Source organism: Sorangiineae bacterium MSr12523, assembly GCA_037157775.1.
GTDB lineage: Bacteria > Myxococcota_A > Polyangia > Polyangiales > Polyangiaceae > Pendulispora > Pendulispora brunnea.
Genome location: CP089982.1, coordinates 3285884 through 4208629 on the forward strand (window position 1 = coordinate 3285884; position 922746 = coordinate 4208629).

The 922746-nt window shown below is 64.9% G+C and carries 689 protein-coding genes, 6 tRNA genes and 3 pseudogenes (2 of these 698 only partly in view); 352 read left to right on the forward strand and 346 right to left on the reverse strand.

The features are described from left to right. On the reverse strand, positions 1 to 212 hold the beginning of the coding sequence (locus tag LZC95_13395) for a LysR family transcriptional regulator (protein WXA97824.1). 745 nt of this gene lie to the left of the window's left edge; only the first 212 of its 957 coding nucleotides appear in the window; the start codon lies at positions 210 to 212; the stop codon falls past the left edge of the window. Between the two features lie 51 nt (positions 213 to 263). Here LZC95_13395 and LZC95_13400 point away from each other — a divergent pair, with 51 nt between their 5' ends. Further along, positions 264 to 965 carry an NAD(P)H-binding protein gene (locus LZC95_13400; GenBank protein ID WXA97825.1) on the forward strand — a complete coding sequence of 234 codons (702 nt, stop codon included), beginning with the start codon at positions 264 to 266 and terminating at the stop codon, positions 963 to 965. A gap of 122 nt (positions 966 to 1087) precedes the next feature. On the opposite strand, the gene LZC95_13405 is transcribed toward LZC95_13400, so the two are convergent. Then, positions 1088 to 1636 carry a hypothetical protein gene (locus tag LZC95_13405; protein WXA97826.1) on the reverse strand — a complete coding sequence of 183 codons (549 nt, stop codon included), beginning with the start codon at positions 1634 to 1636 and terminating at the stop codon, positions 1088 to 1090. Positions 1637 to 1774: 138 nt separating this feature from the next. Further along, positions 1775 to 2170, reverse strand: coding sequence for a nuclear transport factor 2 family protein (locus LZC95_13410; protein WXA97827.1), 396 nt, complete (start codon positions 2168 to 2170; stop codon positions 1775 to 1777). 56 nt (positions 2171 to 2226) lie between these two features. On the opposite strand from LZC95_13410, the gene LZC95_13415 reads away from it, so the two are divergent. Next, positions 2227 to 3297: a hypothetical protein gene (locus LZC95_13415; GenBank protein ID WXA97828.1), complete on the forward strand. Its 1071-nt coding sequence runs from the start codon at positions 2227 to 2229 to the stop codon at positions 3295 to 3297. Positions 3298 to 3412: 115 nt separating this feature from the next. Here LZC95_13415 and LZC95_13420 read toward each other — a convergent pair whose 3' ends face one another. From LZC95_13420 to LZC95_13435, 4 genes are read right to left on the reverse strand one after another with little or no spacing between them, the layout of a single operon-like run. Further along, positions 3413 to 3862: a nuclear transport factor 2 family protein gene (locus tag LZC95_13420; GenBank protein WXA97829.1), complete on the reverse strand. Its 450-nt coding sequence runs from the start codon at positions 3860 to 3862 to the stop codon at positions 3413 to 3415. Continuing rightward, a complete protein-coding gene (locus tag LZC95_13425) occupies positions 3859 to 4272 on the reverse strand; it encodes an MGMT family protein (GenBank protein WXA97830.1) in 414 nt (137 codons plus the stop codon). Before LZC95_13425 ends, LZC95_13420 begins: the two co-directional genes overlap by 4 nt. Positions 4273 to 4329: 57 nt before the next feature. Further along, positions 4330 to 5178, reverse strand: a complete 849-nt coding sequence (locus tag LZC95_13430; protein WXA97831.1) for an enoyl-CoA hydratase-related protein — start codon at positions 5176 to 5178, stop codon at positions 4330 to 4332. Continuing rightward, complete coding sequence (locus tag LZC95_13435; protein ID WXA97832.1) at positions 5175 to 5777, reverse strand: TetR/AcrR family transcriptional regulator; 603 nt, start codon at positions 5775 to 5777, stop codon at positions 5175 to 5177. Before LZC95_13435 ends, LZC95_13430 begins: the two co-directional genes overlap by 4 nt. Positions 5778 to 5849: 72 nt before the next feature. Between LZC95_13435 and LZC95_13440 the strand changes: the two genes are divergently transcribed. The 3 genes from LZC95_13440 (at position 5850) to LZC95_13450 (ending at position 8125) form a co-directional block, all read left to right on the forward strand. Beyond that, on the forward strand, positions 5850 to 6377 hold the full coding sequence (locus tag LZC95_13440; GenBank protein WXA97833.1) for a DUF2892 domain-containing protein: 528 nt from the start codon (positions 5850 to 5852) through the stop codon (positions 6375 to 6377). Between the two features lie 112 nt (positions 6378 to 6489). Then, on the forward strand, positions 6490 to 7305 hold the full coding sequence (gene cpaB, locus LZC95_13445; protein WXA97834.1) for a Flp pilus assembly protein CpaB: 816 nt from the start codon (positions 6490 to 6492) through the stop codon (positions 7303 to 7305). A gap of 4 nt (positions 7306 to 7309) precedes the next feature. Further along, positions 7310 to 8125: an alpha/beta hydrolase gene (locus tag LZC95_13450; protein ID WXA97835.1), complete on the forward strand. Its 816-nt coding sequence runs from the start codon at positions 7310 to 7312 to the stop codon at positions 8123 to 8125. Here the strand turns inward: LZC95_13450 and LZC95_13455 are convergent. Further along, on the reverse strand, positions 8107 to 8517 hold the full coding sequence (locus LZC95_13455) for a nuclear transport factor 2 family protein (protein ID WXA97836.1): 411 nt from the start codon (positions 8515 to 8517) through the stop codon (positions 8107 to 8109). The two genes, LZC95_13450 and LZC95_13455, sit on opposite strands and share 19 nt — an antisense overlap. A gap of 197 nt (positions 8518 to 8714) precedes the next feature. On the opposite strand from LZC95_13455, the gene LZC95_13460 reads away from it, so the two are divergent. The 3 genes from LZC95_13460 to LZC95_13470 all read left to right on the forward strand — a co-directional run bounded on the left by LZC95_13460 (position 8715) and on the right by LZC95_13470 (position 11330). Continuing rightward, positions 8715 to 9584 (forward strand): DUF4097 domain-containing protein, encoded by an 870-nt coding sequence (locus LZC95_13460; protein ID WXA97837.1) that lies wholly within the window; start codon positions 8715 to 8717, stop codon positions 9582 to 9584. 156 nt (positions 9585 to 9740) lie between these two features. Beyond that, complete coding sequence (locus tag LZC95_13465) at positions 9741 to 10172, forward strand: hypothetical protein (protein ID WXA97838.1); 432 nt, start codon at positions 9741 to 9743, stop codon at positions 10170 to 10172. Between the two features lie 60 nt (positions 10173 to 10232). Beyond that, entirely contained in the window at positions 10233 to 11330 is a 1098-nt protein-coding gene (locus LZC95_13470; GenBank protein WXA97839.1) for a DUF2855 family protein, read from the forward strand. Here LZC95_13470 and LZC95_13475 read toward each other — a convergent pair. Beyond that, positions 11320 to 12540 carry an MFS transporter gene (locus LZC95_13475; protein ID WXA97840.1) on the reverse strand — a complete coding sequence of 407 codons (1221 nt, stop codon included), beginning with the start codon at positions 12538 to 12540 and terminating at the stop codon, positions 11320 to 11322. The genes LZC95_13470 and LZC95_13475 overlap by 11 nt on opposite strands. 63 nt (positions 12541 to 12603) lie before the next feature. On the opposite strand from LZC95_13475, the gene LZC95_13480 reads away from it, so the two are divergent. After that, on the forward strand, positions 12604 to 13254 hold the full coding sequence (locus LZC95_13480) for a TetR/AcrR family transcriptional regulator (GenBank protein WXA97841.1): 651 nt from the start codon (positions 12604 to 12606) through the stop codon (positions 13252 to 13254). Between the two features lie 56 nt (positions 13255 to 13310). Further along, on the forward strand, positions 13311 to 14510 hold the full coding sequence (locus LZC95_13485) for a metallophosphoesterase (protein WXA97842.1): 1200 nt from the start codon (positions 13311 to 13313) through the stop codon (positions 14508 to 14510). A gap of 429 nt (positions 14511 to 14939) precedes the next feature. On the opposite strand, the pseudogene LZC95_13490 reads toward LZC95_13485, so the two are convergent. The 6 genes and pseudogenes from LZC95_13490 to LZC95_13515 form a co-directional block, all read right to left on the reverse strand. Beyond that, positions 14940 to 15020: pseudogene (locus LZC95_13490) on the reverse strand (hypothetical protein). Between the two features lie 128 nt (positions 15021 to 15148). After that, positions 15149 to 16189 carry a hypothetical protein gene (locus LZC95_13495; protein WXA97843.1) on the reverse strand — a complete coding sequence of 347 codons (1041 nt, stop codon included), beginning with the start codon at positions 16187 to 16189 and terminating at the stop codon, positions 15149 to 15151. A gap of 269 nt (positions 16190 to 16458) precedes the next feature. Beyond that, positions 16459 to 17685 carry an MFS transporter gene (locus tag LZC95_13500; protein ID WXA97844.1) on the reverse strand — a complete coding sequence of 409 codons (1227 nt, stop codon included), beginning with the start codon at positions 17683 to 17685 and terminating at the stop codon, positions 16459 to 16461. A gap of 92 nt (positions 17686 to 17777) precedes the next feature. After that, the gene (locus tag LZC95_13505) at positions 17778 to 19220 is read right to left on the reverse strand and encodes a M20/M25/M40 family metallo-hydrolase (GenBank protein ID WXA97845.1); all 1443 of its coding nucleotides are present in this window, start codon (positions 19218 to 19220) and stop codon (positions 17778 to 17780) included. A 12-nt stretch (positions 19221 to 19232) separates the two neighbouring features. Further along, positions 19233 to 20753: an aromatic amino acid ammonia-lyase gene (locus tag LZC95_13510; protein ID WXA97846.1), complete on the reverse strand. Its 1521-nt coding sequence runs from the start codon at positions 20751 to 20753 to the stop codon at positions 19233 to 19235. Next, entirely contained in the window at positions 20747 to 21568 is an 822-nt protein-coding gene (locus LZC95_13515) for a fatty acid desaturase (GenBank protein WXA97847.1), read from the reverse strand. The genes LZC95_13510 and LZC95_13515 overlap by 7 nt, the downstream gene beginning before the upstream one ends. Positions 21569 to 21911: 343 nt before the next feature. On the opposite strand from LZC95_13515, the gene LZC95_13520 reads away from it, so the two are divergent. Next, positions 21912 to 22679, forward strand: a complete 768-nt coding sequence (locus LZC95_13520; protein ID WXA97848.1) for a hypothetical protein — start codon at positions 21912 to 21914, stop codon at positions 22677 to 22679. Positions 22680 to 22866: 187 nt separating this feature from the next. On the opposite strand, the gene xylA is transcribed toward LZC95_13520, so the two are convergent. Further along, positions 22867 to 24033: a xylose isomerase gene (xylA, locus tag LZC95_13525; protein WXA97849.1), complete on the reverse strand. Its 1167-nt coding sequence runs from the start codon at positions 24031 to 24033 to the stop codon at positions 22867 to 22869. After that, on the reverse strand, positions 24030 to 25451 hold the full coding sequence (xylB, locus tag LZC95_13530; protein ID WXA97850.1) for a xylulokinase: 1422 nt from the start codon (positions 25449 to 25451) through the stop codon (positions 24030 to 24032). The genes xylA and xylB overlap by 4 nt, the downstream gene beginning before the upstream one ends. A gap of 46 nt (positions 25452 to 25497) precedes the next feature. Between xylB and LZC95_13535 the strand changes: the two genes are divergently transcribed. After that, the gene (locus LZC95_13535; GenBank protein WXA97851.1) at positions 25498 to 26751 is read left to right on the forward strand and encodes an ROK family transcriptional regulator; all 1254 of its coding nucleotides are present in this window, start codon (positions 25498 to 25500) and stop codon (positions 26749 to 26751) included. A gap of 3 nt (positions 26752 to 26754) precedes the next feature. On the opposite strand, the gene LZC95_13540 is transcribed toward LZC95_13535, so the two are convergent. Next, positions 26755 to 27867 carry a pectinacetylesterase family protein gene (locus LZC95_13540; GenBank protein WXA97852.1) on the reverse strand — a complete coding sequence of 371 codons (1113 nt, stop codon included), beginning with the start codon at positions 27865 to 27867 and terminating at the stop codon, positions 26755 to 26757. 120 nt (positions 27868 to 27987) lie between these two features. Here LZC95_13540 and LZC95_13545 point away from each other — a divergent pair, with 120 nt between their 5' ends. Continuing rightward, positions 27988 to 29403, forward strand: coding sequence for a right-handed parallel beta-helix repeat-containing protein (locus LZC95_13545; protein ID WXA97853.1), 1416 nt, complete (start codon positions 27988 to 27990; stop codon positions 29401 to 29403). Here the strand turns inward: LZC95_13545 and LZC95_13550 are convergent. Continuing rightward, positions 29387 to 31204, reverse strand: a complete 1818-nt coding sequence (locus LZC95_13550) for a glycoside hydrolase family 71/99-like protein (protein WXA97854.1) — start codon at positions 31202 to 31204, stop codon at positions 29387 to 29389. The genes LZC95_13545 and LZC95_13550 overlap by 17 nt on opposite strands. A gap of 197 nt (positions 31205 to 31401) precedes the next feature. Between LZC95_13550 and LZC95_13555 the strand changes: the two genes are divergently transcribed. Further along, a tRNA-Gly gene (locus LZC95_13555) sits at positions 31402 to 31473 on the forward strand. A gap of 398 nt (positions 31474 to 31871) precedes the next feature. On the opposite strand, the gene LZC95_13560 is transcribed toward LZC95_13555, so the two are convergent. Continuing rightward, complete coding sequence (locus LZC95_13560) at positions 31872 to 33488, reverse strand: hypothetical protein (protein WXA97855.1); 1617 nt, start codon at positions 33486 to 33488, stop codon at positions 31872 to 31874. 313 nt (positions 33489 to 33801) lie between these two features. Between LZC95_13560 and LZC95_13565 the strand changes: the two genes are divergently transcribed. Beyond that, positions 33802 to 34395: a hypothetical protein gene (locus tag LZC95_13565; GenBank protein ID WXA97856.1), complete on the forward strand. Its 594-nt coding sequence runs from the start codon at positions 33802 to 33804 to the stop codon at positions 34393 to 34395. Positions 34396 to 34521: 126 nt separating this feature from the next. Here the strand turns inward: LZC95_13565 and LZC95_13570 are convergent, their stop codons facing one another. After that, on the reverse strand, positions 34522 to 37191 hold the full coding sequence (locus tag LZC95_13570; protein ID WXA97857.1) for a serine/threonine-protein kinase: 2670 nt from the start codon (positions 37189 to 37191) through the stop codon (positions 34522 to 34524). 204 nt (positions 37192 to 37395) lie between these two features. Here LZC95_13570 and LZC95_13575 point away from each other — a divergent pair, with 204 nt between their 5' ends. After that, positions 37396 to 39030: an ATP-binding cassette domain-containing protein gene (locus LZC95_13575; GenBank protein ID WXA97858.1), complete on the forward strand. Its 1635-nt coding sequence runs from the start codon at positions 37396 to 37398 to the stop codon at positions 39028 to 39030. A gap of 117 nt (positions 39031 to 39147) precedes the next feature. Then, positions 39148 to 39792 (forward strand): hypothetical protein, encoded by a 645-nt coding sequence (locus LZC95_13580; protein WXA97859.1) that lies wholly within the window; start codon positions 39148 to 39150, stop codon positions 39790 to 39792. Here LZC95_13580 and LZC95_13585 read toward each other — a convergent pair. Together LZC95_13585 and LZC95_13590 are read right to left on the reverse strand one after the other, a co-directional pair. Next, positions 39789 to 41021: a cytochrome P450 gene (locus LZC95_13585; GenBank protein WXA97860.1), complete on the reverse strand. Its 1233-nt coding sequence runs from the start codon at positions 41019 to 41021 to the stop codon at positions 39789 to 39791. The genes LZC95_13580 and LZC95_13585 overlap by 4 nt on opposite strands. Positions 41022 to 41191: 170 nt before the next feature. Next, a complete protein-coding gene (locus tag LZC95_13590) occupies positions 41192 to 42727 on the reverse strand; it encodes a serine/threonine protein kinase (protein ID WXA97861.1) in 1536 nt (511 codons plus the stop codon). Between the two features lie 987 nt (positions 42728 to 43714). Here LZC95_13590 and LZC95_13595 point away from each other — a divergent pair. Then, on the forward strand, positions 43715 to 45094 hold the full coding sequence (locus LZC95_13595; protein WXA97862.1) for a serine/threonine protein kinase: 1380 nt from the start codon (positions 43715 to 43717) through the stop codon (positions 45092 to 45094). A gap of 31 nt (positions 45095 to 45125) precedes the next feature. Here LZC95_13595 and LZC95_13600 read toward each other — a convergent pair whose 3' ends face one another. Then, complete coding sequence (locus LZC95_13600) at positions 45126 to 47330, reverse strand: hypothetical protein (GenBank protein ID WXA97863.1); 2205 nt, start codon at positions 47328 to 47330, stop codon at positions 45126 to 45128. Between the two features lie 74 nt (positions 47331 to 47404). Beyond that, a complete protein-coding gene (locus LZC95_13605) occupies positions 47405 to 48580 on the reverse strand; it encodes a ChaN family lipoprotein (GenBank protein ID WXA97864.1) in 1176 nt (391 codons plus the stop codon). 401 nt (positions 48581 to 48981) lie between these two features. Between LZC95_13605 and LZC95_13610 the strand changes: the two genes are divergently transcribed. After that, positions 48982 to 49143: a hypothetical protein gene (locus tag LZC95_13610; GenBank protein ID WXA97865.1), complete on the forward strand. Its 162-nt coding sequence runs from the start codon at positions 48982 to 48984 to the stop codon at positions 49141 to 49143. Between the two features lie 38 nt (positions 49144 to 49181). Here LZC95_13610 and LZC95_13615 read toward each other — a convergent pair whose 3' ends face one another. From LZC95_13615 to LZC95_13625, 3 genes are all read right to left on the reverse strand, one after another. Continuing rightward, positions 49182 to 49691 (reverse strand): hypothetical protein, encoded by a 510-nt coding sequence (locus LZC95_13615; protein WXA97866.1) that lies wholly within the window; start codon positions 49689 to 49691, stop codon positions 49182 to 49184. A gap of 162 nt (positions 49692 to 49853) precedes the next feature. After that, positions 49854 to 50750 carry an MBL fold metallo-hydrolase gene (locus LZC95_13620; GenBank protein ID WXA97867.1) on the reverse strand — a complete coding sequence of 299 codons (897 nt, stop codon included), beginning with the start codon at positions 50748 to 50750 and terminating at the stop codon, positions 49854 to 49856. Positions 50751 to 50839: 89 nt separating this feature from the next. Continuing rightward, the gene (locus LZC95_13625; GenBank protein WXA97868.1) at positions 50840 to 51643 is read right to left on the reverse strand and encodes a 1-acyl-sn-glycerol-3-phosphate acyltransferase; all 804 of its coding nucleotides are present in this window, start codon (positions 51641 to 51643) and stop codon (positions 50840 to 50842) included. Positions 51644 to 51890: 247 nt separating this feature from the next. Between LZC95_13625 and LZC95_13630 the strand changes: the two genes are divergently transcribed. The 3 genes from LZC95_13630 to LZC95_13640 are packed head-to-tail and all read left to right on the forward strand — an operon-like array spanning position 51891 to position 54856. After that, positions 51891 to 52700, forward strand: coding sequence for a dioxygenase (locus tag LZC95_13630; GenBank protein WXA97869.1), 810 nt, complete (start codon positions 51891 to 51893; stop codon positions 52698 to 52700). Positions 52701 to 52734: 34 nt separating this feature from the next. Continuing rightward, complete coding sequence (locus tag LZC95_13635; protein ID WXA97870.1) at positions 52735 to 53562, forward strand: helix-turn-helix domain-containing protein; 828 nt, start codon at positions 52735 to 52737, stop codon at positions 53560 to 53562. A 58-nt stretch (positions 53563 to 53620) separates the two neighbouring features. Then, positions 53621 to 54856, forward strand: a complete 1236-nt coding sequence (locus LZC95_13640; protein ID WXA97871.1) for an MFS transporter — start codon at positions 53621 to 53623, stop codon at positions 54854 to 54856. A 32-nt stretch (positions 54857 to 54888) separates the two neighbouring features. Here LZC95_13640 and LZC95_13645 read toward each other — a convergent pair whose 3' ends face one another. From LZC95_13645 to LZC95_13670, 6 genes are all read right to left on the reverse strand, one after another. Further along, positions 54889 to 55251 carry a metalloregulator ArsR/SmtB family transcription factor gene (locus LZC95_13645; protein ID WXA97872.1) on the reverse strand — a complete coding sequence of 121 codons (363 nt, stop codon included), beginning with the start codon at positions 55249 to 55251 and terminating at the stop codon, positions 54889 to 54891. After that, on the reverse strand, positions 55235 to 55753 hold the full coding sequence (locus LZC95_13650; protein ID WXA97873.1) for an SRPBCC family protein: 519 nt from the start codon (positions 55751 to 55753) through the stop codon (positions 55235 to 55237). Before LZC95_13650 ends, LZC95_13645 begins: the two co-directional genes overlap by 17 nt. A gap of 346 nt (positions 55754 to 56099) precedes the next feature. Next, positions 56100 to 56816: a hypothetical protein gene (locus tag LZC95_13655; GenBank protein WXA97874.1), complete on the reverse strand. Its 717-nt coding sequence runs from the start codon at positions 56814 to 56816 to the stop codon at positions 56100 to 56102. Between the two features lie 20 nt (positions 56817 to 56836). After that, a complete protein-coding gene (locus LZC95_13660; GenBank protein ID WXA97875.1) occupies positions 56837 to 58648 on the reverse strand; it encodes an aromatic amino acid ammonia-lyase in 1812 nt (603 codons plus the stop codon). A 33-nt stretch (positions 58649 to 58681) separates the two neighbouring features. Next, complete coding sequence (locus LZC95_13665) at positions 58682 to 59467, reverse strand: hypothetical protein (GenBank protein ID WXA97876.1); 786 nt, start codon at positions 59465 to 59467, stop codon at positions 58682 to 58684. A 102-nt stretch (positions 59468 to 59569) separates the two neighbouring features. Continuing rightward, entirely contained in the window at positions 59570 to 60496 is a 927-nt protein-coding gene (locus tag LZC95_13670) for an alpha/beta fold hydrolase (protein WXA97877.1), read from the reverse strand. Between the two features lie 96 nt (positions 60497 to 60592). Between LZC95_13670 and LZC95_13675 the strand changes: the two genes are divergently transcribed. Continuing rightward, the gene (locus LZC95_13675; GenBank protein ID WXA97878.1) at positions 60593 to 61222 is read left to right on the forward strand and encodes a TetR/AcrR family transcriptional regulator; all 630 of its coding nucleotides are present in this window, start codon (positions 60593 to 60595) and stop codon (positions 61220 to 61222) included. 4 nt (positions 61223 to 61226) lie between these two features. Here LZC95_13675 and LZC95_13680 read toward each other — a convergent pair whose 3' ends face one another. The 5 genes from LZC95_13680 to LZC95_13700 form a co-directional block, all read right to left on the reverse strand. Continuing rightward, complete coding sequence (locus LZC95_13680) at positions 61227 to 62201, reverse strand: SurA N-terminal domain-containing protein (protein WXA97879.1); 975 nt, start codon at positions 62199 to 62201, stop codon at positions 61227 to 61229. A 77-nt stretch (positions 62202 to 62278) separates the two neighbouring features. Then, positions 62279 to 63505: a site-2 protease family protein gene (locus LZC95_13685; GenBank protein ID WXA97880.1), complete on the reverse strand. Its 1227-nt coding sequence runs from the start codon at positions 63503 to 63505 to the stop codon at positions 62279 to 62281. An 81-nt stretch (positions 63506 to 63586) separates the two neighbouring features. Next, positions 63587 to 64129, reverse strand: a complete 543-nt coding sequence (locus LZC95_13690) for an Hsp20/alpha crystallin family protein (protein ID WXA97881.1) — start codon at positions 64127 to 64129, stop codon at positions 63587 to 63589. A 69-nt stretch (positions 64130 to 64198) separates the two neighbouring features. Further along, the gene (locus tag LZC95_13695; protein WXA97882.1) at positions 64199 to 65101 is read right to left on the reverse strand and encodes a phosphatase PAP2 family protein; all 903 of its coding nucleotides are present in this window, start codon (positions 65099 to 65101) and stop codon (positions 64199 to 64201) included. 44 nt (positions 65102 to 65145) lie between these two features. After that, positions 65146 to 66318, reverse strand: coding sequence for an ROK family protein (locus tag LZC95_13700; protein WXA97883.1), 1173 nt, complete (start codon positions 66316 to 66318; stop codon positions 65146 to 65148). A gap of 34 nt (positions 66319 to 66352) precedes the next feature. Between LZC95_13700 and LZC95_13705 the strand changes: the two genes are divergently transcribed. Genes LZC95_13705 through lhgO form a run of 3 tightly spaced genes read left to right on the forward strand, consistent with a single transcriptional unit; the run spans position 66353 to position 69501 of the window. Then, the gene (locus LZC95_13705; protein ID WXA97884.1) at positions 66353 to 67534 is read left to right on the forward strand and encodes a hypothetical protein; all 1182 of its coding nucleotides are present in this window, start codon (positions 66353 to 66355) and stop codon (positions 67532 to 67534) included. Then, positions 67531 to 68268 carry an SDR family oxidoreductase gene (locus tag LZC95_13710; protein ID WXA97885.1) on the forward strand — a complete coding sequence of 246 codons (738 nt, stop codon included), beginning with the start codon at positions 67531 to 67533 and terminating at the stop codon, positions 68266 to 68268. Before LZC95_13705 ends, LZC95_13710 begins: the two co-directional genes overlap by 4 nt. Positions 68269 to 68289: 21 nt before the next feature. Continuing rightward, positions 68290 to 69501, forward strand: coding sequence for an L-2-hydroxyglutarate oxidase (gene lhgO, locus LZC95_13715; protein WXA97886.1), 1212 nt, complete (start codon positions 68290 to 68292; stop codon positions 69499 to 69501). 18 nt (positions 69502 to 69519) lie between these two features. Here lhgO and LZC95_13720 read toward each other — a convergent pair whose 3' ends face one another. Then, positions 69520 to 70623, reverse strand: coding sequence for an LLM class flavin-dependent oxidoreductase (locus LZC95_13720; GenBank protein ID WXA97887.1), 1104 nt, complete (start codon positions 70621 to 70623; stop codon positions 69520 to 69522). A gap of 366 nt (positions 70624 to 70989) precedes the next feature. On the opposite strand from LZC95_13720, the gene LZC95_13725 reads away from it, so the two are divergent. From LZC95_13725 to LZC95_13735, 3 genes are read left to right on the forward strand one after another with little or no spacing between them, the layout of a single operon-like run. Then, on the forward strand, positions 70990 to 83907 hold the full coding sequence (locus LZC95_13725; GenBank protein ID WXA97888.1) for an SDR family NAD(P)-dependent oxidoreductase: 12918 nt from the start codon (positions 70990 to 70992) through the stop codon (positions 83905 to 83907). Further along, complete coding sequence (locus LZC95_13730) at positions 83897 to 102451, forward strand: SDR family NAD(P)-dependent oxidoreductase (protein WXA97889.1); 18555 nt, start codon at positions 83897 to 83899, stop codon at positions 102449 to 102451. The genes LZC95_13725 and LZC95_13730 overlap by 11 nt, the downstream gene beginning before the upstream one ends. Continuing rightward, positions 102448 to 121545, forward strand: a complete 19098-nt coding sequence (locus tag LZC95_13735) for an amino acid adenylation domain-containing protein (protein WXA97890.1) — start codon at positions 102448 to 102450, stop codon at positions 121543 to 121545. Before LZC95_13730 ends, LZC95_13735 begins: the two co-directional genes overlap by 4 nt. Here LZC95_13735 and LZC95_13740 read toward each other — a convergent pair. Next, positions 121532 to 123760 carry an alpha-N-acetylglucosaminidase gene (locus LZC95_13740; GenBank protein ID WXA97891.1) on the reverse strand — a complete coding sequence of 743 codons (2229 nt, stop codon included), beginning with the start codon at positions 123758 to 123760 and terminating at the stop codon, positions 121532 to 121534. The two genes, LZC95_13735 and LZC95_13740, sit on opposite strands and share 14 nt — an antisense overlap. 42 nt (positions 123761 to 123802) lie before the next feature. After that, complete coding sequence (locus LZC95_13745; GenBank protein ID WXA97892.1) at positions 123803 to 126445, reverse strand: tetratricopeptide repeat protein; 2643 nt, start codon at positions 126443 to 126445, stop codon at positions 123803 to 123805. Positions 126446 to 126811: 366 nt separating this feature from the next. On the opposite strand from LZC95_13745, the gene LZC95_13750 reads away from it, so the two are divergent. Continuing rightward, on the forward strand, positions 126812 to 127084 hold the full coding sequence (locus tag LZC95_13750) for a hypothetical protein (GenBank protein ID WXA97893.1): 273 nt from the start codon (positions 126812 to 126814) through the stop codon (positions 127082 to 127084). Positions 127085 to 127138: 54 nt separating this feature from the next. Beyond that, positions 127139 to 127999 carry an AraC family transcriptional regulator gene (locus LZC95_13755; protein ID WXA97894.1) on the forward strand — a complete coding sequence of 287 codons (861 nt, stop codon included), beginning with the start codon at positions 127139 to 127141 and terminating at the stop codon, positions 127997 to 127999. Here LZC95_13755 and LZC95_13760 read toward each other — a convergent pair. From LZC95_13760 to LZC95_13770, 3 genes are all read right to left on the reverse strand, one after another. Next, positions 127985 to 128497: a DUF2938 domain-containing protein gene (locus LZC95_13760; protein WXA97895.1), complete on the reverse strand. Its 513-nt coding sequence runs from the start codon at positions 128495 to 128497 to the stop codon at positions 127985 to 127987. The two genes, LZC95_13755 and LZC95_13760, sit on opposite strands and share 15 nt — an antisense overlap. 79 nt (positions 128498 to 128576) lie before the next feature. Beyond that, the gene (locus LZC95_13765; protein WXA97896.1) at positions 128577 to 130160 is read right to left on the reverse strand and encodes a DHA2 family efflux MFS transporter permease subunit; all 1584 of its coding nucleotides are present in this window, start codon (positions 130158 to 130160) and stop codon (positions 128577 to 128579) included. Next, positions 130157 to 131392 carry an HlyD family secretion protein gene (locus tag LZC95_13770; GenBank protein ID WXA97897.1) on the reverse strand — a complete coding sequence of 412 codons (1236 nt, stop codon included), beginning with the start codon at positions 131390 to 131392 and terminating at the stop codon, positions 130157 to 130159. Before LZC95_13770 ends, LZC95_13765 begins: the two co-directional genes overlap by 4 nt. Before the next feature lie 95 nt (positions 131393 to 131487). Here LZC95_13770 and LZC95_13775 point away from each other — a divergent pair, with 95 nt between their 5' ends. From LZC95_13775 to LZC95_13785, 3 genes are read left to right on the forward strand one after another with little or no spacing between them, the layout of a single operon-like run. Then, positions 131488 to 132039 (forward strand): MarR family transcriptional regulator, encoded by a 552-nt coding sequence (locus LZC95_13775; GenBank protein ID WXA97898.1) that lies wholly within the window; start codon positions 131488 to 131490, stop codon positions 132037 to 132039. A 1-nt stretch (position 132040) separates the two neighbouring features. Then, positions 132041 to 132400, forward strand: coding sequence for a hypothetical protein (locus LZC95_13780; GenBank protein ID WXA97899.1), 360 nt, complete (start codon positions 132041 to 132043; stop codon positions 132398 to 132400). A 51-nt stretch (positions 132401 to 132451) separates the two neighbouring features. Further along, the gene (locus LZC95_13785) at positions 132452 to 132643 is read left to right on the forward strand and encodes a hypothetical protein (GenBank protein WXA97900.1); all 192 of its coding nucleotides are present in this window, start codon (positions 132452 to 132454) and stop codon (positions 132641 to 132643) included. An 11-nt stretch (positions 132644 to 132654) separates the two neighbouring features. On the opposite strand, the gene LZC95_13790 is transcribed toward LZC95_13785, so the two are convergent. Both LZC95_13790 and LZC95_13795 read right to left on the reverse strand, forming a co-directional pair. Next, positions 132655 to 133059: a GFA family protein gene (locus LZC95_13790; GenBank protein ID WXA97901.1), complete on the reverse strand. Its 405-nt coding sequence runs from the start codon at positions 133057 to 133059 to the stop codon at positions 132655 to 132657. Then, positions 133056 to 134027 carry a diguanylate cyclase gene (locus tag LZC95_13795; protein ID WXA97902.1) on the reverse strand — a complete coding sequence of 324 codons (972 nt, stop codon included), beginning with the start codon at positions 134025 to 134027 and terminating at the stop codon, positions 133056 to 133058. Before LZC95_13795 ends, LZC95_13790 begins: the two co-directional genes overlap by 4 nt. A 163-nt stretch (positions 134028 to 134190) precedes the next feature. On the opposite strand from LZC95_13795, the gene LZC95_13800 reads away from it, so the two are divergent. Further along, positions 134191 to 136908, forward strand: coding sequence for a M1 family metallopeptidase (locus tag LZC95_13800; protein WXA97903.1), 2718 nt, complete (start codon positions 134191 to 134193; stop codon positions 136906 to 136908). Here the strand turns inward: LZC95_13800 and LZC95_13805 are convergent. Together LZC95_13805 and LZC95_13810 are read right to left on the reverse strand one after the other, a co-directional pair. Continuing rightward, complete coding sequence (locus LZC95_13805) at positions 136841 to 137218, reverse strand: MerC domain-containing protein (protein ID WXA97904.1); 378 nt, start codon at positions 137216 to 137218, stop codon at positions 136841 to 136843. The genes LZC95_13800 and LZC95_13805 overlap by 68 nt on opposite strands. Before the next feature lie 109 nt (positions 137219 to 137327). Beyond that, positions 137328 to 137840 carry a nuclear transport factor 2 family protein gene (locus LZC95_13810; GenBank protein ID WXA97905.1) on the reverse strand — a complete coding sequence of 171 codons (513 nt, stop codon included), beginning with the start codon at positions 137838 to 137840 and terminating at the stop codon, positions 137328 to 137330. 897 nt (positions 137841 to 138737) lie between these two features. Between LZC95_13810 and LZC95_13815 the strand changes: the two are divergent. Then, a pseudogene (locus LZC95_13815) lies at positions 138738 to 139085 on the forward strand (transposase). 147 nt (positions 139086 to 139232) lie between these two features. Here LZC95_13815 and LZC95_13820 read toward each other — a convergent pair. From LZC95_13820 to LZC95_13830, 3 genes are all read right to left on the reverse strand, one after another. After that, positions 139233 to 139421: a hypothetical protein gene (locus LZC95_13820; protein WXB00371.1), complete on the reverse strand. Its 189-nt coding sequence runs from the start codon at positions 139419 to 139421 to the stop codon at positions 139233 to 139235. A gap of 1213 nt (positions 139422 to 140634) precedes the next feature. After that, entirely contained in the window at positions 140635 to 141138 is a 504-nt protein-coding gene (locus tag LZC95_13825) for an SMI1/KNR4 family protein (GenBank protein WXA97906.1), read from the reverse strand. A gap of 95 nt (positions 141139 to 141233) precedes the next feature. Then, complete coding sequence (locus LZC95_13830; protein WXA97907.1) at positions 141234 to 141584, reverse strand: MerR family transcriptional regulator; 351 nt, start codon at positions 141582 to 141584, stop codon at positions 141234 to 141236. A 41-nt stretch (positions 141585 to 141625) separates the two neighbouring features. Here LZC95_13830 and LZC95_13835 point away from each other — a divergent pair, with 41 nt between their 5' ends. Together LZC95_13835 and LZC95_13840 are read left to right on the forward strand one after the other, a co-directional pair. Continuing rightward, positions 141626 to 143101 carry a M20 family peptidase gene (locus tag LZC95_13835; GenBank protein ID WXA97908.1) on the forward strand — a complete coding sequence of 492 codons (1476 nt, stop codon included), beginning with the start codon at positions 141626 to 141628 and terminating at the stop codon, positions 143099 to 143101. Positions 143102 to 143226: 125 nt separating this feature from the next. Continuing rightward, positions 143227 to 144567, forward strand: coding sequence for a TPM domain-containing protein (locus LZC95_13840; protein ID WXA97909.1), 1341 nt, complete (start codon positions 143227 to 143229; stop codon positions 144565 to 144567). A gap of 1 nt (position 144568) precedes the next feature. Here LZC95_13840 and LZC95_13845 read toward each other — a convergent pair whose 3' ends face one another. The 8 genes from LZC95_13845 to amrB form a co-directional block, all read right to left on the reverse strand. Continuing rightward, entirely contained in the window at positions 144569 to 147652 is a 3084-nt protein-coding gene (locus LZC95_13845) for a discoidin domain-containing protein (protein WXA97910.1), read from the reverse strand. A gap of 93 nt (positions 147653 to 147745) precedes the next feature. Further along, positions 147746 to 148372: a hypothetical protein gene (locus LZC95_13850; GenBank protein ID WXA97911.1), complete on the reverse strand. Its 627-nt coding sequence runs from the start codon at positions 148370 to 148372 to the stop codon at positions 147746 to 147748. Between the two features lie 121 nt (positions 148373 to 148493). After that, entirely contained in the window at positions 148494 to 149135 is a 642-nt protein-coding gene (locus LZC95_13855; GenBank protein WXA97912.1) for a LysE family translocator, read from the reverse strand. Positions 149136 to 149246: 111 nt separating this feature from the next. After that, positions 149247 to 149945: a hypothetical protein gene (locus LZC95_13860; protein ID WXA97913.1), complete on the reverse strand. Its 699-nt coding sequence runs from the start codon at positions 149943 to 149945 to the stop codon at positions 149247 to 149249. Between the two features lie 352 nt (positions 149946 to 150297). Continuing rightward, the gene (locus LZC95_13865) at positions 150298 to 150948 is read right to left on the reverse strand and encodes a hypothetical protein (GenBank protein ID WXA97914.1); all 651 of its coding nucleotides are present in this window, start codon (positions 150946 to 150948) and stop codon (positions 150298 to 150300) included. Between the two features lie 13 nt (positions 150949 to 150961). After that, positions 150962 to 151660, reverse strand: coding sequence for a winged helix-turn-helix domain-containing protein (locus LZC95_13870; GenBank protein WXA97915.1), 699 nt, complete (start codon positions 151658 to 151660; stop codon positions 150962 to 150964). 53 nt (positions 151661 to 151713) lie between these two features. Continuing rightward, positions 151714 to 153708, reverse strand: coding sequence for a pyrroloquinoline quinone-dependent dehydrogenase (locus tag LZC95_13875; protein ID WXA97916.1), 1995 nt, complete (start codon positions 153706 to 153708; stop codon positions 151714 to 151716). Positions 153709 to 153732: 24 nt separating this feature from the next. Further along, positions 153733 to 155040, reverse strand: coding sequence for an AmmeMemoRadiSam system protein B (gene amrB, locus LZC95_13880; GenBank protein WXA97917.1), 1308 nt, complete (start codon positions 155038 to 155040; stop codon positions 153733 to 153735). 163 nt (positions 155041 to 155203) lie between these two features. On the opposite strand from amrB, the gene LZC95_13885 reads away from it, so the two are divergent. Genes LZC95_13885 through mgtE form a run of 3 tightly spaced genes read left to right on the forward strand, consistent with a single transcriptional unit; the run spans position 155204 to position 161473 of the window. Further along, on the forward strand, positions 155204 to 157357 hold the full coding sequence (locus LZC95_13885; GenBank protein WXA97918.1) for a sulfatase-like hydrolase/transferase: 2154 nt from the start codon (positions 155204 to 155206) through the stop codon (positions 157355 to 157357). After that, complete coding sequence (locus LZC95_13890) at positions 157354 to 160026, forward strand: sulfatase-like hydrolase/transferase (GenBank protein WXA97919.1); 2673 nt, start codon at positions 157354 to 157356, stop codon at positions 160024 to 160026. Before LZC95_13885 ends, LZC95_13890 begins: the two co-directional genes overlap by 4 nt. 43 nt (positions 160027 to 160069) lie before the next feature. Next, a complete protein-coding gene (gene mgtE / locus LZC95_13895; GenBank protein ID WXA97920.1) occupies positions 160070 to 161473 on the forward strand; it encodes a magnesium transporter in 1404 nt (467 codons plus the stop codon). 149 nt (positions 161474 to 161622) lie between these two features. Here mgtE and LZC95_13900 read toward each other — a convergent pair whose 3' ends face one another. Further along, positions 161623 to 162228, reverse strand: coding sequence for an N-acetyltransferase (locus LZC95_13900; protein WXA97921.1), 606 nt, complete (start codon positions 162226 to 162228; stop codon positions 161623 to 161625). A gap of 27 nt (positions 162229 to 162255) precedes the next feature. Between LZC95_13900 and LZC95_13905 the strand changes: the two genes are divergently transcribed. From LZC95_13905 to LZC95_13965, 13 genes are all read left to right on the forward strand, one after another. Then, positions 162256 to 163368 carry a hypothetical protein gene (locus LZC95_13905; GenBank protein WXA97922.1) on the forward strand — a complete coding sequence of 371 codons (1113 nt, stop codon included), beginning with the start codon at positions 162256 to 162258 and terminating at the stop codon, positions 163366 to 163368. A 48-nt stretch (positions 163369 to 163416) separates the two neighbouring features. Further along, on the forward strand, positions 163417 to 164517 hold the full coding sequence (purM, locus tag LZC95_13910; GenBank protein WXA97923.1) for a phosphoribosylformylglycinamidine cyclo-ligase: 1101 nt from the start codon (positions 163417 to 163419) through the stop codon (positions 164515 to 164517). Between the two features lie 3 nt (positions 164518 to 164520). Further along, positions 164521 to 165153, forward strand: a complete 633-nt coding sequence (gene purN / locus LZC95_13915; protein ID WXA97924.1) for a phosphoribosylglycinamide formyltransferase — start codon at positions 164521 to 164523, stop codon at positions 165151 to 165153. After that, the gene (locus tag LZC95_13920) at positions 165150 to 166196 is read left to right on the forward strand and encodes a mechanosensitive ion channel family protein (protein ID WXA97925.1); all 1047 of its coding nucleotides are present in this window, start codon (positions 165150 to 165152) and stop codon (positions 166194 to 166196) included. Before purN ends, LZC95_13920 begins: the two co-directional genes overlap by 4 nt. Positions 166197 to 166200: 4 nt before the next feature. Continuing rightward, positions 166201 to 167715 (forward strand): phytoene dehydrogenase, encoded by a 1515-nt coding sequence (locus LZC95_13925; GenBank protein WXA97926.1) that lies wholly within the window; start codon positions 166201 to 166203, stop codon positions 167713 to 167715. Between the two features lie 5 nt (positions 167716 to 167720). Continuing rightward, a complete protein-coding gene (locus LZC95_13930; protein WXA97927.1) occupies positions 167721 to 168413 on the forward strand; it encodes a hypothetical protein in 693 nt (230 codons plus the stop codon). A 160-nt stretch (positions 168414 to 168573) separates the two neighbouring features. Continuing rightward, positions 168574 to 168963, forward strand: coding sequence for a hypothetical protein (locus LZC95_13935; protein WXA97928.1), 390 nt, complete (start codon positions 168574 to 168576; stop codon positions 168961 to 168963). A gap of 58 nt (positions 168964 to 169021) precedes the next feature. Continuing rightward, positions 169022 to 170662, forward strand: a complete 1641-nt coding sequence (gene ffh, locus LZC95_13940; GenBank protein WXA97929.1) for a signal recognition particle protein — start codon at positions 169022 to 169024, stop codon at positions 170660 to 170662. Positions 170663 to 170767: 105 nt separating this feature from the next. Next, on the forward strand, positions 170768 to 172207 hold the full coding sequence (locus tag LZC95_13945; protein WXA97930.1) for a carbohydrate-binding family 9-like protein: 1440 nt from the start codon (positions 170768 to 170770) through the stop codon (positions 172205 to 172207). Between the two features lie 42 nt (positions 172208 to 172249). Further along, positions 172250 to 173518 carry a glycosyltransferase gene (locus LZC95_13950; GenBank protein ID WXA97931.1) on the forward strand — a complete coding sequence of 423 codons (1269 nt, stop codon included), beginning with the start codon at positions 172250 to 172252 and terminating at the stop codon, positions 173516 to 173518. 43 nt (positions 173519 to 173561) lie between these two features. Beyond that, positions 173562 to 176168, forward strand: a complete 2607-nt coding sequence (locus tag LZC95_13955) for an O-antigen ligase family protein (protein ID WXA97932.1) — start codon at positions 173562 to 173564, stop codon at positions 176166 to 176168. Further along, the gene (locus tag LZC95_13960; protein WXA97933.1) at positions 176165 to 177337 is read left to right on the forward strand and encodes a glycosyltransferase family 4 protein; all 1173 of its coding nucleotides are present in this window, start codon (positions 176165 to 176167) and stop codon (positions 177335 to 177337) included. Before LZC95_13955 ends, LZC95_13960 begins: the two co-directional genes overlap by 4 nt. Positions 177338 to 177353: 16 nt before the next feature. Continuing rightward, positions 177354 to 178808, forward strand: coding sequence for a hypothetical protein (locus tag LZC95_13965; protein ID WXA97934.1), 1455 nt, complete (start codon positions 177354 to 177356; stop codon positions 178806 to 178808). Here the strand turns inward: LZC95_13965 and LZC95_13970 are convergent. Next, the gene (locus LZC95_13970) at positions 178805 to 179941 is read right to left on the reverse strand and encodes a glycosyltransferase family 4 protein (GenBank protein ID WXA97935.1); all 1137 of its coding nucleotides are present in this window, start codon (positions 179939 to 179941) and stop codon (positions 178805 to 178807) included. The genes LZC95_13965 and LZC95_13970 overlap by 4 nt on opposite strands. 186 nt (positions 179942 to 180127) lie before the next feature. Between LZC95_13970 and LZC95_13975 the strand changes: the two genes are divergently transcribed. The 7 genes from LZC95_13975 (at position 180128) to LZC95_14005 (ending at position 187006) form a co-directional block, all read left to right on the forward strand. Further along, positions 180128 to 181114, forward strand: coding sequence for an SDR family oxidoreductase (locus LZC95_13975; protein ID WXA97936.1), 987 nt, complete (start codon positions 180128 to 180130; stop codon positions 181112 to 181114). Between the two features lie 201 nt (positions 181115 to 181315). Further along, positions 181316 to 182380, forward strand: coding sequence for a glycosyltransferase family 4 protein (locus LZC95_13980; GenBank protein WXA97937.1), 1065 nt, complete (start codon positions 181316 to 181318; stop codon positions 182378 to 182380). A gap of 3 nt (positions 182381 to 182383) precedes the next feature. Beyond that, positions 182384 to 183190, forward strand: coding sequence for an FkbM family methyltransferase (locus tag LZC95_13985; protein ID WXA97938.1), 807 nt, complete (start codon positions 182384 to 182386; stop codon positions 183188 to 183190). 24 nt (positions 183191 to 183214) lie between these two features. Continuing rightward, entirely contained in the window at positions 183215 to 184042 is an 828-nt protein-coding gene (locus tag LZC95_13990; GenBank protein ID WXA97939.1) for an FkbM family methyltransferase, read from the forward strand. Between the two features lie 4 nt (positions 184043 to 184046). Further along, entirely contained in the window at positions 184047 to 184907 is an 861-nt protein-coding gene (locus LZC95_13995) for a class I SAM-dependent methyltransferase (protein ID WXA97940.1), read from the forward strand. A 13-nt stretch (positions 184908 to 184920) separates the two neighbouring features. Next, on the forward strand, positions 184921 to 185901 hold the full coding sequence (gene galE, locus LZC95_14000) for a UDP-glucose 4-epimerase GalE (protein ID WXA97941.1): 981 nt from the start codon (positions 184921 to 184923) through the stop codon (positions 185899 to 185901). Continuing rightward, positions 185894 to 187006 (forward strand): glycosyltransferase, encoded by a 1113-nt coding sequence (locus tag LZC95_14005; GenBank protein WXA97942.1) that lies wholly within the window; start codon positions 185894 to 185896, stop codon positions 187004 to 187006. Before galE ends, LZC95_14005 begins: the two co-directional genes overlap by 8 nt. A gap of 69 nt (positions 187007 to 187075) precedes the next feature. Here the strand turns inward: LZC95_14005 and LZC95_14010 are convergent, their stop codons facing one another. Beyond that, on the reverse strand, positions 187076 to 189328 hold the full coding sequence (locus LZC95_14010) for a polysaccharide biosynthesis tyrosine autokinase (protein ID WXA97943.1): 2253 nt from the start codon (positions 189326 to 189328) through the stop codon (positions 187076 to 187078). Positions 189329 to 189570: 242 nt separating this feature from the next. On the opposite strand from LZC95_14010, the gene LZC95_14015 reads away from it, so the two are divergent. The 5 genes from LZC95_14015 (at position 189571) to neuB (ending at position 197456) form a co-directional block, all read left to right on the forward strand. Next, on the forward strand, positions 189571 to 191382 hold the full coding sequence (locus tag LZC95_14015) for an ABC transporter ATP-binding protein/permease (protein WXA97944.1): 1812 nt from the start codon (positions 189571 to 189573) through the stop codon (positions 191380 to 191382). Positions 191383 to 191385: 3 nt separating this feature from the next. Beyond that, positions 191386 to 193308, forward strand: a complete 1923-nt coding sequence (asnB, locus tag LZC95_14020) for an asparagine synthase (glutamine-hydrolyzing) (protein ID WXA97945.1) — start codon at positions 191386 to 191388, stop codon at positions 193306 to 193308. Continuing rightward, complete coding sequence (locus LZC95_14025) at positions 193305 to 194549, forward strand: glycosyltransferase family 4 protein (protein ID WXA97946.1); 1245 nt, start codon at positions 193305 to 193307, stop codon at positions 194547 to 194549. The genes asnB (LZC95_14020) and LZC95_14025 overlap by 4 nt, the downstream gene beginning before the upstream one ends. 224 nt (positions 194550 to 194773) lie before the next feature. Continuing rightward, the gene (locus tag LZC95_14030) at positions 194774 to 196255 is read left to right on the forward strand and encodes an undecaprenyl/decaprenyl-phosphate alpha-N-acetylglucosaminyl 1-phosphate transferase (protein WXA97947.1); all 1482 of its coding nucleotides are present in this window, start codon (positions 194774 to 194776) and stop codon (positions 196253 to 196255) included. A 154-nt stretch (positions 196256 to 196409) separates the two neighbouring features. Then, positions 196410 to 197456, forward strand: coding sequence for an N-acetylneuraminate synthase (gene neuB, locus LZC95_14035; protein WXA97948.1), 1047 nt, complete (start codon positions 196410 to 196412; stop codon positions 197454 to 197456). 7 nt (positions 197457 to 197463) lie between these two features. Here the strand turns inward: neuB and LZC95_14040 are convergent, their stop codons facing one another. Continuing rightward, the gene (locus LZC95_14040) at positions 197464 to 198270 is read right to left on the reverse strand and encodes an SDR family oxidoreductase (protein WXA97949.1); all 807 of its coding nucleotides are present in this window, start codon (positions 198268 to 198270) and stop codon (positions 197464 to 197466) included. 57 nt (positions 198271 to 198327) lie between these two features. Here LZC95_14040 and neuC point away from each other — a divergent pair, with 57 nt between their 5' ends. The 5 genes from neuC to LZC95_14065 are packed head-to-tail and all read left to right on the forward strand — an operon-like array spanning position 198328 to position 203327. Then, positions 198328 to 199515, forward strand: a complete 1188-nt coding sequence (gene neuC / locus LZC95_14045) for a UDP-N-acetylglucosamine 2-epimerase (GenBank protein WXA97950.1) — start codon at positions 198328 to 198330, stop codon at positions 199513 to 199515. Next, positions 199505 to 200134, forward strand: a complete 630-nt coding sequence (locus tag LZC95_14050; protein ID WXA97951.1) for a NeuD/PglB/VioB family sugar acetyltransferase — start codon at positions 199505 to 199507, stop codon at positions 200132 to 200134. Before neuC ends, LZC95_14050 begins: the two co-directional genes overlap by 11 nt. After that, entirely contained in the window at positions 200131 to 201189 is a 1059-nt protein-coding gene (locus LZC95_14055; protein WXA97952.1) for a nucleotidyltransferase family protein, read from the forward strand. The genes LZC95_14050 and LZC95_14055 overlap by 4 nt, the downstream gene beginning before the upstream one ends. Continuing rightward, positions 201182 to 202186, forward strand: coding sequence for a GDP-mannose 4,6-dehydratase (locus LZC95_14060; GenBank protein ID WXA97953.1), 1005 nt, complete (start codon positions 201182 to 201184; stop codon positions 202184 to 202186). The genes LZC95_14055 and LZC95_14060 overlap by 8 nt, the downstream gene beginning before the upstream one ends. Then, on the forward strand, positions 202170 to 203327 hold the full coding sequence (locus tag LZC95_14065) for an aminotransferase class I/II-fold pyridoxal phosphate-dependent enzyme (GenBank protein WXA97954.1): 1158 nt from the start codon (positions 202170 to 202172) through the stop codon (positions 203325 to 203327). The genes LZC95_14060 and LZC95_14065 overlap by 17 nt, the downstream gene beginning before the upstream one ends. On the opposite strand, the gene LZC95_14070 is transcribed toward LZC95_14065, so the two are convergent. Together LZC95_14070 and LZC95_14075 are read right to left on the reverse strand one after the other, a co-directional pair. Then, positions 203320 to 204063 carry an acylneuraminate cytidylyltransferase family protein gene (locus LZC95_14070; GenBank protein WXA97955.1) on the reverse strand — a complete coding sequence of 248 codons (744 nt, stop codon included), beginning with the start codon at positions 204061 to 204063 and terminating at the stop codon, positions 203320 to 203322. The genes LZC95_14065 and LZC95_14070 overlap by 8 nt on opposite strands. Beyond that, complete coding sequence (locus LZC95_14075; GenBank protein ID WXA97956.1) at positions 204060 to 205055, reverse strand: Gfo/Idh/MocA family oxidoreductase; 996 nt, start codon at positions 205053 to 205055, stop codon at positions 204060 to 204062. The genes LZC95_14070 and LZC95_14075 overlap by 4 nt, the downstream gene beginning before the upstream one ends. 98 nt (positions 205056 to 205153) lie before the next feature. On the opposite strand from LZC95_14075, the gene LZC95_14080 reads away from it, so the two are divergent. The 7 genes from LZC95_14080 to LZC95_14110 all read left to right on the forward strand — a co-directional run bounded on the left by LZC95_14080 (position 205154) and on the right by LZC95_14110 (position 211373). Then, a complete protein-coding gene (locus LZC95_14080) occupies positions 205154 to 205834 on the forward strand; it encodes a hypothetical protein (GenBank protein WXA97957.1) in 681 nt (226 codons plus the stop codon). A gap of 359 nt (positions 205835 to 206193) precedes the next feature. After that, a complete protein-coding gene (locus LZC95_14085) occupies positions 206194 to 206661 on the forward strand; it encodes a hypothetical protein (protein ID WXA97958.1) in 468 nt (155 codons plus the stop codon). Positions 206662 to 206699: 38 nt separating this feature from the next. Beyond that, positions 206700 to 207899 (forward strand): N-acetyl sugar amidotransferase, encoded by a 1200-nt coding sequence (locus tag LZC95_14090; GenBank protein ID WXA97959.1) that lies wholly within the window; start codon positions 206700 to 206702, stop codon positions 207897 to 207899. Then, a complete protein-coding gene (hisH, locus tag LZC95_14095; protein ID WXA97960.1) occupies positions 207896 to 208513 on the forward strand; it encodes an imidazole glycerol phosphate synthase subunit HisH in 618 nt (205 codons plus the stop codon). Before LZC95_14090 ends, hisH begins: the two co-directional genes overlap by 4 nt. Next, positions 208507 to 209262 (forward strand): imidazole glycerol phosphate synthase cyclase subunit, encoded by a 756-nt coding sequence (locus LZC95_14100; protein WXA97961.1) that lies wholly within the window; start codon positions 208507 to 208509, stop codon positions 209260 to 209262. The genes hisH and LZC95_14100 overlap by 7 nt, the downstream gene beginning before the upstream one ends. Before the next feature lie 25 nt (positions 209263 to 209287). Next, positions 209288 to 210064: an acylneuraminate cytidylyltransferase family protein gene (locus LZC95_14105; protein ID WXA97962.1), complete on the forward strand. Its 777-nt coding sequence runs from the start codon at positions 209288 to 209290 to the stop codon at positions 210062 to 210064. Continuing rightward, positions 210045 to 211373, forward strand: a complete 1329-nt coding sequence (locus LZC95_14110; GenBank protein WXA97963.1) for an aminotransferase class III-fold pyridoxal phosphate-dependent enzyme — start codon at positions 210045 to 210047, stop codon at positions 211371 to 211373. The genes LZC95_14105 and LZC95_14110 overlap by 20 nt, the downstream gene beginning before the upstream one ends. Positions 211374 to 211945: 572 nt before the next feature. On the opposite strand, the gene LZC95_14115 is transcribed toward LZC95_14110, so the two are convergent. After that, positions 211946 to 212197 carry a hypothetical protein gene (locus LZC95_14115; protein ID WXA97964.1) on the reverse strand — a complete coding sequence of 84 codons (252 nt, stop codon included), beginning with the start codon at positions 212195 to 212197 and terminating at the stop codon, positions 211946 to 211948. Between the two features lie 774 nt (positions 212198 to 212971). On the opposite strand from LZC95_14115, the gene LZC95_14120 reads away from it, so the two are divergent. Continuing rightward, entirely contained in the window at positions 212972 to 214450 is a 1479-nt protein-coding gene (locus tag LZC95_14120; protein ID WXA97965.1) for a hypothetical protein, read from the forward strand. Positions 214451 to 214653: 203 nt separating this feature from the next. Here LZC95_14120 and LZC95_14125 read toward each other — a convergent pair whose 3' ends face one another. From LZC95_14125 to LZC95_14150, 6 genes are all read right to left on the reverse strand, one after another. Beyond that, positions 214654 to 215637 (reverse strand): SPASM domain-containing protein, encoded by a 984-nt coding sequence (locus tag LZC95_14125; GenBank protein WXA97966.1) that lies wholly within the window; start codon positions 215635 to 215637, stop codon positions 214654 to 214656. Between the two features lie 657 nt (positions 215638 to 216294). Continuing rightward, complete coding sequence (locus LZC95_14130; GenBank protein WXA97967.1) at positions 216295 to 219084, reverse strand: DUF4982 domain-containing protein; 2790 nt, start codon at positions 219082 to 219084, stop codon at positions 216295 to 216297. A gap of 63 nt (positions 219085 to 219147) precedes the next feature. Further along, a complete protein-coding gene (locus LZC95_14135; protein WXA97968.1) occupies positions 219148 to 220377 on the reverse strand; it encodes a hypothetical protein in 1230 nt (409 codons plus the stop codon). Further along, positions 220374 to 221549 (reverse strand): glycoside hydrolase, encoded by a 1176-nt coding sequence (locus tag LZC95_14140; GenBank protein WXA97969.1) that lies wholly within the window; start codon positions 221547 to 221549, stop codon positions 220374 to 220376. Before LZC95_14140 ends, LZC95_14135 begins: the two co-directional genes overlap by 4 nt. Before the next feature lie 36 nt (positions 221550 to 221585). Beyond that, on the reverse strand, positions 221586 to 222995 hold the full coding sequence (locus LZC95_14145) for a hypothetical protein (protein WXA97970.1): 1410 nt from the start codon (positions 222993 to 222995) through the stop codon (positions 221586 to 221588). Then, positions 222995 to 223690, reverse strand: a complete 696-nt coding sequence (locus LZC95_14150; protein WXA97971.1) for a FadR family transcriptional regulator — start codon at positions 223688 to 223690, stop codon at positions 222995 to 222997. Before LZC95_14150 ends, LZC95_14145 begins: the two co-directional genes overlap by 1 nt. A 79-nt stretch (positions 223691 to 223769) precedes the next feature. Between LZC95_14150 and LZC95_14155 the strand changes: the two genes are divergently transcribed. Together LZC95_14155 and LZC95_14160 are read left to right on the forward strand one after the other, a co-directional pair. After that, complete coding sequence (locus LZC95_14155) at positions 223770 to 225215, forward strand: sialate:H+ symport family MFS transporter (protein ID WXA97972.1); 1446 nt, start codon at positions 223770 to 223772, stop codon at positions 225213 to 225215. Continuing rightward, the gene (locus LZC95_14160) at positions 225205 to 226173 is read left to right on the forward strand and encodes a dihydrodipicolinate synthase family protein (protein WXA97973.1); all 969 of its coding nucleotides are present in this window, start codon (positions 225205 to 225207) and stop codon (positions 226171 to 226173) included. Before LZC95_14155 ends, LZC95_14160 begins: the two co-directional genes overlap by 11 nt. A 9-nt stretch (positions 226174 to 226182) precedes the next feature. Here LZC95_14160 and LZC95_14165 read toward each other — a convergent pair whose 3' ends face one another. Beyond that, positions 226183 to 228123, reverse strand: a complete 1941-nt coding sequence (locus tag LZC95_14165) for a hypothetical protein (protein WXA97974.1) — start codon at positions 228121 to 228123, stop codon at positions 226183 to 226185. Between the two features lie 219 nt (positions 228124 to 228342). On the opposite strand from LZC95_14165, the gene LZC95_14170 reads away from it, so the two are divergent. After that, positions 228343 to 229278, forward strand: coding sequence for an AraC family transcriptional regulator (locus LZC95_14170; GenBank protein ID WXA97975.1), 936 nt, complete (start codon positions 228343 to 228345; stop codon positions 229276 to 229278). Between the two features lie 5 nt (positions 229279 to 229283). Here LZC95_14170 and LZC95_14175 read toward each other — a convergent pair whose 3' ends face one another. From LZC95_14175 to LZC95_14210, 8 genes are all read right to left on the reverse strand, one after another. Then, positions 229284 to 230165, reverse strand: a complete 882-nt coding sequence (locus LZC95_14175) for an FkbM family methyltransferase (GenBank protein WXA97976.1) — start codon at positions 230163 to 230165, stop codon at positions 229284 to 229286. Positions 230166 to 230181: 16 nt separating this feature from the next. Beyond that, the gene (locus LZC95_14180; GenBank protein WXA97977.1) at positions 230182 to 231831 is read right to left on the reverse strand and encodes a hypothetical protein; all 1650 of its coding nucleotides are present in this window, start codon (positions 231829 to 231831) and stop codon (positions 230182 to 230184) included. 28 nt (positions 231832 to 231859) lie between these two features. Beyond that, positions 231860 to 232090 carry a hypothetical protein gene (locus tag LZC95_14185; protein WXA97978.1) on the reverse strand — a complete coding sequence of 77 codons (231 nt, stop codon included), beginning with the start codon at positions 232088 to 232090 and terminating at the stop codon, positions 231860 to 231862. 76 nt (positions 232091 to 232166) lie between these two features. Continuing rightward, positions 232167 to 233075: a GDP-mannose 4,6-dehydratase gene (locus LZC95_14190; GenBank protein ID WXA97979.1), complete on the reverse strand. Its 909-nt coding sequence runs from the start codon at positions 233073 to 233075 to the stop codon at positions 232167 to 232169. A 3-nt stretch (positions 233076 to 233078) separates the two neighbouring features. Then, a complete protein-coding gene (gene gmd / locus LZC95_14195) occupies positions 233079 to 234047 on the reverse strand; it encodes a GDP-mannose 4,6-dehydratase (GenBank protein WXB00335.1) in 969 nt (322 codons plus the stop codon). Further along, positions 234041 to 234706 carry a class I SAM-dependent methyltransferase gene (locus LZC95_14200; protein ID WXA97980.1) on the reverse strand — a complete coding sequence of 222 codons (666 nt, stop codon included), beginning with the start codon at positions 234704 to 234706 and terminating at the stop codon, positions 234041 to 234043. Before LZC95_14200 ends, gmd begins: the two co-directional genes overlap by 7 nt. Positions 234707 to 234712: 6 nt before the next feature. Next, positions 234713 to 236023, reverse strand: a complete 1311-nt coding sequence (locus tag LZC95_14205) for a UDP-glucose/GDP-mannose dehydrogenase family protein (GenBank protein ID WXA97981.1) — start codon at positions 236021 to 236023, stop codon at positions 234713 to 234715. 230 nt (positions 236024 to 236253) lie between these two features. Next, positions 236254 to 237135, reverse strand: a complete 882-nt coding sequence (locus LZC95_14210; protein ID WXA97982.1) for a nucleotidyltransferase family protein — start codon at positions 237133 to 237135, stop codon at positions 236254 to 236256. A 153-nt stretch (positions 237136 to 237288) separates the two neighbouring features. Here LZC95_14210 and LZC95_14215 point away from each other — a divergent pair, with 153 nt between their 5' ends. The 3 genes from LZC95_14215 to LZC95_14225 are packed head-to-tail and all read left to right on the forward strand — an operon-like array spanning position 237289 to position 241172. Then, positions 237289 to 238494 (forward strand): hypothetical protein, encoded by a 1206-nt coding sequence (locus tag LZC95_14215; protein WXA97983.1) that lies wholly within the window; start codon positions 237289 to 237291, stop codon positions 238492 to 238494. A gap of 43 nt (positions 238495 to 238537) precedes the next feature. Next, positions 238538 to 239632: a PEGA domain-containing protein gene (locus LZC95_14220; GenBank protein ID WXA97984.1), complete on the forward strand. Its 1095-nt coding sequence runs from the start codon at positions 238538 to 238540 to the stop codon at positions 239630 to 239632. A 28-nt stretch (positions 239633 to 239660) separates the two neighbouring features. Next, on the forward strand, positions 239661 to 241172 hold the full coding sequence (locus LZC95_14225; GenBank protein WXB00372.1) for a hypothetical protein: 1512 nt from the start codon (positions 239661 to 239663) through the stop codon (positions 241170 to 241172). A 214-nt stretch (positions 241173 to 241386) separates the two neighbouring features. On the opposite strand, the gene LZC95_14230 is transcribed toward LZC95_14225, so the two are convergent. Continuing rightward, a complete protein-coding gene (locus LZC95_14230) occupies positions 241387 to 241710 on the reverse strand; it encodes a ribonuclease E inhibitor RraB (protein WXA97985.1) in 324 nt (107 codons plus the stop codon). A gap of 685 nt (positions 241711 to 242395) precedes the next feature. On the opposite strand from LZC95_14230, the gene LZC95_14235 reads away from it, so the two are divergent. After that, complete coding sequence (locus tag LZC95_14235) at positions 242396 to 242905, forward strand: DUF4360 domain-containing protein (protein ID WXA97986.1); 510 nt, start codon at positions 242396 to 242398, stop codon at positions 242903 to 242905. A 1601-nt stretch (positions 242906 to 244506) separates the two neighbouring features. Here LZC95_14235 and LZC95_14240 read toward each other — a convergent pair. Together LZC95_14240 and LZC95_14245 are read right to left on the reverse strand one after the other, a co-directional pair. Then, positions 244507 to 244773, reverse strand: a complete 267-nt coding sequence (locus tag LZC95_14240) for a hypothetical protein (protein ID WXA97987.1) — start codon at positions 244771 to 244773, stop codon at positions 244507 to 244509. After that, positions 244770 to 245087, reverse strand: a complete 318-nt coding sequence (locus LZC95_14245; GenBank protein WXA97988.1) for a hypothetical protein — start codon at positions 245085 to 245087, stop codon at positions 244770 to 244772. Before LZC95_14245 ends, LZC95_14240 begins: the two co-directional genes overlap by 4 nt. Before the next feature lie 500 nt (positions 245088 to 245587). Between LZC95_14245 and LZC95_14250 the strand changes: the two genes are divergently transcribed. The 3 genes from LZC95_14250 (at position 245588) to LZC95_14260 (ending at position 248808) form a co-directional block, all read left to right on the forward strand. After that, positions 245588 to 245821 carry a hypothetical protein gene (locus LZC95_14250; protein ID WXA97989.1) on the forward strand — a complete coding sequence of 78 codons (234 nt, stop codon included), beginning with the start codon at positions 245588 to 245590 and terminating at the stop codon, positions 245819 to 245821. Further along, positions 245818 to 246966 carry a hypothetical protein gene (locus LZC95_14255; GenBank protein ID WXA97990.1) on the forward strand — a complete coding sequence of 383 codons (1149 nt, stop codon included), beginning with the start codon at positions 245818 to 245820 and terminating at the stop codon, positions 246964 to 246966. The genes LZC95_14250 and LZC95_14255 overlap by 4 nt, the downstream gene beginning before the upstream one ends. Positions 246967 to 247296: 330 nt before the next feature. Continuing rightward, positions 247297 to 248808: a tetratricopeptide repeat protein gene (locus LZC95_14260; protein ID WXA97991.1), complete on the forward strand. Its 1512-nt coding sequence runs from the start codon at positions 247297 to 247299 to the stop codon at positions 248806 to 248808. Positions 248809 to 249161: 353 nt separating this feature from the next. Here LZC95_14260 and LZC95_14265 read toward each other — a convergent pair whose 3' ends face one another. The 14 genes from LZC95_14265 to LZC95_14330 form a co-directional block, all read right to left on the reverse strand. Beyond that, a complete protein-coding gene (locus LZC95_14265; GenBank protein WXA97992.1) occupies positions 249162 to 251330 on the reverse strand; it encodes a TonB-dependent receptor in 2169 nt (722 codons plus the stop codon). A gap of 3 nt (positions 251331 to 251333) precedes the next feature. Then, positions 251334 to 252716 carry an HTTM domain-containing protein gene (locus LZC95_14270; protein WXA97993.1) on the reverse strand — a complete coding sequence of 461 codons (1383 nt, stop codon included), beginning with the start codon at positions 252714 to 252716 and terminating at the stop codon, positions 251334 to 251336. Between the two features lie 3 nt (positions 252717 to 252719). Further along, positions 252720 to 253979, reverse strand: a complete 1260-nt coding sequence (locus tag LZC95_14275; protein WXA97994.1) for an imelysin family protein — start codon at positions 253977 to 253979, stop codon at positions 252720 to 252722. A 16-nt stretch (positions 253980 to 253995) separates the two neighbouring features. After that, a complete protein-coding gene (locus LZC95_14280; protein WXA97995.1) occupies positions 253996 to 255570 on the reverse strand; it encodes a hypothetical protein in 1575 nt (524 codons plus the stop codon). Positions 255571 to 256074: 504 nt separating this feature from the next. Beyond that, positions 256075 to 257226, reverse strand: a complete 1152-nt coding sequence (locus LZC95_14285; protein ID WXA97996.1) for a ferritin-like domain-containing protein — start codon at positions 257224 to 257226, stop codon at positions 256075 to 256077. A 370-nt stretch (positions 257227 to 257596) separates the two neighbouring features. Further along, entirely contained in the window at positions 257597 to 258043 is a 447-nt protein-coding gene (locus LZC95_14290) for a hypothetical protein (GenBank protein ID WXA97997.1), read from the reverse strand. 575 nt (positions 258044 to 258618) lie between these two features. After that, positions 258619 to 259386, reverse strand: coding sequence for a hypothetical protein (locus LZC95_14295; GenBank protein WXA97998.1), 768 nt, complete (start codon positions 259384 to 259386; stop codon positions 258619 to 258621). A 4-nt stretch (positions 259387 to 259390) separates the two neighbouring features. Continuing rightward, positions 259391 to 260116: a hypothetical protein gene (locus LZC95_14300; protein ID WXA97999.1), complete on the reverse strand. Its 726-nt coding sequence runs from the start codon at positions 260114 to 260116 to the stop codon at positions 259391 to 259393. 113 nt (positions 260117 to 260229) lie between these two features. After that, the gene (locus tag LZC95_14305) at positions 260230 to 265005 is read right to left on the reverse strand and encodes a phage baseplate assembly protein V (protein ID WXA98000.1); all 4776 of its coding nucleotides are present in this window, start codon (positions 265003 to 265005) and stop codon (positions 260230 to 260232) included. A gap of 146 nt (positions 265006 to 265151) precedes the next feature. After that, complete coding sequence (locus LZC95_14310) at positions 265152 to 265520, reverse strand: VCBS repeat-containing protein (GenBank protein ID WXA98001.1); 369 nt, start codon at positions 265518 to 265520, stop codon at positions 265152 to 265154. A 1205-nt stretch (positions 265521 to 266725) separates the two neighbouring features. Continuing rightward, positions 266726 to 268117: a hypothetical protein gene (locus LZC95_14315; GenBank protein ID WXA98002.1), complete on the reverse strand. Its 1392-nt coding sequence runs from the start codon at positions 268115 to 268117 to the stop codon at positions 266726 to 266728. 1022 nt (positions 268118 to 269139) lie between these two features. Further along, a complete protein-coding gene (locus LZC95_14320) occupies positions 269140 to 270603 on the reverse strand; it encodes a hypothetical protein (protein ID WXA98003.1) in 1464 nt (487 codons plus the stop codon). Then, positions 270600 to 271394: a hypothetical protein gene (locus LZC95_14325; GenBank protein ID WXA98004.1), complete on the reverse strand. Its 795-nt coding sequence runs from the start codon at positions 271392 to 271394 to the stop codon at positions 270600 to 270602. Before LZC95_14325 ends, LZC95_14320 begins: the two co-directional genes overlap by 4 nt. Before the next feature lie 49 nt (positions 271395 to 271443). Then, positions 271444 to 273963 carry an Hsp70 family protein gene (locus tag LZC95_14330; GenBank protein WXA98005.1) on the reverse strand — a complete coding sequence of 840 codons (2520 nt, stop codon included), beginning with the start codon at positions 273961 to 273963 and terminating at the stop codon, positions 271444 to 271446. A 96-nt stretch (positions 273964 to 274059) separates the two neighbouring features. On the opposite strand from LZC95_14330, the gene LZC95_14335 reads away from it, so the two are divergent. Genes LZC95_14335 through LZC95_14365 form a run of 7 tightly spaced genes read left to right on the forward strand, consistent with a single transcriptional unit; the run spans position 274060 to position 283492 of the window. Further along, entirely contained in the window at positions 274060 to 275754 is a 1695-nt protein-coding gene (locus tag LZC95_14335) for a type VI secretion system baseplate subunit TssF (protein WXA98006.1), read from the forward strand. 21 nt (positions 275755 to 275775) lie between these two features. Then, the gene (locus LZC95_14340) at positions 275776 to 276276 is read left to right on the forward strand and encodes a type VI secretion system tube protein Hcp (GenBank protein WXA98007.1); all 501 of its coding nucleotides are present in this window, start codon (positions 275776 to 275778) and stop codon (positions 276274 to 276276) included. Beyond that, positions 276273 to 276665 (forward strand): GPW/gp25 family protein, encoded by a 393-nt coding sequence (locus tag LZC95_14345; protein WXA98008.1) that lies wholly within the window; start codon positions 276273 to 276275, stop codon positions 276663 to 276665. Before LZC95_14340 ends, LZC95_14345 begins: the two co-directional genes overlap by 4 nt. Beyond that, entirely contained in the window at positions 276665 to 279430 is a 2766-nt protein-coding gene (gene tssG, locus LZC95_14350; GenBank protein WXA98009.1) for a type VI secretion system baseplate subunit TssG, read from the forward strand. The genes LZC95_14345 and tssG overlap by 1 nt, the downstream gene beginning before the upstream one ends. 11 nt (positions 279431 to 279441) lie before the next feature. Further along, positions 279442 to 280767 (forward strand): type VI secretion system baseplate subunit TssK, encoded by a 1326-nt coding sequence (locus tag LZC95_14355; GenBank protein WXA98010.1) that lies wholly within the window; start codon positions 279442 to 279444, stop codon positions 280765 to 280767. After that, positions 280764 to 282167 carry a type VI secretion system contractile sheath large subunit gene (gene tssC, locus LZC95_14360; protein WXA98011.1) on the forward strand — a complete coding sequence of 468 codons (1404 nt, stop codon included), beginning with the start codon at positions 280764 to 280766 and terminating at the stop codon, positions 282165 to 282167. The genes LZC95_14355 and tssC overlap by 4 nt, the downstream gene beginning before the upstream one ends. Further along, positions 282164 to 283492: a type VI secretion system baseplate subunit TssK gene (locus LZC95_14365; protein ID WXA98012.1), complete on the forward strand. Its 1329-nt coding sequence runs from the start codon at positions 282164 to 282166 to the stop codon at positions 283490 to 283492. Before tssC ends, LZC95_14365 begins: the two co-directional genes overlap by 4 nt. A gap of 2 nt (positions 283493 to 283494) precedes the next feature. On the opposite strand, the gene LZC95_14370 is transcribed toward LZC95_14365, so the two are convergent. Both LZC95_14370 and LZC95_14375 read right to left on the reverse strand, forming a co-directional pair. Then, on the reverse strand, positions 283495 to 284130 hold the full coding sequence (locus LZC95_14370; GenBank protein WXA98013.1) for a VOC family protein: 636 nt from the start codon (positions 284128 to 284130) through the stop codon (positions 283495 to 283497). Positions 284131 to 284344: 214 nt separating this feature from the next. Beyond that, on the reverse strand, positions 284345 to 286789 hold the full coding sequence (locus LZC95_14375; GenBank protein WXA98014.1) for a chitobiase/beta-hexosaminidase C-terminal domain-containing protein: 2445 nt from the start codon (positions 286787 to 286789) through the stop codon (positions 284345 to 284347). Between the two features lie 215 nt (positions 286790 to 287004). Between LZC95_14375 and LZC95_14380 the strand changes: the two genes are divergently transcribed. Beyond that, positions 287005 to 288396 (forward strand): hypothetical protein, encoded by a 1392-nt coding sequence (locus LZC95_14380; protein WXB00336.1) that lies wholly within the window; start codon positions 287005 to 287007, stop codon positions 288394 to 288396. A gap of 9 nt (positions 288397 to 288405) precedes the next feature. On the opposite strand, the gene LZC95_14385 is transcribed toward LZC95_14380, so the two are convergent. Together LZC95_14385 and LZC95_14390 are read right to left on the reverse strand one after the other, a co-directional pair. Beyond that, entirely contained in the window at positions 288406 to 289617 is a 1212-nt protein-coding gene (locus LZC95_14385) for a DinB family protein (protein WXA98015.1), read from the reverse strand. A 67-nt stretch (positions 289618 to 289684) separates the two neighbouring features. Further along, positions 289685 to 291856, reverse strand: coding sequence for a KAP family NTPase (locus LZC95_14390; protein WXA98016.1), 2172 nt, complete (start codon positions 291854 to 291856; stop codon positions 289685 to 289687). Between the two features lie 413 nt (positions 291857 to 292269). Between LZC95_14390 and LZC95_14395 the strand changes: the two genes are divergently transcribed. After that, positions 292270 to 292677 (forward strand): carboxymuconolactone decarboxylase family protein, encoded by a 408-nt coding sequence (locus LZC95_14395; GenBank protein ID WXA98017.1) that lies wholly within the window; start codon positions 292270 to 292272, stop codon positions 292675 to 292677. Here LZC95_14395 and LZC95_14400 read toward each other — a convergent pair. The 3 genes from LZC95_14400 to LZC95_14410 all read right to left on the reverse strand — a co-directional run bounded on the left by LZC95_14400 (position 292670) and on the right by LZC95_14410 (position 297832). Next, on the reverse strand, positions 292670 to 295189 hold the full coding sequence (locus LZC95_14400; GenBank protein WXA98018.1) for a serine/threonine-protein kinase: 2520 nt from the start codon (positions 295187 to 295189) through the stop codon (positions 292670 to 292672). The two genes, LZC95_14395 and LZC95_14400, sit on opposite strands and share 8 nt — an antisense overlap. Before the next feature lie 155 nt (positions 295190 to 295344). Beyond that, the gene (locus LZC95_14405; GenBank protein WXA98019.1) at positions 295345 to 296127 is read right to left on the reverse strand and encodes a cyclase family protein; all 783 of its coding nucleotides are present in this window, start codon (positions 296125 to 296127) and stop codon (positions 295345 to 295347) included. A gap of 61 nt (positions 296128 to 296188) precedes the next feature. Further along, a complete protein-coding gene (locus LZC95_14410) occupies positions 296189 to 297832 on the reverse strand; it encodes an MBL fold metallo-hydrolase (GenBank protein ID WXA98020.1) in 1644 nt (547 codons plus the stop codon). A 112-nt stretch (positions 297833 to 297944) separates the two neighbouring features. Here LZC95_14410 and LZC95_14415 point away from each other — a divergent pair, with 112 nt between their 5' ends. Continuing rightward, a complete protein-coding gene (locus LZC95_14415; protein WXA98021.1) occupies positions 297945 to 298859 on the forward strand; it encodes a LysR family transcriptional regulator in 915 nt (304 codons plus the stop codon). Positions 298860 to 298869: 10 nt separating this feature from the next. Here LZC95_14415 and LZC95_14420 read toward each other — a convergent pair whose 3' ends face one another. Then, the gene (locus LZC95_14420; GenBank protein ID WXA98022.1) at positions 298870 to 299859 is read right to left on the reverse strand and encodes a C45 family autoproteolytic acyltransferase/hydrolase; all 990 of its coding nucleotides are present in this window, start codon (positions 299857 to 299859) and stop codon (positions 298870 to 298872) included. A 186-nt stretch (positions 299860 to 300045) separates the two neighbouring features. Between LZC95_14420 and vgrG (LZC95_14425) the strand changes: the two genes are divergently transcribed. The 5 genes from vgrG (LZC95_14425) (at position 300046) to LZC95_14445 (ending at position 309530) form a co-directional block, all read left to right on the forward strand. After that, complete coding sequence (gene vgrG / locus LZC95_14425; GenBank protein WXA98023.1) at positions 300046 to 302325, forward strand: type VI secretion system tip protein VgrG; 2280 nt, start codon at positions 300046 to 300048, stop codon at positions 302323 to 302325. A gap of 12 nt (positions 302326 to 302337) precedes the next feature. Next, a complete protein-coding gene (locus LZC95_14430; protein WXA98024.1) occupies positions 302338 to 303603 on the forward strand; it encodes a hypothetical protein in 1266 nt (421 codons plus the stop codon). Beyond that, positions 303600 to 304664, forward strand: a complete 1065-nt coding sequence (locus tag LZC95_14435; protein ID WXA98025.1) for a PAAR domain-containing protein — start codon at positions 303600 to 303602, stop codon at positions 304662 to 304664. Before LZC95_14430 ends, LZC95_14435 begins: the two co-directional genes overlap by 4 nt. Before the next feature lie 70 nt (positions 304665 to 304734). Beyond that, positions 304735 to 305784: an aminotransferase class V-fold PLP-dependent enzyme gene (locus tag LZC95_14440; GenBank protein WXA98026.1), complete on the forward strand. Its 1050-nt coding sequence runs from the start codon at positions 304735 to 304737 to the stop codon at positions 305782 to 305784. Continuing rightward, a complete protein-coding gene (locus LZC95_14445) occupies positions 305781 to 309530 on the forward strand; it encodes a DUF6531 domain-containing protein (protein ID WXA98027.1) in 3750 nt (1249 codons plus the stop codon). The genes LZC95_14440 and LZC95_14445 overlap by 4 nt, the downstream gene beginning before the upstream one ends. A 2-nt stretch (positions 309531 to 309532) precedes the next feature. Here LZC95_14445 and LZC95_14450 read toward each other — a convergent pair whose 3' ends face one another. Beyond that, positions 309533 to 310819 (reverse strand): hypothetical protein, encoded by a 1287-nt coding sequence (locus LZC95_14450; GenBank protein ID WXA98028.1) that lies wholly within the window; start codon positions 310817 to 310819, stop codon positions 309533 to 309535. A gap of 43 nt (positions 310820 to 310862) precedes the next feature. Between LZC95_14450 and LZC95_14455 the strand changes: the two genes are divergently transcribed. After that, positions 310863 to 311711, forward strand: coding sequence for a hypothetical protein (locus tag LZC95_14455; protein ID WXA98029.1), 849 nt, complete (start codon positions 310863 to 310865; stop codon positions 311709 to 311711). A 272-nt stretch (positions 311712 to 311983) separates the two neighbouring features. Here LZC95_14455 and LZC95_14460 read toward each other — a convergent pair whose 3' ends face one another. Next, complete coding sequence (locus LZC95_14460; GenBank protein WXA98030.1) at positions 311984 to 312127, reverse strand: hypothetical protein; 144 nt, start codon at positions 312125 to 312127, stop codon at positions 311984 to 311986. Positions 312128 to 312167: 40 nt separating this feature from the next. Here LZC95_14460 and LZC95_14465 point away from each other — a divergent pair, with 40 nt between their 5' ends. Then, a complete protein-coding gene (locus LZC95_14465) occupies positions 312168 to 313727 on the forward strand; it encodes a serine protease (protein WXA98031.1) in 1560 nt (519 codons plus the stop codon). Between the two features lie 3 nt (positions 313728 to 313730). Here LZC95_14465 and LZC95_14470 read toward each other — a convergent pair whose 3' ends face one another. The 5 genes from LZC95_14470 to nikR form a co-directional block, all read right to left on the reverse strand. Continuing rightward, positions 313731 to 314465, reverse strand: a complete 735-nt coding sequence (locus LZC95_14470) for an SDR family NAD(P)-dependent oxidoreductase (protein ID WXA98032.1) — start codon at positions 314463 to 314465, stop codon at positions 313731 to 313733. Between the two features lie 2 nt (positions 314466 to 314467). Then, entirely contained in the window at positions 314468 to 315208 is a 741-nt protein-coding gene (locus LZC95_14475) for an SDR family NAD(P)-dependent oxidoreductase (protein ID WXA98033.1), read from the reverse strand. After that, positions 315205 to 316542 (reverse strand): FAD-binding oxidoreductase, encoded by a 1338-nt coding sequence (locus LZC95_14480; GenBank protein WXA98034.1) that lies wholly within the window; start codon positions 316540 to 316542, stop codon positions 315205 to 315207. The genes LZC95_14475 and LZC95_14480 overlap by 4 nt, the downstream gene beginning before the upstream one ends. A 2-nt stretch (positions 316543 to 316544) precedes the next feature. Then, positions 316545 to 317582: a deoxyhypusine synthase family protein gene (locus LZC95_14485; protein ID WXA98035.1), complete on the reverse strand. Its 1038-nt coding sequence runs from the start codon at positions 317580 to 317582 to the stop codon at positions 316545 to 316547. 142 nt (positions 317583 to 317724) lie between these two features. Continuing rightward, complete coding sequence (gene nikR / locus LZC95_14490) at positions 317725 to 318258, reverse strand: nickel-responsive transcriptional regulator NikR (protein ID WXA98036.1); 534 nt, start codon at positions 318256 to 318258, stop codon at positions 317725 to 317727. 80 nt (positions 318259 to 318338) lie between these two features. Between nikR and LZC95_14495 the strand changes: the two genes are divergently transcribed. The 4 genes from LZC95_14495 (at position 318339) to LZC95_14510 (ending at position 322862) form a co-directional block, all read left to right on the forward strand. Then, positions 318339 to 320726 carry a TonB-dependent receptor plug domain-containing protein gene (locus LZC95_14495; protein WXA98037.1) on the forward strand — a complete coding sequence of 796 codons (2388 nt, stop codon included), beginning with the start codon at positions 318339 to 318341 and terminating at the stop codon, positions 320724 to 320726. A gap of 7 nt (positions 320727 to 320733) precedes the next feature. Then, positions 320734 to 321540 carry a hypothetical protein gene (locus tag LZC95_14500; GenBank protein ID WXA98038.1) on the forward strand — a complete coding sequence of 269 codons (807 nt, stop codon included), beginning with the start codon at positions 320734 to 320736 and terminating at the stop codon, positions 321538 to 321540. Between the two features lie 3 nt (positions 321541 to 321543). Continuing rightward, entirely contained in the window at positions 321544 to 322407 is an 864-nt protein-coding gene (locus LZC95_14505) for a hypothetical protein (GenBank protein WXA98039.1), read from the forward strand. A 155-nt stretch (positions 322408 to 322562) separates the two neighbouring features. Beyond that, positions 322563 to 322862, forward strand: a complete 300-nt coding sequence (locus LZC95_14510; GenBank protein WXA98040.1) for a hypothetical protein — start codon at positions 322563 to 322565, stop codon at positions 322860 to 322862. A gap of 2 nt (positions 322863 to 322864) precedes the next feature. Here the strand turns inward: LZC95_14510 and LZC95_14515 are convergent, their stop codons facing one another. Further along, positions 322865 to 323323, reverse strand: coding sequence for a hypothetical protein (locus LZC95_14515; protein WXA98041.1), 459 nt, complete (start codon positions 323321 to 323323; stop codon positions 322865 to 322867). Positions 323324 to 323398: 75 nt separating this feature from the next. On the opposite strand from LZC95_14515, the gene LZC95_14520 reads away from it, so the two are divergent. Next, positions 323399 to 323680, forward strand: coding sequence for a cupin domain-containing protein (locus LZC95_14520; protein ID WXA98042.1), 282 nt, complete (start codon positions 323399 to 323401; stop codon positions 323678 to 323680). Continuing rightward, positions 323668 to 324099 (forward strand): hypothetical protein, encoded by a 432-nt coding sequence (locus LZC95_14525; GenBank protein WXA98043.1) that lies wholly within the window; start codon positions 323668 to 323670, stop codon positions 324097 to 324099. Before LZC95_14520 ends, LZC95_14525 begins: the two co-directional genes overlap by 13 nt. A gap of 8 nt (positions 324100 to 324107) precedes the next feature. Here the strand turns inward: LZC95_14525 and LZC95_14530 are convergent, their stop codons facing one another. From LZC95_14530 to LZC95_14540, 3 genes are read right to left on the reverse strand one after another with little or no spacing between them, the layout of a single operon-like run. Beyond that, positions 324108 to 324920: a hypothetical protein gene (locus tag LZC95_14530; protein WXA98044.1), complete on the reverse strand. Its 813-nt coding sequence runs from the start codon at positions 324918 to 324920 to the stop codon at positions 324108 to 324110. A 7-nt stretch (positions 324921 to 324927) separates the two neighbouring features. After that, positions 324928 to 325311, reverse strand: coding sequence for a gamma-glutamylcyclotransferase (locus LZC95_14535; GenBank protein ID WXA98045.1), 384 nt, complete (start codon positions 325309 to 325311; stop codon positions 324928 to 324930). A gap of 11 nt (positions 325312 to 325322) precedes the next feature. Further along, on the reverse strand, positions 325323 to 326039 hold the full coding sequence (locus LZC95_14540; protein WXA98046.1) for a DUF4336 domain-containing protein: 717 nt from the start codon (positions 326037 to 326039) through the stop codon (positions 325323 to 325325). 55 nt (positions 326040 to 326094) lie between these two features. On the opposite strand from LZC95_14540, the gene LZC95_14545 reads away from it, so the two are divergent. The 6 genes from LZC95_14545 (at position 326095) to LZC95_14570 (ending at position 331000) form a co-directional block, all read left to right on the forward strand. Further along, positions 326095 to 326595, forward strand: coding sequence for a MarR family transcriptional regulator (locus LZC95_14545; protein ID WXA98047.1), 501 nt, complete (start codon positions 326095 to 326097; stop codon positions 326593 to 326595). A gap of 58 nt (positions 326596 to 326653) precedes the next feature. Next, on the forward strand, positions 326654 to 327055 hold the full coding sequence (locus LZC95_14550; protein WXA98048.1) for a DUF6184 family natural product biosynthesis lipoprotein: 402 nt from the start codon (positions 326654 to 326656) through the stop codon (positions 327053 to 327055). A gap of 19 nt (positions 327056 to 327074) precedes the next feature. Then, positions 327075 to 327845, forward strand: a complete 771-nt coding sequence (locus tag LZC95_14555; protein WXA98049.1) for a hypothetical protein — start codon at positions 327075 to 327077, stop codon at positions 327843 to 327845. 157 nt (positions 327846 to 328002) lie between these two features. Beyond that, on the forward strand, positions 328003 to 328785 hold the full coding sequence (locus LZC95_14560) for a hypothetical protein (protein WXA98050.1): 783 nt from the start codon (positions 328003 to 328005) through the stop codon (positions 328783 to 328785). A gap of 83 nt (positions 328786 to 328868) precedes the next feature. After that, positions 328869 to 329492, forward strand: coding sequence for a TetR/AcrR family transcriptional regulator (locus LZC95_14565; GenBank protein WXA98051.1), 624 nt, complete (start codon positions 328869 to 328871; stop codon positions 329490 to 329492). Positions 329493 to 329557: 65 nt separating this feature from the next. Then, positions 329558 to 331000, forward strand: a complete 1443-nt coding sequence (locus LZC95_14570) for an alkaline phosphatase family protein (GenBank protein ID WXA98052.1) — start codon at positions 329558 to 329560, stop codon at positions 330998 to 331000. A 17-nt stretch (positions 331001 to 331017) separates the two neighbouring features. Here the strand turns inward: LZC95_14570 and LZC95_14575 are convergent, their stop codons facing one another. Next, positions 331018 to 331653, reverse strand: coding sequence for a hypothetical protein (locus LZC95_14575; GenBank protein WXA98053.1), 636 nt, complete (start codon positions 331651 to 331653; stop codon positions 331018 to 331020). Between the two features lie 69 nt (positions 331654 to 331722). Between LZC95_14575 and LZC95_14580 the strand changes: the two genes are divergently transcribed. Further along, positions 331723 to 332358 carry a thiopurine S-methyltransferase gene (locus LZC95_14580; protein ID WXA98054.1) on the forward strand — a complete coding sequence of 212 codons (636 nt, stop codon included), beginning with the start codon at positions 331723 to 331725 and terminating at the stop codon, positions 332356 to 332358. 191 nt (positions 332359 to 332549) lie between these two features. On the opposite strand, the gene LZC95_14585 is transcribed toward LZC95_14580, so the two are convergent. Beyond that, on the reverse strand, positions 332550 to 332711 hold the full coding sequence (locus LZC95_14585) for a Flp family type IVb pilin (protein WXA98055.1): 162 nt from the start codon (positions 332709 to 332711) through the stop codon (positions 332550 to 332552). Positions 332712 to 332868: 157 nt separating this feature from the next. Here LZC95_14585 and LZC95_14590 point away from each other — a divergent pair, with 157 nt between their 5' ends. Next, complete coding sequence (locus LZC95_14590; protein ID WXA98056.1) at positions 332869 to 335505, forward strand: insulinase family protein; 2637 nt, start codon at positions 332869 to 332871, stop codon at positions 335503 to 335505. Between the two features lie 66 nt (positions 335506 to 335571). On the opposite strand, the gene LZC95_14595 is transcribed toward LZC95_14590, so the two are convergent. From LZC95_14595 to LZC95_14610, 4 genes are all read right to left on the reverse strand, one after another. Next, positions 335572 to 335733 carry a Flp family type IVb pilin gene (locus LZC95_14595; protein ID WXA98057.1) on the reverse strand — a complete coding sequence of 54 codons (162 nt, stop codon included), beginning with the start codon at positions 335731 to 335733 and terminating at the stop codon, positions 335572 to 335574. 277 nt (positions 335734 to 336010) lie between these two features. Further along, on the reverse strand, positions 336011 to 336172 hold the full coding sequence (locus LZC95_14600) for a Flp family type IVb pilin (protein WXA98058.1): 162 nt from the start codon (positions 336170 to 336172) through the stop codon (positions 336011 to 336013). A gap of 172 nt (positions 336173 to 336344) precedes the next feature. Next, a complete protein-coding gene (gene hisN / locus LZC95_14605) occupies positions 336345 to 337148 on the reverse strand; it encodes a histidinol-phosphatase (protein ID WXA98059.1) in 804 nt (267 codons plus the stop codon). A gap of 101 nt (positions 337149 to 337249) precedes the next feature. Next, on the reverse strand, positions 337250 to 337411 hold the full coding sequence (locus LZC95_14610) for a Flp family type IVb pilin (protein ID WXA98060.1): 162 nt from the start codon (positions 337409 to 337411) through the stop codon (positions 337250 to 337252). A 218-nt stretch (positions 337412 to 337629) separates the two neighbouring features. Here LZC95_14610 and LZC95_14615 point away from each other — a divergent pair, with 218 nt between their 5' ends. Beyond that, on the forward strand, positions 337630 to 338307 hold the full coding sequence (locus tag LZC95_14615) for a DsbA family oxidoreductase (protein WXA98061.1): 678 nt from the start codon (positions 337630 to 337632) through the stop codon (positions 338305 to 338307). A 40-nt stretch (positions 338308 to 338347) separates the two neighbouring features. Here the strand turns inward: LZC95_14615 and LZC95_14620 are convergent, their stop codons facing one another. Further along, positions 338348 to 338509, reverse strand: a complete 162-nt coding sequence (locus tag LZC95_14620; GenBank protein ID WXA98062.1) for a Flp family type IVb pilin — start codon at positions 338507 to 338509, stop codon at positions 338348 to 338350. A 203-nt stretch (positions 338510 to 338712) separates the two neighbouring features. On the opposite strand from LZC95_14620, the gene LZC95_14625 reads away from it, so the two are divergent. Further along, positions 338713 to 340206 (forward strand): amidohydrolase family protein, encoded by a 1494-nt coding sequence (locus tag LZC95_14625; GenBank protein ID WXA98063.1) that lies wholly within the window; start codon positions 338713 to 338715, stop codon positions 340204 to 340206. Between the two features lie 55 nt (positions 340207 to 340261). After that, positions 340262 to 340714: a hypothetical protein gene (locus tag LZC95_14630; GenBank protein WXA98064.1), complete on the forward strand. Its 453-nt coding sequence runs from the start codon at positions 340262 to 340264 to the stop codon at positions 340712 to 340714. Positions 340715 to 340853: 139 nt separating this feature from the next. Here the strand turns inward: LZC95_14630 and LZC95_14635 are convergent, their stop codons facing one another. The 3 genes from LZC95_14635 to hrpB all read right to left on the reverse strand — a co-directional run bounded on the left by LZC95_14635 (position 340854) and on the right by hrpB (position 348195). Continuing rightward, on the reverse strand, positions 340854 to 343100 hold the full coding sequence (locus LZC95_14635) for a fused MFS/spermidine synthase (GenBank protein WXA98065.1): 2247 nt from the start codon (positions 343098 to 343100) through the stop codon (positions 340854 to 340856). Positions 343101 to 343369: 269 nt separating this feature from the next. Next, positions 343370 to 345496, reverse strand: a complete 2127-nt coding sequence (locus LZC95_14640) for a protein kinase (GenBank protein ID WXA98066.1) — start codon at positions 345494 to 345496, stop codon at positions 343370 to 343372. A gap of 146 nt (positions 345497 to 345642) precedes the next feature. Next, on the reverse strand, positions 345643 to 348195 hold the full coding sequence (gene hrpB, locus LZC95_14645) for an ATP-dependent helicase HrpB (protein WXA98067.1): 2553 nt from the start codon (positions 348193 to 348195) through the stop codon (positions 345643 to 345645). A gap of 31 nt (positions 348196 to 348226) precedes the next feature. Here hrpB and LZC95_14650 point away from each other — a divergent pair, with 31 nt between their 5' ends. Continuing rightward, positions 348227 to 349258 carry a UDP-N-acetylmuramate dehydrogenase gene (locus tag LZC95_14650; protein WXA98068.1) on the forward strand — a complete coding sequence of 344 codons (1032 nt, stop codon included), beginning with the start codon at positions 348227 to 348229 and terminating at the stop codon, positions 349256 to 349258. Positions 349259 to 349286: 28 nt separating this feature from the next. Beyond that, a complete protein-coding gene (locus LZC95_14655) occupies positions 349287 to 351152 on the forward strand; it encodes a hypothetical protein (GenBank protein ID WXA98069.1) in 1866 nt (621 codons plus the stop codon). Here the strand turns inward: LZC95_14655 and LZC95_14660 are convergent. Beyond that, positions 351149 to 351490, reverse strand: coding sequence for a hypothetical protein (locus LZC95_14660; protein WXA98070.1), 342 nt, complete (start codon positions 351488 to 351490; stop codon positions 351149 to 351151). The genes LZC95_14655 and LZC95_14660 overlap by 4 nt on opposite strands. A gap of 57 nt (positions 351491 to 351547) precedes the next feature. Next, positions 351548 to 352132, reverse strand: coding sequence for a VOC family protein (locus LZC95_14665; protein ID WXA98071.1), 585 nt, complete (start codon positions 352130 to 352132; stop codon positions 351548 to 351550). Positions 352133 to 352205: 73 nt separating this feature from the next. On the opposite strand from LZC95_14665, the gene LZC95_14670 reads away from it, so the two are divergent. Beyond that, positions 352206 to 353432: an MFS transporter gene (locus LZC95_14670; protein WXA98072.1), complete on the forward strand. Its 1227-nt coding sequence runs from the start codon at positions 352206 to 352208 to the stop codon at positions 353430 to 353432. On the opposite strand, the gene LZC95_14675 is transcribed toward LZC95_14670, so the two are convergent. The 3 genes from LZC95_14675 to LZC95_14685 are packed head-to-tail and all read right to left on the reverse strand — an operon-like array spanning position 353386 to position 355506. Further along, complete coding sequence (locus tag LZC95_14675) at positions 353386 to 354702, reverse strand: iron-containing alcohol dehydrogenase (GenBank protein ID WXA98073.1); 1317 nt, start codon at positions 354700 to 354702, stop codon at positions 353386 to 353388. The genes LZC95_14670 and LZC95_14675 overlap by 47 nt on opposite strands. A gap of 47 nt (positions 354703 to 354749) precedes the next feature. After that, entirely contained in the window at positions 354750 to 355043 is a 294-nt protein-coding gene (locus tag LZC95_14680; GenBank protein ID WXA98074.1) for a YciI family protein, read from the reverse strand. Positions 355044 to 355068: 25 nt separating this feature from the next. Continuing rightward, entirely contained in the window at positions 355069 to 355506 is a 438-nt protein-coding gene (locus LZC95_14685; GenBank protein ID WXA98075.1) for a plastocyanin/azurin family copper-binding protein, read from the reverse strand. Positions 355507 to 355616: 110 nt separating this feature from the next. On the opposite strand from LZC95_14685, the gene LZC95_14690 reads away from it, so the two are divergent. Then, entirely contained in the window at positions 355617 to 356207 is a 591-nt protein-coding gene (locus LZC95_14690; GenBank protein WXA98076.1) for a DnaJ domain-containing protein, read from the forward strand. 371 nt (positions 356208 to 356578) lie between these two features. Here LZC95_14690 and LZC95_14695 read toward each other — a convergent pair whose 3' ends face one another. The 4 genes from LZC95_14695 to LZC95_14710 are packed head-to-tail and all read right to left on the reverse strand — an operon-like array spanning position 356579 to position 360613. Beyond that, positions 356579 to 357337: an SDR family oxidoreductase gene (locus LZC95_14695; protein WXA98077.1), complete on the reverse strand. Its 759-nt coding sequence runs from the start codon at positions 357335 to 357337 to the stop codon at positions 356579 to 356581. Further along, positions 357334 to 358791, reverse strand: coding sequence for a glycerol kinase (locus LZC95_14700; GenBank protein WXA98078.1), 1458 nt, complete (start codon positions 358789 to 358791; stop codon positions 357334 to 357336). Before LZC95_14700 ends, LZC95_14695 begins: the two co-directional genes overlap by 4 nt. Then, positions 358788 to 359723, reverse strand: coding sequence for a transketolase family protein (locus tag LZC95_14705; GenBank protein WXA98079.1), 936 nt, complete (start codon positions 359721 to 359723; stop codon positions 358788 to 358790). Before LZC95_14705 ends, LZC95_14700 begins: the two co-directional genes overlap by 4 nt. Further along, positions 359720 to 360613, reverse strand: a complete 894-nt coding sequence (locus tag LZC95_14710; protein WXA98080.1) for a transketolase — start codon at positions 360611 to 360613, stop codon at positions 359720 to 359722. Before LZC95_14710 ends, LZC95_14705 begins: the two co-directional genes overlap by 4 nt. Before the next feature lie 192 nt (positions 360614 to 360805). Here LZC95_14710 and LZC95_14715 point away from each other — a divergent pair, with 192 nt between their 5' ends. From LZC95_14715 to LZC95_14735, 5 genes are read left to right on the forward strand one after another with little or no spacing between them, the layout of a single operon-like run. Next, positions 360806 to 361837 (forward strand): ABC transporter permease, encoded by a 1032-nt coding sequence (locus LZC95_14715; GenBank protein WXA98081.1) that lies wholly within the window; start codon positions 360806 to 360808, stop codon positions 361835 to 361837. 20 nt (positions 361838 to 361857) lie between these two features. Further along, the gene (locus tag LZC95_14720; protein WXA98082.1) at positions 361858 to 362808 is read left to right on the forward strand and encodes a sugar ABC transporter substrate-binding protein; all 951 of its coding nucleotides are present in this window, start codon (positions 361858 to 361860) and stop codon (positions 362806 to 362808) included. Next, complete coding sequence (locus tag LZC95_14725) at positions 362808 to 364271, forward strand: sugar ABC transporter ATP-binding protein (GenBank protein ID WXA98083.1); 1464 nt, start codon at positions 362808 to 362810, stop codon at positions 364269 to 364271. The genes LZC95_14720 and LZC95_14725 overlap by 1 nt, the downstream gene beginning before the upstream one ends. Before the next feature lie 8 nt (positions 364272 to 364279). Next, positions 364280 to 365314 carry a sugar-binding transcriptional regulator gene (locus LZC95_14730; GenBank protein ID WXA98084.1) on the forward strand — a complete coding sequence of 345 codons (1035 nt, stop codon included), beginning with the start codon at positions 364280 to 364282 and terminating at the stop codon, positions 365312 to 365314. Positions 365315 to 365360: 46 nt separating this feature from the next. After that, positions 365361 to 366131 carry an SDR family oxidoreductase gene (locus LZC95_14735; protein WXA98085.1) on the forward strand — a complete coding sequence of 257 codons (771 nt, stop codon included), beginning with the start codon at positions 365361 to 365363 and terminating at the stop codon, positions 366129 to 366131. A gap of 173 nt (positions 366132 to 366304) precedes the next feature. On the opposite strand, the gene LZC95_14740 is transcribed toward LZC95_14735, so the two are convergent. Beyond that, positions 366305 to 367165 carry a tetratricopeptide repeat protein gene (locus tag LZC95_14740; protein WXA98086.1) on the reverse strand — a complete coding sequence of 287 codons (861 nt, stop codon included), beginning with the start codon at positions 367163 to 367165 and terminating at the stop codon, positions 366305 to 366307. Positions 367166 to 367268: 103 nt separating this feature from the next. On the opposite strand from LZC95_14740, the gene efp reads away from it, so the two are divergent. From efp to LZC95_14765, 5 genes are read left to right on the forward strand one after another with little or no spacing between them, the layout of a single operon-like run. Next, positions 367269 to 367832 (forward strand): elongation factor P, encoded by a 564-nt coding sequence (gene efp / locus LZC95_14745; protein ID WXA98087.1) that lies wholly within the window; start codon positions 367269 to 367271, stop codon positions 367830 to 367832. A 46-nt stretch (positions 367833 to 367878) separates the two neighbouring features. Then, the gene (locus LZC95_14750) at positions 367879 to 369234 is read left to right on the forward strand and encodes a peptidylglycine alpha-amidating monooxygenase (protein WXA98088.1); all 1356 of its coding nucleotides are present in this window, start codon (positions 367879 to 367881) and stop codon (positions 369232 to 369234) included. A gap of 33 nt (positions 369235 to 369267) precedes the next feature. Next, positions 369268 to 371112, forward strand: coding sequence for a GTPase HflX (hflX, locus tag LZC95_14755; GenBank protein ID WXA98089.1), 1845 nt, complete (start codon positions 369268 to 369270; stop codon positions 371110 to 371112). 31 nt (positions 371113 to 371143) lie between these two features. After that, a complete protein-coding gene (gene hutU, locus LZC95_14760) occupies positions 371144 to 372805 on the forward strand; it encodes a urocanate hydratase (GenBank protein WXA98090.1) in 1662 nt (553 codons plus the stop codon). A gap of 24 nt (positions 372806 to 372829) precedes the next feature. Continuing rightward, positions 372830 to 373903 carry a hypothetical protein gene (locus LZC95_14765; protein WXA98091.1) on the forward strand — a complete coding sequence of 358 codons (1074 nt, stop codon included), beginning with the start codon at positions 372830 to 372832 and terminating at the stop codon, positions 373901 to 373903. Positions 373904 to 374193: 290 nt separating this feature from the next. Here LZC95_14765 and LZC95_14770 read toward each other — a convergent pair whose 3' ends face one another. Further along, on the reverse strand, positions 374194 to 375126 hold the full coding sequence (locus LZC95_14770) for a hypothetical protein (GenBank protein ID WXA98092.1): 933 nt from the start codon (positions 375124 to 375126) through the stop codon (positions 374194 to 374196). Positions 375127 to 375215: 89 nt separating this feature from the next. Between LZC95_14770 and LZC95_14775 the strand changes: the two genes are divergently transcribed. Genes LZC95_14775 through LZC95_14785 form a run of 3 tightly spaced genes read left to right on the forward strand, consistent with a single transcriptional unit; the run spans position 375216 to position 377685 of the window. Next, positions 375216 to 376394, forward strand: coding sequence for a small ribosomal subunit Rsm22 family protein (locus LZC95_14775; protein WXA98093.1), 1179 nt, complete (start codon positions 375216 to 375218; stop codon positions 376392 to 376394). After that, positions 376391 to 377050: a thiamine phosphate synthase gene (locus LZC95_14780; protein WXA98094.1), complete on the forward strand. Its 660-nt coding sequence runs from the start codon at positions 376391 to 376393 to the stop codon at positions 377048 to 377050. Before LZC95_14775 ends, LZC95_14780 begins: the two co-directional genes overlap by 4 nt. Next, positions 377050 to 377685 (forward strand): hypothetical protein, encoded by a 636-nt coding sequence (locus LZC95_14785; GenBank protein ID WXA98095.1) that lies wholly within the window; start codon positions 377050 to 377052, stop codon positions 377683 to 377685. Before LZC95_14780 ends, LZC95_14785 begins: the two co-directional genes overlap by 1 nt. Here the strand turns inward: LZC95_14785 and LZC95_14790 are convergent. Beyond that, positions 377665 to 378444: a lytic polysaccharide monooxygenase gene (locus LZC95_14790; protein WXA98096.1), complete on the reverse strand. Its 780-nt coding sequence runs from the start codon at positions 378442 to 378444 to the stop codon at positions 377665 to 377667. The two genes, LZC95_14785 and LZC95_14790, sit on opposite strands and share 21 nt — an antisense overlap. Next, complete coding sequence (locus LZC95_14795) at positions 378445 to 379446, reverse strand: DNA polymerase III subunit delta' (protein ID WXA98097.1); 1002 nt, start codon at positions 379444 to 379446, stop codon at positions 378445 to 378447. A 208-nt stretch (positions 379447 to 379654) separates the two neighbouring features. On the opposite strand from LZC95_14795, the gene LZC95_14800 reads away from it, so the two are divergent. Genes LZC95_14800 through LZC95_14815 form a run of 4 tightly spaced genes read left to right on the forward strand, consistent with a single transcriptional unit; the run spans position 379655 to position 383601 of the window. Beyond that, complete coding sequence (locus LZC95_14800) at positions 379655 to 380365, forward strand: hypothetical protein (GenBank protein WXA98098.1); 711 nt, start codon at positions 379655 to 379657, stop codon at positions 380363 to 380365. A gap of 10 nt (positions 380366 to 380375) precedes the next feature. Continuing rightward, positions 380376 to 381632, forward strand: coding sequence for an MBL fold metallo-hydrolase (locus LZC95_14805; GenBank protein WXA98099.1), 1257 nt, complete (start codon positions 380376 to 380378; stop codon positions 381630 to 381632). Positions 381633 to 381658: 26 nt separating this feature from the next. Beyond that, positions 381659 to 382312, forward strand: coding sequence for a DUF1579 domain-containing protein (locus tag LZC95_14810; GenBank protein WXA98100.1), 654 nt, complete (start codon positions 381659 to 381661; stop codon positions 382310 to 382312). 20 nt (positions 382313 to 382332) lie between these two features. Continuing rightward, positions 382333 to 383601 (forward strand): rhomboid family intramembrane serine protease, encoded by a 1269-nt coding sequence (locus tag LZC95_14815; GenBank protein ID WXA98101.1) that lies wholly within the window; start codon positions 382333 to 382335, stop codon positions 383599 to 383601. Here the strand turns inward: LZC95_14815 and LZC95_14820 are convergent. Both LZC95_14820 and LZC95_14825 read right to left on the reverse strand, forming a co-directional pair. After that, on the reverse strand, positions 383598 to 384374 hold the full coding sequence (locus LZC95_14820) for an enoyl-CoA hydratase-related protein (GenBank protein ID WXA98102.1): 777 nt from the start codon (positions 384372 to 384374) through the stop codon (positions 383598 to 383600). The two genes, LZC95_14815 and LZC95_14820, sit on opposite strands and share 4 nt — an antisense overlap. After that, positions 384371 to 385237, reverse strand: a complete 867-nt coding sequence (locus LZC95_14825; protein ID WXA98103.1) for a 3-hydroxyacyl-CoA dehydrogenase NAD-binding domain-containing protein — start codon at positions 385235 to 385237, stop codon at positions 384371 to 384373. Before LZC95_14825 ends, LZC95_14820 begins: the two co-directional genes overlap by 4 nt. A 37-nt stretch (positions 385238 to 385274) precedes the next feature. Here LZC95_14825 and LZC95_14830 point away from each other — a divergent pair, with 37 nt between their 5' ends. Further along, positions 385275 to 386093, forward strand: a complete 819-nt coding sequence (locus tag LZC95_14830) for a tetratricopeptide repeat protein (GenBank protein WXA98104.1) — start codon at positions 385275 to 385277, stop codon at positions 386091 to 386093. Between the two features lie 214 nt (positions 386094 to 386307). Here the strand turns inward: LZC95_14830 and LZC95_14835 are convergent, their stop codons facing one another. Then, positions 386308 to 387894: an FAD-dependent oxidoreductase gene (locus LZC95_14835; protein WXA98105.1), complete on the reverse strand. Its 1587-nt coding sequence runs from the start codon at positions 387892 to 387894 to the stop codon at positions 386308 to 386310. Positions 387895 to 387988: 94 nt separating this feature from the next. Next, positions 387989 to 389572, reverse strand: a complete 1584-nt coding sequence (locus tag LZC95_14840) for an ATP-binding protein (GenBank protein ID WXA98106.1) — start codon at positions 389570 to 389572, stop codon at positions 387989 to 387991. A 90-nt stretch (positions 389573 to 389662) separates the two neighbouring features. On the opposite strand from LZC95_14840, the gene mtnA reads away from it, so the two are divergent. Beyond that, positions 389663 to 390796, forward strand: coding sequence for an S-methyl-5-thioribose-1-phosphate isomerase (gene mtnA, locus LZC95_14845; protein ID WXA98107.1), 1134 nt, complete (start codon positions 389663 to 389665; stop codon positions 390794 to 390796). On the opposite strand, the gene LZC95_14850 is transcribed toward mtnA, so the two are convergent. Continuing rightward, entirely contained in the window at positions 390771 to 391253 is a 483-nt protein-coding gene (locus LZC95_14850) for a MarR family transcriptional regulator (GenBank protein ID WXA98108.1), read from the reverse strand. The genes mtnA and LZC95_14850 overlap by 26 nt on opposite strands. A gap of 187 nt (positions 391254 to 391440) precedes the next feature. Between LZC95_14850 and LZC95_14855 the strand changes: the two genes are divergently transcribed. The 17 genes from LZC95_14855 (at position 391441) to LZC95_14935 (ending at position 410368) form a co-directional block, all read left to right on the forward strand. Then, on the forward strand, positions 391441 to 394713 hold the full coding sequence (locus LZC95_14855) for an efflux RND transporter permease subunit (protein WXA98109.1): 3273 nt from the start codon (positions 391441 to 391443) through the stop codon (positions 394711 to 394713). Next, positions 394713 to 395882: an efflux RND transporter periplasmic adaptor subunit gene (locus tag LZC95_14860; GenBank protein ID WXA98110.1), complete on the forward strand. Its 1170-nt coding sequence runs from the start codon at positions 394713 to 394715 to the stop codon at positions 395880 to 395882. Before LZC95_14855 ends, LZC95_14860 begins: the two co-directional genes overlap by 1 nt. 110 nt (positions 395883 to 395992) lie before the next feature. Then, positions 395993 to 396223 (forward strand): hypothetical protein, encoded by a 231-nt coding sequence (locus LZC95_14865; GenBank protein WXA98111.1) that lies wholly within the window; start codon positions 395993 to 395995, stop codon positions 396221 to 396223. A gap of 9 nt (positions 396224 to 396232) precedes the next feature. Continuing rightward, positions 396233 to 396910 carry a phosphoribosyltransferase gene (locus LZC95_14870; GenBank protein WXA98112.1) on the forward strand — a complete coding sequence of 226 codons (678 nt, stop codon included), beginning with the start codon at positions 396233 to 396235 and terminating at the stop codon, positions 396908 to 396910. Next, entirely contained in the window at positions 396907 to 398160 is a 1254-nt protein-coding gene (locus LZC95_14875; GenBank protein WXA98113.1) for an erythromycin esterase family protein, read from the forward strand. Before LZC95_14870 ends, LZC95_14875 begins: the two co-directional genes overlap by 4 nt. A gap of 28 nt (positions 398161 to 398188) precedes the next feature. Continuing rightward, positions 398189 to 398881: a dienelactone hydrolase family protein gene (locus LZC95_14880; GenBank protein WXA98114.1), complete on the forward strand. Its 693-nt coding sequence runs from the start codon at positions 398189 to 398191 to the stop codon at positions 398879 to 398881. A 38-nt stretch (positions 398882 to 398919) separates the two neighbouring features. Beyond that, complete coding sequence (lipA, locus tag LZC95_14885) at positions 398920 to 400017, forward strand: lipoyl synthase (protein WXA98115.1); 1098 nt, start codon at positions 398920 to 398922, stop codon at positions 400015 to 400017. Between the two features lie 5 nt (positions 400018 to 400022). Beyond that, positions 400023 to 400844 carry an AraC family ligand binding domain-containing protein gene (locus LZC95_14890; GenBank protein ID WXA98116.1) on the forward strand — a complete coding sequence of 274 codons (822 nt, stop codon included), beginning with the start codon at positions 400023 to 400025 and terminating at the stop codon, positions 400842 to 400844. 88 nt (positions 400845 to 400932) lie between these two features. After that, positions 400933 to 402681, forward strand: a complete 1749-nt coding sequence (locus LZC95_14895) for a S8 family peptidase (protein ID WXA98117.1) — start codon at positions 400933 to 400935, stop codon at positions 402679 to 402681. Positions 402682 to 402852: 171 nt separating this feature from the next. Then, positions 402853 to 403968, forward strand: coding sequence for a DUF444 family protein (locus LZC95_14900; protein ID WXA98118.1), 1116 nt, complete (start codon positions 402853 to 402855; stop codon positions 403966 to 403968). Between the two features lie 21 nt (positions 403969 to 403989). After that, positions 403990 to 405552, forward strand: coding sequence for a SpoVR family protein (locus LZC95_14905; GenBank protein ID WXA98119.1), 1563 nt, complete (start codon positions 403990 to 403992; stop codon positions 405550 to 405552). A gap of 81 nt (positions 405553 to 405633) precedes the next feature. Beyond that, on the forward strand, positions 405634 to 406083 hold the full coding sequence (locus LZC95_14910; protein WXA98120.1) for a hypothetical protein: 450 nt from the start codon (positions 405634 to 405636) through the stop codon (positions 406081 to 406083). After that, positions 406080 to 407276 carry a tetratricopeptide repeat protein gene (locus tag LZC95_14915; protein WXA98121.1) on the forward strand — a complete coding sequence of 399 codons (1197 nt, stop codon included), beginning with the start codon at positions 406080 to 406082 and terminating at the stop codon, positions 407274 to 407276. Before LZC95_14910 ends, LZC95_14915 begins: the two co-directional genes overlap by 4 nt. Before the next feature lie 267 nt (positions 407277 to 407543). Continuing rightward, on the forward strand, positions 407544 to 407756 hold the full coding sequence (locus LZC95_14920) for a cold shock domain-containing protein (GenBank protein WXA98122.1): 213 nt from the start codon (positions 407544 to 407546) through the stop codon (positions 407754 to 407756). Between the two features lie 126 nt (positions 407757 to 407882). After that, complete coding sequence (locus LZC95_14925) at positions 407883 to 408776, forward strand: fumarylacetoacetate hydrolase family protein (GenBank protein ID WXA98123.1); 894 nt, start codon at positions 407883 to 407885, stop codon at positions 408774 to 408776. Further along, complete coding sequence (locus tag LZC95_14930) at positions 408773 to 409681, forward strand: VOC family protein (protein WXA98124.1); 909 nt, start codon at positions 408773 to 408775, stop codon at positions 409679 to 409681. The genes LZC95_14925 and LZC95_14930 overlap by 4 nt, the downstream gene beginning before the upstream one ends. A 3-nt stretch (positions 409682 to 409684) precedes the next feature. Continuing rightward, positions 409685 to 410368 carry a GntR family transcriptional regulator gene (locus tag LZC95_14935; GenBank protein ID WXA98125.1) on the forward strand — a complete coding sequence of 228 codons (684 nt, stop codon included), beginning with the start codon at positions 409685 to 409687 and terminating at the stop codon, positions 410366 to 410368. Positions 410369 to 410554: 186 nt separating this feature from the next. Here the strand turns inward: LZC95_14935 and LZC95_14940 are convergent, their stop codons facing one another. From LZC95_14940 to LZC95_14985, 10 genes are all read right to left on the reverse strand, one after another. Further along, positions 410555 to 410962 (reverse strand): VOC family protein, encoded by a 408-nt coding sequence (locus tag LZC95_14940; GenBank protein ID WXA98126.1) that lies wholly within the window; start codon positions 410960 to 410962, stop codon positions 410555 to 410557. Positions 410963 to 411082: 120 nt separating this feature from the next. Then, the gene (locus LZC95_14945) at positions 411083 to 412006 is read right to left on the reverse strand and encodes a metallophosphoesterase (protein ID WXA98127.1); all 924 of its coding nucleotides are present in this window, start codon (positions 412004 to 412006) and stop codon (positions 411083 to 411085) included. A 6-nt stretch (positions 412007 to 412012) separates the two neighbouring features. Beyond that, positions 412013 to 412960, reverse strand: a complete 948-nt coding sequence (locus LZC95_14950) for a formylglycine-generating enzyme family protein (GenBank protein ID WXA98128.1) — start codon at positions 412958 to 412960, stop codon at positions 412013 to 412015. A gap of 6 nt (positions 412961 to 412966) precedes the next feature. Continuing rightward, positions 412967 to 414406, reverse strand: coding sequence for a pyruvate dehydrogenase complex dihydrolipoamide acetyltransferase (locus LZC95_14955; GenBank protein ID WXA98129.1), 1440 nt, complete (start codon positions 414404 to 414406; stop codon positions 412967 to 412969). Between the two features lie 17 nt (positions 414407 to 414423). After that, positions 414424 to 415413 (reverse strand): pyruvate dehydrogenase complex E1 component subunit beta, encoded by a 990-nt coding sequence (locus LZC95_14960; protein WXA98130.1) that lies wholly within the window; start codon positions 415411 to 415413, stop codon positions 414424 to 414426. Between the two features lie 116 nt (positions 415414 to 415529). After that, the gene (gene pdhA / locus LZC95_14965; protein WXA98131.1) at positions 415530 to 416609 is read right to left on the reverse strand and encodes a pyruvate dehydrogenase (acetyl-transferring) E1 component subunit alpha; all 1080 of its coding nucleotides are present in this window, start codon (positions 416607 to 416609) and stop codon (positions 415530 to 415532) included. A 23-nt stretch (positions 416610 to 416632) separates the two neighbouring features. Continuing rightward, positions 416633 to 417202: a hypothetical protein gene (locus LZC95_14970; GenBank protein WXA98132.1), complete on the reverse strand. Its 570-nt coding sequence runs from the start codon at positions 417200 to 417202 to the stop codon at positions 416633 to 416635. Between the two features lie 262 nt (positions 417203 to 417464). Further along, positions 417465 to 418271: an enoyl-CoA hydratase-related protein gene (locus LZC95_14975; GenBank protein ID WXA98133.1), complete on the reverse strand. Its 807-nt coding sequence runs from the start codon at positions 418269 to 418271 to the stop codon at positions 417465 to 417467. Further along, positions 418268 to 419317, reverse strand: coding sequence for an ATP-binding cassette domain-containing protein (locus LZC95_14980; protein ID WXA98134.1), 1050 nt, complete (start codon positions 419315 to 419317; stop codon positions 418268 to 418270). Before LZC95_14980 ends, LZC95_14975 begins: the two co-directional genes overlap by 4 nt. Then, positions 419314 to 420333: an ABC transporter ATP-binding protein gene (locus tag LZC95_14985; protein WXA98135.1), complete on the reverse strand. Its 1020-nt coding sequence runs from the start codon at positions 420331 to 420333 to the stop codon at positions 419314 to 419316. Before LZC95_14985 ends, LZC95_14980 begins: the two co-directional genes overlap by 4 nt. A gap of 41 nt (positions 420334 to 420374) precedes the next feature. On the opposite strand from LZC95_14985, the gene LZC95_14990 reads away from it, so the two are divergent. Both LZC95_14990 and LZC95_14995 read left to right on the forward strand, forming a co-directional pair. Further along, the gene (locus LZC95_14990; protein WXA98136.1) at positions 420375 to 421172 is read left to right on the forward strand and encodes a DNRLRE domain-containing protein; all 798 of its coding nucleotides are present in this window, start codon (positions 420375 to 420377) and stop codon (positions 421170 to 421172) included. Between the two features lie 146 nt (positions 421173 to 421318). Continuing rightward, positions 421319 to 421855 (forward strand): hypothetical protein, encoded by a 537-nt coding sequence (locus LZC95_14995; protein WXA98137.1) that lies wholly within the window; start codon positions 421319 to 421321, stop codon positions 421853 to 421855. A 12-nt stretch (positions 421856 to 421867) separates the two neighbouring features. On the opposite strand, the gene LZC95_15000 is transcribed toward LZC95_14995, so the two are convergent. From LZC95_15000 to LZC95_15010, 3 genes are read right to left on the reverse strand one after another with little or no spacing between them, the layout of a single operon-like run. Then, complete coding sequence (locus LZC95_15000) at positions 421868 to 423049, reverse strand: aminotransferase class V-fold PLP-dependent enzyme (protein WXA98138.1); 1182 nt, start codon at positions 423047 to 423049, stop codon at positions 421868 to 421870. 39 nt (positions 423050 to 423088) lie between these two features. Continuing rightward, a complete protein-coding gene (locus LZC95_15005) occupies positions 423089 to 424066 on the reverse strand; it encodes an SUMF1/EgtB/PvdO family nonheme iron enzyme (protein ID WXA98139.1) in 978 nt (325 codons plus the stop codon). A 12-nt stretch (positions 424067 to 424078) separates the two neighbouring features. After that, positions 424079 to 424846, reverse strand: coding sequence for an SDR family oxidoreductase (locus LZC95_15010; GenBank protein ID WXA98140.1), 768 nt, complete (start codon positions 424844 to 424846; stop codon positions 424079 to 424081). Between the two features lie 139 nt (positions 424847 to 424985). Here LZC95_15010 and LZC95_15015 point away from each other — a divergent pair, with 139 nt between their 5' ends. Continuing rightward, on the forward strand, positions 424986 to 425420 hold the full coding sequence (locus LZC95_15015) for a MarR family transcriptional regulator (protein WXA98141.1): 435 nt from the start codon (positions 424986 to 424988) through the stop codon (positions 425418 to 425420). 9 nt (positions 425421 to 425429) lie between these two features. Here LZC95_15015 and LZC95_15020 read toward each other — a convergent pair whose 3' ends face one another. Further along, positions 425430 to 426215, reverse strand: coding sequence for a helix-turn-helix transcriptional regulator (locus tag LZC95_15020; GenBank protein WXA98142.1), 786 nt, complete (start codon positions 426213 to 426215; stop codon positions 425430 to 425432). Positions 426216 to 426331: 116 nt separating this feature from the next. Between LZC95_15020 and LZC95_15025 the strand changes: the two genes are divergently transcribed. From LZC95_15025 to LZC95_15035, 3 genes are read left to right on the forward strand one after another with little or no spacing between them, the layout of a single operon-like run. Beyond that, a complete protein-coding gene (locus LZC95_15025; GenBank protein WXA98143.1) occupies positions 426332 to 427579 on the forward strand; it encodes an MFS transporter in 1248 nt (415 codons plus the stop codon). 31 nt (positions 427580 to 427610) lie between these two features. Beyond that, entirely contained in the window at positions 427611 to 428720 is a 1110-nt protein-coding gene (locus LZC95_15030) for a hypothetical protein (GenBank protein WXA98144.1), read from the forward strand. Further along, complete coding sequence (locus LZC95_15035; protein ID WXA98145.1) at positions 428717 to 429274, forward strand: DUF1444 family protein; 558 nt, start codon at positions 428717 to 428719, stop codon at positions 429272 to 429274. The genes LZC95_15030 and LZC95_15035 overlap by 4 nt, the downstream gene beginning before the upstream one ends. Here LZC95_15035 and LZC95_15040 read toward each other — a convergent pair. From LZC95_15040 to LZC95_15050, 3 genes are all read right to left on the reverse strand, one after another. After that, on the reverse strand, positions 429271 to 430149 hold the full coding sequence (locus LZC95_15040) for a DUF2167 domain-containing protein (protein ID WXA98146.1): 879 nt from the start codon (positions 430147 to 430149) through the stop codon (positions 429271 to 429273). The two genes, LZC95_15035 and LZC95_15040, sit on opposite strands and share 4 nt — an antisense overlap. 96 nt (positions 430150 to 430245) lie before the next feature. Further along, a complete protein-coding gene (locus LZC95_15045; protein ID WXA98147.1) occupies positions 430246 to 430629 on the reverse strand; it encodes a VOC family protein in 384 nt (127 codons plus the stop codon). Between the two features lie 70 nt (positions 430630 to 430699). After that, positions 430700 to 431086 (reverse strand): VOC family protein, encoded by a 387-nt coding sequence (locus LZC95_15050; GenBank protein ID WXA98148.1) that lies wholly within the window; start codon positions 431084 to 431086, stop codon positions 430700 to 430702. A gap of 62 nt (positions 431087 to 431148) precedes the next feature. Between LZC95_15050 and LZC95_15055 the strand changes: the two genes are divergently transcribed. From LZC95_15055 to LZC95_15075, 5 genes are all read left to right on the forward strand, one after another. Then, positions 431149 to 431586 carry a hypothetical protein gene (locus LZC95_15055; protein ID WXA98149.1) on the forward strand — a complete coding sequence of 146 codons (438 nt, stop codon included), beginning with the start codon at positions 431149 to 431151 and terminating at the stop codon, positions 431584 to 431586. A gap of 201 nt (positions 431587 to 431787) precedes the next feature. Then, positions 431788 to 434073 (forward strand): serine protein kinase PrkA, encoded by a 2286-nt coding sequence (locus LZC95_15060; GenBank protein ID WXA98150.1) that lies wholly within the window; start codon positions 431788 to 431790, stop codon positions 434071 to 434073. A 22-nt stretch (positions 434074 to 434095) separates the two neighbouring features. Then, positions 434096 to 435481, forward strand: a complete 1386-nt coding sequence (locus tag LZC95_15065; GenBank protein WXA98151.1) for an MATE family efflux transporter — start codon at positions 434096 to 434098, stop codon at positions 435479 to 435481. A gap of 14 nt (positions 435482 to 435495) precedes the next feature. Continuing rightward, positions 435496 to 436287 (forward strand): TatD family hydrolase, encoded by a 792-nt coding sequence (locus LZC95_15070; protein WXA98152.1) that lies wholly within the window; start codon positions 435496 to 435498, stop codon positions 436285 to 436287. Between the two features lie 117 nt (positions 436288 to 436404). After that, positions 436405 to 437685 (forward strand): energy transducer TonB, encoded by a 1281-nt coding sequence (locus LZC95_15075; protein WXA98153.1) that lies wholly within the window; start codon positions 436405 to 436407, stop codon positions 437683 to 437685. Here the strand turns inward: LZC95_15075 and LZC95_15080 are convergent. Genes LZC95_15080 through LZC95_15095 form a run of 4 tightly spaced genes read right to left on the reverse strand, consistent with a single transcriptional unit; the run spans position 437678 to position 442250 of the window. Continuing rightward, positions 437678 to 438514, reverse strand: coding sequence for a class I SAM-dependent methyltransferase (locus LZC95_15080; GenBank protein ID WXA98154.1), 837 nt, complete (start codon positions 438512 to 438514; stop codon positions 437678 to 437680). The genes LZC95_15075 and LZC95_15080 overlap by 8 nt on opposite strands. Positions 438515 to 438566: 52 nt before the next feature. Then, complete coding sequence (locus LZC95_15085) at positions 438567 to 439211, reverse strand: class I SAM-dependent methyltransferase (GenBank protein WXA98155.1); 645 nt, start codon at positions 439209 to 439211, stop codon at positions 438567 to 438569. Positions 439212 to 439249: 38 nt separating this feature from the next. After that, entirely contained in the window at positions 439250 to 440254 is a 1005-nt protein-coding gene (locus tag LZC95_15090) for an App1 family protein (protein ID WXA98156.1), read from the reverse strand. A gap of 22 nt (positions 440255 to 440276) precedes the next feature. Then, positions 440277 to 442250 (reverse strand): YgiQ family radical SAM protein, encoded by a 1974-nt coding sequence (locus LZC95_15095; protein WXA98157.1) that lies wholly within the window; start codon positions 442248 to 442250, stop codon positions 440277 to 440279. A gap of 796 nt (positions 442251 to 443046) precedes the next feature. On the opposite strand from LZC95_15095, the gene LZC95_15100 reads away from it, so the two are divergent. Genes LZC95_15100 through LZC95_15135 form a run of 8 tightly spaced genes read left to right on the forward strand, consistent with a single transcriptional unit; the run spans position 443047 to position 451676 of the window. Beyond that, the gene (locus LZC95_15100; GenBank protein ID WXA98158.1) at positions 443047 to 443823 is read left to right on the forward strand and encodes a hypothetical protein; all 777 of its coding nucleotides are present in this window, start codon (positions 443047 to 443049) and stop codon (positions 443821 to 443823) included. Continuing rightward, positions 443820 to 444890 (forward strand): ketoacyl-ACP synthase III family protein, encoded by a 1071-nt coding sequence (locus LZC95_15105; GenBank protein ID WXA98159.1) that lies wholly within the window; start codon positions 443820 to 443822, stop codon positions 444888 to 444890. The genes LZC95_15100 and LZC95_15105 overlap by 4 nt, the downstream gene beginning before the upstream one ends. Further along, positions 444887 to 445282, forward strand: coding sequence for a nuclear transport factor 2 family protein (locus LZC95_15110; GenBank protein WXA98160.1), 396 nt, complete (start codon positions 444887 to 444889; stop codon positions 445280 to 445282). The genes LZC95_15105 and LZC95_15110 overlap by 4 nt, the downstream gene beginning before the upstream one ends. Next, complete coding sequence (locus LZC95_15115; protein WXA98161.1) at positions 445279 to 445923, forward strand: isoprenylcysteine carboxylmethyltransferase family protein; 645 nt, start codon at positions 445279 to 445281, stop codon at positions 445921 to 445923. Before LZC95_15110 ends, LZC95_15115 begins: the two co-directional genes overlap by 4 nt. A gap of 8 nt (positions 445924 to 445931) precedes the next feature. Then, the gene (locus LZC95_15120) at positions 445932 to 448616 is read left to right on the forward strand and encodes a hypothetical protein (protein ID WXA98162.1); all 2685 of its coding nucleotides are present in this window, start codon (positions 445932 to 445934) and stop codon (positions 448614 to 448616) included. Further along, positions 448613 to 449809: a cytochrome P450 gene (locus tag LZC95_15125; protein ID WXA98163.1), complete on the forward strand. Its 1197-nt coding sequence runs from the start codon at positions 448613 to 448615 to the stop codon at positions 449807 to 449809. Before LZC95_15120 ends, LZC95_15125 begins: the two co-directional genes overlap by 4 nt. Beyond that, positions 449806 to 450708 (forward strand): UbiA family prenyltransferase, encoded by a 903-nt coding sequence (locus LZC95_15130; GenBank protein ID WXA98164.1) that lies wholly within the window; start codon positions 449806 to 449808, stop codon positions 450706 to 450708. Before LZC95_15125 ends, LZC95_15130 begins: the two co-directional genes overlap by 4 nt. Beyond that, positions 450705 to 451676: an NAD(P)-dependent oxidoreductase gene (locus LZC95_15135; protein ID WXA98165.1), complete on the forward strand. Its 972-nt coding sequence runs from the start codon at positions 450705 to 450707 to the stop codon at positions 451674 to 451676. The genes LZC95_15130 and LZC95_15135 overlap by 4 nt, the downstream gene beginning before the upstream one ends. A 9-nt stretch (positions 451677 to 451685) precedes the next feature. Here LZC95_15135 and LZC95_15140 read toward each other — a convergent pair whose 3' ends face one another. From LZC95_15140 to LZC95_15225, 18 genes are all read right to left on the reverse strand, one after another. Then, positions 451686 to 452432, reverse strand: a complete 747-nt coding sequence (locus LZC95_15140) for an E3 ubiquitin ligase family protein (GenBank protein WXA98166.1) — start codon at positions 452430 to 452432, stop codon at positions 451686 to 451688. A gap of 713 nt (positions 452433 to 453145) precedes the next feature. After that, a complete protein-coding gene (fabD, locus tag LZC95_15145) occupies positions 453146 to 454411 on the reverse strand; it encodes an ACP S-malonyltransferase (protein ID WXA98167.1) in 1266 nt (421 codons plus the stop codon). Continuing rightward, positions 454411 to 455463, reverse strand: coding sequence for a ketoacyl-ACP synthase III family protein (locus LZC95_15150; GenBank protein WXA98168.1), 1053 nt, complete (start codon positions 455461 to 455463; stop codon positions 454411 to 454413). Before LZC95_15150 ends, fabD (LZC95_15145) begins: the two co-directional genes overlap by 1 nt. Before the next feature lie 30 nt (positions 455464 to 455493). Beyond that, positions 455494 to 463572, reverse strand: coding sequence for a type I polyketide synthase (locus LZC95_15155; protein WXA98169.1), 8079 nt, complete (start codon positions 463570 to 463572; stop codon positions 455494 to 455496). Continuing rightward, positions 463562 to 467848 (reverse strand): thioesterase domain-containing protein, encoded by a 4287-nt coding sequence (locus tag LZC95_15160; GenBank protein ID WXA98170.1) that lies wholly within the window; start codon positions 467846 to 467848, stop codon positions 463562 to 463564. Before LZC95_15160 ends, LZC95_15155 begins: the two co-directional genes overlap by 11 nt. A 36-nt stretch (positions 467849 to 467884) precedes the next feature. Next, positions 467885 to 478441: an amino acid adenylation domain-containing protein gene (locus LZC95_15165; protein ID WXA98171.1), complete on the reverse strand. Its 10557-nt coding sequence runs from the start codon at positions 478439 to 478441 to the stop codon at positions 467885 to 467887. A gap of 654 nt (positions 478442 to 479095) precedes the next feature. Then, on the reverse strand, positions 479096 to 479992 hold the full coding sequence (locus LZC95_15170) for an MBL fold metallo-hydrolase (protein ID WXA98172.1): 897 nt from the start codon (positions 479990 to 479992) through the stop codon (positions 479096 to 479098). 407 nt (positions 479993 to 480399) lie between these two features. After that, a tRNA-Met gene (locus LZC95_15175) sits at positions 480400 to 480473 on the reverse strand. 76 nt (positions 480474 to 480549) lie between these two features. Further along, a complete protein-coding gene (locus LZC95_15180) occupies positions 480550 to 481161 on the reverse strand; it encodes a response regulator (GenBank protein WXA98173.1) in 612 nt (203 codons plus the stop codon). A 112-nt stretch (positions 481162 to 481273) separates the two neighbouring features. Further along, the gene (gene ureG / locus LZC95_15185; GenBank protein WXA98174.1) at positions 481274 to 482053 is read right to left on the reverse strand and encodes an urease accessory protein UreG; all 780 of its coding nucleotides are present in this window, start codon (positions 482051 to 482053) and stop codon (positions 481274 to 481276) included. Between the two features lie 15 nt (positions 482054 to 482068). Next, positions 482069 to 482731: an urease accessory protein UreF gene (locus LZC95_15190; protein WXA98175.1), complete on the reverse strand. Its 663-nt coding sequence runs from the start codon at positions 482729 to 482731 to the stop codon at positions 482069 to 482071. Positions 482732 to 482734: 3 nt separating this feature from the next. Further along, positions 482735 to 484447, reverse strand: a complete 1713-nt coding sequence (ureC, locus tag LZC95_15195; GenBank protein WXA98176.1) for an urease subunit alpha — start codon at positions 484445 to 484447, stop codon at positions 482735 to 482737. A 15-nt stretch (positions 484448 to 484462) separates the two neighbouring features. After that, positions 484463 to 485269 (reverse strand): urease accessory protein UreD, encoded by an 807-nt coding sequence (locus LZC95_15200; protein ID WXA98177.1) that lies wholly within the window; start codon positions 485267 to 485269, stop codon positions 484463 to 484465. 15 nt (positions 485270 to 485284) lie between these two features. Next, entirely contained in the window at positions 485285 to 486085 is an 801-nt protein-coding gene (locus tag LZC95_15205) for an SDR family NAD(P)-dependent oxidoreductase (GenBank protein WXA98178.1), read from the reverse strand. Between the two features lie 18 nt (positions 486086 to 486103). Further along, positions 486104 to 486976 carry an SDR family oxidoreductase gene (locus tag LZC95_15210; GenBank protein WXA98179.1) on the reverse strand — a complete coding sequence of 291 codons (873 nt, stop codon included), beginning with the start codon at positions 486974 to 486976 and terminating at the stop codon, positions 486104 to 486106. Positions 486977 to 487111: 135 nt separating this feature from the next. Continuing rightward, positions 487112 to 487185 (reverse strand) — tRNA-Pro (locus tag LZC95_15215). A 124-nt stretch (positions 487186 to 487309) separates the two neighbouring features. Next, on the reverse strand, positions 487310 to 488806 hold the full coding sequence (locus LZC95_15220; protein WXA98180.1) for an MATE family efflux transporter: 1497 nt from the start codon (positions 488804 to 488806) through the stop codon (positions 487310 to 487312). Positions 488807 to 489049: 243 nt separating this feature from the next. Continuing rightward, entirely contained in the window at positions 489050 to 489727 is a 678-nt protein-coding gene (locus LZC95_15225; GenBank protein ID WXA98181.1) for a dienelactone hydrolase family protein, read from the reverse strand. A gap of 101 nt (positions 489728 to 489828) precedes the next feature. On the opposite strand from LZC95_15225, the gene LZC95_15230 reads away from it, so the two are divergent. After that, the gene (locus LZC95_15230) at positions 489829 to 490182 is read left to right on the forward strand and encodes a cupredoxin domain-containing protein (GenBank protein ID WXA98182.1); all 354 of its coding nucleotides are present in this window, start codon (positions 489829 to 489831) and stop codon (positions 490180 to 490182) included. On the opposite strand, the gene bioA is transcribed toward LZC95_15230, so the two are convergent. From bioA to LZC95_15245, 3 genes are all read right to left on the reverse strand, one after another. Beyond that, positions 490175 to 491461 (reverse strand): adenosylmethionine--8-amino-7-oxononanoate transaminase, encoded by a 1287-nt coding sequence (gene bioA / locus LZC95_15235; protein ID WXA98183.1) that lies wholly within the window; start codon positions 491459 to 491461, stop codon positions 490175 to 490177. The genes LZC95_15230 and bioA overlap by 8 nt on opposite strands. Before the next feature lie 27 nt (positions 491462 to 491488). Beyond that, positions 491489 to 493009: an ATP-binding protein gene (locus LZC95_15240; protein ID WXA98184.1), complete on the reverse strand. Its 1521-nt coding sequence runs from the start codon at positions 493007 to 493009 to the stop codon at positions 491489 to 491491. A 79-nt stretch (positions 493010 to 493088) separates the two neighbouring features. Further along, the gene (locus LZC95_15245; protein ID WXA98185.1) at positions 493089 to 494057 is read right to left on the reverse strand and encodes a hypothetical protein; all 969 of its coding nucleotides are present in this window, start codon (positions 494055 to 494057) and stop codon (positions 493089 to 493091) included. On the opposite strand from LZC95_15245, the gene LZC95_15250 reads away from it, so the two are divergent. The 18 genes from LZC95_15250 (at position 494056) to LZC95_15335 (ending at position 512957) form a co-directional block, all read left to right on the forward strand. Continuing rightward, positions 494056 to 494583: a hypothetical protein gene (locus LZC95_15250; GenBank protein ID WXA98186.1), complete on the forward strand. Its 528-nt coding sequence runs from the start codon at positions 494056 to 494058 to the stop codon at positions 494581 to 494583. The two genes, LZC95_15245 and LZC95_15250, sit on opposite strands and share 2 nt — an antisense overlap. An 11-nt stretch (positions 494584 to 494594) precedes the next feature. Next, on the forward strand, positions 494595 to 495152 hold the full coding sequence (locus LZC95_15255; GenBank protein ID WXA98187.1) for an isochorismatase family protein: 558 nt from the start codon (positions 494595 to 494597) through the stop codon (positions 495150 to 495152). 180 nt (positions 495153 to 495332) lie between these two features. After that, positions 495333 to 496739 (forward strand): sigma-54 dependent transcriptional regulator, encoded by a 1407-nt coding sequence (locus tag LZC95_15260; protein ID WXB00337.1) that lies wholly within the window; start codon positions 495333 to 495335, stop codon positions 496737 to 496739. A gap of 159 nt (positions 496740 to 496898) precedes the next feature. Continuing rightward, on the forward strand, positions 496899 to 497858 hold the full coding sequence (locus LZC95_15265) for a general secretion pathway protein GspC (GenBank protein ID WXA98188.1): 960 nt from the start codon (positions 496899 to 496901) through the stop codon (positions 497856 to 497858). A 155-nt stretch (positions 497859 to 498013) separates the two neighbouring features. Beyond that, positions 498014 to 498250 (forward strand): hypothetical protein, encoded by a 237-nt coding sequence (locus LZC95_15270; protein ID WXA98189.1) that lies wholly within the window; start codon positions 498014 to 498016, stop codon positions 498248 to 498250. Between the two features lie 12 nt (positions 498251 to 498262). Beyond that, on the forward strand, positions 498263 to 500896 hold the full coding sequence (gene gspD, locus LZC95_15275; GenBank protein WXA98190.1) for a type II secretion system secretin GspD: 2634 nt from the start codon (positions 498263 to 498265) through the stop codon (positions 500894 to 500896). Further along, positions 500896 to 502731: a type II secretion system ATPase GspE gene (gene gspE / locus LZC95_15280; GenBank protein WXA98191.1), complete on the forward strand. Its 1836-nt coding sequence runs from the start codon at positions 500896 to 500898 to the stop codon at positions 502729 to 502731. The genes gspD and gspE overlap by 1 nt, the downstream gene beginning before the upstream one ends. Positions 502732 to 502734: 3 nt before the next feature. Next, positions 502735 to 504168: a type II secretion system F family protein gene (locus tag LZC95_15285; protein WXA98192.1), complete on the forward strand. Its 1434-nt coding sequence runs from the start codon at positions 502735 to 502737 to the stop codon at positions 504166 to 504168. Positions 504169 to 504212: 44 nt separating this feature from the next. After that, positions 504213 to 504620: a type II secretion system protein GspG gene (locus LZC95_15290; GenBank protein WXA98193.1), complete on the forward strand. Its 408-nt coding sequence runs from the start codon at positions 504213 to 504215 to the stop codon at positions 504618 to 504620. A 114-nt stretch (positions 504621 to 504734) separates the two neighbouring features. Then, positions 504735 to 505124 (forward strand): type II secretion system GspH family protein, encoded by a 390-nt coding sequence (locus LZC95_15295; GenBank protein WXA98194.1) that lies wholly within the window; start codon positions 504735 to 504737, stop codon positions 505122 to 505124. Positions 505125 to 505130: 6 nt separating this feature from the next. Beyond that, positions 505131 to 505877, forward strand: a complete 747-nt coding sequence (locus tag LZC95_15300) for a prepilin-type N-terminal cleavage/methylation domain-containing protein (protein WXA98195.1) — start codon at positions 505131 to 505133, stop codon at positions 505875 to 505877. Positions 505878 to 505891: 14 nt separating this feature from the next. Further along, positions 505892 to 506629: a type II secretion system GspH family protein gene (locus LZC95_15305; GenBank protein WXA98196.1), complete on the forward strand. Its 738-nt coding sequence runs from the start codon at positions 505892 to 505894 to the stop codon at positions 506627 to 506629. Further along, on the forward strand, positions 506626 to 507318 hold the full coding sequence (locus LZC95_15310; GenBank protein ID WXA98197.1) for a prepilin-type N-terminal cleavage/methylation domain-containing protein: 693 nt from the start codon (positions 506626 to 506628) through the stop codon (positions 507316 to 507318). Before LZC95_15305 ends, LZC95_15310 begins: the two co-directional genes overlap by 4 nt. Then, positions 507315 to 508739 carry a type II secretion system protein GspK gene (locus tag LZC95_15315; protein ID WXA98198.1) on the forward strand — a complete coding sequence of 475 codons (1425 nt, stop codon included), beginning with the start codon at positions 507315 to 507317 and terminating at the stop codon, positions 508737 to 508739. The genes LZC95_15310 and LZC95_15315 overlap by 4 nt, the downstream gene beginning before the upstream one ends. Before the next feature lie 21 nt (positions 508740 to 508760). Further along, the gene (gene pilM / locus LZC95_15320; protein WXA98199.1) at positions 508761 to 510398 is read left to right on the forward strand and encodes a pilus assembly protein PilM; all 1638 of its coding nucleotides are present in this window, start codon (positions 508761 to 508763) and stop codon (positions 510396 to 510398) included. Beyond that, the gene (locus LZC95_15325) at positions 510398 to 510979 is read left to right on the forward strand and encodes a type II secretion system protein M (GenBank protein ID WXA98200.1); all 582 of its coding nucleotides are present in this window, start codon (positions 510398 to 510400) and stop codon (positions 510977 to 510979) included. Before pilM ends, LZC95_15325 begins: the two co-directional genes overlap by 1 nt. Then, positions 510976 to 512127 (forward strand): type II secretion system protein GspN, encoded by a 1152-nt coding sequence (gene gspN / locus LZC95_15330; GenBank protein WXA98201.1) that lies wholly within the window; start codon positions 510976 to 510978, stop codon positions 512125 to 512127. Before LZC95_15325 ends, gspN begins: the two co-directional genes overlap by 4 nt. Further along, positions 512124 to 512957, forward strand: coding sequence for a BtpA/SgcQ family protein (locus LZC95_15335; GenBank protein WXA98202.1), 834 nt, complete (start codon positions 512124 to 512126; stop codon positions 512955 to 512957). The genes gspN and LZC95_15335 overlap by 4 nt, the downstream gene beginning before the upstream one ends. A 144-nt stretch (positions 512958 to 513101) precedes the next feature. Here the strand turns inward: LZC95_15335 and LZC95_15340 are convergent, their stop codons facing one another. From LZC95_15340 to LZC95_15355, 4 genes are all read right to left on the reverse strand, one after another. Then, the gene (locus tag LZC95_15340) at positions 513102 to 514106 is read right to left on the reverse strand and encodes an alpha/beta fold hydrolase (GenBank protein WXA98203.1); all 1005 of its coding nucleotides are present in this window, start codon (positions 514104 to 514106) and stop codon (positions 513102 to 513104) included. Between the two features lie 232 nt (positions 514107 to 514338). Then, complete coding sequence (locus LZC95_15345; protein ID WXA98204.1) at positions 514339 to 515349, reverse strand: hypothetical protein; 1011 nt, start codon at positions 515347 to 515349, stop codon at positions 514339 to 514341. Further along, entirely contained in the window at positions 515339 to 517057 is a 1719-nt protein-coding gene (locus LZC95_15350) for a protein kinase (protein WXA98205.1), read from the reverse strand. Before LZC95_15350 ends, LZC95_15345 begins: the two co-directional genes overlap by 11 nt. 119 nt (positions 517058 to 517176) lie before the next feature. Then, on the reverse strand, positions 517177 to 517935 hold the full coding sequence (locus tag LZC95_15355) for a hypothetical protein (protein ID WXA98206.1): 759 nt from the start codon (positions 517933 to 517935) through the stop codon (positions 517177 to 517179). 34 nt (positions 517936 to 517969) lie between these two features. Here LZC95_15355 and purD point away from each other — a divergent pair, with 34 nt between their 5' ends. The 5 genes from purD (at position 517970) to LZC95_15380 (ending at position 525313) form a co-directional block, all read left to right on the forward strand. Beyond that, entirely contained in the window at positions 517970 to 519253 is a 1284-nt protein-coding gene (gene purD / locus LZC95_15360) for a phosphoribosylamine--glycine ligase (protein ID WXA98207.1), read from the forward strand. A 64-nt stretch (positions 519254 to 519317) separates the two neighbouring features. Continuing rightward, the gene (locus LZC95_15365; protein WXA98208.1) at positions 519318 to 520640 is read left to right on the forward strand and encodes a DUF1015 domain-containing protein; all 1323 of its coding nucleotides are present in this window, start codon (positions 519318 to 519320) and stop codon (positions 520638 to 520640) included. 142 nt (positions 520641 to 520782) lie between these two features. Continuing rightward, positions 520783 to 523209 carry an endopeptidase La gene (gene lon, locus LZC95_15370; GenBank protein WXA98209.1) on the forward strand — a complete coding sequence of 809 codons (2427 nt, stop codon included), beginning with the start codon at positions 520783 to 520785 and terminating at the stop codon, positions 523207 to 523209. A 145-nt stretch (positions 523210 to 523354) separates the two neighbouring features. Continuing rightward, positions 523355 to 524671 (forward strand): homoserine dehydrogenase, encoded by a 1317-nt coding sequence (locus LZC95_15375; protein ID WXA98210.1) that lies wholly within the window; start codon positions 523355 to 523357, stop codon positions 524669 to 524671. Between the two features lie 129 nt (positions 524672 to 524800). Further along, on the forward strand, positions 524801 to 525313 hold the full coding sequence (locus tag LZC95_15380) for a hypothetical protein (protein ID WXA98211.1): 513 nt from the start codon (positions 524801 to 524803) through the stop codon (positions 525311 to 525313). Here the strand turns inward: LZC95_15380 and murI are convergent. The 7 genes from murI to LZC95_15415 form a co-directional block, all read right to left on the reverse strand. Then, complete coding sequence (gene murI, locus LZC95_15385) at positions 525308 to 526132, reverse strand: glutamate racemase (GenBank protein ID WXA98212.1); 825 nt, start codon at positions 526130 to 526132, stop codon at positions 525308 to 525310. The two genes, LZC95_15380 and murI, sit on opposite strands and share 6 nt — an antisense overlap. Next, complete coding sequence (locus tag LZC95_15390) at positions 526129 to 527037, reverse strand: aspartate carbamoyltransferase catalytic subunit (protein ID WXA98213.1); 909 nt, start codon at positions 527035 to 527037, stop codon at positions 526129 to 526131. The genes murI and LZC95_15390 overlap by 4 nt, the downstream gene beginning before the upstream one ends. Before the next feature lie 44 nt (positions 527038 to 527081). Next, positions 527082 to 527930, reverse strand: a complete 849-nt coding sequence (locus LZC95_15395; protein ID WXA98214.1) for a rhomboid family intramembrane serine protease — start codon at positions 527928 to 527930, stop codon at positions 527082 to 527084. A gap of 115 nt (positions 527931 to 528045) precedes the next feature. Next, complete coding sequence (locus LZC95_15400) at positions 528046 to 528837, reverse strand: cysteine hydrolase (protein WXA98215.1); 792 nt, start codon at positions 528835 to 528837, stop codon at positions 528046 to 528048. Beyond that, a complete protein-coding gene (locus LZC95_15405; GenBank protein ID WXA98216.1) occupies positions 528834 to 529448 on the reverse strand; it encodes a sigma-70 family RNA polymerase sigma factor in 615 nt (204 codons plus the stop codon). Before LZC95_15405 ends, LZC95_15400 begins: the two co-directional genes overlap by 4 nt. Before the next feature lie 15 nt (positions 529449 to 529463). Beyond that, on the reverse strand, positions 529464 to 530402 hold the full coding sequence (locus LZC95_15410; GenBank protein WXA98217.1) for a hypothetical protein: 939 nt from the start codon (positions 530400 to 530402) through the stop codon (positions 529464 to 529466). 51 nt (positions 530403 to 530453) lie between these two features. Next, positions 530454 to 530807: a hypothetical protein gene (locus tag LZC95_15415; protein WXA98218.1), complete on the reverse strand. Its 354-nt coding sequence runs from the start codon at positions 530805 to 530807 to the stop codon at positions 530454 to 530456. Between the two features lie 184 nt (positions 530808 to 530991). Here LZC95_15415 and LZC95_15420 point away from each other — a divergent pair, with 184 nt between their 5' ends. Genes LZC95_15420 through LZC95_15435 form a run of 4 tightly spaced genes read left to right on the forward strand, consistent with a single transcriptional unit; the run spans position 530992 to position 534380 of the window. After that, positions 530992 to 531750 carry a MotA/TolQ/ExbB proton channel family protein gene (locus tag LZC95_15420; GenBank protein ID WXA98219.1) on the forward strand — a complete coding sequence of 253 codons (759 nt, stop codon included), beginning with the start codon at positions 530992 to 530994 and terminating at the stop codon, positions 531748 to 531750. 6 nt (positions 531751 to 531756) lie between these two features. Further along, on the forward strand, positions 531757 to 532191 hold the full coding sequence (locus LZC95_15425; GenBank protein WXA98220.1) for a biopolymer transporter ExbD: 435 nt from the start codon (positions 531757 to 531759) through the stop codon (positions 532189 to 532191). 54 nt (positions 532192 to 532245) lie between these two features. Next, complete coding sequence (locus LZC95_15430) at positions 532246 to 533040, forward strand: TonB C-terminal domain-containing protein (GenBank protein ID WXA98221.1); 795 nt, start codon at positions 532246 to 532248, stop codon at positions 533038 to 533040. Continuing rightward, the gene (locus LZC95_15435; protein WXA98222.1) at positions 533037 to 534380 is read left to right on the forward strand and encodes a hypothetical protein; all 1344 of its coding nucleotides are present in this window, start codon (positions 533037 to 533039) and stop codon (positions 534378 to 534380) included. The genes LZC95_15430 and LZC95_15435 overlap by 4 nt, the downstream gene beginning before the upstream one ends. A gap of 8 nt (positions 534381 to 534388) precedes the next feature. Here LZC95_15435 and LZC95_15440 read toward each other — a convergent pair whose 3' ends face one another. Both LZC95_15440 and LZC95_15445 read right to left on the reverse strand, forming a co-directional pair. Then, a complete protein-coding gene (locus tag LZC95_15440) occupies positions 534389 to 535708 on the reverse strand; it encodes a serpin family protein (protein WXA98223.1) in 1320 nt (439 codons plus the stop codon). After that, the gene (locus LZC95_15445) at positions 535705 to 536109 is read right to left on the reverse strand and encodes a hypothetical protein (GenBank protein ID WXA98224.1); all 405 of its coding nucleotides are present in this window, start codon (positions 536107 to 536109) and stop codon (positions 535705 to 535707) included. The genes LZC95_15440 and LZC95_15445 overlap by 4 nt, the downstream gene beginning before the upstream one ends. A gap of 111 nt (positions 536110 to 536220) precedes the next feature. On the opposite strand from LZC95_15445, the gene vgrG (LZC95_15450) reads away from it, so the two are divergent. The 5 genes from vgrG (LZC95_15450) (at position 536221) to LZC95_15470 (ending at position 545617) form a co-directional block, all read left to right on the forward strand. Then, on the forward strand, positions 536221 to 538473 hold the full coding sequence (gene vgrG, locus LZC95_15450; GenBank protein WXA98225.1) for a type VI secretion system tip protein VgrG: 2253 nt from the start codon (positions 536221 to 536223) through the stop codon (positions 538471 to 538473). Between the two features lies 1 nt (position 538474). Continuing rightward, positions 538475 to 539719: a hypothetical protein gene (locus LZC95_15455; protein WXA98226.1), complete on the forward strand. Its 1245-nt coding sequence runs from the start codon at positions 538475 to 538477 to the stop codon at positions 539717 to 539719. Then, positions 539716 to 541473 carry a PAAR domain-containing protein gene (locus LZC95_15460; GenBank protein WXA98227.1) on the forward strand — a complete coding sequence of 586 codons (1758 nt, stop codon included), beginning with the start codon at positions 539716 to 539718 and terminating at the stop codon, positions 541471 to 541473. The genes LZC95_15455 and LZC95_15460 overlap by 4 nt, the downstream gene beginning before the upstream one ends. Positions 541474 to 541554: 81 nt before the next feature. Continuing rightward, on the forward strand, positions 541555 to 544725 hold the full coding sequence (locus LZC95_15465) for a DUF6531 domain-containing protein (GenBank protein ID WXB00338.1): 3171 nt from the start codon (positions 541555 to 541557) through the stop codon (positions 544723 to 544725). A 31-nt stretch (positions 544726 to 544756) separates the two neighbouring features. Then, positions 544757 to 545617, forward strand: a complete 861-nt coding sequence (locus LZC95_15470) for a hypothetical protein (protein WXA98228.1) — start codon at positions 544757 to 544759, stop codon at positions 545615 to 545617. Positions 545618 to 546872: 1255 nt separating this feature from the next. Here LZC95_15470 and LZC95_15475 read toward each other — a convergent pair. Further along, on the reverse strand, positions 546873 to 548585 hold the full coding sequence (locus LZC95_15475) for a hypothetical protein (GenBank protein ID WXA98229.1): 1713 nt from the start codon (positions 548583 to 548585) through the stop codon (positions 546873 to 546875). A 485-nt stretch (positions 548586 to 549070) separates the two neighbouring features. On the opposite strand from LZC95_15475, the gene LZC95_15480 reads away from it, so the two are divergent. The 6 genes from LZC95_15480 to LZC95_15505 all read left to right on the forward strand — a co-directional run bounded on the left by LZC95_15480 (position 549071) and on the right by LZC95_15505 (position 559209). Then, positions 549071 to 549748, forward strand: coding sequence for a hypothetical protein (locus tag LZC95_15480; GenBank protein WXA98230.1), 678 nt, complete (start codon positions 549071 to 549073; stop codon positions 549746 to 549748). Positions 549749 to 549834: 86 nt separating this feature from the next. Beyond that, positions 549835 to 551697, forward strand: coding sequence for a hypothetical protein (locus LZC95_15485; GenBank protein ID WXA98231.1), 1863 nt, complete (start codon positions 549835 to 549837; stop codon positions 551695 to 551697). Positions 551698 to 552679: 982 nt separating this feature from the next. Continuing rightward, complete coding sequence (locus tag LZC95_15490) at positions 552680 to 554185, forward strand: hypothetical protein (protein ID WXA98232.1); 1506 nt, start codon at positions 552680 to 552682, stop codon at positions 554183 to 554185. A 434-nt stretch (positions 554186 to 554619) separates the two neighbouring features. Continuing rightward, on the forward strand, positions 554620 to 556425 hold the full coding sequence (locus LZC95_15495) for a hypothetical protein (protein ID WXA98233.1): 1806 nt from the start codon (positions 554620 to 554622) through the stop codon (positions 556423 to 556425). Continuing rightward, a complete protein-coding gene (locus LZC95_15500) occupies positions 556426 to 557454 on the forward strand; it encodes a flippase-like domain-containing protein (protein WXA98234.1) in 1029 nt (342 codons plus the stop codon). A gap of 63 nt (positions 557455 to 557517) precedes the next feature. Next, entirely contained in the window at positions 557518 to 559209 is a 1692-nt protein-coding gene (locus LZC95_15505; protein WXA98235.1) for a hypothetical protein, read from the forward strand. Here the strand turns inward: LZC95_15505 and LZC95_15510 are convergent. Continuing rightward, a complete protein-coding gene (locus LZC95_15510) occupies positions 559180 to 560514 on the reverse strand; it encodes a hypothetical protein (GenBank protein WXA98236.1) in 1335 nt (444 codons plus the stop codon). The two genes, LZC95_15505 and LZC95_15510, sit on opposite strands and share 30 nt — an antisense overlap. Then, positions 560511 to 561953, reverse strand: coding sequence for a hypothetical protein (locus LZC95_15515; protein WXA98237.1), 1443 nt, complete (start codon positions 561951 to 561953; stop codon positions 560511 to 560513). The genes LZC95_15510 and LZC95_15515 overlap by 4 nt, the downstream gene beginning before the upstream one ends. A 159-nt stretch (positions 561954 to 562112) precedes the next feature. Between LZC95_15515 and LZC95_15520 the strand changes: the two genes are divergently transcribed. Further along, positions 562113 to 565244, forward strand: coding sequence for a hypothetical protein (locus LZC95_15520; protein ID WXA98238.1), 3132 nt, complete (start codon positions 562113 to 562115; stop codon positions 565242 to 565244). Positions 565245 to 565247: 3 nt separating this feature from the next. On the opposite strand, the gene LZC95_15525 is transcribed toward LZC95_15520, so the two are convergent. The 5 genes from LZC95_15525 to LZC95_15545 all read right to left on the reverse strand — a co-directional run bounded on the left by LZC95_15525 (position 565248) and on the right by LZC95_15545 (position 569450). Further along, the gene (locus LZC95_15525; protein ID WXA98239.1) at positions 565248 to 566675 is read right to left on the reverse strand and encodes a TolC family protein; all 1428 of its coding nucleotides are present in this window, start codon (positions 566673 to 566675) and stop codon (positions 565248 to 565250) included. A gap of 88 nt (positions 566676 to 566763) precedes the next feature. Then, positions 566764 to 568107 carry an acetyl-CoA carboxylase biotin carboxylase subunit gene (gene accC, locus LZC95_15530; GenBank protein ID WXA98240.1) on the reverse strand — a complete coding sequence of 448 codons (1344 nt, stop codon included), beginning with the start codon at positions 568105 to 568107 and terminating at the stop codon, positions 566764 to 566766. Positions 568108 to 568114: 7 nt separating this feature from the next. Beyond that, on the reverse strand, positions 568115 to 568588 hold the full coding sequence (gene accB, locus LZC95_15535) for an acetyl-CoA carboxylase biotin carboxyl carrier protein (GenBank protein WXA98241.1): 474 nt from the start codon (positions 568586 to 568588) through the stop codon (positions 568115 to 568117). Further along, complete coding sequence (locus LZC95_15540) at positions 568585 to 569094, reverse strand: 3-dehydroquinate dehydratase (GenBank protein ID WXA98242.1); 510 nt, start codon at positions 569092 to 569094, stop codon at positions 568585 to 568587. Before LZC95_15540 ends, accB begins: the two co-directional genes overlap by 4 nt. Further along, positions 569094 to 569450: a hypothetical protein gene (locus LZC95_15545; protein WXA98243.1), complete on the reverse strand. Its 357-nt coding sequence runs from the start codon at positions 569448 to 569450 to the stop codon at positions 569094 to 569096. Before LZC95_15545 ends, LZC95_15540 begins: the two co-directional genes overlap by 1 nt. Before the next feature lie 184 nt (positions 569451 to 569634). Between LZC95_15545 and LZC95_15550 the strand changes: the two genes are divergently transcribed. Beyond that, on the forward strand, positions 569635 to 570924 hold the full coding sequence (locus LZC95_15550; GenBank protein WXA98244.1) for a hypothetical protein: 1290 nt from the start codon (positions 569635 to 569637) through the stop codon (positions 570922 to 570924). 38 nt (positions 570925 to 570962) lie between these two features. Here LZC95_15550 and LZC95_15555 read toward each other — a convergent pair whose 3' ends face one another. Next, complete coding sequence (locus LZC95_15555) at positions 570963 to 571268, reverse strand: hypothetical protein (protein ID WXA98245.1); 306 nt, start codon at positions 571266 to 571268, stop codon at positions 570963 to 570965. A 47-nt stretch (positions 571269 to 571315) separates the two neighbouring features. Between LZC95_15555 and LZC95_15560 the strand changes: the two genes are divergently transcribed. Beyond that, positions 571316 to 572881, forward strand: a complete 1566-nt coding sequence (locus LZC95_15560; protein ID WXA98246.1) for an ATP-binding protein — start codon at positions 571316 to 571318, stop codon at positions 572879 to 572881. Between the two features lie 32 nt (positions 572882 to 572913). Further along, positions 572914 to 573285: a response regulator gene (locus LZC95_15565; protein ID WXA98247.1), complete on the forward strand. Its 372-nt coding sequence runs from the start codon at positions 572914 to 572916 to the stop codon at positions 573283 to 573285. A gap of 19 nt (positions 573286 to 573304) precedes the next feature. Here LZC95_15565 and LZC95_15570 read toward each other — a convergent pair whose 3' ends face one another. The 3 genes from LZC95_15570 to LZC95_15580 all read right to left on the reverse strand — a co-directional run bounded on the left by LZC95_15570 (position 573305) and on the right by LZC95_15580 (position 576122). Next, positions 573305 to 573688: a TerB family tellurite resistance protein gene (locus tag LZC95_15570; protein WXA98248.1), complete on the reverse strand. Its 384-nt coding sequence runs from the start codon at positions 573686 to 573688 to the stop codon at positions 573305 to 573307. Between the two features lie 38 nt (positions 573689 to 573726). Beyond that, the gene (locus LZC95_15575; protein WXA98249.1) at positions 573727 to 575286 is read right to left on the reverse strand and encodes a hypothetical protein; all 1560 of its coding nucleotides are present in this window, start codon (positions 575284 to 575286) and stop codon (positions 573727 to 573729) included. Positions 575287 to 575366: 80 nt separating this feature from the next. Further along, positions 575367 to 576122, reverse strand: a complete 756-nt coding sequence (locus LZC95_15580) for a Fic family protein (protein ID WXA98250.1) — start codon at positions 576120 to 576122, stop codon at positions 575367 to 575369. Between the two features lie 158 nt (positions 576123 to 576280). Here LZC95_15580 and recN point away from each other — a divergent pair, with 158 nt between their 5' ends. After that, a complete protein-coding gene (gene recN, locus LZC95_15585; GenBank protein WXA98251.1) occupies positions 576281 to 578011 on the forward strand; it encodes a DNA repair protein RecN in 1731 nt (576 codons plus the stop codon). A gap of 2 nt (positions 578012 to 578013) precedes the next feature. Here the strand turns inward: recN and LZC95_15590 are convergent, their stop codons facing one another. The 4 genes from LZC95_15590 to LZC95_15605 all read right to left on the reverse strand — a co-directional run bounded on the left by LZC95_15590 (position 578014) and on the right by LZC95_15605 (position 580217). Continuing rightward, positions 578014 to 578430 carry a type II toxin-antitoxin system VapC family toxin gene (locus LZC95_15590; GenBank protein WXA98252.1) on the reverse strand — a complete coding sequence of 139 codons (417 nt, stop codon included), beginning with the start codon at positions 578428 to 578430 and terminating at the stop codon, positions 578014 to 578016. Beyond that, the gene (locus LZC95_15595) at positions 578427 to 578690 is read right to left on the reverse strand and encodes a type II toxin-antitoxin system Phd/YefM family antitoxin (GenBank protein ID WXA98253.1); all 264 of its coding nucleotides are present in this window, start codon (positions 578688 to 578690) and stop codon (positions 578427 to 578429) included. Before LZC95_15595 ends, LZC95_15590 begins: the two co-directional genes overlap by 4 nt. A gap of 52 nt (positions 578691 to 578742) precedes the next feature. Next, positions 578743 to 579486 carry a type I methionyl aminopeptidase gene (gene map, locus LZC95_15600; protein ID WXB00339.1) on the reverse strand — a complete coding sequence of 248 codons (744 nt, stop codon included), beginning with the start codon at positions 579484 to 579486 and terminating at the stop codon, positions 578743 to 578745. Between the two features lie 149 nt (positions 579487 to 579635). Then, positions 579636 to 580217, reverse strand: coding sequence for a hypothetical protein (locus LZC95_15605; GenBank protein ID WXA98254.1), 582 nt, complete (start codon positions 580215 to 580217; stop codon positions 579636 to 579638). Positions 580218 to 580387: 170 nt separating this feature from the next. Between LZC95_15605 and LZC95_15610 the strand changes: the two genes are divergently transcribed. The 4 genes from LZC95_15610 to LZC95_15625 all read left to right on the forward strand — a co-directional run bounded on the left by LZC95_15610 (position 580388) and on the right by LZC95_15625 (position 584068). Continuing rightward, complete coding sequence (locus tag LZC95_15610; GenBank protein ID WXA98255.1) at positions 580388 to 581272, forward strand: hypothetical protein; 885 nt, start codon at positions 580388 to 580390, stop codon at positions 581270 to 581272. A 37-nt stretch (positions 581273 to 581309) separates the two neighbouring features. Next, complete coding sequence (locus LZC95_15615; GenBank protein ID WXA98256.1) at positions 581310 to 581660, forward strand: NifU family protein; 351 nt, start codon at positions 581310 to 581312, stop codon at positions 581658 to 581660. A gap of 67 nt (positions 581661 to 581727) precedes the next feature. Then, positions 581728 to 582720, forward strand: a complete 993-nt coding sequence (locus tag LZC95_15620) for an FHA domain-containing protein (GenBank protein WXA98257.1) — start codon at positions 581728 to 581730, stop codon at positions 582718 to 582720. Between the two features lie 142 nt (positions 582721 to 582862). Next, a complete protein-coding gene (locus tag LZC95_15625; protein WXA98258.1) occupies positions 582863 to 584068 on the forward strand; it encodes an FHA domain-containing protein in 1206 nt (401 codons plus the stop codon). Here the strand turns inward: LZC95_15625 and LZC95_15630 are convergent. From LZC95_15630 to LZC95_15665, 8 genes are read right to left on the reverse strand one after another with little or no spacing between them, the layout of a single operon-like run. Beyond that, entirely contained in the window at positions 584026 to 584565 is a 540-nt protein-coding gene (locus LZC95_15630) for a DUF721 domain-containing protein (GenBank protein WXA98259.1), read from the reverse strand. The genes LZC95_15625 and LZC95_15630 overlap by 43 nt on opposite strands. A gap of 16 nt (positions 584566 to 584581) precedes the next feature. After that, positions 584582 to 587071 (reverse strand): HEAT repeat domain-containing protein, encoded by a 2490-nt coding sequence (locus tag LZC95_15635; GenBank protein WXA98260.1) that lies wholly within the window; start codon positions 587069 to 587071, stop codon positions 584582 to 584584. Continuing rightward, a complete protein-coding gene (locus LZC95_15640) occupies positions 587068 to 589284 on the reverse strand; it encodes a hypothetical protein (protein WXA98261.1) in 2217 nt (738 codons plus the stop codon). The genes LZC95_15635 and LZC95_15640 overlap by 4 nt, the downstream gene beginning before the upstream one ends. A gap of 3 nt (positions 589285 to 589287) precedes the next feature. Continuing rightward, entirely contained in the window at positions 589288 to 590076 is a 789-nt protein-coding gene (locus LZC95_15645; protein ID WXA98262.1) for a DUF4159 domain-containing protein, read from the reverse strand. Positions 590077 to 590108: 32 nt separating this feature from the next. Then, on the reverse strand, positions 590109 to 590732 hold the full coding sequence (locus LZC95_15650; GenBank protein ID WXA98263.1) for a hypothetical protein: 624 nt from the start codon (positions 590730 to 590732) through the stop codon (positions 590109 to 590111). A 9-nt stretch (positions 590733 to 590741) separates the two neighbouring features. After that, a complete protein-coding gene (locus LZC95_15655; GenBank protein ID WXA98264.1) occupies positions 590742 to 592340 on the reverse strand; it encodes a Ppx/GppA family phosphatase in 1599 nt (532 codons plus the stop codon). Positions 592341 to 592362: 22 nt separating this feature from the next. Beyond that, the gene (locus tag LZC95_15660) at positions 592363 to 592524 is read right to left on the reverse strand and encodes a hypothetical protein (GenBank protein ID WXA98265.1); all 162 of its coding nucleotides are present in this window, start codon (positions 592522 to 592524) and stop codon (positions 592363 to 592365) included. Positions 592525 to 592539: 15 nt separating this feature from the next. Beyond that, complete coding sequence (locus tag LZC95_15665) at positions 592540 to 593415, reverse strand: hypothetical protein (GenBank protein ID WXA98266.1); 876 nt, start codon at positions 593413 to 593415, stop codon at positions 592540 to 592542. Between the two features lie 85 nt (positions 593416 to 593500). Here LZC95_15665 and LZC95_15670 point away from each other — a divergent pair, with 85 nt between their 5' ends. The 7 genes from LZC95_15670 (at position 593501) to LZC95_15700 (ending at position 601086) form a co-directional block, all read left to right on the forward strand. After that, on the forward strand, positions 593501 to 595114 hold the full coding sequence (locus LZC95_15670; GenBank protein ID WXA98267.1) for a serine/threonine protein kinase: 1614 nt from the start codon (positions 593501 to 593503) through the stop codon (positions 595112 to 595114). Positions 595115 to 595349: 235 nt separating this feature from the next. Next, positions 595350 to 595433 (forward strand) — tRNA-Leu (locus tag LZC95_15675). Between the two features lie 932 nt (positions 595434 to 596365). Further along, positions 596366 to 596980, forward strand: a complete 615-nt coding sequence (locus LZC95_15680; GenBank protein WXA98268.1) for a hypothetical protein — start codon at positions 596366 to 596368, stop codon at positions 596978 to 596980. Positions 596981 to 597191: 211 nt separating this feature from the next. Further along, positions 597192 to 597422, forward strand: coding sequence for a 30S ribosomal protein S21 (rpsU, locus tag LZC95_15685; protein ID WXA98269.1), 231 nt, complete (start codon positions 597192 to 597194; stop codon positions 597420 to 597422). 138 nt (positions 597423 to 597560) lie between these two features. Continuing rightward, complete coding sequence (gene deoC / locus LZC95_15690; GenBank protein WXA98270.1) at positions 597561 to 598526, forward strand: deoxyribose-phosphate aldolase; 966 nt, start codon at positions 597561 to 597563, stop codon at positions 598524 to 598526. Positions 598527 to 598540: 14 nt separating this feature from the next. After that, complete coding sequence (locus LZC95_15695) at positions 598541 to 600088, forward strand: aldehyde dehydrogenase family protein (protein WXA98271.1); 1548 nt, start codon at positions 598541 to 598543, stop codon at positions 600086 to 600088. Continuing rightward, a complete protein-coding gene (locus LZC95_15700) occupies positions 600088 to 601086 on the forward strand; it encodes an aldehyde dehydrogenase family protein (GenBank protein WXA98272.1) in 999 nt (332 codons plus the stop codon). Before LZC95_15695 ends, LZC95_15700 begins: the two co-directional genes overlap by 1 nt. A 6-nt stretch (positions 601087 to 601092) precedes the next feature. Here the strand turns inward: LZC95_15700 and argB are convergent, their stop codons facing one another. The 4 genes from argB to LZC95_15720 all read right to left on the reverse strand — a co-directional run bounded on the left by argB (position 601093) and on the right by LZC95_15720 (position 606605). Further along, positions 601093 to 601908, reverse strand: a complete 816-nt coding sequence (argB, locus tag LZC95_15705; protein ID WXB00340.1) for an acetylglutamate kinase — start codon at positions 601906 to 601908, stop codon at positions 601093 to 601095. Positions 601909 to 601910: 2 nt separating this feature from the next. After that, positions 601911 to 602966, reverse strand: a complete 1056-nt coding sequence (gene argC / locus LZC95_15710; GenBank protein ID WXA98273.1) for an N-acetyl-gamma-glutamyl-phosphate reductase — start codon at positions 602964 to 602966, stop codon at positions 601911 to 601913. 275 nt (positions 602967 to 603241) lie between these two features. Beyond that, entirely contained in the window at positions 603242 to 605020 is a 1779-nt protein-coding gene (locus tag LZC95_15715) for a serine/threonine protein kinase (GenBank protein ID WXA98274.1), read from the reverse strand. A 31-nt stretch (positions 605021 to 605051) separates the two neighbouring features. Then, positions 605052 to 606605: a family 43 glycosylhydrolase gene (locus LZC95_15720; GenBank protein WXA98275.1), complete on the reverse strand. Its 1554-nt coding sequence runs from the start codon at positions 606603 to 606605 to the stop codon at positions 605052 to 605054. A gap of 23 nt (positions 606606 to 606628) precedes the next feature. On the opposite strand from LZC95_15720, the gene LZC95_15725 reads away from it, so the two are divergent. The 3 genes from LZC95_15725 (at position 606629) to LZC95_15735 (ending at position 608494) form a co-directional block, all read left to right on the forward strand. Then, positions 606629 to 607957, forward strand: a complete 1329-nt coding sequence (locus LZC95_15725) for a M20/M25/M40 family metallo-hydrolase (protein WXA98276.1) — start codon at positions 606629 to 606631, stop codon at positions 607955 to 607957. Positions 607958 to 607985: 28 nt separating this feature from the next. Beyond that, entirely contained in the window at positions 607986 to 608354 is a 369-nt protein-coding gene (locus LZC95_15730) for a Spx/MgsR family RNA polymerase-binding regulatory protein (protein WXA98277.1), read from the forward strand. A gap of 65 nt (positions 608355 to 608419) precedes the next feature. After that, positions 608420 to 608494, forward strand: a tRNA-Pro gene (locus tag LZC95_15735). Between the two features lie 48 nt (positions 608495 to 608542). Here the strand turns inward: LZC95_15735 and LZC95_15740 are convergent. From LZC95_15740 to LZC95_15755, 4 genes are all read right to left on the reverse strand, one after another. After that, complete coding sequence (locus LZC95_15740) at positions 608543 to 611074, reverse strand: bifunctional aminotransferase class I/II-fold pyridoxal phosphate-dependent enzyme/GNAT family N-acetyltransferase (GenBank protein WXA98278.1); 2532 nt, start codon at positions 611072 to 611074, stop codon at positions 608543 to 608545. A gap of 278 nt (positions 611075 to 611352) precedes the next feature. After that, positions 611353 to 612519 (reverse strand): hypothetical protein, encoded by a 1167-nt coding sequence (locus LZC95_15745; GenBank protein WXA98279.1) that lies wholly within the window; start codon positions 612517 to 612519, stop codon positions 611353 to 611355. 42 nt (positions 612520 to 612561) lie between these two features. After that, a complete protein-coding gene (locus LZC95_15750; GenBank protein WXA98280.1) occupies positions 612562 to 613023 on the reverse strand; it encodes a hypothetical protein in 462 nt (153 codons plus the stop codon). A gap of 137 nt (positions 613024 to 613160) precedes the next feature. Next, complete coding sequence (locus LZC95_15755) at positions 613161 to 614066, reverse strand: hypothetical protein (GenBank protein ID WXA98281.1); 906 nt, start codon at positions 614064 to 614066, stop codon at positions 613161 to 613163. A 238-nt stretch (positions 614067 to 614304) separates the two neighbouring features. Here LZC95_15755 and budA point away from each other — a divergent pair, with 238 nt between their 5' ends. Both budA and LZC95_15765 read left to right on the forward strand, forming a co-directional pair. Then, positions 614305 to 615156, forward strand: a complete 852-nt coding sequence (gene budA / locus LZC95_15760) for an acetolactate decarboxylase (GenBank protein ID WXA98282.1) — start codon at positions 614305 to 614307, stop codon at positions 615154 to 615156. Positions 615157 to 615437: 281 nt separating this feature from the next. Then, positions 615438 to 616424, forward strand: coding sequence for a PEGA domain-containing protein (locus LZC95_15765; GenBank protein WXA98283.1), 987 nt, complete (start codon positions 615438 to 615440; stop codon positions 616422 to 616424). A gap of 6 nt (positions 616425 to 616430) precedes the next feature. Here the strand turns inward: LZC95_15765 and LZC95_15770 are convergent, their stop codons facing one another. Next, positions 616431 to 618143: an ABC transporter substrate-binding protein gene (locus tag LZC95_15770; GenBank protein ID WXA98284.1), complete on the reverse strand. Its 1713-nt coding sequence runs from the start codon at positions 618141 to 618143 to the stop codon at positions 616431 to 616433. Between the two features lie 29 nt (positions 618144 to 618172). Further along, positions 618173 to 619846, reverse strand: coding sequence for a serine/threonine protein kinase (locus LZC95_15775; GenBank protein ID WXA98285.1), 1674 nt, complete (start codon positions 619844 to 619846; stop codon positions 618173 to 618175). Between the two features lie 282 nt (positions 619847 to 620128). Between LZC95_15775 and LZC95_15780 the strand changes: the two genes are divergently transcribed. After that, positions 620129 to 621835, forward strand: a complete 1707-nt coding sequence (locus LZC95_15780; protein ID WXA98286.1) for a protein kinase — start codon at positions 620129 to 620131, stop codon at positions 621833 to 621835. Here the strand turns inward: LZC95_15780 and LZC95_15785 are convergent, their stop codons facing one another. Further along, positions 621836 to 622579 (reverse strand): helix-turn-helix transcriptional regulator, encoded by a 744-nt coding sequence (locus LZC95_15785; protein WXA98287.1) that lies wholly within the window; start codon positions 622577 to 622579, stop codon positions 621836 to 621838. It abuts the gene before it with no gap. 561 nt (positions 622580 to 623140) lie between these two features. On the opposite strand from LZC95_15785, the gene LZC95_15790 reads away from it, so the two are divergent. Further along, on the forward strand, positions 623141 to 624625 hold the full coding sequence (locus LZC95_15790) for a hypothetical protein (protein ID WXA98288.1): 1485 nt from the start codon (positions 623141 to 623143) through the stop codon (positions 624623 to 624625). Between the two features lie 14 nt (positions 624626 to 624639). Here the strand turns inward: LZC95_15790 and LZC95_15795 are convergent, their stop codons facing one another. Together LZC95_15795 and LZC95_15800 are read right to left on the reverse strand one after the other, a co-directional pair. Then, complete coding sequence (locus LZC95_15795) at positions 624640 to 627816, reverse strand: serine/threonine protein kinase (protein ID WXA98289.1); 3177 nt, start codon at positions 627814 to 627816, stop codon at positions 624640 to 624642. A 139-nt stretch (positions 627817 to 627955) separates the two neighbouring features. Then, positions 627956 to 631111: a serine/threonine protein kinase gene (locus tag LZC95_15800; protein WXA98290.1), complete on the reverse strand. Its 3156-nt coding sequence runs from the start codon at positions 631109 to 631111 to the stop codon at positions 627956 to 627958. Between the two features lie 173 nt (positions 631112 to 631284). On the opposite strand from LZC95_15800, the gene LZC95_15805 reads away from it, so the two are divergent. The 3 genes from LZC95_15805 (at position 631285) to LZC95_15815 (ending at position 636368) form a co-directional block, all read left to right on the forward strand. Next, the gene (locus LZC95_15805; protein WXA98291.1) at positions 631285 to 633666 is read left to right on the forward strand and encodes a 3-hydroxyacyl-CoA dehydrogenase NAD-binding domain-containing protein; all 2382 of its coding nucleotides are present in this window, start codon (positions 631285 to 631287) and stop codon (positions 633664 to 633666) included. A 41-nt stretch (positions 633667 to 633707) separates the two neighbouring features. Next, entirely contained in the window at positions 633708 to 634874 is a 1167-nt protein-coding gene (locus tag LZC95_15810; GenBank protein WXA98292.1) for a thiolase family protein, read from the forward strand. A 186-nt stretch (positions 634875 to 635060) separates the two neighbouring features. After that, positions 635061 to 636368, forward strand: coding sequence for a hypothetical protein (locus tag LZC95_15815; protein WXA98293.1), 1308 nt, complete (start codon positions 635061 to 635063; stop codon positions 636366 to 636368). Between the two features lie 188 nt (positions 636369 to 636556). Here the strand turns inward: LZC95_15815 and LZC95_15820 are convergent, their stop codons facing one another. Genes LZC95_15820 through LZC95_15840 form a run of 5 tightly spaced genes read right to left on the reverse strand, consistent with a single transcriptional unit; the run spans position 636557 to position 640678 of the window. Then, positions 636557 to 637585: an inorganic phosphate transporter gene (locus LZC95_15820; GenBank protein WXA98294.1), complete on the reverse strand. Its 1029-nt coding sequence runs from the start codon at positions 637583 to 637585 to the stop codon at positions 636557 to 636559. A gap of 7 nt (positions 637586 to 637592) precedes the next feature. Continuing rightward, complete coding sequence (locus LZC95_15825; GenBank protein ID WXA98295.1) at positions 637593 to 638234, reverse strand: DUF47 family protein; 642 nt, start codon at positions 638232 to 638234, stop codon at positions 637593 to 637595. Between the two features lie 34 nt (positions 638235 to 638268). Further along, the gene (locus LZC95_15830; GenBank protein WXA98296.1) at positions 638269 to 639441 is read right to left on the reverse strand and encodes an ATP-grasp domain-containing protein; all 1173 of its coding nucleotides are present in this window, start codon (positions 639439 to 639441) and stop codon (positions 638269 to 638271) included. Further along, a complete protein-coding gene (purE, locus tag LZC95_15835; GenBank protein ID WXA98297.1) occupies positions 639438 to 639935 on the reverse strand; it encodes a 5-(carboxyamino)imidazole ribonucleotide mutase in 498 nt (165 codons plus the stop codon). Before purE ends, LZC95_15830 begins: the two co-directional genes overlap by 4 nt. A 20-nt stretch (positions 639936 to 639955) precedes the next feature. Next, positions 639956 to 640678 carry a M50 family metallopeptidase gene (locus LZC95_15840; protein ID WXA98298.1) on the reverse strand — a complete coding sequence of 241 codons (723 nt, stop codon included), beginning with the start codon at positions 640676 to 640678 and terminating at the stop codon, positions 639956 to 639958. Positions 640679 to 640774: 96 nt separating this feature from the next. Between LZC95_15840 and LZC95_15845 the strand changes: the two genes are divergently transcribed. Then, positions 640775 to 641908 (forward strand): hypothetical protein, encoded by a 1134-nt coding sequence (locus LZC95_15845; protein ID WXA98299.1) that lies wholly within the window; start codon positions 640775 to 640777, stop codon positions 641906 to 641908. Between the two features lie 49 nt (positions 641909 to 641957). After that, entirely contained in the window at positions 641958 to 642410 is a 453-nt protein-coding gene (locus tag LZC95_15850) for a hypothetical protein (protein WXA98300.1), read from the forward strand. On the opposite strand, the gene LZC95_15855 is transcribed toward LZC95_15850, so the two are convergent. The 8 genes from LZC95_15855 to LZC95_15890 all read right to left on the reverse strand — a co-directional run bounded on the left by LZC95_15855 (position 642407) and on the right by LZC95_15890 (position 650831). Continuing rightward, entirely contained in the window at positions 642407 to 643381 is a 975-nt protein-coding gene (locus LZC95_15855) for an ADP-ribosylglycohydrolase family protein (protein ID WXA98301.1), read from the reverse strand. The genes LZC95_15850 and LZC95_15855 overlap by 4 nt on opposite strands. 30 nt (positions 643382 to 643411) lie before the next feature. After that, entirely contained in the window at positions 643412 to 644500 is a 1089-nt protein-coding gene (locus LZC95_15860) for a hypothetical protein (protein ID WXA98302.1), read from the reverse strand. 233 nt (positions 644501 to 644733) lie between these two features. Continuing rightward, on the reverse strand, positions 644734 to 646359 hold the full coding sequence (locus LZC95_15865; GenBank protein WXA98303.1) for an FAD-dependent oxidoreductase: 1626 nt from the start codon (positions 646357 to 646359) through the stop codon (positions 644734 to 644736). Next, a complete protein-coding gene (locus LZC95_15870; protein ID WXA98304.1) occupies positions 646350 to 647918 on the reverse strand; it encodes a polyamine aminopropyltransferase in 1569 nt (522 codons plus the stop codon). The genes LZC95_15865 and LZC95_15870 overlap by 10 nt, the downstream gene beginning before the upstream one ends. A 3-nt stretch (positions 647919 to 647921) precedes the next feature. After that, positions 647922 to 648140 carry a DUF350 domain-containing protein gene (locus tag LZC95_15875; protein WXA98305.1) on the reverse strand — a complete coding sequence of 73 codons (219 nt, stop codon included), beginning with the start codon at positions 648138 to 648140 and terminating at the stop codon, positions 647922 to 647924. A 179-nt stretch (positions 648141 to 648319) separates the two neighbouring features. Then, positions 648320 to 650188 (reverse strand): DUF4178 domain-containing protein, encoded by a 1869-nt coding sequence (locus LZC95_15880; protein WXA98306.1) that lies wholly within the window; start codon positions 650186 to 650188, stop codon positions 648320 to 648322. Further along, positions 650185 to 650559: an S-adenosylmethionine decarboxylase gene (locus tag LZC95_15885; protein ID WXA98307.1), complete on the reverse strand. Its 375-nt coding sequence runs from the start codon at positions 650557 to 650559 to the stop codon at positions 650185 to 650187. Before LZC95_15885 ends, LZC95_15880 begins: the two co-directional genes overlap by 4 nt. Beyond that, positions 650559 to 650831 carry a hypothetical protein gene (locus tag LZC95_15890; GenBank protein ID WXA98308.1) on the reverse strand — a complete coding sequence of 91 codons (273 nt, stop codon included), beginning with the start codon at positions 650829 to 650831 and terminating at the stop codon, positions 650559 to 650561. The genes LZC95_15885 and LZC95_15890 overlap by 1 nt, the downstream gene beginning before the upstream one ends. Positions 650832 to 650891: 60 nt before the next feature. Between LZC95_15890 and LZC95_15895 the strand changes: the two genes are divergently transcribed. The 4 genes from LZC95_15895 to LZC95_15910 all read left to right on the forward strand — a co-directional run bounded on the left by LZC95_15895 (position 650892) and on the right by LZC95_15910 (position 656237). Further along, positions 650892 to 651602, forward strand: a complete 711-nt coding sequence (locus LZC95_15895; protein WXA98309.1) for an SDR family oxidoreductase — start codon at positions 650892 to 650894, stop codon at positions 651600 to 651602. A gap of 11 nt (positions 651603 to 651613) precedes the next feature. Further along, positions 651614 to 652378: a glycosyltransferase gene (locus LZC95_15900; protein ID WXA98310.1), complete on the forward strand. Its 765-nt coding sequence runs from the start codon at positions 651614 to 651616 to the stop codon at positions 652376 to 652378. 127 nt (positions 652379 to 652505) lie between these two features. Continuing rightward, complete coding sequence (locus tag LZC95_15905) at positions 652506 to 653765, forward strand: SPFH domain-containing protein (GenBank protein ID WXA98311.1); 1260 nt, start codon at positions 652506 to 652508, stop codon at positions 653763 to 653765. Between the two features lie 378 nt (positions 653766 to 654143). Next, positions 654144 to 656237 carry a response regulator gene (locus LZC95_15910; GenBank protein ID WXA98312.1) on the forward strand — a complete coding sequence of 698 codons (2094 nt, stop codon included), beginning with the start codon at positions 654144 to 654146 and terminating at the stop codon, positions 656235 to 656237. Here the strand turns inward: LZC95_15910 and LZC95_15915 are convergent. The 4 genes from LZC95_15915 to LZC95_15930 are packed head-to-tail and all read right to left on the reverse strand — an operon-like array spanning position 656234 to position 660903. Beyond that, positions 656234 to 657250 (reverse strand): ABC transporter permease, encoded by a 1017-nt coding sequence (locus LZC95_15915; protein WXA98313.1) that lies wholly within the window; start codon positions 657248 to 657250, stop codon positions 656234 to 656236. The genes LZC95_15910 and LZC95_15915 overlap by 4 nt on opposite strands. Further along, the gene (locus LZC95_15920) at positions 657247 to 658974 is read right to left on the reverse strand and encodes an ABC transporter substrate-binding protein (protein ID WXA98314.1); all 1728 of its coding nucleotides are present in this window, start codon (positions 658972 to 658974) and stop codon (positions 657247 to 657249) included. The genes LZC95_15915 and LZC95_15920 overlap by 4 nt, the downstream gene beginning before the upstream one ends. Next, entirely contained in the window at positions 658949 to 659989 is a 1041-nt protein-coding gene (locus tag LZC95_15925; protein ID WXA98315.1) for an ABC transporter permease, read from the reverse strand. The genes LZC95_15920 and LZC95_15925 overlap by 26 nt, the downstream gene beginning before the upstream one ends. 53 nt (positions 659990 to 660042) lie before the next feature. Next, positions 660043 to 660903, reverse strand: coding sequence for an alpha/beta hydrolase (locus LZC95_15930; GenBank protein ID WXA98316.1), 861 nt, complete (start codon positions 660901 to 660903; stop codon positions 660043 to 660045). Between the two features lie 596 nt (positions 660904 to 661499). Here LZC95_15930 and LZC95_15935 point away from each other — a divergent pair. Together LZC95_15935 and purH are read left to right on the forward strand one after the other, a co-directional pair. Continuing rightward, on the forward strand, positions 661500 to 662285 hold the full coding sequence (locus tag LZC95_15935; protein ID WXA98317.1) for a hypothetical protein: 786 nt from the start codon (positions 661500 to 661502) through the stop codon (positions 662283 to 662285). Positions 662286 to 662372: 87 nt separating this feature from the next. Next, a complete protein-coding gene (purH, locus tag LZC95_15940) occupies positions 662373 to 663929 on the forward strand; it encodes a bifunctional phosphoribosylaminoimidazolecarboxamide formyltransferase/IMP cyclohydrolase (GenBank protein ID WXA98318.1) in 1557 nt (518 codons plus the stop codon). Positions 663930 to 664200: 271 nt separating this feature from the next. Here the strand turns inward: purH and LZC95_15945 are convergent, their stop codons facing one another. Genes LZC95_15945 through LZC95_15955 form a run of 3 tightly spaced genes read right to left on the reverse strand, consistent with a single transcriptional unit; the run spans position 664201 to position 669501 of the window. Beyond that, complete coding sequence (locus LZC95_15945; GenBank protein WXA98319.1) at positions 664201 to 665049, reverse strand: SAM-dependent methyltransferase; 849 nt, start codon at positions 665047 to 665049, stop codon at positions 664201 to 664203. Positions 665050 to 665077: 28 nt separating this feature from the next. Then, complete coding sequence (locus tag LZC95_15950; protein WXA98320.1) at positions 665078 to 666340, reverse strand: efflux RND transporter periplasmic adaptor subunit; 1263 nt, start codon at positions 666338 to 666340, stop codon at positions 665078 to 665080. Then, positions 666337 to 669501 (reverse strand): efflux RND transporter permease subunit, encoded by a 3165-nt coding sequence (locus LZC95_15955; GenBank protein ID WXA98321.1) that lies wholly within the window; start codon positions 669499 to 669501, stop codon positions 666337 to 666339. The genes LZC95_15950 and LZC95_15955 overlap by 4 nt, the downstream gene beginning before the upstream one ends. A gap of 214 nt (positions 669502 to 669715) precedes the next feature. Between LZC95_15955 and LZC95_15960 the strand changes: the two genes are divergently transcribed. Continuing rightward, positions 669716 to 670696 (forward strand): NAD-dependent epimerase/dehydratase family protein, encoded by a 981-nt coding sequence (locus LZC95_15960; GenBank protein WXA98322.1) that lies wholly within the window; start codon positions 669716 to 669718, stop codon positions 670694 to 670696. A 74-nt stretch (positions 670697 to 670770) separates the two neighbouring features. Then, positions 670771 to 671190 (forward strand): hypothetical protein, encoded by a 420-nt coding sequence (locus LZC95_15965; GenBank protein WXA98323.1) that lies wholly within the window; start codon positions 670771 to 670773, stop codon positions 671188 to 671190. 10 nt (positions 671191 to 671200) lie between these two features. Here the strand turns inward: LZC95_15965 and LZC95_15970 are convergent, their stop codons facing one another. The 3 genes from LZC95_15970 to LZC95_15980 are packed head-to-tail and all read right to left on the reverse strand — an operon-like array spanning position 671201 to position 677216. Continuing rightward, entirely contained in the window at positions 671201 to 671314 is a 114-nt protein-coding gene (locus tag LZC95_15970) for a type II secretion system GspH family protein (protein WXA98324.1), read from the reverse strand. A gap of 5 nt (positions 671315 to 671319) precedes the next feature. After that, positions 671320 to 674451: a protein kinase gene (locus LZC95_15975; GenBank protein WXA98325.1), complete on the reverse strand. Its 3132-nt coding sequence runs from the start codon at positions 674449 to 674451 to the stop codon at positions 671320 to 671322. An 11-nt stretch (positions 674452 to 674462) separates the two neighbouring features. Then, positions 674463 to 677216: a hypothetical protein gene (locus LZC95_15980; GenBank protein ID WXA98326.1), complete on the reverse strand. Its 2754-nt coding sequence runs from the start codon at positions 677214 to 677216 to the stop codon at positions 674463 to 674465. 158 nt (positions 677217 to 677374) lie between these two features. Between LZC95_15980 and LZC95_15985 the strand changes: the two genes are divergently transcribed. Next, entirely contained in the window at positions 677375 to 677749 is a 375-nt protein-coding gene (locus LZC95_15985; protein ID WXA98327.1) for a hypothetical protein, read from the forward strand. Positions 677750 to 678220: 471 nt separating this feature from the next. Here LZC95_15985 and LZC95_15990 read toward each other — a convergent pair whose 3' ends face one another. The 5 genes and pseudogenes from LZC95_15990 to LZC95_16010 all read right to left on the reverse strand — a co-directional run bounded on the left by LZC95_15990 (position 678221) and on the right by LZC95_16010 (position 684703). Then, complete coding sequence (locus LZC95_15990; protein WXA98328.1) at positions 678221 to 678829, reverse strand: TetR/AcrR family transcriptional regulator; 609 nt, start codon at positions 678827 to 678829, stop codon at positions 678221 to 678223. Positions 678830 to 679036: 207 nt separating this feature from the next. Continuing rightward, positions 679037 to 680413 (reverse strand): annotated as a pseudogene (gene rimO, locus LZC95_15995) (30S ribosomal protein S12 methylthiotransferase RimO). 53 nt (positions 680414 to 680466) lie between these two features. Beyond that, on the reverse strand, positions 680467 to 681597 hold the full coding sequence (gene carA / locus LZC95_16000; protein ID WXA98329.1) for a glutamine-hydrolyzing carbamoyl-phosphate synthase small subunit: 1131 nt from the start codon (positions 681595 to 681597) through the stop codon (positions 680467 to 680469). Then, positions 681597 to 682898 (reverse strand): dihydroorotase, encoded by a 1302-nt coding sequence (locus LZC95_16005; protein ID WXA98330.1) that lies wholly within the window; start codon positions 682896 to 682898, stop codon positions 681597 to 681599. The genes carA and LZC95_16005 overlap by 1 nt, the downstream gene beginning before the upstream one ends. A gap of 38 nt (positions 682899 to 682936) precedes the next feature. Then, positions 682937 to 684703 carry a M14 family metallopeptidase gene (locus LZC95_16010; GenBank protein ID WXA98331.1) on the reverse strand — a complete coding sequence of 589 codons (1767 nt, stop codon included), beginning with the start codon at positions 684701 to 684703 and terminating at the stop codon, positions 682937 to 682939. A 141-nt stretch (positions 684704 to 684844) separates the two neighbouring features. Here LZC95_16010 and LZC95_16015 point away from each other — a divergent pair, with 141 nt between their 5' ends. Next, complete coding sequence (locus LZC95_16015) at positions 684845 to 685816, forward strand: endo alpha-1,4 polygalactosaminidase (GenBank protein WXA98332.1); 972 nt, start codon at positions 684845 to 684847, stop codon at positions 685814 to 685816. Between the two features lie 6 nt (positions 685817 to 685822). Here LZC95_16015 and LZC95_16020 read toward each other — a convergent pair whose 3' ends face one another. Genes LZC95_16020 through LZC95_16030 form a run of 3 tightly spaced genes read right to left on the reverse strand, consistent with a single transcriptional unit; the run spans position 685823 to position 689299 of the window. Then, positions 685823 to 687160, reverse strand: a complete 1338-nt coding sequence (locus tag LZC95_16020; GenBank protein WXA98333.1) for a sigma 54-interacting transcriptional regulator — start codon at positions 687158 to 687160, stop codon at positions 685823 to 685825. Next, positions 687157 to 687990, reverse strand: coding sequence for a hypothetical protein (locus LZC95_16025; GenBank protein ID WXA98334.1), 834 nt, complete (start codon positions 687988 to 687990; stop codon positions 687157 to 687159). The genes LZC95_16020 and LZC95_16025 overlap by 4 nt, the downstream gene beginning before the upstream one ends. Next, complete coding sequence (locus LZC95_16030; GenBank protein WXA98335.1) at positions 687980 to 689299, reverse strand: protein kinase; 1320 nt, start codon at positions 689297 to 689299, stop codon at positions 687980 to 687982. Before LZC95_16030 ends, LZC95_16025 begins: the two co-directional genes overlap by 11 nt. A gap of 27 nt (positions 689300 to 689326) precedes the next feature. On the opposite strand from LZC95_16030, the gene LZC95_16035 reads away from it, so the two are divergent. After that, positions 689327 to 689782 carry a hypothetical protein gene (locus LZC95_16035; protein WXA98336.1) on the forward strand — a complete coding sequence of 152 codons (456 nt, stop codon included), beginning with the start codon at positions 689327 to 689329 and terminating at the stop codon, positions 689780 to 689782. A 12-nt stretch (positions 689783 to 689794) separates the two neighbouring features. Here LZC95_16035 and LZC95_16040 read toward each other — a convergent pair whose 3' ends face one another. Together LZC95_16040 and LZC95_16045 are read right to left on the reverse strand one after the other, a co-directional pair. Continuing rightward, positions 689795 to 690178 (reverse strand): hypothetical protein, encoded by a 384-nt coding sequence (locus LZC95_16040; GenBank protein ID WXA98337.1) that lies wholly within the window; start codon positions 690176 to 690178, stop codon positions 689795 to 689797. Further along, positions 690175 to 690528 (reverse strand): RNA-binding protein, encoded by a 354-nt coding sequence (locus LZC95_16045; protein ID WXA98338.1) that lies wholly within the window; start codon positions 690526 to 690528, stop codon positions 690175 to 690177. Before LZC95_16045 ends, LZC95_16040 begins: the two co-directional genes overlap by 4 nt. A 397-nt stretch (positions 690529 to 690925) precedes the next feature. On the opposite strand from LZC95_16045, the gene LZC95_16050 reads away from it, so the two are divergent. Further along, on the forward strand, positions 690926 to 691537 hold the full coding sequence (locus tag LZC95_16050) for a hypothetical protein (protein ID WXA98339.1): 612 nt from the start codon (positions 690926 to 690928) through the stop codon (positions 691535 to 691537). A 9-nt stretch (positions 691538 to 691546) separates the two neighbouring features. Here the strand turns inward: LZC95_16050 and LZC95_16055 are convergent, their stop codons facing one another. Beyond that, positions 691547 to 693466: a thiamine pyrophosphate-binding protein gene (locus tag LZC95_16055; protein WXA98340.1), complete on the reverse strand. Its 1920-nt coding sequence runs from the start codon at positions 693464 to 693466 to the stop codon at positions 691547 to 691549. Positions 693467 to 693783: 317 nt separating this feature from the next. Between LZC95_16055 and LZC95_16060 the strand changes: the two genes are divergently transcribed. The 5 genes from LZC95_16060 (at position 693784) to LZC95_16080 (ending at position 700263) form a co-directional block, all read left to right on the forward strand. Then, positions 693784 to 693867: transfer RNA gene (locus LZC95_16060), tRNA-Leu, on the forward strand. Positions 693868 to 694098: 231 nt separating this feature from the next. Next, complete coding sequence (locus LZC95_16065; protein ID WXA98341.1) at positions 694099 to 694917, forward strand: methyltransferase domain-containing protein; 819 nt, start codon at positions 694099 to 694101, stop codon at positions 694915 to 694917. Between the two features lie 313 nt (positions 694918 to 695230). Beyond that, positions 695231 to 696961, forward strand: coding sequence for a HAMP domain-containing histidine kinase (locus LZC95_16070; protein ID WXA98342.1), 1731 nt, complete (start codon positions 695231 to 695233; stop codon positions 696959 to 696961). Between the two features lie 185 nt (positions 696962 to 697146). Continuing rightward, the gene (locus tag LZC95_16075; protein WXB00341.1) at positions 697147 to 698643 is read left to right on the forward strand and encodes a serine/threonine protein kinase; all 1497 of its coding nucleotides are present in this window, start codon (positions 697147 to 697149) and stop codon (positions 698641 to 698643) included. Between the two features lie 21 nt (positions 698644 to 698664). Next, entirely contained in the window at positions 698665 to 700263 is a 1599-nt protein-coding gene (locus LZC95_16080; GenBank protein ID WXB00342.1) for a serine/threonine protein kinase, read from the forward strand. 1306 nt (positions 700264 to 701569) lie between these two features. Here LZC95_16080 and LZC95_16085 read toward each other — a convergent pair. The 3 genes from LZC95_16085 to LZC95_16095 all read right to left on the reverse strand — a co-directional run bounded on the left by LZC95_16085 (position 701570) and on the right by LZC95_16095 (position 711694). After that, on the reverse strand, positions 701570 to 707995 hold the full coding sequence (locus tag LZC95_16085) for a hypothetical protein (GenBank protein ID WXA98343.1): 6426 nt from the start codon (positions 707993 to 707995) through the stop codon (positions 701570 to 701572). A gap of 975 nt (positions 707996 to 708970) precedes the next feature. Then, the gene (locus LZC95_16090) at positions 708971 to 709261 is read right to left on the reverse strand and encodes a hypothetical protein (protein ID WXA98344.1); all 291 of its coding nucleotides are present in this window, start codon (positions 709259 to 709261) and stop codon (positions 708971 to 708973) included. Between the two features lie 702 nt (positions 709262 to 709963). Beyond that, entirely contained in the window at positions 709964 to 711694 is a 1731-nt protein-coding gene (locus LZC95_16095) for a sigma 54-interacting transcriptional regulator (GenBank protein WXA98345.1), read from the reverse strand. Positions 711695 to 711829: 135 nt separating this feature from the next. Here LZC95_16095 and LZC95_16100 point away from each other — a divergent pair, with 135 nt between their 5' ends. Then, positions 711830 to 713440: a serine/threonine protein kinase gene (locus LZC95_16100; GenBank protein WXA98346.1), complete on the forward strand. Its 1611-nt coding sequence runs from the start codon at positions 711830 to 711832 to the stop codon at positions 713438 to 713440. A 289-nt stretch (positions 713441 to 713729) separates the two neighbouring features. Here the strand turns inward: LZC95_16100 and LZC95_16105 are convergent, their stop codons facing one another. Then, positions 713730 to 715058 (reverse strand): sigma 54-interacting transcriptional regulator, encoded by a 1329-nt coding sequence (locus LZC95_16105; GenBank protein ID WXA98347.1) that lies wholly within the window; start codon positions 715056 to 715058, stop codon positions 713730 to 713732. Positions 715059 to 715234: 176 nt separating this feature from the next. Between LZC95_16105 and LZC95_16110 the strand changes: the two genes are divergently transcribed. Beyond that, complete coding sequence (locus LZC95_16110) at positions 715235 to 716833, forward strand: serine/threonine protein kinase (protein ID WXA98348.1); 1599 nt, start codon at positions 715235 to 715237, stop codon at positions 716831 to 716833. Here LZC95_16110 and LZC95_16115 read toward each other — a convergent pair. Next, positions 716820 to 718280 (reverse strand): sigma 54-interacting transcriptional regulator, encoded by a 1461-nt coding sequence (locus LZC95_16115; protein ID WXA98349.1) that lies wholly within the window; start codon positions 718278 to 718280, stop codon positions 716820 to 716822. The genes LZC95_16110 and LZC95_16115 overlap by 14 nt on opposite strands. Positions 718281 to 718394: 114 nt before the next feature. Here LZC95_16115 and LZC95_16120 point away from each other — a divergent pair, with 114 nt between their 5' ends. Beyond that, positions 718395 to 719999, forward strand: a complete 1605-nt coding sequence (locus tag LZC95_16120) for a serine/threonine protein kinase (GenBank protein ID WXA98350.1) — start codon at positions 718395 to 718397, stop codon at positions 719997 to 719999. Positions 720000 to 720011: 12 nt separating this feature from the next. Here LZC95_16120 and LZC95_16125 read toward each other — a convergent pair whose 3' ends face one another. Next, a complete protein-coding gene (locus LZC95_16125; protein WXA98351.1) occupies positions 720012 to 720800 on the reverse strand; it encodes a hypothetical protein in 789 nt (262 codons plus the stop codon). A gap of 125 nt (positions 720801 to 720925) precedes the next feature. Here LZC95_16125 and glnD point away from each other — a divergent pair, with 125 nt between their 5' ends. From glnD to LZC95_16140, 3 genes are read left to right on the forward strand one after another with little or no spacing between them, the layout of a single operon-like run. Continuing rightward, on the forward strand, positions 720926 to 723751 hold the full coding sequence (gene glnD / locus LZC95_16130; GenBank protein ID WXA98352.1) for a [protein-PII] uridylyltransferase: 2826 nt from the start codon (positions 720926 to 720928) through the stop codon (positions 723749 to 723751). 1 nt (position 723752) lies between these two features. Next, positions 723753 to 724829 carry a tetratricopeptide repeat protein gene (locus tag LZC95_16135; GenBank protein ID WXA98353.1) on the forward strand — a complete coding sequence of 359 codons (1077 nt, stop codon included), beginning with the start codon at positions 723753 to 723755 and terminating at the stop codon, positions 724827 to 724829. 58 nt (positions 724830 to 724887) lie between these two features. After that, the gene (locus LZC95_16140) at positions 724888 to 726378 is read left to right on the forward strand and encodes a CoA-acylating methylmalonate-semialdehyde dehydrogenase (GenBank protein WXA98354.1); all 1491 of its coding nucleotides are present in this window, start codon (positions 724888 to 724890) and stop codon (positions 726376 to 726378) included. 7 nt (positions 726379 to 726385) lie between these two features. Here the strand turns inward: LZC95_16140 and truB are convergent, their stop codons facing one another. Genes truB through LZC95_16155 form a run of 3 tightly spaced genes read right to left on the reverse strand, consistent with a single transcriptional unit; the run spans position 726386 to position 729881 of the window. Further along, on the reverse strand, positions 726386 to 727252 hold the full coding sequence (gene truB / locus LZC95_16145) for a tRNA pseudouridine(55) synthase TruB (protein ID WXA98355.1): 867 nt from the start codon (positions 727250 to 727252) through the stop codon (positions 726386 to 726388). An 8-nt stretch (positions 727253 to 727260) separates the two neighbouring features. Continuing rightward, positions 727261 to 728811 carry a 1-acyl-sn-glycerol-3-phosphate acyltransferase gene (locus LZC95_16150; protein ID WXA98356.1) on the reverse strand — a complete coding sequence of 517 codons (1551 nt, stop codon included), beginning with the start codon at positions 728809 to 728811 and terminating at the stop codon, positions 727261 to 727263. Next, entirely contained in the window at positions 728808 to 729881 is a 1074-nt protein-coding gene (locus LZC95_16155; protein ID WXA98357.1) for an NAD-dependent epimerase/dehydratase family protein, read from the reverse strand. Before LZC95_16155 ends, LZC95_16150 begins: the two co-directional genes overlap by 4 nt. Positions 729882 to 730001: 120 nt before the next feature. Between LZC95_16155 and LZC95_16160 the strand changes: the two genes are divergently transcribed. Both LZC95_16160 and LZC95_16165 read left to right on the forward strand, forming a co-directional pair. Then, positions 730002 to 732065, forward strand: a complete 2064-nt coding sequence (locus LZC95_16160) for a serine/threonine protein kinase (GenBank protein WXA98358.1) — start codon at positions 730002 to 730004, stop codon at positions 732063 to 732065. 122 nt (positions 732066 to 732187) lie between these two features. Further along, positions 732188 to 732877, forward strand: coding sequence for a hypothetical protein (locus tag LZC95_16165; GenBank protein WXA98359.1), 690 nt, complete (start codon positions 732188 to 732190; stop codon positions 732875 to 732877). On the opposite strand, the gene LZC95_16170 is transcribed toward LZC95_16165, so the two are convergent. Genes LZC95_16170 through LZC95_16190 form a run of 5 tightly spaced genes read right to left on the reverse strand, consistent with a single transcriptional unit; the run spans position 732868 to position 736773 of the window. Continuing rightward, entirely contained in the window at positions 732868 to 733455 is a 588-nt protein-coding gene (locus LZC95_16170) for a GNAT family N-acetyltransferase (GenBank protein WXA98360.1), read from the reverse strand. The two genes, LZC95_16165 and LZC95_16170, sit on opposite strands and share 10 nt — an antisense overlap. A gap of 1 nt (position 733456) precedes the next feature. Further along, on the reverse strand, positions 733457 to 734926 hold the full coding sequence (gene gatA, locus LZC95_16175; protein ID WXA98361.1) for an Asp-tRNA(Asn)/Glu-tRNA(Gln) amidotransferase subunit GatA: 1470 nt from the start codon (positions 734924 to 734926) through the stop codon (positions 733457 to 733459). Positions 734927 to 734929: 3 nt separating this feature from the next. Next, on the reverse strand, positions 734930 to 735226 hold the full coding sequence (gene gatC, locus LZC95_16180; GenBank protein ID WXA98362.1) for an Asp-tRNA(Asn)/Glu-tRNA(Gln) amidotransferase subunit GatC: 297 nt from the start codon (positions 735224 to 735226) through the stop codon (positions 734930 to 734932). A 27-nt stretch (positions 735227 to 735253) separates the two neighbouring features. After that, positions 735254 to 735418 (reverse strand): hypothetical protein, encoded by a 165-nt coding sequence (locus tag LZC95_16185; protein WXA98363.1) that lies wholly within the window; start codon positions 735416 to 735418, stop codon positions 735254 to 735256. A 17-nt stretch (positions 735419 to 735435) separates the two neighbouring features. Continuing rightward, positions 735436 to 736773 (reverse strand): hypothetical protein, encoded by a 1338-nt coding sequence (locus LZC95_16190; protein ID WXA98364.1) that lies wholly within the window; start codon positions 736771 to 736773, stop codon positions 735436 to 735438. 231 nt (positions 736774 to 737004) lie between these two features. Between LZC95_16190 and rpsB the strand changes: the two genes are divergently transcribed. The 3 genes from rpsB (at position 737005) to LZC95_16205 (ending at position 739861) form a co-directional block, all read left to right on the forward strand. Then, positions 737005 to 737868 carry a 30S ribosomal protein S2 gene (gene rpsB, locus LZC95_16195; GenBank protein ID WXA98365.1) on the forward strand — a complete coding sequence of 288 codons (864 nt, stop codon included), beginning with the start codon at positions 737005 to 737007 and terminating at the stop codon, positions 737866 to 737868. 98 nt (positions 737869 to 737966) lie between these two features. Next, positions 737967 to 738923 (forward strand): translation elongation factor Ts, encoded by a 957-nt coding sequence (gene tsf / locus LZC95_16200; GenBank protein WXA98366.1) that lies wholly within the window; start codon positions 737967 to 737969, stop codon positions 738921 to 738923. Positions 738924 to 738943: 20 nt separating this feature from the next. After that, positions 738944 to 739861, forward strand: coding sequence for a polysaccharide deacetylase family protein (locus LZC95_16205; GenBank protein ID WXA98367.1), 918 nt, complete (start codon positions 738944 to 738946; stop codon positions 739859 to 739861). Positions 739862 to 739864: 3 nt separating this feature from the next. Here the strand turns inward: LZC95_16205 and LZC95_16210 are convergent, their stop codons facing one another. Beyond that, on the reverse strand, positions 739865 to 740314 hold the full coding sequence (locus LZC95_16210; GenBank protein ID WXA98368.1) for a DoxX family protein: 450 nt from the start codon (positions 740312 to 740314) through the stop codon (positions 739865 to 739867). Between the two features lie 87 nt (positions 740315 to 740401). Here LZC95_16210 and LZC95_16215 point away from each other — a divergent pair, with 87 nt between their 5' ends. Then, positions 740402 to 741310, forward strand: coding sequence for a LysR substrate-binding domain-containing protein (locus LZC95_16215; GenBank protein WXA98369.1), 909 nt, complete (start codon positions 740402 to 740404; stop codon positions 741308 to 741310). On the opposite strand, the gene LZC95_16220 is transcribed toward LZC95_16215, so the two are convergent. Genes LZC95_16220 through LZC95_16255 form a run of 8 tightly spaced genes read right to left on the reverse strand, consistent with a single transcriptional unit; the run spans position 741307 to position 750128 of the window. Beyond that, positions 741307 to 743427, reverse strand: a complete 2121-nt coding sequence (locus LZC95_16220) for an amidohydrolase family protein (protein ID WXA98370.1) — start codon at positions 743425 to 743427, stop codon at positions 741307 to 741309. The genes LZC95_16215 and LZC95_16220 overlap by 4 nt on opposite strands. Positions 743428 to 743452: 25 nt before the next feature. Then, positions 743453 to 744454 carry a DUF4190 domain-containing protein gene (locus tag LZC95_16225; GenBank protein ID WXA98371.1) on the reverse strand — a complete coding sequence of 334 codons (1002 nt, stop codon included), beginning with the start codon at positions 744452 to 744454 and terminating at the stop codon, positions 743453 to 743455. Positions 744455 to 744502: 48 nt separating this feature from the next. Next, positions 744503 to 745351 carry an amidohydrolase family protein gene (locus LZC95_16230; GenBank protein WXA98372.1) on the reverse strand — a complete coding sequence of 283 codons (849 nt, stop codon included), beginning with the start codon at positions 745349 to 745351 and terminating at the stop codon, positions 744503 to 744505. Beyond that, complete coding sequence (locus tag LZC95_16235) at positions 745348 to 746346, reverse strand: aldo/keto reductase (GenBank protein ID WXA98373.1); 999 nt, start codon at positions 746344 to 746346, stop codon at positions 745348 to 745350. Before LZC95_16235 ends, LZC95_16230 begins: the two co-directional genes overlap by 4 nt. 5 nt (positions 746347 to 746351) lie before the next feature. Next, a complete protein-coding gene (locus LZC95_16240; GenBank protein ID WXA98374.1) occupies positions 746352 to 747110 on the reverse strand; it encodes an SDR family oxidoreductase in 759 nt (252 codons plus the stop codon). Continuing rightward, positions 747107 to 748411, reverse strand: coding sequence for an L-fuconate dehydratase (locus tag LZC95_16245; GenBank protein WXA98375.1), 1305 nt, complete (start codon positions 748409 to 748411; stop codon positions 747107 to 747109). The genes LZC95_16240 and LZC95_16245 overlap by 4 nt, the downstream gene beginning before the upstream one ends. After that, entirely contained in the window at positions 748408 to 749277 is an 870-nt protein-coding gene (locus LZC95_16250; protein ID WXA98376.1) for a fumarylacetoacetate hydrolase family protein, read from the reverse strand. The genes LZC95_16245 and LZC95_16250 overlap by 4 nt, the downstream gene beginning before the upstream one ends. Positions 749278 to 749303: 26 nt before the next feature. After that, positions 749304 to 750128 (reverse strand): ATP-binding cassette domain-containing protein, encoded by an 825-nt coding sequence (locus LZC95_16255; protein ID WXA98377.1) that lies wholly within the window; start codon positions 750126 to 750128, stop codon positions 749304 to 749306. Between the two features lie 101 nt (positions 750129 to 750229). On the opposite strand from LZC95_16255, the gene LZC95_16260 reads away from it, so the two are divergent. The 11 genes from LZC95_16260 to LZC95_16310 all read left to right on the forward strand — a co-directional run bounded on the left by LZC95_16260 (position 750230) and on the right by LZC95_16310 (position 763137). After that, the gene (locus LZC95_16260; GenBank protein ID WXA98378.1) at positions 750230 to 750514 is read left to right on the forward strand and encodes a hypothetical protein; all 285 of its coding nucleotides are present in this window, start codon (positions 750230 to 750232) and stop codon (positions 750512 to 750514) included. 16 nt (positions 750515 to 750530) lie between these two features. Next, positions 750531 to 751415 (forward strand): lysophospholipid acyltransferase family protein, encoded by an 885-nt coding sequence (locus tag LZC95_16265; GenBank protein ID WXA98379.1) that lies wholly within the window; start codon positions 750531 to 750533, stop codon positions 751413 to 751415. Next, complete coding sequence (locus LZC95_16270; protein WXA98380.1) at positions 751412 to 752188, forward strand: thiazole synthase; 777 nt, start codon at positions 751412 to 751414, stop codon at positions 752186 to 752188. The genes LZC95_16265 and LZC95_16270 overlap by 4 nt, the downstream gene beginning before the upstream one ends. Continuing rightward, positions 752188 to 752487, forward strand: coding sequence for a hypothetical protein (locus tag LZC95_16275; GenBank protein WXA98381.1), 300 nt, complete (start codon positions 752188 to 752190; stop codon positions 752485 to 752487). Before LZC95_16270 ends, LZC95_16275 begins: the two co-directional genes overlap by 1 nt. Further along, a complete protein-coding gene (locus LZC95_16280) occupies positions 752471 to 753154 on the forward strand; it encodes a thiamine phosphate synthase (GenBank protein ID WXA98382.1) in 684 nt (227 codons plus the stop codon). The genes LZC95_16275 and LZC95_16280 overlap by 17 nt, the downstream gene beginning before the upstream one ends. Before the next feature lie 56 nt (positions 753155 to 753210). Continuing rightward, complete coding sequence (locus LZC95_16285) at positions 753211 to 753477, forward strand: phosphopantetheine-binding protein (GenBank protein ID WXA98383.1); 267 nt, start codon at positions 753211 to 753213, stop codon at positions 753475 to 753477. A gap of 51 nt (positions 753478 to 753528) precedes the next feature. Beyond that, positions 753529 to 754542: an Rpn family recombination-promoting nuclease/putative transposase gene (locus LZC95_16290; protein ID WXA98384.1), complete on the forward strand. Its 1014-nt coding sequence runs from the start codon at positions 753529 to 753531 to the stop codon at positions 754540 to 754542. Positions 754543 to 754616: 74 nt separating this feature from the next. After that, on the forward strand, positions 754617 to 757037 hold the full coding sequence (locus LZC95_16295) for a hypothetical protein (GenBank protein WXA98385.1): 2421 nt from the start codon (positions 754617 to 754619) through the stop codon (positions 757035 to 757037). Next, positions 757030 to 760254, forward strand: a complete 3225-nt coding sequence (locus LZC95_16300) for an error-prone DNA polymerase (protein WXA98386.1) — start codon at positions 757030 to 757032, stop codon at positions 760252 to 760254. Before LZC95_16295 ends, LZC95_16300 begins: the two co-directional genes overlap by 8 nt. Positions 760255 to 760264: 10 nt before the next feature. Then, positions 760265 to 761725 (forward strand): M28 family peptidase, encoded by a 1461-nt coding sequence (locus tag LZC95_16305; protein WXA98387.1) that lies wholly within the window; start codon positions 760265 to 760267, stop codon positions 761723 to 761725. 5 nt (positions 761726 to 761730) lie between these two features. Continuing rightward, complete coding sequence (locus LZC95_16310) at positions 761731 to 763137, forward strand: M28 family peptidase (protein ID WXA98388.1); 1407 nt, start codon at positions 761731 to 761733, stop codon at positions 763135 to 763137. Here LZC95_16310 and LZC95_16315 read toward each other — a convergent pair. After that, entirely contained in the window at positions 763134 to 763424 is a 291-nt protein-coding gene (locus tag LZC95_16315; GenBank protein ID WXB00343.1) for a helix-turn-helix transcriptional regulator, read from the reverse strand. The genes LZC95_16310 and LZC95_16315 overlap by 4 nt on opposite strands. Positions 763425 to 763552: 128 nt before the next feature. Here LZC95_16315 and LZC95_16320 point away from each other — a divergent pair, with 128 nt between their 5' ends. Both LZC95_16320 and LZC95_16325 read left to right on the forward strand, forming a co-directional pair. Continuing rightward, a complete protein-coding gene (locus LZC95_16320; protein ID WXA98389.1) occupies positions 763553 to 764566 on the forward strand; it encodes an NAD(P)-dependent alcohol dehydrogenase in 1014 nt (337 codons plus the stop codon). A gap of 48 nt (positions 764567 to 764614) precedes the next feature. Continuing rightward, entirely contained in the window at positions 764615 to 764953 is a 339-nt protein-coding gene (locus tag LZC95_16325; GenBank protein WXA98390.1) for a DUF4870 domain-containing protein, read from the forward strand. Here the strand turns inward: LZC95_16325 and LZC95_16330 are convergent. Together LZC95_16330 and LZC95_16335 are read right to left on the reverse strand one after the other, a co-directional pair. Next, positions 764941 to 765432: a UPF0262 family protein gene (locus LZC95_16330; GenBank protein ID WXA98391.1), complete on the reverse strand. Its 492-nt coding sequence runs from the start codon at positions 765430 to 765432 to the stop codon at positions 764941 to 764943. The genes LZC95_16325 and LZC95_16330 overlap by 13 nt on opposite strands. Before the next feature lie 23 nt (positions 765433 to 765455). Beyond that, positions 765456 to 766100 (reverse strand): LysE family translocator, encoded by a 645-nt coding sequence (locus tag LZC95_16335; GenBank protein ID WXA98392.1) that lies wholly within the window; start codon positions 766098 to 766100, stop codon positions 765456 to 765458. 83 nt (positions 766101 to 766183) lie between these two features. On the opposite strand from LZC95_16335, the gene LZC95_16340 reads away from it, so the two are divergent. Continuing rightward, positions 766184 to 766900, forward strand: a complete 717-nt coding sequence (locus LZC95_16340; GenBank protein ID WXA98393.1) for a hypothetical protein — start codon at positions 766184 to 766186, stop codon at positions 766898 to 766900. A 60-nt stretch (positions 766901 to 766960) separates the two neighbouring features. Then, a complete protein-coding gene (locus tag LZC95_16345; GenBank protein WXA98394.1) occupies positions 766961 to 767749 on the forward strand; it encodes a bifunctional DNA-formamidopyrimidine glycosylase/DNA-(apurinic or apyrimidinic site) lyase in 789 nt (262 codons plus the stop codon). Here the strand turns inward: LZC95_16345 and LZC95_16350 are convergent. From LZC95_16350 to LZC95_16365, 4 genes are all read right to left on the reverse strand, one after another. Then, a complete protein-coding gene (locus tag LZC95_16350; GenBank protein WXA98395.1) occupies positions 767746 to 769026 on the reverse strand; it encodes a serine/threonine protein kinase in 1281 nt (426 codons plus the stop codon). The two genes, LZC95_16345 and LZC95_16350, sit on opposite strands and share 4 nt — an antisense overlap. Positions 769027 to 769206: 180 nt before the next feature. After that, on the reverse strand, positions 769207 to 770445 hold the full coding sequence (locus LZC95_16355; GenBank protein WXA98396.1) for a pyridoxal phosphate-dependent aminotransferase family protein: 1239 nt from the start codon (positions 770443 to 770445) through the stop codon (positions 769207 to 769209). Positions 770446 to 770526: 81 nt separating this feature from the next. After that, on the reverse strand, positions 770527 to 771699 hold the full coding sequence (locus LZC95_16360; GenBank protein WXA98397.1) for a hypothetical protein: 1173 nt from the start codon (positions 771697 to 771699) through the stop codon (positions 770527 to 770529). A gap of 29 nt (positions 771700 to 771728) precedes the next feature. Further along, on the reverse strand, positions 771729 to 773060 hold the full coding sequence (locus LZC95_16365; protein WXA98398.1) for a beta-ketoacyl-[acyl-carrier-protein] synthase family protein: 1332 nt from the start codon (positions 773058 to 773060) through the stop codon (positions 771729 to 771731). A 302-nt stretch (positions 773061 to 773362) separates the two neighbouring features. Between LZC95_16365 and LZC95_16370 the strand changes: the two genes are divergently transcribed. From LZC95_16370 to LZC95_16415, 10 genes are all read left to right on the forward strand, one after another. Next, positions 773363 to 775057 (forward strand): fatty acyl-AMP ligase, encoded by a 1695-nt coding sequence (locus tag LZC95_16370; GenBank protein WXA98399.1) that lies wholly within the window; start codon positions 773363 to 773365, stop codon positions 775055 to 775057. Positions 775058 to 775240: 183 nt separating this feature from the next. Then, the gene (locus LZC95_16375; GenBank protein ID WXA98400.1) at positions 775241 to 775492 is read left to right on the forward strand and encodes an acyl carrier protein; all 252 of its coding nucleotides are present in this window, start codon (positions 775241 to 775243) and stop codon (positions 775490 to 775492) included. A gap of 151 nt (positions 775493 to 775643) precedes the next feature. After that, complete coding sequence (locus LZC95_16380; GenBank protein WXA98401.1) at positions 775644 to 776474, forward strand: acyl-ACP desaturase; 831 nt, start codon at positions 775644 to 775646, stop codon at positions 776472 to 776474. Positions 776475 to 776540: 66 nt separating this feature from the next. Beyond that, positions 776541 to 776780, forward strand: coding sequence for an acyl carrier protein (locus LZC95_16385; GenBank protein WXA98402.1), 240 nt, complete (start codon positions 776541 to 776543; stop codon positions 776778 to 776780). Between the two features lie 153 nt (positions 776781 to 776933). Continuing rightward, the gene (locus LZC95_16390; protein ID WXA98403.1) at positions 776934 to 779018 is read left to right on the forward strand and encodes a protein kinase; all 2085 of its coding nucleotides are present in this window, start codon (positions 776934 to 776936) and stop codon (positions 779016 to 779018) included. Positions 779019 to 779246: 228 nt separating this feature from the next. Then, a complete protein-coding gene (locus LZC95_16395) occupies positions 779247 to 780203 on the forward strand; it encodes a hypothetical protein (GenBank protein WXA98404.1) in 957 nt (318 codons plus the stop codon). Beyond that, entirely contained in the window at positions 780200 to 780673 is a 474-nt protein-coding gene (locus LZC95_16400; GenBank protein WXA98405.1) for a hypothetical protein, read from the forward strand. Before LZC95_16395 ends, LZC95_16400 begins: the two co-directional genes overlap by 4 nt. Before the next feature lie 286 nt (positions 780674 to 780959). Then, complete coding sequence (gene ileS / locus LZC95_16405) at positions 780960 to 784652, forward strand: isoleucine--tRNA ligase (protein ID WXA98406.1); 3693 nt, start codon at positions 780960 to 780962, stop codon at positions 784650 to 784652. A gap of 85 nt (positions 784653 to 784737) precedes the next feature. Then, entirely contained in the window at positions 784738 to 786048 is a 1311-nt protein-coding gene (locus tag LZC95_16410) for a hypothetical protein (GenBank protein ID WXA98407.1), read from the forward strand. 100 nt (positions 786049 to 786148) lie between these two features. Next, a complete protein-coding gene (locus LZC95_16415) occupies positions 786149 to 787690 on the forward strand; it encodes a hypothetical protein (GenBank protein ID WXA98408.1) in 1542 nt (513 codons plus the stop codon). Between the two features lie 139 nt (positions 787691 to 787829). On the opposite strand, the gene LZC95_16420 is transcribed toward LZC95_16415, so the two are convergent. Together LZC95_16420 and LZC95_16425 are read right to left on the reverse strand one after the other, a co-directional pair. After that, the gene (locus tag LZC95_16420) at positions 787830 to 790220 is read right to left on the reverse strand and encodes a DEAD/DEAH box helicase (protein WXA98409.1); all 2391 of its coding nucleotides are present in this window, start codon (positions 790218 to 790220) and stop codon (positions 787830 to 787832) included. Between the two features lie 36 nt (positions 790221 to 790256). Further along, on the reverse strand, positions 790257 to 791237 hold the full coding sequence (locus LZC95_16425) for a cyclase family protein (GenBank protein ID WXA98410.1): 981 nt from the start codon (positions 791235 to 791237) through the stop codon (positions 790257 to 790259). A gap of 59 nt (positions 791238 to 791296) precedes the next feature. Between LZC95_16425 and LZC95_16430 the strand changes: the two genes are divergently transcribed. Next, a complete protein-coding gene (locus tag LZC95_16430) occupies positions 791297 to 792214 on the forward strand; it encodes a LysR family transcriptional regulator (protein WXA98411.1) in 918 nt (305 codons plus the stop codon). Here the strand turns inward: LZC95_16430 and LZC95_16435 are convergent. Further along, positions 792183 to 792656 (reverse strand): transcriptional repressor, encoded by a 474-nt coding sequence (locus LZC95_16435; GenBank protein ID WXA98412.1) that lies wholly within the window; start codon positions 792654 to 792656, stop codon positions 792183 to 792185. The two genes, LZC95_16430 and LZC95_16435, sit on opposite strands and share 32 nt — an antisense overlap. A gap of 66 nt (positions 792657 to 792722) precedes the next feature. Between LZC95_16435 and lspA the strand changes: the two genes are divergently transcribed. From lspA to folD, 3 genes are read left to right on the forward strand one after another with little or no spacing between them, the layout of a single operon-like run. Continuing rightward, positions 792723 to 793547 carry a signal peptidase II gene (gene lspA, locus LZC95_16440; GenBank protein ID WXA98413.1) on the forward strand — a complete coding sequence of 275 codons (825 nt, stop codon included), beginning with the start codon at positions 792723 to 792725 and terminating at the stop codon, positions 793545 to 793547. Positions 793548 to 793557: 10 nt separating this feature from the next. Then, positions 793558 to 794496: a prolipoprotein diacylglyceryl transferase gene (locus tag LZC95_16445; GenBank protein ID WXA98414.1), complete on the forward strand. Its 939-nt coding sequence runs from the start codon at positions 793558 to 793560 to the stop codon at positions 794494 to 794496. Further along, entirely contained in the window at positions 794463 to 795332 is an 870-nt protein-coding gene (folD, locus tag LZC95_16450; GenBank protein WXA98415.1) for a bifunctional methylenetetrahydrofolate dehydrogenase/methenyltetrahydrofolate cyclohydrolase FolD, read from the forward strand. The genes LZC95_16445 and folD overlap by 34 nt, the downstream gene beginning before the upstream one ends. 157 nt (positions 795333 to 795489) lie before the next feature. On the opposite strand, the gene LZC95_16455 is transcribed toward folD, so the two are convergent. Both LZC95_16455 and LZC95_16460 read right to left on the reverse strand, forming a co-directional pair. Then, positions 795490 to 796422, reverse strand: coding sequence for a ParB/RepB/Spo0J family partition protein (locus LZC95_16455; protein ID WXA98416.1), 933 nt, complete (start codon positions 796420 to 796422; stop codon positions 795490 to 795492). Further along, positions 796419 to 797255 (reverse strand): AAA family ATPase, encoded by an 837-nt coding sequence (locus LZC95_16460; protein ID WXA98417.1) that lies wholly within the window; start codon positions 797253 to 797255, stop codon positions 796419 to 796421. Before LZC95_16460 ends, LZC95_16455 begins: the two co-directional genes overlap by 4 nt. 147 nt (positions 797256 to 797402) lie before the next feature. On the opposite strand from LZC95_16460, the gene LZC95_16465 reads away from it, so the two are divergent. The 6 genes from LZC95_16465 (at position 797403) to lon (LZC95_16490) (ending at position 804468) form a co-directional block, all read left to right on the forward strand. Then, positions 797403 to 797609: a hypothetical protein gene (locus LZC95_16465; protein WXA98418.1), complete on the forward strand. Its 207-nt coding sequence runs from the start codon at positions 797403 to 797405 to the stop codon at positions 797607 to 797609. Between the two features lie 77 nt (positions 797610 to 797686). Continuing rightward, positions 797687 to 797869 (forward strand): transcriptional regulator, encoded by a 183-nt coding sequence (locus LZC95_16470; protein WXA98419.1) that lies wholly within the window; start codon positions 797687 to 797689, stop codon positions 797867 to 797869. A gap of 295 nt (positions 797870 to 798164) precedes the next feature. Then, complete coding sequence (tig, locus tag LZC95_16475) at positions 798165 to 799529, forward strand: trigger factor (GenBank protein WXA98420.1); 1365 nt, start codon at positions 798165 to 798167, stop codon at positions 799527 to 799529. Further along, the gene (locus tag LZC95_16480) at positions 799526 to 800185 is read left to right on the forward strand and encodes an ATP-dependent Clp protease proteolytic subunit (protein WXA98421.1); all 660 of its coding nucleotides are present in this window, start codon (positions 799526 to 799528) and stop codon (positions 800183 to 800185) included. The genes tig and LZC95_16480 overlap by 4 nt, the downstream gene beginning before the upstream one ends. Before the next feature lie 314 nt (positions 800186 to 800499). Further along, the gene (gene clpX, locus LZC95_16485; protein WXA98422.1) at positions 800500 to 801756 is read left to right on the forward strand and encodes an ATP-dependent Clp protease ATP-binding subunit ClpX; all 1257 of its coding nucleotides are present in this window, start codon (positions 800500 to 800502) and stop codon (positions 801754 to 801756) included. A gap of 213 nt (positions 801757 to 801969) precedes the next feature. Further along, a complete protein-coding gene (gene lon / locus LZC95_16490; GenBank protein WXA98423.1) occupies positions 801970 to 804468 on the forward strand; it encodes an endopeptidase La in 2499 nt (832 codons plus the stop codon). An 81-nt stretch (positions 804469 to 804549) separates the two neighbouring features. Here lon (LZC95_16490) and LZC95_16495 read toward each other — a convergent pair whose 3' ends face one another. Genes LZC95_16495 through ychF form a run of 3 tightly spaced genes read right to left on the reverse strand, consistent with a single transcriptional unit; the run spans position 804550 to position 807229 of the window. Further along, complete coding sequence (locus LZC95_16495; GenBank protein WXA98424.1) at positions 804550 to 804987, reverse strand: GxxExxY protein; 438 nt, start codon at positions 804985 to 804987, stop codon at positions 804550 to 804552. A gap of 41 nt (positions 804988 to 805028) precedes the next feature. Then, the gene (locus LZC95_16500) at positions 805029 to 806066 is read right to left on the reverse strand and encodes a hypothetical protein (GenBank protein ID WXA98425.1); all 1038 of its coding nucleotides are present in this window, start codon (positions 806064 to 806066) and stop codon (positions 805029 to 805031) included. Positions 806067 to 806122: 56 nt separating this feature from the next. Next, complete coding sequence (gene ychF, locus LZC95_16505; GenBank protein WXA98426.1) at positions 806123 to 807229, reverse strand: redox-regulated ATPase YchF; 1107 nt, start codon at positions 807227 to 807229, stop codon at positions 806123 to 806125. Between the two features lie 51 nt (positions 807230 to 807280). Here ychF and coaBC point away from each other — a divergent pair, with 51 nt between their 5' ends. From coaBC to LZC95_16520, 3 genes are all read left to right on the forward strand, one after another. Continuing rightward, positions 807281 to 808516: a bifunctional phosphopantothenoylcysteine decarboxylase/phosphopantothenate--cysteine ligase CoaBC gene (gene coaBC / locus LZC95_16510; protein ID WXA98427.1), complete on the forward strand. Its 1236-nt coding sequence runs from the start codon at positions 807281 to 807283 to the stop codon at positions 808514 to 808516. A gap of 33 nt (positions 808517 to 808549) precedes the next feature. Then, positions 808550 to 809965, forward strand: coding sequence for a hypothetical protein (locus tag LZC95_16515; GenBank protein WXA98428.1), 1416 nt, complete (start codon positions 808550 to 808552; stop codon positions 809963 to 809965). 70 nt (positions 809966 to 810035) lie between these two features. After that, positions 810036 to 810584 (forward strand): OmpA family protein, encoded by a 549-nt coding sequence (locus LZC95_16520; GenBank protein ID WXA98429.1) that lies wholly within the window; start codon positions 810036 to 810038, stop codon positions 810582 to 810584. Here the strand turns inward: LZC95_16520 and LZC95_16525 are convergent. The 3 genes from LZC95_16525 to LZC95_16535 are packed head-to-tail and all read right to left on the reverse strand — an operon-like array spanning position 810577 to position 814581. Beyond that, complete coding sequence (locus tag LZC95_16525; GenBank protein WXA98430.1) at positions 810577 to 812778, reverse strand: N-6 DNA methylase; 2202 nt, start codon at positions 812776 to 812778, stop codon at positions 810577 to 810579. The genes LZC95_16520 and LZC95_16525 overlap by 8 nt on opposite strands. 11 nt (positions 812779 to 812789) lie before the next feature. Next, on the reverse strand, positions 812790 to 813839 hold the full coding sequence (locus tag LZC95_16530; protein ID WXA98431.1) for a diacylglycerol kinase: 1050 nt from the start codon (positions 813837 to 813839) through the stop codon (positions 812790 to 812792). Continuing rightward, on the reverse strand, positions 813829 to 814581 hold the full coding sequence (locus LZC95_16535; GenBank protein ID WXA98432.1) for a 1-acyl-sn-glycerol-3-phosphate acyltransferase: 753 nt from the start codon (positions 814579 to 814581) through the stop codon (positions 813829 to 813831). Before LZC95_16535 ends, LZC95_16530 begins: the two co-directional genes overlap by 11 nt. Positions 814582 to 814798: 217 nt before the next feature. Between LZC95_16535 and LZC95_16540 the strand changes: the two genes are divergently transcribed. After that, positions 814799 to 826369, forward strand: coding sequence for a tetratricopeptide repeat protein (locus tag LZC95_16540; GenBank protein ID WXA98433.1), 11571 nt, complete (start codon positions 814799 to 814801; stop codon positions 826367 to 826369). Between the two features lie 14 nt (positions 826370 to 826383). Then, complete coding sequence (locus tag LZC95_16545; GenBank protein ID WXA98434.1) at positions 826384 to 827106, forward strand: DUF374 domain-containing protein; 723 nt, start codon at positions 826384 to 826386, stop codon at positions 827104 to 827106. Here LZC95_16545 and recR read toward each other — a convergent pair. The 5 genes from recR to LZC95_16570 form a co-directional block, all read right to left on the reverse strand. After that, entirely contained in the window at positions 827011 to 827622 is a 612-nt protein-coding gene (recR, locus tag LZC95_16550; protein ID WXA98435.1) for a recombination mediator RecR, read from the reverse strand. The two genes, LZC95_16545 and recR, sit on opposite strands and share 96 nt — an antisense overlap. A gap of 24 nt (positions 827623 to 827646) precedes the next feature. Next, positions 827647 to 827967: a YbaB/EbfC family nucleoid-associated protein gene (locus tag LZC95_16555; GenBank protein WXA98436.1), complete on the reverse strand. Its 321-nt coding sequence runs from the start codon at positions 827965 to 827967 to the stop codon at positions 827647 to 827649. A gap of 42 nt (positions 827968 to 828009) precedes the next feature. Next, entirely contained in the window at positions 828010 to 829911 is a 1902-nt protein-coding gene (gene dnaX, locus LZC95_16560) for a DNA polymerase III subunit gamma/tau (GenBank protein WXA98437.1), read from the reverse strand. A 61-nt stretch (positions 829912 to 829972) separates the two neighbouring features. Beyond that, entirely contained in the window at positions 829973 to 830926 is a 954-nt protein-coding gene (locus tag LZC95_16565) for an electron transfer flavoprotein subunit alpha/FixB family protein (protein WXA98438.1), read from the reverse strand. A gap of 17 nt (positions 830927 to 830943) precedes the next feature. Further along, the gene (locus LZC95_16570; GenBank protein WXA98439.1) at positions 830944 to 831768 is read right to left on the reverse strand and encodes an electron transfer flavoprotein subunit beta/FixA family protein; all 825 of its coding nucleotides are present in this window, start codon (positions 831766 to 831768) and stop codon (positions 830944 to 830946) included. A gap of 160 nt (positions 831769 to 831928) precedes the next feature. Between LZC95_16570 and nadB the strand changes: the two genes are divergently transcribed. Continuing rightward, on the forward strand, positions 831929 to 833545 hold the full coding sequence (gene nadB, locus LZC95_16575) for an L-aspartate oxidase (GenBank protein WXA98440.1): 1617 nt from the start codon (positions 831929 to 831931) through the stop codon (positions 833543 to 833545). A gap of 131 nt (positions 833546 to 833676) precedes the next feature. Here the strand turns inward: nadB and LZC95_16580 are convergent, their stop codons facing one another. Next, positions 833677 to 833880: a hypothetical protein gene (locus LZC95_16580; GenBank protein WXA98441.1), complete on the reverse strand. Its 204-nt coding sequence runs from the start codon at positions 833878 to 833880 to the stop codon at positions 833677 to 833679. Positions 833881 to 833998: 118 nt separating this feature from the next. Between LZC95_16580 and LZC95_16585 the strand changes: the two genes are divergently transcribed. From LZC95_16585 to LZC95_16620, 8 genes are all read left to right on the forward strand, one after another. Beyond that, positions 833999 to 835075: a Re/Si-specific NAD(P)(+) transhydrogenase subunit alpha gene (locus LZC95_16585; protein WXA98442.1), complete on the forward strand. Its 1077-nt coding sequence runs from the start codon at positions 833999 to 834001 to the stop codon at positions 835073 to 835075. Then, positions 835075 to 835386 (forward strand): NAD(P) transhydrogenase subunit alpha, encoded by a 312-nt coding sequence (locus tag LZC95_16590; protein ID WXA98443.1) that lies wholly within the window; start codon positions 835075 to 835077, stop codon positions 835384 to 835386. The genes LZC95_16585 and LZC95_16590 overlap by 1 nt, the downstream gene beginning before the upstream one ends. Continuing rightward, positions 835383 to 836762 carry an NAD(P)(+) transhydrogenase (Re/Si-specific) subunit beta gene (locus LZC95_16595; GenBank protein WXA98444.1) on the forward strand — a complete coding sequence of 460 codons (1380 nt, stop codon included), beginning with the start codon at positions 835383 to 835385 and terminating at the stop codon, positions 836760 to 836762. The genes LZC95_16590 and LZC95_16595 overlap by 4 nt, the downstream gene beginning before the upstream one ends. 26 nt (positions 836763 to 836788) lie before the next feature. Further along, positions 836789 to 837343 (forward strand): Uma2 family endonuclease, encoded by a 555-nt coding sequence (locus LZC95_16600; GenBank protein WXA98445.1) that lies wholly within the window; start codon positions 836789 to 836791, stop codon positions 837341 to 837343. 95 nt (positions 837344 to 837438) lie between these two features. Next, the gene (locus tag LZC95_16605; protein WXA98446.1) at positions 837439 to 838233 is read left to right on the forward strand and encodes a hypothetical protein; all 795 of its coding nucleotides are present in this window, start codon (positions 837439 to 837441) and stop codon (positions 838231 to 838233) included. Between the two features lie 9 nt (positions 838234 to 838242). Next, positions 838243 to 839217 (forward strand): alpha-ketoacid dehydrogenase subunit beta, encoded by a 975-nt coding sequence (locus tag LZC95_16610; protein WXA98447.1) that lies wholly within the window; start codon positions 838243 to 838245, stop codon positions 839215 to 839217. A gap of 11 nt (positions 839218 to 839228) precedes the next feature. Next, entirely contained in the window at positions 839229 to 840617 is a 1389-nt protein-coding gene (locus tag LZC95_16615; protein ID WXA98448.1) for a 2-oxo acid dehydrogenase subunit E2, read from the forward strand. Between the two features lie 30 nt (positions 840618 to 840647). Further along, a complete protein-coding gene (locus tag LZC95_16620; protein ID WXA98449.1) occupies positions 840648 to 842669 on the forward strand; it encodes a hypothetical protein in 2022 nt (673 codons plus the stop codon). A 64-nt stretch (positions 842670 to 842733) separates the two neighbouring features. Here LZC95_16620 and LZC95_16625 read toward each other — a convergent pair whose 3' ends face one another. Then, a complete protein-coding gene (locus LZC95_16625; GenBank protein WXA98450.1) occupies positions 842734 to 842949 on the reverse strand; it encodes a hypothetical protein in 216 nt (71 codons plus the stop codon). Between LZC95_16625 and mutY the strand changes: the two genes are divergently transcribed. From mutY to LZC95_16640, 3 genes are all read left to right on the forward strand, one after another. Next, positions 842950 to 844122 (forward strand): A/G-specific adenine glycosylase, encoded by a 1173-nt coding sequence (gene mutY / locus LZC95_16630; protein ID WXA98451.1) that lies wholly within the window; start codon positions 842950 to 842952, stop codon positions 844120 to 844122. It begins immediately after the preceding gene. Beyond that, positions 844119 to 845603, forward strand: a complete 1485-nt coding sequence (locus tag LZC95_16635; protein ID WXA98452.1) for a sigma-54 dependent transcriptional regulator — start codon at positions 844119 to 844121, stop codon at positions 845601 to 845603. The genes mutY and LZC95_16635 overlap by 4 nt, the downstream gene beginning before the upstream one ends. Before the next feature lie 99 nt (positions 845604 to 845702). Then, complete coding sequence (locus tag LZC95_16640; GenBank protein ID WXA98453.1) at positions 845703 to 847124, forward strand: TolC family protein; 1422 nt, start codon at positions 845703 to 845705, stop codon at positions 847122 to 847124. A 16-nt stretch (positions 847125 to 847140) separates the two neighbouring features. Here LZC95_16640 and LZC95_16645 read toward each other — a convergent pair whose 3' ends face one another. The 7 genes from LZC95_16645 to LZC95_16675 form a co-directional block, all read right to left on the reverse strand. Continuing rightward, positions 847141 to 848613, reverse strand: a complete 1473-nt coding sequence (locus LZC95_16645) for a TolC family protein (protein WXA98454.1) — start codon at positions 848611 to 848613, stop codon at positions 847141 to 847143. 160 nt (positions 848614 to 848773) lie between these two features. Then, on the reverse strand, positions 848774 to 849820 hold the full coding sequence (locus tag LZC95_16650) for a hypothetical protein (protein WXA98455.1): 1047 nt from the start codon (positions 849818 to 849820) through the stop codon (positions 848774 to 848776). Positions 849821 to 849965: 145 nt separating this feature from the next. Continuing rightward, on the reverse strand, positions 849966 to 850604 hold the full coding sequence (locus LZC95_16655) for a hypothetical protein (GenBank protein ID WXA98456.1): 639 nt from the start codon (positions 850602 to 850604) through the stop codon (positions 849966 to 849968). Between the two features lie 30 nt (positions 850605 to 850634). Next, the gene (locus LZC95_16660; protein ID WXA98457.1) at positions 850635 to 851552 is read right to left on the reverse strand and encodes a lysophospholipid acyltransferase family protein; all 918 of its coding nucleotides are present in this window, start codon (positions 851550 to 851552) and stop codon (positions 850635 to 850637) included. Beyond that, a complete protein-coding gene (locus LZC95_16665; protein WXA98458.1) occupies positions 851549 to 852091 on the reverse strand; it encodes a hypothetical protein in 543 nt (180 codons plus the stop codon). The genes LZC95_16660 and LZC95_16665 overlap by 4 nt, the downstream gene beginning before the upstream one ends. Further along, positions 852088 to 852585 carry a hypothetical protein gene (locus LZC95_16670; protein ID WXA98459.1) on the reverse strand — a complete coding sequence of 166 codons (498 nt, stop codon included), beginning with the start codon at positions 852583 to 852585 and terminating at the stop codon, positions 852088 to 852090. Before LZC95_16670 ends, LZC95_16665 begins: the two co-directional genes overlap by 4 nt. Then, positions 852582 to 853277, reverse strand: a complete 696-nt coding sequence (locus tag LZC95_16675) for an RNA polymerase sigma factor (protein WXA98460.1) — start codon at positions 853275 to 853277, stop codon at positions 852582 to 852584. The genes LZC95_16670 and LZC95_16675 overlap by 4 nt, the downstream gene beginning before the upstream one ends. Positions 853278 to 853347: 70 nt before the next feature. Here LZC95_16675 and LZC95_16680 point away from each other — a divergent pair, with 70 nt between their 5' ends. From LZC95_16680 to LZC95_16705, 6 genes are all read left to right on the forward strand, one after another. Continuing rightward, complete coding sequence (locus tag LZC95_16680; protein ID WXA98461.1) at positions 853348 to 853794, forward strand: SCP2 sterol-binding domain-containing protein; 447 nt, start codon at positions 853348 to 853350, stop codon at positions 853792 to 853794. A gap of 204 nt (positions 853795 to 853998) precedes the next feature. Next, on the forward strand, positions 853999 to 854262 hold the full coding sequence (rpsP, locus tag LZC95_16685) for a 30S ribosomal protein S16 (GenBank protein WXA98462.1): 264 nt from the start codon (positions 853999 to 854001) through the stop codon (positions 854260 to 854262). Positions 854263 to 854361: 99 nt separating this feature from the next. Continuing rightward, positions 854362 to 854598, forward strand: coding sequence for a KH domain-containing protein (locus LZC95_16690; GenBank protein WXA98463.1), 237 nt, complete (start codon positions 854362 to 854364; stop codon positions 854596 to 854598). Positions 854599 to 854640: 42 nt separating this feature from the next. Beyond that, complete coding sequence (rimM, locus tag LZC95_16695; GenBank protein ID WXA98464.1) at positions 854641 to 855177, forward strand: ribosome maturation factor RimM; 537 nt, start codon at positions 854641 to 854643, stop codon at positions 855175 to 855177. A gap of 1 nt (position 855178) precedes the next feature. Further along, positions 855179 to 855910 carry a tRNA (guanosine(37)-N1)-methyltransferase TrmD gene (gene trmD / locus LZC95_16700; protein ID WXA98465.1) on the forward strand — a complete coding sequence of 244 codons (732 nt, stop codon included), beginning with the start codon at positions 855179 to 855181 and terminating at the stop codon, positions 855908 to 855910. A 2-nt stretch (positions 855911 to 855912) separates the two neighbouring features. Next, positions 855913 to 856467: an RNA methyltransferase gene (locus LZC95_16705; protein WXA98466.1), complete on the forward strand. Its 555-nt coding sequence runs from the start codon at positions 855913 to 855915 to the stop codon at positions 856465 to 856467. On the opposite strand, the gene LZC95_16710 is transcribed toward LZC95_16705, so the two are convergent. Then, positions 856464 to 857273 carry an isocitrate lyase/phosphoenolpyruvate mutase family protein gene (locus LZC95_16710; protein WXA98467.1) on the reverse strand — a complete coding sequence of 270 codons (810 nt, stop codon included), beginning with the start codon at positions 857271 to 857273 and terminating at the stop codon, positions 856464 to 856466. The two genes, LZC95_16705 and LZC95_16710, sit on opposite strands and share 4 nt — an antisense overlap. A 13-nt stretch (positions 857274 to 857286) precedes the next feature. Next, positions 857287 to 857961 carry a methyltransferase gene (locus tag LZC95_16715; protein ID WXA98468.1) on the reverse strand — a complete coding sequence of 225 codons (675 nt, stop codon included), beginning with the start codon at positions 857959 to 857961 and terminating at the stop codon, positions 857287 to 857289. A 14-nt stretch (positions 857962 to 857975) separates the two neighbouring features. Here LZC95_16715 and queG point away from each other — a divergent pair, with 14 nt between their 5' ends. From queG to LZC95_16730, 3 genes are all read left to right on the forward strand, one after another. After that, positions 857976 to 859091, forward strand: coding sequence for a tRNA epoxyqueuosine(34) reductase QueG (gene queG, locus LZC95_16720; GenBank protein WXA98469.1), 1116 nt, complete (start codon positions 857976 to 857978; stop codon positions 859089 to 859091). A gap of 106 nt (positions 859092 to 859197) precedes the next feature. Beyond that, entirely contained in the window at positions 859198 to 860955 is a 1758-nt protein-coding gene (locus LZC95_16725) for a hypothetical protein (GenBank protein ID WXA98470.1), read from the forward strand. 91 nt (positions 860956 to 861046) lie between these two features. Further along, positions 861047 to 863218: a S46 family peptidase gene (locus tag LZC95_16730; protein WXA98471.1), complete on the forward strand. Its 2172-nt coding sequence runs from the start codon at positions 861047 to 861049 to the stop codon at positions 863216 to 863218. Here LZC95_16730 and LZC95_16735 read toward each other — a convergent pair. Both LZC95_16735 and LZC95_16740 read right to left on the reverse strand, forming a co-directional pair. Beyond that, the gene (locus LZC95_16735) at positions 863208 to 864779 is read right to left on the reverse strand and encodes an MFS transporter (GenBank protein WXA98472.1); all 1572 of its coding nucleotides are present in this window, start codon (positions 864777 to 864779) and stop codon (positions 863208 to 863210) included. The two genes, LZC95_16730 and LZC95_16735, sit on opposite strands and share 11 nt — an antisense overlap. A gap of 61 nt (positions 864780 to 864840) precedes the next feature. Further along, positions 864841 to 865866: an RluA family pseudouridine synthase gene (locus LZC95_16740; GenBank protein ID WXA98473.1), complete on the reverse strand. Its 1026-nt coding sequence runs from the start codon at positions 865864 to 865866 to the stop codon at positions 864841 to 864843. A 51-nt stretch (positions 865867 to 865917) separates the two neighbouring features. On the opposite strand from LZC95_16740, the gene glgA reads away from it, so the two are divergent. After that, on the forward strand, positions 865918 to 867378 hold the full coding sequence (gene glgA / locus LZC95_16745; protein ID WXA98474.1) for a glycogen synthase GlgA: 1461 nt from the start codon (positions 865918 to 865920) through the stop codon (positions 867376 to 867378). Here the strand turns inward: glgA and LZC95_16750 are convergent. The 7 genes from LZC95_16750 to LZC95_16780 form a co-directional block, all read right to left on the reverse strand. Then, positions 867284 to 868300: a hypothetical protein gene (locus LZC95_16750; protein WXA98475.1), complete on the reverse strand. Its 1017-nt coding sequence runs from the start codon at positions 868298 to 868300 to the stop codon at positions 867284 to 867286. The two genes, glgA and LZC95_16750, sit on opposite strands and share 95 nt — an antisense overlap. Before the next feature lie 11 nt (positions 868301 to 868311). After that, positions 868312 to 870345, reverse strand: a complete 2034-nt coding sequence (locus LZC95_16755; GenBank protein WXA98476.1) for a M1 family metallopeptidase — start codon at positions 870343 to 870345, stop codon at positions 868312 to 868314. Between the two features lie 26 nt (positions 870346 to 870371). Beyond that, positions 870372 to 871406, reverse strand: coding sequence for a PA0069 family radical SAM protein (locus LZC95_16760; protein ID WXA98477.1), 1035 nt, complete (start codon positions 871404 to 871406; stop codon positions 870372 to 870374). A gap of 38 nt (positions 871407 to 871444) precedes the next feature. Continuing rightward, complete coding sequence (locus LZC95_16765; GenBank protein WXA98478.1) at positions 871445 to 871993, reverse strand: universal stress protein; 549 nt, start codon at positions 871991 to 871993, stop codon at positions 871445 to 871447. Between the two features lie 95 nt (positions 871994 to 872088). After that, complete coding sequence (locus LZC95_16770; GenBank protein WXA98479.1) at positions 872089 to 872574, reverse strand: universal stress protein; 486 nt, start codon at positions 872572 to 872574, stop codon at positions 872089 to 872091. Between the two features lie 46 nt (positions 872575 to 872620). Continuing rightward, a complete protein-coding gene (clpA, locus tag LZC95_16775) occupies positions 872621 to 875011 on the reverse strand; it encodes an ATP-dependent Clp protease ATP-binding subunit ClpA (protein WXA98480.1) in 2391 nt (796 codons plus the stop codon). A 2-nt stretch (positions 875012 to 875013) separates the two neighbouring features. Beyond that, a complete protein-coding gene (locus LZC95_16780) occupies positions 875014 to 875274 on the reverse strand; it encodes an ATP-dependent Clp protease adaptor ClpS (GenBank protein WXA98481.1) in 261 nt (86 codons plus the stop codon). Positions 875275 to 875560: 286 nt separating this feature from the next. On the opposite strand from LZC95_16780, the gene LZC95_16785 reads away from it, so the two are divergent. Then, positions 875561 to 877027: a protein kinase gene (locus LZC95_16785; protein WXA98482.1), complete on the forward strand. Its 1467-nt coding sequence runs from the start codon at positions 875561 to 875563 to the stop codon at positions 877025 to 877027. Positions 877028 to 877030: 3 nt separating this feature from the next. Here the strand turns inward: LZC95_16785 and LZC95_16790 are convergent, their stop codons facing one another. From LZC95_16790 to LZC95_16800, 3 genes are all read right to left on the reverse strand, one after another. Further along, positions 877031 to 877327, reverse strand: coding sequence for a hypothetical protein (locus tag LZC95_16790; GenBank protein WXA98483.1), 297 nt, complete (start codon positions 877325 to 877327; stop codon positions 877031 to 877033). A 62-nt stretch (positions 877328 to 877389) separates the two neighbouring features. Further along, a complete protein-coding gene (locus LZC95_16795; GenBank protein WXA98484.1) occupies positions 877390 to 878604 on the reverse strand; it encodes a Stp1/IreP family PP2C-type Ser/Thr phosphatase in 1215 nt (404 codons plus the stop codon). Then, on the reverse strand, positions 878601 to 879311 hold the full coding sequence (locus tag LZC95_16800; GenBank protein WXA98485.1) for an FHA domain-containing protein: 711 nt from the start codon (positions 879309 to 879311) through the stop codon (positions 878601 to 878603). Before LZC95_16800 ends, LZC95_16795 begins: the two co-directional genes overlap by 4 nt. On the opposite strand from LZC95_16800, the gene LZC95_16805 reads away from it, so the two are divergent. Continuing rightward, entirely contained in the window at positions 879301 to 879897 is a 597-nt protein-coding gene (locus LZC95_16805; protein WXA98486.1) for a hypothetical protein, read from the forward strand. The genes LZC95_16800 and LZC95_16805 overlap by 11 nt on opposite strands. 485 nt (positions 879898 to 880382) lie before the next feature. Here the strand turns inward: LZC95_16805 and LZC95_16810 are convergent, their stop codons facing one another. Next, positions 880383 to 881087: a hypothetical protein gene (locus LZC95_16810; protein WXA98487.1), complete on the reverse strand. Its 705-nt coding sequence runs from the start codon at positions 881085 to 881087 to the stop codon at positions 880383 to 880385. A 91-nt stretch (positions 881088 to 881178) separates the two neighbouring features. Between LZC95_16810 and LZC95_16815 the strand changes: the two genes are divergently transcribed. Further along, complete coding sequence (locus LZC95_16815) at positions 881179 to 881607, forward strand: hypothetical protein (GenBank protein ID WXA98488.1); 429 nt, start codon at positions 881179 to 881181, stop codon at positions 881605 to 881607. A gap of 15 nt (positions 881608 to 881622) precedes the next feature. Here LZC95_16815 and LZC95_16820 read toward each other — a convergent pair whose 3' ends face one another. Continuing rightward, positions 881623 to 882792 carry a tetratricopeptide repeat protein gene (locus LZC95_16820; GenBank protein ID WXA98489.1) on the reverse strand — a complete coding sequence of 390 codons (1170 nt, stop codon included), beginning with the start codon at positions 882790 to 882792 and terminating at the stop codon, positions 881623 to 881625. Beyond that, positions 882789 to 883835: a beta-eliminating lyase-related protein gene (locus LZC95_16825; protein WXA98490.1), complete on the reverse strand. Its 1047-nt coding sequence runs from the start codon at positions 883833 to 883835 to the stop codon at positions 882789 to 882791. Before LZC95_16825 ends, LZC95_16820 begins: the two co-directional genes overlap by 4 nt. Positions 883836 to 884011: 176 nt before the next feature. On the opposite strand from LZC95_16825, the gene LZC95_16830 reads away from it, so the two are divergent. The 4 genes from LZC95_16830 to LZC95_16845 all read left to right on the forward strand — a co-directional run bounded on the left by LZC95_16830 (position 884012) and on the right by LZC95_16845 (position 889432). Further along, the gene (locus tag LZC95_16830; GenBank protein WXA98491.1) at positions 884012 to 886351 is read left to right on the forward strand and encodes a hypothetical protein; all 2340 of its coding nucleotides are present in this window, start codon (positions 884012 to 884014) and stop codon (positions 886349 to 886351) included. Positions 886352 to 886426: 75 nt separating this feature from the next. Continuing rightward, positions 886427 to 887311: a GntR family transcriptional regulator gene (locus LZC95_16835; protein ID WXA98492.1), complete on the forward strand. Its 885-nt coding sequence runs from the start codon at positions 886427 to 886429 to the stop codon at positions 887309 to 887311. After that, entirely contained in the window at positions 887308 to 887820 is a 513-nt protein-coding gene (locus tag LZC95_16840) for a hypothetical protein (GenBank protein ID WXA98493.1), read from the forward strand. The genes LZC95_16835 and LZC95_16840 overlap by 4 nt, the downstream gene beginning before the upstream one ends. Continuing rightward, positions 887801 to 889432 (forward strand): GMC family oxidoreductase, encoded by a 1632-nt coding sequence (locus LZC95_16845; protein ID WXA98494.1) that lies wholly within the window; start codon positions 887801 to 887803, stop codon positions 889430 to 889432. Before LZC95_16840 ends, LZC95_16845 begins: the two co-directional genes overlap by 20 nt. On the opposite strand, the gene LZC95_16850 is transcribed toward LZC95_16845, so the two are convergent. Together LZC95_16850 and LZC95_16855 are read right to left on the reverse strand one after the other, a co-directional pair. Further along, a complete protein-coding gene (locus LZC95_16850; protein WXA98495.1) occupies positions 889429 to 890244 on the reverse strand; it encodes a methyltransferase domain-containing protein in 816 nt (271 codons plus the stop codon). The two genes, LZC95_16845 and LZC95_16850, sit on opposite strands and share 4 nt — an antisense overlap. 19 nt (positions 890245 to 890263) lie before the next feature. Beyond that, on the reverse strand, positions 890264 to 891634 hold the full coding sequence (locus LZC95_16855) for a PfaD family polyunsaturated fatty acid/polyketide biosynthesis protein (protein WXA98496.1): 1371 nt from the start codon (positions 891632 to 891634) through the stop codon (positions 890264 to 890266). Positions 891635 to 892397: 763 nt separating this feature from the next. On the opposite strand from LZC95_16855, the gene fabD (LZC95_16860) reads away from it, so the two are divergent. The 5 genes in view from fabD (LZC95_16860) to LZC95_16880 are tightly spaced (at most 47 nt apart) and all read left to right on the forward strand, a layout consistent with a single transcriptional unit that may run on beyond the window. Beyond that, on the forward strand, positions 892398 to 894326 hold the full coding sequence (fabD, locus tag LZC95_16860; protein WXA98497.1) for an ACP S-malonyltransferase: 1929 nt from the start codon (positions 892398 to 892400) through the stop codon (positions 894324 to 894326). 33 nt (positions 894327 to 894359) lie between these two features. Further along, the gene (locus LZC95_16865; protein ID WXA98498.1) at positions 894360 to 895811 is read left to right on the forward strand and encodes an amidase; all 1452 of its coding nucleotides are present in this window, start codon (positions 894360 to 894362) and stop codon (positions 895809 to 895811) included. A gap of 1 nt (position 895812) precedes the next feature. Beyond that, complete coding sequence (locus LZC95_16870) at positions 895813 to 896067, forward strand: phosphopantetheine-binding protein (protein WXA98499.1); 255 nt, start codon at positions 895813 to 895815, stop codon at positions 896065 to 896067. A 1-nt stretch (position 896068) separates the two neighbouring features. After that, positions 896069 to 898057 (forward strand): asparagine synthase (glutamine-hydrolyzing), encoded by a 1989-nt coding sequence (asnB, locus tag LZC95_16875; GenBank protein ID WXA98500.1) that lies wholly within the window; start codon positions 896069 to 896071, stop codon positions 898055 to 898057. Between the two features lie 47 nt (positions 898058 to 898104). Further along, a protein-coding gene (locus LZC95_16880; protein WXA98501.1) for an SDR family NAD(P)-dependent oxidoreductase crosses the window boundary here: on the forward strand, positions 898105 to 922746 show its 5' portion. 1602 nt of this gene lie beyond the right edge of the window; the window shows 24642 of its 26244 coding nt (coding positions 1–24642); it begins with the start codon at positions 898105 to 898107; its stop codon lies beyond the right edge, outside the window.

Genomic DNA, 922746 nt, shown 5'->3' on the forward strand with positions numbered 1-922746 from the left:
GTGGGCTCGACCCCGGTGGCCACCTTGACGAAAAGCGCATCGTCCAAGAGCTCACGAAGGCGCCCCAGGGCCATGCTCACCGCCGATTGGCCGACGAAGAGCCGTTTGGCGGCGCGCTTGACGCTTCGCTCGCGAAAGACGGCGGCGAACACCACGAGCAAATTGAGATCGACTTGCCGCAACTTCGCATAATCATGCTGGTTGAACATCATGATCAATATTATCAACTTCCGAGATGTCCTGCGCGTACCTAAGTACAGCGCATGAACATCGGAATCATCGGAGCAACGGGAAACATCGGGCAGCGCATCGCGGCCGAGGCTCTTCGCCGCGGGCATCGCATCACGGCCATCACGCGGGACGCATCGAATTTCCGCGATCAGCCGAAGACGACGTGGAAGGTGGCCGACGTGCTCGATGCCGCCAGCATCGGGCGGGTGCTGGAGGACCTCGATGTGCTGGTGAGCACCTTCCAGCCCGGCAACGGCGCACGCGATCTCGGGGACGTGATCCAGCGCTCCATCGCGAATCCGGGCATGTACGCCCAGGCGGCGACGGCCATGCTGGACGCCATTGCGGCGAGCCCGCGCCCATCGCTGCGCCTCATCGTGGTCGGCGGGGCCGGAAGCTTGGAGCGCCGACCGGGGTTGGCATCGGTCGACTCGCCCGACATCGGGGAGCGTCTGGACGAAATCGGAATTCCACGCGAATACGAAGTTGCCGTCCGCGGACATCGGGACGCACTGAACGTGCTGCGCCTGTCCAATCGCAATTGGACGTACTTCAGTCCAGCCGAGCAGATCGGCCCGGGAGAACGAACCGGGCGATTTCGCCTCGGAGAGAACCAGCCGGTGCTCGACGCCGACGGGAAAAGCCGCGTCTCCTACGAAGACTTCGCCGTAGCGTTGATCGACGAAGTGGAAATTCCCAAATACATCCAACGACGTTTCACGATTGGCTACTAAGTCGAGCACGACCTAACTCCGAGAAAGAGTCGAACCGCCAAGACGCCAAGAACGCCAATTTTTTATAACGAATCTTGGCGGCCTTGGCGTCTTGGCGGTTTCCACTTCGCTTCGAGGTCGATTCAGAACGAGACGGTGAAGCCGAGGCTGACCGGCGTGTCGTAGCGATTGGATACCGTATAGAAAGGAAGATCGAGGCGAGAGATGGCGGCGACGCGGAAACGGTCTTTTCGGAAGACTTCGATGCCCAGTTCCACGTAGGCGGAGGGGCCGGTTTCGGTGGCGACGTCGCGGCGGGCGAGCCATGACCAGCCGAGGCCGGCCCCGAGCAAAGGACTCATGCTGCCGGGAAAGGGGTAATAGCGGGGACCGAAATAGAGCGAGGTGAATTGCGCCTCGCTCGCATCGCTCGAGGGGAAGGCGGAGCGGCCGCCCCCACCGATGGCAAAGTGCCGCATGTGGTAGCGCAAGGACGCGTCGAACCCGAAGGCGAACCCCTTCATATTGGGCGAAACGCCGTAGGCACCGACGGCGAGGCGCACCGGACTCCAGCGCTTTTTCCCCGGCGCCGCCTCGTTCACGAGCTGCACGTCGTCACGCGCCACCGGCGCCGCACGTTCGCCGGGATCTTGCGCCAAGGCCACGAGAAGCGAAGAAAAGAGCCATGTCATGGCCACCATGCACCGCAACGCTCATGCCACGTATTGCGTACGGCATTTTGCGGCGGCGTGGCATCCGGACCTCAGTCAGTGTGCTCGTGGCGCACGCTCTCGAGGCCGCGCTGTGGTGCGTGGGAAACGCCGCGAGGCTCAGCGCGGGGTGGCGGGGGCCTGGCCCAATGGCACGTTGTAACAGAAGACCACTTGCCAGCGACCGTCGCGGCGAGCAAACACCTCGGTGACGCCCGTGGAGGTGACCACCTCCTGCGAGTCGACGCGCAGGCACGTATGGGTGACGCCCGTCACGATGCCGGTGTCGCCGAAGACACGCGCCTCGAAGCCGACGCCCTCGTTGGAGACGACGATGGCCGGCGGCGAGCGCACCCAGTCCAGAAAAGCCTCTCGATCGACATCGGCCTCCCCGACGGTGCGCACGATGAACTCCGGCGCCAAGAAAGCTTCCAGCAAAGCGGGTTCGGTGTTTCGAAAGGCGATGAGTCCGAGCTGCACGATTTCGAGCAGTTGGGCGACGTCGTCGTTCTTCATGGGTCTCCTCGGGAAGCCGCCATAACGTACAAGTTGGATGCTACCATCCCGCAGCCATGTCGTTTCGCTGTTTTGCCCTCTTGTCCGGAGCCTTGCTCGTCGCGTGCCATGCAAATCAGGAGTCGCCGCATGGTGCAGGTCAGGAAACGGCCCACGAGGTCCGAGACGCCGAGGCCACGTGCCCTCCCATCGCGCTGAGTGCATCGCTCGAGGATGTGATCCGCGCGGTCGTGTCGAACATGGCCTCGAAGGCCGGTGCCGATTCCGGCGCGTACGTCGTTCCGAGTCCCAGCGTTCGCGATGCCTTCGCGGCCGCCCTGGTTTCGACGTTGTCGGGCGACACGCATAAAGCGTGCAGTTTACCCGCATCGTACCGTTCCTTTTCGCTCCACGACGGGCCGGAGGACATTCTCCTCGTGGCCGAGCTCGACTCCTCCGGGCACCCCGCGCCGCAGTCGTTCTGGGGCACCTATGCCTCGAGGCGATCCGCGCCCGGAACGCGTGCCTTGATCGTCGAGGCGCCGCATCCCCTGTTCGACACGAACACACCGTACGAATCGCGCGCGGTCTTCTCCGAGGCGCGTGCCGAGTGGTTTCTCATGGCGGGTGCGCATCGATGCGCCAACGAGGGCAGTGCCGGCTGCGATGGCACGACCACGGCCTGCGGTGGCGGCTCGGCCCCGTACCGCGAATCGGACACGGCGCACGCGACCACGTCACCGTTTTTTGCCATTCACGCCGAGCTATCCAAGAGCACGGATGCGCCCTTCCTCCAATTGCATGGCAACGCACAGAGCTGCCCCGATGCCTTGATCAGCGATGCATCGGGCAGCTACTCCGATGCCGGCGTGACCGCGCGTCTTGCCGCAGCCATCGAGGCGAGGGGACCCTCGGTGGGCCGCTGCGGCCTGGATTTCCCGAAGAGCGGTTGCAGCCTTTGCGGGACGGACAATGTCGAAGCGCGGATGACCGCCGGTTCGAGCCAGGCCTGCACGGAGAAGGGCACCCAGTACGGCCGCCTCGTTCACCTCGAACAGCGCCCCAGCTTGCGGCAGATCCCCGATGGCGGGACGCGCGGCTACCAGCCCGTCGTCGATGCCGTCATTTCGACGTTTCCGCCCCGATAAAATCGGCGAGCCCCGATTCTCGAACCTGCGGAAGGCAGAGGCAACCGCCAAAACGCCAAGGACGCCAAGAGAAATTCCATGTGCTGAGCGTCCAGGAACGCTCTTCACAAGCTCTTCAGGTCTTGGCGCTCTTGGCGTCTTGGCGGTTCTCTTCTTTCTGTTCGAGAATCGCGCCCGGTGAGTTGGGCGGCGATTCGGTCCAGGGCACCGAATGCGAATACACGAGCTGCCACCGGCCGTCGCGGCGTACGAATACCTCCGTGAAGCCGTCGGCATCGATGACATCGCCGGCTTCGGTGCGCATGTGCGAGCGGCGGATGCCCGTCACCACGCCGGTGTCGCCGAAGACGCGCACGTCGAAGGACTCGCCCTCCATGGAAACGATGGTCCCTCGGGACGAACGCAACCAATCGATGAACTCCGCGCGCGTCATGTTGGGCATGCCCGGGACGCGAATGACGAATTCGGGGGCCAAGATCGCCTCGAGCAGCGCAGGCTCGGAGTTGCGCGCGGCGATGATGCCCAGACGCATCATCTCGAGGAGTCGTTCGTGGTCGTCGCTCATGCCTTCGCCCGTTTCTTCGCTGGTTTCTTCAAGGATTTCTTGGGCGCCTTTTTAGGCCCTTTTTTCGCACGCGGCGGTGGCGTTTCCTCCTCGGAGAGCCAGCCGTAGCGCTCGAGGTCGATGGTACCATCTCGGTTGAAGCGCACCCCTTCCTTTTCGAGAATGGTGCGCTGCAGACCCGGATGTTCCCCATCCGTCGAAATGCCGCCGCGTCCGTTCACCACGCGCTGCCACGGAATGGCCCCATCGGGCGCCGCCCGAATCGCCCATCCGACGCCCACCGGCGTGAGGCGCCGATCGATCATCTGCGAGACCTGACCATAGGTGATGACCTTGCCACGCGGAATGCGTTGAAGGATCTCCCAAACCCGTTCGAAGGGCGGCGTCTCTTTGGCTGGCTTCTTCGGCATCGACCTGGATGCTTACCACGAGGTGCCTTGACAATGTCAAGGCGCGCCCCGCGCCATTCAAAGACGGTTCTTCTCCAGCATCGCCGAGACCACTTCCCGGTGCGCGCGGGTGGTGAAGCAGTTCGGCTCCGCGAACTCCTCGGCGAGGATGGCGTGGGGCCAAGCCATGTCCGCCGAGCCGCGGAGCAATGGCTTCATCATGCGCACCACGTGCTCGGGCAGCGCGGCGATTTTGCGCACCCACGCGAAGGCGGCTTCCTCGAGCGCCTCGGGCGCATGCACCGCATTGGCCAGCCCGAGGCGCACGGCATCGTCGCCGCCCAGCGGTTCCCCCGAGACGAAAAGCTCGAACGCGCGCGCATGCCCGAGACGCCGTGTCACGAGCCAGCTCATTCCCACCTCCGGAACGAGCCCGATGCGTCCGAATGCCGGCACCAGCCGCGCACGCGACGAGACGAGAACGAGATCGCAGGCGAGTGCGAACGACAGCCCGACGCCGGCCGCGGCCCCATCGACTGCCGCGATGAACGGCTTGTCCGATTGCGCGATGAGCCGCACGATGCCACCGAACTGCGTGCGAATCCATCGCCAGAGCGCGGTCGCGCCATCGTTCGAATCGAGCAGCGGCCATGCGGTATCGCGCATCAAGCGAAGATCGCCCCCCGCGGAAAAGGCACCCCCCGCGCCCGTGAGCACGATGGTTCGAACCGCCGGGTTGCCCACGAGCCGTTCGAGCTCGTCGCGCAATCGCACCGTGAGAGGGCCCGACAGCGCATTGAGTCGGGATGGATCGCTCATGCGCACGACGGCACACCCTTCGAAGGGATATGCGACGTTCACGAGATCGGCCCCGGCCGCGCGAAAGTCCTCGATCATGGCATCGTAATGGCTCATCGCAGTGTTCATTTGGTCTCCTCCGTGGATCGTTTTCGCACCGACGCCCATGCGGCGTCGGCGAGCAGCACGCGGGCCCGTGCCATGTCCGTCTTCGATTGCCCCTCCAGCCATTGGCGCGCGTACGCCGCTGCGGGCCCGATGATCAGCGCCGTGAAGACGTCCATGGGAAACTTCTCCAACTCGCCCTTGGCCACGAAGCCGCGCGCGATCTCGCGAACCATGGCGAAGCTCTCGGCATTGGCCTGCGCGATCTCCGCTTCTACGGCGGCAATGGCCTCGGTGCGGCGTGCGTCGAAGAGAAAACGCGCCGACGGCGGATCGGTCTCCACCCATTCGAGGTAATGCTCGACGATGCCGCGGATGAACGCGCGCGCCGTGCGGTGCCGTTTCACGCGCCATGCGAGATCGCGCTGGTAGCGAAGGAGCCGATCGACGTAGAGCGCGCCGAGGATCGCGTCCTTGCTCGCGAAGAAGTGGTACACGCTGCCGGTGGTGGCGCCTGCGCGCTCGCGGATGTCCGCGATGGTGGTCGCTCCGATGCCGCGTTCGACGAAGCAGGCGAGGGCCGCGTCGAGAATCTCGGATCGCCTGTCACGGCCAGCGCCCATGACTAGAACAGTGTTCTAGAATATCGTTCTAGTCAAGGCACCCCAGTCCGTCTCGTTCGAGGTTGCGACGGCGTGGCACACGCGTCGTCGTGGCTGCTTGCGCGAATCGCGGGGGCTGGCCTTCGCCTTCGCCAGAGGCACCGCGAGCCTTCGGGGCACGCGCGTTGCTGCACCTTGGGCATGACGCAAGAGAACCAAGACACAAGGCAGTCTGATCTGGGCTTCGACCGCGTGCGCGCGCACACCGCCCCGATGGTGAACGTGCGCATCGATCGACAAACCGACGGCGCGCTTCGTCAGGCGCGCTCGAGCCGCGAGCACGCCACCGCGCGCCTCGCCGAGCTCGATCGCGAATGGGACATCGACCGCGCCCTCATGGCCTTCGCCGGCACCGTCGGAGGCGCCGCCTTCCTCGCGGGGCTCTTCAGGAATCGCAAATGGTTCCTCCTGGTCGGCCCCCAACTCGCGTTCCTGATCGCCCACGCCGCCATCGGCTGGTGCCCTCCCGTCGCCCTTTTCCGTCGGCTCGGCTTCCGCACCCGCCAAGAAATCGACTCCGAACGCCAGGCCCTCCACGCCGCCCCCTCATTGCCTGCGTAATGCCTGGGCCGGCCGGGCTCGTTACCTCGATTTCAGCGTCAAAACGGCCATCATGGATGGCTCTGGCCAGGGGAGGGTGAGGAAGGTAGACTGGTAAGCTGAGCCTGCCCTGATGAAAAGTCGCATCTTCTTCCTCGCCCTCGTTGCCACCATCATCGGAATCTTCCTATTGGCGTTGCACCAGAGGAGGTTCGAGGCTTCGTCGTCCGGTGGGGAGAAGGTGAAGCTGCTCATCGCGTCCAAGCAGCTCGAGCGCGGCACCGTCCTCGTCGATGACATGCTCGCGGTGAAAGAGGTGCCCATGGCCTATGTCGAGGACCGGGCCATCAAGGAGGCAGAGCGCGGCAAGATCATCGGTCTGCGCGTCATCAACTTGATGCGCGAGAACGAGGCCCTGATGTGGACCGATCTGACATCGGGTGAGGAGCAGCAGCCGCTCAGCAATGCGATCCAGCCGGGTAGCCGCGCGCTGACCATCCGCACCTCACGGGAGGATTCGAATGCGCCGCTGATTCGCCCCGGCGACTACGTCGACGTTCTCAGCGTCATGCCGGATGGCCGCCCCGAGAAGGGCGGGCAGGGCGAGAGCCGTTCGTCCGTCGTGCTTTTGCAGCGCGTCCTCGTGCTCGCGTCGGGGTTGAACATCTCGACCCAGGACGTGATGGACCCGGCGGGCACCAACGTGAACCTCGACAAGGCGGAGAGCACGTTGCTCACCTTGAGCGTCACCTTGCAGGAGGCGCAGATACTGACGCTGGCCGCGGAGCGCGGTCACCTGTCGGTCGTGGTACGGGCCAAAGGGGATTCGCGCACGGTTTCGAACATCAGCGAGGTTCCCTCCGACGAGCTTTGGGACGTGAAGCTTCGCACCGCGCGGGCGATGCGCCCCAGCGTTTTCCAAGGCCCGATCCCGCCGTCGCGGAATTAGCGGTATGCCCGAGTGCCTCGTCAACGGCGTGCGCCTCCATTACGAGGAGCACGGCCAGCGCCAGGAAGGGCGGGCGCCCATTCTGTGCATTCATGGCATGTCCTCCTCGGGCCTCGTGTGGGGACCTTCGGTGGCCAAGGTGGCTGCCCTGGGGCGGACCATCGTGTACGACCGACGTGGTTGCACGCGCAGTGAGCGCCCGGAGCCGTACACGACGAGCATCGCGCAGCAGGCCGACGATGCGGCGGCATTGCTTCGTGCGCTCGATGCGTCGCCGGCGGTGGTCATCGGGCGAAGCTACGGTGGCGAGGTGGCGCTGGCCTTGGCGCTGCGCCATCCGGAAACGGTGCGCGCGTTGGTCTTACTCGAGGCGGGGCTGGTCAACCTCGTTCCGGAGGCGAAGGCCTGGGCGGATGGTGTCCTGGCGCGCGTGCTCGCCGCCGCCGAACGCGAGCCCTCCGATGCCGCGAAGGCGCTCGTGCACGAGATCCTCGGCGAGGGCGGCTGGGAGAAGCTGCCCGCGCCGCTGCAAAGCATGTTCACGGGCAACAGCCCCGCGGTGGTGGCGGAGATGCGCGGTGGCTTCCTCGAGGCCGAGCCCGAGGAGCTGGCCAAGCTCGGCATCCCGGTGCTCCTGGTCGCATCGGCCGAATCGCCGCCGGCGTTCCGTCAAGTGGTGGCTGCGATGGGCGCCGCCATCCCCAACGCGCGCACGGCCTTGGTGCCAGGCGGGCACTTGATCGACTTGGCGGAGCCGGCCGTCCTCGAGCTCGTGGCAACCGCGATTCAGGGAACCTCGACTCAGGCACCGAATCGGTAGCCGAGGTAGCCCGCCCAGAGGCTCGGGTGGCGAAGCACGCCCGCGAGCATGTCGACCCGGTCGAAATAGACGATGCGCTCCTTGGCCAATCCGCCCTCGAGGTGGAATCGGTCGACCGCCGGAATGCAAATGGGGCGGCTCCCCACCGGCACCGTGAGCTCGTGCTCGATGAAGAGGAGCCGGTCGTCGCCGTGCGCGCTTTTCACGATGCTGTGCAAGCCGGGCACCCAGGCCAAGAGCTTCCGATTTTCGCGCAGCACGCTTTCGAGACCCCGCAGGGGCGGGCGGTGCGGCTGATAGAGGACCACGTCTTCATGGAGCAACCCGGCGAGGCCCTCGGGGGTGGGCTTGCTCCAAGCTGTGGCGAATCGTTCGACGAAATCGTGCGGCATCCTGCGCCTCCTCCGGCGTCTCGGTTTAGTTCTTTCGCGCAATTCGTGCACTTACCTCCGAGGTCATGGCTTTTTGGCCCATTTTGAAATTCGGCATCCCGCCGTGAAATTAAGCGGGGACCCCCGGCGAAAGGGGAATGCTCGAGCACGCGACCAACGTGCGCGCCTGCGCGGGCTGACCTCTCAAGGAGACCGAGATGAATAGATGGCTCTGGACCATGACGGTTGCCGGAACGATGAGTACTGCGCTCGCATGCGCAGGTGGGGAGACCGTGACGGCAGCGCCCGCGAAAGCGGGTGGATCGCCGGCGGGAGCCCCGGTGACCGTTTCGAGCGCGAGTGGCGACTTTCACTTCGAGAAAGCGATCATTCCGCCCAAGTCGCTCGAAATCAAAGGCATCAATGGCAATTTGAGAATCTTGGGAACGACGTCGGGCACCGCGGAGGTGCGCGGCACGAAGCGCGCAGGCCGTGGAGACGTGGCGAGCCAACGGGTGGTTGCCACGGAGCATTCGGGCGGCGTGGTGATTTGCACGCTGTTTGCCAATCAGCCCGATGACGATTGCAAACCAGGTGATGAAGGCCGCATCGGCCATAAAGGCGACGAGGGCAAAGACGATGGCGATTTGGCCATCGACTTCGAGGTGCGCGTTCCCGCCGGTGTCTCGTTGAATGCGCGCACGATGAATGGGAACATCGACGCGAAGGACATGCGCAGCTCGCTGCGTGTTCTCACCATGAACGGGAACCTCGACGTGGCCACCACGGGCCGTCTCGTGGCCAAAACGATGAACGGTCGCATCGTGGCACCGCTTTCCGGCTCGCTCACGGTCCCCGTCCAACTCGAAACGATGAACGGCTCGATCGAGCTCCGCGCCCCCGACGATGCCAGCTTCGAACTCGCGGCCTCCACGATGAGCGGCCATATCCGTTCGGACTTCCCCATCCCACCGCCCGCAGGACCGCCCGGCATCCCCGAGTCCATTTCCGCCAAAATCGGCCGCGGCGGCGCCCGGGTGGCCCTCAAAACGATGAACGGCGACATCAACGTCAAGCGCTCGAATTAGTATTGCGTTTTATTACGCAACATCGTCGTCGATGGGCCGACGCGGTTTGAAACCTTTTGAGAAAGCGATTGGCGCTTGAATTGCAGCCAATTGGATTGAAACGCACGATCGCAGCGTGCGTCTCCGCATCCTTACGCTTTCTCGAAAGGTGAAAATATGAAATCCATGGTGATGCTGTCCTGCCTGTGCCTTGCCCTTGGCACAGGTTGCGCCTCGAGCGAAGAAACGTCGGCCCCGTCTCACCAACCCGTCGAGGATGCGACGGTTTGGACGCCGACGAGCGCGAGCCTCGAGCTTCATTCCGTGCGCTTCTTGGAGCGCCCGAACCTCGAAAGCAAACTGAATCGAAGCGATCTCACATCGGTGCAGCTGGAGGCGCTCGCGAAGCTTCGCATCATCGAAACGCCAACGTCTGGGCCGGTTCCGGATGCGGGAAGTTACTTGCTTCGCGTCGTCGATGAAGATGGTTCCGTTCGCGACTACTTGGCCGCCGGAAGCAACGACGTACCAGAGGTGAAGTTCGGCGTGACGAACTATCGGACCATCGACATCGAGTCCTTGGCACCGTTCGTCGCGACCCTCGAGTAGCCACTGTCCCCACTGTCCCTTTCCCTTGCCGCAGCAAGGGAAAGGGACGAGGATCGGCGCATGCTGAGCAAACACTTCATCGTGCGCCGCGATGGTTGGACCGAACACAGGATCGTCACGGAGGAGCGTGTTCCGCTGGCATCGGGGACGGTCGAGCTCGAGATTGATCGGTTCGGGCTCACCACGAACAACGCGACCTATGCCGCATTGGGCGATTCGTTCTCGTATTGGAACTTCTTCCCGCGGCGTGAGGCGGGGTGGGGGTGCGTTCCGGTTTGGGGCTTCGCCTCGGTGTCCCGATCCGAGCATCCAGACATTGCGATCGGGCAGCGCTTCTACGGATACTTCCCGATGTCCACGCACCTGGTCGTGCAGCCGCGTCGGGTCGACGGCTCGGGTTTTCTCGATGGTGCCGAGCACCGGCGCCCGTTGAGCAATGTGTACAACCAGTATTTGCTGACGACGGCCGACCCAACGTACCGCGCCGACACGGAGCCGCAGCAGGTCATCTTGCGACCGCTCTTTGCGACTTCGTTCTTTCTCACCGACTTCCTCCAGGCCGAGAGCTTCTTCGGCGCCGAACAACTCGTCTTCTCCAGCGCATCGTCCAAGACCGCGTACGGTACGGCGTTTCTGCTGTCGCGCCAGCGCGCGTGCGAGCTCGTTGCCTTGACGGCGCGGCGGAACATCGACTTCGTCACACGACTCGGCATTTACGATCGCGTGATGGCCTACGAAGAGTTGGCCGCGCTTCCAGCGTCGCGCAAAGCCGTGTACATCGACTTTGCCGGGAGCCGAGCCACGCGCGCCGCCGTGCATCGGCACTTTGGCGATGCGCTCCGGCACAGCAGCGCCATTGGAGCCACGCATGCCACCGAGCTCCAAACGAAGGGCGAGCCCATTCCAGGCCCGCCGCCCACGTTGTTCTTCGCGCCGGCACGGGTCAAGCAGCGCGCGGAGGAATGGACGCCCGCCGTCATGCATCAACGGGTTGCCGAGGCGTGGAATGCCTTTTTGGTTCCCATTCTCGATCCGGCGAGCGGCTGGCTGCGCATCGAATCGGGGCGCGGCGAAGAAGCGGTGAAGCAGCACTACGACGCGATCGTGCGCGGCGAAAGTGCACCCGAGGAAGGCCGCGTCGTCTCGCTCATGCCGTAGCCAGGCGCTGCGCTCGGCCGATGCGAAGGACGAGACCGGAGGCGGCGAGGCAGATGACCCCGGCCACGACCCATGCGGGTGTGTACGTCGAGAGCGAGGTGCGGACGACGCCCGCGCCCAACGCACCCGCGCCCGCGCCGATTTGATGGGCCGCGACCACCCAGCCGAAGACGATGGGCCCATCGGCCGCACCCACCGTTTGCGTCGTGAGGCGAACGGTGGGCGGCACGGTCGCGATCCAATCGAGCCCGTAGAAGACCGCGAAAAGCGGGAGTCCGAAAAGTGACATTTCGAAGGCCGCCGGCAAATAAAGGAGCGCGAGCCCGCGCAATCCGTAATACCAAAAGAGCAACCAGCGGCTGTCGAAGCGATCCGTGAGCCAGCCGCTCATGGTGGTGCCCACCAAATCGAACACCGCCATGACCCCGAGCAGGCCGGCGGCGCGCACCTCGGGGATGCCGTGGTCCATGCATGCAGGCACGAGGTGCGTACCCACGAGGCCATTGGTGGTCGCGCCGCAGATGAAGAAACTGCCCGCGAGGAGCCAGAAATCGCGATGCTTCGAAGCGCGGCGCAGCGCGCCGATGGCGTTGGCCAGCGGATTCACGTGCGCGGCCTCGTGCTCCTCGGCATCGGGCGCAGCGCCGTAGGGACGTGCGCCCACGTCGGAAGGGCGATCGCGCACCAAAAGAGCAGCCAGCGGAATGACCAATGCGATGGCCGTCGCCACCGACAGCGAAACGGTTCGCCAGCCATGGCGCGCAACGAGAACGGCGAGCAGCGGTAAAAAGAGAAGCTGTCCCGTGGCCGTGCTCGCGGTGAGCATGCCCATCACGAGTCCGCGCCGTGCGACGAACCAGCGATGCACCACGGTGGCACCGAGCACCATCGCGGTGGTGCCCGTTCCGAGTCCCACGAGCACGCCCCAAAATGCCACGAGCTGCCACGGCGCATGCATTTGCGTGGTGAGCAGCACCCCGGCTGCAATGAAGACCAGCGAAACCAGCGTGGTCCGCCGGATGCCGAACGACTGCATGATCGCGGCGGCGAACGGCCCCACCAGCCCGTAAAGAACGAGGTTCACCGATACGGCCGACGATACGAGTGCCCGGCTCCAGCCGAACTCGCGCTCCAGCGGAACGATGAGAACACTCGGTGTGGCGCGTACCCCCGCCGCGCACAAAAGCACCACGAAAATGACGGCGGCCACGACCCACGCGTAGTGAATTCGCGGCGTTCTTGACGGCAAAAACGACATGGATAGAATTGTTGTATGACCAGTCGTTCAAAAAATGTCAAGGCACGCTCCCCGCGCGGTCGTCCGCCGAAGCTCGGCACGCGCGAGCGCCTTCTCTCCGCGGGCCTCGAAGCGATGCACGCGCGCGGCTACCACGCGACGGGCATCGCCGACGTGGTCGAGCGCATCGAGGTTCCGAAGGGCACGTTTTACAATCACTTCGAGAGCAAAGAGGCCTTTGGCGCGGCGGTCACCGACGCGTTTTTCTCCGGCGTACTCGGGGCGCTCGAGCCCTTCGTCGAGGACGAATCGCGCTCGCCGCTCGAGCGCCTGCGCGCCTACTTCGATGCGCGCATCGCCGTGCAACAGGGCCGCGGCTACGTGAAAGGCTGCCTGCTCGGCAACTTTGGTCTGGAATGCACCGATGAGAGCGAGCTCATTCGCGAACGCCTACGCGCACACTTCGACGTATGGGCCGCCCGCATCGCTGCCTGCCTGGCCGAGGCGCAAGAATGCGGGCAGCTCCGCCGCGATGTCTCTCCCGATCGCCTTGCCCGATTTCTCATTACAGGGTGGGAGGGCGCCCTTCTGGCGATGCGCGTAGAAAAGAACGCAGCACCGCTCGTCGAGTTCGTGGAGAACGCCTTTAACCTCGTTCTGCTGCCGCCATCGCGAGAAGCTCTGTGAAGAATTGTTGACCGACCCTCCGCAGGGACGGGGTTGGTGTTAAATCACCGGCATCGATGCTGGACTGGTTTTTCTGCTCGTCTGCCCTTGCCGCGCTCGCGGTCGTCATCCTGGCTGCGTGGTTGCGCGGGCGCTTCTACGCCATCTTCGTCGGGGTGCTTCTGACGATTCACACCTTGGTGTCGTCGGCACTCGCGCCATCGTTCGGTGAGCTGCTACCGCTGTATGCGTATTTCCAGCTTACCGTGTACGCGCACTTCGCGTTTCTCACGCGGCCGAACATGCGGCCGGTCTGGTACCGCGCCTTGGTGAGCCTGCCGGCGTCGTTCTTTGCCGCAGGGACGATGCTCGCGCTTCCATGGGCCGTTTTTGCCGCCTTCGGCGTGCGCCCCTATGGCTTTTTCATCCCGTATGCGGTTGCCGCGATTGGCCTCGTGCAGAGCCTCGTGCATCGCTTCGAGGAAGTCGACGTGGCGCTGGACGATGCCTCCGCGCCGGCGCTCGCGCGTTGGTCGCGTGGCGCGGCGCGTGAGCAGGGCTCTCGCCCGCTGCGCATCGTCCAGATCACCGATCCGCACCTGGGCCCCTTCATGTCCGAGGCGCGCCTTCACGATATTGCGAAGCGCGCCGTTGCCGCCGATCCGGATCTCGTGCTCCTCACGGGCGACTTTCTCACCATGGAATCGCACGAGGCGCGCACCGTTCTTGCGCGCGCGCTCGCTCCCCTCACGTCCCTTCCACCCGGCCGCGTGTTCGCGTGCCGGGGCAATCACGATCTCGAGGCGCCCGACACGGTGGAGGGCGCTTTGCAGGACATCGGTGCAAGGCTGCTCATCGATGAATCGGCGGTCGTCGATACGCCGGCGGGGCCGGTTCAAATCCTGGGCATCGATTTTCACTTCCGCGATCGCGCAGCACGCACGCGGGCCGCGTGCGAGAGTCACCCGCGCATCCCAGGGCATCTCCGTCTCGTGCTTTTGCACGATCCGGGGGCGTTCAAGCATCTACCCGACGGTGAGGCTGACCTCGTGCTCTCGGGTCATACCCACGGCGGCCAGCTCGGGCTGCTCACCTTCGGCCTGCCCCACACGTTCGTGAGCGCCTTCACCGATATCCCGGACCATGGGCTCTGGGCTCTCGGACGAAATCGCCTCTACGTGCACCGTGGCACCGGCCACTACGGCTTCCCGCTCCGGGTTGGTGTTCCCGGTGAAGAAAGCCTTCTGCGCATCCACCGCCCCGCGGCCACCGGCTAGCGGCGCGCGCAATCCGTCCGATACGACGGCGAGGAGATGCTGCCGTGCGTCGGCGTCACCGCCGCGCCGATCCATGGCGACGAAGACGCCGCTCACCAGCGCGAAGACGTCGGCAATGCAGACGTCCGTCCGGACATTGCCCGATTGCTGGGCCCGTTCCAGAAGGCCGCCCATGGCCTGCCTCAGCTCCTTCGTGGCCTCGGTCAGGTCGTGGCTCAGATCGACGCCCGAGCGTGCCAGCGCATCGACGAAGTCCTTCTTCGTCCCGTCCACGATTCTGGCAAGGAACGCGAAGAACGCGTCGCCCGGTTCCGCCGACGCCACCAGGGCACGCGCCGCTTCGACCATGCCCTCCATGCGGCGGCGCACGATGGCTTCGAACAGCGCCTCCTTCGTCGGGAAGTGCCGATAGAGCGTTCCCACGCCGAGCCCCGCCCGACGCGCAATCTCGTCGATGGGAACGGCGATCCCCTCTGCAGCGAACACGGTCTCTGCCACCTCCAGGACCATCTGTCGATTGCGCTGCGCATCCGCGCGAAGCGGTCTTTTCGTATTCATTGGATGAGTGGAACCTTCACTCCGTATGTTTAGGTTGAGGTTACCGGTGTCATTGTTCAGCTTGTAGGAATGGAGGTCTCTCATGACGACAATCCCCCAGTGGACGCCTCAGGAAACAAGACTTTCCCTATTGGCGAACCTGAATGAAATTGGTGTTCGCGCCGGAACCTCCCGGCGTCGTATTGCAATTTAAGCGTCGCGCCCGCTGGTATCGAAACAGTGGCGGTCTTCGTGGTGTTGGTGCCCACGTACGAACCGAATTCGTTCTTCGTGCAATAGCGAATGTCCAACGTATTGCCGGCGACTACGTTGGCGACCGGAAGCGACGAACGCTGTCGCAGATTGACCACTTGGGCCAAATTCGACGCGGCATCGTCCGACTCGGTATTGCCATTCACCAACGTCGCCTCTTCGCATTCGTGCTTCGCCGTGTCGGGCGGAGGCGAGCCCGGAATGCCCAGGTTGGACGAGGTGCCGGATAGGCATTGGATACTTTGATTGGCCGTTCCTGGAATGTTCGTATACGTCCGACTGCTCAGCGGCTTCGTCGTGCGCCCGAAGGCGTACACGGTATTGATCGTGGCGTTGTCCGACACGCATCGGATGCGCAATTCGTGGTTGCCCCAAGGAGTGACTACTCGTGCGCCATTCAATTCGGCCGCCGCGTGTTCGTTGTTGCGTGTTGGCGTGCCGTCGAAGGATTGGAACGGGGCGTTGCCGTGAGCTTCGGACGCGATCGGGTACACGAGCGCGGAGCCGAAGTGGTCGAGCGAGATGACGTCGATGCGGTTGATGTACGGATTGACGAGCCCGGCCGAAAAGGCGATCTGCCCGAAGCTGTCCGCGCCGGAAAGCTGCATGGTGCGGCCGTCGTTGCTCCACACCATCGCACCCATGCGTCCGTTGCCGACGGTGAGATCGTAATCCGGATTCGTGTTCGCCTTGGCGTAGACGTTCAGAGCGCCCGTGTCGAAGGCGTGTGTCGTAGCTGCTAGTGCGTGCTTGCTGTCACTTTGCGCGGCGGGGTCGGCGGCCGTGCCTTCATGGGCGCGGGCCTCGGCGGGACAGCCGAGGATCAATATGAATGCAGGCAGCAAACATCGGCGAAGCCTGGACTTCATGGGCGACTCCCCTACGCATTTTTAATGACACGCGTCATTGTATGCGGTTGCTAGGGCGCGAGCAACGGCTTTGCCATGTTTCATCCAAGCCGGAACTTACCAGCGTTTATCGCGTTTCCTCGTTACGAAATGACAAATTGATCACATTTGTCAAAACGTAATATTTGTTCCGCATGAAAATTGGTACGCCATCTACGATGCTGACGCGCAAACGCGCGGCCCTCGTCGCATTGCGAGGGTCGCGCGTGGCGATGCAAAGCGCTTTATTTTCAGTGCGGCGATCGTTGCGCGCTCCATTGGGGCGCTGCGTCGTCCTTTGCAGGGGAGCCCGACGCTCCGCGATCCTCGCGACCGAAAAGCCAGAGGGTGGCGGATGCCGCAAAAGTGAGGAGACCGCCGAGCACGAGAGCGCCCGATACGGAGAATCCGTCCACGATGCGGCCGCCGAGCAATGCACCCGATGCGATGGCAATTTGAAACGTAGAAACCAGCAGCGCCGAGCCGCTTTCGAAGTCCGCGGGAGCAGCCTTGTACATCCATGCTTGCACGACGATGGGCACGGCACCGAAGGCCAGCCCCCAGAGCGTGGCAAGGACCGTGGCCGCGGTGCGGTTGCCGCCGAGTGCGGGTGAAAGCACCAACACGATGCCCAGCAAGAGGGCCGTCACGGCGTAGGCGCCACGCACGCTTCGGCCCGAGGCGAACTCGCCGAAGAAGGTGCCGAAGAAGCCGGCCGCGCCGTAGGCGAAGAGGACAGCGGTGATCATCTTCTCGTCCATCACCGGGACCTGCTGCAGAAACGGCTTCAAGTACGTATAGGCGGCAAAGTGCCCGCCGGCCGTGAACAGCACCGCCACGAGACCCACGCGCGCATTGCGCACGCGCAGGAGCCCGAGCAATTGTCCGGCGCGGATGGCCTGCGTCGCCGGCAGCCGCGGCAAAAGGAGAATCTGCGCGAGGAGAACCAACGCCGCGAGGCCCGCGGTGGCGCCGAACACGACGCGCCACCCGGAGATGGAACCGAGCAACGTCGCGGCAGGGACGCCGCACACGGTGGCGAGCGAAACGCCCACCGCGATGATGGATGTGGCGCGTCCACCCGATTCTTCCGGGACCAAGCGCCGGCCCAAGGCCATGGCAAAGGTCCAGAAGCCGCCGATGCAAATACCCACCAGCACGCGGCCGGCGAGGAGAACGGGAAAGTTCGGCGCGAGCGCCGCGATGACATTGGAGGCGATGAGCAGAATCGTCAGCGCCCAGAGAATGAGCCGGCGATCGAGTTTGCCCGCAGCGAGGATCCAGGCGGGCGCGGCAAAGGTGGCGACGATGCCGGGGGTGGTGACCATCAGGCCTGCGGTGCCGTCGGAGATGTGCAGGCTTTTGGCGATGTCGGTGAGAAGGCCAATGGGAAGAAATTCGGTGGTGACCATCGCGAAGGTGCCAACCGCGATCGAGGCCACCGCCAACCATGACTGCAGAACGGAACGAGGCTCCATGTTCGGTAGGAGCCATGTAGTTCCGACCTACCGGTGGTCAAGGTCATTTTGTAACGATTGCTATGAAATGAAATTTCTGCGCGCTCGACGCGTTAGGGCCCGGTAGCGAGCTTGCGCACGAGGCGATCGAGGAATTCGCGGCCTTCGTAGAAGGAGCGCGCGAGCACGCGTTCGTCCTTGCCGTGGGCGCGCGTGTCGTCGATGTCGCTGAACTCGCCGGAGACTCCGTAGCAGGCGATGCCCGCGCGTCGCAGATGCGAGCCGTCGGTCGCGGCCGTAAGCATGACGGGAAGTGTAGGCACACCGGGCCACATGGAGTTGGTGATGCCCTCGACGGCCTTGAGCACCTCGGGCGACAGCGGCGAGGCCGGCGCTGCAGGCAAGTGGGGAATCATCCGGATCTCGATTTGCGCATCGTCGATCACGCGCCGGAGCGTCTCTTCGATGCGCGATTGTTCCGTGCCGGGCAAGATGCGGCAGTTGATGGTCGCGCGCGCCGACTGCGGAAGGGCGTTTTCGGCGTGACCTCCCTGCAGCATCGTGGCGACGCACGTCGTGCGCAAGGTTGCATTGTACAAAGGGTGCTCCGACAGACGTGCCGCCGCCGCGGTATCGCCGCTCTTCGCCACCGCGGCCATGTCCGCATTGTGCTCGATGACCGCAAGCCGCTCGAAATACGCGCGCGTCGTATCATTGAGCTCCACGGGGAATACGAATTTGGAGATGCGCGTCAGCGCCTCGGACAAGCGATAGATGGCGTTGTCGCGGCTGGGCAGGGAGCTATGTCCGCCCTTGTTTTTCGCCTCGATCTCCCAGGACGTGAAAAGCTTTTCGGACGTCTGAAGCTCGTTGGCAATGTACTTGCCCTTTTTGATTTGGCCGCTGCCTCCTTCGTTGATAGCCAGCTCCGCATCGATGAGATCGCGGTGCTTTTCGAGCAGCCAGCGCACGCCATCGTACGGACCGCTCTCTTCGCCCGAGGTCAGTGCCAAAATGATGTCGCGGTTGGGGACGATGCCCTCCTTCTTCATCTTCATCATCCCCACCAGGATGGTGACGAAGTTGGCGGCCATGTCTTTGTCGTCGCTGGTGCCCCGCCCGTAGAAGTACCCATCCTGTTCGCGAAAGACGAACGGGTCGAATGACCAATCTTCCTTTTTGGCCTCCACGACATCGAGGTGGGCCAAAAGCAGCAGCGGTCGCTTCTTTCCGCTGCCGCGCAGCCGCGCGACCAGGTTTCCATGCCGCGGCTCCTCGCCGAGGACCTTGAGATCCGCCTCGGGGAAGCCGGCGCTGCGGAGGCGCGTCGCCATGGCCTGGGCGGCCTTCGTCGTATCGCCCGACGACTCCGTGGTGTTGATCTCGATGAGCTCCTTCAACGTGTCACGCGCATACGCATCGTACGCATTGGGCGCGCGCGTGGCGCCCCGCTCGACCGCCTGACCGCTGCGCGGGGCGGCCTGCGACGTGGAGCCCGCACACGATGCAGCAAGCAAGGAAACGGCGACGGCGAAAAAGGGCAGGGTTGGGCGCATCTTGCGCCTACTCTACTGACTGCGGGCGAACTCGAGGGCAAATTCGATGTCGGCGGCGGCCAGGCGGTCTTCGATCAAAACGGGCACGCGGGCGCGGAGGCTGCGATGGATGGCATCGACGCGGGCTGGCACGTTGAGCGCTGGCTCCGCGAGCGCGCGAAGATCGATCGCTTGCGCGGCCGTGAGCAGCTCGATGGCGAGCACGGTTTCGGCGAGCGTCATCGCGCGGGCGGCACGCCGTGCGGCGAGGGCGCTCATCGAGCCATGATCCTCAGTCCCATTGCTCACCGGAATCGATTGCACGGTGGCCGGCATGCACGCGGTGCGAAGCTCGCCCACGAGGGCGGCCGCCGTATACTGATGGATCATGAAGGCCGAGTGAAGGCCCGCCTTGGCCCGCGGGTGAAGAAGGAACGCGGGCAGGCCATTGTTCAGGGCCGGGTCGAGAAGACGCGCCGTTCGGCGCTCGCTCATTTGCGCCACGTTGACCGCGGACGTGACCAGGGCATCGAGCACCTCGGCCACGGGGGCCGCATGCATTACGCCCGAGTTGTTCGTGAGGCTGCCGTCGGCGAGCAAGGTCGGGTTGTCCACCGGGCGATTCAATTCGATGGCCAGCACCTGCTCGGCCCGCGCGATGGCCGCACGGAAGGCGCCTGCCACCATCGGTGCACAACGGGTCGACAGCGGCTCGCGCACGCTGGTGGAAGCTTCCCGCGCGCCCGAGAGAAGCTCGCGCATGTGGCGCGCGCTCTCGGCGCAGGGATCGCGCTCCTCCTCGAAGAGCCGCGCATCGAGAAAGTCCGTGCGGCTGCGCGCGCCGACCATCGAAAGCACCGCGGCCATCTCCGCCACGCGCGCGAGGCGTGCGGCATCGTGCACGGCGAGCGCCCCCGTCCCCAAGGTTTGCGCCGGCCCATTGATCAGCGCGAATGCATCGCGCCCCGAGAGCTCCGGCAGCGCGATGCCGTGCGCGTTCATCGCTTCGGCACCCGGCACGCGTGTGCCCGAGACGAGGGCCCATCCTTCACCCGCGAGAAGAAGGCCCGCGTGCGCCAGTGCCGCGAGATCGCTCGCCCCGACGGAGCCGATTTCCGGCACGTACGGATAGACGCCGCGCTCCAGCATGGACACGAGCGCACGCACGACCTCGAGCCGCGCACCGCTGCGGCCTCGTGCGAGAACGTTGGCGCGGACCAGCAGCATCGCGCGCACGGATTCGAGCGACATGGGCGCTCCCGTGCCTGCCGCATGGGAAAGGAGCAAGTTGCGCTGGAACGCGCGATTGTCCTCGCTCGAAAGGGTCTCGCCATCGAGCGCGCCCACGCCGGTGGTCAGGCCATAAATCGTGGCACCGCGCGCCACGTGACCGATCAAAAGCGCGTGACCTCGCGCGATGGCCTTTTCGGCCGAGGGGGGCAGCTCCACGTGCGCACCGTGGCGAGCCACGCGAACCACGTCGTCGATGGTGAGGTGCATCCCGTCGAGCGCGACGGCTTCATGCGGATACGGCAGCGAGAAGGCGGTCACCATGGATGCACCGGCGAGTCCTTGGGTCGGAAGGCGAATCGCGCTGCCACCGCGAGGTATCCGGGAAAGACGAATCCGCCGTTGCTCTCGAGCACCGCGCGGCGCTGCGCGCGGTAGAGCGCGGGCAGCTCGTACCAGGGAACCCACGGTGCCTCGTGATGCACCACGTGGAGATTGTTGTTCAGAAAGAGCAAGCTCCAAAGGGTCCCGGCCTCCACGATGCCCACGCGATGCTCGGGAACCGCCGCCGGCCGATGCTCGATGAAGGAGCGAAGCAACGTGAGCCCGAGCCCCGGGTAAACGAAGAGCAGCACGTACTGCGCGAGCGACACGTGGCACACGAGCCCGAGCCACGCGAACACCACGCCGAGCCCGGCGAAGTGAAGCAACCACGCGCGCACCCGGCGGCGAGGAAAGGCGCCTTGGAGGAGGAGCCGCACTTCACCCAGCGCGAACTGCACGACGACCATGGGCGGGCCGAACACGAGACGCCCCACGAGCGTGGAATTTACATGCAAAAAAGCGCGCCGCAGCGCGCCCATCTCCGCCCAGGTTTCTTTGCTGACGTAGAACGATTCCGGATCGTCGAGGGGATCCGTCAGATGCGGCGTGCGGTGATGCGCCTCGTGCTGCTCACGGTAGATGCCGTAGGGAAGCCACAGACTGAGCGGCATCGATCCGAACCACGCGTTGACCTTTCGCCACGGGGTGGGGTGTCCGTGAATGGTCTCGTGCTGAAACGAGCCATGCCACGCGACGAGGAGGCCACCGACCGGCGCCACCAGCCACCACGGAAGAGTCGTGGCGTGGGCAGTCAAGGTGAACCATAGCGCGTGAATAGCGAACGCTACGGCAAAAGTTGGAAGCTCAACAAGAGAAGCAGAACGCGAAAGCGAAGATGGCGGGACCATGAATATAAAGGATATTCAACGAGATAGCGCTCCGTGCAATGCGCCAATGCGCACAATGAATCGCAGATCAGCACAACACCCCGCCTATAGTTTGGTTTCACATCACTTGGTTTGAAAGTGCCACAATTTGAGGTAAACGGATCATTGTCCGATGCGAAGGCAAGAGACCGTTGAGTTATTCCGCACACGTTTACTAGAGGTCATCGCGCGCACTGGCCTCACGCGCTCCGCCTTCGCCGAGAAGGTCGGCATGGACCGGTCGACGCTCTCGCAGCTGCTCGCGCCAGACAACGATCGCCTCCCGCGGGTGGAGACGTTGGCGAGCATCGCGACCGCCGAGCAAGTCAGCATCGATTGGCTCGTGGGGCTAACGCACGAGGGACCGCTGGGTGCAGGCATCCTCCGCCAATCGGTGCAGGTCGAGCCGGATGCGCCATCGCCCGCCGACGAGCGTCTCGCGCGATGGCAGGCGGAGGCCGCAGGTTACAAGATCCGCTACGTGCCGACGACGTTGCCGGATCTGTTGAAGACCGATCGCATCATTGCCTACGAATACCGGCAGTTTGCCACCGTCGATCCGGATCAGAGCCTCGAGCAGAGCCACGCGAAGCTCGAGCTCCAGCGCCGCTCGGAGTCGGAAATCGAAGTGTGCAACTCCGTGCAGGCCGTCGAAGGATTTGCGCGCGGGGAGGGGGTGTGGCGCGGGCTCGAGCTCGAGGCCCGCAAAGAGCAACTCGCCCGCATGATCGCGCTGGCCGACGAGCTCTACCCAGCCTTCCGCTGGTTCCTCTACGACTCGCGCAACCGCTACTCAGCCCCTCTCACCGTCTTCGGCGCCAAACGCGCAGTGGTCTACGTGGGCCAAATGTACTTCGTCTTCAACAGCCTCGAGCACATTCGCCACCTCACGAAGCACTTCGACGACCTGATTCGCGCCGCCATCGTCCAACCCCCCGCCGTCATCGGCCTCCTCGAGCGCCTCCTCCAAGAACTCAACGACACCGGCCGCATCCCTTAGTAACGGCCGGAGGATTGAACAGGGAGGGGGGGAGGCGGGGAGGGAAACCCGCGGAGCGCGCGCACCGACGCTTTTTTTTAGTTTTTCAATTGGCCCACGGCTCGCATTGAAAAACAAAAAAAGCTTCGGTGCGCGGTGGGATTCGCGCCGTTTCCCTCCCCGCCTCCCCCCCTCCCTGTAAAATCTCTTAGCCGCGCACGCCGTATAAATGTTCCAACGCGAGTTGGTCGAGGTGTTCGAAGGCGGCGCCGCGCTTGGCCAAGGTTTCGATGTCGGGGGTGAAGTCGCGGACGGTGCGCCAGGTTTCGCCTTGGGCCAAGGTTGGAGTGGCCAGTTGGTCCACGCGCGCCTCTTTCAGCGCCGCCTTTACCTCGGGATCGGCCCGAAACGCGCGCACTTTCTCGCGCAAAATGAGCCAGTTGCGCATGTTGGCGGCGGCCGAGACCCACACGCCATCGTCGTCCTCGGTGCGGGGTGGCTTGTAGTCGAAGTGAATCGGCCCGTCGTAGTCGCTCGAGTCGATGAGATCGACCACCCAGAATGCACCGCGCGAGTTGCCCGCGCCGAAGCGCAAGTCTTGGTCGAAGCGCGGACCGTGCTGCCCGTTCAAATCGATGTGATAGAGCTTCTTGTGCCAGAGCGCCTGCGCCAGGCCGTGCGTGTAATTCATGCCGGCCATTTCCTCGTGGCCCACCTCGGGGTTGAGGCCCACCAGCTCCGGATGCGCGAGCTCCTCGATGAAGGCGAGGGCATGCCCGATGGTCGGCAAAAGGATGTCACCGCGCGGCTCGTTGGGTTTCGGCTCGATGGCGAAGCGCAGCTTGTAGCCCTTGTCGAGCACGTACTGTCCGAGGATGTCGAACGCCTCCTTGTAGCGATCGAGTGCGACGCGCATGTCCTTCGCCGCGCCCGTCTCCGCGCCCTCGCGTCCGCCCCAGCACACGTAGACCGAGGCTCCGAGCTCCGCGGCGAGGTCCAGGTTGTCCATGACCTTGCGCAATGCGAAGCGGCGCACGTCGCGATCGTTCGAGGTAAAGGCACCGTCCTTGAAGATGGGGTGCGAGAACAGGTTCGTCGTGGCGGTGGTCACCACCACGCCCGTCTCGTCGAGCGCCTTGCGGAAGGCGCCGACGCGCCGATCCCGTTCCGCCGCGGACGCCTCGAAGGGAAAGACGTCGTTGTCGTGGAAATTGACGCCATAGGCACCCAGCTCGGCGAGCTTGCGCACGGCGCGATCGGCGGGCATCGGTGCGCGGGTGGCCGGGCCGAAGACATCCACGCCCTGCCATCCCACCGTCCAGATCCCGAAGGAGAATTTGTCTTCCCGGCGCGGCGTAAAGCGATCCTTGCTCATCGATTGTCTCCTCCGTCTTCGTGTGAAGCTTCTTTCCATCCCGCGGTGGCATCGCGAAGTTCCGCGTAGCGTGCGCGCACGTGCGGCGTGGGGGCGGCCTCGTACTCACGTGCCGGTGAGGCAGGCCACTCCGGCGGCTGCGGCGTGGCGGCCAGCGCCCATGCGGCTTGCCGTGCGGCACCCAGCGCGACGTACTCCGCGGGCTCCGGCACGTTGACCTTCATGCCGAAGATCTGCGGGGCCAACCGCCGCACGGCCTCCGAGCGCGCGCCGCCGCCGATCATCCGCACGCGCTGCGGTCGCACGCCTTGTTGCACGAGGTGATCGATGGCGTCGGCCAAAGATGCGAGGAGCGCTTCCACCGCCGCGCGGGCCAGGTTTTCCCGCGTGGCGTTGCGCGTGGTGAGCCCGCGCAGCACGCCCGTGGCATCGGGCCGATTCGGCGTGCGCTCGCCGTCCAAGTAGGGCAGGAGGGTCAGCCCACCCGCGCCGGGCTGCGCGGCCAGGGCCAGCGCGGAGAGCTCGTCCAAGGAGCAGCCGAGAAGCTTGGCCGTCGACGAAAGGATGCCCGTCGCATTCAAGGTGCACGCGAGCGGGAGGTAGCGACCCGTCGCATCGGCGAAACCAGCCACGAGACCGGAGGCATCGGCCGCGGGCACGTCGCTCACGGCGAAGGCGGTGCCGGAGGTGCCAATCGACACGACCACGTCCCCGGGGGCGAGCCCGAGGCCCAGTGCGGCGCCCATGTTGTCACCCGTGCCGGCGGCCACCAGCGCGCCCCATTCCGTTTCGCCGACGATCTCGTTTGGGCCAGCGACGCGCGGAAGTTCCACGCTGTGCCCGAGCGCCGCGGCGGCAATTTCCGGGCGATACTCGTTTTTCGCGGGGCACCAATAGCCGGTGCCCGACGCATCGCCGCGATCCGTGGTGGGGGACTTGCGGCCGGCGAGCAACCACGTCAGCCAATCGTGCGGCAGGAGCACGGTGGCCGTGCGTGCGGCGTTGGCCGGCTCGTGCTCCGCCAGCCAGCGCAACTTCGTCACCGTCATGGAGGCCACGAGGACGCTGCCCACGAGCGATGCGCAGGAGGCCGGGCCACCCAAATCGTTCACGATGGCTGCGGCCTGCGGCGCCGAGCGCGTGTCGTTCCACAGCAGCGCGGGTCGGATGACCGTGCCGCCCGCATCCAGCACGACCATGCCGTGTTGCTGCGCCGCCACCGCCACCGCGGACGCGCGCCGGAGCAAACCGTTGGCCTGCTCCAGGGCCAGCTGCCAATGCCGCGGATCGCACTCGGTCCCGTTGGGGTGCGGGGCGGAGGCTTGATCGACCACCGCACCGTCGCGGGCGCGGCAGAGCACCACCTTCGTCGATTGCGTGGACGAATCAATGCCTGCTACCAATGTATCGCTGCTCATAAGGCCTCTTTTGTAGCGAAACGGAATTCGTAAACTATATGGACAAATGATGGCGATCAAGGCCGGCGAGCAAGGATGGGGCGTTGGCCCCGTGCGTCATGGGACCATGCGGGACCGCAACCTTGCGCTCGTGCTGGACCAGGTCGTGCGTCATCAACGGATCACCCGCGCTCGGCTGGCCGAGGTGACCGGGTTCACCAAGACCACCGTCTCGAATCTGTTGGCGGTGCTGGTGGACGCGGGGCTCGTTCGTGAGGGCGGCATCGTTTACGACGCAGAGCGACGCGGGCGGCCAGGAACGGCCATCTCCGTTCACGGGGCGGGCGCGGCCGGGCTCGGCCTCGAGATCAACGTCGACTACCTCGCCGCATGCGTGGTCGATCTCGCGCGGCGTGTGCGCTACCGGCACGTGGTGGCGGCAGACCATCGCGGCCGCTCGCCCGAGGCGGTCGTGGAGGCGCTGGCGCGGCTCGCGGAGGAGGCCCTCGCATCGGCATCGCACCAAGGGCTCTCGGTGGCGGGGGCCACCGTGGCATTACCGGGGCTGCTCGATCGCGAACGCGGCGTCCTGCGGCGTGCGCCCAATTTGGGGTGGGCCGATGTGCCGTTGCAAAAGCTTCTTCACGAAGGCTTGCCCGGGCTGCGCCTGCCGGTGGAGTACGACAACGAGGCCAACCTGGCCGCGTTGGGGGAACTCTGGTTCGGTGCGGGCACGCAGCTCGGCGACTTCGTGCACGTGTCGGGCGAGATTGGCATCGGCGCCGGCATCGTCGTCGATGGAAAGGTCTTCCGCGGTGCGCACGGATTCGCCGGGGAGCTCGGTCACATCGTGGTGGAGCCCGGCGGTGCGCGGTGCGGGTGCGGCGCACGCGGATGCCTGGAGCAGACGGCGGGGCAGGAGGCCATCTTGCGCGCGGCGGGGCTCGATGCGGTGGCGGTGACGTCGGCGGCGAGCCCGGGCGGCTCCACTGCGGTCTTGCTCGATCGGCTCGCGAAGGGCGACGAGCGCGCACACACCGCGGTGCGCAGGGCAGGGAAGGCGCTGGGCACGACCCTCGCGGCGGTGGTCAATCTGTTCGATCCCGATGCCATCGTGCTCGGGGGCATCTTTTCGCCGCTGGCGCCCTGGGCCAAGGCATCCATCGAGAAGGCGCTCGCGAAGAACGCGGGCACCTTGCGCGACGCGCTGCCGCCGCTGGTCGTCTCCGAGCTCGCGGGGGGGGCGGCCGTCCTCGGCGCCGCGGGAAGCGTTGCCTCCCGCGTCACGGCCGATCCCGCGTTGTTGCTGGAGGAATCGTGAGGGTTACGGCCCGATGTCGCGGTACGTGCCGTTCAAGAGATCGCGCGTCCAATCCGTCATGCGCGTCCCGTTGACGGTGGTGGAGAAGAATTGTCCGTACACGATCCATCCGTGACTGGTGGAGGGCACGTAATACGTGCCGAAGCGGTTGCGGGCGCCGCCGCCGATCTGCCGTAGATCGCGGAGCGACGCTTCCCAGTCGGCGGTCGAGAAGCGCGGTGCCGGGGGCGAGCAGGCCTGGCCACCGTTGTTGTACCACTCGATGTCCACGGAGTCGTCGTACGCGTTGACGATGCCGGTGCGGTGATTCGCGCCGCGCGCGTAGTGCATCGTGAGATCGACGAAGTAGTCGTTCTTCTTGGGGCAGTCGGCGCCGCAGTCGGCGAGCACGGTCGCGTCCAGGTTCCAGAGCTGCCGCAAGAGATCCTGGAAGCATGCCGGGGCCGTTCGCGTGGGCGTGGGCGGTCCCGAATCCGGAATGGCCAGCATGGGCACGTTGCCGAAACGGCGCGCGACGTGCGACGCATTGTAGAACACGCCGAGACCGCCCGCGCTCGTCCCGGTGAGGGTGACCTGCGAGGCATCGGGGAAGGTCGCAATGATGCGATCGAGGAAGAGATCCAGGTTCTTGTACCCGACGAACTGCTGCGGGCCGACGCCGGGCACGTTGCCCTGAGGCTGGTTGCCTGCGTGCCAATCGCCGCTGCAGTACGGCACGAAGACCTGGTTGTAGTCGGCAAACGGATTGGCCGAGTTGCCGCGGTTGAAAATGCCATCGTTGCCCGAGCGAGGCCCGCCGTTGGCGCGGTTGTTGTTGCAGCTCCATTGGCTGAAACAAGCGCCGCCCGAGTCGAGGTAAATGAGCACCTTTTTCGAGCCTGGGACCCAATTGACGCTGATGCCCGTGCCCGACCCGTCGCGGCAGTGCGCGCCAGGGAAGTCGACCCATGTCCACGTGCGTGCGGGCGCTTGGATGGGGCTCGCGGCCAGTGCAACCGGTGCGGAGACCTCCTCCGTGGTGGTCGTCTCCTGCGCCGTGTCGTTGCTGCAGGCGGCGAGCGTCAAGCACGCGCCCAATCCGAGAACCGAGGTGAAAACCGAGGGGCGGTCGCTCATGGCAGCAAAGATGATGTGTGTCATTATTATGGTCAAGAAATCATTTCCGTTACCTCGGCAACGCTCTCTTGCTGGAGTCCGCTCTTCCGGTCGTGGTGAGCGCGGCGGTACGCTCGTCCGATGCGCAAATGTTTGGGGCTTGGCCTGGTGGTCGGTGGGATGTTCGTGGCCGGTGCGGCGCACGCGGCCTCGTTTTCGGTGACGTCGACGGCGGATTCGGGGGTGGGCTCGCTACGTGACGCGATCACGCAAGCGAATGCGACCGCGGGACCGCACACGATCACGTTTGCGGTGGCGGGCACCATCAATCTCGCAACGGCGTTGCCGAACATCGCTCAGCCTACGAAGATCGCGGGGCCGGGCGCGGCCGATCTCTCGGTGCGGGGAAAGACCGACGGACGCTTCCCGGTTTTCGTCGTTGGGGCGGCGGTCGAGATGAGCGGTTTGACGATTGCCGGTGGCAACGGAGGCTCCCTCGGCTCCGCGGGTGGGATCGAGGTCCGCAGCGGCTCGTTGAGCCTTTCGGAATGCGTTCTCACCGAGAACGCGGGCGATACGGGTTCCGCCATTTACGCGAATGCGCCGCTGACCATCACGCGGAGCCTCATCACGAAGAACGGCGGAAGGTATGCCGCCGTCTATGCGTCCAACACGACGACGATCACCGAGAGCGTCATCTCCGACAATGGAACGACGGCCATCGTCTTTCCGCCGGCGGCGCGTGTGCTCACCATCGAGCGCTCGACCGTATCGGGCAACAATAGCACGCAAGGCGTGGGTGGGCTGCAGCTCCAGGGCGGTACGGCGGTCATCACCAACTCGACGTTCTCGGGCAACATCGGCAGGCAGGGCGGCGATTTTTGGACCTACAGCGACGGGGTGACCTTCAATCTGCTCAATGTGACGGCGATCGGTGGCTCCGCGCCCTCGGTCTTGGCGGATCACGCCGCAACGTTTTCGCTGCGCAACACGATCCTCGCGGGCACGGGGGACCGTTGCCGGATTGCGCGGATGAACATCACCACGCAGGGGCACAATCTTTCCAGCGATGCCACGTGCCAGCTGACCGACGCCAGCGACAAGCCGAACACTGCGCCCATGGCAGGCGATCTTGCGGACAACGGCGGGCCGACCAAGACGCACGCGCTTCTCGCGGGCAGTCCCGCGATCAACGCAGGGAGCAATGATTCGCTGCCCGCCACGGATCAACGTGGAAAGGCGCGTGTCGCCGGCGGAACCGTGGACATCGGCGCGTACGAGGTGGAGGTCGACGCGGGCACCGATGCGGGAGCGGACGCCGGCAACGATGCCGGCACGGACGCGGGCTTCGACGCAGGACCGCGCGATGCCGGCGCCGATGCGGGCCCGCGCGATGCTGGCTCGGATGCCGGCGGTGGCGGTGGCGGCGGTGGCGATGACGGTTGCGACATGGCCCCTGGTCCGAGCGGAGGCGGCACCGGTGCAGCCGCCTCCGCCGTGGTGCTGGCGTTCCTCTTCGCGCGACGCCGGCGTGCCGCCTTTAGTTCGCGATCGTGATGTCGTCCACGTAGCCGCGGAAATCGCCGGTGAGCGGGCCGTAGTCGTACGCGATCAAGATGCGGTCGATCGTTTTGCCGGCGAGCCACTGTCCGATGCGCGAGCGCGTTTGCGTCCACGCATTGACGGTTCCACGCGCCGCACCCGGGTGCATGCTCACGCCGTTCAGGTCCGTCGCACCCGAATCGCGCAACGTTGAGCCGTCGGTCATGATCAGATCGACGGTGATGTGCTGCGAGAGGCTGTTCTGCGGATACGTCCAGAACGACAGCTGCGTTGCGGCTTGAACGGGGATATTCACGTCGAACGCCTTGAAGTACGCATACGACGCCGTCGTTTGGGTGTCGGTCCCCGCGATGCGGAAGGAGCGGCTCGCCGCGTGAACGGGCTCACCCGAGACCGCGCCGAACTCCGCACCGGTAACGCCTTGCGTGCCCTCGAGCGTGTTGTTCCAGGTGAGCGCGGCATCGGTCTCCTCGGCGCCGCTGCGGAAGAAAACGGGCCCGTTGGTGAGGGGAATGGGAACCTGCGCGGTGACGGGATCGAGCCGCTCGATCATGCGCGTGGCCTTGCCCGCCAGGCGTAGATAGAAATCGGACGAGACGTACGTGCCATCGGAGCTCAGGGTGAGGAAGTACTGATTCGTCGGCGCCATCGACGAATCCTCGGCAGCCTTGGCGATGGCCGTGCCCTCGTCGTACTCGTCGAACATGGCGATGTACGCCGCGGGGATGTTCGCTTCCCGAATGTTCACGGCCTGCTTCCAAAAGAGATTGCCCTGGCGCCGCGGAATCATATTGCGTGTGCCGCCATTCCAGTTGGACCAGGCGAAGCCCGGAAAGAACACGGCCTGGTAGGCAATGCCGCGTTGGTTGCAGTAGTCGCGATCCGGCACGAGGTAGTTGTTGCGATGATTGTCCACCTCGCCGTCGGTCTTGTAGCGCCCCACCGTCCACGGCGCGATCATGTCGAATTTGGCGTAGGTGCCTTCGAAACCGGGCTTCGAGTCGCCGGTGCTGGTGCGCCAGTTGGTGGGAACCCCGCCGATGACGTACACCCCTTGCGCACGGAACCAATCGATGAGCGCCGCAGCCTGTGACGGCGTTCCGGGATTGTGCGTGAAGCCGAGCCCCCAAATCGACACGACGGGCCTGCCGTCCTGCACCGCATAGCGCGACGACGACGTGAGTTTCAGCTGCCCGATGATGGTGTTCGTCCAATCGCTTTGCACGTTCTGGACGAAGGTCGCCTCGTCCATGCCCGTGATGTCGTACATGACGTAGAAGAGCCGCCCCGTGGCCTCCGCCGCGCTCTTCATCTTGAGGGCGATGCTGTCGCGATGCGCCTTGAAGACGGAATCGCGCAGCTCCCCCGCGAACCGCTGCAGCGCCGCACCATCGATGCCGTACTGCTGCATCCAAGCGAAGTGCTTGTTCACGACCTCCGTCGGGTACGACGAAAAGAGCTTCGCCGGCGATCCATTGCCGAGCGCCGCATACCCCGTTTGGAAAAGCGCCGCAGCCGAATACTCGGAGACATCCGGGTACAGCTCGAAGGTCTGATACCCCGGAGCGGGCGCCCCCGCATTCGACTGGTACGTCCCCCGCGACCAATGGCTCCACCGCTCTACGGGCGAGCCATCCCCGTATGCGGTGAACCATCCTTGGTACCCCGCGATGACCTTGTCCTTGATGCCTTGACTGACGACCGCCTGCGTCGTCTCGCCCGCAGCAGCCGTCACGGGCGCGGGATCTTCATCCGCCCCCACGCAGCCCGCCGCCGCCACAGCCACCGTTGCCATTGCTGCCAAAACCTTGCGAATAGGTTTAATGATGATGATCATCATTAAAACTGGCCGGTGGCGCAGTGATGTCAAGGCGAGCCTATCCGCTATCCCGAAGCGGAGCCGGCCATACCTTCGAAAAAACGACACGACTCCTCCACCTTCGCGTTGACAGAAGAGGTCCGATCGACGAAGTTAGGCGCCCTCAGAGCGACGCGGGAGTAACTCAGTGGTAGAGTGCCACCTTGCCAAGGTGGACGTCGAGGGTTCGAATCCCTTCTCCCGCTCTGCATTTTCAAGCAGTTAGAGTGTGTGTCCCCAACGTTGAAGCGTGGATCACACTCCCTTTCACACTCCTTCTACTTGGGTAGGATGGCGGTTGGTCAGAACACTCGGCGCAGCACTCTTGCGCGCCGTTGGGCTGTGAGTTCCTCGAGCCGTTCAAAGGCCACGCGCATCTCCTTGCCGGCGACCCGCCCGTAAAGCTTCAGCGTCCGATCCGCAGACCAGCCGCCAACGCTCTTCGCGACGATGGCGGGGATGGCGGCAAGCGCGTCAGGCTGTTGAAGGTTCGGCGCAGGCTCCGTGGCGTGAAGACGAAGGAAAGCCCGAGCGCCTTCGATCCTACCGAGCGCGCCCTCGACGAACCTTGGAGAGCTCGTCGAGCTTGCGTACTGAATCGGATTTAGTACTCGTGCGAGGGTGCCGCGAGGCCGGGTTGCGACGCTGGAATGATGGTTCGTCCCCTTTCTTCGGGAACCCCATTGCCTCCACTGCCGACCTTGATGACGGTGTCATGCAAAATTGGCGGTAATCCTCTGTAAAGGACGCCGATCGAAGGGCCACCACCGCCGCTGCCGCTCGCGCCGGCCAAGCCTCCGGCGCCGCCGGCGAATCCGCGGAGGGCATCTCCAGAAAGTGGAAGAGCCGGACCGGCCTGGCCTCCGGCCGTAGGCGCGCTTCCAAAGGTGCCTCGGCCTCCGGCGCCGCCCGAGGATGTCTCGATGGCGACGTTACGAAGCTGAAAGGGGCTGTTCAGCGACACGATGGCCAAACTTGCGCCGCCGCCCTGGCCGGGGGTACCTGCGACGCCGGGGCAGCCGCCGGCGCCCCCGCCGGAACCGGGTGGGCCCATGGCGATGATTCCCGGCTTCGGGGTCAAGCCGCTGCTCGTGGCATTGTGGCCGCCACCGCCGCCGCCCGCTTGGCCAGGATGCCCATCCATTCCAGGAGAGCCGTCGCTTGTGACGTACACGCTGTTTGGCATCAAAAGGATGCCGCCGAAGTCACGACCACTGAACCCGCTCAGTCCCGGATCGCCGGGGTGTCCGGCGCGCCCGTTTGCGTTCGTATTGGCCAGGCCACCGGAGGCACAGGCTTCCGTTCCTCCGCCGAATGGCCGTCCGTCTTCCACCCATCCGTCCGTCCGTCGCCAGCCGGATAGGGCGTCGAACACGAACCAGGCGCTTCCCCCTGAAATCCCGCCCGAAGGCGTACTGTAGGTACGTCCATTGTCGTCGACGCATCCGCCGACTCCCCCAGGCCGGCTCGAATGCGTGGTCTCACAACTCGTCTTACGACCCGTGCAGGTACCATTGACGTCGTAGAGGCAGCAGTCTTCCGTGCTCGGGGCACCGGTGCCGTCCATATTGGCCGCGGGCCGCAGGGTGGGACCTTCTTTGCCGTCGGCCCCGTTGCCCCCCACGCCTGCGTGAATCTTCGTGTTGACGATGGAGAGGCCCGTCGAATCCGTGACCAGGAGTCCGATGGAACTTCCCCCGGGCTCCCACGCGTCGGCCGCGACGATCTCGAAGCCATCGAGATAGACGTTTTCCGCCAACACGGCGCGCACGGCAGGGCTCGTGCGGGGCACAATTTTCGCTCGCTCTTGCGTGACCTTCCAGTGGCCGCCCGCGCAATCGAAGTAGCCAAACAGGGAGACCTTGCCCGTAAGTACGATCGGCTCGTCGTATTTGCCGGAGCACACGTAAACGCGCCGCCCCGTGTCCTGCGCGGCATAGATCGCCTTCTGCAGCGAGCCATACGGACGCGCCATGGTGCCATCCCCGGCGTTTGCGGCGGCGCCGGCCGAGACGAACAATCCGCATCGCTCGCTGATGCCCCTCGGATCGTCGGCCGGGAACGCTGCCGGGCAATTCTCGGTAACCGGCCCGGGGTTGCCATCCGGTGTGTCGATTCCCCCGTCGGGCGGGGCAGCGCCCCTCTCCGAATCGGAGTTCCCACAGCCGTAAGCGAGAAACCAAGCTACCGAAAACGACGTGAGAAAGGCGACCTGTCGCATAAGAATTTCTCCAGGGTTGCTTTGCAGCACCCTCGATATCGACCACCACCCCCGAGCCGTTGCCAAAAATCGACGCCGCTCTACGTGGTGTGCCGTTTGCGGCGCCGAAGCCCGCCGAACGTCAACTTGGTGAACTTTCGGCGAGCTTCTCCGCCGGGGGCGTTCGGACCGATACATGGGGCTACGCCGTCCATCACCAGAACGGCAAGTTCGGTAGTGTTGAAAGGGATACGCGCTATGGCATCCGTCCTTTGACGGTGTTGCCGGTACTCTCCAAACGGCGTTGCCGCAATATGACTTTCGGTATCATGGGATGATGCGGGAGGTCGTGCTGGATCGCTCGTTCCCTCCGATCTGCGAATTTGCCGGAGATGGAAGGCGGATAATCGGCGCTACATCGAAACTCTCTCTCGGAGACCTGAAGGTACTCAAGTTGCAGAAGCGATCTGCATCCGTAGTTCCTTCACATTCATTCGATCCGGAGATTGTCAAAATGAATACGTTTGCAACGATGTTGTCCGCCTTCTTCATCGCGGCATGCTCGCTTCCCGTGGTGGGATGTGCAGCCGACGGCAGCGATGGTACCGTCGACCCGGATACCGACCAGACGGAGAACAACATCATGGTCGCGGATGGGGCCGACGAGGTTTCCGAAGCGCGCGAGCCGTCCGAGGCTCCAACCGATCCGGGCGCCGTCCACACCTTGGGGGCAGCCCCAAGTTGCGTCGAAAGAGGCATGGAAGGCAATTACAGGCTGCACGTGCACAATGGTTGTCGTACCGAACAATGGCTCAAAGTGAAAATTAGTAAGATGCGTGATTCGGATTGTTTTCGACTAACACCTACGGACACCGCGCACGTGACCTGGAGGTGGCCTGGAGGGTTCGACGGGCTGGTGACGTGCTGACGGACAGCAGGGTGACGTACACGATTTTTGCCGTGCGCTCCCGCGAAGTGCGTTGTCGCCGCAAGCCATTGGCATGATGCCGATGAAGTATCTCGTGGCAGCTGCAGAAACCCTGCGCAAGCTCTGTCACGGACATCCGAGGGCGCGGCTTCGTCGTCGCGCCTCGTCGGCGGTGATCGAGCGAGGCTTGGCTGCGCCCCAGCGTTGGAGCACGACCCCGTACGCGGCACATGCGCCCGCCTTGTCGCCGGCGCGCTCTTTGGCTTCGCCGAGCCAGAGTTGCGCGCGCGTGTTGGTGAAGGGATCTTCGAGAAGTTGGCAATGGTCGATGACCGGATCCATGAGCGCGATGGCCGACTCGACTTCGCCCGCAGCGAGGGCCACACGGCCGGCCAATAAGGCGGAAATGCCCGCGTTGAAATCGCGGTACGTGAAGGCATGCCATTTGTCGCGTTCGCGCAGGGCAGGTCGATGCTGCCAGATCGCGGCGGCATCGTTCGATAGCCCCACGAGGGAGCCTTCGAGAATGGCCCAGGTCTCGAACGGTGTCGTTCGCTCCGGCGTCGATTGGTGCCAGAGATCGCTCAAGGCATCTTGGCGTTCCCTCGAAACGTGCCCTGCGCGCATCCATGCGCCGAGAAGGACGGGCTCGTCGTGCACGACGGATCTCGGCAAATGACCGACGGTCCATACGACCCGTTCATTGAAGTAGGCCTCCGCCACAGCGGCCGCGCGTGCCGGCTCGCCTTTTTCCGTGAGCGTCTGGGCCAGCACGGTGGCGGCCTTCAGGTGGGGCATCACGTTGGCCACGTTCCTGGCGAGGGCTGCCTGTTCGGCCGACAGTTTCTCGGCGGTTTCGAAATCGCCCCGCACGGCTGCCATACGCGCCAATGCGTTCAGCCGCTCTTGCGGGATATCCAAGTCGTCGATGGTTGCATTCTGCAGGTGCTGGGCGATGGCATCCTTGATGGCCGCTTCCGGTGCGCCGGTCGATGCCAGCTCGTTGGCCAGGTGACGGTAGGCCGCGGAGCTCTTGGGCACCCGCGCGAGCCAATGGTGCGTCTCCGCGATGGCTTGTTCGCAGCGACCTGCCCGCTCGAGGAAGATGACCCGGTCTTCGAGGCAGTCGCCCGAGCTGGGCGCGACCTTCAAGCATGTGGCCATCGCGGACAGCGCATCGTCGGTTTTTCCCATCCTCGCGAGGGCCCAACTCTGGAGTTGCCAGGCGTCGGCGTAGTTGGGATCGATGCGGATCGCACGCCGCGCGAGATCCAGTCCGTGCTCGAGGTCGGCGGCCGCCACGTGCGAGGCCATGATTGCCGTCGTGTACAGAAGCTCGGCGTCCTGCGGAAATTGCTGAATGCCTTCCTCGAGGATGCGCGCCCGCGCCTCGGGATCGGGCGGCTCGGTGACGAGGACCGGCACCAGCGCCTCGTAGAAGATGCGATCGCGCTCGCTCAATCGGTCGCGCAGCTCGGTGGCGCGTTGATAGTGCTCGCGCGCCTTGGTGATCGCGTCGAGCGACGCATCGACCATGGCCGCGCGAAGCTGCGCTTCTGCGCAAAGTGGATCCTTGGCCGCCGCCTTTTCGAAGGCGACGGCCGCATGCTCCCAGGTGGCATTCCGCAAAGCGGAAAGGCCTTCCTGGTAATAGGTCGCCGCATCCGGATGGCAGCTTTTGGATGGCTGCAGCGAGGTGATGATCGTCCCCGCCGGCGCGGTCGATGCCGTGGACATGGTTACCGGCGATTCTGTGCCGCGACGAGATGCGGCCGCGGCTGCAATCACGCTGACCAGCGCGAAGAGGCTGCACATCGCGAACAGCGCCCGTGAGGATAGACCCCGCCGCGCCGCCGCCGGCGGGGGCGAACTTCGAACCCGGGGCGACGGCGTTTCCGACGTCAACGTCGTGCCGAGAAGGGCCGCCCCGATCCGCGTGAGCGCCTCCTGCACCTCCGAAGCCGAACGCGGTCGCTGCGCGCGGTCCTTGGCAAGCAGCCGCGCCACGAGCTCGTCGAGTGCGTGTGGGGCGTCCGGCCGGAGCTCCGACACCCGCGCCGGCGTGTGCACGAGCACCATCGAGAGCACGGTCGCGGGATCGCCGCCGTCGAAGGCCTCGCGGTTGGTCAAGCTGCGAAAGAGCACGCACCCCAAGGAGAACAGGTCGGCGCGCCCGTCGAGATCGTCCGCACCGCGCGCCTGCTCCGGGGCCATGTAGCCGACGGTCCCGAGCACCGTTCCCGTGGTCGTCACGTGCTCCATGCCGCGGGTGCGCACGATCCCGAAATCGACGAGCTTGGGCCGCCCGAGCTCCCCATCCACGAGCAAAATGTTGCTCGGCTTCACATCGCGATGAACGATGCCCATGGTGTGCGCGTCCTCGAGCGCACCGGCGAGGCGCTGCCCCAGCTTCAACACGTCGTCGATGGCGAGGTGCTCGTTGCACTCCGCCGCGCGCGCAAGCCGCTCGCGCAGGCTTTCGCCCTCGATCCACTCCAGCGCGAGGTATGGCGCCCCATCGTCTGCAACGCCGTGCGCGAGGTAGCGCACGATGTTCGGATGCTCGAGTTTTCCGAGCGCATCGGCCTCGCGCGCGAAGCGGCGAACGGTGGCGGCGTCACTTCGATGCAGCACCTTCAGCGCGACCACTTGCCCGGTGAGCCGATCGACGGCGCGGTGGACGACGCCCATTCCGCCGCGACCGGCCTCTCGCTCGAGAACGAAACGGCCCGCGAACAACGGCCGCGCCTCCTCGACGAGCTGGTCGTCTTTGGCGTTGTTGGGCCTCTCCTCCACCTTGCCCCCGAGCGTAGCGCCTTTGCGTGGTGGAAGGCTGCGTGCTAAGAAGCGTGCAGGGTCGAGCTCCGACCTCCGTCATGACCTCCTCTTCCTGATCCCCCCGGAGTGTGGTTCGCGCCCCTCACACGCAGAGCATGCGGTGAGCGCGGTGCACGGGTGCCTTGCGTTCGAAAAACGCGGGGCTTGCACAGGAGGTTCTTCATGGCTCGCGAGAGAATCGCGGTTGCCGCGGCGCACGCATCGTTCGCGTATGCGGCACCCATTTTGACGGATGTCACCCTCGCCTTGGGGGCGGGTTGGCATGGATTGGTCGGCGCCAACGGTGCGGGAAAGACCACATTTTTGCGCATGATCCTGGGCGAAATCGCGCCTGAGACGGGCACGATCCGCGTCGAGCCGGATCGTGCGCGCATCGTCCTCTGTCCACAGCCGGTCGATGTGCGGACGGACGACGTGACTCGGTTCTGCGACGACGGCGGCGCGCGTGCGCGGCGCTTGCGCGATCGGCTGGCGCTCGATCCGACGTCGCTGGATCGATGGTCCACGCTTTCGCCGGGTGAGCGCAAGCGATGGCAGGTGGGGGCCGCCCTCGCGGAGGAGCCGGACATCTTGCTCCTGGACGAGCCGACGAATCACATCGATGCGTCCGCCCGTGCCTTGCTCGTCGAGGCTCTGCACGGCTTTCGTGGACTCGGCATCGTCGTGTCCCATGATCGTGCGCTGCTCGATGGGCTGACGCGCGTCACGTTGCGCGTTCATCGGTGCGCGGTGCGTGTTTACCCCGTGCCGTACACCATGGCCAAAGCCCAGTGGGAGCTCGAAGAGCGCCATGCGCAGGACGAGCGGGACAAGGCCGCGGAACGCGCGAACACCGCGCAGAAAGCGCTGGGGGATGCGCATCGCAACCACGATCCCGGCTACCGCGCCCGCTCGCTGCGTGGCCTCGATCCGCGCGACCACGACGCGCGCAGCTTCGTCACCAAGTTCCGGATGAACACGGCCGACCATCGGCTTGGGCAACGGGTCGGCGTCGCCCGGCACGCGGCAGAGCGCGCCGCCGAGGCGGTTCCGAAGATCGAGCGCGACAAGACCCTCGGGCGATCGCTCTTCGTCGGCTACGAGCGGGCACGCGCGCCGAAGATCGCCGCGCTTGCCGGTGAGACGCTGCGCGCGGGCGAGCACGAGATCCTTCGCGACGTGCGGGTCGAGGTTCGGCGCGACGACCGCATCGCCATCCGCGGCGACAATGGTGCGGGCAAGACCACGTTGATGCGCGCGCTTCTCGATGCGAGCACCGCTCCCGAAAACCGCCTTTTCTACCTCCCGCAGGACATCGATACGGAGGAGGGGGCGGCCCTCTTGGTGCATACGATGAACCTGGAGCCGGCTTCGCGCGGCCGCGTTCTCGCGCTCGTGGCGGCGCTCGGTGTCGATCCCGATCGGCTTCTGCGCTCCCGATCGCCGTCGCCCGGCGAGGCGCGCAAGATCGCCATCGCGTGGGGACTCGGCCGGCACGTGTGGGCGGCCTTTTTGGACGAGCCGACGAATCACCTCGACCTGCCCTCGATCGAGCGTCTCGAACGCGCCCTTGCGGCGTACCCCGGCGCGCTCGTTCTGGTCACGCACGACGACGATTTCGCGCGGGCGTGCACCCACACGACGTGGCACCTCGATCCGAACGCGGGCGGGGCGGTTCGGGCGCCATCGCGCCCATGGTCCTCGCTCCGGAAGATCGACGACGCAAATAGCTTTGGCCTACAATCGGCCGAGGTCGCTGGTGGATGCATCGCGCTCACGGCAAATTCGAGCAACATCGGGCATCGGCGAGCCGAGTAGGCGTGTATGAATCGCGGAAGTTCGTTTTTCGTGCTCCTTGCTTGCTCCCTCCTAGGCGGCTGCTCCTCTCAAATCAAACTCGACCCGGAATTCGCTGCGCGCGCTCAGGAGCTGCCGATGGATGGCGCGTCCAGTCCGCCGTCGCGCTTCACCATGGGAAGCTATCGGGTCAGCGTCGGGATGGATGCGGATTCGACGTATACCTTCCACATCCTCGGCCTCGAGGCGAACGTCGACGGAGATTGGGTCATTCACGGTACCCTCGAAGGTCCCGATGTTCGAGGTGGAGGCTTCGAGTGCGCCGGACCGAACGACGTTCCCCCGGAGCCGAACTCGAGCCGCCTTTCATTGGGAAGCAAGAAGCCAATTCAGTGCGACATCCACGACGGTACCCGAAAATGGTCCTGGCAGTTCGCTCGGGCAAGCGGCGAAGGGCCCGGTATTCCCAATCGACCGGAGTCTTTCTATAGCAATTCGAGCGAGCCGATGGAGTGGGATGCGTTCCTTCGAACCCGCGACGGCCAGTCCCTTCGCGTCGAATGGATACGGCGAACATCGATGGTGCGCATCAACAACCAGTGGGGCTATTACGTTATCGCCGACAATCGCATCGTCGGCGCGATCGACGTCGGCAGCATCGGCAGCCCGCATGCGTACATCGCTCGGGATGCACCACCGGAGCTGCGGCCAGCCATCGCCGGAGCCATGGCCACCACCTACGCCTTGGTGGCGGCCAACAAGCCTTCTCGTCGCATCGACTAGTTCACGAAAGTGATACGTGGCTCGAGATCGGGCATTAGCCGAATCGGCAGCGATTTGAGCGAGTTCATGAAGTTGGAGCGAATTCGCTTCGAAGGGGCCGCCGGGCGTACCTCGGCGAAACGGTCGAGGAAAAGCTCGAAAAAGATGTTTGCCTCGATGCGGGTGAGCGCGGCGCCGAAACAGAGGTGCGGGCCGTATCCGAAAGAGATGTGCGGATTCGGTTTTCGATGGATGTCGAACTCGTTCGGATTCTCGAAAACCGATTCGTCGCGATTGGCCGAGGCGAGCGCCAACACGACCATATCGCCATGATGCATCCGTTGCCCGCGAAACTCGAAATCACGGCTGGCCGTTCGCCGGAGATGGCAAATGGGCGTTACGTAGCGAAGCATTTCCTCGATGGCCCCGGGAAGAAGGGATCGATCGGCGCGGAGCTGGCGATAGAGATCGGGCCGTGAGGCGATGATCTCGATGCCGGAGGCAATCAGGCTTCGCGTGGTCTCGTTGCCGGCGATGAGGAGCGGGACGAAGAACATACCGAGTTCCTCGTCCGTGAGGCGCTCGCCGTCCACTTCCGATTGAGCCAGCAAGGTCATGACGTCGTCCTGCGGCCTCTGGCGCTTCTCTTGGGCGAGTTTCATGAAATAGCCAATGAGCTCCATGACGCCCATCTGGACGGCTTCGAGGCTGCCGCCCATTTCGGGATCGTCCACGTGCATGAGCGCATTGCTGATTTCGAACAATCGCCCGCGGTCGACATCGGGAACGCCGAGCACTTCGAGGATGACTTGCATGGGAAGTTCCGCGGCCAGCTCGCCCACGGCGTCGCACTCGTCACGGCCGGTCAACTTGTCGATCATCGTGGCGGTGAGCGCGCGAACGCGCGGCTTGAGCGGCTCCAGCGCTTTGGTGGCAAAGGGACGGGTCACCAGTTTTCGATGGCGCGTATGGTTGGGCGGGTCCATCACGTTGACCATCTGGCGCGCAACGCTGAGTTCGAACTCGCTGAGCGGGCGGGTTGCGGTCCCTCCGAGCGCCGATGAGAAATCGGCCGGGTTGACCAGAATCTCTTGGATGTCGGCGTGACGCGTGACGAGCCAGTAATCGTGCCCTCCCACGGGAGTGTGAAGCCGCGTGACGGGCGCCTCTGCGCGCAGCATGCGATACGCCTCGTAGGGCGCACCATCGACCAGGGTGTTCGGGTCGAGAAAGTCCAGCGTAGCATTCATGAGAAATTTCTCCCGGGTCGTGCCGCGTCACTTCGCATGCAGTCCTTTACGCAAGTCCACGCCCTCGCTATTTCGAGAGACAACCCACCGAGCTACCCCATTTTCCGCCAAAGCCATGTCGCGTGGCGCGATCCGTCCCCTCCGTTTCGCGACAGCGCCCGGCGGCGGATTCACCAGGTAATGGTGTACGTGCAACCTGGGGCGCCATGCTTTCGGCATGGGGCCGTGGCATCGTGTTGAACGAATGCGAGCGGCTCGACGCGTGCTGCGAAGCCCAGGAGAAGCCCGCGATCGAATTCGCAGGGATACGGATTGTCGCAAAACATCGTCATTCGCTTCTCGAACGGATGCGGGTGATGACCATAATGGCCAATTCCCTCCGTCATGCGAGCCGCGATCGGGTCGAACATGAGATGACCATTCTTGCGATGATATAAATGATAGAGGACATCGATTTGACCGAGCGCATGCCGGATATCGGCGGTGTCTTTCCGCAGCGGGGCGATATCCGGCACACGCCGCCCGATGTCCGACACTTTGGCCGGTCCCACGGTTTGGCCGATCTCCCAGAGTACCTCGAGGTAGGTGGCCAGCGGCCACCATGTTCGACCATCGGGAAGGAACTCGTCGCACCGCGCGCGCATGGTCCCCAATCCGTGATTTGCGAGAATGCGATATGCAATTCGCGGGACGAGCCGAAAGACGGTGAACACCATGGTCATGACGTTCTGCGCGTTGATTTCGACCTCGTTCAAGGCTGCATTCATCGCCAGGGACGGATCCACGAACGTGTCCCCGGACGGATTGTCGGCGGGCACGACGCACGGTCTCGGAGCCGGCGGTTGCGTGTCCACCGCATCCTCGTCCCGCGCGGACCAATGCGCGGAAATCTCCGTGCGCATGCGCGCGGTGGCATGTTCGATGGGCTCGCCCAAAGATTCCTGCAACGCCGCATGCAATGCATCGTGCATCTCGCGCCCCGTAGGCCATCGATCCGTCGGATCGAATGCCAACGCCTTGTCGACCAATCGTGCCATGGGGGAGGGAAGTTCGGGCATGAGCTCCCGCAGGGAGCGAGCCGGACGCACGGCTGCGGCGATGACCGAATGCGCCGTGTCGATTCGATGAACGAGTTCGCCCGAGAGCAGGGTGAAGATCGTCGCACCGGCGGACCAGCAATCCCCGTGGGGGCCGATGGCGCTGTGTTCACCAAGGGCTTGTTCGGGTGGCATGAACGCCGGCGTTCCCATCATGGGCCGCGTGAACGTGATGGTGCAGCTACTGCTCTCGGCGGCTCGTGCAATCCCGAAGTCGAGAACGCGTACATCCCCTTTCGTGGTGAGAAAGAGATTGTCCGGCTTGATGTCGCGATGAATGATGCCGTTCTCGTGTGCCGTGGCAAGGATATCGAGCACCTCCAGCATCAACGGGCCCACCCGCCCGAGGGGCAGACGCCGATTGGCGCGCTCCCAGTTGGCGTGCACCGTCTCTCCTTCGAGAAGTGGCATGATCAGGAATGGGCAGCCATCGTCGTCCACGTCGTCGTCCAATACGGGAACGGCGCCGGGGTGCCCCACTTGATTTGCAACGTAGGCCTCGCGGCTGAAAAGGTGATGAATGTCACCATCATGACGTAAATGATCGAGAAGGAACTTGATGGCCACACGGTGTCCGTTGCGATGTTCCGCTGCATAGACTGCGGCCATGCCACCAATGCCGATTAGCCGGGTGATTCGATACTTCCGCTGAACGATGCCTCCGACGCGTTCCCACGCTCTTTCGTAGTGCCGTTCAGGCGAAGCGGGTGACCATAACCGCACGATAGGATGCTCAGCCGCCGGACCCCTCGTGTCAATTGTGCGCCTGAAAAAGAGCGCTCTTTGGTGGGATGCTCGGGTGACATCTACGCAGTCCCGCTCGGACTCGGAATTCCGAGCTCCCGTGCCAGTGTCACCAGCGTTGAAAAAAGAGTGAGGCGCTCTTCGTCGTTCCGTATGCCAAGGTGATGAAAGGCGTCGACCCATTCCGTTTCCGAGAAAACCCGCCAATTGGCATATTGATTGGCTCGATACTGCGCCCGAATGTACGCGGAAGAAGTCACGACCGCTCCGGGAACCTCGAGGATCCACACTGGCAGGCGATTCAGACGTAGTCGTTGCAGCTGAGTTGCCGAACCGCCTTTCGTATATACGAGGACGCTCTTGATCGTGTGGACGTGCGTCATCCGATAATCGAGATACGTGTCCCACTCGTCGTCACTGGGAGACTCTACCCCGTACACGTTCACACTTGTCCGCGCGATCAGCGCGTAGGCCATCGTTCTCATCGCCCCCCGAGGGCCAATTGGATCACTCCCAAATCGCTTTGCGAATCGCCATGATTCTTCTCCTTTGGCGATTGGACCCCTCGGCAATTGCTTTTCTCCAAAAATGTCGTCAGAAAATGCCCTCGCCATTCCATTCGCCGGCGAGGGCTCCGGCTCGTAGGTCGAGGGTGACGTTTTTTCGGGAGGCCTTCTCCGGGCTATCTTGGATGACCGGTTGACATCGATCCCAGGGTATTTGGTTAGCGTGGAGGAGAGTGGCGGACTTGTAGGTTTTGCGCGCTTCGGGCGAGACTCAGCAGCGAATGGCCACTCCACTTCTTGCGGCCCATCGAAAGATCCTTCACCCTGATCGCCGGCTGGAATGGCCATGAAAACCAACGTGGGAGACTCAAACACCGGCGAGCGCAGTCCCACTCCGCCTGCGGCCGCCGCGGATCCGACGCTGGTTTCTGCGAGCGATGCGAGGGTATTCAACGTGTCGCCTGGGCAACGCATCGGTGGCCTCGATGGGTTGCGTTTCGAATTGCTGGAGCGCTTGGGGACTGGCGGGATGGCCGTCGTATTCCTCGCGCGGGACCGCATTCTCGATCGACGGGTGGCTATCAAATTTCTCACCAATGCGGCACTCAGCACGGCCGAAGCGCTGGAACGCGTCCAGGTGGAGGCCCAAGCTTGCGCGCGTTTGAGTCATGAGAACATTGTCCGGCTGTTCGACGTCGGCCAGGACAAGGGAATGCCCTTTCTGGTGATGGAGTACCTCGAGGGGCGTCCTCTCGACGAGGTCATTCGCGATGATGCCTGCGACCCTGGGCGTGCCGTTCAAATCATGATGGATGTTGCACGAGGACTCTCCCATGCGCACCGAGCCGGCATCGTCCATCGGGACCTGAAGCCAAGCAATGTCATCATCGACAAGCATGGGATTGCCAAGATTCTCGATTTTGGCATCGCCACCATGAGCACGGGGAACGCCACGCCGGACTGGGGGTTTTCGGGAACCCCGAGATACATGGCGCCGGAGCAATGGAAAGGCGAGCCCCAAGATCGGCGAACGGATATCTGGGCGGCCGGCGTCATGTTCTTCGAGCTTCTTACGGGAATTTCGCCATTCGGTAGCGGGGACGCTCTGGAAGTGCGCAATGCCGTGCTTTCCAAAGTTCTCTCACCGAGCGTGCGCGATGCTCGGCCCGAGTTGCCGTTCGAGGTAGACCGCATTGCCCAGCGAGCCATGAAGAAGCGCGCCGCCGACCGCTTCGGTACGGCCGACGAGCTGTTCGAGGCTCTGGTCGCATTCGGCGACACGATGGGGCGCGACCAAACGTCGAGAATTCCGAATCGGAAGCACTCCGTCGGTGGTTTGGTGGCGCGATCGTTGGCAGGGGCACTGGCGCTGTCGTTGGTCGTGATCGGCGTACGCGCGCTCGTGAGCCGAGATCGACAGGCGGATGAGAACCCAACGTCGGTGCTCGCAACGAGTCCCGTATTCGAGCTATCGCATTTGTGGTCGCCTTCGACGATCCCGGTGCCTTCCGTGAAGCGGGCCACGCCGCCTTCCTACAGCGCAAAGCCCGTGCCTTCGGCGCAACGAGCCGCTCCCGCCGAAGTCACATCGCTCGGCCAATATGCCAATGAGCTGGAGGGCGATATCATCGACAAGAAGTCCGTGGTTTCATCCGAGCTGGAGGAAGATATCGGTGAAAAGAAGCCCGTGGGCTCGTCGTCATCTGCTCTTTTGACCAGCTACTAGATTGGCGAGCGGCTCGGATTTCGAGAAAAGTCTATTCGAATAGGCGATCGAGGTCCCACACCGACGCCGAGAAATCTTCGGAAATGAGAACTGCGTGGCGCTGGTCCGTGGTCACGACGCCAAACGTAGGTGACGAAGGGAGTCCCAGAGGAATGGCTCGCACCGCGCAATCTCGTAGGCGCCAGACGTGGAGTTCCTTCGAAGCGACGCGGGACTTCGAACGGACGGCCACCAGCGCGTAATCGGCGCCGAGCGCGACGAAATCCGCCTCGTCTGCCTGTTCCGAACAGCTCCGCCGAGGCTCGAGAGATGGAAGTTCGTAGGGCTGAATCGAGTATTCGTGTTCCTCGACATTGAATACGGCGGCCCTTTTTGCATCCTCCGAAACCGAGGCTGGGCCCTGCCATGTGTTGGCCTTTGCCGTACCCGACACCGAATGCTCCTCCTCGTCTTCGGAGCGCACGGCAATCGTCCAGAGCTTCTCCCGTTCTCGGGAGGACTGACCCTCGCTGTCTGTCGTAAAATGCGATGTATGGGCGATGTGGGCAGCCGTTTCGGACACGCCTGCCGAATCCAGTCCATAAAAAAGGCTTTCCCACGGTTCGCTCGGGCGCCCCGCGCGCTTGACACCCACGAGAATCGCACGGCTTGCGCCCGTCCTTAGATCGACGAGGGTCCTTCGTGGGGGCGCAGTGCCATCGAGGGCGCGATTGTGTTCACGCAGTGCGAGCCAGGTCGTCCGCAATCCAGCATACATTTTCGCACGGAACTCCCCGACTGCCGAAAAGGCCTCCACCGCGGCGCCGCCTTCGAAGCGTCCAGCCCGTATTCGCCTGGTGGGACCATTACCGTTTTCGCACTGTTCGAGAAAGAAGAGGTTGTCGCGCGATACGAGGTTCACGCTAAAATCGCATTCCGATACCCATGGTGCAGGGACGGCAGCACCGTCGGTCGAAAAAATATGCTTCCCAGAATACGCGAGCCGTCCGTTGCTCGAAAACATCCCCGGCGCAAGCTTGCCGAGTGAAGGGTAGAATACGGGTGAATTCTCACCCAGCGCTTGCTCGACGGGGGCGCGATAAATCCATACATGGGAATGCCCGTCGGCCACCCAAATCGCGGATCCGTCGTCCAAAAACGCGATGGATGCCGCATGTTGCGCAAGGCCTTTCACGGGACGATCCACCCCGCTCTGAAGGTCGATGCTGTGAAGCGTATGCTCGCGCTCGTGCGGTCCTTTGGGGTGGGCCACGAATAGGGATCGTCCGTCGTTGGCAATGGTCGCACGATCGAAGGACGTCAGGTTCAGCGCGGGGAGGATCTTTGCTCCGCGCGCATCGACCATCGCCAAGGTCGCTTCCGGAGCGCCTCCCTCGCTCGCCTGTTTGGTGCCCAGGGACCAGAGCGTCCATTCTTTTCCCTTTCCACCTCCCGCCCGTAGAAGGTCGCGATGGTCATTCGTTGAATCCTTCGGGAAATCCCTATTCCACACGCGCGCGCCGGTCTTCGAATCGTGAATCGATGTACCGCTTCGCGTCCCGATGGCAAAGCGCTGGCCCCGGGGAAAGCTACGAAGCGCCGGCGCTTGTCCGAGAATGGGAATCTCGAGCAAGGCGCGACAACTCGTTCCTACTCCGTTGCAACGTTCGACGTGTGCCGTCGTAGAACCCTGGCTGACGCAGGCGCGCAGCAACGTGTCGGCCGTTTCTGCGAAATCGACAGCGCAGACGGAGTTTTCGGGGTTTGGGATGGCGCTGACCCGATTGGTTTTGACGTCGAAGAGCTCCGCATTGGCTCCGTCGATCCCAAGGAGCGTTTTGCCGTCGGGCGAAACACGGACATCGTGCCATATGCGTTGCGTCGTTGGATGACGCTGCTGCTTTTTGGCGAGATCGACGAACGTCGTCCCCCCGCCGTGCAGGTCGACGATCAACACTTGATCTCGATCGATGGCAACGATGCGCGCGTCCCCCGCGCTGTGCGGTCCAAAAACGTTCCCAATCGCTGGATGACCGAACGTGCCGACGCGTGCGGCGTTCGATGGCGCGGGAGGTTCCGGGGCGCGACACGGCTCCGCGGACACATCGCTGGGGGCCGAAGCCACCGGCGCAGCAGAAGCCTCGGCCGGCGCACCCTCGACGGGCTTCTTCGACGAGCGACAACCCGCCAAAAGGAGAACGAGAAGTGCCAAAGGCACCCCGCGCATTGCGGCATGAAGCATCCATCCGTGTCCCATGCAGCGGCCAGTACGCTTCAAGGCGAAAGCTTCTTCCCGAAATGCACGAGAACGCGATGTTGTCTTGTTGGGAATCACATCGGCCGCGTGATAGCGTGCTTCGTTTCCAAGACAAAGAGCTTTTCGCCGCGGTAGACCGGTGCAAGGAAGTCCTGCACGAAGAGCAGCGGGTGACCGAGAACGAGAGAATTCCCGTAGAAGTGCGCGGAGCCGCCGAAGAGAACGCCGCGGCCGGATGGGGGGAGGCTGGCGACCCAATAGAGGTTGCGAACCATGCTGCCGAACGGCGTCTCGCCGTGGCCCCAGAGGCTGTAGGCTGGCTCGATATCCATCCCATGGACGCGAATCTTTCGCTGGCGGCAGATATCGAGGAGTCGCAAGTAGTGATTGTCCTGCAACGGATTCGGCTCCGCGAAGGTTTTCCACGAAACGGCGAGAAGCCTCTCCTTGGCGTCCTCGAAGGCGGGTGATCCGTCGGGCTCCGACAGATACGCGTCGATGGCGGGCTGCTCGCGCCGTGGGTACATCTCGATCCCGAACCAGTCGATGGGCTCGTGCTGCAATACGTCGAATATCTCGCGGTAGCGCGCCTCGTCGCCGTGAACGGCATCGGGAACGACCAGCACGGCGTCGGCACCTGCATGGCGAAAGCGGCTGCGATCCGGGTCCTGCGTCATGGTGATGCGCTCGGTCACCTCCGCGGCGCGCGCGACCACCGCCTGTTCGAGGTCATAGTGGACATTCGGGAGCAAATAGGCGTCGGTGAGCTGGTGCTTCTGCAGAAGGGCATAAAACGCTTCCAGCGCGGCCAAGAGGCGGCCTTCGTCCGGTGCGTCGAACAGCGCGTAGTCGTGGCCGGAATCCACCGTCCCGCCTCCGCGGCGCGAAAGGGCTTTATTGAAATGAAGGACCATCGAATATCCGCCTTCGAGCAGGAGCGACACGCTGTTTCCACGATCTTCGACCAGCGACGCCATCGCGGGCACCAGTTGCCTGAGCACCGTCTCCTTGGGGAGCGGCTGCAACACGTGAAGCCCGTAATAATCGGTGAGGTACGGCGACGGCTTGCCCACCGCCTCCCAGTACGTCGTCCTGGCTTTCTCCGACGTGAACAGCTTGCCGACCAGATCCGAACTGAGTTCGAGCTCCGTCGATGTATCCGGTGCCGGCGATGAATCCTCCGAGTTGCACGCCAGCGCATTGCACACGAGTGCAGCCGACAGTGCGGCGGCCACTTGGAACCACTTCATGGTGTATCTGTAGCTGCGGCAGAACCGCGCGTCCGTCTCCGTGTGTACCGGCGTGTATCCGTTGGTATCGATTGACGCGAGGGCTGCCTGGTTCACGTGCCACTTTTCTGTCGGCGACATCGCTCGAAAGCGGAAACATCCATCGCGGCAGGACGACGGCGTAACGTTCGTGACAGCGCGGGAAAGGCAACGTCATTCTGCACTTCTTGGGGGCTCGGAATGGTGCTCCTGTCATCGAAAGAGGTGAAACGCAGAATTGGCCATGATGGCCGGCGTTTTTGGAAACCGAGCCGGATGGAGCCTCGGAGATGAATTTTTCCAATTACCGATTCAAAAGTGAAATATTCAAGCGCCAGCTTGCTGAGGCGCTCGAGGTCGCTGTTGGTGAGGAGGCTGCAAAAGTGAAAGCCCTCGCCGTTCTCACGGTGCTTTCCGCGCGCAACGTTCGAGTGAGCAATGCTTTGCGGGCACGCATCCTATCTTGCCTCGATCTTGCCGTGCTCGACTGCTGGATCCACCGTGCGGCGACGGCATCCGACGCCGACGACGTGGTGCACGACTAGCGCACGACTAGCGCTCTCGCAGGATCGGTCGATGGACGTCAATCGATCCAAAGATCGTCGTCGTGCCACGCGGACGTAAGGTCCGAGCGATGCGGCTCGAGGATCTCGTGGCGCGCCTTTTCGGCATAGCGCTCGATGGATCGAATGGCATATTCGCCGATGTCGTCCGATAGATTCTCGATGGCCTCGGCCAGCAGGTGAGCGCGGGCATCCTCGTCGAACTGCCGCAGGAGCCCTCGAAGCTCCGCCAGCACCGCTTGGGTTCGTCGGTTCGCCCCGACGGAGTGTGCGCGGGTGCTAGCAGGTCCGATAGGGTGCCCCTCGGGGCCGCGCACGGCCAGCGCGAAGGACTCTGCGGCGAGGACGATTTGTTCGATGGCGAAAGGGCTCGTCTCCGAGGAGAGGTCCCACAACTCCAACCCGATGAGCTCCGCGCGATCCTCCTCATCGAGGGTGCCAAGCAGTGCGTGCACCCGTGCGGACGGATCGCGCGGCCCGCGATGTCCGGCGTCCGTTTTCGGCAGAGCAGATCCGAACACGTTTCGCATGGTGAGCGATTTTTACTTCGTCCTGCGACGCGTGAACAGCCTCTTTGTGAACTTTGAGTTGAATCGTTACTCGATGATACGAGCTTAACCGGCGATGGAAGCAGATGCGTAATGCCTCGCCGCAAGAGCCGACCACCTACCGGCACTGCTTCCGCGCGCGGTTTAGCGCAGCAACACGGTATCTCCCTCGTTGGGTACCAGGATGTGATCGCCCAATTTCTCGTTCTCGATGTAGCTGCGCAATGCACGCTTCGTCAGTTGGCAATGGTTGATGGCGTCCATGTGAACGGCCACGATTTTCGAATGGGGCAACGTCCGCGACATCTCCTTCAGCTCCGCGGCCGTCAAGGTCATGGTGGCTCCTGGAGCCAACAGCGGGTTCTCTTTGGAAAATTGGCATTCGCCGGTGTTGGCCACGACCGTTTTCGGCTGCGCAGCGTGCAGGCTCTTCGTGAGTTGATCATCGAGAATGGCGTCGCCGGTGAAAAACACGCCATCGGTGTTGTTCTGCACGAAGAACGAAGATGACTCTCCGAACGGGGGAGCTCCGGTTGCACCGTGGTAATGGCTCGCCCGATATCTGGAAACCGTAAGCCCTTCCCAATGCACGACGTCGCGAACGACCCGCAGATTCACGAAGCCTTTCTTCCGGAGTTGCCCCTCGTCGTACGGTTGGCAGAAGATGAGAATGTCCTTCGGCAAGATCCTTTCTGCTTCACCGTCGAAGTGATCGGAATGGTAGTGCGTGAGCAGAATGGCATGCACGCTTTTCACTAATTGGTTCTTGTCGATGGGCAATGCGATTCTGGGGTTCGGAAGATCGTTCGAATACTCGATGGGTGGCTCCGTACCTTGGTCGGCCAGAATGGGATCGACGAGGATCCGAATATCGTCACGGCCGGCTTTCTTGGAGGTGAGCAGCACCGTGGCGCTTCGAATGTGCCGTATTTCGAGCGCGCCGCCATCGCCATCGCCTTTGGGGGCAGGTTCGGCGGACGCGCAGCCCGACACGGCCCATGCACCGAGAAGCATCGCCCAATGGGCTCGCGGATTCATCATGAGGGCAACGTATGGCGCGAGCCTCTCGGCAGACAGGACAATCAGCCCTCCTTTTCTGCCACCGGCCATCGTTGCCCGCGCGGGGGCCGCTACATGTGATCGCGCATCGACCCGTTCTCCGTCCGCGGCTGCGTCGGAGCGGGTCGCCCCGAGCGCTTCGCTTCGAGCTCGGTGCGTGCGGCCACGATGACGTCGCGCGTGCGATCGCGCAGCGTGCCGACGTCGTCGGGCGTCAGGTGGGCCGTGGGAATGGGCTCGAGGATCCGTGCGGTGCCGCGGCCTCGGCCGATCCAAAACGAGCGTCTCGGGAGCATGGCATCGGTGCCGGAGACAGCGACCGGCAGCACGGGCGCTCCGGTGCGAATGGCCAAATCGAAGGCTCCGTCGCGAAATGCGAGATGGTCTCGATTCTTGGTCAGCGTCCCTTCGGGAAAGATCATGACCGACATGCCAACGGCGATGGCGCGCTCGCATTCCGTGAGCATGGCGCGCACGCTGGGACCATCGCCACGGCGAAGCGGAATTTCACCGGCCAAGTTCATGGCCCAGCCCACCACGGGGATCTTGAAGAGTTCTTCTTTGACGACCCAGCGCATCTCCCACGGGAGGCACGCCAAGAGAAATGGGTCGGCCTCCGATTCGTGATTGGCCACGACCACGTATGCCTTGCTCGAAATATCCGGCGGAACGTCCCCTTCGATGGTGACGCGCCATAGCGGCGTCAGAAAGCTCGCGGCTCGCCCCACGCGCTGTGCCCAACGTGCCGGCATGCGCAGCGTCGGATCGGCGCGATGGCGAAGACGCGATGCCGCAATGACCGGCAGAAGCGCCGTCACGCAGGCTCCGAATTCCACGTACGTATAAACGCCCAGAGCTTTATCGGCGATCCGCATGGCAAACATGGGATTACCGCGGCGGGCTCCATTCGGGTGTCACGATCGCGCAGCTGAAGAGCTCTTTTTTCGTGCAGCGTAAGCGTGCGGTGTTCGGACCGCATCCAGGCACACCTGTACGGACCCATCCCGGCCCGCCTGACGCCATCACTCGGCAGCGTTAAGACTTTCGCAAGATCTGTCTTTGTACAGTCCCATGGTGAGGTCGCGAGCGCGGCCGTCTTGGACATCCAAAAGGAGATACCGCATGGGACACGATGAGCATGAACACCCCGGTCTGGCCCACGACTTGCGCCGCATGGCGCAGGTGATCGAGCGACGCCAGGCCCTGCGTTGGTTGGCGGCTGCGGGCCTCCTTCCGTTGCTCGGTTGCGGAAACGACGACGCATCGGGCGGCACCAGCGACGCCGGCTCCGGCAGTGGCGACGGCTCGTGCTCCGTGAGCCCCGAAGAAACCGCCGGACCGTACCCGGGCGATGGCTCGAACGGTCCCAATGTTCTCTCGACCAGCGGTGTCGTGCGCTCGGACATTCGTTCGAGCTTTGGCGATATGAGCGGCATCGCGGAGGGGCTTCTCACCACGGTCACGCTCACCCTGGTCGACACGAATGCGAATTGTGCCGCGCTTTCGGGATATGCGATTTACCTCTGGCATTGCGATCGCGATGGCCATTATTCGCTCTATTCCGAGGCCGAGCAGAATTACCTTCGCGGCGTCCAAGTCACGGACTCCAATGGCATCGTGTCGTTCACGACCATCTTTCCAGCGTGTTACTCGGGGCGTTGGCCGCACATGCACATCGAGGTCTATCCCAGTGTTGCCTCGGCAACGGGCTCGGGGAACAAGATCAAGACCACCCAGTTGGCCTTGCCCCAAGACGCGTGCAATGCCGTTTACGCCACCACGGGATACAGCCAGAGCGTCACGAACCTTTCCCGCGTGAGCCTTGCGAGCGACAACGTCTTCAGCGATGGATACTCGTCCGAGCTCGCCACGGCGACAGGCAACGCGACGGACGGCTACACCGTCGCCCTGACCGTCGGCATCGCCGTATAATTCGCCCCTCGACTTCGAGGCGGCCGCACCTAAAATGATCCACGTGGGCGTCGAGGCATTGGACCAGGGCGGGCGGGCTGCGCATCCGGATTTGCGCGCCGCGGTTCGGCGGTGTGGTCTGCATGTCGAGTTTCACTCGCCAAGCATGGAGCGGCATCTGATCCTGCCCGATGCGTACATCGAACTCCAGTTCTACTCGGGGGCGTGCTGGTTCGAGGGGCCGGATGGTCAGGCCCGCCCGCTGCCGCCCGTGTTCGTGATGGGAACGCGCTCGGCGCCGGGGTGCCTCGTGGCGCGCGGTCTGACCCGGGTCGCCGGTGTGTCGATGCATCGATGGCGCGCATCGCGCCTGCTGCGCCTCGAGAATCTGCACGGGATCTGCACGGACGTGGGGCCCGAACTGCAGCAGCTCGGACGGCGCGTGGTGCGTTTGCTCGAGGAGGGCGGTGGTCACGAAGCGCTCGAGCACATCGAGGCGTGGCTTCTCGCGCGCATGCCGAAGGAGGACGACACCCAGGAGGCCGTGGACGCGGCGGGCCTCGAGCTGCACGTGTCGCGCGGGGCTGCCCGCATCGCTCCCCTGGCCGCGGAACTCGGCCTCTCGGTGCGCCAACTCGAGCGGCGCTTCAAAGACGTGGCCGGGTTGTCGCCCAAGGCCTTGGCGCGGTTGATTCGTTTTTCCGATGCGCAGGAACGTATCGAGCTCGACCCCAACATGAGCCTCGCCGCGCTGGCATGCGAGCTCGGGTATGCCGATCAAGCGCATTTCAATCGCGATTTTCGGTCCTTTTCCGGCATTACGCCCGGGCAGTTCGCCGGCGTGATGCAAAAGGCCCGTCGCGCCGAGGCGACGCCGGGCTGAACGCCGTCGCATTTGTTCAATACGGCGATGGCGGCGCGACCTACGGTTTGCGCAGCACATGAGGGCTAGCACGTGGTTCGTTCTTCATTCGACAGCGTTTTTGAATGCGGCGGGCATGGGACTCGTGATTCCCGTGTTGCCGTTCCTCGCGGCTCGCTATGCCTACGGGCCCGCCCAAGTCGCCAGTGTCGTGGGATGGCTCGAGACGGTGTACGCGCTTTGTGCCTTTCTCGCGGCGCCGTTGCTCGGTGCGCTCAGCGATGCCGTGGGGCGCAGGCCCGTGCTCTTGATCAGCATCGTGGGATCCGCGGTGGGGTATGCGCTATTCGGATGTGCGTGGGCGCTTCCGCTGCTGTTCGTCAGCCGCATCGTCGATGGCCTGACGGCGGGAAACACGTCGGCACTGTTCGCGTACGTCGGTGACAGCACGTCGGAAGAAGAGCGCGGGCGGGCCTTCGGGCGCATGGGGGCGGTCTCCGGCGCGGGCTTCATCGTGGGGCCCGCACTCGGCGGACTCGCCGTGCGTTTCGGTGGCCTGAGCGCGCCATTTTACTTTGCGGCCGCGGTGACCGCCCTCAACGCCATTCTCGGCTTCTTCTTCCTGCCCGAGAGCCTTCCCCAAGAGCGCCGCACGCGCGCGATGCCAACCTGGAATCCCTTTGGCCAGCTCGCGACGCTCTTCGGGTGGGACCACGTTCGACCGCTCTTGATCGTGCGGGTGCTCTTCATGGCCGCATTCGCGTGCGTGATGACCTTTCCGCTGCTGGCCAAAGACGGTTTGGGCTGGGGCGCCGACAAGGTGAGCTTCGTTCTGATTTGCGTAGGATTGGCCGATATCCTGGTGCAGGGGCTGCTGCTCGGGGTTCTCGATCGCTTGCTCGGCTCGACGCGGGTGCTCGCCCTTGGCATCGGGCTGACCATGTTGGGCTTCGTCGGTTTCGTCGCCGTCGCTCGGTTCGCGAGCCCATCGAGCCCATCGAGCTCCACCGGCGCCGTCTTCTTCGGCGCCATCGTGGCCCTTGCCTGCGGGGAGGGCCTCTTCACGGCCACGTTGACCGCGTTCTTGTCCCGCGTGGCCGGCGCCGAGGCGCAAGGCCAGATCCAAGGTGGCAGCCACGCCCTGCAAGAATTGACCGGCGTCGCCATGCCCTTGGTCGCCACCCAGCTTTACGCCCACTGCGGCCCGAGCGCGCCCTATCTTGCAGCACTGCTCCTCACCGGCTTATCGGCCCTGCTCGTGTTTCGTTGCGGCCCGCGCGCTCCCGAGGCATCGTCCAGCGATGCCGTCGGATAAGGCAGCCTACGCGAAAAAAAGCGGCGCGCCCGTTAGGGCGAGCGCGGTTTGCGCGGGGGAGGGGTCTCGTCGTCTTCGACCATGATGCGCAAACGATCGATCGCGCGATCCCAGGCGGCGGAGACGCTGTCGAGGAATAGGCGCGCTTCGTCGAGGCGGCGGGTTTCGATGAGGTAAAGGACCTCGCGGCCGCGTTTTTCGTGGGTGACCAGGCCTGCGCCTTCGAGCACCTGCAGGTGCTTCACGATGGCTTGGCGCGTGACCTTTTCGCCGGTGGATAGCGTGGTCGCGGACGACGCGCCATCGGCGCAGAGCTTGCGTACCAGCGAGATGCGGGTTTCGTCGCCGAGGGCGAAGAAGACGTCGGCGACGGCACCTTCACGTGCTCTCGACATATTTTTTGACGTTCTCCGCTTGGCCGGCCCAACCCCCTTCGTTCATTCGGAATGCGCGCTCGCGCCGGTGGGCGGGGACGCGATCGAAGCCCGATTCCACGATGGTGAGCGACGTGCCCTCGGCCACCTTTTCGAGGCGGAACTCGACCAATGTCGTGGGTTCGTTCTTCGGATCGGCCTCCGCGTCGATGCCGTAGGGGACCCAGCGAAAACTGAAATAGTGCTCCGGCTCGATGCGTTCCACGGTGCAGAAGACCATATCCTCGTCCGGCATTTTCACCTTCGATGGCGGCAGGCCGACCTTCTTTTGATACTCGAGAATGGCTTCTTCCTTGAGATTCGCATCGAACTTGCCGCGGAGGCTCTTGCCCACCGCAAATGCGCCGTCCAGCTCGATGCCGAACCAACGCCCAAATTCTTCGGCATTGGATATTGCTCGCCAAACCCGGGATAGCGGTGCGCGCAACGTGACTCGTTTCTCGATCTTGTCCAATGACGACATGTGCAACCTCCTGGTTGCAGTATGTAACCGCCGTCGGGCCGACGTGCAACCCTTTGTTTGCAGGTCAGGCCGCTCCCTCTCAAATGCCTGAGGCGGGAAGGCGCTTTTTGAGCCTTGCGGGACTGCGGGCAGGCGTGCGCGTTTCGCATTGCACGAGGCCTGCCGCAGGGTTCGGCGGTTCCGGGGTCGTGAGGTACACCACGACCACGATGGGCGCGGTTCGCGGCGGTTCTGTCGGGACTTGCGCGCACCCTCCTACTGCAAGGGCGCCGACAGCGAGCAACCAGGGGGACATACGCACATCCGGAACATCGGCCGCGTTCGACCAAGCGTTGCGCGAAAATCGTCACACAATGACCACGGCCGGGCAGACGCGCACGCTGGAGATGCCGCGATCGGCGCGTCCGAGGCGGAATCGGACGCGCCCGTGCAGCACGGTGCCGGAGGCCACGTCGCCATCGACGGGTTTTTCGCCTGGAAACAACGTGAATGTCCACGTCGCGCGGGCGTTGCTGTCGGGCGGCTCGCGCCCCATCTGAAGGACGCGTGCACCCCAGACTTGACGGATCATCAGGGTGCGTGTGTCCACCCCCTCGACGGTGAAGTCGCGCGCGGGGCGGGCACGAATGGCGTCGTAGCTGCCGAGCGCAATCCCGGCCGCACCCGCAACGGTGACGACCATGGTCCAATCGCGACCCGACGAAATGCCCAATTGGCCGGCGGGCAGGCGAGGGTCGACGAAGTCATGGGCGTCTTCGACTTGATCGCGCCGAATGGCCGAATCCACGGCACCGCGCGTATCCAGCTTTTGCGGATCCGGCACCAAGACCACGCCCACCCGCGCTTCGTCGAGAAAGCGCGCCCCGCAAAATTTCTCCTTGAGCCCCGAAGCCGCGCGATGGGCGCGCGCCCAATGCTCCGGCGTGAATGCCTTGGCCAGGTACGCAGGTGTTGGCGCCGGCAAATGCACCTTTTTCAAGCCGTCTCGAATGGAGGCGCATTCATTCCAGCCGGATGCCTCGAGGAGCTGCACCTGCTCGCGGGTGAAAGCCTTGGCACTCACGCACGTCGTTTTAGCATGCGTCAATCGCGCTCGAGCGCGCGAAGTACGTGGCCGCCGGCGACGAACTCGAGCGAAGCGCGAATGTCGGGCGTGAGCGGCCGATCCTTGTCGAGAAATGCAACGTGCGTGCGGAAGGCCGCGTGAAGTCTCGCCGTGGAACGCCCGAGGGGCAGGGAAGGGTTCTTTCTCAGTCGCAAATCGACGGCTTGCGCGGCGTGAAGAAGCTCGAGCCCGAAGACGCCGGCCAGGCGTTCTCCAATGCGCCGCAAGCGATGCGCGATGAGCGGTGCGTTGGTCCCTTGATCTTCGATGTCGCCGGCCACGGGAAGGAAATCGAGCGAAACCGGATTGGCCAAGGTGCGAATGTCCGCATCGAGCGCACCGCACGGCTTTTGAATCGCGCCAAACGCAATTGCCGTGTCATCCGGCGCCAGAAAGCGCGTGAGGCCGGTGAAATGATTCATCGACAATTTGAGGGTGCGGTAGCAGCTCGCACGGGAAACGTGCGCGAAGGCCACGTTCACCGCCTGCAGCGGCAGGGCCCAAGCCACCGGCTCGAAATTCGCGGTGGGCACCACCGCCCCGCGCACGTCTCCTTCGGCGACGTACGTGGCACGCTGCGCCGGCGGCGCATCGGCGGGGGCCGTGACATCGAGGATCACCGCCGGATTGTCGTCCGATTGATTGATTTGCAACGTGAGCGACCGGCGGGCCACCTCGATGGCCGAACGCGCAGCGCCGTGCAAGTGGCTCATATCGCGAAAGCTGAGCGGATCCTGCAGCGGGCGCGCCGAATCGGGCTGCCAGAGGTAGCTGCCGGCGAGGTAACCACGCACCCGCGCCGCCGCGGCGCTTTGCTCGGGATAGCCTTGCAGATCCTGGGCGATGGGCAGCATGGGCGCGACATTGCCGTTCAGGCCCTCGAGGCTCAGTGCATAAATGGCCTCCGCCGAGTCGAGAAGCTGCTCGGCATCGTGCAGCGCCATCAAGGCGAGCGACGCCGAGTGCGCATTCGAGCTGGTGATGGTGAGCGCATCCTTCGCGTAAGGCTTGAGCGGCGAAAGGCCCTCCAGGGCCAGCGCGCGCGAGGCGGGCATGCGCTCGCCGCGGCGAATGACCTCGCCCTCGCCCATCATGGCCAGACCAATGTGCGGCAATACCGTGATATCCGCCTCACCGACGGAGCCAATCGATGGAACCAAGGGGTGAATGTGCCGATTGAGGAATTCGATGTACATCTGGGCGACGATTCGCTGGCAGCCGGTGTGGCCCGCGAGAATCGTATTCAGGCGAATGGCCATCAGCGCGCGAACGGTGGACTCGGGCAGATTGTCGCCCAAGCCCGCGGAATGGGCGCGCAGCAAGGCAGCATTGAATCGCTCCGAGGCCTGCTTCATTTCGGCCGAGAGCGCATCCCCTTGGAAGATGGTTTTGTCTTTGTTCTCGCCCACGCCGCGGTTCAATCCATAAATGGGAATATCCTTTCGGGCGGCGGCCAGCAGCAATCGATGTGCGCGGTCGAGCCGATCCATCGAGGCAGGTTCCGCCCGAACGGGCGCACCGCCACGGGCGATGTGCACGATCTGTTCGATGGTCACGTGCCCCATCCCCAGCCGAACCGGCGGAGCATCACGGTAAGGGAAATCACGCGGTTCGGGCCTTGCGAGCGCGGACTTCACCGGCGCCGCTTTCGGGCCGCGCGGAGCCTGCGCCGTCGTATCCGACGAAATCGACGATGCGCGCGCGCCATTGGGTGAGTTCGCGGCCTGCGGTGGCGTGCAGGCGACGGCGAAGGCCAGGCCCATGGCGAGCACGAAGATGGCTGCTTTCATATTGTCCCCCTTTTTCTGGAAACTACGTCGAACCTATTGCGGAAGCTCCGGCCAGAGTTCCCGGTACATGCAGAACGTGGACGACTCGGTGATCTTGCGCGTGGCGTCGGCACCGACCCGTCGGGCGAGATCGCTTTCGAACTCCTCGAGCTCTTTCGTTTTGGCGAGGTAATAGCGCTCGACCGGCGGCAACGATGTTTCGTTGCGGCGGCCCGCACGCGTTTCGGCGACCCGCCGAAAGACGCTCATGTCCTTTTGCGCGGCCATATCGAGCAGCGATTCGCAGGTGGCGGCACCGATTCGCTCGGCGACGGCGGTGTCGATCCCGAGCCACTCGGCGCACTGCGTTCGCGTCGACTCCCACGCGCGCGCGGCAGCGGCCTTGTAGGCTGCGGCAACGGGAGCAGCCGCGCTGGGCCCGAGCCCCACGGACTGCAATTCCTCCGGTGCAGGCATCCAATCTTCCGTCATCGCGCAGGGGCGGCTCAGTTTGACGCGCCCCTCATCGGCCAGTGTTTTCCATTCGTCCGGCGTGGGGTCGAATCGGTCCCCGGAGTAGGGCGGCGGGGCGGCGGCCGTGGCGGCGGTGATCTCGGTCGGTGGGCTCGACATGGGCGAGATTTCGCGCGCCGCCGAGCGCTCTTGGCAGCGCGCGAGCGAGTCGGCCACCCGCTGGTAGGCATCCTCGCTCACGGCGCAGGTGTCCGTCGCCACCGCGGGCTTGGCCGCGGGCGTGCGTGTCCACGCGCGATGTCCCTCGTACGATGCGACGGTGAGGAGTACGCCCAATACGCCCGCGACGAGATGTGATTGCGCCATCGCTCGCTCCGCAGAATCGGTGTTCGCTTCGGGAGCATATCCAGGTGACGCGGACGGCGCGAGTGCAACGAGAGGCGCGGCTGCGCTAAAGGCAGCCCATGCCTACGATGGGAGCAACGGTACGATGAGGCGATTCCAGAGGGCGTCCTTCATGCCGCGCCGGAAGAAGCCGAAGTGGCCGATGCGCGGCAGCCCCACGTCGCCCGGTGCGAGCCGCACCATCTGGCGGTGGGTGCCCGTGTAAAGAGCATGCAAGATCTCCGTATTCCGACCGGACATCATTTCGTCGTCGGTGAAGGAAATGGATGTCAGCGGTGCGGTGACGGACGCAAAGCATTGCCGCGCCGTGTCGCCCTCCACGCCGACGAGGTACTCGGGGTGCATACACCAACGGCGCCATTGCGCCATGACGCCATGGGGTAGGTCGCCCACCATGTTCAAGCGTTTGCCGGGGAAGTACCCGCACGTGGCAAGGACCGGCGGCACGATGGCATGCCAGAGAAGGCCCGCGCGCAGCCGCGTGGGCCGTGCATTGTGACGCCAGTATCCGGTACCCGTCGCAATGGTCACGATGTGCTGCACGTGTTCGTGACCGGGCGCGAATGGAACGAGTTGGCCGCCGAGGCTGTGCCCAATCCAGGTGACGGGAAGGCCTTTCGCGCGCTGGCGCAATGCCGCGAGTATGGAGCCGGTGTCTCGGGCCCAGGTGAAAAGATCGGCACGCACGTCGCGCAGCTTGCCGTGGAGCGATGCGCCGGTGCCTCGGTAATCGAAGGTCACGGTGAGAAAGCCGCGATCGGCCAGCCAGCGTGCAAAGGCATCGTAATAGAGCTGGGGAATGGCCATCCCCGAGGTGAGCAGCACCGCGCCGCGGGCGAGGCGCTCGGGGTAGTACCAGCTGGTGGCGAGCTCGTAGCCGTCCTCGGCTCGAACCATTTCGCGTTCGCACGTGGCCATGGCCCATGACGCGCCGCCTCCCGTGCGCGGGAGATGCGTCGAGCGGCTTTCGCTATTTTGGATACTCATCATCAATGTCCCCAGTGGTGACATTGCTCACGGTGGGGCCGCCTTCGCCGGCCGTCAAGGGCTCCCGGTCGGACGGAGGAGCTGCTATGCGTAGTGGCCGTGGCTCGAACGCGCGCTCCGAAGCGCAAAGAACCGGGGGAGTACCATCATGGCGACCTGCGCCGTGCGCTGCTCGAGGCGGCGCTCACGATGGTGGTCGAAAGCGGGCCGGAGTCGTTCAGCGTGCGGGAGGCCGCCCGGCGCGTGGGGGTGGATCACCGCGCGGCCTACCGGCACTTCGCCGACAAAGCCACCGTTCTGGCGGAGCTCGCTCAAGAGGGCTACGAGCGCATCGTACGCGGGTGGAACGCGGTGCTGGCGGAGCTTCCCGAGGAAGACGTGCATGCGCGGCTTCTGGCCCTCGGGCGCACGTACATCGAATTCGCGTACCGCGAGCCGGGACGCTACCGCGTGATGACGGGGCCGCGCCTCAACGAGGAGGGGCGCTTTCCCGAGTTGGAGATCCCCATCGACACCGGCATCAATCTGCTGAAAAACGAATTGCGCGTCGGCATGGCGCGCGGCGCCTTGCGCGAAGCCGACGTGGCCGAGTGCGCGATCACGCTATGGTCCGCGATGCACGGGCTCGCGAGCTCCATCGTCATGCGTCGCATTCGCGTGCGGAAAGAGCAACTCGCCGCCTTTGCCGAGCGCACCTTCGGATGCACCGTGCGCGGCTTGGAAAAATGATGGGCTATAGCCGTATATCGATGTAGAGGTTCCGGCGCTGTTCCTGGAGCCACGTTTTCCATTGGCGATCGACCACCTCGCGCATGGCCTCGTCGCGCATCAGGGGTTTGACCGCATCGTAATCGGGTATGGGCGGCGTCTTGGCCAATTGCACCACGAGGATCGCGTCCATGCCTTCGAAGATGGGGAGGGACGTTTCGCCTTCGTTCAGCGAGTTCACCGTATCTTGCAGAATGGGGAGAAGCGCAGAAAAAGGGTGCGGCCCGCTCGACCCGCAGGTGCTCTTGGTGGACACGTCATCGGAATGGCGTGCCACGAGTTGGCAAAAGTCTTCCCCGGCCCGGGCACGCCGTGAAATGTCGGCGGCGAGTCGTTCGCGTTCCCGCCGTTGCGGTTCGGTGGTCGACGTGTCCAATCGAAGCGCGATGATGCGCAGCTCGACGGGGCGGCCCTCCTCCATTTTCTTCCGCCAGCGCGCATAGGCCGCCCGCATGTCATTTTCTCCGACCCGCACGCGCTGCAAGACGCGCAATTGAACGAGTTTTCCTTGCAGCAACTGCCTCCGCAATTCCTCGCGGTAGTCGTTTTCGCTGAAGCCTTCACGTTCGGCGGCCTTCAAGAGATCCGCAGCGGAGAGCTTCTGACCTTCGGCCACCGTTCGGATGGCGCGATCGACCTCCGGCGCCGACACCACGAGATGGGCGCGGGTAGCGGCCTGTTCGGAAATCATGTCATCGATCATGCGATCGAGGACCTCGCGGTATACCTGCGTTTCCTGCCCCGCGCGCACCGCTGGCGTCGTTGGAGCCTTGTAAATCTGCATCAAGAACGGTTTCGCCCTTTTGCGAAGCTCGGTCAGGAGAATCGCGCGCTCGCCCACCACGGCGACGATGCGCTCCACGATGGTGGCGTAACTCGCGTGGGCCGCGATTGAAATGGCCAATAGCGCCACGAACCCAATGGGCTGTTTGATGTTCAATGGAACCCCGCCAAAGGAAGTCGTCCTCCTTTGACGGGCTCTATGGCGTGTTCATTCCCGACGACGGCAATCGGTGCTCAACCTTGCCAGAGCGGGCGCTGCCCACCGAACATCGAGCCGCGGCCTCGATGCAGTTCGATCCAGCGCGCAATGTCCTCGGAGAGCAGGAGCCCGACGAGGCGGGTCTCCTCGACGACCGGGAGCACCCCCACGTCGGACGCCACGAGCTTGCGCATGGCGTCGATCATGGGCTCGGTCGGCGTGGTGGTTTGCAACTGCTGCACCGGGGTTACGAGCTCACCGGCGGTGCGCCTCGTCCACTCCGCGGAAGGGATGGCCCGGACCTGATCCGAGCTCAGCATCCCGAGGAAGTGGCCTTCGTGCAAAACGGGAACGATGCTCTCCTCGCTGCGGAGAAAGACCTCGTTCACCAGCTGCGAGATGGGCGTCGTGGCATCGATGGCGGTTCCGCGTGTGCGCATCAAGCGAGCGACGTCGACGCCTTCGAGCAATTCCTCGATGTGGGTCTGCTCCAAGGTGCGGAGCGCGGCCGAGTGGAGAAACCAACCGATGAAGGCGAACCAAATGCCCGAGATGGGGCCGCGGGCCACGAAGGGAACGCGCAATCCAAAGATGGCGGCGATGCCCAGGCCCATCATCAGCCACGCCATGATTTGCCCCACGCCGGCGGCCGTCCGCGTGGCGTTGCGCGGGCGTTTGGTGACGGCCCAGATGAGGGAACGCAGCACGCGTCCGCCGTCCAATGGGAACGCCGGGATCAGATTGAACAAGCCCACCGTCACGTTGATGGGCCCCAACCATAAAAAGAGCGTTCCGAACGGGCCCAACCCGGACAATGCCCTTTCGGGGTCGATCGTGATGTCCGCCCCGCTGCCGAAGGTGAAATAGGTGAAATGAGTGAGCGTGAAGAGAAAGAAGAAGAACAGCCCGATGGCGATGCTGGCGAGGGGCCCCACGATGCTGATCAGGAAATCGGCACCGGCCGAGCGTGGTTCGTTTTCGAAATGAGACACCCCGCCGAAGAGAAACAACGTAATGTTGCGCACGGGAATGCCGAACGCTTTTCCCGTGAGCGAATGAGCAAACTCGTGCAGGAGCAGCGAGGCGAAAAAGAGCAGGGCCGCTGTGATGGCCACCGCCACGACGAGCAGGGCGGACCAATTCGGATGCCACCTGCCGAACAGCGACGCCAGATTCCAGGACATCAGTAGAAAGATGAATATCCAACTGCGGTCGATGGCGACGTCGACGCCAAAGAGCTTTCCCAACCTCAGCGTGCGCATGATATCTCCTTAATCACGCATCGGATGGGGCGCATCACACGATGGCATTGCACGGTGATGCGCCCTCGTCCTTCCAGGCGCTCAGCGCCGCGGTGGTGACTCCTGTTGCGCAGGCTTGTTCCGAGATCCATTCCCGGGCTCTTGCGTCGTTGGTACCCGTTGCTGGGTCTCGACCCCGCCCGTGCGGATCGGAATGCTCCGCGCGCGTGCGGCCTCGCCCTTGGGAACCGTTACCTTGAGGACGCCATTTTTGAAATGAGCCTCGATTTTCGAGGCGTCGGTTCCGCGTGGAAGCTGCAGCGAACGGGCGAATTGTCCGTAGCTTCGTTCGCTGTATTGATATCCACGCCGCTCGCCCGATTGCTCACGGCGCTTCTCTCCGCGGACGGTGAGCACGTCGCCATTGACGTCGATGTTGACGTCGTTTTCCTCGAGGCCCGGTAACTCTGCGTTGAGCACGTAGGCCCCATCCGTTTCGGTGATTTCGAGGTGCGGATTGAAATCGAGACCGCCAGGTCGCTGCATCGTCCCTCGACTGGGAGAGAAGAAGCTTTCGAACAGCTGATCGATTTCACGGCGCAGATCGAATACAGGGTTGTCTTCTCTTCGATTGATGTTGGCCATGGTTCATGCCTCCTCTGCTCCATGCCTTGCAACTTGCTTGCGAGGCACGAAGCGGGGGCATTGCCGGCCTCAGAAAATGCCGCTCAGCGAGAGCGTTCCACCGGTGCCGTTGGGGGCAGGAGCCGCGCCCACCCAGAAGGTGCGCGGTGCGGACGAATCCACGCGATGAAAATGGGGCACGAGGACGCCGATGCCGGCGCCGGCCATCGTGCCTGCGATGACGTCCGTCGGAAAGTGCGCGCCCGCGCGAACGCGTTCGAAGGCGACGAAGGTGGTGAGCGCCGTGCCCGCGGCCAAGGTGATCCATGGGCGCAACGATCCCGGTGAACGCACGAACGCGAGGTACGTGGCCGTGGCGGTGATCGCCGCCGAGACCGACGCGTGGCCCGAGAAAAACGAGAGCGAGCTGTCCGTGTTCGCGTTGGAATAATTGGGATCGCCCCGGTGCTCGTCCAAATCTTTGTAGGCCGCGGGACGCGGGCGGCGAACCGCAATTTTGGCAAGGTTGGTGACGCCGACGGTGAGGGTGACGGCTTCGGCGTAGAGAATGCCGTCCACGAGGGTGGTCTGCGAGCTCTTCTCCCGAAAGCCGCTCACGACGGGATCGATGAGCGCGAAAGCGATCAAAGTGCCGAGGCCGATATTGGAGTACATGGCCGCATCCGGATCGAATCGTTGGGAGACCGCCCCGCGATCGATCTTCAAGAGACTGCTCGTCTGGAACGTGGGGCTGATCTGTTGGGGGCGTATCTCCCCCGTTCCCATGACCAGATCGAGCAGGCCGGCGAAGCCTGCATTGACGGCCACGATGGCCCCGTCGGTGACCGGCTGCACGGAAAATTTGGGGGCTGCGGGGGGCTTTTCGGAGAGCGGGGTCGTCGAAGGAGGCAACGTCTGAGCGGCCGCGTCCTGCTCGAACAACGAGATTGCGGCCCATGTGCATGCAATGATCGCCGTACCCAGCTTCGCCATGTGGCGAACATACGCGATGCGCCGCCCTGCCGTGCGAACGGATGTTAACGAAGCTCTCCCGCAAGCCGAACGTCGGAGAGCACCTCGTCGAAAGCCACCTCGGCCGCGCCGAGCAAGACGCCGTCGGTGCCGAGCGCGGAGAGCGCAAAGGGCGGGGGAGCCTCGCGGCGAAAGCTCATGAGGGCATCGCGGTAAGCGCACTCGAGCGCGTCCGGGGCGGCGGTGGCGAGTTCGCGCGCGAGACCCGAAAGCGTGATGCGATCGGGATCGAGCGCGCTCACCAGGGCGCCTGCTCCGCGACCGAAAGCGGCCGTGACCGAGGCCACCGCCTTGCGGGCTCGCGAGGCGCCGCCCAGTGCATCGCGCAAGGTTCTCTCCGCGGCGCTGCGGGGATCGCGCGGGGGCGGCTGGCCAAGGTGACGGGCCATGGCGCGGCCGTCGACCTCGAGATCCCAGCAGCCATGGGCCCCGCATGGGCAGCGAAGGGTGCGATCGCCAAAGGGCATGTGCCCGAATTCGCCGGCAGCGCCGCTCGCGCCCAGCACCGGGCGGCCGTCGACGACGAGGACACCGCCGACGCCGACCTCGATGGTCAAATGCAACAAGACGGCAACGCCGCGGCCGGCCCCGCGCCGTGCCTCGGCGACGCCGCCGAGCGAGGCGTCGTTCCCCAGAAGCAAAGCCATACCGGGTCGGATGCGCAAGGCTTCGATTCCGACGTTGCTCCAGCCCAACGTGGATTGCACGATTCGGCCGCGTTGCACCGTGCCCGAGACGGCGACCGAAATGGCCCGCAAACGCGGCAAGCATTCCCGGCTTGCGCCCGCGATCTGCTTTCGTAGCGCGGCGAGCACGGATTCGGCGTCCCTCGCTCCGTGGCGGCCGGAGCGCTCTTCGACGATGCCCGCGCCCAATTCCACGATGGCCATGCGCCAGCGTTCGTGGCCGATCTCCACCGCACACACGAGGGGCCCCTTGGGGTGGGGGACCAGCGTCGGCGAAGGGCGGCCGCGGGTGCCCGTCTTGGGGCCGTCGATCTCGTCGATCCATTTCCGAGCGCGCAGGCGCGTCGTGATCTCGGTGGCCGAGCCCGTGCCCAACGCGAGGGCTTTGGCCATTTGCGCGCGCGTGGACCCCGGATTCGCGTGGACATAGCGCAGCACCGCGAGCTCCCCCTGGCGGCGAAGGGCATGGGCGTGGTGGTGGTCCGCGGTCACTTGTCCTCGAAGGCCCCGCTATTATACTCGCTCTATGAGTAAAATCGAGGGCGCGCTTTCCCGCGGCGAATCCACGCGGCGGATTTACGCGGCGCATGGCGTTCTCGGGTACTTGCTCTCGGGCTTCGGTGTGATCCTGCCGGAGCTGCGTCAGGACCTTGGGCTGGGGCGGGCCGAGGTGGCTTTGTACCCGTCGGCCTTCGCCCTCGGGTTGGTGCTCGTGGGCCTATGCGGCGACGGCTTGCTTCGCGCGCTGGGCGCGCAGGCGATGCGCTGTGCCATCGGGACGCAAATCGGCGGAGCGCTGCTTCTCGCGTCGGGCTGGGGGCGCATCGCCGGCGGTTTGGGCGCGCTGCTGTTCGGCCTGGGGTTGGCCATCATGGTCAACTTCGCGCCGGCGCGCCTTCGCGACGAACACGCGCACCTCGCACCGCTGGCCATCGCCGAGGCGACCGGCCTGGCGAGTGCCTCGTCGGTGCTTGCGCCGCTGGTGCTGGGCGCCTCCTTGTCGGCGGGAAAAGGCTGGCACATCGCCTTCGTTGCGCCGCCGCTGGTTGCGGCCTTGCCCCTCGTCGTTCGATCGATGCCCGCCGCGGGCCCGCAGCAACCGCCGGAAACACCGCCCGAGCGCACCACGCGTGCGCCATCGGGTTTTTTCCTTCTCTGGCTGGACATCGTGCTCGTCGTCTCCGTGGAGTTTTCCGTGCTCTTTTGGGCCGCGGATTTTCTGCAGGTTGGGCGCAAGCTTGCCGCCGGCACGGCCACGTCCATGGTGGCGCTGTTCGTATCGGGCATGGCCTCGGGGCGCCTGGCGAGCTCGTTCGTGCTCCGACACGTGCCGCGACCAGGCCATGTTCTCGCCGCCTCGGCGGCCCTGGCGATCTTTGGATATGCGATTTTCTGGCAAATCGATCACGCCGTGGCAGCCGCGCTGGCGCTCTTCGTGACGGGGCTCGGTGTGGCCTTGCTTTATCCGCTCACGTTGGGCGCCGTCATGGCCTCTTGGCCGGACAATCCCAATCGGGCGGCGGCCCGCGGAGCGTTGGCCTCCGGCTGTGCAATTGGCCTCGCCCCGCTTTGCCTCGGCGCCATTGCCGATGCGGTGGACCTTCGTTTCGGCATGCTTCTCACGCCGCTGATTCTCGTGGCATTCTTGATTCGATGCATCGTTCGCGAGGTGAAAACCCCCGCGTTGAACCGAGGAGCTCTCTCATGAAAGTCGCATTGGTCACGGGCGCATCGCGCGGTTTGGGCGCGGTCATGGCGACGACGCTCGCCAAGGATGGCTGGGCCGTCGCCGTGAATTACGCGAACGACAGCGCCAGCGCGAATCAGGTCGTCGCCCGGATCGAAGCGCACGGCGGGCGAGCCTTCGCGGCCCGATTCAGTGTGATCGACTCCGCGGCACTGCGCCCGGGACTCGAGGCGATTGCGCGCCAATTGGGCCCCGTGGACTTGATTGTCAACAATGCCACCGGGCCGCAGCCCGAAATGCCCATCATGGAGCAATCGTGGCAGACGTACCTCGACCAATTGGAGTTCTTCGTCAAGGCGCCGCTCGAGTTGTTGCAACTCGTGCTTCCCGATTGGCGTGCTCGCAAATCGGGGCGCATCGTCAATATTGGCTCCGAGGTGGCGGAATTGGGCAATCCCTACTTTGGCAATTATGCCTCGGCCAAAGGCGCCATGCTTTCGATGACGCGATCGTGGGCCAAAGAACTGGGCCCCGAGGGCATCACCGTGAACCTGGTGGCTCCCGGTTGGATTCCCGTCGAGCGCCACGTGGACGCCTCCCAAGCAAGCCGTGATCACTATTTGGAGCGGACGCCGCTGGGGCACTTCGGTAAGCCGGAGGACATTGCCGACATGGTGGCCTTCCTCGCGTCCGACAAGGCGGATTTCATCACCGGCCAACGCTTCGCCGTCAACGGTGGCCGCACGCTGACGTGATTCGTGCGAGTATGCCGCGCCATGGTCTTCGATCTGGCAATCGTGGGTGGTGGCATCGTGGGGCTGGCGACCGCCTTGCACGTGACCGAGCGCTATCCGGGTCTCTCCGTCGTGGTCATCGAGAAAGAATCGACCCTCGCGGCCCACCAAACGGGCCGCAACAGCGGGGTGATCCACGCCGGCGTGTACTACCAACCGGGTAGCCTCAAGGCGCGCTTCTGCAAAGAGGGCGCGCTGGCCACCATGCAATTCTGCAAGGACCATGGCCTTCCGTTCGAACAGTGCGGCAAGCTGCTCGTGGCCACCGATCCGGGCGAGCTCGAACGCATGGGGGCGCTGCACGAGCGCTGCATCGCCAACGGGCTCACGGTCGAGCGTCTCGATGCCGCGGAGCTCGTACGGCGCGAGCCACACATCGTTGGGGTAGGGGCGCTCTTCGTCCCGGCGACCGGCATCGTCGACTATGGCCTCGTCGCCCGCACCATGGGCAAACTCATCACCGAGCGCGGGGGCGAGATCCTCACCGGCACGCGGGTCGAGGCCATTCGCGAGGAGCCTTCGGGCATCACCATCGAGGCGGGAAGAAAGACGATCTCCGCGCGTCACCTCGTCGTGTGCGCGGGCGTGATGGCGGACCGTTTGGCCAAAATGTGCGGCCTCGATCTGGATTTCCAGATCGTGCCATTCCGCGGGGAATATTACCGACTCGGCGACGACAAGAACGATATCGTTCGCCACCTCATTTATCCCATTCCCGATCCCGCGCTGCCCTTCCTCGGTGTCCATCTCACCCGCATGATCGGCGGATACGTCACGGTGGGGCCCAATGCGGTATTGGCTTTCGCGCGAGAAGGGTATCGCTTCGGCGACGTGAACTATCGCGACCTTTCCGAGATGATTTCCTATCCAGGATTCCGCCGGGTGATCCGCGCCAACCTCCGCTCTGGAATCTCGGAAATGTGGAATTCACTCAGCAAGCAGGCCTACCTGGCCCTGTGCCGCCGCTACTGCCCCGAGCTGAAGCTCGATGATTTGACTCCATACCGCGCGGGCATCCGCGCGCAAGCCGTGCTCGCGGATGGATCGCTGGTGCACGATTTTCTCATTCGGGAGACGGCACGAAGCATCCACGTCTGCAACGCGCCCTCTCCGGCGGCGACGTCCGCGATTCCGATTGCACGCGAATTGGTGACGCGCGCCACATCGCAATTCGGCTGGCGGGATCGAATATGAAATGCCCCGAGGGCAACGTCAGGGGGTCGGCCGCGCGATGCGCTGCTGGGCGAGCGGGATGCGCTGCTTCAGACGGGGCATGACCTTCGCCGCGAAGAGCCGCATGCTCCTCTCGGCCGCGTCGTAGGGGATACCGGCGATGCTGAAGACGCCCATGAATCCTTCGGCGCCGGTGCGCGTTTGGATATCGAGGATCTTCTCGCAACACTGGTCCGGGGTGCCCCAGGGGTTCAGTCCGACGAAGAATTCGCTCATCGAGTCGACGCCGCGCGGAGCGCTCATCATGTTCTGCAGCTTGTCGTAGCTCTCGTAGCCTCGAATCTTCGACAGGTGATCTCCGACGAGCTCGTAGTGCTGAACCAACGAGCGCCAGTAACCGCCGATGTACTCGTAGGCATGCGTCTTGGCCCGCTCGACGTCGTCGTCGCAGACCACCCAGCCCACGACGAGCGGCGGCGGTGCTTCGGCGGCGTTCACCTCGCGGAAGATGCGCCGGTACTCTTCGAGCTCGCGGGCCACGGTGTCCCAAGGCTTCTGGGGCATGATGACCATTCCGATGCCTAGCTTGGCCAAAATTCCGGCCGACTCGGGCGATACGGCGGCCGCGTACGTGCGCCCGCGGAACGACTTGAACGGGCGCGGGCGGATGTCTCGCCTTGCCTGCTTGATGAACTTGCCATCGAACTCGCAGTAACCGCGCTCCAGGCCCGTGAGGATCATTTCTGCGGCTTCGTTGAAGGTTCCGCGGCTCTCTTCTTGGCGCACGCCGAGCCCTTCGAACTCGATGCGCCCGAGGCCGCGCCCGATGCCAAAGATGAACCTTCCGTTGCTCATGGTATCGAGCATGGTCACCTGCTCGGCGACACGCATGGGATGATGCCACGGCAACACCACCACCATGGACCCGAGACGGATCCTTCGGGTGCGACCCGCCATGTACGTCAGATACTGCAAGATGTCGGGGCATACGGCGTGACCGGTGAAATGATGTTCCACGCCCCAGAGGGACTCGTAACCCAGCGGTTCGGCCAAGTCGGCGAGCCGAAGCTCGTTTTGATAAACATCACGGTCGGTGCGACCCTCGAGCTCGGATTGAAAGATGACTCCCGTTCCTACGTGCATGCCGTTCTCCTCTTGAGCGCAGTCCGGTGATCGATCTAAATCAAAGATCGTCATAGAGATAGGTGCGGGATCGATGGCCGCACATCGTCAATTTCATATCGCGGTGCGTACTCCGGTTTCACAATGAACCAAATTATGTCCAGTCCGCGAGAAGATTAATCCAGCATTCTCGGCTGCGAATGGCACGTAAAAGTTTCTTTCGAATGATTGCCGTCGCAACGACGTAGATCTAAGGAAGGAATCCTCCACCATTGCGGCTCGAGTAGTCGCAATACTTGCAACCACGTCATTGGGTTCGACGTGGTGGCGGGGAAGTCGGAGGGCGTACGACTCACCGCGTGAGTTTGCTTCTGCATTCCGAGAGCGATGACGATCCCCAACGCTGCAAACAGCCCGCCCTTGACCGAGGCCGATTCTTCCCGACTGTCGCGCCTTACGGAATTGATAAGAGATCTACTCGCAAAGTATTGCGGAGTCGATGCGACATCGATTAGCCTCGAAGGTTCATTCGTCGATTATGGATTAGAGTCCAAAGCCGCAACCGGTTTCGTGACAGAGTTGGCGGGTATCGTCGATAGGCGCCTGTCGCCTGTCCTGATTTGGCGATATCCGACTGTTTCGGCGCTGGCACGTTATCTGTCGGGCAGCGATGGCGAGATGACGGCCGCGACGGCGTCGGTGACGGACGGACATCCGCACGATGAGTCGATCGCGATCATCGGTCTCTCGTGTCGCTTCCCGCAGGCGTCGAGTCCGGAAAAATTATGGTGTGCACTTCGTGACGGTGTCGATGCCGTCCGTGAAGTGCCCGCCGGGCGATGGGATTCGACCTCCGTATCTGCCGAATCCGTGGATGCGATTGCGCGCGGCGGTTTCTTGGACGAGGTCGACCAATTCGATGCCGCGTTCTTCGGAATTTCGCCGCGGGAAGCCGCGTCCATGGACCCGCAGCAGCGACTCGCGTTGGAGCTCGTCTGGGAGGCTCTGGAGCATGCGCGAATCGTGCCCGCGGGATTGGCCGGCACGCGAACGGGCATCTTCGTCGGGGCCGTGTGGAGCGACTACGCGCACCTTCTTCATCGGCATGGCGAGAGAATCACCCAGCATACGGTGACGGGCCATCATCGGAGCATCATCGCGAACCGGGTGTCGTACGCACTCGGCCTTGCGGGCCCGAGCATGGCCATCGATTCGGCGTGTTCGGCGTCGCTCGTTGCCGTGCACCTCGCGTGTGAAAGTTTGCGCCGTGGCGAGTCGACGTTGGCGCTGGCGGGTGGCGTGAATCTCAACCTCGTCCCCGAAAGCGCCATCGGTGTGGGCGAGTTCGGGGCGCTTTCGCCGGACGGGCGCTGTTTCACCTTCGATGCCCGCGCGAACGGGTACGTGCGGGGCGAAGGCGGGGGCATGGTCGTGTTGAAGCCGCTGTCGCGTGCCCTTGCCGACGGTGACACGATTCATTGTGTCGTTCGCGGCTCCGCGGTGAACAACGATGGCGCCAGCAATGGTTTAACCGCGCCAAATCCGCGAGCCCAGGAGGAGGTCCTGCGCCTCGCATACGACCGCGCCGGCATGGCCCCGGCCGAGGTGCAGTACGTGGAACTGCACGGCACGGGCACGCAGTTGGGGGATCCCATCGAAGCGGCCGCGCTGGGCGCCGTGCTCGGTACTGCGCCGGGGCGCGAGGGGGCGCTGCAGGTGGGGTCGATCAAGACCAACATCGGGCACCTGGAAGGCGCTGCGGGGATTGCGGGGCTGCTCAAGGCCGCGTTGTGCATCACGCATCGGCGGCTGGTGCCGAGCCTCCATTTCGAGACGCCCAACCCGCACATTGCGTTCGACGAGCTGAATCTGCGGGTTCAGCAGGCCCTCGGACCGTGGCCCTCCATGAATCGGCCGCTCGTTGCGGGGGTCAGTTCGTTCGGCTTCGGGGGAACGAATTGCCATATCGTGCTTTCGGAAGGGCCGGCGCCCCGCGCGCAGCTTTTCAGGCTTTCCGCGGAAACGCCGGACGCGCTGCACGCGCGTGTGCGGGCATGGATCGACGGCCGGTGTACCGGGCCGATGGCGCCGCTGGACGGCGAGCATCGGCTGGCCCTGACGGCGCATTCCCGCGAAGAGCTCGCAGGGCGATTGCGCGACTTCCTCGAGGGGCAGGGCGCGGGCGTGTCGGTCGGGCAGGCGAGTGACGAGCCCGGCCCCGTGTTCGTCTTCGGAGGATACGGTTCGCAATGGCTCGGTATGGGCCAATCGCTGCTGCGCCGTGAACCGTCGTTCCGCGCCACCCTCGAGCGATGCGGCGGCGTCATCCGCGAGCATCTCGGCTGGTCGCTGCTCGATGAGCTGGCCGCTGGCGTCGAGGCCTCGCAGCTCGATCGCATCGACGTGGGCGTGCCGGCCATCGTGGCCGTCGAAATCGCGACCGTCGCGCTTTGGCGCGCGTGGGGAATGAAGCCGGCCGCGGTGGTGGGGCATAGCATCGGCGAAATCGCCGCGGCGCATACAGCAGGTGTGTTGAGCCTCGAAGATGCCATGCGAATTGCATGCGTCTACGGGCGCGCCCTCCGGCGACTCCAGGGAACGGGCGCCATGGGCCTCGTGGGGTTGTCGTGGGAGGACGCATCCCGCGAGGTGCTCGCCTACGAGGGACGCCTTTTCTGTGCCATTCAACAGAGTGCGGATTCGACGGTGGTTGCCGGCGCCGCCGATGCCCTCGACGCGTTTTTCGAGGACCTCGAACGCCGAAATGTTTTCGGCCGCCGCGTGGCCATCGACGTGGCCGGCCATTCGCCCGCGTTCGACGTTCTGCGCGACGAACTCTTCGAGGCGCTCTCCAGTGTGAAGCCGATGCGGGGCGCGATTCCGATTGCCTCGGAGGTGACCGGCTCGTGGCTCGAGGGTGAATCCTTCGACGTCCGCCACTGGGTTCGGAACTTGTGCGATGCGGTCTGGTTCGGGAAGGCCGTCGACTGCCTTTCGCGCGATGGGCACCGCACCTTCGTCGAGGTGAGTCCGCACCCGTTGCTCTTGCCGGCCATCGAATCCAATTTGCGCTGTGCCGGTCTTGCCGGTGTCACGTTGCCGTCGTTGCGCCGCAACGAGGACGAGCGCCAGGTGATGCTCGATACCCTGGGCGCGCTCTACGTGCGGGGCGCGAACATCACGCGCGATAACGGACTCGTGCTGCTCCCGATTTCGGGCAAGAGCGAAGAGGCATTGCGCGCCCAGGCCGCGCAGCTGCGCACGCACATCGATGCGCACCCGGAGTTCGACCTGGCCGACCTCGCGCACTCGCTGGCCACGACGCGGACGCACTTCGAACACCGGGCCATGATCCTCGCGGAGCATCGCGACGAGCTGCGCGATGCGCTGCGCGCATTGGCCCAGGGCGAGCCGGCGACGAACGTCGTTTTGGGGCGGGCCAGGACGAAGGGCCGACGGGTCTTCGTCTTTCCGGGGCAGGGCTCCCAGTGGGCGGACATGGGGAAATCGCTGCTCGAGACGTCCGAGGTCTTTCGAGCGCAACTCGAAGCGTGTGCGCGCGCCTTGGCGCCGCACGTCGACTGGTCGCTGCTGGCGGTGCTTCGCGGCGAACCGGGGGCTCCGTCGCTCGAACGGGTCGACGTCGTGCAGCCCGTGCTCTTTGCCGTCATGGTCTCGTTGGCGGCGCTTTGGCAATCGGCGGGAGTCGTCCCCGATGCCGTGGTCGGTCACAGTCAGGGCGAGATCGCGGCGGCCTATGTTGCGGGCGCTCTGTCGCTCGAGGATGCGGCCAAGGTGGTCGCCTTGCGCAGTCGTGCGCTCGGCCGTCTCGCAGGCCAAGGCGCCATGGCCGCGGTCGAATTGGGGTCATCGGAGCTCGGGCCGCGGCTGGCGCGGTTCGGCGCGCGGCTCTCGATTGCGGCCATCAATGGGCCGCGGTCGTGCGTGGTATCGGGCGAGCCCGAGGCCATGGAGAGCCTTTTGCGCGAGCTCGAGGGCGCGCGGATCTTCGTGCGCCGCGTGCGTGTCGACTACGCATCGCACGGCGCCCAAGTGGAGGGCCTCGAGGGCGAGCTTTTGCAGCTCCTCGGGTCCGTGGCCCCGCGCGAGGGCACGATTCCGCTTTACTCGACGGTCACCGGCCAGCGGCTCGAGGGGGAGGCGCTCGGGGCGAGCTACTGGTATCGGAATCTTCGCCACACGGTCGCCTTCGAGGATGCGACCCGGGCATTGCTCGCCGACGGGCATCGCTTCTTCATCGAGGTGAGCCCGCACCCGGTGCTGACCTTTGCCTTGCAGCAGACCGTCGAGGCGGCGGAGCTCGAGGCTGCGGTGGTGGGGTCGATCGCGCGCGATCAAGGCGATTTGCGGCGGTTTCTTCGTTCGCTTTCCGAGCTTCATGCGAAGGGGCCGCCCCTCGATTGGACGAAGTGTCTTCCTAGCGGAGACCTCGTTCCGCTTCCCACGTATGCCTTCCAGCGCGAACGCCATTGGCTGGACGGCGCGTCGGAGAAGCATCCGCTGCTGGCTTCGGGCGTTCCGCTCGCCGGTGGCGGGTGGCTCTTCGAGGCGCACCTCGCGCATCGCGCGCAGCCGTGGCTCTCGGGGCACGTGGTCGAAGGCACCACGCTTTTGCCCGGTACGGCGTTTCTCGAGCTCGCGCAGACGGCGGCGCACCGCGCGGGGTTTTCGCGCGTCGAAGAGCTGACCATCCTGGCGCCTCTCGCGCTTCCCGTCGAAGGGGGCGTCGAGCTTCAGCTCTCGCTCGGCGCGCCCGACGAAGCGGGGTGCTGTTCGCTCTCCATGCATGCGCGCGAGGACGGCGATACCTGGACGCTCCACGCGACGGCCACGCTGACGCATGCCGCATCGCCGCCCTCGTTCGATCTGCGGGCCTGGCCACCCGCGCAGGCCGTCGCGTGCGATCTCGAGGGGCTCTACGAGCATCTCGCGGCATCGGGCCTTGCCTACGACGGCGTTTTTCGAGGCCTGCGCGCGGTGTGGACGCGCGGTCCGGAGGTGTTCGGCGAAGTCGCCCTTCCCGAGGGCACCGATGCCGTGCGTTTCGGGCTGCACCCGGCGTTGCTCGATGCCGCGCTTCAGAGCCTCGCCGCCTCGCGCGGTGGCGCCGGCGAGGTGGCGCTTCCATTCTCGTTCGCGGGCGCCACCCTGCACGGGGTCGGGGCTTCCGCTTTGCGTGTGCAGCTGTCGCCGGGTGAAGGAGAGTCCTTCTCCGTGCGCGTGGCCGATGCTTCGGGCGCTCCCGTGGCCTCGATCGAGTCGCTGACGTTGCGGCGCTCGACGGCCTCGCGCCGGAATGCCTCGTACCGCCTCGAGTGGACGGTGATCCCCAACACGGAGATCCCGGCGCGCCCGGTCGAGGCATGCGACGATCTCGCGTCGCTGAAGCGGCGGCTCGAGCTCGATGCGCCCGTACCGGAGATCGTCGTCACGTCGTGGACCTCGCAAGGTGCGCACGACGCGCAGGAGATGCATCGGGAGACGTGCCGGCTGCTCGAGTTTCTCCAAGCCTGGCTCTCGGACGAGCGCCTCGCTTCGAGCCGCTTGGTCGTGCTCACCCATCGCGCGATTGCCACCGGTCCCGGAGAAGACGTTCTCGATTTGGCGCACGCGCCTTTTTGGGGCCTCGTGCGGACGGCCCAAACGGAGCACCCCGATCGCGCGCTGATCTTGCTCGACATCGATGACCACGAGGCATCGCGTGCGGCGCTGCCCGCGGCGCTCGTTTCGGAGGAGCCACGGCTCGCGCTCCGCGAAGGCCAGCTTCGCGTTCCGCGCATCGTGCGAGCGGCCGCGCCCGCGACCCTCACGACTCCGCGGCCGCTGCGCACGGGGGGAACGGCCCTCATCACGGGCGGGACGGGGACCTTGGGCGCGCTCGTGGCAAAGCATCTCGTCACCGTGCATGGCCTGCGCCACGTGGTGCTCACCTCACGGCAGGGCCCTTCGGCCCCCGGTGCGGCGGAGTTGGTGCGCGAGCTCGAGGCTTACGGCGCCCGCGTGACCGTGGCCGCATGCGACGTGGCCGATCGCGCAGCCCTGGAGCGTCTACTCGCGTCGATTGGGCCCGCGTTGTCCTTCGTCGTTCACGCCGCAGGGGCACTCGACGACGGTGCCTTGCTGTCGCTGAATGCCGAGCGAACCGAGCGCGTTTGGCGCCCCAAGGCCTTGGCCGCGCTGCACCTTCACGAGCTCACGCGCGAGCTCGACCTCGACGCGTTCGTCCTTTTTTCCTCGGTGGCTGGTGTGCTCGGCACCGCCGGGCAGGCCAATTACGCGGCGGCCAACGCGTTTCTCGACGCCCTCGCCCATCACCGCAAAGCGCAGGGACTTGCCGCTTCTTCGCTGGCCTGGGGCTATTGGTCCGCGCGCAGCGGGATGACGTCGCATCTCGGCGAGGCGGATCTTCGCCGCATGGCCCGCAGCGGGATTGCCCCGCTTTCCACGGAGGACGCGTTGCGCGCGTTCGACGAGGCGCTGGGGCGCGATGATCCGTCGTTGGTGCTCGCGCACCTCGACCTCCGGCGCCTGGCCCCGACCGTGGCCCGTCGCAGCCATCGCGCCAGTCGCGAGAGCGTTGGCCTTGGCGCGCCGGAAAACTGGGCGCACCGGCTCGCCGGACTGACGGAAAAGGAGCGGGAGTCCGTCCTTCTCGAGAAGGTGCGCGCCGAGGTGGCCTCCGTTCTCGGGCTCGTGCGGGCGAGCACCATCGAGGGCCATCGTCCCTTGCAGGAGCTCGGGCTCGATTCGCTCATGGCCGTCGAGTTGCGAAATCGCCTGAGCGCGGCCACCGGATTGCGGCTGCCCGCGACACTTCTTTTCGATCACCCCACGCCCATCGCGCTCGCACGCCGGCTGCAGCATGGTCTCCTCGGGACGGAAACGTCGGCGCCCGCGCGCGCGGTGCTCCCGGAATTCGCGGCCGAGCCCATTGCGATCGTGTCCATGGCGTGCCGCTATCCGGGCCAGGTCCGCAGCGCCGACGATCTCTGGCAATTGCTGCTCGACGGTACCGACGCCATCTCGTCGTTCCCCGAGGGACGCGGATGGAACGCGGAGGCGCTCTACGATCCCGATCCGGACGCCAAAGGCAAAAGCTACGTGCGCGAGGGCGGGTTTCTCCACGACGCGGATCGATTCGATGCATCGTTCTTCGGAATCAGCCCGCGCGAAGCCCTCTGCATCGACCCGCAACAGCGCTTGCTGCTCGAGATCGCGTGGGAGACGCTCGAGTGCGCGGGCATCGACCCCACGTCACTCCACGGCAGCCGTGCGGGCGTCTTCGTCGGTGTGATGTACAGCGATTACGGCGCCCGTTTGCTCCAGGCGCCATCCGCCCTCGAGGGCTACGTCGGAATCGGTAGCGCGGCGAGCGTAGCGTCGGGCCGTGTCGCGTACGCGCTTGGACTCGAGGGGCCCGCCATCACGGTCGACACGGCCTGTAGTTCCTCGTTGGTGGCGATTCATCTCGCCTGCCGTGCGCTGCGCAACGGTGAATGCTCTCTTGCCTTGACGGGCGGTGTGGCGGTGATGGCGACCAGCGCGAACTTCATCGAGTTCAGCCGCCAGCGCGCGCTGGCGCGGGATGGTCGTGCGCGTGCCTTCTCGGCCGACGCCGACGGTACGAGTTGGGGCGAGGGCGTCGGTATGGTGCTGCTCGAGCGGCTCTCCGATGCGCGCGCGAACGCGCACCCCATTCTGGCGTTGATTCGCGGTTCGGCGATCAACCAAGATGGCCGAAGCCAGGGACTCACCGCACCCAACGGTCCTGCCCAGCAGCGGGTCATTCGCCTGGCCCTCGAAGATGCGCGCCTCTCGCCCGCCGATGTCGACGCCGTCGAGGCGCACGGTACGGGGACGCCGCTCGGGGATCCCGTCGAGGCGCAAGCCCTTCAAGCCACCTATGGCTCGGCGCGCACGCCCGAAAATCCCCTATGGCTGGGGACCCTCAAGTCGAATGTTGGCCATACGCAGGCCGCGGCGGGCGTCGGTGGCGTCATCAAGATGGTGCTCGCCCTGCAGAACGGCACATTGCCGAAAACGCTGCACGTCGAGACGCCATCGCCCCACGTCGATTGGTCGCCGGGAACCGTGCGCCTTCTCCACACCACGACCCCTTGGGCCCGTGCGGAACGTCCGCGCCGCGCCGGCGTCTCTTCGTTCGGAATCAGTGGCACCAACGCGCACCTCATTCTCGAAGAAGCGCCCACCGGCAGCGAAGATACAACTGCGACACAAGATGCAATTGCATCTCCGTTCCTTTTGTCTGCGAAGAGCGAAACGGCTCTGCGCGCTCAGGCCGAGAGGCTGCTGGGGCACCTTTCGACCCATCCGGAGCTGCCGCTCGCCGATGTTGCCCATGCATTGGCCACCGGGCGGGCGCACTTCGAGCATCGTGCCGCCGTCGCCGTGTCGGATCGCGGTGCGTTGCTCGATGCGCTTCGCGGCTTGGCCGAGGGGCAGATCTCGTCACGAAGTGTCGTCGCCCAGGCCCGTGCGGAGGGGAAGGTCGCCTTCGTGTTTCCCGGACAGGGATCGCAATGGGCCGGTATGGCGCGCGGCCTGCTCGCAGAGTCCCACGTGTTCCGCGAGCGAATCGACGCTTGCGCGCAAGCTCTGGCTCCGCATGTCGATTGGTCGCTGCTCTCGGTGCTCCAGGAAGAGGACTCCGCACCGTCGCTGGATCGCGTCGACGTCGTGCAGCCCGTTCTGTTCGCCGTCATGGTCTCGCTCGCGGCGCTGTGGGAATCGATGGGCGTACGGCCCGATGCCGTGGTGGGGCACAGTCAGGGCGAAATCGCCGCGGCGTGTGTAGCCGGTGCGCTTTCGTTGGACGATGCGGCCAAGATCGTCGCGTTGCGAAGCCAGGCTCTCGCCGTTCTGTCGGGAAAGGGGGCCATGGCGGCTGTCGATCTTCCGCGCGAGTCTCTCGCGGAGTGGCTCGCGCCATGGGGCGATCGCCTCTCGATCGCGGCCATCAATGGTGCGCGATCCGCCGTGATATCCGGGGAGACCGATGCCGTGGACGGGCTTCTGCACGGGCTCGAATCGGCCGGCGTCTTCGCGCGCAAGGTGCGGGTCGATTACGCGTCGCACGGCCCGCAGGTCGAAGCCATTCGGGACGAGCTTCTCTCGCGCCTCGCGGACGTGCGCCCGCGTCCTGGCAACGTCCCATTCTACTCGACGCTCACCGGTGAGCGGCTCGAGGGCTCCGAGCTCGACGCCCTGTATTGGTACCGCAACTTGCGGCACACGGTTCGCTTCGCGGACGCCGTCGCCACGCTCCTCGCGGATGGGTATCGCTTTTTCGTCGAGTCCAGTCCACACCCCGTCCTGACGTTGGCGCTGCAGCAAGGCTTCGACGCCTCCGAGCATGCGGGCGCCGTCGTGGGCTCCCTGCGCCGCGAGGAAGGGGATCTGCAGCGCTTCCTTCTTTCGCTCGGCGAACTTCATGTTTACGGACTGCCGCTCGACTGGCGAAAGGTGCTGCCTTTTTCGGGCAAGCACGTCCTGCTACCCACGTACGCCTTTCAGCGGGAGCGCTATTGGCTCGATGCACCCCGCGAGGCCGATGTCGCCTCCGCGGGCTTGGCCCCGGCCGAGCACCCGCTTCTGGGTACGGCCGTGGCGCTCGCCGATGGCGATCGATGGCTCTTCACGGGGCGCATCTCCCTGGCGACGCATCCCTGGCTTGCGGGGCATGCCGTTCGGGGCACCGTTCTCCTTCCGGGCACGGCGTTTCTCGAATTGGCCCACGCCGCAGCGCATCGCGTGGGGCTCGGGCGGATCGACGAACTGACCCTCGAAGCGCCGCTCGTGCTCTCCGCACGCGGGGCCGTGTGCCTTCAGCTCTCTCTCGGGCCGCTCGACGAGGGCGGACGTCGTTCTCTGGTGCTGCATTCCCGTTCCGAAGACGCACCGGACGATGCGCCCTTCCTCCGTCATGCCGCGGGCGTGCTGGCTCCCGCCGCTGCGGCGCCTCCGCCGCTCGAAGCGCTCGCGTGGCCTCCGGCGGGGGCCGTCGCCGTCGACGTCGCCGATGTTTACGCGGGCCTCGCCGAGGCAGGTTTCTCGTACGAGGGCGCGTTTCGAGGCCTTCGCGCGGCATGGACGCACGACGGCACATGGCTCGCGGACGTGTCGCTCCCCGAGGGGGACGCGCACAGTTTCGCGCTTCACCCGGCGTTGCTCGATGCGGCCCTCCACGCCTTCGCGCGGGATACCGTTCGGGACTCGGGGGAGCTCCGTCTGCCCTTCGCCTGGAACGGGGTTTCCCTTTACCAGACGGGCGCCTCTACGCTCCGGGTGCGCATCTCGGCGCGCGCCGAAGCGGGGAGCGTGTCGCTCGAGATCTTCGCGGCTTCGGGCGAACCCATTGCCTCGGTCGATGCCCTGGTGACGCGCCCGATGTCGCTCGATCGACTCGAGCGCGCAGCCCACGACGAGTCGCTTCATCGCGTCGACTGGACCGTGCTCGAGATGCCCGCCGGATCGCCGCGCGCTTGGGCGCAGCTCGGGCCCGATCCCCTCGGGATGGGCGCGTCCCAACGTTACGCTGACTTTGCGGCCGTCGAGGGCGCGCTCGAGCGGGGCGAGGCTGTTCCCGAGCTCCTCGTCACGTCGTGGATGGCCGAGGAGGCGCACGATCCGCCGACGGTGCACCAAGCCACCCAGCGCCTTCTGGGGCTCGTGAAGGCGTGGCTTGCGGATGCTCGTCTGGCCTCACACGGCCTCGTGGTGGTCACCCGTCGCGCGGTGGCCGTCCATCCCCACGAGGACGTGCTCGATCGGATCCACGCGCCCTGTTGGGGATTTGTTCGTGCCCTGCTCGCGGAGCATCCCGATCGTGCGATGGCCATCGTGGACATCGACGGCGACGAAGCTTCGCGTCGCGCCTTGCCCGATGTCCTCGGCCGCGGTGAGCCGCGCCTTGCCCTTCGTGCGGGGGTGCCCCACGTGCCGCGGCTCGCGCGGATCCGCCCGGGTGCGCGTCTCTCCGTGCCGAGCCACATGCCTGCGTGGCACCTCGATGCGCCGGTCAAAGGCACGTTCGAAGATCTCGCGTTCGTGGCGCACCCCGATGCCGATGTCCCTCTCGCGCCGGGGCAGGTCCGCATTGCCGTGCGTGCGACCGGTCTCAATTTTCGAGACGTCCTGACCACGCTCGGAATGTACCCCGGGGAGGCGGGACCGCTCGGGCTCGAGGGCGCCGGCATCGTCACGGAGGTCGGGCCCGACGTGCCATCGCTGGCCGTGGGCGATCGCGTGATGGGGCTATTCCGACGCGCGTTCGGCCCCATGGCCGTCGCCGACCATCGCTTGATGGCGCGCATGCCCGCCCAATGGACGTTCGCGCAAGCTGCGAGCGTTCCCGTGGTCTTTCTGACCGCCTATTACGGATTGGTCGATCTCGGTCGTCTCGAAGCGGGCGATCGCGTGCTCGTCCACGCGGCGGCGGGTGGGGTCGGGATGGCCGCCGTCCAACTCGCGCGGCACCTGGGCGCGGAGGTGTTCGGCACCGCGAGTCCGAGCAAGTGGGCCACCCTGCGCGCGCTCGGCCTGGACGATGCGCACATCGCGTCGTCGCGCACGCTCGACTTCGAGGGGCAGTTCCTGCAGGTCACCGGCGGCGCCGGCGTCGACGTCGTGCTGGATTGCCTCGCGCGCGAATTCGTCGATGCCTCGCTGCGGCTTCTGCCTCGCGGGGGACGCTTCGTCGAAATGGGCAAGACGGACATGCGCGATCCCGCGGCCGTTGCCGCGACCCATGCGGGCGTCGTCTACACCGCGTTCGAGCTGATGGACGCGGGGCCCGAGCGCATTCGTCGCATGCTGGCGGAGCTCTTGGCCCTTTTCGAAAGGGGCGTGCTGCAACCCTTGCCGATGACCGCGTGGGACGTGCGTCAGGCGCCCGAGGCGTTTCGCTTCGTCGCCCAGGCCCGCCACGTCGGCAAGATCGTGCTCACCGTGCCGCGTCCCCTGGATGCCGGCGGCACGGTGCTCGTCACGGGGGGCACGGGCACGTTGGGGATGGCCTTGGCGCAGCACCTGGTCGAGAGGCACGGTGTTCGCCATCTCGTGCTCGCCTCGCGTCAGGGCGCGGCGGCTCCGGGGGCCTTGGAGCGCGCGCGTGTCCTCGAGGCGGCCGGAGCCGAGGTGACCCTTTGCGCCTGCGACGTTGGCGATCGCGAGGCGCTGGCGGAGCTCCTCGCTGGCATCCCGGTCGAGCATCCCCTGACCGCGATCGTGCACGCGGCCGGTGTGCTCGACGATGGTGTTCTTCCGTCGATGACCGACGAACGCATCGCGCGGGTGTTTCGCGCCAAGGTCGACGCGGCGGTCCATTTGCACGAGCTGACGGAACACCTCGATCTATCGGCGTTCGTCCTCTTCTCGTCGCTCGCAGGGGTGTTGGGCAGCCCCGGTCAGAGCAACTATGCTGCGGCCAATTCGTTTCTCGACGCGCTGGCCCATCACCGCCGCGCGCGCGGGCTGCCTGCCACCTCGCTGGCGTGGGGGTTGTGGGCCACGCAAAGCGGCATGACCTCGCACCTGCTCGCCGCGGACCAACGGCGGCTCGACGCGCTGGGCCTCGTTGCCCTCTCGAACGAGGAAGGGCTGGCACTTTTCGACGCCGCCCTGGCCCAGCCTGACGCGCTTCTCGTGCCCGCGCGACTGCGGCCCCTGCGAAGCCTCCGTGCCGTGCCTCCGCGGCATGTGCCCTCGCCGGATGCGCGTGCGTCGTCGTTCAAAGAGCGTTTGGCCGTGCTGTCCGAGGCGGAGCGAGAGCACGCGTTGCTCGAACTGGTGCGGCAGCAAGCCGCGGCCGTGCTCGGCGTGGCGTCGCCCGTGGCCATCGAAACGGATCGCCCGCTCAAAGCGCTCGGCTTGGATTCGCTCATGGCCGTCGATCTGAAGAACCGCCTCGGTCTGGCGACGTCGCTTCGTCTGCCCACCACGTTGCTCTTCGACCACCCCACGCCCTCGGCGTTGGTGCAGTACCTGAAGACGGAGCTCGTTCCGCGCGATGCCGCGCCGGAGGTACCGATCTTCCACGAGCTCGACAAACTGGAAGGGCTGCTGTCCGTCTTGAAACCGCAGCACGCCGCCCGCTCCGAGGTGGCCGCGCGATTGAAGTCGCTGCTCGCGCAGTTCCATGTCGTCCATGCCGATCCGGGTCCGGCCGCGCCTGCGCCTGGGCTCGCGCAAGACGTTACGCACGACGAACTCTTCGCCTTCATCGACCAAACATTGGGAAAGCCTGGAACGAACCATGGGCAATGAGGACAAGCTCTTCGAGTACCTCAAACGGGTCACGCAGGAGCTGACGCAGACCCAAGAGCGCTTGCGCGAGCTCGAAGGAAAGAACGACGAGCCCATCGCCATCGTATCCATGAGCTGTCGATACCCCGGGGGGGTATCCACGCCGGAGGAGCTTTGGGAACTGCTGCGAGACGGCATCGATGCGGTCTCCGGGTTTCCCGAAGAGCGCGGATGGAACGTGGGCGCGCTCTACGATTCCGATCCGGACGCCAAGGGCAAGAGCTACGTGCGCGAGGGTGGCTTTCTCTACGACGCGGATCGATTCGATGCCTCGTTCTTCGGCATCAGCCCGAGCGAGGCGCTGACCATCGATCCGCAGCATCGCGTGCTGCTCGAAATGACCTGGGAGCTGTTCGAGCGCGCGGGGATCGATCCCGGGTCGCTCCAGGGCAGTCCGACGGGCGTCTTCGTCGGCACCGTGTACCAGGACTACGGTGCGCGGCTTCTCCAGACGCCGGAGGAGCTCGAGGGGCACGTTTCGCTCGGCAGCACGGCCAGTGTGGCGACGGGACGCATTGCGTACACGTTTGGGTTCGAGGGGCCGGCCGTGAGCATCGATACGGCGTGCAGCTCGTCGCTGGTGGCGATTCATTTGGCCAGTCAATCGTTGCGGCAAGGGGAATGCACGCTGGCGCTCGCGGGCGGCATCACCGTGATGGCCACGCCGGCCGCGTTCATCGAGTTCAGTCGCCAGCGTGCGCTCGCACCGGACGGGCGGTGCAAGGCGTTCTCGGCGCAGGCCGATGGCACCAGTTGGGGGGAAGGGGCCGGCGTGCTGCTGCTCGAGCGGCTTTCCGATGCGAGGCGAAATGGGCATCGCGTGCTCGCGTTGCTCCGCGGCTCGGCGGTGAATCAAGACGGCAAGAGCCAGGGGCTCACGGCGCCCAACGGCCCCGCCCAGCAGCGTGTCATCCATCGCGCGCTCGCGACTGCGCGGCTCGGGGCCGGCGAGGTCGACGTGGTGGAGGCCCACGGCACCGGCACGACCTTGGGCGATCCCATCGAGGCGCAGGCACTCATCGCGACGTATGGGCGGGCTCGCACGAAGGAGAGTCCCGTTTGGCTCGGGAGCATCAAGTCGAACCTTGGCCACACGCAAGGTGCCGCCGGTGTGGCGGGCGTCATCAAGATGGTGCTCGCCATGCAGCACGGGCTCTTGCCCAAGACGCTTCACGCGGCCACGCCGTCCCCCCATGTCGATTGGTCGGAGGGCACCGTTCGCCTGCTCACGGAGCCCCTCGCGTGGCCCGCGCACGAACGCCCGCGCCGTGCGGGTGTCTCGTCATTCGGCATCAGCGGGACGAATGCGCACGTCATCGTCGAAGAGCCGCCGGCCGCCGAGCCGAGCATCGTGCCCGAGGCGTCGTCCCTCGGCGCGTGGCCGCTGCTGCTGTCGGGTCGGGACGAAGACGCGCTTCGGGCACAGGCCCTTCGGTTGCGGGATCACGTGGCCGCTCGCCCGGATCTCGCGCTTCGGGACCTGGTGTTTTCGCTTGCCACGACGCGTTCGCACTTCGAACAGCGGGCCGTGCTGGTATCGGGCGACCGCGAAGGGCTGCTCACCGACCTCGACGGCCTCGCCCAAGGCCGACGTCCGCCGCGCGCACTGCTTGGGGACGCGAGGCAGCCGGGGAAGCTGGCGATTCTGTTCACGGGGCAGGGAAGCCAGCGCGCGGGGATGGGGCGGGAGCTGTACGAGGCATTTCCTGCGTACCGTGCGGCGCTGGACGAGGTCTGCGCGGGGCTGGACGCGCACCTGGAGCGGCCGCTGCGCGAGGTGATGTTCGAGGACGGGGAGAGCTTGCACCGGACGGGGTACACGCAGCCGGCGCTGTTTGCGCTGGAGGTGGCGCTGTATCGGCTGGTTCGGAGTTGGGGAGTGAAGCCAGACGCGTTGCTCGGTCACTCGGTGGGCGAGCTGGTGGCGGCGCACGTGGCCGGGGTTCTATTGCTGCCGGACGCGTGTTCCTTGGTGTGCGCACGGGCGCGGCTGATGGAAGGGCTCGCGCCGGGCGGGGCGATGGTGTCGTTGCAAGCGACGGAGGCGGAGGTACGGGCGCTTCTCGTTGGAAAAGAGACGCGGGCATCGATTGCGGCGGTCAATGGACCGCAAGCGACGGTGGTCTCTGGGGACGAGGACGCGGTGGTGGACGTGGCGCGAGCGCTGGAGGCGCAGGGAAGAAAGACGACGCGCCTGGTGGTGAGCCATGCGTTCCACTCGCCGCGAATGGAGGGAATGCTGGAGGCGTTCCGCCGGGTGGCAGAGACGGTGACGTATGGGCGATCGCAGGTGGCGATCGTGTCGAACGTGACGGGGCAGCGCGCGAGGGACGAGGAGCTCGGGAGCGCGGAGTACTGGGTGCGCCACGTGCGGGAGGCGGTTCGGTTCGGGGACGGTGTGCGGGCGCTGGAAGCAGTGGGGGTACGAGGGTACCTGGAGCTGGGACCGGACGGAGTTCTGACGGCGCTGGGGCCTCAAAGCGCGGAGTCGGGGGCGACGTTCGTGGCGGGCCTTCGGAAGGGTCGCTCGGAGGTGGAGTCGCTGGTTTCGGCAATGGGAGAGCTGCACACGCGCGGACACGCGGTGGATTGGGCGACGTTTTTCGCGCCGTTTGGAGCGCGTCGCGTGGATTTGCCGACGTACGCCTTTCAGAGGCAACGCTATTGGCTCGATGCGCCGGGCGCGGTGGCGAGCGCGGGTGAGCATGCGCTCTACCGGGTCGAGTGGGTCGCGCATGGAGCGCCGGCTTCCAGCCGGCAGGATGCCGGCGCTCCATCGGTGGTGCCGTCGGTTACGCACCTAAGCGGAATGGACTTGCGCGCGTTGCAGACGGCGCTCGACGCAGGGGAAGAGACTCCGCGCATCGTGGTGGCGGAGTGCAACTCGGAGGGTGACGCAATCGTCGACGCGGCACACGGCACAACGGGCGCGGTGCTGGCGTTGCTGCAGGCGTGGCTCGGAGACGCGCGGCTCTCGTCGTCGCGGCTCGTGATCGTCACCCATCGGGCCGTGGCCACGCAGCCCGAGGAGGACGTGCTCGGTCTCGCGGCCGCTCCGGTCTGGGGCCTCGTCCGCTCCGCGCAATCCGAGCACCCCGGACGAGCCTTCGGGCTTCTGGACACCGACGAGCACCCGGACTCGGTCCGCGCATTGCCCATGGCGCTCGCGGCCGACGAACCACAGCTCGCGTTGCGCGAAGGCCGTTTGCGTGCGCCGAAGCTCGTACGCGTGCCCATGCAGGCCGCCGCGCGCCATCGGCCATGGAATGCGCAAGGCACGATGCTCATCACCGGCGGCACGAGCCCGCTGAGCGCGCGCATTGCGAAGTACCTCGTCGAGCGGCGCGGGGTGCGGCATCTCGTGCTCGCATCGCGTCAGGGACCATCCGCTCCCGGCGCCGAGGACCTGATCCGCGAGCTTACCGCCTCCGGCGCCCACGTCGCGGTGGTCGCCTGCGACGTGGCCGATCGCGAAGCGTTGCGCACCTTGCTCGCGTCCATCGCGCCAGAGCACCCGCTCACGGGCATCGTCCATGCAGCCGCCGTGCTCGATGACGGCGTGTTGCTGTCGCTTTCGCCCGAGCGCATCGCGCGCGTCCTGCGGCCGAAAATCGATGCCGCCTTCCATTTGCACGAGCTCACGCAAGGACTCGACCTCGACGTCTTCGCCTTGTTCTCCTCGTTTGCCGGCGTGCTGGGGGCGCCCAGCCAAGCCAGCTACGCGGCGGCCAACACCTTCCTCGACGCCCTTGCGCACCATCGAAGGGCCCGAGGGCTCGAGGCGATCGCTCTGGCCTGGGGTCCTTGGGCGACGAACCGCGATCGAACGACCCACCTTGGCCCGGCCGATCTCACGCGTCTCGCACGCCTCGGCGTCTCCGCGCACGCGCCCGAGGAGGGGTTTGCCCTCTTCGAGGCAGGGCTCTCGAGCCGCGAGCCGCTGCTCGTGCCGGCCAACCTCGTCGTGGCATCGTCCCGCGATGACGACGATGTTCTCCCGTGGCTTCTCCGGCGCCTTGCTCGAGGTTCGGGCCAGAGCCCCGCGGCGGAGCGCCCCGCGGCCAGCCCACTCGCCGAGCGTCTTGCACCGCTCTCACCTGGCGAGCGCCGTCGCGCCCTGCTCGACATCGTGCACACCGAGATTGCCGCCGTTCTCGGGTTGACCTCCTCGGATGCCGTCGAGCACGAACGCCCGATTCGGGACCTCGGCCTCGACTCGCTCATGGCACTCCGCCTGAGCAACCGCCTCGGTGCCGCCATCGGATTGCAGTTGCCCGCCACGTTGCTTTTCGACCACCCGACCCCGGTGAGCCTCGTCGGCTGGCTCGAAGAGCAAGCCTTCGGCCGCGCGAACACCGAGGCAGCACCCGCGGCCATTCCGTCGGCGGAACACGACGAGCCCATCGCCATCGTGGCCATGTCGTGCCGGTACCCGGGTGGGGCGAATACGCCCGACGAACTCTGGCAATTGCTCCAGAACGGCACCGACGCCATCGGCGGATTTCCCGTCGGCCGCGGCTGGGACCACGACGCGCTGTTCGATCCGGATCCCGAGGTCAAAGGCAAAAGCTACGTGCGCGAGGGCGGCTTCCTCTACGACGCCGATCGATTCGACCCCGTGTTCTTCGGCATGAGCCCGCGGGAAACGCTGGCCGTCGATCCGCAGCAGCGATTGCTCTTGGAGACATCGTGGGAGGCGTTCGAGCGCGCAGGCATCGACCCCGCGTCGCTCCAGGGAAGCCCCACCGGTGTCATCGTCGGTGTCAGCCTCCAGGATTACGGCGGCCGCTTTCAGCGCGCACCGGAGGCCCACGAGGGGTACATCGGCATCGGCAGCACCGCCAGCGTGGCCTCGGGCCGCATCGCGTACACCTGGGGACTCGAAGGTCCGGCGTTCAGCCTCGACACGGCGTGCAGCTCGTCGTTGGTGGCGGTGCATCTGGCCTGTCAGTCACTGCGCAGGGGCGAAAGCTCGCTCATGCTGGCGGGTGGCGTCTTCGTGATGGCGACGCCCGCGGCGTTCATCGAGTTCAGCCGGCTGCGCGCGCTCGCGCCCGACGGCCGTTGCAAAGCTTTCTCCGATGCTGCAGACGGCACGAGCTTCGCGGAAGGCGTCGGCATGGTGCTCCTCGAGCGGCTCTCGGATGCACGGCGCAAGGGCCATCCCGTTCTCGCCCTGGTGCGCGGCTCGGCGGTGAATCAAGACGGCAAGAGCCAAGGCCTCACGGCGCCCAACGGCCCTGCCCAGCAGTGCGTGATTCGTCGTGCGCTCGAAGATGCCCAGCTCTCCGCCGATGAAATCGACGTGGTCGAAGCGCACGGCACCGGCACCGCCTTGGGCGATCCCATCGAGGCGCAAGCCCTGGCGGCCACCTACGGCGTGGCTCACTCACGGGAGTGGCCTCTTTGGCTGGGAAGCATCAAGTCCAACCTCGGTCATACGCAAGCGGCTGCGGGGGTGGCGGGCATCATCAAGATGGTGCTCTCGATGCACCACGGTCTCCTGCCCAAGACGCTTCACGCCGAAACACCATCGCCCCACGTCGATTGGTCCTCGGGCGCCGTTCGCCTTTTGACGGAATCGACTCCATGGCCCGAGACGGGGCGCCCGCGCCGCGCGGGTGTTTCTTCGTTCGGCATCAGCGGGACCAACGCCCACGTCATCTTGGAGGAAGCTCCGATGGCGGAGCCGGGGGCGTACGTCGAATGGCCACAGGTGCTGCCCTCCACATGGCCCATCCCCCTTTCGGCCCGCAGCAAAATGGGATTGCACGCGCAGGCGGAGCGACTCCGCGCCCATCTCGACGCCCATCCCGAGCTCGAGTTGCTCGACGTAGCCTTCTCCCTCGCGACGACCCGTTCGCATTTCGAACACCGCGCCGTGCTGCATGCGGGGGATCGGTTCGCGCTCGAAAGCGCACTCGAGGCTTTGTCGCGGTCCCCCTCCAATGCGATCCCTCGCGGGGAGGGGCGGAACGCGCTGGCGATTCTTTTCACGGGGCAGGGAAGCCAGCGCGCGGGGATGGGTCGAGAGCTGTACGAGACATTTCCTGCGTACCGTGCGGCGCTGGACGAGGTCTGCGCGGGGCTGGACGCGCATCTCGAGCGGCCGCTGCGCGAGGTGATGTTCGAGGATGGGGAGAGCTTGCACCGGACGGGGTACACGCAGCCGGCGCTGTTTGCGCTGGAGGTGGCGCTGTATCGGCTGGTTCGGAGTTGGGGAGTGAAGCCGGACGCGTTGCTCGGTCACTCGGTGGGCGAGCTGGTGGCGGCACACGTGGCCGGAGTTCTGTCGCTGGCGGATGCGTGTTCCTTGGTGTGTGCGCGGGCGCGGCTGATGGAGGGGCTTGCGCCGGGCGGGGCGATGGTGTCGTTGCAAGCGACGGAGGCGGAGGTACGGGCGCTTCTCGTTGGAAAAGAGACGCGGGTGTCGATTGCGGCGGTCAATGGGCCGCAAGCGACGGTGGTCTCTGGGGACGAGGACGCGGTGGTGGACGTGGCGCGTGCGCTGGAGGCGCAGGGAAGAAAGACGACGCGCCTGGTTGTGAGCCACGCGTTCCACTCGCCGCGGATGGAGGGAATGCTGGAGGCGTTCCGCCGGGTGGCAGAGACGGTGACGTACGGGCGATCGCAGGTGGCGATCGTGTCGAATGAGACGGGCGCGCGCGCGAGGGACGAGGAGCTCGGGAGCGCGGAGTACTGGGTGCGTCACGTGCGGGAGGCGGTTCGATTCGGGGACGGTGTGCGAGCCCTGGAGGCCGCAGGGATGCGAGGGTACCTGGAGCTGGGACCGGACGGAGTTCTGACGGCGCTCGGGCCCCAAAGCGCGACGGAGTCGGGGGCGACGTTCGTGGCGGGCCTTCGGAAGGGTCGCTCGGAGGTGGAGTCGCTGGTCTCGGCGATGGGAGAGCTGCACACGCGCGGCCACGCGGTGGATTGGGCGGCGTTTTTCGCGCCGTTTGGAGCGCGTCGCGTGGATTTGCCGACGTACGCCTTTCAGAGGCAACGCTATTGGCTCGATGCACCGGGCGCGGTGGCGAGCGCGGGTGAGCATGCGCTCTACCGGGTCGAGTGGGTCGCGCATGGAGCGCCGGCTTCCAGCCGGCGGTCCGCCGCCTTCCAGGCGGCTGTCGAATGGGATGCGGCCGGCCAGAGGCCGGCGGACCGCCGGCAGGATGCCGGCGCTCCATCGGTGGTGCCGTCGGTTACGCACCTACGCGGAATGGACTTGCGCGCGTTGCAGACGGCGCTCGACGGAGGGGAAGAGACTCCGCGCATCGTGGTGGCGGAGTGCAAAACGGAAACGGACGCGATCGTCGACGCGGCACACGGCACAACGGGCGCGGTGCTGGCGTTGCTGCAGGCGTGGCTCGGAGACGCGCGGCTCTCGTTGTCGCGGCTCGTGATCGTCACCCATCGGGCCGTGGCCACACAGCCCGAGGAGGATGTGCTCGATCTCGCGGCCGCTCCGCTCTGGGGCCTCGTCCGCTCCGTTCAACACGAGCGCCCCGATGCGTCCTTGACGCTCGTCGACACGGACGAGCACCCGGACTCGGTCCGCGCATTTCCCATGGCGCTCGCCGTCGACGAGCCGCAGCTCGCCTTGCGCGAAGGCCGTTTGAGCATCCCGCGGTTGGCGCGCATCGCCTTCCCGGCGGAAAAAAGTACGCGCCCGAGCGATCCCCAGGGGACCGTGCTCATCACCGGAGCCACGGGCGGCTTGGGGGCGCTCTTTGCCAAGCACCTCGTCGAAAAGCATGGAGCTCGCCACCTTCTTCTGATCTCACGGCAGGGCCCATCCGCACCGGGCGCCGGCGACCTGGTGAACGCGCTCACCGCATCCGGGGCCTCCGTGACGATGGTCGCATGCGACGCCTCCGATCGCGCATCGCTCGAGCGCGTCGTGGCGGCCATCCCCACGGAGCATCCCTTGAGGGCGATCGTCCACGCCGCGGGCGTGCTCGAGGATGGCGTCGTCGATGCGCTGACCGCCGAGGGTCTCTCCCGCGTGCTGCGACCCAAGGTGGACGCTGCATTCCATTTGCACGAGCTCACGCAAGGCCTCGACCTTCGGGCCTTCATCACCTTCTCGTCCTTGGCTGGCATGGTCGGCGCCGCGGGGCAGGCAAATTATGCAGCGGCCAACGCCTTTCTCGACGCGCTTGCGCATCATCGCGCCGCGCGCGGGCAGGCCGCCCTGTCGCTCGCCTTCGGTTCGTGGGGCGGATCCGCGGGCATGGCTTCCCAGCTGGACGATGCCGCCCGCGCGCGGCTGGCGCGCATGGGCATGCGTGCACTCGCCCCCGCCGAGGGACTCGCTCTGTTCGATGCCGCGCTGGGCCTCTCGCTTCCGGTCGTCGCCCCGGCGCATCTCGACATCGCCGCCATGCCCACGCCGCGCAAGGAAAGCGCGCCCGCCGCGCCCCATGCGACGCTTGCAACGCGCCTCGCGCCTCTTTCGGAGGGCGAGCGCGAACGCGTGCTGCTCGAACTCGTTGGCACCGAGGCGGCGTTCGTTCTGGGTATGGCCACGGCGGAGGCCCTCGAGCCGTCCCAGCCCCTTCAGGAGCTCGGCCTCGATTCGCTGATGGCCGTCGAGTTGCGAAATCGACTTGGCGCGGCCACCGGGTTGCGCCTTCCCACCACGTTGCTCTTCGACCATCCGAGCCCGGCGTCGCTCGCGCAGCGCCTGCGCGTGGAACTCTTCGGCGCGCGTGCGGAGGCGCCGGTCGTCGTGTCCGGCCCCAGCGACGAGCCCATTGCCATCGTTGCCATGAGCTGTCGCTATCCCGGCGGCGCCAACACCCCCGAGGACGTCTGGCGTCTGCTGCACGAGGAGGCCGATACCATTTCCGCCTTCCCGGCAGGGCGCGGATGGGACCTCGAGGGCCTCTACGATCCCGATCCCGCGGCGAAGGGCAAAAGCTACGTGCGCGAGGGCGGGTTCCTTCTCGAGGCCGATCGTTTCGACCCGACCTTCTTCGGCATCGGTCCGCGCGAAGCGGTGGCCATCGATCCGCAGCATCGTCTTTTGCTCGAGGTCGCGTGGGAGGCCGTGGAGCGCGCGGGCATGACACCGGCGCAGTTGCACGGAAGCCCCACGGGGGTCTTCGTCGGGATCATCGATCAGGGCTACAGCGCACGCTTGCTCGAGGCCGGGCTCGATCTCGAGGGGTACATCGGAACGGGCGGCACGGCCAGCATCGCGTCCGGGCGCATCGCCTATGCGCTGGGGCTCGAAGGCCCGGCCCTGAGCATCGACACCGCGTGCAGTTCGTCGCTCGTGGCCATTCATCTGGCCTGCCAGGCGTTGCGCCGCGGCGAGTGCTCGCTCGCGCTCGCCGGTGGGGTCACGATCATGACCACGCCGGTCACGTTCATCGAGTTCAGTCGCCAGCGCGCTCTCTCCCACGACGGCCACTGCCGCCCGTTCTCCTCCGCGGCCGATGGCACGGGTTGGAGCGAAGGCGTCGGTATATTGATGCTCGAGCGCGTTTCCGAGGCGAAGCGCCAAGGCCATCCCATTCTTGGTGTCATCCGAGGTTCGGCCGTCAATCAAGACGGCCGGAGCCAAGGGCTGACGGCACCGAATGGTCCATCGCAGCAGCGGGTCATTCGGCAGGCTTTGGCCGACGCGGGGCTTTCGGCCAGCGAGGTCGACGCCGTCGAGGCCCATGGCACCGGTACCACACTCGGGGATCCCATCGAGGCGCAGGCGCTGCTCGCGACCTACGGTGCGGCCCGTACGCCCGAGACGCCGCTTTGGCTGGGGAGCATCAAGTCCAACCTCGGGCATACGCAGGCCGCCGCGGGCGTCGCCGGCGTGATCAAGATGGTGCTGGCCATGCACCATGGGGTGTTGCCCAAGACGTTGCACGCCGGCGAGCCATCGCCGCACGTCGATTGGTCGCCGGGAACGGTGCGGCTTCTTTCCGAGCCGATGGCATGGCCGGCGAAGGGCCGGCCCCGTCGCGCGGGTGTCTCTTCATTTGGCCTGAGTGGCACCAATGCGCACCTCATTCTCGAGGAAGCGCCGGCGCTTCCCCAACCGCAGCGCGGCGATTCGTCCGGGCCAACGCTCGTCGTCGTTTCGGCCAAGAGCGAGGCGGCACTTCGGGCGCAGGCGGAACGGCTTCGCGCGCACGTGGACGCATTGCCGGAGCTTTCGCTCGCGGACATTGCGCATTCGCTGGCCACGGCGCGCACGCATTTCGACCATCGCGCCGCGTGCATCGCCGACGATCGCGCAGGCTTGCTCGATGCCCTGGGAGCGCTCGAACGAGGCGAGGGGGCCCGCCGCCTCGTGACCGGGGCTGGCAAGGTGCGCGGTGGGATCGTGTTCGTCTTCCCCGGGCAAGGCTCGCAGTGGGCGCACATGGCGCGCTCGCTCCTGGTCGAGTCCGACGTCTTTCGCACGAGCCTCGAGGCGTGCGCGCGTGCCTTGTCACCCCACGTCGATTGGTCGCTGCTCGATGTGCTTCGCGACGGAGGTGATCGGCTGGAGCGCGTCGACGTCGTGCAACCGGCTCTCTTCGCCGTCATGGTGTCGCTCGCCGCGCTTTGGCAATCGTTGGGTATTACCCCCGACGCCGTCGTTGGACAGAGCCAGGGGGAGATCGCTGCCGCGTACGTCGCCGGTGCACTGTCGCTCGACGACGCGGCCAAGGTCGTCGCGACGCGCAGCCGCGCGCTGATGAAGATCGCCGGGCGCGGTGGAATGCTCGCCGTCGAGCTCGAGGCCGAGGAGCTTCGACGGCGCCTCGAACCCTTCGGCGGGCGTCTCTCCATTGCCGCCATCAATGCACCGCGATCTGCCCACGTTTCGGGCGAGCCCGAGGCCCTCGATGCGTTGATGCGCGAGCTCGAGGCGGCGAATCTTTTCGCCCGCCGCGTGCGCGTCGACTACGCGGGCCACAGCGCCGACGTGGAAGCGCTGGAGGCCGAGCTCACGCGCGCACTCGCGGACATCGTACCGCAATCCGCCACAATTCCGCTTTACTCCACGGTGCGCCCCGGCCGGCTCGATGGCTCCGAGCTGGACTCCGTTTACTGGTATCAAAACCTCCGCCAGACGGTCCGCCTCGCCGATGCCGTCGGCGGGCTGCTCGAGGAGGGCCATCGCTTCTTCGTCGAGGTGAGCCCGCATCCGGTGCTCACGCTCGCCTTGCGCGACAACGTCGAGGCCGCGGACGTGCCCGCCGCCGTCGTCGGCTCGCTTCGTCGAGACGAAGGGGGGCTCTGGCGCCTGCTCCTCTCCCTCGCCGAGCTTCACACCCACGGCTTGCCCCTCGATTGGGGGCGCGTTCTGCCCGAAGGGCGCACGGTGCCCTTGCCGACGTACGCCTTCCAGCGCGAACGTTACTGGCCCGATGGTCCGGCCTTGCGCGGTGCGCGCGCTCCGGAGAGCACCGATGTGTGGCGCTATCGGATCGTCTGGAATCCAGCCCCGGAGTCTCCCGGGAGCGATTCGCCGGCCGACCTTTCGGGCACGTGGTTGCTGGTGATGGGCGCCGATGCCGCGGAGAGCGACTTCGCACGTGCGCTGACGCACGCGTTCAGCCAGCGCGGTGCGCGCGCGGTCCCATTCCCGTTGACCGAGGCGGACTTATCGCGTCCCCGCATGATCACGCGGCTCTGCAACGCGTTCCGCAACGCCGGTGGTGGCCTGCAGGGCATCGTCTCGCTGGTCGCCGATGGCCAAGGCATGGACGCGGCCCTGCTCGTCTTGGTGCAAGCGGCGGCCGACGCGGAGCTCGAGGCACCTCTTTGGATCGTGACCCGCGGCGCCGTTTCCGTGGACGCTTCCGATCCCGTCGTGGATCCATCGCAGGCCTTCGCGGCGGGCTTCGGGCGCGTCGTGTCCCTCGAAATGCCCAAGGACTGGGGCGGCCACATCGACCTTCCCGCGGTGCCCGACGACGCAGTGATGCAGCACCTGGTCTCCGTGTTGGCCGCGCCCGGCCGCGAGGATCAACTCGCGCTCCGTCGAGCCGAAACGGGCGTGCACCGGTACGTGCGCCGCCTCGTTCGTGCGCCGCTCGAGGGCCGTACCCCGGCTCGCGCATGGAAGCCGCGCGGCACCGTCCTCGTGACGGGAGGTACGGGCGCGTTGGGCGGCCGGGTGGCGCGCTGGCTGGCTCGAAATGGGGCCGAGCACCTCGTGCTGACCAGCCGCCGCGGGCCCCTCGCCGAAGGCGCCGGCGCGCTCCAACGTGAGCTCGAGGGGCTCGGCGTACGGGTCACGCTGGCCGCATGCGACACCGCCGATCGATCGGCACTCGCCGCGCTTCTCGCGGAACTGGAGGCCGCGGGCGATTCCTTGCGCGCCGTCGTGCACGCGGCAGGGATCACGCAGCAAACGTCGCTCGATGCCATGACGCTTCCCGAATTCGAACGGGTCGTGGCCGGCAAAGCGCGGGGGGCCGCGCACCTCGATGCGTTGCTCGGCGAAAAGCCGCTCGACGCGTTCGTCCTCTTTTCATCGATTGCCGCCACGTGGGGAAGCTCGGGGCAAGCTGCCTATTCGGCGGCCAATGCCTACCTCGATGCGTTGGCGCAGCACCGCCGGGCACGCGGCCTGACGGCGACGTCCATCGCGTGGGGTGCTTGGGCCGACGGCGGCATGCTCGAAGCCTCCGCACGCGAGCAGCTCGCGCGCCGCGGGATCACGGCCTTGGCGCCGGAGCTCGCGATCTCCGCGTTGCAACAGGCGCTCGACCATGACGAGACCACCCTCACGGTGGCCAGCGTGGATTGGTCGCGTTTCGCCCCCTCGTTTGCCGCCGCGCGCCCGCGTCCTCTTCTCGACGAGCTGATCGAGGCGCGGAAAGCACCGGGGCCCTCCGCGCACGACGGCGCACTGCTCGCGCAGCTGCGCGATCTCGAACCGCGCCACCGTCTGCGTCACCTCACGGGGTTCGTGCTCTCGGCGACGGCCTCGATTCTCGGGCACCACGATCCCTCGATGCTCGACGCCGATACGGGGTTCGTCGATCTCGGTCTCGATTCGCTGATGTCCGTGAATCTGTACGAGCGACTCGAAGCGGCGAGTGGAACGCCGCTTCCCTCGACCCTCGCCTTCGATCACCCGACGCCCCGTCGAGCTGCCGCCTTCGTTCTCGGGGCCATGGCCCCATCGCTCGGCGCGCAGCCGGCGAGCGCGCTGCCTTCGCCATCTCCGCGCGGCGGCGAGGATGCCATTGCCGTCATCGGCATGGGTCTGCGCCTGCCAGGCGGCGTCGGCGATCTCGATGGGCTGTGGTCTCTGTTGCAGGGGAGCATCGATGCGGTGGGACCCGCGCCCGCCGATCGCGGGCTCGAACTCGAGGAGGTATGCGAAGCGGCCTTTCTCGATCGCGTGGATGCGTTCGATGCGGACTTCTTCGGCATCAGCCCGCGCGAGGCGAGTCACATCGACCCGCAGCATCGGATTTTGCTCGAGACATCGTGGCAGGCGCTCGAGGATGCGGGACTCGTTCCTGCGTCGCTCGAGGATTCGCCGACCGGTGTCTTCGTCGGCATTGGGCCGGGCGAGTACGGTGCAGCACGGGCCGTGGACGCCGAGTCGGACATCTATTCGGTCACGGGTACGCAGCCGTCGTTCGCTGCAGGGCGCTTGGCCTTCACCCTCGGTTTGCAAGGCCCCGCGCTTTCCCTGGATACGGCCTGTTCCTCGTCGCTGGTCGCGCTCCACATGGCATGCCAAGCGCTGCGCCGCGGTGAGTGCCATCTGGCGTTGGCGGCCGGCGCGCAGATCATGTCGAGGGCGGAGGCCTTCGTGCTGCTCGCGCGAAGCCGCGCCATTTCGCCCGGCGGTCGGTCGCGCACGTTTTCCGCGGCGGCTGACGGGTATGGCCGCGGCGAAGGCGTCGTCGTCCTCACGCTGGAACGCCTTGGCGACGCCCGCGCCCATGGCCGAAAGATCTTGGCCATCGTGCGGGGCAGCGCCGTCAACCACGACGGTGCGAGCAGCGGCCTCACCACCCCCAACGGTACGTCGCAGCAGAAAGTGCTGCGGGCCGCACTCGATGACGCAAGGCTTGGCCCCGCCGATGTCGATGTCATCGAGTGCCACGGTACCGGCACGGTGCTCGGCGATCCGATCGAGGTGCACGCGCTGGCTGCCGTCTACGGAGAGGGGCGCACCGACGAACGGCCGCTTTGGTTGGGCGCCGTAAAGACGAACATCGGGCATCTCGAGGCGGCGTCCGGCCTCGCCGGCGTGGCGAAGGTCATTGCCTCGTTGAGGCACCGCGCGCTTCCGGCGACGCTCCACACGAAGCCGCGCAATCCGCACATCGATTGGGAGCGGATGCCGGTCCGCGTCGTCGACGAGCTGCAACCCTGGCCTGCGCCGAAGGGTCGGCCTCGTCGCGCGGCGGTTTCGTCCTTCGGTCTCTCGGGTACCAATGCCCACGTGATCCTCGAGGAGGCGCTCGCCGGCGATACCCCGGCAGAGAATCGCGAAAACGTCTCCTGCCCGCTGCCCATGCTGCTTTCGGCCAAAACCGACGCCGCGTTGCAGGCGCAGGCTGCGCAGCTTCGTGCGTACCTCGAGGCGCATCCTCGGCTCGAAGCTGCCGACGTGGCCTTCTCGCTGGCCATGTCGCGCTCGCAGTTCGAGCGGCGCGCGGTGCTCGTAGCGCGCGAGCGCTCCGAGCTGCTCGATGCGCTGGAGGGGCTGGCCCGCGGGGAGACCTCTCGAAACGTGGCGCTCGGCCACACCAAAGAAGGCGGCAAGCTCGCGCTGCTCTTCACCGGCCAGGGGAGTCAGCATCCCGGAATGGGCCGCGGGCTCTACGAGGCGTTTCCGGTGTTTCGCGAGGCACTCGATGCTGTGTGCGCGCGTTTCGATCGCGACCTGGACACGCCGCTGCGCGAGGTGCTTTTCGAGGCGGACGGAACGCGCATCCATCGAACGGGCTTCGCGCAGCCCGCCTTGTTCGCGCTGGAGGTCGCGTTGTTCCGTCTCGTCGCGTCGTGGGGGGTCGAGCCCGACGTTCTGCTCGGGCACTCCATCGGCGAGCTCGTGGCGGCCCACGTTTCGGGGCTGCTCTCGCTGGACGATGCATGCACGCTGGTGGCCGCCCGTGCATCGCTCATGGAGCGGCTTCCCTCGGAGGGGGCCATGGTCGCCCTTCAGGCCTCCGAGGCGGAAGTCGCACCGCTCCTCGCGGGGCACGAGAACGAGGTTTCCATCGCGGCGATCAACGGCCCGCGCTCCACGGTCGTGTCGGGGCGGGAGGCCGAGGTCCTGGCGATGGCACGGCAGATCGAGGCCCTCGGCCGGAAGACGGCGCGCTTGGCCGTAAGCCACGCGTTCCACTCGCCGTGCATGGACGGGATGCTCGAGTCCTTCGCGCGTGTGGTGCGCGGTCTGTCGTTTCACCCGCCCCGCATTCCCATCGTCTCGAACGTGACGGGAAAGATCGCGACGTTCGAGCAGCTGGCGTCGCCCGATTATTGGGTGGCGCACGTGCGTCAGGCGGTCCGCTTCTTCGACGGCATCCAGAGCCTCGAGGCCGAGGGCGTGCGGCACTTTCTCGAGCTGGGGCCGCACGGAACCCTCTGCGCGATGGGGCGAGAGGCGTCGGTGCCGGGGACGTTCTCGCCGGCCCTTCGCAAAGATCGCTCGAACGAGGAAACATTGCTCCTCGCCCTCGGCGAAGTGCATGCGCTCGGTCACGCCGTCGATTGGGCAGCCTTCTTCGCGCCGCTCGGCGCTCGCCGCGTCGACCTTCCGACGTACCCGTTCCAACGCGAGCGGTATTGGCGTGCCGGTGCTCGCGCCTTCGGTGGCGCCCCCACGGTGTCGGGTGGACGTTACCCCCTGGCCGGAGACCGCTACGATCTGCCCGACGGCTCCGTTCTTCACACGGTCGAGATCGGACCTCGGATCCAGTCCTACCTGGAGAGCCACGTCGTTTACGGGCGCATCGTGGTGCCGGGCGCGTTTTACGTGGCCGTCCTCCTGGCCGTCGGCGAATCGCACTGGCCATCGCAGGCCGTCGAAATCCGCGACGTGCAATTTCTCCGCGCCCGCAGCTTCGAGCGGGCCGAGGAGCGCGCCGTCTTGCACGTGCAGCTCACCGCTCTCCCCGAACAGGGTGCGGGCTGGGCGGCCACCGTTTCTACGCGCATCGATGGCGTGTGGACCGTTCATGCCTCGGCCGTTCTCGCGTGCGTGAGCCCCGGCGCCCCGCAGACGACGGCACCGCGGCCGCCGTTCGATGATGCCGCGCTCGAAGCGTCGGATGCGCGCGCGTCGCTCGACGAGGTTCTGCGCTCGGTGCACATCGAGTGGGGTCCCTCGTGGTGGTGGCTCCGCCGCGCGAGCCAGCCACGGGAGCGCACGGGCCTCGGGCACCTCGAGGCGCCTCCGGGGGTTCCGCCGAACGATGCGCCTCTGCCCCCCGGGTTGATCGACAACGCATTTGCCCTCGTGCGCTGGAGCAAAATGGAACCGGAGCGCGGGCCGTACCCCGAGATTCCGAAGTTGCCGTTCGCCATCGAACGGGTCGTTTGGTACGGACGCCATCACGATGCGCCGGCTTGGGCCGAGCATGTGGTGCGAGAAACGCGGGAAACGCGAGAAGCCGACCGTGACATCTCCGATCTGACCTTCTGGGACGAAGCCGGCACGCCGCTCGGGCACATCGAAGGGTACACGACCCAGAGTGCACCGGCGGACCGCTTCCTCGCCGGCGACGTGACCAAGAACCTGCACGGTGTCGTGTGGGAGCCGAGGCCCTTGGACGCCACCGAGGGCGATCCCGCGCTCCGGATCGAGACGTGCGCCGACTTGGCGGCACTGGGCCAAGACGTGCCCGACGTCGTCGTCGTGCGCTGCGAAAGCGGCGGTCTGCATCCTGCGCGCGCAGCCCACGATGCGACGCAACGTGCGCTTTCGCTCGTCCAAACGTGGCTCGCAAGCACGCGGTTCTCGCACACGAAGCTCGTCTTCGTGACCCACGGGGCCGTGGCCGCAAGGGCAGGGGACGAGATCGTCGATCTCGGCCACGCCGCCCTTTGGGGGCTCGTTCGCACGGCGCAGTCGGAGCACCCCGATCGGTCCATCGCGTTGATCGATCTCGACGCCAGCGAAACGTCGCTTCGCGCGCTTCCGGCGGCCATCGCCAGCGGATTCCCCCAGCTGGCTCTGCGCGACGGTATGGCATCGAGCCCCGAGCTCGGGCGGCCCTCGGGCGGGTCGCCCGGTTCGAGTGCGGCGCGACCCTTCGATCCCGAGGGGACGGTGTTGGTCACGGGCGGTACCGGCGGCCTCGGTGCATTGGTCGCGCGGCACCTCGTGGTCCAACACGGGGTTCGGCATCTTCTCCTTCTCTCGCGGCAGGGACCAAATGCTGCGGGGGCCGATGCCTCGACCCGCGAGCTCGGCGAACTCGGTGCTCACGTTCGCGTGTGCGCCTGCGACGTTTCCGACCTGGATGCCCTTCGCGCCGTCGTGGCGTCCATTGCGCCTGCACATCGCCTCACCGGCGTCGTTCATGCGGCGGGCGTGCTCGACGACGGCGTGCTCGGTTCGCTCTCGTCCGACCGAATCGCGCACGTGCTCCGCCCCAAGGTGGATGGCGCCATGAATCTGCACGAGCTCACACGGGAGCTCGACCTCGCCGCATTCGTGCTCTTCTCGTCGCTCTCGGGCGTCGTCGGCGCGCCGGGTCAGGGCAATTACGCGGCGGCCAACGCGTTCCTCGATGCCCTTGCGCACCATCGTCAATCGCTCGGGCTGCACGCCGTCTCGCTGGCCTTCGGCCCGTGGGCCGAAGGAAACGGCATGGCGGCGCGCCGGGGTGGCTCGGATCTGGCGCGGATGAACCGTGCCGGCGTCGCCGTACTTTCGCGCGAAGATGGACTGGCCCTTTTCGACGCGGCCCTCGCGCGATCCGAGGCGTTGCTCGTTCCCGCGCGCTTGCAGCGTGCTCCGGTGCGCCAGCCCGTCGGGCGTCACGTGGAGGCGCTTTCATTGCTCAAGCAACGACTCGCGCCGCTGTCCGAAGCCGAGCGAGGCCGAGTGCTGCTCGATCTCGTGCACCGCGAGGTGGCGACCGTCTTCGGTCTCACCACGCCCAAGAGCGTCGAGCCTCATCGGCCCCTCCAGGAGCTCGGGCTCGATTCGCTGTTGGCCATCGAGCTCACCAACCGCCTCGCCGCGGCGAGCGGCGTGCGCCTGCCTGCGACCTTGGTCTTCGATCATCCGACCCCCGCGGCGCTGGTGGCTCGGCTGAAGGAGGAGACGGCGCCCGATGCGAGCGAGCCCTCTGCGCCGGCGTTCACGGAGCTCGATAGGCTCGAGGCCGCACTCTCGACCGCGCCGCCCGATGAAGCGACGCGCGCGAGCCTCGCCGCACGCCTGCGTTCCCTGTTGTCCAAGTGGGGGGCGGCTGCGGGCACTGCGGATGTCGAACACGTTCGCACCGCCACCAACGAAGAGCTTTTCGATTTGATCGACCAAGAAGTCGCCGACATGGAGCTTGGCCAGTGACCGAAGAAGAGAAATTGCGCGCGTACCTAGAGAAGGCAACGTCCGCCCTGCGTCAGACGCGGGAGCGGCTGCGCGACATCGAGGAAAAAGCCCACGAGCCCATCGCCATCGTGTCCATGAGCTGTCGCTTTCCCGGCGGCGTACGCTCCCCCGAGGATCTCTGGCGCCTGCTTCAGGACGGCGTCGATGCGGTGTCGGCGTTTCCCGGCGAACGCGGTTGGGAAGATCTGTACGATCCCGATCCGGAGGCCAAGGGAAAGAGTTACGTGCGCGAGGGCGGCTTCCTCTACGATGCGCACCATTTCGATCCGAGCTTCTTCGGCATCAGTCATCGCGATGCCCTGACCATCGACCCGCAGCAGCGCATGCTCCTCGAGGCGTCGTGGGAAGCCTTCGAGCGCGCAGGCATCGATCCGGCGTCGAGCCATGGCCGCGACGCCAACGCGATCGGCGTGTTCGTTGGCATCATGTACAACGACTACGGCGCGCGCTTGCTCCACGCGCCCGAGGCCTTCGAGGGAAATGTGGCCATCGGCAGCGGCGCCAGCATCGCGTCGGGTCGCATCGCCTACACGTTCGGCCTCGACGGTCCCGCGGTCACCGTGGATACGGCCTGCAGCTCGTCGTTGGTGGCGATCCATCTCGCCTGCCAATCGCTGCGAAAGAACGAGTGCTCGCTGGTGTTGGCGGGCGGCGCCACCGTCATGGCCACACCGACGGCGTTCATCGAATTCAGCCGCCAGCGAGGGCTTTCCCCGGATGGACGCTGCAAGGCCTTTTCCGACAGCGCAGACGGTGTCGGTTGGGGGGAAGGCGTCGGCTTGCTGCTGCTCGAGCGCCTCTCGGATGCGCGACGCCACGGCCACCCGGTGCTGGCGGTGATCCGCGGCTCCGCGGTGAACCAGGACGGCCGAAGCCAAGGGCTCACCGCGCCCAACGGCCCCGCCCAACAGCGCGTCATTCGCCAGGCTCTCGCCCATGCCCAGCTCACCCCTGCGGACGTGGATGCCGTGGAGGCACACGGCACGGGCACCACCCTTGGGGATCCCATCGAGGCGCAGGCGCTTCTGGCCACGTACGGAAAGGGGCGCGCGCAGGAGCAGCCTCTCTGGCTGGGCACCATCAAGTCCAACCTGGGGCACACCCAGGCCGCGGCGGGCGTTGCGGGCATCATCAAGATGGTGCTGGCCATGCACCATGGCGTGCTACCCAAGACGCTGCACGCCGAGGTGCCATCGCGTCGTGTGGATTGGACCGCCGGTACGATCCGCCTTTTGACGGAGCCGACGCCATGGAACGAGCGAGGCCGTCCCCGTCGCGCGGCCGTCTCGTCGTTCGGCATCAGTGGGACCAATGCGCACGTCGTGCTCGAAGAGGCACCGCGCCGCGCCGAGGTCGCGCGGGCCGAGCTCACGGCGCGGGCATGGCCGATTCTGCTCTCGGCCAAATCGGAATCGGCGCTGCGCGCGCAAGCGGCGCGGCTGCGTGAGCATCTCGCCCCCCAGCCCGAATGGGCACTTGGGGACGTGGCCTTTTCCCTGGCGACCACGCGCACGCACTTCGAAGAGCGCGCCGCCGTCACCGCGCGAGAACGCACGGAGCTGCTCGAGGCACTCGGCGCCTGGGCCGAGGGGCGGTCGACCGCCGTGGTCGGTCATGCGAAGTCGCGGGGCAAGCTTGCCCTGCTTTTCACGGGGCAGGGCAGCCAGCGCGCGGGCATGGGGCGCGAGCTGTACGCGACGTATCCGGTCTTTCGCGAGGCCCTGGACGCCGTTTGTGCAGGCTTCGATCCGCACTTGGATCGGCCTCTGCGCACGGTGCTTTTCGCGCCCGAGGACTCGGACGATGCGGCGCGGCTCGATGAAACGTACTTCACGCAGCCGGCACTTTTCGCGCTGGAGGTGGCGCTGTTTCGGCTCGTCGTGTCGTGGGGGCTCGAGCCGGATTTCCTGATGGGGCATTCCATCGGCGAGTTGGTCTGTGCCCACGTTGCCGACGTGCTCTCCCTCGAGGATGCGTGCACCTTGGTGGCAGCGCGTGCGCGGCTGATGCAAGAGTTACCGCCGGGCGGCACCATGATGGCGATTCGCGCCTCGGAGGACGAAGTCCTGCCGCTGCTCGATGCGCATGGGAAGCGCGCCTCGATCGCGGCCATCAATGGTCCCGAGGCGATCGTCGTCTCCGGGGACGAGGATGCCGTTGCGGCCATCGCCGCGCACTTCGAAGCGCGCGGACGCAAGACCACGCGGCTGTCCGTTCACCACGCGTTTCATTCGCACCGCATGGACGCGATGCTCGAGGCCTTCGCCACCGTTGCACGGAATCTGTCGTACGGTCCGCCGCGCATTCCCATCGTGTCCAATGTGACGGGCGTGATCGCGTCGGCGCAGGAGCTGGGCTCGCCCGAATACTGGGTGCGGCACGTGCGCCAGGCGGTTCGATTCTCCGACGGGGTGCGAACCTTGGAATCGGAGGGCGTGGACGCTTATCTCGAGCTCGGGCCCCACGGTGTGCTGTGCGCCCTGGCGGAGCAGGCCCTTTCGAAGGCGACGAGCGCGGTCTTCGCGCCCGCCATGCGCAAGGACCGCTCCGAGGCGGAGGCCATTGCGGCCGCGGCCTCCGCGTTGCACGTTTGCGGGCACGCGCTCGACTGGAAGGGCTTCTTCGCACCGTTCGATGTCCGGAGTGTGCCGCTTCCCACGTACGCCTTCCAACGCGAAAGCTTTTGGCTCGAAGCGCCCTCGGTCGTCCGGGGCGTGCCTTCCAGTGATGCCGAACGCTGGTGCTACCGCACCGTGTGGAAGCCTCTTGCCCCGCCGCCTTCCACGACGCTCTCCGGGACCTGGTGGCTCGTCGCGCCCCCCGGCGACGCGACTGCGGATGCACTCGAAGGTGCGCTCACGGCGCACGGCGCCGGTGTCGTGCGCATCGCATGGATCGATGGGCCCGAGCTGGTCGTGCGGCTGCGCGAGGCCTCCGCGGAGGCCCCGAGCGGCATCGCATCGCTGCTCGGCGATGCGGCGTCGCTGGCGCTGGTGCAGGCATTGGGTGAGGCGCAGGTCGAACGGCCGCTGTGGCTTTTGACCCGCGGAGCGGTTTGCGTCGGCCCCACCGATGCGATGGAGCACCCGGAGCAGGCGCTCGCGTGGGGGCTGGGGCGGAGCGTTGCGCTGGAGCATCCGGAGCGCTGGGGCGGCCTCATCGATCTGCCGCCCGCGTTGGATGCGAGGACGATGGACTGGCTCGTTGCCGCGCTGGCGGGGCTGGGCCGCGAAACTCGGGAAGACCAGCTCGCCGTTCGTCCGTCGGGCCTCTTCGCGTGCCGATTCGTGCGGGCGCCGCTCGGAAAGCCCGCGCGCGCCTGGAAGCCGCGTGGCACGGCGCTCGTGACGGGCGGCACGGGGGCGCTGGGGGCACACGTCGCACGATGGCTCGTGAACGAAGGGGCGGAGCACATCGTGCTGACCAGCCGCCGCGGTCTGCTTGCACCGGGTGCATCCGAGCTCGAACGCGAGCTCCACGCCACGGGCGCGCGGATCACCATCGCCGCGTGCGACGCGTCCGATCGCCGCGCCCTTGCCGCGCTTCTTGCGTCGCTCGAGGCGCAGGGCGATGCCCCGAGCATCGTGGTGCATGCGGCCGGCGTGACGCAGCAAACGAAGCTCGAGGCCATGTCCCCCGCCGAGTTCGCCGAGGTGACCGCGGCCAAGGTGCAAGGGGCCCGCAACCTCGACGAGCTGCTCGGAAATCGCGCCCTCGACGCGTTCGTCCTTTTCGCCTCGCTCTCGGGCGTGCTGGGCGGCATGCACCAAGCCGCGTATGCGGCGGCCAATGCCTACTTGGACGCGCTGGCTGCGCAGCGCCGGGCGCGAGGGCATCGGGCAACCTCGATCGCGTGGGGAGCGTGGGGCGGCGGCGGAATGGCCGATGGCAACCTCGAGCCCGTGCTTCGCCGGCGCGGTCTGCTCCCGATGGATCCGGAGGCGGCCATCGCCGTCTTGCATCAGACCATCGCGCGCGATGAAACGGCGCTCACGGTGGCCGATGTCGATTGGGACCGCCTCGCACCTTTGTATGCATCGCCGCGTGCGCGCGCCATCCTGAGCGATCTTCCCGAAGCGCGTCGTGCCGTTGTAGCCCGGCCTCCGGCGCGCGCAGAGGGGCCGCTCCCGGATCCGTCGCAGCTCTTGGACCTCGTGCTCGCCGAGACGGCGGCCGTCCTGCATCACCCGGATCCTTCCCAGCTTCGCCCTGACACGGGCTTCCTCGATCTGGGGCTCGACTCGCTCACCGCCGTCGAGCTGCGCAAACGGCTCGCGCACCTGACCGGCGTGAACCTGCCGGCGACGCTTGCCTTCGACCATCCGACGCCCCGCCGCGTGGCCATCTTTCTGCGCGAGGCGCTCGCCCCGACTGCTGCGCCGCCCCTCGAAGCACCGATGCGGCGTGCCGGTGACGACGTCGAACCCATCGCCATCGTCGGAATGGGGCTGCGTCTTCCTGGAGGTGTCGTCGATTTGGGCGGGCTCTGGAGCCTGCTCGAGCAGGGCACCGATGCCGTGGTCCCCATGCCCGAGGATCGCTTTCGGCCTCACGAGTTCTACGATCCGGATCCCGACGCCAAGGGCAAAAGCTACGTCCGCGATGGCGCCTTCCTCGATGGGGTCGATGGGTTCGATGCCGCGTTCTTCAGCATCAGCCCGCGCGAGGCGACGTACATGGACCCGCAGCACCGTTTGCTGCTGGAGACCGCATGGCAGTCCCTCGAAGACGCGGGCATCGTTCCCGCTTCGCTACGGGACTCCACAACGGGGGTGTTCGTCGGGATTGGACCGAGCGACTACGAGTTGCTCCAAAGCGCCGCGCACGAAGACGCGGCTTACGCCGTTTTGGGCACGCACACGTCGTTTGCCGCGGGCCGGTTGGCCTTCACCTTGGGCCTGCAAGGGCCCGCCCTTTCGTTGGACACGGCGTGTTCGTCCTCGCTCGTGGCCCTTCATTTGGCCTGCCGCGCCTTGCAGCGCGGCGAGTGCGATCTCGCGCTCGCGGCCGGCGTGCAGATCATGAGCGCGCCCGAAGGCTTCGTGCTGTTGTCGCGCATCCGGGCCCTGGCTCCGGATGGTCGTTCCAAGACGTTCTCCGCGAAGGCCGACGGCTACGGCCGCGGGGAGGGCGTGGTCGTGGTCACCCTCGAGCGGCTTCGCGATGCGCACGCGCACGGGCGGAATGTCCTTGCCGTCGTCCGGGGAAGTGCCGTCAACCACGACGGCGAAAGCAGCAGCATCACGGCGCCCAACGGCACGGCCCAGCAGAAGGTGCTGCGCGCGGCCCTGGGCGATGCACGTCTCGACCCGGCCGACGTCGACTTCGTCGAATGCCACGGCACCGGCACGGAGTTGGGCGATCCCATCGAGGTGCAGGCCCTGGCTGCGGTGTACGGCCAAGCGCGCGATGGCGAGCGGCCGCTTTGGCTTGGAGCCATCAAGTCGAACATCGGCCACCTGGAATCGGCGGCGGGCCTCGCGGGCGTGGCCAAGGTCGTGGCGGCCCTGCAGCACCAGGCCCTCCCTGCATCGCTGCACGCGGGGGAGCGCAATCCGCACATCGATTGGGACGCGTTGCCGGTTCGGGTCACCGATGCCCTGCGTCCGTGGGAACGCCGGCAGGAGGGAGCGCTTCGGCGTGCGGGCGTCTCGTCGTTCGGCATCAGCGGGACGAATGCCCACGTGCTGATCGAGGAGGCGCCCGCGACGGCTCCGCATTCCGGCCCTTCGCAGGAGGGGAATCTCGCGTTCGTGGTGTCGGGGAGGACGGATGCGGCGCTGCGCGCTCAGCTCGAGCGATTGCGGGCGTACATCGCATCGTCTCCAGACCTGCGGCTCGCGGACGTGGCCTTTTCGCTCGCGACGGCGCGGACGCATTTCGAGCGGCGGGCGGTCGTGGTGGCTTCCGAGCGCGCGGCGTTGATGGATGGCCTGGGCGCACTTGCCGAAGGGCGGAGTTCGTCCCGGGCGGTGCTCGCTTCCGTCGATACGGTGCGCGGCAAGGTGGCCTTCGTCTTTCCGGGGCAAGGCTCGCAATGGATCGGCATGGCGCTTCCTCTTTGGGAAACGTCGCCGGTGTTTCGCGATCAGCTCGAGGCTTGCGAACGCGCCTTTGCGCCCTACGTCGATTGGTCCCTACGCGCCGTGCTTCGTGGCGAGGGCGGAGATGCTTCGCTGGATCGCGTCGACGTCGTGCAGCCGGTGCTCTTCGCCGTGATGGTCTCGTTGGCCGCGGTGTGGCGTTCGATGGGCATCGAACCGGACGCGGTGATCGGTCATAGCCAAGGAGAGATTGCCGCCGCGTACGTGGCCGGCGCGCTCTCGCTCGAGGACGCGGCCAAGGTGGTCACGTTGCGCAGCCGCGCTCTGATCCAGCTCGCGGGCCAAGGGGCCATGGCCGCCGTGGACCTCGGGGCGGATGCTCTCGGGCCGCACCTGGCTCGCTTCGGCGAACGGCTTTCCATCGCGGCGATCAACAGCCCGCACACGGCGGTCGTCTCCGGCGAGCCCGAGGCGGTCGACGCCTTGCTGGCCGAGTTGGAGGCTGCCGGTACCTTCGCGCGAAAGGTGCGGGTGGACTACGCCTCGCACAGTGCGCAGATTGCACCCCTCGAGGGCGCGCTCTTGCAGGCGCTTTCGGGGCTCGCACCCCGCACCCCATCGCTGCCGCTTTACTCGACCGTGACCGGAAAGCGGCTCGACGAAGGCGAGCTCGATGCCGCGTACTGGGTTCGCAACCTCCGTCGAACGGTTCGCTTCGGAGATGCTACGGCGAGCCTTCTCGGCGATGGATACCGCCTCTTCGTGGAAGTCAGCCCGCACCCGGTGCTCACGCCGGCGTTGCAGGACGCATTCGAAAGCGCGAACGTCTCGGCGGCGGCCGTCGGCACGCTCCGCCGCGACGACGGGGATCTTGGGCGCATTCTGGCATCGCTTGGCGAGCTTCACGTCCTCGGGCATCCGGTCGACTGGAGCGCCGTCTTCGCTCCGGACTCGGCCCAGCGTGTCGCCCTCCCGACCTACGCCTTTCAGCGTGAACGGTACTGGATCGACGTGCCCCGCGCCCTCGCGCCCTCTCAGGACCCCCTGCTGCGCGTCGACTGGACCGAGCTGCCCTCGACCGATCTGCCGCTCGCCGCCGCGTTCCAGGCGCCTGCCCTCCGGATCGAGCATCACGACGATCTCTCGGCTCTGCTCGCGAACCTCGACCAGGGTGCGCCGGTGCCCGAATTAGCATTGCTTCACTGTCCGGCGACGGGCGCGACGGTCGAGGCGGCCGACCTCATCTCGGCTGCGCATCGAGCCACCCAAGGCGCGCTTTCGCTATTGCAACGCTGGCTCGCCGACGAGCGCCTCGCTTCCTGCACGCTCGTTGTCCTCACCCAGCGGGCGATCGCTACCCGGGTCGAGGAAGACGTAACCGATCTTGCCCACGCTCCGCTCTGGGGCCTGGTGCGCTCGGCCCAGTTGGAGCATCCCGACCGCACCCTTCGGATCATCGACCTCGACGACACCGAGGCCTCCCAACGCGCTCTGCCCCGCGCGCTCGCCTCCGCCGAGTCCCAGCTCGCTCTGCGCGACGGACGGATCCGCGCCCCGAAGCTCGCGTACGTGGCGTCCCCCGCGCAGCTACCTCCGCTGGCGTTGCGCCCGGAAGGCACGGTGCTCATCACGGGCGGCACGGGCATGCTCGGCGCCCTGGTCGCGCGACATCTGGTGCAGAAGCACGGCGTCAGGCACCTCCTTCTCTCCTCACGACAAGGGGCCGCGGCGCCCGCAGCCGAAGCCCTGAAACAGGAGCTCGAGGCCTCCGGCGCACGCGTCACACTCGCCGCCTGCGACGCCGCCGACCGGAACGCAGTCGAAGCCCTGTTGGCCTCCGTCGCGCCCGAGCATCCGCTGACAGCCGTCCTCCACGCGGCGGGCACGCTCGATGATGGCTTGCTTGGCTCGCTCACCCCGGCGCGCCTGCAGGCCGTATTGCGCACCAAGGTCGACGCCGCCGTCCATTTGCACGAGCTGTCGCAGAATCTCGACCTCTCGGCCTTCGTGCTCTTCTCCTCGCTCACCGGCGTCCTCGGTAGCCCGGGCCAAGCCAACTACGCGGCGGCCAATGCCTTCCTCGATGCGATCGCGCACCATCGCCGCTCGCGAGGTCTGAGCGCGCTCGCGCTCGACTGGGGGTACTGGGCAGAGAAGTCGAGCATGACGGCCCACTTGACCGCGGCCGACCTGCGGCGCATGGCCCGTGGCGGCGTACGCCCCCTGTCCAACGAGGAGGGGCTCGCCCTCTTCGATGCGGCCCTGCAACGCAATGACACCCTGGTCGCGGCAGGCTTCGATGCGGCTGCCCTTCAGGCGCAGGCCGAGACGATTCCCCCTTTGCTCCAAGGACTCGTCCGTGCCCAAGCGCCGCGCGCCCTCGCAAGCAACGCGCAGAGTGGGGCCTCGCTCGAACAGCGCCTCCTCTTACTGCCCCCCGAAGATCGAGAGCGCACGCTGCTCGACCTCGTCCGTACCGAGGTCGCCGCCGTGCTGGGCCTCTCTTCCGATGTCCTCGAGCCCCATCGCCCTCTTCGAGAACTCGGGCTCGACTCCCTGATGGCCGTGGAGTTGCGCACCCGCCTTGGCAAGCTGACCGGCACACGCATCCCCGTCGGGACCTTTTTTGCGCAGACCAGCGTGCGTGCGCTGGCCGAGTTGCTCGGCGAATCGGTGCCCGGCGACCATGGCGAGGCCACGCAGCTGCCCACCTTGGTGCTGGAGCCGGGCGCGCGCCACGAGCCCTTCGCCCTCACCCCGATTCAGCGTGCCTATTGGCTCGGTCGTGGCTCGCTTTTCGCGCTGGGCGGCGTCGCCACCCATTTTTACATCGAGCTCGATTTCACCGGTCTGGACCTGGGGCGACTCGAGTCCGCGATGGATCGCTTGATCGCGCGCCACGATATGCTGCGCGCGATCGTTCATCGCGACGGCCTGCAGCAAGTCCTGACCGACGTGCCGCCGATGGCCATCGAGGTGCTCGACGTTCGCGAGCTCGCCCCGGCGGAGGCCGAAGCCCGCGCGATCGAGGTGCGGGCCGCGATGTCGCATCGCGTTCTGCCGACGGACACGTGGCCGCTCTTCGAGGTGCAGGCAACCCGATTGCCGGAAGGCGTGGTCCGCTTGCACGTGGGCGTCGATCTTTTGATCGCCGACGTGAAGAGCTTCATGATCATCGTGCGCGAGCTCGCACGGTACTATGCGGATCTCGATACCCAGCTGCCGGCCCTCGAACTGCGCTTTCGCGATTACGCGCGATGGCAAGAAAGCCTCGCAGGCACCCCGGCGCTCGAGCGCGATCTCGCGTACTGGCGCACGCGCGCCGAAAAGTTGCCGCCCGGCCCCGAATTGCCGCTCGCGGTCACGCCCGAGAGCATCGGCGTTCCTCGCTTCCAGCACTACGCGGCGGAGCTCGATGACGGGACGTGGGGCGCGCTCAAGGCGCGGGCGCAAGCGCGCGGGCTCACACCGTCGGGCGTGCTCATGGCGGCCTTCGCCGAGGTGCTCGGAACGTGGAGCCGCCGTCCGCACTTCACGCTCAATCTGACCCTGTTCAATCGCCTTCCGGTCCATCCCGACGTCGATCGCCTCGTCGGGGACTTCACCTCCGTCATTCTGGTCGAAATCGATCCGGCGGACGCTCCGAGTTTCGAAGCGCGCGCGCAGCGCTACCAGCGGCAACTGGGCGAGGATCTCGATCACCATCTCGTCGGTGGCCTCGATGTGACGCGGGAGATTGCCCGTGCTCGCGGCGGGTTTGCGAGCTTTCCCGTGGTGTTCACCAGCTCCATCGGCGTGGGCGATCTGACGGCGGACATTCCCCCGGGAGGCGCGCGCCTCCTCGGAACGCCGTACGGAATTTCGCAGACGCCGCAAGTGTGGCTCGATCACCAGGTTGTCGAGATTGCCGGCCGGCTCGCCTATTCGTGGGACGTCGTCGAGGGGTTGTTCCCTGCCGGGATGATCGAGGCCATGTTCGAGGCGTACGCCAGGCTTCTCGTCCGGCTCGCCGCCTCGGACGAGGAGTGGGCAAAGCCCGATGCGATCCTGACGCCGCCCGAGCACCTCGCGCGCCGTGCGGCGGTCAATGCCACGGCGGGGCCGCTTCCCACGCAGCTTCTGCACGAGCGCGTCGAACTCCAGGCCTCGCGCACGCCCGATGCCATCGCGGTGGTGGATGCTCGGCGGCGGCTTCGCTACGGTGAGCTCGTTCGCGAGGCGCGCCGGATTGCGCGGCGCTTGCGTGCGGACGGCATCGCGCCGGGCGAGTTGGTCGCCGTCTCGATGCCCAAGGGCTGGCCGCAGATCGTGGGCGTCCTGGCCGTGCTCATGGCCGGCGGGGCGTACGTGCCCATCGATCCCGAGCTCCCCGAGATGCGCCGGCAAGCGCTGCTCGCGCACTGCCACGTGCAGCACGTGCTGACGGAGGCGGACGTCCTGGGCGCATCGCTCGAGGAGGGCGACGAAGGTCCGCTCGAGCCGGTGCAGGCCTTGACCGATCTGGCCTACGTCATCTTTACCTCGGGCTCGACCGGGCAGCCAAAGGGCGTGGCCATCGAGCACGGGGCCGCCGTCAACACCTTGCTCGATCTCGAGGAGCGTTTTGCAATCGGGCCCGACGATCGGGTGCTCGGCATTTCCTCGTTGTCGTTCGATTTGTCGGTTTGGGACGTCTTCGGCGTGCTCGGTGCTGGCGGTACGTTGGTTCTTCCGGAGCCAGGCGCCGTGCGCAATCCCGCACGCGTGGCCGAGTGGCTGCGCAACGAGGGGATCACCATCTGGAACTCGGTTCCCGCGCTGCTGCAGATGCTCGTCGACTATGCGGGCGGCCGTCCCGATGTTTTGCCCAGTTCCCTGCGCTTGGCGCTGCTTTCGGGCGACTGGATCCCCGTCACCTTGCCGGATCGCGCGCGTGCGCTCGTTCCTGCGTGGCGCATCGTGAGCTTGGGCGGGGCGACCGAAGCGTCGATCTGGTCCATCCTGCATCCGATCGACCAAGTCGATCCGCGGTGGACGTCCATTCCTTACGGCCGCCCGATGCGCAACCAGTCGTTCCACGTGCTGGACACTCGGCTGCGGCCCTGTCCCGACGGCGTGGCGGGGGAGTTGTACATCGGCGGCATCGGGCTCGCGCGCGAGTATTTCGGTGACGCGGAACGAACCCGCGAGCGCTTCATCGTGCACCCTCACAGTGGGGAGCGGCTGTATCGAACCGGCGATCTCGGGCGCTTTCAGTCGAACGGGGACATCGAATTTCTCGGTCGCGAGGATCATCAAGTCAAGGTGGGCGGTCATCGCATCGAGCTCGGCGAGATCGAGTGGCACCTCGAGCAGCACCCGCTCGTGGGGCGCGCGGTGGTGAGCACGGTGGGGCAGGCGAGGGGGCCCAAGCAGCTCGCCGCCTACCTCGTTCCCGCGACCGCCGTGCCGGATCGCAAAGAGGATGCGCGCGCCCACCGTGCGGCCCTCAAACTGGGACCGGGCTGGCGGCCCTCGGGCGCTGTATCGATCGACCTCGCCGCGCGTGGTGATCGGCCGTCGGCGTGGTTGCGTAAGAGCTACCGCGTGTTCGATGGCCAAGGGCTCACCGCTGCGGCGCTCGCGCGCGTGGTGGCGACCCCGCCGCGGGCGGTCGCATCGCCGGGCCGCACGCCCTCGGCGGGCATCCTTGGGGCGTGGCTCGAGGTGCTTCGCCCCGTGCCTGCGCCGCGGCAGCCCTTGCCGAAATACCGCTACGCGTCGGCGGGAAGCCTGTACGCCGTGCACGTCCTCGTCGATGTGCCGGAGGGCATCGCCGATCTGCACCCCGGCCGCTACGGCTACGATCGGGAGGCCCATCGCCTGGTGCGGCTGGGCGATGCTCCGGTCACCGCGCTGGGCCTGCACCTCGTCGCCGACGTGGCACGCGTCCAGCCGATCTACGGCGATCTGGCCGAGCCTCTGTGCCACCTCGATGCTGGCTACCTGGCCGAGCTCTTGATCGACCGGGCCGCGGAGCTCGGGCTCGCGTTCGAAGCTACCCGCAGCAACGCCGCCGAGTCCGTGGCCCGTGAGGTCGGGCACGACGCGTTCTGGGCACTGAGCCTGCACGCATCGCCTGCCGCCGAGGAAATTTCGCTGGAGCCGTGGCTCGTGGTGCGCCACGCGCTCGCCGATCTATCGCCAGGGGTCTACCGCCACACGGAGACGGGCTGGACGCCGATCTCCGATGGCGGCATCGCCGATGGACAGTTCCCCAGCAACGAGGTCGTCGCCGCGGGTGCGCCGGCTGCGCTGCTGCTCGTCGGGAAACGGAATTCCGCGGAGATGCATCGCGCGGGTCGTTTGGGGCATCGCTGGATGGAGGCGGCCACCGCGCATGGCGTCGGCCTGTGCCCGATTGGCTGGATCGCACCCGACGCCCTTGCTGCCGAGCGTGCGGATTGTGCCATCGTCCATGCCTTCCTGGCCGGCGCCGTCGCCGAGGCGCAGCTCCGCGACGACGTGGGGAGTGAACTGCGACTGACCGCGGGCGATCTGCGCCGCTGGCTCGGTGCGCGTTTGCCCACGTACATGGTGCCGACGCACGTCACCGTGCTGGGTGCGCTTCCCATCACCTCCAACGGCAAGGTGGATCGCAGCGCGCTGCCCGATCCCACGCGTGCAGCGGAGCACGATCTCGCGCCGCAAGCGCCCGCGGCATCGCAGGGATCCATCGAGGATCGCATCGCGGCCGTGGTGGAGAAGCGGCTCGGGCGGGAACGCATCGATCGACAGCGTCCGTTCTTCGAGCTCGGCGCCGACTCGCTGGCGTTGGTTCAAATCCACGCGCTTCTCGTCGCGGAGCTGGGGCTCACGCTCGACGTCGTCGACCTTTTCTACCATCCGTCCGTCGCCGAGCTGAGTCGAAGGGTGCGAGAAACGGCGCCGGAGACCATCGCGCAACGTGAAGCGCCCCGCGCACCCATCGCGAACGAGCCCATGGCGATCGTGGGCGTGGGGTGCCGCTTTCCCGGAGGCGTTCGCGATCCCGAGGCTCTTTGGCAGCTGCTCGCCACGGGGACCGACGCCACCCGTGAGGTTCCACTCGATCGCTGGGACGCCGACGCGCTCTACGACGCCGATCCGGATGCCGCCGGCAAAATGGTTGCGCGTCGCGGTGGCTTTCTCGACGACGTGGGGCACTTCGATGCCGAGTTTTTCGGCATCTCCCCGCGCGAAGCGGAGGCGATGGACCCGCGGCACCGGCTCTTGCTCGAAACGGCCTGGGAGGCCCTCGAGCGCGCGGGCATCGTGCCCGAGCAACTGCGCGGTACGCAGACCGGCGTCTTCGTGGGTCTGATGTCTTCGCACGATTACCTGCCGGCGCAGATGGGCCTCGAAGAGCTCGATGGCTACATCGGAACGGGCAACACGGGCAGTGTCGCATCGGGTCGTCTGTCGTACGTACTCGGCACGCACGGCCCGAGCATGACGATCGATACCGCGTGCTCGTCGTCGCTCGTCGCATTGCATGTCGCATGTCAGAGCTTGCGCTCGGGGGAGTGCGACATGGCCCTCGTGGGCGGCGTGACCTTGGTGTTGACCCCCGGGGTCTACGTGGAATTCTCACGCCTGCGTGGCCTTGCACCCGACGGGCGTTGCAAGAGCTTCTCCGCCGCAGGCGACGGCGTCGGCTGGAGCGAGGGCGCCGGCGTGCTCGTGGTCAAGCGGCTCTCCGACGCCATGGACGCCGGCGATGCCATCGTCGCAGTGGTGCGCGGATCGGCCGTCAACCAGGATGGTCGCAGCGCCGGGCTCACCGCACCGAACGGGCGCGCCCAAGAAGCCGTCTTGCGACGCGCCCTCGACATGGCCGGCGTCGAGCCCCATGACGTCGGCTACGTGGAGGCGCACGGTACCGGCACCCGGCTCGGAGATCCGATCGAAGCTCGCGCCCTCGGAGCCGTCTACGGCCAAGGCCGCGCCGCGCCACTCGCCATCGGTTCGGTCAAATCGAACCTCGGTCATACGCAGGCCGCTGCGGGCATTGCGGCGGTGCTCAAGGCCGCGCTCGCGCTCGGACATCGTGCCATTCCGAAGAGCTTGCACGCTGCGGAGCTGCACCCGGACATCGCCTGGGACGCGCTCTCTCTGGAGCTTGCACGCACCCATCGCCCATGGCCCGAGGCACGCTTTGCCGGCGTGAGCGCATTCGGGGCCAGCGGCACCAATGCCCACGTCATCTTGGAGCGGCCACCCGTCCGCGAATACGCGGCATCGGCCGATGGATCGTGGCTGCCGTTCGTCCTCGCGGGACGCACCGAGCGGGCGCTCGCTGCGCGGGCAGGGCAGCTGCGCGCGCACCTCGAGGCCCATCCCGAGCTCGCCCTCGCCGACGTGGCCTACTCGCTTGCGACCACGCGCACGCACTTCGCGAAGCGGGGTGCGGTGGTGGCCCGCGATCGCGCAGGGCTCTTCCGAGCCCTCGAGGCGCTCGAGCGGGGAGACGCGTCCTCCGTCGATTCGGTGTCCGGTGCCGCGGACGTCGGCGGCAAGCTCGTTTTCGTCTTCCCGGGCCAGGGCTCGCAATGGGCACAGATGGGGCGGGCGCTGCTCGAGGAGTCCGACGTCTTTCGCGCACACATCGACGCGTGCGAGCGTGCCCTGTCGCCGCACGTCGATTGGTCACTGCGCGCGCTGCTCGAGAATGGCTACGACGAAGATCGCACCAGTGTGATCCAGCCCGTGCTCTTCGCCGTCATGGTTTCACTGGCGGCGGTCTGGCGCGCGATGGGCATCACGCCGGATGCCGTGGTGGGGCACAGCCAAGGTGAAATCGCAGCTGCGTACGTGGCCGGAGCTCTCTCCCTCGAAGATGCCGCCAAGGTGGTGGCGCTGCGAAGCCGTGCACTCGCTCGCCTCGAAGGCAAAGGCGCCATGGCGGCCGTGGAGTTGCCCGCGTCCGATCTCGAGGCGCGCCTCGCGCGCTGGGGTAACGCGCTATCCATTGCCGCCGTCAACGGTCCGCGCAGTGCCGTGGTGTCGGGCGATCCCGTTGCCATCGACGAACTGCTGCGCGAGCTCGAGTCCGCGCGGATCTTCGCCCGCAAAGTGCGCGTCGACTACGCCTCGCATGGCGCGCACGTGGAGGCGCTTCGCGAGGAGATCCTGTCGTCGCTCGCCGGGATCCAGGCGCGCTCCGCGGACATTCCATTTTTCTCCACGGTGAGGGTGGCCAAGCTCGAAGGTGCGGAGCTCGATGCGGCGTATTGGTACGAGAACCTGCGGCAAGCGGTTCGCTTCGGCGACGCGGTCGGGCAGCTCGCGGTCGAGCACCGGTTCTTCGTCGAGGTGAGCCCGCATCCCGTGCTGGCGATGGCCCTGCGCGAGACACTCGAGTCGCGGTCGATCCACGGCGCGGTCGTGGGCTCGCTGCGGCGTGACGAAGGCGATCTTCGTCGATTGTCTCTTTCGGTCGCCGAGCTTTACACGCAAGGCTTCGGGCTCGATTGGACGAAGGTCCTTCCGCAGGCTCGGCGGGTCGAGCTGCCCGTGTACCCCTTCCAGGGAGAGCACTACTGGCTCGGTTCATCGCCGAAGGACCACCCGTTGCTGGGGCAACCGCGCGTGAGCGCCGATACGGGCTCGTGGATCTTCGAGACGTCCATCTCGCAGCATTCACCGGCCTGGGTGGGCGATCACGCCGTTCGCGGGAGCACGTTGGTGCCCGGTGTCGCTTTCTTCGAGTGGGCACGCGCTGCGGCGGCGGCCATCGGTCGTGTGGATACATTCGTGCTCACGGATGCCTCGGTGCACACGCCGCTGCTCGTGCCCGAGCACGGCGACGTGCGACTGCAAGTGATTGTCGCCCCTTCCGAGGCGGGCGACCCGGCCGAGGTGCGGATCTACAGCGCGCCGCCGGCCTCGGACGCCGAGGCGCCGACGTGGACGTTGCACGCCGAAGCGCATTTGAAGCGCGCCGATGGGGAACACGAGACGCCTTCTGCCGTGCCCTCGTTGCCTCCCCAGTCGAGCGACCGCGAGGACATCGAAGGTTGTTACGATGCCTTGAAGGCCCACGGCGTGGACTACGGTCCTCGTTTTCGAACCTTGCGAGAATCCTGGCGCGAGAGCTCTCCATCCTCCCGCGTGCGCTGGGTGCGGGCAGCACTCGACGAGGCCTCGCGCGAAGAGGCCGTGGCCTATGGGATCCATCCTGCCTTGCTCGATGGTGTGCTCCATGCCGCGGCCCTTTGGCAGGACGACGCCCGAGGTATCTTTCTGCCGTTTTCCCTCACCGAACTGCGGCTATGGCAAAAGGGCGCGCAGTCGGTCTGGGCACGGGTCGAGCATACGCACGACGGGGATACGTTGCGGCGTCTCGATGCGATGCTCTACGACGAGCAAGGCCGCCCCGTTGGAGAGGTGCGCGGGCTGCATCTGAAACGCGCCCCCGACTCGGCGTGGCAACCGCGAGCCGATCGCGATCGCTACCACATCGTCTGGCAGGAATCGCCGGCGCGCTCCCGAAGCCGCCTTTCCGGCCGCTGGGCACTCGTGGGCGATGGCGGCCCGCGCGACGAAGCTCTCGCGCGTGCCCTCGAGGCCGCCGGCCTTCGCATTCAGCGGATGCCGCACGCAAGCCCCGCGGACGTCGATGGCTATTTATGCCTTCCTCCCGATGCGACCGAGCCGGGAGAGTCCCTGGTCGATCGCACGTTCGCCGAAGCCGCGCGTGCGCTCGCGGCGCTGCAAACACTGCTCTCGAACGCGGAGCGTGCGCCGCGCCTCGTCTGGATCACCCGCGGTGCCGTTGCCACCATGCCCGACGAAGCCGTGCCGGCGCTGGAGCAAGCGCCGCTCTGGGGCCTTCTGCGCAGCGCACGCCACGAGTACCCGGACGTCGACCTGCGTCTCGTCGATGTCGGGCCCGACGATCTGACCGCCGAGGCGCTGATTCGCGCCCTCTCTCTCGAGGAGGAGCCCGAAGTCGCGGTTCGCGGCCCGCACCTGCGCGTCCCCAGGTTGCTCCGTGCGAAAGCCGCGTCGCCGAGCCCCGAGTCCCCGCTTCGGTTCGAGGGGACCTTCCTCGTCACGGGAGGTCTCGGTGTGCTGGGGCGGCACACGGCACGCTGGCTCGTCGAGCGGGGCGCGTCGCACCTCGTCCTCACCTCGCGCCGTGGCCGCGACACCGAAGGTGCCGGCGCCTTCGAGGCGGAGCTCACCGCCCTGGGTGCGCAGGTCACCATCGTGGCATGCGACGTCTCGAACGCGGATGCCGTTCACGCGCTCGTTCGCACCGCGACCTCTCAGGCTCCGCTGCGAGGCGTCGTTCATTGCGCCGGCGCGCTCGATGACGGTGTGCTCCTCAACCAGAGCCCCGAGCGCTTCGTCGCGGTCATGGCACCCAAAGTCGCGGGAGCGTGGAACCTGCATCGCGCCACCGAAGGCCTGCAGCTCGACGCATTCGTGCTCTTCTCGTCCCTGGTCGGCGTCCTCGGTGGATCGGGTCAGGCCACGTACGGCGCGGCGAATACCTTCCTCGATGCGCTGGCGCAGCACCGGAGGGCTCTCGGCTTGCCGGCCACCTCGCTCGCCTGGGGGTACTGGGGCGAACGAAGCAACCTGACGGCGGGCCTCGGTGATGCCGAGCTCGCGCGCATGGCACGCGCGGGCTTGGGCGCACTTTCGGCGCCTGCCGGGATGCAGCTGCTCGAAAGCGCTCTCCATGCTGGAGACACCGTCGCGGTCACCGCCGCCCTGGAATTCGGCCCGATGCGTGCGGCCTTCGAGCGCTCGCATGGAGGCATCCCGCCGCTTCTCGCACGATTGCTCCGCCCGAGTTCACCGACCCGAGCCCCGTCGGTGCAACCCGACGCGCGCGCGCGTCTGAATCTTCTCTCCGAAACCGAGCGCCGCGCGGCCGTGTTGGACCTGGTGCGCGAGGAGGCCGCCAAAGGCCTCGGGCTCCGCTCGGGCGCGGACATCGCTCCTCATCGCCCGCTGCTCGAGTTGGGCTTGAATTCCGTCATGGCGCTCGAAATTCGACGTCAGCTCGGCGCCCGATTGGGCTTGTCGCTCCCGGCGACATTGCTTTTCGAATGCCCCACGCCGGAACAGATTGCCGATCGCGCAATCCGAGAAATGAATTTCGATATTCCAACGCCGAAACAACAAGTTGCCCAAGCAACGAATAACGAAGATGCCCTCGTTCCGAACGTGGAGCGATTGGGCGCGATTGGCGAGTTCGATTTGGCCTTCGAGCTGGTGGGCGTCTCGTCGCGCATTCGCCGCGTTCGTGAACGGAAATCCCAACAGCCAGCCTCCCGGACCCAGGCCGTCAAGCTCGCCGCGGGTCAATCCGGGCCGAGCGTGATGTGCTTTCCCACCACGACACCGCCCACGGGCTCGATTCAATACGCGCGATTCGCGAACGCATTTGCCGGTCAGCGCGACGTCTGGGCTCTCCCGAATCCAGGCTTCGCGCGCGGCGAACATTTGCCCGAGGATCGCGCCAGCATCGTTCGCATGCACGCCGAAAACGTCGTGCAATGCGCGAACGGCGCTCCGTTCCTTCTCGTGGGCTGTTCATCGGGAGGCTGGATTGCCCATGCAACCGCCGAGCATCTCGAGCGCATCGGCATTCTTCCGGCGGCGGTCTTCTTGCTCGATACCTACCGAATGCGCGACATCACCGAGGGCATTGGGGCGGCGTTCCGGCGCGCGTGGCTGAGCGAACTCCCGGGCATCCCGCGAACGGAGCACGAGTTCACCGCCATGCCGTGGTACACGAGCCTGTTTCAAGACTGGGAGCCCGCGCGCCTTGCCTGCCCGACGCTGTTCCTCCGCGTCACCGAGCCGGTGCCGGGGATGGAAGGGGAAATCGTGCCCGGCAGCGGATGTTGGCAGCCTCACTGGGCCGGAGCCAACTCCGTCGTCGACCTACCGGGCACGCACTTCACGATCCTCACCGAGCAAGCCGACACCGCCGCACGGCTCGTCGAAGAATGGTTGGCCAACCCCGAGCGAGCCATCACTCCTGCATGAGCGCCTCCAAGGCCGCCTGCGCGGCCTCGAAGGGCGAGCCACTCGGCGTCGTGGGCAGATCCTGGTGCGTGCGCGCCCACGACTCCTCCATGGCATACCAGTCGATCGCGCGGGGGGCGCGGTTCTCGGCGAGCGCACTGGACAGCTCTTCGAAGTAACGGCGCCACCGCGGCTGATACAGCCCCGCGATCAAGCCGGATAGCTCGCGGTTGGCATAATCGTGCAAGCCCGCCTCGGAGGCCGTCCGCGTGCCCCATACGGTATACAAACTACGAAGATCGTATTCGAGCTGCTCGCGCTCCGCATCTCCCAACGCCGCGTCCGTGGCATGGGCGACGAGGGGGCCGAGCAGGAATCGGCGATCGGTCCGCGTGACCGCTTCGAGCCGGTCCATCGCGCGAAGCCATGCCGCCGTGAGCTTCGCGAACGCCACGGCATCCTTCGCGCGGTACGCCGCATCGATTTTCGGCAGCAGCGTGCGGCTTCGATTGGACAGTGCCTGCCGTGCGATATCGACGAGGTCGTGCGCATACGTATCGGTGTCGCGCCATTCGGGGGCCACGAGGAGCATCTCCTTCAACGCCGTTTCGACCGCGGCCGGATCGTAGCGCAGCTCCTTGGGCGAATAGCGATCGGCCGAGCGCACCCGCAGATCGGGCCGCGCCGCGAAAAGGCCGTCGTGCGGCTCGCTCCAGCGATCTTCGCCCGACATGGCGAAGGCCGACGTCCGTAGCGCCTCCCACGCCGCCACCGCGTGCGGATCCGCACCGCCGTAGCGCAGGTGCGCCCATCGCGCGAACCACGCGGCCGTGTCCACGGGCCCCTCTTGCCAGGCGAGCTCGGTGAAGAAGTCGAAGGCGAGGGGATTGTTGTCCCCGGCCTCGGGCATGTACGCCGTTCCCACGAGCGCGTGATGGGGCTTGGCCTTCCATTGCCAATAACGCTGATTCCACGTCGCGAGATTGGCCCCGAGGGTCGTATGCCCGCCGAAGTTGGGAATCGACCCGAACGCGTAGGGTGCACCATGCCAGGTCGTCTCGCGATCGAGCCCCGCGTAACGGTCCGACAGGCCGTCCACGATGAGCAATTTGCTCTTGTCGAGCGCGTCGATGAGTTCCACCTTCGGATTCTTTTGCCAGCCGAGGATGGACCAAATGGCATTCGGGTGGGCCTTGCGCAGCGCGACCTCGACCAAGCGCGCCGCCTCGGGCACGGGAACGTCGCCGGGATTGCCACCTTCGTGCAAAAGATCCATTTTGAACATGTCGCTATCGCCGAAAAGCGCGCGCTGCGTGCGATAAAATGCTTCTGCGACCTTGTCGAAGTGCGCATTGCGCGGGTCGAGCCAATCGGGACGCGGAAAGCCGATCCAGTTTCCTTGCGGAATGACCCTCGCGCCGGGATTCTTGTCCACGAACGACGGCGGCACCGTACCGAAATAGCCGGGTAGCACGGGCGCCATGCCCAGCTCGCGCAGGCGATGGGCAATCTTTCGCCCTAGCTCGCCGTCTCGCACGATGAGCTGTCGGGAAATGGGACCGGCGAAGCAGCACATGTTCTGGAGCAGCCACCACGGTCGATGTGCTGGCAGAGGAATCCAATTGCGTAATTCTTCGTCCGAATATCCAAATTGCAAAAACGTCGCATAATACAACGCCGCCGCGCCCGGATAGACGATGACCTCGTTGACCCCATGAAGCGCGAGGACGTCGAGGGTGTGCTCCCAGCGTGACCAATCCGCATAAGGATCGGTGTACCCATCGTGGGTATCGTTCAGGGCGAACCGGTGCGCGACATTGGCTTTGCGCACGATCTCGCTCGGGGGCGCCGGCAGCACGCGCGGTAGGTCGAGTCGCTCCCCGACCCAGGAGACATGGGCTCCGACCACCTCGGTCAGGTAGGCATGAAATCCCGTGAGCAATACCGCCGGCGATGTTCCCTCGATGACGATATGCCCCGCTCGTCCGGACACACGCACATGGTCGCCGGCACCATCGCGCGGCAACGCCCGCAAGTGAACTTGGTGCGCATGCTCGGAGACGAGCCGCCGCAGGGCGCGCCGCGCGGGCCGCACATCGAAGGCATCCCCCGTTATTGCGAGCTCCGACGCCTCCTCGTGCGAGTCGGTCGCGCTACCATCGGTGGGCAACGCCGGCGAGCCGCAATCGAGGAGACCCAGCAGCAGCGGAAGGGCGAATAGGCGCAGGGGACGCATCGCCGTGAGAGAACGACTTATCTTATATTCCTGTCAACCAACTTATGGCGATGTCGCCTGATGCACTGTCCGCAGAAACGCAGCCACCTCGTCGCGATCACCCTCGCGGCCCGGAGCCGTCGCGTAGTACGACAGGGCCTCTTCGGCCAGCGCGCGTGCTCTCCGCACATCGCGATGGGCCGCCGCCAGTGCGCGGGCGAGCGTAAATCGGGTTTCGGCGCAATCGTCTTGGCGCCGATCCGGTGCACTTCGCAATGCAAGCGCGCGCTCCAGCGGACCGATGGCGTCGGCCGGGCGACCGGACGCGAGCCAATCCTCACCAAGGTATTGCAACGTATTGGCAAATCCCGTGCTCGTACCGCCCAATCGCTCCCAAACGGCCAGCGCACGTTTGTGCAGGAGCAGCGCTTCGCCAACCGCTCCAAGGCGATTCTCGATCCGCCCGACGGTGTTGCGTACTTCCGCCAAATCGGGATGCTCGGGGCCGAGTTCGGCCGTGAGAATTTCCGAGGCGCGCACGGCATGAGGAAGTGCGTCGGAATAACGGCCCTGTTCGAAGCGAATGGTTGCAATCGTATCTTCGATGGCCGCCACCTGCGGGTGGTCCGGCCGCAGCGCCTCGCTGACGATGTCCCGCGACTGCTCGGCCACGGCGACGGCCGCGTCGAACCGGCGCAGGTCGGCCAGGGATACGGCGACATTGCCTTGGACGATTCCCGTTTTCGGATGCCGCTCCCCCAGCGCGCGCTGCAGGATGCTCAACGCCTGTTCCCGTTTGGCCAGCGTTCCCGCGAGATCGCCGAGGCGCCGATCGGCCAGGGCGGCATTGTTCAGAGAAACGGCGACTTCGAAATAGTCGGGGCCCCGCGCCTTCGTCCAAAGTGCCACCGCCTCGTCGCCGAGGCGGCGTGCTTCTTCGTAATGGCCCTCGCCGAAGACGATGGATTGCCTCGCGGCCGCAAGCCGCGCACGAAGTTCCGAATCGCCCCCCGCGCGCTCGACGGCCGCCTGGGCCAACTGCGCAATGCGCCGGGCGTCCTCGAATCGCGCCTGGTGATCTCCGAGCACCCAGAGCAGCGCCACCAGCGCACGCGCCTTGGCGAGATCGTCGCGGCCGATCTCGGCGGCCTCGATGGCCGAATAGAAGCTGGAGACCGCCTGGGCGTCCTCCCCGCGCTCCATTTGGATATTCCCCTGGTATCCGAGGGCCTCGGCGAGCAGCGGTGGATAGCCCAAGGACCCCGCATCGTGCACGGCCGTGACCGCGACCTCGAGCGCCACGCCATAGTTGCCCGCTTTTTCCAAGGCCGAGGCTTGGGCAACCCGCTCGCCGACGTCGTCGAGGCGCGCCCGCGCGACCGGATCGGCCGGCGGAGCCTCCTTGCTCAAGAGCGCCCGCCCGTCGGCGCATGTATCCACACTGGGCAGCGTGAGCGCGGATTCGACGGCGCGGTGCATCGTCCTCGCATCGGCCGTGGCCAAGGTCGCGGTCCGTGCCTTCATTACGCGCAGCTCGTCGGCAAGGCAGTGCATGCGCAGATCCATCAATGCCGGCGACTGCTCGTGGCGCACGTGCGTGGCCTCGCAAACATCGGTATTCATGGCCACCCAGGCGGAGGTCCACGACGACAGGATGCGGTCCGTCTTGCCCCAGGTATCCTCCGCATAAGGCTTTTTCGTCGCCAGAAAGGCGGCGTGCACGCGCTCGCGGATGGGCTCGTCCCAAGCGCCGGCAAGCTTCGATTCGGCGCTCGCGCAGATGGCCGCACGCGCGGCCCGATGGTGCATCGCCATCGGGGCGCCAATTGCAAGTACCACGGCCAAAGAGCCCGCGAGCACGAGCCACCGGCCCGCGCGGGATGGCGGCGAGAGAACCGCGAGCAGCGCGCCCATGGTTGGGAAACGGTCCTCCTTGCGCAGGGACAACCCGCGCTGGACGGCGCGTGCGATGCGGCGGGGCACGCGCGGGATCGGTTCCGGCGCGCGTCCGTACCTCGGTTCTTCGAGGGCGAAGGGCCGAACCCCGCACAGCGCTTCGTAAAGCGCGACGCAAAAGCTGAATTGGTCCGTGCGCGCGTCGATCTGATCGGGGTGCGCATGCTCGGGCGCCATGTACGCCGGCGTGCCATGTCCTCCGGCCGTCAACACCGGATGGACGCCATCCGTGCCGTCGCCAGGCGGCGAGCCAGCGAGCCCGAAATCGCTCACCCGGGCGCGCCCGTCCTTTCCGATGAGCACATTGTCGGGTTTGAAATCGCGGTGCACCAAGCCTGCATCGTGCGCCGCCTCCAGGCCGCGCCCCGCCTCGATGAACACATTCAAAATGGCGCGCCAGGTGCGCGGTGCCGCATGCAGCCAATGGCCGAGGGTGGGGCCGTCGGCGCGCTCCATGGCGATGAAGATGCTCTCGCCGTGGGTGCCGACGTCGAAGACGGTGATGACGTTCGGGTGCCCCACGCGTGCCATGGCGCGTGCCTCGCCGAGGAACCGCTCGCCGCGATCGGAGCGGGTGCGGCAGACGCCCGGGCGCAAAAGCTTCAAGGCAACGGTTCGATCCAGTTCGGGATCGTGCGCCGCATAGACGACGCCCATGCCGCCGGCGCCGAGCCAATCGAGAATGACGTAACGCCCCACACGGGCCCCGATCCGGAGGGGTGCTTCCTTGTCCGCCTCCGCCGAGGGCATGACTTCGGACGAACGCGCCAGCGCTCCCAGAAGCGTGCGGCACGATGTGCACGTGTCGACATGCGCTTCGAAATCGGCCTGCTCCTCAGCCGAAAGCTCACCGTCCAGAAACGCTACAATTATATTCGAATCACAGAGTGTCATGCTTAGGTGCAGGACTCGCGTCGCGGCGCGAAGTTGCACCTTGGAGCTTACATAACTTTCCGCACGCCCACACCCGCTGCCCAGCTCGACCAGGCGTTCACGATTTATTGCTGCGTATGCAAGAGTTGCCTCTCGGCAACGACGGATTGTGATGTAATCCTGATTTTGGTTTGCCTCGGCGCGGGCCCAATGTGAATCTTAGCGAGGGGAGCGCGCGCGACAATGGATCTCGATCGAGTCATTCAGGTGCAAGGCCTTGGCGAACTCGATGCTGCCCTCGTGACCGTAAGCCTCACGGACGTATCGGCCCAGGGGCTCGCGCTGGTGGTCCAGTTGATTCGAGAAAAGGGCGACATTGGCCTCGTTGACTTGGTGGTCGAAGAGATTGCCGCCGAAGGCCGCGAGCAGCACCCCGACTACAGTTTCGAATTCGCCAATCGTTACTGCGCCAAGCACTTCGAGCAGTTTGGCGAGCCGTTCGATGCGTGGGGCTGAGAGGTGATAACAATTCCAACTACGGATTGCGCGTTGGCATAAGATGGGGGCCGCATGACCGAGCGCCCCATTCAACGCGATGACCTCCGTGGGGATGGCTCGCCCATCTTCGTCCTGAGGCGCCGTCCCGATGACGTTCCGCGCGTGCGCGCCGAGCATGTGACGCACCAGTTTGCGGCCTTGGAATACTGCACAGCGGGCCGGCTCCGCATGGAGCAGCCCGAGGCGTGGACCTTGGAGGCCGGGGAAGCCCTGCTCGTGCCCGCCGGTCAACCGCACCGCGCAATCGCCCGCGCGGGCTTCGAATCGTGGCACCTCGGCTTTTGCGTCTCATGTGTCGTCGCCGACGATGCAGGCCTCCTGCTCGAGCCCTTCGAACGGGTTCGCGCGGGGGCTTCCCCCGTCGTGCGCTTGCCGGCCGCGCGCCGCGCATTTCTCGAGACGCTGTTCGCGGAGCTTCAAGAGGCGACCGATCCCGCACGGTACGGCGAATCGCGCGCCGTGGCGCACAGCCTTTTGACCCTCGTCTTGAACGAGGTCGGGCGCGCCGCGCGCGCGGAGGGGAGCCCGCCAGCTCCGGCCGGCCTCGTGGCCGAGGCACTTCGTTTCATCGAGCGGCACTGCCGCGAGCGCATCACCCTCGGCGATGTGGCCGCGGCCGTCGGACGCAGCCCCGCCTACGTCACCACCGCGCTCTCGCAGGCCACGGGTCGCAGCGCCGTCGAGTGGATCGTGGCCGGCCGCATGGCCGAAGCCCGCCGCATGCTGCTCCACTCGGACGAGATGGTCGATATCATCGCCGAACGCGTGGGCTACGCCGACCCCACGCATTTCATTCGCATGTTCCGTCGGGCGCACGGTACGACGCCCGCAGCCTGGCGCGCCTCCAAACGGCGCGACTCATCGCGCCGGTAAAAGCGCGGCCACGAGCAGCGCCGCACCGTAAAGGCCAAATCCGTACACCGAGTGCGCGCCGAGGCTCTTCAACCGCGCCACGTTCGGCTTTGGCGTCTTCGACGCCGCCATGCCGGCGCCCATCCCAGGTTGAAGCACGAAAAAGGGCGCCACGATGGTGACGATTCCCACGAAAAGCGCCGGGGCCAACGACGGCGCGCGCGCCCATTCGAGTCCCCAAATCGACAAGAGCAGCGCGGCAAACGTCACCCCAATGAGGTAATGCGCACTCCAGCCGAGGATGCGCTCGCCACGGACCGGTGCGGCCCGCGCGATGCTCTCGTGGACGAGGCGGCCGCTGGGCAGGTGCCCCAGCCAGCGGCCGAGCATTCCGTAATCCAGGGAAAGGACGCCGAAGGCTCGCTTGAGAAAGATGGCCCAGAGGTCCATCGTCAAGGTGGCGCCGATTCCAATCAGGGCCGCCCGAGCGACCCATTCCATTTGCATCGCAAGGTTCATGCGATGGACGTAAAGCCCGAACGAGGCGCCAGGCAGGGCGGGGGTTTCGCCCCGATCGGCGTATCTTTCGATTGGCGTCTCAGTGCCCCATGGCGGCAGGGCCGCGGGCTCGCTTCATGAAATAAGTGAGCGGGACCATCAGCATCGTACCGCACGCGAGAATGAACATCACGTCGATATACGCCAAGGTTTGCGCCTGCCCGAGAACCATACTGTACATCGCCCGGTAGGCTTTGAGCGATGCATCCGCGGCGCTCGTCCCCGCGGCCTGCAGGGCGGCGGTGATGCCCGCAAGCCGATCGCGGAAGGGCGCGTCGAACAGCGTCGTGTGCGTGGTCAACTCGGACTGGTGCACCTGGGCGCGCCGCGCCAGCAGGGTGGTCACCAGCGCAATGCCCACGTCGCCGCCCATGTTGCGCGACAGATTGATGAGGCCTGCCGCTGCATTGCTTTTCTCGGGCGGAACGCTCGAAAAGCTCAATGTGTTGATGGGCACGAAGAGGAATGCGAGCCCGAAGGCCTGGTACACGCGAAAGAGTGTCGCATGCTTGAAATCGATGCCCAGGGAAAGCCGATGGGCCATGTAGAACATCGCCATGGATAGCGAGAAGAAGCCAAACGCGATCATCTTCCGCGCATCGGTCTTGGAAACGATGCGCCCGACGAAGGGCATCAAGAGAATCACCAGCACGGCGCCCGGGGACAACGCCATGCCCGCCTGCTGCGCCGAATAACCGAGCAGCAGCTGCGTGAACTGCGGCAGAACCAGCGTCGACGCGAACAGCGCAATGCCGAGGACGAACATCATCCCATTGGCCACGGCGAACGTGCGATCTTTGAAAAGCCGCACATCGATGATGGGATGCTTCGTTTTGAGCTCCCAGAACAGCAAGGCCACCAAAGCCACCGCCGACAGCACGGCAAAGCCCGAGATGAAGGGCGAATGGAACCAATCTTCTTCCTGCCCTTTGTCGAGCACGACCTCCAGGCTCCCCAGCCCCACGGCGATGAGCGTCAAGCCCGCGATGTCGATGGGCACGGCGTTGCTCTTTCGCTGGGCGAGCCACGGCGGATCGACCACCATGCGGTTGGTCAGAATCATCGACAGAATGCCCACTGGCACGTTGATGAAGAAGATCCACCGCCACGAGTAATTGTCGGTGATGTACCCGCCGAGGGTGGGGCCGATCGCCGGTGCGAGCACCACGGCCATACCGTAAATGGCAAAGGCCATACCGTGTTTGGCGCGCGGAAAGGTATCGGCCAGAATCGATTGTTCGCTCGGCCCCAGTCCTCCGCCGCCAATGCCCTGCAGCACGCGAAAGAAAATGAGCGACCCCAGGTTCGGGGCGATACCGCACAGGAACGAGCTAATCGTGAATAGCGCGACGCACGACATGTAGAAGCGCTTTCGGCCAATGCGGTTGGAAATCCATCCGCTGATCGGCAGAATCACCGCGTTCGACACCAGGTACGCCGTGAGCACCCAGGTGCTCTGCGATTGGCTCACCGAGAGGTTTCCGGCCATGTGGGGCAGGGAAACGTTGGCGATGCTCGTGTCGAGCACCTCCATGAACGTGGCCATGGTGACGGTGAGGGCGATCAAGATGGGATTGTGCCCCGGGTGCCATCCCTCGTCCGGCACCGCCCTCGCCTGGCTCATTTGACCCGAACCTCCGGCTCCACCGACATGCCGGGGCGCAGCCGCTCGAGCCCCGGCTGGCCCGGCAGCAAGCGAATGCGCACTGGAAGCCGTTGAACGACTTTGACGTAGTTGCCCGTGGCATTCTCGGGCGGCAAAACGCTGTAGCGCGAGCCCGTGGCGGCGGCGAGGCTCTCCACCTCGCCGTGGAAGTCTTGGCCGAGGGCATCGACGTACACCTTCACGGGCTGGCCGGGGCGCATGCGTGCGACCTGCGTTTCGCGGAAGTTGGCCGTGACCCACACCTTCTCCACCTGCGTGAGCGCGAGCAGCTGCTGGCCCACGTTCACGCGATCGCCGACGTTCACCGAGCGCTTTCCAATGACGCCGCCCGCGGGCGCGGGGATCTTCGCGTAGCTCAAATTGAGCTCCGCCTGCTCCAGCGCGGCCTTGTTGGCATCGACGTTCGCTTGCCGGAGCGCCACCGTCGCCCGCTTCGCCTCGAGTTGCGGCGACGCATTCGTCGAAGCTTCGCGCGCACGGCTGTGCGCCGCCCGCTCGCGCGCGGTTTGATCCTCGACCCGGCGGCGTGCCACATCCACCGTTTCGCGCAAAACCTTCATATTGGCCGCCGATGCATCCGCCGCGGCCCTGCGGCTGTCGTATTCGGCTTTGGCGATCGCCCCCGTTTGGTAAAGCCGCTCGGCGCGTTCCAAATCGAGTTGGGCGAGCTTGTCATTGGCCTGCCCCTGTTGCAGTTGCGCCTCGGCCTGCGCGACCGATCGCAGAGCCTCCGCCACGCTGGCGCGACCCGACGCCACGTCGCTCGTGGTGGTGGCCACCAAGGTGGCGTTCGACGTCTCCGTGATGGCCACCGACGGCTGCTCGGCGCGCAGCTGCGCCTCGGCCTGGGCCAGCGAGGCTTTCGCCTGATCGACCGCGATGCGCAGATCCTTCGGGTCCAGCTCCACGAGCGTCTGCCCCGCCGTCACCGTCTGGTTGTCGTCGACGTGAACGGCCATCACCGTGCCGGCCACGCGGGACGCGACATTGGAGATGTACGCGTCCACCTGCGCATTGTCGGTGTCCTCGTAAAACGTGCCGCGGTACCAGTACGCGAGCGACGATGCCACCACGAGGGCAGACACCCCGAGCGCAATGCGGCGTTTCTTGGGCGGGGAAGACGCGCTCACCTCGGCAGCGGGGGTGTGAACGGCGGGCGCCGGGGCGGGCATGGTAGAGTCGAGATCCATGGCAATGAGCTCGCGGAATTTTCGGGGTTGGGAGGCCGCGCACGATGGTGCGTTGGCACGATGCTTAGGCGCCTTATATTTAGGGACCTAAAGACATGCGTCAAGGTCAACGTCCGAGCCCGCGCCATGCCGTTTCGCCGCCGATCCCGCGCCGCGAGCTACCTCAGTACGAGGCAATCGAGGTGATTGCGACCCAGTACGGTGCAGCGCCACGTGCTGTGCTCGCTTTCATCACGTTGAGCGTCGTTCTTGACGAGCTCGCTGACGCCGAGGCCATTCATTTCCGGCGGCATGGCCTGTCCCAGTCGCGGTTCGTGCTGCTCATTCTTCTTTCGAAGGCCCCGGGCAACCGGTTAACTCCGCTGGAAATTGCGAGCGGGCTCGGCGTTCGCCCGGCCACCGTCACGGGTCTGGTCGCAGGCCTGGAGCGCGAAGGCCTGGTCGAGCGCCGCCCCGACACCGAGGATCGCCGCGTGGTGACCGTGCACCTTCAGCCCAAAGGGCGCCAGATCCTCGAGAATATGCTGCCCGACCACATGTCGCGCATCTCCAAGCTGGTCGCAGGCTTGAGCGACGCCGATCTGGAATCCCTGACCCGCACCTTGACCTTGGTGCGTGACCGGCTAGACGTTTTCCGTGATCCGTGACGTGAGACGATGGCTCGCGATGGTGCTCGGCCTGGTGGCCGTGCTCTTCGTGTTCCTTCGCGCGGGCACGGTGCACGCCTCCGCCGCGGTGTGGGCACTGTCCGGGCCCGATCGCATCGAACGCGCCCCCGAGCGTGATACGCCATATGCGCGCTCCCCGTCGCCCATTCGGCTCGAGAGGACGCGCTCGCCGCGCTCGGCGCATCCCGGCGCCGCGCCTTCGTTGGGGGCCTTCGTTCCACCGCGCACGGCGAGCGTGTCGTGCACGCGTCTCTTGGTGTCGGGCGAGCCACGCATGGCGCCGCCTTTCGCCCTTCCGCCTTCCCAGGCCCGCTCGCGTTTGATGGTCTTTCTGAATTGAGCCTCTCCGTTTTTCGACGAGCAAACGGCTTTTCAAAACGGAGAAAACACAATGAAGAAACTGTATCGCGACGTCGCGGGTTACGTGACGATGTTCCTTGGTTTGTCGTTGATCATCCTGGCTGGCTACAGCAGCTCCGAAGACCGGCTTTCGCCCGGCGCGAGGGTCGTGGCGGGGAGCGTGGCCGGATTGAGCGGCGGGGTGATCACCTTCGTCGTATCTCGGCGACTGCTCGCGGGCTAATCCGCTTTATTTCAACTGGGCACGTGCCCTTCGTACTGCGGAAGCGTGTCCCTGATGGTGAACCAGGGCGCCTTGGAACCGACGAAAATATGATGCGTCGGACGAATCGTGGGATCGTCGACCAAGGTGCCCATGGGAACGTGCACGAACGCGCCATCGCGCACGACGGAGTAAAGAAGCGCGCCGCACGACTTGCAGTGCGTATCGTTCGCGTCCACCTCGCCGAAAAGGGCGAGGTGGTCTGCACCCTTCGTGACCTGCAGTTTCTCGCGCTCGATGCCCGCGAAAGGCTTGAACGCCGACCCGGTCCTTCGCCGGCAATTCGAACAATGGCAGTTGGCCGCGTAGCGAAAGGCATCCGTCACCGTGTAATGCACGGCGCCGCAAAAGCACTGGCCCGTCAGCGTGCGGCTCATCGCGCGGCGACCTCGGTGCGGTTTCGCCCGAGCGCCTTTGCGCGATAGAGGGCCGCGTCGGCGCGTTCGATCCACGCCGCAGGGCTGGCGTCGACGGCGAGATCCAATTCGGCCACGCCGATGCTGACCGTCACCGCGCCTTGTCCCGAGGCATTCGGGATGGCCAGCTTCTCGACGACCTCGCGCACGCGATCCATCGCCACCTTCGCCGAGGCGAGCGATTGCTCCGGGAGCAGGAGCAAAAACTCTTCACCGCCGTAGCGATAGACGGTGTCGACTTCGCGAACCTCCTGGCGCAGGGCGCGGGCGATGCGACGGAGCGCCTCGTCGCCGGCCAGGTGACCGTAGTGATCGTTGTAATTCTTGAAGCCGTCGATGTCGGCGATGGCCAAGGAACAGCTGCGCCGGTAACGCTTGGTGTGCGACCAAACCGCGTTCAAATCCTCGTCCAAACGCAAACGATTCGCGATCTGGGTCAGCGCATCCGTCCGCGCAGCCGAGTACGCACGCCGGTGAAGCCCGACGAGGCGTCCGGCGGAAATCAGGTGGGCGCGCACCTCGTTGGGGTCGCAACCCTTCGCGTAGCATCCGTCCGCCCCCGCCTCCATCGCGCGCAGAAAACGCGCCTTGTCGGTCATTCCCGTCAAAACGATGAAATACGTGTAGCGGTCTTCGCCGTCCGCCATGCGAATACGGCGGCAAAGTTCCACCCCATTCATGCGCGGCATCTGCCAATCGCTCAATACGACATCCGCCGGCTCTTTCTGCAGCATTTCCCAGGCTTCTTGCCCATCGTGGGCCACCCGGCACCGGTGTCCGAAGCCCTCGATGAGTTCTTGCAGCGCGTCGCGAAACGCCGCGTGGTCGTCGACGACGAGAACCTTCAACGGAATATTCATCGCCGGTGCGGCGACCAACCGAATCTCGGACGTATCGGGAGATGCAATGCGACTGGAAGCGAGGGACATGTTTTGCCATCACCCAATGCAGGTGCCATGCCGGTCGGCATTCGGGGCACGGGCTTTTCCGCGGGATCCTTGACTCTCGGCGCCGCGTGATTAGCAAAATGGCGCGAAACCGCTTTGCGCTGGGGTCGAATGAGAGAGTGTGATGCGCACATTCTCTTGCCCAGTGGTTGTTGCCGCTCTGTTCGTTGGTTTGCCGAATTGCACGCCCGCGCGGGAGGCCGCGCCGGCTGCGACCTCCGCGGCGCGGCCTGCGCCATGGCCGGAGCCTCCGGGGTGGCGACTTCCCGATACGGTTCGCCCCACGCGCTACGACGCGTCATTGACGGTGCTCCCGACGGAGCCGCGTTTCGAGGGGCGCATGCGCATGGAGCTCGACCTGCGGGCGCCGGCGCACGCGGTGTGGCTCCATGCCGTCGACCTCACGATCCGCGCGGTCACGGTGAACGGGGAGAAGGCCGAGGTGACCCAGGGCAAGAACGACCTCGTGGGAATTCGATTGCCGCGGGCGTTGCCTGCGGGCGCGGCCACAGTGGTTCTCGATTATTCCGGACCGATTGCCGCCAACGGTGACCGAGGATTGATCGCGCTCGAGGAAGGGGGGCATCGATACGCATTTGCGGCCATGGAACCCATCGACGCGCGGCGCATCTTTCCGTGTTTCGACGAGCCGTCGTTCAAGGTCCCCTGGACGATCCGTCTCGAGGTGAAACGCGAGGATATGGCCTTGAGCAATGCGCCCGCGATTTCCGAGCAGATTGCCGGCGATCATAAAATCGTCCAATTCGCGGAAACGAAGCCGCTTCCCCCGCACTTGCTGGCATTGGCGGTGGGGCCGTTCGAGGCGGTGGACGCGGGCGTTGCCGGAAAGAATCGCGTTCCGATTCGCATTCTGGTTCCGCCGGGCCGGGGCGCGGAGGCACGCTTTGCAAAAGAGTCGACGGGCCCACTGCTGAACCGGATCGAAGCGTATCTCGATATGCCATATCCCTACGAGAAACTCGATTTCGTCAACGTGCCCCATTACGGAGGTGCCATGGAGAGCCCGGGGCTGGTTACGTTTGCTCAGAAATTCCTGCTGTCTCGTCCCGAGGAAGAAACGAGCGTCTTTCAGCGCAACTACGCGTCGATTGCCGCCCATGAACTCGGCCATCAATGGTTCGGCAATCTGGTGACGATGAAATGGTGGGACGATATGTGGCTCAGCGAGGCATTTGCCCCGTGGTTGGCTGATCGCGCTGTCGCTGGCTGGAAGCCCGAGTGGCACCTGGATGCGGAGAATGCGGCCCAAAGGGTGAGCGCCATGCTCGGCGACGACATTCCGGGCGTGCGACGGCTGCGCCAGCCGATCGACATCAAGGACGATATGGCCGAAGTTTGGACCGAGGCCATGTACAGCAAAGGCACGGGCGTGCTCGATATGTTCGAGCAAGGGATCGGCCGCGACGCGTTTCGTCAGGGGCTTCGGCGTTACCTTGCGACGTACGCGCATGGGAATGCGACGGCCGAGCAGTTCCTCCAAACGGCGTTGCATGACACGCCGCCGGCGACCGTGCGGGCCTTCGAGTCCTTTTTGAATCAGCCTGGCGTGCCGCAAGTGGATGCCTCGCTCCGCTGCGAGACGGGGCGCCCGCCCGCGCTGGAACTCTCGCAGTCGGGCAAATCCGACGCGACTTGGCAAATTCCGGTGTGCGCACGGTATCCGGGAAAGCGCAACGAGGCGGCGACGTCGTGCACGTTGTTGGGGGCGAGGCAAGGGGAGCTCGTACTCGACGGCGCGGAGTCGTGCCCCGTGTGGGTCGATGCCAATTCCGATGCCCACGGCTATTACCGCGTTCGTTACCTAGGCAATCTTTTGACGAAGTTGCTCGCGGCACCGCAGGCCCTCACGCGCGCCGAGAAGGTCGCGCTTCTGGGCGACCTCGGGGCGCAGGCGCGGAGCGGCGCGTCGTCGTACACCGAGGTGCTGGCGGCAGCCTCCAAGCTGGCCGGCGACACGGCGTTCTACGTGGCCGCTGCCACGCTCAATTTGGTCGTGCAGGTGCGGGATACCCAGCTTTTCCCGGAGCCGCTGCGTCCAAACTATGCCCGTTTCGTGCGCGACACCTACGGGGCGCGGGCGAAGCAGCTTGGGTTCGCGCCGCGCGCAGGCGAATCCGAGGACGATGCCTTGCTACGCCCGAAGCTGTTGCTCATCGTGGCCGATTACGGGGAGGATCCGGCATTGCGTGGCGAGGCAAAGGCGATGGGCGAGCGCTGGCTGAACGGGCAGGGAAATATTCCCCCGGCGTTGCTTCAAGTGGTTCTCAATGTTGCGGCACGCTTCGGCGATCGTTCGACGTTGGACCTGATGCGAAATGCGGCCCGTGCGCGCGCGGCGAATCGCAAGGAGCGAAATTCAATTTTGCGTGCGATGGGTCAATTTCGCGAACCGGACCTCTTGCGCGCGGCGCTCGCAACGATGTTGACGAACGACTTCGACGTGCGCGAGTCCATCGAGATGCTGCGAGAAACGTCCAAGACGGCGGCAACGCGCCAAGTCGCGTTCGATTTCGTCAAAGAGCACTTCGACGCGCTCGTGGCGCGACTTCCCAACGACGGCAGCACCTTCGCCCTCGCCGCGGAGCTTCCCGAGATGGTCGGTGCGTCGTTTTGTGACGCAGCCCATGCCGCCGACGTGGAGTCGTTCTTTCGCGGGCGCACCACGCAGCACGCCGGTGGAACGCGCTCGTTGGCCCGAGCGGTGGAAAGGGTGAAGGGGTGCGCTGCGTACCGGGCGGTTCAAGAACCGAACGTCACGGCGTTCTTGTCGGCCATCAAGGATGGGTCCGGTCGTAAAACAGCGGACGGCCGAGCAAATCGTTCAGCCAGCTCGACACGATGAGCACGGCCATTCCGACATAGGTCGTCGCCCGGCCATGAAAGACGAGCATGGACGACGCGAGCAAACCCGCGCCCACGGCGGCGACGAAGAGCGCGAGCACGTTGCGATGGTAACGCGCGCCGGCGACCAGCCCCGCGAACATGATGACGAAGCTCGCGAAGAGCATTTGGTCGATCACGGTTTCTTCCAGCAGCCACCCTAGCCCCAAGGCTGGAAATATGGCCACCAGGGGCGGCAGCTCCAGGGAGCACATCCCGGCGAAAACGGATCCCGAGACGCCGAACTTGTCGATGTGCCTGACAGGAATCATCGCGCGCGCCCTCCTGCACCCCCGGCGTGTAAAGCGATGCCACAAACCGGGGCGGGCGTCCAACGCGATGCCACCTCCCACGGTGGCATCGTCGGACGAGAGCGCCTGATCACTCGCCGGGGCGCCGCTCGGTCGCCCGAAACAGCGCATCGAGGCGACCGCCATCGAAGTACGCCGTGACCTCCACGATGCGCGCGCCTTCGAGATGCAAGACCCAGACATATTCATTGTCGTAAGGTTGGCCCTGGACACTGGTCGACGCCCCGCGCCACTGAACGACGGCATCGTTCCCCTCGACGACGATCCTCTGCACCGTCGGCCGCACCGGCCCCTTCAGCACGCGCGAAAGCCGACCATACGTTGCATCGAGAAACGCCTTCTTCGAATGATACTCGCCCGACAACATGTTGGTGCCCGCAATGGTCCAATGCACGTCGTCCGCGACATGGTCGAAAAAGGGACGCGAGTCCCCCTGCGCATACGCATCGAAAAGCTCCTGCACCAGCGCCCGCGTGGACTGCGCCTGCGCTTCATGCGCCGGCGCTCGCGAAGCGACGGAGCACCCCGCCAGCGTGAGCACGAGACCAATCGCCGCAGCGTTCATCGTCGAAGTCGTCTTCATCGAAGTCCTCCATTCACGGGAAAGAAGATGGGGCGGTGTGGTCCCGCGACTACGCCCGCCGCGCGGGATGGGCCTTGAACAAGGGCTTCACAATCCGCGACCCCTCGCACCGCGACGCGGAGAATACCGACTCGCGCCAACTCGCCCTTCCAACGGCAACGCCGAACGTCCATCTTGGCCGCATCGCTAGAGGATGAATCACGGGAGCGGCGGCAACCCAGGTGATGCGACGCAAGCGAGCGAACATCGACCGTGGGTAGGCATCGGTGACGGGCAACGGCTGGCGGCCTTTCCTGTCGACGAGAAAATCGTCTTTGAGATCAGTATGCCAGACCTATTCGGCGCGGTTACGTGACCCAGTGGCAGCCGCCTCGATGTCGAGATTCGACAACGCCGGGCGAACGTGCTGACCTACCGCAGTTCGGCTTCCCGATTGGCGCGCGCGAAGCCTTCGTGGCTCGAGCCTTCGAGCGCCCAATGCTCCACGGCAGACGTATCCTTCCAGGGCAAGGCCACACCTCCTCGCCCGGCGTGGGGGTTACCGACGTTGTCGGGCAAGCTTGTAATCGCGCTACCGCTCTCGCGGATGGAACCTGTCACCAGCTCTCTAATGCGCGCCGCCGAATAGCTGAAATGGCGTGATTTTGCCCAGCAATTATTATGGCCGTATTCAAGAGGAAGGATTCGATGAAGTCGATGCAGCTCGAGCTGCCGTCTGCACCTTCATGGGGTGGTCGGCGTAAGGGAGCGGGCAGGAAGCGTAATCCCAAGTCCGGGGTGCCTCATTGCGCGCGTCGAGTTTACAAGGCTGCGCAATCCATTTACGCCACACTGAAATGGGTGATTTTGCGCGGCAATTGTTATATCCTTATTCAGATGAAGGGATCCATGGAGTCGATGCAGCTCGAGCTGCCGTCTGCGCCTTCATGGGGTGGTCGGCGTAAGGGGGCGGGCAGGAAGCGTAATCCCAAGTCCGGGGTGCCGCATCGAGCGCGTCCAGTTCACAAGGCTGCGCATCCTGTTCACGTCACACTGCGAACCAGGGATGATGTGCGTGGGCTGCGAACGGCTCGCGTATTCTCGTTGCTCTTATCAAGTATCAAGGGTGCGTCCCATACGGATTTTCGGGTCGTGCATTTCTCGGTTCAGCACGATCATATCCACCTCATCGTGGAATCGCGTGACAAGGCGACCCTCTCACGCGGAATGCGAGGGCTCTCGATCCGGCTTGCCCGCGCGGTCAATCGTGCTCTCGAGCGTCGGGGGCCGGTCTGGAAAGAGCGGTATCACGCTCATGCACTTACGCGCCCACGCGAAGTCCGCAACGCGCTCCTTTATGTACTCATGAACCACCGAAAGCACGGATCCTCCTCCGCTTGGCTCGACCCACGCTCATCGGCAGCATGGTTCGATGGCTGGCGCCAAGACGCCCTTTTCGAGCACGCGCTTCGCGACCTCGATGGACTCGCCGGACTCGTCCCACCGGTTCAAGCGGCACGCACGTGGCTCGCTCGAGAAGGCTGGCGTCGCCACCGCTTGCTCGGCATCGATGAATCGCCCCTCGCTAGGCGAGTAAGTCATCCGAGCAGAGCTCCACAATAATCAATGAGGGTCCACACAGATGGAACGTGCCAAATGCCACGAGCAATGGTATGATGTCGAACGACACATAAAGGCCGACAGTTTCGCGGTCGATCCCAATCATCGTTAGTGCACTACCCTGGCCGCCTTTCCCGTGGACTGATCCCATGACCCTGGTCGTTGCCTTCCAGGGTTCCTCGAATTGCCCCCACTGAGTGGATTTCGTTGGCCCTTCGCTGCTGACATTTGGACGAGGCTCGCTGCGTCGTTTGAACGAGGGTCTTGAGAGTACGACCCATGTCGATGGATTCGATGCCAATCGGCGATGGCCGAAATAGTACGTAGGGAATGTACCGTAATCCGGGTCGGTCGAAGACCGGACGTTTGCCCCCCGGGTTGGCCGTAACGAGGTCGCACGAAAGCCAGCAGACGGTTTTCGTCGGGGCGGGCTCACGCCGTGCCGCTCGAACGGTGTCTCATCCGGGATGCTCTATTTTTAACCTAAATCACCTTCGTATCCGTACGGATCACCAACGTCGGTTCCCGGGCCGTCTTCGGGTTGCTACCAGTTGAGAGAGGACTCTCTTGGCGGGGCGGGATTCGCACCCACTGGCCGGCATTCTACATTTCGAGCTCGTACGATTGCATCGTACACCCCGCTGCGACACGGCGCGACGATGAATGTATTCTTCGGCTATTTCAATTCATTCACGAGCGTTGAGAGTTCGAACATTGCGAGCCATCGCCGGTTGATGTCGATTTTGCAAGTGTATGTCTCGACGTCGTAGTCGCCGAATGTTGCGTCGAGCAGTATGAGTCGTCGCGTCGGATGGGACGGGGGTGCCCTTTATAAAAAGGGTGACACGCAGTGTTGCTCCAGCGGAACGCTGCGCTGGAATGCCACGGAATCGGCGCGGAGGCGTATGCCTGAGGATACTTCGGCCGAGAGATTTTGCTTGCGTGGCGCTTGCCGGCGAGGCGCTTTACCCCCAGAAACGCATGCACGATGCCGTCCGCGGAAACGATGGATTCGCGTGGTGCCTTCGTCCCTATTTCGAAGGTGAGCGAGGGCGTGCTTGACCGTCGCAATCTCGTCTTTGTGCGCGACGAACCGGTGCCAAATGGCCGCATCCGCCATGGCCGCGTTGGTGCTCACCGACGACGAGGTGGTCGCCCGCAACGACAGTGCACACGATGACGACGGATCCGTCGTTCATGCCCAAGGTGCTCCTCTCGGCCGTCCTTGGCCCGTGGACGTCATCGGCTCGAACATCTCTGCCCAGAGGTCGACACCATCGAGCCATGCGAGGAGCCATCCGCGCACGTCTCGGCCCGTAACCGCCAATGGCGCATCGCCTGCGGAAGTGACGATTTGGCCCTCGGGTGACCGACAATCCAAGCAAGACCAAGTCGCGCGGCCCCAGTCGCAGATGGGCAAGAGGTGGCGCGGCCAGTCCGGCTCCACGGCGACCTCCTCGTAGACCTGGACCAAGCCTTCGCCCGCGCAGCCTTCGCGGTGACTGCGGTGACCGCGTTGAACGGAGAACAAGCCACCCCCAGGGCCGAATCCGCCATCGGCCACGTTCTGGTAGACGTATCGTAGAAAAGGAGGCAACGGAAAACCGAGCTGCTCTTCGGCCATGGCCACAGCCTCGGTGGAGCATGGGGGATGCGTCGCGCGCTCGCGAAGCTTTCGGAGAAAGTCACCGTCCGTCATGCGCGACGATCTATCTTCCCCTTCCACCCGAGTGCAAACTCGGGCACCGCCTCGCGACGTCGCGAAATTCTGTTTGCCTGCTTCGTCCTGCAAGCCTAAGGGCGAGACTCGAGGTGCGCGATCATGCGAACGACGCGCCGGCGCAGTGCACGCGTCTGCGCGATGTGTACATCGATTTCCTCGAGCTTGGCATTCAACCGGCGAACCATCTCGTGGCAGCGTAGCCGCTTGCGGCCGCCTGCCTCGACCAGGGCGCGCGATATCTCGTCCAGCGTGAAGCCCAAAGATTGCGCCTGGAGGACGAACTCCAGGTGCTCGAAGGCGCCCTCGTCGTATTCGCGGTATTTGCTGGGCCTGCGTGTCGAGCGAACCAGGCCTTTGGCCTCGAGAAACCTGATCTTCGACGTGGCCACGCCGAGGCGATTCGCAAGCTCTCCGATTCTCATCTTGACCTTGAAGTTAACTTGAAGGTGTACACTTCCGAAAGATGAGAGTTCGACGCATGTTGGTGCAAGGCTCGAAGTTCGTGGCGGCGATGCTGATGGGCCTGGTCATCGCATTGCTCGTCAATACCCTTCGGCAGGGCAGGCGAGGGCGCTCCGCACCCCGCGCGCAGACCGCAGGCACCGTCGATGCCGCACGCGTGGCGGAGCATCTTGCCCGCACGCTCCAGTTCAAGACGGTGTCGCACGCGGATTCGAGCGAGGACGACGGCGCTCCGTTCGAGGGCTTGCAGCGATATCTTGCGGAGACGTATCCGAAGGTTCATGCGAGCCTCGCACGCGAGGTCATCGGCGGGCGCGCGCTCGTTTACACGTGGCGCGGTAGCGATCCGTCGCTCCGCCCCGTTTTATTGGCCGCGCACCAGGACGTGGTTCCCGTGGAGCCCGGGACGGAGGGCACGTGGACGCACCCGCCGTTCGAGGGGGTGGTCGCAGACGGCTTCGTGTGGGGCCGCGGTGCGATCGACGACAAGGGCTCCGTGGTGGCGATCCTGGAAGCCGTCGAGGCGCTTCTTGCGGAGCATGTCGTGCCGAGGAGGTCGGTGGTCATTGCCCTCGGCTGCGATGAAGAAGTCGGCGGCATGGCAGGGGCCAAAGCCATCGCCGCGAGCTTCGAGGCGAAGGGGATGCGCTTCGAGTACGTGCTCGACGAGGGCAGCATGGTCACGCGAGGCATCGTGCCGGAGGCTCCCTTGCCGGTGGCCCTCATCGGTCTGACCGAAAAGGGAATGGCCACCATCGAGCTTGCCGTGGACACGGCCACGGGGCATTCGTCGATGCCTCCGCCGCAAACGTCGGTGGGCATCGTCGCGCGTGCGATCGACCAGCTCGAGGCTCACCCCATGCCGCCGCGCCTTACGCCGATGACGCGGCAGCTTCTCGAGGCGATTGCGCCCGATCTGCCGTTTGGCAAGCGGGTCGTCGCCTCGAATCTATGGCTCCTCAGCCCCCTCATCGTGTCGGCCATGACTGCACACGAAGCGAGCAATGCGGCGGTGCGCACGACCACGGCCCCCACCGTTTTCCACGCCGGTGTGCGCCCCAACGTGTTGCCGGCCAGCGCACGTGCCCTGGTGAATTTCCGCATCCTGCCCGGCGACACGGTCGAAGGCGTTCTCGCCCACGTGAAGCAAACGGTGGCCGATCCTCGAATCCAGGTGAAACTGCACGACGCCTTTGCGAACGATCCGCCGCCCGTATCGTCCGCGGATTCGCGCGCATTCCGCGCCATCGAAGCCACGGTGCGTGAGCTCTTTCCCGAGGCGGTGGTCGCTCCGACCCTCGTGCTGGGCGCGACCGATGCGCGCCACTACACATCGCTCGCCGACGGCGTCTATCACTTCAGCCCCTTCGTGGTGGGCCCGCAGGATCTCCCGAGGGTCCACGGCACGGACGAGCGCCTTCCCGTGGATGGCTTGGCCACCGCGGTTCTCTTTTACGAGCGGCTCCTCCGTGAGTGACGAGAGGAGCGCCTAGGCGCGATTCGTCGGATTCCGGTTTCGCTAGTCGGAAATCACGCATTGCTGCACCGCCGCCTCGTCGTTACGCTCATTGATTGATGAAAGCTTATCGATGGAGTCTTGTCTTGGCGTTGCTGGTTGCGGTGCTGGCATGGGCGTTCGCCGTACGCCCGGCGTACGCTTTCACGCCGCCGAAAATCGCGGGGCACGTGACCGATGCGGCGGGAAAGCTTTCCGATGGCGACCGCCGCGCATTGAATGAAAAGCTCGCAGCCTATCGGGCGAAGACCAAGAACGAGATTGCCGTTTTCATCGTGCGCTCGCTGGAAGGCGAAACCATCGACGATGTCGCGTACGCCACGTTCAATGCGTGGAAAATCGGAGTTGCCGGCAAGGACAATGGCGTGCTGCTGGTCATCGCTCCGAACGAGCGCCGTGTGCGCATCGAAACCGGAAAGGGAATCGGCGACAAGGTTACCGATTTGCAGGCGAACGACATCATTCGTTCACGCATCGGGCCTCGATTGAAGCAGGAGCAATTTCGCGAGGCGATTGACGATGGCACGTCGGCGCTCATGGCCTTGCTCGATGGCAAGTCCGCGCCTTCGGCCGCGCCCACGGCGTCGGCGACATCGACGTCGACGGCATCGACGGCGGCCGCGGAGACTCCGCCTGCGGCCGCCCCGACACCACCGCCGCTCAACGAGAAAGCGAAGTATCGATTGACGTCGTATTTCACCGATGAAAACTCGCTGCTCGAAGGGGCTCTGCGCGCGTCCTACGATGCGGAGACGGCGGCATCGGTAAAGGCGGGGAAAAAGGCCATCGGTGTGCTCGTTCTGCCCCGCACCGAGGAGGAGCCCATCGGACGGATTCACGTCGATGCTTCCACCCCCGACGGAGTCATTGCCGTTTTGCTGGTGCGGCCATCGACCAACGAGGTTTACGTTCGTGATATCGCGTTTCCGGCATACGACGAGTATCGAACCGCGATGGTTGGGGTGGAGGGTGCGATCGAAGAGCAGCTGCGTGCCGGGCGTGCGGAGGAAGGCATCCGCACGGGGGTACGCAGTCTTTTGGAGCTTTCCACCCGCGATGCAGAGAAGCGTGCGCGCCGCGCTGCGGCCGTGGCGGAGCGCGCCCACAAGGAGAATGTGAGCGATGGGATCTTCCTGGGGACCCTCGCGACGTTGTTTCTAGGCATCACGGTATTGGGCATCCGTGCGAGCCGTCGCAAGCCCCAAACGAACAGCCGCGAATCCACATCGTCCTCATCCTCGAGCGAATCGTCGTCCGGCTTTTCGACCTATACGCCGCCGACACCGCCCACCTTCACGAGCGCATTCGACAGCTTTCCGTCGTCCACTTCGCCGGCCCCCACCGTCGATACTTCGCCCCGCGTCGACACCAGCTACAGCGGTGGCGGCGGGACCTCCGGCGGCGGAGGCTCGAGCGACAGCTATTGAGCTACCAGCTTTGAAGGCCCGCGCCGTATGGAAAAAGCGGATTCCCATACGTGCTCGGCACCGTTTGCCCGGCGTTGATTCGCGTGCGAATGTCCGTCCGCTCGGCGGCGGTGGCGCCAAGATCGTAGGGTAGATCCCAGCCCTCGTTCGCGTCGGCCAGCACGTCCGTACCTCCGGGCTTCAGCACTTGATCGAGGCTGCGAGGAAGTTGCCAAGGCAGCTTTCCGCGAGGCGTGTAATCGCCGAAGAGAAGGCTGGCGGCGGCCGGCCCCATTTCTTCACCGCCGCGGTAGGTGACGACGATGGCACTGGCCAGACCTTGCCAGTCGGTAATGACGTAAGGGCGGGGGAGGACCAGAAGAACGATCACCGGGATCCCTTGATTTCGGAAATTCTGGATGATCGACAATTGATCTGCCGGCAGATACGGCTGCTCTTTCACCCAATTCGTGGCGTGCGTGTACGAGGCCTCCCCCACGGCCACCACGGCCAACTTTGGCGCTGGGCCGGTGTCCTGATACACATTCACACCGGCGCGTGTGGCGCGGGCCTTGATGGCGTCGAAAATCGTCAGCGACCCATATTCCTGGTGGAAATAGCTCGTCCAAATGCAGCAAGCACTCCCGTCCGTGGCACGCGGGCCGGCCACGACGATGTTGTCGCCTGCCGCTAGACGCAGCGGGAGCACCCCGTCGTTCTTGAGCAGCGTCATGGCCTCGCGCGAGGCCCGATTGGCCAATTCCGCGTACGCGGGGGTATGGATCCGGTAAGGGCCATTCACGGGATCGCCATACGGATTCTCGAATAGGCCCATTTTGAACTTCAGCCGCAGCACGCGTCGTACCGCATCGTCGATTCGGGTCATCGGCACCCCCGCGAGGAATGTCGCGATCGAATACCCCGGTGCCCCGGGATCGGCGCCGCCCATGACGTCGGAGCCTGCATTGGCCGCGCTCACCCATGCGCCGGACGGGAGCCAGTCCGTCGTGATGAGTCCCGTGTAGCCCAAGTTCTGCCGCAGGTACGCCAGAATGGGCGCGCTGTTGCCGGCACCCGGTCCACCGGGATCGAGGTACGAGCTGCCGGCGTATCCCGGCATGATGTTCACCGCGCCCGCCTCGATGGCGGCCCGGAATGGAATCATATGGTACTTGATCGTCACGGCGTCGTACGTGATCAGCGCCTCGCCGCCCGCGCCCTCGCCGGGCCAATGCTTCACCGTCGCGAGCACCGATCGCGGATTCAACTCCGGCCCGCCCTGAAGCCCCGCCACCAAGGCGCGGACTTGCGCCGCCGCCACATCGGCATTTTCGCCATTGCCCTCCTGGATGCGCGGGTAAATCACCTTCGTTCCCACCTCGGCGAGCGGCCCGAGGATTCCGCGCGTTCCCACCTCCAGCTCCTCGCGGCGCTGCATGTCGCCGAGCGCGTAATCCAAAGGATAATCGCGCGCCGCCGCCAATGCGCTCTGCGTCGGATACGTCGTTTGATATCCATGAATGGTATCGCCCGCCGAGATGAACGGAATACCGAGCCGCGTGCCCGAAGACGCCAGCAGATACCCGTGGAGATCCTGCGCTTGCGCCGGGCCAAAATGCCAGCCTGCCCGCGGAAACGCTTGCGCATTGTAAAACATTTGAAATGCCTTCTCCTCGGCGGTCATTCGGCCCAAGAGATCGCTCACCCGCGTTTCGACGGGCAGACGCCAGTCTTCGTAGGGCTGAATGGCGCCGTCTTTGTTGAGATCACGGCAGCCATTGACGATGGGCACACCGTCCGCCACCGTGCTCACGGTGGGGAGGTACACGCTGAACGTGCGAAGGTTCGATGCCTGCCTGGCGCCGCCCCCGTCCACCGAGACGATGAACCATTGGTACGTCCACCGGTCCGGCAAATCCCATGTTGGCGTGTAGCTCGTGCCCGTGGGTTCGGCCACCTTCGTGTACCAGTCGAGCAACCGCCCGGGGGCTGCAAAGTCGTAATCCGTTCGGCTGACATTGAGCCACACTTCGTAGCGCACGGCGCCGGGCACACTCGCCCACGAGAGTGCAGGCCGCCGCGTGGTCGTGATCATCGCACCATCCACAGGGGCCGAAAGTACAAATTGTCCGAGTGTGCCCGGAGCGCGCGTGGGGCCGGACAGCATGGGCGGTGTGCTGCTCGAGGTGTCGACGGTTCCGTACACCTCGAACTCCCAAAGTGAATACCCATAGCCGGAAGCGCGTGCGGTGCCGAGCATTCGAACGTAGCGACCGGTGCCGCTCACCGCGAGGTTTTCGATGCCGCCTTTTCCGGTGGTCGTCGTGTAAATGGGATTCCACGTCGACGCGTCGTTGGAGACCTCGATGCGGTAGCCCGTGGCGTACGCCGTCTCCCAGTTCAACGTGACACCGGTGATGGTCGCGTTGCCGCCGAGGTCCACGTAAATCCATTGCGGATCGCTGAATTGGCTGCTCCAGCGGGTGTTCGTCCGCCCATCGAGCGCGGCCCCCGGCGCGTTGCCGCCCTCCCACGACGAGGCCACCACGGGCCGGAACTGCGAAATCAGGGATCCCGTGCCACCGCCGCTGCCCGTGAACACTTGGAAATCCCAAAGGGAGTACCCATAGCCGGTGGCCCTCGCCGTGCCGTACATCCGCACATAACGGCCATTCCCGCTCACGGTCAAAACTTCCGTCCCCCCCGCACCGGTCGTCGTGCTGTAGATGGTATTCCAATTCGATCCATCCGATGAGGTTTGGATCTGGTAGGCGCGGGCATAAGCCGCTTCCCAATTCAATTGAATCCCGCAAATCGATTGATTCGAGCCCAAATCCACTTGCAGCCACTGTGGGTCGCTGAAGGCACTGGACCAGCGCGTTCCCGCATTTCCATCGGTGGCCGCGCCCGCGATGAATGCATCGTTCTCTTGCGACGACGCGGTCGTCGGCCGACTCAATGCCGCATTGGTCGTGCCGCAGGCCGCGAGCTCCTTGGTTTCCGTCGCGACCTCCGACGGCTCATCCTGCGCACATTGAAGAATGGTACCGATGCACAAAACCGTGACCAGCAGGGCAGCACCACGCGCGAAGAATCGCTTCCACATAAGACGCCTCCTTGAGCTTGGACGACGAATGGCGAGCAATCGATGACGCTCGTCATTGTTAAAGTCAAGGGGCGCCGTGTACTTACTCGAACGTCAACCGCGTAGATCCTCACCCACGACCGCGCGATCGGCGATGCCCAGATGTTCCTCGATGGCCTGCTCCATGAAACACGCTGCGTGGGCGTCGAGATCGGTGGCCAATGCGATGCGCTGGCCATCTTCGAGCAACGCGTAAAGGGTGTGCGCGTGCATCACATAGAGCTGCGCCACGACGTCCGCTCGAATCTGAAAAATCGTCGTACCCCGAAGGACGAGGGGACCTCGTTCCACGCGGATTTCGCTGCGGGAAACGCATAGGCGCGTCGTCCGGAAGGCTCGAACGAGCAGAGCGTAGGCGTTGAGCGCGAATGCGCCGGCCAGGCCGAGGGCGATCGGCCATAGCAAGGCGCTCACCGGACGCCAGATGCGCATGAGGCCCATGACGCATGCCAGAAGGCCGCCAAAAGATACCGAGCCAAGAGCGGGCCACCGTGCGCGCTCTCGGTAGAGCAATTCGAGCACGGGGCCGTCGGGGGATGTGTCGGTGCGGGTCGTCACACTCTGCGGGGAGGAAATCCAGAGGCGCGCCCGCTCTACTTTCCCGAGCGCCATGTTTCGCACGTGTTGTCCGAAATCGAAGGGCGCGTGGCACGTGGGGCAGGTCCCCGTGATTCGATCCACGAGCTTCCACGGAAGCGTCCCACCACAGGCCTCGCAGGGCGGGCCGGCGCTCGTGTCCCTATCTCGAAAGGGCGAATCCGTCACCCCTTAACGCGAACCATGAATCGTCCGTCGGGGCAAGTCACCGTTTCTCGACGGCAAGGCGGATCCCCAATCCAATGAAAATTCCTCCGGCGGCGACATCGAGCGCCCGTTGCACGGCACGCCGGCGGCGTAGCCAGGCACCGATGCGGCCCGCCAGAACGCCTACGGTGCCATCGACGAGAAACTCGAAGGCCACCAAGATGACGCCGAGAACGGCGAATTGCGCCCACACGTGCCCCAAGTTGGGATTCACGAATTGTGGCAGCAAGGCCACCGTGAAGGTGACCATCTTGGGATTGAGCAGGTTCGTCATGAGCCCGCGCACGAAATACGCCTGCGCTCGTACGGGGGCCAGCGCCGGCGCAGATAAGGCCTCGATATCGAAGTTGCTTCGGTTTCGGATGCTTTGAATGCCCAAATACACGAGGTAGGCGGCTCCAATGAGTCGCACCACGGTGAAGGCCGTCGGAACGGCGGCGAACAATGCCGAGAGGCCCGCGGCGGCCAACGCCACGTGGATCGCTTCGCTGGTGGCGACGCCGCACGTGGCCAGCAACCCGGCGCGCGGCCCGCCGCGGATGCCGCAACCCAGGACGAAGAACATATCGGGACCGGGGACGATCATGGCCACGGCGGTGGTCACGACGAAGGCTGCCAAGAGGTGCGGATCGAGAATCATGGCTCTGAACCGCAGGCCATAGGGAAGGGCGCCTGGTCCGTCAATCGGCCAATCCGTCGACGGCCATAGAGCCACGCTCGGCCATCGAGGCGCCGACGAATGGCACGCGAGCTATTTCTTGCAGCGCACTTCCTGCGGGGCATCCTCTTCCAGCACGGAGCCCGTATAGAGCGCCACGCTGCCGCCGGTCTCCGCGTCCGAGCGCCATGCCGGGCAGGTGTACTTCACCGTGACGGCCGTGCCCGAGAGGGTGCCCGCGGCCAGCGCGTCGCCGTAGACGCAGGGCATGGCGCCGAGGGCGCGGCTCGATTCGCAAACGCGATAGACCTGCGGGCGGGCGCCATCGGCGACGTCGCATTGGAGCTCGACGACGCTGCCGGGATCGCAGGCCATTGGTTCGCCTTGTCGCTTCAATCCGCAATTGCGCTTCGCCCCGAGCTGTCCGCGTGTGCACGGCGCGTCGACCAAGCCGCCAGCCTGCGGAATATCCATCTTCGTCCGCACGGCATTGTTGGCATTCGCATCGGCGAAGGCATCGCACGCGATGCGCTCCTCGGTTTCGCCCTTTTCGTTCTTGAACTCGGTGGGCTCGTAAAGGAACCTGCCTCGCGGATCCCGCCGCGGGACGCCCTCGCAAATGAACCGATCGGGATTGACGTCGAACGCGAGCTCCGCCTGGCTCCGGGGCCCCGCGACCGGCGTAATGTCGATCCATTGGCAGTCGAGCCCTGCGATGTAATCATCGCCCCATCCCGCCGCGATACCTTGGTATTGGCAATTGTACGGGTGGACCAACGAGATCGTGTCCATCGACGGTGCCCCGCGCCGGCGTGCCCAGCTCGATTTTCCATTGGGAAGCTGGCGGCAAAGGAAGCTGTCCGCGGCCCTCGTAATACGTATTTCGTAAGCCGATACAGGGTCGTCTCCACCTGACGGCGGGCCCGCTCCTGCCAAAACGCCGATGGCTTGCCCACGAATCCGCCGGCGGCGCGTTCGCGCTGATCGGCGGGCACCTCGTCCAGCAGCACACCGGCCCGTCCGGTCATGCGGACCGACACCAGCGCACCCGGCTCCGACGGCGACGGATCACTGCTGCAGGCGAGTGGAAAGAACGAAGCGAGCGCGAAGACCCCCATGCAACGACGCATGGGCCGATTTGTAATCAAATGCGCGTCAAAAGTCTCATGGCCATTTGGACGTCCGTCACGTCTTCCGCGACAGGGCGAGCCGACAGGAGCTCGGCAAAACGTGGCGCGTCCTTGGGCAGCGGGCGACCGTGATCCTCGTCGAAGGCCACCACGATGCGGTGGGAAAGCCCGAACGCCGCGAACCGGCTCGTCAAAGCAGCGGCACCGAAGCAGAGGGAATACTCCAGCAGTGGTCGCACGTCGCTCGGCGCCCGTCCTGCGGCCTTCACGATGGCATCGAGCGCATCACTTCGGAGGAAGTGACGTTCCGGTGTCCAGGGATCGCGCATGAAGTCGTTGGCCTCGCGCCCGTGGCTGTTGATGGCCGCCACGTGGTACCCGGCGTAGCCTCCGCTCCCGTCGTCGATGCCATCGAAGAGACCAAAGATCAGCGTGTCCAGCTGACGATCCGCCCGCCGTGCGACGTCACGTACGGCGCGCGAAAGCTTGGCCGCGTCTTCGTCCAAATCGAGCGTCGTCAGCGGCTCGATCCATTTGGCGCCGACCCGCCGCCGTTCCCGCACGCAGATGGCCCGCCATCCCAATGTGGCGGAGCGCGCGCTCTGCGCGACGGCCACCACGTCGATGAGGGCGGCACGGTAATCGATGGGGGGCGGGCGATCCATGAAGCGCCCTACGTTACAAGACGTCGTTCGGCAATGCGAGCTGGCGCGCGAGCTCGCGCCGGCCTTTCGCGGTGACGCGCACCGCGCGGCCTTCGCCCCGGCGTGCGATCCACTCCATGGTGAAAAGATGGCGCGTGAGAAGCGCACCGAGCGGCCCGCCGAGGTGATGACGGCGCTCCGTCCAATCGAGGCAAAATTTGCCGGGTGGCCAGCGCGAGGCCGAGAGCCCGCAGCCTTCGAACCATGCGATGCCTCGCTTGGTGAGGGAGAACGCACCGTCGCGCACGCGCAGAAAGCGCGCGTGCTCGATGGCGCCGAGCCACGCGACACCGAGGCGTCCCGCGAGGTGGTGGTAACACATGCGCGCTTGCGTGAGCTCGACCCGCGCGGGGCTCTGGGGAACGCGCGCAGGCTTCGGCGGATTCAGCAGCGCCACGGCCTCGAGGGCCTCGGCCACGTCTTCACCCGCCAAGCGAAAGTACCGGTGGCGCCCCAAGGGCTCCACGCGAAGAAGGCCGCCATCGACGAGCCGCTGCAGGTGAAAGCTCGCCGTCTGCGGCGTGATCCCCGCGAGCTGCGCCAGCTCGGTGGCCGGCCGCGCGCGATCGTCCATCAGCGAGAGGAGCATGGTCACCCGCGAGGGATCGCTGACGAGCTCACCGAAGTTCGCGATGTCGAAGCGCGAGGTCAGGAGGATCGGTTCGTGGGACACGCGATGCAGTATAGCGCCGCGTCCTCACGGACACTTCGATGGCCATCGAAACGTCAGGGGAGCGCGAACGCCACCAGATAGTCGCCCGGCGGGCGCGAGAGGTACGTGCTGCCGCCCGCCGCGATCACGACGAACTGCTTGCCGCTCGGCGCGCGGTACGTCATGGGCGTGGCCTGTCCACCGGCGGGAAGATCGGCGCGCCATAGCTCTTTGCCTGTCTCGATGTCGAAGATGCGAATGCGATCGTCCATCGTGCCCGCCACGATGACCAGGCCGCCGTCCGTGACGATGGGCCCGCCCAGCAGCATGGAGCCCCATCTTTCGGAGCCGGGAATCAACTTGGCCTCCGCGAATTGCCCAATGGGCACATCCCAGCGGATGCCGCCGGAGGCGAGATCCACCGCCACCAATTTGCCCCACGGCGGCGGGGTGCACGGAAATCCGATTTCGAGCCCCCTCGGAACGCGCCGCCCGACTTTGTACGGCGTTCCAACTTGCTCGTAGATCATTTCCCCGGGCAGCGGAATGTACAATTCGTTGCGTGGAATCACCCGCACGATGTCGGCCACGCGGTTGACGCTCGTAATCAGCAATCCGCGCGCTTCGTCGACGGCCATGCCGCCCCAATGGGCACCGCCGATGGGGCCGGGAAATTGAATCGAGCTGCCGCGGCTCGCCGGTGTGAACAGACCTTCGGAGCGCGCATTGGCCAAGAGCCCGCGGCAATATTGGCGGTCCAGCAAGGTGAGGCCGAACGCGTCGTCCGGTGAGATATGCGTATCGCCCACCAGGTTCGGTGTGACGCTCGGAAAGGGCTGCGTCGGCGATGCCGCCTCCCCGGGAACGTCGCTCGCGGGCACCGGTCGTTCTTCCACGGGAAAAATGGGAGTCCCGGTATCGCGATTCAGGAAGAATAGATGCCCCGGTTTCGTTGCCACGGCAACGGCCTGGATCGCGCCGCCATCATGCGGAATCGTGGTCAGCAAGGGCGGGGAGGCAATGTCGTAATCCCATATATCGTGGTGAACGACTTGGTACGCCCAGACGAGGGCCCCCGTCGAGGCACGCAGCGCGACCAGCGAATTGGCATGCGGGCCCGGGCCCTTGCGCAATCCACCGTAATAATCGGGGGCAGGGGAGCTCGTGGGCAAGAAGACCAAGTCGCGCTCCGCATCCACGGCCATGAGGCTCCACACGTTGCCTGCGCCCGCGCGCGCCACCTCCTCGGGTGACCACGCCTCGTAGCCCGGCTCGGACGGCGTGCGCGGAATGGGATCCCACCGCCACCTCTCCGCGCCCGTGCGTGCGTCGAAGGCACGCACGACGCCGCTCGGTACATCCACCCCGGTGCCATCGAGCACGATCGAGCCCACCACGACGACGCCGTTGACGATGGCCGGCGGCGAGGTCACCCCGTAACGACCCGGCGTAACGTTCGCGAGCCCCGTCGTGAGATCGGCACTGCCGTTCTGCCCGAATCCCGTGCACCGCGCCCCGGTCATCGCGTCGAGGGCGATGAGCCGCGCATCGAGGGTGCCCAGGAAAATGCGCCGTTTGCACGGGGACGAATCCGGCGCGGCCGCGTCCTCCCAGGCCGAAACGCCGCGCGACGTGAGCCCGGTGGGGCGCGGCACCGTGATGTCGACCCCCGGATCGAAGGTCCAACGCGGCTTTCCACTTTCCGGATCGAGGGCCAGCACGCGATTGAAGCCCGTGCTTACATAAAGCGTATTCCAGAGGTAAATCGGTGTTGCCTGGAAGGTGCTTTTGTTCGGCTGGAAGATCCCTTGCGCGAGATCTCCCGTGCGGTACGTCCATGCCGGCTGCAAACGCGCCGCGTTACTTCGATCAATCTGCGCCAGCGGCGAATGACGCGCCCCGCCGGGATCGCGCCCATAGCCGGGCCACTCGCCTTCCGCTACGAGCGATGCTTCATGCTTGGAAATCGCATCTTCCGGCGATTCCAGCGAAGCCTCCCTGCAGCTCGATCCCACCCCGAGCGCGACCGCGCCCATGCAAAGCGTGCACGCCATATTCCGAAAGGTCATAGGAATACGGCGTTACTACCTTTATTATTCGAAGAACGCTACGCCCGCGTGGCTGACAATCGAGCCATCTTCCTTGTCGACGGTTTGTTCGTAGTGCAAGAGCTGCCCGTACGCCGAGCCGTTGCCATGGCCATTGCCATTCCTGGTGGCCGCGCCGGCGGCGTGTTTGCCATTGGTGCGCGTCTTCGCGTGGCCATTCGTGCTTCGCACCTTGGCCTTGAGCGAGGCCGTCCTCGCGGGGAGAGACTTGAGCAGCGCGTAAATCGGTGCGAGTCCGCACACGCGGCGCGTATCGAGATCGCGCGCCACGTCTTGCCAAAAGGCGCCAGGATCGCGGTCGAGGGCCCGCGACAACGATTCGCGATCGACCTTTTCCAATTGGGCACGTTCGCGGTCGTTCATGGGCGATGCATCGCCGAACCTCGGCCCCACGTGCGCAAGGTCCGCCCCCGCAATGAGCACCACCCGGCCCGGCCGACTCTCGACGAGGTTGCGCACCCCATCGAGAAAAGCCTCCACGTGCGTGTCCTCGGAGGGATCGCCCCCATTGGCTTGATGTTCTCCCAACCCTGCGAGAATGGGCACGATGCGCATCGGCTTGTCGCCGAGCAGGTGCTTCAAAAAGACAACCTGGAACTCCAGCGAGTGTTCTCGCTTGTGGTTGAACTGATCGGCATAAGGATCGAATCGGGCGGCGCCGGCCAATTGATCGATGGCCTCGAAGTCCGCCGAAACGGTGCCCAGCGGCGTGTCGAACGACTTGCGACAGAGCGCGAACGGCTCGCGCATCGGCGCGTGCGATGTGCCAAAGACGATGAACGTGTCCGCTTCCGGCGGCAGCCGCGACGCCAATGCGGAGTAGGCATGCCCATACCCCACCGCGCCGCGCCACGGATCGATGTGCGGGGCCACCAAGCCGACGATGCTTCGACCGTGACCATCGAGATCGTTCAGCTTGGCGCGGCCCAAGCATTTCTCGTCGAGGTACTTGCGCAGATCCTCGGCCTCGCCCAAGTACGCACCGCCCGCATGGGCTGCCTTGCGCACCGGCGCCGTCGCGAAGTCACGCTCGATGTTCGCTCGAGCTCGGTGATAGGTTGGGCTATCCAGAAAAAGCGCTTCGTCGAGCTCATCCGCGAGCTTCCGAACGAGCTCGACGGGGATATGCACCCCGGCCTCGGCTGACGCATCGCGTGCAATGTGCTCGTACGCGTGTTCCCCGGTAAATCGCGCCACCACGGGCACCAGCGCGGGCGGAATGCACGCATGTCCGGTGGCAATTCCATGCGTGTCGCGGAGGACTAGAACCCGTCCATGACGCGGATCGGGCACAACGAGTGTTTCAACGGACCGTAGGCGCGGGTACTTGGGCAATGTTGGCCTTTTCGCTAAAGTCTAACGTTTCGTCGCAAGAGGTAGAATGCCATTAAGGTCCGTCCAGCGCCCCAGTCGTTCTAGCGTTTTGCGCGGACTGAAGGACCTCCTTCTTTCTCCGATGATCACCGGGGCCGCGTACGTTTCCGCGCTCGCCATGTGGGCGGGCCAGGCGGAGGAGAGCGGCCCTCGCGTGCGAGAGTTGCGCACCTTCATCATGGGGCACTTCGGGCCGGATCTTTACCGGTTCGCTGTTGCCATTCTCGCGGTCTCCGTGGTCATGGGCGCACTGCTCGGCCTCGTGGCCCGCTTCCTCGTGGCGTGCCGCGACCGCATGGCCCGGCGTCGCGTGCGCAGCCCGTACGGACTCGCCCTCGAGTCGTTCTGCGTCGTCGCCGCGTTGCACACGGCGTGGGTCGCATGGGCCATGGCACGGCGCCCTGCGTTGTACGCCAAGTCGTTTTACATCCAGGGCGGTCTGCGCCGCCTCGTCCAGATCGTGGTGTGCGACGTTCTGGGCCCCACAGGCGTGACGCTCATCGGGTTCGCGTTGCTGCTGGTGTACCTCGCGGGGCCACGCGCCCAGTGGTCGTTCTGGCCCGGCCGCCTGCGTCGCGCCATCGGCGTCCCCGGCGCCGCCTGCATCGCCGTCCTCGCGGGCTTTCTCTTTGGCCTAAGCCGTCCGCAGCCGCCCGAGCTCTCGTTTCCCGCCTCGCCTGCGCCCGCCTCGGGCCAGAAGCCCGTCAACATCCTGCTGCTCGCGGCGGATTCGCTGCGCGCTGATCGCTTCAACGCGCGGACGATGCCGTACATGACGCAGCTCGCCGAGCATGCGACGGTGTTCGAGAAGGCCTACGTCTCCGTGCCGAGGACCTTCCCGTCGTGGACCTCGTGGCTCACCGGGCGCAGCCCGCACCACCACGGCATCGTCACCATGTTTCCGCGCTGGGAAGATCGCGCGAAGGACTTCGACGCGGCGCCGAGCCGTTTTCGCCGCGCCGGCTACCGCACCATGGTCGTGACCGACTTCGTCGGCGACATCTTTTCCCGCATCGACCTGGGCTTCTCGGAGGTGGATGCGCCCGCCTTCGACGTGGTCGAGCTGCTCCGCGAGAGCATGACCCAGCGCGAAACGCCGCTCTTGCCGCTGCTGCACACGCGCATCGGCCGCCGGCTCCTGCCCATCATGCACGAGGTCAACCCGGCCGCCGATCCCGAGCTGCTCGTCGACGAGGTGCTCGAGACCATCGATCGCGGGCCGCGCGATCAGCCCTTTTTCATGACGGTGTTCTTCGGCACGTCGCACTTCCCGTACCCGGCGCCCGCACCGTTCCACAAGCGCTTCACGTCGCCCGACTACCGCGGTCCGTACAAATACAGCAAGCCCGTGGAGCTGGATCTCGGCGCCAAAGAGAACGACGAGGACATCGCGCAGATTCGCAACCTCTACGACGGTGCCGTGGCCAGCGTCGATCAGGCCTTTGCGCGCATCCTCGAGGAGCTGCGCAAACGCAACCTCGCCGAGCGCACCATCGTCGTTCTGCTCGGCGATCATGGCGAGCAGCTTTTCGAGTTCGGCCGCAACCACGGCCATGGCGATCACCTGTTCGGCGACAAGCAGACGCACGTGCCGCTGGTCATCTACGATCCGCGTGTCAATGTCGGCCGTCGCGTCTCGCGCATCGTGCGCGACGTCGACCTGGTCCCCACGCTCTACGAGCTCGCGAACCTGGCGCAGCCGCCCGTCTCCGAGCCCCTCGATGGACGTTCGCTCGCGCCCGCGCTCACCGGCGGCGACCTCGCCCCGACCTTGGCGTATTCGGAAACGGAAATATGGTTCTCGGAGGAGGTCTCCCCGCTCAGCGCGGACGGTCTGCGCATCCCGTACCCCGACGTCGAGCAAATCACCGAGGTCGACGACCTGCACCACAGCGAAATGGTGATGCGCAAGGAAATGATGCCCACCATCGTGGCCTCGAAACACCGCATGGCCCGTGACGAGCGCTTCAAGCTCGTGTACATGCCCACCCGCAAGGGTGCAAGGTACATGCTTTTCGACACGCTGGCGGATCCGGAGGAGCTCCACGACGTCTCTGCGGAGCATCCCGAGGAGACGGCCCGCCTCGGGGCCGAGCTGCGTGCGTACATCTTGCGCGATCCGAACCTGACGATGCGCAACGGCGTGGCGGTTCCCCGCGATGCCGTCAGCTCGGCGCGACCGGAGGTTTCCGGCTTGGCGGGAACGACGTTCCACGCGGCGGTGCTGCCGCCGTGAGCTCGCACCTCGCGTCGACCTGGCTGGGCGTGTTGCTCGTCGCCTCGGGCGTCGCCGTGGTGCACCGCTATGGTGGCCGTGCCGAGACGGTTCGTGTTCCACAGGCCGATGCCGTCGCCCCCTCCAAGGCGCCGCCCAAGCCGGTGACCGCGGCCGAGGCTTACCAGGCGCGCACCCGCTTCGTGTCCGCCCTCGGCGATGCCCGCCTCGACGTGCCCAACGCCAAGACCGGTCTCTCCATGCTGAAGCCGCACTGGCGCAAGATGGGGGTGCCCTTCGTGTCGCTGTCGGACGACGCGCGCAAGCTCGGCATGAGCATCGTGCTTCGCACCAGCGCGCGCGAGGAGGCCTGGAGCACGAAGACGCAAGGCGGCAGCACCTGGATGCCCAATGCGCGCGTCTGGAACATGAACGAGGGAAGCTTCGACCAGCGCGAGGGCATCTTTGCGCCGCCGCCGGCCACGCTCGGCTACCGCGTTCGCATCCCGCCGCACGCGGCCCTCTCGTTTTCCGCGGCCATGGTCAACCGTGCCATCGACGACGGCGTCTTCACCGTGACCCTCGTCGATGCCGGCGGCACCGAGCACGAGCTCTGTTCCAAGCGCGTCTCCGCGGCCGAGTCTTCCGTGTGGCACGACGTCACGTGTCCATTGGAGCCTTGGGTCGGCCACGACGTGGAGCTGCGGTTCAAAACGTCGTCGGCCCCCGCCGAAAAGCACACGAGGCTCGAAAAAACCGAGAACAACAACGACGACCTCGGTCCCGTGCTCGCGGCGAATCTCCCGCTCCTCGTTTGGGGCAATCCCACCTTGCTGGCCAAGGAGCTCACCAACGTCCCGTACAACGTCGTCTGGATCGTGGTCGATGCCCTGCGCCCCGACGTCATTCCAAGCTTCCACGACGATGCCGACGATGCGAAAAAACGAGCGGCGCCGTACCCGCCGCTCGATGCGCTGCTGCCGAAAATCGAAGGCCTCACCCCATCGCTCGATGCGCTTGCGCGCGCGGGCACGCGCTTCACGAATGCCCATTCCGCGGCCACATGGACCCGGCCGGGCACGCTGGCCATGCTCGTCGGCGCACGCGCCTCGGAGATCGGCGTCGAATCGCTGCACTTCGTGCTGCATGACAGCGACATCGAGCGCTACTACAGCAGCGAGCCGCCCCTCATCTCGCGCATCCTCGCCAAGAACGGTGTGCTCCCGCGCGCCTTCGTGAACAACTTTTTCATGGCCGGCTACGCCACCGCGGGCCTCGACATGGGCTTCGAGCGCGTGGCCGATCATCGCTACCATACGCGCGATACCGCCGAAATCACGCGCGATACGGTTTCGTTCATTCGCGATCATGCGAGCGAGCGCTTCTTCCTCTTTTGCAATTACAACTCGCCCCACTCGCCTTGGGAGCCTCCGCAGAAGTTTCTCGATCGCGTTCCGCCGCCGCCCGCAGGTCCCACCGACAAGCACGTGCGGCGCTACATGGCCGAGGCGGCGAAGGACGACGAGGCCATCGGCGATGTCGTGCGCGCCCTCGACGAGGCCCACCTGCGCGAGCGCACCCTCATCGTCGTAACCGCGGATCACGGTGAGACGCTTTCCACGGCGCACGATGGGGTGACCTCGCTCGACGAGCTTCCGGTGCGCTTCCACCATGCGGCCGGCAACTACGAGGAAACGGGCCGCATCCCCATCCTGGCTGTTCTCCCGGGGGTCATCCCTGCCAACAAAGCCGTCACCGAGCGCGTTCGCAGCATCGACATCGCCCCCACCGTCCTCGAGGTGCAAGGCCTCACGCCGCCCACGCGCATGTCCGGCCGGTCCCTCGTGCCCCTCATGGCGGGCACCAAAGAGGACGAGCGCGTCGTTCTCACGGAGGGACGTGCCACGCGCGGTCTCATGGTGGGTCGCTACCGACTCCTCGTGCGCGAGGGCAAGGCGCAGACGACACGCCTAGGTGACAAATCGGTGACCGTGAGCGACGAGCTGTTCGACCTGGAGGACGATCCGGGCGAGCGCCATGACATCGCACCTGCGCGCCCCGACATGGTGGCCGAAATGCGGGCCCGCCTCGCCGCCGCCGAGAAAAACGTCGCGGTGGCCGGCTCCGAGCCGGTATCGCGAAAAGAAGGCAAGGAGAGCCTCGTTCCCCTGCATTTGCGCTTCGTCGGCGGCGGCGGTGTGCATCGCGTGAATGGCACGCTGCAAGCGGCGGGGGGCGCGGCTGCATTCCGCGCGGAGCCCGTGGGGATTGCGCACGAGGTCATCAAGGTCGAAGGCCCTCGCGTCGAATTCGCCTTTTCCACGGTTCCCGACGGTGTCGTCGGTTTCGATTTACGCGTCGAACCGGCCGATGCGAAGGTCGCCTGGGATCTTTACCTCGACGATAGACCGTGGCCCGCCGATCGCTTCTTTGCAGGCCCGCTGGGCCTCTGGGAAGGCAGCCTGGAGCACGGAATCACCACCGACGAAGCGCGTTCGGCCATTGTGTCGAGTGCCTTGCCGGTCATCAACTTCACCAAAGATCTCGGCTTGTTCGTCACCTACTCCGGCGCGCGCAACGAAGGCGGTGGCGTCGGCGTGGCAGGCGCCAGCGCCGAGGAGATGAGCCGGGTACTTCGAGCGTGGGGATATGCGGCCCGCGCCGGTGGATCGGGGGCCCGCGCGAAGTAAGGGTTCTCGATTGGCTTCCATTCCGCTATAAGCGCGCCGCGTTATGCGGCTTGCGACCCTGCTCAGTCCTGACCTGAAGCAGCTCCTCAGGGAGGATCCGGACCAGGTGCGCGAATTGCTCGACGAGATCCACGCCGAGGACCTCGCCGACATCGTTTCGGAGCTGGAACCGGACGAGGCCGCGCAGCTTCTCGCGCGCCTGCCCGCCGACGAGGCCGCGCCCATCTTCGAGCGCCTCGACGAGACGGAGCAGGAGGAGCTCGCGGAGCTGATGGCGCCCGAGTCGGTCGCCCACATCGCCAGCGAGATGGAGCCCGACGATCGGGCCGACTTGTTCAGCGTCCTGCCCGACGCCATCGGCGACAAGATCCTCGAGACCCTCGAACGGGTCGACCCCGAGGCCGCCGAGGCTGTCCGCGAAATCGAGAAGTGGCCCGACACGAGCGCCGGCCACTTGATGACGACGAATTACGTCTACGTCCAGCCTTCGGTTCGCGTGGAGGAAGCCCTCCAGGCCGTGCGGGCGTACTCGATCGAGAACGAGAACATCCCGATTTACAACGTGTACGCGCTCACGCCGGACGACAAAGTCGTGGGCATCGCCTCGCTGCGCGATCTCATCGTGAACCCGGGCAAGGAGCTGTTGGAGAACGTGCTCCGCACGAACATCATCAGCGTGCCGCCGGACATGGACCAAGAGGAGGTCGCGCGCCGCATGGCGAAGTACGACCTCAACGCGATGCCGGTCATCGCGACGGATGGAACGCTCCTCGGGGTCATCACCATCGACGACGTCATCGACGTTCTCACCCAAGAGCAGACCGAAGACGTGCAAAAGCTCGGCGGTATCGAGCCTCTCGACGTGCCGTACTTCCAGACGCGCTTCGGCGAGTTCATTCGCAAGCGCGGCGGCTGGCTGGTCATTCTCTTCGTCGGCGAGTTTTTCACGCAGACGGCGCTGCGCTTTTACGATCCCGTTTTCCAGGTGCTGCAGGGCGCGAGCTACTACATCCCGCTGCTCATCTCCGCGGGTGGCAACTCCGGGTCGCAGTCGTCGACCCTCATCATCCGCGGTCTGGCCGTCGGCGAGATACGCGGGCGCGACTGGTGGCGGGTCCTGCTTCGCGAGCTCGCGATGGGCCTCGTGCTGGGCGCCATCCTCGGCGTCATCGGTTTCGCACGCGTCCTGATGTACCGCGATCAGTCGATGGCCTTCGCCTTCACCATTGCCGTGACCTTGGTCGGCATCGTCGTCACCGGCTGCACCATCGGCTCGATGCTTCCCTTGGTCCTGAAAAAGATCGGCCTCGACCCCGCCACGAGCTCCACGCCCTTCATCGCGAGCCTCGTCGACGTCGCCGGCATCGTCGTCTTCGTCCACGTCGCCCGCATCGTCATGGCCAACGTCCTCGCCGCCGGCATCCCCCACGGCTCCCCGGTGCCCTAGGGAAACCGCAGAAGCAGGAACCGCCAAGACGCCAAGGCCGCCAGGATCGCCAGCTGAACCAACACTGGGCCTTTTTTTTTGTTTTTTGGCCGGGTTCTCGAGCGGAAACGAATCAACAACAAAACAAAAACCCAGACACCAGATTCGGTTCAATCTGGCGATCCTGGCGACCTTTCTGGCGTCCTGGCGGTTTCCTTCTTCTGCGGGTTTGCGCACCGGGGGCACGAGAGGCGTTTGGGTCGGCGTTGGGCGCGAGACACCGTTTCGCCGCAGATGCAGGCCCAGCCGATGATGCGTGCGGGGACGCCGGCCATGATGGCGTGGGGGGGGACGTCGCGGGTGACGACGGCGCCGGCGGCGATGAGTGCGTGGTCGCCGATGCGCACGGGCGCGACCAAGGTCGCGTTGGCGCCGATGGTGGCGCCGCGGCCGACGTGGGTCTCGTCCCAGGTTTCGGCGGGGCCGGGGGCACGCGAAAAGGCCGCGCGCGGGTGGCGCACGTTGGTAAACGTCGCGGCCGGACCGACGAAGACGTCTTCCGCCAACGTCACCCCGGCCCACACGCTCGTGTGGCTCTGGATCCGGCAGCCCGCACCGATGCGTGCGCCGGCGGCCACGAAGCAAAAGGCCCCGACGACGGCGTCTTTGCCGATGAACGCGCCCGCTTGCACCACGGCGGTCGGGTACACTTTGGCGGGCTCACCGGAGCGGCGACGGGGCCTGGACGCAAGGGAGCTCCTTTTCCGTGTGGCCATCGACCGTTCCGCATATAAGCACGGGCGATGCTGTCCGCCGTCAAGAGCGTTACGTTCCTCGCGTCCATCGCGTTGCTGGCGTGCGCTGTGTCCGGCTGCAAAAAGCGGCAAAACGGCCCTGCCTACCAAGTCGAGGACCTTGCCGTGGGCGGGGCGCACGCCTGCGCCCTCATGCGCGACGGCTCCATGCGCTGCTGGGGCAAGAACGACCGCGGTCAACTCGCCGACGGCACCCACGACGACCGTCTCCGCCCCGTGCACGTCGAGTCCCCGGGCCACGTCTCGCAAATTTTCGCCGGCGCCAACACCACGTGCGTCCTGCTCGACGAGGGCGCGAGGGTCCGCTGCTGGGGCGGTCGCGAAGGACTTGCCGCCGCGGCCGAACACCTCCACGACGTCACCCAGCTTGCTCTCGGCCCCACCTTCGCGTGCGCGCTGCTCAAGTCCGCCGACGTCACCTGCTGGAAATCGGAGCACGGCGGCCCCAGGCCCGAACGCCAGGAAAATCTCCCGCCCATCTTCGCCATTGCGGCCGGCGCCAATCACCTTTGCGCCATCGTTCGCGAAGACGGCTCCGTACGCTGCTGGGGGAAAAATGAATCGGGGCAGCTCGGCGACGGCACCACCACCGACCGCGCCCAGCCCACGCCCGTTCCCAACCTCCGAGGTGTGATTCACATCGCCGCCGGCGACGCGCACACCTGCGCCACCCTCATCGATCGCACGGTCTCGTGTTGGGGCAAGAACGACCGTGGCCAGGTCGGCGACGGCACCCAAATCGATCGGCACGAGCCCACGCGCGTTGCGGGCCTCGAATCGGTGCGCGCCACCGCCTTGGGCGACGCCCACACGTGCGCGCGCCTCTACGATGGCTCCGTGCGTTGCTGGGGAAGCAACGACGCGGGACAGCAGAACAACGGCACGCACGAGCAACGCAACACGCCGGGCATGATTTCCGGCTTGTTCGACGTCCAGCAGATCGGGCTTGGTGCGGGCACGGTGTGCGTCCGCCTCGCGGGTGCAGGCGCCTTGGTGGGCCCTGCCAAGCCTGCGGTGCGGTGTTGGGGACGGAACGATTCCGGTCAGGCTGGCGACGGAAGCCGCTCAGAACGACCGGTCCCAGTTACGGTTCGCTGGTGAGGCTGATGAGATATGTTCAACTCGTTCAATGGTAAAGTGAGGTAACCCATGGCGATCACCTATCGAAAGGCGGGGGTCGACATCGATGCGGGCGACGAACTCGTCGAACGAATCAAGCCCCTTGCGCGCGCCACCCGCATCGCCGAAGTCCTCGAGGACGTCGGTGGCTTCGCGGGCATGTGCCGCCTTCCGTCGGGCCTGGAAGATCCAGTCCTGGTCAGCGGCACCGACGGCGTGGGGACCAAGTTGAAGGTCGCCTTCATGACCGGCGTGCACGACACCATCGGGTTCGACTTGGTCGGCATGTGCGTGAACGACGTCATCACCTGCGGCGCGCGCCCGCTCTTCTTCCTCGACTACTTCGGCACGGGAAAGCTCGACGTCGGGGTGGGGGAGGCCGTCGTGCGCGGCATCGCCAATGCCTGCAAAGAGGTGGGCTGCGCCCTTCTCGGCGGTGAGACCGCGGAGCTGCCGGGCATGTACGCCCACGGCGAGTACGATCTCGCGGGCTTCGCCGTGGGCGTCGTCTCGCGCAAGAACATCATCGACGGCAAACGCGTCGCCGCGGGCGACGTGGCCCTGGGCATCGCCTCCAGCGGCCTGCACTCCAACGGCTACTCCCTCGCGCGTCACGTGCTCCTCGAGACGATGCACCTCGGGCCCGACGACGCACCCGTCGGCCTCGCCGGCGCCACCGTTGCCGAGGCGCTGCTTCGCCCCACGCGACTGTACGCGCGCCATGTCGCCGCCCTCACGCAGGACGGCACCATCGATGTCCGCGCGATGAGCCACATCACCGGGGGCGGCCTCCCGGGCAACCTTCCGCGCGTCCTTCCCGATGGACTCGGCGTCAAAATCGAGGGTACCTGGCCGCGCCCGCCCATCTTCCAGCTGATCGCCGAGGGCGGGCCGGTGGAAGAAAAAGAAATGCGCCGCACCTTCAACCTGGGCATCGGCTTCGTGGTCATCGTTCCGCCGGAACATGCATCCCGCGCGATCGAGGTGCTCCGCGGTCAGGGCGAGGAGCCCTATACCCTCGGTCATGTCGTGCCCGTCGACCCCGAGACGCCGTTCGAAGACCGCGTTCTCTGGTCCCCCCACCCCCCGCCCTCCCCCCGGGGGGAGGGAGCTTCAGGGGCCGGAGCCTGAACCATGTTGAACCTGGGCGTTCTCATCTCCGGCACCGGTTCAAACCTGAAGGCGGTCCTCGACGCCGTGGCCGAGAAGCGGCTCGACGCGCGCGTCAACGTGGTCATCTCCAACGTGGCCACCGCGCCGGGGCTCGAGCATGCGCGCGCCCACGGCGTTCCCACCTTGGTCATCGACCACAAGGCCTTCCCCAACCGCGCCGCCTTCGACGGCGCCTTGGTCGAAAGCCTGCGCGCGCACGAAGTCGATTGGGTCGTCCTCGCCGGCTTCATGCGGGTCATCACCCCGGTGCTGCTCGAGGCATTTCCCTTGCGCATCGTGAACATCCATCCGTCCCTGTTGCCGGCGTTTCCCGGCATGCACGCCCAGAAGCAGGCCTTCGACTACGGCGTGCGCATCGCCGGCTGCACCGTGCACCTCGTGGATGCGGGCACCGACACGGGGCCCATCCTGGCCCAAGCCGCCGTGCCCGTCCTCGACACGGACGACGAGCCGGCCTTGCGCACGCGCATTCTCGCGGAGGAGCACACGCTCCTTCCGCGCGTCCTCCAGTGGATCGCCGAAGGCCGCGTCACCGTGGTCCCGGCGGAGCAGGGAGGGCGCGCCCGTGTATCCGTGACACGAGGTGAAGTATGAGTGTAGGGCCGGACTACGTCGCCATTTGGATCGGTCGCATCCTCCTAGCGCTGGTGGTTTCGGCCTTTTGGATTTGGATCCTGCGCAGCCTCGGGCGCATGCTTCGCGGACTCGTCGAGTTCATCGACCGCCGCCTGCGCCGGCGCGGAAAAGGCTTCCATTTTCGTTCGGTGGAGGTCCTGGGCGTCGACACGATCATCGCCTTTTTCAAGTCGCTGATCGGCATGACGCGGGCGCTGCTGTCGCTCACGGCCACGTACCTCTGGCTCCTCATCGTCGCCTGGGCGCTCGATCCGAACCATCGCGTGTTCGGCGTCGTCGTGCAGCCCTTGGTGACCGTGCTGACGAACGCCTTCGAGGCCGCGCTGGCGTTCATCCCGAACCTGGTGATGCTCCTCATCATCTTTACCCTGGCTCGCTTTTCCACACGCTCGCTGGCGGTGGTGACCGATGCGGTGCGCCTGCGCAAACTGGAGCTCGAGTGGCTCGAGCCCGAGCTCGCGGTGCCCACGCGCCGCATCGTCACGATCCTCATTTGGATGTGCGCCCTGGTCATGGGGGCGCCGTACCTGCCGGGCAGCGAATCCAAGGCTTTTCTCGGCGTGGCGGTGATGGTCGGCCTTCTCTTGGCGCTGGGCGCGCGCAGTGTGACCTCGAACCTGCTCGCCGGCTTGGTGCTGACGTATTCGCGCGCCTACCGCGCCGGCGACCGCGTGCGTATCGGCGAGACGCAAGGGGAGGTGCTCACCTTGGGCGCGCTCACCACGCGCATCCGCACGGAGGACAACCGCGAGGTCGTCATCCCCAATGCCGTGGCGCAGTCGGGCCTCATCACGCATATGGTGTCGCGCCCGCGGTCCTTGAGCACGGTCAACCAGTTCGAGTTCGTGCGCAAAGCCGTATCTGACGTCCCGCTTCCTGCCCCGCTTCCGCAGGTGCAGCCGTCCGCGGCGCCGCCTCCGGTCGTGGAAGATTTCGTCTCACCACTCGCACCCGTTCCGCCGTCCGTGAGGAGCGAGCCGCAGCAAGAGGACGCTCCGTAAGACCATGGCCAAACACTACGACGTGGTCGTCCTCGGGGCGGGGATCGGCGCGCTTTCCGCAGCAGCTCTTCTCGCCCGGCGCTCGTGGCGCGTGCTCGTACTCGGTCAGGGCTTCCGGCCCGCGTCGTACGCCTACGACGGCCTGCCGCTCGCCCGCCGCGCTTTCAATTTTCATGCATCGCAGTCGCCGGCCTGGGGCAGGGTCATCGTCGAGCTCGCGCAATCGCAGACCTTTCGCCGCCGCCTCTCGCCGCACGATCCCGTCCTCGGTGTCCTGAGCCCCGGGCGCCGCCTGGAGATCCCCACCGACACGGCCCTCTTCGGCCGCGAGATCGACCGCGAATTTCCGGGTATCCGCCGCGTCGTGGACGAATTTTACGCCGAGCTCGCGCGCACCTGTTCTCTCGCCGATTCGGCCTTCGAGCGCGACGTCGTCCTGCCGCCGGGCGGCTTCTGGGAGCGTCGCGAAACCGACCGCGCCCTGGCATCGCTTCCGCACCTGCAGGAAAACTCGGGCGATCTCCTCGCCGAATTCTCCCGCGACCATCCCTACCGCGGCGTCGTCGAAATCGCCGCCCGTTTTGCCTCGGATCTCGCCGATCCCATTCCGCCGTTCGCGCTCGCACGCCTGCACGGTGCGTGGACCCGCCCCGTGCGCCTCGCGCGCGGCGAAGAGGAGCTCACCGAGTTCCTCGTCGAGCGGGTGCGCGCCCATGGCGGCGACGTCAACCTCGGCGAGCGCGCCAGCTCCATCGCTCACCGCGGCGGCAAGGTCACCGGCGTACTCGTCGACGGTGATGATGCCCCCACGGGCGCGCCGTTCGTCGTCTCGGATCTTCCCACGGCGGCGCTGCTCGACCTCGCGCCGGGCTTCGCGCCCTCCCGTCGGGCCATGAGCCAGCTCCCCGCGGTGCACCCGCGCACCTGGCGCTTCGTGGTCTCCATGCTGGTGCACGACCGCGGCATTCCGCAGCCGCTCGCCGCCGAGTCCTTCCTCGTGCCCGATCCGCCGGCGTACACGGTGCATCTGCAGCGCACCAAGGGCCCGGGCGACACCACGCTTCTCGTGGCCGAGGCTCTCCTGGAGAGCGACTCGCGGGGCAAAGTCGCGGCGGCGCGCGAGCGCGTCCTCGCCACCGTCGAGCAGTTCTTGCCCTTCGTCGAGCGGCACTACCTCCTCGTCGACTCGCCGCACGACGGCCGCCCCCTCTGGGACTTCCGCGAGGGCGAGCGCAAATCCGTCGACCGCACGCGCGTGCGGGCCTCGGGGGGCTCGCTCGAGGCCGAACCGATGCCCGTCCAGTGGGACGCCGACCCGCTGCAGCTTCATGGCCTGGGCGCCGAGCCGCTGCGCACACCACTTTCCGGCGCCTTCGTCCTGGGGCGCACCACGCTTCCGGCGCTTGGCCAGGAGGGCGAGTTGCTCGCCGCGTGGGGGGTGGCACGAATTATTACCCGAACCGACCGCCGCAAAGAGAGAATGCGGCGCGACATGTGGAGCAAAGTGGAGCTCGGGTGACGGACGTGCCGACTTTTCCTCTCTTCGACGGAAACGCAATCTGGGTCCTCGCAGGACTGAGCATTCTCCTCACCGCGCTCATCGCCGCCGGGCGCGCCATCCAACAGGGCGCACGGCAGCGCCGCATTCTGCGCGCCCGGGAAACCACCATCGCCGAGGCGAGGGAAGGGGAGCTCGTCATCGTGCGCGGCCGCGCGCGCGGCGGAAATCTGGTGCCGACGGCCATCACGAAAAAAGATGCACTCTGGACGCGCCTCATCGTGCGCGGTGAAGTCGCCCGCCCGGGGTTGCTCCGCGTCCACACGCTGCATCGCGAGGTTCAATCGGCGAACTTCGTCGTGGAAGCCTCCGCGGGCCGCTTCGAGGTGGAGGGCAAAACCGCGACCGTCGTCGTCGGCCCCGAGCGCATCGACCGCAGCTACACCGCCGAGGGCGCACAATTCGAGGCGCGTATCCTCCCGCTCTTTCAAAAGCACACCGACTTCGGCGTCCTGGAAGGCGACAAGGCCATCGTCGCCGTGCGCACCTTCGAAGAGTCGCTCCTGCCCGGCGACGAGGTAGCCGTCATCGGCATCGCCCAACGCACCGGCAACGACGTGCGCATCACCCCCAGCCGCGACGGCCTCTTCATCGTCCAAGGCGACGTCAGATCCCTGGCCCAGTCGGGGGCCTTGTGGCGCGAGATCCCCGATGCGTAGCCCGCAGAAGAAGGAAACCGCCAGGACGCCAGGGTCGCCAGGGGCACCAGCGGAAACGCCCCTGACCTCTGATTTTTTGATTGGATTCTCCCCCCCAAAAATCAGGGGCCAGATTCGTTTCAATCTGGCGATCCTGGCGTCCTGGCGATTCCTTCTTCTGTTGGTCCTCGCATCCTGCGCCAACGCGGGGAAGAGCGAGGCGGGGTCGCTTTCGCAGGCGATTGAGCGCTACCGGATGGCGGACAATTCGCTCAAGGGATCCATGGCGGAGGCGCTCGATCATACGCCGTGCTCGGTGGTCGACGTCTGCGAGACGAAGCGGGCGTGCCTGGCGGTGAGCGGGCCGACCTCCAGGGCACTGGCCTTGAAGCACGAGGTCGAACTCGGCCTGGCCGAGGTCCGCGCCGGAAAAATGGCCCACGATTCCCCGGAGGCGCGCGCCCTCCCCGACAAACTGGACGAGGCCGCCCGCCTCCTCGAGGAGGGCCACGCCGCCCTTCCCACCTGCGACGAAAAGCTCCAGGCCCTCAAGCGAAAGTACGGAATCTAAAGCGGACTTTGGCGGAGGGGACGGACAAATTGCGCGGTCCGTGGTAAGCCCATGCCCCATGTTCGACGCATTGGCCAATGGCTTTCGGCAGGCAAAAAACCGCCTCGCCGGTCTTACGGAGCTCAACGAGCAGAATATCGATACCGCACTTCGCGAGGTGCGCCTGTCCCTCCTGGAGGCGGACGTCGAGCTCGGCGTCGTCAAAGCATTCCTGGCCCGCGTCAAAGAGAAGGCGCTCGGCGAAGTCGTCAAGCTGAAGACCAAGACCGCCGAAGGCGGCACCATGAAGGTCACCGCCGGCGACCAATTCACCAAGATCTGTCACGACGAACTCGTCGCCTTCATGACCGCCGAAGGCCCCGCACTCGCCTTCGCGGAAAAGGGCGCCACGGGCATCATGATGGTCGGTCTGCAGGGCTCCGGTAAGACCACCACCACCGCCAAGCTCGCGCGTTACCTGCAGAAGGAAGAAAAGAAAAAGCCGCTCCTCGTCGCCGCCGACATGCAGCGCCCCGCCGCCGTCGAACAGCTGCAGGTCCTCGGCAAGAGCCTCGGCATCCCCGTGTTCAACATCCCGGGCGAGACGCCGCTCAACATCTGCATCAAAGCCCGCGAAGAGGCCCGCGCCAAGGGCCACGACGTCATCATCTACGACACCGCCGGCCGTCTCGCCATCGACGAAAAGCTCATGGAGGAGTTGGGCTCCATCAAAGAGTCCGTCCATCCCGAGAACATCCTTCTCGTCGTCGACTCGATGATCGGCCAAGACGCCGTCAAAGTTTCCAAAGGCTTCCACGACAAACTGGAACTCACCGGCGTCGTCCTCACGAAGCTCGACGGCGACGCCCGCGGCGGCGCCGCTTTGAGCGTGAAAGAAGTCACGGGCGCGCCCGTTCGCTTCATCGGCGTGGGCGAGGGCACGGACAAGTTCGAAGAGTTCCGCGCCGAGGGCATGGCCAGCCGCGTGCTCGGCATGGGCGACGTCGTCGGCCTGATGAAGGACTTCCAATCCGTCGTCGACGAGCAAAAGGCCGCCGAAGACGCGATGAAGATGCTCCAAGGCCAATTCACCTTGGACGACTTCCTGAATCAGATTCGCATGATTCAGAAAATGGGCTCGCTCAAGGACATCGTCGGCAAAATGCCGGGCATGGACGGGATGATCCCGCCCGACGCCAACCTGGACGATCGCGAACTCGTGAAGATCGAGGCCATCATCCAGAGCTTCACCGCCTTCGAGAAGAAGGACCCCTACGCGCTGGTGCGCGAGCCGGGGCGCGTGAAGCGCGTCGCCAAAGGCTCGGGCAGCACCGAACAAGCGGTGAGTGAGCTCGTGCAGAAATTCCTCTTCATGCGGCAGATGATGGAGGGCCTCGGCCAGAACATGGGCCTCCTCGGCAACATCCCGGGCGTGAAGCAGCTGCAGATGGCCAAAAACCTGAAGAAAATGGCCGCCGGCGGCGGCGGGATGCCGGGTTTCCCGGGCATGCCCGGCATGGGCGGATTCCCCGGCATGCCCGGCCTCGGTGGCTTCCCCGGAATGGGCGGCTTCCCGGGCATGGGTGGCTTTCCGGGTATGGGCGGCGGCGCCCCGCAGGAGAGCCTCACCAAGATGAAGGCCCTCTCCGCCTCCGAGCGCAATGCGAAAAAGGCCCAGCGCAAGCGCGAAAAAGACGCCCGTCGCAAGGGCCGCAAGTAGTTCCTCCCGCTCCTGCTCCCGCTCCCCCTCCCGATCTTCTTCTTTCGGGATCGGGATCGGGATCGGGAGGGGGTAAAGACGAAGCAGAGAACGGAGGAGGATCCAGTGCGCGCGAAGGGGAAGACCTGGGTATTGCTGTCAGTGGTAGCGGGGGCTCTGGCCATGCAGGCCGCGTGTGTCGGCGGCTCGAAGAGCGTCTCGGCGGAGGACAAGGAACGCCTCAAGTCGTACATCCTCGAATCCGAGCCGGCGAATATCCCGCACAAGGTCGATATCAACTTCGAAAACCGAGTTCACATCATCGGTTACGACATCGAACCTGCGCAGGCCAAACCCGGCCAGGACGTGAAGCTCACGTATTACTGGCGCTGCGACGACACGGTCGACGAGGGCTGGATGCTCTTCACGCACATCCTCGATCCTGCGACGGACCATCGCGATAATTTGGATAACGACGGACCCTTGCGGGAGCTCAAGAACAACAAACAAATCTTGAGCCCCGACAAATGGGAAAAAGGCAAAGTCTACGTCGACGAGCAGACATTCCACGTCCCCGACGACACCAAGGCGCCGGAGCTTTCCGTCCTCACGGGCGTATGGAAGGGCAATGCGCGCCTGCGCATCATCAGCGGCCCGAACGACGGCGACAATGCGGCCTTGATTGGCAAAATCAAAACGGGTGTGGCCCCCAAGCCGGAAGAGCACACGCGCAGCACGGACATTCCGTCGGTCATCGTGAACAAGCTCGCGGCGGGCGACAAAATCGTCATCGACGGCAAGGGCGACGACAAGGGCTGGCAAGGAGCGACGGATCTCGGCCCTTTCGTTGACGTGGGAACGGGAAAAAAGAACACCACGTTTCCCGTGAACGGCTCGGCGAAACTCGCGTGGGACGATGCCAACCTGTATGTCCTCTTCACGGTGAGCGATCCCGACGTGGTCGGTTATTTCACCGACAAGGAAAAGCAGAAAGACGATTTCACGGCCACCGGCCAGCCCAAATTGTGGACGCGCGACACCGTCGAAATCATGACCGATCCCGACGGGGACGGTGACAACAAGGATTATTACGAATTGCAGATCAACCCGCAAAATCGGGTGTTCCACTCGCAATTCGATTCGTACAACGCCCCCAAGCAGGAGCCCAACGGGCCATTCGGCCACGAGGATTGGGATCCCAAGTTGAAGAGTGCCGTCACCATCCAGGGCACCCTCGACAAGGCCGACGACAAGGACGAAGGCTACACGGTGGAGATCGCGATCCCGTGGGCGGCCTTCTCCAAGGCGGCGCACCACCCGCCCCAGCTGGGGGATGCGTGGCGCATGAACTTCTACACCATGCAGCAAAACGGCGGCGTGGCCTGGTCGCCCATCCTGGGGCAGGGCAACTTCCACAAATCCTCGCGCTTCGGGCGGGTGCAGTGGGGCACGGCCAACACCCCGCCCGGCGACGCCGGGACAGGCGCAGCTGCCGCCGCCAGTCGTGATGCGGGTGATGCGGGCGCGGCCGCGAAGAAGAAGCCCGCGGGCACGCCGCGGCCGTGATTTGAAACTTCCGCGCTGTCCGCGCAACAGACCCCAAACTTGATGCCGCTTCGTATCTGCCACCTCGGAAAATTCTACCCGCCCGCCCGCGGCGGCATTGAATCGCACACGCAGACCCTTGCGCGTGCCCAGGTGGCGCTCGGGGCAGATGTGCGCGTTGTCTGCGTCAACCACGACATGGGCGGAATCGACGCCACGTGGCGCGTCATCGCTTCCACGCCCACGGTCGAAGAGGTCGACCAAGGCGTGCGCGTCACCCGCGTGGGGCGCCATGCTTCGTTCTCGCGCTTCGACGTGTGCCCGTCGCTCTTCTCGGCCTTGTGGCGCGTTCGCCGCGAGGGCGTCGATATCCTGCACCTGCACGCGCCGAACCCCACGATGTTCAGCGCGCTCTCGCTCCTCGGTTCCCTTCGCCCGTTCGGCACCCTGGTGGTGACCCACCATGCCGACGTGGTCAAACAGCGCGTGCTCCTCAAGGCCTACCGCCCCGTCGAGAGCTTTTTCTACGGGCGCGCGGCGCTCGTGCTCAGCACCAGCGAAGACTACATCGGAGGCTCCGAAGCGCTGCTTCGCGTGGGCGCGAAGGCCAAAGCGCTCCCCCTGGGCATCGATCGCACGCCGTTCGTCGAGCCCACGCCCAAGGCCCGCGCCTTTGCGGAGAAGCTGCGCTCGGAACACGGCGCACCCTTGTGGCTCTCCGTGGGGCGCGTCATCTACTACAAGGGCCTGAACGTGGCCGTCGACGCGCTGTCGGATGCACCGGGCAAGCTCCTCATCGTGGGCAGCGGCCCCATGGAAAACGAGCTTCGCCAGCGCGCTGAGCGGCGCGGCGTCGCCGATCGCATCGTGTGGGCGGGGCGCCTCGACGACGAAGAATTGGTGGGCGCCTACCTCGCGGCCACCGCCCTCTGGTTCCCCAGCAACGGCCGCGGCGAAGGCTTCGGCCTCACCCAGGTCGAGGCCATGGCCAGCGGCCTTCCGGTCATCAACACGCACGTGCCCCACTCGGGCGTGGCCTATGTCTCGCGCGACGGCGTGAGTGGCATCACCATCCCGATGAACGATCCCGCCGCCTTGGCGGCAGCCTCGCGCCGTCTTGCCGGCGATGCGGACCTCCGCCGTCAACTCGGCGAGCGCGCCCGCGAGCGCGCAGCCGCGGAGTTCGACGAGCGCGTGATGGCCTCACGCAGCCTCGCGTATTACCGCGAGGCACTCGGCCGGCCTGTCGAGCCTAGCACCAAAACCACCCCGCGCGGTCGCTCCAGCGACACACGCGAAGAAGCGCTGGGCTCGCCCAAGCTCAGCGCATAGAGGCTTTTGACAATTGGGGCGCTTTCAGGCAACTGAACGCAGTGTGGAGCACGCCTGGCAGGAGCATGCCCCGAGCTCCGGCTCGAGGAGCCATCGCGTCAAAAAAAGGGAAGAGTGGACGCTGCGGGTAGGTCGCTGGCTCCTCGCCGGTGCCGTGCTGTTTCCTGCGCTCGCCCTCGGTGCGATTCACACCTCGATGCTCCTCATCACATCCGCGATGGTGGGGCTCGCCGGAGTGCTCGTCTGGATGCACGCCCCGGTGGCGCGCCCGCGCCTCGCCGCGAGCGTGCTCGTCGCCACCTGCGTCGGCCTCACGCTCTTCACCGCGTTTCAGCTTCTGCCGCTCCCGGCCGGTTTGCTCCACCTCGTGGCGCCGCGCAATGCGGACGTCTGGTCGCGCGCGTTCTGGCCCTTGCACCTGCCGGGGCCTCGGTTCGCGTCCATCACTTTGGATCCCGTGGCCAGCGGTGTGGAGGTGCTCCGTGGCCTCACGTACCTCGTCGCGTTCCTCAGCGTGGTGCGCATCTCGGCCAGCCGGCACGGCGCGCTCTTTTGCTCCGCGATCCTCGTGCTCTCCGCCACCGTCGTTGGTGCTGCGGCGCTCGCGCACCCGGCGCTCGGGGCCGAGCGCGTCTTCGGCATCTACCGGCCCACCACGCTCATTGGCGCGCGCCACGTCGCCACCATCCTCAACGCGAACGCGCTGGCCGCGTACATCAACATTGGCTTCTTCGTCGCGCTCGGTGAAGGCCTCTCGTCACGGCCCGCCGTTCCGCGACCCGTCTCCTTGGCCTTCGCCGCCGTGCTCATGGCCTTCGAGTTCTGGCTCGCCTCGCGCGGCGGTGTCCTCGCATGCGTCGCGGGCGCCGCTCTTCTCGTCTGGATGACGCGCGTCTCCTCGCGCAGCCATCGCCATAGCGTGAAACGCGTTACCTACGCGGTGCTCGTGGCGGTGATCGTTGCCTGCGTGGGCATGTGGGTCTTCGCCTCGTCCGACGATGCGTGGAACGAGGTCTCCGATCGCGATCTCTCCAAGCTGCGCGTCTTCGAATACGCCGCACGCATGGTCTGGCACCACTTCTTCTGGGGCGCCGGCCGTGGCTCCTTCGAGAGCACGTTCCCCGCTTTCCGCGACGGCACCAACTACGTCACGTACACGCACCCCGAGAACGTGCTTCTCCAATGGGCCAGCGAGTGGGGCGTGCCCGTCACCCTGGCCGCGCTGGGCGCCATCGCGTGGGCACTGCGGCCGTCCGTGCTCTTCTCGCGCTCGCGTCCCGCGGTCGGGGCGTGGGTCGCCATCGTCACCAGCTTTTTGCACAACCTGGTCGACTTCAACTCCGAGTTCCCTGCCGTCGTCCTCGCCCTTTCCGTGTGCGCGGGATTGATCGTCGGCGGCACGGGCGTCGGCACCTTCCGCCGCGTCGATATTTGGGCCAAGCGCCCGCGTCTTCTCGGGTACGCGGTGGCAGGCGCCATCGTGGTCGCGGGCATCCCCGTCCTCGTGCACGTGAACGACGACCTGTACTCGGACCGCACCAAGCTCCACGATGCGTCCTTGAAGCCCGCCCCGCCCGACGAATTTCGCGTGCTCGCCGAGGGTGCCATCTCGAGGCATCCCTCGGAGCCGTACCTCCCGTTCTCGGGCGGCATGCGCGCCTGGGTGGCCGGCGACGAATCCGTGCTCCCCTGGGTGAGCCGCGCCCTCGAGGTCTCGCCCGTCTATGGCCCGGCGCATTTGATCCTCGCGCGCACCTTCTTCCGCGCGTATCCGTCGCAGGCGCGCCTCGAGTACCGCTACGCGATCCAACAGGCCGCCGAATGGCAGCGCGAGCTCGCCACCGAAGCGGGCCACTTGGTGACGGGCCCCGAAGAAGCGTTGGAGCTCGTTCCGGACGGTGCCCTGGGCCTCTCCGTGCTGCAGACATTGGCCTCTCGCCTTGGCGATCGCCTGCCGGCCACGCAAGCGGTCCTCGACGAAGAGATCCTGCGCCGCAAGTCCGACGCGGCCGACGCCATCGGGCGAAGGGCCCACGCGCTGCTGGCCGATCTCGCCAATGCGGACGTTTCGCCCTGGTGCGCCGAGTCCAATCGCACCGACTGCATCGAGCGGGCCATCGAGGGGGCCCGGCGCCTGCAGCAGTTGAAACCCACGCTCTGCGAGGGATACGAGGTCGAGGCCCGCGCCCGCGCCGAATCCGGCGACGTCGACAATGCGCTGCGCCAGCTGGAAGCGCGCTCGGAATTGGTCGACAACAAGTCGCAATGCCTCGACGCCACGCTGCGGCTGGCCAAGCAGTTCGATCGCTCCGCGGACATGACCGGCGTCATCGACAAGCTGGCAAAGTCGGGCTGTGCCAACGACGACCGCTGCGCCGATCTCCTGCTGTACGTCGGGCGCATCGAGGAGGGGCGCGGAAACCTGCGCCGCGCGCTCATGTTCTTCCGCCGCGCGCGCGAACGTTATTCGAGCCGCGACGACGTCGTATCCGCCCGCGCCCACGTGGCGGCGCGCCTCGGGCTTCACGCGGAGGCACTCGACGAATTCAACGAGCTCGCCAAGCGCCACCCCGACAACCCGGACTGGGCCCAAAAGGTGACCCACGAACGACAGGCCATGCTCGAGCCTGCGCGAGGCAGCCACCCGTGAGCCTCGAGTCGTGGCACATCGTGACGGGCGAGTACCCCCCGGCCCACGGCGGGGTTGCAGATTACACGCAATCGATCGCACGTGCCCTCGCCGGCGCCGGCGACGACGTCCACGTGTGGGCGCCGCCGGCCCCCGCTCCCTTTGCGCACGAGCCGGGCATCACCCTGCATACCCTGCCGGATCACTTCGGCCCGCGCAGCTTGGTGACCCTGTCCAAGGGACTTTCCGAGGCGCGCCGCGGTGCGGGACCTTCCCGAAGCACCCGCATCTTGCTGCAGTACGTGCCGCAAGCGTTCGGCTACCGCGGCATGAACCTCGCGTTCTGCGCGGCGCTTGCCTCGCAGCGCCAGGACCTGTGGGTCATGTTCCACGAAGTCCTGTTCCGGCGCGAACGAGGCCAGAAATTGCGCCTCGGGATCCTCGCCGCCGTGACCCAATTGATGGCCGCCGCGCTCGTCTATCGTGCGGATCGGACGTTCGTCTCCGTCCCGGCATGGAACGACCTGCTGAAGGCGCACGTCCCCGGTGCGAAGCCTGCGACGTGGCTGCCCATCCCATCGAACATCGCATTCGCACCCGCGCCCGATCGGGTTGCCGCGCTTCGCGCGTCGCTGTCGCAGCAAGGCACGTGGGAACTCGTCGGCCACTTCGGCACTTACGGCGGGCTGATCGCGCCGCTCGTGGAACGGGTGTTCGCGGAGCTTTTCGCGCGCCATGCCACGTGCAAGGCCGTCTTGATGGGCCGCAACGGCCCCTCCTTCGCGGCGAATTGGATCGCGAAGAACCCCAGCGTGAAAGACCGGCTCATCGTCACCGGCGAATTGTCCGAGGAAGACATGGCCACGCACCTGGCCGCGTGCGACATGACCGTGCAACCGTACCCCGATGGCGTCAGCAGCCGCCGCACCAGCGTCATGGCCAGCCTCGCCCTGGGCATTCCGGTCGTCTCCAACGAGGGGGAGCTTTCCGAATCGATCTGGCGCACCGAACAGAGCGTAGGGCTCGGCGCACTCGATGGCGACGCGCAGTTCCCGCCCATGGCCGAGTTGGTTTGCTCCCTTTTGAACGATCGGGCACGCGCGAGTGCCCTGGGAGAGCGGGGGCGCGGCCTCTACGATCGACTTTTCTCCATCGAGAGCACCGTCCGAACGTTGCGAGGAGCATCATGAAGCAGAGGAAGACCCGATGACCACGGCTGCGAATTTCCCGCGTCGCTTGCCCGCGCATCGTGCAGGACAGGCGCAAGGGCGACAGCGTGGCCGGATGGCCAAGGCGGCGGAGGCGGTGCGCGCGTGGACCGAGCCGCGGGCCTCGAGCAACTGGCTGCTCGCCGTCATCATCGTCCAATTCCTCTGCCAGGTCGCCCTGATGGGAAGCCTCGGCAGTTACCGAGCCATCGTCCGCAGCGTCGCCTTCATGGCGAGCCTGCTCTGCATCTTCGCGATTCCCAAGGCCGGCCTTCGCCATCCCGCCCGTTCGTGGTCCTTCGTCTCGCTCGGGCTCGTCGGCGTGCAAATGCTGAATCCCAATACGGCGGGCGCACTCGGTGGACTCGCGCACTGGGCGATGTACCTTGCCGTGCTCTCTCCCATTTTCTGGGTGCCGCGCTTGAAGATCGACATGGACGATTTCAAGCGCATCATCCTCGTCTTCTGGGCGTTCTATGCCTTGAGCTCCGCCGTGGGCGTGCTCCAGGTTTATTTCCCGGCCCAGTTCCAGGTCGATTCGCACGACGCGACCCAGAACGCCATGCGCGAAGGTCTGAAGATCACGCTCGCCAGCGGCGAACGCATCTTGCGGCCGATGGGGTTGAGCGACACGGCCGGCGGAGCGGCCATGGCCGGATTTTACACGTGCGTCGTCGGCAGCGGCCTGCTCCTCGGAAAAACGCGCTGGTGGGGTCGATCCATCGTGCTGACCGGCATGACCATGGGCGTGTTCTCGATTTACTTGAGCCACGTCCGCTCGCTGTTGGTCATGAGCCTCATTTGCATGCTCGCCAGCGCCGCGGCACTGGGCTTGCGGGGCAAGCCCGGCAAATTCGTGCTCTTTGCGGGCATGATCGTCGCGATCTTCGGCATCGCCTGGATCTTCGCCGTCGACGTCGGCGGCGACAGCGTGCGCGATCGCGTCTCGACGCTCACCGAGAGAAGCGCGGGCGACGTCTACTATGCGAACCGCGGGCACTTTCTGGAGCACACGCTCGAAGATCTCCTTCCGGAGTATCCGTTCGGGGCAGGCCTCGCGCGCTGGGGAATGATGGGTGTTTACTTCGGTGATTTTTCCAGGGAAGCCCCACCGATCTGGGTCGAGATTCAGTGGACAGGCTGGCTTCTCGACGGCGGCATTGCCCTGCTCATCGCCTATCCGGCCGCCCTGGTCGTGAGCCTTTGGACGGCCTTCAAAGTGGCCATCGGCCGTCTCGGCGGAGGCGTGAGCGACATGTGGATATGGGGCGGCGTCATGCTGGGCTACAACATCGGGGCCCTGGCCGTGACGTTCAACGCCCCGCTGTTCATGGGAACACCGGGCCTCGAATTCTGGATGCTCAATTGCATGCTCTTCGTGGCCGCAACACGCGCCGATCGCGCGGCCGCCGAAGCCGCTACTGCCGAACTGGCACCCGCCGCGACGACTTAGGCTTCGTCCATGAACGCGACCATGTCGCGTGCCATGTCGTCCCACGTTCGACCGCGCAGCACTGGTGCGAGCTCGCTTCGAACGCGCGCCCGCAGGTTCGGCATGTCGTCACGCCACCTGCGCAGTGCACGCGCGAGCTCGTCGGCGCTGTCCGGATCCTCCAGGAGCAGCGACGACAGCGACTCCGGATACCGCTCCGCAACGCCGCTGGCACGTGTGACGATGGCCGGCAGCTCGCAGCAGAGCGCCTCGTGAACCGCGAGGCCGTACGGCTCGTAACGCGTGGGCGCCACCAGCGCGTCGCACGCCGAGAGGACGCGCGGCACGTCGTTCCGAAAGCCCAAAAAGAGGAGCTGATCGCCCAGGCCCTGCGCCTGCGCGCGGGCTTTCCACGCGGGTAGCTCGGAGCCGGCGCCGATGACCACGAGCCGCGCGTCCCAGCTCGAGCGTGCGAGCGCGCGCCACGCATCGAAGACCACGTCGAAGCCTTTGCGTCGGTCGTGGAGGGCGCCAATGAAGGCGACGTACGGGAGGTCCGGGTGCCATCCGAGCTCCTCGCGCACCTTGCGCCGCTCTTCGTCGTTCGCCGAACGAAACTGCGCGGGATCGGTGCCCAGGTAAATCACGCGCACGCGCTCCTCGCGGACACCGACGAGCTCGACCAAATCGCGCTTCGTTCGCTCGGAGTTCGCGATCACGTGCGTGGCCATGCGAAGCGCCACCCGCTCGGTGGTGCGGCTCGTTGCTGCGTCAATCCCGGCGAAGGCGCGGCGAAATGTACCGACCGCCAAACGCGGTGTGAATGCCGCGTGGACGTAGTGCACCCAATTCACCGCCGGGAGGCTGCAGTTTCCACCATTGACCACGAACGTCGTTCGATGTCGCGCGCGTTTTGCAAACTCGAGAATTCCCGACGAAGCAAGAAAAGGCCCTGCCAACGTGTAGGAGTTTTTCGGCTTTACGACGGCGCGAAACTCCACATTTCGATTCGACGTCAATTCCGAATCAGCGCGAAAACCAATGAGCGTTACGCTTCGGCCTTGCCGTGCGAGATAGCTCGCGAGCGCGTAATTCGCTCGATCCATCCCTCCCGTCTTTACGAAGTCACCGGCGACGATTGCGTAGGTGCGCATGAGCAAGCTCGAGGAGCGATCGTGACTCGCGGTGCTTACCAGAGAAGCTCTCATTTGCGAACCGGTCGTGATCCGAAAATGGGTGGCACACCGTTGCGACGCCTTCGCGAACCGCCATTTTTTCGTGCGATGGCGTAGGATCTGTGTTTCAAAGAATTGGCTGCTTGCGTTCGAAGGAGGTCTTCCGTGGGTCTTGGTTCTGTTCGTCAAACCGTGTTGGTAACCGGAGCTGCGGGTTTCATTGGATCGCACCTCGTCGATCGATTGCTCGCCGAAGGATACGAAGTCGTGGGGCTCGACAATCTCATGACCGGCGACCTGACGAATTTGGACAACGCTCGGCGCGAGCCGCACTTCCATTTGCAGATTGGTGACGTGCGCGAGCCGCTCCCCGTCTACGCCGAGATCATCTTCAACATGGCCTGCCCCGCATCGCCGGTGCACTACCAGGCCGACCCGTACGCCACGGTCACCACCAGTGCGCTCGGTGCCATTCGCCTCGTCGAACATGCGCGGCGCCGTCGCTGCCGCGTCGTTCACGCGAGCACGTCCGAAGTGTACGGCGATCCGTTGATGCACCCGCAGCGCGAAGAGTATTGGGGCAACGTCAACTGCGCCGGCGAGCGCGCCTGCTACGACGAAGGAAAGCGCGTCGCCGAGACCATTTTGATGGACGAGCGCCGCACGCAAGGGGCCGATGTTCGCATCGTGCGCATCTTCAACACGTACGGGCCGCGCATGGCCTTCAACGACGGCCGCGTCGTTTCGAATTTTCTGACGCAGGTCCTCGAGAACAAGCCCATCACGCTCTACGGCGATGGTCAGCAAACGCGCTCGTTTTGCTTCGTCTCCGACTTGGTCGAAGGCCTTTTCCGCGCGGCCACCGTCGACGAATTCGACCCGCCCATCAACCTGGGCAACCCCACCGAATGCACGGTGGCGGACCTCGCACAGGTCGTCATGCGCGTCTCCGGGCAGAAGGTCGATCTCATCCGTCAGCCGCTTCCCGCCGACGATCCGAAGAAACGCTGCCCGGACATCTCCAAGGCGAAGAAGTACCTCGGCTTCGAGCCCAAGGTGCGCCTCGAGGATGGCATTCGGAAGACCTTCGATGACTTCAAAGCGCGATTGGCTCGCCGCAAGCCATCGGCGCCGACGCAAGGAAAGCCGTAAAACGGACGGGGGAGCCCGTGTTGACGGCGGGCGCATGTCTCTGCCATGGTTCGCCGCGTCAACATGCAGGTGGCGCCTCCCCCCACACAAGAAGAGGCACGCAGCTCGCTTCGTGTCCTGCATCTTTACGCCGGAAATTTATACGGCGGAGTTGAAACGCTGCTTCGAACGCTTGCGGAGGAGCGCGCAACCAACCCCGGGATGGATCCTGCCTTCGCTCTAACCGCGGAAGGTCGCCTTTCGCGTGAGTTGAGGGCGTCCGGTGTGACGCTGCACATGCTTCCAGCGGTGCGTGTTCGCTACCCGTGGACCCTGCTGCGCGCGCGCCGGGCTCTGCGTAAGGTCCTGAAAACCGAGCACTACGATGTTGCGGTGTGCCACTCGCCCTGGCCCCTCGGTGTTTTCGGGTCCACGCTTCGCTCCGCCTCGATGCCATTCGTGTTCTTCCAGCACGACATCGCCAAGGGAACGCACTGGGTCGAACGCTGGGCCAAGCGCAAGGTCCCCGATGCCATCGTCTCGAACAGTTATTTCACCGCGAAGTCGGCGGCCCATTTGTTTCCCGGCCAATCACCCGCGGTGGTGCACTGCCCCGTGCGATCTCCCGCGCCACCGGTCTCGTTGGCCGAGCGCGATGCCGTGCGGCGCGCTCTTCGAAAAGAGCTCGCCACGGACGAGGACTCCGTCGTCGTCCTGCAGGTGAGTCGTCTGGAGCGCTGGAAGGGGCACTCGCTCTTGGTGCAGGCCCTCGGAAAAATGCGCCCCAAGGCGCCGTGGACCGCGTGGATCGTGGGCGGCGTCCAGCGCGAGCACGAGCAGGCATATTTCGACGAACTGCGTGCACTGGGCGAACGCTTGGGGGTTGCCCCGCGCATTCGGTGGCTCGGACAACGCTCCGACGTTCCGGCCCTCATGAACGCCGCCGACATTTTCTGCCAGCCGAATCTAGGCCCAGAGCCCTTCGGCATCGTGTTCATCGAAGCCTTGGGCCATGGCCTGCCCGTCGTCACGACCTCGATGGGCGCGGCCACCGAAATCGTCGATTCGGAGTGCGGCGTATTGGTTCCACCGCGCGACGAGGAGCTTGCCTCGGCGCTGTCGAAATTGATCGATGATCCCGAGGCGCGGCGTGCGCTGGGTGCGCGCGGGCCGGCGCGAGCCCGTGATGTCTCGGACGTCAAGCAGCAGATGTCGCGCCTTGGCAACGTGCTCGCGGCGATTGCTCGGCGTGATCATAGCGTTTCCACCTGGAAGGAAGGAACTTAGGTCATGGTTGCTTGGTCTCGTCTTCGGGACATCCCGCGGAACTTGTCGCGCGCCCCCGAGGTGGCTCGCTGTGTGGCAGGCAGTTCGTCCTGGGCGTCGCTGATCCCCGGCTACCTCGGCCTGCGTGCCCCTCGCTATCCCTTCGTATTTCGGACCCGCAACGGAGACTCGCTCATCATTCACGATGGGGGCGATCTCGTGACCGCGTGGATCATCTTCTTTCGCGGTGAGTACCGCGTGAAAGCTTCCGACCGCGTGATCGTCGACGCAGGCGCCAACATTGGAGCTTTCTCGCTCTACGCGGCCCGCCTCGCCCCCGACGCACGCATCGTCGCCCTCGAGCCGTTCCCCGAGACGCGAACGAGGCTCGATTACCACATCCAGGTCAACGGCCTCGGGTCGCGGGTGGCCAGCCGATCCTGGGCTCTTTCCGGCCGCGATGAATCGCGCCAGATGGATACGGAATCGCACCTGAGCCAATCGCGCGGTCTATTCGGACGCGAGGTCGCGAATGGTGGACTGAAGGTCGAAGCCATCTCCCTTCGTACATTCTTCGAGCGGGAGTCTCTGACCAGCGTCGATTTGTTCAAGATGGACATCGAGGGCGGCGAGCACGACGTATTGCACTCGGCATCCGACGAGGATCTGCGGCGCATCCGGCGGCTTGCCCTCGAGTACCACCCGTGCGCTTCCCGCGACGTCCTGTTCGACCGCCTCCGAAAGGCAGGCTTCGTTCTCGAGTTCGACCTCGTCGACTCCCGCGATTCGGGGGTGGCCGAGTTCACGAACACGCGGACTTTTTCCAGTTGATATGTTGATACGAGGGTTATGGTCATGAATCTCGAACGGCGCGTCATCTCGGCAGCGCGTAGCGTCCTACCGACGCCCGTGTGGGGCAGACTTCGTAGCCTGCGGCGGCAGCTTCATGTGCTGCTCTTTCGCCCCCGCGTGGTGCGCCATCGCTATGGCCGCGTCGACCTGCGCGTGCAGCTCGCGGACGGCATGGGCACCGGCTGGTACGACCACGATTGGGAACTGCTGCCCGAAATCGAGCTCCTTTCACGGCACAAACTCCGCCCCGGCGCGCGCGTCTTCGACCTCGGAGCGCACCAGGCCGTCGTGGCGATGATGCTCGCGCACGAGGTCGGCGAGAAGGGCTCCGTCATCGCGGTGGAGGCGACGAAGCACAACGTGGCGGTGGCCAACAAGAACCGCGAGTTGAACGGCGTCCGCCAGCTCACCGTGGTGTACGCCGCGGTCTCGGACAAACCGGGCAAGCTCGTCATGGGCCCCGGCCTCAATGGCCAAGTCGACGACGGCAGCGGCCAGTGGGGGCGTGAGGAGGTCGAGGCCGTCCCGGTCGACGAGCTCGCGCGCCGCTACGGCAACCCCGATGTTCTCTTCATCGACATCGAGGGCTTCGAGTGCCAAGCCTTGCGCGGCGCGAAGGAAGCGCTCGCCCGCAAGCCGGACTGCTTCATCGAAGTGCACGTTGGCGCGGGCCTGGAGAAATTCGGATCGCTCGACGAGCTTCTCTCGTTCTTCCCCACGTCCGACTACGAGTTGCTCATGCGCCAGGAAGAGGACAAAGCCTTCCGTCCCTTCGATCGGACCAGCTCCGTCGTCGAGGATCGGTTCTTCCTCGTGGCGCTCGCACGGTGATTCCATGACATCCGAAGCATCCGTCCAGGAAACATCCCCCCAAGAAACATCTCCCCAGGAAACATCTCTCCAAGATTTGTACCGCACCGGCGATGCCGTGCGCCCGCAGCTGGCGGACGCGAAGCAGGCGGCTGATCGGCATGGCCCGCTCCTCGATTTCGTGAAGCGAACCTGCGGCAATGCACGGGGCTCGTTGCTCGAGGTGGGGTGCGGCGACGGATGGGTTTCCTGGCTCCTGTCCGAGGCCGGCTTCGACGTGACGGGGATCGATCTGCACGCCGAGGGGCACGTGCCCACGCCGCACGAGCGCCTCGTGTTCCGTCAGGGATCGGCGCTCGATTTGCCGTTCCCCGACGCGAGCTTCGATGTCGTCGTCACGAACCAGACCGTCGAGCACCTGCCCGATCCCGAGCGCGGCTTGCGGGAGATGGTGCGCGTGCTGCGTCCGCGCGGCCAACTCATCGTCGTCGGGCCCAATCTGCTCAGCCCTCTGGCCTCCGTCTACGCGGCGACCCGTTGGGTGTGGCAGAACCGGCCGCGTTCCACCATTTTCGTGCGCAAGCCGGGGATGCCGCGCCATCCCCTCGGCAACACCTTGCCCGAGGTGCTCGGTTTGATGGTGCGGAACTGGGCACTCATCGGTCGCAAACTGATCGAGCCGCATCCCTCTTTCACGATGCGCGAGCCCGACGTCGTCCCGCCATTTCATGGCGACAACGACGCGACTTACTTGTGCAACCCCATCGATTTGAAGCGGCGTTTGCCGGATTTCGGCTGCAAGGTCACGCAGGTCGGCGCCTACGACCGGCCGCCGGGATCGTGGATCCTCGTGGGTGGTACGTGGATCGCCGGCGAAAAGCTCTAACCGGGAGCGAAGGATGACGTTACGCGTTTTGGTAGCGGGTGGAGCCGGCTACATCGGCAGCCACACCGCAAAGGCACTCAAGGCGGCAGGGCATCTGCCGGTGGTGCTCGACGATCTCAGCACGGGGCACGAAGAGGCGGTGCGGTTCGGTCCCTTCGTTCGCGGCAGCATCCAAGATGCCGCCTGCGTGACGCGCGCCGTGCGCGAACACCGCATCGATGCGGTCCTGCATTTTGCGGCGAATGCTTACGTGCGCGAGTCGCTCGAAAATCCGCGCAAGTACTTCCGCAACAACGTGGCCAACACGGTTCATTTCCTCGATGCGCTGCTCGAGGAAGGGGTGAAGACCATCGTCTTTTCGTCGACGTGCGCGGTGTACGGCATTCCGCCGTCGCTGCCCATCGTGGAGACGACGCCCACGAAGCCGATCAATCCGTACGGCCAGTCCAAGCTGATGATCGAAGACGTGCTGCGCTGGTACGGAAAGCTCGAAAAGCTGTCCTGGATGGCCCTTCGCTATTTCAATGCCGCCGGCGCCGATCCCGATGGAGAGCTCGGCGAGAACCACGAGCCGGAAACGCACCTGATTCCGCTGCTGGTGGCCGCCGCCCTTGGGCAGCGGGAGCCCGTTCGTGTCTTCGGCACGACGTTCCCCACGCCGGACGGAACGGCCGTGCGTGACTACATCCACGTGGCCGATCTGGCCACGGCGCACGTGCGCGCGGTCACGCATTTGGCTGCGGGCGGGGCGAGTGAGTCGGTGAACTTGGGAACGGGCAAGGGGACCAGCATTCGCGAGGTCATCGCCTCGGTCGAGCGAGCCACGGGAAAGCCGGTCCCGGTGATCTATGGCGAGCCGTCGCCCGGCGATCCTCCGATCCTCGTGGCCGATCCGGCGCGTGCTCACGCGCTCGGGCATCGCTTCGAGCACGATCTCGACAGCATCGTGGCGACCGCCGTGGCCTGGGCAAAAAAGGGGACGCACCGTGCGTGATCTCGTCTCCGCGGTCTTGATCAATGGGCAGCACAACTCGGTGCAGGGGCCGCGTGCCCGTGCGCTCTTCGGGGACGACGTTTCGGTCGTCTACAAAGAGCGGGGGCGCTTCGGTTCGATTGCCCCCACGTGGTCCGCCCTGCGCGCGAGCACGTCCAGTGTCGCGCCCTGGGTCTACTGCATCGATTTGGGCTTTCCCTCGGCGCTGCTCGCGGGCGTGCGCCGCCGGCTCGATCGGAAGATGCGACTCGTCTACGAGATTGGCGATCCGATGAAGCCGCTCTTGGAGCCGCAAGCGCGCAACCGGTTCGAGGTCGAGTTCGCGCACCAGGTCGATCGCCTCCTGCCCTCGGAGGCGGACGCGCTCGTCTTCCGTGGCACGTACCTGATCGACCACTTTCGCGAGATCACCGCGAGGAAGCTGCCGCGCGTGATGTGGTTGCCCGACGGCGCGGATACCGCGCATTTTCGCCCGATGCGCGACGATCCGCGCATCGCGGAGTTGCGGCGCACGCACGGCCTCGAGGGCAAGTTCGTCGTGGGCATCGTGGGAAACATCCACCACAACCCGCGGCTGGACCTCTACTACGGCTGGGAACTCGCCGAGGCGCTCTCGCACATCGCGCGCGAGCGGCCCGAGGCTCCCATCGTTGGGGTCGTGGTGGGGGACGGTGCCGGCAAGCCCGTGCTCGAGGAGGCCTGCCGCAAGTGGGGCGTCCTGGATCGGGTCAAGCTCGTGGGGCGCGTTCCGCACGAGCAGGTGCCTCTCTGGATGAACGTGTTCGACCTGGGGCTCAGCACGCAGACCGACGATCCCGTTGGCTGGGGCCGAACCACGGCGAAGCTGCCCGAGTACCTCGCGTGCGGCCTACCGCTCCTCTGCTCGGACGTGGGCGAGGCCCATCGCTTGCTCCGCGAGACCGGGCAAACCTTGCCCTACTCGGGCAAACGCGACGCGAGCTACCCCGCGCGCCTCGCCACGAAGATCCTCGAGTTCTCCACGCGCGATCTCGACGGCATCCGCCGTCACAACCGCGATCTCGCGCTCGCCCAATTCGATTACGGCGTCCTTCGCCAGCGGCTGCGCACGTTTCTCGAGCAGTAGTCGCAACCCTTCAAATGAAAAAAGCCCGGCTCTTTGGCCGGGCTTTTTTTCGTCGTTCGCGGCGCTCGTCTACACCGACGCTGCGTCGCGGTTGTCGTCGCCGGGCGGCACGGCGTTCTCGTTGGTCGAGCCGTAGCCTTCGCGCTTGTAATAGTAATAGTGGTAGTACGAGTACTCGTGCCGCGTCAGGTCGACGTCGTTGAGCACCGCTCCGATGACCGGCGCGTCGACGTCCGCCAAGGTGCGCAGACCCTGACGGCCCAGCGCGCGCGTGGTGTAGAAGGCGCGAAGCACGAACACCGTGCCATCGACCAAGGTCGAAATGATGGCCGAGTCGGTGACCGCGACGAGCGGCGGGCTGTCGATGACGATGCGGTCGAAGGTCTCCCCGAGCTCCTCCAGGAACTTACGGAAACGCTCCGAGTGGAACAGATCCGCCGGGTTCGGCGGGATGGGACCCGCAGGAATGCACCAGAGGTTGTTCACGCGGGTGGGGCGCGCCACCTCGTCGATCGTCGCCTCGCCCACGAGCACGTTGGTGACACCATGGTCGCCCGCGCGATCGAAGATGCGATGGAGACGGGGACGGCGCAGGTCGCAGTCGATGATGCACACGCGCTGCCCCGTCTGAGCGAGCGAGATGGCGATGCTGCAGGCGACCGTGGTCTTTCCTTCCGCCGGGGCGGCGCTCGTCACCAGGATCTTGCGATGCGGCTTGTCCGGGTTGGTGAACATGAGGTTCGTGCGGATGCTGCGTGCCGCCTCGGCGATGCCGCTGCGCGGATTGTCGTGCACGACCAACTCGGCGACTTTGTTGGGGCCTCCCAGGCCTGGCCGCACCACCTTGCGCTTCTTCCCACCCTCGGCGTGCGGACCTTCCACGGCGGGAAGCATGCCCACGAAGGTGATGCCCAGATCCTGCTCCAGCTGCTCCGGCGTCTTGATGCTGTTGTCCAGATTGCTGCGCAGCCATCCGAGTCCGAGCCCGATCAGCAGACCCACCACGCCACCGACGGCGACGTTCACCAGCATGCGCGGCCGGATGGGCGACGTCGGCTCGACGGCGGCCTCCACCAGGTGGATGTTGTTGGCCTTCATCATGCGGGCCAAGTCCGCATCCTTCATGTGCTCGAGAAGCATGTTGTAAAGCTTCTCGTTCTGATCGCGCGACCGATCGAGCCGGTGGTACTCGATCTCCTTCATGTTGAGATCCACCGCGCGCTTGTGCGCGGCATCGTAGAGCGCGGCCTCGCCGGCTTCCTCACGCGTAATGACCGCGAGATCTCGCTCCACGGCGCCCTGGATGTTCTTGATCTCCGCGAGCAGGGCCGTTTTGCTCTCCGCGATCTTCTGGTCGATCGACTTCACCAGTGGGTGATTTTCACCCTTGCCCTCCGCGAGCAGCGTCTTGCGCGTGCGCGCCGCATCGACGTACGTGCGGCGAAGATCGGTCAAGTACCCGTTGGAGAGAAGTTCGGAGGCGGGAAGGCTGTCCGGATTGTCCGTGCCGATTTTCGCGAGCTCCCCGTAGCGCGCCATGAGCTCTTGCTTGCGCGTCCGCGTGCGAATCAGCGCCGTCGCGAGATCCTGCATCTCGAGACGAATCATGTTCGACGACTCGTTGATCGACGTGCTCGGCAGATCGTTGCTGCGCTTGAACTCGTGGAGTGAATTCTCGTTCGTCTCCAGGTCCTTCTTCACCTGATCGACTTGACCGCCCAACCACGTGATCGAGTCGCTGGTCGCACTGACCGCCTTCTCGAGGTTCTGATCGATGTAGGCGTTGGCGACGGCGTCGCAGAGACGCTTCGCGCGTTTCGGATCGACGTCCTCGACCTTGATGAAGACCAATCGGCTATTTTTGACGGGATCGACCGAGATCTTGCCGCGGAGCACCGCCGCCGTCTCCTCCACTGTCATGGGGCGCGCCGGCGGAGACTTCAGGCCAAAGAACGCGTAATCGTTCTGTAGAGCGATGTCCCGCACGGTCCGCTCGAGCACGCGCGACGACGTGACGATGCGGTATTGCGTCTCGTAATATTCTTGGTTGTTCCAGAAATCGGTCGTGCCGAGCGGCATCGCCGAATCCATCTTTTCGCCCAAGGGCCGAAACGCGTTCGGATCGAGCTCCAGCATCGTCTGGGCTTGATAAATGCGCGGCAGCGTTTTCGAATAGACGAGGCTAAGGCCGGTTCCCAGGAGCAAACACGCGACGATGATCGCCCATTGCTTCCGGACGGTCTTGAGGAAACTCAAGAGTGTAGCGACGGCGTCCTCGGTGTTGGCCTCGTGAGCGCTGGACTTGTTCAGGGGGCTGGTCATTGCTGTCTATTCAAGCCTCAAGCGGGGGCATGGGCCCCCGACGGGCCTCTGGTTACCACATGACGGGGGGCTAGGCGAGAAGTGCTGTCGGAGGCGGGGACCATGCTTCGTTTGCGCTTGCCTGGTGTGAGGTGCAGCGCGGGGCCCTTTCGTTCGAGCGATTGCAAACAGGGGTTTCTCTGATAGAGATCACGCGCTTTCCACTAGTTACGCGTGCATTTCGGCATGAGGAATAATCAATAATGAGCTCCACGAGCTCGTTGGGTCGGTTCTCGTCGCTGTTCACCGTTCTGTCGCTGCTGGTGCGGCGCGGGGACCGGCGGGTGCTCACGAATTCCGAGCTCTTGGGGCTCGCTGGCGTCGTGTTTCTCGGCGCGCTGGGCCTGTTCATCGAGGGTATCGGTGTCTTTGCGCTCATGTCGGCCCTCGTGGGCCTGCGCCACGCGCCGATGACCCTGGGCGCGCTTCTTGGCATGCCCGAGGTGGGCCCGTTTCGCTACGTGCCATCGCTGGCCCTCGTCGTGGGTGCCGTGGGCGTGCAGCGCGCCCTGAATCCGCCGCTCATGTTTTTGACGAACCGCTACGGCGAGCTCGTCTCGTACCGTCTTCGCACGCGCATCATCTCCTTGGCGACGGCGCTGCCCGCGGTGCATGCGGGCACCATCCCCTCGGGCGAGCTCGCGGGCGTGCTCAACGAAGAAATCAGCCGCTCGGGTCGCGCCATCACGGCCATTGCCACCGTCGCGCAGCTGCTCTTGGGCATTCTCATCACGGCCACCGTCACCTTCGCGCAGGACGCGAAGACCATGGCCGCTGCCGTTCTGGGCGCGCTTCCCGCGTTGGGGCTGTACGTCAGCCTCGCGCGCCGCACGTCGACCGATACGGGCAACGCCGTGAAAGCGCGCATCCGCGCGCAGGCCGAGGCCACGGAAGGACTGCGCACGCTCGCCGCGATCCAAGCCGTCGGCGCCGGCGAATCGCTGCGCGCCCAGCTCTCGAAGAACGCCGCCTCCGTGCGCGATTGCGAGACGAAGATCTACGCGAACATGATGCGGCTGCAGTACCTGATGCTGTTCGTCCCGCTGATGGCGGCGGCGGGCGCGCTCGGCTACGCGGCGTATTCCAGGCCGGGCGCCACGTTCGCCGAGATCCTCTTCGCGCTCATGCCGCTCGCAGGCCTCGGCTTGCGCCTCGCCATCGCCGTCCAGGTGGTCATCACGAACGCGTACGGCGTGAGCGTCATGTCCACCAGCGTCTTCCCCACGCTCCGACTCGAGCAGCGCCTCATGCAGCTGACCGATCGCGTGCGGGTCGAGGCCACGAAGATCGATCCCGAGGTGGAGGGGAAGATCCCGGCCTCCGTCGTCCTGCGCAAGGTGGGCTACCAGCTTCCCTCCGGACCGTGGCTCTTTCGCGGGCTCGATCGCACCATTTTTCGCGGGGAGCCGCTGGTCATCCGCGGTCCTTCGGGCACGGGCAAGAGCACGCTGGCCTCGCTCATCGCGGGCGTCAACGATCCGTCCGAGGGCGGCATCGAGTACGTCTTCGAATCGAAGCACACGCCGCCGAGCCCCATGCTGGTGAACTATCTGTCGCAAGATCCCGCGGTCATCGCCGGCACCTTCCGCGACAACCTCGTGCTCGGCGCACGCACGCGCCCCGACGATGCCACGCTGATCGAAGCTTTGCGCGGCGCGCGACTCTGGGACGAGGTCGAGGCGAAGGGCGGGCTCGATGCTCCGATCTTCGAAGGCGGCCGCAATCTCTCGGGCGGGCAGCTTCGTCGTCTGGGCATCGCGCGTCTGCTCACGCGAAACCGCGGCATCTGGATCTTCGACGAACCCACGGCCTCCCTCGATCCGCAGAACAGCAAGCTGATGAGGGACATCATCGACGAGTTGAGCAAAGAGATCGTGGCCATCGTCGTCACGCACGATCTCGACTTCGACCTGGGCCAGGAGCCCATGGAGCTTTTGCCCGCAGCACCGGAAGAGGCGCCGCTCCTCATGCAGTCTCAGCCTAGGGAGTCGCAGCCGATCGCCGAAGGAGCTTGAACCATGTGTGGCATTGCCGGAATTCTGGGGGTACGCCGCGAGATCGCCGAGCCTGCACTCGCGGCCATGCTCGCCGCGATCCCGCACCGCGGACCCGACGGTCATGCGATGGCCTTCTTTTCGCCCGAGGGAAACGGATCGAGCGCGACGCGGACCACGGCTGCCGGCCTCGCGCACGCGCGCCTCGCCATCATCGAGCCCACGCCCTCGGGCCTTCAGCCCATGGTCGACGACAGCGGTGCGATCATCACCTTCAACGGTGAGATCTACAATTACCGCCAGCTTCAGCGCGAGCTCGAGGCGGCCGGCCGGCCGTGCAAGACCAAGACGGATACCGAAGTTATTCTCAAGGGTTACGTGACGAAGGGCATCGAGGCGGCGCTGGGCTTGCGCGGCATGTTCGCCTTCGCGCTGCTCGATCCGAAGAAGCGCCTCGCGTGGCTTTGCCGTGACCGATTGGGCATCAAACCGCTCTACCTGTACTACCCGAAGGGCGGCGGCTTGCTCTTCGCGTCGGAGGTGCGCCAGCTGCTCGCGGCCGGCGAAGAACTGGTCCCGCGCCGCGTGTCGCCTGCGGCCATCGAAAGCTTCCTTGCGCAGGGCATGGTGTGCGGCTTCGATGCGCTCATCGACGGCGTCACCTTGCTCGGCCCCGGCGAATCCCTCGTGGTCGACTGGGAGGGGCGACCGCAGAAGCAGGTGAAATACTGGCAGCTTCCGTTCGGCGACGGCATGCACTGCACGCGCGAGCGCGCCGTGTCCGACCTGACGACGACCCTGCGCGAGGCGGTCGACTGCCACATGATCTCCGACGTCCCACTGGGCGTCTTTCTATCGAGCGGCGTCGACTCCAATGCCGTCGCGGCCGTGGCCTCGGGCGTGAGCCGCGATCCGGTGCACACCATTGCCATCGGCTTCGATCAGCCGCGTTTCGACGAGTCCGCGGAGGCCGAGGAAAGCGCGCACCTGCTGGGCACCACGCACACCACGCAGTCGCTGCACGTGGGCGAGATGCTCGGCGACATCGAGCGCGTGTTCGCGGCGATGGACCAGCCCACCGTGGACGGGTTCAACACCTATTTCGTCTCGCGCGCGGCACGCAATGCGGGCCTCACCGTGGCCCTGAGCGGTGTGGGCGGCGACGAGCTTTTCGGCGGGTATGCGAGCTTCCGCGATGTTCCGCGGGCGCGGCTTCTGCGCAAGGTCACCGACCGGCTTCGCATGAACCGCGCGCTGGCCCTGGCCGGGCGTGTCGCTTCCTCGCGACGCGGGGGCGTGAAGCTCGAGGAGCTCGCGCACCGGCCGGCGGATTTGCTTGCATTGTACATGCTACGGCGCGAGCTCGTGCTTCCGGCCGAGCGGCGCGCGCTGATGGATCTTCCGCAGGAGGCCGACCCTTCGTCCGGCCTGGAGCAGAGCGTGTTGCGCGCGTTGCGTGACGGCATGCCCTCCGATCCGCGGAATGCGATTTCCTCGTTCGAATTGCGCTCTTACATGCGCGACATGCTCTTGCGCGATGCGGACGTCTTCAGCATGGCCAACAGCCTGGAGCTGCGCGTGCCGCTGCTCGATCATCGGATGGTGGAGATCGCCTGTTCGCTGCCGGGTCGGTGGAAACGGCCCGATCCGCGGCCCAAGCCGCTCTTGATCGACGCTGTCGGTCCGCGCTTGCCCGAACGGGTGCCGCATCGGAAAAAGCGCGGGTTCACTTTCCCCTGGGAGGCCTGGATCCGCGGTGCGCTCAAGGAAAAGGCGCGTGCGAGCATCCACGCCGAGGACGTGTGGAAGCGTCTTGGCGTGAACGCGGGTGCGGCCTCCAAGCTGTGGGACCGTTTCGAGGCGCAGGATCCGCGGTGCGGTGCGCCGCAGATGCTCGCGCTCTGGGTCATGTCGGACTTCGCCGCACGGCACGGGTTGTACGCATGAGCGGCAAAAATGGCGCCCCCAACGTGCTCTTTCTGAACCCCGTCGGTGAGCTCGGGGGAGGGGAAATGAGCCTTCTGGACCTCATGTCGTCGCTGCGTGCGCTCGCTCCGCAGGCATCGCTCTCGCTGGTCACCGGCAGCGATGGGCCTCTGGTCGATGCGGCGAAAGCGCTCGACGTCGACGTGCGCGTGCTGCCGCTTCCTGCGGCCGCGGCGTCGGTGGGTGATGCGGCGCTCGCCGCCGTCTCGCCGTGGGAGCGTGCCCGCCTCGCGGTGCGCGGCTCGGAGATGGTCGCCTACGTGGCGCGCCTGGCGGGCGTCGTTCGTGCCGCATCGCCGGGGGTGATCCACTCGAACGGCATCAAGATGCACCTGCTCGGTGCCGCCGTCCGTCCGCGCGCGACGCCGCTGGTCTGGCACGTGCGCGACTTCCTCGGCGCGCGCTCGTTCTCGGCGCGCATGATTCGCATGGCGCGCCATCGCGCCGATCTCGCCATCGCCAATTCGCACGCGGTGGCCGATGATCTGCGCACCCTCGCACCGGATCTCCACGTGCGGGTCATGCACAACGGCGTGGACACGAGCCGCTTCACCCCCGAGGGGCGCAGGGCGCCGCTCGATGCGATGGCCAGCCTTCCGCCGCTCCCCGAGGGCGGTCTGCGGGTGGGGCTCATCGCCACCTACGCGCGCTGGAAGGGGCACGATGTCTTCTTCGAGTGCGCCAAGCGGCTCTTCAACCGACCCGGCCTGCCGCCGATGCGTTTCTACATCATCGGCTCGCCCATCTACACCACGGGTCGCGCGGGGCAGTACTCGTTCGAAGAGCTACGCGCCCTCGCCGAGTCCCACGGCATTGCTTCGCACGTGGGTTTCGTCCCGTTCCAGCTCCGACCCGACGACGTGTACCGCGCGCTCGATGTCGTCGTGCACGCCAGCACGCGCCCGGAGCCGTTCGGTCGCACCATCGTCGAGGCAATGGCCACCGGACGCGCCGTGGTCGTCAGCCGCGCAGGCGGCGCCGCCGAGCTTTACGACGAAGGCGTGGATGCACTCGGAGTGCCCCCCGGCGATGCCGATGCCATGGCCGAAAGCGTGGCGCGGTTGGCCACGGATGCCGTGCTGCGGAGCTCCCTCGGTTCTGCTGCCCGAAAAACGGCAGAACGCCGCTTCGCCCGCGACCGACTCGGAGCCGAGCTTCTGGCTATCTACGCGGATTTGAAGGGTTTAGGGGTTAGGGTTTAGGGTTTAGGGGAGAGAAGAGCGGGACTCGTCTTACCGGTCGAGTTTGCGTTCTTCCCTAACCCCTAACCCCTAAACCCTCTGAAGCTCGACGCAGTTCTTTCGCGGAGCCGTCACCAAAAAGCCGCACCGCCCGCGTGAATTTCTACGCGGTGTTGCGCCACGAACTCCCCGCGGTGTGTTAGGGTCCCCCGACCCTAACCGCTGTCTCCCGCGAGAAAAAACGGATGTTCAGCGCAATCATCGCTTTCTTCCTCGCGACCGTGGTCGCGGCCCTGCTCACGCCCATCGTGAGGCGCCTGGCGCTTGCCGTTGGTGCTGTGGACGATCCCACCGCACGCCGCGTGCACACGCGACGCGTGCCAAGGCTCGGTGGCATGGCCATCGTGCTGGGCTTCTTCGTTCCGCTGGTGGTGCTCTATGCGCTCGACACCCAGAGCGCACGCATTCTGTTTTCGCAACCGCGTGTGGTCGGCGGCTTGGTGGTTGGCTCGCTCATCATGGCCGGGCTCGGTCTATGCGACGACGTGATCGGCGTCGGCGCGAAAATGAAGCTCGCCCTGCAGGTCACCGCGGCCGTGCTCGCCTACGCGAGCGGCCTTCGCATCGACGGAGTCACGCTTCCGTTCATCGGGGCCATCAGCTTTGGCTGGATCGCGCTGCCCGTCACGGTGCTCTGGTTCTGCGGCATCGTGAACGCGCTCAATTTGATCGACGGCCTCGATGGCCTGGCGGGCGGCGTGGCGTTTTTCGCGTGCCTGACCAACACGGTGGTCGCCTTCATGGGCCACAACGTGTCGATCGCGCTGCTCTCGGTCACCTTGGGCGGCGCCATCGTGGGCTTCCTGTTTTACAACTTCAACCCCGCGAAGATCTTCATGGGCGACTCGGGAAGTATGTTCCTGGGATTCGCCTTGGCCGCGAGTGCCTTGTTGGGAGGCGCGGGCACGCAGAAGACGCCCACGCTCATTGCCATCATCGCGCCGCTGGTCGCGCTGGGGTTGCCCATCATGGACATGCTCTTCGCCATCGCGCGAAGGTTCATGATGCGCCGCTCGATCTTCGCGGCCGATCGCGGGCACATTCACCATCGCCTGCTCGACTTGGGGCTGACCCACCGGCGCGCGGTGCTGGTGCTCTACGCGATCAGCCTGGCCTTCACCATCATCGCGCTCGGCCTGCACTTCGGGCGCTCCTGGCAGGTGGGTGTCGCGCTGGTGGTGCTCACCACGCTCATCTTCGGCGTGGTCCGGTTCGTGGGCGCGTTCAGTGTGACGTTCGCCTCGCGCCGGGGCATGGATCCGATGGTCGACAAGCTGCGGCGCGCGGTCCCCGACGTAATTTCGCGCATCTCGGCCGCCAACCTCGACGATCTGCCGAAGACGCTCGAGCGCTTCTGCGAGGAGCACGGTCTTCTCGCCGTGGAGGCAAAGGCTCCCTCTGGCGCGCGCATGGGCAGCTTCCGCTGGGAAACCCCGACGGCCGCCGCTCGGGGCCTGCGCGAGGCGGTGTCGGCCAAGTTTGCTCTCCTCGATGCCACGTCGAATCCGCTCGAGCTCGAGTTCCAGTTCGACAGCCCCGATGGGGCCGTCGGTCCGCAGGCGGAGATCCTCTTGCAACTGGTGGCCGACGCCGTAGAAACCCGACTGCAGCGCGTGGTGCGTGCCCGCGCCGCAAGCGCCTCCGGACGGCTGCGACCGGTTTCGTGATCTGCTGACCCGGCGGAACGCGATCTCGAATAGGAGAGAGGAACCGCCAAGACGCCAAGGACGCCAAGTTTGTTTTGATATGCTGAAAATCCTTGGCGTTCTTGGCGTCTTGGCGGTTCACTTCTCTTGTTTCTTTTGAACAAAGGATGAATTCGTGACTGTTTTCGTGATCGCGGAAGCTGGGGTCAATCACAACGGACGCCTCGATTTGGCCCTCGAGCTGGTGGACACGGCGGCCCGCGCCGGGGCGGATGCCATCAAGTTTCAAACCTTCCGCGCGGAGTCGCTGGCCACGCGCAGTGCGGCCAAGGCCGAGTACCAAGAGAAGGCCACGGGCAAGGCTGGCTCGCAGCTCGACATGCTGCGCGCACTGGAGCTCGACGAGGACGCGCACCGCAAGGTCGTCGAGCGCTGTCGGGAACGCCGCATCGAATTCATGTCGACACCGTTCGACGTCGACAGCGTCGCGCTTCTGAGTCGCCTCGGCGTGAAGCGCTTCAAGGTGCCGTCGGGCGAGATCGACAACCCGCTCTTGCTTCGGGCCATCGCGCAGCAGAATACGCCGGTGATCCTGTCCACGGGCATGGGCACCTTGTCGGAGGTCGAGGGCGCGCTGGGCATTCTGACCGCCGCATGGCTGGGGCAGGGGCCTGAGTCGCTCTGGTCGGATCGAGGCGCGGCGCTCGTGGCCGAGCGTGTGACCTTGCTTCACTGCACGAGCCTGTATCCCGCGCCCGCCGAGGCGGTGAACCTGCGCGCGATGCAGACGATGCGCGACGCGTTCCAGACGGGGGTCGGCTACTCGGACCACACGCTGGGGGTTGGCGTTTCCGCGGCCGCGGTGGCCTTGGGGGCGACCGTCATCGAGAAGCATTTCACCTTGGATCGCACCCTGGAGGGGCCCGATCACAAGGCCTCGCTGGAGCCCGAGGAGCTCGTGTCGTTCGTCGCCATGTTGCGCGACGTCGCGCTCTCGTTGGGCAGCCCGCGCAAAATGCCCACCGCCGCGGAAGTGGCCATGCGCGCCGCCGCACGGCGCTCGCTGGTGGCCGCGGCGCCCATTCGCAAGGGGGAAGCCTTCACCGCGGCCAACGTTGCCTTGAAGCGACCCGGCACCGGCATGAGCGGACGCTTCTACGACGCGCTGCTCGGGCGAACCGCCTCGCGCGACTACGCCGAAGACGACTTGATCAACGAGTAACCGCGCGTCACACGGCCGTCCAGCCGCCGTCGACGAGGAGGTGCTGGCCGGTGACGTAGGCCGCCGCGTCGCTCGCGAGGTAGGCGAACGCGCCCTTCAGATCTTCCTCCATGCTCATACGCCCGAGGAGCGCGTGTCCGACGTAGCGCTCCACGAAGCGCGGATCCTGTCCGCGCGCGACGCCGCCGGGGCTGACGCAGTTCACGCGCACGCGCGGCGCCATCACGGAGGCCAAGTAGCGCGTGAGCTGCAAAATACCGCCCTTGCTCGCGTTGTAGGCGGCGGGGTTCGCCATCTTCGTCCCCTCGTAGAGGCTCCACTGCGGTGCAACGACCCCGTAGATCGAGCCCACGTTGATGATTGCGCCCGTGTGCGCGTGCGCCGACAGCGCGGCTTGCGCGCGCTGCGCCAGCTGAAACGGCGCCGTCAAATTCACGCGCATGGCGGCATCCCACGCCTCGATGCTCTGCTCTTGGAACGGTGCCGCGAAACCGGGGATGGTGCTCGTGCCCACGAAGGCCGCATTGTTCACCAGAATATCGAGCCGGCCGAAACGCTCGACCACGCGATCGACCAGCGCGGCGGTTTGCTCGCTGCGCGACAGATCCACGGCAAAGCCGGCCGCATCCACCCCGAAATCGCGCGCGAGCTGCGATGCGCGGTCGGCGGTATGCTCCTCGTTCAGGTCGCTCAAAGCGATGCGTGCGCCCGCTTCGGCAAGCGCTTCCGCGCAGGCAAGACCAATGTGACCTGCTCCCCCCGTGATCAAGGCGACGCGCCCGTCCAGGCGCAACATGTCGGCAACGCGTTTCACGCCGCGCAGCGTAAATCAAAGATGCACGAATGTGCACCATGCGATAGAAGGAGCCCCATGATCGAGCGGCGGCGCATTGCCGTTCTGACGACGGGACGACAGGACTGGGGCATCCTCCGCACCGTTTGTTCAGCGTTGAAGGAGCACCCCGCGTTGGACCTGGTGCTCGTGGCAGGAGGCATGGCCTGCTCGCCACGATTCGGCCGCGTGGTCGATCTCATCGGCGAGGACGGCTTCGACGTTGCCGCCGAATTGCCATGGACCGAGGACGCTCACGGTGCATCGCGCACCGCGCTCGAGCAAGCCGGTGATGCGACGGCCCGCGTGGGCGAGGCGCTCGTGCGGCTGCAGGTCGATGCCCTCGTCCTCGTGGGCGATCGCTTCGAAACCTTGTCCGCGGCGCTTGCGGCCACCTTGGTCGGCATCCCCGTCGTGCATCTGCATGGCGGTGAGCAAACCGAGGGCGCGATGGACGATGCCATTCGCCACGCGGTGACGAAGCTTGCGCATCTGCACCTGGTGAGCCATCCCGAGCATCGCGATCGCGTGCTCGCCTTGGGCGAAGATGCCGCGTCGGTGCACGTCGTCGGCGCGCCGGGGCTCGACAACTTGGGCCGGGCGGATCTCCCATCCCGCGCGGAGTTGGAGGCGAAGCTGGGCATCGCCCTCGAGCCCCCGCTGGTGCTCGTGACGGTGCACCCGACGACCCTCGCCCTGCAAAAAGACGAAGACGCCCGCGCCGTCGCGGCGGCGATGGAGCGCGTGCCCGCGACCTACGTGGTGACCTTGCCCAACGCCGACCCGGGCAATGAGCAAGTGCGTGCGCACATGCAGGGCGTGATCGCCAAGGTTCGCGGCGTGGCCGCCGAGGCGCTGGGCGAGCGCAATTACTGGGGCCTTCTGCGCCTGGCCGACGCGCTCCTGGGCAACAGCTCGAGTGCGCTCATCGAGGCGCCTGCGCTCTTTCTTCCCGCCGTCAACGTCGGCGATCGCCAAAAGGGACGCCGCCGCGAAGCCAACGTGATCGACGTGCCCACGGATCCCGACGCCATCGTCGCCGCGCTCGAACGCGCCCTGGGCTCGAGCTTCCGCGACGGCCTGCGCGCCGCCGGGGCCGAGGTCATCGCGCCGGGCAGCATCGGCAAGAAGGCGGTGGAGATCCTCGCCGCCACGTCGTTCGGGCGGCCGCCGCGCAAGAAGCCCGTGACGCTCTGGAAAGAAGGGGCGAAAAAGAATGCCCCGTGACCTGATCGTTCTCGGGGGCGGGGAGCACGCGCGGGTCGTCATCGACGCGGCGCGATCGCGGACGGGCGAGTGGACGGAGGTGGGGTACTCGGATCGGCAGCCGGTGCCTGCCACCGAGGAACGGCTGGGCTTGCGTTGGCTCGGTCAAGACGATGAAGTTCTTACGAAATATGCCGAGCAAGCCCTCTTCGTGCTCGGCGTCGGCGATCCCCGGCGCCGCCGCCTCATCGCCGAGCGCCACCCAGGGGTAAGGTGGGCCAATGTAGTCCACTTGAACGCCAGGGTGTCCCCGAGCGTCCAAGTAGGCCATGGAATCGTGGTCATGGCGGGAGCCGTCATCAACACGGGGGCGTCCATTGGCGATCACGCCATCGTCAACAGCGGCGCCATCGTGGAGCACGACGTGAAGGTCGGCACCTTGGTGCATGTTGGGCCCGCCGTGGCCATTGGCGGAGGCGCACTCATCGGTGACCGGGCCACCCTCGGCCTGGGCGCCCGCATCCGCGACCACGTGACCGTCGGCTCGGACGCCGTCGTGGGCATGGGCGCCGTCGTCGTGGGAAATGTCGAAACCGGAGACACCGTCGTGGGGGTTCCCGCGCGGCCTTGGAGGAAGTGAACGTACCGATGGATCTCGATGCATGCTTGCTGAACGAAGGGGTGAAGCTGCGCGACGCGCTCGTGTGCCTCAATCGGACCTCGGCGCAAATTGCCTTCGTCACCGATGCGAGCCTGCGGGTCGTCGGCCTCGTCACCGACGGTGACGTTCGCCGCGCGCTGCTCGGCGGAGCCTCGCTCGACAGCCCCGTGCGGCCTTTCGTGAATCGCAACTTCGTCTCCGTCGATGCCAACGCGAGCCGCGTGCAGGTGCTCGAATTGATGGAGGCCCGCCGCATCCACGGCGTGCCCATTTTGGACGACAAGCAGCGCCTCATCGGCCTGCATCGCTTGCATGACATCGTCCGCCACGAGCGCCGCCCCAATTGGGCCGTGGTCATGGCCGGAGGTCGCGGCACCCGCCTCGCACCGCTCACGCACTCGGTGCCCAAGCCGATGATCCGCGTGGCCGGCCGCCCCATTCTCGAGCGCATCGTCCTGCATCTCGTGGGCGTGGGCATCGAGCGCATCTTCCTGGCGATCAACTACCTCGGCGAGCAAGTCGAGGCGCACTTCGGCGATGGCCGCGCGTTCGGATGCCGCATCGACTATTTGAAGGAAGAGCAGCCCCTGGGCACCGGCGGCGCGCTCGCACTTTTGCCCGAAGCACCGAAGCATCCCGTGCTGGTCATGAACGGCGACTTGATCACCGAGGCCGATCTCGGTGGCATCATCGACTTCCATGCACTGCACGCGGGCACCGGTACGCGCGCCACCATTGGCGTGCGTCAGTATTTCCACCGCGTGCCCTTTGGCTGCGTCGAGGTCGACGGCGATCGGGTGATGGCGCTGGAGGAGAAGCCCACCTTGTCGCGCATCGTCAATGCCGGCATTTACGTGTTTTCGCCCGAGCTCATCGCTCGCATCCCCAAAGAGTACTACCCGCTGACGCAAGCCATCGAGCAGCTCATCACCCAAGGAGAAACGGTGCGCGCATACGAAGTCAAAGAGGATTGGATCGACGTGGGGCAGCGCGATCAACTGCGCCAGGCGCTGGGGGACGTGCCCCATGAGTGAGCTGGCGTCTTTGCGCGGCGCCACGGTGGTCGTCACCGGCTCCGCAGGGTTCATTGGCAGCCATTTGACCGAGCGACTCGTGGCCGAGGGTGCGAAGGTTCGCGCGGTGGTGCATTACAACTCGCAGGGCACGTGGGGCTGGCTCGATTCCGTTCCCGCCGAGACGCGTGCTGCGCTCGACGTGCGCCTGGGCGACGTGCGCGATGCCGAGTGGGTTTCGGAGACGTGCCGCGATGCGCGGGCGGTCTTCCATTTGGCCGCGCTCATTGCCATTCCCCATTCGTACGTAGCGCCGCGCTCGGTCGTGGAGACCAACGTCGTGGGCACCTTGAACGTGCTCGAGGCGGCGCGCCGCTGGGGTATCTCGCGCGTGGTGCACACGTCCACCAGCGAGGTCTATGGCACGCCCGCGGAGCTTCCCATTCGGGAGACGCATCCGCTCAATGCGCAATCGCCGTATGCGGCATCCAAAGTCGCCGCCGACCAACTGGCGCTCTCGTACCAAAAGAGCTTCGGCGTGCCCGTGGTGGTGCTGCGCCCCTTCAACACCTATGGCCCGCGCCAATCGGCCCGTGCGGTGCTTCCGGCCATGCTGACGCAGCTGCTCGCCGGCAAAAAGGAGATCAAGCTGGGGCGCCTCGACACCCGGCGCGATCTCACCTTCGTATCGGACACGGTCGATGGCTTCGTGCGCGCGGCCGTAACGCCGGGCATCGAGGGCGAGACCATCCAGCTGGGCACCGGCACGCCGTACTCCATCGAGGAGCTGTTCACGATGTCGTGCCGCGTAACCGGCGTGGACGCCAAGGTCATCACCGACGAGCGCCGCCTGCGGCCCGACGCGAGCGAGGTCCTCGTTCTGCAGTCCGATCCGGCCGTGGCCGGTGCGCGGCTGGGATGGAGCGCACGCACCTCCTTGGAAGAGGGCCTGCGCCGCACATGCGACTTTTTGAGGCAAAATCTCGGATCGTACAAACCCAATGAGCTCCACCTCTAATAAACGAATCGCCCTTTCGGAGCCGTCGCTGGTCGGCAACGTTCGCAGCTACCTCGAGGAGTGCGTCGCGACGAACTTCGTTTCGTCGGTGGGGCCCTTCGTGGAGCGCTTCGAGCGTGCCTTTGCCGACTTCGTGGGATCGCGCTATGCGGTGGCGTGTGCCACGGGGACGGCGGCCATCCATGTGGCGCTGCGCCTTCTGGATGTGACGCCCGAGGACGAGATCTTCGTGCCGACGCTGACGTTCATCGCATCGGCGAACCCCATTGCCTACGAGCGCGCGCAGCCGGTGTTCGTCGACTCCGAGCGACAGACCTTCAATTTGAACCCCGTGTCGGTCGTCGCCGAAATCGAGCGCCGGGCGAGCGCGGGCGAGCGCATGCCGCGCGCGGTCGAGGTGGTGCACCTGCTGGGACACCCTGCCAACATCGAGCCCATCGTCGACGTGTGCGCGCGGCACGGCATCCCCGTGATCGAAGATGCGGCGGAGGCGTTGGGCGCGACGTACACCGAAGGGCGCTTCGCGGGCAAGCAGGTGGGAAGCATCGGCCTGCTGGGGTGCTTCTCGTTCAACGGCAACAAGATCCTCACGTGCGGTGGCGGCGGCATGATCACCACCGACGACGAGAAGCTCGCACGGCGCGCAAAGCATTTGACCACGCAGGCGCGCCTTCCCGGGGCGGAATATCGCCACGACGAAGTTGGATACAATTATCGAATGACCAATGTGGCCGCCGCCATTGGTCTCGCGCAGCTCGAATGCATGCCGGATTTCCTCGCGCGCAAACGCGCCATTGCCGCGCGCTACGATGCGGCGTTGGCCAATCATCCGGTGCTCATGCCGGCGGTGCATGCCAGTTGGGCCCATCCGTCGTTCTGGCTTTATTCGGTGATGGCGCGAACCGGTGGCAAGGCCACGCGCGATAGGATCCTCGCGAACCTGGCCGAGGTGGGCATCGAAGCGCGCCCCATTTGGAGCCCGCTGCACACCATGCCGATGTACGAGAAGGCTGCCCGCCTGAGCGATGGCTCGGTGGCCGAATCGCTCGCCGCCTCGAGCTTCAGCCTACCGTGCTCGGTGGGGCTGTCGGACGAGGATCAAGAGCGCGTGATCGCGGTGCTGAAGAAGGAGCTTACGTAGGCCCTGTCCGCCAGGGCAGGTTCAAGAGTCCGTGCTCGATTTGTAGCTCGAGCAACCGGAACTCCCGCTCGTCATCCAGCGAGAAGGCGCGCGCCTCGGGGATCTCGAGCAACAGGTGCTTGCCCGACGTGAGCCACGAGGCGTCCGCGCCAAGGACGAAGTCCCGTCGCCAAAGATAGAGTGCCCCGTTCACACGGTAGAACGTGGGTACGTCCTGGCGGCGGCCGTACACCTGGGTCGCATCGAAGGCGCGCTCGAGCAAGCCGTCCTTCGCGGTGACGCCGACCCAGAATGGATTGAACGAGGGGCGGGAGCACGCCACGATGCCATCGACATGGGGCGGTGCCGCCGCGAGCATTTCGACCGCCCGCGCAATGTCCTCGGGCAAACGTGCGGGGCTCGTGGGGTCGAGCAACAACACACTGCCGTATTGTCGACCATCCTGCGCCTCCGCCTCACGGAGTGCGTGGGCGAGCACCGGCATCATCGGCGAGTCGTCCCGCGCGAGCTCGGCGGGACGCATGAAGGGCACGTCGCCGCCGTGGGCGCGTGCAATGTCGGCCACCTCGGCATCGTCCGTCGAGACAATCACGCGATCCACGACCGGCGCCATCTCCGCGCACCGCAGCGTATGGGCGAGCAGCGGGAGCCCGGCCAGCGGACGAATGTTCTTTCGCGGCAGTCCCTTCGAGCCTCCGCGGGCGGGGACGATGCCCAGCACCGGATGAACGCTCATCCTTTTCTCCAGTCTCGGACGGGTTGCACTTGGCCCGACGCCGACGATGCACGGGCCGCGTCGCAGAGGGCGATCGCGAAGGCGCCGTCATCGAACGACGTCAGCCGCGCGTCGAAGGGCTCTTTGCGCGCACAGGCGAGCAGGGCCAGGATTTGCTCGCGCATCATCGTATTCCGTTCGCAGCCGACGTGGTTGACGCGATCCTCGGCGCCGTTGGTCCGCACCGTCACCGTGTTGGCAACCGCGTCCCAAGCGATCTCGCCCTTTCGCCCGAAGGCCTCGATGCAACGCCGTCGAACGCGCGTCAGGTAGTCCAGCCGCGTTGCCACGGTCGCACCGCCGGCCGTTCGCCACAGCAGATCGGCGGCGGCATCGCTGGCGATGCCCAAGGAGTCACCTGCGGTGAGCATGGCCGAGACCTCCAACGGCCTTCCAAAGAGCCACGTGGCGTAGTCGATCTCGTGCACCAGATCGCGCAGAACACCGCCTTCTTCCGCGCGCGCCGCGTATGTGCGGCGATGATCCACGTTCGCCCGCCACTCCGGGAGGTACGACTGGCAGGCAACGCTCACATGGTGAACGTCCCCAATCTCGCCCAGGAGCTCCTTGAACAGGGCAAGCGCCGGATGAAAGCGCAGGTAGCAGCCGACGGCCACCGTCCGCTTTTCCGCCTCGGCGATCTCGGCAAGGCGTGCAATGCCATGGGCGGTCGGCGCGAGCGGCTTTTCGATGAGAACGTGGCATCCGTGCCGCAGCAGCAGGGCGGCGTCCTTCACATGACGGCCAGTGTCCGTCGCCACGATGGCCGCCGTTGGCCCGAGGGCCAGAGCGTCCTCGAGCGCCAAGGCCGCATGCCCCTGGGTCGCCAGCTCGTCCACCCGTTCTGCACGAGCGGGCACGGCCACGGCACGGATCCCTTCGATCTCCGACAGCACCTGGAGGTGCCGCATTCCGATCGATCCGGTGCCGAGAACGAGCACGACCAGCGACATCGCTGCGGACCGTAGCACGGTGTCGTCACGGCCAACAACACGGTGTTAAGGCTAGCGCGGCTTGCACCCAAAGCGAGCACATGCAACTTTGGAGGGCCATGAAATTGTCCCTCGAGCGCGAGGTCCTTGCGCAGTACGTGGCCCGTCAGATCTCCACCACCTTCCCGGATGGCACCGTGACGGCCGAAGCTCTGCACCGATACCACGAACGCGCCCTCGAGCGGCTCGAGCACTGCTTTCTCCACACGAGGGTCAAGTACTTCCACGCGGGCGGAGAGCCGAGCTTCAACCATCTCAATACCGACCAGTACGCGATGTACCTCTACTTCCTTTCGAACTCCATTCATCGCATGGAGGGCGATCCGGCGCTCGCGTCCAAGGTCTACGGGTTGAACAAAGCGCTTCACGCGCTCGATGTCTATTACGAGGTCGCACTCCCGGACATCTTCGCGTGGCAGCATCCCGTGGGGACGGTCTTGGGGCGTGCGAAGTACGCGGATTACTTCTTCGTGTACCAGCGATGCACGGTGGGCGGGAACCTGTCGGGCGTTTATCCCACTTTCGACGAAGGCGTCATTCTCTATGGGGATACGGCCGTCGTCGGCAAAACGCATATCGGTAGGAATACTTGGATATCGCTTGGGACGAAGATTCTCGATCAAGACATCGAGGGCAATGCCATCGTCTTTGGACGATCCCCGGACATCGTCATCAAGCGCGCAAAGCGAGACGTGGTTCAGTCCCTGTTCGGGCAGCAAGGCGAGCCGTCGCCGACCTGACCGCGCTTGCGCGTTTCGATGTCCGACTTGACGCGGCGCATGCGTGCGGCGTGCCGCCTTGCGGCCGACATCTTCCGCCAAGCTTGAGGCGTGTTCGAGAGTACCTCAAGCGGTGAGGTCGAGCCCCCGTGCGGACCAGATGCGCGAACCCGTGCAGGCACACGCTCGCGTTCCAGCCGATGTCGAACCGGCGGACCCCTCTACTGGAGTTTACGTCGCGAGTGAGCGCTCACCGGTCCAATTTTCTTAACTTTGTGTGCGCCACTCGTCTGCCCGGAGCGTCCTTCCATCGGGAGTTGACTGTTTCCTTAACCGGCCGCTACGCTCCCTGACGTTACGGTCGGGAAGGGGGGCTTAACTTGTTGAAAGAGATCACGCATTACGTTGCGTTTCGTGGGGCGAATGGTGAGCTGAGGGGAGCGGCCGGACACGACGGAACCGTTCGGCACGTCTTCACGCATCACGATGGCACCTCCCGAAATCCAAACATCTTCTTCCCGCATCATCCAAGAGCCCCTCACGGCCGACCCACCGGCCACCACGATGCTCATCGCGATATTGCAACCCAACTATGGGTAATGTTCGCCGCGATTGACCTCAAGGGAACAGCGCGGATAGCCGAAGAGGTAATTGGAAAAGCGCCCTCGGCGGAGCAGCGGGCACGGATCGCTATGCGCCTGATCAAATGGCGGGTCACTCGCATCGAAGCATTCACGGCGGGCCTCGCCAAAAGGTCGCGCGAGCTCTTCGACGACGTGCGGCTCGATTGCATCGGCGTCGATCCAGTAGCGGAAAAAAACGTCGTGTACCGTTCAACGTACCAGTAACCAACACACTACTTCTTGGCGTGGGACCCATGTTCAAAATGAGGCGTTGTAGACGATGTCATCTTCCGGAGACGTACGAGACCATCGAGTTCGATGAGGACGGAGTCTGCAATATCTGCAGGTCGACGGAGCACAAGAAGGTCATCGACTGGGGAGCCCGCAAGGAGCTTCTCGACGCCCTCGTGGCCAAATATCGGGACAAATCGGACTACGACTGCATCGTTCCCTTCAGCGGGGGCAAGGACAGCACCTTCCAGCTCTATTACCTGATGAAGGAATACAAGTTGAAGCCGCTGGTCGTGCGCTTCAACCATGGCTTCATGCGCCCCACCGTGCGACAGAATGCCGAGCGCACCCTCAAGGCATTGGGGGCCGACTTCCTCGAGTTCACGCCGAATTGGAAGCTGGTCAAGCGCGTCATGCTCGAGGCCTTCAAGCGCAAGACGGACTTCTGCTGGCATTGCCACTCGGGCATTTACACCTATCCCTTGCAGGTGGCGATTCGTTACAACGTGCCGCTCATTTTCTGGGGTGAGCCCCTCGCCGAGATCTCGCACTATTACGATTACCTGAACGACGAGATCGAGTACGAGGACGAGGCCAAGTTCAATATGTGCCGCAACCTTGGCATCACCGCCGAGGACATGCATGGCATGATCAATTCGCCGGAAGATCCGGTCGACCGGCGCGATTTCATCCCGTACACGTACCCTGCGCTGAAGGAGCTGAAACGCATTCAGTACTGCAGCGTGTGCCTGGGCAGCTTCATCCCTTGGGACTACACGAAGAACTCCGAGATCATCAAGCGCGAGCTCGGCTGGGAGACCGACGAGCTCGAAGGCGTGCCGTCCGAGATCAACGGCCACGGCGAAAAGATCGAGTGCTTCATGCAAGGCCCGCGCGACTACATCAAGTACATGAAGCGCGGCTATTCGCGTTCTACGCAGATCACCGCCTTCCACGTGCGCAACGGCCGCATGACCCCGGAGCAGGCGCTGCCCTACGTCATGAACGAAGGAAAGCGCCCGCCCTCGCTGGACGTCTTGCTCGGCTACCTCGGGATCTCCGAGGACGAGTTCAACACCATCGTCCGCGCGACCGAGGTGTCACCGTACCATCACGACTACAGCCGCACGGATGAAGCGCCGCGGCTGTGGGATCAGGACCTCTGGCACAAAGAAGGTGGTGCGGGCGACGACGAAGCCAGCCGTCCGCGCGTCTTCTTGAAGGTCGTATGATAGGCATCATCGACTATGGCGTGGGAAATCTGCGCTCGCTGCGCAATGCCGTCGACCACGTCGGTCTCGACGTGGACGTTCTCACCGATCCCGAGGCGCTGGCCAGTTGTGACAGATTGATCCTGCCCGGGGTCGGTGCGTTCGGCTCTGCGGCGGACAGCCTGCGCGCGCGCGGTTTCGAGCCGGCCTTGCGCGCGCACGCCGCCGCGGGCAAACCGCTCTTGGGCATCTGCGTCGGCATGCAGCTTCTCGCCGACGTGGGGCTCGAGTTCGGCGAACATCGGGGCCTGGGGCTCATCCCCGGCAAGGTGCGCCCGCTCGAGTCGTCACGCGAGCATCCGATTCCCCACGTGGGATGGAACGACGTGAAAAGCCAGCGCAAGCACCCGGTGTTCGACGTACCGAAGAAGAACGTCGACTACTACTTCGTGCACTCGTTCTATTTCGATCCCGAGTCCCCGGACGACGTGGTGGCCGTCTCGGAATATGGACGCATTTTTGCCACGGTGGTGGCGCGCGGAAATATCGTCGGGTGCCAATTCCATCCGGAGAAGAGCCAGGCGGGCGGCCTTGCGTTCCTCGAGCGCTTCGCCGCATGGGATGGCACATGCTGAAGCGGCGGATCATTCCCGTGCTGCTCTTGCGCGGCGATCGCGTGGTGAAGGGCAAGCAATTCACCGACTATCGTGACACCGGCAACCCGGTCATGGCCACGCGCGTGTACAACGCCCAGGCGGCCGACGAGCTGCTCTTTCTGGACATCGAGGCCACCGTTACCGGCCGCTCTCGCCTCGCAGAGATCCTCTCGCGCGTCTCGGAGGAGGCCTTCATGCCCTTCGCCGTGGGCGGCGGTATCCGCACCAAGGCCGAAGTGCGCGCGCTCATTGCGGCCGGTGCCGACAAGGTCGTCATCACCACCGGCGCGGTGGAAAGGCCCGAGGTCGTCTCCGAGGTGGCCGAAACCTTCGGCAGCCAATGCGTGATTGCCGGCATCGACGTCCGCCGCGAGGGGAATCGCTATGCCGTGTACGTGCGCTCCGGCCGCGTTCGCACCGAGTTGGAATTGCAAGACCACGTGCGCAAACTCGATGAGCTGGGGGCGGGCGAGATCCTGGTCAATTCCATCGACCAGGACGGCATGATGGGCGGCTACGACCTCGACATGCTCGCTCGCGCGGTCGAGGCCACGAACAAGCCCGTCATCGTCTGCGGCGGCGCGGGCAATTTTCGCCACCTCGAAGAAGGCCTGCGCGCGGGTGCGCACGCCGTGGCCTGCGCAAGCTTATTTCACTTCGGAGACAACAACCCACCACGGGCCCGTGCCTATCTCAAGAACGTGGGGTTTCCAGTCAAGACGGTTTAACGATGACCAATTGTCAGGAGTTGCCATGAACGTACTTTTCCTGATGACTGCGCGCGGTGGCTCCAAAGGAGTACCGCGTAAGAATCTCCGCAAACTTTCCGGTCTCTCGCTGATTGGATTCAAAGCCGGCGCCGCACTCCGCTCGAGGTATTGCCAGCGCATCGTCATGTCGACGGACAGCGAGGAGATCCAAGCCGAGGCGCGCCGGTTCGGGGTGGAAATCCCCTTTACGCGTCCCGCCGAGTTGGCAAGCGACACGGCCTCCAGTGCAGACGTGATCTGGCACGCCATGGACTTCTTCGACGAAACGGAGGGGAAGGGGCGCTTCGACGCGATCATGCTGCTCGAGCCGTCCACGCCCTTCGGGCGGACCGAAGACTACGATCGCGCGATCGAGCTCATGATGCGAACGGGGGCGAATGCCGTCGTCGGCATGCGAAAGGTCGAAACGAGCTCGGTGTTCGTGGGACCGCTGGATGCCGAAGGGCACATTCCCACGATTGTCCGAAAAATGCGCGAGTTTCGCTCCTCGCCCGGGCGCCAGGAAGTACCGACCGAGTACACGATGAACGGCGCGCTTTACCTGTTTCGCTGGGACTACTTCCGCGCGCACAAGAACATTTATCACGACGAAAATACCTACGGCCTCGTGATGCCGCAGCACGTGTCGCTCGAAATCGACGAGATGCACGATCTGGCCTATGCCGAGTTTCTCGTCGAACGCGGCTACATCGATAAGCGCGATTACATGCTTGATATACCCTTGAGTAAGGAGAATCCTCGTGAGCTCGAATACCGGTGACACGGGCCGCGGACAGCGGCTCTACAAGAAGGCACGCACGCTCATTCCGGGCGGGACGCAGCTGCTCTCCAAGCGCCCCGAGATGTTCCTTCCCGAGCAATGGCCCGCCTATTACTCACGCGCCAAGGGCGCGGAGGTGTGGGATCTCGATGGGCGCCGTTACCTCGACACCACGCACTTTGGCGTCGGTGCATGTGTCCTCGGTTTTGCCGATGAAGACGTCGATCAGGCGGTGCTCGGGGCCATCCAGTCCGGGACCATGAGCACGCTGAATGCGCCCGAGGAAGTCGAGCTCGCGGAGCTGCTCATCGAGCTGCACCCCTGGGCCGACATGGCTCGTTTCGCGCGCTGCGGCGGCGAGGTAATGGCCATTGCGGTACGCATCGCGCGTGCGGCGACGGGGCGCGACAAGGTGGCCTTCTGCGGATACCACGGCTGGCAGGATTGGTACCTGGCGGCGAACCTCGCCACCGACGCTCTGGGCAATCATTTGTTGAGCGGACTCGAGCCGGCGGGCGTGCCGCGCGGCCTCGCGAACACGATGTTCCCGTTCATGTACAACGACATCGAGCAGTTCCGCCGCGTGGTGGAGACCCACGGCAAGGAGCTCGCGGCCATCGTCATGGAGCCATGCCGCGCCGAGGGACCGGCTCCCGGCTTCCTGGAGGAGATCCGCGAGACGGCGAGTCGCCTCGGTGCGGTGCTCATTTTCGACGAGGTCACCACGGGTTTCCGGGTGCTCACCGGCGGCATTCATCGCAAATTCGGAGTCGATCCCGATCTGGCAGCCTTCGCCAAAGGCATGGGCAACGGCTATCCGATGGCCGCGGTCATCGGAAAGCGCGCGGTCATGGAGGCGGCGCAGTCCACGTTCATCAGCAGCACCTATTGGACGGAGCGTGTGGGCCCGGTGGCGGCGCTTGCCACGATTCGCAAGCATCGGGACAAGAACGTGGCGGAGCACCTCATTCAAGTGGGCCGCACCGTGAAGGCCGGTTGGAAACGCGCGGCCGAGCAAACGGGCCTGACCTTGCACATCGACGGCATCGACCCCTTGGCGCACTTCGATATTCAGTGTGAGCACAAGGCTGCGGTGGTCACCTTGTTCATTCAGTCGATGCTCGATCGCGGGTTCCTCGCGTCCGCGCAGCTCTACGCGTCGTACGCGCATCAGCCGGCGCACTTGGAGCAGTACCTCGGCGCGGTGACGGAATCGTTCGACGTGGTGGCGCGCGCCCTCGAAGAGGGCACCGTGGAGAAGCTCCTGCGCGGTCCCGTGAAGCACTCCGGGTTCCAGCGTTTGGCCTGATGCACCTTGGGAAAGCGCCAAGACGCCCTCCCCTCCTAAACCTTGGCGTCTTGGCGTTCTCTCTCCCTTTCGCAACATGCGCTACCTCGTAAAGGACCCGGGCGCGATTCGCTTTGATGAATTCGTCCCGTACGAGGGCACCGTCATTGCGGCGGCGCACACGTCGCGATAGCGCGTTCTCGCGAAATACATGTCCATCGTGGCGCACGAATCGATGTTCGCGCTCGAATACCGAATACGAATGCGCGAGGCGTTCTGCTGCGCGCAGTTCCCCAATCATGAGTGGACTGTGCATCGCGAGCCAATGAATCATACTCGCCCGGGCGCACGAGGATGCCGTCGAGGCGTGGGATGGCCACACCCAGATTCGTCACCTTGTTCTTCTGGAGCCATCGCGGGCAGTCGGCATGCGGCCGAATCAACCGCGAGGTGTGCTTCTTTACGCGGTACGGCAAGGAATCGGATGCGTACGTCTGGGCGTACGTTCGGCCATCGACGCGCCATCGGTGCATCGTTCTGACGAACGCGCCAAAGACCCTCTCGATTCCGTCACGGTTCGACCGGGCGGAAAATCAGTTGCTGGGCGGACGCGTCCGTCGCAGGGCCTTTTCCCATTCGATTTCCACCTGTTCGAGCTCGTAGAGCCGTAGTTGCAGTGCACGCGCCTGGGCTTCGAGCGCGAGCCACGCCGGATCGAGATAGTCGTGAAACTCGTCGAGGCGCTGATTCGCCTGTTCGAGTTGAAAGGCCGTCTTCTCGAGCTCTTCATCCAGCAGGACTTCGATGTCCATCGTGCTGCCCTCCGTGGCAGGCTTTTTCGCCATGCGGGGAATTGCCCCCGAACATTAAGATTTACGCGCGACGTTCGGTTGACATCAGGATTTTTCGTCCTGTGCGTAGTGTCCTCCGCTTGGGCCCTTGATGCAACAGATCTCGGAACGATTGCCATTGATCTCGTCCTCGGGGGGAAATTGGTACTCTTCGTCGTCGAGCGCCGCGTTCGTTGAACATCGGGGCCAAAAGCCGAATACGCGTCGATGCCGTCCGAGCGAATTTCGAAATACGAAGGTTCATCGTGTCCTATCGCGATATCGTCGATGCCATAGTTGGGTAATTCGCGAATTTGAATGAGGCTCGGAAGATTCACTCTGCACGGCCACCGCGCCGGTGGACATCGTCGGCAGACGGCGCTCGTGCGCGTTGGCGCACCCGTGCACATTGCGTTATGGTGACATGCTTCCGCTTCTGCTGGCCTATGGCTGAGCTGATTCTCGCCACCGAGCCAAGAGCACCCGCGCGTGTCGGCCGCGGTGGAGCGAACGTTTCTTCATGACGCACGAGACATGAAGATCGAAACCGGCTGACGGAAACGAGGCGCTCGTACCAATTCCCTCTGACGAAAGGGCGTCTGGCTCGACCTCGTGAATTCCATCGTTGCCTCGCTCTCCATGGCCACCCGGGATACTCGTGCGCCATTCGCACGGGTTCTTTCGGCGGCCGCCGTGCGCGAACGTCTCATTTCGCGCCTTCGTCGCGGTGTGCGCTGGCTCCGCCAGTCCATAATGCCTCGCATATTCTGCGCCTTCTACGTGATCTTCATGATCACGTCGTCGGGAAGCTTCGAGGTTTCGGAAGGACTCCAGCGGTATCAAACCACCGTCTCGTGGATTCGAGGTTCGGGCGGTGACTTGCGCGAGGTCGGCGGTCCCACCGCGGGTGTAATCGGTTCCGACGGACGTCGCTTCTCATTTTACGGCCCCCTGCAGTCCGTCGTGATGCTTCCCGTGGTCATCGTGCCCCAAGCGATCGCACCACCTGCAGGTGACAAGATCGCGAAGCTCACCATGGCACTCGTCGTGACGCCCGCCCTGTCGGCCTTCACCTTGGTGCTCCTCTTCGCGCTGCTTCGCCGGCTGCAGTTTTCTCCAAAGATTGCTCTGCTCACCACGGCCGTACTCGCGCTTTGCACGCCGCTTTGGCACTACTCGCGCACGGGGCAGGAGGAGAACCTGATTGCGCTGGCGTGGGTCGTCATCATGCACGGCCTGTTGCGAATTCACTCGAACGATCCGCGGGGCCTCTTGTGGGCGGCTGCAGGCGCCACCATCGCCGTGGCGACACGCTGGTCCGTGGCACCGGTTCTGGCCGCGCTGGGCGTAGCGGTCCTCGCCGAATGGGTGTACGCCGCTCGAATCACCACCCTCGCAGACTGGATGCAGGTCGGGCGCCGCATGCGGCGTTGGAGGCGCTACCTCGGGCCGTCCGTTCTCTTGTTGGGAATCGTGGCGTCGCTTTTGCTGACCTACAACTGGTATCGATTCGAAGATCCACTGGAGACCGGATATGGCATCTTCTTCCGGGAAAGCCATATTCCGTTCTTCGTCCCCGACGATGCTCCGCGCAACGCCGCCGCACTTCTCGTGAGCCCGCACCGTGGCCTCCTTTGGTTTTGCCCGGCCATTCTCATGCTTGGCTGGCTCGTCAAAGCTCCTCTCGATGGGTTCGTGCGCCGCCTAACGTGGTACGCGCTGGCTGCCTGGTGCACGAGCCTCCTCTTCTTCGCGAGCTACTCCAGTTGGGATGGCGGCTTCGCTTGGGGGCCGCGTTTTCTCGTATCGGATCTAGTGCTTCTTGCTCCGGCGTTCGCGTCGTTGTTCGCGCGCGGTGTGAGGTTCTATCCGCTGCTCGCCGTCTCCGGTTTCGTGCAGCTGCTCTCGGTCATGGAGTCCTCGAGCGCTGAAAATTATCGCTTCTCCGTGATGAATGCGGCCCAGCCCGGCGCATGCACGCCGTGGGTCTGCGGATGCACGCCCGTTTGCCTGCGCCTTCCCTGGGTGCTTCGTTCGCTCGCATCCGTTTGGAACGGAACGACCTTTCCCATGTTGGACGAGGGACGCCCGGCGACCAATGTCGAGGTGCTCGCGTCCTCCGACTACAACACCGTGTACTGGTGGCTCGTCCGCATCGGTGCACGCACCCACGTGGTGTCGCCGCGGTTGGCGCTCTTCGTCAGCGTGCTCGTACTCTGCGGCGCGCTCGTTTACCTCGTTCGAATCTACCGCCAAGCCGAGGAGTGACATGAGTCTTACGTCGCATCCACGACTGCTTCGAAGCGGACTTCGGCCACGCGTTCTCGAAGTCGGCGATCTCGTGGGGCCGCGCGGTCGCATTTGCATTTACGTGCCCGCCTCGGGAAATACGGGCTACTCCGATTCGGAGGCTGATGGACGAGAACGGAGAACTTGAAAGAGGGAGTTCTCCGTGCCCCTGCTTCGTTATTTCAGGCCCAGAGCCTCGCCGTGCGCATGGGCGCCCGCCACATGTTGCACGAGCGGCAGATGTCCAGATCGGCGCCGCGTCCGGCCATGTGAAGCTCCCGCGCCTTCTTCAAGGCGGGGCCGTGCCATATTTGCTCGAGCGACTCCTCGTTGAGATTGCCCACGACATAGCTTTCGTTCCAATCGTCGCAGCAGAGAACGGCTTTTCCATCGGCCCAGATGTTGAGGTCCCGGAACGGCAGCACGCAGGCTCCCGTTACGGGGATGTGCTCTCCGACTTCGAACGAGGCGTCGAGGCTTCCGGCGCGGTTGGTGAAGCCACCGATGCCCACGAAGTCGACCTTACCGTTCCACTTTTCCATGAAGGCCGGGCGCTCGTGTTCATTCTCGGAGATGCGAATGAGTCCGATCCGCACCCGCGGATAAGCCAGGCCGAGCTCACGGCGAAGTTCCATGAGCCTGTGAACATTGGCTTCGCACTGATCGAGTTTCAGATTGACGCGTATCTTCTCGAAGGTCTCGGCCGTCGCGCCATCCAGCGTGATGTTGATGAAGTCTACCTCGTGCTTGAAGAACAAGCGGATCTTCGACTCGGTGAGTCGAAACCCATTGGAATTGAGGCCGATCTCGAAGCGATGTTTCTTGGAGCGGATGTAACCAAGGTACTTGTCCACGAGCTGGTCGCGCATGGTCAGTATCTCGCCGAAGCCATTGGGATAAAGGGAGGGGACGCCCAGCTCCGCGGCTTGGTCGATCAAGCGCGTGAACAGCTCGAAATCCATGGGCCGCTGCGACCGGTCCATCTCGTGCCGAGGGCAATGGATGCACCTCGCATCGCATTGCGCCGTAATCTCGAAATTGACGGCTTGCGGCCGGCGGGGCCAGGCAAGCGACTCGATTCCCGAACGCGCCAGATCCATCGCCTGAATGGCGGGGCCGCGGATCCATGCTGGAACGTCTTGCCCATGCATTACCTTCGTCGCCATGTGCACGCCTCGCCGCAGCGTATTTTTAAGAATGGGTAAATGTCTCACGGAGAACCCTCCGTTGCGATTTGGGAGCACGGGGGCGAAACCGTCAGTCGGGAATGCTAAAATTCACTTCGCAGATGGGCGCGGCATCGCTATTGGGGCACCCAAGGGCAATCCGTCACACGAATCGAGGCGGCATGCGACGATTTCTTCTGCGCATGGAGGCTGGACCCGGCGTGCGAATATGTCTCATTAGCGGACGAATGTCCGAGGACTCGTCGCAGGCGGCCTGCGCGCGTTATCGCAGGTGCATGCCTCTTTGCGGCGGCCACGCTCGTATTCGTGTGCCTCGATGGTGATGGCGTTTTGTTATCGAGAGAGCCCATTGCAACGTGGCGCGCGGTCGCGCACGCCTTCGTCTATTCCTTTCTGGCCGTGGGCTTCCGCGCCCTCCTCCACTGGACGCGTACCGAAGGCGGCTCCCGCTTGCGATGGCTCCTTTCCAAACGGCCTGCCGTCTTTCTTGGAACCATCAGCTACGGGCTTTACATCATCCACGGCCTTTCCATTCCCATTTTGCAATTTTATCTACGACCGGCGCTCGGGGGGCTCGGACGCGGTGCGACGGTTTTTACCTGCTCGAGCGGCCCATTCTCTTCCTGCGACGCCACTTCACGGGGAAGGCGCGGTCGGTGATGTCGCCGATACCGGCGGGACGAGAAGTGCCGCGTTCCCCGTGACGACCATGGCGCGATCGATGGCCACGGGTCCATCGCCCTGGACGCGTACCCGCAGCACGTGATTACCCTCGGGCAACGTGGGGCTGCTCCAGATGGCCACATTTCCGCGCCGCGTGCCCTTCAAGCTCACGGTGGTCTCGGGGCCGCCGTCGATCGAGATGCCCGCGGTGCCGTGGGTCGCGTCGTATACGCCATAAAGGACCACGCGGTTGCCGATGAACGAGAGGCTCACCGCGTCGCCCGCGCCATTGCTCCACGAGTTGTCACCGCTGAAACAGCCGCCCTCGCACGGTCCGTGCTTCCAGCCGGTGCCCAGGTAATTGAATTGATTGACGCCGCCTCCTCGGATGGAGCTGTTGACGTCGTTCACGAATCCAAATCGGTATTCCGCATCGGATGGAACCGTACCGCCGTGGAAGGGCAGGGAGGTCACGCTGATGCGCTTGCTCGGTAATCCCGGCGCGCTGGCCGTCAAGGTGATGATGCCCGCACGCCCCAGCGCGGATTTGAGGTACACAGCCCCGCGACCTGCTTCCAATGCAAGAGGGCTCTCGCCCACCAGTGCCCCAGGACCGGCCACCGAGAAGCTGACATTCGCCGCGTTGTCTGGCACCGCTTGGTCATGGCCATCGAGCGCCTTCACCGTGACCCGGGTCATGTCCGCGCCATCGGCGGCGATGGTGCGATCGTCGATGTTCAATTCGAGCTTCGTCGCCACGCCCGGCGTGTATTGCGTCGCGGTTTCCGCCACCCGGCCGCCAATCCAGCAATCCGCGCGCAGGCTCCCGGGCGCGAATGCCACATCGTCGAACTGGAAGAAGGGGTGGGGCAATCCCGTGTACGCGTTCGGCGTGATCTTTCCCTTCGATGCCCCGTTGGCGAAAAGCTCCACCTGTTCGCAATTGCCCGCCACGTAAACCTTGCTCGCCGACGTGGGCGCCCAATAATGGTCGATGGCCACGTATGGCTGGTAGCGCGCCGGATCGCGCTGCGACGAGAACACCGAGGCCGAGAACTTGGGCATTCGGAAGATGTCCGACACGCCGTGGTAGCAAGTCTGGTCGTGGCAAGATTTGCTATCGAACGTCGTATTGTAGTCGAACGCGCACCAACCCAGCGCGCCCGAGATATTCGTTTTCTCGCCGGCCTTGCTCTGAACCTCGAGGTGCGTCTCCATCGTGCGAATCAGCGTGGCCTCGGGATCCCACGACCGATGCGGCCGGGTGTGGCCGACGGATTCGGTGATGAGCCACGGAAGCACCACGGGATCCAGCGCGGTGCTGGAGAAGTCATTGTAGGTGAAGAGATCCTCGAGAAACTCGCTATGGCTGTTGTTCTGCGCGCGAATGCCCGACGTGGGACGCGTGGGATCGAGCTGCCGCGCCCGCGCATTGGTGGCCGTGTAGAAATCGTGATCGTCTTTGGACTCGTTGATGCGCACTCCCCAGCTGATGATCGCAGGATGGTGCCGATCGCGCAGGATCATCTCCTCCACGTTGTGGACCGAGACGTCCTTCCAGGCTTGATCGCCAATGTGCTCCCAACCGGGGATCTCTTCCAGAACGAGCAGGCCGATCTCGTCCGCCCGATCGAGGAACTCGGGATCTTGCGGATAGTGCGACGTGCGCATGATGTTCAGGCCGAATTCGTACTTGAGAATGTCGGCATCCTTGACTTGCAGCCGATTGGGCGCGGCGCGGCCGATGTACGGATACTGCTCGTGCCGATTCAGGCCGCGCAACTTGAGCCATTGGCCATTGATGTAAAACTTGCCATCCGTCTTGTCGAAGCGCGCGGACCGAATGCCCACCCGAACGCTGCGCTCGTCGGTGGTGCCGCCGCCGCTCTCGATTCGCGTGCGTGCAGTATACAAATAAGGCGAGTCCGGGTGCCACAGCTGGGGCGACGGCACCACGAGATCGTAGCTGATCTCCGCGGCGGAATGGGCCTCCACGGTTTGGGTCGCCGAGCCGGTGGCCACGACCTTTCCGCGCGCATCGACGAGGGACGTGTTTACCGTGGCCGGCTTGGCTGCGTCGCCGTCGTTGCGAACCGTGGTCCTCGCCCGGAGGGTCGCTTTGTCCGGCTCGACGGATGTGGTGCTCACGAAAGGCGTGTCCGCGTGGAGTGGATCGGTGACGATCAGATTGACGTCGCGAACGATGCCGCCCCATACGTAATAATCGATCTTGCCGCCCTCGGGCGGTAGGTCCCGGCGCTCGGTCGAATCCACTTTGACGGCAATGACGTTGTCGGTGCCATCGAGCCGCACGAAGTCCGTGATGTCGAAGGTGAACGAGGTATACGCGCCCCGATGTTGCCCCACCCACGTTCCGTTGACGTACACGTCGGCAATTTTGGCCACGCCTTGAAACTCGACGCTGATTCTCTTGCCGGCGTAGTCGTTCGGGAGCACGAAGTGGCGGCGGTACCAGGAGACGGGCACCTCGTAATCGATCTTCTTGAACCCTTTGTGCGGGTGAATCCGAAAATAGGGCAGCGTAACCGGTACGAAGAAGGCTTCGCTGGATTCCTCCGCCGAAACGGCTTGACCATTTCCACTCGGGACGTCGCCGGCAAAGAGCCATTCCGTGTTGAAATTCAATGACTGCCGCGGCGAACGCACGAGCAACGATTCCGTTTCGCCGTAGTTGGATACTTCGTCATGGCCCGCGCACGCGGCCAACACGGCAGCGCTCGCCACCGTTACGAGTCGTTTCATGGGGGAGCCCTCCTTCAGAAATGGACCGGCCTTCTCGCCGAGGGATAGGTTGAAATCGTCTTATCAGGGATTGGCGACTCGTGCCATCCACACGCGTGGAGTGCGTACGCCGGGGCGGACTTCGCCGCTCACGATCACCAGATTATCGTCCCAACGCACCGCGGGTGTCGTCACCGGTGGCGGCCCTGGGAAATGGCCGATCTCTCGCCACGTGTGCGACGATAGGTCGTAACGAAGGATTTCGACGTTGTCGCCGGTATGATGATCATGAATCCACGTGATGACATCATTGTGCGCGGCGCGTTCCGGAGAGCCTGGCGGATATTGATTCATGAGCGCCGTTTGGTGCTGAATCTGATTCCATCGATCGATGTCTTTGTCGCCCCCGACCACCAGGATGTGCCCTTCGCCGAGCGCGAACGCGAGGCCCGCCGTGATGCACCAGGGTAAATCCGTTTCACGCGTCCATGTGCCTTGGCGCGGGTCGTATGCATAGACATCTCGGTAGAATTGCCACGCACCACTCGACGTTCCGCGACCGCTCAGTAGAAAGAAGCGTCCGGCCTGCGCGATGCCGACGGCCACGCTGCGCGGATCGCCAGGCCAGCGGGGCAAGATTTGCCAGCCGGACGATGGACTCATCAGATCGAGCGACCAGAAATCGCCGCCTTCGGCCACGTACACCGTGCCGGCGACGATCCCGGCGACGCCGTAGGATATGCCCCGCGGAAGATCGGGGAGCGGCTCGGTGACCAGCTCTCCGCGCATTGGGTCGAACCGCATGAAGAAGGCATGCGAAAAGAGCTCGATGCTCGCCTTTTTGGTTCCATTCGGGCCTCCGCGAAACCCTTCGCCACCGAGGACCAGCACACCGCGCGGTGTGCTTACCGTGGCTGCGTAGGCAATGCTCATGGGCAACCGCCACGTCCGATCGAGCCACGCATGGCCGCCGTCGCGGGTGCGCTGCAGAACGAAGACCTCGTCCCAATAGACCTTGCCGAGAATCGTGTCGCGGTTGCTCGTTTTGCCCGGCTCGGGAAAGTTCGCGCCGCCGGCGGCGATTAGGTAATCGCCGTGCGTGCCGGCGACCAATCCGGCCAACCCGAGCTGCCGCCAATACGGCTGTGTGACAGGAACGTGCGGCGACCAATCGACGCGATTCGGCGGCAGCGAGGGAAGCTCACGCCATGTGATCCCGTCCTCGTCGGCGTCGTCGTCGCAACCGGTTGCGCCAGCCATGGCCGATGCTGCCGAAAGGCCGAGCAACCCGAGCGCACCGCGTCGGCCGATCACGGCAGCACCTCCCGCAGCGGGATGCGCTGAAAGGCAATCGTCTCGTAAGGCCCTGCGGTGCCCGTTTCGTACAAGAGCCCGATGGTCGCGGGATCGAGCTGCACCAAATCGGAATACGCCGCGGGCAGGGCCGAGACGGAATAGACGTCCACCCACGTTGCTCCGCGGTTGCGGCTCACACGAATGCGCATCGCAGCGCGCGCATTGGGCTGCGACGGGCCCGAATAGAGGAGCGCCCCGCGAACCGGAAGCACGCTGCCCTCCACCTTGGGCGTGACCAATGTGGTCTGAACGACGTACGGCGCATCCAGCGATTCGCCGCCGTCGGAACTGTACGCGTCGACCCGGTGCGGAGCCGCGCTGCCTTGGTTGCGCGCGTTGAAATACAAAACGCCGTTGGGCAACTCCGCGACGGTGCTCTCGTTGGGGGCAATGATGCCGTCGAGCGGGCCATCCGTGAAACCGATACGCCACGTGCGTCCGCCATCATCGCTGATGATGGCATGCCCGCCGTAGTACTTGGCCTCGGTGCCCACGTCGGGTGAGCCTTCGGGTGGTGCGCTCGAATGGTTCGCCGGCACCACGATGCGTCCCGCGTGCAGGCCGCGCTGAAGTACGATGGCATGCCCGGGCCCGGTGGCGTACCAACGCCAATTCGCGGCTTTGGTGTCGGCGGTGATGTCGCGGGCAACCGACCACGTGCGGCCATCGTCCGTGCTGCGCTGCACGAACACGCGGCGGGTGTCGGCCTCCGACGCAGCACCGGACATGATTTGTTTCTCGGTGACGCGGCCGTTGCGCGTGGTCAAAAGCACGATGTCGCCATTCCAAGTGACCACCGGGCTAGGGTTGCCCGCCGTCGCCTCCCCATTGCTGGATACGACGCTCAGCGGTCCCCACGTGCACCCGCCGTTGTGCGAGGCTTTCGAAACCACGGCAATCGCGCCGGTGTCTCCCGCAGAATCGCGCCGCGCCTCGGCAAAGGCCAGCACGGTGCCAAATCGCGTCCGCATCACGGCGGGAATGCGAAAGGTGTGATACCCCTCCGTGCCCGCGGTGAACGGTACGGAGGAAACGCAGCTTCCCGCGTCGCCGGGCGAGGCTGCCGTCGCGATCGTGACCGGCGAAACGGCGCACGCGAGTGCCAACAGAATTGCGCACGGACGGGACATGCTTTCCGCCTTTCAGGAAAATTATGAATTGAAGAATTAGAAAAAATAATAGACGCCGAGCATCCACCGATGATTGCGCGCCGTCGCGTCGTCCACGAACTTCTGCGTCGTCAATTGATACGAGAGGCCCGTGCGAATCGCCGGGGTAATATCGAAAAAGACATTCGCATCGAAATAACGAGACTGCTTGTACACTTGCTTGGCCGCGTTTGCCGCGATCAGGCGCGGCATGTTCACGGAGATCCCGTGGCTATAGTTGGTCGCGAACGAAATGCGCCCGGCGGGCGGCAGGTAGTACTGCAGCCCCACCACGAAGGTGCGCCAGTGGATCGTGCGAAGCTCCCCGTTGGGATCGTAGATGACCAAGCCATTGTCGATGTCCGGCGTGTACACCGGGGCGGGGCTCTGGCCGCCTGGATTGGGAAGCTGCGGAAAGGTCACGCCGGCCGATGTCTGCAGCTGATCGCCAATGCCCGTACCAATGGTGAACGCCCCGGTCAGCGTGAGCCCATTGCCCTTTTGGTCGTCGCCCTTGGCCGGGATGAGCGGAATCATCGCATTGAAGGTGAGACCCCAGCTCGTGGTCGTGTTCACGTGCTGCGGCTTCGCCGAAAATTCGTCCACGCGCAGCGACCGCACGAGACCGGAGATCCCAATGGCCATGGGATCGACCACCGGCCCGCCCGAGCCGGGGGCATGCACGGCCTTCGCATAATTGAAGTTCAGACGAACCGCGGCTTGCCCCTCGGGCACCGCCGAATCACGCTGCGGGCGCACGGCGGCCACGCCCACGTCGATGTCGAGCGGATCGGTTCGAAACCGATGCGAGAGGCGCACCTGCATGGTGCGGAATAGCACCAGATTGGGGAAGGGCAGGTACTGCACCGACGCGGGAAAGAAGTACGGATTCTGCCCGAAGAGCGCATAGCTTTCGCCCGCGATGACGTCGACGTAGTCCGTCTCGAGCCGCAAGTACGCATGGCGGAGACGGAAGCTGCCGCTGATGAGGAGAGATGCCTCGCTGACGTTCGACGGCTGGTTGCCGAAAAAGTCGCCCTCCAGAACGGCACCCGGCTTGATGTCCATGTAGCGCGGGGCCTCCATCTTGAAACCGAGGCGGCTGTTGCGCGCGGTGAAGTGCGTGCGCCCGTGGCTGCCGCCTATGGCGTCGTCGCGCTGCAAGACCGCGGAGCCGGCGGAATCGGCATAGCTCCGCGTCGAGTCGTTCATGACGTTGAACTCGATGAAGCCGTAAATACCAATCTTCCATGCGGCATCTTTTTCGCCGATGGTGATGGTGTACGGCGAGCGCGCAAACTCGGGGCTCGCTGCGAAGCCACGCCGTTTGCCATTGCCGTTGGGGGCGGGGGACTGCGCTGCCGCATCCGGCGCGAAGAACATCGCGGCTGCCGCGGCTGCCGTGCGCGCGAACAGCCCTGCGCGCATCAACCCACCCGCGCGCGGATGCCGCGAAAATGCTCGTCGATGGCCGCGCGCAGACCCTGCTCGTCCCGATTGCGCAACGCCGTGAGAATGGTGCGGTGCCAGCGCGCCACCATCTCCGGTGTCCAATCGGCGGCGGGCAGCTCCTCGTCCAGCGAATGGAAGACGCGCCAGAAGACCCGCAGCAGATCCAAAATGAGCTCGTTGCCCAAAGGCCGATACAGTGTCTCGTGAAAGCGCCAATCGGCATCGGGTGCATATTCGCCGTGGCGGGCCCGCGCCTCCATGGCGGCCACGCATTCCTCGAGCCCTTCGAAATCGACCCGATCGTACGCGGCGAGCACGCGCTGAACGAGCCCGGTTTCCAGCACCTCGCGCAATTCCAGGAGATCGCGAATGTCCGACAGGTCGCCCTTGAGCGAGCGCGCGGTTCGGAAGGCGAGTCCCGTTTCCAATCCGGAAAGCGACACCGATCCGACGTACGTGCCATAGCCATGCCGAATATCGACGATGCCCAGTGCTTCCAGCGCCTTCATCGCTTCGCGCAATGGATGGCGGCTCACCCCCAGCTCGGCCATCAACTCGAACTCCGTCGGCAACGGAGAGCCGGGCTTGAGCTTTCGCTCGACGATGAGGTGCTTGATGGATTCCTGCAGCGCTTGCTGGTTGGCGCGGGCGCCAGGCCGTGTTTGTTGCATTTTAATGACGTTTCCGTATTATTCGTGTGACATATCACATAGGACGTCCTATGTCATGGCGAACCGGGAAGAAAAAAGCGTGAGCAAGTCGGTACCCCATGCACCCACATCCTTTCGTGAGCTCGAGGCTCCGCAGCGCAAAGCCTTCTTTGCCGCGTGGCTCGGCTATCTGCTCGACGGGTTCGACTTCATCCTCATCACGTTGGTGCTGACAGAAATTGCGAATGACTTCGGACTGAGCAAAACGCGCGCAGCAACTTTGGTATCGGCGGCGTTCGTTTCGCGGTGGCTCGGCGGGCTAGTGCTCGGCGCGATCGGCGATCGATTCGGGCGAAAGCCCGCCATGATCTTATCCATTTTCGCGTTCTCGATTGGAAGTGCCTTGTGCGGTTTTGCATGGGGCTATTGGTCGCTATTTGCATTTCGCGCCATCGTCGGTTTGGGCATGGCCGGCGAATATGGTTCCAGCACCACCTACGTGATGGAGTCGTGGCCCGTGCACATGCGCAATCGCGCCACCGGCTTTCTGCTCTCGGCGTTTCCCATCGGCACCGTGATCGCGGCGCTCGCGTACGGCGTTATCGTTCCCAACTTGGGCTGGCGGTGCCTCTTCTACATCGGCCTCGTCCCCATCGCGCTCACCTTGTATTTGCGTCGCTCGCTGCCGGAGGCCGAGGAGTGGCAGGCCGATGTGGGCAATCGCCGCAATGTCAGCACGTCGTCCATGCTATTTGCATCATCGCGGCGCCTGCCGAATGCCGTGTTGGCCATCGGGCTCGCCACAGCGCTGGTGCTGATCTTCAGTCAGCATACGGCAGGATACGGCTGGTTGCTCGCGGCGGCGGCGATTGCGGGGTTCATCGTCTTCGCCGTGCAAGTGGCCGGTCGGCTCGTGCCGGTGATGCTTGCGGTCATGGCTACGGTGTTTTGCGCATTTCTGTATTCGTGGCCCATTCAGTCGCTGCTCCCGACGTACCTCAAAAGCGAACTTGGATATAGCGCCGTGCAGGTCTCTACGGCGCTGACGTGGGCGGGGTTGGGCTACGCCGTGGGATCCTGCGTCGCGGGCATCGCAGGCGATGCGCTGGGTACGCGGCGGGCGTACGTGGTGGGGTTATTTCTTTCGCTGCTCTTCGTATTTCCCGCCTTTGCGCTGCCCGCGGGAAATGTCGTTCTGCTCTGGGCTCTTCTCTTTGCCATGCAGTTTACCAGCCAGGGTATTTCGGGCCTTTTGCCCAAATACATTGCCGATCACTTCCCAACGCGATTGCGCGCGGCGGGGCTGGGCTTTACCTACAACGTTGGCGCGTTGGGCGGCGCCATGGCGCCGTTGGCGGGAACGACGATCGCGGGCCGGGTGGGCAATCTCGGTACCGCCTTGATGATTTTGGCAGGCACGCTGACCGTGGTCGTTGCCGCGATCATTGGATTCGACCTTCCGGCCCGCATTGGCCGGGCCTTCAAAGCCGATGACGAGAAAGCGTCATCCGCGATGACCGAAAGGAATACCACTCGTGCAATGTGATTCTCGTTCTCTGCGCGGTGTCATCCCCGCGCTGGTGACACCCATCGACGGTCAGGGCGACGTGGACGAGCGCTCGCTCGAGCACTTGATCCGTTTCCAATTGGATGCGGGCGTGCACGGCATCTTCGTCGGCGGCTCCAGCGGCGAGGTCGCGCTGCTCGATGGCGCGCAGCGCGCCACGTTGGTGAAGGTGGCCGTCGGCATGGTCGCAGGCGCCGTGCCCGTGCTGGTGGGGGCCGTCGATACGGGCACACGCCGCGTGATCGAGCAGGCGCGCAAAGCGGTGGCTCTGGGCGCGGACGCGGTGGTGGTGACTGCACCGTTCTACGTGCGCCCGAACCCGCGCGAGATCGTGGAGCACTTTCGTCTGGTGCAGGCGGCGCTGGGCCATCCCGTGGTCGCGTACGACATTCCCAGTGCGGTCGGCAGCCGGCTCACACCGGACATCGTGGAGGAGCTCGCGGCCTCGAAGCTCGTGGTCGGCCTCAAGGACTCCAGCGGCGATCTGGTGACCTTCCGCGAGATCGTGCGCCGCACCCGTCGCATGGATCGCCAGGGCAGCTTTCCCGTGCTCTCCGGCTCGGAGCTCCTCGCCGACGTCGCCATCGAGCTCGGAGCCCACGGCCTCGTCCCGGGCCTGGCCAACGTCGACCCGCACGGGTACGTGCGCCTCTTTCACGCCGCGAGCACGGCGGACCGCGCGAAGGCGCGCGCCGAGCAAGATCGCCTGGCGAAGCTTTTCGAGATCATCTCCGTGGCCGATCTCGGCCGCATCGGCTTCACCGCCGGGGCGCTCGGTGCCTTCAAGGCGGCGCTGGCCCTGCGTGGCATCATCACGAACGGCGCCACCAATGTGCCGCTTTCCGCGCTGAACGAGCGCGAGCTCGAGGCCATCGCCCGCATCCTGCACGAGACCGGCCTCGCCCCCGACGTGCCGCTCCACGTCGAGGTCGCGTAATTCGGGTCGTCAGAAATAGGTTAGGCCGTTCACGATCACCAGCTGCTCGAACCCACTGTCGACGTCGAACTCCTGCACGTATGGGTTCGACGTGTTCAACGTCACGCGGCCATAGGCGTCGGTGGAGCCAGCGACGATGTTGATGGCGCCCCCGTTGTCGCTGACCACCGCCTCGACGATGTTCCCGTTGCTTCCGAAGTACGTCCATGCCTGTGTTTCGTTGCCCGCGCCGATCTCGTTGGTGCTCATCAGCCACGAGTACAAGCTCGATTTCGGAACGGTGCCCGTGTATCCGGTGGTGTTTCCGAATCCGTCGCTCGAGAAGAGCGCGTAGCAGAGGGCGGCCGGGGGATAGCCCGGAATGATACTGTTCCCCACCGCCTGCAGCCAATACTCCGTGGCGGTCACGTACTCACCACGCGCGTGACCGGGGTAGGACGCGAAGTCGGTGAACCACACCGAGAGCTCGTCGCTTCCCGAAGCGATGTACTGGGCGATTTTGCCGTTCGGCGCCGTGACCTCAGCGATCGAGCCAAACCACCACTGCTTCAGGGCCGGTGCATTTTGGTAAGTCCTGCGTTCGATGACGTATAGTTGCGACGTCATGGCCACCTCGAGGTTCAGGGTGAGCGTGGCGATGATCTGGGTCTCGAGCTGGGTCCAGTAGGTCATGCCGTTAGCCACGTCGTTCGGCGCGAGCGCGAGCATCCCGAGCTGCATCGTCTGTCCCGTCACCGGGCTCGCGTAGGGCGCGGCCCAGACTTGTTCGAGCGTGTCGTGATTCTTGCGCGCATTGAGGAGGTTGTCGTGCACCTGCGAGACGTAGAGTTTCGTCGCCTGCGACGCCGCCAGGATCATCGACTCATATTGCAATAGCGTTGGCGTATTCCCGTTGCCGCTGCTGGCGGCGGCCTGCTGCGCCACCGTGACCGCCGTGCCGATGAGCGAGGCAATGGCCCCGCCGACGACGGGGATCATATTGACCGCGGCCACGAACGCGCCGAAAAGGCAATCCGTCAGGATCTCCAGACCAGGGTCCGAAATGGGCTGTTGGGAGAACGTCGACCAAACGCCACCAAAAATGGAGAGCGCCGTGCTGGTCGCATTGTCGATCGTCGTGCCCGTTTCTTTCAGAATACGAAGCACCTTGTCGACGCTGGCCGCGTTTGCCTGCGGCAGCGTGCTGTAGCCCCGGACCGAGAATCCGATCAGTCCGCGCGACGTGGTCCACTGCCACGTCGGCCAGCCGGCACCGTAGCCCTGGTTCATGGCGACACGCATCGCTGCGTTGGCCCACACGGCAGGATCCGTCAGATCGCACAGCATGCGCGGTTGGCCGAGGGAGGCGAAGAGCTCCGCGTTGGGCGCATCGTAGAAGGAGATCCCCGGGTAGGCCTTCCCGAATACCAGGGCGGTGACGATCATCTGCGTGCTGTCGAATTCGAAGGTGGGAATACCCGCTTGGTAGCCTTGCTCTTGCGCCCACGTCATGACCAACTGCGCCCATCCTGCGATGTCCGCCGAGTTGAAGGAGGGGAGAGCCGAGATGGGGATGGTCACCGCGGTGAGATCCACGTTGTTCTCGAAAACGATGACACCCCACGCCCCGTCGCCGAGCTCCCAGGTGGGAATGGCGCCGGGGTAGCCCTGCCCGCGTGCCCACCGCATCACGGTCAACATGACGTATTGGGAAATAGGAATGGCCGTGTCGCCGGGGGCGAAGGCTTGGAGTGTGCTCGTCGGCACGTCCTGCCACTGCAGCAGCGGAACGCCGGTCGGCAGCATGGGGGGCACGGCGGTGGGGGGTCGATAGGTACGCGTGAGGGCCGCGGTCATGGCTGACACGCGCTTGGAGGGGATCGGAAGGGAGGGCGCGGCCGTGGGCTTCGGCTTCGGTGCGGTCGGCGATGTTTCGACCAGCGCGGATGATCCAACGTGTGCATTCGTCATGGTGACTTTCTCCTTGAAAGGCAGTGGGGGCGCGTGCGCGCTTGCTTCCGATCGTCGCCATGCGAGTCGCCGCCGTCATTGACACCCGTCGCCATTCGATTCGTAATGCCTGCCAATCTCGAAAGGCCGTGCATGGAACCAGAGGCGGGGCGTGTCGCGATGACGATCATCGCGGGATTTGTGTCGTTCGGCGCTTCTCGCGGTATCCCGCGGGATGAAATGCTCTCGGTCCTCGAGCTCTCACCGGGCGATCTCGCCGAGCCCGATCTCATCGTGCCCGGTGAACTGATGATTCGGCTGTGGGCGCTCTTTACGAAGCGACTCCCGAACTGCGTAGTGCCACTCGATCTGGCGGGGGCGTTCAGTCCCCGCGAGCTGGGCCTGGTCGGCCACCTCATGTGGCACAGCGGTACGTTGCGCGAGGCACTCCGGCGTTTCGTCCGCTATCAGACCATTGCGGCTCCGCACCTCGCGCTCACGGTGGAACATGGCCCGCATGTGACCGCGATCGTGTACCGACACCACATCACGTTCGTCCACCAGCTCGGGCTTCCGGTCGAATTCGGGCTGGCCATGCTCCAGCGTCAGTTCGAGCGGTTATGCGGCACCCCCCTCGCGCCGCGCGAGGTGACCTTCTCCCATGCGGCGCGCTACCCCGTCTCGCCTTACGAAGCATTCTTCCGTACCGGGGTGCGCTTCGAACAACCGCGCGATGCGTTGCTCTTCGACAACGACGTGCTCGATGGCTCCATTCGCGAGAGCGATCCGGGGCTGCTCCGCTACCTCGAGGCCCATGCGACGCGCCTGCTCGCCGCGCTGCCGCCCGTCGAGGCGCCGATCGTCAACCAAGTCCGTCGGCTTCTCTCGGTGCAGCTCGATGGGGAGCCGCCCACGCTGGCCACGGTGGCGCGCCGGCTCGCGATGAGTACGCGCACGCTCCATCGCCGCCTCGCGGCAGCCGGCACATCGTTCCAGTCGGTCCTCACGGAGGTGCGGTACACGTCCGCACTGCGCTTGTTGCGCGAAGAAACGGGCAACCCTACCGACGTCGCCTTCATGCTCGGTTACGCAGATCTGCCGAGCTTCTACCGCGCCTTCAAGCGTTGGACGGGGCAGACGCCGCAGCAGTGGCGTACGGCGAACCGCGCGCTCTAGCCCGCCTAGAGCCGGTGGATGCCGTGCGCCTCGATGCGCGGCACGTTGCACGTGGCGAAGACGTTGGGGTGCGCGTGGGGGCCTTCCGCGTAGCGCCGCAGCGCGAGGCGGTCGCCGTGATCCCATACGACGCGGAACAGCTCGTAGCCGTGGCTGCGCAAGAGTCCCGTGACGGCGGCGGCGTTGGTTCCCTGGCGCGCCAGGTGCTCGGGCTCGAGCTCGAGCACCAGATCGGGCCGTGCCTTGCTCAGCGTCTCGTGGGCCCCGCGCAAGGCCGCGTGCTCGGCGCCTTCCAGATCCAGCTTGATCGCGCGCAGCCGCGTGGGATCGATGTCGGCCAGGGCGCTGTCCAACGTCACGATGCGCACCGTTTCGCGGCGTCCTCCACCGGTGTTGGCCGGTGAAAATGAGCTCAGGCCGGCGCCGTCGCCGTCGAAGACCACGAGCTCCAGTTCGCCCTCCGCATCGGAAAGCGCGGTGCTTCGAATATCGATCCAGGAGAAGCCGCTCAACGTCGCATTGTTGGCCAAGCGGCTGCGCGTGGTCGACGCCGGCTCGAACGCCACCACCTTTCCGTGCGGCCCGACCCGCGAGGCCGCCACCAAGGTGAAGAGCCCGATGTTGGCGCCGCCGTCGATGAAGGTGTCGCCCGGCGCGAGCAGGCGCGCGAGCAGCTCGATCTCCGGCTCGCGGTACGGATACCGGTACAGCGTGAGACCGAGCGCGGTCGACAGATCGACGGCGACGCGAGACCGCCCGCCATCGTACGCAACGACGGTGCGGCGCAGGAAGGGGACGCGTTTGCGCACCAAGCTAGCGGCCACGCGCAGCGAGGTGCGTACCGGTGCCTTTCGCCAGGCGGGGTTCTGAAAGCTCGGAAGGTGCATGCGTCGATTCTCCTCGTCAGTCCGAGCTGCCCGCAATACGGGAATACAGCGTTCGCGCCCGCTCGCCACCGGCGAACAGGGTCAGCGAATCGCGCATCTCTTCGGAGAGCGTGTTGCGCATGGCCGCGTCCAGCACGGGCGCCGCATCCACCCAGAAATTCTCCGTCAGGGTGAAGGGGAAGGGGCGGGGCAGGCGGTTCATGTACATATCCGCATACGCCCAGGCGAGATCGACCTCCGATGGATCCATGCGCCCCGTGGACTTCAGCAACTCGCCAATGCGGCGCTCGAGATCCGCCTCGTCTTCCACGGTGGTGGTAAATCCTTTTTTGGCATAGTGCACTTGCGTTGCCACCAAGGCCGGCACACCGCGCATGGCCAACTCCAGGCCCGTGGTGGAGCTATAGACGACGCCCACCGAGGTCATTTTCATCAAGGCGTAGGTGTTGATCTTTTGATCGCTGTCGATGAATCGGAAATGAGCCGGCGGCTGGGGAACCGTGCGATCGTAGATCTCCCGCGCCGTTTCATTGGCCCCGAGGACGATCTCCGCCGGGTGCGACCGAATCACCACTTGGCAGTCGTTTCGCCGTGCGAGAATGCGAAGCGTCGCCTCGAACCACGCGCGCAAGGTGGAGAACGCGCCCGGTGTTCCGATGACCGCCGTGTCGAAGGGCACGTTGGGCAGCACCAGGACGACGGGCTTGCCTTCTTCGAGCGACAGCGAACGACGCAGCTCCTCGCTCGAGACCAGCGGCGAGGTTTGGTACTTCAATGCAAAGTCCTTCCACTCGGTACCCTCGCGCGTGGCCATCGACTTGGCCACCCGCTCCCGTGCGCGCTCGCTCGGTTGCTTCGGGGAAAGCTCCCACATTCTCTCTTCGAACCGATCGAACACCGGGCGGTCCAAATTGAGCATGCAGCTGAAACGCTTTTCCCAATATTCGAAGGTGACGTAATCCAACTTGGCGGCCTTGCAGGCACGAACGAAGGCGCCGAATTCGAAGATCATCCCATTGGGAATGATGGCCGAGTCGAAGCGCTCGCGCGCGAGCAGCGAACTTGCCAATCGATACGCACGCGCATTTCGCTTGAGGCGAAAGTCGTAAAGGCCTTTTTGAGGTCCGCCCGGCCCAATGTCGATCTGTTCGCGCTTGGCCAAATAATGCACATCGACCCGCGACGCCTCTTCGACGTCGGCCGCAGGCTCGCTCGCGCCGTCCTTCTCTGGCACGCTTGCCAGGTCGATGCCGCGGATGGGGCCCGACGAGGGCAGGGCGCGCCGGTAGGCTGCCGAGACGAGACGTTCGACGACGCCCTCTGCCCGCGGCTCCGCGAGCGGGACGGCCAAAAGATGCGACAGCCATGCAATGGAGACTTCCGCACCGCGGGCAGCAAGGGCGAGCCCGAGGGCGGTGCACGTGTCGAGCCACTGCACTTTGTAGGCGAAGATGACGATTTTGCGTCCGGCGAGATCTCCCGTTTTCGCAGCTGCCTGCAGGTGCGGGCCATAATTCGCGATGGCCTTGCGCACGGCGAGCGCTTGCTTCACGTACGCTTTGGCAACACTCAGCGACTCCACGACATCGCGTGCTTTGCCCTTCGTGGGAAGGAGTTGTCGAAACGTGGGGCTGCGCAGAAAGAATGAATCGCTCGGTTGGGTCATGATCGTGCCGTGTTTCCCCCTCGCTTCCTTAGCCTCGACGTCTTCGTTGGAGCAAGGAGAGTGTGAAGAGTCCGGTCAGTGCCACCGCACCAATGGTCGCACTCTGGACGGGCGTTACCGACAGATCCCACCCGCCGGAAGGTTCGGTGGCATCGTCGTCCGCGGAGGCGACGTTCCCGAAGGAGACGCCAACCGCGACGAGTGCGGCGGTGAGGAGGAGCGATCGCCACGCGTGGCGGTGGAAAATACGAAGTTTCACGAACGTGTCCCTTTCAAGCCCCCCTCGACTGCCGTGACCATGCAGAATTGGGCCAGCGGGTGCAAATCCGTCTCGGTTACAACGCGGTAACCTCTTCGATCACGTCGCGCAACGCCTCGGTGACCGTGCGCTTTGGTTGCCAGCCCAGCGCGCGCAGCTTGGCTGCGTCGCCGACCAGATATGGAATCTCCGCGGGGCGGAATCGCTCGGGCGAGACGGTGGGCTCGACATCGACGCCCACCAAGGTCCGCAGTTCACCCAGCACGGAAAGGATGGTCCTCCCCGTGCCGCTCGCGACGTTGTATGCCTCGCCGGCTGCCCCGCGCAAAAGCAAAAGCCGGTAGGCCTCGACTACGTCGCCGACATGGGAAAAATCGCGCACCGGCTCGAGATTCCCCACTTCGAGCCGCGGCTCGCTTTTTCCCGCGCGGATGGCCAGAAGCTGCCGCGCGAACGACGGCACCACGAAGTGCGCCGCTTGCCCTGCGCCCAAATGATTGAAGGGGCGCGCCACAACCACGGGTAATCCGTAGCCTCGGAAAAACTGAATCGCCGCCGTTTCCGCCGCCGCCTTGGAGGCGGCATAGGGATTCGACGGCTCCAGCGGCGAGGTCTCCGTCGCCCGCTGCCCTTCGGGAATCTTCCCGTACACCTCGCCCGAGGAGACCACGAGGGTGCGGGCTGCTGGTGCGGATTTTCGCAGCGCCGCGAGGATATTCACCGTGCCGAGCACATTCACGGCGAAAGCGCGAGCAGGATCCGCATGGCTTTGCGCCACCGAGCTGAATCCCGCCAAATGCACCACGCCTTCGGGCCGGACCTCGTGCACCGCCCGCGCGACGGCCTCGCCATCGGTGAGCTCGATGTTCATCGGGCCGGGGATTTCCGGCCCGCGAAACTCGAAAACATCGGCGCCGTCGTCACGTAGATGACGGCACAGATGCTTCCCGACGAAGCCGTCGGCACCGGTGACGAGGATACGCACGGTTCAATCTCGCTTGAGCCGTTCGATATCTGCGTCGACCATCATCTCGACGAGTTCTTTGAACCGCACCTTGGGCTCCCAGCCGAGTTGCTTTTTGGCCTTCGCATAATCGCCAATGAGCAAATCGACCTCCGCGGGGCGGATGAACGCCGGGTCGATCTTCACGTGTTTCTTCCAATCGAGATCGGCCCGGGCGAAGGCGATTTCCACCAACTCTTGCACGGTGTGCGTTTCGCCAGTGGCCACGACGTAATCGTCGGGTTTGTCCTGCTGGAGCATGAGCCACATGGCTTCTACGTAATCGCCGGCAAAGCCCCAATCGCGTTGTGCATCCAGATTGCCCAGACGCAACGTGGTGTCCAGCCCGAGGCGGATGCGTGCCACGCCGTGGGTCACCTTGCGGGTGACGAATTCCAATCCACGGCGCGGCGACTCGTGGTTGAACAGGATCCCGCTGGCCGCGAACAGATTGAACGATTCGCGGTAATTGACCGTGATGAAGTGGCCATACGCTTTGGCCACTCCATACGGCGAACGCGGATAGAATGGAGTCATCTCGCTCTGCGGCGTCTCGCGCACGCGGCCGAACATCTCCGACGACGAAGCTTGGTAAAAGCGCGTCTCCGGTGCCGTGTGCCGAATGGCCTCGAGCATCTTCGTCACGCCCAAGGCGGTGAACTCACCGGTGAGCACCGGCTGGTTCCAGCTCGTGGGGACGAACGACTGCGCCGCGAGGTTGTACACTTCTTGCGGTTTGATCTGCGAGAGCAGCGCCGCGAGTGAAAATTGATCGAGCAAGTCGCCTTGATGCAAAACGACTTTCTCGCGAATGTGCGCAATGCGCTCGAACTTCTCCTCGGACGAGCGGCGCACCATTCCGTGCACTTCGTAGCCCTTTCCAAGGAGGAATTCGGCGAGATAACTCCCGTCTTGCCCGGTGATGCCCGTGATGAGTGCGCGTCGTGTCATGATTTCACGCCGGTGAGAAGAACGTTGTCGCTGAATGCGCGGCCGCGAAAGCCGTGCGGCCAATGGCGCCCCGTGAATGGGATTCGCCCTCGATCGGTGTAGCGTACTTCGACGTCCGTAAGACGGTTTTCCTGGGCAATGTGTCGAAGATCGATTTCGACGAGCGCAGTGATGTGCGTCGGATAAAGCCCCGGAGCTTCCTGGAATGCGTGGAATTGATTGCGCATGACCAGAGAGACTTTGCTGAGAACACTCAATTGATTCGGGGTGGTGACGACCAAGCGCCCGCCCGGCTTCAACATGCGAACCAGCTCGCGGACGAAGGCCCGCGGATTCTCGAGATGTTCGATGACCTCGATGGCGAGCACCAAGTCTGCGGTGCCGTCGGCGATGGGGTAGGGGGGCTTGTCCAGATCCGCTTGCACGAAGCTGGCCCATGACTCGTGGGGAAAGCTCTCGTAGCGAACGCCGTCGCACCCGACGTATTGGCGGAAGCTGCCAAGGAGGGTGCGCGCGATGCTTCCCGTTCCACAGCCCACGTCGACGACGGTATCGTGAACGGTGTCGTGGACGTGCGAGCCATTGCGGACGACGCGATCCACGAGCCCGTGGATCGCCTCGTTGCTCGAACCGCTGGACAGTACGGCGTGTTCGACGGCCATGGTGCGTTACTGTTTCGCGACGCCCACGCCTTCGTAGACGAAGCCCTGCTTGCGAAGTCCGTAGGTCGACCAGATGTTGCGGCCATCGAGGATGAGCGGGCGGCGCAGAAGGGTCTTCAGGCGCTCGAAATCCGGGTTCTGGTACTGCCGCCACTCGGTGACCAGGACGAGGGCGTCGGCGTCCTTGGCCGCGTCGTACTGGTCTTCCACCAGCTGAATGCGGTCGCCATAGAGCGCGCGGGTGTTCTGCATGCCCTCGGGATCGTGCGCGACGATTTCGGCGCCCTCGGTGAGGAGCACGTCGATGAGCATCAGCGCGGCGGATTCGCGCACGTCGTCCGTGCGCGGCTTGAAGGTGAGACCCCAGAGAGCGATGCGCTTGCCGCGAAGATCGCCATCCATGTGCGACTTCAGCTTGCGCGACAAGAGGCCCTTCTGCCGGTCGTTCACGCGGTGCGTGGAGACGGCGAGGTCCAGCTCGACGCCGTGCTCGCGGCCCGTTTGCACGAGCGCCTGCACGTCCTTCGGGAAGCACGAGCCGCCGTAGCCCGGGCCCGCGTAGAGGAACTTGGGGCCGATGCGGACATCGCTCCCCACGCCATGGCGCACCTCGTGGATGTCCGCGCCGACCTTTTCGCAAAGGCTGGCGATTTCGTTCACGAAGGAGATGCGCATCGCGAGCATCGTGTTGGAGACGTACTTGGTGAGCTCCGCGCTGGCCGGCGCCATCCAGATGAGGCGATTCCGGTCGAGGCACACGGGGTGGTAGATGCGCTCCATGATGTCGCGCGCGAAGCTGTCGTCGGCGTCGCAGCCGAGCACCACGCGATCGGGGCGGAGGAAGTCGTTCACCGCCTCGCCCTCTTTGAGGAACTCCGGGTTCGAAACGACGTGCACCTTGTGCTTCGCGTTCGCGACGATGCGACGGGCTCGGGCGTTGGTGCCGACGGGAACCGTGCTCTTGAGAACGAGGACCGTTTCCTGTTGCACGTTGGCTGCAACGGTTTCGGCCACTTTGTCGACCGCACTCAGATCGGCGCCGCCGTCGCTGCGGGGCGGGGTGCCGACGCCGACGAAGACGACTTGCGCACCGGCAACGGCAGCCGCGGTGTCGTCCGTGAACGTGAGGCGGCGCGCTTTGATGTTGCGGGCGAGAAGCTCCTCGAGGCCCGGCTCGAAGATGGGGCATTCACCTTCCCGCAGGCGTTGAACCTTGGCCTTGTCGATGTCGACGCAAACGACATCGTTACCCATCTCGGCGAATCCTGCGCCGCTCACCAGGCCGACGTATCCGGTTCCCACCATGCAAATGCGCATCGAAAAGCGTCCTTTCGAAAAGAATCAGAAGACGTCCTACAATGGGCTCGCGCACGCCGCAAGCGGCGAGCAAATGAAGCAGACTTGAGCGTTCAAGAGCGGTCCGGACCTGAGTGCGCGGGGTGTATATCCAGGACAACACCGCAACCGTAATCGAGTACGCGCTTACCAAAGGCCCGCGTCGCGGCTTTACCGCGGCGACCCTAAGTCGCTACGGATCGCTTGTCAATCTAGCTAGTCTGGTCCTGCATGAACGCGCGGATTCGCTTTTCGAGTGACCACGCAACGGTGAATCCGAGCGCCTCGAGCTGCTTTTTCCGCTGATCCGATGCGGCCCGGGCCAGTATGCGAAGCAGCAAATGGGGGGCAGGTTTGAATAAGACGCCATGGTCGTGCATCAAAGCCCGAACCGCTCGTCTGTATCCATGTCGCGGTGCGTTCGCGAGGCGAGTGCGCACCTCCTCCCAGCGTGGCGCGCCCCGTTCGGCGAGCCAATCTGCGACGAGCCAGGTGAGGGCGGCCACCCCATGTTCGGTGGCCAGCGCAGCGAGGCGCGCGGGGTCGAAGCCCGCGCTCAGGGGCAGTAGCTCCAGATCGCGAAGGGCCCATTCGGCGGCGCCTACGATTTTGTCCTTGTAGACATTCACGACCAAGAGCAACGCGTGGTCGTGCATGTCGGGTTGCAAATGCGAAAAGCCGAAGGGCGCTTCGTGCACACTGGCCCGAGACAACATGGTTTCGATTGGCAAATTGCATAAGCCGCGCGGTCCAATATGCGCTTCGAATTCGACCATCATGCCGTCGACGTCGAAGACGATATTGCGCGAAGCGCGCGATACTTCGAGAATGGGGAAGCCTTCGCGGTGGCCGAGCGCCTCGAGGCGGGCGAAGTCGCGCGGGGTGACACGCAGGTCGATGTCCTGGATCCGGCGCTCGCTTGGGTCGTCGTAAAGCCAGCGCGCCGTGAGGATGCCCTTCACCGGTAGGGCTCGGATGCCGTCGGCTTCGCACGCACGCAACACGCGTTCGAGCACGCGGCGGGCGTGTTCGTGCTGCGACCAGATGGCCGCGCGCTCGGCGACGTCACGGTGCATACGGTGCATACGGTGCATGGTGTGCATGGTGTGCATGGGAGCTGGTCATGGGTCGTACCACGGCACGTGTGTGCGGTGCTTGTGGGTATCATTCAGCGTGGCGCAACTTTTGTTGGCGTTCGACAGAAGAGCGAAACGATTGAAAATAAGGTAGGCCATTAAGAGTAAGCGATGAAACACGACGAGGATGGCTGGCAGCTCGAGTCGGTTCCCTTCGAGGACGAGACGGATCCCAGTTTTCCTGCGCGGTTGGGGGAGCGTGCGGCGGCGCAAGGCTCGTTGAATGTTTCGGGCTCGCCGCGCATCGACCGAACTAACCCTCATTTTTTGTGGCCAGCGAAGCCGACCCAGGAGCCCGAGTCGAAGATCGTGACGAAGCCGGTGTCGAAAGAGCCCACCCAGCTAGGTTTGGGGGAGGCGGGTGAGAAAAGTCCCAAGGAGGCCGTCACGCAAGATGCGCCGGCAAGTCGTGAAGCTCCGGTGTCGAGCGATAAGCCTCCGGTAAGCTCGGCGCAGCGGGAATTGGACAAGAACCTTCTCCTTGCGGGCATCGCTCCCGCGTTGGCGCCGGACGAATCGGGGTTGCGTGAGCGGGTGAAGGAGGACGACGAGGCCCGCGCCCGGCGTGAGCGCAACGAGTCCATCGACGAGCTGATCGACGGCCTTCCGTTCGAGGCTGCGCTCCCGCGGAAAAAATCCGCGCGCCGCATACGCGAGGAAGAGGAGTCGCGTCCGCGTCGACCGCCGCTCCCTTCGCTGACGGCGCAGGGCCCCTTGCACACGGGGACGGGTGACATCGCCGCGGCACTTCGAGAACGGGCCGAGCGCGCGAAGATTTCGCGCACCGGGTCGTTGGTGCCCGCGGGCTTGACGCAAGGGCGCACGCCGATCATCGGCGGCGTCGCGCTTCTCGCAGGGTTGATCGTGGCCGCGTTCTTCGTCGCGCGCTCGACGAATCCGGCGCCCGCGGCTGCCCCTGCGGCGGCGGCAAGCGCGCCGGCTGCGGTTACCGCCGCGACCGCCGCTATCGAGAACATTCCACCGCCAGCGACATCGGCGGCCGCACCTTCGGAGGCCGAGGGTGCGGCGGTGCCCGTGGTGGTGACCTCGCCGAGTGCATCGGACAGCGCGCACGCAAACGCGAGCAACGCGGCAAACGTGACGGGTGCTGGGCGACCGCGCAATGCGAACGGCGCTCCGCATGCGAAGCGCCCGTCGCAGGGCGGCGAAGAAGGCACGGGGCTCGACACGAGCTCGCTGGATGGCCCGGGAGCCGGCGCAGGGAAGCGGCCACGCAGTGTTGCAACGCAGGAGCCCGCGGAGCCGCCCGCCTCACCCGCACCTTCTTCGGACGATAAGCTCCTGACCGGCCATTAGGTCTCCACGACGTCCCGAGTCAGATTTCGATCGATCCGGGACGGTGAGATCGCTCAAGATGGCGGCCGTGCTTCGTTTCTTATCGAGTCCTCGTCTCATTCTGGCCGGTGCCGTGGCGGCACTTCTTCTGGTCCCTGCAGCCGCATCCGCGCAGGGCAGCGGCGCGAGCCCAACGGCCATCCGTGAGGCCGAACAGCGCTTCGAAGAGGGCAAGACCCTTTTCTCGCAGCGCAAGTACGCCGATGCGCGTCTCAAGTTCGAGCAAGCGTGCGCCGTTCACCGCACGGTGAATTGCCCGAAGAATCTCGGCTTGGCCGAGTTCGAGCTGGGGCAGTACGTGGAGGCTACGACGCACTTGCGCGAGTTTTTGCAGGGCATTCGCGTCTCGGGTCCAGCCGCCGCCGGTCTCGATGCCGATGGCGTGGCTCTGATTCAGAAGAAGTACAACGAGGCGTTCTTGCGTTGCGGGCACCTCGAGGTGACTGCCCCTGCGGGCGCGAGCATCGTCGTCGAAGGCCGCAATCTCGGCACCGCCCCCCTGCGTGACACGGTCGACGTTCCGGCCGGCGAACACACCGTCGAAGCGCACACCGATGCCGGTATTTTGAGGCAAAAGGTAACGGTGGCCCAGGGCGAGGTCGCCCCCGTTCGCCTGACCGATCCCAACGCGGGGGCGCGCGTCAAAGTCGATGGGGACTCGCAGCGTCCCGATCGACCGGGGCATTCGAGCGCGAGGACGGTGACATTGGTTTCGCTGTACGGCGTTGCGGTGCTTGCCGCGGGCGCCGGCATTGGCCTGACGTTGCACGCCGAAGCCCGCAAGGGCGATGCCGACGACCGCCGCGGCGATCTGCCGAGCAACGGCTGCACGGGCGTGAGCTCCGCTCGATGCGACGACCTGCGGTCCCTGAGGGACACATACGACACGGACAAGCGATGGGCGACGGTGGCGTTCATCGGCGCCGGCGTCTTCGCCGCGGCGGCAACGGCCACGTTCTTCCTCTGGCCCAACACCGTGAGCAACGAGCGCCCCGCCGGTAAAACAACGGGTCGCACCGCCGAGGGCGGCGTGAAGGGCCGCGTGGTGCCGATGTTGGCCCCCGGCCTCGGCGGTGTGGGTTACGCCGGCACTTTTTGAGAGATTTCGAGGAACGGAGAGAGAGCGGATGCGAGTCTCGGAGAGGCGCACGGTTTCCGGCTTGAGCGAAGTCGCAGGTGCAAGGTGGTTCCGCACCGCGATCATGCTGACGGGGGTAGTAGGGGCGGGGGTGGTCCTGGGCGGAGCCGGCTGCGGCTCGGCCGATTGCAGTTTCGACGCGACGTGCCTGGACCCCAGCGACGCAAGCGCCGACGCCAGCGTGGAGTTTCCTCCCGGGTGCAATCCAACGGGAGACCTGAACGGAAACTTGGCCTGCGTTTCGGGGCTAATCGGTATTTTCGTTTCGTCCACCCAAGGCAACGACGTCCAGAACGACGGCTCCCGCGGCGCCCCCTTCCGCAGCCTCGAAAGGGCATTACCTCTTTATTCGAGACAGCGCCACCGCATTTATATTTGCGCAGGCAACTATCCGAGCAACTTGGTTATCGACGCCGCACGCAGCGGAGTCGAAATCTGGGGCGGCCTCTCCTGCGATTGGACGACCTTCACCGGGGAGCGCGCAAAGATCACCGCGGCCGATCCGAGTCGACCCGCCGTGACATGGAAGGGCGCAACCTCCGGCAAGGTGCGCGATGTGGAGTTGTCCGCGGGTGATGCGACGCAGGACGGCGGGTCCAGCATTGCCGCGTTTGCGTCGGGTAGCACGTTGGATTTCGTGCGGGTGAAGTTGCTAGCGGGCAATGGGAAGAAGGCCGCAAACGCTATATTGCAGCCGTTTACGTTTTTCACTGCGGACGAGCTAAAAGGAAACAAGGCGTCGGATTCCGGTGGCGGAGGCCAGAACAGTCGACAGTGCCAGACTCCGGCGCAGACCACGATTGGCGGAAAAGGCGGAAATTCCGGCGCTCCCGGAGACCGGGGGCTTCCCGAGGCTCCCGGTACCGGCACCCCTGGAAGCGTTACCTCCTGCGGGAGCGGTGGCACGGGAGGCGACGGCAAGAAGGGCGACAACGGGAAGGATGCGCTCTCGATCGACGTCGTCGGCACACTGACCTCCGATAACTGGACGGGGAGAGCGGGTACGGACGGTGAACACGGCCATCCCGGGCAAGGCGGAGGAGGCGGCGGGGGCAATGGCGGCAATGGCGGCGGGGGAGGTGCAGGCGGATGCGGTGGGACCGGAGGCCCCGGTGGTTCCGCTGGGGGCTCGAGCATCGCGCTGGTGTCCGTCAGTTCGCGTCTGAATCTCGTCGACAGCGAACTTGAATCCGGCGTCGCGGGCGACGGAGGCAACGGTGCGCGCGGACAGCCGGGCCAACCCATCGGCGGTGGTGGCGGCGATCGAACTGGGAATGCCTGCAATGGCGGTAACGGCGGTGCTGGCGGCGATGGTGGTGCCGGCGGCGGCGGTGCCGGCGGCATCTCCGTCGGAGTCGTGTTCTCGGGTGAGGCGCCCAAGCTGGATACGGCAACGCAGACCCGGATCAAGACGGCCTCTCAGGGGGGCGCGGCCGGCGCTGGCGGCGCATCAGGCAATCCAGGGATTCAAGGCGTCGCCCGCCCCACGCTCGCATTGTAGGGCAGGTCGTCGCCCCGCTGTTGGGGGCGAGGTCACGTTGGCAGAATCCGACATTGGCAGTCACTTGCGTCTTCGAAGTTGCATCGCGAAGCGACCCCGCCATGACGGATTCTCGACGGCCTCGCGGATTGCCGTGTGGGATGGATCTGCGCGTGTATCGGTACAACGCGTACCGATACACCGCTCTTCTTCCCGAGCCCTCGGAATCCGCCGCTCACCCGCTGTTTCCAAATGTGCCCCACCCGTCGGAGCACCCGCCGAATTCGTCGCTTAGGATGCCCAATTCCGTTTGGGCCGCGACAATGGCGTCGTACGTGGCAAGCATGGATTTCGTGCAGTAACACGTCCATCGTTCGCTCTCTTCGTCGTACTCGACACGCGTGCTGTACCCTCGTGCGCTTGCACAACGCGCGACATCATGGCCCGCTCGTTCGCTGGGCACGTCGATCATGAAGTCGATGGTCATCGGGTTCGAAAGGTCAGAGTGCTCCGCAATCCTGCGAAGTGCGTTGCCGTCGGCGTCATCCGGGAAGTTCATGCGAGGTGCCACGAGCGAAGAGTCGTTGTGAAAGCTTGTGCCAATGCTTCGGGTACGCACATCACGAACGACGATACCACCCAGAGAGGCTACCCTTCGCGCCATGTCCCAGACTCCCCCAGCGTCTCTCTCGTTCACGGAGGACCTTGCTGCGGCCCGACGTGCACGTGATGTGTGCATTGGGGGGCGAGCTTCACTCGACCGATCCTCCGCGGTACACCTTTGGCCTGTTGACCTTCACGCTCGTTTCGACGTCGGCGCACGTAGCCATAAGCTCCTACCAGCACCGCTCCGTGACGTGCCGCGGTGCCTCAACGTAGCGGCGGAGGTCCTGGGCGACTGAATGCGAATACTTGGGCGGTAGTGTACGACCGCACTGCGGAGGCCGATGGCCACAAGGTCATCGACCACGAGCCCTCGGACGCTTCGGCAGCAGACATCTTTACCCGCCTCAGCGAAATCGTCAGTAACGCGACGTCGCCTCCTGCCCTTACCGCGTTTATCGTATCGCAGCACTACTCCGATGTCTCTCGTTCCAGCTGACCGGCGCTCCCCGCGCGGTGGGCGACCGCGTTGAAAGTGGATAAGGCAGCTCTACATCGACCGCGAGCGCGCGAGCGATGATGTCGCATGGGCGCTCGACGAGCTGGCGTTCTCGGTGCAGATAGGCGGAAGGCTCCATGTCGTGAACGGGCATCTGGTCGGCTGCTCAATGTCATCAACGCCGCAAGACGGTACATCGCCCTCGCAACAACCGTCCTCGCGATTCCTGCACTATCTCGAGCTTTACGTGCCGGACCAAGTTACCGGCGAAGGAAAGAAGTATTGTGCCATTCGTCTTCGCGTCCATGTGCCCCAGGGAATGACAACGGCCACCGTGGAAGTGAAATACGGCATCCTCGACCGCTTTCCCCGTGACACGGATCAAGGAGACCTTGATACGGGGTACTTATTTCAGGGAAATCGCCTCGAGAGGGACTGGCATACGTTCAAGGGGAGAGGTCAAGGGCAATATACGAGCAGAATAGATGTGAGATCGTTCGCCCTCCAGCCATGCGGCGCGTATCGTTATTTGAATATGTGCATGTGGCTATCCATTGACTCGGCCAGGGACAGCTATGTCATGGTGCGCACTACTGAAGTCACCATCACCACGACGGACCATTTCGGCTGGCTTCCGTGTCCCACGAAATAGCTCGAAGGGGCGTGAACACTTGCAGGAAAGTTGCAAAAACGGGGTACAAGCTGCCGGCCACGCATTGGCTCCGGTAGGTGTCACGCACATTCGGTTCCATCTTGGGGTCTCAAAACTGCTCAACCGCGCGATTTGCTTCAAACGAGCAAACCGCGCGGCCATTCAAGTCAGAACCAATTCTTTCTTGCAGGGATTGTCGCCGTCTACCACCCCGACGCCGCGCAGGTGGTCCCCGCTTCCCTATGAGTGTACCTGCAGCTCGTGATCGCATTCCAACGGCAACCATCGCACCGAAATCGCATTTCGTACCAACTTACGAGGAACGGGGCGGCTTCGTCTACGCAGTCGCACTTATTCTCGCGTTCTGCCCCGCCCTGCCCGACACAGTCGCATGGTTCAAAAGCGCTCGCCTTTTCGGCACTAGCAGGAGCAGCTTGGAGCTCCGAAGCAACTACTCCATCTGGGCTGCTTGCGACCGTGCCGTCATCCGGCGAGACACTGCATCCTGCCACCATGAACACTGCAAGTAGCATCGTAAGCATCGCGCCAAGAATCGTCGAATGGACGGATTTGTTCTTCATGTATGTCTCCCAATTGAGGAAGGCCAGCTCACTACGACTGTCCTATACGTCACGTGTACTCTCAATTAATTCAACTTTCTATCCGTCCAATTACGCCTTTTTTTGGCAGCTATGTGGCGGGTGCTAGGACTAGCGGATAAACCGACCGGCCGAGTGTAAACTCTGTGTTTACTTTGAGACGAATTCAAATTGCGTCGATCGGATAACAAAATGCATCCAGATCCGGCCGACACTGATTGAGGCTTGGGACCAGCCGAGGGCCTCGCATCACGTGGGCGGGTGCGCCCGTCCGCGCGTGCCACACCTGCTGCACGACGTGCGACCACGAGGTTGGCTCCCCCTTCATCTGAAGGACGTGGGCGGGGCTGGTAACCGCGAACTTCTCCTGAACGTAAATGCCGTTTCCGCATTTCGGGCACGCCTGTTCGTCGACGAATGGACGCACTTCCGGGCCTAGCACAATGAATCCTGCCAAAGCCAGGCACCCTTCGAACCTGGGTATCCAACGATTGGCGGTCAACGCTCCGGCTTCGGTATCGTGGCGCTGGCCAAAGTAGTTTACGGGACCGCTTGGATATACGACGTGGAAGGATGCCAAGTGGCATTTTACGGGACGTCACAAGCTGCATCGTGTGCAACGACGGAAAGCAGACGACGTTCGAGTTCGATCAGGTGAAGGCGATGTTCGAGGTCGTCGGGATGTGGTCCGACAGGGAAGGCCGTGATGTCCGTTAGCGGGCGCCCGAAGTGCGACTTTTGCCCCTAGGGCTTGAGCGTCCCTGTCTCCCTGCACGGCGGGCACTTCTTGCTAAGCCACTGACAGGCCCGAGGCATCTACCGCTATTGATTCCCTCTGACCGGTAGTGGCGTAGGTAACTCGCCTCTGGGTCGTCCGCTCGCTTCTGGGCTGCGTCGAGCTTGGCCTCGAGCTCCACGACCCGGGCTTTGAGGGCTTCACTTCCGCAGTATGGCTCATCACCGCATCGTTCGGCCGGCGCGTGGTATCGGTTTGCGTGCGATTCACTCCGCGGGCTTGTAGAGCGATCTTCGAAGCCATCCGATGCGTTTCCTTCCGAGCACCGTTGCCACCACGGGAGCGAAGAGCAGGACGAAAAACAAGACGTCCTCGGGACCCGCCTTCTCGGATCCATCTTGGGTCGAATTGGGGTTCATGAAGATCTCACCGAACACGAAGATCAAAACGAGACCGATGAATAGGCTCGCCACGATGGCAAAGAACCACCCCATCAAATCGGGACGCACTTCTTGCTCGTTCTCGGCGGTCATCGTTCCTTCTTTTGGCGTAGCTCCGAGGGATCGGCGACCCATTCGGGTGCTACGTTCTCGATGGCGCCCCATTCCCCATACGTGACGAACTCGGGCACACGGCCGACCAAACGCGCCCGGGTTTCCTTCCAGTGCTCCCAAATGTACGGCGTCGCGAATCCCACGATCTCACCCATGCGGCACGACATCTCCCACGCGTCTTGGTAGGAAGGTTCGCCGCTGGCGCGGAGGGTGATGCGATAGTTGCCGGAGGGCACGCCCACGACGTCCCGTGAGTTGTCTGGACCGAAGTCGCGTCGCCACAAGGACACCACGGCGCGCAATCCTACGGCATCCGCTCAACCGCACGCGGTTTGTTGTTTCGACTATGCGGCGCGCCGTTTCGATATCTCCCAGCACGCAACGATCGCGCGGTCGACCGCGTCGCGCATACGCACGTTGCTGGCTCGCGGCATCTTGCCCTACATTCCTGAGGTTTTTCGCGCCCGTCGACACCCGCCAAAGTCGAAGGGCACACCAGCAAGGGCAAGCATAATACGACGGTGCAGGTTGATCAGGAAGAGAATGCGCCGCACGCCGAAAGGAGGCCAAGGGCAGTTCCTCCACCGCCCGTGGCTTCCTGAGCACGTCGCATGGGAAGTCGTTGGATCATGCCCCGACGATCAGCATCGAGAAGACGAGTCCGGGAAAATGGTAAAATCAGTCATATCTTGAGAGAGAGGTTCTCTTCCCGCCCGACGTAAAGTTTCAAAGTCATCACGTGCCACGAGTACATCCCGGGGCGTTTCTTGATCATGTTGAGGGAGATCTAGCCATGAAAGGACCCAAGGTCCCCACATTCAAAGAGATGCTGAAAAACTTCGAGCTCTCCGAAGAGGATAGGAAAAAGCTCAGCCCGGAAGATTTGGCCGTATTGGAAGAGGCCATCGCGAGAATGAAGAACGACGAAACGGAGCCGGTCGAAGTGCAAAATCTCGACCGCTACGACGCAAAGGGAATGCGTCGCGTCGGTGATGAGTATCCTCCCAACTGGGGAAAGAAGAAGTGACCGACTCTGCAGAAAACGTCGATTTCTGGTACGCCAACGCACGCGCTTCGCGGCGTTTGTTGCCGCACGAGTCGGCCTCCCTCACGCCTGGCTTGCCCGCTCCCGCCGTGCGCGAGCTCGTTACTCGGGTCGAAGAAATGGTCGCGGCGTCGCCAGAACGCGCGTTCTCCTTCGACGCCGATGGTACCGCCACTCTTTCCGCGCCCGGCCGTGGCTATGCTGCGGGCCGTTTCGCGATCCCTACGATCGCCGAGCTGCGTGCGCGCCTCGAATCGCGTCCGCGCGGCGTGCAGGGCAAATTGCGTCTGTCCGCGCTTGTCGGGACGCACCCGCTGACGGACATCGGTACCCTGCAAGCAAGTGCGCCGGAAGGCGTCCTCTTTCAGGCCGCATCGCAGTTCAACTGCCTCGAGGCGCCGGGCCCGCGCATCGTCCCCGTGCGGCACTACCTCAGCGATCCGACGCAGGGTCCGCGCGCTTCGATTTCGGCGTTCCCGGGCACGCTGCTTCGGCACTACCGCGCGCCCTCCAAGGACGGATCTCTGTTCGTACAGACTGACGACCGAGGCATCAACCTTCTCGAGGACGTCTTCGACAACACCGTTGCCGAGATCTGGAGCGGATACCTTCAAGTCGCAAACGTCCACCAGCCCTCCGAGTTTGCGGCATCCCTCGAGGCGCACTTCGAACGCATCCGTGTCGGCGTTCACGATGGTGTCGAGGTTGTCTATGGCGGAAGCTGGGGTGGTCCCGTTCCGCGTGCGCCCGAGCACCGCATTGCACAGGTTTTTACGTCGACCGTAGCCCTCGGTGGGTACGGCCCCGATCGAGGCTGGGCCGAAATTGCGGTGGCCCGTCGCCAGCTTCTTCGCGCCGCGTACCTCGGAACGATTCTCGCCGCGCTCGATCTCGGTAAGCACACGATCGTGCTAACGCTCATTGGAGGCGGCGTGTTTGCCAACCCGCTGCGCGACATCTGGAGCGCCATCCACTGGGCCCTTTCAGAGGCGGATCAATATGCGGACGGCGTCGTCGATATCATCGTCAATACGCGGGGGAAGCTCGAAGCGCAGGACCGTGATGCCATTCGACAGCGTGAAGGGGCCGTCCTTTCCTTGGGCAGCGACGGCGTTTCCGTGACGTAGAAAGTCAATTCACCCGATGATGGACTGTGGCTCGATTCGTGTCGCTCGATCCCGGGTCGCAGGAATAGGCAGACACTGTCTGCCGAATCTGGGCCGTCACAGTGTCGTTCTCGCTGCCTTGGTCCCACTGCGCGCGCCAAGTGCAAAAAACCGCTCGCGAGGAAGTTCTACGAGGCCGAAGCGCTCGTGCGAAGTGCGTTGCCGTCGGCGTCATTCGGGAAGTTCATGCGAGGTGCCTCGAGCGAAGAGTCGTTGTGAAAGCTTGTGTCAATGCTTCGGGTACGCACATCACGAACGACGATACCACGCAGAGAGGCTACCCTTCGCGCCATGTCCCAGACTCCCCCAACGTCTCTCTCGTTCACGGAGGACCTTGCAGCGGCCCGACGTGCACGTGATGAAGGCGATGCCATCCATGCCGCATTCCATACGGCATGGGCTCTTTCGGTTCGGCCCAACGACCCTGAGGCGCTGGCCATGGCCGAGTCCTTATTCGGCGATGCCGATGATCCCAGGGATCTCGTTCCGCTTGGCCCTGAGACGGCATTTGCCTTGGTGGCGCTTCGCGCCCGTGCGCTGGCCAGGATGGAGGATTACACGCAGGCGATCGAGTCCCTCCTTCAAGTCGTTGCTGCGCGACCGGACATATCCTACGTACCGTGGGCCATCGAGTGGGCACGAAAGCATGGCGAACGGGTCGATCCACGCGCTGGGGCCGAGGCCGTTCGGATGCTTCTCTCGCGTCTGGACGACTATGCCGCCGTCCTGCTTCCGTCGTTGATCGAGTTCGTGGAGGCACTGCGTACCCATCATCGAGAGCACTCCGCGCTCGCGCTCATCCACGTTCGTCTCTTGCGACAGCATGGTGAGATGGATGCGGCGCTGAACGTTGCGCAGTACACCTACACGCACAACCGGACCCCGGAGATGGCCGCCGTTCTCGCCGCGACCCACCGCGCCCGAGGCGAACGCGAACGAGCGATTGCGATGTTGCACGAGTCGCTGACGTTGGACCCCCGGTTCGCAGCCGCTTGGCTCGATTTGGGCGACATGTCGCTGGACACCGGCGACTTTTCTCGCGCGGCGAATGCCTATGAATCGGCACTCGCGATCGACGAGGATATGGGCTGGGCGAAAGCCTCGCTTCTTTACGCGCGGTATCAGCAGACCGGGGAGCGCGAGTATATCCACGAGCTCGAAGATTATGCGCACGCACACGGCGAAAACGAGCGTGCACGCGTTCTCCTGGACGCGAGCACTCCTTATGTCGGCTACGTGCCGGATCCTCAAGAATCGAGCATCCAAGCCATCTTTCAAATCTTGCGCGACATCGAATCTGGCTCGCCATTGCCCGATGCTCCGCACTGGACGTTGCGTGTAAGCGCGCTCGAAGCCCCGAGCGTGCGGCTGGTGCTCGATCAGGTGCTCCGGCTCAAGATCCCTCAGGCCAGTATTGCCTACGAGGTCGACCATGTCCCGCACCCGACCCGAGGCTGCCCCGCGACGAGGTCGAATGGGTGCTTTGGCACTACGATGGAACCGAGGCGCACCCCGGGCTTCCCCCGCCGACTTCCGATCAGGTTGCGCCGGTCGTTGCTTTGGCGTCGAAACGGTTTGCCGCATCGACATGGCGGGACGCCGCCCGCACCATCGCCAAGGACTTCCGCCCCCACGATGCTGCAGTTCTGCTGGCGCCAATGGTTCATCCGCCACTACCGGAAAGTGGTTTGCCGCCGTGGAGGTGGATCCCGCGCGTGCAGCTTGCGTGTGCGTACATTCTCGCTTGCATCGACGATGGCTGGGAGGGGTCGTGGCGTCGGCGTGCGCTCCTTTCACTGGTAAACGGCCCCGCCGATTGGGTCTCCGCTGCGGGAATCGCAGTCCTCGCGGAAATTGCTCGGGACGAAGCCGAACAGCGTGAGTCGATACGGGAGTTGCTGCACGAGTTATTGGCCACCGGGCGCCCTTCGGCGGGCTATTGGTGCCTGGAGGCCCCGTTGGTGTTTTCCCTATTGCGGATTCCTGGCGAAACGAAAGAGACTCGGATGCGACTGCGCGAGCGGACGCTCGAATTGTAGAAGTCGGCCCTTCCAAGAAGCGAAAGTTCTGGCAGTGTGCCTCGATAGCGATGGGCGTACCCTCGTCGGCTTTGGGAGCGAGCTCGGGCCGGGTGGTCGCCCACATGAGGGCCTGCCTCAAAAAGTCGCCTTGATGCCCACTTGAATCCACCGCGGTGCATTGGGGCGTGCGCCGAAGGGGCGTCGCGAGACGATGGCGTGTTCGTCGAAGATGTTGCGGACATTGGCATAAATCGAAATGCTCTCGAACAAGCGGAACGTGGCGCTGGCGTCGAACACGAGCAGCGAGTCGGTGTGGAGCACGTTGTCCAAGGCCGCGCGGCCGGCTTGCTCGCGCATTTTCGCGACGTAGTTCATCGAGACGGCGCCGGAAACGCGTTTGGTGTCCAGGCCGATGGATGCATTGAGCTGGTGGCGCGGTACGTAGGGCATTTCGTCGCCGCGCACGACATTGCCGAAGATGGGATCTTCGGAGCGGAAGGTGCGTAGAAATTCCGATCGCGTGAGCGTGTACGAGGCCCGCACCGGCAGCTTGATGTCCGCGACCACCGGCACGTCGTGCTCGGCATAGGCTTCCAGCCCATAGATGCGCGCGCGCCCCGCGTCGAATTGCCGATCGAGATTCTGCTCGACGCAGCCACTGGAGAGTGTGCAGACGTCGGTCAAGTTGGAATAGTCGTTGTAGAAGCCGATGACCTCTGCGCGCGCGGCCCCTTTGACGAATCGCGCACCGGCTTCGTAATTGACACTCGATTCAGCGTGAACGTCGGAAGGGCTGCCGGGAGGCGGCGGGCTGAATCCGCGATGAACACCTGCGAGCACGCCCAAGGGCGGTAAAATCGAATAGAACACACCCGCACCGGGCAAGAGAACCTGCGTAAGTCCGCGCGTCGTTTGGTGGGTGGCGCGGTCGGTGAAGCTTCCTCGAATGGCTTCGACGCGCAGCCCCGGCGTGACGGTGAGTTTCTTCCACGTGATGGCATCCGTGGCATGAATGGCCAGCGCCTCCGAGGACGCCTCGTTGAAGGCCGTCACCACCGTGGGCTGGGGAACCGGCACCAACGTGCCTCCGCTCATGGCGAAGGCATCCTCGCTGTGCCGGCGCTCCACCCGATCCTGGTGAAGCCGAATTCCATATTCGATTCTGTGCGAGACAGGCCCCGTTCTGGGATCGTATTTCACGCGCATCTCCACGCCCTGGGAGACGAAATCGCGCTGATTGGGGCCAATCAAGATATTCTCGCTCGAGCTCGCGCCATCGGCCCCATTGAGCACGGCGTCGTAGACGGCGTTGCGTGGGTTCGTTGGATCGGTCAACACCCCGAACAGATCGGCGCCGCGAAACCCGTTGACCTTGCGCCAGGTGCGCGCCAAATCGTAGCGATAGAGGGTCGTGGTTACCGCAATCTCGCGCGCGGGGGTGAACACGTGGGAGACGGCGATGCCGGTTCGATGCCACTGCATGCGGTCGAGCGAGCTTGCGGCATAGCGTCGGAATGGGTTCTCGCGAAAATCGCGGTCGCTCAATCCGAGGTACGTCTCGTTGGAGACCTCGTCGGAATAGGTGAGCTTCAATCGAATCTCGTTGCGGATGGCGGCGGTCGGGTCGACGACGTAGTAGCCTTTGAACATCCACTCATTGCGTGCGAATCCGGTATCGGCGCCGTTCGGGAGCTCTTTGAACCCGCTGTTTCGAAGGTGCACGCCTTCGACGAGAAACCCCACCTTCTCGTTCCCGCTGCCGACGTATCCGTGCAGCTTCCCGTAGCCGTATTCGCCGGTCGCTGCATCGATGGCCCCCGATGTGGTTTGCGGTATCGAGCGCGTGATGAAATCGATCGCGCCGCCCACCGTCTGTGGTCCGTAGCTGATGGCCGCGGGGCCTTTGATGACGCGTACCGCCACCATGCGGGACATGATGGGAAAGTAGTAGGCCGCCGAGGCCGAATAGGGCGCCGGCGCAAACGGAATACCATCTTCCATCAGCGCCACCTTTTTGCTCCGGTCGGGATTGACGCCCCGCAGTCCGATGTTGGGCCGCAACCCGAATCCATCTTCTCCGCGTGCGTAGACACCGGGAACCTGTGTGACGATGGCGGTGGGGTCGTCGTAGCGAAACACCTCCAGCCGCTTTTCCTTGATGACGTGGGCCGATCCTGCCGTGCGCGCCACCCGTGTTCCCGCGACGGTGATCTCTTGGGGTTGCGCCGGCTTTGGCACGTCTTGCGCGCGTGCCGTGCCGGCGGCGAGCAACGGAGCGAGGAGAAAAAAGGAGCGATGGAGCATTCGCTAAATGGGCCGGATGTGCGGTGGGGGTTCGGTCGGACCAGGGAGAATGAATGCGCGCCGTCCGATGCCATCCGGTATCGACGCGAGATCGACGTCGGGATCAATCATGCGCCGCAGCCTGCGCCCATTGAGCGAAACGAGGGCGTCGACACGCACCTCGACGGGGCCCTCACCGCGCGCTTCGGCCTCCTGCCGCACGCGGTGGGCCAGCTGCAAAATGAGATCGGGCTGCCCGGCCATCTCGCGCTCCTGGAGTGGCGTCAGGATCGCGCGCGGGCTCACGTGCCAAACGCGCCCCGTATTCTTGTTGCGCACGACGAACGTGACGCTCCCATTTTTCTCGCGCACCATCACGCGCCACGAGAACCGCATTCCTTGCTCGTGCCAGCGTACCCCATCGCCGTAGGCCAAATACCGCAGCGGCATGACGAGTTGAACGAGGCAATGAAGAGCGGCCAACGATAGGGCGATTTTGCGACCGCGCGCCCACGGTGCCGGAGTAGGGATGGCGGTGGGGGCGGCCGGCGGTTCGGTGCTGCGACCCAGCCACCGCCGTGGCCAATCCGGCGGAAAATACACGAGCGCGGAAAGCACCATGATGACCGGAAACATCCCAATTGGGAAAAGCAGGCGGGTCATCGCATGAAACACGATGACCAAGCCGAATGCCGCGAGACGCGTCCGCCGCCAGGCGAGAAACCAAACGATGAACGTATCGAACAGAAATCCCGCCCAGCTCATGGCGAGTGGCACCCCAGGCCACGCAAATACCGGCCCAATCCAGGGCAGCCCCGTTTTCGAACCGAGCCAAATTCGCAGGGGTTGCGCATGGATCAACCAATCGGCATTCGCCTTGGCGAGTCCTGCAAAGGTGTAAACGACACCTATCTGGAATCGAAGCAGATACAGCCACCCAGCGGGCACCTCGGCGAGCGGTGCTTTCCAGAGCCATGCATCGACGGAAAACGCGCGATGGGCCGGCGACACCGCCAACAGCACCCCGAGCAGCGCCGCCAAATAGTAATGATTCAAATAGGTCGCGACATCGACCAATTGTAGATAGGAAAACCCAAGTGCGAAGAGAATGGCCGTAATTCGAAACGCCAGGCCCACGGCCACGGAGGCCGCGAGCGCCGCGAGCACCCAGAACAGGGCGTGCATCGCGCCGGGGGCGAGCGGCTTCACCCAGGCGAAGCCCCAGTATTTGAAGTGGAACGCGGGCGAGACGAAGAAGTCGTCAATCCAGCCGTACGCGATGAAGCGCAGCATGCTGACGCACATCGTGATGCCGAACAAGAAGCGAAACGCGGCCAGAAATGCGATGTCGACGGGCCGAAACAGCCGCGAGCCGAGTTCGTCGAATGTGCGCGCGCCTCGGTTCATGGCTCAATCGTTGTCTCCCTCGCTGCCCTTGGGGAGCTCGAGGTTCAGGACGGTGACGAACTCCGTTTTCAGCAAATCGGTGAGCGTCTTCACCGCGCGGTGGAGCGCCTCCACCTTGGCGGGCGACGATTCCAAGGCCTGCTCCAGCGACCCATCCAGCGCGTCCGCCGCGGCTTGCGTGCTCGCCAGCATCGCAATCATGCGATCGGCGAGATCGGAAGCGCCGACCGCGCGCAGCCAATCGTCGAATCCTAGCCCCGCACCGTTGTCGCCGCATCCTTGGAAGAGCCGGCGAAACCCGATCAAATTGGCCGTGATGTTCTCTTTGGAAATGCGCGCATAGCGCGACTCGACGGCCTCCGGACAGCGGCCCTGCGTGCAGTCGTTCAAGCCGAGGGGCTTTCCCAGCTTGTCGTCCTTTACCTCCTGCTCTACGTAGAACAAGGCGTCGCTCAGCGCATTGAAGGCGTCTTGAGGAGTCGCAAACGTGGCGCTTCCCGCGCCGGCGGCGGTGAGCTCGTGGAGAAAGTTGCCGCCGGCGGGATCCCATGCCGCGAGCAAGGCCGCGACGTGCCCGCCGATGTTGTCGGCAATGGCCGCAGCATACCGCGCTTTGCGGCGGCCGATTTCCTCGGGTCCCAATCGATTCCACGACCCGAGCGCATTGATGGGCGAGCCGGACGGACACGCGTTGTCCGTCCCACCGTAGAACGCGAGGAACTCGAAGCCGCCGAGCCCTCGCGTGCTGATGAGGGAGGTCGCGAACTCCGGACGCGCGTACGTTTCGTCGACCAGCTGCTCCTCGATGGTGCAGCGATGAAAGAGCGGCCAACTGTAAATCTGGTCGCGCAGATTCTTTCCGCCAGGATCGCCGGAGCGCGCCGCCGGTCCTACGCGAAACACCTCCGCTTGCTCCCACGTGGCCATGGCGGCGCGCCAGACTTGTTGAACGGCGGCTCGACGTGCGTCGCTCGGATCGTCGCGCCATTCGGCGGCAGCATCGCGCAATGCGCGTGCGGAGCCTTCGAAATCGCGGTATCGGCCGATGGCGCATTCTCCCGCCGCCTGGAGCAAGGCTCGCTTGTCGAAGTCGCCCGAATCGGGGGTCGTCCCGGCGGGAGGCGGCTTGCTGCCGCCGGATCCCGTATAGACATTTTCGTCCGGCGGCGCCTTGCGGCACCCGGCGTTTGCACCGAGCACCGCAAGCCCCACCGATGCCGCGCACGCGGCCACGGCCCACGCGATCCGCAGGAAACAGCGCACGGCCATCTCCTTGCGATCAGGGAACGGGAACCAGGAGCAGGAAGGAGTCCTCGTTGCTGCCCGTCGGCACGGCGCTCGAATAGCCGACGATGGCGAGCTTCTTTTTGTCCGGCGAAAGCGCAACACCCCAGAAGACATCGCCGGTGCCACCCAGATCGTAGAGCTTGCGACCCTTCGGCGCGAAGTTCGTATCGGGCTGCCCATTCGCGGTGAACACCGCCGTCAGCGCCTCGCCGACGTCTTTCGTCTGCTGGCCATTGCCGACGACGAAAATGCGATTGTCCGGCAGCACGACCAGATTGCGTCCTTGGTCGACTTGGTTGTTCCCATCGAGCGTAGCCTTGCCCCCCGTGCCGTAGGTGCCATCGAGCTGCCCATTGGCCGTGAGCCGCAGCGAAACGATGTCGTTGGGATTGGTGCTGACCTCGCGCCCGTACCCGACGGTGACGAAGTTCGTGCCTTGTTGCACGATCGCATACGCCTCGGTCACCGATCCGAGCACGCGGCTGAAGACGCCATTGGTCCCAAAGCCGTTATCGAGCGCACCCGCCGGTGTGAGCTTGAACACGGTCGGTACGACGGTTTTGCCATCCGTATCGGGCTGATAGCCCGTCGCGACCATCGAGCCATTCTCGAGTAGGGTGACGGCCCGAGGGCTGGCCGAACGCCAGCCGCCGTCGACATCGCGGTCCGGATCGTAGGTGAAGACGCCGGAGCCGCCTTGCCCGAAGGTGTCGTCCAACTTCTTGCCCTGCGGATCGACCTTCACGACGGCAAAGTCGCTATCGGTGCGTGCCGCATTGGGATCCGCCGTCCTTTGCGAACCGGTGACAATCAGGCTGCCATTCGGAAGCGCCGCGAGCCCCCATTGCGAGTCGGCGGTGTAACCTGTGCTCGAGCCACCGTCCGGCAGGGTCGTGGGGAATTCGACACCGTTCTTCAGGTTGAACGTTGCGACGCCGCCGCTGCCAAAGGCATCGTCCAGCGTTCCGTTCATTTTGAATCGAACCAGTGCGATATCTCGGTCACGCGGGTCCACACCGGCATCGGCGGGCAACTCGACCGTTGCTGCAACCACGAGGCGATCTTCCACTCCGCCATCGGCCATGGGTGCGCGCTGAATCACGAGTCCGCGCGCCACCTCCCCATTTTTGCCGACCACGATGTTCTTGCGCGCCACACCATTGGCCCCAGGCCCACCAAAGGACGTATCGGGATCGCCACTCGGAAGAATCTTGACGACCGCCGTCTCGAAATCGGCATTCGGCCCCGTCGCCGCGGACACGACGCCCACTGCATAGATATTGCCCGCACCGTCGAATGTGACGTTGAGCAACCGATCGGTGCCATCTTTGGAGAGCTGCAGCTTCTTCGGCTGCGGCCCCGGATCCGCATCGCCCTTCGCGTCGGCCCCCGCGTCCGTCCCCGTATCGGGCGTTCCCGTATCCGGCCCGCTGTCCTGCTTCGCCGCGACGGGATCGTCATCGCCGCAGCCTTGAACGAGCCCCACCGCGAACAGCGCCGCCAGAACCGCTCCCACCGAACCGCGCGCCAGCCACTGCCCCACCTTCGTCCCACGTTCCGTGCGCATCGAAGCTTCTCCCCCCGCAGGCACCCCACCCGAAGCGCAGCAGTGCCGCAAGCAAAAGTGAAAACCACTATCGCTATCGAGAAGGGGAATCTCATGGGAACCACGACGCTGTCAAGGATCGATCGAGCTGCCGATTGAACCGAAATCGGCGCCCTCGAACATGGCGTTCGTGGCGATGATGTAGTGAGATATGCAGGACCCCGGTAACAAGTCGGATTGAAGGATCGATGTCTGAAACGACTCAACGCAGTTCGAGACTTGAACCGGACCGCGCGGATGTTTGGCGATAGACCTCGAATGTCATGCCTCAGGCGGAGTGCGCGCGATCGCGATCCGCGAGCGTGGAGGCGCCGTGATGCCGAACGGAGGACCATGCGCGGTGCGGGTTCTCAGTCACCGGCGATAATCGCATTACGGAGCCCTGCTTGGGGAGGGCGACATCGAGATATTGATCTCGACAGCGCGCACGGGTGAACGCTCCACAAGTGCAGCACCAAAGTGCTCCTACGTGCTAGCTGGTCCTAACGTATTTGCTGAACAACTATCTTGACGCTCACCGGTGAGCGAGGCCCCATTGTGGCGCGTGCCTAGCAAGCCTTCGAGCCGTCCGAGTATCGCCTTTCGGCATCCGGCGTAGATAGGTGCCCATTTTTCCAGACCCACCCGGCCATGGGCGCACAGTGCCCGAGGGTCGGCGAGCGCCACCAACCCGAGTTGCTCACGACGATATGGCGCCGGGGGGAGCTCTCCAATGGCCATTGCGGTCTCATGCAAAGCACGCGCGACTGGCGCTCCGCCGGCATCGATGCAAAACACCAGGATGTCCCATGCGAGTTCCGCATGTTCGGACTCGTCTTGTGCGATTCGCGCGAGCACCTCACGGACAGCGGGATCGGTCGCATCCTCCAATCCGGCGCGTGCCAGCTCCGCGCTGTAGGACTCCAAGAATGCACCGTCGAGCAGCGTCTCCCTCGCCACCGCGATAAGGGCACGTTCTCGGTTTCGCGGACGCTTTCTCATTCCAGTGTTGAGGTCTGCCATTGCCGCTGGACCAAGCGGATGTCCCGCATATTCGCTCGCCAGAGCAAAGCAGCGCTGCGCATGATCGATCTCGTCGAGCGCGCTCTTGTGCGCGCGGGCGAGAAGGTTTGGCGGTGCACCCAATGCGGCGAGATCCCAAGCCACCTGGGAAAACGCCGGCACGCTCGCATGCTCGCCCTTGGCATCGTGCAGCCAGAGCTCCGTGAGCGCATCCCGCGTTGCAGCATCGAGCGCCGCGGCATTCGGCCGCGACCCCTTCGCCCATTCCATGGAGCGGTGAACGTCCGCCGTCACCGGTCGACCTCGAACCCGAAGACTTCTCCCATGCGCCATTCCTGCTGCCAAGAAGGCCACGAACGCCACGAGCGCCGAGATCCCAAGCGTAGTGACCGATCCAATTCCGCCGACGATGAAGAAGAGCAGAGCCGCGCCATCCCCGCCACGTGGTACGCCCAGCAACCGCGCCCGGGTTCGAAGCATTTTGACCGTGATCCCCGCTGCGGCGGTAATCAATAGCTGGAGTCCCGCGAGAAGCAATATCGCATTGAATCCAACGACGGCGCGGTCGGTGAACCAATAATAAAGTAGGCCCGTTTGGAGGACCCAAACCGTCACGGATGCCACCCCCAGGACAAAGCTCCAGTTCCTCAACCGGATGAGGCGTAGGCAAGCAGCAACGGCATGCACATAGGGATCGAGATCCGGCCGCACCGCCAACGCGCGTTCGGTGCAAAATGCACATAGCGGCCGTTGAGTGCCCTGATCCGAGACATATTTCCTGCAAACGACGCATGCACTCATTACGGTTCTCCCGTTGCCAATATAAGACTATACCTCGCTCGTTCCTCCAAACCTGACGAAGCCGGGCGTACTCATGCAGCGCGGCTGCGGCGTCTCGACTTGGCGGCCCATCGAAAATTCTCGACGTCACGAGGAAGCGCGTGCAGATATGCAGCTTAGGGAGAGTGGCCGTGCGTCGTGAGCGTCACGGTGGATTCGGGCTGCAAGCGGGCGGTGACGGATCCAGCGGGCAGGTTTGCTTGACCTTCCGCTTACTGAACGAGACGTATGTTTTACCATCGAAACGCCACGTCCACTCGTCGATGGGCGAACAACAGCCCGCCGGCATCACGTTGAGCGCCCGTAGATCGTGTAGCCCGCGCGAGCGGGTGCGGAGCGCTTTCGGAGTCCCGAAGGGGCCGAGGAGATCGCCAACATTCAAATCGCAACGCACGAACTTGTCGATGCTGTTCGCGCGGGCTGGGTTCGCATCAAACCGGTCGTAACCTGCGGCCGTGAGCGCAGCCTTGATCGGGCTCGCAGGTTTGCGCATGCGCAGAAGGTTGGCATAAACGCGAAAGAGTTTGTTGCGAACTGAGATAGGCCAATTGTAATTGCGAAAGATCATCCAGCGGCCGACTGTGTTGATCATGCCATGGATGCTGTTTCCTGGCATCACATCCACACCGGAATCGGTGAAAAGTCGAGACCAGACGACACCATCGGTAAAGCAGATCGCTGGCGGCTTCGTCCTCGCGCGCACGACGATCGTCGAAGGCCTGCGGCAGCAAGTGGAACAACGGTTCGCGGTGCATATCCCAGCGGGAGACACGTTTTGCGACGGGCCCTTCGGGCGGGGCGAGCCAGAAACGCCATTCGCGGAGGAAAGCGTCCCGGATGATCCACTGATTCGCGCCCCAGCGCATGGTCCGACGCTACTGGTCCGAAGGGGCCCGAGCAAGAGCATTCGCGGTCCCCTTATTGCGCGCGTCCACTCGGTGTCGACTTCGATGTCGCCTTGAGCTCCTCCTTCCTGGGCAACGCGCGCCTCTCGATGCGTTTCAACGACGGCCGTATGGGCCCACGCTCCACATCCGCCCTTGCGAGGTTTGTCTGTCCGCAGAGAGCGTCCGCACGCCGGCAGACACGGACGGTCAGCAGGCGCCCATTCTGCGTGCGCAAAGGGCGACGTTGTCGTGCGTACCGTTCGCGAAAGTCCCCGTCACGTTAATCACGCTCTGCGTCTTTCGTCGAACCAACTCCGGCGTCCCGTATCGAGAATGTATCTCGCGCGTCCGGCGCTCCGCTTTCCGGTAGTCCGGCATCCGACGTGCGCGGGCCGAGGCACTCGATGTCATCGAGCCAAATTGGGTCTATGTGCCCGCCTCCCGTCTCCTTGAGCTCCATAGTTACACACGTTCCAGTGACGCCGATGATCTCCGGCTTATTCTTTTCATCCAGCTGAAATCCTACTCGGTGCACGAATTTCCAGTTGCTGCTCATATGGCGGATATCGTACGTCGTGCTTTCACGACGAGGATCTTTGCGCTTCCAATCGTCGGGGGGAGGAATCGGTTCCCAGGCGCGTCGCACCTCGGAGTCACTGCTCTCGCGATGCAGTTGGAAGCCATTGACTACGAGTTTTCCGCGGAAGGATTTTCGCGGGCGAATATCTATCGCACGCGTATTGAGCACCAATGCCAACGAGCGGACACGCCGCTGCTCCGTCGGACCGGAGCCAAGGACCGCGAAGATGCCGAGCTCGTCCCAAACTTCGGTGCCGCCCGCACGCTCGACATGACGGGATGGGCCCAAGAGCCGCGTCCAGTCGGTAAGCGGTGTGTCCAGTACGATCTGCGTGCCATTGATGGTGATTTTTCCCGCGTCGATGATCACGCTCGGCTGCGCACTGTCGATCGGCGGGGGTTTGTTGCAGAAGATACCACCGGTCACCAAGCCAAGAGCGAGTGCTTGAACGAGGACGCGATGCTTCATGGCGCTAGTACAAGTAGCCGTGAAATTGAACTTCACGAAACTCCATGTGGTCGCGTACGAAATTGATTTGCAGCGCTACGGCGTCGGGCGAATATACGAAATAGTCCGGATAGACAGCGGCCATGCCACGGCTCGGATCTCCGTGCGGTAGAAAGAGATAGACCGGTAACAGAAGTATGTATGAGATCCACGACTGATGTTTGAAGTACTCGACGTGAGCAGGGACGTCTTTCATTTCGTCGACGGTCTTCTCCAGTTCGTTCCAGCCTTTCTTGAGCACCGCGCCTTCGACGACGACCCGTCCGGGGAAACCGTGGTGCGGTTGTCCGTCCGAGAGGTATCGATCTTTGTACCGGGCGACGAACTCCGCGCGCTCCCCGGTTGTAGGAAAATTAGGCGAACTACGCAGCATCTCCTCCCGTATGTCGGCGTATCTATCCGGCCGATCGGACCCGTCATTCCAGATGGCGTCCCAGCGATCGAGGTCACTCATGCCTGCATCATCGAAGCCCAGAACTGTCACATCCACGCGACGGACAACCCCGCCGGACGCGCTCTTGCTTACCCAGAGACGCAGCCCCTGATCGTCCCATGTGAGCACGTCGCCACTTTGCAACGTGCGCGACGGGGGCCCAAGAGCGCCGAGCCAGCTATCCACCGAGTCGAACATGCGCAGCTCGTGACCATGGTACCGAAAGACGTTTCCGTCGACGACGAGCGCATCCTGCACGTTGCTCCGTTGCCCCCCTGAGGAGTGACAGCCCGCGAGGGCGAGGGTCGCCACGGCGATGCGGGCCAACCTCCGCGGGCGCCGGAACCAGGGTGTGCACCGTATGCGATCCATTACGAAGCCTCGGATTTGGGGTAGGGGTCAAGCTCGGGCAGCAGTGCGAGCATCCCTTGCATGAGCTTCTCGTCCTCGCCCAAGGCATCGTTGGCAAGTTGAGCGAGCTTCCTTCGTTCATCGGCGTCATGCTTCTTGAACGTCGCGAACGAGCCCTCCAAGTTCAATCTTTCTCGGATCACCCCCGGATTCTTCTGCGCAAATTCTTTGATGATTTGCATCAATTCCGCGGGTAACCGAGCCATCCCCGTGCCGTTCATAGATATATCGTTGGGGTGCACGATGTACGCAAGCGCCGTGTCCACGGCTCGTTCAACGGATTCCCCATCTTGCCAAACTCGCCGCATCGCACGCCCCACTTCGCAGACGGCTCTGATCGCACACTTGGCAGCGACCTCGTGAACAGGATTTTCTCCGTGGTCCTTGCTCAGCATACTATGCGTGGGGTCGGTGTTGGTCGAAGCGTCGGGATTGCGGACATCTTTCTCGAAGTCGTCTTCCTGGATCGCCATTGCTTTGAGGAGCTGCGTACAGGCGAATGCAAGCCTGCGCTTCACTTGTGTGGCAGGCGCCATCGCGGCTCCCACGAGCAATCGTTTGAACGCACCGCCAAGATCATCCGGCATTTCTCCGTCTTGCCGCTTTCCTTTCGGCGCCAGCATCTGATTGACGATCCAGTGTTCCCTCGGATAAATCATCGAGAGAAGGTCTATCCAAGAGGGATCCTGGTTGCCGGGAGGTAGATCGAGTTTTTCGAGTATCATTTCGGAAAGGCTAACCACCGTATCCGCTAACCCAAACATGCCGGTGACCAGTGGGAAGCGCGTGTCGGGATTGGGGCCGCCCGGCCGCACTCGAACCTCGCTCTTGAGTCCGACCCACGGAAACACGGGGGGATCGTTCGGGATTACGCCTTCCCTCTGGAGACGAATGAGTGCGAGCTCGATGAAGTTGGAGTGCGCGAAGAGATCCTCGAGCGGGTGGAGTGCTTGGCCCAGCAAACGATACCGCTCCGGATCACTTGCCCTGGCTGCTTGGCGAAGCGAATCTGCAATGAAATTCTTGGTTTTGGCTATATATGCCTTAATCCCGAATTCATCGATAGCAGTCTGGTCGTCCCCGACGCCAGGAAGCCCCTTCGGGTTATCGATATGCTCGTGTGCCACATACCAGCCGAGATTCTTTTCGGTCACTTTCGCATAGGGACGCAGGCCCGGAAAGTCGTGCCGTGCCAGGAGATCGACGAGCTCCGTCAACATTGCTCGCCCAGTCCCCGGCACGACGACGCTCTCACCCGCCCATAGTACGTCAAATGCCTTTATCGTGACAGGCGTTAGGAACTGCGAATTGTCGCGAAGCCAATTACCAAAATAGACCTTGTCCCGGACGCGCCGGTCAGATGCGTTTGAATAGAAGACCGGGTCTGCCTGGTCTAGCCCCTGGTCCTCGATGCTTCCATGGGTAAACAGCGAGTTGTGACGCGGCTTGGCCGGTTTCCCCAGCCCACCCGCACCGAAGCCTTCGACAGTCTTTGCCTTGCCCCCTTCTTTGCGCCCCGGCTCTTCCTTGTATTCCTTCAGGGCGCGGTGAAACGCGGGGTAGTCCACGCGCAGAGGTGCGCCCGCGCCGTCTCGCGTATGCATTCCGAACACGACATGGTCCTTCTTTGCGTGATCGATTCCGGCAATTGCATACGCAAACGTCGCGCCCTCTTCGCCAGGCGCGTCATCCTCGTTGGGTGGCTGTGTATAGTCACGCCGCAGTACGTTGTCGACGTGATGGCCAAACTCATGCAAGAGCACCAGAAATAGCTCGGCAGCGTCGCGAGGATTCGTCTCGGCGGACGTGGCGAGATCGTGTGATACGTGAATTTCTCGCGACTTGTTGTTGTACGAGCCGAACTCCCCGCCCAGACTCCCCGCCGTGGAGAGGACGATTTTCGCATTCGGGAGAGCCTTTGCGCGGAGATTCCGATGAAGCGTCAGATACGATTCGGGGGGAACGTCGCTGCCAAAAATTGCCATGGCCCAGGCCGCGAAGTCGTGGGCTTCCACGAGCTCCGCGGCGCGTTCGAACAATTCGATGGCGTATCGGCTTTCGAGACGGGGCGGAGGTTTGTGCACTCCCGCCGTGTCGTTCAGCGCCGATGATGCTCCAATCTGCACCTTGTCGGCGACACGGACGAGCGAGTCGCTCCCATACAAGCCGATCTCCTTGGCGTAGATCCGAGCCGTTTCGTCGAGGCGCAGGGTAGGGCCATCGCCACGGAGTTTCAGCTCCTTCGAGATTCCCTGAATCGCGTGCGAAAGCAACGCAATGGTGTCCGGTGTGAGGCGAAGTTCGGTTTTGCCCGAACGCAGGATCAACGTCTCATCCGCCTCGAGAACCATCGTCTTGGCGCGGCGGCGGTAGATTCCATCTACCACTGTCATGTAGCTTCGGCCTGGCTCGTCGGGCTCTCCGACCGACATGACGTGTTGACGACCAATGTTGACGACCTCTTGATCTGCAATCACGGTGCGGCGTTCACCTGCGACTTCGACTTGGCTGTCGCCAAGCACGGTGTGCTCTTGGGAGCCGCGGATCGTCTCCGTCGAATTGCCGGTCACGTCCATCTCGGTCGAGCCGCCTACTTTGGTCTTTAGGGCACCGCCCACACCGTCGATGCGATCGCGCGCCACGGCACGTCGCTCCGTGCCGAGCACGCTCGTACCGAGGTCCTTGTCCACATGGATATTCCTATGACCTTCGACGTGCTCCGCCGAGTTACCCTCGACATGCGTGTTCGAATTGTTGAGTACGTGCACATCGAGATCGCGCGCTGCGCGAACGCGCATTAGTTCAGCGTCTCTTTGATCGCTGATCGAGATCTCGCTCCAGTTGCCATTTTCCGGGATCGTCCTCGAGAAGAGGCCGATCTTCTGCTGATCCGTGTCATGCGCGAACGGAAGCTCGTTTTCCTTGTCGTAGAAGCATCCCTTCACGAAAGGGCGTTCTCCTTGCCCCTCGATGAAACCGATCCAAACCCGCATCCCTTCGCGCGGAAGGCATTGCATTCCATAGCCGTCGCCCGCCCAAGGCTGGCTGACCGGAACCCAGACGGCAGTGTCGTGCTCTTCATAGGCGAGGTCGCGGAAGTTGCCGCCTCCGTCGTCGACGACCTCCCAATCGAACCGAATGTGCACATATCCGTACGCATTCGTATCGAGATGGGCCGTCATGCGCTCGCCGCGAAGGGCCACGACGCGTGCGAGCTCGTCCGAGAGCTTGGGCCGTGGCATTCGCGGAGGTATGGGGCGAATCCGAACGGGAGCACATTGAAAGGAGTTTCGGTAGACATGCTCGTCGGCGGATGCCGGGTCGGCCACGCCTTTACTGACCATGGCGGTGACGGTGTATTCGGTGTTCAATGTGCCGACGGGATGGCCTGCAAGCCGGAATCGATAACCAGCTGCGAGCCGCCGGCACGTGCTCTGCCCGGAACCTTCGATGCGCTGTACGCGGAGGCGATCGAGTTCGATATCGATGCGCCGTTGCTTGTCGCCATACCCACGCAGATTCGGATCGAGCTGGTACAGCTGCTGAAGCAGCATCGAAGGAGCGATCGTGGGCGAGTCGATGTCGAGATCGAAGCCAGCGTGGGCGACGAGCGATGGCCCCTCGCGGACCATGGAGGTGATGGACCCAATCGAGAGTCCAGCGCCCAAGTCATAGGATGGCGTAGCGAGGTCCTTCTTGGCGACGCCTGCCCAATTCTTCGACGCACCCACTTCGCGGTCGAGCATGCGGATCTGTTTGGGGCGGAGGCGCTTCTTGAGCCCGAATTCCAAGATTCGTTCTTGATCGTTCGCGCCGCCGGCCTCGTCGTCGAATACGATCTCGCCGGCCGGATTCGCATCGACCATGTCTCCGAGGGTGTCGCCGCCGATCTTGGTGGCGAGGTCTTTCAGGGCATCGCCCACCAGCTCGTTGGCGAGAGCCATGTCCTGTACGGCGGGGAGATGGCTCGACTCGTCGGTGAAGACGAGCGTCGTGAGCATCTTGGCCATTGCACCAGCCTCCTCGACCGCCGCGCCCACCGGGCCGCCGACGACATCCGCCACCGTGCCGAGGGCGCCTGCGATGGCGCCAGCACCGGGCACAAGGCTGTCGAGCGTCCCCGATGCATGCTCGAAGCAGAAAAAAATGCCCGCGTCCGAGAGCACACGGCGGAAAAATTCGTAGTCGGACTCCTCGCGCTGGTAGGCGAATAGGATCACCGGATACTCATCTTCTTTGATGTGCCAGTGGCATTCGCTTGGCGCTATTTTGATGTCCGCCAGGACCTTCTCGATGATCTGTTTCGGCGTTTGGAACTGGAAGTAGCGAATCGACCTGCGTTGCGTGAGAAGCCACAACTTGGGCACGATGGTGATGCGGTAACGCTTGCGCGTCGTGGCCCGATCGCCCGGCGGCGGGCCGAGCGCCTCGATGCTCTCCACGATTCCCTGAATGAGGCGAGGCTCGTGCTCGCCCGTGCCTTTGATGGTGAGGCATGCCGGTTCGCCGTCGGCTGCGGCGTTGAGCATCTCCATGGGAAGGCGGCTCGTGCAGGTGACCGTGTACACGTAGAGATCGTTGATGTACTCGGCGCCCTCGAATTCGAGCACGCGCAACTGCCCCGTCAAAAGCGGCCCCGCCGTAAGCTCGAACGGGTCGTCCGCCGGACTCCCCTCGGTGAGGCCACCGAGAACGTCGTCGATGAGGGCTTCCGGGTCGAAAGGCAGAGGCAGCATCGGTTACCTAACTGTGGTCAATTTTCGCGTCGTTGCGAGAAAGAAGGGGCGGGCGGGAAGAGGCGCGGGAGAGGCAAATCTACCGCAATTCGTGGACCGGCAGCACACAATGCTCATCGGCCGATCTGACCTTGGCACTTGCATGGTCATCTTTTCGAGATCTTTGGCACGCGATCGAAACGCGATTGCGTAAACAGAACTGGCGAGATGCGCAGACCAGTTTGACTGCCGAGAAAAAGGTACGCATCGGTTGCATCGGGGGCCGCAACCGACTTGCCTACGACGAGTACGTCGTCGCACCCATTGCCATCGACGTCGCCAACTGTCGAAACGCTGACCACACTGCCGTCCTCCTCGACCGTGGGGCCGCGGAATGGATCGAGGCGAAGTGAATCTGCGCTACCCCGAATCAGTCGAAAGTCGCTCCTCGAAGATTCGAGTCCGACGATGATGTCGTCATAGCCATTGCCGTCTACATCGGCGGTCACCAGCCCATGGTACGAAGGCTTGGTCATGGCAGTCTCCGTCCACGTCACTCGCCGTGTCACGGCCTGCGAAAGGAGTATTCCCGGACCCCCGAAATAGATGGTCACGACGACCTCCTTTCGGCCTCCCTTCGTCGCTACCGATAACGATACGGCGTCGGATGCACCATCGCCATTTGCGTCAGCCGAGGCGATGTGGGAGTCAGTGGACTGATCGTGCGCGCTGCCAGGTATTTCCAATGTTCCGCCCGATACGAAACCGTGGGAGGCGCCTCTCAGCAGCGTGAGGGAGCGTGTTGCGCGGTCCAGAATGAGGAGGTCGTCATAGCCATCGCGGTCCATGTCACCGACGGGTTGAATTTCGTCCGCGGAGGCGAGAATGGGTGAATCTACGTGCTTCTCGAACCCGCGACGTGAGCCCAATCGAATGGATCCATTCAGCAGAACGTCCGGATATCCATCTCCGTTGGTGTCCCCAACGGCCGTAGCCTTGCAAAGGCCGTCCACCGAGCAGGGGCGCGCCTCCGATTCGGGTCGGAACCCATTGGGACCGCCCCGCAGAACCATCTCGTTGAGCGCCGCGTCTCCGAAGCCGTCCCGATCGATGTCGCCCAATGGTCGGAGTGTCTTCCAGTCGTGACATCCTCCGGATTGCCCTTGAAAGACGGTAGGTGCATCACAAAGGGTCGCATTGATCGGCTCGAATGCCGACGGCAAGACTCGGTTACCGCGGAGAAGCGCTCCACCCAGTACCAGGTCAGCAAATGTGTCACCGTTGACGTCGAGCCCACGGGCAGATGGGGCGGCATGGCCTGGCCCTCTGCCAACAATGAAATACCATATCGGGGTGTCGCTTGCCGCCTTGCTGGAAGTGATCCTCCAATACCAGGGCCCGGGCACGAGGTCTTTCGTGAGTGCTACCTGACCGTTTGCTCCAACTGGCACACGTTCTGGTGCATCGCATGCGCGTGAGCGGCACAGCTCGACGGCCACCCCTGTTTGCTCGTTCGCATCGATTCGAAGCGTGGGCCGCGTCGTTCGGAGTACGGTTCCAGAGACCGGAGATAACGGACGCGGAACCGAGGCCGCATTCTCCGATGGTGAGTTGGGCGCTGGCATTGCTGACATCGACGGCGTCGGCCTGGAACCGGGAGGGGTCGCTCGAGATCGACACGCCGTCAGAGCGAGCGTGATAAGTAGAATGCTCCTTGTTCGCCGTGTCACGAAGCATTCCCTCAGTCGGTGAACGTGGATAGTTTTAGCGCGTGCGACATGAAGAGCGTGGGGACCATCTGATGTACTTGGTCGTACGCTGGAGGAACGTTGTCGAAGTCGCCGAGTTCCGGCCGCACGACAACCTCCTTCACCATGTCGGCCCAGAATCGGTCGGCGGGACAATACAGCAGCGTCGATGAGGCCGTGTCCTCCTCGACGGCGTTCGAAGGTCCACTGGTAATGCCTGGATTTGGAAGCAGAGCGCGGAGGTTGACGAACCAATCCCTGCTTTGCGTGTAGATTCGAAGTTTTCGACCGTCCGCCCCATTTCGGAACCAGTGGCGCAATGTGCCTGCAAGCTCTTGAATTCCACCATGCTGGAAAAGATCGAGCCCATAGACTTCACGCAGATGTTGTCGATCGAAGGGACCGTAAGAGCTCTCGAGCACATGTCGAACCGCTGCGCAGCCAGCGCTGAATCCAGAGACGGCACAGTGGCCGACGGGATTGATTGGAAACGAAATTCCATCCATCCGCTGGAGCCAGTAGTTGACCTCTTGCAATAACCTCAGAAGCTCGGTTTGATTCGGAAGCGATCCGAAGGACTCGGAAGCGCTTCCGACTGGGAAGACGAAGACACATCGCTTGCCAGACACGAAATGCTGATTCGCCATGGCTTTGCCTACGTTGTGCACTTGCCGGTAAAGAACGTAGCGGGCGACCAGATCGATGTATTGCGCACTGAAAGGATATGCGCCAGTGAACTTCGAAGTCGATGGGTGAAAGAAGATGTGATACGGAATCGAATTGCCGAAGGGGTCTTTTCCATCGCGTTGAAATTGGACGAACATGCGCGGAGGACGATAGATCGCGATGAGCTTTGGCACCGTTGCTCGGTGTGCGAAGAACAGTTTCCCATCGGCAAGTTGCTGATTCCTTACCGTGTGGCGTAGGCGGCCCCATCCCGTGCCTCGCGGGTTTAGAATCGAGGCGTCGAGGTCGCGGATGTGGCCCCGCTCCGGCGATAGGTGGTCGGCTGGAAAGACTTGCTCGACTTGGGCACGGGCATCTTTGAGCTGACCGAGCACGATATTCAGAACGACATTGGCGTCCGCACCTCTTGTGTGAGCCTCCAGGTTGCGGGAATTGATTTCCTGAGGGCCGTCCCAGTTCAGCACGGGAAGAGGCCCCTGTTGGACACGAAGCCTCTGTCTTGCGGGCCAGAATCCGGGATGTTCGACGTTCACCTCGAGTGTCGAGGTACCCTCGGGAAGCTCGATCTCGAAGACACCGGGTTGGCGAGTCGGTGTCATTGGCCGCGCAGCTCCGCCATCGACCGAAATGGCCGCATTCTTTGCAGCAAAGGCGGCATAGTTGACATCCAGAACACGGACGATGAAGAAGGTTTTCATCGGTTGCCGTCTCCTCGCTTCCCGTCGCCCGGCGCCGAGTGATACTCGGGTAGTTGCTCTAGAAGGTTCTCCGGCGAGGTCTCGGATGCGACTCCGTGTAGTGGCGTAAATCCGAATAGCGGGATCCTCATACCGCCTTCTGAGAGCTCTCCACGGTATCGAATGCCCGGCTTGACGGCCGCGAACTCGATGATTCGCATACTGCCGACCGAAGTGCCTGCACTCACGGAAGAACGTAACGTATCGCTCTCGTCCTCGCTGAAAAGCGTAATCGTTGCCCGCTCGGTCCATTGGTGTCCGGGCCCCACTTCGATCGCATAGCGAAATACGAGTGGCGTCTCTTCCGACGAGGTGCTCTCCTTACGATCGGGCTTTCGCCGTTTGTCGGATTTCCCCTGTCCAGGCTCGTCCCCAGTAACGGATGTGCGCTCCCGAGTATCTGGGATGCCCGACGGGAGGATCTCGAGGCGGTCCTGTCCCGCGGTGACCGCGCGAATCGTTCCGCCTGCCGTGCATACGCAGAAGGATTGCTCGGTCAAAGCAGGAACACCGTTGATCTCGAACAGCGAAGTCGCCCCGGACCACCGCGAGGTTGCGGGCACGCACCCTTGCCCGGTGGCGCTGCACGTGCCGAAGGAGGGAATGTTGGTCACTGGAGCGAAATCGGCGACTGTTGCGATGGTTGCTTTGGAGACGAGACCGATATTCGTGGGCGGGACGGAGAGGGCAGATGTCTTGGAGCCGTGTGTGCACTGGAGCTGTGCGCCGTCGACCAAGAGTTTCACCTGTACACTCCGATAGCGTCGTTCATGGTCCGTCCTCTACGAGTTACTCCCGTGCCCGAATTTGAGCCGAACTACTGCGAAGAGTCGAACCGGAAGGGAGTGCCTTTTTTTTGAGCACGGTCCAGCCGCTGGACCTGCAGCTGCAGAGTTTGATTGCCTCCTGCAAGATCTTAGGCGTCGGGACGAGGCGACGCCATGGGGCCATCGAGAAATTCTCGACGTCGCGACGAACGGCCTTCAGGCGCCGTCACCGCAGGCGACGTTCTTCGTGAGCAGGGCAATGGCCTCCGCGTCGGCCACGTCGCGTCCCAAATTCAACAACCAGCGGAAGACCCGATTCGCGAGAAGCTTTTCGCCGCGCTCGGTGAATAGCCAGACCGCGTGATCGCAGGCGCGAGAGTACACGGCCACGAACGCTGCACGACGGGTGCTTTCGCTGGCATCGTGAACGTGGCGCTCACATAGCTTGCGAAGCGTCAGCCAGGCCATCCACTCCTCGGCAATGTGGAGGCGTACGTTGTCCGTTTTACGGCGCGCGAGCTCCTTGATCGCGGTGTCGATTTCATCGAGTTCGCGCCGCCTTGCAGTCTGCGCTGCCATCTCGAGCACGTAGCTCGAGGCGAGCATTGGCGTGGGGACGCACCGGACGTGGGCCGCGAGGTCCTGCCCCACGGTTTCGAAGACCTGTTGCAAGATCGCGTCGCAGGCGGCTCCCGTCTCCATGGCGAGCGCACGTTTGGCCACGAGTGCGTGCGTGGTCGGCGCCTCGCGCGCGCGGTTCCAGGCATGCGCCGCTGTCAGCAATCGCGTGCGCGAAGGAGCGCGTAGATAGGCAGCGTGAGCGTCGAGGGCGATGTCGAGCGGCTCGATGTCGAGTGCCTCCGCGGCATATTCCTGGACCCCGTCGCGCACTGGCCACAGTGCACGTCGCAGCAGGGGCCAGGTGGCCCGTCGATGCGGCGCAACGAGCCACGCGAGCAAAGTGCGCACGCCCGATGGCGCCTTGGCATGACCTTCGAATCGTGCCGCGATGGCTCCCATCAACCATGGCCAGCGAAGGTACCGGCCGCGCTCGAGCCCAAGCGAAACGACAGTGCGCCAGTCACCCCGTCGTGCTGCATCCGCGACGAGCCACGTGCGTGCCGCGCGGAGGGCAACGCGTGGGGTCTCACGCCCGTTCAGATCGTCGACCCCCGCAAGAAGCAGACGCGCCGACTCGGCCTTTCCGCGTGCGGCGGCAAGCAATCCGGCGGCGGCCAGTGATGTGCCCTGCCAATTAACTTCCTCGCTGAGGCGAGCCTCGAGTTGCGTCAGCGTTTCGTCTGGCAAAGTGCGCGCGCGAAGGCCCGCCAAAATGCCGAAGAGCGCGGCTGTACCGCGGATCTCCTGGGTTGCGTACACGGGAGGCAACGCACGCGCGACGGCGCAGGCAACCCGCGGAAGTCCGAGCGGGATGATGACGCGCGTGAGGACGAGCGTCGGAAAGCACGCCGCCAGCGCGAGCAGCACCACCGGCCCGAGCGCGATGGCGTTCCTCGGGTCGCGGGTGCGCAGAACCATCACCGTCGCAACCGAGAGCACCAACACGAGCACGGACAAGCGAAGCAAGACGAGGGGCGCGAGGTCGTTTGCCTTACCATGACCTCGACCGCGCAGGGCCGCGGCCGCGGCCGCTCCCGCGATGGCACCGACGGGGATCATCCGCGCCTCCAGCCGATGGCCGCCATGGCACTCTCCCACCGAAAGGCGGCGGGATCCGCCGCCGCTGATTCGGCCGGTCGCGAGAGCGGCATGCGTGCCCAAATCTCGTGTGCGATGCGCCGTTCCGGATTGCGGAGCTCGGCCATGGCGGCACGAACGCGGTGCTCGGTGCGTTCTACGTCGCTCTCGAACGGCGTCCGGTAGGTGCGCGCCGCTGCATGACCGAGCGCCAGAAGGCCCAACAACTTTTGACCCGCACGTTCGACGTCTGCGCGCGAGCAGTCCGGCGCGAGGCCGAGCACGGCGAAGGGATTGTCTCGCCAGCGCAAGGCGATCTCGCGAACGGGGTCGGGCGGTTCCGGAGCGAAGGCGTGGGGCAGGATGCGGCGGCGACGCCGCGCGAAGTAGGTGAGGCGGCGAAGGGTGACGTCGCTCGGAATGCACGTTGGTGGCACCCGCGTGAGAACGAAATCGGCGAATACGTCGAGACCTCGGCGTGCCAATGGGATGACGGTAGCTCGCCCGCTTCGCCAGCTGATGACGAACATCCAGGCATTGGAGTGGATGCGCATGACCTCGTTCCAAGCGTGGCGTGTGGGCTTTCGCAGAACGAGCACCTCTTCGAGCCCATCCTCGTCCACGCGAGCGTGGGGCCGAAATGAGAAGATCATCAGATGTACCGCATGCAGCCCGAGAAAAAGCGCGACCACGATGGGCAAAACCTCGGTTCGCGGGCGCTTGTACATGGCCCAAGTCATGCCGAGGAACATGGCGAGGACTGTCAGCGCCATGACGCGCGCTCCCCAGCCGCAACGAAGTGTGCCGGCCCGGCCCATTGGCTCAGCGGACACCGGACGAGAACCCCAGGCGGCGGCTCGTAGCATCCGCAGGCAAAAGCGTGCGCAACTGGCGCACGATGCGCTCGAGTGCAGTGCGATCGTTCTCGGCGAGCGCACGCCGTCCTTCTCGCACGAGGGTGGATGCCCGTGGAAGATCGGTCGAATCCGCGATGCGTGATGCGACGCTCTCGAATTGCCACTCCCATGCTGCCGGGTGCCTGTAAAACGCCGCGGACCCAAGGTGTAGGGCCGTCGCGAGGTGGCGCTCCGTCTCGCGTACATCGCGAGCGGCCGCGGCCTTTTCGATCGCCGAGAGGGTCGTCTGCAGCGCTTTGCGCTCGTCCGGTGTGGCATACCGCGCGCTCCAACCGAGGGCCCACGCAACGCTCTCGCGTACCGATTCTTCGAGCATCGGCCACGAAAGCTCGACATCGAGGTCGGCCAGGGACGCATCGATTTCGAGGAGCATACGGCGCGCCTTTTCCGCGGCATCTGCATCGCCGCCGCGCGCACGTTCGATGTCGCTTGCGAGTTCGGCGAACACTGCATCGAGCTCACCGAGCGTGGCGATGGCCTTCGCCCCCATCCCGCGCTTCATCGCATCGGACGTGACCTCGCGACCGCGTGTGCGAAGCGCCGTGGCACGCTCCGCGAGCTCTTCGACCGAGACGTGCGGCGCAATGAGATGCGCGACATGGTCGAACGTCTGCTCCAGCGCGGGTACCCGCGCGGTCGCCGACAGGCGCCCGCCCCGATCGAGGTCCAAGGTGAGCTCGACGAGCGACCCCGCAGGCAGAGTCGCTTTGATGTCCGCGCTGGGAATTTCCAGCGTCCCGACGAGGCGGCACAGATGCGCGAACGGAAACTCGCCCTGGACGATGGGGACGTTCAGGGCAAACCCCTCCAGGCCACGGGAGACGACTTCGACGGTGTGCAACGCGAAGGTACGGCGCATCGGAAGGGGCGAGCCACGCTCGAAGTACAGCTGCACGCGATCACTGGCCAATGCCACGCCGATCGACCGCGAAAGGGGCGGATCGCTGATGGTCACGCCGTGCACGATGGCGAACGACGATGGCTGCAGCGCAACGAGCTCTCCCGACGCCGTCATGGCTTCGACGCGAAAAACGTTGGGCCGGCGCGAGGCCAGCTGCGTCTGAATGGCGAACACGCCCTCGACATCCACCGGCTCGGGAGCGCTGGTCCACTTGCCGTCGGCGCGGCGGAGTATGACGCGCCACGCGGTGGACTCGACTTCCTCCAGCAGCTTCCCCACGACGAACGGCGCCAGATCCGGTGTCATGGCCGGAAATTGCAGCCACACGCGCGGCCGGTCTCCGGCCGCCGGAGCATCGGGTGCTTTCGCTTCGAGCTGGGCGGTGCGTGCAAAGAGGGCTGCTCCTTGTGCAACGAGGGTCATCGGATCGAGCCCGTCGCGAAAGGGAGCGCCGAGGCTCTCGGCCACCCGAGCGCGTAAAAGTGGCATGACGGTCGGACCGCCCACGAGAACGATTCGGCCTAGGCGCGGCGCACCATGGGCGGCAAGAAGCCGCCGGCAAACGGCAATGGATCGATCGACGAGCGGGGCTGTCCGCTCCTCCAGAATGTCACGTGGCAGCTGGACGTCGATGTCGATGGTGTCCCCGTTCACGACGAAGAGCGCAGGCAGCACGATGTCGGCGATGGACGTCCGAGCCAGCTCGATTTTGGCCTCTTCGGCCGCGTGACGAAGTTTTCTCAATGCAGTGCCATGCGCGGCATCTGCCAGGTCGATGGTGATACCCCGAGAGCGCTTCAGTTCGGCGAGCACCCAATCGACGATGCGTGTGTCGAAGTCGCGGCCGCCGAGGAAGTTGTCGCCGTCGTGGCCGACGACGCGCAATAGGCCATCTTTCGTCGCCAGAAGGGTCACGTCGAACGTACCGCCGCCGAGGTCGTAAACGAGCCAGTTCTCGTCGCCTTCCTCGGCTGACCAGCCGGCGGCGATGGCCGACGCAACCGGCTCTTGGATCATTTCGACGCGGCGGAATCCGGCGAGGCGGGCGGCTTCCGATGTGGCCTGGGTCTGCGCCAGCTCGAAGAGCGCGGGCACGGAAATGACCGCGGTATCCGGTGCGAAGCCAAATTGGTCGCGCACGTCGGCGCGGATCGATTGGAGCACTTCCGCGGCCAGCTCCTCGGGGCGCTTGGTGACACCCGCAGCCGCGAACGTCAGCCGGTGCTGCGTTCCCATCAGCCGTTTGAACTCGGCACGCGTGTTTTCGGGATCACTCTCCAGGAATCGTCGGGCCCGCGCACCCACGGTCACGGTGCCGCGCCCGTCGATCCGCACGACGCTCGGCGTGAGAACGCCGCCTTGGGCATTGCGGACCGGCGTCACCTGCACGCCGTCGAAAACCGCGGCCGTTGAGTTGGTGGTTCCCAGATCGATGCCGAGATACAGAGATGAATTCGCGGTCATGAGGATATGCCGGAGAAAGAGCTCGGGCCAGAGCTTGCACGAGCGCGAAAGGCTCGGCAACAGTGTCTCACTGTGGGGTTCCCGCGCAACGGGATGCTATCGTCCTCACCGACTCGCGTGCACTGCACAGCCGTAGTACCCAAGAAAGAAAGGACGATGTTTCGCCACCTCATCGAAGCAGCGCTGAACGAGACGGAACGGGGCTTCCAGGGGCTTGCACGCCGGTACCCGCGGCTCGAGCCGCTCCTGGCGAGCGACGAGCTTCGAGCGTTCGCGCAGTGGGTGGCGTTTGCCCTGGCGTCCATCGATGAGCAGCGGCATGACGACCATCAGGGCATGCTGCGCGCTCTCGTTGCGCAAGCGTTTCCCCAGTGCCTGCGCCCGCGGCCGTCTTCGACCATCCTCCAGTTGGCGGCGGACCGTTCGCATGCGGGGGATCTCCTGGGGACCGTGTTCCGAGGGCGTGCGGGGGCGCTCGAAATGCCTTTTCGCGTGATGTGGAGCATCACGCCCACGCCCTTCGAAATGGCCGACGCGCGCGTGGAGCGCATTCACGCGAAGCTGCAGGTGCTGCGCATCACCCTCGTGGGGCGCGAGGGCATCGTGCTCGGGGGCGTGCTGCCCGAGCGCGTGCGCTTTTTCGTGCATCCAGGTGACGAGGCCGATGGGCGTGGCGTGCGCACGGCGCTCGACCTGATTCATGCATTGCGCACCGCCGACAACCTCGAGGTCGACGCCTTCGATGGGGAGGGGAACGTCTCCCATATCCGTCTTCCGGCGGGCTCATTGCGTTGGGTGCGCATCGATACCGAAGAACCATCGCTTCTTTCGGCGCCACGAGGTCGATTCCGTTCGAGCACTCTGTTGACGGATCTGTGCGCCTTTCCGGAAAGCTTTTCCTTCTTCGAAATCGACCTCGGTCCGGTACGCTCCCCAAAGACGACGCGCATCGAGCTCACCTTGCCCCTTGCGCGGGTCGTCGACGCCGCATCGAGCTTCCATCGCGAGAATCTGCGTCTTTTCTGTGTGCCCGCGACGAACGAATACGTCGCGCCCATCGAGCCCCTTCGCGCGGAGCGGGGGCCGGAGTGGGAGCTGCTCGTTGCGCAGCGACCGCACGCCGAAATTCTCCATGTGCGGTCCATTCATACCGAATCCGCGCGAGGGCGATTCGACGTCGTCTCGCTCGAAGCGCCGGATAGGCCGCTGACATTTGCCGCAGGTCATCATTATTACCTCCTCAAGCAGACGATTGCGCGCGACGAGTCGCGTACCGAAATGCGGCTCACATTTGCCGCTCGGCAGGGCTTTCGCGCGCCGGCACCCGCGGCCCTCACGCTGGGAGAGGTCCTTGCGAGTGATGGTCTCCGGACGGAGTCGCTCGGGCTTCGCGACATTGGTGGGCGCAACATCACGCGGGTAACACCTTCGCACCGTGCGATTTTGCAAGGGCTCGCGATGCGCATGAACGCCTTCGCGCGCATGTCGCCGCACCGATTTGCGGAGCCGGCCCATTTGCGCGAGTTCGTGCGCCTTCACGAACCGCCGAACCCGAGAGAACGACGCATTCGCCTGCCCGAGATCCTCGAAATGCACCACGAGCGAGAGTCGCGCATGCAGCCCGGTGCGGAGTGGGAACAGGGGGATCACTTTCAGCTGACGGTCGACGGCTCGGCGAGTGTCGGCGAGATGTGGCTTCTTCGGGAGATCCTCTCGCGTGCGCTCACCGAAAGGCAGAATCGATTGCGATTTTCGCGGCTCACGCTCGAGCGGAGCGGCACCCATCCCACCAAGGACTTTACGAACTACGATGCCCGAGAGGGCGAGCGCCATGCGGCGCCTCTCGGCTGATCGGCGCAAACGGGTTTCGATATGACGGCAACCGAACAATCGCTCATCTATTTGGAAATCAAAGGCTCGAAGCAGGGAGAATTCAAAACGGACGACTCCCAGGCTCGTGCAGGAAAGACCGTTTGCCTCGCCTTTGGTCATGGCATCGACGTTCCACACGACACGCAGGGCAAAGGGCGCGCGGTGGTTCGGAACAAGCCCGTTTGGGTGATCTGCGAATGGAATCCCGTGGTGGTTCAGTGCCAGCAAGCGGCATGGGACAACGAGGAGCTGAAAGAAGTCGTCATCAAGCGCGCCCGCCGCGACTCCAATGGCAACGAAATCGTGTATGCGACGACCACCCTCACCAAGGCCACCGTCGCCAAATTCCGTACGCTCTCGGGGCCAACTTCGAAATGGCTCCCCGGCAACCATCCCGATCTTGCGCGCATTTCCTTTTTGGCCAGCAAGATCGACGTGACCTTGCACACGCCGGACGGCGACACGAGGGCCCATTACGATCGCAAAGAGAACAAATCGTGACCGTGCTCGGGCTCATCGCCGGAAGGGAGCCTCCGCCCGAGCCGTCCTCGATTCGCCGGGCGGTGGCCGAGCTCGTGGCCGATATCGAATTATTGCTGGGGACCCTGCGTGGTTCGATGCCCGGTGACGTGGACTTCGGCGTAGGGGACGTCACGGGAACGTATGCCTCGGGCGCCGAAGCCGTTCGCGCGTGGTGCTTGGAGACCCAGGAGGCGCTTCGGCGGTATGTTCCGCGTCTGCGGCATCCGCGTGTGATCCCTGTTTCAGGCGACGCGCTCGACCTCGTCTTCCGAGCGAAGATCCACGGCTCGCTGATCGTCGAGGGACGCGCGGCGCCGTTGGAGCTCGAGCTCACCGTCGACCCGCAGCGTTCGTGGAGGGTTCGCTAGTGGCGCGGTTTCCGCAAGGGGCGGTGGCGGCGCTCACACGAGCGGCGGAGCACTTTGCGCGCACGCACCCTGCGCTCTTGGGCAACCTGGGGCGTGCTCCCTCGAGTTTGGCGCTCGATCGCGTGCGTCGTGGCGTCTATTCGCTCGCCGCATCCGTCATCGAGCGGATCCATCATTTTCAAGCGGATAGCCATCGGGCCCTGGCGGAGGTCGTCGCTGCATCTTCCACGCGCCCATTTCCGGCGGCCACGATCGTGGAGCTCTCTCTTTCGGGGGCAGAAGCGAAACAGAGCGTGCCTGCGCATTCCGAAATCACGTCACCGGACGACCCTGCATGCCGCTTTCGACTGGTGAGCCGTGTCGACTTGGGGGCGTGCCGCGTGGAGAATGCCCGAGCCGGCGGGCGCCTCGTCCAGTTCGACCTTGCCGCGACGTCGCACGCGCCCCTGCAAGACGTCGTCGGCGATGAGCTCCGCCTTTTCGTGGACGGGCCGCGCGAAAAGGCGCTCTTGCTCCTCATGCACGTCCTTGGCGCCACCGACCGCGTCGAGGTGCAGGCATCGCAGGGTCCTTCGAAGCAGGCCGAGGGCGTCGAACCGTATGGGTTCGACGAAGGCGACGTGCTCGCGCCCGAGCCCGACGGGCCTATCGTGACCGACGCACTCGTGCAGGAGTATTTCGTCTTTCCGGAGAAGTTCATGTTCTTCGTGGTGCGTGGCCTCGCATCGGCGATGCGCAGCACGGCAGCGCCCGTGCGCAAGGCGACGGTCACCATCCGCCTGAATGCACCGTTGCCCGGGGACCTGGAGCTCGGGCCCGATGCGCTTCGTCCGCACTGCGTGCCCGCCGTGAACTTGTTCGAGGCCACGTCCGAACCGCAAACGTTCGGCCCGGGCAAGAGCACGTTTCCGGTGCGGGTGGCCGGCCTTCCCAGGCGGCGCGGCGACGTTTTCTCCGTGCTCTCGGTGACGGCAATGCCCTGCAAAGGGGCGGGAGAGATTCCACTGCCGTCGCTTCGCCGATTTCGTGCCGGTGATTTTCACGATGCCTTTCCGTACGCGTATTCGACGCAGCGGAAGTCCTCGAGGCCGGACCTTTCGCCCGAGCTCTTCATGACGCTCACGAGCTCCCGAGGGACGGAGCCTCTCCTGGAGCCGCACGTCGTCTCGACCCGGCTGCTGGCGACGAATGGTGCGTGCAGCCTCTCCGTCGGCGAGCTCACGGAACCCGGCCACGGTTTTCCGCGCGGGGTGCGTGTGCGAAACATCGTACCGACATCGCCGCACGTGCCGGCGCTCACCGGATTCGATCTCGCGCTTCGAGCATTCGCCCGAGGAGCGATTCCAAAGGGAGATCCGTGGTTTGCGCTGCGGACCTTTCTCGCGTCGCTCCTGCCTCCGGAGGGCGTCGATCCGCAAACCGTGCGTGCCAATCTTCAGCGCATCGAGGCCATCGAGGCCTTCGATGTCCGACCTTGCCCCAAGCCGCCCACCCCGGGGCGAGGGTACCTCGCGTCGCTCATCCTGGACGAGATGCCGTTTCGCGGGCTTGGAGACGTCGCGCTCTTTCTGCGCGTGCTGCATCGCACCCTCGACGCCCAGGTTGGGCTCAATGGCCTCTATCGCTGCGAGGCCCTCTGCCGAAAGTCCGGGACGCGGCTCGAATGGCCCACGCGCGAGCCCGCACCGCGCGCGCATCGGCATCCGTGCCCCGAATACGAGCGAAAGGCCAACCGAGAGGCCGTCGCCCGCATATCCTCGCGCGGCAAGACCTCGCACCTGGCCGTGGAAACGATTGCGCGCACGGCGGCACGGTATGGATTCTTCGAGCTGGCGCGCCTTCTCGAGCACACGACGGCGACGGAACTCGAGCGCACCGAGCGGATCCAATTCACGCAGCGACCGAGTTTGGCCTTTCCGGCAGGCGAGGTCGCATCCGTTGCCCAGGCAGCGAATGACTCGCTCCAGGTCGAGCTCAATTTTCTGGGGCTCATTGGAACCAGCGGGCCGCTTGCCGCGCAATTCTCCGAGGAGGTTCGCTACGGCGACGACGAAGGCGCCCTGCGCGCATTTTATGACGTGATCCATCACGCGCTCGCCGTCCGTCTTTACGGCGCCTGGAAGGCGAGCACGATCGAAGGCGGTTTCGATCTCGAGGGCGGCGATTTGCAAAGCCAAGTACTGCGGTCGGTGGCCGGCATCGATGCACCATCGGCACTGGACGAAGAGCCTCTGGCGCCGATGTTGGCCTTGGGCCTTGCCGACTACCAGCGCGGCCAACCGCACGATATCAACCTGCGTGCGGCGGAGGCGTTGCTCCAGCACCTATTGCCATGGCCCATTTCGCTGGAGGCCAACGTGCACCGCCTCCTGCCGCTCGGCGACAACGAGACCGCGCACCTTGGTGGCCAATGCTCCCGGCTCGGCGTCGACTTCGTCTATGGCGAAACGCGCTCGGATCGTGAAGGGGCCGTCCGGCTGCACATTGGGCCCGTCGACCGCGCGACCCACGAGAGCATGATGCCTGGTGGCGACGAGTATGCGAAGCTCGAGCGCCTCACCAACCGTATCTTTGGGGCGAAGGTGCTGGTCGAACTCGAGGTCCACCTCGGCGCCGACGACACCCCGCGCTGGACGCTCGGCGGCGGAAGCGCGCTGGGCATCGATACCCGATACACGATTGCCGATGAAACCGTTCACGTTCGTGCTCCTCTTCTTCCCGAGCCGCACCAAGCGCGGTGCGAGTTCGTCCCGATGATTGCGTAAGGTCCACCGTCATGGCAATGAAACCCGCTTGGCCTCTTGGATTGTCGATTTGGCCCCATCACTTTTCCAATGCGGACGCCTACCACGAGGAGTGCGTGCGGCGGGCGGTCGCTCGGGTGGATGGGGATGCTTGGGGCGTCGACGAAATCGATTGGGACGTGCCTGCGTTGTCCCGCGGCCAGCTCGTGTTGCAGCACCTCGAGGCCACCTTGGAAGATGGAACGGAAATTCGCGTCGGGGTAGGGGAGGGCGCGAAGGCGCTGAGCATTCCCCTTTCGGATCTCGGGTCGAGAACATCGCTTCGCGTGTACGTGGGGCTTCCCATCGCGCAACCCGGCGCGCCGAATGTCGATGCCGAGGGGGCAACGCGTGCGCTTCATCGCTACGCGCTCTCGACGCACACGCTGTCCGATATCGCCAACGGCGGCAAGACGATCGATGCGCAGTGGCTCCGGCCCAACGTCTTTCTCCTCACGGAAAACGACCGTCTGCACAGCTACGACGTCGTGCAGTGCGCGCGTCTCATTTTGGATGAGGCGGGCAACCCGATGCTGGATCGCTCGTTCATTCCCCCTGTATGGCGAATTCGCGCCTCGACCTGCTTGACCGAGCGGCTCGATGCCCTGCTTTCGGATCTGGTCGCGCGCAAGACGTGGGCCGACAGCTGGAAGACCAGCGAGGCCTTTGCGGACAGGCGCATCCTTCTGCGCTCGCTTTTGGGCGGCTTCATCGCCGACGTCGCGGATCTTCGCAGCCGGCGTCACACGGCGCCCCACGATGCCTACGCGTGCCTCGTGGAAATTCTGTTTGCGCTTGCGCCGTTCACTGCGACGGGCGAGTGCCCAGAGCCACCGCCGTTCAACCACCGAGAGCTGGATACGACGTTCTTGCCGCTCTTCGAGGCCATTGCCGAGGTGCTGCAGAGCATCGGGCAGGCGCGCTATCGAACCATTGCGCTGGTTCCGACGGAAAACGACGCATGGCTGCTGCGCGCCGATCTGCACGAGCCGGGGATCTTCGACCACGAGTTCTTCTTGGCGATCACGGGAAGCGATCCAGGCCACCTTGTCGAGGAAGCCCCGAAGCTTCTCAAAATTGGCGCGCTGCACGACCTCATGGAAATGCGGTATGCCGCCGTTTCCGGTGTTCCGTTGGAACGGCGGGCGCGCCCCTCCGGTCTGCCCGAATCGAATGACACGGTGTATTTCTGGCTCGACAAGCGATCCGATGCCTTCGTGGCTGCCATGCGCACGGCTTGGATGGGCATTTATTGCCGTCAGCTTCCCGGGGTCACCCGCATTCACCTCTACGCGGTGCAGCCGGGTGACGCGACATGATCGAGCTCGATTCTCCCGAGACCGTTCGTGGCGGCATCCACGGCGAGGAATCGAGCGACGGATGGCTCGCCCCGCTCTTGGCGTCCCAGGTTCGCATCGACCGATGGATCGCGAAGATCGACGCCATGCTCGGGGAGCAGTTGGACGCCATTTTGCACCATCCCGAGTTTCAATCGTTGGAGGCGGCATGGCGCGGTCTCGAATTCGTCGTCAACCGCATCGAAGCGGGACGGGGCATCCAGGTCGCGATGTGGAATTGCTCGAAACAGGAGCTCTCGGACGATCTCGCGGATGCTGCAGAGCGCACGAAATCGCGATTCTTTCGCACCGTGTACGAATCGCATTACGGCCAGCACGGTGGAGTGCCTTTCGCTGCGATTTTTGCGAACTTCTCCGTGACGGCGGCCTTCGACGACGTAGCCTTGCTTCGCGGGATGGCCTCGGTGGCCGCCATGTCGCATGCGCCCGTATTCGTCGATGCCCATCCGAGCCTGTTCGCTCCGTCGAAGCGTGGCAATGGGTCGCCGGAAAATGCCAGCTTCGAAGAGCTCTCGGCGGCCACGGATCTGGGCGCCATTTTCGAGGGGCCCTCGTTCATCAAATGGCACGATCTGCGCACGAGCGAGGATAGTCGCTATTTGGGTATTCTCCTCCCGCGCATGCGGCTTCGTTCGGCCTACCGCGACGCCACCGAGTCGGCGGAAACCTTCGTGTACGACGAGACCATCGCCGCGCATGGCGATCATCTTTGGGGCAGCGCCACGTATGCATTCAGCCTCCGGCTGGCCGAGAGCTATGCGCGCGATCGGACGGCGATGAGGCTGCTCGACACGTTCCTCGCGGCACCTCCGGTGTTCGAGGCCCACGAGGTGATGGGCGATGACGCGTGCAAGCCGCCCGTGGAGGTGCTCTTCTCGCGGCGTATCGAGGAAGCGCTGGCGGAGCTCGGATTCATTCCTCTGACGTGCGATCCGGTCGACGGCTCCCTGCGGTTCGCGAGCGCGAGCAGCTTGCAAATGCCGAAGACGTTCGGACGCTCCGATGGAGGCGAGCAAGCGACATTGAATTATCTGCTCGGTACGCGAATTCCGTATTTGCTGTTCGTGTGCCGTTTTGCCCACCAGCTCAAGGTGTTCCAACGTGAGAAACTCGGCGGTCACCACACGCGCGAGCAGCTTCAAACGCAATTGACCGCGCAATTGAGACGTTATGTCGATACCAAGGACAATCCGTCGGCCGCCACCCGGTTTCAATATCCGCTGCGCGGCGCGAAGGTCGAATTGGTCGACATTCCGGGACAGCCGGGCTGGTACGGCATGAACGTGGTCATCCGGCCGCACATGCGTTATCGCGACGCGGAGTTCGAGCTCGACGTGACCGGGAGGATCGACCGGCGATGACACCGCGCAAGCCCTTCTGGCCGCCCACGCTGAGCGTCAAGCCCGCGCATCTGCAGGCCTCCGACACCTACGCGGAAGCTCTTTGCGCACGCGGCTTTCGCCGCCTCGCGCCCGACGCATATGGCGTCGTTCACATGGACTACGACGAGGGGGCGCTCGCCCGCGGCGATCTCGTGATCCGTCGCCTGGACGTGGTGTTTCCGAGCGGGCTCGAAGCCTGGTTGGACGAAGATTCGTCTCCGCTCGAGGCCAATGTCGCAACGCGCCTGCACGAGCTGTCCTCGTCCGTGCTCGTCTATTTGGCGGTGCCGCGGCCCATCTTGGATGGGCCCAACATGAGCAAGGACGACGCAAGCGCGCGGTCGACGCGGTACGTGGGCGATCTGGACGCGAAGATCCCCTGGATGCGGCCAAAGCTCGAGGTGCTCTTCCAGGGGGATGCGCTGGATCGGTATGAAGTGCTGCCAATCGGCCGCATCGAGCAGGTCGGCTACTCGTATCGATTCTCGGATGGCGTGTGGCCCATCGTGTTTCACGCTCGGGCATGCGCGCCCCTCGTGGCGGAGCTCGGTCGTGTGCTCGCCGCCCTCGAGCAGCGACGGCGCGAGCTCGTCGAGGCGCGCCACGAGCAGCCGTTTCATCTCACCACCTCGATTTCGGCTCCCGGGTTGAACCTATTCGTTCTGTTGAACCGGCACCTGGGCGCGTTGCAGGTTCTCTCGAAGCAGCGCACGGCGCGTCCGTATGCCGTTTACCGGTGTTTGCGAAGCTTGTACCTCGCGCTCGTTGCCTTCGGACACGAATGGGAGCGCCCTCCCGCGTACGAGCACGACAAGCTCGCCGAGGCGATCCCATGGCTCTCCACGCGCATCGTGCGTTTGCTCGACGCCGTGGGACGCGATCCGTTGACGCGGCTCTCGTTCGAGCGAGGCGACTACGCCGATATGTTTTCGCTCTCCTTCCAGCGCGAAGACCTCGTTGGAAAGCGCCCGGTGCTGGTTGCCACCTGCGACGACGAAGCCTTTCTCGAGCGGATGCCCCGCATCATGAAAATGGCCGCTCCGTTTGCGCTGCAGGAATGCATGCGGCTTTCGCTTCGCGGCGTGCGGCTCGAGCTCGACGTCGATCCACCGCCGCAGCTCCCGCAGGGGCCACACATTGCCAGCTACCGCATCTGGGAGCGCGAACGCTTGACCGGGCGCGAGCCGGATCTCCGCCCATATTGGCAAGATATTTTAGCCTGCCGGACCGTGAGCGTTTACGTGCCGGGCGCCCCGCCGAGCTTGAAGCTCTTTCTGTATGGGATCGATCGGGAAATTTTCTGAATCTACGATAGTGCGATGAGCTTTCCTGCGGCGCGCACGTGAGCGACCAGGTGCGGGTCGCCTTCGCTGGCCGTGACGGGGGCGTCGGACGGAAGGCCGAGATGGCGCAAGGCTGCGAGAAGGGCGCCCCCGCGCGGGTGGAATAGCTGCAGCGATTCGAGTTGGCAATTCGACTCGGGCATTGCCGCAGCGGGATGCCCGCCCTGCCACTGGATGAAGGTCGGAAAGATGCCGTCCCGCAAAAGCGTGCCCTCGCGCGGCACGGTGATGCGCCACCGCAGATCTCCGCGCGACGCCTCGACAATGGCGCCCATGTGCACCGGTGCCGTGCGCGCATCGCGCTCGATGTCGTCCGTCCGCGCGACCCAATGAACGAGCGCCGGGCCTTGCTCGAGGCGCGCTTGCATTTCCGGCGAATCGAGCCCGAACCAGCGCGGCCGCCCAGGAGCCGGTGCCTCGGGATCGATCGCGAGCACCTCGAGGTAGCTCTCGTCACCGAGGCGGAGTACGCGGTTGTGCGTGCCCATGAGCGGATGCTTGCCCCCGCCAGCCGGCGTCGCGCCCAGCCGAGCGAAGACCCAATCTGCACCTTCCTCGAGGGTGCGCGCAGCAAGGATGAGATGATCGAGTGCGATCATGGCCCCAGCATGGACGCACGCGCGTGTGCGTTTCAAGGGGGTATCGCGATCCCCATGCGAGAAGCTCATTCCACGGGTCGTCCGGGAGCGGGAAGCGCACTGCAGTGTATCCGCGACACATGGCGCAACGGGGGGACAGGGTATTCGCGATTCGCGAATCGCGAATCCATGGTGCCCCCTCCTCGACCTCGGTTGCCGATGCTGACGGCCCTGGTTAGTCGCAGGTGGTCGTGCCACCGTTGTTGCGGATATCGGGAAGGCCCCCATAGCCATGTGCGCGCAGCCGCTCGAAAACGCGGTCGGCCTGGCACATGGGCAAGCTCGCGTTGAACGCGATGGTCAGATGGCCGCCGAGCGAGACGAATTGGCCGAGGGCATCGAGCTGGGTCAGCGAACCGTTCCCACTGATGTCGAGGTTGCCGGCAATCTTCCCGAGCGCCTCGAGGCCCGTCAGATTTTGGAGCGCCGAACATCCTTTGATTTCGAGCACTCCGACCTCGGTGAGCGCCTCGAATCCCTCGAGCTTCTCTAGCGCGATGTCGTCGAGGATGCTCAGGTGCGACATCGACCGAAGACGATGCAGCCCATCGAGCCTGACCAACTTGGGATTCGAGGCGATGAGAACCGAGTTCACAGACCATTCGAGCGCGTTCAAACTGCCGATCTCGATCAGGGCGGGGTTCTCGGTCAGCGTGATGCCGTCGGACAGTTCTCCAAGTTTGTCGAGGCCGCGGAGGCTCTTCAGGTCCGCATTGCCCCACACGGAGAGAAAGCTCTTCACGGACGTGAGATTCGTGAGGCCCGTCAGATCGGTGAGCCCCTGCGAGGAGTTGATGGAGAGAGTCCCTTTGATGGAGGTGAGTTGCTCGAGGCCAGCCAGGTTCGAGAAGCCGAGCGTCCCCGTGATGGTCGCGAGACCTTCGACCTTCGTCAAACCGCCAAGGGCCTGGAGCGATGTCAGCGCGGGTAGGTTGCCGAGATAAATGGTTCCAATCGAGCTCACGTTCTTCAAATCGAGTTCCGCGAGCTTCGGATTGTCCGCTATAGCGAGCTCGCCGCCGATCGCGGGTGCCTGTGAGAACGCAAGGAACTGCGTCAGCACGGGGTTGGAACGAATGGACAGATTGCCCAACGTGTGGACCGCGGCGAAGCCCGAAAGCCGTTCGAGCACCGCGTTCGACGAGAACGATACCGTGCCCGTGACCGTGGTCAATGCAGGCATGTCATCGAAGGCCGTCAGTGCATCGTTGCCCCCGACGAGTAGTTCGCCATTGATTTTCGCCAGCCGGGAGAACCCACCGACGTGCTTCAGGCTCTTCTCACTGCCGATGCGGAGACCCCCGACCAGGGTGAGCGAGCTTGGGCCGATCCATTCGGTGATCGCATTGCCTGCGACGAGAAGCGAGTCACCGACCGTCTCGATTGCCGCGAGCGAATCGATCCGATCGAGCGAAGCATTGTCCTTCACCCACAGCTGCCCTCCGACGGCCGTCAAGGCCTCCAAGCCGTGCAGTGACGTCAATCCAGGGTTGAACGAAATATGTAGATAGCCGCCCACGCGCCGCAGATGGGCGAGGGGAGCCAGGTCCGTGAGGTCCGTGGCACCCGCGATCTGGAGGCGGCCGGTGATCTCTTCGCAACGTGCGAGTGCTTCGAGCTGTGCGCGTGACGTAACATCGAAGTCGCTCGCACACAGGGTGCCCAGATACTGCGCCGTTTCCACCTCGCTGGTGGCATAACCCTCTTTGCAGGTGAGCGCCTGAACGATGGCGTCCCCCGTGATGATCGGGATGGTGCCATTCGCGGAAACCGTATCCGGGCTGTCGCAGGTCGGCGGTGCCGTGCCATTCACGCTATAATGAATGACGGCGCCCCGCGTTTCGCTGGTGATGGCGATCGGAACGGGGTTGTGCGGATCGTACGATCCGGGGGGCGGATTGAATGTCGGCTTGATGGCGCTGAAATTGTAAGTCGCCTCCATTTCCGAGGAAGTGACCATGTCCTTCTTGCATGCGATGGCGCGAATCTTCTGCCCCGACTTCGAGATCGGCACCGGCGCCGTATAGGTGACGACGCCCCGTGCGCAGCGGGCTTGGGCGTCGCAGGAAGGGGCCGAGCCATCGAGCGTGTAGCAGAACGCGGCGTCGGCCGTGGCGCTCGTAAACTGCACCTCGACGTCATTGGAATAGTCGCCGGCCTTGGGCTCGAATTGAACCGGTTCGACGACGCCCGGCGGAATGTCGATGAAATACGCTCCCGAGCGAACGGCGGAATCGCCGAAACCGGTTTTGCGGGCAATGGCCTTGATGGTCGTGGTTTTCGCGACGCCAATGGGCGACGTGTAAATGGGCGACTTCGAATCGGGCGTGCTGCCGTCCAGCGTATAGTGAATCGCGGCGCCGGCCGTTTCCGTGCGCAGCGTAATGCTTGGAGGCGCATTGAAGATTCCGGGCGGCGGATTGAACTCGGGAGTGGCCGCCGCCGGCATCGCATCCGGAAGATCGGCGTCAGCGCGGGCGTCCTGCTGGGGTCCGGCATCGGTCAGGGGTGGCGGCGGAATGATGACCCCCGCGTCGCCGCTGCATCCCAGGAGATTGGCGACCATCATCAACGTGGCGGTCAGGCCAAAAAGGGCCTTCGCCAGAGCAAGCCTCGTCATGTTCTTCTTTTTCCGTTTCGCAGGAGGACCAAAGACGGGAACCGCGTTCCCGATTTCAATTTGTGGACGACGGATTTTTCCGTCACCAAAAATCGACGTGACAATATGCGATAGTGGGAGGCGTTGTCGGTTCAACCCTCGCGCTCGTAACCGGAGTCGCCGTTGACACCTTTGCCCTGCGCGCCACAGACTCCCGGGCCATGGATCTCTGCGATATGGAAGCGGTCGAGCTGCGGCGACGCATCGCCTCGGGCGAGGTTTCGCCGGTCGCCCTCGTGGAGAGCTGCATCGCCCGCATCGAGGCGGCCAATGCCTCGGTCAATGCAGTTACCGTGACGGCGTTCGAGCGGGCGCTGACGGAAGCGCGCGAGGCCGAAGCCGCCGTGCAACGTGGAGATGCCCTGGGGCCGCTGCATGGGCTGCCCATCGGGATCAAGGACCTGAGCGAAACCGAAGGCCTGCGGACCACCTATGGTTCGCCCCTCTTTGCGACCCATGTGCCGGCCGCCGACGAGCGGGTGGTCGCGGTGTTGCGACAGGCTGGCGCCATCGTGCTGGCAAAGACCAACACGCCGGAATTTGGCGCGGGCGCCAATACGCGCAACGAGGTATTCGGCGCCACGCGCAATCCATTCGACCCGCGTTTGACGTGCGGTGGCTCCTCCGGTGGTTCGGCGGCGGCGCTGGCCTGCGGGATGTTTCCCCTCGCCACCGGCTCGGATCTCGCGGGTAGCCTGCGGACGCCCTCGGCGTTTTGCGGTGTGGTCGGCTTTCGCCCGACACCCGGCCTGGTTCCGACGGAGACGCGTGGCCACGCGTGGTCGCCGCTTTCGGTCGACGGGCCCATGGCGCGGACGGTGGCCGATGCCGCGCTGCTGCTCTCGGCCATGGTGGGCGACGACCCTCGCGATCCGCTGTCGCTCGCGGTGGATGGCGCGCGATTCCGGCAGCTCGACGCCGTGAACCTGGGCGGGCTGACGGTGGCGTTCACGGAAGATCTCGGCTTTGCGCCCGTCGACGATCGCGTGCGTGCTGCGTTTCGCGCCGCGCGGAAGGCGCTGGAGCCGCTCTTTGGCGGCCGCACGGATTTTGCCGTGGACCTAGGCGGTGTCGACCAAGCCTTTGCGGTGCTCCGGGCCGTGACCTTCGTCGGTGCCCATCGCGAGAAGGTGGAGTCCACTCCGGACAAGGTCGGTCCCAACGTTGCCGCCAATGTCGCGGCGGGGCTCGGGCTCGGTTTGCGCGATGTGGCCGAGGCGGCGAACGTGCAAACACGTGTGCTGCGCGACGCCGACGCTTTTCTCGCCAAAGTGGACGCGGTCATCTGCCCCGCGGCCGCGCATCCTCCCTTCCCATTCGAAGATTGGTATCCCGCGACCATCAACGGCGCCCAAATGGCGAGCTACTTTCACTGGTTGGCACTTGCCTATGGCCCGACCCTCGCAGGTCTCCCCTCGGTGGCATTGCCCTTTGGCCGCGACCCCACGGGCTTGCCCTTTGGCCTACAAATCATTGGCCGCCGCCGCCACGACCACGCCATCCTCTCCGTGGCGCACGCCATCGAATCATGGGCCGCCCAAAACGGCTTCGGCCGCCCCGTCCCTTGAGCACGGCTCTTATGCCGCGCAGGGCGTTGGGGGCGCGGCTCCGGCCATTTCGATGAGGGCGGGAGTGGGCGTTCGGCCGAGTGATGCCAATCGTTCCAGCAATTCGGCGGCGTGCGAGCGATCGTGGTCCAGCATGCGGCAAACGAGATCGGCCAACGTGAGCGAGCCGACGCCGTCTTGCACGGCGGCGCGCGCCCACTCGTCGGGTCGCACCCGTTCGAGGCGACGCAGATTCGCCGAGCGTGCGGCGGCGAAACGCGTGAGGGCGGTGTCGAGATCGCGCTCGCGGTAGCGGCGGACTTTGGCCTCGTGATCGCCGTCGAAGTCGGGCAGGTGGGGAAAGTCCTCCTCGAGCATGCGCGCCATGCGAACGGCGAATGCTTCCTCCTCGAGATCGGCCAGATGCCACGCATGTTCGACGACGGACAATCCGTGGTTCGGTGCCGCGAGGCGCGCCTCCTCGGCGGAAATACCTTCCACCGATGCACGCAATTGCGCAGGCCATGCTTCGAGCTGGGCAGCAAGCTCCCGTGAGAGTCCAATCATCGCGTTTTCCTTTCCGTTCCCTCCTTTCTTGTTCGCGACCTCGCGAAACCTGACGGCGTGCACGAAATTCGTTTCCAGGCGTTGCCCGATTCGCCGAGCACGCTTCACGATGCGGGTTCGCCACGCATATACGACGTCCGCCGACACACCAAATTGCGACGTGGCATCGTTGACCGGCTTCTCCTCGAGGAAGAGCACGCGCAAAAAGGTTTGGCCACGCGGCGACAGCTCACGGGCGACGCGCTCGAGCACGGCTCGCGCCAATTGTCCCTGGGCATGATGCGCCTCCGGTGCGGGCCCCGGCTCGAGCCATGCTTCGAGCTCCGCCGGATCGGCCGCATCGTCCGTCCAAGGGCTTCGCCGCCCGCTGCGAAGAATCGCCCCCACGTGACGTTCCGCCACGAGCCCGACGAAGCTCGCGAACGACGAACCGCGCGCGGGCGACCACGTGCGAAGGCACTTGCCATCCTCGGCAAAAAGGACGGCAAAAACCTCCTGGACCATGTCCTCGACGTCCTGCCGAACATCCCTCCGATGGGCGCGCGCGCGCCGTCGAAAGAGCGCTCGTCGAACATGGCCGTGAACGATCGGCGTAAGCTCCTGGACGAACGCCCGCCGCGCACGCGGGTCTCCCGTCAAAATGGGCTGGAGATCGCTCGGATGAACGATGTTCATGCCCACCGAGATAGCACATTATCGCGTGGATGCGTGGATGCGTGGATGCGTGGATGCGTGGGGGCGGCTATTCCATCGGGGCGCTCGGCGGTTCCTGAGCAGCGTTCATTCGAGCGAAACCCAGTGTGGACCACGCGAAGGACATCCGCGATACGTCGTAATCCGGCGCCATGCTGGTGCGCGGCGTGGGTTCACAGGCATCGGCCCCGAGTCGCAGCAGTTGGAGCAGCCGCGCGTCGTCGAACCACTTGCGGTATGTGCTCGACGCTTCATCGGGCTTTCCGATGCCGAGCGCGAAGGCCTGCAGGCGCCCGAGCAGCAAAGGATCGACCTCGAGATCGGAAATGAAAAGCGGCCAGCGGAGCGCGATGGCGGTAAGCTTTCCAATTTGCGGCAACGTCATGGTATTGCCATTGCGACCGAGATTGTCCAGCGCGAGACTCCCAGTTTGCCACGCGAGGAATGCGCGCAAGCGAAACAAATTGAGAAACTGTTTGACCCGGCGTGGATTGAAATCCAAGGCCGGGGCGAGCGCCAACGTAATATCGTGAATGAGGGGTGAGTCCGTCGAAACCGCTGACGCGAAGCGCTCCGACTCGGCCGCGGTGTGCACCGGAGACCGTGGTGTTGGTGGACTCGAATCCGGGATCATCGTCGTACCGGTTACCGGGACGTGATGACCATTTGGGCGGGGGCGCCTCGTCGTCGATAGATGCCAAAGCATGGACCGGGTGTCGGCTTCGGTCGGACGCGGCAGCGCAAACGGCAATTGAATGAACTTCTCGATGAAATCGAGCCCGAATGCGACGCCCCGCGGATTCATGTACGACAGTAGCGGCGCATATTTCGCAGCAATGCCGGCCGCCACCTTTTCGCGGTCCATACCAATGATGAAGATGAGTTTCGGCGCACACGCGGTCATCAGATTGAGCGCTTGCATCAGATCCACCGCGGTGGGCACCTCGCACCGGTCGACGTCGTCGATGAAGACGTACACGCGCCGATCGCCGATGTACGCGTCGACGATTTTTCCAAAGTCCTCGTGGAATTGGTCCAGAAAGGTCGAGCGGCCTTCGTAATCGGGTGAGAAAATATGCTTCTTCAGATCGATGGGCAACGAGCCTCCCACGAGGCCTTTGATGCGGGTCATGGTCAGGATGGCCACGGCCAGCGCACCGGTCCATCCGCCGGCCACGATGAATTTGCCCGCGAATCGCTGGAACGGCGCACCGTCTGCCTTGGCCATGGCTTCGACGCCGAGATCGTGGGCGAAGGCCCAGTGCTGGTAAAAGAACGCCACCAGGGCGAACAACATGAGCACCGCGGCCACGCCGAAGAGAAGTGCACGCAGCACCTCGAGCCGCACGTCGCGCCATTTCACGCGGCGCACGAAGAGCATCACGTGCCCGAGAAAGCGCTTGAACCAAGTTTGCTGGCGCGAGACCTGGTGCAGAAACTCGACGGCAAAGGTCGCCCACATCTCTTCGTGCTTGGCGTGTTTCCAGGCATCGAACCACACCACGAACGGCAAGGGTTCCGTCGAGCCATTTGGTCGCCGCAAGAGCTCCTCCTCGAGCTGCATCATGAACGACGACTTGCCGCAGCCCCACTCACCCTCGATGCTCATGGTCAGCGGAGGCTTCGTCTCGAGGTGCCGCAGAAAATCCGCAATGGCACGTACGCTCGGGCGAAAGCCCATGGAGTCCTCCACCGTGGCACGATCGCTCAGGGCGGAGCGTTGGATGGAGTGCCCGTCGGGGCGCCCGTCCGGCGGCAAGATGCCATACCAAGGGGCGAGCAGACTGGGATCGTCCAGGGAATCGGCCATCCATTGGAGAAAAGGCGCTTTGAGTGACGAAGGGGGCAGCCCGAACTGAAGGAACAATTCCGAGCTGGACTCTCCCGAAGTCAGCAACGCTGCGACGAGATGGCGCAAATGCACGCGGTAAAGGCCGGAGGTTCGCCGCGCAATATCGCGGGCACGCTGGAGCAGCAGGTCGGCTTGCTGTGGATTGCCTCGGCCTCGGGCATCACGAAGTGCGACGTAGGTGGATTCGCTCGTGGTCGCGGACACCTGGAGCCAAAGGAACCGTGCTGCCGTGGCTTCCTCTTGCGTGCGTCCGAGCTCCGTGAGTGCGAAAAAGAGATCGCTCACGGAGGGGGCTTCGTCGGATCCGGCCAACCCCCGTGCAAGCATGAGCACCCGCTCCACTCCTGCGCTGACAGTCACCTCGGCCATCGGAGCAATATACGATGTTCATCGATGTAGGTACGACCTCACGAAGGCTCGACCCGCCAGCTTCAACCGCCGTTCACTTGCCCGGCGCTTCACATCTTCTTTGGCGGAGGCTCGAGTGTGGATCTCTGGCTTACCGCCGGCGCTCCGCCACCTTCCAGGTGGCATTCGCGATTCGCGAATCGCGAATCCATGGACCCCCTCCGACCTTGCCGTCGGAGACGCGGGGAAGCATGGCATGAGCACCCGCTTTGGGGCGGGCAGCAGCTAGCCCTAGCTCAACGCCAGCGAACCGTGGCGTGTCGCTTCCGAGCACCACCGAGTGCACGATTGGAGAGCTCGCTCAAGGGTTCATTGAAGGGCTCATGATCGACGAATGGGTCGACTTTCACTTTGGTGCCTCTATCGTAGCCTCCATGGCCACCGTAAAGCTTTGGACCGATGAAGAGGTTGCGGCCGATCCGCGCGTCAAGGCCGTGTTCGACGACATCCGCACCACACGCAAATCCGACTTCGTGAACAACTTTTGGCGCGCGCTCGCCAACCAGCCCGCCGTTCTCGAGCGGATATGGGCCAACCTCAAGGAGATCATGGTCGCGCCCGGCGCCCTCGATCCTCTCACCAAGGAGATGATCTACATCGCCGTCTCCGCAGCCAATTCGTGCGCCTACTGCGCACACTCCCACACGGCCGCAGCCCGCGCCAAAGGCATGACCGAGGCGCAGTACGGCGAGCTCCTCGCCATCGTGGGCATGGCCTGTCAGACGAACGCCCTAGCCAACGGCATGCAGATCCCCGTGGACCCGGAGTTCCAGATTACCTAGGGCAGGCGAGGGGGCGGCGCAGTTCGGTGGCGCGGCGGGCGGTGACGGAGAAGGGCTTTGCCGCGCCCCATTGATCGATCACGCTCTGGTAGGCGTCGCACGCACCGGCGATGTCGCCGCTTCGCTGTTTGGCCATTCCTTCCCACAAATGGGCACGCACATTGAGGTAGGGAAAATCCAAACTGATGCACGCGGCTGCGCCTTTTTCGAGGAGGGGCGCAGCGCGTGTGGCGTCGTCCGCCTCCAAATACAGTTTGCCCTCGTACGAGTTGAGAACACCTTGCAAGTTGATATTCGGCGAGCGCACGGCCTGGCGATGCTCGATGGTCGGCGCCTGGCGCACCGCCTCGGCGGCATCGATGCCCGAGCCGGCGGCTGGCCCCCAGCGAAACACCCAGCGCTCGACGGCATCCAGCCGCGTCTCGTTGGCGTGCTCCCAGGCGTCCGACAGAGCGCGCCATTGATCCAAGCCGATGCGGCCCGCCCGAAGCTCCGTCGCGAACAATTGCGGCTCGTAATACGCCGTTCGGATGACGTTCAAATCCGTTTTGACCCACGCATCTTTTCGCCGCAGCGTCTTTTCGGCGAGGCTCGCGGCCCGGCTCTCCTGGCCCGTCTCGAGGAGCGCATCGATGGCCGTCAGCGCGGCGCGCCAATGGGACTCTTCGGCGCCGGATTTTGCGGCCACCCGCTCCAGTTCGTCGGACAACGTCAGCGCCTCGTCGAAGCGACCCCTCCACGCGGCCCATCGCGAACGCTCGAAGAGGCTCACCTCGGGCCGCTTCTTCGGCGGAAGTCGTTCCCAGCGCAATTGCATCGCCTCTTCCACGGTTTCCGCCGGGCTTCGCTGCGACGCAAGGCTGATGGCGAGTTGCCGATAACCCAATGTCTCCTCGCGGTCCCACGAGATCCATCGCCGCGCTTCGGCGACGGCATCCGCACAGCGACCGCGCCGCCGCAGCGCATACACGCGGTACTCCATGCAATCGACCGCCGCCGGCTCGAGGGCGAGGCACTGATCGAGCGCGATCAATTCCTCGTCGAGGCGTCCGAGTCGCGCGAGAAACCGGCCGCGCATCGCCCACGCGTCGGCGTAGCCTGGGTCGATTTTCAAGGCCTCGTCCACCCGTGCCAGCACGTTCTCGAGCGCCTTTCCGCTCGGTGCCAGGTTGAACATGCGCGCCGCATGAAGGTTGCGAAGCTCGGCATCGCCCGGGAAGAGGCGCATGGCCTCCTCGAAGACGCGCACCGCGTCCTCCTCTTGCGCGGTGTCGCGCCCGACGACGAAGGTCCACGCCTCGAGCACCTTGCGATCCCGCTCCGTCAGCCGATCGCGCACCCCGAAGGCGCGGTGCAGTTGTTCCTGTTGCTTCGGCAACGGCCAGAAAGGTTCGCTGGTGACGAGCAGACGAAATTGAAGCTCGGGGCAGGCGGGATCGGCCTTCGCAGCCTCCTCGAAGAGCTCCAGCGCGTGGCTCCATCGCGCGCTCCGAAGCGCTTGCAGCCCTTCGCGGTAGCCATCGACCGCGGGTGTCGTGCACGCCGGCGACACGGGCAGCTCGGTGATGGCGGTGTCCGCCGGCGGCGGCAAGGCGGCGATGGGCTGCACGGGCGCGGAAGCCGAGCGGCGATGATGCACCACGAGCCCTCCCGCCACGAGCAACGCGAGCGCGATCAAGGACCAGCGTGCGCCGCTTCGTCTCTTCTTCGCGCGCGGTTGCGTCTCCGGCACGCGGCCCAGATCCTCGAGGATGCGCTCGAGCTCCTCCCCGACCTCCGCGGCGGACGTGGGCCGGCTCTCGCGGTCTTTGGCGAGCAGCCGCGCGACCATGTCATCGAGCGCACGCGGCACATCGGCGCGGTACTCCGAGACGCGGGGTGCATCGTGCAGCAGCAGCTTCGCCAGCACGGTCACGGTGGCCGTTCCCTGGAAGACCTCGACGCCCGTGAGGCACCGAAAGAGCACGCACCCGAGCGAAAATAGGTCGGCCCGCCCATCGAGATCGCCATCGCCGCGTGCCTGCTCCGGGGCCATGTAGCCGACGGTGCCCATGACCACGCCGGAGGTGGTCAGGTCCGTTCCCGAGTCGGGCTGCACGATCCCGAAGTCGGCGAGCTTGGCCTGCTTCGGATCGCCCCCCACGAGCAGCACATTGCTCGGCTTCACGTCGCGGTGGATGATGCCGCGCGCGTGGGCCGCCTCGAGCGCCCCGGCGAGCCGGTGTCCAAGCTCGACGACCTCGCGCGTGCCGAGCATCCCGCCATCGGCGTGCGCGCGCTCCAGCCGCATGCGAAGGCTTTCGCCCTCGATCCACTCCATGGCGAGGTAGGGCCGGCCGCCTTCCGTCACCCCATGGTCGAAGTAGGCGACGATGGCCGGGTGCTGCAAACGCTGCAGCGCTTCGGCCTCGCGTGCGAAGCGCCGCAGCGCCGTGTCGTCCGTGCCGTGCAGCACCTTGAGGGCGATCCGGCGCTGCGTCGTGCGGTCGATGGCCCGAACGACGATGCCCATGCCCCCGCGCCCTGCCTCCCGCTCGAGGAGGTAACGACCTGCGAACAGGTCATCGGTACGTAGCGTCGCTGGCTCATTCCCCATATTTCGGCTCGCCGTCGCGACACGCCAGGGTACCAATGGGTGCAGTCGATCTGCACCTGCGACGGTGCCGTCTATTCCGCCAGTTCGTCAAAGATCGCGACAGCGCGCGTCCAGCCGGCCGATGCTCCGCGGATCTTCACGGGGAAGCACGAAATGGAAAAGCCGTGACCGGGCAAGCTCTCGAGATTGTGCAGCTTCTCGAGGTGGCAATAGCCGATGTCCCGGCCTGCCTTGTGGCCCTCCCAAATCAGCGACGCATCGTGCGTCTCGCCGTATTTCACGGCGGTGTGCACGAAGGGCGCATCCCAGCTCCACGCGTCCGTGCCGGTGAGGCGCACACCCCGCTCGAGCAAGTACAACGTGGCCTCGCGCCCCATGCCGCATCCCGCGCTCACATAGTCGTTGTGACCGTAGCGGCTGCCCGCCCGTGTGTTGACCACCACGATCTCCAACGGCGAAAGAGTGTGTCCAATGCGTGACAACTCCGCCTCGACATCGCGCGCCGTCACCACGTACCCATCGGGGAAGTGCCGAAAATCGAGCTTCACCCCCGGCTGGAGGCACCAATCGAGCGGAACCTCGTCGATGGTGATGGCCCGAGCACCGCCATCCATCGTCGAATGGAAGTGATACGGCGCATCGAGGTGCGTGCCATTGTGGGTGATGAGCTCGACTTTTTCGACCGCCCACGCCTCACCATCGGGCAAATCCGCCTGGGTGAGGCCGGGAAAAAATCCCAGCAACTGCGGTGCCGATTGCTGATGCGTAAAGTACGTAATTTTCGGCACGAACGGGGGCGGGTCGGAGATGACGTCGTTTTCGAGAAAGATGGATAAATCGACGATGCGCCGCATTCGACGGAGCATAGGGACGTCAAATGCGGTTCGTCGAGGTAGGTGCAATCGATACTTCCGTTTATTGCGCTCGAGTCAGTTGAGCTTGGAACTGCGCATAAGTGACATTGAAGTGTCGGGTTCCGGCCATGTTGCCGTGCCCACCCACGAAGATCCGATCCGGCGTGTTCAATCCGAGCCGCACGAGGGCATCGTTGAAGCCAACCGCCCGCTCCACGCGCGCGGGAATGAGCTCTCCCTCGGTGGGATTGTAAAGGTCGCTATTGAAGAGGATTCCAGGCGATCCCGGTGCGGTCACATGAACGATGAGCATGTCGGCCGCATGCGATGACCGAACATGGTACGCGGTCACGTTTCCGATGGTGAGCGAGCCCTCCGATTCCACCGGGCGCAAGGTTGGAACGATGTCCCTTCGCGCACTGAGATCGTCGGGCTCGATGGTGTGTGCACTCGTCAAGATGTCGCGCATGAAGGCTTCGCTTTCCCGTGCCACGACCACCGCAGCGCCCCGTGCCACGAAGGTGCGGAGCCCTGCCGAGTGATCGGCGTGGTGGTGCGTCATGATCACGTTCGAGATGGGGTGGGCCGCCAGGCCACCGGGAAGGTTCGCATCGATCCAAGCGAGCAGCGCTTTGCTGCGCGCCTCATCGAGCGGTGCCTCCACGAGGACACTGCTCGTCCCCTGGTCGACGAGCATCGAATGATGGCCGGTCCCGACGAGGTGGTACACGCCCGGGCTTAGTTGGACGCCCACCACGGTCTCGTGCAGCGGGTCCACGAAGGAGTTGAGCCCCAGGCCCGCGAACCGCTGGAACGATTGCGCATTCCGCAGGCCGAAGTCCGCGTGGTCCTCGAGAAATTCGGTGCCCGGCGCATCCGGAAATGCAAAGAGGCCCTCGTCCAATGGCGCGTTCACCTGGATGTTCGCGCGGTCTTCGACCCGCACCGTTCGATGGTCCACGGCGACGGAGACCCGTCGCGGGAAGAAGAGCCCACCGCTCGGCTCCCACCGCTCGTACCTGACGTCGACGTCGATGTCGCCGCGCAAATGGTCGCTCTCGACGGTGGAAAGCTCCGCGATGCGCCCGGCTTCGTCGAGCCGCAGCGTAAAATCACGGACGCCTTCGGGATCGCTCACGACGATGCGCCGGAACGAGCGTCCGTCCCGCGTCTCCACCCCCTCGTCGCGCACGTCCTGCGCGGAGCGTTCGCGCAAGAGGAGATGCGGATTGGTGATCAGCTGGTGCCGGCGCGTGGCCGACCACCGTGCCGAGGACATGGGCGCTCCGACGGTGCCGGCCGGGCCTCCGAAGACGGACTCGATGCCGCGGACGTATCCACGTTGGCCGGACACGATTTCGCTGTAGTCGCTGGTCGCCCCGGGCACGATGGCGCGATAGCTCCGCGTGTACGAAAGGCGCATTCGGCCGCCAGCCACGTCGATGCGGCCGGCGAACGTGAAGTCGCTGGCGGGGGTCGGATCGGCGCCGGGCTCGAACCCTTCGTCGTACGCCGAGTGCAGTCCTGCAGCATCGATGGACAATGTCCGGAGGGATGCCAACGCCGTCGCACCGCCGAGGCTCTCGGTGAGGCGCGCCAGGGGCGCGTCGGGAGTGTCATTGGACGATGTGGAATCGCCACAATGGAGAAACGGGGTTGCAAGTGCCAAAAACAACATGCGCCGAAGCGATGACGTATTCATCATGTCGAGGAGATGGTTCCGCCGGGCGATCGCGACCATGACCGAAAAGTTGGAATGACTGTCCAACGGTGTGGACGGTGGGGGGCCGAGCGGCCATGTTAAGGTCCGTGCCCCCATGACGATTGCGGATCTCAATGCCGTATCCATTTTCGTGCAGGTCGTCGATTCGAAGAACTTTCGCGCGGCGGCGCGCACGTTGGCCATGCCCAAATCCACGGTGAGCCTCCGGGTGGCCCAACTCGAGGAGCGATTGGGCACGCGTCTTTTGGACCGCACCACGCGCACCGTGCGTCTGACCGAAGAGGGCCGCGCGTATTACCTGCAGGTGGCCCCGGCCCTGGCGACGCTCGATTATGCAGAGCGCAGCATGGCCGATCTTCGATCCGCGCCGGCGGGGCGATTGCGCCTGACGGCGCCTTTCGAAATGGGCCAATACGTATTATGCCCCATCATCATCGATTACATGCGCCGCTATCCCGCGGTGGAGTTGAGCGTGGATCTGACCGATCGCCGGGTCAATCTGGTCGAGGATGGCATCGATCTGGCCGTGCGCCGCGGTCATCTTTCCCACTCGTCCTTGATTTCGCGCAAGCTGGGGAGTCCCGACGATCTGCGTCTGTATGCGAGTCCGCATTATCTGGATCTGCGCGGTGAGCCGAAATCGCCCGAGGAGCTCGGTGACCACGATTGCTTGGTCATGAGCGGCCGCCAGGAGCCTGCGCGATGGAAATTCCGGCGCGGCTCACAATCCGTTGCCGTCGATGTCCGCGCCCGCGCCACCGTGAACAGTTTCATCGTGCTGCGCGATCTCGCGTCCGCCGGATACGGCATCACCGAGCTCCCCGATTACGCGGCAGCCTCCGCCGTGTCGTCGGGCACCCTCCGCTCCGTACTCGACGATTTCCGCCTTCCGCCGCTTCCTTGGTATGCCCTTTATCCCAGCTCGCGCAACGTTCCGCCGAAGCTGCAAGCCTTTCTCAATTTGCTCACCGCCCACTTCGCCGCCGTGGAAGCGGCCAAATCGAAATAGAATAAAGCCCTTACATCGGCAGCACCACGTCCACGGAACCGCGTGCAGCAGAAAAGACCATTTGCTGCACCGTAATTCCCATTTTGACATTGCCGTCACAAAGCACCGCCAGGCACGATTCCGGGTCCATGGGCACCATGGCACGAACGAGTCGCTCCGCGTGCGCGTAGCGCCCGGTCGACGTGGCCGCCAATTCCGTCGTCGCCGCCGCCGAAGAGGAAGAGGAGGAAGAGGAGGGAAGAGCACGGTAGTCGTTGGCGACGAAAATGGCTCCGTCCTCGGGCCCTCGAACCGCAGCCCGCGTCGGCGCCCGCTCGATGACCGCCATTTCGCCCGCACGGGTGCCCGTCACCAAGAGCAGGCTATCGGAAGCAACCGCGGTATCACGAAGCGTGGCCACTGCTGCATCGAAGGTCTCGGCTTTCTCGAGCACGCGACGCAGGAGCAGGGAAATAGGAGGCGCCAACTCCGGAGGATCGTCGCTGAGGACCGCGTTGAGCGTCACGGCGAAGCGTCCCGGCGCCACGCCGCTCAAGCAGCCCACGAAGCCGGGCCAGCCCACAGTGCGGTAAAGCGGCGCGCCGTTGCCGCGGCGAAAGTTCACGATGAGCGTGCTCTTCGCAAGACGCCCATCGGCATGCGTCCAATCGAGGTTTCGCGCATGGAGAGGCGTGCCATCGGCATCGATTCCAAAGGCCGTGCACCCCATGGGGCCCGCAAGAAGGACCTTGAGCGCATCGTAGTAGAGGTTCACCAAGAGCACCTCGTCCTCGCGCACATCGAGGGCGCGGGCCACTCCGCGCATTTCGGCCACGTACTCCGGGTCGACGAAGTCGTCGCGGTAGCTGGCAAGAAAGGACGAGAAGGCATCGAGCCCGCCGAGATCGCGCAGGTAGAACCTCAGCAGCTCGCGTGCCTCCCGGCGCCACGTCGAGAGCCCGTCCCATCGCTGATCCGGCGGCCGATCGAGGTCGACATTCAATTCGGGGATATGCGTCATGGCATCTCGCTTGCTACGTGCCCATGCAGGCGACCAGAAAGCACCGGTCGTGACGGAACGTGTCGCGGATGATCCATTTGGTTCACGCTCCGCGCACCCGGAGGGAACGTATCCGCTTGCCGGGAGCGCCGGCAAGACCCTCACTTATTTTTTGCAACCCGACTTCAGGGTGGTCATTCTGCGACAATGGACAGCCCGGCCGATGTCTTCGGTGCGATTCACGAAGACCTTTCGTTCCAGCTTACGATCACCGACCTGGATACCAACCTTCTGCGGGTTGCATCCTTTCGTGCGGTCGAGGAGCTCTCGGTCCTGTTCCAATACACCATCGTGGTGGGAATCGATCCGGAGGACATCGCGAAGCTCGAGGAGGCTTTGGGGCGCGATGCCACCTTCGTCATCGAGCGCGACGACAAGCCGGTGCGTCGCGTGCGCGGAATCATCACCGACGTGAGCCCCGATGGGGCCTTCGTCCGAAAGAGTCAATCGCGCGTGGTTCTCACCCTCGAGCCGCGCCTTGCGAACCTTCGTTACAGCGGAGGATTTCGCATTTTCCAGGAGAAAGCCGTTCACGAGATCGTCACCGAGCTCTGTCAAGCCGAGCAAATCGAGTGCCTTTGGTACGTGCGCCCGGTGCCGCAAAAGCGCACCTATTGCACGCAACTCGACGAGAGCGATTTGGAGTTCATTACGCGGCTGGCCAGCGAAGAGGGAATGCATTTTTATTTCAAACACGACGAGGACAAAACCTCGGTCGTATTTTCCAACGAGCCGCGAGGGTACGAGCCCGTGGCGCCCGACCTTTCGCTTTCCTTCAACGAGACCCAGGGCGCCGTCAGCGACGAGCACGTGCGGAGCATCCAGCGCACGCAGCGGGTCCGCGTCGGTGCCTTCGAGCACCGCGATTACAACTTTCTCGAGCCGGGAAAGTCGCTGATGTCGCGCGTCGAGACACCCGGCAAGGAGACGGCCGGGAATTCGCACAAGCGCGAATGGCGCGACTACCCCGGCCGCTTCATCGACAAAGATGGCCCGGGAAAGGCGCTCGCCCAGCAACGGCTCGACGAGATGCGCTCGGATGCCTTCGTCCTCGTGGGGAGCGCGTATTCTCCGCGGTTGGTGGCGGGTGCCACCTTTTCCGTGACGGGTCATCGGGACGAAGGGTTCAATCGGTCCCTGCTCCTCACGCGCGTCGAGCTCGAAGGCAGCGTCGAGGGAGCGCTTCAAGACGTGGGCGGTTTTCGGGGATCGCTGGGCCTCACCTCGTTCGTGGCCGTTCCGGCGGAAGTCCCGATTCGTCCGACGCGATGGCGCAAACCGCCCAGCCGCATTCAAAGCGCACGGGTCGTTGGCCCGAAGGACGGCGACCCGTTCGTGGACGATCGCGGCCGGGTCAAGGTCCAGTTTTTCTGGGACCGCGACGGCAAATTCAACGAGAACAGCTCGTGTTGGATCCGAATGATGACCCCCGTCGCGCACGTCGACGAGGGATTCTGGCAAGCCCACAAAGTCGGCTCGGAGGTCATCGTCGGGTTCATCGACGACGATATCGACCGCCCGCTCATCATGGGCGCCGTGTACAACGCAATCCAATCGCAGCCGCATCCACTGCCGTCGCAGGTGGCAAAAAGCACCTGGAAGACCAAGAGCATCCCGGGCAATGCGGGGTTCAACGAAATTACCCAGGACAACACGGCAGGTAACGAAAACCTGTTCATGCATGCGCAGAAGAACAGGAGCACCGTGGTGCTCGCCAACCACACGGAGACCGTCGGCGCGAACCAAACGTCGACGATTGGTGCGAATCAGACGGTGACGGTGGGCGCGAGCCAGACCGTGACCGTGGGGGCCGCGCGCTCGGTGACGGTGGGCGCTGCGCACACGGTCAGCGTGGGGGCGGACGAGACGAACAGCGTCAAAGGCAAACGAACCGAGACCGTCGACACCGGCGAATCGGTGACGGTGAAGGCCGGGCGCTCCCACACGATTTCGGGCGGCGATACCCTCGGGGTGACCGGAGACCGGGCGGTGACCGTCAGCGCGAAGGATTCGCTGAAAGCGCTATCCAAAGAGGACGTCGTCGATACCACCTTCGACCTCAATGCCGGAACCTCCATTACGATTCACCATGGAGGCGATTCCACGCTCACCCTGAAGGCGGGGGAAGCGACCTTGAACACGACGAGCAAAATCGTCCTTTCCAATCCGTCTGGGACGATCACACTCGGAGGCGGCAAGGTCGAGATCGTTGCGGCGAGTGAAGTATCGCTCGGGGCGGGGGCCGCAAAGCTGTCGCTCAAATCCGACGGTACGGTCGCCGTGAGTGGTGCGAAAGAGGTAGGCGTTGCGTGCAACTCCTCGTCGGTGAAGTTGGAGCCCGCGCAGGCGACATTCAACGGGGCGAAGGTCAACGTCACCGCGACGGGCATGATGGAGATATCCGGCGCCCTCATCAAGATCAATTGAAGGAGCGTGAATATGACTCATCCCGTCGAAGAGTTGAATCACGTTCTCGGTTCCTTTCTGGAGCAAAATGACTACTTCGTTCTGCTGCTGACCACACGCGACGAAGAGATCCCGCTCGTCGTTCGAGGGATCGACGCGCTCGATGGGGAGTCGCCGGCGGACGTGTTCTTCATCGATACCACCCCGCTGCGGAGCGCAAAGCAATATGCCGACGATGTCGTGCGCAATGCGTGGACGCAACTCGCCGAGGTCAACGAGGAGCGCCTTTCCAAGGGGCTGCCGCCGCTCGCGGAAATTCCTCCGGGGTGCTGGGCAGCCGAGTGGACTCCAACGCAGCGGCTCGCGATGCTGATTCATCACATGTCGTCATGGCTGCCTCCGGAAGGCGATCATCGGCTGGTGGTCGCCTTGCTCCCGTCGGATATCGAGGATCGTGACGCCCACGCGCAAATCCTGGGTGGGCTGGTGCCCTTCAACGGGTACGAGGATTGGATGCGCGGCATTCGCATCGTCGTTCGCGACGATGGCGCGGCGCCCTTCGCCGAAGCTGCCCTGCGAAAGGCGGGCGTGAGGAGCGTGCTTCTCTACACGACACAGGTCACCGTTGGCGCCATCGCCGACGCCACGGCGCGTGAGGCGGAGAACCGGGAGCTCCCGCCGGCCCGCCGGATCAATGCGCTCTTGCAATGCGCGACGTTCGACGTGGCACTCGGTCGATACGAGGCCGCATTGGAAAAGTATGGCACGTTGTATACGTTTTACGACAAATACCAAGTTCACGAAATGCGGGCACTCACCGTCCAAGGTGTGGGCGACGTCATGAGTCGAATGGGGAGGCTTCCTGCGGCGCGCGACAAGTATTTGCAAGCGTTGGATATTGCCAGCGACGCAAAGTCCGTTACGCAGATTCTCAACTTGTGTGCGGCCATCGGCGATATCGACGTGCGTATGGGATGGCATGCCGAGGCCGTGAAGAGTTACGGCATTGGGGCAAGCGCCGCCGAGAAGACCGGCAACGGATTCGCGCGTGCCGACTTGCTGGAGAAATGCGGGGTGGCGCAGGCTACCAGCGGCGATCTGCGCGGTGCCGCCGAGGCGTGGACGGCGGCGGCCAACGTGGCCCGTGACTTTTCCTACGATCCGCGTCTGCAATCGGTGCTCGAGCGGCTACTGGAGCTGTCGCAGCGTGCCGGGTACCACGAGCTGGCGGCCGGCTACGCCCGTGAATTGCAAGAGGTGCGGCAGCGTCTCTCCAATGGAACGAGAGGTCAGGCATGAGTCAAGGTGGTGAGGGGCAAGCGTGGCAGGCACCGCCGCCACTCATGCAGCAGGAATCGGGAAACGCGATCACCAACGCCGTAGCCGACGTGGTCGATCAGACGGCCGCGCCTTTTCAAAATTTGTCGAACCCCAACGTAGGGGCATTCGAGAAGGCTCAAGGCGTGGTGGGGGCAGTGGCCGGCCTCGCGCAAGCGCCCACCGCCTTTCTCGACGATGCCTTTGCGCGCGCGACCAATTCCATTGCCAAAGCATTGCCGTCGTTTCCGGCGGCCACCATGGGGATGCCCGTTTTGGGCATACCGCATACGCACACGCATCCGCCCGCCATGCCGCTTCCGTTGCCGGCCATCGGCGTGGTGATGACGTCGTGCCCGACGGTGCTCATCAATGGATTGCCGGCCGCGCGTTCCGGTGACTACGGACTCGGGCCCACGTGCGGTTCGGTGGCTCCCGTGTTCGAGATTTTCACCGGCTCGAGCAAAGTCTTCATCGGAGGCTCGCGCGCCGCCCGCATGCTCGATCTGACGCGCCAGTGCATGCCGGGACTTCCGCCGGCTGGCCGCGCCGCAGCGGCCATGTCCAAGATGCAAAAGGCGGCCAGCATTGCCGGCAAGGTGGCGGGTGGCGTCGGCGTTCTTGCGCAAGCCATGGGAATTGCGGGGGCCATCAAGGGCGCCGTCGACGCCGACGGAACCGCGGAGGATGCCGCACGCGATGCGCAGGAAGCCAGCGCGGAGCAGGCCGCCGAGGCCGCGGGGGCCGCCGCATCCGCAGCGGCGGATGCGGCAGGTGCAGCCTTGGCCGCCGCGATGATGGGGGCCGACATCGCCATGGGCGCACTGCAAATGGCCATGGGGGCGCTGATGGGCAAGGACCCGGGCGCGCCACCGTGCATCGGTGCCATCTTGATGGGAATGCCCAATGTCTTGATTGGCGGCTTTCCGATGCCTAGTTGGAGTGACATTGCCAAGGGCCTGAAGAAGCTCGGGGCAGCGTTGAAACGCGGGCGGCGTGGTGGAGCGAAGAAGGGCAAATTGTTTTGCTTCAAGTGCATGTGATGCAATGAGAAATCTCATTTACCTCGATTACGCTTCACTGTTCCCTCCCGTCAGGGAAGGGTTGGATGCCATGCGCATGGCCGCAGAATCATCATGGGGCCAACCGCTGTCGCTTCACGCTGCGGGGGCCCGCGCACGCTACGCTCTCGACCATGCGCGCCAGGAGGTTTCGACCTACGTGGGGGCGATGCCACACGAGATCGCATTCGTTGGAAGCGGTCGGGAAGCACTCGCTCGTGCCTTTGACCTGGCCATTGGCCAGATCGGGGACGGCGGAACCATCGTCTCGAGCCATCTCGAGCACCCGTCCGTTTTGGCCATGGTGGAGGAAGCCTCGAGAGCGGGGCACCCCGTCCACTGGTTGGCACTGCCGGGAGGAGTTCCAAATGGGGACGACGTGTTGGCTCTGGAAAAGGCGTCGTTGGTTGCGCTCTCCATGTGCAATCACGAATTGGGAACCTTCCTCGACGTTGCCGCCCTCGCTCCCAATGCGGTCCGCCTCGTCGATGCCGTGCAGTCTGCCCCATGGATTTCACTCGACTCGTTGAACGACGACAAGACGTTCTACGCCTTATCCGGTTCGAAGCTCGGCGCCCCCATGAGCGTTGGCGTACTGCGCGTACCGACGAAGATCTATTACGCAGAACGTGAAAGAGGCTCGAGCATCGAGGGCGACAGCCCTCCCTGGCTTACCGCTGTCGGCCTCGGAGCGGTATGCGCAGTACGCGGCCCGCGCCGCGCCGACGCGTTGCGCCGAGCCCGCGAAGCATGCGACAGGCTTCGCGCTGGATTGCTCGAAGTGGATGCCAACCTCCTCGTCAATGGCGACGAAAAGGCGCGTCTGGGTACGATCCTGAACGTCTCGTTTCCTGGGGTATTCGGAAAATCTCTCGTATCCGCGCTCAGCCTCGAAGGTATCTGCATCAGCCACACGGCGGCCTGCCAATCACGTCGCAGCGACGTCTCGCCGGTGGTTCGCGTGGCGTATCCTGACGTTCCGGAGCGTGCCCAGGGGGCTACCCGTTGGAGCGTCTCGGAAGACGTCACCGAGGACGATATCGCATGCGCGATTCGTACGACGCGAGAGATCTTGCGCACCGAACGAAGGGACGCGCCATGACGGGGATTGGAAGACGTCATGGGCGCGTCGCCGTGGGCCACCCCGTCGACGTCGCGAGCGGCACCTTTTTCGACACCCAGATCGATCACGTTTCTGCCGGCATCGTGCCCTTGTCGTTGGCTCGTACGTACAGCACCGACTTCATCAAGCAGGAAAATTTCGGTGCCGCCGCCGCCCACGGGCCGACTCTTCCTTTTGGCCCGGGGTGGCGCGCGGATTGGCAAGCAGAGCTCCGGAAAACCCTCGATGGCTTTACGTATACGACGCCCGATGGGGCGACGTTCGCCCTCGTCAACCCTCGAGCTGGAGGCTTCAACGTCACGGGTCGGCTCGTGGATCCGGCATTGGGAATCGAGCTTCGACGGATCGATGATCGACGGGTCATGCTCATTGGCTTCGATTTGACCCGGAGTCGCCTCTCGCTCATTTTCGACCTTTCGTCCGACGGCATCCAATACAATTTGGTTTCGGTCATGGCGACGAAAGACGCTCGTCTCGACGTCTATCGCGACACGTCGGGGCGTGTGGTGACGCTCCATCAAACCCGCGAACGTCGCCAATACGAGATCGCCTACGATGGCGACCGCGTGATCGGCGTGCAGCTCCGATTGGCGGATCAAAGCAGCCGACTTGCGGCCAGTTACGGTTACGACGCACAAGGGAGGCTCGTCGAAGTTCGTGATGAACGCGGCGTCGTTCGAACGTACGCCTACGACGACCTTCATCGCATCGTGCATGAAGCGCAACGGGGGGGCACCACGTATACCGTGCGCTATCGGTCCGATGGTCGGTGCATCTACGTAAGCGGCGGGAATCGTTATCAAGAACGCACCCTCCGATACGACGTGGAGAGCCGTCAAACCTGGGTCTTCGATAGCCACGGTCAAGCCACGCATTATCAATGGAACGAGCATGGTCAGGTGATGCAGACGACGTCACCCATGGGAGTCCAAACGCGTGCGGAGTTCGATGACGACGGCCGGATCGTTCGTCAGACGCTGCCGTCGGGCTCTCTCGTCGAGTACGAATATGACGAGACGGGAAAGCGCGTGGCAACGCGCTTTCCCGGCGGACGTGAAACGCGAATGTACCATGACGATCAACATCGTCTCGTTCGCATCGAGGAGTCGACCGGTGCCCGCCTGCGCTACACCTACGACGAAGACAACAATCCCATTGCTGTCTACGTGAATGATCTGCCGCCCTGGCAATACCAATACAACACGTTCGGCGAAACGACGGAAATTCGTGCTCCGTCCGGCGCTGCCGCCTACGTGACATATGACGCATATGGCGGCGTGAGCGCGGAGACCGACTATGACGGCAACACGTGGCAATGGGGCCGCGACGTGTTGGGGCGCGCGTTATGGGAAACGGACGCGCTCGGGAGTGTCCGCCGCATCGAGTATCTCGATGACTTCGGGTCCATGCGACTGATCGAACCCGATGGCCGTGTTCTCGAGCGCCACGTCTCCGCAGACGAACGCACCGTCGTGATGCGCCTTCCTGGCGGGGCAACGACGTCTCTTCAGTTCAGTTCGTGCGGACAGCCCATCGAGCTTCGGGATGCCGAGGGGGCCATCACCACACTGACCTGGGGCTCGGAGCCCGGCGAGCTTCTCACGATCGAGAACGCCAATCGCCAGCAATATACCGTCACGTACGATGCGGACATGCGGATGGTCGAGCGTCGGACGTTCGACGGTCGCCACATTCGAACCGAGTGGGATCGCGATCGCGTTGCGGCGACCGTGGACACCATGGGAAACCGTTTCGAGTACGAGTACGATGAACGCGGGTATTTGATACGCCGTCTCGGTCCCGAGGGCCTCACCGAATACGCGTACGACAAGTACGGAAACATGGCGAGTATCGAGACACCCGAATCGAGGCTCCGCTTGGAATGGGACGATCAAGGGCACATCATCGCCGAGGAGCAAGATGGGGTGCGCGTAGAGCGCAAACTCGATGTCATGGGACAACCCATCGCCCACGTGACACCGTTCGGCGAGATTTCGCGATTCACATGGACTCCTGGTGGACAATGCGTCGACCTTCGATATCGCGACACGACGATCCATTTTGGATGGAATGCGCTGGGGCAAGAAACGAGTCGCTCGCTCCCGGGCGCGGGAGTCTTCGAGCACGTCTACGACTCGTGCGGCCGGCTCGCGGGCCAAGCTTTTCGTCGTGAGGGGCAGCCGGATGGTGCTCCGTCGTTCATGCGGCAGTTCGCGTACGACCAGCGAGGCTATCTGGCAAGCATCGAGGATTCGCTTCGCGGTCGCAGGCGACTGCTTCACGACAATCGTGGTGATCTGGTCGGGGTGGTTCGCGACCAGGGGGCGAGCGAGTTTTACGAGTACGACCTCGCGAGAAATCGCACGCTCCAAGCGAACACCGATCGCGGGGCGGAATTCGCACGAGCGCTCGAGACGGCTGGCTACCACGCGCTACTTCAGGTTCTCGGCGGTATTCCTGCCGAGTCGTTTCGCTCCAGTTATGCACCCGGCAACCGTCTCGTGACCGTCGAAGGGGTACGGAAGAAAATCGAGCTGACGTACGATGCAAACGGGCAAGTTGTATCGAAGTCCGTCATTCGCGAAGACGGCAAGCAGGACCTTTGGCAATACGAGTGGAACTCTCGAGGCCAACTCGTCGGGCTCGAGGACCCGAAGGGAGGCCGCTGGGCATATCGCTACGACGGGTGCGGACGCCGTATCTCGAAAAAGAGCCCAACCGGCTTCGTCTGGACCTACGTCTGGATCGGCGATCTGCTCGTCCATGTGCTTCGCGACGGCGAGCTCGGTGAGACCTATGTGCACGAACCCTATGGCACCTGCCCGATTTTGCGCGATGACGGGGCCGTCCACTACATTCTGCCCGATCAAGCACAGGCGCCCAGTGAAGAAGTGGACGCTGCCGGGACATTGACGTGGGCGGCTCGAAAGGACACGTGGGGTGACGACTTCTCCGATTGCGGAACGAGCGGCGGCGAGCCGTTTTTCGGTCAATGGTACGACAGGGAGAGCGGCCTTCATTACAATACCCAGCGCTACTACGATCCCGAAATCGGGCGATTCTTGTCTCCCGATCCCATGGATATCCAGACCGGATTGCATGCGTACCTTGGAACCTGGGATCCGTTTACCCAGTACGATCGCAATGGCCTGGTCATTACGCCGCAATCGTCTACGCGATACGGCGGTCCTTACACGAATGACCAAATCGACACGAGTACGGTCAATCGGGCGCCGATAGGCAACCAAAGCCGCGTAAAAGATACGGGCAAGGCGACGATCAACAGCGGACCGGATGCGGGATCGGAGGTAAATCTCCAAGGCAACACGCTGTGCTCCGTGAGCCAGGGACAAGGCGAGCCCAAATTTCATACGTTGAACGGCACCAACAATACGCACAACAAGCAGACCGGCCAAACGAACAAAGACGCGAGAACGAGACCGACGGGGATGGATCCAGCCATTTCACCGGTAACGTGGAATCACGCGGAGATGCATGCATTCAATGCATTGTTGCAGGGAAATGCTCCCGGTATCGAACGAGGCGGTGAGCCGATCAGGCTCGACATCAGTCGCGCGCCGTGCACACAGAAGAACGGGTGCGATGCCTACATAAAAAGGCTGGCAGCCCAAGTTGCAGAAATGTACCAGACTGACGTCATCATCGACTGGCCACCCCGAACGAAGAACAAGCCCCGAATGAAGGTGTCGTGCCCAGCCACGTGAAATCAGCTCGGCGAATGCTTTGCCGGATGCGACGCCAGGAATTCGAGGAGTGCGGCCTGGCTGTTGGGAAACCCCCATTCCGATAGGATCGTTCCCATGTAGTTGTTGCTTCCCTCGAGCCACGCTTCGTCGAATGACGCGAGCGTGGTCAGAGCACGCCGTTGAAGCGGAGTGAGACCGCCCGTCCATCCTCCATTTCGCTGGAGTTCGTAGCGAAACTTGCTATCGATGGCGGCGGGCGAGATTAGGTCGTCCATGGCCGCTCGAATCGCCAATGCGTGGCCCGGCTGGGCAAGAAACGCCAACGCAAGCATGTACCTGGGATACTTTGCACGTAGTCTTTTCTGGTATCGTGGCTTCAACCTCTCGAATTCGGCGTTGAGCAACGCTTCATCGTGCGAGATGAGCAGTGGCCTCCAAAATGAATTGAGCATGGCCCACGGATACCAATCATGGGCTTCCACGACGGTCCGATGTTCGTCCGTGGGGATGGCGTCTTCCTGCTTTGCGAAGTCCCGCAAGACATCGAGTCCCTCCTGAAGGGCAGACGATCTGGTGCGCACGAGGGAAAAAGCCGCTGCCATACGGAGATTGGCATCGCCGGACGACAGATAGGGTTTCAGCTCTCGTTCGGACAAGGGTGCAACGTAACTAAGGCTGAGAATCTGTGCTGCTTTGATATCGGCGACGGGTTCTTTGGACCATTGCTTGCGCATGGCCGCCGTGAAAGGCTCGTGCTCGTCGAGAAACCACGGCGCCACGAACGATGCCCACCGTCGTTCGTTTTCGTCCGTGCTTCGGACCAACGAAGCCAGCGATGGAATGCGCTGGGCGATCGCATCGTAGGTCGCGATGCCCGATTCCATGTCTGCAGGCGTTTGCTCGCCCGCGCGCACGCGCGCTTCGAAGGCCAAACGCAAGAGCGCGCGCGAGCAGCCGGTATCGATCCATTCGTCAGGGGACGAGTAATCCACGCTGTTGCTCATTCCAGCCGCCAATGAGATGAGCACCCTCAAAATCGCACCGCGTGCCGCCGTCCCGGGATCTTCAACGAGCTCGAAGATGAACGGAATTGCCGCAACGGTTCCGGGAAAGCGGCGGCCATAGTACAAGAGTACGCGATAGAGTTCGTCGATCGCATTGTCTTGCTCTTCACCGGTTTCATCCCGAATCGTTCGCAAAAGCTTGGGGACCTGAGGGCGTGCCCGATCGTGCTCGTACCGAAACTCCTTCCAGTTGACCTTCAGAAGGTCTTTCAGCAAAACTTTGCCGGTGCGACGGGTGGCCATGGGCCAAGGATGAACGCAACGGCAGCGGGACGGAAAGGCAAAAATGCTCGACGACTTGGACAAGGTGGACTGGAACGCCGTGGAGCACGCCTACGGCCCGGCGGGAAACATCCCGGCCCTGATCCGCTCCGCTGCGGGCAACGATGCCGTCGCGTCGAAGAAGGCATGGGACGAGCTGTGGTACTACCTCTTTCATCAAGGCACGCGATTCACGGCCTCCGTGGCGGCCATTCCCTTTCTCCTCGAGATCGTCGGCCACCCGCGCACCCTGCGTCGCCGTGATGGGATCATGCTTCTCGTGCACCTCGCAATCGGCTATCCGGAGTCCGCACTCGGAAGCGAAGGGTACACCGAGGCTTTCATCGCGCAGCAGACGTCGGAGTGGATCGCGTCGACCCCCGAAGCGACGGAGGTCGCCCAGTGCGAGCTTCATTGCTACCGCGCCGTTTCACGTGGGGTTCCGATCTTCGTCTCACGGCTGAATGCGCGCTCGTCTCCGATTCGAACGCGCGCAGCGTTCGCGTGTGCATGGTTTTTCGATCACGCGTCGATGAGCGTCCCGGCCATTCGTAAGCAGGTTGCGCGCGAAACCAACGATGCGTCGCGCGCGAGCATGCTTCTCGCGTTGAGCTATTTGAACGCCATCACCGAGGCCGACGTGGGGGATGCTCTCGCCGCGCAGCATCCACCGCTCCTCCGGCGCGCGGCCGCCGTTGCGCTCGCACGACACGACGAAACGACGACGGATGCAGCGGCTGCGGTTCTCGCGGAAGATTACCGCGCGCGGTCGAGGCCAACGCCGGGATGGTTTCCCTGGCAGGGGCTCGACCGCTACGCGGACGATTGCGCCGTGGCTCGCAATCCCTCGTTGCCGCCCAGGAGTGGAGCATGATTCGTCATGCGTGTGGCTTGCGCGCTTCCACGAGAAACCGCGTCGTCTGCGCCACGAACGAAGCCGGGGACCATCCATATCACTCTGCGAAGAAACGCGCGCAATCTCGCCCCACCACGTGGTCACCGGATGGCGGCTCACCACGAGGTCGAACGCGCCGTCGGCGAAGGGAAGGGGCGGTACATCGTCATCGGCCACCACCGCGATGCCGCGCGGGTGAAGCAATGCCGTCGCACGTGCCACGTTGGGGGGCCATGCTTCTGTTGCGATGGTCAGCCGCGGAAGCTTCGGCACACCTGCGAGGACTTCGCCGCCGCCGGTTTGGATATCGAGCGCGGCCGATGCCCGTAAAAGTCCCACCCCTCCACCGAGACACGCTCCGCCTCCGCGACGAGATCCTCGAATGAGCGCGTCATTTCGCGAGTATGGCCCAAAGATTGCTCAGTCGCTACGCTCGTGAAACACTTGGCCTTCGCCGCCGTGTGCTGCATCTTCGCTTGTGGCGGTGGCTCGTCGGGTGAGCCGGGACCTCAGGATGCGTCGCCCGACGCGGCGAACGACGCTGGCACGCCCGCGTGGGACACGGGCGATGGCGCGACGTCGGGTGGCTCGCAGCTTCTCGATGGACTCGATCCGACGAATGCCAATTACAAGGCCATCGGGCGGTTTCACGGCAGTTTGACCTGTACGGCGGTGTTCGTCCAAACCTCGGCCAACAATCCGGCGGCACCGGCCTATGCCCTGACCAGTGGCCACTGCCCGTCCATCCTGGGGGCCAATGACGTGACCCTCGATGCCGAACCGGGGTCGGATTTCGAGGTCGTGTTCAACTATTTCGCCAATACCGAGCAAGCTCGAGTGCGCGTTCCCGTCACACGGATCGAGCATGCCACGATGAAAGGGCATGACCTGGCGATCCTGAAATTGGCCCGTACCGTGGGCGAACTTGGCACACTCGGGATCGCACCGCTCGCGATCGCACCTTCGTTGCCCGCGGCGGGCGCGCCCATCGACGTCGTCGGGGCACCGCTCGACACGTCGCAGTCGGACGACTTCTTGCGTCGTGAGCGCTGCATCGGGCGCGCTTCGTCCGTGAACCTCGTCGAGTTTCACTGGCACTTTTTCGATGCGCAGCCCAACGACTGCATCGACATTCGCAGCGGCAGCTCCGGCTCTCCGGTGTTCGCGCGCGACCGTGTCCAAATTCACGCCTTGATGAACACCACGGCACGCGGCTCCGAGGGGACCACCGATTGCTACGCCAACCGCCCCTGCGAGCTCACCGCCACGGGCTACGCCGTTCGTCCGGACGCGAGCTACGCGACGCCCATCGTGGGGCTCGGCGGCTGCTTCGACGAGCGCGGCTCGTTCAACCTACGCCGCGCGCAGTGCCCTCTCGACGATGGCCGGCAGCTCGAGGTCCAGGGCGGCCCCCTCGGAGCGAACCAGCCTTACGTCATGGATAACGGCGTTCGCCGCCGTCTGCGGTGGGACCGCTCCGTCAAGCACACGGAGTTTACGCACTATCGATACAAGACAGGCCCCGCCCACGCGACGAATTGCCGCGATCTCGCCGGCTATGGTGCGCCCATCGCGCTCAATGCAAATAGCGTCATCCGCGACGACGTGCCCGAGGCCGAAGGCTTTTACTATTTGTGCCTTTTGGGCGGACGAAGCCCAACGCCGGATTCGACGTGGCAAAATCCGCGCTTTGCGCGCATCGAGCAGGTGCAAATCGATACCACGCCGCCCCAGCGCCTACCGGGAACGCTCGTGCACGACTTCGATGGGGGCGGGCTGCGCGTCGAATTGCTCTTCTACCCGCCGGAATTATCGCAATACCGATACAAGGTTGGTCCGCCCGCGAGCACCGATTGCGCGCAGCCGGATGGCTACGACGATTACTTGCGTATCGCGATTCCGATCCTCCGCGAGGAGTTTCCCGCGAAACTCTGCATCGTTGGCTACGACGAGGCCGGAAACGTGGCCCCGCCGTTCGCCCGCACCTTCGAATAGCGTTTATCGCCCGGACAAAAACGGCAATCGCTGAAACACCGGCTCCGGCGTGTTCTTCACGATGGGCATGATCGCCCGCCAGAAGAACGGAACGTACGCTTCCGCGGTGCCTGCATCCATGGCGGACACGATGGAACGGGCCACCCGCACCGGCTTGCCGAAGAGCGAGTGCTTCGCATGGTCGCGCGTCATGGGCGTGTCCACGGGCCCGAGCTTCAAGGTCGTCACCGGCACCCCCGCGGCGTACAGCCGCGTGCGAAGCCCTTGCAGGTACACGTTGAGCGCGCCCTTGGCCGCGCCGTACGTGTAATTCCGAGGCCGCCCGCGGTCGCCTGCCACCGACGTGATCACGCCGATGCGCCCGTGCCGCGTGGCCTCCATGTGGTTTGCCAGCGGAATGAGCAGCGAGACCACGCTGGTGAAATTCACGCGCAAAATCGCCTCGGCGTCCTTGAACGAGCGCTCGCTGGCCAGCTGATCCCCGAGATCGCCGTGGGCAATCAACGCCGCGTCCACACCGCCCAACGCGGTAATGCATTCCTCCACCAGCGCGGCATTCGCGTCCAGGTCCCCGAAATCCGCCACCCGCGTGGTGACCTTCTCACCCAAATGCGTGGCCACCTCGGCGAGCTTTTCCGCATTGCGCGCGACCAAATGAAGCTGATCGCCGCGCTCGGCGTGGATCTTCGCCACCTCGGTGGCAATGTTGGACGTGGCCCCGAAAATGAGTACGCGCATGGTCAAAACCCGATTTTGCGCATCACGAAGCGTGGCAGCCAGCGAATCACCAGCATGACCAGCGCCCAGATGCCCGGTGTGTAAATCATCGGTTTGCGTGCATCCATCGCACGGATGACGTCGTTCGCGACCTGATCGGGCTCGCCGGCGAACGGCGGCGGTTTCAGCCCCGCGGTCATGGCCGTTTTCACGAACCCAGGTTTCACGCAAAGCACGGAGAGCCCGGCCGCGTGGAACTTGTGATCGAGCGCCTCCAGGTACACCGAAAGCCCTGCCTTGGCCGATCCGTAAATCGCCACTGGCTTGCGCCCGCGATCGCCCGCCACCGAGGAGAACACCGTGAGGTGCCCGCCGCCGCGCTCCAGAAGGCGCTTTCGTGCGTGCTCGCAGAAGACCACCGTGTTCGCGTAATTCACCGTGACCAGCCGGCGCGTGAACTCGATGTCCGCCTCCAGCTTTTCCTGCGTGGCGAACAACCCCGCGGTGACGATGACCGCGTCGAAGCCTGACAGCGCGGCATCCGCGGCGTCGAGCGCGCCGGCGAACGTCTCCGGCTTCTCCAGATCGCAAACGGCATACCCCACGTCGACCCGCGAAGGGTGACGCGATTTCAAATCGGCCGCGCTTCGCTCGAGCTCCGTGTCGCCGATGCCCAAGAGAAATACGCCGTCGCCGCGCTCTGCCAGACGCTGTGCGATGGCGCGGCCCATGCCCGAGGTGCCGCCCAGAACGATGGCCTTCATGCGGGGTCTCCAAAGAGGCGATGCGATTGTGCGCTGCGGAGCCGTCGCTTGGGATCCCACTTTTCGCGTGCGGCCAGGAACTTCGGCAAGCGTGGCTCCATCGCAGCGAAATGCTCGGCGCGCGTAAAGCCATCCTTGGTCAAGTAGATGCGGCCACCGGCCGCGATGACGAATTCGTTCAAGCGATCCACGATTCGTTGTGTGTCGGCCGAGATGGCCATGTCAATGGCGATGGACGTCCCCTCGAGCGGAAACGACAAGAGGCCTTTGCCTTCGGGGCCGCAGTCCTTGATGACGCACAAGGGCGATGCGCCGCCCAACTTGGTCATGAGCTCCATGAACTCCCGAACCGCGCGGGGACCTGCCGCTCGCGGAAGCACGCATTGGTATTGCGTGAAGCCGCGCGCGCCATAAACGCGATTCCAATGCAGCACGGCGTCGAGCGGATAAAAGAATGGCTCCGTGCCCACCACGCCCGAACCGCGATGGTCCATGTGCTTCCAATAATAGGCAAAGTTGAAAGCCTGCACGGTCAGCGAATTGATCGCCCAATTGGGAAACTCGAAGGGCAGCGTCTTGTTCCGCGGCAACGGGGGAGGCTCGGCCTTGGCTTCCTCGGGCGTGGCCCATCGACCGGCCATCAAAATGCCCCGGCCCAGCGAGGCACCGCGGATCAGACAATCGATCCAGCCCACGGTCATCGGCCAGCGGGGCGCGGCATGGCCCAGGGCGGCGATGAATTCGTCGATGTCGCCCACGCGCTCGCTCTCCATCCAAATCCATGGGGAGGAGATGCGGTGCATTTTGAATTCCACCTCCAGAATGTGCCCCAAGAGGCCCATTCCACCGATGGTGGCGTAAAACAAATCAGGATTCTCGGTTTCGCTGCAGGTGACGATGTCGTCGCTCGCCAGGCGCATGCGCAGGGAGCGCACGTGCGCACCGAAACACCCCTCGATGTGGTGATTCTTCCCGTGCACGTCGCTCGCCACCATGCCACCCACGGTGACGAACTTCGTCCCTGGGGTCACGGGGGTGAAATACCCCCGCGGAATGAAGAGGCGATTCAAATCGGCCAAACACAGCCCCGCCTCCGCCCGCAGAATGCCGGTCTCCGGATCGAACGCGAGAATGCGATTGGCCAATCGCGTGGCCACGACCTTGTCGCTGGCATTGGCCGGCAGCGAGGAGTCCCCGTACGAGCGACCCAACCCGCGGCAAAGCACGGCACCGCGGGTGGCCGCCTCCAGATTCTCCGAGAGCTGCTCGTGACCCGGAACGGGCACCCGGCCCCAACCCGATAGCGTGGATTGTCCGTTTGCCGGCGAACCCATGGCTATCCTTTGAAATTCGTGAGCAGCCGCTTGGCCTCGGCGGGGTGTTGCTTGCACTCCAGCAGCGCGCGCAGGATGAGCGGCACCACGATGGTGGCGTCCGATTCGATGACGAACATCGGAGTCTCCTTCGTGAGCTTGTCCCACGTGATCTTCTCGTTCGGCGTCGCGCCCGAATACGAGCCATACGACGTCGTCGAGTCGGAGATTTGGCAGAAGTACGCCCACGGCTTCACCGGCTGATCCAGGTCGTACTTGATGGAGGGCACCACACAGATGGGGAAGTCGCCCGCGATGCCACCGCCGATCTGGAAGAAGCCGATGCCCGGGCCGGTGGAGAGCTCCTGGTACTGGTCGTAGAAGTGCGCCATGTACTCGATGCCCGACTTGGCAATGCTGGCGCTGCACTCCCCCGTCTTCACGTGCGAGGCGAAGATGTTGCCGAAGGTCGAGTCCTCGTAACCCGGGACGACGATGGGGAGCTTGGCCTTCGCGGCGGCGAGGAGCCAACACTCGTCGGCATTGCCCTGGTGAAGCTCGGTGCCAATGGTCTGAACCAACTCGTAAAAGTACTCGTGCCAGAAACGCCGCTCGCCGCGCTGGCTGGCGTTGGTCCACATGGGGACGAGGTACTTTTCCACCGCGCGAAACGCTTCGTCCTCGGGAATGCTCGTGTCCGTCACCCGGCGCATCCGCGCCTCGAGGATCTTCGTGTCATCCTCTTTGGTGAAGTAGCGGTAGTCGGGGAAATCTTTGTAGCTGTCGTGCGCGACCAGACGGAAGAGCGACTCTTCCAAGTTGGCGCCGGTGACCGAGAGGCCGTGGATGAGACCGGCCCGAATGGCGGGGGCCAACGTGATGCCGAGCTGCGCCGAGGACATGGCCCCGGCGACGGCCCAGAACATCTTTCCACCTGCTTCGATGTGCCGTAAGTACCCGAGCAGCGCATCACGCGTGGAGCGAGCGTTGAAGTTCTTGTAATTCGTGAGAACGAATTCGAGGATCGGCAGGGAGGGCGTCGAGGAAGCGGGCGTCGTCATGATGGTCGTTCGTGAACGCTCTGCGGCGCGAAATTGTGCCGCGAATCACGGGCTTGGTAGCACGGCGCGTCGTACCGCGGTAGGAGATTGATCCGAGCCCGCCCAGGAAAGCCCTGGTCGCATGGAGAGCATGATCGCCCGATCAGGCTTTGCGTCGCGGCGCTGCCTTTTTGGGCTCGGCCTTGTGGCCATGGCCGTGCGTGTGCTCGTGATCGTGCGTGTGCTCGGCCGGTGCGGCGGCCTTCGACTGGCGCTGCCACGCGGGCTTGTGCGGCACGTCCGTGAAGAGCTGCAGTCCGCCATGGATCACGCCGCGGATGGCGATGATGCGATCGGCCACCGCCTGCAGCTGGTCGGCGTGCCCCCGCACCATGATGACCTCGAGGCAGCGATGATGATCGAGGTGCACGTGCGTGGTGGCGAAGATCTGCGTGCCCAGCTCGTGTTGGATCTCGGTGAGCCGATCGTTGAGCTCGCGAACGTGGTGGTCGTAAATGATGGTGAGCGTTCCCACGGCCTCGGCGCCCTTGCGAAGCTGCGTGCGGGTGACCTCCGCCCGCGCCAGATCGCGGAACGCTTCCGAGCGCGAACCACCGCGGGCCTCGACGACTTTGTCGAAGGCCGTCAAAAGCGACCCCTCCATTGCGATTCCGAACCGTACGAGATCGTCTTTCATGTCGCGGGCGAGTGTACCTCGTCGGCGGGCGCGTGAATCGGGTAGCACACTCGTTCAAAAATGTGCTACTCGCGCCTTCCGTGGGCTCGAAGGCGATGAAGCTGCTCGGGGTGGCCGCGTGGGCGTTCGCGTCCGTGGCCCACGCGCACGACATCGATCCGCCCAAGCCCAAGACGCAAACGCCGGGCGCGTGGCCGGGCGGTCACGCCGAATCACACGACGTTCTCGTGCCCGTCACATTGACGGTGTCCGTCGCCGGCACCGTGCAGGGCGTCATCGTGGAGGAGGGCATTTCGCCCGAGTTCGATCGCGCAGCCATCGCCGCCGCGAGCACGTGGACGTACGAGCCCGCCCGGCGGAATGGCCTGCCGGTCTCTGCGCGGGTGCGTGGGGCCGTGCGCTTCGTGAGCACGCCGCCGCCGGTGGAAAAGCCGGTGCCTCCGCCACCGCCGGCGCCCACGGAGGAGGGCGCGAGCGTGCAAGTGCGTGGTACGCCACCGCCGCGCAGCGCCTCGGCCACCGTGCGCGGGCGCGATGTCATCGAGCTTGCGCCCCACCGCACGGCGAGCGATCTCCTGCAGCTCGCGCCCGGTATTTTCGTGACGCAGCACAGCGGGGAAGGGAAGGCGCACCAGATCTTCCTGCGCGGCTTCGACGCCGTTCACGGGCAAGATTTGGAAATTTGGGTCGGTGGAATTCCCATCAACGAGGTGTCGAACATCCACGGCCAGGGCTATGCGGATCTGCATTTCGCGATGCCCGAGGTGATCAAGGAGATCCAAGCGACGCCGGGCACCTACGATCCGCGGCAGGGCGATTTCGCGGTCGCGGGCTCGATTCGCATGCGCCTCGGCTACGACGAACCGGGCATCACCGCCACCGGCACCTTGGGCTCCTTTGGAACCAAGCGGCTCTTTCTGGCGTACCATCCGCGGGGCACCTCCGACGAGACGTTTGCGGCGTTCGAGGAGTACTCCACCGACGGCTTCGGCCCCAACCGCGCCGCGCGCCGCGGTTCGTTCATTGCGCAGGCAACACACGATTTCGGCAAAGGCTTCGAAGGCCGCGTGCTCGCCACGACGTACACCGGCCGATTCGATTCGGCCGGGGTCGTTCGCCTGGACGATATTCAGAACGGCACGATCGACAAATACGGATTGTACGATCCGAAGCAGGGCGGCTATTCGAGCCGCACGCAGGTGCTCGCCGAGCTGCGTCAGGATGGCGAGAGCTCGCACTTCAGCGTGGCGCCTTTCGTGGCCTTTCGCTCGCTCACCTTGCGCCAGAATTTCACCGGCTACCTGGTGGATAGCCAGCGGGGCGGTGCGTCTCGGAACGATAGCGACAATACGCAGCAGATTCACGAAGACATCATGGTGGGCGCGACCGCTTCGTATCGGAAGACGGTGAAGCTCCTGTCCTCGCGCGATGCCTTGGAGGCCGGCTTTTACGGCCGCACGGACTTCATCGAGCAATCCCAGCGGCGCCTTTCCGACGTGAACGATCTTCCCACGGAGACGATGGTCGATGCCAAGGTGCGCGGGACCAACGTTGCGGGCTACCTCGATGCGTCGCTGTTTCCGATTCGGCGGCTGGCCCTTCGCGGAGGGATCCGCGCCGATGTGCTGTCGTATTCCACGCAAGATCGCGTGCCGCCCGCCTCGGATCCGACGGCCACGGCGTCGCAGGCCCGCGCCGCGCAGGGCGCGCACCTCGGAAAAAAGGCCACGGCCGATTTTCTGCTTTTGCCGGGGCTGCACGCCTTGGCGAGCTACGGCGAGGGCTTTCGCTCGCCGCAAGCGCGCAGCCTTTCGGAGGGAGAGCGCACCCCATTCGCCGAAGTGACCAGCTACGAACTGGGGATTCGCTACGCCGACGGAAATCGATTCCAGGGCTCGCTGGCGGCATTTCATACGCGCCTATCGGAAGATCTCGCCTTCGATCAAACGACCGCGCGCAACGAGCGCGTTCCCGGTACGCAGCGCACCGGCATCGCGGCGGAGCTCACCGCGCGCGTCGATTGGCTGACCACGAGCGCCAGCGTGACGTACACGCGCGCCGCGTTCACGGGATCGGATGCACAATACAAGGAGGGCGATCTGCTGCCCTACGTGCCGCAGATCGTCAGCCGCGTGGACATCGGTGCCAAACGGCGCCTCGCACGCGTACTGGGGCGCGATCTGGAGGGGCGCATCGGAATGAGTTTGGAATCGCTCATCCGGCGTCCGCTGCCGTATTCCGAATTGGGCCACGACATTTTTCTCGTGGATGCGCGAGCCGGGTTGCGTCTGAAGGAGGTAGAGCTCGGGCTCGACGCGTTCAATCTGCTGGATGCATTTTGGTACGACGGTGAATTCGTCTATGCCTCGAATTTCGATCGAGGTAAACCCGCCCAACTGGTGCCCTTTCGTCACGTGACGGTGGGGGCGCCGCGCTCCGTGTTTCTGTCCCTGACTCTGCATATTTGAGGATGCCATGAAAGCTCTCTATTTCGCACTCGTGATTGGCAGCACGGCGTTGGCCGGGTGCTCGAGCTCCTCGGACACGACCACGGGCAAGCGCATCGTGCTCGACACGAAAATCGCCACCGATCCGCCGGCGACCCAAGCCTTCGCCAATTCGCAGGGGTGGAGCATTTCCTTGCGCAAGGTCGCCCTTTCGGTGGGATCGCTGTATTACTTCGATGGCGCGACCATCTTTTCGTATGCCGCGCCCAAGCGCAAAACTCCGCTGGATCGCATCGAGGAGTTCCTTGGTATCGGCATCGCGTATGCGCACCCGGGGCATTACATTCCGGGCAATGCCAAAGGCCAGATGTTGAACCCCTCGTCGGTCGATCTGGTGGGGGGCGCCGTGTCGCTTCCCGTAGGAGACGGCGTTTCGGGCATCGTGCGGTCCGCCACCTTTGCGTACAATGCCCCGCCGACGGGCCCCCAGGCGAGTGCCCTCGGCTCGCACGTGGTCGTGCTCGAGGGAACGGCGACCAAAGGAAGCGACGCGCGCATCTTCCGCGCGGAGATCGACGAGGCGGACGTGGTGAATACGAAAAATGCCGCGGCCATCGAGGGATGCCCTTTCACGGAAACGGATATGGAAGGCGATGGCGTGGTCACCGTGACCATCAAATTGCCACTTTGGTTCGATCAGGTGGAGTTCGACAGCATCCCGGCCAGCGCGGACGGTAACCCCGTGTTGATGCCCGCGGAGGCCATCGGACGAAAAGAGCTCGTTCGCGGAATGAAGGCGGGCGATGGATATGTGTTTTCGTACTCGGAGAAATGAACCATGAATACCATGTTGAGAGGTACCGCGCTGGGGCTCGGTCTCGCGCTGGCAGCGTGCAGTAGCTCGGACTCGAACGACAACGATGGCTCGGGCAGCGTCGCGTTCAGCACGTGGGGTGAGGATTACATCGAGAAACGAATCCCGTCGGAGTCGGTCGCGGATGGCTGGACCATTCATTACAACAAGTTCCTCGTGGTCATTCGGAACATCAAAGTTGCCGACGGTGGCGGTGCCGTGGGCGCCGAAATGAAGGAATCGAAGTTGTTCGATATGACGACCAGCGGCCCAAAGCCCATCGTGACCTTCGCCAATGTCGCCGCCAAACCGTGGACCCACGTCAGCTACGAGATTGCGCCGGCCGCCGCCGACACCGTCATTGGCGCGGGGACCGATGCGGACAAGCAGCTCATGGTCCAAAGTGGCTACAGCGTTTACGTCGACGCCGTGGCCACCAAGGACCAGGTTACCAAGAAGTACACGTGGGGCTTCAAAACCGTGACGCTCTACGATCGCTGCAAGGGCGAGCTCGCGGGCAAGGACACCGACGGCGTGGTGGTCACCAATGGCGGCACCGACACGCCGCAACTGACCATTCACGGCGACCACCTCTATTACGACGACCTTCAGTCCAAGGACGCCAAGGTGCGCTTCGGTTTCATGGCCGATGCCGACAAGGACAATGACGGTATCATCACATTGGACGAATTGTCGAAAGTGAAGCTGGCAAGTATTTCCACCAAAGACATCCCCTACGGCACGGGAAGCGCGACCGGCATCAACGACCTTGGCGCGTTCGTGACGGCTTTGTCGCGCACGATTGGCCACTTCCGTGGTGAAGGGGAGTGCTTCGCCTCGGCCAAGTGATCCTTAACCGGACGAAATCAACATGGAGTTGACACTTCCCCCAATGATCATCGCGATTTGACGATGTGCGTTCGCGGCACGTCGCGTGCTTCGTCCTTCGCTGCTTTTTCTTCTCCGTTGGCGGGAGAGGGAATCCCTTCGAAAGGACAAGTCCAATGCGTACTTTGCTCGCGACATGTATGGTGATGTTTGGTCTTCTCGTCGCAGGTTGTGCAGCGGAGACGTCCGGCGATTCCAATCCGGGCTCGCAAGGCGTCGGTCAAGATTCGCAGGCATTGCAGTCGGAATCGGGCGAGGCCGAATCGGTGAATGCTCTTGGATGTACGCCGGGGCAACGGCGCAAGCGCGTAGATGGTTGCTGCGGCAATTCCACGCGCTTTCAGCACGAGTTCTGCACCGGTGCGGGGATTTGGGAGTCGACGGGCGTGACCTGCGAAGGCTCCTGCAGGCAGTAACGCTATAGGGATGACCGGGCGAGCGCCGCGACGAATGCGCTCAGACTTCGCGGCCGCTCGCCGGTGATCGCTTCGACGGCCGGTAGCTCGGCGGCCTCGCCCCACGCGAAGCGTGTGATGCCGGGGCCGCCGCGCGTGCCCGTGCGCCGGACCGACACGCCTTTGCCCTGGGGCCATCGGAGATAGCGCGGCCGGTCCGCCCGGTGCCGCCGATGTATTCGCGATAGCGGACGGTGCGTCCGGCACGCGCTTTCACCACGAGAACACCGGGCCGCCTGCTCGTAATGCCCCACAATGGCAGATTTGCCATTGAGGCGTGGCGGAAATGTCGTCCCTGCCGCATAGGGAAACGCGACGACGGCGTCATCGGCAAAAAGCGAATACCATATTTCGGGCTGCGTGGTGAGGGTGGCGAGGTGTCGCTCGAGCAATTGCAGCGCTGTAGGATGCGGTTCGTTCATGCCGTAAGGCGTACAGCGGGCGAGCATGCCGCACGTCCGCACGAGCGATCCGCGCGTCCGTGCTATCCATGGAGCATGCAGCTCCGTCACTTCGAGGCCGCCCAGATCACCCTGGGGGACCGATGGGGAAAGCGCCGAGCGCGTGAACCGTCGAGCACGCGGCCGTACTGGCAGGTGCGCGGGCATGCCCTTCTCGAGGTCGGCGGCCGCCGCGTTCAGCTCGAATCGGGCGATTTGGCACGGGTGGCCGTGTTGGGCACGCCGCTCGGGCACATAGGCCGCGCCACGGGCGAGAGTCCCGCGCGCTTCCGAGCCCGCGCCGCCATTTGCAAGGAGCAGCGCACGTGGCGTACGTAGCCGGCGCCAACGGACGACTCTACGTGGTCCGATGGACCACCGCGGTGACCTTGCCCGACGTCGATCAACTCATTCACGAGCTTCCCAAGACCCGCCGCCAAGCGGGGGAGCCGCTCGTTGCACTGTCGATCATCACCGCGGGCATCGGAATTCCCGACGGCCAAACGCGCCGCGTGATGCTGAAACATCAGCACATATGGTCGGACAATTGCGAAATGATCTTCGTCGTTCTCGAGGATACCGGTTTTGCAGCCACGCTGGTCCGCACCGTGCTGGCCGAGCTTCTCCTGGTCACGAAGCGGGGCATCGTCAAAGTCTTCTCCAGCGTGGACGCCGCCATCGTCGCCATGGCCATGCGCCTCCGGGAACAACCCGGCACGCTTCGTCGCCGCATCGAACAAACGGGCGCCCTCGAGTAAGGCCCTCGTCAATCCGCGCAACGTAGATTGCGAAGTGTGAAATACAGGTACAACCAATCACTGGGCGCGCGGTAGCAGCCTTCGGCATTGGTCAGCCGCGCGACGATGGCCGACATTTCCCAGCCATCCACCTCGTCGGCGGCGTAATCGGCTAGCCACAATGGAAGCCAGTCCCGCTCACGCCCGAAATCGCGCGCACGCTGGGCACCCAGCGTGAGCCGCGGCTCGGTGCTCTCGTTCGCCCACGACCAGAGCCACGTGTTGCTGCGCGTCGACACACTGCCGACTTTCTCGAAATCGGCGAGTACGGGGGGGCGGTCGGCGAAGGTAAAGGTAAAAAGGCCCGTATCTTGGTCGTAGTGCCAAGTCTTGGCATCGCGAATACCGAATTGGGCATGCATCGCATCCTGGCGGCGCCCGAGCCACGCGCTGCTTTCCGTCACATAGGTCACATAGTTCTCGGAATCGCCCTCCGCGCGGCCCAGTGCCTCTTCGCCCCCATCCTGCCAAACGAACCAAGGTTCGCCTCGGCCCTTTCGTACCGCATGGTGGCCGCGCGGCATCTTCGAAATGGCGTTGAGCGTCGGGTCGCGGGCGACCGTGCACTCCAGACACGCGATGTGGATCCGGTCTTCCACATCGCCGTCCTCGCCATGGTCGCCCCCGCAGAGGAATTGCCAATCACCGTCATCTTGGTGAAAGACGTTGCGAGCATCGATTCGCCCCTGCACCACGTTGTCGCACGTGAAAATGCGGAGATTGCGTTCCTCCGGAAAGAGGAAAATATCCGCCTTCAAATGCCCTTGGTCGCCCGCGCCCATCGGAGATTCAGCGCTCCAGACTCTTCATGTAATTTCGCCACCCGCCGAAAGAGGTAATCTCGCGGTGTCCGCCCGATTCGAGTTCGCTCCGGCGCAGGATCATCGAAAAGGAAGAAGAGCCGTCGGCAAGTTTGATGATGCCGAATTCCAATTCGGGGGGCTCGTTCGGCAAAAGGTCGTCGCGCAACGTTTCCTCGGGAACGTCGTACACCTCGCCCTCGATGCTCGTATCGACGGAGGCGTCGGGGTAAAGTCCGGGAAAGGTGTCGCGTACCGAGAAAAAGCGATAGCCGGGGGCGGTGCGGGTCTTCATGACCAGCGGGGCGCCTTTGAGGTGGTGATGGAAGGGGCCACCTTCCATGGCTTGACCATTGAGGAACATGCGTGCCATTTGCGGCAAGCTTATCGCGTGCTCGCCCGCGGCAAAAGGGGAGGCACCGGCGACCCGCCCATCCACGCCAGGGCGCTTTCCAGCTTCGCGTGGGCGCCCGCCTCGACGATGTCGCCATGTGCCATCACCAGGCGGTCGAAGTCCCAAAGCAGCAAATCCCGAGCGCTCTGCGCAGCAGCGGCCCGGTCCTTGATCAAAAATTTCCACACCCGGCTCTGCCCGAGTTTCTTCCATACGCCGACGAGGCGCAGAAAGAACTGCAGCGACAAGCCCGGCGATGCGTGGACGTTGAAGACCAAGTCGGACACGACCAACGTCCGCGAGCGCGGATGGAAGAAGACGTGCTCCGCCAACGAAGGTGCTCCATCGATGCGACGCACCGCCACCGTTCCATCGAGGATCGGCCCCTCCGATGGCAATGCATCGAACAAGATGCCTTTGCTCTTACGCTCGAGCCCGGCCGGGCCGAACACGCGTGCGTTGGGCCAGCGCGCGATCGCATCCCGCAAGAAAAGGTGGTGCATGCAGTTCGGCGCCACGATGCTCGTCACCTTGCCCAGGCGCGAAATCGCGCGCGCCGTCTCGTCGTCCATGGCCAGCGGCGAGTGCACGAGCAGCTCGTCCCCCGTGAGGCGCAAGATCGTCGCCCGCGCCGGCATGCGCATGCCTCCGCTCAATCGAATGTCGCGCTCGAGGGTCCATAGATCGTCCGTGATGGTCCGCAGCATGTCGCGCCTCCGTGTCCAGATAGTCAAGCACGCCTGACTATATTGTCAAGGTTCCTTGACCATTGCCGCGAGCCCGTCGTATCCCCATGAGGAGATGCCCACGGATGCGTACCGCAAACAGCTCGAGGCGGAGAAGGCTCGTTCCACGGTGCAGCTTCTTTTCAAGGCGGCTCGCCTGCTCAACGAGCGCGCCATCGAACGCGTGCGCACGCGCTCGGGTCAACCGGTCCGCGTCGCGCACACGGCGCTCTTCCCGCACATCGATCTCGAGGGCACCCGTCTTACCGATATTGCAAAACGCCTCGGTGTGACGAAGCAGGCGGCCGGGCAACTCGTCGACGAGCTCGAGGCGATGGGCATGCTCGAGCGCGTTCCCGATCCGGCCGACGCCCGCGCCAAGCTCGTTCGCTACAGCAAACGCGGGCAAAAAGCCCTGCTCGATGGCCTCGCCGTTCTTGCCGAAATTGGCGATGAGATGCAGTCCATCATCGGAGCTTCACGCATGACCGCGCTCCACGAAGCCCTCACGGCCATCGTCGCCAGCTCGAAAGAGTAGGGAACACGACCGCGCTTCGGGTACCCGCTTTGCATCGGCCTCCCGACCGGAGGAGACCATGCTCTACCAACTTCGATTCGCGGTCTCGACGATGGCCGTTGCGATGGTGGCTTGCAGCAGCACCCCACAGCCCGTGGGCACCACCGAGACCACTGGGGCCGCATGGATGGACATCGACGGTGCGGTGCACGCGCTTGCTGCCGCGCGTTGCGATCGCCAATCTGCTTGCAACCGCGTCCCGGATCGCAATGCGTGCGTCCTCGAGGGCCACCGAGCGACGCAGACCGAGCTGGAGACCCGCGGCTGCTCAGGCGCCATCGAGCACCGCGCCTACGAGGAATGCCGTCAGGCCCTTGCGCAGGAGCCGTGCGGCGACTCCCGCGCGAGCATTCCTCAGGTAAAAGAATGCCGCGCCGAAAAGCTCTGCGTCCGGCTGCAACGGGGCTCGCTCGGAGGGTGAGCTGGCCTATGATGCGCGGATGGGAATCGACGCCGTAGCCGTTCTTCGAATCGCCCCCTCGCGCCTTCACGCGGAGCTCGCACCAGCGCCGAACGCGCCCACGGCGTTGCCCGATCTTCTCTTTGCCGGGAAGAACGGGATACCCGTGCGCGTGCGCCCGCTCGCGGACGCCGTGAGCATCGTCACCGGTGCGCCCTTCGCGACGCCGGGCGACGAGCTCGCGCTCCTCGTGCGGCAGCTTCTCGGGCCGCTCGTCGACGAGCACCGCGATCCGCGCGGCATCTTCGTCGTTCCCGACGTGGCCGCGCGCGGTCCGAGCACCGAGACGTACGAGGCATTGGTCGAGCGCGTGGGCGATGCCGGCGAGTGGACCCGAGTCGTGCCGGACGGCTACGTGCCCGAGCGGCTGCGCAACGCGCCCGCGGGAAGCTTGGACGCGGCCCTCGGTGAGATCATGGGCGCGCTGGATCCCGCCCTCGTGCAGCAGATGACCCGCGCCGTCTTCTCCGGCGATCCCCAAGCCTTTGCCGATGCGCAGTCGAACCTCGAAAAGGCGCTCCCGCAAATAGGTGGAGTAGGTGGAATGGGTGGCCTCGAGGACGCGGTGAAGAAACTGATGGGCAACGTTCCCAATGCTCCGCTGCCCGGGCAGGTCCCGGTCATGCCGGCGATGCCCGATCTCTCCTCGGACGAGTTCCAGGCCGCCCTCAAGAAGGCGCAGGAAATGATGGCCGAGAATCCGGATCTGGAAGCGCTTCTTGGCGAGCTCCAGGGCAAGCTGCCGAAGTGACGGGATCGCCCGGCTAAAGCGGGCTCATACATAAATCGCGCGGTTTTTGCGCGCAGAAAAACGTCCGACGGGACCTTGTAATACTAAACGTCCAGTTTATGTTCTCCGTGTGTGAAACTGAACGATCAGTTTCCAAACAGAAAGTCGGAGAACCGTCATGAAATCGTTCCGCGTTGCCTCGTTGGTCGCCACCGTTGCCGTTGGTCTGGTTGGTTATTCGACGCAGGCCTTTGCCGAGTCGCCGTCGTCGACGAACTACGATCCTTCCAGCTATTACCAACCTTCCCCGAACTCGCGCCCGCTCGCCGTGCAGCCTCCCGTCAATGTCACGGGGCAAGTGGGGCAGGTGGGCGATGGCGTGCGCGTCCCCGCGAAATCCGTCTCCGTGGCCCGCGTGGCGAGCTTCGACCCGTCGAGCACGTACCAGCCTTCGCCGAACTCGCGGCCGCTCGCCGTGCAGCCTCCCGTGAATGTGACCGGCGTCATCGTCGACGGCGTCCGCTCCGAGAAGCCCGCCGCCTACGTGGCGAGCTTCGACCCGTCGAGCACGTACCAGCCTTCACCGAATTCGCGGCCGCTTGCCGTGGCACCCCCGGTCACCGTGACCGGCGCCATCGTGACCGGCACCAAGGCCGCGGCCGCCCCGAAAACCGTGGCGAAGCCCGTGGCTCCTTCGCGCCCCGTCGTCTTGACCGCGCCGACCAGCGCCATCACGCCGGCCAAGATCGAGAACACCTCCACCGTGAGCCTCTATCAGCCTTCGCCCAACGCCCGCCCCTTCGCGTTGACGTTCCCGACGGTGGTGGCCATGCACAACGAGAAGCCGGTGGCGGGCACCTATGTTGCGTCCACCGCGAGCTTCTACGAGCCTTCGCCGAACGCCCGCCCTGCGGTGACGCGGAGCGCCAGCATCCAGCTCGCGAAGACCTCGGTCCACTGAAGGAAAAAAGCCCGAAAAAAATTTCCGAAGCAAAAAACTGTACGTATAGTTTCTATAATCGCCAACCCTCAACCCGTGTCGTGATGATGGCCAAGAACGCATCCAGCATTGCCCCGCCCGAGTCCAAGCCTCGAGGACGTCAACGCAGCAGCGAGTGCGAAGCCGCCATCCTGTCCGCAACAACGGAACTGCTGAAGAAAAAGTCGCTGCGTGAAGTGACGGCCGATGCCATCGTGCAGCGCGCCGGTGTGAGCAAGGCCACGCTTTACAAGTGGTGGCCCAACAAGAACCTGGTCGCGTTGGACGCGTTCCTCGCGAACATGCGGATCAACGTGGGCATCCCCGACACCGGCTCCGCCGTGGAGGATTTCAAGCAGGTGCTCGAAGCGGTCATCCACTTCTACACGAGCCCCGCAGGCAAGACCTTCCGCCAATTCGTGGCCGAGGGCCAAAGCGATCCCGAGTTTCTCGAAGTCTTTCGCCAACGGTTTCTCCGCACGCGGCGCCAGGAGACGAGCATCGTCTGGCAACGCGGTGTCGAGCGCGGCGAGATCCGTGACGACGTGGATATGGACATCGGCATGGACCTCATCTTCGGCCCCATGATTTATCGCCTGCTTTCAGGCCACGCGTCGCTGGATGACGCGCACGCGGAGGCCATGATCGAAGTCGCCTTCCACGGCCTCCAAAAGAAGAAGACAGGATAGAATTTTACAGGTTCACACCAGCGGGTATTCGGCTGTGGTCGAGCTGGTTTATGCTCGCGCTTCCTATGAGGAAGCTACCGTTTTCGATTCTCGCGTTGGGTGCGTGTGTAGCTGCGGCCGCTCTGGGGGCGTGTGCCTCGGACGATACGCTCGTCCATGTCCCACCGACGACCGATGCAGGCACCGACGCCACGGTGACGGCCGATGCGGGGACCGATGCGGGTCCGGCAACGCTTTCCTCGATCAAGCACGTGGTCGTGATCTTTCTGGAGAACCACAGCTTCGACAACTTGTACGGCAGCTATCCCGGCGCCGAGGGCCTTGCCGCGGCCGGGACGAAAGGCGTGCAAGTCGATGCGACGAACACGCCGTATGCGAAGTTGCCGCAGAACGATCCCAACATTCCGGATAACCGGATCGACAACGGGCCGTTCGACTTGACCAAGTACGTGCCCAACGACAAGCAGACCACGAACGACGTGACGCATCGCTTTTACCACGAGCAGATGCAGATCAACGCCGGCAAGATGGACTCGTTCGCCGCGTACAACGACGACAGCAAGGGTCTGGCCATGGGCTTTTATCCGACGGCCAGTCTGCCCTTCGTGCAATTCCTGAATACGATTTCGTCGCAGGTCACGGTTTGCGACCATTTCTTCCACGCGGCGTTCGGTGGCTCCTTCTTGAACCACATTTGGCTCATCGCCGGCGCGACGCCTTATTTCGAGGGCGCGCCTGACTTCATGAAGGCGCAAGTCGACAGCAACGGGCGCATGACCAAGGATGGCATCCTGACGCCGGATGGCTATGCCGTGAACACGGTCTTTTCGGTGAATCTACCGCACCCGACGATCGACGAGACGAAGACGCGGTATCTGCCGAACCAGAAGGCGAAGGACATTCCCACGATTGGCGATCAACTGAGCGCCGCGGGCGTGGATTGGGCGTGGTACTCGGGCGGATGGAACGATGCGATCGCCGGCAACGCCGATCCGTTGTTTCAATATCACCATCAGCCGTTCATCTATTTCGAGAACTACGCCGATGGCACCGCGGCCAAGACGCAGCACCTGAAGGACGAGGCGGATTTCATCGCCGCGGCCAAGGCCGGGAAGTTGCCGGCGGTGTCCTTCGTGAAGCCGGTGGGCGTGGACAATGAGCACCCGAAGTACGCCAACATGGTGCGTGGACAAACCCACACCGTCGATTTGATCAAAGACGTGATGGGCAGCGCGACCTGGAACGACACGGCGATCATCGTCACCTACGACGAGAACGGCGGCTTCTGGGATCACGTGGCGCCGCCCACGACCGACAAGTGGGGCCCCGGCTCGCGCATTCCCGCGGTCATCATTTCGCCCTACGCGAAGGGCGGCATCGACTCCACGGTCTACGACACGACGGCGATTCTCAAGCTGATCGAGAAGCGCTGGGCTCTGCCGGACCTCAACGCGCGCGTCGGGGGCCAAGCCGATCTGTCCGCCCACGCCTTCAAGTTCGCGAATTAGAGGGGACCGCGTCTCTCTTAACGAGCGTACACCTCTTCGTCATCCTCGTTGCCCACGCCCACGAGGGCATCACCCTCGAAGCGGGCCAAGAAGCCTGGCGGCAAAGCGAGGACACGAAGGGCCGCGGGCCGCAGCCGAAATAGGGCAGCCAGAGGCACGATGGCGTAGTTCGCGGGGGCGTGGTCCTGGGGACCATTTTCCGCCGAGCCGAGGTACCAGCCCGAGTCGTTCGGCGAAGAAGGCTCCTGTCGCACCATGCAAAAGCGCTCTTGGTCGAGAGCCTCCTTGAGCACGGTGATGGTTTGGTCGATGCGGTAATCGCAAGGCTCGACCCCGATGATGCTGGTCACGCGGAGTTGTGCGGTGAGCAGGACCAGAGCCCCACTCACGTCTGCCATCCACGCTGTCCAAATGTCCTCCGCCCCGGGGGCCGCTCCCAACAGATAATCGGGCTGACGAACCTCCAGCCCACTTGGGGTCGGGCTGATGCGGAAGGGCAATCCACCGAAGAAAATGGTGGCGTCTGGCTTGGCATCGAGCTCGGCCAAAGTGTCGAGGAACGCGCGCGCTTTGTCCTCGAAGTCCGACCGGCACGTCAACGAGACGAGGTGATTTCCCAGCCTTGCGCGGTATGTTCCCAGTTCGTCATCCACGTTCGAGCCACCTCCTCCCGGTGATCTGTCGACCCACGCGCGCGTCGAGTTGTGCGAAAATCGGCCACCATGGACGCGACGTTTTGGATCGACCGATGGGCAGTGGGGAAAATCGCCTTTCACGAGGGCAACGCGAACACCTACCTGTCGCGCCACGTCGAGCGGCTTGGTGAGGCACGGCGCATCCTGGTCCCGCTTTGTGGCAAAGCGGAAGATCTCGCGTACCTCGCCGGACGCGGCCACCACGTCGTCGGCGTGGAGCTCGTCGAGGATGCAGCACGCGCCTTCTTCGCCGAGCACGGCGCCACGCCCGATGTCCGCCCGCGCGGTGCTTTCACCGCGTATTCGGCGGGCACCATCACCATCCTGGTGGGCGACATGTTCGCCACGACCCCCGAGGTGCTCGGTCCTGTCGACGCACTCTACGATCGAGCGGCTCTGGTAGCGTTACCGCCCGACATGCGCGCCCGCTACGCGCGCCATCTCCGCACCCTCTTGCCGTCCGGTGCACCGGGCCTGGTGGTCACCCTCGAGTACGACCAATCGCGCATCGATGGCCCCCCCTTCGCGGTCCTCGAAGCGGAACTGCGCGAGCATTACCGCGGCCTCACCGTCGAATTCCTGAGCCACGGCCCGAGCGTCGTGACGAAGTTCCGCGACGCCGGCATCGAGGGCAAGGACCGCTGCTTCTTCGTTCGCTATTGAGGCACACAACGATGAGTCGGTAGATCTCATCTGCCGATTCTCACGCAACGTCGAGCGAGCCCCGGACGACTTGGTTGCGGATGCAACGAGCCGAACGGCCACAGACCGCCTTTAAAGGCAAACGGCGACGAAGACCGAGTCTTCGTCGCCGCATGCATAAGTCTTCTTTCGAAAAGCGGAAATCTAGGCGATCAGAACTCGCCCTTCGCGTCGTTCGCCGCACCCTTGACGGCCTTGCCGAGCTTCTTGTAGGCGCCAGCGACGATCAGGAGAATGGCAACGAGGAGGAGGCCGTACTCGATGGCGGTCGCACCCTTCTCGTCCTTGACCAGCTGCATGATGTCTTTGTTCATAGGAATTCTCCTGGTTATCGTCGTTTTTTAGGGGGGGTACTGCGTCGTTGCGTGCTTCAGGAGATAGCTATTACACGCTCCGTGCCAGGCATCCGGACGCGAAATTCTCGAGAGATTTGCACGCAAAGCCCGAAAAGGCTGGACCGGGAGGGGTTCATTGAACGGCAAACGTGGAGGAATTGGGCGCGCGCTCGCGCGTCTGGTCATCGGCATACTCTTCGTCGTCGCCACCGGTCTCGCGGGCTGCAAAGCCTCGCTCGAGCCCGCGCGCGAGCTGCCGGCCGCCGCTCCGACGCTGGTGCGCCAGATCGTATTTCCATCAGGGCTGCGGGTTGTCGCCGAGCGAGATGCGACGTCGCCAGTGGTGGGGATCTTCCTGGTCGTCGGCGCAGGCTCGTCGAAGGATCCGGTGGGCAAAGAAGGCCTGGCCCACCTGGTCGAGCATCTCGCGTTTCGTTCCCGCCCCTTCGGGCGCTCGAGCCTTCGTCGCTTGCTAGAACGCGCCTACGCCGCCGACTGGAACGCGCAAACCACGATGGACGCAACGCTTTATAGCGAGCTTGGTCCGGCATCGGCCTTGGAGGAGCTGCTCCGGCTCGAGGGCGCTCGGATGCTCGCGCCAGTCGCGAACGTGACACCGGACGCATTCGCCCTCGAACTTCACGCCGTGCGCGGCGAATTGGCGGCACGCAACGAAACGGGTTTTTCTGGCGACGTGCTCGCATCCTTGCAACGAGCCGTATTCCCCGCGGGGCATCCGTACGCGCGGCCGAGCCTCGGAACGGAGGCGAGCCTGGGATCGATTCAGGAAAGCGATATTGCCTCGTTCATTCGCGCGCATTACCAGCCCGGGAACATGACATTGGCCATCCTCGGCGACATCGATCTCGCAACGATCGATCGCACGCTGGAGGGCGCGCTTCCTGCCGAGCTGCTCCATGCACCGAGTTCCGTGCATCGCATGCCGATTCCGGCGCAAGCCTCCGAGCCGCCCGCACCGCCCGCACCGCGTCTTTCGCATGCCATCGCACCGGCCGCCCATCCCGAGCTGTGGGTCGCTTGGTCACTGCCCCGTGCTGTCGATGCAAACGTCCATCTGGCACGGATGGTGGCCGATGGAGCCGGCATGCATTTCTACGCGAACGAGGATGACATCGCATCCATGAGCTCTCGGCTCGTTCCCGGCGCGGAAGCGTCCATGCTGGTCCTTCGCGTGGAGCTTCGCCGAGGGGAGAACCTCGACAAGACCCTCGATCGGGTACTCGAGATGGCGAAGGACGGCGGCGGCGAGGACGACGACGTATTTCGCCGTCGCAAGGAATTGGCGCTTGGCCAATTGTTCGAAGGAGAGGACCTGGTTCGCCGCGGGAAGGAGCGTGCCCTCACCACGCACTTTACCCAGAGTCCCACGACATATGGCAATGGCATCGACACATTGGTCCGGCTCGAGCAAGGCGCCTTCCTCGGATACGTGCGAAAGTACCTGGCGCCCGAGCGCGCCCGCGCCGTCTATGTTCCCGCAGCGCCCGATGGCGGCATCGCCGCGGCGAGACCCATTGGCAAGTACGCGGTGGGCGACGAAGATTTCGGTCCGTTGCCGATCGACGAGGCCCGATTGCGCGAGCTCGCGCCCGGTCTCGGGGCGAGCGCCTACCGGCGCATGTCGCTTCCGAACGGCCTCGATGTCATCATCGGCCGCCACGGCGGGTTGCCTCGTGTGGCCGTGCACTTCTTGCTCCGCGGCGGATATGCCACCGCGGCGCAACCGGCTACCGCCTACTCGGCGTTGGTGCTGGCATTCTTCGCCCACCCTCCGTCGGACGAGTCGGAGGTTCGACCGCGCGGCCAAGTTGCATTGGACAAGACGTACTTCGCGTTCGAAGGTCCGGCAGGACGGGTCGGCCCCATGCTCGCAGGGATGGGGCACCAAGTCCGAGACGCGAAGATCGACCCGCGCGTTCGAATGGCTTTGGACGGCCGGCGAGAGAGAGAGAGTTCCGAACTGATCGAACATCGTCGATTCATGAGGTCCCTCCTGGCCGCGACGAACGCCCACGGCCTCTGGCCAACCGACGACGAGCTTGCAACGTCGACCCACAAGGCCGCACAGGACTGGCTCGACGCCGTGCAGGTGCCGAACAATGGCACGCTGATCGTCATCGGCGACATGGACCCTACCGAAGTCGAACGACTCGTGCGAACGGAATTCGGGGGTTGGGCATCCGGCTCGAAGACCGCCTCCGTGGTTCCGCCGGGCTCACGCCGAGGAGGGCTCCAGGTGGTTGCATCGGAGGAAACGAGCGCACGGCAGTCGCAAGTGCGACTTGGTTGCATTCTTCCTCTCGCCACCAAGGCGTCGGATCTGCCCCGGCGCGATGTCGTGGCCCGGCTCGTGGAAGCTCGGCTCGCCGAAGTCGTCGCCGCCAAGTCGAATGCGCTCACCGACGTCGTTGCAACCGCCCACGTGCTTCGCGGCGGCACGTCGTACCTGGACGTCTCGACCGCGGTCGAACGAGACAAACTCGCGACCACGCTTGCGGCGATGAAGGAGGCATTGCGCAACCTCGCCGAAGGACCCCTCGACGTAAATGCACTCGCATGGGCCAAACTGCGTGCCGCACGCGCGCGCACCTTGGCGTACGGGACCAACGGCCAGGTCGCTTCCGCCGTGATGGAGGTGGCGAATCTCGGTTTTCCCCTGGAGAGCCTCGACCTTGCGGCACGCTACATTGCCGAGACGACGGCGAAGGACGTCCAGGATGACGTTCGCGCCTGCATGACGGAAGGCTTTTGAACAAAAGCAAAACGGCGACGAAGGAGCCTTCGTCGCCGCGTGCAAGTGAAGCGAAAACCTAGATGATCAGAACTCGCCCTTGGCGTCGTTCGCAGCGCCTTTGACGGCCTTGCCGAGCTTCTTGTAGGCGCCAGCGACGATCAGGAGAATGGCAACGAGGAGCAGGCCGTATTCGATGGCCGTCGCACCCTTCTCGTCCTTGACCAGCTGCATGATGTCTTTGTTCATAGGAATTCTCCTGGTTGTCGTCGTTTTTTAGGGGGTAGGTACTGCGGGTGCTGCGTGCTTCGGAGATTGGCTATTTTTAGGTATTACACGGTCCGTGCCAGCTGCCCGCGTGCGAATTTCTCGAGAAATTCGCATGCAAAAGCTCGAAAAGGCTGGACGAACATCGGTTCATTGAACGGCAAATGGCCGAGCAACACGGATTCGAGACGACAAAAAGCAAAACGGCGACGAAGAAGCCTTCGTCGCCGTGCGCATGTGAAGCGAAAAGCCTAGATGATCAGAACTCGCCCTTCGCGTCGTTCGCCGCACCCTTGACGGCCTTGCCGAGCTTCTTGTAGGCGCCAGCGACGATCAGGAGAATGGCAACGAGGAGGAGGCCGTATTCGATGGCGGTTGCACCCTTCTCGTCCTTGACCAGCTGCATGATGTCTTTGTTCATAGGAATTCTCCTGGTTATCGTCGTTTTTTAGGGGGGGGTAGGTACTGCGGGGTGCTGCGTGCTTCGGCGGCCCTTAGTACACGCTCCGTGCCAGCCCATCGGAGGCCGTCCCGCGCGCGATCTTCGAGGAAAATCGCCTATCCCACCCCACCCGCCGTGAACCGCGCCCCGTTCATTGGGGGGTCGGCGAGGATCCAAGAATCGCGAGCGCGGCGTCGTGAAGGCGGCCGTTCGACGTCAACACCGAGCCGCCCAGGCGGTTGGCACCCGATAGATCCGAGAACGCTCCCCCGGCTTCCTCGACGATGACCTTGAGCGGCGCCACGTCCCACGGATTCACGATGGCCTCCGCGGCAAGATCGATGGCCCCTTCGGCGACCAGGCAGTGCTGCCAGAAGTCCCCGAAGGCGCGCGTCTCCCAGACGGCATCGACCAGGGCCAGGTACTTCTCGCGCGAGTGGAACTCCACCCACGAATTGAGGTGCGTCGTCGACAGGTACGCATCCGACAGCGCCCCCACCGCCGAGACGGAGAGCTTGCGCGGCTCGCGCTTCTCGTCGGTCTGCTTGCGCGTCCAGGCGCCGTCGCCCAACGAAGCCCACCAGCGCTGGCCGAGGGCAGGGGCGCTCACCACGCCCACCACGGCGCGCCCGCCGTCGAGCAGCGCGATCAACGTGGCCCACGCGGGCACGCCGCGCAGAAAGTTCTTCGTCCCATCGATGGGGTCGAGCACCCAGGTTCGACCTTCGCCAATGCTGCCGCCGCGCTCCTCGCCCGCAACCGCATCATCGGGCCGCTCCTTGCCGATCAGGGCCCGAACGGCGTCTTCCACCGCCAGATCGGCATCGGTGACCGGCGTCCGATCGGGCTTGCGCTCCACGCGCAAATCGGATGCGCGAAAACGGGTACGGGTCACCGCGTCGGCCGCATCGGCCAAGCGCAATGCGAGATCGAGATCGCTTGCATAGGAAGTCATGCGCGCGATGGTACAAAACGAAACGGCGGCGAAGGGAAATCCTTCGCCGCCGCTAAGCTTCAAACGAGCCCTGCTCTAGCCGGCCAGAGGCCAGCGGTCCATCAGAACTCGCCCTTCGCGTCGTTCGCAGCGCCCTTGACGGCCTTGCCGAGCTTCTTGTAGGCGCCGGCGACGATCAGGAGAATTGCAACGAGGAGGAGGCCGTATTCGATGGCGGTTGCACCCTTCTCGTCCTTGACCAGCTGCATGATGTCTTTGTTCATAGGAATTCTCCTGGTTGTCGTCGTTTTTTAGGGGGGGTAGGTGCTGCGGGTGCTGCGTGCTTCGGAGAATAGCTATTACACGCTCCGTGCCAGGCATCCGCGCGCGAAATCCCCGGGAAATGTGCATGCGAAAGCCCGAAAAGGCTGGACGGACATCCGTTCATTGAACGGCAAATCAACGAGCGCGGTTACTTCGGTGTGCCTTGCGCGGATCGCGCATGGGACGCAGATCCGCGGACATCATGGCCCAACTCGAGATCGACCTATTCTCCGACATCGTCTGCCCCTGGTGCTTCATCGGCTCGCATCGGCTCGACCAAGTGCTCGCCTCGGAGGAGGACGTGGTGGTGAATTACCGCACGTTCATGCTCGACCCCACCATTCCGCCGGAAGGGGAGAGCATCCGCGACCGTCTGCGCCGCAAGTACGGTGTCGAGCCCGAGCGCGCCTTCGCGACCGTCGAGGCGGCGGCCCGCGAGAGTGGCCTCGTCCTCGATCTGTCGAAGCAGACGAAGATCTACCGCACGGAGGGCGCCCACACCTTGCTCCGCCACGCCGCGCCCAAGGGAACGCAACGCGCTTTTGCGCGAGCGCTCTTCGAGGCGCACTTCGTCGAGGCGCGGAACATCAGCGACATCGACACCTTGGCCAGCATCGCCACCCGCCACGGATTCGACGCCGACGAAGCCGTGCGCCTCGTCCGCGATCCGGAGGAGCGAACGCTCACGCACCAAGAGGCCCGCAACGCCAGCGACGGCGGCATCAACGGCGTCCCGTTCTTCGTCTTCGACGGAAGGCTCGCCGTCTCGGGCGCGCAAGCCGTCGAGGTTCTGCGCGCGGCCATCGACCGCGCGCGTGCACCCGCACAAAAGGCAAACGGCGCCGAAGGCCCATGAGCCTTCGCCGCCGTTTGGCAAAGTCTTTCTTAGGAAGCGATCAGAACTCGCCCTTGGCGTCGTTCGCAGCGCCTTTGACGGCCTTGCCGAGCTTCTTGTAGGCGCCGGCGACGATCAGGAGAATGGCAACGAGGAGCAGGCCGTACTCGATGGCGGTTGCACCCTTCTCGTCCTTGACCAGCTGCATGATGTCTTTGTTCATAGGAATTCTCCTGGTTATCGTCGTTTTTTAGGGGGGTACTGCGGGTGCTGCGTGCTTCGGAGGGCACCTAGTACACACTCCGTGCCAAGCCCTTCTGCGCGGGATTCTCGAGAAAAATGCCCCCGCAGGCCCTCCAGACGTGGACCCACCTCCGTTCATTGGGGGGTAATCGACGATCCAAAATGGGCCTATCGTCGCACCCGATGCGCCCTTTCACCGTCTTGTCCTCTCGTTCACGTGCGGCCCTCCTCGGCGTCCTCTCGTCCGCACCGTTCGCGTTTGCCGCGTTTGCCGCGTTTGCCGCGTTTTTCGCGTCCGGTTGCGGAGGCGCTTCCCCGGCGCCCTCCACACCGTCCGCGCACGGCCCGTCCACCACGGGCACGGGCGCCCAGGACACCGTGGCGCAAGCCCCGCCGGTGGCCGCCGCCGCACCGGTCGATCTCTCGACCTTGCCCAAGCAGCGCGCCATCGTGCTCCGCGCCGCGCGCCTCTTCGATGGAAAGGCCGACCGCGTCGTCGAAGGGGGCGTGGCCCTGCTCGTGGAAAATGGGCTCATCACGCAAGTGGGAAAGACGGTGACCGCGCCGGGTGACGCCGAGCAGATCGATCTCGGGGACAGCACCTTGCTGCCCGGTTTCATCGATGCGCACACGCACGTCACCGCCGAGGCGAGCGACAACTTTTACCGCGACAGCTACCAGTTCCTGCACCGCTTCCCGGCCGAGCAAGCGTTTTACGCGGGGGCCTCGGCGAAGAAGCTTCTCGATGCAGGCTTCACCACCATCCGCGATCTCGGCGCCGAGGAACTTCTCGACGTGGGCGTTCGCAACGCCATCGAAGCGGGCCTCACCCCGGGCCCGCGCATGCTCGTCGCCGTGCACCCCATCGGCGCGACGGGCGGTCACGCGGATCAAGATCCGTATCCGCCGGCGCGCATCAAGGAGCTCGGTGTTTACGAAGGCATCTGCAACGGCCCCGAATCATGCCGCGCGGCCGTTCGCGAGCAGGTGAAGTACGGGGCCGATCTCATCAAAGTCATGGCCTCGGGCGGCGTCTTGTCACTCGCGGACGCCGTCGATACACCGCAGCTCACGCTGGAGGAGCTGCGCGCGATCGTCGAGGAAGCGCATCGCCTCGGCAAGAAGGTCGCAGCGCACTGCCACGGCGACAGCGCCGCCAAGCTCGCGGTCACCGCGGGCGTCGACTCCATCGAGCACGCCTCGTTCTTGAAGCCGCCCACCCTGGCGTTGATGAAATCCAAGGGCACCGTGCTCGTGCCCACGTTCCTCGCCGGCGCGTACACCGGCGGCAAGTTGGACAAGTTCCCTCCGCCGATTCAGGCCAAGGCGAAGGCCGCGTTTGCAGCCCATGCGCAGATGTTCAAAGATGCCATGCGCGCCGGCGTCATCGTGGGCTTCGGCACCGACTCGGGCGTGTCGCCGCACGGCATCAACGCGCAGGAGTTCGCCCTGATGACCGAAGGCGGCATGAGCCCCGCCGCAGCACTTCGCGCCGCGACATCGGTCAACGCGACCTTGCTCGGCATTTCCGCGCAAACGGGATCCCTCGAAAAGGGCAAGCTCGCCGACGTGGTCGCGGTGCCGGGCAATCCGCTCAAGGACATCAAGCAGACCGAGCACGTTGCGTTCGTGATGCGTGCCGGCAAAATCTACAAGCGACCGGAACGAGGAATGTAAGCCGTGCGCGGCTACTTAACTCGACACCGGGGGCTCACCCACAATACTTGAACGCATGTTAACTTTGCAGAACGGCCGTCGCGCGCGGAGTGTGCTCGCGCTGGGCGCTGCCATCTTCATCTTGGGCATCACCGCGGCCGCGTGCGACGAGTTCATGAAACCGCGTCGCTACAATGGGCCGACGGGCAATCCTTTTCCCGATGGCGGCTACAGCGATGCTGGCGATGCAGGGCCTTACGATCCGTTCGCTTGCCAGGCCTGCGTTCAGCCCATGTGCAATGTGCAACAGACGTACTGCAATCAGAGCACGACCTGCCTGAACCTTCAGCAAACGATCCTTGCGTACTGCTACGACTACGATCTGGTGTGCGCGCAGAATTACATCAACCAGGCTGCGGGTGATCCGCAGGGTCAGCAGCTGTATGTCAATTTGCTGAATTGCGAGCGCAACTACACGTGCTCGTCGTGCCGTGACGAGTGCCAGCCGCCCGCCTCGTACTGCCGCTGAACGTGATACGTTGTAATGATGTCGATCGACATCAATCTTCTGACTCGCGCACGTAGTGCAGCGAAGGCCGTTTCGGAGCTGTCCCCACGCCGGACGTATCCTTCTCGGCGTGGAGACGGATACGTCGATGCTGTAAAGCCTAAAGCCGGTACGCGCCGATGATGTCCGAGTAATCGTCGGTCCAGACGCGCATGCCCTCCTTCGCGTGGACCTCCTGGTACCCGCGCTGGACGAGCGGCTCGAGCGTCGCGGCGTTCTCGGACATCACGAGCCAGGTGGAGGGCTGGAGCCCGTCGTCGAGCAGCTCTTTGCTCGGCGACAGAAGGCTCTTGCCCACCAGGTGCAGCGCGCGATCGCCCGCGACATTGGCCATTACGGGGCCGAGTCGCAAAAAACGATTCGAAATGTGGAACGCGAGAAGCCCATCGGGCTCGAGTTTGCGCTTGTACAAATCGATGGCCTCGCGCGTGAGCAAGTGAACCGGGACGGCATCGGAGCTGAAGGCATCGAGCACGATGAGCGAGAACGACGCATCCGCCGCCTCCTCGATGCGCAGGCGTGCATCGCCCACCTCGACGCGCAGCCCGCGATTGTTGGGGAACGCGTCGGACAGATACGTGAAGAGGCTCGGCGTCTGGGCGACGCGCACGACGGCGGGGTTGATCTCGTAGAAGGTCCAGGTTTGCTCGGGCTTGGCGTACGCCGCCATGGTTCCCGCGCCGAGGCCGACGACGCCGACGGAATGGAGCCGATCGCCGTAAGCCTGGAACACGTCACCCAGCGGTCCGCGGCGATGGTAGTAGGCGAGGGGATCGCGCCGTCGCTCGGGGGCGGTGAACTGGATGCCGTGGATGATGTTGCCGCTCGAAAAGACGTGGAAGCCTTTGTTTTCGGCGACGCGGATGACGCCGAAGAAGTTGCGGTCGATGTACAGAAGCCCAGACATAGCCCCGGTGTGCAGGCCGGTCGCGAGCAGGATGGCCCCGATGCCCAACGCAAAGCGCGGGACGTGAATGCGCGAGGCGTAATTGAGGACGAACGGAATGGCCACGGCGAGCACGTAGAGGGGTGAATCGGTGAGGTCGCGCTTCTCGCCGAAGTAGAGGACGGCGAAGAGGAGCGCCCCGATGCCGATGGGGATGACCGCATCGAGCAGCCGTGCGCGCGCCGACGGTTCCTTCTTTTTGGCGACGACGCGGCAGAGCGCGGCGAGCACCAAGGCGATGGGGAACTCCATGGCGCGCGAGAAGAACGTCGGTGCGACGACCCCATTGAGAAGCCCGCCGAGGGCACCGCCGATGGAGAGCCAGAGGAAGAAGTCCGTCAGCTCGCTCGCATCCGGGCGCAGTCGGACGAGCCGCACATGGCAAAAGAGCGCGACGAAGAAGAAGGTTGCAAGATGCACCAAAATGGTCGACCACGCCCCGCCGAGAACGCTGGCCGCCACCGACAGCGTGAGCCCGATGACGATGGCGCGGTCGAGAACCGCATCGCTGAAGAGCTGCCGGTTGGCGAAGACGAGGATGAACGTCACCAAATAGAGCAAGAGCGGCAGCACCCAAAAGAGCGGAATTGGTGCCACGTCGGTGGTGATGAACGTGGTGACCCCCATCATGTACGTGGACGGCACGAACGCGAGGGCAGCCCACGTGAGCCGCGAGCGCCAGCGGACGCGCTGCCTCCGCTCCGACGGCGTCTCATCGGGCCGCGGGGTCGATGGCGCAGGCTCCGGATCACCCGGCCGGCGCGGCATGAGCAGCGGCAGGGCCGACATGGCCACCAACACGACGAAGGCGAAATACCCATTGTGCCAAACGGCGAATTGGCGCCTCAATCCGACGAATGGCTCGATGACGAAGGGATAGGCCGCCAGTGCCACCACGCTTCCCGCGTTGCTGGCGGCGTAGAGCACATAGGGATCGCGCCCGGCGCGTTTGGTGGGATGCGAGGGATCCGACGGCGGCAGCGCGGCGAACCAGCCTTGAAGCAGCGGGCCGCTCATCGAAAGAATGGCGAACGCCGGCCCCACCGTGCGCGCGAGCAAGATGAGAACGGAGAAGGTCGGGTTCGTGTCGTGGTTCCAGCTGCGCACCTGCTCCGAGTCGACCACCGCCGGCAATGCGAGCAGGGGCAGTCCTATCAAAACGAGCTGGACGAGCGCCTGCTTCCGGGCACCGAGCCAGCCCAGGGATGCATGTACATACATGTATCCAGCGAGCAGCAGCGCCTGGAAGAAGAGCATGCAGGAGATCCACACGGCCGGCGTCCCGCCGAGCAACGGCGTGATGGACTTGGCGACCATGGGCTCGATGGAGAAGAGCAGAAACGCGCTGGCAAACAGAGCAAGGGCGAAGCGGAGCCCGCGCTTCGAGTGCCGAGGGTCCATGCACGCGCCTTAGCCAGGGGCATGCCGTCACCGTGGGCGCGCGCAATTCTCAGTGTCAAAATCCGTTGCTCTGGCATCCATCCGCCGCGTCCGATTCGCGCTTCGTGATTTCTCGGACGCGTGATCGACAACCGGGCGTTCGGCGTGTTGGCCATTCGCGCGCGCCGCATGAACGGCGCGTGCGCCATGGTGGATCGACATGGTCTCTGCGGCTATGTGCGCGGAACCATTCGACCATCCAGCCGGACACCCGGCGTGGGTTTCGGTGACTACAGCCCCGAGCCCGGAAGCTTTTTCGTCGGGGTGGCCGAGCCGCCGCCACCCGAAGGACGCGGCGTATCGCGATGGCGATGCGACCGTTCTTCGGCCGGAGGCGCAGAGGTGGCGGAGCTGGCGGAGCTGGCGGAGACCGATGGTGCCGCCGGCGCACCCGCATCGACGGTGCCGACGTTCTCGATGGCGCCCGTGGTCTTCGCGGGCTCCGGAGCCGTCGTGGCCGATGCCGCAAGCGCGGAGGGCGCCGGTGCCGTCGCGGTCACCGTCGTCTCCGGCGGCGGCTTCGGGTTGCGGGCAGTGAGCTGGTAGATGCCGCCGATGGCGAGGACCGCACCAATCGCCGAGCCGGCGACGACGATCCAAATCACGGGCCCGAGCCCTCGCTTGGCCCCCTGCGTCGCCAGGCGACCGGCATCGTGAGGCCCCGTTGCATACGACGGATTCGCCGGCATGCCCGAATGGGCGAGGCTTCCCTGGCCGGCCTGGCCTGGGTGGTTTGGCTGCGGCAACGTGAGCGTCCTCGGGTGCCCCGGATCGGACGGCGCATCGACGGAGCTCATGATGGCCGTGCCACTTCGCTGCACGTCGGGCACGCCCGGCGGTGCGTACGTCCCCGTGGGCGCGTTGCGATCGACGGAAGCACCGCTTGCGGGATGCGGCGACGGCGGGCCGCGGAAGCTTGCCGCAGGCACGGGGGTGGGCCCACCGATGGTCATCGGCGAGGCCGCGGCATTCTCGTGCGTCTCCCCCGCGGCGGGCGGAAACGCACCCCCGCCGGAGCCATTGCCCTCGTCGAACTGGGTCGCCGCATCCGCCAGGCCGGCGGAGGGAGGGCGCACCGGTCCCGCGCCCGAGGATCCGGCCCCGGGAATCGAACCGCCAGCCCCGCCAGATGCCGAGTAGGCTTGCGGCTGCGGATAATCGCCCGTGCCGTGCCCGGACGCGCGCACACCGCTGCCGCCCTCCGAGCTGCGAAGCGGCTGCGGAGAAGGCTGCATCGCGGGGGCCGCACCTGCCCCAGGCCCCGCTTTGGGGGCCGCACCTGCAAGCGCAGAAGGATACGGCGGCGCGCCGCCCACGATGAGGGGCGCACCCGCCGGCGGCGGACTCGCTCCTCCACTCGCAGGCCGCGAGAACGACGCTCCGCTGATGCCCGGGCCACGCTGTTGTGCGCCCGGATCCGTGGAGAGATGGAACGGATCGTTCACCGTCTCGACCTGCGAGAGCGGCGCCATCTCCAGCGCGCCTTGCTGCGACTTGCGGAACCGATTCAACTCGGCGGCGAAGGTGAAGGCGTCATGCTGCCGATCCGCCGGATCCTTCGCCAGCGCACGGCGCACGATGTCTTCCAGCTGCCGCGGCACGCGGACGTGCCTCGCGATGGGCGGCGCGACCGTGTTGAGGTGCGCATGCGCAATTTCCGCGGTGGACGACAGATCGTCGAAGGGCCCGTAGCCGGTGATGATCTCGTAGAGGCAAAGCCCCGCCGCATAAATGTCCGTCTGCGCCGTGATGGGGCGCCCCGAGAGCTGCTCCGGCGCGGCGTAACGCAGGGTGCCGATGAAGCGATTGTGCCCGGTCTGCGTGTGCGTCTCGGGATCGGCCTCGGTCATGATGCCGAAGTCGAGCAGCTTGGTGACCGTGGTGCCGTCCGCGTCGCGGTGGAGGAAGATGTTCTCCGGCTTCACGTCGCGGTGGATGATGCGGTTTTCGTGCGCATGGTACAGCGCGTTGAGAAGGTCGATGCAGAGACGGCACGCCGTGTCGACGTTGAGTCGCGTCTTGTTGTCGAGCACCGTGCGGAGCGTGTGCCCGTTGAGCTTTTCCATCACCAGGTAGGTGAGACGCAGCGAGTCAGCGGTGACGTCCGCCGTGATGACCTGGACGATGTTGCGGTGCTCGAGCCGCGCGAGGGCCCGTGCCTCACGGCGCATGCGCTCGGCCAAATCCGCCCGAGAGGACAGCGATGCGTGCAGGGTCTTGAGCACGTACCGCTTCTCGATGTTGGTGTCCTCGACCTCGTAAACGGTGCCCATTCCGCCCGCGCCGAGGCGGCGAATGACCTTGTACTTGGTTCCAGGAATGAGAATCCCGCTGGGGTATTCGAAGTTATCGGTCATCCGTGCGCCTGCTCTGCTCCACCACCGTCCCCCTGACTCTTATTCGGCCGCTGCTTCGTTTTCTTTCGCTTCGTTCGCCTACTTGACGGAGTGCTGTGGGCAAAAAGCTGAAATCGAGTCGGTTCTCCTTGAGTCTTCCTTTTCTATCAGCTCTCGGGCCGTTCCGGCCACGCGTGCTTCGGATATTTCCGAGAAAGCTCCTTGCGGATCGAGGGGTAATGCCGCTCCCAAAAGCCCTTGAGGTCGCTTGTCACCTGTACGGCGCGCTGGTTGGGCGCGAGGAGATGAACGACGAGGGGGACCTTCCCGCCACCCACGCGCGGCGTTTCGTTCATGCCGAAGAAGTCTTGGAGGCGCGAGGCGATGTGCGGGGGTTTTTCCGGCTCGTAGTGAATTTTGACGCTTCTTCCTGCCGCCAACGTGATGCGCTCGGGGGCGAGTGCGAAGATGCGCGCCGTGGGACCCGGGCCCAGGTGTGTCTGGATGGCATCCACGAACGATGTCGCACGCAGCTCAGCAAAACTGCGTCGCCCCGCGCACTGCGCGAGCAAGACCTGGCGCAGGAACGCATCGTCCACCCGCGGGATGGAGGCATCGACGGTCTGGGCGAAACGGGCGCGCGCCACCCACGCATCGAGCGCCCCCTCGGGAGCGAATCGCGCCAGGCTGGCCATGCCATCGGCGAGCACGGCTTCGGCAAGTAGCTCAGCCGCCTTTGTGTCGTCCGGCCGATTGGCCGGCGATTCATCGAGAACAAGGCCTTCATAGCTCATCGAGCTCACCGACTCGACGCGCTCCGAGGCGCGCACGAAGGTCGTGCGGGTGCTCTCGACGATGCGATCGGCGAAGAACTCGATGAGCCAATCCGGCTCGATGGCGCTGGCGATGCGCACGGACTTGTCGTCCGCATCGACGGCGACGAGCCACGGGGCATCGCGCACGACGCTCGCCTCGGAGAGCTCCGCGCGGCCTCCGCCGGACATGGCCAGCGTCCTTCCGCGCACGCGCCGGGCAACGCGATCGGGGTAGCCGGCGAGCACGCACTTCAGCAAATCGGTGTCAGTTCTGCGTTGAAAGTCGGGCGTCGCGAGCGACGCACCTCCGGGCTCGCTCTTCTTCGGCCGGCCGATGCGCCGCAGCTGTTTGTGCGCGCGATCCACGGCGAACGTGGCGCCCGGATCGAGCCCGATGGCGCGCACGATGTTCGGCGCGAAGCGCGTCTCTTGGGCCTCGCGAAAGAGGTCGCGCATCTGCAAAAGATCCGAATCCTCGGTCGCAACGTCGTGGGCCGGATCGCGACCGAACCCGCGATCGAAACGGGCGCGCCCGGCCGTGCGCACATCGCGCTCGCCCAAGAGCGCGGCGAGCACCGTGGCGTCGTCGAAAACGCCGCGCTCCTCGGCCTCCACGAGGAGACGTGCGGTTCGCGGATGAAGGGGAAAGCGCAGCATGCGATGGCCAATGGGCGTCACATCGCCCTTTGCATCGAAGGCACCCAGGCGCGTGAGCAGCTCCTCCGCCGAGGCCAGCGCCGCCGGCGGCGGTGCATCGAGCCACGTCAGATCGCGGTCGACCTTTCGCGCGCGCAACTCGAGCAAAAGCTCCGCCAGATCGAGCCGCGCAATCTCGGGCGGTTGATGCTCGGGGCGGCGTTCGAAGTCGATCTTCGTGTAAAGCCGCACGCACACGCCGGGGCGCGTTCGTCCGGCACGCCCCGCGCGCTGCGTGGCGGATGCGCGGCTTACTTTTTCGATGCGCAGCCGCGGCAGCCCCGACCAGGGATCGTGGCCCATCACGCGCGCGAGGCCACTGTCGATGACCGCCACCACGCCGTCGATGGTCACCGAGGACTCGGCCACGTTGGTCGCGAGGATCACCTTGGGCCGATCCGCCGGACGAATCGCCCGATCTTGCTCCGCCGGCGAGAGATCGCCGTGGAGCGGCAGCACGAGCAACCCGCGCTCCGCCGCCAGCTTTTCCAGCGCTTCTTGCGCCCGCCGGATCTCGCGCGCGCCGGGGAGGAACACCAGCGCGTCGCCGTCCATCGGGAGGGCCCGGATGGCGGAGGCAACCTGCAGCTCCAGTGGCCGATCGTCGGCGCCGGTGGCGTGCTCGATGCGCACATCGAACCGCTTTCCCTCCGAGCGAAGCGATTTGCAGCCGAGGAACCGCGCCGCGGGCTCCGCATCCAACGTGGCGGACATGAGCACCAGGCGCAGATCCGGCCGCGAGGTCCGCTGCAGGTGCCGCAGGTAAGCGAGCGCCACGTCGCCGTGGAGATGGCGCTCGTGAAATTCGTCGAGCACCACCGCGCCCACGCCGGCGAGCTCGGGATCGCGCACGAAGCGCCGCGTGAGGATGGCCTCGGTGACGAAGCGAAGGCGCGTTTTCGGGCCCGTCACGTCCTCGAACCGCACCTGGTAGCCTACGGTTTCGCCCGCCGTCTCACCGAGCTCCTCGGCCACGCGCCGCGCCGCGAGCCTTGCCGCCAGCCGGCGCGGTTCCAGCACGATGATCTCCCCGCCCGACGCGAGAGAGGTGGGCGAGCGAGGCGACGGGTGTTCGAGAAGCGCCCGTGGAACGCGCGTCGTCTTACCGGCGCCGGGTGGCGCCTCGAGAACGAGGCTCGACTCCTCGTCGAGGGTCCGCACGATCTCGGGCAAAAGTGGGTCGATTGGAAGCGTGGGAAGCGAATGCACGGGCAAGCGTTTGTGTATAGTGTGCTCGAGGATGCGACAAAAGCAGAATGTCCCGCTCGCGGGGCATACCACCCTGCGCCTGGGAGGACCGGCGGCGCGTCTGTTGGAAATCGAAAGCGTGGACGAGCTCGCGACCGCCGTGCGCGATCTCGATGCGCGCGGCGAGCCGGTGCTCGTGCTCGGCGGCGGCAGCAACCTGGTGGTCGCCGATGAGGGATTCGCCGGCACCGTACTCAAGTTGGCCTTCGACGCCGTCGAGGTTTCTCCCGACGAGGTAACCGTCGACGCGGGCGCCAATTGGGATGGTTTGGTCGCACGCGCCGTCGACGAGGGATGGCGCGGGGTCGAGTGCCTCTCGGGCATCCCGGGCTCGGTGGGCGCGACCCCGATGCAGAACGTGGGCGCCTACGGGCAGGAGGTGAGCGAGACCATCTCCCGCGTGCGCGTGCTCGATCGCACCAAGGGCACGGTGTCGTGGATCGCGAACGAAGACTGCGCCTTCGCATACCGCAGCAGCCGTTTTCGCGGGCAATCGCGCTACATTGTCGTGCAGGTCGCTTTTGCCTTCCCGCGCGATACGCAGAGCATGCCCATTCGCTATGCCGAGCTTTCGCGCGCCTTGGGCATCGCCGAAGGAGAGCGCGCCCCGCTTCGCCAGGTGCGCGACGTCGTGCTTCGCCTGCGCGGTGCCAAGGGCATGATCCTCGATGCGAGCGATCCGGAAAGCGTGAGCGCCGGTTCCTTTTTCGTGAACCCCATCGTCGATCCCGCCGCCGTCGCGCACATCGAAAGCACCGCGGGCGCAACCGTCCCGCGCTTTCCCATGCCCGACGGCACGGTGAAGGTGCCCGCCGCATGGCTCATCGAGCGCGCCGGCTTCACCAAAGGGTACGGCCGCGGTGGTGTGAGCATCTCCCGTAAGCACGCCCTTGCACTCGTTCACCGCGGAAATGGCAGCACACGCGAGCTTTTGGCCCTCGCCCGCGAGGTCCGCGACACCGTCCAATCGCGCTTTGGCGTCGAACTGTCGGCCGAGCCAATCATGGTCGGCTGCGCGCTATGACGTGTCAGATGTGTTAGACAGCCACACCATGCGTCGTTGGGCACTTTCTTTGGCCTTTTGCTGCGCGGTTGGTGGCTGCAAGTGCGGCCGTGACCGGCCTTATACGCCGTATGCGATCGACGAGGCGGGCACCGCGGCTGCGCCGGCGGAGGATGCCGGCGGTGCGGCCAGTGCGGCGGAAACGGCGGATGCCGGCGTGACGTTCGCCGAGCAGCCCGGGATCGTGGCGCCGCCGAACACATCGCAGTGGGAGCTCGAGGGTCTCGTGCTCACGGCGCCGCCCGAGATGATCTTCGTCACGGCCCTCACGCGCGACTTCGACGGCGACGGCAACAAGGATGCAGTGGCCGTGGTGCGTGGGGCGACGGCGCCCGAAAAGGCCCAGGTGGTGCTCTACCAGGGGACGCCGGGTAAGCCTCCCACGGCGGCGCCCGTGGGTGGGCCGCTGGCCTTGGGCAATGCACCGTGCGAGGGCGCGCCCAAACCGGATCCCAAGGCCGACAAGGACAAGGACAAAGACAAGAGCGAGGGCGCGAAGCGGCTTGCGCTCATCGGACCGCACTCCGTGGTCATCGAGCTGTCGAACCGGTGTTCGCCGCGGTGGTTCGGCATCGTGTCACTGGCGGCGCCGGCGCGCGTGCTCTTCTCCACGACGATTGCCGATCCGCCGAGCGCGCCCACGTTGAGCGTCGAGGCGGATGGCTCGGATCGCGATCACGATGGCGTCGACGACGTGACCTTGCGCGTGACCCTCGAGGGTGGCGCGCCCCCCTTCGAGCCTGGGCCGAAGGTGAGCGCCGTGCTCCGCTGGTTCGATCGGCCCGCGGGCATGAGCCGCGATCCCGCCGAGCCCGACGCGTCGCTTCGCGTGCTCGCGAGCAACGCGGCCACGCGTGCGGCGCGCGCGAAGGATGCGCCCGGCGTCCCCATTTTCGTGCGGCAACTGCGCGCGCTCTACGGTTCCATCTGCAGCGAGGGCGGTTCGCCGCGCATGAGCGGCGTCTCCTGCGGAACGAGCCGCGCCCTCGAGGAGGGCGGCCTGGCCGAGGTGCGCGCGTACTCCGTCATGGGCGATGCGCTGCGGGCCATCTCGGCGCTGGATCGCGCCCAACGCGCGCCGGCGGCGCACACGCCTGCGCGCACCAACGACGCGCAAGCGTGGATCACGCAAGCCGCGACTCCGGCGACCAATGCGAACCTTCGCGTCGTGGCCGCCGTCCCGCAGATCGAGCGCTCGAAGAGCCCGGGCTGGGGCGCCTTGGCCTTCGAACCGAGCGGAAAGCTCCTGGTCCGCACCCTCGCGGGCGTGGTTCGCGTCGACCCGGTGCAGGGCGACGAGGCCGAAGCCGGCGACGTGCGCACCTGGAGCTCGCGCGTGGTCTCGCCCGACGGCACCTACCGCTTCATCGAGGCGTACAGCGCGTGCGATGGCGTCGCCCTTCACGCGACGCTCGCGCCCACGGGCGATGCCGATCCGCACGATATTGCCCTTCCGGTGGTGCCCCCGCTCAGCGCGCGTTGCGCCGCAGGGAAGGGGGAGCCCGCACCGGTGATCCCCATCGCGTGGGGCGCGGCGGGGCTCGAGGCCGTCGTAGCCGGCGAGCCGATCCTCATCGCCGCCGACTACGCGCGCGCCAGCGCCCTCTCGGTGCCGCTCGATCAACAGGGCCCGCCCGGTTCACCGCGTTCCCCGAACGGGAAAACGCTGGCCGTTCCCACCGTGCAAGGCATCGTCGTGCGCGGCGCCGGCAAGCCGCGATTGTTCCGCGCCAAAGAGCTCGATGGTGGCTACGGCGAGCTTCGCGACTGCACCGTCAGCGACGATGGTGCCCGCGTCGCCTGCGTGCGCGGCGGTCGCGCCTTCGTCGGCGTGTGGGACACGGCGTCGCCCTAACGTTGCGCCTTCTTGTAGCGCGGTTCGTAAAGTTGCGCTTTCACGTTGCCCGGCATCACGAAGTGCGTGACCAGCCCGTAGCCGCGATCTTCGATGGCCCCGAGAAAGTCGACCCCTCGACCCTGCAGCTCGCGGACCGTTTTGGCGATGTCGTCGCAATAGAACGAGACATCGTGCGTTCCCGACGGCGGGCTTCCCGGTTCGTCCGTTGGATGACAGGCAACTTCGGCCTCCGGCACATCGAAAATGAGCCATCCGTCCCCCACGTCGGTGTGCCCGAGCGCCAGCTTGTCACGCAGAAACGCGCGCAACTCGTCGGCCTTCGATGAATAGAACATGGCATGTACTCCGCGAATCATCGGTATCGTTCCTCTCTGGGTTGGTAGCCGTGGTGCTCAGATCGAAATGGGCGAGGCGAACATCCAGCGGTGGCCTTCGGGGTCTTCCGCGACATAGCGGCGGTGGCCATGGGCCTCCCGAGGCTCGGAGACGATCTTCGCGCCGGCGCCGCGGGCGCGTTCGCAGTGCGCGTCGGCGTCGTCGACCATGAGGTAAAGCCCCTGCGTACGGCAGCCGGCTTGCTCCGGCGTCTTGGCATCGTCGCTTTCCGACGGCAAGCCCACCATGACCAGGCCATTGCCCAGCGTCAGTTCGCCGTGGACCACCGTATCATTGGGTCCGGGTATCTTCATGCGCACCGAAAAGCCGAAAACCCGCACGAGCCAATCGAACGATCCGGGCTTCGCGTAATACAGAAACGGGCAGACGCTCGGGTACGAAGGCTCCGTCCGCGTGAGCTCCGTCACTTCGACGTCGAACGCACCCGCCACCGCGGCGAGTGTTTCCGCGGACATCGTTCCTTCCTCGGCCCGTTGCACGGTGCGCAGCGAAATGCTCGCGGCTTGGGCCAAATGCTCCTGCGTCCACGCTTTCTTCTCACGAAGGCGGCGGATTTTCTTTCCCACTTCGAGCTGGTTCATTCATCGTCCTCGTCCATGGTTCTACTTACGGGCTGCCGTGTTGGCTACGTCAGGAGCACGACAGATTCCCGCCATGCGTAACGCTTCGGCCGTAAAAGCATGGTTCCCCGCCATCGCGATGATGCTGGTGTCCCTCATCAGCTACATCGACCGAAACACGCTGGCGATCCTCTCGCCGACGATCCTGCGTGAGACGCATCTCAGCGTGGAGCAGTACGGGCAGATCATCTCCGCGTTCTCGTTCGCGTACATGATCGGCAACCCATTTTGGGGCCGCGTCCTCGATCGCGTCGGCGTGCGCCTCGGCATGGCCGCGGCGGTCGCGGTTTGGACCGCGGCCTCCACGTCGCATGCCATTGCCGGCGGGCTGTTCGCCTTCGCGGCGGCGCGCGCGGTGCTCGGATTCGGCGAGGGCGCCACGTTTCCCGGCGGATTGCGCACCGTCGCGCAAACCTTGCCCGAGCGCTCGCGCGGGCGCGGCATCGCCGTCGCGTACAGCGGCGGCTCGCTCGGTGCCGTGCTCACGCCCATTCTCATCACGCCCGTGGCGTTGGCCCTCGGCTGGCGCGCCGCGTTTCTCTGCACCGGCGCCATCGGCGTGGCGTGGCTCGTTCTCTGGGGCTTCGTGAGCCGCGCGGAAAGCGTGCGCACCCGTCCCGAGCCCGCCCCCGTGGAGCGTCCGCGCTTGCGCGATCCGCGGCTCTGGGGCTTCGTCGCGTCGTACGGCTTCGGCGGCGTTCCGCTCGGATTCGTCACCTACGCGGCGCCCATCTATTTGAACCGCGCCCTCGGGCACGACCAAGCCGCGTTGGGCAGCGTTCTCTGGATCCCGCCGCTCGGCTGGGAGATCGGTTACTTCTTCTGGGGCCACTACATCGACCGCGGTGGCGCCCGTACGCGCGAACGCCTCGTGCCGCTCATGGCGCTGCTCGGGGTATTGAGCCTGCCGCTCGCGGTCATGCCGCTGTTCAAGAGCGCGGCCATCGTCCTTGCGGGGCTCTTTTTCGCCATGTTCATCGCGGCCGGCTTCGTCGTGGGCTCGCTTGCGTACGGCACGGGGACCTTCACCACGGGCCACGCCGGCTACATCGCCGGCCTCGGCGCGGGCGGATGGTCCGCGCTCATCGCGGTGATCATGCCGCAGCTCGGCCGGCTTTTCGACCGCGGCGCCTACGGTACGGCCTTCGCCGTTGCAGCCGTGGCGCCGCCCATCGGTGCCGCGCTCTGGTGGGCCCTCACGCGCGCTACCGCTGCTACCAGTAGCGGAGCGCGTCGCGGTACATCCCTTCCAAATCCGTGAGCGAGATCTCGCGCGGCGCATTCTTCAGCAGCCGATGCTGCGGAAACGCACCCTTGGCCAGCGCGGCGATGTCCGCCTCCGCGTAGCCGATGGCGGAGAGCCCGTTGGGAATGCCCGTCGCTTTCATGAGCCCGAGGATCGTGTCCGCGAGCAGCCGGCCCGCCTCTTCTTCCGACGCGGCATTCGCATCGTTTGAGTGCGCGGCCCCGAGCATCGACGCGGCCTCGTGGTGCCGCTCCGGACAGGCGCGCGCGGTGAAACGGAACACGGCCGGCGAGTTCAACACCACCGACATGCCGTGCGGCACCAGCGGCTTTTCCGGGTAACCCTCGGAGCGAAAGCTCTTCACCAGCCCCGACACCGAGTACGACATGCCGTGCGGCGCGTGACAGCCGGCATTGCCAAAGCCGATGCCCGCCAAGGTCGCCGCAAACATCATGCGTTCGCGCGCCTCGTGGTCGTTCGGGTCGTTCACCGCCCGCACGATGTACTTGCCCGTGAGGCGCATCGCCTCCGCGCACGCCACGTCGCTGTACGGATTGGCGCCTTGCGACGCGGGCCGCTGGCGCGGCTTTTCGGGCTTTGCGCGGCGGGTGTAAGGCAGGGCCGTGTACGACTCCACCGCGTGCGAGAGCACGTCGAAACCGCTGCACGCGACCACCATCGCCGGCAACGTCGACGCGACGTCGGGATCCACCAAGCCCAATGTCGGCCGAATCCGCCGCGAGACGATGCCCGTCTTTGCGTGCATGGCCGAATAGTCGAATATGGCAATCGGCGTGCACTCCGAGCCGGTGCCCGATGTGGTGGGGCACGCGATGAGCGGCTTCAATGGGCCGGGCACCGGCTTTCCGCGCCCGATGGGCGGATTCACGTACTCGAGGAGATCGGCAGGGTAGGTCGCATACAGGTTCGCGGCCTTGGCGGTGTCGATGACCGAGCCCCCGCCCACCGCGACATAGCCGTCGAATTGGCCATCCGTTGCGGCCTTGGCTGCGGCCAGGAACGAGGTATCCGTCGGCTCGATGGCCACCTCGTCGTAAACGACCACGTCGATGCCCGCCTGCTGCAGGGCCTCGCGCACCACGGCCACGTGCTTCGTTTTGGCGACGCCGCGGTCGGTCAGCAGCATGACCCGCGTCATGCCGAGCACCTGCGCGTCGTCGCCGATTTCGCGCAGAACACCCGGCCCGTACTTCACCGCGTTGGCATCCACGGCAAAGGCCGTGTCACCCGTGACCGTCGGCTCGTAATAGTGACCGCATCCCATGCTGGCCTCCTCGTTCGAAGTGCGATGTTCGAAGCTCGAGCGAGACTCTACAACGAATCGAGCTTGTCTTTGCCGAGGGCCGGTGCCCAGGGCAAAAGCTCATACTGCGCAATGCCCTCGAGGACGTACGGATCGCCATCGCGGACTTGGTCCAACGTGGCCTGCACGGCATCGTCCGGCACCCGCAGAAGAAGGGCACCGCCCGATCGCGGATCGAAGGGACCCGACGCGAGCAAAATGCCCTTGTCCTGCAGAACCTTGCAATAGGCGCGGTGCCGGTCGACGACTTGTTGAACGCGTTCGAGGGGTTGGCGATAGCGAATGAGGGCGATGGCGTACATGCGATCGCTTATAGGGCGTTTGCTCTCAATTGGTGACCTGCATGGTGCCTTTCATCGTCTGATAATGGCCCGGGTACGTACAGATGTACGGGTACATGCCGGGGGCCGGCGCGGTGAAGGTCACTTCCACGGTGCTTCCGGGGGCGGAAAGGGGCGTGTGCGCGATGATGTTTCCGTCGTTCGCCCGGACGTAGCCCGCGGCCTGGCCTGCTTCCATACCGGCGGTGGCGACCGCGGCTTCCGTTCCCGGCTTCACCAGAACCCAGTTGTGCGTCATCGCCGGCGTGGTGCCGTTGTTCTTCAGCACGAGGTGCACTTGGGTGCCGGTCTTCACAGTGAAGCCCTGAAGGTCGTACGCCATCGTGTCACCGACCGAGGCGATGTTTTGTTCGTGCGTGCTCTTGCCACAGGCGCTGGCCGTCAAAGCGAGCACGATGCCTGCGAGAGGAAGGATAGCTTTCATGCTTCATCATGGAGACCCCGCAGAGGCCAGGGTCAAGGTCTTTTCTACTTGTGCTTTCGCGGCTGCAGAGAATTTGCCCAAGCACGCCCGCAACTGATATGCGGCAGCGAATGCTCCTGCCCGGCCGATTGCGCACGACGACGTTGGGCGATCTTCTGGGCACGATCTACCGCGCCCATGCGAGCGGCACGCTCGAGCTCACGGAAGATCGCGGGCGGAGCCATCGGATTCACTTCACCGAGGGCCGCGTGATCGCCGTCGAGATCGACGGCGCGTCCGTTCCCGGCATCGGGCTGCGGCAAAAGCTGGTGCAGCGCTTGAACGTGCTCGAGGCTATCGCCGATGCCCAAGTTCGCTTTCGTGTGGCGCTGCGTGCACCCGCGACCAAGCTAAACGATCCTCTGGATCCGGCCGACTTTCTGCGCGGCCGCCGCCGTGCACGCGATGCCTCGAAGACGCCGCCGCCTGCCTCGACCCGCCAGGTTCAACCTGCGCGGCAGGTCTCGACCGAGCGCCACGCCGCGCTGCACTTGCTCGGTCTGTCGCAATACGCCGATGCGACGAGCATCAAGCAGGCGTATCGCCGTCTGGTGCGCACATACCATCCAGATTTGCACCCGCAAGCCACCGACTCGGAACGCCGCTCACTCGCCCAGCGCTTCGCCGCCATCACACAGGCATACCAGCGCCTCGTCGCCTAAGCGCCGAGCGCACCGCCTCGTCGCCCGAGCGCACCGCCTCGTCGCCCGAGCGCCGAGAGCATCTTCTTCAGCGATTTTAGCTTAGCGATTCTACCTTTAGCGACTTTAGCTTTAGGATTTTTAGCGACGGCTCGGGCATGGAGCGCCGGCTTCCAGCCGGCGGTCCGCCACCTTCCAGGTGGCTCGCCGTTCGCGCCGCCATGAATATGCCGTCATCCCACGTTGAGGTCTGTCCGGGATGCATGAGGCATGTTGAGGCGAGAAAGCCCCGTAGGTTGGCCACATCGTCGGCCGTGCCGGAGCGGTCCCGCGGACGCGAGGAAGCATGGCATGAGCAGCCGCTTTGGGGCGGGCAGTGGGGCGGCCTAGCGCTAGCTCATGAACATGCCGCCGTCGACGTTGATGGTCTGGCCGGTGATGTACGAGGCGGCGTCGGAGGCGAGAAAGAGGAGCAGGTTGGCTACGTCGTCGGTCGTGCCGGCGCGGCCCAGTGGGATGCGCGAGACCCATTCGGCCATGAGCTCCCCGGGGGCGTAGTTGCCGAGCAGCTTGCCCCAGGCGCGGTCGTTGTAGTCCCACATTTCCGTGCTGACGATGCCCGGGCAGTAGGCGTTGACCGTAATGCCGTCCTTGGCCAGCTCCTTCGCGAGGCTCTGCGTGAGGCCCACCACGCCGAATTTGCTGGCGGCGTAGTGCGGTGTGTAGATGAACCCTTGGCGCGCTTGGCCCGAGGCGGCGTTGAGGATGCGCCCGCCCTCGCCTCGAGCGCGCATGCACTTCGCCGCGGCCTGGCAGCAGAGAAAGGTGCCCGTGGTGTTGACGGCGAGCACGCGCTCCCAATCGGCGAGCGTGAGATCCTCGAGGCGGTGGATCGTGATGATGCCCGCATTGTTGACGAGTACGTCCACACCACCCAAGTCGGTGCGCGCCTTCTCGAAAAGGGCATTCACGTCGTCGGGCGAGGTGACGTCGGCCACCGCACTGGCTGCGCCCAGCTCGTGCGCTGTCTCGCGCACGGCCGGATCGCGATCGGCGAGCAGTACTTGCGCGCCCTCGGCCGCGAAGCGTGCGGCGATCCCGCGGCCGAGTCCTCGTGCCGCACCCGTGACCACGACGACTTTGTCTTTCATGTCTCCTCCATGCGGTAGCGCGAACGCGCGAGTGCCCGATGCCACGCGGCGAGGCGCGCACGGCGGCTCGTTTCGGCTTCGCGCGGGGTGTAGACCCGGCGGGCGCGCGGCATCTCTTCCAGATCGGACCAGGACCAAATTCCGGCCGTGAGCCCGGCCAGGTGCGCCGCGCCCAAGGCCGAGAGATCGACGCTCTCGGCGCATTGCACGATGCGGCCGCTCGTGTCGGCCTGAAGCTGCATCAACACGGGATTCGCGGCCGGCCCGCCATCCGCGAGCAAGGTCGTGACGTCGTTCATCGTGGCGACGACGTCCTCGACTTGGAACGCGATGGACTCGAACGCGGCGCGTGCGGCCTGCGCCACGCCGGTGCCCAAGGTGAGGCCACTGAGCAGGCCCGTTGCGGAGCCGTCCCACCAAGGTGCTCCGAGTCCCGTGAAGCCCGGCACGATGTGCACGCCGTCGCTCTGTGCCGTGGCGGCAAGCTCGGCGAGCTTCGCGGGCGTGGTGCCGGCAAAGTTGGCAAGCCACATCAATGTCGCGCCCGTGGCGCGGATGTTTCCCTCGAGCGCATACGCCGGCGTGCCCGCGTCCCACGCGATGGTGAGGCACATGCCCCCGGGGACCTCCGCGTGACCCTCGGGCAAGAGCCCCATCACCGACGAGCCCGTGCCGTACGTGGCCTTCACCTGCCCGGGGCGCCATCCCGCATGTCCAAAGAGGGCCGCGTGCGAGTCGCCCATCACCGCCGCAATCGGCACCTCGTTCAGGGCCGGGTGAAGACCGCCGGCGGAAGGGAAGGGGCCTTGCGACGGCGCAATCGCGGGCAGCACCTCGATGGGAACGCCGAACACGTCGAGCAATGTCGGATCCCACCGGCGCGCGCGCACATCGAGGAGCTGCGTGCGCGCGGCATTGCCCACCTCGATGAGGTGCTGCGCGCCGCAGCGCCCGAGAAGCCACGAGTCCACGGTGCCGAGTCGCAACTCGCCGCGGGCGCTTCGCGTTCGCGCGGGATCGTAATGGTCGAGCAGCCAGCGCGCCTTCAGGGCCGAAAACATCGGGTCGAGCGGCAACCCGCTCACCGCGCGCACCTGCTCGGCCACGCCCTCCGAGCGAAGCCGCGTGCACTCGGCCTCCGTGCGTTGGTCCTGCCAGCTCAACATCGGCCCCAGCGGCGTGCCGCTCGCGCGCTCCCAGAGCACCAACGACTCGCGCTGCGTGCTCAGCCCCACGGCGGCGACGCGCTCCACGTCGTGCCCGTTCAAGCACGCCTCGATGGCATCTTTCACGGAGCGATGGATCTCCTCGGCCGACTGCTCGACCCAGCCCGGGGCGGGATGCGCTTCGCCAATCTTCACCGACGCGCGTGCCACCACGTTTCCATCGCGCCCCACGAGCAGCGCTTTGGTGGCGCTGGTGCCTTGATCGACGGCGAGGACCAAGTCGCTCATGCGGCCAACAACTCGCGTACGGCCCGCACGATGCCCTCGGCGGTAAGTCCGAAGTGCTCCAGCAGAAAGCCGGGGCTTCCCGTGGGGGCGAAGACGTGCGGCACGCCGAGGATGCGCATGCGCACCGGGCAGTGCTGCACCACCGTGCTGGCGACGGCGGCGCCGAGGCCCCCGCTTACCGTGCCCTCCTCCGCGGTGACGATGCCGCGCGTGGTGCGCGCCGCTTCCAAAACAGCGCCTTCATCGAGGGGATCGATGAACGGCATATCGATGACCCGCGCGTGCACCCCTTCTTTGCGCAGGTGCTCGGCGGCGGACAGCGCGCGCGACACCATGGTGCCGGCAGCGATGACCGCGGCGTCGTCGCCATCGGTGAGACGGATGGCGCGCCCCGGTTCGAACGGCGCATGGGCCGGCGTGGTGACGGGAACCTTGAAGCGCCCGATGCGCAGGTACGCCGGGCCCGTATGACCCGCGGCCCAGCGCACCGCCGCACGCGTTTGAATCGGGTCGGCGGGCACCACCACCGGCAGATTTGCAATGGCCCGCAGCCAGGAGAGATCTTCGATGGAGTGGTGCGTCGGGCCGAGCTCGCCGTAGGCCATACCGGGGCTCATCCCGCATAGGATGACCGGTGCTTGGCTGTAGGCAACGTCGGCCTTGATCTGCTCGAGCGCGCGTCCCGTGAGAAACGGGGCGGCCGCGCACACGAAGGGGATGAAGCCGCCGTTGGCCAGTCCGGCGCCGACGCCCACCATGTCCTGCTCGGCGATGCCCACGTTGATGAGTCGATCGGGAAATTCCTCGCGGAAGCCGCCCAGGTTGCTCGAGCCGACGGAGTCGTTGCACACGGCCACGATGCGCGCATCGCGCCGCGCCAGGGCGAGGAGCTCCTCGGCGAAGGCTTGCCGGCAGTCGTACGTCTCGCTCATGAGCCGGTCTCCTGCAGCTCTTCGAGCGCGGCGATCACTTGCGGGGCCGTCGGCACCTTGTGGTGCCACTCCACGCGGTTCTCCATGAAGGAGACGCCTTTGCCTTTCACCGTATGCGCAATCACGGTGAGCGGCTTGCCTCGGCGTGGAAGGTGCCGAAAGGCGTGCAGCAGGTCCACGTGATCGTGCCCATCGACCTCGCGCACCTCCCAGCCGAAGCTGCGCCACTTGTCGGACAGCGGATCGAGCCGGTTCGTCTCCTCCGTGCTCGCGCCTTGCTGCAGCCGGTTCCGATCGACGATGGCCGTGAGGTTCGCCAGCTCGTAATGGCCCGCCGCCATGGCCGCCTCCCAGTTGCTGCCCTCTTGCAGCTCTCCGTCGCCGAGCACCACGAACGTCCGCCGCGCCGAGCCCTGCATCCGCGCCGCCAGCGCGCATCCGACGGCCACGGGGAGCCCATGCCCGAGCGGCCCGGTGTTGGTCTCCACGCCCGGCACCTTCGTGCGATTCGGGTGCCCATTCAGTGCCGACAGCGGTGCCATGAACGTCTCGAGCTGCGCCGGCGCGAAGTAGCCACACGCGGCCAACGTCGCGTAGAGCGCCGCGGCCGAGTGCCCCTTGCTCAGAATGAACCGATCGCGCTCGGGCCAGTGCGCGTCGTTCGGATCGAGGCGCAGCACGGCCCCGAACAAGGTCGCCAGAATGTCGATGACCGACAGATCACCCCCGAGATGCCCCATCCCGGCGCGCTCCACCATGCGGATCACGGTTCGTCGCAGCTCGGTCGAGGATTGCCGCAGCAACATTTCCTGGTCGGCAGCGTTGGCCGCCAGCAGGGCCGCACGCCGCGCTCGCCATGCTTCGATGGCGACCGGATCGGGTTTCAACATGGGAACCTTTGTTGTTTGAATATATATTCAATATCGAATGAATTATCACTCCAACCTTTCCGCACGCGCGGCTTGCTGTCAAGAGCACATGAAATCGACGGCAAACCGTTGACGTCAGGACATCCGGCCGGTACATTCTGGAAATCGATTCACTAACGAATAAATATTCAAGTGAATCCAGAGAGGCGAAGCATGAGCAACGCGGGACAGTCCGACGCCTTCGCAAAGCCACGGCCAGGCACAAGCACGTCGAGCGCGTCCTCGACCTGGGCGTGGAGCTCCCTGCTCGGCGGCTCGCGCGGGCCCGCCATCGGACTCTTTTTGCTCTGCGTCGTGCTGTCGTTCGCGACGCCCTACTTCCTCACGTTTCGCAACCTGCTCAACGTGTTGGACCAGGTGACCATCCTCGGGATCCTGGCCGTGGGCGGCACCGCGGTCATCGTCATCGGCGGCATCGACCTCTCCGTGGGCGCCGTCCTCGCGCTCGCGATGATGGTGCTCGGCTGGCTCTCGCACGACGCGGGCCTCTCGCTCGGTCTCAGCGCGGTGGCCGCGGTGCTCGTGGCGGCGCTCTGCGGCCTGGCCAATGGCCTGAGCATCACCTTGACCCGGCTGCCGCCGTTCATCGCGACCTTGGCCATGATGTCCATCGCGCGCGGCGTGGCCAACGTCATCACCGACGGCAAGCAAATCGTGGGCTACCCGTCGTGGTTCTTCAATTTGTCCTCGCACCGCTACCTCGGGTTTCTCTCGGTAACGGGCGCGTTTCTCGTGCTGCTCTACATCGCGGCCTGGGCCTTCATGCGCTACCGCGTCGAGGGCCGCGCGCTCTATGCCCTCGGCGGGAGTGCCGAGGTGGCGCGCCTCTCCGGCATTCGCGTGAAGCTTCTCACGGTCGGCGTGTACGTCGTCGCGGGCACCTTGGCCGGGGTTGCCGGCGTCGTGCTGGCGATGCGCCTCGACTCGTCGCAGCCCAGCGCCGGCAACGGCTACGAGCTCGATACCATCGCCGCCATCGTCATCGGCGGGGCGAGTTTGCGCGGTGGCGTGGGGCAGGTGGGCGGCACCATCGTCGGGGTGCTCATCATCGGTGTGTTGCGCAATGGTTTGAACCTGCTCGGCGTCTCGCCCTTCGTGCAGCAGGTGGTCATCGGCTTCGTCATCGCGCTTGCCGTCATGTTCGATGCGCTCCGGCAGAAGTCACCGGGGCGGCAGACTCATTGACCAGAGAGGAAACCGAAACCATGTGGGTACTTCGACGGCGGCACGTGGCCGCAAGCTTCCTTGTTCTCGCAGCTTCCCTCGTGAGCGCCTGCAAACACGGCGAGAGCGGCGGCGACAAAAAGGTCACCCTCGGCCTTGCGGTGGCCAATCTGCAGGCGGACTTCTTCAACCAGATCAAGACCTCCGTCGAGGCGGAGGCTGCGGCCAAAGGCGTGGCCGTCGTCGTGGCCGATGCCAAGGGCGATGCCACGACGCAGGTGAATCAGATTCAAGACTTCATCACCCGGCAGGTCGACGCGATCATCTACATCCCCGCAGGCGCCACCGCCGCGGGCGTGCCGGTGAAGGCCGCGCGCGATGCGAAGATCCCCGTGGTGACGGTGGATCGCAATCCGCCGGACCAGCCGGGCGACTCGTTCATCGCCACCGACAGCGTCGCGGCTGCGAAGGCGCTCGGCGAGTACGTCGTCCGCGTGACCGGTGCCAAAGGCAACGTGGCCATCTTGCAAGGCCAGATTGGCACCACCCCCGAGATTGCCCGCGACACCGGCTTTTCCTCGGCGCTGGGCCAAGCGCCGGGACTTCGCGTGATCGCGCAGCAGTCGGCCGATTGGGACCAGGACAAGGCGTTCTCCGTCGCGCAGAACATGTTGCAAGCGAACCCGCAGATCGATGTCTTCTTCGGCCGCGCCGATGCCATGGCCCTCGGCGCGGCGCAGGCCGTGCGGGCGGCGGGGACGAACCGCACGGTGAAGATCGTCGGCTTCGACGGCGACGTGGCCGGCCTCAAAGGCGTTCGCGACGGTGTGATCGATGCCACCATGTGCCAGCAGACGCAAAAAATGGGGCGCATGTCCGTCGACACGGCCTTGGCGCTTCTGCGCAAGGAGTCGGTGCCCAAAGAGCAACTGCAGGACGCGTTCTTGGTCACCAAGGACAACGCCGCGCAATACCTCGAGAAGCACCCCTGATGTTGCGCGTACGCGGCGTCTCCAAGCGGTTCGGGGCGACGCAAGCGCTCGCCGAGGTGGACTTCGACGTCGCGCCGGGCGAGGTCGTGGCGCTCCTCGGCGAGAACGGAGCGGGCAAGTCGACCCTGGCGAGCATCGTGGCCGGCGTCCTCCCGCCCGATCGCGGCACGATGACGTGGCAGGGCCGCGCCTACGCACCCTCGTCGCCGCGCGAGGCGCAGCGCGCGGGCATCGGGCTCATTCACCAGGAGATCCGTTTGCTCCCGGATCTGACCGTGGCCGAAAACGTCTTCCTCGGGCGCCTTCCCGCACGCCGCGGCTGGCTGGATCGCGCCACGATGAACCGCACTGCGCGCGAGCAGTTGCAGCGATTGGGGCTCGACCTCGCACCGGACCGGCTCGTGCGCGGCCTGTCGGTGGCCGTGCAGCAGCAGATCGAGATCGCCAAGGCGCTCACCTTGGATGCCAAGTTGCTCATTTTGGACGAGCCCACCGCCGCGTTGGGCGGCGAGGAGACGGAGCATCTCTTCGAGCGCATCGAGGCGCTGCGCAAGGGCGGCATGTCGTTCATCTACGTGAGCCATCGTCTCGAGGAGATCGCCCGCATCGCCGACCGCATCGTGGTGCTGCGCGATGGGCATTGGGTCGCGTCGCACGAGACGGGCAAGGTGCCCATTCGGCGGCTCGTGGAAGAGATGGTCGGCCGCAGCCTCGAGCGCATTTTCCCTGACTTTGCGGCACCTGGCGAGCGTGAGGTGCTGCGCGTCGCGGGGCTTTCCGGTGCGGGCTTCCGCGATGTGTCGTTTCACGTGCGGGAAGGGGAGGTGCTCGGCATCGCGGGCATCGTCGGGGCCGGGCGAACGGAGCTGGTTCGCACCTTGGCGGGCGCGGATGCCGCGGTCTCGGGCGAGATCCACCTCGAAGGCCGCCCCTTGCGTTTGCGCGGTCCGCACGACGCCATCGAGGCCGGCATCGTGCTCGTTCCCGAGGACCGCAAGACCGAGGGCCTGCTGCTCGACCGGCCCGTCGCCGACAATGTCGCTTTGGGCAACCTGGATCGTATCGCCGCCCGCGGATGGCTTGGCCCGCGCCGGGTTCGTGGCTTCGCGGGCGAGGCGACCGGTCCGTTTCGCATCAAGGGAAACGACGCTCAGCCGGTGGGAACCTTGTCCGGCGGCAACCAGCAAAAGGTCGTCATGGCCAAATGGCTCGCCCGGCGCCCGCGCGTGGTGCTCCTCGACGAACCCACCCGCGGCATCGACATCGGCGCCCGCGCGGCCATTTACGACGTGATGGCCGAGCTTACTCGCGCGGGCGTGGCCGTGATCGTGGTCAGCTCCGAGCTCGACGAGGTGCTCGGCCTATCGCACCGCGTGCTCGTCTTGAGCCGCGGGCGGCAGGTCGGTCTTCTCGATCGCGCCGAGGCATCCAGTGTCACCGTGATGGGACTCGCCACGGTATGATTCGACGTATGAAGCGAGACGAACCGACGGCGGTCGCCGCCGTCGCGCCCCGCCGGCCCAACCCGCGCGCCCCCGCGTCCGATCTGTTGCGCCTGCTGACCAAGGTGGCGCGCCTTTACCACGAGCGCGGCATGCGTCAGCCGCAGATCGCGCAGCAGCTGCACATCTCGCAGCCGCGCGTGTCCCGTTTGCTGAAGCAGGCGGCGGACATCGGCATCGTGCGCACGGTGGTGGTGCCGCCGGGCGGCGTCTACACCGATCTCGAGGACGCCATCGAGCATCGTTACGCCATCGACGACGTGGTCGTGGTCGAGACCGACGGCGACGACGATGAAGACGTGATTGCCGCGTTGGGCGGCGCCGCGGCCGTGTACCTGGAAACGACGCTGACGGGCGGCGATCGCGTGGGCCTTTCGTCGTGGAGTGCGACCTTGCTCGCGACGGTGGAGGCCATGCGCCCGCGACCGCTGCAGGTGGCCGAGTCGGTGGTGCAGATCATCGGCGGTGTGGGCAATGCCAAGGCGCAGGTGCAGGCCACGAGGCTCACCGGTCGCCTTGCGGAGCTCACCTCGGCGGTCCCCGCGTTTCTCCCCGCGCCGGGCCTGGTGTCCTCCAACGCCGCACGCGCCGCCCTCGCCTCCGACGAGATGGTGGCCGAGGTGATGAGCGCATGGCAGCGGCTCACCATGGTGCTGGTGGGCGTGGGAAGCCTCGAGCCTTCGCCGCTGCTCCGTGACAGCGGCAACGCCATCGCCGCCCCCGAGCAGGAGGCCCTGCGCAGCCTTCACGCGGTGGGCGACATCTGCCTTCGCTTTTTCGACGAGAACGGCGCCTTGGTGAAATCGCCGCTCGACGAGCGAATTCTGGGCATCTCGGCCGAGCAATTGCGGCGCATTCCGCGCCGGGTGGGGGTGGCCGGCGGGCGCCGAAAATACGCAGCCATCCGCGCGGCGCTGCGCGGGGGCTGGCTCAGCGTTCTCATTACGGACATCGGCGTGGCGCGCCGCCTCGTCGAAGAGCCCGTGCAGGGGGTGCGGGCCTAACCCGTAGCCCGAAGATTGGAGTCTTTCTCGTGGAGGAACCCCGACCATGACCGCACCGTCCTTTCGCCTCGATCAACGTGTCGCCTTCGTCACCGGTGCCGCCAGCGGCATCGGCCAGCGCCTCGCCCTTGCGCTCGCGGAGGTGGGCGCGGACGTGGGCTGTTTCGACCGCCCCGGCACGGACATCGAGGCCACGGTGCAGGCCATCACCGCCGTGGGCCGCCGCGCGATCGCGCTGGAAGGGGACGTGACCCAAGCGCGTGACCTCGAACGCGCCGTTTCGGTGCTGGAAGAGCGCCTTGGGCCGCTGCGCCTCGCCATCAACAACGCGGGCATCGCCAATGCGGCGCCGGCCGAGAATATGCCGCTCGAGCAATGGCAAAAGGTCATGGACGTCAACGTCACGGGTGTCTTCCTCTCGTGCCAGGCCGAGGCTCGCGCGATGTTTCGCCACGGGCAGGGCGGGGCGCTGGTCAACATCGCCTCGATGTCCGGCACCATCGTGAACCGCGGCCTTCTGCAAGCGCACTACAACGCCTCCAAGGCCGCCGTGATGCACCTGACGAAGAGCCTCGCCATGGAGTGGGCTTCGCGCCGCATCCGCGTAAACAGCATCAGCCCCGGCTACACGGCGACCCCCATGAACCGCCGCCCCGAGGTCGCCGACCAGATGAAGCAATTCGAAGCCGACACGCCCCTAGGCCGCATGGCCAGCGTCGACGAAATGGCCGGCCCCGCGATCTTCCTCCTCAGCGACGCCTCGAGCTTCTGCACCGGCATCGACCTCCTCGTCGACGGCGGCTTCGTCTGCTGGTAACGGCGCTAGGCGTCGCGGCGCCGAGAGAGAAGATTCACAGGGAGACGGGGAGGCGGGGAGTTTTTTTGGTTTTCAGTTGGCTCCGTTGGCCAATTGAAAACCAAAAAAAGCCTCGGTGCGCGGTGGGATTCGCGCCGTATCCCTCCCCGCCTCCCCCCCTCCCTGTGAATCTTCTAGTGCATCAAATTGAGTTGCGCGAGTTGCAACCGGCCTTCCGGGGCGAAGTGCGAATCCGGGAATCGCCGCAATAGCGCGCGCCACGTGTTTTTGGCGTCGTTCCAGGCCTGAATGTCCATTTGGCAGAAGGCCAGTTGGTGAAGGGCGTCGTCCTGGATTTCCTTGTCGGGGGCGTTTTCCGAGAGGTGCGTCAGCATCGGAATCGCATCGCGCTGCCGGCCCAAATGACGGTAGGCGTCGGCGAGGCCCAGCTGCACGCTCGACGAGATGGATGAGTCCTCCTTGTACTTCAGCGACTCCTCGTAGAGCGTCGCCGCCTCCTGCCAGCGCTGCACACGGGCCTTGTCCACCGCCTGCTGGAACTGCAGCAGCGCCAGCTCGTTTTTCGCCTTTTCCACCGCATCGGTGAAGGCAGCCGTCTCGGCCTTGGACAGAGGCTCTTTCTTGATGGCCTCCCACTGCTCGACCACCTCGGCGCGCTTGCCTTGGCGAATCAGCTCGAAAAACTGCGCCGCCTTCACCTCGGCGCGGGCGCGGTCCTCGTCGCGCTTCAAAATCTCGCGCGCTTCCTTGCGCAGCCGCTCGTTGTCGGCAGCTTTCTGCTCGATTTCCACCTTGATGGCGTCCACCCGCGCATCCCAGGCGAATTTCAGCGCCCCAAGCACCACCACCACGAACACCACGTACGCCGTCGCGCTGTTCAAGGTCAGGCGCCGTTCGTAGGTCTGTTGCCGTTTGGCGATGGACTTGATGTCCGCGCTGAGCGCGTTCGTCAGGTTGTTCGTCTTGATGACGAGCCCGCGCGATTCGATGATCTCGCGCTTAATCTCCCGCAGCTCCTCGTCGACCTCATGCATCGTCTGGTACCAGCCGGCGCATTTAGCACGCTTTTCTATGAAATTTGAGCGCCAGGCGCCTTGCAGTGTGGCGTGTTCGCGTGCTACCCCTCGCCCGTCTCCCATGAGCTCGACCACAGACATCCGCAAAGGTCTTCGCATCCAAATCGACGGCGTCCCGTACCACATCGTCGAGCACCAGTTCGTCAAGCCCGGCAAAGGGCAGGCGTTCACGCGCTGTCGCGTGAAAAACCTGGTCAACGGCAACGTCATCGAGCGCACGTGGAAATCGGGCGAGTCGGTGGAATTGGCCGACGTCGAAGAGCGGAAGATGACCTACTCCTGGGAGGAGGCCGACACCTTCGTCTTCATGGACACCGCCACCGGCGACCAGATCCACGTGGAAAAAGACAAGGTTGGCGATGCCGCCCGCTTCCTCGGCGAAGGCCTGGACGTGGAGGTCACCCTCTTCAACGGCAGCGCCATCGGCGTGGATCTCCCCGCCAACGTCATCATGCAGGTCGTCGAAAGCGAGCCTGGCATCAAGGGTGACACCGCCAGCGGCGCCACCAAGCCCGCCAAGCTCGTCACCGGCGCCACGGTCAACGTTCCGCTCTTCATCAAAGAAGGCGAGTGGATCAAGGTCGACACGTCGACCGGGCAGTACCTCGAGCGCGTCAACAAGTAGCCCGGTCTGCTGGCCAAACGTCGCCTGGCGACGAACAATGTGAGGAATGCGGCATCCGGGGGGTGTGCGTTTCCTCGCATTTTTGGCGGCCTTTGCAGCATCCATTTCGACCAGCGCGCTGGTCGCATCGTGCAGCGATTCCTCATCGCCTCCACCCGTGGTGGACGCGGCGTTGGATGCCGCGGTCGATGCGAACGAGGACGGGGCCGTAGCCTTGGGGCTGCCGTGCGCCGTCGACAACGTTCTCGCGCGAAATTGCCGCAGTTGCCACTCGAACCCGCCGCAGTTCGGCGCGCCCATGCCGCTGGTCACGTGGGAGGACCTGCAGGCGACGTCGCCGGCGGATTCGAGCGCGAAGATTTACCAGCGCATCGGCGTGCGCATCCACAGCAACGACGATCCCATGCCCAAGCCGCCCAACCCGCGGCTGGGCATCGCGGACCTCGCCATTCTGGACGATTACATCGCCACGAGCGCCCCGCGTTCGGGCAATTCGTGCACGACCGTGGGCGCGGACGGCGGGCCGGTGCCGCTGGGGTGCACGCCCGACGTGCACATGGTGCCAAAGGGCCGGTGGACCATGCCCAAGGATCGGCCGGACGAATACGTTTGCTACGGCTTCGACATCACGCAATCGACCAAGCGCCACGGCATCGCCTTCGCGCCGAAAATCGACAACACGCGGCTGGTGCACCACGTGGTGCTCTTTCAATCGGACGATCCGGTGGACACCACACCGCACCCTTGCAGCCCGGTGGGATCGCTGGCGTGGCGGCTCGTGTTCGGGTGGGCGCCGGGCGGCCAGAACCTGCTCTTGCCACCCGAGGCGGGCTTCCCGCTGGAGGGCACGAGCCATTACGTGGCGCAGATTCACTACAACAATGCGACGGGCGCAGAGGGCCAGAGCGATGGCTCCGGTTTCGACCTGTGCACGACCTCCGAGCTGCGCCGCTACGACGCCGACGTCATGGCGTTTGGCTCGCAGAACTTCGAAATCCCTCCGCAAAGCCGGCACGACATCGGGTGCACCTTCACGGTTCCGTCCTCGTTCCAAGAGGTGCACACGTTTTCCGTGATGCCGCACATGCACAAGCTCGGCAGGGCGCTGGTCAACACGCTTTATCCAGCGAACGATCCGGCAAATCCGGTCGATATGGGGGCGCAATCCGCATTCGACTTCAACAACCAGGTCTGGATGCGCATCGACGCCACCCTACGGCCTGGTGACCTCGTCAAAACCCGTTGCGCTTGGACGAATACGACACAATATGACGTTTCCTTCGGACAAAACACCGAGGATGAGATGTGCTACGCCTTCACCATGTACTATCCGCGCATCGACAGTTCGGGGTGGACCTGGGCACTCCCCGCCGCCGCCGCGCGGTGCAGCAAATCGGAATGACGCCATCAACGTGACTGGAGAGCAAAGAAATACGTGACGGAGATCTACGGTAACAAAACAGGTCTCTCGCCCGCGGCGGTGCGCACGTTGGAGCGCATCTACCGGCGGCGGGTTCCCATCGAACATTTGACCACGCCGGAGCTGGTTCGCTCCCTGGTCGACGCTTCCGTCGAAACCGGGCGCCAAGTTGGCGCGCTGGTGCATCGCTCGGGGCAGGTCGACTACGTCGTCGTGGGCGATGCCGGCAAGTTGATGCTGCCTGACATCGGGCGTCTGCGCGCCGCCGAGGGTCGCTTCCGCGGCCTGCGGTTGATCCACACGCACGTCCGCGGGGAAGCCCTTTCGCGCGACGACTTGGTGGACCTCGTGCGTATGCGGCTCGACTTGGTGGCGGCCATTCAAATGGCGCCGAGCGGGGATCCGCGTTCGATCATGTACGCGCACAACGTGCCCGGCAATCCGCCGTACCGCGAAATCGGCCCGATGCCGCTGTCCAAGGTGGACGTGCACGTCGGCCAATTGATGGCCGATCTGGAGCGCGAGTTTTCGACCTTGTCCGGCACGCGCGCCGTCCGCGCCAAGGACGGGCGGGCCATTCTGGTGCACGTCTTCGACAAGAGCCGCTCGCCGGGCGGCGCCGGTATGGCCGAAGTGTCCATGCGCGAGCTGCGCGAGCTGGCCTACACCGCGGGCGTCGAGGTGGTGGACTCCATCGTGCAAGGCCGCGAGCACATCGATCCGAAGTTCGTCGTGGGGCGCGGGAAGCTCGACGACATCATTTTGCGGGCCGTGGAGCTGGACGCCGACGTCCTCGTGTTCGACCGCAATTTGACGCCGGCACAGGCCTCGGCCATCGCCAAGACGAGCGATCTCAAGGTCATCGATCGCACGCAGCTCATTTTGGACATCTTCGCGCAGCGCGCGGAGGGCCGCGACGGCAAGCTGCAAGTGGAGCTCGCGCAGCTCAAATACAGCCTGCAGCGCCTGGGGCAAAAGGACGACTCGCTGTCGCGCCTCACCGGCGGCATCGGCGGACGCGGTCCCGGCGAAACGAAGCTCGAGATCGGGCGCCGCCGCGCCAAAGAGCGGGTCACGCACCTGGAGCACCAGCTCAAACAATTGGCCAAACAGCGCGAGCAGCGCCGCCGAAAGCGCACGCGCGAGGGCATCCCCATCGTGGCCATCGTTGGGTACACCAACGCGGGCAAGAGCACCTTGCTCAACACGATGACCGGGGCCGACGTTCTGGCCGAGGACAAGTTGTTCGCGACCTTGGACACGCGTTCGCGCATCCTCAAGGTCGGCTGGGCCGGTTACGGCGACCGTGAGGTCGTGCTGACGGACACCGTGGGGTTCATTCGCGATCTGCCGAAGGATCTCTTCGCCGCCTTCCGCGCGACGTTCGAGGAAGCGGCCGATGCGGACGTGCTCCTTCACGTGGTGGACGCGTCGGATCCGGACAAGGAAGGTCACATCCAGACCACGGAGAACCTTCTCGCCGAGCTCGACCTCGATGGGATCCCGCGCATCCTCGTCTACAACAAGGCGGACTTGCTGGAGCCCATCAATGCCAAGGCCATGCTTCGTGCGGCGCGTTCGCACGAGGAGGCGGAGGTCGTGATGGTGAGCGCGACGCAGCGCGAAACGACCCTGCCGTTGATCGAGTCCATCGCGCGCAAGCTCGAGGGTCGATGGGATGCCAGCGCCAAAGGTGGGTGGGCCAATGCGGCGGCTCCGGTGTCGGAAGAACTCGAGGTTTCCCCTGCAGAGGACGGCACGGAGCTCTTCGAGTCATCGCATCTGTCCCATCAAGGGAGCCTGCACGAGATGCTGGCGGCCGCCGGAAAGCGTACGCGCCGCGTCAGCGTAAGCTCATGATTTCTGGCGGAGGATGCGGTACGAACGCTCCATGAGTGAGCCGCGCATCGTGCGTGCCCCGCGGGGCACCGAGCTTTCGTGCAAAGGGTGGATTCAAGAGGCCGCGTACCGGATGCTCCAGAACAACCTCGACCCCGAGGTGGCGGAGCGTCCGGGCGATTTGGTGGTCTACGGCGGCACCGGCAAGGCGGCGCGCACGTGGGAGGCGTTCGACGTCATCCTGCGCGAGCTGCGCGATCTCGGCAACGACGAGACCTTGCTCGTGCAATCCGGCAAGGCCGTAGGCCGCTTCCGCACGCACCCGGACGCCCCGCGCGTGCTCATCGCGAACTCGAACCTCGTGCCCAAATGGGCCACGTGGGACGAGTTCCGCCGGCTCGAGGGCCTCGGTCTGACGATGTACGGGCAGATGACCGCGGGCTCGTGGATCTACATCGGCTCGCAAGGCATCCTGCAGGGGACCTACGAGACGTTCGTCGCGGCGCGCAAGGTCTACGCGAAGCGCCATCCGGGCAAGACGCCCTGGGTGCTCACCGCGGGCCTCGGCGGCATGGGCGGCGCGCAGCCGCTGGCCGCGACCATGGCCGGTATGTCCTGTCTCGCCGTCGAGGTGGACCCGTCGCGCATCTCGAAGCGGCTCGAGACACGCTACGTGGACGTTCGCATCGACGATCTGGACGCGGCACTCGCGCGCATCGAGGAGGCGGACAAGAGCGGCACGCCGGTGAGCATCGGGCTCTGTGGCAACGCCGCCGAGGTCTTCCCCGAGCTCGTGCGTCGCGGCATCGTTCCGCCGCTGGTGACGGAGCAGACGAGCGCGCACGATCCGCTCAACGGCTACGTGCCCGCGGGCTTCTCGTTGGAGGAGGCGGCCAACCTGCGCAAGGAAGACCCCGAGGGCTACGTCGAGCGCGCCAAGGCCGGCATGCACGACACGGTGGAGGCCATGCTCGCGTTCCAAAAGGCGGGCGCGGAGGTCTTCGACTACGGGAACAACATCCGCGCCGGCGCGACCGATGCGGGCCTCGCGAACGCGTACGACATCAAGGGCTTCGTCCCGCTGTACGTGCGCCCGCTCTTCTGCGAGGGCAAAGGTCCCTTCCGTTGGGCTGCGCTCTCGGGCGATCCGGCGGACATTGCTGCCACGGACGAAGCGGTGCTGTCGGTGGTTCCCGGTGACGAGGACCTGCGCCGCTGGATCACCCTGGCGCGTGAGCGCATCCAGTTTCAAGGGCTGCCGTCACGTATCTGCTGGCTCGGATACGGCGCACGCGCCAAGGCCGGGCTGCTCTTCAACGAATTGGTTCGCACGGGCAAGGTGAAGGCGCCCATCGTCATCGGGCGCGACCATCTCGATTGCGGTTCGGTTGCATCGCCGAACCGCGAGACGGAAGGGATGAAGGACGGCTCGGATGCCATTGCGGATTGGGCCATCTTGAACGCGCTGGTCAACACGGCCGCGGGCGCGAGCTGGGTGAGCTTCCACCACGGTGGCGGCGTGGGCATCGGCAATTCGCTGCACGCCGGCATGGTGGTCGTCGCCGATGGCACGAAGGAGGCGGCCGCCCGCCTCGAGCGCGTTCTCACGAGCGATCCGGGCATGGGCGTCATTCGCCACGTCGACTCGGGCTACGAAGAGGCGGCTCGCTGCGCCGAGGCACATGGCGTGCACGTACCCCATCGCACGCGGTAGCTGCGTCGTGTTATGGCATCTAACGTGTCGAACGGATCCAACGTGGCAAACCTGAACAACTCGAATGGCGTGACGGGTGCGACGGGCGTGGCGAAGTCCATCGTGGTGGCCACACATGGCCACTGCTTCGATGGGCTTTGCTCCGCGGTGCTCTTCACCCGGCTGATGCGGCATTTGCATCCGGGGCAAGAGCTCCGCTTCGAGTACCACTCGTCCGGGTACGGCCCCGGTCAAAACGGGGTGGACCCGAAGCTCCTCGTGGGCAACGAAAACGCGATCCTCGACTTTCGCTTCAGCGCGCACCCGTCGCTCACGTGGTACTTCGACCACCACGTGAGCGCGTTCCCGAACGAGGGCGACCGCGAGACGTACGAGGCCCACGTGGCGCGGGTGAAGGGTTTGCCGCCGACGGCACGCCGGATGTTCCACGACGGCGGCTACACGTCGTGCACCAAGTTGATTGCGGACGTGGGCGCGAGCGTCTTCGGGCTCGATCCCGAGCCGACGCGCACCTTGGTTTCGTGGGCCGACATGATCGACTCCGCGGCGTTCCCCAATGCGGAGATGGCCGTCTCACGGCACGAGCCGGTGCTTCAGCTGATGACGGTCGTGGAAAACAAGGGCAACGATGCCTTCCTGGAGATGATGGTCCCGCGGCTGCTCGAGCAGCCGCTCGAGGACGTGGCGCGCGCGCCGGACGTGGCCACGGCCTACGAGCCCCTCCGCGCGGCGCACGAGTCGTTCATCGAGCTGGTGCGCAACCACGCGCAGCCGATGGACGGCGTCGTTCTGGTGGATCTGACGGACCAAGTCATCGACGTCGCTGGCAAATTCGTCACCTACGCGCTGTACCCCGAGAGCCAGTATTCCGTGCTGGTGACGCGCGGCAAGACGAAGTGCAAGCTCTCCATCGGCTACAACCCATGGTCTCCCGTCGCACGCGACCACAACATCGCTTCCATCTGCGAACGCCACGGCGGCGGCGGCCACCCCGTCGTCGGGGCCATCTCGCTCACCGCCGACCAAGTCGACCGCGCCCGCTCCCTGGCCCGCGAAATCGTCGCCGAGTTGCAAACGCCGGAAGCAGATCTCGCCTAGAGGCTCAGGGCCTCAAACTCAAACTCAAACTCAAACTCAACCTCTGCCTCGCACTCGCACTCGCACTCGCACTCGCACTTAACCTCTGCCTAGCGTTTCGCGCTGGAACGTTCGCTCACCGTGAACGTGGCCCCGCACTCACTTGAACAGCGCTCCGTCCGATGGAGATCGAGGCAGAGGTTAAGTGCGAGTGCGAGTGCGAGTGCGAGTGCGAGTGCGAGGCAGAGTTAGAGGCGGAGGCAGAGTTAGAGGCGGAGGCAGAGTCAGAGTCAGAGGCTGGAGCGCAGTGGCTAGTCGCAGTCCACCGGGAATGGTTGCAACCCCGGGGGTTGCGGCTGTTGGAAGATGTCGCGCGGCAGGGGCGGGTTCCAGGTGACCTCGTCGTAGCGAAATAGGACGTCTTCCTCGAGGCCAGGGACCTCCACGTGCACGCGGCGCGGGAGCTCGGCGGTGCAGACGGCGCCGCTCGGTGGGATGGGGGCGTCGATGCCCTCGGGGTCGACGCGCGGCTTGGCCATCGCCGTCGAGGTGTGGCCTTCGAGCTCGGCGCGGTAGAGAACCAGGCCCTGTTGCCGCACGATGACCTCGAGCACGCGCATCCGCTGCTCGCTCCACGGCTTGCCCAGATCCTCGGGGCGGGGCGTCATGTGAATCTCCTCCGTCGTCGAGTTCTTCCCCTCGAACGTCACGACGTAATAGCCCTTGCTGCTCCACGCGATGCGGCTCGTATCCGCGAGGCCCGCCCGCGCGCCGTGCACCAGCACCGGCGCTTCCCCGCGCAGCAAATCCACGAGCACGGGCCCGGGGACCGGCACCGACGTAAGCCGGGCGATGTTGCACGCCTTCGCGGGGCCCGAGTAAAAGCGCTTGTCGCGCAGATCAGCCAGCGCGAAGCGGCTGCCGTCGCTCGTCAACGTGGCGACGTTCACGCCGAATGGGCTCACGATATCCATGCGCAGCCGAGCGGGCACGGCGACCATCATCAGAAGGTCCGCGCGGATCCGTTTCACCGGCCCCTGCTTGCCGAAGTGATCGATCTTCGCCTTGGCCTGCACCGCCACGCACGAATCGGTCGTGGCGTGCATCCGCGCCACGGCGGCGTCCGCGTTGGGCAACTGCGAAGCGGGCGGCGGGGCGCTCGCACAACCGAACGAGGCCAGCGCGAGCGAAGCCAACGAAGCCAGCGGAAATGACGCGGGAACCAAGGGGAGGCGCGGGGTCATGAGCTGCCGGCACCGTACCACGCCGGAGGTCCGTCGCTCGCGACGGCCGACTTTCGACGCAGCGGGAGTGCTAAGAAGAGCGGGAACCGATGATCTCGCCGCTCGATGAAACATGGCGTTCTCTGCTCGATGACGTGGCCCGCGAACGAAAATGGCCCACCTCGTCCGACGTAAAGCGGCTTGCCTCCAATGTCCGCGCCCTCTCGTCGGCGTACAACGATGGCGCCCAGGCCCCCGCCGCCCGCGCCCGCAGCGCAGATGCCCTTGGTGCGAGGCTCCTCTTTTCCTTCCCGCGGGACGTCCCCAAAGGCGCGGCCGCCGTGCGCGAGCTCCTCTCCGCCGGGCTTCTCCGCATTCCCGCCGACCGGCCGCTGCGCATCCTCGACGTGGGCGCAGGCCTCGGCGCCATGACGTGGGGCATCGTGCGGGCGCTGGCCGGCGCCGGCCAAAGCGGCGCCGTCGAAGCCTTCCTCGTCGACGAAGACCCTACGGCCATCGAACTCGCCGCGCGCATTTTCAAGCGGCGCGCCGGGGAAGGGAACGTGCGCATCACCGCGCGCTGTACCTCCGGAACCGTGGACGATGCCGCCGCCCGCACCGACGCCACCTTCGACCTCGTCATCGCCGGGCAGCTCTTGAGCGAGCTGCATCGCGATCGCCCCGATCCGGAGCGCGTCACCCGCCACGTCGAGCTCGTCCTCTCGCTTCTGAAGCGTGTGCGTGAGCACGGCGCCCTGGTCATCGTGGAGCCCGCCCTTCGCCCGCGCACGCGGCATCTGCACGCCGTGCGCGATGCCCTGATCACGCCGCCCCGCCCGGGGGTCACTTTGTTTGCGCCGTGCCTGCACGCCTCGGCGTGCCCCATGCTCACCAACCCCGGCGACTGGTGCCACGAGGACCTTCCCGTGAACCTCCCGGCATGGCTCGTCGACGTCGCCCGCGGGGCCGGCCTGCGCTGGGAGGGGCTTACCTACAGCTACCTCATCTTGCGCCGCGATGAGGCCCAGCTCGCTGGAAGCCTCGTCCCCGCCCAACCCGACGGAATGCGCCTCCGCGTCGTGTCCGACCTCATCGTCACCAAGGGCAAATGCGAGGTCTTTTTGTGCAGTGAAGCGGGGTCTCTCGTCCGTCCAGCCCGCCTCGATCGCGCCCACTCGGAGACGAACGCGAGCTTTCGTTCACTGGTTCGTGGCGATCTCGTCACCATTCAACCCTTCAGTGAGCGGCGCATCGAACGCGAAACCTCTGTAAAGAGATGCTCATCATGATGCGCGGCCTCTACGGGATGTTGGATCTGGGAACCTTGGATGCGCAGCGAGTCGCCCCCGTCGACTTCGCGAAGCAAATCCTCGCCGTGCGGCCCGCGGCGTTGCAGCTTCGCGCCAAGGACTTCCCGCCCCGGGAGATGCTCGCGCTCCTGCGCCTTCTCTTGCCGCTCTGTCGCCGCGCCGGCGTGCCGCTCGTTTGCAATGACCGCGCGGACCTCGCGGTCCTTGCCGGTTGCGACATGGTGCACCTCGGGCAAGACGACGCGCCCATCGACTTCGTCCGCCGCATCTCGCCCGGTCTGCGCGTCGGGCTGTCGACGCACAACCTCGAGCAGCTCGCACGCGCCCTCGAATCGCGTCCCGCGTACGTCGCCTACGGGCCCGTCTTCCCCACGAGCACCAAGCGCAACCCGGACGACGTCGTGGGCATCGAGGGCCTGCGCGCGGCCTCTGCGCTCGCGCGCAGCCATGGCACGCCGCTCGTGGCCATCGGTGGGATCACCCTCGAGCGTGCGCCCCTCATCGCGCCCTGGGCCGATTCGGCGGCTGTCATTGCGGGCCTCTTCGACGACGTGCGAACGCCGCGCGAGATGGCCGTCGCCTTCCACGCCGCGCTCGGCGGCTGCGCGGCGGAGCCGGCAACGGCCGGAGTGTAATGAGCCTCATCGCCGCGGCGCTTCTCGTTGCAGGTGGCGCGTTCGTCGGCGGATGGCTCGCGCGGGCCACGCGAAAGGTGCCCGAGCTTCCGAGCCCCGAAGGTGAGGGCGATTCGGACGAAGCGAACGACGGCCTGGGGGCACCCAAAGTCGACCCCTTCGCAGCCTTCGGGTGCCGGCTCGGGGACGTCGTGCTCGCGAGCGACGGCGAAGAAGCATGGCTCGAGAGCGCCATCGTCTTCTCCGAAGAGGTGCCCGTGCTCGTCCTCTTCCTCGCGCCCAACGCCGGTGCCGATCGCGCGGTGCTCGTCCGGCCGAAGCCGCACGAAGATCTCGTCTGGCTCACGGCGGCACCGCACATGGCCGAAGCCTCGAACTGGGGCCCGAGCGAGGAGCCGCCCTCCTCCTTGGTGCACCACGGTGAGCGCTTCGAGCGCCTCCGCCGCCTCCCGCTTTCGGCCGAGCGGCACGGACCCTCCGCGCCGGATCTCGGTGACGTCGTATTATTTGCAGAATACAAGTCGGCAACGGATCGCCGCCTGGTCGCCATCCTCGCCGGCACGCGCGTTCTCGTGTGGGAAGGGCGCATGCTCGGCCCCGGCCTTTACGAGGTGCTACCGAGTCAGTCTTCGTAGGCGGCGCCGGCGCACCACGCCGAGCCACGTGAGCGCGAACAGCCCCGCGAACCCGCCCGTCGCCGTCGAGCCACCGCTCGACGAGCAGCCACCCGACGAGCCGCTGTCGATCTCTTCGTTTTCGCCGTTCCCGCCATTGCCGCCGCCCGCATCCGCATCGCCGCCCGGCGTCCCGCCCGCGTCGGTGCCCGGGCCCGCATCCACGGCCTCGCCCTGAATGGAAATGTTGGCGCAGTGGTAATAGAAGCAATTCGGGTCGTGCTCGCCCATGAACTCGAGCACCTGCAAGGTGCACTTGGTGCACGTCACGTTGGACGGCAGCACCACGCGCATCGTCTGCGGTCCGCGAAACGGAGCGTCGTGCACGAGCAGCCCATCGCCCAACACGGGAAACTTGGGCTGTTTCTCGATGTCGGCGCTCCCGCACGGCGACGAGCCCTCCGTCACCTTCGGATCCTTCGGAAGCTCACTGGGAGCGTTCACCGCGAGGGCCACCCGGTAGTGCCCGGGGTGAAAAACCGTCTCGTTGATGGAGATGTCGACCGCCTGCCCCGGCCGATACGTCGTCACTTGCCCCGACGGCGTTCCGGTGTTGCTTCCGCAGGGCCCAACCTTTTGCGGATTGCCCTGATCGTCCTGCACCAGCGACGCCGCGGGTGCATTCAGGTGAAAGTGGGCCTGCGCCGCGGGCGCCACCACCGTCATTCCCGTGCCCGCGACCACCGCGAGCGCACGCGCCCGAAACGTCCCGAAATTCATTCACACACTCCTCATGCGCACCATCATGGATTCCACCGCCAGCTGCGCAGAGGCGTTGGCATCCACATCCCGTGCCGCCTGCAGGGCGAGGGCATAACGTGCTGCGGCGACATCGGCCTGACGGTCCCCGTTGGCCGCCGTGGTGCGCGCCCGTTCCGCGAGCCGAACGGCTAGGGCAAATAGCGCTACCTCTAGGGAATCTTTGTTCTTTTTCGCCTCCTCGGCCAGCTCCAAGGCGATGCCCATGTCGGGCGAATCCAGTGCGGCGAGCGCCTTCTCCACGAACCGCTGGCGCTTCCCGTTCTCGTCGGGATCGGCCAGGGCCAGTGCCGTGGCCATGCTGCCATTGGCCAGGCTGGCCATGGTGCGCGCTTCCTCCGCATCCACGTTCCGCGCGGCGAGAAGCTCGGCCACCACCCCATCGGGCAGCGGCGCAAAGCGCACGCGCAGGGTGCGCGACCGGATCGTGGGCAGCAGCGTGTCCGGCTTCGAGCACAACAGAATGAAGTGCGTCCCCCTGCCGGGTTCCTCCAGCGTCTTCAAAAGCGCATTCGCCGCGGCGATGCTCAACTCGTCGGCGCGCCGGATGATGAACACCTTCGCCCGGCCTTCGTGCGGCGGAAACGCGGCCCGCGCCAGCACCAAGGTGCGCACTTGGTCGATGGAAAGCTCCGTTGCCTCCGGCGTGCGCCGCCCGATCTGCGCTGGCTCGTACAGGCCGCGCTCGAGCACCATCACGTCGGGATGCACCGGTTTGCCCGATTTCGGAATCACCCGCTTGCACGCGGAGCATTCGCCGCACGCATGCGGCCCGCCCTCACGCCGCTCGCAGACCAAAGCTTGCGCAAGCCCGAAGGCCGCAAGCTCTTTTCCCACGCCGTCGGGTCCGTCGAACAGGTACGCATGGTGGACGCGTCCGTTGGCGAGCGCCCGCTCCAAGGTGGCGATGGCGGTGGGCTGGGCTTTTACCTGCAAAAGAAGGGAAGGCGACGACGACGTCATGGATCGGATGGACCGTAGCCCACCGGATCCATTCAGATCCACACGCATCCGCCACGGCGCAGCGTGAGTGCATACTGCACTTGGAATTCCGGGCATCGGCCTGAGGAACGCGCGTTGCTAGGCACGCAAAGCGATGGTGAAACGCCCGCTCCCGCCGCGACCCTCGGTCAAGTTCCCCCCGCGTCCGAAAAAGAGGCTGCCAAACGACGTGGAGTCGGCGCCTACGATCGAGCTCGATCCGGACATCGACATGAGCGCCGAAGATTGGGCGACCTATGTCGACAAAGAGCCGTTCGCGCTGGCGCACCAACGCCCGCCACGCGCCGCCGAAGGGTGGGCCACCGGCAGGACGGCCATTTTCTTCGAGGCCATCGACGATCTTTTTGCCACGATGCATGCCCTGCCGCATTGCGAGACCACTGCGGAGGCGGCGAGCTTTTGCCTCACCGCGGTGCTGCGGGCGCTTCCATCGCGCATTGGGCTCGTGCAGATCTACGATCCCGAGGTGCAGCAGTTCGTCGTGGTGTACGCGCAAGGGGAAGGCAGCGAGGACCTTCTGATGATGCGCACCGAAGAGGCCGACCCGCTCATCACGCAGGCCATGACCCAAGGCGCACCACGCTCGTTCCACTACGAGGAAGGCGGCACCACCGAGGAGCGGCCGGCCAATCGCCACGCGTTCTTCGGCCCCGTGCGCAGTGTTCTCGTGGCACCGGTGAGCGACAAGGGCCGCTACCTCGGCGTCATCGAGCTTCTCGACCCGGCCGACGGCTCCTACTTCGACGCCCGCGCGGAGAACACGCTGTCCTATGTGGCGGGGCGCTTTGGCGAGTTCCTCGTCCGAAAAGGGGCGACCATCGGAAACATCGTGGGCCCGAGCGCACTGGCGCGCTCGGCAATGGATGCCGCGATGAGCTAACCTCGAGGGTATGCCGTCGTCGGTTCCGTCGAAGATTCGAAAGAAGATCGAGTGGTTCTTTCATCGCGCGGAAGGGGCCTTTCTCTCCGACGCGGTGCTCGCGGCGGAGGGCGCGCACCTCGAGCCGAAGGAGGCGCGCGCGCGTCTGGCCGATAGCGGCGAGCATCTTCAGGCGATGGACCTCGTGGGGCGCTTCGAGCAGCTCGAGCGCGCGCTCGACGGGGATGCCGAAAAACGCCGCGCGTACGTGGGCCAATACGGGGCCGCCGGCGTTCAGTGCTTTCGGGCGGGCACCGAGACGCGCATCTATTGCCTCGCCGTCGAGACGTTTCCAAGGCACGTCAACAACGTGTACGTCGTGTTGGAGCCGGGCTCCGCGCTGATGCTCGACTGCGGCTCGGATCTGCCGAGTTCACGTCGCGACCTCGCCCTGGGCTTTGCCGTCATGCGCGATCTGTTTCGCGAGGACGTGCGCCAGGAGGCCCTCGATTGGTGCGTCATCTCGCACGCGCACTACGACCATTTCGGCGGATCGAACGCGGTGAAGCGCGAGACGCGGGCGCACTTGGCGGTGCACGAACTCGATGCGCGCGTGCTCTCGTGCTTCGACGAGCGGCTCGTCGTCGTTTCCAAGGACATCGACGTGTACCTGCGCCGTGCCGGCATTGCCGACGACGCACGGGCCGTGATGCTCGGGCTGTATACGGCGCACAAGACCCTCTTCAAACCGGTCCAGGTCGACCGCGTGCTGCGCGATGGCGACCAGATTGGTCCTGGCTACCGCGTGCACCATGTCCCCGGGCACTGCCCCGGGCTCATTTGCTTGCAGGTGCACGATGTCCTTTTGACCAGTGACCATGTGCTGGCCCGGATCACACCACACCAATTCCCACAAGCGATTACGCCCTTCGCGGGGCTCGAGCACTACTTTCACAGTTTGGCGAAAATTCGCAAATTGGAAGGCATCAACTACGCGCTGGGCGGCCACGAAGAGCCCATTTGGGATCTGCGCGCGCGCATCGATGCGATGGCCAATTTCCATCGGCAGCGTCTCGCGCGCGTGCTCGAAGTGTGCGACGCACCGCGCACGGTGCTCGGCGTGGCCGAGGCGCTTTTTGGGCACCAGGAGGGGTATGGCTTTCTTCTCGCCATCGAAGAAGCAGGTGCCCACGTGGAGTACCTGCACGATCTCGGAAAGCTCCGCATTGCCAACTTGGACGAGGTGGCCACCTCGCGCGATCCGGTCATCGAATACGTCGCGCGCTGATCTTCGATTGGGGTAAAGCTGATGAAATGCCCATCCCCAGATCTCCGCTTTGGTTGCTCCTCGCGTTCACCGCCCTCCACGCGGGTTGTTCGCCCGCGCAGGCTGCACCGCCACCGGCGAGCCCTCCGACCACGAAGTCCGCACCCGTTTCCAAATCGCCCTCGGCCATCGAGCGCATGCTCGTTCCCGGCCCCGAGACCGAGCAGCTCGCCCGCCGCGTGGGCACCTGGGACGTGGTGATGACGTTGCGCACGTCCCCGGAGGCCACGCCGATCGTCATCTCCGGCATGATCGCCGAGCGCACCATGACGGGGCTGTATCTGCAGGAGACCATGAAGCCAGCGCCCGGCTCGAAGGTGCCGGACTTCCGCCGCATCGATTACCTCACGTACAACAAGCTGGAGGCGCGCTGGCAGTACATCTCGATGGACACGCGTGCGCCCATCGGCATCATGGCCGCGCGAAGCTACGGGGCCACGAACTTCCCCGAGGTGACCGTACACTTCGACAATTTCGCCATCCCGGGCTGGGGCCAGGAGCTCGAGGGCAAGTTCATGCGCGCCCGCCACGTGACCACGCGCGAATCCGACGACCGCGACGTTACGCGCCAATACTGGACCCCCGTCGCCGGCGCCCCCGAATGGCTCGCCGTACAATACGAGTACACCCGCCACCGCTGACGTCGTAGAACGTGACGCGCATGGCTGTTCTTGCGCGTGTGCTGGAGGCGCGGCTCTCGTTGGTGCTCCTCTTCCTCAGCGTCCTCGTCTTTGGTTACGAGGTATCGCTGGGTAACGCGAACGCAGTGCCCGTGCTGCTCGGCGCGGGGGCCTTGGACCGGTCGCATGTCTTGGCGGGCGAGTGGTGGCGCCTTGGCTCCGCCATGTTCGTGCACGTCGGGCTCCTGCACCTTCTGGTTTACGTGTCGGGCTGCTTCGGATGCTGCGTCGTGGTCGAGCACGATTTGGGCAAGGCGAGGTTCGTTCTCGTGTACCTCGCGTCGGGCATCGCCGGGGCAGCGGCCAGCGTCATCGTGGACGAGAGGGTCTCGGCGGGCGCCTCCGGCGTGTGTTGCGGCATGATCGCGGCGATGTTGATCCTGCGGCAGCGCGAGCTCGGATCGTGGGGGGCACTGTTCCGGGACACCTTTGCGCGGCTCGTGCTCGCAACTGTGGCCTTGGGGTTCGGCATCACATCGCCGTTCATCGTCATGGATCATGGGGCGCATGCCGGTGGGTTCGTCGCGGGGGCGATGCTCACCTGGGCGCTCACGGCGTCGGCGTTTCGTGTGCGCGGCACGATCCTCGCGCTCGCGGCCATCGCGATGCTCGTTTTCGCGGCCGTGCGACCTTGGTGGAAGCCTCGCGAAGCCCCGGAGTTCTTCGCGTACGCCTATCTAAGTGGCGAAGTGTCGGACGATACGGGCACGACGTACCCGATCCACTATGCCCGCGCGCGTCGCTTTGCGCAGCGGGCGTGCGATCAAGGCGGCGCCCTCGGCTGCGAGTACCTGGTGCGCATCTACCAGGAGGGACTGGGCACCCCGAAAGACGATGCGACTGTACTTCACATCCTGGATCGGAGCTGCGAACGAGGCGACAGCCAGGCTTGCTACGAGCAGGGCGCGATGCTGGCGAAAGATCCCGCCGCCACCCAAGCGATCGACCTTTTCGAGAAAGCCTGCACGTCCCCGCGGCAGCGCGTGTGGGCCGCCTGCGTGAGCCTTGCGGAGTACTACCGCGTTGGCCGCGGCCGCCCGAAGGATCTCACGCACGCCCGCGCCCTGGTGCAGGAGGCGTGCGACGTTGGCTACGAAGATGGATGCGCGGGAACCATCTTCATCGATGCCTGGATCGCTCCGCCGGGACCGGGGCGCGATGCAGGCATCGAGAAACTGCGGGCCATGTGCAAGGAAGAAGGCTCGTGGTCCTGCCGATGCTTGCACACGGCCGAAAAATGGCCTGGCTAGCGACCCTTGAACGAGGCGGGGCGTTTTTCGAGGAAGGCGGCCATGCCTTCTTTCTGATCGGTGGTGCCGAACAACCAGGAGAAGCCCTGGGCCTCCAGCTCGTTTGCCACCGGGAGCGGCACATCGGCGCCGCGTTGCATCACGCGTTTGCACTGGGCGATGGCCAGCGGGCCCTTGGAGGCGATCTTCTCGGCCACCGAGCGCGCTTGCGTGAGCAGCTCGCCCGCCGGAAAGACCGCGTTCACCAGGCCCATGGTCAAGGCGCGGTCGGCGGTGATCATGTCGCCCGTCATGCACAGCTCGCGCGCGCGGGCGATGCCCACGCGGCGGGCCAGACGCTGCGTGCCGCCGAAACCGGGGATGACGCCGAGGTTCACCTCGGGCTGCCCGAATTTCGCGGCCTCGCTCGCGTAGAGAAAATCGCACGCCAGCGCTACCTCGCACCCGCCGCCGAGCGCAAAGCCATTCACCGCGCCAAGGATGGGGAAGTGCGCGCTCTCCATGCGCGCCAGCACCGTGTGCCCCAGATCGGAGAAAATCTTCGCCTCCGACGTGCCCATGGTGGACATGGCCGCAATGTCGGCGCCGGCGGCAAAGGCCTTGCCCGCACCCGTGAGCACGGCGCAGAGCACCGTTGGATCGTGATCCAGATCGCTCCACGTCCCGTACAACGCCGCGAGCAGCTCTTGATTGAGCGCATTCAGCTTGTCCGGGCGATTCAGCGTGACGATGGCAACCCCACCGACCCGCTCGACGAGAACGACGGAGCTCACTTCTTCGCCTCGCTGTAGTCGTGAAAGCCGCGGCCCGATTTGCGACCGAGCCAGCCTGCGTTGACCAGATTGCGCAACAACGTCGGCGGGCGGTACTTGTCGTCGCCCAAATCGCGGTGGAGCACCTCGGCGATGAAGAGCACCGTGTCGAGGCCAATGAGGTCCGCCAACTCGAGCGGGCCCATGGGATGGTTCAACCCGAGTTTGGCCCCCGTATCGATGTCCGCCGCCGTACCGATGCCTTCCTGAAGCGTAAAACAGGCCTCGTTCAGCATCGGGATGAGCATGCGGTTCACCAGGAAGCCGGGGGCGTCTTTGCTGGTGATGACCGTTTTGCCCATCTTTTCCGCCAGGGCGAAAATGACGCTGTACGTCTCTTCCGACGTCTGCACCGCGCGGACGATTTCCACGAGCTTCATCAGGGGAGGGGGATTCATGAAATGCATGCCGATGACCTTGTCCGGCCGCGAGGTGAGCCCGGCGAGCTTGGTCAGCGAAATGGACGATGTGTTGCTGGCGAGGTAGGCGCCCGGGGCGAGGGCCTCGTCGCAGCGGCGAAAGAGCTGGCTCTTCAGATCGAGGTTCTCGGTGGCTGCCTCGATGACGAGATCGCAGCCTTTGAAGCCCTCGGGGCCGCCGATCGGCGTGATGCGCCCGACCAGCGCATTCTTGTCCTCCGCCGACATTTTCCCTTTTTCCACCTGCTTGGAGAGGATCTTCTCGATCTTGCCCTTGCCCTTTTCGGCGACATCGAGCGAAACGTCGGCGAGCTTAACGTCGAACCCCGCGGCCGCAGCCACTTGGGCGATGCCGCTTCCCATCTGTCCTGCGCCGAGGACACCGATGAGCCGAATCTCTGACATGGGTCATGCTCCTTTTGGTCGAAGTGGTCTCCGCCGGGTGTACCACACCCTCTTCAGCGTGTGCTTCCTGGCGTGCTTCGTCGCATCCTGCGCACGTCCCTCCGCCGTGGACCGTGCCCGGGCCCTCTCGCGGCAACACAATGATGACGAGGCCGTCCGCGTTCTGGTGGCGCGGCTCAACGAGAAGCCCGACGACCGCGCCGCGCGTCGCCTGCTCATTCGTGTGTACGCGTCCCAGGGCGATCTCGGACGCGCGCGTGCCGAGATCGACGAGTTGCAACGCCGCTCCCCGGCGGGCGATCCGGCGCCGCTCATCGAGCTCGGCCACGCCTACGAGCTCGCGCACCGTTTCGAAGAGGCCCTCGGCGCGTACGACGAGGCCGCGAAGATCGCGCCGGCTTCCCCCGACGGTCCGCGCGAAGGCGGCATGCGCGCTGCACGTTGGGGCGAGGTGGAGGAGGCGCGCCCGCGGCTCGAGGAAGCCATCGCGCGCGGGGCACGCGATGCCGAGACATGGCACGCGCTCGGTCTCGTCTGCGTGCACCTTCGCGATCTCCCCGCCGCCGAAAGCGCGTACCAAAAGGGACTCGCCGCCGATCGCACCGGCTCCGCGAACGCCCTCGGCCTCGCGACGGTCGCCGTGATGCGCGGCGAAGCGGCGGCCGCCCTGGCGGCGTACGACATCGTGCTCGCACGCAGCCCGCGTTATGCCCCAGCGCAACTCGGCCGCGCCTGGGCGCTCATCCAATTGAAGCGCCGCGACGACGCCGAGCGCGCCCTCGACCGCGCCGCCGAACTCGGTGCCTCGGCGGCGCAAATCGAGAAGCTTCGATCCCTCAACGTTGGAGGGAAATGATGGCTTCAGTCGTGCGCGGGCGCTGAAGTCGAGCCGCGGCAGCGGGAAAGACCCGGCGAGGCCGGCGCGCTAGTCCGGTTTGCCCGCGACAATCGCCAGACCTCATGGCGTCCTTTGGTCGAGGCACCGGGCATTGCGCCGGTCCCGCCGGTTTCGTCCCGCTGCCGCGTTCAGGCATGACCGAGTTTGCAGCCTGGTTCGTCGAGTCATTCCGTTAGCTCAGCGCCCTGAGCACCTCCTGCGCCGCGCGCTGGCCGGATTCGACGGCGCCGTCCATGAAGCCCGTCCAGCGCGTGGCGGTCTCCGTGCCGGACCAGTGAATCAGCCCGATGGGATCGCTCACCGCGGAGCGGTATTGAATCAGCCCGCCGGGTGCCTGATTGCACGTGGGCCCGCCGCCGGCCCACTCGTCCAAGTTCCAGAGGCCCTCGTAATAGCCCTGCAGGCCGCCCAACGGTGCACGCGCCCGCGCGCCGAAAAGGCGGCCCATGTCGTCGAGCACCTTCGCGTACCGCTCCTCGCGCGTGCGCGCCGACCAGATGCGCGCCTCGTCGCCCTCGATGAATCCCATGAGCACACCGGGTGAACCCGATTCGGGGTACGGCGTATTGTCGAAGGTGACCCGCACCGCGCCCGAATCGCTGGTGGCCTGCCCCGCGAGCCCGTCGTCGCGCCAGAACGGTCGCTCGTAGACGAGATTCACCTTGATGACGCTGGCCATGGGAAACCGCTGCGTGAGCTGATCGCGCAAAAAGCCGCGCGGATGCAGCGCCGCCAGCGGCGGATCGTATGCAATGCGCCCCGCGAGCGACGGCGGAATGGCCACGATCACGCGCTTCGCGGTGACGGTGTATCCATCGCCCGCGACCTTCACCTTGCCATCGGCGTGCTGGATCCGGCGCACGGGCGCATTCAAGTGCAGCCGATCCCCGAGTGCCTCCGCCATCGCGATGGAAATCCTCTGGGAGCCGCCCACGAAGCGACTATCCTGCCCGCCGCCCGCCGTGGTGAGCAGGTTGTCCAACCCGCCCGCCGAGGCTACGTAAAAGAGCCATCGCAACAGCGACACCTCGCGCGGCTCCGTCGAAAGCACCGACTGCACGGCCAATTGCACCGCGTGGTTCGTCGGCACGTCCGGCCCGAGCCCCGGCGGCAGCAGCGATTGGCGCATCCACGATTCGACCGTCATCGAGTCCCACTCGGCGGCCTTCGGCGCATTCCACGGTGCATCGAGCGGCACCTGTTTGGCCAGCTCATTGAAGGCGGTGAGCGCAATGATCAAATTCGGTGTTCCCAAATCGAGCGGGACGCGCGCCGCACTGCTGTACGTGGTGCGCAAACCCTGCCCGTAATTGACGTAGTTCCCCTCGTTGTACGTCTTGAAGGTCCCAATCCCGAGTTCCGCGGCCAAGTTGTAAATCTTGTCTTGCGGCCACGCGCCCTGGCCGGGCAATGGCCCGACGAATTGCCCGCCCAATTCGATCACGCGATCCGCATGACCATTTCGCGCGAGGCTCTGATTGAGCGTGCGTCCGCCGACCCGCCCGCGCGCTTCGAGCACCAACACCGAAAGCCCCTGCGCCACGAGAGCGCGTGCGGCCACGAGCCCCGCGATGCCCGCGCCCACCACGACGACGTCACACTGAAGGTCCCCGCTTGCGAGGCGCGATGCCTGCGCGAGGGCAGCATCGTCCGAGTCCGATGATGAATTGTCATCACTGCAACCAAAACCGAATGCACCCGCCGCTGCCGCCATCCCTCCGAGGATTGCGCGCCGGCTCACGTCCCTCTTCGTGCCCATGCTGCCTCCCGTTCAAGAAGCTCGCCGCAAAATAAGCGACTAGATGACCACGGCTCCGTTACGAGCGTCGACTTATCTTTGTGTGCACGTGCAACTATCCAATTCGCGACCGGACGAGCTCACGAACGCGCTGCACGTCGAAGGGCTTCTCCAGCATCCGTTGTGCGATGGTTTCCGTGGCCGCGAAGTCCGTGCTGCGTCGCGTGAAGCTCCCGCCGGTGACGAAGATCATGCGGTCGGCAAGTTCCTGCCGTTGCTCGCGCAGGCGCTCGTAGACGTCCATCCCGGTCACGTCGGGCATCATCAGATCGCACAGAATCAAATCGAAGCGGTCGTCCTGCGCGAGCAAATCCAGGGCTTCGCGGCCGCTGCGCGCGGAGACGACGTCGTGTTCGTCCGAGAGCGCGATGGCCAGCGAAGGCCCCAAGGCCGGTTCGTCGTCGACCACCAAGATCCGACCGCGGCGCGTACTGGCCGGTGGTTCGGTCTTGTGGACCGTCCGATGGCTCGGTGCGTATCGCTGTGGGATGGTGCACGTCACGGTGGTCCCGCGACCCGGTTCGCTGTCGACGGCAATCTCACCGCCCAGCGCCGTCACGATGCCTTGGCAGATCCAAAGCCCCAACCCCGTGCCCACACCGACGGGCTTCGTGGTGAAGAACGGATCGAAAATGCGCCCGAGCGCGCTCTCTGGGATACCCGTGCCGGTATCCGAGACCGCGACCACCACGCGCTCGTCGGCATCGAGGTACGTCCGCACGCGAATCACATTTTCGTTCGCACGCCCCTCGGGAATCGCCTGCGCGGCGTTCACCAGCAGATTGAGAAACACCTGCCCCAGGCGCGACTCGTTGGCCTCCACCGGCGGTACGTCGCCGTACTCTTTCACGAGCTGCGCGCGATGGCGGATCTCGTTCCACGCCATGTTGACGGAGGCATCGAGCACGCGTGCCACGTCGATGGGCGTCATCGACTCCTCGTCGGCGCGCGAGAACGTTTTCAGATCGCGCACGATGGTGCGCACGCGCTCCGAGCCTTCGCGCGCGAGGTCCACCATGGCGCCAATCTGCGCGAGCCTCTCGGACAGCTCGTAGGCATTTTCGTCCGGCGGATCGCCGTACATCTCGAGCCGCTCTTCCTCCGCCGCGCGCAAGAGCACCGCGAGCTGCGGAATGCGCCGCGACGCGAGCACATCGAGGTTGGCCTTCACGTAGGCGAGGGGATTGTTGATCTCGTGCGCCACGCCCGCGGCCAAGGTCCCCACCGAGGCCATGCGGTCCGATTGCAGAAGCCGCGCTTGGATCAATTTGCGCTCCGCCAGATCGCGCTGGAGGCGCTGCTTTTCCGTCATGTCCTCGAAGAACGCGAGACCGAGCTCCACGGCGCCGTGCTCGTCGCGCACGGGCGACGTCCTCAGGACGACGTTCATGAGCTCCCCTGTCATGGTCGTGCGGTATGGGCCTTCGTAGCGCCCGTCTTCACCGTCCCACACCTTGCGAAGCGCTGGCAGCAGCACGGGATCGCGCATCGTCGACAGCTCGAACCCCACGACGGGTAGGTCGTTGTTTTTTTCGCGCCACAGGCGGAGCAGATAGGGATTCGCCTCCGTGATGCGGAGCTGCCTGTCGTAGAAAAAGGCCCCCAGTGGTACCTGCTCGAACAGGCTCCGATACCGCATGCTTTCCTCGAATTTGTCACCTCGCGATGACGCGGTCCAGATGCATCGGATTCGCATTCGAAAAGTGCGAAAGGTGCTAGAAAGGTACGGGTGAGCGCTTTCATTCCGACGTTGAAAACAGGTCGTGCCCACCCCCATCCCGAGCCGCTCAGCGGGAGCGCATTTTCTGCGGTGGAGCTGATGCCGGGCGACCGCACGGTGGTGATGCTCGATCAGCGTCTGCTTCCGCGCCAAGAGCGCTACGAGAATTTCCAGCGTCCCGAGCAGGTGGCCGACGCGATTTCGACGATGAAGGTTCGCGGTGCACCGGCCATCGGCATCTCCGCGGCATACGGCCTCGTGCTCGCCGCCGTGGTCTGCGACGGCCCGCGCGATGCGTTTCTGGAGGTCATGGCCACAACCGACGGCATGTTGCGGCGCACGCGCCCCACCGCGGTGAACTTGGCGTGGGCGCTCGATCGCATGCACCGCACCGTGGTGCGCATCGCCGCCGAGGCGCCGAGGGATCGCGTCACCGCCTTGGCGGCCGAGGCCCGCGCCATCCATGTGGAGGACAAGCTCGCGTGCAAGAAGATGGGCGAGCTCGGCGCCGCCTCGGTGCGCGACGGCTCGACGATCCTCACGCACTGCAACGCCGGTGCGCTGGCCACCGGCGGCTACGGCACCGCGCTGGGCGTCATTCGCGCGGCACGTGACGCCGGCAAGAAGATCCGCGTGCTCTCTGCGGAAACGCGTCCGCTGCTGCAGGGCGCCCGCCTCACCGCGTGGGAGCTCCACAAAGACGGCATCGACGTGCAGACCATCACCGACTCCATGGTGGGCTCCTTCATGGCACGCGGCCTCATCGACCAAGTCATCGTCGGCGCCGATCGCGTGGCCCGCAATGGTGACGTGGCGAACAAAATTGGCACCTACGGCGTGGCCTGCCTCGCGCAGGTGCACGGCATCCCCTTCGACGTGGCCGCCCCCTGGAGCACGGTCGATCTCGCATGCCCCGACGGCGCGAGCATCCCCATCGAGGAGCGCGGCGAGCGCGAAGTTTCCCACGTGACCATCGGCGAGTTCGAGGTGCAGGTGATGCCCGACGCCGTGCGCGCGCACAATCCCGCGTTCGACGTCACCCCAGCGCGCCTCATTCGTGCACTTTACACGGAGTTGGGCACGGCCTCGCCGCTCGACGCGGCCTCTCTCTCCAGACTTACTCCGCCCCCGCGAGCAACTTGAGCAACAGCGCGCGCAACGTGCGCCGCTCTTCGTCATCGAGCCCGCTCATCACTTGATCCACGGCGGCGTACACGGCCGGCGTGTGCTCCTCCACCCAGGTTCGTCCCTTCGGCGTCACCTCGACGAGCTGCCGGCGGCGATCGTTCCGATCGACCTTGCGGCGGATGAGCTTTTTCTGCTCGAGCTCCTCGATCAACCGTGAGAGCCCGGCAGGGTGCTGTCCCGTGCTCTCGGCGATATCTTTCTGCGCGCTGGGCCCGTTGCGCACGAGGCAATTCAGAATTGGCCACGTGAAGACCGACTCGCCCCTAGATTCGAGCGTACGTGATGCCGTGCGCCAAAGAACCTTCTTCGTTCGCACCACGAGACGGTGCAATTCCTCGGCGAGAAGAACCGACGGCGGTTGTTGTGTCTGCACGGATTGCGCGGTTTGCACGATTCGACTGGGGTCTGTCATGGCTGGGGCCGGGACTCGTGGATGGTTTGGCCTGTCGGAACGACGGCCGATTCTAACCGAGAAGTAAGCCCTCCACTTACGATGGATCCAAATAATTGCTTTCGCAACCGTTGCGGAAACAACTACCCGACTCTATGCATCGTGCAACCCGATTTTATCGGGGTTTTTGCCCCTTGCGGACCCTACCATGTGGATAGTTCGACTCGCGCTTCGGCGCCCCTACACGATCGCGGTTTTCTCCTTCGTGATCCTCCTGCTTGGCTCGCTGTCCATCACACGGATGCGCGCCGACATCTTCCCGACGATCGACATCCCGGTCGTCCTCGTCGTGTGGAACTACCCGGGCATGTCGGCCGACGACATGGAGAAGCGGGTCACGTTCCTCAGCGAGCGCGCCTATTCCGCCACCGTCGACGGCATTTCACGCGTCGAGTCGCAGACCATCAGCGGTACCTCGCTCATCAAGCTCTACTTCGAACCTGGTGCGGACATCGGCGGCGCCATCGCGCAGGTGAACGCGGTGTCATCCACCGCCACCCGCTTGATGCCACCAGGCATGCAGCCACCTGCCATCATCCGGTACAACGCGTCCAACGTACCGGTCGCGCAGATGACCGTGTCGAGCCCGACGCTCAACGAGCAACAGCTCTTCGACTACGGTCTAAACTTCATCCGCCTGCGCCTCTTCACGGTGCCCGGATTGGCCACGCCCGCCCCGTACGGCGGTAAGCAGCGCCAGATCATGGTCGACGTCGACCCCAGCCTCACCGCGGCGCACGGTCTGTCGCCGCAGGACGTCGTCAACACGGTCCTTCAGTCGAACATCATTCAGCCGGCCGGCTCGGCGCGCATGGGCGAGACCGAGTTCGACGTGGCGATGAACAACAGCCCCGATGCGATCGCCGACTTCAACAAGATGCCCATCAAGACGGTGGGCGGTGCACCCGTGTTTCTCGGCGACGTGGCCAAGGTGCACGACGGCTTCGCCGTGCAGAACAACATCGTGCGCGTGAATGGTCAGCGTGCGACGTACTTGGCCGTCCTGAAGAAATCGAGCGCGTCCACCATCGCGGTCGTCGATGCCGCGAAAGACCTCATCCCCGTCATCAAAGCCTCCGCGCCCGAGGGCATGGAGATCAAGCTCGACTTCGACCAGTCGACCTTCGTGCGCGCCGCCATCAAAGGCGTGCTCCACGAAGCAGTCGTCTCGTCGGCGCTGGTCTCGCTGATGATTCTCTTCTTCCTCGGCAGCTGGCGCAGCGTGATCATCGTCTCGACCTCCATCCCGCTGGCCATCTTCGTGGCACTGCTCGGCCTGTACCTGACCGGTCAGACCTTGAACATCATGACCCTCGGCGGTCTGGCGCTGGCCATCGGTATGCTCGTCGACGACGCGACCGTGGAGGTGGAGAACATCCACCGAAACCGCCACCTCGGTAAGCCCCTCACCGTGGCCATCCTCGATGGCGCCTCGCAGATTGCGACGCCGGCCCTCGCGGCCACGCTCACCATCTGCATCGTCTTCTTCCCGGTCGTGCTCCTGACCGGTCCGGCGAAGTTCCTCTTCGTGCCCCTGGCGCTCTCCGTCGTCTTCTCCATGTTGGCGTCGTACCTGCTCTCGCGAACCTTGGTTCCGACGTTGGCGCGGATGCTCATGGACAAAGAGCCACTGCACGCGGACGGCAATGGCGCGTGGGATCGCTTCAACCGATGGCGCGATCGCGGTTTCGATCGCTTCCAGGCGGCGTACACGCGGTTGCTCCAGGTGGTGCTGAACCATCGCAAATTCACCCTTGGTATCGGTGTCGCGGTGGTGCTGGCCACGTTCCCGCTCGCGCGCATCGTCGGCACCGACTTCTTCCCGCAGGTCGACGCCGGTCAGATGCAACTGCACGTGCGCGGTCCCTCGGGCATGCGCATCGAGGAAACCGAGCAGCTCGTCTCGCAGGTGGAGCAGACGATCCGTGAGGTGGTCCCGCCGAAGGATCTGGCGAACATCAACGACAACATCGGCATGCCCACGTTCTACAACCTGGCCTTCGTCCAGACCGACAGCGTCGGTGGTCAGGATGCCGACGTGCTCGTGTCTCTCAAAGAGGGGCACGCACCGACGCCGATGTACCAGAACAAGCTGCGCTCGGAGTTCGCCAAACGCTTCCCCGGCGTGCACCTCTACTTCCAGCCGGCCGACATCATCAGCAAGGTGCTGAACTTCGGCTTGTCGGCGCCGCTCGACATCGAGGTCGAGGGCCGCGACATGGACAAGTCGATGGAGATCGCCAAGAAGATCCAGCAACGGATCAAGGAGATCCCCGGCGTGGTCGACGTGCGTATCCCGCAGGTGTTCGACCACCCCGCACTGCAGATCGACGTCGACCGCGAGCGTGCGGCGCAGATGGGCCTGCAGCAGCGCGACATCGCGAGCAACATGCTCACGTCGCTCAGCTCGAGCTCCCTCGTGTCGCCCTCGTTCTGGGTTAGCCCGCAGAACGGCGTCAACTACTCCGTCGTGGTGCAGACGCCCATCGATCGCGTGAGCTCGGTCTCCGAGTTGCGCGGGATGCCGCTCACCACGGGCAACCACACCATCCAGGATCCGGGCGCGGCGCCGGGGGCCGACGATTCGCAGCCGGGTGTGGCACCGTACCTGGGCGCGCTCTCGCAGGTGCGGCCGACGCAGACCAAGTCCTTGGTCACGCACGATGCCGTTCAGCGTGAGGTGGAAGTCCAGGCTGGCGTCGAAGGTCGCGACCTCGGTAGCGTCGCCGCCGACATTCAGGCCGTGCTCAAAGACGTGGGCAAGGACTTGCCGAAGGACATGAAACTGAACCTGCGCGGTCAGAGCGAGAGCATGAACTCTTCGTTCTTCAGCCTGGGCACGGGTCTGATTCTCGCCGCGGTGCTCGTCTACGTGCTCATGGTGGTGCTCTACCAGTCATGGGTGGACCCGTTCATCATCATGTTCGCGGTGCCGGGCGCGCTCTCGGGCGTGCTCTGGATGCTGGCCATCACGCACACCACGCTGAACGTCGAGTCGCTCATGGGCGCCATCATGTCCGTCGGTGTGGCGGTGTCCAACAGCATCCTCTTGGTGAACTTCGCCAACGAGGTGCGCGAGGGACATGACATCGGGCCGCTCGCTGCGGCGCTCGAAGCGGGCAAAACGCGCTTGCGTCCGGTCCTCATGACCGCGCTGGCGATGATCCTGGGTATGATCCCGATGGCCCTCGGTACGGGCGAAGGCGGTGAGCAGAATGCACCGCTCGGCCGCGCGGTCATCGGTGGTCTGCTCGTGGCGACGTGCACGACGCTGTTCATCGTGCCTCTTATCTATTCGCTGTTGCGCCGCAAGGCGCCGACCAAGCACAAGCTCGACGAGAAGTTCGAGGCCGAGGCCCACGAGAAATACGAGCCCGCCCTGGTCGGTCATTCCGTGAGTGTGGAAGGGAGTCCTTCGTGATGTCTGCCGAATCTGCTGCTCAAGCCAATCAACCGAATAAACCCAAACGCAATACCGCTTTTCATATCGGGGGAATCGTCCTGGTGGCGTTGGCGGTGCTCGGCGTCATCACCTTCGCCGTGCGCAAGCGCTCCGCCGAAGCCAACGAGCGCAATGCACGGCAGGCCGAAGCTGCCGAGGGCGTGCTCGTGCAGGCCGCCCCCGTGGCGAAAACGCAAGCCGGTCGGAGCATCACGCTCACCGGCGAGGTGTATCCGATGCGCCGGGCCACGCTCTACGCCAAGGTGAGCGGGTACGTGCGCGAGGTCCGGACCGACAAGGGCCAGAAGGTCCACGCCGGTGAGGTGCTCGGTGTTCTGCAGTCGCCCGAAACGCAGCAGGACCTGTTGCGCGCCCAGGCCGACTTGAACAACCGCCAGCTCGTCGAGAAGCGTTACCAGTCGATGGTCAAACAGGGCCTGGTCACGCAGCAGGCGCTCGAGCAGGCCACGGCGGATCGGGGCATTGCCCAGGCCGAGCAGCAGCGGATCGAGGTGCTCCAGGGCTACCAAGTGATCCGCGCGCCGTTCGACGGGGTCGTGACCGCGCGTTACGCCGATCCGGGATCGCTCTTGCAGGCCGCGACGGCCTCGCAGGCGGCACTACCGCTGGTCGAGATTGCCGACATGGCCAAGGTGCGCGTGCGCGTCTTCTTGGCGCAGAACGAAGCGCTGTTCGTGCACGAGAACGATCCGGTCACGCTGTGGACGGACCAGTTCCCCGACAAGAAGATCTCCGCCACCGTCACCCGTTTCGCCCGCGATCTCGATCCGAAGACGCGCACGATGCTCACCGAGATCGAGGTGGACAACACGAAACAAGCCGACGGCGGCCTCTACCCCGGTGTCTTCGTGCGGGTGAAGCTGGATCTGAAGACGCCGCCGGCGGTGACCATGCCGGCCGATTCGCTGGTGATTCGCGGCGGCAAGTCGTTCGCCTTCGTGGTGCGCGACAGCAAGGCCGTGCTGGTTCCCGTCAGCGCCGGCGACACCGACGGCATCAACGTCTACCTCCGCGAGGGCCTGAACCCTGGGGATCAAGTCATCCTGCATCCCGGCGACGAGGTCATCGAAGGCGCCAAGGTTCGCGTCGCGCAGAAGGAAAAGATGACCGCGCTGAACAAGCCTTGAGATCGTAGCCATTTGCTACGGCGTGGCTTCCATCGCCGTTTTCAACGACCACGCGGGCTGCCTGCGTGGTCGTTGTCGTATGGGGCATGCGCTATGCAGCACGTCGGAGGATGGAAAATCCGAAACACGTCAAAAGCGATTTGAAGGACGTGCGGCCCGACGAAATGGCCAATACTGGCGGGAAAAACCGGTGGGGCGAGCAAGGCCGGCAGGGCGAGCGGTCCGATCACGTCACGAAATCGGTGCCCGAGGGCGACAACGAACAGCGCGGTGGTCGCGAACGAAGTGAGCGGCGCGGTGGCGACGCGGTGGGGCCCGCACGCGGGAGCCCGCGGCACTAGGGGCCCGTCATGGTTGCGCGATTTAAGAATCGCGCCGAGGGGGGGCGGCGCTTGGCCGCCAAGCTCGAGCACCTTGGCCCGATGAATCCGATGGTGCTTGCGCTTCCGCGGGGCGGGGTACCCGTCGGCTACGAGGTGGCGCGGGCACTTGGGCTTCCCCTCGACGTGTTCATCGTGCGCAAGCTGGGCGTGCCAGGGCACGAAGAGCTCGCGATGGGCGCGGTGGCGTCGGGCGGGATCCGCGTCCTCAATTCGGCGCTGATCGCGGAGCTCGGCATTCCGAAGGAGCTCGTCGAACGTGTCGCGGAAAGGGAGATGCGCGAGATTGCCCGCCGGGAGACGCGCTACCGCGATGGCCGCCCGCCGGCCGACGTGCACGACCATCTTGCGATCCTGGTGGACGACGGACTCGCCACCGGGGCGACCATGTTCGCCGCCGTATCCGCCGTGCGCGCGAGCGGCGCGAAGCACATCGTCGTGGCGGTGCCCATCTCATCGCCGGACACGTGCTCGCAGATGCGTCAGCACGCCGACGAGGTGATCTGCGCGATGACGCCGGAGCCGCTCTACGCGGTGGGCCTCTGGTACGAGGATTTCACCCAGACCACCGACGAGGAAGTGTGCGCGCTTCTCGCGCAAACCGCCGGCGCGGCCGATACGGCCCATACGAGGAGAGCGGCATCATGAACGACGAGGACGTGCTGCTCGCGCGCATCGGCGATGCGCGCTTCGTCTTGCTCGGCGAAGCTTCGCACGGCACGCACGAGTTCTACAGCGAGCGGGCCCGCATCACGCAGCGCTTGATCCGCGAGAAGGGCTTCGACGCCGTGGCGGTGGAGGCCGACTGGCCCGATGCCTACCGCATCCATCGCTACGTGAACGCCGCCGGCTCGGACCAAGATGCCGAGGAGGCACTGCGGGGCTTCGCCCGCTTTCCCACGTGGATGTGGCGCAACGCGGACGTGCTCGACTTCGTCGGCTGGCTGCGCGATGAAAACGAAGGCCGCGCCCACAAGGTCGGCTTCTACGGCCTCGATTTGTACAGCCTCTTCGGATCCATTGCCGAGGTGCTCCGCTACCTCGACAAGGCCGATCCCCCGGCCGCGGCGCGCGCCCGGGCACGATATGCATGCTTCGATCACTACGGAGGCGATCCGCAGGTGTACGCCTACGCGGCGGGGCGCGACGTGAGCGCCTCGTGCGAACGCGAGGCGTTGCTGCAGCTGCTCGAGCTGCAGGCGCGCGCGCTGGAGTGGACCCGCAGCGACACGGAGCTCTTCGACGCGGAGCAGAATGCCCGTCTCGTGAAGAACGCGGAGGAGTACTACCGCCACATGATGCGCGGCCGCGTCTCCACCTGGAACCTCCGCGATCGGCACATGATGGATACACTGCGGGAGCTCGATCGCCATCTCGCCAAGTCGATGCATGGCAAAAAGCCGCGCATCGTCGTTTGGGCACACAATTCGCACTTGGGCGATGCGCGGGCCACGGAGATGGGCCGCCGCGGTGAGTGGAACGTGGGGCAGCTCGCGCGCGAGGCTTACCCCGGCGAGACGTTCCACCTGGGCTTCACCACGTACGAAGGCACCGTCACCGCGGCCTCCGATTGGGATGCGCCCGCCGAGCGCAAACACGTGCGCCCCGCACTGAGCGGAAGCTACGAGGAGGTCTTCCACCTCACGGGCATGCCGCGTTTTCTCTTGGTTCGCGGGGGCGGGCACGATGCGCTCTGGCATGGGCCGCGGCTGCAACGCGCCATCGGTGTCGTGTACCGCCCGGACACGGAGCGATGGAGCCACTACTTCCACGCCGCGCTGGCCTCGCAGTTCGACGCTGTCCTCCACATCGATCGCACACGCGCCGTCGAGCCGCTGGAACGCACCGCGACATGGCACAGCGGGGAAGTGCCCGAGACGTATCCATTCGCTGTCTGAAGCTGTCCAACCACGAAAGGAGAAGCACATGCAACCGACGGTTCGAACGCCGGGCGACAAGCGTCCCGAAACGAAGCAGCTCGTCACCATCCGTGCCGGCATGGCGCTCCTCGAGGGGGAACTCGCCGTGCCGCAAGCCCCGCACGGCCTCGTTTTCTTCGCGCACGGCAGTGGAAGCAGCCGCCATAGTCCGCGCAACCGCATCGTGGCGCAGGCCCTTCGCAACGATGCCCAGGTGGCGACGTTGCTCTTCGACCTGCTGTCGCCCGACGAAGAGCAGATCGACGTCCGCACCGGGAGGATGCGCTTCGACATCGACCTGCTCGCGCGCCGCCTCATCGTGGCGACCGACTGGGCGCGCGGCCGACGCGAGGGCGAGCGCATCGGCTACTTTGGAGCGAGCACGGGCGCAGCCGCAGCCTTGCTCGCCGCCGCCGTGCGCCCCAACGACGTGGCCGCGGTCGTTTCACGCGGCGGGCGGCCCGACTTGGCGGGTTTCGCCCTGGACAGGGTGCGCGCCCCGACCTTGCTCATCGTCGGAGGCGAGGATTACCCGGTCATCGACATGAATCGAGAGGCCATGGCGCACCTGCAACACGTGGAAACACGCCTCGACGTCATTCCGCGCGCCACGCACCTCTTCGAGGAGCCGGGCGCCCTCGGGGAGGTCGCACGCCGCGCGGCCGAGTGGTTCCGACGCCACATGATGCCGAAGCAGTAGCATTTGACGGTGTGGCACCCGGATACTACCTTCGCAGCGTGTCCGCCTCTTCTTCCGAGCCCGCAGGTAAGCCTCCGCGTTTCGCCCCCAAGCCTCCGTGGCTCAAAGTTCGAGCCCCCGGCGGTGAATCGTACGGGCGCCTGAAGGAAACCTTCCGCGAGCTCGACCTTCACACGGTGTGCGAAGAGGCGCGCTGCCCCAACGTAGGCGAATGTTGGTCCGAGGGCACGGCGACCGTCATGCTGCTCGGGGACGTGTGCACCCGAGGCTGCCGCTTCTGCGCGGTCACCACGGGCGATCCCCGCGGCGCCGTCGACGTGCGCGAGCCCGAGCACGTGGCCCGCGCCATCGCGCGCCTGGGCCTGCAATACGTCGTCATGACCATGGTCGACCGCGACGACCTGCTCGACGGCGGAGCCTCCCACGTGGCCCGCACGGTCACGCGACTCCGCGAGCTGCGGCCGGACATCCTCATCGAGACCTTGCTCGGCGACTTCGGCGGCCACCTTTCCTACGTGGACATCACCGTCGATGCGAAGCCCCACGTGTGGGCGCACAACATCGAGGTCGTCCGCCGCCTCCAGCGCCGCATCCGCGACGTGCGTTGCAGCTACGAGCAATCCCTCGCCGTGCTCCGCCGCGTCAAAGAGCGGGATCCGGAGCGCATCACCAAGTCGAGCATCATGGTCGGCATCGGCGAAACCGACGACGAGGTCGAGGAAACCTTGGCGGATCTTCGCACCGCCGGGGTCGACCTGGTGACCATCGGGCAGTACCTGCGTCCGACGCCGAAGCACGTTGCCGTCGACCGCTACGTCACACCGGAAACGTTCCTCCGCTTCGAAAACAAGGCGAAGGAGCTCGGCTTTGCCTTCTGCGCGAGCGCGCCGCTGGTTCGAAGCTCGTACAAGGCCGCCGAAGTCTTCGTCAAAAGCGTGCTCCGCCCCGGCGATCCCGAGGCGGCGAAGAAGCTTCTCTCCGAGCGCCTCGCGGAAGCGCAAGCCGCCGCGGCCATCATCGATGGGCAGAGCGCGACAGGGGAAGCACCGCGCACCGTGAGCGAGCTTGCGGCCCGCGCTGCGGTCTCCTTGATCCCGGCAACGAGCTTGGTTCGAAGGGCGCCCTCGGAGGTCTAACGACGATGCTCGCCCCCAAGATTGCGGCCGCGTCCCTTGCGTGGGTGGTCGCGTCTTGCTCCTCGTGCGGACACAAAGAGGAGAAGGTGGGCGTCGTCGTCGGTCCACCGCTGACCATCGACCGGGATGCAGGAGCCTCCACTCCGTTTCCCGATCTCGATGCGGAGGCGCCCCACGGTGCGCCGGTGACCGCGACGTTCATCGATTTGACCGCGTCCGGTGCGCCCATCTCGGTGCGCACGTGCGAACAGGTCGTCGTCAGCGCGGTGCAGGGCGAAGCCAACGCCGACAACGAGCGCCTCGCCGAGGGCGATTTCCTCATTACGCAAGGCGAGGGGACCCTCACCGTGAAGGGCGCGAAAGGTCTCGCATTGGTGGCGGCCGTGCGCACCGATCCCTGCACCCCGCGTAACCCGAAGGAGGCGCCGCCGCCGCTTACGCACCGCATCGTACGCGCCAACGCTGCCCCCGAATTGACATGGGGCGGCGGAAAGATGCACGCGCACCTCGACGTGGAAAGCGAGCTGACGGGCGCGTACGTCGGCCGCATCGCAGGCGCGGCACCCATCGCAGAGCATGCGCACGACAGCTCCTGGGAAATCGTCTGCACCGTGCAAGCTCGCGGCACCTTCACCCTCGATGGCCAAACGAAGCCGGTGGGCCCGCGTCAGGTGCTCATGATCCCGCCAGGCGCGAAGCACTCGTTTGCGCCCGAGGCGGGATCCACGCTCTCCGCGATACAATTTTACTGGCCCCGCGGGCCCGAGCAGCGCTTCCGCGAACTCGACAAGAGAGATCGCCAATCTGGCAAATCCGGCAAACGCTGAGCCGTCGCGTGAGCCGCACATGAAAAAGTGTGAGGGTCCCTACCGTGAGGCCCAGATCCGGCGCACACTTGCCACGTAGGGAGATTCCATGAGCAAGACTTGGCAGATTCCGGCGTTGGCACTCCTTTCGGGCGGCTTGTTCATCGCGGCAACGCCTGGCCTGGCGCGCGCCGAAAGCTACGAGGTGAACAACGGAGCCGACCTCGATCCCGCCACGCAGGACGTCTCCGGCGAAATCGCGGTCGACCTGCGTGACGATGCCACCGAGACCGACATCTCGGATCTGGCGCGCCAGTACGGCCTGGCCTTGCGCCCGAACAGCATCTTCAGCGGGCCTGAAAAGCTCGAAATCGCCAAAGTCTCTCCCGCCGACGAGGCGCGCCTCCTCGAGCAGCTCTCCCGCGATCCGAGGGTCGAGCACGTCGAGCCGATGGCCATCTACCGCACCTCCTTCGTCCCGAACGATCCGCTCTACGCCGAGAAGCAGTGGCACCTCAAGCGTGTCGGCGCCGAAAAAGCCTGGGAGTACGGCTGCGGTGAAGGCGTCACGGTCGCGGTCATCGACACCGGCGTCGCCTGCTACGACAAAGGGCCCTTCTCGCGCGGGTCCGATCTCGCGGGCACCCGCTGCGGCGATGGGTACAACTTCGTCAACGACACGCCCGAGGCCTACGACGACCAGGGCCACGGCACCCATGTTGCCGGCACCATCGCGCAGACCACCAACAACGAAAAGGGCGTCGCCGGGCTTGCGTACTGCTCGCGCCTCATGCCCGTCAAAGTCCTGAACCGCTATGGCTGGGGAACCTTGGCCGACGTGGCGGAGGGCATCCGTTACGCGGCCGATCATGGCGCGCAGGTCATCAACATGAGCCTGGGTGGCCCCTCCTCGGTGGGCATCCTCAAGGACGCCGTCGAGCACGCGCTCTCCAAGGGCGTCATCGTCGTTGCCGCCGCGGGAAATAGCGGCAAAGCCGTCGGTTACCCCGCCGCGTACCCCGGCGTCATCGCCGTGAGCGCGACCGATCAAAACGACAAGATCGCCTGGTTCTCCTCGCGCGGTCCGCAGGTGGCCATCGGCGCCCCCGGCGTGGCCGTCACCCAGCAGACCATCTGTGAGGGCGGCCGAAACAAGTGCGAAATCTTCGGCACGTTCAACGGCACCAGCATGGCCTCGCCCCATGTCGCGGGATCCGCGGCCATGCTCGTCGGCCTCGGCGTGACCGAGCCCGGCGCCGTCCGCCGCGCGCTCGAGCGCGGTGCCACACCGAAGGACGAACCCCAGCTTTACGGCGCCGGTGTGCTCGACACGGGCAAGTCCATCGTGAATGCCTATTGGACGCACGTGGCAGCCCGCCTGGCGGCCTTGTTCGCGGTCTTCCTCCTCGTGTCCCGCCGCATCAAGAAGGTCGGTGGCGAGGTGGCCTCGGGCCCGGGCGTGCTCTTTGGCGCGCTGCTGGCAGGCGTCGGTCTCCTTCCGTTCGCGCCGCTGCTTGGCCTTGCATCCCATGCGGGCCCGATGCGCTGGTTGGTCGAGCTAGCCATGCGCCCCCTCGGTGAATGGGACCTCGTCCTCGGCACCAGCATGCACCGCTGGCTTCCGCTGGCCTCGGCCCTGCCCACCATGGCACTCACGGCGTTTTTCTTCGGCGCCAAGCGCCTCCGTCCCACCATTGGCGGCTTTGCCGTAGGCTCGGCGGCGCTGCTGACCACCGTGGCCATCTTCGCCGACGTGGCCTTCCCGCTTGGGGGCATTCTCCTCCGCGTGTGGACGGTGCTGAATGCGCTGGTGTGCGTGTGGGTTGCACGCATCACGCTGGACAAGAAGGCCGCCTGAGCGAGGCTTTCTCCCCGTACACGTTCCCGTTCCCGTTCCCGTCCACGAAAAATCCGGGCTCGGGAATGGGCCGAAAGAGCGGGAACGAGAACGGGAACGTGTACATGTACGGGAAGAGTGAGCCGCTTCGGTTTGATCGAACCCCCGCCATGTGAAAAGCTCTACTCATACATGTCGCTCAAAATCGACCAGGATCACTCGCGTTTTCGCAACATCGTGCGCGGGCGGATCCGGCAAAATCTACGGAAGTATATTTCGCAGGGTGAGCTGATTGGTCGAAAGGGAAAGGATCTCGTCTCGATCCCCATCCCCCAGATCGAAATCCCACGCTTTCGCTACAGCGATCGGCAACAGGGAGGCGCCGGGCAGGGCGACGGCAACCCTGGTGATCCCGTCGGCGGCGATCAGGGGGACGAGCAGGGCGAGGGCGGGCGCAAAGCGGGAGAAGGCGCCGGCGAACACGTCCTCGAGGTCGACGTCACCCTCGACGAGCTGGCCGCCATCCTGGGCGAGGAGCTCGAGCTCCCGGACATCCGGGACAAGGGCAAGTCGAAGATCATCAACGAGAAGGAGCGCTACACCGGCATCCGCCGCGTTGGCCCCGAGTCGCTGCGCCACTTCCGGCGCACGTACCGCGAGGCGCTTAAACGGCAGATCTCGATGGGCGCCTATTCACCGGAGCGCCCCATCGTCGTGCCCATCCCGGACGACAAGCGATTCCGCAGCTGGAAAACCGAGGCCGAACCCGTCGCCAACGCGGTCATCATCTACATGATGGACGTTTCCGGCTCGATGGGTGACGAGCAAAAGGAAATCGTCCGCATCGAGAGCTTCTGGATCGATACGTGGCTCCAGCGCCAATACAAAGGCCTGGAGAGCCGCTACATCATCCACGACGCCGTCGCGCGCGAGGTCGATCGCGAGACCTTCTTCCACACGCGCGAATCGGGCGGCACCATGATCTCGAGTGCCTACAAGCTTTGCGCGCAGCTCATCGACGACCACTATCCGCCCGAAGAATGGAACATCTACCCGTTCCATTTCTCCGACGGCGACAATTGGTCGATGGATGACACGCTCCACTGCGTCGAATTGCTCAAGCAGAAAGTGCTGCCCAGGGTGAACATGTTCGCCTACGGCCAGGTGGAGAGCCCCTATGGATCGGGGCAATTCATCAAAGATCTGCGGGATCACTTCTCCAAGGACGAGCGGGTCATCACCAGCGAAATTCGCGACAAGGATGCCATCGTAGGAAGCATCAAAGAATTTTTGGGCAAGGGAGCCTAAGGAAAGGCGCACGAGACATTCATGAGCGAATTTGCCCTCAAGACGGCCCTGCCTCAGTACCTGCGCGTCGAACAAGAGAAGATTCAGAACCTCGCCGCTGCGCAGGGGCTCGACTTCTTCCCCATCGTTTTCGAAATCCTCACGTACGACCAGATGAACGAAATCGCGGCGTACATGGGATTCCCCAATCGCTTTCCCCATTGGCGATTTGGAATGGAATACGAGCGACTGGCGAAAAGCTACGAATATGGCCTTTCGAAGATTTACGAAATGGTCATCAACAACAACCCCTCGTATGCCTATTTGCTGGAGGGTAATTCGCTCGTCGACCAAAAGCTGGTCATGGCCCACGTGTGCGGCCACGTCGACTTCTTCAAGAACAACTACGCCTTCCGCTCCACCGATCTGGATACCGGCGGAAAAACCACCGATCCGGCGAGCCGGCCCAAGGATTACGATCCCAATCGCCGCTGGATCGACAAGATGGCCAACCACGGCGCGCGCATTCGCCGGCACGTGGCGCGGCAGGGCATCAACAAGATCGAGGAGTACATCGATCATTGCCTCTCTTTGGAGAATTTGATCGACCCGCACGCGCCGTTCAAAGGCTCGGGCCCTTCGCGCGATCCCGATGCGGAGGACAAAGCGACGGAAATTCCGAGGCTGCGCGCCAAGGAATACATGGAGTCGTTCATCAACCCCGAGGAATACCTCGAGCAACAGCGCATCAAGATCGAGGCCGAGAAGGAAAAGGAGAAGAAATTCCCCGTCCGGCCCGAGCGCGATATTTTGAAGTTCCTATTGGACCACGCGCCCCTGGATCGGTGGGAGCACGACGTGCTCGAGGTGGTGCGCGAGGAAGCGTATTACTTCCAGCCGCAGATGCAGACGAAGATCATGAACGAGGGGTGGGCCAGCTATTGGCACTCCAAGTTGATGACCGAGAAGATCCTCGATGCCTCGGAGATCATCGATTACGCGGACCATGCGGCGGGCGTTTTGGCCACCAGCAAGGGCCAGCTCAATCCGTACAAATTGGGTATCGAGCTGTTCCGCAACATCGAAGAGCGCTGGGATCGCGGGCAATTCGGCAAAGAGTGGGAAGAGTGCGACGACCTCGCGGCGAAGAAGAATTGGAACCTTCGTCTGGGGCTGGGCAAAAAGAAGATCTTCGAAGTGCGTGCGCTCTACAACGACGTCACGTTCATCGACGAGTTTCTCACGCCGGACTTCGTGCGCGACGCCAAGATGTTCTCGTACGCCTGGTCCAACCGCAACGAGCGGTACGAGATCGAGACGCGCGAATTCAAGGCCGTCAAAGAGAAGCTTTTGTTCCAGCTCACCAATGCCGGCAATCCGTTCATCTACGTGGACGATGCCAACTTCGAGAACCGTGGCGAGTTGCTCCTGCGCCACGACCACCAAGGGCTCGATCTTCGGGCGGACTGGGCGCGTGAGGTGTTGCGCAGCCTGGTGCGCATTTGGAAGCGGCCGGTGAACTTGACCACGCAGGTCGAGGCCAAGCCGGTGATGATGCGCTACGACGGCCGAGAGCACACGACCCGTCATCTTAGGCGTGAGTGAGGGGGGGCGCGAATGAAGGGCGCGAATGAAGGGTTCGCGGGCGTGTTCTATCCGACCGATGGTTGCTCTATAACTTCGCACGTGGGCTCCTTCGTCCGCGACCCTGCGCATTGGCTGTACAAGTTCTCGCCGGACCAGTGGATCGCGGCGTCCTTGCACGAGGTGCGTGCGGCGGAGGCGGCTTTCAAGATGCACAACAGCCGTGCGGGCCTGGCGGGAGCCAAACGCGCGGCTGGCATGGCCCTGAACGCGGCGCTCATCCTCGAGCCGAACGCGAGCTGGGGCCGCACCTACTTGGACCATCTGATGGCCCTGTCGCGCGATGCGACCGTGCCGGAGGCGGTGCGCGCGGCATGCTTGGTGCTGCTCGAAACTCCGCTGCCGGGCGGCCACGTCGTCGCGCTGCGAACGGCGCGTTCGAACGAGCGCGCGCTCGAGGCCGCACGGGATGTGATGGCGCATGCCTACGCGGTGGTCAAACGGCATGCCGCGCGGGCTGCGAACGAGCCAGGCGAACCAGAGAAAGAATGAATCGAAATCGTTTGCATTGGGAGGTGGCGGCGGTGGCGGCTACCGCGATGGCCTTGGCAGCCGCATGCGGAGGGGAATCGAAGCCGGCGGAATCACCGGCGCCGGTGGCGGCCCCCGTGGAGCCGCTGCCAGTGCGCGATGCGCGGGAAGCGATGTCCGAGGCCGACGCCGGCAATGGCGCCAGCGCTCCCGCAGAGCCGCCTGCGCCAGCGTACCCGCCGGCACGTGCCACCACGATTCCGTTGGCCGCCGCGAACAGCGACGACCCCGTGAGCCGCCTGCTGCTCGACGGAGACGCCGCCTTCGAGCGCGGCGACGTGGCGGCCGCGGCCAAGCAATACGAGGCGGCGCGTGCGGCCGCGCCCAAGCGGGGCGCGCCCCAAGTTGGCATGGCACGTGTGCGCATTGCGCGCGCCAACGTGCCCATGGATTTTGCAGCAGGGAAGGGCAACAAGGAGCTCGCCGCCGCGGTCAAAGAGTTGCGGAGTGCGGTGCGGCTCGAACCGTCGCTCGGTGTGGCGCAGGTGGAGCTCGGACGTGCGCTCTTGATGATGGGCGATGCCCCCGCCTCACTCGAGTCACTGCGCCGTGGCATCGTCCTGTCGCCGAACGAGCCCGAGGCGCACGCCGCCTTGGGTGTCGCTCTGTTGGCTACAGGACGTCAGAGTGAATCGCTGCCCGAGCTCGCGCGCGCGGTGGAGCTCGATCCGGGAAGCGCGCCCCGCCGCGGCAATTACGGCACGGTTCTCTTGATGGCGGGCCGCGTGAAGGAAGCCATCGTCCAGTACGAAGCGCAGGTAAAGCTCGCCGACGGTGATCCACGCGCGCACTCGGACCTCGGTTCGGCACTTCTCTTCGAAAATGATTTCACGCGTGGCGTGGCCGAGCTGAAGAGAGCCATTGCGCTCGATCCAAAACGCGCCACGTTTCACACGAATCTTGGCTACGCGTACCAGCAGCAAGGGCAACTGGCCGAGGCAATTGCCGAGTATCGGCAGGCCATCCAGTTGGACGATAAGCTTGCAAGCGCGTGGATCAACCTGGCAACCGCGCTCGCAAAAGATCCGAAGACACGCGCCGAAGCCCGCGCTGCGCTGGAAAAAGCGCGTGCCATCGATTCGACGGATCCACGGGTGAAAGCGAATCTCGAAGAGCTCGATGCATTGGAGAAGAAGGAGAGAGGAAAGCGGTAAGGCGACTATCGCGGTGTCGGATCGAGACCGCCAAGTCAAATGGCGTCGCTTGGTTTGCATGTGAGCCGAAACGTCTTTCGGCTGCGTTTGACAGCATGAATCTTCGCAGCAACGTGGCTTGACGTGCGCCTCGCACCCCTCTTACCGTGCATCGTCAGTAGTGACGGGAGTTGAAAGAACGTCACCCTCCTCTCGCAGCACGGCAGGCACGAGAAGCGTGAGAAGCGCGAGAAGCAGGGGAGAGGAAGACGCAGAGGGAGGGATACCATGGCGCTCGGCAAGGTGAAGTGGTTCAACGACGAGAAGGGCTGGGGCTTCATCAAGCAAATCGACGGTCCCGATGTGTTCGTCCACTACTCCCAAATTGCGGGGGATGGGAGGCGCGTCCTTCTCGAAAACGAGATCGTCGAGTTCGAGGTTCGTGAAAGCCCGAGAGGCCCGCAGGCGCTCAACGTGGTGAAGCCACCCGGGTTGTCCTAACTGTCGTTTTGCATACAAAAATCGTTTCAAAGGCCGAGCTCGCATGGCGACTCGGCCTTTTCTTTTGGTTTGTGCGATCTATACCTGTCGTCACAAGGCAATTTTGCCGACAAAATGAGGTGAGCCGTGAGGATAGCTTCTCTGGTGACGAATGGTCGACCCTTTCTCGGCGTGCGTGCTCCCACGGGTGATGCGTTCGTCGACGTGAGTTCCCTGCTGGAGAGTGCGCCGCGCGATCTCGGCGCATTTCTTCGCACGTCAAAGGCCGAACGCGAGATGCTCGAGCGCGTCGTGCGCGATGCGCGCGAACTCGAGACGCGTGCGCGTGTGGCCGTCAAAGACGTGACGTACCGCCCGCTGCTGGGCGGCGGAAAAGTGCTCTGCCTCGGCCTCAATTATGTCGATCACGCGAACGAGAGCCCGTACGAGCCGCCGAAGTATCCGGTTCTCTTCGCGCGTTTTGCGACCAGCTTCGTCGGTCACGAACAACCCATCGTTCGCCCCTCGCTCTCGACCCACTTCGACTACGAGGCCGAGCTGGTCGTCTTCATCGGTCGCACCGGACGCAACATCCCGCGCGATCGCGCGCTCGAGCACGTCGCGGGCTACAGCTTGATGAACGACGGATCCATTCGCGATTACCAAATGCGTACTCCGCAATGGACCATCGGCAAAAACTTCGACCGCACCGGCTCGCTCGGCCCTGAGCTGGTGACGCCCGACGAGTTGCCCGAGGGGGCCCGCGGCCTCCGCCTGCGCGGCCTACTCAATGGCAAGGTGATGCAGGAGGCCACCACCGCGCACATGATCTTCGACGTCGCGCACACCATTGCGCTTCTCTCGGAGGCGTTGACGCTCGAGGTCGGCGATGCCATCGCGATGGGCACGCCCGGTGGCGTGGGCTTCGTGCGCAAGCCGCCCGTCTTCCTGACGCCCGGCGACGTGTTCGAGGTGGACGTGGAGCGGCTGGGCACGTTGCGCAACCGGGTCGTGGACCAATCGGAGCTCGAGAAATCATGAACCCCGCCGCCGTGCACTCGCTCCGCCGGTTCGCACTCTCCGTTCCGGATCTCGGGCAAGCCGAACATTTCTACCGATGTTTCGGGCTCGACGTTGTCCCGCTCGAGCGCGGCGGTCTATCCGTTCGGACTGCGGCGCACGGGCGCGAGGTGGCGCGGATGCACCACGGCCCGCGCAAGACGCTGCACCATCTGAGCTTCGGCGCCTTTGCCGGCGACGTCGACCGCATCGCGGCGCAGGCGCTGGAGGCGGGGGCGCGCGAGCTCGAATCTCCGGCGGAAGGCGAGCCTGGCCGCTGGTTCGTCGACCCCGATGGTCGCTTGTTTCATGTCACGGAGGACGAGAATCGCTCCCCCAAGGGGCGAAGCACCGAGGAGCTCATCGTCCACGTTGGACCCAACGCCGCGCCCGAGCGCAACCTCGAGGTCCGGCCTCGGCGGCTCGGGCACGTGATGCTCCTCACGGCGGATGCGGGGCGCACGGCGAATTTCTACGTGCGAGCGCTCGGCCTGCGTCTTTCCGATGCGACCGAGGGCATCGTCTCCTTTTTGCACCATCCGCATGGGAGCGATCATCACGTGCTCGCCTTCGTGCAGTCGTCCGGGCCCGCGGCGTTTCATCACGCGAGCTTCGAGGTGCCCACCGTCGATGCCGTGGGCATCGGTGCGAACCGCATGGCGGAACACGGCTACAAACAAGGTTGGGGACTCGGACGGCACTACGCGGGCTCGAACTTTTTTCACTACGTGCGCGATCCGTGGGGAAGCTTCGTCGAGTACTTTTGCGACATGGATTACATCCCCGCTGGCACGCCGTGGGAACCGAGAAAGGTGGCCCCCGAGAATTCGCTGAGCTCCTGGGGTCCCGACGTACCGGACTACTTTCTCGTCAATTCGGAAGCCTAATCCATGGTTGCTAGTTTCTCCGAGCCGACATTGGCCACGACCTTGGTCGACCGCGTGCGCGCGGACATTTTGGCCGGCGCCCTTCGCCCCGGGGAAAAGCTACGTCTCGAGCATCTGGCGGCACGTTACGACGTGGGAAGGAGTCCCCTTCGCGAAGCGTGCGGCCGTCTTGCTGCCGAGGGCCTCGTGGTCATCGAAGACCAACGCGGCTTTCGTGTGGCGCCCATCTCGCGGAAAGATTTGTTCGATCTGACGCGCACCCGGCAGCAAATCGAGGCGCTGGCCCTGCGCGATAGCCTCGCGCATGGCGATCTCGATTGGGAGGCGCAGGTGACCGGGGCGCTTCACAAGCTCGAGCGCACCTCGTTCACGACGCCGGAGGAGCCGGGCGCGCTTTCGCCCGCATGGGAAAGCGCGCACCGTGCCCTTCACGATGCCCTCGTCGCTGCGTGCAGGTCGGCGTGGCTTCATCGCTTTCGGACCGTCTTGTACGATCAGAGCGAGAGGTACCGGCGCCTTGCCGTCGAATACAAATGCGACGGACATCGCGATGTGCTGGGCGAGCACGCGGCCTTGGCGCGTGCCGCCCTCGCGCGCGACGTCGAGCGCACCTGCGCGCTCATGACCGAGCACGTGGCGCGCACGACGGATCTCGTTCTCGAGGCGTATCCCTCGCTGAATCCCTAGAACCCATCAGCGAGCACGATCCTCGAACGGAAGAGGGAAAACCGCCAAAACGCCAAGAGCGCCAAGACCTGAAGGGGTTGTGAACAGCATTACTGGATGCTCAGCACATAGAATCTCTCTTGGCGTTCTTGGCGCCTTGGCGGTTCCCTCTCCCTTCCGCAGGTTCGCGAATCGCGCTCGCCTATTTTAGTGCGGGGGCAAGGCGCTGGGGTCCATCCAGAAGTGCTCCCAGATGTGCCCGTCGGGATCCTCGAAGCCCCACCCGTACATGAAGCCCTTGTCGTCGGGCTCCTTGTAGCGGCGCCCGCCCGCGGCAAGCGCCTTCTCGACGAGGGCGTTCACACTTTCGCGCGAGTCATGGGAGAGGGCCACCAGCGCTTCGCTGCCCTTCTTCGCATCCGCGATGGGCTTGTCGATGAAGGTCTGAAAGAACTTCTCGACGAGCAGCATGACGTAGATGTTGTCGCCGATGAGCATGCAGGTGGCATTCTCATCGGTGAACTGCGGATTGAAGGAGTATCCGAGCTTCGTAAAGAATTCGACGGAGCGCTTCAGATCCTTGACGGGCAGATTGACGAAAATCTGGGTGGCCATGACGGTGGTTCCTTTCCTGACTTCACCTGTACGTCGAACGGGCGGGCACCTCTTCGACACGGCGGTGAATTTTCTTCGAGAAAGGCTCCACCCGGCCCAAATTGGCCAAATTGGACCGCGTTACGCCCAGGCGGCGTGCGGCACGTCCGCGACGCGGAAGGTTTCACTCTCGGGTTCGAGGATGTGGGACTCCACCTCGCCGAGCATGCCCTTTTCGTCGAATTGGTAGACGTTGAAGCTGGCCATGCGCTCGTGCGCCTCGTGGTGCAACGACGCGCTGGTGGCGCCGACGACGTGGAGCTGTCCCGCGCGGGTGGCGAGCGGCCTTTGGATCCGCCGGTGCAGGTGGCCATGCAGAATGAGGCCGTGAGCGAAGCCCTGGACGTGGGCCGTGAGGTCGTCGGCGTCTTCGAGTCCTTCCATCAATGTCTTGAGGCGCGACGGTGGGTTCTGCACCGGGTGATGCAGCAGCACCACGGGCGTGCGCTCCTTGACCTGCGGGTGCGCGAGAATGCGCGCGAACGCGTCGAGCTGGGCGCTGCCGATGCGGCCGGCGGCGACGAAGGGCAGGCGAGGGACCGCGCTGGAAAGGCCAATGATGGCGAGCGGCCCGCGCAGTCGCACGAACGGAAAGCGCCCCAGGCCGATGTCCACCGCGAGCTCGGGGAGATCGCTCTCGACGAAGGGCCCGAAGTAGCGCATGAACCGGCGCGTGCGCAGCGCACCGCGCGTGTACAAATCGTGATTGCCCGGGACGACGCTCACGTTCTTCGGGTCGAGCCCGAGTGCCTCCTGCAACAGCGCACGCGCCGCCTCGAACTCGGGCTCGAGCGCCAGGTTCGTGATGTCGCCCGTCACCGCCACGTGATCGATCGACGTGCGGGCGATCTCGCGCGCGATGGCGCGAACGTAATTGGGGCGGTGGATGTGCCCGCGCTTGAGCCGCAGGTTCGCGTAGCCGGAGAGGCGCTTGTTCAGGAAGCGATACGGCGAAATGCCGGAGAGCGACAAAATGTGGAGGTCGGAGAAATGGGCAATTCGCATGGCGTGTTAACGAGGATCCTTAGCGCATCGAAAGCCGATGTGCGGCCCGCGGCCCAAAAAGCTGTACGTGCGGTACGTGGCGCGCATCCATGCGGCCCCATGCTGGTACGATCCGCCGCGCACGACGTGGTAGGTGCCGTTTTTCGAGCCCTTGGGGTTGGTCTGCGGCATCGGCGAGTAACCAAAGCCGTTCTCGTCGTCCTCGAAGAGATCTTGCACCCACTCGGATGCGTTGCCGCTCATGTTCAGCACGCCCTCGGGGGTGGCGCCGTCGGGCAGTGCATCGACCGGGGCAAGGCCGGTGTAGCCATCGGTCGCGTCGGTTTCGTCCGGGGCGAAGGCGCCGTGGTTGCAGAGGTGGGCGTTGTAGAACGAGCCCCAGGGAAAGGCGCGGCCCATGGTGCCTCGCGCGGCGAATTCCCACTCGGCCTCGGTGGGGAGCCTTCCGCCGGCCCATTCGCAGTAGGCCGTGGCGTCTTCCCAGCGCACGAACGTGACCGGCAAGTCTGGGCGATCGAAGCGCGGATCGCCGGGCGGAAAGCCCGCAGGGGTGCAGGCGCCCGCGGAGACGCAGCGTTGGTAGGCGCCCACGGAGACTTCCGTGCGATCGATTTCGAACGCGGAGAGCGTCACCTGGTGCGCGGGTAGCTCCGCGCGGAAGGTTCGCTGCAACTGGATGCTGTCGCACTCGGCGCGCCAGATTTCCTTGCGGCACATTTGCAGGGCGCGCGTCAGGTCGAACCAGAGCGAGCCCATGACGAAGACGCCGCCGGGGAGGCGCACGCGATCGGGCGGCGGCGTGCGAAGGGCGTGCACGCCGACGGCAGGGGCGGAGCGGGCTGCCGTATCGAGCCCGCCCCACCATGTCTCGGGACGCACCGGCGTGTCCGGCCGGCGGGGCGCCAGCACCCCGATGAAAATGGGAAACGCGAGTGCGGCGCCGAGCTTGAACACCGGGATTTACCCCGTAACGATGCGCATCGGGTGCTCGAGCAAGCTGCGCAGCTCGGCCAGGAAGGCCGCGCCCACGGCGCCGTCGACCACACGGTGATCGCAGGAGAGCGTCATCGCGAGCTTCTTGCCCGGGACGACTTGCCCTTCGCGAACCACGGGCTCCTCGCGAACCTTGCCCACGGCGAGGATGGCACCCTCGGGCGGGTTGATGACGGCGGAGAAGGCATCGATGCCGAACATGCCCAGGTTCGAGATGGAGAAGGTGCCGTCCTGCATCTCCTCGGCCTTGAGCTTCTTGGCCTTGGCGCGCCCGGCGAGCTCGCGCACCTCGCTGCTGATGGCCACGACGCTCTTCTGGTCGGCGTTGCGCACGACGGGGGTGACGAGTCCTTCCGGCACCGCCACGGCGACGGAGATGTCGATGCGCTTGTGCACGAGGATGGCCTCGGGGGTGAACTGCGCATTGCACTCGGGCACGCGTCCGAGGGCGACGGCGCAGGCCTTGACGAGAAGGTCGTTCACGCTGACCTTCGCCGGCTTTTCCTCGGTCTTTGCCTTCTTGGCCGCCGCCTCGAGCTCCGCGTTGATCTGCTCGCGGAACGCGACGAGCTTTTCGACGTCGACGTCGATGGTCAAGTAGAAGTGCGGGACGTTCTTCTTCGACTCGGTGAGACGGCGCGCAATGGTCTTGCGCATCATCGACAGCGGTCGCACCTCCGGCTCGGCATATCCCGGAGCGGCCGGTGCCGCGGGGGCATGCACCGCGTGGCCGTTGGCGCTGGCAGGTGCAGCCGCCGGACGCGAAGCCATGGTGTCGAGATCCTTCGCGACCACGCGGCCGCCGGGGCCGGAGCCCTGCGCACCTTGCAGATCGATCCCGCGCTCACGCGCCGCACGCCGCACGTACGGTGAGGCGAAGATGCGCCCCGCCGAGGCGTGCGCCCGGCTGCGGCCATTGCCTTCGCGCTCGGTGCGATCCAGTGCGGAGCCTTTCTCGCGCGGAACCGAAACCGGCGGCGGGACGGGCCCCTGCGCCTGCGCTTGCTGCGGGACTTCGACGCTCGCCCCTGCGGCCGCTGCAGCTTTGTCGGCTGCTGCGGGCGCCGGTGCTGCGGCAGGCTTCTCGGCGGCAGGCTTCTCCGCCGCTTTGTCGGCTGCGGCCGGCGCGCTCGAGCCAACTTGCGAGAGCAGCGCCGAGACGTCTTCGCCGGCCTTGCCGAGGATCGCCACCGGCTGGCCCAACTTCACTTCGGCGCCGTCGGCAACGAGAAGCTTCAACAGCACGCCCTTGTCGAAGGCGCGAAACTCCATCGTGGCCTTGTCGGTTTCCACCTCGGCGAGCAAGTCGTCGACGTTGACCTCGTCGCCTTCTTTCTTGTGCCACGCGGTGAGGACCCCTTCCTCCATGGTCGGGGAGAGCTTCGGCATATCGAGAATTTTGGCCATGATCTCCTCGTGTCTCCTCAGGCCTGCCCGCGATAGAGCACGCGCTTCGCCGCCGCGATGACGCGGTCCGGCTGCGGAATGCAAAGTTGTTCCAGTTTGGCGTTGTACGGCATGCCCACGTCGAGCGTGGTTACGCGCAACACCGGAGCATCGAGCGCATCGAACGCCAGACGCTGAATGCGATCGGCCACTTCCGCACCGACGCCGCCGTAGGGGAATCCCTCGTGCACGACCACGCAGCGGTGGGTCTTCTCCACCGAGTCGACGATGGTGTCCTCGTCGAGCGGACGGAGCGAACGCAAATCGACGACCTCGACCGAGATGCCTTCCTTCTCGAGCGCCGCCGCCGCTTCCATCGCCACCAGCGTCATGCGCGAGTAGGCGACCAAGGTCAGATCCGTGCCCTGGCGCACCACGTTTGCCTTGCCGAACGGAATCGCGTCTTGATCGTCGGGCACGTCGCCCTTGACCGAGTAGAGCGTCTCCGACTCCATCACCAGCACCGGGTTGTCGTCGCGGATGGCGGCCTTCATCAGCCCCTTCGCATCCGCCGGGTACGCCGGCGCCACCACCTTGATGCCCGGGATGGTCGCGTAGAAGTGCTCCATCGCGTGGCTATGTTGGCTGCCCACCTGCTTCGCGCTGGCGTTCGGCCCGCGGAAGACGATGGGGCAATTGAATTGCCCGCCGGACATCTGCCGCAGCTTGGCCGCGTTGTTCAAAATCTGGTCGAACGCGACGGCGGAGAAGTTCCACGTCATGAATTCCACGATGGGGCGCAGGCCCACCATCGCGGCGCCGATGCCGATGCCGGCGAAGCCGCCCTCGGCGATCGGTGTGTCGATGACGCGCTTGTCGCCGAACTTGTCGAGCATTCCCTCGGAGACCTTGTAGGCGCCTTGGTAGTGCCCCACTTCTTCTCCCATGAGAAAGACGCGATCGTCGCGCTCCATCTCCTCGATCATTGCTTCACGAAGCGCTTCTCGAAATCGAATGTTCCGGGCCATGCTTTTTCTCGTCTCGTCCTACGTTTCGTAACGAATCTTTCTCGGGGGTGTGGGGCGGCGGAGCCCCCCACGACCTGAGCAGTCTCGGTGTGGGGCGGCGGAGCCCCACCACCGGACTAACTCGCGAAAGGACCGTCGTACGTCGTTGCTTCGAGCAGCGACGGGTCCGGCTCCGGGCTCTCCTCCGCGAACTTCACCGCGGCCATCACCTCGGCTTCCACCTCGGCCTCCAAGGCCTCGATGCGCTTTTCCTCGTAGCCCTCGCTCAGCAGCTTGGCGCGGGTGCGGATGACGGGATCCTTCTTCTTGCGGTCTTCGAGCTCCGCAGCGGTGCGGTACTTGGCCGGATCGCTCATCGAGTGACCGCGGAAGCGGTACGTGCGGACTTCCACCAACGTCGGCATCGACGTTTCGCGCGCGCGGTCGACGGCTTGGCGAATGCGCTCCTCGACTTCGAGCACGTCGTCGGCGAAGAAGCGGTCGCTCGGAATGCCATAGCCGACGGCCTTCGAGGTCACGTCCTCGACGCTCATCGTGCGCGACATGGGCGTGCCCATCGAGTACTCGTTGTTCTCACAGATGAAGACGATGGGCAGCTTCCAGAGTGCCGCCAGCGAGACGCCCTCGTGGAAGCCGGCAATCGACACCGCGCCCTCGCCGAAGAAGCAGAGGGTGACGCGTTTGTCGTTGCGGTACTTCGAGGCGAAGGCCACGCCCGCAGCCAGCGGGATGTGACCACCGACGATGCCGTAGCCGCCGAGCATGTTCGTCGCTTTGTCGAACATGTGCATCGAACCACCGAGCCCCTTCGAGCACCCGGTCCCCTTGCCCCAGAGCTCCGCCATCAGCGCATTCGGGCTCATGCCCTTCGCCAGCGCGATGCCGTGATCGCGGTACGTCGTGATGACGTAATCGTCGGGTTGGAGAGCCGCCATGGCCCCGACGCCGACCGCCTCTTGTCCGATGTACAGGTGGAGGAAGCCACCGATTTTGCCCTGCGCGTACGCGCGCGCAGCCTCTTCCTCGATGCGGCGGATGAGGAACATCTGCCGATACAAGGCGACCAGGTGTTCGATGCCCGCCCCGGCCTTCGGGGCCTGTGTGCCACCGGTGCCACCCTTGGCTCCGGGCACATCGCGAGGCGATGCAGATTCGACGGATTGAATGGGATGGGTGTGGGAGTTTGTTTGGGCCATGTGTCGGAGGTGTTAGGGGGCGGCTAGAATTGCCGACCGATGGTGAGTAGTCCGCCCCCGTCTTTCGTGGGGCCAAAACCGACGTACAAAGGTGGTTTAGTAGAAGACGGAAGATTCCAGAAGGCGTTCGCGGCCGCGGCGTCGTGCCGCAAGTACTTCTTTGGCGAAAGTAGTCCGACGAGCAAAAGTGGCAAGCCAGGACCGAAGAACAATAATCCCCATACCACGTCGAACGCCGTCTTAGTGTCTCGGTGCGTATCGCTCGATTCCATTGCCACGATGCCGAAGAGCCCGATGCCCGAGAGGATCGAGCCCGAAATCAGGGGTCCTAGTCGAGGTTTTGTTTCGAGGTGGTATCCGGCTGGGATCGGCTTATCCGAATCGTAAGGCATGGTTTCTGGCGCCAAAGCTGGCGTTTGCGGCGCGTTTTGCGGGGACTTCCAAGCATTCCAGGATTGAGCGTCAAGTGGAATCGGTTGTCCGTTTCGCTCGATGCGCGCGATACCATCCCATCGAATGGTCGCGTTCTGTCCTTGCGGGAGTTGAATGACTGCGGAATCCCCGATTCGAAGTTCCGTTAACGTGCCGCGCACCTGCTGACCGTCTTTCAGGTAGACGACGTCGGCGCCAGCTGCCGGGCCGGACCATGTGACACCAGGAGACCCAGACTGCGGCGGCGCTGCGGGAGGCTGCGCGCCAGGTCCCGCTTGCGGGGCCGTACTTGCCTGTGCATACGCGCTCGAGACCGAGAGAAAGACCATGTGCAGGGCGAGAAATCCGGAAGCCCACGCTCGTTTCGCAGACCCATCTCGATTCGCCCTCCCATGCCCTTGCATTCCGTATTTCTCCCTCGTCCTAATCATCTTGCGTGAAGTTCGGTTTCCGCTTTTGCGCGAACGACAGAGCACCTTCGATGATGTCGCGACTGCGAATGGCATACTGCCCCAGCTCGGCCTCGATGCGCAGCCCCTCTTCGAGCGGCCGCCCCCATCCCATGAGCGCGGCCTGCTTGTCGGACCGCATCGCTCCCTGTGGAAGCTCGCAGAGTCGTTGCGCCAATTCAATGGTCCGCACACGTGACGCGCCGCGTGGTACAATCTCGTTGGCGAGCCCTATACGGAGCGCTTCGTCGGACTTGATGAATCGCCCCGTTAAAATGAGCTCCATCGCGCGGCCCATGCCCACGATGCGTGGCAGCCGCTGGGTTCCGCCATCGACAAGCGGAACGTTGAATCGGCGGCAGGCGACTCCCATTTCGGCGTGCTCCTCGACGATGCGGATGTCGCCGAGGCACGCGAGCTCGAGTCCTCCGGCGAGTGCGTGGCCGTTGATGGCGCAGAGGATCGGCTTGTAAATGTCGGTCTGCCGCGTGTAGCCGAGGTAGCCCTCGCCGTGCGCGATGAACTGCCGCATCTTCGACGGCGATGCATCGAGGCCGGGCCCGAGCTCCGCGATCGCCGTGAGATCCGCGCCCGCGCAAAACGCTTCTTCGCCGGCGCCGGTGAGGATGGCGACCCACAGCGCTTCGTCATCGCGAAAACGCTTCCACGCCGCCGTGAGCAATGCGGCCGTTTCGCCGTCGACGCAGTTGCGCTTCTCGGGGCGCGAAATGGTGATGACGAAAATATGATCGATCACCTCGGTGAGGACTTTGCTGCTCATGGCTTCTTTCCCCCATGTGGATTCCAGCACGCCACGCGGTGCCCGCTGCCCGGCGTGAGCTCGTCGAGCGGCGGGATCTCTTTGTCGCACGTGCCCTTCACGATGCGCGGGCATCGCGGATGGAACGAGCAGCCCTCGGGCGGTGCAATGGGGGAGGGCACGTCGCCTTCGAGCACCAGGCGCAGTCGCTTCTTCGCCGGATCGGGATCGGGCACCGCCGCGAGCAGCGCGTTGGTGTACGGGTGCAGGGCGTTCTCGTAAACCTGGTCGGCCGGTCCCTGTTCGACGATCTTTCCGAGGTACATGACCGACACGCGGTGGCTCACGTGCTCGACCACGCGGAGATCGTGCGAGATGAACAGGTACGAGAGGCCGAGCTCCTCCTGCAGCTCCATGAGCAGGTTGATGATCTGCGCCTGAATCGACACGTCGAGCGCGCTGATTGGCTCGTCGCACACGATGAACTCGGGCTGCACGGCGAGCGCGCGCGCGATGCCGATGCGTTGCCGTTGCCCGCCGGAAAACTCGTGCGGGTAGCGCCGGAGCACGTCGGGGCGCAGTCCCACCTTTTTGAGCAGGTCCACGACCATGTGCGTCTCGTCGGAGCGCGAGGCCGCCAATTTGTGAATGCGGATCGCCTCCGCCACGATGTCGTGCACCGTCATGCGCGGATTCAGGCTCGAGTACGGATCCTGGAAGATGATCTGCATCTTGCGCCGGAGCGGACGCATCTCCGCGGCCGTGTAGTTCCCGATGTCGCGCCCGTCGTAGACGACGCGTCCGTAGGTCGGTTCGATGAGCCGCAGAATGAGGCGCCCGAGCGTGCTTTTGCCGCATCCGCTCTCGCCGACGAGCCCCATCGTCTCGCCGCGCCGCACGCGAAGGGAGACGCCGTCCACCGCGCGCAGGAGCTCGGTCTTGCGGGCGAGCAGGCCGCTGCGCACGGGGAAGTACTTGGTGAGCTTTTCCGTCGCTACCAAGGTGCGCGGCGTCTTTTCTTGCCCCGAATGCTCGTCATCGAGGCGTTCCGGCGTGGCGGTGGTCATGCACCCACCTCTTGCCAGCGGATGCACCGCGCAAATTGTTCCTCACTACCGACGGGGAGAAGCTCCGGTTCTTTCTCGCGGCAGGCGTCGATGACCAGCTTGCAGCGGTCGGCGAAACGGCACCCGCTGGGCAGGTGGCGCAGATCGGGCACCATGCCCTCGATGGTCGGCAGGCGCGCGAGGCGGGCTTGCTTGTCGCGCGGGCCCTTGCGTGCGGCCAGCCGCGGGACGCTCGCCATCAGGCCGTGCGTGTACGGATGCCTCGGCCTGCCCAGCACCTGGCGCACGGGCCCGCTCTCCACGATGCGCCCGGCGTACATGACGATGACGTGTTCCGTGTATTCTGCAATGACGCCCAGGTCGTGCGTGATCAGCAGGATGCTCATTCCGAGCTCGCCCTGCAGCTGGTGAATCAGCTCGAGGATCTGCGCCTGAATGGTGACGTCCAGCGCCGTCGTCGGTTCGTCCGCGATGAGAAGGGCAGGGCGGCAGGCGAGCGCCATGGCGATCATCACGCGCTGGCGCATCCCGCCCGAGAGCTGGTGCGGGTACGCATCGACGTTGGTGTCCGGCGACGAGATGCCCACGTGGCGCAGAAGCTCGCGCGTGCGATCGTAGGCTTCCCGGCGTGACACCTTTTGATGCAGCAGGATGGCCTCGACGATCTGCGCGCCCACCGTGTAGACGGGGTTCAGGCTGGTCATCGGCTCCTGGAAAACCATGGAGATCTCGTTGCCGCGCACATCGCGCATTTCGCGCTCGGTCAGGCGCAAAAGGTCCATGCCGCGCAGCTCGATGGAGCCGGACTCGATGGTTCCGGGCGGCGATGGGATGAGCCGCAGCAGGGAAAGGGCCGTCACGCTCTTGCCGCATCCGCTCTCGCCGACGACCCCCACGGTTTGCCCGGGGCCGATGTCGAAGGAGACGCCGTCCACCGCCCGCACGGCCCCGTGCTCGGTTCGAAAGCTCGTCACGAGGTCGCGCACGCGAAGCAATGGGGGCGTGGAAAGCGCCATGATCCGGGCGACTCTACCTCGTGATACGTCTTGGCCCAACGATGAAGCTTCGAGCTTGCCTGCTTTGCCTGGCGTCTCTCGCGTTCGGGGTCCTGGCCGGGTGTGTTGCCCGCCCGCGCATGTGCGTAGCCTCGAGCGAGTGCGGCGCGCGGCAATCGTGCGTGGTGGGGCGCTGCCAGGATTCCACCGGCGTGCCGCTGATTCAGAAGAAGGAGGTGCGGCGCCTGGTTCTCGAGCCGGTGGCGATTGGCTACGTCCAGCGCGGTCGGGCTGCCAGCGAAGGCGCGCTTCCTCCGATTTTCACCCTGGGGCGCTCGGCGGGCGGTGATTCGCGCCTCTACTTGCGCTTTGCCGTTCCGCCCGCGGTCGCCAAGGATACGGCCATTTTGGAGGCGTACGTGCTCTTGGATCGGTCCCTGGCGGTGCAGCCCGATCCGACGCCCATCGTTCTTCACGCGGCCCGGGTGGTGACGCCGTGGGATCCGCGCTCCATCTCGTGGTCGTACCAACCGCGCATCGAGGATGCGTCGGCCGGAGGCTCGCCGGCCACGCGCGTGGTGCCTGCCGCCCGCCATGTGGTGCGGGTCGACGTTCGTGACATCGTGCAGCGCTGGCGTTCGCGCGACGCCCGCGACCAGGGCATCGTCATCGTGGCGGACAACTCGACCGAGGTCGGAATGGCGTTTGCACTGGCTTCAGGTGGGAGCTCGGGTGGGAGCTCCGCTGGGAGCTCGGGAGCGGGGAATGCGGGGGGAGGCTCAGGTGCTGAGGCAGCGGACTCCGCACCATCGATGTCTCCGAGGCTCGAGCTTTACTTGGCGCCAGAGCCGGCCCGCTAAGCCCGGTTGAATGGGACTTGACGCGCCACCGTCGAATCGCCGAGCCCGATCGGACCGGTCGACGCCGCGACCAAGCCGATGCACTCTTAGCCGTTTAGAAAGGTATGCCGATGCGACGAGAAGTGACAAAACTAAGCGCAAGAACCATGAAACACGCTCCCTCCCTTAGGATGGCGCTCGGCGGCGTGGCCGTCGGTGCCGCGGCGACGTTGGCCATTGCAACCGGCTGCAGCAAGGACAGCGAGGCTGCCCCCGCCAACAAGACCGTCGAGAAAGCGCCCGTCGAACAAGTTGCCGCCGGCAACCACATCGAGGGCAAGAACTTCAAGCTCGACGCGACCCCGGAAGGCGACTGCAAAGCCGGGGCGACCTGTGTCCTGGTTCTTCGCCTCGAGGCGGCAGGCGGCTACCACGTCAACAAGGAATACCCGTACAAGTTCAAGGCGGCGGATCTCGCGGGCATCGAGTTTCAAGGCACCGACGCCGCCGGCAAGAACGTGTTCTCGAAGAACGCCGGCGACTTCAAGATCGATGGCGAGAAGACCGCCACCTTGCGCGTCAAGTTCAAGCCCAGCGCCAAGGGCAATGTGACCATCTCGGGCAACTACAAGATGAGCGTGTGCTCCGAGAAGGACTGCCAGATCGAGGCGCAGGACATTTCGGCTTCGGTGCCCGTCAAGTAGGGCACGTCGCGCTTAGGTCAGCACGGCTTCCGCTGCGCGCTCCGCGGTCCTTGCATCGTCCGCGGAGCGACCGATCCCTAGCGCAACGGCGCGGATCGTTCGAAGGAGATGCGCGGGCTGCGTGGCGGAGTAACCCATGTGGCCCACGCGGAAGTACTTGGCTTTGTTCTCGGGATCGAGCCCGCCCGCAACGATGGCGCCGTTCGCAAGGATGCGCGGAATCGCCGAGACGTCGACCCCGTCGGGGTAGCGGATCGCGCTGAGCGTGTTCGCGGTGATGTCCTCCCGCGCGGGCACCAAGGTGAGACCCAGCGAAGCCCAGGCTGCGCGCATCGCCCGCGCGGCACGCTCGTGCAAGGCAAAGCGTGCGGCCATGCCCTTGCCGTCGGCGAGGATCTCCCCGAGGCCCACGGACAGCGCCATGATGAGCGGCGTGGCCGGCGTGGCGAAGTAGCTCGGCTGGCCCGCCTCGTAGGCGCGCATGATGGGAAGCCACGCATCGAGGTCCATCGACAACGGCGGCGCGTGCGTGAGGCGAGCGCGCGCTTCGAGGGCGCGCTCACTGAAGACGAGCAATGCGAGGCCCGGCGGCAGGCCGATGGCCTTCTGCGAGGCGGTAAGGTAAATGTCCGCGCCCCACCCGGCCATGTCGAAGCGCTCTGCCGCGGTCGCGCAAACGCCGTCGACGATGGAGAGCGCGCCATGGTTGCGCGCAAGCCCGACGAGCGTCTCCGCATCCGCGCGCACGCCCGTGGACGTGTCCACGTGGGTGACGAAGACGGCCTTGAAGGGGAGCTTGGCCTCCGCCGCACGCGCAAGCGCCGCCGCGACCTCGGCGGATGCGGGCACTTCGCCGAAGGGCGCCGAGACCACCGTGACCTCGACGGACCTTCGCCGGAGCATCTCCGCCATGCGCGCCGAGAAGTACCCCGTGTGCACGACCAGGGCGCGATCGCCCGGCTCGAGCGCGTTGAAGACGGCGATATCCATGGCCAGCGTGCCGCTTCCCGACACGATGAGCGGCTGGCTCGAAGGGCCCGAAAGCCAAACATCGCGCATGCGGCGAAGCGCTTGGCCGAAGGCTGCGATGACGGGCGGCGCGAGGTGGCCGGGCGGCGGACCGCTGGCGGCTTCGCGCACCGCGTCGGAGATCTCGATGGGCCCGGGGATCATCAACAGCGGTCGTTCGGACATGCGCCGAGTATAGAGGGGATAGGGTGTAGGGGTTAGGGGTTAGGGAGTGGAGGTCTTCACTCCGGATCCCTGACTGCTGACCCCGACCAATTCCGCCCCTCCGTCGGAGCAGCAGCGAAAGCCCGTCGAGTAGTCGTGGTACGTGAATCCGTGGGCGATGGTGCGGTAAGCGCAGCCCGTGCCGTGCTGGTCGATGTCGAGCCAGTAGCCGCCTTGAAAGGTGCCATTTGGGTCGGCAGTCCACTCGTGCAGGTTGCCGACCATATCGTAGATGCCGTAGTCGTTCACGCACGCCGGGAAGTCGCCGGTCTTTCCCACCGTGTTGTCGAGCTGGTTCAACCGCGGGTCGTTGAGCTCCGTGAGGAACCAGCCGCGCTTCATTTCTTCCGCGTGAAAGACGAGCATGGGCGCGGCGCCGCGATCGTGGCATGCCCCCGGCTTGCGCGTGGGACCATACGGAAAAGCGTAACCTTGGCTGCCCCCGCAGGCCGCGCGCCACTCGACGGGGTGGCACAATCGCTTGCCGGCGGCCTCGCACGCCGCGGCCGCTTGTGCCCCGCTGATGTACGCCTGCGGAATCACGCCGGGAAGGCTGCGTGCAGTGTACATGTGTCCGGCTTCCGGGATCTCGTAGTGCGGGTGCTGCTGCATCGAGCCATCGATGGCGCGCTCGAAGAGAGAACCCTCGTAGCGGTCGACGCAAAAGCGACCCGCGACGGGCGCCATGTCGCTGGGGCACGTCAGCGAGGCGCGCGGTGGCGGGAGCCGGCCATCGTCGACGGGGTGAAACTTCCCCGGTGCGAAGCGCGCGATGACGTTCTCGATGGTGCCCGGCGCGCCCGCCCGCGTGCGACGCGTCTTCGCGGAAAAGGCCGGGGCGAGGTCGGCGAGCGCCGTGCGCACTTGCTCACGCGAGGCCGGTGGTGCCTCCTCCGGCGTGGCCGCGTGCAGTTCGGAGATGGCGGCGCCGAGAAAGACCACGAATGCGGCCGCGATCCCGATGCGCCGTGGGAACATTCGCTTAAGCTGCTACATGTGCCCGCCGCTGGCGAGGACGATTTCGCCGTTGATCATCGTATTGGCCGCCGACCCGATGAAGACGATGGCTTTCGCGACCTCCTCGGGCTCCGCCAGACGCCCGATGGGCGAATTTTTGGCAATGTGCTCCATGACCGCGGCCGGAATGACGCTCTGCATGTGGTCCGTTCGGGTGGCGCCGGCCATGACGACGTTGGTGAGGATGCCGTCGGGGGCGAGCTCCCGATAAAGCGCCCGCGTGAGGCCATGCAGCGAGGACTTGGCCGCCGAGTAGAAACCGGAACCGGGAATGCCATGAATGGCCAGGCCGGACGAGACGTTGACGATGCGCCCCCAATGCCGTTTGCGCATCGACGGCAGCACGGCCTGGATGGCCGCGAAGTGACCCTCGGAGTTGGAGCGAAAGACGTCGTGCCAATACGCAGCCGGCACTTCCTCGAAGGGCGGAAGCTCGCTCGGTCTGCGCGAGCCCCACTCGACGGCATTGTTGACGAGGACATCGAGCCGGCCCCATTTCGCGAGCACCGCATCGACGGCGCTCCGCACCGAATCCCCCGATGCGAGGTCGAGCGGAACGATCAGAGCTTCCCCTCCAATGGCGCGAATGGCCCGCGCGACCGCCTCGGCCTTGTCTTCGTAGCGGCGGTAGGTCACCGCCACGCGCGCCCCCTCGCGCGCAAAGAGCTCGGCCGTCGCGCGGCCAATGCCCTGCGAACTTCCCGTGACGAGCGCAACGCGCTCGCTGAGTCCTAGGTCCATGCGGACGCTCCTTTCCCGCAGCGTGCAGACCGCCCGGCTGCACACCTGATATGTAGCCGGCTAAGTAGTTCCGCGGTCGGGGATCGTCAAGGCGTCGACTTGACCGAAGTGGGAACCCATCCTGAAAATGAGCCGCGACATGACTCCGCTGGAAGAGCAAGTGACCTTCGCAATGATCCGCGCCATGAAAGCGCACTTCCGGCGCACGGCACCGCGTCTTGCCGAGCTCGGTCTGCAGCTCGGGCAGGACATGCTTTTGCGGCTGCTCTGGGAGAAGGACGGGCTTTCGCAATCGGAGCTCATCGCGCGGCTCGGGGTGGAGCCGCCCACGGTGACGAAGGCCATCGGCCGGCTGGAGAAGGAGGGCCTGGTCACGCGCCGGCGCGATCCGGACGACGCGCGCGTGTCGCGGGTCCATTTGACGCCGCGTGCAAAGCGGCTGCGCGATCCGGTGATGCAGGTTTGGGCCGACATGGAGGCGCGCGCCCTGGCCGGCCTTTCGGAGGAGGAGCGCCATACGCTGCGCGCGCTATCGCTTCGTGTGCGCGCCAATCTGGAGGCGCCGGACGAGTGAAGCCCGGCGCTAGCCGTCGCTTTTGCCGAAGTAGCGACTGGGCGGCACGCCCAGGGTGCGCCGGAACATGCTGGTGAACGCCGCGGGGCTGTCGTAGCCCAGTTCGAGTGCGACCGTGGTGACGGCTTCGCCGCGCGCCAGGCGCGGGAGTGCGGCAAAGAGGCAGGCCTGCTGCTTCCATGCGGCGAAGCTCATTCCGGTTTCCGCGCGAAAGAGGCGCGTGAAGGCACGGCGGCTCATTCCGAGCTCGGTGCGCACGCCGTCGATCGTATCGTGCGGTGTGGGCTGCTCCAGCAAGCGGCTGCAGGTGCGCGCGAGCCGCACATCGCGCGGGAAGGGGAGCTGCGGCGGCAGCACGGCGGGGAGGCGCCGGATCTCGTGGAGCATCAGCGCCATGAGCAGACCATCGCGCCCATCGGGATCGTGGGTGAGCGGCACGTCGACGGCCTCGAGCAGCAGGCTGCGCATCAGTGGCAGCATGCCCAGGACTTGGCACGTGCTGGGAAGGCCCGCGCTGGCCTCCGGCGAGAGAAAAATGCTGCTCGTGCGCAGCGGGCCGAGACTCATTTGCACACTGTGAACTTCCCCCGCGGGCAGCCACACCGCGCGCTCCGGCGGAACGACCCAGGCGCCATGCTCGGTGGTGACCATCATGGCGCCCGACGCGCTATAGAGGAGTTGCGAGCGCCGGTGCGAGTGCGGCTTCACCACGTGATGGGCGGGGTAGTCGTTGCCAATGGCAATGATGGCCTGGGGAAGCGTATCGAAGGCCTCGACATAGGTCGCATTCCTCATGGCCCACTCGCGATATCAGTTGACCCAAGCTCGCCGGCAAACCCCATGGAACGCGGTATGTTGGTGCTCGGGGAGAATTTGCCAAGCAGGCCAAGATCGCTTGCACGAGTGAGCCAATGACCGAAATCGCCGAGACGGCGCTGCCCGAGCCAGCAAGTTCCATCGAAGTTGGACCGGGGGCCGCTTCGAAAACGTCCACCGAAAGAACCGTTTTCACCGTTCTGTCCGCCATTAGCTTCTGCCATCTGCTCAACGACATGATGCAGTCGCTGCTGCCGGCGATCTATCCGATGTTGAAGGAGTCCTACGATCTCAGCTTCGGCCAGATCGGTTTCCTTACGTTCACGTACCAGTTGACGGCGTCGCTTCTTCAACCGGTGGTCGGATTGTATACGGACCGACATCCCAAACCGTATTCGCTCGTCATCGGTATGGGCTTTAGCCTTTCGGGCCTTTTGCTTCTGGCCGTGGCCAATCAGTACGGTTTCTTGCTGCTGGCGGCTTCGCTGCTGGGCACGGGCTCTTCGGTGTTTCACCCGGAATCCTCGCGCGTGGCGCGTATGGCGTCGGGCGGGCGGTATGGCCTTGCGCAATCGGTGTTTCAAGTCGGTGGAAACGTGGGTTCTGCCATTGGTCCGCTCCTGGCCGCGGTGATCATCTTTCCGCGCGGGCGCTCGGCGGTGGCCTGGTTTTCGGTTTGCGCGCTGCTGGGCATGTTCCTTTTGACCCAAGTGGGCCATTGGTACAAGGGCCGGGGCGTGGCCCCGCGAAAGGTCGCCACTGTGGCGCGTGCGACGCTGCCGCCGCGCAAAGTGACGTACGCCATTTTGGTATTGCTCGCCCTCATCTTTTCCAAGTTCTTCTATATGGCGAGCATCACCAGCTATTACACTTTTTATCTCATTAGCCAATTCCACGTATCGGTGCGCGCGGCGCAGATGCACTTGTTCTTCTTCGCCGGCGCCGTGGCCGTGGGCACCATCGTGGGCGGGCCCTTGGGCGATCGCTTCGGGCGCAAGTACATCATTTGGGCATCCATTCTGGGCGTGCTGCCCTTTACCCTGATTTTGCCTTACGCCAATCTGTTTTGGGTGGGCATCCTCACCGTGCCCATTGGCATTATCCTCGCTTCGGCATTCCCAGCCATTGTCGTATACGCCCAAGAGTTGATGCCCGGCAAAACGGGCACCGTGGCGGGCCTTTTCTTCGGTTTCGCCTTCGGCATGGGCGGCGTCGGCGCCGCGGTTCTAGGCCAATTGGCCGACATGACGAGCATCACCTTCGTCTACCGGGTTTGCTCGTTCCTGCCTCTCATCGGCCTCCTCACGGGATTGTTGCCCAACTTGGAAACGAAAAAGCGGTAGTTGCATTCGTGGGTATGCCTTCCTGCCGCGGGTGAACACGCGTAGGCTGGCGCCCATCCCGATGGCGAAGGTGCCCCTCTGGTCGAAATGGAATGTAGGCGCTGGGCTCGTTCTGGCGTGTGCCGTGGCTTATGGGGTGTGCTCGAAGCCACGCGCAGCCGTCGAGGTCGCGACAACGACCGCTTTGGCGCTCCCCAGCTCGACGTCTTCGCAGGACGCGGCAGCGGCGCCACTCGTTCCCCTCGACGGGCCGCTTCGCCCTGCACTCGATGCCATTTCGGACGGCCGAGGTGGTGCGCTCATTCGTGTACACTTCGATTGGTCGCCGCCCTGCCAAGTTCCGGTCGTTTATGACGTGACGAAGCAAGGGCATGCTGCGCGGCTGCGTATGAATGTCGCGCTGGAGAAACGAGGCAGCGATCTCGTCATGAGCATGAAAAACATGTCGATGATCCGTTACGACGATCAGGACATGACGCGGCCAGAGGTTGCCCGTGCACTCGCGCCTGTGACCGCGCTGATGGCCGTGATGCCGGAGGCGATCATCAGTGCGAAAGGGGAATTCGTCCGCGTGCACGAATTGGATGCGTACGTGGAACGCCTGGCCGATACGTTCGAACGAGCCAACGATCCGAATCTCGTCAAGTTGGCGCGCGTGGCACGAATCCCGACGTTCAAAAGCATCCTCGAAGGGGAGTCCCGCATGCTTTGGGGAAACTGGGTCGAATCTTGGCTCGATGTTTCCCTTCGTCCCGGCACGGAGGTGAAGGGGATGACGAAGAACGTCGTGTATGGCCGCTCGCTCGAATGGCCTTTCTCCGTGCAACATCGGGGAGCCGTTCGCGAGGCTCCTCAGCTGTCACTGCTATCGACGAACGAGAAGATCAAGGGGAAAGCCGCGGAGGCGCTGCTCGGAAGCGTCACGGCGAACCTGATCGCCCAGCTGGACGCGGCCGCGCTCCCGGCCGATTTCGCGGCGGGCATTGCCATGGATCGATCGAACACGGTTGCACTCGACGTTGCTCGAGCTCGTCCCCATCATGCACGGTACGAGGTGAAATTCATGGCAGGCAATGTCTCGGGCACCGAGATTCGTGATACGGCGTTCGACTGGTCCCATGCCACGGGCTGCGGAACATGAACAGCTCGAACCTTAGTCGTGTACTTCCGTATCTGAAGGCGGTCGTCCCGGAGGACGATCCTGCCCCAGTGATGACCCTCTCCTCCGAGGACTCCTTCGTGGTGCGCCCGCTCGTCGGTGGTCTTCTGACGACTTACGTCATCGATGAGGGAGATCGGTTCGTCTATGTGCAGGAACGGCATCTCGCCGCGGAGGGGCTTACCCGAGACGATTTGCACGAGCGGGCGCTCGCGAATCTGGGCTCGCTGCTATCGCAGCATGGAGTGCGCGTGCACCCGCACGGCAAGATCTTTGCGCTCATCGTCGACGGTAACTTGGAAGCGACGCTGATGCTGTTGGACAAGTTCTGGGGAGCCATGGAACGCCACGTCGATGCGGAGGAGCTCCTGGCGGTGGCGCCGGCCCGTGATGTCCTTGCGGTAGGTCCGCTGGGGGTGGATGTGGCAGCCGAGCTTCGAGAGGTGGTCACGCGCGTTCGGGGCGGCGACCACCTATTGAACGAAGATCTCTATCGGCGCTCGGCGGGGGTATGGCACGTCGAGACGAAGTTCTAACCGTTTGCCGGTTCGTTCTTTCGGCTGAAGAGCTTTTTCACGAAGGCGGCGATGCCGGCGAGGACCAGCACGATGGCCTTTTTGCCCGCGATGAGGGCGGCGATGATGACCTTCCAGAACTTCGCCAGAAGGCCGATCTTCACCAGCTTTGCGGCGCCCAGGCCGGCGCCGCCGAGGACCAGGCCCGCGAGGCCGTATTCGGCGACTTTGTCGGTCTTTGCGTCGAAGGCCTCGTAGCGCGCGGCCGATGAAAAGGTGGTCGCTTTGAGAAGCGCCGCGGCCTCGGGCTTGTAGCCGGCGAGAAGCTCGGGGGCGGTGACCAAATTGATGGCCACGTAGCCGCGACGGCCCAAGATGCGCGTGTTGAAGTTGACCGATTTGCCCTCGTCGTCGCTCACCGACAGGGCCCACACCAAGTGGTGCAGCGATTTGTCGTACTGGGGAGGCTCGCTCCAGCCATCGACGTGCCATGCCTTGAAGCCCTTTTCGAGGCGCTCCTTGTTGCCTTCTTCGGTTCCTTCGCGGATGGCCGAGAGCAGCTCGTCGGCGTCGATCTTTTCGTCGTCCTTGATGTAGCCCTCCGCCTCGTAGCGGATCGTGACGAACCACTGGGCCTCTTCATCTTTGCTCGCGACGATGCCGAGCAGGTTCTCGTTGTGAAAGCTTCCGTTCTTCTCGAGCATCTTCGCCGCGGGGCCGGGCGGCAGGTACACGTCGGCCTCGGGGAGTGCCAGCTTCAAATCATGCCCAAGGTCGATGTCCCTCGGGCCGGCCTGCCACTGGACCGGAGGTTTTTCCCCCGATTCCTCGGCAAAGGCGGCCCGCGGCCACGCCGCGACCAGGGCTAGCAACGCGACGAAAATCATCTGCACCATGGGAAATGTCCCTCCACGAGGAGCCTTATCGGCCGCCGATCCGTCCAAGTTGCGATCTACGGATGGCGCTTGCGCCACCTTCCTCGGTATTCGCGTCTATTTCGCGTACGAGATGAACTCGAGCAGTGAGCCATCAGGATCGCGGAAATAGACGCTGGTTCCGTGACCGCGGGACCCAAAGCGGGCCACGGGCCCCACCTCGACGGCAACTCCGTGTCGCGCCAGGTGCTCCTGGGCCTCTTCGATGGGACCGGCCCACTCGAAGCAAATGTCGCTCCCGCCCGGCGGCACCGGAATGCGCGCGACCGGGGCGCCATGCAGGCCGGCACCCCGCACATTCAATTGCTGTTCGCCAATGCGGTACATCCACCCGACGGGGCGCTCGATGAGCTCTGCATCGAGCACGTCACGGTAGAACGCGTTCGAACGCTCCCAGTCGGAGACATGGATAACCACATGGTCGAGCCGGATGCGTCCCATGCTCCGAGCATAGGGGCTGCGGCCATCGGAGGCCCATAGCCAATTTCAGGTCGTACCTTGGAGGCGTGCTCTACTTCGTGTCGTACGAGATGAACTCCAGAAGCGAGCCGTCGGGATCCCGGAAATAGACGCTCGTCCCGTGGCCGCGCGCCCCAAACCGCGCGACCGGCCCCAACTCGACGGCAACCCCGTACCGTGCCAGGTGCTCTTGGGCGCCCTCGATGGGGCCTGACCATTCGAAGCAGATGTCGCTCCCACCGGGTGGCACCGGAATGTGCGCCACCGGTGCGGCGTCCACGCCTGGACCATGCACATTGAGCTGCTTGTCCCCGATGCGGTACGCCCAGCCAACCTTGCCGGCGATCAGCTCTGCATCGAGGACATCGCGGTAAAACGCGTTCGAGCGCTCCCAGTTGGAGACGTGGATCACCACATGATCGAGCCGTATGCGTCCCATGGGTTCGACATTAGGGTCTCCTGCCGCGGGAAGCCCATGCCCCATTTCGCGTACCACCTTGCATGGCTTTTCATCCGCGTCTCGTTTCCTCGCTCGCCGTTGTCGCCACGGCGGTTGCCATCGCCTCATCCGGTTTCGCCGAGGCTCCCCCGGCGGGCGTGCTCGATGTGCATATCCGTGTCAGCAACACTTGCCGCACGCAGGCTACGCCTCCGTCGTACAGCGTCTCGGCCGGGTCCACGTTCACCGTCGATTGGATCAACGACGCCGACAGCGAATACCCCGTGAACATCGACAAGATCGATCGCTTCAACACCGTTCCAATCGTCCTCGGGCTCGAGCCGGGGCAGAGCTACCACGATGACATTCGCGCATGGTGCGGCCAGTACACCGGCACGTTCTCGTTCCGAATCACGAGCCCGTGCGATCGGATCTACATCCCGGTCGATTGCAACGCGCAACGCGCTGCTGCATCCGGAGGCGGAGCACCTGCTCCATGACGAGCTCGTTGCCCGAGATGAAACGCGCAGCGTACCTGATCAACACCGCCCGCGGAAAGAGTGCGACCGCGATGCCGTCGTGCGCCGGGCCATTCCTACACCCGGGCGACGCGACGAAAGGCTCGGAGGACGCGCCCCGTTTCAAGAAAAATTGAAGCACTCCTCCGTCGGCATCATTGGGGCTAGTATTTTGAAGCACCCATGACTGACGAAAAGAACGAGCTTCAACCCGGATCGATCGCGAACGGGGACTTGAGCGCCGAGATCCGCCTCGTGGCGGAAAACGTAGAACGCCGCTTCCAGACGGGCCGGCGCGTTCTTTCGTTCGCCGAGTACCTCGACCTGTTCGCGACCGATCCGGTGCGCTATGCGCGCGACGCGAGTCGCTACCTGCGTGACGTGTTCGACCACTACGGCACCACGAAAATCGAGCATCCGTGGGGCAAGTTCACCCGCTACAACCTGTTCGACATGCCGTGGGACGGCGGCGGCCCGGGCAAGCCCCTTCCGCGCGGCGCCCTCATCGGGCAGGAGCCGGTTCAGGAAGAGATTTACCGCTCGCTGTCGAACTTCGCGCGCGAAGGGCGACCGAGCCGGCTCGTCCTTTTGCACGGCCCCAATGGCTCGGCCAAGAGCACCATCGTCGGCTGCTTGATGCGGGCGCTGGAGCATTATTCGACGCTCGACGTCGGTGCGCTCTACCGCTTCAACTGGGTCTTTCCCTCAAACAAGACCGTGCGCGGTTCGCTCGGCTTCGGGAAAAAAGCGGAGAGCGGCACGACCGACACCTTCGCCCACCTCGCCGACGACGAGATCGACGCGAAGCTCCTCGTCGAGGTGCGCGACCATCCGCTGTTCCTGTTCCCGCTGGAGGAGCGCAAGGTCCTCTTGGAGCGGCTTTTCTCCGCCGCGGGCGAGCCGCCGAGCGACTGGATCCTGCGCGGGCAGCTCTCGCACAAGAGCCAGCAGGTCTTCGAGGCGCTTCTCTCGAGCTACGGCGGCTCGTACACCGAGGTGCTCAAGCACGTGCAGGTCGAGCGCTACTTCATCTCGCAGCGTTACCGCACCGGCGCCGTCACCATTGGCCCGCAGATGAGCGTGGACGCGGGCGAGCGGCAGATCACGGCGGATCGCTCGCTGGCGGCGCTTCCGGCGTCGCTGCAGGCCGTCACCTTGTACGAGGCCAAGGGCGAGTTGATCGAGGCGGCCGGCGGCCTTCTCGAGTTCAGCGATCTCTTGAAGCGGCCGCTCGATGCCTTCAAGTACCTGCAGCTCTCCGTGGAGACGGGCGAGGTGGCGCTGACGCAGCAGAACGTACAACTCAATTGCGTCATGATGGGCAGCGCGAACGAGCTCCACCTCGACGCGTTCCGCGAGCACCCGGAATTTGCCAGCTTCCGCGGCCGCCTCGAGCTGATTCGCACGCCGTACCTGCGAAGCTATATCCAGGAGCAGACCATCTACGACGCGCACGTCGCGCCCCAGGTGCAGTGCCATGTCGCGCCGCACGCGACCATGATGGCGGCCATGTTCGCGGTGCTGACGCGCATGCGCAAACCGAACCCCGATCGCTACGGCCGGCAGCTCGGCGCGGCGCTTTCCAGCCTTTCCGCCGTGGAAAAGCTGGATTTGTACGCCACGGGGCGCATTCCGGAGCGGCTCGACACCGACGCCCAGAAGACACTGCGCGCGAACGTGCCCGACGTCTTCGACGAGAGCGATCCGTACCCCATCTACGAGGGCCGCATCGGCGCGAGCCCGCGCGAGATGCGCGTGGTGCTGCTCGATGCCGCGCAGTCGCCCAAGTACAAATGCCTTTCGCCCATCGCGGTGCTCGAGGAAATCGAGAACCTTTGCCAGCGGCGCGGCGAGTTCGAATGGCTGCAGCAAGAGGCCATCGCCGGCGGCTACCACGACGTGCGCGCGTTCCAGGAGGCGCTGCACGGCCGGCTTCTCGATAGCTGGGAGCACGAGCTCTACTCGACCAGCGGCCTGGTCGACGACGAGCGCTACGCCGAGCTTTTCGAGCGCTACATCCAGCACGTCAGCATGTGGGTCAAGAAGGAGCGCGTCCGCAACCGCGTGACGGGTGACTACGAGGAGCCCGACGAGAAGGTGATGCGCGAGGTGGAGCGCCTGCTCGACGTGAAGGGCGAGCCGCAGGAGATGCGCAAGCAGATGATCAGCGCCATCGCGGCGTGGGCCATCGACCACCCCGGACAGAAGGTGGAGCCCTCCATCGTTTTCCCGCACCACTTGAAGCGCATGCGCGACAGCATCTTCGGCGAGCGGCGTCCGGCGGTCGCGCAGCGGGCCCGGGATATCGAGCGGCTCGTGCGCGACGAAGGTGCCGGGCTGGACGATACGCGCAAGCGCAACTCGGAGACGACCATCGAGCGCCTCATCGCGCGATTTGGCTATTGCCGAGAGTGCGCTGCGGATGCGATGAGCGTTCTGGTACGGCGCCGCTTCGGCGACGTTTCCTAGACTCTCTCGCAGTTTCTCCTACATGAGTACGGTGATCACCCCGCTGGCGGCTGCGGCTGCGCCGAAGTTCGTCTTGACGCGCGAGGTTCGCGCGCTGGCCGTTCCAGCCATTTTGCATTCGCTCCTGCAGACGATGGTCTTCGTCGTCGACCGGATCATGCTGGGGCACCACTCGTCGACATCGCTGTCGGCGATGCAAATTGCCGGCACCCTGGAGTGGTCCGTGTGGAGCGTCTTCGCCGCCTTCGAGGTGGGGACCATCGCGCGCGTTGGCTTTCATGTCGGGGCAGGGGATACCGAGCGCTCCCGGCGCGCGGCCGTCTCCTCGCTCCTGACGGCCTTCGGCATGGGCGCGCTGCTCGCGGTTCTATCGCCGCTCTTTCTATCGCGGCTCGCGATCCTTGCGCCCAAGTCGTCGCCCGAGGTGGTGCTCGCCGCGCGCGACTACCTCGAGGTGGCCATGGGCGCTTCGCCCGTGGTCTTCGTGGCCACGGCCGCCATCGCGATTCTGCAGGCGGGCGGCGACACGCGAACGCCGCTGGCCATCGGCATCTTTTCCAATTTGGTGCACATTGCACTCAATCGCGTGCTCATTCTGGGCGGCCTGGGGCTCCCCGCGATGGGTACGCGCGGCTGCGCCATCAGCACCGCGCTCACCTTTGGGCTCGAGTCCGTGCTGACGATCGGCGCCCTGCTGCAGCTGCGCACGAAACGTCGAATTTCCCTGCGCGGGCCCCTCGCTCGCGCCGCGGACTATGTGTTCGAGGCAAAGGACATGGCGCACGTGGCCGTGCCCTCGCTGTTGGAGCGCATCCTCTACCAGACGGGGTTCATGTGCTTCGTCGCCATCACCACGCGCCTGGGCGATCCCTCGATGGCCGCGTACCAAGCCTTGATGGCCATCGAGTCCATCTGCTGGCTCTCGGCCGATGGTTTCGGCATTGCCGCCGCGTCCTTGGCCGCGCAGAAGCTGGGCGCGCGAAGGCCCGCCGAGGCGGAGACCAGCACGAAAATCGCCGCGCGCGATGCCATGTTGCTCCTGAGCACCTACGGCGCGGCATTCGCGCTGTTTCGCGTGCCCATTTTGCGTGCGTTTACATCGGATCCGCTGGTCATTGCCATCGGGGCGGGGGCGCTGCCCGTGTTGGCGCTGGCGCAGCCGTTCATGGCTTGCACCATCGTTGCCGGCCAGGCGCTGCGCGGGGCAGGCTTCACACGCGATGTATTGTTCATCAGCGCCTTTGGCTCGCTGGTGGCGCGCCTCGCTTGCACGTGGCTCTTCGCCATCACGTTGGACCTCGGCATGGTCGGCGTGATCATCGGCTCCACCTCGGACTGGCTCGCGCGCTCCGTGCTGCTGGCCCTCGTGGGGCGCAAGCGCGCCAAAACGGTGCTCGCTGCAGTATGAGGTAAAATACGACCGTGACTGCACTCGTCGATACACATTGCCATCTCGATCCAGGCTATTTCCCCGACGGAGGCGATCTCGCCATCGCGCGGGCGCAAGAGTCGGGCGTCTCCGGTTTCGTCGTGGTGGGCGTGGGGCAAGATCTCGCGCCGGCACGGCATGCCGTGGCACTGGCGCATGCGCGCGGCGACCATGTGGCCGCCGTGGTGGGCATCCACCCGCACGATGCGATCACCTTGAATGATGCCTCCCTGGCCGAATTGCAAGGGCTCGCGCGCGATCCCGCCGTGGTCGCGGTGGGCGAAATTGGACTCGACTACCATTACGACCACTCACCGCGTGAGGTACAACGCGCCGCGTTCGCGCGCCTCGTCGGGCTTGCGCGCGAGGTGAACAAGCCCATCGTGATCCACACACGCGAGGCAGCCAAAGACACGCTTGCCATCCTGGAGGCCGAGGGCGCTCGCGACGTGGGCGGCGTGATCCATTGCTTCAGCGAGGACCGCGCCTTCGCCGAGCGCGCGCTGGCGCTTGGGTTCTACTTGTCGTTCTCGGGCATTGTCACCTTCAAGGGCGCCAAGAGCGTGCACGACGTGGCGGCGTGGGCGCCGGAAGATCGCATCTTGGTCGAGACCGATAGCCCCTACCTCGCCCCCGTTCCACTCCGCGGAAAATCATGTGAGCCTGCGTACGTGATCCACACCGCGCAACGCATTGCCGAGCTGCGCAACGTTGATCTCACGCGCATCGCCGAGGTCACCAGTGCCAATGCCGCGCGTATCTTCCGCCGGCCTTTTCCCACATAACGGATCGTTTTGCGCGATCGTTGGCGCGCCGCTGGCATCCTTTTCAGAGCACGCGCATAATTTACCTGCGCGCCCGCTTCGATGCCTCGATCGCCGCTCCCCCCAAAAAACTCCAAAATGGTTCAGCCCCTTAGTTGGGGTGCCTCCATCGTCGTCCATGTCGGGATCGCCTTTGGCGTCGCATGGCTCGCGTATCGCACGCTTCACGCGCAGAATGTGAACGCAGCTGAGATTCCACCCGCCGACAACACGGTGGCGGTGGAATTGCCCGTCGTGTCCGAGGGCACGCTGGTCGAGGAGGAAGTCGTCATCGAGCAAGAGGGGACGCTGCCGCACCCCGCGGGCGGCGCCTCCGTGCCGCGCATCGACGATGGCCACGCAGGCCACGGCGGTACGGGGCGCGTTGCCGCGCCGGCGACCCACCTGAGCGATCGCGATGAGAAGCTCGCGCTCACGCCGGATCTCGTGAGCCACTTGGATCGCGATCAGCAGCAGCGCCTGCGCACCGCGCCCGATCGCGCGTCTTGGGAAGATCGCCGTTCGACGACGCACCCGATGGAGCTCACGTTCCTGGCGTCGGGCACGGGCGATCGCCCCGAGCGCAGGGTTCCCGCCCCGAGCGATCCCAGCTCGGGCGCGCGCTGGGCGCACACGCCCGAGGTCGCGGGGGCACACCTCGGCGCGGAAGAGCAGCCCGTCGGGCCGGAAGCGCAGCGCACCGAGGTGGGCTCCGCACTACGCGGCTCGCGGGAAAGCTCGCCCGGCATTGGGGTCGACGACGGCCGCATCGGCCCCGATCACCGGATCTCCGCGCATGTCGCCTTGGGCCGCCCTTCGGTGACCCTGGGCCCCGTGACCATTCCTGCCACCGAGCACTCGCGCGAGCGCGACGACGTGGACAGCGACCAATCCGTCGCGCGCGCCGTGCAATCCATCGTGCACGCGAGCACGGCGGGCGGCCTGACCGGCGAGGGCAATGGCGGCACATCGGGCGGCGGTGCACCGGGGGCGGGCGCGCCCACGGGCATCGGCTCCCACGCGCGCCCGCTGGGTATCGGCGAGGGCGACTACTTCGACCTGGAGACGAGCGATCCGCGCCTGATGCCGTACTTCCGTCGTCTGCGCGCGAAGCTGGATCCGCTCTGGGCCAACGCCTTCCCGCGCAGCGCGCTGCTCGAGCTCAAACAGGGCATGGTGATCTTCGAGTTCGTCATCGAGCGCGATGGCACCGCCCGCGTCACCTGGCCGCCCATCCGCCCCAGCGGGATCGACGAGTTCGATCGCAACGTGGCCGCGGCCATCCGCAAGGCCTCGCCCTTCGAACCGCTGCCCCGCGAACTGGGCACGCGGCTCCGCGTCCGCGCGCCCTTCAGCGCGAACAACCCGATCGTCAAATAGTAGCGCCTACCTCGTACAGGTTGACCTTGTACGTCTCGACGATGCGTCGATTGAAAAGGCGAACCAAGGGTAGCATCAGCCGGCGAAAGACGAAGGGCAGCTTCGGCTTGATGGGCTCCTGCGGATTGGCGAACGTGCGCGAATCGAGCAGCCGCAATCCACCGCCGAAGCGCTCGACCTCGCGCGGATCGTCACAGGCCCAGGCGAACCTCGCCTCCATGTTCTTCATGACGGCGTGCTTGCGCTGATTGTTCACCATGTACGCACCGGCGGTGTCCAAGGCGATGCGCGAGCTCGGAAACGCCTGCGCGATGCGCGTCACCGCGCGCTTCACGTCGGCGGGGTTCAGGTACATGAACACGGCCTCGATGACGAAGAAATACGGGCCGGGGGCCGCTTTGACGGCGTCGAACCACGTCTCTTCGAGCACCGAGGCGGAGAGCTGCTTGCGCCGCTCCGAGTCGTCGAAGAACTTCTTCCGCAGCTCCATCGAGTCGGGCAAATCCATGTCGAACCAATGGACCTTGCCGTTGTCGAGCCGCTCGAAGCGCGTATTGAGCCCCGCGCCGATCTCGATGACCGTGCCGGAGGGATGCTCGACGAGGAATTGCTTGATCCACTCGTCGAACATCGCCGTGCGCAGGACGGAGCCGAAGAGCGTCATGTAATTATCGAATTTGCGAAAGTCGTAATCGATGGATTCCACCATCTCCACGGCCTTGCGATCGACCAAGAGGCCGCGCTTTTTCTTCGACTCCACCGCGCGCCCGTAGAGCGGGATGAGCAACGTTTCCTGAACGGACCCAAGCGACACCGCGTGCGTTTTCATGGATGTATTCGTCACCATAGGCCGGTCAGATGAAAATGCAAGTCAATTGCGTCTACGTGAGTGCGCGCTTCGATGGGGCGGTGCGCCGGCGTGCCACGTCGATGCCGCTGCCGATCGGCAACGCAACGGCATCCATGTCGTTCTTGCTGCGGACGAGCTTTTGATACTTCACCGCATCGGGGCGTGATTCGGACGGAAAAAGCATGTTGTCGGCAACGACGATGCCCTCTTCGGCGAGCTTCGGATGCACCATCTCGAAGCAACGCTCGTAGAGGTCTTTCCAACAATCGATCAACACGAGGTCGAGTGGCCCGGCGAGGGAGGGGAGGTTGTCGAAGACATCGCCCACGTGGAACTCCACGTAACCGTCCAACCCGACGCTGCGCAGCTTTTCCTGCGCATGTTCGACTTTGGCGCTGGAGAGCTCGAAGCTATGGACCTTACCGCCCGTGAGCCGCACGGCGTCTGCCAACCACAGGCTCGAGTAGCCATAGGATGCGCCGATCTCGACGACGCATTGCGCCTTCGACGACTTGACCAGGGTGTGCAGAAGCTGCCCCGTGTCGGGCCCGACGGGAATGAGAAACTCGTCGATGCGCTCTTCCAGTTCCTGGCTCGACAACCCCCGCAAGACGTGGGACTCGGCGGCCGCACGCTCCTCGTACGACGCGAGAAGCTTCTGAAGCTTCGGATCCATTCGACACCTCCGCGTTGGTCTTGTGCGATCGCTTTCCCTTAAGTCAACGCGCCGCGCTTGAACGCAACGGCGGCCACGTCGCGTTCGAGCTCCGCTTGGCGGCCCTCGCGCTGGGCGTCGGTTTCGAAGCGGATCGCGGCCATGTCCTGTACGGTGGCCTGCGCCACGGCCTTTGCGGCGTCCGAATCGAGCAGGCCGCATCGTTGAGCAGCCACGGCGGCGCCAACGTAGGTGTCGAACAGGTGAATTTGCTTTCCCGCGAGCTCCTGACGCCGTGCTTCGGGTGTCGCTACGACGTCGTGGATGAACACGGCCTGCACCCCGGAGCTTGCCGCATCGGCCAGGAGCATTTCCCCGAACGCGATGTCGCCCTGTCCACTGTCACCGACGAAGACGAAGCGATGGTGCGGATACAGTGCCCGAAACTCGATGAAGTTCTCGTACTTCTTCGCGGCGATACGGTCGTTGCCAATGAGGTGCGAGAACGAACCACAGAGCACTGTGCACTTCGCGATGCCGCGCGCGCGCAGGGTGGCAATGGCCGCATTTTCCACGAACCCGGCGCGATCGCCCGGGCGGGCCGAGACGAACACGAGTCCACCGCCGAGCGCCTCGTAGAAGGCGATCACCCCCGGGTAGACGGTCTTCTTCGGGTACCGCGCGTCTTTCCAATTGGCGTAGAACGTGTCGTCGATGTCGCTCAACACCTTGAAACGCCGTGCCGTGGGGGTGGCCGTGGTCGTGCGAAAGTGCGCCAGAATTTCTGCGCGCACAGCCGCATCGTCGATGTCGCGGTACACGAGCTGGTGCAGATCGCGGTAATTGGCGCCATCATCGATGGCGTCCTTCAGGGCGGAAAGCGCATCGCCCGTGGTGGCGACGAAGATGTCGCGGACGAACGACTCCTCGGCGCGGCCGGTGCGTCCGCGTTGCAGTGCATCGATGAGCTGCGCGCGCGCCGGGACATCGAGCGCCGCGAGCGCGTCATTTCGTTCGACCGCCGACGCCGCGGTGAGCATCGCGAGGATCTTCGCCACGTCCATTGGACGATAAGGCTAGCTCAGTTTAGCGCCGGTCGCGCCGGTCACTCTTGGCGTAGCCGCGGCCTTGCCGGCGCTCCGGCGGGCGGGCGTTGGGCCGCTGCGGCTTGGGAGGCGGGTACGTCCGCCCATCGTCCGGTGGCACGAGCGCCCGCGGCCCGTGCCCAATGAGATCCGCGCGCCCCGCCTTGCGCAGCGCCTCGCGCGCCATGGGCCAATGGGTGGGATCCCAATAGAAGAGCAGCGCCTTCATCATCTTTTTCTCGCGCAGATCCGTGGCCGTGTACACGGGCTGCATGGTGAGCGGGTCGATGCCCGTCCAGAACATGGTCGTCGCCACCGCCATCGGGGTGGGGATGAAGTCCTGCACCTGGCGCGGGCGCATGCCCCGCTTCTTGAGGTAGAGCCCCAGCTCGACGGCGTCCTCGAGGGTGGAGCCCGGGTGCCCGCTGATGAAGTAGGGAACGAGGTACTGTTCTTTGCCGGCTTCTTCGCTGGCTCGGCAGAACGTCTCGGCGAAGCGCTCGTAGCTCCGGATGGGGGGCTTCTTCATCTTGTCGAGCACGTTGTCGTCGTGGTGCTCGGGCGCGACCGAGAGCTGCCCGCCGGTGTGATGCTGGGCAAGCTCGCGCACGAACTCCGGGCTGCGTTCGGCGAGATCGTAGCGAACGCCGCTCGCGATGAAGACCTTCTTGATGCCCTCCTGCGTGCGCACCTTCTTCATCAAATCGATGAGCGGCTCATGATCGGTGCGCAGGTTTTCGCAGATGCCCGGGTGCACGCACGAGAGGCGGCGGCATGCGCTCTCCGTCTCGTCGTCCTTGCAGGTCATCTTGTACATGTTGGCGGTGGGGCCGCCCAAGTCGGTGATGGTGCCGCGGAAGCCATCCATGCGTGAGAGCGCGCGCACTTCGCGCAGGACGCTCTCCTGCGAGCGGCTCTGGATGATGCGCCCCTCGTGCTCGGTGATGCTGCAGAAGGTGCACCCGCCGAAGCACCCGCGCATGGTGACGATGGAGTGCTTCACCGTTTCGTAAGCCGGTACGGGATCCGTGTAGCTCGGATGCGGCACGCGGGTGAACGGCAGGTCGTACAGGCCGTCCATCTCGGCCTCGGAGAGCGGCTCTGCGGGCGAATTGAAATACACCGCCTGATCGCCGTGCGGCTGCAGCAGCGGGCGGCCGTTGTGCGGGTTCGTCTCGTATTGAAATTGCCGCGACATCTTGGCGAAGGCCTGCTTGTCCTCGCGCACCTCTTCGTACGAGGGCAGGACGACCAACTTGCCGTCGGTGACGAAGCGGCTCTTGTTCTCGAGGAGTGGCTCCCACGCGCGCCGATTGGTCAGCACGTGCGCCGTTCCGCGGACGTCGCGCAGGTTGGAAACCGGTTCGCCGGCGGCGAGGCGGCGGGAAATTTCCCAAGCGGGCCGTTCGCCCATGCCAAAAACGAGAAGATCCGCCTTGGCGTCGAGCAAGATGGAGCGACGGACTTGGTTCGACCAATAGTCGTAGTGCGCGATGCGGCGGAGCGAGGCTTCGATGCCGCCGAGCACGATGGGCAGGCCCGGGAAAGCCTGTCGGCACAAGTTCGAATAGACGATGGTCGCCCGATTGGGCCGCATGTCGGCGCGCCCGCCCGGCGAATATTGGTCCACCGAGCGGACCTTCTTCTGCGCCGTGAGCTTGTTGAGCATCGAATCGAGGTTGCCCGCGCTGATGCCGACGAAGAGCCGCGGTCTGCCCATCCGTGCGATGTCTTCCGGCGAGCTCCACTTCGGCTGGGCGACGACCCCAACGCGGTACCCACGCCCCTCCAGAAAGCGCGCCACCAGCACCGGCCCGAACGCGGGATGGTCGACGTAGGCGTCCCCGGTGACGATGAGGATATCGAGCTCATCCCAGCCGCGCGCCTGCATCTCCTCCCGATTCGTGGGAAGAAACCCCGCCGTACGGGGAGTGCGGGGCGAACGCGACGGCACGCGAAGAGGAACCAGTGTCATGGGCGCGCGAAGTGTAGCCGCTTGGGGCGCCGGGCGCACGGAGCGTATGCCGCACGCCCTCGCACGGTAGAGATCGCCTCGATCCATCGAACCCGAGGAGCCCTCCCATTCAATCGAGCATGGGGGCGCGGAATGATTCGATAACGATGCAATACCTCATTCCCAGATGTCTGACGCGGAATGCGCTGCGCTGGCGCGATAGCCCCATAACGCCGACTTGCGACGTCGGCAGGTCGAGCGCCGTCACTCCGAGAGGTGCGTTGGCGCGCGCGGGCGAGTATTCGGCGTCGATGGTCGTATTGACTAATCGATGTTCGTGTCGACGATTCAAAATGAGCTTGCGAAATGCGGTGTGGAACTCCGTGTTCTCCTGAACGGGTTTTTGTCCACGTTGACGCGATCGAACTCTCGCATACATTCGAACGCTTATCGCAAGAAGGGCTAAAGGATCGCGCCCACTTTGCGTAATGAAACTATGAGATGGAAGAAAAGTGCTTGAACGATGTGCATGAGCCGCAGTATTGATGTATAGCTAAGAAGACGGCATATCCAATGAGTGCCGTCGGGCGCCGCAGCGATGCGGCCCTGATACCCGTGACGTACGATGGTCGAGCAGTCCTTCTTGGGCATGCGCCGGCACGCGCGAATTTCGCAGCGCCGGCGAATTTTGCCGTGAAGTCGTGACCGCCGAGGCGAACGTTGCGAGGTGCGTTCGTCACGTATCGATGTTGCAGCACGTGTAGCTGCGCGTTGGGGGGATATTTCATCAACCCGGAGTGGAGCTATCGGTATCATCATGAAATCTACTTTGCTCGTCGTGGGCGATCGCTTCGTCGCTCCGCGAATGCCGGAAAATGTCATTGGTTTTTCGGCCTTCGTTGCCAATTTGCGAGAAGATCGTTCCAATGAAATCGTAGGCGAGCGACACATTTACATCGGGCAGGGGATCAACCCGGCGGAGGAGCGAGCCCTGCGCAGCGAAGTGCTGAATTCCGCATTTTCGCAGCAGATCGTCCTTCACGATGGTGACTCGGAAAAGGTGGCGCGGTCGCAGGTGCACAAGCACCAGGAAGAGAACATTCTCATTGCCGGCCTCGAACCGATTGGCGAGCACGAGTTCAGCGCCAAATTGAAAGTGGATGGTGACAACGAATTGGTCCTGGATCACACCAGCGGATGGCATATTTCCGGGATGGTGATCCTGGAAGCCATGCGCCAGATGGCCATGGCGGTCACCGAGCGATATTATGCGGACTACGCCAACGAGGGCGGCGGGCGCGGATTTGCCATTCAAAGTTGGGATACGAAGTTCGAGAGTTTTTTGTTCCCACTCGATTCCACGCTGACGTGCAAGACCGAAGTGACAGGCACTTACGGGAAGCGCGTGTCGTTTCGTGCCGAGCTGTCCGTTCTGCAGTGTGGGCGCGTTTCGGCCCGCGCCGCCATCGAATACACCGTCATGGATGGCGAGGTCATGTCCTCCATCGAGGCCCGGCGCGCGCGCGAGGTCGTTCGTCAGCTTGCGAAAGGCTCGTCGCTGGTCGAAACGGAGCAGCTCGCGACGGCCGTATGAGACCCGAGTCTCTCTTCGTCTCCGGCATCGCCGCCTACCTTCCACCCATCTTCTCCGCCGCCGAGGCCGCGGAGAGGGGCTGGTACGACGCGGATAGCTTTCGTGCGGACGGCTGGACGGGAATTGCCGTCGAGAGCGAACTTTCGCCGGCCGAAATGGGACTTCGGGCCTCCCAAGGTGCCTTGGCCCGATGGGGAGGTACGCCGGAGGAGATCGACGTTCATTTCCACGCCACCCTCCTCCCGCAGGGGCCGCACCTCTGGCACGCCCACAATTACATCGAGCGGAACGCCGTCAAGCGCGGCGTACCGGGCATCGAGCTGCGCCAGGGATGTACGGGCATGCTCGCCGCCTTCGATCTGGCCGCCTGCTACCTCGCCATGCCGGGTCGGCGCGCTGCGCTTCTGAGTGGAGCGGATAACTTTTCCGCGGATCCCTGCTTTGGAATCGATCCGACCTTTCGATGGCGCTACGCCGAGGGCGGACGCACCAACCGTGGGTCGGTTTTCGGCGATTCGGGCGCGGCCCTGGTGTTGTCGAACCGCGCAGGCTTCGCCCGCGTGCTGAGCATCGTCTCGGGTGCCCTGTCGGAGCTCGAGGAGCTCTATCGGGGCGACGACCCGCTGTTCCCGCCAAGCTACAGCGCGGAGCATCCGCTGCGTTTGGGGGAACGCTTCGCCGAGTACGAACGCAAGCATCCGGGCGGCGTCGCCGCAGCGCTGCACCGGCTCAAAGAAATGCGAACGACGATGGGCCGGGCTGCGCTGGCCGAGGCTCGGATCGCGCCCGAGCAGATCACACGCGTGGTGCACATTTTCTCGGGAACGGAGCGATACGTCCAGCAACTGCTCGAGCCATTGGGGATCGACCCGGCCCGCGGCGTGCTCGAATTGGGTCGCGGTCTCGGGCATCTGGGGGTCAACGATACGGTCGTCGCGTTGGAGCATCTCGTGACGACCGAACAGGTCGGACCCGGCGACCACGTGATGATGATGGCCAACGGGACCGCCGGGGCAGTCTCCTGCGTGGTGCTTCGCATCGAGGAGAGGCCGAGGTGGGTGGCATGAGCGCTCAGGAATGGATCGCACGGCTCGAAGCAGGGTGGAAAGCCCTGGATCCGGAACGCATTGCGGCGCTCTTCACGCCCGACGCCGTCTACCATCAAGGTCCATTTGGAACGCCGCACGTCGGCTGCGAGGCGATCCGCAACCATTGGATCGGAAGCCTCTCGCGACAGGTCGATCCCAAAGTTTGGTTCGGCAAGCCGATTGAATCCGAGGACTGCGCCTCCGTCGAGTGGTGGTGCATCCTGCACGATCCGGTGACCCTCACGCCACGAACGGCCTCCGGGGTCGTCACCCTGCGGTTCGCACCGGACGGCCGCTGCACACGATTTCACGAGTATTGGCACGCGGTTCAAGACACGTCCTTGGAACCGCCCGAAGGTTGGTTTTCATGAGCGCATCCGATTCCACCAAGCGGCTCCTGCAAGCGCCGCGTCTGTTGTTCTTCGTTGCCATCGCCCTGCTTCTCGCCGGCCTCGCCGTGCAGTGGAGCGAAGGGGCCGGTCTCCACACACTGCCGCTGGCCGCCATTGCCGTGTACCTCGGATGGCTTCTGTTCGAAGTGCCGGTCACGTTCCAGGGCGCCACGCCCATGAAGGATTCGCGGACGCTTCTCCCCTACGCATTCTCGCGACTCGCGACGGTGGGCGCGTGCGTCCTCGTGCCGTCGAGCCGGGAATGGACGCCGGCGGGCGTTGCAGGACTGACGCTGTTCGTCGGTGGCATCGTCATGCGCGAGATTGCCATCAAGACATTGGGGCGATTCTATTCGCATCACGTGACCCGAAAGGGGGACCAGGTGGCGGTCACCACGGGGCTTTACCGCTTCATCCGGCATCCGGCCTATTGTGGAATGCTCCTGGCGCACGGCGGCTTTCTCGCCATCTTTTTCAATCCGATCGGCGCCGCGTGCGCGGCCCTGCTCCTCGTGGCGGTGCTCTACCGCATTCGCGTCGAGGAGCGCGCTCTCTGGGATATGCCCGGATATGCGCAATATGCCGTTCGCAAAGCACGATTGTGTCCGGGGGTATGGTGAGCTCCACGTTGACCCTTCTGGTCGGAGACGGGCCGGAGACGCTGGATCCGATCCTCGTTGGAAACAAATTCGCCCGTCTCGAGCGCATGCGCCGCGCGGGAATGCGCGTTCCCGATTTGTTCTGCATTCCGGCGGCCGTCTTCGATGCGGCGCTCGCCCTCGTGCGCGTGTCGCAACCGCCGCTTTCGGCGGATCCGGGCGAACGGCAGGCCTGGTGCCTCGCCATGGCCAAAGGATTGCGCGAGTTGACCATTCCTGCGGACTGGGCCGAGCCGCTGCTGGCCGCGTTCGATACCCGATTCGGCAAGGGCGCACGGGTGGCCGTGCGCGCGTGTGTGGTGCCCGATCCTGTCGCCGAACGTGATGGACATGCCGCCGCCGAAGACAGCGAAAGCGATCCGTTCGCCGGAATGAGCGACAGCTTTCTCTACGTCACGCGTGACCAGTTGCTCCGTCGCATCGCGGAGTGTTGGGCGTCGGCGTTCACCGAGCGCGCCGTCCAATACCGCGTATGGCGCGGCCTCGATCCGACGCGTGCGCGCGTGGCCGTGGGCGTTCAGCACATGGTCGAGGGCACCCGCTCGTTCGTCGCCTTCACGCGGGACCCTCGCAATGGAGACCGGTGCGTCGTCATTGCAGCGGCGCACGGCATCGGCGAAGGCGTAGTGCAGGAGAAGGCCGACGTCGACCACTTCTTCGTCAGCGAAAACGGCGTCGAGTCGGAGCTCGTCATCAAGCGGCGCATGGTCGGTCGTCCGCGCGACGGGGGTGGGGGAGAGCTCTCGATCCTCCCCGTGCCAAGGGAGCTCGCGGAGGCGCCGGTTCTCACGGAGGCCGAGGCCGGGCACGTCGCCGTTCTGTCGCGTCAGGTCGAGTCGTTCTTCCAAGGCCCGCAAGACATCGAGGGCACGATCACCCCGGACGGCGTCATCCACCTCGTGCAATCGCGTCCGATGGTGGTGGCCAAGCGCGGGGCGTCGAAGCGACTCTATTGGTGCAATCACAACATCACCGAGAGCTATCCCGGCATCTCTGGGGCACTGACGTATTCCCAGGCCCAGGAGTTCTACCGCCGTGCCTTTGGAGATCTGTACGGTCGCATGGGCGTCCCCCAGCGCACGATCGATGCCAACAAGCACCGTCTGGAGCAGATGGTGGCCTTCTTGAATGGCCGCATCTACTACCGCCTGGATGCATGGCAGGCCCTTCACGGGCAAATGCCCATTTTCGAATTGGTTCGCCCCTTGTGGGAGGAGGCCATGGGCATCGTCGGCCCCGCGCGGGAAGAGCCGCGTTGGTCCAAGGCGCGCGCGCTCGCGGCCCTTCCGGGTGCGATGGCCCGCATGCTCCGCCATCCATACCAGGTTCGCGCATTCCTTCGCTGGTGGGACGAGCTCATGGACGGAGCGGGCGATCTCTCCGGGCGGACCCCGGAGGAACTGATCGCGTTCTACCGAAGCGTGTGGGCACAAGTTTCGGTGCGGTGGGGCGTCACGCTCACCAATTCCGTTTATCTCTTGCTCGAGCTTTTGGCCCTTCGCTACCTGTTGGGAAAATGGACCAAGGCCGATCGCCGCCTGCTCGTGGGGCTTCTGATCGGAGGCCCCCCGAATCGCTCGCTTCGGGCCGTACGAGGAGCCATCGCCCTGGCGGAGCAATTTGCCCAGGAGCCTCGCCTGAAAGCGGCCATTCTCGATCGATCCGTCGCGTCGAATCGTCTTTGGGACGATTTGATGACCGAGCGTTACGGCGCATCGGTCAAGCAAGCCCTCGAAGAGTACCTCGCGAAGTTCGGTGACCGTGCCCTGCACGATTTGAAATTGGAAGAGCCCACCCCGCGGCAGCAGCCGTGGATGCTGCTCGAGACGATTCGACCTTACGTCGAGCAAAAGCTGACGGTCGCGCAGGTGGAGGCCGACGAACGGCGCAGTGCGGCCCAGGCGCGTGAAGAGCTGGCGCAACTTTGCCCGGGTCCGGTGCGGCGGATGGTGTTGCGCGGGGTGGCCGCCGGCGCACGCAAATTCATTCGCATGCGCGAAGATACGCGCTTCTGTCGGACCCAGCTCTATGGGCTTTCCCGCGAAATTCTCTGGTCCCTTGGCGATGCGTTGGCGAAGGCAGGACGACTCGACAGCCGCACCGACGTGCACGACTTGACCATTTCGGAAGTGCTCGGGGCCTTCGACGGCACTTTGGCGGGCTCCGATCTCCGCGGGCTCGTGGCGCTGCGCCGATCCGAGCGCGAGAAATACGCAAACCGCGCACCGAGCGACGTCCTCTTGGAGACCGAGGCCGACGTCCCGCTCGCGAGCGCCCTCGAGCGCGCGAGTGCGGTTGGAACTCCCGCCATCGGCGGCGCATTGCATGGCCTGGGCTCCTCGGCCGGCGTCGTGCGGGCGCGCGCCAAGCTGGTTCTCGAGCCCAACGTCACGGCCGATGCGTGCCAAGGATCCATCCTGGTCGCACGTGAAACCGATCCGGGGTGGCTGTTTCTCATGATGGCCGCAAAGGGCCTGGTCGTCGAGCGCGGCACGCTCCTGTCCCATACGGCCATCACGGGGCGTTTGCTCGGAATACCCACCATCGTTGCGGTGCCCGATGCGACCAAGCGCATCCCCGACGGTGCCATGATTGAAATCGACGGCGGGACGGGCACCGTCCGCGTCATCGAAAGCCCTCCTTCCGCACCATGACTGCCTGCCCTCATTTCCCATTCGCCGACCGACCCGGGATGGCGCTGGACTCGGAGTACCTCCAGTGCTTTCGCGAGCAGCCGCTCGTGCCCGTTCAATTGAGCAATGGCCGGCAAGCCCTGTTGGTCACCCGGCACGCCGACGTGAAGCGCGTCCTTTCCGATCCGCGATTCAGTCGCGAGGCATGGGCGGGGGGAACCCTGATGGCCAGGGACTCCAAGTCGCTGGCCTTGGCCACCAGCGACGCGCCCGTTCACACGCGGCGCCGCCGCGCCGTGCAGGCCGCCTTTGCTCCGCGGCAAGCAGAGATGGACCGCTCGCGCATCGAGGCACTGACCGAGGAGCTTCTCGACGCCGTGGAGGCGGCCGGCTCCCCCGTGGACCTGATTGCCACGTTCACGTTGCCGCTGCCCTACTCGTTCACCTGCGAAATGCTCGGCATACCCAAAAGCGATATCCCGCTACTGCACCCGTGGGTGGACGTGATGATGTCGGCCGGTCTCTTCTCGCGGGAGGAAATCGCCGAAGCGCAGCGCAAGATGTTCGGCTACTTCAATGAACATCTGCGTATCAAGCGAGAGCTCCTTGCGGCTGGTGCGCCGGCCGACGATCTCCTGACCAAGCTCCTCGCCATGAGCGGCGAGGATCGGCTCACCGATGAAGAGCTCGTGGTGATGGGATTCGGGCTGATGATTGCCGGTGGCGAGACCACCATGAATCATCTCGCCCTGGCCATTTACCACTTGCTCCGCCACCCGGAGTTGGCCGCTCGTCTGCGCCAAGATCCGGCGCGCATCCCCTCCACCGTAGAAGAACTGCTGCGCTGGGTTTGGTTCAACGCCACCGGTGGGCAGCCACACGTCGCATTGGAAGCCGTCGACTTGCCGGGAGGCCGCATCGAAGCCGGCCAAGTCGTGATTCCGCTCATGGATTCCGCAAACCGCGATCCCGCCGTGTTTGGCCACGATGCATTCGATCCCGACCGTGCGCCGAATCCGCATTTGGGCTTCGGACACGGCAGGCACATGTGCCTCGGCGCGTCCCATGCTCGCGCGGAGCTTCAAATTGCGCTTGCCGCGCTCCTGCGTCGCTTTCCTAACTTGGAGCTCGCGGTTCCAGAGGAAAAGCTCGAATGGCGCTCCGGTATGTTCATTCGGGGCTTGTGGAAGCTTCCCGTGAGGTGGAGCAAATGATCGCGCGGATTGGACGTTACGTGGCGGGGAGTTACCCGCCCATCATGTCGGTGCTCTTCGCCATGGCGTGGACGTACGGCGTGAGTGGCCTTTTCGCGGTCGTCGACCATCAAGGCCCGTCCCATTGGCGTCCGAACATGGGCACTGCCCTCTCGGCCATCACGCTCATGTTGGACCTTTTGTTGATGCGTGTGATCGACGACATCCGTGATCTGGAATACGACCGGGTGCACGATCCAAAGCGGCCGCTCGTGCGAGGTGTCGTCCGGATTTCCGATTTGGCCGTTCTGTATGCGGTCTTGTCCGCGATCATCGTCGTACTCAATTGGAAGCACGCGGGCCTGGGAATCATCGCCGGCCAGCTCGTTTATGCGCTGATCGTGTTGTTCGTGTACCAGCGTTTCCGTTGGCCCAACGGCGACAACTTGCTGCTCACGCTGCTCGTGAGTTGCCCTGCGCAACTCCTGGTCCACGGCTATCTCTATGCGGGCTACCTGCAGGCGGCAGGGCATTCGGCGGACGCGTACGGATTCTTGGCCATCGCCATTGTATTCATCGCCACCATTCATCTCGAGGCTGCGAAGAAGATCGTCCGCATTCCTCGTCCCGGTGAGCGCACGTACGTGAACATCTTCGGTCTCGACGGCACCGTGCGCATTGCCATGTTGTGTCCATTCGTGTCGGTGGCGCTGCTCTTGGTCGGCGCAGCGTCGCCGTGGTCCGTGGCCCGGCTGCTGCTGGTGCTGGCGCCGCTGGCCCTTCCCCTCGTGGCGTTTCGCGAATTCCGCCGGCCCAACGAGCGCTGGCCCGCCAAGTACGCTGCGCTCTACGTTCTGTCGGCCTTCGGTGCTTTCGCGTGCACGGGCGCGTTTGCGGGCGGTCTCGGGGGGGGCCGATGACGTTGCCTGCGATTCTATTGCTCGGCGGCAGCGGCTTCGTGGGCCGCGCGCTTTTGCGGGAGTTCGCCCGCGTCCCGGAGGGCGCGGTGCGTGTCCGCGCGCTCTTGCGCCGTATGGATGCCGTGCCCGATCATCCCTTTTTGGAAAAGGTCAGCGGCGACATCGAGCATCCCCCGGCGGATCTCGAACCGACGCAGCCGTACGTGCTGGTGCACTTCGCGGTCAAGCAGATGGACAAGGACGGCAGCGGATATCTCGGCACCAACGTGCACGCGACCGCGGCACTGCTCGAGCGATTGGGCCCGAGGCTTCGCGGAATCATCTATGCGAGCTCCATGTCCGTCTATGGCCAAGGCGAGCAAGATGGCATCGACGAGTCGGCCCCGCCGAGCCCCGACACAGCGCTCGCACGAAGCCGTCGCCTCGCCGAGGAGCACATCGAGGCGTACGCACGGCGCGCCCGCGTACCGTCCGTGCTGCTTCGTCCGCGATTCGTCATCGGCGAGGGCGACCGATTCGTCATGCCGGCGTTCGCGCAACTCGCGGCCAAGAACATCCAGGTGGGCTCGGGCTCCCAGCGCTATTCGGTCATCGACGTCGACGATTATGCGCGCATCATCGTGCGCTTGACCGAGCATCTCGCCCAAGCGCACCAGGAAGGGAACCCATTCCACGTCCCGCTCCACGTGGGTTACGCGCGTCCGGTGACCTTTGCCCAGATCACCGATGCATTGCGAGACCAGGCCGTGCGACGCGGGCTCCGCTGGCGTATCCCCGTTTCACCGCGCGCCTTGCGCTTGTTGCGGCGCGTGCCGTCGCCACGCGCAACGCAGATGGCCACTCGCCTGGAGCTGCTCGGTCTCTCCCACTGGGGCAATACGACCGCGCTCGAAACCCGGGTCGGTAATGACATCGTCGGAAAAGATCCATCGAGCGTCCTTCTCCGCGCCGCGTGTTTCGTGCGCTGAGTCTCTTGATTACAAGTGAAGGTGCGAGGCGCGGGTCAGCAGGCCGGCCTGAAATGCGCCGGCCAGTGCCACGGCGGCGCCCACGGCGAGGGCGGCGATTCCCCCAATGAGGCATACCTTGGCGGTCTGCGTCGCCGAACCGAGCAGCTCGTCACGCGACTTCGTCGAGAGGATCAAGCTGCGCCATTCGGGCGCTGCGATCGAATGCGTCGCCGTCACCCCGCACGCGTAAAGCTGCGGCACGAGCGGTAGCACCGTCTCGCGAACCTCGAACCTGGCTCCGCTGGGGACCGAGGACGTCGATATGCGGTAGTCGCCAAATACGAGCTCCGACGTAAACATCCCCGGTTCTTTGATCTCGCTATAGGAAGTCGTTTCGAAATCGCCGCCTCGGGTTGCATCGATCCACACGGGGCCGCTGCCATCATCGACGGCGAAGTGCGCGGTCTGCTGGATTCCGGCGAGCGTCTGACTCCGCTCTTGGTCTCCCTCCTTCCACCGCGCCTCCGCGCTGATGCTGTAGTGGAGGCAACCTGTACGCGTGACCGGTGAAGACAGCGGCTGCTGACAGAAGACGCTCCCTTGTACGCTAATGGCACCGTTCGATGCCGCCACCTGCGCGCCGCGCTGGGCGGCATCGCCGGTGCGCACGAGGGGGGCGCCGGAAACTCGCCCTGCCTTCATCTTTTCGAACAGGCCAATTCCGAGCGCCACGATTCCAAGGAGCAGCACGCCAACACCGACGATGAGCAACATGAGCTTTCACCTCCCGCATTTCGCATCTGCTCGTGACGTATCACGACCAAAAGGCGGAATGCGAACGGCAGGTCGGCGCCTACGGGGCGGTACTCCAAAATTCGCGACGTCGCGACGATGAGCTATCTCGACAGCGTGTACCGCCGGGGCGCAGCGAAACGGTTCACTGTACCGCTAGATCCGGTACACGATGTACCCGTGATGTCGCTCTTATCGGGAAATCGCGATATCCGAGGGGGCGTGGTGTCTGGCACGCGCATTGTTAGGAGATGACAATATGAATAACACCACGGGATGTACCCTGTTTTTAGGAATGCTCGGACTCGTCATGACCCTCGGTGGATGCACCGCAGAGTCGACGGACGGGAACGAGGCACAGTTGAGTGACGCACAGCAGGGGGAAAGTGCTCATTCAGTGAAATGGGTAATCGAAGGCTCCAACGAAGTGCTGGACGTTGCCCCAGCCGCCGTCGACATGGTTTCATGTACCGAGTCATTTCGAAATAGCTGCAACGGAACCATATTGTACGTGACCCCCAATGGTAACTGCGTAAAGGCTACCGCGGATAGTTGCCAACGTCGAAACCACACTTGGACGGGGTTCGTACAATGGGGACCGGGCGAATGTGGAGGCGATATTTCGAACAACGACGGTAACCTTATCTGCATCAATTAGCGCATTTCGCCGCGGCGCGAGCTGTTTTTCCGGTGGGTCAGTACAGGCCGGCGCGGATCATCGCGGCCGTGCTCTCGAGGCTCCGCACCCCGCGCACGCACTCGCGCAGAAGGCGCAGCACCTCGCTGTCACGGTGCTCGCTCCAACGATGACGTGTCTCGTCGACCTTCGGCGGCGGCGCCTCCTGCGGTCCTGCGCCCTGCTCGATGACGTAGTCCGCCATGGCCGCCGAGGTGGTGATGGAGTAGAAGGTCGCCGGCTTGAATGGGATGCCGAACACGGTTTCGGCCCTGCGTGCGAGACGGATGTACTTGAGCGAGTCGAGGCCGAGCTGCCGAAACGGCCGATCGGCCTCGAGCTCGCGAGCGGCCTCGCCGAGCTCGGGCACGAGTACTTGCTCTTTGAGCATGGCCACCACCTGCTCCTGCGGGGACATTGCAGCGGTGGTGGGGGGAGGTTCGGCGAGGATCTTCCCGATGAGCCCTGAGAGAACCTTGCCCTCGCCGAGCTCCGTGAAACGCGAGACGCCGGCTTCACGCAAGTACCGAATGCTCTCCGACCATCGTACCGGCGCGGTGATCTGTTCGGCCAAGAGGGATCGGAGCGTATCCTTCGTGTAAGGCCGCGCGGTGACGTTGGAGATAACCGGCCTCGACAGCTCGCTGAAGTCGACCGATGCGAGGTGCGACTGGAACGCATCGCGCGCAGCCTTCATGTGTGCCGAGTGAAAGGCGCCGCTGGTTCGTAGCGCCACGAAGGCCTTCACGCCGTCCACCTTTTCGAAGATGGGCCTGAGGCGCGCTAGCCCGTCGCGCGGCCCCGAAAGCACGAACTCGTAGGGCGCGTTGTAGTTCGCAATGGTGACTCCCTCGGCGGCATGCTGATCGAGGACGTCGGTGATGGCCTTTTCGACGGCTCCGACGACGGCGGCCATTCCACCGCCATCCAACTTGGCCATGAGCGCGGCCCGCCGTTGGACGAGCTTCAAACCCGTTTCGAAGTCGAAGGCACCGGCGGCAAGGAGCGCATTGTACTCGCCCAAACTATGGCCCGCGAAGTAGTCCGGAGGCTCGGGGTTTCGTTCCAGTTCTTGGAGATGATGGAGCGCATTGACGACGTAGATGGCTGGCTGGGCAAACTCGGTTTGCAGGAGGCGACGATCGGGATCCTCCACGCACAGCGTTTCAATCGAGTGCCCCAGGATGGCGTCGGCTCGCTCGACCAGCGGTCGAAATCGGTCGAATAGGCCCTTGCCCATCCCTTTTTTCTGGCTGCCCTGGCTCGGAAAAACGCAAGCGCGCATCAGGGAGCTCCGTTCGTCGAACCGCGCGCCCATGAAGGCTGCTCGATGAGTTGCACCACGGCGCACGTCCAGGTAAAGCCGGCGCCCACGCCCATCAGGAGGCAATGGTCGCCGGGCTTCAATGCATTCGTTTCCACGAGGTGGCCGAAGCCAGCAACCTGATCGCCGGCCCCGATGTGGCCGAGTTTGCGTCCCCATGCCCAGGTCGTCGCGGACTCCGCGATGTCGAGGGCCATGAAGTATTCGCGCTGCAGCACGAGCCGGCCGGCGTGGGGAATGACGAAGCGGGCCACGTCGCGGAACGTGATTCCTGCATCGCGCAGAGCTTGATCCACCGAGTTTCTCAGCCCGGTCCGGAACTTTCGGGTGAACTCGTCGAGCTCCACGTCTCCGAGGTATTGCAGCTTGCGCAGGCGGAGATCGACGGGGACCTTGGGATCGTTGAAGGTCGTAAACGGGGCATTGCCGCGATGCAGACGCTCGAGGCTAGGGTCCGACACGGTGACGGTGCTGAGGACTCGCGCAAACCCGCCGCGCTGGCTGAGGATCATCGCCGTGGCACCATCGGAGGGGACCGTGCCGATATCGCACTTCCAGCGGTCGATGACCGGCAGGCAGCATTTGTCGGCGGTGGTCACCAGCGCCGCACTCCGCTCCGGCGAGCTTTGGAGGTAGCACGCGGCGAGCTCCATCGACGTCATGGATCCGTTGCATTGATTCTTCACCTCCAGAGCGAGCGCCGAGTGCGTGCCCAGCGCTTCGCGATGGATGTACGACGCCGTGGTGTAGAGCTCCAGCCCCTGGAAATAGAGGCTCGCGTGCAGAATCAGCGAAACGTCCTCGGGCCGGATGCCCGAGCGAGCGAGCGCGCTTCGGGCTGCGGTGACCGCCATGTCCGGTGGCGTCTCGGTCGTGGCCTCGCAGACCGACTCCAACCCCGTATCCTCCGCCTCCTGCGGATCGTAGCGGCCGTCCGCCACCGCATCTTCGACGCGGGTCAACGGCGGGAGGTACGTGCCAATGCCGGCGATGAATAGGCGCTCGATCTTCACGGGATGCTCCTTCGGTACGTGGGCAGGAAATTACAGAGTGGTAAGTAAAAGGCCGGCGACGGCATTCGGTGTGGGGTAGTCGAAGGCCAAGGTGGCCGGTAAGGTGATCTCCGCTCGGCGGGAAAGGCGATTGCGCAACTCGACCATGGTCAGCGAGTCGAGACCCTGCGCTCGCAGCGCCTTGTCGGGTGGCACGGCGTCGGGACCGGAGAGGCCGAGCACCGCGGCAACCTCGTGCCGAACCATCTCGAGGAGCTGTGGCAAACGCTCGGACTCGGGCAGAGTCGCCATGGCGTCGCGCAGCGAGGCTGCTTTCGGGGCACTCTTCGCAGGCGCTCGCCGTCGCGGTTGCACGAGCGTGCGCAGCATCGAGGGTGCCTCGGCATCGCCGAGGGCGTGCTCGAGCGCGCCGAGCTCGAGCCGCACGGGGACCAGATTGGCCTCGGGGCGCGCGAGTGCCGCGTCGAGGAGGCGCAGTCCTTCCTCGAGCGAGAGCGCACCGATGCCCTGGCGGCGCAGCCGGCCCAGATCGGCCTTGCCGAGGTGCGCGGTCATACCGACCCCCGCCTGCTCCCACAGTCCCCACGCGAGGCTTTGGCCTACGAGGCCGCGTCGCTGCCGTTGTGCGGCCATCGCGTCGAGGAAGGCGTTGGCCGCGGCGTAACTGCCCTGGCCTGCGGTACCAAGAACCCCGGCCACCGAGGAAAAGAGCACGAACGCCGAAAGATTCATGCCCTCGGTCAGCTCGTCGAGGTGCAGCGCGCCCGCGACCTTGGGCGACATCACGCGGGCGAGTCTCCCGACATCGATGCCTTGGACGAGCCCGTCGTCGAGGACACCGGCCAAGTGGAAGATGCCTGTCCAGGGATGGGAAGAATCGACGCCCGCGAGCAGCGCGGCCACCTCCGCTCGTTGCGCCACGTCGCAGGTCGCGATGCGGACGCCGAGGGCGCCCGCCGCTTCGAGATCGCGCGCGAGAGCTTCGGCGTGAGGGGCATTGGCTCCCCGGCGCGAGGTGAGCACCACGTGACGCACGCCGTGTACGCGCACCAAGTGCAAGGCGAGTGCGCGTCCCAACTCGCCCGTACCGCCGGTGATGAGCACCGTTCCGTCGGGGTCGAGGGGGCGCGGCGCGGACACGTCCGCTTTGACCGGGATCAGGCGGGGGATCCGCGCGCTGCCAGCCCGCAGCACGACTTCCACTTCGCGGGTGGCGAGGGCTCGCTCGAGGAGCGCGGGATCCGATGGCGCTTCGGGATCGAGATCGATCGCGCGAATCACGCGCTCGGGTTGCTCGGCGCGCGCGGTGCGGAGCAGGCCCCAGAGAGCACTCGTACGGAGCCCGCCACGCGTCACCCATACGAGCTCGGTGTCTCGGAGCTGCGGATCCGCGAGTACGCGCTGGAGCGAGGTCAGGGCATCGACCGTGATGCGTTGGGTCGCCTCGAGGGTGTCGGCCTCGTCGAACGAGGAGGTTACGTCCATCACGAGTCGCTTGGGCGATGCAGCGCCCGACTCGAGCGCCGCCGGATCGGCGAGCTGCAGCGGCTGGAAATCGATGGCATAAAGGTGTTTCGAATCGAGCGCCTTGGTCTCGACGCGAGCCCGCTGCAGCGTAATGCCGCCCACGCGCGCCACCGGCACACCGGCGCCGTCGGCCAGCCACATCGTTGCGCGTGCGGTGTCCTCGCCGTGTTCGAGCTCGGCGCGGACACGCAACTCGGCGGCGCCCGTCGCATACACGGCGACGTCGCTCCAGACGAAGGGGAGGAGAGGGGCCGTCGCGGTCGCGTCCCCATCGAGCAGTCCTGCGACGAGCACGTGCAGCGCCGCATCGAGGAGGGCCGGATGAAGGTGGTATTCGCCCGCGGCACCGCGGACCGACTCGGGCAGGCGCACGTACCCGTAAAGCACGTCGCCGCGCCGTCCCAACTCGGTGAGCCCTTGAAAGGCGGGGCCGTAATCCAGGCCACGGGCACGCGCGCTCGGGTAAAAGTCGTCGAGATTGCGGGCCTCCACGCCCGAGATGGGCCAGGTGCGAAGCTCCTCGAAGCCTGCATCGGTGGCCGCGTCCGTGCGTTCCTCGAGCTGGCCGCTGGCGTGATGCCGCCACGCCTTGGGATCCGGCGTACCTTCGAGCTGGCTGTAGAGCGCAAACGGACGCCGCCCCCGAGCATCGGGTGCGCCCGCCGTGGCCTGCAGACGGACCGCGGCCTCGGACAGGGCGAGAGGTTCGAGCAGGGTCAATTCGGCGATGCGCTTCGCCCCAACGGTCTGCGCCGCCGACAGCGCGAGGTCGAGGAGCCCAGCGCCGGGCACGAGCACGTCGTCCAAGGCGACATGGTCCCGCAGCCAGGGTTGTTCGCGGAGCGAGAGGCGGCCGGTGAACAGGTGCTCGTCGCGGCCGGCGAGGGCGGTGGCCGCGCCCAGCCATGGATGGCGTGTTGGAACCAATCCGGCAGCTTGCATGCTCTCGCGCGGCCGGGGAGCCTCGAGCCAGAGGTGCTGGCGCTGGAAGGCGTAGGTGGGCAGGTCGATGGAGCGCGCGGCGAGGGGCTCGAAGGCGCGGGGCCAATCGACGCCGTAGCCTTGTACGTGCAGTTCCGCGAGGGCACGCCAGAGTCGTTCGAGCCCACCCTGCTCGCGGTGCAGGCTACCCACCACCACGGCTCCGCGTTCCGAGCCGGCATCGGTCAGGGCCATCGACAGCACGGGGTGCGGGCTCACCTCGACGAAGACATCGTGCCCATCGTCGAGCAGACGGCCGAGGGCCCGGTCCATGCGCACCGGCTCGCGCAGGTTCTTGCACCAGTAGCTGCCATCGAGCTCGCGGCCCGAAACCGCTTCGCCCGTGACGCTGGAATAAAACGGCATACGAGCGCCAAGCGGGGCGATGCCGGCGAGCTCCTCCCGCAACCGCGGCATCAGCGCGTCCATGTGGGCGCTGTGCGAGGCGTAATCGACGTTGATCCTGCGGGAGAAGACGTCGGTATCCGCAAGCGTCCGTAAAAGCTGCTCGACGGCCTCCACGTCGCCCGCGACGACGGTGGAGCTCTTGGTGTTGACCACCGCGATTGAGAGAGCTTCGCCATAAGGAGCAATCAGGTCGCGGACGTGCTCGACGGGGCGCTCGACGAGGGCCATGGCCCCAGGGCGGGCGGATTCGCGGACGGCATGGCTGCGTGCCGCGACGATGCGGGCGCCTTGTTCGACGGAGAGCGCGCCGCAGACGACGGCCGCGGCGACCTCGCCTTGGCTGTGGCCCACGACGGCGTCTGGGCGCAATCCGAGCGCCTCCCAGGCGGCGGCAAGGCCGACATACATGGCGAAGAGCGCGGGCTGGACCCGATCGACGCGTTCGAGATCGTCGTCGTCGCGCAAAAGGTCGAGGACGGACCAACCGGTGAGAGGCCGAAGAGCGCGGTCGCAAGCGTCGATGGCAAGGCGAAAGGCGGTGGACTGCTCGAGCAAGGCCTTACCCATGCCGCGCCACTGAGCGCCTTGACCCGGGAAGACGAAGACGACCTTGTGGCGAGGAGAGGCCGTGCCTTCGACGACCGCGGGGTGTGCGCGCCCTTCGGCGAGCGCATGAAGCGCTTCCACCGCCTCCGCCACCGAGCGAACCGTCACCGCCGCGCGCGCCTCGAAATGCGTGCGGTACTTGGCGGCCGTGTGCACGACGTCGAGCCAGCGGGCGTCGGTGTGCTGGGCCGCCCACCCCATCCAGCGACGTGCTTGCGCCCGAAGCGCACGGAGATCCGTGCCCGAGAGCAGCAACGGGTAGGCTGCTTGGTTTGCCGTCTCGCCGAGAGGTTCGACATTCCGCGATGGCGCCTCCTCCAGGATCGCGTGTGCGTTGGTGCCACTGATGCCGAACGCGCTCACACCCGCTCGCCGCGGGCGCTCGCCGCGGGGCCATGGCCGCGCGTCGTGCAGCAGGGCGAGTCCGCTGCCGGCCCACGGCACGTGCGGGCTCGGCTCCTCCGCGTGCAACGTCTTGGGCAACCGGCCGCGCTCCAGCGCCAGCACCATCTTGATAACGCCAAGGATGCCGGCGGCCGCCTGCGCATGGCCAAGGTTGGACTTGGCCGACCCGAGGTAGAGCGGACGGGCGGCATCGCGTCCGGGGCCAAAAACCTCGGCGAGGGCGCCTGCCTCGATGGGATCGCCGAGCACAGTCCCGGTGCCGTGGGCCTCGACGGCGTCGACGTCCGCCGGGGCGAGCCGTGCGTCGGCGAGGGCATCGCGCAGCACGCGCTGCTGCGCCAAGCCGTTGGGAGCGGTCAAGCCCTGGCTCCTGCCGTCTTGGTTGATGGCCGTGCCGCGCACCAGGGCCAGGATCCGATGGCCATCGCGCTCTGCGCACGAGAGTCGTTCGAGTACCAGCACGCCGCAACCCTCGGCCCAGCTCGTACCGTCGGCCTTCGCGGAGAAGCTCTTGCAGCGACCGTCGGAGGCGAGCCCTTTGAGTCGGCTGAACTCGATGAACATCTGCGGGGTGCTCATGACGGTGACGCCACCCACGAGCGCGCGATCGCACTCACCGCGGCGCAGCGCGGCGGCGGCGACGTGCAACGCCACGAGCGACGCGCTGCACGCCGTATCGATCGTGAGCGCCGGGCCCTCCAACCCCAGGGTGTAGGCGATTCGACCCGAGATCACGCTCGAGGCATTGCCGGTGAGTTGGTAGCCGTCGATGGCGTCGGCGTTCCACCGGCGCCCGGTATCGTAGTCCGAGCTCATCGCGCCGACGTAGACGCCGGTCTTGCTGCCGCGCAGTGCCTCGGGCACGAGGTTGGCGCGCTCGAGCGCCTCCCACGTCAGCTCCAGCAAAAGACGCTGCTGTGGGTCCATCGACTGGGCCTCGCGCGGGCTGATGCCGAAAAACGCCGCGTCGAATCCTTCGACTTCGCGCACGAAGCCACCTTCGCGCGTGACGTGGGCGTCCCACGCCAATCCGTCGAGATCGCCCCAGCGCGCCGGGAAGGGGCCAATGACGTCGCGACCTGCGTCGAGTACGTCCCAGAAGCCCTCGGCATCCTCGATCCCTCCCGGCAGGCGGCAGGCCATCGCCACGATGGCCACGGGATCGTCCCCGTTCGTGCTCGGGACGCGCCGCTTGCGCAGCGGACGGGCGACGTTGGGGACCGCCGCATTGCCTGCGCGTTCGAGCAAGAGTCCGGCGATGGCGCGCGGGGTCGGGTAATCGAACGCCATGGCCGCCGGTAGCGTGACGCCACTGCGTGCCACGAGCCGATTGCGCAGCTCCACGACGGTCAGCGAATCGAAACCCTGCGCGCGCAAGACCCTGTCCGCCGCCATCCGGCTTGGGTCCGGCAGGCCGAGCACGGCGGCCGCTTCGGCCTGCACGAGGCCAACCAGCCAGGGGAGACGTTCGGATTCGGGCAGCGCTAAGAGTTGCTCCCGCAGAGCGGGACCGCCCGCGGACGCGGTGTCTTCTTCGACGTCGGTGTCGAGCCAGAGGTGCTGGCGCTGGAAGGCGTAGGTGGGCAGGTCGATGGAGCGCGCGGCGAGGGGCTCGAAGGCGCGGGGCCAATCGACGGAGTAGCCTTGCACGTGCAGTTCCGCGAGGGCACGCCAGAGTCGTTCGAGCCCACCCTGCTCGCGGTGCAGGCTGCCCACCACCACGGCTCCGCGTTCCGAGCCGGCATCGGTCAGGGCCATCGACAGCACGGGGTGCGGGCTCACCTCGACGAAGACATCGTGCCCATCGTCGAGCAGACGGCCGAGGGCCCGGTCCATGCGCACCGGCTCGCGCAGGTTCTTGCACCAGTAGCTGCCATCGAGCTCGCGGCCCGAAACCGCTTCGCCCGTGACGCTGGAATAAAACGGGATCCGAGCGCCGAGCGGGGCGATGCCGGCGAGCTCGTCCCGCAATCGCGGCATCAGCGCGTCCATGTGGGCGCTGTGCGAGGCGTAATCGACGTTGATCCTGCGGGAGAAGACGTCGGTATCCGCAAGCGTCCGTAAAAGCTGCTCGACGGCGTCCACGTCGCCCGCGACGACGGTGGAGCTCTTGGTGTTGACCACCGCGATCGAGAGAGCGTCCCCATAAGGAGCAATCAGGTCGCGGACGTGCTCGACGGGTCGCTCGACGAGGGCCATGGCCCCGGGGCGGCCGGATTCGCGGACGGCATGGCTGCGTGCCGCGACGATGCGGGCGCCTTGTTCGATGGAGAGCGCGCCGCAGACGACGGCCGCGGCGACCTCGCCTTGGCTATGCCCCACGACGGCGTCTGGGCGCAATCCGAACGCCTCCCAGGCGGCGGCCAGGCCGACATACATGGCGAAGAGCGCGGGCTGGACCCGATCGACGCGTTCGAGATCGTCGTCGTCGTCGCGCAAAAGGTCGAGGACGGACCAACCGGTGAGAGGCCGAAGAGCGCGATCGCACGCGTCGATGGCAAGGCGAAAGGCGGTGGACTGCTCGAGCAAGGCCTTACCCATGCCGCGCCACTGAGCGCCTTGACCCGGGAAGACGAAGACGACCTTGTGGCGAGGAGAGGCCGTGCCTTCGACGACCGCGGGGTGTGCGCGCCCTTCGGCGAGCGCATGAAGCGCTTCCACCGCCTCCGCCGCCGAGCGCACCGTCACCGCCGCGCGCGCCTCGAAGTGCGCCCGCGCCGTTGCGAGCGAGTAGGCGACATCGGCGAGTCCCACGTCAGGCTTGCACCGCAGGTGTTCGGCGAGCCGCGCAGCATTTCGTGCGCGCGCCTCGCGGCTCGTTCCCGAGATGACCAGGGAGACCGGCCGCGAATCGCTTGCCGGTCGCATCGGCACCTGGGCGGGCGGCGGCGCCTCCGCCAGGGCAACGTGCGCATTGGTCCCCGCAAAGCCGAAGCTGCTGACGCCCGCGAACCGACGTCCGTCCGATGGCCATGCCCGGCGCTCCGTCACGACCTCGAGCTTGTGGGCCACGAAATCGATACCCGGACGAGGCGTTTGGAAATGAAGACTCGGTGGAAGCTCACCATGATGCAGCGACAGCGCCACCTTGAGCAGGCCCACGATGCCCGACGCCGGTTCGAGGTGTCCGAAGTTCGTCTTGGCCGATCCGATGCAGAGCGGCGTGGAGCGCCCTTCCGCGAAAACCGCACCCAGCGCGGAGGCTTCGATCGGATCGCCGACCGGCGTGCCCGTGCCGTGCGCTTCGACATAGGCCACGTCACGCGGCGAGATCCCTGCATCGTGCCATGCGGCCCTCACCACCTCGGCCTGGGCGTCGGCACTCGGCGCGGTCAGTCCGTTCGACGCGCCATCGTTGTTGACCGCACTGCCGCGCACCACCGCGTAAATGCGATCGCCCGCGGCCAGTGCATCGGACAGCCTGCGCAACACCACGATTCCGCAGCCTTCGCCGCGCACGTAGCCTTGCCCGTCGGCATCGAAGGCGCGGCAGCGCCCGTCCGGGCTCTGCGTGCCGAGCTTGCTCATCGCCACCGACGCGTGCGGGTGCAACATGAGGTTGACCCCACCGGCCAGCGCGAGATCCGACTCACCTTGGCGCAGGGACTGCACCGCGAGGTGCACCGCCACCAGGGACGAGCTCGAGGAGGTCGCGACCGTCATCGAAGGGCCACGCAATCCCAGCGCATAGGCGATGCGCCCGGGGATGACCGAATTGTCCCAGCCCGTCGCGGAATGCACGCGTATCGCGGTCGCATCTCCGCCGGTCAATAGATGGTACTCCTGCCACATCGCCCCGACGAAGACGCCGGTGCGCGAGCCCGCGAGGCTCGTCAGCGGGATCCTTGCATCTTCCAGCGCGGCGCACGCGACCTCCAGCGCGATGCGCTGCTGAGGGTCCATCTGCTTGGCCTCGGTCTTCGAAATGCGAAAGAAATCCGCATCGAATCCGGCGACGTCATCGAGAAATGCGCCCCATCGGGTCGACATTTTTCCGGGTGCTTGCGCGTCGGCATCGACCCATTCCGAAGCATTCCACCGGCCAGGCGGCACTTCCCGGACCGCGTCGATGCGCTCGCATAGCGCGCGCCACAGTGCATCGGGTGTATCGAGCCAGGGCGGCAGCCGGCAGCCAATGCCCACGATGGCGATGGGAATGCTGGATTCGTCTCTAGCGTGCATCGAATTCTTTCGCGGAATAGAGCTCTTCACAGACTTGGGTAATCGCCCGGAGTGGCCCGTCTTCGTACAAAATCGTCATATGATTGGTCGCGTCGATATCGAGCATTCGAAGCTTGGGCATCTCCCGCTGCCAATCTTGCCAATAATTCACCCGATCGAGCGAAAACGTCTCGCCCCGTACCGTGAAGTACGAAGCCAGCGCGCCGAAAAACGAACCGCGCGCATTACGGAAGTACGTGCACTCGACATCGTTCGGACGGACGAGTGGTGCAATGACGTAATGGCCGACGCCATAGGCGACTTGGACGTCGACATTTCGCTGGATGAATTCGACGATCGCAGCGTGAGGCATGGACAGCCCCCGCTGGACGCCGAGGCGGGCAAGTGCCTGGACGAATTCGTCTTGGTCCAGCGAATCGTCGATTTCGTTTTGGTGAATCAGCCGACGAGACACCTTCGCGAGGTCTTTCCCATCGGCAGGCCAGAGCAGAATATTGGCAACTTGCAGCGCTGCGTTCTTCGACAAGGCGTGCCCGCGGGCATTCGATTTCGCGCCGCCGGTCGGATCGGGCGAATCCACCATGACCAATGTGCTCACATCGTGTCCACGAAGCTGCAGCTGCCTCGTGATCTCGTAGGAAATGATTCCCCCCAAGCAGAAGCCCCCAACGTCATAGGGACCATCTTTTTGGACGGATTGAATGATATCGATGTAATACGATGCCATCTCCGGGATACCCTCGATGGGAGCATCCTTGGTCATGAAGCCTCGGGCCTGGATGGCATAGAAAGGTCGCCCGCTCCTCTCGGCGATCGTTCGAAACGTCTCCACGCCGCCCAGCCCTCCGTGGATCCAGAACACGGGGCGTCCGGAGGTGACGCGGTTCAAATGCACCAGCTCCGGGTAGGAGCTCAGGGTTCCCGTCCAGCGCGCTCCGTCTCGGGCGACGCTCGCCATGCGCGAGATGACGTCGTCCAGGCTGTGGTGCGCCTGCAGCCACGCCGGCTGAAAGCTCGGAAATGCGCTCCGGACATGGCCCAGCATGGCCACGAGCAGCAGCGAATTCATCCCGTAATGCTCGAGGGGCTTCGTTCGATCGATGGCACCGGCATCGAGCCCGAGCACCGATGCCGTGAGGCTCACGATGAACCATTCCGGGCTCGCCGCGACATCGCCCTTCGAGGCGGCCGGTGTGGGCACCGCGCGCGGGGGTATGCTCCGCATCGAGGCGCCTTGCCAGCAATTCACGCGCTTGAAGGGATACGTCGGCAAGGGCACCCGTGTCCTGCGGGCCCCCGCATGGAGGACGCTCCAGTCGACCTCCGCCCCCGCGACCCAATCTTTGGCCATCGCGCCTTCCGCCCCCGCGCCGTACGACACGGGCTCGCCGGCCAAACGCGCCGAGAGCCGCTCGATCACCTCCGCCGGCGTGGATCCGACCACCGCCGCGCGAACGTCCATGGCTTCGCGCCCCCGCTGCAGCGTGTAGGCGACATCGGCCAAGTCCACGTCCCGACCGTCGTTCAGCCATGCCAGCAGCAGCTGGATGCGCTCCTGGAGCCCGGATTCGTCCTTGGCGGAGAGCGGAAGGATCTGCAGGGTCGGCGAGGTGACGCCGGCCCTCGGCGGGGCATGCTCTTCGAGCACCACGTGGGCGTTGACGCCGCCGATGCCGAAGCTGTTGATGCTGGCCCGGCGCGGCTGCGCGCGGCCATCCGCGGTGATGGGAGCCGGCCATGGCATCGTCTCCGTGGCCATGCGAAGGCGACTACCGGCAAGCGAGATGTTGGGATGGAGACGCCCGAAGCAGGGAATCGCGGGGATCGTGCCATGTCGAAGCGCGAGCACCACTTTCATCAGCGCAGCGAGACCGGAAAACACCTCGGTGTGCCCGATGCACGGCTTGAGCGTGCCCACGTAGATGGGGGACGATCCGTTTGCCGAATAGCTCGCGTGGAGCGCAGCGATCTCCGTGCTGTCGGCGATGGGCGCGCTCATCCCGTGCGCTTCGATGTACGAGACCGTGCCGGGGTCGACTCCCGCCTCGCGGTACGCTTGCGCGATGGCCGCCTTCATGCCGCGAACGTTGGGCGCCGTGAACGACACCCCTTTGCCGCCGTGGCCGACGCCGGTTCCGCGGACGATGGCGTAGATGAAATCGCCGTCGTCGATGGCCCGTCGCACGGGCTTGATCAGGATGGCGCCGGCGCCCTCGCCCCGAACGGTGCCTTCGGCGTCTTCCTGAAACGGGCGCACCTTGCCGCGCTTGCTCAGCATACCGGCCGATTGAAGCTCGGCGAACCCCGAGGGAGACGCGATCAGATTGATGCCGCCCACGATGGCTTGGGCGCATTCCCCGAGCCGGATCGATTGGATGGCCCGATGCAGCGCCACGAGCGAAGAAGAGCACGTCGTCTCGCAATGCTCGCTGGGCCCGTGCAAATTCAACGCATACGAGATGCGGTTGGGGATCATCGACGGTGACGGGGCGCTGAGGACATTCGGCGCGCCGCCGAGCGCCGGGCCCTCGTGCTGGTACTCGCTCGAGCCCGCGGCGATGAAGACACCCGTCGAGCTCTGGCCGAGTTCCCTCGGTGTGTAGCCGGCGTCCTCGAGGACGTTCCACGCGGCCATCAGCATCAGGCGCTGCTCCGGCGTCATCTGCCGGGCCTCGGTCATCGAAATACCGAAGAACAGAGGATCGAACTCGTGGACCCCCGTCAGAAACCCGCCCCACATCGTGTCGGTGCTTTCACCTTCGCGGCATCCGGCGGCCCAGTCCTCGCGATCCATCGGCGGCGTGGTGAGGGTGCTCTGGCCCCGTGCGACGACGTGCCAGAAGGCCTCGATGTCCGAGGCCTGGGGAAACCGGCCGCTCATTCCGATGATGGCATATCCCTCGGAGGCCAGAGGGAGCTCTCGTTCGGGGACGCTCGAGACCACGGTGGCGGACGCGATGTGCTCCCGAAGCGCGTCGACGGTGTTGTGTTCGAACATCACCGTAATATCGAGATCGGTGCCCAATACCTCGTTGATGCTTCGCGTGAGTTGGACCGCCAGAATCGAATCGAGACCGTACGTCGAAAACGGCTCATCGAAGCGAATGCGCTCCCGATCGATGCGCAGCGCCTTGGCCAACTCCGATGCAATCGTCTGCTCGATACCGTCTTTCAACGTACTCCGCGAAGCAACGCCATTCGCGATCGTGGCCGCCGTCGTCGGCGGGACCGCTCGGGAATTCTCGGGCCGCTCCACCCGGCCGTCGCCTTCGGCCAGGATGATTTGCTGCCCCAATTCCGCCGCATCGAGGCAGGGGAAGACCACCCCCGTGTATCCCTCGGCCTCGAGTGCCCGGCGCCAGTTTTCGATCGAAAGCCCGGGGCATCCGGTGAGCCGCAGCTCCGCATCCTCGTAGAGCCACCATCCTTCGAGCAAACCGAACGTCAGATGGTTGACCAGGTTGTTGGCCGTAAGCTCGTTCAGCAGCAAGAGGCCGCGCTTCGCGAGGAGCGATTGCGTATTTCGCAGCGTACGCCGGATGTTCCTGGTGGCGTGCAGCACGTTGGCCGCGATGACGATGTCGTAAGCCCCGGCATCGATTCCCTGCTCGCGCACCGAGTTTTCGATATTCAGAATGCGAAATGTCAAAAAGCGATTCGCCGGCCCGTAAGACTGCTCCGCATGATTCAAAAAGGCTTTGGAGATATCCGTATAACAATACTCGCCGACCGGCAGCCCGCTTTCGCGGAGCGCCCGCAGAACGACGGTACTCGTGGCGCCGGTGCCGGCACCGATCTCGAGAATCCGCGGTGCCCGCTTATCCAGTTGCCGCAGGTGCTCGACGACCTTCGCCGCGAGGACGTCATTGAAGAACGCCGAGAGCGGAATGGTGTTGTATGCATTCTGCACCAACGTGAGGGACGAGTTCGGAAAGATGACCTCCGTGGCCGCCTTCTTTCCCGTGAGGATATCCGGCAACGCGCGGAGTGTGGCCTCGAGCAGGGTATGGGTCGCGGCCAAATCGGGGTTACGAAGCCAGCGGACCTTTTCCGTCTCCCAGCGGCGCCATAGCTCGCTCGCGGTCTCTTTGGGGGCACCGATCCGGGTGAAGTTCTCGCCGCGCCGAACGAGATAACCTTCGAGCTCGAACAGACGAGCGCACTCGCGAAACCAGCCGCTGTACATGGGAAGGACGGCGCTGGTCGAGGTGCGCGGCTCGAAGGCTCCCAGTGAATCCAGGTGCCACCAGGTGAGATCGATCAGCAGTCGCTTCATGATGGGTCTTTCGTCGACATTTCGTTGGTGGCGCACTCAAATGGCCAGTGCGGCAAACTCCTTCATTCGCTCTTTGACCTGAGGCAGCCGGCTCATGGCGGTTTGGCTCGCCCCGGTCTCCGCGTGGCTCGACGCGGGGGCCAGATCCATTCCGCGGGTGTTCAACGCCGGAGAGAACTTCATCAGCGTCGTTTGGTTCATGTCGCTGGCGAGCAGGGTCTCCAGGCCGGCCATGAGTTCGTCGCGCTCGATGAGGGCAATGCCTTTGGCACCGACGTTGTTGAAGCAGTAACCCAGGTTGATGACCTTGGACGAGCAGCCGTAACGGCGCCCGGCAAAGGCCGCAAAGGCGTCCACGAAGGTGCTGGCCGCGGCGTAGCTCCCCTGTGCCATGGCCTTCAGGTAGGAGTTGATGGACGAAAGGAACAACGCGAAATCGAGCGATGGTCCTTGGAATTCCTCCGTCGCCCGGACGGCCGCATCCATCTTGGCGCGCAGAACTTCGTGGAGCTGCGCCTCGCTGGATTTGGCAAGACTCCCGCTGGAAAGCGAAAGACTCGCGTGAATCAGCCCGTTCACGGCCCCGAAGCGCCGCGTGATCTCCTGGTGTGCGCGCCGCAGGGAGGCGGCATCGGAGGCATCGGCCTGCACGTAGCAGGGCGCCGCCCCCAAGGCTGCGAGCGCACGCGAGGATGCCTCGATGCGCGCGTCCTTCTCCCTTCGACCGAGCCAGACGATCCGAGCACCGTACCGGCGCATCATGTGCTCGCTGATGGCAACGCCCAGGCCACCGGCGCCGCCCGTGATGACGATGACGGCTCCCTTGCGCACGGCGGCCTTCGACGTGGCCGGCGATGTCACCGTCGCAAAACGCTGCGCATACCACTGGTTGTTTCGATGAAGTCGCGTATTCCCATTCGGCTCTGGGCCAAGCGTCAGCACGGCGCGCAGCGACGCATCGTCATAGTCGCCGAGATCCGCAATACGCAATTGCCAATTGGGATATTCCTTGGCCAGCGACCCTGCGAGGCCGGCAATCCCCGCGTGGGTCGGGTCGGTTCGCTCGCCGTCGCGCAGTGCGTGGGCGCGGTGGGTGAGCACGGTCCAGCCGAGCGTGCGCGCGCCATGACCCGCGCCGAGGAGCGCTTTCAGAATGCGAAAGACCTGCAGCACACCGCGGGATTGGCCACCGAGCAAGGCTTCCGCAGTGGGAGCCTCCGCGGCTTCCGGTGCCAGCCAAATGAGATGATCGAGCACCGGCATCGCTCGGAGGGTCCGTTCGACGGCGTCCACGCTGTCATCGTCTCCGAGCGGAAGAACGCGGGCGTTGGGAAGCATCTGGGCCAGAGCATCCCGCGCCGCGCGCGTCCCGCCGAGGATCGCAATGGATTGGGAGGGCTCGGGCCAGCTGGCAACGATCGGCTCCGGTGAGGCCTCCCACACGGGCAACAACGTCACGGCCGGCGATGCGCTGGGTTTCGCCTCGGCGGCAACGGGCCGGCCGACCGCACCGCGGATCATCACGCACACCACGCCTTGCTCGTCGGCGATGTCGATGTCGATGGACTCGCCGGCGCCGTGCCGGATCCAGGCCCACATGGTCGACGCGCAGGGCCGCACGATGGTCACCTTCTTGAAGGCGAAGAGCATCTTGCCCGGAATCGGTTCCCCATCCACGCTCGTCAGCAGACGCACACATTGCATGGCCGAGTCGACGAGGACCGGATGCACGGTGAAGGTTCGCAGCGTGCTCGTTGCCGCATCGGGCAGGCGCAGTCGCGCGAGAACGGCACCCTTCGTCGTGTAGAGCTCCGCGCATCCGTGGAAGCTGGGCCCGTAGTCGATGCCCAGCGCGCGGTAATCTTCGTAGAATCGGTCGATGCTTGGTGCGGCGGGCCGGAAGGCTTTCCGCATCTCGGGGATATCGAGCCGGATGGAGTCGACCTTTTCCGCGGCGGCAATGGTGCCTTGGCAATGGGGCGTGTCCGCGCGGCCCGCCTCGCGGCTCAACACCTCGAACCGGGTTGCCCCCGAGGTGCTCCGAAGCTCGGTGCGCACCTCCACCTCGTTCATCGAGACTCCAAGGGGACGCATGAAAACGACGTCCTCCAAGGAGACAGCGCCCTCGCGGGTGCCACCGCCCCATGCGGTGCAGGCCAGCTCGAGGTACATCGCGCCGGGCAGAATGGCGGAGCCTTGCACGCGATGATCCCGCAGGAAGAACTCGTTGCCCGTGAGGGTCATCGTTGCTGGCTCGCTCGGAAGCGGGGAGGCCTTCACGGCAACGTGGCCTTCGGGCAACCAATACGAGGTCCTCTCGAAGGGATACGTAGGCAGCGACACCCGGTGATGGTTCTCACCCGAAAACAGGTCCGCAAAGCGCGGCGTCTGGCCCTCGAGGTAGCGAGCGGCGTATGCCTGGAGCTCCGACGGCGCATTCGACGTATCGCCCATGGCCTCGCCCGTGAGGCGTTCGCCGAGCTCGCGCAGATCCATGACGATGGCCGCCCAACGATGCTCGAAGTGCGCTCGTCCGAGCAGGAGCGTGTAGCTCACGTCTGCGAGCTCGGCGTCGGGATTTCGACGGCAGTACTCGGCGAGACGAACCCTTTGGTCGCGGAGCGCGGCGCTCGTTCGCGCCGAAAGCGCGATCAAGTAAGGCCGTGGCGCGCGGGGAGCGCGGCGCCGTGCGGGGGCTTCTTCGATCACCGCGTGAGCGTTGGTTCCGCTCGCACCGAGGGATGTGATGGCCGCGCGGCGCTTGCCTCCGCCGTCGGCCGGCCAATCCCTCACGTCCGTGTGCACGAAGAAGGGGCTGCCCTCGAGCAGGATGCTCTTGTTGGTCGCCTGGTGGTGAAGCAGCGGCGGCATCTTCGCGTGCTTCATGGCCAGCAGAATCTTGATGATTCCGAGGACCCCCGCCGCCGTCTGCGCGTGGCCGATGTTGGCTTTGCTCGATCCCAACGAGCAGAATCCGCGCTTGTCGGTAAAGTGGCGAAACGCACGCGTGAGCGCTTTGAACTCGACCGGATCACCCAGCTTCGTTCCCGTGCCGTGCGCCTCGATCATCTGAATGCCCTCGCAGTCGATGGCGAACTCCTCGTAGATTTCGCGAATCAGCTGCTCCTGCGCGCCGGCGTTCGGGGCGGTGATGCCGTTGCTCGTTCCATCCTGGTTGATCCCGATCCCGCGGACGACACCATGGACGTTGTCACCGTCGGCTTCTGCCTCGCCGAGCCGTTTCAGAATCAGCGAGCCCACGCCCTCTGCCGGTACGAAGCCATCGGCAGCGTCATCGAACGAGCGGCATCGTCCCGATGGCGAGAGCATGCCCGCACGCGAGCCGGAGACGTAGCCCTTCGGCGTGCATTGAACGAAAACCCCGCCGGCAATTGCCATATCGATATCGCCATTCCATAGCGCCTGGCAGGCCAGATGAATGGCAACCAGAGAGCTCGAGCACGCGGTATCCACGGTCAATGCGGGACCGTGCAAATCCAAATAGTAGGCAATGCGCGAGGGCACCAGGGAGCCCATGTTGCCCCACAGGGCCTGCGCGGGATAATCGGTACGCGAGCCCACATCGAAGTAATCGCCGGTGGTGCACCCTGCATAAACCCCGCAGCGCGGGCCCTTGATGGCCTCTCCCGCGTATCCGGCGTCCTCGAGAGCTTTCCACGTTTCTTCGAGGAAGAGCCGCTGCTGAGGCTCCATGTACTCCGCTTCGAGGCCGGAAATATTGAAGAACAAGGGATCGAAGGATGCAATGTCCTTCATGAAGCCGCCGTGAACGCACCGGCTCCCGAGCGCGGTGAGATCCCATCGCTCGGCCTCGGTCACGAGATCCGTGCCCGCCTCCAGGTGTTGCCAAAAGGCTTCCGCGTCATCCGCGCCGGGAAAGCGCCCGCTCATGCCGATGATGGCAATCGGCTCCTTGCTCCGCGGGCGCTCCTGCACCGGCTCGACCGCGATGGCGGGCGCGCTTTCCTGCGCCGTGCCGGTCGAAATCGAAGGCCGGTGCTCGGCGAGGATGAACGCCGTCAAGCGATCCACCGTCGGGTGATCGAACAGCACGGTCGTATCCAAGTCGATGCCGAGCGCCCGATTGAGCTCCTCCACCAGATTGACGCCGGTGAGCGAGTCCAGCCCATAATCGGCAAATGGCCCATCGTTCTGCAGCTCGTCTCTGCCAAGCTTGAGTGCGGCGATCAGCGCTTCGACCACCGTCCTTCGAACGACGCCGTCGACGCCGTCCCCCGTTTCGAGCACGGAGCGGCTCTTCGCCGGCGCACGATGCTCTCGTTGCGGTGCTTCGCGAAGTGAACCGTCGGCCCGGCCTACGATGATTTGCCATCCCAAGGCGTGGGCGCGCTCGGCGGGAAACTCTGCGTGCTGGAATCCCGCATCACGCAGCACCTTCGACCACGAGGCGGGGGAAAGCGCCGGACCGCCGGCGAGGCGCTCGCCATCGGTGAATCGCCACCAGCCTTCGAGGAGCCCGAACGTCAGATGCGCGAACAGCCCATTTTGCGCGAGCTCGTTGAGCACGATCACGCCGCCGGGCGAGAGCAGCGCCCGGGCATGCTCGACCGTCTCGACGATGTTCGTCGTGGCATGCAACACGTTGTTGGCGAGAACGATGTCGTAGCATCCCGTCGCAATGCCTTGCGCCGAAGGGGCCTTCTCCGCATCGAAGCGCTGGAATGTGAGGTACGGCAGGCGCGCGCCGAAGCGTTTTTCGGCGGCGATCAGGAATGCTTTGCCCAAATCGGTATAGCAGTATTCGGCAATGTCCGCCTCGTAGGGCTTCAATCGCTCGAACACGTGCTCGCTGCTGCTGCCGGTGCCGGCGCCGATCTCCAGGATGCGGATCCGCGGGCGCGGTCCGCGCTGGCGGAGGCTCTCCACGGCCTTTTGCACGGCGGTGGCCGTGGTGGCGTGGAAGTAATCGAAGACCGCATTCTTCTTGTAGATGGTCTCGACGAGCTCGAGCGACGAGCCGGGAAACATGATTTGCGTGGCCGGCGTCATTCCGGTGACGATCTCCGGAATGGCTTCGAGCATGCGCTCGGCCAAGAGCACGCGAGGGCCCATTTCGGGATCGGTGCGGTAGGTCCGTGCCCACTCCCGCCATGCGCGCCAGGCCTGGTTGGCATGGAGCGCAGCGGGGCCTTTGGTGAGATAGTCCCCATTGCGAACGAGGTAGCCGCCGTCCACGAGCACGTCGACGCAGTGGTCGAGCCACTTGGCGAAGACTTCGGCAATGCCATGCCTCACGCGGAGCCCCGCACATGGCTCTCGCGCCTCGAACATTCCCAGCGCGGAGAGCTGCGCGAACAGCACCCCGCGAAGATGCGCGTCCATGTCACGCGTCGCTTGCTCTTGGCGCGCAAGGAATCCGTCGATGTCGCCGCCCGCGGTTACCTCGAGAAGGGCTTGCGCTTCGTCCCTCAGCGTCGTCCCGAGCGGCACCAGCTCGCTGGAGCTCGTCGTGCCGCCGAGCCAATAGCGCTTCGTATCGAAGGGATACGTGGGGAGGCTCACGCGCCGCGGTGTCTCGCTTCCGTACGCCGCCCGCCAATCGAGCTCGACCCCATGGATCCAGAGCGAGGCCACCTTCTTCCACTCGTGCCGCTCGAGCCACGCGGTCTTCAGCGCCGCGAGCTCGTGATCGTCGCCGAACAGCGCCGCGAGCTCGCTGCCGCTCTGTCCCACCGTGCCCGTGAACGCGCCATCCGGCAGCTCGCCGGCGACGTACGCCGTGACCTTCTGCTCGAGATCGTTGCAGTCGTGTGCGAGGAAGGCCACGCGACTGGCCATGGCTCGCCGGCCGACCTGCAGCGTGTACGCGAGCGCCGTCAGATCGTCGCTGCTGCGGCGATATTCGGGCATGTGCTCCAGCAGACGCCGCGCAACCATGCGGAGACGATCGGCGTCCCGTGCGGAGAGCACCACGAGGTGCGATCCCGAGTCCAGCGGCTCCATCGGGGCGGCCCATCGAGCCTGTTCCAGCAGCGCGTGCGCGTTGCTGCCGCCGATCCCGAACGAGCTCAATCCTACCCGGTGCGGCTCTGCGCTCTTTGGGTCGAGCGCGAGGTTCTCGTCGGCCACGAAAAACGGCGATGCGTCCCAATCGATCGCGGCGTTGTCCTTGCGGTGGTGCAGCGTCCTGGGGATCTCGCCATGGCGCAGGCTCAGCGCCATCTTGATCAAGCCGGCCATGCCCGCGGCGCTGTCGACGTGGCCAATGTTGCTCTTGACCGATCCGATCCCGCAGAAGCGCGTACGGTTCGTGCGGTCGCGGAAAGCCTCCGTCAGCGCGGCAATCTCGATGGGATCACCGATCTTCGTGCCCGTGCCGTGAGCTTCGACGTACGCGATGGTCTCGGGATCCACCCCCGTTTTCTCGAGCACCTTGCGAATGACACGAGCTTGTCCCTTGGCGCTGGGGGCGTGAAAGCCAGCCTTGTCGCCGCCGTCGTTGTTCACCGCAATGCCGCGGATCACGCAATACACATTGTCGCCGTCGGCCAGGGCTTCGCGTGCGCGCTTGAGCAGCACCACGCCCACACCTTCGCCACCGGCCATGCCGTCGGCGTCTTCGTCGAACGTCTTGCACCGGCCATCGCTGGAGAGGTTCAGGCCCGGCTGGTGGACGTAGCCCAAGGTCATGGCCGAGAAGATGGTCGCCGCGCCGACCAGCGCCCGATCGGCTTCGCCGGCGAGCAGGCTTTGGCAGGCGAGATACAATCCACTCAAGGCCGACGAGCAGTTCGTGCTCACGTGCATGCTGGGGCCCGTCAAACCCAGCTTGGTGGAGATCATCGTGGGGATGCTTCCACCCTGCGCGAACGTCCACGCCACGTAATGCTCGGCGCTCTCCAGGACGCGGGGGCCGGTGACGCTCTTGACGAGGCTCGGCAGCAGCATCTGGTAAAAATTGGTGCTGGTCGACATGAAGACGCTCGTGTTTGGCGCGTCCTCCGGACGATGCCCGGCGTCCTCCAGGGCCTTCCAGGCATGGAGCAACAAAAGCCGCCCCTGCGGATCCATGAACTCGGCATCACGCGGCGAGATGCCGAAAAACGCGGGGTCGAATTCCGCCTTGCCGTCGATCTCGGACCGCTGGGGAACGAAGTTGGAGCGACCGACGAGTGCCTCCGGGACGCCCATCGCGCGGAGCTCTTCGGGCGACCACGAGCGGACGCTGTCCTTGCCCTGCCGCAGATTTTCCCAATACTCGCCATGATCCTTCGCACTGGGGAATTGGCACGACAAGCCAATGACCGCGATCGCACCGTCGAGCAGCGGCGCGTCTTCGCGGGCGTCGAAAGAAGGATAGGCGGAAGGGGGGGACTTGCGCGCCGGTGCGTCGTTCCGCACCGTGGTCGTGGCGCTCCATTTCGACGCGAGGTGGCGGCACATCGCATCGAGCGAAGGATGCGCAAACAGATCGGTGACCGGGAGCTGGCAACCGAATGCCTCGTTGATGCGTTCGATGGTGACGACCGCCGTGAACGAATCGCCGCCAAGGTCGAAGAAGCCTTCGTGGCGATCGAAATCCTCACCCCCGAGTGCCTGCCCGAAGATGGCCCGAACCCGGCGCTCGATCGATCCCGTATGCCACCTTGGCCGTGGCGCCGTCCGCGCGGGTCCGCCTTTCTCGCGCAGCGCGTTCTTATCGACCTTCCCATTGGAGGTCAGAGGCAGCGACGCCAATGGGAGCAGCTCGGCGGGAACCATGTAGGCCGGGAGGGCCTGCTTCAGATGGGCGCGCAAAAGCTTGGCGTCGATGGGCTGGCGGCTGGTGAAATACGCTGCGAGCCGCTGTTCATCGCCCGCACCTTGGAGCACGATCGCACTGGCCGTAATGCCCGGAAAGGACTCGATGGCGAGCTCGATCTCTGCGGGCTCGATGCGAAACCCGCGGAACTTGATTTGCTCGTCGCGTCGTCCCAGAAGCTTGATCTCGCCGTTGGGGAGCCGGCGCGCGCGATCGCCGGTCTTGTACATCCCGCGACCGGGACGAAAAGGGTTCTCCACGAAGCGCTGGCTGGTCAGCTCGGGGTTCTTGGGATAGCCCAACGCGATCCCGTAACCGGAGATGCATAGCTCGCCCTCCACGCCGACCGGGACGGGCTGCAGGTGCGTATCGAGAATGTAAATCTGCGTATTGGAAACAGGTTTGCCAATGGTCACCGACTCATCGTGACGAAGGCGTTTCCCCGCCGAATACTGTGTGGCTTCCGTCGGCCCATAGAGATTCCACGCCACCGCGCCAGTGGCGAGCATCTGGTCCTTGAGGCCGTCGGACAGCGCTTCGCCGCCCGAGACCATGGTGACCTTCTCGTCGTTCCTCCATCCGGTCCGGAACAATCGGTTCCACGTGGAGGGCGTGGCCCACATGAACGTCGGGCGCACCTGCTCGATGGCCCGCGAAAGCAGCGCCGGATCGCGCACCGTGCTGGAATCCGCGATATGCACATGGGCACCGGCCGCGAGCGGCAGGAGCAGCTCCGTTGCGGCCATGTCGAAGCTGAACGCCGCAATGGCCAACAGCCGATCGTGCGCCGACACCCCGAGCTTTCGCATGGTGTGGACGAGAATGTTGGTCAGTGCGCGATGCGGTATGGCGACGCCCTTGGGCCGCCCCGTGCTGCCCGAGGTGTAAATGACGTAGGCGGCGGCCTCCTTCGCATGGATCGGCGGCGCGGCGTCCTCGCGCAAATCCACCCGCAAATCCGCCGGCGAATCCATGAGATGAATGCTCACCCTCGATTCGAACGCGGACAATCTGTCTTTCGTTGTGCGCTGGGCAACGACCCATTTGCACCCGCTGTCCTGAATCATGAACGACAGGCGCGAGGGTGGCGATTCGGGATCCAATGGCAGGTATGCCGCGCCACATTTCAGGATGGCAAGAACGGCGGTCACCATATCGATGGATCGCTCGACGCAGATCCCGACGCACTCGCCCGCACTCACCCCATGTTGGCGGAGCGCCAAGGCCAGGCCGGCGCTTCTCTCGTCCAGCTCGCGGTAGGTCACCGTTTCCTCGCCGAACGTGACCGCCGGCCGCTCGGGGCTCGACGCGGTGTGCTCGGCAAAAAGCTCGACGCAGCTTCTTTCGACGGGGTAGTCCTCTTCGGTCTGGTTCCAATCGACGGTGAGTCGCCGATATTCCTCCGGCCCGAGCATGTTCAATCGACCGGGGACCTCTTTTCCGGCCGACGCCACGATGGCATCGATCAATTGGTCGAAATGCTCGGACATCCGTTCCACGGTGTCGCCGGAGAAGGCCGCCGGGTTGTACTTCCAGTGAAAGACGAAGCCTTCGTTCGGAATGACTTCGAGTGCAAGATCGTACTCGCCGCTTTGGTGCAAGCCGGACACCATCTCGAGGCTCAACGCGTCTCGGATATCTTCCCGCAGCGCGCTCACCCTCTTCTCGAGGGAGAAGTTTTGATAATTGTAACCGACTTGAAATATGGGTGATCGCGCATCGAGATCGCGCGCACCCAAATCGCGCACCATTCGCGCAAAGGGGTAATAGCCGTACTCGATGGCCGTCAATACGGTCTTCTGTACGCGGCGCGCATAGCTCGAAAAGTCGTTCTCGGGCGATAACGTGCTCCGGATCGGGATGGCGTTGACGAAATATCCAACGACCGAGTCGAAACGGGCCTGCGGGCGGGCTGCCGCAGCCATTCCTACGACGATGTCCTCCTGCTCGGTGTAGCGGAGCAGCAAGGTTTTGAACACGGCCAAGAAGAAGATGCCGTGGCTGATATCGTTTTCTCGGATGAAGGCATCCACCGCGCTGATTTGCGCCGGGGAAAGCCGGCTGCGATGCACCTCGCCCTGGTGGGGGGCATCGATCGGCAATGCCTTTTCGAATGGCAATCCCTTCAGCGGAACGATTCCAGCCAGCTCCTTCTTCCAGAATTCGCGCGCCGCCTGACACTTGGGGCCGTCGAGGGTCTCCCGCTCCCATTCGACGAATTCGCTGAAGGATGCGGATTCAACATCGATGACGGGCACCTGGCCCGTGACGAGATCTCGGTATGTCCTGAACAAAGTGTCCAGGACGGTGCCCAAGGACGTTCCATCGATCACGATGTGATGGACCACGAGAAGGATGTGCACGGGGCCATCATTTCGTGACAGCACCGACAAGCGCACGAGCGGCCCGCGCGCCAGATCGAAAGGCGCTCGTGCCCTGTTCCTCAGATATTCCAGCAGTCCGTCCTCATTCACGTCAGAAACATCGACGCGTTCGACGCGGAAAGTTCTGGGATCACCATGGGATAGGCACGGGTTGCCTTCGCTTTCGCGGACCGTTGCCGTCAGAATCGGGTGTCGTGCAAGCGTGCGATGGAAGGCAGCCTCGAGTACGGCAACGTCGACGCGGGGGCACGAAAAGCAGACCGGCACGTTGTACGCGTACATGTCCGGCTCCATTCGCTGGAGAGTCCAGAGGCCGCGCTGCCCCTCCGAAAGCGGCCTCTCGACGTTGGCCTCCAGCGCAATGAGCACGTCCGTTGTCGACAACACACCCGATTCGTACCGTTGCAGAATTTCTTCGAGGGTCATCCTCATCCTAGTCATGAATAGGGCGGTTCGCCGACGCCACGGTTCGATGCGCGCATCGTCTCGAGATGAATGCGCGGCAATGCACGGCGCGCCGCACGCCGTGAAACCGCGCCATGCATATGGAGTGAGCTGCCGCAGAACTCGAAAAAGCCCACAGCATGGTCCGTGCACGCGCACGATCCGAGAGACCGCAAGCGTGTCCTGAGATTGTGATGCAAATAGTGGACAGGGTCGGTGTCGTCAACTGCGCGACCGTCGATTTCCTATTGGCGAGACCGTCATAAGCTCATGTCGTTTCTCTTGGTCTATTCGAGAATTGCGTTTCTCTCTATTTGTACTTTCGCGCCACGAGCATGAACTATTTCTTCCAGCCGATCCGGTTGCGTTCAAGTGTTGCAGCCGTGGCGTGCGTCGTTCGCCGGCGTCGTCATTTGCCTGTCGCAAGTGGCGAATTGCGCCAAACTGAAGGTCCACCCCTGGAACGACGCACGTCCACTGCTCCGTCACGGCGAGCGCGCGTGGCCGCGCTTGGTCACGACGATAGTGTGAATTCGCACTTCACTAATGCGTTTCGATGAATTCGAATATCGCGCCCAATACGAATCGTGACTTGGACCGATCTTCGCCGTAATTCGACCTTACCCCAGCAAGCGGTCAGTACGCCCAGATGGCCGGTACATAACGAAAAGCGTCGCCGGCAACCGCCACGCGGCCGAGGGATGGGAACGATAGGTGACTGGCCATGAACAGCTCACCGGTCGCCGCAGCCTCCCGCAAGAGACGAACCCGGACGCGGGTAGCGTCCTCGGGTTCATGGTCGAAGGCGTTCTGCCACTCGGGGCACTCGATCCCGACCGGGACCAGGGCATCGGCGGCGAACGTCAGCCGCTCGCCGCCAGACGCCACACGGACGATGCTGTGCCCGGGGGTGTGGCCACCGGTTCGAGTTACGACGACCCCCGGCGCCACCTCGTGCTCCTTGTCGAACGTCCGCAGCTCGCTTCGGTACGCGTCCAAGAATTTCCGGGCGCTCGACCGAATTACGTCCTGAATCCCGCCAAACGTGTTGTGGGAGAAATCGGGCGCCGCAAAGAATTCCACGTCGGTGCCCGACACGTGGACCCGCAGGTCCGGACGAAGCCGACTCCTCAGTCGCTGGTCGATCAGCCCGCCAATATGGTCCATGTGGATGTGGGTAGCCACCACGTCGGTCACCGACGCGGGATCGATGCCGGCGCCCTCCAGCCGCAGGGCCAACCGCCCGGCCCGCGTGGCGTCCGGCATCTCCGACCCGACCCCAGAGTCGACGAGTATGGTTCGGCCGGCGCTACGCACGACGATGATGTTCAGCCCCCAATCGATGGGGTCCGGCAAGAATTTGTCGCGCAGCACGGCGTCCCGAGCGTCCGGCTCGACGTTGGTGCCCAAGATGTTGGCGGCTATCGGCATCGCCCCATCGCTGATCACCATCACGTCGATCTCACCGATCCGCAGCGCATAGCGCGACGGGACCAACTCGTTACCGGGGTGTGATTCGTGGCCCAAGCACATGTTCGACTCCTTTTTCAGGCGCCGAACGTAAAGCCCGACCATCGCGCGTGTAGGCCCACTTCGCGCAAAGCCCATGTGCCACGAGCACCCCCGCGAAATAATTGCATACTGCAACCATCACGCCCCCGACGACCGCGAGACATGCGCCGACTCTTCGACGACGAAGTCGTTCAAGCGCCGAGAGGCGCCGCGAGCAATCGATGCGGAGCGACAAAGGGGTCGACCGTCACTGTACGGAGCGAAGCGGAGTACAGTTACGGCGACGAATGGCGAAGCAGTGAGGCCCTAACCTGTGCGTACGCCATTACTTCTGGGGTGCCGGGGAGTCGACCGTCTGCTGTACGGAGCGAAGCGGAGTACAGCAACGGCGACGACCTGAAAATGGCTCACACATCGTGTGGGCAGGGTGCCGGAGAAGGGAGTCGAACCCCTGACCTAGCGCGTATGAAACGCCCGCTCTAACCAACTGAGCTACTCCGGCGGAGACGGCGGCGAAGTATCGTCGCCGCCACGGCGCATGTAAAGCAGATTTCTTCAGGCGAGGCGAGAGAAACGTCTCAGAATTCGCCGAAGAGATCTTGGATGCGCGATTCGAGCGCGATGGCGATCTTGTAGAGGGACGAGATCGATGCGGAGGATTCGGCGCGCTCGATTTGGGACAGGAGGGAGACGCTGAGGCCGGTGCGGCGGGACATCTGCTTCAAGGTCAGATCTTTTTCCTTGCGCAGATTGCGGATCGTGTCGCCGATGACCCGGTGCAGTTGCTCCTCGGGGGTGCGGGCAAGACCCTTCTTGCGCATCACGCGGCCGAGGACCTCGCGGAACTCGTCCACGTTGAACGGCTTCTTCAAGTAGTCGACGGCGTCGAGCTTCATCGAGGCCACGGCGGTCTCGAGGTTCGGGAAGCCAGTGAAGATCACGACGGCGATGTCGCTATCCAGTTTGCGAATGCGGCGGAGTACCTCGATGCCATCGAGTTTCGGCATCATCAGGTCGAGCACGATCAGGTGGTAGCCACCTTGACGAACCTCCTCCTCGACACTGGAGGGGTCACTTAGGGTTTTGACTTGGAAGCCATCTCGCTCAAGGAGCGTCTGCATGTATTCGCAGATGGCCTTGTCGTCGTCGACGATGAGAATGCGTACGGCGGGAAGCTCGGGGGGTGCCATGGCATTACAGTATGGCTAAACACACGGCGAATGGAAGGCCGTAAATTTGGCCGTTCGAACGAAACCGTTCTTCCTACAGCGTAAACGTTTGCCCTATCTCGACGCACATGGCTCAAGGCTCGGGTTTGGCGCCATCGGCGAGAGCTTCGGCGCGGGCGCGGAGGAGGTGAGCGATAACCTCGTCGATGCCTTCACCTTGGTTGCAGCGCGTGAAGACCACCGGTCCGCCCTGGCGCATCCGATTGGCATCGCGAGCCATTACCTCCAGGCTCGCGCCCACGTGCGGCGCCAGATCAATCTTGTTGATGATGAGCAAATCGCTCTGCGTGATGCCTGGGCCGCCTTTGCGGGGCACCTTGTCGCCTCCGGCCACGTCGATGACGTAGATCGTGTAGTCGACCAGCTCGCGGCTGTACTGGGCGGCCAGATTGTCGCCGCCACTTTCCACGATGAGCAGCTCGGGTGTGATGTCCTGCATCAACTGCGTCAGCGCATCCAGGTTCGGACTGATGTCCTCGCGGATGGCCGCGTGCGGGCAGCCGCCGGTTTCCACCGCCCGGATTTGCCGGCTGGGTAGCGCGCGGTGGCGCTCGAGGAACTCGGCGTCCTCACGCGTGAAAATATCGTTCGTCACCACACCGAGCCGCATCTGGTCGCGCAGACGCAAACAAAGTTGCAGCACGAGCGCCGTCTTGCCGCTTCCGACAGGGCCGCCGATGCCCACGGTGAAGGCGCGCTCGGCGAACGAGCGCGTTCGCTTGCGCGGGCCCTCGTTTGCCGTGCGGTCGCGGAAGAGACCCGGGCCGTCCCAATGCTCGTGCGTGTGCCCGTGCTCGCCGTGTTCGTGGCTATGGGTATGGCTGCCGTGCGAGTGCTCATGGGGATCGTGCATTCTTCTGCTCCTCGCTCACGATTGGAAAAGGCGGGCGTAAAGCCCGTCGTGCAAGGCCGAGCATGCGTCGGCTAGGGGGAAGGTTTGCGCCGCGTCCTCGGGCTGGAGGTCCGCGCACGATGCGAGGACGCGCTCGAGCAGATCCGCCCGCGCAGCCTGAAGGCGCTGTGCCTCCAGCGGCCCGACGATGCCCAGGCGCACCGCCGCGGACAGAATACCGCGCAACGCGGTGTGCAGGTACACGGAGCACGCCTCCCGTGCGTCGAGCCCCAATGCACCCAGGGTCACGCCGAACACGGGGGCGTAGTGCATGGAAAGACGCATCGAGTGGCCCCGCAGCCGTTCCGCGAGTGCCCGCACCGCGTCGTTCTCGTCGAAGACGTCGCGCGCGGTGGCCCAGAACGCGCGCCCTTGCGCCCGACTCGCGCGGTTGGCCACGTGGTTGCTCAATGTCGCGTCGGACAGTGCGTCCAGCTCCACCAGGTCCCGCCCCGCGCACGCCGCCCGCACGAAGGGCAGGGCGAGGCTTCCCGTTTGCCACAGGCTCGGGTCGAGGTACGCCTCGAAATCGCGCACGGCGCCGAGCTGCCATGTGGCCTCGAGCCCGCCGGAGTGCGCGAAGCCGCCCGCGGGAAATGCGCTATCGGCGAGCTGCCATACGAGCCATGGCGACGTCATGGTTCAAAAGAGCGAGTACAACCGCCCCAGCGGAACGACCTTCGCGGGTTTCGCCGTGAGGAGAACACCGTCGGCGAAGACCTCGTACGTCTCGGGATCGACCCGCATCGCCGGCAGCGCATCGTTGAGCACCATGTCGCGCTTGCCGAGACCGCGGCACCGCTCCACGGCCACGGCGCGCTTGCGCAGCCCTAGTTTGCCGAGCCCGCCCTCCGCGAGCGCGCGCTGCGACACGAAGGTCAACGACGAGGCGCCCACCGCGCGGCCCATCGCCCCGAACATCGGCCGCATGTACGAAGGCTGCGGCGTCGGGATGGACGCATTGGGATCGCCCATCTGCGACCACGCCACGAAGCCACCCTTGAGCACCAGCTCGGGCTTCACGCCGAAAAAAGCCGGCCGCCACAGCACCAGGTCGGCCCATTTGCCGATTTCGACGGAGCCAATCTCGCGGGCCATTCCGTGCGCGATGGCCGGGTTGATCGTGTACTTCGCGATGTAACGCCGTGCGCGCAGATTGTCGTTCGCGCCGCTTTCCCCGGACAGCCGACCCCGCTCGCCCTTCATCTTTGCGGCGGTCTGCCACGTGCGGCAAATGACCTCGCCCACCCGCCCCATGGCCTGGCTGTCGCTGGCCATCATGCTGAGTGCGCCCAAGTCGTGCAGCACGTCCTCGGCGGCAATGGTCTCGCCTCGGATGCGGCTCTCGGCAAAGGCGACGTCCTCCGGGATGCGCCGGTCCAGGTGATGGCAGACCATGAGCATGTCGAGGTGCTCGTCGAGCGTGTTCACCGTGAATGGGCGCGTCGGGTTCGTCGAGCTGGGGAGCACGTTCGGCTCCCCGGCGACGCGCAGGATGTCGGGCGCGTGCCCGCCGCCGGCGCCCTCGGTGTGGTACGTGTGGATCGTGCGGCCCCGGAAGGCGGCGATGGAATCGTCCACGTAGCCCGACTCATTCAACGTGTCGGTGTGGATGGTCACCTGCACGTCTTCGGCTTCGGCCACACCGAGGCAGCAATCGATGGCCGGCGGCGTGGTGCCCCAGTCCTCGTGCAGCTTGAGCCCGATGGCGCCGGCGCGAATCTGATCCACCAAGCCTTCCGGCTGGGACGTGTTGCCTTTGCCCGTGAGCCCGATGTTCACGGGAAGCGCATCGCACGCGCGCAGCATCATCTCGATGTTGCGCACGCCGGGCGAGCACGTGGTCGCGTTCGTGCCCGTGGTGGGGCCGGTGCCGCCGCCCACCATCGTGGTCACGCCGCTGGCGATGGCCTCGTCGGCCTGCTGCGGGCAGATGAAATGGATGTGCGTGTCGATGCCGCCGGCCGTGAGAATGAGCCCTTCGCCGGCGATGGCGTCGGTCGTCACGCCGACCAGCATGTTGTCGCTCACGCCGGCCATCACGCGCGGGTTGCCCGCTTTGCCAATGCCGACGATGCGGCCATGCTTGATGCCGATGTCCGCTTTGAAGATGCCCGTGTAGTCCACCACGAGCGCGTTCGTGATGACCACGTCCAGCGCCTCGGAGTCACCGATGCCGGCCATCTGGCCCATCTCGTCGCGCAAGACCTTGCCGCCGCCGAACTTGCACTCGTCGCCGTAGACGGCGAAGTCGCGCTCGACTTCGATGACGAGACCCGTGTCGCCGAGCGCCACGCGATCTCCGGTGGTTGGACCATACATCGCGGCGTAGGCACGTCGATCGAGGCGGCTCATGATTTTTCCCCCAGGCTAGTGCCTGGAAGCATAGGGATCCACACCGCACATTTCGGCAATGTTTCCGAGGCGGACACGGATTTCACGCAGCACATCCTCCGTGCGCTCCGCGGCCACGCGGGCCACGACGCCGTCGCCGCGCGCCAGCTTCGACGGTGCGTAGAGCACGTTGGTCCGCTCCCGCGGTGCGAGCATGGCGGCCATCACATCCGCGGCTCGCGCGCCGATGGCGACCACGGTGGCGTACGCATCGACCCGGCCGAAGCGTGCGGCAATCGGGCCATGCCGCGCATCGAGCACGGTTGCATCGCGTAGCAGGGGCTCGCCGCGGTCTACGTGGATGCGACTTGCCAACCGCTCGAATGCCCACCGCTCACCGTAGGCTGCCCGGCCCGAGGTGAAGGCATCCACCAGCACCAAAGTACCGGCCGCGCCCAAGGTGACCACCACCTCCGACTCGTACGTGGAGCCTGCGAAGCACGCGACGGGATCGGGCAGCGCCACCAAGGTTCCCTCCACACGAGCGTGCAGCACCTGCCGCGTGCTTCCGCGGTACGCCTTGGTGGAGGCCTGCGTCGTCAGGAGCAAGGTGGAGCCCTCTTCGACGTCGATGGCGAGCCGCAGCGCATCGCCGCGCACCAGGCCTCCGCCGAGGCTCGTCACGCAAACCCAGGCCGCCGTAGGGCCCTTCGCGTTGGACGCGTACGGCGTCTTGGGCAACAAAAGCCGCAGGGGACTCTCCGCGTACGCGCGCTCGAGCACATTTTTTCCGCCGCGGAATGCCGCGACCACCCGACCTCGACCCGCGCGATCTTCATCCATGCCCGGGGCGGCACTTTACCTCCTGGCGGATCCTGGCTCCGACATTTTGCGATGCTGCTCGGCCTTGATGGCCTCCGGAACGAAGCGTTGCGCGACGGCTTGAAGCTTGGTGCCCCGGCTGGTCGCCGCGAACACGCGGTCCTTGCCATCCATGAGCGCTTCGAAGCCTTGCTTGGCGACGTCCGCGGGGTGGTTCTTCTTGCTCTCTTCTGCCACCTTCGTGTCATCGAGCCCCGCCCGATGGGCGAAGTTCGTGTCCGTCGGTCCCGGTACCATGGCGGTGACGCTCACGCCGGTGTCCTTCAATTCGTGACGGAGCGAGGCTGCGAAGGAGAGATCGAACGCTTTCGTGGCACCGTACACCGCTTCGAGCGGCGTGGGCATCGAGCCCGCGATGGATGCCGTGATGAGGATGCGCCCTTTGCCGCGCGCGACCATGTCCCTCACGATGCGCTTCGTGAGGTGGACGGTCGAGACCACGTTGAGCTGAATCATGCGCAATTCGTCGCGCAAAGCGGTCTCGCGTGCGAAGTCGCCCGCGACGCCGAAGCCGGCGTTGACCGCGAGGGCATCCACCGGCCCGAACTTCTGCGCCGAGGCATAGAGGGTCTCGACCCCGTCGTACTCCGCCAAGTCCGCCTGCACGGCGTGCACCCGATGCGTGAGCTGGGCGAATTCCATCGCAGCGGTGTGGATGTCCTCGTGATCCGCGCACACGACGAGGTCGAATCCGTTCGTAGCAAATTGCTTCGCGAGCTCGTACCCGATGCCCTTCGAGGCACCGGTCACGATCGCAAGCGGCCTGCGTTGCGCCATGGTTCCCATGCCGCGTCGCTATGCGAGAGGCTTGCCACCCGTGACGCCGAGGACCTCGCCATTGACGTAACGCGACTCATCGCACGCCAAAAAGACGAACGCCGGCGCAAGCTCCGCAGGCTGGGCCGGTCGCTCCATGGGCGAGTTTCCGCCGAACTTGGCGATCTTTTCCCCTTCGAACGACTGCACGATGAGGGGCGTCCACACCGGCCCCGGCGCGACGGCGTTCGCGCGGATGCCCTTCTTGATGACCTCCTGCGCGAGGCCCTTGGTGAAGGTGATGATCGCGCCCTTCGTCGAGGCGTAGTCCAAAATGGGCCCGCTCGGCAGGTATGCCTGGATCGAGGCGGTGTTGATGATCGTGGCGCCCGCCTTCATGTGCGGCAGGGCGTGCTTCACGATGTGGAACATCGCCAGGATGTTCGTGCGGAAGGTCCGTTCGATTCGCTCGGTGTCGAGGTCCTCGAAGGACTCCACCGTTTCGCCTTGGAAGGCCGCATTGTTGACGAGCACGTCGATGCGCCCGAAGGCTTTCACCGTCTCGTCGACGACCCGCCGGCATTCGTCCGCGCTGGCAAGGTCACCGGGCAGCAGCACTGCCCGCTTGCCCGCGGCCTCGACGACCCGCGCGGTCTCGCGTGCATCGTCGTGCTCCTTCCAATAGCTCACCGCGACGTCGGCGCCTTCGCGCGCAAACGCCAGCGCGACGGCTCGGCCGATGCCGCTGTCTGCGCCCGTAACGAGCGCCACGCGTCCTTCGAGCCGGCCATGGCCCTTGTAGCTTTCCTCGCCGAAGTCCGGCTTGGTCCGCATCACCGACTCTCTCGCCGGCGCGTCCTGCTCCTCTTCCCGAAAGGGCGGCTTCTTCCCCGCCGTCTTCGGATCCCGCATCGTAGAAGGCTGTCCCATAGCCTCCCGACGCTTCAAGAACGATGCCGGGCCGGCCAGAGGCCGGCGGACCGCCGGCAGGATGCCGGCGCTCCATGCGGCGAGCGAACTACGTATGCTCGCTCAAAAAGACAGTAGTCGGGGCGAGAGGATTTGAACCTCCGACTCCTCGGTCCCGAACCGAGTGCGCTACCAGGCTGCGCTACGCCCCGTGTGAAAGCGACTTGCCTTATGCAGGGCAGCCGCGATTTCGTCAATGGGATAATTTGATCAGATCGTTCCTCCCGCCCCCGAGCCTGGATTTCTCGAGGATCGGGGGCGGAGAGAAACGTCGGCCTAGGCGGCGTGCAGCCTGGCGTTCTCGGCCTGGGCCAGGCTCGCTCCGCCGGTGTTGGCGCTCGGCGGCACGTAACCTTGGCGCCAGGGGCCCCGCCAGTAGCGAAGCCAGAACAGGGTCGCCGAGAACGTGGTCTCGCCGATGAACCCGAGCCACCCGCCCAAGGCGCCGAGCCCGGCAAGCTTCCCGAGCACGTAGGCCGCGGTCGGAACGCAGGTCCACACCACCGTGACGCCGATGATCGCGGTCACCCGCACGTCCTTGGCACCGCGCAAGGCGCCGCGAAGGACGATGTTGACCGCATCGAGCACCTGGAAGACGGCGGCCACCAGGAGCAGGTTGCGTGTGATGCGGATCACCTCGGGGTCCGTCGAGAACCCGTGGGCCAGTGCCCCACCGAAGACCGCGAAGAGCACCCCGCAAACGGCCATGAAGCCGATGGCGAGCTGCAAAGCCGCCCAGGTGGCGCGGTCCGCCTCGTCGAGGCGCTTCTCACCCAGAGAGCGCCCCACCAAGATGCTCGCCGCCTCGGCGATGGCCACGCCCGGAAGAAACGAGGTCCGGATCGTTGCCATGGCAACCTGGTGGGAGGCGATCTCGGCGCTGGCCAAGGTCCCCAACACCGCCGTGAACGTCGTGAAGGCGAGCGTCTCGGCGCCGAAGTGGATGGCCGTGGGCATTCCCAGATCCCACACCCCGCGACAGGCTTCGCGCAGGCGCAGGGTGCTCGGGGGACAGCGCTTCATGTCCCGCAGGAGCAGAGCGCCCAGCATGGCGCACTCCAGGTACTCCGACGTGGCCGTGGCGAAACCCGCTCCGCGCACGCCCAGGGCCGGAAGGCCCCAGTGCCCGTAAATGAGCCCGTACGCGAAGAAGCCGTTGAAGATGTTGGCCACGATGCCCACGATCATCGGCGTACGCGTGTCGCCTGTCGCTTGGCGGTGCTGGTACAGGGCCACCAACACCGTGACGCCCACGGAGCCGTAGGTCACGGCCGAGAAGAAATCCCGTGCCGGGGCAATGAGCTCGTGGTCGACGCCGAGCGCCCGCAGAAGCCATGAAATGTCGCGCCCCAAGATGAACAGCGCCACGCCGATGCCGACGGCCATCAAGATGCCGGCCTGCGCGTAGCGTATTCCGTCTTGTGGACGGCCTTCTCCCACGGCGTGCGCGGTCTGCACTTTGACCGCGCGCATCGCTCCGAAAACGAGCGAGTAGCCAACGTACATCATCATCGTGGCCAGGCCGACGCCGCCCAGTGCTGCAGGCCCGAGCCCGCCGACGAGCTTCGTGTCGACGAGTCCGAGCATGGTCTCGGCGCTCATCGCGATGACGATGGGCCAGGCAAGCTTGAACAGTTCCGCACGCGTGCGTGCTCTGGCGCTTACCTGGGCGGCTGCGGTCGTGGAAGAAGGTCGCCCCGCGCGCGCCAGGAGCCGGCGCACGTGAGCGACCCATCGTTTCAATCGATAGCGTTTGAAAAGCGAAGTAAACATGAATACGTTCCTCTGGAGCCCGCTAGCTTGATTCGCCTAAGCGCGGGCTCCGAAGAACGCTCTCGGCGACGGTTTCTCCGTCGCCTCTCTCACGAAGCGACGGGGCTAATCTTTACGGCAGGCGCTAACGCATGGCTGATATACAGCCGCGTCGCGCACAGTGGTAAAGGCCGTCACCTGAGACATAGTGAATGAACGATGTCCGATATATGCGATTTCGTCAAGGCGATAATCGCGAATAGTTTACGCGAGATGCTTTTTCAAAAACGCAATCGTGCGATCCCACGCAAGCTTTGCGTTTTCCGCCGAGTAAACATTGGCGCGGGTGTCATTGAAGAACGCATGATCGGCGTCATACACGTGAAGCTCGATCGATTTGCCGTGTGACTCGAGCTCGCGCTTCACCGCCTCGGCCTTCTCCGGCGTGACCCATTGATCGTGTTTGGCCACGTGCGTGAGGATCGGAGCCGTGACCTTGGCGTAATCGGCCTTGGGCGGGATGCCATAAAAGGGCACCACGGCGGAGAGTCCCTCGATCTGCGTCGACGAAACGAAAGAGAGTGCGCCGCCCATGCAGAATCCCGTCACGCCCACCTTGCCCGTCGAACGCGGGTGCGCCTTCGCGTAGGCGACGGCGGCGGCGATCTGCGTGACCGCGCGTCCCCAATCGAGCTTGGTCATTCTCTCCGACGCGCGCGCTTCGTTGGTGAGCGGCACCTCTTCGCCGTCGTACAAATCCGGCGCGATGGCAAGGAATCCCGCTTGAGCGAGGCGCGTGGCAATCGAGCGGATGTGATCGTTCACGCCCCACCACTCCTGCAGAACGACCACCGCCGGAGCTTTTGCGCTTCCCTCGGGTAGGGCGAGGTCGCCCTTTACGGTTTCGCCATTCTTCGCTGCAAATTCAACGCGTGTGGTCATGGCCCTGCCTCCTAAGGTTTTGCTGCCGACTTGCCTGGTACTGCCGACTTTCCCGGGTACTGCCGGGCCAAGATAGAGGTGCGCATGCTAAGACGGAAGCCATGAGGATGCTTCTCGTCGGTGCGTGCGTGTCGAGCATGATCTGGTGCAGCATCGGATGCAGCAAGTCGGATGAGGCGCAGGTGCCCGCCGGCGGCGAGCTGAAGGTGGAGGCCAACGAAAAGGGCTTCACGCCCAGCGCGATCTCCGTCAAGAAAGGCGCCCCCTCGCACCTGGTATTCACCCGCACGAGCGAACACACGTGCGCCACCGAGGTGGTGTTCCCCGATTTGGGCATCAACAAAGAGCTGCCCTTGAACAAGCCGGTGTCGATCGACATCCCCGCCGATCAGGACAAAACGCTGACGTTTGCCTGCGGCATGAACATGTACAAGGGCCAGGTCGTCGTTAAGTAAGAACGGCGCGCACGCTTTCTTCGACGATGCCGAGCAGCTGCGTGAGCTCGTCGTTCGAAATGGTGAGCGGCGGCGCTACGTACACGGTGTCGCCCAACGGCCTCAAGTAGGCGCCGCGGCGCCGGGCCTCGTCGTACACGCGCCAGCCGATCTTGCCGAGGTAGCCCTCGCCGAGATCCGCTGCGCCGATCATGCCGAGGCTGCGCACGCGTGCCACGCCCGGGATCTCGGCGATGCGCGCGAAGGCGCGCTCGATGAGGAGGCTCTTTTCCTTGGAGCGCTCGATGAGCTTTTCCTCGCGGTAGATGGCCAGCACCTCGCGCGCGAGCGCCGCGCCCAGCGGGTGCCCGCAGAACGTGTGCCCGTAATAGAGTGCGCGGTCCTTCGACCCGCGGAAGCCGTCGAAAACGCGCTCGCTCGCGAGCGTCGCGCCCATGGGAAGGATCGACGAGAAGGCCTTGCCGAGGCACATGATGTCCGGCGCGATGCCCGCGTGGTTCACGGCCCACATCGGGCCGGTGCGACCATAGCCGGTGAACACTTCGTCGTCGATGAGCATCACGTCGTGCCGATCGGCCAGCGCGCGCAGCTCGCGCAAGAACGCGGCATCGTAGATGCGCATGCCGGCGGCAGCCTGCACCATCGGCTCGATGATGATGGCCGCCGTCTCGTCGGCCTTGTCGCGGAGCAGGCGTGCGATCATGTCGAACGCGCGCGCGTGCGCGTTGGGGGCCGGCACGGGCACGCGCACGCACGTGAGGCCGATGTCGCCGACCACGCGACGAAAGACATCGAGCCCGCCGAGGCTCGCCGCGCCCAAGGTGTCGCCATGGAAGGCGCCCTCCAGGGCCAGTGCCCCGCGCTTCTTCGGCGCGCCGTTCTGCACGTACATCTGCAGCGCCATGCGAAGCGCCACCTCGACGGAGCCGGATCCGTTGTCCGTGTAGAATACACGCGTTAATCCCGGCGGGGCGATGGCCACGAGCTCCTCGGCCAAGCGCGCCGCCGGCTCGTGCGTCGTGCCCGCGAGCGAACAATGGAGAAGCCCTTGCTCGGCCTGCCGCTGCATCGTCGCCACGAGGCGCGGGTGCGCATGCCCGAGCGTCGCCACCCACCACGAGCTATTGCCGTCGAGGTAGCGCCGGCCGTCCACATCTTCGAGCCACGAGCCCTGGGCACGCGCAATCACCAGAGGATCGCTGGCCGTGTACTCGTCCATCGCGGTGTAGGGGTGCCAGACGTGCGCCTTGTCTCGGGCAACGATTTCGTCGCGGATCATGCCCCGCTTAGTAGCACGATCACACGATCAGGAGAGCGAACCGCCACGCAGCTTGGCCGCGCGCTCCAGGTCGGCCTGGTTCACGTCGTCGGCCCCGGCGGGCAGGCACACGGTGACCGTGGTGCCCTCGCCGGCGCGGCTTTCGATGAGCAAAAACCCGCCGTGCGCCTCCACGATGCGGTCGACGATGGCCAGGCCGAGCCCGGTGCCGCTGGGGCGCGTCGTGAAGAAAGGATCGCGCGCGCGCAGCCGCACGATGGTGTCCATGCCTTCGCCGGTGTCGCGGATGTGAACGGCGAATCCATCGAAGCCGTCGTCCTGGCGCCGATCGACATGCAACGACAGCGTGCCGCCATGCGACATGGCCTGCACCGCGTTCTCCACCAGGTTGTCGAACACTTGGCGCAGGAGGCTCGAGTCGCCCCACACGTGCGGGTTCTCCACGTCGTACTTCGTCGAGACCTCGATGCCCTTGGCCTTGATCTTCGCGAGCTGCAGCGCCCGATCGAGAAGATCCGAGATGCGAATCTTCGACTTCTGCACATTGACCGGCCGCGCATACCGCAACAAATCCGACACCAGGCGATTGAGGCGCGTCGTCTCTTCTTCCAAAATGCCCAGCAAGGTCGTTTGATCGTCGCGGGGCAGGGTGGGCCTGCGCAAGCCGGCGACGGCGTTGGTGATCACGGCCAGCGGATTGCGAACCTCGTGCGCCACGACCGCCGCCAATTCGCCGACCACCGCGAGCTGCTCTTTGCGACCGAGCTCCTCCTGCGCGGAGTGGAGATCGCGGTACGACTTTCGAAGCTCGCGCGTCGTGTGCTCGAGCTCCTCGGTCCGTGCCTCGAGCTCCCGGCTCACCGCCGAATAGCGGAACGCGTAGGATCCGGAGCCGCCAATCAAGAAGGCGAGAAATCCAAGGCGCCCGATGCCCGAACCACCGAGCGCGCCGGTCGACACGAGGGCCTCGTGCACCATGGTGAGAAACAGCAGGAACATGCCGGCGGTGACCGGCAGCGCGTCCTTCATGCCTTCGAGGTAAAGACGCGCCATGCGGTAGGTGGCCACGCCCACCCCGCAGGCGAGGAGCAGCACGATGGTGATCCCGGGCGCGGTTAGCCGGCTTTGGAAGAGCGCCGACCACGCGGAGATGTCATCTTGATGCTCCACGACGTTCGCCACATCGAGAATGCACGCGACGAGCGCGGCGCCGTAGGCGAACCACAGCCATCGCCGGGTCTGCGCCACACTGGCCCGACGCTCCGCGTGATGCATGACCGCGAGCAGCCCGATGACGACGCAGGCGAAGCCGAATCGGCCATCGTGCGGACCGGCGTGGGAGAGATGAAACAGCTGCGTGAGCGAATAGCCAAACTGCGAAAACGCGACCAGCGAGAAGAACGCAAGGTCACTGGTCCACGTTTCACGCGACCAGACGAAGACCGAGTACAGGCCTACGAAGGCGTATATCGCGAGACTGCCGCACAGGGCGCCGAAGGTCCAATCCAACTTGGCGGTACGATAGCCGGATTGTCTCTTCCCGTACACGTTCCCGTTCCCGTGCCCGTCCACGAAATGCCATCGGGAAGGGGAACGGGAACGTGGACGTGTATGGGGCGCTGCCGCCCTACTTCTTCGGCGCCGGCTTGGTCGAATCGGGCTTCGACATATCGTGGCCGGGCATCGGCTCTGCTTGGCCTTCGTGATCGATCTTGATCTCGCGCGACACGCTGTTCCATGCACCGGGCACGGGCTTGTCGTTCTTGTCGACCAGATCGAGCTTCACCGTGTAGGTGCCGTTCTGGAGATTATCCAGGTAGTACGGCGTCCCGAACTTGATGACTTTGGCCGTCAGATTGCCTTCGATTCCAGGCCCGCTCACCGCGATGTTGACGTGATCCTTGTCCTCGGAGAGCACGTCGTTCAGCAATTGGAAATCGATGAGGACATGGTTCGCCATGTCGCCTTTGTATTCGCCCTTCGGACGGCTGTAGATGAGGAAGGGCTTCTTCACGTCGACGGCCGGTGCGCCTTTCTTGCCGACGTAGAACTCGACGACGTTGAGCGCGTCCTTCGTCTTCACCGACTCGTGATTCGCGCGGCTCGGGAACGTCGCGAGCACGTGCTGGCCTTCGGTGAGAGGCTCTCCCGCGGTCAGCTCGGACAATTTGACCGGCGCCTTCGGGTCGTAGATCGCCTTGTACGGCTTGTGATCGAGGATCAAGTGCACGTGCGAGCTGCCCGTGGCCGTTTGCCAATTCTTCACGTCGAGCTTCACCGCGAAGTCGTTCGCCTTGTCGGCGGCGATGACTTGGCCCTTGGTCGGCGCCGTCACCTTGGCCGTCGGCAGGGGCGCGGCCGGATCGGGGCTGGCCGCACCCGCGGTGAGCGTCACCGGCGGCGCGGGCGGCTTCTCCGGTGCCGCCTCTTGCGTGGCAGCGGGCGGTGGCGTGGTGGCGGCCGCAGCGGCCGGGGGCGGCGGCGGAGGTGGAGGCGGTGGAGGGAGATTGTCGCTTTCTCCGCCGCATGCGGCCAGCGCGAGCGCGAGCGCCAGCGGGACTGCGGAAAGCGCTGCAAGATTGAGGGAGGATTTCATGGTCGGCTCCTTGGTCGGGGCCACGATCGCTTTGCACGCGTCCTTTCGCAATTGGAATTTGGATGGCACAGTACGGCCGATGCTCGGCTTCCGCTTTCGCGAAACGATGCGCGGTACGTACCACTTGCTCGACGCGCCACTCGACGAGCGCGCCATGGAGTTCACGCTGACCGCGCGCACCAAAGGCTTCCGTCGCTTCTTGCGCGAGCAGGTGGCGGAGATCGAGGGCGAGGTGACCCTCGAGGGCCTGGCCACCAACCAGCCGCTCTCGGGCACGCTTTCGTTCAAGCTTCAAGAGAAGCGCCTGCCGTACGGCTTCTCCTTCAAGGACGACAAGGGCAAGGTCCGCCGCGTGCGCGGTCAGAAAGACTTCTCCCTCATCTACCTTGCCGACTCCATCTCCACGTTGCCGCTGACGCTTTACGACGATGCGGATCGCGAAGTGGGTCGCGGCCTGGTTCGCTTCGATCTGCGCGGCGACACGGGCAAACTCTTGCGCTCGTTTCGACTCAGGCTCGCGCTATGATGCGCCGGACGATGGATCGACTCACCGCAGATAGCAGCGTGCTCGTGGTGGTGGACGTTCAAGAGCGTCTGGCCGCGGCCATGCCGACGGACACGATGGCGCAGCTGGTTCAGAACGCCGAGATCCTCTTGGAGGCGGCTGCGCGTCTGCGCATCCCCGTGCTCGTGAGCGAGCAATACAAGAAGGGGCTCGGCCCCACCGTGAGCCCCCTGAGGGAACGGCTCGCGGGCATGGGCGTCGAGCCCATCGAAAAGATCGACTTCGACGCCTGTGCGGAGCCCGCATTCGCACGCGCCCTCACCGGGACGCATGCCCGTCAGGCGGTGGTGCTCGGGATGGAAGCACACATCTGCGTGTTCCAGACCGCGCGCGAGCTTTCGCGCCGGGGCTACACGACCTACGTCGTCGAGGATGCCGTCGCCTCACGCCGCGAAGAGAACCGCGCCGCGGGTCTGTCACTCGTCGCCCGTGCGGGCGCCATCCCCACCGTCACCGAGGCGGTGGCCTTCGACTGGCTCGGCCGCGCCGGCAGCGAAGACTTCAAGGCCATTTCACGCCTGGTGAAATAGCGGTGAAATAAGGAAGAAATTCACAGGGAGACGGGGAGGCGGGGAGTTTTTAGGGTTTGCAATGCCCTCACTAGGCCATTGGAAACCAAAAATCTCCCCGCCTCCCCGTCTCCCTGTGATCCCTCTTCTCTGCCGGAACAATTTGTCCCAGGGCCCTGTCATGGTGGCAATATGGCAGAAATGCAGGGGCCGGAAGCGAGCGAACCGCCGAGCTCGGTAGCGACCAACGACGGTGACATCACGGTGCTGGTCGTCGACGACGAGCGCTCCAACGTGGAGTCGTTGCAGAAGATCTTCGTGCGCGAAAACATGCGCGTCCTCTCGGCCTTCGACGCCAAGCAGGCGCTCGAGCAGGTCCGGTCCCACCGCATCAACGTCGTGCTCACCGACTTGATGATGCCGGGCACGACCGGCCTGGAGCTTCTTCGCGCGGTCAAGCAGGTCACCCCCGAAGTCGAGGTGGTGCTCATGACGGCGTACGGCTCGGTGGAGGCCGCCGTCAGCGCCATGCGGGAGGGCGCGTACGACTTCGTCGAGAAGCCGTTGAAGCGGCTCACCATCGTCAAGAGCGTGCGCAAAGCGGCCGAGAAGCAAAAGCTCGTCCTGGAAAACCGCTCGCTCAAGAACGAGATCAAACGCCTCACCACGCGCGAAATCGTCGGAAGCTCCCCCACGTTGCGCCGCGTGATCGACGTGGCCACGCAAGCCGCACCGAGCATGGCCACGGTGCTCGTCCTGGGCGAGAGCGGCACGGGCAAAGAATTGCTCGCGCGCTACATCCACGACCGCAGCGCCCGTGCCAAGCGGCCCTTTGTCGCGGTCAACTGCGCGGCCATCCCCGAGACCATCCTGGAGAGCGAGCTTTTCGGCCACGAGCGCGGTGCCTTCACCGGCGCGACCGGCAAGAAGGAAGGGCGTTTCGCCAAAGCGGCAGGGGGCACGCTTTTTCTCGACGAAATCGGCGAGCTGTCGCCCCAAGTGCAGGTGAAGCTGCTGCGCGTGCTTCAAGAAGGGGAGTTCGAGCCCCTCGGTGGGGATACGGAAAAGGCCGACGTGCGCATCGTCGCCGCCACCAACCGCGACCTGCTCGCGGAGGTGCAGGCGGGGCGATTTCGCGAAGACCTGTACTACCGCCTCAATGTCATCGCCATCACGGCGCCCCCGCTGCGGGCGCGGCGGGAGGACATTGCGCTGCTCGTGGATCACTTCCTCGGGCTGTACGCGGCCAAGAATGGCAAGGCGCGGCTCACTGTGTCGCGGATCGCGCTGGACAAGTTGCTCGACTACCACTGGCCCGGCAACGTGCGCGAGCTGGAGAACGTCATCGAGCGAGCGGTCGTCCTTTCGCGCAGCGACACGTTGACGGAGCACGATCTCCCCGACGCCATCGCGCATGCCGCGCCACCCACGCCCACCGCGCTGACGTTTCCCATCGGCACCCCGCTCGAAGAAATCGAGCTGCGCGTCATCAAAGAGACGTTGCGTCATACGAAGGGCGACAAGTCCGTCGCCGCCCAATTGCTGGGGATTTCGACCCGCACCATCTACCGCAAACTCGACGGCGTCCCGGAAGCAGCCGAGGGGTAGCGTTCTCATTGACACTTTGTCGCGCGCCCGGCGCTCAACCCGCTGCCGGCGCCAAGGTGTCGAACGGCCGCGATGCCGGCCAGGGAAATATTGCGTGAAACCCCGCGTTCGTGGGATGGCATGGCACTCGCTAGGCGTCTCTTTGGCGGAGTCTCACGAATGGCGGTCGACCAGGTTCTCAAGCGCAATTTTTGGGCGGTGATTCTCGTACTCACTGCCGTTGCGGCGTTTTTTGGCGCGAGCGGGGTTACGCAGATCATCGGCATCGGCCTCGCGGCGGACGAGAAGCAGCTTTCCACCCCGCCGCTGGCGGCCAAGAGCCCGGCCCTCGTTGCCAGTGCGACAGGCGGGCATTCCACCAGCGCGGATCCCATCCTCTCGCGCAACCCGTTCGATTCGGTGACCGGCCCGCTCAACAAGGTCGTCTCCGAGGAAGGGCCGACCCCGGGGCCGGATCTCAGCGATCCCTATTCGGCGCCGGCGTGCGACGGTGTGAAGGTTCTGATCATCGCGGCGTCGTCGGACGAAAAATGGTCCTTCGCGGCGCTTAGCTCCGGTGGCGACAACGCGCCCTCGCAACTGCGCCGGAGCGGCAACGACTTCAACGGCAAGACCGTGGAATTCGTCGGTTGGGACCGCGTTTGGCTCACCAGCGGCGGCACGCGCTGCCAAGCGCAGCTCTTCAAAGGTGACGAGCCGGCCAAGCCCCCGCCGCCGCCCCCCGTGCCATCGGCCCCCGTGCGCGGTGGCGCACCGTCCGTCAGTCCGGACATCGCGAAGGGCATCCAAAAACTCAGCGCGACGGAGTTCAACATCGATCGCGGAGTGGTCGATAAGATCCTCGAGAATCAGGCGGAATTGATGCGCCAAGCGCGCATCGTGCCCGTGCAGGAAAACGGCAAGGTCGTGGGTATCAACCTCTTTGGCGTGCGGCCCGACACGCTCCTTGGCCAGCTTGGAATGGAGAATGGAGACCGCCTCCAAAAGATCAACGGCTTCGACATGGCCAGCCCCGAAAAGGCTCTCGAAGCGTACGCGCGCCTCCGCATGGCCGACCACTTGACCGTGAGCATCAACCGCCGCGGGCAGGATGTGAATCTCGATTACAACATCAAATAGTCCGCGAATATTTTCCTCGTTTTTTGCAGTGCGCTCGTGGGAATTGACTGGAGTCCGAGAATGAACCGTGCGTCGAATGGGAACCTTTTGCAGATGAGGCCTACGACGGCCGGGAGGCCGGAGTGAATGTCACTGAAACCGAAACCGATGGCCTGATGCGAAAAACGGTCGTGACCGTGGTCACGATGTTGGGAGGTGCCGTCGTAATTCTCGGAACGGCGAGCCTCATCGCGCTCTTCGCCACCAAGTTGGCGGTGGGCAGTAGCCCCACGGCGCAAGCCACGCCCGCGGCGCAAGCCGCTGCAGGCGATGGGAAAGTTGGTTCCGCAGGGGCAGCCGGTGTACTTCGGAACAAGCCCCAAAAAGCCCCGAGTGCGGGTAACGAGATCTGAAATTCCATCGAGATGAGAAAAAGACTTTCCCTCCTTGCGGCGGTATCCCTAGGTACGCTCATTTCGGGCGCGGTTCGTGACGTTCGCGGTCAAACTCCGCCTACTCCTCCGCCGCCAACCAGAGCGCAGCCTCCTGCTGCCACCGCGGCTCCTGCGGCGCCTCCTGCAGCCGCTGCGCCTCCAGGTGCAGGCCGTGCGGCGCTCCCCACGGCTCCTGCGGCTGGCGCGAAGGGAAAGCCGACCGAGTCGCCGGCTGGTAAAGCGCAGGGCGACACGGACAAGCTTCCGCAGTTCGATTCGGCGATGGAGTTCGAGCCGCGGAGCCCCAACTACCGCGTGTCCTTCTCACTGGAAGATGCGGACCTGCCGGAGCTCGTGCGCGTCATCGGGCAGCTCACGGGCAAGCGGTTCATCTTTGGCGGCAAGGTGCGCAACATCAAGGCGAGCGTCTACTCGCCGCAAAAAGTCACCGTGGCCGAGGCCTACCAGGCGTTCCTGTCCATCCTGGAGACCAATGGCCTCACCGTCATTCCGCACGGCCGCTTTCTGAAGATCGTCGAGACGGCGGGCATCGCGTCGCAGTCCACACCCACGGTCGGCCCGCAGCAGGGCGCCCCGGTGGAGGATCGCTACGTCACGCGCATGCACCGTCTGCGCAACGTCAACGCCGACGAGGTGGCGAACCTGCTCGGCAAATTCAAGAGCAAGGACGCGGACGTCTCCTCGTACAGCGCCGGCAACATGCTCATCCTCACGGACACGGGGACGAACATCCGCCGCATGATGTCCATCGTGGAGGAGATCGACGTCGGGGGCGCGGGCGATCAAATCTGGATGGAGACCATCAATTACGCGTCCGCGGCGGACATCGCCCAGCGCGTGAACGAGCTGTTCGACATCAAGAGCGGCTCGAGTTCTCCGCCACCTCCGGGCCCGCGCGGCGCACCACCCCCGGCGGCAGCCAGCAGCGGTGGCGGCGGTGCGGGAGGGGGGGATCTCCACATTTCGAAGATCCTCCCGGACGAGCGCACCAACAAGATCATCATCGTCGCGACCGAGAAGGCGTACCTGCGCATCCTCGAGATCATCAAGAAGATGGACGTGCCGCAAACGACGGAGGGCGAAATCCACGTCCTTCCATTGCAGCACGCCGACGCCGTCGAGCTCACCAAGACCTTGAACGAGATCATCACCGGCACCGGCGGCAGCTCCGGTGGTGGCGGCGGCGGTCAGCAGGGGCGGCGGGGCCAGGAGCAAAGTGGTGCGCAGCAACAGGGCATCTTCGAAGGTGGTGTCAAAGTCAGCGCCGACAAGGCCACCAACTCGATTGTCGTCACATCGTCGATGCGTGACTACGCGTCACTGCGCGCGGTGGTCGACAGGCTCGACCTTCCGCGTCGCTCCGTGTTCATCGAGGCCGTCATCCTCGACCTTTCGATCACGCGTTCGAACCAACTCGGGTTCAACTTCCACGGTGGCGACACCTTCGGCGAGAACAGCGACGGTCTCGTTTACGGCGGTTTGAATCCCATCAAATCGATCGGCCTGCCCACCGCCAGCCCCGAGCTGCTCCAAGGCCTCGCACTCGGCGTTCGCGGACCGGCGATTCCGGGCTCGGAAAACCTGCTCGGTACCGGCATCACCATTCCGTCGTTCGGCCTCGTCGTTCAAGCGCTCGCCACGGCGACGGACACCGACGTTCTCTCGACGCCGCACATCCTGGCCACGGACAACCAGAAGGCGATCATCAACATCGGCGAGAACATCCCGCTGCAGCAAAACCTGAGCCTCCCGTCGTTCCCTGGCCTCGGCGGCACCAATCCGCAGCAGCAGGCCGGCGCGCTCGGTGCCTTGGGTGGTTTGGGCGGATTCGGTGGCTTCGGTGGTACCGGCGCCCGTCAGGACGTCGGCACCAAGCTGACCATCACGCCGCACTTGAACGACTCGAACGAGGTGCGCCTCGAGCTGAACGAGGAAATCAGCGAGGCGAAGTCCGCCGTCGGTACCGCCGGCGTGGTTCCCATCACCAAGCGCAATGCCGAGACCATGCTGGTCGTGCAGGATCAGCAGACGGTGGTCATCGGTGGTTTGATGCGAAATCGCCTGACCCACTCGGAGGAAAAAATCCCGGTGTTGGGCGACATACCCGTACTGGGTGCGCTGTTTCGCTCCACGAAGAACGGGATGGAAAAGACGAACCTCATCCTCATTTTGACGCCGTACATCATCCGCGAGCAGGCGGATTTGCGTACGATTTACGAGCGCAAGATGGAAGAGCGTCAACAATTCCTGGATCGCTATTTCGTATTCAGCGACGACTCGGATTACCAGCCGCCCAAGGACTATTCGCGCACCAACGGGCTCGTCGAATTCATTCGTCAAAGCTACCGCGGTGTCGAAGAGCGCAAGAAGCTCGACGATCTGTTGAAGCCGAAGGAGCTCATCACGCACGAGCCGAGTGAGCCGCTGGAGATGCCCGCCTCGCCGCGCACGCCCTCCACCAACCCGGCGCCCGCCACGGCTCCGGCGCCCTCCGGTCCGATTCACCCGGGCCCCGTTCGCAGTGTGCCGCCGGCCACGCCCACACCTTCGCCGGGTGTGACGGTCACGCCGCCGACCCGGCAGATCAACCAGGTGGAGCGCTAATGGCCGAAGAGCGCTTCATGGGCGAGCTCCTCGCACGGCGCGGTGTGGTTCCGCCCGAGCGCCTCGAGGGCATTTTCGCCATTCAAAAGGAAAAGGGCGGCTCGCTCATCGACTTGCTCGTCGATGCGCAGATCACCGACGAAGCCACGGTGGCGCGCACCTTGGCCGACGAGGCGGAGCTCCCGTACGTCGACCGCATCGAGTCGGAGAAGATCCCGACGCAGCTCGCCACGCGCGTGCCCATCACCTTCGCCAAGCAGCACAAGATCGTGGTCATCCACGAGGACGAGCGCGTGATGCACGCCATCTGCGCCGATCCGTTCGACACCGCGGCTCTGGACGATCTGCGCTTGCTCTTCGGCAAGCCCGTGGAGGCGCAGGTCGCGCCCGGTGAGCAGGTCGTCGATGCCATCAACCGCGTCTACGAGCGCGTCGCCGGCGGCGGCGAGCTCGAGACGGACGAAGCCGACGTGTCCGAGGACGACGCGGCGAGCGACATTCTCGACAGCGACGACGAGGCGCCGGTCATTCGTTGGGTCAACTCCCTCTTTCTCCACGCGATGAAGGAGAGGGCCAGCGATATTCATATCGAGCCGGAAGAAAAAGAAGTCTTGGTCCGCTATCGCATCGACGGCGACCTTTACATCAAGCGCCGCGCCCCGCGTGCCTTCATGAACGCCATCGTCTCGCGCATCAAAATCGAGAGTGCGCTCAACATCGCGGAAAAGCGCCTTCCGCAAGACGGCCGCATCGCCAAAAAGATCGCCGGAAAGAGCTTCGACATCCGCGTCAGCACCATCCCCACGAGCCGCTCCTACGAGCGCATCGTCATGCGTCTATTGAACAAATCGAGCGTGCTCCTCGATTTGCCGGACCTGGGATTCTCCCCGCGCGATTACGCGCTGATGGACGGGCTCATTCGACGTCCGGACGGCATCATTCTCGTTACGGGACCCACGGGTTCCGGAAAGACGACCACGCTCTACGCGTGCATCAACCGCATCAACCGGCCCGACTTGAACATCCTCACCGCGGAGGATCCGGTCGAGTACGAGATTGGCGGCATCCACCAGGTGCACGTGAACCCGAAAATCGGGCTCACCTTCGCCAGCGCGCTGCGCGCCTTTCTCCGCCAGGATCCGGACGTGGTCATGGTCGGTGAGATCCGTGACAAGGAAACGGTGGAAATTGCGATCAACGCATCGCTCACCGGTCACTTGGTGCTCTCGACGATCCACACCAACGACGCGGCCGGCGCCGTCACGCGTATGGTCGACATGGGCGTCGAGCCGTTCCTCATTCGCTCCAGCGTCATCGGCATTCTCGCGCAACGCCTCGTGCGCGTGCTCTGCCCGCACTGCAAGGAAGCGTACCCCGCAGAGGACTTCGAGCTGGAGGAGCTGGGCATCGACCAAGGGCGCATCCGCCTGCGCAAGTCGCGTCGAAACAATACGCAATCGCGTTATTTCCCGCGCACGGCGACCGAGCCGGACATTCTCGACATTCCTGCGGGCACGCGCCCCACGTTCTTTCGCCCCAAGGGCTGCTCGCGTTGTGCGAACACCGGCTTTTCCGGCCGGCGCGGTATCTACGAGCTTCTCATGATGGATGATGCGGTGGGCCCGCTCATCTTGAAGAACGCCGACGCGCAGACGTTGAAGCGCACGGCCATCGAGCAAGGCATGGACAGCTTGCGCGACGACGGCGCACGCAAAGTCTTGAACGGCCTCACCAGCGTCGAGGAAGTGCTCGCGGCCACGCAAGAAGACGTCGGCGTGGGCGACGATGGATCCACGGTGTCGGCGGGGGCAATGCCCGTCGCTGCGGCGAGGTAGCGCATGGCGGTTTTCGAGTACCGGGGACTGCTCGTCGCATCCGGCAAACAAGTGCACGGCGTGCGCGACGCCGACAATGCCAAGGTGCTACGCGGGTTGCTCAAGCGCGAAGGCATCCTCCTCACCAGCGCGCACGAGGAGACGGCCGCGCACGCGGAGGGTCGCAAGAACAAGCTTGACCTCTTCGCCTTCTTCCGCCGCGTCAGCATCACCGACGTGGCCATGATGACCCGCCAGCTGGCCACGTTGGTCATGGCCGGCATTCCGCTGGTGGAGGCCGTCGCCGCGCTCACCGATCAAGTGGAAAAGCTGGAGTTGAAGCGCGTCCTCACCCAGGTGCGCGACCGCTTGAACGAAGGTATTTCGCTGGCGAAGGCGCTGGAGCCGCACCCCAAGATTTTCCCGCCGCTCTACGTGAACATGGTCGCCGCCGGCGAGGCCTCGGGCACCCTCGAGACCGTGCTCGAGCGCCTGTCCGACTTCATGGAAGGCCAGGCCAGGCTGCGCTCCAAGGTGAGCTCCGCGCTCGCGTACCCGATCCTGATGCTCATCATCGGCACGGTGCTCATCGCGGTCATGATGGTGGCCGTCGTGCCGAAGATCACGAGCATCTTCGCCAGCCTCGACCGCGCGCTGCCTTGGTACACCTCGCTGCTCATCATGGTGTCGAACGCCCTCAAATCGAACGAGATGGTGGGCTTCGTCCTGATGCTCTTCACCATGATCGCCATCCGCAAGGCGTCGACCGCCCCGCAGACGGACGAGAAGGACAAGCCGGCGGGGCCCGCCGTGAAGAAATCGCTCGGGCCGGCGGCCTTCGTGGCCATGGGCCTCGGCATCTTCATTCTGCTGCTCTTCTTCTACGTCGAGTCGGTGGTGTCCTTCATCATCGGCCTCGGGTTGGGCTTCCTCGTGGGCCTCGCGGTCTCGCGCCTGCTCAAGTACATCGCCACGCCGACCGGCAAAGTGTGGAAGGACTCGTTCCTCCTGAAGCTGCCCATCTTCGGCGCGCTCTTCCGCATGCTCGCGGTCGCGCGTTTCTCACGCACGCTCGCCACCTTGCTTCAGAGCGGCGTGCCGCTGCTCAAGGCCATGAACATCGTGCGCAACGTGCTCGGCAATGCGCGCCTCGAAAAAGTCGTGGAAGAGGCCACGGGATCCATTCGCGAGGGCGAGTCGATCGCCGCGCCCCTGCGGCGCAGCCGCGAGTTTCCTCCCATCGTGACCCACATGATCGCGGTCGGCGAAAAGAGCGGCCAGCTCGAGCAAATGCTGGAAAACGTAGCCCGCGCTTACGATACGCAGGTGGACACGCGCGTGCAGGCAATGACCAGCCTGCTCGAGCCGCTCATCATCGTGTTCATGGGCGGCGGCGTCGGGTTCATCGCCTTCTCGATTTTGATGCCGCTGATTCAGATGAACGACTTCGTGCAATAGAAGGGCAGTAAAGGAGAGGGAGTCAAGGACGGGTGAGTGTTGCAATGGCGCGGCGTAGAGAATCGACGGTCTTCTTCCCCTGGGAGAAAAAGCGGGGTCTGCTCGGTGTGGTCGGGCGGGCCCGCGGCCGTTTGTTGCTCTCCATCGTGGCGCTCATCGCCTTCGTCGTTCTGGTGTGGGGCAGGGAGGAGCACGCTGCAGCACTGCGTGCCACACGTGCCACGCTGACGACGACCACGCGCGCGGTCACCGCGTATCGGGCCGATCACGGGGGGAAATGTCCGGCGTCACTGTCGGATTTGGTGGCCGGCGGCTACACGCGCGACGTGCCCATCGACGCCTGGGGTCGGCCCTTGCGGCTGACGTGCCCCGGTCGTCGCGATGCAGCAAGCTTCGAAGTGTCGAGTGACGGTCCCGACGGGTTGCCAGGAGGGCTCGATCGGGTGGAGTAATCGAGGGGAACCGAGGAGTACTTTCTCGGCTTCACGGGTTTTTCAATCCAAGGAGTGCGTTCGATGAAATTGTCATGGTCCGAGATTATCCGTCACAGCCGTCGCGTGAGCCGCATGAGCCGAGCATCGCGCGAGCGCGGTGTGACCCTCATCGAGATCCTGATCGTGCTCGCGATCATCGGGCTCATTGCGGGCGGTGTCGCCATGACCGCGATCCCCAAGTTCCAGGACGCGCAGAAGCAGACGACCCGGCAGAGCGCGCAGGTTCTGCGTCAGGCCGCCCAATTGTGGCGCACCACCGGCGGCGGCGACTGCCCCACGGTCGAAGTGTTGAAGCGCGACAAGCAGCTCGAGTCGTCGTCCAAGTTGAGCGACGCGTGGGATCAGCCGTTTAAGATCCTCTGCGACGATGACGAGACCACGGTGGTGAGCAACGGCCCGGACAAAAAAGAGGGAACGGCGGACGACATTCGCGTGCCGGCGCCGGAAGCCCCCGCGAAGTAATGCAACATGAGCTGCCCAATCTCCACCAGCCAACCGCGGAAGTTTTCGCTTCTTCGTGCCGCGCGTCGCGGCATGACGTTGGTGGAGATCCTCATCGTGATGGTCATCATCGCGCTGATCATGGGCGGCATCATCATGGGCTCGGGCCAGGTGTCGAGCGCGCGCCTTCGCGCATCGAGCAGCTTGATCACCAGCGCCATCAAGACCGCGTACACGCGCTCCAATGCGGTCTCCAAGAGCGTGCGCTTGGTGTTCGACTTCGAGGAGAACACCTTGTGGCTCGAGGAGGCGAGCCGCCCGATGGTGGTCCAATCGAAGGACCTCACCGCCACGGGCGGCGCCGAGCCGGCAACGGTCGCGGAGCAGGCGGCGGTGGCCGAGGGCGAACGCATCGTCAAAGGCCCCATGGCGCCACGTGCTTCCTTTCGCGCGGTGCCCGCCGCGGATTTGACCTCGCACGAGCCGGGCGGCAAACGCTCGCTCCCGCGCGGCATCACGTTCCGCGAGATCCAGACCTTTCACGATGACCAACCGCGCACGGAGGGGCGTGCATATCTGTATTTCTGGTCGGGCGGACAGACCGAGCGCGCATCGATTCAAGTGCGCGTGGGCAAGTCGGACGAGGATGCGCAGACGCTGACGCTTCTCGTCTCGCCGCTCACCGGCAAGGTCACCATCGAAAAGGGCCCCGTCGCGCTGAAGCTGCCGACGGACGACAAAGAGGCTTCCGAACGCGAGGAGAGCTCGTTTTGAGGCGGGCTGTCGCGATGAAGCGAGGCTTCTCGCTGCTCGAGGTCATGGTGGCGATTGCCATCTTGGGTCTCGCGCTCAGCGTCATCCTGTCGGCGCAGGCTGGACTGACCACGAGCACCCGCCGCGCAGCCAACATGGCCAATGCCGTGGAATACGGCCGCTGCAAGATGACCGAGATGGAGGAAAAGCTCCTCAAAATGGGCTACCCCGAGCTCGACGATCTGCAGTCGCTGGTGCCGTGCTGCAACGACGAGACGGACACGATGTACACGTGCGATACGCGCGTGGAGAAAGTCGTTTTGCCCAACCCGCCGTCGAACACCCTGGGCGGCGGTGATGGCGGCTCGGGCGGTGGCGGTGATGGCGGCTTGGGCGGCCTTTCGAACTTGGCGAGCGCTGCCCAAGGCGGTTCGTCGTCCTTGCCCTTCGTGCTCAATCCGGCCGGTGGCGCGGGGTTGAACCTCAATATGGACGCCGGCATGCAGGGCCTCGGCAGCGCGCTCAATTCCGTGGGCGGCGCCGATGGCTTGATCAGCATGGCCATGGGCATCGTGTACCCGTCCATCAAGCCGCTGATGGAAGCGTCCATTCGGCGGCTGACGGTGACCGTTCGTTGGAAGGAGGGCTCGACCGACAAAGAGATCACCATGGTCCAGTACGTGACTAATCCGCAGCGCGGCAACTTGGGCGGGGCGCTCGGCTTCGACGCCGGCACCGGGCTCGTTGGCGATGGGGGAGTGCCCATCCAATGAAGCGCGGACGTTCTCGCGGCATGACCTTGCTCGAGATCCTCGTCTCGCTGGCGATCTTGGCGATGATTTCGCTGCTCGTCTATGGCGCCGTCGACTCGCTGAGTCGCGGAAAAAAGGCGGAGGCGCTGCGCAACGAGCGCTCGCGCCAAGGTCGCTCGGCCATATTGCGCATGGTCCGCGAGCTATCGAGCGCGTACATCTCGCAGCACACGCCGACCAACTTGGCGATGCAGACGCGGCAAACGATCTTCTCCGGCAAGAGCAGCAGCCAATACGACCGCCTGGATTTTACCGCCTTTGCGCACCGCCGCACGGAGGCCGATTCCAAAGAATCGGATCAATCCGAAATAGGATATTTCGTCGTTCGCGATCCCAATCAAGACGGGAAAATGGATCTCGTGCGGCGTGAGCAGTTTCCCATCGATTTGGATGCCACCAAGGGCGGTATCGTCAATGTCCTTGCGGAGGACGTCGAGTCCTTCGAACTTCGCTACCTCGATCCGGTGACCAGCCAATGGGTCGAAACATGGGATACGACCCAGGCGCAGACGGGGCAGGGTGGACGGCTGCCGTTCGAAGTGCACATCAAATTGGTATTGGCCAATCCTCCGCCCGGGGTCGAAAAAACGTACACCACCAAGGTGGTGATCCCGATGCAGCAACCCCTTTCGTTCGGGATACCGCGATGAGCGCGCATCTGGCAGCCCTGGCACCTGCTCGCCGCCGCCGCGCCAAGCAACGCGCCCGCGAGCGAGGGATTGCCCTCATCATGGTGCTCGGCGCGATTGCCGTGCTCACGGTCATGCTGGCCGAGTTCCAGGACGAGACGAGCACCGAGCTCGCCGCGGCGCTCGCGGATCGCGATGGCGTTCAAGCAGAGTACATGGCCCGCAGCGCCGTGAACCTTTCGCGGTTGCTCCTCGCGGCGGAGCCGACGATGCGCACGGCGGTGGCACCGCTCTTCATGATGATGAAGAAAACGCCGCCGCAGCTTCCGGTATGGGAATTCTCCGATCGCATCCTGGGCGCGTTCAACGACCAGGAGGGCGCGGCCAGCTTCGCGGGATCGGTGGGCGTCGATCTTTCGGCGGGCAAGAACCTGGGCATGCCGGGCGGCCGATTCGAAATCTCGATTGTCGACGAAGACTCGAAGATCAACGTCAACCTGGGCGCGGCCAACGACATGGCCCACCTGCGCCTCGCGCGCGAAATCATGGGCCTCATCGCGCCGCTGCAGTATTCGCCCATGTTCGAAAAGAAGGACACCACGGGCGCCGTGCACGATCGCCTTTCGGTCTGCGCGGCGATCATCGACTGGGCGGATCTCGACGAGGGAATGTTCGACTGCAACGTCCAGCAGACGGCCCAAGCGCGCAGTGCGGGCGTCGAAGATGCGTACTATCAGCTTTTGCCCACCAAACCGTACCGGCGCAAAAATGCCCCCTACGACTCGCTCGACGAATTGCGCATGATCCGCGGCGTCAACGAGGACTTCTGGGCCACGTTCATCGACCCCGAGCCGGACAATCCGAAAAAGCGCATCATGACGGTGTGGGGGCAGGGCGCGGTGAACGTGAACACCGCCAATGCGCAGACCTTGCTCGCCATCGTGTGCTCGGGTGCTCAGGCCGACACGGCCATCTGCAACGACCCGATGCAAGCGGCCACGTTCCTCACGGGCGTGACCATGGCCCGCGGCCTCACGATGGGTGCGCCGATGTTCGGCAACGCCAATGACTTCATCAACACGATGAAGGGGCAAGGCCAAATGGGGCCGCTTCTGACCACGATGGGCATGAAGCCGGTCAAGTTCCAATCCGATGCGGAGTTCGGAAAGAGCATTTCCACCGAGAGCAAAGTGTTCTCGATTTACACCGTCGGCGTCATCAAAGGGTACAAGCGGGAAACGCGGACTTCGATCCACGCCGTGGTCGATTTTCGCAGTGCGCCGCAGCTGACGGGGACTGGGCAGCAGCCTGGCGGCACGGCTGGTAACCCCCCGCCGACCAACCCACCCAACCCGGGCACCGGATCGCAGACCCCGAACACCAACAATCCCGCGACGCAGCCGAGCACCGGTGGACAAGTCGTTTACTTTCGAATCGAATAATCAACGAGGAGCTCTACGTTCATGCCCATTTGGCTCGGAATCGACATCGGAAAAAGCGCCGTCAAGGTGGCGGCGATCCGATCGAGCTACCGCAAGACCGCCGTCGTCGGATTGGGAAGCGCCGACATCGTGGCGGAGGTGCGCGATAGTCAGTTCCTCCAGGCCCCGCCGGTCCCTGGCAGCGCGGAGCCGTCCGCCGTGGCGGAAACTCCCTCCCAGGACCAGATTGCCCAAGAGGCGGTCTCCCGCGCCATTCGCGATGCGGTGACCGTTGCGCTCTCGGGCAAGCCGGGCACGGGGGATGGCGTGGCGGTGGCCATCGACGGGGTGAAGGCCATGTCCCGCGTGTTGCCCATCCCGTCCAGCGCGCAAAAGCAGCTCGCGGAGGTGCTCCCGTTCGAGCTCGAGGCGCAAGTTCCCTTCGAGCTCGAGGGCTCCGTCTTCGATTACCGCATCCTTTCCGCGCTGCGCTCCCTGCCCGGGGCGGACCCGACGACGCTCCCGGTTCTCGCCTCGGTCGCGCGCATCTCGGACGTGCAGGCCCGCATCGACATCGTCAAGCAATCCCTCGGCGTCGAGCCGGAGCGGGTCGGCGTGGGTCTGCTTCCGTTGGCCAACTGGGTCGCGGTTTCGCCGGCGCTCGCGGAGCCAGGCCCCATCGTCGCCATCGATCTGGGCACCGACTCGAGCGACATCCTCATCTTCCGCAACGGCGAACCCGTCTTCACCCGCACCGTGTCGCAAGGTACCTCGGGCCTTCCCGAAACGGCGCCCAAGCTTGCCCGCGAGATCCGCATCACCTTGGCCGCGTACCGCGCCATCGGCGGCGATCCCGCCACGCGCGTGTTTCTCTGCGGCGGCGGCGCCTTCGTCTCGGGCGCCGAGTCGTTCCTCTCGAACGAGCTCGAGATCGAGGTCACCGCACTTCCTCCGCCGCCCATGGAATACGAGGTGCCGCAGCCCGATCAACTGCGCCAGCTCGCGCGCTACGCCAAGGCGCTGGGCCTGGCGCTCGGCCTGGGTTCGCGCCCGCTCGGGCTCGACCTGCGCAAAGGTCCGCTCGCCTACGAGCGCGGCTTTGGCTGGCTGCGCGAGCGTGTGCCCGTGCTGGCCGGCCTCGCGGCGGTCATCGTGGTGAGCTTCTTCTTCTCCGCGACCATGCAGCTCTACGCGCTCGGAAAAGAGAAGGACACGGTGGAGGCGGCCCTCTCGTCCGTGACCAAGGAAGTCCTGGGCGAGGAGACCAGCAGCGCCGAGCGCGCGAACGAGCTGCTCTCGCAGCAGACCGGCGGTGAAGACGATCCCATGCCCCACGCCGACGCCTTCGACGTCATGGTGCGTCTGTCCGAGGCCATCCCCACCTCGATGACCCACGACATCGAGGACCTCGATCTCACCAAGGGGCACGTGAGCATCCACGGGCTCGTCGGCTCCAGCAACGACGCGCAATCGATTGCCACCTCGCTTCGCAGCGACCCATGCTTTTCCGATGTGCAAATCAAGCGCATCGACCAAGCCATCGGCAAAGACGACCGGAAGAAATACGTCCTCGAATTCGATTTGAAATGCCCCGAAGATCAAAAAGGCGGCGGCAAAAAACCGGGGGCCCAGGCCTCTGCCAGCGCATCGGCCGCCAGCTCGGCGAGTGGAGGTAAGTGATGGCCCGCCCGCTTCTCGACCGACTCAATTTGAATCCGCGCGAGCGCAGGCTCGTCGGCATCCTGGGCATCATCCTGGTGGTGCTCGTGGTGATCGGCATTCCGGTGTTCGTGCAGACCACCATCATGAGTCGCCGCTCCGAAGTGGCCGACACGCGCGCCGCCCTCGATGCCGTGCAGGCCGCACGCGGTCAGCTGCGCGATCGGCAGGCGAAGAAAGACGCCGTCACCAGCCGCTACGCCAACAAGGCCCCGCCGCTCGCGGGCTTCCTCGAGCAGCAGGCCAAGGCGCAGAAGATCGACCTTTCCGACTCGGTCGACCGCCCCGAGGTCCCCATTGGGACGGCGAAGAAGTACACCGAACGCAATACGGTCGTTCACATCAAGAAGGCCGGCATGCTCGCCATTGCCAAGTTCCTCGAGAGCATCGAACGAAGCGGCCACCCCATTCTGATTTCGCGCCTCCAACTCCGTAAGCGCGTCTCCGAGCCCGATTCGTACGACATGGAATTGGGCGTTTCGGCCTTCGACCGAAATGCGCCGCCGCCGAAGAAGGAAAAGGAGAAGGAGGAAAAACCGTGAGCCCTTCCACCTCCGGCACGTCCGGCGAGACGAGCCCCACCAAATCCGCGGGAAAGGCCTCGCTCCGGCAGCGCATTTCCACGTTCATTCCTCCGGCCCTCCTCAAGGACGAGTGGAAAGAGCGATTCCAAAAGTGGACACCGCGCATTGGAATTCCGCTTTTCTACCTCACGTGCCTTTTGATCTTCGCGTCGGTGACCTTTCCGTACGACAAGCTGAAAGACAAACTCGTCGCCTCCTTCAATGCCAGCCAAAAGCCCGGCGCAGGCCAGCAGGAGCTGCACATCGACGAGATGACCTCGAGCTTCGTCACCGGCGTAAAAATGAAGGGCGTTCGCCTCCTCAGCCTGGCGACCGAACCGGGAAAGCCTCCCGTCGAATTGAAGATCGACCAGGCCAAGGCTCGCATTTCCGTTTTGCCTCTGATCATTGGCCATCGAAACGTCTCGTTCCATTTGGACGCGTTCGGCGGTGAGGTGGACGGCGTCTTCGAAGAGGCCGGCAAAGACCGCCACGTCAACGTGGAGATTTCGGCCGTCGACCTCAAAGCCATCGAGCCCTTGGCGGCCGCATTGGGCCTTCCCGTCGAAGGAAAGCTCACCGGCACCGTCGATTTGTTCATGCCCGAGGGCAAGGCGGTCAAGGGCAGCGGAACCGTGAACCTGGCCGCCTCCGAGGTGGCCGTGGGCGATGGTGTGGCCAAGATCAAAGCGGGCATGCTGCCCATCACCCCGCCGAAGGTGGCGGTGGGCGATCTCTCGTTCGTGGCCGAGGCGAAGGAAGGCATCCTCCGGGTCACGAAATTGGCTGCGTCGGGCAAAGATGTCGACCTTAGCGGCGACGGACGTGTTCAAATGCGGGAGATGGCCACCGAGAGCGTCTGCGACCTCAATGTGAAGTTCAAAATATCGGACGGCTTCCGCGGCAAAAACGATATGGCCAAGAGCCTCTTCGGCCCTCCGGGGTCGAGCTCGGGGGCCCTCATCGAGATGGACCCCAAGGTCAAACAGGCCAAGACCTCGGACGGGTTCTATGCGTTCCACGTGCGCGGGCAGCTCGGACGTCCGGACTTCGAACCCCGTGGCGGCGGGGGAGGGGGCTCGACGCCGCCGTCGGGTCTCTCGGGCAGCAAGGGGGTGACACCGTGAGCGTCTCCAACATGCCGCCCGCGATGGCCGTGTTTGCGCGCCTCGTGGGCGTGATTCACCTGCCGCCGTTGCCCGGCAGTCCGCTGGCGTCGCTGCCGATGCGGGCCATCGTGGAGCGCACGGTGGAGGATGCGCGCGTGCTCGAGGGCGCGGGCTTTCACCTGGCCATCCTGGAGAACTTCGGCGATACGCCGTTCTACCGCGAAAAGGTGCCCGCGGTGACGGTTGCCGCGATGACCGCATGCGCAGCCGCCGTTCGCGCGGCGCTTCCCAATTTGCCGCTGGGCATCAACGTTCTGCGCAACGACGCCGACGCGGCCCTGGCGATTGCCTCGGTGGTGGGGGCGATGTGCATCCGCGTGAACGTTCACACGGGCGCCCGCGTCACCGATCAAGGCGTCGTTCAGGGCGACGCCGCGGCCACCTTGCGCACGCGCCGGGCGATCTCCGCCGAGGCGGTGAACATCTGGGCCGACGTGCACGTGAAGCACTCGGCGCCGCTCGCCGCGCGCCCCATCGCGGAGGAAGCCTCCGACTTGGTGACCCGCGCGATGGCCGACGCCATCCTCGTTACGGGCTCCGGCACCGGCAAGGCGATCGACCCGACGCAAATCGCCTTGGTCCGCGCCGCCATCCGCAACGTGCCGCTCTACGTGGCCAGCGGCACGCGCCCCGAAGATCTGCCGGCCTTGGTCGAACACTGCGACGGCGTCATCGTCGGCAGCGCCCTCCGCGCAAACGGCATCGCCGGCGGCCCCGTCGACATCGCCTCGGCGACGACCTTCGCCAAATCATTCCGCGCCTTGTTCCCGCGCGACTCCACGACATGATCCGTCGCGTGAACGGCTAGAAGATTTTTTACATGAAGGCGGGAAGGCGGGAAGGTTTTAGGGTTTGCAATTCCAGCAATGGGATCATTGCAAATCAATGAATCCTTCCTGCCTTCCCGCCTTCATGTGAATTTCTCTCTCTCTTTAGAGTCCAGCGTCGCGGATGCGGGAGACGACGGTGCGGAAGAAGGCCAAGTGATCGAACTTGGATAGCTTGTCCGGGCCGTTGACGGCGAATTGGCCGACCTCGCGGAGATGGTCGGCGGGCACGCATTGGAGGAATTCGCCCCAGCGCGAGCTGTCCACCGTGACCAGGCCGTCGTTGGACTTTATGCTCCATCCTTGTAGGTACACGGTGCTGGGGAACAGAACGATGGGCACCGCGTCCACGTGCCACACGTCGTTCGCGTAGGTCGAATTGTCGCAATCCGACAGGCCCACTTGCAGATTCGTGCGGCCGCCGTAGCTCGAATAGCGCACGCGCGAATCGTTCTTGTACTTCGGATTGAAGACATTGTTCATGTAGTCTTCACTCAGCTCGGTGAGCTGCGCGCGAATGTGCGGATCGGTTTGAAGCTCGTACACCGAGATTTGCAAGAGCTTCAGAATGGCGCCGCTCACCGCGTCGAACACGTCGTCCGGCACATTGTCGGCGAGGCCCAGCACCAAATCGGCGACTTTGCTTCCGCGGTGCGGCGTGGCAATCGTCGTCACCGAGGCCACCTTGTTTCCGTAGCCGAGGCCCTGCGGGCTCACGAGCACCCGCGCATCGAGCCCGCCTTGGCTATGGCCGATGATGTTGACCTTCTTGGCGCCCGTCTTGGCCAGAATCTTGTCGATTTGATCGGCCACGTACTGCGCGCGCACCTCGCTCGTGTCGTACGGCGGCGCAATCGTGGCGAAGACCTGCGTCTCACCATGCTTCGCCAGATCGTCCTTCACGCCGTTGAAGTAGACGACGTCGAGCGGCAAATTCTTGAGCCGATCGAAACCGCCCATTCCGTGAACGAGCACGATGGGATAGTGCGGACTCGATACGGCATCTTCGGTGGTGGTGCCGTCGTCTCCACGGCCATCGGCCGCACAGGCGAGCATCGTCGTCGTCAAACCGAGGACCGAAAGCGCACGGACGAACGAAAGAACGGACATAGCGGCTCACCTCCGATTAAGGGGCAGCGTGTGCAGCAATGGGCGAGGTCGCGGATGCTGAATGAGGACTCATTCTTTATCAACGACACCGTCGCGCCGAGCTCGACGATTTGTGGGAGGAAAAACCACTTCCCACCGCCGTCGAATGGCAAATTGCACTATCGAAGGACAATGACGCGACAATGACCTATCGCGTTATGTCCCAATGACGCGATAATGACTTATCGCGTTATCAAAATTGGCCGCTTACGCCTGCGCTGGCAATGCCAAACCACGGCTCGACGCGAGGTGCCGCGGCGCGGGTCGGCGTCGAGGGCGACTTCCCCAGAACGAGGGCCAACGTTCCGACCGCGAGCCCGGCGCCGCCGACGATGAACGAGACCGTCGAAACCGTGGCCCACGTTTTCGTCGACGACAGCTTGTCCGCGTCATCGCCCGTGCACGTGTTGCCCGGCGGCTTGTTGCACGAGTCACGCAGATCGCCCGCATTGGCCAAAACCACGATGCCCGTGATCGCACCGAGGGCCACCCCGGCAGCACCCACGCCAAATCCCGCATACGCCAGGTAGTTCGGCTTGCGCGGCTCATTGTCGGGCGGCAGCACGATCGCCGGCGCGGTGGCCACGGGCGAGGGCGCCTGCTCGGGCGAGCCGAGCTTCAACGTCACATTGCGCGTCTCGCGCTCGAGGATGTCGATCTCCATGCGTGCCGATGCATCCCCGGCCTGAGCGGCAATCACGTGGTGCCCAGGATTGACTTTGCGCCCCGTGCCCGGCGCCGGCTCCGGAATCGTCGTGCCGTCGAGGGTCAACGTTGCCGGCAAATCGGCATGCCGCCCGAACTGCGCGACATGAATGAGAATCGTCGGCGTGCGTCGCTCCAGATCTTCCTGCAGCGCCTTGGCATTGTCGCGGGCCACGGTGAAAGGACGCGGCTCGTTGCGCTTCACCGGATAGTGCAGCACCGCGGCAACCATTTCCTGCGCCTCCAGGAACCTTCCCAGCGCGGCCTGCGTCTTGGCCACCTCGAGGCTGGTCGTGGGCACGTGCATGATCGCATCGGCTGCCTGAAAGCTCTTGAGCGCCGCCTCGAGATCGCCGCGATCGCGCTGCTCTTCGCCCTCGCCCATGAGGGTGCGCGCCATGTCCTTTTCCGCGGGCGTCGGCTGCGCGTGAACGAAGCCGGCCGTCACCATCGAAAGCGCAAACGCCAAGAGCCCCGGTACGCGTGTTCTAAAAGCCATAATCCTTCTGACCTGGACGGGTCGCCGTTTTGGCGCTGGCCGACGGCTTGGTACTCGGAGTCGGGCGAGGGGCGCTCGCCGCAGGCGCCTCCTTCGATTCTTTCGTCTCCTTTGTAGCCTCTTTCAGCGGCGGCGCCGCGTCGGTGACGAACGACGTCGGCTCGGGCGCGGGCACCAAGGACGGTGCCCGCTCGGCGATGGTGAGGGCCGGCTCCGGCGCCACCGCCCGTGGCTCGGGCGCCTTGGTTGCCTCGTCCTGCGACCCACGTCCGCGAAACAGCGACGATGCCAGCGCGACCACGATGATGAACGACGCCGCGCCGAGCACACCGAGCCCCACCGCCCAAAGCTGCTGCTTGCGCCCCAGCCCTCCGAGGCTCTCGGGCCCCGTGGGGGTCGACGACGGCGGAACGCTCCCAGAGAAGGGGATCACGGCCGAACGCAGGGTGCCCGAGCTGACCTGCGAAATCGGCTCCTCTTCGTCCGTCTCTTCGGGAGCTTCCGCGCTTTGTGCGTCTTCCTCGACCCCTTCGGGCGGCTGGCTCGGTATTGCCGGTGCCGTTGCCGAGATCGGACCGCTCGAGGCTCCTCGCACACTCGGCGGAACGCTCGTGGGCTGCGACGCGCGCTGCGGCGACGAGGACCGCGCGCTGTCGCTCGAGTCACCCTCCACGGTTTCGGGCGTGAGCAACGCCTGCACGCGCTTGCGCTCCGCGCTGGCGGCCAAGGCTAGCTCCACGGCCTTGCGCCGTGCCTCCGCGCGCTCGCCGAGGTGCTCGTGCACGAACGCCGCGACATCGCCCGCCGTCGTGTGACAGCCCGCCGTGATCATCAGCGACTCGATCGCGCGTTGCAGCTCGGCGGCCGTCTGGATCCGCTCCTCGGGATCGTGGGCCATGGCCTTGCGACAGAGCGCGTCCATCTCGGGTGGAAACGTGTCGGGCAATGGCGGCGGCGGATCGCCGCTCGTGAGCAGATGCAACGTCGCCAGCTGGTTGGCGGCGTCATAAGGGGGGACGCCCGCCAGCAGGTAATACATCACCGCCCCGAGCGCCCACACGTCCGAGCGCCGGTCGACCGATTTGCCGACGGCTTGCTCCGGCGGCATGTACTGAATCTTTCCCTTGAGAAGCCCGGCGCTCGTATCCGCTGACACGCGATCGCGTGCCTTGGCGATTCCGAAGTCGATGAGCTTCGCCGCGCCGCTGACGCTGACCAAGATGTTCTGCGGCGACACATCGCGGTGCACCACGCCGAGGTTCTCGCCCGACGGGTCGCGCAGCTCGTGCGCAGCATGGAGACCGGCCGCGATGTCCGCGACGATGCGCAGCACCACGCCCATGGGGATGGCGACGTCTCTTTTGCGTACGGCGCGGTGAAGTTTCGACAGCGAATCGCCATCGATCCACTCCATCACCAGGTAGAGCACCTCGTGCTGCTCCCCGAGATCGAGGATCTGCGCCACGTTGGCGTGCTCGATCCCGGCGGCGATGCGCGCCTCGTCGAGGAACATACGCTCGAATCGGGGGTCGCTTGCGTATTGCGGCAGAATCGTTTTGACGGCGACCAACTTTTCGAAGCCGTGCTTGCCGTGAAGACGCGCAAGCCACACCGATGCCATGCCACCATGTGCAATGGGACAGAGAAGCTCGTAGCGATCCAGACGATAGCCGGGCTCGAGGTGTGACCGCTCCCCGCTCAGGCTCACGTTCTACGTATCGCGTGAAAGCCACGATCGAGCAAGCTTCGTACGACCTCGTCCGCAGCCAAATTGGAGGCGCCCCCTTCACCTTGTGCGGGCAGGCGTGCGGGCGCCTCACCCCTGGTCTATTCCTGCGTAGATGTGTGCGTTGACGTGTGTGAACGCAGAATCGCCGCGACGGTTTCTGGGGCTAGTGCCCGCGCGCGCTCGCGCAGTCGAAGCAGCAGCGAATCCCGATCACGCGCGTGCGCGATGGGCGCGGGCTGACCATTCGATGCCGGCGGCTCCTCTTCTACTGCAGGCGCAGGCGGTGTCGGCTCCGGCTCTCGCTGCGCAACCTCGAGCCCCGATAGCGAGTGCACGGAGTCGGCCTGCGTGACGTCAGGGTTCGAGGCGGCCGGCTCCACCGCCTCAGGAGCTTCGGCTGGCGGCGGAGGGAGCTCGCTTTCGGACATGTCCGACATGGAGGCCCGCAGGGCGGCGCGGGCTCGCTCTTCACGGATCAGCGCGGCGCGGTCGACGAGCGCCTTCGTCTTCTTGTCGAGGCGCGTGAACCGCAAGGTCAACCCCGACAGATGCTTCAGCGGCACCCCCGCTTCGGGATCCGTGGGGCCCTTGTACGCAATCACGCGGCCCTCGCCGCGCATCAGCGGCGTACCGTTCGCAAGCGTGACCTCGAAGCGCAGAATCACCCCTTGCGGGCGCGATTGCGCACCGATCAGCGTGACGCTCGTCCGGGTCAGCGTGTCGATCTCGTGATCGAGGAACTCGTCCTCGTTCGCGTAGGGACGCGTGACACGGATGGCGACCGGCTGTCGAACCTCGGCGGCCACGAGGTCAGAATAGAGAGAAACGGTGGCGGCGCCAAGGACGCGAGGGCCCATTAAGGAATTTTTTCCTGTAACCTCCCGCGCCGTCATGGCTAAGCGCGTGTTGGTCGTCGGGTCCGGTGCGAGGGAACACGCACTGGCACGGGTTCTTTCCTCGCCCGAGTGCGAGATTCTCTGTGCGCCGGGCAACGCCGGCACGGGGCTGTCGTTTCGCAATGTCCCTGTAGCGGTGGACGACATTCCGGGCATCGTGGCCGCCGCCGAGCGCGAAGGCGTCTCGCTGGTGGTCGTCGGACCGGAGCTTCCGCTCACCCTCGGCCTGGTCGACGCCCTCGCCGAGAAGGGCATTCCCGCCTTTGGTCCTTCGAAGGCGGCCGCGCAGTTGGAGGGCTCGAAGTCCTTCATGAAGCGCTTCTTGAAGCGCCACTCCATCCCGACCGCCGACTTCGCGATCTTCGACGACGTCGACGCCGCCGAGGCTTATGTGCGTGCGGCGGCGCGGCCACTGGTGGTCAAGGCCGACGGCCTCGCCGCGGGCAAGGGGGTCACTGTAGCGACCACCCCCGAGCAGGCACTCCTGGCGGTCCGGCAAATGATGCGCGACAACGCCTTCGGCGACGCCGGCAAGACCGTGGTCATCGAGGAGCTGTTGCCCGGTGAGGAAGCAAGCTTCCATGTCATCTGCGACGGCGAGCGCGCGGTGCCGCTTCCCGCGGCGCAGGATCACAAACGCGTCGGCGACGGCGACACGGGGCCGAACACGGGAGGCATGGGTGCCTACGCACCCGCACCCGTCGTCACGCCCGAGGTCCACGGGCGTGTCATGCGCACCATCGTGGAGCCCACGTTGGCGGGCCTCAAAGCGGAGGGGACGCCATTCCGTGGCGTACTCTTCGTCGGCCTCATGATCGAGGCCGGCGTGCCGCGCGTTCTCGAATTCAACGTCCGCTTCGGCGACCCCGAGACCGGTGTCTTAACGTCGCTCTGCAGCTTTACTGGAGGAGGATGGCTCGGCCTGCTCAACGGTGCGGCGCACGGCCAATTTCCCCCGACGCAACTGGAGTGCGAGGGCGCCGCGCTCTCCGTCGTCATGGCCGCCGAGGGCTACCCTGCCAAGGTGCGCAACGGCGACGTCATCACGGGCCTCGAGAAAACGCCGGAAAATGAGCACGTTCACGTGCTTCACGCCGGAACGACGCGCCGCGAAGACGGCGCCATCGTCACGGCTGGCGGAAGAGTCCTCAACGTCGTCGGGCGCGGCGCCACCTTGGAGGAAGCGGCCTCCCGAGCGTATGCCCAGGTGGACGCCATAAGCTGGCCCGGCGAGCACCACAGGCGCGATATCGGAAGCCGCGCTCTGGAAAAGACGTAAGCCTCTTTGGAAAAGAGAGGGACCCCCCTCGAGATCGGGCGTGGCGTTGTGTTAGAGCCAAATTATGGCCGATATCGCACCGCTCACACCGCTCCGCTACGACCCCTCGAAACTCGTATCGGTCGCGAACGTCGTGGCCCCGCCGTACGACGTCATTAGCCCCGAGCAACGCGAGGAGCTCGCGAAGCGCGATCCGCACAACGTCGTCCAACTCATTCTGCCCAAGGATGCCGCCGGCGGCGACACCGAGGGCAAATACGAGCACGCTGCTTCGCTCCTCCGCCGCTGGCGCGAAGAGAAGGTGCTCGTGCGCGACGACGTCCCCGGTTTCTACCGCTACGACCAGTCGTTCACCGCACCCGGCACCGGCAAGAGAATGAGCCGCAGCGGCTTCCTCGGCCTGGTGCGCCTGGTGCCGTTTTCGGACCGCATCGTGCTGCCCCACGAGCGCACCCTGAGCGGCCCGAAGGAAGATCGCCTCAAGCTGTTTCGCGCGACGCGCACCAACTTGAGCCCCGGCTTCATGCTGTACCGCGACCCGCAAAAGGAGCTCGATTCGGCTCTGTCGTCCGGCAAGGAGCTCTTTCGCTTCGCCACCCCCGACGGCGTCGAGCATGCGCTGACCAAGGTCGACGATCGCGAGGCGCTTTTCACCATCGTGCGGAAGATCGCTCAGTCGTCGCTCCTCATCGCCGACGGCCACCACCGCTACGAGACCGCGGTGCGTTATGCGCAGGAGACCGGCGCGCAGGGCGCCAGTGAAAACGGCTGGCACATGGTCTTCTTCGCCAACGGCGACGACCCGAATCTCGTGGTCTTTCCGACGCATCGCCACGTGCACTCGCTGCCGTCGTTCGACTTCGCGGAGCTGCTGCGAAAAGCCGCCGACACGTTCCAAGCGACGGTGTTGCCCAAGGGCACTGCAGCAAACGTCATCACGGACACCCTCGCGGACTCCGGCAAACGTGCGCCATCCGTTGCGGTCGCCTCGGCCGAAGGAGACGTGGCCGTCCTCGCATTGCGCGCGGATGTCGACCTGGAGAAGCATCCAACATTGGGCAAGCTTCCGGAGGTCTTGCGCCGCACAGATGTGGCCTTACTTCATTCAGGTATCCTCGAGCATGCGCTCGGCATCACGCGCGAGGCGCAAGCCGCCAAGACCAACCTTTGGTACCCGCAAGATGCAGCCGCGACGCTCGCCGATTTGCGCAACGGAAAAGGCCAAGCCCTCTTCCTGATGAACGCCACCCCGGTCGAGGCCGTCCGCCGCGTGGCCGAATACGGCGAGGTCATGCCGCAGAAATCGACGTTCTTCTATCCCAAAGTCCTCACGGGGTTGACCATCCATACGTTGGAGCCGGACCGCACGGTCCACGTTCTGCGCTAGTTAATCCGTGGGCCCGTGGCACGAGCCGCAAGCCGTGTTTAGCTTCGCGAATATTGGAACCCAGTTTGCAATACCCCGAGGTCAACGCATCGGATGTTATCCTTGACCATGAATGAAATGAGCACCACCACGAGAGGTCAATATGACTGAAAAGAAAGCCCCGCCGCCGCGTGCCCCGCAGGATGAGGACGTGGTCCAGTTTGGTGACGTGCTCCCGGTTCTCCCCATCCGGAACGCGGTACTTTTTCCGGGTGCGGTGGCCCCCTTCGACGTTGGCCGCGAAAAGTCCGTGGCGCTCGTCGAAGATGTCGACAACCTACCGAGCCCCGTCATTGCCATCTTTGCGCAGCGCGATCCTTCGACGGACGACCCAGGCCAGGACGACCTACACACGGTCGGATGCGCGGCCCGCGTCCTCAAGGCGCTGAAACATAGCTCGGGCAACTATTCGCTGATTTTGCAGGGCCTTTCGCGCATCCGGCTCGAGGATGTGGCGCAGAGTTCGCCCTATCTCAAGGCGAAGGTGCGTCGCCTCGACGAGACGGGTCTGGACGACGACGAGGCCGAAGCGCTTTCGATGAGCCTGCGCGACATCGCCAAGCAGGTGATTCAGCTCATGCCGGAGCTTCCGCGCGAGGCGGGTTCGCTCATCGATTCGATCCAGGCGCCGGGCGCCTTGGCCGACTTGGTGGCCGCCAACCTGGACGCGCCGGTGGAAGAAAAGGCGCAGCTGCTCGAGACGGTCGACGTCAAGGATCGCATTCGCAAGGTCCTGCGCCTGCTGACGCGCCAGCTCGAAATCTTGAAAATGCGCGAGCGCATCAACTCCCAAATCAAGGAGGAGATGGGTAAAAACCAGCGCGAATACGTGCTTCGGCAACAGCTCAAAGCCATCAAAGAGGAGCTGGGCGAGGACGATGGGGATCAGGGAGATCTCGACGGTCTCGAAGACCGCATCGCCAAGGCCAACCTGCCGAGCGAGGCCGAGCAGGTCGCCAAGAAGCAGATCAAGCGTTTGCGCAACATGCAGGTCGGCTCGGCGGAGTACACCGTCGTGCGCACGTACCTGGACTGGATCCTCGACTTGCCATGGCACAATCAGACGCCCGACAACATGGATATCGGGGCCGTCCGCAAGGTGCTGGACGAAGACCACTACGGTCTCGAGAAGGTCAAGAAGCGCATCCTCGAGTACCTGGCCGTCCGCAAGCTGAAGAAGGACAAGAAGGGCCCGATCCTCTGCCTCATCGGACCGCCCGGCGTCGGTAAGACGTCGCTCGGCCGCAGCATTGCGCGGTCGCTCGGCCGCAAGTTCCACCGCATTTCACTCGGCGGTGTGCACGACGAAGCGGCCATCCGCGGTCACCGCCGTACGTACGTCGGCGCGCTGCCCGGGCAGATCATCCAGGGCATGAAGAAGGCGGGAACGATCAACCCGATCTTCATGATGGACGAGGTCGACAAGATCGGTCACGACTTCCGCGGCGATCCCGCGGCGGCCTTGCTCGAGGTTCTCGATCCCGAGCAGAACAACACGTTCGCGGACCACTACCTGGAGATCCCGTACGACTTGTCGAACGTCATGTTCGTCGCCACGGCGAACATTGCCGATCCGATTCCCGCGCCGCTGCGCGATCGTATGGAGATCCTCGAAATCCCGGGTTACACGCGGCGCGAGAAGCTGGCCATTGCGCGCCAGCACTTGATCCCGAAGCAGATCGAGGAGCACGGCATCACGCCGCAGCAGCTCGAGATCACGGATCCGGCGGTCGAGATCATCATCGACAACTACACGCGTGAAGCCGGCGTGCGTACGCTCGAGCGGCAGATCGCGAGCGTCATTCGCGGTGTTGCCGTGAAGATCGCCGAGGGGGACAACACCCCGCGGAAGATCGAAACGGAAGACCACCTCCGCGAGTTCCTGGGTCCGCAGCGCTACACCAGTGAAGTTGCGGAGCGCACGGAAGAAGCGGGCGTGGCCACGGGCCTTGCTTGGACGAGCGTGGGCGGCGAGATCCTCTTCATCGAGGCGACGCGCATGTTCGGCTCGGCGAAGCTGCAGCTCACCGGCCAACTGGGCGACGTCATGAAGGAGAGCGCCCAGGCCGCCCTGAGCTACGTGCGCTCCAACTCGGAGAGGTTCGGCATCAGCAAGGACTTCCTCGAGAAGAGCGACATCCACATCCACATCCCCGCCGGCGCCATGCCGAAAGACGGGCCGAGCGCGGGTGTGACGATGTTTACCGCGTTGGTGTCGATGCTCACCGGCGTCCGCGTCCGCCACGACGTCGCGATGACCGGCGAAATCACGCTGCGCGGACGGGTGCTGCCCATCGGCGGCCTCAAGGAGAAGGTGCTGGCGGCCCACCGCGCCGGCATCAAGCGGGTCATCGTTCCCGAGCGCAACAAGGCCGACCTCGACGAGGTCCCGGCCGAGGTCAAAGACTCCCTCGAGTTCGTCTTCGTGAAGAAGATGGAGGAAGTCCTCGACGCCGCCCTGGAAGAGAAGCTGGTGCCCAAGGTCGAGGAAAAAAAGGAAGCCCCAGCGGCCCCGACCCCGAGCAACTGAGGGTTTAGGGTTTAGGGTTTAGGGAGAGAGGAAGCGGGTTGCTTCCCCTGGCTCTGGACCCTTTCCTTTTTGTGCTTCCCCTAAACCCTTCACCCTTCACCCTAACCCCTTTTCTTTTCGCGTTGCGTCGGGTGAAGTAGCGCGCATGAAAACGGTGCGGCTCGGGCTACTCGGTTGTGGGACCGTGGGCGGGGGCGTTGTTCGGCTGATTCGGGAAAATGCCTCGGTTCTGGCGACCCGCGTCGGGGCTCCGCTGGAAATTGCCAAGGTGCTCGTTCGCGATCCGAACAAGGACCGCGTGCCTGGCCTCGAGCGCGACCGCATCACGACGGATGCGGCGGCGGTGCTGGACGATCCGTCGATTGACGTCGTCGTGGAGGTGCTCGGCGGGGTGGAACCGGCCAAGGGCTACGTCGAGCGGGCCATCGATTCGGGTCGCAGCGTGGTGACCGCGAACAAGATGCTGCTCGCGGTGCATGGGCCCGAGCTGGTGGAGCGCGCCGAAAAGGCCGGCGTCGACCTGGCCTTCGAAGCCTCCGTGGGCGGCGGCATCCCGGTCATCCGCACCTTGCGCGAGGCGCTCACCAGCGATTCGGTGACCCGGCTTTGCGGCATCGTCAATGGCACGTCGAACTACATTCTCACGCGCATGCGCCAGGACGGGATGCCCTTCGCGACGGCGTTGAGGGAGGCGCAGGACAAAGGCTACGCCGAGGCCGATCCGGGGCTCGACGTGGACGGGGGCGATGCCGCGCACAAGCTGGTCGTGCTGGCCATGCTGGCCTTTGGCGCCCGCGTGCCGCACGAGGCCGTGTACACGGAGGGCATCCGCGACATCGAGCCGATCGATCACGAGTTCGCCGCGCGCTTTGGCTACACGGTGAAGCACTTGGCCATCGGCCAGGTGCGCGAGGTGCACGGCAAAAAGAGCGTCGAGCTTCGCGTGCACCCGGCGCTCTTGCCGGCGCACACCACGCTCGCCAACGTGAACGGCGTGCTCAATGCGATTTTGCTCGAAGGGCGCGCCCTCGGACCGTGCCTGCTCTCCGGGCGCGGGGCAGGGGATCTGCCCACCGCCGTGAGCGTCGTGGCCGACGTGGTGGATGTCGCGGGTGCGCGTCTCAGTGGTGCGGGCGGCAGGATGACGCGCAGCGTGCGGCTTGCGGAGACGCACCTCGCGCCCATCGACGACGTCGAGTGCGCGTACTACCTGCGCTTCCAGGTCTTCGATCGACCCGGCGTCCTCGCGCACATCGCGGGCGCGCTGGCCGAGGAGAACGTGTCCATCCTGGAGATGGTCCAGCGTGGCGGTGGCGATGCGCGCGGAGAGCCGGTGCAAGTCGTCATGATGACCCACGTCGCGCGCGAAGGAGCCCTGCGTCGTGCGCTCGCAGCTGCCGCGAAGGGCGGCGATTACATCGCCAAGCCGACGCACGTCCTTCGGGTCGCGCCTCTCGCGTAAGTCGCGTAAGTCGCGTAATTCACGTTGTTCGCGTCGCCGCGCGGAACGTTGCCCAAGGGTGTGACGTTTCCACACCGACGCGGCATCGCGAGGTGGATTTTTCTATCTCGGGCCGCTACCCTTGAAAGCATGGGTAGTAGCTCAGGCACCATCCAACCGGGGAACGAGGACGGGCTTTCCTTGCCCCCGCCTCCCGTGGAAGGCCCTGGGCGTGCGGTCATCGAAGCGCACATCCTGGCCGTTTTGCGCCAGCATCGTGAGCGCATCATGTCCGAGGTGGTGGACATCCTTTCGCGCAGCCGCCTGGCGCGGGTCGTACGCGAGGCCGGCTCGGGCGCGCAGGCCACCACCGGCCTTCTGCGCGCGCTCGAGGAGCAACTCGAGGGGCGCAAGACGCCCACCCGCGTCTTCTGGTTGGAAACGCTCTTTCCCAGTTTGATGGAGCGCGGTGTCACGTTGGTCGACATCGCGCGCGTCTCCACGCGCATTCACATCGCGCTGGTGCTGCTGCTCGTCTTGGAGCTTCCACCCGAGCTGCGGCGGGCCGGCGGGGAATGGCTCGGCACCTTCTTCAGCGGGCTGCAGGCGGACATCACGCGCGAGTGCCGGCGCTCTTCTGAACCGCCCGCAAGCGGCTCATAAATCGATCTGCTCGGCCTCGGGGATGTTCTCGTCGCCCAGAAAGCGGCGCGCCATCTCGCTGAAGGAGCGCGGCACGTCGGTGGCGAAAAGGCGCATCGAGCCTGCGCGTTCGCGCGGCGGCGCCAAGAGGCTGCGGCTCGCCAGAAAAGACCGCGTTTCCGCGGCCACCGTGGTGGCGCTGTCGATGACACGCACTTCGGGCCCCATCATCGCGTGCGCCTCCTCCTCGATGATGGAGAAGAACAGCGGGTAGTGCGTGCACCCAAGGACGATGGCATCGACACCGGCGCGCGCCAGAGGCTCCAAATAGCGGCGCACCGCGAGGCGCGGCACCTCGCCCTCGACCCAGCCTTCCTCGGCGAGGGGAACGAGAAGGGGAGCCGCCTGGCCGAACACCTCCGTGCGCGTCGACAGCGTGGTCACCGCGCGCGTGTACGCCTGCGAAAAGATCGTTCCCGGCGTGGCCAGAATGCCCACGCGCCCGGTTTTCGTCGCCGCCACCGCGGCGCGTGCCCCCGGCTCGATCACACCGAGCACCGGCAGATCCAAATCGATGCGCAACTGCTCCGGCGCCACCGCGCTCACCGTATTGCAGGCGATGACGATGGTCTTCACCTTGTGGGAGACGAGCTGGCGCGCGCACGCGCCGGCGTACTTCACCACGGTGGCGGCGCCGCGGGTGCCGTACGGAACGCGCGCGGTGTCGCCCAGGTACACGATGTCCTCGTGCGGGAGCACGGCCCGCAGTGCACGCACCACGGTGAGGCCGCCCAGGCCGGAATCGAAAACCCCGAGCGGTGCCTCGTTCCCGGCTCTCACTGCAGCATGACCCTCGCGAGCACGGCGCAGCGCACGGCGACGCCGGCCGCCACCTGCTCGAGAATCACGCTATGCGCGCCATCGGCCACGGCGTTGTTGAGCTCCACACCGCGGTTGATTGGCCCGGGGTGCATCACCAGCGCCTCCGGCTTGGCCAGGCGAAGGCGACGCTCGTTCAGGCCGAAGGTGCGCGCATACTCGCGCGTCGTCGCCATCACCGCGCCGGCGAGGCGCTCGTTCTGGATGCGCAGCATCATCACCACGTCGGCGCCCTCGATGGCATCGTCGAAGCGGTCGAACACGCGCACGGTGGGCCCGAGCACGGTGGGATCGCGCGGCATCATGGTGCGCGGTCCGCAGAGGCGCACCTCGCTGCCGAGGGCACCGAGCAGCAGCGAATTGGAGCGGGCGACGCGCGAGTGCAAGATGTCACCGCAGATAACGACGACCAAGCCATCGAGCTTCCCCAGCCGCTGACGAATCGTGAACGCGTCGAGCAGCGCCTGCGTCGGGTGCTCGTGCGAGCCGTCGCCCGCGTTGACGATGCTCGCACGCGTGTGCCGCGCCACGAAGTGCGGTGCGCCCGAGGAGGCGTGCCGGAGCACGATGGCATCGCTGCCCATCGCCTCCAGGTTTTTCACCGTGTCGAGCAGGGTCTCGCCCTTGGTGACGCTCGAGGACGACGCGGCAATGTTCACCACGTCGGCCCCGAGCCGCTTTCCAGCGAGCTCGAACGACGTGCGCGTGCGCGTCGACGACTCGTAGAACACGTTGAGAATCGTCTTCCCGCGCAGAACGCCACGCGTCACGAGCGGATCGTGAGGATGCGCGTACCGTGTCGCTTCATCGAGAAGGGACGTAATGTCGTTCGCGGAGAGCCCATCGATACCGAGCAGATGGCGCATGATCGGGGGGCCTTTTAGCAGAGCCTCTCCCCCTCCGCCGCTCCTCAATTGAGGTAGCGCTTATCCTTCGGCGGGCGCCGCTTGCGAAGCTCGTCGTCCGCGCCGCCCTGAACCACGCGCAAAAGCGGCGCACCTGCACGCCGGGTGGACGCGGTCGTGGTCTTGCTCTTACCCGAGGCCGGCGGGCTCAACGGAACGGGAGGCGCCCCGGCCTGGCGCCGCAGCAGCGCCAGCTTGATGCGCAGGTAGGTCGCGCGAATCACCGAGGGCGTGCCGCCCAGCAGCATGCCCACGAGGACCCCGCCAAATGGCGAGAGCATCCCCTCGGGCACGCCCCCGGGATAGACGAGGCCCAGCGAGCACATGGCAATCGTGAACCAGAAGAACTGCCGCCCGCTCACCGGGATGAGGAAAAACAGCCGTACCGTCTGGTGCGCATTCAACTTGGACCAGGCGATGGCAATCGCGGAAATGGCGGCGCTGCTGCCGAACATCATCCGCGGGTGAAGCATGGCGGGGCCGCCTGGAATCGCTCGGTCGACCGCAATCGACAAGAGGAAGCCCGAGACCATCGCGATGAGGACGAAGCGAATGAACCGCCACGTTCCCCAACGCCGCTCCAGATCCGGCGAGAGGAAGTAGAAGGCCATCAGCGTGAAGAGCAGGTGCCCCAACGCCGCCGGCGATGTCAGAAGCCCCGCGGTGAACAGCCGCCACACCTGACCGTCGAGCACGCTGTCGCTCGAAGCGGTGAGGGCCAGAAACAGGCTCTGCCCGCCGGGCAGATAGCTGTACGCGATGGCCAGAGAGATCCCGAGAATCGCTACCACCAGGAGCAGGACCTTCAAGCCCGGGCCGGGGCGAGGTAGTGCCAGAGTAACCCTCTCGTCCATTGATCTTCACTCTAATGTCGCCATTGTCGATCGCAAAGTCAGCATGAAAATACGTAGCAAGTTGCTACGCCGCCGCGGCGTTCTTGGCAGGTGGTGGTCGGCATGTGGGGCCCACTCAGGCGGTTTTGCCCGCGAGGCGGGCGAGGAGCTCTTTGCGGGCGGCCCCGTAGGGCGGCATGACCTGAAGTAGGCCCAGCGTGACCTGCTCGGTCATGGCGCTGATCCCCGCCTGCGTCGCGGGTGGCACGTTCACCGCGTAGCCGCGCTGCAGGGCATCGGTGGCGGTGGCCTTGATGCCGACTTCGGTCAGGCAGCCGGAAAGAACCAGCGTATCGCAGCGCAGCTCGTCGAGGACCTCCTGCAAATTGGACGCGGAGAATGCACTGTACGTGCGCTTTTTCACGACGCGATCGCCCGGCTGCGGTGCGACCTCGGGCCAGATGTCGTTCCCGCCCGAGCCGCCGACCGCGTGGACGCCCCACAGGTCCAGGTCCGGATCGTCCGGCTCGTGCTCGTCGACGATGTAGACGACGGGCACCCCTTGGCTGCGGCATTCGCGCAGTTTTTCCGCCAGCGCCGGCACGATCTCCCGCGCCCGGGGCACTTCCAGAATGCTGCCCTCGGCCAGATGATCATGAATCATATCCAGCACCAGGAAAGCCGATCTCGACCGGGCTGCCAGCTTGGCGCGAAAGCTCGACAGGACCCGGTTGCGGAGATCGGGACTGGGGGCGCGGGGGGCGGGGCTACTCGCGACGGTGCCGAGAGCGAACGAGGCCAGGGTGCGTTCCACCTCGAGGTAGGCGGTGCGCTCTTCCTCCGTGAGCGTGCCCAAGTATGCGGCCGTGAGCGGTTCGGGACGTCCCGCGAGGACGAGTTGTAGCAGGCGGGCATACCGATCACTCACGAGGCACCTCGAACACTCCCAGCGTTCTTTACCACTACGCTCGACGGCTCATTTTGGACCGACGCGAGGAGCGCTTCCCGCAACGTGGCGATGGCCCGGGCCGCCCGTGATTTGACGGTCCCCAACGGCACGCCGTGAAGTTCTGCGATCTCGCTGTAGGAGAGCCCTTGGAAAAAGGCCGCTTCGAGCGTGAGCCGCTGGTCTTCCGGCAGGGCCCCGAAGGCCTCTCGAAACTTTTCGTTCAATGGCAGAAAATCGAGAGGCGGCGCCTCCGCCGTCTCCGTTCGCGCCTCCGCGCGGACCGCCTCCCGCACCCGTTTGAGGCGATTCTGCCGGCGCAGGCGGTCGATGGCGAGGTTGCGCGTGATGGTCACGAGCCACGTACGCAGACGTCCGCGCGCCGGATCGTAGCGGCGTGCCTGTTCGCAGAGCCCCATGAAGGCGTCGTGAACCAGGTCTTCGGCCTCGGCGCGGTCGTGAACGATGCGCAGCGCGATGGCCAGAAGCGCATCGACATGGCGATCGTACAGCGACGCAAGCGCGTCGACGTCGCCCTCGGCGACACGAAGGATGAGCGCTGCGTCGAGCGATTCGGACGGATCCGCGTCCACCACGCGACGGTTATATCACTGCACGGGATCGCACGTGGCCGTCGTCGACACGAACGGCGCAACCGAACCGCGGCAGGTCGTGCGACCCAGCGACGGCGGCGGCGCTCCGGCGTCCGCCGGTACTCCGAGCAGTTCCACGTCGATCGTGTGATCCGCAGGGGCCTTCACCCGCGTGAAGCGCACCTCGTTGGGGCAGGGGAAAAGCGTGCCTTGGGCTGGCGTCGTGCCGCCATCGCCTGCGTTGCCGGCGTCTCCTGCATCGGACGGTGCGGCATCGCCTGCGTCTTTGGAAGCGTCCGCGCCGGCATCCATGGGCGGCGGTTGGGCTGTAGGAATCCCGCGAACCGATGCACGAACCGACGCCGCACCGGCGTTGCAACCGGCGGGCGTGCCATCTTGCCGGGTGAACGAGGCCGGCAGCACGATGATGCCGTCGCTTCCTGCGTCCCGGAGCGGCTCGCAGACGGCGACGACTTCCACGTCCGACTGCTGCGTGGTCTGGCAGTTCGTGTCCCAGGTGAAGGTCAGCGTGCGTCCGGCCCAGAATCGATCGAGCTGGTGATCGGTGTTGGTGACTTGGTTCACCACCGCAGCTACGGCGCTGCCATCGCCGAACGTCTTCGCGTTGAAGGCGTAGACGTCGACATTGAAATCCAAAAAGCCGCTGTCCGACTGGGTGAGCGCTTGGAACACGCCGTCGGCGAAGCAATCGTACGTCGCGGCGGCGCGAACGAGCCCGTCGGTGTCCGTCACGACGGCGGTGTATTTGTAGACCTGCGTGTCGCCGGTGCCGCATCCCTTGCCGGCGGTGATGACGTCCGACCGGATTTGAATCCCGGTGATGGGGTCGATCCCGGGAAGGGTGGTCGTGTCCGTGCAGGCGACCGCCAACACGGAGAACGCGAGGTACATGGAAAGCGAACCAATAAGAAGGAGCAAAAAGCGCAGCCGCACGAGCAGAGCTCTTACCACGCCTCTCCCGCGGACCAAGCGCCGAAAACTACCTTAGAGGCCGCAGTACGACTGAATTTGCGCCGAACAGTCCGCATAGGTTCGCCCGTAGGATCGCGCGCGGACCGTGCACGTGCCCCGCCAGCAGACGTCCTGGCCCAGGTAGCCCGTGATGTCGAAGGTGTAGGTATAACCGCCGTTCAGATTCTCGAAGCGAATGGGCTGCTGACAGCCTGCCGTGGCTTGCTCGCCGGTCTCCCAGGCGCGCACCGTCCAGGAAAAACCTGGGCCTTGGCTGCAGCGGTAGCCGATGTTCGTCGTTTCCTCGAACTGAATCTCGGGCTCGTCCTGCCAGGGGTCGACCGTGCAACCGAGGCCAGCGAGTGGCGCCAGAAAGAGCCCCAGCAAGACCGAAAACCGCGGAAAAGCGTCGACGGGCCATCTTGCGACGTATCTTCCCGCGGCGTTGGGGCTGCGCCAGCGCAAACGCGAGCGGAGGCGAGCCAACGCGCCTGGTTGCCGTCGAATTCTCCCCGGAATTGACATCTACGGAAGGGGCGGGGCATGGTGCGGCCATGCTCGGAGAAAAACTATGCAATCGGTAGCCGGCGGCGCGATCCATGCCGTTCACGCGTTCGCCGCGGCGGTACAGGCTGGCGGTGCCGGCGGTGGCGGGAAGCCCGACGCGCCCAAGCTCGATCCCGTGCAGCTCGTCTTGCACGCCTCGGCGCCCGTCAAAGCGGTGCTCATCGTGCTGGTCGTCTTCTCGCTGTGCTGCTGGGTGGTCATCGGTGCCAAGTTTCTCCATCTGCGCCGCGCCCGCGCCGAATCGCATCGCTTTTTGAAGACGTTCGACGCGGCCCAGAACTTCGATGCGATGGCCAATGGGCTGGCGGCCTTCCGCGGCTCTCCGTTCGCGCGAATTTTCGCCACGGGCTACGACGAGATGATGCGCATGACCGGCGGCCAGCGTCAGCGCCTGGGCGACGCCGAGGGCACGCACGTCGAAACGGCCACACGCCGCGCCGCTGCGCGCGAGGTCACGCACCTCGAATCGTGGATGACGCTCTTGGGCACCATCGGATCGACGGCGCCCTTCATCGGCCTTTTCGGCACGGTCTACGGCATCATGGACGCGTTCTTGAGCATCGGGAACCAGCAGAACGCGAACCTCCCCGTCGTTGCACCGAAGATCGCCGAGGCGCTCATCGCGACGGCCATCGGCCTCGTCGCCGCCATCCCGAGCGTCATGGCATACAACTACTTCGCGCGTCGCGTGCAGGAGCTTGCCGACAGCCTCGAAGGCTTTGCCGCCGACGTGGCCGCGCGCGCCAAGCTCGGAGGCATTTAGACCGCCATGGCCATGGGTGCATCGGCAGGCGGCGTTGCTGGCCGCAGCCGCCGCATGGGCGGTATGAACGAGATCAACGTGACGCCGCTCATCGACGTCATGCTGGTGCTCTTGGTCATCTTCATGGTGACCGCACCATTGCTCACGACCGGCGTCGAGGTCGATCTTCCGAAGGCCAAGAGCGGCCCGATGGTGGCAGACGACACGAAGCTGCTGATCATCGTCACCGCCGACGAGCACGTCTATTTGGGCAAGGACGAGATCACCGGCGCGGTCGAAGATCGATTGACGAACAATGCGCGTCTGAAGGAGGAGAAAGAGGTCTACATCCAAGCGGACGAGGGCGTAAAATACGGTGCCGTTCTGCGCGTCATGGCGGCTGCGCGCACCGCAGGCGTCGAAAAGCTTGGAATGATCACCGATCCACTGGAAGTTAAGTAACCGAAGCGAAAGGTGTTTGTGCGAAGCGTATTACGCACGCGCAATTGAATTCTCATGGCAACGCGGTTGGCTTGGAGGACGGCGTACGAGTCGGACGAGGTGGCGCTAGGCATTGCGCTGGCCATCGCGCTGCATGCGATTCCCATTGCGGCCATCATCCTCAAGGCCATGTACCCATCGCTCGGCGAGGAGGAGAAGCCCCTCGTCGAGAAGCCCGTGGTCGCGGCCAGCTTGCTGAAATTGGGCAAGCCAATGGATCCATTGAAGCTGCCCGATCGCATCGTGCCCCGCGCCCGCACCGCGCCGAAGCACGAGATCGTGGCCTCGCGTGAAGAAAAGAAAAAGGACATCCCCGACGCGGGGCCGCCGCCTCCGCTCGCGCAGGAGTCGGACATCACGCGCCTCGTGAACAAGAGCGATCCCTTCGCGGAGGACGCGGGCAAAGATCGCCCCGAAGAGGGTCACGCGGCGGGTGTGAAAGAGGGCCAGGAGACGGACCCGAACAAGGTGCGCGCGGGCGACATGTACGGCGCGCTGCTGGGCAATTTCTTTCACGAGCGCTGGGCCATTCCCACTGTGATTTCACAGGGAGAGGCCAACAAGCTTTGTGTCACCTTCCAAATCAGCATCGATCGGCGGATGAGCATTTGGCACATGAGGAGTGAACCCGTTCGAAAGAGCGGCAACGATTTGTTTGATGACTCGGCGCGATCGATGCTTCAAAAACTGCTCGACGATCGAACGCCGTTGCCGGAGCCACCCCCCGAGGTGGCCGAACAGTATCGTGGCCGTGCACTAAATGTTGGACTGACCGGGAACCCTCATGGAGACTCGTCCAAATGCCGATGACTGACCTTGTCTTTTTGAACCTGCCGAAGAAGAGGACATTGTCCTTCATGGCAGCAGCCGTCGCAGGTAGCTCCTTCCTGTTCGTCGCCGTGGCCGATCTTCCCGCGCACGCGCAGCAGCCCGCCGGCGCCTCCAGCTCACTGCCCACCGTGTCACAGCCCACGGGCGGTACCGTCACCACGATCACGGTGTCAGGAGGTAACCGCTCACTGTTCAAGATTGCCGTTCCGCCTCTCGTGGGTGAACGCGACACCTCGAACACCGTGGTGGACGTGGCGAGCAAGGATTTCACCCTGTCGAGCATTTTCCAAGTGCTCGACCCAAAGAGCTTCACCGCGAACTTGGGCGCCGAGGGCACGGGCATCGACCCCGCGAGCTGGCGCAACATCGGCGCCGAGGGTGTCGTGAAGGGCACGAGCGCCATGCGCGGCAGCACCGTGCACCTCGAGCTGCGCCTCTTCGTCGTCTCGCGCGGCGCCGAAGCCGTGTTGAAGAAGGAATACGACGTACCGGCCAGCGGCGTGCGCGGAGCCGTGCATCAATTCTGCAACGAAGTCGTGAAGTGGTTCACCGGCACCGCCGGCAGCTTCGGCACGCGCCTCGTCTTCAGCGCCACCACCGGCCGCGGACAGAAGGGCATCTTCTCCGTCGACAGCGATGGCAACGGCCTCTCGCGCCTGCAGACCGTGTCGAACGTGGCCCTCGCCCCCGCGGTGGGGCCGGGCGGCGTGTACTACTCCGCCGGCATGCCCGACGGCACGTACCAACTCTTCAAGGTGGGCAGCTCCACCCCGGTGGTGAAGAACCCGGGCCTCATCTTCGGCGTTGGCTTCGGCGCCGGCAAAATGGCCTTGGTCGTCTCCAACAGCGGCCAGAGCGACATCTTCCTGGGCGGCCCCGACGGCAGCGGTCTGTCCAAGGCCACGCAGGGCGGATTGAACACGCACCCCGCCATTGGCCCCGGCGGCCAACTGGCCTACGTCTCGAACCAAGGCGGCAACCCGCAGATCTACGTCGACGGCAAGCGCGTGAGCTGGCGAGGCACCTACAACATGGCCCCCGTCTGGTGCAACGACCCCGAGGGCGTGCGCATCCTGTTCATGGGCCGCGACGGCGCCACCTGGGACATCTTCAGCGTCGACCCCAGCGGCAGCCCGTCCAGCATGAAGCGCCTCACACAGGATCAGGGCTCCAACATGTACCCGGCCTGTTCCCCCGACGGCCGCCAGGTCGCCTTCTTCTCGACCCGCGGCGGTCTGTACTTGAGCAACAACCAGGGCATGAACCAACAGAGGATCTCGACCGCAAACGGCGAGAGCCTCCGTTGGGAAGGGAACTAGCTTCCGATTCAGTGCGAAGGATCGACGACGCGCCCGGCAAAGAGCAGGGCGCCCGTCGGAACGTCGCGCACGAAGAAGAAGAAGGGCCGATTGGCCTTGAAGGTCTTCACGTTGGTGGGCGGCGGGGGAGCGGAGGCATCGACCATGACGACCGCCGTCGCCGCGGCCGCCTCCGTGCCCTTCTCGTCGACCTTGACGAAGGCTTTGTGCACGACTTCGGACATCACCAAGGGGTCGCGATCCGTCATGCCCGAGAAATCGGCGGCGCCCTCGTTGAAGGCTATGTCCAATCCCATACCGGAGAGCTCCTCTTTTAGCTTCGTGCTGGCTCCCTGGATCTCGAACTTCGGAAGCGACAGATCGACGGTGGCGATCGACAAGTTCGAGGTGATCTTCCGATACGCCGCCGCGTCGAACTTGAGCTCGAACGTCGCCCAGGTTCCCTCCTTCGGCAGCACGACGACCATCGACGTATCTTTGCCGCCGTAGGGCAGCTCCACCGCCTGGTATCCGTCCTCCTCGAAGTAGGGAAAATCCGTCCGTTGCTTCATGGTATCGACGCGCGTCGATGAACCATCTGCGCGGACGAAGGCCTCTTGCGACGTGGCACTCGCGGGGAACGGAGTATTCCACGCTGCATTGAAATAAATGGCATTGACGAGTACCAGACGGGTCTCCTGCTTGATGACGCCCTCGGGCAATAGCTCGTTGATTCGCCCCTCGGTCTCGTCATTCGTCCATTGGTTGATGATCCGCCGAGACTCTTCGGTCGCTGAGATGAAGTCCGTGAGGCGAATTCCTGCGCCATAGTCGCGGGCCAATACATCGAGGAAAGGTTGTCGGAAGGTCGTGGTGCGATTTCCCCATATCGAATTGGTTGCGCGAAGCCGAAACAACTTCCCGTCGGCGCCCTTCGCATCACGGCCGCGGGTGGCCAGGGCAAGGTCGAGCGCGTTCATCGCATCGTGGAACTTCGCCGGCGTCGCAATGTGGAGCACACGTTCGAAAGCCTCCGCGGTGCTTCCCCGTGCGCCCGCATAGGTCATGGCGAGCGCGGCGGAAATGCTGTGTGGCGAGAAAAAGAGGCTTTCGTTCGGGTTCTTCGATGAGAGCTTGCGGTAAAGCTCGAAGGCGAACGCTGCGTTGCCTTGGGCAGCGCTTTCGATGTCTCGAGCGTTTGCTTGTGGTTCCAAGTTTCGAGGCAACTCGGATCGAGCGACGTCGCCGTTCGAGCCGTCGCTATCGCTGCTGCTGCCGCAGTGGATCGAAGTGACGCCCGCAGTAAGCGCGAGCGCCGTGAAAGAGAGATATGGCAGAAGGCCTCTCATGGAATCGCCACCTCGAGCAACGCGCGCGCCATGCTGATTTGTATCGAGAGAACGCGATGGGTGTGCCGTGCGAGGCGTGCCACCTTCGTCGTATGCGCCAGCGATCGTGGCACATCGTAAATTCGCACAACTGATCGGCGATTCGGTCGACGTGTCTCGCGATGGCTGGCACCCGGCGGTTCTCGTCGCCAGACGATAAGTGGGAATCCGATGATATCGATATCCATCGGATCACGGTGCCCCAGGCCAATTGGCAAGTTGCCTTTGGCAGCGAACCCTAGCGGCCGCACGGGTGTTGCGGGGTGGAAAAATTTGAACGTAGCGGACGGAACGCCGTTCTTCGAGCATCGTACCACCGTTGCCTGAAGCAGGGTTTTCACGTCGAACAACTGGTCGAACATCGCTGCCCAGCGAAAATCCGCGCAACTCGCCGCGGTGGTGGCCGAAGTTATGAACAACACCCGTCAGTCCGAGTCCCCAAGATTCACGCAGTGGAGGAACTCTGCATGGTCATGTCGGTGTTCGAAAACGCGGTTGATGAGCTTACGTACACCCTCCGCGCGGGAGAACTCGACGAACGAGACCTGGTAGTTGCACGGTTCAAAGGCTGCGAGCGGCTCTCGGAGCTTTTCGTCTGGCAGATCGATGTGGTGGTCAAAGACGAGAAGATTCACACCATCGAGGAGCTTCTCGGACGAGCCGGCGAGTTTCGAATTTTGCGACACGATGAGCCGGTTCGCATCGTGCGCGGCATCGTGGCCCAGATTACGCCCCAAGGCACGACGAGCAAAGGCCGGCAGCATCAGGTCACGGTGACCCTCGTTCCCGCGCTGGCCGAACTCGATTACATCACCAACTCGCGCATCTTTCAGGACCAGAGCGTCCGGAAGATCGCCGAGGACCTCGTCCAGCGTTACGGCATCGAGCTGGTGTGGCGCCTCGAACGGCATCCGCAAGCGCGCACCTACTGCGTGCAGAAGAACGAGACCGACTTCGAGTTCCTCGCCCGCATCTTGGCGGAGGAAGGAATTCACTTCTTCTTTTCGGACGACGACAAGAAGAGCACCGTGATCTTCATCGATGCCCCGCGCGGATACGCGGCCATCGATGGGGACGCGAATCTGCCCTACAGCGCCACGGGCGGCGCCGTAAGCGTCGACCACGTCGCCAATATGGTGCGACGGCAGATGATCCGTCCCGGATCGGTCGCCCTTCGCGACTACAAGTTCGAGCGCCCCAGGACGGATCTCACCACACGCGCCGAGGTGCGCGAGCCGCATCACCACGGCAACCGCCCTGCGCGCGAGACGTATCTTTACGCGGGCGACTACGACAAGGTCGACCCCGACGGTGCCGGCATCGTCCAGCGGCGCCTCGAAGAAGTGCGCAGCGACGCGTCCGTCTTTTCGGGCAAAAGCTCCTGCGTGCGCATCCAAGTCGGCCGCACCTTCTCGCTTTCGGGCCACGACGACGACGCGTTCAATCGCTCCCTGCTCGTCACCGACATGAACGTCGGCGGTCATCGCGCCGGCATCGCTGAATCGGGTGCCGGCGGTGGTCCCGCATTCGTAGCCCACTTCAGCGCCGTCCCCAGCGACGTCCGATTGCGCCCCCCGCGAAAGCCCAAACCCGCCGCCGCCCCCGAGTCGGCCCTCGTCGTCGGCGGCGAGCCGGGCAAACCCTTCATGGACGAATTCGGTCGTGTGAAGGTCCACTTCTTCTGGGACCGCTTCGACAAGCAGGACAAGAATAGCTCCTGCTGGCTGCGCGTCATGACCCCCGCCGCCGGCGGCGACCGCGGCATCTGGTTCCCACCCCGCGTCGGCGACGAAGTCGTCGTCAACTTCTTCAACGGCGACATCGACCGCCCCTTCGTCGCCGGCGCCATGTACAACGGCGACAACGACCACCTGTATCCGCCCGGCCAAACCGTCACCAAGAGCACCATCCGCACCCTGACGATCCCCGGCGGCAAAGGCTTCAACGAGCTCACGTTCGAGGACAGTGCGGGTGGCGAAGAGATATATCTGCACGCGCAGAGGGACCGGAAGACGGTCGTTCTACACAACCACAATGAGACGGTTGGCGCGGTACAGTCGACGACGGTCGGCGGATTGCAATTCATCACCGTGGGGGGCATGCGCAAGAAGACCGTAGGGGGCGAGGAGCGGACCTCGGTCGAGTTGAATCGCACGGAAGAAGTCGGGCAAAAAGAACAGATCACCATCGGGATGGGGCGAGAGCGCATCGTCACGAAAGGCGAGGATTCTCTAAAGGTATCTCTCGGCAATCGAGTGGTCACCGTCAGCAACGGAAATTACGTCACAACGGTCTCCGACCTAACCTATTTGGATACGAAGAACGCCGAAACGGAATGTTCGGAAGATTATCAGACGAGGGCCGCGCGCACCGTCATGTTATCCGAGACCACCGGCGGCGCTGGTTTCAAGATGAACGGTGGTGCCATGGATGCTGTCGGTCCCACAGGTGTTACCGTGACGAATGAATCTCAGAATATCCAACTGAAGGACAAGAAGATTACCTTGCTTGCGACAGACGAGCTCCTCTTGCAATGCGGAACGTCGTCCATTTCTTTGAAGAAGGATGGAAGCATTGCGATCAGTGGTGCAACGTCGATTTCCATGACTTGCTCGTCGTCGAACGTCACTCTGGACAAGACATCGGGAAAGCTCGAGGCAAACAGCGCGACCCTCTCGGCAAAAGGAACGTGCGTCGTGTCGGGCGGTTTCGTGAAGATCAATTGAAATGCGGCTCATCGAGAAAGTGCAACGCGCCCTCGCGGACTTCGCGGAGCAGAGCGAGGCGACGGTCATGATCGTGCGCTCGCACGATGAGGAGCTATTGCCCGTCGTGCGCTGCCTGGAGGGCATCGATGGGGCACCACATTTCGTTTACCTCGACCTGAACCCCGTGTCCGGAACCCTCGTCGACTATGTCGATATCCTCATTGCCATGGTCCTCGAGCGGATGGACACCTTGCGCGCGGAGGAGGCCCCCGACGACCCCACACTGCCGGAACCCTCGGACGCGTGTTGGTCGCATCGTGTCGATCCTCTCGTTCGGCTCCGAATGACGTTCGCGCACTTCGCGTCATGGTTGCCCGAGGACGATGAGACTCATTTGGTTATCGCGATCTTGCCGAGCGAGATCAAGGATCCGCATGTGCACGCCCGAGTCGTGCAAGCTCTGCTTCCTCAATCGGGCTTCGAACCATGGATGGCGCGTGTCCGCTTCGTGCTGCGCGATGACAAAGCGAACTCGTTTCTGACTCAGTCCGCCCTGAATGCACGGTCGCCTGGCGTCGTCCTCTTCGAGACATCGCTCACGCAAGGCGACATCATTGGAGAGCTCATCGAGGATGCTTCGAATCCCGAGTTGTTGCCCGGTCAGCGTGTTCAGGCGCTCATGCAATGTGCCATGGTGGAGGTGAGCCTCGGGATGCTGACCGAGGCGATGGCGAAGTTGCGTAGTCTGTATGCGTACTACACGCAATACAATGTCCCCGAGATGCGCGGGGTCGTGCTGCTTCAAGTTGCGGAGGCGTTCCGCCGCGCGAATGCGCCGGAGCGTGCGCACCATGCGATCATGGCGGCGCTCGACATCGCGACTTCGCACTCGGATCTCACATTGATGACCAACTCGTCGCATGCATTGGCATTGCACTCGGCGGGACAAGCAAACTACTTGGAGGCCGAGATGGCATGTGCCGTTGGCTGCGTCTCCGCGAGGGCGCTGCACCAGGACGATCTTCATGCCGAGTTTCTGCTCCGGCGGGGCGACGCCCGCGCAGCGCAGGGAAACTGGGCTGGTGCCCTGGAGATGTGGACTACATGTGCCAACGAGACGCGGGATAAAGGAAACTACAATATGCTTTCCGATGCCCTTGGACGACTTCACGACTACGCGTCACGAACCGGGCATCGCGACATCGCGGCAGGGTACGCCGCCGAAATTCAAGAATGTAGAGTCATCACCGGAGGTGCGGGATGATCATCTCCGCCGAGGGTAAGACCGGGCAGACCGTCAAGGTTTGGAAGGATAAACTCGCCGCCGCGAAAGCAGAGAATCCGAGTTGGGGCATCATTGACGATATTGATCCGGGCTTCTCCAAAGCACTCGATGTCATCATCGATCCGCCCGTGAGTCCTACGGATACGCCGCTCGATAAAACGAAGAAGACAGTCGACCGCCTCAAGAGCGCCTACGATCTTGGTATGAAGATTGCGGATATCGCGACCCAGACAGGCAAGTGGTGGGAGGGGTATGTCGACGGTATTGCCGGCAATGCGATCGACCGTTTGCTCATGCTCAACCCCGTCGCGCAGTTCGTGGGAGGCCTGTTCCAACTGCCGGCAGCCAATGTGGGGGCGGTGTTCATTGGTATGCCGCACACGCATCAGCACCCGCCGAGCTGGGTGCCGCCAGCAGCACCCGTGCCGCTGTTCAGCATTGGTCAAATTGCGACGGGCTGTCCGACCGTGCGCATTTATGGGATGCCTGCTGCCACGACCGACGATATTGGGTATGCCATCGGCTGCGGGAGCCTGTCGCCGTTCTTCAAGATCTTCACTGGTTCGAGCAGCGTGAAGATCGGTGGAAAACGAGCCGCACGCGCTGGAGATCTCGTCAAGTACTGCCAACCATCGTCGCCTCCGAAACCTGGCGATCCGCCCGTGCCCAAGAACGGTAAAGAGGCATTCATTTCGGTGGTCAAAGACAAGTTCCTCGTCAAATCGAGCAAAGGTGACGACCCGAAACTCGTCAAGTGGAGAAATAAATGGACGACGGGGCCGACCGCTGCACTGGGAGCGGCGTCGGCGGCCTATGAATACGACAAATCGAAGAAGGCCGTGCAGAAAGCGCGTGATGAGGCCAAGGCCAAGCATGAAGCCGCCGCCAAAGGAGATCTAGGAGCGCAATCCGAGGCGGTCGCCGCCGACGAAGCGGTGGAAAGCCAGGAGGCTGCCATTGCTGCGCAGAACGAGGCGCGTGTCGGGGCGGCGGAGACTCTCGTGATGGACATTCTTCGTGGATCGCTGGACAAGCTTCTTGGAAAGGATCCCGGCACGCCGCCTCCGTGGGGACAAATCGCCGTTCCGACGCAATTGAGCGTCACGATCGGAGGTTTTCCCATGCCTGAAACCGCCGTTCTCGTCGGTATGGGACGCGGATTCCTCACCAAACGAGGCGCGCGGTGGGCGAAGGCTGCCAGGTTCAAGACGGCGAAGGCCAAGATTGTCGCCGCACGGGGAGGGCGAGAGGCACGGACGCCCGCCGAGAAGCGCGCGGATGCGCGGGCCGCACTTGCTCTCATGAAAAGAGAGAAGGAAGCCGAAGCGTTTGCGAAGAAGCGTGAGGAACTAAAGACTACGAGCATTTATGCCAATGAGTCAGACCAGAGGAAGCAGGCCTTCGACGATATCAAAGCGAAGCGTACCAAAGAACAAGCCGACAAGAAGGAGGCGCGGGACAAGAAAGCGGCGGCTCGCCAGACAGACATCGACAATACGAAGCTGCTGATCGCACAAGACAAGGGAACGACGCCCGACAAGGTGAGTGACAAGCAGGCGGTCGAGGCGATTCGCGTTCGCAACGAGACGAACGATCCCACGCTGAAGCCAGCCTACGATAGGGAGCGAGCGCGCGAGGCCGTCGAGAGTCAGGCTCGAGAAGCAGCCGAGAAGGAGGCCAAGGAGACGGCCTCGAAGCGTGCGGGCGAAGCGGTCACCAAAACGAAGGCTTGACATGTGAGGGCCCATACGTTGTTCAGACGTGGTCATTCCGCGACGAAGCTCACGCCGACCGCTGCACGGCCTGCAGTGGACGTGGCATCCGGCGAGGTCACGGATTCAGCCACTGACTTTTGCCGGAACGCGCTCCTTCCGCTCTCATTGATACGGCATTATTCCTCGTTCTTCGGGCGCCGAGAGCTCTACGTAGCGGCATGGGGACGCGATGATTCTGCGCCGTTCGGAGCGGGATGGCGCGCGGATTGGGACCACCGGCTGCAGCAGACCGTGCACGGGTTCATCTACGTGCGGCCGGACGGCCAAGAGATCGATCTTCGAGCTCGCGTCGATGGTCGGATGGTGCATACGGGGTACGGCGTCGAGATCGAACGCGCCGATGCGAACGGCGTGCGCATCGTCGACTTCAAACGTGGGCGTGCGCGTGTCACCCACGTGTTCGCGTTGATGGGTAACCAATGGCGCCTGCATTCCATCGAGTACCGCGGTCCGAACCGGATTGAAGTCGTTCACGATGCTCACGGTCGAGTCATTCGGCTCGAGCATGCACGTTCTCGAAGTGCATTGACTCTGACCTATGTCGACGATCGTATTGCCCTCGTCGAGTTGATGACCCCCGATGGCGGGCGGCACTTCGCGGCTGGGTATCGGTACGATGAGCAAGGTCTGCTCGTCGAGGTCCAGGACCGAGGCGGGCGCGCGGTCACGTATGCGTACCACACGAATCGTCTCCTCGCCCTGGTGACGAAACGGGAGGGTGCTGTCTTTTACGTCGAGTATGATCGCGAGGGCCGATGCACGCGCGTCAGCGGAATGGACGGGTACCATCTGCGAGATTTCCGCTACGATGCCGTCGCCCGCCGCACCATGGTTGGCAATGCGTATGGCGAGGTCTGGACGCATGAACTCGATGCGGTGGGGCGCATCATTGCGACGACGTCTCCCTTGGGACGTCGGTCATCGTTCGAGTTCGATGCCATGGGCCGCCTCGAGCGCGCGGCGGATGCCGCCCAACGGATCACCACGTGTGAATATGACGAGTTGGGGCGTCTCGTCGCTTATCGCCGTCCGGCTGAATCGCGGTTTTGGGTCTACGACGACTATCACCGCATTATCGCGCACAGTGATGCTGTCCAGGACATTTGTGCGGACTACGACGGGACTCACTCTCTCGTTTCGATTGAGCTAGACAGTGGGAGCTGGGAGCTAACGTACAATGTTCACGGAGAGCGCACCTCTCTCAGAACGCCGTTGGGTGCTACGCAGACGAACCTTTACGACTCGTTCGGCAATTTGGTCGGCGAAAGTGACTTCAATGGCAACTTCGTCCGCTACGAGTACGATGCTTTTGGTCGATGCACGAGGGTCATCGACCCTCTCGGTGGGATCGAGGAGCATGTTACTGACGAGCTGGATCGGCCCGTCGCATCCATTCACCGGAGCGGAACGACGTCTCGGGTCGAGCATACGCTGAATGGGCGTATCACGCAGGGAATGACGGGGATGCATGAAGCCCTCCGCCACGATCTATACGGTCGCGCGCTCGAGCACGTCGACGGGGAAGGTTTGATCGGGCGGTTGCAATGGGGAAAGGAGCCTGGTCAGATCGTGGAGGTGCACGATGCGGCAGGGCATCGTGAGCACTACTATTACGATGCCGATGACCGGATCGTCGCATTGCACACGCTCGATGGGCGACATGTGCGCGTAGAACATTCGGACTTGGGCATGGTCTCCGTCGAGGTGCGGAGCGATGCACCCATCAGCGGCGAGCGGCCGGGCATTCGGACGGATTTCGAGCTCGATGATACGGGTCGCGTGATCCGCGTATCGAGCGGCGGTCTAGAAAGGCGCTTCGAGTATGACGAGGACGCTTTTCTCACGTGGGCCGAAACGAAGGACACACTCGTCGAGCTCACCTACGACTCGTCTGGCCGATGCGAGCGAGAGATGGTGGCTACGCGGGCCAATGAGCCTTTGCACCCCATGGTCGTCCAGCGCGGATTCGATGCGCTAGGAAGCAAGGTTCGGATCGGGTGCACGGATGCACCAGATGTCAGCATGGGCCGGGACCAGAATGCGCGTGTTTGCAGCGTTCGAGTGGGCGACGTTGCCGTGCAATATGTATGTGACGCAAACGGTGCGGAAGTCGAGAGGGCGTCGCTCGGTGCGCGCCTTTCCATGAAGCGCGACCTCGGAGGTCATGTTACCTCGTACATTTACGAGGTCGCAGGCGTGGAGCCCGTCCGCCTCCAGATTTCGTATGATACGCGAGGCCACCCGTCATTCTTGAGTGTCGCCTCGAAGGGCACGGAAAGCGACATGATCCTCCGCTATGACAGCCGGAGGCGTCTTCGCGCTATCGTCCGACGCGGTTCGGACCTTCCGAGTGAATTCTTTGCGTACGATGGAGAAGGCCATTGGGTGTTTCATGCCCGTACTGGTCGAGGTGATGAACTTCTTCAAGTGCTGGAGACCAATGGATGGGAGCGCACGATGGTCATTGCTGCGTATTATGCAGAAGAGAGCGCGACCGCCACAGTGTTGGCGGGTGGTCGTCTCGAGACGATGCGTGTTGGTGGCGTTTCCGTGCACTATGCATGGGACGAGCGAGGACGCGTCTACGAGAAGCGAGTTCTCTGCGGTGATCGAGAGGACGTGTGGGGCTTCGAGTACGACGCCTGGGACGCACCCGTGCGCGTCCGAAGCCCGCAAGGAGGAATTTTCGAATATCGATACGATGCATTCGGTCGTTGCATCGAGCGAACATCATCGACGGGTGCAGCCGTTCGGCTTGTCTGGGACGGGCAATACATCCTTCACGTTTTTACGGGCGGAGTGCTCACGGAAACGCGTTTATCTTCCGATGATTCGGGCGAGTTGCTTCTACGGTGCCTCGGTGATGGTAGAGTCGATATCCGATCCGACGCGTTTCGCGAGCTCGAAGAACTGCTTGCCGGTGATGGTTCCGTAGGTCCACCATCGACGAAGCCGACGATGGCGCAATCATTTTATGATCGCGAGTCGTTGACAATCATTGGGCTAGGTAGGTACGTTGACGTCGAAACTGGGTATCATCTCACCTGGCAACGCGGTGAACCTCTCGCGGGTTTGCCTGCGTTTCCGAGGGCGCGCCCAGACCCGATCGTTCGCGTCGTTTCGGACGGAATGATGCTGCCTGTAGAGACGTCGTCCTCAGGACGAGATGCGTTCATGTCTTCTGCCGTACGCTCAATCGTGTCGCGGTAACCACATTCACGACTTGACCGAGGAATTTATCATGGAAGCAACGACCTACGGTGGTGCGGCGGCTGCTGCGCAGGGGACCCCTGCAGAGGGGGTCCCGATTCCGTGCGAGCGGTGTGCAGCTCCCATGCGAGAGGAGACCTCCGACGCCGCGCAGGGCAAGATCACCGTCAAGTGCGGCTATTGCAATTCGCGAGAAGAAATGCCAGCCGACGCTGCCGAACGAGTGATGGCCTTACGGGCTCGCCTCAAGGAGATCAAAGCAAAAGACGATTACCTCAACGCGCCTGCTCTTGCCATGGGACGGCTCTACGTGGTGTACCGCAAGTACATCCTCATGGCGATGGCCGCAATCGTGGTGTTTTCGGCGTTGGATGCGCCCGAATACATCAGAAGATTTCGTATAATCTTGGATCCAGCTACTGGGACTCCGATCGACGTGCAGCAGGAGATCGTGAACCAGCAGATCGTTTTTTTCGTGATGACTTCTGGAGCGTTGTTTGGCGTCGGTTTTGGCTATATTCGTCTACTGCGCGCGTATCATAGGGCCATGCTGCCTCGACTTCGGGCGCGTGCACCGCTTCAAGTGGGATCGAGTGCCCGATGCCGATGCTGCGGAGCAGACCTTCCAGCGAGCATGGAGGCGTTCGTCGCGTGCACGCATTGCACGGCGCAGAATCTTCTCACAAAAGAGCTCGTGAGGAACCGGATGGCTCTTCTGCAGAAAGAGATTGAAGATTACAAGGCGCGAACCCACGAGATGGTCGAACGGACGAGTAGGTCGGTAGCTAACTACCGTACGTACTTGTATCCATCGATCTATGCTGCCGTGGGCATATCGGCGACGATCGGCATCGCCATCCGCATCGCCATTTGGAGTAAGTACGGTATCTGAGGGCATGCCCAGATCGCCTCCGTCGAGGCCGAGCTGCCGGTACTTCGGCTATGAGGCCGTACGACTTGACTTGGCAATGTGGTGACCAGCCGTTCATCCCTACCGCACTAGGACGAGCAAGGGGGCACGGTGTCGACGCGATCCTCGAGCGCGGAGTGGGCGCTATCCTGGATGAAGAGTCGCTGGCACACAGTTCCTTTCAGTCGACGTCCGCCGCTGCGATCTTTTTGCGCTAATGACGATTATCGTGTGAGCGCGGCTTTCAGAATGGTCTTTACGAGCAATCCGAGAAGTTGGAAGAGAACGGCACCGGCCACGAGCCCGATGCCGTAATACCATCCTACATTATCCGCGACGGTGTCGACCCGTTTCTCCGTTTCCGCCTTGGCACGGGCTTGATACTCGCGAATCTCCTCCTCGAGAAATTTTACTCTATCGCGGATGAGATCGTCCGAGACGAGATTCTGCGCAGAACAATGTCGGCATGGGGCAAGTACACCGACGGGGGAGTCGAGCTCTCCACCACAGCATCGGCAACGTGCCCGGAATCCTGGTTGCATCGGCGCACGGGCTTTCATGCTTGGTAGCTCGGACATGATATAAAGCCGGCGAAGATAGAATATGTGCGCGATCGCGAAGCCAAAGAGCGCGCCGACCTCCGGGCGAAATATCGTCGCGCGAACGGCATCCGAAATGAGCTCGACGCGGGTCGCGTGCGAGTGCTCCGGATTCGCTGCGAGCTCTCGTATCTGCGAGAGTGCCGAGGGTAAGAAAACCAGCGGCGGAGCGACTGCCGCGGCGAGATATAGCCAGCCGACACGGTTCCCGATCCAGGTAGCCCGTCGCGGTGAGATCTCTTGATCCCGCTGTGCGTCCCTGATCTGCTGTAAGCGTGCACGGAGCTTTTGCACGCGCGGTCTCATTCTGCGGGGCAATCCCTCCCGTAATCCACAATACGGACAGATGACCATGACAGCACCGCGCTTTTCTCCCGGCGCCTCCTCCCGCATCGCTCCCCCACAACGACGACACGGTATCGGAATTCCTTCTGCGGATTCCGCGGCCGGCGAGCGTTCGGACGAGGCAGCGTCAGTAGGTTCCATTTCCACGTCGACCATCGTTACCATGAATGCGACGCACTTTCCCAAGAGGTCGAAAATTCGCGACGTGACGACGGGTGTCTGCCGGGAGAAGACTCCGTACGGCGCCGATGCTAGTTTGATAGGGAAGCTGGCTTGGGGCTAGCAAACCCCCTTCACGGTCCGCCATCGGGCCCCGTGGGAGGAACGCCGGCGTCATTGTTCGGATGACCCTGTGCCTCGGTCCAACCGGGGCACCAGTCGATGGTCCCTCTTTCGAATCGACTGATCGCGCCTCCTTCGCATGTGCTCGAGGATTCTTGATCGGCGGTGGGCATACCCAGATCGCCTCCGTCGAGGCCGAGTTGCCTATACTTGTCGGCAATGAGGCCGTGCACTTCGTGTGCGCCGTGCTCGAGGTTCCACAATATGATGCCGTATTGGAACTCACTGATACGAGAGCCGTCGGAATGGCTATCCGCTTCGCTTGCCCGCGGGGAGCCGAGTACGCCTCGGGTTCCGGAATAGGCGACCCACTTTTCGCAGATTTCGCCGTAGACGCGATGGCTCGGTTGCCCGTTTACGAAGTGGACGTAGTTGCACCTTCGTGCATCGCCGGAGAGCATCGCCTTGAGCCATCGATTCCAGGTGTCGCCGGGGGTTCCGTCGCGACCTGACTCCTGCGTGGGCATGCCGGCCCAGGATTCCGTGTAGCCGTTCCAGGCCGTGAACGAGAGCCCCGATTGACCCAGACCTCGGATCGCGCCCTGATCGTTGCGCCAGATATCGTCATTGCCGTAGACGTACGGCTCCCCGAAGATGGTGGCGTTGTATCCTGCGGTAATGTCGAGAATGTAGGGAATGCCCGTTGCGATCCATGCTTTCGCCTCGTCGTGCTTGGCCCAGAAGCGGTCCTCGTCGGGGCCATCCATATGCAGAATTTCACTCAAGAAGGGGCGTATGGCGAGAACTTCGCGTGTATCTTTCAGAATGGCCCCGGCTCTCTTCGGCACGAGGTAGTAGGTATTCGCGCTCGCGCCATCTGCCGGGGTCGCATCGAGTGTGAACCCTACGTCGACGCCCGTGTCGCCTTTGACGTCTTCGGCAAGCTGATGAATCCACGATGCGAACGTCGAATCGGCATCGGGGTCGGACGCGGCGATGGCCTTCGAGCAAACGTGCATCAGGAGAACGGCGTACCGCGGCTGAAGTTTGGAGTCATAAATCTGTGCCCATTTCGATGGCCACTTGGGATTCGCCGGCGAGACGATGTATCGATTCACCAGATCGTCGATCGCTTTCCGAAGGTGATCGTTTCGGCCGAAGTCTTCCGGAAAGCGTACCTGCGGAGAATTTGGCGTGGCCGCGACGTCTTCGATGACCGGAATGATCAAGATGTCGCGTTTCAGCGCAGCATCGAAGAGTTCGTCCTGGGCGTACGTGGACGTTTGCATGGGCGCGTAGGGAGCCCAGTTGTCGCTCCCGCGTGGGCCCCACGTGGACATGTCGATCACGTTGAATCCAGCCGAGACCAATTCGTCGAGCGCGAAGTCTTGATACGATCGACGCTCCGACCAATTCAAATGCCGCGAATCGGCCGGATGTACGGTGTAGTAGTGCCTGTTGTCCACCGGGCTGTATTCGTAATATTTGATTCCATTTTGCCAACTACCCGCGAAGAAGAACGCGCTCTTCATCGCGGTGCACGAGAATGGGGCGCTTGCGAGAAGCCCATGTTCGGTACAATCTTCGACCCGCGCCGAGAGGTTGGCGGCGTTCTCTCGGCCCAATGCGTCAGGTAGCTCCTGGCTGCAAGCATAGGTGAACGCGATGAAGACACCGAACGTCGCGCAGCGTGAGCGTGCGGAGAAACATGGCTTCCACGTCATGAAGGATCCCCCGCTCGTTGATACAAAGGAACGAGCTGGTCCACCAGGCCATCGCTAGGGCTTGGCGGCTATTGCAACCTTTTTGTCCCGTGCCGTGTGGTGGGGAGTGGTGTGATGTTGCCTGGTGTGCGGCCACTTTCAGGTTGACGACGAGGCTTTCGTTCACCTGCGCTGCCCTTCCTCTTTCGAATTGGGTGAGAGTCACAAAAATAGGAGTGCAGCTCTCAAGAACTCGCGCAACGTTTGGCGTGGCTGGTCGATGAGCACGTTCGAAATATGAAACGCTGCGGGACGGCCCTGATTTCCATGTCCCGCTTGGCTATCATCTGGCACGATGATCGGCACGTGCTAGTCGTTATTCGCCGCTACGGCGGTATGGTCTTGGAATTGCGTTGCTGTCGCCTATGCGAACCATTGCAACGAGTACTTGCCTTATTTTGACCTGGATGATGTCTGCCTGCTCCTCTTCGGTCGACGACCCTCCCGTGATCTGGAAAGCCACGAGCGAACGCATCGAGATACGGAGCTTCGGTTTCTGGCAGGGATCATCAGGGTACGATCAAACACGGGCCAAGCTTTCCCCGGCGCAGCTCACTGCGCTGGAAGGGCTCCGCGTGATTCCCCACCCAACGGGAGAATCCGTGGACGCGACGAGCTACCGGGTGCGCGTCACCGACCAGGATGGATCCGTGGTCGAGTATCGAGCTGCCCTCGACAACAAAGTGGACTCGGACGAAGGCCCGGGCGCATTGCCTGCGATCGATATCGAAACGCTCGCTCCCTTTCTAAACACATTCCAATGCATGAGCGCGACGGAAACGCGCGGCGACGCGGTGCCGACCATCCACGACGACTCGGGATGCCTTCATGGCATTTTCGTGCCCGATGCCTGCAAAGACATTACGCTGAAATGGCAGAGCGCCTCGGCGGGGGATCATCGGCTGGAACTCGCTCGGTGCTTCGATACAACGCGCATTCGCGTGCTGTCCGAGGACGGCACCATCGAGCTGGGCGCTGGCGCCACGGCTGTTGCGCCAACGTGCGCCAGTCTCGACGTTCACCTCCAACAGCCGGGCACGTACCGTGTCGTGCTCGAGAAGCGCAACGGGGCAGGGTGCAATGCAGGCGGCGGCGCAGGTGACATGATGTTGCGCGTCCGATGACGTTCGTCTCTTCTCGAGTACAATGCACGAGCTGAGGATCCATGCGATTGACGTCTTTGCTTCCATTGGCTTTCATTCTCGTCCCCATGTTCCCTCTGGCGGCGTGCCAGGAGGATCCGGTCTCGCCGCCCCCTCCACCCGACGGAGGACCGCCTCCGCCTGACGGGGGACAACCTCCGCCCGATTGGGAAGATCCGCCGGACCTCACCGGATGCGTCGACCTGACGAAGCTTCCAACGTGTTCCGAGGATGGGTGGTGCTGGGTCGACCCGCTGCCGCAGGGATTTCGAATCCAATCCATGCACGGTATAGCGCCCAATGACATGTGGGCCGCCGCGAGAGCCGTCCTTCATTGGGATGGCAAGTACCTCCGACGCACATACTTCGACCCCGCGATGGATTTTCAGGGCGTCTTTGAGACAGGGCCCCACGAGGTCTGGGCAACGGGCAAGTCGACGCGGGAGAGTGGGGTAGGGGCCATCGTGCGTCTACGAGACGGCGTTCCCGAAACGATGCGGGCGACGCCGTGGTATGTCATCTCGGGAACGGGTCAAAATGATCTCTGGTTTGGCGGTGCATCGAAGACCAGTCATTGGGATGGCAGCAAGTTCACGGATTTCGCCATCCCCGACGATGGAACCGCCCTGTCGCTCGACGCGACCGGAGAGCAACCCTGGCTCGTAGCGGCCCATGCAATCGTGCCACGCGGTACGTATACCAGACTTTACTCCTTTTCGAACGAGAGATGGGTCCCTCGGAGCGAAGTGCCCTTCAATCCGAGTGCGGTGCACGTCTTTCCTCCGAACGAGGTGTGGGTCAGCACCCAAGATGGCGTAGGAAAGCTCGGATCGCCACTCATCCATGCCAACGTGCCATTTTATGGATATGGCGCGATTCAAGGCGCATCTTCAAAGGACTTCTGGGTGACCGGGCGCGATGACTCGAGCGCGCGCACCATGCTTCATTTCGATGGTACGTCGTTGCAGCCTTACGCGTATCCAGGCGCTTCGTCGCCGACGTCCATGTTCTTCGGCGGACCGGGCTGGGGTTACGTTGGTGATGGTCGCGGCGAGCTGCTAAGGCTTCGCAGAGAATCCTTCGTACCGGTCACGCGCCCACCCATGCCATCTATTTTTGGAGAAATATGGGGAACTGGCCCAAATGATATATATATCGTCGGCGAGATCTCGGCACTTTCGCGGCGCGGTGTGGCCATTCATTGGGATGGTTGCCAATGGAAGGAGGTCGACTTTGGCCTGGGTCCGCTGGGAGAGTTCTCGGATGTATGGGGCAAAGGGGATGAAATCTGGATCGTAGGTCACGACGCCCAGAAAGGCTTCCTGCTGCACAAAGACGCATCGGGTAAATGGACTCGCCTGGCAACACCGCAAGACGCCCCATACGAGTCCGTTTGGGGGGCCGCCTCGAACGACGTGTGGTTCGGCGGGCCGACGTTCATGCATTGGAATGGTTCCACGTTCGAGACAGTGCCCAAGCCATCTGGCTCTTCCTCGTTCGGCGAACTGACGGGTTCCGGAAGCGACGATATCTGGGCGATCGCGCGCAGCCAGGATGCACCGCTCTACCACTACGACGGGCACGCGTGGACGCAGCAAGTCGAGAAGTACATCGAGCTGGTTGCCCCGGTTGCAAAGAACGACGTCTGGGGCTGGAGCGGTTTTCGTCGCACGCTGCAGCACTTCGATGGCCGCAAATGGACCCCCGTCGAGCTGCCCAACGACGATCCCAAGCGCGACGTGTTCGGGATCTGGGCAAACGGACCGAACGATGTTTGGATTGGCGAACAGCTGCATTGGGACGGGACCGCGGTTCGCGCCGTAAACAGCGACACCGACGCCCATCGGATGTGGGGTGATGGGAAGAACACGTGGTCGCTGTTGAGTGGTGGGATCCGGGTGCGTCGAGGACCGGGCAACACGTCTCGCTAGTGCGGATTGGGGCGACGGAGAGGTTCATCTTGGCCACGGGGCCTCGATGTCCTCTCCTTGCCCATTTGCGGCCGGACATCGCGATCAGGGGCGCGACGAGAGCATCCGCGCCGCAAATGGCATGAATTCGAGCGCGGCTATCGGCCACCGCGTGTGAGAAGTTTCTCGAAATAATTCGCTGCATCGTATGACCGTACGATCACGAGTGAATCGAAACTCCGTTCCTTCTCGCGTATATCCCTGCGAAAATTTAGCTTGGCCCGTCGCTTGCTAGACGTTCTTGACGTAAGGATCAAATGACTGCGCTTATATCTCTATCTTCCTTAATCGCTGTTTGACGCGACGACGCGCGCTTGCCGTTCGATGAACACAGGTTGAGGTTTCCCTGCGATTGACACCGAAATGCTGAATCGCTCGAGCTCAATGCTTCGATACGATCCGCATTCGCAGGCTCGAGGAAACGCAATCGCGCTGGACGCGATGCAGATTGCCTCGTGGCCGATCTGTTTTGCGAGTCCAATAAAGTTCGGCTTTTTCTTGATTCCACCGCAAGAGCTCAGGAGCCATGCGACTAACGTCTTTGCTTCCATTGGCTTTCATTCTCGTCCCTATGCTTCCGTTGGCGGCGTGCCAGGGCAACTCGGTCTTGCCGCCCGCTCCGCCCGACGGAGGACCGCCTTCGCCGGATGGGGGAGAGCCTCCCCTCACGGGGTGCGTCGATCTGACGAATCTTCCGACGTGTTCCGAGGACGGCTGGTGCTGGGTTGACCCGTTGCCTCAAGGTTTTCCGATCACATCCATTCACGGGCTAGCACCCAATGACGTATGGGCAGCCGCGGAGGCCGTTCTGCATTGGGATGGCCAACAACTCCGACGCACTCACGTCGACCCCACGATAAACTTCCAGGCCGTCTTTCAAACGGGGCCCCGCGAGGTTTGGGCAACGGGCTGGTCGACGCGGGAGCCTGGGGCAGGGGCGATCGTGCGTCTGCGAGACGGCGTTCCCGAAACGATGCGGACGACGCCGGAGGATGTCGTCTCGGGAACCGGTTCGAATGATCTCTGGTTTGGCTACGGATCGAAAACCACCCATTGGGATGGCAGCAAGTTCACGGATTTCGCCATCCCCGACGATGGAAGTGCCGTGTCCCTCGATGCCACCGGAGAACGACCCTGGCTCGTCGCGAGCCATTCAGGGCAAACGCCACGCGACCCTGGGCATCGCGTACTTTACTCCTTTTCGAACGAGAGATGGGTCTCGGGCCAAGGGTTCTTCGATCCGAGATCGGTGCGCGTCTTTCCTTCGAATGAAGTGTGGATCAGCGCCTTTGGTGGCGTAGGAAAACTCGGCTCGCAACTCATGCAAACCGACGTACCGTTTTTTTCGTATGGCGCACTTCACGGCGCGTCTTCAACGGACTTCTGGGTGCTTGGGCACGACGATTCGAGCAAGACCACGATGCTGCACTCCGATGGCGTGTCGTTGCGGCCTTACGCGTATCCAGGTGCCTCGCTGCCAGCCTCCATTTTCATCGGCGGTCCTGGTTGGGGGTTCATCGGTGATGAACGCGGAGAGCTTCTTGGTCTCCGCGGAGAGTCCTTCGTACCCGTTACGCGCCCTCCCGTGCCGCATGTGGTACGGTATGCAGTTGGAGGGGCGTGGGGGACCGGCCCAAATGATATTTATGCCGTCGGCCAGTTGACGGCGCCTTCGTGGCACGGTGCCGCTATCCATTGGGACGGTTGCCGGTGGAAGGAAGTCGACTTTGGGTTTGGCCCACTCGGAAAGCTCTCGGACGTATGGGGCATCGGGAATGAAATTTGGGTCTTGGGAGAAGACCCTTGGATCTTGGGGCAAGAGCAGAAAGGGTTCTTGTTGCACAAAGACGCAGCGGGCAAATGGAATCGCCTGGCAACACCGCAAGACGCCGGATACGAGTCCGTCTGGGGGACCGCTCCGAACGACGTGTGGTTTGGCGGGCCGACGTTCATGCATTGGGATGGCTCCACGTTCACGACTGTCCCCCAACCACCTGGCTTACCGCCGTATCCCGCGCTTGACGACATGACTGGCTCGGCGCCTGATGATATTTGGGCGCTCTACCACGGAGATATCGCGCCGCTGTTTCACTACGACGGCCGCGTGTGGACCCGCCAACTCGAGCAGTTCATCGACGTCATTGTCTCCGTTGCAAAAGACGATGCGTGGGCTTGGAGTAATCATCGTCATACGCTGCTACACTTCGACGGCCGCAAATGGACCCCCGTCGACTTGCCCAATGGTGCTCCCAACATTTACGCGATGTGGGCAAATGCGGCGAACGATGTGTGGTTTGGTGAACACTTGCATTGGGACGGGACCGCTGTTCGCGCCGTAAGAGGCGACGCCGACGCCTCGCAGATGTGGGGCGATGGCAAGAACACGTGGGCCCTGACCGGCAGGGGTGGAATCCTGGTGCATCGAGCACCGAGCAGCACGTCGCGCTAGCGCGGGTGGGACGAGGAGAGGTCGATCTTGGCCGTCCGGCCTTCGATGACCTCTCCTTGAACCGAAACTCCGCTCGTTCTCGCGCGGATCCATTGCGGAAATTGGCTTATTTCATCGTTTGCTCATTGTGAGAATCAAATGATCGTGTGTGCGTGCTTGACTTTATTGTCCGCCATTCCGTGCGGCACTGCGTGCTTGCTAGTTCGATGAGAATATGCTCGAGCTTTAGAGCGTTGACCGCATACGCAAGCGCGCTCGCCTTTGCCACGGCGAGCACGATTGCCGTCAGTCTCCTGGAGACGCCATTAACGCAACCAATCGCCATATTTGCGATATTGTCGAGTGTCGCGGCGGGGGCACTCTCGTGGCGCGCTTGTCCGCCCGAAAACGAACCGCCTCGAACGAGACCTCCTGGACTCGCCTTATCGACCGGCATGGCGATCTTTGCTGCCTTTGGGGTCGGGCTCTATGCGTTGTCGTGGGTCGCTGCATGGAGCAAGCCCGATCTGTCGTGGGATGGCAATGCCTATCATATCCCGACCATCAACCTCTGGTATGGGCGTGGATACATTCATTGGATTCAGCCCGTCTACGATGAGGGGGCTTCCTGGCGATATGTCATCAACGATCTGTTCAATGGCTATCCGAAAGGATTCGAGGCGCTGGCCTTTCTCTTGTGCCGGGCGTTCGGCTGCTCCAATCCAGTCAATACGTGCAACCTGATTTTTCTTCCCCTGGGCGTCCTGAGTATCACCGCCATGGCCGAATGCCTGCGTGTTTCGAGACCCATCGCCTGGGTGTGCGGACTCGCATTCTTGCTCGTCCCCGTAAATGTGAGTCAAGGACCGACGACCTATGTCGATTCGGCACTGGGGTCGTGCATCGCCACGGCATGCGCCGCCACGCTGCACGCCTGCTCGCATTATTTGCGGATGCGTGGTCGTGCCACGGCTCCTTGGAAGACGCTCGTTCCGTTGGGGGCCAGCTTGGGCCTCGCCATCGGGATCAAGGCGACGGGGCTTCCGCTGTCGCTTCTATGCATCACCGCGGTCGTTTTCGGCAGCGTCGTTGCAACCTTGAGATCCGGTGACACGCTACGACTTTCGACGGCTCACCGTGTCCTGCCCTATCTGATCGGCGTCGTTGCAATGACGCTGGTCGTCGGCGGGTATTGGTACGTACGAGATTACATCTACATGAAGAATCCGCTTTATCCGGTGGAGCTTCGCGTGGCGGGTCACGTCGTGTTTCCCGGGAGACCATTGAACGAGGTCATCGCGGAGGAGAACAACACGCCCGCTCTCATGGCTCATTGGCCTGATTGGAAGCGGGTTGGGTATACGTGGCTTCAGGGAATCCACGCCGATGGTTGGCCCCGATCCATCAGGTACTACGATGAGCGTGAGGGAGGACTCGGGTTTCTCTGGCTCCTCGCCGGCGTTCCGGCGGTCGTGTTGTGTGTCCTCGATAGCGGTCGAAGTCTCGTAAGGCGCGGACTGCGCGGTACGGACGATGCGAATCTCCTTTTCTTGTTGCTCCTTTGCGTCGTCGGGCCGCTGTTCGTTTCCGCGCCCATGCATTGGTGGGCGCGATATACGGTGTGGCTCCACGCTGCAGGGTTGGTCGCATTGTCACTGACGCTCGAGGCTTTCCGTTCGAGCGCGAGGCTCTGGCCGCGACTCTCTGCAGCGGTATGGGCCATCGTGATCGGGGCGGTCGCGATGGGGGAGGCCAGCTACACCTTTGCGTGGGCCGCAATGACTCCGCACTTCGTCGGGCCGCTGCGCAATCCTACGAGCTTGCGCGAATTCTTCGCCGCGCTCACGGATTACGACAGAATGTACATGTTTCCGTTCATCCAGCCGATCGGGCAGGCGGCACTGAGCCATCCCGGTGCCGTGGCGATCAACATGCCGGGTCCCAGATTGGGTGGGCTCATGGGCATGATTTCCATGCCCCTCGGCGCAAGGAAGATCGTTTTCTTGTCCGAGGAAGTTGCGGCGGACCCCGTGCGGTTTCGCCAATTGCGTGAAGAGCAAAAGATTCGTTACGTCTTTTGGTGCGACAAACCCATCCTTCCGGGGTTGGCCGAGTTCACGAGCAACGAGCGCGGACCTCGTTGGGAGTATCAACCCGACTATTGGTACGTGCTCGACGTAGGCCCGATGCCGTCCGCGGCGGATGCGAACGAGCTACCAGCAGATGATGATGCGCCGCGCGCTTCGAGCCAGGGTAATTGAATGCACACCGACACCCATGTGAAATCGGCCGGCATATCCCGGAAATGGCTGCGCCCCGTTGTGGCCATCGTGGGCTATGCGGTCATTGCGTATTTGGCATTCCGTGCCATGGATCGCACTCGCATGGCCGAGGGCTTCGCGCTCTTGCGCCCGCAGCATCTGGTGCTCCTTCTCGGCATAGCCCTTCTGCACATTGCGGGACGAGCGTTTCGTTACCATCGTCTATTGCTGCGAGCCCGACCCCATGCGACGTACCGGTGGGCCGACGGATTTTTGATTTTTCTCATTGGACTGAGCACATCAGCGGTTACACCGGCTCGCGTGGGCGATCTCGTCAAAGCCAAGTTGGTGCGGCCCTTCGGCATCGGAACCAGCTCCGGAGTCGGCTTGGTGATGATCGAGCGCGTGCTCGACCTGCTCGTCATGTGCCTCACCATCGTCGGCATGGGCATGGTTCTTTCGGATCGACCGGCAAGCGGAGCCTGGTCGCGGACGGCCGCGTTGCTGCTCGTGGTGTTGATCCTCGGGCCAGTGGCCATCGGTCACCACCCGATCCGAGGGTGGGGGATCCGCGTCGCGGCACGGGCGCTTCGCGCGGTGCGGCCATCGCTCGCCTCGAAGGTCGAAACGACGTCCGGCGAGCTCTTTGGCGTTTGGGATACGGTATTTGCGTCGCCGGCGACGTTTGCGGTGTATGTCGCCTCGTCCTGCGCGGTATGGGCCCTGGATTTTTGCAAGCTCTGGCTCGTCGTGCGAATGCTGGGTGGGCAAGCCTCGCTCGCGGTTTGCTTCTTCATCTACCCGGTGTCGCTCCTCGCCGGCGTCCTGACGCTCCTTCCGTTTTCAGAAGGCGTCGTGGGGGTCACCGGTGTGGCGCTTCTTTCTTCGATCGGGCAAGTGGACAGCTCCACGGCGATCCTCGCCGTCGCCTTTGATCGGAGCGTGTCGAGCATTCCTCCATTGGTGCTCGCAGGCGCATTTGCCTTGGCGTCCCGCCGGCGGGCCCAACACGGGAGCCTGCGCGAATGATTCGGCACGGCCGGACGTTCCCTACTTGACGGAAGCTCTCTTGTCGAGCGTGCTGTGCCACGCATGAGCAATGCGAACACGCCGCAGTGGGTCCGAGTGTCCCGCGCTTTGGCGCTCCTCGTTGGCGTCGTCCATCTCATCCTCTTGCTCTGGGTCATCGCCGAGCGGCGACGCTACGGCATCGAGCTCGAGTGGATGAGCGGCGGGGTCTCGGATCACATCGAGCGCATTCTCATGGGTAAGCCGCTCTACGTCGCCCCGAGCGCGGAGTTCATTCCATATATCTATCCGCCACTCCACCTCTGGCTCAGCGCAAAACTCGCGGCTTTCACGTCCATCGCAAGCGCGTCCGTGTTGGTCTCGATTCTGGCCACTTGCGCCACTGGGGCGTTCGTCCACCGCGCATCGCGAAAGCTGGGGGCTGGATCGTACTGGGCCCTGATTGCGGTTGCACTTTTCGTTGGTGCCTATTCCATCACGGGATACTGGTACGATTTGGATCGCAGCGACTCCCTCGCGGTGGCGATGCTGACGGGGGCGCTCGTCGTGGCGCTCGGGTCGGAGACCTCCATGCGTATGGCCGCGACGGGCGCGCTTCTCGCGGCCGCCTTCTTCGCCAAGCAACCTGCACTCGTTTTCTTCGTGATCGTCGTCTGCGTACTCGCGCTCGTGCGACGCATTCGCGCAGCGATCGCGATCAGCGTGGGCTGGCTTGTCGTTTGGTGTCCCGTCGTCGCGATCTTGACGCTCTCCACGGATGGCTGGTTCTGGTTCTATTGCCTGAAAATGCCGGCGGCGCACGGCATCAGTGCCAAACTCATCACGCTCTTTTTCGTGATCGATGCCACGGATGCTTTTGCAATCAGTGCCGCGGTCGTCGCCGTTTTGGTGAGATTCGGGCAGTCCATCTTCGAAACATGGCGGAAGAAAACGGCCCTTCCGGACAAGGACGATGCCCTCTCGTTTGCCTTCGTATTGGCTGCATTCGTGGCCTCTGCGACGAGTCGGCTGCACGTCGGAGGTCATCGAAACGTTTTGATGTTTTTCACCACGTTCGGATCCATCGCGTTTGCCGTCACCGGTAGCCGGCTCACCGCTCGAGAAGATTCGTCGCCCCTCGTTCGCGGATTGTTGGCAGGCGCTGCGCTCCTGCAGCTCGGGCATTTTTTGTATGATCCCGGTGAGGCAAGCCCGTCGAGCCGAAACGCGAGCGATGCGGCGAGCGTGGAGGCTCGAATTCGCGAGCTGGAAAAAAAGGGTGATGTGATCATGCCGGGGCGGGGGCACGTCACCGCGCGACGGCACTTCCACTTGATGGCGCTCGTGGACGTTTTGCGCGCGGGGCTTCCCATTCCCGACGACCTGGCCAAGGCATTGCGTGAACGGCAATACGTTGCCTACGTCATCGACGACTTCGACGAGTTGACGCTCGAACTCTGGTTGGGCCATCGAAGCGACGAACTGTACGACCTGGTCACGAGCAACTATTTCGTCGCGCAAAGGCTCGATGATCGGGCATCATTTCCCGTCATCGGGTGGAAAGCGCGTCCCTCGTGGATCCTTCGTCCGCGCCGTGTGCCGTTGACGGGATTGCCCATCGCGGCACTCGAGCGCCGTCAACGCATCGAAATCGGCTTGGCCGAAATGCGGATGCGCACCGTGCAAGCCGGGGCAGGTAAAGCCGATGACGGAGACGACATCGAAGACTTGGCGTCCAAGATCGATTCAGAGCGGGGGGGCGTGACGTCGGAATGAAACCCGCACGATGCGCCCTTCCGCGACGGCATCGGGCGCATGCAACGCCGTTCCGATGCGGAAGATCACGTCCTCCAAGGGTCGCAGGGCCAATTCTTCCTCGGCCTCTGCGCCGTTGACGCGGACACGCCCGCGGTGCGTGGGGGCGTCGTAGGACATCTCGATGTGAACCAGTGCAGGTGTCGCCACGTCTCCGATATCGCGGTAGCGGCCTTGCCCATCCGCGGCGAGATGGCCATTGATGAACGCCTTGGCTCCTTCCGCGCCCCCGGATATGCCGGCATCGAACACGCGGAAGCTCGGCTCGTGGCCCAGATTGGCGACGCCCAAGAAGATCGACGCATGACGGAGGTGCGTGACCTCGACGTCTGCGGCGATGGAGAACGATTCCAACGTATGCGTCGGCCCCGTGAGCGTGAAGCCACTGGCGCCCTGATCGATCGCGGCCACCCGAAAGGCGAGGCCATGGCCCGTCTCCATGGTCATCCGGGTGCGTCGCTCGTCCGCGCGCGTGACCCGCCACGATGCGGGATCGATGACTTTGCCGTTGAACGTATCGTCGACGTCGACGAAGCGCGTGTCGGGGTCGATGGGCTCGAACGCGATCTCGGACACCTCTGCGTCGATGGGGGTGGTGCGCTCCCGTGCGTACACGCCAAAATAGGGCCGAACGCGTGTGCCATCTTCCCAGAACACCAGGTGCGAGGCCACGGGGACGCCATCGACGCGCAGGAGCGCTTGACGGATGTCCGGGCTGATGCGGACGTCGATGTCGTGCCAAGCATCCGCGGCGTACGACGGCACGCGGGCCTCGGCGAGGACCTGATCGCCCTGCGCTTGCTTGCCAAAGGCGCCGAGATCTCCGACGAGCCGGAACACGCCGGGCGCGTCGCCGTTGGCCAAGCCGAATCGAAGCGTGCGCGCGCTGGGGCCTTCGGTCTGGAGCCCCAGCGCGACGTCGAAGCCGCCTTGGCCGGTCGTTCGAAGGCGCATCCGCAAACGGAGATCACCCATGCGAATCGGCGCGCCGATGAATTCGATGTACGACGCCGGCCCATTGGCGTCGGATTGCCCCGTCAGATGGAGCGCGCCTGCTTCGATGCGCTGCGAAATGCCTCCCTGGGAACGAACCTCGAACGAGCGCGCGAACTCCACCGGGGACGAAAATCGCTCGACCACCGGGGCACGAAGCGCCCGCGAGAATACCAACCACGACGTGGCGTGCGCGTAGAGCACGTACACCGCAAGGCCGGCGGAGATCGCGAGGAGCAGTCGCGCGAGTATCGTCCGAAGGTTCGGCATCATCTGGCCATGGCCCGACGCAGGCTCACGCCCCAGCACCCGAGGCATGCCATCAGTGGGACGACCAACGAAAGATACGCGGGCAAGCCGACCAACTGCCCCAGGTTGTAGCTGACGTCACGATGGGCGCCGGTTGCATAGGCATCGATCCAGTTGCTCGCAAGTTCGCCGCGCACGAGGGCGGGCAGGACGTAAGAATACAAAGGGTTCGTGCGGCCCGGATCCCCGAACGGGAGCATGGGAGTGACCGCGACGATGGGCAACATGATGAGCATGCTCACCAGAATGGCGAGCCCCGCGACCAAGGCCTGCCACCGTCCACGATCCGCGAAGTACGCGATGGGGAGGATCATGAATGGCAAAAGCGGCACGAGATGGCGCGGGCCCACGGCCAGGCCACCATCCCACGCGTAGTAGGACGCTGCGAAGGTGACGTGCAGGGCGATCAGCGCAAGCATGGACTTGCCCGCAGCTCCTGCAGTCCCCGAAGTGCCCCTTCGAATCCAGTCGCCGAAGCCGGCGAACATCAGAACCAACCAAGGGCAATAAAAGAATAGGCCTCGATAGGCGCTGACGGAGATGCCCCAGAGCCCCTCGCGCGTGGGGATTCCGATGCCGAACAGCCCCGAGCTCGTATGCGAGCGAAAAACAGGCTCCACGACGAACTGGTACGGCAACGCCAGCGGAGAGCCGTAACAGAGAAACGCATACGTCGCGTGCAGGGCAAGCGCAGGAACTGCCCCGGCGAAGACCCACCCGACGGTGGTGAGCCATCGGCGCGGAGGCGTATTCGCCAGCAGCGAGCAGCCGAGCACGATGGACAGAAAGGCCGTCGGATACTCCACGATCCACGCCCAAGAAATCAGTGCCCCAAAAAGCGCGAGGGCCCCGCGCGATCTCTCCGTTCCGGTCCCCTTCAAGAGAACGCAGAACGCGCCAAGCACCAGCGCAGCGGAGAGCTGATGCCCGAAGAGCATGGTCGAATAGGCAAACGCGGATGTTCCCCACGCATAACCCACGACCAGCAATGTCGCGGTTGGCGTGCTGATCGAAAGGCGCTCCGCAGCCCATCGGAGCAAGGCCGCCGCGAGCACACCCGGCACGACCGCGAACAAGATGACCAACACGTGAAGCCGCACCGCTCGCACGGCGGGCCGATCCGGATCGAGGTGCGCAATCTTCTCGGCCCCACGCATGAGACCGTAGGGCACGACGGCCAGCAGCGAGATGCCCGGCGCCTTGTCCGAGTAGTACTTCCCTTGGAAATATCCGTTGTCAATCGAGAGGGTATGATAGGGTGTGATATCCAAGGCGTGCCGCTCGACAATGGAGCGTGTGAGCGCGAGACGAACGTTCGTGTTCATGTCCCCGCCTTGATAAAAATATGCGTACGTCAGGGCGATGACGACGAAGACCCAGTTGCGGAGCGCCCAAGCACGCATCGGGCGTAGCTATAGCGAACCGAGCGAAGATTCTCCAAGCTTTCAGGTCTGCGCGCATCTGCGGTGTCCTCCGGCAGATGGCGTTGGAGCGCCAGGGATCCCCCATGACCCGACGATCGTGTTTCCCTCGATGCTCATGTGATGTAAAGACCTCCCGACGTGGTTACCGGAGAGGTCGTTGCCAAGCTGGCTGAGGAGCGTATTCGCATCGTACTCGGCGTTCTTCGAACGTACGCGTTGCGCGTCTGGAACAGCGATCGCCTTTTTCTTCTCGCGCTGACGGGGATGAATCTTTTCCTCGCGCGTCGAACCTTCGGGCGAGGCATTTGGGTCGATAACGACTCCATCTGTCACTACGCCTATCTCCGGCACCTGATTGAAGACTTCTACCCCGCAACGGGCACGTACATGGGATGGAGTCCCAAATTCAATTTGGGAATTCCATATCTCCTCTACAACACCCCGCCTCTGCTTTACGTCGTGACGGGGGCGACGGCGAAGATACTCGGCATCAGCGCCCTGGCTTCGTTGAAAACGTGGATCGTCGCCGCCTTCCTCTCCGTACCGCTGCTCGGGTATGGATTGGCCTGCACGTTCGAGGACGAGCCGGGCGATCTACCGAAGTTCACGGCCCTCACGCTTAGTCTCTTTTCCTCGGAGCTCTTCGGCCTCGAATTCTATTTCAAGAATGGGATGCTGAATCCCGCCTTCGCGGTCCCGCTGATGATGGGAACGCTCATCGCGTTTCGTCGCGCGCAGCGGGCGCCCATGCCGCGTGCCTTCATGCACCTCGCGTGGGGATCGGTGGTCTTTTGCGCCTGCGTGATGACGCATTTGCTCACCACGTACATGATGTGCCTGGCCCTCGCGGCATTCGTGGTGGGCGCAGGGCCGCGCAAAATGGGGAGCAGTGCCCTCATGATGGGCGTGCTGGTCGCCACCGGCATCGCGATCAGCGGCGAATGGCTGTATCCAAGTTTGAAGTTCGCCGCCAAGACGGATGCGGCCTATACCTGGACCCGTCCGGCCTTCGACACCGTTTCGGATTGGTTCGAGGGCAGCCTCATCTCGTCCTACCGGGTTGGCTTCTTCTCGTCGTTCTTCACGTACAGCACGTGCGGCATGGTGGCCATCGTCGCGGGCCTGGTGGGCATCGTCGAGCTGGTTCGCCGGCGGAATGGCGCCGTAGCGTCGTGCCTGATCACCTTCATTTTGGCCTTCTGGGTGGCGCTCGGTCCCGAGATTCACTGGCTGATCGATCTGCTGCCCATGTACCAGAATCTGCTCTGGTACCGCTTCATCACCCTGGCCATCCTCGCGTGGCTCTTCGTGGCGGCCTATGGCGCTTGGCGCTTTGCGAATCGCAAATTCCGCTACTACCCGCTGAACATGGCCATCCTCGCCGCGGGGGCGTTCTGGGCGTTCTTCGTGATGACCCAGCGCGCGGTCAAAGTGTACACGGCGGAGGAGTTTTCGCGCTTCGAGCAGAGCGTCGAAGAGGTGGCCGGCTGGCTCAAGGAACACGGCGACAAGCGCGGGCGCGTCTTCGGCGAGTTCTTGGGACAAGGGGCGGTGCAACCCCCGAGCGTCAACTACGTCCGGCACATGATTCCCGTGCTGTCGGGCTTCCGCGAGATCTCGGGCTGGATTTACGAGAACAATCCCGCCAGCCAGGTTTTGCAGAAAAAGGGGCCCTTCTGGCACGTTCCCTTTCCGGTCATCGATGAAGCGGAGACCTATGACGTCAAATACATCGTCGCGGGCACGCCTCACTTCATCCACGCGCTGAGCGAGGATCCGCGATGGCGGAGCGTGATGGAGACGCCGGACATCGTCTTGTTCGAGCGCGTTGGCTACGAGCCGCGCATGCTCACCGGCGAGGGGTACGACTCCAGCGTGACCGTGGACAAGTACTTGCCGGGCGGCGGGTACGAGTACGAGTTTGCCGTCACGCCCGTTACGTCAGCGGGGGGCCAGCACGGACGGCAGCTCGTGGTGAAAACCAACTTTTCACCGACGTGGCGCGCGTGGCTCGGAGACCGGCCGCTCGAAGTGCGCGAGAATCCCGATGGCCTCATCATCCTGGATTTGCCCGAGGCCATCTCCACCCCCGCGAAGATCAAGTTGGTCTGGGACATCAGCGATCTGCGCGCCAAGGGCCGCAAGGTGACCTTGGCCGGTCTCTCGCTGTTTCTGCTTTTGCTGGGTATCGGCTCGCTGAAGCGAACGAAGATCTTCGAACGCATTCCGCAGGCCATCCCGCAGACCCTCGGCACCGCGGGGCTCGTGCTCGCCACGGCAGGTTTTGCCTGGCATGCGCGCCATCTCGATCTCTCGAGGATCGGGCTCGGGATAGCCGATGGTCTTTCGGCGACGAGCGATCCGAAGAAGCTCGACGTGGGCTCGTACCACGATGAGCAGGAGTCGTATCCCGTTCACGTGTTGGACGAGGCTTGGGGGAAGCGTGAGCTTGCGGCCGACGGGCAACCGTTCCGTACCTTGAGTACCCAGAGCAAGGTGGCCATCTACGCGTTGTTCGACGAGGACGGCGGGCAGGATGGGCTGCTCGTGGCCGGGCAGCCGGCCGGCGCCCCCATTCAGGTCGAGTTCGTGGAACCTGCCGGGGGAACCACCGTCTGCAAGCTTTCGGGCAGCGTGGGGACCGAGATCGCCGTGCCGCCATCGTGCCTCGTGCGCGATCCGCATTCCGATGCGCCGGGCGTCGAACGCTTTTTGCGCCTCCAGGCCGATGCTGGAACGGCACTCAAAGTGGAGCGTGTCGAGGTCAAGAATCGCTTCGTCTTCGTTCAAGCCGAGAGCTTTCGCAATGTCGCCCTCTCGAAGGGGCGGCCCGCTTTCTATTCTCTGGGGCCGGTCGATCACTTCGCGTCCAACGGCTCCCTCATGGTCGGCGACGCCAAGCTGGAAGAGCCGATTTTGCTTCGTCGTGAGGTCGATCTGCCGCCAGGGGATTACACGATGTGGGCGTGCATCTTCGCGGTGCACGAGCGTTTCCGCGCGACCCGCGGAACGGTGAATTTCGATTTTGGTAGCCAGCACGTGGGCGCGGTCAATGGCGTTGGCATCCTGCCGATTCCGTTCTGGAGCCATGATGTGCAGTTTGGCTGGGCCAAGGTCGGAGACCTCGTGTCACATGGCGGGACGGAACGGATCTCGTTGAAGGTGACCAAGAAGAAGAGCGACCTTGCGGGTCTGTTCGATCTCGATGTCGTGGCCTTCGTGCCCCGGGCGCAACGCGAGCAACACGCGCAGCTCGAGCCGCGCAACTAGCGACTAACGGACGGCGCCGGGCGTCGCTGCGGCGTCCCAACCCGTCACGCGTGCCAGCTCGGCCAGCGCAATGTCGTAGTCCACGAGCGCGTACAGGTGATTGACGCGGGCCTCGAGGTAAAGCTGCAGCGGCTCGGTGAGGGCCGCGGTGTCCTTCGCTCCGCGTTCCACCTCGCCCTGTACCTTCTCGAGCCACCTCTTGGTGACGCCCTCGGCATGTCCGAACCGGTCTTCGCGCTGCCGCGTCTCGAGCACGACGCCGTAGGCGTTCTCCACCTCGACGGCCACGCCTCCGAGCGCGAGCCGCTGCAGCGCGCGCACCTCTTCGAGCTGCGCGGCTGCGAACTCGATGCGGGCCAGTCCCGGTAGGATGTCCGGCGTCCACTGCACCCTCAGCAGGGGACCGCCGAAATAAAAGCCGTTGCTGTTGAAGGGGTTGAAGACCCAGCCGTTCTGAATCTCGGCATTGCGGGCGATGTTGATCCCGGCGCCGAAGCCCAGCGCGATATCCGGAAACAAGCGCGCCTGCGCGAACTCGAGCTGCGCGCGGCGCGCCGCGATGCCGGCCCGTGCCTGGTTCGTATCCGGCCGATACAGCCGCGCCGCCGTGAGGTACGTCACGACGGGGGCGACGTCTCCTTCGGGGCGGCCGAGCGGCGCGTGTACGACGTCGAAATCGGTTTGCACACCGGTCATGAAGCGCAGCGTGCTCATGGAGACGGTCTCGCGCTTTCGGGGATCGCCTGCGCGCCACTCCAGGGTGTCGCGGTAGATGTCGAGTCGCGCGCGCGATCCTTCGTCGACACCGGGGTCGCCGCGTTCGAGCTTCTCGGTGATCGACGCGAGCACCTTGTCGATCTTGCTCGTCATCTCGACGTACGTGGCGCTCATGTCGCGTCCGAGCATCACGCCGTAGTACGCCCGTCGCACGTCGGCCCGCGTTTGCTGGCGGAATTTCTCGCTCTCCCACTCGCCGGCGCGAACTTGCGCCTCGGCGGCGCGGCCGATCCAGTCGATCTTCCCGAAGGTGTAGAGCGGAATGCCGCCGCTCAGGTTCATGCGGAACCAAGGATTGAAGCCGTCGGCAAAGCTCGTATTGAGCGCGTTGGAGGTGGCCGTCGTGTAAGGCGCCGCTCCACGCGCATCGGCGATGCTGGTCAGGCTCGCGCCGCCGCTCCACTGCCAAAAAGGCGTCCAATGCGCCTCGTCGAGTTGCGCGCGGAAGCCATCGATGCGCGCGCGCGCCGCCCACAGATTCGGGTGGTTGCGCTCCGCGAGCGCGAGGCACTCCGCCAGGGTGTACTGGCGCGGCTTGGAGGCGCCCGGTGCAGCGGTCGCGGTGGCGGCCGGCGCAGACTGCGCTGCGAGCAGGGAACCGCCTGCGACGAAAGCAGCAAGAACGAGAGAAAGAGCGCCACGCATCCGAGCCATCCGAGCGCGCGGAATCCTAGTACGGTGCGCGGGCACCGTACCAGAGGGCTCTTCCTCGTCTTCCTGGTCTTCGCGTCTTTCGCCGATCTCAGCCTTCGGCCAGGAGGCGCTCGATCGTCCGCGTCGTCATCGTCCCGTCGATCATCTCGCGGTCGTTCAGGAGACGCTTGTGAAGCTCGATGTTGGTGCGGATGCCACCGACGATGAACTCGTCGAGCGCGTGGCGCATGCGCTCGATCGCCTCCGCGCGGGTGGGCGCGTGGACGATCAACTTGGCCAGCAGCGAGTCGTAGTGTGCCGGGACGCGCCAGCCGCCGTAGACGCCCGAGTCGACCCGCACGCCGGTGCCGCCCGGCGGGTAGTACTCGGTGATGAGCCCCGGCCAGGGCGCGAAGGTACGCGGATCCTCGGCGTTGACGCGGCACTCGATGGCGTGCCCGCGCAGCGGCCAGTCGCGCGTGTCCGGCAGATCCAGCTTTTCGCCGGCGGCGGCGCGGATCTGCAGCTGCACCAGGTCCAAGCCCGTGATGGCCTCGGTGACCGGGTGCTCGACTTGAACGCGTGTGTTCATCTCGAGGAACGAGAGGTTGCCCTGCTCATCCATGATGAACTCCAGGGTGCCCAGCGAGCGGTACCCGGTTTCGAGGATGGCCTTGCGGATGACCTCCGCCACCTCGGTGCGCTTCTCCGGTGTCATCGCGGGGGAGGGGGCCTCCTCGATGACCTTCTGGTGGCGGCGCTGCATGGAGCATTCGCGCTCGCCCAGGACCCAGACGCCGCCGTGTTGGTCGGCCAGCACCTGGAACTCGATGTGGCGCGGCCGCTCCATGAACTTCTCGAGGTACACGTCGGGGTTCTTGAACCCCGTCTCCGCCTCGTGGCGCGCGCTGGCGAAGGCCGCTTCGACCTCGGACTCGCTGCGGACGATGCGCATGCCGCGCCCGCCGCCGCCGCCCGATGCCTTGAGGATGACCGGGAAGCCGACCCGCTTGGCCTCCTCAATCGCGTGCTTCGCGTCGCGCAGCACCTCGCTGCCCTGGAGGAGCGGCAGGCCGAAACGCACCGCATTGGAGCGGGCGGTGACCTTGTCGCCCCAGGCGCGCATGGCCTCCGGGGAGGGGCCGATGAAGGTCACGCCGCACTTCTTGCAGAGGCGCGCGAACTCGGCATTCTCCGACAGGAAGCCATAACCTGGGTGGATGGCTTCGGCCGCCGTGATCTCCGCGGCGCTGATGATCGCAGGGACGTGCAGGTAGCTTTTCGTCGCCGGGCCGGGGCCGATGCACACCGCGCGATCGGCGAAGCGCACGTGCAGCGCGCGCTCGTCGGCCTCGGAGTACACGGCCACCGTTTCGATCCCCAGCTCGCGGCAAGCGCGCATGATGCGGATCGCGATTTCGCCGCGGTTGGCGATGAGAATGCGCTTGAACATGCGCCCCTCAGGCCTTCTGAATGCGGAAAAGCTTCTGCCCGAACTCGACGGCCTTGCCGCTCTGCACGAAGATCTCGACGACGGTGCCGGAGCAGTCGGCTTCGATCTCGTTCATGAGCTTCATCGCTTCGACGATGCAGAGCGTCTGTCCGGGGCGGACGACGGAGCCTTTTTCGACGAAGGCAGGCGCCTCCGGGCTTGGGGCGCGGTAGAACGTGCCGACGAAGGGGCTCGTGATGTCGACGGTGTCGCCCGTGGCCTCGGACGATGCGGCGTCCCCGGCCTTGGCAGGCACAGGAGAGGCCGATGCGAGCGTCGCGGGCGAGGCAACCGGCGCGGCCACGGCGTAGGCCGTCGGCGACACCACGTGACCACGCACGATGCGCAGGCGGACCTTTTCGTCCTCGTGCTCGAACTCGGCGATGTCTTTTTCGTTCAGTACGTCGAGCAGCTCGCGCAGCTTATCGATATCCACAGTCACTTGGACCTCCCGCCGTCGTTGGACCATATTTTCAACGAAGTGACCAGGCCCGCGAGCGCCAGCAGGTAGCTTTCCCCTCCAAACCCGGCCACTCGGCCGAGACAAGCCGGCGCGACGCGCGAACGCCTGCGAAAGCTTTCACGCGCGTCGGGGTTGGAGAGATGGACCTCGACGCACGGGATGCCCGTGGCGCGCAGTGCGTCGTAAATGGCAATCGACGTGTGCGTGTAGGCTCCGGGGTTGAGCAGGATGCCGTCAAAATGACCGGGGGACTCGCCAATCCACGTCACGATGTCGCCTTCGTGGTTGGTTTGGCGCCCGACGAAGCTGCACCCGAGCTCGCGTGCGCGGGCATCGAGGCGCGTATGGATGTCGGCGAGGGTCTCCGTCCCATAGATCTCCGGCTCCCGCGTGCCGAGCAATTGGAGATTCGGGCCCGAGATGGACAGAATGCGCAAGGTGCTCGAGCCGCTCTTGCCTGGCTTGCCTGGTTTGCCTCGTGGCATCAGAGTTCGGCCAGGAGCTTGGGCGCGGCGGCACGCATCAAATAGCGCCCCTTGCCGAAGTTGCCGTTGGGGGCGATGGCCAGGGCCAGGAAGTACGTATCGCCGAGCAGGCGGATGACCGTGATCATCTTCTCCGTGCCCACCGAGATCTCGTGCGTCGATCCGGCCTCCACCATTTCTGCGGCGCGCTTGATTTGGCTGAGCACCACGCCGAACTCGATGCCGACGGTGTTGATGTCGAACGGGGCGCCGTCCTTCGTGTAGCTCTCGACCGCGATGCCGCTCGAGTCCATCAAGATGCCCGCGATTCCCCCATCCGTCTGCTCCACGATGTCACGCAGCGCTTCTTTGAACATGCGCCCAAGGTAAAAGGGAGGGAGGTTGCGGGTCAATCACGGTGAATGTCGTAACCTTGACCAGCGCGAGAGTGGCGGTCTAACGTCGCGTGGCACGCGGGCCAATTTCGGCCGAGCTTCCTCCCTGTTTTGACGTTGGCGTTTAGCTCTCATGCGTTCCAAAGCTGGGGATCCTCCCCGCACCATGGCCGAAAAAATCTTGGCCGGTCGCGCCGCGGGACCGGCTCGGGCCAAGCACGAGGTCGACGTCAAAGTGGACCAGGTCGTGCTGGTGCGCGACCCCAGGCGTGCTCTGGCCGAGGGCGTTGCCGCCGGGCTGAAAAAAGCCAGCCCTGAGGTTTCGATCGCTTACGACACGGTCTGTGTGCGCGACCCGTCGTCGCCGGCGCCGCTGGCGACCGAGGCGCTCTCGCACGGCCTTTCGGTCGCGCGGGCCGGAGCGGGGTTTCCGGCGCCGGTGCACCTCGAACGATTCGGCTCGCCTGCGCGCTTGGCCGTGACCGACGAGCCGCGTCTCGCCGCACTCGGCGGCGTGGGCATGCTGACCTGGGCCGTGCCGCCCGCCGCGTTGGGGCATGCGCTCGCGCGCGGTCGTGTGAAGCTTCGTCCGCCGCGCAGCATTCAGGTGCAGCTCACCGGCAAGCTGCGTCCCTTCGTCGGGGCGCGCGACGTCGCGTTCGAGTGGATCCGCCGCGATCTGGCCGGAATCGTGCAGCGCGTGGTGGCCTCGAGCGAATCGCCCGTGGTGCTCGAATTCGGCGGACCCGGCGCGCGGTTTCTCTCCGTTGCGGAGCGGGCCATCCTCTGCGCGGTGGCGCCGCAGGTGGGCGCTGTCGGTGCGCTGTTCGGAAGCGACGAGCGCACGGAGGTCTTTCTTCGCGACGAGCGCCGCTCGAAGGCGCACCGTTCCCTCGCGCCCGATGCGGGGGCGCCCTTCGAGGAGGTCGTCTCGCTGGATCTCGGCGCGGTCGATCCGCTGGTGCGGAACGTTGGTTCCGCAAGCTCCACGGGTTCCATTGTTCCGGTGCGCGAGCTCGCAGGAAAACCCGTGTCACAAGTCCTCCTCGGCGGCGACACCGGTTCGACCCTGCGGGAGCTCTTCGTGGTGGCCACGTTGCTCAAGTCGAAGCGTGTGCCCAAGGGCCTCGATTTTCTGCTGGCCGCGCCCTCACGGCAGATGCTCGAGGTGCTCGCGGAATCGGGGGCGCTGGCGGATCTCATCGCCACCGGCGCACGCCTGGTCGAGCCGGATCCGCGCATTGCCACGGGCCTCCTCTATCCGCCGCCCGGCCCGGGACTCAGCCTCACCACGTGCGAGCCCGAAGGTCCGGCCAACGTCGTCGTGGCCTCGGCCGAGACCCTCGCGTACGCGGTTGCTACGGGAAAAATAGGCGATCCGCGCGCTTTCAAGCGCCCCGTGCGCGTCACCGTTCCGCGGGTGCTGCCGACGGACGACGTCTTCGTCAGCCGGTAGCCACCCACACCTGTCGAGGAATGTCCAGTGATGTCTAGCTAGACGTAGGGATTCTTCTCGTGCCCTCGCGCTGCCGTGCGCGCGTTGGAGAACGCCACGTAGAGAACCTGCCCATCCCTACCGCGCACGATCTCTGCGGGGGAACGGCGCTGCGAAACCACGTTTTCATGGGCTCCCAGCATGATGACCAGGCGCTGAAAACCTTCGCCTCCCAGGTCGATTCCGACCAAGTGACCGCTCGAGTCGAGCAACAAATCGACGTTGCCCTGGAAGCGTTGATGAATCTCTCCGGTTTGGCAGACAACCCGATACGTATCGGAAGCGCCATCGTACGAGGTGGCCACTGCGCGCTCTTCACGAACCATATGCCAATGCTACGATGAGGGGCGGAATGTCGAAAGCGCGGCTTACACGTCAGGAGCTAGGCTGGCTGCTCACCCAAGAAGCCGCCGGCGCCGCAGAGCGGTTGCGCATGGGGGTGCAGGTCCTCAACGCATCGGGTGCCGCGGCCGCCGCCGAGCCGGCATCGCTCGATGCCACCTTGAACGCGCTCGATGACGCGATGAAGATGCTTTCATCGCTGCACTCGCGGCCTTCCGCGGTGCGTGGGCGTCGCGGACGCATCGATCTCGCCGCGCTCATCTGGGAGGTGGCCCCCGAGGCCCGCGTCTCCATCGAGCCAGGCAGCGGGACCGAGGTGTTCGGCGACGAGGCCGAAATTCGCCGCATGCTGCACGTGTTGGCGGGGCAGGGGACGGGCGGCGGCGCCGCCATCACCATCCGGCGCGAAGAGGACGAGGTGCGGGTCGCCGTCGTTCTGGGCCCGGACAGCTCGGTCACCGCCGACACGGAGCGCGCATGGATGAGCCGCATGGCCGTCCGTTACGGCGGCCGTTACGAGCTCGAGGGCGGGGCCGAAGTGTTGAGCCTTCCCGCCGACGGCGTGTCCGAGCGCAACGAGCGCGAGGCGCTGCGGAAAGAATTGGACGAGGCGCGCAAGCAGGGCGAAGCCTACGCGCGCGAGCTCGCGCAGGTCTACACGCAGGAAGCGGTGGCCGGCGGCGTGCCTTCCACCGTTCCCCCTCCGCACCCCTCGGAGCCGGCCGCCGAGCGGCTGGCCGCCCTGAGCCGCTTTTCCGCCGGCGTCGCGGCCGAGCTTCGATCCATCTTGTCGCCGGCCGCGCGCCAGCTCCCGGTGCGTCCCGCGCGCTCGTCGCAGCCGCAGCTGGGGCAAGTCGTCGGGCAGAGCTCTTCCTCCATTGCGCTCGCAGAGAACCCCGAGGAGCGCTGGGAGGTCGTGCGGCGTGCGTTGGTGCGGGCGCAGGACTTCGTCGGAGGCCTCGCGCACCTCGGTGAGTTGGACAGCGAAGAGCCGCACACGGATGTCGATCTGGTGGAGACCGCGCGCTCCGTCGTGTCGGCGCTTTCCGGTCGCGCAGATCGATCGGGCGTGCTTCTCCACGTGAGCACGCGCCTCGAGGGCATCGCGGCCCCGGTTTCGCACGAGCGCGGTCGCGTGCTGGCAACGGATCCGCAAGCGGGTCTCGTGGATGCGAAAGACAGCGAGCGCGCGCCCGTTTCCGAGCGCAGTCGTGGCGAAGAGCTTCCGGTGCGCTCCGCACCCCGCGCCCTGTCGGTGCTGCTCCGCGAGCTCGTGGGCCAGGCCATCGCCTCGTCGCCCCGCGGTGCAAGTGTGACCATTACCATCACGAACGCCGAAGCCGACGGACCGCGCATCTGCGTCGAAGATGCAGGTGCCCCGCTCCCCGCCTCCGCGCGTCGCTCGTTCGTTGGGCTCGACATCGAACCGGGCACGCACGGCCGTGCGACCAGCGTGCCCCTTTACGTGGCGAACGAGATAGCCGGTTGGTTGGGCGTCTCCCTGGAGCTTGCCGATGCCGAAGCCGGCGGATTGCGCATCATCGTCACTTTTCCGAGGGGAACGCTAGCGCGCTGATACCTGAGTCGGCGATAATCCCCGAAATTTCGATGCGTATCCTCATCGTGGAAGATTCGGATTCCGTCAGCAAAATGATCGAAGCCCTCGTCAAAGGGCGCGGCCACGAGGTGCAAACGGCGGCCTCGGGCCCGCGTGCGCTCGAATTGGCCATTACCACCGAGCCAGATCTCGTCCTGCTCGATCTGCATCTTTCCGGCTCGTACGACGGCTTCGAAGTGTGCCGCCGCCTCCGCGCCGATGCGCGTACGGAGGCGGTTCCCATCGTCATCATCAGCGCCTTGGACGACAGCGAATCGAAACAGCGCGCCCTGGAAACCGGCGCAAACGCATATTACACGAAGCCTTTCAGCCCCATGGCGCTGCTCAAAGAGATTGAAGGCTTCCAGTCTCGAATTGGTTAGTAACCGCTAACAGCGATTGCTAAAGCTGGCCCAATAGCTTTTTGGCGCGCTCGGAAGCGAAATCCATCAAGCCTTGCGCCTCGTCCGACGGGATTTTCAATTTCTCCACCAATTTGACGAGAAATTGGCGTTCGGCTTCGCCCTGTTCGCCGTCGACGTAGGACAGCAAAACCGCATGTTGGAGGAGGATTCGTCGATCGTCGGCCGATAGCTCTTGAAGCTCGATATCGTCGAGGGTCTTCTTTTCTTTGGCGTATTCGAGAACCTGTGTTCGTTCTTCGTCCGTCGCGTTGAAGGCGACCAGCAGTGCTTCCAGTGTGGCTTCTTCTTTCTCGGCAAATACGTCGTCCGCCCACGCCACCGGGACCAGTGCTTTGATGATGGCCAGATCTTCCTCGTGCATCCCCTTACTCCTTCGAGAGCTATCCCTGCCTATAGCACTTACTTCGCACTGACCCGGGCCTTTCGTGCAACTTCGCCGCCCGGCGGCGATACCTCGACGAATTCGTTCTGCCCGATGTGCAAGCGTTTCCGATAGGTGGACGGTCCGGCTACCAAGATATCGACGTCCGAATCACACGCGAGTTGGTCAATGATGGCCTCGGGCCCGAGGCCCGCAAGAAGCCAAATTTCCGCGCTGCGAGGCGTTGAAACGATATGTACCGTGCCCGGCGCGCCATGGCCACCAACCTCGCTGCCCGGCTCCCCCGGCGGCCACGGGTCCACGCCGGATTTGGCACGCGCCTTTTCCAGTTCAATGGTCATTTCATACCGTGGCTTGCCGCTTCCCGCGTCCCACGGCGCATTTTTCGGGATTACGGCGCGTTTCGGCGCAAAGCCATCGCCCGTCGCCACGAACTCCAGGCGCGCACCGACCGGCATACGTGGCACCTCGAGCGGTGTCTGCCCTGCGCGAACCAGGAGTTCCGCACGGGGAAGAGCGTCGGTGATGATCACCGTGGCTTTGCACGGCCTTGGAGGGCGCGCGGAGGGCGCCGGCTCGAGGGCGGCTTTTTCCGCCGGCAATGCGGGCGGCGTGCGTGAGCCGGAGCGCAGGATCCAAGCGAGAATGGCGGCCCCCACGGCCAATACCGCCACGGCCGCCACCACGAGTCCAATCCGTCGTGCAAAGGGCGCTTGCCGCTTTTGCCCTTGTCCGGGCGGGGTCAGCGCCTGCCCGCGACTGGAAAGGGGCGCCGGTGCCGGCGCGGGCACACGCGCCGAGGAGACGGGCTCGCGCGTGCTCGTTGGAAACGCGCCCGCGGGCGTGCGCGCCGAGGCCGGGCCCGCAGCCGACACGGGAAGGGGCACGGAGGCCGGCTGCAGCGGGGGAGGCGTGGGGGTGAGGCCCGCAATTTCCTTGAGGTCGCGCGAGACGACGGCGTCCGAGCGCGGGCCCTCCACCTCGAAGGCCGACAACAGGCTATCCACCTCGTCCCGTGGCCTCGACCTGCGCCCATCTTGGCTGCGCGGTCCCGTGTGTCCCGGATACGACGGCTGCGAGCCCCGGATGCTGCGCCGCTGTTGCGCATCGGGCGGAATGGAAGCATTGCGGCCGACGCCCAAGGTGACCCGCTTCACTTCGCGCGCGAGCCGGGCCAATGCGCGCCGCCCGGCGGCCCGGTTCACCGGAACCAGCGCGGCCTCGAGCTCTTGGGCCAGCGAGGCGATGCCCGCGCCCGCCTCTTTTTTGGCCGCTGCGTCGAGCGCGGGCGTTTGCGAGCCACTCGCCTCGAGCAGCCGCTGCAGGAGGCTGCGGATCGACTCCTCGGCTTTGTCGTTCGTGGCATCACTTCGCTTTTGGCGAAACACGAGGGCCACGGTGCCTTCGTCGCCGATATAGACCTGGCGCGGATCGACTTCCCCGGGGGCGCCCCCGGCGCCTTCGGCGATCTCGAGCGCGAGGTAACCCGCGAGCTCGGGGGCCAGAGGCACACGCTTGGCGCTCACGACCGCGAACACCTCCTCTAGGGTGATCGAGGATTCGAGCGGACCGCTCATGTGCACATCCCTTACTGTCTTCAGTCTTCAGGCTTCGGTAGCTGACGGCTGAAGAGCGACCCGGGGCCGTTCTTGACCGTTCAGCCTGTCGGACGAACGTTCCGACTCTCGTAACCGTCGAGCAGTTTCTCGACCGAAGCGAGGTTGTTCTCGATGGCTTCTTGGACGATGGAGGTCATCGTCTGGCTCGAGCCTTTGAGCGCCTCGTAATACCGCTGGCGTTCGGTCGAGTGGACGATGGAAGGCGGATAACCGCTCCGGAGAAGGAGCAAGTTCATGAACAGACGCGCCACCTTTCCGCTGTCGAGCTGGAAGGGAAAGACGCGCAAAAGATCGTAATGCGCGCGAGCTGCCACGCGCACGCCGGTTCGGGTGCGCCGCGTTTCCGGGTCGTTCACCCAATCGATCACTTGCCGCACTTTGTAATTGATCTTATCGGGCGGCGCATACTCATGGAAATAGAGACGGTGCTGCGGAATGTCCTTCCGGTAACGCACCGTTTTTACGTCCCCTTCCTCAGGATGGAGGGTGACGTAGATTTTCTTTACGACGTCGACCGTGATGGGCAGACGGCGGCGAACCGCATAATCGCGAATGAAATGCAGCGCCTCGCGATGCCGGCGAATCTCCTCGCAGACCGGCTGCATCCCCGAGTCGGCCGTGATGGCCGCATTCGGGTCGATGGCCGTCTTCAGCTCTTGGAAGGTGTAGACCACCCCCTCGAGCGCACTGTCGTGGTAGATCCACGACATGTCGAGGTTTTCCCGATAAGCCAGTTGGAAGTCCGCATCCGCCTTCTGCAGCCGTTCTTCTAGCAGTTGGGTGCGTTCTTCCACCGAAAGCGCTTTCGGCGGCGGTTCCGGGGGGGGCGCGACAGGTTTTTTCTTGGCTGTATTTTTCGTAGGCATAGGCCGGCCGGCGCCAGCGGCTGAGGCAGGTTTGGAAGCGAATACAGGCTAGTCGGACGGTACAAGAGAGGTCAAGGATTGCCCCAATGTTGGTTCAACTCCAGGTTCGAAACCTCGTTCTTATCGAAAATCTCGTGCTAGAGCTTCGCGGCGGTTTCAACGTCCTGACCGGTGAGACGGGCGCCGGTAAGTCGATGATCATCGACGCTTTGTCCCTGGTTTTGGGCGGTCGGGCTCGTGCCGACCTCATCCGTGCAGGCGCCCGAGAGGCCGAAGTCGAGGCGCTCTTCGAGATTCCTGCAGGATCCCGAGTGCTTGCCAAGCTGGAAGCGGCCGGGATCCCATTCGATGGTACCACGGGTGGGGGCGTCGCCTTGGTGGTGAGGCGGCTTCTGCAGTCGGAAGGGGGCGAGAGCCTTCGGACCCGGGCCTATGTGAACGGGCGCCTCTGCACCGCGGCCCAGCTCGCGGAATTGGCACCGGACCTTTGCGATATCGCCTCGCAGCACGAGAGCGTGAGCCTGACGGATCCGGCCACCCATGTGGAGTACCTGGACGCGTTTGGCAAGCTGGACGCCGCTCGGGATGCGCTTGCCGAGGAGGTGGATGCCCTTGCCGCCGTGGTGAAGGAGCTCGAGGCGGTCCGCGAGTCCGAGCGGGGGCGGGCGGAGCGGGAGGACTTCCTCGCGTTCCAGTTGCGCGAGCTCGACGAGCTTTCGCCCGAGGCGGGGGAGGAGACTTCGCTCGACCAAGAGCGTGCGCGCCTTCGCCATGCCGAGCGCCTCACACAGGCGACGGCCAAAACCGCCGAGCGGCTCTACGAAGGGGAGGGCGCCATCTGCGACGAGCTCGGGCGGCTCGCGGCGGACGTCGACGGTGCGGCGTCGCTCGATGGGTCGCTTGCACCGCTGGCCCGCCAGATCGAGTCGGCGCGCTCGGAGCTGGCCGATGCGGCCCGCGCGCTGGCACGCTACGCCGAGGGCGTCGAGGTCAATCCGCAGCGCTTGGCCGAGGTCGAGGAGCGGCTCTTTCGCTTGCAAAAGCTTTTGCGCAAACATGGGCCCACGACGACGGAGCTTCTGGCCCATCGCGATACGTTGCGCCGTGAGCTCGATGGGCTCGAAGGCTCCAGCGCCCGCGCCACGGAGCTGGAGTCGGCCCGGGATGCGCGCCTCGGCAAGGCTTCGTCGCGGGCGCGCACGCTCTCGCAGAAACGGCGTCAGGCCGCGGAAAAGCTGGCCGATGCCGTGGGGCGTGAGCTTGCGCAACTCGGCATGGGGCGCGCGCGCGTGGTCGTCGAGGTGGCGCCCATCGCCACCGGCTCCGCCGAGGCGGCGCTGCAAATCGACGGCGCGCGTCTCACGCGCAGCGGAATCGATCGCGTCGAGTTCCTCATTGCGCCCAACAAGGGCGAGGAACCGCGCCCGATGCGCCGCATCGCCAGCGGCGGTGAACTCTCCCGCGCGCTCCTCGCATTGAAGCGGGTCCTCGCCGAGAAAGGCCCCGCGGGCCTCTACGTCTTCGACGAAGTGGACGCGGGCGTTGGCGGTGCGATCGCGGAGGTCATCGGCCGATCCATCGCCGACGTGGCGCGCCACCGCCAGGTGCTCTGCATCACGCACCTGCCGCAAATCGCGGCCCTCGCCGATGGACACCACGTCGTCGGCAAGAGCGAAGTCAAAGGCCGCACCCTCACCACGGTGCGCCCCTTGAGCGAGAAGGAGCGCATCGAGGAGGTGGCCCGCATGATCGGCGGCGTCAAAGTCGGCGAGGCCGCCCGCCGCGCCGCCGAGGAAATGCTCGCCGCGCGCAAATAGGATTACGTCCAGGGATCGATGACGGTGACCCCGACGCTGCGGAAATCGCGCGTGTTGCGGGTCACCACGCTCAGCGCGCTGCGAACGGCGGTGGCGGCGAGCAGGCCGTCCACCGCGTGCAGCGCGTTGCCCGATTCTTTCGCACGCGCGCTGTAAATGCCCCAGAGAGCCGCCACCGCTTCGTCCACGGGCAAAAGCCGGTCGCGGTACGACGTGCGAAGCTCTGCGAGCCATCGTTCCAAGTTTCGTCGCTTCGGCCCTGGGCCAAGAAGCTCCACGCCCCGAATCAACTCGCCCACTGTGAGCACGCTGAGAAACAACGCCTCGTCGGGCTGATCGTCCAGCCAAGCCACGAACCCCGGATTGGGCTTCGGCGCCGCCAGCTCCGAGATGGCGCACGTGTCGAGCAGGTAGCTCATAGATCGACGTCGCGATCGCCGCCGGGATCTCTACGGAGATCCAACTCGCCCAGCTCCGAAGGGGCGGAGCGAAGGAACGCCTTGAAGGACCTTTTCTTCTGCCGAAGCGCTTCGTAATCGCGCACGCTCAGAATGACGGCTGCGGCGACGCCGTGCTTCGTCACGATCTGAGGGCCTTCGGTCTGGCTGCGCTCCAAGACCTTGCTGAACTCGGCCTTGGCCTGCTGCAGCTGCCATTCTTGTCGCGCGAGCAATGCCATGCTGACTAGTCTGACTAGTCTGCGGCGTCCCGTCCATCCAGATTTTGCCGGTTCAGACCGCCAAGACGGCCGAGAGGTTCTCCGAGAAGCGCAGCGGCTTCTGTCGCTGCGTGAGGACTTCGCAGCCGTCGCGGGTGACCACGACGGTGTGCTCGAACTGGGCCGAGAGCTCGCCGTCCACGGTGCGGACGGTCCACTTGTCGTCCGCGTCGATCTCGACCTCGTAGCGGCCCAGATTCACCATCGGCTCGACGGTGAAGATCATGCCGGCCTTGAGCCGCTGGCCGTCGCCACGCTTGCCGAAGTGTTTCACCTGCGGAGGCTCGTGGAAGCGCCGGCCGATGCCGTGACCCACGAAGTCGCGCACGACGCTGCAGCCTTGCGCTTCCACGTAGCTCTGAATGGCGTAGCCGATGTCGCCGAGGCGTGCGCCCTCGCGCACTTCGGCGATCCCAAGCTCCAGGCCGCGGCGCGCGGTCTCGACGACCAAGCGCGCTTCGGGGCTCGGCGTGCCGATGTAAAACGTGGCCGACGTGTCGCCGTGGAAGCCGTTGTAGAGGGTCGTGACGTCGACGTTGATGATGTCGCCGTTCTTCAGGACCTCGTTGCCCGGGATGCCGTGGCACACGACGTCGTTGAGCGAGGTGCAGACGCTCTTGGGAAAGCCCTTGTAGTTGAGCGGCGCGGGGTAGGCACCGCGGCGGATCGTGTCCTCGTGAACGATGGAGTTGATCTCTTCCGTGGTCATTCCAGCGCGAAGCTTCTCGCCCACGAGAACCAGTGTCTCTGCCGCCATCTGTGAGGCGATGCGCACGCCTTCGATTTCTTTTGCGCTTTTGATTTCTACACCCACGGTAACCCTCGGTCTTTCCTATAAGGATCGGCTACGCGTCGAGGTCAAGACGCGCGCTCCAAATTTCCAGGCCCAACCAGCCCATCGGATCGCTATTTCGATGCGGTTCCTTCACCGAACGCGGCGGCGGCACGAACGGCATCCACGACGTCTTTGTTGTCGGGTGCGGCGTGAAAGTGCAGCTCGGTATCTCCGTCGGGCCGGACGAACTCGCGCACGAAGACGACGAAGATGCGGCCGTGCAGGCGGTTCTGGAAGTTCTTGACGATGTTGGCCGCAGGGCTCGTGCGCTCGATGCGCAGGTTGAAGTTTTCACCCGACGGCGGATGCTCACCTGCAATCTTCTCGACGGGGCGAAGCCCCAAGTCGTAGCGAGCGTCGACTCCATCGTTCTTCGCGGTGACGGTGTCGACGCGAGCACGTACGACAGCATCCCCCACTTGCGTACGTTCACGTAGCACCGAATCACTGCGCGGATTCGCCTGCGCCTGACTCAGGCTCAAATCGATGCCTACCGCACGCGGCTCGATATCATCATCAAAGAGCTCCGTGGCGTGGCCGGAATACGCGGGCAGCGGGCGGGTGCCTTTGCTCGCACCAGAAGCAGCACCGCCACAGCCGAACATTCCGACGGAGGCGATGCCCAAAGTCAAGAGGATCGGCAAGAAGCGCATGGGAGGGCTTTTTACATCATTTTTCGGCGCCGGCCGTCGAAGTCTTCGAGAGCGGCCATTGCATCCAAAGAACAGCGCGTTGTTTGGTCCCAAACCAGCGCAATGCTAGTCTTGGTGGGGCAGGCGCCGCAGGCGGCCGACCCACTAGATACAAGAGGGCAGGGTTTTTCATGAAGCATCGTCTCCTTTTCGCCGCCGTCGTTTGCGGGGGTGTGGCTCTTTCGCTAAGCAGCTTGGCTGCTGACCACAAGGCGAGTGCCGCTGCTGCTGCCGCCGTGGAAGCTCCGACGGTGTCGTCGCTGGCGCCGCAGCTCGAAGGCTTCCGCTGGGGCATGACCCGCGCGGACGTCATCAAGGCGCACAACCAACTCAACGGCGTCTTCGATCGTGAGTACAACCCGCTGCTCATCAAGATGCAGCCGGGCGTGCGCATGCAGGCGCTCGAGTCGGAGCGTGAGACGAGAAAGTTGCAGTTTGCAAAGAGCCTGCACGAGTTCAAGGACGTGCCGAGCGGGTTCGATGCGACGGGCCTCAAGGGCGAGTACAGCTACCGCAACAATGAGTCCGCGCTGGTGCTCGAAGGGGCAACGAAGCGTCGGTTCTTCTTCTTCGTGGGCAGCGCGCCGGGCGAGCGCCTCTGGAAGATCTACGACGAGGTGAAGCTGATCGACGGCGGCTCCCTGGGCAAGACGTACCAGGAAGCCGTTTCAAAGATGAGCGCCAACGTGTCCGTGCAGGGCAAGGCCCGCAACGCCGATCCGTCGCGCTGGTTGATCCTTCCGTACACGGAGTGGCAAGACGGCTCGACGCACCTGCGCGTCGTGGACCGTTCCAGCGAGCGGCTCGTCGGGGTTGCCATGGAGGAGCGCAACACCTTCCGGAACATCTCGGCCATGCGCCCGAACAAGCTGGACGATCCGATGGCGCTCGATCCGAGTATCCAATTGGTGACCAAGGGCGGCATCAGCGATCCGAACGCCAAGCCGGCGCCGGGCGCCGGGGCTGAAGCCAGCGTGAAAGCCGGGGCCGGAAAGGCCGCCGCCAAGAAGAAGTAAGCTGGCCTCTCTTTCAGAAGCCCCTGCGGTAGGTGCCGTGGTATGCTCGCTGGCAAACAGCGTGCGCGCATCGGTGAATGCCAAGACTCCCCCAGCACCCGCCATCCCGGCAAACAAGTCGGCTCTCCGCGAGCCGGTCGAGAAGTTGTGTCGCGATGTACTTGCGCCACTCGTTCACGCCGACGGGGGCATTCTCTTCCTCGTCAGCGTGACGGCCGAGGACGTCCACATCCACCTCGGGGGAGCGTGTGCCGGTTGTCCCGGTGCGGCCATCACGCGCGACCGCATGCTGGAGCCCGCGATCAAGACGCTGCTCCCCAAGGCGCGCCTCACGGTCACCACCGGCTTTCGCGTGCCCGAGGGTGCGCAAAAGTTCGACGTACCCTGAGCGGCGGTCCTTCATTTCGCACGATCGTTCGAACGAGCTCGCAAAGTGAGGTCGGTACGCGGTATCTTTGCGCCGCACCGACCGCTTCGGCGGCGTGTGCGAGGTAGGCGTGGCGACCCGGTATCGGCTGCGATTTCTTCTACAGGAGTTCGACCTGGCCAGGGGCGCGACCCTCATCGGTCGCAGCGCGGAGTGCCACGTGACGATCGAGGATCCGCTCGTCTCGCGCCAGCACGCCAAAATCGTCATCACGGGTGACGAGGCCATCTTCGAGGACCTGGGAAGCCGCAATGGCGTGAAGGTCAACGGCACCGCGCTGAAGGGATCCGTTCGTCTCAAGGATGGCGACCGCCTCCGCATCGGCACGCAGGAGCTCGTATTTTGCGAGGTGGAGACGGGCATCGCACCGCCCGCCAAAACGACGGGGTTTCTCCGCTACTGCGCAGCGTGTCGGCTGCCGTACCCGCAGGAGCTCGCGGCATGCCCCGCGTGCGGCGCCACGGAGCAGACGGACGAAGATACGTTGAGCGGGCAGTTCGGCGCCTCGTCGAAGCAGGCCGCGTGGAGCGTGCAGCTCTTGGTCGAGGTGACGGAGAAGGCGCTGACGTTGGGGCGCACGTCGGACGCGGTTCGCATGCTTCAGCGGGCGAAGGTGCAGCTCGAGGAGCGCGTGGCCTCCGGTGGCGCGGCACCTGCGGATCAGATCGAGGGGCTCGTGCGGTCCGCGATGCGCGTCGCCTTGGCGGCCGAGGATCCGGGTTGGGCCTCGTGGGCCCTGCATCTGTATGACGAGCTGCGCCTTTTCCCTTCCAGTGCGGTCATCGAGGCCTTCGCCGAAGTAGGCCGAAAATACCCGAGGAAATTGGCCAAACCCGCCGAAGCTCTTTTGACCGCGCTGCGCGGACGAAGCGGGGCGGCGCCGCAAGCCGGGGCAAGCGTGCTTGCGGAATTGGAGCGCCTGGTTGCCTCGCTGGGTGAGCTAGCGGACGAGCAGGGAGGCGCGGAGGACGCAGATCCGGAGAGCGATACCCCGAAACCGGCCAATCCTAACCTATCCTGAGGACACCCGTTCGTGGCGTTCGCTCGCGGTGGAGTGTAAAAGTAACATGCAAGTCGGCAGGATGGGCGGAGCCTAATGCAATCGTCGGTTGGGTGGCAGAGAGCGACGAGGCCGAGGCGGGAGCGAGGAGCGCACTAGCGCGATGCGTTTTCGTTTGCGCTACCTGCAGCACGACTTCGAGCTCACCGAGGGAGAGTTCGCCGTCGGCCGCAATGCGAGCTGTCAGCTTTCGCTGGACGATCCGCTCGTTTCGCGGCGCCATGCCCTGCTTCGGGTATCGCCCACCGGCGTCTCGGTGGAGGATCTGCAGAGCCGCAATGGCGTGTTGGTAAACGGGCAGCGCATCGAGGGCACGGTGGCGCTGGCCGCGGGGGATCGCATCCTCATCGGTTCGCAGGAGATGACCTTGCTGGCGCTGGATGATCAGCCGGCCCGCGGCCGGTTGAACATGACGTTGCCGAAGATCACGCCGGCAACCCCTGTGGCGCCCGCTCCCTCGTCGCCCAATCTACCTGGGGTAGCAGCCGGAGCGGCCGGGCGAACACCGCTTCCGGGGCCGAGTCCCTCGGGCGAGTTCGAAGGGACGCGGCCCACGCCGGCGGCCGCGAACCTCATTGCGAAGATTCACTCGTCGACGACGGAGCCGGGAGGAAGGCCGCTGCCGGAGGATCGCGCCTCCTCGCCAGGGTTGCCGCTCCCGGTGCCGGGGCGCATCGGATCGTCGCCGGGTACGCCGATGCGCGCGGTGACGACGCCGGGGAGCGGACGCGTGCTGGAGGCGAATCCGCTCTCGGCGCCGCGTACGCCCGTGTCGGGTCCGACGATCACGGGGGCGCAATCACGGCATCCGCCGCCGTTGCCGCTCGGGGGAGGCTCGGGCGCGACGCCGGAGCCCGAGTACGAGCTGACGATGATCCGCCGCGCGGACGCGTTCACGTTGCTGACCGGCGTGGCCGAGAAAGCGCTTGCCATGGGGCGCGCCGTCGAGGCGGAGCGCATTCTGGCGTCCCCGTTGGGCGATGTCATCGAGGCGAGTCGCGCGGGGAAAAAGATCATCCCGTCGCTGGTCGATCAAGCGGCGCGCTTTTCGGCGAAGCTGGCCACGGCCACGGGCAAAGGGGCGTGGGCGGACTACGTCATCGAGCTGTACTCGGCGCAGAAGCGGCCATGCCCCGCGCCGGTCATCGACGAGCTGTACAACGCGCTGCGGCGGGTGACCGCGATCGATCTGCAGCGGCTGCGCGAGTACATCGAGGAGTTGCGCTCGCGGCTTTCGACCTTCGGCCCGGCGGAGCGCTTCCTGTTTCAGCGCCTCGAGGGCTTGGAGCGGCTTGCGGCGTTACGCTGATTGAGCTGACCGGCACTGCGTTCGTGGTAATCCTGCCAGGCGAGGCTGTGGCTCGCCGAATATCGAAGTGCTTCGCGAAGCTCGGGATCTTCGACGAGGGCCAGCGAGGCTTCCAGATCGCGGGGCACGGGCAACGGCGGCGGAACAGCGCGGGAGATGCGGCGCTCGGGCGGACGCTGGGGCGGCTCGAGGGGGGCCACGCGAAAGCGAAGCTCGGCGACCTCGACCCCGGCATCGCGCAGGCGTGAGATGACCGAGGCGGCGAGCATGGACAGCTCGCTGGCCCAGACGCTGGAAGGGACGCGCACCGTGAGGACGCCGCGTTCGAGCGACCACGGCTTGGCGCGATCGGCGATGCGAAGGCCCACCGCGCGGGTCCACGTTTGCAGCGGGATGGGGGCCTGGCGGCGGGCGAACCGGCTGTCGCCTGCGCGTTCGAGCACGGTCTCGATGCCCTCGGGCTCGCGCAGCTTGGGCCTTTTCCGGCGACGGTTCATGGGGGGAGTCTAGCCTTTAACGTGCTTGGGCGCTCGGGCGCTCCAGGGAAAGCTCCCCGTCGGGCGCGAGCGGCTCGAAGCAGGCGCCGCGGCGGTCGGCGATGCCCACGCGCAGGTAGCTGCCCTCGAAATGAAGGGCGTAAGGGGCCCGCGGGCGGGGTGTGGGGCTCGTGTCGGGGACGACGTAAACGTCCACCGCGTGGGGCGAGCCGCTGGCCGAGGCCACGCTGGCTGCGCGGCACTGTTGCGCCACGGTGCCGGAGCGATCGGCCTGCGTGCAGCGTTCGAGCGCGGCGGTGTCTGGCCCGCTGGGCTTGCGCCAGAGGACCGCGGCCGCGGTGGCGCGCACCAAGTCGTTGCTGTCGTCGGCCAAGAGCGTGCGCTCGAGGGCGCCGTCGCCGCAACGCACGCCGGAGGCTGCGAGGCCGGCGAGGGCGTTCACGCGCACGTAGGTGCGGGCGTCGCGAAGCAGCGGGCAAAGCATTCGGACCGCGAGTTGGGGGGCGCGCGTGCGCGCGGCAATGCGGCCTACGGCGGCGGTCGCGTTGATGGCGGTATCGAGATCGGCCGATGCGATGGCCGCACCGAGGGCGTCGGTTCCCGCCTTGTCGGCGCCGTCGCCCAGCGCTCCCATGGCCCACGCGGCTTGCGCGCGCACGCTGGCATCGGCATCGCGCAAGAGGCCTCGCGCGAGCGGCTCCGCGGACGCGCGTGCGTGCACGGGAAGCACGGTGGCGATGGTGCGCCGGTCGTCGGCATCATCGGCGCGGAGCAAGCTGCCGAGGGCCCGCACGCCTGCGGGGAAATTCGAGCGGCCGATGGCCAGAAGCAAGGCATCTCGCTCGGGGCCGGCGGCGAGCTCCAACGCACGCGAAAGCCGCCCGATGGCGTTCTCCGAGGGCACGCGCGAAAGGATTCCGCCGAGGGCGGTGAGCACGGCGGCGCGGTCGAGCTCCTCGCCGGCGTCCATTTTGGCGAGCAAGGCTTCGCGTGCCTTCTCTTTGCCCGCGTCGCCCAGGGCCACGGCCGCGTGAAGCCGCACGGTGGCATCGGTGTCGTTGAGCTTCTCGAGCAGGGCCTCGTCGGCATCGGCCGGACCGAGGGTGCCCAGCGCGTCGATGGCGGCCAAGCGCAGCGCAGGGAACTTCGCGTTGGCCAAGCTGACCAGGATGGGCGCTGCACGTGGAGCGCCGGTGCGACCGAGGAGGCTCGCCAGCGCGGCGCGCTCGTCCAACGTGAGGTTCACATTGCGAAGCGCGGCAGCCAACGGCTCGACGGCGCGCCCATCGGGCTTGGAGGGATCGAGCAGCGCCTTGGCCGCGCGAGCGGCCTCGCTGCGAACGAGCGGGCTCGCCGCGCCCACGAACTCGAGTACGACGGGCACGGAGTCGCGCGTTCCTGCACCGGCGAGGGCGTGAAGGGCGGCGGCGCTGGGAAGGACACCGCGCCGCATGGCCGAGACGAGGGTGGGCGCCTCGCCCGTGGCGCGCAGCTCGCCGAGCACCCATGCGGCGCTCGTGGCCACGTGCGCGCTCGGGTTTCCTTTGAGCAACGCCGAGAGCTCCGGGATGGCAGGCTGCCCCGCGGCGACCAGCGCTTGCCGCGCCGGCGTGCGTTCCAGCCCGCCGCCAGCATCGTCGGCGACGCCCAGGGTCGCAATCAGCGCGCGCATCGCGTCGCGGGTGCCGATGCGCCCGAGTGCGGCCAGCGCCGCTTGCCGCAGGGCCGGATTTCGATCCGTCGCGAAAGGCGCAATGGTCTCCACGGCCTCGGGCGCGCGCAGGCGCCCGAGCGCGTGCAGCGCCTCGATGCGCACCTCGTTCGTGTTGTCGCGCAAGGTGAGGATCAATGCCTGCGAGGCGCGCGCATCGCCCAGCTCGCCGAGGGCTCGCACCACGGCCTGCCGCACTTCGACGACCGAATCTTGCACCTTGCCCACGAGCGGCACGACGGCGCGCTTGTCGCCGAGACGCGCCAGGGCGCGGGCAATCTGGACGCGCACCTGCGGGCTGGCATCGTCGAGGCGCCCGAGCAGCGGTGCCACGGCATCGGGCGAGGCTTGCGCCCCGAGCGCGTCGGCCGCCGCCGCGCGCACCGCGGCGTCGGCATCGCCCAGGCCGCGCGCGAGCTGCAAAATCGTGCGCGCGTCGGGCAGGGCGCGCGCCACCTCGCACGCGGCGATGCGCAGGCGCGCCTCGCGATCGCCGAGCCACGGCAGCACCGCGAGCGTCGCTGGAACCACGCGCAAGCGCACCGCGGACTGCGCGGCCGCGAGTTTCACCTCCACATCGGGATCGCCCAGGGCCTGCAGCACCAGCGGCGTCCCACGCGCGCGCCCCAAGGTCGAAAGCTCCTGCGCCGCCATGCGCCGCGTGGCCGCATCTTGCGCCGTGAGCGCACGGGCCACGCGCTCGGGCACGTCGGGCCAGACCACCGCCGATGCCGGCGCGGCATGTCCCATCAGGGCCAGTACGAGCGAAGCAGTGACGACCGAAGCGAATCTCACGATAGCCCTCCACGGCGGCGCATGAACCAATGGGCTCCGAGAAGTGTGGCGGCAAGAAGCGTCCACGTCCACGGCGGTGCGACGGGCACCACATGCCGCTCGGCGCTGACCACCGTGGGCTTGGGCAAGCGGATCGCGCGCACGTCGTCCGCAAAGGCGAAGGTGCCGCCGGTGGCGGCGGCGAGCGCGCGCAGCCGCTCGGGATCCGGCCGCGAATCGGCCCATTCATCGCCGCCCGCCTCGCACGCGAAATCGCGGCGCGTGGTAGGCCCCGAGCCGAGGCGTAGTCGCGCGGAGTACCCTCCCGTCGGAAGCGCCGGAAGCGCGATCTCGAGCGGAGCATCGCCCTCGCCGAGCGGTTTCTCCACGTGCACCGGTGCCGTTCCCGACTTGTCGAGGCGCGTGACATCGAGCACCACCGTCTCGCCCTTGCCGGCGCGCCCCGCCGTGCGGATGCGCAAGGTGGGGGGCACGTCCGCGATGCACCCCTCGGGAAGATCGACCTGCGCGGGCTCGAAGCGCGGATCGCGCATGAGCCAACCGAGAAGCCCATCCCAGAGCGCGCCATGGCCGCGCCCTGCCGTGCGCGCACCCAGCTCGGAGAACTCGAAGAGCCAGCCCCCGTCGATGCCCAAGGCAATGGACCTGCCGTCGCCTTCGTCGCCGATGGCCAACACCGGCATGGGCGCGCCCGATTTGGTCGCGCGCGTCGGGTGCGTCCAGAGCACCACGCCCCCGGGGCGCACGTCCCCGAGCACGTTGGCGCCGGGCATGCTGGGCAGCTCATCGCCAAGAATGGCGCGCAGAGGCCCCAAGACGGGCGCGGAGCGACCGGGCTCCGTCCACGCGGGCACGAACGGCGCGGTGTCGGCAGCCGTGGCCCCCGGGGCACCATCGAGGGATACGGGCAGCACCTCGCCGAGCGGCGTGCCGGCGTAGCCTCCGGCCACGAACGAGTTGGGCCCTCCCACCATGATGAGCCCACCGCCCGCGCGCACGTAGCGCGCAAGCGCGGGAAGGTGCCGCTCGAGGCCGTAGGGCTGCGCGTCGAAATCTTGCAGCACGACCGCGTCGAACGAGGGCAGGTGCACGCTGAAAAGCTCGTCGACGGGGAAGGGGATGAGCGCGAGATCCTCCTGCGAAGCGCCCGGTGTATCCGCCGGGGTGCGCAAGATGAAGAACGCCACCACGTCGACCGACGCATCGCTCTTGAGCCACTGCCGAAGCGCGCGCACGTCGTTCGTGGGCTGCCCTGCCACGTGAAGCACGCGCACGCGCTCACGGGCCACGTTGAGCGTGATGAGCCGCCTGTCGTTCTCGGGGATCGCATCGCCCGTCGGCGACTCGATGCCCACCTCGAGGATGCGCACGCCGGCGCGGTCCAAGGTCACCGTGAGATCCACGCTGGCCTTGCCATCCTTCACGTCGGCAATGCCCGAGGCCAGCAGCGCCGGCGGCCCATCTTCGCGCAGCTCCTTCGCCGTGACGGTGAGCTTCTCGCATGCGAGCCCGCCGCTGCATCCGATGTCCACGCGCAGCGGGAGCGGCACGTGCGCGACGGCGGCGGTGGCATTGGCCACGCGGCGCACGCTGGCGTCGGGCAGCTCGTTGCGCGTGGTCGCGATGGTGTGAATCGGGGCATGGATGGCGTTGCCCAGCTCCGCGAGCACCGGCTTGGGCGCGTCCTCCTGCGGCTCGTCGAGGCGCCCATCGGAGACGACCACCACGGCCGACGGCCGCTCCTCCGGCATGGCCGCGAGGGCCCGAATGGCCGAACCGAGATCGCTGCGCAGTCCACGCGCCGTTTCGCCCGTCGCGTTGGCGAGCGGCTTCGGTGGTCCATCGGCGAACCCCAGCTCGAGCACGCGCGCATCCGGCGCGGCCTTGCTCAGGGCCGCCACCACCTCATCGCGCGTCTTTTGCCGCGTGCGGCCACCCTCCGACGCGAGCGCCATCGATCGCGACGTATCCGCCAGCACGACCACGCGCGCCCCCACCACGCTTTCGCGCGCGGCAATCCGCACGGGGCGCATCACGGCGAGGGCCAGCGCGCCCAGCGCCAGCACGCCGGTGACGAGGATGCCGATGCCACCCCGTTCGCGCCGCCGCATCTCGATGACGAGGAGCACGAGGCTCGCCGCCGCCAAAATGCACGCGACGACAATGGCCCACGCCGGTAGATCGTTGCTCGTAGCGAGACGCGTGGTCGGCATCGATCAGGGCTCGCTGTGCGGCGAGAGGGCGCGCCGGCGCATCAAGAAGGGCGCGTGCACTTGGTCGTCTTTGTAGTTCGAGCAAAGCACGTACATGGCCACGTTCACCGCGAGGCGGATCGCCCGTTCGCGCTGCACGTCACCGCCGGGAATGACGGGTTGCTCCCACATGCCCGTGGGCCCGCGCGCCAAGGCGCCGCCCAGATCGTGCGAGGAGAAGATGACCTGCGCCGAGCCGCCGCGCACGATGGCCTCCAGCGTTTTCGGCCCGGCAATGCGCCCTTCGGCGCGGCGAAGCAGGTAGAAGGTGCGAAACACCACGTGATCGGCGCCGATGGTGATGGGCGCCGAATCCGGCAGCACCCGGGCGATCTCGCGCCGCGCGGAGGTCCCGAATGCCCCGGGCGCGCCCTCGTTCGAGACGCCCGCATCGTCCACCAGCATGACCCCGCCCAGTGCGAAGAAGCGTCGCAGCCCCGCGATTTCCGCCGATGTCAGCGCCGGGACGGCCGCATCGCCGCTCCAATAGAGGAAGGGCCCGTCGGTGATGGTTGCATCGCTGGCATGCACCAGGCTCGGACGAAGCCGCGCCGGTGCACTCGTACGCTGCACGAGCTCCCACGACCAGCGGCCCGGCGCCGAAGGCCGCGCGGCGTTGGTCTGCGATCCCGTGAGAAGGATGCGCGGGTCGAAGCCGCCGGCGTCGCCAAAGGCGCGTGCAGGCTGCGGGATGAGCAACGCCAAGCCCACCACGGTCAGCATGAACACGACGACAAGGTACGAACGCCTCACTGCCTTCTTATTTCCAGAGCGCGGGGCGGGAATCAATCGAAGTCGTCCACGCGCCAAACTCCCCCTTCGCGCTTAAGTCGGACATGGTGGCCGCCGACGACGTTGACGTTGGCGGAATCCCCCGAGACCTGCACGGGGAGCGTCTCCGGATGCTCGAGCCCGCCGACGAGGGAGCGTAAATCCTGCTCGATGGCCGCGCGGGTTGCCGGTGTGAGCACCCGCATCAATCCCGCGTAGCTGCGACGCGCCACCACCCGTCGCAGCTGGTCCAGCGCCTCCTCCGGCGTCCGGGCCCCGCCGGGGACTGCGCCGGCGCTGGTGATCCAGAATTTTCCGTCTTTCAGCTCCAGCGCCGTTTCTTCCCCGTCGCGGAAGCGCAGACGTGCCGTGGCCTCTGCGCGCGTGTCCTTGGCCCCGAGGGCCTTGGCCTGCTCGGTGAGCTCCGTCCGTTCGCTGGCCACGAGGCGCTTCACCTCATCGCGCGAGCGCGCCTTTTGGGCCGATTCGGTCATCATCTCGTAGATCGCGTCGCCGTTTCCCTTGGCCGCGGCCTCGGCGTAGGCTTTGGCGGCGTCCTTCGGATCGGGCACGCTCCGGCCGAGGCATCCGCAGGGCAAGGAGATGAAGACGAGGAGGACCGCGGGCGAAATCTTCATCGGCGCGCTCTAGCCAATCACGATCTCGAGGCCGAAGACATCGCGAAAGAGACCGGCCTTGGCCCGCACCGTCCACTCTTCGAGCTCCCGCTCGTGATCGCCGTCGATCTTGAGGACCACCCGGCCCTTGCCGCTGTCGATGGTGGCCCAGACGTTGCGCACCTTCCCGAGGTGCTCGCGATCGAGTGCGTCGGCGATGCGCAACATGGCCGCGAGCGCCCGCACCTTGCCCCGCGACTCCTTGTCGAGGTCACGGAAGTTGGGGTGGGACGGATCGGGCCCGCTCTTGCGATGGTAGCGCGCCACGTTGGCGATGATGGACCGCTCGTCGGGCGTCAGGCCCATGATGTCCGAGTTCTGGATCAAATAGTAACTGTGCTTATGGTGCCCGTCGTAACGCACGAAGTCGCCGATGTCGTGCAGCAGCGCGGCGGCGCGCATCAAGAGCCGGTCCCGATCGCTCAGCTGGTGCTCGCCGCGCAAGTCGTCGAAGAGCCGCGCCGCGAGTCGAGACACGTGCGCGCCATGGGCTTCGTCGAACTGGAAGCGCTGGCCGAGCCGCACGCACGCGCCGAGCACATTTTCCGCCTCGCGCAGCACGTCCCAGACTTGGAAATGCTTGTCGACGAGCTCCTCGAGGATGCCTTCCTTGAGGCCCACCTGGGGCGTCACGATGTAGCTTGCACCCAGCGACTCGGCGATGCGCAGAAAGATCGCCGCCGCCGGTACGATGGTGTCCGCGCGATCGGGCCGCAGCCCGTACGTGCGCGCCCGCTCCGCCGGGGACATGGCGCAAAGCTTGGGAAACAGCGCGCGCATCTCCGCGACGTCGGCCGCGATCTCGCCGGGGGGGCGCTCTTTGGCGGGGCACAACGTCGCGAGCGTCTCGATGTTGCCGCCCGTTCCGACCAGGGTGAGCGCATCCGGCCCGCCCGCCGGGGACGCTGCGGCCGCGAGCCGTGAAAGTTGCGGGCGCGCCTCCACCAGCGCGCGATCGACCGCCTCCTGCACGATACGGGTCATCTCTTTGCTGACCGTGGTCGCGTCCTTCATGAACGCCTCGAGCAGCCGCACGCTGCCGAGCGGGAGCGAGATGGAGAAGCTCGATTGCCCCTTGTCGAGCACGGTGAGCTCGGTGGAGCCGCCGCCCACGTCGATGAGGAGCACCCGCCGGTCCTCCAGGGCGAGCCGGCGCGTCACGGCGAGTTGGATGAGCCGCGCCTCTTCGACACCGTAAATGATCTCCAGCTCGATGCCGGCTTCACGCCGCGCCCGCTCCACCAATGTCGTCCCATTGGCAGCCTCGCGCACCGCGCTGGTGGCCGTGGCGCGGTAGGCGACGACCTTGGCCGCATCCATTTCGCGGCGAAATTCCTTGAAGGCGGCGCACGCCCGCCCGATCGATGTAGGCGCAAGTTTCCCGCTCAGGAATACTTCGCCGCCCAGACGCACGGGCGCGCGCACGCTCGCCACCTCGCGCCAGGCGCTATCCGTCGGCAGGAGAGGCAACTGCACCCGTCCGCCCGCCCCCCGCGAAGGCCCCTCCGCTTCGACGATGCGAAGTCGGATGGCGTTGGAACCTACATCGATGGCAGCAAAGGAGGGCATCGTCGTCGGAGCTTATCAGCCTTCACCCGAGGCGGCCTAGGCGATGGACCGCGTACCCGAGCATGGCCCACCCCAGAAGAAGGATCGCGCCGCCCGCCGCCCGCGCGAAGGTGGACGCGATGGCGAGGCCAGCGAATGTGCAACCAAGTCCCAAGGCCATGAGTAGGCGCGCCCGCGATTCCAAGTCCGTATCTCTCCGCTAAAGCTCACTCCGTAACACGACTATGCCGGTATCCGGACCGAGTTTCGGTGTGCGGGCCGCGGCATATCCAAAGTCGCGATCGGTGATGGAGACCACGCCTTGGTGCGGTCCGGACGCCGTTTTCGTCACCAAATCGGCATCTTGGAGGGCTTTCTCGTCGACCGCGGGCGTTTTGGGCGCGCCGTAAACGCCGGTGCGATCGAAGAGCGCCACGTAGAAGACGGGGAGCTTTCCTGTTTCGTTTTCCTTACGAAGTTTCTCCGATAGGTCGTGGCGAAGTGTTTCCTGGAGATGAAATGCGAATCGGCGGTACGCCCAGCCGGTCACGTACACACCGAGGAGCTTTCGCTCGTCCGATTGAATCGGGACAGCAAGAATCCAATCCCGATCGGGCGGGTTTTGCGCCGCCGTTTCCGGGAATGCCCCGGTCGTGGACACCGGACCATCTTTGGACTTCGCCAGATCGGGAAAGATGCCAAAAAGGTTCTTCTCGGCCATCGCGTCCTGCTCCAGGTTGTTACGAATGGCCACCCCGCGTTCATCGGTGATGGCGAAGAAGGTCGACTTGGCCAGATTCAGCGCCGGCACCTCACGGCGGACCTTGGTCAGCGCCGTCCGCACCCCGGCGAGGTCATCGCGAGGCGTCTTCCCCGGCGACCAAAGCGTTGCGAGCTTCTTGGCGCCATCCGGCATTCCACGCTCCACCTCGTCGACGTCCTTGTTGGTGAGTTGAACCAAAGACGCCACATCCTCCGAGGCCTTCTGAGCGCTGTACTTTCCCTGATCTTTGCAGCCCGAGAGTACGAGCGGCGCGGACGCGAGGGTTGCCGGTAGAAAAATGCCGAGCGGAAGCGCGAAACGAAGCATTTGCATGGTCTCAACCTAACAAGAATTTCAGTTCTGCTACTCGGATGACAACGTAGGACCCCCCCCTGCCATCCGAATCACTGGAGAGGTCATGTCGGTGCATCTCGGCAGATACGAGGTACGGGCCAAGATCGCCGAGGGTGGCATGGCTACGATCTACCTCGGCAAGCTCGTTGGCGAGGCTGGATTCGAACGGCCGGTCGCGCTCAAAGTGATCAAGGACGAGTTTTGTCTCAATCGAGAATTCGTGAACATGTTCCTCGACGAGGCGAAGATTGTATCTCGCCTGTCGCATTCGAATATCGTTCAGCTCATTGAGCTCGGCAAAGAGGGCCACCGCCTCTTCATTGCGATGGAGCTCCTGATGGGGCAATCGCTCTGGAGCGTTTGGGACGCCTGCCGGGAGCGGAATATTCGGTTGCGCTACGACGTCGTATCCTGGATTGGCGCTCGGGTGGCGGAAGGCCTTCATCACGCGCACGAGCTGCGTGATGCCAAAGGCGAATTCGTCAACCTCGTTCATCGCGACGTGAATGCGAGCAACATCTTCATTACGTACGACGGCCAAGTGAAAGTCGTCGATTTCGGACTGGCGAAAGCGGCCGGGAGGATTTCCCGCACCGCCGCCGGAATCGTCAAAGGCAAACTCGCGTACATGTCACCCGAGCAGACAGTAGGCCGTTCGCTCGATCGGCGTACGGATGTTTTTGCGCTCGGTGCGACGTTATGGGAACTGACGGTGGACCGGCGCCTGTTCAAAGGCAAAGACGATGTGTCCACCCTTACTGCGGTAAACGAGGCACGCGTTCCGGATCCGACGAAGCTGGTTGCCGAATACCCGCCCGAACTTTGGAAAGTGCTGCGCACGGCGCTGGAGCGCGACAAGGAGAAGCGTTTTCCCACTGCGCTGGAAATGGGAAAGGCGCTGGACGAGTGCTCCTATCTGGAAGGCCGCCGCGTGACGGCGGAAACCATCGCCGAAGTGATGGAGGCGTTGTTCGAAAATGAGCGGCGCCGCATGGCGGCGTGGGTAGCCGCAAGTGTTCCAGGCGAGAGCGCTTCTCATTCTCATCCCGTGCGCGCCAGCCATGCCAACCATGCGAATGCGCGTCCGGCACATGACGATAAGCCGCGCTCGTCCCAGCGCCATCCCACGGCAAATGGCGTCTCTGCGACAGCGGAGCCAAATGCCGCAAATGCCACCAGCGCAACGAATGCGGGAAATGTGGCAAACGTAGCCAACGTGGCAAACATGGCAAACGTGACGGGTGCGACGCCGCCCGCCGCCAAAGACGTTCCTCCTGCTTCGAATCTGAAAGAGGTTCCGGCGACAGCAAGAGCGAATACCAAAGCGGAAAGGTCACTTCCACGAACGATTGCTCCACGTCGCATCACGACGTCGGCGCCACCGCCGGGTGCGTTTGCTCCGCCCGCTTTGCGCAAGTCGATGGCCTCTACTCCCGATACGGGGCACGAACGCAGCGAGCGACACGATCGCCACGAGGACGAGTCCTCCTCTTCCATGATGAGTTCCCAGGTGGGGCCGTCTACGGTGCAGCGAGCCATGGGAGGCGACGCCTCTTGCGCAACCTTTTCGCTCAAGTTCTCCTATTTCGATCTCGACGAGCTGGCGGCGGTGCTGGTGGGCCTGGGAGCCGTGGCGTTGGCGATTGCAACGGCCGCTGCGATACTCTGGGATCCGTAAAAAGGAACTTCCGATAGCCAGGTTGACCGTGCTAGACGGGTCTCCCCATCAGGGCAGGGGCTCGTGGCTTGGCCGCATACGGGCAAATTCATCCCGGACGCCAAAAAAGTCGCGAGGCGGTCGTGAAGAAGTCCTGGAAGTAGTTGGCGTAGTTCTGGTAGTCATGTATGTAGCTGGTTGAGGCAGGTTACGCACTGGACCATTGGACCTGGAATCTTCTGACGAGTCGTTTCGAGCCGAAGTGGCGGAATTGGTAGACGCAGCGGATTCAAAATCCGCCGTTCGCAAGGACGTGAGGGTTCGAGTCCCTCCTTCGGTACCGAAAGCTAGTGCGAAAGAGAACGAAAGCAGTTGCCGCGAGGTGACTGCTTTTTTTATGCCCGGCGTTCTGGTTTTGGAGGGCTCCGCCGCGCCAAGCCCCCGAGAATCGCGTTGATGAAAGTGCGAATGCGGTTCGCGACCGTGGCCGTCGAGTCTCCCCGGTAGCTCGTGTTGCCATGGCCTGGTGTTGACACCGTGTGGACCAGACGGCGCGTTGACCAGTCTCGTGTCACCCGGTGTTGGCTGGCCAGCGCGGTGTTTCCTGACCCGGTGTTTCTCGACGCACATTCATGACGCTGAGCGGATATCGCATAACCGGGCCCATAAAACTGACTCGCGCCGCCAAGGTATGTATTCACTGGCGTCCCAAAAGCACCTGGGCGAACTACCTGTCAGCTCCCTAACGCCAGTTCGGAGACAGACGAGATCACGAGACTAGAGTCATTTGAAAGGACTCAATCCGAGGAAATCGGGCTCGTGCCGAGAGTGGATGCATCTGTAAAGCCTTGTAACGATTACGCGTCCCGTCAGTCGAAACCGGACAAAGCACCAAATACCCGACACGGCCGGCAAAACCAGACGAGGCCGGACGAGCCGGAGCGCGAAATCCGGCAATTGCCCGACATAAGGGTGCTGGCTGGGTGAGTGCGGCATCAACGTGGTGCGCAATCGGCCGCGACGACACCAAAGTTCATGAAAAGTTTTGGTAGTCCGTCAAATTAGCTAATGACAATTGGGAATCCCCGAAGCTATCCTGCCGGAGATCGCCTGTTCTAGGTCCGCCGTCGAAACAACTTCGCCGGAAACGTACTAAGCCCAGCGCTCGCTCCCAGGTTTCTTTGGCCAATCAGGTCTATCGATGTCATCGCGGGATCGCCGGGAGCTTCCAAATTTCCAATCACGCGCCAACACCGCTCGAAGGGGAGTCGCATGAGCAATCTACGAAACACCATTTCAAGCCTCGCGAATGATTTTGCCCAAGGGGTTCTCGGTGCCATCCGCCGCGCCTCGCTCGAAGAGATTCTCGACGAGCCTGGACGCGGGGGTGCACGTCGCGGACGCCTTCCTGAATTGGCCGTCTCGGACGAAGCGGAAGCGTCGGACGATGGCCGCGCGGTCCGCCGCGGTCCGGGTCGCCCAGCAGGTAATGGCGGTCGCGGTCGCGGTGGGCGTCTTCGCCGTCGTTCGATGGACGATTTGGCGGAGCTCTCGGATCGCATCGTCGAGTTGCTCGAATCGCATCCGGAGGGGTTGCGCGCAGAGCAGATTCGCGAAGCGCTCAACGTCCAGGCCAAAGAGCTTCCGCGTCCGCTCAACGACGCACTCTCCGCCCGTCGCATTGGCAAGAAGGGCCAGAAGCGCGCCACCACGTACTTTGCCCGCGGCGCCGGTGGCGGTGGTGCGGGGGGCCGTCGTGGCGCCCCCAAGGCGTCGGCCAGCCCGGGTCGTCCTGCGAAGAAGGCACGTGGCGCCAAGCGCGGTCGCACGCCCAAGGCCGTCGCGGTTTCGCCCGCCAACGGAGCAGCAGCCACCGCCGCGGCCTAGTTCGCGGCCTCGTAAGGAGCGGCCCTGGCGGCCGACGGGTCCGCTGGCCGCTGGTCGGATTCAGGCGCAAAGTTCGGGTCGCCTAAAGGCGGCCCTTGGCGCAGGAGGGGCGGCGTGGTAAAGCCCCGCCCCGTTTCCTTTTTTGTAGCGCCGGCACGTTGCCGGCTCCCCACCGGCAGTTCCGCCGGTACCATTGGAGAGAGAATTTCTCATGCCGAGTGATGCGATTCAGTGCAAGCCGCTCGAAGTGGTCGTGAGTGACCGCGGTATCGAGCGCGCCATCAAGATGCTCAAGCGAAAGCTCGCTTCCGAAGGTGTGCTGCGCGAGCTCAAGATGCGCCGCCACTACATGAAGCCCAGCGTGAAGCGCCGCAAGAAGCAGGCAGAAGCTGCCCGCCGCCGTCGCAAGCGCGCCAAGATGGACGCCGCTCCGCCGAAGTAGAGAGAAGTCTTCTCGCTAGATTGCTCGAAACCTGTCTTTTCCAGGAACGGCCCGCAAGCGGGCCTGGCTACGGCAGGTTCGAGAGGCTTTTAAAGAGTCGGAGTTTGTGGGATGGGGCGTCTAACATCGTCGTCGTCAGTGGCGAGCCTTGCTACCAAGGCGGGTAGGGAGGCGGCGTCGCTGGCCCGTCCGCCCTTGCAGGATTTCTTTCCTTTGTATGTGCCCGGGCCGCCGCCGGTCGATCAGGTGGCGGTCGAGGAGCGCGCCAGCTCCCTGGCGAAGCGGTCCATCAAGAAAGGCGCGAAGGTCGCCGGGCTCAAGCTCGCCATCGCCATGATGGATCTGACGACGCTCGAGGGCAAAGACAGCGCCGGCAAGGTGCGTGCTCTCTGCAACAAAGCGTTGCGTCCATTGGAGACCGACGCGAGCGTTGGCCCTTGTGCTGCGATATGCGTCTATCCCAACCTGGTCCCGGTCGCGAAGCGCGCACTCGAGGGCTCCACGGTGAAGGTGGCCAGTGTCGCCACGGCATTTCCGAGTGGCCAGTCCCCGCTCGACATCAAGCTTCAAGACGTGCGCCGCGCCGTGGAATTCGGCGCCGACGAAATCGATATGGTGATCGACCGCGGGGCGATGCTCTCCGGCCAATACGCCAAGGTTTACGACGAAATCGCCGCCACCAAAGAGGCGTGCGGCGCTGCGCATTTGAAAGTGATTCTCGAAACCGGCGAGTTGGGCTCGTACGACGTGGTTCGACGCGCCAGCGAAATCGGGATTGCCGCCGGTGGGGATTTCATCAAGACATCGACCGGAAAAGTTCAGCCTGCGGCGACACCCCCCGTCACCTTGGTGATGCTGGAGACGATTCGCGATCACTATTACGCCACCGGTCGCAAAATCGGGATGAAGCCCGCGGGCGGCGTGCGCACCGCCAAACAGGCGCTCCACTACTTGGTGCTGGTCAAGGAGACGCTGGGCGACGAGTGGCTCACGCCGGATCTTTTCCGTTTCGGCGCCAGCGCACTTCTCAACGACGTGTTGATGCAGCTCGAGAAAGAGCGCACTGGGAACTACCAGGCCGCGGAAGACTTCTCGAAAGATTAGATCCGGAGAAATACATGAAGTCCGAGCTGACGAAGCGAGAGGGAGCGGGCAAGCTCGCCAAAGCGCAGACGCGCGATATGTCGTCATCGCGCCCGACCAACGCCGAGCCGGCGCTGGTTTTCGGTCGCGCGTGGGATTATGCGCCGGCGCCAGAATCCGCCGATCACGTGAAGATCGCGCCACGGTACGGGCTTTTCATCGGCGGCAAATGGAAGGCGCCGCAGAGTGGGAAATACTTCGCCACGATTAGCCCCAGCACCGAGCAAAAGCTCGCCGAGGTCGCGGATGCCAACGGGCGCGACGTCGACGACGCGGTGCGTGCCGCCCGAACCGCCTACGACAAATACTGGTCGAAAATGGGCGGGGCCGAACGCGCGAAATACATCTTTCGCATCGCGCGCGCCATTCAGGAGAAGGCGCGCGAGCTCGCGATTGTAGAATCGATGGACGGCGGAAAGCCGATCAAGGAATCGCGCGACGTCGACATTCCCCTCGCGGCAGCGCACTTTTTCTATCACGCGGGTTGGGCCGACAAGCTTGCATATGCATTCCAAGGCCGGCGTGTGCGGCCACTTGGCGTAGCGGGGCAGATCATTCCTTGGAACTTCCCGCTGCTCATGGCCGCGTGGAAGATCGCGCCGGCGCTGGCGTGCGGCAACACCGTGGTGCTCAAGCCCGCCGAAACGACGCCACTCACCGCGCTGCTCTTGGCGAAGATCATCGAAGAAGCCGAGCTCCCGCCGGGCGTCGTCAATGTCGTAACGGGGGCAGGAGAGACCGGAGCGGCGCTGGCATCGCACGCCGACGTGAACAAAGTCGCGTTCACCGGCAGCACCGACGTCGGGCGCAAAATTCAGCGAGCCCTCGCCGGCACGTCCAAGCGACTCACCTTGGAGCTCGGCGGAAAGGCCGCGAACATCGTATTTGCCGACGCGCCCATCGATCAAACGATCGAAGGGATCGTGAATGGCATCTATTTCAATCAAGGGCACGTGTGCTGCGCGGGATCTCGCCTCCTGGTCGAGGAGAGCGTGCACGATTTGATCGTAAAAAAGCTGCGCGACCGGATTTCCACGTTGCGGCTCGGTGATCCGCTCGACAAGAACACCGACGTTGGCGCCATCAACTCGAAGATGCAGCTCGAACGCATCAAGGAATTGGTGGACGCGGGCAGCAAAGAAGGCGCCGAGCGCTATTCGTCGGCCTGTGCGTTGCCGTCGAAGGGCTATTGGTTCCCGCCGACGTTCTTCACCGGCGCGAGCCAATCGAGCCGCATCGCCCGCGAAGAGATCTTCGGACCGGTGCTGACAGTGCTGACGTTCCGCACGCCCGAAGAGGCGCTGGAGAAGGCGAACAACTCGATGTACGGCCTGTCGGCGGGCATCTGGACCGACAAGGGCGCGAAGATCTTCTGGATGGCGCAGCGCCTCAAGGCCGGCGTCGTTTGGGGAAACACGTACAACAAGTTCGATCCTTCGTCGCCGTTCGGCGGATACAAGGAAAGCGGGTTTGGTCGCGAGGGAGGCCGCCAAGGGCTCTCCGCTTACGTGGAGGTCGGGTGATGGCCGCGCGCAAGTCCGCCGCTACGAAGGTGAAGTCGAAGGGAAATCGCATTTCCCAAGTGAAGGCGACCAACGGCACGAGTTTGGTCCAGGTTGACGAGGTGGTGCTTCCGGTGCGTCTGCGCATTGCGAAGGCGTACAAAATGTACGTGGGCGGCGCCTTCGTTCGCTCCGAGTCGGGGAGGTACTTCCAAGTGAAGAGCCACGAAACGAGCATCGACGCGGATCCGTCGGTCATCAACATTCCGCGCGGCTCGCGCAAGGACGTCCGCGACGCCGTGCTCACGGCGAAGAATGCCCAAGAGAAATGGGCGGCCCGCACGGCCTTCAATCGCGGGCAGATCCTTTATCGCCTCGCCGAGGTGATGGAATCGCGCCGCGATGAATTGATTTCCTCGCTGGTGCGCGGCGGCGCGACTGCGGAAAAGGCGGCGGCAGAGACGGATGCGGCCATCGATCGCTCGATCTATTACGCGGGCTTTTGCGACAAGTTCCAATCGCTGGTGGCCTCGTCCAATCCCGTGAGCGGGCCGCACTTTGGATTCAGCGTGCCCGAGCCGATGGGCGTCGTGGGGGTTGCGGCCCCGGAGGCACCGGCGCTGTTGGGGCTCGTCTCCACGGTGCTTCCCGTGATCACCGGTGGCAATACCGTGGTGGCCATTGCGTCGGATCGCGATCCACGGACCGCGATCGTCTTCTGCGAGTGCCTCGCGACCAGCGATTTGCCGGGCGGCGTGATCAACGTGCTCACCGGGCAGGCCGCGGAGATGGCGCCGGTGTTGGCAAAGCACCGCGAGGTCATCGCCATCGATGCGTGGACGCGTGATGCGGAGCTGCGTGCGACGCTCGAGCGCGAGGGCGCGGGCAGCATCAAGCGCGTGAAGACCCATGCCTCGCCGTCCGAGCGATTCTGGCTCGAGGACGGCGAAGGGCAGGGGCTAGGATGGATCGAGCGGTTCCTCGAGACGAAGACCGTCTGGCATCCGGTCGGCGTCTAGGCGCCGTCAAGGCACGAGTACGGTGCCGACGCTGCCGGGATCGGCAGCTTCGCGGGCGAGATCGCCCGGCTGGAGGCGTCCGACGATGTGAACGGCGCGCACGCCGGCCGCAATCGCGGCGAAGGACTCGTCCAGCTTGGGGATCATGCCCTTGGTGACGACGCCGTCGGCAATGGCCTTCTTGCCGTCGGCCAGCGAAAGACGCGGAATGCGCGAGGTGGGATCGGCCACGTCGCGCAGCACCGCCGGAACGTCGGTCACGAGGAACAGCGACCGTGCGCCCAGCGCAATGGCGGACTGATTGGCCACGACGTCGGCGTTGATGTTGTACACGTTGCCGCCTTCGTCGGCGCCGAGACAGGCGAGCACCGGAACGTAGCCCGCGTCGAGAAGCAGCGAGAGCAGCTCGTGGCGCAGTCCGGTGACATCGCCCACGAAGCCGAAGTCGATCGGATCGGGCCCGCCGCCGCTGACGACACGCGGCGGGCGCTTCACCGCGCGAATGACGCAGGAGCTCGCGCCATGAAGGCCCACGGGGCGCGCGCCCGCCGCAACGAGCGCGGCGCAGAGGTCGACGTTTACCTTGCCGGCGAGGGTCATCTTCATCACGTCGAGCGTGGCCTCGTCGGTGATGCGCCGGCCGCCGACGATGTTTGGCGTCTGGCCGAGTTGCTTCTGCAGCGCCGTGGCTTGTGGCCCGCCGCCGTGCACGAGCACCACCGGGGTGCCCGCCCGCGCGAGCGCGGCGACATCCGATGCAATCGCGCCGAGGTAAGGCCCCGCGATGACGTCGCCGCCAAGCTTCAAAACGATGGGCGCCACGCTCACGGCCAGCCGCCCGGATCTTCCAGGGTGAGCCGCTCGTCGAGGCCGAGGATCAGGTTCATCGACTGAATGGCCTGGCCGGCGCCTCCTTTAATGAGGTTGTCCGTCGCGGCAAAGCAGGCGACCACGCGCTTGCCATCGCGAACCTCGCCTGGAACCACGGCCACCTCGGCGTAGTTGGTGCCTTTGACGGCGGCGACCTCGGGCAGGCGCTTCGACGGCACGCGGACGAACGGCTCGTTGGCGAACGTCTCCGCGAAGGCGGCGCGGATCTCGTCCGGGGAGACGCTCTCCTTCACGTGTGCAAACGACGTCGCGAAGATGCCGCGCGAAAGCGGCGCGCTGACCGGCACGAAGCGCAACGCCACGTCCTTCGCGCCCGCATCGCCGAGCGTCTGCACGATTTCCGGGATGTGCTGGTGATCGAGCGGCTTGTACGTCTTCAGGTTGTTCGCCCGCACGGGGTGGTGCGTTCCCGCGCTGGGCACGACGCCGCTGCCCGAAGAGCCGGTGATGCCCACGACCTCGACCTCGCCCTCGAGCCATCCCCGCCTGGCCAGCGGCAACAGCGCCAACTCGATGGTCGTGGCAAAACATCCCGGCGACGCCACGTAACGCGCCGCACGAATCGCGTCGCGATGGAGCTCGGGCAGGCCGTACACGAAGGTGCCCGCGAGCAACTTGGGGCACGGGTGCTCGGCGCCGTAGTAACGCTTGTAAACGTCTTTGTCGCGAAGGCGGAAATCACCCGATAAGTCCACCACGCGCGCACCCGACTCCATGAGCTCGGGCATCTTCTGCGCGCTGACCTTGTGCGGGAGGCCGAGGAGCACTACGTCCATTCCTGCTGCGGCCTCGGCGGGGGAAATCCCTTCGAATCGCAGATCGGTTTGACCTTCCAGGTTGGGGTGCGCCACCGTGACCGGCTCGCCAATGAAGTCGACCGACGCCACGCGAACGAGCTCGACCTCCGGGTGCCGCAAAAGTCGTCGGATGATCTCCGCTCCACCGTAACCGCTACCGCCAATGACGGCGGCTTTGAATCGCTTTGCCATGCGCGGAGCCTAATCCAACTTGTTGGAGTCGTCTCAACGCAACGTTCGAGGGGACGGGTAGGGGCTAGCGATCTCTTGGCCGTCGAGCAGCGGCAGCGAGACAAGTCCGGCGAGCCCGGCGCCCTTGTCCGTCTCTGCCGCGAAGATCGCCAGGCCCTATGGCGATCCTTTCTCTCTGTACCGAACATCGCGCCGGTCTCGCCGGTTTCGTCCCGCTGCCGCGGTTCTTGCACGGCGCTCGTTCGAGACCGCGCACCTTCAATCGAAAGGTTGCCTTACCGGGAAGTTTTACTCCCAATGATGAAGGTCGGCATCATGTGCTCGAGCTTGGGCTCGATGGTTTTGCGATCCGCCGTTGGGTACACGAGCTGGAACGTGGCAAATCGGTCCGTCGTGGTGACCGTGCGCTGAAAAAACGATTTGCCGTGGACCGTTCCCGCGAGCGAAAAGGCATTTGCCGTTTTTTCGGTTTTGGCAGGAAGGATGGTGCGACCCGTCTCGGGCTCGTCGGCCTTGTCGTGTTCGAACATCGAGTCCAGCGAGGTGCCCGCCTGCAGGTAGCCACCACGCATGGTCAGCTCGAGTTCCCCTTTGCGGATGGCGCCGTCGACGGCCACGATGTCGCGAAACTCGTTGGGAATGCACAGCGAGTAACCCACGTTGGTGTCGACGTACGGCACCAGCCCGGACGAGCATGCCATGGGCGCAGACGGGGCCGGTGTTGCCGGAGCCGGGGCCATGATCGGTGCCGCGCTCGCGGATGCGACGGGTGGCGGCGCCGAAGGCTTGGGCGGTGCCGCCGAGGACGAGGCGACGGGGGTCGCCGCGCGTGCAGGCGGCGAGTCCGCGGGCGACCGAAAGGCGAACCACACGACGCCGAGGGCCGCGGTACCTGCGAGTGCGATCCACAGGAAGGGGTTACCCTTGCGCGGCGCAGGTCGCGCCGGCACGTCGACCGATGCCATGGCCGTGCTGATCGAAGGCTCCGGCTTGTGCACGTCTACGCGCGTCGTATCCGGCACGCGCAGCGACGCCACGGTAGCCGCCAGCGGATCGACCGGAGCCCGCGTGCGGGCTGCTGCTGGGGCCTCGGGCAACGGATCCACGAGGGTCGCGCCCTTTGCCGCGAGCACCAGCGCGTCCCAGAAGTCGCCCGCGCTCGCGTAGCGCTCCTTTGGGTCGACCGCGAGCGCGCGAAGCAGCACCTGCTCGACGGCATCGGCCGCCGTGCCTACGTCGATGTCCAGCGCCCGCAACGTGGGCCGGTGCTGCACATTGCTCGATGCCACGAACAGCTGTGCGCTGTCGCCTTGCATCGCCGAGTGCCCCGCGGTCATCTCGACCACGATGAGCGCGAGCGCGAACACATCGGTCCACGGACCGGTGGCGCCGAAACGGCGATCGAACTGCTCTGGCGCACCGTAACGCGGCGTGAAGGCATGCAGCGACATGCCCGTCGCCTCGTGCGCGCGCTGGAGATCCGTGGATTCGCCGATGACCTTCGCGATACCGAAATCGACGACCTTGATGATTCGCTTGCCCGCGACCGTGCACAGAAACAGATTCGCCGGCTTGATGTCCCGGTGCGCGATGCCCTGCGCATGCGCCGTGGCCAGCGCGCGTGCGGCAGGTTCGAGCAACGCCAAGGTCTCTTCCAGGCTGCGCGGCGGCAGATCCTTTTTCGATCGCGCGCGAAGGTCGTCTTCGAGCGACTCGCCGTCGAGCCATTCGAGCACCAGGTACGGTGTCCACGTGCCGTTCGGCGACGTGGTGGCACCGACGTCCAGCGCTTGCACGATGTTGGCATTCGCGCGCGACAGCCGATGCAACAGCTTTCCCTCGTCGAGGAACGACTGCAGAAAGCGCTCGCGCTCTTCCCCGGCCAGCTTGCGCGGAATCTTGAGGCACTTGATGGCCACCGCGTCGTCGAGGCCCTTGTGGTGCCCTCGATAGACGACTGCAAATCCGCCCTCGCCGACGACCTTCTCGACGTCGTAACGCCCCTCGAGCGCGTGACCGATCCACGCGAACGGATCGTCCGGATCCGACGTCATGGGCGATGAAGCTCCTACGACCATGGGCATCTCATACCACGGCGCCGTTCAGATCGGCCGCGATGCGCTCGGCAAAGCTGCGGTCACTGCCGCGTGCGCTCGCCGCCATGCGAAAGAGGCCGCCCGGGTACGTTTCTGCACTCCAGGGTACGCCTCCATTTTTCCAGAGCGGCTGCCACGCTACATAGCCGTGCCCGGGGGCGAACCAGCGGTTGCCCTCGCGCCATGCCGATCCGGTGCGGTACGCGAGCACGAGGCTCGTGCCGCCGTCGCCGGACAGCGACCACGGCGCGAACCCGCCGACGTCACCTTCGCGGCGAAGGTTCGTCGCATCCCCGACCCAGGGGAAGATCGTTTCGAGGCCGAAGGCCGTCTCCCAAACGGACGTCATCTCCGCGGCAACGTGCCAGGTGAACTCCAGGTCGATGTGCTCTTCGCCGAAGGTGAACGACCAATCCAGGGTGACCGGCTCGTCGCCCATCGGAATGCCCTTCAGCGTGAGGCGCGAACCGTCCGCACTCTGCTCGACCTGCGCCGGTGCGCCCGGCCGATCCGTCGCGCCGAAAGCCCCCACCGCGAGGTACGGACCCGTCGCGCGAAACGACGACGCGAGCAGCTCCCGCGGTTCGGCGTCGGGAAATCTCGCCATGAAGGAGCGCAGCGCCGCCCGGGGCGAAACCTGCACGATGGCACGGTACGCGGGACGATTCACCGTCACGTATTTCACCGCCTCCCAACGCAGCCGCGCCAGGTAAACGCCTCCCTCACCCCATCCGGCGGCGCTCGCGAACCAGGTTCCATCGGCATCTTGCACGACCTCGGCGGCATGCGATGGAATCGTTCCCACGCGATGCGAAGGCTCGAAGTGAAACGGGTCGCCGCTGAAGTACACCGCCGTCGACGAATACGCATCGCGCGGCCCGATGAAGAGGTAATACCCGCCGTCTCTTTTCACGACGAACGGCGACTCCGTCGGGCCGCCAAAAGTTCCACTCGAGGGATCGCGAAACGCGATGCGCCGCTCCCCGAAATGGCGCAAATCCGTGCTCGTTCGGTATGCGACCACGTGCGCGCCGCCTGCGGGCTCGCTCGTGGCCGTGTAATACATCACCCAGCGATCGCCGACGCGGATCACCATCGGATCGCGCGCATCGAAGCCATCTTCGAAGAGGGGCTCGGGATGTCGCGTCCACGTCCAGAGGTCGTTCGACGTGGCCAGGCGGATGCGGTAGCGCGTGTGGTCCTCGGCGCCGGCGCAATAGAACATGTAGTACGTGCCCTCGTGCAGCAGGACGTACGGCGCCCAGAGCAAGCTTTCGCCGTACGCCGGATCGGCGACCAACGCCGGAGGCTGCTTCTGCCAAGGCCCGCCGGTCAGGGATGCCGACGTCGCATGGGCGAAGGATTTCTCGTCGAGCGGGGCAGCAGGCTCCGGGTGCGTGATGCCGAACAGATGCCACGTGCCATCCGGACCTCGGACGAATGCGTGGTCGTTGATGTACCAAGGCTCCGATTCTCCGACGCTCGGATCGTAAATCCGGAAGAACGGATCCGACGTCACCTCGTACTCGTTCGAGCAAGTCATGGATCCATGGTAACGTTTGTCCCGTGGCTGCGAACGAACGCGCGGAAGAAGCTGCACGCTGGCTCGAGGGTAAGACGACGGAGATGGAAGAGGCGCTTCGCCCTTTGGTGGAGCAAAATTCCTTCACCGACAACGCGGAGGGTGGCCGCATCGTGGGGGCGCGTCTGCGCGAGCAGACCTTTGCCATCCCTGGCCTTCGCTGCGCGGTGCATCCGAGCCAGCGCTACGCGGATCACCTGGTGTTTTCGAGCGAAGGTGCCGCCGGCGCTTCGCCCATCGCGCTGGTGGGGCACCTCGATACGGTGTTTCCGCCGGGGACCTTCGAGGGCTACCGCCGCGATGGGGCGCTCGCGCGCGGTCCCGGCGTGCTCGATATGAAGGGTGGGCTCGTGGTGGTGGCCTTCGCGCTGCGCGCCGTCGCCGAAACGGCGGGCCTCGATGCGATTCCGGCCCTGCGCCTCGTCATCGTGGCCGATGAAGAGGTGGGCTCGCCCGAAGGCTACCGCGTGATTCAAGACGCCGCGCGCGGTTCGGTGTCTGCGCTCGTCTTCGAGGCCGGTCGCAAGGCCGACGCGATCATCACGCGCCGGAAGGGAACGGCGGGCATCACCGCGATTGCCTCGGGCAAGGCCGCACACGCGGGGGCCAACCACCGCGATGGGGTCAACGCCATCTGGGCACTGTCGCGCTTCATCGACAAGGCGCAAGGTTGGACGGACTACGATCGCGGCATCACCGTCAATTGCGGCAAGATCGGGGGAGGGCAGGGCAAGAACACGGTGCCCGACCACGCCGAGGCCCTCTTCGATGCGCGCTTCGTCACGAATGCCGATGCGGATCGCCTCATGGCCGCCTTTCACGAGGCCGCCGCCGAGGCCGGGCGGGACATCGCCGGTGCGAGCGTCCGCATCGAGGGTGGCATCGCCCGCCGCCCGCTCGAGCGTACCGACGCCAGCGCGGCGCTCCTTCGGGCGTACGGTGACTGCGCCCGCGCTTCCGGCTTGGGCGACGGCGAGGCCGCGCTCATCGGCGGTGGCTCGGACGCGAGCACCACGGCGGACATCGGCATCCCGTCCATCGACGGACTTGGTCCGCGCGGCACCGGCTTTCACACGAAGGACGAGCTCATCGAGGTCGACACTCTCGTTCCCAAGGCGCAGGCCCTCGCGCGGTATCTCCTTGCCGTGTTGGCGGTGCTCGTCCTCACCGGCTGCGCGCACGCAAGGACGCCCGAAGAGGAGCCCACGCCCGAAATCCGCGTCGTCCCGGGCGCGGCGTCGCGCTCCCTCTGGATAGGCCATTCCTTGGACGGCGGCGCAGTGGACGGCGGCGACGCCGGCGACGCGGGCTGACGCGGCGACGTGCTAGCGTCCGGCCGCCATGGCCAAAGCGAAAGATAGCGTCACGGTTCTCGCGTACGCGAAGTGCTCCACCTGCATCAACGCCCTCAAGTGGCTCAAATCCCACGGGATCGAGCCGCAGGTGCGCCCCATCGTCGACGAGCCGCCCACTTCGGCCGAGTTGGCCAAGTGGATCCCGGCCAGCGGCATCGGCGTGCGCAAATGGCTCAACACGAGCGGCCAGAGCTACCGCGCGCTGGGGAAGACCAAGTTCGACGCCGCGTCGGACGCCGAAATCGCGCGGTGGCTGACCGAAGATGGCAAACTCGTCAAGCGTCCCGTGCTCGTGAAAGGCTCGCAAGTGCTCGTGGGCTTCCGTGAAGAAGCGTACGCAGAGCTTTTCGGATGAATCGGGCTTGCGCTTATGAGCGGTTCGACTAGCTTGGCGCCCGCTTCACCGCATCACGAGAAGCACGGGGCGTAGCGCAGCCTGGTTAGCGCACCAGACTGGGGGTCTGGGGGTCGGTGGTTCGAATCCACTCGCCCCGACTGTAAAAAGGTCGGGTTCCCTTATCAACGAGCCAAGCAGCGATTCGGTCATGCGACCGAATCCTGCCGGAACTCGGTGGCCCGGCACGATGCGGGGGGCGCGGAGCCCACGCCGACTTCGGCAACGATCTCGCGCAGCACCGCGCCGTTGTAGTGGTCGCGTACCTGCGCGTAGATGCAATTCTTGATCGCGCGTGTGCCAAAGCGGCTCTTCTCGATGTCCGCGTCCATGCCGAGGTGCACCACGCGCTTGCCGCGTTTCCTCGCGCGCACCACCATTTGATAGAGCGCCTGCCGGTACGCGCCATGACTGAGCACGTAGCGGTAATCGAATCCGCACAGGAACGGTGCGTAGTGCTCGCCATGGACATGGGCGGCGTACCACGCGATGGGCAGGCCATCGGCCGGACCTCCCGCCGATGCAGGCAAGCGCAACGTGACCACCTCCCACGCCGGTGACGCGAGAAATGCCGCCACCATGTCCTCGGGCAACTCGTACACGTTCAACCGGCGCTTTCGCGTCGCGACGTTGCGGTAAAGCCGCCACAAGTGCGCCTGCTCCGCGGCGTCGAGAGGCTGGCGTTGGTCGCTGCCCGCGCCGTGGGAACGCACGTCGAACAGGGCGGCGCGGTCGATCTGCAGGCGCAAATGCTGCCGCTTTCGCTTGGAAAGCGTGGCGGCGAGCTCGTTCTCGTCCTTCCAATGGATCTCGAGCCGGTGCGAATCGAGCATCGGCATCTTGACGAAGCCGCGGTCGAGCATGAACGCATCCATCTCCACATCGCCGTCGGGCATGTCGCGGAGCATGAACATGTTCGCCTGGGCGGCCTCGTATTGCTCGTGGCCGAGGTGAAGCATCCAATCGAGTGCCGCCCGCCACGGGCCGCGCCGGTCGAGGTAAATATGGTTGCCCTCGGAAAGGGGCGAGCCGGTCATGATGACCTCGGACGAGAGAAAGTGCGGCTGGCGCGCGCGCCGTGCCTCCACGGCCTCCGACACCTCGGCGCGCATCAACATGTCGTCCTTGTTCAGGCTTTGCGTGAAGTGCGTGACGCAAACGGGGTTTCCGTTCTGCTCGCGGATGACCACGTACCAGAATTTCCAATTGTGCTGAGGTTCCCGCTGATTCGAAAAGAGCTTCTCGGCCGTGGCCATGGCATCCCAACTGCAGGCGCCCACGCCTCCGAGCGTCCCGTTCCACAGCGTGCGATCCACCTCGTGGATCGTGCGGCTCACTTGCACCATGAGCGGGGCGGCCATCGTGACCGGCCGCCGTGGCCGCCGGGATGGCGCGCGCTCGTACGCGCTGCTGCGCAGCGACTCCGAGGGGACCGCGTGCTCGAAGAGACCATCGAGCTCGCGCCGTGAGAGACCCTCGCGCGCCATGACGTCCGGCACGTGCCGGGCGAGCGCGGAGACCACGCGCGCCACATCTTCCGGCGTATGGGCGCTGGTCAGTGCGAGCCGGATGCCCGCCCGCTTCATGGGCACCGAGGGATAAATCGACACGTTGACGTAAAGGCCTTCGGCCATCAGCCGCTCGGCCACCGCAAAGGCCACTCGGGGTAGCCCGAGTCGCATGAAGAAAATGGGCGACTCGTTCTCGACCAAGAGCGGCAAGCCGGCCTCCTTGATGAGGCGATTGCACAGGTCCACCCGATCGCGAAGCTCGTTCTGGCGCTTCACGATCTCCTCGGACAAGTGCACGCGCGCCGATGCCAGCGCTGCGCCGAGCATCGGCGGCTGCAGCGGCCCCGAAAAGAGCATGGGTCCACCGCACATGCGCACCCGCTCGCGTTCCTGCGGATCGGTAAACACCGCCACCGCGCCACCGGCCGCGAACGCCTTCACCATCGAGGTGACCAGCACGATGCGCGGACTCAGGGGCATGCGCGACAAGAAGCTGCCGCGCCCGTGCCGGCCGGCCCAGCTCATTCCATGCGCATCGTCGACGTAAATGCGCACGTTCGGCGCGATGTCCAAAAGCTGCTGCAGGAGGCGAACCGGCGCGAGATCGCCGTACATGCTGTAGACGCCATCGCAGGCAAACCATACCGTGCGCATGCGTCGCGCGAGCCGCGCCACCAAGTCGCATGCGCGTTCCAGCTCTCCGTGGCGCACGACCTCCACGCGCGTGCCGGCTGCGCGCGCCATGGTGGCGCCGACCTGCACGCTCTGGTGCACTTGATGATCGAGGATCAGCGCGTCCTTCTCACTGGCCAGCACCGGAAGAACGCACTGGTGACCCAAGGTCGTAGTGGGAACGACCAGCGCATGCCCGTCGAAAATTTGCGAAAGCCGCGCTTCGAGCTCCTCGTATGGCGGCGCCGAAAGGTACCCGCGCGACGAAGAAAACTGGGTGCCATATCGGTCGACTGCATCGTGCACGCCCTGCACCAGCGCAGGATGATTCTCCAGCGAAAGGTACGAACACGACGAGAATGACAGCAGATGGCGTCCGTTGACGGTGACCTGCCGTTCCATCAGCGCATCATCGGTGCATTGTTGAAAAAAGAGCTTTCGCCGGCGCGCTTCGCCGTGAATCTCTTCGACGATCTGCAAGTGCTCGGAAGCTTCCATGCTCGGCTCTCGGTAAGCGACAGCGTTTTCGCTGTGGCGAAAGAATGGAGCCCCCCATCGATCCACCGACTATTGGACCGATGAGGTGACGAGTCGAGTGGACTTATTCAATAAAAAGTGAACTGCAATATGCCCAGTGTCGCTCCAACATCGATATTTCGAAAATCGCAATAATGATCGAACGGATGTTGGTTCGGTGGACGAGTTGCCGTTCAGAGTCCAAACCGCCTCGTGCTGGCTCACTTCTCTCTACGTAAAAGCGGAGTCGCCCCCTTCGATCAAAGAAGCTTGAGGAATGCGATGATGTCCGAAGCTTCTTGATCGTCGATCTCGAAGTCGGGGTTCTGCAGTCCGACGGCGGTGATGTGGAAGAACCGCTGGTAGTGCACCATCATTTCTTCCAGCGTTTTCGCCGAGTTGTCATGGAAGTACGGCGCGGTATTCGACACGCCCCAGAGCGTAGGAATCTTGAAAATGGACGCAGTGCTGCCGGGGTTGATGGTGCACGCCGCCGGATCATCGATGCAGGGATCGCCAGTGATGATGGTCCTTCCCGGGTCCGGAGAGCGAATCGTCCGAACGGTGTGATCGGGCATCTCGAAATGGAACGTGTAGGCCGGGTAGCCGTTGGCATTCAGCTCGCTGGAGAAGTTGCCCGCGATGCGCCGATTGGGGCCTTCGATGGGATTGAACACGTTCGTTGTGTTGAGCAGTGGTCCGCTGTGGCACATCGCGCACAATCCGTCGGGGGCATTGCGCTGTTCGAAAAAGCGACGCCCGCGGCGTTGTGCCGGCGTGGATCCGTGCGGCAATTCGGGTGGGGGCCCGCCCTCGGCGTAACGCTCGAGCTGCCGGCTCGTGAACAGCGTTCGTTGAAATGCGCTCATCGCCTCGGCTTCGCGCTGCGTGGGCAACCGACCCGGCTCGTTGTGCGTTTGCACGGCGGCGATGGCTTGATGTGCAAGGTCTGCGTTTTCGCGTCCGTCGTACATCAAATGATCTTCGAAGGTGATGTTGCGCACGGAGGGCACCGCACGGCGAAGCACCACGACCGTGCGTCCTTGCGCGTCCTGGTAGACGTTGTCGTCGCGTTCGTCGACGGTGACGTTGGGCGGTAGGACGAAGGGAATGCGAAACGTCGCATCGCGAAGGAGAAGGGAGTAGTCGTTCCCCTTGCCGTCGTTGCTGTCGATGCTTCGAAAGAGCGGGTCCTTCGGTCGATGCCGATACACCCTTTGCACTTGTTCGGGGTCGATATCCGTGACGTCACGACCATCGCGGCGATGACAGCTCGCGCACGTGCGGCCGTTGCCTGCGAAGGTCTCTTCGTCGAAAAGCTCCTCGCCATCTGGCGGGTGCGACGGTCCCGCATGCCCAGGCCCCGCTTGCGGGGCCGGTCCTGCATGAAGATTAGCGAGGGCGGTAAGGGTTACGAGATATGGCAAAGCTAATTTGAAAAATCGACTCAATCTGAGCAATGGGAGGCCTCATTCGGGAATCCAGGGCTGCAGCTCGGATGGCGCGAGCAGGACGCCATCTTTCTCGAGCAGGCGTCGCAGCCCATCTTTCGCGCTCTTCACCTCCGGGGGAAGACTCTCCAAGGCCATGTCGATCGTTTCGCAGGTGCGAAACGTCTTTGCGAGCCCCATGACCGTCAGCAGGGCACGGTTCGCCGTGCGAAAAAGGCTCGCCGCCACACCGGTTCCTTCGATGACGCTGAACGCGGTGGAGCAAAGCTTGAGGCTCGGGGTGCCATGTTCCTTGAGGGCCGCACGCACTTGCGGGCCGGGGAAGGGTAGCCCTTCCGGAAAGTCCATGACGAGCACCAGCGGGACGCGCAGTCGCTCGTGGCGGTGATGCATTTCACGCCGAAGCGCCAACGCATCTTCGATCTCCACGGTCGTCCAGACGACCACGCCGACTCGATCGATCCAATAACTCCGGTACATGGGTATCCCCGCCAAGCTCCCCCATTAAGCAAAACGATCGAGAGTGTAACGTTTGGAAGACGAAAACCAATACCGACTCTAACGGTTTAGCTTTGAATGTTTTGGATAACGAAGTGACATCGTCCGCGATAATCGCATTACCTCTGATCGTGCCAAAGGAGCATATCCAGTGTCCCGGATTCGCGGAGCCATGGTTGATCGTGGGGGCCGGGGAGCACGCGGAGCGTATGACGGATGGAACGCTTGCCCAGTTCACGCGCGAGGGCCTCGTTTCCGAGGCGGAATGGATCCCGTGAGCTGGTGGCAAGGTACACATCGCGCGGACCGACGCGGGCCATCGCCTTGGCGAATCGCTCCGCGTAGCGCGCGGCCGATGATTCCCCGATCGCGCTTTGGACGCCGCCGCAGGCATTGAACGCTTCGGGTCGGCGTAAGAAGATTTCCAACGAGAGGTATCCCCCGAGGGAGCAGCCGTCGATTTCGGTGGCGCTTGCAGGGTGGCCGGTTGCGTCCGACTCCGCGCGGGCGCGCGGCACCACCGTCTCGACGATCCATCGCGCCACCTCGTCGAGCGGCGTATGCGTCGCGTGCACGTTGGGCAGATACGGGCAGGCGATGACCATCCCTCCGAACGGCTTTGCGCTGAGCTGCACATTGATCTCGGCGAGGCGCGCATCGGTGATGTCCTCGCGCCGGGACGTGCGCACGACCGGCGGATGACGCAGTCGCGCATAGGCCGTTCCCAACCCGTAGCGCTCGATCCATGCGTAAGCGCCTGCGCGCTCCTCGGTCGTCTCCCCAAGGCCGTGCAGAAGAACGAGCAGTCGTGCGGTCCCTCCGGCGCCTGCATCGCTGGCGCCTGCATCGCTGGCGCCTGCATCACGCGCCCCTGCATCACGTGGCGGCTGCTTCGGCAGAAACAGCGTCATTCGTTTCGAAAAGGTTCCCGGAAGGCGAATATCGCGCATCTCGAGATCGTCAGGCACGGTCACCCCGGCCAACGCGAGCCCAGCGAGCTGACAGAATGTGCGGCGCGCAATCACGGTCGAGGAACGATACTTTACGCTTCTGTAGTCCGATATGAGGCGTAAGGATGTCGATCTTTCTCGTTCGAACGTACTTGTATCGTTTTACGCACGTGCGTAGTCTCTCCATGCTTCGCCATAATTCCCGTGTCGTCGCGGACGATTACGGGCAGGCGCGTGTGACCGAGCCCCGCGTGCGGGGCCATGCATGACAACGAAATAAATCGCCAAGCGAGCCTCAAAAAGGAGGTCCTACATGTCGTTGCGTTTCCGTGTATTGGGCGCCGTTGGATTCGTTCTTTCATCGTGCCTTTTTGCATGTTCGTCCTCGCCTTCTTCTTCTTATGCAGCGCCGCCCGGCGAATCCGAAAAGGTCGAAAGCACGGAGAGCATGGTCACTGCAGCGACCATCGAGAATGGAGAAAGCTCGCGTGAGTCGCGGCATCGACACCACCATTCCCCGACGTTGGTTCAATTCGGAACACTCGATCAACTGAATCGCGCGGTTCTCGACGGTCCCGCAACGGCGAAGGACGTAGCACGCAACGGCGATTTTGGCCTCGGCACGTACAACGCACTCGATGGCGAGATGATGGTGCTCGACGGCGTCGTTTATCGATTTACCTCCGACGGTGTTCTGCGCGTCGCCCACCGGAACGATCTCGTGCCCTTTGCGGCCGTCACCGACTTTCGACCCGACTCGCATTACGTCGTCCAGTCCCCACTGGCGAATTACGAAGCATTGCGGACATTCGTGACCAATGCGGTTCCCGACCAGAACCGTATGTACGCCCTCAAGGTGCACGGCTCATTTGCAACCATCAAGACGCGGGCGCCGCGTCGACAATCGATTCCCTATCCGACGCTCGCCGAGGCGGTGAAGACGCAGGTGGAATTCACGAATACCAACGTCCGCGGGACCATGGTCGGCTTCCGGCTGCCCACCTACCTCGGCACCGCGAACGCTACCGGTTACCATTTTCACTTCGTGTCGGATAACCACCGCGTTGGCGGCCACGTTCTCGAGGTGTCGGTCGATTGGGCGACCGTGGAAGTCGAGGCGCTCGATCGCCTCGAAATGACCGCGCCGATTCCCGAGGAAGACTGACGTTATCGGCGGGAGGTTACATTACAAATCAAGCTCGTCGCTTGAATCGAACCGCGGTAGCGGAATAATCCCGGCGAGCGCGCCCTCGTCCACCGCCTGCTGCGAGGGTCGCAAAACGTGGTGGCGACTCTCGCCTGTCAGCACGGGCACCGCGGCGGCCCCGCCGCGATTGTCACGCTGCCGCGGTTTGACATTCGACGAGCGTTTCGGTTCGGAACGTAACGTCCCGCAGTAGCGTTAGGGGCTTGCGATGGGCTGCCGTTTCGAGTGATTCTCCGGGCGTGCGCCTTATCCACGTTGCTGCCTTCTCGGCCCTCTCCCTCGTCAGTGTTTCGGCTTTCGCGCAGGCCCCTGGGACACCAGCATCGAGTCCAGGGGCCGGCGACAAAGACGCCGCCCGCCGGCACTACGATCACTGCCTCGAGCTGTTCAACACCGAGGCGTACGACTCGGCGCTGGCGGAGTGCGAGAAGGCCAACCAGCTCGCCCCCAGCTACAAGATTCTCTACAACATCGGCCTGATCCACCGCGAGTTGAACGACTTCGCGCAGGCGCTGAAAGCCTTCGAACGTTACCTCTCCGAAGGCGGCACCGACATCGCCGACCCGCGCCGCGCGGAGGTCGAGAAGTACGTGTCCCAGCTCAAAGGGCTGGTCGCCAACCTCGATGTCCGCGTGAACGTGCCCGGCGCCGACGTTTCGGTCGACGACGTCCCCGTGGGGAAGGCACCGGTCGGCCGCATCCGCGTCAATCCGGGCCATCGCAAGGTCACCGCCACGCGCGAGGGCTACGCGCCCGTGACCAAGGTCGTGAACATCGCGGTTGGCGAGAATGGCGACGTCGAGCTCAGTTTGACCAACCTCGGGGCGTCCGCGCCCAAGGGCGCACTTGCCCCAACGCCGGTCGAGCCCACCGAGCCGAATCCGTGGGTCACCCGCGCATGGGTCGGATGGGGCGTGACCGGAGCACTGGCCATCGCGGCAGGCATCACCGGCTTCGTGGCGCTCGACAAATCGAACAAGCTGTCCGACGCCCGCAACGCGCCGGATCCCGATCCGAGCAAGATGGATTCCCAGAGCAAGGACGTGAAGACGTTCTCGATCGCGTCCGACGTTCTGCTCGGCGCCACGATCGTCGGCGCCGGCGTCTCCACCTGGCTCACCGTCAAAGCCGTCACATGGAAGGGCGAGGGCGCTGCCAACAAGGAAGCGCCCTCGGTCAGCCTCGGCGTGACGCCCTTTGGGGTCGTCACGCAGGGCAAGTTCTAGCGTCGACTAGGGGCACTTGGCAGGGTCGATGTTGCCCTGCATGCTGCCCACTTTGGCGCTGTAGTAGTAGCCCGAGTTGTTGAAGCCCGAGCTATTGTTGTTGATGCACCAGACCTGGACGTCGCACGGCGCATCGCCGGTCTTCGTGTCGAAATCGAGCGGGCCGGAGGCGCCGTTGAAGTCGATGCCGCCGCCGGTCCCAAGGGTATTGAGCGCCGAGGGGATCTTGTTCAGGCCTACGTCGACCGTACCCGTGTTGGGAGGCACGAGCTTCGCGAAACCCTGCGCAATCGCGGCGCCGGTGAGGGAAGTCTGACCCGCCGCCGCGATCCCATACGCCGTGAAATACAGAGCGTCGTACGCGAACGGCACCAGCGGAACGAAGGGAACGCGTGTGGCCGTCTCGTAGCGAGACCTCAGGGCGTTCAGATTCGCACCCTCGGTTTGCGCGACATGCCCGAGTACCCGATGGCGAAACTCCGTGTTCTGACCGACCAGATCGAGGAGGGATTGTGCCTGGAAATTCGAATTGGCCAGAAGGTACCGTGGCCGATAGCACTTGTTCGTGCCGGTGCCGCAACCCGGCTGGGTCCACTTCTCCTCCGCCGGCTTCATGATCTTGGTCACGACCTCCGCGGTCGATCCGGCGGTGATGACGATGTGGGGCCAGAACGTCTGGCGAATGTCTCCTGCGAAATCCGCGTACTTCGCCTCCGAGTCGTTGGGATTGAGGAGCGGATCCCCGTAATCGTAATTCTTGAAATAGTCCTTGTTGGCCGTCTCCAGCGCTTTCGCACCATTGAAGGTGAGATTATTGACCACCTCGGTCGCAATGGCGCTGCCTGCAGCATCTCCACGGTGGACGATGGCCACGCGGATCTTGTCCGTTGGCTGCAGCGCGAGGTCGTTCCTAATGGCGGCCTCCAATTTTTTGACCACCTCGGGAACGACCTCACCTTGAATGATGTCGTTCGGTACCATTCGCCACACGAGGCGAGGATCCGCACTCGGGAGATCGGTGACCAGGGGACTGGTGGACGCCGGCGTTACCAGAAGCACCTTCTGCGGAATGGTGACGTTTTGCGCGACCTTGATCGTCGTCGAGCTGTAAAAGCCTCCGAGAATCGCCGGCACCTTCAAGTCGTTCACGAGGTGATTGGCCGCCCTGACCGGATCCGAGTTGGCCGGCGCCGCCGCGTTTTCGTCGCAGTTCACCAGCACCAAGGGCCGGCGGCCACCGCCACTGACCGCCGGGGGAAGGCCTGAAACGCCATCACGAAAATCCTGTCGCGCGAGGTTGTAGGCGGCCTCCATCGCCTGGCCAATCGGGCCCGCCGTTCCCGTTCGATCGAGGATCGTTCCCAAGATGATCGCATTGTCGTTGGCCAAGTCCGCCGGATCCGCAAGGTAAGCGGGGCACTCCGCCGAGGTGAGCTTCGCGCACGTGAGATCCGATTTGCGGCACGTCCACGGCTCGCCGGGGTGGGCGTCGAGGCAGTCTTGGTTCTTCTTGCAATCGCCCCCGACCTGGCCCGAGGTGACGCAATAATGGGTCGACGTGTTGCACGTCGCATTGGCAAAGGCAGGTCCGCGACGGGTGCAATCTGCGGTGGTATCGCACTGCGCCGTCGCGGAGTCGACGACGAACGAGCAATTGAAACCCACGATCGCCAAAGCAAGTACGAAGACGCCGGTAACAAGCCTGCGTCGCCCAATCATGCGCATAGTCAACCTCACCGGATTAAGTGTCATTTCCACGGATCCGCGGAATCGAGAGACGTCTTTGGCTGGCGCTTGCGTGTCGCAGGCGCGGTCGAAGAAGGGGCCGCCGCCGCGGCACTCTGCGTCGCGGACGGGGCAGGCTCGGGCGCTGCCGGTGTAGCTGCGGAGGCGGAAGGCGTACTCTTGCTCTTCGAGCGCGAGGGCCCCCGGCTCGGCGCATCCTTCTTCGCAAGTGTGTAGGCCATGGCCAGCTCGTCGCGGTCGAAGACGACGTAGTCCGACTCGGGCTTGAATCCGGGCGCGTCGATCTCGAGGCGGTGCGATGCACCGTCGCGTGTCACCTGGCCATCACCGGAAAACGACGTTCCGTCGAGGCGAATGTTCGCCGTGGCCGGCGTTACCGTGACGCGAAGATGCGCCTTGTCCGCCGCGGGCTTCGCAGGTGGCGGCACCGCGGAAGGCGCCGCACTCGCCACCGCGACGGGTGCCGGCGCTTTGTTCGCCGCGGAGGAAGATGGGCCCACCATTTTGTACGCGGTGAAACCCAGCACCGCCGCCGCAACGCCGAAAATCGCCCCCACGGCATGCCGCCGAATGGGAGAGGGCGGCGTCGAGGCGCGCGCGGGATGCGAGGCGAACGGCGAGGTGCTTCCGCGCGAGCTGGACGAGTGGGACGAGCCCGATGCTGTATTCGAGGGGCTGCTCGGAAGCGCGCGCGCGCCGGAAAGGCTCGGTATCGAGGGCCCCGAGTTCGTCACCGCCGAGTGCCCCGTTGCGAGCACCGGGATCTCCGTTCCCGAGAGCCCCTCGCGCACCCGCTGATCGATGGCCGCGCGCACGATGGCTCGCCGCTCCTCGAAAAGCTGACTCACGAATTGCGAAAGCTCGCGCGGCTGCACGTGCGCGGTATGCGTTTCCAGCGCCTCCATCATTTCCGCGGCGGTCGCGAAGCGCTCCTCCGGCCGCCGTGCGAGGGCACGCTGGCAAATGGCGAGAAGGTCGGGCGGTGTGCTGGGGGCAACCTCGGCGATGCTCGGGATATCGCCCTTCGCCAGCTGCATCAAGACGTCCGTTTCGGCCACGTCCTTCCATAGGCGGCTGCCTGCGAGTGCGTGCCACATCATCGCTCCAATGGCGAATATGTCGGCGCGGCGATCGATGGGAATGCCCAGTGCCTGCTCCGGCGCGATGTAGCGCAATTTGCCCTTGAAGGTGCCACTTCGCGTTTCGTTCTTCGAGTCGGCCGCTTTGGCAATGCCGAAATCGAGCACCTTGACCACGCCCTCGTAGGTCACGAACACGTTGTGCGGTGTCATGTCACGATGAACGATGGCGAGGGGCGTACCGTCGAAACCGGCCAGTTCGTGCGCGAAATGGAGCCCTCGCAGCGCTTGGGCCAGAATATGCAAATAGAGCGGCAGCGGCAAACGGCGCCCCTGTTCCGAAAGGCGACGGGTGATGTCGTGCAGCGTCTGCCCCTCGAGGTACTCCATCGCAATGTAGTGCGCGCGCCCATCGAACCCGATGTCGTTGGTCTGCACCACGTTGGGATGGTTGATTCTGGCCGCGATGCGGGCCTCCTCGAGCAACATGGGGAGGAACTCCGGATCGCCGGCAATATCCGAGCGGAGCTGCTTGAGCACCACGAGCTTGTTGAAGCCCCCGAGCCCGCGGCTGATGGCAAGGTAAACCGTTGCCATACCGCCTCGCCCTAGTTCGAATATTGGCTCGTACCGAGCATCCGCGGGGAGCGGCGCTGCCTGATCGATCAATGTTCACCCCTCGGCTGCATGCTTCTCCTCCCCGCGCTCCACCGGCCACCATAAAGCAAGACCGCCAAATTGGAGTGGCCTTTCCGAGCGTGCTTGCATGTGGGTGACGGCGAAGTAAGTTTCGCGTTCACCCAACCTGAAATATTCCTGCAGCCTGTGTGAATCTTGCAGCTTGTGCGAATGGAAACCTGCCGGTAGCGTTTCGTGCCCGTGACGGGAGTCGTGGCCAACGAGCTACCAGCAGCGGGCAAGTATCGTCCAATACTCGAATTGGGCCGCGGTGGAATGGCCGTCGTGTACCTCGCGGTGGTGCGAGGGCCTGCAGGCTTCAATAAACTGCAGGTCATCAAGCAACTTCGCCCCGAGCTCGCCGGCGAGCCGGAGCAAGTGGCGATGTTCCTCAACGAGGCCCGTGTATCGGCCAGAATCAACCACCCCAACGTGGTGCAGATCAACGAGATCGGCCGCGAGGGCGAGGCCTATTTCATGGCCATGGAGTACGTCGACGGGCAGACGCTCGAGCGCATCTTCCGTGCCGCGAAGGGCGACATCCCGTTGCGACTTCATTTGAAGGTGATCGCCGAGGCCCTCGCCGGGCTGCACATTGCCCATGAGCTGAAGGACTTCAACGGCAGCCCCCTCGAGATCGTCCACCGGGACGTGTCCCCGCACAATATTTTGGTCGGCTACGAAGGCGAGGTGAAAGTCCTCGACTTCGGCATCGCCAAAGTGGCCGGCTCCCGCTCCGAGACGCGCACCGGCGTGTTGAAGGGCAAGTTCACGTACATGGCCCCCGAGCAGTTCCTCGGGCAGAAGATCGATCGCCGCACCGACGTGTTCGCGGCCGGCGTGATGCTCTGGCAAGCCGTGACGAAGCGGCGCCTTTGGGGTCGCGAGGTGAACGAGATCGAGGTCTACCGGCGCGTCGTCGAATCGCGCATTCCACGTCCGCGCGAGGTGAACGCCGCGGTTCCCGCCGTGCTCGATGACATGGTGATGAAGGCACTGTCCACGGATCCCGCCGCTCGTTACCAAAGCGCCGACGAGTTTCGCGCGGCCATCGAGGATTACCTTGCCGCCGAGCACGCGCACGCCACACCGCGGGAGCTCGGTGCTCTAGTGAGTACGCACTTTGCGGACGAGCGGCGGGCCGTTCGCGCGGCCATCGAGGAGCGCATGCGCGGTGCAGCCGCGTCGAAGGACGGCGTGCCCAGCGTGCCGCTTTTGCAATCCCTGTTGCCCACATCGATTCGGGACGAGCGTTTCTCGTCCTCGATCATCACGGGGCATTCGCAATCGCTGTCCGAGGCGCCGTTTCTCGTGAGCCATCTTCCCGAGCGCGCGCCGTGGTACCGGTCGCCGCGCGTGCTCGGCGTGGTTGCCTTGATGGTCGCGGCCTGGGCGGTCGTCGCATGGCGGAGTCGTTCTTCCGCCGGTGCCAAATCCGTGGAAACGGTAGCGGCAGCGCCGTCGTCATCGTCGAGCGCGGCGGCGCCTTCGTCGGGCGTAGTGGCACCCGCATCGACTTTGACGGAGCTCACGGTTCGCGCCGAGCCGCCCGGGGCGAAGATCTTCGTCGATGGCATCGAGGTGGAGCAAAACCCCTTCACCGGGAAATTCGTCCGCGATGGGGCGAGCCATCGCGTGCGGGCGGAGGCGTCGGGGTTCGCGTCCAAATCGGTGCGGGTGGAGTTCTCGTCGGAGACGGCGGCGGTCGACCTTGCGCTGGAGCGTCAATGGGCTGCTGCCCCAAAGCGAGACAAAGGTGATCGCAATGCGCCGCAAACGGCGGCGGTCGCCCAGCCCGCGCCCCCGACGAGCGCGCCCGCCTCCTCGAGTGCGGCGAAGCCGGGGGCGGACGATCCGTGGGCAAAGCGAAAGAAGCCTGCCTTCGATTCGTCCGACCCGTGGAAGTGATCACCCCGTGGCGGGTGAGACGGGGGAGATGATGAGCCGTTGCACGAGGTCGACGCGGTTGGTGACATCGAGCTTGCGATAGAGCCGCCGCACGTACGTACGCACCGTGTTTTCGCTGAGGTTCAACACGGCTGCAGTGTTCACGCAGCTGTATCCATCGGCGAGCAGCCGCGCGACCTGCTGCTCGCGTTCGGAGAGGGACGTGGGGATTGTCTGAACCGGCACCTGCAAGTGAGTCTGCGTCTGCGGGGGCGGCGGCACGTGAAGTGAGCGCTCGCGCCGCAGATGCAGCACGTGGGTGTGCAGCATGGTGAGCGAGGACAGCGCAGGTCCAATCTGCTCGAGGTGTTGGACATCGTTATCGTCGAAGCGGACATCGTCACTTCGTCGCGCGAGGCCGGCCATTCCAAAGAGTGAATCGCCCAAACGTAAATAGAGGAGCAGCGCATTCCCATTCGACGGAACGAGGGGATACGCACCTTCGAGGAAGGTGGGAGACTCGGCCAGCGTGGTCGCAGCGATGCAGTAACGCGACGTAGTGTAAGCAAAGGCAATGGGAAAGCGAAACGTGTCGGCCAGGGCCTGCGGGCACTGGTTCGGGAGCTCGGTGAAACTCCCGTCGACCGAATGCAGTCCCTCGACGTGGCCTTCACTTTCCGCCGAGGCGGCGAAACAGAAGGCAATGGGCGCTCGTACGGCGTGTCGCAAGGCGAGCAGGATGTCTCGCCGAATATCCGACTGCATGGTTTCCTATCTCCATCGTGGGCTCGTCCCACGCGAAAATGCGTCAGATTTCGACTGCACACGCAATGCCATCTCGCGACGGCGCAATCGCCGGCCGGCCATAAGGATCCCGCGCGGTCTTACGTATGGAAGCAGGGGGGGATGGTCCTGCGCCGGTCCCCCATGTTGCGGGTGTTGCACTGTTGCACCCTGTTGCGCTGGCACTGGGGTAAGCATTTGGCGCTCCCGGCCGGTCCACCGGGAAAAAGCGGCATATTTGGGGAGGTGCAACACGTGCAACAGCAGCTCAACAATTGTTGCACCCGTGGTATCTTCCGTTGCCGCGTGATTGCCCGAAATTCTGGTAGCTCGCTCCGCACCTGCTTGTCGCCCAATCGGGCGACGTCGATGGCGTACACCTTGCTCTAAGGCCCGTCGCTCCGGTTCGATGCTCCGAAACGCGCGAACAAGCAGCTTTTCCCGCCCAAGGTGATACTGCGCGCGTTCAGGACGCGAGTCCCTCAAGCCGGTTTCTAGGTTTCCAGTTTTTCTGATTGCGAAGTGGAAAGGGAGGATCCTCTCATGCGACATCTCTATTCGGTATTTGCGCTCGCCACGTCCTCGGTCATCGGCCTCATGGCCTGCGCGAGCGAAGCTCCGCAAATGGACGACGACGAGACGCAAACGCCCGGTCGGATGATGCGCCTCTTGGGTGGGGGAGGGGATGAGGAGAAGTCCAATGGGTTGCCCGCGGAAGCGCTAAAGCCCGCGGCATACGATCTCAGTGCTGTGCTTCGACAACAATTGTGGAAGGTGCCGCTCGGAAAACTCCAATCCTTGGCGGACGAGCCGACGGCGGAAGGTGACGCTATCCGGAAGGCGCTGAAGACGAAAGAAACGCGCGCGCTGATGCGTTACATCGTTTCGTGCGCGCTCCCGTCCGACGAAGTCCTGAAGTACGATCCGCACGATGGAACGAACGTCGTTTGGCGGGGTGGCCTCGGTCTTTGCTCCGAGTGGCTGACCAATGATGGTCCTTCGTGTCGAGATACGGTTTCTTCATGCGTGGTCGCTCGGACGAATGCCTTGGCGGCCCACGTTCCCGTCTCCATTCGTGGTCCCGCAGGATTCCCGTTGGAGCTTTCCAAACGAGTCGGCACGCAACGCAATTATCGCGAGAAGGTCGATGCATACGACGAGAATGGCATTCCGATCGAGAGCTTTCAGGCCTGCTCTGGCGGTGAGAGCTACGGAGATGTAACTCGAAAGTGCGGCTGGCAATCGCTCTACGTGGGGCGGTGCCAGGCTGGGAGCACGCTCACGATCACGACGCCTGACAGTTATTGCGCAACGGAACCCGCCGTAATGGTGCGCGCTTGCAAAGGTATCTACGGTTGCCAAAGCGGCGCGCCGAACCCCGCCCACCCCTATAGCGCGGCATACCCCGATGCATCGCCGGGATGCGCGAACGGTAAGGGGTCGAAGCTCTCGTTCAAGTGCGAGCCGAATGGTCCCAAGATTGCTGGGGTTCAGACAGGCTACTTCAGCTTGATGCTGGCTCCACAGGATCCCAAGGAAGCGGTTGACGCAACGTCGGTTCCTCTTGAAATCAATGTCGCGGGCGCCCCGTCCTCGTCACTTGCCTATCCCGCGACCGAGGAGCAGGTATTCACATGGCCCGAGGGCGGCTTCTATGGGGATCTCTCGTACAACGCGACGGAGAATGAAAAGAAGCGCCGGCTGGGAACGGAGACCCTCCACGGGAAGATGTATGCATGCTTTAGCGGTATTTGGCAGAACGGCACTGCGCAGCTCAATGAACGCATGTGTGCCAATCCATTCCCGCCCGCGAACCAAAAATGCTTCCAATATGCACCTGGTGCCTGTTACGCGTCAGCGGGTGATCGTTGCGCGGCCGGTGCGCCCGTTCCGGGGCCGGCGTACGACGATTGCAAGGAAACGCAGCCCATTGCGAGCGTTTGGAAGGAGCCGATTACCATCTTCCTCAATGCACCGTGCGATCTCGCCAGCAAGCGAGGTGACGGGTGCGCGGTGAAGCAGCGCTAAACTCGAGCGGCCGTTCACCGAGTGCGGGCTAGAAGCTTTCGCATTTCGGTAACGGCCGGCACGGTTTCGTCGGCGACCGACCACGCTTCGATCACCTTTCGAGCGAGCTGCCTTGCTCGCTCGAAATCGCCGTGGGCGGCTGCGCGTCGCGCGGCACGAACGTCGGCAGGCGCGGCTCCGTTGTAACGGTTGCCACCCGATTCCGCTGCGACGGACTCCAACCGTTGCACGAGTTCCTCATCCCCGGAGCGCTCCAAGGCGTCTTCCATGGCTCCGGAAAATACTCTTGCGAAAAGACCAGGATCGCGAAGGAGTGGCTTCCACACCTTTGCGGCGGCTAGAAAGTCGCCGCGGGCATAGCGTTCCGCTCCCTCGGTCGCCGCATCCGTCAACGGAAGGATCCCTCCGGACAAGTGACTACGGAGGGCGCGAAATCGTGTGAAGCATCGCTGCGACACGCGTGGCGATGCGCGCATGCAGATGGCCGGAATCCGCAAAGGCACTGTCACATTGTCGTCGAGTGGCGACGGGTCGGGATCCAGGAATCGCTCGACAATAAGATCCGCGGTCTCCGCGGCCCTGCCCAGCACGTCGCCGATTTCGAGGGCATGCCAAGCGATCTCGAACCGCTGGACATGGACCCACCCCGTATCGTCCGGTCTAATGTCCATGGCACGTCGCGCACGGGCCAAGGCTGCCCCAAAGCGGGCTTCACTTGCGTCGACCTGCACGAGGAGAAGATCGCTTTCGACTTTGAGAACGGGGTAGCTGCCGGTCCCCATGGAAAGCGCCATCGTGCGGACTTCTTCGCGCTCACCTTGTGTAAGCAAGTTGTTCGCAAGAACGTCCGCGACATAAGCGTTGTATGGCGCCAATGCATAGGCTCGCCGCGCGTATCTCGTTGCAAGTTTAGGATCGCTGCCTCCAAAGGCCGACGCAATCCAGCCGTTCTCTTCCCAAGGGACCCAGGCTTGTCTCGCATCGATGACACTATCGATGCTGGCGGTATCCCGAGCCACCGACAGAAGCTGTCCCCACGGTGCGCAAAAGCCACCGAGAGGATTTTTCGGGTCGGCCTGGACCGCCAGGTGCGCGAGATCCGATGCTTGTTTGGGATCCGAGCCCTGTACGAGACATGACAATGTTGCGGCGAGAACTGAGCGCCCTAGCGAAGTTCGCTCGTGCTCGAAGTCGGCGCGTAACCGGGACATCAGATCCGGATCGGCGATGCGAAGGGCCGCGTGCTGGTACCGCGCACGTGCCGCCAGCGCACCGGATGAGAGCGTCCCGCCGTCAATGGGGGGTAGGGCTACCGCCTGCGACGGAATGCCAAGCGTGTAGGCGCATCGCCATCGTTCGCTGGCTGCCATTTCCGAGGCACCGCTACTCGGTATTGCGAGCTTCGCGCATTCGTCAGACAGTGAGCCGGCGTTCTGATGGATCGCCATCGTAACATCGAGAAGGCCGAGTGCGGAGTCGACGTCTTTGGCGCGCGACCATTCGACGAACGAGGTATCCAGCTCGCGTGCTTTCGGGAGCAGGCCAGGCGAAACCAGCGGCTCCATAGCCTGGCGCACGGCCTCGTAGAGCGCGCGCCCCTTTCCATCGGAGTGCCCGAGTTCGGAGCCATCAGGACGTCGCAGGACCAGCGTGATGTGGAACCCTGCCGGTTCCTTCGTCACCGCGCCGTCGACGGCGCGGTGGCGCGCTGCTTCGAGAGAGCGTTCCCGCGCGTCGGCCTGCCCATACGGATCCTTTGGAAAGTGATCCACAGGTTGGGCCGGCAGCGACAAGAGCTCCGCCGGCACCAGCGTGCGCGACGCGCTTCCACCCAGGATGATTCTTGCTCGTTCGCAGACGGTTGCAGCGGCCGCGGCGCCTAGCCAACCCGAGGGTTCTGGAACGCCTGATGCCTCGAGAACCGGACACGCGAGCACCGATGTCTGCGCCGCGAGCGGCGATGAGGCAGCCGGCGGCTCGGGCGCGCGGTGCAATGCGAAGGTCAAACCCGCGGCGCTGGCAATCGCCGCAGCGCTTGCGATCCATACCCATCGACCTTTTCTTCGGACATCGACGGTGGTGCTTGGGCGGTGCGGTTTTGCCGTATCCGTGACATGAGGGGCGGCCGAAAGCTGTGAGGCATGTGCACTCACGGCGGGATCGCTCGGCACGATGCTAGCGGTCGCCGTGGGCGCCATCCACTCGGCGTCGTCGCCGGCGACCTGGGTCGGATCACCCACGGAGTCCGGCGGCGCGTCGCCTGTGGGGGATACCGCCGCGGGCGGCATGGAAGTCATGGCGTCGGGCAGAGGCTCGAGCCCCAAGGCAATCGCGAGGGTGCGCACGGCTTCACCGGCGCTCGCGAAGCGGCGGTCCGGATCGACGTTCGTCACCGTGGCGAACCACGCATCGAACGACTTCGGGAGCTGCACTTGATGATTCGAAGCGCGGACGGTGGCCGGATCGATGGGCCCGTTTATCGTTGCTAGCGCGAACGCGACCAAGTTGCTCGTGTGCGCAAATTCATCGGAGAAGTACGCCTCGCCGACGAGCAACGTGTACGCAATCATCCCGAAGGCATAGACGTCGGCTGCCGCGGTGACCTTACCGCCGCGGCACTGTTCCGGGGACATGTAGAGCGGCGTACCCGCGATGGCTGTCGTTGCTCCAGCGCCGGCCTCGCTGATGAACTTTGCAACGCCGAAATCGAGCACCTTGACCCGCGGCTTGCCGTCGGGGCCTTCGGTCAAGAAGAGATTCGCAGGCTTCAAGTCGCGATGTACGATGGACGCGTGGTGCGTCCGATCGAGCGCCATCGAGACCTGGTGCAAGTACCGCAGCGCCTCATCGGGCTCGAGCCGCCCGACCCGCTTTAGGCGACGGCTCAAGTCCTCGCCGCGGAGCCGTTCCATCACGAAGAAGGGAATGCCCGTTGGCTCGTCCACGCCGGCGTCGAGGACATCGACGATGTATTCGCTACCGACGCGGGCCGCGACCTTGGCCTCCATTTTGAAGCGCTCGCGCATCTCCTCGCGCTCGACGATGTGCGCATGCATGATCTTCAGCGCGCACGGCCGTTCGGTCTGGAGATGCACCACCTCGTACACGCTCCCCATGGCGCCCGAGCCCAGACGGCGGACGATGCGGTAGCGCCCTGCGAATAGGGAGCCTCTTTGCAGACCGAGCGACATCTTTAGGTCACGGAAAGCGTGGAGGAGGTCGTGGAAGCCCCTAAGGACGCGTCTGGCATGACGGCCAGCACTCTTTATACATGGATTTTACGCCAGGGCACGGATCTGCTGGCGCTGTTGTGAAGCTTTTTTCGAACCATCAGTGAAGCCGGGCAACGAGCCGTCGCATCTCGGCGACGGCGGGGACGGGTTCGTCGGCTACGGACCAGGCTTCGATGACTTTTTGGGCGAGCTGTCGCGCACGAGCGGAATCGCCCCGCTTCGCGGCTCGTCGTGCGGCTCGCACATCCGCGGGAGCCGCGCCATTGTACTCATTGGCGCCTGAGCTCATCGCCATCGTTTCAAGACGCGCCACGAGTTCGTTGTCACCAGTTCGCTCGAAAGCCTCTTCCATTGCATTCGAAAGCACCTGCGTGAAGGGGCCAGGTTCGCGAAGAAACGGTCTCCATGATTTGGCGGCGCCCGCTAGATCCCCACGCGCGTATCGCTCTGCACCTTCGGCAAATGCGTCGGTTTCAGGCACGATCCCGACGGAAAGACGGCCTCTCAACTCCCGAAATCGGGAAAAGCATCGCTTCGATACCGATGTGGATGCATTCGCGCAAATCGCTGGAACTCGCAACGAAATGGATACGTAGTCGTCATCGAGGGGAGATGGTTCCACGTCCAGAAATTGCCGTACGAGGAGATCGGCCATTTCAGCAGAGCGACCGAGCAGCGCGGCGACTTCGAGGCCTCGCCAGGCAATTTCCAGGCGCTGCACGCGAACCCATCCCACGTCATCGGGGCCGACGCTCATGGCCTGCTTGGCCCGCTCGAGCGCGGCACCGAATCGCGCCTCGCTTCCGTCGACCCGCACTAGCAAAAGATCGCTTCCTATCCTCTGCACCGGATAGGTGCTTTCGGCCATCGAGAGGGCGATTCTTCGAACTTCTTCGCGCTCACCTTGCGCGAGGAGGTTGTCCGCGAGAACATCGGCGATGTACGCGTTGAACGGCGCAAGCGCCCAGGAGCGCCTTGCGAAGATGACGGCGCGATTCGAATCGTCTCGACGTAAAGCTGTTTCGAGCCATGCGTTGGCATCCCATGGAACCCACGCCTGGCGGGCGTCGCCGATGGAAATACCGACCGCATCCCGCGTGAGGGTGACGAGCTGTCCCCATGGCGTGCACCATTCGCCGAGCGGATTCCTCGGTGAAGCTTGAACCGCGAGTCGTGCGAGGTCTGCTACTTCAGCGGGGGCTGACCCCTGGGTGGTACATGACAGCGTGGCTGCCAAAACGGAACGGCCGATCGGTGTTTGCTCCGCCGCGAAGTACTGACGGAGCTTCGCGGCGACCTCCGGCGTCGTCGCCTTTCCCCTCATATGTTCAAAGCGCGCCCACGCTGCCAATTCACCGGGGGAGAGCGTCGCCCCGGGGGTGGGCGGATGCTCCGATGGTGGGTGCACACCAAGGGTGTACGCGCATAGCCACAATTCGATGAATGCCATTTCTCCAATGGTCGCATCGTGTGTTGCGAGTCGTCGGCATTCGTCCGCGACCGTCCCCCCGTTGTGCCACATCGCAAACGTCGCATCTCGCAGCGCGAGGGCACCGTCGATGTCCGTCGCCCGAGACCATTCTGCCATCGTCGGATCGAGCGCAGGCGCCTTCGGCAGGTGTCCCTGGGCAACCAGAGGATCCATGGCTTGCCGTACGGCTTCGTAAAGCGCGCGTCCTCGACCCTCGGCGCGTGTGAGCTCCGTTCCATCGGGGCGGCGAAGGATCAACGTCGTGCGAAAGCCTCCTCCTCCCGAGGAAGTGAAAGGCGACCCCGGTTCCTTCATCACCTGGCCGTCGATGTATGCCGCCGCGACACGACGGGCCGCTTCCAAGGAACGCGTCCGCGCGTCGCCATCGCTGTAGGGGTCCTTTGGAAAATGTGCAACGGGCTGCGCCGGCAACCCGAGTAATTCCGCCGGAATCAAGGTGCGCGCGGAATCTCCGCCGAGAATCACGGCGGCGCGCTCGCATACGGTGGCCGCGGCCGCCGCGCCCAGCCAGCCCGTTGGCTCGGGGACGCCCGAAGCCTCCAGAATCGGACACGCGAGCACGGACGACGGCGCCGACAATGGCGATGGCACGTTGTGCGTAGCTCTAACGCGCCACCATCCGAATGGCGCGGCCGCAGCCGTAACCAGCAATGCGGCGCCCAGTGCAAGCCACCGACGTCGCCTCCGGTGCGACACCACCTCGGGCACGATCGCCGGCCGCAAGCTCGCCGTGATCGTCGGTCCCAGCGGTGCCTCCCGCGCAGGTCGCGCCCGCGTCGGCAATTCCGTCTTTTCCGTCGATGGATCGTACCTCGCGGTCACCAACTCGCGCGCAATCGTCTCGCGCACCCGCTTTTCGATCGCCTCCATCGGTTCGCCGAGGGCGGCGGCCAAGGCCTCGTGCAGCGCATCGCGCATTTCGCCCGCCGAGCCCCATCGCTCCGCGGGCGCATAAGCCAGTCCCTTGTCTACGCACTGCACGATGCCCGGAGGCAAGCCCGCGTCCACCTCACCAAGTGAACGCGCATGCCGCGTGGCTGCCGCGGCCAACTGCGCGAGCCCGCTGTCCGCGTGGTGCACGTACTCGCCGGTCAGCAATGCGAACATCGTCGCGCTCACGGCCCAGCAGTCGCTGTGCGGACCCACGGCGCGGTGCTCGCCGGTGGCCTGCTCCGGCGGCATGAACGCGGGCGTGCCGACCATGTGACCCGTCAACGTTGCCGTGCCGTCGAGTTCCGTGCGGCGCGCGATGCCGAAGTCGAGGACCCGCACCCGCCCCGTCGACTCCACGAACAAATTGTCCGGCTTGATATCCCGATGGACGATCCCGTTCGCGTGCGCGCTTGCCAACACGTCGAGGACGTCCGACATGAGCAGCCCAGTCTCCGCGAGCGACAGCCGTCGCCCGTTTCGTTCCCACCGTGCGCGCAACGTCTCGCCTTCGAGGAGCGGCATGATCAGAAAGGCGCACCCGGTTTCGTCCAAGTCATCGTCCAGCACCGTGACGGCGCCGGGGTGGCCCACCTGATTGGCCATGTACGCCTCGCGGCGGAAGCGCCGGATGGCGTCCTCGTCGTCCAAGAACATATCGAGCAGCACCTTGATGGCGACGCGATGACCGTTGCGGTGTGTCGCCGCATAGACGGCTGCGGTTGCTCCAATGCCCACGAGCCGCTCGATGCGGTACTTGTCCTGGATCGTCGTGCCGATGCGGCCCAAGGCCCGCTCGGTTACTGCCTGGCGCGAAAAAGACAATCCCATTGTGCCGGCCCCGACGGGCTGAATCTTCGGGGCTGGCGCGGATCTGTCAAGAACCGCAGCGCATTCCCCGTCAACCGGGCGCGGCTGGGGCAGAATGAATGAATGCGCATTCAGTCTTGCGTCCGACCTCCAAATTGCGTCATCTGATGGCCACTCACTTCGAAAGGGATGTCATGAGCAAGGCGATCCGACGTACGGCCGTCATCGGCGCAGGTGTGATGGGAAGCGGCATCGCCGCGCATTTCGCCAACGCGGGACTCGAGGTCCTGCTTCTGGACATCGTTCCGCCCAACCTCACGGACGCGGAAAAGAAAGACACCAGACCTGGGGGCGCGCGCAATCGCTTTTCGGCGGGTGGCCTGGAGAAGGCCATCAAGTCCAGGCCTGCCGCGTTCTTCCACAAGTCGAACGCGCGGCTCGTCTCGGTGGGCAACACCGAGGACGATCTCGAGAAGCTCAAGGACTACGACCTGGTCGTCGAGGCCGTGATTGAGCGGCTCGATGTGAAGCAGGCGCTCTTCGCCAAGTTGGAGAAGATTCTCCCGGCGCACGCCATCGTGGCGTCGAATACGTCGGGGTTGCGCATCCACGACATGATGACCGGCCGCACCGAGGCGTTCAAAAAGAACTTCCTCGTGATGCACTTCTTCAATCCGGTCCGCTACATGAAGCTCCTCGAGCTCGTGGCCGGTCCGGATACGGATCCCGCGACGGTCGAGCGCATTCGCCGCTTCGGCGAGGATGCTCTGGGCAAGGGCATCGTTTTCGGCAAGGACACGCCGAACTTCGTGGGCAACCGCATCGGCGTTCACGCCATGATGGCGGTCATTCACCAGATGCTGCAGGACGGACTCACGCCGGAGGACGTCGACAACATCACCGGCGTGCCGCTCGCGCACCCGAAGAGCGCGAGCTTCCGCACGGGCGACCTCGTTGGGCTCGACACCTTCGTGCACGTCGCGCAGAACTGTTTCGACTCGCTCACCAACGACGAAGACCGCGCGGTGTTCGAAGTCCCGGCCTTCATCCGCACCATGGTCGAGAAGAAGTTCCTCGGCGACAAGACCAAGGGCGGCTTCTACCGCAAGGGCGCGAACAAGGCGATCGAGACGTTCGATCCCGTGAAGCTCGAGTACCGCCCCAAGGGTGGCGACGAAGGCATCAAGGGCGTCACCAAGAGCGTCTCGAAGATCGAGGACCCGAAGGAGCGCGTTCGCAAGATCGTCGCCGACCCGGGCAAGGCCGGTCAGTTTGCCTGGAAGGTCGCCTCGCGTTCGCTCGCGTACTCGGCGCGCCGCATCGGTGAAATCGCCGACAGCGTGGTCGCGATCGACGATGCGATGCGCTGGGGTTACAACTGGGAGCTCGGGCCCTTCGAGATGTGGGACGCGCTCGGCTTTGCCGAGACGGTGGACCGTATGGAGAAGGAGGGCATCAAGCTTCCCGACTCCGTGAAGAAGATGCGCGCGAGCGGCGCGACGGGCTTCTACAAGGACGACACCGTCTACGATTTGCTCAAGGGCGCGTACGTCAAGCGCGAGGTCGATCCGCGCAACGCCACGCTCACCATTCTCCGCCGCGGTCAGGCGCCGGTGCTCAAGAACGACGGCGCCGAGGCGTGGGATCTCGGCGACGGCGTGCTCGGGCTCACCTTCAAGACGAAGGCGAACAGCATCGATCCCGACGTTATCTCCATGCTGTCGCAAGCGGCCGAAAAAGCCGAAAGCGACTTCCGCGCGTTGGTCATCGCGAACCAGGGCGAGTTCTTCTGCGTCGGCGCGAACCTGCTCCTCGTCGTGATGGCCGCCAGCCAGAAAGAGTGGGGCCAGATCGAGACGATGGTGAAGGGCTACCAGGACGCAACGCAGCGCCTGAAGTACGCGCACGTGCCGGTCGTCGCGGCGCCGTACAACATGACCCTCGGCGGCGGTCTCGAGCTTTGCTTCGGCAGCGACGCGGTGCAGGCCGCGGCCGAGACCTACTCGGGCCTGGTCGAAGTCGGCGTCGGGTTGATCCCTGGCGGCGCGGGCACGATGAACATGCTCTGGCGCGCGCTGGAGACGATTCCGGAAGGAACCACCGTCGTAACGCAGGAGTTCGTCACGCAGACCTTCAAGAACATCGCGCTCGCCAAGGTGGCGACCAGCGCGGAGGAAGGGAAGGCGCTCGGTTACTTCCGCCGCACGGACGGCGTGTCGTTCGACCGCGCGCGGCAGCTCACCGAGGCGAAGGCGCGGGCCATCGGCATGGCGGAGGCGGGGTACCATCCGCCGGTTCCGCGGGCGTACACGCTCCCGGGCGAAAGCGGCATCGCCACGTTGAGCATGATGGTCGACACCCTCCAAGCGGGCGGCTTCGCCAGCGAGCACGATGCGAAGATCGCGCGCAAGCTGGCCGTGGTGCTCTGCGGCGGCGCCGGCGGCGCGTCGCGCGAGGTGACGGAGCAAGAGGTGCTCGATCTCGAGCGCGAGGCCTTCGTGAGCCTCTGCGGCGAGCCGAAGAGCCAAGAGCGCATGCAGTACATGCTCATGAACAACAAGCCGCTGCGGAACTAGACCTGCGCACCCACGCGATTCACTTTTCGAGAGAGGCAAACATGGCTGATATCGTCATTGCAGAGGCAGTTCGTTCCGCGGTGGGGCGCGCGCACAAGGGTTCGCTGGCGCTGAAGAGGCCCGACGAGCTCGCGGGCGACGTGATCCGTGCACTCCTGGCCCGCGTTCCGCAGGTCAAGCCGGAGCTGGTGGAAGATCTCGTTCTGGGCTGCGCCATGCCCGAGGGCGAGCAAGGTCTGAACGTGGCGCGGCTCGCGGGCCTGTTGGGCGGGTTGTCGCAGGATTCGTCGGCGATGACCATCAATCGATTCTGCTCGAGCGGCCTGCAGGCCATTGCGCTCGCAGCGGGCGCGATTGCCATCGGGACGAACGACATCGTCGTCGCCGGCGGCGTCGAGTCGATGAGCATGGTGCCGATGACCGGCAACAAGCTGAGCGCGTCGTCCGAAGTGATGGAGAAGTTCCCCTCGGCGTACACGCCGATGGGCATCACGGCAGAGAACGTGGCGGCGAAGTTCGACGTGTCGCGCGCCGACCAAGATGCGTTCGCGCTGAAGAGCCAGCAAAAGGCCACGGCGGCGCGCGAGGCGAAGAAGTTCGAGGACGAGGTCGTGACGGTCCGCGGGATTCGTTACCAAGGCAACGATCGCGTCACCTTCGACTTCCGTCAGGACGAGTTGATCCGCCCGGAGACGACGGCGGAAGGTCTCGCGCAGTTGAAGCCGGCGTTCAGCGCGAAGGGCGTGGTCACTGCAGGCAACAGCTCGCCGCTGTCCGATGGTGCGGCGGCCGCGCTGGTGCTCAGCAAGGCGAAGGCCGACGAGCTCGGGGTCAAAGGCCTCGGCTACTTCCGCGCCTACGCCACCGTGGGCGTCGACCCGGCCATCATGGGCATCGGCCCCGTTCCGGCGGTGCAGAAGCTTCTGCAGAAGACCGGAAAGAGCATCAAGGACATCGACGTGTTCGAGGTGAACGAGGCCTTCGCCAGCCAATCCGTGTACGTCCAGCGCACCTTGGGCATCCCGGAGGAGAAGCTCAACGTGAACGGCGGCGCCATTGCCCTGGGCCATCCGCTCGGGTGCACGGGCGCCAAGCTGACGGCGACGGCCCTCTATGAGCTGAAGCGCCGCGGTGGCAAGTACGCGATCGTGACGATGTGCATTGGCGGCGGCATGGGAGCTGCTGCGCTGCTCGAAGCGATCCGTTAAGGCTGAGTCGCGCACCTGAGGCGGGGCGGAAAGAATCGACCGAGGTCATCTTTTCGCCCCCGCACTCTCGCACCCACCCGCCGCATCGAAGGTAGGGGCAACCTCCACCCCGCATCATCAATGATAGCCTTCGATCCGTATGGCTCGCTGTACAGGCACGCGCTCTTTCCTGCGTGGGAGGCGCTCATGGGGCGACCTACGCTCGCGCGCCTGCACTACCTGGAACGCACCCAGTGGCTCTCCCAAGACGAGCTGGTCACGAGGCAGATGGCCTCGCTCGGCCGGCTCTTGTGGCACGCCTACGACAACGTGCCCTACTACCGGCGCACGTTCCGTGAGGCCGGCGTCTCACCCGGCGACGTTCGGACGCCCGACGACATTCGGCGTCTGCCGCTCCTGAGCCGCGCGGAGGTCCGGGAGTCGCTCGCCGAGCGTAAGAGCACGGCGCCGCCGTTCCCCACGATTCAAAAGACGACCAGCGGCAGCACCGGTACGCCGATCACCATCGCGTACGACGAGGAGAGCGAGCACTGGCGGCAGGGCATCAAGTGGCGTGGCTACGGCTGGGCACATTTCCGGCCGGGCGACCGCGTGATGCATTACTGGGGTCCGCCGCAGATCAAGCCGCCGTTCTCGAAGCGGGCGAAGATCACCGTGGACCGCATGATGCGCCGCGAGCGCTACGTCGACTGCGTGGCGCAGGACGAGGCGGGGCTGGCCAATGCCGTGGAGACGATCCGCCGCTTCAAGCCGGCGGTGGTCATCTCGTATTCGCAGGCGGGGGGCAACCTCGCGCGGTACATCAATCAGACGCAGGCGAAGGACTGGGGCACCATCCCGTTCATCTGCACCGCCGAGCAACTCTTCGCGCACGACCGCGTCGAGATCGAGAAGGCCTTCGGGCCTAGCGTCTTCGACTCGTACGGCGGGCGCGAGACGATGCTTCTCGCGATGGAGTGCGACGCGCACGAGGGCCTTCACGTGAGCATGGAGAACATCCTGCTCGAGGTGCTGGTCACCGACGAAAACGGCAAAAAGCGTCCCGCTCTTCCCGGCGAAACCGGGGAGGTGGTGGTGACCGATCTGCACAATTTCGGCGCTCCACTGATCCGCTACGCCAATGGCGATCTCGCGAAGGCGATGCCCGAGGGTCACTGTTCCTGCGGCCGCGCGCTCCCGCGGATCCGTTCCGTGGAGGGTCGCAAGGCCGACACCTTGATCGACGGCTTCGGCGGCCAAGTGCACGGCATGCTGTTCCCCGTGCTCATGCTGCCCCTCGCACGCGCCGTTCAGCAGTACCAAGCGGTGCAACACAAGGACCGCTCGATCACCTTGCGCATCGTTCCCTCGGCCAACTTCGACGACGGCGCCCGCCGCTTCATCATGGAGAGCCTCCGCCGCACCATCCGCGGCGTCCCGATTGCGCTCCATCTCGTGGACGAAATCCCGGTGACACCATCGGGCAAACGGCGGCCGGTTATCGTGGAGACATAGACGGCGCAGAAGAAGGTAACCGCCAAGAGCGCCAGGGGGCGCCAGGATCGCCAACGGAACCGACGCGTGGCCCTGATTTTTGATTTTCAGTTGCCCAACTTGGCGAACTGGAAAACCAAAAGAATTGCTTTCACCCCTGGCGATCCTGGCGGCCTTTGGCGTTCCTGGCGGTTACCCTCTTCTGAGGGTCAGCCCACGCCTCGCAAGAGCACCATCGTCACGAAGGAAATCGCGGCACTCAAAGGCAACGTCAATATCCACGCAATGACGATATTCCCGGCGACGCCCCAGCGGACGGCGCTCACGCGTTTGCTGGCGCCCACGCCCATGATGCAGGCGTTGATGCAATGGGTCGTCGAGACCGGAACGCCCAGGTGGCTCGCGGTCAAAATCGTGAGCGCGCCGCTCGTCTCGGCCGCGAAGCCCTGCAAGGGCGAGATACGGATGATCTTCGTCCCCATCGTCTTGATGATCTTCTTACCGCCCGCCATCGTCCCGAGAGCAATCGCCGCTGCGCAGACGAGGATGACCCAGTAGGGGACCTCGTTTGCCTTGCCGTGCGGCAGGACCCACTCCGGAATTCCGGTGTGGTGGCCCTTGGCCATGAAGGCCAGCAGCGCCAACGTGATGATGCCCATCGACTTTTGCGCGTCGTTCGAGCCGTGCGACAGCGCCATCAGGCACGCGGAAACGAGCTGCAGCCTCCGCGAACCCTTGTGCACGAAATCCGGGCGCATGCGGCGCACGATCCATAGAAGCGCAATCATCACGAAGAAGGCGATGAGGAAGCCCAGGGTGGGGGACACCACCAGCGGCACAATCACCTTCTCGACCAGCGCGACCCAGCGGAAGGCGTGAAGTCCCGCGTGTGCGGTGACCGCGCCGGCCAGGCCGCCCACGAGCGCGTGCGATGAGCTCGAAGGAATGCCGTACCACCACGTGATGAGGTTCCAGATGATGGCACCGATCAATGCGGCCAAGACGACCGTCTGCGAGACCACTGCGGGATCGGCGAAGCCCGAGGCGATGGTCTTGGCCACCGCGGTGCCCGTGACAGCACCGACGAAGTTGAAGATGCCAGCGATGAACACCGCGGTGCGAATGGGAAGAACCCCGGTCGAAACGACCGTGGCAATTGCATTCGCGGCATCGTGAAAGCCGTTGATGAAGTCGAACACGACGGCCGTGACGATGACGGCGATGAGAAGACTCAGCATGATTCCGTCAGCTTTGCTTGACGGCGAGATTGGCCAGCGTTTCTGACACGTACTCGCAGTAGTCGACCGCGTTTTCCAGCTCGTCCAGCACCGTCTTTTCGCGCAAAAGCTTCTTGGCGTCGATTTGATCCGAATGGAAAAGGTGGCTTATCGCCTCGCGGTAAATGACGTCCGCCTCCTTCTCGATGCCGCGCAGCACGCGGCACTTCTCGAGAAGCTCTTTGTAATCTTGCGTGCGCAGCATCGGAATGGCTTCCGTGAGCACGCGGGTGCACTCGATCAGCTTGTCGATGAGGGCAATCATCGGCTCGGTGGGGCGCGGGACGCCGAAGAGGTCGCACGTACGCGCGGCCGCATTGGCGAGATCGGTCACCGTGTCGAGCTGCGAGGAAAGGCGCTGCAGGTCTTCGCGATCGATCGGCGTGACGAAGGTCTTCGCCAGCGCCTCTTCCATCTCGTGGACGATTCGGTCGCCCGTGTGCTCGGCGGCCTGCACCTTGGAGCGCACGCTGGCGACGGTCGAATCGGGATTGTGAAACTCGGCGAGCGCCGTGGCAGCCTCGGAGGCCACCTTCGCTTGCCGTTCGAGAAAGTCGTAGAAGTGATCCTCGCGAGGGAGGAGCCATCGCACTACGGATTGGAGGCTCATGGCGCGTGAGTCGACCCGGAACGGTGCCTTCGAGTCAAGTGAGAAGGTTCTTTCGGAAAGCCTTGGCCGCTTGGATGGCTCGGTCGGCATCCGGCGCATGGGTCACGAAATGCCCCATTTTTCGGCGGGGTTGCGCGTCGCGCTTGCCGTAGAGGACCACGTCGATGACCTCGGGAAATTGGCGCAAGCTCGAAAGATCCAAATCGCGCCGCCCTTGCGCCAGCCATACGTCGCCTAGCAAATTGCCCATGCAGAAAACGCCGGGGCCGACCAGGGCGGGGGAGGAGACGGGCACGTCGAGCAGAATCCGCGCAAGCACGTCGTACTGGCTCGCCGTGCACGCATTGCGTGTGACATGCCCCGAATTGTGCGGCCGCGGTGCGAACTCGTTCACGTAGACGTGGTAATCGCCGACGTTCACGCTGCGCCCCGTCGGGCGGCCGGGCTTGCGCGACACGAAAAATTCGGTCGTGAGCAAACCGTGCACGCCGAGCGCGCGCGCCGCATCGATGGCGATGGCCTGCAGCTTCTCGGACAGCTCCGGCGGAATACGCGCCGGGACCACCGTGAGATCCAGAATGTGCTCACTGTGCACGTTCTCGAACACGGGGAACACGACTTCTTCGCCACGTGGCGACCGGCCCAAGATGACACTGGCCTCGAGCGCCAAATCGATGGCCTCCTCGAGGAGGTACACGCCGTCCGGTGCGAGCTTGCTTGCAATGGGCTCGAGATCCGCGGCCGTGGCCACGAAGGCCTGCCCTTTGCCGTCGTAGCCCCCGCGCACCGTTTTGACGATGAAGGGGAACCCGAACGAGGGCGCGAGCCGGAGAAGCTCGTCGCGATTGCGCGCGACGGCGAAGGCCACGTGCGGCAGGCCGGCCTGCTGGAGAAACGTCTTTTCGTGCGCGCGGTCCTGCGCCGTCTCCAGAACGTGCACATTGGGAAGGAGCTTCGTCGTGTCGAGCGCCTTCAGGGCGCGCGTGTCGATGTGCTCCATCTCGTAGGTGACGGCTTCGCACGAGGCGAAGAAGCGGCCGAGCGCCTCCGCATCGGTCCACGCTGCGTTGACCACCTCACGAAACCGCGCGCAGGCAGGGGCAGCAGGTTCCGGTTCGTAGATGCACGCTTCCGCACCGAGGTCGTGAATCGCCCCCGCGAGCATCGTCCCGAGTTGACCCCCACCGAGAACGCCGATTCGTTTCATGGCTTCTGTATTTTCGCGTGGCCGTCCAAGGCACGCGCTTCATTTTCCTGACGATAACGTTCGAGCCCATCGCGAACGCGCGCGTCCTCGAGGGCGAGAATGCGCATGGCAAACGCCGCCGCATTGGTGGCGCCGCCATTTCCAATGGCAAACGTCGCAGTGGGGATGCCGGGTGGCATCTGCACGATGGAGAGCAGGCTGTCCAATCCGCTGAGCGCCTTCGATTGCACCGGCACGCCGAGCACCGGAAGCGGGGTGAGCGCGGACACCATGCCCGGAAGGTGTGCTGCACCGCCGGCGCCGGCGATGATGATTTTGAGCCCGCGCCCGGCAGCGTTCTTGGCGTACTCCACCATCCGCTCGGGTGTGCGATGTGCGCTGATGACTGCGACCTCGTAGGGAATGGCGTGCGCGGCCAGCAAATCGGCCGCGTGCTTCATCGTCTCCCAATCGGAGTCGCTCCCCATGATGATGCCGACGAGCGGGTGAGTCATGGCGCGCTGACTACACGAATTCACCACCTTTGCCTAGCCGGCGGGGGCCGAGTTTCGTCCGAGTCGGACTGCAGCGCCCGCAGGTTCTGAAAGGAAAAGAGCCCCATGTAGACGATGATGAGGATGTACCCGGTTCCCAGTTTCACCAGGACACCGGTACCGATTGCGGCCGCGACCACGGCCGAGATGATGTGCGCGGCCCGGCGCCCGCCGCCCTTGGTGAGCGCGGCGAAGGTGTGGGCCATCACATTGCCGCCATCCAGGGGGAGGATGGGCAGAAGGTTGAACAGGCTCCAGACGACGTTGATCCAGATCATGTCGGACGCGAAGAGAAGGATCGCGAGCGCCTTCATGGACTTTCGCGCCTGCGCCTCCTGGATCCATTCCCTCAACTCGTTGAACGGAATGCCGGCTTGCCAGAGGACGACGAAGGTGAGGAGCCCGAGCGCGATGCCGGTGAGCGGCCCGGCGAGGCTGATGAGGACTCGCTTCCACGAAGGAAGATGGTTGCCGTTCTGCCACGAGGTTGCCCCGCCAAACGCGTAAAGCTCGATGCTCGGAGCCAGGCCGAAGACCTTGCCCGTGAGCGCGTGCCCCAGCTCGTGCAGGAGGACCGAAATGAGGACCGCGAGGATCCACACCACGAGGCCTACGGGGTCGCTGTTCATGCCCAGCAATGCCGCAGTGAACCAGAACGAGATGTGGATCCGAATGGGGATGGAACCGAGCGCGAACGACAGCATGGAGAACCCTTTACCAAGCGCGGCCTGTCCGTGGTAACGACGAGGGCAGCACCTATACCTTAGCCACGCTTTTCAGGGATGCTGCTGGAGGCCTGTGTGAAGATCACGATTCGAGAGCATAAACCGGGAGAAAACATTCGGCCCTTCATTCAGGCGGGGCACGAGGTCTTTCGGGGAGATCCCCACTGGATTGCTCCACTGAATTTCGAGTTGCGCGACCGTTTGCACCCCAAGAAGAACCCGTTCTTCTTGCGCGCCGACGTGACATTTTTCACGGCATGGCGGGGATCTCAGCTCGTCGGACGCTGTTCGGCTCAGATCGATCGGGAACATCTGCGGGTGTGGAAAGACGACACCGGTTTCTTCGGTTTTTTCGACACCATCGACGATGAAGAGGTCGCTACTGCCCTCATCGATGCGGCGTCCAATTGGCTGCGCCGTCGTGGGATGAAGCGGATGCGCGGGCCCCTGTCGCTCTACGTCAACGAGGAAGCGGGCATCCTCATCGAGGGCTTCGACGCGCCGCCGGTGGTCATGATGGCCCACTCGCGCAGGTGGCAAGCCCGCCTCGCCGAGTCCGCGGGTTTGAAGAAGGAGAAGGACCTCATCGCGTGGAAATACACCGCCGGCGAGTTTCCTGCACGCGTGCTTCGCGCCTGGGAACAGGTGAAGGCGATGCCCGAGGTGCGCCTTCGCTCCGTCGACACGAGCCGGATGGATGATGAGATCCGAAACGTGATGGAGATCTACAACGACGCCTGGCAGGGCAAATGGGGCGTAGTCCCCGCGCTGCCCGAGGAGGTCGAGAAGGTCGCCAAAGATCTGAAGTTGATCATCGACGAAGATCTGGCCTTCATGGCGGAGATCGACGGTCGCGCGGTGGGCATGTGCATCATGCTTCCAAATTTGAATGAAGCGATTGCCGATTTGAATGGCAAACTTCTTCCCCTCGGGTTTGCGAAGTTGATTTGGCGCATGAAGGTGAAACACCCCATTTCCACGCGGCTGATGATGCTGGGCATTCGCAGCGAGCTCCGGCACGTGAAGAAATATGGCGGTCTATCCGCGGCAATGTACGTGGAAGTTGCAAAGCGCGGCATCGCCAAAGGCTACAAATGGGGCGAGCTTTCGTGGACGCGCGAAGACGATGGCCCCATCAACGTGGGAATAAAAGCGATGGGGGCGACGCCGTACAAGAAGTATCGCGTTTACGAGAAAGCCATCGTCTAAGGTCGAACGAGGTAAAAGGGATTGAGTGTCCCCGAGGGAGAATCGCGCCATGTCGAAGTCGTTTTCGTATCTAGTTTGTTTGCCATTGGCCTTGGCCATCACTTCGACCGCTTGCAGCAGCAGCGACGACGATTCCCCTTCGGGTCCCGTGTCGTTCCGAAACAACGTGGCACCCATCCTCCAAAATAGCTGCGCCTTCTCCTCGTGCCACGCGGCGGGCACGACGAACGGAGTTGTGTTTGCGGGCGATCCCGCGGCCGTCCGCACCAGTTTGGTGAACGTGAAAGCGCCGCAGCTTCCCACGATGAACTTCGTGACCCCGGGCGATCCGGGCCAAAGCTACATCATGCACAAGCTCGACGGCGATCAGAAGCAGTTTGCCGCGGGATGCAGCAGCGAGCCCGATTGCGGTTCGCAAATGCCCCTCGGCCAGCCGCAGCTCCCCGAGTCCACCCGCAATACGATCCGCCGCTGGATCTCCGAGGGCGCCGCGGACAATTAGTCTTCGGCGGGGGGCGTGCTGCGGCCTGTAACCAAGGTGAGGTGGTAGCTGTCCGGTACGCGATCGCCGATGGGCTCTCGCGAGAGGAGCCAGGCCGAGGGGATCGCCGGCGCGCAAAGGCAGACGATGGAGCCCACGATCGCGCACAAGGTGTCGCGATCGCCCTGGGCGGAGACGGTGGACCACAAAGCCTCGACGTAATCGTCGAGGTGCCGTGCGGCGCAGAAAAGGGCGAGGGGAACGGTGTCGGCGGACAACGTTTGCGCGCCGTTGCCCAGCTTGCGCACGGCGAAATCGATCGAAGCGTTGGGGGCGAGTTGCGCGGCTTGCGCGATACCCCGCGCGGTGTCGCCCTCCGGGGTGTAGCGGAGAACGGCTTCGAAAAGCGCATCGCGCTTGGGGGCTTTGCGCATGCGCCAGGCGGTGGCCGCGGCGACGGCGACGGCGATGGCACCGGCTTGGCCCTCCGGGTGGGCGTGCGTCACCTCGGCGGAGGCACGCGCCTCGGCGACCACGGTTTCCAGATCGTCGGCGAAGTAGGCGCCGACCACCCCCGCACGGGATGCAGCCCCATTGCCCATGGAGCCGAGGCCCTCGAAGGGCTCACGCACGACCCGACGCCAGGGCATTCCTTCACCGATGGCGCGCAAGATACCGTGCACGGTGGCTCCGTAACCGCGCGCAGGATCGGCCTGGTAGCGATCGGCGAAGCGATCGGCCAGCGCGTCTTGGTCGATGCGACCGTAGCGGTCGAGCACTTGGACGATGGCGAAGGCCAACTCCGTTTCGTCCGTGGTGTCCCACGTGGGGCGCGGCAACGTGCGTGCGGCAATGCGGGCCCGAATCACATCGACATCGCCGAAGAAGCGCTCACCGAACGCATCACCGACCGAAAGGCCGTCGAGCGACGCCTCCGCCCTACGCACGCGCGCGGCGTGATCGGCCGGTAGCTCGCGCTGAAATCGCCCCATGAAACGAGTTTACAACAAGTGAATGCGCACTTAACGGGAATCGAGCAAGCTTCGCGCAAGTGCCGGTGTTCGATCCTTGCGGCGCCAGAGAACGGCATCCATTGCGTAGTGGGTGACTTGCGGTAGCGCGAGGAGCGGCACGATGACGATTTGCCAAGCGGCGGCGAGGGGAACGTCGTCGTCGCTGCCGCCGAATAGCCAGGCGCGATCGTGCCAGACGAGGCGGTCCCAGAGCATTTCCTCGATGAAAGCGAACGCGAGGAGCGTCCCGAAAAATGCGCCGACGCCTGCGCCGATGATGCGCGATCCGAGCGCGTTGGGCCGCTCCTCGCGGCGCGCTCGCCCGTAGTGCCAAAGAAGCACCATGTACGGTACCCCGTGAAGGATCACGTTGGTGGCCGTGAAGTCCAAATCGCTGTCGGTGGCGCAAATACCGACCCACCAGCAGATTGCCGTTGTGGTGATGACGACGCATTTGCCCAATGCGATTTCGCGCTTCGCGAGCAACCTCCACGCGGTGCGTGTGAAAAAGACGACGAGCAACGTCGCGTAGGCCGCCTTCAACGCCGGAAGATAGGCGCGCAGCCATGCGGCGGAGGCGAAATCACCTGGGACGAACCATTGGAACGCGCGCGGCAAGGATGCGTGCCACACGAGCAACGGCACGCAGGTCGACGCGTAGACGACCGCTTGCTCGAGTCGGCGCTCCCAGAGTGCGTCTTTCGGTCGGGCGCGATGCTGGTAGATGCGCACCCATCCCACCTGCTGGCGAACGAAATGAAAGACCGCCAGGTAGGCAAGCGTCCGCCAGAACGCCATCGGCGAGATCCAATGGAGAACGGTAAACACGATGTATCCAGTGATGGGCAGTCCGGCATAAAGCACCTTGCGTCGCTGCCACTCTTCGCGATCGAAATACGTGCGAAAGAGCGTGGCCCACACGTGCGCGACATCGATGGCCAAGACGAGGGCGACGTAGGACCACTCCGGCAAGCGCGCCTGGGAAATTCCCGATGCATGCCCCAGCGCCACCACCGCCAGGGCCAACACCGCGCTGCCGCCGAACGCGGCGAGATCCGTGCGAGCGCCCCAGATCCACGGTCCAACCTTGAAGTTCAACGGATTGTCTCGGTCTTGAGATTTCGTTGCGGTCGAGCAGCGGCAGCGGGACAAGTCCGGCGAGGCCGGTGCCCTGTTGCTCGCTGGTGGTAGGATCGCCAGGCGTGATGGCGATCCTTCGATTGTGAACCGCATGTCGCGCCGGTCCCGCCGGTTTCGTCTCGCTGCCGCGGTTTTCGCATGGCGGTAATGCGGTAGCCGGTACGTGCGGTCGAAGGGAGCGTCATTTTGCGCTACCCGTACAGGCTCGTGAAGGTGCGCCCGCGCTCGCGGAGGATCGCTTCGGCGGCGTGAACACCCCAGTATTGCGCCTCCTCGAAGAGGCCAATGCCCGATAAGTCCGAGTGCGCAAAGTGGATGCGGCCCAGCGGCTCGGCGCGTCGTGCGCGCGCGCCGGACCAGAGATGCCCCACGCGGGGACGCGCCATGGCGTGTCCCCAGCGGAAGACATCGATGCGCTCGATGTATTTGGCGAGGTCTTGGTGCGCGCGCGCAAGGTCGGTCACGATGACGTCGCAGCACGCAGCGTGATCGAGCGCGAGCAGGCGTTCGCGCCCTTCGCGCGGCGACGAGCCGGTGAAGGGGTAGTAATACGTCCACACCGTGGGGCCGTAGTCGCGCAGCCCCTGGTGGGTGGCCACGACGTAGCCCAGCGACGGCGAGTCGTAGATGACATTGTCCCAGGCCATGGGAAAGCCGCGCGAGGAGGGGCGGCCTTTGAGGTGCACGTTGGCGACCATCCACGCGCCGTAATCCAGCTCGCGCAAATGCTCCGGCGGATGCTCGCGCCAGGGACGAACGACGTGTGCGGCCGTGAACTTTGGCGCGGCGAAGACGACGTGATCCGCGCTCCATGCGCGTATCTCGTTGGTGGTCGTGTCGAGCACCGTGAGGTCCACACCCGTCTCGTGCGGCGCGAGATCCATGACCAGGTGCCCCACGCGAAGCCGTTTCCCGGTGACGCCCGCCAGGTGCTCGACGAGTCGCCCATTGCCGTTGGGCCATGACAGCAAAGGCGCCGCGGATTCGCCTTTCCCTTGCGCGCGCGAGGCAAAGTAAAAAATGCCGGCCCACGCGCTGGTGCCCTCGGCCAAAAGGCCGTAGTCGTCGCGGCACGCGTAGTCGACCCACCAGCGAAGGCGCGGGCTGGTGAAGCCCCGCGAGGCGAGCCAATCGCCCATGGAGAGGCGATCGAGCGCGGTCAGATCGGCGTCATCGCTGCTTCGGGCCAAGGGCAGGGTGAAGGCGCGCCGTCCCGAGCCGTCGCGCAGGTCGACGAAATGGTCGATTTCCGCCTGAAAACGGCGAAATTGCTCCAGATCGGCCTCGCTCGCACCGGCGCGAAGGTAAAGACCCTCGTACCAGCGATCCAGATAGAAGACGCGCTCCTCGGGCGCGCGTACCAGCTGTTCTTCGGCTGCCACCGGCGCGCCGTGCGCATCCGTGCCCACGATGGCGCCGATCTCGCGCAGCACCTCGACCATCGCGCGGTTTTCCGCGGAGGGCATGGGCACGTAATGCGCGCCCCAGGGGTAGGTCACGATGGCGTCGTCTCCGTACTGCGACGTGCCGCCCGGGCGCCCCTCCAGATCGAACACGACGAAGTCGGTCATGCCGAGCCGCTCGAGCCGCCACGCGGCCGAGAGCCCGCTGGGACCTGCGCCGACGATGGCCACCGAGACGCGCGTCTTTTCTCCCGTCGTGGCGGCGCCTGCGGCCGCGCGAAGCTTGTGCCCGATGTTCATCGAGGGGCCGCGGATGCTGCCGGCGATGGGCGGCGGCGGCGATTTTCGGCACGCGGAGGCGGCCACCGGCACCGAGAGCAGTGCCTCCAGGATTTGCCGCCGCGTCAGTTCCATCGGCGCCACTCGTGTTCGTAGTACGAAACGAGGATCTGATTGTTCAACTTGTTGATCTCGACGCCCTTCTCCTCGGCCATGTCGGGCGAAAGCACGAAGAGCGCCTTCATCGAAGCTTTGTCGAGAAAGCGCAGCCCCGAAAGCCGCGGCCGCTCCGGCGCCTCGAACGGCTCGCGCTTGGCGAGCACGAATCCCCACTCCCCGAACGAGGGAACGGCCGCGTGGTACGGCTTGGCGACGAAGCCGGCGGCCTCGATGGTCTTGGCAATGCACCAAAACGATACGCGCGCGAACAACGGCGAGGTGGCCTGCACGACCAACGCACCGCCGGGAGCGAGGTGCTGCCTCACGAGGTTGTAAAAGCGCGTCGTGTAAAGCTTGCCCAGCGCGAAGTTGTTCGGATCGGGAAAGTCGACGACGACGATATCGTACTTCTTGTCGGCCTTGGCCAGCCATACCATCGCATCGTCGTGCACGACGTGCATCTTGGGATCGCCGAAGCTTCGCGCATTGAGGTCGCGCAAAAGGGGCAGGGTGCTGGCAATCTGGGTCATCTGCGGGTCGATGTCGACCAGCGTGACGTCCTCCACGTCGGGGTAGCGCAGGATCTCGCGCGCCGCGAGCCCGTCGCCGCCGCCGGCCACGAGCACGTGCGCGCGCCGCTCCGCAACGGCGAACGCCGGGTGCACCAGTGCCTCGTGGTAGCGGTATTCGTCGGCCGACGCGAATTGCAGGTTGCCGTTGAGAAAAAGCTGAAACGAGTGCTGCGAGCGCGTCATCACGATGCGCTGGTATGCGGTCTGCCGGGCGAAGATGACCTCGTCCGCGTAAATCTGGTCCTCGGCCGCCGCGGTGATGCGCTCGGCCTGGGTGAAGGCTCCGAGCAAGATGGCCGCGATGATGAAACCGCGCACCCGCGCGCCGCGCATCTCGGGCCCGCCGCCCACGAACCAGGTGGAGGCGATGCCCACGACGGCATTGAGCAGGCCGAAGGCGAGGGAGGTGCGCACCAGGCCGAGTTTCGGCACGAGCAGCAGCGAAAAGAGGAGCGAGCCGACCAAGGCCCCGAGGTAGTCGAACGCCAGGGCGCGGGCGATGAGCTCCTTGATGACCACACGCTGCCGCAAAATGCGAATGAGCAGCGGAAGCTCGAGCCCCACCAAGGTGCCCACGACCACGACCACGCTGTAGAGCACCACCGAAAAGGCCTTGGTGTGCGCATACGCCAAAAAGAGCACCGGCGCCGAGGCACCGCCGGCGAGCGCCGTGGAAAACTCCACCTCGACGAAGGCACGCGCCAGCCGCGTATCGATGAATCGCGACAGGTAGGCCCCGAGCCCCAACGCCGACAGGTACACGCCAATGACGATGGAGAACTGCGTGATGGAATCGCCCAGCACGTACGAAGCCACCGCACCGGCCACCAGCTCGTAAACGATGCCCGCCGTCGCAATGACGAGCACCGTCGCAAACAAGAGCCAAGGCTTCGGCGTTTCGTCTTCCCCCTGCACCGCCCCTCCTTCGGGGGAGGGCGCCGAAAAGCCTTCACCGAGATCCATCGTCTATCCGTGAATCGCGGCGGCGATGATGATCGCCAAGCCGAGCATCACCGAGCCCATCAAAATGCCCAGGGCGGTGTTCTGATCCTCCTCGATCTCTTTGCGAATCGAGAACGGGGAGAGCCACTGAAACACCTTGAAGGCCAAAAGAAACATCACCAGCCCGATGCCGCTGAAGACGAGCGATGTCACGACGGATTGAACGATGGCCATCGTATTCATTTGTCATTTCCCTCCGCCGGATCCCGAATGCCAAAAGCTCCACGAGCGGTAGCCGCCCGGCGATTGCCGTACGTTCGGCGCGATTTGTGTTTTCTGGTGGCTCGAAAAATCGTACCCGCCGATCAAGACGGTCCCGTAGCCGAGAAGCAGTACGCTGCCGAGCGCTCGCATCAAGTAGTTCATGCCGTTGCCTTCTTCGCCGTGAAGATCCACAGGACGATCAACACCGCGAAAGATCCCATGACATAGCCCCAGGGCAGCGCCCCGCTCACCAAGGTGACGCGCATCGGCTGACACGTGGCCGGCACCTTGCTATCCGGCTCGACGCGCAGCACGTATTGGCCTTCGGGAACGCGCGAATACCAAATTGATTTTTCCTCGTCGGAGAACTCCACCGAGTCCTCCCAGACCTGCCCGGTATCCATGTGCACGAGCGCGACGTCGGCGGTGATCCAGCTGTCGTCGGCATCGAGGCAGGTAAGGCCCGGGGCCAAATTCAGTTTGAGATTCTTTCCGCCGTCGATGCGAAAGGGCTCCGAGAAAAAGGCCTCGCTTTTGGCCAGTTCGGGTGTCGCCAGCGGCTTCTTGATCATCTGCACCACGGGCACGCGTTGATCGAGAACCGCTTTCCCGGACGAGAGCACGCAGCCCGCCATGCTCACGGCGAACCACAGTGCGAACAGCACCAAGAAGAACAGATTCGATGACTTGGCCCGTTGCGCAGCCGGGGAGGCCTTGGGCGCTTTGAACTCCGAGGGGAACGCTTTGCGCAGCTCGTCGATGCCCAGCGGCGTGGACACCGAGAATTGCACTTCGTCCTTCGTGGACTCTTGATTCAGTTTCACGCCGCCCGGGCCGTGAAACTCGTAGGCCATGACGGCTTCGCCCTGCTCCACGCGCCAATAGAATTCGCCGAGTACGTAGTCCACCACCGCGTGGACGCTTTGCGCGTGCTGGTAGACCTGGCCCCGAAAGCCAAAGGCGGTTGGCGACGTTTGCCGGAGCTCGCCCGCTTGAATCGGCACGATGTGCTGCCACGCGCCATCCTCCTCGAGAAGAAAGACGAAGGAGCTCGTTGCCGCGACGTAGAGCAGGTATTCGCGCCATCCGTAGCGCTCGCCGTCCACCACCGTCGAGCGCAGCATGTAGCCGAGCACCATCACGTCCTGCCCGCGAAGGTTGCCCTTTGCACCCAGCGCGATGGCGGGAGGGATCGGCGGCAGGGGCAGGGGCTTCAACGCCACCAGCGCGCCCTGGTTCACATCGCAGAGCATCCCGCAGAATTGGCACGCGATGCGCTCCGTCGAATCCGGCGCGCGCAGCGGAAAATTGCCTCCGCAGTTCGGGCACGTGAGCGATGTCACCTGCGTCTGCGGCGCCTCCGTCACCGGCGCGCCCGAGCTCAGCGTGAGCTGCCGCGGATCGACCTCGCGGCCGAAATAGAGATACGCGGGCATGCCCTGCGTGTCGTAGTCGATGGTCGCGAAGGTGCCGCCTGCCCCCGAAAGGTCCGCGTAGGGCTCGACCTGGTTCGGCACCATGGGGAAGGGAAGCTCTCCCTCCGCCGAAACGAAGCGCCGTTGCCCGCGCTCGACCACGCGAAGCTCCGGCATGTTGGGCACGGGGAACAGCACCCCGGGGTTTGCCTCCGCGTACGACGGCGGCCGCACGGGCAGTTGATGCGCATACAGCGACGTCGCCAGCCATCGCCCTTGCGCATGCGACAGCCAGGACCATCCGCCCTGATCGAGCTCGATGTAGATCTCCTCCCAAGGGGCGCCCGGCGCCTGCACCCGGTCGTACTGCACGCGGCCGGCGACGCGGAACGGGCGTCCCTCGATGGTGCCGCGCGCTTCGGTGCCGAAGGGCGTCGCCATGGGAATCAGGTCGGCCACCTTGCCTGCGGAGCGCATGTCGCGATCCGTGCGGACGATGACGAAGCGGCAGAATTTGCAGATCTGCGTGGGCGCGGAACCCGACGCGAACTCCACCGGTGCCCCGCAGTTGGGGCATGGGCCTGCGCGAAGAAGTTGAACCTGGAAGTTCACGCGGGCACCGAGCGTGCGATTTCCCGCACCTGGACGTGCGTGGCGCCAAAGGCTTCGCGCAGCGCTTTTTCCCACGCATACGGCGGGCGCGTGCGGCACGAGTACAAGTTCACGGTGAGCGCGCCATATTCCGGGAAGGTGTGCACCGCCAAATGCGATTCGGTGAGGAGCACCAACGCGGTGATGCCTCCCTCGCCGGGAAATTTGTGCGTGCGATGCGGTGGAAGGCTGGTGAGCTCCAGCGCGCGCATCGCGACGTCGAGAAAATGGTCCACGGCTGCCGGATCGCGCAGCCGTGCGGGATCACAGCCGCCTGCGTCAACGATCCACTCCGTCCCCAGGCCGCTCACATGATGGGAGCCTTCGAGCATCAACCGCCGCGGATGCTACCAGGCGGCGGGCGAGAGCTCATCCCCCGAATGCGCACACCGCGCATCTTCGCCTCGAACCACGGCGTGGAATGACCGCAGCCAACGCAGATCAAGCGATAGAGGCCCATGGCACCATCGACCGCGACGGCCATTTGATTGTCGTCCCGGGAACAGATGACCGGCTTTCCTTCTTTGAAGGCCGACCACAGGGCGGTCACGTGCTCTTCGTTCATCGCCTCGCTCGAATCTGCGGCCCTTACGCCGTTAGCCATATTACTCTCTTTTTTAACACTGGAATACAACGAGCGGGCGTGCGAAATGGTGAGAGTACCATGTCTCGCACCGTCCTTGTCGTCGGCGCAACCGGGCGTCTCGGGGTCGCCATCGCGCGCGCACTCGTCAAAAGGCAGAGTCGCGTCGTCCTCACGGCGCGGGATCCGGACAAGCTGGCGAGCCTCGCGCACGAGCTCGGTGGCATTTCAGGAGGCCCCCCTCCCGCCGTCGTTTGTGCGGATTTGACGCGGGAAGATGCGGCCCCGAGCATCGTCGAGGGTATCCGCAAGGCGGTCGGGCAGGTCGATGACATCGTCCTTGCTTGCGGCCCTTTTCCGCGAACCCCGCTGGAGACGCTCCGCCGGGAAGACCTGCAGCACACCCTCACGGTTCACGCCATCGCTCCTCTATTGCTGGTGCATGCATTGAGCGCGGATCTGGCAGCGGCCCGCGGTGCGGTGGTGGCGCTGGGGGACGTCGGGACGTCCAGGGCGTATCCGAATCACGTGGCCTACATCACGGCCAAGGGGGCGCTCAAGTCGGGTCTGCGCGCGCTGAGCGTGGAGCTCGCGCCCGATGTTCGGGTCAACATGTTGCAGCTCGGCATCGTGGCCGATCCCGAGGCGGATGCCGACCCGCTCCGGACGCACCGCCTGGCCGCCCGCTCGTCCCTGGGGCGCTTCGGCACGCCGGAAGAAGTCGTGCACGTCGTCCTGTCCCTGCTCGACGCCACCTGGGCGACGGGCGAGACGTGGAACATCGGCCGCTGAGCGCTTCGAGCGTGAATCGCCTTACCGTCGTCGTCCCTTGTTACAACGAAGGCCGGCGTTTGGACCCGGGTGGCTTCGGCGAGCTCACCGCCGCGTCACCGGATATCTCGCTCCTCTTCGTGAACGACGGCTCCTCGGACGACACCGAGGAGAGGTTGCGCGAAATCGAACGAACGCGCCCGAGCCAGATCGGCGTTCTGTCTCTCTCCAAGAACGTCGGTAAGGGCGAGGCCGTGCGTCGGGGCATGCTTTCGGCGTTCGACGACGGTCCCGATGCCGTGGGCTACTACGACGCGGATCTCTCCACGCCACCGTCGGAGCTTTTGCGGATGTGGGACGTGTTGCGCGACAAGGACATCGCCGTCCTGCTCGCAGCGCGCGTCGGCCTGCTGGGCACCGCCATCGAACGCCACGCCTTCCGGCACTTCTCGGGTCGCGTCTTCGCCACGTTTGCCTCGATGGCTTTGAACCTGCGCGTCTACGACACGCAATGCGGCGCCAAGCTGTTCGCCGCATCTCCCGCCTTGCGCGCCGCGCTCGCCGATCCGTTCGTGTCGCGATGGGCCTTCGACGTCGAGCTACTCGGCCGGCTGCTCACCGGCACGGAGCACATCGCGCCGCTCCGTCAGGACGAACTGCAGGAGCTCCCGCTCCAGGCCTGGGCCGACGTTCCCGGTTCGAAGCTTCACATCGGCAGCATGGTGAAGACGACGAGCGAGCTTTTGCTCATCGCCGCCGATCTGGCCCGCCGAGCGCGACGGAGAAAACGCAGCTAACGCGGTTGCCGCAGGGAATAAACGGAGGTTTTCGTAGCGCTACTGCGTAGATACGTCCGCTGTAGCGCGGCGGAACAATCGTCATTATCCTGACCTAGGCAAGCTGCGCCTGAAGGAGACAACGACGATGGGTGTGTTCGATTTCATTAAGAACGGGGTGCGCGAAATGATGATCGCGCGGCCGGACAACATGAAGCATCTGATTTGCTTCAAGCACCCCGACCAGAACTTCCCCATGTACTCGCAGCTCACCGTCGACTCGGACGAGGTTGCAGTCTTCTTCAAAGACGGTCGCGTCGTCGGCGTCCTCCCTCCGGGCCGTCACACCTTGCAGACGCAGAACATCCCGTTCCTGAACAACATCGTCAACAAGTTCACCGGCGGCGACGTGTTCATCTCGGAGATCTTCTTCGTGAAGACCACGCCGATCTACAACGTTCCCTTCGGCGGGAACTCGGGGAAGACGGCCGATCCCACGCTCGGCGTTCTCGTGACCCCACGCTACAACGGCTTCATGAGCGTCGTCGTGGCCGATCCCGTGCAGTTCGTCGTTGCCTATGCCGGGCAGGCCGGAGGTGCTGACAACGAGCGGTTGCTGATGTGGATCACGGGCCTCTTCTTGAACGGCGTGAAGCAGACTTTGGGCGACTTCGCGGTGAAGAGGAAGCTCACGTTCATCGATCTCAGTGCGTACACGACCGAGTTTGTCCAGTCGTTCGTTGCGAATAGCCAGACCATGACCAATACGGGACTTCGCCTCCTGGAGGTTGGCCGCTTCGACATCGTCTTCGACAACGCCGACCAGAAGAAACTCGACGACGCCTACGCCATCGTTGCGGGCCAGCTCGTTGCCGCACGGGCCGAGGTCGAACGTGAACGGATCGCAATCGGAAAGGCCGAGGCGCAGGCGAAGCAAAAGCAGTTCGAGCTCGATCAGAAGTACAACCAGGATGCGCGCTACGTGCAGAACCTGGCCGGCAATTGGCAGAACTATGCCGCGGGGTCGGCCATCATGGGGGCCGGCGAAGGCATGCGGGAGCACGGCGTGGGCGATGGGCTCGCGGGCCTCGGCGCGCAAGTCGCCATCGGGGCGAACGTGGGCGGCGCCATGGCGGGGGCCTTTACGAACCAGCCGCAGTTCGCCGTCGGTGCACCGCAGCAGCAGGCGCCCACACAAGCGCCCCAGCAGCAGGGAGGCGCAGCCACTTGCCCCAAGTGCGGCGCGCGCCAGCCGCAGGGTAAATTTTGCCAAGAGTGTGGAACCTCGCTCGCGCCGCAGAGGAAGTTCTGCACCGGCTGCAGCCAGGAGCTCATCCCGCCGACCGTGAAGTTTTGCGGCAACTGCGGAACCTCCACGGCCGCACCTACACAGGCCTCAGGCGGGTAGCGAAGCTCCTCGGGTGAAGAGGACTGATCCGCGGTAGACTGTGCAGACGTGATTCGATACGCGGTCACAGTGGCTCTCGCGCTCGGATTCGCCGCCCGCGATCCGGGATGCGGGAGCACCACGTCCTCATCCAGCGATCTCATTGGCCCGTGCACGCGGGACCGGGATTGCCGGGGGGGCCTCGTGTGCGATCGCGGAGTTTGCATCAAACCGCGCCCGAGCGGCGACGCAGGAGAGGAACCCGAGGCGGGCACGGCCGACGCCGGGGAGGCGGACGCGACTGCTTTTGACGTGTCGGACGAGCGCGGGAAAGCTCGATAGGTTAAAGTCATGGGAAAATTCACACCGCTCGGCTAGCTCGGTTAGCCTTTCCTCGCCGTGGCCAAGCAACAACTCTTGCTCGTCGATGCCGATCCGCGCAGCACGCGGGTGCTGGAAGTCAGCCTAAAGAAGGCCGGCTACAGCGTCACGACTGCCTCCGACGGGCTCGATGCCATTAGCAAGCTGGAGGTCTCCACACCCGACTTGGTGCTCTCCGATACGCGCCTCCCGCGCTTGGACGGCTACGCGCTGGTCCGCCGGCTGAAGGATCGCGCGGAGTGGGCGAGCATCCCGGTGGTGTTTCTCACCAGCCAAAAGTCGGTCGAGGACAAGATTCGCGGCCTCGAGTTGGGCGTCGAGGACTACCTGACGAAGCCCATTTTCGTGCGCGAGCTCTTGGCCCGCGTGAACCTTTTGCTCGCGCGCCGCACGCACGACAACATCACCACGCGCAACTCCATGGGCGGCCGAACCCGATTCACGGGCTCGATCCAGGACATGGCGGTGGTGGACCTCTTGCAGACCTTCGAGGTCTCGCGCAAGAGCGGCGTCGTTCACCTTTCGAGCGACAAGCAGCAAGCGCACGTCTACTTCCGCGACGGCAAAATCGTCGACGCGAACCTGGGCAGGCTCCGCGGCGAAGAGGCGATCTATCGCATTCTGATCTGGAACGAGGCGGACTTCGAGGTCGAGTTCACCCAGATCAAGAACGAGGACATCATCGGCACCTCGACGCAGGGCATCCTCATGGAGGGCATGCGTCGGGTCGACGAATGGACTCGGTTGCTCGAGCAACTACCGCCGCTGTCCACGATTTTCGAGATCGATCACGCGCAGCTTCTCGAGCGTCTGAACGAGATCCCCGATGAGTTGAACGGGATTTTGCGGCTTTTCGATGGCCATCGCTCGCTGATGGACGTGGTGGACGAGTCGCCCTTCGAGGATCTGTCGACGTTGTCGACCATTTCGAAGCTGTACTTCGAGGGGCTGCTGATTCACTTACCTGATGCGCCCGACGCCCAGGAGGCGCCGGAGCACGATACCGAGCCTTCGGGTGACGACTCCGTGGTGCCTGCCGATCCCGCGCTGGCCGATACGGCGCGGCCGCCGCCATCGGCGGTCGAGGAAATGCTGGTCGTGCCGGGGCCCGACAGCCTGACGCCGCCCCCCGCTGCGTCGAAGGATCTGGCCCACCTGTTCGTGGCAAAGGCGAACGAGGAGAAGGCCCCCGAGGCGGAAGACGACGACGAGGAAGAGAACGACGACGAAGGCGCCGGCGACGAGCACGAGGAGACGACGCAGCCCGAGGTGCCGGTCTCCAAAGCGAAGCTTCGCGCGCTTTTGCAGGAGTCGCCGCCGGACGATCCGGATGCGACCGCGCCGCTGGGAAGGTTGCGCACGGTGCGGCCGGCCGACGATGGGCATTTCGTCCTGCTCAAGCGCGGCTCCCAGGGGCCTGGTGTAGCGCAGCGCGCACTCGGGCTGGCGCTGGGCGCCGGCGCGGTGGTGCTGCTCGCGATGTTGTACTTCCGCTGGCAGGACTCGCACGAGGACAAGACGGCCGAGGTATGGCCCGAGGCCACGGCTGCCGTGAGCGCCACGCCGCCGCCGGCCATCTCGAGCGCGGTGACCACCGGATCGAGTGCGGCGGTGATGGTGGCCGCGTCGGCCTCCGCCGCGCCCGTGGCGGCGCCCACGGCGTCGGTTCCTGCCCCTGTCGCAGCGTCGGCGTCGGCTACATCGACCGCGTCGGCAGAGGCGAGTGCGGCTCCTTCGGGCGAGGCCGTGCCGCGCCGGCGCCATCGCGCGGAAGGTGCTGCGGGCGAGGCCGATGCTGCGACCGCGACCCCTGCCGCGAGCGCCTCGAGCGGACCTGCGGCGGCGGCCACGGCTTCCGGTCCGCCGCCCACGGGGACGCTGACCCAACAGGCGCAGCGGATGCTCGAGCGAAACAACCCCGCGGCGGCCGTCGAGCTGGCACGCAAAGCCGTCAATGGCGACCCGTCCAATGCCGAAGCCTGGCTGACCCTTGGCGCCGCCTACGATGCCATGGGCAACCACCCGCTCGCGCGCGGCGCCTACAAGAGCTGCGTCGACAACGGCCAGGGCCCGCGCGTCAGCGAGTGCCGCGCGCTCAATTCCATGCCCTAGCGCGAGTCGCCGTTGCGAATCCGCGGATCCAGCACCGCGTAGAGAACGTCGGCGAGCACATTGCTCAGAACGATGGCGGTGGACGTCACCAGCACCGTGCCGAGGATCACCGGCCCGTCGCGCTCCAGGAGCGCCGTGACACTGAGGGCGCCGATGCCCGGCCAGCGGAAAAGCGTCTCCGCCACGACGGTGCCGCCCACCAGCGCACCGAAGTCGAGCGCCACCAACGTGACGATGGGCACCAGCGCATTGCGAAGCGCGTGCACGAGCACCACGCGATACCATGGGGCGCCCTTCGCGCGCGCCGTCCGCACGAAGTCCAGCTGCAACAGCCCGATCATCTCGTCGCGCACGAGCCGCGCATAATACGCCGCGCCGAGAACCCCGAGCGTGAGCGCCGGAAGAACGAGCGACACGAGATGCTCGCCCGATGTCTGACCGAATCCATCGAGCGGAAGCCATTTGAGGCGATAGGCAAAGACATACTGCAGCCCGATGCCGAGGATGAACGCAGGCGTGCTCACCGCGAGCAGACTCAAACCGATGATCCCCGCATCGGTGCGCCCTCCTTTGCGTCCCGCGGCGAGCACCCCGGAGAGTACGCCGAGCAGCACCTGCACGAGCAGCGCCGCCCCGGCGAGCATCAACGTGCGAGGAAGCCGCTCCCCGAGGATCGTCGTGACCGGGCGTCGAAAGAGATAACTCTTGCCGAGGTCGACATGAAAGTGCCCCCACGCGGCACACGATGCATGCTCGGGCGGCGGTTTGCTGCCAGCGGTTTCGCTCGGGCCTACATGCGCGAGCCGCTTCATGAACCGCGCGTACTGCGTCACCATCGGCTGGTCGAGCCCGAGTTGCTTGCGCAGCCTCTCGACGTCAGCGGGGCGTGCGGCAGGCCCGGCGATCATCCGCGCCGGATCGCTCGGGAGCACATTGTTGATGAAAAACGCGAGCGTCGTCACCGCCCACACGACCGCGATGGCCCAAACGAGTCTGCCGGCGAGGCGCTTCAACGGCCCATCTCCTTGCGGATCTTCCCTCGGAGGGGCGGCCCCGAGAGAAAGCCCAAGGCCATCACGTTCTTCGCGCGATCGATCCACACCTCACGCGCATCGAAACCCCACGCCGGGTGCACGCGGTAATTGCGCACGTACGGCTGCCGCACGAGGGTGAAGTTGTGTTCGTACGTGAAGGCCCAAGGCGCATCGTCCCGAACGATCGCCTCGGCGCGATCGAGGAGCTTTTGCCGCTGCACCGGATCGAGCTCATGGTGCGCCCGCTCGACGATCTCGTCGAACGCCGGGTTCTTGTAAAAGGCCGAGTTGCTGGCGTCCTCGTCGTTGATCTGCTTGGCGGTGAACAGCGATTCGTAGAAATCCAGGGCATCGGGATAGTCCTGCGTCCAGCCCTGCATCGAGAAGGGAACGGATTTTCGCCGATGGGAGAGCGACAGATAGGATCCGAAGTTGACTATCTTGATGTCGATTCGAATACCGATTTTCGCGAGATCCTGTTTGAGAACCTGCGCCGTGTATTCCGGAAGGCCAGGGCGGTATGCCAAGTATTCCACGTGGGGCTCGTAGCCACCGCGCCCCGTCTCCGGATCGTACGGATATCCCGCTTTTCGCATGTGCTCGAGCGCTTCGGCGAGATCGTATTTCTGCCCTGGAACCTCGGGATTGAATCCGGGCACGGCACGGGGAACGGCATGCGTGTGCACGGTCAGGTCGCTCGCTTTGAGCGCGCGGTAATGATCCCGATTGACGGCGCATGCCACGGCGCGCCGCACCTCGACGTTGTCGAAGGGCGGCATCTCCGTGTTCATCGCCTCCCCTTGAATGGTGACCGACGGCTCGCGAAACGTGAAACCGCGCCAACGCGGGTCGGTCCAAAAGCGCGATGAATCGGCCGTCACCAGGTCGCGCACCACATCGAGCTCGCCCCGCTCGAATTTGAGTCGCTGGGTGTTCTGGTTCACCGACAAAAGAAGGTTGATCGCATCGACATGGACGTCAGGGCGGAAGTAGCCATCGTGCCGCATCAGCGTGAGGCTGCGTCCGTGGTCCCATCCACCGGCAAGAAGCTTGAACGGCCCCGCGCCGCAAGGAGACCAGGTGTCGCTGTAACGATCGCCGGCGCTCTTACAGGTGGGGCGCATGCTCGTCAGCGTCATCAACGGAAGGAACGTGGCGTCGGGCTTCGACAGATGAAAGGCCACCGCGTAGCGTCCCACCACCTCGACGCCGGTCAGGTGCTCCGCGCCCTTCGTGGTGAACTCCTCGTAGCCGACCACGTTGTCGTAGAAGCTCGAAAAGGGATTCGGTGCGCTGGGATGCAGGGCACGCTCCACCGAGCGCTTCACGTCGTGGGCCGTGAGCTCCTCACCATCATGGAAGCGCACATTTTCTCGGAGAAAGAAGGTGTACACGAGTCCATCGCTCGACGTTGCCCAGTGCGTGGCCAGGTCCGGGACGACGTTGGAAGCCGCATCGGTGTCGACCAACCCGGCGAAAATCAGTCGAACCATGCGCGCCGAGAGTTCGTCGCTGTTCACCGGATCGAGCGTGCGAATGTCGCCGATGCTTGCAAGATGCAACGTTCCACCCCGCTGCGGGGGCGCTTCTTCGCCGCTTGCCGCAGGGAAGGGCGTGGCGAGGCGCTCGCTGCAGCCGGTGCACGCGATGACGGCGCCCGCGATGGAGATGACGGCGCTAATCCTGCCGAGGATCGAGCGCATCGCGCAGTCCTTCCCCGAGAAGGTTGAACCCGAGCACCGCGGTCAGAATGGCTGCCGCGGGCGCGAGGACCAGCCATGGTGCGGCGGCGTAGACGTCCTGCCCTTCGAACAGCATGCGCCCCCACGTCGGCATGGGCGGCGCAAGGCCCACGCCGAGGTACGAGAGCGCGCTCTCCGCGAGGATCATTTGCGCGGTGGCCAAGGTGGCAATCACGATGAACGTGCCCGCCACGTTGGGCAGGACGTGGCGCAGCAGAATGCGCGGCGTACTCTGGCCGAGCGCGCGCGATGCTTCGACATAGGCAAAGCTGCGGATCTGCATCGTTTTCGCACGAAAGAGGCGCGCGGCGCTGAGCCACCCCGTCAGGCCGAGCACCAAGAGCACCGAGGTGAGCGTGGTGCGCTCCAGCGCGGCGCCGATGGCCATCACGAGAAGGAGAAACGGAAAACAGAGCCCCACGTCCACGAGGCGCATCAGCAAGACGTCGATGTTGACGCGCGGCCCGCGCGCGAGCCATGGGATCCCTCGTCGCTCCGCGAGCGTCCCCACGAGTCCACCGAGTGCACCGAACCCGAGAACGGCGAGCGGTGGCCCCCAGGTGCCCTTCGAGATCGCCAATGCAACGGCGCCGGCAAGCGCCGCGAGACAGGGCCAAGGCACCCGCATCCCGGGCGAGCCCTCGTAATAGCCCGCGACGATGCCCACGGCCCCGCCGAGCAACGTCGAGATGACCGTCGCGGCGAAGGCGATGGTCAGTGAAATGCGTGCCCCGAGCGCGAGCCGGGCCAGCTGATCGCGGAAAAGCCGGTCCGTGCCGAGAAGAAAATCGCGGCTCGGCGCCACCGGAAATCCCGTCGCGCTGGAGTAACCGTGCGTGAAGTCGCTCGCATACGGATCGTGCCCCGCGACCCAGGGCCCGAAAAGCGCAAACCCGATCAGTGCCAACGTGAGCGCAGCCCCGATCTTCGCACCGCGATGGTTCCAGAATCGAGCTTTCGCACGAGAATCCAGCACGATACCGGACTATACCCACAACTTTCCGCGGTGAGCGATCTATCGACGGCGACCTACCGTGAGAGAAATGACGTCGTGATGTCGGCAAATGCGTCGGGCGATTCTTCCGGCGGGGAGTGCCCGCACTCGAAGACTTCGTAGCGGGCGCTTCGCAGCTCGCGCGCGAGCCTCCGCCCTTGCCCCACCGGGAGCGTGCGATCCTGGCGACCCCACACGAGCAGCGCCTCCGCAGTCACCCGGGGCAACAGCGCCACGAGCGGGCGCGTGTCCGCCATCGCACGCAACGTTGCGAGCGCAGCCTCGCGGGCCGCCGGCGCATTGAAGACGTCGAAGTGATGATCGACGCGGTCCCAGGGAATCTTCGCGTCGGGCGCGTAGACGCGATCCTTGAAGTAGCTCCGGAACACGGTTCGCCCGCAGAGCTGCTTGAACGCGAAGGGCCCCACCACGGGCATGTTGGCCAAGCGCGAGAGCAGGTCGACGCGCGGTGGGTACACGATGGGATCGACCAGCACGAGTTTGTCCACCAATGCGTGGTGGCGCGCTGCGAGCGTGAGGGCCACGGAGCCGCCCATTCCATGGCCACAAATCGAGATCGGCCCGAGGCCGAGCGCCGCTATCACATCGACGAGCGATTCGGCAAATGCCTGGAACCCGTAGGAGTAGCGCGCGGGCGGCGGTTTCTCACTTTGGCCAAATCCTGGCAAATCGGGCGCGATCACGCGAAAGTGCGCTGCCAACTTCGGGAGCACATCCTCCCATACGAGACGACTCGAAAGACATCCGTGCACGAGAAGGAGGGCAGGGGCATGGGCCTCACCCGCTTCGATAAGTCGAACGCGGGCCCCGCGCGCACTCACGTCGCGCGTGACGGAAGCAAAGGAGCTCGAATGCATGAGTTGAGGAGCAGCCACGTCCGGCGAACATAGCCGAAATGGGCCTCGTCCGCGCGAGGCGGGAATGGACACACATGGACACTCATCCACGCCGTCCAAGCCTTCGTGATCCTTCCTGATCTCGATGTCGATCTGCTGCTTCGAGAGTCGATTTGCTATGACATTTTCTGTCACGGCATGGAGCTAACTACGCGACTCCCTTCCATTATGGAAACATTGAGAAAAAAAGGTTGGAGAGGCGTTGACCGTAATCTTCCGCCTGCCATAGAGTCGCCGGCGTTCGATACGTGACGGCAGTTACTGGCTGGAAACGCTGCTTTAGGTAGAAGTTTCCCTCGAAGCTTCTCTGCAGCAGCCTCTCGAAACAGCCCGCGTAGGGTGGGGACCATTGTCGCAGTTCAGGGCGAGCGAACGCATCGGCGCATGTGTTTCGATTCATTGGGACGCGCGTCGAGTGTGACCGACGACTAGGAAATGGTTTTGGTGCGTGTTGCTGGCGCGCCAATGGGACCACGTGCGGGCCTGAGGCGGCCTCGCATGTGGAGGGCGGGGGTGCGTCTGCCGTTCGTGACCTGCGAGCGGGCGTGACGCGGAATGACCGGGAGGAACGACGAATGGACTCGAAGAATCTGCAAAACCTGACGAGCGCACATGTTTTGCGTGACGACCATCGCGGGCTCCCCACCGAGGAGAGCACGGCGGCTGGTGAGGGCACGATGGAAGCTGCGACCGAGGGAGCCCTCGCGCGCGCGCTGTCTCCGGTAGAAAGTACGGAAAGCGAACAGGTCACCCGCGAGCAACGTCGCTCGCGTCGCAAGCGCGCGGTGCGTGCGCGCACGATCAGCGTGAAGCGCATGACGAAGCGCGAGCTCGAGATCGGGCGCCTTCTCTATCCGGAGACGGAATCCGTTCCGCATCCGACGACCCGCGCGGAGTGCGCCAGCGGCATGCGCCCGTGCCCGTTCGTCTCGTGCAAGCACCACTTGTACTTGGACGTGTCGGCCAAGACGGGCGCGATCAAGCTGAATTTCCCCGATCTCGAGGTCTGGGACATGACCGAGACGTGCGCGCTCGACGTCGCCGATCGCGGCGGCACCACCCTCGAAGAGGTCGGCGCGATCATGAACCTGACCCGCGAGCGCATTCGCCAGGTCGAGGTCAAAGGCCTGGCCAAGCTGGAAGCGCTGCGCGAGATGTCCGCGCTCCGCGACTACGTGGACGAAGGTCCCGTCGGCAAGCGCCGCCTTCCCGTGCTCGCCAACCGCGAGGAGGAAGAGACCGAGGAAGAAGAGGACATGGACGAGGACGACGACGTCAGCGATCAGGCAGACGCGGACTCGTCGAGCTCCGAATCGGACGACTTCGACGTGGAAGCGTTCGCCAGCGCCGACGCCGAATAACCCCGAATATCGTGATTAATCACGGCTTGTCGCGATAAGCGGACGGCGACCATTGACCGGGGCGGTGAGAGACGATAACGGGCGGGCATGCCCGTCCGAACCGCCCTTCTCTCCGTTTCCGACAAAACCGGTCTCGTCCCCTTCGCGCGCGCCCTGGCCGATCGCGGGGTGACGCTTCTCTCGAGCGGGGGCACGGCCCGTTCGCTGGCCGACGCCGGCATCCCCGTCGAGACGGTGGAGAACTACACGGGATCGCCCGAGGTGATGGACGGCCGCGTGAAGACGCTGCATCCGCGCGTCCACGGCGGCATCCTCTCCCGCGGAGAGCGCGACCGCGGCGATCTCGAGCGGCTCGGGGCCCGCGAGATCGACCTGGTGGTCGTCAACTTGTACCCCTTCGAGCGCGTCGCCCAGTCGAGCGGCTCGAGCCACGAGGAAATCGTGGAAAACATCGACATTGGCGGCCCGTCGATGGTGCGCTCCGCGGCGAAGAACCATGCCCGCGTCACCATCGTGTGCGATCCGCAGGACTACGAGCGCATCCTGGCGGAGCTTGCCGCCCACGGCGATGTGAGCCAAGCCGTTCGCTCGGAGCTCGCGGCGAAAGCGTTCGCCCACACGGCGGCCTACGACGCGGCCATCAGCGGCTACCTGTCATCGCGGCAGGCCGACGGTTCGCGCGAGCCATTCCCGCGCTACCTCACGTTGCCGTACGAGCGGGCGTATTCGCTGCGCTACGGCGAAAACCCGCATCAGAAGGGCGCTTTTTACGTGGAGCGCGGTGCGGCGGCCGGCTCACTCGCACGTGCCGAGAGCCTCGGCGCCGGTGGGAAAGAGCTGAGCTTCAACAATTTGGTCGACGTCGAGGCGGCGCTCGATGCCGTTCGCGAGTTCGACGCGCCGGCGGCCGTGGTCGTGAAGCACACGAACCCGTGCGGCGTGGCCGAGGCCGATTCCTTGGTCGCGGCCTACCGTGAGGCGCGCGAGGCCGATGCGGTGAGCGCCTTCGGTGGCATCGTGGCACTGAACCGCCCCGTCGATGCCGACACCGCGGCCGCGCTGGCCGAGACCTTCCTCGAGTGCATCGTGGCCCCCTCGTTCGAGCCGCGCGCCCTCGAAGTCCTGCGGGCGAAGAAGAACCTGCGTCTTTTGGCCACGGGCGCCTGGCTCGGGGCCGATCACGAAGCACTTCAATACAAGCGCGTCGGCGGCGGCCTGGTCGTGCAGAGCCGCGATGCCAGCGCCAAGGGCGAGGTGGAGAACGGCAAGGTGGTCAGCCGCCGCGCCCCCACCGCGGAGGAGCTCCGCGGTTTGAGCTTCGGCTGGCGCGTGTGCAAGCACGTGAAGTCCAACGCCATCGTCCTCACGCGCGGCACGCGCACGGTGGGCGTGGGCGCCGGTCAGATGTCCCGGGTCATTTCCGTGCAAATTGCATGTGAAAAGGCCGGCGACGGCGCCCGCGGAACGGTGCTCTCGTCCGACGCGTTCTTCCCGTTCCCCGACGGGGTGGAGGCTGCGGCGAAGGCTGGCATCACCGCCATCGCCCAGCCGGGTGGCAGCGTGAAAGATCCCGACGTCATCGCCGCCGCCGACGCACTGGGCCTCGCGATGGTGTTCACGGGCGTGCGTCACTTCCGTCACTGAGCACCTCGGTTTCGGGCCTCGCAGCCTCAGCCTCAGCCTCTGCCTCGATCTCGCACTCTGCCTCGCACCCGCACTCGCACTTAACCTCGCACTCGTAACTATGGGCTGCGAGGGACCGCCACGAATACAACCTCCAGTTGTCGTCGGCTTGTCGCACCCGCGAGTGCGAGTGCGAGTGCGAGTGCGAGTGCGAGTTAGAGATTGAGGTCTGAGGTTTGAGGTTTGAGGTCTGAGGTCTGAGGTCTGAGGTTTGAGGTTTGAGGTGGCTCGCTCACACCTTCACGGCGCGGGCGAGGCGCTCGAAGCTTCCGCGCGTTTCGGTGTCGAGGTAGCGCCGCACCCATTCGCGGAGGCCCTCGTCGGCGAGAACGTCGAAGCCATGACGCTGGAGCAATTGGCCCATCGTCTCGGGCGTGTAGAGTGCACGGAATGGCTCGCCGCTACGGCGTACGAGCCAGCGCACGGCCTGTGCGCCCGGACCTCGCTTGTAACGTTGGCCGTAGGTGACGCACAAAGTGGAACCCCGCGCGGCCAGTTGCTCGAGGACGGATAGCGTGCGTTCCACCGCCTCCGGAAGCAGGTACATGGTGACGCCTTCCCAAATGAAGACGCTCCTTTGCGCCGCATCGTGGCCGGCTTCGCGCAATCGCTGCTCGAGGGCATCGCGCTCGAAGTCGACCGACACGAAGCGCACCTCCCGCGCGAAGCTCGGACGCTCTCCGATTTTCTCGCGCTTGTAAGCCTGGGTGGCAGGGTGGTCGACTTCGAAGACGACCGCCTCGCGCAAACTCGGCAGACGCCACGCCCGCGAATCGAGGCCCGCACCCAGAACGACCACCTGGCGCGCACCGCTTGCGACGGCATCGAGCACGGCGTCGTCGATGGCGCGCGTGCGCAAGGACACGTGGTTGAAATGGTACGCACTGTAGCGGGCCGCCACGTCCTGCACGCGGCTCCACAGCGAAGGAAACCGTTCGACCAGCTCGAAGGTGAACGCATACGGTTGCGGGACCAGATCGCGCGCGACCGGATCCGGTGCATCGGGCCCATTCGACGCGGGCGCCAACCCGCGCAGTGCCGCCACCCACGCCGCCGTGTAACTCGGTTTTCCTTCGCGCATGCGCGAAGTGTAAGCCTGCTAAACTAGACTAGGGAACGACTTCGACCGTCTTGCCGTCGAACAAGTCCGCTCCGACGATTTTGACGATCTTCTCGTTTCCTTCGAGGCCGCTGGAGATCTCGATGGTTGCGCCGGTGTCGCGTTCGATGACGATGGGCACGAGGCGGATCTTGTTGTCGTTGTCCACGATCGCCACCCGCACGCCCTTGGCGTCGCTCAGAATGGCCGTCGACGGCAGCTCGAGGACACGGTGCGGGGTGGGCAAGGTGAGGGACACTTGCGCGTACATGCCCGCCAGCAGCTCCCCCGTGGGATTGGCCACGCGCACCACGGTGTTCATCGTGCGCGATGCCGAGTCCAGTGCGCCGGCCGCGCGCCAGATGGTGCCCTCGAACGCCTTGTTCGGGTATTCGCGGACGCCAACCTTCGCGTTGAGCCCCGTTTTCACGCTGGGCGCCACGTCCTGCGGCACCTGCACGAACACGCGCATCGGATCGGTTGCGGCGATCTTGAACAGCGGTGTCGTATTGCCCATGGCGACGAGGGCACCGCGCTCGATGGTGCGCGACGTGATGGTCCCATCGAACGGCGCCACCACGCGTGCGAACGACTTCAACTGCGTCAGGCGCCGGATGTTCGCCTGCTGCGCCTCCACGTTGGCATGCGACACGCCCACATTTGCCTCGTCGACCAGCGATTGCGCCCGCCGCTGCTCCAAATCTTGCTGCGAGGCCAGCCCCGCCGACGTGAGCTGCTTGTAGCGCTCGAAGGTGCTCTTCGAGAAATCGCGGTTGGCATTGGCCTGCGCGATGGCCGCACTGGCTTGGGCCAATTGCGCGCGCGCCTGTTCCAACTCTTGATCGAGCTCCGGCGTGTCGATCTCCGCGAGGAGCTGGCCCTCTTTGACCTTGTCTCCGATGTCCGCCACCCAGCGCCGCGTGTAGCCATTGGCGCGCGGGTAAATCACCGTCTCCTCGAGCGGCTGCACGCTGCCCGGGAGCAGGATCGCCCGATCGCTCGCCGACACCTTCGCCGAGATGACCGCCACGCGCGCCGAGGTTTGCGCGGCGACCTTCGTGCTCTCCTCGAGTGCGGCCCGGGCCTGGCGCTTCGGCAGATACCCGAGCAAGAATGCGCCGCCCATCACCACCAGCGCACCCAGTGCCAGCGACACCACCCGCGTCTTGGTGAGCGTGGCCGGCTCCGGCAGCGCAAACCCAAGCGTATCCGTGGTCTCGGTTGTCTCGGCTGGCGGCGTTTGCTCGCGGGCTTCGTGATCGCGCGGGCTCATAGGTTCTCCAAGAGCGGCTCGGGCGTGGCCGGCGTGGCTTTGCGCAAAAGGCTGTACATCACGGGAACGAAGAAAAGCGTGGTGACCGTGGCGAGCAAAAGTCCTCCAATGACCGCTCGTCCGAGCGGTGCATTCTGTTCACCCCCTTCTTCCAATCCGAGAGCCATCGGCAACATACCGATGATCATCGCGAGCGCCGTCATCAAGACCGGGCGAAGTCGTGTCATCCCTGCGGCGAGCGCGGCCTTCGCGGAATCGTAACCAAGCTTGCGCTGGTCATTGGCGAACGTCACCACGAGGATGCTGTTCGCGGTGGCCACGCCCACGCACATGATCGCGCCCATCAGCGCCGGCACGCTCAACGTGGTCCGCGAGAGGAAGAGCATCCACGCGATGCCGGCGATGGCGCCAGGCAGTGCCATCAGAATGATGAGCGGATCCAGCCACGACTGAAAGTTGACCACCATCAGCAGGTACACGAGCACGACCGCGAACAGCAGGCCGAAGGCAAGCCCGCGGAACGACGACTCCATGCTTTCTACCTGGCCTTTGATGCGCACCGTCGTACCCCTCGGCAGATCGGGCTTCATTTTATCCACGATGCGCGAAATGGCTGTTCCAACCGAGCCAAGATCGGCCCCGTCCACGTTGGCCTGCACATCGAAGGTCCGCGCAACATTGTAGTGCGTGACATTCTGCGCTGCCGAGCCGCGCTTGATCTGCGCCACGTTGGACAGCAGCTGCGTGCCGCCTTCGCCGGCGCCGGCAGAAAGCGGCGTGGTGTGCAGCGCGTTGAACGAGTCGACCTGGTACTGCGGTGTCTGCACGGCCACGGAGTACTGCACACCGCGTTTGTCGACCCAAAAGCTGGGCGAGGTTTGCGAGCTCGACGACAGCGACACCAGCAGATCGCCGGCAACGTCGCGTTCGGTCATGCCCAACTGGGCCGCCATCGTGCGGTCCACGTCCACCTTCAGAATCGGTGCACGCGTCACCTGCGCCAGGTGAACGTCGGCAGCGCCGGGGATGGCCTCCATGGCATCGGCAATCTTTTGCGCCACGCCGAAGGTCTGCTCCTCGTTGCCCGGCGCACCGACGACCTGCACGTCAATTGGCGCGGGCAAACCGAAGTTCAGCACCTGCGTGGAGATATCCGGCGCCAGGAAGAAGAACGTCGAATCCGGGTACTTCGCGCGCAAGGTCTTGCGGATGTTGCGCACGTACGCCGCCGTGGGCTCGTGTTCCTTCTTCAGCGCGATGAAGATCTGCCCGTCGGCCGGCGAGATGAGCGCGCCCTCGCTCAGCGACAGATTGATACCGCTGTTGGGCACCCCGATGTTGTCGATCATCGTCTCGATCTCGTGCGGCGGTATGACCGTGCGGATCGTATCCTCGATGCGGACGAACTCCTTTTCCGTCTCCTCCACCCGCGTACCGGGGACGCCGCGCACGTGCAGCTTGATGAGCCCCGCGTCGACGGTGGGGAAGAAGTCGCGCCCCACCAGCGGGAAGAGCGCGCACGAGAGCACCACGAACACGGAGAAGCCGCCGATGGCCAGCTTGCGGTGCGCCAGCGCCCACGCGAGCCACGCGCCATAGAAGTCGCGCAGCTTCTCGAAGCCGCGATTGAACTTCGCGAAGACGCCCGTCGCCTCGTGCCCGTGCATGTGCTCCTCGGCCTCGCGCGCGAGCAGCCCTTTCATCAACGTGGGCACCAAGGTTCGCGATAGGAAATACGAGGTCATCATCGCGAACACGACGGCCATGGCCAAGGGGCTGAACAGCGACTTGGCCGCGCCGGTGATGAACATGACCGGCACGAACACGATGCAGATGCACAACGTCGAGACGAACGCAGGAACGGCGATTTCCGAGGCACCGTCGACGATGGCCTGGATCAGCGGCTTTTTCATGCCGAACTGACGGTGCACGTTCTCGATGGCCACCGTGGCGTCGTCGACCAAGATGCCCACGGCCAGCGCCATACCGCCCAGGGTCATCACGTTCAGCGTCTGCCCGAGAAAGCGCAGAATGACGATGGATACCAAGATGGAGAGCGGAATCGAGATGACCACGATGATGGTGCTGCGCCAGCTCCCCAAGAACACCAGGAGCATGATGGCGGTCAGCCCCGCGGCGATGGCGGCCTCTTTGACCACGCCGCTCACCGCCGAACGCACGAACACCGATTGATCGAAGAGCAGATTGACCTTCAAGTCCTTGGGCAGCTTGGCCAACGTCGAGGGCAGCACCTCGCGGATGCGCGCGACGACGTCGAGCGTGCTCGCACTCCCCATCTTGAGAATGCTCATGAGCACCGACTTCTTGCCCTCCACGTGCACCATGCTGGTCTGCGGCGCGTTGCCATCGCGCACGTTGGCCACGTCGCGCATGTACACGGTGGTGCCGCCGGGCACGGTCTTCACGGGCAGGCCCGCGATCTGCTCGAGCAGCTCGGGGCTGCTGTTCACGTTGACGGGGTATTCGTCCTCACCAATTTTCGCCGTGCCGCCGGGCACCACCAGGTTCTGCTGACTGAGCGCCGTGTTGATGTCACGCGGCGAGAGCCCCCAGGCGTAAAGCCGCTGGGGGTCGATGTCGATCATGATCTGCCGCTGCTTGCCGCCGTAGGGCCAGGGGATCTGCGTGCCCTGTACGGTGGCCATGTCGGCGCGGACGAAGTTGATGCCGTAGTCGAAAAGCTGCTGCTCGCTGAGCGAATCGCTCCCCAGCGCCGCCTGCAAGATGGGCACGTTGGACGCGCTGTAGCGGATCACCAGGGGAGGGAGGGTGCCCTGAGGCATCTGCCCGATAATAGTTGCCATGGCAGCAGTTGTCTGCGCCGTTGCACCATCGACGTTCGCGCCAGGCTGGAAAAAGATCTTCACGACCGCCACGCCCTGGAGGGACTGGCTTTCGATGTGCTCGATGTCGTTGACCGTGGTGGTCAACATGCGCTCCGAGTTGCTGACGATTCGCTTTTCCATCTCCTCGGGCGAAAGGCCGCTGTAGCGCCAAATCACCGAAATGACGGGGATATCGATCTCGGGAAAGATATCCGTCGGCATGCGCAGAATCGTCACCACACCGAGGATGACGATGAGCATCGACATCACGATGAACGTGTACGGGCGTTTGAGAGCAATCCGAACGAGCCACATGGCGCTTTTAAAAGCCTCTTCCCTGGTCTAGCTGCTCCTCTGCCACGAAGACGGCAACGAAGACGCCGCTAGCGCAGAAAAACTGGGCTGAGGTATGGGGTCGACCCCGGAAATCGTCCAACATTTCGTCGCGATGTGAAGGGACGGCCACGCGGGTGCCGCGAGCGGTCGAATCCATGCAGCGAACGGTCATCGCTTCGGATACGACTCCGCCATGAGCGTTGCGTTCGTGACGGGTGGATCGGGTTTCGTGGGGCGGGCATTGATCAGCTACCTCGTGGCGCGAGGGCAGGAGGTGCGCGCGTTGGCCCGCTCCGGGAAGGCGGCGGAAAGCGTGCGCGCGGCCGGGGCCACGAAGGTGGTGGAGGGCGATCTCCGTGGCGGCGACGCGGTCCTTAACTCGATGAAAGGTTGCGACGTCGTCTATCACGCGGCCGCGTTTACGCAGGATTGGGGCAACGACGACGAGGCGTGGGAAGTAACGGTTCGCGGGACGGAGAACATGTTGGAGGCCGCGCGACGTGCGGCCGTGCGCCGATTCGTGCACGTGGGCACGGAGGCCGTGCTGGTCGATGGGGCACCCATCGTCATGGCCGACGAGCGAAAGCCGCTTCCGGAAAAGCCGATTGGCATCTACTCGCGCACGAAGGCCGAGGCCGAGCGGCGCGTGCTTCGTGCCAATGGCCCCGATCTGGAGACCATCGTGGCGCGCCCGCGCTTCATTTGGGGCAAGGGAGATACGACCCTGTTGCCAAAGCTCATCGAGGGCGCGAACGCGGGCGTGCTGCGCTGGGTGGGCGGCGGCACGTACCTCACGTCGACTTGCCACATCGACAACGTGTGCGAAGGTTTGGTGAAGGCGGCGGAACACGGTCGCCCGGGCGAAGTGTACTTTCTCACCGACGGCAAGCCGGTGCAATTCCGCTGGATGATCTCCTCGCTGCTCGAGTCGCAGGGCGTGACACCGCCGTCGAAGACCATTCCGTACTGGCTCGCGCGCACACTTTCGCGAACCACCGACGCACTGTGGCGGGCGCTTCACCTGCGCAGCCGTCCGCCGCTTCCGTACCAAGCCTTCTTGCTCGTGGGGCACGAAGTCACAGTGGACGACACGAAGGCGCGAAAAGAACTTGGCTACGAAGGCGCCGTTTCCATCGAAGCGGGACTTCGCGCCATGCGTGGCATGCAGGTGTGAGCGCGGCGGACTCTTGCGCGAAGCACGTCTCTCTGTTTCATTGAAAATATTTGGGGGCGTGCGCGGTGTACATCGTGGCAAACAAAGTGGGGCGGCTCATCGAATTGACAGTCGAAACGCCCCTGTCCGTCGACGAAGCGAATCGCGCCTTCGTCGAAACGCGCAACCTCGTGCAAGTCGTGCGAACCAAGGTGGTGACGGCCTGCGATCTCATGGGCGCCGACATCTTTGCCCCGGAGGTGTCGGACAAGCTGACGCATCTCATGCGAAGCGACAACCCGCACGTCGAGCGCAGCGCCTACCTCGTGAGCGACGCGCCGACGTTCAGCCTTCAATTCATGCGCATGATCCGCGAAGCGGGGAATCCGGCCCGCCGCATCTTCCGCCGCCGCGCCGAAATGGAATCGTGGCTCGCCCCGGTGCTCACCCCGGAAGAACGCGAACGCCTCCACGCATTCCTCGATGAACGAGGCGTCGCGCGGATCAAGGGGTAAACGCCAAGCCCTATCGCACGTGCGACTGGCGCACTCCGTACAAGGCGAGGCCGGCGAAAAGCCCGACCATCGCGACGACGACGAGCATCTTGATCAGCGTGAAACCATTGTGGATGTGGCGCATGGTCGTTACTCGCGGAGCTTACCAATGACCGGTTTGGTATCACCTGCGGCAACACTCACTTGAACGGATTTGCGAAGGCCCTGTTCGGCATTCACGAAGACGACGGTGTGGTTGCCCGGTGGTACGGAGATACGAACCTTGGGTGTACTCCCAATCGGCTTTCCGTCGAGGACCACAGACGATGCCGGGATCGAATTGATGTTGAGGAACGCCTCACCCCCAGACCCCGCTTGCTGCCCTGGCGAGCTGTCGGACGCTGCGCTCGCAGCCGCATTCCTGTCGGGCAGCATCGTCGGCCCCTCGAATCGCTCCTTCGCGGGCGGTGACGCGGGCGCGGGGCGCGGATTGGCGGCGGCGAATTGCGGAAGCGGCACCTTGGGCTCGAGTTGGACGTTGAATGTCTTCTCGGCCTGGCCATCGGCAAAGCTAATGGGCTGTCGGTAATCGGAGAACCCGAAGCGAGACGCTTCCAAGTTCCATGCCTTGTTCGACGTATCGATGTCGACCGAAATGGGGAACGTCGGCAAATCCCGTCGATCGGCTCCCGAGACCAAATAGACTTTGGCCCCTGGCGTGCCGAGCGTAATCGTCACTTTGCCGCGAAGGACTTTGAGCGACAGCGAGCCAAGATCCTGCATTTCATCTTTGGCGAGCGTGACCGTGCGTTCGAGCGGCTCGTAGCGTTCGTTGCCGATGATGCGGATTTTGTGCTCGCCCGGCGTGAGGTCCCGCACCTCTTGAGGGAGCAGTCCCGCCTCGCGCCCATCGACGAACAGCTTCATCCCGGGCTGGTTGGCCGCCACACGGACGCCCGTCGTGGGGCGCGATGCATTCGATGCGAGCACCACGTCGACGGGCACCTCTTTGCGTGACTCGGCAACGACCGCGCGCTCGCTCACCGAGCCGTCGGCGCCCAGCACCTTGACGTTGTGCGTGCCCGCGCTCACCCCCTCGACGAGGCAGGGCGAGGTGTCGCACTGCTTCTTGCCGTCGAGAAAGATCTCCACGCGGTTGTACATCATGCCATGGGGATCACTCACACGAACCGCGACCTTGCCCGTGCGCGGGAACAGCACGATGAGCAAGGTGGTGCCGCTCACGACGAGCAACGCCGCGGCGAGCAATACGAAGAGCCATGTGCGGTTTGGCGGCGGACGCACCAGCGCCGTTGGCTCGTAGCGGCTCGTGGGCGGAGGATACGGCGGCGCACCGTACGTGGGTGCGGGGTTCGTCGAAATGGGCCCGGAACTCGAGGCGTGCTGCGGAATCGCCTGAATCGGCAGGGGCGTCGCACGCACACGCGGAAAGCCCGACGATGGCGGCGGCGCCTCGCTCGGCAAAGGCTGCGAGAAGGGGCCCGGCGTGCTGTACCGGCGCGAGGGCGGCGGCGTCATGTAACCCGACGTGACGGGCACCGCGCCTGCGGCTGATCCTGCTGATCCTGCTGAGGCATAGGGCATCGGCGGAGGCGGCGCCGTCGTCGGTGGCGTCTGATGGAACCCACCGCGCTGCGTGACGGGCGGCGGAACTGGAGGCGGCGGTGCCGGCGTGAGCCGTGGAACCGCGCTGCGACGTTGCGACGGCGGGCCCTGCACTTGTCCGCTCGGGCGATCGGCGTTGTCGAGCACGTTGCTCGCCTCGTGCTCATCGTCCCAGTCGAGGGGCAACGTCACGCCTGCCTGCAGTGCCTGCCGCTGCTGCGTGGAATAGGCCGAGGCCGGATACGCGACATTGGTGAGCGGCGTCGATGCGGAAAACGGAACCGCAACAGGGGTGAGATCCGACGACGTCAACTCACCTGGTGCTCCAGCAGCATGCACGCCGAGCAACGTCCGCTTGCCGATCGCCGGCGTGAGCGGCAGATCGCGCGCCGGCGAACGCATCACCACGGGATTGGACGGGCGCGGCGCATCGCTGCGCGTGCGGCCCAGCGGCGGTGACGGAGGAGTCGGAGGAGGTCCGCTCGGGGCCGATCGTCGCGGTGGCTCCTGCTTTACGACGAGCTTTCCGCCCACGGTCTCCATCGGAGGGAGTCGCCCAGCGGCGATGGTCTCGTCCTCCGAATTATCGTCCTCGACTTCTGATGACATCTCCGTGATCTCCTGGGACCCAGTGGACATGGTACCGCCCTGGGCTTTCTCAGGCCATCCGATGCGCTTTGTCCTCGGGCCGGTGCTCACGGGTCCGTTCGCTTCCGGTGCCTCCGACGGCGTATCCGTCAACTCGGGAAAGAGATGGCGCATGTAGGCGGCTACCTCCGCGCGTGACGCCACTGCACCTTTGGCCATCGCCACGGATTGCAGCTCCCTGTAGAGCTCCTTGGCCGAGCGCTGGCGCTTCTCCAGATCGGTCGCGAGGGCGCGCATCACCACGCGGTCCAGCTCGGGCGGCGTGTCGCGCCGGATGGTCGACGGTGGCGCCACCATGGCCGCCTCTCGGATCTTCTGCAGGATGACGAATTCGTTTTCGCCATCGAAGAGCCGTTTCTGCGTGAGGAATTCCCAGAGGCAGACGCCCATCCCGAAGACGTCGGCCTGTGCATCCACCTCGGCGCCGCACGCTTGCTCGGGGCTCATGTAGCCGAAGCTTCCTTTGATGGAGCCAACCTGCGTGCGTGAGATCTTGCCCTGGGCTTTGGCAATTCCAAAGTCGACCAGTTTGACGTCGCCCGTGGTGGACACGACGATGTTCTGCGGACTGATATCGCGATGAACGATCGAGGAGGGAAGTCCGTTTTCGTCGCGGCGCGAGTGCGCGTAGCTGAGGCCTTCACCGATGCGCGAGAACACGTAAAGGATGAACGGCAGCGGTATCGGTGCACGCTTTTGCGTGGACCGTTCGAAGACCGCCCGCAGATCCTTGCCGTGCACGTATTCGAAGGCGATATAAAAGCTTCCGTCGACACGGCCAAAATCGAGCATGCGCGCAATGTGCGGATGCTCCAGCCGCGACACGATGCGGGCCTCGTCTTCGAAGAGGGTAATGAATTCTTCGTCTTCGGCGATATGCGGAAGAATCTTTTTCAGCCCGACGAAATGGCCATATTTCTTGTTTCGGGCGCGAAACACCTCGGCCATTCCACCGGAGGCAATCCGGGCGAGCAGGGTGTAGGGGCCGAAGGCTCGTGGGAAACTCAACGCATTCCTTTTTACCTCGGGGCGCCCGCATCCAAAAGGGGAACGGCGCTCCCCTGTGAACTCGGAGATCGCGGTGCCCTCTTATTGAAATAACGCACCCGCTGCATTTGAAGCGGCTGCCACACTGAAGGTCGGACGATGGGCGTTGTCGCGAATTGCGGGTGCGCACCCGCAGTTTCGCCGCGAACGAGGCGTGCCGTGGCAGCAATTTCCGCCGTGGGCTCGCCTGCGATATCCAGGTGACCACCTGGAAACGCATGTGCGTCACCGGCGATGGCGAAGCGTGTCCCGCATCCGAGTCTTGCAAGAAGTGCATCGATTGCGGCTGTCGTTTCCGCATCGGGAGGCCGTGCCGGATCGAGCTCGATCCACACGAGCATTCCTTCTTCGTCATCGATGCCGGCGAACGTCCGCGCGTCCGTCGATGGCGTGATCGATTCGCCGCTCGCAATGAGCACGCCGTCGGAGGGTGCATTCGGCAGAGCCTGAAAGAGTCCTTGCGAAAGCCAAATGCCCGTATGGGATGACGGCGATGAGGGCGATGAGGGCGTGCGCGCGGGGTGTGCACCTGAAAAGGACACCACGGTGGGGGTCTGTTCGGTGGTGCCTGCGCTCGCGGCGGCACGCACGGTGCGCGGATCGATGCGGAGTACACGCACCTTGACGTCCGGCCGGTTCGCGAGGGGCCGCACCCACGTGGTGGCCATCGCATATGGAAAGCCGTGCTGCGGTAGGCCTTTCACGCGCCATGTGCCTTCGCCAGCGGCGGCGGGTGTGATCGCCGGCGCAACATCGGGCCCTGGCAAGAGCGGGCGTCGCGTCAGGTAGAAGAAGTCGCGCTCGTCGCGGTGGATGTAGCGCGGGAAGTTCATATGGCCCATGCCTTTGACCATGCGCCGCGCGCGCACGCGGAAATCCGGCATCGATTTGAGCGAGCCCTCGAATTCCCAATCTTGCTGGAGCGGCCGCCCGAGTGGCGTCAGCGCATCCTTGGGCTGCGCATTGTAAAACTCGAAGCCCGCGTGGCCGGTGTTCATATCGAGGTGCATTCCGAATGCACAGCGCGCGGCCAACATGCCATTGGCCAGCACGTCGGCCGAAATGTCGTTGCCCCAGAAATAACCGACGAAGTTTTCCTTGGTGAGACACAGTCCGCTGCGCGTGGTGTGCACCTCGTCCGCCCAGCCTTTGGGCGTGCCGCCCCACCAGGTGCGTCCCCACGGGTTGAACCGATCGTCCTGCACCAGCGCGGTGAGGTTCTGCCGGAATGAGAGCACATCGTCGCCCACCTCGGCGTTCTCCGGCCAGGCGCCGAAGGCCGTCGAGCCGTCCTTCATCTCGAGAACGGTGGCCGCATAGGGCTTGGGCGGGAGATAGAGCGCGCCGTCGGCCTGCATGCCGTACTCGCCGTGCATCGCTTGGAAGCCGCCGTTGAAGCCCGCCACGAGGTGGTTCCACACCTCGGGGGTGCGCGGCACTTCGCCGGTGCCTGCTTCGCCGGTTGCGCTCACCGGCTCGACGGTGCCGGCCTGCATGTGCAGCGCAATCTGCCGCGGGTCCCACAAGGTGACGTACACCCGCGTCTCATGGCGCGTCTTGTCGGCGCGCACGAACGAAGTGACGAAGGGCGAGGGCACGCCGGGGCTCTGGTGGATGAACGGGTCGCGTTCGAGCGAGATCCACTGGCCCTCGCCGGGAATGGGTGGCGTGATGATGGGCTTCATCGGCGTGGGCGGCCACCCGAGCTCGGGATCGGTGAACACCGGCTGGTGCTGCCCCTGGTTGATGCCCGCGAGATCGCGTGCGACCTCTTGCTCCGTGGCATCGGGCGAGATGCGGGAGCGCACGCGCATGACCCAGTCGAGGGCGGTGAAGGCGACGGCCTTCACGACTTGCATCTTTTCCTCGCCGAACCAGGGCATGGCGCGCACGCGGTCGACCGTCCACGTGAGAAGCCTGCCCGGTGCGGCCTTCACGTCGGGGCGGGTGCGGATCCATCCCGCGCCCTCGACCGTAGCGCCGTGAAGGGCATCGATGACGATGCGCCGCTTGTCGGCGACGGCGGTGAGCTTTCCATCGCCTGCGAACGACAGATCGATCTGACCCGCCGGAGGATCCAGCTCGAAAACTTGGTGCACGACCCCTGACGTTTGCCCCGTTTGCTGCAGATTGCTCAGGGAGAGCTGCCAACGCTGCAGTCGGGTGAAGTCCGTGTATTCTGCAGGCGATTGACCAGCGAGATCGAAGACGTGCACGTCTTTGACGACACCATCGAGCGACGTGGAGGTGGCGGCGAAGGTGCGTCCGGAAAACCGCGCGAGGACCGGGCGCGATTCATCCACGCCCATCGAATGCGTCAGATTCCAGAGCGAGCCTACGTCGAGCAGGGCACCCTCGGGCGAGAGCCGAGCCTCGACGAGGTACAGATCATTGGGCTCTTTGGCGAGGTGCGCGCGGACGAGCGCACGTGCGCCCCCGAGCATGGCGCCCTCGATGCCATCTGCACCGGTGACCCACGCGATGTCCGCCTCTTCGCATGCCAGCCCGCGCGTCGACAGAACAGTGATGAGCGCCGCCGAGCGGCTCACCGCCTTGGGATCGATGGTCTCGCCACGCGTGGACGCGAGCAAGGCGGCGAGCGCAAGCGCGTACGGAATGGGGCGCGCGTACGCTTTCGTGAAGCCGATGCGATTGCGCTGCCGAGGGCGAACGGCGGGCGCGGAGTCCGGACCAGATAGAGGCGGTTTGGAGAGCGACGCGACCAACCCCTCTTCTTCTAGCCCGCGAGCGCGTGCATTGGCAATTGAGCCAACTTAGTTGGCAAGGCTGGGAACTTTGGGTGCGATCGCCACCGTTCCCAGGGAAAACAAGGCTCGATCTGCAAAGAATGCCCGGGCTCGAAATGTGCTACCTAGTTTGCACCATGGCGAGGCTTTCTTTGCAGCGAATCGTGCGTCGGTTCTCGGCCGCGTTTTTCGCACTCCTCGTCGTTCTGGCCTTGGTCGCGTGCGCGAGTCCGACGTTGCCGCTGCCACCGCCCGCGATCCCGTCGATCGCCCAAACCGGGGAGGGTCAATACCGACTTCGCTCCGAGCACGGCGTGGAGCCCAACGCCATCGTGGTGATCATCAACCACAACAGCACACTCTCCGGCGACGACCGCGTGGACGGCACCGAGGCCGACGCGCAAGGCACCTGGGAAGCGGTCATTCCCGCGCACGCAGGCGATTTTCTCGATGTGAAACAGGAGTTCGGAACGATGAGCTCCCCGTTGACGACGTTCCAGATCCCGCGCTGAACGCGGCGGGGATTAGAACCGAACGAGGCGGCGCATGGTCACGCACCGGGCGAGACCGATGACCGTGCCCACGGTGACCAGCACGCTCGCAATCGCGACGGAGCTGCCAACGGGACCCATCATGGTGAAGAGGTTGTCGAACATGGTTGCACCCCTTTGGGTTGAGCCAGAATAAAAACTGGCCGCCCAGTATCTTTTGGCCGATTGACCAAAAAGTCAACCCCTTGCACTGCGGTGCGTCAAAATTAACCGCACTGTCACATGACGCAACTGAGCCGGTGGGCACCCGTTGAAGAGGGAAACCGCCAGGACGCCAGGGTCGCCAGGGGGACCAAGGGAAACGGATGTGTTAAATGTTTGATTTTGTTGGTTTTTGTGAAAACCAACCCACAACCCTATTGAGTCTTAACAGTGAACCCCTGGCGATCCTGGCGCCCTGGCGGTTTCCTTCTTCTGCGGGTTTTCAGCAGCTCACAGCTCGAACAAGGAGAACGCCACGATCTCCAGCGCGCGCAACGTCTCCTCTTCCTCGGTGGGATCTTGCGGATCGAATAGCTGATGCATGCAGAGCCCATCCAGGGATGCCATGAGCATTCGAGTGACCACCGTGGGGGAGACTTTTGGCCGGAGGCCCAAAGTTTGGAAGCTGAGCATGAACTCCGCGATGACTTGCTCGCGCGTTGCTTGGATCATTTTTCGGACGGCACCGCGCAGGTGTGTGTCGTGGACGGCCTGGGTCATCAGGTCCATCATCACGCGGATCTCGGGGCCGCCTTCGCGGCGGATGGCCCATGCTTCGCGAAGCAATCGGCGGATGCGTTCCGTTGGGGCGCCGCCCAGATCCCAGGCGACGCGGATGCGTGAGCGCACGATCTCGGAACAGTGCTCGAGCACCCGCGTGATGAGATCGTCCTTGTTCGCAAAGTGGTAATGCACCACCCCTTTGCTCATGCCCGCGGAGTCGGCGATGTCGCTCACGCTCGTGCGCGCAAATCCCTGGTTGGCCAAGGCACGCACCGCCGCCTCGACGACGGAACGCCGACTGGCCTCGCTCTTTTTGTACGACGAGCGCGCGCTCATTTTTGGCCGATCGGCAATATCATGCATGGAAAATGGCAGGGTCGCACAAGGCTTGTTGTGCGGCGCATGCCTTTTTCCAATGACGCGATGCGGCGATGTTCGTTAGCGCCACTCGGTGGTGGGCGATGCGATGGTGGCGGGGGCCTCGAACATCTTCAGCGCGATCTTCTTTTTCTTCTTGGGCAAAGCCGGCGTGTCCGTGAACGACTCTTCGTCGATGACGTCGCCGACCAGATCGTAGTCGCTGGCTTGGGAGATGCGAACCCGCCGAATTTGACCGGCGAGCACTTCCGCCCCCGACAGGTAGACCTGCCCATCGATTTCGGGCGCCTGGCCAGCGTGGCGGCCGGCCATGACGAAGTCGTGCTCTTCGCTCTGGCCCTCGACCAAGACGTCGAGCTCCTGGCCAATGCGGGCCTTGTTGGCCTTGCGGGCGATGCGGCGCTGCAGGCTCATGAGCTTGCGGTATCGGCTCGAGGCAATGCGCGCGCTGACCTTGTCGTCGAAGCCGTAGCTCTTGCAGCTCTCCTCGTCCGAGTAGCGGAAGACTCCGACGTGCTCGAACTCGGCCCAGGTGACGAAGTCGCAGAGCTCTTGGAACTCGTCGTCCGTCTCGCCGGGGTGGCCCACGATGAAGGCCGTGCGGAAGGTGAGGCCCGGGATTTCCTTGCGCATGCGCTCGACCACGCGGCGCTGGCGATCGATGCCGTGGCCGCGCTTCATGCGGCGAAGCATCGCGTCGGCGGCGTGCTGGAGCGGCATGTCGACGTAAGGCACCACGCGCGGGTGGTGCCCGAGCAGCTCGATGAGTTCCGCGTCGATGGTCTCGGGGTACAGGTAAAAGAGGCGCACCCAGCGGATGCCCTCCACCTCGGCCACGCGCCGCACGAGCGCGGCGAGCGAGCCGCGCGTCTCTTTGGAGAGATCGCGGCCGTAGGCGATGGTGTCCTGCGAGATGAGGTTGATCTCCACCACGCCCTGCGCGGCGAGCTGCTCGACCTCGCGCACGACGTCGTCGATGGCGCGGGAGCGCTGCTTGCCGCGAAATTCCGGGATGGTGCAGAAGGAGCAGACACGGTTGCAGCCCTCGGCGATCTTCACGTAGGCGTGCACGCGGTTGCCGGTGAGCACGCGCGGATCTTTGGCGCTGACGACCCAGTCCGCCGGGTGGCCGACGAGCATGCGCTCGGCCCCGCCGCGGAGCACGTCGCCGAGCTTGAGCATGTCGCTCGAGCCGAGGAAGTGATCGACCTCGGGCATCTGCGAGGAGAGCTCGGTTGGGTAACGCTGGGAGAGGCACCCGGTGACGACGAGGCGCTCGAGGTTGCCGTGCTTCTTCAGCTCGGACATCTCCAGGATGGTGTCGATCGACTCCTTCTTGGCCTCGCCAATGAAGCCGCAGGTGTTGATGACGATGGTCTCGGCCTCTTCGGCCTCGGCCACGACTTCGTACCCGGAGGAGCGGGCAACGCCCACCATGACCTCGCTATCGACGCGGTTCTTCGGGCAGCCGAGGCTGACGAAGTACACGCTTTTCCGCTTCGAGTCGGTCTCCGTTTGCTTTCCGCGCGTCTTTCCCTGCATTTGCGAGCGCTCCTCGTAGCACGCTGGCCCGGGTGGAGCACCTGGAACTGCGTTTAACCCATCATCTGGGTGAATCGCTCGAACAAATACAGAGAATCGTGCGGTCCGGCGGCCGCCTCGGGGTGGAATTGGACGCTGAAGGCGCGCAATTCGGGGACCGCGATGCCCTCGCTGGTGCCGTCGTTGAGGTGCACGTGCGTGCGCTGGGCGCGGGCGGGGAGCGAGTCGAGGTCGACGCAGAAGCCGTGGTTTTGCGTGGTGATCTCGATGCGGCCGGTGGTGAGATCCTTCACCGGCTGGTTGGCCCCGCGGTGGCCGAATTTGAGCTTGTACGTCTTGCCGCCCAGCGCGCTGGCGAGGAGCTGGTGCCCGAGGCAGATGCCGAAGATGGGAACCTTGCCGACCAAGTCGCGCACCGTGGCGATGCCGTATTGAACGGCCGCGGGATCGCCGGGGCCATTGGAGAGGAAGACGCCATCGGGCTTGAGCGCGAGAATCTCCGACGCGGGCATGCGCGCGGGGACGGCGGTGACCTTGCAGCCCGAGTCGACGAGGCAGCGCAGGATGTTCTTCTTGATGCCGTAGTCGATGGCCACGATGTGGTGCTTCGGCTCGTGCGAGGCGACGACGCCCGTGACCGGATCGGGCACCTTCCAGCCGCCGCGGCCTTCGGTCCAGCGGTACGGCTCGCGCGGGGAGACGACGTCGACGAGGTCGAGGCCGTTCATGTCGACGGCCTCGCGGGCCCGCCGCACGAGAACCTCGGGAGCCTCGGTGCCGATGGCGGCGTTTTGCGCGCCGTGGTCGCGCAGGTGGCGCGTGAGCTTGCGCGTGTCGACGCCCTCGATGCCCACCTTGCCGTGCCGTGCGAGGTACGCGTCGAGCGACTCCTCGGAGCGCCAGTTGGAGGCGAGGGGACTCAGGTCGCGCACGACGAAGCCCGCGACGTGCACGCGGCCGTCGACCGACTCGCTGTCCTCCGCGTTGACGCCGACGTTGCCGATTTCCGAGGCGGTCATCACCACGATCTGCCCGGCGTACGACGGGTCGGTGAGCACCTCCTGGTAGCCGGTCATCGTGGTGGTGAAGACGGCTTCGCCGGTGGTCAGGTCGCGCGCACCGAAGGGGCGCCCGGGAAAGACGGTTCCATCGGCTAGAGCGAGGTAGGCGCGCTCCGTGCTCATCACGATCCCCCGTTGAAGACGATGTTTCCAGCCACCAAGGTCATTTTCACGCGTCCTTTGACGTTTCTGCCCAAAAATGGGGTGTTCTTCGACTTGGAGCGTAGACGCGATGCTTCGATCGTCCAGCGCTCTTCGGGATCCACGAGGACCAGATCGGCGCGGGCGCCCTCGCGAATGCGCTTGTCCGGCAGGCGGGCGATGCTCGAGGGCGCATGCGTCAGCGACTCCACGAGGCGATTCAGCGGCAGAGCACCCTGCTCGACCAGGCCGAGCAAGAGGGGTAGACAGAGCTCGAGGCCGATCATGCCGGGCTTGGCCTCGGCGAACTCGCAATGCTTGTCGAGGATGCCATGCGGCGCATGGTCCGTGGCGACGGCGTCGATGGTGCCATCGGCCAGGCCTTCGCGCAGGGCCTGCACGTCCTGCTCTTCGCGCAGCGGCGGATTGACCTTGCAGGCCGTGTCGTAGAGGCCCACGGCCTCGTGCGTGAGGAGCAGATGGTGCGGCGTCACCTCGGCGCTGACCCGCAGGCCGCGCGACTTGGCCTCGCGCAGCAAGCGAACGGTGCCCTCGGTGGAGGCGTGGGCCACGTGGTAGCGGGCACCCGTGTACTCTGCAAGCATCAGGTCGCGCGCCACGATGATGTCCTCGGCGACGCGCGGCCAACCGCGCAGCCCGAGCTTCGTCGACACGGAGCCTTCGTGCATCTGCGAGCCCTCGGTGAGGGCGTGATCTTCGGCGTGCTGAATGACCGGCATGTCGAACACGCTGGCGTATTCGAGCGCGCGGCGCATGACCGAGCTGCTGGTGACGCAGCGGCCGTCATCGGAGACCGCCACCGCGCCGGCCTCGCGCAGATCGCCCATTTCCGTGAGCGCTTCGCCGCGCTGGCCCATGGTGATGGCGCCGATGGGGTGCAGGCGCGGGCCGCCGACCTCGTGGGCGCGCGAGAGCATCGCCTCGGTGACCATGCGGCTATCGTTCACCGGCACGGTGTTCGGCATCGCGCAGACGTCGGTGAAGCCACCGGCGGCGGCGGCACCGAGGCCGCTGCGGATGTCCTCCTTGGATTCCTGGCCGGGCTCGCGCAGGTGCGCGTGCAGGTCGACCAGGCCGGGCAGGAGCCACGCGCCGGGCGGCGGGGCGATGACCTGGGCCCAATCGGCCTTGGCTGCCTCGGCGCCGACGTTCGGGCCGAGGCGAACGATGCGGTCGTTCTCGATGACGACGTCGATGATCGCATCGAGAGACGACGAGGGATCGATGGCGCGCACATGACGAAAGACGATGAGGCGTTCCACGTGGTTCCTTTGGCTCGGCGCCGTCATATCACGTCTCGTTATGGACGCGAGTCGCTCCCCACGTGGAATCTTCGCTCGATGAGCCCGGTGCGGCAACTCCGCACGCGAACCGTCAGGAAACCGCGTCCGGAGACGACCCAGGAGACGGTCCGGCGGGAGACATTTCCGCGCGCATGCTGCTGGACCACGAAGCCGAGCGACGCGTCGAGGCCGCGGCCCCATCCTTCGAGATGGCCGACGTCGCGGCGTGCCTCGTGGGGCGGGGTGACCTGCAGGCCCTCTTCGGCGACGGCCTCGGCGTCGAGCGGTGCATTGAACGGGAGGCCCTTGGCCGACGCGAGCACGAAGGTGGGCAAGTATCCGCGGTTTTCCACGGTGATTTCCACGCGGTAGGTGTCCTCGCCGAGGCGCGTGATCTGGGGCTCGCCAAGGACGATGCGCGGCGCGAGGGCGGCCACGCGGAAAAGGGCGGCCGCCTGGTTGGTGCAGATTTCCGCAAGGCGCTCGTACGGTGGATTCTGGATGCCCACACGCGGATCGCGCCCGCCGATTTCCACCTCGCCGAGCTGCGGATGCTGGAAGGTGCGCCATGGCCGCAGGATGCGCGACTGATTGTGCTCGCGATCCCAGCGCGCAATCTGGACGAACTCCTCGCGCGAGATCTGCGAATAGCGCAGGATGAAGGGCCGTTTGCGCTCCAGGCCGACCTGCGCGAAAAAGTCCCAGAGCTCGCAGACGTACGCAATGGCGCCGCGCTGGTGGTAGCCGAATGCGGCGAGGTCGCCGTGCAGAACGGTGTCGGGCGAGTAGAGGAACTCCTCGAACACCGACACCATGGGGTAGCCCGTGAACTTTTCGCACCACGCACCGATCTGCTGGTAAACCGCCAGATCGGAAGGGTTCATCTTCTTGTCCGGGGCCGTGCCCAACGGACGCAGGAAGGCGCCTCCAAAGGTATGGAGGTTGAGCCAGGCGAAGATCTCCGGGTGCTCCGAGGCGAAGGCGACGATGGCGCGCGATTCGGGCTCGCTGGTGGGAAAGGCGCCAGCCCCCGCCTGTTCGGCATCCGGCACCCACGACCAGGGGAAGTTCCGATTGAGATCCGTGTCGGTGTCCGTCAGGTAGCCGGGATCGGGGATGGTGACACCGTCGAAGGGCTCGATGATGCCCTCGGGGTACATCTTGTAGAAGGGGCCCTCGTCTTCGAGCTGGCGCGGGAGCATCAGGCCGGGGAAATCCTTCGACTCGACGAATTCACCGGTTTCGTCGCGCTGGCGCATGGCCAAGGTGAGACCATCGCCGTCGAGATCGCGGTAGACCCAGTGCGGGATTTGGTGCCGCTCGGGCCGGCGGTTGCGCGGGTTGGAGCGGACGTAGCGCCCTTCGGTGAGCACGGCCTCGGCGCCGTCGGGCGACATGCGCGGGAGCACGTAGAAGAGAACATCGGTCGCAATGGCTCGGAGGTGCGGGGGCAGGCCATGCGGATCGCGCTGATCCGGTGGGGTGAGGTGCATGCGGATCACGTCCTCGGCGATGGCGAGCGCCACGCTGGAGCCGCACACCTCGCCCGCGTGCATGTTCCCATCGACCCACACGGCGGGGCGCACGCGATCGGGATCGGGGCCGATGATGAGAAGCCAGAGATCGCGGCCCTCGAGCGATTTGCCGATGGATTGCACGCGAACCAACTCCGGAAAGCGGAAGGCCCACGCGTGCACCTGCGCGGTCAAAAAGGTGTAGCGAAGGTAGCTCTCGCGAAAACCTCGATAGAGCGAATCGAGAATCTGCAGCGGGTTGTCGTCCACGGCCGCGGACTATAGCGCCGGTTTCTGTCTACGCGGCGAGAGGCCTTTCTCACGCGTGAGACACTTCGGATCGGCGCGTCGCGTTTTTCGTCGAGGTTTCGGCTGGCCTTGAACGTGCGTAGGGGCCGGTCAGGAGGCCTCATGACCGACTCTTCGTTTTCGATGCGGTGCTGTGCGACGTTCTCGCGGGTTTGCCTCGTTTGCCTTGGCGTTGCCGCGTGCTCGGATGGCGCTGCGAATGCGGGCCATGGCGCGAATGGTGAGGTGACGGACGACGACATTCGCCGGCCCCGCGATGCGGGTGCCCCGGATGCGCGCCCGACCGACGGCGGCTCCACGCCTGCAACGTGGTGGCAGCCGCGCAGCGACAAGCCGATTCACTGGCACTGGCAGCTGTCCGACACCTTCGTCTACCCGCGCGACATGTTGGCCAATGTCACCGTGTACGACATCGACGGAGAGCTGACGCCTGCATCCACGGTGGCCAGCCTTCATGCGGCGAATCCGAACAACAAAGCGATTTGCTACTTCGATGCCGGCGTGTGGGAAGATTTCCGTTCCGATGCGAAGGACTTCCCGAAATCCGTCATTGGGAATCCCGACGAAGGATGGGACGGGCATTATTGGCTGGATATTCGTCAGATGGATATCCTCTTGCCGATCATGAAAAAGCGCATGATCAACTGGTGCAAGAACAAGGGATTCGACGCCGTCGAGCCGGATGAAACCGAGGTGTGGAGCAACAACCCGGGCTTTCCGATCACCAAACGAGACAATGCGGCCTACCACAAGGCGCTTGCCGACATGGCGCATTCGCTCGGGCTGTCCATTGGTCTGAAAGGGAACAACACGGAAGCCGTCGAGCTCGAGCCCTTGTACGACTGGGCTCTCACCGAGGAATGCTGGGAATTCGATGAATGCCGCTTCTTCAAGGATAGCTTCGCCGCGAAGGGCAAAGCCGTCTTCAACGTGGAATACAAGAAGGCGCCCAACTGCACGAGCGCGAACTCGTGGAGAATCAATTCGTCGCAGCGCGATCTTCAAGTCACTGGGCCGAAGAACGCGAAATACGTGTACAGGCCCTGCGTTCCCGACAGCCGCAACACGTGGTGACTGAGATCAACCCTCGTCGTCGGACGTCTTCCCGAGACCGAGGCGGTTCAGCATGCGGTACATGGTCGGCCGCGCGATGCCGGTGCGCTCGACGGCCTTGGTGACCACGCCGCCGCTGGCCTTGAGTGCGTGCGTGAGGTACGCGCGCTCGAAGCGTTCGACCAAGGTCTGCTTCGCCTCGTGGAAGGGAACGTCGAAGAGCTCCGCGTCCGGTGTGCTCGCCAGCGCGGGCTCCGGATCGAAGAGCCGCCGCGGGTTGGCGGCGCCGAAGAGCGCGTAGCGATCGATGACGTTGCGCAGCTCGCGCACGTTGCCGGGCCACGCGTAGGAGGACAGCAGGGCGGCGAAATCCGGCGGCAGCTCGGCCTGGGCATCGCGCGTGGTGCGGCGCAGGAAGGAGAGGGCGAGGGGAACGATGTCCTCGCGCCGATCGCGAAGCGGCGGGACGACGACGCGCAGAACGGCGAGGCGGTAGAACAGATCGATGCGGAACTCGCCTCGATGCACCGCCTCGCCAAGGCGCCGGTTGGTGGCCGCGAGCACGCGCACATCGACGGCGCGCGGGCGCCCGCCGATGGGCCGCACCTCGCCCATTTCCAGCGCGCGAAGCAACTTCGGCTGCAAATCGAGGGAGAGCTCGCCGATTTCGTCGAGAAAGAGCGTGCCGCCATGGGCCTGCTGAAAGACGCCCTCGCGCGGGCGTTCGGCACCGGTGAAGGCGCCGCGCTCGTGGCCAAAGAGCTCACTCTCGATGAGTTGCGCCGGGATGGCTCCGCAGTCGATGGCGACGAAGGGGCCCTCGCTCCTCGTCGAGTGCGCGTGAACGGCACGCACGAGCACCTCTTTGCCGACGCCGCTCTCGCCCTCGAGGAGAATGGGCGCCTCGGAAGATGCGGCGCGCTCGAGCAGTGCAAACACGTTGCGCATGGCGGGTGAGACGCCGAAGGCTTCGCCGAATCGCTCTTTGTCGCTGAGTTCGAGCTCGGTTTCGCCGGTGTCGAGGCGCACGGCGAGGGTGGTCGCCCCGAGGACCAACGTCGCATCGGCGGAAAGGGTGACCTGCGTGATGCGCAGGGCACCGCAGAAGGTTCCGTTTTTGCTGCCGCCATCCGTAACGACCACACCGAGGGGCGAAAGACCGAGGCGCAGATGCTCGCGCGATACGGTGGTGTCGCGCAGCCGAAGATCGCAGCCTTCGCCCTTGCCCACGACGAACACGGGCCGGTCGACGCGGGCGCGCCTTCCGGCATCGGGGCCGGCCACCACCTCGAGCCAGGCGGCCCGCACCCGCACGGAGGAGCCCGTGGAACGGAGTGCTGCGGTTTCGGAGGAGGAAGAACTCATTTCCGGGGTGTCGATGGCGCGAGGAGCCAGAGGGTTAGACCCACCCCCGCCGCCACGAGTGCGACGCCGAGGGACACATTGGTGGCAAGACGCTCGCCGTAGAACGCATCGCGCGTGCCGTTGGTGGGTGAATCGTTGAAGTCGTCGCGTGCACCCATCGTGCGAAATCCGAACACGGTGGCGGAGGCGAGTGCCGCACCGGAAACGCCAAAGGCGATCCACGTGGCCGTGGGCGGATGCTTCGCGGACGCGGGCTCTTTGGGGATGGAGACGAGAGGTGGCGGGGGAGGCGGTGCGGACGTGGCATCCACGAGCAGGGTCTCTCCGAGGCCCACCGTGATGGGAAATCGTCGCGGGCTGCCGGCATCCGTGACGGTGATCACGTGCGAGCCGGCGGCCATGCGTTTGCGCGCGGGAAGCAAGAACGTGGGCCCGCCATCGAGCGAGGCCAGGCTGGTCGGGTTGCCGCGAACATCGACGGTGGCCACGCGCTGTCCGAGCGTCTCGAGGCGGGTTTTGGCCTCGTCGCGGTAGGTTGCCGCGGCGTTGCGATCGGCAAGGACGCGATCGCAATCGGTGGTGGCCCGCACGGGATCGTCGGCACGCGCCCAAGCTTCGGCGGCGTTCAACCAGGCGACGGGGTGCGGCTCGTACTCCGCGGCTTGCTCGAACGCGGCCGCTGCCGCGGTGAACTCGCGCCGTGCGAATGCGGCGCGCGCTTGCTGGAAGCTCGCCGATGCACGCTCGTGCGCCGTCGGCTCCGCCCGAACGGGGGCGGTGTGAAGGAGAAGTGCGGCTGCCAGAAGAGCGGCGCGGCGTTCAGTGCGCATAGGGGTTGCTAGAGAACTTCGGCGCCGGGGCCCGCGTTCGCCGCGGCGTGGCCGACGGCTTTGCAGTCGGTTTTGCAGAAGCAGGCGGCAACGGGGGTGCGGCATCGGCGGTCGCAATCTCGCCTGCGACGGAGACCGGTGCTGGTGAGTCCACGACAGGCGCGGGAGACGCGACGGTCGCGGGCATCTGCGGGTGCGGCGCCAGCGCGAACAGCGATGCCGCCACGGCCAGCGCACCACCCAGCGCAAACGCGGGCCAGGTTCGACGCGACGAGGGCCGCGGAAGGCTCGACGTCGTCGGTGCATGCGTCTCGTCGGCATCCGCCGCCGGTATCACCAGGCTGCCGACGACCTTCGACGAGAGATCGATCTCGTCGGCCCGCGCGGCGCGCTCCATCGCGTCGGCGAAGTGTTCCGCGGAAGGGTATCGCGCGCTGACGTCCGCCGCGAGCGCCCGGGCCACGGTCTCTGCGATCGCTGCGGAAATGTTCGGACGGTGCGCGCGCACGTCGGGAACCTGCGGCGTTTTCGAGAAGAACGCCGATGCCTCGATGCCCTGAAAAAGCCGCTCGCCGGTGACCAGTTCCCAGAGCACCACGCCCAGGGAAAAAATGTCCGCACGCCGATCGAGCATCCCTCGCTCCGGTGCGCGGTACGCGCGCTTGCCGATGATGGCATCCGCCTCACCGTGGCCCGCATGCGCGAGGCCAAAGGCCTTCGCGATCCCGAAGTCCGCCACCTTGGCCACGCCATCGACGCCGACGAGAATGTTGTGCGGCGACACGTCCCGGTGCACGAGCTCGAGTCGATGCCCCGCCTCGTCCCTGGCCTCGTGCGCAGCATGAAGTCCGCGCGCCACGTCGATGCAAATGCGCAGCGCCGCACCCAGCGGCAGCGGCTCCCGCGTGCGCGCTGCGAGGCGCTTCACGAGCGCAGCCACCGACTCGCCCTCGACGAGGGGCATCGCTTGGTAAACCGTTTCGCCCTCTTCGCCGAGGTCGAGCACCGGCAGCACGTTGGTGTGCCGCACGTGCGACGCGAGGCGCGCCTCGTTGAGGAACATGGCCCGAAACGCGGCATCTTTCGCGTACTCGGGGCGGATCATCTTGATGGCGAACACCTGGCGAAAGCCAAAGCCACCGCGCCGCACGGCGACCCAAACTTCGGCCATGCCGCCCGCACCGAGGAAGGACACGAGCTCGTAAGGCCCCAAGGTGCGCCCTGGCTCGGGCATGCTGCTCGGGACACCTGCGCCATCTTCGCTCCGGGGACCGTTGGGCCCCTGAAAGGTCTCCGTGCGCTCCTCCACAGCTTCGTTTTACTGTAACTTCAGGGCATGCGCGCGGCCTTGTGCTCCATCGTTCTTGGAGCCATCGCGGTCGTCGGCACGAGCCTTGGGGCGTGCCTGATGACCATCGACGAGAACCGCATCCCTGGCTCGGTAGCGGACGCCGCATCACGGGTGTCGCTCGCGTGCGGCGATGGTGCCTGCACCTTGGCCCGTGCCGTCTGCTGCGCACGGAACTTTGGAGATACGGATTACCGCAACGGCTATTGCACCGTGGTGAATCAGTGCGAGTCGGGCGACTACTTCACCTGCCAGCGCACCCGCGATTGCCGCGAAGCCGGCACCGTCTGTTGCACCGTCATGGACCGCGGCTCCTTCACGCACACCGAGTGCGCGGCGAGCTGCAAGGGGAGCATGCTGTGCGAGCCCGGCGTCGACCGCTGTCCGGATGGAAAAATGTGCACGCCGAGCCAGGGGTTTCCCGGGCTCGGCGAGTGCATCTAGTTGACGTGCGGGTTACGAGCGGTACGTCGCCGTGGCTTTGTAGTGCAGCACGCGACCGCAGGTCGTGGTGCGCACGCTTCCGTGGCAGACGTCTTCGCCTTCGAACTTCGTGCTTCCTCGGCGGAGCCCGGCCATCACCGCGTAGGTGATGTCGTGCCCACCGTCTTCGCAGTCGCGCTCACCGCAGACCAACGCGAAGAGGGCAGGGGCGCTCTCCACGACGATGCGGCGAATGTACGTAGTTTCCGGGTTGGTGGTGTTGCCGCGCCGTTCTTCGATCTCGAGCTTCAAGGTCTCGAGGGTCGGAACTTCCGCGCGCAGTCGGGGTGAGTCGTCTTCGCGCTGCTTACGAGCCTCGTAGCGCAGCGACGCCTCGTTCCCGCGACGGTGCATCACCAGCGGTTCCGGCGATCTCCGCCGCCGCCTCCACCGCCGCCGCGGCGCGGGCCGTCGAAGCCGCGACCGCCGCCCCCACCGCCACCGCCGCCGCCTCGCGGCGCGCGCTCTTCCGCCTCATTGACGCGGAGCGGGCGGCCGTCGACCAAGGCTCCGTTGAGGCTGCCGATGGCTTTTTGTGCTTCCTGCGGTGAACTCATGGTGACGAAAGCGAACCCGCGGGAGCGGCCCGTTTCGCGGTCGGTCACGATGTGCACGTCGGTCACGGTGCCGCTTTCGGCGAACACATCGCGCACCGATTGCTCCGTGGAGTGGAAGGAAAGGTTGCCCACGTAAAGTCGATTGCTCATCTCGCGTCCCGATCCGTCACGGCTCTGAAAAAACCGCCCCCGGACTGGGAACGGAACCACCCGTCTGACGAGCCGTGCAGATCGGAGCGGAGGGCACGAGCCGAGAAACCGTCTCAGCGCGTTCCCACGGTGACGTCACCAGATGCAAGAGCCAGCCGATCCCAAAGGAGAGAGAGCCTCGTCGTGTGCCGGAAACGGAACGTGAGGAGAAGGAACCTAGCACCCTCCGATGCATCTTTCCACCCCGCCCTACCTCGAGGCCGAGATGTTCGGACATCGCGCAGATTAGGGGCAGGTATGCGCAGAATTTTGGGTGGCTTGCGAGCGGGACCCGGCAGTGGGTACTTGCTGGCACTGGCGTAGCCCGACCGATCTCGTACTTTGGGGGAACAAAACGATGAACCCGGTCGATCCGAACGCGAACCCCTACGCCGCTCCCCAAACCGCGCCTGCGTATGTCCCGGCCCATGGCTACGGCCATGCGCCATCGCCTGCATTCTACACGTACCGCGAGGGAGATGCCGTGGTGCATCCGCGGCGAGCGTGGCTGCCAGCGGTGTGCATGAAATGCGCGCGCGTCGACGGTCTCGTGACGCGCGATCACAAGTTTCAGTACACGCCGCCGTGGACGTATGGCCTCTTCTTCGCGCTGGGCCCCGTTGCGGTCCTCATCGTGATGGCGCTCCTGCGGAACAACGCAAGAATGCCGATCCCCCTTTGCGCGCCGTGCGATGCGCGGTGGCGAAAGACGACGATCGTGCTGTGGAGCACCGTTGGCTTGATGGTCGCCTTGCCTCTTCTCGCCATTTTTGCGGCCGCTGTTTCGGAAGTTGCCGGCCAGGTTTTGCTGGCTCTGTCCGGCGTCGCTCTGGTCGCGCTCCTCGTGGTCTCTCTGGTGGTCGTGCGCCCCGCGCAGCTCCGCGCGAAGAAGATCGATCACGCGCACGTGTGGATCCTCGGCGTGCACCAAGACGTGCTCGAACGGCTGCCTTCGCAGTTCGTGGGCTAGATGGGAACGTTACCCGCAGCGGCTTAGTTCGGCCGCCGTTTCGTCCGGGATCGCCGGCGACTCCGACGACGCATCGGCGGCGACCGGCTTGAGCCGCTCGAAGCTTTCGCGCGTGGGCCGCGTTTCCGAGTTGGCGGGCATGCATGGAATGAACGGAGGGATCTCCTCCACCGTGAGCACCAGCTCGAGGACGCCGGTTCGCATGGGATTGCGCATGAAGTCGTTCATGAGCGCCTCGAGCTCGTCCAAGGTGTGCGCCTTGCCGACCCAGAGCCGCTCCTCCGAGCCAAATCCGCGCGACACCTCCGCGATGTCCACGCGCGAATACGACACGGCCTCGTAGCGCGATTCGAAGTAGCGATTCTGCCGCGTCACGCACATGCCGTGCATCGCGTTGTTGAAGATGACGAAGAGGATCGGCAGCGCGAGGTCGACCGCCGTGTGGATCTCCTGCCCCAAGGTGAGGAAGGCTCCATCGCCGGCAAAGACCATGGTGCGGCTCCCCGGAGGCGAGCCAAGCTGCGCCCCGACGGCACCCGCAATGCCATATCCCATCGCGCCCATGCCCAGCGCAATGACCGAGGTCACCCCCGGGGGCACGGACAGCATGTGCAACGCCGCCGCCGCGCAGTTCCCCGCGTCGTAGAGGATGGCGCCCTTCTCGGGCAGGTACTGCGACAGACTCTCGAGCGCGAGACTCTGCAGCAGAGGATTCTCCCGCACGCCCGACGCCGGGGGCGCGGGCACCGACGCCGGCGACGGCGCCGGCACCGAGACGAACGACTCCTGCACATAGCAACCGAGGCTCGGCACCTTGAAGGGCGCCATGTTCAGAAGCTGGTGCAGCCGCTCGAACGTCGCCCCCAGGTCCGCCTCGATGGCGCACGTGAGAGGCTCCGAAAGCGACCGGCGCAGCTCTCCCAAATCCGCCGAAATGGCGACCATCTGCTTGCCGACCAGCGACGAAAGCTCGTCGCGCGGCGACCGCAAGGTCGATCGAGGAGGACTCTGCGGACGGTTCCCTTCGTTCTCCGGCAGGAACGGCCCTCGGGTCATGACATCGAGCGAGCACCCGGCGAGAAGGAGAAGGTCGCACCGGTCGCGAATGAAGTCATGGACGGACGGATGTCCGGCCATGCCGACCACCCCGAGGTAATTGGGATGGTCATTCGGGAACTCGCCCCGCGCGCCCATGGTGGTGGCAACGGGAATGTCGATGGCCCGCGCAAACTCGAACAGCGCCTGCCGATTCCGCGTCCGCTGGGCACCCTGGCCCACGAGCATCACGGGCGCCTGCGCCTGCCGCACCAACTCGAGAGCATCGCGCAGTTCGTCGAGCCGTGCCTCCCGCGGATGAACACGGGCGTTCACCGAAGCGACGAACTCCGCCACACGGTCGGGAACCTGGGCGACGAAAATCGAGCGTGGAAAGAGCAACGCGGACGGTCCCGGACGGCCTTCGAGCGCGGCCACGACCGCATCTTCGAAGTTTTCCCAGAACCGCATTGGGTCATCGACCCGCCGAGTAAACTTGGTCAGCGCCGAGAACATGCGGACCGCATCGACCGTGCGCCCAATGCCCGAGGAATCCTGGAACGCGCCTCGCCCCTCGAGTCGCTTCGGAGGCTGCCCCACGATGGCCAGGAGCGGGACGGAGGACTGATACGCCTCCGCGACACCGGCCACCAGGTTCATCATCCCGCCGCCCGAGGTCGCGCAACACACGCCGAGCCTGCGACTTACGCGCCCGAAATAATCGGCCATGCAGGCTGCACCATCCTCGCGCTTGGCGAGAACGGACGTGAGCCGCCCTCGTCCGAGACGATGGATAGCATCGTGCAGATGCTCGATGTTCGCACCGCTCACCCCGAAAACATGCCGGACATCGAGCGCAAGTAGCCCTTCGACGAGCGCGTCGGCCAATTCCACAGAGCGCAGCTTGCCTGCATTCGTAAAGCAGTCAACGAATTGATGTGCGATTCACGTCGTGGATGACGAATAGACATCAGCTGACCACAGGAAACGCGCCAAATTTTGTGGCGTTGGCGCATCCAAAGCGTTGCCTTGGCAACGATTGGGGTGCACGGGATTTGTCCTGACCCACGGGGGGTCCACCTTTCGACCGCCGGGAAGGCCGAAATCGCCCGAATCGGGACACAGAACGAGCAAATACACGCGAAAGAGAGCAAAGATCACACGAGTGCTTGACGAAGCTCACCCACCCCGGGTAAACGCCGGTGGGTCACGCGAAGGTGGCGGAACTGGCAGACGCGCTGGATTCAGGTTCCAGTGGGGTAATTCCTGTAGGGGTTCGACTCCCCTCCTTCGCACTCAGGGTAGCTGGTCCCCGTCCGCGGGGACCGTCCCCACCAGGGCGATCTAGCCCACGATGCAGCAAGCCCGCCGGCTGGAACGGCGATCTTTCGCCCGGACGCCACTTGAGGGCGGCTTCGGGCGTCGCGAGCGACGGGTGGTCGAACTCGAGCGAGCGTAGACGTCAGGCGAGCGCCCCCTGTTCAAGTCGGAATCGGGGAACAAACCACGGTCGAGGAGGAACGTCGATGGCGAACGACGCAAGGGAAGGGCGTCCCGAGCAGCCCCAGCTTACGGATCCATATAGCACCGGGCTCCTCAGCAAAGACTACCCGAGTGAGCTTGCGCGCCTGCGGGCGGTGGAAGGATGGGCCGATCCACAGTCCATCGCATTGCTTCAATCTCTTCCCATTCGACCGGATTTCCGCTGCCTCGAAATGGGCGCCGGTGCTGGCTCGATCGCTTATTGGTTGGCTGACCGCTGCAGCCATGGACGCGTGGTCGCCGCCGATATCGATCCGCGTTACCTCGACGCGCGCCGCTTTCCGAATCTCGAGATTGCGCAAACGGACTTGATTACGGACGATTTCCCCAAAGGGCACTTCGATCTGATCCACGCGCGCTTGACGCTGTCCCATATTCCCCAGCGCGACGACATTTTGAGCCGCGCGATCGGGTGGCTCAAACCAGGGGGGTGGATCGTGGTCGAGGACTACTACGTACCCCCCGTGAGTGAAATGTCGTGTGAGCCGATGAGGGTAGTGATGGGCGCAGCCATGGATGCGTTCGCCGCACAGGGGACGGACATGCTATGGGCGCGCAAGATCCCGGAGCGACTAATCCGGCTCGGCGTACAGGACCTCCGACTCCTGACGCAGCCACTGACGATCGGAGTGGGGCTTCCTTCCGAGGCCGTCTGGCGTCTTAGCTTGGAGCAGTTCTTCCCATCGTTCCTCGAGAAGGAGCTCTTGACGGAAGCTGAAATCGCAGCATATCGGGCGTTGACCCCATTGGATGCCATCGATCTGCTCTGGTTTGGGATTTCGGTCGCTGGCCAGCGTCGCTGAGCTCTCGCGGATCGTTCCGCGGAGCGCGTCTTCTCCGGGTTCAGCTTGTGCTGCGAATTGGACGATCCAGGCCGCACTGTAGGCGATTACATGATGAGCACGCTATCCTGGTTTCGAATCGCGGCGGAGCAAGACACGCGGGGGTGCTATGGGCAGGGCCGCTGGCGTGGGATACATGTCTTTTCGGGAAGGATGTCCGATCCTCACGGCGTGCTCGCGCATTCGAGAGGGGCAGTGATACGGTCCGGTTCTGGAGGGAAGAGGGCGAAAGGCGATGGCGGAGAGCGTCTCGACACCGAGTAGGACGCATTCCTTGAGGGAATCGGCACCGAGCACCGCGGGCGACGGCCGTGCGCCTATTTCCGAGCGTCAGGTGAGTCGGGCTGATGAACCGGACGAACCCGAGTTCAACCTTCGCCTGATGTGGCCGATTGCTCGATACATGGAGGATCACGGCGGCCGGGAAGAGTTGGAGAAATTTGCTCGGTCGTGTGGCTTGGAAGCGGCCGATTTCGAAGGCAAGAATCGCTGGATCTCTTGGGAGAGATTCGAACTGCTACTGGCCAATACGCGCGCCATCGTGGGAAACGATGAGAAGTTCAAGGCCGCGTGCACCCACCGGATGATCGAAACGTACGGACCGATACGTTTCTTTTTTTGGGCGCCGACGCTGGGCCTCATGTACCGCACCATCGAGCTCTCGAACCGATTCTACACATCGGTCGGAGACTTCAAGCTCGTTGCTCGCGGGCGAAATTTCGCGCGGATCCGGTGGACATCGTCGCGTCCGGAGAGTCGCCTAGTTTGTCTCTCTCGTCAGGCGCACCAAACCAAATTACCGACTTTCTTTGGTCTGCCAGAAGCGATGGTACGTGAGTATTCGTGCATTGCGCGTGGCGACAGTTGTTGTGAGTACCACTACTACTGGTACGGCCGCCAATCGGGCATTTTTGCGTTGGTGGCCTTCGCCGTGGTGGCACTGGTTACGATGTACGCTGCGCCAGGCCTTCTTGGAAAGCCCATCGGGTGGACACTTCCGCTTTTGGCGGGCGCGCTCGCTCACATGTACGAAATGTATCGGAGCGACCGCGCGGACCGTGCAACCCGCGAAGAGGTAAGCCAAGGCTTGCGGCGCATTGCCAAGGAGGAGGCCGAGGCTCGTCGCGAGATGGTTCTCCTGCAGCAACGGCAACGCGAATGGACCCGCATGTTGGAAGAGGAGAATGTCGAGCGGTCCGCTCTTTTGGCCCAGATTGCCGAGCGCGTGGAGCGGATGCAAGACGCACGCGAGAAGACGCTACTTGGCTTTTCGCACGACTTGCGCAATCCGCTTACGGCGATGCAATTCTCTGCTGATTATCTCAGAGATAACCCACAGAAGCTCGACGAAGAGGGAAAGCTCGTCGTTCAAGATCTCACGAGTGCGATCTCGCACATGCGCAGCATGCTGGGAGATCTCATGTCGGTCGCGACGACGCAGCGCGATTTGATCACCCTTGCGCCCAAGAGCATCGACGTCAGCGGTTTCGCCGAACGGTTGCGGCGACGTCTGCGTGCGCTGGTGCATGGTCGCGAAGCCGTACGGGCGACCGTGACGGTCGCGAGCGATGCGCCAAGCGCGATCGAGATGGACCAGTTGCTCCTCGATAGGGTGCTGGATAACCTTCTAACGAATGCTGCGAAATACACGGATCGTGGGGGGATCACCGTCGAATTGAGCGGTGTACCTGGGTTCCTGCTCATTCAGGTGAGCGATACGGGGCGAGGAATCAAGCCGTCCGAGCTAGAGCGGACATTCCGTGCTGGCGGTTCGGATCCGCGGACGCGCGCGAAGAACAGCTATGGCGTCGGGCTTTCCGTGGTCGTCCAGCTTCTCGCGCGGATCGGGGGGACGTTGGAGGTCATGTCCAAGCCCGGAAAAGGTACGACATTCTGGGTCCGCTTCCCGGCCAAGTTGGAAAATGAAACTCGCGCTCGTGCAATTGAGAATGATACAGGCGACCTCGTCAAGCGCATCGTGACGATAAGAAAATCGGATGCCTAGCCCTGCGGACCGCTGCGGACTTGGGCATCTTGACGCCAGACGGCGCGGCGGGTGATCCTAGGAGAGGCTGAGAAATTGCGATGTCCACGCCGTCTCCTCGCAGATCAAGCTCGCAACGTGCGTTGGCACGAATCGGGACGGTCGTTCGCAATTATCGTATCGAGCGATTGATCGGTATCGGGGGAATGGCGGCAGTCTACGCGGCAAGCGAGCCACAAGGTGGTCGCGTGGCCATCAAGTTCATGCACGAGCATTTTCGCGACGATGCCAGCATGATGCATCTCTTTAGCCGGGAGGCGAACGTCGCCAATCTCGTGGGGCACCCTCGGGCAGTACCCGTCCTCGACTGCAGTGTCGATGACGATGGTTGCGCTTATTTGATCATGCCGTTGCTCGAGGGCGAAACGGTTCGCGCGCGGTGGGAGCGCTCGAAATCATGTCTTCCACTGTCCGAGGTAGGCGTGATCACGTGGGATGTGCTCGACGTGCTCGCAACTGCCCACGCCCGCGGTATCGTTCACCGGGACATCAAGCCCGAGAACTTGTTCATTCTTACCACTGGGCAAGTTCACGTGCTCGACTTCGGGATTGCTCGGCGCATTGATCGTGACGGGAGTGCAACCGTCACCGGCCACATGGTCGGCACGCCGGCGTTCATGCCGCCGGAGCAAGCACTCGGAGACCGAAAAGCCATCGGCCCGAGCAGCGACTGTTGGTCCATGGGGGCTACGGTCTTCGCGCTGTTGTCCGGAGAGCTCGTGCATGTTGCCGACAATGCACATGAGCACCTTGCCGCAGCTGCAACGCGGCGCCCTCGCTCTCTGGCCGACGTCGCGCCGCAAACGCCTGATGGTATCGTTCGATTCGTCGACAGGGCACTGGCGTTCGAGCCGTCTGGTCGATGGGGGTCGGCACGGGAGATGCGCGATGCGTGGCTGGAGACCATCGAAAGCGCTTTGGGCGAGCCGGCCACCGCGATCGCGGAACGTGTTCGTGCAGCATGGATCGCCGAGCTGTCTCAGGAAACAGCGCCCACTCGCGTGAAGGTGTCGACGCAGGAGGTTGCGCGGGTGCCAGTACCGGCCCCCACATGGAGTCGATACGTCCAACCGGACGTCGAGGTCCGAGCCTTCTTGCCCAAAGGGTTCGGTCCCATGACTCCTACAGCTAGCCTAATCCTCGCTAATCATGGCTTGGGCCAGTTCACCGACTCGGATTGGTTCATTCCGGATATACGCGCATGGTGGCCGATGGAACCTTATATCGCGGTTTTTCACGAGCTCGTGAATGCCGTCGGCCCAATCAAAGCTATCGATCTTGGCAAGCGCCTGATTGAGTACGCTACGTTCCCTCCGGACTTCGAGGCCAAAGGGGTTCACGGAGCTCTCGCGCTTTTCGATATTGCCTATCACCTGAATCATCGTCGCGGTGATGAGTTATTGTTCGATGTCGAATCCGGCCATATGATCGACATCATTGGACATTACCATTATCGGGGGCAGCTCGATACGAGCCATTCCGCCGTCATGGAGGCAGAGAACCCCTATCCGTGTGAATTGGATCAGGGCCTCATTCTGGGATTCGTACGTCGATTCCACCCACACGCCGTTATCGAGCACGGGCCGGCGGGATGTCGTAAAGATGGCGCTGAAAGTTGCACCTACTATCTTACGTGGTGGTGAGTAACAGGAGTCCGAGCCTTGATGTCGACGTCGTCTCCACGCTGGTCGAATGCGCAACGCGCCTTGGCGCGGATAGGGACGGTCGTCCAGAACTGCCGGATCGAACGATTGATTGGCATTGGAGGTATGTCCGTCGTGTACGCGGCCGTTCGGCCAGACGAGCGTCGCGTCGCAGTCAAGTACATGCTCGAGCGTTTTCGGGACGATCCCGACATGCTTCAGCTCTTCATGCGCGAGTCGAATGTTGCCAACTTGGTAGGGCACCCCGGTGCCGTTCCCGTGCTCGACTGCAACATGGACGAGGAGGGCTGCGCGTTCCTGATCATGCCGTTGCTGGAGGGCGAGACGGTTCGTGTGAGATGGGAGCGTTCAAGCTCGCGACTTCCGGTAGAGGAAGTGCTGGTCATCATCTCCGACGTGCTGGACGTCCTTGCAAGCGCGCACGCGCGCGGCATCGTTCATCGCGACATCAAGCCTGAAAATCTCTTCATCACCGGTGAGGGAGAATTGCGCGTGCTCGACTTCGGAATCGCGCGGCGCATTGACCGCGACGGCAGCGCAACGATAACCGGGTACACCATCGGGACTCCCGCTTTCATGGCACCCGAGCAAGCCTTGGGAACACGCGTGGCAGTAGGCCCCGCGAGCGATTGTTGGGCGGTCGGTGCCAGCATGTTTTCTCTGTTGTCGGGTGAACTGGTCCACGTTGCCGAAGGGCCACAAGCGCAGCTCGCCGCAGCGGCGACGCGACAGGCTCGATCTTTGGGCGATGTAGCTCCAAACCTTCCGCCCGCGTTGATCCGCTTCGTCGACAGGGCACTCGCATTCGAGCCCAAGGATCGATGGTCGACCGCTGCCGAGATGCGTGAAGCTCTGCAAGCGGTCTTCGAAGTCGTGCTGCGCGAATCGGTGGAGGATGTGGCCAAGCGCGTTCGCACCAAATTCGCCGCGGAGTTGTCCCAACAGACGGCTCCCACGCACCTGTCTCACCTGCGCCGGAAGGTGAACCCTCGGCCTCCGTCGCGGCCTTGGACGCGGTTCCTTCATCCCGACGTTGAGGTGACCGCGGTACTCCCGAAGCTTTTCGGCTCGATCACCCCGACGGCAAGCCGCATCCTCGCAGAGTACGGACTCGGTCAATTTTCAGAGACCGGGTGGTTCATCCCCGATACACGAGCATTCTGGCCGATGGAGCCCTACGTCCTCGCGTTGCACGCGCTCATGGCGGCCGTGGGCCCGATCAGGGCGATGGATATTGGCAAACAGGCCGTCAGCCATGTCACGCTTCCACCGGATCCGATGATGAACAATATCCACGCATTTCTAGCGTCGCTCGATATCGCTTATCACCTCAATCATCGACGTAACGGCCAGCGTCACTTCGATGTAGAGTCAGGCCACATGGTGGACGACATTGGGCATTATCACTATCGCGGCAAGCTCGATTCGGAGCAGTCTGCGGTAATGGAGTGCGAGAATCCGTATCCATGTGATATGGATTTGGGAATTATCTTGGGGTTCGCGCGGCGGTTCGAGCCCCGTGCCGTCGTGGAGCATGCTCCTGGCCCGTGTCGAAACGAGGGGGCGGATAGTTGCGTGTATCACGTGAGTTGGTGGTGATTCTTAACCTGTAGAACCGCAATTGGAATCCGTCTTTGTGTTAATTTGTCACTCCGGTCGCGCGTCGATGCTGCTGCCACAGGTCTCGTTGGATACCTCGTACGTGTGCGGCGTCCACCCCACACAACGCCCTGTACAAGCGGTCTGCGGATCATAATCGCACCTCGAACCATCGCCTCTAAGGCAGTTCAGTTCGCGGCCACAAGATTGCTCGTTCCCACACGCCTCACCTTCACGTGGTCGCGCGGCGCACTGCTTGGTCGTCGCGTCGCAGGAATAATTCTCAAAATCGGCGCATTCAATGGAATTTCTGCAAGTCTCTCCCGGCGCTCGCAATGTGTTGCAAATGCCCAGCCCATCAGTGCTTCCCGTCACGTCGCAATAGGCTGCGGATGGCTCACACCGGCGATAACCGTCGTATTTGCCATCTGTGAGGGCTGGACCGCAAGGCTCTCCAATCTGCGATAGTGTGAATTGATAGCAATTGCCAACCCAGGAGCCACCTTGAGGGCCCGAACTGAAATCGGGGCGCAACCACCCGCAGCGCGCGCGCGCTCGTTCCCCCGATCTTGCGCAATGCACATCGTATGTGCATCGCTCTCCAGGATTGAGCGGACCACTTAGCACATCGGCGCATGCGGCATCCACAGCGCGATCTTCAGCTGCGGTGGTCTTCGGAGAGGCCATGCCGTCCGAGCACTGAGCCGTGCGTGCACGGACGGCATCCGCGCACGCGGTTGCTGCCGGACCATCATAGATCGCCGGGTATGGGCCTGGCTTGAGCGGTAACCACGAACCCAGCGGGGCGCCTTGCAAGCACTTCTCTTGATTAAAGACGATCTTTGCGCTTTCGCAGCAATTGCGGAGCGAATCGCAGAACGCGGTGCGAAGGAGCTCCGTCGCCGTCCTTGCGTCCATCGGCGTAGCCTCGTCGGAACTCGAACAGCCTTGAGCTCCTACGGTCAGCCCCATGGCTAACGAGATGGCAACGACACCAACCTTACGACTGGAACGTACCATATTATCCGGCGGGGTATCGTATGGGTAAGTTGCATATTTCTTGCGCCAGCTCATCCGGAAGATAGTTCGGGAATTCTTCGATAAATTGATGGACGTCTTTTTGTAGCTGACGGAGTGAATTGATTTGCGACTCTCCTTCGTATCGCAAAGTGTCCTGACATCGCAGCCGCAGCCATTCGAGATCTAGCCGTGGCGCCCCGGGTACCTGCTCGAGACTGGATAGATGTGACCTCAGTCGCTCCAGAGAATGACGGATGGAAGGCATGGGATTCCTTTCGGAAGGCACTTAGTGGGTGTCACGAACCATCCATTTGATACCATCTCTCTCCTCTTTGTAGAGGAACCGTGTCCCCACGTGGCGTCCAGCAACGTCGAGGGAGGTCCAGCCACTGTACCCCCCAGGGCCTCTCCCCGTCAGCAAGTGCTCGTTTCGCGCCGCGAGCCGGGTCGCGGCTGCGGCATCCCCAGTCCGGCGGGCCTGCAGATCAGCCATAATGTCGAAGACTTCACCGTGCAATGCCTTCGGGACGCCGTCAAATGGATGCGGTGTTGAGCCGGCAGGGCGATCTGGTCGAAGTGACGGGACGAGCTCCTCGACTGTTGGTCCCCTACCAGAAAGCGGAATCTTTGCCGATCCGGTTTCGTCCGCCACAAATTCGGCGAAGGTTCGGGTGACCAATCGCCGCGTGACAGCTCTACCGACCGCCGTGAGCCCTCCGGCCGCGATGTCAATTGGATCGAGTGCCGGTCTCTCCAGAGGGCGATCAATGCTTGCTGTGTACCTTGCGAATGCGGCGTTTACGTTCGCACGCGCGATCGTGCGCGCCTCCATAAGCCCGATGGGCTCCCATAGAGTATCCAGATGAATGATGCGCAAGTCCTTCGGTGGCGCACACCATGGATTTTTGCCGCACTCCCTCCACCACGTTGGGTCGCGTGCAAGTTCTTCACGCGTAAGCGTGCTTTGAGTGAAGACTGCCTGGTCTCGATCGGTGCGTTTGTACAATTGCACCTGGATCGGTAGCAATCCGGAGACGAGTAGGTACGTTCCGCCACCGGTTTGGGTCCATCCGAGCGATTGAGCCTCCGAACCTGCGAAGAAACTACTCCAGCCCAAGTCCCATCGGGTATCTCCCCCGATGCAGAAGTCGCATGCGGCGAGTCCATTGGGATCTACGAGCCGCTGAGGCGATCCGAGGACATACGCGTACGGGTTCAGATCGCTTTCGAGTTTATGCACGGTCAGCGGGTCTGCGCTCGCCCATTGCCCGAGCGCGGGTATATAATAGCGTGCACCGAAGTAGGTGAGACCGACTCCGACATCGTCCTCCTTGCCCGTAAATCGGTAGTGTTCTCGAAAAGCCTTCCAGCGCTCGGGGCGATAGTCACTTTCCGTCTGGCCATAGGCGAGATAGGTGGTTCGTTCGACGAGCTCTCCAGTCCACTTGTCAATGACGGAGCTGGTCGATCCCATGGGATCGGTTAACTCAAAAAATACGTGCTGAGCACCGCCGATCGATCCCTGGACTGGGCCAAGCGGCATATCTTCATCGTACACGACGCGCGCCAAAGAATTGCCATTTGAAATCAAGTATAGAGTGACCGTATCTTTGTTGCGCTTATAGTCGCCGTTTTGAAATGGTGCATTGTCAAGACGAAGCGTCGGGAAAATTTCGCTTGAATACGTTCGCGAATGAGTTTGCGGGTCCTCAACGGACTTCGTGACGCGCGTACCTGCCGAGTCGTACGTATAATGAAAGTCGGCCCCGCGGTCGCCGCCACCCGGGATGGGTTCACGCTTGGCGCGCACCATCTGTCCGACCTCGTCCCAATCGTAGGAGAAATTGATGTCGACCGAATTGCCATTGGGGCCGAGCTTTCGGAGGAAGAGCCCAACGAGATTACCCGTTCGATCATAGGTGGCTTCCGTGCGGCCGGTGAGCCCCACCGCGGAAGCTGCCCGATTGGGGCCATCCTTGGCCGGAGTTCCATAATTTATAGAGCCTACGGAGCGGTCGTGAAAGGCGTGGCTATCGTCATCCGACTTGATGAGATTGCCTTGCCAATCGAAGTCGTAACTTTGCCACTTTACCCGCTTTGTCTGGGGTCCTCCCGGTATCGGTCGTGTGTCGCCAGCCTTGGCCTCGGCGGCGAAAGGTGAAACCTGCTTGTCGTCGGTGCCCCCGTAATCGTAGTCCACGCGGCGAAGCTGGTTCAGATCGTCATAGCTCATTTGCTGCGAGACCGGCTTCGCTCCTTCCGGCCATTCCGTCGCGGTACGGTTATCGCTTACGCGTTTCGGATTGTCCGCCGCGTCGTAGCTGAAGGTCCAGTCCTGGAGAACCTTTGGCGTGCCGGCTACCGTGGTGGCCATGCGTAAGAGGCGCCTTTGCTCGTCCGGCTCGTAGGTGATCGCTGGGCTCGCTGTTTCGCCATAGTCGACGCGAAGAACAAAGCCGTCCGCGCCGACCTTTCTTCCTAAGACAATGTTTCCATAACTGGAGCCAACGGTTTTCGTGGTGCCTCGTTTCGAATAGGTGGTGACCACCATATCGTTGCTAACGAGCCATCCAGCGTCGACCGGGGTGCCGTAAAGCTCTTGCACTTCCGTGGAGCGTGCGCCGACGGAACGCGCCTTTTCTCGGTCTGCTTGATCGTACGACGATGCAGTGCGGTACCAATGTGGCGCGTACTCTCCGCCTGGCTCGGCGGATGGCGGGCCCCCTCCTCCTCCGAGGGCTTGGTCCTCGGGATCGGGTAGGGCGAGTCGTCGCTCCATGACCGTGATGCGCCCGCGGCCATCGTAGGTGTACCTCGTGTGTTGCGCCCGGTCATACGATGCGGCGAGCTTTCCAGCGAAGAGGGCAGGGTTCCCAGCTGCGTCGCCTTCGGGCCTATCGTAAACGAACAGGTTTGTGACGTGGCCGTTGTATGGACGTTGGGTCCGAAGGCACGGCGAGTACGTTTCCGAGATCAGACGCCCGGCTCCATCCCATTCCGCATTCTTGCCACATCCGCGGGCATCGCTCGTTCCGACAAGTTCGTTCGAATCGTTGTAGGCGTAGCGCCATGCCCTAACGTTGGCGGTGCCACGGTTGATCGACGTGTTCGGCTCTTCATTTTGGACGAGGCGCCCCCATGAGTCGTACCGCATCTCCCGTACGTAGGTATCGGCACCCGCGCTGTGTGAACGCCTGACCGCCTTCACTTCACCCGTAGGCAGATAGGTTGTCTCGGTCGAAATCGTATCCGCCGTCCCATTCTGATTCGTGGTACGGAACGCGAGCCTCGTACGTCCGTGCCCATCCTGCACGGTTCGCGTCGGATGCGGTGTTGCCCCCTGCACTAGGTCCGCGGCGTCGTAGCTCTCCTGGGAGAGGGCGTGATACAGGAGCTTACTTCGTGGCTCGTTCGCAAGTCCGAACGTATCCGTGACGCGGCCGAAGGGATCATAGACTGTGCGGGTCGAGGGCGAGATTCCGGCGGGCGGGGTGGCGCTAGCCGGATCAACCGGGGCAAAGTACGGTTGGAACGTGCGGACGACGAAGCCTCGATTGTTCCTCTCCACCTTGTCGCTCACGATGTAAGGCGCTTCGTCGCCCGCGGACGTGTCGGCTTCGGAAACACTAGCTGCGATCTGGCCGAATGAATCCGTGTACGTCCAGGTCGAGTGGTAATGCAGCTCGCTGTTATCGTCGTTGTCTCGCTTTTCAACGCGCACGCGCTGGTATGGCCCACCGGCCACGTCGACGTAAGTAATCCTCACGGAGGGATCGCTCTCCGCGAGCACGCCAAGCTCGGCATTTGGCTTGTAACTGGCGGTCATCCGACCGAGACCGTCATAGACTGCGGTACTCTTTGCCCCAGTTGGCGCGATGGTTTCCGTCGCAACTTCGAGGCCACGATCGTACAACGTAGTGGTCGTGAGGCCCGCGCCTCCGCATCCACGTGTGTACACCGTTTGGGATACCGGGAGTTGGCCGTAGGCGACGTCGTAGCTCGTATCGGTGCAACGCACTCCGTTTCCGCTCTTCACGCGAGTCTGATTGCCGAACTCGTCGTAAGTGACCTCCGACAGAAGGAGGTTTGTTCCGTCTTGCGATGCATCTGCGGGCAGCGGCGCAACTGCGGCGGAGTCTTGATGGAAGCGCAGAAGTGGTATCGTTCCCGTTAGATCGCTGAATGTTTTTACCGTGTTTCCGGTGGCGTCGTACTCAAAGTGAGAATGCCGCAAATTGGTGCCGCCGGACGCGTCCCGAACATAAGTGTCTTTCGGTCGCCATAGCCATCGAGAGGTGTCGCCCGCAGGAATTGTCCAGTCCGAGGCATTCACGATTGGAGAGTCAGGCGTCACGACCGGGTCGTACGATGTGGCGACGCCCGAATCTGTGGCCACCGTCAGATTCCCAAAGAGATCGAGCTCCTGCGACGTCCGAAGTACGACGGCACGACTCTGAGAATCGATCCTATCGCGCCCGCTCACGGTTAGCTCGTCGGAGACGAGATCGGTGACATCGATTTCACGGCCGTCGCTGACGTAGTTTGCCGTGTCAAAGATCCAAGTATCGGTCGATTTCGTGTAAACTCTCCGAACGCCCCGGCCATCCAAGCCCGTATAGAGCTTGTCCATCTGGTAGTAGCCGTGGGCCAGCGACGCGTGCTTTACTGGGCTTCCCCCCGATTGATCGACGGTGACGGGCAAACCGCGAATGGCTGAGTGAGGGTCGTCCACGCTTTCCGGGCAGGGGACCTCTTTGCCACCACTATCTTGGCAGCTCGCGATCAGATAACGGGTATCCGTGATGCTATAGCCGCCGCCGTCGTGCACGGCGAGCGTGCGGACTTTTCGGAATCCTGCGAACCTAGCATCGCGATATCCGTAAACTGGCTCGCTGTAGTCGTAAAACGTCTCGAACGGTCCGCCGGTACTTTGTACATCCCCGTTGCTCTTCGTACTGATGGTGTTGACTGGGGTAATGAAGGTAGGTACTCCCGGCACGATCTTCGGCGTGTCGTAGATGATCTTCGTAATTGCTCCGAGACCGTTCTCGAAGCTTTCCAACAGTCCGGTCGGTTCGGGCGCCCCCCAGTCGACTTCGATGGTAACGAGTTTTTGATATTTGGCTGAGTCCGATGTGTCCGTAATAACTGTGATGAGTTGCGTGCCTACTTGTCTCTCACTTGGAATGAAGTCGAGCCGCATCGGCTGATACCAGCTGCCATAGGAACCTCCGGGGCCAGGCACTCGGTAAACCGCGGCCCAATTGGCGACTCGATCCGGCGTGATCCGAATGTCGGCCTGCCAACTAAGACCATTGGCCCAAGATATGTAGATGCCCAGCTCAGGGTTGTGTACTTCCTCGTAGTCGTTGTTTCGAAGCTCGATCTTGTCGGCTAAGCCATCGCCGTTTAGATCTTGGAAGTACACGGGATATTCGGTGAGCCACTGGTGCACGCCCGTCCGGCCGCCAGAAATACTTCGTGACGCACCGAACCGGCCATTTCCCAGGCCATATGATACTGACCAACGTTCCTTGTAGAAAGTGGAACCCGGTTCGACGGCTTCCCATTCACGTCGGATTGCGTCGGGGATGCCATCCCCGGACAGGTCCGCGTAAAAGGGTGTTACTTCGGCTCGCGGGCTCGGGCCTGGAGACTCATCAGGTGGAATGCACGCGACGTTGGGATTGGCGGGCCCGCGCGCATATGGGATAGCTCTGCCTGCCTCATCTCGCGTCGAGAAGAAATCGCACTCGCGGATGGCAAATGTGTCGTTCGGATAATGTTTTACGACCGCTGTGTGAGCATCGGGAAGGCCGTCTCCGTCAATATCTCGTATGTCGCCGCCGCCTTGCGCGTTAATATTTAGCCAATCGTGGTTTGGGAGCACGTGCGGGGTTCCCACCCAAGACCACGTGTCTGCGCCAGAACCCGTAGCCTTTGGTGAGTAGACCGTGTAGTTTCCTGCCGAATCGGGCTGGCCGGAGGTTCCCCACATCAAAATATTGACTTGACCGTCATTGTTCCACGGCCCGAGCTTACCCCAGGTCAACATCGACCCGAAGTCGTGCGGACCACCCTGGATGTTCATGTTCTGCTTTTCCCAGCCGAACCCGGTAGCAAGGCCCAACGTATTGGGAGAGGTCGCAGTGGTGGCGATCACATCAGGCCTGCTGTCTGCGTTAACATCCGTGAACATGACCGCGTTCTGACCGGGACGATCGTTGAGAAATTGCCGCTCGAACAACGTACTATTTACGAATGTTGTACTCGGGACGGCGCGACGTCCAGAGTACGTCATATTCGCAATGGATCGTGTTTGCGTCACGCAGTCTGCGTTCGGAATGTTGAGGCTATCGTCTTCTCGAATCTCTGGGCACGCTCCCGTCAAATGTACCGATCTCAGCCACCAGCCAATTCTCCCCCGGTGTTCTCGGTCATGTAGGTAAGAAAGTGTGTATCTGCGAATGAGATGTCGTTTGGTCTTTTCGGGGTTTTTGAAGTCGACGCTCGTGACATCTACATGTTCGAGATGTGCCGCACGACGAGCGTGCCAGACCGCAGCGTCAGGAAAAAGCTCTCCCTGCTCGGGCGGAGCAAGGTTGTACGCAAGGCGCGTATGGTGCGCAAACTGCTCGAGTGGGATCTCGGCAGGCTTGTCCGTCCTCGCGCTGGCAGGCGGAGTGTCGAAAATGTCCGTGAGGTAGCCCATAGGGCTATTGGAGATTCTCTGCCATCGATACAGGACGACATTAGAGCCGCCGTTTCCCCATAGGCGCACAAGATTCCATCGAAAGACGGGAGGGGTGTTGCTGTCGTGCAATCGGTCGAGATCTGCGCCGCTATCATCGGAGGGGTTGTCCGACGGAACTCCGAACTCTGCCACGATGCCGGATTTGCTGTAGGACTTCCAAGTGCGATGGTCCTGAGACCAAAAGTAGCGGACCGAATCATCGACGCGGGTCCGAAAATAGAACCACCCTGACAAAGCTTCCGGAAGCTGTTCGCCGGGAAGCAGTGCTTCGTTACGGAGACATTTACCGGCCCACGCCGTGCATATTGGAACTAGTTCGGTGCCGTTGACGGTGAATCGATCGGTGATGTTCGGAGAGCCAACTGCCGGATCATTGTAGGTAGGGCCGCCACCACGATTCTCGCGTTCGATTCTTGGAATGGGAAGGTTCCAACCTTGCCCAATTTCGGTGTCTGAGCCAAGGGACGAATAGGCTAGTCCGAGGCTTGGTTGCGCCTGTCCCCGAGCGCGCGGCAGCTGAAAGGGGATCGATGCGGTTGCCGCACCAGTTGTTGGCGAAACGCCGAGATCTCCGGCGCGATTCTCGTGTGCCGTGGGCGCTCCGAGCGACGCGGGAAGAATAGGACGGTCACCCGGGGGGCCTGCCGCGAGGAGAGCCGCCTTATTCGTGTCCGTCGTCTCTCCAGCCGCTCCCGCGTCGGCAGTGGATCCTTGAGATGAAACGCTCTGCCCGGGATCCGCGAGCGCCGAGAATGGTGCGAAGGCGACAATGGCCCCTGCCAGCGCGTAGATGGCGCAATGAGCTGCAAAGTGCGACATCAATCGCGAGCGCCGGCGAGGCAGGGCAACGGTCGAAACGGCACGGCGGGTTCTTTTCATAGGACCTAACTCACGGATGGAGGCTTGACGGCGTTGATTCGAAGATCGGGACGCCTATCGGCACGTCCGGGAAATCTGTGCTTGGGCGGCGCGGCATTGCGCGGCGAGCTTGTTGCGACCTGCGGGATCCTTGGCGGCAATCTTGAACGCACTGCGTGTGGCCTTGGCTCGCTGTTGCGCGACCTCCGGGCCAACGGCGCTCAAGCAATTTCGCTCAGCGGCCAAATAGGCCTGGCATTCCGCTACGAGATCTCCGTCATCGTCATCGGCCCCTGCCGAGCATCCCGCGGAGCTCACCAAGGTTACCAGCAGGCAAGTAAGAACCCCGAACGCGTACTTTGTCATGGAGGCTGCTCCTCTAGAAACTGTCCGCCATGCCTATACGGCGATGAGAAACGGAGACTGCGTTGAGGGCGCAGTGAAAGGTAGGGTGTCCCAGGGCGCGTGTTCTTGTGATTGAGCGAATGGGAGGCCCACGCGATTACGCCGACGAGGAACGAAAGGCATTGTCGCGAGTTAGTTCGACCCTCGAGTGGAACTGTTGCCCAAAATGCGACCGCGCTTGCGCGGCTAACGGATAGTCAGCGCGAACACGCAGGAGCCGACGGGAATGTCCGGCGGACGGCACATAGCTGGCCACTCTGGGCCATGTCGCCTCATGTGCGCAAAATGAGGGCTGCGCTCGGTGCATCGAGGTACTGGCGCGAGGCGCGGGAGGAATCCGAAGGCCCATTTCGTCATTGCGTTCCCCCGTGTTTTCCCGCGCCGGAAATGCGGAAAGGCAAATTGAGCGTCCCCCCCAAGAGGGTGGTGGTGGAATTAGCCATAGTGGAGGGGGCGCTCGGTTCGCCTCCTGAGCAAGCGATGGGCCATCGGCGGATTTCTCGGGGGTCTTAGCGAGGAGGTGTGTAAGGGAGACGGGCGGAGAATCTTTGCGTGTCTCTTTTTCGGACGCCGGCCTGCCCCATGGATCGTACGGAGCTCGGACGGTCTGGCCGAAACTGGGCGATTTGCCGGATGGCTACCCGTCCGAAATTCGGACGCTGCTCACTTCTTGTTCGGATAAAGCCGTGCCCGCCGAATCCCGAGCAATGCCGCGGCGCGCGTCTTGTTGCCGCCGCTGCTCCTCAAAGCGGCTTCGCGGTTCATCTCCTGGAGCCGCTCCTCGTTCATCGGTAGCTCGATGTGCGTCGCTCGGGCGTCACGCGGCGCTTCGAAATGGACGGCCGCAGCCCGGGCGACCACCAGGGGAAAGTCCGTGACGTCGATGACGGGGCCATCTCCCAGGACGAGGGCGTGCTCGATGACATTGCGCAGTTCGCGGACGTTGCCCGGCCAGGGGTAGCGACGAATGGCCTCGAGGGCCTCGGGCGAGAATCCCGTGATGCGGCGGCCGCTGCTGGCGGCGAAGTCGCCCAGGATCTGCTCGGCGAGAAGGATGACGTCGTCGCCGCGCTCGCGCAGGGACGGAACGGTGGTCTTGATGACGGAGATACGGAAATACAAATCTTGGCGGAAGCTGCCATTCGCGATCATCTCTTCGAGATCGCGGTTCGTGGCGGCCAAAATTCGCGCCTGCATGGGAATCGACTTCGTCGAGCCGAGGCGCTCGAATTGTTTCGCTTCCAATACGTGAAGCAATTTGGCCTGGCTCGCGAGGGGCAATTCGCCAATTTCGTCCAAGAAAAGCGTGCCGCGTTCGGCGGCCTCGAATGCGCCGGCCTTGGAGGCGACGGCGCCCGTGAATGCGCCGCGGCTATGGCCGAACAATTCGCTTTCGATCAGGTTCTCCGGAATGGCTGCACAGTTGAGCGCTCGAAACGGTTCCGTCTTGCGAGGACCCGATTCGTGAATGAGCCGTGCGACGAAGCTTTTGCCTGCACCGGTCTCGCCCAGCAAGAGAACGGTGGCATCCGAGACTGCGAGTCTCGGAATCATGCGGACGACCTCCTCCGCGCTGGCTGATGCTCCGAGAAACGCCCGCGCGCTGCCGACGGCTTGGCGGCGGTAGGTTTCACGCTCGTCTTGAACTTGATGCAGCGTTGCAATTTGTGCGAATCGCGAGGAGCAAAGGGCCGCTGCGATGACGAGTAGTCGACGTAGGGAATCCTTCACCTGGTCGACGGGCACGCGCGTCGTGAATGCGAGCCAACCTGTCGGCGCCCCGTGGGTGGGGACGAAGATGGTCGTCCCATTCCTGTCCGCCTGCGCCTCCGGAACGGGCTCCACCTCGCCGGCGGACGGTGGCGGTCGGTTCACGGCCAAGATTTTCGCGTCGTCGCAACCAAGTTGTCCCTTGGCCCAGCCGTCGAGGGCCGCCTCGAGCTCCGCAACGCTGACTGCGCCGCCGATGGCGCTGTTGAGCGCGAATACGGCTGCGAGGCCTCGCACGTCGGTGGCCTGGCCGCTGAGCAGGGCGGGCAGGTTGATCGTCGTCCCGTGGTAGTCGTGGATGCTCGGGAGCTCGGCTTCACCCGAGGTGCCGGCCACGACGATCACCGTTTCACCCACGACGATGGGCTCACCGATTCCAACTTCCGCCTCGAACACCTCGCGATCGTGTACGAGGAGGGGGGTCGCACCGTCGCAGACGCGCACGTAGGCGCCACCCTGCGTTGCGTGCACGTGGAAGTGATGTCGCGACACACTGCGGTCGCTGAGTACGAGGTGGGCCTCGCGCGACCTCCCGACCGTCTTTACCTGCTCATGAATGATAGCCTGCGTTCCGGCATCCGGGCCGCGGGCCACCACCAAACGTGCACTTGGACCAGCTTTCACGAGGCTGGGATACCACACAGTCGTGTCTCACTCGAATTCCGGCCCGCTTAATGGCGGTTCCGGCACCTGCGTCGAAACCCACCGCCAGCCGCCTTGACGCACCTACCTTGGTCCTGTGAAGTTCTGCGAGGGCCGATGCCGACGCCGCCTTCCCGTTCCGCGAGTTCTCACCGTGCGCTCGCACGCATTGGGACAATCGTCCAGAAATGCCGCATCGAGCGGGTGATCGGGATGGGCGGCATGGCCGTTGTGTACGCTGCGACACGGGACGACGGAGTGCGCGTCGCGATTAAGTTTCTTCTCGAGCACGCTCGCGACAACCCGGACATGGTGCGGCTGCTTCGTAGGGAGGCGAACGTGGCCAACCAAGTCGGGCATCCTGGCGCGGTACCGGTGCTGGACTGCAACGTGGACGAGGAGGGCTGCGTGTTCCTCATCATGCCGTTGCTCGAGGGTGAGAGCGTGCGTGCACGGTGGGAGCGTGCGGCCTTTCGCATGCCGCTCATGGAAGTCGGGGCGCTTGTGTCAGATGTGCTCGACGTGCTCGCGAGTGCGCATGTGCGCGAGATCGTTCACTGCGATATAAAGCCGGAGAATCTCTTCATTGCTTCGGAGGGCGATACGCGTGTGCTGGACTTCGGGATCGCCCGGCGCACCGATCGCGATGGAAGTGCCACAGCGACGGGTCAGATGATCGGCACGCCCGCGTTCATGTCGCCCGAGCAGGTTCTCGGAACGCGCGATAAACTTGGTCCCGCAAGCGATTGCTGGGCCGTCGGAGCGACCATCTTCTCGCTGCTGTCCGGTGAGCTCGTCCATGGCGCGGAAGGTCCATCCGCGCAGATTGCCGCCGTCGCAACGCAACGCGCGCGCTCAATTGGCGATGTGCTCCCGAGCCTTCCGCCATCCGTGGTGCGGTTCATCGACAAGGCCCTGGCGTTCGAGGCGAAAGACCGGTGGCCATCGGCGCGTGAGATGCGCGAAGCATGGCACGCGGCTGTGGAAGGTGCCTTCGGGGAGCCCGTCGATGACCTCACCATGCGCGTTCGCGCGCAGTTCGCTGCCGAGTTGTCACAGGAGGTGGAAGCGACTCGCGTCAACCGTGCGCCTTCGACGGAAAAACCAAAATCGACGATTCCGACGTCACGTTCTAGCTGGCACAGATTCGTGCATCCGGACATCGAAGCGAGGGCACGCATCCCGCAGCTTTTCGGCGGGATGACCGACTCCGCCAATCGGGTCTTAGCCGAGCTCGGCCTCGGTCAATTTACCGAGGCGGGGTGGTTCATTCCCGATACGCGATTGTGGTGGCCCATGGATCGTCACGTCGCCGCGACCCACGCGCTCATCGAGGCCGTCGGTCCCATCAAAGGGATGGACATCGGCAAGCGGGCCGAGAAATTCGTCGATCTCCCGCCGGATCCGATGATGCACAACATCTACGCGACCTTGGAAGCCATCGATGTGGCTTACCATCTCAATCATCGAAGAAACGGTGAGCCGTTGTTCGATATCGAATCAGGTCGCATGGTCGAAGGTATTGGGCATTACCATTACCGAGGAAAAGGCGACACCGATCTATCCATCGTGATGGAGTGCGAAAATCCGTATCCCTGCGAGATGGACCACGGCATCATTCTGGGCTTTGCCCGACGCTTCCAGCCGCTCGCCGTCGTGGAACACGTCCCGGGTCGCTGCCGCAAAGACGGGGCCGATAGCTGCGTCTACCACGTCAGCTGGTGGTGACCTGACATGGCCGCGCGTGGCCGCGGACGAAAATAGAGCGCCCCTCCAAGAGAGGTGGTGGAATTGGTCATAGTGGAGGGGCGCTCGCCATGGCCTTGAGCAAGGGCTGGACCAGCCGCGTTTCACCCGGGCCACGCCGTGAAATCGCGCACTTTGCGCCGGCGCGCCAAGCCGGGTGTCCGCTTTTCGGACGGAGCCCCTCGGGTGGCCGTCCGGATCGAAGACACTCCGTCGAATCGGGCCGACATTTCGCGTCGAAAAAGCGCGCTGTCCGAAAACCGGACAGCCCTTATTTCTTGTAGAGCCGCGCCCGTCGGATGCCGAGCAGCGCCGCGGCGCGCGTCTTGTTTCCCGCGCATCGGCGCAGGGCCGCCTCGCGGTTTCGCTCGTTGAGGCGATCCTCGTTCATTGGCAGCTCGACCCAGCCTCCGTCGTTCTCGTCGCCCAGCACAGCCGGCAGCTCGCTGGCCTCGATGCGCGCACCGTTCCCCAAGGCGAGGGCGCGCTCGATGGCGTTGCGCAGCTCGCGGACGTTGCCCGGCCACGGGTAGCGCTGCAAGCTTTCCAAGGCCGCCGGCGAGAAGCCTCGTACGCGGCGTCCGCTGCTCTCGGCGAGATCCGTCAACATCCGCGTGGCGAGCAGCGCGATATCGTCGCGGCGTTCACGCAGGGGGGGAATCTCGATTTTGAAGCCGGAGATGCGCGAATACAGATCACCACGAAATGCGCCCGCCGCGATCCTCTCCTCCAAGTCGCGGTGGCTCGTTGCGAGGACACGCGCATCGAGCTCCTTGGCCTCCAGAAGGTGAAGAAGTTGGTCCTGGCTGGCCAGCGGCAATTCGCCAACTCCGTCGAGAAGAAGCGTGCCTCGTTCCGCGGTCTTGAAACCGCTCTCTTTTCCATTTTCGACGATGGCGGCGCAATTCACGATGCGAAGTGGCTCGTTCTTGCGGGGCCCCGATTCGTGAATCAAACGCGCGACGAAGCGCTTTCCAACGCCGACTTCGCCGAGCAATAGCACGGCCGCATCCGAGATGGCGAGCCTCGGAATCGCGTGGGCGATTTCTTCGGCCCCCGCCGACGTTCCCAAGAATGCGCGCGCGCTGCCAATGGCTTGCCGTCGAAAGGTGTCGCTCTCCTCCTGCACCACGCGAAGCTTTGCAATTTGCGCCCAGCGCGCCCCGCAGATGGCGCCTGCGAGGACGAGCAGTTCGCAAAGTGAATCCTTCGCCCCATCGACGGGCGCGCTCGTCGTAAAGGACATCCAACCTGCGGACGCACCGTGCGCGGGGACGAAGATGGTCCCGCCATCCGCTCCTGTCCGCACCTCCAAGACGGCCTCCTGGTCGCGTCCGTTTGGCCATGCCGCTTCCATATCGAGGAATTTCGCATCGTCGCAACCGAGTTGCGTTTTTGCCCAGCCGGCGACCGCCGTCTCGAGTTCTGTGACGGTGTTCGCGCCCCCAATGGCCCGATTCAGCGCAAACACTGCCGCCAACTCGCGAACATCGGCGGTCGGTTTGCTCAGAAGGGAAGGCAGGTGCGGGGTCGTTCCATTGCCGACGCGCGCATACACATCGCGTCCCAGTTCGTGAAGGTGGAAGGGTTGTCGCGACACGACCTATCGCTGAGCACGCGGCGTGCCTCGCCGTAGACGGTCTTGATCGCCCACCGCGCCTCCCAAGCCGGAACGGCCCCTTCCGTCTGCGGAACGAATCCTTCCCCAAGGTCGGGACGGCATGGCTTGACGCTCGCCCGGAGCGTGGCCCATCCTTGGTGGCCCAGAAGGCTCCGATGTCAGTGTTTTCTCGCTCGCAGCGTGCACTCGCACGCATTGGAACGGTGGTCCACAAGTGCCGAATCGAGCGGCTGATCGGCATTGGCGGAATGGCCGCGGTCTATGCGGCGACCCGAGACGATGGCCAGCACGTGGCGATCAAGTTCCTCCTGGAGCGCTTTCACGAAGACGCCAATATGGTGCGGCTCTTCAGCCAAGAGGCCAATGTCGCCAACCAGGTGCAGCATCGCGGTGCCGTGCCGGTGCTCGATTGCAGCGTGGATGAAGAGGGCTGCGCGTTCCTCATCATGCCGCTGCTGGACGGCGAAACGGTGCGTGCGCGATGGGAGCGCTGCGACCAGCGCATGCCGCTGGCCGAGGTCGGTGTGATCGTGTCGGATACGCTCGACGTGCTCGCGAGCGCGCACGCACGTGGCATCGTTCATCGCGATATCAAACCCGATAATCTGTTCATTGTCTCGGACGGAGAGCTGCGCGTTCTCGACTTCGGAATCGCTCGGCGGAGCGATCGCGATGGGAGCGTCACCTTGACCGGTCACATGATCGGTACACCCGCGTTCATGTCACCCGAGCAGGCCATTGGCGATCGCCGAGCCGTCGGGCCTGCGAGCGATGCATGGTCGGTGGGCGCCACGATGTTCACCCTTCTGTCGGGCCAATTCGTGCACGAGACCGAGAGCAGCGCCGGGCAGCTTGCCGCGGCAGCGACCCGTCAGGCCCGTTCACTGGGAGACGTGGCTCCGCATTTGCCGCTTTCGATCGCGCGCTTCGTCGACAAGGCCCTCGCGTTCGATCCCAAGGACCGATGGCCTTCGGCGCATTCGATGCGCGAGGGATTGCACGCGAGCCTGGAAGGCATTCTCAACGAGCCAATGGCGACGATTGCCAGCCGCGTGCATGCGAAGTTCGCAGCCGATTTGGCGCACCAGACCGAGGCGACCTATGCCAAACAGTCGTTGCGGCAGCAGGACCTGAAATCGCATGTGCGGACTCCGGTTCGCCCCTGGATGCGATTCGTTCATTCGGATCTCGAGGTGAGCGCTTACCTGCCGAAGTTCTTCGGCGCCATGACGGGAACGGCGAGCCGTATCCTTGCCGACCACGGACTGGGTCAATTTGCCGACACCGGCTGGTTCGTTCCCGATACGCGTCCCTGGTGGCCCATGGAGCCCTACGTTCTGGTGCTCCACGAATTGATGGACGCGGTGGGTCCCATCAAGGCCATCGATATTGGCAAGCAAAAGGTGCAATACGTCCACCTCCCGCCCGATCTCGGAGTGCACGATATTCACGCGATGATGGCCGCGGTCGATGCCGCATACCATTTGAACCATCGCCGAAACGGTGAGCCTTTGTTCGACATCGCCTCAGGTCGCATGGTCGACATCATTGGCCACTATCATTACCGCGGTCGATTCGATACGGAGCAGTCCATCGCGATGGAGTGCGAAAACCCGTACCCGTGCGAGCTCGATCTGGGCATCCTCCTGGGCTTCGCGCGCCGCTTCGAACCGCGCGCCGTCGTCGAGCATGCTCCAGGGCCTTGCCGCAAAGAAGGCGCCGAAAGCTGCACGTACCACGTCACCTGGTGGTGAGCGATGGAAAGTCTTTGGGCTCCAATACCGGGCCGTCGCACAAAATGAGCGCGTGCTCGATGACCACGCGCAGCTCGCGGACGTTGCCCGGCCACGCGTAACGACGGAGTGCGTCGATGGCTCCCTCGGAGAAGCCGCATGCGCGGCCGGCGCCGCTCGCCGCGAGATCGTCCACGATCTGCCGAGCGATCATGGCGATGTCCTCGGGGCGCTCGCGCAAGGGCGGAATCCTGTGCGTCACGGACGAAATGTGAAAATACAAATCACGACGGAACGACCCTTCGTCGATCAACACGGCGAGGTCGCGCTTCGTCGTGCCGATGATTCGCGCTTGCAATGGGGTCGAGTGTTCCAGTGCGTGAAGCAGTTTTGCCTGATCGGCCAATGGTAAATCGCCAATCTCGTCCAAAACGAGGGTGCCACCCTCCAAGGCATTTTCCAAAATGCCGTCCCTCACGGCGGCGCAATCGACGATTCGCAATGGCTCGTTCTTGCGTGGTCCCGATTCGTGAATGAGGCGCGCGACGAAGCTTTTGCCGGTGCCGCTCTCGCCAAACAAAAGAACGGCATAATCCGAGATCGACAGTTTCGAAATGGCTCGGGCGACCTCGCGCGCGCCGGTCGATACACCGGCGAACGTGCGTGCGGTGCCCTCGACCCTCCGTCGGTAGGTGTCCCGTTCTTCCTCTCGCTCCCGCAGCACGGCCATTTGCGCAAACCGAGATGCACACAGCGCGCCGGCAAGGACGAGCAATCGATGCATCGAGTCTCGGACGCGATCCGCGGATTCGTTCGTCGTAAACACTATCCAGCCGGTTGGTGCTCCGGGGCATGGGACGAGGAGCGCCAATCCGCCATCGCGTGACTCGATAATGGGCTCCTCCGCCATGCTCGCAGAAGGAGGCGGCCTGTCCGCTTCGTTCGCGTCACCCGCCGTGCCAAAGGTCGCGCCCGTGCATGCCAGATGCACGCGCGCCCACCCATCCAATGCCGTTTCCAGCTGCGAATGGCTCTCCACATTCGCGATCGCGCGATTGAGGGCAAACACCGCCGCGAGCCCTCGCGCCTCGGCGGCATCCCCATCGAAAACGGCGGGGAGATTCATCGTTGTCCCGCGGTACGAGACGGGGCCTGCCGCGGCGTCCTCGTCGAGAGCGCGAACGACGACCATTACGGTATCCCCGACGACGATGGCATCGCCGATGCTCACGTCGGCCTCGAGAACCTCCTGCTCGTGAATCAGCAGCGGTGCCGCGCCTTCGCAAGCACGCACGTACACGCCATGTTCGGTGGCGTGAACGTGAAAATGATGCCGCGATACCGTGGCATCCGTGAGCACGAGATGTGCCTCGCGCGAGCGGCCGACGATTTTGACGTGCTGATTCACCACGAGCTGCGCGCCCGCATCCGGACCGCGGGCCACCACGAGCCGTGCACTTGGACCCATGCTCATGCCCATACTCGGGACAGTGGAATAGCACATAAAGGACGACAACCGAATGGTCCGTCCGAAGAAACGGACTAGCGCGCCCCTTTCACGGGCCGTACAAGATGGGATTCAATGGCCCCTTCGTCGTCAGGCTCGTCGGCGTCCAAACGTGCACTGGCGCGCATTGGATCCATTGTTCATGAGTGCCGCATCGAGCGGCTGATTGGCATCGGCGGGATGGCCGCCGTGTATGCCGGTACGCGCGAGGACGGCGAGCGTGTGGCCATCAAATTCCTCCTCGAGCGCTTCCAGGACGACCCCAACATGGTGCGTCTTTTCAGCCAGGAGGCGAACATTGCGAACCAGGTGGACCACCCCGGCGCCGTCCCGGTTCTCGATTGCAGTGTGGACGACGATGGTTGCGCCTTTCTCATCATGCCGTTGCTTCAGGGCGAGACTGTGCGCGCCCGATGGGAGCGTGCGAACCTTTGTCTGCCGGTCGCCGATGCCGGCGTGATCGTCTCCGATGCGCTCGACGTGCTGGCCAGCGCGCATGCACGGGGCATCGTCCACCGCGACATCAAACCGGAAAACCTGTTCATCTCCACCTCGGGCAACCTTCGCGTGCTCGACTTTGGAATCGCGCGCCGTTGCGATCGCGATGGCAGCGTCACCATGACCGGATACATGATTGGCACCCCCGCCTTCATGTCGCCCGAGCAGGCGCTGGGGGCACCGAATGGCGTCGGGCCAGCCAGTGACTGCTGGTCCGCAGGGGCCACGCTCTTTTCGCTCTTGTCGGGTCAGTTCGTCCACGATGCCGCGACCGCCGGAGCCCAATTGGCATCGGCCACCCGGCCGCCGCGGTCCCTCGCCGATGCCGCGCCGCATTTGCCGCTATCCATCGTGCGCTTCGTCGACAAGGCGCTTGCCCTCGATCCAAAGGACCGATGGCCGTCGGCGCGCGACATGCGGGAAGCCTTGCACGAGGCCTTCGAGGGCGCGCTCAACGAGCCCATGGAGGTCACGGCACCCCGCGTGCGCGGGAAGTTCGTCGCCGAGCTCGCGCAGAAGACCGAGGCCACGCGCGTGAAGCTGCCGTCGCGCCAGAGCACGCGATCGCGCGGGCCCGCGTCGCAGCCTCTCTGGATGAAGTACTTGCAGCCTGACGTCGAGGTGAGTGCGTTTTTGCCCAAGTTTTTCGACACCATGAATGCCACGGTGAGGCGAATCCTCACCGAGCATGGGCTGGGGTATTACGTCGAGACGGGCTGGTTCATTCCGGACGCGCGGCCGTGGTGGCCCATGGAGGCGTACGTCCTCGCGTTGAATGCGATTGCCGAAACGCTCAGCCCCATCAAGGCCCTAGACGCCGGAAAGCGCGCTGCCAAATACGTCGAACTTCCGCCCGAGCCGATGATGCAGAACATCCACGCCATGTTCGAGTCGATGGATATGGCCTATCATCTGAATCATCGCAAAAACGGCGTTCCCATGGTCGATATCGAATCCGGTCGCATGGAGGACGGCATTGGCCACTATCGCTACCGCGGTAAGCTCGATACCGAACAATCCGTGGTCATGGTGTGCGAAGAGCCGTATCCCTGCGCGATGGATCACGGCATGATTCTCGGCTTCGCGCGGCGGTTCGAGCCCTATGCCGTCGTCGAGCACGGGCCCGGTGGCTGCCGCAAAGATGGCGCGGAGAGCTGCACGTACCACATCACGTGGTGGTGATTCTCTCGTTGGTCACGTGAGCACGTGCACCAAAATGCCAATCAGGACGCACAAGAGTAAGCTCCCCGCGAACAGAATGGCGCAGCCCACGCCGGTGAGGCCCATCAGGCGCGAGCCGGAGCTCACGCTCGAACCGTGGGCAATGTCCCTTCGCAACGATTGCTCGCCCTGAATGACGGGGAGCACCGCCCGGAACGATTGACCGTCGCGCGTACCGTCGATGCGCACGGCAAGTTGGACGCGGCGCGGGGTGGGGTCCTCCGAAGGCCCCGGGCGTTCGACCCAGGTGACGGCTTTGCAGCGCGGGCAGTGCACGCTCGGATCGTTGGGCGGTGTGGGCGTGCCGCACGCGGCGCATCCCGCGGCGATGCCCGCGCGATCTTCGAGCACGCTGATTCGGTATTCGGCTTGAAGCGCGGAGCCGGCCGACACCAGCATGAAGGGCTCGGGCCACTGATCGATGATCAACGCGCCGGCCGTTCCTTCCACGGGCGTCTGGCAGTGAGGGCAGGGGAGGCTCATGGCCTGGCGCGACGACACGACGAGCGCGGAGCAGCAGTGCGAGCATGCGCCCAACGCCACGCCGACGGCCCCGCGTGCCATCGCCACGCGGGCGCTGGCAAACCAACGGAACAGTCGGTTTGCGTCGAACGCGACGTCGAAATGGGCAGGCTGTCCGTCGGCGCCAAATGGGACCGAGTTGGTGAGGCCGCACGTAGGGCAGGCGACGGAAATAGGGAAATGGGGCGGATCGCCGAGAGGCTTTTCGCAAGCCTGGCATCGGGCTCGAACGAGCGGCATGGGAGGCGTCAGCCTATCTCAGATAAGGTCAAAAGTTACAGTAGAGCCCGGCTCTTGATGTGAAGCGTCAACGCACACGTTTCAACAATGATACCGTCAGAGACAGCATGGCCACGGCCCCGCGGATGTCCAAAGCGATCGCGAAACCCTCCGCCAAGCCGCCTTTCGCGAACAAGGCGAAGGCGAAAGCCAACGATGCGCTCGGCGAAGCGTTGGCGCGTCACGGTGAAGAACTCTTCGAGCGCGTGCGCGCCGGTGTGCGTGGACTTGCACTGGGCCAGGAACACTCCGCGTTCATCGACTCGCTGATCGGCCGAGCGTACGCCGGCGCCGAGAAGCGCGTGGGTGCGTTGAGCAGCTTCGCGGTGGCCGCCGTGGGAAGCTACGGGCGCGGCGCCGTCGCGATGGGAAGCGATGCCGATGTGCGTTTGCTCACCGGTGGACGCAAGGCGCGCGCGGCGGCGGAAAAATTCGCGCAGGCGTTCCTGTATCCGCTTTGGGACACGGGATTGCCCGTCGGGCACCAGGTCGTCGACATCGAAGACGCCCTCGCGCTCGCGCACAAAGATCTCGCGGCGGCGACGACGTTGCTCGACGTGCGTCACGTGTGCGGGGATCGCGAGCTGGTGGAGCGCCTGCTGGCCCGCGCGTGGGACGGCATGTTCGCGGAATCCGCGCTCGGCGCCTTGGTGGATCGCCTCGAAGAGGAGGTGACCGCTCGGCATACACGCTTCGGTGGGTCGCTGTACTTGCTCGAGCCGGAGGTGAAGAGCGGGGCAGGCGGCTTGCGCGATCTCGACGTGGTGCGCTGGGCGGCGCGCGCGCGTTTTCGCGTGCCCACGCAGAACACGTGGCAGGAGCTGGTGCGGCTCGGTGTGCTCGTCGCACGCGAAGCGGCGGAAATTTCAGGGGCGGAGGAGTTCCTCTGGAACATCCGCAACCTGCTGCACGCCTACGCAGGGCGCAAAATCGATCGACTGACCTTCGACGCGCAAGAGACCATGGCCGTCGAGCTCGGGTACGCCACGGCCGCCGACGGTGAGCCTTCCCCGCGCGAGCGCGCGACCGGTGCCGAGCGGCTCATGCAGGATTACTACGTGCACGCACGGGTGGTGACCCGCGCGCAGGAGCGCATGCTCGAGCGCGCCCGCCCGCACAAGCGCCGCGCGAAGCCGGTGGAGACCGACGTGGGCCACGGCGTGCGCATGTTCGACGGGCAGCTCACCATCGCCGGCATCAAGGAGCTCTACGACGAGCCGGCGCTGGCCTTGCGCGTCTACGCCGCGTGCGTGCGCATGCGCGCGCCGATCCTGCCGTTCGCGCGCGAGGCCATTGCGCGTGCTGCGGCCGATCCCGTGTTTTGCGAAGCCTTGCGCGCGAGCCACGAGGCGCAGCAGATCTTCGTCGATCTGATCTGCACCGTCGCCGAGGTACCCACGCGCCGCGGTTCGATGGTCGGCGAGCTGCACGATGTCGGGCTGCTGCTGGCGATGATCCCCGAGTTCTCGCCGGTCACCGGTCGCGTGCACCACGACGTCTACCACGTGTACACGGTCGACGTGCACAGCGTGGCCGCCGTGGATTGCCTCTCGGCGCTCGCGCGCGGAGAGCTTGCCCACGTGCACCCGCTGGCGAGCCGCCTGGCCGCGGAAATCGCGCGCCCGAAGCCGCTCTTCATGGCCACGCTGCTGCACGACGTCGGCAAGGGTTATCCCGATGCGAGCGGCTCGCGGAAGAACCACTCCGTGAGCGGCGCCGAGCTGTGCGAAGTCATCCTGCCGCGCCTCGGCGTTCGCGCGGAGGACGTCGCCGAGGTGCGCGCGTTGGTGCTGCAGCACTTGGCCATGTACCACGTGGCCACGCGGCGCGATATCGACGATGCGGCGACCATCGAGGAGTTCTGCCGCTTGGTGCGCGGGCGCGAGGGCTTGCGCGATCTGTACCTGCTCACGGTGGCGGACATCACGACGACGTCGCCCACCGCGATGACCTCGTGGAAAGCGCGCATGCTCGAGGAGCTCTACATCGCGTGCGCGGCGCATCTCTCGGGGCACATCGGCTTCGACGAAGAGCGCACCCGGCGCGTGCGCGAGGTCGCGCGTCCGTGCTTCCAGGGCCCGCCCGAGTTTTTCGACGCGTTCATCACGAGCATGCCCGAGCGCTATCTTTTGGCGAACCAGCCCGAGTCGATCGCCGCACACGCGCGCATTGCGCTCGAGCGCGACGGCCGTCCCGTGCATGCGGGCATCATCGAAGCGGGCGAACACTGCGAGCCAAAGGAGACCGCCGGCGGCGACGTGGCCGAGCTTTGCGTCGTCGCCGAGGACACGCCCGGTCTCGTCGCGCGCATCGCCGCCGTCATCACGGCGGCGCGCCTGGAGTTCGTCGAGGCGCAGGTCTATTCGAATGCCGCGGGCGAGGCCGTGGACATCTTTTGGGTGCGCGGCCGCACCGACGGCGCGGAGGGCGTGAAAAGGGCCATGCCGCGCCTGCTGCGCGATCTCGACGACGTGTGCCGCGGCACCATCTCTCCCGCGGAGCTTCTGCGATCGCGCATCGGCACGGCATCGCCCTGGCGCGAGAGGCCGAGCCCCGCCGTGCCGACGGACATCGTCATCGACGACCGCGCTTCCCCGCGCCACACCGTCATCGAGGCCTTCGCCAAGGACCGCCCTGGCCTGCTCTACACTCTTGCGCAGGCGCTCCACGAGTTGGGGCTGACCATCGTGCTTTCCAAGATCAACACGGAGGGCAACAAGGTGGCCGACGTCTTCTACGTCAACGAGCTGGACGGCTCGAAGGTCGCCCCTGGCGAGCGATTCAAGGTGATCAAAGAGGTACTTGCACGCGCAATCGATTCGGACGTATCGGACAGACCCAGTACCGCCGGCACCGGCCGGCTGGTGGCGGAGCAACCTCCGCAAGAGCAACAAAGGAACGAGGAGGCGTGAGATGAGAGCGTTCGGGGTGCTTGTCGTAGCTTCAGCGGTGTCTCTCGCAGCATGTGGAGGTTCCAAGAAGGACCCCGCCACCCAGGCGCAACCCGCATCTTCGGCGAAGCCGGTTGCGACCGCAGCTCCCGCTCCGGCGGTCGCACCGCCGACGAGCGAGGAGGCCTCGTTGGGCATCAAATCCTTCCAGAGCGGTGACGTCCCAGGTGCGAAAAAGCACTTCGAGGCGGCCGTGAAGAAGAACCCGAAGGACGCCGACGCGCTCTATTACCTGGGGCTCGTCGCCGATCAGGCCGGCGACAAGAAGAGCGCGGAGGAGAACTACCTGGCCGCGCTGCAGCAACGGCCGGATCTGGACAACGCGTACGTCAACCTGGGTGCACTCTACATCGAAGGAGAGCGCATCAACGAGGCGCTCTTGATCACGCGCCAGGGCCTGCAGAAGAACCCGAAGCACCCGGGATTGCACTTGAACCTCGGCGTGGGCCTGGCCACCAAGGGCGACATCGCCGGCGCCACGCGCGCCTTCGAGGAGGCCACGCGGCTCGCCCCGGAGGATCCGGTGTTCCAGGTGACGTATGCGCACTGGCTCGTGGTGTGGAAGCGCACCGACGAGGCTGCGGCAAAGCTTCGCTCGGCGCGACCGCTCGCCGAGAACAACGTCGATACCCTGGGCGCCATTGCCAAGGAGATGCGCCTTGCCGGTGCGGCGGCCGACTGTGTGCCGACATTGGACAAAGCCATCGCCATCAAAGATAGCCCCGAGTTGCGGTACGAGCGCGGGCTCTGCAAGGTGGCCCTTCGCGACGAGCCGGGTTCGCTGCTCGACTTCCAGATGGCCGTGGCCAAGGCACCGAGCCATGCCGATCCGCATTATTGGCTGGCCGGCCGGTATGCCGTGCTGGAAAAATGGAAAGACGTCATCAGCGAGTACGAGGCCTACCTTCGATTGGCGCCGAACGGTCCTTTTGCCCGGACCGCGCAGGAGCGCATCGAGCTGGCCAAGCAAAAGAGCGGCGGCGCGGCCGGAGGCAAGAAGACGCAGCAGGGAAAGGCGACGCCGGCGCCAAAGAAATAGCCACTAGCCCCGAGCAGTCCGGATGCGTTAAGACGGGCGGTTTGCTAGCGTCCTTCCCATGGACGTCGTCAAACATTGGATCGACAACGAGGCCGTGGACGGGGGGGATCGCAAGGGGGACGTGTACAATCCCGCCACCGGCGAGAAGACGGCGCAAGTCGTCTATGCCTCGCGCGGGGACGTGGATCGCGCCGTCGCCTCCGCGAAGAAGGCGCTCGAATCGTGGGGCAAAGCTTCTCTGGCGAAGCGGAGCCGCGTGCTCTTCGCGTACCGCGAACTCGTGGAGCGGAACAAGGAGACCATCGCCAAGATGCTCACGTCGGAGCACGGCAAGGTGCTCTCCGATGCGGGTGGCGAAGTGCAGCGCGGTCTCGAGGTCATCGAGTTCGCCTGTGGGATCTCGGAGCTCGCCAAGGGCGAGTTCAGCGAGAACGTCTCCACGGAGGTCGACAGCTATTCGATCCGGCAGCCGGTGGGCGTGTGCGCCGGCATCACGCCGTTCAACTTCCCCGCGATGGTGCCGATGTGGATGTACCCCATCGCGATCGCCTGCGGGAACACCTTCGTCCTCAAGCCGAGCGAGAAGGATCCTTCGGTTACGAATTACTGTGCCGAGTTGCTGAAGCAGGCGGGCCTGCCCGAGGGCGTTCTCAACATCGTGCACGGCGACAAGGTCGCGGTGGACGCGCTGCTCGAGCACCCGGATGTCGGGGCGGTGAGCTTCGTCGGCTCGACGCCGATTGCAAAGTACATCTATGAGACCGGCACCAAGAACGGCAAGCGCGTTCAGGCCCTGGGCGGGGCGAAGAACCACATGGTGGTGCTGCCGGACGCGGACATGGATCTCGCCGCCGATGCAGCGGTGAGCGCGGGCTATGGCTCGGCGGGCGAGCGGTGCATGGCCATCAGCGTGCTGGTCACGGTGGGCGACGCCGCCGACAAGTTGCTGCCGAAGATCCGCGAGCGCATGGCGGCGCTCAAGGTTGGCAACGGCCTGGATCCGGCGAGCGAGATGGGGCCGCTGGTCACGAAAGAGCATCTCTCGCGCGTCGTTTCCTACGTGGAAAAGGGCGTGGCCGAGGGCGCGAAGCTCGTCGCCGACGGACGCACCTTGAAGGTCAAAGGCCACGAGAAGGGGTTCTTCCTCGGCCCGTGCCTCTTCGACGACGTGCGTCCCGAGATGAGCATCTACCAGGACGAGATCTTCGGCCCGGTTCTCTCGGTGGTGCGCGTGCCCACGTACGCCGATGCGGTGAAGCTGATTCACGAGCACGTCTTTGCCAACGGCGTGGCCATCTTCACCAACGACGGCGGCGCCGCGCGCAAGTTCCAGAGCGACGTGCAAGTCGGCATGGTCGGCGTGAACGTGCCGATCCCCGTGCCCATGGCGTACTACTCCTTCGGCGGGTGGAAGAAGTCGCTCTTCGGCGATCTGCACATCTACGGCCGCGACGGCGTGCGCTTCTACACGCGCAACAAGGTGGTCATCGCGCGCTGGCCCGATCCGAAGTTCCGCGGCGTGAACCTCGGCTTCCCGCAGAACCACTGAGCCGCGTTCAGATCCCGCGGACCACGAAATGGCGCTCGGCGCGACGTTCGCCGAGCGCGAGTAGTTTGCCCGCGGGATCGAACCACGCGTGCACGGCGTCGGAGACGACGCCCGAGATGTTCTCGTTCGCGACGGCGCGGCCACACGCCGCGTCGCGCGCGCCTTGCTCGTTCAAATGCGCCACCGGCATCGCGCGCGCGGCCGCCGTTTCCAGGGAGAGAACCCGCTCTGCGAGATCGGGCGCGTCGAGGATGCAGGCTTCCTCGACGGTAAACGGGTGCGAGCGCGTCCGGCGAAGCGATGTCACATGGCCCACCGTTTCGAGCCGTGCCGCCACATCCCGCGCGAAGGCGCGCACGTAATAGCCTTTCTCCACGGTGAGCCGGGCGGAGAACTCGTTTTCCCCCGTGCCCAGCACCTCGATGCTCCGCACCTTCACCGGGCGCGCAGCCAGCTGGAACTCTTTGCCCTGACGCGCCAGCTCGTGCGCGCGCATTCCCTCGTGGTGGATCGCCGAGACATTGGGCGGCACCTGTTCCAGCCGCTCCACCTCGCGCGCGATGGCCTCGGGCAATCGCGCCGCAAAATCCGCGGGGACCTCCCGGCGCTCGGTCTCCGTTCCATCGGCATCCAGGGAGTCCGTGGTCACGCCCAGCTTCACGGTGACCTCGTACGTCTTGTCGGCCAGGGTCAAATACGGCACCAACTTGGTCGCCGTCCCGATGGCCACGACGAGCACGCCCGTGGCCATCGGATCCAGCGTCCCCGCATGGCCGACGGCCCGCGTTTTCAGCCGTTTCCGAAGGCGTTGCACCACATCATGGCTCGTCACGCCCGCGGGCTTGTCGACGATGAGGACGCCGCGAACACTCAACCGAGCGCTCAACCGAAGAACACGGACTTGCGATCGCCGAGCGCCTTGTCGAGCATCTCCTGAATCGTCGTGCGCACACGTTCGGCCAGGCGCCCCACGAGAAGCTCGTCGTCGGCGGCCTCGGGCCCGTAGCTCGCGACGTCCAGCAGCTCGCCGAAAATGATCTTCCACTTCGTCGGCGCCGGCGCGAGGCCTGCGGGACCGAGCAGCGGAAACGTCGGCGTGACGGGGATGTACGGCAGCCCCAAGGCGCGCGCGAAATACTCGACCCGCAGCAGCATGGGGTTCGCCTCTTCGGCGCCCACCACCACCACCGGCACGATCGGCGTGTTCGTGCGAAGGCAAAGCTTGATGAACCCACCGCGCCCGAAGCGCTGCAGCCGGTAGCGGTCGCGGTAAAGCTTGCCGATGCCCTTCACGCCCTCCGGAAAGACCGCGACGAGCGCTTCCTGCCGAAGCAGCCGCTCGGCATTTTCCTGGCATGCGCGCACGGCACCGATGCGGTTCGTGAACGAGCCCAGGAAGGGGAAGTGGAAGATGAAGTCCTCCGCCAGCCAGCGCACATCGCGGTGCTGCGGATGCTCGCGCTTCACGGCGGTCTTGATCATCGCGCCGTCGTACGGGAGCGTGCCCGAGTGGTTCGCCACCAAGAGGCAGCGCCCCTCCGCCGGGATGTTGCCCGCGCCGATCGTCTCCACGCGGAAGTACCGGTCGTAGAGAAAATCGAACAGCGGACGCACTTTGGAGTCGTAGACCGGATCGTAGCCGAAGTCGTCGATCTCCTCGGAGCGGTTGCGCATTCCGAGGCGGCCCCATTTGCGCAGGTAAAAATCGGTCGAGAGCAGCTCGCGCGCGGTGTCGAAGACCGTGGGCTCCTGATCGGGGCTCGCGAGATTGCGCACGGAGTTGCCGCTGTTCAGGCTCGTCACGGTGGGCACGGGATCCGTGTCCTCGCCATTGGAGCCGGGGCCGCTTCGCAACTCGTCGTCATCGTCATCGTCGACGCTGGGCAAAACGTGGGTCGACGCTTGATCGATCATCGCGTCGAGGTGCGCCTCGAGCTCGCGGATCTGCGCCGCCACCAGCTCCGGCTCCTCGGGACGCGGCCTTCGCGCGGTCGGCGTTTGCTCCTCGCCGTCCTCGTCCTCGTCGTCTTCTTCCTCGGCCGAGTCGGCAAAATCCGAATACTCGCCGAATTCCAGGGTCTGATGACGCAGGGACGGAGCAGGCGGAAGCGACGAAGGAGATCGCGGGATGAATTGCACCGACTCCGTCGACGCCTCGTCGTCCGGTGGCAAGGTCGCCGCCGACCCGTGCGGAATGGGCCCGCGCAGCGGCTTCGCGCCCGTGCGCATCGCCTGGCGCTCGTGCGTGATGGCCGGATGCTCCGAGGTTCCGTGCGGCTTGTGCCGGCGCCGTTTCTTCGGATGCGCCTGTGCCTGAGGCTGCGGCGTGCCGTTCGTTCCGTGCTGGTGCTGGTGCTGCTGCGGTGCCGCCGATTGCCCCTGTTGCTGCGGCCCGCGGGACTCACGCGACTGATGCCGTCTCTTGCGCGTCATGCCACGTTCTCCTGCAGCAGCTTGACGTCGCGCAGTCGTTGGGCGCTCACGAAATCCAGCAGCGCTTCGCGGGTGGTGTAAGCCGGGCGGAATCCCATTTCCTTCTGCGCCTTCGTACCATCGGCGACGCAGAGAAAGCGCAAATACTTGAGGAACGCCGGGGGCACCTCCGCCACCTGAGCCAACCAGCCCAGCGCGCAGATGGACTCGGCCACCGGGTGCGGGATCGGCAGGGCGATGCGTCCGGCCAGCTTGATGACGGTGCTGAGGGGCAGCACCCCGTCGCCGACGATGTTGAACGTACCCGGCACGTCGCGGTCGATGGCCAGCTTGAGCGCGGCAATCGCGTCGACCTCGTGCAGGAACTGCAGCAGCGGATCGAAGCCCATCATCGTGGGCACCATCCGATGCGCGAGGTAGCGCGTCATGTAGTTGTGCACCGTCGGGCCCAGCAGGGGGGCCATTCGCAGGACGGTCACCACCGACCCCGGCGAGCGCCGCGCGAACTTGCTCGCTTCGGCCTCGGCCTCGACCTTGTCGACGAAGAACGGCTCGTGCCGGTCGGCCCGGAGCGGATGCCGCTCGGAAAGAAAATTCGGGTTGGACGGATGTGCTCCGTACAGCAAGGTCTGAGACCACATCACGACCTTGCGGACCTGCGCATGCCGCGCGGCCACCAGGACGTGCATCGTCCCGACGCTCTCGAGCTCGTGAGCCCAGGCGCTCGCCGGCGTTGGGTTCGCCAGAAACGCCAGGTGAACCACAATGTCGGCACGTTCGGCAGCGAGCACTTCCGCAAGCCGGGCTTCGGCCGTGGGCTGGGTGAAGTCGACCTCGTAACTACGGGTCTTTTTCCCGGCTGTGGAAGGCGCCTTGATGTCGATGGCGACGATGCGCTCGACGCGCTCGTCCTCCTCCAACAAGCCAATGACGTTCGTGCCCAAGAAAGATGCTGCGCCGGTCAGAGCCACGACCGGACCGCCTCGGCTGTCACGCAGAGCGGTCTTGCGGCCGCTTTCCCGCGGGCGGGTAGCAGCGGAAAGCTGTCCAGATTTCGAATCGGAGGCCATCGATTGGAGCGCCATCGGTTGGTGGGGGGTGGTCCGAAAGTCGCGGAACGACAGTAGTACGCCGCGGCCGAAGTTGGTACTTCGTTGCATAGCCCGTGGTGCGATAATCTTCCCGGGAACGTGGGCAACTCGAGCCATGCCGTGCCGCCCCGGCTCGGGCCGTACGAGCTCATTGAACGCCTTGCCACGGGTGGCATGGCCGAGGTGTATCTGGCGCGCCGGGCTGGACCGCGCGGTTTCCAGAAGCTCGTCGCGGTCAAGCGCATCCTTCCGCAGCTGGCGCGCGATCCCGACTTCGTCGCGATGTTCGTGGACGAGGCGCGGGTGTGTGCCAACCTCTCGCACCCGAACATCGTCCAAGTGTTCGACTTCGGCGAGCAGGACGAAGAGCTGTACATGGCCATGGAGTACGTGGACGGCACGACGGGCGCCCGCCTGATTCGCGCCGCCGCGGCCCGCGGGGAGGAGCTCCCGCTGGAGGTGTCGCTCCACGTGGCCCTCAGCATTTTGCGCGGCCTGGAATACGCCCATGCGGCACGCGATCGCAAAGGCCGGCCCCTCAACCTGGTGCACCGCGATGTGTCGCCGGGCAATGTGCTCATCGATCGGTCGGGCGCGGTGAAGCTGACGGACTTCGGCATTGCGCGCGCCTCGGACTTCGAGCGGCGCACCGACCAGGGGCAGCTCAAAGGCAAGCTCGGTTACATGTCGCCGGAGCAGGTGACGGGGCGCGAGCTCGACGCGCGGAGCGATCTGTTCACCGTGGGCATCGTCCTCGCGGAGCTGGTGACCTTGCGCCCTCTTTTCTCGGGCGGCCGGGAGCTCGATGTGCTTCTGCGCATCCGCGACGCGGATCTCGGGCCCATCGATCGAGCGGGCTCGCTTTTGCCCGACGATGTGAAATCGGTGCTTCTGCGCGCGCTCGCGCGGGACAAGCTGCTGCGCTACTCCAACGCGGCCGTCTTCGCGGAGGCCATCGAGGAAATCATCCGCCGTCGCCGTCTGCAGGTCGGCCCCGCGCGGCTCTCGGCATGGATCGAACGGCTCGGTTTGATCGATGGCCCCGATGTCTCCAGCGACAACGAGCCAAGCCGTCCGGGCACCGCCATCCTCGAGCCCGACGAGGTGGTTCGCAACGATCCGCGTGGCGATGGCTCCTACGACAGCGGCGGCTCCTACGAGGTGGCACCGCAGATTTACCGGGTCGACTTGGGCGACGGCACAGCGAGCCAGCCCATGTCGTATCCCCGGGTCATCGAGCTGTTCGCCACGGGCGCCATCGGCAGCCGTTCCCTCGTGGCGCGCGAGTCGGGGCGCTTCAAGCCGGCGCTGCACTACAAAGAGTTCGCGCGCTTCGTCACGAGCCCGGCGTTGCGTTGGGACGACGACGCCGACGGTGCCGAAAAGAGCACGCTCGATCGCGCCACACTCCCGGCGTACTTGTTCCAATTGGCGCTGGAACGGGAAACGGGGGTGCTGGTCTTCCGCAACGAGGAGAAGCAGAAGAAGATTTTCCTCGTGGAGGGCGCCCCGGAGTTCGTGGCGTCCACGGATCGCCGCGAGCTGCTCGGTGAGCACTTGGTGGCGACGGGTCAGGTGCTGCGGATGGAGGTCGAGATGGCGCTGGCCATGCTGCCGAAGTTCGGCGGGCGGCTGGGCGATGCGCTGGTGGGCCTCGGCGTGCTGCGGCCCATCGAGCTTTTTCGCGCGATCCACGATCAGACGCAGATGCGCTACATGGACGTTCTCGGCTGGCCGGACGCGAACATCAGCTTCACGCGCGGCGCGCGCTCGCACGAGGAGACGTTCCCCCTCGGCGTCGACCCGTTCGAGCTCATCGCGCGCGGCATCCGCGAGGGCTATCCGGTGGACGAGCTCGCGCAGCTCCTCGGCCCGATCGAGGACGACGTTCTCGAGCGAGTGCCGAACCCGCCGGTGCGCATCGAGGTGCTGCGTCTGCCCGAGCGCGAGTCGTACATCTTACGCAAGGTCGATGGCACGAGCTCGCTGCGGGCGCTCATCGGGCAGATGACCAACTTGAAGATCGCCGACGCCGACGATGTGATGCGCGCGGTGTTCGTCGGGCTCTCGTGCGAGGTTCTGCGTTCGATCCGGTGGACGGCGCTTCATCCCGACAGCGGCATCCGGCGCTCGGGTGCTTCGAAGGTGCGGCTCGGTCGATAGCGGTGACAAGGGCGATGGCCGCGAAGCACCTGGATCGCCGGACCAGCGCGGCCGATGAATGGAGTGCCCGAGAACGCCCAATTCGCAGCACGAAATGACGCAGAGGCCCGATGGCACGGATCATGGTCATGCCGTGGTTCATGGACTGGAAAACCCTTCTTCTCACCGCGACGTTGGGGATCGCAGGTGTTTCAGCGATGGCCGCATGCGCCTCGGGAAACGACAGCGGCACGTCGGACACGAACGATGCAGGCGGTAAGTCACCGCCACCAGGTGGTGGGGGAGGAGGTCGTCCGGGCAATCAGCCGCCGCCGGGCGGAGAGAATCCCGGCCAGACCGAGGACGCGGGGACGGAGACGGATGCGGGCGTCGAAGATGGAGGGTCGCCGGGCGGAGGCGGGGTGTTTGCCGACGCCCCGCCGTACGTGAACGAGACCGGAAAATCCTCGCGCAATGCCGGGCACGCGAGCGGCCTTTTCGGCAACCAGAACCCCGCCGGCCGCGGGTGCTTCGAATGCCACGACGGTGCCAAGGCCCCTGCATTTCTGTTCGCCGGCACCGTGTATTCGGACGTGGCGGGCAAGGTACCCGCGAAGGCCGTGGAGGTCCGCCTCGTCGTGAACGGCGTCGCGGCGAGCACGCATAGCGACGCGGATGGCAACTTCTTCTTCGCAGGACAGCCGAACAACGGCGGCGGTCACGTCGGCGCGCGCGACGCAACGGGCAGCGTGCAGATGAACTCGTCGCCCTTCAATGGCAATTGCAACGGATGCCACAACGGCACCTCGCAGTCGCGCGTGCACTATCCCTGAGTGTTCAACTCTTTCCGATAAACGGGGTAGGGCGGCTCCCCGGCGACGTGCGTGTATCCTGCATCGATGTAGATCTGCTCCGGCCCCATCCACACTTCCTCGGGCCGGAGCTCGTCGTGGGATCGTCGCGGGTACGCTTCGACGGCGCGCCCGCCCCACGCGCGTACGGCGTCGTCCGCGCCTCGAACGAGGGCGCGGGCCACGCCCTTTTCGCGATGCTCCGGGTGCACGAGAAAGCACCCGATGCTGTAGACGCCTTCGTCTGCACCGAGATCCAGCGCCCCGTAGACGCGGCCTTTGCGCAGCTTGGTCACGCTCGTGCGCGGGACGAGCTTCATCCAGCCGACGACGGCGTCGCCGGCAAGCGCCACCAACCCGCGTGCGGCCGGATCGCCTGCGAGCAGCGCTTGCTCGTGCTCGTTGCGGTTCACGTCGGCGGAGAAGGCGGTGCGTGCGAGCCAGTCGTTCGTCGTGCCGATGAAATGCCAATAGCGGCAGTAACAGGAACAGTGGCACGCCTCGAACAGGGCGGCCCACCCTTCGAGATGGGCCGCATCGAGCGGGACGACGCTCACCATGTCAGGAGGCCTGCGGCGGCACCAAGCCCGGCGAACGCGCCTCGAAGGCGGCGGCCACCGAAAACATCTTCGATTCCTCGAGCCAGGGCGCGACGATCTGCAGGCCCACCGGGAGCCCCGATGCCGTCGGTTTGGCCGGGACGCTGCAGCCCGGAATGCCCGCGAGGCTCGCGGGGAGCGTGTAGACGTCGTTCAAATACATGGCGAGGGGATCGTCCACCTTCTCGCCCAGGCGAAACGCGGGTGTCGGCGACGTCGGCGAACAGATGACGTCGACCTCGCGGAACGCCTCCTCGAAGTCGCGGCGGATCAAGGTCCGGACCTTCTGCGCCTTCAAGTAATACGCATCGTAATACCCCGCCGAGAGCACGAAGGTGCCGAGCAGAATGCGCCGCTTCACTTCGGTGCCGAAGCCCGCATCGCGCGTGGCGCCGTACATGGCCTTGAGGTCGGCTTTGCCCGGCCCCGAAGGCTCCACGCGAAGGCCGTAGCGAACGCCGTCGAAGCGCGCCAGGTTGCTCGAGGCCTCCGCGTCCGCGATGATGTAATACGTCGCCAAGGCGTAGCGCGTGTGCGGAAGCTTCACCGGGCGCACGACGCAGCCTTCGGCCTCCAGCTCGGAAATGGCCGCGCGGATGCTCGCCTCCACCTCGGGATCGAGCCCCTTGGCGAAGTACTCGGCGGGGACGCCGATGCGCAGTCCTTTGACGGACTTGCCGCACGCGCCCTCGTAGTCGTCCACCGGCGCGCCCAGCGAGGTCGCGTCCTTCGAATCCTTGCCGGAGATGACCCCGAGCACGCGCGCCGCGCCACGCACGTCCGTGGCGAAGGGGCCCACTTGATCGAGGCTCGACGCGAAGGCGATGAGCCCGAAGCGCGATACGCGCCCGTACGTCGGCTTGATGCCCACGGTTCCCGTCAACGCCGCGGGCTGCCGGATCGAGCCACCGGTATCGCTTCCCAGCGTGGCGCTCACCATGCGTGCTGCCACCGCCGCCGCGCTTCCGCCGGACGAGCCGCCCGGCGTGCGCTCCGGATCCCACGGATTCTTCACCGGACCGTACGCGCTGTTTTCGTTCGACGAGCCCATCGCGAACTCGTCCATGTTCGTCTTGCCGATGATGATCGCATCGGCCGCGCGCAGCCGCGCCACCACGGTCGCATCGTACGGTGGGACGTAACCCTGGAGGATCTTCGACGCTGCGGTGGTCACCACCCCGCGCGTGCACAACGCATCCTTGATCCCAATGGGAACGCCGGCGAGGGGGCCCAGTTTCTCTCCGCGGGCGCGCTTTGCATCGACCGCGCGTGCCTGATCGAGCGCGCTCTCGTGCGACACCGTCAGGAACGCGTTCAACCTGCCGTTCTTCGCCTCGATGCCCGCCAGCGCGGCCTGGGTCACGTCCAGCGCACTCGTCTCGCCCGAGCGAACCCGTTCGGCGATCGCAATCACCTCGTCGTGGCTTGCCATGGGTCAGTTCTCCACGAACGTGGGGACGGCAAAGCCACCGTGGGCCGACTGCGGCGCCTGCGCCAGCGTTTCGTCCCGCTGCAACGAAGCCTCGACCGCGTCGCCGCGCAACTCGCTGCGCTCCAGTTGTACGTACGCCGTCGGCTCCACGTTCGACGTGTCCAGTTCGTTCAACTCTTCGACGTACCGCACCATCTCGGCGAGCTCGCGCGTGAGGCGCTCCGTCTCGTCATCCGCCAAAACAAGCGATGCAAGCTGAGCAATGTGCTCCACCTGCGCGCGATCGATGCGTGTCGTCATAGGATTGCGCGCAGCGTATCACACGAGCTAACGCGCCGGCGAAGGCGTTTGCCCTTCGAAAATCGGTGTGCCGGCGTCGTGCTCCTCGTACTCGGGCGGGGGGCCCTTCGGCATGGGGGGCGCCCCTCCGCATGCGGCCGCCAGGGCAGCCAACGAGATCAACGCAAGGAGCACGACGGCGATGCGATGCATGTCCGCCTGATTAGCAGCTAGTGAATCCCTTCCGCCACCTTCGCCAAGCTCGCATTGAGCGCCTTCTTCGCAATCGGGTCGAGCGCGGTGCGATCCCCGACGAAGTGGAACGTGCGGCTCGTGTGCACCAAGGAGGCCTTCGGCGCGAGTGCGGCGGCCGGGGAGGAGGTCTCCAGCTCGTAGAACCCGCCGAGCGACGGCTTTCCGGGATCCGTCGGCCCGTCGTTGTAGCTGTTGACGACGTCGCCGCCGTAGGGGGCCTTCTGCTTCTCCCACATGCTGTTCACGTAGTCGTTCGACTTCGGCTTGTCGTACGAGACCACCGTGAGAAGTTTGAGCGACTCCGCATAGCTGCCGAGCACGTTCTTCGCGCGGGAGGGGCCCAGGCCAATCTTGCTCCGGTGCTGCCCGTCCGCCTTGAAGCGCAGATACCCATCCTTGGAGTCGTTCGCCAGGCGATCGGCGGGCACCTTGCCGAAGTAGCGATCGTTCACGACCTCACCCTTCGCCGCGGCCTCGAACGGCACCACGACGTAGGCATCGGGCGCCGGGTTGAATTGCCCGAGGATCCACACGCTGAGAAGCCCGGCCTCTTTCGTCCACGGCTTCGCGCCCGTGTTGGTGATCTTGTTCGTCGTGGAGAAGCCCACCCACTTCACGCCCTCGCCGGGCTTCGTGCCCGCGAGTTTCTCCACGTCGCCTGCGCTCAGCAGATCGATCGTGCGCTCCACCTCGAGGGAAAACTCCGTTCCCTTGTAGTTCTTCAAGGTGAGGTTGCGCTTGAAGACCACGCGCGTCGGCGTCTTCTCGGCAACCGTCCACGCGCCCTCTTGCAAGGCCGCGGGCGTTTGCCACTTCGTCAGATTGAACTCGGAGCCCGGTGCGAAGAAGAGCGCGAACTGCCCGCCCTCGGGGCCGAGCCAAAAGCGATCTTCGCCACCGTAGTTGTCGAAGGCCGCCCCGGTTTTCTTTTCCTCGATGAACTTGTGGTTCACCCAGCCGATGCTCTTCTCGGTGCCTCCGACGGCGCTGGTCATCACGCGGCCTTGGTACGTGGGCGAGATGGCCACGCGTCCGCCGTTGGGCGCCTCGAGCACCTCGACGGTGCCGTACTTGCGCAGAAATTCCACTTCGTAGTCGAAGGTGCCCTCGGCGGCCGAGGTCTTTCCCGACGAATCGGGCCCGACGGGCTTCGGTGCGGGGGGCGGTGGGGCGGACGCGGTGGTCGCCGTTTCGGGCGCCATGGCGGGGGTCGTCGGGGGCGGGCTGGAGTCGCCTCCGCATGCCGCGACGGCACGGACCGCAAGAGGGGCGAACGCCAGCGCAAGAACCAGAGAAGAGGAGGGGACTCGCATGATGCACGCTACGGTAGCCGCGTCCGCCATCTCCCCTCAAGCCGGTTGTCACCAGTTTTGCTTGACTTCGAGGGTGCGCTGCGTCAGGGTGCCGCCGCTATTTCCGCCCGAAAGGGCACCCACTCCTCACGCTCTTCATGCGCAAATCCGTGGCCCGGTGCGCTGGTTCTAGCAAAACCAACGCTGGCCTCGGGCGAAGAGCGGCGGCTCAACCGAAAGGAAGCGCTCTCAATGACCCAAGAATCGATCAACGCCCAAGGTCTGCCCCAACTCCGCGGTGATTTTCCCCTCCCGCTCAAGGCCCTGCTGGACGCAGGCGTCCACTTTGGGCACCAGACCAAGCGCTGGAATCCGAAAATGCGCCCGTACATCTACGGTGCGCGCAACGGCATCCACATCATCGACCTCGACCAGACGGCCCGCCTCTTCCAGCGCGCGTTCAACTTCGTGCAAGAGACCGTCGGCCGCGGCGGCCACCTCCTCATGATCGGCACCAAGCGCCAGGCGCAGGAAATCGTGCAAGAGGAAGCCACCCGCTCGGGCTCGTTCTACGTCGTCAATCGCTGGCTCGGCGGCACGCTCACCAACTTCCGCACCATCAAGCAGGGCCTCGATCGCATGCGTCAGTTGGAGCGCATGAAGGACGACGGCACGTACTTGCAGCTGCCGAAGAAGGAAGTGTCGCGCCTCGAGAAGGAGCGTGAGCGCTTCGAGAAGTACGTCGGTGGTCTGAAGAACATGGGCTCCTTGCCCAGCGCGGTCTTCATCATCGACCCGGCGAAGGAAGTCATCGCCGTGCAAGAGGCGAAGAAGCTGCAGATCCCGCTCGTGGCCATCGCGGACACGAACTGCGATCCCGATCTCATCGACTACCCGATCCCGGGCAACGACGATGCGATCCGCTCGATCCGCCTCATCACCGCCCGTCTCGCCGACGCGGTCCTCGAAGGTGCGCAGCGCCGCAAGGACACCGTGGGCCGTGAGGGCGAGGAGCGCGGTCGCGCTCCGGCAGCCGACGTTTACCAGAGCGGCCGCCGCGGCGGTGAGCGCGGTGAGCGTGGTGACACGCGTCGCGACGGCGGCGCCCCGAACTGAGGAAGGCTGGGGGGCGGCTGACGTGAACGGCGCCCCCCGCCCCGTCTCGAAATTTTGATCGATCACCCTCCCGCAGGGGGGGCATGGAGATTCGGAAGATGGCCGAGATTTCACTCGCATTGATAAAGGAACTACGTGAGCGCACCCAAGCCGGAATGAGCGACTGCAAGAGCGCGCTCGTGGAGGCGGAGGGCGACCTGGAAAAGGCCATCGAGGTCATCCAGAAGAAGGGTCTGCTCAAGGGCCAGGCCCGCGCCGGCAAGGTCGCGACCGAGGGCGAAGTGCGCACCTGGGTCGAGGGCGACGGCACGCGCGGCATCATCGTCGAAGTCAACTGCCAGACGGACTTCGTTGCCCGTGGCGACGACTTCCGCAACTTCGTCGGCAAGGTCGTGGAGCTCGCGCAGTCGGCGCAGCGCCCCACCGCGGCGGACGCCTCGGCGCTGCTCGCGACGAAGGTGCCCGGCACGGACGACACGCTGGACACGGTTCGTCTCGCGCTGGTCGGCAAGACCGGTGAGAACACCGTCGTTCGTCGTTGGGACGTGCTCAAGGCCGCGAGCGCGAACGAGCTCGTTCTCGCCTACGTGCACATGGGCGGCAAGCTCGCCGTTCTCGTGCGCGCCGAGGCCCCGAATGCGGCAGGCCGCAACTCGGCGGACTTCAAGCAGTTCGTCGAGAACGTCGCGATGCAGATCGCGGCCATGAGCCCGCTGGTCGTGCGCAAGGAGGAGATCTCCGAGGCGCAGGTGGCGAAGCAGAAGGAGATCTACGAGGCCCAGCTCCGCGAGGAAGCCAAGCCGAAGCCGGAAGCTTCGTGGCCCAAGATCATCGAGGGCAAGGTTGCCAAGTGGTACACCGAGGTGACGCTGCTCGGTCAGGACAACGTCTGGGCGCCCGAGAAGGGCACCATCGACGCAGTCCGCGCCGAAGTCGGCAAGGCGCTCGGCGGCGAGGTGAAGGTGCACGAGTTCGTGCGCTTCGCGCTGGGTGAGGGCATCGAGAAGAAGACCGACGATCTCGCGGCCGAAGTGGCCAAGATGACCGCCGGCTGAAACGCCATTCGGGATCTCGAGTGAAGCTCTGCGCGGTCAGCGTGGATCTCGACGAGATCCCGAATTACTTCCGAATCCACGGGCTCGGGGAGCCGGGCCCGTTGTCGAGGCATGCTGTCTACGACGTCGCCATCGATCGCTTGCTGGCGATGGCGGCCGCAGGTGGCATGCCTTTGACTTTGTTTGCCATTGGCTCCGATCTAGCGCGCCCCGAGTCGGCGACGAAGCTTCGCCAAGCGCGCGAAGCCGGCCACGAGATGGCCAACCACACGCTGGATCACCGCTACGATTTGACGCGCCTCGAGCGCGCGGAGATTGCTCACCAGATTGGCGCGGGTGCCGATGCCATCGAGCGGGCCACCGGCGAGCGGCCCGTCGGCTTTCGAGCGCCGGGCTACACCATCACCGACCAAGTGTTCTCGGTGCTGCGCGAGCTCGAGGTGACCTACGACTCCTCGGTGTTTCCGTGCCCCGCGTACTACGCGGCCAAGGCGGCGGCGCTGGGCATGATCCGGCTGCGCGGGCGCACGAGCCACTCGGTGCTCGACACGCCGCGCGTGCTCACCGCACCGGTGCAGCCCTACCGGGCCGGCGTTCCCTATTGGAAGCCGGCGCAAGAGGGGGTTCTCGAGCTGCCCGTTCAAGTGACGCGCGGCTTGCGGCTGCCGGTCATCGGCACGTCGATCACGCTGGCAGGGCCGGCGCGCGCACGCATGCTCACGCGCATGTGCGTTGGGATGCCGCTGGTCAACCTGGAGCTTCACGGCATCGACGTTCTCGATGCGGGCGACGGACTCGATGCGCTGCTGCCGTACCAGCCCGACGTGCGCGTGAGCCGCGAGCGCAAGCTCGAATCGCTGCATGCGGCGTTCGATACGCTGCGCAACGCCGGCTATTCCTTCGTGACGTTGCGCGAAGCTGCGGCCGCATTCTCCTAGAGTTTACTTCTTGCGGGCGTCTAGGCTGAGCGGCCCGGAGCCGACCTGCGTGATGAAGAGCGCTGTGCCGAGCATGGAGATGTTCTTCATGAACATGGCCATGTGGATCTGCTGCTGCATCGGGTCGGTGAAGGCCCAGAAGTTGTGCAGCGAGAGGGTGACCGGCACGAGGAAGAGGGCAATCAGCCACGCGCCCCACTTGGCCTTGTAGCCGAGCGCAATGCTGAGGCCTCCGACGAAGGCAATGATGCCCGACAGCGGCACCGCGACGCTCGCGAGCGGAACGCCGGCCGCGGCCGCGTAGCCGATGGCCTGTGCCGAGAAATGGTTCGGGCCCGACATGAGGAAAATCAGGGAGAAGAACACGCGGCCCACCGGAACGAGGTAGCGCTGTCCCGTGCTCTGGGCCGCGGCATCGTGGTTCCCGACGCCTTCTGCGATGACGTTGTTCATAGGCCGGAAGATGGTACGTTGCAATTTGTGCGACAAGCGGCCGCTTCGAAACATCATGTTGCAGAATCTGAAACACTCGTTGCCGACGTGTTGGACCTGCGCGCCTTCTGCCTGGTGGCGGATCTGCGCTCGCTCACGGCGGCGTCGCAGCTTCTCGGCGAGAGCAAAGCCACGGTGAGCCGGCGCATTGCGCGCCTCGAGCAATCGCTCGACGTGTCGCTCTTGCGCCGAAGCCCGCGCCTGGTGGAGCCCACGGACGATGGTGTGGCCTACCGCCAGCGCGTGGGGCAGATCCTCGAGCTGCTCGGTGACGCCAACACAGCCGTGCGTCAGTCGCACGCGGCGCCGAGCGGCAAGCTGCGGGTCACGGCGCCGCCCGAATTCGGCAGCGTGCTCGCTCCCCATATTGCAGCATTCAATCGGCGGTTTCCCGAGGTGCTTCTCGATTTGGTCATCGCCCAGAAGCTTCTCGATTTCGAGAGCGAACACCTCGATGTTGCATTTCGCGTGCATGCGAAGCTGCCCGACTCGCCGCTCATCGCGCACAAGCTGTTCGACATCGAGGGTGCCACCGTGGGCTCGCCGGCCTATTTCGCCGAGATGCCTGCCCCCCGGCAGCCCGCCGATCTGACCAAGCACCGCGTCGTTTTGATGCAGTACGAGTGCGCGCAGCATCCCTTGCCGTTTCAACGGGCAGACGGCAAAGGGCCCGTCACGGACATTCGTTTGCAGCCGAGCATTGCGGCCTCCGACATGAACTTCGTCAAGGAGCTCGCGCTCGCCGGTGCCGGGATCGCCGTGTTGCCGATCAACTCCGTGCGGCGTGAGCTCGAGGAGGGCACGCTCGTCTGGGTGCTCAAGTCGTACCGCCTCTTCGGCGCGGCCATCTACCTCATGCACCAAGGCGGGCGTTTCCTACCGCCCAAGGTGCGCGCCTTCCGCGACTTCGTGCTCGACGCCTTCGCCGCCAAAGGCCGCCGCGTCAATGGCCGCTAGGGTGTAAAGCCGACGAGCTTCCAGAGTGCCGCCGGGTCGTAGGTGCGGCCTCGCGTGATCACCGTCGTGATCTTGCGGATGTCGTGGATATCGCGGAGCGGATCGCCGGCGACCACGATGAGATCTGCGCGCTTGCCGGGCTGGATGGTGCCCACTTGGCCATCGAGGTGCATCACCTTCGCGGGGAGACTCGTCGCCGCTTGGATGGCCTCCATCGGCGTGAAGCCCGCCTGCACGTAGAGCTCGAGCTCGCGGTGCAGCGAATGTCCCGGCACCGCCTGATCGGTGCCGGCGAGGATGGGCACGCCCGCACGGTGAAGCTCGCGCACCATCGCGAGGTGCTTCTCGAAATAGCGCTCCCGCAGCGGCGTCAGCTCGTCGGACGGCGCCTCGATGCGCATCACCGCGAGCTCGCGCGGCAGTTTGGCGAGGCCCGGTTCACGCTGGGCGAGCGCTTCGCGCGTATGGTTGCCCAGTTCGTAGAGTGCCACCGTATCGTCGAGAAAGGCCTTCTTCGCGGCAAACGTGCGAATCACCTTTTGGAGAACCGGGCCCGAAAGGTCTGCGTCGGCGATGCGTCCCAGGCGCGCGGCGGGCGAAAGGTTGCGCATCTCGCCCGGCTTGTAGAGCGGCGAGAAGGGATAGCTGATATGGCTGATGCCGTCGTAGCCCGCCTCCAAAGCTTGCACGACGTCCATGCCCTCGGGGACGTGCCCCACGACGCGCATACCTCGCCGGTGCGCCTCGACGGCGATGGGCTTCACGAGAGCAGGGGGCATGCTCGAGTAGATCTTCACCTCGGGGCAGCCGGCCTTCTGCAGCCGGTCGAGCATGGGGCCGATGTCCTCCGTGCTCTTGATGCGCAGCACGCCGAGCGAGCGCGGGCCCTCGCCGTCGACCAGGCCATCGACGATGATCTGCGGGCCCACACCTTTGCCGCTGGCAATGGAGTCGCGCGCGCCCGTGATGAACTCGAGCACATTGCCCATGTCGCGGATCGTCGTCACGCCCGCCGCGAGGTACGCCGCGCTCCACTCGACTTGCTCGTAGTGCGCGTGCATGTCCCAGAGGCCGGGAAGCACGGTCTTGCCGGTCACGTCCACGGTGACCGCGCCCGCGGGAATCTTGGTGGACGAGCGCGGTCCTGCGGCGACGATCTTCTCGCCATCGTACACGACGACGGCATCGTTCACCGGCGGACGCCCGGTGCCGTCGACGAGCTGCGCACCCACGAGTGCCACCACGCGGCCGTCGCGCGGAATGACCGCGCCCTTCGCCGCCTCGCTGAGCCATGCGACGCCGTCTGCACCGGCGCGGGTCAAGAACGTCGGCAAGAGCCCGATCATGTCCTCGCGCACCGCTTCGAACAGATCGAACTCGGCATCGCGCGTCATCACCGCAGCGACCTTCCCAGCATCGTCGAGCCAAGCATCCTCGCGTCCCCAAACGAGGTCGCGCACGCTCACGTGCTCGAGGGTGACCTTCTTTCCCTCGAGGTCGAACGTCTCCTTGCCGCGCGATTCGATCGATGCCGTGCCCTCCGGCACGAGGGCCACCTTGGCCGGCCGCCCGGCGCGCGCCCATCCGCGGAGCAGCACGTCTTGCATCAGGATGGGGGCGTAACCATTGGCGATCGCAAACGGCGCCGGCACCGAAACGGTCTTCGGCTTCTCCGCCAAGCGCGTCACGGTGAAGCTGTCTTTGTCGCGGACGACGCTCTCGTCGATCCACATCCCGCGCGCGGTGCCGCCCCAGGTACGGTAGCTCCGCGGCGTGCCGTCCGGCGCGAGGACGACCGAGCCCGTGAGCGGGACCGTGATTCCTCGATCTTGGAACGCGAAGGCCGCCTTGCCCTCGACGTCGCCGCCCTCGCTCTTCGTGTACGTATCGCGCTCGGTGCCGACACGGTTCATGAACTTGTGCAAATGAAAGACGGCGATCTCGCTGGGCTCGTACTTCGCCGCGCTCTCGCGCTTTGCAGGCACGGGCGCCGATTCGACCTTGGGCGGGACCGCTGCGGGCGGGGCAGGCGAAGGGGCACTCTGGCACGATGCAGCTAGCACCATGAACAATGCGCCGCTGGCGCGCAGGCGAGAAAGCGATGAGTCTTCCCTCATCGCGCGAATGTATCCGAAGTCCGCGCTACAAAGTCGTGCCGAGCGGGGAGGGGCTGCGCCGTTTGCGGAGGGTGCCTGCGACGAAGGATTCCAACACGGGGGCCATGTTCTGCGGGATGTTCGCATCCCACTCGTCGGCGCTGATGGCGTCCGTAGGGCGGGCCGCAGCGTCAATCTTGTAGAAGTAGGGGACCGCCTCCGTGTACATGCGCATGCTGGAGAGCTCGGATTCGAATTCGTCCACGTCCACACGGACGATGTCGACCGTGGAGAGCGCCCGCTGCATGCGGCGATCGGAAAGGGACGAATCGAACTCGTGCGACGCCGAAGAGGCCCGCGCCGCCGTCTCGACGAGCACGACCCGGCCCTTCTCCTTGGCCTGGGAAAAAGCGTCCATCAGTTGCCGCTCGAGCGAGCCACTGCCGCGGTGCGGCTCGATGACGCGCAGCGCTCCCCGCGTGACCGTGGTGGAGCTCTCGTTCTCGCTGCCAGCGCTTGGCGCGGGCGAGCCATACGGCGGTGCGCTGTAGGCCGGCGGCGGGGTGGCCGAGCTGATCGACGGCGACGAGTACACGGACATGCCGCCCATGACGAGGGGAACGACCACCATGAATAGGATCGTGCCCACCGTCAGCACCGAGGTGAACGCGCCGAGGACGATGCCCGCATTGGCCATGCCCTTGCCGCCCAGCGCTCCGCCCGAGCGCGCAATGTCGCGCCGTGCGAGCAGGCCCAGGACGACGGCAGGGATCCCCGCCAGGATGCCCATGCACGAAATGCTGAGCACCCCGAACACCAGCGACGTGACCGCCTTGCTCTCGTTCGGGATGGGTGCGCCGTAGTACGGGTAGGGTGCTACCGGCTGCCCATGCGCAGGATACGAGGGATACGAGGCCTGTTGCTGCTGCGGAAAGGACGGATAAGGACCGTACTGCGCGGCTCCCGTGTAAGGAGGCGGCCCGTTCCCATCCCCACCGGCAGGAGCCCCTGGCGGCGGAGGAATCGGCGCTTCGGGCGGGGACTGCATGCCTTCAATATCTGTCCGGATGACGTCCGGGACAAGGTAGGTGTGCGCTCAGTCCAGTCGATAGATTTTTCGCGCAGTGCCGGCGAACACGGCATCGCGCTCCGCCGCCGACAGTTCCTCGGTCCATTGCTTCGCGGCCGAGACGACCTCGGCGTACTCGGCCGCGAGGAGACAGACCGGCCAGTCCGAGCCGAACATCATGCGCGAAGGCCCGAATCCTTCGAGTAGCGTATCCACGTACGGGTGCAGCGAATCCACGGTCCAGGCGCCCCAATCCGCCTCCGTCACGAGGCCGGAAAGCTTGCACGTGACGTTGGGGTGGGCTGCCAGCTTTCGCACCTGGGCGGCCCAGGGCTCGCGCTGCCCCGAGGCAATCGGCGGCTTCGCCCCGTGGTCCAGGATGAATCGCGCCTGCGGCATCGCCGAGACCGTCCGCTCGGCGGCGGGCAACTGGTGCGGCAGGATCAAGAGCTCGTAGACCAGCCCGGCGTCGGCCACCGCCGCGATCCCGCGGCGCACATCCTCGCGGCAGAGCCACTCGGGATCCGGCTCTCCCTGAACCGGATGTCGGATGCCGCGAAGCGCCGCCCCGCCAGGGCCCTCGAGCAAACGTTGCAGATCGTCGCGCACCGACGGCGCGGTCAGATCGACCCACCCCGTCACGGCGGCCACGAGATCGCTCGATGCGGCCAGCGCGAGAAACTCGGGCGTCTCCTCGGCGATGGGAATGGTTTGCACGAGCACGGTCGCCGTGACACCCGCCTGCGCCGCGTGGGGTGCCAAGTCCGCGAGGCTGAAATTGCGACGGATTTTTCCGAGCGCTGGCGTGATCCATTCCTGATCGCGAACGCCGAGATCCCACACGTGATGGTGTGCGTCGATGATGGTCGTGCTCATGTGCGCACCGGTGCATCCTGGCGCAGAAGGCCGCGCTCTTTCAGTTCGTTCCACAAGGCGGCCGGCACGGGCGCCTCGATCATCTCCGCATCGGCGACGATTTGCGGCGCATAGTGGGCGCCCACCACGACGGACGCCACGGCCGGGTGCCCGAGCGGGAACTGAATCGCCGCCTGCGGCAAGGTCACGCCGTGACGCTGGCAGATCTCGGCCATGTGGCGGGCGCGGTTCAGAAGCTCGGCCGGTGCATTCGCGTAGTTGTACCGGGCGTTGTCCTGCACCGTGGGCTCGGCGAGGATGCCCGAGTTGAACACGGCCGCCACCACCACCGAGACATGGCGCTCGCTGCAAAGGGGCAGCAGCTCGTCGAGTGCCGGTTGCTCCAGCAGGGTGTACCGCCCGGCGACCATGACGAGGTCCACGTCGGTCTCGCGCACGAAGCGCGCGGGCATCTGCCACTGGTTCATTCCCACGCCAATCGCGCCGATCACGCCTTGGGAGCGAAGCTCGGCGAGGGCAGGGTAGCCCTCGCGCACGGCCTGCTCCCAGTGGTCGTCGGGATCGTGCAGGAGCACCACGTCGACCCGCGACAGGCCGAGTCGCTCGAGCGACGACTCGAGCGATCGCCGCACTCCGTCGCGGCTGAAGTCCCACACGCGCTTCGAGGTTGCCAGCACCGCGAAGCTCGCCTCCGCGAGATCCGTATCGTTCGGCCCCGCACCGGGATTCGGAACGAGCCGCCGCCCCACTTTGGTGGACACGGTGAATTCGTCGCGCGGTTTCCCGGCGAGAAAGGCCCCGAGCCGCTGCTCGGAGAGCCCCAGCCCGTAGTGCGGCGCCGTATCGAAATAGCGAACACCGTGCGCCCACGCCGCCTCCAGAGCCTCGCGGGCATCGCCGGGCGAGACCTCGAAGTACAGGTTGGCGATGGACGCCGAGCCGAAGCCCAGCGCCGTCACGTCGACCGTGGTTCTTCCAAGGCGCGAGGTCTTCACGGTGGTTACTTCTGCGGGGGCCGCAGCCGCAGGCCGTACATGCCGCCGTCCACCGCGAGGATCGTCCCGACGGTCGCGCGGGATGCCGGGCTGGCCAGGTAAGCGATGGCGCCTGCCACTTCGTCGGCCGACACCAGCCGACCCGTGGGCTGCCGCGCATTGAGCGCGGCGCGCTCCGCCGCCGGATCCGGGGCCTGATCGAGCAGCCGCCCGATCCACGGCGTATCGGCCGTGCCCGGCGCCACGGCGTTCACGCGGATGCCCTCGCGCACGTGATCCGCCGCCATGGCCAAGGTGAGCGCGTACACGGCGCCCTTGGTCGCCGAGTACAGCGCGCGCTGCGGCAGCCCGGCCCAAGCTGCGATGGAACAGGTGTTCACGATGGCCGCAGCCTTCGACTTGCGCAGGTGCGGAAGCGCCGCCCGCGACACGCGCACCATGCCGACCACGTTGACGTCGTAGACCTTGTGCCACTGCGCATCGTCGTTGGCGGCCACGTCGCCGATGGCGCCGACGCCCGCGTTGTTGACGACGATGTCGAGCTGCCCGAAGCGCTTCACCGTCGCCTCGATGGCTTCGCGCACCGAGGCGTCGTCGGTCACGTCGCAGCGCACGCCGAAAAGCGGTTCGCTCACGCCCTCGGGCTGAAGATCGAGGCATGCGACTTTGGCCCCGCGCGCGGCGAGCCACTTCGCGGTCGCGAGACCGATGCCCGACGCTCCGCCCGTGACGACGGCCACCAAGCCGTCAAACTCTGCGCTCATCGTGTAGCCTCCTTCCATTCCGGACCCTCCGGGAAACGATACCGCTCCACGGTGGCCTCGAACATCTGTGCCGAGAAGCCCGGCGCCGTCGGCGCGACGTAGCGCCCATTCTTCATCAACGCCGGATCCACGAAGTGCTCGTGCAGGTGATCGACCCACTCGATGACCCGATTTTCCGTCGTTCGCGAGACCGCGACGTAGTCGAACATCGAAAGATGCCGCACCAATTCGCACAACCCCACGCCGCCCGCGTGCGGGCACACCGGGACGCCGAATTTCGCCGCCAAGAGCAAAATGGCGACGTTCTCGTTCACGCCGCCCACGCGCGCGGCATCCATCTGCAGCACGTCGATGGCGCCCAGCTGCAGGAGCTGTTTGAACACCACGCGATTTTGCACGTGCTCGCCCGTGGCCACCTTGATGGGCGCGACGGCCTTCGCCACCGCGTTGTGCCCGAGCACGTCGTCCGGTGACGTCGGCTCCTCGATCCAATAGGGCTTGTACGGCGCGAGGGCTTTCATCCATTGCACCGCCGCGCCCACGTCCCATCGCTGGTTCGCATCCACGGCAATGCGCATGTCGGGGCCGGTCACCTCGCGGGCCAGCTTCATACGGCGCACGTCGTCCTGCAGATCGCTGCCGACCTTCAGCTTGATCATCGCGAAGCCATCGGCACTCGCCTGCTTGGCGCGCGCGACAAGCTTCTCGTCGCTGTAGCCGAGCCAGCCCGCCGACGTGGTGTACGCCGGGTAGCCTTCCGCCAGGAGCCGTGCCGTCCGTTCCGCGCGGCCTTCCGCGCCCGGCCGCAGAATGGCCAGGGCTTCTTCCGGGGTGAGCGCGTCGGTGAGGTAGCGGAAATCGATGAGGCTGACGATCTCCTCCGGGCTCATCGATGCAAGGAATTGCCAAAGCGGCTTCTTGGCCCGGCGTGCCGCGAGATCCCAGGCCGCGTTGACCACGGCGCCGATGGCCATGTGCATGACGCCCTTTTCGGGACCGAGCCAGCGAAGCTGCGAATCGCCAATCAAGGTATGCGAGAAATCCGCTAGATCCGCTGCTGACTCGGGCACCTCGCGGCCAACGACGTGGCCGCCGAGCGCGCGGATGGCGGCCACCTGCACGTCATTGCCGCGCCCGATGGTGAATGCCAGCCCGTACCCATTGATGCCGTCGCTGGTGCGCAACACCACGTAGGCCGCCGAATAATCGGGGTCCGGATTCATCGCGTCGGAGCCGTCCAGCTCGCGCGACGTGGGGAATCGAACGTCGAAAACCTCGAGTCCAGTGATGCGGGATATCATGCTTGCCTGAGAACTTGGCGTTGTTTTCCGAGCTCGCGAATCTCGAGCTCCATCACGTCCCCCTCACGCAAATACGGTTTTGGCTCCGGCTGCCCCAGCGCGACCCCTGGTGGCGTGCCCGTGTTGATGACGTCGCCCGGCCGCAGCACCAGGAATTGGCTCAAATAACGCACGATTTCGGCCACCGGAAAGATCATGTCCGACGTGGACGAATTCTGACGGACCTTGCCATTCACCGAGAGACGCAATTCGAGCTCTTGCACATTGCCCACGTCGCTCGCGGGCACGAGCCACGGTCCCAGCGGATTGAACGTCTCGCACGATTTGCCTTTGTCCCATTGGCCGCCGCGCTCCAATTGGAACTCGCGCTCGGAGACGTCGTTGGAAATGGCATATCCGGCAATGCATCCGAGGGCTTCCTCGTGATTGGCCAGGTACCGCGCCGTTTTGCCGATGACCACGGCAAGCTCGACCTCCCAATCCGTCTTTCGCGAGCGGCGGGGAACGAGCACCGGATCGTAGGCGCCCACCACCGTGCCCGGATCCTTCATGAAGAGGACAGGCTCCGTGGGAATGGGCGCATTCGTCTCCTCGGCGTGCTGCCGATAATTGAGCCCGACGCAGAGAACCTTGCTCGGCCGTGCGATGGGCGCACCCACCCGCATCCCGCTTCCATCGCCCGGATCGTCGAGCTGCGAAAGCTCGCCGCGCTGGAGCGCCGCACGCACGCGGTCGATACCGCCCGACTCGAGGAAGCCTCCATCGATGTCCTGCGTGAGCGGCAATAGGTCGTAGAGGACCTTCTCGTGGCGTACGGCCGGACGTTCGTGATCCGGCGGCCCAAGGCGCATGAACTGTAGCGGCACGACTGCTTCTCCTGTTTTCTTCGTGGTTAATTCGTACTTCGTGGGTGCTGCGCGCTCGTAACGCGCGAAAGGCGCTCGATGTCGACGCCCGATTGCTCGATGAATTTGCGCGCCGTCTCGTTGTCGCCTTTGACGAGCGAATCCGGCGGGCCGGATGCGCAGATCTCTCCGCTGATGAGGAGCACGGCTTGATGCGCAATGCGAAAGCAGCTCGCAATGTCGTGCGAGATGACCAAGCTGGTGACGTTGAACCGCTCGCGCATTTCCTCGATGAGATCGTCCACCAGACGGCTGGTGAGCGGATCGAGGCCGCTGGTCGGCTCGTCGTAAACCAAAATCGGCGGCTCCAGCATGAGCGCACGGGCGAGACCGACACGCTTGCGCATACCGCCCGACAGCTCGCTGGGAAACAGCTTTTCGACTTTGGGGTCGAGTCCCAAAATTTGAAGCTTCTCCAGTACGCGCTCGCGAATTTCTTTTTTCGAGAGCTTCGTGTGCTCGACGAGCGGGAAGGCGACGTTTTCCATCACCGTGTACGAGTCGAGCAACGCAGCGTACTGGTAGACCATTCCGAACTTCATGCGGATGCGATTGAGCTCGCGCTCTCCCATGCCCGCGATGTTCTCGCCGTCGATGAGCACTTCGCCGCTCGTCGGCTGCTCCAGCGCGACGATGTGGCGCAGGAGTGTCGTCTTGCCCGCGCCCGACCCACCGATGATGACGGTGGTCTCGCCACGGCGAGCGGCGAGGTTGATCCCTTTGAGGACAGGCCGGTCGCCGAATGTCTTGGTGACATTTCGTAGGACGACGAGCTCATCGGAACCGGGTGGCGGGGTCACGATCTTCGTCATAACACGCGCTCCACAAACATCCGATGATTAATCGATGCCTTTGTTTTGGGCCCCTCGAGGGCCGTGTGCGGGGACGGGGGAGCTGCTACGGTGGGGACGCCATGACCGGGAATCATCTCGAAGCCATTCTGAAGCAAGCCTCGGCGAAGTTGGACAAGGACGGATTTCTCGCGCTCCCCGATGGGGCCGCCCTCACGCTTTACGTCGCCCATGACGGGGCGAGCCTCACCATCCCCAAGGTGGACGGGGTGCGCCTTGATGGCGAGCTCGTGTACGCCCGCACCGTGAAGCGGGAAACGTACACCGTCGTGCAGAGCGATCTCTTCGCACTGGCCGTCGACGGCGCCGTCGGCGGACAGCCTGCGCGCCGCGCCGGTTTTGCCTGAGACGCTGCTCTCACTGTTGAGCTGGCTCGTCGCAAAGCTCCCACCTATCGCCCATCGAGCCCTGGGCGCATGCCTTGGTTTCGTCGCCGGCAGCGTGCTGCGCATCCGGCGAAACCACGTCGAACGCGCGATGGCCGCGGGCGGGATTGCCGATCCCGCCCGCGCCGCGCGCGGCATGTACCGGTCGCTGGGCATCAGTTTGCTCGAGTTTCTATGGCTCGCCGGTGGCGATGCCGCGCGGCTCGATGGGCGCGTGCACATCGACGAAGCTTCACGCCGTGCACTCGAGGGGGCGCGTGCGCGTGGACGCGGCATCGTTTTGTCGGCGACGCACACCGGCAATTGGGACCTGGCCGCGTGCGCGATGGCGCGCCGGATGCCGCTGTTGGTCATCACGAAGCGGCTCTCGATGCGCGCCCTCGACCATTTCTGGCAATCGACCCGAGGCCGCTACGGCGTCCGGCTGCGCGAGGCGCGCGGGGCGATGGAGGAGGGGAGGCGCATGCTGCGCGAGCAGGGCGCGGTGGCCATGATGATCGACCAGGTGCCGCTGCATCGGCGTCACGCCGTGCCCGTCGAGTTCTTCGGGCGATCTGCTTTTGCCGACAAGGCCCCCGCCGCGCTTGCTGCCTCCGCAGGTGCTCCGTTGGTGGTCTCGGGCGCCTTCCGCGACGAGCACGGTATGCACCACCTGGTGGTGCTCGACGTCCTTTTTCCGGACAAGGCCGGTCCGGCGTGGATTGCGCAGGCCACGCGGACGTCCACGGAGGCCTTGGAGCGGTTCGTGCGCGCGCACCCCTCCGAATGGCTGTGGCTTCATCGGCGGTGGAAGGGGATCCCGCAAGAGCGCCCGGGCGACGATAGAGAAGATCTGCGCCTTGTAGTAGAACCACGGGCATGACCGATTCGCTCGTCATTGCCGGTCGCACGTTTCAGAGTCGGCTGATCGTCGGCACGGGGAAATACAAGAGCACCGAAGAAACGGAGCTCGCGCTCGACGCTGCAGGCGCCGAGATCATCACGGTGGCCCTGCGCCGCGTGGACCTGAAGGACAAGTCGAGTGGCTCGCTGATGTCGCTGCTCACGCGCCGCAAGGACTGGACGCTGCTGCCCAACACCGCCGGCTGTTACACCGCCGACGAGGCCGTGCGCACGTTGCGGTTGGCGCGGGAGCTCGGCATCGCCAGCCTGGTGAAGCTCGAGGTCATCGGCGATCCGAAGACGCTCTACCCGGACAACGAGCAGACGCTCGAGGCTGCGCGCACGTTGATCAAGGAAGGCTTCACGGTGCTTCCGTACTGCATCGACGATCCCATCGTGTGCCGCAAGCTGGAGGATCTCGGCTGCGCGGCGGTGATGCCGCTCGCGGCGCCCATCGGCAGCGGGCTCGGGATTCGCAATCCGCACAACTTGGCCATCATTCTCGAGCACGCGAAGGTGCCGGTCATCGTCGACGCCGGCGTGGGCACGGCGAGCGATGCGGCCATCGCGATGGAGCTCGGCTGTCACGGTGTGTTGATGAACACGGCCATCGCGCACGCGAAGGATCCCGTGTTGATGGCGTCGGCCATGAAGGAGGCGGTGAGCTGCGGGCGCAAGGCCTTCCTCGCGGGCCGCATGGCCAAATCGCGCTACGCGAACGCATCGAGCCCGACGGCTGGCGTCATCGAGTGATGGTTCGCGCTGTCGCTTTCTCCGTCGCTCTGTCGTTCGGCATCGCGCCGTTTCAATGCGCGCACAAGCCGGATCCCAACATGCGCCGCGAAGACACCGCGGGCGATGCGCTCTGGGCCTTGGCGGAGAACTTCGGCGCACGCCACAACGAGCAGGCGCAGCGCGAGACCTTGGCGTACCTCGTGGAGAAGTATCCCTCGAGCCGCTACACGGCCGCCGCGAAAGAGGAGCTGGCGCGATTGGGCGGTGCTCCCACGTCGACTTCGTCGTCGTCTGCGCCGGATGCGTCCGCCCGCTAGCCAGGATCGTCAGATTGGCCAGGTTCGCCTGGCCAGCCGGGTTCTTCTCATCACGGATCCATCGTACGCGGCCGCCCACGTCGACGCGGTCGTCGCCGTCGTTTCCGGTGCACTCGGGCCGCTGTTCGCCGTGCAATTGCGCGACAAGGGGGCCTCGGCGGGCGACCTTCGCATGCGCGCCGTCGCCTTGCGTGCGCTCACCCGTGCGGGTGGCGCGTCGTTCATCGTGAACGGCTCACCGGAGCTTGCCGCGGAAGTCGGCGCCGACGGCGTTCACCTGCCTGGGTTCGCGCAGGATCCCTCGATCCTCGGGCGTGCCCGCGCCATTGTGGGGCCGTCGGGCACCCTCTACGTTCCCGTGCACACGCGCCACGAAGTGCTCCTCGCCCGCGACGGCGGTGCCGATGCTCTCCTGGTCTCGCCCATTTTCGACAGCCCCGGCAAGGGCCCGGCCCGCGGCGTCGCGGCGCTCGCGGAAGCGCGTGCGCTCGCGCCTCTTTCGATCTACGCCCTCGGGGGCATTGACGCATCGCACGTAGCCGCATGCCATCGCGCGGGTGCGGATGGGGTCGCGATCATCCGAGCTCTTCTCGATGCACCCGATCCGGTCGCAACAGCCCGCGCGCTCATTTCCCCCTGGACGAGAACGGCCCAGCCCAGCCCCTGAAAGGCGGCCCGGCCCGTCGACAACCCGGCCAAATCAGTACTAAAACATTCCCCGAAATGGCGACGTACGACGAAACGCTGGTGGGGACCACGAACATCCTGAGCAAACACGTGGAGCTGGATCGTCCTATTCGTCCCGACGACGACATCACGAACGACCTAGGCCTCGACAGCCTCGCCGTGATGGAAGTGGTGGCCGACATCGAAGATCATTTCCAAATCAACATCCCCGAGGAAATGCTCTCCAAAATCACCACCGTCGCCGACGTCGCCCACGCCCTCCACGAACTGCAAAACGCAGAAGCCGCCGCCGACGCGAAATAGAGATTCGCCGAGTTTTTGCTCGCATGAATCGATAAGGCGCATTGTTGCGCCATGTCGAGCAGTCCTCACGATACGCTCTTCAAGGCCGCATTCGGCCGGCCAGACATTGCGCGGAGCGAGTTGGAGTTCCTTTTGCCCCCCGCGCTTCGTGCGAAGCTGGATCTCACGTCATTGACGCTGCGCCCGGGGTCCTTCATCGATGAGGACCTGCGTCACCTGCACTCGGATTTGCTCTACGAGCTGCGCACCGTTTCCGGCTCGCCGGCGTTGCTGTTCGTCCTCATGGAACATCAATCGAAGTTCGATGCGCACATGCCCTTCCGGCTTCTGCGCTATGCCGTGCGCGTCTGGGACAAGTGGCTGGTGGACCATCCAGGCAAGGGGAGCAAGCTGCCTCTCCTTATTTCCGTGGTTTTGCATCACGGGGACGAGGGGTGGCGTGCAAGTCCGGAGCTTGCCTCGATGTTCGATGCGGACGCCGAGACCCTCGACGCTACACGGGATTACGTGCCGCATTTCCGATTCGTGGTCGACGACATTGCGTCGCTCTCCCTCGAAGTATTGGCCACTCGGACGATTCACGTTCTCGGAAGGCTGGTCCAAATCGCATTTTGGACGTCGCATTCGGCAGAGCGTTTCAAGGAAGCAATGCCGCTCATGCGTGAGCTTGCTGCAACGACGAAACGAGATGCCGCGACGCGGATGCTTCTGACGCAGCTCTATGTGTATTTGCTCCGCGTGTTGGGAGACGTGGACGCTTCGCCAGTTTACGATAAACTTCTCGAAATCGCTGGCCCTGAAGGAAAAGAGGACGTCGTGACAGCTGGGGACCAACTCATTGCACAGGGGCTCGCCAAGGGACTCGCCGAAGGTCAGGCCAAGGGTTTTGCAGAAGGGCGAGCCGAGGCGTTTCGCTGGGCCCTTTCAAAGTTTTTGGAAGCGCGCGGGGTAACGCTTTCCAAGGCGGGGCGGGAGCGGCTTGAGGCGTGCGACGATCCGCAGCTGCTTGCGCGCTGGTACGACCGTGCAATTGTCGGTTCGACAGAGGACGAGATCTTCGCCTGAGCCCTGGGATGGCGATGATGTGCGGATGACTTGCTGTTTGGTGGGAACTGATCGTACGTTCAGTCTAACCCCGGATGGCTGCTGTTGCACGTCTTTATGCCGTTCTTGCCGAGATTGGCTCGAAAGCCCAGTTTCTGGCGGTGCTGCCGGCGAATGGGCCGGCAGGGAGGGGGCTCGATTGGGCGCGGTTCGAAAAGCTGCTGCCCGATGAAGGGCTGCCGCGGGATGCGGTGGTCGAAGTGGCTTCGGCGCGCGCGCTCGGTGGTGGAACCGGCGTGGCCATTCGGGCGGTGCGGACGGCGCTGGCCAAGGATGCCGCTGCGTTTGCGGCGTGGGTCGATCCGTATGGGGCGCTGTATGGGCCGGGGGTGGCGCGGGCAGGGGTCGATCTGCGGCGCCTCCTCGTCGTGAGGCCGTCGCATCAAGACGTGGGAAGGGCGGCCGTCAAAGTGGTGGGCTCCGGCGCGTTCGAGGTCGTCGTCATCGACATGGCGTCGCTCGAGGACGTGCCGCCGCAAGCACAGACGGCGCAAAAGGCTCGACGCGGGCGACGGCCGCTTCCGCCCGAGGTCATGGTTCGAAAGCTCGCCCTGCTGGCCGAAAAGCGAGGGACCACCGTCCTTCTCTTGAGCGACTCCACCCAGCCCCGCGAGCTGCCTTGGCCCGTGGCCCTTCGCCTCGAACTCGAGCAACGCCCCCACGAGCTCTCCGTCCGTGTCGCCAAAGATCGGCGCGGGCGCGTGACGACGACGCCCACCTGGATCCCGCTCGACGAAGCGGAAGACCTCGCGCCCCCGCGCACTGCCCGTCGAAATCGCCGCCGCCCGCGCGGTATGGGCGCCGCTTCCCCAACCGCGGTGCCGGACGCGCAGCCCGCCTCCACCTCGCCGGTGCCCAAGTACGAGCTTGCTGCTCACGTCGCGCAAACCTCCGAATCGAAAAATCGCTCGAAACGCTTCGTCGCCATCGCCTTCTCGCAATTGCGCATCGAGATTGCGCGCGCGAATGCCACCGATACCGCGGGCCCATTGGCCGTGGTGATCGCCCACCCGAACGGCAGCGTGCGGGACGAAGCGTCGCTGCTCGGAAATACGCGCATCGACGACGTCTCCGACGAAGCGCGGGCCCTGGGCATTCTTCCCGGGTTTACCGTAGCGGCGGCGCGCGCTCGGTCGCAGGCTCTCTCGGTGCGCGTCGTTTCGGCGGCCGCGGCGGAGCGCGCCCTCGCGCGCGTGGCGGAAATGGCGCTCGCCTTCGGAAGAAGCACCGCATTTTCCGCCGAGGAAAACATGGTCTTCGTCGACGTGACCGGCTGCGAGCACCTGCATGCTCGAGACGAGGACCCCTCGGGGGCGCGCATCTTGGCGTCGCGGCTTCAGGAGTGCATCCTCGAGCTCGGCCACGCTGCGCGCATCGCGGTGGCGCGTGGACCGCGCATGGCCGCGGCCTTCGTCCGGCGCGCTTCCTCCGCTTCCTCGAAGGAGCCCGTGCTCGACACGGACGATGAAGCCTTTGCACGGCTTCCCATCGACGCGTTGCCGCTGGATGCCGACACCCTCGATTGGCTGGCCAAACTCGGCCTCTCCACCATCGCCGACCTGCGCGCGCTGCCGCCTTCCGAGCTTGGCCCGCGTCTTCCGAGCTCCTGCGCCCGCGACATCATGGCGCTCCTGCGCGGCGAGGACGAAACACCCATCGTGCCGTACGAGCCTCCCGAAGAACCCGAGGAGTGCGCCGAGCTGGAATACGGCCTCGAAACGAACGAATCGCTTCTCTTCGTCGTCAAAGGACTCTGCGAGCGCTTGAGCGCGCGCCTCATGGGAAGAACGCGGTGCACCACGCACCTCGAGCTCGTTCTCCGACTCGATCGCGCGCTGCTTTCGGACGCGGACTCTCCGCGCGTGTCCTTGCCCATGCGCCTTGCCGCACCGATTCGGACGCCGGCCGAGTTGATGGCCGTCCTCCGCGCCAAGGTCGAATCGTACACGCTGGCCGCGCCCATCCTCGCCGTCACCTTGCGGGCGACCAAGCTCGTGCCCTACGAGTTTCACGCGCGGGACCTTTTCGTTCCCGAGGCGCGCGCGGAAGCCGAGCTCCCGCGGCTCGTTGCCGAGCTTTGCGCCGATCTCGGCGATGCCCGCGTCGGCATGTTCGAATTGGAAAATCGCTGGATACCGGAACAGCGTGCACCGAAACTCGTACCGTTCTCAGGATTTCCTCTCCTCGAAAGGCGCGATGCACGGCTCGTCACCCGCGCCATCGAGCCGGTGCGCATGCTCACGAAGCCCATTCCGTACACGGGCCCCGTGCCGCGGGACTCGTTTCTCGCGCGCAACGAAGCGCAGGAATGGTGGCGCGCGCCCAAGCTGCCGCCACCCGGATCGGGCCACGACGATCTCGCCATCTTCATCCCGGAGCTCGGCGCGGTGGCCTGGGTCGTGCGCGATCGCCAAACGAAGCGAATGCTCATTCGGGGGTACATCGAACATGCGTAAAGAAGGAACGCACCCGCCGATCGACCGACCCAAGTCCGGCTTCGTCGAGCTCTGGGCGCGAACCAATTTTTCCTTTCTCATGGGCGCCACGCCCCCGGCCCGCTTGATCCATCGCGCCTCCAAATTGGACTACGACGCCATCGGCATCACCGATCGCGATGGCCTCTATGGTTCGGTGCGCGCCCTCGAGGCGGCCCGCAACGAGGGCATGCGCACCATCGTGGGCTGCGAGCTCACCGTGGAAGAAGGCGACGACACCTTCTGCACCTTGGTCGTCCTCGTGGAAAACCATGTAGGGTACACCCATCTTTGCCGCATCCTGACTCGCAGCCACCATCTCCACCCGAAGGGAAAAGAGCCCGCGGTACGCCGTCATTCGCGATGGGGAGAGCCGCTCCCGAAAAACCTCTACGCGGGCCTCCCGTTTTCGGACATGGCCGACCACACCGAAGGACTCTGGGCGCTGGTCTCCCCCGATGCATCGCCGGAGCTCGCGGCGAAAATCAAAGAGACCTTCGGTGCCCGCGCCAGCATCGTCCTGCATCGCCATCTCGACGGTGAAGACCGGGCCCGCACCCGCGATGCGCGGGCCATGTCGCAGCGATTCGACATGCCGCTCGTGGCCAGCAACCGCGTTTGGTACTCCGAGCCTCGGGAAAAACCGCTCCTCGACGTCCTTCACTGCATCCGCGAAGGATGCACCCTCGACCAAGCCGGGCGCGATCTCCCGCGCGGTGCCGAGGCGTACCTCAAGTCGGAAGCCGCGATACGTCTCCTCTTCCAAGATGCGCCGGAGGCCATCGCCCGCACGCGCGACATCGCCGATGCGTGCACCTTCAACTTGGAGGACTTGGACTACCAATTTCCCATGGGCGCCTACGCGGCCTCGGGGGAAAGCAGCGACGAAACGCTCCGCCGCCTCACCTACGCGGGCGCGGAAGATTATTATCCAAAGGGGATACCGCCCGCCGTGCGGGAGCAAATCGAGAAAGAGCTCGCGATCATTCAGAAGATCAAAAAAGCTCCGTATTTTCTCAGTGTTCGCAGCATCGTCGAAATTGCACGGGAAAAGAACATTCTCTGCCAAGGCCGCGGCAGCGCAGCCAACAGCGCCGTTTGCTATTGCCTCGGCATCACCGCCGTCGACCCATCGCGCGCGAATCTGCTTTTCGAGCGGTTCATCTCCGAAGAGCGCAGCGAGCCTCCGGACATCGACGTCGACTTCGAGCACGAAAAACGCGAAGACGTCATTCAGGAGATCTATCGCATTTACGGACGCGATCGCGCGGCCATGGTGAGCGAGGTCATTTGCTATCGAGGCAAGTCCGCGCTGCGCGAAGTGGGAAAGGTGTTCGGCTTTTCCCTCGAGCAGGTGGACCGCCTCGCGGGTGTCGTTTCGTGGTGGGACAAAGTGAAGGAGGTGCGGGAGGCTCGATTGTCGGCTGCGGGCTTCGACCCGAACGACGAACGCGTCCGCTGGGCCATCCGATGCGCCACCGCCATTCAGGGATTCCCGAGGCATCTCTCGATTCACGTGGGCGGCTTCGTCTTGTCGGCGGAGTCGCTCGCGCACGTGGCGCCGGTGGAGCCTGCGACAATGCAGGATCGCACCATCATTCCGTGGGACAAAGACGATCTGGACATCCTTGGCTTCTTCAAAGTCGACGTGCTCGGCCTGGGCATGCTGACGGTGATTCGAAAAGCGCTGGAGCTCGTGCAAGACCGTGACGAGCGCGTTCGCGCCGACACGAACATCCTCCGCCTGGCGAAAATCCCGCCCGAAGATCCCGCCGTGTACGAAGCGCTATGCCATGCCGATACGGTGGGCGTCTTTCAAATCGAGAGCCGGGCGCAGATGTCCATGCTGCCGCGCCTCAAACCGAAAGAGTTCTACGATTTGGTGATCGAGGTCGCCATCGTGCGGCCGGGGCCCATTCAAGGCGGCATGGTTCATCCTTATTTGCGCCGCCGCAATGGCCAGGAAAAGGACGACATGCCGCACGAGGTTTTGCGCCCCATTTTGGAGCGCACCTTGGGCGTGCCGCTGTTTCAAGAGCAGGTCATGCAAATTGCCATCGTGGGCGCAGGCTACAGTGCGGACGATGCCGACAAACTCCGGCGCGACATGGCCGCGTGGCGGCGGAGCGGCCAATTGGAAAAACACGAGGAGCGCCTTGCGAAAGGGTTTGCGAAATGCGGCATTCCCAAGGACTTCGCCGAGCGATTGTACAAACAGATCCACGGATTCGGCGAATACGGATTTCCCGAGAGCCACGCGGCGAGTTTCGCGTTGCTCGTGTATGCGAGCTCGTGGCTCAAGGTGCATCATCCAGCACCGTTCGCGGCGGCGCTCATCAATAGCCAACCCATGGGCTTCTATTCGCCGGGCACCATCTTGCAAGATGCCCAGAGGCACGGCGTCGAGGTGCTTCCCATCGCCATCGATGTAAGCGATTGGGACTGCACCTTGCCATCGGAAAAAACGATTCGTGTCGGCCTTCGCATGGTGAAGGGCCTCGGCGAGGCGAGCGGCCGGCGCATCGTCGAAATGCGGCGGCAAAAGCCTTTCGAGAACGTGCACGATTTGGTGGCGCGGGCCCAATTGAATCAGCGGGAGCTCGAGGTGCTCGCCGAGTCGGGGGCGCTCGGGCCCCTCGTCGCGGGGCCTGCACGTGGCGGCGTTCGCGAGGCCATGTGGCAGGTGCGCGCGCCGCGCACGAATGGCCTTTTCGCAGGCCGAACGGGGAAACGCCAAACGCCGACTTTTGCGCCGCTCTCGCGCGGCGAGCAGCTCTCGCTGGACTACGGGCGAACGGGATTTTCCGCGACGGACCACCCCCTGGCGCTGCTCCGCCCCAAGCTCGCGCAACGCGAGGTCAAAAGCTCGCGCGAGCTGATGGACACTCCGCACGGACGCGCGGTGAAAACTGCAGGATACGTCATTTGCCGGCAGCGCCCTGGAACGGCCAGCGGCGTGGTGTTCATCACGATGGAAGATGAATTGGGATTCATCAACTTGCTGCTCTGGACCCGCGTTTTCGACGAGTACCGCCATATTGCCACGACGAGTCCGCTACTCTTGGTGCGGGGAAAACTCGAGCGGGAAGGGGAAGTCGTGTACGTGATTGCCGAACATATGGCCCCCCTCTCGCTGCCGCGAGGAAAAGACCCTATCAGTCATTCCCCCTTTCCCGGCAAAAGCCGTGACTTTCATTAGGGAGAGAACGATGCGTCACCATTCCATTCTTCCAATCCTCGCCTTTGCTGCCACAGCTTGCGGTTCGCCTTCTGCGCCGCCGGCCACGCAGCCCGCGGCCCACGCTGCAAGCACCTTTTCCGCCCCTGCGCCGGCCAAGCCGGCCAAGCGCCCCCTCGAAGAGCGCATCACTGAATTGCAGAAAGAGGCGCTTGCCTCGCACGCGGCCGTGGACTTCGTGCGGGCCATCACGCGAGAGGTGGGCGCGCGCCAAGCCGGATCGACCAACGACGCCAAGGCCGTCGCCTGGGCGGAGCAGCGGCTCACGGCGGAGGGCTTTACCAACGTGCATCGCGAGCGCGTCATGGTTTCGCATTGGGAGCGCGGGCCCGCGTCGGGGGCCGTCGTCTCGAAGGGCAAACGAACGCCGCTCGAGCTTCTCGCGCTCGGACGCAGCGGCAGCACGCCCCAGGGCGGGCTCGATGCGCAGGTCGTGCGCGTGGAGTCGCTGGAGGCGGCCAAGGCGCTCGGCCGCAAGGACCTCGCCGGCAAGGTGCTCTTCTTCGACGTTCCCACCGCTCGCGCAAGGGACGGCTCGGGCTATGGGCATTCGGCGGGCGCACGCTACGCCGGCTCGCAGGTGGCGGCCGAACGCGGCGCGGTGGCCATGGTGATTCGCTCCATTTCGCCCGATCCGGCCGTGCCGCACACGGGAACGACGGGCCAGGCGGAGTTTCCTTCCGTCGCTCTTTCCGGCACGAGTGCCGATGCCCTGCGTGACGCACTCGCCAAGGACCCCAAGGCGAAGGTGCACCTCGACGTGACCGCGCGCATGCTGCCCGACGTCGAATCGGCCAACGTCGTCGGTGAGATCCGCGGCAGCGAGCGCCCGGACGAAGTCGTCCTTTTGGGCGCGCACCTCGATTCGTGGGACGTGGGCGAGGGCGCCAGCGACGACGGCGCTGGCTGTGCCATCGTCGCCGAGGCCGCGAGGCTCACGGCGAAATACGCCCCGCGCCGCACCGTGCGCGTCGTGTTCTTCGCCTCCGAGGAAACGGGCGGCATACCCGGCGCGACGGCGTACCCGCTCGCGCACCAGGCGGAGCTGGAGAAAATCGTGGTCGCCATGGAGGCCGACGCCGGCGAAGGTCGCGCGTACGCCTTCCGTGCCGAAGTTCGGCCGGAGCACGTGCCTGCCGTCGCGCACATCGGCTCGTTCCTCGCGCCGCTCGGCACGGAATACGATTCTCATGCCGCGGGGGCGGGGACAGACGTCGCGCCGCTCCGCGACAAAGGCGTTCCCGTGTTTCAGCTTCGCCAGGACATGACGAAGTACTTCGATATCCACCACACGAGGAACGACGTTTTCGAGCACATCGACCAAGAGGCGCTCACGCAGGCCACGGCCGCCTATGCCGTTACGGCGTACGCCACCGCGGAGCTGGACGAAACCTTGGGTCGCGCTCCCGAAGGACCCAAGGCACACTGGTGAGCGCCATGCGCTCGCTCGCCGCCTCGCTCTCGTTCGCGCTGCTTGCATCCTGCACGCATTCGTCGGCGACGCCCCCGACTCCCCTAGCTACACAGGGCGGCGAGGGCGTACGGTCCTCCCTCGACGAGCGCATTGCGAGGCTGAGGGACGATGCGCTTGCCTCGCACACGGCGGTGAATTTCATTCGCGACCTCACGCGCGACGTGGGGGCGCGGCCTGCGGGCTCGCCGAACGATGCGAAGGCGGTTGCCTGGGCAGAAAAAAGGCTCGTCGCCGAGGGCTTCGCCTCGGTGCACCGCGAGATCGTCACGGTCAAACATTGGGAGCGCGGCCCCGCGGCGGGGGCCATCCTTGCGGCCAAAGGAAGGAAGCTTCCACTCGAGCTGCTGGCGCTTGGCGGCAGCGCGGCCACGCCGGCGGGCGGGCTCGATGCGGAGGTCGTGCGCGCCTCGTCGCTCGCAGAGGCCGAGGCCCTCGGGCCAAATGCCCTCGCCGGCAAGGTGCTCTTCCTCGACGTTCCCACAGCGCGCGAACGCGATGGCTCCGGCTATGGCCGCTCGTGGTCGTCGCGCGTTCTCGGATCGCAGGTGGCAGCCGACCGCGGCGCGGCGGCCCTCATCGTGCGATCGCTCGCCACCGATCCAAGCCATCCGCACACGGGCAACACCCATAGCCGCACCTTGCCGTCGGTGGCCGTATCCGGAACGAGTGCGGACCTTTTGCGCGACACCTTGAAGCAGGATCCGAAGGCGAAGGTCCACCTCGAGGTGGCCGCACGGACCTTGCCCGACGCGGAATCGGCCAACGTGGTCGGCGAAATCCGGGGGCACGAACGCCCCGACGAAGTCGTCCTGCTGGCGGCGCATCTCGACTCGTGGGACGTCGGGGAAGGGGCCACCGACGACGCTGCGGGCTGCGCCATCGTCACCCAGGCCGCGCGCCTGCTCGCCAAATATGCACCCCGTCGCACCGTGCGCGTCGTCTTGTTCGCCGCAGAGGAAATCGGCGTCATGGGTGGCACCGCCTACGCGCGCACCCACGCCAACGAGGTCGAGCACATCGTGCTCGCCATGGAGGCCGACGCCGGCGAAGGTCGCGCCCTCGGTTTCCGCGCCCGTGTCCCGCCCGCCCGGGCCGTGCCCATCGCGCGCATCGCCTCGTTCCTCGCGCCCCTCGGCGTCGAAGCGTGGCCCGGCGATCCCGACGAGGTTGGCGCAGACATCCAGCCGCTGCACGAAAAAGGCGTCCCCGTCATTCGCGTGCACCAAGACATGAACGCGTACTTCGACGTGCACCACGCCAAGAGCGACGTCTTCGCGCACATCGACCCGGCCTCGCTCCCGCAGGTCGTCGCGGCCTACGCCATCACCGCGTACGCGGCCGCGGAACTGGACGCTCCGCCGCGCCGCTAGAGGCGCGCCTTGTACTTCTCGCCCCAGTCGCGCATCCCCACGAGAATCGGCTCCACGCTGCGACCGAACGGCGTGAGCTCGTACTCGACGCGTGGAGGGATCTCGGGAAACACCGTGCGCTTCACCAAGCCGTCTTCCTCGAGCTCGCGAAGCTGCAACGTGAGCATCCGCTGCGTGCAGTTCGGAAGGTGACGCCGCAGCTCCCCGAAGCGCTTCTTTCCCTTGAGCAAGTGGAAGAGCACCACGCCCTTCCAGCGCCCGCCGATGACGCTCAACGTGGCCTCCACAGCGCAGCCCGTGGTGCGGTCGTCGCCGCGCGTCTTCCGGCGGCCGCCCTCATTGGTATCATTTTGGGTAGTACCGACCAAACTTGTACGTACTTGCACAATGTATCTATAGCCCCGAAATTCGCGCTATGAAAGCCTACGAACTTCAGCCCAAAGAAGGATTCGACGCCCTCACACTCGTGGAGCTGGCGGAGCGCAAAAGCCGTGTGCTCGCCCCGAACGACATCCGCGTTCGCGTTCGCGCCGTTTCCCTCAACTACCGCGATCTCGTGATTGCGCGCTCCGCGGCGCAGCGGAGCGAACCCATCGTCCCCACCTCCGACGGCGCCGGCGAGGTCCTCGAGGTCGGAAGCGCCGTCTCCCGGTGGAAGAAGGGCGATCGCGTCGCGGCGAACTTCTTCCCCACGTGGATCGATGGCGAATTTTCCGGCGAGCATCACCCCAAGGCGCTCGGCGGCGGCCAAGACGGCATGCTCGCCGAAGAGGTGGTGCTCCACGAATCCGCGTGGGTTCGCATCCCCGAGCATCTCTCGTTCGAGGAGGCCTCCACCTTGCCGTGCGCAGGCGTCACGGCCTTCAATGCGCTCTTCCGCGCGGCGAGCCTGCAGGCCGGCGACACCGTGCTCGTTCAAGGCACGGGCGGCGTCTCCATCTTCGCGTTGCAGTTGGCCAAGGCTGCCGGCGCGCGCGTGATCCTCACGTCATCGAGCGCCGACAAACGCGAGCGCGCGAAGCAGCTCGGGGCCGACCATGTCCTCGACTACAAGGCGAACCCGAAGTGGGGCGAGGCGGCCCTCGCATGGACGCAAGGCCGCGGCGTGGACATCGCCGTGGAAGTCGGCGGTCCGGGCACCTTCGATCAATCGGTGGCCGCCCTTCGTTACGGCGGCACCATGAGCCTTCTCGGCGTGCTTACGGGCACCAAGGGCGAGGTGAACACGTACGCCCTCTTCCACAAGACCGCGCGCGTCGCCGGCGTCTACGTCGGCTCCGTGGCCATGTTCGACGCCTTCAACCGCGCCCTGTCCGCTTCCTCGATCAAGCCGATCATCGACCGCACCTACGCGTTCGACCAAGCCCGGCAGGCGTACGAGCACCTCGCCAGCGGGCAGCACTTCGGCAAAGTCGTGATTCGACTCTGAAATTTCCGGCTGAAATTTCCACGGTGGCTGGCGCGAAGAATCAGGGAAATGAACACGTTCAGCCACCAGCCCTACCGCGACCAGTACGCCTCCAACGACAAGATTGCCGTCCTTCTTGCCCACGGTGGAACGTTCGTTGCGTGGCTGCTCGCTCCGCTTCTCGTTTACCTGATCAAGAAAGGCGACTCGAAGTACGTCGAGTTTCACGCCCTGCAGTCGCTCCTTTGGTCGCTCACCGGCACCGCCGTCAGCGTCGTCACGTGCGGGCTTGCCATCCCGGTCTTCATGGTCTTCCACGGCATCGCAGTGTGGAGGACCTTGCAAGGCGTCGAGTACGAGTACCCGCTCGTGGGCGAGTTCTCGCGCAAGCTCGTTTACGGCTCCTGATCGCGAAACAGGTGTGCGCGCGCGTGAATCAGCTTCGTCGTATCGACTTGAAGCGCCACCAGCATCGAGAAAAGCTTCCGATACGTCGCGTGGTTCGCGGCCAACTCGGGTAGCGCCTGCGCGAGCGCGCGCGCCGCAGTGTCGTGGACGACCTTTTTGCCCATGTCGAGCGCCTCGAGGCGCCCCGTCTCGTGAGCCTCGGAGTCCATGCGCGTGATGATTTGCAAATATTCACTCAAGATGTGGGCGGTGATCGCGAAAGGAATGGTCACCGCCTCGCGGAGCTCGCCCTCGTCGTCGAGGAATTCGAGCTCCGCGGCGTCCGGGCTCACCTTCGCAAGAACGAAGTAGCCGGTGTACTTCGGTGCCAGCTGACCATCCTGCACGAGATCCTCGATGGTCGCGCGCCATTCGGCGCGCCGCAGGGCGGTGGCCTGGTTCCAGAGCTCTTCGTCGACGCGGATCTCGCGGATGGTCATGGTCGTCCTTTTTCTGATGCTCGCTACTTGCGGCTGGCCAGCGCCAAACGGATCCCGAGCGCGACGAAGACGGCGCCGGTCACGCGATCCATGATGCGCGAAAGGCCCGAGCTTGGGTCGAACAGCCGCCGCGCCGAGCCCGAGAGCCATCCTACGACGGCATTCACCAGGGTGCCGGAGATGCAGAACATGGCGCCTAAGATGACGAACTGCGCGGCGATGTGGCCGCGCGCCGGGTCGACGAACTGAGGAACGAAGGCCAGAAAGAAGATGGCCACTTTGGGGTTCAGCACATTGGTGACGACACCTCGGCCGAACGTGCGCGAAAGCTCGACCTCAGCGTCCGCGGTCTCCGAAAGGGCGACGGTTGCAGCGTTCGCACGCGTGGCCAGCAGCGCCTTCAGGCCCATGTACACGAGGTAGGCGGCGCCGAGGTATTTCACCACGGCGAAGGCATGGGCCGACGAAACGATCAGCGCCGAGAGCCCCACCGCGGCCAGTGCCGTATGGACCAGGCCTCCGACACCAATGCCCAAGGCAGCCACGATCCCGTTGCGCCGTCCGCCTTTCACACCGCACGCGAGCACGTAGAGCATGTCCGGTCCAGGTGTGACGTTCAGCGCGAGCCCAGTGAGGATGAAAAGTACGAAAAGGCGCGGTTCGACCATGATGTCTTTCTCATCTGTAGCAAAATCTTCTTAAAATCTTTCCAAGACCGTCTTGCGAGGGCCCGCGTCACATCGAAAGGTAAATGAAGATGCCTTTCCGCGACGACCTGTCCGCCCTGGAGACACGCCGCGCAACGCTCGAGCGTGAACTCTCGGAGATTCGAGAACGAAAGCGCGAGCTTACGGGGCTCGAGGAACGCGAGAAGCAACTCGAACGGCAGCTTCAAGAGGCGCGCGCCGTTCTGGCCGACATGCCCGGCGCCTCGCCCCCGGTGCCAAGTTTGCTCGACAACGTTCGCGTGGCGAGTCCATGCGATGCACCGTGGGATGAGATGGAGGGGAACGGGCGCGTTCGTTTCTGCCTGCGATGCGAGAGGAACGTCTACAACCTCTCGGCGATGCCGCGCGAAGAGGCCGAAGAGCTTTTGCGCTCGCGCGGGGATCTCTGCATCCGGCTCTATCGCCGCGAGGATGAAACGATCCTCACCTCGGATTGTCCGGTCGGCCTGCAGATGCGGCGCTCGCAACGGCGCCGGCTCGCGTTGGTGGCGCTGGGTGGTGGCCTGCTGGCCACGGGGGCGGGAGCCTTTGCCGCCGCCGAGAGCCAGGGCGAGATGCAACTGCCCCTCGAGCCCATTCCGGAGACGCAGGTGCTGCAAGGGGGCATGCTGCCGCCGCCAACGTTTACGCTCACGGACGATCCGAATGCCGACGAGGTCGCGCCGACCCACCCCAATGGGAAAGGTTCGGGTCGCCCGCCGATTCTCATGGGCCGCCCGCGTCCGCATACGGGCAAGTGACGGCGCAAGTGACGGGCTGACAGCGCGGGTCATGTTGGGCTAGTGCTCTAGCTCGACGGAATGCCCGAATTGCCGGACGTCGAGATGGCGAGGCGCGATCTTCAGCGATGGCTCGCCGGCGCGGAAATCCGCAGTGCACGCGTGCTCGACGCCTACATTGCTCGCGGTACCTCGCGCGCCGCCTTTGCCCGGACCTTGCCGGGGCAGGCCGTGCAGAAGGTGACCCGTCGCGGCAAATGGCTGCGCATCGAGCTCCGAGACGGGGCACGGGTCTTTTCGCACCTCGGCATGACCGGCAGCTGGATCCGCCTCGACGCGGAGGCCGCGGCCCCGCGCTGGGAGCGCGCCCGGTTCGAAATCGAGCGGCGCGGCCGCTCGGCCGTCGTCAGCTACGTCGATTCGCGGCGCTTCGGGCGCCTCGTCCTCGCCCAGGACGACATCGCCGAATGGAGCGAGCTTGGCCCCGATCCGCTGGCCGGCGGGCTCGAACCGGCGCACCTCGGCCCCGCGCTGGCTCGCCGGCGCCGCGCCATCAAAGACGTGCTCATGGACCAGACCGTCCTGGCCGGGATTGGCAACATCCTGGCGACGGAGGCCTTGTGGATGGCCCGCATCGATCCACGCGCCGGGAGCGACACCCTCGGGCCCGCCCACATCCGCGCGCTGGGCCGCAGCCTCCGCGCCGCGCTCGATCAGGAATTGGGCGACCGCATGCGCGGCAACCCCGACGTCTTCTCGGTGTACGGGCGCGAGGGCGAACCTTGCCCGCGCTGCAAAACGGCGCTCGTGCGCATCGTGCAGGCGGGCCGCAGCACGACCTTCTGCAGCCAATGCCAGGGGCGTCGCTAGCGCATGAAGAAGAGGGAAGGGGCGTTGCGGGAGGAGGACGTCGTCGAGGCACGCCGCGAGGTGCCCTCGGTGCGCTGCGAGCGCGGGGACGGCGAAGCAGGGACCGCGCGTTGCGGCGGCTCCGGCGCGGTCACCACGTCCATTTTTTCCGAGGCTTCCACCACGTCGCCCGGCGCGGTCGACTCGGCATGCGCCGTCGCCGGAGGGCTCGGCTCGGCGGGCAGCTCGAGGCGCAGCGGTTCGGCGTTGGCCGGCGTGGAGGGCTCCATGGGCGCGCGCCCGAAGAACGCGGCCAGGGCCATCGCGGCGGCGACCAACGCCACCGAGAGCGCCGCGCGCCGGCGATCCCACTTGCGCTCCATGTGGGCGATGCGCGTCGCCAGCGGCGTGAGCGCGTCCGAATCGAGAGGCCGGTTGGCGATGGCGCGCGCGAAGGCATCGGCCATCGCCCGCGCGGAAGAGAAGCGGCGCGCCGGATCGGTCGCGAAGGCGATGCGAAACCAAGCATCGACGGTCTGCGGCAGGTCCGGGCGCACGCGGGTGGGGAGCTCGAAGGTTCCTCGCGTGGCCGCGAGGAAAATCGCCGTGGGCGTATCGCCGGGAAACGGCATGCGCCCGAGGAGCGACTCGTACGCGAGCACCGCCAGCGCCCATAGGTCGCAGCGGCGGTCGACGCCCTTGGGGTTCACGAACTGCTCGGGGCTCATGAAGAACGGCGTTCCCAGCACCTCGCCATCTTCGGTGGTGCGCCTCGGCGCGGTGTCGCCACGCACGTCCTTCGCGACGCCGAAGTCGAGCACCTTCACCACGCGTTCAGGCCCCTGCAAGAAGACGTTCTCCGGTTTGATGTCGCGGTGCACGATGCCCAGCTCGTGCGCCTTTTCGAGCACGCTCGCCACCGTGAGGACCACGGACACGACATCCTCGGGCTCCAGAGGCCCATGCCGCTCGAGATACCGTTCGAGGTCTTCTCCCTCGAGGTACTCCATCACGATGTACGGCATGCCGCCTTCGAGCGACGAGCACCCGAAGTCGAGGATCTGCACCACGTTGGGGTGGTGAATCTGCGCGGCCGCACGCGCCTCGCGCGTGAAGCGCTCTTCGGCCGCCGTGGGTGCGGTCTGACTGAGGTACGTCGACCGTGACATGAACTTCACGGCAACGGGCATCTCCAGTGCGAGGTGCCGTCCGAGCCACACGCTCCCCATGCCGCCCTCGGCGAGACGTCGCACGAGCTGCACGTTGTGCGTGACCAACGCGTCTGGTCGAAGGTCCATGGTGTGGGCAGCCGAAGAGCAACCCACGTGCCTTTATTCCCCTCGACGGAATCGACCGCTTCACCGTCGTTTTTGCGACGGTGCCGTTCACGATTGCGGTGGCACCCGCGTGCCAAAATGCCACGTCAGGTACCACCCGAGGTCATTTGCTACACGGACCCACCATCGTCAGGTGGCGTGTCAGGTGGCAGGCGCTTCCATGGGACCCAGATCCTCGCCGGAGAGCACGAAAAACGCCTCGCCGTAGCTCTTGAGGTACTCGAGGGCCGTATCCATGTCCTCTTGCGTATGGCCGCGGGTGACGTTGAGGCGCAAGCGTTGCTCGCCCTGTTTGACGCCCGGGTACACCACCGGAACCATGAAGATGCCGCATTCCAGCAACGCCATGTGCATGAAGAGAGCTTTGCGATCGTCGCGGCACATGACCGGCATGATGTGGGTGTTGCTCAAGCCGAGATCGAATCCCGCTCCGGTCAGCTTCTCACGCATGTAGGCAGCCTTCTGGTGAAGCTCTGCCACGAGCGCCGGACCGTTGTCCTCCAACATGTCCAGGATGGTACTCGCCGCTGCCACGACCGGGACGGGAAGGGCTGCGCTGAAGAGGAACGAGCGCGCGAAGTGCTTGATGTGCTCCACCACTTCCGTGGTGCCCAGCAGAATGCCGCCGATGCCGCCGAACGTCTTGGAGAAGGTCGAGATGACCACGGGCACTTTGCCCTGCAGGCCCTGCTCTTCGAGGATGCCCGTGCCGCGCTTGCCCAGCGTGCCCGTGCCGTGGGCATCGTCCACGATGATCGGCGCGTCGTAGCGCTCGCAGATCTCCACGAACTCCTTGATGTGGGCGCGGTCGCCGTCGAGCGAGTAGACACCCTCGACGATGACCAGCGCATTCTTGCGCTCGCGCGTCTTGAGGATGCGCTCCAAGCTTTTCGAGGAGTTGTGGTTGAAGAAGCGAATCTCCGGGCTGCGCCCCGGCACACCCGCCGCGAGGAAGCTTCCGTCGAGGATGCACGCGTGGGAGTAGCTATCGAGGACCAGCGTGGTGTCCTTGTCGGCGAGCGACACGATGGTGCCGAGCATCGCCTGGTAGCCGGTGGTGAAGAGAAGGCACTCTTCGAATCCGAACCACTTGGCGAGGCGCTTCTCCAGCGCCACGTGCTCCGCCGTGGTGGCCTGCACGCGCGAGCTCGAGAGCCCGCAGGCGTAACGCTCCACCGCCTTGATCGAAGCTTCTTTCACCTTCGGGTGGTTCGTCAGCCCGAGGTAGTCGTTCGAGCTGAAATTGACGACGGGCCTTCCGCCGATGGTCGTGCGAAGACCGCCGGTCTCGAATTCCTTGTAATAGGGGTAAACTTGTTCTTCACGCGCCTGGCGCGTTTGCGCGAGGCCAGCATGCGCCTTTTCGTCTATCCAGCTCACAGGCCGGTAATTGCCATGGAATCCTGGCTTTCGCCAGCATCAACAGCAGCGTAAAGGCTTACTCGCCCGACTCGCCCTGCTCTAGCCGCGCACGGCATCACGCGGCGCGCGCATCACCACCGCGGACGCGTTTCCGTAATAGCCAATCGACGTAACCAGCACGTGGTGCACGTCTTTCGGGGCGCGCCCCGCCACGATGGGGGACGGTGTTGCGCCGCCAAACCAGGCGAGCGCTGCGGCCATGCCCATCGCGCCGCCGGCGCCCAATGTTTCGCCGAGGACCGACTTGGGGGCGGCGATGGGCACATCGCCCAGCACGCGCGAGATGGCTGCAATTTCCGCCTCGTCGTGGGACTTGATGCCCGAGACGCTGCTGGCCACCACGCTGATGTCCCCGGGCTCCACGCCCGCATCGGCAATGGCGATGCGAATCGCGCTTTCCATGGCTTCCTCGGAGGCGAAGATGAGCTCCTCGCCCTCGGGACCGTGGAATGCGGTGCCGTAGCCTATGACCTCGGCGCGCACGTTGGCTTTGCGCGCGCGGGCGTGCTCGAGCGGCTCCAAGACGAGGAGCGCGGCGCCCTCGCCGAGGCGCGTGCCCTTGCCCACGACGCCGAGCCTGCGAAACGCGAGATACAGCGCCTCGCTCATGGCCTCCGCACCGCCCACGAGCAAAGCGTCGGCGCGGCGGGTCTCCAGGTAAATGTCTGCGCACGCAACTGCGTCGAGCGCACCGCAGTTACCGTCGGAGACGGACACGTTGAGCGCGCGCAGGTCCTCCCAGATGCTCACGTAGCCGCTGGCGCTGTTGCTCACCGTATTGGGGAACTTTGCCGGGTTGATGTACCGCGCATCTTCGAGCTGGGCGACGCGATCGAGCTCGGTAATGGCCTCGAGGCTGCCGTACGCGTTCGAGCAACAGATGCCCACGCGCTCGGGGGACGATTGCACGTACACGCCGTCGCGTTTGAACCCGGCGTCGTGCATGCCCAACCGCCCTGCGACCACCAGCAACTTGGTCAACCGGTCGAGCGTGCGCAGGCCCTTGTCGCCGAGGTACTTCGTCGGGTCGAAACCCGGCACCTCGGAAACGGTGTCTTGCGCATTCGGGTAGTTCGTCGCGTCGAACGACTCGATGGGGTGCCGCGGAGCATTGGCCAGCGGCGCGCCCTCGGACAGCGCCCGAAAGAAGGTGTCCTTGCCGACTCCGACGGCGGAAACGACCCCGAGTCCGGTAACTGCGCGCGGCTTCAACGTCTCACCCTTCTTTGCTCTTGCTTGGCTTACGACGCCGCAGCGAGGGCGACTTCTTCCTCGCGGGGATCGCAAATCGGCGGCTCGGGCAGGACGCCCGGGACCGCGAAGCACGTGACGGCGTTGTAGCCACCGAAGGCGAGCGAGTTGTTCAGCACCACCTTGGAGCGTCCCTCGCGGGCCACGTTGGCCACGAGCTCGACGTTGCACTCCGGATCGGGCGTCTCGTAGCCCAGGGTTGGCGGGTAGATGCCCGTCTCGAGGGTCATCACGCAGGCAATGGCCTCGAGCGCGCTCGCCGCGCCCATGCAGTGTCCAATCATGCTTTTGACGCTGGAGATGGGCACACGCCGATCGCCGAACACGTCGTTCATCACCTTGGCCTCCGCGGTATCGTTCGCGCGGGTGCCGGTGCCGTGGGCATTCACGAAGTCGATATCGTTCGACGTGAGGCCCGAACGCGCAATCGCCTGGCGCATGGCCACGATGCTTCCCGCCGCCTCGGGGTGGGGCCGCGTGATGTGGTACGCATCGCACGAAAGGCCGTAACCGCCGACCTCCGCCAGGGCATGCGCCCCGCGGCGAACGGCGTGGGCTTCCGACTCGAGCACCAGCACGCCCGCGCCCTCGCCCAAGATGAGCCCCTGCCGATTCAAATCGAACGGCTGGCAACGATTCTGCGCCATGGCGGCAAGCCGCACGAAGCCGCTGTACTGCAGCTCTTGAAGGATTTCCGCCGCGCCGCTGATGACGACGTCGGCCCGGCCCGAGCGAATCAAATCCGCAGCAAAGCCAATCGCGTAATTGCCCGCCGCGCATGCCGCGGGGAGGGTGAGCACCATGCCCTGGGCCCCAATGGCCCGCGCCACGTGAATCGGAAGCAGCGTCGATCCGTATTTCGGCAAGAGCGCGCGCTTCACGGCCTGCGGGCCGCGGTGGATCCAGCGATGGTCGAGATCCGCGATGATGCTGGCCTCGCCCATGGTCGTCCCAAGGACGACCGCCGTGCGGCCGCCTTTGAGGTGCGGCGCGCCGATGTTCGCATCGGAGATGGCCATGCGGGCGGCGGCGAGGGTCATCGCCGAGCATCGGCCCGTGCGGCGCAATTCGGCCTGCGTCAGGTGGTCCTTGGCGCGGAATTGCTTTACTTCGCCGGCATATTGCCTGCCGAGTCCGCTGGCATCGAAGGACTCGACCGGCGAGATTCCGCTCTGTCCCGTTTCGAGCGAGCGGAAAAACTCGTCTTTGCCAAGGCCGATCGAGCTTACGACGCCGACGCCGGTGATGAAAACCCGCGGGGCGCCTCCAGCGTTTGCCCGCTGGGGCTCGACATGGGGTAGGTTCGAGGGTCGGTTCGTCACGCGCAGCTTATAGCTCCCGGTCCGCGACATGAGCAATCTCCGGACCTGAAAAAATGACGCGTACAACGCTACGCGTGCGCAGGTATTTTCGCTCGGCGGCTCGCTTGCATGCCGGCCAGTCTCGCAGTAAGTGCGGCGCTGAATCCCTCGGCGTCGAACTTGCCGATGGCGACCAGGACTGTCGAATGCAAAGCCCCATAGCTCAAAACCAATCTTCGTCGTACCGCCCGCGGTTTGTGGCTCCTACTCTCGTGGAGGCGGTTCGTTCGCTTGGCGGCGATGACAAGCGGGGTTTTGTGTTCGTGCGCCCCGACGGACAAGAGCGTCTGTGCTCCTTTTCAGAAATCAACGCGGAAGCAACGCGCCGCGCCGCGCATTTGCTCGCGCGAGGGCTGAAAAAAGGCGACCGCGTCGCGCTCGTCATTCCGGACAGCGACGAGTTCGTCCTGTCATTTTTGGGCGCCATTTACGCGGGCATCGTACCCGTGCCGATGTACCCGCAATTGTCCTTCAAAAACGTCGAGAGCTACCACGACACGGTTGCGCATATTACGCGCGCGTCGGGCGCTTCGCTGCTGTTGACGACGACGGGCACCCGTCCGTTCGTCGAGCCGGTCAAGGACAAGGTCGAGGGGCTGAAAAGCATCGTCTCGGTGACCGAACTGGAAGGTCCGGCGCCTGGCGCGATCGACCATGTGAAAATTTCGCCCACTGATCCCTGTTTCTTCCAGTTCACATCTGGGAGCACCTCGCGGCCCAAGGGCGTGGTCGTCACCCATGGCAACCTCGCCGCCAACAGCGAAGCCATCATGATCCACGGTCTGGCCAAGGACTCGTCGGTCGACAAGGGCGTGAGCTGGCTGCCGCTGTTCCACGATATGGGGCTCATCGGGTTCGTCATCGCCCCGCTCTTCACGGATATTCCGGTCGTCTTCTTGCCGACGGCGAGTTTCGTTCGCGCCCCCCGCGTATGGCTCGACACGATCCACAGGCACCGCGGCACCATCACGTACGCGCCGAACTTTGCTTATGCCTTGGTGGCCAAACGTCTAAAGGACAAAGACGTGCAGGGCCTCGACCTTTCGTGCATCAAAATCGCAGGCAGCGGCTCCGAACCCATTCAGGCCAAAACGCTTCACGACTTTGCCGAGAAGCTGAAGCCCGCCAAGTTCGATCCGCGCGCCTTCTTGCCGTCCTACGGCATGGCGGAAGCCACCCTCGCGGTCACTTTCGTCAAGCACATGACGGGCATGCGGGTCGACACCGTCGATTCGCTCGCACTCCAGCAAGGCAAAGCGACACCGCCTCAAAATGGCAAAAACGACGGCGGCACCGGCCATCAGGAACTCGTGTGCTGCGGCCATGCCTTCCCCGACCACGAAATTGCCATCGTGGATGAACATGGAAAGCGCCTCGGCGATCGCGAGGTGGGGGAGATCATCGCGCGCGGGCCAAGCATCACGCCCGGTTACTACCAAGAGCCGGAGCTCACCGCGCAGTCGTGGAAGCAGCACGACGGCGAGACGTGGCTCCACACGGGCGACCTCGGATACATGATCGACGGTGAGGTCTATATCTGCGGTCGTATCAAGGACATCATCATCATCCGGGGTCGCAACTACTACCCGCAGGACATCGAGTGGGCAGTGAGCGAGCTCCCGGGCATTCGCCGCGGAAACGTCGTGGCGTTCAGTGTCGATGTCGATGGCGAAGAGCAGTTGGTGATCTGCGCGGAGGCTTTCCAGAGCGACGCAGCAGGGCTGTTGGAACAAATTACTTCCACGGTCGCCGGCCAAATTGGCCTTTCCGTTCACAAGGTCGAAATCGTCCCGCAGGGTATGTTGCCCCGCACGTCGAGTGGAAAGCCGCAGCGTCGCAAGACGAAGCAGATGTTCCTCGAAGGGACGCTCCCCCAGGCAGGTAAGGCGGGTCGGGCGAATGCGGCCAGCCCCTCGGATTCGAATGGCGGTGAAGGTGTGCAGGACGGCGCCCAGTAAACTGGCGCGGCGGCGCATAACCGTCTACGCATCTCTCGAAAAAGAGAGCAAAAAGATTACGCATGCCAATAGCTTGTCCTTTCGCATCAAAAGACAGCTAAAACGTTCATCCACCCCAACGGCCGCATCGCGATTCCCGCGCGTGGCTCGCGTGGCCGGAGTTATCGGAGAAGGAAAACAGACATGGCGTCAAGTCGGGTAGAGCTCCTGAAGTTGTTTGCGCAGACCGCGACCGAGATCGTGGAGAAGGAGTTCACCAACATCTCGGAGTCCACGGTCATCAGCGAGCTCGGGATCGACTCACTGGGAATGCTCGAGATCGTCGGCTCGATGGAGCGACAGCTCAAGATTCAGCTTCCGGACGAATCGCTCGCCGGAATCCAAACGGTCAAAGATTTGATCGAGCTGGTGGAACGAAAGCAGCAAGGGGTTTGAGCCTGCCAGGGTTCGAGTTAAACGATTCGAGCAAAAGAGCGCGCTTTCGAACGCCCGTGCTCTGCACCTTCAAGAAGTCGGCAGGACGTCATGAACGTGGAGACGGCAGACGGGTACTTATGGGCGGAGATGCACTAGGGAGCAGGGTGACGTGAAAGATCCGACCAAACATCACGAGCGACAAGAACGCCTTTACCGCATGTACAAGGAGTTCTTCGACAAAGCGGAGCGCGAGCGTCGGTGGAATCCCCTTCGCGACGTTCCGTACGATCGCATCAGCGACAACACGCCCGAATCGCTCATCACGGTCGCGGAGACCTTCTGCGCCGTCGAAAGCTTTTTGCCCGACTACGTTTCGCAAGGCCTGAACGTCGTCCGTCCGTACTTCGGTCAAGCTTGGTTCTCGGCGAACTGGGCGTACGAGGAGTCGAAGCACTCCCTCGCACTGATGGAGTACCTGATGCGGTCCGGCCGGCGGACCCCGCAGCAGATGTTCGAGCTGCAGAACCGTTTGATGGAGGTCTCCTGGAAGCTGCCGTTCCACACGGCCCGCCAGATGACCATCTACGGTTGCTTCCAAGAGATGTCGACGTTCGTCATCTACGTGAAGCAAGAGCAGCGGGCGAAGGCCGCCGGCGATGACTGCCTCGCCGCCATCTTCCGATTGAATGCGCGCGACGAGATCGCGCACTGCCGCTTCTACGAGGACGTCGTCAAAGTTCTGCTCGACGAAGATCGTCACGGCACGCTCGTGGACATTTCCCACGTGGCAAAAAACTTCGAGATGCCCGGGGTCGGCATCGTCCCGAACTACGACGACCGCATCGCTGTGATGCGCGAAGAGGGAAAGGTCGACCGAGCGGTCTTCTTCCAAAAGGTATTTTTCCCTGTCTTGAAATATCTCGGTGTCACGAGACAAGAGCTGCAAGAGGCAGCTTGGACCGAGCGCGATCGCATTCAATGCGTGTCCGCGGCCGAGTGAATCGAGTGAGCGTTTACACGACTATGCGATTGAGCGACTGAGCGACTGAGCGACTGAGATAGAGCGATGGCGAATGAGAATCTGAAGGAAGAACTGCGGGCCCTTATCTCCGAAATCTCCGAAGTGGATGACATTCCGGACGATGCGGCTTTCAAGGACCTCGGCATCGATTCGATGATGGGTGTCGAAATCGTCGCGGCGATCGAGCGGCAGTACAAGATCAAGGTGGACGATACGGAACTCCAGGAGATCACTACACTCACCAAGTCGTACGAGCTGGTGAGCGGTAAGTTGGGCAACACCTGATCTCGATGTCGCGGTAGGTGGCGTGGTTCGGGTACGGGCCCCGAACGATGGCCGAAAGACCGTGAGCTGAACGGTCTCAAGTAGAAAGAATCTGAACTGTTTTTCGCCCGTATCACCTCGATTCGCATGGAGCGGCCATGTAGAATCGTGCGGGTGACATCGGTCGGTAAGTACACGTTGCTCCAGGAGCTCAACGATCGCGAAGCGCCGACGTACGCGGCGCGTTGCGCGGGGCTGGATGGGGCATCCGAGCTGGTCGCGATCGAGCGATATGCGACGGACATCGCAGCGGACGCCGAGGATGAAGCGTCGCTGGCAGAGGCCGCGCGCGGCGGCCAGATCCTGACGGAGCTTTACCATCCCAACCTGGCCTCGGTGCGGGACGTGGTGGCCTCCTCGGGGGAAGTGCTCGTCGTGAGCGCCTTCGTCGACGGCGACAGCTACGGCAAGTTGATGCCGGCCGGTCGTGAGAAGAGCTTCGATGCATTTCCCTTCGCGTTGAAGCTGGCGATTGTCTCGGACGTCATCGAGGGCTTGGCCGCGCTGCACGAGTTTGCGCGCGCGCACGATACGATCATCGTGCACGGCGGCGTGACACCACGGAATGTCATCGTGTGCGCGGACGGGCGAGCGCGCCTCGTGCGCGTGTGCAACTTGTTCCCCGAGCAGGTGAGCCCGGCGAGTCCAACGCTCGGGTACATCGCGCCGGAGCTTTTGGACCCGACGCGGCGGCCGGAGCCCAGCGTCGACGTGTTCGGGGCGGGGGTGATGCTCTGGGAAGTGCTCGCGGGCAAGCGGCTCGCGGTGCAAACCAATGCGCCGTTGCTCCTGCTCAAGGAGTTCGACAAAGGTCCGCCGCGGGGCATTCCGCAGGAGGAACTGAGCTGGGCGAAGGCCTTCATCCCCATCGTCGAGCGCGCGCTTTCGTCTTCGGACAAGCGCTACAAGGACGCCGAGCAGATGGCCCGCGCGATGCGTGCGGTGTTCGCCGCTGCGGGCGAGCAGGTGAAGACGCGCGCCACCGTGAAAGACGTGGCCGAGTTCATCGAGGAGGTCTCGGGCGATCGCATCCGCGAGCGCCGGGCGGAGCTGGGCTTCAGTGCACCGCTGCCGCTCACCGCCTCGCGCGCGACCATTGCGCCGATGCGTTCGCGTCCCTCGCTGCCGGAGCTCCCGTCGCTAGGGTCGGTGCCCTTGCCGCTGCCGCCACCGCCGGCGCGCATCTACTTGCCGTCATTGGTCGACGAGGACGAGTTCTCCTCGCGCGGCCGGATCGCGTCGGCGTCGCCCCTTCCGTCCTCGCTGCCTCCGCGGGATCCGTCGATGGATCAGGAAGATCTACCGGCGATGGATCAGGACGAGAACCTATCCGCGCTGGCCCCGATCGTGTCGCCGAACGACACGCTCATCATCGACGAGAAGTCGCGCGAATCGTTCTGGGTGGGCGGCGATCCCACGGACGAGCGGGAAGCCATCAAGGCGAGCAATCCGCCGCCCGGCTTCGACGACGGGGAGCGCAAATTCGAAGATGACGACGAAGACGACGACGGCGCGGTGAGCGGGACGGCCGAGACCGTGCTGCACCGCACGTCGCAGGGAAAGCTGGAAGCGCGGGAGAAGCCTGCCCCTGCGCCTGCACCCGTGGTGAAGGCGGAGTCCTCCTTTCCGCCGCCGGCGCCTCCGCCGCCGCGGCAATCGCTCTTCGAGGATCGGCGCGAGCAGCGCCGGCCCGTCGTTTGGGGTGGCGTGGTGTTGGCCGTGGCCGCGGCCCTGGTGTTCGGGTATGGCCTCGGGCGCGGGCAGAAGCCGGCCCCGGGACAAGCTGCGGCACCGGTGACCAATGTGAACGTGGTGCCCGTGGCATCGGCTGCACCCGCACCGCCTGCGCGTGTGAGCGCCGAGATCACGAATGCCGAGCCGGTCGCACAGCCTGCGGCCGCGGAGCCGGCGCCCTCCGGGGAGCCCGAGGCGGCGAAGGATGCGCCCGCCGCGGCAAAACCGCAGCCCGCGACGGAGATCGAGCTCGTGCCGGAGGGGGCACGCTCCACGGCACGCCGTCCTCGCCCCGCGGCAGGTCACGCCGGTGCGCGTCCGTCGCCTTCGGAAGGATCGGCGCCCTCAGGAGGCTCCGCGCCCGCCGCGCCGGCGGCTACTTCAACGACTTCGCCCGCTCCCGATCCGAGTGCATCGCAAGGACAGACGGACGGGCGGCAGAAGTTCAACCCCCAGGGGATCTAGCTAGAGCACCGAACATGTTGACTCCCGTCGGCTTTCTTCGGATTTCCTTCGCCTCGCTGCGTTGCTCCTCCTCACCATGCTGGAGCATGCCTCGTCGTCGCGCACCTGTCGCGTTGGCAGGCTCGAAACTCCTTGAAATCCTCGGTCCGTCAACATGCCCGGTGCTCTCGTCACGGAACTGAAAACATGCGTTCTTGCTTTCGTTGCCTTCGGCGGCTGACAGCCGCCATGCTCACCATGATTGCGCTCACCGCGGGCGCGGCAACGGCGCATGCCGATGGAGTTCCGCCCGCCGCCGCCTCGCCGCTCGAACGCGAGCAGGCCCAATCGCTCTTCTTGAAAGGGAAGGAGCGTTTCGATCAAAAGAATTACCGCGAGGCGCTCGACTCATTCCGCGCATCGCTCGCCGTGGTGAACAGCCCGAACACCCGCCTTTACGTGGGGCGATGCTTGCAGAACTCGGGCGATCTGCTCGGCGCCTACATCGAATTCGGGCGTGCGGCCACGGAAGCGCGGGAGGCCTCGGCGGCGGATGGCCGCTACAAGCTCACCGCGAGCGAGGCTGCGGCCGAGCGAGATGGCATTCAGCCCGAGCTCGGGTTCGTGACGATTCAGCTCAATGGCGCGGACGATGCCACGCTTCTTCGCGTGGCCGGGCAGAAGGTGCGCGGAACGAGTTCGGAAGCGTGGCCCGTGCTGCCGGGGCCCGTGGAAATCGTGGTCGAGCGCCAGGGCATCGAGGTGGCCCGCCGCTCGGTGACGGTGGCCCGCGGCGGTCGCGAGAGCGTCCAAATCGACGTGCCGCCTGCGCCTGCACCCGGGGGGCCGCCAAAGGAGAACGCGGGGGACTCGGGCCAGACGCTCCGCACGCTTTCCTTCGTGGCCGCGGGCGTGGGCGTTGCGGGTTTCGCGACCTTCGCCATCGCGGGGCTCAGCGCCAAATCGACCTACGATGACCTCGACTCCCGATGCGGGGGCACACGTTGCCGCGACGATGTGCGCGACGACATTTCACACGGCAACACCATGCAAACCGTGGCCAACATCGGCCTCGTGGTGGGCGCTGTCGGCGTGGCCACGGGCATCACGCTCTTTGCCATCGGGCAGAGCAAAAAGAACTCGAGCAGCACCGCGTTGACGGTGACGACCACCGGCACCGGCATCTCGATTCGCGGTGCACTATGAAAGCGCTGCGAAAGCATCGACGCCTTCTCGCGGCCTTCGCCGTCTTCGGCATGCTCGCCGGCGCGGCGTGCACCTACGACTTCCACGCCTTCGATCCCCTCGATGGAAACGGATTCGACGCGAGCCTCGATCATTCGACGGGCAACGACTCGGGCCCGGGCTCCGAAGACGCGGGGCAGGACGTCGACGCCAACCTGCCCACGTGCAGCGCGAAGCCTCCGCCCAGGTGCCTGAGCGAGGCCGGTGCTTGCGGGAGCAACTGCACGGCGACCAAGGAGCGTTGCCGTCAGAACTGCCCGCTGCTCAACCCGCGGCCTTGCCAAGCCGAGTGCGACAACGCGGAAGTCTCCTGCAAGGTCGGTTGCCGCAGCACTTGCACCGAGTGCACCCGCGACGCAGGTTGCGAACAGGGTGACGTCCGGCGCTGCGACGATGCGGTCAACGGCCGCGACGCCGGCCCCGACGCCTGAACAGCGCCCGATCTCGGAGCGCTAGAAATGCGCAAGGTCACGGTCGAGGAGTCGTGTCAACTTGAAGCCACGTCGTGCTGGAACCGCGGCAGCGAGAACAAACCGGCGTGACCGGCGCGATGTTTCGTTCGGAATGACAGTGTCGCCATGCGCTCTGGCGACGCTGACACCCGAAACGGATTGAGGCGCCGGGCTCGCCGGTCTTGTCGCGCTGCCGCGGGTCGACTGCAAAGTACAGGCAGGGCTGCCACAATCCATCGACTTTTGCGGTAAACTGCGCGGCCCCATGTCCGACCGCTTGCCTGAGATGTTCGAAAAGGTGCCCCAAGAGCTGAATTTCCCGAAGGAAGAGCGGGAGATTCTCAAGCTGTGGAAGGAGAAGCGGATTTTCGAGCGCTCGCTCGAAGAGAGCTCCCAGCGTCCGCCTTGGGTCTTTTACGAAGGCCCGCCCACGGCCAACGGCCTGCCGCACAACGGGCACGTGCTCACGCGCGTGATGAAGGACATTTTCCCGCGCTACAAGACCATGCGCGGCTACCACGTGGCCCGCAAAGCTGGCTGGGACACGCACGGCCTGCCCGTGGAGGTCGAGGTCGAGAAAGAGCTGCGCATCCACGGCAAGGCGGCCATCGAAGAGTACGGCGTCGAGCCCTTCGTCAAGAAGTGCATCGACTCGGTGTTCCGCTACACCGACGAGTGGGCGAAGATGACCGAGCGCGTCGGCTTCTGGGTCGACCTGCCCGACGCCTACGTCACCTACCACCGCAGCTACGTCGAGAGCGTCTGGTGGGCGCTGTCCGAGCTCTTCAAGAAGGGCCTGCTCTACCAAGGCCACAAGGTCGTCTGGTGGTGGGCCCAGGGCGGCACCGCGCTCTCGTCCGGTGAGGTCGGCCTTGGTTATAAAGAGGTCGACGACCCCAGCGTGCTCGTGCGCTTCCCGCTCACGGACGACGTCAAGAAAGACGGCGCCGTGCTCATCCCGAAAGATGCCTCGCTCTTGGTGTGGACGACCACGCCGTGGACCTTGCCGTCGAACGCCTATTCCGTCGTCCATCCCAAGCACACCTACGTCGTGGCCCGCACGGAAGCGGGCGCGCGCTACGTCCTGGCGAAGGACCTCGTCGAGGCCATCGGCAAGAAGCTCAAGACCGAGCTCACCGTGGAGCGCGAGTTCCCGGGCGTCCATGTGGTGGGTGCCCGCTACACGCCGCCCTTCGACCTCTACAGCAAGACGCTCGGCACGAGCACGCCGTACTGGACCGTGATGGCCGCGGATTACGTCACGCTGGATACCGGCAGCGGCATCGTCCACACGGCGCCGGCGTTCGGCGAGGACGACTTCCAAACGCACCGCAAGGTGCTCGAGTCGCTTTCGCGCGAGCAGGCGGAATCCCTGCCGCTGCTTTGCGCCGTGAAGCCGGACGGCACCTTCATCGACGAGCTCACGAAGTACGCGGGCCGCTGGGTGAAAGACTGCGACAAGGAGATCCAAGAGGAGCTCAAGTCGCGCGGCCTCTTGGTCCACGCCGAGCTGTATCGCCACGATTATCCATTCTGCTGGCGCGCGGACTCGGACCCGCTCATCCAATTTGCGCGGCCCGCCTGGTACATCCGCACCACGGAGAAGATCCGCAACGCCATCGCGAACAACCGCACCGTCGAGTGGCTGCCGGAGCACATCAAAGAAGGCCGCTTTGGCGACTTCCTCGCCAACAACGTCGACTGGGCCCTGTCGCGCGAGCGCTATTGGGGCACGCCGCTCAACATCTGGATCAACGACAAAACCGGCGCCCTCGAGGCCCCTGATTCGGTCGACGCGATCCTGAAGAAGAACCCGCGTGCGTTCGACCACTTCGAGGAGGCGCGCAAGAAGGACCCGTCCCTCAGCGAGCACCTCATCGTGCACAAGCCGTGGATCGACCAGGTAACCTGGCAAAATCCCGGTGAAGAGGGAACGTACCGCCGTGTGCCGGAAGTCATCGACTGCTGGTTCGACTCCGGTTCGATGCCCTTTGCGCAGTGGGGCTACCCGCACAAGGGGCACGACCAATTCGCCAAGAGCTTCCCCGCGGACTTCATCTCCGAGGCGATCGATCAGACGCGCGGCTGGTTCTACACGCTGCTCATGATCTCGACCTTGGTCTTCGACGAGGAGTGCCAGAAGCGCCTCGGCCTGGAGCCGCGCACGTACCCGCTTCCGTACAAGACGTGCATCGTTCTCGGGCACATCTCGGACAAGGAAGGGAAGAAGGAGAGCAAGTCCAAGGGCAACTACACGCCGCCCGAGGTCATTCTCGACTCCGTCAGCATGGACTTCGGCGTGCTCGATGCCGCCGACCCCAAGCTCGGGGTGACGCCGGCCAAGGGCACCGCGTACATCGCGCGCGAGGACCTCGAGGGGCTCGATCTCAAGGCGGGCGCCGTCGTGCGTGTGTACCGTCCTGACGGCAAGGGCGAGCGTCTCGAGCTGAAGATCGAGATCGGCAAGAAGCTGCGCCGCCGCATCGTGGTGCTGCATCCAGACGACCGCGCGAAGCTTGGGGTGAAGCCCACCGCGAAGACCGACGTACAGCCCGTAGAGGTCCCCCGGCTCCCGGCCGAGGAGCGGATCACCGTCGAAGATCCCTCGTCGTCGGCGCCCGGTGCGGACGCGTTCCGCTGGTTCTTCTATGCGTCGAACCCGCCGTGGAGCAACACGCGCCACTCCCTCTCCAACGTGCGCACGTTGCAGAAGGAGACGCTCATCAAGTTGCGGAACGTGTACTCCTTTTTCACCATCTACGGCAGCATCGATCGCTTCGATCCGGCGGCACCGCGGCCGGCGCTCTCCGAGAGGAGCGAGCTCGATCGGTGGATTTTGGACCTGGTCGGCTACACGACGAAGAACGTCCGCGACAAGATGGACGCCTACCAGCTCTTCGAGGCGACGAAGTACCTCGTGGAGCTCGTGGACGCGCTCTCCAACTGGTACGTGCGCCGAAGCCGCGACCGATTCTGGAAGAGTGGCTGGGACAACGACAAAGCGAGTGCTTATGCCACGCTTTACGAGTGCCTCGTGCAAACGGCAGGCTTGCTCGCGCCGTTCGTGCCCTTCGTTTCGGAGGCGATGTACCAGAACCTGGTCGTCCGCCCGGCGGTCATCCAGGGCAAAGGCGACTCGCTGCCGCCGAGCATCCACCTCACGTCGTATCCGGAGCCGCCGGCCACCTTCGACGACGAGCTGCGCTCCACCATGTACGCCGTGCGCGATGTCGTGAGCCTCGGTCTGCAGGTGCGCACGCAGGCCAAGCTCAAGGTGCGCCAGCCGCTGCGAAGCGCCAAGGTGATCGTGAGCGACGTCGGGTTGCGCAAGCGCCTCGCGCGCTACGAGGCGATGATCCGCGAGGAACTCAACGTGCTCGGCGTGGAGTTCGTCGAGGACTCCCAGGTGCGACAATACGTGACGTACAATCTGAAGCCGAACTTCCGCAGCCTCGGCCAGAAGGGGCTCGGTAAAGAGGCACAGACGCTCAAGAAAGTACTTGCTGACACGTCGGCGGAAGATGCTGCCGCCCTGCATGCACAGGTCGTGGGAACCGGCAGTGTGGTCATCTCCGGCGTGAGCTGCTGCATCGACGATCTCGAGGTCGCGTTTACCACGCACGAGGGATTTTCCGCCGCCGGCGATCGTGTGGGCGTCGTAGTCCTCGAGACGACCCTGGACGACGAACTTCGCGATCTCGGATTTTTGCGCGAGGTCCAGAGCCGCGTGCAGGCTGCCCGAAAAGATCAGGGGCTCGAATACACCGACCGCATCAAGCTGTGGCTGTCGGGTGGAGAGCGACTCGCGAAGATTATCGCGACGTACGGCGATGCGCTCGCGAAGGAAGTCTTGGCCGCCGAGGTCCAGGTCGACCAACTTGGCAAGAGCAACCGGCAGCGCGACGAGGTCGATATCGACGGCGAGACGGTCGGAATCGCCATCGAGAAAATCGGCTAGCCCCCTGGGGATCGTTCGACGGTCCCCTCGGTCTCTCTGATATCGTGCAAGGGTGGGGAAGGGGAGAGAACAGGTTGCACTAGCGGTGGTCGCACGAAAGCCGCAACTGGCGCGCGCCGAGGTGATCGACAAAGCCACGCGCGCGCGCTTCGAGAGCGAGATCGAAGGAGCGCTCAAGAGGCGCCCTCCGAACGAGGCCAAGTTGGCCGGCGCCCTTCGCGCCATCGCTCCGTACAGCGCGAGTGTTCGCAACGCGATGGCCGAGGCCCTGGGCATCATGGTGCGCCGGAGCGCCTTCAAGCGCGAGCTGTACGCCGCGTCGCTGCGCTCCCTGGCGGATGCGGACGACAAGCGCGTGGCCTCGCTGTTGCGGACGGCGCTCGGGGGCGAAGATGCCGGATCGAGCGCCGCGCTGAGCGCGGCATGCTTCTGCACGGATGCATCGCTCGCACCGGCGCTGGGAAAGCTCGCGGCGGCGCGGCAATCGCATTTGGCCTTCGGCGCGGAGATTGCGCGGGTGACGCGTTCCGAGTCCAACGGCGCGCACCTCACGTCGTTGGCGCCGATGATCAAGGAGAGCCACCGCATCGCGCTCTGCACGGAAATGCTGGTGCCCTTGGCGCGGGCCAAGCCCGTGCCGCTGGCGATTGCTCCGGCGCTCAAGGTCTTGCGCGGGGCCGAGCGGCACCTGGGGCGCTGGCTCGTCATGGCGGAAGTCGCGGCCAAGTCCGGCGATGCCGGTCCGGCCGAGGAGGCGCGGGAGAAGTCCAAGGTCGGCCCCTCCAGTGCGCGGGCGGCCTGGTCGCTGGTGTTCTGGGCGCTGACGGACGCCGTGCAGCCGATCGAAGGAACCGTGGCGCCGCCGGAAACGCGGCCGACGGTGGAGCTCATTGCGCGGCTGTCCGACCGGCCCAGCGCCGATCGCGATACGACGTTTCTCTTCCGCCTGGCACGTGCCCGGGCGACGTTGTGCCGTCCCATGCTGGAGGCGTGCGTCAAGGCCCTCCCGCTATCCGACGAGGTAGCGGTTCGCGCGGCACTTTACCTCGCGCGCGACCACGGCCGGGACGATCTGCGCCAGGCGCTGGTCGATGCGGCCCACGGCGATGGCGCGGGCCCTCGCCGCGAGGAGCTGCGCGGGTTGGCGACGGCGGCGCTGTGGGATCTGGGAATGGCCGACGTGGCCGTGCCCCTGGCGGAGGAACTGAGCGCCTCGAAATCCATTGGAAACGTGACGTGGGGCGCGCTCACGCGTGCCGCCTCCGTAGCGCGAGCCCGGGTGCTGGCGAACCCAAGCGGCAGCGACGGCCATGTCTCGGGTGTGACCCCGACCGCCGAAAAGCCTCTCCTCCACGAGACCGCGGTGCGGTGGATCCAGTGGGGGTGGCTCGAGTAAGCCTCGGCAGGCACGCGCGTACCAGGCGAGTACGGGGCAAAACTGGCAAGTGCGGGGCAGGTGCTGGCCAACTGACGGGGGCCAGCTACATTCCTAGAGAATGGCATCGTCGCGTGGACTGGGCTTGCGCGCCGCGTTCTTCGGGATCGCAGCGTGGGCCTTCGCCGCGCAGGCGGATGCTCTCGTTGGCGCCGTGGACGACGACGTGCAGGTCGTCTTTCGTGATGGTGCGGGCAAGGACATCGACGTCGCGCGCGAGCATGCTTCGCTCGAGCGCACGCCACCGGAGCGTGCCCCGGCGACGGCCGACGCGCACTACGACGATCCCGATGCGTTGCGCGTGGTGGTCGCCGCCGCCACCGCCACCGCGCCGGCCCTGAGCCTCGAGTCGATTGCTGCGTCGGGGACGAAGCTCGACCGCCTCCCGGAAATCGCGCTCGAGCCCGTGCCGTGCGGTGCGCAGATGTCCTCGAAGCTTCACTGCTTCGCCAGCGCGCCACTTCGTTTCGTGGTCGACGAGATCGACCGCGCCCACCCCGTCGTGGAATCGCGTTCGGTGCGCGCCGAGGTCGGCGGCGCCATCGTGGTGTCCGGCAGGGGGCGCAAGCTCACGACGCTTCGGGTGGCGGGCCCGCGGCAATCGCCGGTGGGGCCGATTCCGCGGCTGCGAGCCACGTTGCGGCCGTTCGTCCTGCGCAACGTTCCCGGCGGCGGCCCGGCCATCGGCAGCACGGATGCCGGGGCGATTGCGGCGCTGCGCACGGAGCTCGCGTTGGCGTCGGCCGTGTGGGGTCAGTGCGGCGTGACGTTCGGCCCGGCGCAGACGCTCGATGTGCGGGTCATCGATCCGCCGCCCTCGCACCTCGTGGCCTTCGGCGACGACATGGGCCTGCCTGCCGGTGGCGGGGAGGTGCGCGTGCGCGCCCTCGGGCGCAATCTGGTGGTGCAGACGCGCCCGCGTGACTCGGCGGACCGCGTGGCGCGCCAGTTTGCCGAGGCGGCGACCCGCGCGGGCCTGGTGGCCGTGGTCTCCCCCAATGCGCGCATCGGTCCGGGTGCCATGGGCAGCGTTGACGTGTCGCTCCGGCGCAAGGGCGGCCAGCTGGTCGCGGCCGAGCTGATCGCCGCCACGGATCCCACGTTGAGCGTGCGCGTCGGGGCCGTCGATTTCTCCGACGGCCTGCAGCACTTCGGCGACATGGACTCGATGGCGGGGACCTTGGAGGAGCGCACCCTGATCAAGGCCCTCGACGACGGTGATCCCACGACCATCGAGCTCATCGTGATCCCGCAATTTGCCGGTGGCGGCCGCATCGGCGAGTCGTTCATCCAGAGCGATCTCTCCAGCGTGCGCAACGTGGTGCTGCTCGATCGCGCCGGCATCCGCGCACGCCGCAGCAGCCTCACCCTGGCCCACGAAATGGGCCACGTGCTCATGAACATCCCCGGGCACCCGGACGATTACGGCATCGATACGCCGACGTTGCTCATGGACTCGGATGCCTCCGACGCCTCGCCCTTCGGTCCGCGTCGGCTCACCGTCGACGAGTGCGCGCGCGTGGTCCGCGAATCAGGCCCCAAGGCGAAGATCCCGCTGCTCACCGAATGGCCCCTGGGCCCCCTGAAAGAAACCGGTAAGTAGTGCTCCCGCTGTTCGAGTGAAGAAATTCACATGAAGGCGGGAAGGCGGGAAGGTTTTTGAGATGGGTGGGAGCGCGAGCCCTCCATTCAAAAAGCTCTTTCCTTCCCGTCTTCCCGCCTTCATGTGAATTCTCTCTTCTTTACGCCGTTGCCACGACGCGGCGGAGTAGCTCCAGGGCGACGGCTTTGCGCGTCTCGCCGCTGGGGCCTACGCATGCGGGGCATCCGTCGGTGCAGGGGCACCGCTCGATGAGTCGCAGGGCACGCGCCACCAAGGTCTCGCGCTGCTCGAAGATGCGCTGCGAGAGACCGGTTCCACCCGGCACGTGCTCGTACAGGAACAAGGTCGGGTTGTAGCCCGCCGCCGGCCCCCCGCGTGTCTTTCGCGGAAGGGAAACGGTGGTGCCCTCGGCGCCTTCTTCCTCGTGCGCATCGCCGAGGCTCGTCCCGAGATCGCGCGGATCGCACATGAGCGCCAACGTCGCCACCGTTTCCAGCGCGATGCCGATGCCGCGCAGCGCATCGATGGCCGCCGCACGCCCCGCGGCAATCTCCGCGCACACGCGCTCGGGTACGGTGAACCAGAAGGCCGTCGTATGCATCTGCATCTCGGGCAGGAACACCTCGCCGTAGCCGGTGTTCTCGTGCGTGTAGAACTTGATCTTCTTGTACCCGACGACCTTCTCCACCACGCTCACCTCGCCCCAGCCGCTGGGCCAATCGGACGTGGTCGTCGCTGGACCGAGGGCGCTCTCCTCGAGGATGGAGATGTTCGTGTACGTCATCGCATCCGTCCAATAGTCGGGCTCCACTTTGCGGACGAACGCCTTGTGGTTCTCGTAGTCGAGCTTTTCCACCTGCCAGCACTCGCCATCGTGCTGGTAGATGGCCTGCTCGTGCAGCATCGTGTGCGACCCTCGCCAGTCGAGCTCCGCGATGGCCTTGTCGCGGGCGACGTCCACGATGACCACGTTGTCCCATCCCACGCTGCGCAGCGAAACGTTGTTCGCCGGGTACGCGTCCGCCGCCCAATGGAACGTGCCGCGTGCCTCGTGCAGCACCTTGCGCTTCGCGAGGAACTCCAGCGCATCCACCGTCTCCTCCGAGGTGAGGCCGCCAAAGCGCTCGCCCCGTGCGAACGGCAGCTCGAAGGCGCCGCACTTCAAGTGCTGGATCAAGATCTCCACGTTGTCCGGGTCGATGCGCGCTTCTTCGACCGGCGCCCCGAGCAGGTACCCTGGCTCCCGCGCGAGGTACTGATCCACCGGCGCGCTCGACGTGATGAGCACCGCAATGGAAAGCCCGCCGCGCCGCCCCGCACGCCCGAAGCGCTGCCACGTGGCCGCCACCGAGCCCGGGTAGCCCGCGCAGATGACCGCATCGAGCTCCCCGACGTCGATCCCGAGCTCCAGCGCGTTCGTGGCCACGATGGCCAATAGCTCGCCCGCGCGGAGCGCGCGCTCGATCTCGCGCCGCGTCTCGGGCAGGTACCCGCCGCGGTAGCCCATGATGCGCGACGGATCGACGTCCTTGCCGACGCGTTCGCGCAAGTAGCGCAGCATGATCTCCACGTTGTTGCGCGAGTGCCCGAAGATGAGCGTGGGCACTTTGGCGCGCACCAGATCGGCCGCGAGCATGACCGCCTGCTTCACGTAGCTCGCGCGGATGCCCAGCTCCGCGTTGACCACCGGCGGATTGAACAGGAAAAACCGCCTGTCGCCCCGCGGGGCGCCGCTTTCGGACACGAGGGCCACGTCGTCCACGGGAAGGCCGAAAAGCCGCGCTGCGTGCTCGCGCGGGTTGCCGATGGTCGCCGTCGCACCAATGAGGATCGGTCGAGAGCCGTGAAAGGCGGCAATGCGCTGAAGGCGCCGGAGCACGTTGGCCACGTGCGAGCCGAACACGCCTTTGTACATGTGCATCTCGTCCACGACGACGTAACGCAGGTTCTGAAACGTGCGCGCGAAGTTCGCGTGGTGCGGCAGGATCCCGGTGTGGATCATGTCCGGGTTGGTCAGCAGCACGCGCCCCCGCTCGCGTGCGGCCCGCCGCGCATCGCCCGGTGTGTCGCCGTCGTAGACGATGGCCGGGCTGCCGAGCCCCGCGTGGGTCATGAGCTCTTGCAAGCTCGCTTCTTGATCGCGCGCGAGCGCCTTCGTCGGAAATAGGTAGATGGCGCGCGCATCTGGATCCTCGCGCAGCTTGGAGAGCATCGGCAGGTGGAAGCAGAGGCTCTTGCCGCTGGCCGTCGGTGTAGAGACCACCACCGCGTGGGGACGATCTTGTGGAGCGCGCGCCAACATGAACGCGCGCGCTTGATGCGTGTACAATGCACCAATCCCGCGCTGCCGCAGCGCACCTTGCAGTGCGGGGTCCAGGTCCTCGGGGAAGGGAACCGTGTGCGCCTCCTGCCCGGAGAGATGCTCGTCCGCGCAGAAGCACGGCCGCACCATGTTGCTTTTCAACCAGCGGTCGAGAACGGAATCGACCCCGCGTTCCTCGGACCAAGCGGCAGCACCCGAAAACGGCATGGCGCGATACTAAACAAATGTATCGTGCACCTCAACTTAACGAAGCGCGACCGGGTTGATGATGGCTTGGGTCGTCCCCGTGTACTTCGGGTGGCCCAGAACGAAGAGGAACTCGTAGGCCTTGTCGCGGGCCAGTTCCGAGGTGCGGATGTTCTCGAGCACGTAGATGCCGTTTTTCGCAATCAAGGTCTGATTCACCTCGAACGTGCCCGCACCCGGCTCGCCTGGAACGACCTCGACGGCCCATGTGTCGGCGCCGATGGCCACGATGCCCTTGCTGACGAGAAAGCGCGCGGCCTCGCGGTTGATGCCGGGGCAACCTTCGAGAAAGCGCTTGTTGTCCTTGCCCATGAGGCCGAGCCATCCCGTGTGAAGGAGCACGATGTCGCCTTTTTGCAGGGTGACGCCCTGTTGGCGTGCGACCGCCTCGAGGTCCGCCGCGCCGAAGGGCGTGCCTTCACGAATCATGTCGGTGCCCAGGTGCGCGGCCATGTCGAGCAACACCCCGCGCGTGACGAGCGGTGGCAATTTTTCGAGCCCGAGCTTCTTCACCCCGTGGATGGTGAGAATGTCCTGCTCCTTGTGGCCGTTGTAATAGACGTTCTCGATACCGACGTGCCCGAGGCCATTGAGCTGCGTGCCCACGCCCATCCAGCCTTCGATCATCTCGTCGTTGTAGGTGAGGCCCTTCGTGCCGATGCCCTTGCCGGCTGGGTTCTCGGGCTGGGTCATGTACACCTGGAAGGTGCGGTGCCCGTAGGCCGGTGTCTGGCTGTTCACCTCGATGCCGAGCGAGTACGACTTTCCCGTGGTCACCAGCTTTGCAGCATTGCGGACCAACGCCGGGTCGAGGCGATTGGCGGCACCGATTTCATCGTCGGGGCCCCATTCACTGGGGCCGGCTTGCAGCACGTCCTCACGCGGCTCGTGGAGCGCGGCCTGCGATTCGGAGCAGGAAAGGGGAGCCGCGATGGCGGCGAACAGAGAAGAAAGCCCGATGAGCGTGCGTGTTTTCATGCCGCGAGAGGATGGGCCGGCCCTTCGCGGTGCGGGAGCTTGAGAAGATGCCAACGGCGATGGCATTTTTGCCAAACGTCATGAACTGGGACGATTTGCGGTATTTGCTGGTGCTCGCGCGGGCGACGACGTTGGCGCGTGCGGCCAAAGCCATTGGCGTCGACCAGAGCACGGTGCGACGGCGGCTCGAGGCGCTGGAGACCGCGCTCGGTGGCGCGCTGGTCGATCGGCGGCGCGAGGGGTGGCGGCTCACGCCGCTCGGGGAGCGGGTGGTGGAGCATGCGCTGCGGCTCGAGTCCGATGTCGCGGAGATTGCGCGGCTGGCAGGTGCCGACGACGATCGGCCCGAAGGCCAGGTGGTGATCACCGCGGGGGAGGTGCTCATGGCCGAGTTCGTGGTCCCCTACCTGGGCGATTTCGGCGCGGAGTACCCCAAGGTGACGTTCGACCTGCGCGTGAGCAACCACGTGCTCGATCTCGCACGCGGGGAGGCAGATCTCGCGGTGCGCATCGTTCGTCCCGCGGAGCCGGCGTTGGTGACGCGGCAGGTGGGAACGCTTGCCGTGGGGCTTTATGCCTCGCGGAAGTATCTCGAGGGGCGCCTTCCCGTTGATGCGGGCGATCTTCGTGGGCATCGCATCGTCACCTACGATCGATCGCTGGCCCATTCGCCCGAGGCGACGTGGCTTGCGTCGCGGATCGATCCCGAAAAGATCGTGGCGCGGAGCTCGAGTCCCTTCGCGATGATGGCGGCGGTGCGGGCAGGGCTGGGCATTGGGCCGCTGTTGTCCGTCTTCGCGGAGCGCCAGCCCGAGCTCGTGTGCGTCGTGCCATCGGATACCCTGCCGCGGCGGTGCGTGTGGCTCGTGGGTCATCCCACGTCGCTGCGCACGTCACGCGTGCGGGCCGTGTGGGAGCACTTGGCGGCGGCGTTCGAACGCGAGGCTACGCCGACGGAAGCTTCTGCCCGCGCATGACCACCTGGTAGTCGCGCACGGCAAAGCCGGGGAGCTTGCGGACATCCGACACCTGCACCGCGTCCCAGGGCACATCGTGGATTTTGCCGGTCACGTCATCGATGAAGTGATGGTGCGGCTCGGTCTTCGGATCATAGACGAGCCTGCCTTCCGCCAGGATGAACTCGCGGAGCAGCCCTTTTTCCACGAACAAATTGAGCGTGTTGTAGACGGTTGCCCGGCTCAGCATGGGAAAGCCGCTCCGCACGTTGTGCCAAACCTGGTCCGCCGAGGGGTGTTCCTCCGTGCGGAGCACGTATTTTGCGACCGCCACGCGCTGGGCCGATGGCTGAATGCCATGATCGCGCAGAACGTCGACGACATCCGGCCCCAGGCCCTGATCACCCTTTTCTTGAGGCTCCGCAGGCTTCACACCACTTAGACTGAGTCCAAAAGTCGACATAGTCAATGAGATGCGCACTAGTCGCGCGCATCGAAATTGCGTATCTATCCCGCGGCCTGGAATTCAATGGACGAAACCACCACATCAAGCACCACCGTTGCCGACGCCCCGGCGGCGGACACGAGTGCGCCCGAGGCGCAGTCTCTCCAGTCTCTCTCTACGCCCGCTTCTCTTGAGAGCTTTGGGGCCGCCGCCGAGGTTGCGCCGGATGTTCCGCGGCTCGGTGTGCCGTTCGGCTCATCGGGGGCCATCCCCGGCGCCGAGGGTAGTGGTTCGCCGTCCTACGTCTTTCTCGCGATTGTTTCGGTCATCTCGCTGGTGGCCGACGTGGCGACCAAGCTTTGGGCGGAGCGTACGCTCGATGGGTACCCCGGCATCATCCACGTCTGGGAAAACCACGTCGCGTTCATCCTCGCGAAGAACCGCGGTGGAGCGTGGGGCCTTTTGCAGTCGACGAGTGAAAACGTCCGGCGGCCGTTCTTCCTCTTGGTTTCGGCCGCGGCCATCGCGTTCATCGTCACCTTGTACCGGCGCCTTCAGCCGCGGCAGCGCGCGCTCAAGTGGGGCTTGCCGCTGGTGCTCGGCGGCGCGCTGGGCAATGTGTTCGACCGCATCCGCTACGGCCACGTCATCGACTTCATCGACGTGCATGCCGTCTACAAGGGGCAGGATCATCACTGGCCGACCTTCAACGTGGCCGACATCGCGATTTGCGTCGGCGTGGCGTTGATGGCCATCGACATGTTCTCGGCGCGCAAGCCGCGCCGTCATGAGGTGGAGCCCATCTTCGTGGCGCCGCCCGCACCGGTCGAAGCTCCGCCTGCGCCCGTGGAGACGGTGGAAACGGCGCAGGAACCCGCCCCGCCGGAAGCGTCCAAGTCGGCGGAGTGACGAAAACCCCGTGCGCCCGGAGCTCTTCTCGCTCTTTGGGGTGGGGTTTCCTGCGTACTTCACGCTTCTGACGACGGGCTTTCTCCTCGCCACGGCCCTGGCCGCGCTCTGGGCGCGCCGCATCGGCGAGAACACCGACGTCATGGTCGATCTGGGCATCGCCATGCTCATCTCGGGCGTGGCCGGTGCGCGGCTGCTGCACGTCGTCGCCGACGGGTACTTCTGGGACTACGTGCACCTGTGCATCGACCCCTCGAAGGTCGATTGGCCCTTTCAAAAGGCCGAGTGCATCTCGGCCGCGCGCGGCGGCGTTTGGGATGCGGCGCGCGGCGTATGCCATCCCGGCACCACGGACTGCTTCGCCTGGGCGAAGTTCTGGGCGGGCGGACTGACCTATTACGGGGGCCTCATCGGTGCCTCCGCCGCCGCGTGGTTCCTCTTGAAGCGCGATCGCTTCCCGTTCTGGAAGGCCGCCGACATGGCCGGCTTCGCGGTGCCGCTCGGCCTGGGATTCGGTCGCATGGGGTGCCTGCTCGCGGGTTGCTGCTATGGTGTCCGCACGGACGCGCCGTGGGGCCTCTCGTTCCCGCCGCGCAGTCCTGCCAGCGAGGGTCAGTTCAAGGCGCACGTACTCGACAGCTACGCTTCGTGGAGCCATCCGGTGCACCCGACGCAGATTTACGAGTCGGCGGTGTCGCTGGGCATCGCGGCGTTTTGCCTCTTTTACGTCCACCCGCGCAAACGCTACGACGGGCAGGTGTTCGCGGCGTTTTTGTTCCTGTATGCAGTGGCACGCTTCATCATCGAGTTCTGGCGGGACGACGACCGCGGCGGCATGCTGCACCTGTCCACGTCCCAGCTTCTCGGTATCGTTCTGGCACTCGCCGCGGTGGCGGTGCATCGAGGGAGGTCCAGGTGGCAGCGCGAATTCTCGACGGTAAAAAGCTAGCGGAAACGGTGCGGGCGGAAGTGCGCGAGGGCGTGGCCGCCTTCAAGGCGAAGTACGGGCGCGCGCCGGGGCTCGAGGTCGTCCTGGTCGGCGACGACCCTGCCAGCCAGGTCTACACGCGCAACAAGGAGAAGGCCTCCAACGAGGTCGGCATGCAGGGCCGCCTGCACGTGCTCCCTGCCTCGACGCCCGAGGACGAGGTGCTCGCCTTGGTGGAGCGTCTCAACGCGGACGACAACGTCGACGGCATCCTGGTGCAGCTCCCGCTGCCCAAATCCATCAACGAGCAGCGCGTGCTCGATGCGGTGGACCCGGCGAAGGACGTGGACGGCTTCCACCCGGTCAACGCAGGCCTCCTCGCCGCGGGACGCCCCCGCCTGGTTCCCTGCACGCCGCTCGGCTGCATGCGGCTGCTCGCGCTCGCCGAGGTGCCCTTGAAGGGGGCCCGCGCCGTCGTCGTCGGCCGGAGCAACATCGTCGGCAAGCCGGTCGCGCAACTGCTCCTCGCCGAGCACGCGACCGTCACCATTGCGCACTCCCGCACCAAGGATCTCGCCGCCGTGTGCCGCGAGGCCGACGTGCTCGTGGCCGCCGTAGGCAAGGCCGAGCTGGTGCGCGGCGACTTCGTCAAACCGGGCGCCGTGGTCATCGACGTCGGAATCAACCGGGTCGACGCCGGCAACGGCAAGACGAAGCTCGTCGGCGACGTCGCCTACGCCGAGGCCGCGGAGATCGCATCGGCCATCACCCCGGTCCCCGGCGGGGTCGGTCCGATGACCATCGCGTATTTGTTGCAGAATACACTGACCGCCGCACACGCCCGCGCCGCGCGCTAGTCGCCGTCACGACGTCGAGCGAGGAATGGAGCGCCGGCATCTTGCCGGCGGTCCGCCACCTTCCAGGTGGCTCGTCGAGCGCGTCGCCGGCTGGAAGCCGGCTAACCGCCGGCAGGATGCCGGCGCTCCATGCCGCACACGCCCGCGCCGCGCGGACTTAGTCGCCGCCCAGCAGCTTTTCCAAGATGCGATCGAGCTGGTCCAGATCCGCGTAGGGGATGGCCAGCTCGCCCTTGTTGCCGACGTCGCGCACTTCCACCTTGCTGCCGAGGCGGCGGGTGAGGCGCGCCTCGAGGTCCCGCACGGAGCTGCTCTTCACCTGCGGTGCAGCGGCGTCGGGCGCCTTCTTCCCGTTGGCGGAGGTGTCGCCCAGGGCGGCCTTCTCTTTGTCCTTCTCCTTGCGCACGAGCGCCTCGGTGGCGCGTACGCTGAGGCGGCCGCGAATGACCTTTTCCGAGAGCCGCTCGATCGCGGGCCCCTCGACGACGCCGAGCAACGCGCGCGCGTGTCCTTCGGTGAGCGCGCCCTCGATGACCTGATCGCGCACCCGCGGCGGTAGCTTCATCAAGCGCAGGCTGTTCGCAATCGTGGTGCGGTCCTTCCCGAGCCGCTCGGCCAGCGATTCCTGCGTGTAGCCGTGCTCCTGCACCAAACGCGAAAGCGCCTCCGCGAGCTCGATCGCGTTCAGGTCTTCGCGCTGCACGTTCTCGATCAGCGCCAGCTCGAAGGCCGACGCCGGCGAGACGTCCTTCACCACCACCAGCACTTCGTGCAGGCCCGCCTTCTGCGAGGCCCGCCACCGCCGCTCGCCGGCGATGATCTCGAAGCGATCCGACCCGTCGACCCGGCGCACCACCAGCGGCTCGAGCAGGCCGTGCTCTTTGATGGAGGCGGCCAGCTCCTCGAGCGCGGTCTTCTCGAAGACCTTGCGGGGCTGTCCCTTTTGCGGCGAGAGCTTCTCCAGGGCGCAGAGAAAGACGCTCTTGTCGCCGTAGCCCCGGGCGGGCGGCTGCGCGACCGGCAGGAGGGCATCGAGGCCCCGGCCCAAGGCGCGTTTTTTCGTATCCGAGGAGACGCTTTTTTCACTCATGACGATTCAGCTTTGACTCGCAGTAGTTCGTGGGCCAGGCCCAGATAGCCTTGCGCCCCCTTCGATTGGGCGTCGTACAGGAGTACCGGCTTACCGTGCGACGGCGCCTCCGAGAGGCGCACATTGCGCGGAATGATCGAGTCGAACACGTGAAAGTGCTTTCGCACTTCATCGGCCACTTGGTGGGCCAAGTTGTTCCGCGCGTCGAACATGGTGAGCACGATGCCTTCCACCTCCAAGGTGGGGTTCGTGCCATTTTTGATGCGATCGATCGTGGCCATCAAGTGCGTAAGGCCTTCCAGCGCATAATACTCGCACTGCAGGGGCACCAGCACGCGGTTCGCCGCGGTGAGGGCGTTCACCGTGAGAAGGCCCAGTGACGGCGGGCAGTCCACGAAGACGTACTCGAATTTTTCGCGGGTCAGCAAATCGGACAGGGCCGTCTTGAGGCGGGTCGCCCGCTCCGGATCGTCGACCAACTCGAGTTCCGCGGCCACGAGATCCTGCGTGGCCGGCGCCACGAAGAGTCCCTTGACCTCCGTTTCCACGAGCACCTCTTTGAAGCTCGCGCGGCCAATGAGGCAATCGTAGACGCTTCGCTCCACGGTGCGCGGGCGCACACCGACACCGGAGCTGGCGTTTCCTTGCGGATCCAGATCGAGCAAGAGCGTCTTGCGCTCGGCGGCGGCCACACTCGCCGCGAGATTCACGGCGGTGGTCGTCTTTCCGACGCCTCCTTTTTGGTTCACGACCGCAATGATCCGCGGGTCGCCGGGCTTTGCGGCGGTGGCCGATCGCTTGTTCGAGGCGCTGGCAGAAGGGCGGGCGGGCATTGAGGCGGAGGTCTATCACGGCGCAGCAACGAAAAGCGGACGCGCTTTTTTGACCTCCTCATCCGCCGTAGTATGTTGTGCCGAGATGTGGGTGGACGGCATACCACGGTGTGCCGACCCCATGGAAGAGGAGAAGAGGGGACCACCATGCGGGCCAGCTTCCGTCAAATATTCGTGTGCCTCGAGGATGACGCCTCGTCCGGCCGGGCCGCCGTCATGCAGCGGACCTTTTGGAATCCGCGTCGCGCCTCTTCTCTCTCCCATCCTGTCGGCCTCGCCAGCGTCGTTCGATTGGATCGCCGTCCTCTCGACAACGGCGCGACGCCTCCTCTGCAGCAGCACCGGCCTCGTTAGCCTCGTTAGCCTCGTTAGCCCCGTTAGCCCTCGTTATGAGCAGTCGACACGTCGTTTCTTAGCGCCCGGGAGATCCCATGCCTGTACCGAAGAACTACCGCACGATCGAGGACTTCCAACGTGAAGAGTTGCGCCCGGACTACCGCGTCGGGTTTTCCCTCGAAGATCTGATGCAGGAAACCGTGTTCGAGGGCAGCGACATGCTCTTCGACGACCAGCACGACGAGTACGCCGAAACGGACGACGACGAGGACGACTGAGCGGCCAGCGCCGCCACGCTCCAGGCATCCGCCTGCCCATTTGCCCGACTTAGGGTTTCTCCTCCCGGAAACCCTCGCGCCCTCCGGTCACGCCTCGATCGGAGGGCGCTCTTTTTTTGTGCCCCTCCCGCTCCCGCTCCCGCTCCCGTGGAATCTCACGATGAGATCGGGAGGGGGAGGGGGAGCGGGAGCGGGGCGTTTTGCGCATGGTTCCCAGCTTGACGACAACCCCCGCCGCAGTATGGTGGCGAGCCCTCTGGAACCTAAGCCGGCCAAATCGTCCTCAGGAACAAACATGCAAGTCACAGTTTCCCGCATCTCTCCCGTCATTCTGGAGCTTCAGATCGAAATCCCCGCCGACACGGTGAAGACCGAGGTCGACAAGGCCTACACGAACCTCGCCAAGAAGGCGCACGTGAAAGGGTTCCGCCCGGGTAAGGCGCCGCGCAGCGTCCTGTCGCATCTCTACGGACCGCAGGTGCAGAACGATGTGGCGAACAACATCGTCAACACCACGCTCCCGCAGGTGCTGACGGAGAAGAACGTGACGCCGATCAACACGCCCGAGGTGGAAGCCGGCAAGGTCGACTCGAAAGAGACGTTCTCGTACAAGGCCCGCTTCGAGGTCTCGCCCGAGATCGAGTCGGTGACGTACGAGGGCTTCGAGCTCACGCGTCCCCAGGCCGAGATCACCGATGCGATGGTCGACGAGCAGATCGAGCGCATTCGTCAGAGCCTCGCGACGTTGAAGGCGCCCGAGCCCGCGCGCCCCGCCCAGAGCGGCGACATCGTGGTGATCGACTTCACGCTGTCGGTCGACGGCAAGGAGATCAAGGACGGTGGCGGCCAGGGCGTGCAGCTCGAGTTGGGCTCGAAGCAGGTGCTTCCGGAGCTCGACGCCGGCATCACGGGCAAGAACGTGGGCGACAAGTTCGAGGTAACCGCCCAGTTCCCCGATCGCCACCCGCGTGAGGACTTCCGCGACAAGCCGGGCGTGTTCGCGATCACCATCAACGAGATCAAGGAGAAGGTCCTCCCGAACCTCGACGACGAGTTCGCGAAGGACGTGGGCCAGTTCCAGACCCTGGTCGAGCTCCGCGCGGACGTGCACACGCGCCTGCAGAAGTCGGCCAAAGACCAGGTCGATACGGCCATTGCCGAGCAGATCGTGGAAAAGTTGAACGAGGCGAACCCGGTGGAGGTTCCCCCGTCGCTCGTGCAGCAGCAATGCAAGCTGATGGAGACGCAGATCCTGCAGCAGGCGCGTCGCGCCGGTCAGCCCATCACGCAGGAGCAGTGGGCTTCGCTCCACGGCGCCATCCACGCCGACGCCGAGAAGAAGGTCCGCGCCGGCCTGCTCATGGCGCACATCGCGAAGACGCTCGAGATCAAGGTCACCGACGAAGACCTGGAGAAGGGCATCGCCGAGTTGGCCGAAGAGACGGGGAAGAACGTTGCCAAAGTTCGCGCGGAGTACCGCGAGAAGGGCAAGCGCGACATCCTCATCGGCATGATTCTCGAAGATAAGATCCTGGACTTGCTCGAAGGCAAATCCAAGATTGTGGACGCAGCTCCCGCGGCGGATTTGCCCGCGGGTACGTCAGAGGCTAAGGATTCTCCAGAGGCTTCTGGAGAAAGCACGGAGACGGCCAACACATGAGCAAGCGTCCGGAGAACCGAACTCAGGCAGTCGAGCTGCTTGAGCGCACGCACGCGGGAAACATCATCTATCCGACGGTGGTCGAGACCACCCACCGGGGGGAGCGCAACTGGGACATCTTCAGTCGCCTTCTCAAGGATCGCATCGTCTTCCTCGGCACCGAGATCAACGACGATGTGGCCAACATCGTGATCGCGCAGCTCCTCTTTTTGGAGAGCGAGGATCCCGACAAAGAGGTCATGCTCTACATCAACTCGCCCGGCGGCGTGGTCACCAGCGGCCTGGCGATTTATGACACGATGCAGCACGTTCGCTCGACCGTATCGACGATGTGCCTCGGCATGGCCGCGTCGATGGCCGCAGTGCTTCTCGCCGCGGGTCACAAAGGGCGCCGCGTGACGTTGCCCAACGCGCGCATCATGATTCACCAGCCGCTTGGCGGTGCGCGTGGTCAAGCGACCGACATCGAGATTCAAGCCCGTGAAATCCGCCACCTAAAGGACGTCGTTGCGGACATCCTGACGTCGGCCACCGGCAAGCCGCGTGACCAGATCCTCAAGGACATCGATCGCGACTTTTATCTGAGCGGCGCGCAGGCGAAGGAATACGGCATCATCGACGAAGTGCTCGTCCCCAAGAAAAAGGACGCGAAGTAAAGCGTCGGGCAACGCGCGCCGGTTGGACGGGTGATAGGTAAGCGAGAACGGACTTTTCTTGTCCGTATCTCGCGCCAGCTGGCCGAAGCGGAGGCGGCGCGCGCGCTAAGGATTTTTCGGAGATTTTTCGAAAAGTCGCGAACAACGCGCGCGCGCAAGCTTGCGATGAGCAAGTGACAAGTCTAAGCTTTGTGGCGTTGGCGACGCAGTTGTGAATGCGGTCATCAGGTTTATGTCGACGTGACGGAACGTAGGGTTCGTCACCTCTTCACGTTTTACACGTTTCTCATTTTCGGACTTGAGCGAGGCGACACTTGGAGCGCAGGCGGGACGACCACACCAACGGCAATCTCAACTGCTCCTTCTGCGGAAAATCCCAGAAGGAAGTGAAGAAGCTCATTGCCGGCCCGACGGTTTACATTTGCGATGAATGCATCGGGCTCTGCAACGACATCATTGCCGAGGAGGTTGAAAAGGACGAGCCCTATGCGGGTTCGACGCCTGTTCCCAAGCCGGCAGAAATCAAATCGATCCTCGATGATTACGTGATCGGGCAGGAGCGGGCGAAGAAGGTGCTCGCGGTCGCCGTTCACAATCATTACAAGCGCATCGATTCACGCGTTTCGAGCGACGACGTCGAGCTCTCCAAGAGCAACATCTTGTTGCTCGGCCCGACGGGAAGCGGCAAAACGCTGCTCGCGCAGACCTTGGCGAAGATCCTCAGCGTTCCGTTCGCCATTGCGGACGCAACGACGCTCACCGAGGCCGGCTACGTCGGCGAGGACGTCGAGAACATCATCGTGCAGCTGCTGCAAAACGCCGATCACGACGTCGAGCGTGCGCAGCGCGGCATCGTCTACATCGACGAAATCGACAAGATTTCCAGGAAGAGCGACAACCCCTCCATCACGCGCGACGTGAGCGGCGAGGGCGTGCAGCAAGCGCTCCTGAAGATCATCGAGGGCACGGTCGCCAACGTTCCGCCGAAGGGCGGGCGGAAGCATCCGCAGCAAGATTTCCTGCAGGTCGACACGACGAACATCCTGTTCATCTGCGGCGGCGCCTTCGTGGGCCTCGAGCAGATCGTGCAGCGCCGCATCGGCCAGCAGACCTTGGGCTTCGGTGCGGACATCAAGAGCAAGAAGGACTTCAAGCTCGGCGAGCTGCTCATGCAGGTGCAGCCGGAGGACTTGCTCAAGTTCGGCCTCATCCCCGAGTTCATCGGCCGTCTGCCCGTGCTGGCGACGTTGCACGAGCTGAACGAGGAAGCCCTCATCGACATCCTGACGAAGCCGAAGAACTCTCTGGTGAAGCAGTACCAGAAGATGTTCGAGATGGACGGCGTGAAGCTGAAGTTCACGAAGAGCGCACTCGCCGCCGTGGCCAAGGAAGCCTTGGAGCGCAACAGCGGCGCCCGCGGTCTCCGCGCCATCCTCGAGGCGGGGATGCTGGACATCATGTACGACATCCCGTCGCGCAGCGGCATCAAGGAAGTCGTCATCAACGACGACGTGATCACGAAGAACGACGCTCCGCTCATCGTCTACACGAAGGAAGCGGAACTCGCGTAGTCGTTTGCCGTCTCCCTTGCGTAAGCGTGCCCATGCCCTTGTTCCCGCCCAGAACCCTGGCGGGGGCGGACGTGGGCACGTTGGCGTTTGTGGAAACGAGGGCAGGGGCGCCGCAATTTCACGGTGCGCCAGCCCGCTTGGGTGGAACCGGGCGATGAGCTGTGGCAAAAAAGGGTTTCAATGTTTTTCAAGGCCGATGGCGACGCGAAGACCATGAACAATAAAAGACGGATAGTGCCGCTTTTGCCGCTTCGGGACATCGTGGTGTTCCCGCACATGGGGACGCGGCTGTTCGTGGGGCGAGAGCGTTCGATCAATGCGCTCGACGCGGCCATGGTGCGGGACAAAGAGATCTTTTTGGCCGCGCAAAAGGACGCCAAGGCCAACGAGCCGGTGCCGGACGATATCTTTTCCGTCGGCACTCTGGGCGCGGTGCGCCAGCTTTTGCGCCTGCCCGACGGCACCGTGCAGGTCGTGGTCGAGGGCGTAAAGCGCGCGCGTGTGCGGCGCTACGTGCAGACGGACGAGTTCTTCCTGGTCGAGGCCGAGGAGATCGCCGAGACGGGCACGCGCACGGTGGAAGTCGAAGCGCTGATGCGAAGCTCGCAGGCGGCCTTCGAGATGTACGTCAAATTGAACAAGAAGGTGCAGCCCGAGGTGCTCGTCGAGGTGCAATCCGTCGACGACCCGGCGCGCCTGGCCGACATGATCGTGGCCAATCTGCTGACGATCAAACTGGCCGACAAGCAAGCCTTGTTGGAGTGCGAAGACGCCTCCAAACGCCTCGAGCGCCTCCATGAATTGATGCAGGCGGAAATCGAGATCCTGCAGGTCGAAAAGAAGATTCGTTCTCGCGTCAAGAAGCAGATGGAGAAGACGCAGAAGGAATACTACTTGAACGAGCAAATGCAGGCCATCCAGAAGGAACTGGGCGGCGGCGAGCGCGACGAGTTCAAGAACGAGATTCAGGAGATCGAAGACCAAATCAAGACCAAGCGGATGAGCAAAGAGGCCACCGCGAAGGTCAAGAAAGAGCTGAAAAAGCTCAAGATGATGCACCCGACGAGCGCCGAGGCGACCGTCGTTCGCAATTACATCGATTGGATTCTGAGCCTCCCCTGGTACGACAAGAGCGAGGAGAATTACGATCTCGGCGCGGCCGAGGAGATCCTCGACGAGGACCATTACGGCCTCAAACGCATCAAGGAACGCATTCTCGAATACCTGGCGGTGCAGGCGCTCACCAAGAAGCTCAAAGGCCCGGTTCTGTGCTTCGTGGGGCCGCCGGGCGTGGGCAAAACGAGCCTCTGCAAGAGCATCGCGCGGGCCACGGGGCGCAAATTCGTGCGTCTATCGCTGGGCGGCGTGCGCGACGAGGCGGAGATTCGCGGCCACCGGCGCACGTACATCGGCGCAATGCCGGGCAAGTTGATTCAATCGCTGAAAAAGGCGGGGACGAACAATCCCGTTTTCCTGCTCGACGAAGTCGACAAGATGTCGACCGACTTCCGCGGCGATCCCGCGGCGGCGCTGCTCGAAGTGCTGGATGGCGAGCAGAATGACACGTTCAATGATCACTATTTGGACGTGGATTACGATTTGTCCGACGTGATGTTCATTACGACGGCGAATACGCTTTCGGCCATTCCGGTGCCTTTGCAGGACCGAATGGAGATCATTCAGCTGTCGGGATATACCGAATTCGAAAAGCTGAATATCGCGGTGAAGTATTTGGTGCCGCGGCAAAAGAAAGAGTGCGGTCTCGAGAACGTGGACTTCACGGTGACCGAGAGCGCGATTCGGACGGTGATTCACCACTACACGCGGGAAGCCGGCGTGCGTTCGCTGGAGCGCGAGATTGCGAGCATCTGCCGCAAAGTGGCGCGCCAGGTGGTGAACGATTCGAAGAAGGCTGGCAGCGACGACGGGGACACGAAGGCGCTCGAGCCCATCGTGGTCGAGGCGAAGAGCATTCCGAAGTACCTGGGCGTTCCGAAGTACCGTCTCGGGAAGAAGGAAGAGCACGACGAGATCGGGCTCACCAACGGCCTTTCGGTGACGAGCAACGGCGGCGGCGAGCTTCTGGCTTGCGAGGTGGCCGTGGTGTCGGGGAAGGGGAAGCTCGCCATCACGGGCCTTTTGGAAAAAGGCATGGAGGAGAGCGCCCACGCGGCCATGAGCTACGTGCGTTCGCGCGCGCAGATTCTAGGCCTCGACACCGACTTTTATCAAAAGGTCGATGTGCACGTTCACTTCCCGGAATTCATCCGCAAAGACGGCCCGAGCGCCGGCGTGACGATGGCCACGTCGCTCGCCAGCGCCTTGATCAAGGTGCCCGTGAAGCGGGACTTGGCGATGACCGGCGAGATCACGCTTCGCGGCCGCGTGCTGCCCATCGGCGGCTTGAAAGAGAAGCTTTTGGCAGCGCACCGCAGCGGGATCACCACGGTGATCGTGCCGCGCGAGAACCGCAAGGACTTGCGCGAGGTCCCGCGCCGCGTGCTGCGCGCCACGAGGATCGTGCTGGTCGAGCACATGGACGAGGTCCTTCGCGAGGCGCTATGCCTGGAAGATCCCGATTCCGTCTTCGGCAAGCCGCGCGAGTCGTGGCAATACGTCGACGGCGAACTCGTCGTCCGCGGCCCCGGCGCCCCTCGCGTGCAAGCGCCCCCGCCCGTGGTCGACCCCGAGCCCGCGGGCACGCCCCACTGAGCGGGGGTGGGCTCGGTGATAAAATAGGAAGAAGGTAACCGCCAGGACGCCAAGGGGCGCCAGGATCGCCAGGGGTGACGGCTAGTGGTTTGTTAGGACTACGCGTCGTACCCCTCGCAGTAGCAAGCGCGTATTGAAGTTGATGAGGAGAGCGAGTGGGAGTGCCGTTGCCTTCAGGTAGGAGACGGCTTGGGCTACGTGAAGAGAGTTCAGCGCCTCGACCGCCTTGAGCTCGACGACGAGGCAATCAGCAACGAGCATATCAAGGCGGACCTCCCCGACGAGGTTGCCCTTGTAAGAGACTGCCAACGGCGCCTGTGAGACGAAAGGGATGCCGCGCAGTGTTAGCTCCATGCCAAGCGCTCGCTCGTAGACGCCTTCCGAGAAGCCGGGACCCAGATTGGCATGCACCTCGAGTGCTGCTTCGATGACCCCGCCCGCAAGGCAATCAATCTCAACCCCAGGCTCCCTGGGTATTCCGTTGGCGATCCTGGCGACCCTGGCGTCCTGGCGGTTCACTCTTCATAGGTCGACCGCCTAGCCGCGCTTGTTGCGCTCGGTTAGCGCGAGCTCGATTCCACCGAGTATGTCACCGTCGATCGCGCTTCGAAAGGCATTGGCATTCCTAGGAGCCCGACGGCGGCGGGGGCTCGGTTTTCGACGACGAGGTAGTAGGAGCCTGGTTCGACGGGGAAAGCGCGGCTGGTTTCGCCGGGGGCGGCTTGGCCGTAGGCGATGGAAGGGCCGGGGTTCGGGCCCATGGGGCGGGCGGCTTCGTAGTCGTGGCGCCAGTTGTCGCCGGTTTGGCGGTCGACCAGGATGTAATCGGCGGGGGCGCCGGTTACCCGTAGGCGCGCGTACAAAGCGGCGTTGTTTTGCTCGATGGTGAAGGGGCCCAGGTAGTCGCGTGAGGCGGTCGCCAGATCGGTCACATTGCTCTCGAGCACCACGTGATCGCCGATGCCTTTGAAGTAGCGCTTCGGGCGCTCGGGCGGATTCAGGATGCCCAGCGTGAAGTCGTCACCATCGTCCAGCCGGACCACCGTGAAGCCCTTCGCGATCTCGCTTTCGAGAACGCCGCGGCCCAGAACCGTCGCCAGATCGCCGCCCCATTGCGTCTGCGTGGCCAGATTGATGACCTGGTTTTCCACGCCCAAGAGTCGCAGATCCGGCGCGCGCATGGCCCGGCTGTATCGGCCCCAGACGTACGTCGCGTCTTCCAACAGCTTGAAGTCGGGCCGGTACTCGATGGAGACGCCGCAATAGAAGCCCACGCGCCGCGTGAAGGGCAGGACCACGTAGCCCGAGCCGGTCACGTCGACCACCATCGAGTGATCTTGGTCGTTCACGTGGACCTGGCACTGCGACGGAAAGAAGCGGCCCACGCTGTTGGGGCCAATCATGGCCACCTTGAGGGGCACGCCGCGCTTGAGCATCTCGGGGCATACCTTGGAGGCCCCGAAGTTCGAGAAGAGCCACCAGCGCAGCCCGGCGTCGGCATTGACCGCGTTGCGAACGCACGGACAGCCCACGGCGCTCACCGCCAGGGCGAGCACCATGAGCATCAGAAATGCCCAACTTCGACTCGCTGGCTTCATCGTCGCACAATCCCCTCGCGCTAAGCGTTTACTGCAAGGCCCCCCCGAAGATTACATCAGACGTTGAAACGGAAGTGCACGACGTCGCCGTCGCGCATCACGTATTCCTTGCCCTCGATGGCGAGCTTCCCGGCATCGCGGCATTTCGACTCGCCTCCCAGGTTGACGAAGTCCTCCCACCAGATGACCTCGGCCTTAATGAAGCCCTTCTCGAAGTCGGTGTGGATGACACCCGCGGCCTGCGGGGCGCGTGCGCCGATGGTGGTCGTCCAGGCGCGCACCTCCATTTTTCCGGCGGTGAAGAAGGTCAGAAGCTTCAAAATCTCGTAGCCCGCGCGAACCACCGCGTAGAGGCCCGGCTCTTTCAGCCCTGCCTCGGCCAAAAATTCGGGCCGGTCTTCCGGCTCCAGCTCGGCAATTTGAGCCTCGAGCGCGGCGCAGACGGGGACGATCACGCTGCCCTCGGACTCGGCGTGCTTCTTCAGCGCCACGTAGTGCGGGTTCGAATCGAGCGCCTTCAGCGACGCTTCGTCGACGTTGGCCACGTAGAACACGGGCTTCGCCGTCAAAAGCTGCATGTCGCGCAAAACGATGGCCGCGTCGGGGTTGTCGGGAAGCTTGAAGGTGCGCGCGGGGAAGCCGCTGTCGAGGTGCTTGGCCAGCGGCTCGCAGATCTCCAGCGCCAGCTTTTCCAGCGGCACATTGCCTTTGGCGGCTTTGCGGGCGCGGTCGGCGCGGCGCTCGACCGTGTCGAGGTCCTTCAGACAGAGCTCCGTCGTGACCGTGGCGATGTCGCCCACCGGGTCGACACGGTTCTCCACGTGAATGATGTTCGAGTCCTCGAAGCAGCGCGCGACCTGCACGATCGCGTCGACCTCGCGGATGTGGCTCAGAAACTGGTTGCCCAGGCCCTCGCCCTTGGAGGCGCCGCGCACCAGGCCGGCGATGTCCACGAATTGAATCGAGGTTGGCACGATGCGGTCGGCGTGCACGATGCCGTCGAGCGCGGTCAGGCGCGGATCGGGCACGGCCACGACGCCGACGTTCGGCTCGATGGTGCAGAAGGGGAAGTTTTTCGCCTCGGCCTTGGCCGTGGAGAGCGAATTGAACAGCGTGGACTTGCCCACGTTCGGCAGGCCTACGATTCCGACGGAGAGACCCATAAGACTCCTCTGGACACGGTTTCTGCCGCCCTTCTACCCTAAATCCCGACCATGTTCGACCTCGCCGGGCGCACCATCGCCCTTTGTGTCACGGGAAGCATCGCTGCCTACAAAAGCGTGGAGGTGGCGCGCCTCTGCGTAAAGGCGGGGGCGACCGTTCTTCCGGTCATGACCCATTCCGCCGCCCATTTCGTGGGGCCGGTGACGCTTTCCGGCATTTGCGGGGTGGCCGTAGCCCAGGACATGTGGGATCCCGGCTTTTCCGGGGAAATGCACGTGGCCATCAGCGAGCGGGCCGATGCCGTGGTCATCGTTCCGGCGACGGCGGACCTGCTCTCCCGCATGGCTGCCGGGCGCGCCGATGACCTGGTGACCGCCCTGGCGCTTTCGGCCAAGGGGCCCGTGCTGGCGGCGCCGGCCATGCACCCCCGCATGTGGCTGCACCCCGCGACCCAGCGCAACGTGGACGGGCTCGCGCGCGATTGCCGCGTCCAGTTCGTCGGGCCGGTGTCGGGGCCGGTGGCGTCGGGAGATAGCGGCCCGGGGCGCATGGCGGAGCCGCAGGAGATTTTCGAGGCGCTGGCGCGCATCCTCACGGCGCCGGCGGTGAAAGATCTCGCGGGCAAGCACGTCGTCGTCACGGCGGGGCCGACGGTGGAGGACCTCGATCCGGTGCGCTACCTCGGCAATCGTTCCACCGGAAAGATGGGCTTTGCCGTCGCGGAGCGTGCGGCCCTGCGCGGTGCGGAGGTGACGCTCATCGCGGGGCCGGTCACCTTGGCGACGCCCTCTGGGGTCGCGCGCGTGGACGTGCGCTCGGCGCTCGACATGCGCGAAGCTTTGTGGCGCGCGCTGGGGGACGATCTCACGAAGGCGCATGCGCTGGTGATGACCGCCGCCGTGGCGGATTATCGGCCCGCGGTGACCAGCCCCGTGAAATTGAAAAAGCTCAAGGACGACAAGGACGAATCGTCGCTGGCGCTGGTGAAGAATCCCGATCTCCTTGCCGAGGTGGGGGCGAAGCGCGATGCCGGCAAGGCACCGGTGCTCGTGGGCTTCGCCGTAGAGACGGGGACAGCGGAGCAACTCGTCGCGTACGCGCGCGGCAAGCTGGCGCAGAAGAAGTGCGATCTCATCGTGGCCAACGAAGCGCGCGTGGCGTTCGCGGGCGATGACAACCGTGCGACGATGGTGTCCGCATCGGGTGCGGAGTCGCTTGGCGACATGAGCAAGCGAGACCTCGCCGATCGCATTTTGGATCGCGTGGCCGAAGCGCTGAAGCGGTAGACATGGCCCTTGCCAGCGTGTGAAAAGATTCACATGTCCCGTACGAGGCGTTGCGTTGCTGGTTTGTCCTTTGCGATTGGCGCCTGGGCAGGTGTGTTTGCGTGCAGCTCGGACGATATCATCTACGCGCCTGGGCGCGATTCGGGTGCCGACTCGGGCCACGACGCCACCTTGCCCCCCGACGACGCGGGCGATGCGGGGACGGATGCCGCCGATGCGCAAACGCCGGGGGACGCCGGCGATGCGGGCGACGCGGGCCCGGCGGGATGGTTGCTCTTCTCCTTCAGCGATGGGACCAAGGGCGATCTGACGGCGTACAACCTGGCTTCCCGCGCGGTCGAGGGGACGCCGCTCTCGTATTCCGGCTTTGGCACGACCTACATCGATCGAGCGCCGTCGGGCGCGGTTCTATGGAACTTGGAACAGCGGATCGATGTCGTGCGCAAGCTGGATCCCCGTGCTCCGTGGCAGGGTGGTCCCTCGTGGAACGTGCGGCTCGATGATCGACCGGACGGCGGCGACCAGTACGCGGATCCGGTGGCCGTGGTCTCGGGCCCCGCGGGAAAGGCGTACGTGCTGCGCTTCAATCGCAACGCGCTCGCGGTGATCGATCCGGAGGCGCAAGGCGATGCGTCGGCGCCCATCAAGACGATCGACCTGTCGCGCTTCGTCGAGGGGAGCGACAGCGATCGCCGGGTCGACATGGCCGGGGCGGTGTACCTGCCCGATCGCAAGCGGCTCTATGTTCTGTTGGGCAATATCGACCTCAACAAGCTCGATCCCACGCGCTTTCTCCTGCTCTGCACGACGGCGAAACCGCGCATCGTGGCCATCGACGTCGAGACCGACACGGTCGTCTCACCCACCGGTGGTGATGCGGGGGCCGACGCGGGCGACGCGGGCGATGCCGGCGACGCGGGCGATGCAGGTGCAGGTGCCTTCACGGTCGACGGCTTCAACCCCGTCTTCAACGGCCTCGTTTACGATGCGCCGCGCGACCGCTTCCTCGTGCTGAGCGGCGGATGCAACGAGCCGCCCACCGATGCGGGCGCGGGGGCGGTGCGGCGCCGCCAGGTCGATGCCCTCGACCCGAACACGGGGCGCTCGGAAACGCTGCTCGACTTGACGGCGAAAGAGTATCCGCTCTCGCGCGCGCAAACGGATGCGACCCATTGGGCGCTGGGCTTCGGCTCCGAGGCGTTCCTCTGGGACGTCACCACGGGCGCGCTCGGGCCGGCCATTCCGAATGCGCCGCAGTCGTTCGTCTTCGATGGCCGGCAGTCGCTCGTTGGAACCGCGACCGCAGCCCTGCCCGACGGTGGCTCCGAGTCCATCGTCCTCTCGACCCCGATCAACGGCGGTGACTCGACCTTGCTCGGCCCCATCCCATTCACGGCGCCGGGCCAGTTCATCGGCGGCCTCGATTTCTGGTCGCCGCCGCAACCGTAGCTGTCTACCGCATGGACAATGTGCGCAATGGTACTCCGGGGTGGATCATCCATCTTCACCGGGGGGAAACATGCGCATCGCACTTCTTGGCTCTCTTTCGCTTGCAGCACTCATCGCATGCGCCGCATGCACAAGCGCGCGGCCTTTGCCGCCATCATCGGTTTGGCCCGAGGCCGTCGCCATCTCGGAATCGCCGGCCCTGAAACCGCCTGGCAGAGCCGAGGGCGTTCGCGCCGGCTCGGTCTCGGTCTCGGACGAGATCTGCCGCATCTGTACCATTCGCTCTCAGGTCGGGTCGGCGCCCCGCTTCGCCTTCGACTCGGAGGAAATCGGTTCGCCGGAGAAACATATCCTCGGCTTGGTGGCCCGATGCTTCACCGCGGGGCCTTTGCGCGGGCGCGCGCTCAAAGTCACGGGCCACGCCGATCCGCGCGGCGAGGAGGAGTACAACTTGTCGCTCGGCGCCGCCCGTGCCACCAACGTGAAGAGCTACCTCGGCTCGCGCGGTGTCGATCTGTTGAAGATCAAGGCCACCTCGCGCGGGGAACTCGACGCCACGGGCGACGAGGAAGGCAGCTGGGCGCGCGACCGCCGCGTGGACATCGATCTGGTCAAGTGAGCTCTTTCCACCACCGCGTGACGAGCTCCCGCTCCTCGCCGGTGAGGTGGAACGCCTGCGCGACCATTTCGTCGAGCATTTCCTGGAGGTCTTCCTCCATGCCCGTGTTTCGCTCGTCCAAGAGCTCACCGAAGGCCGACAGTTCGGAGATGAGCCAGGCATCGGGCGGCGCGGGCGTGGCACGGAGGTGACCGATCTTCATCTGCGGCATGCCCTGGCGCGCGTCGCGATGGCGCACGTAGTGGAGCCAACGGATGGGCGTCGCGTTCAAATAGGCCGCGAGGAACGTCGCCGGGTACACCTCGTCGGCGAAGCCGGCCAGGATCGAATTGCGGAACGCCGTGCCGTCCGAAAGCGTCGCCATGGGAACGCGCGCGGTCTGCCGAATGAGCACGCGCACGGCGCTCCATTCCTGCCCCGCGCGCACCCGGCAGGAGAGCCGCTCGGGATCGCAGTAGAGCGACGGCGCCCGCCGTAGAAATGGCTCGATGTCGCCACCCGTGCGGAGCGCGAGGGTGCGCCGCCCATCGGGCTTGTCGCGCATGCGCTCCACATCGCCCGACGAGGTCTGGATCCCGCGCTCGCCGAACAGGTGCGGTGGCAGGGGAGGGTGCGCGCCCATCTTTCGCAGCAAGGCGTGCCCGATCGGATCGAGATCCGTCCGCTCGATGGGCCAGATGGCTTTGCCATTGCCGTTCGTCTCGTGCGCCGGCTCCGTGCGCCGCGTCGAAATGAGGGCCATGCAGGGCTGGAACACACCCGAGAAGGCGTCGTTGCCCAGATCGCGCAGGTTCGCATCGCAGATGCACAGCCGATCGTGCGCCGCGCGGGTGGGGGCGTAGCCCTCCTGTTCGGACATGGAGCTCGGAATGATGAATCCGAGTCGCCCCGAAGGCCGCAGCAAGCTCGCGGACCGCTCGATGAAGAGCCCCTGCAGGTTCCGGTAGCCGGCAAAGCTCGCGTACGTTTCCGTGAAGTAGCGATACAGCTTGGCATCGAGCGGCTGCGCGGCGCGGCCCGCGTAGGAGATCCACGGCGGATTGCCCACGAAGGCATCGAAGCCCGCGCGCGGTGGCGCGAACACCTCCGGAAACTGACGCGACCAATCGAGCCCGGCCAGCGATTCGCCACGCCGCAGCTTTGGCGTGGAGCCGCCCTCGGTGAGCAGGCGAAAGGAAAGCTTGGTCACCGACACCGCCGACGCATCCTTGTCGACGCCGTAGATGCACTGCTCGGCCACCAGGCGCCGTGCGAGCACCGCCAGGGATGGAGCGTCGGGCACGTTCTCGTGGTGCCATGCGCGCGCGAGCACCCCGCCGAGGTAGCGACACGCCGCGAGCAAGAACGCGCCCGAGCCCATCGCGGGATCGCACACCTTGAGCCGCAGGATCGCGTCCGACGAAGGGTGCTCGCCCAGCGCCTCGATGAGCGGGCCCAGCGTATCTTCCACGATTTGGTCGGCCAGCGCGCGCGGCGTGTAGTGCGAGCCCGAGCGGCGGCGATCCGGCGTGAGCGTCAGGGCCAAGGTTCCCGCGGGCAGCAGATCGGGCGTGAGCGGCGCCGTGCGCTTTCGCAGCGCCGCGCCCAGCTCCTCGATGCTCGTGCTCTGCTCGATGGCTGCCTCGAGCTTCTCGTCCATCTCGATGCCACGCCGCCGCAAGCTCCCTTTGCGCGAGGGCGGCGATTGCGCGAGCAACGATGCGAGCCCCACGAGCACGCCCACCTGGGAGTCGCCCGCCTTGCGCCGGCAGAGCACCACCAGGCTCGGCTCCTCGGCCACCGCGATGGCGTAGCCCATCATCGACTCGTACACGGTCCCGAGGTGCTCGACCTCGAGCTCGTCGCGTTCGACGTGCAGAAGCTCGTCCAGCACGCGCTCCACGATCGCGTCGGGCACGTGCGCCGCGCTCAAAAACGGAAAGCTCCCCAGCAGCCGGTCGCCGGCCGGCAGCTCCTCGTCGAGCCGCGTAAAGGCCTGAAGCAGCCCCTCCCACGTGCGCGGAGCGTCCATAAGACCCCCCGCCACGTGCAAAAACACGGTGCGAACGACGACGGCGACTAGCCCTGCGTGCAGCGCCTTCGGTCGGACCGGGCCCTCAGGTGCGCGGAAGCCTCCCGCCAACAAGGCGAGCGCGTTGCGTGTGCGATCCGTGATCGCATCGAGCCCGGCGTGTCGAACGATCCTCCTCGCCACGTCCCCTACATTTAATTGAGAGACCGCCAGTCGAGCATCTCGACGGTGCGCTCGCTGATGCGGTAGTCGACCGTCTGCCGCTCGCCCACGGCGTCGCCGCCGATTTGCAGCGGCATGGGTCGCGAGAAGGTCATCCGCACGGCCGTGGAGAACCAATCGCGCATGCCGCGCAGAGGATGGGTGCCGTGCCAGAGCGGGTGCAGGTCCGTAATGGCGCCCAGCGCGCTGCGGTCGTAGATGCGCACACTGAGGTAGCCCGGAAGGCGTTCCGCGAAGGGGAAGGCGCGGAAGCCGTAGCCGAACTCCGGCACCGTTGCGCACCCGGCCACGCTGGCGAGGCCCTCGTAAAGAACGGCGCCGTTGCCCACGCCTTCGATCTTCACGATCTTGCCCTTCGAATCGACGGTGTAGACCTCGTCGCCCATGTTCTCGATCAGCACGTGCGGGCGGCCGCTCACCAGCTGCTTCGGCGTCGTGCGAAAGAGCATGGCGCCCAAGTAGCCGTACACGCTCTTGGCCACCCGCTTGCCCGGTCCGCGCGAGGCCTCGAGCTGGTTCTTGTAATCATTGAGGATCTGCGCATCCCAGCCGCAGCCCGCAAAGCCCGTGAGCACGCCCTCGCACTCGACCAGCCCGAAGCGCCGCGTCGGCAGGGTTCCGGGCCCGAGTCCCGCGAGCACGCCCACGAGCTGACCCAGCTTGCGTGCCCCGGTGGAGCGCGCCCACGCGTTGCCGGTTCCCAGGGGAAGGAGTCCGACGATGGGGAGGGCTTCGTTCTTCGGCAGCACGTGATGCATCGCGTTCAGCAGCGCGATGGCCGTGCCGTCGCCGCCCGCAGCTAAGATGCAGCGCGCGTCGCGCACCGTTTTGAGCCAGCCCTCGATCTCGTCGATGGTCTTCGTCAGGCGGATGCGGGCCCCGGGGAGGGCGCGTCCGAGTTGGGCGGCGATGCGGCGTCCGCCGCGCTTGGCGTTGGCGTTGACCAAAATGGCGAGGCCAGCACCCACCGCGGGGGAGCTGCCCTTTCCGTTGGAGCGTCGCCAGGTCGAGCTAAAAACCACGTTCGATCGCCTCCCGTACATCCGTCATCAATTTATCCCGCGAGGCTTTAAAATCCGCGATACCCGAACCATTGCTTGCATAAGCGCGGGCATCGATGGGCGGGTGGATGACGATCTTCACGTTCACGTCCGGGTACGATCGCATCGTGTCCGGCGGCAGGATGTCCTTCGTACCGTCGATGGTGATGGGAAGAATGGACAACTGAGCTTCCAGGGCCAGGTTGAATCCACCCTTCTTAAAGGGGAGGAGCTCTCCCGTGCGGCTGCGTGTGCCCTCGGGGGCAATCCACACGTGCACGCCGTCGGAGAGCATTTTCTTCGCGATTTCCAGGCTTTCCACGGCGCGCTGGCGGTTCGACCGATCGATTTCGATGAAGCCAGCCTCGCGAATGGCCGCTCCGAATACGGGGACCTTGAAAAGTTCCTTCTTGGCAATCATTCGGATGTTCCCGCCCACGACGGCGAACACCACGGGAATGTCGTAGTGCGACTGGTGATTGCTCATCACGAGGAAAGAACGACTCTTCTCGAGATGTTCTCGGCCTCGGACGTCGAGCTGGATGCGGGTATGGGCGACGATTTTTTGCGACCAGCTACGCAGGCGCTCGTCGCAGACGTCCTTCCGGACCCGCCCGAGGGCGGCGTCGACGACCGTGGGCCAACTGATGGCAAACGTCTCGTAGACCGTGCGAAGCGAGAGAGCCAGCGAGCCACGCTCTGGCGACAGACGCGATGAAAGCACGGGCGGAGTACTAGCATAGCAAAAACACCCTGTTTGCTTGATATTGCTGGACGCGGCTCGTAGCATCGGTGCCCGGCATCGCTACGGTATATTTCCCGGGAGTTTTCGCGTCTCCGAACACGAGTCACCTCACCGCGGCGGGCCCTAAAAGGCAGCTTGGTCAATAAGGCAGCAGCGTGAGCACGTGCGAATGGGGGCCTAGGCCCCAGGGTGATGGATGAGCGCGCAGACGATTCGAAACGCTCTCGGTGTTCTTCAAGAAGATCCGGACAACGGGCAGGCGTGGGCTGATCTCGGGGCCTTCTTTGGCAACCCGCAGGCAATGCAGGAGCTGTCGTCGGAACTTTCCACGGAGGAGCTAGGAGCCCTCCTGGAATCGGCCCGCCGTGCGCACGAGCTGCGCCGCGAATACGAGGCCGTGGCGAAGTTGCTCCAATGGGAGGTCGAGGTCGCCAAAGGGACCGAGCGGGAAGCCCCGCTGGTCACTGAGCTGGCCCGCGTCCTCGACGAGGAGTTGCTCGACGACGAGGGCTCGAGCCTCGCGTACATGCACTTGCTCGAGCTGCGCCCCGGCGAACGGGTCGCGGTCGACGCCCTGGAACGGGCCGAGGGCAAGCGCACGAAATGGTTCGAGATCGTCAAGCGCTACGTGGACGAGGCCAAGGGCACGAAGGATCCCGCCTTCAAGAGCTCCTTGTTCGTGACCGGCGCCGAGGCGGCGTACCGCTACGGCCGGCCGCAGCTCCAGGGCGAAGGCTCCAAGGGGCAGAAGAAGCTCGAGGCGCTGGAGGGCGAGATCGTGACGGGCGCGAAGAAGGCGCTCGACATCGATCCGAAGAACCGCCGTGCGGCCTTGTTGCTCGAGCGCATCTACCGGCAGAAGGGCGACTACGTCCTGGTGGCCGAGGTGCTCGAGCTGCTCGCGCGCGAGAGCCCCATCAAAGAGGAGAAGAGCGCGGCCTTCCTCCGGCTGGCCCGCGTCTACGCGAAGCGGCTGAACGATCCCGAGAACGCGATGAAGGCGTACGCCGCGGTCGTCGATGCTTCGCCGGGCAACGTGGAGGCGACCGCCGCGCTGGTGGATCGCTTCACGGAGAAGCAGGAGTGGGACAGCCTCGTCTCGCTCTACGAAGACCAGCTGGCGGCGTCGTCGTTCACGCAGGGCCAGGAAGCCGGGATTTTGCTCCAGATCGCGATGGTGCACTGGAAGATGCGCGAGCGGCCGGACGCCGCCGAGCCGTATTTTGCGCGGCTGCGCAAGATCGAGCCGGCGCACCCGCAGATGCTCACGTTCTTCCGTGCGTGGTGCCACGAGAAGGGTGAGTTCGGGCGCCTCACGCAGATCCTGACCGACGCACAGCGCGTGCTCACGGATGGTCCCACGCGGGCCACCATCGTGGCCGAGCTCGCGCAGCTCGCGGAGGATGGCGCGAACGCGACGCGCGCCATCGAGCAGTGGCGATCGCTGCTCCGGCAAGATCCGAACAACAAGGAAGCGCGCCAGGCGCTCAAGCGCCTGTATCGGCAGACGGGCGGCTGGAATGCGCTGGCCGATCTGCTGCGCGGCGACCTCGAGAAGATCGGGGTCGAGGACAAAGAGGCGCGGCTTCCCGTGCTCCGGGACATCGCGGCCATCTACCGCAACGATCTGAAGAACGACTCGGCGCTGGTGACGGTGCTGTCGCAGATCTCGACGCTCGATCCGGAGGACAAGGACGCAGCGCGCGAGTTGGCCCGCGTGTACGCGGCGCTGGGGCGCTGGCGCGAGATGCTCGCGACGCAGGCGCGCGTGGCGGAGCTCGAGACGGACATCGGTGCGCGCACCGAGATTTACCGCGAGGTGGCGCGGCGCTGGTTGGAGCAGTTCTCCAACATGCAGAACGCGGTCGATGCGTACGAGAAGCTGCTCGACGCTTCGCCCGACGACCGCGAGGCGAACCAGAAATTGCGTGAGCTTTACACGAAGCGTCGCGCGTACAAGCCGCTGTACGACTTGCTCGCGCGGCAGGTGGAGCGGCTCGAGCAGGAGACGCCGCGCGAGATCGACGTCGAGGCGGGCACCGATCCGACCGGCGAGGAGAAGCGCGCGCTCTGGCTGGAGATGGCCAAGCTCGCGGCGGACCGCCTCGATCGCGGGGCGGACGCCATGGTGGCGTACAAGAAGGTGCTCGCGGAGGAGCCAAGCTCGCAGCAGGCGCTCGATGCGCTGGAGAAGCTGGCCGATCGCGAGAAGGACTACGCGACGGTGGCCGAGGTGCTCGAGCGGCGCGTGGAGCTTGCCGCGGGCTCGCCGGGCGGGACGCAGACGCAGCTGGCCATCTTGCAGAAGCTGGGATCGATCTACGCGGACCGGTTGCAGGACCCCAAAGGGTCGATGCGGGCGTGGCGGCGCGTGCTCGATCTGTCGCCGGGGCATCCGAAGGCGCTGCGCGTGCTTCGCGATACCTTCCTCGCGGGGGCGGATTACGACGGGCTGACCGAGCTTTACGCGACCACGGAGGACTTCGAGGGGCTCGCGGAGGTGCTCTCGTCGGCGGCGGATCGGACGGCGGAGCCCGACGCGAAGATCGAGCTCTCGTACCGCGCGGCGGACGTCTACGTGGACCGGCTCCGCGCGCCGGAGCGGGCTTTCCGCGCTTACGAGCGCGTTCTCGGCGTGCGGCCGGACGACAAGCGCGCCGCCGCGGCGCTGGTGCCGCTTTACGAGCGCGAGGAGAAGTGGGCGCGCCTTCCTCCTCTGTACGAGGTGCTGCTGCAGCACGCGACGGACGACGAAGAGAAGCTCGAGCTGCTGCACAAGCTGGCGCACATCACCGGGCACAACCTGCAAGATCGCGCCGGGTCGTTCGCGTACGCGCGGCGTGCGTACCAGCTGGATCCCGATCGTGCGGAGGCGCTGGAGACCTTCGAGAAGGCGACGCGGGCCTCGGGCGAATGGGAAGCGTTCGTCACCACGCTGAATGCGCGGCTCGTCGAGGGTGCAAAGCATGCACCTGACGAGACCACGCGGCGGACGTTGCGCTCGAAGATCGCGCAAGTGTACGCGCTGGAACTGGGGCGCATCGACGATGCCATCACGGCGTACCGTTCGTTGGTCGAGGACAGCCCGGACGACGAAGAGACGGTGGGCGCGCTCGATCAGCTGCTGCGCAGCGAGAGCCGGGAAGAGGACCTGCGCTGGCTCTTCGATCAGCGGGTCGCACGGGCGAACACGTCGTGGAAGATTCACCTCTACAACGAGTGGGCCACGCTCGAGGAAGACGTGTTCGGCTCGCCCGAGCGCGCGGTGGACATCTACCGCAAGATCCTCGAGTTGGTGCCGCAGCATGGCGGCGCGTTGCGTTCGCTGGCGCGTTTGCTTCGCGCGGCGGGCGATGCGCAAGGCGCCGCCGAGGCACTGGAAAAAGACCGCGATCAACGCGACGGCGTCGATCGCGCGCAGCGTGAGGTGGAGCTCGCGCGGCTGTACATGTCGTCGCTCAAGCGGCCGCTGGATGCATTGGCGGCGGCACAGCGCGCGCTCGATATCGTGCCGCATCCGCCGCCGGGCAGCGCACACGGAAGCGGAACGCCGGAGTACCGCGGTGCCGTGGAAGTCATCGAGGAGCTTCTCCACGTGCCCGAGACGCGCGGGCGCGCGGCGGTGCTTCTGGAGGCGCATTACGACCAGACGGGCAATGCGCAGCAGCAGGCCGAGGTGCTCGAGGTCATGATCGCGACCGCGGCGGCCAAGAAAGACCGCATCGCGCTCTACTCGCGCCTGGCCGACGTGTACGAAGGGAAGGTGGGTGCGCTGACGACGGCGTTCGACGTCATCGCGCGCGCCGCGTCCGAGTTCCCCATGGAGCTCGAACTGTGGGATCGCCTCGCGGTGCTCTCGAACCGCACGCACCGCGCGCAGCAGTTCGTGCACGCGATCGTGGAGGCCGTGCCGCCGACGGGGAACACGGGCCTCCCCGATTCCGTGGAGATGGATCTCGCGGAGCGTGCGGCGACTCTGTACGACGAGATGCTCGGCGACATCGTGGCCGCGCAGCCGTACCTGGAGCGCATTCTCTCGCGCGATCCGAGCAACGAGCGCGCGTTCCAGCGCTTGAAGCAGATCCTGACGACCCTGGAGCGGTGGGACGAGCTCGAGGTGCTCTACGAGAAGGCCATTTCGGCGGCTCCGGACTTGAGCCGGCGCGCGGATCTTCTCGCGGACGTGGCGCTGGTGGCCGAGGAGATCACCGGCGATCGGCCCAAGGCCATCGCGTACTACGAGCGCATTTTGCAGCTCGAACCGAACCACGATCAGACGGTGCGCGCGCTCGATTCGCTCTACTCGAGCGAAGAGCGCTGGACCAGCCTGGCCGACCTTCTGCGGGGCCGGTTGCCCGTGGCGTCGCTCGACGAAGCGGTCGCGCTCAAGCTGCGCCTCGGGGCGCTGTACACGGCGCGGCTCGAGGATCCGGCGACGGCCATTGGCTTCCTCGAGGACGTGCTTCAGGCGGATCCCACGAACCGCGAGGCGCGCGATCTCACGGAGAAGTGCCTCAACGTTCCCGAATTGCGTCCGCGCGCGGCCGTCATTTTGGAGCACGTGTACGTCTCGCTGGATGCGCCGCGCGATTTGGTGCGCATCCTCGAAGTGCGCTTGGAGACGGCGCAGGCCATCGAGGAGCGGCGCGAGCTGTTGCGCCGCATTGCGGAGCTGCGCGACGATCGCCTGCAAGAGGGCGCGTTCGACGTGTACGCGCGCCTGGTGCCGATCGCGCCGGACGACGTGGACGCCCGCAATGGGCTGCTCACCTTGGCGAAGAAGCTCGGGGCCTTCGAGGAGGCCGCGCGCGTGCTCGCCGAGTCGGCGGAGGCGGCGAATGTGCCGCAGCCGCGCGCGCAGATCTTGAGCGAGCTGGCGCAGCTTCTCGAGCGCTACCTCGGCGACAGCGATCGCGCGGAGGTCGTCTACCGGCAGGTGCTGGACATCGGCCCCGACGAGCCCGAGCTGGCGCTGCCCATCGCGCGCTCCTTGGAGCGGATTTACGCGGGGTCGGGACGCACGAAGGACCTGGCGGAGATTCTGCGCACCGAGGTGCGGCTCGAAGAGGACGCGGCGGCGCGTCGAGAAATCCAGGGTCGCCTGGGTGAGCTCTGCGAGACATCGCTCGACGATCCGAAGGGCGCCATCGAAGCTTGGCGTGCGCGGCTCGACGACGATCCGCTCGACGGTGCGGCGCTGGGCGCGCTCGATCGGTTGTACGAGCGCACACAAGAGTGGCGCGCGCTGGTGGACATTCTGCGCGCGCGCGAGCGGCAGGTGGACGAGCCGAAGACGCGCCGCCAGTTCATGGAGCGCGTGGCGTCGACCTTGGCCGATCGGCTGTCGGACGTGCCGGAAGCCATTTTGGCGTACCGCGCGTTGGTGGACGAGTTCGGCCCCGACGAAGGCGCGCTTTCGGCGCTGGAGCGGCTCTACGAGACGGCGGAGCGGTGGCCCGATTTGGCGGAGACCATCGAGGCGCGCCTGGCCATTGCCGAAACCGAGGAGGGGCGGCTGGCGCTGCTCGGCAAGCTCGGTGCGGTGCGGCGCGAGCGCCTCGACGAGGTGCCGCAGGCCATCGAGGCGTTCCGGCAGGCGCTGATGATCGACGCGGCGCACGCACCGAGCCGTGCGGCGTTGGAAGGGCTGCTCGATCATCCGGACGTGCGCCGCGAGGTGGCTGGCATTCTGCGGCCGCTCTACGAGGCGGACGGGCAGGAAGAATCGTTGCTCCGGGTCATCGACATCGAGGCGGAGTACGCCGAGGAGCGCGAGGCGCGGTTGCAGTTGTACCGAGAAGCTGCGCGCGCCGCCGAGACGACCTTGGGCGATACGCGCAGGGCCTTCGGCTACTCGCTTCGCGCGCTGCGCGAGGCCGAGTCGGCGGAGGAGTTCTTGCCCTGGCTCGAGCGCGCGGAGCGTCTGGCGCAGTCGATCGACGCGTACCCCGAGCTGGTCGATCTGCTTCGCGAGGTCGCACCCGATCTGGCCGACGGCGATCTGCAGGTGCAGGTCACCTTGAAGGTCGCTTCGCTCCTGCGCGATGCGCTCTCCGACAAGGCGGGCGCGCGCACCTACTACGTGAAGGCGCTCGAGCTCCGTGGCGACGATCGCACGGCGCTCTCTGCGCTGGAGACGTTGTACGAGGAGGCGAACGACCCGAATGCGCTGCTCGATATTTTGCGGCGCAGGGCCGAGGTGGCCGAGGACGACTCGGAGAAGCGGCGCATCCTGTTCAAGCAGGCGCGCCTGTCCGACGAGACGCTGAAGGACCCCTCGGGGGCCATCGACACGTACCGGCAGATCCACGACACGTGGCACGATGACGCGGCGTTTTCGGCGCTGGAGCGACTGTTCACGACCACGGAGCGCTGGGACGATCTGATTTCGCTCTACGAAGGCCGCATCGGCAAGGGGCCGCCCGGCGACGTCAAGGCGGGGCTGCACCACAAGCTCGGTCAGGTCTTCGAGGTGCGGCTCGTCGATCACCACCGCGCCTTCGACCAGTACGAGGCGGCGCTGCGCTTCGACAGCCGCCACGAGGCCACCGTGGCCTCGCTGGAAGGGCTCATGGCCGATCGCGCCCACGCGGCGCGGGCGGCGGAGATGCTCGAGCACGTTTACCTGGCGCGCCTCGATTGGCGCCGGGTGATGACCACGCTCGAGGCACGCCTCGACGTGAGCGAAGATCCCGACGAGAAGCGGCAACTGCTGCGGCGCCTCGCGGGCTTGCACGAGGAGCAAGAGGAGAACTACCCGGCCGCGCTGGAGACGACGGCGAAGTTGCTCGCCGAGGATCTCACCGACGAGCCCACGTGGCACGAGCTCGATCGGCTCGCGCGCGTGGCCAACGCCGAGGCGCGGCTGGCGGAGATCTACGCGACGGAACTCGGCAAGGTCACCGCGGACGAGCCGGCGACGGCCAAGCTGGCGCGGCGCACGGGCCAGCTGTACGAGCAGCTCGGCGATCCGGAGAAGGCGCTGGCCTTCTACCGTCGTGCGCACGCGTTCGCGCCGGAGGAGGACGACGAGTCGTTCGAGTCGATCGACCGCATCCTGCGCGAGACGAAGCAGCCGCAGGCGCGCGTCGATCTGTACCGCAGCGCGCTCGAATACCGCGAGGAACCGGCGGCGCGGCTGGCGACGTTGCACACGATCGCGCAGCTGCAAGAGACCGATCTCGAGAACGACGACCTGGCCATCGAGACGTACCGGCAGGCGCTCGAGGTGGAGGAGACGGACGTCAAGTCCCTGGAGTCGCTGGCGCGGTTGTTCGACCGGCGCGGGCGCTACACGGACTTGGCCGATTTGACGCGGCGTCGCGCCGAGCACAGTGCGCTGCCCGACGACGAGGCGAAGTTCCGCATCGTTTTGGGCAAGCTGCTCCAGGAGAAGCTGAACGACACGGCCGGGGCCATCGACGAATACGAGAGCGTCGTGGAGCTCGGGCCCGATTCGGCGGCGGCTCGGGAAGCGATTGCGGCGCTGGAAGCGCTCATCGCGGACCCGGAGCACAAGGCGCACGTGGTGGACATTCTGCGGCCGATCTACGAGCGCGCCGACGACTGGCGGCACCTCGTGGCGGTCAACGACGAGCGGCTCGGCATCGCCGACGACGACTCGGAGAAGGTCGCGATCTTCCGCGAGACGGCGCGCCTCTGGGAGACGCGCGGCAAAGATCCGAACAAGGCGTTCGACGCGGTTCGCGATGCCTTCGTGCTCGATCCGGACGACGGCGACACACGGGCCGAGCTCGATCGCCTGGCCGGCGTGACGGGTCGCTGGGACGATCTCGCGGACGCCTACCAACGCGGTATCGAGCGCACGTCCGGCGTCGCCGAGAAGGAGCTCCTGGGCGCCCTGGCGCGTCTGCACAACGACAAGCGCGACGATCCGCGTGCGGCGTTGGACGCGTACGATCGGCTGTTCCGAGCCGACGAGACGGACATCGAGCCGCTGGAGCAGATGGACGAGTTGGCGACCTTGCTCGCCGACTGGACCATGCTCGAGCGGGTGCTCGGCAAGCGCGCCGAGCTCACCACGGACGACGAGCAGCGTGCGAGCACGTGGCGGCGCATCGGTGAGGTGCGGCGCGACATGCTGGAGGACGGCAACGGCTCGATCGACGCTTTCGAGCGGGCGCTCGAGTTGGAGCCGGACAGCGCGTTCACGATGGATCGGCTCATCGAGCTGTACGAGGCGAAGAACGATCCGGCGCGGCTCATCAACTTGTACCGGCGGAGGGTCGAGCTCTGCTCGGACGACGAGTCGGACCTCAAGTTCCAGCTCTATCTCGACGCCGCGAATCGGTACGAGTACGGGCTGTCGGATCGGCGCGAGGCCATCGAGCTGCTCAACCAAGCCCTCGAGGTGCGTTCCGGTGACGTGGACGTGGTGCGGCGGCTCGACAAGCTGTACACGGCCGAAAAGATGTGGCCGGAGCTGCTCGACAACCTGCGCCTGCAGGTCGCGCAGTCCCAGGACGAGGCGGAAGGGCGCACGTTGCGCAAGCGCATCGGCGCCCTGCTCGCGCACGAGCTCGACGATGCACCGCAGGCCCTCGGCGCGTACCGCGAGGTGCTCGAGAGCGGGGCGTTCGACGAGGAGGCCGCGAAGGCCATCCGCGAATTGGGCGAGAGTCGCGACGAGCTGCGGGGTGAGGCCGCGGCGGCGCTCGAGCCGGTGTTGCGGACGGCGGGGCGGCACGAAGATCTCGCGTTCGTGCTGGAGATGCGCCTTCGCGCGGAAACGGAACCGGTCGAGCGCACCAAGACGCTCCGCGCGATTGCGGAGGTGGCGGAGCAAAAGCTCGAAGATCTGGATCGGGCCGAGGCGGCGCTGCTTCGTGCGCTGTCGGAGGCGCCCGACGATGCCGAGCTGCACACCGAGATCGAGCGGCTGTGCGAGCGTGCGGCGGGGCGCGCGAGCAACAAGGGCGAGTCGTGGCAGCGGTACGCCGATGCGCTCGCCGAGCGTGCGGGGTCGCTGTTCGACCCGGCCATCGCGACGGACCTGTTCATGCGCCTCGGCAAGGTGGCCGAGGAGAAGCTCGTCGACGATGCGCGCGCTGCGCGGGCATTCGTGTCGGCCGCCGAGCAATCGGGCGACAACGAGACGGTGCTGGCGGCGCTCGATCGGCTCTTCGGCCGGCTCGGCGATGCGCGGGCGCTGGCCGATGTTCTCGAGCGGCGCATTGCCGTGGAAGCGGCGCCGGATGCGCAGGCGGATCTGTACCACCGGCTGGCGACGTTGCAGATTCACGAGTTCGAGGAGCCGTCGAAGGGCCTTGCGACCCTGCGGCTGGCCGTCGAGCAGGTGCCCGAGCACGCGGCGAGCCGCGGCGCGATGGAGCAACTGCTCGAGCGCGATGCGCTGTTCGAGGAGGCGTTCGAGGCGCTCGAATCGGTGTATCGCTCGCTGGGGCGGACGGACGATCTTGCGAAGCTGTACGAGCGCAAGGTGACCCGTGCGCCGGGCGTGCGCGAGCGGGCGCGCGCGCGGCTGGATCTGGCGCGCGTGCTCGAGGTGGATGGCCACGATGCGCTGGGCGCGCAGCGGGTGCTCGAGGCGGCGCTGGTCGACGATCTGACCGACGCCGACGTGCTGAGCGAGGCCGAGCGCCTCGCGGGCAGCGCCGGCGGAAACGGCTTCGCGTCGTTGAGCGATGCCTTGGCGCAGGCGCTCGCGTCAGCGAAGGAAGCGAAGGACGTGCCGACGCACACCATGGCGGAACTCTGGGTTCGCCTGGCGACGTGGCGGCGCGACGAGTTGAAGAACGAGGGCGCCTCGGAGGAGGCGTTCGTGCAGGCGCTGGGCCTCGAGCCGGAGAACGTGGACGTGCTGCGGGCGCTGGAGAATCTGCGGCGCGCGCCGGGGCGGGAGCGCGATCTCGTGGAGACCTTGCGCACGCGCGCACGGCTCGAGCACGACACGCACACGTTGGGCGAGCTTTTGCGCGAGTCCAAGGAGATCGCCGAGAACAAGCTGGGCGATGCGGCGCTGGCCGAGAGCGTTCTGCGCGATTGGCTCGCGGAGGACGAGCACAATCTCTGGGCGCTCGAGGAGCTGACCAAGCTTCGCGAGAGCGCGGGCGATCACAAAGAGGTCATCGAGCTGCTTCTGCGGCGCGCGGGCATCGAGGCGGACGGTCCGAAGATCGCGGGCCTGAAGCACCGCGCGGCGCAGGTGATGACCGAGAAGGCCGGCGATGTCGCCGCGGCGATCAAGCTGTACGAGGAGCTGCGCGAGGACGATCCCACGGACACCGCGGCGCAAACGAAGCTGCGCGAGCTGTACGCGCAGGCGGGACGCCACGGAGATCTGGCGCGGTTGCTCCAGGATCTCATCGACTCGGCCGAGGGGCCCGAGCAGCGGACGCTGTTGCGGCTCGATCTCTCGAAGCTGGAGATGGAGCTCGATCGTACGACGGAGGCCATCGACACGCTGCGGGCGATCTTGGACGAGGTGCCTTCGCACGGCGAGGCGGTCTTGGCGCTTTCGACGTTGTTCGAGCGCACGGGCCAGGACGAGGAGCTCGCAGAGCTTCTGAACACGCAGATCGATCGCGCGGAGCGCGATCAGGACGCGGTGAAGGAGCTGGCGCTCAAGGTGCGTCTGGGCGAGGTCTTCGAGACGCGCTTGAAGGATACACCGCGGGCGATCGCGACCTTCGAAGCGGTCCTCGAGCGCGAGCCGGAGCATCGGGCGGCGCTGGAGGCGGTTGCGCGGTTGGCGGAGAGCCGCAACGAGTGGGAGCGCGCATCGACGGCGCTGTCGACGTTGACGCGCATCGTGCCGGACGAGGCGGGCGTGCGGTTCGCTCTACGCCTGGCCACGGCGCGCACGAAGCTGGGCGATGAGGAAGGTGCACCGGCGGCACTGCGCCGTGCGCTGGAGATTCAGCCGTCCAACGAGGAGGTGCGGCAGCAGCTGCGCTCGCTCTACGAGCGCCAGGGCAAGTGGAGCGATCTTGCCGCGTTGCTCGTGGGCGATGCGGAGCTCGTGGCCAAGGAGCATCCCGATGTTCTGTCGCCGCCGGCGGACGTCTCGGGCGGCGTGACAGGCGTGGCGACGGCGCCGCGGACCACGCAGCCGCCGGGTTCCATCCGTCCCACGGGGCGGCCTGGGCCGCTGACGGCGAGCCAGTCGCCGCCGCCACTCTCGGGGCCGCGCGCGGATTACGTGCGCCTCTTGCGGCGTGCGGCGGAGATCCACATTCAGGAGCGGGGCTCGTCCACGGACGCGGTGCCGCTGCTGGAGCAGCTCGCCAAGAGCGCGCCGACGGATCGCGACCTTCTGCTGCTCTTGTGCGATGCGTACACGGCCGCGGGACGCGAGCGTGATGCCACGCAGGTGCTGGAGAAGGTGATTCACTCCTACGGCGCCAAGCGAAGCAAGGAGCTCAGCGTCTACCATCACCGCTTGGGCAAGGCGCTGGCCTCGCTGGGCGACAAGGACGTGGCGCTGGTGCAGTTCGACATGGCGTTCAAGATCGACCCTGGGTCGGTCAACGTGCTGCGCGATCTGGGCGTGCTCGCGTTCGAGACGAACGATCTCGACCGCGCGCAAAAGACCTTCCGCGCGCTGCTGTTGCAGCGTCTCGACGGAAGCACGGGCATCTCCAAGGGCGAGGTCTTCTATTACCTGGGCGAGATCAGCGCCAAGCAGGGAGACAAGGCCAAGGCGGTGCAAATGCTCGAGCGCGCCATCGAGAACGAGCCCAGCTTGGATCGGGCGAAGGCCAAGTTGGAGGAGCTCAAAGGCTGAGAGAGGTGAAAGCCGTGAGGGCCGTGATGGGCCTCGTGTTGGGGCTCGTGGCGGCGCTCTGGTTGAAGACGCTGCGGGTGCGGATCCTCGTGGATCCGCGCCTGCATGCGGAACAAGGACCGTGGGTGCTGTCGTTTTTTCACGGGACGCAGTTTCCGCTGCTCGTGTGGAAGCGGCGCCGGCGCACCGTGGTGATGGTGAGCCACTCGCAGGATGGGGCGATGCAGGCGAGGGCGCTCGGCCTTTTGGGCTTCACCATCGTGCGCGGTTCGAGCTCGCGCGGAGGTGTGCGCGGGCTCGCCGCGATGATCCGCACCATGAAGCGGGATCGCGCCGATGCTGCCTTCGCCGTCGACGGCCCCCGCGGCCCTTACGGCAAGGTGAAAGAGGGCGCGCTTCTGTCCGCACGTGCAACCGGCGGCGTACTCGTGCCCATGGGCAGCGCCAGCGCGCGCGCCTGGATCGCCACGCGCGCCTGGGACAAGTTCGCCTTGCCGCTCCCATTCTCGCGCGTGCAGGTGGTACTCGGCGCACCCCTGCACGCCCCGACGGCGGAGCAGCTCGAGGCGGGGATTGCCGCCGCAAACGAGACGGCGAACGCCATGGTCAACGCCGCGCACGCGCCGGCTTCCAGCCGGCTCTCAGAGCCGCTGCCGCCCCGCGAAAGCCCGCCCCATGGTGATGGGATCCGCGAACTCCAGGTCCCCGCCATGGGGAACACCGCTCGCGATACGTGACAGCGTGATCCCGAGCGGCGCGAGCTCGCGCTTCAAGAGCAGCGCCGTGGCTTCTCCATCGACGCTGGGCGGCGTCGCGCAGATCACCTCTTGCACATTCTCTTTTTGAATGCGCGCCAAGAGCCGCTCGATGGGCAGATCTTCGGGCCCCACGCCCTCCAGCGGGCTGAGAAGCTTCCCCAGCACGAAGTAGCGCCCGCGCATGCTGCCCGCGCGCTCGATGGCGAGAAGATCGTGCACCCGCGCCACGACACAGAGCAGCGACGGATCGCGCTTCGAGTCGCTGCAGATGGTGCAGATGGCTGTGCTCGTCGGCGTCTCGATCTCGGCGATGTTTCCGCAAAGGGTGCACGGCCGCAGATGCTGGCGGAGCTCGACGAGCTCACGTCCGAGCTCCGCGGCCAGCTCGTCCTCCGCGGTGAGCAGGTACAACAGGTAGCGCTGCGCAGTCTTTTCCCCAACGCCGGGCAGGCGCGCGAAAAGGCTGATGGTGCGCTTCGACCGCGAGGTGATCACTCGATTTGAATCTAGCTGCTAAGTCTAGACGACACCCGGCAGCTTCACACCGCCGGTGAGCTTCTCGATTTCGGCCTGCATCGCTTTTTCGGCCTGCTCGAGGGCGCTGTTGATGGCCGCACAGGCGCCATCGAGCGCGAGCTCGGTGCCTTCGCTCTGGAGGAACTCGGGGTCGATCTCGATGCGCACGACCTTGCGGCCGTACGTGACCGTGGCCTTGACCTTGTCCCCAACGGCGGAGGCCGTTACTTCGGTGTCTTTGAGCTGCTCTTTCGTCTGCTCGATTTTGCGCTGCATCCGCGCCGCTTGGCGCATCAGCTCGTTCATGCCGCCACGGAATTGCATGGGGGAGAATCCTAGTTCAACGGCTGCCGATCGACGATTGCTTTAATCCTCGGATCCAGCCGGAAGCCGCACTTCGCGGAGGTCTGCGTTGAAGAGGGCGATGGCGTGCCGGATCAAGGGGTGCTCGGCCACGGCATTGCGCGCGGCGGAGAGCTCTTCCTTCTTTTTGGCAATGGCCATGGAGGCGAGGGTGGCGACGGTCGCTTGCTGCGGGGTTTTGTCGTCGACCTGAAAAGAGACCTCGCCGAAGAGGGCACGCAATTCCTGCGTGACCAGGGAGAGGGCTTCGGCCTCGCGGACTTGAAACGCGAGGAACTCGTCGAGCGCAATGCGGACGCGTTCGGGGCCAATTTCCATGGGAATCGCGTGCTCGAGCACCGAGGCGAGGGGAGGGCGCGTGGCGCGCACGCGCTCGACGACCCGACGCCAGGAGGCGAGGTTTTCCCCGCCTCCCGTTGGCGGAGTGAACGCGGTCACGGGCGCCGGGGCCGGCACGGCGGCGGACACGGGAGGCGCCGGCGCCACCACCGGCGGCGGAGGAGGCGGGGGCGCGAAGACGGGCGTCTTGGGAAGCGACGTATGGCCGTTCGTGTGCACCGGCGGGGGAGGAGGCGGTGGCGGCGGGGGAGGAGGCGGGGGCGGCGGTGCTGCAAATGTCGCAGACACCGGCGCCTCTTGCTCGCTGGCTCGGGCGCGCGGGGGCGGGGCAGGCCTGCCTCCGCCGCCACCTGCGGGGCCCCCACCGCGCGGCGCTGTCGGCGGTGCCGGTGGGGCGCCACCAAGGCGCCGTTCCAGATCGCCCAGCCGCGAAAGAAGCTCGTCCAGTGGAAGCAAGGCCGGGCGCCGCGCAAGGCGCACGAGCAGCATTTCCAATGCGGCGCGCGGTTGCCCGCTTTTGACGACGTCGTCGAACGACTTCGAAAACCCTTGATAAAGCCGCATCAAATCGTCGCCGTCCGTCTTTTGGGCGAGCGACATCACGTCGGCGACTTCCTCGTCGGCCAAGTCCAGCAAATCGCGCCCGTCCTCACCGGACACCCTGGCCACCACCAAGTTGCGCAGGTGCTGCAGGATGTCGCGCGCGAGGTGCGGCAGATCGAATCCCTGCTGCGCGAGGCTATCGATCACGCGCAACGCCGCCGTCGCATCGCCCGACACCAAGGCGCTGCCCAACTCGTGCAGCACGCGCCGATCGGCCACGCCGAGCACGCGCGAGACGTCCTCCGAGGTCAGCTTTTGCCCGCTGAAGGCAATGACCTGATCGAGCAGGCTCATCGCATCGCGCATCGAGCCGGCCGCCTCGCGCGCAATGACCGCGATGGCTGCGGCATCGGCCTCGATCTTCTCCAGCCCGAGCACTTCCTCGAGCCGCTTTGCAATGAGCTGCGTCGAGATCAGCTTGAAGTCGTACCGCTGGCACCGGCTCAAAATCGTGACCGGCACCTTGTGCACTTCGGTGGTCGCGAAGATGAACTTCACGTGCGGCGGGGGCTCCTCCAGCGTCTTCAAAAACGCGTTCCACGCCGCGTTGGAGAGCATGTGGACCTCGTCCACGATGTAAATCTTGAAGCGGTCGCGCGCCGGGCGGAAGGCGAGTCCCTCCTGCAGACGCCGCACCTCGTCGACGCCGTTGTAGCTGGCCGCGTCGATCTCCTGCACGTCGATGTCGTTGCCCGCCGCAATTTCCTTGCAGGCTGCACACACCTGGCAGGGCTTGGCCGTCGGCCCCTTCGCGCTGCCGTCTTCCCCCAGGCAATTCAGGCACTTGGCCAAAAGCCGCGCGCTCGTGGTTTTCCCCACGCCGCGGACGCCGGTGAAGAGAAACGCGTGCGCCACGCGCCCGCTCTCAATGGCGTTGGCCAGCGTGCGCGCGACGTGCTCCTGGCCCACCAGATCCTCGAAGGACTGGGGCCGGTACTTCCGTGCGAGGACGAGATAACTCACGCCGATGGAGTTACCACGAAACGGGATCGCGCTGGAGCGGCCAGCGCGATCCCGGGAACAACTACTTCTTCAACTCGGTGATGAGCTCGGGCACCGCCGTGAAAAGATCTTGCACCAGGCCGTAGTCGGCCACCTGGAAGATGGGCGCCTCGGGATCTTTGTTGATCGCGACGATATTTTTCGAGCCTTTCATGCCCGCCAAGTGCTGGATCGCGCCAGAAATACCGATCGCGAAGTAAAGCTGCGGCGCGACGACGCGGCCGGTCTGTCCGACCTGCAACTCCGGCGGAGCATACCCCGCGTCGCACGCGGCGCGGCTCGCACCGACGGCGGCGCCGAGCAGGTTGGCCAACGGATCGAGCACCTCGGCGAAGCGCTCTTTGAGGGCGCGGCCGCCGGAGACGATGACCTTGGCCTCGCCCAGGTCCGGACGCTCGCTCTTGGCCGCCTCCAAGGAGACGAATTCGACGCGTGCGGCCGCCGGATCCGCCGCCGGAAGGGCGACCTTTTCGACCGGCGAGGCGCCACCGCTGGGCTCCGCGGCGGCGAATTCGCTCTGACGCACGCTCACGACTTTGACGGGCGTCTGAACTTCGCAGTAGCCGAACGCGTTGCCGGCGTAGACGGGGCGCTTGAACGTCAGCTTGCCGCCGTCGTTCTTCACGCCGCTGATGTCCGTCGCGTAGCCCGCGCCCAACTTGGCGGCGACGCGCGGGGCGATGTCTTTGCCGTAGGAGCTGGCGGTGACCACCACCACGTCGAAGTTGCCGGCTTTGGCGACTTGGGCGACGACCGGCGCGTAACGCTCGGCCAAGGGATCCTTGAGCGATGCGTCGTCGGCCACGAGCACCTTCTGCGCGCCGAACGTGGCCGCTTCTTGCGCGGCTTTGTCGGCACCGGAGCCCAGGACGAGGATCGAGAACGGCGCGCCGACGTTCTTGGCGAACGTGATGGCGCTGTGGGTGCTCTTGCGGAGCGAATCTTCGTGGAGTTCGGCGATGACGAGGATGTTCATCTGGAGATCTCTTTCGCTCAAAGGACCTTGGCTTCGGTCTTCAGTTTCTGAACCAGCTCGGCCACCGTCTTGACCTTGACACCGGCTTTGCGCGCGGCGGGCGGCTCGAAGGCGCTGTATTTGATCTTGAGCGCCGTATCCGTCGTCAGATCGGCCAGCTTCACCTCGGCGAGCGGCTTCTTCTTCGCGGCCATGATGGCCATGAGCGCCGCGAAGCGCACGCCGTCGGCGTAGTTGTGCGTGGCGGGCGTGTGCTTCGACGTGACGCTCTTCGGCGCCACGATGCGCAGGTCCACGGTGACCACGGCGGGGAGGGTGACGCGCACGTTGAGGGTGCCGCCGTCGATTTCGCGGCCCACGACGAGGGACTTGTCATCCTCGCTCTTGATGGTGCCCGCAAAGGTGGCCTGGGGCCAACCGAGGTACTCGGCCAAGAGCTGTCCGACCTGGTTCGAGTCGCCGTCGACGGCCTGCTTGCCAGCCAGCACGAGGTCCGGCTTCTCTTTTTCCACGAGGGCCTTGAGCGCGCGGGCGACGAGATCTCCGTCGAGGTCTTCGTCCTTGGCGTCGATGCGAATCGCGCGGTCGGCGCCCGTAGCGAGCGCGGCGCGAAGGGTCATCTCGGTTTCCTTCGGTCCGAAGGTGACGACGACGACTTCACCGAGGCGCTGCTTTGGGTTGGTGCCGTTTTCCGTGAGGCGGAGCGCCGTTTCCACGGCATACTCGTCGAACGGATTCGGCTTCCACTCGAGGCCGGTCGTATCGATCTTGCCGCCGGCGATCTTGATCTTATTGGCGTTGTCCGGATCGCTGACGCGCTTGAGGGGGACGAGAACTTTCACGACCGGGCTCTCCTTAGTTGGAGTGAATGAATGGCGATTCAGTTACCGAGTCGTTCTTAAGAGGAAGACGCGACCCTGTCAACGCCACAAGCACTCTTCCCGGGTTTTGAATCGAAGCTACTATCTGCTTGAGCCAAAAGACCCCACAATACGCGACACCATGCAGACGACCTGCGACTTTCTCGTCATTGGCAGCGGTGTAGCCGGTCTGACGTTCGCGCTCGAAGCCGCCGCTTACGGCGACGTGGTGCTCATCACCAAGCGATCGCGCGATGAATCGAACACGAAGTACGCCCAGGGCGGCATCGCCGCGGTGCTCGACGCCGACGACAGCTTCGAGGCGCACATCAAAGACACCGTGGTGGCGGGCGCCGGCCTGAACCACCCCCAGGCTGTCGAGATTTGCGTGAAGGAAGGCCCCGGCCGCATCGCGCAGCTTCGATCCATCGGAGCCCGCTTCGACCGCGCCTCGGGCGCGCCGCCGGATCGCAACGCGGATCTCGATCTTCATCTCGAGGGCGGCCACAGCGCCCGGCGCATCGTGCACGCCGAGGACATGACCGGCCGCGAGGTGGAGCGCGCCCTGCTCGAGGCCGTCGCTGCACAGCCGCGCATCCGCATCCTCGAAGAGCACATGGGCGTGGACTTGATCACGCTGGCCAAGTACGGCGGCCCCGAGGTTTGCGCCGGCGCGTACGTGCTCGACGTGAGCGCGGGCAAGGTGGTGACCATTTTGGCGCGCCACACCATCCTGGCGTCGGGCGGGGCGGGGAAGGTGTACCTGTACACGTCGAACCCCGACGTGGCGACGGGCGACGGGCTGGCGATGGCGTACCGCGCGGGGGCGGAAATCGCCAACATGGAGTTTTACCAGTTCCACCCGACGTGCCTGTTCAACCCGCAGAGCAAGAATTTCCTCATCACGGAGGCGATGCGCGGTGAGGGCGCGGTGCTGCGGCGGCTCGATGGCACGAGCTTCATGAAAGAGCACCATCCGCTGGCCGATCTGGCGCCGCGTGACATCGTGGCCCGCGCCATCGACCACGAGATGAAGCGCACCGGTGCCGAGCACGTGCTCCTGGACATCACCGACAAGAAGCCGAGCTTCGTCAAAGAGCACTTCCCCGGCATCTACGCGGAGTGTCTGCGCTACGGCATCGACATCACCGTGCAGCCCATTCCGGTGGTGCCGGCTGCGCACTACCAATGCGGTGGTGTGTCGACCGACTTCGACGGTCGCACCACGATTCCGGGGCTATGGGCCATCGGAGAGGTGGCGCATACCGGTCTTCATGGCGCGAACCGCTTGGCGTCGAATTCGCTTTTGGAGGGCTTGGTCTTCGCCCACCGCGCGGCGGAAGCGCTCAAGTCGGTCGATCGCAGCGCCCCATGGCCCGATGTGCCCGAGTGGGACGTGGGCGAGGCAGGTACGAGCGACGAGGCCGTCGTCATCACGCAGAACTGGGACGAACTGCGTCGCTTCATGTGGAACTACGTCGGTATCGTGCGCTCGCAAAAGCGACTGCGCCGCGCGGCCCGCCGCATCAACGTCCTCCAAGAGGAAATCGGCGAGTACTACTGGAACTACTTCGTCACGCGCGACTTGCTCGAACTTCGCAACATCGCCACCGTGGCGCAACTCATCGTGGAGTGTGCTTCCGCGCGTCGCGAAAGCCGGGGCCTCCACTACAACATCGACTACCCCGAACTCGATCCCCGCGGCGCCCGCGACACCGTCGTGAAGCGAGGCGTACCGGCACACCTGCGCGGCCGGTAACGGCGAAGAGAAGAATTACAGGGAGGCGGGGAGGCGGGGAGGTTTTTGGGGTTTTCAATCCGCCCAGTGAGCCAATTGGAAATCCAAAAAAACTCCCCGCCTCCCCGCCTCCCTGTTCAATCTTCTTCTTCTCAGGCCCAAGCGGCGTCGATGTCGTCCAGGGCGGGCTGTAGCGCGCGAGCGAGCCGATCGAAGGCGGTGTCGAAAGCGGGAGAGGAATGCACCTTCGACTTCACCGCGCGCTTCCGGCGGGACGGTTTGGTCTTGGCGCCTTCGACGTCGGCGGCGTTCGGGGAGAGGGCAGCGAGTACGTGCGAGGGGACCGTCTTGCGCATGCACCGGGGCTAACGGAGTTTTCAGAAGATGGGCAAGAAAGTGGCGACGTGATACGACCGCTCCATGAGAGTGGGGGTACCGAGAGAGGTCACTCCGGGGGAGAAACGGGTCCCGCTCATGGCGGACTCCGTGAAGCGTCTCGCCGCGAAGAAGATCGAGCTGTCGATCGAAAGCGGGGCAGGGACAGGCTCGTGCGTCTCCGACGACGAGTTTCGCGCCGGCGGGGCAGCCGTCGAGACCTCGGGCGATGCGCTCTACGCGTCGTCCGACGTCATCGTGCGACTGCGCCAGCCGACACCGGAGTCGATCGCGCAGCTGCGTGAGGGCAGCGCGCTCGTCTCGCCGCTCTTTCCCTTGCAGGCGCAGAACGCACCCTTGGTGCGTGCGCTCGCGGAGCGCAAGGTCACGACCATCGCGGTGGACATGATCCCGCGCACCACGGTGGCGCAGATGATGGACGTCCTCAGCTCGCAGGCGACCATCGCAGGCTACTACGCGGTGCTCATGGCCGCGGCGGCGCTCCCGAAGTTCTTTCCCATGCTGATGACCGCCGCCGGAACCATCGCGCCTTCGCGCGTGCTGGTGCTCGGTGCAGGTGTTGCCGGGCTTCAAGCCATCGGAACGGCGCGCCGTCTCGGTGCCGTGGTGGAGGCTTTCGACGTGCGCCGCGTCGTCAAAGAGCAGGTGGAAAGCCTCGGTGCGCGCTTCGTGGAGGTCGACTCCGACGAGGACGCGCAAACGGCGGGAGGCTACGCCAAGGAGACCTCGGAGGCCTACAAGGCCAAGCAGGCCGAGGCCATCGCGCGCCACGTGCAGAAGGCCGACGTGGTCATCTCGACGGCGCTCATTCCCGGCCAGCGTGCCCCGATCCTCGTGACCGAGGACATGGTCAAATCGATGCGGCCCGGCTCGGTCATCGTCGATCTCGCCGCCGAGCAGCAAGGCAACTGCGCGCTCACCGAGCCCGGGAAAAGCGTGGTCGCGCACGGCGTGAACATCCTCGGTGAATTCGATCTGCCGAGCCGCGTGGCCATCCACGCGAGCCAGATGTACGCGCGCAACATGGAGAAGCTGCTCTTTCATCTGTGCAAAGACGGAGCGCTGCACCTCGATCTGGAAAACGAGATCACGCGCGGGTGCCTCATCACGCACGCAGGAGACGTCGTCCACCCCAAGGTGAAGGAGCGACTCTGATGTCGAGCGAGCTCATTTTCGGTCTCTACATCTTCGTCTTGGCGACCTTCGTCGGCTACCAGGTCATCTCGCGCGTGCCGCCGCTGCTGCACACGCCGCTGATGTCCGGCACCAACGCCATCAGCGGCATTTCCCTGGTGGGCTCGTTGGTGGCGGCGGGGGCGGAGCACAATCAGGTCAGCACGATCTTGGGCTTCATCGCGGTGACCGCGGCGAGCATCAACGTGGTCGGTGGCTTCATGATCACGGACCGCATGCTGCGCATGTTCAAGCGCCGCGGCCCCGCCGAGAAAGCCGGTGAGAAGCCGTGACCCCGCTTCTCAGCCTGGCGTACCTGGTCGCGTCGGTTCTTTTCATCCTGTGCCTGCGCGGTCTGAGCTCCCCCGAGTCGGCGCGCCGCGGCATCGTGATGGGCGAGCTGGGCATGTTCATCGCCGTGGTGGCGACGCTGCTCCACAAGGAGATCATCAGCTACACGTGGATCATCGCGGGCATCTGCCTCGGATCGGCCATCGGCACGGCGATTTCGCTGCGCATTCCGATGACCAAGATGCCCGAGCGAATCGCGCTCTCGCACTGCTTCGGCGGCTTGGCGACGGCGCTGGTTGGCGTCTCCGAGTACATCCACACGGAGGGCCACGTTTCGCGGCTGACCACGGGCGCGCTCGGCTTCGAGACGTTCTTCGGCTTTCTCACCTTCACCGGAAGCATCATGGCCTTCGGGAAGCTGCAGGGCCTCATTACCGGCGCGCCGGTCACCTACAAGGGCCAGAACTTCGTCAACATCGGGCTCTTCTTCGTCTCGCTGGCGATGCTCGTGTACCAAATCATCGAGCCCGCGCAGCCGAATCTGTTTTACGCGACCAGCGGCATCGGTTTCGCGCTCGGCGTGATGGCCGTTCTGCCCATCGGCGGCGCGGACATGCCGGTGGTCATCTCGCTCTTGAACTCGTACGCGGGTCTCGCGGCGTCGGCGACGGGCTTCGCCATCGGGAGCAATATCCTCATCATCTCGGGTGCGCTCGATGGCTCGTCGGGTCTCTTGCTCTCCATCTTGATGAGCAAGGCGATGAACCGCAGCTTCACCAACGTACTGTTCGGCGCCTTCGGCACGGCCATCGAGCCGTCGGCGGCCCCCACCGGCAGCGCGGTGGCCTTCAACGAGGCCACCATCGACGATGCCGCCGGCGTTCTTCGCGCCGCGCAAAACGTCATCGTCGTTCCGGGCTACGGCATGGCCGTCTCGCAAGCGCAGCACGCGGTGCGGGATCTGGCGGCCTCGCTGCAGAAGCGCGGTGTGGAGGTGAAGTACGCGATTCACCCCGTCGCGGGACGCATGCCGGGTCACATGAACGTGCTGCTCGCCGAGGCCAACGTGCCCTACGACGAGCTTTACGATCTGGACAACATCAACGACGACTTCCCCCGCACCGACGCCGTCATCGTCGTCGGTGCCAACGACGTCGTGAATCCCGCCGCGAAGAAAGATCCGGGGAGCCCCATCTACGGGATGCCCGTCTTCAACGTCGAACAATCCCGCTCCATCATCGTGCTCAAGCGCAGCATGAACCCGGGCTTCTCCGGCGTCGAAAATGAGCTCTTCTTTCTGCCCAATACGATGATGGTCCTCGGCGACGCGAAGAAGACGTTGCTCGGCTTCATCGCCGCCCTCAAAGAAGGGCACTGAGCACGGCTCCAAGGTACATTCCTGCCATGGCCCATGTTCCGTCCCAGCCGTACGTCTCCTTGGAGGACTTTTGGGCCGCCGAAGAGACGAGCGACATGCGCCATGAGTGGCTGGATGGTGTCGTCTACGACATGTCGCGTGAATCCGTCGAGCACGGGCGCCTCGTTGGGGCGATCATGGGCGAACTCGGAATCGCTCTGAAGGGAAAGTGCGCAGTCTATGCTTCCTGCGTGATGCTCTACGTGGCCGAGACGAAGTTCTGCACCTACGCGGACGGAAGCGTCGTGTGCGGATCCCCGGCGACGTACCGCGTGGCCAAGCTCGAAGAGGCGCTCACCAATCCGGCGCTGCTCGTAGAAGTACTTTCCGATTCCACCGAGAAGTACGATCGCGGCGAGAAGTTTGCCCACTACATGCGAATCCCCTCCTTGCAGGAATACGTCCTCGTGTCGCAGCACGAGCGGCGCATCGAGGTCTATGGCAGGCCGCAACACGGGCGCTGGATCCACGAAATGGCGGAAGCCGGCGAGTCTTTGACGCTGCACGGGTGCGTCATTAACGTCGACGCCGTTTACGCGTAGGTCCTGCTTTGGCGTGAGAGGGGAACGAGGTAAGGTCCCTCGCGATGGTGGGATCGCACGTACCTCGCTTGGATCCGTCCGCTGGTTCGGATGTCGTGGATGCACGCTTGCCCGAGATGCTCGAGGCGTACCGCGCCGTGGTGCGGGCGCGGGCGTTCGAAGCGCGGCGGGACGAGCTCGAGCAGAAGGGGGCGGCGTTGCCAAGGCGTCTCGCGGTCGCCACCGAGGACGCGTTTGCGGGCGCGGCGTTCTCGCTGGGCTCGGACGATTGGCTCGTTGGGGAGGGGACGGAGACCGCACTTGCGCTTGCGCGCGGTGCCACGCTGGCCGACTTCGTGGCGCACGCGTTCGGGCGCGGGGGCAACCCCTGGAACGTGCGTGAGCGGCGCACCGTTTCCTCGGATTTGCGCAATGGCGCGCATATCACCCAAGCGACCGGCATCGCATGGGCCGCAAAGATCGAGCGCCGCGCGCTCGCGGTCCTCGTCACCTTCACCGACGACATCGTAACGACCGGGGAATTTCACAACGGCGTCAACTTCGCCGGCGTCTTCAAGGCGCCCGTCGTCTTCCTCTGCACCAGCCAAAAACCGCTCATCGATATCGCGCCCGCCTACGGCATCGCCAGCATCGTTTGCCAGGCGGCGGACTTCTTCTCGGTCGCACACGCCGTGACGGACGCGCGCAAACGGGCGCTCTCGGGCCTCGGCCCCACCTTCGTGGAGGCCCGCATCGATGATGCCGCGCACGGGCCCCCGCCGCTGCGCCGCCACCTCGAGGCGCGCGGCCTTTTCAATGCCGAGCAGGAAGCGAAGCTCCTTGGTGAGGCCCACGCGGAGATCGATCGTGTGCTGCGCGATTTCATACCAACGGGACGGCGTCCGGAGTAGGACTGCACCATGGCGACTCAGAACATGGTGCAAGCCATCAACGACGGACTGCGTCACGAGATGCGACGCGATCCGCGGGTCGTCGTCCTGGGCGAAGACGTCGGAAAGGTCGGTGGTGTCTTCCGTGTGACGGCTGGCCTGTACGATGAGTTCGGCGACGAAAGGGTCATCGACACGCCCCTTTCCGAGGGCGGGATCATCGGCTGCGCCATCGGCATGGCGCTCTACGGCTTGGTGCCCGTCCCTGAAATTCAATTTTCGGACTTCATCTTCCCGGCCTACGACCAAATCGTCAGCGAGCTCGCGAAGATGCGCTTCCGCTCCGGTGGCGAATACGCGGCCAAGGTCGTGATTCGCACCCCCGTCGGCGGGGGCATCCGCGGCGGTCTCTACCACTCGCAGTCGCCCGAGGCGCTGTTCATCCACGTGGCCGGCCTCAAAGTCGTTTGCCCATCCACACCGGAGGACGCGAAAGGGCTCTTGCTCGCCAGCATCCGCGATCCCGATCCGGTTCTCTTCTTCGAACCGAAACGCATTTACCGCGCGGCCAAAGGGGACGTTCCCGAGGGCGAGCACCTCGTCGAAATCGGCAAGGCCCGCACGGTGCGCGAGGGCAAGCACGTCACGCTCATCGCGTGGGGCGCGATGGTGTACGAGGCGATCGCGGCCGCCGACGAAGCGGAAAAACAAGGGGTCTCGTGCGAGATCCTCGATTTGCGCACGCTCTGGCCCGTCGACATCGAGGCCATCGTCGCCAGCGTGAAGAAGACGGGGCGCGTGGTCATCGTGCACGAGGCGCCCAAGACATGCGGCTTCGGCGCGGAGCTCGTCGCGCTCGTCAACGAGAAAGCCTTCCTTTACCTCGAGGCACCACCGATTCGCGTCACGGGATTCGATACCCCGTTTCCCTATACGCTCGAAAACGAGTATTTGCCTCTGGCCCACCGGATTTTGCCGGCCGTTCTGGAGACGGCCCGATTTTAACGGAGAGATTCATGGCTCGCTGGGAATTCAAGCTGCCCGACATCGGCGAAGGCGTGACCGAGGGCGAAATCGTCAACTGGCTCATTTCACCGGGCGAAACGGTGAAAGAAGACCAGCCGATGGTCGAGGTCATGACCGACAAGGCTACGGTCACCATCGCCGTGCCGCGCGCGGGCACGGTGCTCGAGCTGCGTGGAAAGGTGGGCGACATCGTCGCCGTGCACTCGACGCTCGTGGTCTTCGACGTCGGCGGCGCCGCGCCGGCCACCGCGCACGCCAATGGTTCGGGGAATGGACATGGGAATGCCACGGATGGACCGGCCGCCACCGCGGTGGGGGACATCCGCGAGACGTTGCCGGGGATGACGCAAAAGGCCCCTCCGGCCGCCGCAGGAGCAGGTGGGGGACTCGAGTCGGCCTACTTCAACGAGAAGCCCCTGGCCACGCCGGCCACGCGCAAAACGGCGCGGGATCTGGGCATCGATTTGAAGCGCGTACCGCCGACCGGTCCGCAAGGGCGCGTCACCCGCGAGGACGTGGAGACCTTTGCGCATCAGGCCCCTGCGGCCGCACAGGGCCCCGCGGCCGCCGTTGCCAAGCCCGCGCAGGAGGCCCCGCCGCCGGCACCGACTCCGCAGGCGCACGCGCCGGCGCGCGAGCCGGTGAAGATCTCGCCGCCCGCGGGATCGTCGGGCGCGCTCGAGGAGCGTGTGCCCTTCGCGGGAATGCGCCGGCGCATCGCTGCCAAGATGTCGCAGTCGAAGACCACCGCGGCGCATTTCACCTTCGTCGAGGAGTGCGACGTCTCCGCGCTCAAAGCGCTGCGTGCGCGCCTCAAGCCGCAGGCCGACGCCCAGGGCGTGAAACTGAGCTTCCTCCCGTTCATCGTGAAGGCGGTCATTGCGGCGCTGCGCAAGCACCCCATTCTCAATTCGGCCCTGGACGAGAGCACCAACGAGCTCGTCTACCGTAAGTACTTCCATATCGGCATCGCCGCTTCGACCGACGCAGGCCTCATCGTCCCCGTCGTGAAGAACGCCGACCGAAAGAGCATCCTCGAGATCGCGCGCGACATCGACCGGCTCGCGAGCGAGGCCAAGGAAGGCAAGTCCAAGGTGGAAGATCTGAGCGGTTCCACCTTCACCATCACGTCCTTGGGCGCACAGGGCGGGCTTTTCGCCACGCCGATCATCAATTTCCCCGAGGTGGGCATCCTCGGGGTCCACCAGATCAAGCAGAAGCCGGTCGTCCGGGACGGCCAAATCGTGATTGGCGAGGTGATGCTCCTCTCCCTATCCTTCGACCATCGCATCGTGGACGGGCACGTGGGTGCTGCGTTCGCCTACGACGTCATCGGATTTTTGGAAAATCCCGACCGGCTGTTCCTGGAAATGGCGTAGCGACCTTGTAGGATGTGAGGCGCTCGGTTCATGCGACGCGCCTCACTTCACGTCTTTTGCCTCCTCGCCGTGGCGTTGGCCATTGCGGCGTGCGCGACGACGCGGGGTTCCGAGCTCGAGCCGCGTTACGTGGCGCTGCACAATGCGTTCGCGGCCATGGGGCTCGCCCAAGTGGGACCGCTCCAGCGCGGCTCGCTGGCCGAGGGGCGCGAGATGCGCTTCCCCGTGGAGCTCACCGCCGATTGCACCACCATCGCGCTGTTCGGCGGGCAAGGCGTGCGCGATCTCGATGCGACGTTGCTCGATGCAAGCGGCGCCGTCGTCGCGCGCGATGCCACCAAGGACTCGCAGGCCGTGCTGCGCGCGTGCGTCGATGCGCCGGGTGCGTACACCTTGCTGGTGCGCATGGCCTCCGGCGCCGGCGAATTCATGGCCGCCTCCTGGACCGGCGGTCCGGGCCTCGGCCCGCGCACCGGGGCCTCCTCGTCCGCGCTGGCCAGCCTCTCGGGCACCGGCACGTGCGACTCGCCCATCGCGCTCGCACCGGGGAGCTTCACGGGCTCCACCTCGCGCGGCGAGAGCGAGCACGAAGGCTCGTGCAGCAGCTCCACGTCGCGCGAAGTCGTCTACCGCTTCGAGCTCACCGCGCGCAAACGCGTCACCATCGACGTGAACCCGCATTTCGACAGCGTCATTTATCTGCGCAAGGACGATTGCGCGGATCCCGATGCCGAAATCGCGTGCAACGACGATGCGCCGCACGAGCACGACTCGCACCTCGACGAGGAGCTCGACCCCGGCGTGTATTACCTCTTCGTCGACGGGTACTCCAGCGAGTCGGGCACCTTCAAATTGAACGTGGTCATGAACGACGTGCCCACGCTCGAAGAGGTCTGCCAGAGCGCGCGCGTTCTTTCGACGGGGCTCGTCACCTCGGGTTCCACCCGCGGGCTCTACGATCACGTGCGCTCGAGCGGATGCGGCGATACGGCGAAAGGACCCGATACGCCGTATCGATTCGATCTGACGCGGCGTTCGCGCGTGCGCATCGTGGAGCGCTCCAGCGATTTTTCGACGGTGCTCTACGTGCGCAAGCGCTGCACCGATGCAAAGAGCGAAATGGCATGCGCCGACGCGGGCTTTCACGATGGCGAGGCCACCTTTGCCGGCATGCTCGAGGCCGGGAGTTACACGGTCGTTGCCGACGCAACGGATCGCGAGGCCGACGGCAGCTACTCGCTCTTTGCCGAGGTGGGCCCGGAGAATGGACAGGTCGGCACGCCGGGTGACACCTGCGCGGATGCGATGCCGCTGGGCAACCTCGATGCGAGCGCCTCGGGGGACACGTTCCTCGCGCGCGACGATCTCTCGGTGCGCTGCGGTGGCACGGGCACGCCCGACGTGGTCTACCGGCTCGAGGTCGCCAAGCGATCGCGCATCGTTGCGCAGCTCGATCATCAAGAGGGGAGCCACGTGCTCGCACTTCGGAAGAATTGCTCCGATGTGGGCACCGAGTTCGCGTGCAGCGCCTCGATCGACCGCACCGTCGAGCCGGGCGTGTACTACCTCATCGTCGACGGCGATCCGACGTTCGGGCTCGGCCGATTCTCCTTCGCCTTCCGCATGCGCGAAGTGGCCGGTCAGGAGAACGCGTGCCGCGCGCCCAAGCTTCTCGGCCACGGGCAGACGGCGAAGGGCACCACCGCCGGGGGCGGCGACAAATTCGTGGCCTCGTGTGCCGGCAGCTACGACGGCCAGGCCTCTCCGGATGCGGTGTACCGCATCGTGGTGCCCAGCCGTGGTCGTGTCCGTCTCAATTTGACGGCGACGGGCTTCAGCCCCGTCCTTGCGTTGCGCCGCTCATGCCTCGATGGTGGGGGCGGTGTGCCCGAGGTGGCGTGCAACGCCGACGCGAGCTCGAACCGGGCGCACATCGACACGACGCTCGACGCGGGTACCTATTTTGCGGTGATTGACGGCCAGGGCCGTGGAAGCCAGGGGGCGTATGCCCTGGAGTACGCGTTTTCAGGCACCCCTTCAAAATCCCGATAATCCCCCGTGCCCGAATTATACGCGGGCACGGGCACGGGCACGGGCACGGGTGGGAGAGTGAGAACTACCCGTGCTCTTTGGCGTAGGAGTACGCCGTGTACGCGGCGATGAGGTGGCAGATCCACCCGAGCGTGCCCCACGAGGCGAACCATGCGCCGGGCGTGATGATGAGCCAAAAGATCCCGCGGAGGAACTTGCCGTTGTAGATCTGGCCGACGCCGGGGAAGAAGAACGAAAGAACGGCGGCGAGACCGGGATTGAGATGACGATTCGAGCTCACGTGAGGAAAGATGCGCACGGAACCACGCCCGCGCAACCACCACCCGCCAAACTGCAGCGCGCGCTGCTCCGCTGGTACGACGCCGAAAAGCGTGACCTTCCGTGGCGCGGAACCAAGGATCCGTATTCGATCTGGCTGAGCGAGGTGATGCTCCAGCAGACGCGCGTCGATACGGTGCGTCCGTACTACCAGCGCTTCATGGAGACCTATCCAACGGTGTTCGCACTGGCCGAGGCTCCGCTCGAGCGAGTGCTCGGTGATTGGAGCGGCCTCGGTTACTACCGACGCGCGCGCATGCTTCACGCGGGCGCGCAGCAGATCGTGCGCGACTTCGGCGGTGAGCTTCCGCGCGAGGTGGAGGCGCTGCGCAGCATCACCGGCATCGGTCCGTACACGGCCGGTGCCGTTGCGAGCATCGCCTTCGATGTGCGTGCCCCGCTCGTCGATGGCAACGTGGCACGCGTGCTGGCGCGCATCTTCGGTGTGGAGGAAGACGTGCGCGGCGGGGCAGGACGCGCACGCATCTGGCAGATCGCCGAGTCCATTCTCCCGCAGGAGCGCGCGGGCGATTTCAATCAAGCGCTCATGGAGCTCGGCGCAACCGTATGCTCGCCGTCATCCCCGCGCTGCGGACCGTGCCCGGTGCGGGGGATGTGCGTGGCGTTTGCCAGCGGCGAGCCAGAGCGATTGCCGAACATGGCCCCAAAGGCCAAACCGCGTCCGTGGAAGCGCGCGGCGCTCGTGGCCACACTCGGAGCGGATCGCGTGCTCCTCGCACGGCGCAAGCGTGACCTCCTCTTCGGTGGCCTCTGGGAACCGCCGACTCTCGATGCAAGCAACGACAGAGATGAAGGAGACGGAGCACGTCTTCTCGCGCTCGCCGGTGTGAAGGCCGAGGTGCCCGTGCGCGCCGGCGAAATCACGCACGTGCTGTCGCACCGAAAAATGACCGTCGAGGTCTACCGTGCAGAGCTTCGTAGCGCGCATGCAACGCTCGGTCAAAACCAGGCAGGCGCAAGTCTCGATGAGGGGGACGGGGAGTACGACGCCATCGAAGTCGTCGCGCGCACCTCCGCGATGAGGCGCGGAATGAGTACGCTTGCTCGAAAAGTGCTGCGTGCCGGTGGAATCGAGGTGAACATGGGGAGATCGGAGGGGGAGGCAACCAAGTGACCGACGAGGCGATGGTGCGCGTGCTCATCGTGGATGACGAGGCGGGGCTACGTCGAAGCTTGGCGCGCATTCTTTCCGCGCGCGGCTTCGCCGTGGAGATGGCAGAAGACGGCGACCGCGCCATCGAGATCCTCGAGCAGAACGAACCCGAGGTCATTCTCTGCGATCTCATGATGCCGAAGATGGGCGGCTTCGAGGTGCTCGAGCACACGAAGCGCACGCACCCGCACGTGGAGTTCGTGATGATGACCGCGCACGCCGACGTGGACTCGGCGGTCGCCGCGGTGAAGTCCGGCGCGTACGACTTTCTCACGAAGCCGTTCGCCTCGAACGATGCAGTCGCCCTCGCGATCACCAAGGCCGCGGATCACAAACGACTCGTCGAGCGCGCGGCGCGGCTCGAGGAGCGGCTCGTGGCGCACGAGCGCTTCGGCGAGTTGGTCGGCACCTCGAGCAAGATGCAGGCGGTGTATCGGCTCATCGAAGGCGTGGCGAGTGCGACGTCGACGGTGCTCATTCTCGGAGAGAGCGGCACGGGCAAGGAGCTCGTGGCGCGTGCGATTCACCAGCACTCGGCGCGCGCGGATCGTCCCTTCGTGCCAGTGAATTGCGCCGCGATCCCCAAGGAGCTCGTCGAAAGTGAGCTCTTCGGCCACGTGCGCGGAGCCTTCACCGGTGCGCAGAGCGCGCGCACGGGGCTCTTCGAAGCGGGCAACTCGGGCACGCTCTTCCTCGACGAGGTGGGCGACCTTCCGCTGGCCGCGCAGGTCAAGTTGCTGCGCGCGCTGCAAGACGGGGAGATCAAGCGCGTGGGCTCGGACGAAACGCGCTTCGTCGACGTGCGCGTGCTGGCCGCGACCAACGTGGACCTGCAGCAGCGCATCGCCGAGGGCACCTTCCGGCGCGACTTGTACTACCGGCTCAATGTCATTCCCATCCACGTGCCGCCGCTGCGCGAGCGGGAAGACGACATCGTGCTGCTCACGCACCACGTGTTGCAGAAGCTGGCCCGGCGCATGGGACGCGCGCCGAAGCGGGTCAGCGCGGAGGCGATGGAGGCCCTCAGGGCCTACGCGTGGCCCGGCAACGTGCGCGAGCTGGAACACGCCGTGGAGCACGCGTTCGTGCTCGCCCAGGGTGAGCGCATCGAGCTCGGCGATCTTCCGCAAATGGCGCAGCAGGCGCCGTCGAGCTCGCGGGAGGGCCGTGACATCCATGTCGCAGGTGTCGCGGAGGGCCCGCTCGCGGGGCTCTCGGGGGTCGCAGGACCGACGGAGGCGCCGGCGCCCCACGTGCGCTTCGACCTGTTTGCCTTGCCGTATGCGGAGGCCAAACGCCGGGCCATGAAGGCGTTCGACGATGGGTACGTGCGCGAGGTCCTGAGTCGCTCGGGCGGCAATCTTTCCGCGGCGGCGCGCCATGCCGGTCTCGATCGCTCGAACTTCCGGCGCATCGTGAAACGCCGCAAGACGGGGGAATAGCTGCTCAAACGGGTAGGCAGGTCGGCCGCGGCGTACTACTGTCCGCCCGCGAGTCGGATGGGCCGTATCCGGTACTTCTTCCTTTCAGTCCTTCTTTGCGTGACGCAGGCGCGTTCGGCGCACGCGGGGCCGTTCGATCTCGAGGACGACGACGACAAGAAGAAGCAAGAGAAGCAGGACCAGAAAATAGAGGCTGCGCCCGCCAAGGATCCGTTGGTGCTCACGAAGCACAAGGCCTACACGCTTGCCGAGTGCCTCTCGCTGACCGAACGCAACCACCCGAACCTGTGGGTCGGGCGTGCGCGGTTGGCGGCATTCCACGCGCAGCTCGACGAGGCCCGCTGGGCGCCGTTCTTTCAGTGGAACACCACCGCCACCTTGGGCGTCATCCCCGAGATCAAGGGTACGCCGTTTTACACGGCGGCCCCGGCGAACCTTTTGAGCACGAAGTTCACCGACGGGCTCAATCCGTTTCTGCAGTTCACCATCAACGGCTACGTTCCCCTCTTTCACTTCGGCAAGATCGATTGGGCGCGGCGGGCCGGTGAGGCGCAGGTCCGTGCGGGCGAGTGGGATCTGGAGAAGTTTCGCCAGGAGGTGCGGCGAGACGTTCGGAAAGCCTATTACGTCATCATGGGTGCCCGCGACGGGCGCTACCTCTTGAACGAGGTCCGGAGCAAGCTCGAAAAGGCCATCGAGAACGTCCAGGGCAAGCTCGATCGAGGGGAGGCCGGCGTCGAGGAGACCGACCGTATCCGCCTCGAGGTCTACCGCGATCAACTTCTCGCGCGTGCTGGAACGCCGGACATGCTCGAGACGAACGGCATTGCCGCATTGCGGTTCATGACCGGTGTGCAAACGAACTTCGATATCCCCGACGAGCCGCTCGCGCGCCCCGACGTGAACGTGGCGCCGGTGGTGAGCTATCTCTCCGCGGCGCGCCTTTTTCGCGCCGAGGTGGGCTCGGCGCGGGCCGGAATTGCGCAGCGCAATGCCAATCTGGAATTGATGCGCGCGCGCCTTTTCCCGGATATCGGTATCGATTTGCGCGCGTCGTACTCCACGGCGCCGAGCGTGATTACGCAGAACAATGCGTGGGTCGTCGATTACTTCAATCGATTCACCTACAACGGCTCGCTCACTGCGCGCTGGAACCTCGATATCATGCCCGCGCAGGCGCGCGTGAACGGTGCGGAATCGCAGCTCGAGGAGGCACGCGCGTTCGAGCGTTTGACCCTCGGCAACATCGGGGTCGAAGTGGAAAGCGCTTATGCGGCCATGCTGGAGACGCGCAAGCGCGAAGAAATGTGGGCGCGCGCCGAGAAGAAGGCCAAAGGCTGGATTGCCAGCGTCCAAGACGCCATCGATCTCGGCACCAAGGAGGAAGGCGCGATCATGGAGCCGCTGCGCAGCTTCGTCGATTCGCGCCTGAATCACATTCAGGCGCTGGTCGAGTACTACATTACGCTGTCGGAGCTCGCGCGCGTCTCCGGTTGGGACGCGGCGGCTCCGCAGAAATAATGTCGAGTCGAGTCGCTTAGAACGGGCAGTTTGCCAGGGCGAGCAAGGAGACGACGCGGGCTCGCACGAGGTCGAAGTCGCGCAAGGCCAGGGTGACGTCGGCATTGCGGAGGGCGGCGGCGGCGGTGACGAGCTCCAAGCTGGTGCCTTCGCCTTCGATGTATTGTGCACGCGTCAGGCGATCGTTCTCGGCGGCCAATTGGCGGGCGTCCGCCGCGACCTTGCGCGAGTCCGTGGCGACGACCACGGCACGGCGGGCCTGGACGACCTCGATCTCGGCGTTGCGTCGTGCGTTGATGAGCGATTGCTCGGCTTGATCGGTTTGCGCGTAGGCCAGGCGACGCTGACCATCGCGCGTGCCGCCGTCGTAGAACGGGACCGTCAGCACCGCTTGGATGTTCCAAGTTGGATTCTGCTGGTTCGTGTCGACGCTGGTCGCCGCCAAGGTGGACTGCGCGGTGAGCGTCGGGGAATAGCCCCAGTTCGCGTCGCCGATGCCGCGTTCCGTCTGGATGACCCGGGCGCGCGCGGCCGCAATGTCGGCGCGGTCCTCGATGCCGTTGGCCGGGTGGCATGCCTGCTGCGCGCTCTTTTCGATGCCATTGAGGCTGATCGACTGTTGAACGCCGATGGGCTCGGCGACACCCAGGGCCAAACCGAGCGACTCACGCGCTTTGCGCAGGTCCTCATCGCCGGTGACCAAGGTCGCGCGGGACGATTCCACGTCCTGCTGGGCGCGCACCACGTCCAGCCCCGTGGCCGCACCGAGCGCCTTCCTGCGCTGCGTGAGCTCGAGGCGCTCCAGCGCGCTGCGGAAGCCAATTCGATTGATCTCCACCACGCGCTCCTGCGTCACCACGGCAATGAGCGTGGATGCCACATTGAGGGCAATCTGGCGCTTGATGTCCTCGACGGACAAGCGCGCGACGTCCTCCGCACGGTGCGCCGTGCCGACGCTGTACCAGGTGCGCGGTGCGATGATGGGAACCGCGGCGGTGAGGCTGCCGTTGACGAACGGACCCTGCGTCGGGCTGGTGAAGGTCGTCGTGGTGACCTGCCCGTTAGCGGGGTTGAAGCCGGTGACGGTGGGGACGTCCTTCGTCAAGAAGTTGTACGTGAGGAATCCCTGGCCGGTGAGGGTCGGCAATGCACCCGAGAGGGAGATGCGCGATTGTGCTTCGGCGGCTTTTACCTGGGCATAGGCCGACCTCAGGTCCGTCGAGCGCGCGCGCACCATTTCGAGGGCTTGCTCCCAGCTGCCGACGTTGTTCTTCGCCGCAGGCACGGGGGCGAGCATCGGATCGTTGACCGTGGGCGGCGGCGGAATGTCCACGGGCTGATTGAGCGGCGCCATGCTGCTCGGACCCGCCGGTTGCGCGGGGAGCGGGGGATTCTTCGGGCGCCGAGACGGAGCTTGGGCGAAGGCCGTTTGCGAAAACGTTGCCGCGATAACGATAAGACTGAGCGTGGTGCCGACGGACTGTCGCATGCGGCGCACTGTAGCCGAAGCTATGCCGCACGCACCTAAACCTTTGTGAAGAAAATACGGCCTTGAAACCGGAAAAACCGGCCCTATTTCATCGACTACGCTCTAACGTAACGTGACTTCAGTGACGGGACTTCAGTGACGCGACTTCAGTGACGGGACTTCAGTGACGCGAATAATGCGCATTGCCCGGCGCGAGGTGCAGGGCAGTGCGGAGCGCACTGAATCGACCGCGCAAACTGGCGGCGCTCACTCGAAACGACGCCGCGACCTCCGCTTGCGTGAGCGGCACGTGATCCAAGTACACGATGGTGTATGCGAGCGCAGCGGCGAGGCCCTGCACGCTATGGCCGTCCTCTGCCATTTTGCGCACCAAAGGCTCCCGCGCGACGACGAGGGCGCGTGCGCGCTGGCGTGGATCGAGCGGGAGGTTCGAAAGGCCGCGAACCAACGCGGAGTCGAGCTCCGCAGCGCTCTCCTCGGCGCTCTTGCGGGCCTTCTTGCGGCGCGTGTTCGGCGCTCGCTCAATCGATTCGACCGGAGCCGCGGTTCCATGGCCGACGGCAATGGGATGTCGGAAGGAGACGCGGGTCGAGGTGCCCTGCGACTCGTCGCCATCCGGCGGGGCGCCTGCCTCCAGCCACCGCCAGAGGGCCGCCTCTTCGCGCGAGACGCCGCGCTTCATGGCCCGCGACAGCACGCGCTTGGCCTCATCGAGCTTGCCCGCACGCGCCAGGGCATGGGCGAAGGACGCTGCGATCTCGCGGTTCCCCATGGCGCCTTCGTAGGCAGTTTGCAACCAAACGACCGCGTCATCCGCTCGGCCGAGGGCTACGTCCACCAAGTGACCTAGGTTGTGCGCGTACCAGGGGTTCTTCGGCGAGGCACAGAGCGCTCGGAAATACGATGAAGCGGCATACTTGTAGTTTCCCAGCAACGTCTGGCAAAGACCCAAGACGGCCCAAGCGCGATCATCGTCCTTTACCCAGAGCAGGACCTTGCGCGCGTGGAGCGCAGCCCGCCAGGGATGCCTCTCCACGAGGAGCTCGGCAAGTTGCCGGTGCGCATAGATGCTTTCTTCACTTGCCGGCGCCGCCGTACGCGTGAGCCGATGAAGAAGCGGAAGTACCTCCCCCGGGTCGAGCGCGCTCTGGAGAGCCCATTCCACGTCTTGCCTCAGACGTTTGGCTTCGTTTTCGTGCGCGTCCATACGGTTTTAGGGTGTAGCTGCGACGGTGATGCCGTGCAACGACGGAGAGTCGGATTTCGAGGGGCTCGAGACGATAATCACAATTGACCTTGCACGATGGCTCGCCGTGATCTAGCGGCGCTGCGGGTGCAGCGACGCGCTTCGATCAGCGAAACGCGATGACGCGACTATGAACGAGTTCGTGCACGATGCGCAAGACGTCGAGTGCGGGCATGCCGCAGGCCGCCATGATCATTTGCACGCTGGACACGCCATCGACATGCGACAGCACGAAGCCCGCGCGATGATCAATCGATAACCATTGAAGCTTTTCGCGGGGGACTGCCACGTGCGGGATCCTATCGAGCGGCCCGATGCGTGCGGCATACATCTGTTCGAGGACCGAGCGGCAATTGTCCGCGCATCGTTTGGCCTCGACATGATCCGGAAACTCGGCGAGGAGAGACTCGGCCGCGGCCAGTGCTCCGGTGTAGTCGCCGAGCGAAAAACGATCGCGCATCTCCGCGGCGATGTCGGCGGGCCGGGCGGGGGGCTCCGGGCGAGGGGGCACACTCCGAGGGCGCGAAGCCTGAGGAGGCTGCGGAGGGGGCGGAGCTTGCGGACTTTGTGGAGCTAGCGGAGCTTGCGGAACCGGAGTGCTGACCGCGGCGACGTCGGGCACGTGGGCATTGGCGAGCGAAAGGACGCTGGCGCTGCTCGGGGTGGGACGCTCGCTCAGGGCCAGCGGGCGCACGCGGCCCGAGTCCTTCGGCTCTTGGGCGTCTTGTTCGTCGTTCTCGCTCACGATGCCTAGAGTCTAGGCGATCACGGAGACCTATTCATCCTCGGACCAACGTGGATGCATCCACACCCATTGCTCGGGCATCGCCAAGATGCGCTGTGAAAGCTCGTCGTTGATACGTGCAGTGACCGTGGCCTCGGATGCAAGGTCATCGATGGACAGTCGTGTGACCGTCAGCCGCGGGGCGTTCTCGGCATCGTCCAGGGGAGGAGCGGCCGTGCCCACCACGATGGCGGCGCCCGTGCGGCAGGCGATGCGAGCCGGGCCCACGGGTGTCGCAGCAGGTGTGCCAAGGAAGGGCACGTCGATGCTGGGAACGCGGGAACGAAGGTCCATGGGCATGCCGAGCAGCCCGCCCGATCGCAGCGTTCGCAGCATGCGGAGCGGCGCCCCCGGCGCACCGCGGTAGATGGAGGCGACGCCCTTCGATCCGCGCAGCCGATCGTAGAGCGCGGTCAGCCGTGGGTCGTAGCTCTCGCGGGCGACGGTGGTGAGGGGAAAGCCGGAGGCCACGAGGGTCTGTGCGACCCGCTCCCACGGTCCGAGGTGCGCGGAGACGAAGAGAACGCCGCGGCCTTCACGCAGCGCCTCGGCGAGCACGTTGCGGTCGGCGTCGGGGAAGGGGAGCACCTCGGCTTGCCCGCGCAAGGAAGCGACCGCATTGCCCAAATGGCCGCCGAGGTTCCGGTACGCGGTGCGAACCAGCGCGCGGCACCGAGCCTCGTCCCACTGCGGCAGCGCCCGGCGCACGTTGGCCACCGCCCGTCGCCGGGTGCCGGGAAGGATTGCGTGCGCAAGCGCCCCGAGCGCGCGTCCCAAGCGGTGCAGCATCCGGGGCGGCACGCACGACGCCACGGCCAGCGCGGCGCGGATGATCCCATAGAGAAGCGCGTTCTTCGTCGCCTGCCCATAGCCCCAGCGACCGCCCTCGCGCAGGTCCGTGACCGTCATGGGGCTTTGTCGGTGATGACTTTGTTCTGGATCTCCACGGCTTCGTGCAGCAGGTCGAGGGCGCGCTCGCGGGCACGCTTCGCGTCGTCGGCGCGGCCTGCATCGGCGAGCGAGGCCGCCCGGGCTTCCTCGATGATGCCGGAGACCTCGAACAGGTGCCCGCGGAAGTACGTCGGCTCCTTGGCGTGGGCCAATCCTTCCCGGATGGCCGCCGCCGCCGCGTCCATATTGCCCGACTGCAAACGCAGCTCGCCGAGCCGGGCGTACGTGTCGGAGAGCACCTCTTCGACTTCGGGGACGGTGCGTTCGGGGTGTGGCTTGGGGCCCGAGACGAGCCGCTCCAGCGCCTCGATGGCGCGCGCGGGCTCGCCCGCAGCCTCGTGCACATTGGCCTCATGGTGGAGCGCCCGGGCCTGGGAGAGAAACGCAAGAAGCGGCGGATCGACCACCGGGCCCGCGTCTTCCTTTTTGGAACAGGCCGCCGCGAGCACCAGCAGAACCAACGCGAGGAACGTGAGGACCGTGCGCAGGCGGGTCATCGCACCCCCCAGCGCGCGAATTGGTTGTCCCGCAAATCCGAGGCGCGGGCCGTGGCAATGCGATCGATGCGGGCGCTCGTTCCGCCTTGCGTGGAGAAAGGCTCGTGAAACAGCGACTGCGTCGAGTGCGGGCGCGTCAGGCCCAGAGGCTCCTGCGGCGCGCGCACGAGAAGCGCGAAGGCCGCCGCCATCGAAATGGCCGTTGCCGCCGCGCCGAAGGCCACGCGCACCACGATGCCGCCGCGCCTCTTCGTCGCCGCGGGGACGGCAGGCGCCGGGGCGAGGGCCTGCTCGAGGATGGCTCGGTGCTCGTCCGGTGCGAGCTCGCGGGGCGCGTGTGCGAGGGCCAGCGAGCGCGCGAACGCGGCATCGTCGTGCGCGAGGGCGGGATCGTCCAGGGCCGCACGCAGAGCCTCGGCGGCGCGCAGTTCTTCCTCCGTCGGCAACGCGTCGGGGTCGTCGTCCATGATCGGCGGTTTGCGGGGCGTCGTCATGGCTCCTCGGGTTCCTTAGCATCTCCGAGCGACTTCTTCAGCGCGGCGATGGCCCTGTGCAGAAGCACGTCGAACGTGGCGGGCGTGACCTCGAACATCGCGGCCACCTCCTCGCGCGGCCTCTCCTCCAGGATACGGAGTTGGATGGCCCGCGCATAACGCGGATGGATGGCCTCCAAGGCCCGGGCGACCTTGGCGCGCGCAACCGCGCGATCCTGCTGCTCGCTCAGCGAGTGGTCCAGCGCGCTGCCGTCATTGTCGGACCGGGCATCGAGGGTGCGCTCCACGTCGTCGGCGTCCCAGAGCACCATCCGCTTGCGCGCGCGCAGCTGATCGATCGCCACGTGGAGCGCCAACGTGCGCAGCCAAGGGTAAAAGCCGACATTTTGCCAGGTGAAGCGGTCGATCCGCTCCACGACCTTGGCGTAGGTCTCGGCCAGCGCATCCTTGGCGGCGGCCTCCGAGCCAAGCCGTGGCAGAAGCACGCTTCGGTACAGCGCCGGTCCGTAGCGGCCGAGCAGCTGCCCCAGCGCCTCGCGGTCCTTGGTCTGCGCGCGCACGACGAGCTGCCGTTCGAGCTCGAGCTCGTTTTCCTCGGGCCGCGCGCGCACGCCGGCGAGCATAGCCGTGCGGACGTTCAACGCTGGCAAGAATGGGAAGAAGATCTCGGCGTTGGCGGCGGTGACACCCATCACAGCCGGGACAACGTGATTTGTGCCGCGAGTCTTACAGGCGACCGTGCGAGGTGATAAGACGAGGGCCGTGAACGACGTCTCCTTGGCCCACGGTGCAGAGGACAACGGCTTGGCGGTGATGCTGGCGGATCTCGTCCGGCAGAACCTCGAGGCGAAGCCGCACAAGAAGCGCGATTTTGCGGCCCTCGCAGGCTCTTTCTCCATCGTCGCGGAGGACGCGGAGGTGGCGCTCACCATGCGCTTCGCCAAGGGCAAGCTCACGATCCACGACGGCATCGTCGGCATCCCCGACGTGACCATCCGCGGTGGCTCGGACACCATCCTGGCCCTGTCCAACCTTCCACTGACCCGCCCGCTCGGCCTTCCCATCCCCAACCCCCGGGACAAGAACGAGGTGGAGGTCATGCGCTCGGTGGTCGCGGATCTGCGTGCCGGCCGCGTCCACATTTATGGGATGGCCTTTCATTTCCCTATGCTGATGAGGCTGACGCGCGTTATGTCGGTCAACGGCTGAACGCCCGCTCACGCTTTTCGACACTTTTTGAGAAGCATCCCTTGACCTGGCACGTGTGGTGAAATACCGTGCGCCCCCCACTGGCTCCGTTTCTTGCACCCCGTTCTCGCATGGCATGGGAAAAAGCCGATGCTAGGCTTAATGCCGAGACCAAGAGCAATTTCGGAGCTGCTCGTCTCCCTCTAGTTCCAGGATAAAAGCCTCATGGCCGTTCACATTCGTCTGGCTCGCGCCGGTGCAAAGAAGCGTCCCTTTTACCGCTTGGTGGTGACCGATCACCGCAGCCCCCGTGGGGGTCGCTTCCTCGAGAACATCGGCACCTTCGATCCCACGAAGAAGGATGCCGTCCTCTCCGTGAAGCAGGATCGTCTTGATTTCTGGACCGGCCGCGGCGCTCAGGCGTCGGAGACGGTCACGCGCCTTCTCAAGCGCCTCAAGAAGGTCACTGCGGCGAGCGACGCGAAGTAGTTCTTTTCTCCTTTTGCTTTCCCCGCTCCCGTTCCGTTCTATTCGCCTCGCCTTCTGCACGTTTCATTGGAGCGCCGGTGTCGTGCCGGCAGTTAGCGCATGCCGTTGAAAGAGCTGATCCGCACCATCGCCATGGAGCTGGTCGACCATCCGGACCAAGTTGTGGTGACGGAAATCGCTAGCGAACACAACAGCCTCATCGAGCTTCGCGTCGCAAAAGAAGACGTTGGCAAGGTGATTGGGAAGGAGGGGCGCACCGCTCAGTCGATGCGCACCATCCTGGCTGCTGTATCGACGAAGCTCGGTCGCCGCGCCCACCTCGACATCGTCGACTAACGTTGACCACGTTGAGCCAAGTTGACTGAGCGCGTGCCCCGCATGGCCAACAAGGACGACCGATTCGTGCCGCTGGCGGAAGTCATGCGGCCGCACGGCGTGCGCGGAGAGCTGCGCCTCAAGGTGTTCAACGCCGAGAGCGATCTGCTGCTCGACCAGGAAGAGGTGATCGTCCGCGAGAAGGACGGTCCCGAGCACGAGGTGTCCGTGGATCAGGCGCGACGCGCCGACCAGGCCATCTTGCTCAAGCTTCACTCGGTGGACGACCGCAACCGCGCGGAGGAGCTGCGCGGGGCGATCATCGGGCTGCGGCGGTCGCAGTTTCCCCCGGCCGAAGAGGGCGCGTTCTACGCATGCGACGTGGAGGGCGCCAAGGTCGTCGTCAAGGAAGCCGAAGGCGCGCGCGAGATTGGAACGGTGCGCAGCCTCACGTCGTACCCGAGCGTGGACGTGTTGGTCGTGCAGGCAAACGACGGCGGCAAAGACTGGGAGATCCCGCTGGTCGAAGGCTACGTCGCCCACGTCGATGTGGACGGCGGCGTGGTGACCTTGCACACGCTCGACGATTTGGAGCGGTGACATGCGCGTCGATGTCGTGACGCTGTTCCCCGAGGCTTTCGAAAGCTTCCTCGCGACGACCTTCGTGGCGCGCGGCATCGAGTCGGGGCAGATGAGCATGCGCTTTCGCTCGCCCCGGGACTTCGGGCTCGGGAAGCACAAAAGCGTGGACGATACGCCCTACGGGGGCGGAAGCGGCATGGTGATGCGCGTGGACGTGGTCACCGCGTGCCTCGATTCGCTGGATGCGGACGCGCCCGACGGCGTGAAGGCCCACCGCGTGCTGCTCACGCCGCAGGGAGCTCCGCTCGATCAAAAGCGGGTGCGCGCGCTGGCGGCGCGCCCGGCGGTGATGCTCGTGTGCGGCCGCTACGAAGGATTCGACGAGCGCGTGCGCGCGTACGTCGACGAAGAGATTTCGCTGGGCGACTTCGTGATGACCGGCGGCGAGGTGGCGGCGATGGCCATCATCGAGTCGTGCGTGCGGCTCCTGCCGGGGGTTCTCGGCAACGAGGACTCCGTGCGCGAGGAGTCGCACAGCCCGGAAAACGAGGGGCTGCTCGAATACCCGCAGTACACGCGACCGGCGGAGTTTCGCGGGGTGGGCGTGCCTGCGGTGCTTTCGGGCGGGCACCATGCGCAGATTGCGGCCTGGCGCCGCGAGCAAGCCATCGCGCGCACGCGCGAGCGGCGCCCCGAGCTGTACGAGCGGTACATGAAGAGCCTGCCGCCGAGCGGCGGAAAGGCGAAGTAGAGATGCGACGGCTGGCGATTGCGCTGGTGCACCACCCCGTGCTCGATCGGGAAGGGCAAACGGTCACCACGGCGGTGACGAACCTCGACGTGCACGATCTGGCACGGAGCGCGCGGACGTACGGCTGCAGCGATTACTTCATCGTGCACCCCATCACGGCGCAGCGCGATCTGGTGGAGCGCATCTGCGATCATTGGACGCACGGGTCGAGCGGAAAGCGCATCCCGGACCGCAAGGTGGCGCTCGAGTTGGTGCGGGTGGTGCCGTCGCTGGAGGACGTGTACGCGCGCTTCGGCGGGCGTGATGCCGTCGAGGTGTGGATCACGGCGGCGCGCAAGGTGGCGCCACCCATGTCGATGAAGGATGCGCGCGCCGCGCTGGAAGGCGAGGGGCGCCCGGTGGTGGTGCTCTTTGGAACCGGGTGGGGGCTTGCCGGATCGGTCGTGGAATCGGCCGACGCCACCTTGGAGCCGATCCGAGGGAGCGTCGACACGACGTACAACCACCTCAGCGTGCGCGCGGCGTGCGCCATCGTGCTGGATCGGCTGCGCGGCTAGTTCTTGCCGGCGAAGAAGGCGTTCATCTTGGCGTACGTGATTTCCGCCGGGAAGAACGAGGAGTACGTACCGGAATCCAGAAGCTCCACGCATGCGCGGCGCGCGGCTTCGTAGGCGACTTCGGTGAGGCGGCCGCCGACGCTGAGCCTTCGCACGCCGAGCTGGCGCAGGGTGGCGACATCGGCCAAGCCGGGCCCGGAAAAGACATTGAGCGGCAGCGGGGTGCCCTTGGAAATGGCCTCGATGTGCTCGGGCGTGCGCAACCCGGGAACGAAGAAGCCGTCCGCGCCCGCGGCCGCGTAGACCTTGGCCCGCGCGAGACACTCGCTCACGTGCTGCTCTGCCGGATGCTTGCCGTGGAGAACGATGTCCGTGCGCGCGTTGATGAAGGCATCGACGCCCGCACGTTGCGCGGCCTCGCGTGCGGCGTGGAGGTGTTCGGCGAATGCGCCCGGATCGCCGCTGCCGTCCTCCAGATTGAAGCCCACGGCGCCTGTATCGAGGATGCGCGCCACGGTTTCGGCGACCTCGCGCGGCGTGCGTCCGTAGCCGCGCTCCAGATCCACGGAGACGGGAATGTCGACGGTGCGCACCATGCGACGTACGACGTCGGCGAGCAACGCGACGGGAACATGCTCGCCGTCGGGGTAGCCCAGCGACCAAGCCAACCCGGAGCTCGTGGTGGCAGTGGCGCGGGCGCCGCTCGCGGCGAACAAGGCGGCGCTGGCGGAATCCCACGCGTTGGGAAGTACGAGCATCTCGCCCGGAGCGTGAAGAGAACGGAAGGTGGCGATGGCGTTGGTCATAGTGGCGCCCACGTTATCGTGGCGCGATGAGCTCCACCAGCGGAGGTTCGATGACGAGGCCGCCCGCTTTCGCTGGCTGTGCTTCCACCAACACGATGCGCGCCGGTGCGTTGTTCTTCGCGTGGACCGCGCGCAGGCGTTTTGGTTCCAATCCGGCCCCGCGCAGGGTCTGAAATAACGACGCGAGCTCACGCGCGGGGTACACGAAGCAGACGCGGGCCCTGCGCCCGGCCAGCTTGCGCGCGGCCACCACGAAAGCCTCGAGCGATCCCATGCGCGCGCGCGCCCGTCGCGCCTCCGCCGGAGCGCGACCTCGACCGATTTCGACGTACGGCGGGTTGGCCACCACGAGGTGCGCGCTTCCCGCGTGCTCCTCCGCGGCATCCGCGACATCGGCGCGGAGCACCTGCGCGCGGGCGCTCCATCCGTGCTCGGCGGCGTTGCGCTCGGCATGGGCGGCGGCCTCTGGGTCGATCTCCACGAAAACCACGCGGTGCACGGCGTGCAGGGCCAGCAGCGAAAGGCCCACCGCGCCGGCCCCCGCGCCTAGATCGAACGCGACCGCGCGCGTGTTCGTGCGCCCTTCCGTTGGCGCCGCCGCGAAGCGCGCCAGGTGAAAGGCATCGACATTGGCCCGGTAGCCTGCCCCGCGCGCCGGTTGGTGAACGAGCAAACCCTCGAGTTTCACGCTATCTCTTCCGCATGGTGCATCTGCAGCCGCCCAAGACGCAAGCCACTCGGCCCGAGGAGGCCATCGTGGCGCGGGCGCGCGAGATGGGCTTCGACGCGGTCGGCTTTGCGCGGGCCGATCTTCCGCTGGAGGCCGACTTCGCGCATTACCGGGCCTTCATCGACCAGGGCATGCACGGCGAGATGTCCTGGCTCGCCGAAAATGCCGAGGTGCGCGCCGTCGCGACGGGGGAAGGCATGCTCGCGGGGGCCCGCAGCGTCATCTGCCTGGCCCGCCGCTACCAGCGCCCGCGCGAGGACGAGGAACGCGATGCGCCGCTGGCCCGCACGGTGGCGCGGTATGCGCGCGGGAGCGACTACCACAATCACCTGCGGCGCAAGCTTCGCAAGCTGGCCGCCTTCGTCCGGCGGCTCGGCACGGAGGAGGCTCCCGTGTTCGCGCGGCCGCTCTGCGACGATGCCCCCATTTTGGAGCGCGCCTGGGCGGCCCGCGCGGGGCTCGGCTTCATCGGCAAAAATGGGTTGCTCATCGTTCCCGGCCAAGGCTCCATGGTGCTGCTCGGCGAGGTGCTCACCACCTTGCCGCTCACGCCCGGGGTGCCCATGGCGGAGCGCTGCGGAAGCTGCACACGGTGCCTCGAGGCCTGCCCCACGGACGCGTTCGTGCGGCCCTTCGTGCTCGATGCGCGCCGGTGCATCGCATACCTGACCATCGAGCACCACTCGGACATTGCCGAGGAGTTTCGTGCGCCCATCGGCGAGCACCTCTTCGGCTGCGACGACTGCCAGACCGTGTGCCCGTTCAATGCGTCGAACAAGCAGCGCGCCCCAGCCCAAGGGCCGTTCCGGCCGCTCGAGGCGTGGAGCTCCCTCGACTTGACGACCCTTCTCGAGCTTCGCGGCGAGGACGACGAGGCCACCCAGGCCGTCTGGGCGCGTCTCGCCGGAAGCCCCGTGCGGCGTGCGACCGCCGAAGGCCTCGCGCGCAATGCGGCGCTGGTCCTCGGCAACCGCGGGGATGCCGAGGCGCTGCCGGTATTGCGGCGTGCGGCGGCGGCACACCCCTCCGCCATGGTGCGAGAGACCGCAGGTTGGGCCGTGCGGCTCTTGGAAGGGTGTAGGGGTTAGGGTTTAGATGAGAAGAGGCAGTAGGATCATCTAACCGTCATCTCTCCCCTAAACCCTAAACCCTCTCCCCTAAACCCTCAAAACCCATCGACCGGCCATAAGGACTATGATGAAGATCACCATGTCGGCGGGTAAAACGACGGCTTTCGTTGCCTGCGCACTGGCGCTTTCGTGTGCACCCGGACCGGCACTTTTTGTGCACACTGCACGCATTGGGCAGGCGTCGCAGCCCGAGATGGGGCAGCCGGTCAGCTTCGGCAACATCACCCGGCCCGATCAGGCAGGGCATCCCAAGTCGGACTTTGCCCTGCTGAGCAACCAGGAAGATTGGGACCTCTTTTTCGCGGACCATCCGCAGCACGCCCAGTCGCGCTCCGTCGATTTCAAGCGGCACGTGGTGCTGGCGTCGTACGTCGCCGAGCCGGATGCCTCGCAGCTCGAGACGACGCAGGTCATCGACAACGGCTCCGCCTTCCACGTGTACATGCGTGAGGTCTTTCCCGGCGATGGCTGCAAGCCTCACATGGGCCAGAGGGCCTATGAGCTCATCACCTTGCCCAAGTCGAAAAAGCCGGTCCACGTGCACGTGGACTCGGTGCGCGGGGCGGCGTGCGGCGCGTCGGTCGGGGCGACCATGGCCTGCCACCTCAACTCGGACCCGAAGTGGGGCGGCGGCAACCTGGTGGCCAAAGCGGGTGATGTCGTCGAGTGCAAGGCGTCGATTCAGGCGGGCGGGCGGCTCGTCGTGGACCGCACCTGGCTGCTCACCGAGGCGCCCAAAGGCTCGGTGACCAAGCTGCAGTTCCAGGATGGCGGGGCCTCGGTGCGCTTTCCGGTGGACGTCTTCGGGCGCTACCGCGTGCGCGTCGAGGTGACCGACGAGGACAGCAAACGGGGCGTGGCGCAAACCTTGGTCGATGCGGCGGTGGGCGAGGGCACCTTCGTCGAGATGGCCTGGTCGAACTTCGAGCTGTCCAGCGACGCCTCCAAGTTCCCCAAAGTGGAGCTTCACGCCACCGACGTGCCAGGCGCACCGGCGGCGAAGCACGATTGCTCCGTGGTGACGGGCGGGGTCGATCGCCCGGCTTGGTGCGAGGTGCAGACCCACGCGGCGTCGACCTTGCTGCGCCTTCACAAAGAGCCGCCGGGCCGCTTTGCGGTGCATGTCAAATACGTGAGCGAGCGCACCGATGCGTCGCCCGTTCTCTGCGTGCGGACCTTGTCCGGCGGCGCGGTCGTCACCGAAGGCTGCGACGCGGTATCGCGAAAAGCGGGCGCCGTCTGGGACCTGGGCATGATGGACGAGGCCAGCGGCGGCTTCGATGGCCGTGCCATCCTTGGCAAGAACGGCGTGGCGAACATCGAGCTGGATCAGTCACTGCCCGCGGGCGTGCTCGCGCTGCCCGATTTGGAGCGGCGCTACGTGGCGCGTTACTACTTCGACGCGCAGCCGGCCGAGGGCTTCCGACTCGCGGTGACGGGAGGCGCGGCCGCGCCCGAGGTGTGGGCCATCGTCGCGGATGGTCCGTACGCCGAGTGGGATCGCAAGTTCGGGCCGGGGCCAGCGCCGCCGGCGATTTCGAAGGCGGCCGTGGTGGCCGCACGGGCGGGCGCCAAGGTGAAACTCATCGTCATCGAGTCGCCCCGCGTGACCACGAAGCAGGGGCTCGGCGTGGGAAGCTCGCTGGCCGACATCACGGCGAAGCTCGGACCGAAGTCGCCATTCCCGGTGGCGGCGCTGTTTGGCAAGGACGAGTGCGCTGTTAGCGACGGAAATGTGCGCTTCTCCTTTGCCACGTGCGAAGAGGCGCGCGCCGGCGGCCGCGTGACGCGTGTCGTCATGGGAACGCCGACTCCAAAATAGGGTTTTTCGAAAAGAGAGTTCTTCGGAATTTTTCGGAAATAGAGCTTACGGAAGTAGGATTTGCGCGTCAGCGGCCGTGTTAGAAGGCGCCATGCGTTTTCCCCGCCGTACATCTCTTTTCGTTACCGCCGTTGTCTCCGCTGCATGCGGTGGCGAAGCGGCGAACGTTCCCCCCGAACCACCGCCGGCAACTGCGACCGCCGCCTCCGCCCCGGGCCCTGCAGCCAGTGCTCCCAAGAAAGAGGAAGCCCCGCTGCAGCTTGCCGAGAGCGACGAGGGCATGTGGACGCTGGATCGATTTCCCACCGAGCGTGTGGCCAAGCTGCATGGCTGGGGACCCACGAAGGAGTGGCTCGATCGCATCCGTCCGCGGGCGGTGAAGATCGCCCTCGGTTGCTCCGGCAGCATCGTCTCGGGGAGCGGCCTCGTGATGACCAACCATCACTGCGTCGCGGATTGCGTCGGCCAGCTCTCCAAGAAGGGCCGCGATTACATTGCGCAGGGCTTCTACGCGAAGACCGAGGCCGAGGAGCTGAAGTGCCCCGACTACGAGATCGACCAGCTCGCGTCCGTGACGGACGTCACGTCGCGCGTCGGCGAGGCCACCAAGGGCGTCGCCGAGTCCGAGTTCGTCGCCAAGCAGCGCGCCGCGATGGCCGCGATCGAGAAGGAGTGCACGACCGGCGAGGGCGTACGCTGCGACGTCATCAGCCTGTACAACGGCGGGCAGTACCAACTGTACAAGTACCGCCGCTTCACCGATGTGCGCCTGGTGCTCGCACCCGAGCGCGGGGCGGCCTTTTTCGGCGGCGATCCGGACAACTTCAACTTCCCGCGCTACGACTACGACGTCTCGTTCGTGCGGCTCTACGACGGCAACAAGCCGGTGAAGACCGAGGAGCGATTCCGCTTCTCGGCCACGGGCCCCAAGCAGGGCGAGCCCATTTTCATCACCGGCCACCCCTACTCGACGCAGCGCCTGTACACGGTCGCGCGCCTGGAGTTCCTCCGCGACGTCGAACTGCCGGACAAGATTCGCCAGGCCTCCGAACTTCGCGCCATGCTCATCGAGTTCGGCAAACGGAACGCCGAGTCGAAGCGCATTGCCGACATCTTGCTCTTCGACGTGGAGAACGGCATCAAGGTGTACAACGGGCAGTTCGAAGCGCTGTCCGACAAGGAGTTCTTCGGCAAGAAGGTGAAGGACGAGCAGGCCCTTCGCAACTACGTGGCCTCGCACCCGGATCTGCAGAAGACCGTCGGCGATCCGTGGGAGGCGATTGCGCGCGCCCAGGTGGAGATGCGCAACATCTTCGTCTCGTACCGGATGCTCGAATCGATGACGAACCACTCGACCTTGCTGCCGCTGGCGCGCCACCTGGTGCGCGCGGCCGAAGAAATGTCGAAGCCTAACGCGGAGCGTCTGCGCGAGTACTCGGATGCGAAGCTGCCCGCGCTGAAAGAAGAGCTCTTCTCGACGGCGCCCATCTACGACGAGCTGGAGTCGCGGCTCCTCGAGCAGAAGCTTCTCTGGATGCGCGGTGCACTCGGGCCGGACGATCCGGCGGTGCAGCATGCGCTGGGCAAGGACGCGCCGGAGCAGCTGGCTGCGGCGCTCGTGCGCGGCACCAAGCTGAAGGACATCAAGGTGCGCAAGGCGCTGTTCGAGGGCGGAAAAGCCGCCATCGAGAAGTCGACCGATCCGCTGATCCAGTTCGTGCGGCGCACCGATGCCGACGCGCGCGCCGTGCGCAAGATCTACGAGGAGAAGGTCGAGGGCGTGGTGAAGAAGAACGGTGAGCTCGTGGGGCGTGCGCACTTCGCGGCGTATGGCCAGACGACGTACCCGGATGCCACAGCGACGTTGCGTGTCAGCTTCGGCGAGCTCAAAGGCTGGGAAGAGCGTGGAAAGCTGGTCAACCCCATCACGAACTTCGGCGGTATGTACGAGCGGCAGACGGGCAAGGATCCCTTCGCCCTGCCGAAGCGCTGGCTCGATGCAAAGGGCAAGCTCAATGCGTCCACGCCGTTCAACTTCAGCTCGACCCACGACATCATCGGCGGCAACTCCGGCTCACCGGTGATCGACAAACAAGGCGAGATCGTGGGAATCGTCTTCGACGGGAACATCCACTCCTTGGGTGGCGCCTACGGGTACGATCCCAAGAACAACCGCGCCGTGTCGTTGCACAGCGCGGCGCTCTTGGAAGCGCTCGACAAGGTTTACGGCGCCAGCCGGATTTTGGCGGAGATCAAGCAGTAGTCGTTTCGGGGCACGCGTCATCCTCGCGCTCGCGTGACGCGTGGGACGGAAATCGCCGCAGCATGAACATCGTCATCACGGCGGTGGCTGCGGCGATGACCGCGCAGAGCGCGAGGGTCGATTGAAAGGCTTGCCCGAAGGCTTCCCGGGCCGTGTCGAGCAAGTTGGAGGCCGCCTCGGACGAGTGGGCGGAGAGGCGTGCGGCTTCGGCGGTGGCGCCGCCCAGTGTATCTTGGGCGGCCCGACGCGCTTCGTCGCTGACGCCGTCGAGCGGCGCATGGGCCATGATTCCGCGGTAGATGGCGGTGCCGATGCTGCCGAACACCGCGATGCCCAGGGCACCGCCCAGTTCCGCGCTCGTTTCCGACAGCGCGGCGGCCGCACCTGCGCGCTCGGGTGGCGCGGCGCCGACGACGAGATCCGTCCCCAAGGTGAAGACGGGCGCGAGGCCGAGGGAGAACGTCACCGTGCCGAGCACCATGCCGGCAAGGCCGAGTGTGCCGATCTGCGTGAGGATCGCGTAACCGATGGCCGCGAGAACGAGGCCGCCGCCCATGAGGAAAGCGGGGCGCGTTTTGCGTGCGAGCACGGGCGCCGCCAGGGATCCGACCACGAAGCCCCCGGACCACGGGAGGGTCCAGATGCCCGCGGAGAGCGGGGAAAGGCCGAGCACCAACTGCAAATACTGCCCGAGAAAGACGTACGATCCGAAGGCGACCGAGCAGCCCAGCATGAACGTGGCCAGCGAGGCAACGAACGCCGGTGCACGGAAAAGCTGAAAATCGATGAGCGGATCCTTCAGGTTTCGCTGGCGTCGCGCAAAGGCGATGGCCATCACCAGCCCGCCCGCGATGCACGCGATCGGTAGCCCGCTGGCCCCGTCCTGCGCGAAGATTTTCACGCCGTAGATGATCGGCAGCACGGCCATGAGCGAGAGCACGGCGCTCCAGAGATCCAGCGGGCGGGCGGTGGGATCGCGGTATTCGGGAAGCAGGATCGGACCGACCGCGAGCAGCAGGAGCATCACCGGTACGCCGACGAGAAAGACCGAGCCCCACCAGAAATGTTGAAGCATGACGCCGCCGACGAGCGGGCCGATGGCCCCGCCCACCGAGTAGCTCGAGATCCAAACGCCGATGGCGGTGGTGCGCTCGTTGGCGTCCTGGAACATGTGCCGAATGAGCGACAAGGTCGACGGCGCCAAGGTGGCCCCCGCAACACCGAGCACGGCGCGTGCGGCGATGAGCGTGGCGGGGCTCGTGGAGAAGGCCGCGAGCACGGAGGCGGCCCCAAAGCAGGCCGCGCCGACGAGGAGCAGACGCCGCCGCCCGATCCTGTCGCCCAAATTGCCCATGGTGACGAGCATGCCGGCGATGAGGAAGCCGTAGATGTCCACGATCCAGAGCAACTCCGAGCTGCTCGGCGCAAGCTCCGCGCTGAGGCGTGGGAGCGCCAAGTTCAGCACCGTGAGGTCCATCGAATAGAGGAGGCACGGCAGTGCAATCACGGCGAGCCCAATCCACTCGCGCCGTCCGGCCTTCTCGCTCATCTCTGTCTGCATCGCGTCCTCCTTCCCTTAGGTCGAACGAGGAAGGTGCGAATCGACAAAAGGGGCGATTTTTTTAAGCGGTTGCCTCGAGCGATTGCCAAAAGTCCGCCAAATCGGCGGGAAGTGGTGAATCGATGGCCAGCTCGGCGCCGGTGATGGGATGCGGCAGGGCAATGCGCGCGGCATGCAACGCGTGGCGTGGCAGCTCGAGCAAGGCGCGGTGCTCGTCGGTGAGCTCCCCATCGGCGGCCAGCGCAAAGAAGGACTCGTCCGGGCCGTACAACTTGTCGCCGACGATGGGCGTTCCGTAGCTCTGCAGGTGGACGCGGATCTGGTGCTGGCGCCCCGTTTCCAGATCGCAGCGGATCAAAGCATAGCTGCGATTGTCGCGCTCGCGCACGCTGAGGACCTGAAAGCCGGTGGCGGCCGACTGCGCATGGTCGGTGCGCCCGATGCGCATCTTCACTTTGTAGCGGCCCTCGAGGTCCAGCTCGAGCGGAAGCTCGCAGCGAAAGGCACTCGTCTCCGGGGAGGGGACGCCCCACGTGATGGCAAGGTACGATTTGTCGACCTCGTCGCGCTCTTCGAAGAGCCGCTTGACCGCGCGATCGCACTCGCGCGTCTTGGCCAGCAGAATGATGCCGCTGGTCTCGCGGTCGATGCGGTGGGCCAGCGTGATGAACTCCTTGGGGCGCTCGGCCTGCAGAAGCTTGATGAGCGTGTTCTTGTAGTAGCGCGCGGTGGGATGCACCGGCAGCATCGGCGGCTTGTCGATGGCCAGCAGGTGGTCGTCTTCGTAGAGAATGGGAAGATCGACGGGCACCTCCGTCTCGTCCCACGGCGGGCGCCAGAGGAGAATCGTCTGGTGCGCGCGAACGCGGTCGTTGGGCCAGAGGCGGCGGCCGCTCTCGTCGTAGGCCGATAACCGGATGATCTGCTGGGTGCGCGTGCGGCTGGTGCGCCGGAGCTGGCTCTGGACGAACAGGTCCAACCGCGCGCCGGCAGCCTCCGGCGGAACGCGGAAGGCGCTCACCACGGAGCCTTCGGGCACCCCTTCGGGGCGCGAATAGAAATCAGCGGCGTTTTGGAGGCGGGTCAAGCTTGAATCGAGTGATCTCTACCACAGAGGTCGTGGTAGAAGCTTGCCCCGATGGAAATCCTCTTTTTGTCGACGGAACTAGCCCCGTTCGTCAAAGTCGGCGGCCTTGCCGACGTGGTGGCGGCGCTGCCCAAGGCGCTGCGTGCGCTCGGGCATCGCGTCACCATCGTGCTGCCGCGCTTTCCGGCGTTCGAGCAGGGGCTCATGTTCGCGCGACGGCTGACGCCGCTCACGTTTTCGCTGGGCGATCGCACCTTCGAGGTGACCGTGTTCGACGGGCGGCTGCCTTCGCAGATCGACCTGGTGCTGATCGACGTGCCCGGCCTCTACGATCGCCCCGGGGTGTATGGCGAGCGCGGCGAGGACTACGCCGACAATGCGCTGCGCTTCGCGGTGCTGTCGCGCGCCGCCGCCGAGATTGCGGCCCAGCGGGCTCGCTCGGGGGCGCCGTTCGACATCGTGCACGCCCACGATTGGCCGACCGGCCTCGTTTCGGCGTACCTGCCGGAGCTGCTGCCCGAGGGCGCGAAGACGCGCTCGGTGTTCACCATCCACAACGTCGCGCATCAGGGCGTCTTCCCCAAGGAGACGGTCCCGCAGCTCGGCTTCGACTGGGGGCGCTTTACCGTCGATGGGCTGGAGTTTTATGGCAAGACCAACCTGTTGAAGCAGGCGATCCTCTCGGCCGACGTGGTCACCACCGTGAGCGCGACGTACGCGCAGGAACTGGTCACCGAAGGGCAGGGCTACCAACTCGAGGGCGTGATTCGTTCGCGCGCGCCCATCACCGGCATCGTCAACGGTGTCGACTACGCCGTGTGGAATCCGGCGACGGACACCGCGATCGCCGCGCGTTACGATGCGGAAGACGCCTCGAACCGCGCGCGGTGCCGTGGGGCACTGCTGCACGAGCTCGGGTTCCCGGTGGACACGACGGGCGGCATCGTGGCCTTCGTGGGCCGGCTGGTTGCGCAGAAGGGCGTCGATCTGCTGCTCGAGGCGATTCCGCGGCTTTTGCGCGGGACGGAATCGGTGGTGGTCATCGCCGGCGATGGCGACGAGGCAACGGTGGCGCGCATCACGCAGCAGGCGGAGCGCTCGCACGGGCGCGTGGTGTTCGCGCGCGCGGCGAGTGAGCCGCTCGTGCACCGCATCTTCGCGGGCGCGGACATCGTCGCCGTGCCGAGTCGGTACGAGCCGTGTGGGCTGGTGCAGCTCTACGCGCAGCGCTATGGCGCGGTGCCGGTGGTGCGTGCGACGGGCGGGCTCGTCGACACCGTGGTCGATTGCGATGCGGCGCTGGAGACGGGGACGGGGTTCGTCTTCGAGGAGCCCACCGGCGAAGCGTTGCTCAACGCCATCGAGCGGGCGCTGGCCGCGCGGGAAAGCGAGGAGTGGCCTCGCCTGGTGCGGCGGATCATGCGCCTTGATCGAGGATGGGAACGGCCGGCTCGTCGCTATGAACAGGTATATCGGTCTCTTTCTCCGGCGGGGGCGGCGGGGGCCACGTGACCGGCCCCTCGCGGCGCGCGGAGAAGCTATGCGCGCTGTCGAGGGAACGCAGCGCGCGGGCGAGCCAAGACGCCCGCAGCGCCACGCGTGAGAGCACGATGGCCTGGTGCACGACGAAGAGCGCGACCAGGGCCACCCCGGGGCGGCCGCCCAGGCGTGCCGCCACCAGCGCGCCGAGGGCGACGAGTCCCCACGATACGAGGGCGCGCCACACGTAGGACCAGCACTCGCCCACCGGGTGGAGCGCCATGGCCTTCCACGCGAGGACGATGGCGCGCCCCGTCTTGGCGCGAAAGCGAACCACGGCGGCCCGCGCCATGTCGTGCAAGATGCCCACGAAGCAGGGCACGAGGAGGCCCACCGCGGTGACGCCGAGGCCGAGCATATCCGCGCGCGGCTCGCCCCCGACGTGGTGGCCCTCGGCGTACGTCCCGGCGACGGCGGTGCCGAGCGCCATGACGGCCGCAGCCGACGTGACGATGGCGATGGCCGAGAGCACGAGCAGCCCGGCCATGGGGGTGAAGCTGCCAAGGACGTGGGGCCAAAGCTGACGGAGTCGCGGCGCACGACGATCCCGGGTGGCGTGCATCATGGACGCCATGAGCGCGGCAAGCGGCAAGAGGCCGAGCACCAGCGCCGCGGGCACGAGCACCGTCATATGGCCGACCACGGCCGGCAGCGCGCGCTGGCCGTGCATGAGAAAATCGGCCAACTCGAGCGCGCCCGCGCGAAAGAGGACACCGTCGCCGTCGGGGTGCGTTCCATAGGCGCGTGCGGCCATGCGCCCGATGGGCCACGCAATGGCGAAGGCCCAGACGGCCTCCCATGCCCACATGAGCAGGATCATCCAGGGGCGATGGCGCGCGCGCATGGCGTCGTTCGCGAGCAGGACCAAATCAGCGGATTCCGTGGTGCGATCCATGGCGGTGGTTCTTAAGGCGCGACGAGCTGCAAGAGCAGCTCGGCCCAATACGTGGTGCGTTCCAAGGTGCGGGTGGGCATGTGCGCGGATACCAAGGTGCCGCGGTGGTTGTTCGCGCGATCTTCATCGAGCAAAACGCGGTTTTCCGGATCGACCACCGCGGCCTCGAGCGGGACGTTGCCGTCGTAGGGCACGCGGAAGTCGTCCCCGTGCCCATCCCAGTGCACGCGCTTTCGCGAGCCATCTTCGAGCACGAGGTCGATGTCCACGGGCAAATTCAGTGTCCCGCGCCGCGTGATGAGCGCCCACCCGTCGTAGCGGTCGTTGGCGAATGCGCTTTGCGCCACCGTTTCGCGGTGGCCATCCCGATCGTAGATGCCCGCGGCGGTTTTCTTGCGGCGGCTCGCCAGATCGGTGACCTCGTAGTCGACCCATCCTTTGTCGAAGAGCGCCGCGCGCAGGTTTTCCGAGGCGCCCTGGCCGACCACCTCCGTGAAGCAGGCGAGGAAGTCCTCGGGCGTGGGGTGCCGAAAGCGCCACCTCCGTGCATACAGGCCCATGGCCTTTCGGACGATGTCGTCCCCGTAAACGCGGCGAATCGTCTCCACGATGGCCGCCGTGCGCGCGTAGACCAGCCCCCCATAGTTCCATCCGGTGGAGAAGGCATACGCGGGCTGCGCGACCGGTTCCTCGTGGGCGAGGTAGTTCCCGAAGACGGCCTGCGTGGTGACGTCGCTCACTTTGAAGCCAAACACGTCCGCCAGCGAGCCCACGCCGAGGTACGCATCGAGGGCGTCTTGCTGCGCGAAGGAGTTGAGCCCTTCGTCGAGGAAGGGCCACTTGACCTCGTTGCTGGCCAGAAGCCCATAGAAGTACTCGTGGCCGTACTCGTGGATCACCATGCTCTCGGCGGAGCTCACGCCGGGCGGGCCATACCAGGGAGCGCCGGTGGTGATGAGCGTCGGGTATTCCATGCCGCCGGCTTCTTGCGCGCGGCGCGGTGGGTGGACCACCGTCAACAGCGGGTACGGATAGCGCCCGTAGCGTTGGTTGAAGTAGGGAATCGTGAAGCGCAGGGCGGCCATCTGGCGCGAGGCGATGTACTCGAGCGCCGGCGGGTACAGCAGGGTCACCGCCACGCCTTCGATGGTGTCGCGCATCGTCTGAAAGCGGTCCCACGCGGTCCAGGCAAAGTCGTGCACGTCGGCCTGGACGTGCCGTTCGATGCGGCGACCGCCCTCGATGCGCGATTCGGTGGCCGTGCCGGTGGCGCCGAGCAGGAAGGCCTCGGGGACGTCCAGGGTCACGTCGTAGGTGCCGTAATCCGCGTAGAACTCGCCCAGGTGGTGAAAGGGAAAGTGCGCCCAGCGCCCGTCTTTCTCGAGCCGCGCGATCTTGGGAAACCACTGCGCGACCATGTGGAACGAGTCGTGGTAGCCGGTGCGCTCGACGATGGTGGGCAGCTTGTCGTCGAACGTGACCTCCAAGGTGATCGTTTCCCCCGGCGCCACCGGGCCAGGCAACGGCACGCGTGCGTCGGTTTCGTCTTCGTCATCCGGGCGGTGCAGCTCCGCCTGCGGCCACAGATCCACGGTGCCTTCCGGCGTGTCGCCGCGCAAGGCCAGGCGGCGCACGTCGATGTAGCCCCAATCTTCGGGGATGGTGCCGCCGCGCGCCCCTGCGCCGACGGGCTCGCGCATGAAGACGCTCTTTTCGTTCTTGAAGGCGTTCAAATAAAGGTGAAGCCAAAGCTCCGTTTGGGGCGTGTCGCTGGTGTTGCGCCACCTGATGGTTCCCGTCCCATGGACCGTGTGCGCGATGGGATCGAGCTTCGCCTCCAAGGTGTAGTCGACGACGTCCTCCGGGTGCTCGGGGAGGGGAACGTCGACGGCAAAAGGCTCCGCCACCGGGCGGCCCGTTTTTGCAGTGCCTTCTGCGGCTTCCGCGGCGCCGGACTCCGTGGTGGCCGACTCGGAGGCGGGCCACGATCCGGGAGCACATGCACCGAGACAAAGGACGAAAGCAAGCGAACGGGCAACGGTCACGGTGCGAGGTTATCCAATTTCGAGCGTTAGAAGAGCGTCAGTTGCGCCCCCTTTCGTACGGGTCGCTCGAAGGTGTCCGAAAATTTCACGTTGGACCAAGGGACGGCGTTTAGCCCGAGGCGGTTTGCGGTCCGCTCGAAAAGGGCGCCAATCATCTGGGCATAGTTCCCTTCGCCGCTTCCGCGCTTATGGAACTCCGATTGATAGAGCTGCCCCCCTCGGGTTTCACGGATGCGCCGCAGCACCTTTTCGGCGCGCAACGGAAGGGCAGCGCGCAGCCGCTCCTCGAAGACCGGCGCCACCGGTCCAGGAAGGCGCAACAAGACCCAGCCTGCCGAGGTGGCCCCCGCCTCCTTGGCCGCCTTGAGAACGTCGCCAATCTCCTCGTCCCCCAGCCCCGGGATGATGGGGGCCACGCTCACCCCCACCGGGATGCCATGCGCGGCGAGCCTCTCGATAATGCGCATGCGGCGCTGCGGCGTGGCCACGTAGGGCTCCATGGCCCGCGCCTTTTCAGGATCCCAGAACGGGATGCTCACGCCCACGCTCACATGCGCAACCTCTTTCAAGCGCACGAGCACGTCGACGTCCCGCTCGATGAGCGGGGACTTGGTGATGATCCCCACAGGATTCTTGTATTCTGCACAAACCTCGAGGCACCCCCGCGTGAGCCGGTACGACGCTTCCAGCGGCTGGTAACAATCCGTCACCCCGCTGAATGCGAGCAGGTCCCCCTTCCAAGCGGGCTTGTCGAAGGCCTCGCGCAGGAGTTCCGGTGCCTTCGGCTTGATGACGATCTTCCGCTCGAAATCGGTACCGGCGCCAAAGCTCAAATACTCGTGGCCAGGGCGGGCGTAGCAATACGCGCAGGCGTGGAAGCAGCCTCGGTAGGGGTTGACGCTCCAGGTGAAGCCGACGTCGGGGCTGTCGTTCTTGGAGAGGATTTGACGCGTGTGGTCTTCGAAGACCTGCAGATCCTGGTGGGGAGCTTCGCCCTCCATGTAGCGAACCTCGGTCGATGACCAGGGATTGGGCGGGTTCGCGATGGGGAGGGGGCGCATCGCTCCCAGGATAACTGTACGTATGTACAGTGTCCAGCTTAGCGGTAAGCGGGGCTGCTCGTGGGCGGCGCGTTCGTGCGCGGGCGCATCTCGTGTGCAATCAGCACCGAGCATGGCGCGTGGCGGCTGATGCTCTCGGCCAAGGAGCCCAGGAAGACGCGGCCTAGGCCGGTGCGGGCGTGGGTGCCGACGACGATGAGGTCCGCGTCGAGCTCGCGGGCGAGGGCGGTGATCTCGCGGGCCGAGTCGCCGGTGCGAACGTGGGCCACGACGCGGCCCTCCAGCCAGACCGGGACGCTGGAGCAGATCCTTTCCAGCTCGGCACGGGCGCGATCGAGCGTGCCCGCGACCGGGGCCGAGGCATCGATGGGGGCGCCGAGAACGCCGACGACACCCACCGGTGGGGCGACCACGTGGACGAGATGAAGGGTGGCCTTTGGGTTGGCGCGCGAGAGGTTCTCGGCGAACCAGAGGGCGTCCTCGCCGTGAAGGGAGAAGTCGAGTCCGACGACGATGGTCGTCAACTCGTCGTCGGCGAGCCGGCGTGTGGATGCGGGCGACGCGTGGTTGCTCTCGATGGTGTGCATGACGGCCACCTCTTGTCGGATCGACGTGCTGGCACGTGCCACAGTGGGGAAAATTGCCCCGGCTCGAGCGCGAGTCAGGACAAACGTGAAGGACGTCAAGGTCGTGAAACGCGCTCCGCCACCTGCCACGCCGACGAGTCGCGGTGCCCGTGGATGACGAGCACCGGACGCGGCGTCGTGCGGATGATGTTCTCGGCCACGCTTCCCAAGAGGGCGCGCGCAAGGCCGCGCCGGCCGTGGGTGCTGATCACGATGAGATCGGCGGCCAGCTCGTCGGCCACGTGGTTCGTCTCCTCCCACGCAACGCCGGTGCGGAGAATCGCCTTGAGCGGAACGCCTTTCTCTTTGCGAGAGTCCACCAGAGCATCCAACGCTTTTTGCGCGGCGGTGCTGATGCGCGCCGCCACGTCACCGTTGGCGATGAACGCGCCGTCCGGAAAGCCGTACACCGGCACCTCGTACGCGTGCATCACGAAGACGGAAGCATCGAACGGCGCCGCCAGCTCGATCGCATAGTCGAGCGCACGGTCCGAGCTTTCGGTGAAATCGACCGGAACGAGAATCCTGCGGAGGGCGAGCATAGCCGCATGTCCTGCATGGGCTACGCCAGCATGGGCTAAGCCCGCGCTAGTTCAGGGCTTCGGGCGCGGCGCCCGATCCGGGGTCTGCCTTGGGAGCAACTTCGGGCGGAGCGGCTTCGTAGCGCAGGACCAACTTGCCGTCTTCGGCGTCGACCTGAACCTTGCCACCGTGTTCGAGCTTGCCGAAGAGCAGCTCTTCACTGAGCGGACGCTTCACCTCGTCCTGGATGACCCGGGCGAGGGGACGCGCACCGTTCTCGGGATCGTAGCCCTTCTCGGCGAGCCAATCCCTTGCCGCACCCGTGATGGACAGCGTGACCTGGCGCTCGGCGAGTTGCGCGTTGAGCTCGACGACGAATTTGTCGACCACCTGGCCCATGATGGTGGGCGAGAGCGAATCGAACGGAATGCGCGCATCGAGCCGGTTGCGGAACTCGGGGCTGAACATCCGCTTGAACTCGCGATCGGCCTCGCCCACGTCGCGGCCACCGTGGAAGCCGACTTGACGCCGCGCCAGATCGCGCGCGCCCACGTTGCTCGTCATGAGCAAGATGACGTGGCGGAAATCGCTGGATTTGCCGTTGTTGTCGGTCAGCTTGCCGTGGTCCATCACCTGGAGGAGCACGTTGAACACGTCGCCGTGGGCCTTCTCGATTTCGTCGAGCAAGAGCACGGCGTGCGGCGTCTTCGCGATGGCGTCCGTCAGAAGACCGCCCTGATCGAAGCCGACGTAGCCGGGCGGCGCGCCGATCAAACGCGAGACGGTGTGCCGCTCCATGTACTCGCTCATGTCGAAGCGAATGAACGCGATGCCGAGAATCTTCGCGAGCTGCTTGGCGACCTCGGTCTTGCCGACGCCGGTGGGGCCGGTGAATAGGAACGACCCAATGGGCTTTTCCGGGCTGCGCAGCCCCGCCCGCGACAGCTTGATGGCGCTGGTGAGCTGGTCGATGGCCAGATCTTGTCCGAAGATGACCCCCTTGAGCTCGTGCTCGAGGTTCTTCAGCCGATCCTTGTCGCTGGTGGAAACCTCGCGCGGTGGGATCTGCGCCATGCGTGCGAGCACGGTCTCGACGTCGCTCACGTGGACCACCGGGCGCTCCGCCGGGGATTCTTTGTCCTTCGCCGGCGTGGCAGTCTCCGAGAACATCGACGTCGTCGTGTGCGAAAGCTTCACGCTGGCGCCCGATTCGTCGATGAGATCGATCGCCTTGTCGGGCAGCTTTTTGTCGTGCAGGTGCTTCGCCGCCAATTGCGCGGCGGCTTCGATGGCCGGATCCGCGTAGCGCACGTTGTGGAAGTCTTCGTACTGCGTGCGCAGTCCGAGAAGGATCTTCACCGTGTCCTCGACGCTGGGCTCGAGCACTTCCACCTTTTGGAAGCGCCGCGCGAGCGCGCGATCGCGTTCGAAATGCTGGCGGAACTCTTCGAACGTGGTCGAGCCGATGCAGCGCAAACGGCCCGAGGCCAGCGCCGGTTTGAGCAGGTTCGACGCGTCCATGCTGCCGCCGCTGGTGGCGCCGGCGCCCACGATGGTGTGGATTTCGTCGATGAAGAGGACCGCGCCCTCGACCTTGCCCAGCGCCTTGACCACGGCCTTGATGCGCTCCTCGAAGTCGCCTCGGAAGCGCGTGCCCGCGACCAGCGCGCCCATGTCGAGCTGGAAAACTTTGGCGTCCTGAAGTGCGGGCGGCACTTCTTTGCGCTCGATCTTCAGCGCGAGGCCTTCGGCGATGGCCGTCTTGCCCACGCCGGCGTCGCCGACGAGCAGCGGGTTGTTCTTTTTGCGGCGCGAGAGGATTTGCACCATGCGGTCCACCTCGCGCTGGCGGCCGATGAGCGGATCGATGCGGTTTTCGCGCGCCTGCTCGTTCAAGTTGATGCAATACGCCTTGAGCGGATCGCGCGATGGGCGTGCGCCTCCCGGTTCGCCGGGAGAGGCCTCCGGCGCTTCGCCATCGCCTGCATCGCCACCCGTATCGCGTGCGTCGTCCGGCTCGTCGAGCTTGGAGACGCCGTGGGAAAGGTAGGCCACGACATCGAGCCGGGTGACGCCCGATTGTTCGAGCAAGCTCGCAGCAAACGACTCGCGCTCGGCAAAAACGGCGACCAGGACGTTGGCGCCTTTGACTTCTTCTTTGCCCGACGACTGCACGTGCTGCAGCGCACGGCGGATGACGCGCTGAACGCCAAGGGCGGGCGTGGGCGTGGCCGATGCACCCTCGGGCAGCGGCTCGAGTTTGTCGTCGAGGTAGCGTTCGAGCTGCTTTTTCAGGCGCGAAACGTCGCCCCCGGCGTGGCGCACGACCAGGGCGGTCGCGTCGTCGAAGAGCAGCGCGTACAGCAAGTGCTCGAGCGTCACGTATTCATGACGACGGCGGGCCGCTTCGTTGGCGGCCAGGGTCAGGGCAATTTCGACTTCCGGACTGATGCGCATGGTCACTCGGGCTCCGCGGTGAGAAGCAGCGGCATCCCGTGCTTGCGTGCGTGATCCATCACTTGCTCAACCTTCGTCTCTGCGACTTCGCGCGGATAGATTCCTGCAACGGCGCTCCCTTTTCGGTGCACGGTCAACATGACGTGCGTCGCTTCCGTTTCGCTCTTGTGGAAGAAGGTCATGAGGCAGTCGACCACGAATTCCATCGTTGTGTAGTCGTCGTTGTGAAAGACAACTTTGTAGCGACGAACGGTCGTCGGCAAAGTCCTCTCGTCCACATCGACGTCGGATTGTCCAGATTCGCCTGGATCTCCCGGTCCTTGCGGCGGACCCGGGTTTTGCGGTTTTTTGGGTTCGGACGCGACCACCCACATGGCGCCCCCAACTTCGGTTCTCCTGGAACGATGCGCAAGGCCTGCTGGATCAAGGGCAGCCACTTGTGGCTTCTGTAAATTGCTCGGATAATCGAAAGGCTCGATGCGACCGCTCGCAGAAAATGAAGTCATAGGGGGACGGTTCCGACTTAATCGACTTCTTGGTAGGGGTGGGATGGGTTCGGTTTGGGAGGCGACGCTTCTCAGTCTGGACATTCCGTGCGCGGTCAAGTTCATCGATAGCGAGTTCGTAGGGCACGCGGAGACGCAGGCGAGGTTCGCACGTGAGGCGAAGGCGGCCGCACAATTGCGGAGCCCGCACGTCGTGCAGGTCTTGGACCACGGTGTATGCCAAGGACGGCCGTACATCGCGATGGAGCTTCTCGTCGGGGAAGATCTCGGAAAAAGGTTGAAGGCGCGCGGTCGTCTGTCGGCATCCGAGGTGCTCCCCATCGTCGAGCAAGTCAGCCGCGCGCTGACGAAGGCGCACGCGGCCGGTATCGTGCATCGCGATCTCAAGCCGGACAACATCTTCCTCGTTCGTGATGACGACCGCGAAATCGTCAAGGTGCTCGATTTCGGCATCGCCAAGAGCGTCGACGAAGCCGTCGAAGGTCTCACCCGCGTGGGCGCCTTGCTGGGCACCCCGCACTACATGAGCCCGGAGCAGGCACAGGGCAGCAAGGCCGTCGATCATCGGAGCGATCTTTGGTCGCTCGCCGTCATCATTTTTCGCTGCCTTACCGGGCGCTTTCCGTTTGGCGGAAAAGGACTCGGCGAAATTTTGGTGCAGATCCTCAAGGACGACATTCCGATCCCGTCGCAGGCGGCGCCGGATCTTCCGCGTGCGTTCGACGACTGGTGGGCCCGCGCCGTGGCGCGCGATCCGGCGTTGCGCTTTCAGAGCGCGCGGGAGCTGACCGATGCTCTGTCGGTCTCGCTCGGCTTGAGCCGGGTGCCGGAGCCTGCGGAGTCGCAGCCCATGTTGCTTCCGGAGCCCGTGCGCCACACGGGAAAGGGCGCAACGGCCTTGATGCCGGCAAATGAGACGCCGCCGCCGCCGGCGCGCGTTCACGCGACGGAAGCGATGCACACGCAGCATCCGAGGCCACCGCTGAAGACCGGGACGCAGCCGCTTGCGGCCGTGCAAGCGACGCCTTCGATGATCATGCAGCCGCCGCCGCACCTGGCGAATTCGATGTCGGGCCCGATGTCAGGGTCGATGTCGGGCTACGGGCCGCCGCCAGGGACGTACCACGGGCAGCAGCATTACGCGGCGGCGCAGGGATTCGGGCAATATCCGCAGCAGAACACGACGGCGCCGACCACCGTGCCGGCCTTCCCAGCGACTGCGCAAGCGCCGCGCGACAAGGGGATGCTCGCGACGAAGATCATCGGGATCCTGCTCACGGTGATCGCCGTGGTGCTGGGCATCGTGGTGGTCGTGGCCTACGCGTCCAAAGATCCGGTGATCGGGCGGCCGCCGAGCGTGCACCGCAGCGACGATCTGCCGCGGCGAACGTCGCCTTCGGTCATTCTTTCGACGGGACCCGTGCCGATTCAGCCGCCGACGACACCCGTGCCCACGCCGAACCTGCCCGATGCCTCGGCGGCCTCGGGAAAGCCGGCTCAAAAAAAATAGCCGTCAGCCTTCGTCTTCTTCGAGGTCCCACTGCGCGAGGGCCATCACGCCGATGGCCGTGCCGCATCGACCGCAAAGCGGCGGCTCCTCGTAGCGAACTTCGTCGCCGCGGGTCCAGAGATAGAGCCCGCTGCCGCCGACGGCGTACCCATCGGGATCGGTGTCTTCAGCACCTGACAAAATCTGGTTGCACACATCGCAACGGGTGCTCTCGCCCGCCACTTCCTCGAAGAGGACCGTGTGCGTTGCACTATGGAGCTTCTGAGGCCGCGTTGCGGTCGGAATTTCCCCGTCTGCCATCGCCGGGCGAATCTATAGCATGAAAGCCAGTCGATAGGTTACGCTGGTAGGTTTCTACTTGATCAACGCAGCAGCACGATGGCCGCGCCGGCCAGCATGGCGATGACGCTCACGATCAGCGTGACCACCAGCCACGTTGGGATGTGCGTCCCCGGGATCTCGATGCGCTCCTCGCCATTTTCGAGGTGGGCATGCGGACCCTGCTCTTGCCAGCCCGCCATTTTGTCGCCCGCGGCGGGGGGGATGGACAAGACGCCGTCCGGGGGAGGGGCGCTCGGATCGCGGCCCGGATCGGTGGAGCGGCGGCCTGGGGTGGTGGCGTCGTTCGGATCCTCAGGGACCGCGTACTTACGGTAGCGAAGGCTCTCGCCCTCGGCGTCCACCGTCTTCAGTCCTTCGCCGTCGAAGTGGACGATGATGACCGTGATGTTGTCGTGCCCACCGGCCTGATTCGCGCGCTCCGTGAGGGCTTTGCACGCGTCGATGGGCTCGGGGCACGTGCGCAACACCTCGCGGATCTCCTCGAAGCGGATCATGCCGGAGAGGCCGTCCGAGCAGAGGAGAAGCACGTCACCTTGGCGCAGTTCGACGTAGGTCAGGTCGACCTGGACGGAGTCGGCGGTGCCCAGCGCCTGCAGGATGATGTTGTTGTGCTCGAAGGTCTCCGCTTCCTCCTCGGTGAGTTGCCCGGCTTCGATGAGCTGGTTCACCAAGGATTGGTCCCGCGTGACCTGAATGAGCTGCTCGCCGCGCAAGATGTAGCCGCGCGAGTCGCCGACCTGCGCGAGGAACATGTGATCGTCGACCAGCGCGGCGGCGGTGACGGTGGTGCCCATGCCGCGGCGGGTGCGATCGACCTTGGCCTCTTGGAAGATGCGAAGGCCCGCAGCTTCGACGGCGCGCACGAGGCGGCGCGCGAGCTCGTCGCGTTCGATGACCACGGCGGGGTCGAGCCCCTCGAGCATCTTTTCGTAAATGATGTCGACGGCGAGCTGGCTGGCGATTTCACCGGCGGCGGCGCCACCCATCCCGTCGCAGACCGCGAAGAGGCTTCCGTGGATGCCCACCTCGCAATCGCGGTTGGCCTCGAGCAGGCCGCGCGAGCGTTTCGTCAGGTCGGCGACGAGGAAGTTGTCCTCGTTGTGCTCACGCACCTGTCCCACGTCCGTGCGGGCGAAGACGCGAACATGGACGGGGCCCCGGCTGGTGGCCTCCTCGGACGCTCCACCCCCCTGTTCCGTCGGATTTGCGGGAATGGGTGTCTCGGATTGGGTCACGACACGGACTTGGGCGCGCCTTCGAGACCCGATGCTTGGGGCGACCTGGTCTCTTGGCTGAGGTTGACGCGGAACAACTGTTGGCCGATGCGGAATTCGTCCCCCGACTTGAGGGTCGCGTCGCCGCGGATCTGAAGGAACGTCCCGTTGGACGACCCCAGATCGCCGATGGTGAACGTCTTACGCACCGGATCCAGTTTGATGATCGCGTGCCGCCGGGAGAGGAACGGATCCTCTGTAAAGACGATGTCCCCCGATTCTCGGCCGAGCACGGTTTCGGCTTTCCGGATATGGAAGACGTCGCGCGTCACCCCTTCGACGGTCCGCTGGCACAAGCGTGCATATCGGGGTGCCGCCGGGGTTCCGAACAGCAGCGTGCCGTGCTGCATGGCCGGGCCGAGGCCTTCCTCTGCATCCTTCACGATTTCAAACCTTATCACCTGTTGTCCTATCAGGATCAAATCTTGGTCCTGAAGTGGCTGCGCCATATGGGGATTTTGGCTCTTGGTGATGCGGAGGAAGACGCCGTTGGTGCTCCCGAGATCGCGCAAAACAAGCTCATCGCGCTGCCAGAACAGGCGCGCATGGCGCGGTGACAGGTAGCGATCGTCCCCGAGAATGACGTCTCCTTCGCTGCGGCCGACGTCCAAGTTATCGAAGATGGGGAAGCTCTGCCCCTCGCCGCCATCCTTGGCGATGATGACCAAGCGGCCGCGCGGTTCGCGCTCTTTCTGGTCCTTTTTCTTGCCCGCGGGGGCGGCGATCACCGTGGGCTTGCTCGGGCTCGCGGGGGCTGCGGGGCTCGCGGCGACGGCTGGCGGCGGGGCATCCGGCGGTGGGGGCGGCGCCGTGGGGGCGCTGCTCATGAGGCCCGGGGCCGGGGCGGGGACGACGGGCCTCGGCATCGGTGCGGTCACCGGGTTGGCGGGGATGACCGGATTGCTGGACGCCGGCACGGCCGAAGGTTGCGCGGGTTTGCTCACGCGCGGGGGGACCTGCGGCGTGGGCGGGACCTGGGCCGGGGCCGATCCTGACGGCTTCGGGTCGGCGGCGGTCTCCTGCTGCAGCGAGGCGCCGCAGTACTTGCAGAACGCCGCCGAGATGTCGCACGTGGCGCGGCAACGCGGGCATGACTTTCCGCTCGCGGGAGGTTTCGCCGTGACGTCTGGTGTGGGCGGTGGCGGCGGATCTTCCGGCTTGGGCGTGGTGCCGATGGCCAGCATCGGCATCGGCGCGATGGCGGGCGCCGACGGATTCGACGATGTCGATGAAGCCTCGGCGAGCAGCACGTGACCGCACGTGATGCAAAAGCGGGAGCCCGGCCGGTTCTGCGCCCCGCAGTTGGGGCATGCATCGTCGGCAGCGGGCGCGGAACCGGAGGAGCCGGAGGACGGCTCACGCGGTGGACCGAATTGAAACTCCGGCACCGAAGGACGGCGCTTCGGAAGATCGTAAAGAGCTACGCCCGCATTGGATCCCGACGGTGATGGATCCGTGCCTTCCCCTGTCAGGCCGTTGCGGGTGAGTCCGACGGGCGGAGTCGGTGGAACGATCCGCGGCGCAAGACGAGCCCCACAGTCCTGACAGAACGTCAGATGGCTTGGATTTTCCCGCCCGCACGTTCCGCAGTTCAAGTTGGCCGATGGGACCACCCCGGAAGCGGATCCGTCAAGAGACTCCATGGCCTGGCCGCTACGGCGGGGCAAACGTCCCCCCCTCAGGTCTGGCGAGGTCTCGTCAGGCCTCGCCTCTTTTGCCGCCCAGTGGCAGTTGTCTCGTCAAAGTGGATCGCGGGCCTCGAGGATGAGGTCGAGCCCCAGGAACGAGGCGACGCCCCCCTCACGCCGGGTAGCGCTCGAGTCGGTAAAGGGTCCCAGGTAGACGCCGCGATAGGAAAGCGCGAGCCCGACCACCGTGCGCCGGGTGATCTGAACCTCGATGCCGACCCCGAGGAAGCCGAGCGGGCCGCCGGTATCGATGCCCCATTCGTTGCCATAGCCGGCTACCCCGGCGCCCGCGAGCGCCATCGGCTCGATGTCGTGGCCCGTGTCGAGGTAGTAGCGGAACTCGGCACGGGCCTGTTGCAGGATGGCCAGGCGGTAAAGGCTGTCGGAATCCTGCTTGGAGAACTCGTAGGCCCCGCCGATGTACACGCGCCCGGCCGTGCGGACGCCGACGCGCACGCCAACGCCGCCGCCGGTCCCGAGCACGCATGCCGTCTCGGCGGTCGTGCCGCAGATGGGACCGGGCGAGAGGACGAACTCTCCCGCCAACGACACACCGTACTGCAGGTATGGAACGTGAAGTGGAGGTGGCGCGGGTGCCTGGGCGGTCAGCTCGGAGATGCTAAGCTCGTGCCCGCCTATTGGGGCATCGCTTCCGGCTTCGGTTTTCTTGGGGTTTCCCTCTTGGGCGCTGGCAACGGACGGGGAGGCGAAGGCGATCGCCGCCGCAAAGCAGGTAAAGCAGGTGACGTATCGCATGCCCGTTTTTGAGGATAACTCTTTGGGACGTTATTGACAGCGCCCAACGCCTTCCAGTATTCGCCCATTCATCCCACCGTTCAGGGGCGCCATGGAGATCTACCTCGATAAACGTGCTGTTAAACAAATTCGGGTATCGGCTGCCGATGCCATCGAAGAAGGCGACACGGAGACGTTGCGCGAGGACCTCCTCGAAGCGTTCACCGAAGAACAAGTAGAAGAGATCGAGCGCAGGCTCGACAACGGCGACTTTTTCGAATTCCTGACCGACATGCTCGATGAGTGGTCAGGAGATGACATCGACGAGCTCTTCGAGCTTCTCGACACCCAGCTTGGCGACGTCGGTATCGACGTGAAGTTCGACAAGAAGGGTTCGTCCGAGGAAGAAGAAGAGGAAGAAGAGGACGAAAAAGACGAAGACGAAGACGTCGACTACGAAGACGAGGACGAAGACCTCGACGAAGATGACGACGACGAAGACGGCGACGAAGAGGAAGAAGAAGAGGACGACGAGGACTGATCGTCCTTCGAGTTCTCAGTTCGCGCCCGCCGCTGGCAATTGCGGTCCCGCAAGCGGGGCCTGGGGTGGTTGCGGCTCCGCATGCGGAGCCTCCGGCGAGCGTGCGCGGCTCAAGTAGTCGTGACACTTTTTGGGAGCGTCGCTCTTGGAGGGGCGGGTGACGCTTGGGCATTTTGCCTCCGCGCAGGGGACGTAGCGTGAGTCTGGAAACTCGCGTACGAGCGTGGAGGCGCGGGAGCAGGCCGCGTTCGTGTCGCCGTCGAGGCGATAGAGCTCGGCCTCCTGCCAGAGTGCATCATCGCGGTACACGGACGTCGTGAAGTCCGCGTAAATGCGGTGGAACGCTTCGCGCGCTTTGGCGCGGTCGTGCAAGCGATCGCGGTAAAGCGTGGCGATGCGAAGGGCTGCCTGGATGTAGCGCGGCCTCTGGTAGGTGCCGAGCAAATGCGCGGTCTCGCGTTCGGCGAGCATGCGATTCAAGTGCGCGATGGCCTCCTCGTTCCGTCCGAGGGTCTCGTCGATCTCGCTCGCGCGGTAGAGCGAGTCGTCGAAGGTGTTGCCGTACGGGTACGGCCATCGATCGACGACGGCGAGAAAGCGTGCGTGTGCGCCCTGCAGATCGCCGGTGGCTTGCGTGCGCAGTGCGGCTTGGTACGCGATGGTTTCGCCGAGCTCCGATTTCCCCAGGCGCGGGCCCAGGCCATCGAGCCAGGCGATGGTGTCCTTCTGCCCCGAGGTTTCGTCGCGGTGTGAGGCGAGGCGGATGAGGGCGTGGGGCGCGAGGCCGCTCGACGGGTGCTTCTCCACGAGCGTCGTGAGATCGGCGTAGCCCTTGTCGGGATCCCCGTGGGCGATGCGCAGGTCGGCGAGATCGTAGAGCGCGCGCGCGGTGTGTTCGGTGGGCGGGTTTTGCTGGGCGATCGCCTCGAGCCGTGCGCTCGCACCGGCATTGTCGCCGGCGCGTTCGAGCATTTTGGCGGCGAGGTACGCGGCGTGGCCTTTTTCGCGCGGATCGGGGGCTTTGGCGGCGGCTTCGTCGAAGCGGGCAGAGGCCTCCGCGTAGCGTCCCGCCGTTTCTGCGCGCTCGGCCTCGTGGAAGGCGCGCACGAAGTTGGGATCCTTGCCACCGCGGCATGCCGTGAGCGCGAGGGCGAGGAGGACTGCGATGCGGGCCGGGGTTCTCATTCGTGACCTGCGCGGCAAGCTTCGGCGGCGCGGCGGAGGATGGCGGCGGCTTCGTCGATCTGGGAGCGTGAGACGTCGAGGTGCGTGACCGCGCGAAGGCGGCGCAGGGCGGTTGCGCTGATGAGCACACCGAGGTCGCGCGCGGCATCGACGACGGGTGCCGCGGCGACGTCGAGGTCGATGTTGACGATGTTGCTCTCCACCTTGTGGACATCGACGAAGATGCCCGCCGCGCGTGCCGCGGGCCCGGAGAGAAGCTCGGCGAGGTGCCGCGCGTTCGCGTGATCCTCGACGAGGCGCGCGCGGTGGTGCGCGAGCGCGTAGCGTGCGCCCGCGGTGAGGATGCCCGACTGGCGCATGCCGCCGCCCCAACGATGGCGCAGGCGGCGTGCCTCCTCGATGAGCGCGGCCGGGCCGGTGAGCGCGCTGCCCACGGGGGCGCCGAGCCCTTTGGAGAAGCACACGCTGGTCGTGTGGAATGGGGCCGCGAGCTCTTTGACGGAGAGCCCCGTGGCGACGCTCGCGTTCCAGAGGCGCGCGCCGTCGAGGTGGAAGCCGAAGCCGTGCGGCGCGATCCGCTCGGCGATGGCGAGTACGGTGGCCTGGGGAAACACGCGCCCGCCGGCGCGGTTCAAGGTGTTCTCGACGCAGACGAGCGACGTGCGGGGCAGCCAATTCAGCCGCGGCTTGATGGCGGCTTCCACGTCGTCGGCGGTGAAAAAGCCATCCTGACCGGCGACGGCGAACTGCACGCCGGAAAGCGCGGCGCCGGCCGCGGCCTCGTTCCACATCACGTGCGCGCCCTCGCCGACGATGACCTCGTCGCCGGGTCGGGTTTGAATGGCGATGGCGAGCTGGTTGGCCATGACGCCGCTCGTGGTGAAGAGTGCGGCCTCCTTTCCGAGCAGCTCCGCCACTTCTTCTTCGAGCGCGCGGGTCGTGGGATCGTCGCCCCACACGTCATCGCCCACCTCCGCGTTGGCGATGGCCTGGCGCATGCCGGGGGTGGGGCGGGTTACCGTATCGCTGCGAAGATCGATCATCGAATCAACTTTACTGCGGAAAATTCGGTTTCGAATCAAGATCCGCCCTTGAGTCGAACCGCGGCGGCGAAACAATCCTGCCGTGCGCTTGGCGCAACGGGCTGCCCGAAGGCGTGATGGAAAGGGCGTGAAGGTGCCAATCCCCAGAGGAATCTCTCTTCCTCGTTGGGGTGCCCATGCTTCTTCGTGATCTTTCAGGTTGGAGGCTGCTCGCCGTTGGTGCGCTGCTGGTCGGGTGCGGGTCATCGTCCGATGCACCGATGCATACCGTTTCGGACCTGGGGCCCGGCTCCGCGATCGCGGCGGTCGTGGGGCCCGAGTTCACGATGGACGATCTTCCGCTCGGGACCGCGCACGCCTCGTCGCCCGTGGTGGCGACGGACGGGGCGAGTTTTTTGCTCGTCTACGATGGTGGCAACGGGGCGACCCGGGTGGCCGCGGATGGTCAGGTGCTCGACCCCCGCGGGATAGCGCTTCCTCCAGGGGCCGAACGGGCGAGTGTGGCGTTCGGTGGAGGCTACTACCTCGTGGCGCGGCAACGTTTCCAAGGGGCCAGTGATGGGGTCGAGATCGTGCGCATGACGCCGGACGGCACCGTCGTGGATGCGACGCCGATCACGGTGGCATCGTCGGGCTACAGGTCGTTGAACGCGGTGACGTTCGACGGGACGAATTTTCTCGTGGCCGCCGTGGTGGCGACCTCCGAGATCACGACCTCGGTGCATGCGTGGCGTGTGACGCCGGCGGGGGCGGTGCTGGATGCATCGCCCATCGTCGTGGCCGATGGGGTGACGGGGCAGTCGCTGGCGGCGGCGTTCAGCGGCACGCACCACGTCATCGCGTTCGACTACGGTGGCAGGGCATCGACGTTCTGCGCACGCCAGATTGCGCCCGATGGGGCTTTGGGAGGCTCCGGATGCGGGGCGGCCACGTATGCCTTCCTGAATCCGCATCCCGATGTCGCGTGCGACGGTGCTGGGGGATGCTTTCTCACGTGGAGTGACGTGGATGCGGATTTTGCGAGGGGGATCGTCATGGGCGCGAGGCTCGGGCCCGATGGTGGAAGCCTCGATGGCGACTACGGATTTCGCATCTCGAAGTCGACCTTTTTTTCGTCGAGTCCTCGTCCCGTCGTGCGATGGGACGGCACGCAGTACACGGTGCTTTGGCTCACCGACGACGGCTATGGGGTTCGCGGCGCACGGGTGAAGAACGGCGCCACGGTCGATGCGTCGGATCGGGTGCTCGGGACAACGGGGATGCCCGAGCAGTCGCTCTCTCTGGCGTGGAGCGCAACGGGAGGCTTGCTCGCGTGGGACTTTGGGAACCCGAATGGTTACCTGGACGCGAACGCGGTTCGCATCGATCGGCCGCTCACCAGGCAGGGGGCGGTGTTTCCGATCGCGTTTGCCCGGCCTCAAGAGTTCCGACAGGCCGTGGCCTCGAATGGCTCCGGGTACCTCGCGCTTTGGACGGCGCATGGCCCTTCCACCGCCGTGCTGCTTGCCGCTCGAACCGATGCCGCCGGCAATCCGCTCGATGCATCGCCTCTTCGCATCAACGAAGACGGGAGCAACGGCAACGGCGTTGCCGCGTCCATCGGTAGCGATTACCTCGCCGTTTGGTCGGGCATGGACGGCGTTTACGCGCGGAGCATTGGCGCAGACGGGACGATGGGGACGCCGTTTCGGGTGTCCGCACCCGCGGCGCCCGGCGCGGACGAGAGGTTCGGTTCCGTGCGCATCGTCGCGAGCTCGGAGGGGTACCTCGTGGGGTGGGTGCACGAGATCGTGACGAACGATCCCGAAAGCGGCATCCCCACGATCGAGGACCGGCACGTGGTCGCGCGCGTCAGCAAGGGCGGGGTGGTGCGGGATCCGCAGGGGCTCGTGCTCGCGACCGCCGACTACTCGGCGCGGCCCGCGAGTTTGGCGTCGGACGGTACGAACTTCGTCGCCTTGTTCGATCGCGGTGGGGCGACGGGTCGCATCGTTTCCGTCACCGTGGACGCGGCGACGGGCGCGATCGGTCCCCAGGTGCAGGTTGCCTCGGGGAACAACGTGGCGACGGGGGAGGGATCGGGCGGCATTGGCTATGCCGGTGGGCAGTACTTGGCCGTCTGGTGGAACGCGGTGGGGGCGAATGCGAGCTGGCTGGGAGCTCGGCTCGATGGGAACGGCGTCCCGAAGGATGCGAATCCGTTCACGGTGACCACCGCGCCGGGGTCTTTCGGCGGCATCACGCCGACCGCGTCGGGGTTCCATCTCGTGTGGACCAACAAGGTGGGGAATGCGTCGGTGTTCGATGTTTACGGGGCCGAGGTATCGGCGGATGGCGTGGTGGGGCCCTCGGATGTGCTGTTCTCGGCGGTGCGCGAGGCTCCTTATTACAGCCCTGCTGTGGTGGCGGCGCGTTCACCGGGGCAAGCGCTCGTCGTGTACGGACGCCTCGAAGACGATGGCCACGAACGCAGCAATCTGACGCGTGCGCGCGCCTTGAATCTCGCCGCGCCCTGAGACGAAAAGCGAGGGGGGCGGTTTGCATGGCGAGTCATCGTATGGTTAACTGGTTGAACCAGTTAAGGACTCAACATGCCCCGTCCGCCGCGCCCTTCGAATCCCGCCCAAGAAGCTGTTTCTCCCGAGAATCCACTGGAAGCGCTCGCGGCCATTGGTCCCATCGCCCGCTCCAGCGTGGTCGACGCGGTCGCCGATCGTTTACAGGCTGAGATTCTTTCCGGCCGACTGGCCGCCGGCACCCGCCTGCCCTCGGAGCGCGAGTTCTCGCTCGCGCTCGGCGTGAACCGACTCACATTGCGCGCCGCGCTGGCCCGGCTCGAAGCCCTCGGGATGATCGTCACGCGTCATGGAGCGGGCACCCTCGTAGCCTCGTGGCGCGAGCGCGCCGGGCTCGATGCGCTGGCGGCCCTCATCGGCTCGTCGTGGACGAAGGACGGATTCGTCAAAGGGCAGGGGCGCGAGCTCCTCACGTCCATGCTGGAGGTGCGACGCATCGTGGCGTCGGAGGCCATTGGCCTTGCCGCCAAGCGTCACACGCCGGCGGACTTGGAGGCGCTCGAGCAGCGCGCGCACGAGCAAGAGGGGCGCATCCACGATCGCGTGGCCTTCGCCCGGGGCGACATTGCCTTCGAGCGCGCGCTCATCCGCGCCACCCGCAACGTGGGGCTCGAGCTTCTGCTCAACACGTTTGCCCGCTTTCCCGACGAGCAACCCGAGCTCGTGGCGGAGCTCTACGATCGTCCCGAGGAGGCCCTTTCCTTTTATCCCTACGTCATAGGCCTCATCCGCGCCGGCGATCCCGTGGTGGCGCGCGACACCTTGAGGCAGGCGTTGGAGGCGTTGGACGCCGAATGGCAAGCACGCCACTCCGACGGACCGCGCGGAGCGGGCACGGCCAAGCCGGCATCCAAATCGACATCGGGTACCCGCGCAGCAAAGACAGGAAGCAAAGCATGAGGACTCTGACGCGCATGGAAATGCGCTGGGCGTACGCCGCGTTCGGCGCCATTTTCCCTTCGGGGGCGAGCCAACGCATTCCGCTCGGCATCTGCGATCTGGACCTGGAAACGTACCTCACGCAGATCCGCAGCCGCGTCCCGTACCGCAGTGCCCTCGGATTGCGCGTCGCCATCTGGGTCATCGCGCTCGCGCCCATGTTCGTGCTTTGCCGCGCGTGCACCATCATGTCGCTGGATTCGGCATCGCGTGAGACGCTTTTGAGGAAGATGCTCGCGAGCCCCGTCTACGTGGTGCGTCAACTCGTCATGCTGCTCAAGGCCGTCGGCGCCGTCCTTTACGCGGGCACCCCGGCGGTGAACCAGGCCATCTTGGCCACGTCGCATCCCGAGTTGAATCAGTCGGGCACGCGCCTCATCGGCATCGGTCGAAAACCGGGCGCCGAGCACGAAGATCAGCACGAGGACGACGAAGACGAGGAGCGGCACGATGAGCAGTCCGTCGCGTGAGGCCGAGGACCCCGGCGTGGAAAGTCGGTCGCCGCAAGCGGCGAACCTCCGGTACCCCGACGACGACCTTCCCGAGGGCTCCGTCGTCGACGGCGAGACCCTCGCGCGCGACGTGGAAGAAAGCTTCGACTTCATCATCGTGGGCTCGGGAGCCGCCGGCGCCGTGGCCGCGCACGTCCTTGCCTCCGCCGGCCACGCGGTGGCCATCGTCGAAGAGGGCCCGTGGGTCAAGACGCGCGAATTCGGCGCCGACGTGCAGAGCGCTTTCCAGCGCCTGATTCGCGACAGCGCCATGCAGGCCGTCGAGGGGCGCAGCTTCCTGCCGCTCCTCCAAGGTCGGTGCGTGGGCGGCAGCACCGTGGTGAACTCCGCGATCGCGTGGCGCACGCCGGAGGACGTGCTCGATGACTGGGCCGAGCACTTCGGCCTCGGCGACACCTTGACCATGCGCGACCTCGAGCCCCACTTCACCGTCCTCGAGCGCGATCTCAATGTCCGCGCCGTGGCCGACGATGCCCTCGGCCAGAACAACGGTCTCTTTCTGGAGCAGGCGAAAAACGCGGGCTACGAAGCCGGAAGAATGCGCCGCTACGACGCGGGATGCCGCGGATCCGGGCGCTGTTTGAGCGGCTGTCCCTCCGCCGCCAAGCGCGGCATGAGCGTCACCTACGTTCCCATGGCCCTCGCCGCCGGCGCGCGCATCTTCACCTCGTGCCGCGTGGACCAGGTGCTGCGTGCGCGCGGGCGGGCGACGGGCATCGTCGCGCGCTCGACCAGCTCCGATCCGTGGCGGGCCACCGATCGGCGCGTCCTGTTGCATGCGCGCAAAGGTGTACTTCTCGCGGCGAGCACCATCCAGACGCCCGTCATTCTTCGGCGCAGCGGGGTGCGCGGGGCGGCGCTCGGGGAGCACTTTCAGATCCACCCCGGCCTGGCCCTCGCGGGAAAGTTCGACAGGCCGGTGCGCATGAACTTCGGCGCCACCCAGGGCGCCGAGAGCATTCACTTCCGCCGCACGCACCGTTTCAAGCTGGAGACCATCTCTTTGCCGCCGGAGCTCGTGGCGGCGCGCATTCCCGGCGCCGGGCAAGAGCTCACGCAGCGCCTCGCCGATTACGGGCACCTCGCCGTTTGGGCCGCCCAGGTGCGCGCCCGCGCCGAAGGCACCGTTCGTCCGGCGTGGGGCGGCGGCGCGCGCGTTCGCCTCACGCTGACCGAGGCCGACGTCGTCGCCACGCGCGCGGCGTGCGCCACCATCGCGCGCATGCTCTTCGACGCTGGCGCGCGCGAGGTCTGGCCCGGAATTTACGGTGTTCCGTCGATTCTCACGTCACCGGACGACGTGGCCCTCATCGCCGACGGCCCGCTCGATCCGCGCGCCTATTCGTACATTGCGACCCACCTCTTTGGGGCGGCGCGCATGGGGCCCGATGCGCGCAGCAGCACCGTCGGTCTGAACTTCGACGTCCACGGCACCGAGGCCCTCTACGTCATCGACTCCAGCGTTTTTCCCACGAACCTTGGTGTCAATCCGCAGCACTCCATCATGGCCATCGCCCGCCTCGCCGCCACGCGCATCGCCGAAAAGGCCGCCTCGGAAATCGCGGCCTAACCTTCGCCGCGGCGCGCCGAAACGGAGAGGGTGGCGAATGGAAGATCGACGCGTGCGGCCTGGGGCTGCGCGTGGTAGGCCGCGACCTGCTCCCGCGTGATGAGGCCCTTTTCGAGCATGAAGGGAACGAACTGCGCGAGTCCGAGGCTCCATACCTCATTGGAAACATTGTCCTGTCCGATGAGCACCGGTGTCATGTCGATGCGAAGGTCCTCCAGGCCGAGCTCCACGAAAAGAGACGGAATCTGGCGTACCCATTGGGTATCGCTTCCTTGCACGAGGAACGCGCGTTTGACGCCGTCCATGAGTTCTCGCCAAGCGCGATTCGGGATTTCCTCGATGGGAAGTACGTAATAGTCCTCCACCAACAGGGTCCCGCCCGGGGCCAGCCATTGGACGGCGCGCCTGACAATGTCGTTGCGCGGCGCCAAATGGGACAGAAGAAACCGTGCGTGCACCAAATCGAAGCTCGCCGGGGGAAATTCGTGCTTCGTGAGATCGACGCGGGCAATTTCCAGGTTGGGTGCGCGCCCGTCCTCGAGGTAGCGCGGATCATTGTCCGCGGCCACGATGCGGCCCTCGGGGCACTGCTCCGCGAGCCAATAGGACATGGAACCTGCGCCGGCGCCCATTTCCAAGCAGCTCCAATTCGGCCGAATGCCCCGTTGGAGGATCATGGCCTTCGACACTGGATCGGACCACGTTTCCAAGGTGCGCAGACGCGTGAGTTCCGTGGGGATGTCCTTGCTGAGAAACCCGGTGGCGTAGCGATCCTCGGAGACGTCGTCCAATTCGTTTGGCTTGCGGTCCATCGAAGTATCTTACGTTTGCCTATCGATCCTGCGCACCACTCATCGCGCCGAAACGTGCGTTCAGCACGTCGGCCGTGCCGCACATGACCCTCTCGGCAATGTCGGCCACGTGTCGATTTTGCCAGGGCTCCATGGATGTTCCTTTGACCCACTGATTGAACGATCCGAGGGCTGGACCGCAATGAATTTGATAATCGACTTTTTGCTCTTCAATGCCATTCAAGGCAAGTCGTGTGGTGTGGACGAAATACCAACGAAACATTGCCGCCATCTTTTGCTTCGGGCTGCGTTCGATTTCGGTGAGCTTTCGCGGGTTTGCCTTGGCGTAGTGATTCTTGGTCTCCTCCCACACCTGGTCGAACGACCGTTTGAAATATTTTTGTTCGATCTGCCGCCGGGTCGCCGCGTCGATTTCATCGAGCGAATCGTGGCGCGTGTACAATTCGTAAAGTTTGTTCGCCCGCCCCGGGAAGAACAATCCGCGGCGCACGACTTGCACCTTCGCGCCTAGCTCGAACATGTCGCCTGCCGGAGCATGGGCGGTGTCTTGAACGTCGAGCTGCTGCAACAACGCCTTCACCGAGTCGCTCGTGCCGGCCTCCCGTGTGCATTGATTGATCGAACCCGTCAAAATGAAGTCCGCGCCCATCACGAACGCGGCGGCGGCGGCTTGGGGGGTGCCAATGCCGCCTGCCGCGCCGACCCGAATGCGCCGGCCATAGTGGTATTTGGCCATCATCTCGTCGCGCAGGGTCAGCATCGCGGGCATCAGCGCATAGGCCACGCCTCGATCCGTGTGGCCTCCGGAGTCGGCCTCCACGCAGATGTCATCGGCCATGGGAATCAGGTGGGCAAGATCCGCTTCCCGCTGCGAGAGTCGCCCAGAAGTGACCAGATCTCGAACGATGGCTTCGGGGGGCGGCTGCATGAACGCGGATGCGATCTCCGGCCGCGAGACCTTTGCAAGAATCCGATTGGCCGCCGTGGCTCCGCGCGCCGGGTCGGGCGTAATTCCTTTGAGGCGATAACGTACCAGCGAGGGGGTCATGCGGATGAACGCGGCGGCCTCCACACAGCGGACCCCGTGTCGCAGGTATATGTCGACCGTTCGCTCCTCCGTCTCCGGTGACTCCGGATTGGAGAGAAAGTTCATTCCGTACGAACGGCCCGCGCCGGTGGACAATTCCGACTGAATGTACCGGATGGATGACTCGACCTCCTCCAAACGGAGGCCGCCCGTTCCGAAGTATCCAATGAGGCCCGCTTTGCCCATCGCCACGACGAGCTCTTTGGACGCGATGCCTTTGTACATGGCGCCGGCCACGTAGGCATACTTGATCGCGTAATCCGCCTTGAACTCGGAATTGCCCAGCGAAGTAGCCGTGATCATCCCAGCGCCCATTCCTGCACGATGGCCTCACTGCAATCGAGATGTTTCAACGACACCGGTTCGTGGCAAATTGAAACTTTAAATTTCATTCACCCGCGTCCATCGGGCGATGGGGTGAGTGGTGCGTTTGCCGAGAGTACTTGCGAAATAAGGTGGTGCAAGAGGCAAGCTGGTTACGTGGCCTGATGACGTGGAAGTCTTCTTTAAACAAGTTGGCACGCAATTCAATTTAAAGGAGGTCGTTGATGCGTCCTGGTCCTGAGTTGGACCAGTGCGACAATCGAGTGTCTTCAGTACGACTCATGTAGATGCAGATGATGTCGATATGCATCTACGGCTGATGCCGATAAATGAACTAAGTCGTTCCTAATGGAGTTGGATTTCGGCCACAACGCACGATGTCGAAAGTCTGCTTGACAAGGATTGCCGTGTCTGCAAGACAAGGTTCCAGATGGGGCCATTGCTGCTGACGATGGAACAGCGGGTTTTCTCGTGTTTCTGTGTTTCATGTCCGGTATTTGCGCACGGTGAACGCGCATTGGATCCTGTCGCGAACGTTTGATGTCGAAAGGACGTCGTCGTTCGGAAATTTGATTTTCGTCGCTGAGTAAATGCTCGTCTCTGTTCGTTAAACGCGTTTCGTGCCGCAGTGTCATCCGTTCGAGTGTCGTGGCCGACGTATGTCGTCCGGGTACAAGGAAGAGCCGCGATCGAAGTTCCGTTGGGTCAATTGATTTCCAGTATGGGCCCTTAGAAGGAGCAGATGGTGTCGACGACGAACATCGTATTCATGTTTTCCGGCCAGGGCTCCCAGTACTTCCAAATGGGCCAGGAGCTCTACGACCGCCAGCCGGTGTTCCGGCAATGGATGGATCGGCTCGACGTCATGACCCGGGAGCTTTCCGGGACCTCCGTGGTGGAAGCGCTGTACAAGCAGGGTAGGGGAAAAGGCGATCTCTTCGACCGCACGCTGCTTAGCCACCCCGCACTCTTCATGGTGGAGTACTCGCTGGCCAAGGCGCTCATCGAGTCGCGGGTCCAACCCCACATGGTGCTTGGTGCGAGCCTGGGGACCTTCACCGCCGCGAGCATCGCCGGGTGCATGGACGTGGAAGATGCGCTCAAAGCGGTGATTCAGCACGCGAAGACGCTGGAGTCCTTCTGCGAACCGGGGGCCATGATTGCCGTTCTGGCGCCGCTGCACCTCTACGACGCCGCAGGCCTGCATCGGTACGGTGAGCTGGCCGCGGTCAACTTCGAGGGAAACTTCGTGATCGCGGTTCGTGCGCACGACGTGTCGGCCGTGGAAGGCATTTTGCGAGGCAAAGACGTGACCTTTCGCAGGTTGCCCGTGTCATTTGCCTTTCATTCGCGGTGGATCGACCCCGCGGAACTGCCTTTCAAGCGCCACGTGAGGTCCACGAGCATGCGCGCCGGCCAACTGCCCGTGGTCTCTTGCGCCACGCGCTCGAAGATCCCTGGCAGCTTTTCCGAGGACCACCTGTGGAGTGCGACGCGCGAGCCGATTCGGTTCTTGGACACGATTCGCAGCCTGGAGGCGAGCGGTCCGCACCAGTACGTGGACATGGACCCGGCAGGTACGCTGGCTACGTTCATCAAGTACATCCAGCCCCAGAGTCCGCAGTCCCTGGCCGCATCGAAGTGTCACTCGGTTTTCTCCCCATTCGGCAAGGCCATGGACCGGCTTGGGACGGTCACCGACGCGTTGGCCTCGCGGCCGATTCCGGTGCCCGCCGCGGTGCCCGTGCCCGCCGTTGCACCGGTGGTGGCCGCCGTGACACCCGTGGTGGCCGTTGCGAATCCGATTGCCTTCATGTTCCCCGGCCAGGGCTCCCAAAAGCGCGGCATGGGGGCTGCGCTCTTCGACAGCGTGCCGCAATACGCGTCGGTCGAAAGAGAGGTGGATGCCCTGCTCGGATATTCACTGCGCAGGTTGTGTGTGGAAGACCCCGAGAACGTCCTCAAGGAAAGTCAGTTCACCCAGCCCGCCCTGTACATGGTGAACGCACTTCACTATTACGAAGCAATTGCACAGGGCGTACGACCGCACTACGTCGCCGGCCATAGCCTCGGCGAATACGATGCGCTGCTGGCGGCGGGGTCGTTCGATTTGTTGACTGGGCTGCGCCTGGTGAAAAAGCGCGGTGAATTGATGGGCCAAGCCAAGAGCGGCGGCATGGCCGCGGTGATCGGCCTGGAAGAGGACCGCATCCAGCAAGTGTTGAAGGAAAACGACCTGGCGAGCATGGACATCGCCAATTTCAACTCCCCCGGTCAAATCGTGATTTCGGGTCCGCTCGACGATGTGACCCGGGCCAAGCCCATTTTCGAGAAATCTGGGGCGCGGGTGTATATTCCTTTGCCGGTCGGTGCGGCCTTTCACTCGCGCTACGTGGCCGATGCTGCACGCGCGTTCGGCGATTTTTTGGCCCCCATGGAGTTCGATGCACCCCGAATACCGGTCATTTCCAACGTGACCGCGATGCCGTACGAGACTCGCAACGCGTCTGCCACGATCAAGTCACTTCTCATCGATCAGATCACACGCCCCGTTCAGTGGATGCAGAGCATGAATTTTCTCATGGAAAAGGGCGTGCGCGATTTTCGCGAAGTGGGCCCCGGCAACGTGCTCACCAAGATCGCGCACAATATTCAAAAGGCGGCCGCCTGAGCGTACCGACCGAAGCCTATCGAGGATTTCAGCGTGGATGGTTCACTCGCCGACAGACTCACGAGCTACGACGCGACCTCGCTCGCCGAGGCGATACGCGCGAGGTCGCTGTCATGCGAAGATGTCATTTCGGCCCACTTCGAGCGTATCTCCAAATTAAATAAGGAGTGCAACGCACTGGCCACTTTGGACCAGGCGCGCGCACTCCAAGATGCGCGTGCGGCGGATACCGATTTGCGCAAAGGTAGGAGTCGAGGGCCATTGCATGGCGTGCCGATTACGATTAAAGATGCGCTCCTGACGGCGGGGTTGCGGACCACCGCCGGGCACTCCAAGTACAAGGACTTCGTACCGGTTGCGGACGCCTGGGTCGTCGACAAGTTGAAGAAGGCAGGCGCCATCGTGATCGGCAAGACGAACTGCGCCGCACTTTGTAGCGATATTCAAACGAGGAACGACATCTTCGGCACGACGACAAATCCCTGGGATTCGGATCGCACGTCCGGCGGAAGCTCCGGCGGAGATGCTGCGGCGGTGGCCCTGGGCATGTCGCCCCTGAGCATCGGCAGCGATACATCGGGCAGCATCCGTGTTCCGTCCAGCTATTGCGGTGTTTTCGGCCTGAAGACCTCGGCCGATAGAATTCCACGCGATGGTCTCTTGCCGCTGCACGATGCGACGCATGCCAGGCCCGATAGCCTGACCGTCGTCGGGCCCATGGCGCGCTCGATTCGGGATTTGGCGCTCTGCCATGAAATCCTGACGGGCGAATCGTTGCCGATCCATACTGGGGCATCGCCGAAAATCTATTGGACGCATCGATTCGACACGCAAGCGGTCGACGACGAAGTCGGCGGTGCCCTGGATGCGACATTCTCCGCGTTGTGCAACGCCGGGGCGGAGGTGGCCAAGGTCGAACCGCCGTTTGCGATGGAAAAGCTGTTTGGCACGTTCATCCGGCTTTTCATGTTCGAATTTTGCCCGGAGGAAATCGCCGGCAAGATGATGTCGGTCTTCTTTCTTTCCGAGGCGGTGCGATCGCTCTTTCGAGGGGGCGTGCGCGGAAGTTACGAGGCCTTGAAGCGCGACCAGGCCGCGCTCCGGCGCCGGATGGACGTCTTCATGCGAGGGTGCGATGGCTGGGTGCTTCCGGCCACCCCGTCGGTGGCGTTCGCGCACCAGAAAACGGGGCGAGCCATCCCGATGACCCTGAACGGCCACACGAAACATCGAGGCTATTGGGAAGCTTCCGTGGGGCTGACGTACCCGTTCAATTTGTTGGGCAATCCATGTGTGGTGGTTCCGATGGGGCGGAGCAAGGAGGGCATGCCAATCGCCGTTCAAGTGGTGGGGAGGGTCGGCGAAGATAGGAAATTACTGGGTGTCGCCGCGTACATTGCAGAAACGATTCGTGCCCGCGCGGGCAGCAGCGTACGCGCTCCACGAAATCAACTCCTCAACTCCGGAACGATGGGTGGTGGGTAACATGATCAAGGCAGCAATCTCCGAGTACATGGAGCAGAACTTTTTGTTCAAGTTCGACGATGAAATCACGGAGTCCACCGATCTCTTCAAGGCGGGCATCATGGATTCGTTCGGATACGTGCAATTGATGCAGTTTCTGCAAGAAAACTTCGACATCAAGTTTTCGAAGCAAGAGCTGCTCTCCGACGTGATCTCGTCGTTGTCGGGAATCGTGGAAGCCGTCGAGGCGAAACTCGAGGCGGGCAAAGCGGCCTGACATGTGCGGAATTGCCGGTATGTACGGCGCCCGCCTGCCCAAGGTGGCGGACGAGACGCTGGCGGCCATGTTGCGCCTCATTCGCCATCGGGGTCCCAACGAGGCGGGCGTATACCTGTCCGAACGGGTATGTATGGGGACGGTGCGTCTGAGCATCGTCGGAGTCGCAACCGGGCAACAACCGGTGAGCGATCCCGATGAGCGGTATTTCCTTTGCTACAACGGCGAGATTTACAATTACGTCGAGCTCAGGAAAGAGCTGAAGGCGCTCGGTTACCGTTTCACCACCGAGTCGGACACGGAGGTCGTTCTGCATGCCTGGCAAGCTTGGGGCACGCATTGTCTGAATCGTTTCAACGGCGGATTTGCATTCGCCTTGTACGATCGTCGGCAGCAGGCGCTCTACCTCGCGCGCGATCGCTATGGCAAGCGACCGCTCTTCTATACGAAGCACGGGGCGAACGTGCTGTTCGGCTCCGAGATGAAGTGCTTTTTGGCGGCCAAGGACTTTTCCTTCGAGTTCGACCCTCCGCAGGTGGCCTCGATCCTGACGCTCTGGACGCCGATCGGTGAACAGAGTGGATTCAAAGGCATTCGGCAGGTTCCCCAAGGCGCCTACGTCAAGATTTCCGAATCGGGGCCGGAAATCGAGCGCTACCACCGAATCGACTTCGTTCCGCCGCACGAAGTCCGCTCCGAGTCGCAGGCGATCGAGGAGGTCCGCGACGCGCTCCAGCAGGCCGTGGCGTTGCGCCTGCGGAGTGACGTGGAAGTGGGGATGTATTTGAGCGGCGGACTCGATTCGTCGATCCTCGCGAGCGTCCTGAAGGAGCAAGTGACCGATCGATTTCGCACGTATTCGGTCGAGTTCGAGGATGCGGAGTTCGACGAATCGGCCGACCAGCGTCGCATGGCCGCCCATGTCGGCTCGCGGCACCGGACCGTGCGCGTGACGAACGAATTGATCGCCGAGCACTTTCCGGCGGCGGCCTTTCACGCGGAAGTGCCCGTGTTCCGGACGGCGTTCGTGCCCATGTATCTGCTTTCGCGGATGGTGCGCGACGATGGCATCAAGGTCGTGATCACGGGGGAGGGCGCCGACGAGGCCTTTTTGGGGTACGACCTGTTCAAGGAAACGCTGCTCCGCCGCGCGTGGAGCGGACTGGATGATGCGACCAAGCTGTCGCGATTGAGCAGGCTCTATCCGTACCTCAAACACTACAGCGGGCGCGATACGACCGATCTTTTGGGGCTCTACCAAGCCTTCTCGGAGGAGCGCTATCCAGGTCTGTTTTCGCACGAGTTGCGCATTCAGAACGGACTGTTCTCGCGGCGCCTGCTCAAGGGGCGCATCGACGGTTTCGGTGCCATTCAGCAGCTGCTGGCGGAGCATCCGTATTTCTCGGCCTTTTCGGCGACGGAAAAGGCGCAGTGGCTGGAGTATCAGAGTCTGTTGCCGGGGTATTTGCTGTCGTCGCAGGGCGATCGGATGGCGCTGGCCAATTCCGTGGAAAACCGATGCCCCTTTCTCGATCCCAACGTGGTCGAGCTTTCGGCGGCGGTCAATCTCGAGTTCGACGATGGCTCGGACGAAAAGTATCTGCTCCGCAAGGCGTTCGAGCATGCGCTGCCGGCGGAGAATCTCCGCAAGCGAAAGCATCCCTACCGGGCGCCGGACAGCAAAGCGTTCGTGGCGAGCCGGCCGGACTACCTGGAGCTCCTGCGCTCGGAGCACGAGCTCGCGAAGAACGATCTTCTCGATCCGAGGTTCTGCAAGCTCCTCGTTGAAAAGGTGTTCAACGCGCCCGCCGCGGAAATCAGCACCAAAGAGAATCAGACCTTCATTTTTCTGCTGAGCATCGCCCTGCAACGTCACCAATTCGTCGAGCGGAACATCTCCGGCGTGGCGCAGAATGCACCCGTCGACGACCTGATGGTGAGGCGGGTGGATCGCCGCCCGCGCGATGCTTCCCTGGTGAGCGAACTGTAGCTCCGACGATCTGCCGCGGCTGAAACGACAAGGGATTGTGATTGGTCATGGACGAGAACAGGGATTCGTCGCTTCGTAAGTCCGTCTCAGGCAACGTCGACATCGCCATCATCGGCGTCGCGGGGCGCTTTCCCGGGGCTCAGGATCCGGCGGAGCTCTGGAATAATTTGAGCGCAGGCAAGACCGCCATCGCGACCATGCCCGAGCGCCGGCGGCCTTCGGGCGCGGGGGGCGACGTATCCCAATACTGGGGCGGCTTCATCGAGGACGCAGATGGCTTCGATGCGGCATTCTTCGGCATTTCCGCGCGCGAGGCCTCGTCCATGGACCCGCAGCAGCGCATGGCTCTGGAGCTGGCCTGGGCGGCCATCGAGGATGCCGGCTACAGCGCGGCCAGCCTCGCGGGCACGCACACCGCCGTCTTCATGGGGGTGTGCCACTCGGACTACGTCGAGATCCACGAGCAGGAATCGGCGCCCATCGACAGCTATTACTCGACGGGCATCGCGTATTCGATCATCGCCAACCGCATTTCGCACTTCTTCGATTTCCGCGGGGCGAGTGTGGTGAACGACACGGCGTGCGCGAGCTCGTTGGTGGCCATTCAACAGGCCGTGGAGGCATTGCGCCGGGGCGACTGCACCTTGGCGTTGGCGGGCGGGGTGAATGTCTGCTGGAGCATGAACCATTACGTGGCCTTCACGCGCAACGGCATGCTCTCGCGCGATGGGAGCTGCAAAACGTTCGACGCTTCGGCCAATGGCTACGTGCGCGGTGAGGGCGGCGGCATCCTGCTTTTGAAGCCGGTCGACCTGGCGCGCCGCGACGGCGATGCGATTCATGGCATCATCAAGGCAATCGGCTCGAACCACGGCGGGCGAACCAATTCGCTGACGGCGACCAATGCCACCGCGCAAGCGGACCTCATCGAGCACGTGATTTCGGACTCGGGTGTGCCTCCCGAGACGGTGAGCTACATCGAGACGCACGGAACGGGTACGCCGCTCGGCGATCCCATCGAGATTCACGGTCTGCAAACGGCGTTCGAGCGGCTGGCGAAGAAAACGGGCGGCACCCTCGCCAATTGGACGGCGTGCGGGTTGGGATCGGTCAAGACGAACATCGGCCATCTGGAGGCCGCGGCGGGCATCGCCGGCGTGATCAAGGTGCTGGAGTGCATGCGCCACAGGACGCTGCCGGCGACGCTGAATTTCCGCACGCTGAATTCGTTGATCGAGCTGGAGGGAACGCCGTTTTACATCACCGACGCTTCAAGGGCGTGGGATCCCGAGTTGAATGGCGCGCCGATCCCGCGAAGGGCCGGGGTGAGCTCGTTTGGATTTGGCGGTGTCAATGCGCACGTCGTGCTCGAGGAATATCTCGGGCCGGAGGCGGGCCGTGATGCGCCGGCTCCGCACGCCATCGTGCTGTCGGCGAAGACGCGAACGGCGCTCGTGGAGAGGGCGCGGCAGCTTGCGGCGTTCCTGAGCGGCGACGGTGCGAATCTGGAATTGGCAGATGTCGCGTATACGCTGCAAATGGGGCGGCAGGCGATGCCGCATCGTTTTGGGATGATCGCGGAAGACCGCGAGCAGCTCGTGGAGAGCTTGCGCGCGTTCGGCGCCGGAGAAGCGCTGCGCGCGGTGCATCGGGAAGGCGTTGCGGAGAAGAAGAAGGCGTCGGCCGAGGCAACGCTGGATGCGCACCTGAAAGCGCGGGACTGGGAGCCGCTGCTCGAGGGCTGGGTGCGGGGCGCGGACGTCGACTGGTCGAAGGCGTACGACGGTGCGGAACCTCGGCGGGTGCGCTTGCCGACGTATCCCTTCGAGCGAAAGCGCTATTGGGTGGAGACGGGTCGCCACCTTGCGGCGCAAACGCCTTCGCGGCACCCGCTGCTGCACACGAATCGCTCCGAGGGCGAGCGATGGGCTTTCGAGTCTTCCTTCACGGGCGACGAGTTTTTCTTGGCGGATCACGTCGTTCACGGGCGGAAGGTGCTGCCGGGGGTCGCGCACCTGGAAATGGTGCATGCGGCCGTTCAGCAGCTTGCGGGCTCGCCGCGCATCACCCATGTGACGTTTTTACGGCAGCTGGCCGTGGATACGCCGCAGGACGTTCGCCTTCAATTCGAGCGGCGCGCGGAGGGCGATCTGCGCTTCGAGCTACGCATTGTCACCGATCGCAACGAGCCTGTGCCGTGCAGCCAGGGGCGCGTTCTCGTCGGGGGTGAACCTTCCGCGGGCGCGGTCGATCTGGACGCGCTGCGCGCGCGGTGCCGGGACGAGTTTTCTTCGCCGGCCCATTGTTACGAGCTGTTCGACGCGATGGGCATTCGTTACGGCAAGGGCCATCGTGCGCTGGCCTCCGTGAGGGTGGGGAAGGGCATGCGCGGTCTTCCGGAGATTCTCGCGCGCATCGAGCTACCCGAGACGCTTCGCGCGTCGCACGAGGCGTTCTACCTGCATCCGAGTCTGTTGGACGCGGCCGGTCAAACGACGATGCTGTTTCCGCTGCTGACGGGAACAGCGAATTCGGGCCGCCCGCAGTTGATGATTCCGTTTTCGCTGGGCGAAGCGCGGTTCGTCCGTCGTTGCCCGGCCCATGTCTGGGCTTGGGTGCGATTCAGCGAGGGAAGCGGGCCGGCGGACGCGAACCAGCGCTTGGACATCGCGCTTTGCGACGATGCCGGTCGCGTGTGCGTCGAGCTTCAGGGCTTCACATCGCGTGCGGCGGCGCGGAAGAACGAGCCGGCTCCGTCCGCGCTGCGGCTGCTCACGCCGGAATGGCGTCCGGCGGCGAATAGCGTGAATCGCGCGCCGGCAAATGGGCATTATGCGGAGCACCACGTGCTGGTCGTCGGCTCCTTCGACGAGGGGCAGTGGGAGTCGATTCGCGCCGCGCTTCCCGATGCGACGGTGTGCGCGCGGTTGGGGGCGCATGGCGCGCTGGCCGAACGCTTCGAGCGCGATGCCATCGAGCTCGTGGTGGCCTTGCAGAGAATTCTGCGGTCGCGACCGTCGCAATCCGTGTTGGTGCAATTGCTCGTGGGGGCGGAGGGCGAAACGGATCCCAGCGTGTGCTTGGCGGCGCTTTCGGCGCTGTTGAAGACGGCGGGGCTGGAGAATCCAAAGCTCGTCACGCAGTGCATTCAGGTTTCGCCCGCCGCGCCGCCGGGCGACGTGGCCGAATGGCTCTCCGAGCTCGCACGCGAGGGCGATGCCGTCGAGGTGCGTTACCGCGATGGCGCGCGCGAAGTGAAGCACCTGGCCGAAATCGGCGTTGCGGTGGAAACGGCCTATCCGTGGCGCGACGGCGGCGTGTACCTCATCACGGGCGGGGCAGGCGGTCTCGGACGGATCGTCGCCGAGGCAATGGCTCGGCAGACCCATGGCACGAAGCTCGTATTCTGCGGGCGCACGGCGCTGACACGCGAGAAGCAGGCCGATATCGCGCGCATCGAAGCGCTTGGCGCGGCGGTGGAGTACCACCAAGTGGACGTCGCGGATTCCCATGCCGTGCGCCAGCTCGTCGCTCGGTGCATGGAAAAGCACGGGGCGCTGAATGGCATTTTTCATTGCGCCGGTGTGCTCCACGATGGCTTGCTGGCAACGAAAACCGACGAAGCCTTGCGCCGCGTGTTCGCCCCGAAGGTGCATGGCCTTCTGAACCTCGACGAGGCCACGCGAAACGTCGATTTGGACTTTCTGATTCTCTTTTCCTCCATCGCAGGGGCCTACGGAAACGTGGGCCAGGCGGATTACGCGGTGGCCAATGCGTTCCTGGATGGCTATGCGACCTACAGGAATTGGCTCGTGGACGAGGGCGAGCGACGTGGTCAGACGCTCTCGGTCAATTGGCCATTGTGGGCGGACGGTGGCATGACGGTGGACGACGCGGTGATGACCCGGTTGCGCCGCGGCGGTCTCGTGCCGCTGTCCACGGCCGACGGTCTGTCGGTCCTGACGCGATGGCAAGGTCCCTCGCAATTGGTCGTCGTTTCGGGAAGCCCCACGCAATACGATGCGGCCCCACGCCCGCAGCCCGCGCCGCGAAACACCGAGGGCCCGAGCCACGCCCAATTGGCTGGTGCGCTCGAGGGCGCCCTGAAAGAGATGGTGGCCGGACTCCTCAAGGATCCGTCGGTGGAGATCGGGTTGGACGACGATCTCGGGAACTTGGGATTCGACTCGATCGGGCTCACGGAGCTGACCAATCAGCTGAACGAGCGCTACCGGCTGGAGTTGATGCCGACGATCTTTTTCGAGCATTCGTCATTGCGGCGGTTCTCCGAGCACCTGCTGAAAGAGCATCGTGAACGCGTGGCCGAGATGGCGGGGCTGCAGCATGACGACGTCGAAGTGGACAGGCCGGCGCCCGGGCCCGCCGTCGATGTTTCGCCGGGGCGCGAGCCGATTGCCATCATTGGCATGAGCTGCTGCTTCCCCAAGGCGAAGAATGCCGAGGAATTCTGGGACAATCTGGTCAACGGCCGGGATTGCATTTCGGAAATCCCCCCGAGCCGTTGGGATTGGAAAGCCATTTACGGCGATCCCGGGCCGCAGGGGAATCGAACGCGGGTGAAGTGGGGAGGCTTCATCGATGGCATCGAGGAGTTCGACCCGCTGTTCTTCGGTATCTCGCCGAAAGAGGCGGAGTACATGGATCCGCAGCAGCGGCTGCTCATGACCCATGTCTGGCGTGCGATCGAGGACGCGGGCTACGCTCCGGCGCGCCTGGCCGGGACCAAAACGGCCGTCTTGGTGGGGCTGCAGGCGAATGACTACATCCCGACGGCGGACTTGAGCTCGACGATCATCGAGAGCCTATCCTCCACCGGCCGAATTCCCTGCGTCGGGCCCAATCGCGTCAGCTACTTTTTCGATTTTCACGGCCCCAGCGAACCGATCGACACCGCGTGCTCCGCCTCGCTGATTGCCATTCACCGCGCGCTGCGGTGCCTGCGGGATGGAGAATGCGAGCTGGCCATCACCGGTGGCATCTACACCATCGTCCGGCCGGATTACCATATTAGCTTCAGCAAAGCCGGTATGCTTTCGGAGGACGGTCGCTCCAAGACCTTCTCGAAGCATGCGAATGGTTACGCCCGCGGGGAAGGGGTTGGGATTCTGCTGCTCAAGAGGCTTTCGGCCGCCGAGCGGGATGGGGACCATATCTATGGCCTATTCGATGGAAGTGCGGAAAATCACGGCGGGCGCGCAAATTCGCTGACCGCGCCGAACCCGCGCGCGCAGGCGGATCTGATCAAGACAGCCTTGCGCGAAGGGAACATCGACCCGCGTACGGTGACGTACATCGAGGCGCACGGAACGGGAACGCCTTTGGGTGATCCGATTGAAATCAATGCGCTGAAAACGGCATTCGCCGAAATGTCCGAGGGGGCGCCGGCGGTCGAGGAGCCCTATTGCGGTATCGCGTCGGTGAAGACGAACATCGGCCACCTGGAGGTTGCGGCGGGGGTCGCCGGGGTCATCAAGGTGCTCTTGCAGATCAAGCACCGCACGTTGGTGAAGAGTCTACATAGTGAAGAGATCAATCCGTACATCAAGCTCGAGAAAAGCCCATTCTATATCGTAGGGGCCAACGAGCCCTGGCGCGCGCGGCGCGGGCCCGATGGGCGCGAGTTGCCGCGGCGGGCGGGCGTTTCGTCGTTTGGCTTCGGCGGGGCGAACGCGCATGTCGTGATTTCGGAATACCTCGACACGGAGCCGTTGGATCGCGCGGCGAAGCTCGAGCACCCGGCCCTGGTGGTGCTATCGGCTCGGAACGAGGAGCGCCTGCAGGCACAGGCCCGTCAGCTGCTCGAGAACGCGGAAACGCTGGCCGAGGCGGATCTCGGCCGGGTCGCCTATACACTGCAGGTGGGCCGGCAGGCCATGGATCATCGGCTTGCGCTCACCGCGACGAGCTTGGGCGAGCTGAAAGGCAAGCTTGGCGCGTACCTGGAGGCCCGTGACGTCGAAGGAGTGTTCCGCGGAGAGGTGAAGAAGAATCGGAAGGTCCTATCGGACCTGACCGCGGACCCGAGCTTCGCGCGGACCATCGAGGAATGGGTGCAGCGAGGCCAACACGCAAAGCTTTTGGATCTGTGGGTCAAAGGGCTGTCCTTCGAGTGGGAACGGCTGTATGGCGCCGACCGGCCGAAGCGAATGTCGCTGCCGACGTACCCGTTTGCGCGGGACCGGTATTGGTTGGAGTCGAAGACCGCCCCCAAGGCGAGCGCGGTGCCGACCGTATGCGATGCCGAATTGAGCGGGGACGAGTTTTTCCTTCGCGATCACGTGGTGGCCGGCGCGAAGGTGCTGCCTGGGGTCTCCTATCTGGAGATGGTGCGCGCGGCCGCGGGCGCCGTGCGCGTGCGCATGAAGAACGTGGTGTGGCTTGCGCCGATCCGCGTGAGCGCGCCGATTCGCGTGCACGTGCAATGGCAGGCGAACGACTTCGAGGTGTACACCGAGGCCGAGGGCGGACGGGTGATCCACGCGCAGGGCCGTGCTTGGCCGATGGCGGAGGAGGGGCTCGAAGAGCGTCTCGACCTTTCGGGGTTGCGCGCGCGCTGCCAGGATCGGGTCGATGCCTCGAGATGCTACGCGGCCTGGAGTGCACGCGGTGTGGAATATGGCCCCGCGCACCGCGCGCTGCAGGGCGTGGGCATGGGGCGCGAGGCCTCGGGCGCGCGCTACGCGTTGGCGGAATTGAAGCTGCCCGATTCGGTGAGCGAAACGCGCGATCGGTACGTGCTGCATCCGAGCGTGCTCGATGGCGCCTTGCAAGCGTCGATTGCGTGGACGCTTCACGAGCCGGGAGAGCAGAGCGCACCGATGCTGCCCTTTGCCTTGGATGAACTGGAGGTTCTCGGGCCAAGTCCCGTGCACGCGTACGCGTACGTGCGGCCGAGCGGCGATACGAAACTCGATATCGACGTATGCGACGAGCAAGGTCGCGTGTGCGCACGCCTGAAGGCCCTGACGAGCCGCGCCTTGCAGAAGAAGCCCGCGACCCGTCGAAACGACGAGGCCGTGGCGAGTATCGTCAAACGAACGATTGTCGTGTGCCTTTCCGAGTCGTTGAAGGTGCCGGCGGACGAAATTGACGCGGATGAGTCCTTTGCCGATTACGGACTGGATTCCATCATGGGGGTCCAAACGGCGCGGGCGATTTCGGATGCCTTGGGGATCGAGCTGCAAACGACGACCCTGTTCGACTATCCCTCGGTCAACAAGCTTGCGGCGCATCTGCTGTCGGAGCATGCATCTGCCCTTGCCGAGAAGCTGGCGCCGGCGGCGCCGGTCGCTGCGCCCGCGGCGCCAGTCGCTGCGCCCGCGGCACCGAAGCCCCCCTCCGAGCAGGCCGTGTTGGAGTTGGTCAAGCGGACGATTGTCGAGCGGCTTTCGGAATCGTTGAAGGTGTCCGCGGGCGAAATCGATTCCGACGAATCGTTTGCCGACTACGGATTGGACTCCATCATGGGCGTCCAGACGGCGCGTGCGATCTCGGACGCCTTGGGGATCGAGCTGCAAACGACGACGCTGTTCGACCATCCATCGGTCAACAAGCTTGCCGCGTACCTCGTCTCCGAGCACGGCGCCGTGCTGGGCGCGAAGCTCGCCCCCGCGGCTGCCGTTCCCGTCGTTCGGCCGGCCCCGCGCGCGCCCGTTGCCGTTTCGCACGGCCCGCGTGAGCCGATCGCCATCATCGGTATGAGCGGCCGGTACCCGCAATCGGACGACGTGGACCAACTCTGGGAGCACCTCGCACAGGGCCATGACCTCATCAGCGACGCCTCCCGCTGGAGCGTGCCGAGCGGTCCAAAAGAGCGTGGACTGGCGGGCCGGCGTGGGGGCTTCCTCTCCGAGATCGATCGCTTCGACCCCATGTTTTTCAGCATTTCCGGCGTCGAAGCCACGTACATGGACCCTCAGCAGCGACTGTTCCTGGAGGAGTCCTGGAAGGCGTTGGAGGACGCCGGGTACGCGGGCGGCACCGTCGGCGGCCGTCGTTTCGGCGTCTACGTGGGAGCGGCCGCCGGTGACTATTCGAAGCTGTTCGACGGTGAGGTGCCCGCGCAGGCCTTTTGGGGCAATGCGGGCTCGATCACGCCGGCGCGTATTTCGTATTATCTGAACCTGCAAGGCCCGGCCATTGCCGTGGACACGGCGTGCTCCAGTTCGTTGGTGGCCATTCACTTGGCCTGCCAGGGCTTGTGGGGTGGGGAAACGGACATGGCCTTGGCCGGCGGTGTCGTGGCGCATAGCACCGGGGGCTTCTTCGCCTCGAGCCGCAATGCGGACATGTTGTCACCGACCGGGCGATGCAACACCTTCGACGACAGCGCCGACGGCTTCGTGCCCGGCGAGGGCGTGGGCGTGGTCGTGCTCAAGCGCCTCCGCGATGCCTTGGCGGATGGCGACTCCATCCACGCGGTGATTCGCGGCACGGGGATCAATCAGGACGGCACCACCAACGGAATCACCGCGCCCAGCGCCATTTCGCAGGAGCGCTTGGAGCGTCAGGTCTACGAGACGTTCGGCATTCACCCTGAGGAGATCCAGCTCGTCGAAGCCCATGGAACGGGCACGAAGCTGGGTGATCCCATCGAGTTCCGCGCACTGACGCAAGCCTTCCGTCGCGACACCGACAAGAAGAATTACTGCGCCATTGGCTCGATCAAGACGAACATCGGGCACGCGCTGATGGCCGCGGGGGTGGCCGGCGTCCTCAAGGTTCTCCTGGCGCTGAAGCACCGGCAGCTTCCGCCGTCGTTGCATTTCCGAAAGGGCAATTCGCATATCGATTTCGGCAACAGCCCATTCTACGTGAACACGGCACTCCGATCCTGGGATGTGCCCGCGGACACGAAGCGTTGCGCGGCGGTGAGCTCCTTCGGCTTCAGCGGCACGAATGCGCATCTGGTCATCGAGGAGGCTCCGACCAACGAGCGCACGCATGTGCGGCGCCCGGCGTACCTGGTCGTCCTCTCGGCCGCCACTTCGGGGCAACTCGAAGAACAGGTTCGCCGTTTGGTGCGTCGTTGCGAAGGGGAACCGGCCCTCGATGCCGGCAACGTCGGATACACGCTCCTGGTGGGCCGAAAGCACCAGGCCCATCGCCTCGCCTGCGTTGCGGCCAGCACCCACGAGCTGACGACGCGTTTGAAGGCGTGGTTGGAAAAGGGGCGCGCGGCTGGTGTCGTTACGGGGGTTCTCGGCGACAAGGAAATAGCGCCAAACGATGCGCTGCTGCGCCGGGGGAACGATTGCATCGAGGCCTACCGCCGAGGGGCACACGACGCCGTCGAGCGTCTGGCGGTGGTGGCGGAGCTGTATACGCAGGGGCATCGACTGGACTTCGAGCGGCTTTTCGCGGGCGATGGCTATTCGCGCGTTTCGCTGCCGACGTATCCGTTTGCGCGGGAGCGGTATTGGGTTCGCTCGCGTGAGAGCGCACGGGAGTCGGGGCGCGTGCTGCATCCGCTGCTGCAGGCGAACACCTCGACGTTGCGCGAGCAGCGCTTCACCACCGAGTGGAGCGGGGAGGAGTCGTTCCTTCGCGATCACGTGGTGAGCGGGGCGAAGGTGCTGCCAGGGGTCTGTTACCTGGAAATGGCGCGGGCGGCGGTGCTGGCCTCCGCGGAGCCCTCAGAGCGTGCGCGTGTGCGCTTGAAAAACGTGGTGTGGCAGTCGCCCATGGTGGTGAACGAACCGCGCCGCGTGCACCTCGCCTTGCAGGCGAACGAGCAGGGCGCGATCGAGTACCAGGTCTACAGCGAAGCGGATGATGCGCGTATGGTTCACGGGCAGGGCCGCGCATTCGTGGAGGAGGGCGGCGGGGAGCGTCTGGATCTCGAGGACCTGCGGGCCCGCTGCCAGGACCGCGTCGATGCTGCGAGCTGCTATGCGGGCTGGGTTGCGCGTGGAGTCGAGCACGGTCCTTCGCAGCGTGCCCTCGAGGGGGTGCGCGTGGGACGCGGTGCGTCCGGGGAGCCCTATGCGCTGGCGGAGTTGAACCTGCCGGAAACCGCGGGCGATGGCTTCGTGCTGCACCCGAGTGTGCTGGACGGCGCACTGCAGGCCTCCATCGCGTGGACGTTGGCGGAGGAAAGCGCGTCGAGCAAACCGATCATGCCTTTTGCGCTGGACGAGCTCGAGATCTTTGGCCCCAGCCCGGCGCGCGCGTACGCGTACTTGCGAGCCAGCGGGCCCGAGGGGGGTGGAGTTGCTCCGCGCAAGTTGGATATCGATATTTGCGATGAGCAGGGCCAGATCTGCGCTCGGCTGAAAGGCCTGACGGGGCGGCCGCTGGAGCGCGCGCTCCAACGTGCGCCTGAAACGCGCGAATCGCGCGAACCTGAGCGCGAGGCGAGCGCGCTGGATTGGATCCCGTGCTGGGACGTGGAGCCCTCGGCGCAAGGCGAGTCTTGGCCGGAGGCGAGCGCCCGTGTCTTGCTTGCGGGGGGCACGGCCGAGCAACAACGCGCCCTCCGCGAGCGCTTCGCGCACGTACAGTGCCTCGAGTGGACGGGGACCGAGTCGATCGACACGTTGGTCGAGCGCATCGGCAGCGGCGATGTCGTGGATCACGTGGTGTGGATCGCCCCGATGTCCCCGGTGCGTCCGCTCGGCGACGAGCGCTTGATCCGCGAGCAGGATACCGGCGTGCTCGCGGGCTTTCGCCTGATCAAAGCGCTGCTCCGACGCGGGTACGAATCGCGAAAGCTCGGTTGGACCGTGGTGACCTGGCAAACCCAGCGCATCGATTCCGACGAGCCCACGGCATTGACCCACGCGAGCATCGCAGGCCTTTTGGGGTCGCTGGCCAAAGAGTACGCGCACTGGAAGGTGCGACTCGTCGATTTGCCGCTGGGCGCGGAGTGGCCGCTGGACGAGCTTTTGCGGGTGCCCGCGGATCCGCACGGCGACCCTTGGGCGTACCGCGCAGGCCAGTGGTACCGGCAGCGGCTCGTACCATCCGAGCTGCCCGACGCCACCACCACGGGCTATCGGCAGGGCGGCGTATACGTGATCCTCGGTGGGGCGGGCGGCCTCGGCGAAGTCTTCAGCGAACACCTGATTCGGAATCATCGCGCGCAGTTGGTGTGGATCGGCCGGCGAGGGTTGGACGCGGAGCTTCAAGGCAAGCTCGATCGGCTGGGCGCGCTGGGGCCCGCGCCGACGTACGTGAGCGTCGACGCCGGCGACCGTGATGCCCTGGAGCGCGCGTACCAAAGCATCCGCGCGCGCCACGGAGCGATCCACGGCGTGGTGCACGCGGCGATTGCGCTGCTGGACAAGAGCCTCGCCCAGATGGACGAGGCGAGGTTCCGGGCGGCGCTCTCGGCGAAGGTGGACGTGAGCGTGCGCCTGGCGCAGGTATTCGGCCAGGAGCGGCTCGATTGGGTCCTGTTCTTTTCCTCGCTCCAAACCTTCTCGAAGGGGCCCGGGCAAAGCAATTATGCGGCGGGCTGCACCTTCAAAGACGCCTTTGCCCAGCAGCTCGCGCAGTCCTGGCCGTGCCCCGTCAAGGTGATGAATTGGGGATACTGGGGCAGCATCGGGATCGTGGCCTCGCCCGCCTACCGAGAGCGGATGGCGCGGATGGGCATCGGCTCGATCGAGCCGGGCGAAGGCATGGCGGCGCTGGAGCGCCTGCTATCGGCACCGGTGAATCAGGTGGTGTTCATGAAGACCACCCGGCCCGACGCGCTCACCGGTCGAACCTTGCCGGCGGGTCATCTGCTGGCGCTCTCCGAGCGGATCGACGTCGCCCGAGAAGCGCTGCCCGCGATCCATCTCGCGCGGGAGAGCCGTCGCACGCTCTCGGCGATACCGAATCAGGACCTCGCGCGCGAATTCGATGGGCTGATGCTGCGGCTGATGTTCAGCCAATTGCAGTCGTTGGGCCTCTTCGTCGAGGAGCGGCTTTCCGTCGAAGCCTGGAAGTCCAAGGTCGGGCTGCCCGCGATGTACGAGCGCTGGCTCGAGCAAAGCCTGCGCCTTCTGAGCCGCGCGGGCCTGAACGGTCCACGGGTGCTCGACAACGCTGCCCTGTGGTCGGAATGGGATGCGCGCAAGGGCGCCTGGCTGAACGAACCGAGCCTGCGCGCTCAGGTCAACCTGGTTGAACTGACCCTGCGCGCACTGCCGCCGATTCTTCGTGGGCAGCGGCCGGCCACGGACGTGATCTTTCCCAATTCGTCTCTGGAGCAGGTGCAAGGCGTTTACAAACACAATCCGGTGGCGGACTACTTCAACGAGGTCCTCGCCGACGTCGTGGTGGAGTGGGTGCAGGAGCGGCGCGAGCACGATCCCGCCGCGAAGATTCGAATCCTCGAGATTGGCGCGGGCACCGGCGGCACCAGCGAAACCGTCTTCCGGCACCTGAGGCCCGTGTCCGATGCCATGGCCGAGTATTGCTACACGGATATCTCGAGGGCGTTTCTCATCCATGCGCAGAACACCTTCGGGCCCACGACACCGTACCTGACGTACCGGATGTTCAACGTCGAAAAGCCGCTCGAAGGTCAGAAGATCGAGCCGGGCGCCTACGACGTGGTGATTGGCACGAACGTGCTGCACGCGACACGCAACGTCTGCCGCACGCTGCGCAATGCGAAGGCGGCGCTGAAGCGTGGCGGCATAGTGCTGATCAACGAGCTCTCCGAGGTGAGCGTCTTTGCACACCTGACCTTCGGCCTTCTGGAAGGGTGGTGGCTCTATGAGGACGGAGCGCTGCGCATTCCGGGATCGCCGGCCTTGTCGCCGGAAACCTGGCAGCGTGTGCTGCAGTCCGAGGGGTTCGCCCCCGTTCTTTTCCCCGCGCGCACGGCCCGTGCGTATGGGCAGCAGATCATCGTGGCGCAGAGCGACGGTGTGATTCGCCAGGCGACCCCATTGTCGCCGACCCAAGGGGCCGTACGCCGCGTCGTCGAAGCGCCGGTCGTACCTCCCGCGCCGCCGCCGAGTGCGAGTGTCGATCCGGGGCCGCTTCGTGAGCGGACGATTTCCGCGCTGCGGCGATTGGTCAGTGAAACCCTGATGACGCCTTTGGCGCAGATTCAGGCACACGAATCGTTCGAGCGGTATGGGATCGATTCGATCCTCGTCGTGCAGATGACCAATGCCTTGAGTCGATTCGTGCCGGAGATCTCCAGCACGCTGTTCTTCGAGCACGGCACGATCGCACTGTTGGCCGACCATCTCCTTCGAAGCCATCGCGCCGAGGTGGCGCGCTGGGCGGGCGTGGACGATACCGCGGCCCGCGCCAAAGAGGCGGTCCCCACATTCCGGACCGTGCCGCGACGTGCGCCTTCCATCGTGGCCGAGCGGGACCCGAGCCCGGCGCCCGCGATGGAGAAGCGGGATATCGCCATCATCGGCTTGAGTGGACGCTATCCCGAGGCCGACTCCGTTCACGCACTCTGGGAGAACCTGAAAGCGGGCCGGAATTGCATTCGCGAGATCCCCTCCGAGCGATGGGACCACCGCGCCTATTTCGATCCGCGAAAGGGCACGGCGGGAAAGGCCTATAGCAAGTGGGGCGGATTCATCGAGGACGTGGACCGCTTCGATCCGCTGTTCTTCCGGATCTCGCCGCTCGAGGCCGAGCAAATGGACCCGCAGGAGAGGCTGTTCCTGCAGGAGGCCTACGCGAGCATCGAGGATGCCGGTCATACACCCGCCACCCTCCGCGCCGGCGGCCCAGTGGGCGTTTATGCGGGCGTGATGAACAGCACGTATTTCAAGAGCTCCAGCTATTGGTCCATCGCAAACCGCGTATCGTACCTATTTGGCTTCAATGGACCGAGCATGGCCGTGGACACGGCCTGCTCGAGCTCCTTGACGGCGATTCACCTCGCGGTGGAGAGCCTCCAGAACGGAACATGCGAAGTTGCCCTCGCCGGGGGCGTCAATCTCATCATCGATCCGGTTCAATATATGAATTTGTCCGCGCTCAGCATGCTCTCGAGTGGCGACAAATGCCGGGCTTTCGGCGAGCGAGCCGATGGCTTCGTCGATGGTGAGGGGGTTGGCGTGGTCGTGCTCAAGCCCCTGAAGAAGGCCGTGGCCGATGGCGACCCCATTTACGGTGTGATCAAAGCCACCAGCATCAACCACGGCGGCAAGACGAATGGCTACACGGTCCCGAATCCCGCCGCACAGCGCGACCTGGTATGGGCGGCCCTCGGCAGGACGCACATCGATCCGCGTGCCATCAGCTACATCGAGGCCCATGGGACGGGCACGGAGCTCGGCGATCCCATCGAGGTTGCGGGATTGAGCCAGGCGTTCGAGCGATACACGCAAGACAAGCAGTATTGCGCCATCGGCTCGGTGAAGTCGAACATCGGTCATCTGGAAAGCGCCGCGGGCATTGCGGGGTTGACCAAGGTGCTGCTGCAGATGAAGCACCGAACGCTGGTGCCGAGCCTGCACTCGGAGGCGCTGAATCCACACATCGATTTCGCGCGCACTCCATTCCGCGTCCAGCAGGCCGTGAGCGAGTGGCCGCGACCGGTCCTCGAGACCGATGGCGTGCGTCAGGAGCATGCGCGCATCGCGGGAATTAGCTCGTTTGGCGCGGGGGGTGCGAATGCGCACGTCATCGTGCAGGAATACGAAGCACCGAACGAAGCAGGCGCCGATGCGGCGGTCTTCACGTCCGAGCGTCCCGCGCTCGTCGTGCTCTCGGCGAAGACGGAAGACCGGTTGCGGGCGCACGCGCAGCGGATGCTGGCGCATTTCGAGAGCTGCGCCTACGCCGAAAGCGATCTCGCCGCAATTGCCTATACGTTGCAGGTGGGTCGTGAGGCCATGGAGCAGCGGCTGGCCTTCACCGCCACGAGCCTTGCCGACGTGCGCGCAAGGCTGCGCGACTACCTGGACGACAAGGCCAGCGAGGTCGAGGAACTCCATCTTGGAGATGCCAAGAAGAACCGCGATGCGCTCGCCGAACTCGATTCCGAGGATGCGGCCAATCTGATTCGCACGTGGCTCGAGAAGGGCAAGTACGCAAAGCTTCTGGGCCTATGGGTGAAGGGGCTGTCGTTCGACTGGGCGCAGTTGTACGGCGACGGTCGGGCGAAGCCGCGGCGGCTTGCGCTTCCCACGTACCCCTTCGCGCGTGAGCGCTATTGGGCGAATCGGGCGAGCACGGAGGCGCGCATCGAAGCGGCGGTGTCGCCGGCGGACACCGACGATCGATGGATGTTCGCGGAGCATTGGGAGCCTGTCGCGCTCCCGCGGCCGAAGATGGATGCCGAGGCGCGCACCATCGTGGTGCTCGTCTCCGATCCGCAGCGTCAGGCGGCGATTGCTGCGGCGGTGGCACGGCGGAGTGCCCGCGCGAAGGTCGCATTCGTCGCGGGGGGCGCGGAGGATGCAGCGTCGTACGCACGGGAATTCGGCCGCATCGTCGAAAGCCACGGTCCCATCGATGCGGTGTGGGACTTGCGCGCGCTGGAGGATGCGTGCCGGTTGCGGGACGAAGAGGCCATCGTTCGACTGATTCGCGGCCTGAAGGCCGCGGGCATTCGAAAAACGGCTCTCCTGTTGGCCGGTGAGTACGAATCGGCGCTGGAGCGTTGTTACCTCGAGTCGTGGATTGGCTACGAGCGCTCGCTGAAGCAGGTGCTTCCCGAGGTGCGACTGGCCGTGATCCAGGGCACACGCGAACGAGGCGACGCCATAGCACGATGGGCGGATCGGCTTTGGGACGAAGGTCTCGCCAGCAAGGTCGAGAGCGCGTCGTACGTGGGAGAGCTCCGGCATGCGTTGCGTCTGCGCCCTCTTGCCGCACCGAAGACGTCCGCGTCGGTGTTGCGCCACGGCGGGACGTATCTGATTACCGGAGGCCTCGGCGGGTTGGGGTATCTGTTTGCCGAGTACCTTGCGAAGCGGTATGCCGCGCAACTCGTGATGGTCGGTCGATCGAGCCTCGATGCGGCGAAGGAAGCGCGCCTGAAGGCGTTGGAGTCGCTCGGCGGTCGCGCGATGTACTTCGCCGTCGATGTCACGGACAGCGATCAGATGCTCGCCGCGATCGAACGAGGCCGCGAGCGATTCGGGGCCCTGCATGGAGTGATTCACGCGGCCGGTGTTCAAGCGCAAGGCACGGTGCTCGACTCGGACGCACGTCACCGCGATGCGGTGTTGGCGCCGAAGATCGCGGGAACGTTGGTGCTGGAGGAGGTTTGCCAGGATCGGTCGCTGGACTTCGTCTGCTACTTCTCGTCGTCGTCGGCCATCCTGGGAGACTTCGGCGCCTGCGACTATGCGGTGGGCAATCGCTTCGAGCTGGCGCATGCCTCGTATGCGTCCGAGAGAGCCATCGCGATTTGCTGGCCGTTGTGGACCGGCGGCGGAATGCACATGGAGGACGAGGCTGCCGCGCAGCTCTATTTGAAGTCGACGGGGCAGCGTGCGTTGGCTGCGGCGGAGGGCATCGAGCTGTTCGAGCAGGCCCTCACTTTGCGCGCCGGGCATGCGCTGGTCGTCGTGGGGCAGAAGGGCGGCGTGGAGCGCATGCTGGGATTGGCGCCGCAGTCCGTCGCCGTCGAAACGGTTGCCGTCGAGGCCACTCCGATCGCCTCCGAGACGCGGCGCCGTCCCGAGTTGCAAGGATTGTCCGTCGCGCAATGCGTTCTCTGGGAGCTGCAGGAGATCACCGCGGAGCTGCTCAAGCTGTCGCGCGAGAAGTTGGATCCCGAGGAGAACCTGGCGGAATTTGGAATCGACTCCATCGGCCTCGCACGATTGGCGCGGCAATTGTCCGAGCATTACGGAATCGAGGTTACGCCCGCGATCTTCTATAGCTACAGCACCTTGTCGAAGTTGTCCGCGCATCTCGTCGGCGCTCACGCCGACGTGCTGCAGCGGCACTACGCCGAGGGCACGCAGGCGCCTCCACGGGCCGTGTTGGAGCATCGGCCGGTCGTCCAGCCGGCGTTGCCCGCGCCCGTACGCAAGGATGCCATCGAGCCGGTGGCCATCGTCGGCATGAGTGGCCGCTTCCCCGGTGCGCGCAACGTCGAGGAGCTATGGCAGCTCCTTTCGGCAGGCCGCGAGGCGGTGCAGGAGATCCCGCTCGAGCGATTCGATTGGCGGGCGGACTACCAGGCCCGAAAGATCCATAGCAAGTGGCTGGGCGTGGCACCGGGAATCGACGAATTCGACCCCATGTTCTTCGAGATATCGCCACTCGAAGCGCAAGCCATGGATCCGCGTCAGCGCCTGCTACTGCAAGAGGCCCATCACGCGTTGGAGGACGCGGGGTGCGGCGCCTTGGAGCTGGGTCGCCGCAAGATCGGTGTGTTCGTCGGTGTCGAGCAGGGCGACTATGCGTCCTTGCTCACCGAGGAGCATGCGACGGCAAACCACGATGGGATCCTCGCCGCGCGCCTCTCGTACTTCCTGAATCTGCACGGGCCCGTGATGGCCATCAATACCGCGTGCTCGTCGGGTTTGGTGGCCGCGCACCAGGCCTGCGTGAGCGTGCGTTCGGGCGAGTGCGATATGGCCATTGCGGCGGGGGTGAGCCTCACGTTGACCCCGCAAAGCTACGTGTCGATGAGCCAGGCGGGCATGTTGTCGCCGGACGGCAAGTGCTACGCGTTCGACGAGCGCGCCAATGGCATGGTGCCGGGCGAGGCCGTGGTGGCGATCGTGCTCAAACGGCTTTCGCAGGCCCGCGCCGATGGCGACACGATTCATGCGGTCATTCGAGGCAGTGGCATCAACCACGATGGCAAGACCAATGGATTGACGGCGCCCAATGGCGAAGCCCAAACGGAGCTGATCGAAGACGTGTACCGACGCGTGGGCATCGCTCCCCGCGACGTGGAATACATCGTCACGCACGGGACGGGGACACGGCTTGGAGACCCCGTCGAGATCGAGGCGCTCCGCAAGGCATTCAAAGGTAGCTCCCAGGAGCCTTTCTGCGCGTTGACCTCCACCAAGTCGAACCTGGGCCACACCTTTGCGGCATCGGGGCTCGTGAGCTTGGTGAGCCTCGTGCAGGCGCTGCAGCATGAAACGATACCGGCCAGTCTCCACTGCGAACGATTGAGCGATTACATCGATTGGAAGCAAAGCCCGTTTTACGTGAATACGCAGAACAAGGCTTGGCCGAAAAAGCCAGGGGCGCCGCGTTTGGGGGCGGTGAGCGCATTCGGGATCAGCGGCACGAACGCGCATATGGTCGTGGAGGGCTATGACGAGCCTGCGCAGGAAACGGCGCCGCCCCCGAGTGCGCCGTCCTTTCTCTTCGCGCTTTCGGCCAAAACGGAGGAGGCCCTGGCCGAGCGGGCGCGGGATCTCGTGAGCATTCTGCAGGACGAACGGCGCGATTGGAGCCGAGGGGCTTTGGCGGCATTGAGCCACACGCTGCTCGTGCATCGAAGGCACTTCGTCCATCGTTGTGCGTTCGTCGGTGCAGATCGCGAGCACGTGAAGACGTTGCTCGAGAAGATGGCCGCCGGCGAGAAGCATCCCGGACTGATTCGCGGCAAGGTTTCTCGAGAATTTGCCGAGCAGCCGGCGTTCGTGCAATACGGCGGCGAGCTGCTCGAGAAGCTTGTACGGCAACGGGGCGACGCGGCGTCGTACCGCGAATCGCTCTTGGCGCTCGGGGATCTGTATTGTCAGGGTTATTCGTTGCGGTGGGAGACGCAGTTCGGTGAGCATCCGCCAAAGCGAATCTCCGTGCCGACGTATCCCTTTGCCCGAGAGCGGTATTGGGCCGAGGTCGTGCCACGCAATGCGCGCGATGGTGCGGTGGCGTCGGTGCTGCATCCATTGGTGCAGCGAAATACCTCGGATCTGACGGAGCAGCGTTTTAGCTCGTGGTTCACGGGTTCGGAGTTTTTCCTTCGTGATCACGTGCTCAACGGCGAGAAGATGCTGCCCGCCGTCGCATACCTGGAGATGGCGCGCGCGGCCGCAATGGAGTCGCTGGGGGGCGGGGGCTCTCTGCGGCTGAAGGACGTGGTGTGGCAGCGACCTTTGACCGTCGGTCAAAGTCGTGAGGTGCATGTCCGTCTTCACCGGGAAGAGGAGGGCGGCGCGATCGCGTTCGAGGTTTACACGGACGCGGAAGATACGGCCCATGCGCGTGGCCGGGTGGAGTCGTTCGAGGCGGACGAGGCGCGGGTAGATCTGGCGGCTTTGGAGGCGGAGATCACGCGGTCCATTGCCGTGGACTGCATGTACGACGCGGTGGCGGCGGCCGGTATCGCGTTCGGTCCGGCCCATCGCGGTCTGTCCCGCTTGCAAGTGGGAAAGCATGCCGACGGGATCCCCTTCGTCTTGGCGCGGGTGGAATTGCCTGCATCCGTACGCGCGACGGCGTTGCAGTACCACGTGCACCCGAGCGTGCTGGACGCCGCCTTGCAAGCGACCATCGGGCTGGGATCGGCGGAGCGGCTTTCCCTCCCATTTGCCTTGGAGAGGATGGACGTCTTGGCCGGCACGCCGCCGGTCGCCATGGTGTACGTGCGGCCCCGTGCGGGCAGCATGGATATCGATGTTTGCGATGAGTCCGGGCGCGTATGCATCCGGCTGATCGGGTTTGCGTCGCGCGCGGTCGAAGCCGATTCCACGGAGGTAGGCATTTCGCTGCTTCGGCCGCGGTGGGAGAGTGCAGCACCACGCCCCGCGGAGGTGGTTTACGGCGAGCGGTGGATCTGCGTGGACGAGGCATTCCGGGAGCATGTCTCGGAGCTGCGAGCGCGCCATTCGGGAGCAAACTGGGACCTGTTGCTGCGCCCCGAGGGAGGGGATGCGTGGGGCGCCGGCGCGCTGATGGCGATCGCGGAGCAATTGCTAACGCGGGTGCGCGCTGTTTTGGCGGCGGCGCCGCGGGGGCCGGTTGCGTTGCAGGTGCTCGTGAGCGAGGCCAGTGGCGGTGGAGCCTTGCGGGCGCTGAGCGGGATGCTTCGGAGCGCACGGTTGGAGAATCCGCTGTTCCACGGTCAGGTCATCGGCCTTCCGGCCGAGCCGCCGAAAGCGCTGCTCGAACGGGCCCTGGACGAGAATGCGCCGAGCGACGGCGAGGTTCGCTACGTCGACGGACGTCGCGAAGTTTCGAGCCTGCAGCCGATGGCGGCAGACGCCTTTGCAGGGGCGGACGTGCCGTGGAAACACGGCGGTGTGTACCTCATCACCGGCGGCGCGGGCGCCCTGGGGCAGGTGTTCGCGAAGGAGATTGCGAGCCGGGTCGAGAATGCCCGGGTCATTCTGGCGGGACGCTCGAAGCCGACGGCGGAGCAGGAAGAGCGACTGCGAGCGCTGGGCGCCGTTCGCTACCGCGAAATGGATGTGACCGATGTGGTCGCGGTGCGGCGTGGGATCGAGGAGATTCTCGCGCACGACGGGCGTCTCGATGGTGTGGTGCACGCGGCGGGGATCCTCCGGGACAGCTTCGTCATCAAGAAGAGCGCCGAGGAACTGCGCGCCGTGATGGCGCCCAAGGTGCTTGGTGCGGTCCATTTGGACCGGGCCACGCGCGACATCGAGCTGGATTTTCTGATGCTGTTCTCCTCCGGTTCGGCCGCCCTCGGGAATGTGGGGCAAAGCGACTATGCGACGGCGAATGCCTTCCTGGATCGATTTGCAGCGCATCGCAATGGATTGATTCGACGAGGCGAACGCCGAGGGCGGACATTGTCCATCAATTGGCCTCTATGGGCCGAAGGTGGAATGCGCGCGGACGACGCCACGCGGACGGCGATGCAGCGCCGCGGGCTCGAGCTGCTGGAGACCGCCGCGGGCATCGCATCGCTGTATCAAGCATGGCGCAGCAACGAATCCCAGGTTGTCGTGCTCGCCGGCGCGCGGCCGAAGCTCGAAGATGTGCCGGTTGCGCGCGCCGCGAAGCCGGTCATCGAGTTGGACGTGGGGCGGGGTGAGCTGCGTCAAAAGACGGTGCAGTATCTGAAACGCGCGTTGGCCTCGACGCTCAAGCTGGCGCCCGAACGGATCGAGAGCGATGCGGAGCTCGAGCGATACGGCATCGATTCGATTCTGGCCCTGCGCCTGGTGAACGACTTGGAGGCGACGTTTGGACCACTCTCCAAAACGTTGATGTTCCAATATCGAACCATCGACGTGCTCGCGGACTACTTCCTCGAGAGCCACCGCGACACCTTGCTTGCGAAATTGAAATTCGAGCGCAAGGACCATGGAGCGCCGGCTTCCAGCCGGCGGTCCGCCGGTTTCCAGCCGGCCGGCAAGATGCCAGCGCACCGCCGGCAAGATGCCGGCGCTCCATCCGTCGCGCCTTCGCTCGACGTCGCCATCATCGGCCTGAGCGGGCGCTATCCCCAAGCGGCGGACGTTCACGAGTTTTGGGAAAACCTCAAATCGGCCAAGGACAGCATCACGGAAATCCCCGCTTCACGCTGGGATTACACTGCCTACTTCGACCCCGAGAAGGGAAAGCTCGGCAAGAGTTACAGCAAGTGGGGCGGATTCATCGACGGCGTCGACGAGTTCGACCCGGTCTTCTTCAACGTCTCGCCCAAGGAAGCGCAAATCATGGACCCGCAGGAGCGATTGTTCCTGCAATGCGTCTATCGAACCTTGGAGGACGCAGGCTACACGCGCGAAAGCTTGCGACGGTCGCCCACGGCCGATGGCGAGGGCAACGTCGGCGTATTCGTCGGCGTGATGTATGAGGAGTACCAGCTCTACGGCGCGCAGGCGCAGATGCGTGGCCCCGCCCATGCCTTGGCGGGCAGCCCATCATCCATCGCGAACCGCGTCTCGTACTTCTGCAATTTCCATGGACCCAGCATGGCCGTGGACACCATGTGCTCGAGCTCCCTGACGGCCATTCACCTTGCCGTACGGAGTCTGAAATCCGGCGATTGCGAAGTGGCCATTGCGGGTGGGGTCAATGTTTCCGTGCACCCGAACAAATACTTGGCATTGTCGCAGGGGCAATTTGCCTCCAGCGCCGGCCGGTGCGAAAGCTTTGGCCGCGGTGGGGATGGATACGTGCCCGGCGAGGGGGTGGGGGCGGTGCTGCTCAAGCCTCTCGCGCAGGCCGAGGCCGACGGCGACCACATTTATGCCGTGATCAAGGGCACGAGCATCAATCATGGCGGCAAGACGAACGGCTACACCGTGCCAAATCCGGTGGCGCAGGCTCGCATGATCGCGCGGGCGCTTTCCGAGGCGAAGGTGAACCCGCGCGCGGTGAGCTACATCGAGGCGCACGGAACGGGAACCAGCCTGGGCGATCCCATCGAGATCTCGGGATTGACGCAGGCGTTCGCGCGCTACACGCAAGACAAGCAGTATTGTGCCATTGGATCGGCGAAGTCGAACATCGGCCACCTGGAGAGCGCGGCCGGCATTGCGGGGTTGACCAAGGTGCTTTTGCAGATGAAGCACCGGATGCTCGCGCCGAGCCTGCACTCCCAGGTGCTGAACCCGCACATCGAATTCGAGAGTACCCCGTTCCGCGTGCAGCAAGTCTACGAACCGTGGAATCGCCCCGTTCTCGCGATCGACGGCGTGCGGCGGGAGTACCCGCGCATCGCGGGGATTTCCTCCTTCGGTGCGGGGGGCGCCAATGCCCACGTCATCGTGGAGGAATACGAAGCGGCGGAACGCACCCTCGCGGCCGCGCAGCCGGCGTTGATCGTCCTCTCGGCGAAAACCGAGGAACGTCTGGACGCGCAGGTGCGGCAGCTGCTGGCGCACGTGGCGCGCGAATCGTATGTCGATGCCGACCTGCCGAGCATGGCGTACACGTTGCAGATCGGGCGCGAGGCGATGGACCATCGACTCGCATTCACCGCGCGCAGCATCGACGAGCTGCGCGAGAAGCTGACCGCGTACTTGGAAGGCAGCGCACGGCGAGGTGAGACCGACGAGTGCTACCGCGGTGAGGTGAAGAGGAACAAGGACGCGCTGGCGAGCTTCAACACGGATGAAGACACGGCGGCGCTCATCGGCGCGTGGCTCCAAAAGGGCAAGTATGGAAAGGCCCTGGAGCTGTGGGCGAAGGGGCTGACCTTCGATTGGCAGCAGCTCTACACGGATGGCCGCCCACGGCGCATGCCCTTGCCGGGCTATCCCTTTGCTCAGGAGCGCTATTGGATTCCAGAGCAGGAAACGGCATCATCCTCCCGCGCCCGGCGGCTGCTCGCAAAGGCCTGGGAGCCGATGCCGTCGAGCGAGAGGCAGGTTGCGCCGAAGGGCGTTATCATCCTGTGCGACGCCGAGACGCGAGGCTTTGCGGATCGATTGGCGCGTCGGTTCGGTGGAAGCACGGTGCACGTGCTGCAAGGCGAGGCGCCGGCGCACCTCGATTGGAGCCGCTGCGCGGGCTGGATCGATGTGGTGGGATGCGGCTCGGGCCGTGTGCACGATGTGCAATGGGTGGCCCGCCTGCAACGGTGGCTCGAGGAAGGTCCCCGCGAGGGCGCGTGGGCGTTGTGCGTGACCCGCGGACTGGAGGCGCACGAAAACGCGAGCATTCGGCTCGGCGGTGCGGACCGCGTGGGCTTGTACCGGATGCTCTCCAGCGAGTGCACGCGTGTCGTCTCGCGTCACGTGGACGTGGAGCCGGGCAGCGACGAAGAGACGGTGCTCGGGCAAATCATGGATGAGTGCGGTGGAGCGCGCGCGTCGATCGAGGTGTGCTACCGCGGCGGTCGCCGCTACGGGGCCATTCTTCGCGAGGTGCCGCAGCGCCCTGCGGTCGCGGCCCCGTTTCCGAGCGACCATGTTCTGTGGATCACGGGCGGGACGCGCGGCATCGGCTACCGGTGCGCGCAGCATTTCGTCCGTGAACGGGGCGTGAAGCGCGTGGTGCTCACCGGTCGCGAGGCGTTGCCTCCGCGCGAGCAGTGGGCCCGCGCGCAGTCGGCGAACACGCCCGTCGCGCAGAAGATCCGCGCGGTGCTGGCGCTGGAAGCCGAGGGCGCGCAGGTCCAGGTGCTCGCGGTGTCCTTGTCGGACGAGGCGGCATTGCGGGCGAGCCTGCGAAGCGTCAAAGAGACGCTGGGTCCCATTGCGGGCGTCTTGCATGCGGCGGGGCTCGTCGATGCCGAACAGCCGGCGCTCGTGCGCAAGAGCACCTCGCGCATCGAGGCGGTGCTGGAGCCCAAGGTTGCGGGGCTCGACGCGATGCTCGCGTGCTTCGCGAACGAGCCTCTGCGCTTCTTCGCGCTGTTCTCCTCGGTCTCGGCGGCGGTGCCGACCTTGGCCGTCGGTCAAAGCGATTATGCGATGGCCAATGCCTACATGGATTATGTGGCGCAGGCGCACGCCCATCGACTGCCGATCGTGAGCATTCAGTGGCCGAGCTGGAAAGAGAGCGGCATGGGCGAGAGCCGTACGCCCGTGTACCAAGGCCTCGGCTTTCACAGCCATACCGATGCAGAAGGTCTGCACATTCTCGACGCGCTGCTGGAGCCGGGGCATGGCCCGGTGCTCCTGCCTGCGGTGGTCGACCCGACCCGATGGCGCGTGGACGCGCTGCTCGAGCCGCGTGCGAAGCCGCCGCTCTCCAATTCTGTCGCGGTGTCGCCCGCTGCGGCCTCCACGACGGCGGTGCAAGCTTGGCTGATCGACATCGTCGCCCGTGAGCTCAAACTCGATCCCTCACGGCTCGACGTGCAGACGCCGCTGCCGGATTACGGCGTCGACTCCGTCATGCTG

What these genes read in the sequence shown, in the direction of transcription:
- LZC95_13400 (WXA97825.1), top strand. Translation starts at nt 264, where the DNA reads ATGAACATCGGAATCATCGGAGCAACGGGAAACATCGGGCAGCGCATC.
- LZC95_13405 (WXA97826.1), bottom strand. Translation starts at nt 1,636, where the DNA reads ATGACATGGCTCTTTTCTTCGCTTCTCGTGGCCTTGGCGCAAGATCCC.
- LZC95_13410 (WXA97827.1), bottom strand. Translation starts at nt 2,170, where the DNA reads ATGAAGAACGACGACGTCGCCCAACTGCTCGAAATCGTGCAGCTCGGA.
- LZC95_13415 (WXA97828.1), top strand. Translation starts at nt 2,227, where the DNA reads ATGTCGTTTCGCTGTTTTGCCCTCTTGTCCGGAGCCTTGCTCGTCGCG.
- LZC95_13420 (WXA97829.1), bottom strand. Translation starts at nt 3,862, where the DNA reads ATGAGCGACGACCACGAACGACTCCTCGAGATGATGCGTCTGGGCATC.
- LZC95_13425 (WXA97830.1), bottom strand. Translation starts at nt 4,272, where the DNA reads ATGCCGAAGAAGCCAGCCAAAGAGACGCCGCCCTTCGAACGGGTTTGG.
- LZC95_13430 (WXA97831.1), bottom strand. Translation starts at nt 5,178, where the DNA reads ATGAACACTGCGATGAGCCATTACGATGCCATGATCGAGGACTTTCGC.
- LZC95_13435 (WXA97832.1), bottom strand. Translation starts at nt 5,777, where the DNA reads ATGGGCGCTGGCCGTGACAGGCGATCCGAGATTCTCGACGCGGCCCTC.
- cpaB (WXA97834.1), top strand. Translation starts at nt 6,490, where the DNA reads ATGAAAAGTCGCATCTTCTTCCTCGCCCTCGTTGCCACCATCATCGGA.
- LZC95_13450 (WXA97835.1), top strand. Translation starts at nt 7,310, where the DNA reads ATGCCCGAGTGCCTCGTCAACGGCGTGCGCCTCCATTACGAGGAGCAC.
- LZC95_13455 (WXA97836.1), bottom strand. Translation starts at nt 8,517, where the DNA reads ATGCCGCACGATTTCGTCGAACGATTCGCCACAGCTTGGAGCAAGCCC.
- LZC95_13460 (WXA97837.1), top strand. Translation starts at nt 8,715, where the DNA reads ATGAATAGATGGCTCTGGACCATGACGGTTGCCGGAACGATGAGTACT.
- LZC95_13465 (WXA97838.1), top strand. Translation starts at nt 9,741, where the DNA reads ATGAAATCCATGGTGATGCTGTCCTGCCTGTGCCTTGCCCTTGGCACA.
- LZC95_13470 (WXA97839.1), top strand. Translation starts at nt 10,233, where the DNA reads ATGCTGAGCAAACACTTCATCGTGCGCCGCGATGGTTGGACCGAACAC.
- LZC95_13480 (WXA97841.1), top strand. Translation starts at nt 12,604, where the DNA reads ATGACCAGTCGTTCAAAAAATGTCAAGGCACGCTCCCCGCGCGGTCGT.
- LZC95_13485 (WXA97842.1), top strand. Translation starts at nt 13,311, where the DNA reads ATGCTGGACTGGTTTTTCTGCTCGTCTGCCCTTGCCGCGCTCGCGGTC.
- LZC95_13495 (WXA97843.1), bottom strand. Translation starts at nt 16,189, where the DNA reads ATGAAGTCCAGGCTTCGCCGATGTTTGCTGCCTGCATTCATATTGATC.
- LZC95_13500 (WXA97844.1), bottom strand. Translation starts at nt 17,685, where the DNA reads ATGGAGCCTCGTTCCGTTCTGCAGTCATGGTTGGCGGTGGCCTCGATC.
- LZC95_13505 (WXA97845.1), bottom strand. Translation starts at nt 19,220, where the DNA reads ATGCGCCCAACCCTGCCCTTTTTCGCCGTCGCCGTTTCCTTGCTTGCT.
- LZC95_13510 (WXA97846.1), bottom strand. Translation starts at nt 20,753, where the DNA reads ATGGTGACCGCCTTCTCGCTGCCGTATCCGCATGAAGCCGTCGCGCTC.
- LZC95_13520 (WXA97848.1), top strand. Translation starts at nt 21,912, where the DNA reads ATGGACCGGTCGACGCTCTCGCAGCTGCTCGCGCCAGACAACGATCGC.
- xylA (WXA97849.1), bottom strand. Translation starts at nt 24,033, where the DNA reads ATGAGCAAGGATCGCTTTACGCCGCGCCGGGAAGACAAATTCTCCTTC.
- xylB (WXA97850.1), bottom strand. Translation starts at nt 25,451, where the DNA reads ATGAGCAGCGATACATTGGTAGCAGGCATTGATTCGTCCACGCAATCG.
- LZC95_13535 (WXA97851.1), top strand. Translation starts at nt 25,498, where the DNA reads ATGATGGCGATCAAGGCCGGCGAGCAAGGATGGGGCGTTGGCCCCGTG.
- LZC95_13540 (WXA97852.1), bottom strand. Translation starts at nt 27,867, where the DNA reads ATGAGCGACCGCCCCTCGGTTTTCACCTCGGTTCTCGGATTGGGCGCG.
- LZC95_13545 (WXA97853.1), top strand. Translation starts at nt 27,988, where the DNA reads ATGCGCAAATGTTTGGGGCTTGGCCTGGTGGTCGGTGGGATGTTCGTG.
- LZC95_13550 (WXA97854.1), bottom strand. Translation starts at nt 31,204, where the DNA reads ATGGCAACGGTGGCTGTGGCGGCGGCGGGCTGCGTGGGGGCGGATGAA.
- LZC95_13560 (WXA97855.1), bottom strand. Translation starts at nt 33,488, where the DNA reads ATGCGACAGGTCGCCTTTCTCACGTCGTTTTCGGTAGCTTGGTTTCTC.
- LZC95_13565 (WXA97856.1), top strand. Translation starts at nt 33,802, where the DNA reads ATGATGCGGGAGGTCGTGCTGGATCGCTCGTTCCCTCCGATCTGCGAA.
- LZC95_13575 (WXA97858.1), top strand. Translation starts at nt 37,396, where the DNA reads ATGGCTCGCGAGAGAATCGCGGTTGCCGCGGCGCACGCATCGTTCGCG.
- LZC95_13580 (WXA97859.1), top strand. Translation starts at nt 39,148, where the DNA reads ATGGATGGCGCGTCCAGTCCGCCGTCGCGCTTCACCATGGGAAGCTAT.
- LZC95_13585 (WXA97860.1), bottom strand. Translation starts at nt 41,021, where the DNA reads ATGAATGCTACGCTGGACTTTCTCGACCCGAACACCCTGGTCGATGGT.
- LZC95_13590 (WXA97861.1), bottom strand. Translation starts at nt 42,727, where the DNA reads ATGGCCGCAGTCTATGCAGCGGAACATCGCAACGGACACCGTGTGGCC.
- LZC95_13595 (WXA97862.1), top strand. Translation starts at nt 43,715, where the DNA reads ATGAAAACCAACGTGGGAGACTCAAACACCGGCGAGCGCAGTCCCACT.
- LZC95_13600 (WXA97863.1), bottom strand. Translation starts at nt 47,330, where the DNA reads ATGGGACACGGATGGATGCTTCATGCCGCAATGCGCGGGGTGCCTTTG.
- LZC95_13605 (WXA97864.1), bottom strand. Translation starts at nt 48,580, where the DNA reads ATGAAGTGGTTCCAAGTGGCCGCCGCACTGTCGGCTGCACTCGTGTGC.
- LZC95_13615 (WXA97866.1), bottom strand. Translation starts at nt 49,691, where the DNA reads ATGCGAAACGTGTTCGGATCTGCTCTGCCGAAAACGGACGCCGGACAT.
- LZC95_13620 (WXA97867.1), bottom strand. Translation starts at nt 50,750, where the DNA reads ATGATGAATCCGCGAGCCCATTGGGCGATGCTTCTCGGTGCATGGGCC.
- LZC95_13625 (WXA97868.1), bottom strand. Translation starts at nt 51,643, where the DNA reads ATGCGGATCGCCGATAAAGCTCTGGGCGTTTATACGTACGTGGAATTC.
- LZC95_13630 (WXA97869.1), top strand. Translation starts at nt 51,891, where the DNA reads ATGGGACACGATGAGCATGAACACCCCGGTCTGGCCCACGACTTGCGC.
- LZC95_13635 (WXA97870.1), top strand. Translation starts at nt 52,735, where the DNA reads ATGATCCACGTGGGCGTCGAGGCATTGGACCAGGGCGGGCGGGCTGCG.
- LZC95_13640 (WXA97871.1), top strand. Translation starts at nt 53,621, where the DNA reads ATGAGGGCTAGCACGTGGTTCGTTCTTCATTCGACAGCGTTTTTGAAT.
- LZC95_13645 (WXA97872.1), bottom strand. Translation starts at nt 55,251, where the DNA reads ATGTCGAGAGCACGTGAAGGTGCCGTCGCCGACGTCTTCTTCGCCCTC.
- LZC95_13650 (WXA97873.1), bottom strand. Translation starts at nt 55,753, where the DNA reads ATGTCGTCATTGGACAAGATCGAGAAACGAGTCACGTTGCGCGCACCG.
- LZC95_13660 (WXA97875.1), bottom strand. Translation starts at nt 58,648, where the DNA reads ATGAAAGCAGCCATCTTCGTGCTCGCCATGGGCCTGGCCTTCGCCGTC.
- LZC95_13665 (WXA97876.1), bottom strand. Translation starts at nt 59,467, where the DNA reads ATGGCGCAATCACATCTCGTCGCGGGCGTATTGGGCGTACTCCTCACC.
- LZC95_13670 (WXA97877.1), bottom strand. Translation starts at nt 60,496, where the DNA reads ATGATGAGTATCCAAAATAGCGAAAGCCGCTCGACGCATCTCCCGCGC.
- LZC95_13685 (WXA97880.1), bottom strand. Translation starts at nt 63,505, where the DNA reads ATGCGCACGCTGAGGTTGGGAAAGCTCTTTGGCGTCGACGTCGCCATC.
- LZC95_13690 (WXA97881.1), bottom strand. Translation starts at nt 64,129, where the DNA reads ATGGCCAACATCAATCGAAGAGAAGACAACCCTGTATTCGATCTGCGC.
- LZC95_13695 (WXA97882.1), bottom strand. Translation starts at nt 65,101, where the DNA reads ATGGCGAAGCTGGGTACGGCGATCATTGCATGCACATGGGCCGCAATC.
- LZC95_13705 (WXA97884.1), top strand. Translation starts at nt 66,353, where the DNA reads ATGAGTAAAATCGAGGGCGCGCTTTCCCGCGGCGAATCCACGCGGCGG.
- LZC95_13710 (WXA97885.1), top strand. Translation starts at nt 67,531, where the DNA reads ATGAAAGTCGCATTGGTCACGGGCGCATCGCGCGGTTTGGGCGCGGTC.
- lhgO (WXA97886.1), top strand. Translation starts at nt 68,290, where the DNA reads ATGGTCTTCGATCTGGCAATCGTGGGTGGTGGCATCGTGGGGCTGGCG.
- LZC95_13720 (WXA97887.1), bottom strand. Translation starts at nt 70,623, where the DNA reads ATGCACGTAGGAACGGGAGTCATCTTTCAATCCGAGCTCGAGGGTCGC.
- LZC95_13725 (WXA97888.1), top strand. Translation starts at nt 70,990, where the DNA reads ATGACGATCCCCAACGCTGCAAACAGCCCGCCCTTGACCGAGGCCGAT.
- LZC95_13730 (WXA97889.1), top strand. Translation starts at nt 83,897, where the DNA reads ATGGGCAATGAGGACAAGCTCTTCGAGTACCTCAAACGGGTCACGCAG.
- LZC95_13740 (WXA97891.1), bottom strand. Translation starts at nt 123,760, where the DNA reads ATGCGTCCCCTGCGCCTATTCGCCCTTCCGCTGCTGCTGGGTCTCCTC.
- LZC95_13745 (WXA97892.1), bottom strand. Translation starts at nt 126,445, where the DNA reads ATGCCCTCGGCGGAGGCGGACAAGGAAGCACCCCTCCGGATCGGGGCC.
- LZC95_13750 (WXA97893.1), top strand. Translation starts at nt 126,812, where the DNA reads ATGGATCTCGATCGAGTCATTCAGGTGCAAGGCCTTGGCGAACTCGAT.
- LZC95_13755 (WXA97894.1), top strand. Translation starts at nt 127,139, where the DNA reads ATGACCGAGCGCCCCATTCAACGCGATGACCTCCGTGGGGATGGCTCG.
- LZC95_13760 (WXA97895.1), bottom strand. Translation starts at nt 128,497, where the DNA reads ATGAACCTTGCGATGCAAATGGAATGGGTCGCTCGGGCGGCCCTGATT.
- LZC95_13765 (WXA97896.1), bottom strand. Translation starts at nt 130,160, where the DNA reads ATGAGCCAGGCGAGGGCGGTGCCGGACGAGGGATGGCACCCGGGGCAC.
- LZC95_13770 (WXA97897.1), bottom strand. Translation starts at nt 131,392, where the DNA reads ATGGATCTCGACTCTACCATGCCCGCCCCGGCGCCCGCCGTTCACACC.
- LZC95_13775 (WXA97898.1), top strand. Translation starts at nt 131,488, where the DNA reads ATGCGTCAAGGTCAACGTCCGAGCCCGCGCCATGCCGTTTCGCCGCCG.
- LZC95_13785 (WXA97900.1), top strand. Translation starts at nt 132,452, where the DNA reads ATGAAGAAACTGTATCGCGACGTCGCGGGTTACGTGACGATGTTCCTT.
- LZC95_13790 (WXA97901.1), bottom strand. Translation starts at nt 133,059, where the DNA reads ATGAGCCGCACGCTGACGGGCCAGTGCTTTTGCGGCGCCGTGCATTAC.
- LZC95_13795 (WXA97902.1), bottom strand. Translation starts at nt 134,027, where the DNA reads ATGTCCCTCGCTTCCAGTCGCATTGCATCTCCCGATACGTCCGAGATT.
- LZC95_13805 (WXA97904.1), bottom strand. Translation starts at nt 137,218, where the DNA reads ATGATTCCTGTCAGGCACATCGACAAGTTCGGCGTCTCGGGATCCGTT.
- LZC95_13810 (WXA97905.1), bottom strand. Translation starts at nt 137,840, where the DNA reads ATGAAGACGACTTCGACGATGAACGCTGCGGCGATTGGTCTCGTGCTC.
- LZC95_13820 (WXB00371.1), bottom strand. Translation starts at nt 139,421, where the DNA reads ATGACTTACTCGCCTAGCGAGGGGCGATTCATCGATGCCGAGCAAGCG.
- LZC95_13825 (WXA97906.1), bottom strand. Translation starts at nt 141,138, where the DNA reads ATGACGGACGGTGACTTTCTCCGAAAGCTTCGCGAGCGCGCGACGCAT.
- LZC95_13830 (WXA97907.1), bottom strand. Translation starts at nt 141,584, where the DNA reads ATGAGAATCGGAGAGCTTGCGAATCGCCTCGGCGTGGCCACGTCGAAG.
- LZC95_13835 (WXA97908.1), top strand. Translation starts at nt 141,626, where the DNA reads ATGAGAGTTCGACGCATGTTGGTGCAAGGCTCGAAGTTCGTGGCGGCG.
- LZC95_13845 (WXA97910.1), bottom strand. Translation starts at nt 147,652, where the DNA reads ATGTGGAAGCGATTCTTCGCGCGTGGTGCTGCCCTGCTGGTCACGGTT.
- LZC95_13855 (WXA97912.1), bottom strand. Translation starts at nt 149,135, where the DNA reads ATGATTCTCGATCCGCACCTCTTGGCAGCCTTCGTCGTGACCACCGCC.
- LZC95_13860 (WXA97913.1), bottom strand. Translation starts at nt 149,945, where the DNA reads ATGGACACGATCTCGTTGGTCCACCCGTACAATTGCCAATACCAAGGT.
- LZC95_13865 (WXA97914.1), bottom strand. Translation starts at nt 150,948, where the DNA reads ATGGATCGCCCGCCCCCCATCGATTACCGTGCCGCCCTCATCGACGTG.
- LZC95_13875 (WXA97916.1), bottom strand. Translation starts at nt 153,708, where the DNA reads ATGACCTTTCGGAATATGGCGTGCACGCTTTGCATGGGCGCGGTCGCG.
- LZC95_13885 (WXA97918.1), top strand. Translation starts at nt 155,204, where the DNA reads ATGATCACCGGGGCCGCGTACGTTTCCGCGCTCGCCATGTGGGCGGGC.
- mgtE (WXA97920.1), top strand. Translation starts at nt 160,070, where the DNA reads ATGCGGCTTGCGACCCTGCTCAGTCCTGACCTGAAGCAGCTCCTCAGG.
- LZC95_13900 (WXA97921.1), bottom strand. Translation starts at nt 162,228, where the DNA reads ATGGCCACACGGAAAAGGAGCTCCCTTGCGTCCAGGCCCCGTCGCCGC.
- LZC95_13905 (WXA97922.1), top strand. Translation starts at nt 162,256, where the DNA reads ATGCTGTCCGCCGTCAAGAGCGTTACGTTCCTCGCGTCCATCGCGTTG.
- purM (WXA97923.1), top strand. Translation starts at nt 163,417, where the DNA reads ATGGCGATCACCTATCGAAAGGCGGGGGTCGACATCGATGCGGGCGAC.
- purN (WXA97924.1), top strand. Translation starts at nt 164,521, where the DNA reads ATGTTGAACCTGGGCGTTCTCATCTCCGGCACCGGTTCAAACCTGAAG.
- LZC95_13920 (WXA97925.1), top strand. Translation starts at nt 165,150, where the DNA reads ATGAGTGTAGGGCCGGACTACGTCGCCATTTGGATCGGTCGCATCCTC.
- LZC95_13925 (WXA97926.1), top strand. Translation starts at nt 166,201, where the DNA reads ATGGCCAAACACTACGACGTGGTCGTCCTCGGGGCGGGGATCGGCGCG.
- ffh (WXA97929.1), top strand. Translation starts at nt 169,022, where the DNA reads ATGTTCGACGCATTGGCCAATGGCTTTCGGCAGGCAAAAAACCGCCTC.
- LZC95_13950 (WXA97931.1), top strand. Translation starts at nt 172,250, where the DNA reads ATGCCGCTTCGTATCTGCCACCTCGGAAAATTCTACCCGCCCGCCCGC.
- LZC95_13965 (WXA97934.1), top strand. Translation starts at nt 177,354, where the DNA reads ATGACCACGGCTGCGAATTTCCCGCGTCGCTTGCCCGCGCATCGTGCA.
- LZC95_13970 (WXA97935.1), bottom strand. Translation starts at nt 179,941, where the DNA reads ATGCGCACCTACGCAATCGTCGCCGGTGACTTCGTAAAGACGGGAGGG.
- LZC95_13980 (WXA97937.1), top strand. Translation starts at nt 181,316, where the DNA reads ATGGATCCTGCCTTCGCTCTAACCGCGGAAGGTCGCCTTTCGCGTGAG.
- LZC95_13985 (WXA97938.1), top strand. Translation starts at nt 182,384, where the DNA reads ATGGTTGCTTGGTCTCGTCTTCGGGACATCCCGCGGAACTTGTCGCGC.
- LZC95_13990 (WXA97939.1), top strand. Translation starts at nt 183,215, where the DNA reads ATGAATCTCGAACGGCGCGTCATCTCGGCAGCGCGTAGCGTCCTACCG.
- LZC95_13995 (WXA97940.1), top strand. Translation starts at nt 184,047, where the DNA reads ATGACATCCGAAGCATCCGTCCAGGAAACATCCCCCCAAGAAACATCT.
- galE (WXA97941.1), top strand. Translation starts at nt 184,921, where the DNA reads ATGACGTTACGCGTTTTGGTAGCGGGTGGAGCCGGCTACATCGGCAGC.
- LZC95_14010 (WXA97943.1), bottom strand. Translation starts at nt 189,328, where the DNA reads ATGACCAGCCCCCTGAACAAGTCCAGCGCTCACGAGGCCAACACCGAG.
- LZC95_14015 (WXA97944.1), top strand. Translation starts at nt 189,571, where the DNA reads ATGAGCTCCACGAGCTCGTTGGGTCGGTTCTCGTCGCTGTTCACCGTT.
- asnB (WXA97945.1), top strand. Translation starts at nt 191,386, where the DNA reads ATGTGTGGCATTGCCGGAATTCTGGGGGTACGCCGCGAGATCGCCGAG.
- LZC95_14025 (WXA97946.1), top strand. Translation starts at nt 193,305, where the DNA reads ATGAGCGGCAAAAATGGCGCCCCCAACGTGCTCTTTCTGAACCCCGTC.
- LZC95_14030 (WXA97947.1), top strand. Translation starts at nt 194,774, where the DNA reads ATGTTCAGCGCAATCATCGCTTTCTTCCTCGCGACCGTGGTCGCGGCC.
- neuC (WXA97950.1), top strand. Translation starts at nt 198,328, where the DNA reads ATGATCGAGCGGCGGCGCATTGCCGTTCTGACGACGGGACGACAGGAC.
- LZC95_14050 (WXA97951.1), top strand. Translation starts at nt 199,505, where the DNA reads ATGCCCCGTGACCTGATCGTTCTCGGGGGCGGGGAGCACGCGCGGGTC.
- LZC95_14060 (WXA97953.1), top strand. Translation starts at nt 201,182, where the DNA reads ATGAGTGAGCTGGCGTCTTTGCGCGGCGCCACGGTGGTCGTCACCGGC.
- LZC95_14065 (WXA97954.1), top strand. Translation starts at nt 202,170, where the DNA reads ATGAGCTCCACCTCTAATAAACGAATCGCCCTTTCGGAGCCGTCGCTG.
- LZC95_14070 (WXA97955.1), bottom strand. Translation starts at nt 204,063, where the DNA reads ATGAGCGTTCATCCGGTGCTGGGCATCGTCCCCGCCCGCGGAGGCTCG.
- LZC95_14075 (WXA97956.1), bottom strand. Translation starts at nt 205,055, where the DNA reads ATGTCGCTGGTCGTGCTCGTTCTCGGCACCGGATCGATCGGAATGCGG.
- LZC95_14080 (WXA97957.1), top strand. Translation starts at nt 205,154, where the DNA reads ATGAAATTGTCCCTCGAGCGCGAGGTCCTTGCGCAGTACGTGGCCCGT.
- LZC95_14090 (WXA97959.1), top strand. Translation starts at nt 206,700, where the DNA reads ATGAGGCGTTGTAGACGATGTCATCTTCCGGAGACGTACGAGACCATC.
- hisH (WXA97960.1), top strand. Translation starts at nt 207,896, where the DNA reads ATGATAGGCATCATCGACTATGGCGTGGGAAATCTGCGCTCGCTGCGC.
- LZC95_14100 (WXA97961.1), top strand. Translation starts at nt 208,507, where the DNA reads ATGCTGAAGCGGCGGATCATTCCCGTGCTGCTCTTGCGCGGCGATCGC.
- LZC95_14105 (WXA97962.1), top strand. Translation starts at nt 209,288, where the DNA reads ATGAACGTACTTTTCCTGATGACTGCGCGCGGTGGCTCCAAAGGAGTA.
- LZC95_14115 (WXA97964.1), bottom strand. Translation starts at nt 212,197, where the DNA reads ATGGCGAAAAAGCCTGCCACGGAGGGCAGCACGATGGACATCGAAGTC.
- LZC95_14120 (WXA97965.1), top strand. Translation starts at nt 212,972, where the DNA reads ATGATCACGTCGTCGGGAAGCTTCGAGGTTTCGGAAGGACTCCAGCGG.
- LZC95_14125 (WXA97966.1), bottom strand. Translation starts at nt 215,637, where the DNA reads ATGGCGACGAAGGTAATGCATGGGCAAGACGTTCCAGCATGGATCCGC.
- LZC95_14130 (WXA97967.1), bottom strand. Translation starts at nt 219,084, where the DNA reads ATGAAACGACTCGTAACGGTGGCGAGCGCTGCCGTGTTGGCCGCGTGC.
- LZC95_14140 (WXA97969.1), bottom strand. Translation starts at nt 221,549, where the DNA reads ATGTCCCGTCCGTGCGCAATTCTGTTGGCACTCGCGTGCGCCGTTTCG.
- LZC95_14145 (WXA97970.1), bottom strand. Translation starts at nt 222,995, where the DNA reads ATGCGCGCAGGGCTGTTCGCGCGCACGGCAGCCGCGGCAGCCGCGATG.
- LZC95_14150 (WXA97971.1), bottom strand. Translation starts at nt 223,690, where the DNA reads ATGCAACAAACACGGCCTGGCGCCCGCGCCAACCAGCAAGCGCTGCAG.
- LZC95_14165 (WXA97974.1), bottom strand. Translation starts at nt 228,123, where the DNA reads ATGACGAATGCACACGTTGGATCATCCGCGCTGGTCGAAACATCGCCG.
- LZC95_14170 (WXA97975.1), top strand. Translation starts at nt 228,343, where the DNA reads ATGCTCTCGGTCCTCGAGCTCTCACCGGGCGATCTCGCCGAGCCCGAT.
- LZC95_14175 (WXA97976.1), bottom strand. Translation starts at nt 230,165, where the DNA reads ATGCACCTTCCGAGCTTTCAGAACCCCGCCTGGCGAAAGGCACCGGTA.
- LZC95_14180 (WXA97977.1), bottom strand. Translation starts at nt 231,831, where the DNA reads ATGACCCAACCGAGCGATTCATTCTTTCTGCGCAGCCCCACGTTTCGA.
- LZC95_14200 (WXA97980.1), bottom strand. Translation starts at nt 234,706, where the DNA reads ATGGCCGTCGAACACGCCGTACTGTCCAGCGGTTCGAGCAACGAGGCG.
- LZC95_14205 (WXA97981.1), bottom strand. Translation starts at nt 236,023, where the DNA reads ATGCGCATTTGCATGGTGGGAACCGGATACGTCGGCCTGGTGAGCGGC.
- LZC95_14210 (WXA97982.1), bottom strand. Translation starts at nt 237,135, where the DNA reads ATGCACCGTATGCACCGTATGCACCGTGACGTCGCCGAGCGCGCGGCC.
- LZC95_14215 (WXA97983.1), top strand. Translation starts at nt 237,289, where the DNA reads ATGAAACACGACGAGGATGGCTGGCAGCTCGAGTCGGTTCCCTTCGAG.
- LZC95_14225 (WXB00372.1), top strand. Translation starts at nt 239,661, where the DNA reads ATGCGAGTCTCGGAGAGGCGCACGGTTTCCGGCTTGAGCGAAGTCGCA.
- LZC95_14230 (WXA97985.1), bottom strand. Translation starts at nt 241,710, where the DNA reads ATGAACTTCCCGGATGACGCCGACGGCAACGCACTTCGCAGGATTGCG.
- LZC95_14240 (WXA97987.1), bottom strand. Translation starts at nt 244,773, where the DNA reads ATGACCGCCGAGAACGAGCAAGAAGTGCGTCCCGATTTGATGGGGTGG.
- LZC95_14250 (WXA97989.1), top strand. Translation starts at nt 245,588, where the DNA reads ATGAAAGGACCCAAGGTCCCCACATTCAAAGAGATGCTGAAAAACTTC.
- LZC95_14260 (WXA97991.1), top strand. Translation starts at nt 247,297, where the DNA reads ATGTCCCAGACTCCCCCAACGTCTCTCTCGTTCACGGAGGACCTTGCA.
- LZC95_14265 (WXA97992.1), bottom strand. Translation starts at nt 251,330, where the DNA reads ATGCTCCATCGCTCCTTTTTTCTCCTCGCTCCGTTGCTCGCCGCCGGC.
- LZC95_14270 (WXA97993.1), bottom strand. Translation starts at nt 252,716, where the DNA reads ATGAACCGAGGCGCGCGCACATTCGACGAACTCGGCTCGCGGCTGTTT.
- LZC95_14280 (WXA97995.1), bottom strand. Translation starts at nt 255,570, where the DNA reads ATGCGCACGGAACGTGGGACGAAGGTGGGGCAGTGGCTGGCGCGCGGT.
- LZC95_14290 (WXA97997.1), bottom strand. Translation starts at nt 258,043, where the DNA reads ATGATCAACACAGTCGGCCGCTGGATGATCTTTCGCAATTACAATTGG.
- LZC95_14295 (WXA97998.1), bottom strand. Translation starts at nt 259,386, where the DNA reads ATGAAGCATCGCGTCCTCGTTCAAGCACTCGCTCTTGGCTTGGTGACC.
- LZC95_14305 (WXA98000.1), bottom strand. Translation starts at nt 265,005, where the DNA reads ATGCTGCCTCTGCCTTTCGACCCGGAAGCCCTCATCGACGACGTTCTC.
- LZC95_14310 (WXA98001.1), bottom strand. Translation starts at nt 265,520, where the DNA reads ATGACCAAGCCTTCGTACCATGGGCTGGTGACCGCCGATGTAGACGGC.
- LZC95_14315 (WXA98002.1), bottom strand. Translation starts at nt 268,117, where the DNA reads ATGAAAACCTTCTTCATCGTCCGTGTTCTGGATGTCAACTATGCCGCC.
- LZC95_14320 (WXA98003.1), bottom strand. Translation starts at nt 270,603, where the DNA reads ATGATCCCCGTCGGTGCCATCGCGGGAGCGGCCGCGGCCGCGGCCCTG.
- LZC95_14325 (WXA98004.1), bottom strand. Translation starts at nt 271,394, where the DNA reads ATGGCGCTGACAGTCCTCGCCATGTTCCTCGGCATGACTTGGGCCATG.
- LZC95_14335 (WXA98006.1), top strand. Translation starts at nt 274,060, where the DNA reads ATGTTTCGCCACCTCATCGAAGCAGCGCTGAACGAGACGGAACGGGGC.
- LZC95_14340 (WXA98007.1), top strand. Translation starts at nt 275,776, where the DNA reads ATGACGGCAACCGAACAATCGCTCATCTATTTGGAAATCAAAGGCTCG.
- LZC95_14355 (WXA98010.1), top strand. Translation starts at nt 279,442, where the DNA reads ATGGCAATGAAACCCGCTTGGCCTCTTGGATTGTCGATTTGGCCCCAT.
- tssC (WXA98011.1), top strand. Translation starts at nt 280,764, where the DNA reads ATGATCGAGCTCGATTCTCCCGAGACCGTTCGTGGCGGCATCCACGGC.
- LZC95_14365 (WXA98012.1), top strand. Translation starts at nt 282,164, where the DNA reads ATGACACCGCGCAAGCCCTTCTGGCCGCCCACGCTGAGCGTCAAGCCC.
- LZC95_14370 (WXA98013.1), bottom strand. Translation starts at nt 284,130, where the DNA reads ATGATCGCACTCGATCATCTCATCCTTGCTGCGCGCACCCTCGAGGAA.
- LZC95_14375 (WXA98014.1), bottom strand. Translation starts at nt 286,789, where the DNA reads ATGACGAGGCTTGCTCTGGCGAAGGCCCTTTTTGGCCTGACCGCCACG.
- LZC95_14380 (WXB00336.1), top strand. Translation starts at nt 287,005, where the DNA reads ATGGAAGCGGTCGAGCTGCGGCGACGCATCGCCTCGGGCGAGGTTTCG.
- LZC95_14385 (WXA98015.1), bottom strand. Translation starts at nt 289,617, where the DNA reads ATGAACATCGTTCATCCGAGCGATCTCCAGCCCATTTTGACGGGAGAC.
- LZC95_14390 (WXA98016.1), bottom strand. Translation starts at nt 291,856, where the DNA reads ATGGCCGAGGTGACTGTCAGCGCAGGAGTGGAGCGGGTGCTCATGCTT.
- LZC95_14395 (WXA98017.1), top strand. Translation starts at nt 292,270, where the DNA reads ATGGCCACCGTAAAGCTTTGGACCGATGAAGAGGTTGCGGCCGATCCG.
- LZC95_14400 (WXA98018.1), bottom strand. Translation starts at nt 295,189, where the DNA reads ATGGGCATCGTCGTTCGGGCCATCGACCGCACGACGCAGCGCCGGATC.
- LZC95_14405 (WXA98019.1), bottom strand. Translation starts at nt 296,127, where the DNA reads ATGCGGCGCATCGTCGATTTATCCATCTTTCTCGAAAACGACGTCATC.
- LZC95_14410 (WXA98020.1), bottom strand. Translation starts at nt 297,832, where the DNA reads ATGATGAATACGTCATCGCTTCGGCGCATGTTGTTTTTGGCACTTGCA.
- LZC95_14415 (WXA98021.1), top strand. Translation starts at nt 297,945, where the DNA reads ATGACGATTGCGGATCTCAATGCCGTATCCATTTTCGTGCAGGTCGTC.
- LZC95_14420 (WXA98022.1), bottom strand. Translation starts at nt 299,859, where the DNA reads ATGACGCATATCCCCGAATTGAATGTCGACCTCGATCGGCCGCCGGAT.
- vgrG (WXA98023.1), top strand. Translation starts at nt 300,046, where the DNA reads ATGGACAGCCCGGCCGATGTCTTCGGTGCGATTCACGAAGACCTTTCG.
- LZC95_14430 (WXA98024.1), top strand. Translation starts at nt 302,338, where the DNA reads ATGACTCATCCCGTCGAAGAGTTGAATCACGTTCTCGGTTCCTTTCTG.
- LZC95_14435 (WXA98025.1), top strand. Translation starts at nt 303,600, where the DNA reads ATGAGTCAAGGTGGTGAGGGGCAAGCGTGGCAGGCACCGCCGCCACTC.
- LZC95_14440 (WXA98026.1), top strand. Translation starts at nt 304,735, where the DNA reads ATGCGCATGGCCGCAGAATCATCATGGGGCCAACCGCTGTCGCTTCAC.
- LZC95_14445 (WXA98027.1), top strand. Translation starts at nt 305,781, where the DNA reads ATGACGGGGATTGGAAGACGTCATGGGCGCGTCGCCGTGGGCCACCCC.
- LZC95_14450 (WXA98028.1), bottom strand. Translation starts at nt 310,819, where the DNA reads ATGGCCACCCGTCGCACCGGCAAAGTTTTGCTGAAAGACCTTCTGAAG.
- LZC95_14455 (WXA98029.1), top strand. Translation starts at nt 310,863, where the DNA reads ATGCTCGACGACTTGGACAAGGTGGACTGGAACGCCGTGGAGCACGCC.
- LZC95_14460 (WXA98030.1), bottom strand. Translation starts at nt 312,127, where the DNA reads ATGACGCGCTCATTCGAGGATCTCGTCGCGGAGGCGGAGCGTGTCTCG.
- LZC95_14470 (WXA98032.1), bottom strand. Translation starts at nt 314,465, where the DNA reads ATGCGCGTACTCATTTTCGGGGCCACGTCCAACATTGCCACCGAGGTG.
- LZC95_14475 (WXA98033.1), bottom strand. Translation starts at nt 315,208, where the DNA reads ATGAAGGCCATCGTTCTGGGCGGCACCTCGGGCATGGGCCGCGCCATC.
- LZC95_14480 (WXA98034.1), bottom strand. Translation starts at nt 316,542, where the DNA reads ATGGGTTCGCCGGCAAACGGACAATCCACGCTATCGGGTTGGGGCCGG.
- LZC95_14485 (WXA98035.1), bottom strand. Translation starts at nt 317,582, where the DNA reads ATGACGACGCCCGCTTCCTCGACGCCCTCCCTGCCGATCCTCGAATTC.
- nikR (WXA98036.1), bottom strand. Translation starts at nt 318,258, where the DNA reads ATGAAAGACGATCTCGTACGGTTCGGAATCGCAATGGAGGGGTCGCTT.
- LZC95_14500 (WXA98038.1), top strand. Translation starts at nt 320,734, where the DNA reads ATGAAAGCTCTCTATTTCGCACTCGTGATTGGCAGCACGGCGTTGGCC.
- LZC95_14505 (WXA98039.1), top strand. Translation starts at nt 321,544, where the DNA reads ATGAATACCATGTTGAGAGGTACCGCGCTGGGGCTCGGTCTCGCGCTG.
- LZC95_14510 (WXA98040.1), top strand. Translation starts at nt 322,563, where the DNA reads ATGCGTACTTTGCTCGCGACATGTATGGTGATGTTTGGTCTTCTCGTC.
- LZC95_14515 (WXA98041.1), bottom strand. Translation starts at nt 323,323, where the DNA reads ATGAACGAACCGCATCCTACAGCGCTGCAATTGCTCGAGCGACACCTC.
- LZC95_14520 (WXA98042.1), top strand. Translation starts at nt 323,399, where the DNA reads ATGCAGCTCCGTCACTTCGAGGCCGCCCAGATCACCCTGGGGGACCGA.
- LZC95_14530 (WXA98044.1), bottom strand. Translation starts at nt 324,920, where the DNA reads ATGGGCGCGGGCGACCAAGGGCATTTGAAGGCGGATATTTTCCTCTTT.
- LZC95_14535 (WXA98045.1), bottom strand. Translation starts at nt 325,311, where the DNA reads ATGGCACGCATGTTCCTCAATGGTCAAGCCATGGAAGGTGGCCCCTTC.
- LZC95_14540 (WXA98046.1), bottom strand. Translation starts at nt 326,039, where the DNA reads ATGCTGCGGACCATCACGGACGATCTATGGACCCTCGAGCGCGACATT.
- LZC95_14550 (WXA98048.1), top strand. Translation starts at nt 326,654, where the DNA reads ATGCTCTACCAACTTCGATTCGCGGTCTCGACGATGGCCGTTGCGATG.
- LZC95_14555 (WXA98049.1), top strand. Translation starts at nt 327,075, where the DNA reads ATGGGAATCGACGCCGTAGCCGTTCTTCGAATCGCCCCCTCGCGCCTT.
- LZC95_14560 (WXA98050.1), top strand. Translation starts at nt 328,003, where the DNA reads ATGAAATCGTTCCGCGTTGCCTCGTTGGTCGCCACCGTTGCCGTTGGT.
- LZC95_14565 (WXA98051.1), top strand. Translation starts at nt 328,869, where the DNA reads ATGATGGCCAAGAACGCATCCAGCATTGCCCCGCCCGAGTCCAAGCCT.
- LZC95_14570 (WXA98052.1), top strand. Translation starts at nt 329,558, where the DNA reads ATGAGGAAGCTACCGTTTTCGATTCTCGCGTTGGGTGCGTGTGTAGCT.
- LZC95_14580 (WXA98054.1), top strand. Translation starts at nt 331,723, where the DNA reads ATGGACGCGACGTTTTGGATCGACCGATGGGCAGTGGGGAAAATCGCC.
- LZC95_14585 (WXA98055.1), bottom strand. Translation starts at nt 332,711, where the DNA reads ATGAACAAAGACATCATGCAGCTGGTCAAGGACGAGAAGGGTGCGACC.
- LZC95_14595 (WXA98057.1), bottom strand. Translation starts at nt 335,733, where the DNA reads ATGAACAAAGACATCATGCAGCTGGTCAAGGACGAGAAGGGTGCGACG.
- LZC95_14600 (WXA98058.1), bottom strand. Translation starts at nt 336,172, where the DNA reads ATGAACAAAGACATCATGCAGCTGGTCAAGGACGAGAAGGGTGCAACC.
- hisN (WXA98059.1), bottom strand. Translation starts at nt 337,148, where the DNA reads ATGACTTCCTATGCAAGCGATCTCGATCTCGCATTGCGCTTGGCCGAT.
- LZC95_14610 (WXA98060.1), bottom strand. Translation starts at nt 337,411, where the DNA reads ATGAACAAAGACATCATGCAGCTGGTCAAGGACGAGAAGGGTGCAACC.
- LZC95_14615 (WXA98061.1), top strand. Translation starts at nt 337,630, where the DNA reads ATGGGACGCAGATCCGCGGACATCATGGCCCAACTCGAGATCGACCTA.
- LZC95_14620 (WXA98062.1), bottom strand. Translation starts at nt 338,509, where the DNA reads ATGAACAAAGACATCATGCAGCTGGTCAAGGACGAGAAGGGTGCAACC.
- LZC95_14625 (WXA98063.1), top strand. Translation starts at nt 338,713, where the DNA reads ATGCGCCCTTTCACCGTCTTGTCCTCTCGTTCACGTGCGGCCCTCCTC.
- LZC95_14630 (WXA98064.1), top strand. Translation starts at nt 340,262, where the DNA reads ATGTTAACTTTGCAGAACGGCCGTCGCGCGCGGAGTGTGCTCGCGCTG.
- LZC95_14635 (WXA98065.1), bottom strand. Translation starts at nt 343,100, where the DNA reads ATGGACCCTCGGCACTCGAAGCGCGGGCTCCGCTTCGCCCTTGCTCTG.
- LZC95_14640 (WXA98066.1), bottom strand. Translation starts at nt 345,496, where the DNA reads ATGACCGATAACTTCGAATACCCCAGCGGGATTCTCATTCCTGGAACC.
- LZC95_14650 (WXA98068.1), top strand. Translation starts at nt 348,227, where the DNA reads ATGCGACAAAAGCAGAATGTCCCGCTCGCGGGGCATACCACCCTGCGC.
- LZC95_14655 (WXA98069.1), top strand. Translation starts at nt 349,287, where the DNA reads ATGCGTCGTTGGGCACTTTCTTTGGCCTTTTGCTGCGCGGTTGGTGGC.
- LZC95_14660 (WXA98070.1), bottom strand. Translation starts at nt 351,490, where the DNA reads ATGTTCTATTCATCGAAGGCCGACGAGTTGCGCGCGTTTCTGCGTGAC.
- LZC95_14665 (WXA98071.1), bottom strand. Translation starts at nt 352,132, where the DNA reads ATGAACCAGCTCGAAGTGGGAAAGAAAATCCGCCGCCTTCGTGAGAAG.
- LZC95_14670 (WXA98072.1), top strand. Translation starts at nt 352,206, where the DNA reads ATGCGTAACGCTTCGGCCGTAAAAGCATGGTTCCCCGCCATCGCGATG.
- LZC95_14675 (WXA98073.1), bottom strand. Translation starts at nt 354,702, where the DNA reads ATGGGATGCGGTCACTATTACGAGCCGACGGTCACGGGTGACACGGCC.
- LZC95_14680 (WXA98074.1), bottom strand. Translation starts at nt 355,043, where the DNA reads ATGTACGCCATCGCCCTCATTCGCTATCGCCAACCCCTCGAACGCGTT.
- LZC95_14685 (WXA98075.1), bottom strand. Translation starts at nt 355,506, where the DNA reads ATGAAAGCTATCCTTCCTCTCGCAGGCATCGTGCTCGCTTTGACGGCC.
- LZC95_14690 (WXA98076.1), top strand. Translation starts at nt 355,617, where the DNA reads ATGCTCCTGCCCGGCCGATTGCGCACGACGACGTTGGGCGATCTTCTG.
- LZC95_14695 (WXA98077.1), bottom strand. Translation starts at nt 357,337, where the DNA reads ATGAAAGACAAAGTCGTCGTGGTCACGGGTGCGGCACGAGGACTCGGC.
- LZC95_14700 (WXA98078.1), bottom strand. Translation starts at nt 358,791, where the DNA reads ATGAGCGACTTGGTCCTCGCCGTCGATCAAGGCACCAGCGCCACCAAA.
- LZC95_14705 (WXA98079.1), bottom strand. Translation starts at nt 359,723, where the DNA reads ATGAGCGAGACGTACGACTGCCGGCAAGCCTTCGCCGAGGAGCTCCTC.
- LZC95_14710 (WXA98080.1), bottom strand. Translation starts at nt 360,613, where the DNA reads ATGTTGAAACCCGATCCGGTCGCCATCGAAGCATGGCGAGCGCGGCGT.
- LZC95_14715 (WXA98081.1), top strand. Translation starts at nt 360,806, where the DNA reads ATGAGCAACGCGGGACAGTCCGACGCCTTCGCAAAGCCACGGCCAGGC.
- LZC95_14720 (WXA98082.1), top strand. Translation starts at nt 361,858, where the DNA reads ATGTGGGTACTTCGACGGCGGCACGTGGCCGCAAGCTTCCTTGTTCTC.
- LZC95_14725 (WXA98083.1), top strand. Translation starts at nt 362,808, where the DNA reads ATGTTGCGCGTACGCGGCGTCTCCAAGCGGTTCGGGGCGACGCAAGCG.
- LZC95_14730 (WXA98084.1), top strand. Translation starts at nt 364,280, where the DNA reads ATGAAGCGAGACGAACCGACGGCGGTCGCCGCCGTCGCGCCCCGCCGG.
- LZC95_14735 (WXA98085.1), top strand. Translation starts at nt 365,361, where the DNA reads ATGACCGCACCGTCCTTTCGCCTCGATCAACGTGTCGCCTTCGTCACC.
- LZC95_14740 (WXA98086.1), bottom strand. Translation starts at nt 367,165, where the DNA reads ATGCATGAGGTCGACGAGGAGCTGCGGGAGATTAAGCGCGAGATCATC.
- efp (WXA98087.1), top strand. Translation starts at nt 367,269, where the DNA reads ATGAGCTCGACCACAGACATCCGCAAAGGTCTTCGCATCCAAATCGAC.
- LZC95_14750 (WXA98088.1), top strand. Translation starts at nt 367,879, where the DNA reads ATGCGGCATCCGGGGGGTGTGCGTTTCCTCGCATTTTTGGCGGCCTTT.
- hutU (WXA98090.1), top strand. Translation starts at nt 371,144, where the DNA reads ATGAGTGAGCCGCGCATCGTGCGTGCCCCGCGGGGCACCGAGCTTTCG.
- LZC95_14770 (WXA98092.1), bottom strand. Translation starts at nt 375,126, where the DNA reads ATGACCCCGCGCCTCCCCTTGGTTCCCGCGTCATTTCCGCTGGCTTCG.
- LZC95_14775 (WXA98093.1), top strand. Translation starts at nt 375,216, where the DNA reads ATGATCTCGCCGCTCGATGAAACATGGCGTTCTCTGCTCGATGACGTG.
- LZC95_14780 (WXA98094.1), top strand. Translation starts at nt 376,391, where the DNA reads ATGATGCGCGGCCTCTACGGGATGTTGGATCTGGGAACCTTGGATGCG.
- LZC95_14785 (WXA98095.1), top strand. Translation starts at nt 377,050, where the DNA reads ATGAGCCTCATCGCCGCGGCGCTTCTCGTTGCAGGTGGCGCGTTCGTC.
- LZC95_14790 (WXA98096.1), bottom strand. Translation starts at nt 378,444, where the DNA reads ATGAATTTCGGGACGTTTCGGGCGCGTGCGCTCGCGGTGGTCGCGGGC.
- LZC95_14795 (WXA98097.1), bottom strand. Translation starts at nt 379,446, where the DNA reads ATGACGTCGTCGTCGCCTTCCCTTCTTTTGCAGGTAAAAGCCCAGCCC.
- LZC95_14805 (WXA98099.1), top strand. Translation starts at nt 380,376, where the DNA reads ATGCCGTCGTCGGTTCCGTCGAAGATTCGAAAGAAGATCGAGTGGTTC.
- LZC95_14810 (WXA98100.1), top strand. Translation starts at nt 381,659, where the DNA reads ATGCCCATCCCCAGATCTCCGCTTTGGTTGCTCCTCGCGTTCACCGCC.
- LZC95_14815 (WXA98101.1), top strand. Translation starts at nt 382,333, where the DNA reads ATGGCTGTTCTTGCGCGTGTGCTGGAGGCGCGGCTCTCGTTGGTGCTC.
- LZC95_14825 (WXA98103.1), bottom strand. Translation starts at nt 385,237, where the DNA reads ATGTCAGAGATTCGGCTCATCGGTGTCCTCGGCGCAGGACAGATGGGA.
- LZC95_14835 (WXA98105.1), bottom strand. Translation starts at nt 387,894, where the DNA reads ATGGGCACGAAGAGGGACGTGAGCCGGCGCGCAATCCTCGGAGGGATG.
- LZC95_14840 (WXA98106.1), bottom strand. Translation starts at nt 389,572, where the DNA reads ATGCGGTATCGGAGCCTGTTCGAGCAGGTACCACTGGGGGCCTTTTTC.
- LZC95_14850 (WXA98108.1), bottom strand. Translation starts at nt 391,253, where the DNA reads ATGACAGACCCCAGTCGAATCGTGCAAACCGCGCAATCCGTGCAGACA.
- LZC95_14855 (WXA98109.1), top strand. Translation starts at nt 391,441, where the DNA reads ATGTGGATAGTTCGACTCGCGCTTCGGCGCCCCTACACGATCGCGGTT.
- LZC95_14860 (WXA98110.1), top strand. Translation starts at nt 394,713, where the DNA reads ATGTCTGCCGAATCTGCTGCTCAAGCCAATCAACCGAATAAACCCAAA.
- LZC95_14865 (WXA98111.1), top strand. Translation starts at nt 395,993, where the DNA reads ATGGAAAATCCGAAACACGTCAAAAGCGATTTGAAGGACGTGCGGCCC.
- LZC95_14870 (WXA98112.1), top strand. Translation starts at nt 396,233, where the DNA reads ATGGTTGCGCGATTTAAGAATCGCGCCGAGGGGGGGCGGCGCTTGGCC.
- LZC95_14875 (WXA98113.1), top strand. Translation starts at nt 396,907, where the DNA reads ATGAACGACGAGGACGTGCTGCTCGCGCGCATCGGCGATGCGCGCTTC.
- LZC95_14880 (WXA98114.1), top strand. Translation starts at nt 398,189, where the DNA reads ATGCAACCGACGGTTCGAACGCCGGGCGACAAGCGTCCCGAAACGAAG.
- LZC95_14890 (WXA98116.1), top strand. Translation starts at nt 400,023, where the DNA reads ATGCTCGCCCCCAAGATTGCGGCCGCGTCCCTTGCGTGGGTGGTCGCG.
- LZC95_14895 (WXA98117.1), top strand. Translation starts at nt 400,933, where the DNA reads ATGAGCAAGACTTGGCAGATTCCGGCGTTGGCACTCCTTTCGGGCGGC.
- LZC95_14900 (WXA98118.1), top strand. Translation starts at nt 402,853, where the DNA reads ATGTCGCTCAAAATCGACCAGGATCACTCGCGTTTTCGCAACATCGTG.
- LZC95_14905 (WXA98119.1), top strand. Translation starts at nt 403,990, where the DNA reads ATGAGCGAATTTGCCCTCAAGACGGCCCTGCCTCAGTACCTGCGCGTC.
- LZC95_14915 (WXA98121.1), top strand. Translation starts at nt 406,080, where the DNA reads ATGAATCGAAATCGTTTGCATTGGGAGGTGGCGGCGGTGGCGGCTACC.
- LZC95_14920 (WXA98122.1), top strand. Translation starts at nt 407,544, where the DNA reads ATGGCGCTCGGCAAGGTGAAGTGGTTCAACGACGAGAAGGGCTGGGGC.
- LZC95_14930 (WXA98124.1), top strand. Translation starts at nt 408,773, where the DNA reads ATGAACCCCGCCGCCGTGCACTCGCTCCGCCGGTTCGCACTCTCCGTT.
- LZC95_14935 (WXA98125.1), top strand. Translation starts at nt 409,685, where the DNA reads ATGGTTGCTAGTTTCTCCGAGCCGACATTGGCCACGACCTTGGTCGAC.
- LZC95_14940 (WXA98126.1), bottom strand. Translation starts at nt 410,962, where the DNA reads ATGGCCACCCAGATTTTCGTCAATCTGCCCGTCAAGGATCTGAAGCGC.
- LZC95_14945 (WXA98127.1), bottom strand. Translation starts at nt 412,006, where the DNA reads ATGCGAATTGCCCATTTCTCCGACCTCCACATTTTGTCGCTCTCCGGC.
- LZC95_14955 (WXA98129.1), bottom strand. Translation starts at nt 414,406, where the DNA reads ATGGCCAAAATTCTCGATATGCCGAAGCTCTCCCCGACCATGGAGGAA.
- LZC95_14960 (WXA98130.1), bottom strand. Translation starts at nt 415,413, where the DNA reads ATGGCCCGGAACATTCGATTTCGAGAAGCGCTTCGTGAAGCAATGATC.
- pdhA (WXA98131.1), bottom strand. Translation starts at nt 416,609, where the DNA reads ATGGCCCAAACAAACTCCCACACCCATCCCATTCAATCCGTCGAATCT.
- LZC95_14975 (WXA98133.1), bottom strand. Translation starts at nt 418,271, where the DNA reads ATGAGCAGCAAAGTCCTCACCGAGGTGATCGATCATATTTTCGTCATC.
- LZC95_14980 (WXA98134.1), bottom strand. Translation starts at nt 419,317, where the DNA reads ATGACCACCGCCACGCCGGAACGCCTCGATGACGAGCATTCGGGGCAA.
- LZC95_14985 (WXA98135.1), bottom strand. Translation starts at nt 420,333, where the DNA reads ATGGCGCTTTCCACGCCCCCATTGCTTCGCGTGCGCGACCTCGTGACG.
- LZC95_14990 (WXA98136.1), top strand. Translation starts at nt 420,375, where the DNA reads ATGAAGCTTCGAGCTTGCCTGCTTTGCCTGGCGTCTCTCGCGTTCGGG.
- LZC95_14995 (WXA98137.1), top strand. Translation starts at nt 421,319, where the DNA reads ATGAAACACGCTCCCTCCCTTAGGATGGCGCTCGGCGGCGTGGCCGTC.
- LZC95_15000 (WXA98138.1), bottom strand. Translation starts at nt 423,049, where the DNA reads ATGTCCGAACGACCGCTGTTGATGATCCCCGGGCCCATCGAGATCTCC.
- LZC95_15005 (WXA98139.1), bottom strand. Translation starts at nt 424,066, where the DNA reads ATGTTCCCACGGCGCATCGGGATCGCGGCCGCATTCGTGGTCTTTCTC.
- LZC95_15010 (WXA98140.1), bottom strand. Translation starts at nt 424,846, where the DNA reads ATGGACCTAGGACTCAGCGAGCGCGTTGCGCTCGTCACGGGAAGTTCG.
- LZC95_15015 (WXA98141.1), top strand. Translation starts at nt 424,986, where the DNA reads ATGACTCCGCTGGAAGAGCAAGTGACCTTCGCAATGATCCGCGCCATG.
- LZC95_15020 (WXA98142.1), bottom strand. Translation starts at nt 426,215, where the DNA reads ATGAGGAATGCGACCTATGTCGAGGCCTTCGATACGCTTCCCCAGGCC.
- LZC95_15025 (WXA98143.1), top strand. Translation starts at nt 426,332, where the DNA reads ATGACCGAAATCGCCGAGACGGCGCTGCCCGAGCCAGCAAGTTCCATC.
- LZC95_15035 (WXA98145.1), top strand. Translation starts at nt 428,717, where the DNA reads ATGAACAGCTCGAACCTTAGTCGTGTACTTCCGTATCTGAAGGCGGTC.
- LZC95_15040 (WXA98146.1), bottom strand. Translation starts at nt 430,149, where the DNA reads ATGGTGCAGATGATTTTCGTCGCGTTGCTAGCCCTGGTCGCGGCGTGG.
- LZC95_15045 (WXA98147.1), bottom strand. Translation starts at nt 430,629, where the DNA reads ATGGGACGCATCCGGCTCGACCATGTGGTTATCCATGTCTCCGACTGG.
- LZC95_15050 (WXA98148.1), bottom strand. Translation starts at nt 431,086, where the DNA reads ATGGGACGCATACGGCTCGATCATGTGGTGATCCACGTCTCCAACTGG.
- LZC95_15055 (WXA98149.1), top strand. Translation starts at nt 431,149, where the DNA reads ATGGCTTTTCATCCGCGTCTCGTTTCCTCGCTCGCCGTTGTCGCCACG.
- LZC95_15060 (WXA98150.1), top strand. Translation starts at nt 431,788, where the DNA reads ATGACTGACGAAAAGAACGAGCTTCAACCCGGATCGATCGCGAACGGG.
- LZC95_15065 (WXA98151.1), top strand. Translation starts at nt 434,096, where the DNA reads ATGAGTACGGTGATCACCCCGCTGGCGGCTGCGGCTGCGCCGAAGTTC.
- LZC95_15075 (WXA98153.1), top strand. Translation starts at nt 436,405, where the DNA reads ATGGTTCAGCCCCTTAGTTGGGGTGCCTCCATCGTCGTCCATGTCGGG.
- LZC95_15080 (WXA98154.1), bottom strand. Translation starts at nt 438,514, where the DNA reads ATGAAAACGCACGCGGTGTCGCTTGGGTCCGTTCAGGAAACGTTGCTC.
- LZC95_15085 (WXA98155.1), bottom strand. Translation starts at nt 439,211, where the DNA reads ATGGATCCGAAGCTTCAGAAGCTTCTCGCGTCGTACGAGGAGCGTGCG.
- LZC95_15090 (WXA98156.1), bottom strand. Translation starts at nt 440,254, where the DNA reads ATGGACGTGGCGAAGATCCTCGCGATGCTCACCGCGGCGTCGGCGGTC.
- LZC95_15095 (WXA98157.1), bottom strand. Translation starts at nt 442,250, where the DNA reads ATGACACTGGTTCCTCTTCGCGTGCCGTCGCGTTCGCCCCGCACTCCC.
- LZC95_15100 (WXA98158.1), top strand. Translation starts at nt 443,047, where the DNA reads ATGAAATCTACTTTGCTCGTCGTGGGCGATCGCTTCGTCGCTCCGCGA.
- LZC95_15105 (WXA98159.1), top strand. Translation starts at nt 443,820, where the DNA reads ATGAGACCCGAGTCTCTCTTCGTCTCCGGCATCGCCGCCTACCTTCCA.
- LZC95_15110 (WXA98160.1), top strand. Translation starts at nt 444,887, where the DNA reads ATGAGCGCTCAGGAATGGATCGCACGGCTCGAAGCAGGGTGGAAAGCC.
- LZC95_15115 (WXA98161.1), top strand. Translation starts at nt 445,279, where the DNA reads ATGAGCGCATCCGATTCCACCAAGCGGCTCCTGCAAGCGCCGCGTCTG.
- LZC95_15125 (WXA98163.1), top strand. Translation starts at nt 448,613, where the DNA reads ATGACTGCCTGCCCTCATTTCCCATTCGCCGACCGACCCGGGATGGCG.
- LZC95_15130 (WXA98164.1), top strand. Translation starts at nt 449,806, where the DNA reads ATGATCGCGCGGATTGGACGTTACGTGGCGGGGAGTTACCCGCCCATC.
- LZC95_15135 (WXA98165.1), top strand. Translation starts at nt 450,705, where the DNA reads ATGACGTTGCCTGCGATTCTATTGCTCGGCGGCAGCGGCTTCGTGGGC.
- LZC95_15140 (WXA98166.1), bottom strand. Translation starts at nt 452,432, where the DNA reads ATGTTGCTCATCGTCGGTGTTGGCGTGCTGCTCCTTGGAATCGTGGCG.
- fabD (WXA98167.1), bottom strand. Translation starts at nt 454,411, where the DNA reads ATGCGCGCTTGCGTTTTTCCGAGCCAGGGCAGCCAGAAAAAAGGGATG.
- LZC95_15155 (WXA98169.1), bottom strand. Translation starts at nt 463,572, where the DNA reads ATGCACGCTAGAGACGAATCCAGCATTCCCATCGCCATCGTGGGCATT.
- LZC95_15160 (WXA98170.1), bottom strand. Translation starts at nt 467,848, where the DNA reads ATGAAGCGACTGCTGATCGATCTCACCTGGTGGCACCTGGATTCACTG.
- LZC95_15165 (WXA98171.1), bottom strand. Translation starts at nt 478,441, where the DNA reads ATGACCCTCGAAGAAATTCTGCAACGGTACGAATCGGGTGTGTTGTCG.
- LZC95_15170 (WXA98172.1), bottom strand. Translation starts at nt 479,992, where the DNA reads ATGTGCTTGGGCCACGAATCACACCCCGGTAACGAGTTGGTCCCGTCG.
- LZC95_15180 (WXA98173.1), bottom strand. Translation starts at nt 481,161, where the DNA reads ATGGCACCCCCCGAGCTTCCCGCCGTACGCATTCTCATCGTCGACGAC.
- ureG (WXA98174.1), bottom strand. Translation starts at nt 482,053, where the DNA reads ATGCACGATCCCCATGAGCACTCGCACGGCAGCCATACCCATAGCCAC.
- LZC95_15190 (WXA98175.1), bottom strand. Translation starts at nt 482,731, where the DNA reads ATGACGTCGCCATGGCTCGTATGGCAGCTCGCCGATAGCGCATTTCCC.
- ureC (WXA98176.1), bottom strand. Translation starts at nt 484,447, where the DNA reads ATGAGCCGCCTCGATCGACGTGCCTACGCCGCGATGTATGGTCCAACC.
- LZC95_15200 (WXA98177.1), bottom strand. Translation starts at nt 485,269, where the DNA reads ATGGATGAAGATCGCGCGGGTCGAGGTCGGGTGGTCGCGGCATTCCGC.
- LZC95_15205 (WXA98178.1), bottom strand. Translation starts at nt 486,085, where the DNA reads ATGGCGCAACGCAGGCCGCTTGCGATCGTGACCGGTGCCTCGAAGGGC.
- LZC95_15210 (WXA98179.1), bottom strand. Translation starts at nt 486,976, where the DNA reads ATGCGGGATCCGAAGACGGCGGGGAAGAAGCCGCCCTTTCGGGAAGAG.
- LZC95_15220 (WXA98180.1), bottom strand. Translation starts at nt 488,806, where the DNA reads ATGTTTACTTCGCTTTTCAAACGCTATCGATTGAAACGATGGGTCGCT.
- LZC95_15225 (WXA98181.1), bottom strand. Translation starts at nt 489,727, where the DNA reads ATGACCACACGCGTTGAATTTGCAGCGAAGAATGGCGAAACCGTAAAG.
- LZC95_15230 (WXA98182.1), top strand. Translation starts at nt 489,829, where the DNA reads ATGAGGATGCTTCTCGTCGGTGCGTGCGTGTCGAGCATGATCTGGTGC.
- bioA (WXA98183.1), bottom strand. Translation starts at nt 491,461, where the DNA reads ATGATCCGCGACGAAATCGTTGCCCGAGACAAGGCGCACGTCTGGCAC.
- LZC95_15250 (WXA98186.1), top strand. Translation starts at nt 494,056, where the DNA reads ATGGTCGGCTCCTTGGTCGGGGCCACGATCGCTTTGCACGCGTCCTTT.
- LZC95_15245 (WXA98185.1), bottom strand. Translation starts at nt 494,057, where the DNA reads ATGAAATCCTCCCTCAATCTTGCAGCGCTTTCCGCAGTCCCGCTGGCG.
- LZC95_15255 (WXA98187.1), top strand. Translation starts at nt 494,595, where the DNA reads ATGGATCGACTCACCGCAGATAGCAGCGTGCTCGTGGTGGTGGACGTT.
- LZC95_15260 (WXB00337.1), top strand. Translation starts at nt 495,333, where the DNA reads ATGCAGGGGCCGGAAGCGAGCGAACCGCCGAGCTCGGTAGCGACCAAC.
- LZC95_15265 (WXA98188.1), top strand. Translation starts at nt 496,899, where the DNA reads ATGGCGGTCGACCAGGTTCTCAAGCGCAATTTTTGGGCGGTGATTCTC.
- LZC95_15270 (WXA98189.1), top strand. Translation starts at nt 498,014, where the DNA reads ATGCGAAAAACGGTCGTGACCGTGGTCACGATGTTGGGAGGTGCCGTC.
- gspD (WXA98190.1), top strand. Translation starts at nt 498,263, where the DNA reads ATGAGAAAAAGACTTTCCCTCCTTGCGGCGGTATCCCTAGGTACGCTC.
- gspE (WXA98191.1), top strand. Translation starts at nt 500,896, where the DNA reads ATGGCCGAAGAGCGCTTCATGGGCGAGCTCCTCGCACGGCGCGGTGTG.
- LZC95_15285 (WXA98192.1), top strand. Translation starts at nt 502,735, where the DNA reads ATGGCGGTTTTCGAGTACCGGGGACTGCTCGTCGCATCCGGCAAACAA.
- LZC95_15290 (WXA98193.1), top strand. Translation starts at nt 504,213, where the DNA reads ATGGCGCGGCGTAGAGAATCGACGGTCTTCTTCCCCTGGGAGAAAAAG.
- LZC95_15295 (WXA98194.1), top strand. Translation starts at nt 504,735, where the DNA reads ATGAGCCGAGCATCGCGCGAGCGCGGTGTGACCCTCATCGAGATCCTG.
- LZC95_15300 (WXA98195.1), top strand. Translation starts at nt 505,131, where the DNA reads ATGAGCTGCCCAATCTCCACCAGCCAACCGCGGAAGTTTTCGCTTCTT.
- LZC95_15305 (WXA98196.1), top strand. Translation starts at nt 505,892, where the DNA reads ATGAAGCGAGGCTTCTCGCTGCTCGAGGTCATGGTGGCGATTGCCATC.
- LZC95_15310 (WXA98197.1), top strand. Translation starts at nt 506,626, where the DNA reads ATGAAGCGCGGACGTTCTCGCGGCATGACCTTGCTCGAGATCCTCGTC.
- LZC95_15315 (WXA98198.1), top strand. Translation starts at nt 507,315, where the DNA reads ATGAGCGCGCATCTGGCAGCCCTGGCACCTGCTCGCCGCCGCCGCGCC.
- pilM (WXA98199.1), top strand. Translation starts at nt 508,761, where the DNA reads ATGCCCATTTGGCTCGGAATCGACATCGGAAAAAGCGCCGTCAAGGTG.
- LZC95_15325 (WXA98200.1), top strand. Translation starts at nt 510,398, where the DNA reads ATGGCCCGCCCGCTTCTCGACCGACTCAATTTGAATCCGCGCGAGCGC.
- LZC95_15340 (WXA98203.1), bottom strand. Translation starts at nt 514,106, where the DNA reads ATGTCCGTTCTTTCGTTCGTCCGTGCGCTTTCGGTCCTCGGTTTGACG.
- LZC95_15345 (WXA98204.1), bottom strand. Translation starts at nt 515,349, where the DNA reads ATGGCTTTTAGAACACGCGTACCGGGGCTCTTGGCGTTTGCGCTTTCG.
- LZC95_15355 (WXA98206.1), bottom strand. Translation starts at nt 517,935, where the DNA reads ATGGGCCCTCGCGTCCTTGGCGCCGCCACCGTTTCTCTCTATTCTGAC.
- purD (WXA98207.1), top strand. Translation starts at nt 517,970, where the DNA reads ATGGCTAAGCGCGTGTTGGTCGTCGGGTCCGGTGCGAGGGAACACGCA.
- LZC95_15365 (WXA98208.1), top strand. Translation starts at nt 519,318, where the DNA reads ATGGCCGATATCGCACCGCTCACACCGCTCCGCTACGACCCCTCGAAA.
- lon (WXA98209.1), top strand. Translation starts at nt 520,783, where the DNA reads ATGACTGAAAAGAAAGCCCCGCCGCCGCGTGCCCCGCAGGATGAGGAC.
- LZC95_15375 (WXA98210.1), top strand. Translation starts at nt 523,355, where the DNA reads ATGAAAACGGTGCGGCTCGGGCTACTCGGTTGTGGGACCGTGGGCGGG.
- LZC95_15380 (WXA98211.1), top strand. Translation starts at nt 524,801, where the DNA reads ATGGGTAGTAGCTCAGGCACCATCCAACCGGGGAACGAGGACGGGCTT.
- LZC95_15390 (WXA98213.1), bottom strand. Translation starts at nt 527,037, where the DNA reads ATGCGCCATCTGCTCGGTATCGATGGGCTCTCCGCGAACGACATTACG.
- LZC95_15395 (WXA98214.1), bottom strand. Translation starts at nt 527,930, where the DNA reads ATGGACGAGAGGGTTACTCTGGCACTACCTCGCCCCGGCCCGGGCTTG.
- LZC95_15420 (WXA98219.1), top strand. Translation starts at nt 530,992, where the DNA reads ATGCAATCGGTAGCCGGCGGCGCGATCCATGCCGTTCACGCGTTCGCC.
- LZC95_15425 (WXA98220.1), top strand. Translation starts at nt 531,757, where the DNA reads ATGGCCATGGGTGCATCGGCAGGCGGCGTTGCTGGCCGCAGCCGCCGC.
- LZC95_15430 (WXA98221.1), top strand. Translation starts at nt 532,246, where the DNA reads ATGGCAACGCGGTTGGCTTGGAGGACGGCGTACGAGTCGGACGAGGTG.
- LZC95_15435 (WXA98222.1), top strand. Translation starts at nt 533,037, where the DNA reads ATGACTGACCTTGTCTTTTTGAACCTGCCGAAGAAGAGGACATTGTCC.
- LZC95_15440 (WXA98223.1), bottom strand. Translation starts at nt 535,708, where the DNA reads ATGAGAGGCCTTCTGCCATATCTCTCTTTCACGGCGCTCGCGCTTACT.
- LZC95_15445 (WXA98224.1), bottom strand. Translation starts at nt 536,109, where the DNA reads ATGTTCGACCAGTTGTTCGACGTGAAAACCCTGCTTCAGGCAACGGTG.
- vgrG (WXA98225.1), top strand. Translation starts at nt 536,221, where the DNA reads ATGTCGGTGTTCGAAAACGCGGTTGATGAGCTTACGTACACCCTCCGC.
- LZC95_15455 (WXA98226.1), top strand. Translation starts at nt 538,475, where the DNA reads ATGCGGCTCATCGAGAAAGTGCAACGCGCCCTCGCGGACTTCGCGGAG.
- LZC95_15460 (WXA98227.1), top strand. Translation starts at nt 539,716, where the DNA reads ATGATCATCTCCGCCGAGGGTAAGACCGGGCAGACCGTCAAGGTTTGG.
- LZC95_15470 (WXA98228.1), top strand. Translation starts at nt 544,757, where the DNA reads ATGGAAGCAACGACCTACGGTGGTGCGGCGGCTGCTGCGCAGGGGACC.
- LZC95_15475 (WXA98229.1), bottom strand. Translation starts at nt 548,585, where the DNA reads ATGACGTGGAAGCCATGTTTCTCCGCACGCTCACGCTGCGCGACGTTC.
- LZC95_15485 (WXA98231.1), top strand. Translation starts at nt 549,835, where the DNA reads ATGTTCCCTCTGGCGGCGTGCCAGGAGGATCCGGTCTCGCCGCCCCCT.
- LZC95_15495 (WXA98233.1), top strand. Translation starts at nt 554,620, where the DNA reads ATGGCGATCTTTGCTGCCTTTGGGGTCGGGCTCTATGCGTTGTCGTGG.
- LZC95_15500 (WXA98234.1), top strand. Translation starts at nt 556,426, where the DNA reads ATGCACACCGACACCCATGTGAAATCGGCCGGCATATCCCGGAAATGG.
- LZC95_15505 (WXA98235.1), top strand. Translation starts at nt 557,518, where the DNA reads ATGAGCAATGCGAACACGCCGCAGTGGGTCCGAGTGTCCCGCGCTTTG.
- LZC95_15510 (WXA98236.1), bottom strand. Translation starts at nt 560,514, where the DNA reads ATGATGCCGAACCTTCGGACGATACTCGCGCGACTGCTCCTCGCGATC.
- LZC95_15515 (WXA98237.1), bottom strand. Translation starts at nt 561,953, where the DNA reads ATGCGTGCTTGGGCGCTCCGCAACTGGGTCTTCGTCGTCATCGCCCTG.
- LZC95_15525 (WXA98239.1), bottom strand. Translation starts at nt 566,675, where the DNA reads ATGGCTCGGATGCGTGGCGCTCTTTCTCTCGTTCTTGCTGCTTTCGTC.
- accC (WXA98240.1), bottom strand. Translation starts at nt 568,107, where the DNA reads ATGTTCAAGCGCATTCTCATCGCCAACCGCGGCGAAATCGCGATCCGC.
- LZC95_15540 (WXA98242.1), bottom strand. Translation starts at nt 569,094, where the DNA reads ATGCCACGAGGCAAACCAGGCAAGCCAGGCAAGAGCGGCTCGAGCACC.
- LZC95_15545 (WXA98243.1), bottom strand. Translation starts at nt 569,450, where the DNA reads ATGTTCAAAGAAGCGCTGCGTGACATCGTGGAGCAGACGGATGGGGGA.
- LZC95_15550 (WXA98244.1), top strand. Translation starts at nt 569,635, where the DNA reads ATGGCCGAAAAAATCTTGGCCGGTCGCGCCGCGGGACCGGCTCGGGCC.
- LZC95_15560 (WXA98246.1), top strand. Translation starts at nt 571,316, where the DNA reads ATGTCGAAAGCGCGGCTTACACGTCAGGAGCTAGGCTGGCTGCTCACC.
- LZC95_15565 (WXA98247.1), top strand. Translation starts at nt 572,914, where the DNA reads ATGCGTATCCTCATCGTGGAAGATTCGGATTCCGTCAGCAAAATGATC.
- LZC95_15570 (WXA98248.1), bottom strand. Translation starts at nt 573,688, where the DNA reads ATGCACGAGGAAGATCTGGCCATCATCAAAGCACTGGTCCCGGTGGCG.
- LZC95_15575 (WXA98249.1), bottom strand. Translation starts at nt 575,286, where the DNA reads ATGAGCGGTCCGCTCGAATCCTCGATCACCCTAGAGGAGGTGTTCGCG.
- recN (WXA98251.1), top strand. Translation starts at nt 576,281, where the DNA reads ATGTTGGTTCAACTCCAGGTTCGAAACCTCGTTCTTATCGAAAATCTC.
- LZC95_15590 (WXA98252.1), bottom strand. Translation starts at nt 578,430, where the DNA reads ATGAGCTACCTGCTCGACACGTGCGCCATCTCGGAGCTGGCGGCGCCG.
- LZC95_15595 (WXA98253.1), bottom strand. Translation starts at nt 578,690, where the DNA reads ATGGCATTGCTCGCGCGACAAGAATGGCAGCTGCAGCAGGCCAAGGCC.
- map (WXB00339.1), bottom strand. Translation starts at nt 579,486, where the DNA reads ATGGCGGCAGAGACACTGGTTCTCGTGGGCGAGAAGCTTCGCGCTGGA.
- LZC95_15605 (WXA98254.1), bottom strand. Translation starts at nt 580,217, where the DNA reads ATGCGCTTCTTGCCGATCCTCTTGACTTTGGGCATCGCCTCCGTCGGA.
- LZC95_15610 (WXA98255.1), top strand. Translation starts at nt 580,388, where the DNA reads ATGAAGCATCGTCTCCTTTTCGCCGCCGTCGTTTGCGGGGGTGTGGCT.
- LZC95_15625 (WXA98258.1), top strand. Translation starts at nt 582,863, where the DNA reads ATGCGTTTTCGTTTGCGCTACCTGCAGCACGACTTCGAGCTCACCGAG.
- LZC95_15630 (WXA98259.1), bottom strand. Translation starts at nt 584,565, where the DNA reads ATGAACCGTCGCCGGAAAAGGCCCAAGCTGCGCGAGCCCGAGGGCATC.
- LZC95_15640 (WXA98261.1), bottom strand. Translation starts at nt 589,284, where the DNA reads ATGCCGACCACGCGTCTCGCTACGAGCAACGATCTACCGGCGTGGGCC.
- LZC95_15650 (WXA98263.1), bottom strand. Translation starts at nt 590,732, where the DNA reads ATGAAGATTTCGCCCGCGGTCCTCCTCGTCTTCATCTCCTTGCCCTGC.
- LZC95_15655 (WXA98264.1), bottom strand. Translation starts at nt 592,340, where the DNA reads ATGCCCTCCTTTGCTGCCATCGATGTAGGTTCCAACGCCATCCGACTT.
- LZC95_15665 (WXA98266.1), bottom strand. Translation starts at nt 593,415, where the DNA reads ATGCAAATGCTTCGTTTCGCGCTTCCGCTCGGCATTTTTCTACCGGCA.
- LZC95_15670 (WXA98267.1), top strand. Translation starts at nt 593,501, where the DNA reads ATGTCGGTGCATCTCGGCAGATACGAGGTACGGGCCAAGATCGCCGAG.
- LZC95_15680 (WXA98268.1), top strand. Translation starts at nt 596,366, where the DNA reads ATGAGCAATCTACGAAACACCATTTCAAGCCTCGCGAATGATTTTGCC.
- rpsU (WXA98269.1), top strand. Translation starts at nt 597,192, where the DNA reads ATGCCGAGTGATGCGATTCAGTGCAAGCCGCTCGAAGTGGTCGTGAGT.
- LZC95_15695 (WXA98271.1), top strand. Translation starts at nt 598,541, where the DNA reads ATGAAGTCCGAGCTGACGAAGCGAGAGGGAGCGGGCAAGCTCGCCAAA.
- LZC95_15700 (WXA98272.1), top strand. Translation starts at nt 600,088, where the DNA reads ATGGCCGCGCGCAAGTCCGCCGCTACGAAGGTGAAGTCGAAGGGAAAT.
- argC (WXA98273.1), bottom strand. Translation starts at nt 602,966, where the DNA reads ATGGCAAAGCGATTCAAAGCCGCCGTCATTGGCGGTAGCGGTTACGGT.
- LZC95_15715 (WXA98274.1), bottom strand. Translation starts at nt 605,020, where the DNA reads ATGACGTCGGATCCGGACGATCCGTTCGCGTGGATCGGTCACGCGCTC.
- LZC95_15720 (WXA98275.1), bottom strand. Translation starts at nt 606,605, where the DNA reads ATGACTTGCTCGAACGAGTACGAGGTGACGTCGGATCCGTTCTTCCGG.
- LZC95_15730 (WXA98277.1), top strand. Translation starts at nt 607,986, where the DNA reads ATGGCCAAAGCGAAAGATAGCGTCACGGTTCTCGCGTACGCGAAGTGC.
- LZC95_15740 (WXA98278.1), bottom strand. Translation starts at nt 611,074, where the DNA reads ATGGAAGCTTCCGAGCACTTGCAGATCGTCGAAGAGATTCACGGCGAA.
- LZC95_15750 (WXA98280.1), bottom strand. Translation starts at nt 613,023, where the DNA reads ATGTACCGGAGTTATTGGATCGATCGAGTCGGCGTGGTCGTCTGGACG.
- budA (WXA98282.1), top strand. Translation starts at nt 614,305, where the DNA reads ATGTCGTTGCGTTTCCGTGTATTGGGCGCCGTTGGATTCGTTCTTTCA.
- LZC95_15770 (WXA98284.1), bottom strand. Translation starts at nt 618,143, where the DNA reads ATGATTGGGCGACGCAGGCTTGTTACCGGCGTCTTCGTACTTGCTTTG.
- LZC95_15775 (WXA98285.1), bottom strand. Translation starts at nt 619,846, where the DNA reads ATGGCAACGGTTTACCTTGCCATCAGCCGCGGGCTCGGGGGCTTCAAC.
- LZC95_15785 (WXA98287.1), bottom strand. Translation starts at nt 622,579, where the DNA reads ATGCAGTCGGATATTCGGCGAGACATCCTGCTCGCCTTGCGACACGCC.
- LZC95_15790 (WXA98288.1), top strand. Translation starts at nt 623,141, where the DNA reads ATGCGACATCTCTATTCGGTATTTGCGCTCGCCACGTCCTCGGTCATC.
- LZC95_15795 (WXA98289.1), bottom strand. Translation starts at nt 627,816, where the DNA reads ATGTCGCTCGGTCTGCAAAGAGGCTCCCTATTCGCAGGGCGCTACCGC.
- LZC95_15800 (WXA98290.1), bottom strand. Translation starts at nt 631,111, where the DNA reads ATGGGATTGTCTTTTTCGCGCCAGGCAGTAACCGAGCGGGCCTTGGGC.
- LZC95_15805 (WXA98291.1), top strand. Translation starts at nt 631,285, where the DNA reads ATGAGCAAGGCGATCCGACGTACGGCCGTCATCGGCGCAGGTGTGATG.
- LZC95_15810 (WXA98292.1), top strand. Translation starts at nt 633,708, where the DNA reads ATGGCTGATATCGTCATTGCAGAGGCAGTTCGTTCCGCGGTGGGGCGC.
- LZC95_15815 (WXA98293.1), top strand. Translation starts at nt 635,061, where the DNA reads ATGGGGCGACCTACGCTCGCGCGCCTGCACTACCTGGAACGCACCCAG.
- LZC95_15820 (WXA98294.1), bottom strand. Translation starts at nt 637,585, where the DNA reads ATGCTGAGTCTTCTCATCGCCGTCATCGTCACGGCCGTCGTGTTCGAC.
- LZC95_15825 (WXA98295.1), bottom strand. Translation starts at nt 638,234, where the DNA reads ATGAGCCTCCAATCCGTAGTGCGATGGCTCCTCCCTCGCGAGGATCAC.
- LZC95_15830 (WXA98296.1), bottom strand. Translation starts at nt 639,441, where the DNA reads ATGAAACGAATCGGCGTTCTCGGTGGGGGTCAACTCGGGACGATGCTC.
- purE (WXA98297.1), bottom strand. Translation starts at nt 639,935, where the DNA reads ATGACTCACCCGCTCGTCGGCATCATCATGGGGAGCGACTCCGATTGG.
- LZC95_15840 (WXA98298.1), bottom strand. Translation starts at nt 640,678, where the DNA reads ATGCTGTCGTTCGCGCTCGGTTCCATCCCCATTCGGATCCACATCTCG.
- LZC95_15850 (WXA98300.1), top strand. Translation starts at nt 641,958, where the DNA reads ATGTCGAAGTCGTTTTCGTATCTAGTTTGTTTGCCATTGGCCTTGGCC.
- LZC95_15855 (WXA98301.1), bottom strand. Translation starts at nt 643,381, where the DNA reads ATGGGGCGATTTCAGCGCGAGCTACCGGCCGATCACGCCGCGCGCGTG.
- LZC95_15865 (WXA98303.1), bottom strand. Translation starts at nt 646,359, where the DNA reads ATGGAACTGACGCGGCGGCAAATCCTGGAGGCACTGCTCTCGGTGCCG.
- LZC95_15870 (WXA98304.1), bottom strand. Translation starts at nt 647,918, where the DNA reads ATGGATCTCGGTGAAGGCTTTTCGGCGCCCTCCCCCGAAGGAGGGGCG.
- LZC95_15875 (WXA98305.1), bottom strand. Translation starts at nt 648,140, where the DNA reads ATGAATACGATGGCCATCGTTCAATCCGTCGTGACATCGCTCGTCTTC.
- LZC95_15885 (WXA98307.1), bottom strand. Translation starts at nt 650,559, where the DNA reads ATGCTCGAAGGCTCCCATCATGTGAGCGGCCTGGGGACGGAGTGGATC.
- LZC95_15890 (WXA98308.1), bottom strand. Translation starts at nt 650,831, where the DNA reads ATGGCTAACGGCGTAAGGGCCGCAGATTCGAGCGAGGCGATGAACGAA.
- LZC95_15895 (WXA98309.1), top strand. Translation starts at nt 650,892, where the DNA reads ATGTCTCGCACCGTCCTTGTCGTCGGCGCAACCGGGCGTCTCGGGGTC.
- LZC95_15905 (WXA98311.1), top strand. Translation starts at nt 652,506, where the DNA reads ATGGGTGTGTTCGATTTCATTAAGAACGGGGTGCGCGAAATGATGATC.
- LZC95_15920 (WXA98314.1), bottom strand. Translation starts at nt 658,974, where the DNA reads ATGCGCTCGATCCTCGGCAGGATTAGCGCCGTCATCTCCATCGCGGGC.
- LZC95_15935 (WXA98317.1), top strand. Translation starts at nt 661,500, where the DNA reads ATGGACTCGAAGAATCTGCAAAACCTGACGAGCGCACATGTTTTGCGT.
- purH (WXA98318.1), top strand. Translation starts at nt 662,373, where the DNA reads ATGCCCGTCCGAACCGCCCTTCTCTCCGTTTCCGACAAAACCGGTCTC.
- LZC95_15945 (WXA98319.1), bottom strand. Translation starts at nt 665,049, where the DNA reads ATGCGCGAAGGAAAACCGAGTTACACGGCGGCGTGGGTGGCGGCACTG.
- LZC95_15950 (WXA98320.1), bottom strand. Translation starts at nt 666,340, where the DNA reads ATGAGCCCGCGCGATCACGAAGCCCGCGAGCAAACGCCGCCAGCCGAG.
- LZC95_15955 (WXA98321.1), bottom strand. Translation starts at nt 669,501, where the DNA reads ATGTGGCTCGTTCGGATTGCTCTCAAACGCCCGTACACGTTCATCGTG.
- LZC95_15960 (WXA98322.1), top strand. Translation starts at nt 669,716, where the DNA reads ATGAGCGTTGCGTTCGTGACGGGTGGATCGGGTTTCGTGGGGCGGGCA.
- LZC95_15970 (WXA98324.1), bottom strand. Translation starts at nt 671,314, where the DNA reads ATGCGCCACATCCACAATGGTTTCACGCTGATCAAGATGCTCGTCGTC.
- LZC95_15985 (WXA98327.1), top strand. Translation starts at nt 677,375, where the DNA reads ATGGCGAGGCTTTCTTTGCAGCGAATCGTGCGTCGGTTCTCGGCCGCG.
- LZC95_15990 (WXA98328.1), bottom strand. Translation starts at nt 678,829, where the DNA reads ATGAGCGCGCGCTCGTCGTACAAAAAGAGCGAGGCCAGTCGGCGTTCC.
- carA (WXA98329.1), bottom strand. Translation starts at nt 681,597, where the DNA reads ATGAGCACGGAGCGCGCCTACCTCGCTCTAGCCGATGGAACCGTCTTT.
- LZC95_16015 (WXA98332.1), top strand. Translation starts at nt 684,845, where the DNA reads ATGACCGACTCTTCGTTTTCGATGCGGTGCTGTGCGACGTTCTCGCGG.
- LZC95_16020 (WXA98333.1), bottom strand. Translation starts at nt 687,160, where the DNA reads ATGAGTTCTTCCTCCTCCGAAACCGCAGCACTCCGTTCCACGGGCTCC.
- LZC95_16025 (WXA98334.1), bottom strand. Translation starts at nt 687,990, where the DNA reads ATGCGCACTGAACGCCGCGCCGCTCTTCTGGCAGCCGCACTTCTCCTT.
- LZC95_16035 (WXA98336.1), top strand. Translation starts at nt 689,327, where the DNA reads ATGCGCGCGGCCTTGTGCTCCATCGTTCTTGGAGCCATCGCGGTCGTC.
- LZC95_16045 (WXA98338.1), bottom strand. Translation starts at nt 690,528, where the DNA reads ATGAGCAATCGACTTTACGTGGGCAACCTTTCCTTCCACTCCACGGAG.
- LZC95_16050 (WXA98339.1), top strand. Translation starts at nt 690,926, where the DNA reads ATGAACCCGGTCGATCCGAACGCGAACCCCTACGCCGCTCCCCAAACC.
- LZC95_16065 (WXA98341.1), top strand. Translation starts at nt 694,099, where the DNA reads ATGGCGAACGACGCAAGGGAAGGGCGTCCCGAGCAGCCCCAGCTTACG.
- LZC95_16075 (WXB00341.1), top strand. Translation starts at nt 697,147, where the DNA reads ATGGCGGCAGTCTACGCGGCAAGCGAGCCACAAGGTGGTCGCGTGGCC.
- LZC95_16080 (WXB00342.1), top strand. Translation starts at nt 698,665, where the DNA reads ATGTCGACGTCGTCTCCACGCTGGTCGAATGCGCAACGCGCCTTGGCG.
- LZC95_16085 (WXA98343.1), bottom strand. Translation starts at nt 707,995, where the DNA reads ATGGGCTACCTCACGGACATTTTCGACACTCCGCCTGCCAGCGCGAGG.
- LZC95_16090 (WXA98344.1), bottom strand. Translation starts at nt 709,261, where the DNA reads ATGACAAAGTACGCGTTCGGGGTTCTTACTTGCCTGCTGGTAACCTTG.
- LZC95_16100 (WXA98346.1), top strand. Translation starts at nt 711,830, where the DNA reads ATGCCGACGCCGCCTTCCCGTTCCGCGAGTTCTCACCGTGCGCTCGCA.
- LZC95_16110 (WXA98348.1), top strand. Translation starts at nt 715,235, where the DNA reads ATGTCAGTGTTTTCTCGCTCGCAGCGTGCACTCGCACGCATTGGAACG.
- LZC95_16115 (WXA98349.1), bottom strand. Translation starts at nt 718,280, where the DNA reads ATGGGTCCAAGTGCACGGCTCGTGGTGGCCCGCGGTCCGGATGCGGGC.
- LZC95_16120 (WXA98350.1), top strand. Translation starts at nt 718,395, where the DNA reads ATGGCCCCTTCGTCGTCAGGCTCGTCGGCGTCCAAACGTGCACTGGCG.
- LZC95_16125 (WXA98351.1), bottom strand. Translation starts at nt 720,800, where the DNA reads ATGCCGCTCGTTCGAGCCCGATGCCAGGCTTGCGAAAAGCCTCTCGGC.
- glnD (WXA98352.1), top strand. Translation starts at nt 720,926, where the DNA reads ATGTCCAAAGCGATCGCGAAACCCTCCGCCAAGCCGCCTTTCGCGAAC.
- LZC95_16135 (WXA98353.1), top strand. Translation starts at nt 723,753, where the DNA reads ATGAGAGCGTTCGGGGTGCTTGTCGTAGCTTCAGCGGTGTCTCTCGCA.
- LZC95_16140 (WXA98354.1), top strand. Translation starts at nt 724,888, where the DNA reads ATGGACGTCGTCAAACATTGGATCGACAACGAGGCCGTGGACGGGGGG.
- LZC95_16150 (WXA98356.1), bottom strand. Translation starts at nt 728,811, where the DNA reads ATGACGCGCAAGAGACGGCATCAGTCGCGTGAGTCCCGCGGGCCGCAG.
- LZC95_16155 (WXA98357.1), bottom strand. Translation starts at nt 729,881, where the DNA reads ATGGCCTCCGATTCGAAATCTGGACAGCTTTCCGCTGCTACCCGCCCG.
- LZC95_16165 (WXA98359.1), top strand. Translation starts at nt 732,188, where the DNA reads ATGGTCATGCCGTGGTTCATGGACTGGAAAACCCTTCTTCTCACCGCG.
- LZC95_16170 (WXA98360.1), bottom strand. Translation starts at nt 733,455, where the DNA reads ATGGTGAGCGTCGTCCCGCTCGATGCGGCCCATCTCGAAGGGTGGGCC.
- gatA (WXA98361.1), bottom strand. Translation starts at nt 734,926, where the DNA reads ATGGCAAGCCACGACGAGGTGATTGCGATCGCCGAACGGGTTCGCTCG.
- gatC (WXA98362.1), bottom strand. Translation starts at nt 735,226, where the DNA reads ATGACGACACGCATCGATCGCGCGCAGGTGGAGCACATTGCTCAGCTT.
- LZC95_16185 (WXA98363.1), bottom strand. Translation starts at nt 735,418, where the DNA reads ATGCATCGCATCGCCGTCGTGCTCCTTGCGTTGATCTCGTTGGCTGCC.
- LZC95_16190 (WXA98364.1), bottom strand. Translation starts at nt 736,773, where the DNA reads ATGCGAGTCCCCTCCTCTTCTCTGGTTCTTGCGCTGGCGTTCGCCCCT.
- rpsB (WXA98365.1), top strand. Translation starts at nt 737,005, where the DNA reads ATGACCCAAGAATCGATCAACGCCCAAGGTCTGCCCCAACTCCGCGGT.
- tsf (WXA98366.1), top strand. Translation starts at nt 737,967, where the DNA reads ATGGCCGAGATTTCACTCGCATTGATAAAGGAACTACGTGAGCGCACC.
- LZC95_16210 (WXA98368.1), bottom strand. Translation starts at nt 740,314, where the DNA reads ATGAACAACGTCATCGCAGAAGGCGTCGGGAACCACGATGCCGCGGCC.
- LZC95_16220 (WXA98370.1), bottom strand. Translation starts at nt 743,427, where the DNA reads ATGAGGGAAGACTCATCGCTTTCTCGCCTGCGCGCCAGCGGCGCATTG.
- LZC95_16225 (WXA98371.1), bottom strand. Translation starts at nt 744,454, where the DNA reads ATGCAGTCCCCGCCCGAAGCGCCGATTCCTCCGCCGCCAGGGGCTCCT.
- LZC95_16230 (WXA98372.1), bottom strand. Translation starts at nt 745,351, where the DNA reads ATGAGCACGACCATCATCGACGCACACCATCACGTGTGGGATCTCGGC.
- LZC95_16240 (WXA98374.1), bottom strand. Translation starts at nt 747,110, where the DNA reads ATGAGCGCAGAGTTTGACGGCTTGGTGGCCGTCGTCACGGGCGGAGCG.
- LZC95_16245 (WXA98375.1), bottom strand. Translation starts at nt 748,411, where the DNA reads ATGATATCCCGCATCACTGGACTCGAGGTTTTCGACGTTCGATTCCCC.
- LZC95_16255 (WXA98377.1), bottom strand. Translation starts at nt 750,128, where the DNA reads ATGACGAAGATCGTGACCCCGCCACCCGGTTCCGATGAGCTCGTCGTC.
- LZC95_16260 (WXA98378.1), top strand. Translation starts at nt 750,230, where the DNA reads ATGACCGGGAATCATCTCGAAGCCATTCTGAAGCAAGCCTCGGCGAAG.
- LZC95_16270 (WXA98380.1), top strand. Translation starts at nt 751,412, where the DNA reads ATGACCGATTCGCTCGTCATTGCCGGTCGCACGTTTCAGAGTCGGCTG.
- LZC95_16275 (WXA98381.1), top strand. Translation starts at nt 752,188, where the DNA reads ATGGTTCGCGCTGTCGCTTTCTCCGTCGCTCTGTCGTTCGGCATCGCG.
- LZC95_16280 (WXA98382.1), top strand. Translation starts at nt 752,471, where the DNA reads ATGCGTCCGCCCGCTAGCCAGGATCGTCAGATTGGCCAGGTTCGCCTG.
- LZC95_16285 (WXA98383.1), top strand. Translation starts at nt 753,211, where the DNA reads ATGGCGACGTACGACGAAACGCTGGTGGGGACCACGAACATCCTGAGC.
- LZC95_16290 (WXA98384.1), top strand. Translation starts at nt 753,529, where the DNA reads ATGTCGAGCAGTCCTCACGATACGCTCTTCAAGGCCGCATTCGGCCGG.
- LZC95_16295 (WXA98385.1), top strand. Translation starts at nt 754,617, where the DNA reads ATGGCTGCTGTTGCACGTCTTTATGCCGTTCTTGCCGAGATTGGCTCG.
- LZC95_16300 (WXA98386.1), top strand. Translation starts at nt 757,030, where the DNA reads ATGCGTAAAGAAGGAACGCACCCGCCGATCGACCGACCCAAGTCCGGC.
- LZC95_16305 (WXA98387.1), top strand. Translation starts at nt 760,265, where the DNA reads ATGCGTCACCATTCCATTCTTCCAATCCTCGCCTTTGCTGCCACAGCT.
- LZC95_16310 (WXA98388.1), top strand. Translation starts at nt 761,731, where the DNA reads ATGCGCTCGCTCGCCGCCTCGCTCTCGTTCGCGCTGCTTGCATCCTGC.
- LZC95_16320 (WXA98389.1), top strand. Translation starts at nt 763,553, where the DNA reads ATGAAAGCCTACGAACTTCAGCCCAAAGAAGGATTCGACGCCCTCACA.
- LZC95_16325 (WXA98390.1), top strand. Translation starts at nt 764,615, where the DNA reads ATGAACACGTTCAGCCACCAGCCCTACCGCGACCAGTACGCCTCCAAC.
- LZC95_16330 (WXA98391.1), bottom strand. Translation starts at nt 765,432, where the DNA reads ATGACCATCCGCGAGATCCGCGTCGACGAAGAGCTCTGGAACCAGGCC.
- LZC95_16335 (WXA98392.1), bottom strand. Translation starts at nt 766,100, where the DNA reads ATGGTCGAACCGCGCCTTTTCGTACTTTTCATCCTCACTGGGCTCGCG.
- LZC95_16340 (WXA98393.1), top strand. Translation starts at nt 766,184, where the DNA reads ATGAAGATGCCTTTCCGCGACGACCTGTCCGCCCTGGAGACACGCCGC.
- LZC95_16345 (WXA98394.1), top strand. Translation starts at nt 766,961, where the DNA reads ATGCCCGAATTGCCGGACGTCGAGATGGCGAGGCGCGATCTTCAGCGA.
- LZC95_16350 (WXA98395.1), bottom strand. Translation starts at nt 769,026, where the DNA reads ATGGACCTTCGACCAGACGCGTTGGTCACGCACAACGTGCAGCTCGTG.
- LZC95_16375 (WXA98400.1), top strand. Translation starts at nt 775,241, where the DNA reads ATGGCGTCAAGTCGGGTAGAGCTCCTGAAGTTGTTTGCGCAGACCGCG.
- LZC95_16385 (WXA98402.1), top strand. Translation starts at nt 776,541, where the DNA reads ATGGCGAATGAGAATCTGAAGGAAGAACTGCGGGCCCTTATCTCCGAA.
- LZC95_16395 (WXA98404.1), top strand. Translation starts at nt 779,247, where the DNA reads ATGCTCACCATGATTGCGCTCACCGCGGGCGCGGCAACGGCGCATGCC.
- LZC95_16400 (WXA98405.1), top strand. Translation starts at nt 780,200, where the DNA reads ATGAAAGCGCTGCGAAAGCATCGACGCCTTCTCGCGGCCTTCGCCGTC.
- ileS (WXA98406.1), top strand. Translation starts at nt 780,960, where the DNA reads ATGTCCGACCGCTTGCCTGAGATGTTCGAAAAGGTGCCCCAAGAGCTG.
- LZC95_16415 (WXA98408.1), top strand. Translation starts at nt 786,149, where the DNA reads ATGGCATCGTCGCGTGGACTGGGCTTGCGCGCCGCGTTCTTCGGGATC.
- LZC95_16420 (WXA98409.1), bottom strand. Translation starts at nt 790,220, where the DNA reads ATGCCGTTTTCGGGTGCTGCCGCTTGGTCCGAGGAACGCGGGGTCGAT.
- LZC95_16425 (WXA98410.1), bottom strand. Translation starts at nt 791,237, where the DNA reads ATGAAAACACGCACGCTCATCGGGCTTTCTTCTCTGTTCGCCGCCATC.
- LZC95_16430 (WXA98411.1), top strand. Translation starts at nt 791,297, where the DNA reads ATGGCATTTTTGCCAAACGTCATGAACTGGGACGATTTGCGGTATTTG.
- LZC95_16435 (WXA98412.1), bottom strand. Translation starts at nt 792,656, where the DNA reads ATGTCGACTTTTGGACTCAGTCTAAGTGGTGTGAAGCCTGCGGAGCCT.
- lspA (WXA98413.1), top strand. Translation starts at nt 792,723, where the DNA reads ATGGACGAAACCACCACATCAAGCACCACCGTTGCCGACGCCCCGGCG.
- LZC95_16455 (WXA98416.1), bottom strand. Translation starts at nt 796,422, where the DNA reads ATGAGTGAAAAAAGCGTCTCCTCGGATACGAAAAAACGCGCCTTGGGC.
- LZC95_16460 (WXA98417.1), bottom strand. Translation starts at nt 797,255, where the DNA reads ATGCCCGCCCGCCCTTCTGCCAGCGCCTCGAACAAGCGATCGGCCACC.
- LZC95_16465 (WXA98418.1), top strand. Translation starts at nt 797,403, where the DNA reads ATGCGGGCCAGCTTCCGTCAAATATTCGTGTGCCTCGAGGATGACGCC.
- LZC95_16470 (WXA98419.1), top strand. Translation starts at nt 797,687, where the DNA reads ATGCCTGTACCGAAGAACTACCGCACGATCGAGGACTTCCAACGTGAA.
- tig (WXA98420.1), top strand. Translation starts at nt 798,165, where the DNA reads ATGCAAGTCACAGTTTCCCGCATCTCTCCCGTCATTCTGGAGCTTCAG.
- LZC95_16480 (WXA98421.1), top strand. Translation starts at nt 799,526, where the DNA reads ATGAGCAAGCGTCCGGAGAACCGAACTCAGGCAGTCGAGCTGCTTGAG.
- lon (WXA98423.1), top strand. Translation starts at nt 801,970, where the DNA reads ATGAACAATAAAAGACGGATAGTGCCGCTTTTGCCGCTTCGGGACATC.
- LZC95_16500 (WXA98425.1), bottom strand. Translation starts at nt 806,066, where the DNA reads ATGAAGCCAGCGAGTCGAAGTTGGGCATTTCTGATGCTCATGGTGCTC.
- ychF (WXA98426.1), bottom strand. Translation starts at nt 807,229, where the DNA reads ATGGGTCTCTCCGTCGGAATCGTAGGCCTGCCGAACGTGGGCAAGTCC.
- coaBC (WXA98427.1), top strand. Translation starts at nt 807,281, where the DNA reads ATGTTCGACCTCGCCGGGCGCACCATCGCCCTTTGTGTCACGGGAAGC.
- LZC95_16515 (WXA98428.1), top strand. Translation starts at nt 808,550, where the DNA reads ATGTCCCGTACGAGGCGTTGCGTTGCTGGTTTGTCCTTTGCGATTGGC.
- LZC95_16520 (WXA98429.1), top strand. Translation starts at nt 810,036, where the DNA reads ATGCGCATCGCACTTCTTGGCTCTCTTTCGCTTGCAGCACTCATCGCA.
- LZC95_16540 (WXA98433.1), top strand. Translation starts at nt 814,799, where the DNA reads ATGAGCGCGCAGACGATTCGAAACGCTCTCGGTGTTCTTCAAGAAGAT.
- LZC95_16555 (WXA98436.1), bottom strand. Translation starts at nt 827,967, where the DNA reads ATGCAATTCCGTGGCGGCATGAACGAGCTGATGCGCCAAGCGGCGCGG.
- LZC95_16565 (WXA98438.1), bottom strand. Translation starts at nt 830,926, where the DNA reads ATGAACATCCTCGTCATCGCCGAACTCCACGAAGATTCGCTCCGCAAG.
- nadB (WXA98440.1), top strand. Translation starts at nt 831,929, where the DNA reads ATGCAGACGACCTGCGACTTTCTCGTCATTGGCAGCGGTGTAGCCGGT.
- LZC95_16580 (WXA98441.1), bottom strand. Translation starts at nt 833,880, where the DNA reads ATGCGCAAGACGGTCCCCTCGCACGTACTCGCTGCCCTCTCCCCGAAC.
- LZC95_16585 (WXA98442.1), top strand. Translation starts at nt 833,999, where the DNA reads ATGGCGGACTCCGTGAAGCGTCTCGCCGCGAAGAAGATCGAGCTGTCG.
- LZC95_16590 (WXA98443.1), top strand. Translation starts at nt 835,075, where the DNA reads ATGTCGAGCGAGCTCATTTTCGGTCTCTACATCTTCGTCTTGGCGACC.
- LZC95_16600 (WXA98445.1), top strand. Translation starts at nt 836,789, where the DNA reads ATGGCCCATGTTCCGTCCCAGCCGTACGTCTCCTTGGAGGACTTTTGG.
- LZC95_16610 (WXA98447.1), top strand. Translation starts at nt 838,243, where the DNA reads ATGGCGACTCAGAACATGGTGCAAGCCATCAACGACGGACTGCGTCAC.
- LZC95_16615 (WXA98448.1), top strand. Translation starts at nt 839,229, where the DNA reads ATGGCTCGCTGGGAATTCAAGCTGCCCGACATCGGCGAAGGCGTGACC.
- LZC95_16620 (WXA98449.1), top strand. Translation starts at nt 840,648, where the DNA reads ATGCGACGCGCCTCACTTCACGTCTTTTGCCTCCTCGCCGTGGCGTTG.
- LZC95_16645 (WXA98454.1), bottom strand. Translation starts at nt 848,613, where the DNA reads ATGCGACAGTCCGTCGGCACCACGCTCAGTCTTATCGTTATCGCGGCA.
- LZC95_16650 (WXA98455.1), bottom strand. Translation starts at nt 849,820, where the DNA reads ATGGACGCGCACGAAAACGAAGCCAAACGTCTGAGGCAAGACGTGGAA.
- LZC95_16660 (WXA98457.1), bottom strand. Translation starts at nt 851,552, where the DNA reads ATGACGGTCACGGACCTGCGCGAGGGCGGTCGCTGGGGCTATGGGCAG.
- LZC95_16665 (WXA98458.1), bottom strand. Translation starts at nt 852,091, where the DNA reads ATGACCCGCCTGCGCACGGTCCTCACGTTCCTCGCGTTGGTTCTGCTG.
- LZC95_16670 (WXA98459.1), bottom strand. Translation starts at nt 852,585, where the DNA reads ATGACGACGCCCCGCAAACCGCCGATCATGGACGACGACCCCGACGCG.
- LZC95_16675 (WXA98460.1), bottom strand. Translation starts at nt 853,277, where the DNA reads ATGGGTGTCACCGCCGCCAACGCCGAGATCTTCTTCCCATTCTTGCCA.
- rpsP (WXA98462.1), top strand. Translation starts at nt 853,999, where the DNA reads ATGGCCGTTCACATTCGTCTGGCTCGCGCCGGTGCAAAGAAGCGTCCC.
- LZC95_16690 (WXA98463.1), top strand. Translation starts at nt 854,362, where the DNA reads ATGCCGTTGAAAGAGCTGATCCGCACCATCGCCATGGAGCTGGTCGAC.
- rimM (WXA98464.1), top strand. Translation starts at nt 854,641, where the DNA reads ATGGCCAACAAGGACGACCGATTCGTGCCGCTGGCGGAAGTCATGCGG.
- trmD (WXA98465.1), top strand. Translation starts at nt 855,179, where the DNA reads ATGCGCGTCGATGTCGTGACGCTGTTCCCCGAGGCTTTCGAAAGCTTC.
- LZC95_16705 (WXA98466.1), top strand. Translation starts at nt 855,913, where the DNA reads ATGCGACGGCTGGCGATTGCGCTGGTGCACCACCCCGTGCTCGATCGG.
- LZC95_16710 (WXA98467.1), bottom strand. Translation starts at nt 857,273, where the DNA reads ATGACCAACGCCATCGCCACCTTCCGTTCTCTTCACGCTCCGGGCGAG.
- queG (WXA98469.1), top strand. Translation starts at nt 857,976, where the DNA reads ATGGTGCATCTGCAGCCGCCCAAGACGCAAGCCACTCGGCCCGAGGAG.
- LZC95_16725 (WXA98470.1), top strand. Translation starts at nt 859,198, where the DNA reads ATGATGAAGATCACCATGTCGGCGGGTAAAACGACGGCTTTCGTTGCC.
- LZC95_16730 (WXA98471.1), top strand. Translation starts at nt 861,047, where the DNA reads ATGCGTTTTCCCCGCCGTACATCTCTTTTCGTTACCGCCGTTGTCTCC.
- LZC95_16735 (WXA98472.1), bottom strand. Translation starts at nt 864,779, where the DNA reads ATGCAGACAGAGATGAGCGAGAAGGCCGGACGGCGCGAGTGGATTGGG.
- glgA (WXA98474.1), top strand. Translation starts at nt 865,918, where the DNA reads ATGGAAATCCTCTTTTTGTCGACGGAACTAGCCCCGTTCGTCAAAGTC.
- LZC95_16750 (WXA98475.1), bottom strand. Translation starts at nt 868,300, where the DNA reads ATGGATCGCACCACGGAATCCGCTGATTTGGTCCTGCTCGCGAACGAC.
- LZC95_16760 (WXA98477.1), bottom strand. Translation starts at nt 871,406, where the DNA reads ATGCGCCCCCTCCCCATCGCGAACCCGCCCAATCCCTGGTCATCGACC.
- LZC95_16765 (WXA98478.1), bottom strand. Translation starts at nt 871,993, where the DNA reads ATGCACACCATCGAGAGCAACCACGCGTCGCCCGCATCCACACGCCGG.
- LZC95_16770 (WXA98479.1), bottom strand. Translation starts at nt 872,574, where the DNA reads ATGCTCGCCCTCCGCAGGATTCTCGTTCCGGTCGATTTCACCGAAAGC.
- clpA (WXA98480.1), bottom strand. Translation starts at nt 875,011, where the DNA reads ATGCGCATCAGTCCGGAAGTCGAAATTGCCCTGACCCTGGCCGCCAAC.
- LZC95_16785 (WXA98482.1), top strand. Translation starts at nt 875,561, where the DNA reads ATGGGTTCGGTTTGGGAGGCGACGCTTCTCAGTCTGGACATTCCGTGC.
- LZC95_16790 (WXA98483.1), bottom strand. Translation starts at nt 877,327, where the DNA reads ATGGCAGACGGGGAAATTCCGACCGCAACGCGGCCTCAGAAGCTCCAT.
- LZC95_16805 (WXA98486.1), top strand. Translation starts at nt 879,301, where the DNA reads ATGATGACCAAGCGGCCGCGCGGTTCGCGCTCTTTCTGGTCCTTTTTC.
- LZC95_16810 (WXA98487.1), bottom strand. Translation starts at nt 881,087, where the DNA reads ATGCGATACGTCACCTGCTTTACCTGCTTTGCGGCGGCGATCGCCTTC.
- LZC95_16815 (WXA98488.1), top strand. Translation starts at nt 881,179, where the DNA reads ATGGAGATCTACCTCGATAAACGTGCTGTTAAACAAATTCGGGTATCG.
- LZC95_16820 (WXA98489.1), bottom strand. Translation starts at nt 882,792, where the DNA reads ATGAGAACCCCGGCCCGCATCGCAGTCCTCCTCGCCCTCGCGCTCACG.
- LZC95_16825 (WXA98490.1), bottom strand. Translation starts at nt 883,835, where the DNA reads ATGATCGATCTTCGCAGCGATACGGTAACCCGCCCCACCCCCGGCATG.
- LZC95_16830 (WXA98491.1), top strand. Translation starts at nt 884,012, where the DNA reads ATGCTTCTTCGTGATCTTTCAGGTTGGAGGCTGCTCGCCGTTGGTGCG.
- LZC95_16835 (WXA98492.1), top strand. Translation starts at nt 886,427, where the DNA reads ATGCCCCGTCCGCCGCGCCCTTCGAATCCCGCCCAAGAAGCTGTTTCT.
- LZC95_16840 (WXA98493.1), top strand. Translation starts at nt 887,308, where the DNA reads ATGAGGACTCTGACGCGCATGGAAATGCGCTGGGCGTACGCCGCGTTC.
- LZC95_16845 (WXA98494.1), top strand. Translation starts at nt 887,801, where the DNA reads ATGAGCAGTCCGTCGCGTGAGGCCGAGGACCCCGGCGTGGAAAGTCGG.
- LZC95_16850 (WXA98495.1), bottom strand. Translation starts at nt 890,244, where the DNA reads ATGGACCGCAAGCCAAACGAATTGGACGACGTCTCCGAGGATCGCTAC.
- LZC95_16855 (WXA98496.1), bottom strand. Translation starts at nt 891,634, where the DNA reads ATGATCACGGCTACTTCGCTGGGCAATTCCGAGTTCAAGGCGGATTAC.
- fabD (WXA98497.1), top strand. Translation starts at nt 892,398, where the DNA reads ATGGTGTCGACGACGAACATCGTATTCATGTTTTCCGGCCAGGGCTCC.
- LZC95_16870 (WXA98499.1), top strand. Translation starts at nt 895,813, where the DNA reads ATGATCAAGGCAGCAATCTCCGAGTACATGGAGCAGAACTTTTTGTTC.
- asnB (WXA98500.1), top strand. Translation starts at nt 896,069, where the DNA reads ATGTGCGGAATTGCCGGTATGTACGGCGCCCGCCTGCCCAAGGTGGCG.